This is a genomic window from Halopseudomonas pelagia, from assembly GCF_009497895.1.
GTDB classification, from domain to species: domain Bacteria; phylum Pseudomonadota; class Gammaproteobacteria; order Pseudomonadales; family Pseudomonadaceae; genus Halopseudomonas; species Halopseudomonas pelagia_A.
This window is the reverse complement of the sequence record NZ_CP033116.1, coordinates 3272840-4195585: the sequence shown is the minus strand read 5'-3', so window position 1 is coordinate 4195585 and position 922746 is coordinate 3272840. Positions and strand designations below refer to the sequence as shown.

806 protein-coding genes, 6 tRNA genes, 2 other RNA genes, 3 pseudogenes and 3 riboswitches (2 of these 820 only partly in view) are annotated in these 922746 nt (G+C 57.5%); of the genes and pseudogenes, 478 read left to right on the top strand and 339 right to left on the bottom strand.

What is annotated here, in order from left to right:
- On the top strand, window positions 1–183 hold the final stretch of the coding sequence (locus tag EAO82_RS19280; RefSeq protein WP_096347047.1) for an alkane 1-monooxygenase. Its footprint begins 1026 nt before the window's first position; only the last 183 of its 1209 coding nucleotides appear in the window; its start codon lies off the left edge, out of view; it ends in the stop codon at window positions 181–183.
- Entirely contained in the window at window positions 180–356 is a 177-nt protein-coding gene (locus EAO82_RS19275) for a rubredoxin (RefSeq protein ID WP_096347048.1), read from the top strand. The genes EAO82_RS19280 and EAO82_RS19275 overlap by 4 nt, the downstream gene beginning before the upstream one ends.
- Here EAO82_RS19275 and EAO82_RS19270 read toward each other — a convergent pair.
- The 4 genes from EAO82_RS19270 to EAO82_RS19255 form a co-directional block, all read right to left on the bottom strand.
- Entirely contained in the window at window positions 353–2314 is a 1962-nt protein-coding gene (locus tag EAO82_RS19270; RefSeq protein ID WP_096347049.1) for an SLC13 family permease, read from the bottom strand. The two genes, EAO82_RS19275 and EAO82_RS19270, sit on opposite strands and share 4 nt — an antisense overlap.
- Window positions 2315–2356: 42 nt before the next feature.
- Window positions 2357–3736 (bottom strand): ATP-dependent RNA helicase DbpA, encoded by a 1380-nt coding sequence (gene dbpA / locus EAO82_RS19265; RefSeq protein WP_096347050.1) that lies wholly within the window; start codon window positions 3734–3736, stop codon window positions 2357–2359.
- A 94-nt stretch (window positions 3737–3830) separates the two neighbouring features.
- The gene (locus EAO82_RS19260) at window positions 3831–4790 is read right to left on the bottom strand and encodes a GGDEF domain-containing protein (RefSeq protein WP_096347051.1); all 960 of its coding nucleotides are present in this window, start codon (window positions 4788–4790) and stop codon (window positions 3831–3833) included.
- Between the two features lie 35 nt (window positions 4791–4825).
- Complete coding sequence (locus EAO82_RS19255) at window positions 4826–5830, bottom strand: response regulator (RefSeq protein ID WP_096347052.1); 1005 nt, start codon at window positions 5828–5830, stop codon at window positions 4826–4828.
- 267 nt (window positions 5831–6097) lie between these two features.
- Here EAO82_RS19255 and EAO82_RS19250 point away from each other — a divergent pair, with 267 nt between their 5' ends.
- Both EAO82_RS19250 and ald read left to right on the top strand, forming a co-directional pair.
- Window positions 6098–7153, top strand: a complete 1056-nt coding sequence (locus EAO82_RS19250; RefSeq protein ID WP_096347053.1) for a GGDEF domain-containing protein — start codon at window positions 6098–6100, stop codon at window positions 7151–7153.
- A gap of 123 nt (window positions 7154–7276) precedes the next feature.
- Entirely contained in the window at window positions 7277–8398 is a 1122-nt protein-coding gene (ald, locus tag EAO82_RS19245; RefSeq protein ID WP_096347143.1) for an alanine dehydrogenase, read from the top strand.
- On the opposite strand, the gene EAO82_RS19240 is transcribed toward ald, so the two are convergent.
- Complete coding sequence (locus EAO82_RS19240; protein ID WP_096347054.1) at window positions 8362–9288, bottom strand: acyltransferase; 927 nt, start codon at window positions 9286–9288, stop codon at window positions 8362–8364. The genes ald and EAO82_RS19240 overlap by 37 nt on opposite strands.
- A 193-nt stretch (window positions 9289–9481) precedes the next feature.
- On the opposite strand from EAO82_RS19240, the gene lnt (EAO82_RS19235) reads away from it, so the two are divergent.
- Window positions 9482–11086, top strand: a complete 1605-nt coding sequence (gene lnt / locus EAO82_RS19235; RefSeq protein WP_096347055.1) for an apolipoprotein N-acyltransferase — start codon at window positions 9482–9484, stop codon at window positions 11084–11086.
- 9 nt (window positions 11087–11095) lie between these two features.
- Here the strand turns inward: lnt (EAO82_RS19235) and EAO82_RS19230 are convergent, their stop codons facing one another.
- The 4 genes from EAO82_RS19230 to EAO82_RS19215 form a co-directional block, all read right to left on the bottom strand.
- Window positions 11096–12052 carry a cation diffusion facilitator family transporter gene (locus tag EAO82_RS19230; RefSeq protein WP_174959046.1) on the bottom strand — a complete coding sequence of 319 codons (957 nt, stop codon included), beginning with the start codon at window positions 12050–12052 and terminating at the stop codon, window positions 11096–11098.
- Window positions 12049–12663 (bottom strand): transporter substrate-binding domain-containing protein, encoded by a 615-nt coding sequence (locus EAO82_RS19225; RefSeq protein WP_174959044.1) that lies wholly within the window; start codon window positions 12661–12663, stop codon window positions 12049–12051. Before EAO82_RS19225 ends, EAO82_RS19230 begins: the two co-directional genes overlap by 4 nt.
- A gap of 213 nt (window positions 12664–12876) precedes the next feature.
- Window positions 12877–14097, bottom strand: coding sequence for an NAD(P)/FAD-dependent oxidoreductase (locus EAO82_RS19220; RefSeq protein ID WP_096347058.1), 1221 nt, complete (start codon window positions 14095–14097; stop codon window positions 12877–12879).
- Between the two features lie 30 nt (window positions 14098–14127).
- Complete coding sequence (locus EAO82_RS19215) at window positions 14128–14649, bottom strand: RNA methyltransferase (protein ID WP_096347059.1); 522 nt, start codon at window positions 14647–14649, stop codon at window positions 14128–14130.
- Window positions 14650–14766: 117 nt separating this feature from the next.
- Here EAO82_RS19215 and EAO82_RS19210 point away from each other — a divergent pair, with 117 nt between their 5' ends.
- The gene (locus EAO82_RS19210; RefSeq protein WP_096347060.1) at window positions 14767–15036 is read left to right on the top strand and encodes an RNA recognition motif domain-containing protein; all 270 of its coding nucleotides are present in this window, start codon (window positions 14767–14769) and stop codon (window positions 15034–15036) included.
- Window positions 15029–15250 (top strand): VF530 family protein, encoded by a 222-nt coding sequence (locus EAO82_RS19205; RefSeq protein WP_231703246.1) that lies wholly within the window; start codon window positions 15029–15031, stop codon window positions 15248–15250. The genes EAO82_RS19210 and EAO82_RS19205 overlap by 8 nt, the downstream gene beginning before the upstream one ends.
- A 40-nt stretch (window positions 15251–15290) precedes the next feature.
- Here the strand turns inward: EAO82_RS19205 and EAO82_RS19200 are convergent, their stop codons facing one another.
- The 5 genes from EAO82_RS19200 to EAO82_RS19180 all read right to left on the bottom strand — a co-directional run bounded on the left by EAO82_RS19200 (window position 15291) and on the right by EAO82_RS19180 (window position 19243).
- On the bottom strand, window positions 15291–16700 hold the full coding sequence (locus EAO82_RS19200) for a diguanylate cyclase domain-containing protein (protein ID WP_410402938.1): 1410 nt from the start codon (window positions 16698–16700) through the stop codon (window positions 15291–15293).
- A gap of 122 nt (window positions 16701–16822) precedes the next feature.
- Entirely contained in the window at window positions 16823–17062 is a 240-nt protein-coding gene (locus tag EAO82_RS19195; protein WP_218838630.1) for a DUF1289 domain-containing protein, read from the bottom strand.
- A 34-nt stretch (window positions 17063–17096) separates the two neighbouring features.
- Window positions 17097–17912: a metallophosphoesterase family protein gene (locus tag EAO82_RS19190; RefSeq protein WP_096347063.1), complete on the bottom strand. Its 816-nt coding sequence runs from the start codon at window positions 17910–17912 to the stop codon at window positions 17097–17099.
- Complete coding sequence (locus EAO82_RS19185) at window positions 17909–18928, bottom strand: diacylglycerol/lipid kinase family protein (RefSeq protein WP_174959041.1); 1020 nt, start codon at window positions 18926–18928, stop codon at window positions 17909–17911. Before EAO82_RS19185 ends, EAO82_RS19190 begins: the two co-directional genes overlap by 4 nt.
- 48 nt (window positions 18929–18976) lie before the next feature.
- Window positions 18977–19243: a DksA/TraR family C4-type zinc finger protein gene (locus tag EAO82_RS19180; RefSeq protein WP_096347064.1), complete on the bottom strand. Its 267-nt coding sequence runs from the start codon at window positions 19241–19243 to the stop codon at window positions 18977–18979.
- Window positions 19244–19364: 121 nt separating this feature from the next.
- Here EAO82_RS19180 and EAO82_RS19175 point away from each other — a divergent pair, with 121 nt between their 5' ends.
- The 3 genes from EAO82_RS19175 to EAO82_RS19165 all read left to right on the top strand — a co-directional run bounded on the left by EAO82_RS19175 (window position 19365) and on the right by EAO82_RS19165 (window position 20911).
- Complete coding sequence (locus EAO82_RS19175) at window positions 19365–19514, top strand: DUF3096 domain-containing protein (protein ID WP_022961673.1); 150 nt, start codon at window positions 19365–19367, stop codon at window positions 19512–19514.
- A gap of 114 nt (window positions 19515–19628) precedes the next feature.
- Window positions 19629–20486, top strand: coding sequence for a DMT family transporter (locus EAO82_RS19170; protein WP_096347065.1), 858 nt, complete (start codon window positions 19629–19631; stop codon window positions 20484–20486).
- A gap of 251 nt (window positions 20487–20737) precedes the next feature.
- A complete protein-coding gene (locus EAO82_RS19165; protein WP_096347066.1) occupies window positions 20738–20911 on the top strand; it encodes a YqaE/Pmp3 family membrane protein in 174 nt (57 codons plus the stop codon).
- A gap of 59 nt (window positions 20912–20970) precedes the next feature.
- On the opposite strand, the gene EAO82_RS19160 is transcribed toward EAO82_RS19165, so the two are convergent.
- The gene (locus EAO82_RS19160; protein WP_096347067.1) at window positions 20971–21378 is read right to left on the bottom strand and encodes a hypothetical protein; all 408 of its coding nucleotides are present in this window, start codon (window positions 21376–21378) and stop codon (window positions 20971–20973) included.
- Between the two features lie 165 nt (window positions 21379–21543).
- Window positions 21544–23721, bottom strand: coding sequence for a malate synthase G (locus EAO82_RS19155; protein ID WP_096347068.1), 2178 nt, complete (start codon window positions 23719–23721; stop codon window positions 21544–21546).
- Between the two features lie 175 nt (window positions 23722–23896).
- Here EAO82_RS19155 and EAO82_RS19150 point away from each other — a divergent pair, with 175 nt between their 5' ends.
- Window positions 23897–24838: an alpha/beta hydrolase gene (locus EAO82_RS19150; protein ID WP_096347069.1), complete on the top strand. Its 942-nt coding sequence runs from the start codon at window positions 23897–23899 to the stop codon at window positions 24836–24838.
- 20 nt (window positions 24839–24858) lie between these two features.
- Here EAO82_RS19150 and EAO82_RS19145 read toward each other — a convergent pair whose 3' ends face one another.
- On the bottom strand, window positions 24859–25605 hold the full coding sequence (locus tag EAO82_RS19145) for a DUF2059 domain-containing protein (protein ID WP_174959038.1): 747 nt from the start codon (window positions 25603–25605) through the stop codon (window positions 24859–24861).
- Between the two features lie 140 nt (window positions 25606–25745).
- Between EAO82_RS19145 and EAO82_RS19140 the strand changes: the two genes are divergently transcribed.
- Complete coding sequence (locus EAO82_RS19140) at window positions 25746–26381, top strand: 2OG-Fe(II) oxygenase (RefSeq protein ID WP_096347071.1); 636 nt, start codon at window positions 25746–25748, stop codon at window positions 26379–26381.
- 28 nt (window positions 26382–26409) lie between these two features.
- On the opposite strand, the gene serA is transcribed toward EAO82_RS19140, so the two are convergent.
- Window positions 26410–27639 (bottom strand): phosphoglycerate dehydrogenase, encoded by a 1230-nt coding sequence (serA, locus tag EAO82_RS19135; protein ID WP_096347072.1) that lies wholly within the window; start codon window positions 27637–27639, stop codon window positions 26410–26412.
- A gap of 177 nt (window positions 27640–27816) precedes the next feature.
- Here serA and EAO82_RS19130 point away from each other — a divergent pair, with 177 nt between their 5' ends.
- The 3 genes from EAO82_RS19130 to EAO82_RS19120 are packed head-to-tail and all read left to right on the top strand — an operon-like array spanning window position 27817 to window position 30858.
- Complete coding sequence (locus EAO82_RS19130; RefSeq protein WP_096347073.1) at window positions 27817–29223, top strand: FAD-binding oxidoreductase; 1407 nt, start codon at window positions 27817–27819, stop codon at window positions 29221–29223.
- An 11-nt stretch (window positions 29224–29234) separates the two neighbouring features.
- On the top strand, window positions 29235–29903 hold the full coding sequence (locus tag EAO82_RS19125; protein WP_096347146.1) for a fumarylacetoacetate hydrolase family protein: 669 nt from the start codon (window positions 29235–29237) through the stop codon (window positions 29901–29903).
- A 58-nt stretch (window positions 29904–29961) separates the two neighbouring features.
- Window positions 29962–30858, top strand: a complete 897-nt coding sequence (locus tag EAO82_RS19120) for an SdiA-regulated domain-containing protein (RefSeq protein ID WP_096347074.1) — start codon at window positions 29962–29964, stop codon at window positions 30856–30858.
- Between the two features lie 27 nt (window positions 30859–30885).
- Here the strand turns inward: EAO82_RS19120 and rpiA are convergent, their stop codons facing one another.
- A complete protein-coding gene (rpiA, locus tag EAO82_RS19115) occupies window positions 30886–31563 on the bottom strand; it encodes a ribose-5-phosphate isomerase RpiA (RefSeq protein ID WP_096347075.1) in 678 nt (225 codons plus the stop codon).
- Window positions 31564–31701: 138 nt separating this feature from the next.
- Between rpiA and ilvA the strand changes: the two genes are divergently transcribed.
- Window positions 31702–33216: a threonine ammonia-lyase, biosynthetic gene (ilvA, locus tag EAO82_RS19110; RefSeq protein ID WP_096347076.1), complete on the top strand. Its 1515-nt coding sequence runs from the start codon at window positions 31702–31704 to the stop codon at window positions 33214–33216.
- Here the strand turns inward: ilvA and EAO82_RS19105 are convergent, their stop codons facing one another.
- The 5 genes from EAO82_RS19105 to EAO82_RS19085 all read right to left on the bottom strand — a co-directional run bounded on the left by EAO82_RS19105 (window position 33217) and on the right by EAO82_RS19085 (window position 36833).
- Entirely contained in the window at window positions 33217–35070 is a 1854-nt protein-coding gene (locus EAO82_RS19105) for a diguanylate cyclase (protein ID WP_096347077.1), read from the bottom strand.
- A 420-nt stretch (window positions 35071–35490) separates the two neighbouring features.
- Window positions 35491–36087, bottom strand: coding sequence for a 5-formyltetrahydrofolate cyclo-ligase (locus tag EAO82_RS19100; RefSeq protein WP_096347147.1), 597 nt, complete (start codon window positions 36085–36087; stop codon window positions 35491–35493).
- Between the two features lie 3 nt (window positions 36088–36090).
- A non-coding RNA gene (gene ssrS, locus EAO82_RS19095) (6S RNA) lies at window positions 36091–36270 on the bottom strand.
- A gap of 54 nt (window positions 36271–36324) precedes the next feature.
- Window positions 36325–36627 (bottom strand): cell division protein ZapA, encoded by a 303-nt coding sequence (locus EAO82_RS19090; RefSeq protein WP_096347078.1) that lies wholly within the window; start codon window positions 36625–36627, stop codon window positions 36325–36327.
- Complete coding sequence (locus EAO82_RS19085; protein ID WP_096347148.1) at window positions 36624–36833, bottom strand: TIGR02449 family protein; 210 nt, start codon at window positions 36831–36833, stop codon at window positions 36624–36626. The genes EAO82_RS19090 and EAO82_RS19085 overlap by 4 nt, the downstream gene beginning before the upstream one ends.
- 212 nt (window positions 36834–37045) lie before the next feature.
- Here EAO82_RS19085 and EAO82_RS19080 point away from each other — a divergent pair, with 212 nt between their 5' ends.
- The 14 genes from EAO82_RS19080 to arsJ all read left to right on the top strand — a co-directional run bounded on the left by EAO82_RS19080 (window position 37046) and on the right by arsJ (window position 54628).
- Window positions 37046–37618, top strand: coding sequence for a UPF0149 family protein (locus EAO82_RS19080; protein ID WP_231703245.1), 573 nt, complete (start codon window positions 37046–37048; stop codon window positions 37616–37618).
- A 61-nt stretch (window positions 37619–37679) separates the two neighbouring features.
- A complete protein-coding gene (pepP, locus tag EAO82_RS19075) occupies window positions 37680–39020 on the top strand; it encodes a Xaa-Pro aminopeptidase (RefSeq protein WP_096347079.1) in 1341 nt (446 codons plus the stop codon).
- Window positions 39017–40207, top strand: coding sequence for a 2-octaprenyl-6-methoxyphenyl hydroxylase (ubiH, locus tag EAO82_RS19070; protein WP_321540956.1), 1191 nt, complete (start codon window positions 39017–39019; stop codon window positions 40205–40207). The genes pepP and ubiH overlap by 4 nt, the downstream gene beginning before the upstream one ends.
- A gap of 23 nt (window positions 40208–40230) precedes the next feature.
- Window positions 40231–41484, top strand: coding sequence for an FAD-dependent monooxygenase (locus EAO82_RS19065; protein WP_096347080.1), 1254 nt, complete (start codon window positions 40231–40233; stop codon window positions 41482–41484).
- A gap of 65 nt (window positions 41485–41549) precedes the next feature.
- Window positions 41550–42551 (top strand): extracellular solute-binding protein, encoded by a 1002-nt coding sequence (locus EAO82_RS19060; RefSeq protein WP_096347081.1) that lies wholly within the window; start codon window positions 41550–41552, stop codon window positions 42549–42551.
- A 156-nt stretch (window positions 42552–42707) separates the two neighbouring features.
- Window positions 42708–44309, top strand: coding sequence for an ABC transporter permease (locus EAO82_RS19055; RefSeq protein ID WP_096347082.1), 1602 nt, complete (start codon window positions 42708–42710; stop codon window positions 44307–44309).
- An 85-nt stretch (window positions 44310–44394) separates the two neighbouring features.
- Window positions 44395–45480 carry a glycine cleavage system aminomethyltransferase GcvT gene (gene gcvT / locus EAO82_RS19050; protein WP_096347083.1) on the top strand — a complete coding sequence of 362 codons (1086 nt, stop codon included), beginning with the start codon at window positions 44395–44397 and terminating at the stop codon, window positions 45478–45480.
- 29 nt (window positions 45481–45509) lie between these two features.
- Window positions 45510–45890 carry a glycine cleavage system protein GcvH gene (gcvH, locus tag EAO82_RS19045; RefSeq protein WP_022961701.1) on the top strand — a complete coding sequence of 127 codons (381 nt, stop codon included), beginning with the start codon at window positions 45510–45512 and terminating at the stop codon, window positions 45888–45890.
- Window positions 45891–46266: 376 nt separating this feature from the next.
- Window positions 46267–49152, top strand: coding sequence for an aminomethyl-transferring glycine dehydrogenase (gene gcvP / locus EAO82_RS19040; RefSeq protein ID WP_096347084.1), 2886 nt, complete (start codon window positions 46267–46269; stop codon window positions 49150–49152).
- 212 nt (window positions 49153–49364) lie between these two features.
- Window positions 49365–51005: a magnesium transporter gene (mgtE, locus tag EAO82_RS19035; protein WP_218838631.1), complete on the top strand. Its 1641-nt coding sequence runs from the start codon at window positions 49365–49367 to the stop codon at window positions 51003–51005.
- 255 nt (window positions 51006–51260) lie between these two features.
- Window positions 51261–51611: a metalloregulator ArsR/SmtB family transcription factor gene (locus EAO82_RS19030; RefSeq protein WP_096347085.1), complete on the top strand. Its 351-nt coding sequence runs from the start codon at window positions 51261–51263 to the stop codon at window positions 51609–51611.
- A 16-nt stretch (window positions 51612–51627) separates the two neighbouring features.
- Window positions 51628–52338 carry an arsenical resistance protein ArsH gene (arsH, locus tag EAO82_RS19025; RefSeq protein WP_096347086.1) on the top strand — a complete coding sequence of 237 codons (711 nt, stop codon included), beginning with the start codon at window positions 51628–51630 and terminating at the stop codon, window positions 52336–52338.
- Window positions 52339–52406: 68 nt separating this feature from the next.
- The gene (locus EAO82_RS19020; RefSeq protein WP_096347087.1) at window positions 52407–53411 is read left to right on the top strand and encodes an ArsJ-associated glyceraldehyde-3-phosphate dehydrogenase; all 1005 of its coding nucleotides are present in this window, start codon (window positions 52407–52409) and stop codon (window positions 53409–53411) included.
- A 2-nt stretch (window positions 53412–53413) separates the two neighbouring features.
- The gene (gene arsJ, locus EAO82_RS19015) at window positions 53414–54628 is read left to right on the top strand and encodes an organoarsenical effux MFS transporter ArsJ (RefSeq protein ID WP_096347152.1); all 1215 of its coding nucleotides are present in this window, start codon (window positions 53414–53416) and stop codon (window positions 54626–54628) included.
- A 6-nt stretch (window positions 54629–54634) separates the two neighbouring features.
- Here arsJ and EAO82_RS19010 read toward each other — a convergent pair whose 3' ends face one another.
- From EAO82_RS19010 to EAO82_RS19000, 3 genes are all read right to left on the bottom strand, one after another.
- Window positions 54635–55816, bottom strand: a complete 1182-nt coding sequence (locus EAO82_RS19010) for an MFS transporter (RefSeq protein WP_096347088.1) — start codon at window positions 55814–55816, stop codon at window positions 54635–54637.
- Window positions 55813–56775: an alpha/beta fold hydrolase gene (locus EAO82_RS19005; RefSeq protein WP_096347089.1), complete on the bottom strand. Its 963-nt coding sequence runs from the start codon at window positions 56773–56775 to the stop codon at window positions 55813–55815. Before EAO82_RS19005 ends, EAO82_RS19010 begins: the two co-directional genes overlap by 4 nt.
- A gap of 87 nt (window positions 56776–56862) precedes the next feature.
- The gene (locus tag EAO82_RS19000; protein WP_096347090.1) at window positions 56863–57426 is read right to left on the bottom strand and encodes a TetR/AcrR family transcriptional regulator; all 564 of its coding nucleotides are present in this window, start codon (window positions 57424–57426) and stop codon (window positions 56863–56865) included.
- Between the two features lie 254 nt (window positions 57427–57680).
- Here EAO82_RS19000 and parM point away from each other — a divergent pair, with 254 nt between their 5' ends.
- Together parM and EAO82_RS18990 are read left to right on the top strand one after the other, a co-directional pair.
- The gene (parM, locus tag EAO82_RS18995) at window positions 57681–58769 is read left to right on the top strand and encodes a ParM/StbA family protein (protein WP_096347091.1); all 1089 of its coding nucleotides are present in this window, start codon (window positions 57681–57683) and stop codon (window positions 58767–58769) included.
- 83 nt (window positions 58770–58852) lie between these two features.
- Window positions 58853–59689 (top strand): SDR family NAD(P)-dependent oxidoreductase, encoded by an 837-nt coding sequence (locus tag EAO82_RS18990; protein ID WP_218838632.1) that lies wholly within the window; start codon window positions 58853–58855, stop codon window positions 59687–59689.
- A gap of 62 nt (window positions 59690–59751) precedes the next feature.
- Here the strand turns inward: EAO82_RS18990 and EAO82_RS18985 are convergent, their stop codons facing one another.
- The 3 genes from EAO82_RS18985 to EAO82_RS18975 are packed head-to-tail and all read right to left on the bottom strand — an operon-like array spanning window position 59752 to window position 62017.
- Window positions 59752–60147: a CBS domain-containing protein gene (locus EAO82_RS18985; RefSeq protein ID WP_096347092.1), complete on the bottom strand. Its 396-nt coding sequence runs from the start codon at window positions 60145–60147 to the stop codon at window positions 59752–59754.
- A 20-nt stretch (window positions 60148–60167) separates the two neighbouring features.
- On the bottom strand, window positions 60168–60515 hold the full coding sequence (locus tag EAO82_RS18980; protein WP_096347093.1) for a P-II family nitrogen regulator: 348 nt from the start codon (window positions 60513–60515) through the stop codon (window positions 60168–60170).
- Window positions 60512–62017, bottom strand: a complete 1506-nt coding sequence (locus tag EAO82_RS18975) for a DUF1538 domain-containing protein (protein WP_218838633.1) — start codon at window positions 62015–62017, stop codon at window positions 60512–60514. Before EAO82_RS18975 ends, EAO82_RS18980 begins: the two co-directional genes overlap by 4 nt.
- Window positions 62018–62119: 102 nt before the next feature.
- On the opposite strand from EAO82_RS18975, the gene EAO82_RS18970 reads away from it, so the two are divergent.
- Window positions 62120–65059: an ATP-binding protein gene (locus EAO82_RS18970; protein WP_096347094.1), complete on the top strand. Its 2940-nt coding sequence runs from the start codon at window positions 62120–62122 to the stop codon at window positions 65057–65059.
- An 18-nt stretch (window positions 65060–65077) separates the two neighbouring features.
- Here EAO82_RS18970 and EAO82_RS18965 read toward each other — a convergent pair whose 3' ends face one another.
- Together EAO82_RS18965 and EAO82_RS18960 are read right to left on the bottom strand one after the other, a co-directional pair.
- A complete protein-coding gene (locus tag EAO82_RS18965) occupies window positions 65078–65590 on the bottom strand; it encodes a glycine cleavage system protein R (protein WP_096347095.1) in 513 nt (170 codons plus the stop codon).
- Between the two features lie 22 nt (window positions 65591–65612).
- Window positions 65613–66497 carry an HDOD domain-containing protein gene (locus tag EAO82_RS18960; protein ID WP_096347096.1) on the bottom strand — a complete coding sequence of 295 codons (885 nt, stop codon included), beginning with the start codon at window positions 66495–66497 and terminating at the stop codon, window positions 65613–65615.
- A gap of 118 nt (window positions 66498–66615) precedes the next feature.
- On the opposite strand from EAO82_RS18960, the gene EAO82_RS18955 reads away from it, so the two are divergent.
- Window positions 66616–67809, top strand: coding sequence for a class I SAM-dependent rRNA methyltransferase (locus EAO82_RS18955; protein WP_096347097.1), 1194 nt, complete (start codon window positions 66616–66618; stop codon window positions 67807–67809).
- Between the two features lie 401 nt (window positions 67810–68210).
- On the opposite strand, the gene EAO82_RS18950 is transcribed toward EAO82_RS18955, so the two are convergent.
- Window positions 68211–68867: an HAD family hydrolase gene (locus tag EAO82_RS18950; protein ID WP_096347098.1), complete on the bottom strand. Its 657-nt coding sequence runs from the start codon at window positions 68865–68867 to the stop codon at window positions 68211–68213.
- A 210-nt stretch (window positions 68868–69077) separates the two neighbouring features.
- Here EAO82_RS18950 and EAO82_RS18945 point away from each other — a divergent pair, with 210 nt between their 5' ends.
- Window positions 69078–69599, top strand: coding sequence for an RNA pyrophosphohydrolase (locus tag EAO82_RS18945; RefSeq protein ID WP_096347099.1), 522 nt, complete (start codon window positions 69078–69080; stop codon window positions 69597–69599).
- 12 nt (window positions 69600–69611) lie between these two features.
- Window positions 69612–71879 (top strand): phosphoenolpyruvate--protein phosphotransferase, encoded by a 2268-nt coding sequence (gene ptsP / locus EAO82_RS18940; protein WP_096347100.1) that lies wholly within the window; start codon window positions 69612–69614, stop codon window positions 71877–71879.
- Between the two features lies 1 nt (window position 71880).
- Here the strand turns inward: ptsP and EAO82_RS18935 are convergent, their stop codons facing one another.
- Window positions 71881–72636: an NRDE family protein gene (locus EAO82_RS18935; RefSeq protein WP_096347101.1), complete on the bottom strand. Its 756-nt coding sequence runs from the start codon at window positions 72634–72636 to the stop codon at window positions 71881–71883.
- A 225-nt stretch (window positions 72637–72861) separates the two neighbouring features.
- Here EAO82_RS18935 and EAO82_RS18930 point away from each other — a divergent pair, with 225 nt between their 5' ends.
- Genes EAO82_RS18930 through EAO82_RS18915 form a run of 4 tightly spaced genes read left to right on the top strand, consistent with a single transcriptional unit; the run spans window position 72862 to window position 75759 of the window.
- On the top strand, window positions 72862–73644 hold the full coding sequence (locus tag EAO82_RS18930; protein ID WP_096347102.1) for a sulfite exporter TauE/SafE family protein: 783 nt from the start codon (window positions 72862–72864) through the stop codon (window positions 73642–73644).
- Between the two features lie 9 nt (window positions 73645–73653).
- On the top strand, window positions 73654–74460 hold the full coding sequence (lgt, locus tag EAO82_RS18925) for a prolipoprotein diacylglyceryl transferase (protein WP_096347103.1): 807 nt from the start codon (window positions 73654–73656) through the stop codon (window positions 74458–74460).
- Window positions 74444–75238: a thymidylate synthase gene (locus EAO82_RS18920; protein WP_096347104.1), complete on the top strand. Its 795-nt coding sequence runs from the start codon at window positions 74444–74446 to the stop codon at window positions 75236–75238. The genes lgt and EAO82_RS18920 overlap by 17 nt, the downstream gene beginning before the upstream one ends.
- Entirely contained in the window at window positions 75235–75759 is a 525-nt protein-coding gene (locus tag EAO82_RS18915; RefSeq protein WP_096347105.1) for a dihydrofolate reductase, read from the top strand. Before EAO82_RS18920 ends, EAO82_RS18915 begins: the two co-directional genes overlap by 4 nt.
- Here EAO82_RS18915 and EAO82_RS18910 read toward each other — a convergent pair.
- The 3 genes from EAO82_RS18910 to argA form a co-directional block, all read right to left on the bottom strand.
- Window positions 75732–77402: an EAL domain-containing protein gene (locus tag EAO82_RS18910; RefSeq protein ID WP_174959035.1), complete on the bottom strand. Its 1671-nt coding sequence runs from the start codon at window positions 77400–77402 to the stop codon at window positions 75732–75734. The genes EAO82_RS18915 and EAO82_RS18910 overlap by 28 nt on opposite strands.
- A gap of 393 nt (window positions 77403–77795) precedes the next feature.
- Complete coding sequence (gene ilvD, locus EAO82_RS18905; protein ID WP_096347107.1) at window positions 77796–79634, bottom strand: dihydroxy-acid dehydratase; 1839 nt, start codon at window positions 79632–79634, stop codon at window positions 77796–77798.
- A 106-nt stretch (window positions 79635–79740) separates the two neighbouring features.
- A complete protein-coding gene (gene argA, locus EAO82_RS18900) occupies window positions 79741–81036 on the bottom strand; it encodes an amino-acid N-acetyltransferase (protein WP_096347108.1) in 1296 nt (431 codons plus the stop codon).
- An 84-nt stretch (window positions 81037–81120) separates the two neighbouring features.
- Between argA and amn the strand changes: the two genes are divergently transcribed.
- Complete coding sequence (amn, locus tag EAO82_RS18895; RefSeq protein WP_096347155.1) at window positions 81121–82665, top strand: AMP nucleosidase; 1545 nt, start codon at window positions 81121–81123, stop codon at window positions 82663–82665.
- A 12-nt stretch (window positions 82666–82677) separates the two neighbouring features.
- Here the strand turns inward: amn and argE are convergent, their stop codons facing one another.
- The 3 genes from argE to EAO82_RS18880 all read right to left on the bottom strand — a co-directional run bounded on the left by argE (window position 82678) and on the right by EAO82_RS18880 (window position 85874).
- Window positions 82678–83823, bottom strand: coding sequence for an acetylornithine deacetylase (gene argE / locus EAO82_RS18890; protein ID WP_096347109.1), 1146 nt, complete (start codon window positions 83821–83823; stop codon window positions 82678–82680).
- A gap of 67 nt (window positions 83824–83890) precedes the next feature.
- Window positions 83891–85147, bottom strand: a complete 1257-nt coding sequence (locus EAO82_RS18885; RefSeq protein WP_096347110.1) for an inorganic phosphate transporter — start codon at window positions 85145–85147, stop codon at window positions 83891–83893.
- Window positions 85148–85196: 49 nt separating this feature from the next.
- The gene (locus EAO82_RS18880) at window positions 85197–85874 is read right to left on the bottom strand and encodes a TIGR00153 family protein (protein WP_096347111.1); all 678 of its coding nucleotides are present in this window, start codon (window positions 85872–85874) and stop codon (window positions 85197–85199) included.
- A gap of 142 nt (window positions 85875–86016) precedes the next feature.
- Here EAO82_RS18880 and EAO82_RS18875 point away from each other — a divergent pair, with 142 nt between their 5' ends.
- The 3 genes from EAO82_RS18875 to EAO82_RS18865 are packed head-to-tail and all read left to right on the top strand — an operon-like array spanning window position 86017 to window position 90158.
- Window positions 86017–87420 (top strand): inorganic triphosphatase, encoded by a 1404-nt coding sequence (locus EAO82_RS18875; protein WP_096347112.1) that lies wholly within the window; start codon window positions 86017–86019, stop codon window positions 87418–87420.
- 43 nt (window positions 87421–87463) lie between these two features.
- Entirely contained in the window at window positions 87464–89263 is a 1800-nt protein-coding gene (locus EAO82_RS18870; RefSeq protein ID WP_096347113.1) for a GspE/PulE family protein, read from the top strand.
- 52 nt (window positions 89264–89315) lie between these two features.
- Window positions 89316–90158, top strand: coding sequence for a 23S rRNA (adenine(2030)-N(6))-methyltransferase RlmJ (locus EAO82_RS18865; protein WP_096347114.1), 843 nt, complete (start codon window positions 89316–89318; stop codon window positions 90156–90158).
- Window positions 90159–90261: 103 nt separating this feature from the next.
- On the opposite strand, the gene EAO82_RS18860 is transcribed toward EAO82_RS18865, so the two are convergent.
- Window positions 90262–91440 carry a saccharopine dehydrogenase family protein gene (locus tag EAO82_RS18860; RefSeq protein ID WP_096347115.1) on the bottom strand — a complete coding sequence of 393 codons (1179 nt, stop codon included), beginning with the start codon at window positions 91438–91440 and terminating at the stop codon, window positions 90262–90264.
- Between the two features lie 297 nt (window positions 91441–91737).
- On the opposite strand from EAO82_RS18860, the gene EAO82_RS18855 reads away from it, so the two are divergent.
- The 4 genes from EAO82_RS18855 to EAO82_RS18840 are packed head-to-tail and all read left to right on the top strand — an operon-like array spanning window position 91738 to window position 93995.
- Window positions 91738–92031 carry a DUF883 C-terminal domain-containing protein gene (locus EAO82_RS18855; protein ID WP_096347116.1) on the top strand — a complete coding sequence of 98 codons (294 nt, stop codon included), beginning with the start codon at window positions 91738–91740 and terminating at the stop codon, window positions 92029–92031.
- Between the two features lie 5 nt (window positions 92032–92036).
- Window positions 92037–92522, top strand: coding sequence for a hypothetical protein (locus EAO82_RS18850; protein WP_096347117.1), 486 nt, complete (start codon window positions 92037–92039; stop codon window positions 92520–92522).
- The gene (locus tag EAO82_RS18845; RefSeq protein WP_096347118.1) at window positions 92497–92787 is read left to right on the top strand and encodes a hypothetical protein; all 291 of its coding nucleotides are present in this window, start codon (window positions 92497–92499) and stop codon (window positions 92785–92787) included. The genes EAO82_RS18850 and EAO82_RS18845 overlap by 26 nt, the downstream gene beginning before the upstream one ends.
- An 11-nt stretch (window positions 92788–92798) precedes the next feature.
- Window positions 92799–93995, top strand: a complete 1197-nt coding sequence (locus EAO82_RS18840) for an AI-2E family transporter (RefSeq protein WP_218838634.1) — start codon at window positions 92799–92801, stop codon at window positions 93993–93995.
- 36 nt (window positions 93996–94031) lie between these two features.
- On the opposite strand, the gene EAO82_RS18835 is transcribed toward EAO82_RS18840, so the two are convergent.
- Window positions 94032–94889, bottom strand: a complete 858-nt coding sequence (locus EAO82_RS18835; RefSeq protein WP_096347157.1) for a DMT family transporter — start codon at window positions 94887–94889, stop codon at window positions 94032–94034.
- A 178-nt stretch (window positions 94890–95067) separates the two neighbouring features.
- Here EAO82_RS18835 and EAO82_RS18830 point away from each other — a divergent pair, with 178 nt between their 5' ends.
- Window positions 95068–96546 carry an HDOD domain-containing protein gene (locus tag EAO82_RS18830; RefSeq protein ID WP_096347119.1) on the top strand — a complete coding sequence of 493 codons (1479 nt, stop codon included), beginning with the start codon at window positions 95068–95070 and terminating at the stop codon, window positions 96544–96546.
- 21 nt (window positions 96547–96567) lie between these two features.
- Here the strand turns inward: EAO82_RS18830 and msrA are convergent, their stop codons facing one another.
- The 3 genes from msrA to nudE form a co-directional block, all read right to left on the bottom strand.
- A complete protein-coding gene (gene msrA / locus EAO82_RS18825; RefSeq protein WP_096347120.1) occupies window positions 96568–97215 on the bottom strand; it encodes a peptide-methionine (S)-S-oxide reductase MsrA in 648 nt (215 codons plus the stop codon).
- Between the two features lie 110 nt (window positions 97216–97325).
- Window positions 97326–98138, bottom strand: a complete 813-nt coding sequence (gene cysQ, locus EAO82_RS18820; RefSeq protein WP_096347121.1) for a 3'(2'),5'-bisphosphate nucleotidase CysQ — start codon at window positions 98136–98138, stop codon at window positions 97326–97328.
- Window positions 98135–98701 carry an ADP compounds hydrolase NudE gene (nudE, locus tag EAO82_RS18815; protein ID WP_096347122.1) on the bottom strand — a complete coding sequence of 189 codons (567 nt, stop codon included), beginning with the start codon at window positions 98699–98701 and terminating at the stop codon, window positions 98135–98137. The genes cysQ and nudE overlap by 4 nt, the downstream gene beginning before the upstream one ends.
- A 110-nt stretch (window positions 98702–98811) precedes the next feature.
- Here nudE and yrfG point away from each other — a divergent pair, with 110 nt between their 5' ends.
- Entirely contained in the window at window positions 98812–99492 is a 681-nt protein-coding gene (yrfG, locus tag EAO82_RS18810; protein WP_096347123.1) for a GMP/IMP nucleotidase, read from the top strand.
- 65 nt (window positions 99493–99557) lie between these two features.
- Here yrfG and rimK read toward each other — a convergent pair whose 3' ends face one another.
- Window positions 99558–100463 carry a 30S ribosomal protein S6--L-glutamate ligase gene (gene rimK / locus EAO82_RS18805; RefSeq protein ID WP_022961754.1) on the bottom strand — a complete coding sequence of 302 codons (906 nt, stop codon included), beginning with the start codon at window positions 100461–100463 and terminating at the stop codon, window positions 99558–99560.
- Window positions 100460–100945 (bottom strand): ATP-dependent zinc protease, encoded by a 486-nt coding sequence (locus EAO82_RS18800; protein ID WP_096347124.1) that lies wholly within the window; start codon window positions 100943–100945, stop codon window positions 100460–100462. The genes rimK and EAO82_RS18800 overlap by 4 nt, the downstream gene beginning before the upstream one ends.
- A gap of 101 nt (window positions 100946–101046) precedes the next feature.
- On the opposite strand from EAO82_RS18800, the gene EAO82_RS18795 reads away from it, so the two are divergent.
- From EAO82_RS18795 to EAO82_RS18765, 7 genes are all read left to right on the top strand, one after another.
- On the top strand, window positions 101047–101463 hold the full coding sequence (locus tag EAO82_RS18795; protein WP_096347125.1) for an RNA-binding S4 domain-containing protein: 417 nt from the start codon (window positions 101047–101049) through the stop codon (window positions 101461–101463).
- 24 nt (window positions 101464–101487) lie between these two features.
- Complete coding sequence (gene hslO, locus EAO82_RS18790; RefSeq protein ID WP_096347126.1) at window positions 101488–102369, top strand: Hsp33 family molecular chaperone HslO; 882 nt, start codon at window positions 101488–101490, stop codon at window positions 102367–102369.
- A 222-nt stretch (window positions 102370–102591) separates the two neighbouring features.
- Entirely contained in the window at window positions 102592–104136 is a 1545-nt protein-coding gene (locus EAO82_RS18785) for a phosphoenolpyruvate carboxykinase (protein WP_096347127.1), read from the top strand.
- 255 nt (window positions 104137–104391) lie between these two features.
- Window positions 104392–104467 (top strand) — tRNA-Asn (locus EAO82_RS18780).
- Between the two features lie 13 nt (window positions 104468–104480).
- Window positions 104481–104557 (top strand) — tRNA-Pro (locus EAO82_RS18775).
- Window positions 104558–104582: 25 nt separating this feature from the next.
- A tRNA-Lys gene (locus tag EAO82_RS18770) sits at window positions 104583–104658 on the top strand.
- Between the two features lie 171 nt (window positions 104659–104829).
- Complete coding sequence (locus tag EAO82_RS18765) at window positions 104830–105837, top strand: DUF2891 domain-containing protein (RefSeq protein WP_096347158.1); 1008 nt, start codon at window positions 104830–104832, stop codon at window positions 105835–105837.
- A gap of 15 nt (window positions 105838–105852) precedes the next feature.
- On the opposite strand, the gene EAO82_RS18760 is transcribed toward EAO82_RS18765, so the two are convergent.
- Window positions 105853–107235: an NAD(P)/FAD-dependent oxidoreductase gene (locus EAO82_RS18760; RefSeq protein ID WP_096347128.1), complete on the bottom strand. Its 1383-nt coding sequence runs from the start codon at window positions 107233–107235 to the stop codon at window positions 105853–105855.
- A gap of 72 nt (window positions 107236–107307) precedes the next feature.
- Window positions 107308–107484, bottom strand: a complete 177-nt coding sequence (locus EAO82_RS18755; protein WP_096347129.1) for a DUF3094 family protein — start codon at window positions 107482–107484, stop codon at window positions 107308–107310.
- Window positions 107485–107712: 228 nt separating this feature from the next.
- On the opposite strand from EAO82_RS18755, the gene EAO82_RS18750 reads away from it, so the two are divergent.
- Both EAO82_RS18750 and EAO82_RS18745 read left to right on the top strand, forming a co-directional pair.
- Window positions 107713–108399, top strand: coding sequence for an energy-coupling factor ABC transporter permease (locus EAO82_RS18750; RefSeq protein WP_096347130.1), 687 nt, complete (start codon window positions 107713–107715; stop codon window positions 108397–108399).
- 64 nt (window positions 108400–108463) lie between these two features.
- Window positions 108464–108679, top strand: coding sequence for a hypothetical protein (locus EAO82_RS18745; RefSeq protein WP_096347131.1), 216 nt, complete (start codon window positions 108464–108466; stop codon window positions 108677–108679).
- A 15-nt stretch (window positions 108680–108694) separates the two neighbouring features.
- On the opposite strand, the gene EAO82_RS18740 is transcribed toward EAO82_RS18745, so the two are convergent.
- Window positions 108695–109399: an SIMPL domain-containing protein gene (locus EAO82_RS18740; RefSeq protein WP_096347132.1), complete on the bottom strand. Its 705-nt coding sequence runs from the start codon at window positions 109397–109399 to the stop codon at window positions 108695–108697.
- Between the two features lie 219 nt (window positions 109400–109618).
- Between EAO82_RS18740 and EAO82_RS18735 the strand changes: the two genes are divergently transcribed.
- The 3 genes from EAO82_RS18735 to EAO82_RS18725 all read left to right on the top strand — a co-directional run bounded on the left by EAO82_RS18735 (window position 109619) and on the right by EAO82_RS18725 (window position 112553).
- A complete protein-coding gene (locus EAO82_RS18735; protein WP_231703378.1) occupies window positions 109619–110893 on the top strand; it encodes an ATP-binding protein in 1275 nt (424 codons plus the stop codon).
- On the top strand, window positions 110886–111440 hold the full coding sequence (locus EAO82_RS18730) for a response regulator transcription factor (protein ID WP_096347134.1): 555 nt from the start codon (window positions 110886–110888) through the stop codon (window positions 111438–111440). Before EAO82_RS18735 ends, EAO82_RS18730 begins: the two co-directional genes overlap by 8 nt.
- A 90-nt stretch (window positions 111441–111530) precedes the next feature.
- Window positions 111531–112553 carry a Leu/Phe/Val dehydrogenase gene (locus EAO82_RS18725; protein WP_096347159.1) on the top strand — a complete coding sequence of 341 codons (1023 nt, stop codon included), beginning with the start codon at window positions 111531–111533 and terminating at the stop codon, window positions 112551–112553.
- Between the two features lie 32 nt (window positions 112554–112585).
- Here the strand turns inward: EAO82_RS18725 and EAO82_RS18720 are convergent, their stop codons facing one another.
- From EAO82_RS18720 to atzF, 19 genes are all read right to left on the bottom strand, one after another.
- Window positions 112586–113410, bottom strand: a complete 825-nt coding sequence (locus tag EAO82_RS18720) for an SDR family oxidoreductase (protein WP_096347135.1) — start codon at window positions 113408–113410, stop codon at window positions 112586–112588.
- A gap of 49 nt (window positions 113411–113459) precedes the next feature.
- Entirely contained in the window at window positions 113460–113924 is a 465-nt protein-coding gene (locus tag EAO82_RS18715; RefSeq protein WP_096347136.1) for a hypothetical protein, read from the bottom strand.
- A 61-nt stretch (window positions 113925–113985) separates the two neighbouring features.
- Window positions 113986–114780: a TatD family hydrolase gene (locus EAO82_RS18710; RefSeq protein ID WP_096347137.1), complete on the bottom strand. Its 795-nt coding sequence runs from the start codon at window positions 114778–114780 to the stop codon at window positions 113986–113988.
- 3 nt (window positions 114781–114783) lie between these two features.
- Entirely contained in the window at window positions 114784–118677 is a 3894-nt protein-coding gene (locus EAO82_RS18705) for a DUF1631 family protein (RefSeq protein ID WP_096347138.1), read from the bottom strand.
- 128 nt (window positions 118678–118805) lie between these two features.
- A complete protein-coding gene (locus tag EAO82_RS18700; protein ID WP_096347139.1) occupies window positions 118806–120389 on the bottom strand; it encodes a peptide chain release factor 3 in 1584 nt (527 codons plus the stop codon).
- Between the two features lie 82 nt (window positions 120390–120471).
- Window positions 120472–122019 (bottom strand): glycerol-3-phosphate dehydrogenase, encoded by a 1548-nt coding sequence (glpD, locus tag EAO82_RS18695; RefSeq protein WP_096347140.1) that lies wholly within the window; start codon window positions 122017–122019, stop codon window positions 120472–120474.
- A gap of 122 nt (window positions 122020–122141) precedes the next feature.
- A complete protein-coding gene (locus EAO82_RS21145; RefSeq protein WP_153274302.1) occupies window positions 122142–124919 on the bottom strand; it encodes a DUF1631 family protein in 2778 nt (925 codons plus the stop codon).
- 5 nt (window positions 124920–124924) lie between these two features.
- The gene (locus tag EAO82_RS21140; protein WP_153274301.1) at window positions 124925–126010 is read right to left on the bottom strand and encodes a DUF1631 family protein; all 1086 of its coding nucleotides are present in this window, start codon (window positions 126008–126010) and stop codon (window positions 124925–124927) included.
- A 188-nt stretch (window positions 126011–126198) separates the two neighbouring features.
- Window positions 126199–127551 carry a sigma-54-dependent transcriptional regulator gene (locus EAO82_RS18680; RefSeq protein ID WP_096346004.1) on the bottom strand — a complete coding sequence of 451 codons (1353 nt, stop codon included), beginning with the start codon at window positions 127549–127551 and terminating at the stop codon, window positions 126199–126201.
- A 3-nt stretch (window positions 127552–127554) separates the two neighbouring features.
- A complete protein-coding gene (locus EAO82_RS18675; RefSeq protein WP_096346003.1) occupies window positions 127555–129378 on the bottom strand; it encodes an ATP-binding protein in 1824 nt (607 codons plus the stop codon).
- A gap of 89 nt (window positions 129379–129467) precedes the next feature.
- Window positions 129468–131669, bottom strand: coding sequence for a TRAP transporter permease (locus EAO82_RS18670; RefSeq protein ID WP_096346002.1), 2202 nt, complete (start codon window positions 131667–131669; stop codon window positions 129468–129470).
- 68 nt (window positions 131670–131737) lie between these two features.
- Complete coding sequence (locus tag EAO82_RS18665; protein ID WP_096346001.1) at window positions 131738–132724, bottom strand: TAXI family TRAP transporter solute-binding subunit; 987 nt, start codon at window positions 132722–132724, stop codon at window positions 131738–131740.
- A gap of 201 nt (window positions 132725–132925) precedes the next feature.
- On the bottom strand, window positions 132926–133621 hold the full coding sequence (gene urtE / locus EAO82_RS18660; RefSeq protein ID WP_096346007.1) for an urea ABC transporter ATP-binding subunit UrtE: 696 nt from the start codon (window positions 133619–133621) through the stop codon (window positions 132926–132928).
- A 2-nt stretch (window positions 133622–133623) separates the two neighbouring features.
- A complete protein-coding gene (gene urtD, locus EAO82_RS18655; RefSeq protein WP_096346000.1) occupies window positions 133624–134460 on the bottom strand; it encodes an urea ABC transporter ATP-binding protein UrtD in 837 nt (278 codons plus the stop codon).
- Window positions 134457–135515, bottom strand: coding sequence for an urea ABC transporter permease subunit UrtC (gene urtC / locus EAO82_RS18650; RefSeq protein ID WP_231703376.1), 1059 nt, complete (start codon window positions 135513–135515; stop codon window positions 134457–134459). The genes urtD and urtC overlap by 4 nt, the downstream gene beginning before the upstream one ends.
- A gap of 90 nt (window positions 135516–135605) precedes the next feature.
- Window positions 135606–137192: an urea ABC transporter permease subunit UrtB gene (gene urtB, locus EAO82_RS18645; protein WP_231703244.1), complete on the bottom strand. Its 1587-nt coding sequence runs from the start codon at window positions 137190–137192 to the stop codon at window positions 135606–135608.
- Window positions 137193–137385: 193 nt separating this feature from the next.
- Window positions 137386–138684: an urea ABC transporter substrate-binding protein gene (urtA, locus tag EAO82_RS18640; protein ID WP_096345998.1), complete on the bottom strand. Its 1299-nt coding sequence runs from the start codon at window positions 138682–138684 to the stop codon at window positions 137386–137388.
- Between the two features lie 112 nt (window positions 138685–138796).
- Complete coding sequence (locus tag EAO82_RS18635) at window positions 138797–139531, bottom strand: GntR family transcriptional regulator (RefSeq protein WP_096346005.1); 735 nt, start codon at window positions 139529–139531, stop codon at window positions 138797–138799.
- Window positions 139532–139542: 11 nt separating this feature from the next.
- Entirely contained in the window at window positions 139543–141321 is a 1779-nt protein-coding gene (gene atzF, locus EAO82_RS18630; RefSeq protein WP_096345997.1) for an allophanate hydrolase, read from the bottom strand.
- Between the two features lie 668 nt (window positions 141322–141989).
- Here atzF and EAO82_RS18625 point away from each other — a divergent pair.
- The gene (locus tag EAO82_RS18625; RefSeq protein WP_096345996.1) at window positions 141990–143153 is read left to right on the top strand and encodes a type III PLP-dependent enzyme; all 1164 of its coding nucleotides are present in this window, start codon (window positions 141990–141992) and stop codon (window positions 143151–143153) included.
- Between the two features lie 141 nt (window positions 143154–143294).
- Here the strand turns inward: EAO82_RS18625 and EAO82_RS18620 are convergent, their stop codons facing one another.
- Window positions 143295–144200: an SDR family oxidoreductase gene (locus tag EAO82_RS18620; RefSeq protein ID WP_096345995.1), complete on the bottom strand. Its 906-nt coding sequence runs from the start codon at window positions 144198–144200 to the stop codon at window positions 143295–143297.
- 663 nt (window positions 144201–144863) lie between these two features.
- On the opposite strand from EAO82_RS18620, the gene EAO82_RS18615 reads away from it, so the two are divergent.
- On the top strand, window positions 144864–145286 hold the full coding sequence (locus EAO82_RS18615) for a hypothetical protein (RefSeq protein WP_096345994.1): 423 nt from the start codon (window positions 144864–144866) through the stop codon (window positions 145284–145286).
- Here the strand turns inward: EAO82_RS18615 and EAO82_RS18610 are convergent.
- Window positions 145279–146295 carry an IS30 family transposase gene (locus EAO82_RS18610; RefSeq protein ID WP_096345993.1) on the bottom strand — a complete coding sequence of 339 codons (1017 nt, stop codon included), beginning with the start codon at window positions 146293–146295 and terminating at the stop codon, window positions 145279–145281. The genes EAO82_RS18615 and EAO82_RS18610 overlap by 8 nt on opposite strands.
- Before the next feature lie 283 nt (window positions 146296–146578).
- Between EAO82_RS18610 and EAO82_RS18605 the strand changes: the two genes are divergently transcribed.
- Window positions 146579–147001 carry a hypothetical protein gene (locus tag EAO82_RS18605; RefSeq protein WP_143520288.1) on the top strand — a complete coding sequence of 141 codons (423 nt, stop codon included), beginning with the start codon at window positions 146579–146581 and terminating at the stop codon, window positions 146999–147001.
- A 142-nt stretch (window positions 147002–147143) separates the two neighbouring features.
- Window positions 147144–147809, top strand: coding sequence for a LysE family translocator (locus EAO82_RS18600; RefSeq protein WP_096345992.1), 666 nt, complete (start codon window positions 147144–147146; stop codon window positions 147807–147809).
- On the opposite strand, the gene EAO82_RS18595 is transcribed toward EAO82_RS18600, so the two are convergent.
- Window positions 147779–148911 (bottom strand): IS3 family transposase gene (locus tag EAO82_RS18595; protein WP_153274270.1). Its coding sequence is split into 2 segments (ribosomal slippage): window positions 147779–148671 and window positions 148671–148911, totalling 1134 coding nucleotides; the frame shifts between segments, so codons are not numbered across the junction. The genes EAO82_RS18600 and EAO82_RS18595 overlap by 31 nt on opposite strands.
- Before the next feature lie 552 nt (window positions 148912–149463).
- Between EAO82_RS18595 and EAO82_RS20895 the strand changes: the two genes are divergently transcribed.
- The 5 genes from EAO82_RS20895 to EAO82_RS18570 all read left to right on the top strand — a co-directional run bounded on the left by EAO82_RS20895 (window position 149464) and on the right by EAO82_RS18570 (window position 152955).
- Window positions 149464–149916, top strand: coding sequence for a type I restriction enzyme HsdR N-terminal domain-containing protein (locus EAO82_RS20895; protein WP_321540974.1), 453 nt, complete (start codon window positions 149464–149466; stop codon window positions 149914–149916).
- A gap of 181 nt (window positions 149917–150097) precedes the next feature.
- Entirely contained in the window at window positions 150098–150355 is a 258-nt protein-coding gene (locus EAO82_RS18585) for a type II toxin-antitoxin system Phd/YefM family antitoxin (protein WP_096345270.1), read from the top strand.
- Window positions 150343–150645 carry a type II toxin-antitoxin system RelE/ParE family toxin gene (locus tag EAO82_RS18580; RefSeq protein ID WP_096345269.1) on the top strand — a complete coding sequence of 101 codons (303 nt, stop codon included), beginning with the start codon at window positions 150343–150345 and terminating at the stop codon, window positions 150643–150645. The genes EAO82_RS18585 and EAO82_RS18580 overlap by 13 nt, the downstream gene beginning before the upstream one ends.
- 105 nt (window positions 150646–150750) lie before the next feature.
- Complete coding sequence (locus EAO82_RS18575; RefSeq protein ID WP_096345268.1) at window positions 150751–151380, top strand: LysE family translocator; 630 nt, start codon at window positions 150751–150753, stop codon at window positions 151378–151380.
- A gap of 192 nt (window positions 151381–151572) precedes the next feature.
- Complete coding sequence (locus EAO82_RS18570) at window positions 151573–152955, top strand: C13 family peptidase (RefSeq protein ID WP_096345267.1); 1383 nt, start codon at window positions 151573–151575, stop codon at window positions 152953–152955.
- Between the two features lie 5 nt (window positions 152956–152960).
- Here EAO82_RS18570 and EAO82_RS18565 read toward each other — a convergent pair whose 3' ends face one another.
- Window positions 152961–154139, bottom strand: coding sequence for a magnesium transporter (locus EAO82_RS18565; protein WP_218838558.1), 1179 nt, complete (start codon window positions 154137–154139; stop codon window positions 152961–152963).
- 194 nt (window positions 154140–154333) lie between these two features.
- On the opposite strand from EAO82_RS18565, the gene EAO82_RS18560 reads away from it, so the two are divergent.
- Both EAO82_RS18560 and EAO82_RS18555 read left to right on the top strand, forming a co-directional pair.
- Complete coding sequence (locus EAO82_RS18560; RefSeq protein ID WP_096345265.1) at window positions 154334–155299, top strand: putative zinc-binding metallopeptidase; 966 nt, start codon at window positions 154334–154336, stop codon at window positions 155297–155299.
- A 168-nt stretch (window positions 155300–155467) separates the two neighbouring features.
- A complete protein-coding gene (locus EAO82_RS18555; RefSeq protein ID WP_096345264.1) occupies window positions 155468–156127 on the top strand; it encodes a 7-cyano-7-deazaguanine/7-aminomethyl-7-deazaguanine transporter in 660 nt (219 codons plus the stop codon).
- A gap of 16 nt (window positions 156128–156143) precedes the next feature.
- Here EAO82_RS18555 and EAO82_RS18550 read toward each other — a convergent pair whose 3' ends face one another.
- Both EAO82_RS18550 and EAO82_RS18545 read right to left on the bottom strand, forming a co-directional pair.
- Window positions 156144–156356, bottom strand: a complete 213-nt coding sequence (locus EAO82_RS18550; protein WP_096345263.1) for a DUF2892 domain-containing protein — start codon at window positions 156354–156356, stop codon at window positions 156144–156146.
- A gap of 171 nt (window positions 156357–156527) precedes the next feature.
- Window positions 156528–157709 carry an acetyl-CoA C-acyltransferase gene (locus tag EAO82_RS18545; RefSeq protein WP_096345262.1) on the bottom strand — a complete coding sequence of 394 codons (1182 nt, stop codon included), beginning with the start codon at window positions 157707–157709 and terminating at the stop codon, window positions 156528–156530.
- A 213-nt stretch (window positions 157710–157922) separates the two neighbouring features.
- On the opposite strand from EAO82_RS18545, the gene EAO82_RS18540 reads away from it, so the two are divergent.
- The 7 genes from EAO82_RS18540 to EAO82_RS18510 all read left to right on the top strand — a co-directional run bounded on the left by EAO82_RS18540 (window position 157923) and on the right by EAO82_RS18510 (window position 168496).
- Entirely contained in the window at window positions 157923–159605 is a 1683-nt protein-coding gene (locus tag EAO82_RS18540; protein ID WP_096345261.1) for a fatty acid--CoA ligase, read from the top strand.
- A 339-nt stretch (window positions 159606–159944) separates the two neighbouring features.
- Window positions 159945–161264 carry a DUF1329 domain-containing protein gene (locus tag EAO82_RS18535; protein WP_410402919.1) on the top strand — a complete coding sequence of 440 codons (1320 nt, stop codon included), beginning with the start codon at window positions 159945–159947 and terminating at the stop codon, window positions 161262–161264.
- Between the two features lie 107 nt (window positions 161265–161371).
- A complete protein-coding gene (locus EAO82_RS18530) occupies window positions 161372–164107 on the top strand; it encodes a LuxR C-terminal-related transcriptional regulator (protein ID WP_174959031.1) in 2736 nt (911 codons plus the stop codon).
- A gap of 80 nt (window positions 164108–164187) precedes the next feature.
- The gene (locus EAO82_RS18525) at window positions 164188–165738 is read left to right on the top strand and encodes an MFS transporter (protein WP_096345258.1); all 1551 of its coding nucleotides are present in this window, start codon (window positions 164188–164190) and stop codon (window positions 165736–165738) included.
- Window positions 165739–165814: 76 nt separating this feature from the next.
- The gene (locus EAO82_RS18520) at window positions 165815–167053 is read left to right on the top strand and encodes a dicarboxylate/amino acid:cation symporter (protein WP_096345257.1); all 1239 of its coding nucleotides are present in this window, start codon (window positions 165815–165817) and stop codon (window positions 167051–167053) included.
- A 29-nt stretch (window positions 167054–167082) separates the two neighbouring features.
- The gene (locus EAO82_RS18515) at window positions 167083–167724 is read left to right on the top strand and encodes an MBL fold metallo-hydrolase (protein WP_096345290.1); all 642 of its coding nucleotides are present in this window, start codon (window positions 167083–167085) and stop codon (window positions 167722–167724) included.
- Window positions 167725–167827: 103 nt separating this feature from the next.
- A complete protein-coding gene (locus EAO82_RS18510) occupies window positions 167828–168496 on the top strand; it encodes an OmpA family protein (RefSeq protein ID WP_096345256.1) in 669 nt (222 codons plus the stop codon).
- A 69-nt stretch (window positions 168497–168565) separates the two neighbouring features.
- Here EAO82_RS18510 and EAO82_RS18505 read toward each other — a convergent pair whose 3' ends face one another.
- The 3 genes from EAO82_RS18505 to EAO82_RS18495 are packed head-to-tail and all read right to left on the bottom strand — an operon-like array spanning window position 168566 to window position 172862.
- Entirely contained in the window at window positions 168566–169471 is a 906-nt protein-coding gene (locus tag EAO82_RS18505; RefSeq protein ID WP_096345255.1) for an acyltransferase, read from the bottom strand.
- Between the two features lie 45 nt (window positions 169472–169516).
- Window positions 169517–171649, bottom strand: a complete 2133-nt coding sequence (gene pta, locus EAO82_RS18500; RefSeq protein WP_096345254.1) for a phosphate acetyltransferase — start codon at window positions 171647–171649, stop codon at window positions 169517–169519.
- Between the two features lie 25 nt (window positions 171650–171674).
- Entirely contained in the window at window positions 171675–172862 is a 1188-nt protein-coding gene (locus EAO82_RS18495; RefSeq protein WP_096345253.1) for an acetate/propionate family kinase, read from the bottom strand.
- 151 nt (window positions 172863–173013) lie between these two features.
- Between EAO82_RS18495 and EAO82_RS18490 the strand changes: the two genes are divergently transcribed.
- The 3 genes from EAO82_RS18490 (at window position 173014) to EAO82_RS18480 (ending at window position 175447) form a co-directional block, all read left to right on the top strand.
- Window positions 173014–173499, top strand: coding sequence for a peptidylprolyl isomerase (locus EAO82_RS18490; protein WP_096345252.1), 486 nt, complete (start codon window positions 173014–173016; stop codon window positions 173497–173499).
- A gap of 175 nt (window positions 173500–173674) precedes the next feature.
- Window positions 173675–174262 (top strand): TetR/AcrR family transcriptional regulator, encoded by a 588-nt coding sequence (locus tag EAO82_RS18485; protein ID WP_096345289.1) that lies wholly within the window; start codon window positions 173675–173677, stop codon window positions 174260–174262.
- Window positions 174263–174337: 75 nt separating this feature from the next.
- Entirely contained in the window at window positions 174338–175447 is a 1110-nt protein-coding gene (locus tag EAO82_RS18480; protein WP_096345251.1) for an NADH:flavin oxidoreductase, read from the top strand.
- Between the two features lie 37 nt (window positions 175448–175484).
- Here the strand turns inward: EAO82_RS18480 and EAO82_RS18475 are convergent, their stop codons facing one another.
- Window positions 175485–176687 (bottom strand): glycosyltransferase family 4 protein, encoded by a 1203-nt coding sequence (locus EAO82_RS18475; protein ID WP_096345250.1) that lies wholly within the window; start codon window positions 176685–176687, stop codon window positions 175485–175487.
- Window positions 176688–176740: 53 nt separating this feature from the next.
- Window positions 176741–177484, bottom strand: a complete 744-nt coding sequence (cysZ, locus tag EAO82_RS18470) for a sulfate transporter CysZ (protein ID WP_096345249.1) — start codon at window positions 177482–177484, stop codon at window positions 176741–176743.
- Window positions 177485–177751: 267 nt separating this feature from the next.
- Here cysZ and trxB point away from each other — a divergent pair, with 267 nt between their 5' ends.
- Complete coding sequence (trxB, locus tag EAO82_RS18465) at window positions 177752–178699, top strand: thioredoxin-disulfide reductase (protein WP_096345248.1); 948 nt, start codon at window positions 177752–177754, stop codon at window positions 178697–178699.
- A gap of 60 nt (window positions 178700–178759) precedes the next feature.
- Here trxB and EAO82_RS18460 read toward each other — a convergent pair whose 3' ends face one another.
- From EAO82_RS18460 to EAO82_RS18365, 20 genes are read right to left on the bottom strand one after another with little or no spacing between them, the layout of a single operon-like run.
- Window positions 178760–179410 carry a 4-phosphopantetheinyl transferase gene (locus EAO82_RS18460; RefSeq protein WP_096345247.1) on the bottom strand — a complete coding sequence of 217 codons (651 nt, stop codon included), beginning with the start codon at window positions 179408–179410 and terminating at the stop codon, window positions 178760–178762.
- Complete coding sequence (locus EAO82_RS18455) at window positions 179391–179846, bottom strand: excinuclease ATPase subunit (protein ID WP_231703243.1); 456 nt, start codon at window positions 179844–179846, stop codon at window positions 179391–179393. The genes EAO82_RS18460 and EAO82_RS18455 overlap by 20 nt, the downstream gene beginning before the upstream one ends.
- A gap of 40 nt (window positions 179847–179886) precedes the next feature.
- Window positions 179887–181143: a beta-ketoacyl-ACP synthase gene (locus EAO82_RS18450; RefSeq protein WP_096345245.1), complete on the bottom strand. Its 1257-nt coding sequence runs from the start codon at window positions 181141–181143 to the stop codon at window positions 179887–179889.
- The gene (fabG, locus tag EAO82_RS18445) at window positions 181143–181868 is read right to left on the bottom strand and encodes a 3-oxoacyl-ACP reductase FabG (RefSeq protein WP_096345244.1); all 726 of its coding nucleotides are present in this window, start codon (window positions 181866–181868) and stop codon (window positions 181143–181145) included. The genes EAO82_RS18450 and fabG overlap by 1 nt, the downstream gene beginning before the upstream one ends.
- Complete coding sequence (locus EAO82_RS18440) at window positions 181865–182356, bottom strand: hypothetical protein (RefSeq protein ID WP_096345243.1); 492 nt, start codon at window positions 182354–182356, stop codon at window positions 181865–181867. Before EAO82_RS18440 ends, fabG begins: the two co-directional genes overlap by 4 nt.
- Entirely contained in the window at window positions 182353–183543 is a 1191-nt protein-coding gene (locus EAO82_RS18435) for a beta-ketoacyl-[acyl-carrier-protein] synthase family protein (RefSeq protein WP_096345242.1), read from the bottom strand. The genes EAO82_RS18440 and EAO82_RS18435 overlap by 4 nt, the downstream gene beginning before the upstream one ends.
- Entirely contained in the window at window positions 183528–184109 is a 582-nt protein-coding gene (locus tag EAO82_RS18430; RefSeq protein WP_174959029.1) for a DUF3261 domain-containing protein, read from the bottom strand. Before EAO82_RS18430 ends, EAO82_RS18435 begins: the two co-directional genes overlap by 16 nt.
- A 2-nt stretch (window positions 184110–184111) precedes the next feature.
- Entirely contained in the window at window positions 184112–185389 is a 1278-nt protein-coding gene (locus tag EAO82_RS18425) for an NAD(P)/FAD-dependent oxidoreductase (protein ID WP_096345240.1), read from the bottom strand.
- A 16-nt stretch (window positions 185390–185405) separates the two neighbouring features.
- The gene (locus EAO82_RS18420; protein WP_096345239.1) at window positions 185406–187721 is read right to left on the bottom strand and encodes an MMPL family transporter; all 2316 of its coding nucleotides are present in this window, start codon (window positions 187719–187721) and stop codon (window positions 185406–185408) included.
- Complete coding sequence (locus tag EAO82_RS18415; RefSeq protein ID WP_096345238.1) at window positions 187718–188287, bottom strand: LolA-related protein; 570 nt, start codon at window positions 188285–188287, stop codon at window positions 187718–187720. The genes EAO82_RS18420 and EAO82_RS18415 overlap by 4 nt, the downstream gene beginning before the upstream one ends.
- Entirely contained in the window at window positions 188284–188724 is a 441-nt protein-coding gene (locus EAO82_RS18410) for an acyl-CoA thioesterase (protein ID WP_096345237.1), read from the bottom strand. The genes EAO82_RS18415 and EAO82_RS18410 overlap by 4 nt, the downstream gene beginning before the upstream one ends.
- A complete protein-coding gene (gene hutH, locus EAO82_RS18405; protein WP_096345236.1) occupies window positions 188714–190276 on the bottom strand; it encodes a histidine ammonia-lyase in 1563 nt (520 codons plus the stop codon). The genes EAO82_RS18410 and hutH overlap by 11 nt, the downstream gene beginning before the upstream one ends.
- Window positions 190260–191201, bottom strand: a complete 942-nt coding sequence (locus EAO82_RS18400) for a glycosyl transferase (protein WP_096345235.1) — start codon at window positions 191199–191201, stop codon at window positions 190260–190262. The genes hutH and EAO82_RS18400 overlap by 17 nt, the downstream gene beginning before the upstream one ends.
- Window positions 191198–191944: a glycosyltransferase family 2 protein gene (locus EAO82_RS18395; RefSeq protein WP_096345234.1), complete on the bottom strand. Its 747-nt coding sequence runs from the start codon at window positions 191942–191944 to the stop codon at window positions 191198–191200. Before EAO82_RS18395 ends, EAO82_RS18400 begins: the two co-directional genes overlap by 4 nt.
- Complete coding sequence (locus EAO82_RS18390) at window positions 191941–193623, bottom strand: AMP-binding protein (RefSeq protein WP_096345233.1); 1683 nt, start codon at window positions 193621–193623, stop codon at window positions 191941–191943. The genes EAO82_RS18395 and EAO82_RS18390 overlap by 4 nt, the downstream gene beginning before the upstream one ends.
- On the bottom strand, window positions 193620–194156 hold the full coding sequence (locus EAO82_RS18385) for a hypothetical protein (RefSeq protein WP_096345232.1): 537 nt from the start codon (window positions 194154–194156) through the stop codon (window positions 193620–193622). The genes EAO82_RS18390 and EAO82_RS18385 overlap by 4 nt, the downstream gene beginning before the upstream one ends.
- Window positions 194157–194158: 2 nt before the next feature.
- Entirely contained in the window at window positions 194159–194422 is a 264-nt protein-coding gene (locus EAO82_RS18380; protein WP_231703242.1) for an acyl carrier protein, read from the bottom strand.
- Window positions 194412–194642: a phosphopantetheine-binding protein gene (locus EAO82_RS18375; protein WP_321540955.1), complete on the bottom strand. Its 231-nt coding sequence runs from the start codon at window positions 194640–194642 to the stop codon at window positions 194412–194414. Before EAO82_RS18375 ends, EAO82_RS18380 begins: the two co-directional genes overlap by 11 nt.
- Window positions 194617–195441, bottom strand: a complete 825-nt coding sequence (locus EAO82_RS18370) for a lysophospholipid acyltransferase family protein (protein ID WP_096345229.1) — start codon at window positions 195439–195441, stop codon at window positions 194617–194619. Before EAO82_RS18370 ends, EAO82_RS18375 begins: the two co-directional genes overlap by 26 nt.
- Window positions 195438–196106: a beta-ketoacyl synthase chain length factor gene (locus tag EAO82_RS18365; protein WP_096345228.1), complete on the bottom strand. Its 669-nt coding sequence runs from the start codon at window positions 196104–196106 to the stop codon at window positions 195438–195440. Before EAO82_RS18365 ends, EAO82_RS18370 begins: the two co-directional genes overlap by 4 nt.
- 362 nt (window positions 196107–196468) lie before the next feature.
- Between EAO82_RS18365 and EAO82_RS18360 the strand changes: the two genes are divergently transcribed.
- Both EAO82_RS18360 and EAO82_RS18355 read left to right on the top strand, forming a co-directional pair.
- Window positions 196469–196789 (top strand): DUF2388 domain-containing protein, encoded by a 321-nt coding sequence (locus EAO82_RS18360; protein WP_096345227.1) that lies wholly within the window; start codon window positions 196469–196471, stop codon window positions 196787–196789.
- Between the two features lie 111 nt (window positions 196790–196900).
- Entirely contained in the window at window positions 196901–198823 is a 1923-nt protein-coding gene (locus EAO82_RS18355; protein WP_096345226.1) for a DUF4105 domain-containing protein, read from the top strand.
- A 100-nt stretch (window positions 198824–198923) separates the two neighbouring features.
- Here EAO82_RS18355 and EAO82_RS18350 read toward each other — a convergent pair.
- Window positions 198924–199010 (bottom strand) — tRNA-Leu (locus tag EAO82_RS18350).
- A 149-nt stretch (window positions 199011–199159) separates the two neighbouring features.
- Between EAO82_RS18350 and queA the strand changes: the two genes are divergently transcribed.
- The 5 genes from queA to secF are packed head-to-tail and all read left to right on the top strand — an operon-like array spanning window position 199160 to window position 204580.
- Entirely contained in the window at window positions 199160–200209 is a 1050-nt protein-coding gene (gene queA / locus EAO82_RS18345) for a tRNA preQ1(34) S-adenosylmethionine ribosyltransferase-isomerase QueA (RefSeq protein ID WP_096345225.1), read from the top strand.
- Window positions 200210–200214: 5 nt separating this feature from the next.
- Window positions 200215–201333: a tRNA guanosine(34) transglycosylase Tgt gene (tgt, locus tag EAO82_RS18340; RefSeq protein ID WP_096345288.1), complete on the top strand. Its 1119-nt coding sequence runs from the start codon at window positions 200215–200217 to the stop codon at window positions 201331–201333.
- A 60-nt stretch (window positions 201334–201393) separates the two neighbouring features.
- Entirely contained in the window at window positions 201394–201726 is a 333-nt protein-coding gene (gene yajC / locus EAO82_RS18335; protein ID WP_096345224.1) for a preprotein translocase subunit YajC, read from the top strand.
- Between the two features lie 60 nt (window positions 201727–201786).
- Window positions 201787–203655 carry a protein translocase subunit SecD gene (gene secD, locus EAO82_RS18330; protein ID WP_096345287.1) on the top strand — a complete coding sequence of 623 codons (1869 nt, stop codon included), beginning with the start codon at window positions 201787–201789 and terminating at the stop codon, window positions 203653–203655.
- A 10-nt stretch (window positions 203656–203665) separates the two neighbouring features.
- Window positions 203666–204580 (top strand): protein translocase subunit SecF, encoded by a 915-nt coding sequence (gene secF, locus EAO82_RS18325; protein WP_096345223.1) that lies wholly within the window; start codon window positions 203666–203668, stop codon window positions 204578–204580.
- Between the two features lie 173 nt (window positions 204581–204753).
- Here secF and EAO82_RS18320 read toward each other — a convergent pair whose 3' ends face one another.
- On the bottom strand, window positions 204754–205569 hold the full coding sequence (locus EAO82_RS18320; RefSeq protein ID WP_096345222.1) for an inositol monophosphatase family protein: 816 nt from the start codon (window positions 205567–205569) through the stop codon (window positions 204754–204756).
- 147 nt (window positions 205570–205716) lie between these two features.
- Between EAO82_RS18320 and EAO82_RS18315 the strand changes: the two genes are divergently transcribed.
- From EAO82_RS18315 to der, 12 genes are all read left to right on the top strand, one after another.
- Window positions 205717–206496 carry an RNA methyltransferase gene (locus tag EAO82_RS18315; protein ID WP_096345221.1) on the top strand — a complete coding sequence of 260 codons (780 nt, stop codon included), beginning with the start codon at window positions 205717–205719 and terminating at the stop codon, window positions 206494–206496.
- Window positions 206497–206498: 2 nt separating this feature from the next.
- Window positions 206499–207323 (top strand): serine O-acetyltransferase, encoded by an 825-nt coding sequence (gene cysE, locus EAO82_RS18310; RefSeq protein WP_096345220.1) that lies wholly within the window; start codon window positions 206499–206501, stop codon window positions 207321–207323.
- Between the two features lie 10 nt (window positions 207324–207333).
- Entirely contained in the window at window positions 207334–208488 is a 1155-nt protein-coding gene (locus tag EAO82_RS18305; RefSeq protein WP_096345219.1) for an IscS subfamily cysteine desulfurase, read from the top strand.
- A 136-nt stretch (window positions 208489–208624) separates the two neighbouring features.
- A complete protein-coding gene (gene ndk, locus EAO82_RS18300) occupies window positions 208625–209053 on the top strand; it encodes a nucleoside-diphosphate kinase (protein ID WP_096345218.1) in 429 nt (142 codons plus the stop codon).
- 36 nt (window positions 209054–209089) lie between these two features.
- Window positions 209090–210241: a 23S rRNA (adenine(2503)-C(2))-methyltransferase RlmN gene (gene rlmN / locus EAO82_RS18295; RefSeq protein ID WP_096345217.1), complete on the top strand. Its 1152-nt coding sequence runs from the start codon at window positions 209090–209092 to the stop codon at window positions 210239–210241.
- Between the two features lie 24 nt (window positions 210242–210265).
- Window positions 210266–211021 (top strand): type IV pilus biogenesis/stability protein PilW, encoded by a 756-nt coding sequence (gene pilW / locus EAO82_RS18290; protein ID WP_096345216.1) that lies wholly within the window; start codon window positions 210266–210268, stop codon window positions 211019–211021.
- A gap of 2 nt (window positions 211022–211023) precedes the next feature.
- On the top strand, window positions 211024–211995 hold the full coding sequence (locus EAO82_RS18285; protein ID WP_096345215.1) for a RodZ domain-containing protein: 972 nt from the start codon (window positions 211024–211026) through the stop codon (window positions 211993–211995).
- 7 nt (window positions 211996–212002) lie between these two features.
- Window positions 212003–213121 (top strand): flavodoxin-dependent (E)-4-hydroxy-3-methylbut-2-enyl-diphosphate synthase, encoded by a 1119-nt coding sequence (gene ispG / locus EAO82_RS18280; RefSeq protein ID WP_174959177.1) that lies wholly within the window; start codon window positions 212003–212005, stop codon window positions 213119–213121.
- Between the two features lie 15 nt (window positions 213122–213136).
- Complete coding sequence (hisS, locus tag EAO82_RS18275; RefSeq protein ID WP_321540954.1) at window positions 213137–214414, top strand: histidine--tRNA ligase; 1278 nt, start codon at window positions 213137–213139, stop codon at window positions 214412–214414.
- Between the two features lie 39 nt (window positions 214415–214453).
- Window positions 214454–215095 (top strand): YfgM family protein, encoded by a 642-nt coding sequence (locus tag EAO82_RS18270; RefSeq protein ID WP_096345213.1) that lies wholly within the window; start codon window positions 214454–214456, stop codon window positions 215093–215095.
- 5 nt (window positions 215096–215100) lie between these two features.
- Entirely contained in the window at window positions 215101–216240 is a 1140-nt protein-coding gene (gene bamB / locus EAO82_RS18265) for an outer membrane protein assembly factor BamB (protein ID WP_096345285.1), read from the top strand.
- Window positions 216241–216333: 93 nt separating this feature from the next.
- The gene (der, locus tag EAO82_RS18260; RefSeq protein ID WP_096345212.1) at window positions 216334–217785 is read left to right on the top strand and encodes a ribosome biogenesis GTPase Der; all 1452 of its coding nucleotides are present in this window, start codon (window positions 216334–216336) and stop codon (window positions 217783–217785) included.
- 67 nt (window positions 217786–217852) lie between these two features.
- Here der and EAO82_RS18255 read toward each other — a convergent pair whose 3' ends face one another.
- The 4 genes from EAO82_RS18255 to xseA all read right to left on the bottom strand — a co-directional run bounded on the left by EAO82_RS18255 (window position 217853) and on the right by xseA (window position 223414).
- Window positions 217853–218959 carry an alkene reductase gene (locus tag EAO82_RS18255; RefSeq protein ID WP_096345211.1) on the bottom strand — a complete coding sequence of 369 codons (1107 nt, stop codon included), beginning with the start codon at window positions 218957–218959 and terminating at the stop codon, window positions 217853–217855.
- A gap of 175 nt (window positions 218960–219134) precedes the next feature.
- Complete coding sequence (gene leuA / locus EAO82_RS18250; RefSeq protein ID WP_096345210.1) at window positions 219135–220805, bottom strand: 2-isopropylmalate synthase; 1671 nt, start codon at window positions 220803–220805, stop codon at window positions 219135–219137.
- 391 nt (window positions 220806–221196) lie between these two features.
- The gene (locus EAO82_RS18245; protein ID WP_096345209.1) at window positions 221197–222024 is read right to left on the bottom strand and encodes a peptidoglycan DD-metalloendopeptidase family protein; all 828 of its coding nucleotides are present in this window, start codon (window positions 222022–222024) and stop codon (window positions 221197–221199) included.
- A 7-nt stretch (window positions 222025–222031) separates the two neighbouring features.
- Window positions 222032–223414: an exodeoxyribonuclease VII large subunit gene (gene xseA, locus EAO82_RS18240; RefSeq protein ID WP_096345208.1), complete on the bottom strand. Its 1383-nt coding sequence runs from the start codon at window positions 223412–223414 to the stop codon at window positions 222032–222034.
- A gap of 125 nt (window positions 223415–223539) precedes the next feature.
- On the opposite strand from xseA, the gene guaB reads away from it, so the two are divergent.
- Complete coding sequence (gene guaB, locus EAO82_RS18235) at window positions 223540–225009, top strand: IMP dehydrogenase (RefSeq protein ID WP_096345207.1); 1470 nt, start codon at window positions 223540–223542, stop codon at window positions 225007–225009.
- Window positions 225010–225123: 114 nt separating this feature from the next.
- Entirely contained in the window at window positions 225124–226704 is a 1581-nt protein-coding gene (gene guaA, locus EAO82_RS18230; RefSeq protein WP_096345206.1) for a glutamine-hydrolyzing GMP synthase, read from the top strand.
- A 57-nt stretch (window positions 226705–226761) separates the two neighbouring features.
- Here the strand turns inward: guaA and EAO82_RS18225 are convergent, their stop codons facing one another.
- The 5 genes from EAO82_RS18225 to EAO82_RS18205 are packed head-to-tail and all read right to left on the bottom strand — an operon-like array spanning window position 226762 to window position 230861.
- On the bottom strand, window positions 226762–227370 hold the full coding sequence (locus tag EAO82_RS18225; protein WP_153274300.1) for an ABC-type transport auxiliary lipoprotein family protein: 609 nt from the start codon (window positions 227368–227370) through the stop codon (window positions 226762–226764).
- A 14-nt stretch (window positions 227371–227384) separates the two neighbouring features.
- A complete protein-coding gene (locus tag EAO82_RS18220; protein WP_096345204.1) occupies window positions 227385–228323 on the bottom strand; it encodes an MlaD family protein in 939 nt (312 codons plus the stop codon).
- Window positions 228323–229105, bottom strand: a complete 783-nt coding sequence (locus EAO82_RS18215; RefSeq protein WP_096345284.1) for an ABC transporter ATP-binding protein — start codon at window positions 229103–229105, stop codon at window positions 228323–228325. Before EAO82_RS18215 ends, EAO82_RS18220 begins: the two co-directional genes overlap by 1 nt.
- 26 nt (window positions 229106–229131) lie before the next feature.
- Window positions 229132–230271, bottom strand: a complete 1140-nt coding sequence (locus EAO82_RS18210) for an MlaE family ABC transporter permease (protein ID WP_096345203.1) — start codon at window positions 230269–230271, stop codon at window positions 229132–229134.
- 53 nt (window positions 230272–230324) lie between these two features.
- Entirely contained in the window at window positions 230325–230861 is a 537-nt protein-coding gene (locus EAO82_RS18205; RefSeq protein WP_096345202.1) for a YhcB family protein, read from the bottom strand.
- Window positions 230862–230990: 129 nt separating this feature from the next.
- On the opposite strand from EAO82_RS18205, the gene EAO82_RS18200 reads away from it, so the two are divergent.
- Together EAO82_RS18200 and zapE are read left to right on the top strand one after the other, a co-directional pair.
- Window positions 230991–231617, top strand: a complete 627-nt coding sequence (locus tag EAO82_RS18200) for an alpha/beta hydrolase (RefSeq protein ID WP_096345201.1) — start codon at window positions 230991–230993, stop codon at window positions 231615–231617.
- A gap of 66 nt (window positions 231618–231683) precedes the next feature.
- Entirely contained in the window at window positions 231684–232775 is a 1092-nt protein-coding gene (gene zapE / locus EAO82_RS18195; RefSeq protein WP_096345283.1) for a cell division protein ZapE, read from the top strand.
- 38 nt (window positions 232776–232813) lie between these two features.
- Here zapE and EAO82_RS18190 read toward each other — a convergent pair whose 3' ends face one another.
- Window positions 232814–233824: a GlxA family transcriptional regulator gene (locus EAO82_RS18190; protein WP_096345200.1), complete on the bottom strand. Its 1011-nt coding sequence runs from the start codon at window positions 233822–233824 to the stop codon at window positions 232814–232816.
- Between the two features lie 158 nt (window positions 233825–233982).
- Entirely contained in the window at window positions 233983–235023 is a 1041-nt protein-coding gene (locus EAO82_RS18185; RefSeq protein WP_096345199.1) for an NADP(H)-dependent aldo-keto reductase, read from the bottom strand.
- 285 nt (window positions 235024–235308) lie between these two features.
- Between EAO82_RS18185 and rplM the strand changes: the two genes are divergently transcribed.
- From rplM to EAO82_RS18150, 7 genes are all read left to right on the top strand, one after another.
- A complete protein-coding gene (rplM, locus tag EAO82_RS18180; RefSeq protein WP_096345198.1) occupies window positions 235309–235737 on the top strand; it encodes a 50S ribosomal protein L13 in 429 nt (142 codons plus the stop codon).
- A 12-nt stretch (window positions 235738–235749) separates the two neighbouring features.
- Entirely contained in the window at window positions 235750–236142 is a 393-nt protein-coding gene (gene rpsI / locus EAO82_RS18175) for a 30S ribosomal protein S9 (RefSeq protein ID WP_096345197.1), read from the top strand.
- Window positions 236143–236407: 265 nt separating this feature from the next.
- Window positions 236408–237001: a ubiquinol-cytochrome c reductase iron-sulfur subunit gene (petA, locus tag EAO82_RS18170; protein ID WP_096345196.1), complete on the top strand. Its 594-nt coding sequence runs from the start codon at window positions 236408–236410 to the stop codon at window positions 236999–237001.
- A complete protein-coding gene (locus tag EAO82_RS18165) occupies window positions 237001–238224 on the top strand; it encodes a cytochrome b (protein ID WP_096345195.1) in 1224 nt (407 codons plus the stop codon). The genes petA and EAO82_RS18165 overlap by 1 nt, the downstream gene beginning before the upstream one ends.
- Window positions 238224–239009 carry a cytochrome c1 gene (locus tag EAO82_RS18160; protein WP_096345194.1) on the top strand — a complete coding sequence of 262 codons (786 nt, stop codon included), beginning with the start codon at window positions 238224–238226 and terminating at the stop codon, window positions 239007–239009. The genes EAO82_RS18165 and EAO82_RS18160 overlap by 1 nt, the downstream gene beginning before the upstream one ends.
- Window positions 239010–239171: 162 nt before the next feature.
- A complete protein-coding gene (locus EAO82_RS18155) occupies window positions 239172–239801 on the top strand; it encodes a glutathione S-transferase N-terminal domain-containing protein (protein WP_096345193.1) in 630 nt (209 codons plus the stop codon).
- Window positions 239802–239836: 35 nt separating this feature from the next.
- A complete protein-coding gene (locus tag EAO82_RS18150) occupies window positions 239837–240247 on the top strand; it encodes a ClpXP protease specificity-enhancing factor (protein WP_096345282.1) in 411 nt (136 codons plus the stop codon).
- A 103-nt stretch (window positions 240248–240350) separates the two neighbouring features.
- Here EAO82_RS18150 and EAO82_RS18145 read toward each other — a convergent pair whose 3' ends face one another.
- From EAO82_RS18145 to EAO82_RS18130, 4 genes are read right to left on the bottom strand one after another with little or no spacing between them, the layout of a single operon-like run.
- On the bottom strand, window positions 240351–240920 hold the full coding sequence (locus tag EAO82_RS18145) for a BON domain-containing protein (RefSeq protein WP_096345192.1): 570 nt from the start codon (window positions 240918–240920) through the stop codon (window positions 240351–240353).
- Entirely contained in the window at window positions 240917–241510 is a 594-nt protein-coding gene (locus tag EAO82_RS18140) for a phosphoheptose isomerase (protein ID WP_096345191.1), read from the bottom strand. The genes EAO82_RS18145 and EAO82_RS18140 overlap by 4 nt, the downstream gene beginning before the upstream one ends.
- A 15-nt stretch (window positions 241511–241525) precedes the next feature.
- Window positions 241526–241900 carry a YraN family protein gene (locus EAO82_RS18135; RefSeq protein ID WP_096345190.1) on the bottom strand — a complete coding sequence of 125 codons (375 nt, stop codon included), beginning with the start codon at window positions 241898–241900 and terminating at the stop codon, window positions 241526–241528.
- On the bottom strand, window positions 241897–243717 hold the full coding sequence (locus tag EAO82_RS18130; RefSeq protein ID WP_096345189.1) for a penicillin-binding protein activator: 1821 nt from the start codon (window positions 243715–243717) through the stop codon (window positions 241897–241899). The genes EAO82_RS18135 and EAO82_RS18130 overlap by 4 nt, the downstream gene beginning before the upstream one ends.
- An 87-nt stretch (window positions 243718–243804) precedes the next feature.
- Between EAO82_RS18130 and rsmI the strand changes: the two genes are divergently transcribed.
- Complete coding sequence (gene rsmI, locus EAO82_RS18125) at window positions 243805–244695, top strand: 16S rRNA (cytidine(1402)-2'-O)-methyltransferase (protein WP_410402918.1); 891 nt, start codon at window positions 243805–243807, stop codon at window positions 244693–244695.
- A 55-nt stretch (window positions 244696–244750) separates the two neighbouring features.
- On the opposite strand, the gene uca is transcribed toward rsmI, so the two are convergent.
- The 5 genes from uca to EAO82_RS18100 form a co-directional block, all read right to left on the bottom strand.
- Window positions 244751–248353 (bottom strand): urea carboxylase, encoded by a 3603-nt coding sequence (gene uca, locus EAO82_RS18120; protein ID WP_096345187.1) that lies wholly within the window; start codon window positions 248351–248353, stop codon window positions 244751–244753.
- Between the two features lie 91 nt (window positions 248354–248444).
- On the bottom strand, window positions 248445–249083 hold the full coding sequence (locus EAO82_RS18115) for an urea amidolyase associated protein UAAP2 (RefSeq protein WP_096345186.1): 639 nt from the start codon (window positions 249081–249083) through the stop codon (window positions 248445–248447).
- Window positions 249084–249093: 10 nt separating this feature from the next.
- Window positions 249094–249822, bottom strand: coding sequence for an urea amidolyase associated protein UAAP1 (locus tag EAO82_RS18110; protein ID WP_096345185.1), 729 nt, complete (start codon window positions 249820–249822; stop codon window positions 249094–249096).
- Window positions 249819–250628: an ABC transporter ATP-binding protein gene (locus EAO82_RS18105; protein WP_096345184.1), complete on the bottom strand. Its 810-nt coding sequence runs from the start codon at window positions 250626–250628 to the stop codon at window positions 249819–249821. Before EAO82_RS18105 ends, EAO82_RS18110 begins: the two co-directional genes overlap by 4 nt.
- 1 nt (window position 250629) lies before the next feature.
- Window positions 250630–251448 carry an ABC transporter permease gene (locus EAO82_RS18100; RefSeq protein WP_096345183.1) on the bottom strand — a complete coding sequence of 273 codons (819 nt, stop codon included), beginning with the start codon at window positions 251446–251448 and terminating at the stop codon, window positions 250630–250632.
- 114 nt (window positions 251449–251562) lie between these two features.
- Window positions 251563–251663: riboswitch (guanidine-I (ykkC/yxkD leader) on the bottom strand.
- Window positions 251664–251939: 276 nt separating this feature from the next.
- Between EAO82_RS18100 and rnpB the strand changes: the two genes are divergently transcribed.
- The 17 genes from rnpB (at window position 251940) to lpxC (ending at window position 270332) form a co-directional block, all read left to right on the top strand.
- Window positions 251940–252294: RNase P RNA component class A (gene rnpB, locus EAO82_RS18095), an RNA gene on the top strand.
- A gap of 312 nt (window positions 252295–252606) precedes the next feature.
- On the top strand, window positions 252607–253062 hold the full coding sequence (gene mraZ, locus EAO82_RS18090) for a division/cell wall cluster transcriptional repressor MraZ (protein WP_096345182.1): 456 nt from the start codon (window positions 252607–252609) through the stop codon (window positions 253060–253062).
- 2 nt (window positions 253063–253064) lie between these two features.
- Window positions 253065–253997, top strand: coding sequence for a 16S rRNA (cytosine(1402)-N(4))-methyltransferase RsmH (gene rsmH / locus EAO82_RS18085; protein WP_410402917.1), 933 nt, complete (start codon window positions 253065–253067; stop codon window positions 253995–253997).
- Complete coding sequence (ftsL, locus tag EAO82_RS18080; RefSeq protein ID WP_096345180.1) at window positions 253997–254305, top strand: cell division protein FtsL; 309 nt, start codon at window positions 253997–253999, stop codon at window positions 254303–254305. Before rsmH ends, ftsL begins: the two co-directional genes overlap by 1 nt.
- Complete coding sequence (locus EAO82_RS18075) at window positions 254302–256035, top strand: peptidoglycan D,D-transpeptidase FtsI family protein (protein WP_096345179.1); 1734 nt, start codon at window positions 254302–254304, stop codon at window positions 256033–256035. The genes ftsL and EAO82_RS18075 overlap by 4 nt, the downstream gene beginning before the upstream one ends.
- Window positions 256035–257486 carry a UDP-N-acetylmuramoyl-L-alanyl-D-glutamate--2,6-diaminopimelate ligase gene (locus tag EAO82_RS18070; RefSeq protein WP_096345281.1) on the top strand — a complete coding sequence of 484 codons (1452 nt, stop codon included), beginning with the start codon at window positions 256035–256037 and terminating at the stop codon, window positions 257484–257486. The genes EAO82_RS18075 and EAO82_RS18070 overlap by 1 nt, the downstream gene beginning before the upstream one ends.
- Entirely contained in the window at window positions 257479–258864 is a 1386-nt protein-coding gene (murF, locus tag EAO82_RS18065) for a UDP-N-acetylmuramoyl-tripeptide--D-alanyl-D-alanine ligase (protein ID WP_096345178.1), read from the top strand. The genes EAO82_RS18070 and murF overlap by 8 nt, the downstream gene beginning before the upstream one ends.
- Window position 258865: 1 nt before the next feature.
- On the top strand, window positions 258866–259948 hold the full coding sequence (mraY, locus tag EAO82_RS18060; RefSeq protein WP_096345177.1) for a phospho-N-acetylmuramoyl-pentapeptide-transferase: 1083 nt from the start codon (window positions 258866–258868) through the stop codon (window positions 259946–259948).
- Between the two features lie 10 nt (window positions 259949–259958).
- Window positions 259959–261308 (top strand): UDP-N-acetylmuramoyl-L-alanine--D-glutamate ligase, encoded by a 1350-nt coding sequence (gene murD / locus EAO82_RS18055; protein WP_096345176.1) that lies wholly within the window; start codon window positions 259959–259961, stop codon window positions 261306–261308.
- The gene (gene ftsW, locus EAO82_RS18050; protein ID WP_096345175.1) at window positions 261305–262480 is read left to right on the top strand and encodes a putative lipid II flippase FtsW; all 1176 of its coding nucleotides are present in this window, start codon (window positions 261305–261307) and stop codon (window positions 262478–262480) included. Before murD ends, ftsW begins: the two co-directional genes overlap by 4 nt.
- Window positions 262473–263546, top strand: a complete 1074-nt coding sequence (gene murG, locus EAO82_RS18045) for an undecaprenyldiphospho-muramoylpentapeptide beta-N-acetylglucosaminyltransferase (protein ID WP_096345174.1) — start codon at window positions 262473–262475, stop codon at window positions 263544–263546. Before ftsW ends, murG begins: the two co-directional genes overlap by 8 nt.
- Before the next feature lie 34 nt (window positions 263547–263580).
- Entirely contained in the window at window positions 263581–264990 is a 1410-nt protein-coding gene (gene murC / locus EAO82_RS18040; RefSeq protein ID WP_096345280.1) for a UDP-N-acetylmuramate--L-alanine ligase, read from the top strand.
- Entirely contained in the window at window positions 264987–265907 is a 921-nt protein-coding gene (locus EAO82_RS18035; RefSeq protein WP_096345173.1) for a D-alanine--D-alanine ligase, read from the top strand. The genes murC and EAO82_RS18035 overlap by 4 nt, the downstream gene beginning before the upstream one ends.
- 21 nt (window positions 265908–265928) lie before the next feature.
- On the top strand, window positions 265929–266783 hold the full coding sequence (locus tag EAO82_RS18030; protein ID WP_231703241.1) for a cell division protein FtsQ/DivIB: 855 nt from the start codon (window positions 265929–265931) through the stop codon (window positions 266781–266783).
- A gap of 9 nt (window positions 266784–266792) precedes the next feature.
- The gene (ftsA, locus tag EAO82_RS18025) at window positions 266793–268022 is read left to right on the top strand and encodes a cell division protein FtsA (RefSeq protein ID WP_096345171.1); all 1230 of its coding nucleotides are present in this window, start codon (window positions 266793–266795) and stop codon (window positions 268020–268022) included.
- A gap of 93 nt (window positions 268023–268115) precedes the next feature.
- Window positions 268116–269297, top strand: coding sequence for a cell division protein FtsZ (gene ftsZ, locus EAO82_RS18020; RefSeq protein ID WP_096345170.1), 1182 nt, complete (start codon window positions 268116–268118; stop codon window positions 269295–269297).
- Window positions 269298–269420: 123 nt separating this feature from the next.
- Entirely contained in the window at window positions 269421–270332 is a 912-nt protein-coding gene (gene lpxC, locus EAO82_RS18015; RefSeq protein WP_096345279.1) for a UDP-3-O-acyl-N-acetylglucosamine deacetylase, read from the top strand.
- A 79-nt stretch (window positions 270333–270411) separates the two neighbouring features.
- Here lpxC and EAO82_RS18010 read toward each other — a convergent pair whose 3' ends face one another.
- Window positions 270412–270864, bottom strand: a complete 453-nt coding sequence (locus EAO82_RS18010; RefSeq protein ID WP_096345169.1) for a DUF721 domain-containing protein — start codon at window positions 270862–270864, stop codon at window positions 270412–270414.
- Between the two features lie 91 nt (window positions 270865–270955).
- Here EAO82_RS18010 and EAO82_RS18005 point away from each other — a divergent pair, with 91 nt between their 5' ends.
- The 4 genes from EAO82_RS18005 (at window position 270956) to EAO82_RS17990 (ending at window position 277795) form a co-directional block, all read left to right on the top strand.
- The gene (locus tag EAO82_RS18005; protein WP_096345168.1) at window positions 270956–271876 is read left to right on the top strand and encodes a M23 family metallopeptidase; all 921 of its coding nucleotides are present in this window, start codon (window positions 270956–270958) and stop codon (window positions 271874–271876) included.
- A 269-nt stretch (window positions 271877–272145) separates the two neighbouring features.
- Window positions 272146–274887, top strand: coding sequence for a preprotein translocase subunit SecA (gene secA / locus EAO82_RS18000; RefSeq protein ID WP_096345167.1), 2742 nt, complete (start codon window positions 272146–272148; stop codon window positions 274885–274887).
- Window positions 274888–275050: 163 nt separating this feature from the next.
- On the top strand, window positions 275051–276268 hold the full coding sequence (gene argJ, locus EAO82_RS17995; RefSeq protein ID WP_096345166.1) for a bifunctional glutamate N-acetyltransferase/amino-acid acetyltransferase ArgJ: 1218 nt from the start codon (window positions 275051–275053) through the stop codon (window positions 276266–276268).
- A gap of 291 nt (window positions 276269–276559) precedes the next feature.
- Window positions 276560–277795: an HD-GYP domain-containing protein gene (locus tag EAO82_RS17990; RefSeq protein ID WP_096345165.1), complete on the top strand. Its 1236-nt coding sequence runs from the start codon at window positions 276560–276562 to the stop codon at window positions 277793–277795.
- Window positions 277796–277815: 20 nt separating this feature from the next.
- On the opposite strand, the gene EAO82_RS17985 is transcribed toward EAO82_RS17990, so the two are convergent.
- A complete protein-coding gene (locus EAO82_RS17985; protein ID WP_096345278.1) occupies window positions 277816–278334 on the bottom strand; it encodes a GspH/FimT family pseudopilin in 519 nt (172 codons plus the stop codon).
- 157 nt (window positions 278335–278491) lie between these two features.
- Here EAO82_RS17985 and EAO82_RS17980 point away from each other — a divergent pair, with 157 nt between their 5' ends.
- The 8 genes from EAO82_RS17980 (at window position 278492) to EAO82_RS17945 (ending at window position 289279) form a co-directional block, all read left to right on the top strand.
- Window positions 278492–279013, top strand: coding sequence for a GspH/FimT family pseudopilin (locus EAO82_RS17980; protein WP_174959175.1), 522 nt, complete (start codon window positions 278492–278494; stop codon window positions 279011–279013).
- Complete coding sequence (gene pilV / locus EAO82_RS17975) at window positions 279010–279456, top strand: type IV pilus modification protein PilV (RefSeq protein WP_218838557.1); 447 nt, start codon at window positions 279010–279012, stop codon at window positions 279454–279456. Before EAO82_RS17980 ends, pilV begins: the two co-directional genes overlap by 4 nt.
- Window positions 279453–280562, top strand: coding sequence for a hypothetical protein (locus EAO82_RS17970; RefSeq protein WP_096345163.1), 1110 nt, complete (start codon window positions 279453–279455; stop codon window positions 280560–280562). Before pilV ends, EAO82_RS17970 begins: the two co-directional genes overlap by 4 nt.
- Window positions 280559–281125 carry a PilX N-terminal domain-containing pilus assembly protein gene (locus tag EAO82_RS17965; protein ID WP_096345162.1) on the top strand — a complete coding sequence of 189 codons (567 nt, stop codon included), beginning with the start codon at window positions 280559–280561 and terminating at the stop codon, window positions 281123–281125. Before EAO82_RS17970 ends, EAO82_RS17965 begins: the two co-directional genes overlap by 4 nt.
- A 23-nt stretch (window positions 281126–281148) precedes the next feature.
- Entirely contained in the window at window positions 281149–284871 is a 3723-nt protein-coding gene (locus EAO82_RS17960; RefSeq protein ID WP_096345161.1) for a pilus assembly protein, read from the top strand.
- Between the two features lies 1 nt (window position 284872).
- Complete coding sequence (locus EAO82_RS17955; RefSeq protein ID WP_321540953.1) at window positions 284873–285298, top strand: type IV pilin protein; 426 nt, start codon at window positions 284873–284875, stop codon at window positions 285296–285298.
- A 198-nt stretch (window positions 285299–285496) separates the two neighbouring features.
- Window positions 285497–288187, top strand: a complete 2691-nt coding sequence (locus EAO82_RS17950) for an EAL domain-containing protein (protein ID WP_096345160.1) — start codon at window positions 285497–285499, stop codon at window positions 288185–288187.
- Window positions 288188–288235: 48 nt separating this feature from the next.
- Complete coding sequence (locus EAO82_RS17945) at window positions 288236–289279, top strand: sensor domain-containing diguanylate cyclase (RefSeq protein WP_096345275.1); 1044 nt, start codon at window positions 288236–288238, stop codon at window positions 289277–289279.
- 45 nt (window positions 289280–289324) lie between these two features.
- Here the strand turns inward: EAO82_RS17945 and trmA are convergent, their stop codons facing one another.
- Together trmA and EAO82_RS17935 are read right to left on the bottom strand one after the other, a co-directional pair.
- A complete protein-coding gene (gene trmA, locus EAO82_RS17940; RefSeq protein ID WP_096345159.1) occupies window positions 289325–290413 on the bottom strand; it encodes a tRNA (uridine(54)-C5)-methyltransferase TrmA in 1089 nt (362 codons plus the stop codon).
- A complete protein-coding gene (locus EAO82_RS17935) occupies window positions 290413–291705 on the bottom strand; it encodes an NCS2 family permease (protein WP_096345158.1) in 1293 nt (430 codons plus the stop codon). The genes trmA and EAO82_RS17935 overlap by 1 nt, the downstream gene beginning before the upstream one ends.
- Window positions 291706–291827: 122 nt before the next feature.
- Between EAO82_RS17935 and EAO82_RS17930 the strand changes: the two genes are divergently transcribed.
- Window positions 291828–292442 (top strand): FKBP-type peptidyl-prolyl cis-trans isomerase, encoded by a 615-nt coding sequence (locus tag EAO82_RS17930; RefSeq protein ID WP_096345157.1) that lies wholly within the window; start codon window positions 291828–291830, stop codon window positions 292440–292442.
- A 103-nt stretch (window positions 292443–292545) separates the two neighbouring features.
- Here EAO82_RS17930 and EAO82_RS17925 read toward each other — a convergent pair whose 3' ends face one another.
- Window positions 292546–293514, bottom strand: coding sequence for a polyprenyl synthetase family protein (locus EAO82_RS17925; protein WP_096345156.1), 969 nt, complete (start codon window positions 293512–293514; stop codon window positions 292546–292548).
- 341 nt (window positions 293515–293855) lie between these two features.
- Between EAO82_RS17925 and rplU the strand changes: the two genes are divergently transcribed.
- The 5 genes from rplU (at window position 293856) to EAO82_RS17900 (ending at window position 298440) form a co-directional block, all read left to right on the top strand.
- Window positions 293856–294167, top strand: coding sequence for a 50S ribosomal protein L21 (rplU, locus tag EAO82_RS17920; RefSeq protein WP_096345155.1), 312 nt, complete (start codon window positions 293856–293858; stop codon window positions 294165–294167).
- Window positions 294168–294190: 23 nt separating this feature from the next.
- Entirely contained in the window at window positions 294191–294448 is a 258-nt protein-coding gene (gene rpmA / locus EAO82_RS17915) for a 50S ribosomal protein L27 (RefSeq protein ID WP_096345154.1), read from the top strand.
- Between the two features lie 98 nt (window positions 294449–294546).
- Complete coding sequence (cgtA, locus tag EAO82_RS17910) at window positions 294547–295752, top strand: Obg family GTPase CgtA (protein WP_096345153.1); 1206 nt, start codon at window positions 294547–294549, stop codon at window positions 295750–295752.
- Between the two features lie 131 nt (window positions 295753–295883).
- Window positions 295884–297002: a glutamate 5-kinase gene (gene proB / locus EAO82_RS17905; protein WP_096345152.1), complete on the top strand. Its 1119-nt coding sequence runs from the start codon at window positions 295884–295886 to the stop codon at window positions 297000–297002.
- A gap of 178 nt (window positions 297003–297180) precedes the next feature.
- Window positions 297181–298440 (top strand): IS256 family transposase, encoded by a 1260-nt coding sequence (locus EAO82_RS17900; RefSeq protein WP_096345151.1) that lies wholly within the window; start codon window positions 297181–297183, stop codon window positions 298438–298440.
- A 619-nt stretch (window positions 298441–299059) separates the two neighbouring features.
- On the opposite strand, the gene rpsT is transcribed toward EAO82_RS17900, so the two are convergent.
- Window positions 299060–299332 carry a 30S ribosomal protein S20 gene (gene rpsT / locus EAO82_RS17895; RefSeq protein ID WP_022964853.1) on the bottom strand — a complete coding sequence of 91 codons (273 nt, stop codon included), beginning with the start codon at window positions 299330–299332 and terminating at the stop codon, window positions 299060–299062.
- A gap of 240 nt (window positions 299333–299572) precedes the next feature.
- On the opposite strand from rpsT, the gene murJ reads away from it, so the two are divergent.
- The 6 genes from murJ to ispH all read left to right on the top strand — a co-directional run bounded on the left by murJ (window position 299573) and on the right by ispH (window position 307592).
- Window positions 299573–301144 (top strand): murein biosynthesis integral membrane protein MurJ, encoded by a 1572-nt coding sequence (murJ, locus tag EAO82_RS17890; RefSeq protein WP_096345149.1) that lies wholly within the window; start codon window positions 299573–299575, stop codon window positions 301142–301144.
- A 106-nt stretch (window positions 301145–301250) separates the two neighbouring features.
- Window positions 301251–302177 carry a bifunctional riboflavin kinase/FAD synthetase gene (ribF, locus tag EAO82_RS17885; RefSeq protein WP_096345148.1) on the top strand — a complete coding sequence of 309 codons (927 nt, stop codon included), beginning with the start codon at window positions 301251–301253 and terminating at the stop codon, window positions 302175–302177.
- 27 nt (window positions 302178–302204) lie between these two features.
- Window positions 302205–305036, top strand: coding sequence for an isoleucine--tRNA ligase (gene ileS / locus EAO82_RS17880; protein ID WP_096345147.1), 2832 nt, complete (start codon window positions 302205–302207; stop codon window positions 305034–305036).
- Window positions 305029–305544, top strand: coding sequence for a signal peptidase II (lspA, locus tag EAO82_RS17875; RefSeq protein ID WP_096345146.1), 516 nt, complete (start codon window positions 305029–305031; stop codon window positions 305542–305544). The genes ileS and lspA (EAO82_RS17875) overlap by 8 nt, the downstream gene beginning before the upstream one ends.
- Before the next feature lie 134 nt (window positions 305545–305678).
- Window positions 305679–306116, top strand: a complete 438-nt coding sequence (gene fkpB / locus EAO82_RS17870; protein WP_096345145.1) for an FKBP-type peptidyl-prolyl cis-trans isomerase — start codon at window positions 305679–305681, stop codon at window positions 306114–306116.
- Between the two features lie 528 nt (window positions 306117–306644).
- Window positions 306645–307592 carry a 4-hydroxy-3-methylbut-2-enyl diphosphate reductase gene (gene ispH / locus EAO82_RS17865; RefSeq protein ID WP_096345144.1) on the top strand — a complete coding sequence of 316 codons (948 nt, stop codon included), beginning with the start codon at window positions 306645–306647 and terminating at the stop codon, window positions 307590–307592.
- A 17-nt stretch (window positions 307593–307609) separates the two neighbouring features.
- Here ispH and EAO82_RS17860 read toward each other — a convergent pair whose 3' ends face one another.
- The 8 genes from EAO82_RS17860 to pilB are packed head-to-tail and all read right to left on the bottom strand — an operon-like array spanning window position 307610 to window position 313978.
- Window positions 307610–308629, bottom strand: a complete 1020-nt coding sequence (locus EAO82_RS17860; protein WP_096345143.1) for a Nudix family hydrolase — start codon at window positions 308627–308629, stop codon at window positions 307610–307612.
- 12 nt (window positions 308630–308641) lie between these two features.
- Window positions 308642–308830 (bottom strand): DNA gyrase inhibitor YacG, encoded by a 189-nt coding sequence (gene yacG / locus EAO82_RS17855; protein ID WP_096345142.1) that lies wholly within the window; start codon window positions 308828–308830, stop codon window positions 308642–308644.
- Entirely contained in the window at window positions 308827–309453 is a 627-nt protein-coding gene (coaE, locus tag EAO82_RS17850; RefSeq protein ID WP_096345141.1) for a dephospho-CoA kinase, read from the bottom strand. Before coaE ends, yacG begins: the two co-directional genes overlap by 4 nt.
- Window positions 309454–309486: 33 nt before the next feature.
- The gene (locus EAO82_RS17845) at window positions 309487–309765 is read right to left on the bottom strand and encodes a helix-turn-helix domain-containing protein (protein WP_096345140.1); all 279 of its coding nucleotides are present in this window, start codon (window positions 309763–309765) and stop codon (window positions 309487–309489) included.
- Window positions 309758–310072 (bottom strand): transcriptional regulator, encoded by a 315-nt coding sequence (locus tag EAO82_RS17840; protein ID WP_096345139.1) that lies wholly within the window; start codon window positions 310070–310072, stop codon window positions 309758–309760. Before EAO82_RS17840 ends, EAO82_RS17845 begins: the two co-directional genes overlap by 8 nt.
- Before the next feature lie 60 nt (window positions 310073–310132).
- Window positions 310133–311005 (bottom strand): prepilin peptidase, encoded by an 873-nt coding sequence (locus EAO82_RS17835; protein ID WP_096345138.1) that lies wholly within the window; start codon window positions 311003–311005, stop codon window positions 310133–310135.
- A gap of 3 nt (window positions 311006–311008) precedes the next feature.
- Window positions 311009–312271 carry a type II secretion system F family protein gene (locus tag EAO82_RS17830; protein ID WP_096345137.1) on the bottom strand — a complete coding sequence of 421 codons (1263 nt, stop codon included), beginning with the start codon at window positions 312269–312271 and terminating at the stop codon, window positions 311009–311011.
- Window positions 312272–312274: 3 nt separating this feature from the next.
- A complete protein-coding gene (gene pilB / locus EAO82_RS17825) occupies window positions 312275–313978 on the bottom strand; it encodes a type IV-A pilus assembly ATPase PilB (RefSeq protein ID WP_096345136.1) in 1704 nt (567 codons plus the stop codon).
- A gap of 279 nt (window positions 313979–314257) precedes the next feature.
- Here pilB and EAO82_RS17820 point away from each other — a divergent pair, with 279 nt between their 5' ends.
- From EAO82_RS17820 to EAO82_RS17790, 7 genes are all read left to right on the top strand, one after another.
- On the top strand, window positions 314258–314713 hold the full coding sequence (locus tag EAO82_RS17820) for a pilin (protein WP_096345135.1): 456 nt from the start codon (window positions 314258–314260) through the stop codon (window positions 314711–314713).
- A 215-nt stretch (window positions 314714–314928) separates the two neighbouring features.
- Entirely contained in the window at window positions 314929–315399 is a 471-nt protein-coding gene (locus EAO82_RS17815; RefSeq protein ID WP_185153062.1) for a pilin, read from the top strand.
- A gap of 139 nt (window positions 315400–315538) precedes the next feature.
- A complete protein-coding gene (locus tag EAO82_RS17810) occupies window positions 315539–318514 on the top strand; it encodes a transglycosylase domain-containing protein (RefSeq protein ID WP_096345134.1) in 2976 nt (991 codons plus the stop codon).
- Between the two features lie 176 nt (window positions 318515–318690).
- Window positions 318691–319853, top strand: a protein-coding gene (locus EAO82_RS17805; protein WP_096345133.1) for an IS3 family transposase whose coding sequence is annotated in 2 segments (ribosomal slippage) — window positions 318691–318946 and window positions 318946–319853 — 1164 coding nt in all. Because the reading frame shifts where the segments join, the coding sequence is not laid out codon by codon here.
- Window positions 319854–320444: 591 nt separating this feature from the next.
- On the top strand, window positions 320445–322568 hold the full coding sequence (locus EAO82_RS17800; protein WP_096345131.1) for a type VI secretion system tip protein VgrG: 2124 nt from the start codon (window positions 320445–320447) through the stop codon (window positions 322566–322568).
- Window positions 322553–323401: a DUF4123 domain-containing protein gene (locus tag EAO82_RS17795; protein ID WP_096345130.1), complete on the top strand. Its 849-nt coding sequence runs from the start codon at window positions 322553–322555 to the stop codon at window positions 323399–323401. The genes EAO82_RS17800 and EAO82_RS17795 overlap by 16 nt, the downstream gene beginning before the upstream one ends.
- Window positions 323398–324645, top strand: coding sequence for a LysM peptidoglycan-binding domain-containing protein (locus tag EAO82_RS17790; RefSeq protein ID WP_096345129.1), 1248 nt, complete (start codon window positions 323398–323400; stop codon window positions 324643–324645). The genes EAO82_RS17795 and EAO82_RS17790 overlap by 4 nt, the downstream gene beginning before the upstream one ends.
- A 397-nt stretch (window positions 324646–325042) precedes the next feature.
- Here EAO82_RS17790 and EAO82_RS17785 read toward each other — a convergent pair whose 3' ends face one another.
- Window positions 325043–326146: a DUF2855 family protein gene (locus EAO82_RS17785; protein ID WP_096345128.1), complete on the bottom strand. Its 1104-nt coding sequence runs from the start codon at window positions 326144–326146 to the stop codon at window positions 325043–325045.
- Between the two features lie 233 nt (window positions 326147–326379).
- Here EAO82_RS17785 and EAO82_RS17780 point away from each other — a divergent pair, with 233 nt between their 5' ends.
- From EAO82_RS17780 to EAO82_RS17765, 4 genes are all read left to right on the top strand, one after another.
- A complete protein-coding gene (locus EAO82_RS17780; protein ID WP_096345127.1) occupies window positions 326380–327450 on the top strand; it encodes a calcium/sodium antiporter in 1071 nt (356 codons plus the stop codon).
- Window positions 327451–327870: 420 nt separating this feature from the next.
- Window positions 327871–329541, top strand: a complete 1671-nt coding sequence (locus EAO82_RS17775; protein ID WP_096345126.1) for a wax ester/triacylglycerol synthase family O-acyltransferase — start codon at window positions 327871–327873, stop codon at window positions 329539–329541.
- A gap of 31 nt (window positions 329542–329572) precedes the next feature.
- Window positions 329573–331027, top strand: coding sequence for a DUF3336 domain-containing protein (locus EAO82_RS17770; RefSeq protein ID WP_096345125.1), 1455 nt, complete (start codon window positions 329573–329575; stop codon window positions 331025–331027).
- A 100-nt stretch (window positions 331028–331127) separates the two neighbouring features.
- Window positions 331128–331985 carry a uroporphyrinogen-III synthase gene (locus tag EAO82_RS17765; RefSeq protein ID WP_096345273.1) on the top strand — a complete coding sequence of 286 codons (858 nt, stop codon included), beginning with the start codon at window positions 331128–331130 and terminating at the stop codon, window positions 331983–331985.
- A 71-nt stretch (window positions 331986–332056) separates the two neighbouring features.
- Here the strand turns inward: EAO82_RS17765 and EAO82_RS17760 are convergent, their stop codons facing one another.
- Window positions 332057–333547 (bottom strand): amidase, encoded by a 1491-nt coding sequence (locus EAO82_RS17760; RefSeq protein ID WP_096345124.1) that lies wholly within the window; start codon window positions 333545–333547, stop codon window positions 332057–332059.
- Window positions 333548–333711: 164 nt separating this feature from the next.
- Between EAO82_RS17760 and EAO82_RS17755 the strand changes: the two genes are divergently transcribed.
- From EAO82_RS17755 to EAO82_RS17740, 4 genes are all read left to right on the top strand, one after another.
- Complete coding sequence (locus EAO82_RS17755; protein WP_096345123.1) at window positions 333712–336150, top strand: Lon protease family protein; 2439 nt, start codon at window positions 333712–333714, stop codon at window positions 336148–336150.
- Window positions 336151–336550: 400 nt separating this feature from the next.
- A complete protein-coding gene (locus EAO82_RS17750; protein ID WP_096345122.1) occupies window positions 336551–337066 on the top strand; it encodes a TIGR00645 family protein in 516 nt (171 codons plus the stop codon).
- A gap of 150 nt (window positions 337067–337216) precedes the next feature.
- Entirely contained in the window at window positions 337217–338761 is a 1545-nt protein-coding gene (locus EAO82_RS17745; protein ID WP_096345121.1) for a cryptochrome/photolyase family protein, read from the top strand.
- A 13-nt stretch (window positions 338762–338774) separates the two neighbouring features.
- A complete protein-coding gene (locus EAO82_RS17740; protein ID WP_096345120.1) occupies window positions 338775–338903 on the top strand; it encodes a DUF2256 domain-containing protein in 129 nt (42 codons plus the stop codon).
- Window positions 338904–338958: 55 nt separating this feature from the next.
- Here the strand turns inward: EAO82_RS17740 and EAO82_RS17735 are convergent, their stop codons facing one another.
- The 4 genes from EAO82_RS17735 to EAO82_RS17720 all read right to left on the bottom strand — a co-directional run bounded on the left by EAO82_RS17735 (window position 338959) and on the right by EAO82_RS17720 (window position 342939).
- Window positions 338959–340092 (bottom strand): methyltransferase, encoded by a 1134-nt coding sequence (locus tag EAO82_RS17735; RefSeq protein WP_096345119.1) that lies wholly within the window; start codon window positions 340090–340092, stop codon window positions 338959–338961.
- A 124-nt stretch (window positions 340093–340216) separates the two neighbouring features.
- Window positions 340217–340633 carry a large-conductance mechanosensitive channel protein MscL gene (gene mscL / locus EAO82_RS17730; RefSeq protein ID WP_096345118.1) on the bottom strand — a complete coding sequence of 139 codons (417 nt, stop codon included), beginning with the start codon at window positions 340631–340633 and terminating at the stop codon, window positions 340217–340219.
- Between the two features lie 94 nt (window positions 340634–340727).
- A complete protein-coding gene (gene pap / locus EAO82_RS17725; protein ID WP_096345117.1) occupies window positions 340728–342185 on the bottom strand; it encodes a polyphosphate:AMP phosphotransferase in 1458 nt (485 codons plus the stop codon).
- Window positions 342178–342939, bottom strand: coding sequence for an EAL domain-containing protein (locus EAO82_RS17720; RefSeq protein ID WP_096345116.1), 762 nt, complete (start codon window positions 342937–342939; stop codon window positions 342178–342180). The genes pap and EAO82_RS17720 overlap by 8 nt, the downstream gene beginning before the upstream one ends.
- 110 nt (window positions 342940–343049) lie before the next feature.
- Between EAO82_RS17720 and radA the strand changes: the two genes are divergently transcribed.
- Window positions 343050–344429, top strand: a complete 1380-nt coding sequence (gene radA / locus EAO82_RS17715) for a DNA repair protein RadA (RefSeq protein ID WP_096345115.1) — start codon at window positions 343050–343052, stop codon at window positions 344427–344429.
- A gap of 38 nt (window positions 344430–344467) precedes the next feature.
- Here radA and EAO82_RS17710 read toward each other — a convergent pair whose 3' ends face one another.
- From EAO82_RS17710 to ettA, 3 genes are all read right to left on the bottom strand, one after another.
- Window positions 344468–344824, bottom strand: a complete 357-nt coding sequence (locus EAO82_RS17710) for a PilZ domain-containing protein (RefSeq protein WP_096345114.1) — start codon at window positions 344822–344824, stop codon at window positions 344468–344470.
- Between the two features lie 55 nt (window positions 344825–344879).
- The gene (gene gdhA, locus EAO82_RS17705; protein WP_096345113.1) at window positions 344880–346220 is read right to left on the bottom strand and encodes an NADP-specific glutamate dehydrogenase; all 1341 of its coding nucleotides are present in this window, start codon (window positions 346218–346220) and stop codon (window positions 344880–344882) included.
- A 166-nt stretch (window positions 346221–346386) separates the two neighbouring features.
- Complete coding sequence (gene ettA, locus EAO82_RS17700) at window positions 346387–348051, bottom strand: energy-dependent translational throttle protein EttA (protein WP_096345112.1); 1665 nt, start codon at window positions 348049–348051, stop codon at window positions 346387–346389.
- A gap of 181 nt (window positions 348052–348232) precedes the next feature.
- Between ettA and EAO82_RS21135 the strand changes: the two genes are divergently transcribed.
- The 3 genes from EAO82_RS21135 to EAO82_RS17685 all read left to right on the top strand — a co-directional run bounded on the left by EAO82_RS21135 (window position 348233) and on the right by EAO82_RS17685 (window position 354527).
- Complete coding sequence (locus EAO82_RS21135) at window positions 348233–352126, top strand: EAL domain-containing protein (protein ID WP_174959020.1); 3894 nt, start codon at window positions 348233–348235, stop codon at window positions 352124–352126.
- 121 nt (window positions 352127–352247) lie between these two features.
- Window positions 352248–353504: a serine hydroxymethyltransferase gene (gene glyA / locus EAO82_RS17690; protein ID WP_096345110.1), complete on the top strand. Its 1257-nt coding sequence runs from the start codon at window positions 352248–352250 to the stop codon at window positions 353502–353504.
- A gap of 225 nt (window positions 353505–353729) precedes the next feature.
- Window positions 353730–354527, top strand: coding sequence for a substrate-binding periplasmic protein (locus EAO82_RS17685; RefSeq protein ID WP_096345109.1), 798 nt, complete (start codon window positions 353730–353732; stop codon window positions 354525–354527).
- A 34-nt stretch (window positions 354528–354561) separates the two neighbouring features.
- Here the strand turns inward: EAO82_RS17685 and mqo are convergent, their stop codons facing one another.
- Window positions 354562–356046, bottom strand: a complete 1485-nt coding sequence (mqo, locus tag EAO82_RS17680; protein ID WP_096345272.1) for a malate dehydrogenase (quinone) — start codon at window positions 356044–356046, stop codon at window positions 354562–354564.
- A 205-nt stretch (window positions 356047–356251) separates the two neighbouring features.
- Between mqo and thiO the strand changes: the two genes are divergently transcribed.
- On the top strand, window positions 356252–357361 hold the full coding sequence (gene thiO, locus EAO82_RS17675) for a glycine oxidase ThiO (RefSeq protein WP_231703371.1): 1110 nt from the start codon (window positions 356252–356254) through the stop codon (window positions 357359–357361).
- Here the strand turns inward: thiO and EAO82_RS17670 are convergent.
- The 4 genes from EAO82_RS17670 to EAO82_RS17655 all read right to left on the bottom strand — a co-directional run bounded on the left by EAO82_RS17670 (window position 357358) and on the right by EAO82_RS17655 (window position 361835).
- Window positions 357358–358707: a sigma-54-dependent transcriptional regulator gene (locus EAO82_RS17670; RefSeq protein WP_096345108.1), complete on the bottom strand. Its 1350-nt coding sequence runs from the start codon at window positions 358705–358707 to the stop codon at window positions 357358–357360. The genes thiO and EAO82_RS17670 overlap by 4 nt on opposite strands.
- A gap of 71 nt (window positions 358708–358778) precedes the next feature.
- A complete protein-coding gene (locus tag EAO82_RS17665) occupies window positions 358779–360368 on the bottom strand; it encodes a two-component system sensor histidine kinase NtrB (protein WP_096345107.1) in 1590 nt (529 codons plus the stop codon).
- Window positions 360349–360585 carry a PP0621 family protein gene (locus EAO82_RS17660; protein WP_096345106.1) on the bottom strand — a complete coding sequence of 79 codons (237 nt, stop codon included), beginning with the start codon at window positions 360583–360585 and terminating at the stop codon, window positions 360349–360351. The genes EAO82_RS17665 and EAO82_RS17660 overlap by 20 nt, the downstream gene beginning before the upstream one ends.
- A gap of 257 nt (window positions 360586–360842) precedes the next feature.
- Window positions 360843–361835 (bottom strand): outer membrane protein assembly factor BamD, encoded by a 993-nt coding sequence (locus EAO82_RS17655; protein WP_096345105.1) that lies wholly within the window; start codon window positions 361833–361835, stop codon window positions 360843–360845.
- 191 nt (window positions 361836–362026) lie between these two features.
- On the opposite strand from EAO82_RS17655, the gene rluD reads away from it, so the two are divergent.
- From rluD to clpB, 3 genes are all read left to right on the top strand, one after another.
- Entirely contained in the window at window positions 362027–362986 is a 960-nt protein-coding gene (gene rluD / locus EAO82_RS17650) for a 23S rRNA pseudouridine(1911/1915/1917) synthase RluD (protein WP_096345104.1), read from the top strand.
- Window positions 362983–363717: a peptidoglycan editing factor PgeF gene (gene pgeF / locus EAO82_RS17645; protein WP_096345103.1), complete on the top strand. Its 735-nt coding sequence runs from the start codon at window positions 362983–362985 to the stop codon at window positions 363715–363717. The genes rluD and pgeF overlap by 4 nt, the downstream gene beginning before the upstream one ends.
- 170 nt (window positions 363718–363887) lie before the next feature.
- Window positions 363888–366455 carry an ATP-dependent chaperone ClpB gene (gene clpB / locus EAO82_RS17640; protein ID WP_096345102.1) on the top strand — a complete coding sequence of 856 codons (2568 nt, stop codon included), beginning with the start codon at window positions 363888–363890 and terminating at the stop codon, window positions 366453–366455.
- A 178-nt stretch (window positions 366456–366633) separates the two neighbouring features.
- Here the strand turns inward: clpB and aceF are convergent, their stop codons facing one another.
- A complete protein-coding gene (gene aceF, locus EAO82_RS17635) occupies window positions 366634–368325 on the bottom strand; it encodes a dihydrolipoyllysine-residue acetyltransferase (protein ID WP_096345101.1) in 1692 nt (563 codons plus the stop codon).
- Window positions 368326–368335: 10 nt separating this feature from the next.
- Window positions 368336–370993, bottom strand: a complete 2658-nt coding sequence (gene aceE / locus EAO82_RS17630; protein WP_096345100.1) for a pyruvate dehydrogenase (acetyl-transferring), homodimeric type — start codon at window positions 370991–370993, stop codon at window positions 368336–368338.
- Between the two features lie 241 nt (window positions 370994–371234).
- Between aceE and glnE the strand changes: the two genes are divergently transcribed.
- The 10 genes from glnE to EAO82_RS17580 all read left to right on the top strand — a co-directional run bounded on the left by glnE (window position 371235) and on the right by EAO82_RS17580 (window position 383408).
- Complete coding sequence (glnE, locus tag EAO82_RS17625) at window positions 371235–374165, top strand: bifunctional [glutamate--ammonia ligase]-adenylyl-L-tyrosine phosphorylase/[glutamate--ammonia-ligase] adenylyltransferase (RefSeq protein WP_096345099.1); 2931 nt, start codon at window positions 371235–371237, stop codon at window positions 374163–374165.
- A gap of 97 nt (window positions 374166–374262) precedes the next feature.
- Complete coding sequence (locus tag EAO82_RS17620; protein WP_096345098.1) at window positions 374263–375186, top strand: branched-chain amino acid transaminase; 924 nt, start codon at window positions 374263–374265, stop codon at window positions 375184–375186.
- Between the two features lie 100 nt (window positions 375187–375286).
- Window positions 375287–376333 (top strand): lipopolysaccharide heptosyltransferase II, encoded by a 1047-nt coding sequence (gene waaF, locus EAO82_RS17615; RefSeq protein ID WP_096345097.1) that lies wholly within the window; start codon window positions 375287–375289, stop codon window positions 376331–376333.
- Between the two features lie 2 nt (window positions 376334–376335).
- On the top strand, window positions 376336–377397 hold the full coding sequence (gene waaC / locus EAO82_RS17610) for a lipopolysaccharide heptosyltransferase I (protein WP_096345096.1): 1062 nt from the start codon (window positions 376336–376338) through the stop codon (window positions 377395–377397).
- The gene (locus EAO82_RS17605) at window positions 377397–378518 is read left to right on the top strand and encodes a glycosyltransferase family 4 protein (protein WP_096345095.1); all 1122 of its coding nucleotides are present in this window, start codon (window positions 377397–377399) and stop codon (window positions 378516–378518) included. The genes waaC and EAO82_RS17605 overlap by 1 nt, the downstream gene beginning before the upstream one ends.
- Complete coding sequence (gene rfaP, locus EAO82_RS17600) at window positions 378515–379330, top strand: lipopolysaccharide core heptose(I) kinase RfaP (RefSeq protein WP_096345094.1); 816 nt, start codon at window positions 378515–378517, stop codon at window positions 379328–379330. Before EAO82_RS17605 ends, rfaP begins: the two co-directional genes overlap by 4 nt.
- Window positions 379327–380073 (top strand): lipopolysaccharide kinase InaA family protein, encoded by a 747-nt coding sequence (locus EAO82_RS17595; protein WP_096345093.1) that lies wholly within the window; start codon window positions 379327–379329, stop codon window positions 380071–380073. Before rfaP ends, EAO82_RS17595 begins: the two co-directional genes overlap by 4 nt.
- A complete protein-coding gene (locus EAO82_RS17590; RefSeq protein WP_096345092.1) occupies window positions 380070–380849 on the top strand; it encodes a lipopolysaccharide kinase InaA family protein in 780 nt (259 codons plus the stop codon). The genes EAO82_RS17595 and EAO82_RS17590 overlap by 4 nt, the downstream gene beginning before the upstream one ends.
- Window positions 380843–382261 (top strand): lipopolysaccharide kinase InaA family protein, encoded by a 1419-nt coding sequence (locus tag EAO82_RS17585; RefSeq protein WP_096345091.1) that lies wholly within the window; start codon window positions 380843–380845, stop codon window positions 382259–382261. Before EAO82_RS17590 ends, EAO82_RS17585 begins: the two co-directional genes overlap by 7 nt.
- Window positions 382262–382349: 88 nt before the next feature.
- Window positions 382350–383408: a polysaccharide pyruvyl transferase family protein gene (locus tag EAO82_RS17580; protein ID WP_096345090.1), complete on the top strand. Its 1059-nt coding sequence runs from the start codon at window positions 382350–382352 to the stop codon at window positions 383406–383408.
- Window positions 383409–383415: 7 nt separating this feature from the next.
- Here the strand turns inward: EAO82_RS17580 and EAO82_RS17575 are convergent, their stop codons facing one another.
- The 3 genes and pseudogenes from EAO82_RS17575 to EAO82_RS17565 all read right to left on the bottom strand — a co-directional run bounded on the left by EAO82_RS17575 (window position 383416) and on the right by EAO82_RS17565 (window position 387269).
- Window positions 383416–384567 (bottom strand): hypothetical protein, encoded by a 1152-nt coding sequence (locus tag EAO82_RS17575; RefSeq protein WP_096345089.1) that lies wholly within the window; start codon window positions 384565–384567, stop codon window positions 383416–383418.
- A gap of 141 nt (window positions 384568–384708) precedes the next feature.
- Window positions 384709–385425 (bottom strand): hypothetical protein, encoded by a 717-nt coding sequence (locus EAO82_RS17570; RefSeq protein WP_143520270.1) that lies wholly within the window; start codon window positions 385423–385425, stop codon window positions 384709–384711.
- 285 nt (window positions 385426–385710) lie between these two features.
- Window positions 385711–387269, bottom strand: a pseudogene (locus EAO82_RS17565) (IS3 family transposase).
- A 303-nt stretch (window positions 387270–387572) separates the two neighbouring features.
- On the opposite strand from EAO82_RS17565, the gene EAO82_RS17560 reads away from it, so the two are divergent.
- The 6 genes from EAO82_RS17560 (at window position 387573) to EAO82_RS17535 (ending at window position 394482) form a co-directional block, all read left to right on the top strand.
- Window positions 387573–388376: a lipopolysaccharide core biosynthesis protein gene (locus EAO82_RS17560; RefSeq protein ID WP_096348458.1), complete on the top strand. Its 804-nt coding sequence runs from the start codon at window positions 387573–387575 to the stop codon at window positions 388374–388376.
- Between the two features lie 185 nt (window positions 388377–388561).
- Complete coding sequence (locus EAO82_RS17555; RefSeq protein ID WP_096348457.1) at window positions 388562–390292, top strand: carbamoyltransferase; 1731 nt, start codon at window positions 388562–388564, stop codon at window positions 390290–390292.
- Window positions 390293–390300: 8 nt separating this feature from the next.
- Window positions 390301–391422, top strand: coding sequence for a glycosyltransferase (locus EAO82_RS17550; RefSeq protein WP_096348488.1), 1122 nt, complete (start codon window positions 390301–390303; stop codon window positions 391420–391422).
- Window positions 391423–391432: 10 nt separating this feature from the next.
- Entirely contained in the window at window positions 391433–392317 is an 885-nt protein-coding gene (locus tag EAO82_RS17545; protein WP_096348456.1) for a DUF6625 family protein, read from the top strand.
- On the top strand, window positions 392314–393222 hold the full coding sequence (locus EAO82_RS17540; RefSeq protein ID WP_096348455.1) for a glycosyltransferase family 2 protein: 909 nt from the start codon (window positions 392314–392316) through the stop codon (window positions 393220–393222). The genes EAO82_RS17545 and EAO82_RS17540 overlap by 4 nt, the downstream gene beginning before the upstream one ends.
- A 72-nt stretch (window positions 393223–393294) precedes the next feature.
- Window positions 393295–394482, top strand: a complete 1188-nt coding sequence (locus EAO82_RS17535) for an O-antigen ligase family protein (protein ID WP_096348454.1) — start codon at window positions 393295–393297, stop codon at window positions 394480–394482.
- Here the strand turns inward: EAO82_RS17535 and EAO82_RS17530 are convergent.
- The gene (locus EAO82_RS17530; RefSeq protein ID WP_096348453.1) at window positions 394460–395047 is read right to left on the bottom strand and encodes a toluene tolerance protein; all 588 of its coding nucleotides are present in this window, start codon (window positions 395045–395047) and stop codon (window positions 394460–394462) included. The genes EAO82_RS17535 and EAO82_RS17530 overlap by 23 nt on opposite strands.
- Window positions 395048–395155: 108 nt before the next feature.
- Here EAO82_RS17530 and msbA point away from each other — a divergent pair, with 108 nt between their 5' ends.
- Together msbA and hldE are read left to right on the top strand one after the other, a co-directional pair.
- Window positions 395156–396943, top strand: a complete 1788-nt coding sequence (msbA, locus tag EAO82_RS17525; protein ID WP_096348452.1) for a lipid A export permease/ATP-binding protein MsbA — start codon at window positions 395156–395158, stop codon at window positions 396941–396943.
- A 46-nt stretch (window positions 396944–396989) separates the two neighbouring features.
- A complete protein-coding gene (gene hldE / locus EAO82_RS17520; protein WP_096348451.1) occupies window positions 396990–398411 on the top strand; it encodes a bifunctional D-glycero-beta-D-manno-heptose-7-phosphate kinase/D-glycero-beta-D-manno-heptose 1-phosphate adenylyltransferase HldE in 1422 nt (473 codons plus the stop codon).
- 37 nt (window positions 398412–398448) lie between these two features.
- Here the strand turns inward: hldE and EAO82_RS17515 are convergent, their stop codons facing one another.
- Genes EAO82_RS17515 through EAO82_RS17505 form a run of 3 tightly spaced genes read right to left on the bottom strand, consistent with a single transcriptional unit; the run spans window position 398449 to window position 401313 of the window.
- Window positions 398449–399324: a metal ABC transporter ATPase gene (locus tag EAO82_RS17515; RefSeq protein WP_096348450.1), complete on the bottom strand. Its 876-nt coding sequence runs from the start codon at window positions 399322–399324 to the stop codon at window positions 398449–398451.
- A 16-nt stretch (window positions 399325–399340) separates the two neighbouring features.
- Entirely contained in the window at window positions 399341–400141 is an 801-nt protein-coding gene (locus tag EAO82_RS17510) for an aldo/keto reductase (RefSeq protein WP_096348449.1), read from the bottom strand.
- Window positions 400138–401313: an FAD-dependent oxidoreductase gene (locus EAO82_RS17505; RefSeq protein ID WP_096348448.1), complete on the bottom strand. Its 1176-nt coding sequence runs from the start codon at window positions 401311–401313 to the stop codon at window positions 400138–400140. Before EAO82_RS17505 ends, EAO82_RS17510 begins: the two co-directional genes overlap by 4 nt.
- 125 nt (window positions 401314–401438) lie before the next feature.
- On the opposite strand from EAO82_RS17505, the gene waaA reads away from it, so the two are divergent.
- The gene (gene waaA / locus EAO82_RS17500) at window positions 401439–402698 is read left to right on the top strand and encodes a lipid IV(A) 3-deoxy-D-manno-octulosonic acid transferase (protein WP_096348447.1); all 1260 of its coding nucleotides are present in this window, start codon (window positions 401439–401441) and stop codon (window positions 402696–402698) included.
- Between the two features lie 121 nt (window positions 402699–402819).
- On the opposite strand, the gene EAO82_RS17495 is transcribed toward waaA, so the two are convergent.
- Entirely contained in the window at window positions 402820–404274 is a 1455-nt protein-coding gene (locus EAO82_RS17495) for a TolC family outer membrane protein (protein WP_096348446.1), read from the bottom strand.
- A gap of 206 nt (window positions 404275–404480) precedes the next feature.
- A riboswitch (TPP riboswitch) is annotated at window positions 404481–404584 on the top strand.
- 74 nt (window positions 404585–404658) lie between these two features.
- Between EAO82_RS17495 and thiC the strand changes: the two genes are divergently transcribed.
- The 7 genes from thiC to parC all read left to right on the top strand — a co-directional run bounded on the left by thiC (window position 404659) and on the right by parC (window position 413587).
- Complete coding sequence (thiC, locus tag EAO82_RS17490; RefSeq protein WP_096348445.1) at window positions 404659–406542, top strand: phosphomethylpyrimidine synthase ThiC; 1884 nt, start codon at window positions 404659–404661, stop codon at window positions 406540–406542.
- A 90-nt stretch (window positions 406543–406632) separates the two neighbouring features.
- Window positions 406633–407250, top strand: a complete 618-nt coding sequence (locus tag EAO82_RS17485; protein ID WP_096348444.1) for an NUDIX domain-containing protein — start codon at window positions 406633–406635, stop codon at window positions 407248–407250.
- Window positions 407247–407702, top strand: coding sequence for a DUF1249 domain-containing protein (locus tag EAO82_RS17480; RefSeq protein ID WP_410402960.1), 456 nt, complete (start codon window positions 407247–407249; stop codon window positions 407700–407702). The genes EAO82_RS17485 and EAO82_RS17480 overlap by 4 nt, the downstream gene beginning before the upstream one ends.
- Window positions 407703–407830: 128 nt before the next feature.
- The gene (gene cpdA, locus EAO82_RS17475) at window positions 407831–408625 is read left to right on the top strand and encodes a 3',5'-cyclic-AMP phosphodiesterase (protein ID WP_231703240.1); all 795 of its coding nucleotides are present in this window, start codon (window positions 407831–407833) and stop codon (window positions 408623–408625) included.
- A 177-nt stretch (window positions 408626–408802) separates the two neighbouring features.
- Entirely contained in the window at window positions 408803–410698 is a 1896-nt protein-coding gene (gene parE, locus EAO82_RS17470; RefSeq protein ID WP_096348442.1) for a DNA topoisomerase IV subunit B, read from the top strand.
- A 34-nt stretch (window positions 410699–410732) separates the two neighbouring features.
- Window positions 410733–411251 carry a TIGR02281 family clan AA aspartic protease gene (locus EAO82_RS17465; RefSeq protein WP_096348441.1) on the top strand — a complete coding sequence of 173 codons (519 nt, stop codon included), beginning with the start codon at window positions 410733–410735 and terminating at the stop codon, window positions 411249–411251.
- Window positions 411252–411289: 38 nt separating this feature from the next.
- Window positions 411290–413587 (top strand): DNA topoisomerase IV subunit A, encoded by a 2298-nt coding sequence (gene parC, locus EAO82_RS17460; RefSeq protein WP_096348440.1) that lies wholly within the window; start codon window positions 411290–411292, stop codon window positions 413585–413587.
- Here the strand turns inward: parC and EAO82_RS17455 are convergent.
- Complete coding sequence (locus EAO82_RS17455) at window positions 413556–415214, bottom strand: hypothetical protein (RefSeq protein WP_096348439.1); 1659 nt, start codon at window positions 415212–415214, stop codon at window positions 413556–413558. The two genes, parC and EAO82_RS17455, sit on opposite strands and share 32 nt — an antisense overlap.
- Window positions 415215–415382: 168 nt before the next feature.
- Between EAO82_RS17455 and serB the strand changes: the two genes are divergently transcribed.
- Entirely contained in the window at window positions 415383–416594 is a 1212-nt protein-coding gene (gene serB, locus EAO82_RS17450) for a phosphoserine phosphatase SerB (protein WP_096348438.1), read from the top strand.
- Window positions 416595–416641: 47 nt separating this feature from the next.
- Here serB and EAO82_RS17445 read toward each other — a convergent pair whose 3' ends face one another.
- The 3 genes from EAO82_RS17445 to epmB form a co-directional block, all read right to left on the bottom strand.
- Window positions 416642–418711, bottom strand: a complete 2070-nt coding sequence (locus tag EAO82_RS17445) for a GGDEF domain-containing protein (RefSeq protein ID WP_096348437.1) — start codon at window positions 418709–418711, stop codon at window positions 416642–416644.
- Between the two features lie 138 nt (window positions 418712–418849).
- Window positions 418850–420646, bottom strand: a complete 1797-nt coding sequence (locus tag EAO82_RS17440) for a molecular chaperone (protein WP_096348436.1) — start codon at window positions 420644–420646, stop codon at window positions 418850–418852.
- Between the two features lie 174 nt (window positions 420647–420820).
- Complete coding sequence (gene epmB / locus EAO82_RS17435; protein ID WP_096348435.1) at window positions 420821–421843, bottom strand: EF-P beta-lysylation protein EpmB; 1023 nt, start codon at window positions 421841–421843, stop codon at window positions 420821–420823.
- 141 nt (window positions 421844–421984) lie between these two features.
- On the opposite strand from epmB, the gene efp reads away from it, so the two are divergent.
- A complete protein-coding gene (efp, locus tag EAO82_RS17430) occupies window positions 421985–422551 on the top strand; it encodes an elongation factor P (RefSeq protein WP_096348434.1) in 567 nt (188 codons plus the stop codon).
- A gap of 79 nt (window positions 422552–422630) precedes the next feature.
- On the top strand, window positions 422631–423590 hold the full coding sequence (epmA, locus tag EAO82_RS17425) for an EF-P lysine aminoacylase EpmA (RefSeq protein WP_174959017.1): 960 nt from the start codon (window positions 422631–422633) through the stop codon (window positions 423588–423590).
- Window positions 423591–423610: 20 nt separating this feature from the next.
- On the opposite strand, the gene asd is transcribed toward epmA, so the two are convergent.
- Genes asd through EAO82_RS17410 form a run of 3 tightly spaced genes read right to left on the bottom strand, consistent with a single transcriptional unit; the run spans window position 423611 to window position 426924 of the window.
- A complete protein-coding gene (asd, locus tag EAO82_RS17420) occupies window positions 423611–424462 on the bottom strand; it encodes an archaetidylserine decarboxylase (RefSeq protein ID WP_096348432.1) in 852 nt (283 codons plus the stop codon).
- Window positions 424463–424471: 9 nt separating this feature from the next.
- Entirely contained in the window at window positions 424472–425293 is an 822-nt protein-coding gene (locus EAO82_RS17415) for a rhodanese-like domain-containing protein (RefSeq protein WP_096348431.1), read from the bottom strand.
- Window positions 425294–425325: 32 nt separating this feature from the next.
- Window positions 425326–426924, bottom strand: coding sequence for a hypothetical protein (locus tag EAO82_RS17410; protein ID WP_096348430.1), 1599 nt, complete (start codon window positions 426922–426924; stop codon window positions 425326–425328).
- Window positions 426925–427057: 133 nt separating this feature from the next.
- Here EAO82_RS17410 and motA point away from each other — a divergent pair, with 133 nt between their 5' ends.
- Both motA and motB read left to right on the top strand, forming a co-directional pair.
- Window positions 427058–427912, top strand: coding sequence for a flagellar motor stator protein MotA (motA, locus tag EAO82_RS17405; RefSeq protein ID WP_096348429.1), 855 nt, complete (start codon window positions 427058–427060; stop codon window positions 427910–427912).
- Window positions 427913–427915: 3 nt separating this feature from the next.
- Complete coding sequence (gene motB, locus EAO82_RS17400) at window positions 427916–429004, top strand: flagellar motor protein MotB (protein ID WP_096348428.1); 1089 nt, start codon at window positions 427916–427918, stop codon at window positions 429002–429004.
- A 6-nt stretch (window positions 429005–429010) separates the two neighbouring features.
- Here the strand turns inward: motB and rsgA are convergent, their stop codons facing one another.
- A complete protein-coding gene (gene rsgA / locus EAO82_RS17395) occupies window positions 429011–430042 on the bottom strand; it encodes a small ribosomal subunit biogenesis GTPase RsgA (protein WP_096348427.1) in 1032 nt (343 codons plus the stop codon).
- 88 nt (window positions 430043–430130) lie between these two features.
- On the opposite strand from rsgA, the gene orn reads away from it, so the two are divergent.
- On the top strand, window positions 430131–430673 hold the full coding sequence (gene orn / locus EAO82_RS17390) for an oligoribonuclease (RefSeq protein WP_096348426.1): 543 nt from the start codon (window positions 430131–430133) through the stop codon (window positions 430671–430673).
- On the opposite strand, the gene queG is transcribed toward orn, so the two are convergent.
- Window positions 430670–431749, bottom strand: a complete 1080-nt coding sequence (gene queG / locus EAO82_RS17385; RefSeq protein WP_096348425.1) for a tRNA epoxyqueuosine(34) reductase QueG — start codon at window positions 431747–431749, stop codon at window positions 430670–430672. The two genes, orn and queG, sit on opposite strands and share 4 nt — an antisense overlap.
- Before the next feature lie 91 nt (window positions 431750–431840).
- Between queG and EAO82_RS17380 the strand changes: the two genes are divergently transcribed.
- From EAO82_RS17380 to EAO82_RS17325, 12 genes are all read left to right on the top strand, one after another.
- The gene (locus tag EAO82_RS17380; RefSeq protein ID WP_231703239.1) at window positions 431841–433340 is read left to right on the top strand and encodes an NAD(P)H-hydrate dehydratase; all 1500 of its coding nucleotides are present in this window, start codon (window positions 431841–431843) and stop codon (window positions 433338–433340) included.
- Complete coding sequence (gene tsaE / locus EAO82_RS17375) at window positions 433337–433816, top strand: tRNA (adenosine(37)-N6)-threonylcarbamoyltransferase complex ATPase subunit type 1 TsaE (protein WP_096348423.1); 480 nt, start codon at window positions 433337–433339, stop codon at window positions 433814–433816. The genes EAO82_RS17380 and tsaE overlap by 4 nt, the downstream gene beginning before the upstream one ends.
- Before the next feature lie 23 nt (window positions 433817–433839).
- Window positions 433840–435234 carry an N-acetylmuramoyl-L-alanine amidase gene (locus EAO82_RS17370; protein ID WP_096348422.1) on the top strand — a complete coding sequence of 465 codons (1395 nt, stop codon included), beginning with the start codon at window positions 433840–433842 and terminating at the stop codon, window positions 435232–435234.
- Entirely contained in the window at window positions 435224–437089 is a 1866-nt protein-coding gene (mutL, locus tag EAO82_RS17365) for a DNA mismatch repair endonuclease MutL (RefSeq protein WP_410402959.1), read from the top strand. The genes EAO82_RS17370 and mutL overlap by 11 nt, the downstream gene beginning before the upstream one ends.
- Window positions 437090–437152: 63 nt before the next feature.
- Window positions 437153–438121 (top strand): tRNA (adenosine(37)-N6)-dimethylallyltransferase MiaA, encoded by a 969-nt coding sequence (miaA, locus tag EAO82_RS17360; RefSeq protein ID WP_096348420.1) that lies wholly within the window; start codon window positions 437153–437155, stop codon window positions 438119–438121.
- Between the two features lie 137 nt (window positions 438122–438258).
- Window positions 438259–438513, top strand: a complete 255-nt coding sequence (gene hfq / locus EAO82_RS17355) for an RNA chaperone Hfq (RefSeq protein WP_096348419.1) — start codon at window positions 438259–438261, stop codon at window positions 438511–438513.
- A gap of 17 nt (window positions 438514–438530) precedes the next feature.
- Window positions 438531–439832, top strand: coding sequence for a ribosome rescue GTPase HflX (gene hflX / locus EAO82_RS17350; RefSeq protein WP_096348418.1), 1302 nt, complete (start codon window positions 438531–438533; stop codon window positions 439830–439832).
- 114 nt (window positions 439833–439946) lie between these two features.
- Window positions 439947–441161 carry an FtsH protease activity modulator HflK gene (hflK, locus tag EAO82_RS17345; protein WP_096348417.1) on the top strand — a complete coding sequence of 405 codons (1215 nt, stop codon included), beginning with the start codon at window positions 439947–439949 and terminating at the stop codon, window positions 441159–441161.
- Window positions 441161–442033 (top strand): protease modulator HflC, encoded by an 873-nt coding sequence (gene hflC / locus EAO82_RS17340; RefSeq protein WP_096348416.1) that lies wholly within the window; start codon window positions 441161–441163, stop codon window positions 442031–442033. The genes hflK and hflC overlap by 1 nt, the downstream gene beginning before the upstream one ends.
- 146 nt (window positions 442034–442179) lie before the next feature.
- Window positions 442180–442365: a DUF2065 domain-containing protein gene (locus EAO82_RS17335; protein ID WP_096348415.1), complete on the top strand. Its 186-nt coding sequence runs from the start codon at window positions 442180–442182 to the stop codon at window positions 442363–442365.
- Between the two features lie 48 nt (window positions 442366–442413).
- Window positions 442414–443604 (top strand): ATP phosphoribosyltransferase regulatory subunit, encoded by a 1191-nt coding sequence (locus tag EAO82_RS17330; RefSeq protein ID WP_096348414.1) that lies wholly within the window; start codon window positions 442414–442416, stop codon window positions 443602–443604.
- Between the two features lie 48 nt (window positions 443605–443652).
- The gene (locus tag EAO82_RS17325) at window positions 443653–444942 is read left to right on the top strand and encodes an adenylosuccinate synthase (RefSeq protein ID WP_096348413.1); all 1290 of its coding nucleotides are present in this window, start codon (window positions 443653–443655) and stop codon (window positions 444940–444942) included.
- Between the two features lie 205 nt (window positions 444943–445147).
- On the opposite strand, the gene EAO82_RS17320 is transcribed toward EAO82_RS17325, so the two are convergent.
- A tRNA-Leu gene (locus tag EAO82_RS17320) sits at window positions 445148–445234 on the bottom strand.
- Window positions 445235–445412: 178 nt separating this feature from the next.
- Here EAO82_RS17320 and rnr point away from each other — a divergent pair.
- The 9 genes from rnr to EAO82_RS17275 all read left to right on the top strand — a co-directional run bounded on the left by rnr (window position 445413) and on the right by EAO82_RS17275 (window position 455330).
- Entirely contained in the window at window positions 445413–447980 is a 2568-nt protein-coding gene (gene rnr, locus EAO82_RS17315) for a ribonuclease R (protein ID WP_096348412.1), read from the top strand.
- A 9-nt stretch (window positions 447981–447989) separates the two neighbouring features.
- The gene (gene rlmB / locus EAO82_RS17310) at window positions 447990–448736 is read left to right on the top strand and encodes a 23S rRNA (guanosine(2251)-2'-O)-methyltransferase RlmB (protein ID WP_096348411.1); all 747 of its coding nucleotides are present in this window, start codon (window positions 447990–447992) and stop codon (window positions 448734–448736) included.
- A gap of 348 nt (window positions 448737–449084) precedes the next feature.
- Window positions 449085–449522, top strand: a complete 438-nt coding sequence (gene rpsF, locus EAO82_RS17305; RefSeq protein WP_096348410.1) for a 30S ribosomal protein S6 — start codon at window positions 449085–449087, stop codon at window positions 449520–449522.
- 42 nt (window positions 449523–449564) lie between these two features.
- Complete coding sequence (gene rpsR / locus EAO82_RS17300) at window positions 449565–449795, top strand: 30S ribosomal protein S18 (protein WP_096348409.1); 231 nt, start codon at window positions 449565–449567, stop codon at window positions 449793–449795.
- A gap of 62 nt (window positions 449796–449857) precedes the next feature.
- Complete coding sequence (locus EAO82_RS17295; RefSeq protein ID WP_231703238.1) at window positions 449858–450733, top strand: hypothetical protein; 876 nt, start codon at window positions 449858–449860, stop codon at window positions 450731–450733.
- An 18-nt stretch (window positions 450734–450751) separates the two neighbouring features.
- On the top strand, window positions 450752–451198 hold the full coding sequence (gene rplI / locus EAO82_RS17290) for a 50S ribosomal protein L9 (RefSeq protein WP_096348407.1): 447 nt from the start codon (window positions 450752–450754) through the stop codon (window positions 451196–451198).
- Between the two features lie 161 nt (window positions 451199–451359).
- Window positions 451360–452763 (top strand): replicative DNA helicase, encoded by a 1404-nt coding sequence (gene dnaB / locus EAO82_RS17285; protein ID WP_096348406.1) that lies wholly within the window; start codon window positions 451360–451362, stop codon window positions 452761–452763.
- 14 nt (window positions 452764–452777) lie between these two features.
- The gene (locus tag EAO82_RS17280) at window positions 452778–455117 is read left to right on the top strand and encodes a YgiQ family radical SAM protein (protein ID WP_096348486.1); all 2340 of its coding nucleotides are present in this window, start codon (window positions 452778–452780) and stop codon (window positions 455115–455117) included.
- Between the two features lie 69 nt (window positions 455118–455186).
- The gene (locus EAO82_RS17275; protein ID WP_153274299.1) at window positions 455187–455330 is read left to right on the top strand and encodes a hypothetical protein; all 144 of its coding nucleotides are present in this window, start codon (window positions 455187–455189) and stop codon (window positions 455328–455330) included.
- On the opposite strand, the gene EAO82_RS17270 is transcribed toward EAO82_RS17275, so the two are convergent.
- From EAO82_RS17270 to dsbD, 11 genes are all read right to left on the bottom strand, one after another.
- Window positions 455318–458086: a response regulator gene (locus tag EAO82_RS17270; protein ID WP_174959014.1), complete on the bottom strand. Its 2769-nt coding sequence runs from the start codon at window positions 458084–458086 to the stop codon at window positions 455318–455320. The genes EAO82_RS17275 and EAO82_RS17270 overlap by 13 nt on opposite strands.
- A 133-nt stretch (window positions 458087–458219) precedes the next feature.
- The gene (purD, locus tag EAO82_RS17265) at window positions 458220–459521 is read right to left on the bottom strand and encodes a phosphoribosylamine--glycine ligase (RefSeq protein WP_096348404.1); all 1302 of its coding nucleotides are present in this window, start codon (window positions 459519–459521) and stop codon (window positions 458220–458222) included.
- Between the two features lie 97 nt (window positions 459522–459618).
- Window positions 459619–461226 (bottom strand): bifunctional phosphoribosylaminoimidazolecarboxamide formyltransferase/IMP cyclohydrolase, encoded by a 1608-nt coding sequence (purH, locus tag EAO82_RS17260; protein WP_096348403.1) that lies wholly within the window; start codon window positions 461224–461226, stop codon window positions 459619–459621.
- 81 nt (window positions 461227–461307) lie between these two features.
- A complete protein-coding gene (gene fis, locus EAO82_RS17255) occupies window positions 461308–461634 on the bottom strand; it encodes a DNA-binding transcriptional regulator Fis (protein WP_231703237.1) in 327 nt (108 codons plus the stop codon).
- Entirely contained in the window at window positions 461631–462629 is a 999-nt protein-coding gene (dusB, locus tag EAO82_RS17250; RefSeq protein ID WP_096348402.1) for a tRNA dihydrouridine synthase DusB, read from the bottom strand. The genes fis and dusB overlap by 4 nt, the downstream gene beginning before the upstream one ends.
- A 160-nt stretch (window positions 462630–462789) precedes the next feature.
- Window positions 462790–464412: a DUF3426 domain-containing protein gene (locus tag EAO82_RS17245; protein WP_096348401.1), complete on the bottom strand. Its 1623-nt coding sequence runs from the start codon at window positions 464410–464412 to the stop codon at window positions 462790–462792.
- Window positions 464413–464480: 68 nt separating this feature from the next.
- Window positions 464481–465368 (bottom strand): 50S ribosomal protein L11 methyltransferase, encoded by an 888-nt coding sequence (gene prmA / locus EAO82_RS17240; protein WP_096348400.1) that lies wholly within the window; start codon window positions 465366–465368, stop codon window positions 464481–464483.
- A gap of 156 nt (window positions 465369–465524) precedes the next feature.
- The gene (accC, locus tag EAO82_RS17235; RefSeq protein WP_096348399.1) at window positions 465525–466865 is read right to left on the bottom strand and encodes an acetyl-CoA carboxylase biotin carboxylase subunit; all 1341 of its coding nucleotides are present in this window, start codon (window positions 466863–466865) and stop codon (window positions 465525–465527) included.
- 19 nt (window positions 466866–466884) lie between these two features.
- Window positions 466885–467340: an acetyl-CoA carboxylase biotin carboxyl carrier protein gene (gene accB / locus EAO82_RS17230; RefSeq protein ID WP_096348398.1), complete on the bottom strand. Its 456-nt coding sequence runs from the start codon at window positions 467338–467340 to the stop codon at window positions 466885–466887.
- Window positions 467341–467363: 23 nt separating this feature from the next.
- Window positions 467364–467816 (bottom strand): type II 3-dehydroquinate dehydratase, encoded by a 453-nt coding sequence (gene aroQ / locus EAO82_RS17225; protein WP_096348397.1) that lies wholly within the window; start codon window positions 467814–467816, stop codon window positions 467364–467366.
- Between the two features lie 134 nt (window positions 467817–467950).
- Window positions 467951–469741 carry a protein-disulfide reductase DsbD gene (gene dsbD / locus EAO82_RS17220; RefSeq protein ID WP_321540952.1) on the bottom strand — a complete coding sequence of 597 codons (1791 nt, stop codon included), beginning with the start codon at window positions 469739–469741 and terminating at the stop codon, window positions 467951–467953.
- A 288-nt stretch (window positions 469742–470029) separates the two neighbouring features.
- On the opposite strand from dsbD, the gene EAO82_RS17215 reads away from it, so the two are divergent.
- From EAO82_RS17215 to EAO82_RS17200, 4 genes are all read left to right on the top strand, one after another.
- Window positions 470030–471031, top strand: coding sequence for a DUF2333 family protein (locus EAO82_RS17215; RefSeq protein ID WP_096348396.1), 1002 nt, complete (start codon window positions 470030–470032; stop codon window positions 471029–471031).
- A gap of 6 nt (window positions 471032–471037) precedes the next feature.
- On the top strand, window positions 471038–471559 hold the full coding sequence (gene yfcD / locus EAO82_RS17210) for an NUDIX hydrolase YfcD (RefSeq protein WP_096348395.1): 522 nt from the start codon (window positions 471038–471040) through the stop codon (window positions 471557–471559).
- Between the two features lie 15 nt (window positions 471560–471574).
- On the top strand, window positions 471575–471946 hold the full coding sequence (locus EAO82_RS17205; protein WP_096348394.1) for a translation initiation factor Sui1: 372 nt from the start codon (window positions 471575–471577) through the stop codon (window positions 471944–471946).
- 82 nt (window positions 471947–472028) lie between these two features.
- The gene (locus EAO82_RS17200) at window positions 472029–473072 is read left to right on the top strand and encodes a sensor domain-containing diguanylate cyclase (RefSeq protein WP_096348393.1); all 1044 of its coding nucleotides are present in this window, start codon (window positions 472029–472031) and stop codon (window positions 473070–473072) included.
- Here EAO82_RS17200 and EAO82_RS17195 read toward each other — a convergent pair.
- Window positions 473069–473845: a methyltransferase domain-containing protein gene (locus EAO82_RS17195; protein WP_096348392.1), complete on the bottom strand. Its 777-nt coding sequence runs from the start codon at window positions 473843–473845 to the stop codon at window positions 473069–473071. The two genes, EAO82_RS17200 and EAO82_RS17195, sit on opposite strands and share 4 nt — an antisense overlap.
- A 184-nt stretch (window positions 473846–474029) precedes the next feature.
- Here EAO82_RS17195 and EAO82_RS17190 point away from each other — a divergent pair, with 184 nt between their 5' ends.
- Window positions 474030–474797: an outer membrane beta-barrel protein gene (locus EAO82_RS17190; protein WP_096348391.1), complete on the top strand. Its 768-nt coding sequence runs from the start codon at window positions 474030–474032 to the stop codon at window positions 474795–474797.
- Between the two features lie 132 nt (window positions 474798–474929).
- Here EAO82_RS17190 and ppa read toward each other — a convergent pair whose 3' ends face one another.
- From ppa to EAO82_RS17175, 3 genes are all read right to left on the bottom strand, one after another.
- The gene (gene ppa, locus EAO82_RS17185) at window positions 474930–475457 is read right to left on the bottom strand and encodes an inorganic diphosphatase (RefSeq protein WP_096348390.1); all 528 of its coding nucleotides are present in this window, start codon (window positions 475455–475457) and stop codon (window positions 474930–474932) included.
- Between the two features lie 180 nt (window positions 475458–475637).
- On the bottom strand, window positions 475638–476084 hold the full coding sequence (locus EAO82_RS17180) for a GNAT family N-acetyltransferase (protein WP_096348389.1): 447 nt from the start codon (window positions 476082–476084) through the stop codon (window positions 475638–475640).
- Between the two features lie 143 nt (window positions 476085–476227).
- Entirely contained in the window at window positions 476228–477487 is a 1260-nt protein-coding gene (locus EAO82_RS17175) for a 6-phosphofructokinase (RefSeq protein WP_096348388.1), read from the bottom strand.
- A 172-nt stretch (window positions 477488–477659) separates the two neighbouring features.
- Between EAO82_RS17175 and mpl the strand changes: the two genes are divergently transcribed.
- The gene (mpl, locus tag EAO82_RS17170) at window positions 477660–479024 is read left to right on the top strand and encodes a UDP-N-acetylmuramate:L-alanyl-gamma-D-glutamyl-meso-diaminopimelate ligase (protein WP_096348387.1); all 1365 of its coding nucleotides are present in this window, start codon (window positions 477660–477662) and stop codon (window positions 479022–479024) included.
- Window positions 479014–479622 carry a flavin prenyltransferase UbiX gene (locus EAO82_RS17165; RefSeq protein ID WP_321540951.1) on the top strand — a complete coding sequence of 203 codons (609 nt, stop codon included), beginning with the start codon at window positions 479014–479016 and terminating at the stop codon, window positions 479620–479622. The genes mpl and EAO82_RS17165 overlap by 11 nt, the downstream gene beginning before the upstream one ends.
- A 49-nt stretch (window positions 479623–479671) precedes the next feature.
- On the opposite strand, the gene EAO82_RS17160 is transcribed toward EAO82_RS17165, so the two are convergent.
- The gene (locus EAO82_RS17160; protein WP_096348386.1) at window positions 479672–480130 is read right to left on the bottom strand and encodes a MaoC family dehydratase; all 459 of its coding nucleotides are present in this window, start codon (window positions 480128–480130) and stop codon (window positions 479672–479674) included.
- Between the two features lie 244 nt (window positions 480131–480374).
- Here EAO82_RS17160 and EAO82_RS17155 point away from each other — a divergent pair, with 244 nt between their 5' ends.
- Window positions 480375–480959 carry an LON peptidase substrate-binding domain-containing protein gene (locus EAO82_RS17155; protein WP_096348385.1) on the top strand — a complete coding sequence of 195 codons (585 nt, stop codon included), beginning with the start codon at window positions 480375–480377 and terminating at the stop codon, window positions 480957–480959.
- Here the strand turns inward: EAO82_RS17155 and EAO82_RS17150 are convergent.
- A complete protein-coding gene (locus EAO82_RS17150) occupies window positions 480918–482183 on the bottom strand; it encodes a DedA family protein (protein ID WP_096348384.1) in 1266 nt (421 codons plus the stop codon). The two genes, EAO82_RS17155 and EAO82_RS17150, sit on opposite strands and share 42 nt — an antisense overlap.
- 221 nt (window positions 482184–482404) lie before the next feature.
- Between EAO82_RS17150 and EAO82_RS17145 the strand changes: the two genes are divergently transcribed.
- The 11 genes and pseudogenes from EAO82_RS17145 to lipB all read left to right on the top strand — a co-directional run bounded on the left by EAO82_RS17145 (window position 482405) and on the right by lipB (window position 492378).
- Entirely contained in the window at window positions 482405–483670 is a 1266-nt protein-coding gene (locus EAO82_RS17145) for a glutamate-5-semialdehyde dehydrogenase (RefSeq protein ID WP_231703236.1), read from the top strand.
- Window positions 483636–484362: pseudogene (nadD, locus tag EAO82_RS17140) on the top strand (nicotinate-nucleotide adenylyltransferase). Before EAO82_RS17145 ends, nadD begins: the two are co-directional and overlap by 35 nt.
- Entirely contained in the window at window positions 484352–484711 is a 360-nt protein-coding gene (gene rsfS, locus EAO82_RS17135; RefSeq protein WP_096348383.1) for a ribosome silencing factor, read from the top strand. Before nadD ends, rsfS begins: the two are co-directional and overlap by 11 nt.
- Window positions 484712–484716: 5 nt before the next feature.
- Window positions 484717–485184, top strand: a complete 468-nt coding sequence (gene rlmH, locus EAO82_RS17130) for a 23S rRNA (pseudouridine(1915)-N(3))-methyltransferase RlmH (protein WP_096348382.1) — start codon at window positions 484717–484719, stop codon at window positions 485182–485184.
- Between the two features lie 3 nt (window positions 485185–485187).
- Window positions 485188–487056: a penicillin-binding protein 2 gene (mrdA, locus tag EAO82_RS17125; RefSeq protein ID WP_096348381.1), complete on the top strand. Its 1869-nt coding sequence runs from the start codon at window positions 485188–485190 to the stop codon at window positions 487054–487056.
- Window positions 487053–488210, top strand: a complete 1158-nt coding sequence (rodA, locus tag EAO82_RS17120; protein ID WP_096348380.1) for a rod shape-determining protein RodA — start codon at window positions 487053–487055, stop codon at window positions 488208–488210. The genes mrdA and rodA overlap by 4 nt, the downstream gene beginning before the upstream one ends.
- A gap of 52 nt (window positions 488211–488262) precedes the next feature.
- Complete coding sequence (gene mltB / locus EAO82_RS17115; RefSeq protein ID WP_096348379.1) at window positions 488263–489303, top strand: lytic murein transglycosylase B; 1041 nt, start codon at window positions 488263–488265, stop codon at window positions 489301–489303.
- Window positions 489293–490207, top strand: a complete 915-nt coding sequence (locus EAO82_RS17110; protein WP_231703235.1) for a septal ring lytic transglycosylase RlpA family protein — start codon at window positions 489293–489295, stop codon at window positions 490205–490207. The genes mltB and EAO82_RS17110 overlap by 11 nt, the downstream gene beginning before the upstream one ends.
- 86 nt (window positions 490208–490293) lie before the next feature.
- Window positions 490294–491448, top strand: coding sequence for a D-alanyl-D-alanine carboxypeptidase family protein (locus tag EAO82_RS17105; protein ID WP_096348377.1), 1155 nt, complete (start codon window positions 490294–490296; stop codon window positions 491446–491448).
- 16 nt (window positions 491449–491464) lie between these two features.
- Window positions 491465–491752, top strand: a complete 288-nt coding sequence (locus tag EAO82_RS17100) for a DUF493 family protein (protein ID WP_096348376.1) — start codon at window positions 491465–491467, stop codon at window positions 491750–491752.
- Window positions 491752–492378: a lipoyl(octanoyl) transferase LipB gene (gene lipB / locus EAO82_RS17095; RefSeq protein WP_096348375.1), complete on the top strand. Its 627-nt coding sequence runs from the start codon at window positions 491752–491754 to the stop codon at window positions 492376–492378. Before EAO82_RS17100 ends, lipB begins: the two co-directional genes overlap by 1 nt.
- Window positions 492379–492393: 15 nt before the next feature.
- Here lipB and lipA read toward each other — a convergent pair whose 3' ends face one another.
- Both lipA and EAO82_RS17085 read right to left on the bottom strand, forming a co-directional pair.
- A complete protein-coding gene (lipA, locus tag EAO82_RS17090) occupies window positions 492394–493443 on the bottom strand; it encodes a lipoyl synthase (RefSeq protein ID WP_096348374.1) in 1050 nt (349 codons plus the stop codon).
- A gap of 194 nt (window positions 493444–493637) precedes the next feature.
- Window positions 493638–494924 (bottom strand): lytic murein transglycosylase, encoded by a 1287-nt coding sequence (locus tag EAO82_RS17085; protein WP_096348373.1) that lies wholly within the window; start codon window positions 494922–494924, stop codon window positions 493638–493640.
- A 363-nt stretch (window positions 494925–495287) separates the two neighbouring features.
- Between EAO82_RS17085 and EAO82_RS17080 the strand changes: the two genes are divergently transcribed.
- From EAO82_RS17080 to EAO82_RS17060, 5 genes are all read left to right on the top strand, one after another.
- The gene (locus EAO82_RS17080) at window positions 495288–496586 is read left to right on the top strand and encodes a sialidase family protein (RefSeq protein WP_096348372.1); all 1299 of its coding nucleotides are present in this window, start codon (window positions 495288–495290) and stop codon (window positions 496584–496586) included.
- A complete protein-coding gene (locus EAO82_RS17075; protein ID WP_096348371.1) occupies window positions 496583–497182 on the top strand; it encodes a hypothetical protein in 600 nt (199 codons plus the stop codon). The genes EAO82_RS17080 and EAO82_RS17075 overlap by 4 nt, the downstream gene beginning before the upstream one ends.
- A 388-nt stretch (window positions 497183–497570) precedes the next feature.
- The gene (locus EAO82_RS17070) at window positions 497571–499064 is read left to right on the top strand and encodes a SulP family inorganic anion transporter (protein ID WP_410402958.1); all 1494 of its coding nucleotides are present in this window, start codon (window positions 497571–497573) and stop codon (window positions 499062–499064) included.
- 2 nt (window positions 499065–499066) lie between these two features.
- A complete protein-coding gene (locus tag EAO82_RS17065; RefSeq protein WP_096348370.1) occupies window positions 499067–499942 on the top strand; it encodes a universal stress protein in 876 nt (291 codons plus the stop codon).
- 269 nt (window positions 499943–500211) lie between these two features.
- Entirely contained in the window at window positions 500212–500754 is a 543-nt protein-coding gene (locus EAO82_RS17060) for a histidine phosphatase family protein (RefSeq protein WP_143520391.1), read from the top strand.
- Between the two features lie 45 nt (window positions 500755–500799).
- On the opposite strand, the gene holA is transcribed toward EAO82_RS17060, so the two are convergent.
- The 3 genes from holA to leuS are packed head-to-tail and all read right to left on the bottom strand — an operon-like array spanning window position 500800 to window position 505002.
- On the bottom strand, window positions 500800–501822 hold the full coding sequence (gene holA, locus EAO82_RS17055) for a DNA polymerase III subunit delta (protein ID WP_096348368.1): 1023 nt from the start codon (window positions 501820–501822) through the stop codon (window positions 500800–500802).
- Window positions 501819–502376: an LPS assembly lipoprotein LptE gene (gene lptE / locus EAO82_RS17050; RefSeq protein WP_174959008.1), complete on the bottom strand. Its 558-nt coding sequence runs from the start codon at window positions 502374–502376 to the stop codon at window positions 501819–501821. Before lptE ends, holA begins: the two co-directional genes overlap by 4 nt.
- 19 nt (window positions 502377–502395) lie before the next feature.
- On the bottom strand, window positions 502396–505002 hold the full coding sequence (gene leuS / locus EAO82_RS17045; RefSeq protein WP_096348366.1) for a leucine--tRNA ligase: 2607 nt from the start codon (window positions 505000–505002) through the stop codon (window positions 502396–502398).
- 310 nt (window positions 505003–505312) lie between these two features.
- Here leuS and EAO82_RS17040 point away from each other — a divergent pair, with 310 nt between their 5' ends.
- Entirely contained in the window at window positions 505313–505579 is a 267-nt protein-coding gene (locus tag EAO82_RS17040) for a hypothetical protein (RefSeq protein ID WP_143520389.1), read from the top strand.
- On the opposite strand, the gene lnt (EAO82_RS17035) is transcribed toward EAO82_RS17040, so the two are convergent.
- The 5 genes from lnt (EAO82_RS17035) to miaB all read right to left on the bottom strand — a co-directional run bounded on the left by lnt (EAO82_RS17035) (window position 505532) and on the right by miaB (window position 510905).
- Entirely contained in the window at window positions 505532–507058 is a 1527-nt protein-coding gene (lnt, locus tag EAO82_RS17035) for an apolipoprotein N-acyltransferase (protein WP_096348480.1), read from the bottom strand. The genes EAO82_RS17040 and lnt (EAO82_RS17035) overlap by 48 nt on opposite strands.
- A 19-nt stretch (window positions 507059–507077) precedes the next feature.
- The gene (locus EAO82_RS17030; RefSeq protein WP_096348365.1) at window positions 507078–507917 is read right to left on the bottom strand and encodes an HlyC/CorC family transporter; all 840 of its coding nucleotides are present in this window, start codon (window positions 507915–507917) and stop codon (window positions 507078–507080) included.
- Window positions 507914–508411 (bottom strand): rRNA maturation RNase YbeY, encoded by a 498-nt coding sequence (gene ybeY, locus EAO82_RS17025; protein ID WP_096348364.1) that lies wholly within the window; start codon window positions 508409–508411, stop codon window positions 507914–507916. Before ybeY ends, EAO82_RS17030 begins: the two co-directional genes overlap by 4 nt.
- Window positions 508401–509435 carry a PhoH family protein gene (locus EAO82_RS17020; RefSeq protein ID WP_096348363.1) on the bottom strand — a complete coding sequence of 345 codons (1035 nt, stop codon included), beginning with the start codon at window positions 509433–509435 and terminating at the stop codon, window positions 508401–508403. Before EAO82_RS17020 ends, ybeY begins: the two co-directional genes overlap by 11 nt.
- A gap of 129 nt (window positions 509436–509564) precedes the next feature.
- Window positions 509565–510905, bottom strand: coding sequence for a tRNA (N6-isopentenyl adenosine(37)-C2)-methylthiotransferase MiaB (gene miaB / locus EAO82_RS17015; protein ID WP_096348362.1), 1341 nt, complete (start codon window positions 510903–510905; stop codon window positions 509565–509567).
- 138 nt (window positions 510906–511043) lie between these two features.
- On the opposite strand from miaB, the gene EAO82_RS17010 reads away from it, so the two are divergent.
- Window positions 511044–511370 (top strand): DUF1820 family protein, encoded by a 327-nt coding sequence (locus EAO82_RS17010; RefSeq protein WP_022961295.1) that lies wholly within the window; start codon window positions 511044–511046, stop codon window positions 511368–511370.
- A gap of 57 nt (window positions 511371–511427) precedes the next feature.
- Here EAO82_RS17010 and EAO82_RS17005 read toward each other — a convergent pair whose 3' ends face one another.
- The 5 genes from EAO82_RS17005 to EAO82_RS16985 are packed head-to-tail and all read right to left on the bottom strand — an operon-like array spanning window position 511428 to window position 515455.
- Window positions 511428–512069 (bottom strand): tetratricopeptide repeat protein, encoded by a 642-nt coding sequence (locus EAO82_RS17005; protein WP_096348361.1) that lies wholly within the window; start codon window positions 512067–512069, stop codon window positions 511428–511430.
- Entirely contained in the window at window positions 512066–512734 is a 669-nt protein-coding gene (locus tag EAO82_RS17000; RefSeq protein WP_096348360.1) for a hypothetical protein, read from the bottom strand. The genes EAO82_RS17005 and EAO82_RS17000 overlap by 4 nt, the downstream gene beginning before the upstream one ends.
- Window positions 512731–514011 (bottom strand): glutamate-1-semialdehyde 2,1-aminomutase, encoded by a 1281-nt coding sequence (gene hemL / locus EAO82_RS16995; RefSeq protein WP_096348359.1) that lies wholly within the window; start codon window positions 514009–514011, stop codon window positions 512731–512733. Before hemL ends, EAO82_RS17000 begins: the two co-directional genes overlap by 4 nt.
- An 11-nt stretch (window positions 514012–514022) precedes the next feature.
- Window positions 514023–514655: a thiamine phosphate synthase gene (gene thiE, locus EAO82_RS16990; protein WP_096348479.1), complete on the bottom strand. Its 633-nt coding sequence runs from the start codon at window positions 514653–514655 to the stop codon at window positions 514023–514025.
- Window positions 514655–515455, bottom strand: coding sequence for a hydroxymethylpyrimidine/phosphomethylpyrimidine kinase (locus tag EAO82_RS16985; protein ID WP_096348358.1), 801 nt, complete (start codon window positions 515453–515455; stop codon window positions 514655–514657). Before EAO82_RS16985 ends, thiE begins: the two co-directional genes overlap by 1 nt.
- 155 nt (window positions 515456–515610) lie before the next feature.
- On the opposite strand from EAO82_RS16985, the gene EAO82_RS16980 reads away from it, so the two are divergent.
- Window positions 515611–516033 (top strand): DUF962 domain-containing protein, encoded by a 423-nt coding sequence (locus EAO82_RS16980; RefSeq protein ID WP_096348357.1) that lies wholly within the window; start codon window positions 515611–515613, stop codon window positions 516031–516033.
- Window positions 516034–516036: 3 nt separating this feature from the next.
- On the opposite strand, the gene EAO82_RS16975 is transcribed toward EAO82_RS16980, so the two are convergent.
- From EAO82_RS16975 to EAO82_RS16945, 7 genes are all read right to left on the bottom strand, one after another.
- Window positions 516037–516666, bottom strand: coding sequence for a pseudouridine synthase (locus EAO82_RS16975; protein WP_096348356.1), 630 nt, complete (start codon window positions 516664–516666; stop codon window positions 516037–516039).
- A 134-nt stretch (window positions 516667–516800) separates the two neighbouring features.
- On the bottom strand, window positions 516801–518447 hold the full coding sequence (locus EAO82_RS16970; protein WP_096348355.1) for an acyl-CoA dehydrogenase family protein: 1647 nt from the start codon (window positions 518445–518447) through the stop codon (window positions 516801–516803).
- A complete protein-coding gene (locus EAO82_RS16965; RefSeq protein WP_096348354.1) occupies window positions 518444–519085 on the bottom strand; it encodes a TetR/AcrR family transcriptional regulator in 642 nt (213 codons plus the stop codon). The genes EAO82_RS16970 and EAO82_RS16965 overlap by 4 nt, the downstream gene beginning before the upstream one ends.
- 88 nt (window positions 519086–519173) lie before the next feature.
- Complete coding sequence (locus EAO82_RS16960; protein WP_394241652.1) at window positions 519174–519374, bottom strand: DUF2788 domain-containing protein; 201 nt, start codon at window positions 519372–519374, stop codon at window positions 519174–519176.
- 94 nt (window positions 519375–519468) lie between these two features.
- Complete coding sequence (locus EAO82_RS16955; protein WP_096348353.1) at window positions 519469–519957, bottom strand: Lrp/AsnC family transcriptional regulator; 489 nt, start codon at window positions 519955–519957, stop codon at window positions 519469–519471.
- A gap of 373 nt (window positions 519958–520330) precedes the next feature.
- Window positions 520331–521215, bottom strand: a complete 885-nt coding sequence (locus EAO82_RS16950; RefSeq protein ID WP_321540950.1) for a cation diffusion facilitator family transporter — start codon at window positions 521213–521215, stop codon at window positions 520331–520333.
- Complete coding sequence (locus EAO82_RS16945; RefSeq protein WP_096348352.1) at window positions 521215–521625, bottom strand: polyribonucleotide nucleotidyltransferase; 411 nt, start codon at window positions 521623–521625, stop codon at window positions 521215–521217. The genes EAO82_RS16950 and EAO82_RS16945 overlap by 1 nt, the downstream gene beginning before the upstream one ends.
- A gap of 121 nt (window positions 521626–521746) precedes the next feature.
- Here EAO82_RS16945 and hrpB point away from each other — a divergent pair, with 121 nt between their 5' ends.
- The 7 genes from hrpB to chrA all read left to right on the top strand — a co-directional run bounded on the left by hrpB (window position 521747) and on the right by chrA (window position 530342).
- The gene (gene hrpB / locus EAO82_RS16940; RefSeq protein WP_096348351.1) at window positions 521747–524281 is read left to right on the top strand and encodes an ATP-dependent helicase HrpB; all 2535 of its coding nucleotides are present in this window, start codon (window positions 521747–521749) and stop codon (window positions 524279–524281) included.
- A 67-nt stretch (window positions 524282–524348) separates the two neighbouring features.
- Window positions 524349–525368, top strand: coding sequence for a methyltransferase (locus EAO82_RS16935; RefSeq protein ID WP_096348350.1), 1020 nt, complete (start codon window positions 524349–524351; stop codon window positions 525366–525368).
- Window positions 525369–525408: 40 nt separating this feature from the next.
- A riboswitch (yybP-ykoY riboswitch) is annotated at window positions 525409–525531 on the top strand.
- 89 nt (window positions 525532–525620) lie between these two features.
- Window positions 525621–526199 (top strand): TMEM165/GDT1 family protein, encoded by a 579-nt coding sequence (locus EAO82_RS16930; RefSeq protein ID WP_096348349.1) that lies wholly within the window; start codon window positions 525621–525623, stop codon window positions 526197–526199.
- Between the two features lie 108 nt (window positions 526200–526307).
- Complete coding sequence (locus tag EAO82_RS16925; RefSeq protein WP_096348348.1) at window positions 526308–527105, top strand: DODA-type extradiol aromatic ring-opening family dioxygenase; 798 nt, start codon at window positions 526308–526310, stop codon at window positions 527103–527105.
- Window positions 527106–527229: 124 nt separating this feature from the next.
- Window positions 527230–528081, top strand: coding sequence for a glutathione-dependent disulfide-bond oxidoreductase (gene yghU / locus EAO82_RS16920; RefSeq protein ID WP_096348347.1), 852 nt, complete (start codon window positions 527230–527232; stop codon window positions 528079–528081).
- A gap of 6 nt (window positions 528082–528087) precedes the next feature.
- Window positions 528088–528909, top strand: a complete 822-nt coding sequence (locus EAO82_RS16915; RefSeq protein WP_096348346.1) for a class II glutamine amidotransferase — start codon at window positions 528088–528090, stop codon at window positions 528907–528909.
- A 71-nt stretch (window positions 528910–528980) separates the two neighbouring features.
- On the top strand, window positions 528981–530342 hold the full coding sequence (gene chrA, locus EAO82_RS16910) for a chromate efflux transporter (RefSeq protein WP_096348345.1): 1362 nt from the start codon (window positions 528981–528983) through the stop codon (window positions 530340–530342).
- 49 nt (window positions 530343–530391) lie between these two features.
- Here the strand turns inward: chrA and EAO82_RS16905 are convergent, their stop codons facing one another.
- Window positions 530392–531417: a hemolysin family protein gene (locus tag EAO82_RS16905; RefSeq protein ID WP_096348344.1), complete on the bottom strand. Its 1026-nt coding sequence runs from the start codon at window positions 531415–531417 to the stop codon at window positions 530392–530394.
- Window positions 531418–531600: 183 nt separating this feature from the next.
- Here EAO82_RS16905 and EAO82_RS16900 point away from each other — a divergent pair, with 183 nt between their 5' ends.
- Window positions 531601–533361: a S8/S53 family peptidase gene (locus EAO82_RS16900; RefSeq protein ID WP_096348343.1), complete on the top strand. Its 1761-nt coding sequence runs from the start codon at window positions 531601–531603 to the stop codon at window positions 533359–533361.
- Between the two features lie 59 nt (window positions 533362–533420).
- Here the strand turns inward: EAO82_RS16900 and EAO82_RS16895 are convergent, their stop codons facing one another.
- On the bottom strand, window positions 533421–534227 hold the full coding sequence (locus EAO82_RS16895) for a M48 family metallopeptidase (RefSeq protein WP_096348342.1): 807 nt from the start codon (window positions 534225–534227) through the stop codon (window positions 533421–533423).
- Window positions 534228–534394: 167 nt separating this feature from the next.
- Here EAO82_RS16895 and EAO82_RS16890 point away from each other — a divergent pair, with 167 nt between their 5' ends.
- Window positions 534395–536530, top strand: coding sequence for a methyl-accepting chemotaxis protein (locus EAO82_RS16890; RefSeq protein WP_096348341.1), 2136 nt, complete (start codon window positions 534395–534397; stop codon window positions 536528–536530).
- Here EAO82_RS16890 and EAO82_RS16885 read toward each other — a convergent pair whose 3' ends face one another.
- From EAO82_RS16885 to EAO82_RS16875, 3 genes are read right to left on the bottom strand one after another with little or no spacing between them, the layout of a single operon-like run.
- On the bottom strand, window positions 536531–537181 hold the full coding sequence (locus EAO82_RS16885) for an SOS response-associated peptidase (RefSeq protein WP_096348340.1): 651 nt from the start codon (window positions 537179–537181) through the stop codon (window positions 536531–536533). It abuts the gene before it with no gap.
- The gene (locus tag EAO82_RS16880; RefSeq protein ID WP_096348339.1) at window positions 537182–537424 is read right to left on the bottom strand and encodes a DUF2007 domain-containing protein; all 243 of its coding nucleotides are present in this window, start codon (window positions 537422–537424) and stop codon (window positions 537182–537184) included.
- The gene (locus EAO82_RS16875; protein ID WP_096348338.1) at window positions 537425–537619 is read right to left on the bottom strand and encodes a CPXCG motif-containing cysteine-rich protein; all 195 of its coding nucleotides are present in this window, start codon (window positions 537617–537619) and stop codon (window positions 537425–537427) included.
- A 114-nt stretch (window positions 537620–537733) separates the two neighbouring features.
- Between EAO82_RS16875 and EAO82_RS16870 the strand changes: the two genes are divergently transcribed.
- A complete protein-coding gene (locus EAO82_RS16870; protein ID WP_096348337.1) occupies window positions 537734–538906 on the top strand; it encodes a 1-acyl-sn-glycerol-3-phosphate acyltransferase in 1173 nt (390 codons plus the stop codon).
- On the opposite strand, the gene EAO82_RS16865 is transcribed toward EAO82_RS16870, so the two are convergent.
- Window positions 538874–539149: a hypothetical protein gene (locus EAO82_RS16865; protein WP_096348336.1), complete on the bottom strand. Its 276-nt coding sequence runs from the start codon at window positions 539147–539149 to the stop codon at window positions 538874–538876. The genes EAO82_RS16870 and EAO82_RS16865 overlap by 33 nt on opposite strands.
- A 280-nt stretch (window positions 539150–539429) precedes the next feature.
- Between EAO82_RS16865 and EAO82_RS16860 the strand changes: the two genes are divergently transcribed.
- The 13 genes from EAO82_RS16860 (at window position 539430) to EAO82_RS16800 (ending at window position 551933) form a co-directional block, all read left to right on the top strand.
- Entirely contained in the window at window positions 539430–539891 is a 462-nt protein-coding gene (locus tag EAO82_RS16860; protein ID WP_096348335.1) for a glycine zipper 2TM domain-containing protein, read from the top strand.
- A gap of 296 nt (window positions 539892–540187) precedes the next feature.
- On the top strand, window positions 540188–542911 hold the full coding sequence (mbhE, locus tag EAO82_RS16855) for a hydrogen gas-evolving membrane-bound hydrogenase subunit E (protein ID WP_096348334.1): 2724 nt from the start codon (window positions 540188–540190) through the stop codon (window positions 542909–542911).
- Window positions 542911–543312 carry a sodium:proton antiporter gene (locus tag EAO82_RS16850; protein ID WP_096348333.1) on the top strand — a complete coding sequence of 134 codons (402 nt, stop codon included), beginning with the start codon at window positions 542911–542913 and terminating at the stop codon, window positions 543310–543312. The genes mbhE and EAO82_RS16850 overlap by 1 nt, the downstream gene beginning before the upstream one ends.
- Entirely contained in the window at window positions 543309–544814 is a 1506-nt protein-coding gene (locus EAO82_RS16845) for a proton-conducting transporter membrane subunit (RefSeq protein WP_096348332.1), read from the top strand. Before EAO82_RS16850 ends, EAO82_RS16845 begins: the two co-directional genes overlap by 4 nt.
- Window positions 544814–545299: a Na+/H+ antiporter subunit E gene (locus EAO82_RS16840; RefSeq protein ID WP_096348331.1), complete on the top strand. Its 486-nt coding sequence runs from the start codon at window positions 544814–544816 to the stop codon at window positions 545297–545299. The genes EAO82_RS16845 and EAO82_RS16840 overlap by 1 nt, the downstream gene beginning before the upstream one ends.
- Window positions 545296–545643 carry a monovalent cation/H+ antiporter complex subunit F gene (locus tag EAO82_RS16835; RefSeq protein ID WP_096348330.1) on the top strand — a complete coding sequence of 116 codons (348 nt, stop codon included), beginning with the start codon at window positions 545296–545298 and terminating at the stop codon, window positions 545641–545643. The genes EAO82_RS16840 and EAO82_RS16835 overlap by 4 nt, the downstream gene beginning before the upstream one ends.
- Window positions 545640–545990 (top strand): monovalent cation/H(+) antiporter subunit G, encoded by a 351-nt coding sequence (gene mnhG / locus EAO82_RS16830; protein WP_096348329.1) that lies wholly within the window; start codon window positions 545640–545642, stop codon window positions 545988–545990. The genes EAO82_RS16835 and mnhG overlap by 4 nt, the downstream gene beginning before the upstream one ends.
- A gap of 151 nt (window positions 545991–546141) precedes the next feature.
- Window positions 546142–548934 carry a monovalent cation/H+ antiporter subunit A gene (locus EAO82_RS16825; protein ID WP_096348328.1) on the top strand — a complete coding sequence of 931 codons (2793 nt, stop codon included), beginning with the start codon at window positions 546142–546144 and terminating at the stop codon, window positions 548932–548934.
- Complete coding sequence (locus tag EAO82_RS16820; protein ID WP_096348327.1) at window positions 548934–549263, top strand: Na+/H+ antiporter subunit C; 330 nt, start codon at window positions 548934–548936, stop codon at window positions 549261–549263. Before EAO82_RS16825 ends, EAO82_RS16820 begins: the two co-directional genes overlap by 1 nt.
- On the top strand, window positions 549260–550783 hold the full coding sequence (locus tag EAO82_RS16815; RefSeq protein WP_096348326.1) for a monovalent cation/H+ antiporter subunit D: 1524 nt from the start codon (window positions 549260–549262) through the stop codon (window positions 550781–550783). Before EAO82_RS16820 ends, EAO82_RS16815 begins: the two co-directional genes overlap by 4 nt.
- Window positions 550780–551286: a Na+/H+ antiporter subunit E gene (locus EAO82_RS16810; protein WP_096348325.1), complete on the top strand. Its 507-nt coding sequence runs from the start codon at window positions 550780–550782 to the stop codon at window positions 551284–551286. The genes EAO82_RS16815 and EAO82_RS16810 overlap by 4 nt, the downstream gene beginning before the upstream one ends.
- Window positions 551271–551540 (top strand): K+/H+ antiporter subunit F, encoded by a 270-nt coding sequence (locus EAO82_RS16805; RefSeq protein WP_096348324.1) that lies wholly within the window; start codon window positions 551271–551273, stop codon window positions 551538–551540. The genes EAO82_RS16810 and EAO82_RS16805 overlap by 16 nt, the downstream gene beginning before the upstream one ends.
- A gap of 45 nt (window positions 551541–551585) precedes the next feature.
- Window positions 551586–551933, top strand: a complete 348-nt coding sequence (locus EAO82_RS16800) for a Na+/H+ antiporter subunit G (protein ID WP_096348323.1) — start codon at window positions 551586–551588, stop codon at window positions 551931–551933.
- 25 nt (window positions 551934–551958) lie between these two features.
- Here EAO82_RS16800 and EAO82_RS16795 read toward each other — a convergent pair whose 3' ends face one another.
- Window positions 551959–553092 carry a glutathione S-transferase family protein gene (locus tag EAO82_RS16795; RefSeq protein ID WP_231703234.1) on the bottom strand — a complete coding sequence of 378 codons (1134 nt, stop codon included), beginning with the start codon at window positions 553090–553092 and terminating at the stop codon, window positions 551959–551961.
- A gap of 196 nt (window positions 553093–553288) precedes the next feature.
- On the opposite strand from EAO82_RS16795, the gene EAO82_RS16790 reads away from it, so the two are divergent.
- Window positions 553289–553828, top strand: a complete 540-nt coding sequence (locus EAO82_RS16790) for a DUF3087 domain-containing protein (protein WP_096348321.1) — start codon at window positions 553289–553291, stop codon at window positions 553826–553828.
- 25 nt (window positions 553829–553853) lie between these two features.
- On the opposite strand, the gene EAO82_RS16785 is transcribed toward EAO82_RS16790, so the two are convergent.
- Window positions 553854–555347, bottom strand: coding sequence for a protein adenylyltransferase SelO (locus EAO82_RS16785; protein ID WP_096348320.1), 1494 nt, complete (start codon window positions 555345–555347; stop codon window positions 553854–553856).
- 223 nt (window positions 555348–555570) lie between these two features.
- On the opposite strand from EAO82_RS16785, the gene EAO82_RS16780 reads away from it, so the two are divergent.
- Window positions 555571–556878 carry a short-chain fatty acid transporter gene (locus tag EAO82_RS16780; protein ID WP_096348318.1) on the top strand — a complete coding sequence of 436 codons (1308 nt, stop codon included), beginning with the start codon at window positions 555571–555573 and terminating at the stop codon, window positions 556876–556878.
- A 197-nt stretch (window positions 556879–557075) separates the two neighbouring features.
- Window positions 557076–558866 carry an EAL domain-containing protein gene (locus EAO82_RS16775; protein ID WP_096348317.1) on the top strand — a complete coding sequence of 597 codons (1791 nt, stop codon included), beginning with the start codon at window positions 557076–557078 and terminating at the stop codon, window positions 558864–558866.
- 99 nt (window positions 558867–558965) lie between these two features.
- On the opposite strand, the gene EAO82_RS16770 is transcribed toward EAO82_RS16775, so the two are convergent.
- The gene (locus EAO82_RS16770) at window positions 558966–559517 is read right to left on the bottom strand and encodes an OmpA family protein (RefSeq protein ID WP_174959002.1); all 552 of its coding nucleotides are present in this window, start codon (window positions 559515–559517) and stop codon (window positions 558966–558968) included.
- A 132-nt stretch (window positions 559518–559649) separates the two neighbouring features.
- Between EAO82_RS16770 and EAO82_RS16765 the strand changes: the two genes are divergently transcribed.
- A complete protein-coding gene (locus tag EAO82_RS16765; protein ID WP_096348315.1) occupies window positions 559650–560300 on the top strand; it encodes a hypothetical protein in 651 nt (216 codons plus the stop codon).
- A 3-nt stretch (window positions 560301–560303) separates the two neighbouring features.
- Here EAO82_RS16765 and EAO82_RS16760 read toward each other — a convergent pair whose 3' ends face one another.
- From EAO82_RS16760 to EAO82_RS16740, 5 genes are all read right to left on the bottom strand, one after another.
- Complete coding sequence (locus EAO82_RS16760; RefSeq protein ID WP_096348314.1) at window positions 560304–561005, bottom strand: ABC transporter ATP-binding protein; 702 nt, start codon at window positions 561003–561005, stop codon at window positions 560304–560306.
- Window positions 561006–561017: 12 nt separating this feature from the next.
- Window positions 561018–561782: a high-affinity branched-chain amino acid ABC transporter ATP-binding protein LivG gene (gene livG / locus EAO82_RS16755; RefSeq protein WP_096348476.1), complete on the bottom strand. Its 765-nt coding sequence runs from the start codon at window positions 561780–561782 to the stop codon at window positions 561018–561020.
- A gap of 5 nt (window positions 561783–561787) precedes the next feature.
- On the bottom strand, window positions 561788–563044 hold the full coding sequence (locus tag EAO82_RS16750; RefSeq protein ID WP_096348475.1) for a high-affinity branched-chain amino acid ABC transporter permease LivM: 1257 nt from the start codon (window positions 563042–563044) through the stop codon (window positions 561788–561790).
- Entirely contained in the window at window positions 563044–563970 is a 927-nt protein-coding gene (livH, locus tag EAO82_RS16745; protein ID WP_096348313.1) for a high-affinity branched-chain amino acid ABC transporter permease LivH, read from the bottom strand. Before livH ends, EAO82_RS16750 begins: the two co-directional genes overlap by 1 nt.
- A gap of 104 nt (window positions 563971–564074) precedes the next feature.
- The gene (locus EAO82_RS16740; protein ID WP_321540973.1) at window positions 564075–565196 is read right to left on the bottom strand and encodes a branched-chain amino acid ABC transporter substrate-binding protein; all 1122 of its coding nucleotides are present in this window, start codon (window positions 565194–565196) and stop codon (window positions 564075–564077) included.
- A gap of 309 nt (window positions 565197–565505) precedes the next feature.
- On the opposite strand from EAO82_RS16740, the gene EAO82_RS16735 reads away from it, so the two are divergent.
- Window positions 565506–565814 carry a DUF2288 domain-containing protein gene (locus EAO82_RS16735; protein WP_096348311.1) on the top strand — a complete coding sequence of 103 codons (309 nt, stop codon included), beginning with the start codon at window positions 565506–565508 and terminating at the stop codon, window positions 565812–565814.
- Window positions 565815–566144: 330 nt separating this feature from the next.
- On the opposite strand, the gene phnE is transcribed toward EAO82_RS16735, so the two are convergent.
- From phnE to EAO82_RS16705, 6 genes are all read right to left on the bottom strand, one after another.
- Window positions 566145–566909: a phosphonate ABC transporter, permease protein PhnE gene (gene phnE / locus EAO82_RS16730; protein ID WP_096348310.1), complete on the bottom strand. Its 765-nt coding sequence runs from the start codon at window positions 566907–566909 to the stop codon at window positions 566145–566147.
- Window positions 566906–567745: a PhnE/PtxC family ABC transporter permease gene (locus EAO82_RS16725; protein ID WP_096348309.1), complete on the bottom strand. Its 840-nt coding sequence runs from the start codon at window positions 567743–567745 to the stop codon at window positions 566906–566908. Before EAO82_RS16725 ends, phnE begins: the two co-directional genes overlap by 4 nt.
- Entirely contained in the window at window positions 567736–568557 is an 822-nt protein-coding gene (locus tag EAO82_RS16720) for a phosphonate ABC transporter ATP-binding protein (RefSeq protein WP_096348308.1), read from the bottom strand. Before EAO82_RS16720 ends, EAO82_RS16725 begins: the two co-directional genes overlap by 10 nt.
- 6 nt (window positions 568558–568563) lie before the next feature.
- Window positions 568564–569427 carry a putative selenate ABC transporter substrate-binding protein gene (locus tag EAO82_RS16715; RefSeq protein WP_096348474.1) on the bottom strand — a complete coding sequence of 288 codons (864 nt, stop codon included), beginning with the start codon at window positions 569425–569427 and terminating at the stop codon, window positions 568564–568566.
- Between the two features lie 116 nt (window positions 569428–569543).
- Window positions 569544–569975 carry a hypothetical protein gene (locus EAO82_RS16710; protein ID WP_096348307.1) on the bottom strand — a complete coding sequence of 144 codons (432 nt, stop codon included), beginning with the start codon at window positions 569973–569975 and terminating at the stop codon, window positions 569544–569546.
- A complete protein-coding gene (locus EAO82_RS16705) occupies window positions 569975–571225 on the bottom strand; it encodes a substrate-binding periplasmic protein (RefSeq protein WP_174958996.1) in 1251 nt (416 codons plus the stop codon). The genes EAO82_RS16710 and EAO82_RS16705 overlap by 1 nt, the downstream gene beginning before the upstream one ends.
- Before the next feature lie 220 nt (window positions 571226–571445).
- Between EAO82_RS16705 and EAO82_RS16700 the strand changes: the two genes are divergently transcribed.
- Entirely contained in the window at window positions 571446–572294 is an 849-nt protein-coding gene (locus EAO82_RS16700) for an SDR family NAD(P)-dependent oxidoreductase (protein ID WP_174958994.1), read from the top strand.
- Between the two features lie 59 nt (window positions 572295–572353).
- On the opposite strand, the gene EAO82_RS16695 is transcribed toward EAO82_RS16700, so the two are convergent.
- On the bottom strand, window positions 572354–573220 hold the full coding sequence (locus tag EAO82_RS16695) for an alpha/beta fold hydrolase (protein ID WP_096348304.1): 867 nt from the start codon (window positions 573218–573220) through the stop codon (window positions 572354–572356).
- A gap of 441 nt (window positions 573221–573661) precedes the next feature.
- On the opposite strand from EAO82_RS16695, the gene EAO82_RS16690 reads away from it, so the two are divergent.
- The 28 genes from EAO82_RS16690 to EAO82_RS16555 all read left to right on the top strand — a co-directional run bounded on the left by EAO82_RS16690 (window position 573662) and on the right by EAO82_RS16555 (window position 599414).
- Entirely contained in the window at window positions 573662–575155 is a 1494-nt protein-coding gene (locus tag EAO82_RS16690; RefSeq protein WP_096348303.1) for a flagellin, read from the top strand.
- A 73-nt stretch (window positions 575156–575228) separates the two neighbouring features.
- A complete protein-coding gene (locus EAO82_RS16685) occupies window positions 575229–575630 on the top strand; it encodes a flagellar protein FlaG (RefSeq protein WP_231703233.1) in 402 nt (133 codons plus the stop codon).
- Window positions 575631–575730: 100 nt separating this feature from the next.
- Window positions 575731–577206 carry a flagellar filament capping protein FliD gene (gene fliD, locus EAO82_RS16680; protein ID WP_321540949.1) on the top strand — a complete coding sequence of 492 codons (1476 nt, stop codon included), beginning with the start codon at window positions 575731–575733 and terminating at the stop codon, window positions 577204–577206.
- The gene (fliS, locus tag EAO82_RS16675; RefSeq protein WP_096348302.1) at window positions 577206–577574 is read left to right on the top strand and encodes a flagellar export chaperone FliS; all 369 of its coding nucleotides are present in this window, start codon (window positions 577206–577208) and stop codon (window positions 577572–577574) included. The genes fliD and fliS (EAO82_RS16675) overlap by 1 nt, the downstream gene beginning before the upstream one ends.
- Before the next feature lie 154 nt (window positions 577575–577728).
- On the top strand, window positions 577729–578112 hold the full coding sequence (gene fliS / locus EAO82_RS16670; protein WP_096348301.1) for a flagellar export chaperone FliS: 384 nt from the start codon (window positions 577729–577731) through the stop codon (window positions 578110–578112).
- A gap of 10 nt (window positions 578113–578122) precedes the next feature.
- Window positions 578123–578419, top strand: a complete 297-nt coding sequence (gene fliT / locus EAO82_RS16665) for a flagellar protein FliT (RefSeq protein WP_174958991.1) — start codon at window positions 578123–578125, stop codon at window positions 578417–578419.
- Window positions 578420–578630: 211 nt separating this feature from the next.
- Complete coding sequence (locus EAO82_RS16660; protein WP_096348299.1) at window positions 578631–580097, top strand: sigma-54 dependent transcriptional regulator; 1467 nt, start codon at window positions 578631–578633, stop codon at window positions 580095–580097.
- Between the two features lie 113 nt (window positions 580098–580210).
- Entirely contained in the window at window positions 580211–581458 is a 1248-nt protein-coding gene (locus EAO82_RS16655) for a sensor histidine kinase (RefSeq protein WP_096348298.1), read from the top strand.
- Window positions 581455–582891 (top strand): sigma-54-dependent transcriptional regulator, encoded by a 1437-nt coding sequence (locus EAO82_RS16650; protein WP_096348297.1) that lies wholly within the window; start codon window positions 581455–581457, stop codon window positions 582889–582891. Before EAO82_RS16655 ends, EAO82_RS16650 begins: the two co-directional genes overlap by 4 nt.
- A 284-nt stretch (window positions 582892–583175) precedes the next feature.
- On the top strand, window positions 583176–583508 hold the full coding sequence (gene fliE / locus EAO82_RS16645) for a flagellar hook-basal body complex protein FliE (protein WP_096348296.1): 333 nt from the start codon (window positions 583176–583178) through the stop codon (window positions 583506–583508).
- Between the two features lie 41 nt (window positions 583509–583549).
- Window positions 583550–585277, top strand: a complete 1728-nt coding sequence (gene fliF / locus EAO82_RS16640) for a flagellar basal-body MS-ring/collar protein FliF (protein WP_096348295.1) — start codon at window positions 583550–583552, stop codon at window positions 585275–585277.
- Window positions 585270–586289 carry a flagellar motor switch protein FliG gene (gene fliG, locus EAO82_RS16635; protein ID WP_096348294.1) on the top strand — a complete coding sequence of 340 codons (1020 nt, stop codon included), beginning with the start codon at window positions 585270–585272 and terminating at the stop codon, window positions 586287–586289. The genes fliF and fliG overlap by 8 nt, the downstream gene beginning before the upstream one ends.
- Window positions 586289–587140 carry a flagellar assembly protein FliH gene (gene fliH, locus EAO82_RS16630; protein WP_096348293.1) on the top strand — a complete coding sequence of 284 codons (852 nt, stop codon included), beginning with the start codon at window positions 586289–586291 and terminating at the stop codon, window positions 587138–587140. Before fliG ends, fliH begins: the two co-directional genes overlap by 1 nt.
- Window positions 587127–588482: a flagellar protein export ATPase FliI gene (gene fliI, locus EAO82_RS16625; RefSeq protein ID WP_096348292.1), complete on the top strand. Its 1356-nt coding sequence runs from the start codon at window positions 587127–587129 to the stop codon at window positions 588480–588482. Before fliH ends, fliI begins: the two co-directional genes overlap by 14 nt.
- Complete coding sequence (gene fliJ, locus EAO82_RS16620; RefSeq protein WP_096348291.1) at window positions 588475–588930, top strand: flagellar export protein FliJ; 456 nt, start codon at window positions 588475–588477, stop codon at window positions 588928–588930. Before fliI ends, fliJ begins: the two co-directional genes overlap by 8 nt.
- Window positions 588931–589007: 77 nt before the next feature.
- On the top strand, window positions 589008–589313 hold the full coding sequence (locus tag EAO82_RS16615; protein ID WP_096348290.1) for an STAS domain-containing protein: 306 nt from the start codon (window positions 589008–589010) through the stop codon (window positions 589311–589313).
- Between the two features lie 3 nt (window positions 589314–589316).
- A complete protein-coding gene (locus tag EAO82_RS16610) occupies window positions 589317–591110 on the top strand; it encodes a fused response regulator/phosphatase (protein ID WP_096348289.1) in 1794 nt (597 codons plus the stop codon).
- Between the two features lie 39 nt (window positions 591111–591149).
- The gene (locus EAO82_RS16605; RefSeq protein ID WP_174958988.1) at window positions 591150–591488 is read left to right on the top strand and encodes an Hpt domain-containing protein; all 339 of its coding nucleotides are present in this window, start codon (window positions 591150–591152) and stop codon (window positions 591486–591488) included.
- A gap of 131 nt (window positions 591489–591619) precedes the next feature.
- Complete coding sequence (locus tag EAO82_RS16600) at window positions 591620–592948, top strand: flagellar hook-length control protein FliK (protein WP_174958985.1); 1329 nt, start codon at window positions 591620–591622, stop codon at window positions 592946–592948.
- Between the two features lie 288 nt (window positions 592949–593236).
- The gene (locus tag EAO82_RS16595) at window positions 593237–593749 is read left to right on the top strand and encodes a flagellar basal body-associated FliL family protein (protein ID WP_096348286.1); all 513 of its coding nucleotides are present in this window, start codon (window positions 593237–593239) and stop codon (window positions 593747–593749) included.
- 9 nt (window positions 593750–593758) lie between these two features.
- Window positions 593759–594730 (top strand): flagellar motor switch protein FliM, encoded by a 972-nt coding sequence (gene fliM / locus EAO82_RS16590; RefSeq protein ID WP_096348285.1) that lies wholly within the window; start codon window positions 593759–593761, stop codon window positions 594728–594730.
- A gap of 41 nt (window positions 594731–594771) precedes the next feature.
- Window positions 594772–595242, top strand: coding sequence for a flagellar motor switch protein FliN (fliN, locus tag EAO82_RS16585; protein WP_096348284.1), 471 nt, complete (start codon window positions 594772–594774; stop codon window positions 595240–595242).
- Window positions 595242–595673: a flagellar biosynthetic protein FliO gene (fliO, locus tag EAO82_RS16580; RefSeq protein ID WP_096348283.1), complete on the top strand. Its 432-nt coding sequence runs from the start codon at window positions 595242–595244 to the stop codon at window positions 595671–595673. Before fliN ends, fliO begins: the two co-directional genes overlap by 1 nt.
- Window positions 595670–596422, top strand: a complete 753-nt coding sequence (gene fliP / locus EAO82_RS16575) for a flagellar type III secretion system pore protein FliP (RefSeq protein WP_096348282.1) — start codon at window positions 595670–595672, stop codon at window positions 596420–596422. Before fliO ends, fliP begins: the two co-directional genes overlap by 4 nt.
- Window positions 596423–596432: 10 nt before the next feature.
- Window positions 596433–596702: a flagellar biosynthesis protein FliQ gene (gene fliQ, locus EAO82_RS16570; protein WP_096348281.1), complete on the top strand. Its 270-nt coding sequence runs from the start codon at window positions 596433–596435 to the stop codon at window positions 596700–596702.
- Window positions 596702–597478, top strand: coding sequence for a flagellar biosynthetic protein FliR (gene fliR, locus EAO82_RS16565; RefSeq protein WP_096348280.1), 777 nt, complete (start codon window positions 596702–596704; stop codon window positions 597476–597478). The genes fliQ and fliR overlap by 1 nt, the downstream gene beginning before the upstream one ends.
- A complete protein-coding gene (gene flhB, locus EAO82_RS16560) occupies window positions 597478–598617 on the top strand; it encodes a flagellar biosynthesis protein FlhB (protein ID WP_096348279.1) in 1140 nt (379 codons plus the stop codon). The genes fliR and flhB overlap by 1 nt, the downstream gene beginning before the upstream one ends.
- An 83-nt stretch (window positions 598618–598700) precedes the next feature.
- Complete coding sequence (locus EAO82_RS16555; protein WP_096348278.1) at window positions 598701–599414, top strand: SIMPL domain-containing protein; 714 nt, start codon at window positions 598701–598703, stop codon at window positions 599412–599414.
- Here the strand turns inward: EAO82_RS16555 and EAO82_RS16550 are convergent.
- Window positions 599411–599791 carry a hypothetical protein gene (locus tag EAO82_RS16550; protein WP_096348277.1) on the bottom strand — a complete coding sequence of 127 codons (381 nt, stop codon included), beginning with the start codon at window positions 599789–599791 and terminating at the stop codon, window positions 599411–599413. The genes EAO82_RS16555 and EAO82_RS16550 overlap by 4 nt on opposite strands.
- A gap of 142 nt (window positions 599792–599933) precedes the next feature.
- On the opposite strand from EAO82_RS16550, the gene zigA reads away from it, so the two are divergent.
- The 3 genes from zigA (at window position 599934) to EAO82_RS16535 (ending at window position 602764) form a co-directional block, all read left to right on the top strand.
- The gene (gene zigA, locus EAO82_RS16545) at window positions 599934–601148 is read left to right on the top strand and encodes a zinc metallochaperone GTPase ZigA (protein WP_410402957.1); all 1215 of its coding nucleotides are present in this window, start codon (window positions 599934–599936) and stop codon (window positions 601146–601148) included.
- Window positions 601148–601801, top strand: coding sequence for a DUF1826 domain-containing protein (locus EAO82_RS16540; RefSeq protein ID WP_096348275.1), 654 nt, complete (start codon window positions 601148–601150; stop codon window positions 601799–601801). Before zigA ends, EAO82_RS16540 begins: the two co-directional genes overlap by 1 nt.
- 87 nt (window positions 601802–601888) lie before the next feature.
- Complete coding sequence (locus EAO82_RS16535; protein ID WP_096348274.1) at window positions 601889–602764, top strand: alpha/beta fold hydrolase; 876 nt, start codon at window positions 601889–601891, stop codon at window positions 602762–602764.
- A gap of 82 nt (window positions 602765–602846) precedes the next feature.
- Here the strand turns inward: EAO82_RS16535 and EAO82_RS16530 are convergent, their stop codons facing one another.
- From EAO82_RS16530 to ectA, 4 genes are all read right to left on the bottom strand, one after another.
- Entirely contained in the window at window positions 602847–604277 is a 1431-nt protein-coding gene (locus tag EAO82_RS16530) for an aspartate kinase (protein WP_096348471.1), read from the bottom strand.
- A gap of 129 nt (window positions 604278–604406) precedes the next feature.
- On the bottom strand, window positions 604407–604796 hold the full coding sequence (locus tag EAO82_RS16525; protein ID WP_096348273.1) for an ectoine synthase: 390 nt from the start codon (window positions 604794–604796) through the stop codon (window positions 604407–604409).
- 12 nt (window positions 604797–604808) lie between these two features.
- Window positions 604809–606095: a diaminobutyrate--2-oxoglutarate transaminase gene (gene ectB, locus EAO82_RS16520; protein WP_096348272.1), complete on the bottom strand. Its 1287-nt coding sequence runs from the start codon at window positions 606093–606095 to the stop codon at window positions 604809–604811.
- A gap of 20 nt (window positions 606096–606115) precedes the next feature.
- Window positions 606116–606670: a diaminobutyrate acetyltransferase gene (gene ectA / locus EAO82_RS16515; protein ID WP_410402956.1), complete on the bottom strand. Its 555-nt coding sequence runs from the start codon at window positions 606668–606670 to the stop codon at window positions 606116–606118.
- 277 nt (window positions 606671–606947) lie between these two features.
- On the opposite strand from ectA, the gene EAO82_RS16510 reads away from it, so the two are divergent.
- On the top strand, window positions 606948–608570 hold the full coding sequence (locus EAO82_RS16510) for a GGDEF domain-containing protein (RefSeq protein WP_096348270.1): 1623 nt from the start codon (window positions 606948–606950) through the stop codon (window positions 608568–608570).
- 31 nt (window positions 608571–608601) lie between these two features.
- On the opposite strand, the gene EAO82_RS16505 is transcribed toward EAO82_RS16510, so the two are convergent.
- On the bottom strand, window positions 608602–609372 hold the full coding sequence (locus EAO82_RS16505; RefSeq protein ID WP_096348269.1) for a RhlG family 3-oxoacyl-ACP reductase: 771 nt from the start codon (window positions 609370–609372) through the stop codon (window positions 608602–608604).
- 182 nt (window positions 609373–609554) lie between these two features.
- Between EAO82_RS16505 and speA the strand changes: the two genes are divergently transcribed.
- The gene (gene speA, locus EAO82_RS16500) at window positions 609555–611474 is read left to right on the top strand and encodes an arginine decarboxylase (protein WP_096348268.1); all 1920 of its coding nucleotides are present in this window, start codon (window positions 609555–609557) and stop codon (window positions 611472–611474) included.
- A gap of 23 nt (window positions 611475–611497) precedes the next feature.
- Here speA and EAO82_RS16495 read toward each other — a convergent pair whose 3' ends face one another.
- The 12 genes from EAO82_RS16495 to EAO82_RS16440 all read right to left on the bottom strand — a co-directional run bounded on the left by EAO82_RS16495 (window position 611498) and on the right by EAO82_RS16440 (window position 624694).
- The gene (locus EAO82_RS16495; protein WP_096348267.1) at window positions 611498–612205 is read right to left on the bottom strand and encodes a hotdog fold domain-containing protein; all 708 of its coding nucleotides are present in this window, start codon (window positions 612203–612205) and stop codon (window positions 611498–611500) included.
- Window positions 612206–612329: 124 nt separating this feature from the next.
- The gene (locus EAO82_RS16490) at window positions 612330–613010 is read right to left on the bottom strand and encodes an SDR family NAD(P)-dependent oxidoreductase (protein ID WP_096348266.1); all 681 of its coding nucleotides are present in this window, start codon (window positions 613008–613010) and stop codon (window positions 612330–612332) included.
- A complete protein-coding gene (locus tag EAO82_RS16485) occupies window positions 613007–613987 on the bottom strand; it encodes an alpha/beta fold hydrolase (protein ID WP_096348265.1) in 981 nt (326 codons plus the stop codon). The genes EAO82_RS16490 and EAO82_RS16485 overlap by 4 nt, the downstream gene beginning before the upstream one ends.
- Before the next feature lie 134 nt (window positions 613988–614121).
- A complete protein-coding gene (locus EAO82_RS16480; RefSeq protein ID WP_096348264.1) occupies window positions 614122–614736 on the bottom strand; it encodes a BLUF domain-containing protein in 615 nt (204 codons plus the stop codon).
- Window positions 614737–614937: 201 nt separating this feature from the next.
- The gene (locus EAO82_RS16475) at window positions 614938–615375 is read right to left on the bottom strand and encodes a hypothetical protein (protein WP_096348263.1); all 438 of its coding nucleotides are present in this window, start codon (window positions 615373–615375) and stop codon (window positions 614938–614940) included.
- A 37-nt stretch (window positions 615376–615412) separates the two neighbouring features.
- The gene (locus tag EAO82_RS16470; RefSeq protein WP_174958982.1) at window positions 615413–616825 is read right to left on the bottom strand and encodes an efflux transporter outer membrane subunit; all 1413 of its coding nucleotides are present in this window, start codon (window positions 616823–616825) and stop codon (window positions 615413–615415) included.
- Window positions 616815–618770, bottom strand: a complete 1956-nt coding sequence (locus EAO82_RS16465) for a MacB family efflux pump subunit (protein ID WP_096348261.1) — start codon at window positions 618768–618770, stop codon at window positions 616815–616817. The genes EAO82_RS16470 and EAO82_RS16465 overlap by 11 nt, the downstream gene beginning before the upstream one ends.
- A 3-nt stretch (window positions 618771–618773) precedes the next feature.
- Window positions 618774–619961 carry an efflux RND transporter periplasmic adaptor subunit gene (locus EAO82_RS16460; RefSeq protein ID WP_096348260.1) on the bottom strand — a complete coding sequence of 396 codons (1188 nt, stop codon included), beginning with the start codon at window positions 619959–619961 and terminating at the stop codon, window positions 618774–618776.
- A gap of 106 nt (window positions 619962–620067) precedes the next feature.
- Window positions 620068–620895, bottom strand: coding sequence for a substrate-binding periplasmic protein (locus tag EAO82_RS16455; RefSeq protein WP_096348259.1), 828 nt, complete (start codon window positions 620893–620895; stop codon window positions 620068–620070).
- A gap of 93 nt (window positions 620896–620988) precedes the next feature.
- Window positions 620989–621666: a VOC family protein gene (locus EAO82_RS16450; protein ID WP_096348258.1), complete on the bottom strand. Its 678-nt coding sequence runs from the start codon at window positions 621664–621666 to the stop codon at window positions 620989–620991.
- Window positions 621667–621774: 108 nt separating this feature from the next.
- Window positions 621775–623154 (bottom strand): sigma-54-dependent transcriptional regulator, encoded by a 1380-nt coding sequence (locus EAO82_RS16445; protein WP_096348257.1) that lies wholly within the window; start codon window positions 623152–623154, stop codon window positions 621775–621777.
- Entirely contained in the window at window positions 623141–624694 is a 1554-nt protein-coding gene (locus tag EAO82_RS16440; protein ID WP_096348256.1) for a sensor histidine kinase, read from the bottom strand. Before EAO82_RS16440 ends, EAO82_RS16445 begins: the two co-directional genes overlap by 14 nt.
- Before the next feature lie 165 nt (window positions 624695–624859).
- On the opposite strand from EAO82_RS16440, the gene EAO82_RS16435 reads away from it, so the two are divergent.
- Entirely contained in the window at window positions 624860–625234 is a 375-nt protein-coding gene (locus EAO82_RS16435) for a DUF4168 domain-containing protein (protein ID WP_096348255.1), read from the top strand.
- Between the two features lie 116 nt (window positions 625235–625350).
- Here EAO82_RS16435 and EAO82_RS16430 read toward each other — a convergent pair whose 3' ends face one another.
- Entirely contained in the window at window positions 625351–626265 is a 915-nt protein-coding gene (locus EAO82_RS16430) for a LysR substrate-binding domain-containing protein (RefSeq protein WP_096348254.1), read from the bottom strand.
- A gap of 143 nt (window positions 626266–626408) precedes the next feature.
- Here EAO82_RS16430 and EAO82_RS16425 point away from each other — a divergent pair, with 143 nt between their 5' ends.
- From EAO82_RS16425 to EAO82_RS16375, 11 genes are all read left to right on the top strand, one after another.
- Window positions 626409–627521, top strand: coding sequence for an S-(hydroxymethyl)glutathione dehydrogenase/class III alcohol dehydrogenase (locus EAO82_RS16425; protein WP_096348470.1), 1113 nt, complete (start codon window positions 626409–626411; stop codon window positions 627519–627521).
- 45 nt (window positions 627522–627566) lie between these two features.
- Window positions 627567–628415 (top strand): S-formylglutathione hydrolase, encoded by an 849-nt coding sequence (gene fghA, locus EAO82_RS16420; protein WP_096348253.1) that lies wholly within the window; start codon window positions 627567–627569, stop codon window positions 628413–628415.
- A gap of 79 nt (window positions 628416–628494) precedes the next feature.
- A complete protein-coding gene (gene ispF / locus EAO82_RS16415; RefSeq protein ID WP_096348252.1) occupies window positions 628495–628968 on the top strand; it encodes a 2-C-methyl-D-erythritol 2,4-cyclodiphosphate synthase in 474 nt (157 codons plus the stop codon).
- Window positions 628965–630029, top strand: coding sequence for a tRNA pseudouridine(13) synthase TruD (truD, locus tag EAO82_RS16410; RefSeq protein ID WP_096348251.1), 1065 nt, complete (start codon window positions 628965–628967; stop codon window positions 630027–630029). The genes ispF and truD overlap by 4 nt, the downstream gene beginning before the upstream one ends.
- Window positions 630029–630778 carry a 5'/3'-nucleotidase SurE gene (gene surE / locus EAO82_RS16405; RefSeq protein WP_096348250.1) on the top strand — a complete coding sequence of 250 codons (750 nt, stop codon included), beginning with the start codon at window positions 630029–630031 and terminating at the stop codon, window positions 630776–630778. The genes truD and surE (EAO82_RS16405) overlap by 1 nt, the downstream gene beginning before the upstream one ends.
- A complete protein-coding gene (locus tag EAO82_RS16400; RefSeq protein WP_096348249.1) occupies window positions 630779–631453 on the top strand; it encodes a protein-L-isoaspartate(D-aspartate) O-methyltransferase in 675 nt (224 codons plus the stop codon).
- Window positions 631454–631499: 46 nt separating this feature from the next.
- The gene (locus EAO82_RS16395) at window positions 631500–632408 is read left to right on the top strand and encodes a DUF368 domain-containing protein (RefSeq protein ID WP_096348469.1); all 909 of its coding nucleotides are present in this window, start codon (window positions 631500–631502) and stop codon (window positions 632406–632408) included.
- A gap of 76 nt (window positions 632409–632484) precedes the next feature.
- On the top strand, window positions 632485–633315 hold the full coding sequence (locus EAO82_RS16390) for a peptidoglycan DD-metalloendopeptidase family protein (protein WP_096348248.1): 831 nt from the start codon (window positions 632485–632487) through the stop codon (window positions 633313–633315).
- 146 nt (window positions 633316–633461) lie between these two features.
- Window positions 633462–634469, top strand: coding sequence for an RNA polymerase sigma factor RpoS (gene rpoS, locus EAO82_RS16385; protein ID WP_096348247.1), 1008 nt, complete (start codon window positions 633462–633464; stop codon window positions 634467–634469).
- A 201-nt stretch (window positions 634470–634670) separates the two neighbouring features.
- The gene (locus EAO82_RS16380) at window positions 634671–635252 is read left to right on the top strand and encodes a LemA family protein (protein WP_096348246.1); all 582 of its coding nucleotides are present in this window, start codon (window positions 634671–634673) and stop codon (window positions 635250–635252) included.
- On the top strand, window positions 635249–636181 hold the full coding sequence (locus EAO82_RS16375) for a GIDE domain-containing protein (RefSeq protein WP_096348245.1): 933 nt from the start codon (window positions 635249–635251) through the stop codon (window positions 636179–636181). The genes EAO82_RS16380 and EAO82_RS16375 overlap by 4 nt, the downstream gene beginning before the upstream one ends.
- 3 nt (window positions 636182–636184) lie before the next feature.
- Here the strand turns inward: EAO82_RS16375 and EAO82_RS16370 are convergent, their stop codons facing one another.
- From EAO82_RS16370 to EAO82_RS16360, 3 genes are all read right to left on the bottom strand, one after another.
- Complete coding sequence (locus EAO82_RS16370; protein WP_096348244.1) at window positions 636185–638254, bottom strand: putative bifunctional diguanylate cyclase/phosphodiesterase; 2070 nt, start codon at window positions 638252–638254, stop codon at window positions 636185–636187.
- 204 nt (window positions 638255–638458) lie between these two features.
- The gene (gene sodB, locus EAO82_RS16365; RefSeq protein WP_096348243.1) at window positions 638459–639040 is read right to left on the bottom strand and encodes a superoxide dismutase [Fe]; all 582 of its coding nucleotides are present in this window, start codon (window positions 639038–639040) and stop codon (window positions 638459–638461) included.
- A 225-nt stretch (window positions 639041–639265) separates the two neighbouring features.
- Window positions 639266–639862, bottom strand: a complete 597-nt coding sequence (locus tag EAO82_RS16360; RefSeq protein ID WP_096348242.1) for a LysE/ArgO family amino acid transporter — start codon at window positions 639860–639862, stop codon at window positions 639266–639268.
- A gap of 98 nt (window positions 639863–639960) precedes the next feature.
- On the opposite strand from EAO82_RS16360, the gene EAO82_RS16355 reads away from it, so the two are divergent.
- Window positions 639961–640869: a LysR family transcriptional regulator ArgP gene (locus EAO82_RS16355; RefSeq protein ID WP_096348241.1), complete on the top strand. Its 909-nt coding sequence runs from the start codon at window positions 639961–639963 to the stop codon at window positions 640867–640869.
- Here the strand turns inward: EAO82_RS16355 and EAO82_RS16350 are convergent.
- Window positions 640862–641914 carry a saccharopine dehydrogenase family protein gene (locus tag EAO82_RS16350; RefSeq protein ID WP_231703231.1) on the bottom strand — a complete coding sequence of 351 codons (1053 nt, stop codon included), beginning with the start codon at window positions 641912–641914 and terminating at the stop codon, window positions 640862–640864. The two genes, EAO82_RS16355 and EAO82_RS16350, sit on opposite strands and share 8 nt — an antisense overlap.
- A 138-nt stretch (window positions 641915–642052) precedes the next feature.
- On the opposite strand from EAO82_RS16350, the gene EAO82_RS16345 reads away from it, so the two are divergent.
- Window positions 642053–643084 carry an NAD-dependent epimerase/dehydratase family protein gene (locus EAO82_RS16345; protein WP_096348240.1) on the top strand — a complete coding sequence of 344 codons (1032 nt, stop codon included), beginning with the start codon at window positions 642053–642055 and terminating at the stop codon, window positions 643082–643084.
- On the opposite strand, the gene EAO82_RS16340 is transcribed toward EAO82_RS16345, so the two are convergent.
- Entirely contained in the window at window positions 643043–643402 is a 360-nt protein-coding gene (locus EAO82_RS16340; protein WP_096348239.1) for a hypothetical protein, read from the bottom strand. The two genes, EAO82_RS16345 and EAO82_RS16340, sit on opposite strands and share 42 nt — an antisense overlap.
- A gap of 229 nt (window positions 643403–643631) precedes the next feature.
- On the opposite strand from EAO82_RS16340, the gene EAO82_RS16335 reads away from it, so the two are divergent.
- Together EAO82_RS16335 and EAO82_RS16330 are read left to right on the top strand one after the other, a co-directional pair.
- Complete coding sequence (locus EAO82_RS16335; protein WP_143520388.1) at window positions 643632–644558, top strand: hypothetical protein; 927 nt, start codon at window positions 643632–643634, stop codon at window positions 644556–644558.
- Window positions 644555–645217 (top strand): ACP phosphodiesterase, encoded by a 663-nt coding sequence (locus EAO82_RS16330; protein WP_096348237.1) that lies wholly within the window; start codon window positions 644555–644557, stop codon window positions 645215–645217. The genes EAO82_RS16335 and EAO82_RS16330 overlap by 4 nt, the downstream gene beginning before the upstream one ends.
- Here EAO82_RS16330 and EAO82_RS16325 read toward each other — a convergent pair.
- Both EAO82_RS16325 and EAO82_RS16320 read right to left on the bottom strand, forming a co-directional pair.
- A complete protein-coding gene (locus EAO82_RS16325; RefSeq protein WP_096348236.1) occupies window positions 645124–645963 on the bottom strand; it encodes a lysophospholipid acyltransferase family protein in 840 nt (279 codons plus the stop codon). The two genes, EAO82_RS16330 and EAO82_RS16325, sit on opposite strands and share 94 nt — an antisense overlap.
- Before the next feature lie 2 nt (window positions 645964–645965).
- Window positions 645966–646718 carry a GNAT family N-acetyltransferase gene (locus tag EAO82_RS16320; protein ID WP_096348235.1) on the bottom strand — a complete coding sequence of 251 codons (753 nt, stop codon included), beginning with the start codon at window positions 646716–646718 and terminating at the stop codon, window positions 645966–645968.
- A gap of 311 nt (window positions 646719–647029) precedes the next feature.
- On the opposite strand from EAO82_RS16320, the gene EAO82_RS16315 reads away from it, so the two are divergent.
- Window positions 647030–648190, top strand: coding sequence for a phospholipase D-like domain-containing protein (locus tag EAO82_RS16315; RefSeq protein ID WP_096348467.1), 1161 nt, complete (start codon window positions 647030–647032; stop codon window positions 648188–648190).
- Between the two features lie 186 nt (window positions 648191–648376).
- Here EAO82_RS16315 and EAO82_RS16310 read toward each other — a convergent pair whose 3' ends face one another.
- From EAO82_RS16310 to EAO82_RS16300, 3 genes are read right to left on the bottom strand one after another with little or no spacing between them, the layout of a single operon-like run.
- Entirely contained in the window at window positions 648377–649141 is a 765-nt protein-coding gene (locus EAO82_RS16310; protein ID WP_096348234.1) for an enoyl-CoA hydratase, read from the bottom strand.
- Between the two features lie 39 nt (window positions 649142–649180).
- The gene (locus tag EAO82_RS16305; protein ID WP_096348233.1) at window positions 649181–650143 is read right to left on the bottom strand and encodes a 2Fe-2S iron-sulfur cluster-binding protein; all 963 of its coding nucleotides are present in this window, start codon (window positions 650141–650143) and stop codon (window positions 649181–649183) included.
- Entirely contained in the window at window positions 650136–651260 is a 1125-nt protein-coding gene (locus EAO82_RS16300) for a sensor domain-containing diguanylate cyclase (protein ID WP_096348232.1), read from the bottom strand. Before EAO82_RS16300 ends, EAO82_RS16305 begins: the two co-directional genes overlap by 8 nt.
- A gap of 289 nt (window positions 651261–651549) precedes the next feature.
- On the opposite strand from EAO82_RS16300, the gene EAO82_RS16295 reads away from it, so the two are divergent.
- A complete protein-coding gene (locus EAO82_RS16295; RefSeq protein ID WP_096348231.1) occupies window positions 651550–653073 on the top strand; it encodes a fumarate hydratase in 1524 nt (507 codons plus the stop codon).
- Between the two features lie 82 nt (window positions 653074–653155).
- Here the strand turns inward: EAO82_RS16295 and EAO82_RS16290 are convergent, their stop codons facing one another.
- Genes EAO82_RS16290 through glcD form a run of 5 tightly spaced genes read right to left on the bottom strand, consistent with a single transcriptional unit; the run spans window position 653156 to window position 659619 of the window.
- The gene (locus EAO82_RS16290) at window positions 653156–655330 is read right to left on the bottom strand and encodes a malate synthase G (RefSeq protein ID WP_096348230.1); all 2175 of its coding nucleotides are present in this window, start codon (window positions 655328–655330) and stop codon (window positions 653156–653158) included.
- 25 nt (window positions 655331–655355) lie between these two features.
- A complete protein-coding gene (locus EAO82_RS16285; RefSeq protein WP_096348229.1) occupies window positions 655356–655757 on the bottom strand; it encodes a GlcG/HbpS family heme-binding protein in 402 nt (133 codons plus the stop codon).
- A 17-nt stretch (window positions 655758–655774) separates the two neighbouring features.
- Entirely contained in the window at window positions 655775–656992 is a 1218-nt protein-coding gene (gene glcF / locus EAO82_RS16280; protein ID WP_096348228.1) for a glycolate oxidase subunit GlcF, read from the bottom strand.
- Between the two features lie 33 nt (window positions 656993–657025).
- Window positions 657026–658120 (bottom strand): glycolate oxidase subunit GlcE, encoded by a 1095-nt coding sequence (glcE, locus tag EAO82_RS16275; protein ID WP_096348227.1) that lies wholly within the window; start codon window positions 658118–658120, stop codon window positions 657026–657028.
- A complete protein-coding gene (gene glcD / locus EAO82_RS16270) occupies window positions 658120–659619 on the bottom strand; it encodes a glycolate oxidase subunit GlcD (RefSeq protein ID WP_096348226.1) in 1500 nt (499 codons plus the stop codon). Before glcD ends, glcE begins: the two co-directional genes overlap by 1 nt.
- A 235-nt stretch (window positions 659620–659854) precedes the next feature.
- Here glcD and glcC point away from each other — a divergent pair, with 235 nt between their 5' ends.
- Window positions 659855–660625, top strand: a complete 771-nt coding sequence (glcC, locus tag EAO82_RS16265; protein WP_096348225.1) for a transcriptional regulator GlcC — start codon at window positions 659855–659857, stop codon at window positions 660623–660625.
- 56 nt (window positions 660626–660681) lie between these two features.
- On the opposite strand, the gene EAO82_RS16260 is transcribed toward glcC, so the two are convergent.
- A complete protein-coding gene (locus EAO82_RS16260) occupies window positions 660682–662400 on the bottom strand; it encodes an L-lactate permease (RefSeq protein WP_096348224.1) in 1719 nt (572 codons plus the stop codon).
- A 376-nt stretch (window positions 662401–662776) separates the two neighbouring features.
- Window positions 662777–664228: a pyruvate kinase gene (pyk, locus tag EAO82_RS16255; protein ID WP_096348223.1), complete on the bottom strand. Its 1452-nt coding sequence runs from the start codon at window positions 664226–664228 to the stop codon at window positions 662777–662779.
- Window positions 664229–664415: 187 nt separating this feature from the next.
- Here pyk and edd point away from each other — a divergent pair, with 187 nt between their 5' ends.
- Genes edd through EAO82_RS16240 form a run of 3 tightly spaced genes read left to right on the top strand, consistent with a single transcriptional unit; the run spans window position 664416 to window position 667628 of the window.
- Complete coding sequence (gene edd / locus EAO82_RS16250) at window positions 664416–666251, top strand: phosphogluconate dehydratase (RefSeq protein WP_096348222.1); 1836 nt, start codon at window positions 664416–664418, stop codon at window positions 666249–666251.
- Complete coding sequence (pgl, locus tag EAO82_RS16245; protein ID WP_096348221.1) at window positions 666248–666967, top strand: 6-phosphogluconolactonase; 720 nt, start codon at window positions 666248–666250, stop codon at window positions 666965–666967. The genes edd and pgl overlap by 4 nt, the downstream gene beginning before the upstream one ends.
- Before the next feature lie 10 nt (window positions 666968–666977).
- Window positions 666978–667628 (top strand): bifunctional 4-hydroxy-2-oxoglutarate aldolase/2-dehydro-3-deoxy-phosphogluconate aldolase, encoded by a 651-nt coding sequence (locus EAO82_RS16240; protein WP_096348220.1) that lies wholly within the window; start codon window positions 666978–666980, stop codon window positions 667626–667628.
- Between the two features lie 14 nt (window positions 667629–667642).
- Here EAO82_RS16240 and EAO82_RS16235 read toward each other — a convergent pair whose 3' ends face one another.
- Window positions 667643–668575 (bottom strand): universal stress protein, encoded by a 933-nt coding sequence (locus EAO82_RS16235; RefSeq protein ID WP_096348219.1) that lies wholly within the window; start codon window positions 668573–668575, stop codon window positions 667643–667645.
- A 232-nt stretch (window positions 668576–668807) separates the two neighbouring features.
- Here EAO82_RS16235 and EAO82_RS16230 point away from each other — a divergent pair, with 232 nt between their 5' ends.
- From EAO82_RS16230 to sbcB, 4 genes are all read left to right on the top strand, one after another.
- Window positions 668808–669146 (top strand): tetratricopeptide repeat protein, encoded by a 339-nt coding sequence (locus tag EAO82_RS16230; RefSeq protein ID WP_410402961.1) that lies wholly within the window; start codon window positions 668808–668810, stop codon window positions 669144–669146.
- A gap of 104 nt (window positions 669147–669250) precedes the next feature.
- Window positions 669251–669676 (top strand): DUF4124 domain-containing protein, encoded by a 426-nt coding sequence (locus EAO82_RS16225; RefSeq protein ID WP_096348218.1) that lies wholly within the window; start codon window positions 669251–669253, stop codon window positions 669674–669676.
- A 1-nt stretch (window position 669677) separates the two neighbouring features.
- A complete protein-coding gene (locus tag EAO82_RS16220) occupies window positions 669678–670067 on the top strand; it encodes a pilus assembly protein PilZ (protein ID WP_096348217.1) in 390 nt (129 codons plus the stop codon).
- Window positions 670068–670125: 58 nt separating this feature from the next.
- On the top strand, window positions 670126–671592 hold the full coding sequence (gene sbcB / locus EAO82_RS16215; protein WP_096348216.1) for an exodeoxyribonuclease I: 1467 nt from the start codon (window positions 670126–670128) through the stop codon (window positions 671590–671592).
- 70 nt (window positions 671593–671662) lie between these two features.
- Here the strand turns inward: sbcB and mvaT are convergent, their stop codons facing one another.
- Window positions 671663–672040: a histone-like nucleoid-structuring protein MvaT gene (gene mvaT, locus EAO82_RS16210; RefSeq protein ID WP_096348215.1), complete on the bottom strand. Its 378-nt coding sequence runs from the start codon at window positions 672038–672040 to the stop codon at window positions 671663–671665.
- A 260-nt stretch (window positions 672041–672300) separates the two neighbouring features.
- Between mvaT and purU the strand changes: the two genes are divergently transcribed.
- The 3 genes from purU to EAO82_RS16195 are packed head-to-tail and all read left to right on the top strand — an operon-like array spanning window position 672301 to window position 673791.
- Complete coding sequence (purU, locus tag EAO82_RS16205; RefSeq protein WP_096348214.1) at window positions 672301–673152, top strand: formyltetrahydrofolate deformylase; 852 nt, start codon at window positions 672301–672303, stop codon at window positions 673150–673152.
- A gap of 43 nt (window positions 673153–673195) precedes the next feature.
- A complete protein-coding gene (locus EAO82_RS16200; protein ID WP_096348213.1) occupies window positions 673196–673609 on the top strand; it encodes a CBS domain-containing protein in 414 nt (137 codons plus the stop codon).
- The gene (locus EAO82_RS16195) at window positions 673606–673791 is read left to right on the top strand and encodes a hypothetical protein (protein WP_096348212.1); all 186 of its coding nucleotides are present in this window, start codon (window positions 673606–673608) and stop codon (window positions 673789–673791) included. The genes EAO82_RS16200 and EAO82_RS16195 overlap by 4 nt, the downstream gene beginning before the upstream one ends.
- Here EAO82_RS16195 and EAO82_RS16190 read toward each other — a convergent pair whose 3' ends face one another.
- On the bottom strand, window positions 673792–675663 hold the full coding sequence (locus EAO82_RS16190; protein ID WP_096348211.1) for a methyl-accepting chemotaxis protein: 1872 nt from the start codon (window positions 675661–675663) through the stop codon (window positions 673792–673794).
- 229 nt (window positions 675664–675892) lie between these two features.
- Here EAO82_RS16190 and EAO82_RS16185 point away from each other — a divergent pair, with 229 nt between their 5' ends.
- Window positions 675893–677515 carry a methyl-accepting chemotaxis protein gene (locus tag EAO82_RS16185; protein ID WP_096348210.1) on the top strand — a complete coding sequence of 541 codons (1623 nt, stop codon included), beginning with the start codon at window positions 675893–675895 and terminating at the stop codon, window positions 677513–677515.
- A 72-nt stretch (window positions 677516–677587) separates the two neighbouring features.
- On the opposite strand, the gene ahpF is transcribed toward EAO82_RS16185, so the two are convergent.
- Complete coding sequence (gene ahpF, locus EAO82_RS16180) at window positions 677588–679201, bottom strand: alkyl hydroperoxide reductase subunit F (protein ID WP_096348209.1); 1614 nt, start codon at window positions 679199–679201, stop codon at window positions 677588–677590.
- Between the two features lie 102 nt (window positions 679202–679303).
- Window positions 679304–679867, bottom strand: coding sequence for an alkyl hydroperoxide reductase subunit C (gene ahpC / locus EAO82_RS16175; protein WP_096348208.1), 564 nt, complete (start codon window positions 679865–679867; stop codon window positions 679304–679306).
- Between the two features lie 389 nt (window positions 679868–680256).
- Here ahpC and moaC point away from each other — a divergent pair, with 389 nt between their 5' ends.
- The 5 genes from moaC to hemN all read left to right on the top strand — a co-directional run bounded on the left by moaC (window position 680257) and on the right by hemN (window position 684033).
- Entirely contained in the window at window positions 680257–680733 is a 477-nt protein-coding gene (moaC, locus tag EAO82_RS16170; protein WP_096348207.1) for a cyclic pyranopterin monophosphate synthase MoaC, read from the top strand.
- Window positions 680730–680978, top strand: coding sequence for a MoaD/ThiS family protein (locus EAO82_RS16165; RefSeq protein WP_096348206.1), 249 nt, complete (start codon window positions 680730–680732; stop codon window positions 680976–680978). The genes moaC and EAO82_RS16165 overlap by 4 nt, the downstream gene beginning before the upstream one ends.
- Window position 680979: 1 nt before the next feature.
- Window positions 680980–681429: a molybdopterin synthase catalytic subunit MoaE gene (gene moaE / locus EAO82_RS16160; protein WP_096348205.1), complete on the top strand. Its 450-nt coding sequence runs from the start codon at window positions 680980–680982 to the stop codon at window positions 681427–681429.
- Between the two features lie 79 nt (window positions 681430–681508).
- Complete coding sequence (gene moaA, locus EAO82_RS16155) at window positions 681509–682522, top strand: GTP 3',8-cyclase MoaA (protein ID WP_096348204.1); 1014 nt, start codon at window positions 681509–681511, stop codon at window positions 682520–682522.
- A 128-nt stretch (window positions 682523–682650) separates the two neighbouring features.
- Window positions 682651–684033: an oxygen-independent coproporphyrinogen III oxidase gene (gene hemN / locus EAO82_RS16150; protein ID WP_096348203.1), complete on the top strand. Its 1383-nt coding sequence runs from the start codon at window positions 682651–682653 to the stop codon at window positions 684031–684033.
- 14 nt (window positions 684034–684047) lie between these two features.
- Here the strand turns inward: hemN and EAO82_RS16145 are convergent, their stop codons facing one another.
- The 6 genes from EAO82_RS16145 to EAO82_RS16120 form a co-directional block, all read right to left on the bottom strand.
- Entirely contained in the window at window positions 684048–684722 is a 675-nt protein-coding gene (locus EAO82_RS16145) for an MnmC family methyltransferase (RefSeq protein WP_096348202.1), read from the bottom strand.
- Window positions 684723–684807: 85 nt separating this feature from the next.
- Window positions 684808–686985 (bottom strand): GAF domain-containing protein, encoded by a 2178-nt coding sequence (locus EAO82_RS16140; RefSeq protein ID WP_174958978.1) that lies wholly within the window; start codon window positions 686983–686985, stop codon window positions 684808–684810.
- A 12-nt stretch (window positions 686986–686997) separates the two neighbouring features.
- Window positions 686998–687606: a biliverdin-producing heme oxygenase gene (locus EAO82_RS16135; protein ID WP_231703230.1), complete on the bottom strand. Its 609-nt coding sequence runs from the start codon at window positions 687604–687606 to the stop codon at window positions 686998–687000.
- Between the two features lie 314 nt (window positions 687607–687920).
- Window positions 687921–688541, bottom strand: coding sequence for a glutathione S-transferase family protein (locus EAO82_RS16130; RefSeq protein WP_096348200.1), 621 nt, complete (start codon window positions 688539–688541; stop codon window positions 687921–687923).
- 253 nt (window positions 688542–688794) lie between these two features.
- Window positions 688795–688868, bottom strand: a tRNA-Gly gene (locus tag EAO82_RS16125).
- 59 nt (window positions 688869–688927) lie between these two features.
- Complete coding sequence (locus EAO82_RS16120) at window positions 688928–689938, bottom strand: LLM class flavin-dependent oxidoreductase (RefSeq protein WP_096348199.1); 1011 nt, start codon at window positions 689936–689938, stop codon at window positions 688928–688930.
- Between the two features lie 131 nt (window positions 689939–690069).
- Here EAO82_RS16120 and EAO82_RS16115 point away from each other — a divergent pair, with 131 nt between their 5' ends.
- The 4 genes from EAO82_RS16115 to EAO82_RS16100 are packed head-to-tail and all read left to right on the top strand — an operon-like array spanning window position 690070 to window position 694339.
- On the top strand, window positions 690070–690732 hold the full coding sequence (locus tag EAO82_RS16115) for a methylamine utilization protein (protein ID WP_231703229.1): 663 nt from the start codon (window positions 690070–690072) through the stop codon (window positions 690730–690732).
- Window positions 690722–693031 (top strand): putative bifunctional diguanylate cyclase/phosphodiesterase, encoded by a 2310-nt coding sequence (locus EAO82_RS16110; protein WP_096348198.1) that lies wholly within the window; start codon window positions 690722–690724, stop codon window positions 693029–693031. The genes EAO82_RS16115 and EAO82_RS16110 overlap by 11 nt, the downstream gene beginning before the upstream one ends.
- Window positions 693031–693894 carry a DUF3034 family protein gene (locus tag EAO82_RS16105; protein WP_096348197.1) on the top strand — a complete coding sequence of 288 codons (864 nt, stop codon included), beginning with the start codon at window positions 693031–693033 and terminating at the stop codon, window positions 693892–693894. Before EAO82_RS16110 ends, EAO82_RS16105 begins: the two co-directional genes overlap by 1 nt.
- A gap of 7 nt (window positions 693895–693901) precedes the next feature.
- Window positions 693902–694339 carry a group I truncated hemoglobin gene (locus EAO82_RS16100; protein WP_096348196.1) on the top strand — a complete coding sequence of 146 codons (438 nt, stop codon included), beginning with the start codon at window positions 693902–693904 and terminating at the stop codon, window positions 694337–694339.
- A gap of 49 nt (window positions 694340–694388) precedes the next feature.
- On the opposite strand, the gene EAO82_RS16095 is transcribed toward EAO82_RS16100, so the two are convergent.
- The 3 genes from EAO82_RS16095 to EAO82_RS16085 form a co-directional block, all read right to left on the bottom strand.
- A complete protein-coding gene (locus tag EAO82_RS16095) occupies window positions 694389–696743 on the bottom strand; it encodes an EAL domain-containing protein (RefSeq protein WP_174958964.1) in 2355 nt (784 codons plus the stop codon).
- Window positions 696744–696778: 35 nt separating this feature from the next.
- Entirely contained in the window at window positions 696779–698044 is a 1266-nt protein-coding gene (locus EAO82_RS16090) for a tetratricopeptide repeat protein (RefSeq protein WP_096348194.1), read from the bottom strand.
- A 220-nt stretch (window positions 698045–698264) separates the two neighbouring features.
- A complete protein-coding gene (locus EAO82_RS16085) occupies window positions 698265–700586 on the bottom strand; it encodes an EAL domain-containing protein (RefSeq protein WP_096348193.1) in 2322 nt (773 codons plus the stop codon).
- Window positions 700587–700827: 241 nt separating this feature from the next.
- Here EAO82_RS16085 and flhA point away from each other — a divergent pair, with 241 nt between their 5' ends.
- The 14 genes from flhA (at window position 700828) to EAO82_RS16015 (ending at window position 715226) form a co-directional block, all read left to right on the top strand.
- Window positions 700828–702954 (top strand): flagellar biosynthesis protein FlhA, encoded by a 2127-nt coding sequence (flhA, locus tag EAO82_RS16080; RefSeq protein WP_096348192.1) that lies wholly within the window; start codon window positions 700828–700830, stop codon window positions 702952–702954.
- Between the two features lie 101 nt (window positions 702955–703055).
- Complete coding sequence (gene flhF, locus EAO82_RS16075) at window positions 703056–704417, top strand: flagellar biosynthesis protein FlhF (protein WP_096348191.1); 1362 nt, start codon at window positions 703056–703058, stop codon at window positions 704415–704417.
- Between the two features lie 43 nt (window positions 704418–704460).
- On the top strand, window positions 704461–705288 hold the full coding sequence (gene fleN, locus EAO82_RS16070) for a flagellar synthesis regulator FleN (protein ID WP_096348190.1): 828 nt from the start codon (window positions 704461–704463) through the stop codon (window positions 705286–705288).
- Complete coding sequence (locus EAO82_RS16065; RefSeq protein WP_174958961.1) at window positions 705285–706022, top strand: RNA polymerase sigma factor FliA; 738 nt, start codon at window positions 705285–705287, stop codon at window positions 706020–706022. The genes fleN and EAO82_RS16065 overlap by 4 nt, the downstream gene beginning before the upstream one ends.
- A 195-nt stretch (window positions 706023–706217) precedes the next feature.
- Window positions 706218–706595 (top strand): chemotaxis response regulator CheY, encoded by a 378-nt coding sequence (locus EAO82_RS16060; protein WP_174958958.1) that lies wholly within the window; start codon window positions 706218–706220, stop codon window positions 706593–706595.
- 21 nt (window positions 706596–706616) lie between these two features.
- Window positions 706617–707411: a protein phosphatase CheZ gene (locus tag EAO82_RS16055; RefSeq protein WP_096348187.1), complete on the top strand. Its 795-nt coding sequence runs from the start codon at window positions 706617–706619 to the stop codon at window positions 707409–707411.
- A 26-nt stretch (window positions 707412–707437) separates the two neighbouring features.
- Window positions 707438–709711 (top strand): chemotaxis protein CheA, encoded by a 2274-nt coding sequence (locus tag EAO82_RS16050; RefSeq protein ID WP_096348186.1) that lies wholly within the window; start codon window positions 707438–707440, stop codon window positions 709709–709711.
- 98 nt (window positions 709712–709809) lie between these two features.
- Window positions 709810–710916, top strand: a complete 1107-nt coding sequence (locus EAO82_RS16045; protein ID WP_096348185.1) for a chemotaxis response regulator protein-glutamate methylesterase — start codon at window positions 709810–709812, stop codon at window positions 710914–710916.
- A complete protein-coding gene (locus EAO82_RS16040) occupies window positions 710916–711656 on the top strand; it encodes a flagellar motor protein (protein WP_096348184.1) in 741 nt (246 codons plus the stop codon). Before EAO82_RS16045 ends, EAO82_RS16040 begins: the two co-directional genes overlap by 1 nt.
- A 14-nt stretch (window positions 711657–711670) precedes the next feature.
- Entirely contained in the window at window positions 711671–712537 is an 867-nt protein-coding gene (motD, locus tag EAO82_RS16035; protein ID WP_096348183.1) for a flagellar motor protein MotD, read from the top strand.
- A 92-nt stretch (window positions 712538–712629) separates the two neighbouring features.
- A complete protein-coding gene (locus EAO82_RS16030) occupies window positions 712630–713424 on the top strand; it encodes a ParA family protein (RefSeq protein ID WP_096348182.1) in 795 nt (264 codons plus the stop codon).
- Between the two features lie 83 nt (window positions 713425–713507).
- Window positions 713508–714251 (top strand): CheW domain-containing protein, encoded by a 744-nt coding sequence (locus EAO82_RS16025; protein WP_096348181.1) that lies wholly within the window; start codon window positions 713508–713510, stop codon window positions 714249–714251.
- Between the two features lie 82 nt (window positions 714252–714333).
- Window positions 714334–714813 carry a chemotaxis protein CheW gene (locus tag EAO82_RS16020; RefSeq protein WP_096348180.1) on the top strand — a complete coding sequence of 160 codons (480 nt, stop codon included), beginning with the start codon at window positions 714334–714336 and terminating at the stop codon, window positions 714811–714813.
- A 29-nt stretch (window positions 714814–714842) separates the two neighbouring features.
- The gene (locus tag EAO82_RS16015) at window positions 714843–715226 is read left to right on the top strand and encodes a DUF2802 domain-containing protein (protein ID WP_231703228.1); all 384 of its coding nucleotides are present in this window, start codon (window positions 714843–714845) and stop codon (window positions 715224–715226) included.
- 14 nt (window positions 715227–715240) lie between these two features.
- On the opposite strand, the gene EAO82_RS16010 is transcribed toward EAO82_RS16015, so the two are convergent.
- Complete coding sequence (locus EAO82_RS16010; protein ID WP_394241935.1) at window positions 715241–715531, bottom strand: EscU/YscU/HrcU family type III secretion system export apparatus switch protein; 291 nt, start codon at window positions 715529–715531, stop codon at window positions 715241–715243.
- Window positions 715528–717123 (bottom strand): flagellar hook-length control protein FliK, encoded by a 1596-nt coding sequence (locus EAO82_RS16005; protein WP_174958955.1) that lies wholly within the window; start codon window positions 717121–717123, stop codon window positions 715528–715530. The genes EAO82_RS16010 and EAO82_RS16005 overlap by 4 nt, the downstream gene beginning before the upstream one ends.
- Before the next feature lie 279 nt (window positions 717124–717402).
- Here EAO82_RS16005 and ccmA point away from each other — a divergent pair, with 279 nt between their 5' ends.
- The 9 genes from ccmA to ccmI (EAO82_RS15960) are packed head-to-tail and all read left to right on the top strand — an operon-like array spanning window position 717403 to window position 724302.
- Window positions 717403–718038 carry a cytochrome c biogenesis heme-transporting ATPase CcmA gene (ccmA, locus tag EAO82_RS16000; protein WP_096348177.1) on the top strand — a complete coding sequence of 212 codons (636 nt, stop codon included), beginning with the start codon at window positions 717403–717405 and terminating at the stop codon, window positions 718036–718038.
- A complete protein-coding gene (gene ccmB, locus EAO82_RS15995; RefSeq protein WP_096348176.1) occupies window positions 718038–718709 on the top strand; it encodes a heme exporter protein CcmB in 672 nt (223 codons plus the stop codon). Before ccmA ends, ccmB begins: the two co-directional genes overlap by 1 nt.
- A 16-nt stretch (window positions 718710–718725) precedes the next feature.
- The gene (locus EAO82_RS15990; protein ID WP_096348175.1) at window positions 718726–719469 is read left to right on the top strand and encodes a heme ABC transporter permease; all 744 of its coding nucleotides are present in this window, start codon (window positions 718726–718728) and stop codon (window positions 719467–719469) included.
- Window positions 719466–719633 (top strand): heme exporter protein CcmD, encoded by a 168-nt coding sequence (gene ccmD / locus EAO82_RS15985; RefSeq protein ID WP_410402955.1) that lies wholly within the window; start codon window positions 719466–719468, stop codon window positions 719631–719633. The genes EAO82_RS15990 and ccmD overlap by 4 nt, the downstream gene beginning before the upstream one ends.
- Complete coding sequence (gene ccmE, locus EAO82_RS15980) at window positions 719633–720094, top strand: cytochrome c maturation protein CcmE (RefSeq protein ID WP_096348173.1); 462 nt, start codon at window positions 719633–719635, stop codon at window positions 720092–720094. Before ccmD ends, ccmE begins: the two co-directional genes overlap by 1 nt.
- 12 nt (window positions 720095–720106) lie before the next feature.
- A complete protein-coding gene (locus tag EAO82_RS15975) occupies window positions 720107–722077 on the top strand; it encodes a heme lyase CcmF/NrfE family subunit (RefSeq protein ID WP_096348172.1) in 1971 nt (656 codons plus the stop codon).
- Window positions 722074–722613, top strand: coding sequence for a DsbE family thiol:disulfide interchange protein (locus EAO82_RS15970; RefSeq protein WP_096348171.1), 540 nt, complete (start codon window positions 722074–722076; stop codon window positions 722611–722613). The genes EAO82_RS15975 and EAO82_RS15970 overlap by 4 nt, the downstream gene beginning before the upstream one ends.
- Window positions 722610–723089, top strand: coding sequence for a cytochrome c-type biogenesis protein CcmH (locus EAO82_RS15965; RefSeq protein WP_174958952.1), 480 nt, complete (start codon window positions 722610–722612; stop codon window positions 723087–723089). Before EAO82_RS15970 ends, EAO82_RS15965 begins: the two co-directional genes overlap by 4 nt.
- Window positions 723082–724302, top strand: coding sequence for a c-type cytochrome biogenesis protein CcmI (gene ccmI / locus EAO82_RS15960; protein WP_096348170.1), 1221 nt, complete (start codon window positions 723082–723084; stop codon window positions 724300–724302). The genes EAO82_RS15965 and ccmI (EAO82_RS15960) overlap by 8 nt, the downstream gene beginning before the upstream one ends.
- A gap of 69 nt (window positions 724303–724371) precedes the next feature.
- On the opposite strand, the gene EAO82_RS15955 is transcribed toward ccmI (EAO82_RS15960), so the two are convergent.
- Window positions 724372–725835, bottom strand: coding sequence for an SLC13 family permease (locus EAO82_RS15955; protein WP_096348169.1), 1464 nt, complete (start codon window positions 725833–725835; stop codon window positions 724372–724374).
- 31 nt (window positions 725836–725866) lie between these two features.
- Window positions 725867–727180: an MFS transporter gene (locus tag EAO82_RS15950; RefSeq protein ID WP_096348168.1), complete on the bottom strand. Its 1314-nt coding sequence runs from the start codon at window positions 727178–727180 to the stop codon at window positions 725867–725869.
- 189 nt (window positions 727181–727369) lie between these two features.
- On the opposite strand from EAO82_RS15950, the gene smc reads away from it, so the two are divergent.
- Window positions 727370–730876, top strand: a complete 3507-nt coding sequence (smc, locus tag EAO82_RS15945) for a chromosome segregation protein SMC (protein WP_096348167.1) — start codon at window positions 727370–727372, stop codon at window positions 730874–730876.
- A 103-nt stretch (window positions 730877–730979) separates the two neighbouring features.
- Window positions 730980–731861 (top strand): cell division protein ZipA, encoded by an 882-nt coding sequence (gene zipA, locus EAO82_RS15940; protein ID WP_096348166.1) that lies wholly within the window; start codon window positions 730980–730982, stop codon window positions 731859–731861.
- A gap of 134 nt (window positions 731862–731995) precedes the next feature.
- Here zipA and EAO82_RS15935 read toward each other — a convergent pair whose 3' ends face one another.
- Window positions 731996–732442 (bottom strand): REP-associated tyrosine transposase, encoded by a 447-nt coding sequence (locus EAO82_RS15935; protein ID WP_096348165.1) that lies wholly within the window; start codon window positions 732440–732442, stop codon window positions 731996–731998.
- A 240-nt stretch (window positions 732443–732682) separates the two neighbouring features.
- Here EAO82_RS15935 and ligA point away from each other — a divergent pair, with 240 nt between their 5' ends.
- Both ligA and EAO82_RS15925 read left to right on the top strand, forming a co-directional pair.
- Entirely contained in the window at window positions 732683–735058 is a 2376-nt protein-coding gene (gene ligA, locus EAO82_RS15930) for an NAD-dependent DNA ligase LigA (RefSeq protein ID WP_096348164.1), read from the top strand.
- A 50-nt stretch (window positions 735059–735108) separates the two neighbouring features.
- Entirely contained in the window at window positions 735109–736050 is a 942-nt protein-coding gene (locus EAO82_RS15925; protein ID WP_096348461.1) for a tRNA dihydrouridine synthase, read from the top strand.
- A 476-nt stretch (window positions 736051–736526) separates the two neighbouring features.
- Here EAO82_RS15925 and EAO82_RS15920 read toward each other — a convergent pair whose 3' ends face one another.
- A complete protein-coding gene (locus EAO82_RS15920) occupies window positions 736527–738074 on the bottom strand; it encodes a methyl-accepting chemotaxis protein (RefSeq protein ID WP_218838680.1) in 1548 nt (515 codons plus the stop codon).
- A gap of 158 nt (window positions 738075–738232) precedes the next feature.
- Window positions 738233–739324 (bottom strand): FAD-dependent oxidoreductase, encoded by a 1092-nt coding sequence (locus EAO82_RS15915; RefSeq protein WP_096348162.1) that lies wholly within the window; start codon window positions 739322–739324, stop codon window positions 738233–738235.
- A 232-nt stretch (window positions 739325–739556) separates the two neighbouring features.
- Here EAO82_RS15915 and EAO82_RS15910 point away from each other — a divergent pair, with 232 nt between their 5' ends.
- The 3 genes from EAO82_RS15910 (at window position 739557) to EAO82_RS15900 (ending at window position 744089) form a co-directional block, all read left to right on the top strand.
- Window positions 739557–740894, top strand: coding sequence for a spinster family MFS transporter (locus tag EAO82_RS15910; RefSeq protein ID WP_096348161.1), 1338 nt, complete (start codon window positions 739557–739559; stop codon window positions 740892–740894).
- Between the two features lie 90 nt (window positions 740895–740984).
- The gene (locus tag EAO82_RS15905) at window positions 740985–742169 is read left to right on the top strand and encodes an acetyl-CoA C-acyltransferase (protein ID WP_096348160.1); all 1185 of its coding nucleotides are present in this window, start codon (window positions 740985–740987) and stop codon (window positions 742167–742169) included.
- Window positions 742170–742289: 120 nt separating this feature from the next.
- On the top strand, window positions 742290–744089 hold the full coding sequence (locus tag EAO82_RS15900; protein WP_096348159.1) for an acyl-CoA dehydrogenase: 1800 nt from the start codon (window positions 742290–742292) through the stop codon (window positions 744087–744089).
- 160 nt (window positions 744090–744249) lie between these two features.
- Here the strand turns inward: EAO82_RS15900 and alkB are convergent, their stop codons facing one another.
- The 9 genes from alkB to EAO82_RS15850 form a co-directional block, all read right to left on the bottom strand.
- Complete coding sequence (alkB, locus tag EAO82_RS15895) at window positions 744250–744906, bottom strand: DNA oxidative demethylase AlkB (protein WP_096348158.1); 657 nt, start codon at window positions 744904–744906, stop codon at window positions 744250–744252.
- Between the two features lie 663 nt (window positions 744907–745569).
- On the bottom strand, window positions 745570–746358 hold the full coding sequence (locus EAO82_RS15890) for an SDR family NAD(P)-dependent oxidoreductase (RefSeq protein WP_096348157.1): 789 nt from the start codon (window positions 746356–746358) through the stop codon (window positions 745570–745572).
- A gap of 131 nt (window positions 746359–746489) precedes the next feature.
- Window positions 746490–747329, bottom strand: a complete 840-nt coding sequence (gene surE, locus EAO82_RS15885) for a 5'/3'-nucleotidase SurE (RefSeq protein WP_096348156.1) — start codon at window positions 747327–747329, stop codon at window positions 746490–746492.
- Window positions 747330–747444: 115 nt separating this feature from the next.
- Window positions 747445–748494: a phosphotransferase gene (locus tag EAO82_RS15880; protein WP_096348155.1), complete on the bottom strand. Its 1050-nt coding sequence runs from the start codon at window positions 748492–748494 to the stop codon at window positions 747445–747447.
- Between the two features lie 127 nt (window positions 748495–748621).
- Window positions 748622–749386, bottom strand: a complete 765-nt coding sequence (locus EAO82_RS15875) for an SDR family NAD(P)-dependent oxidoreductase (protein ID WP_096348154.1) — start codon at window positions 749384–749386, stop codon at window positions 748622–748624.
- Window positions 749387–749885: 499 nt separating this feature from the next.
- Entirely contained in the window at window positions 749886–751082 is a 1197-nt protein-coding gene (locus tag EAO82_RS15870) for an acyl-CoA dehydrogenase family protein (RefSeq protein WP_096348153.1), read from the bottom strand.
- A 209-nt stretch (window positions 751083–751291) separates the two neighbouring features.
- Window positions 751292–752857: a TIGR04282 family arsenosugar biosynthesis glycosyltransferase gene (locus tag EAO82_RS20890; RefSeq protein ID WP_218838679.1), complete on the bottom strand. Its 1566-nt coding sequence runs from the start codon at window positions 752855–752857 to the stop codon at window positions 751292–751294.
- Complete coding sequence (locus EAO82_RS15855) at window positions 752858–755005, bottom strand: FAD-dependent oxidoreductase (protein WP_096348152.1); 2148 nt, start codon at window positions 755003–755005, stop codon at window positions 752858–752860.
- A gap of 26 nt (window positions 755006–755031) precedes the next feature.
- Complete coding sequence (locus EAO82_RS15850) at window positions 755032–755478, bottom strand: DUF1499 domain-containing protein (RefSeq protein WP_096348151.1); 447 nt, start codon at window positions 755476–755478, stop codon at window positions 755032–755034.
- A gap of 124 nt (window positions 755479–755602) precedes the next feature.
- On the opposite strand from EAO82_RS15850, the gene EAO82_RS21130 reads away from it, so the two are divergent.
- Window positions 755603–756100 carry a MarR family winged helix-turn-helix transcriptional regulator gene (locus tag EAO82_RS21130; protein ID WP_096348150.1) on the top strand — a complete coding sequence of 166 codons (498 nt, stop codon included), beginning with the start codon at window positions 755603–755605 and terminating at the stop codon, window positions 756098–756100.
- Here the strand turns inward: EAO82_RS21130 and EAO82_RS15840 are convergent.
- The 3 genes from EAO82_RS15840 to arsS form a co-directional block, all read right to left on the bottom strand.
- On the bottom strand, window positions 756090–757052 hold the full coding sequence (locus EAO82_RS15840; RefSeq protein ID WP_096348149.1) for a hypothetical protein: 963 nt from the start codon (window positions 757050–757052) through the stop codon (window positions 756090–756092). The genes EAO82_RS21130 and EAO82_RS15840 overlap by 11 nt on opposite strands.
- On the bottom strand, window positions 757036–758433 hold the full coding sequence (locus EAO82_RS15835; protein ID WP_096348148.1) for a sodium:solute symporter: 1398 nt from the start codon (window positions 758431–758433) through the stop codon (window positions 757036–757038). The genes EAO82_RS15840 and EAO82_RS15835 overlap by 17 nt, the downstream gene beginning before the upstream one ends.
- Window positions 758434–758613: 180 nt before the next feature.
- Window positions 758614–759576: an arsenosugar biosynthesis radical SAM (seleno)protein ArsS gene (gene arsS, locus EAO82_RS15830; protein WP_096348147.1), complete on the bottom strand. Its 963-nt coding sequence runs from the start codon at window positions 759574–759576 to the stop codon at window positions 758614–758616.
- A gap of 148 nt (window positions 759577–759724) precedes the next feature.
- Between arsS and EAO82_RS15825 the strand changes: the two genes are divergently transcribed.
- Complete coding sequence (locus tag EAO82_RS15825) at window positions 759725–760579, top strand: class I SAM-dependent methyltransferase (protein WP_218838678.1); 855 nt, start codon at window positions 759725–759727, stop codon at window positions 760577–760579.
- A 344-nt stretch (window positions 760580–760923) separates the two neighbouring features.
- Here the strand turns inward: EAO82_RS15825 and EAO82_RS15820 are convergent, their stop codons facing one another.
- Entirely contained in the window at window positions 760924–761952 is a 1029-nt protein-coding gene (locus EAO82_RS15820; protein ID WP_096347370.1) for an AraC family transcriptional regulator, read from the bottom strand.
- Between the two features lie 32 nt (window positions 761953–761984).
- A complete protein-coding gene (locus EAO82_RS15815; protein ID WP_096347371.1) occupies window positions 761985–762227 on the bottom strand; it encodes a hypothetical protein in 243 nt (80 codons plus the stop codon).
- Window positions 762228–762446: 219 nt separating this feature from the next.
- Between EAO82_RS15815 and EAO82_RS15810 the strand changes: the two genes are divergently transcribed.
- Window positions 762447–764261: a DUF1302 domain-containing protein gene (locus tag EAO82_RS15810; RefSeq protein ID WP_096347372.1), complete on the top strand. Its 1815-nt coding sequence runs from the start codon at window positions 762447–762449 to the stop codon at window positions 764259–764261.
- Between the two features lie 32 nt (window positions 764262–764293).
- The gene (locus tag EAO82_RS15805) at window positions 764294–765658 is read left to right on the top strand and encodes a DUF1329 domain-containing protein (protein WP_096347375.1); all 1365 of its coding nucleotides are present in this window, start codon (window positions 764294–764296) and stop codon (window positions 765656–765658) included.
- Between the two features lie 402 nt (window positions 765659–766060).
- Here the strand turns inward: EAO82_RS15805 and EAO82_RS15800 are convergent, their stop codons facing one another.
- Entirely contained in the window at window positions 766061–767107 is a 1047-nt protein-coding gene (locus EAO82_RS15800; protein WP_096347373.1) for a helix-turn-helix domain-containing protein, read from the bottom strand.
- A 275-nt stretch (window positions 767108–767382) separates the two neighbouring features.
- Between EAO82_RS15800 and EAO82_RS15795 the strand changes: the two genes are divergently transcribed.
- From EAO82_RS15795 to EAO82_RS15780, 4 genes are all read left to right on the top strand, one after another.
- Window positions 767383–769200 carry a DUF1302 domain-containing protein gene (locus EAO82_RS15795; RefSeq protein ID WP_096347374.1) on the top strand — a complete coding sequence of 606 codons (1818 nt, stop codon included), beginning with the start codon at window positions 767383–767385 and terminating at the stop codon, window positions 769198–769200.
- Between the two features lie 33 nt (window positions 769201–769233).
- Complete coding sequence (locus EAO82_RS15790; RefSeq protein ID WP_096347376.1) at window positions 769234–770598, top strand: DUF1329 domain-containing protein; 1365 nt, start codon at window positions 769234–769236, stop codon at window positions 770596–770598.
- 364 nt (window positions 770599–770962) lie between these two features.
- The gene (locus tag EAO82_RS15785; RefSeq protein ID WP_096347735.1) at window positions 770963–772120 is read left to right on the top strand and encodes an integrase core domain-containing protein; all 1158 of its coding nucleotides are present in this window, start codon (window positions 770963–770965) and stop codon (window positions 772118–772120) included.
- Window positions 772121–772421: 301 nt separating this feature from the next.
- Window positions 772422–773738, top strand: a complete 1317-nt coding sequence (locus EAO82_RS15780) for a DEAD/DEAH box helicase (RefSeq protein WP_096347524.1) — start codon at window positions 772422–772424, stop codon at window positions 773736–773738.
- A 156-nt stretch (window positions 773739–773894) separates the two neighbouring features.
- Here EAO82_RS15780 and EAO82_RS15775 read toward each other — a convergent pair whose 3' ends face one another.
- Entirely contained in the window at window positions 773895–774269 is a 375-nt protein-coding gene (locus tag EAO82_RS15775) for a VanZ family protein (protein WP_174958949.1), read from the bottom strand.
- 680 nt (window positions 774270–774949) lie between these two features.
- Here EAO82_RS15775 and EAO82_RS15770 point away from each other — a divergent pair.
- From EAO82_RS15770 to EAO82_RS15695, 16 genes are all read left to right on the top strand, one after another.
- Complete coding sequence (locus tag EAO82_RS15770) at window positions 774950–776035, top strand: LPS O-antigen chain length determinant protein WzzB (RefSeq protein WP_174958946.1); 1086 nt, start codon at window positions 774950–774952, stop codon at window positions 776033–776035.
- A 108-nt stretch (window positions 776036–776143) separates the two neighbouring features.
- On the top strand, window positions 776144–777604 hold the full coding sequence (locus EAO82_RS15765) for a flippase (RefSeq protein WP_096347521.1): 1461 nt from the start codon (window positions 776144–776146) through the stop codon (window positions 777602–777604).
- On the top strand, window positions 777592–778674 hold the full coding sequence (locus EAO82_RS15760) for an EpsG family protein (RefSeq protein ID WP_096347520.1): 1083 nt from the start codon (window positions 777592–777594) through the stop codon (window positions 778672–778674). The genes EAO82_RS15765 and EAO82_RS15760 overlap by 13 nt, the downstream gene beginning before the upstream one ends.
- A gap of 3 nt (window positions 778675–778677) precedes the next feature.
- A complete protein-coding gene (locus EAO82_RS15755) occupies window positions 778678–779568 on the top strand; it encodes a glycosyltransferase (RefSeq protein WP_096347519.1) in 891 nt (296 codons plus the stop codon).
- A gap of 38 nt (window positions 779569–779606) precedes the next feature.
- Window positions 779607–780671, top strand: a complete 1065-nt coding sequence (locus tag EAO82_RS15750) for a glycosyltransferase family 4 protein (protein ID WP_096347518.1) — start codon at window positions 779607–779609, stop codon at window positions 780669–780671.
- An 89-nt stretch (window positions 780672–780760) separates the two neighbouring features.
- Window positions 780761–781990, top strand: a complete 1230-nt coding sequence (locus EAO82_RS15745) for a glycosyltransferase family 4 protein (RefSeq protein WP_096347517.1) — start codon at window positions 780761–780763, stop codon at window positions 781988–781990.
- Window positions 781991–781992: 2 nt separating this feature from the next.
- On the top strand, window positions 781993–782850 hold the full coding sequence (locus tag EAO82_RS15740) for a dTDP-4-dehydrorhamnose reductase family protein (protein WP_096347516.1): 858 nt from the start codon (window positions 781993–781995) through the stop codon (window positions 782848–782850).
- A 30-nt stretch (window positions 782851–782880) separates the two neighbouring features.
- On the top strand, window positions 782881–783891 hold the full coding sequence (locus EAO82_RS15735) for a polysaccharide biosynthesis protein (protein ID WP_096347515.1): 1011 nt from the start codon (window positions 782881–782883) through the stop codon (window positions 783889–783891).
- Window positions 783884–785011 (top strand): non-hydrolyzing UDP-N-acetylglucosamine 2-epimerase, encoded by a 1128-nt coding sequence (wecB, locus tag EAO82_RS15730; RefSeq protein WP_096347514.1) that lies wholly within the window; start codon window positions 783884–783886, stop codon window positions 785009–785011. The genes EAO82_RS15735 and wecB overlap by 8 nt, the downstream gene beginning before the upstream one ends.
- Window positions 785008–785970 carry a UDP-glucose 4-epimerase family protein gene (locus tag EAO82_RS15725; protein ID WP_096347513.1) on the top strand — a complete coding sequence of 321 codons (963 nt, stop codon included), beginning with the start codon at window positions 785008–785010 and terminating at the stop codon, window positions 785968–785970. The genes wecB and EAO82_RS15725 overlap by 4 nt, the downstream gene beginning before the upstream one ends.
- A gap of 38 nt (window positions 785971–786008) precedes the next feature.
- Complete coding sequence (locus EAO82_RS15720; protein ID WP_096347529.1) at window positions 786009–787028, top strand: MraY family glycosyltransferase; 1020 nt, start codon at window positions 786009–786011, stop codon at window positions 787026–787028.
- Window positions 787025–787621, top strand: coding sequence for an acetyltransferase (locus tag EAO82_RS15715; RefSeq protein ID WP_096347512.1), 597 nt, complete (start codon window positions 787025–787027; stop codon window positions 787619–787621). The genes EAO82_RS15720 and EAO82_RS15715 overlap by 4 nt, the downstream gene beginning before the upstream one ends.
- Before the next feature lie 184 nt (window positions 787622–787805).
- Window positions 787806–788687, top strand: a complete 882-nt coding sequence (galU, locus tag EAO82_RS15710; RefSeq protein ID WP_096347511.1) for a UTP--glucose-1-phosphate uridylyltransferase GalU — start codon at window positions 787806–787808, stop codon at window positions 788685–788687.
- A gap of 11 nt (window positions 788688–788698) precedes the next feature.
- A complete protein-coding gene (locus EAO82_RS15705; protein ID WP_096347510.1) occupies window positions 788699–789994 on the top strand; it encodes a UDP-glucose dehydrogenase family protein in 1296 nt (431 codons plus the stop codon).
- Between the two features lie 2 nt (window positions 789995–789996).
- Complete coding sequence (gene pgi, locus EAO82_RS15700; RefSeq protein ID WP_096347509.1) at window positions 789997–791643, top strand: glucose-6-phosphate isomerase; 1647 nt, start codon at window positions 789997–789999, stop codon at window positions 791641–791643.
- Window positions 791644–792598: 955 nt separating this feature from the next.
- A complete protein-coding gene (locus EAO82_RS15695; RefSeq protein WP_096347507.1) occupies window positions 792599–793993 on the top strand; it encodes a phosphomannomutase CpsG in 1395 nt (464 codons plus the stop codon).
- 51 nt (window positions 793994–794044) lie between these two features.
- Here EAO82_RS15695 and EAO82_RS15690 read toward each other — a convergent pair whose 3' ends face one another.
- From EAO82_RS15690 to EAO82_RS15660, 7 genes are all read right to left on the bottom strand, one after another.
- A complete protein-coding gene (locus EAO82_RS15690) occupies window positions 794045–796096 on the bottom strand; it encodes a YjbH domain-containing protein (protein ID WP_096347528.1) in 2052 nt (683 codons plus the stop codon).
- Between the two features lie 74 nt (window positions 796097–796170).
- Window positions 796171–796989, bottom strand: coding sequence for a capsule biosynthesis GfcC family protein (locus EAO82_RS15685; protein WP_096347506.1), 819 nt, complete (start codon window positions 796987–796989; stop codon window positions 796171–796173).
- Window positions 796986–797651 carry a YjbF family lipoprotein gene (locus EAO82_RS15680; protein WP_096347505.1) on the bottom strand — a complete coding sequence of 222 codons (666 nt, stop codon included), beginning with the start codon at window positions 797649–797651 and terminating at the stop codon, window positions 796986–796988. The genes EAO82_RS15685 and EAO82_RS15680 overlap by 4 nt, the downstream gene beginning before the upstream one ends.
- Before the next feature lie 11 nt (window positions 797652–797662).
- A complete protein-coding gene (locus tag EAO82_RS15675; protein WP_096347504.1) occupies window positions 797663–798772 on the bottom strand; it encodes a polysaccharide biosynthesis/export family protein in 1110 nt (369 codons plus the stop codon).
- Between the two features lie 87 nt (window positions 798773–798859).
- Window positions 798860–799120 (bottom strand): hypothetical protein, encoded by a 261-nt coding sequence (locus tag EAO82_RS15670; RefSeq protein ID WP_096347503.1) that lies wholly within the window; start codon window positions 799118–799120, stop codon window positions 798860–798862.
- Window positions 799121–799211: 91 nt separating this feature from the next.
- Window positions 799212–801437, bottom strand: a complete 2226-nt coding sequence (locus tag EAO82_RS15665) for a polysaccharide biosynthesis tyrosine autokinase (protein WP_096347502.1) — start codon at window positions 801435–801437, stop codon at window positions 799212–799214.
- Window positions 801438–801467: 30 nt separating this feature from the next.
- Entirely contained in the window at window positions 801468–801908 is a 441-nt protein-coding gene (locus EAO82_RS15660) for a low molecular weight protein-tyrosine-phosphatase (RefSeq protein ID WP_096347501.1), read from the bottom strand.
- Between the two features lie 278 nt (window positions 801909–802186).
- Here EAO82_RS15660 and EAO82_RS15655 point away from each other — a divergent pair, with 278 nt between their 5' ends.
- The 16 genes from EAO82_RS15655 (at window position 802187) to EAO82_RS15580 (ending at window position 823175) form a co-directional block, all read left to right on the top strand.
- Window positions 802187–803650 carry an MBL fold metallo-hydrolase RNA specificity domain-containing protein gene (locus EAO82_RS15655; RefSeq protein ID WP_096347500.1) on the top strand — a complete coding sequence of 488 codons (1464 nt, stop codon included), beginning with the start codon at window positions 802187–802189 and terminating at the stop codon, window positions 803648–803650.
- A 560-nt stretch (window positions 803651–804210) separates the two neighbouring features.
- On the top strand, window positions 804211–806040 hold the full coding sequence (gene glmS / locus EAO82_RS15650) for a glutamine--fructose-6-phosphate transaminase (isomerizing) (protein WP_096347499.1): 1830 nt from the start codon (window positions 804211–804213) through the stop codon (window positions 806038–806040).
- A gap of 157 nt (window positions 806041–806197) precedes the next feature.
- Window positions 806198–807388, top strand: a complete 1191-nt coding sequence (locus EAO82_RS15645; protein WP_096347498.1) for a glycosyltransferase — start codon at window positions 806198–806200, stop codon at window positions 807386–807388.
- Window positions 807385–808890: a lipopolysaccharide biosynthesis protein gene (locus EAO82_RS15640; RefSeq protein WP_096347497.1), complete on the top strand. Its 1506-nt coding sequence runs from the start codon at window positions 807385–807387 to the stop codon at window positions 808888–808890. Before EAO82_RS15645 ends, EAO82_RS15640 begins: the two co-directional genes overlap by 4 nt.
- Window positions 808891–809294: 404 nt before the next feature.
- Complete coding sequence (locus tag EAO82_RS15635) at window positions 809295–810311, top strand: EpsG family protein (protein WP_174958940.1); 1017 nt, start codon at window positions 809295–809297, stop codon at window positions 810309–810311.
- Between the two features lie 96 nt (window positions 810312–810407).
- A complete protein-coding gene (locus tag EAO82_RS15630) occupies window positions 810408–811286 on the top strand; it encodes a glycosyltransferase family 2 protein (RefSeq protein WP_174958937.1) in 879 nt (292 codons plus the stop codon).
- Window positions 811287–811449: 163 nt separating this feature from the next.
- Complete coding sequence (locus EAO82_RS15625) at window positions 811450–812256, top strand: ATP-grasp fold amidoligase family protein (RefSeq protein WP_174958934.1); 807 nt, start codon at window positions 811450–811452, stop codon at window positions 812254–812256.
- Between the two features lie 1049 nt (window positions 812257–813305).
- On the top strand, window positions 813306–814271 hold the full coding sequence (locus tag EAO82_RS15620; protein WP_096347527.1) for an NAD-dependent epimerase: 966 nt from the start codon (window positions 813306–813308) through the stop codon (window positions 814269–814271).
- Window positions 814268–815440, top strand: a complete 1173-nt coding sequence (locus tag EAO82_RS15615) for a nucleotide sugar dehydrogenase (RefSeq protein WP_174958931.1) — start codon at window positions 814268–814270, stop codon at window positions 815438–815440. The genes EAO82_RS15620 and EAO82_RS15615 overlap by 4 nt, the downstream gene beginning before the upstream one ends.
- Before the next feature lie 63 nt (window positions 815441–815503).
- Window positions 815504–816631: a glycosyltransferase family 4 protein gene (locus EAO82_RS15610; RefSeq protein WP_096347492.1), complete on the top strand. Its 1128-nt coding sequence runs from the start codon at window positions 815504–815506 to the stop codon at window positions 816629–816631.
- Window positions 816628–817224, top strand: coding sequence for a sugar transferase (locus tag EAO82_RS15605; RefSeq protein ID WP_096347491.1), 597 nt, complete (start codon window positions 816628–816630; stop codon window positions 817222–817224). The genes EAO82_RS15610 and EAO82_RS15605 overlap by 4 nt, the downstream gene beginning before the upstream one ends.
- The gene (locus EAO82_RS15600; protein ID WP_096347490.1) at window positions 817221–817844 is read left to right on the top strand and encodes an acetyltransferase; all 624 of its coding nucleotides are present in this window, start codon (window positions 817221–817223) and stop codon (window positions 817842–817844) included. Before EAO82_RS15605 ends, EAO82_RS15600 begins: the two co-directional genes overlap by 4 nt.
- Window positions 817845–817931: 87 nt before the next feature.
- Window positions 817932–819170, top strand: a complete 1239-nt coding sequence (locus tag EAO82_RS15595; protein WP_096347489.1) for a DegT/DnrJ/EryC1/StrS family aminotransferase — start codon at window positions 817932–817934, stop codon at window positions 819168–819170.
- 96 nt (window positions 819171–819266) lie between these two features.
- Window positions 819267–819944 carry a NeuD/PglB/VioB family sugar acetyltransferase gene (locus EAO82_RS15590; RefSeq protein ID WP_096347488.1) on the top strand — a complete coding sequence of 226 codons (678 nt, stop codon included), beginning with the start codon at window positions 819267–819269 and terminating at the stop codon, window positions 819942–819944.
- A 148-nt stretch (window positions 819945–820092) separates the two neighbouring features.
- The gene (gene galE / locus EAO82_RS15585; RefSeq protein WP_096347487.1) at window positions 820093–821106 is read left to right on the top strand and encodes a UDP-glucose 4-epimerase GalE; all 1014 of its coding nucleotides are present in this window, start codon (window positions 820093–820095) and stop codon (window positions 821104–821106) included.
- A 71-nt stretch (window positions 821107–821177) separates the two neighbouring features.
- Window positions 821178–823175, top strand: coding sequence for a polysaccharide biosynthesis protein (locus EAO82_RS15580; protein WP_153274298.1), 1998 nt, complete (start codon window positions 821178–821180; stop codon window positions 823173–823175).
- Window positions 823176–823240: 65 nt separating this feature from the next.
- Here EAO82_RS15580 and EAO82_RS15575 read toward each other — a convergent pair whose 3' ends face one another.
- Entirely contained in the window at window positions 823241–823609 is a 369-nt protein-coding gene (locus tag EAO82_RS15575) for a hypothetical protein (protein ID WP_218838646.1), read from the bottom strand.
- Between the two features lie 572 nt (window positions 823610–824181).
- Here EAO82_RS15575 and EAO82_RS15570 point away from each other — a divergent pair.
- From EAO82_RS15570 to EAO82_RS15540, 7 genes are all read left to right on the top strand, one after another.
- Window positions 824182–825339: an integrase core domain-containing protein gene (locus EAO82_RS15570; protein WP_096347735.1), complete on the top strand. Its 1158-nt coding sequence runs from the start codon at window positions 824182–824184 to the stop codon at window positions 825337–825339.
- 243 nt (window positions 825340–825582) lie between these two features.
- Window positions 825583–826446, top strand: a complete 864-nt coding sequence (locus EAO82_RS15565) for a sugar phosphate isomerase/epimerase family protein (RefSeq protein WP_096346749.1) — start codon at window positions 825583–825585, stop codon at window positions 826444–826446.
- Between the two features lie 265 nt (window positions 826447–826711).
- Window positions 826712–827725 (top strand): fatty acid desaturase family protein, encoded by a 1014-nt coding sequence (locus EAO82_RS15560; protein WP_096346748.1) that lies wholly within the window; start codon window positions 826712–826714, stop codon window positions 827723–827725.
- Window positions 827726–827780: 55 nt separating this feature from the next.
- Window positions 827781–828596, top strand: a complete 816-nt coding sequence (locus EAO82_RS15555) for an ABC transporter permease (protein WP_218838608.1) — start codon at window positions 827781–827783, stop codon at window positions 828594–828596.
- 26 nt (window positions 828597–828622) lie between these two features.
- Complete coding sequence (locus EAO82_RS15550; protein WP_218838607.1) at window positions 828623–829672, top strand: ABC transporter substrate-binding protein; 1050 nt, start codon at window positions 828623–828625, stop codon at window positions 829670–829672.
- The gene (locus tag EAO82_RS15545) at window positions 829669–830478 is read left to right on the top strand and encodes an ABC transporter ATP-binding protein (protein ID WP_096346747.1); all 810 of its coding nucleotides are present in this window, start codon (window positions 829669–829671) and stop codon (window positions 830476–830478) included. Before EAO82_RS15550 ends, EAO82_RS15545 begins: the two co-directional genes overlap by 4 nt.
- 696 nt (window positions 830479–831174) lie before the next feature.
- Window positions 831175–833292, top strand: coding sequence for a TonB-dependent receptor (locus EAO82_RS15540; RefSeq protein WP_096346746.1), 2118 nt, complete (start codon window positions 831175–831177; stop codon window positions 833290–833292).
- Between the two features lie 512 nt (window positions 833293–833804).
- Here EAO82_RS15540 and EAO82_RS15535 read toward each other — a convergent pair.
- The 7 genes from EAO82_RS15535 to EAO82_RS15505 form a co-directional block, all read right to left on the bottom strand.
- Window positions 833805–834869: a proline racemase family protein gene (locus EAO82_RS15535; protein ID WP_096346744.1), complete on the bottom strand. Its 1065-nt coding sequence runs from the start codon at window positions 834867–834869 to the stop codon at window positions 833805–833807.
- Complete coding sequence (locus EAO82_RS15530; RefSeq protein WP_096346743.1) at window positions 834866–836050, bottom strand: zinc-binding dehydrogenase; 1185 nt, start codon at window positions 836048–836050, stop codon at window positions 834866–834868. Before EAO82_RS15530 ends, EAO82_RS15535 begins: the two co-directional genes overlap by 4 nt.
- Window positions 836051–836277: 227 nt before the next feature.
- Entirely contained in the window at window positions 836278–836955 is a 678-nt protein-coding gene (locus EAO82_RS15525) for an exonuclease domain-containing protein (protein ID WP_174958915.1), read from the bottom strand.
- Window positions 836956–837353: 398 nt separating this feature from the next.
- Window positions 837354–838121: a hypothetical protein gene (locus EAO82_RS15520; protein WP_096346741.1), complete on the bottom strand. Its 768-nt coding sequence runs from the start codon at window positions 838119–838121 to the stop codon at window positions 837354–837356.
- Window positions 838121–841549, bottom strand: coding sequence for a T6SS effector BTH_I2691 family protein (locus EAO82_RS15515; protein WP_143520316.1), 3429 nt, complete (start codon window positions 841547–841549; stop codon window positions 838121–838123). Before EAO82_RS15515 ends, EAO82_RS15520 begins: the two co-directional genes overlap by 1 nt.
- Before the next feature lie 43 nt (window positions 841550–841592).
- Window positions 841593–842429, bottom strand: coding sequence for a DUF4123 domain-containing protein (locus tag EAO82_RS15510; RefSeq protein ID WP_096346739.1), 837 nt, complete (start codon window positions 842427–842429; stop codon window positions 841593–841595).
- Entirely contained in the window at window positions 842426–844507 is a 2082-nt protein-coding gene (locus tag EAO82_RS15505) for a type VI secretion system tip protein VgrG (protein ID WP_096346738.1), read from the bottom strand. The genes EAO82_RS15510 and EAO82_RS15505 overlap by 4 nt, the downstream gene beginning before the upstream one ends.
- Before the next feature lie 3 nt (window positions 844508–844510).
- On the opposite strand from EAO82_RS15505, the gene EAO82_RS15500 reads away from it, so the two are divergent.
- Window positions 844511–844708, top strand: coding sequence for a hypothetical protein (locus EAO82_RS15500; RefSeq protein ID WP_096346737.1), 198 nt, complete (start codon window positions 844511–844513; stop codon window positions 844706–844708).
- A gap of 363 nt (window positions 844709–845071) precedes the next feature.
- Here EAO82_RS15500 and glmS (EAO82_RS15495) read toward each other — a convergent pair whose 3' ends face one another.
- Window positions 845072–846901 carry a glutamine--fructose-6-phosphate transaminase (isomerizing) gene (glmS, locus tag EAO82_RS15495; protein WP_096346736.1) on the bottom strand — a complete coding sequence of 610 codons (1830 nt, stop codon included), beginning with the start codon at window positions 846899–846901 and terminating at the stop codon, window positions 845072–845074.
- 522 nt (window positions 846902–847423) lie between these two features.
- Window positions 847424–848983, bottom strand: a complete 1560-nt coding sequence (locus EAO82_RS15490) for a PAS domain-containing methyl-accepting chemotaxis protein (RefSeq protein WP_096346735.1) — start codon at window positions 848981–848983, stop codon at window positions 847424–847426.
- Between the two features lie 154 nt (window positions 848984–849137).
- On the opposite strand from EAO82_RS15490, the gene acnA reads away from it, so the two are divergent.
- Entirely contained in the window at window positions 849138–851873 is a 2736-nt protein-coding gene (gene acnA / locus EAO82_RS15485; RefSeq protein WP_096346734.1) for an aconitate hydratase AcnA, read from the top strand.
- Between the two features lie 413 nt (window positions 851874–852286).
- On the opposite strand, the gene EAO82_RS15480 is transcribed toward acnA, so the two are convergent.
- Both EAO82_RS15480 and EAO82_RS15475 read right to left on the bottom strand, forming a co-directional pair.
- Complete coding sequence (locus EAO82_RS15480) at window positions 852287–853909, bottom strand: PQQ-binding-like beta-propeller repeat protein (protein WP_096346733.1); 1623 nt, start codon at window positions 853907–853909, stop codon at window positions 852287–852289.
- Window positions 853910–854238: 329 nt separating this feature from the next.
- Window positions 854239–856071 (bottom strand): ABC transporter ATP-binding protein, encoded by a 1833-nt coding sequence (locus EAO82_RS15475; protein ID WP_096346930.1) that lies wholly within the window; start codon window positions 856069–856071, stop codon window positions 854239–854241.
- 186 nt (window positions 856072–856257) lie between these two features.
- On the opposite strand from EAO82_RS15475, the gene EAO82_RS15470 reads away from it, so the two are divergent.
- Window positions 856258–856548, top strand: coding sequence for a GIY-YIG nuclease family protein (locus EAO82_RS15470; protein WP_096346929.1), 291 nt, complete (start codon window positions 856258–856260; stop codon window positions 856546–856548).
- Between the two features lie 328 nt (window positions 856549–856876).
- On the opposite strand, the gene EAO82_RS15465 is transcribed toward EAO82_RS15470, so the two are convergent.
- On the bottom strand, window positions 856877–858229 hold the full coding sequence (locus EAO82_RS15465; protein ID WP_096346928.1) for a class II 3-deoxy-7-phosphoheptulonate synthase: 1353 nt from the start codon (window positions 858227–858229) through the stop codon (window positions 856877–856879).
- Window positions 858230–858340: 111 nt separating this feature from the next.
- On the opposite strand from EAO82_RS15465, the gene EAO82_RS15460 reads away from it, so the two are divergent.
- The gene (locus EAO82_RS15460) at window positions 858341–859114 is read left to right on the top strand and encodes a methyltransferase domain-containing protein (protein ID WP_174958912.1); all 774 of its coding nucleotides are present in this window, start codon (window positions 858341–858343) and stop codon (window positions 859112–859114) included.
- A 5-nt stretch (window positions 859115–859119) separates the two neighbouring features.
- Here the strand turns inward: EAO82_RS15460 and EAO82_RS15455 are convergent, their stop codons facing one another.
- The gene (locus EAO82_RS15455; RefSeq protein WP_096346926.1) at window positions 859120–859959 is read right to left on the bottom strand and encodes a sulfurtransferase; all 840 of its coding nucleotides are present in this window, start codon (window positions 859957–859959) and stop codon (window positions 859120–859122) included.
- Window positions 859960–860150: 191 nt separating this feature from the next.
- On the opposite strand from EAO82_RS15455, the gene EAO82_RS15450 reads away from it, so the two are divergent.
- A complete protein-coding gene (locus tag EAO82_RS15450; protein WP_096346925.1) occupies window positions 860151–861329 on the top strand; it encodes a CaiB/BaiF CoA transferase family protein in 1179 nt (392 codons plus the stop codon).
- Between the two features lie 144 nt (window positions 861330–861473).
- On the top strand, window positions 861474–862583 hold the full coding sequence (locus EAO82_RS15445; RefSeq protein WP_174958909.1) for a DUF5610 domain-containing protein: 1110 nt from the start codon (window positions 861474–861476) through the stop codon (window positions 862581–862583).
- Between the two features lie 170 nt (window positions 862584–862753).
- Here the strand turns inward: EAO82_RS15445 and EAO82_RS15440 are convergent, their stop codons facing one another.
- The 3 genes from EAO82_RS15440 to EAO82_RS15430 form a co-directional block, all read right to left on the bottom strand.
- The gene (locus EAO82_RS15440; protein ID WP_231703226.1) at window positions 862754–863230 is read right to left on the bottom strand and encodes a SprT family zinc-dependent metalloprotease; all 477 of its coding nucleotides are present in this window, start codon (window positions 863228–863230) and stop codon (window positions 862754–862756) included.
- A gap of 57 nt (window positions 863231–863287) precedes the next feature.
- Window positions 863288–863755, bottom strand: coding sequence for a flavodoxin family protein (locus tag EAO82_RS15435; RefSeq protein ID WP_096346923.1), 468 nt, complete (start codon window positions 863753–863755; stop codon window positions 863288–863290).
- A gap of 65 nt (window positions 863756–863820) precedes the next feature.
- Complete coding sequence (locus EAO82_RS15430; RefSeq protein WP_143520327.1) at window positions 863821–864111, bottom strand: hypothetical protein; 291 nt, start codon at window positions 864109–864111, stop codon at window positions 863821–863823.
- A gap of 231 nt (window positions 864112–864342) precedes the next feature.
- Between EAO82_RS15430 and EAO82_RS15425 the strand changes: the two genes are divergently transcribed.
- Both EAO82_RS15425 and ggpS read left to right on the top strand, forming a co-directional pair.
- Window positions 864343–865650, top strand: coding sequence for an MFS transporter (locus EAO82_RS15425; protein WP_096346921.1), 1308 nt, complete (start codon window positions 864343–864345; stop codon window positions 865648–865650).
- On the top strand, window positions 865634–867895 hold the full coding sequence (gene ggpS, locus EAO82_RS15420; RefSeq protein ID WP_096346920.1) for a glucosylglycerol-phosphate synthase: 2262 nt from the start codon (window positions 865634–865636) through the stop codon (window positions 867893–867895). The genes EAO82_RS15425 and ggpS overlap by 17 nt, the downstream gene beginning before the upstream one ends.
- Before the next feature lie 90 nt (window positions 867896–867985).
- Here the strand turns inward: ggpS and EAO82_RS15415 are convergent, their stop codons facing one another.
- Entirely contained in the window at window positions 867986–869857 is a 1872-nt protein-coding gene (locus tag EAO82_RS15415) for a choice-of-anchor I family protein (protein WP_096346919.1), read from the bottom strand.
- 141 nt (window positions 869858–869998) lie between these two features.
- Here EAO82_RS15415 and EAO82_RS15410 point away from each other — a divergent pair, with 141 nt between their 5' ends.
- The 7 genes and pseudogenes from EAO82_RS15410 to EAO82_RS15385 all read left to right on the top strand — a co-directional run bounded on the left by EAO82_RS15410 (window position 869999) and on the right by EAO82_RS15385 (window position 877427).
- A complete protein-coding gene (locus EAO82_RS15410; protein ID WP_096346918.1) occupies window positions 869999–870610 on the top strand; it encodes a DNA-J related domain-containing protein in 612 nt (203 codons plus the stop codon).
- Between the two features lie 180 nt (window positions 870611–870790).
- The gene (locus EAO82_RS15405) at window positions 870791–871390 is read left to right on the top strand and encodes a Yip1 family protein (RefSeq protein ID WP_096346932.1); all 600 of its coding nucleotides are present in this window, start codon (window positions 870791–870793) and stop codon (window positions 871388–871390) included.
- Window positions 871391–871519: 129 nt separating this feature from the next.
- Window positions 871520–871648: pseudogene (locus EAO82_RS20825) on the top strand (tRNA 2-thiocytidine(32) synthetase TtcA); the annotation flags it as partial.
- 481 nt (window positions 871649–872129) lie between these two features.
- A complete protein-coding gene (locus EAO82_RS15400; protein ID WP_231703225.1) occupies window positions 872130–873053 on the top strand; it encodes a site-specific integrase in 924 nt (307 codons plus the stop codon).
- Window positions 873046–874692, top strand: a complete 1647-nt coding sequence (locus tag EAO82_RS15395) for a hypothetical protein (protein ID WP_231703224.1) — start codon at window positions 873046–873048, stop codon at window positions 874690–874692. The genes EAO82_RS15400 and EAO82_RS15395 overlap by 8 nt, the downstream gene beginning before the upstream one ends.
- Window positions 874682–876997, top strand: coding sequence for a hypothetical protein (locus EAO82_RS15390; protein ID WP_096346916.1), 2316 nt, complete (start codon window positions 874682–874684; stop codon window positions 876995–876997). The genes EAO82_RS15395 and EAO82_RS15390 overlap by 11 nt, the downstream gene beginning before the upstream one ends.
- A 1-nt stretch (window position 876998) precedes the next feature.
- Window positions 876999–877427 (top strand): hypothetical protein, encoded by a 429-nt coding sequence (locus tag EAO82_RS15385; protein WP_096346915.1) that lies wholly within the window; start codon window positions 876999–877001, stop codon window positions 877425–877427.
- Between the two features lie 136 nt (window positions 877428–877563).
- Here EAO82_RS15385 and EAO82_RS15380 read toward each other — a convergent pair whose 3' ends face one another.
- Window positions 877564–878100 carry an exonuclease domain-containing protein gene (locus EAO82_RS15380; RefSeq protein ID WP_218838620.1) on the bottom strand — a complete coding sequence of 179 codons (537 nt, stop codon included), beginning with the start codon at window positions 878098–878100 and terminating at the stop codon, window positions 877564–877566.
- A 294-nt stretch (window positions 878101–878394) separates the two neighbouring features.
- Between EAO82_RS15380 and istA the strand changes: the two genes are divergently transcribed.
- Both istA and istB read left to right on the top strand, forming a co-directional pair.
- Window positions 878395–879939, top strand: a complete 1545-nt coding sequence (gene istA / locus EAO82_RS15375) for an IS21 family transposase (protein WP_174958648.1) — start codon at window positions 878395–878397, stop codon at window positions 879937–879939.
- Between the two features lie 14 nt (window positions 879940–879953).
- Window positions 879954–880709 carry an IS21-like element helper ATPase IstB gene (gene istB, locus EAO82_RS15370; protein WP_153274255.1) on the top strand — a complete coding sequence of 252 codons (756 nt, stop codon included), beginning with the start codon at window positions 879954–879956 and terminating at the stop codon, window positions 880707–880709.
- Window positions 880710–881102: 393 nt separating this feature from the next.
- On the opposite strand, the gene EAO82_RS15365 is transcribed toward istB, so the two are convergent.
- The 5 genes from EAO82_RS15365 to EAO82_RS15345 all read right to left on the bottom strand — a co-directional run bounded on the left by EAO82_RS15365 (window position 881103) and on the right by EAO82_RS15345 (window position 885900).
- A complete protein-coding gene (locus tag EAO82_RS15365; RefSeq protein ID WP_096346030.1) occupies window positions 881103–881564 on the bottom strand; it encodes an antitoxin Xre/MbcA/ParS toxin-binding domain-containing protein in 462 nt (153 codons plus the stop codon).
- 689 nt (window positions 881565–882253) lie between these two features.
- Window positions 882254–882952 carry a hypothetical protein gene (locus tag EAO82_RS15360; protein ID WP_096346033.1) on the bottom strand — a complete coding sequence of 233 codons (699 nt, stop codon included), beginning with the start codon at window positions 882950–882952 and terminating at the stop codon, window positions 882254–882256.
- A 314-nt stretch (window positions 882953–883266) separates the two neighbouring features.
- Window positions 883267–884417 (bottom strand): IS3 family transposase gene (locus tag EAO82_RS15355; protein WP_096346784.1). Its coding sequence is split into 2 segments (ribosomal slippage): window positions 883267–884174 and window positions 884174–884417, totalling 1152 coding nucleotides; the frame shifts between segments, so codons are not numbered across the junction.
- Between the two features lie 249 nt (window positions 884418–884666).
- The gene (locus EAO82_RS15350) at window positions 884667–885062 is read right to left on the bottom strand and encodes an antitoxin Xre-like helix-turn-helix domain-containing protein (RefSeq protein ID WP_410402934.1); all 396 of its coding nucleotides are present in this window, start codon (window positions 885060–885062) and stop codon (window positions 884667–884669) included.
- A 133-nt stretch (window positions 885063–885195) separates the two neighbouring features.
- Entirely contained in the window at window positions 885196–885900 is a 705-nt protein-coding gene (locus EAO82_RS15345) for an SOS response-associated peptidase (RefSeq protein WP_096346803.1), read from the bottom strand.
- A 689-nt stretch (window positions 885901–886589) separates the two neighbouring features.
- Here EAO82_RS15345 and EAO82_RS20885 point away from each other — a divergent pair.
- Window positions 886590–886898, top strand: coding sequence for a TlpA family protein disulfide reductase (locus EAO82_RS20885; RefSeq protein ID WP_231703223.1), 309 nt, complete (start codon window positions 886590–886592; stop codon window positions 886896–886898).
- A gap of 46 nt (window positions 886899–886944) precedes the next feature.
- Here the strand turns inward: EAO82_RS20885 and cadR (EAO82_RS15335) are convergent, their stop codons facing one another.
- Window positions 886945–887346: a Cd(II)/Pb(II)-responsive transcriptional regulator gene (gene cadR, locus EAO82_RS15335; protein ID WP_022964291.1), complete on the bottom strand. Its 402-nt coding sequence runs from the start codon at window positions 887344–887346 to the stop codon at window positions 886945–886947.
- A 269-nt stretch (window positions 887347–887615) separates the two neighbouring features.
- Here cadR (EAO82_RS15335) and lnt (EAO82_RS15330) point away from each other — a divergent pair, with 269 nt between their 5' ends.
- From lnt (EAO82_RS15330) to EAO82_RS15300, 7 genes are all read left to right on the top strand, one after another.
- On the top strand, window positions 887616–889079 hold the full coding sequence (gene lnt, locus EAO82_RS15330) for an apolipoprotein N-acyltransferase (RefSeq protein WP_090276640.1): 1464 nt from the start codon (window positions 887616–887618) through the stop codon (window positions 889077–889079).
- Between the two features lie 257 nt (window positions 889080–889336).
- Window positions 889337–890527, top strand: a complete 1191-nt coding sequence (locus EAO82_RS15325) for a protein-disulfide reductase DsbD family protein (RefSeq protein ID WP_096346804.1) — start codon at window positions 889337–889339, stop codon at window positions 890525–890527.
- A gap of 16 nt (window positions 890528–890543) precedes the next feature.
- Window positions 890544–891134 (top strand): protein-disulfide reductase DsbD domain-containing protein, encoded by a 591-nt coding sequence (locus tag EAO82_RS15320; RefSeq protein WP_096346787.1) that lies wholly within the window; start codon window positions 890544–890546, stop codon window positions 891132–891134.
- Window positions 891135–891195: 61 nt separating this feature from the next.
- Window positions 891196–891879 carry an SCO family protein gene (locus tag EAO82_RS15315; RefSeq protein WP_218838613.1) on the top strand — a complete coding sequence of 228 codons (684 nt, stop codon included), beginning with the start codon at window positions 891196–891198 and terminating at the stop codon, window positions 891877–891879.
- A gap of 56 nt (window positions 891880–891935) precedes the next feature.
- Window positions 891936–892511, top strand: a complete 576-nt coding sequence (locus EAO82_RS15310; protein ID WP_096346788.1) for a TlpA family protein disulfide reductase — start codon at window positions 891936–891938, stop codon at window positions 892509–892511.
- Between the two features lie 46 nt (window positions 892512–892557).
- Entirely contained in the window at window positions 892558–893313 is a 756-nt protein-coding gene (locus tag EAO82_RS15305) for an AraC family transcriptional regulator (protein ID WP_096346789.1), read from the top strand.
- 73 nt (window positions 893314–893386) lie between these two features.
- Window positions 893387–894247, top strand: a complete 861-nt coding sequence (locus EAO82_RS15300) for a sterol desaturase family protein (protein WP_096346790.1) — start codon at window positions 893387–893389, stop codon at window positions 894245–894247.
- Between the two features lie 140 nt (window positions 894248–894387).
- On the opposite strand, the gene cadR (EAO82_RS15295) is transcribed toward EAO82_RS15300, so the two are convergent.
- Window positions 894388–894792 (bottom strand): Cd(II)/Pb(II)-responsive transcriptional regulator, encoded by a 405-nt coding sequence (cadR, locus tag EAO82_RS15295; RefSeq protein ID WP_096346791.1) that lies wholly within the window; start codon window positions 894790–894792, stop codon window positions 894388–894390.
- 97 nt (window positions 894793–894889) lie between these two features.
- On the opposite strand from cadR (EAO82_RS15295), the gene EAO82_RS15290 reads away from it, so the two are divergent.
- The 12 genes from EAO82_RS15290 to EAO82_RS15235 all read left to right on the top strand — a co-directional run bounded on the left by EAO82_RS15290 (window position 894890) and on the right by EAO82_RS15235 (window position 908856).
- Window positions 894890–895786: a cation transporter gene (locus EAO82_RS15290; RefSeq protein ID WP_096346792.1), complete on the top strand. Its 897-nt coding sequence runs from the start codon at window positions 894890–894892 to the stop codon at window positions 895784–895786.
- Between the two features lie 3 nt (window positions 895787–895789).
- Window positions 895790–896302 carry a signal peptidase II gene (gene lspA, locus EAO82_RS15285; protein ID WP_096346793.1) on the top strand — a complete coding sequence of 171 codons (513 nt, stop codon included), beginning with the start codon at window positions 895790–895792 and terminating at the stop codon, window positions 896300–896302.
- A 99-nt stretch (window positions 896303–896401) separates the two neighbouring features.
- Window positions 896402–897040: a peroxiredoxin gene (locus tag EAO82_RS15280; RefSeq protein ID WP_096346794.1), complete on the top strand. Its 639-nt coding sequence runs from the start codon at window positions 896402–896404 to the stop codon at window positions 897038–897040.
- Window positions 897041–897148: 108 nt separating this feature from the next.
- Window positions 897149–899146, top strand: coding sequence for a heme lyase CcmF/NrfE family subunit (locus EAO82_RS15275; protein WP_096346805.1), 1998 nt, complete (start codon window positions 897149–897151; stop codon window positions 899144–899146).
- On the top strand, window positions 899143–899667 hold the full coding sequence (locus EAO82_RS15270) for a DsbE family thiol:disulfide interchange protein (RefSeq protein WP_011784902.1): 525 nt from the start codon (window positions 899143–899145) through the stop codon (window positions 899665–899667). Before EAO82_RS15275 ends, EAO82_RS15270 begins: the two co-directional genes overlap by 4 nt.
- Window positions 899658–900146: a cytochrome c-type biogenesis protein gene (locus tag EAO82_RS15265; RefSeq protein ID WP_011784903.1), complete on the top strand. Its 489-nt coding sequence runs from the start codon at window positions 899658–899660 to the stop codon at window positions 900144–900146. The genes EAO82_RS15270 and EAO82_RS15265 overlap by 10 nt, the downstream gene beginning before the upstream one ends.
- Before the next feature lie 2 nt (window positions 900147–900148).
- Window positions 900149–901033 carry a c-type cytochrome biogenesis protein CcmI gene (ccmI, locus tag EAO82_RS15260; RefSeq protein WP_221412486.1) on the top strand — a complete coding sequence of 295 codons (885 nt, stop codon included), beginning with the start codon at window positions 900149–900151 and terminating at the stop codon, window positions 901031–901033.
- Between the two features lie 39 nt (window positions 901034–901072).
- Window positions 901073–901972, top strand: a complete 900-nt coding sequence (locus tag EAO82_RS15255; protein ID WP_096346796.1) for a site-specific integrase — start codon at window positions 901073–901075, stop codon at window positions 901970–901972.
- 15 nt (window positions 901973–901987) lie between these two features.
- Window positions 901988–902353, top strand: coding sequence for a LexA family protein (locus EAO82_RS15250; RefSeq protein WP_231703221.1), 366 nt, complete (start codon window positions 901988–901990; stop codon window positions 902351–902353).
- Complete coding sequence (gene umuC, locus EAO82_RS15245; protein WP_096346798.1) at window positions 902346–903617, top strand: translesion error-prone DNA polymerase V subunit UmuC; 1272 nt, start codon at window positions 902346–902348, stop codon at window positions 903615–903617. Before EAO82_RS15250 ends, umuC begins: the two co-directional genes overlap by 8 nt.
- Before the next feature lie 266 nt (window positions 903618–903883).
- Complete coding sequence (locus EAO82_RS15240) at window positions 903884–907636, top strand: hypothetical protein (protein ID WP_096346799.1); 3753 nt, start codon at window positions 903884–903886, stop codon at window positions 907634–907636.
- A gap of 431 nt (window positions 907637–908067) precedes the next feature.
- Window positions 908068–908856, top strand: coding sequence for a hypothetical protein (locus EAO82_RS15235; protein WP_096346800.1), 789 nt, complete (start codon window positions 908068–908070; stop codon window positions 908854–908856).
- A gap of 66 nt (window positions 908857–908922) precedes the next feature.
- Here the strand turns inward: EAO82_RS15235 and EAO82_RS15230 are convergent, their stop codons facing one another.
- Together EAO82_RS15230 and EAO82_RS15225 are read right to left on the bottom strand one after the other, a co-directional pair.
- Window positions 908923–911547 (bottom strand): AAA family ATPase, encoded by a 2625-nt coding sequence (locus EAO82_RS15230; protein ID WP_096346801.1) that lies wholly within the window; start codon window positions 911545–911547, stop codon window positions 908923–908925.
- Window positions 911548–911647: 100 nt separating this feature from the next.
- Window positions 911648–912700: a DUF3800 domain-containing protein gene (locus EAO82_RS15225; protein WP_096346802.1), complete on the bottom strand. Its 1053-nt coding sequence runs from the start codon at window positions 912698–912700 to the stop codon at window positions 911648–911650.
- 320 nt (window positions 912701–913020) lie between these two features.
- Between EAO82_RS15225 and EAO82_RS20820 the strand changes: the two genes are divergently transcribed.
- From EAO82_RS20820 to EAO82_RS15210, 4 genes are all read left to right on the top strand, one after another.
- Window positions 913021–914127 carry a hypothetical protein gene (locus EAO82_RS20820; RefSeq protein WP_174958906.1) on the top strand — a complete coding sequence of 369 codons (1107 nt, stop codon included), beginning with the start codon at window positions 913021–913023 and terminating at the stop codon, window positions 914125–914127.
- Window positions 914034–915166 (top strand): IS3 family transposase gene (locus tag EAO82_RS15220; RefSeq protein WP_153274270.1). Its coding sequence is split into 2 segments (ribosomal slippage): window positions 914034–914274 and window positions 914274–915166, totalling 1134 coding nucleotides; the frame shifts between segments, so codons are not numbered across the junction. Before EAO82_RS20820 ends, EAO82_RS15220 begins: the two co-directional genes overlap by 94 nt.
- A 236-nt stretch (window positions 915167–915402) precedes the next feature.
- The gene (locus tag EAO82_RS15215) at window positions 915403–918966 is read left to right on the top strand and encodes a hypothetical protein (protein ID WP_143520269.1); all 3564 of its coding nucleotides are present in this window, start codon (window positions 915403–915405) and stop codon (window positions 918964–918966) included.
- A 356-nt stretch (window positions 918967–919322) separates the two neighbouring features.
- Window positions 919323–922367, top strand: a complete 3045-nt coding sequence (locus tag EAO82_RS15210) for an NERD domain-containing protein (RefSeq protein ID WP_096345086.1) — start codon at window positions 919323–919325, stop codon at window positions 922365–922367.
- A gap of 33 nt (window positions 922368–922400) precedes the next feature.
- On the opposite strand, the gene EAO82_RS15205 is transcribed toward EAO82_RS15210, so the two are convergent.
- The gene (locus tag EAO82_RS15205) for an IS3 family transposase (RefSeq protein ID WP_096348146.1) occupies window positions 922401–922746 on the bottom strand; it runs 742 nt beyond the window's last position. Within the gene, window positions 922401–922746 belong to an annotated coding region that runs on past the window's edge; the region does not span the whole gene.

Genomic DNA, 922746 nt, shown 5'->3' with positions numbered 1-922746 from the left:
ATGTACCTGGTCGCCTATTTCCCACCGCTCTGGTTCAAGCTCATGGACAAGCGCCTGTTGGCCGCCGTGGGGTGGGACCCGGCCAGAATCAATTTCGAGCCAGCCAAACGTGACAGGCTCATGCGTCAATACGCGCTGGGAAATGGCGGGCATGCTCAGCCGGATACGGAGGTAGTGGCATGAAGGTGTATCTGTGCCCTGAGTGCGGCTACGAGTACAGCGAGGCAGCTGGCGATGCGCACATGGGCTTTGCCCCAGGCACGCGCTGGGAGCAGGTGCCTGAGGGGTTTGTCTGTCCGGATTGTGCGATCAGTTACAAAGAGGACTTTAGCTGCCGAGATGATGCGGCCGCTTAAAGCGGCCACACCACCAGCAGGATGGGAATGCTCACAGCGATTACCAGCAGCTCCAGTGGCAACCCCAACCGCCAGTAGTCACCAAAGCGAAATCCGCCGGGACCGAGGATCAGTGTATTGTTCTGATGGCCGATCGGCGTGAGGAATGCGCAGGACGCGCCAATGGCTACGGCCATCAGGAAGCTGTCAGGGTTCACTTGCAGTTGGCTGGAAATACTCAGCGCGATCGGACACATGACGGCGGCGGTGGCAGCGTTGTTCATGAAATCGGATAGCGTCATGGTGATGACCAGCACCAGCGCCAGGCCAATGATCGCGTTGCTCTGCGCGACATTTTCCAGCAGCGTCCTGGCCAGCAGGTCGGCCGCTCCGGTGTCGGCCATCGCTGCCGCCAGCGGCATCAGCGCTCCAAGCAGCACGATGATCGGCCAGTCGACCGCTTCATAGATACGCCGCAGCGGTATCACCTTGGTCAGCATGTAACCAATGACCCCGAGCGTAAACGCCAGGGCGGCGGGCAATAACCCGGTAGCCGCGAGCAAGATGGAGCCGAACATGATGGCAACGGCGGTAATTGCCTTGCGCTTGTCTGGAATCAGGATAGATCTCTGGGCCAGCGGCACGCAGCGGTACTCGGAAGCAAAGCTATTGATTGCCTCTGGTGAGCCCTGCATCAGCAGCACATCACCGGCATCGAGGTTGGTCCAGCGTAAGCGTTTTATCGAGCGGTGACCCTGACGGGAAATCGCCAGCAGATTAATACCGAAGCGCGTACGAATCTGAATGTCGGTAGCGCTGCGGCCGATTAATAATGAGCTGGGCTGAACGGCGAGTTCCTGTATGACGATTTCCTCGTCGGCGCTGCTGCTGGTGTCCGCTTCTTTGGGCTTGTCCTGCTGCTCCTGTGCCTCGCTGTCGGCGGCCGCGACCTCGGACTCCTGCGCTTTGCGATCGCTTGGAGACTCTGCTCTGGCGTTCTCTGCATGCGTGTCCTCGGCCGACCGAATCTCACTTTCAGTCGAGGGTTCGGTTTCGCTCTGCGCTTCTTCTTCCTTGGCAGGCGACATCGGGACCGCTTCTTCCAGCTTGAGACCCAGTCGCGTCAGCGTACCGCCCAGGGCTTCAGGATCGGCCTCGATGACCAGGATGTCGCCGGCCTTCAATACTCTGCCGGGGAAGGGCGCAGTCACCCGGAAGTCGTTGCGCACCATGCCGACGATTTGCGCATCACTGTCATCCAGCAGTTTCTCGATCTCACGCAAAGTCTTGCCAGCAACCTTGGCATTCTCTTCAATCCGCACTTCGGTCAGATAGGTCCCGGTATCGAAACTGTCTGCGTCCTGTTTATTACGGTTTGGCACCAGCCAGCGACCGGTGAGCACGCAGAAAATAATGCCGATAGCCGCCACCGCCAAACCGACGGGAGTGAAATCGAACATGCTGAATCCGGTGCCGGTTTCGGTGGCTCGGAAGCCAGCGACAATCAGGTTGGGAGGCGTACCGATCAGTGTCGTCATCCCGCCCAGAATGGTGCCGAAAGCCAACGGCATCAGCGCCTTTCCGGGGGCAATGCCCTGGCGTATCGCAACCTGCATGGCAATCGGCATTAGCAGCGCCATCGCGCCGACGTTGTTCATGAAGGCAGAGAGGAAGGCGCCCAGCAGGGTCAGTACGCCAATACTCAGTAACGGTCCGCCGCGCTTGGGTAGGACCTTCTGTGCCATGGATTCCACCGCGCCCGTGGTCTGCAAGCCGTAGCTCAAAATCAACACCGCCGCCACGGTAATCACCGCCGGCTGTGCGAATCCACTGAACGCTTGATCGCTACCGACCAGCCCAGCGAGCACGCAGGCCATCAGTGCGATCAGTGCGACCACGTCATGCCGTAGTCGGCCCCACAAGAATAGGCCAACGGTGGCCCCCAAAATACTGAAGATCAGTGCCTGATCCGTGGTCATGTTGCAGTTCCAGAGCAAGGGGCTAGAAAGGGAAAGCTGGTGTCAGAGCAGGCGGATTTTGAAGCGCCGGCCTTTGATCTTGCCCTGCTCCAGCTTCTGCTGAGCGACAGGCGCAAGGTCGCGGCGGATGGCAACCAGTGCTTGATAATCCGTGATACTGATTTTACCGATAGCGTCGGCCGGCAAGCCGGCTTCGCCGGTCAGAGCGCCAAGCAGGTCGCCAGGACGCACCTTGTCCTTGCGACCGCCTGCGATGGCCAGGGTGCGCATGGGCGCCACCAGTGGTTGTTCCAGTGCCGCCGGCAAGCCACTCAGATCATGCCAGGCCAGCGGAGTTCCCTGGGCTGCTTCAATACTGCTGGCGCGGCCGCCCTCGGCAGGTGCAACCAGACTCAAGGCCAAGCCCGGCTCACCCGCGCGGCCACTGCGGCCAATGCGGTGCGTATGCAAGGCGGGATCTGGGGACAATTCAACATTGATCACTGCCGCTACGCCGGCCACGTCAATACCTCGGGCGGCTACGTCGGTAGCCACCAGCACGCTGCAGCTCTGATTGGCAAACAAGGCCAGCACTTCGTCGCGTTCGCGCTGCTCCATGTCGCCGTGCAGGGTCAGGGCGCTGATCTTGTTGGCCTGCAGGTGTTGAAGCAGATCCTGGCACTGCTGACGGGTATGACAGAAAGCAATGCAGGGTTGCGGCCGTTCGGAAGCGAGCAGGCGTACCACTGCCTGCAAGCGCTCGGCTGGTTTGATTTCATAAAAGCGTTGTTCGATCGGGTTGAGCGGCTCAGCCTCGACAATACTGACGCGCTCGGGCGACTGCAGGAAGCGTCCCGCCAGGCTGTCTATCGAAGGCGGATAAGTCGCGGAGAACAGCAGCGTTTGCCGGCGCTTGGGCGCCAGGCTGATAATCTCGGCGATCGCGTCGTAAAAACCCATATCGAGCATACGGTCGGCTTCATCCAATACCAGGCAATTAAGCCCGCTTAGTTCAAGAGTGCCGCGGTCCAGGTGATCCTTGATCCGCCCCGGTGTGCCGACAATCACGTGCGCGCCCTGTTCCAAGGAAGCCGCCTGGGGCCCAAAGGGCGTGCCACCGCACAGGGTGATGATTTTGATGTTGGGCAGGCCCCGAGCCAATGTGCGCAAAGTCGTGGCGGATTGCGCAGCAAGCTCACGAGTCGGGCTTAGCACCAGTGCCTGACAACCAAAAAAGGCCGGGTTCAGCGGGGTCAGCAAGCCAATGCCGAAGGCCGCAGTTTTACCGCTGCCGGTTCGTGACTGGGCGATCAGATCCTTGCCCGCGAGGATCACCGGCAATGCCTGCGCCTGGATCGGCGTCATTTCGGTGAAGCCCAGATGGTCAAGGGTGTCTAGAATTGGCTGGGGCAACGCGAGGCTGGAAAAGGAAGTCGGATTCACGCAAACAATACCTTGGAAAACGGTTGCTCAGTGTAACAGAGCGGCCCCCATCAGGCTGTGTCGATATCATTTCAGATCGGGAGTGTCTGCCCCGTTAGGGCGCTTCCGCCTGAGTGGTGCAATTGCGACCCTTTTCCTTGGACTGGTAAAGCGCCTTGTCAGCTACTTCAATCAGTTCCTGATGGGTGGTCATCCCTTCATGCAGCTCGGTGACGCCGAGGCTGATGGTGACCTTAAGGACCTCGTCCATATGTTCGATCTTCAGCCGCTCTACTGCGTGACGCAGGCGCTCGGCAAATTGCATTGCGCCCTCGATTGCGGTATCCGGAAGCATCACAACAAACTCCTCGCCACCATACCGTCCGGCGAAATCGGTTTCGCGGGCAAGCTGCTTGGTAATCCGCGCTACTTCACGGATCACTTCGTCGCCCAATTGGTGGCCATAGGTATCGTTGAAGCGTTTGAAGTGGTCGATATCGAACATCACCAGGCTGCCTGGGCTTTGATAGCGCATATGCCGGGCGAACTCGCGTTCCAGGCATTCTTCCCAGTAGCGGCGATTGAGCAGCCCGGTCAGGCCGTCGCGCAGCGCCAGTTCTCGTAGTTGGGTATTGGCCGATTCCAGCTGCCGCTTGTTGATCGCCACGCCGGTGACGTCATAAATGATCAGGCACACATGATCGGTAATGCTGCTGGTACTGCGCAGCGGCAATATGGTGACGTTCTGGTACATTTCGTCAGCCAGCCCGGTGATCGGCTGGTAGCTCTTGAAATGCACCAGGTTCGGCCGCTGCTCCCAGATGGTGAACGCGCGTGTGCCGAGCATGACGGCAGTTTCAACCTTCTTCTTGAACCAGTTTGGTTCAATCTCCGGGAACAGCTCGAACAGCGACTTGCGCGCCGCTTCGTCCGAGCCAATGCCGGAATGGTTCTCCATGAAGCTGTTCCATACTTCGATCCGGTAGTCTCGATCCATGACCACGACTCCAACATCAATGCTCTGGACGATATCCAGTAACCAGTGGAGTTCATTGATGTCAAATTGAGCAGGCATGGCAGGAGTCCTATGGGCAATCAATCGAAAGGGCGTCAATCGATCATGAAGTCGAGTTTTTCACGCAGCCGAGGGAGGGAGTCTTCGGTAAACAGCAGCAACAGGTCGAAATGGATGTCCATACCCTCCAGGCTGTAGCTGATTTCCACTGCCAGGGTACGTTTCCAGCGGCGCTGGTTGATGCGGATCAGATCTTCTATCGGGCAATGTTGGCCGAGGACCAATGGGTGGCCCTGGGATAGATTGATATTGAGCTGTTCAGACAATCCGTTCAGGCATGCGCCGATGATGATGCTGGCCAGATCCAGCAGCATTTCCAGTTTTGCTGACTCGTCTTCCTGAGTGTTCAGCAGCTTGGCGACATCGTTGATTTCGGCATCATGGAAGACCAGCAATGCTTCACCGGCAATACCACCGCCGATGTAGCCCTGGCAGATTGCCGACAGGCGTTCGCCACGCTGGGCGTCGGCGAGGGTCATGTGCAACTCGCCGACTTCCAGAATATTGACATTGGGAATAGGCAGTTGGATAAACACGCCGAGCACGCGCCCGAGCAATTCGGCTGCCCGGCCCATGGCGATGTTGGTGACCTCGCGGAAAGCATCGCGGAAGGACACGTTGGGCAAATCGGAAAATGCCTCCACAGGAGCGGATGGTGCTCTGGTCAGCGGAATATCAACACCCAGCGCGTTCAAGGCTTCGGCCAGCTGCAGCGGGTCTGCCGGCTTTTTGATAAATGCCTTGGCACCCAGGGCTTTGGCCCGGCGTACCGCTTCCTCCTGAACATCGCCGGAGACCACGATGACATCGACCTGCAGGCCTTCTTCGCGCAGTTTGGCCAGCACGCCGAAGCCGTCCATTTCGGGCATGGTCAGGTCCAGCAGCACAACCTGTCCCAAGCCTTCCCTGATCGCCTCCAGACCTTCCCGGCCATTGGTAGCCTGGGAAATGCGAAATGGCCAATTGGAAGGTAATGCACGGATAAGCTGCTTGCGGGCCATATTGGAATCGTCGCACACCAGCAGGGGTATGGTGCTCACATCCGCTATCCTTGTTACGTAAAAAGTTACGTGAAAAGTTACACGAAGACTAAGTGTCTTGTTTCGAGTCGGTTAAAGAGATAATTGAAAAAGAAGGCATTTGGCCATATTTTGCACAAGCATGCCAATATATTGGCCTATTGAGAAGTCATTATGTGCAGATGTCGAGTTTTTTTACTGTGACGCAGGACAAAGGCCGAATATCATTCGAGCCACGATTGCCGGGACACTCTGTTGCATAATAGATAATAAGGCGAGGGGGTTAGGATGCCTGAAGCGCTGGAAACCAGTCAGCAGCACCGCAGGCTGGTGCTCAAGGCTTTGCTGTGGCTCACCGTCGGCGGAGGATTGGTCTTCGGTGCGGTGAATGTCGGCAGGGAGATGTGGCTGCTTGCCGGCCTGGAAATCATTTACGCCTTATTCGCCCTGAGTCTGCTGCGTATCGTCGATACCACGCCGCATTTGCGGATGTGGACGCTTATATATCTTTTCCCTTTTTTCGCTTTGATGACCTTTGCGCTGGTACTGCCCCGCACCTCCTTTACCGTTTTTGCCTGGATCCAGACGGTACCGATCATCTGTTATCTGCTACTCGGGCTGCGCGGTGGCTTGTGGATGTCACTGGGGTTTCTCAGCCTCGGGGTGGTGGCTTTTAACTACCGCTATATGACCGATGACTCCTGGCTGAATATTATGGTGGCAGCTAACGTCGGTTTGAGCAGCGCCGCCATCCTGCTGTTCTCGCACATTTACGAACGCAGCCGGGTGGCTAATGAGGCGCGCCTGCTGGAGCTGGCCAGTACCGATACGCTGACCGGACTGGCCAACCGTATGAAGCTTGCCGAGGTTTTTCAGCGAGAGCGCAGCCATGCGCTGCGTGACAACAATCCGTTGTCACTGATTATTCTGGACCTGGATCATTTCAAGCATGTGAATGATCAGTTCGGCCATGAGGGCGGTGACCGCGCCCTGCGTCATATCGCGCAGCTGTTGCCCCAACGCCTGCGCGATACTGATCTGTTTTGCCGGCTGGGAGGTGAAGAATTTGCCGTTTTGTTGCCCGGCGCCGATCTTGCGCAGGCGGCGGAACGGGCCAATAAGCTGCGCGAGTTGTTGGCCGAGCATCCGCCGCAGATTGCCGAGGCTAGTCAGGTGATGACCTTCAGTGCCGGGGTGGCGACATTGGGGGAGGATGGACAGAGCCTGGATAGCCTGATGGTCATCGCCGACCGACGCATGTATGAGGCCAAAGGCGGCGGGCGCAACCAGGTGGTCGCCGCCGGCCAACAGTACCATCTGGCACCGATGTCCTCGGGCCGTTGAGGCGCGCTTATGGGTAGCGCCTTCTGTTGATAATAATTTACGACGTGTAAATTTAATTGAATATCTGGTTAAGCCTTCTAGACTGATACTGAGCTAGTTGGCTTAACTCAGGAGGTGATGTTCATGCACGTCGGTGTCCCCAAGGAAATCAAGAATCATGAATATCGGGTCGGCCTGACACCCGCGGCGGTGGCTGAGCTGGTGATGCACGGTCATCAAGTGTCCATTGAGCATAATGCTGGCGCTGCCATCGGCTTTAGCGATGCGGACTACCAGCAGGCCGGCGCCCAGTTGGCCGACGTGGACACGCTGTTTGCCGAGGCCCAGTTGATCGTCAAGGTCAAGGAACCGCAGGCCGCCGAGCGCGCACGGTTGCGCGAAGGCCAGATCCTGTTTACCTATCTGCATCTGGCACCTGATCCGGAACAAACCAATGACCTGCTTGCCAGCGGCGCGACCGGTATCGCCTACGAGACGGTGACCGATGCGCGCGGACATCTGCCGCTGCTGGCGCCAATGTCCGAGGTCGCAGGGCGCATGGCAATTCAAGCAGGTGCAGGCTGCCTGGAAAAGGCCCGGGGCGGGCGTGGGGTATTGCTCGGCGGCGTACCGGGCGTGCCGCGTGGCAAGGTGGTGATCCTCGGCGGTGGGGTCGTGGGCAGCAACGCGCTGGCCATGGCGGTAGGCGTAGGTGCGGAAGTGACGGTGCTGGACAAGAGTCCGGATGTACTGCGCCGGCTGGATGCCGAATACGGCAACCGGATTCAGACACTGTATTCCACCGCCACCACGCTTGAGCAGGAAGTCATTGCCGCTGACCTGGTGGTAGGCGCGGTGCTGATTCCAGGTGCAGCTGCGCCGAAGTTGATCAGTGCCGAGCTGATCGCACGGATGCAGCCCGGCGCGGTACTGGTCGATGTTGCCATTGATCAGGGCGGCTGTGCGGAAACCTCGCGGGCGACCACTCATGCCGAGCCGACCTATGTAGTCGATCAGGTGGTGCATTACTGCGTTGCCAATATGCCCGGCGCCGTGGCCCGTACCGCCACCCAGGCATTAAACAATGCGACCTTGCCATTCGTACTGGCGTTAGCGAACAAAGGTGTCAGGCAGGCGCTGGAAGACGATCCTCATTTGCTTAGCGGGTTGAATATTGCCCAGGGCAAACTGACCAATGCGGGTGTCGGCGACGCCTTGAATATTGCGGTTCAACCTCTGGCAGACGCATTGGCGGCGTTGTCTTGAAGGTGAATTTCGGCACGTAACGCGGTGAGCCGCCGGTCCTTGTCGAGCCATAACTGGTTAACCCAGTCCTGGACATGCGCGCGAAAGTGCGGGTCATTGCTGTAGTCGCCTTCGAATATGTTAGATGACAGTTCCATGCCGCGGATATCGACGATGACCCGCTCTACTCGGCCGCACAGTAAAGCCCAGAAGCCGGGTGGTTTGCCTTCGGGGTAGAGAATGCTGACATCCAGCAGGGATTTCATCTGTTCGCCCAGCGCGGCCATAACGAACGCGATACCGCCGGACTTGGGTTTGAGCAAGTTGGCAAAGGGCGAGCGTTGCTGGCGGTGTTTCGTATCTGTGTAACGCGTCCCTTCGATAAAATTGACTACCGTGACAGGCAAGTCCTGAAATTTCTCGCAGGCCTGGCGGGTGATCTCCAGATCCTTGCCCTGGTCCTCGGGAAAGCGCGCCAGATGCGCTTTGCTGTACCGTTTCATGAAGGGGTAGTCCAGAGCCCAGAATGCCAGGCCGAGAAACGGGATCCAGATCAGTTCCTTCTTCAGGAAGAACTTGAAATAAGGTGTCTTGCGATTGAATGCCTGCAGCAGGGCCGGAATATCCACCCAGGACTGGTGGTTACTGACCACCAGGTAAGAATGCTGTGGATTAAGCGGTACGTCGCAGCGAATATCCCAGATGGTCGGGGTCATCCTGTTGAACGCCCATTTGACACTTTCGGCCCAGCTTTCGGCAACCCACATCACCGCTTTGGAGGAGGCACGACGCCAAACGGGAAGGGGGATGAGGACTTTGATCAGCGCGAATATCAGCATCGGGCCAATGCCTATCAGGGTGAACAGCAGAATCATCAGGCACGTCAGAGTGCCGGTTAACCATGGCGGCATAGGTTCTCTTCCCATTGATACTATTCAAGAATACCGATTTTTCGCTGGCTTGACAGGCTGACGCTAAAAACGCGGCCGTTCTTTTCACCCGAACAGGCTATTGCTCCCAGCCGCCCCGCTGACTAAGGTTTTGACGTTCTGGCTATCGGCGCTTCCCTTCGTTAGCAGACACTGGCCTGTTTGGAGACAAGAGATGCCCCGGCTTGATCCCGCTTCTTCAGCTATGGATATTCCGCTGAGCCGATCTGAGCCGGCCACTCTGGGGTGGTTGCCGCGCGTATTGCTGGCGCTGGCCGGTGGATTATTGATGGGCCTTCCCTGGTTGGATCAGGCCATGTACTGGACCGCTTGGTTCGGCAGCGTTCCTCTGCTATTTGCCTTGCAGGGTGTGCGCTGGTCTTCCGCGCTGCTGCTGGGATCGCTGGCGGGTGTGGCTTATTTCTCCATTGCCAGTTATTGGATTATCCAGTTTCTGATCAACCTGCGAGATTTCAGTTGGCCGATCGCCGCGCTTCTCAGCTCGGTTTTCTGGTGTTTTGCCGGCTTCTCCATAGGCCTTTCCTGTGCGCTTCTCCGCTGGCTTTCGACACGCTTGCCGACCTGGGACTTGTTGAGCTTTCCCCTGTGCATGGTATTGATAATGAGTGTCTACCCGCTGCTTTTTGGCGCCTACTACGCCGAGCCGCAGGCGCAGTTCCTAATGGCATTGCAGGGCGTTTCGCTGTTCGGTGTGCAGGCGCTGGATATGTTGATATTGATGACTGGTGTGCTGGTCTTTCAATTCATCACTGGCCAGGGGCGCGGCCAGCGCTTGGGGCAGTTGCTGGCTTTGGCCTTGTTGGCAGCATGGTTCACCTATGGATTGATCAGCTTGCATCACTGGGATGATCTTATGGGCGGCTGGGACGTTCGCCGTGTCGGCCTGGTGCAACCTGATGACGCAGTAACCCTGGCGGTACCTGAACCGCCAACGGGCTTTAGCCGCGAGTACCCGCCGGAAATGGCTGCCGTTGAGCGGCTGGCGCAGGCGGGCGCCGAGTTGGTGGTCTGGCCTGAGGCCCGGTACAAGGGCTATTTTGATCACTATAGCGTGCGACTGAGCTATGCCGAAAAACTGCGGGCGAGCGGCGTTTCACTGATTTTGCATGACGCCGAACGAGCATGGGAGGGCAGCCAGAAACTGCATTTCAATGCATTGGCCTACCTGGACGGGGAGGGCAGACAGCGTGGGGTTTACCGAAAAATGCGGCTGATGCCCTTCGGCGAATACCTGCCGACCTTTTTCCATCTGCCGGGCATCGGCTGGTTGACCAGGACGTTCTTCGGTGAGTTTTTAACCCCGCTGGAACCTGGGCAGCGTCACGAGATTTTCAATGTCAACGGCATGCGCATCGTACCGAAAATCTGTTACGAGACGGCGTTCCCAGCATTTATCGCCAACTCGATTGGGCAAGACGCTGCGGGTAAGGTGCTGCTGTTCGTCTCCCAGGATAACTGGTTCGGCGAGACCACTCAGCCGTTTCAGCACAGCGCCATGTCTGTCGTGCGAGGGGTGGAAAATCGCGTTCCAATGATTCACTTGATCAACAATGGGCCATCGGTGGTGGCCGCGCCGAACGGCCGCATCATTGCTGAGACAGATGCATTTGCGCCCGCTGAATTGCTTGCTGCAATGCCCCATTCTGTTTCTGCCGGCGGAAGTTTTTACAGCCGCTATCCGCAATTGCTGCCAATCGTGCTGTACACAAGCTTGGCAATGTTGATATTTCTGGCACTCTGGCGCCGACCAAGCCTCTAGCGCGAGCGGTCAGTCCAGTTCGATGCTTTCGACCGGCATCAGCACCAGGCTCTTCAGGCGCCAGTCGAGTTTGGCGCTTTGTTGAACCAATTGTTCTGCACGGCCGGCAGTGATGGTGTGGTCGTGGAACACCACAAGGATTTCGCCGGAAATAATGTGACCTTCTTCCCTGAGTCTGGCTCTCGCATCAATCACATCAGTGTGCTGGACTAGCGTTTCTCGAATCGCCTCCTCAATACGCAGCGGTTTGCCGCTGGATACCTCGGTAGGGCGGCGGTCCATCAGGTTGCCCATGGCATGTCGGACGTTGCCGACACCATCCTTGAGGACATCCAGAGCGATAATGCCCGCAGCGACCGCATCGGCCCACCAGAACCCCATGCCTAGCCCCAATACTCCGCCGATACCGGCAGCCGCAGTCAGCCAGTCAGCCTTGTTCATGGTGGCATCGGCATACAGGGTGCTCTCGTGCAGATCCCGAGCCAAGCGCAATTTCATGCGCCCAAGGATCATGGGCGGAATCATGCTGTAGATGAGCGCGGCGATCATTATCCAGCCTGACCAGATACCCCAGCTATTACCGGCGAAATGAAAGTGCCCGAGCGTTGGATGATGTTGTTGTATCAGCGTTGTGGCCGAGTCGTAGAGCATGAACAGACCGAAAAGCAGGATAGCCACGGCCGCGGCAAGAAACGCCAGAAGTGATGCCCTGCTGTATCCATAAGGATGGCTGGCATTGGGCCTTTTCCTGCGCAGTTGCATGGCCAGCAGAAAGGTGATGGGTGGCGTCAGGCTGAGAACGTCTTCTATTAACGCCATTTTCATCGCCTGGGATGAGCCCATGGCCAGCGCCATGACGGCAACGATGCTGAGCATGAAGCCGATGGACCACCACTCCAGACGTATGGCTTTGGCCAGGCCAGCTTCCTTGTCCGCCGGCAACTGGTAATCGGTGTACAGCTTCATGGCCTGCTCCGGTGCTGCCATAACTCCGCTTCCAACTGCCCGACATCTACGTTAGCTAGCACGAAGCGCTCCAGGCGCATCAATAACGCATTCTCCCCGGACGGAACTGCCAATACCTGTTGGAGCTCGCGCAAAACCACGTCGCTGGCGTGCCAACCCATCCCCCGTACCTCCCACATTTGCGCGGCGATAGCGTCGTCACTGCCAGACAGATTGTCGTTTTCGTTCACCCGGGCATCGCGGTTCTGAAGCAAGCGTTTAAGTCCGCTGGTTGGCCGTATGGTCACTTCACGCCCATCCAGCGGATCCAACTGGTCCGCTTCTTCCCGCGTCCCGACCACGGCCGTGTTCTTATAATAGGGTAGAGTGAGGCCGATCTCTTTCTGCCAGGGAGTGCTACTAGTCAGGCCGCCAGCTACTACATCAAGTGAATATTGTTTAAGAGCCTCAAACAATTCCTCTTCGCTGCCCCAATGCCACTCTATGTCCACGCCTAACTGTTCGGCAAAATCCGTGAGCAACTCGGCTTCAGGCCCGACTGGTAGCGATTCCACCTCGGCTATCCAGGGTGGATTGGCAACCACACCGACGCGCATGGTGCCACGTTCCAAAATCCGTTCCAGGCTGTGGTGGGGGTCGCGAGGGAAGTCGCCAGCGAGGGGTTCGCAGCCAGCAACGAGAAAGAGGCACAGTAGCAGGCCGCTCCACGTGCATAGAGGGTCACGGGATAGACAAACAAGGTGCATGGCAATTCTCCGTTGCAATAGCTGTTGCATTCGACCGGAGCGTCTTGGCGAGGGTTCCGTTGTTATGTCAGCGTGCGCTCAAACCACCTGCCCTGCGCTGTAGCCGGATGACCAGGCCCATTGGAAGTTGAAGCCGCCCAAGTGCCCGGTGACATCCAGCACTTCGCCAATAAAATACAGACCTGGCTGTTGCTTGGCTTCCATGGTCTTGGAGCTGATGCCAGCGGTGTCGACACCGCCGAGGGTGACTTCGGCGGTGCGATAGCCTTCGGTGGCCGAAGGCTTGAGCTGCCAGGCATTGAGCAACTGGCCGACGCGCTGCAGGTCTCGGTCGCTGAATTCGGCTAAAGGGGATTCTTCTTTGCCGGGCCACCATAGTGTCTGTAACTCGCTTACCAGGGCTTTGGGCAGCAGCTGCGACAGGAGCGTTTTCAGTCTTCCGCGGCCCTGCTCCTGCTTGTGTTGCAATAGCCACTGCGTGGCATCCTGCTCGGGCAACAGGTCAATGCTGATGGCGTCGCCCGGGTACCAGTAGTTGGATATCTGCAGCATCGCCGGACCGCTGAGACCGCGATGGGTGAAAAGCATGGCTTCGGCGAAGGTGGTGCCATTGCAACTGACACTGACCTCCAGCGCGGTGCCGCTCAGGCGTTCACACAGGCTCTTGATGTTGTCACTGAACATGAAGGGTACCAGCCCGGCACGCCTTTCAGTCACTGACAATCCGAACTGGCGAGCAATCTCGTAGCCTACACCGCTGCCGCCCAGGGTCGGCACCGACAACGCGCCAGTGGCGACCACCAATGACTGGCATTGCAGCGTCTGTGGACGGCCGTCGTGGTGCAGCTCAAGTTGATAGCGGCGATTGTCGCCGTCCAGCGCACTGATGCTGTCCAGTTCGCAATGGCTGCGAACCTGAGCGCCAGCCTCGGCGCATTCATCCAGCAGCATGGCGACGATATCCTTGGCTGATTCCTTGCAGAACAACTGGCTGTGCTTGCGCTCTTCGTAGGCGATACCGTGCTTTTCCACCAGCGCGATAAAGTCCCACTGGGTGTAGCCCTTGAGTGCGGATTTGCAAAAATGCGGGTTGGCGGAGAGAAAATTGTCCGCTTCGACAAAGTGGTTGGTGAAGTTGCAGCGCCCGCCGCCGGACATGAGGATCTTCTTTCCGACCTTGTTGGCCCGCTCGAGGATCAGTACGCTGCGCCCGCGCTGGGCTGCGGTAAAGCCGCACAACAGACCGGAGGCACCGGCGCCGAGAATGATGACGTCATGGTATTCGCAAGCGGGTGGCACGGTGGTTTATTCCTGAATGCAGAGAGAGGTTTACTGAGGGGCGGGTTGTTTGACTCGCACACTGTTATTGGTATCGCGGCTGCTGCGAATCAACGCATCACTGCCCTGCGCCCGCACCGATTTTGCCAGCCGATCGTAGAGCACTACATTGACGCTCGCCGCGAGATTCATGCAGCCCACAGTTGGCACGTAAACCACCGCATCGGCACGATCGACCAGCGCTTGATCCAGGCTGCCGTCTTCGGGGCCGAATACATAGAGCGCGTTGTCGGGATGCACGAAAAGCGGGAGGGCGGTAGCGCCTTCGACCAGCTCTACACAAACCACGCTGGTGCCATCCGGCAGATCGCCGAGCAGTTCAGTCACGCCTGTGAGCGGAATGCTCAGGCTGACGTTCTTGGTGTCGGTATGAAAGCGTGCGGCGCGGTCATAGCGCCCGCCGGTATAGCGCACCTCATTCACCTGATAACAGCCGGCGGCGCGCATAACCGCGCCGACATTGCTCGGGCTCTTGGGATCGATCAGGCCGATAATGACAAAAGATGCTGGCATGCAGGGCTCGTGTGTTGGGTGCTGGCCGCTGAGTTGATGGGGTCAGCAGCGCTTGCCCGTGAAGCCCGGGCCGGATAGGCGTATAGTGTGCGGATCGCATTCTACCACGGACCGCCCATGAAACTGCTGATTCGCAATCTTGCCCGTACCACCACTGAAACCGAGCTGCGCAACCTGTTTGAAGGGCATGGCCTGGTGACCGAATGCACGCTGGTGCTGGACAAGGTCACCGGCGGTTCCAAGGGCTTCGGTTTTGTCGAAATGCCCAAGCATGATGACGCCAAGGCTGCGATCAAGGCATTGAATAATCTGGAAGTGGGCGGCAGTCGCATTCGGGTGAAAAAGGATGAATCCGCCGAGGCAGCGCAGGGCGCCCCGCGTGGCTGAGCAGCAACATGCTGACCCGCTGCACGGCGTTACCTTGAAGGTGATCGTCAGCACCTTGGTCGAACGCTATGGCTGGGAAGAGCTTGGGCAGCGGATTAATATCAAGTGCTTCACCACCGACCCAAGCATTAATTCCAGCCTGAAATTCTTGCGCAAGACGCCTTGGGCGCGGGAAAAAGTCGAAGCGCTGTACCTGTACACGCTGCGTTGCTAAGCCTGAGCCTCAGCCTGGCCTGTGCGACAATTCTAATTGCTCAGTGACCCATGTTATCCGACCGATCTTTCTTCAGCGCGATTTCAAAGCGGTTGCCGCCACTTTGCTTGGCGTAGTACATCGCGCGGTCTGCGAGATTCAGCAATTCGTTTTGCTCGTCCGCGTGTTCAGGGTAGAGCGCAATACCGATACTCGGAATAATCGTCAGGCTGTGCTCGGCAAGATGAAAGGGCATGTTCAACTGTTCGCGAATTTTTTCTGCCACCAGCAGCGCATGTTCGGGCTGGCTGATGTTCTCGAGCAGAATAACGAATTCATCCCCGCCTACCCGTGAGACTGTGTCGACTTCACGGACACACTGGCGCAGGCGATCCGCCACGGCTCGCAGCAATTGGTCGCCGATGCCATGGCCGTAGGTGTCGTTGACCTGTTTGAATTTGTCCAAATCCAGATATAACAGTGACACCTTACCGTTGTCACGTCGCGCTCTGGCCAGCGCCTGCTCCATGCGATCGAAGAGCAGGGTCCGGTTGGGCAGTTCGGTCAGATGATCGTAATGCGAGAGGAATTGCAGTCGCGACTGCATCTGCATGCGCTGTACCGCAGAGGCGATCTGTGTAGAGACATAATGCAACAGCTCCAGATCCCTGCTGGTGTAGCGCTGGGTAGTGGAGCTGCTGTGCAGGAGCAGGGCGCCGAAGGTGCCGCGGGTAGTGATCAGGGGTACCCCGAGCCAGTTCAGCGAGCTGGTGTCGCTCAGCGCATGCAGGGCTATGTCATCTGCTGGGGTGTCGGCGGTGAGTAGCAAAGGGGCACTTGAGGCAATGATTTCTGCACCAAGTGTTCTGGCGTCGACCGATTCTCGGGCGTCCGGTGAGTTATGCTGATCGGCGTAATAAGGGAAGTTCAGCGAGCCAGTGTCTTCCTCGCGCAGGGCGACACAGAACAGATTCAACGGTAGTAGTCGGGCGACGATCTGGTGAATCAGCAGGAACAGAGCGGCCAGATCCTCAGCGCTATTGGCCGCCTCGGAAATCGCGTAAACCGCAGCCTGCAGCGCTTCGGTTTTTTTCTGCTCAGTCACATCATGAGCGACGGCGACGCGCAACTGCTCCTCTTCAGACCAACTGGCTGACCACATGATGTGCACAATCTGCCCATCCTTGCGGACATAGCGATTCTCGAAATGATTTTTCTGCTGGCCGAGCATGACTTCCCTGGCGGTGGCCAAGGTCTTTTCACGATCATCTGGATACACCAGATCCATCATTGATGTGCCGACCAACTCTTCGCACGTATAGCCGAAAATGCGCTCGCAGGCACCACTGATGTAAACGAAGTGTCCCTGGGGATCTACCACGCAGATGGCGTCGAGTAACAGGTCCATCACTTTGGGAGAGGGGGAATACAAGTCAGGACCCTTTGCAGCAACTGAATCACGTATTGGCATCGCGTGTGCCCTGTTGACGGTAAGGCAACTCGCCATGATCCAAGGATAGTCGATGTGCGCTGGTGTGGCTATCCGCCTTTGGGCGTTGCCAGCCAGCTGGGGTAGGAAAGTTGAGTGCCCGCTCAGCGTCGCCCGGCTCGCTCCTGAGCTTTGCGGTAGAGCGCCCGCAAGGCCTTCGCCGGCTTGGTGGGGCCGCTACCGTGAGAGGCGAGCACGCGGGTCCAGATCGCGTGCTTGTCTTTGTCCGAGAGTCGTTTCCAGGCCTTCTTTTCCTCATGGGTGCGCCCGCATGCTTTGCAAATATCATGCTTGTTGAATTCGCAAATATCGATGCAGGGCTTTTTGGTGATGAACTCGGACATGGGTGCTCTGGCTAATGCCTCTCTGGCTATGTTTTCAGGCTGGGTTACGGCTGATGGCTACGGCGGTACTGCGTGCCGATTCAAAGCGTTGTGAGGTCTGTGAGTAATCCCAGCGTTCAACTACGCACTGGGGTTTACCCTGAACGTGCTGGTAACTGATCAGATTCACCGAGTTGGAAATATTGCCGCGTACCCGCTCGGACACGGCAGTGCCGGCCTGAACCGTCCAGGCTTGCCGTCCTTCTTTGCCCTCTTTGCCGTATAAGGGCAGTACATAAGGCAAGTGAATGTGCCCGCCGAGAACCAGGTCCATGCCAGCGTCGACCCAGGCCGGTACAGCTTTTTCACGGTTTATCATCAGGTTGGCGGTATCGGTGGCTTCCACCGCGCGTACTGGGTGATGCTGGACCACCACCCGCAGCTGGTCTGGATCCGCCTGGCGCAACCGCCCGGCGACCCGCTCGATCTGCTCGTCAGTCAGTTCGCCATTCTTGTGTCGGCCAGGACGAGTGCTGTTTACTCCGATCACCAGCATGCGATCGGTCTCGAATTCAGGTTCAAGTTCATCACCAAAGTACCGGCGATAGTTGCGGTAAGGGCTGAACAGGCGCGCCAGTAGATTGAATAGCGGTAAATCGTGGTTGCCTGGCACGCTGAGCAGCGGCGCATTTAGCTGATCAGTGAAATCTTTGGCCGCCGCGAACTGTACGCGCCGAGCACGCTGGGTGATATCGCCGCTGAGGATCACCAGCTCGGGCGTGTGCTCTCGGCACAGTTGCCTGATTGCTGCCATAACCTCTGGTCGTTCGGTGCCAAAATGCGTATCGGATATTTGCAGCAGCCGGATCATGCAATCTCCCGCAGTTCAGGATCGCGGGCGACCAGTAAAGGCAGTTGATGTTCTGCCACCTTGAATATCAGAGGGGAGCGCATATAGGAAATTTCGCCATCCATGGCCACTTTGGTGCGTTTGCGTCCCGCACCCAGGCGCACGGTCATGGTATTGAAGCCGAAGCTGATCACGTGTTCATCCTCTCCCAGGCGACTCAGCAGACCGCGTAACAGGATGCCATACAGGTTGAGGGTACTGAGTGGTTTGGAAGTGATTGCGACCAAATGACTGTTGCTATGTTGCACCTCGGGTTTCCGGTCCAGCCCCATGTGCTTGAGCTGCAGCGCGTTATTGTCGACGACGATGGTTGGCGTGCGTAAGACCTCGCGCTTGCCTTCATGATCTATCTGTACCTTGAGCTGGCGGTGCGCCCTGAAGAGGGTCGCCAGGGCCGACCAGAGTGCAACCAGCCTGCTGCGACCAAAGCGCTGCTTGTAAGCCTCGCGGTCCTCAAGCAGCTGCGGGTACAGTCCCAGGCTAGCGTTGACCAGAAATACCTTATCGTTCAACAGCCCGACATTGACCGGCTGGATTCGGGCATCGACTAGACAGCGAGCGGCGATCTCGGTTTCCTGGGAAATGCCGTAGGCCCGGCCAAAATAATTAAATGTGCCCTGCGGCAGAATGCCGAAGGGCACACCTGAGCCCAGTACCACCTGGCTGACGGCGTTGAGGGTGCCGTCGCCGCCTACCGCGACCACAATCCCACCCTGCTCCCTGGCTAATGCCACTGCTTTTTTAGCGGTGGGTATGAGCTCTGCTCCATCATCAACTGCCATCAGCTCATATCGACGGTTGGATTCCTGCATGACGCGGGCAATGGTGTCCTGGATATCCTGCGCCTTCTGGCTGCCGGATCCAGTATTCATGACCATGAAAAAAGGCTCGTTACCGGTCAATTCCGGCATGGGTTCACGCGCTTGTTCTTCTTCAATTTCAATGTTGTCTTCGCTGACATTGCTAGGTTGTGTCATGCAGTTCTGATATCCCTTGAAAAGTGAATTGCATATCGCTGAACTGAATCAGCGCAGCTGGCTATCCTTGCTGCCGCGACGGTTATAGCCGCCGTGCTGGGCCTGGGCATGATCCTCTGCGGCCTGGCAATTGACGCACAATCGCACCCCTGGCAGGGCCTTGCGCCTTGCCTCCGGTATGGCTGCGTCGCATTCTTCGCAGTGGTGCAAGCTTTCGCCTTTGGGCAACTGGCTGCGCGCGCGCTGTACCGCCTCATCGACGGTATCATCAATCTGATCCTGTACGGCGCCATCTTGCGCCCAGCCTGTAGCCATGAAATCCTCCGATTGACCGTTATGAACTTGCTGCCGTGGCGGCCGGTCCAAGATGAATCCTCACAGAGGATAGACAGCAAAACGCCACAACAATTCGCAATCACTTCGCAAGGAATATGCAATGAACATCGCTTTGACGCCCCTGATATCTCTGATTGCCGGTATCCTGATCTTGATCATGCCGCGGTTGCTGAATTACATCGTCGCTATTTATCTGATCATTATTGGTTTGGTTGGCCTGTTTGGCGGAGGCCTGAACTTCCGTCTGTGAGCTGGGGGCTACCAGCCATTGCGGTGGCTGGTAGCCTGGATGCGTCTAAAGACTAATTGAAAGCCTGTTGTCCAGAGTCTAGGGTTGTCGATTGTTGACGACCGGACCGTCGCCATGACTCACGCCGTACCTCTACGCTTCGTTTTGCTCACCTGCCTGGCTATGCTGGCTTTCGCCGGCAATTCGCTTTTATGCCGACTGGCCCTGCGCGATACGGACATAGACCCTGCCAGTTTTACTGCCATTCGCATCGTCTCCGGAGCACTCACGCTGCTGGTGCTGCTGTATGTCCGAACCAGAAGCGAGGCCATGGCGGGGAATTGGCGTTCCGCGCTCGCGCTATTTGTTTACGCGGCGGCATTTTCATTGGCCTATGTTCATCTTCAGGCAGGGGCCGGTGCACTCCTGCTGTTTGGCGCCGTGCAGCTGACGATGACCGGATGGGGTCTGGTACGTGGTGAGCGGCTTAGAACCGTGCAAACGCTCGGATTGATACTGGCAGTGGCCGGCCTGCTTATCTTGTTGCTGCCCGGCGCCGATGCGCCACCTCTGCTAGGTGGCAGTCTGATGCTGGTATCTGGCCTGGCCTGGGGAATTTATTCATTGATCGGGCGCGGCGCAGGCGACCCGTTAGCGGCCACCGCGGGAAATTTTCTACGCGCGACGCCCTTTGCGTTGCTGTTATTGGTGCCCTTTTTCGGCAGCCTCAGCGTGGATGCGCCTGGTCTGATTTACGCGCTGCTTTCGGGCGCGCTGACCTCTGGTGTCGGATACGCCCTCTGGTATAGCGCACTGAAGGGATTAACCGCAATTCAGGGTGCCAGTGTGCAGCTGAGTGTGCCGATCATCGCGGCGCTGGCAGGAGCCTTGCTGCTGAATGAGAGCATTACGGTCCGCCTGGTACTGGTCGCTGTTATGACTCTAGGCGGCATCGCGTTGGTGGTCTGGGGTCGACAGCGCGTGCCGAGCTAAGGTCCCATGCCCGCCGAGCAGTTGGGCCACATCCTTCGATAGCCGTGCCGGGATCAGCCGGCTGATCTGAAATGCCCTTTCAAGAATATCGCCCGCGTGCGACACGTTGTTTCCGGGTTTACGGTGGAGTTCGATTCGCAAACGCATGATTCGGCCTGTAGAACCATTGGCTTAATAACAGACGCTCAGAACTTCTGGGGCAATGCGGGTGTCTGAGCTAGTGTTCGTCCTACATATTATAAGGAGCCATCATGGCTGTTACAGCGACTGATCCAATCAAGATTATCTTCGCGATCCTGTTACCCCCGCTCGGCGTATTTATGGAGGTGGGCTTCAAGGGTCACTTCTGGCTGAATATTCTGTTGACGTTGTTCGGCTTTATTCCGGGCATCATTCACGCGTTGTATGTGATCCTGAAGCACTAAAAAAGGCCAAGCCGGACAGGTATCGAGCGCAGCGGGACCGATCCGTTCCTGCTTCTCCATCAGATATCTATGGCCAGATGCCAGCGGACTTGATGCTGATTTAGCGTTTCAAGTATCTGCTGGTATTCGCTCAGGTCCTCCATGATGTCCTGCTGCTTTTCCAGCACATCTGGATGTGAGCCAAGATAATCAGCCAGCGCGCGCACGGTTATCAGGCCATCGGCCGCTGCAAACCATTCTTCTTCCGGTGTGCTGAGCGGTTCTTCGTCACCGTCCAGATAAGCTTCCAGAAGCGCTTCTGTCTCCTGTGCATCGACACTGAAAAAATCCATTAATGGACTGACGCCCAGCTTTAGACAAAGCTGTTCGAGGCGTTCCTCATCGGTGTGCGCAATGGATTTGCCGTTAACGAATATTTCCAGACCGGCTATTTCCTGTTCCGCGGCGATATACCAAGCCAGACCCATAGGTGCTTCCTCAAAACTATATGATTGCCCGAATGATGCGCTTTTGTCGTTAGCCTGTTCAAGCGCGGGAAGTGTGCGCCAAGTCGTGGTTTTTGATTAATATCGCGCAAATAAAAACCCCCGGACCAGCCGGGGGTTTTATCGAGGGTCTCAGCCGCTCAGATCTTAGAGACCGAAGCGCGCCTTGAACTCGCGACGGCGGCGGTGCAGAACCGGTTCGGTGTAGCCGTTCGGCTGCACGGTGCCTTCAACGCACAGCTCAACCGCGGCCTGGAAGGCGATGCTGTCGTCGAAGTTCGGCGCCATCGGCTTGTAGGCCGGATCATTGGCGTTCTGACGGTCCACCACGGCAGCCATGCGCTGCAGGGTTTCCATCACCTGCTCCTTGCTGCACACCCCATGACGCAACCAGTTGGCGATATGCTGGCTGGAAATACGCAGGGTGGCGCGGTCTTCCATCAGGCCGACATCATTGATATCCGGCACTTTCGAGCAACCCACACCCTGGTCGATCCAGCGTACGACGTAACCGAGGATGCCCTGGGCATTGTTGTCCAGCTCCTGCTGAATCTCGGCGGCAGACCAGTTGGTATCGGGTGCCAGCGGGATGGTCAGGATGTCATCGACTGATGCCGGGGTGCGCTTGGCCAGTTCGGCCTGGCGCTCGGCAACATTGACCTTGTGGTAGTGCAGTGCATGCAAGGTCGCGGCAGTGGGCGAGGGCACCCAGGCAGTATTGGCTCCGGCCATCGGGTGGCCGATTTTCTGCTCGAGCATCGCCGCCATCAGATCGGGCATGGCCCACATGCCTTTACCGATCTGCGCGCGGCCCTTGAGGCCGGTTGCCAGGCCGATATCGACGTTGTTGTTCTCGTAAGCACTTATCCACACGGCGCCCTTGATATCACCCTTGCGGATGAAGGGGCCGGCTTCCATGGAGGTATGAATCTCGTCACCAGTGCGGTCGAGGAAGCCGGTGTTGATGAAGGCCACGCGCTCGCTGGCTGCTTTGATGCAGGCCTTGAGGTTGATGGTGGTGCGACGCTCTTCATCCATGATGCCGACTTTCAGCGTGTTGCGCTGCATGCCGAGGATGTCTTCGATACGGCCGAACAGCTCGGTGGTAAAAGCCACTTCTTCCGGGCCGTGCATCTTCGGCTTGACGATATAGACCGAGCCGGTGCGGGTGTTCTTGCGGCTGGTGTTGCCATTCAGGTTGTGCAGCGCGATCAGGCTGGTGAACGCACCGTCCATGATGCCTTCCGGCACTTCGTTGCCATCCTTGTCGAGGATCGCGTTGTTGGTCATCAGGTGGCCAACGTTACGGATGAACAGCAGCGAGCGGCCATGCAGTGTCAGCGTGGAGCCGTCTGCCTGGGTGTACTCGCGATCCGGGTTCATGGTCCGGGTGAAACTGCTGCCACCTTTGGCGACGCTTTCCGCCAGGTCGCCCTTCATCAGGCCCAGCCAGTTGCTGTAAACCACGGTCTTGTCGTCGGCATCGACTGCAGCGATGGAGTCTTCGCAATCCATGATGGTGGTCAGGGCGGACTCCATGAGCACGTCCTTGACGCCGGCTGCATCGGTCTGGCCGACATTGCTGGTGGGGTCGATCTGGATTTCGAAATGCAGGCCATTGTGCTTGAGCAATACGCCCTGCGGCTGATCAGCCTGGCCGACAAAGCCGATAAACTGCGCGCTGTCCTTCAGGCCGGTTTCGCTGCCGTCCTGCAGGGTCACGGCCAGTTGGCCGTTCTTGATCACATAGACGCTGGAGTCGACGTGGGAACCTTTGGCCAGCGGTGCTGCCTCATCGAGGAAGGCACGGGCGAAGGCGATCACCTTGTTGCCGCGGATTTCATTGTAGCCCGGACCTTTGCTGGCGCCATCGGCTTCGGAAATCGCGTCGGTGCCATACAGAGCGTCATACAGCGAACCCCAGCGAGCGTTGGCAGCATTCAGCGCAAAGCGTGCATTCATGACCGGTACCACCAACTGCGGGCCGGCCATGCGTGCGATCTCTTCGTCGACGTTGGCGGTAGTCGCTTGGAAGTCATCGGGTTCGGGCAGCAGGTAACCGATTTCAAGCAGGAAGGCCTTGTACTCAGCGGCATTGTGCGGCTGACCGTTGCGGCCCTGATGCCAGGCATCGATTTTTGCTTGCAACGCGTCGCGCTTGGCGAGAAGGGCCTTGTTTTTAGGTGCCAGGTCATTAATCAGCGTTTCAAAGCCGGCCCAGAAGGCGGCGGCATCGACGCCAGAGCCGGGGATGGCTTGTTGGTTGATAAAGTCGTGGAGAACCTTGGCAACTTGCAGGCTGCCGACTTGGACGCGTTCAGTCATGGAATACCCTCACTCTGCAGACAACCTGCGCGATCGCGCAGGACGTGGAATTTGGAGAGGCAGCATGTTACACGATGATGGGTTGCAAATCATGTTCGAGGCGTGGAATTCTGTCGCGCTGCGTAGTCGGCTCGGCAAATCCGGGTCACCGCTCTTTCGCCCAATGGGTATGTGAATGGATCAGGCTTTTTTGGATTTGCTCGTCGAGCGGCTGCCGTTACTGGAGCCGGGCCGTCCGCTGGATGATCCGGCGCGGCGCTACGCCGGGTACTACGGCATCGACTTCAGCGACCACTCACCTCAGCACCTGGGGCGTATTCAGGTGGATGAATTTGCCGTGGCCGTGCAGGTATGGCGTCCGGCCCAAGCCCATGGCACGTTGATCATCCTGCATGGTTATTACGACCATATGGGCCTGTACAAACACTTGATCAGCTGGGCGCTGCAGCGGGGGCTTGCGGTGCTCGCCTTCGATCTGCCCGGTCACGGGTTGTCCAGTGGTGAGCGTGCCAGCATTGATTGCTTTCTGCGTTATCAGAAGGTGCTGGATGCGGTGCTGGATCATGCCGCGCAGTGGGAGCTGCCTGCGCCCTGGCACCTGCTCGGGCAAAGTACCGGCGGCGCCATTCTGATTGACAAGCTATTGCATGGCCCGCTGCCTAGCGAGCTGGGCCGTACCGTGCTGATGGCTCCCCTGGTGCGTCCGCGGCAATGGGGCATGTCGCAGATGAGCCTGCGTCTGCTCGGTGGCTTCGTGCAGCAGCTGGGGCGCAAGTTTACCGACAACTCCAACGATCAGGCCTTTCTGGATTTTATTCGCGAGCGTGATCCCTTGCAGCCACAGGTGCTGCCCGTGGCCTGGGTTCAAGCCTTGGAAAAGTGGATCCCGCGGATCGAGTCGGCGCAGAGCAGTACGCACTCGCCGCTGATCATTCAGGGGAGAATGGACAAGACGGTGGACTGGCAACACAACCTGCGGGTGTTGGAAGACAAGTTCAGCAGCCCGGAAGTCTTCTTTCTGCCCAAAGCCCGGCATCACCTGGCCAACGAGGGCGAATCCATTCGCCGTGAATATCTTGCCTGGCTGGGCGAACAACTGGATGAAGTGGAGGCCTGAGCCTCCGAACCACCCAACCCTCAGGGATTCAACGCGTCCTTCGCTGCCAGTTCCATCGCCCGGCTGGTATTTTTCCCGGCGTCGGACTGAACCCACTCCAGGTATTGTTGCAGCTGCGCATCCGTCAGGTCGCGATACACGTAAGCCAGGGTGTTGGGCAGATCAGGCTGCATCTGTCCGCGCAAGGTGTCGCGACGATTGTCGACCATGTTGCCGGGGACCTCAAACAGCCCGCCAAGCAAATCATTGGCGCTCTGGGTAGCGAGGTTGGCCAATGACATCGATACCTCTACCCCGAGCTCCAGGGCCGGTAGGCTGACACTGAGTTGACGCAGGGTGGTCAGGCGTTCGGTGCTGACGTCCATTTGCGGTATGCCGCGTTGCATGGTTGCTACCGAGGCGGCAGACGTCGCCTGGGTTTCAATATCGACGATCCGCCGACCCAGTTCGCTTTGGTAGAAATTCACTGCCTGGCGGTGACTGGCTTCATCCAGTGACAACGCCAGACGCGCCTGTGCGCGGTCGGTCATTGCCTGGGGGGCGAAGCGCTGATTGCTCTGACGTACCAGGCTTTCATAAACATTGCGTGGCAATTGCTGGGCATAACGCTGCTGGGCTGCGGTCAACGCATGCTGAAAGTGGGTCTGATGGGTGGCCATACCAGACAGCTGGTACAGCTGGTCGGTATTGGCGCGTACGCTCATGGTTGTCAGCGCCAGCGCGGCGAGTAATGCCATGATTAACAGGTGCAGGGGTTTCAGGCGCATAGAGTCTCGCATTAAGAGCTAAAAGGGGGCTTGCCGGGTTGCGTGCAGTGGATACAATGCGCGCAGGTTCGTGACTGTTTCAACGGGCTGTGTCAGTGGTGTCCGGGTTGATCTCCAGCCCTCCTTTTGAGTCATTTGCCATGTCCGAGTTCCCTGAGCCGCAAAACGCCTGCTTTGTGCGCGTGTCTGATGATCTGGCGGCGCAAGGCTGGTCGGTGCAGGAACAGGCTTTGCCGGTTGAGCTGGTCAGTGATCTCGCTGCCCAATGCCGCATGCTCTGGCACAACGATGTGCTGAGGCCCGCAGCGGTAGGACCCCTGGGCGAGGAGCTGTTGCTGCCCTCGGTGCGCGGTGATTATACCCGTTGGCTCGATCAGTGCCCGTCCAGCGCAGCAAATAGTCTGTTTCTGGAAACTATGGAAGTCCTGCGCGTGTGGTTGAACCGCAGTCTGTTTCTCGGGCTGGACAGCTTTGAAACCCATTACGCGCTGTATCCGCCGGGCGCGGGTTATCGCAAGCATCTGGATCGCTTCAAAGGCAATCCATTGCGCACAGTGTCAGTGGTGGCTTATCTGAATCAGCAATGGCAGCCGGGAGATGGTGGGGAGTTGCGCTTGCATCTGCCGGAAGGACCGAATGACGTGGCGCCATTGGGTGGCAGCCTGGCGGTATTCATGAGCGACCGTATCCTGCATGAGGTGCTGGCCGCAAACAAGGAGCGCGCCAGCCTGGTCGGCTGGTTTCGCCGTCGGCCGGACAACCCGCTACTGCGCTAGGTTGGCCGGCGTCTGGCTGGCGTGCGGTTTAGAACAGTACGCGGCAACGAATAGTGCCCTTCACGTGCTGCAGCTTCTCCAGCGCCATGTCGGAATCCTCGGCATCCACATCCATGACCACATAACCGACCTTGTCATTGGTCTGCAGGAACTGACTGCAGATATTCATCTCGTTCTCGGCGAACAGATGGTTGATCTCGCTGAGCACGCCCGGAATGTTCTGGTGGATGTGCAGCAGGCGGTGCTTGCCGGGATGCGAGGGCAGCGCCACTTCCGGGAAGTTGACCGAGGTGATCGAGGTGCCGTTATCGCTGTAGCGCACCAGCTTCTCTGCCACTTCCAGACCGATGTTGGCTTGCGCTTCCAGGGTCGAGCCACCTACGTGCGGAGTCAGGATGCAGTTGTCGAACTCGCGCAGCGGGCTGACGAACTCTTCCTTGTTGGAGCGCGGCTCGACCGGGAATACGTCAATCGCCGCCCCATTCAGGTGCTTGTCACGCAGCGCGCCAGCCAGCGCGTCGATATCTACCACGGTGCCGCGGGCGGCGTTGATCAGGATGCCGCCGGGCTTCATCGCGCGGATCTCCTTCTCGCCCATCATCCATTTGGTCGCGGCGGTCTCGGGTACGTGCAGGGTGACAATGTCGGCCATGCCGAGCAATTCAGTCAGCGAGCCGACCTGTACCGCGTTACCCAGCGGCAACTTGGTAACTACGTCATAAAACAGTACCTGCATGCCCAGCCCTTCGGCCAACACGGACAGCTGGGTACCAATAGAGCCATAACCGACGATGCCGAGCTTCTTGCCGCGGATTTCGTAGGAGTTGTCTGCGCTCTTGATCCAGCCGCCACGGTGGCAGGAGGCGTTTTTCTCGGGGATGCCGCGCAACAGCAGAATCGATTCTGCCAGTACCAGCTCCGCTACCGAGCGAGTATTGGAATAGGGTGCGTTGAATACCGCGATACCCATCTGCATGGCAGCGTCCAGATCGACCTGGTTGGTACCGATGCAGAAGCAACCTACTGCGACCAGCTTCTGCGCGTGGCTGAAAACCTCGGCAGTCAGCTGGGTGCGCGAGCGAATGCCGATGAAGTGCGCGTCGGCAATGGCTTCTTTCAGCTGTTCTTCCGGCAGCGAGCCAGTGTGATACTCGATATTGGTGTAACCGGCTGCCTTCAGGGTATCGACGGCGGTCTGGTGTACGCCCTCGAGGAGCAGAAACTTGATCTTGCTTTTGTCCAGCGAGGTTTTAATCATGGTGTCTGGTATCCGCAATGCTGATTAGGATGAGCCGGCAGGAATCTGTGACTTTATTTGTCGCAGCAAGAGTCCTGTTTCGGAAGCCGCGTATGCTAGCATAATCTCCCTTTTTTGATGCCTGTCCCTGCATGAAAAGTCTTCAGGTACAGCATGAATCCTGTTTGAGAGCCGCCCATGACCCCAGAAGCCGTGATTGAAACCCTCAAGACCCTGGTCGAGCCGGACAAGGTGCGTACCGACCCTGAGTCGCTGAATACCTGGGGCAAGGACTGGACCAAACACTTCGAGCCGGCGCCGCTGGCTATCGTGTTTCCGAAAGACATCGAGCAGGTGCAGGCGATAGTCCGCTTTGCCAACGAGCAGAAGCTAGCGCTGGTGCCGTCCGGTGGTCGCACTGGGCTGTCTGCCGCCGCGGTGGCAGCCAATGGCGAGATCGTGGTGTCCTTCGACTATATGAACAAGATTGTCGAGTTCAACGAATTCGATCGTACCGTGGTATGCCAGCCGGGTGTCATCACCGCGCAGCTGCAGCAGTTTGCTGAAGAGCAGGGGCTGTATTACCCAGTGGATTTTGCCTCGGCAGGCTCAAGCAATATCGGCGGCAATATCGGCACCAACGCAGGCGGCATCAAGGTCATCCGCTATGGCATGACGCGCAACTGGGTCGCCGGCATGAAGGTGGTCACCGGCACTGGCGAGCTGCTTGAGCTGAACAAGGATCTGATCAAGAACGCCACAGGTTATGACTTGCGGCAGTTGTTTATCGGTGCCGAGGGCACGCTGGGCTTTGTTGTCGAAGCGACCATGCGCCTGGAGCGGGCACCGAAGAATCTGACGGCCATGGTGTTGGGTACCCCGGATTTTGATTCGATCATGCCGGTGTTGCATGCCTTTCAGGGCAAGCTGGATCTGACTGCCTTCGAGTTCTTCTCGGACAAGGCGATGGCCAAGATCATGGAGCGCGGCGACGTGCCGGCGCCGTTCGAGACCGACTGCCCGTTCTATGCGCTGCTGGAGTTTGAGGCGCTGAACGAGGATATCGCCAACGAAGCGCTGGCGACTTTCGAACACTGCGTCGAGCAGGGCTGGGTAGTCGACGGCGTCATGAGTCAGAGCGACCAGCAGTTGCAGAACCTGTGGAAACTGCGCGAGTTCATCTCCGAGACGATCTCGCACTGGACGCCGTACAAGAACGATATCTCGGTCACCGTCGGCAAGGTCCCGGCCTTCCTGCACGATATTGATGCGATTGTCGGCGAGCATTACCCGGACTTTGAGATCGTCTGGTTCGGGCATATCGGCGACGGCAACCTGCACCTGAATATCCTCAAGCCCGAAACCATGGCCAAGGACGAGTTCTTTGCCAAATGCGCCACGGTGAACAAGTGGGTGTTTGAAATCGTACAGAAATACAACGGCTCGATTTCCGCCGAACACGGTGTAGGCATGACCAAGCGCGATTACCTGACCTACAGCCGCAGTGCGGCGGAGATTGCCGTGATGAAATCGATCAAGGCGGTTTTCGACCCCAACGGCGTGATGAACCCCGGCAAGATTTTCGCGTTGGAGAGTACTCACTAATGGAGCAGAGCATGCCTTATCAGCACCAGTTCTCAGACGGTTCGCTTGCGGATTTGCCAATGGGTAAGGTCGTTTGCGTGGGCCGCAATTACGCGGAACACGCCCGTGAACTGAATAACCCGGTGCCTGCTGAGCCGCTGCTGTTCCTCAAACCCTCCACTTCAGTGGTGCCCTTGAGTGAGCCACTGGTGCTGTCGGCCACGCGCGGGCCGGTGCATTACGAAACGGAAATCGCGCTGCTGATCGGCCAGCCGTTAACTGGCGAGGTGGGTGCCGAGCAGGCGCAGGCCGCCATAGCCGGCATCGGACTGGCGCTGGACCTGACACTGCGCGAGTTACAGGATCAGCTCAAAGCCAAGGCGCATCCATGGGAGCGCGCCAAGGCCTTCGACGGCGCTTGCCCGCTGTCGGCATTTGTCACGCCTGACAAGACCCCCGCACTGGATGCCTTGACGCTGGAATTGAAGATCAATGGTGAAATACGCCAGCAGGGCTCCAGCGCCGACATGATTACGCCGATCATTTCCTTGCTGCAGCAGATTGCAGCGGTATTTACCTTGCTGCCCGGAGATGTGGTGATCACCGGTACACCTGCTGGTGTGGGCGTACTTAACGCAGGTGATCGGTTGGAGCTGGATCTCGCTGGACAGTTACAGGTTGCGACCAGCGTAACGCATTAAACCCTTCCAGGTTTGGCATTACCCCGCTGTTTAATTGGCCTGTTCTGGAGTCTGCGCCATGAAAACCAAGCTTCTGTTCGTTTGCCTCGCTGCGCTGTTGGCCGGGTTGATGACGCTGCATGCGCTACACCTGGATGTGTTGTTCTGGCAGAACTGGAAGCTCAACCGTCAGGTCATGCCTGAGCAGGCGTTCAATCTTGGTCGCTACCGCGCGGATATTGAAGGGCTGGCGGTCGACGGCATCGATGATGATCTCTCTGCGCTGACCTATAACCCGGAAAGCAATACGCTGTTCGCTGTGCTCAATGGCCGCCCGCTGCTGATAGAACTGTCGCTGGAGGGTGAGCTGATTCGGCAGATCCTGGTCGAAGGGGTCAGCGACATGGAGGGTTTTACCCATGTCGCCGGGGATCTGTATGTGGTCGCTGAAGAGCGCACTCAGCGCCTCATCCTGACGCGGCTTGCGGACGATCAGCAGACACTCGACTTGAGCGAGGCTCCGAGCTTGACCATTGGCCTGGACTCGGGCGGCAACAAGGGTTTTGAGGGCTTGTCATGGGATGACGAAGGGCGGCGCCTGCTGGTGGTCAAGGAGCGCGATCCGCTGCGCTTGTTGACAGTGGAAGGTTTTGTCGACGCCCTGGCGGGGCAGCGGATGAATATTGCCATTCGTGAAACCGGCATGGCCGACTCACCCGCGCTATTTATGAATGATCTGTCGTCACTGACGATGCACAGCCCGACCGGACATATGTTGTTGCTCAGTGACGAGTCGCACATGGTGGTTGAATACGATGCCAGTGGCGAGCCTCTGAGTCTGCTCGGGCTCTGGCGCGGCATGAGCGGCCTGAAACAAACCGTGCCACAAGCTGAAGGCCTGGCGGTGGATGATGCCGGGCGGGTGTATGTGGTGAGTGAACCTAATCTGTTCTATCGCTTTGTGCCTGCCAAGTGATGCCTGACCCGGCAGGTTGGCGCTAGCTTAGCGCTCGCGTTTCAACGTCTGCACGCCATTGGCGGTCCCCAATAGCAGTATGTCCGCAGGCCGGGTGGCGAACAGGCCGTTGCAGACCACACCGACGATGGCGTTGAGCTGCTCTTCGAGTTTGCGCGGATCGTGAATCTGCATATTGTGTACATCGAGGATGACGTTGCCGTTATCCGTCACACAGCCGTCGCGGTAAACCGGGTCTCCACCTAACTTGACGATCTCGCGCGCGACGTGGCTGCGGGCCATGGGGATCACCTCGACTGGCAGCGGAAACGCTCCGAGAGTGCTCACCAGCTTGCTTTCATCGGCGATGCAGATAAAAGTATTGGCCACCGCGGCGACGATTTTTTCCCGCGTTAACGCTGCACCACCGCCCTTGATCAACTCCAGATGTTTGTTCGCCTCATCGGCGCCATCCACGTAGTAGTCAAGTTGGTGCACGCTGTTCAGATCATAGACCGGAATGCCGTGACCCTTGAGTCGATCGGCGGTGGCCTGGGAGCTGGCCACGGCACCATCGAAAAAACCCTTGTGCTTTGCCAATGCGTCGATAAAACAGTTGGCGGTCGAGCCAGTGCCGACACCGATGATGCTCTTGTCTTCCAGAGTGGGCAGCAAAATGTCCACCGCTGCCTGGCCAACGGCCTGTTTGAGTTCATCTTGAGTCATGGACCGGTACCTTTAGTGCCATTGAGTTATTGCCAATATGAAGTCGCAGATTATACGCACTGCGGCTGCCGCGCGTGTAGTCGGCGGACAGTTGATTCGCTAGACTGGCGGTTTTAGCCCATACAAATAGAAGCCCCCATGCTGGAAACCTACGTCAAGAAGATCCTCAGTTCCCGCGTCTATGACGTCGCCGTGGAAACGCCCATTCATGCAGCGCCCTTTTTGTCTGAACGTCTGGACAATACCGTGTTGCTCAAACGTGAAGATCTGCAGCCGGTTTTTTCCTTCAAGATTCGCGGGGCCTATAACAAGTTGGCGCTGCTCAGTGATGAGCAGCGGGCCTGTGGTGTGGTCACCGCCTCAGCCGGCAATCATGCCCAGGGCTTGGCTTACGCCGCGCGGCATATGGGCGTGAAGGCGACCATCGTGATGCCGCGCACCACGCCGGAAATCAAGGTGCGCGCGGTGCGCGCGCGGGGCGCCAAGGTGGTCTTGCATGGGGATGCTTTTGACGAGGCGCTGGCTTACTCGCAGAAGCTGATCAAGGAAAAGGGGCTGGTATATATCCATCCCTATGATGACCCGGACACCATTGCTGGCCAGGGCACCATTGCTATGGAAATCCTGCGTCAGCACCAGGGCCGGCTTGATGCGATCTTCGTTCCGGTCGGTGGCGGCGGCTTGATTGCGGGGATCGCAGCCTACGTCAAATATCTGCGCCCAGACATCAAAGTGATTGGGGTCGAGCCGACCGAATCGGCCTGCCTGAAGGCAGCCATGGATGCCGGTAGCCGGGTGGTGCTTAGCCAGGTCGGGCTGTTTGCCGATGGCGTGGCTGTGGCGCAGATTGGTGAGCATACCTTCGAGGTATGCCGGCATTACGTGGATGAGGTCATCACCGTCTCGACTGATGAAATGTGCGCGGCGATCAAGGACATCTACGACGATACGCGCTCGATCTGCGAACCAGCAGGTTGCCTGGGCGTGGCGGGCATCAAGAAGTATGTGGAGCGTGAAGGCTGCAGCGGCAAGGTGTTTATCGCAATCGACTCCGGCGCCAATGTGAACTTTGATCGCCTGCGTCACGTGGCCGAGCGCGCGGAAATCGGCGAACAGCGAGAAGCCCTGCTGGCGGTGACTATTCCGGAGCGCCCCGGCAGTTTCAAAGCCTTCTGCCAGGCGATTGGCAAGCGGGCGATTACCGAATTCAACTACCGATATCATGACGCCAGTGAGGCGCACATTTTTGTCGGTGTGCAAACCCATCCCGAGCAGGATCCGCGTAGCGAGTTGGTGGCAATGTTGGGTGAGCAGGGCTTCCCGGTGATGGATCTGACCGATAACGAGCTGGCCAAGCTGCACATTCGGCATATGGTTGGCGGGCATTGCGATCAGATCAGCGACGAGATGGTTTATCGCTTCGAGTTTCCGGAGCGGCCTGGCGCCTTGTTCAACTTCCTTAACAAACTGGGTGGGCGCTGGAATATTTCCATGTTCCATTACCGCAACCACGGCGCGGCCTATGGCCGGGTAGTAGTGGGTCTGCAGGTGCCTCTGGCTGAGCGCGACAAGGTGCCGCTGGCGCTGGATGAAATAGGCTATCAATATTGGGACGAGACCCATAATCCGGCTTATCAGCTGTATCTTGGCTGATCAGCCCGGATCGTCCGCCCCGTAGAGGAAGGTCTGATTACGGCCGGCCGCCTTGGCTTGATACAGCGCCTTGTCAGCCAGACTGATCAGGCTTTCCGGGTGTTCCCCTTCAACGGCTGGCAGGCTGGCGGCGCCGATGCTCACGGTCAGCCAGCTCTGTCGGCTGGAAGGATGGGCGATCTGCAGTTCCTTGACCGCTGCATGCAGGTGGCGTGCGACCTCGGCGCATTGGCTGATATCGGCGCCAGGCAGAATCACGGCGAATTCTTCCCCACCGTAGCGGCATACCGCTTCGCCTTCGCGTAGCAGGTTTTCGCTCATGGCCTTCGCCAGTTGCTTGAGTGCATCATCGCCCGCTTGATGACCCAGGCTGTCGTTGAACGCCTTGAAGTGGTCAACATCCAGCATCAGTAGCCCTAGGGGGCCGGATTGCCTGCGGGCTCTGCGCCACTCTCTATCGAGTGCTTCGTCAAAGTAGCGGCGGTTATACAGCCCGGTCAGCCCATCCTGTTGCGACAGCTGCTGCAGGCGCGCGGCGACCTCCAACTGCTCACTATTATTGCGGCCCACACAGATCAGATAGGCGCGCCCATAGCGATTCAGGTGCTGAACACTGATTTCCAAGGGGATGTTCTTGCCTTGCCGGGTGGTCACGTGTTGCTGATAAATCGAGTTTCCGCCGCGCTCTGCCAGCTCGCGCAGTTCCAGAGACCAGCGTAGGGCGTCCGGCATGATATCCGCGGGGGCAATGGCGATGATCTGACGCAATTCTTCCTCGGTGTAACCCAGACTTATCCAGCAGGTACGGTTGAGATAGACCAGTTCCTGCGGATTCATGCCAATGATGAACAGCGCATCATGGCTGTAGTTGGTCATGTCCAGCAGCAGCTTATACTGGGCCTGGTTCTGATGCAGACTCTGCTCGACACTTTGCCTGCGCACGATTTCCTGTTGCAGTTGGTGATTGCTGGCACTCAGGGCTTGCAGTCGCTGCGCGCTCAGTAGCGCCAGCCATAGTGCGTAGCACAGCGAGACGCAAGCCAGCAGCCCACTGATCAGAATCAGCAGCGGCAAGTGGGTGGTGCTACTGGCCATCAGGCTGGCAGTGGGCATCGCGGTGATGTGAAAGCCGGAGTTGCGACCCAGTAATACCGGGCTACTGACACTCCAGCTTTTTTGCAGAGTATCTTCTGTTCGGTGACTGAACAGCAGCTGTTCCTCGTCGCGAAAATCTATACTCAACTGGTAATTGCGCTCTTCGCGCAGCAGATCGCCAAGCAGGACTTCGACACGGAAAACGCCGATCAGAAAGCCATCGAAGCTGGTTGGCTCATTGGTTGTGCGGTATAGCGGTACGAAATAGGCCAGCCCGTGGCCACCCTGAAGCAACGTGAAGCTATTGCTCAGCAGCGGAGTTTGGGTGTTTTGTGCCTGCTTGAGTACCGAGTAGTTTGAATGGGCGGGGGTATAGACGAAGTCCACCGCTTCTTCATTGCCGGCCAGCGGTTCAATCCACTGTAGCCGATATTGGCTGTCCAGCCATTCGATTGCCTGGAAGTTATTGAATCCTGTCAGCAGGGCACGGACATCCTGCTCCCAGAAATGCCGGTTTTCGTGATGCAGTGGCCAGCGGTCGCCAAGCCTTTGCAGTGCCTGCGCCTGCATTTCGAAGCGAATCTGCAGCTGTTCGGCTATCGCGTCAGTTTCAAGCTGCAGACGGGCCTTGGATTGCTCCTGCTCCGCATTCAGCATGGCCTGCCATCCGCTCAGAATCCCGGCGATCAAGGTTACGAACAGCAGCGAGATGATCGCATGTGTAACTTGGGGATGGCGGGAGGCGCGCTGGGCCAGCATGGTTTAATCCTGAAAAACTAGCATTACTGATAGCATATTGCCTGCTCTTAAGCCAGTAGATAGGGCGTTTCAGAGGATATAGGTCAGTTTGCAAGGTTATGGCTCGATTTGACAGGCGCTTACCGCTGGTCTAGAAAACATGTCCATGCAGTGACGTGCATTGCTGAGTCAAAATCGCTGGTTGATAGATGCCGGTGCATAGAATCTGGCAGACATCAGGGGCAAAGGTTCAACAACCAGACCAATTAATTAGTTCGCAGTATGCCTGCCAAGGAGGCTGAGGTGCGTCGCAAACCTGATCTGTTGTGGGTGTTGATAATGGTTTTTTGTGTCGGTGTGGTCGCTACCGGGTACACCCATGGTTATCTTGAGCAATCAGAGCCGACGCAGCTGCACTTACCTTGAACCGAGAGGCCTGACTCAGCGCAGCGAGATGAACTCCTGGTCGGTCATAATGGCGTCCAGTGGGATGTCCCAGGAGGCCACCGGCAGAACAGCAACTTTCTGGCAATCGTGGGCCAGGCCCAGCAGGTGTGGGGCGGCCCAGGTGCGGCGGCGCTGGCGGTAGGCTAGCGCGCGGTCATAGAATCCACCGCCCATTCCCAGGCGGTTACCCTGAGGATCGAACCCTACCAACGGCATCATCACCAAATCCAGCCGCCAGGCGGGGGTTTGCAATCGCGCATTGGCCACCGGCTCGCTGATACCAAAACGATTCTTATGCCAGCGTTGGTCAGGGGTAAGGCGTTGAAAGGCCATTTTCGTTGACGGCCAGCGTCGCAGCACCGGCACATAGCAAATCTTGCCCAACTGGCGGGCGTGCTTGAACAGTGGTGCGGGATCGATTTCGCCGTCATTTGCCAGATAGAAAGCAATATGTTGGCTACGTCGGAACAGCGGATGCTGGGCCAGGCGACGAAACAGCTGGCGGCTGGCGTGACGTTGTTGACTAGGGGGGAGCGCCCGACGGGCTGCGCGCAACTGACTGCGTAGCGCGCTTCTTGATGCTGTATTCAAGGTAGAGTCCCCGGAAATGCCGCTGTCGGGTTAGCCCTTGAACCCGAAAGTTCAAGGTGGGGGACACGGCACTTCCTCAGGCTTTCCGTCATGCGGACATGCACACTGGCAGCAACGCGTGGCCTCCTTCTACAGGAGTATCGGCTCAGGGACATCACCGACTGGCAAACACCCCAGGGACAGAAGCCACTATACAGGTTTCTCCCCGCACTTTCATGACCGATTGGGTCTGACTGCTCAGGGCTGATGGCGGGCCAGGGCCTGATCAAGGCGGCTAACCAGGTCATTGATGTGCTTTTGCTGGCTGTCCAGCGTGCTGTCCTGCTGGCGCGTACCGGTAAGCATGTCGTGGCTAATATTCAACGCGGCCATGACTGCGATGCGCTCGATGCCAATCACTTTCCCGCTGTTGCGGATGTCGCGCATGGTGGTATCCAGATGGCGCGCAGCCTGTTCCAGATTGCTGCGCTCTTCCGGCGGGCAGCTGACGCGATATTCCTTGTCAAGGATGTGCAAAGTGACAGTCAGGGCGGTGCTCATGAATCATGCTCCAGGGATTTGAGACGCGATATCATGGCTTCGACCTTCTGACGGGCCAAATCGTTCTTTTCAATTAACTGCAATCGTTCTTCACGCCAAGCTTTTTCCTGGACATGCAGATGCTGGTTCTGTGCCTGGAGCCTATCGCACAGCTCGATCAACTGGCCCACTTTGAGGGTCAGCGTGTTGATATCGGGTTCTTCCATTTGCGCCATTCTGTCATCCCGGTTTTGGCCAACTATAGTGGGGCTGTTCAAGGCGGTCAAACAACGGTTCCTGCTTGGCGTGTGTGCCGGCCTGGTGCTGGCTGGTAGACTGGACCCTGATGCTGTTGCGCAGTAGATTACACAACAATGGAAACATTTCCTGCAAAGTTATCTGCTTACCCTGCTTATGCCCCCCGAGAGGCCCCGATATTATGGCTTTGATGCCTTCCGTTTTTGACTTCGACCGCTACACGCAATTGTTCAACGATCTGGGTGCGGCGGGTTTCCCTGCCGAGATGCACGGGCACCTGGTTGGGCGGTTGTCCGCTGGTGCACGTTACGACCATGGTACCTGGTTGAATGTCGCCAGTGAGTTGCTGGACGCCCGCGGCACTGTGCCCGAAGCTGGCAAGGTGCAACTGATTCAGCTATATGACGCCAGCCTGGCAGAGCTGTCCGGCGGCGGCTTCGATGTAACCTTGCTATTGCCGGACGACAGCGCCACGGTAGATCACCGCACTCAAGCGTTGGGCCAGTGGTGTGAAGGCTTTCTAGGTGGTTTCGGGCTGGTCGAGCGTGAGGGCGAGCTGAGCGAGGAGGCCGATAGCGCGCTGCATGATTTTGCCGCGATTGCTCAGGTGCAAACGGATCTGGAAGAGTCCGAGGCCAATGAGGTCGATTTCATGGAAGTCATGGAGTACGTGCGCATGGCAGTGCTGATGATCTTCAGTGAATGCCAGCCCGAGGCGGACAAGCAGGCCAAGCCGCCAGCGGCGCTGCATTGATTTATCGCTGAACGTTGAGTACCGAACACTCCGGCTAATAAAAGCCCGTCACGAGGTAAGCATGCATATATCCAGGCAAGAGTACGCGCGCCGACGCAAGGCGCTGATGGCGCAAATGGAGCCCAACAGCATTGCCGTGCTGCCGGCTGCGCAAGTCTATGTGCGCAATCGTGATGTGGAGCACCAGTATCGCCAGGATAGCGATTTTCAGTACCTGACCGGCTTTCCCGAACCCGAAGCGGTGGCGGTGTTGATTCCCGGACGTGAACATGGCGAATATGTACTGTTCTGTCGCGAGAAAGACAAGGAGCGCGAGCTCTGGGATGGCTACCGGGCGGGGCAGGAGGGCGCTGTCAGTGAGTACGGCGCAGATGATGCGTTCCCGATCAGCGATGTCGACGATATTCTGCCGGGCCTTATCGAAGGCCGCGAGCGCGTCTACTACGCGATGGGCGCCAACCAGGATTTTGATCGGCGGCTGACCAACTGGATCAATGTGATCCGCAGCAAGGCGCGCCTCGGCGCGTCGCCGCCCAACGAATTCGTCGCACTGGATCACCTGCTGCATGACATGCGGCTGTACAAGAGTGCGGCGGAAATCAAGGTAATGCAGGCTGCCGCAGAAATCTCGGCGCAGGCGCATGTCCGCGCGATGCAAGTGTGCCGGCCCGGCGCCTACGAGTATCAGCTGGAAGCCGAATTGCAGCACACCTTTATGCGCCATGGCAGCCGCTCGCCGGCCTACTCCTCGATTGTCGCTGCCGGGCGTAATGGCTGCATCCTGCATTACACCGAGAATACCAGCCAGATCCGCGACGGTGACCTGATCCTGATCGACGCCGGCTGTGAACTGGATTGCTACGCCAGCGACATTACCCGTACCTTTCCCGCCAACGGTCGATTCAGCACTGAGCAGCGGGCGATCTACGACATAGTACTGGCTGCCCAGCACGCGGCATTCGAAGTGATCGCCCCCGGTCGCCACTGGAATGAGTCGCATGAAGCTACTGTGCGGGTCATTACTGCAGGCTTGCTGGAATTGGGCCTGCTCAAGGGCGATCTGGAAGAGCTGATTGCCAACGAAACCTACAAGCGTTTCTACATGCACCGCGCTGGCCACTGGTTGGGCATGGATGTACATGATGTCGGTGACTACCGGGTCGGCGGCGAATGGCGCGAGCTGGAAGCGGGTATGGTCATGACCGTGGAGCCGGGTATCTATATTGCCCCGAACGACGACAGCGTGCCGCGTAAATGGCGCGGCATTGGTGTGCGTATCGAAGATGATGTGGTCGTGACCAAGTCCGGCTGCGAGATTCTCAGCGGCAGCGTCCCCAAGGATCCGGATGAAATTGAAGCGCTGATGGCTGAAGCCCGTCAGGGTGCCGGAGTGCCTGCGTGAGCAGCCAGCTGAGCATTGTCGGCGGCGGCATGGTCGGCGCTTGCCTGGCGCTCGCCTTGCAAGCTTTCGCCAAGCAAGCTGGCTGGCGGATCAGATTGGTTGAAGCGCATCCGCCTGGCGAAGGCCATCAGACCAGCTACGACGCGCGCGCCACGGCACTATCCCATGGTAGCCGCCTGCTGCTGGAGCGCCTCGGTGTATGGGCCGAACTGTCCAAGGGTGCCGAGCCGATTCGGCGAATCCACGTGTCCGATCGTGGTCATCCTGGCGTCACCCGGCTGGAGGCACAACAGGAAGGCGTGCCCGCGCTGGGTTATGTGGTAGAAAACGCGTTGCTGGGCAAGGTGTTGCTCGGCGCGCTGGATCATGACGTAGTGGAGTGGCTGGCGCCGGCTCGGGTCTCCCGGGTGCAGCCGCAGGTGGGTGGTTACACGTTGGATGTCGAGCAGAACGGCGTAACGCAGCAGCTGCGAACCGACTTGCTGGTCCTGGCTGATGGGGGGCGTTCAGGCTTGCTCGAACAACTTGGCGTGCATCGCGACGTTAAACCCTACGGTCAGATGGCCATTATCGCGAATGTCAGTTCGTCCGAAGGGCATGATTCGGTCGCGTACGAACGCTTCACCCAGTCGGGCCCGCTAGCCCTGCTGCCGCTGTCGGGCAAGCGCTGTGCATTGGTTTGGACTTTGCCGGAAGAAGAGGCTGCCGGCGTCGCGTCTCTTCCTGATCAAGCCTTTTTGGCGCGCTTGCAGGACGCATTTGGCTACCGTATGGGGGCGCTGACCCAGGTCGGTAGTCGCGCATGCTACCCACTTAAACTGATAGAAGCGCAGGAGCAGGTGCGTCCGCATCTGGTGGTGCTGGGTAACGCGGCGCACAGCCTGCATCCGATTGCCGGGCAGGGTTTTAACCTGTCGTTGCGCGATACCCTGGCACTGGCTGATACCTTGATTGCCGCAGGCCGCCAGCAGCGTTTGCCTGGTGAGTTGGCGACGTTGCAGCAGTACCTGCAGCGCCAGCAGCAAGACCAGCGGCAGACGGTCGCTTTCAGTGATTATCTGACCCGGCTGTTCAGCAATTCGCAGCCATTACTGACCATGGGGCGCAATCTCGGCTTGTTGGGTCTGGACATGCTCCCACCGGCGCGGCGCCTTTTTGCCCGGCGGGCTATGGGCTTGAAAGCCTGACTAGGCATCTTGAGGAGAAGGTCTTGGCCCAGCAATATGATCTGATAATCGTCGGGGCGGGTATGGTCGGCGCGACATTGGCCGCAGCGCTCGCCGAGACGCCTTTGCGTATCGCGGTGCTGGACGCGGTGGCGCTCGACCAGCCATTGAGCGGCCAGCCAACGGCCTCTGGCTACGATCCGCGAGTCAGCGCGCTCAGCGCCGCCTCCGAGCGTATTTTTACTCAGTTGGGCGTGTGGCCCCTCATCCCTGCCGAGGCGCGTTGCGCATATCGCCATATGCACGTGTGGGATGCGGAGGGCACTGGGGAAATTCACTTTGACGCCCACAGTCTGGACGAGCCACGCCTGGGGCATATCGTCGAGAATCATCGCATTCAACAGGCCTTGCTGGATACATTGCGCGCTTCCCGGGTCACCCTGTTGGGCGGCCGGCAAGTCGAGGCTCTGGTCCGCGAAGAAGATGGCTGGCGCCTGGGCCTGGTGGGCGGCGAACGTTTGTATGCGCCGCTGATCGTTGCCGCGGATGGGGGCAACTCGAAGCTGCGTGAGCTGGCGGGTTTCGCCATGCGGGAGTGGGATTATCTGCATAGCGCGGTTGTGACCACAGTGCAGGTTAGTCAGTCGCATCAGGACACTGCCTGGCAGCGGTTTCTGCCCAGTGGGCCGCTGGCTTATCTGCCACTGCCGGATGTGGACGGGCGGCATTACTGTTCGATTGTCTGGTCGCTGGTGCCGGATCAGGCTCAGCGGGTGATGGCGCTGTCTGATGACCTCTTTGCCGCTGACATTGCCGAAGCCATTGAGCAGCGGATGGGCCAGGTGTTTGCGGTAGATGCTCGGCACTGCATTGCGCTGCGCCAGCGCCACGCAAAAGACTACGTGATGGACGGGCTGGTGTTGGTCGGCGATGCGGCCCACAGCATCCACCCGCTGGCAGGGCAGGGCGTCAATCTGGGGTTGCTCGATGCGGCTGAATTGACCGATGTATTGAAGGCAGCGTTGGGGCGCGGCGAAAGGCTCTCCGATCTGGCGGTATTGCAGCGTTACGAGCGCCGGCGTATGGGCGCCAACCTGGGCGTGATGGCAGCAATGGAAGGCTTTGAGCGGCTGTTTGATGCCGATGCGCTGTCTTTGCGCTGGCTTCGCAACGCGGGTATGCAATGGCTGGATCAGCAGGGCACGCTGAAATCCATCATTATTCGGCGCGCGATGGGATTGACCGGCCGCTTGCCCCCGTTGGCTCGGCATGCGGAGGAACATGCCCACACAGAGTAACAGTTGATAAACTAAATATGAATCATTACCATCTTGTTTCGATTTTCATAATCTGAGGCGTGCCCATGTCCTTTATCCGTTCTGTTGCTGCCGTAAGTCTGGCGCTGACTGCTTTCACTGGCGTCGCCCAGGCCAAGGAACTGGTGGTGTACTCATCCCGCCAGGAACATCTGATCAAGCCGGTATTCGAGCTTTACACCGAGCAGACTGGCGTCAAGATCAACTACATAACTGACAGCGAAGCGCCTTTGATGGCCCGTCTGCGCGCTGAGGGTGCCAACACTCCCGCTGATATGTTCATCACCGTGGATGCGGGTAACCTGTGGCAAGCCGAGCAAATGGGGCTGTTCCGCGCGGTCAAGTCGGATGTCATTGAGGGCAATATCCCCAGTCAGTACCGGGCAGAAAGTGGTCAGTGGACGGGTCTGTCGTTGCGCGCCCGCACCATCGTCTACTCTACCGAGCGGGTTGATCCTGCAGACCTGAGCACCTATGAAGCCTTGGCAGATGACGAGTGGAAAGGCCGGCTGTGCCTGCGTACCTCGAAGAAGGTCTATAACCAGTCGCTGGTCGCCACCATGATCGAAACCCTGGGTGAAGAGCGCACGACAGAGGTGGTGAAGGGTTGGGTAAGCAACCTCGAGACCCCGGTATTCTCCAACGATACGTCATTGATGGAAGCGATCGATGCCGGTCAGTGTGATGTGGGTATCGTTAATACTTACTATTTCGGCCGTCTGCACAAGGACAATCCGGACGTGAAAGTGGCGTTATTCTGGCCGAACCAGGATGACCGCGGCGTGCACGTGAATATTTCGGGTGCCGGTGTTACCAAGCACACCAAGCAGCCGGAAGAGGCGATCAAGTTCCTGGAGTGGATGACCACGCCGGAAGCCCAGCGAATCTTTGCTGATGTGAATCAGGAGTTCCCTGCCAATGAGTCGGTCAAGCCGTCTGATGAAGTGGCGGCCTGGGGTGATTTCAAAAAAGACACCATCAATGTGGAAGTGGCCGGCCGTCGCCAGCCTGAAGCCGTCATGTTGATGGATCGCGAGCGCTGGGACTGATTCGCTCGGAACTCATGGCCGACTTTCGCCGGCCATGAGTCACAACTGGTTTTTCTCGATATACTGCGCGCCCGGTCCTGAACCGGGCGTGTCCGTTTCCGATTATCGACTTTCAAACCAACAGGAGCGGTTGTGCCCAGACGCCTGATATCCACTATGCCCCGCTGGCGCTGGGTTGCTTATCTTTCTGCTGCGTTGGTCATCATGCCTTTGCTGGTGCTGCTGTTCAGTTGGCAGGCAGTGGATGGTGAAATATGGTCTCACCTGCTGCAAACCCAGTTATTTCGTCTGATCGGTAATACGCTGACCCTGGTCGTCGGGGTGATCATCGGCGTGTTGATCCTGGGTGTCAGCCTGGCCTGGCTAATCAGCCTGTGCGAATTCCCCGGGCGGCGCTGGCTGGATTGGGCACTGATGCTGCCCTTTGCCATACCTGCCTACGTGCTGGCCTTTGTGATGATCGGTGTGCTGGACTTTGCTGGCCCGGTGCAGACCTTTCTGCGGGGATGGTTAGGCAGCGATTTTCGCATGTTTTCAATACGCTCCACCGGTGGCGTGATTACCGTTCTGGTGCTGGTGTTTTATCCCTACGTCTATCTGCTGGCGCGCAGCGCCTTCATGGCGCAGGGCAAGGGTTTGATGGAAGCCTCGCGCATCCTCGGGCAGACACCCTGGCAGGGCTTCTGGCGAGTTGCGCTGCCTATGGCTCGACCGGCGATTGGCGCTGGTACCGCTCTTGCGGTGATGGAAACGCTGGCGGACTTCGGCGCGGTATCAGCCTTTAACTACGACACCTTCACCACGGCTATCTACAAGACCTGGTACGGATTCTTCAGCCTGCAAACAGCTACTCAACTGGCCAGCGTCCTGCTGCTGTTCGTGTTCATGGCGTTGTTCGCTGAACGCCGCGCGCAGGGCAGCAAGCGCTTTCCCGGCATTGATCGGCCGCGCCAGGGTGCCATCTACCGTCTGCGCGGCGTCAAGGCGGCGCTAGCAACAGGCTTTTGTCTGCTGGTACTGTCGGTCGCTTTTATCATCCCGGTTATTCAGCTCGCCTATTGGCTGCTGCGCAGTGGCTTGAACGATTTGGATGAGCGCTACTGGTCCTTGATCCAGAACACCCTGCTGTTAGGCGCCATGGCCGCGTTGATGACGGTGACGCTGGGCATCCTGCTGGTCCTGGCTCGACGCTTTCAACCCGTACGCAGGGTGCGCAGCGCCGTGGCCGTTGCCAATCTGGGTTATGCGTTGCCGGGTTCGGTGTTGGCGGTGGCAATCATGTTTGCTTTCAGCATCGCCGACAATCACTTGCTGATCCCCCTTCGCGGCTGGTTGGGTGAAGAGCAACCGGCGCCGCTGTTGCTGGGCAGCCTGTTTGCGCTGCTCTTGGCCTACCTTATCCGTTTTATGGCGGTGGCCTTTGGTCCGTTGGACACCTCACTGGCGCGCATCCGACCGTCGCTGCCGGAAGCGGCGCAAAGCCTAGGGCAGTCGGGCTGGCGGGTGTTCATCCGGATTTATCTGCCGTTGCTGCTGCCAGGTATTCTTAGTGCATCGCTGCTGGTGTTCGTCGATGTGCTCAAGGAAATGCCGGCTACACTGCTGATGCGCCCCTTTGGTTGGGATACCCTGGCAGTTCGTATCCATGGTCTGACTGCTGAAGGCGACTGGGCCAGAGCCTCTTTGCCGGCGCTGACATTGGTGCTGGTAGGCTTGATTCCGGTGATTGTGCTGATCCGTCGATCAGCGCGGCGTTGAATCTGGGTCAAAAGCTGCAAAAGCGCTGCGTTTATGGCTACAATTCACATCCTAATACACTCCCTCAGCATTGAAGGACGGCCGCATGGGTTCGCGCACTCCCCTATATGATCAGCATCTGGCATCCGGCGCCAAAATGGTCGATTTTGGTGGCTGGGATATGCCCCTGCACTACGGCTCGCAAATGGAAGAACATCATCAGGTACGCCGTGATGTTGGTATGTTCGACGTCTCGCACATGACCGTAGTAGATGTGACCGGCAGCGAAGCCAAGGATTTTCTACAGTACCTGCTGGCTAATGACGTGGCCCGGTTGACCACGGCTGGCAAGGCGCTATACAGCGGCATGCTCAATGAGCAGGGCGGCGTTATTGACGATCTGATTGTGTACCTGGCCGACAATGGCTACCGCGTGGTGGTCAACGCGGCCACTCGCGAGAAAGACCTGGCCTGGATGAACAGTCAGGCTGATGGCTTTGCTGTCAAACTCACCGAGCGCTCCGACCTGGCCATGCTGGCCATTCAGGGGCCGCGGGCGCGTGCAGTCACCGCCAGCGTGGTCAGTGATCGCCGCGCCTCGCTGATCAATGATCTGAAGCCCTTCCAGGGCCTGATCGAAGATGAGTGGTTTATCGGCCGTACCGGTTATACCGGTGAGGACGGTCTGGAAATCATCCTCCCCGCCGATCAGGCCCCCGAATTCTGGAACGCATTACTCGCTGCTGGCTGCAAGCCTTGCGGCCTAGGCGCGCGTGACACCTTGCGCCTGGAAGCCGGCATGAACCTCTACGGCTCCGATATGGATGAGACCATTTCGCCGTTGGCAGCCAATATGGCCTGGACCATTGCCTGGGAGCCTGCCGAGCGTGACTTTATCGGCCGCAAGGCGCTGGAGGCCCAGCGTGAAGCGGGTGATCAGCCCAAGCTGGTAGGTCTGGTGATGCGTGAGCGCGCGGTGCTGCGCGGCCATCAGAAGGTCATCGTCGAGGGTGTTGGCGAGGGCGAAATTACCAGTGGCAGTTTTTCTCCTACACTGGGCTGCTCCATCGCTCTGGCCAGAGTGCCGCGCGCCACTGGTGACAAGGCGCAAGTCGAGATTCGCGGCAAGCTGATGGACGTTCGGGTGATCAAGCCCGGTTTTGTGCGTCACGGTCAGGCCGTATTCGAATAAGTTTTCCCATTTCTGTTGAGGATCATCCCATGAGCAATATCCCTGCTGATCTGCGTTACGCTGCCAGCCACGAATGGACCCGTCAGGAAGCTGATGGCACCGTTACTATCGGTATTACCGACCACGCTCAGGACTTGCTGGGTGATGTGGTCTTCGTTGAGCTGCCCGATGTCGGCCGTACCGTCAGCGCCGGTGAAGAGTGCGCTGTGGTCGAGTCGGTGAAAGCTGCTTCAGACATCTATGCCCCAGTCAGCGGTGAAGTGGTTGCGGTCAACGAAGCCCTGGCCGACGGCCCGGAGCTGGTTAACAGCGAGCCCTATGAGGGCGCCTGGTTCTTCAAGATCAAGCCGTCTGACACCAGTGAGCTGGACAAGCTGATGGATGCTGATGCCTATGGTGCGTCCATCTGATTTCGCGTTAGGCAACATTGATCAGGACAGGTTTGAGTGGTTTGCGCTGTTGGCTTTCACCTGTTCCAGACACGCTACAAGCACATCCATGTGGGCTCGGCGACGCCCGTCCAGGGCGTCGACGGTCTGAAACAGGTGAAAGCCAACAGCGCTGATCTGGCTCCGTGCTACGGATCAATGTTTCCTGCGGACCCGCGTGCTCTGCGGCGATGGCGAGCTTGCCAGGTGCGGCGGTCTCAGACCGTCGATGGCATGGATGCCATCGATGAGCCTACACGGATGTATTCACGGCGAGTCTGAGACCGCTGTACCTGGCAGGCACGGACTACCCGAACCACTACGATACAGCCCTACATATTTTTAACAGGTGCCCCCCATGAGCCGTACCCCAAGCCTTACCGATCTGGAACAGACCGATGCCTTCCTGCGCCGCCACATCGGCCCGGATGCCGCTGAGCAGCAGGCCATGCTCGATACCCTCGGTGTCGAATCGCTGGATGCGTTGATCAACCAGACCGTGCCGCAAAGTATCCTGCGCAAGGATCTGCTGAACATGCAGGCACCACGCAGCGAAGCGGAAGTGCTGGGGTATCTCAAGGGCGTGGCCAGCAAGAACGAAATTTATACCTCCTGCATCGGCATGGGTTACCACGGCACTCTGACGCCGACGGTCATCCTGCGTAACGTACTGGAAAACCCCGGTTGGTATACCGCCTATACGCCATATCAGCCGGAGATTGCCCAGGGCCGTCTGGAGTCGCTGCTGAATTTCCAGCAGGTGACTATTGATTTGACGGGCATGGAGCTGGCCAGCGCCTCACTGCTGGACGAAGCCACCGCTGCCGCCGAAGCAATGGCCCTGGCCAAGCGTGTAGCCAAGAGCAAGAGCAACCTGTTCTTTATCGATCAGGATTGCCATCCGCAGACCATTTCTGTGGTCAAGACCCGGGCCGAAGCCTTTGGCTTTGACGTCGTTGTCGATGATGTCGCCGACCTGGGTCAGCACGAAGTATTCGGCGCGTTGTTCCAATATCCGAATACCTGGGGCGAGATTCGTGACCTTAAACCGCTGATTGATACTGTACATGCGCAGAACGGCCTGGCTTGTGTCGCGGCTGACCTGCTTAGCCTGGTGCTGCTGACGCCGCCCGGTGAGCTGGGCGCGGATGTGGTCTTTGGGTCGGCGCAGCGCTTTGGTGTACCCATGGGCTACGGCGGGCCGCATGCGGCTTTCTTTGCCACTCGTGATGCCTACAAACGCGCAATGCCGGGTCGCATCATCGGTGTGTCGATCGATACCCGCGGTAATCGCGCGTTGCGCATGGCGTTGCAGACGCGCGAGCAGCATATTCGCCGCGAGAAGGCTAACTCCAACATCTGTACCGCACAGGTGCTGCTGGCGAATATCGCCAGTTTCTATGCGGTGTACCACGGGCCGGAAGGCTTGAAGACCATCGCCCAGCGTGTTCAGCGTCTGACCGGAATACTGGCTACCGCACTCGAAAATCGCGGTATCACCCGGCAGAATCAGTATTTCTTCGACACTCTGACCTTCAAGGTACCGGGCAATGCATCAGAGATCGTCGAACGCGCTCGCGATGCGCGGATCAATCTGCGCCTGATCGACGCCGATCACCTGGGCGTCAGCCTGGATGAAACCAGCACCCGTAGCACCGTAGAAGCGCTGTTGGCATGTTTTACCGGTGATCAGCAAAGCCAGGATCTGGCCGCGCTGGATGATCAGGTCGCCGCTTCTGGCCTGGGCATTCCCGACGCGCTGCGTCGTCAGTCGGCATTTATGACGCACCCGGTGTTCAACAGCTATCACTCCGAAACCGAGATGCTGCGTTATATCAAGTCCCTGGAAAACAAGGATCTGGCGCTTAACCACGCGATGATTCCGCTGGGTTCCTGCACCATGAAACTCAACGCCACCACCGAGATGATTCCGATCACCTGGCCCGAATTCGGCCAGTTGCATCCCTTTGCGCCGCTGGCGCAGGCCCAGGGTTACAAGATCATGATCGACGAGCTGGAAACCATGCTGCGCGAGATCACTGGCTTTGATGCCATCTGTATGCAGCCCAACTCTGGCGCGCAGGGCGAGTACGCCGGCCTGTTGGCGATCCGCAAGTTCCACGAAGCCAATGGCGACGATCACCGCAATGTGTGTCTGATCCCGACCTCGGCTCACGGCACCAACCCGGCGTCGGCGATGATGGCGAGCATGCGCGTGGTACTGGTCAGCTGCGATGATCAGGGTAACGTGGATATCGCCGATCTGCGTCAGAAAGCGGAAGACAACGCTGGCAACCTGTCCTGCCTGATGATTACCTACCCGTCCACTCACGGCGTGTATGAAGAAGGCATTCGCGAGATCTGCGACATCATTCACCAGCACGGCGGCCAGGTGTACATGGACGGCGCCAACCTGAATGCCCAGGTAGCGTTGACCCGCCCGGCGGACATCGGTGCCGACGTGTCGCACATGAACCTGCACAAGACCTTCTGTATTCCCCACGGCGGTGGTGGCCCGGGCATGGGCCCGATTGGCGTCAAGGCGCACCTGGCACCTTTCGTTGCCAATCACCCGGTCGTGCCGCTGGATGGCCCGAATGAAGAGAACGGCGCGGTCAGTGCAGCGCCCTGGGGCAGCGCGAGCATTTTGCCGATCAGTTGGACCTATATTGCGCTGATGGGCGCTCAGGGTCTGCGCCAGGCCACCGAGGTTGCGATCCTGAATGCCAACTATCTGGCCAAGCGCCTGGGCGAGGCCTATCCGGTGCTGTACAGCGGCCGTAATGGCCGCGTCGCGCATGAGTGCATCATCGATATCCGCCCGCTCAAGGCCGCGTCCGGCATCAGCGAGGAAGACGTCGCCAAGCGCCTGATGGACTTCGGTTTCCATGCGCCGACCATGTCCTTCCCGGTATCCGGAACGCTCATGATCGAGCCGACCGAGAGCGAATCCAAAGCCGAGCTGGATCGCTTTGTCGATGCCATGTTGACCATCCGCAGCGAAATCAGCCGGGTGGAGAAGGGCGAGTGGAGTGCCGAGGATAATCCGCTGCACAACGCCCCGCATACCTTGGCTGATATTACTGGGGAATGGGAGCGCAGCTACTCCCGGCAGGAGGCGGTGTTCCCTCAGGCCTGGGTCGCGGCCAACAAGTTCTGGCCGAGTGTGAACCGCATCGACAACGTCTACGGCGACCGCAATCTGTTTTGCGCCTGTCCGCCGATCGAAGCCTACGAAGAGTGACGCTCCCCGTCAGGCCGCCATTCGGCGGCCTGACTCGTTTCAAACCCTTCTATTGCGCGGCCGGTGATCTTGGCACTGGCATAGCGCTGCGGTTACATTAAAACCACCTGCACAATGTGTACCCGCTTGTAACATAGGGTGATCTATTACTCTTCTTCGGCGTCTGAACACTGTCCCGCCAGTTTGCCTTCAGCATCACAGGAGTATCGTTTTTGAGCAGTGAAGACCGGGTCGGCGGCTCTCATACCGCCATTCATACCGCACAGGATGCGGTAATTGATGCGCTCAGCAAAGGCAAGCACAAGCGCTTGCGCAAACTGCTGCGCGCGATGCACCCGGGAAAACTTGCCAGCCTGCTCGAAGCGCTGGACAGCGAGCAGCGTCAGGCGGTCTGGCAGCAGGTCGGCGACGATCAGGAAGCGGCTGTGCTGCGCCATCTCACTCCCCAACTGGCCGCCACGCTGCACCGCGACCACGACGAACCCGGCCTGGAAGAAGCGCTGGATGCCGGTGAAGAGCACCTGTACACACAGATCAGTAGCGTGCGTGAGGCGCTGGAAGCGGGCAAGTTCAAGCGTATTGGCAAGGTCTTCCGGCATATGCATCCGGCCAAGGCCGCGGGCTTGCTTGAGGCCCTGCCGCCGGATGAGCGCAGCGCGGTATGGGAAACGCTGGATAACGAACGCGCCGGCAAGGTGCTGGTGCACCTGCACGACGAGGTGCGGGCCAATCTTGCACTGGAGATGGATGAAGAAGAGCTGGTCGCTGCTGCGCGCAAGCTCGATCTGGATGACCTGGTTGACCTGATTCAGGCGCTGCCCAAGGGCTCGGGCCGGCAGCTGTTGCTGTCGATGGACGAGATCAAGCGCCAGCAACTGGTGGCGATGCTTTCCTATCCGGAGGACAGTGCCGGCGGCCTGATGAACACCGACCATATATCGGTGCGGGCAGAGGTCAAGGTGGGTTCGATTCTGCGTTATTTGCGTCTGCTGGAGGATTTGCCGGACCACACCGACAAGGTCATGGTGGTGGATCGCAAGAATCGCTACCAGGGTGTGTTGCGTTTGAGCCGGTTGGTGACCAGCTCGCCGGATGCCAAGGTCAGCGAGGTCATGGACGCGGACTTCAAACCGCTGGGCGTAGAACTCAGCAGCCAGGAAGTGGCTCGGCGATTCGAGGATCTGGACATGTTGTCCGCGGCGGTGACCAACGAGCAGGGCGAGTTGCTCGGGCGTATTACCGTGGATGACGTGATGGACATTATCCGTGAGGATTCCGACCGGGCGATCATGAATATGGCCGGTCTGGATGACGAGGCCGACATGTTTGCGCCGATTCTCACCAGTACCCGGCGCCGCTCGGTGTGGCTGGGCATCAACCTGATCACTGCCTTTCTCGCCGCCTGGGTTATCGGCCAGTTTCAGGGCACCCTGGAGCAGATTGTGGCACTGGCGGTACTGATGCCCATCGTGGCCAGTATGGGCGGCATCGCAGGGAGCCAGACCCTGACGCTAGTGATTCGTGGTCTGGCGCTGGGCCAGGTCGAAGGCGGCAATGCCAAGGCGCTGCTGGTCAAGGAAATGGGTATCGGCCTGCTCAACGGTCTGCTCTGGTCCGTGGTGGTCGCAGCGCTGGCGGTGTTCTGGTTCGGCAGTTGGAAAATTGGCGGCATCATTGCTGCGGCGATCCTGCTTAATCTCGTGTGCGCCGCGTTGGCTGGCTTGACCATCCCACTGATTCTGCGCCGGTTTGGCATTGACCCGGCGCTGGCGGGCGGGGTGATACTGACGACCGTGACCGACGTTGTTGGCTTCTTTGCCTTCCTTGGCCTGGCGACGCTGCTGTTGATCTAACGCCATAGCCCTGCGCCCGCCGCGTTTTCCCCGCGCGGCGCTGCTTTCTCCCTCGGTCTTCGTCTGCCTCCCGACCGGAATCAGACCCCCCTTGCTCGTCATTCCCGCGCCCACTCGTCATTCCCGCGCAGGCGGGAATCCAAGCGGACTCAAACTAACCCGCGCATCGATTAAGCCGCGCACTATATATTCACTATTTCATATATACGAAATTTCATATATGGTGATTTCAAATGGAATCCGGAGTACCGGTGGATGCAGTTGTTACCCCTCAAAGTCTTCAAGTGCCTGGCTGATGAAACGCGCCTGCGCTCGATGCTGCTGATCGCCCGAGAAGGCGAGCTGTGTGTGTGCGAGCTCACCTGTGCCCTGGACGTCAGCCAACCGAAAATCTCCCGCCATCTGGCCGAGCTACGCCAATGCGGTCTGTTGCAGGATCGTCGGCAGGGTCAGTGGGTGTATTACAGCCTGGCGGCGGATCTGCCCGAGTGGGTTACGCAGGTGCTGCAAAGCACCTTGCAGGCCAACGCCGATTGGTTAGACGCGAACCTGAATCAACTCGGGGCCATGGGCGATCGCCCGCTACGTCAGTCAGCCTGTTGCTGATCACCAGGAGCCAAACATGAAAGATGACCTTCCTGCCCTGGATGCTGATCAGTTGCCAGCCCCTGATACTGATCAGCTCGGGCGAACGCCTGAACTGCAACATCCGACGCGTATTCTGCTGTTGTACGGTTCCAATCGACCTACTTCCTTCAGCCGTTTGCTGACGGAGGAGGCCGCGCGGCTGCTGCAACACCTGGGCGCGGAAACGCGCATATTCGATCCCTCTGGCTTGCCGATGCCCGATGACGCGCCGGACACTCATCCCAAGGTGCAGCAACTGCGCGAGTGGATGCAATGGTCCGAGGGCCAGGTCTGGTGCTCGCCAGAGCGACACGGTGCGATGACCGGCGTATTCAAGTCGCAGATCGACTGGGTGCCGTTGGCGCTGGGCGCCGTGCGCCCTACCCAGGGCAAGACGTTGGCGGTAATGCAGGTATGCGGTGGCTCGCAATCGTTCAATGTGGTCAATCAGCTGCGCGTACTGGGACGCTGGATGCGCATGGTCTGCATCCCCAATCAGTCTTCAGTTCCCAAGGCCTTTCTGGAGTTTGAGTGTGGCCGCATGAAGCCTTCGGCTTATTACGACCGGGTGGTGGATGTGATGGAAGAGCTGATGAAGTTCACCCTGTTATTGCGTGAGCAGTCCGATTACCTAGTGGACCGCTACTCGGAGCGCCGCGAGACGGCCGAAGCGTTATCTGCGCGGGTTAGCCAGCGCAGTATCTGAGCGCGGCCCTACGCATTTCAACGAACCCGTATTGCGGGTCAGCTATTCACTTGTTCGGGAGATCAGACATGACTATCAAGGTAGGTATCAACGGTTTTGGCCGCATCGGCAAGTTGTTGGTGCGCGCCGCCTGGGACTGGCCGGAGCTGGAGTTCGTGCAGATCAATGATCCGGCGGGGGATGCCGCCACCCATGCGCATCTGTTGAATTTCGACTCGGTACATGGGCGTTGGCAGCAGGAAGCCGCGCATGAAGCCGATGCACTGGTTATTGCCGGCAAGCGCATCCAGCTGACGCAGAACAAGGCTATTGCCGATACCGACTGGTCGGGCTGCGATTTGGTGATTGAGGCCAGCGGCGTGAACAAGACCGTCAAGGCGTTGCAGGCTTATCTGGATCAAGGGGTGAAGCGTGTGGTCGTCAGTGCGCCGGTCAAGGAGCCGGAAGCCCTGAATGTGGTGATGGGCGTCAACCAACATTTGTTCGATCCGGCGCGGCACAAGATTGTTACAGCCGCGTCCTGTACCACCAACTGCCTGGCCCCGGTGGTCAAGATCGTGCACGAGAAGCTCGGCATCAAGCACGGCTCCATCACCACCATTCACGACCTGACCAATACCCAGAGTATTCTTGACCAGCCGCACAAGGACCTGCGCCGCGCGCGCGCCTGTGGCATGAGTCTGATCCCAACCACCACCGGCTCGGCTACTGCTATTGCGGAGATATTCCCCGAACTGCGTGGCAAGCTGAACGGGCATGCGGTGCGTGTGCCGCTGGCCAATGCGTCGCTGACCGATTGCGTGTTCGAGGTGGAAAAAGCCACCAGTGTTGAAGAGCTAAATGCCTGGTTCAAGGAGGCTGCCGAGGGTGAGCTCAAGGACATACTGGGCTATGAGGAGCGCCCACTGGTATCGATCGATTATCGTACCGATCCGCGCTCTTCGATCATTGATGCCCCGTCGACCATGGTGGTCAACGGGACTCAGGTGAAGATCTATGCCTGGTATGACAATGAGTGGGGTTACGCCAACCGCACCGTCGAGCTGGCTCGGCTGGTCGGTCAGGCGAACTGATGATGGGCATGCTCGCGCGTTTGTCGCCGGATGTCCGTCAGTACCTGGTGGTTACCGGCAATTACTGGGCTTTCACCCTGACCGACGGCGCGCTGCGCATGCTGGTAGTGCTGCATTTCTACAGTCTGGGTTATACCCCGCTGCAGATTGCCGCGCTGTTTCTGTTCTACGAAATATTTGGTGTGATCACCAATCTGGTCGGCGGTTATCTGGGCGCGCGCATCGGCCTGAACCGGACCATGAATATAGGTTTGGCCTTGCAGGTGATGGCGCTGTTGATGCTCACAGTGCCCGCCGAATGGCTGACGGTAGTGTGGGTGATGGCAGCGCAGGCGATGTCCGGGGTGGCCAAGGACCTGAACAAGATGAGCGCCAAGAGCTCGATTAAGCTGTTGGTGCCGGACAGCCAGCAGGGCGCTTTGTATCGCTGGGTGGCGCTGCTAACCGGGTCGAAAAACGCGCTCAAGGGCGTAGGCTTCTTTCTTGGCGGAGGTCTGCTGGCGCTGCTTGGATTTGCTGGCGCGGTGCTGGTGATGGCGCTGGTCCTGGCTGGCGTATGGTTAACAAGCCTGTTTCTGCTGAAAAAGGATCTGGGCAAGGCGACCGCCAAGCCCAAGTTTCGCGAGTTGCTGTCGAAAAGCCGGCGGATCAATATCCTGTCTGGGGCGCGCATGTTCCTTTTCGGCGCTCGAGACGTCTGGTTCGTTATCGCGCTACCGGTCTACCTGAGCAGTGTATTCGGCTGGGACTTCTGGATGGTTGGCGGCTTTATGGCTTGCTGGATCATCGGTTACGGCATCGTACAATCGGTGGCGCCATCGATTACCGGAAAAGGGGCAGGAAGAGTGCCGGGGGGGAGGGCTGCCTTTGGCTGGGCTGCCGCCTTGTCACTACTACCTGCTGCAATTGCGCTGGGCCTGTACTCTGAGCTGAATGCGCAATGGGTGCTGCTGGGCGGCTTGATGCTGTTTGGCTTGCTGTTCGCGGTGAACTCCTCGCTGCACAGCTATCTGATCGTCTCCTACGCCCAGGCCGATGGCGTATCCCTGGATGTGGGCTTTTACTACATGTCCAATGCACTGGGCCGCTTGATCGGCACCCTGCTGTCGGGTTGGGTGTATCAGGCCTACGGGCTGGAGGCCTGCCTCTGGGTGTCCAGTGCCTTTGTTGCGCTAGCTGCGCTGATCTCGCTCGGGCTGCCGAAAGCAGCCCGGTAACAGGATTCAGGCGGCGCTCTGGCTGGCCATGGCGACCGGACTGGCCTGCAGCATGCGCGCACAGTACCAGCCGATCATCGCCACGCTGGCCCCCGCCAGGCCAATCATCGGCATGGAAAAGGCCTGGGTTACCTGGGCGCCGATGGCTGCACCTGCACCCTGACCGAGAAACATCATCGAGCCATTCAGCGCCAATGTGACCTGCCTGGCATGGGGCGCTGCTTCAAGCAGTTGCGCCTGCATCAGCGGGCTCATGAAGAACAGCGCCGAGGCACCGAAGACCACGGCAAAACTCAATCCCAGCCAACTGATCACGCCCAGCCCGGGTAGCCAGATCATCGAGGATGAATACAGTATTTGCGTAGCTGCCACGACGACGAAAGCCCGCTTGAGTACCCGGCCAGGATTGCTCGGTGTGCCAAGCCGCCCCGCAATCACCACACCACAGAGTGCGCCAACACCGACCAGCATCTGCGAGAAGGCCACCCATTCAGTGCTGCCGATGATGATCTTCATTACCGGTGCGATAAAGGGCACTACGCAGAAGGTCGCGCAGAACGTGGTCAAGGTCATGATCAACAGGCGGCGCACTGGCGGATGCCAGCCCAGTTTCAGCAAACGCCAGCCGCTCTGGTCCTGGCTAGTCACCTGCGGTAATACCAGTCGAATCGCCAGCGCCGCGCCAACACACAGCACCGCAGCAAGAACAAAGGTGGAGCGCCAGCCGAACTGCGCGCCGATCAGACTGCCCAACGGCATGCCGAACATAAAGGCCAGTACCATACCGCCCATGACCATGGCTAACGCCGGCCCACGGCGCTCCGGTGGCAGCAGGCTGGCGACCACGGCTGGCACCACGGGTGTAACCAGGGTGGCTCCCAGCCCGGCGAGGATGCGCAAGCTGATCAGTTCGGTAAAGGTGCTGGCCATTGCGGCGCAGAGGTTGATCAAACCCAGCACCAGCAATGAAACCCACAACAGCCGTCGGCGTTCCAATTGCCCGGTGCGCAGCGCGATAAAGGGCGCGGTAAAGGCGTAGGTCAACGCGTAAGCAGCAGCGAGATAACCTGCGACCGCGACCGTGATGCCCATATCCGCAGCCAGCTCGATCAGCAGGCCGGCGAAAACGAAGGTTTGTGTGCCCACTGCGCAGGTGGCCGCGGTAAGTACCACTACATTTCTGTTCATGACGGTTCTGCCTGGCTTTGGCCCGCATAACTCTGCTCAGCGTTATGCGGGACGCTGTTCTGAACAACTGACTGTGCGAATCGAGGATGATAGCGCAGTCCGGATGGGTGACGGTTCTTGCGTCTGGATATTTTCAGGAAATCGATGACAGAGCCGATGACGAGCGGATCGCCGAGCGGCCGGTTATGGCCGCCCTGGTCCAGCCAGAGTGTTTGCGATGCCCTGGCGGCGGCGTTCTTTTGCGCAGCCCGTATCGGCACCACCCGGTCGTCGTGCGCATGCACCAACAATACTTGGCAATCAATGCGCCCCAGCCCACGGTCGACCTGAAAGTGCTCCAGGGGCGCCGCCAGGCGATGTTGCAACTGACGCTCCATGCGCTTTATCGCCCTGCTGGACAGCCCGGTAGCGAGCGCCTGACCTATCGCCTGCTTGCTGGCCGCCTGGGGTGCACCAATCAGCACCAACCTGCTGGCATTCAGAGCATACTCTTCCATGGCCAGAACGCTGGTGGCGCCCCCCACTGAATGGGCGATTACCGCGTGCAGGGCTGGTAAGGCCTGCCCGACTGCAGCAATGGCCTGTGCCATAAGTGGCAGCGGCGCGGCTTTGCCATCGGCCTCGCCATGCGCCGGCAGGTCCAGTGCGGCTACCGAGTAGCCCTGGTCCAGCAGCGGCTGAACAAAACCGCCCAATGCAAAGTGGTCATTTTCCCAGCCATGTACCAGCAGTATCTGCGGGCCGCTGCCCTTGTGCCAGAAGGGGATGCGTAGCCCCTGAACCTCAATCACGGACTTATCAAAGTCTGCAAAAGCATTCTGCCAGCGGGTGACGGGTGCGGCACGTTGGGGCTGAAGAAACAGCCGGGTTCCAATAGCCCCGAAGTACTCCGGAAATACCCATGAGAGCCCTTGAATCAGCTTGAAGCGCATTACCTGAGTGACCGAGTGGCTATTCATCAATCTTCTCCTAATCTACCTACCAGTAGGTAGTCTGTCGACGGGTAAAAAAAGCCCTTGATGGGCTATGGTGACTATAAATGGATATCAGCTAGCGCTAGTGGTTCGTGCCCACTCAGTGCGCATTAGCGCGATGGTGCGTTCTAATGGCAGGGGACTGCTCTGCACCCTGGAAAGCAGCATGGCGCCCTGAATTCTAACCATGATCTGTTCTGCCCAGGCCTCCGCTTCGGCTGGGCTATGGGCAAAGCCGGCCAATTCGGCAATTCTCTTCAGCCAGGCAGTTTGTTCGTAGAGCAGCTCCAGCGCCCAGTACCGAGGCTCTTCTCCCAAGTGGTCCCAATCCCCGGTCACCCCGCTGACGGAGCACAGGCGGCTGCCGGCACCAATACGGCGTTGGTAAATATCCAGGAAAGCATCCAACTGGCGCTGGGCGGGCTGGTTGTGCATGCTTTCCACACGCGTGCGAAAGCCATTCAGGCTATTCTCCAGCACATCGGCGACCAACGCCTCCTTGTTCCGATAATGGTGGAACAAGCTGGCCTTGCGAATGCCCACCCGATCAGCCACATCCTGCAGGCTGAAACCGTTTACGGTTTGTCGCTGGAGTAGATCGGAAGCGATGCTGAGTATCTGCGTTTTAGTGTCCATGATCCTACCATATGGTAGGCAATGTCGCGTCGTCAACTATTTTTTCCAGCGCCATCTGCATGTCCGCCGGGCGGCTAAGCCGGTTAAATATTTCACCTTTAACACGAGGCTGGCATACTGCCGGGGATTTCGTCGGAACATGACGGCTTTGCTAGTGCTGTACCCTGATAGCCTCAGGCGAGTCTGCGGGGGAGGGTGGCGGCAACCGGGAGTGATGTAACGACCACCTTATATTGCATGGACAGGAGAGCGAGATGGCAGAAGTAACACTGGTTGTCGACGACAATGGTTATGCGGACCACAAGCTGGCCTGGCTGGATGCCGAAGGCAAGATTCAGACGCTGAAGATCCCGACCATTATTGGTACCGACAGGTTGAGTTCCAACAGCGGCGAAACTGTAGACCGTTACCGTGCAGATGGCGTTGATTACACTTGCAAGCCGTCTGTGCGTTCACCGATTAACCTGCGCAATGCCAACTACCCTGCCTCCGTCGAGAATCGCGTGCTGGTAACCCATGCGCTGCGCAAGGCAAAGTTGCTGAACAAACCCCTGCACCTGGGCGTTACCCTGTCGTTTCGTGACTATTTCTCCGAGCAAGGCTCGCAGATTACCGAAAACAAGCAGGCGACCATCGCCAACTTCAATGGCAGCAAGGGTACTGTTGAGGTGATCGGTAGCGAAGACAAGCTGAACATCACTCAGGTCGATTGTTATTCCGAGGCACTCTCGGCGTTTTTTGACTTTGTTCTGGATGATCAGGGCGAATTCACCGACGCGGCCAAGTACACCAAGGGTGATGTGGCGATTATCGATATCGGCGGCTCGACCACCGATGTGGTTAACCTGATCGTGGATGACAGCATTACCATCAACAACAGCTACTCGGGTACCGACAAGGTCGGCGTACTGGACCTGAAATTTGCGCTGGAAAAGGCTATCAAACAGGAACTGATCGATCTGGGCCTGATCGAAAATTCGCATGATGCCGAGATTCCGCCGAACCTGGTCAGCGAAGTACTGGAAACCGGTTCGACCTTTTTTGCCGGTGAGATGCGTAACTTCGAAGTACTGCGAGATGATGTAGCCTCTTCCGTGGCGACCAAGATCATCAACAACGTCAAATCCCGACTCGGCTCGATCGGCATCTATCGCGCGATCATTATCACCGGCGGCGGATCTGTGGTGTTCCACCACTGGCTGACCAAGGCTTTCCCCAACCCGGTGATGCTGGATGAATTTTCCAACGCCCGTGGTGCGCTGAAATTCATGCGCAATGTCGCCGCTGGCCGGGTCAAATCCAAGGGTGGCAAGGCCGTGCCGAAACAGCTGGAAGATGTCTGACGCTCTGGGGTTGGTTTCCTGGTAATACCAACCTTGTGCAGGCACCCTGTTAGCTCAAGCCCACTGTTGTTCCAGGAGATTTCATGACTGCTGTCAGTTCACCTTCCCTTGCTGTTCGTCCGCGGATTCAGTCCGCCTGGCTGGCCGCCATTCTGCTCTTCTGTACTGTGATGGCGCTGCCTGCGCAAGCACAGGACTCCCCGTTCGACGATAAAGTCGCGGTTATCACCGGCAGCAGCTACGGCCTGGGCCGCGAGCTGGCCTTGCTCGGCGCTTCCGAGGGCATGAAACTGGTGTTGGTTGATCGGCGTCCTGCGCCTTCCCAGGAGTTGGCCGAGCAGATTCGCAGCCAGGGTGGCGAGGCTATTGTTGTCGAGGTTGATCTGGCTGACGCCGACCAGCGGCCCAGAGTAATCGACCAGGCCATGGAAGCCTTTGGCCGCATTGATTACTTGTTCAACAATGCGGGTTACTCCTACCTGGCAACGCTTGAGCAGATGGATATCGAACAGGCCAAGGACATGTTCGAGGTCAATTACTGGGCCTACGCCGATCTGGCGCAACGGGTCATACCGATCATGCGCAAGCAGGGCGGCGGCACCATTCTTAACGTCTCATCGATTCTTGGTATGAGCGCTGCGCCTCCCGGGTTGGGGCACTACGCAGGTAACAAGCATGCTCTGCACGGGTTGTTTCAGAGCGCCGCGCAAGAGCTGAAAGCAGACAACATCAAAGTCTTCATCGCCGCACCGGCCGGTATGCGTACCATGATCAGCCAGCATTCAGTCGGCCCGCTGGCCAATCCGGAAAGCGATCGTGCTGCTGATTGGGAAGATCCGGCCATTGCCGCTCGGGATATTTTTGACAATATTCAGCGCGACAAGGTCATCTTCAATCCAGGCTATATTGGCCGCCAGTAGGTTCTGACGCGCTGAAGACCTGGCCTGGCTGCCGGGCTTCAGCTGCCCATTCGCCACTCCCCTCAATCCATGCCGTCGGCCATTTCCAGAATCGCGCCGACGATGTCGTTCATGGTGATGATGCCCACCAGTTCGTTGGCGTTGGTTACCAGAATGCGCTGGATGTTCATGTTGACCATCAGCCGCGCGACGTATTTTACGTCCAGCTCGCGTGAGACGATCAGCGCCGGCTTGGTGCAGATGTCATAAACGTTGATCAGGTCAATATCGCCTTCTTCGGCGACGATGGTCTTGAGAATATCGTTATAGGTAACCAAGCCATAGGCGTCGTGTTCGTTACCCTTGTCGACCACCAATGATTTGATGCCGTGCAAGCGCATGATGTGCATGCCCTCGCGTACGGTGGCGAAGGCCGACACCGTGACGACGTTGGATTTCATGATGTCTTTGACCAGCATGGCAGTTGCTCCTGGTGAGATCAGATTTCGTTCTTGATCAATTGTTCGAACTGGGCAATCTGGCGGTGATCGATCCCGGCGATATGTTCCAGCGGCAAGGTAAACACCACCCCGCGGCTGTGATTATTCAGATCCAGATCCTTGACCAGTGATTTCATTACGCGTAGAGACAGCTTCTTTTCCAGCACCAGAATCAGCACTGACTGGCTGCCCTCGTAGGTCAGGCCAAAGAAGGTTTTCTTTGGTTCGGCGCCCAGCCCGCGACCATTGAGGATGGTCATGCCACCAGCGCCTGCCGCTTTGGCTGATTCGATTGCCTGCTCTTCGAGGTCTTCAGCCAGCATCGCGACCAATACCGAGAATTTCATGTTGTTTCTCCTGTGTCTGGCCTGATCCACTCCATGACGATAGCGTAGAGCATGACCGTAATAATGGGGAAGATCGAGGCGAAGGCTATCAGGCCGAACCCGTCGATCAGGATGCTACGGCCTTCTATGTGGGTGGCCAGCCCGATACCCAGCGCGGTAACTAACGGCACGGTCACCTCGGAGGTAGTGACGCCGCCCAGATCGTAAGCCAGTGGCACGATGAAGCGTGGGGCGATAAACGTCAGGGCAATCACCAGCGCATAGCCACCCATGATGTAAAAATGGATAGAGTCGCCGACGATGATGCGGTGCACGCCAATGCTGATGCCGATCGCCACTCCGAGTGCTACCAGCAGGCGAATGTGCCTCGCGTCGAGTTTTCCGTGCGCTGCTTCTTCCGCCTGGGCGCCAATGGCGATCAAGGCCGGTTCGGCCATGGTGGTGGCAAAGCCTATAGCGAACGCGAACAGATAGACCCACAGCAGCGTATCCAGGCCAATCAGCTGTTCGGCCATGCTGCGGCCTACCGGGAACAGCCCCAGCTTGAGGCCGATAACAAAGGCATACAGACCCAGTATCACCATGGCGAAGCCGAGCACCACCCGGCGCACGTAGGGTATGGGTTTGCGGATCACGGCATATTGAAAAAATACAATGACCAGAATGATCGGCAGTACATCGCGCAGCATGCTCAGCAGGTCCACAAGCATGATCAAAGCTTGGCGTCCGGCTGTTCTGCTGGATGGGTCCTGGGCCAGGTTGCGGGCGACTTCAGCGGTCTCCAGCGGCGCTGGAAGCAGCGTATAGACGACGATGCCATACAGTTGTACGGCAATCATCGGCACCATGACCGCCAGCGCAACCAGCCCAAAGCCGTGGGCCAGCGGGTTGCGGCCCTTGATCGACGCGGCCAGGCCCACACCCAGAGCGGCAATCAGAGGCACGGTGACAATGTTGGTGGTCACGCCGCCGGAGTCGTAAGCCAGGCCGACAATTTCTTCCGGGGCAAAAAAGGTCACGCTGACGACCAGCAGGTAGCCACTGATCATGTACCAATGCAGAGGGTGGCCGAGCAGGGTGCGTAACACGCCCAGGGCCACCACGGCTCCAACCGAAAAGGCCACCAGCAAGCGCAGGGTCAGGGCGTCGATGCGTCCGGCGCTGATCAGCTGTGCCTGTTCCGCCACTGCTATGAGCGCGGGTTCGGCCACCACCGCGGCAAATCCCAGACTGAAACCGAAGGCCATCAGCAGGGGTAGGGAGCCGCGTCGGGCAAAGGCATTGGACAGGCCCTTGCCGACCGGAAATATCCCCAGATCCAGACCCTGAAGAAAAATCGCCACACCGAAGACCACGATCCCCAGACCCACCAGCATGGTGCCCAGGTTGTCTGGCACCTCACGGATGATCAGCAACTGAAAAATGCCGACCACCAGCACAATCGGCAGCAAGTTGCCAAAAGAATGCTTGAGAGTGTGCCAGAAGGTCAGAAGATGATTCACAATAGTGGCGGATCCTTTCGCTGGCTTGCTTGGTATATCAGTTCTGATAGTAGCAGGGGCCTGGTGTGGAGAAGCTGACCTCTATCAATGGACAGGTGTAACATGGCCAGAACTGATTCAACCAACCTGCGCAGCTGGATGTGGCGGGCTTTTGTCCAGAGTGCCCTGATTCCGCTGCTGCTGGTGGAAACGGTTCTGGTGGCGGCGTACCTGTTGTCCAACACGGCTATCCGTGATGCTCAGGTTGAGCACCTGCGCAGCACCGCGCAGAGTGATATGCAGACGGCCGCAACGCAGGAAGCGCATGTGGTTAATCAGCGCCTGAAGAGCGTGGGGGAACTGGCCAGCCTGTTTGCCGGGCAGGTTGGCGCTGCCTTGAGGCGAACGGATGTACCGCAAGATGCGCAGGAAGCTGATTTGCTCGTGCGGTCGGCGTCCGGCGTACTGCATAGCCAGCGCGACGAAGGCCGTGCGGCTTCTTTCTACTCGAACGTCACTCCGCCCAGCCAGCAGGACCAGAGCAAGGTCATGCGCCTGGCGCAGCTTGACGAGCTGATGAAAGGCATCGAGCAGAACAGCACATTGGTCAGCGCGGTGTATTTCAACACGCATGACAGCTACAACCGCATCTGGCCCTGGTTTTTCACCCCCGAGCAGTATCCGCATGACATGGATATCCCCAGCTACAATTTCTACTACCTGGCCGATGCGGTTAACAATCCATCGCGCGGCGTGACCTGGACCGACGTCTATGTGGACCCAGCGGGGCAAGGTTGGATGATGTCGGCATTAGCGCCGGTTTATACCGACAATTTTCTCGAAGGCGTGGCAGGTCTGGATATCACCATTGGCAGTATTCTGGAGGAAATATCATCGCTGGCGGTGCCCTGGGGCGGTTACGCCGTACTGGTGAGCGAGGACCTGAATATCATGGCGCTGCCGGAAGCGGGCGAGCGTGATCTGGGGCTGAACGAGCTAACGCATTACAGCTATGCCGAAGCCGTGCGTAAAGAGATATTCAAGCCCGGCGATTTCAACCTGGCCAACCGCAATGACACCCGTGAGCTGGCCGCGCTGGTAGGCAGCGAAAGCCAAGGCGTCATGCCGCTCGAACTGGGCGGACGTTCGCAATTGGCGGCCTGGGCGAGCATACCTGAAACTGGCTGGAAGCTGATTACGCTGGTAGACGAAGCCAGTTTGTTCAGTCGTACCAATGCACTGGCCACGCAGTTTCGGCAGATTGGCTATCTACTGATTGCCGGTCTGGTGCTGTTCTATCTATTGTTCTTCGCTGTTATGTCGCTGCGTGCGCGGCGGTTAAGCCAGGCACTGGAGGCACCGATCAGCGGCATTAGCAGGATGATGGAAGAAATTGGTGAAGGTAACTGGCATCCTCAGCCCCACCGCTCGCCCATCACAGAGCTCGACTTCATGGCCAGTAATACTTCGGCGATGGGTGACAAACTGGCGGACAGCGAGCATTCCAGACAGGAAGCCATGCAGCACCTGGAAAGGGTGTTGGACTCGACCACCGAAAGTATCTGGGAGGTCGAGGTGGCGCAGAAGCAGATTCGCTTCCAGGGTCGGCTCAATCAGCGTTTTGGCTTGCCTGCCGGTGTTATCAGCCTCGACACCTTCTTGCAGCGCGTGCATCCCGATGACCTAGCTGCAGCGCGTAACAGCCTGTTGCCGCGCAGCGCGCAGCAGAAGCTCGAGGCTGAATACCGCCTACGCGATGCCGCTGGTGACTATCACTGGCTACTTGGCCGTGGACGGATCGTGGAGATGGACGGACGTTTCCAGCGACCGCAGCGCGTCGCCGGCACCCATGTGGATATCGATGCAATCAAGGCGACTCAGGAAGCTCTGCGTGCCGCCAGCCTGCAGGCCCAGTCAGCCAACCTGGCCAAGAGCCGCTTCCTGTCGAGCATGAGCCACGAGTTGCGCACGCCATTGAATGCGATCCAGGGCTTTGCGCAACTGTTGTCACTGGATCTGGAAAAAGACGCTAGCAACACCACGTCTCAAGCAGACTCGCATCAGGCAGGCGTTCAGCAACAAACCATGCAGCAGCAAGTCTACGAGATATTGCAGGCCAGTCAGCACCTGTGTTTGCTGGTTGATGATGTGCTTGATCTGGCGCGGATTGAAGCCGAGCGCCCGGTTGTGCAACTGGCGCCTGTGGATGCCTGGCAGACACTGTTGGCCTGCGCGGAGCAGGTCCGGCCGGAGCGCGAAATGGCCGGGCTCGCTCTGCGTCTGCACAGGCCAGAGCAGCAGGCCATGGTGCTTGCTGAGCCACGGCGTCTGCGGCAGATATTGCTCAACCTGCTGAGCAATGCGGTTAAATATAACCGGCCGGGCGGCAGTATCACGCTGGACTGCGTTTCCGTCGGCGCAGGCTGGCAATTGCGCGTGGCCGACACTGGCCGTGGTATCAATCAGCAGGACCAGACCAAACTGTTCAAGCCATTCCAGCGGCTGGGACATGAGAACAGCGCGATCAAGGGCACCGGCATTGGTCTGGCGTTGAGCCGGGAACTGGCAAGCCTGATGAATGGTGAGCTGGGTTTCAGCAGTGAGCCAGGGGTAGGCAGCTGTTTCTGGCTGCAACTGCCGGGTGCAAACGCTGCGGGCGCTGCGGAATCCGGTAGCCAGGCGCGGAACGACAGCGATCTGCTGGATGTGATCTACGTGGAAGATGATCGCGCCAGTCAGATACTGGTGCAGCACGCATTGTCTGCGGTGGCCCAGGTAACGCTCATCGATAATGGGCTGGAAGCCTTGCACCGCATCACCGAGCGGCCACCGCAGGTACTGCTGCTGGATATTGATCTACCCGATATGCAGGGCGACCGTTTGCTGCGCTCGTTACGCGGTAGCGTGCGCACCCGGGATCTGCCGGTAATTGTGATCAGCGCCGGTGCTCTGCCGGCTGACCGGCAACGCGTCAGCGATCTCGACGTCGCCTATTACCTGACCAAGCCCCTGCAGATACAGGATCTGCTGGATGCGATAAGTCGAATTATGCGTGCGCCCTGATCCGCCGCAACGGGTGATTCAGCGTTCGCTGAGCTCGACCATCAAGTCATCGGCCAGGTTTTCCAGATCGCTGCGCAGAGCGTCGAGATCCGTTTGCGGGTAGATGCCCAAATCCGCCTGTGCCTTGAACAGCAGGTCTGAGCTCATCGGCGCCGCGGTACATTCGGTATCCAGTTTTTCCACGTTGACACCGTGCCGGGCAAGGATCTGTGACACCTCATGCACAATCCCCGGGCGGTCGTTGCCCAACAGGCTCAGATGCAGGTGCGTCAGCTGCGGATCGTCAGCCTGGCCGCTCACCGCTACCTGTACATTGATGCCCAGGTGCGTCAGCCCGTCCAGATCAACGCGCAGCGCCTCGACATTATCCGGGTGGATGTCCACGCGCAGAATGCCGGCAAACTGCCCGGCCATTCTGGCCATGCGACTTTCCAGCCAGTTGCCGCCGTGGCGATTAATGACCTGGGCAATACTTTCGACCAGGCCGGGTTTGTCGGCGGACATTACGGTCAGTACAAGCGGGGTAGACATGCTCACTCCTCAATCTGCTGCCTCAGTCCTGATAATAGCGGCCTTCGCCACTGGTCATCATTTCCCGGCAATTGAATTCAATGTTTTCGAAATCGTACTCGGTAAGGCCGACATATTCGAGTATACGGGCGCCGACCGCGTTCCATTCGTGGTCTACCGGCTGATTGGCCAGCACTTTGTGTGCCCGGCAGATATGCTCGGCCATCTTCAAAATGGCCAGCAGGTTCTTCAGCCCGGCATCATGGTGATCTTCTTCGCCAAAGATCTGCTCGGCGTTGTGATGACTGGCGATGGCGTCGCACAGATGGCGTGGCAATAACCAGGATTTGGCGGTGAAATAGCCGATGACGGCATGGTTGGTGTTCAACCGCAGGTTTTCTACATCAACGATGCGCTGGCCCGGCTGCGCGTAGGATTCTTCCAGTACTTCAATATAGTACGGAAAACGTTTGAGCATCAGCGGAATGCCGCAGTTGTGAAACAGCCCCAGCGCATAGGCTTCATCCGGTTCAACACAGCCGATTTTCTTCGCCAGTGTCATGCAGGTCATGGCGATATCCTGGGCGCTGTCCCAGAAGCGGTTGAGGTTGACGATGTTCTCGTCGGTCATTTCGCCACGGATCGACTGCGCATTGACGATATTGATCACCCGGCGCACGCCGAGCAGATTCACCGCCTGCTGAATGGATGAAATGCGATTGGCCAGACCGAAAAACGGTGAATTGACTATTTTCAGCAAACTACCAGCCAAACCGGGGTCCTGGCTGATAAGCCGGGCGATCACCTTCAGATCCGGGTCCGGCATCACCTGTTCCATCTGCAGATCCACCATGATCTGGGGTTGCGGCGGCACACTGATGCCTTGCAAGGCGTGCTTGATCTGCTCTTCCGTAAGATCCTGAGTCATGCGCTGTGGGTCCACTCTCGTGCGGGATATTGGAGTTTAGCCGCAGACTGGCGGGCTGGACACCCTGTATAATGCTCGCCCGGCGGAATCACCTGCCGCCCGAGAGTAAGGAGCTCCCATGACGCTGCCAAGTCTGCGCCTCAAATCCAACAGTGACAGGCGCATCAAAGCCGGCCATCTCTGGGTATTCAGCAACGAAGTGGATACCGCCCAGACCCCGCTGACCGCCTTCGAACCCGGCCAGGAAGCACAGCTTGAGAGCGCCTCAGGCAAACCTCTGGGCCTGGTCTGCATGAGTCCGACCAACCTGATCTGCGCACGCATGCACAGCCGCGATGTGGGCCATGGCCTGGACAAGTCCTTGCTGGTTCACCGCATTCAGGTCGCGTTGAGTCTGCGCGAGAAACTTTTTGACAAACCTTTTTACCGCCTGGTTTACGGCGACGCGGATTTATTGCCCGGTCTGGTCGTAGATCGCTTTGGCGATTACCTGGTGGTGCAGATTGCCACGCCGGGCATGGAGCGGGTGCGCGAGGCGATTGTCGAGGCACTGGTTCAGGTGCTCAAGCCTGCAGGCGTGCTGTTCAAGAATGACAGTGGCGCGCGCAAGGCCGAGGATCTGCCGTCCTACGTCGAGGCTGCCTTTGGCGAAGTGCCGGAGCATGTTGCGCTGGAAGAAAATGGTGTGCGCTTTGAAGCGCCAGTCTGGACTGGACAGAAGACCGGCTGGTTCTACGACCACCGCATGAACCGCGCGCGTCTGGCGCCCTATGTAAATGGCAAGCGCGTATTGGATCTGTATTCCTATATCGGCGGTTGGGGTGTGCAGGCGGCGGTGATGGGCGCGACTGAGGTCATGTGTGTCGACAGCTCGGCGCCGGCTTTGGATATGGTCGAGCACAATGCCGGCCTTAACGGCGTAGCCGAAAAGATGGCGGTGGTTGAAGGTGATGTGATGGATGCCTTGCGCGAGCTGAAGTCGGCTGGCGAGAAATTCGATGTAGTGATTGCTGATCCACCGGCGTTTATCAAGAAGCGCAAGGATGTACGCAATGGGGAAGCCGCTTACCGCCGTTTGAATGAGCAGGCGATGCGGCTGCTGAACAAGGATGGCATTTTGGTTTCGGCTTCCTGCTCCATGCATCTGGCGGAAGAAAATCTGCGCGAGATTTTGCTGGCCTCCAGCCGGCATCTGGATCGCCATCTGGTGATCACCGAGCGCGGCTTCCAGGGCCCGGATCATCCGCTGCATCCAGCGATACCGGAAACCGGTTATATCAAATCGCTGTTTTGCCGAGTATTGCCGGTCTGATGAGACTGGCAAGATCGCAATAGAATGATGGCAAAGGGTTTGACTTGGTTTTTGGACAGCAAACCCAGCCTCACTCCGCAGTTGATATAGCGCTCGGGCTGGCAGGGCGGAGAAAGTGTCGATAACAGGGATGTTATCGTCAAGCCTCCAGGGATGGATTTACGGCGTCTTTCGGAGCTTTGCCAGATCGAGCGCGGGGTGCTCGCAGATCCTGAGAACACGGTGTAAAGCCGCCCCAACCCGACAGAGCACGCCGACACGCAGCGAGTACGTCCATGTAGCTCATCGATGGCATCCCTGCCATCGACGGTCGGCTTAGCTCTATCGGGTTGCGACGGCTACGTACTCCGCAGGATTCTGATACAAAGCGCGTTGGGCCCTGTTTTCAGCACAGTTGCCAGCTAGTCCCGCAAGGTAAGAATCGGCCAGCCATGCTCCTGCGCATGCGCACGCAATACCTCATCGGGATCAACCGCCACCGGGTTGTCCACTAGATTCAACAGTGGCAGATCATTCTGCGAATCGCTGTAAAAGTAACTTCCATCGAGTTTCTTACCGTTCTCCATCAGCCAGCGCTCAAGGCGCGTCACCTTGCCCTCGCGGAAGCACGGAATATCGGTAGTGCGGCCGGTGTAACGGCCATTGGCGCGCTCGCACTCGGTCGCCAGCAGAATGTCGATCCCCAGGCGCTCGGCAATCGGTGCCGTGATAAAGCGGTTGGTGGCCGTGATGATCATCAGCGTATCGCCGGCCTTACGGTGCTTGTCTATTAACGCCAGTGCCTGCGGCAGCACGATGGGATCGATGCGTTCGGCCATGAATTGCTTGTGCCAGGCGGTCAGTTGCTCGGGTTCGTGTTCGGCCAGCAGCTGCAGGCAGAAATTCAGGTAGACCTGAATATCCAGGCGCCCGGCCAGGTAGTCATTGAAAAACTCATCGTTGCGCGCCTTGTAGGATGCGCCGTCGACGATGGCGTGATCGACAATGAACTCGCCCCAGGCATGGTCGCTGTCGCCGCCAAGCAGCGTGTTATCAAGATCAAAGATGGCCAGAGGCAAGGGGTATCTCCTGTGTTTAGGTGCCGGAGGCGCAAGGATAATCCAGCCTGCGGGCAAATGCTTGTGCTGTGTGGGCGGGGCAGCAAGGCACCGAATGTACGAATGCTGAAGGTGTGCTTATAAGGCACTGAAATGCCTGTTACTCTGCAATTGCTGCTTCGCGCGTCTTTGTGGAACAATGCAAAGGACAATTAATCAAGGATACCGGCTGTGATCGACCCTGATGGCTTCCGTCCCAATGTAGGCATCATCCTGACCAATGGGTCCGGGCAGGTGCTGTGGGCGCGGCGTATCGGCCAGGATGCATGGCAGTTTCCGCAGGGCGGTATTCAACGCAATGAAACGCCTGAACAGGCGTTGTACCGCGAATTGCATGAAGAAGTCGGCTTGATGCCCGACGATGTTGAAATTCTTGCCTGCACCCGTGGCTGGCTGCGCTACCGTTTACCCCAGCGCTTGATTCGTAGCCACTCTCAACCTGTATGTGTGGGTCAGAAGCAGAAATGGTTTTTGCTGCGGCTGACCGCCGATGAGCAACAAGTCTGTATGACCAAGACCCCTAAGCCCGAATTTGACGGTTGGCGTTGGGTCAGTTACTGGTATCCGCTGGGCCAGGTGGTGGCTTTCAAACGCGACGTTTATCGTCGTGCAATGAAGGAATTGGCGCCGAGACTGCCGCTGGGTTTGGACGCGAGCGATTGGATGGAAACGACTGGATGGAAACGTGAGTAAACAGACGTGAGCATGCTCAATACCCTGCGGCGCATTGTTCAGGAAGTGAACTCCGCCAAGGACCTGATCACCGCACTGGACATCATTGTCCAGCGCGTGCGTGAGGCCATGGGTACAGAAGTGTGTTCCGTTTATCTGCTCGATCCAGGCAGTAGCCGCTATGTGCTGATGGCCACCCAGGGTCTGAATAAAGATGCGGTAGGCGTCGTCAGCATGGCCAACAACGAAGGCCTGATCGGTTACGTGGGCGCCCGCGAAGAGCCGGTAAACCTCGAAGATGCCGCCGCTCACCCAAAATTCCGCTACTTCGCCGAGACCGGCGAGGAGCGCTTTGCCTCGTTTCTAGGTGTGCCGATCATCCACCATCGCCGGGTCATGGGCGTGTTGGTGGTCCAGCAGAAAGAGCGCAGGCAGTTTGACGAATCTGAAGAATCCTTCCTGGTCACCATGAGCGCTCAGTTGGCCGGGGTTATTGCACACGCTGAGGCCACTGGCTCGATTCATGGTCTGGGTTGGGCTGGCGAGGCGATTCAGGACACCCGGTTTGATGCGGTACCTGGAGCCCCCGGCGTAGCGATCGGCCAGGCGGTGGTGATTCTGCCGCCGGCCGATCTCAAGGCCGTGCCGGATAAGCATGTCAAAGATATTGAGGCGGAAGTGTTGCGCTTTCGTAGCGCGATCGAAGCTGTTCGCCAGGACATGCATGACATGTCCGCCAAGCTATCTACCCAGCTGCGGCCCGAAGAGCTGGCGCTGTTTGATGTGTACCTGATGATGCTGGATGACGCCGCCCTGGGTAACGAGGTACTGGCGGTCATTCGCGGCGGGCAATGGGCGCAGGGCGCTTTGCGTGAAGTGGTCAATGCCCATATCAACCGTTTCGAGATGATGGACGATCCGTATCTGCGTGAGCGCGCCTCGGACGTCAAGGATCTGGGCCGACGCATCCTCGCGTATCTGCAGGAGGCCAACAAGGAAGAGCGGGTCTTCCCTGATCAAACCATTCTGGTCAGTGAAGAGCTGTCGCCAGTCATGCTGGGTGAGGTGCCAAAGGAAAAGCTCGTGGGTCTGGTCTCGGTGCTTGGCTCGGGTAGCTCGCATGTGGCCATTCTGGCGCGCGCCATGGGCATTCCGACGGTCATGGGTGCAGTGGACCTGCCGTACACGCGCATGGACGGTCTGGAACTGATCGTTGATGGCAACCATGGCGAGGTTTATTCCAACCCGTCACCGGAGTTACGCCGGCATTATCTGGAAATAGTCCGCGAAGAGCTGGAGCTGGTGCAGGGGCTGGAGAAGCTGCGTGATGTGCGCTGCGTGACCACCGACGGCCACCGCATGCCGCTGTTTGTGAACACCGGCTTGCTGGCCGATGTTGCCCGCTCGCTTGATCGTGGTGCCGAGGGCGTCGGGCTATACCGTACTGAAGTGCCGTTCATGATCCAGGATCGCTTCCCCAGCGAAAAGGAGCAGCAGGCGACCTATCGTGAGCAGCTGGAAGCCTTCCACCCACTGCCGGTGACCATGCGCAGCCTGGATATTGGTGGCGACAAGGCCCTGACCTATTTCCCCATCCGCGAAGACAACCCCTTCCTCGGTTGGCGCGGTATTCGTGTAACGCTGGATCACCCGGAAATCTTTCTGGTGCAGACTCGCGCCATGCTCAAGGCGAGCAAGGGACTGAATAATCTGCGCATCATGTTGCCGATGATCAGTAGTGTTTATGAAGTGGAGGAGGCGCTGCATCTGATTCACCGCGCCCACAGTGAAGTCTGTGATGAGGGCATGGAAGTGCCAATGCCGCCGGTGGGGGTGATGATCGAAGTGCCGGCGGCTGTCTACCAGGCGCGTGAGTTGGTGCAGATGGTCGATTTCCTCTCCGTGGGTACCAATGATCTGACGCAGTACCTGCTGGCCGTCGATCGCAACAATCCTCGCGTGGCGGATCTATATCATTCGCTGCATCCGGCGGTGCTGCAGGCGTTGATCAAGATCGCCACCGCCTGCCGCGAAGCCGGCAAGCCAATGAGTGTGTGTGGCGAAATGGCCGGTGATCCGGCCTCTGCAGTGTTGCTGATGGCGATGGGTTGCGACGTCCTGTCTATGAATGCGACCAACCTGCCTAAGGTGAAGTGGCTATTGCGGCAGATATCTCTGAGCGATGCCAAAGCGCTGCTGGATGAAGTGATCGGCCTGGATAATCCGCACCTGGTGCAAAGCACGCTGCATTTGGCGCTGCGCAACATGGGTCTGGAAAAGGTCCTGCGCCAAGGCCGCTGAGCTAGTCCCCGGCCAGGTGCCAGCAAGACTCACCCAGTGCTTCGCCCATCGGCGCGAACCGCCGCTCCACGAAAATGATACCGCCCTGTTTATCCATCTTGAGCAGGCTGCTGGCGCGAGTCCCGTAGTCTCCGCCCAGAATAAACGTAGCCGAGAGTAGTCGCTCCCATTCCAGGCTGACGCCGGTATCGGGCAGTTGTTGATCCGGGTAAATATGCTTGTCGCTGAGCAAGCCGAGCAATACATCGGCACCGGCGTTCAGGTTGTCAGCCAGGTTGGTCCGCAATTGCTTTAGCTTGGGCCAGTCGCTGTCCAGCGAAGCATTGGATAATCCATAAACACCCGGCGGCAATTGTTGCATCTGGTTGGTCTGGCTATTGAGGTGCCATAACTGCTGAAGGTTACCCACCAGCAGGTTGAACCCGGCATAATCGCCGCCCCTGGATTGCAGGTGTTTCAGGTAGTCCTCCGGAGTTTGTTCGCCAGCCAGATAATCGAGCGCCAGAGCGCCGCGTGATTGCGCGCCCTTCCTGGCGCCAGGCGCACGGATATTGGTCAGTGCGGCGAATCGACCGCGCCGTGTAATCCCTAGCCAGGTTCCCCCTGCTTCCAGATCCTTGCCAGCGAGCAGATCAGGCAAGCCTTCCTCGGTCCAGAAGCCCGCTGCGCGAGTCGGTCTGGCGTGGAACTCGTCTCGATTTCCCAGCAGAATGAACGGGTAGCCGCCCGTCTGCCAGGCAAAAGCCATCAGACACATAGATGTTCCCCTCCCCCGGTAATCCTCCTAGTGTACGGGTTTTTGCCCTTCGAGTAGTGGCCTGAGTGGCCCATTGACGGCTGCGTGCGGCACGTTTAAACAACCGCCAATGTGATCTGCAACTGACTTTCCAGGCACGCATCGGCGTTCGTTTCGGCTACACTAGCGGCCTGCCTGGCGGCGCTGACGAAATTCGCCTGGTAGCCTTTGAAGCTGGGGGTAAGTGTGGAGTTTCTGGTCTATCTGGTATTAGGTGGATTTGCCGGCACGCTGGCGGGATTATTTGGCGTCGGCGGTGGCATGATCATTGTGCCGGTGCTGGTTTACAGCTTTACCCTGCAAGGATTTGCGCCCGAGGTGCTTACGCATATGGCCGTGGGGACGTCGTTGGCGACCATCGCTTTTACTTCTGTTAATGCCATTCGCGCCCACCACCTCAAAGGCGCGGTTCGCTGGTCTCTGTTTCTCTGGATGGCGTTGGGTATTGTGTTTGGTACCGTGCTGGGAGCAATGACTGCGGCTGTGATTCAGGGCGCGATTTTGCAGAAGATTATCGGCGTTTTCGCCATTGCGGTGGCAATCCAGATGGCTTTTGATTTGCGCCCCAAGGCTTCATCGGATGTGCCGGGCAAGCCAGCTTTGACAGTAGCTGGCGGAGTGATAGGTTGGGCGTCGGCGATATTTGGTATTGGTGGCGGATCCCTTACTGTACCTTTTCTGGTTTGGCGTAGCGTGCCGATGCAGCAGGCCGTGGCAACCTCTTCAGCTTGTGGCCTACCGATCGCTCTGGCTGGCGCTGCGAGTTTTGTCTGGACTGGCTGGGCGGTCACGCCGCTACCGGATTGGAGCCTCGGCTACGTTTATCTGCCGGCGATGATCGGCATTGCAGCCACCAGTATGCTGTTTGCCGGTTTTGGCGCACGGTTGGCACATAGGCTGTCACAACAATTGCTCAAACGGCTGTTCGCCTTGTTATTGGTGGGCGTGGGCATCAATTTTTTAATGTAGGGAGCATGAATGCTGGCTTATCCGCAAATTGATCCGGTGGCGTTGTCGCTCGGGCCTATTCAGATTCACTGGTATGGCTTGATGTACCTGATTGGCATTGGCGGCGCCTGGTGGCTGGCCAGCCGCAGGGTGAATGCCTTCGATCCAAGCTGGAACAGTGAAAAGCTCTCGGATCTGGTGTTCTGGGTCGCGCTGGGTGTGATCGCCGGCGGCCGAGTTGGCTACATCCTGTTTTACGATCTGGCATCTTATGTCAACGATCCAACACTGATCTTCCAGGTCTGGAAGGGCGGCATGTCGTTTCATGGCGGCTTGCTTGGCGTGCTGCTGGCGGTATGGTGGTTCGCCCGGCGTAACGGCAAACGCTTCTTCGAAGTGATGGATTTTGCCGCACCCATGGTGCCCATTGGGTTGGGCGCGGGCCGCATTGGCAACTTCATCAATGCGGAGCTGTGGGGCAAGGCAACCGATCTGCCCTGGGCGATGGTCTTCCCCACCGATCCTCTGCAATTGGCGCGACACCCGTCGCAGCTATATCAGTTTGCGATGGAAGGCGTGGCCTTGTTTATCATCCTCTGGCTGTACTCAGCCAAGCCGCGCCCGACCATGGCGGTCAGCGGGCTCTTTGGTGTCTGTTACGGGATTTTCCGTTTCCTCGCCGAATTCGTCCGCGAGCCGGATGCGCATCTGGGTTATCTGGCATTCGGTTGGGTCACCATGGGGCAGGTACTTTCCCTGCCGATGATTCTGATAGGCGCCGCGATGATGGCGTGGGCTTACCGTAACGGAGGCGTAAAGCGTGAAACAGTATCTTGATTTGATGCGCCATGTGCGCGACCACGGCACCTTCAAGAGCGATCGGACCGGCACGGGCACCTACAGCGTGTTTGCCCATCAGATGCGCTTTGACCTGGCCGACGGCTTTCCGTTGGTGACGACCAAGAAATGCCATCTCAAATCCATTATCCATGAGCTGCTGTGGTTTCTTCAGGGCGACACCAACATCGCTTATCTGAAAGACAATGGTGTCTCTATCTGGGATGACTGGGCGGATGAGGAGGGTAATCTGGGGCCGGTCTACGGCTACCAGTGGCGTTCCTGGCCAGCGCCGGATGGCGAGTCTATTGACCAGATCGGCAAGGTGCTGGAGATGATCCGCAGCAACCCCGATTCACGACGGCTGATCGTGTCGGCGTGGAACCCGGCGCTGGTCGATGAGATGGCCTTGCCGCCGTGTCACGCGTTGTTCCAGTTCTATGTTGCCGATGGCAAGTTGAGCTGCCAGTTATACCAGCGCTCGGCGGATATTTTCCTGGGTGTGCCCTTTAATATTGCCAGTTATGCGTTGCTGACACTGATGGTGGCGCAGGTCTGTGGACTCCAGCCGGGCGAGTTTATCTGGACTGGCGGTGACTGCCACCTGTATGCCAATCATATGGAACAGGCTGAGCTGCAGCTATCTCGCGAACCCTTCCCGATGCCGCGTATGCGCTTGAATCCTGAGGTCACGGATCTGTTTGCGTTTACCTTTGACGACTTTACCCTGGAAGGCTACCAGGCTCATCCGCATATCAAGGCACCGGTGGCGGTATGACGCAGACGAACACGCCGCGTATCGCGTTAATCGCCGCCATGGGTCGCAATCATGTGATTGGTCGCAATAACCAGTTGCCCTGGCATTTGCCGGAAGATCTCAAGTATTTTCGCAGCATGACCTGGGGCAAGCCGATCGTCATGGGTCGCAAGACCTTTGATTCATTGGGCAGACCATTGCCGGGCAGAACCAACATCGTCATAACCCGCCAGAGTGGCTTGCAGTTGCCCGGGGCCTGGGTCCAGGGTTCGGTGGACGCCGCCTTGGAGCAGGCTGGTCGGCAGGCGGTGCTGGATGGCGTGGATGAGATCATGGTGATTGGCGGCGAGAACCTGTATCGGCAGATGCTTGATCGAGCGGATCGACTTTATCTGACGCTGGTTGAAGCTGAACCGGAAGGCGATGCCTGGTTTCCGGCAGTCGATGGCGCGCAGTGGACCTTGGTGGAAGAGCGCGCAGTTGCAGGCGGCGCAGACTATCCTGCGCATCGCTATCAGGTGCTGGACAGGGTCAGAGGCTGACCCATCACATCTTCCAAAGGCCGAGGCTTGCCGATCCAGTAACCCTGGAGGAAGTCTCCGCCCCAGCTGGACAATTGCTCTGCGCAATGGGCATCTTCTACGTAATTGGCCGTGACCTGCTTATCCATATCGCGCGACAGGCCGATCAGGTTGCGCAGGTAGCTGGCGTAATCACCATCATCGGCCATTTTACGCGCGTCCAACTTGATGCCCTTGATCGGTAGCCGGGCCAGGTAGCTCATGGCCCCGTACTCTTCGCCGAAGTGATCAAGCCAGATATCCACCCCGAGCGCCGCGAGCGATTTACACAGCTTCTCTGCCTGGCTGGCGTGTTTCAGCAGCGCGTCTTCACGCAGCTCCAGTTGAATGACATTCGCTGGCACGCCGCTCTTGATCAACAGTTGGCGGAGCTGGTCGGCGAAGCGCGGTTGTTTCAGTTCGCGATCACTCAGGTTGATCGAAAGCCGGCAGTCCACCCCAGCGCTGCGCCATTTCTTGATGCCTTCCAGCGCTTTGCCAATGACCCAGTGCCCCATGGGCAATATCAGGCCGCTGTGTTCAGCCAGTTTCAAAAAGGCGTCTGGCGTCAGCAATCCCAATGTCGGATGTTGCCAGCGTAACAAGGCTTCCCATGCATGGGTGTGGCCATTGCGGGTGTCTACGATGGGCTGGAAATGCAGGCGAAACTGGCCCTCGAGCAAGCCGTGGCGTAGGCCCTGTTCGATATCCAGGTTGTGCTGGGTCTGCGCATCCTCTTCCGGGCTGTAGAAGCTGTAGCCGTTACGGCCGCCGGCTTTAGCCCGATACAGTGCCTGGTCGGCGTTGTTCAACAGCTCGGAGGCGCTGCTGCCATGCTGCGGATGCGTAGCAATGCCGACGCTGGCGGAAATCAGCAAGTGATGCCCGTTCAGTGTGATGGGTTCGCTGAGGGTGTGGATGATCTTGCTGGCAATCAGCGCGGCGTCATTCGCATCATGCAGGTCGGTCAGCAGGGCGACGAATTCATCACCGCCAATGCGGGTGATCATATCCAGATCGCGCATGCTGCGACGCAGCCGGTTGGCGATAACCGCGAGCAGCAAATCACCCAGGCCGTGGCCAAAGCTGTCATTGATCTGTTTGAAGTAATCCAGGTCGATATACAGCAGCGCGAAGGCTGTCTGGCTGCGCTTGCTGCGCAGCAGCAGCCGATCAAGCTCCTCTTCGAGCATCGCGCGGTTGCCCAGCCCGGTGAGCGGATCCTGCTTGGCCTGCTGGGCCAGTTTGCCGCCACTTTGGCGGCGGAAACCGGCGTGTTCCAGGGCACGGCGCAGACCATCTGCGGTCAGCTCGGAGCGCAGCAGAATGTCGTCGGCACCATCATGAATCGCCGTGCTGTCGTGTTCGGGCTCGCTGGCGTCGCTGATCAACAGGCACAAGGTATCGTTGGCAACGCGGCGCACGTCACGCAACAGGCTCAGATCATTGGGGAGAAGGCAGGCGCTGAATCCACCACCGGCAAGCCGGTTGACCGCTTCCTTGGGTCGCGTGCAGACCTCGACGTCCAGCGGGGCATCGTCTTTGGACCGGCAAAATGCGAGCAGTTGTTCGCGTTTGACCGGATCCATCTCAACCAGCAGCAGTTTGCGTGCAGTTGTGTCCATCGGAATCCATGCCCGGCAGAGAGGAACGCCGTGTAATACGCTCCATGTTGCGATTATGTTAACGCCATCACAGTTTATGCACAGCATTATGGAGTGGCGAACGGCCAGTTTGTCCGACCAATGGTATGACTGTTTTACCAATCAGACGTTCCATTGACTCTTTTTTTGCTGTCCGGATAACGTGCCATTATTACGGCGCGATATTTGATCGCGAACCGGCATTAAGCGCAGGCAAATAGCCGCCTTGGGCCCTACGTGCTGGGTCAATTAGGGTTATGGGAAGGCGACTGGAAAGGTGCGTATGAGCCACTGTGCGAGTGGCTCATACGCTGGGTGCAGATAAGGCTGTAGTTGTCACTTTTTCTGGCGAAGTTCAGTTAGGCCAATAGCGGCTCAGCCGTCGAGCATGGCCTTGTCGCGCACCGCGCCTTTGTCCGCGCTGGTCGCCAGTAGTGCATAGGCCTTCAGTGCGGTGGTTACTTTGCGTGGACGATGCTCGACCGGCTTCCAACCCTTCTTGTCCTGGTCGGCGCGACGGTGTGACAGCTCTTCATCGCTGACCAGCAGGTTGATGCTGCGGTTGGGGATATCGATCAGGACCTTGTCGCCATCGCGTACCAGGCCAATGGCACCGCCCGCAGCGGCTTCTGGTGAAGCGTGGCCGATGGACAGCCCTGAGGTGCCACCGGAGAAGCGACCGTCGGTCAGCAGCGCGCAGTCCTTACCCAGCCCCTTGGATTTCAGGTAGCTGGTGGGGTAGAGCATTTCCTGCATGCCGGGGCCGCCCTTGGGCCCTTCGTAGCGAATGATGACGATATCGCCAGCCTTCACTTCGTCGGCAAGAATGCCTTTCACTGCGGTGTCCTGACTTTCGTAAATCTTGGCATTGCCTTCGAATACATGGATCGACTCATCCACACCGGCGGTTTTCACCACGCAGCCGTCCTGGGCGATGTTGCCATACAGCACGGCCAGACCGCCCTCGGCGGAATAAGCGTGCTCAACGCTGCGGATGCAGCCCTGCTCACGGTCCAGGTCCAGCGTATCCCAGCGCGTCGATTGGCTGAAGGCAGTCTGGGTCGGGATGCCTGCAGGGCCGGCCTTGAAATAGGTATGCACGGCTTCATCGTCAGTCTGGGTGATGTCCCATTCGGCGATCGCCTCCTCCATGCTTGCGCTATGGACGGTCGGCAGGTCGGTGTGCAGCAGACCGCCGCGGGCCAGCGAGCCGAGGATGCTGAAAATGCCGCCGGCACGGTGTACGTCTTCCATATGGTACTTCTGGATATTCGGCGCCACTTTGCACAGCTGCGGCACCTTGCGTGACAGCCGGTCGATATCGCGCAGGTCGAATTCGATTTCGCCTTCCTGAGCGGCAGCCAGCAGGTGCAGGATGGTATTGGTCGAACCGCCCATGGCGATGTCCAGAGTCATGGCATTCTCGAACGCCTTGAAGTTGGCGATGCTGCGCGGCAGCACGCTTTCGTCGCCGTCGGTGTAATAGCTTTTGCACAACTCGACAATGGTGCGTCCGGCGCGCAGGAACAACTGCTCACGGTCGCTGTGGGTGGCCAGCAACGAGCCGTTGCCAGGCAGCGCCAGGCCCAGGGCTTCAGTCAGGCAGTTCATCGAGTTGGCGGTGAACATGCCCGAGCAGGAGCCACAGGTCGGACAGGCGGAACGCTCGTATTCGGCGACTTTTTCATCGGAGTTGCTTTCATCGGCGGCAACCACCATGGCATCGACCAGATCCAGACCGTGGCTGGCGAGCTTGGTCTTGCCGGCTTCCATCGGCCCGCCGGAAACAAACACCACCGGTACGTTCAGGCGCAGAGCAGCCATGAGCATGCCGGGGGTGATCTTGTCGCAGTTGGAGATGCAGACGATCGCATCGGCGCAGTGGGCATTGACCATGTATTCCACCGAGTCGGCGATGATCTCGCGCGAGGGCAGGGAATAGAGCATGCCGTCGTGGCCCATGGCGATGCCATCGTCCACGGCAATGGTGTTGAATTCCTTGGCCACGCCACCGGCGCGCTCAATTTCACGCGCGACCAGTTGGCCCATGTCTTTCAGATGCACATGGCCAGGGACGAATTGCGTGAAGGAGTTGGCCACCGCAATGATGGGCTTCTTGAAATCCTCGTCCTTCATGCCGGTGGCGCGCCACAGGGCGCGGGCGCCAGCCATGTTGCGGCCAAAGGTGGATGTTTTTGAGCGATAATCGGGCATGGGGATGATCTCGTTGTGCGTTGCAATCGAGCAAGCATATCAAGTTGGCGACAGGCATGCAGCCCGCGCTACCGGATGGTTGGCTGGCGCGGACGGAATAGAGGGCTTACAAGGTCTTTTCGAAGACCTTGGAGTTACGCTGATAATTGTATAGCGAGGCGCGTTTCGCGGGTAGACGCTCCACCGAACTGGGTACGAAGCCGCGTTCGCGAAACCAGTGCGCGGTGCGCGTGGTCAGCACGAACAGGGTATCGAGTTTCATCACCCGGGCCTGGGATTCGATATGCGCAAGCAATTGGTCACCGCGGCCGCCGTGCCGATAGTTCGGGTCGATCGCGACGCAGGCCAGCTCCGCCGCGCTGGAGTCGTCCAACGGGTAAAGGGCCGCGCAGCCGATGATCATATTGTCGCGCTCGATCAGCGTGAACTGGCCGATTTCGGTTTCCAGCACTTCGCGTGAGCGGCGCACCAATATGCCCGCTTCTTCCAGCGGGCGTAGCAGTTCGATCAGGCCACCGACATCCTCAATGGTGGCGGTACGGATCTGCTCGAAGGCTTCCTGAGTGACCAGCGTGCCGCCGCCGTCGCGAGTAAAGAGCTCGGTCAGCAGCGCGCCATCGTCGCAGAAACTGACGATATGACTGCGTCTCACGCCCTTGTCACAGGCCTTGCAGGCAGCGCTGAGCAGCGAGCCGGGCAAACTGTTGCCCAGGGCGTTGAGCAGCGGCTGCGCGCGGGTCGGCTTGAGTTCGCGCAGCAACTGGCCTTCGGCATTGAAAATACCGGCATCGGGCCCGAACAGGATGAGCTTATCGGCTTCCAGTGCGGCGGCGGTGCTGGTGGCAACGTCTTCACAGGCCAGATTGAATACTTCCCCGGTCGGCGAGTAGCCCATAGACGAGAGCAATACGATGGACTGCTCATCCAGATGCCGGCTGATCGCCTTGCGATCGATCCGCCGCACTTCGCCGGTGTGGTGAAAGTCGACGCCATCGACTACGCCAATGGGTTTGGCCGTGACAAAATTGCCACTGACCACGCGCAGCCGCGAGCCCTGACCGGACGCGGTGGGTGCCGTACACAACTGCGCTTCGATGGCGATACGCAAGCTGCCCACCGCATCCATCACACAGGCCAGGGTGTCGCTGTCGGTGATGCGCAGGTCGTTATGATAGTGCGAGCTGAGCCCGCGAGCGGTCTGACGCTCCTCGATCTGCGGACGCGAGCCATGCACCAGCACCAGCCGCACACCCAGGCTGTTGAGCAGCATGATGTCGTGGACGATATTGCTGAAATTCGGGTGCGCCAATGCCTCGCCGGGCAGCAGCACAACAAAGGTGCAGTCTCGGTGGGTATTGATGTACGGCGTCGAGTGGCGGAACCAGTTGACGTAGTCGGTCATGGGTGGCAGTCCGGGCAAAACAGCAGTTTAGGGACTTTGTTCGACTCGCTTCAAGCGCTGATTGCAATCCTTGCGCGCAGGGCTATGCCCACGGATGCGATTGCAGGCAAGATAAGTCATGTTTCACCGTTGAGAGAGTATCCCGTGAGCCCCGATTCAATTGAGCGTCCCATTCCATTCGTGACCGTCAGCAGTCCGGAAGAAGCTGTAGAGCGCCTGGCTGCCCTGTATCGTCAGGCTACCGAGGCGCTGGGATCGGCCTTGCAGGCCTACCTGAAGGATCGCACCCGCCCGGATGCAGACCAGTTGGCCATGTTCCGTTACCCGGAGCTGCGCCTAACCTACCGCTGCAAGGAGGATGTGCCGCGCACCGTGCGCGCCTATGCCAAGGTGCAGGTGCCGGGCACTTATAGCGTGACCGTGACCCATCCGGATGCATTTCGCCCTTATCTGCTTGAGCAACTGCGTCCGTTGATGAACGATTTCACTCTGCATATCGAAGTGGGCATCAGCCAGCAGGCGATTCCTTACCCGTATGTTGTGGAGCAGGGTGATGAGCTGGCGGGGTCGGGTGTAACTGCTGGTGAGCTGGCCCGGGTATTCCCCAGTACCGATCTGTCAGCGGTCACCGATGGCACCGTCGACGGTTTGCTCGATTGGGAGCAGCTGGATCCCATGCCGCTGGCCCTGTTTGATGCGGCGCGCACGGACTTCTCGTTGCGCCGCCTGGTGCATTACACCGGCAGCGATTGGCGGCATGTGCAGCCGTGGATTCTGTTGACCAACTACCATCGCTACGTGGATCAGTTTGTCCGCCACGGTCTGGATATGCTGCAGGGTGAATCGCGTTTCCAGCGCATGATCATGCCCGGCAATATCGTGATTGAACGCGGTATGAGTGCCGAACAGATGCAGGCGCTGGTCGATACGGTGATCTGGCATCGCTACCAGATGCCGGCCTACCACCTGCAAGCCAATGACCGCGACGGCGTAACTCTGGTCAATATCGGCGTCGGCCCGTCCAATGCCAAAAACATTACCGATCACCTGGCGGTGCTGCGTCCGCATTGCTGGCTAATGATCGGTCACTGTGGCGGGCTGCGGCAGTCGCAGAGCATTGGCGACTATGTGCTGGCCCACGCCTATATGCGCCGCGACGGGATTCTCGATCGGGTGCTGCCACCGAATATTCCGCTTCCGGCTTTGGCTGAAGTGCAGATGGCCTTGCAGGAGGCCGCCGCGACGGTCACCGGCGAGCGCGGCGACGATCTGAAGCGGCGTCTGCGCACCGGCACTGTGCTGACCTACGATGATCGCAACTGGGAATTGCGCTGGGCCCAGGAGCGGCCGCTGATCAACCTGGCCAGAGCCATTGCCGTGGATATGGAGAGTGGTACTGTCGCCGCCCAGGGTTACCGTCTGCGCGTGCCCTATGGCACCTTGTTATGCGTGTCGGACAAGCCTCTGCATAGCGAGATCAAATTGCCGGGTGCGGCGGGCGCCTTCTATGAACGCGCCGTGACTCAGCACCTGCATATCGGCATCGCCGCGTTGGATCTGTTGCGCAGCCAGCTAAATTCGCTGCATTCGCGCAAGCTGCGTAGTTTTGACGAGCCGCCGTTCCGCTGAACAAGCGTTAGCTTATAGGCAGAACTTTTCGATCAGCCCGCGGAGTATCTTCACCGTCGGGTCGATACGGTCCATCGCCAGAAATTCATCGGGTTGATGGGCCTGATCGATATCGCCGGGGCCGAGAATCAATGTCTGCATGCCGATCTGGTTCAGGTACGGGCCTTCGGTGGCAAAGGCCACGCTGCCAGCGTTGTAGCCGGTCAGTTGCTCACAGGCGGCGACGATCGCGGCATCGGCCGGTGTATCCAGCGGCGGCACGCCTGGGAACAAGGGGTTGAAGCTGATATCGACCTGACGCTCGGCGGCGATAAGCTGCAGGCGCTCATTGATTTCGGCGCGCAGCGCATCCGGGTCCATGCCGGGTAATGGGCGAATGTCGAACTCCAATGCGCATTTGGCGCAGATGCGATTCGGATTGTCACCGCCGTGGATGCAGCCCAGGTTCAGCGTGGGGGTCGGTACGCCAAACAGCGGATTGTTCCAGCGCTTCTGCCAGCCAGCACGCAGGTCCAGCAGGTCACTGATGACCAGATGCATGGCTTCCATGGCGTTGCGACCCAGCGACGGATCTGAAGAATGCCCGGCCTGGCCGGTGATATCGACCCGTTCCATCATGATGCCTTTGTGCACGCGGATCGGCTTTAGGCCGGTCGGCTCGCCGATGACGGCGTGCCGAGCGTGGAACAGGTCGCTGGCCACCAATGCCTGGGCACCGCTCATCGAGCTTTCCTCGTCGGCGGTGGCGAGGATGATCAGCGGTTGTTTGAACGGTTTGTCTGCGTAGTCCTTCAGCGCTTCGATAATCAGCGGAAAGAAGCCTTTCATGTCGCAACTACCCAGCCCGTACCAGCGGCCGTCGGCTTCGGTCAGTTTGAACGGGTCGTGCTGCCAGCGTTCCGGATTGCATGGCACGGTATCGGTGTGCCCCGCCAGTACCAGACCGCCAGGGCCAGAGCCGAGAATCGCGATCAGATTGGCCTTGCCCGGCTCATTGGGAATGTCCTGGATGGTGCAACTGAAACCGAGCGCGTTCAGCCATTCGGCCAATAGATTGACCACGCCCAGATTGGACTGATCCATATCGGCCTGAGTACAGCTGATGGAGGGGACGTTGAGCAGGGCGTCGAACTGGGCCCTGAGGGAGGGGATGGCCATTGAAAACTCCTGGCGGCGTAAGCGGTCGATCAGTGTCGAACCAGCTTACGCTGCCAGGTAGTGAGCGTCAGCCGAAAATCCCGCTGAGGATAAAGAAAAATACAATTGAAAGAGCGGCGCCGGCCGGCAGGGTAATCAGCCAGGAACTGAAGATGGTGCCAATCACCCGCAGGTTCAGGGCGCCAATGCCGCGGGCGATGCCCACCCCAAGTACCGCCCCCACCAGGGTGTGGGTGGTTGATACCGGCAGGCCCGCGCCAGAAGCGCCAACCACGGTGATAGCGGTCGCCAGCTCAGCGGCAAAGCCGCGGCTGGGTGTCAGCTCGGTAATATGCTTGCCTATGGTCGCAATCACCCGGTAACCGTAAGTCGCCAGACCAATCACGATGCCAATACCACCCAGCAACAGCACCCAGCCAGGCACCAGGGACTGGTCGGAAATTGTCCCGGTCTGCAATACGCCGACAATCGCTGCAAGCGGGCCGACGGCGTTGGCCACGTCGTTGGAGCCGTGGGCAAAGGCCATGGCGCAGGCGGTAAAGATCATCAATATCGCAAAGACCTTCTCCACGCTGGCGAAATGGAAGTCTTTGTCGGCCTCGGGATCGGCTTTGACCCGGGTCAGCAGTACCACGCCCAGCGCGGTCACCGCCAAGCCCGAACCGACCGCCAGGCCAAAGCTCTGCAACGGGCTCAGGTCCAGGCCTACGTGCTTGAGGCCCTTGGTCACGGTCATCAGGGTGACGAAAAAGCCCACGGCAAACATATAGAAAGGAACGTATTTTTTCGCGTTTTCGAAAGGCTTTTCGGTGTCCAGAATCAGCTTATGCACGCTCATGAACACCAGAAAGGCAACGAAGCCCGACAGCGTCGGTGATATCACCCAACTGGCAACAATGGGTGCAACCCCGCCCCAGTTCACTGCGTCCATCGACACGCCAACCGCACCAAAGCCGATCACCGCACCGATGATGGAATGGGTAGTAGAAACCGGCCAGCCCTTCATGGAAGCAATAAACAGCCAGGTGCCGGCGGCAAGAAGGGAGGCGAGCATGCCGAAGATCATTTGCTCGGGACTGATCATCTCCGATTCAAGGATGCCACTGCGAATGGTCTGGGTGACCGAACCGCCAGCCAGGTAAGCACCGAGAAACTCGAAAACCATGGCGATCAGGATCGCCTGTTTGATCGTCAGTGCTTTGGAGCCGACCGACGTGCCCATCGCGTTGGCGACGTCGTTGGCACCGACGCCCCAGGCCATGAAGAAACCGAAGGCGCAGGCCAGTACCAGCAGGATCGTGCCATATTCTGCAATCAGGGTCATGGTGACAATACTCTGTTTGGGTGCATGTTAAAGCGGTTAGAGCTGACCACTAGCGGGCCATAAGTTGTTCCAGGCGATTGCCTACACGTTGGGCACGGTCCGCGACATCGCCGATCCATTCGATGATCTGATAGAGGAACATGACGTTGACCGGGGGTAGATCTTTTTCCAGTTTGAACAGGTCCGCGCGCAGTTTGATCTGCAGGGTATCGGTGTCATGCTCGATCCGGTCCAGCTCCTCGATCAGCGTTTCCACCAGGGTGACTTCGCGGCCGGAAAAGCCGGTTTCCAGCAGTTCATCCAGCTCGTTCATGGCCTTCAGGGCCTGGGCTGCAGCATCCACAGAGCGCTGTACGAAGAACTTGAAAGAGTCCTGAATCGGCTCGGGAATGGCCATCTGACGGCCAAGCATCAGCCCGGCTATATCCTTGGCGCGGTTGGCTACTTTGTCCTGTACACTCAGCAGCTCCAGCAGGTCCGAGCGGGGAACCGGCAGAAACAGGCTCTTGGGCAAGTGAATGCGCACATCCTTTTTCAGTTTGTCGGCATCACGTTCCAGCTGCGATATATGCAACTGCAGGCGTTCCGCCTCAACCCAGTCGTTGGCGATCACGGCGTCAATAAAGGGCACCAGTTGCGCCGCACATTCGTGGGCCTTGCCAATATGCTGCTGCATGGGCCCTATGGGCGAGCGACCAAACAGATTGAGAAACGGATTACTGGGCATGGGGCCTCCGATGCGGGTTCGAGCCGCGAATTATAGGTGCTGAAGTCCCGGTCGTCATTAAAACGACATAAGACGGTCACAAATTAGTCATTTTCCCTCAGGGGCGGCCAGCGAGCCGACCTGTTTATTGCGAGAGTCAGTCATGGTCAAAGAAACCGAAATCAAGTTGCGCGCCACACCCGAGACATTGGCGGCCGTGCAGCAGCACCCCTTGATCAAGGCACGCCAGCAGGGCGAGTGGACCCAGGGCACTCTGTACAACCAATATTACGATACGCCCGCCCGCGATCTCGCTGCGGCCAAGGTGGCATTGCGCTTGCGGCGCGACGGCGAGCAATTTATCCAGACGTTGAAAAGCCGTGGCCAAAGTGTAGCTGGGCTTTCCGAGCGTAACGAATGGGACTGGCACCTGCAGCAGGATGAGCTGGACATGGCGCTGCTGGACGATACCTGCTGGCCAGAGGCCCTGGCCAGCCTGGACAAGAGCCAGCTACAACCGGTGTTCACTACCGACTTCCAACGCACCAAGGTGCTGCTGCAGTGGGAGCGAGACGGCGAAGCGGTAGAAGTGGAAGCGGCGCTGGACCAAGGGCGAGTCATTGCTGGCGAGAACGAAGAAGACATTTGTGAACTAGAACTGGAAATTCGCCAAGGTCCTGCGGCGGCGCTGCTGGAATTGGCGCTGGAATTGAGCGCCGAACTGCCGTTGATGCCCTGCGACATCAGCAAGGCCGAGCGCGGTTACCGGCTGTTCGATGCACGCAGTTACGACCTGCGGCCCAGCGCTGTGGAGTGGCACGCGGAAACGAAAGTCGATGAAGTGATAGTCGGTGCCGGTACCCAACTGCTGGGGCATAGTCAGCGGCTGGCGGAACAGTATCGGCATGCCGGGCAATGGCGGCTGTTTCGCGAGATGACGCTAACCCTGACCGCGCTTCGCGCTTCTTTCGGGGTGTTCGACCTGGCATTGCCGCGCTCCTCTGTTCAGGATTTTGTCCAGCCATTGGACCAGTTGCTGGCTCAGTTCAAACCGCTGGTACTGGCTGGTTGGGCAGATGATGAGACGGGTCACAAGGCGAGAGCGGATGCATGCGAGGTCTTTGCCGACGCCGTCAACGATCCTGCATGGGGCAAACTGTTTGTTGGTTTGGCCCTATGGCTCCAGCGTCGGGGCTGGACACTGAATCGTCCCCCCAAGGGCCAGCGCATCGGCGACCTGACTCTGTCGCGCTGGTTGCTGGCTGCAGTGGCGAAGGAAATCCAGGAGCTCAAGGTACCGCACACCAATGACCCGGATTCGGCGGTCAGTATCTGGATGGATCAGCAGCCGCGGCTGGCGCGTTTGTACTATTTGCTCTCCGGCTTTCGCGGTTTTCTGCAGGTGCCGGAGCCAGACCGTCTGTTTGGCGAGTTGAACAAGCTGCAGGCACTGCTCGAACAATACCCAATGGTGGAAGAGGAACAACGCCCCTTGCTGATGGATGCCCTGCGCAAGCAGGGGCAGCGGCTGCGTAAACTCAATGCCTGGCGTGAATTGAACGGCTGATCAGGCTAATCTGAGCGCAGTCATGGATTGAACGGGGGATGGGATGAGAAAGCTGGCTGACCTGGCGATACCGGGGAGTGACCGACTACTGGATTTGGCCGACCTGCTGAATGTGCTGGTAGAGCAGGGCCGGTTGACTCAGGAGACAGCCGAGCAGTTGAGCATGTTACGCGGGTCTGCGACCGGCGAGACGGCCAAATTGCATCCGCTGGAATTTATCGCTGGGCAGGCGCCCGATGATCTCAGCCGTCCAGGCAAAAAGCTCGATCTGGATATTCTCAGCCGCTGGTTGGCAGTTGAAGCCGATCAGCCGTTTTATCGTATTGATCCGTTGAAGATCAATGTCGCCGCAGTGACGCCGCTGATGTCCTTTGCCTTCGCCCAGCGCCATCGGATTCTGGCCGTCGAACTGAGCGAGCGTGAGGTCATCATCGCCAGCGCCCAGCCGTTTGTCAGCAGTTGGGAAGCCAACCTGGTGCACGTGCTCAAGCGCGAGATCAAACGTGTAGTTGCCAACCCGGCCGACATCCAACGCTATTCGGTGGAATTTTATCGTCTGGCCCGGTCAGTCACCGGCGCCAATTCCAGTGACCAGAAAAACAGCGCGATTGGCAACTTCGAGCAATTACTCAACCTGGGCAGCATGGGCCAGGAGCCGGATGCCAACGACGCGCACGTGGTCAACATCGTTGACTGGCTATTTCAGTACGCCTTCGAGCAGCGCGCCAGTGATATTCATATCGAGCCGCGCCGCGAGTCCGGCAGCGTGCGCTTTCGTATCGATGGCGTGCTGCATACGGTGTATCAATTTCCGCTGCAGGTGGCCATTGCCGTGGTCAGCCGGCTGAAGACCCTCGGCCGCATGAACGTGGCGGAAAAACGCAAGCCGCAGGACGGGCGGATCAAGACCAAGTCACCGCAGGGCAACGAGATCGAGCTGCGGCTGTCGACCTTGCCGACGGCCTTTGGCGAAAAGATGGTCATGCGGATTTTCGATCCGGATGTGCTGCTGCGCACTTTTGATCAGCTGGGTTTTTCCGCTGAAGATCAGCGCCGCTGGCAGTCCATGGTTCACCAACCCAACGGCATTGTGCTGGTGACCGGGCCGACCGGCTCGGGCAAAACGACCACGCTGTACACCACGCTCAAGCAACTGGCGACGCCCGAGGTCAACGTCTGCACCATTGAAGACCCGATCGAGATGGTCGAGGACAGCTTCAACCAGATGCAGGTGCAGCACAATATTGACCTGGATTTTGCCGGTGGTGTGCGCGCCCTGATGCGTCAGGACCCGGACATCATCATGGTCGGTGAGATCCGCGATCTGGAAACCGCCGAGATGGCGATTCAGGCTGCGCTCACCGGCCACCTGGTGCTCTCCACGCTGCACACCAACGATGCACCCAGTTCGGTCAGCCGCCTGATTGAGCTGGGTGTGCCAGCTTATCTGATCAAGGCCACCGTGCTCGGGGTAATGGCGCAGCGACTAGTGCGCACGCTTTGCTCGCATTGCAAGGAGCCGGCGGCTGTGGATGAAGACGCCTGGCGTGAGCTGACCAAGCCCTGGAATGCGCCGTTGCCGACCCAGGCACACCGCCCGGTTGGTTGCCCGGAATGCCGGGACACGGGTTATCGCGGCCGCGCCGGGGTGTATGAATTGATGTTGCTCAGCGACACGGTCAAGCCGCTGGTACAGGCCGATATCGACCTGAATGCGCTGCGCCGTCAGGCTTACAAGGAAGGCATGCACAGTCTGCGCTTGTCCGGCGCACAGAAGGTCGCCGCCGGGCTGACCACCATTGAAGAAGTGCTGCGGGTCACGCCCACCAGTCAGCAAGCTTGAGCTGGTGCTGGCCCGCCCATAGAATGCCGCCGACTTTTTAACGGAATCTGACATGAATTATCGCCACAGCTATCACGCTGGCAATCACGCTGATGTGTTCAAGCATGCCATCCTGCTGCGCATGGCCCATCTGCTGCAACGCAAGGAGGCGCCTTTCTGCTATCTGGACAGCCACGCCGGCACCGCCATGTATGACCTGCAAGGCGAGGCGGCGGGCAAGACGGGTGAATATCTCGACGGTATTGCCAGGTTGTGGGAGCGCGAAGACCTGCCCGAGATGCTGCGGGATTATTGCCAGGTCGTGGCTAGGCACAATCCGGATGGCGACTTGCGTCATTACCCGGGCTCGCCGCAGTTGATCGCCGACGCGCTGCGTCTGCAAGACCGAATGATTTTGAGCGAGCTGCATCCCGAGGATGCCGCTACCTTGAGCGCGCACTTTGCTGGCGCGCCGGAAGTGGCGGTGCACATGCGCGATGGCTATGAGCTGGCCAAAGCCTTTTTGCCGGTTGCAGAAAAACGGGCGCTGTGGCTGCTGGATCCGCCGTTCGAAAAAACCGATGACCTGGCACGCTGCCTGAAGGCCATGCAAATCGGCATTCAGCGAATGCGCCAGACGATTATTGCACTCTGGTATCCGATCAAGGATGAGCGATTGCTGCGCGACTTCTACCGGCAAGTTGCTGGTGCGGACTTGCCCAAGGTGCTGCGCATCGAGCTGAACGTGCGCCCGGCAGATAACACTATGGGTTTGAATGGCTCAGGCTTGCTGCTGGTCAATCCGCCCTGGCCCTTATGGGAGGAGCTGGAAGTGGTATTGCCCTGGTTGGCGGACGTGCTGGCGCAATCCGGGCCGGGCGGGTTTCGGATGGATTGGTTGGTAGGGGAGCCCTGACCCGCTCCTGACTCAACCCGCTTTCGCGGCCAGGCGGCCGCTCCTACCTTTGCACATTTCAAGGTGGGAGCGGCCGCCTGGCCGCGAAAGGCTTACTGCAATATCAACTCTCCAGCTTGAACGTCAGCCCGGCATGCTCAATCAGGCGCTTGATCAACTTGTCGCCCATGGCTGGCGCTGTGGTCCAGATGCCGCCAGCGGTATCGGTGGCATCGCGCACCAGGCAGATTGCGCTTTCGGCAATCATCCGCGAGGTGGATCCATAGCCTGGATCCTTCTTGCCGGACACGCTGGCCATCAGCGTCTTGCCGTCTTTTTCGCCGATAAAGAGCACATCGTAAAAGCCGTTTTCGCGCTCTTCCTTGCTTGGACCTTCGCCCGGCTTGGGCGCACTGTCGCTGGACAGTGAGCGGTCGGCGGCTACGCCTTCGGCGATGGCTTTGCCCTTGTCGCCAGGACCGGTCAGCAGCATTTCGTCATAGACGAAGTCTTCGCCGTAAGCGTGGCCCAGCAGTGCATTGGAGCGATGCACATTGCGGGTGTTGATCGCCGCCATGATAAAGGGCGCCGCCCAGGTACCCAGCGCTTCGTCGTATTCTGGTTTGCTCGCCGGCGGCTGGGGCGCGCCAGTGAAGCCGGGCGTCAGGGCGAAATGGTTGTTGAGCAACTGCAGAATTTCCGGATTCTTTTTGGCGGCAACCATGGTCGCCTTGAGGCTGGCAGCGGTGCCGCCAGAGAAAGTGCCCTTCATCTTGCGTACGCGGGCCTTGATTCGCGGCAACGGGCCGCCCAACTGCTCTTGTGCTTCCTGCTGCAGAAAATACACACCAAGGTCAAAGGGAATCGAGTCAAAGCCGCAGGAAAAGACAATGCGCGCGCCGCTCTTTTCCGCGGTGGCAGCGTGCGCGTCGATCATCTGCCGCATCCAGGCCGGCTCGCCGCACAGGTCAACGTAGTCGGTACCATTGGCCGCACAGGCGGCAACCAGTTCTGCGCCATACAGTTGGTACGGTCCCACGGTGGTCAGCACCACTCGGGTGCGTTTGACCATGGCGGCAATGCTCGCCGGGTCCTGCGTATCGGCGACTACCAGCGGAATGTCTGCAGGGGCGCCAATTTCGTCGCGCACTGCGGCGAGCTTTTCGGCGCTACGCCCGGCCATGGCCCAGCGCAGGTTTTTATCTCCAGCATATTCCTGGCTCAGGTACTCGGCGACTAGTCGGCCGGTAAAGCCGGAGGCGCCGTAAACGATGATGTCGAACTCGGTGTGTTGCGTAGCCATTGGCTCTGTCTCCCAGGTGTATTTGGTTGGATTCGGTCAGAAGTCGAACTTATGTCGCTTCGCCGCTGTCTGCTAACTATGTACCGCCTTGATATCAGGATGAGTTGTTTAACCTCAGGGTGCAAAGTGTCGGGGGACGTTTCGGGTATGCGAATACTCGGTCATATCCCTCCATGGGGTCGTAAAATCGACTTTGAGTTCAGTGTAGTCGGCTTTTATCTGGACCTTTGGGCACGAACCACTCACTCTGGTTAGTCAGGGATAACGGACATTTACAATCACAGGAAGGAGAAACACATGACCACAGCTAACGATAATCAGGTACAGCAGCAGGAAATTGATACTGGTAAAGAAGCCGTACTGTCTGCGTACAGCAAGTTGATCGAAGCCAAGAATCACTTCAAGCATGCCGCTGAAACGGCCGGTGTTGATCTGAAAAATGACGCCGTGGAACAGCTGCTCAAAGGTAAAGGCAAAGCTGAAGAATTGGGTAATGACGCTTCGCGCTTCATGCATGAGAAGCCGCTTGCTACCATCGGTATCGCGTTCGCTGCAGGCTTTCTGTTCTCCCAGTTGATGTCTCGGAAGTAATCGGCATGGTTGAACAAACCGACTCCGGCCGGCCTCAGGGCCAGCCGGAGCAGGCTACCGGCGCTGCTGGCCAAGACGCTTTGCACGAGTGGATGGAATTGGGTAAACAGGCGGGTTCAACTGCCGGTACCTTTGGTAAATTGCTCAGTGCGGAGTTGAAGCTGGCAAGCGGCGACCTGGGTCGTCTGATTGCCGTGGGCTTGGCGTTGCTGTCGCTCGGATCCATCGCTTGGCTGGGTTTGTCTGTCTTGTTGTCTTGGTTGGCATTCCAACAACTGGAATCGGTGACATTGGCTTTGCTGGTGTTTCTTGGCATTCAGGTGTTGGTGATTTTGCTATTGGTAAAAGCAGCTAAAACGTTCAAGCGCAGCTTGAGTCTGCCTGCTACCAAGCGAAATTTCCGGGCGTTAGTGAACAGTGCAAGCTCAAGCAAAACGGAAGCTGGTCAGTTAAAGGAGAGGACAGATGGCACGCAAACTACAAGTGCTTGAAATCCAGAAGCTTGATGCCGAACTTGGCATTCATCGGCTAGCCATGGAAAGCGTTGGGCATCGCCGAATGGAGCAGTTGCGTGGAGTCCCATCCTATTGGCTGATTGCTGGCGGCGCTTTTGCGGGCGCGCTGGTGCAAAGAGCTGGCTCCATGGATAATGTGGTTTCAAAGCTGGGTTCGATGGCTCTGGCCGGTTTACGGCTCTGGCCGTTGATTTCTGGCGGTACAGGCGCGGGGAGCGCGGTGGGCGACTCAGTTGAGTGACAGATAAAAAAATGACAACGGATATTACTGCGCCCGAGAATACTGAACTGCCGGGCGTAGCATCCCCGGTGCATAAGACGCCGAGATTTCTGCGGGTTATGCAGTGGCTGCTGGCATTAGCCTTGCTGTATACACTTTACTTTGCCAAATCCCTTCTTATGCCCATCGTGGTCGGGCTCCTTTTTGCCTTGCTGCTCAGTCCCCTGGTCAGCGTTCTAAAGCGGCTCTACATACCGCGAAGCATGTCTGCGATATTGATCCTTTGCCTGATAGGCGGCCCTTTCGGAGTCGTGGTCTCGCAGTTGGCTGAGCCTGCCCAGCGCTGGGCGAAAGCGATTCCCGAGTTGTCGGAGAAGCTCACTCAGCAGGTCAGCAGCCTGACGGATGAACTGGACTCCGAGCGAATCACTGTGCCTCAACCACAGCCTAAAGCAGAGCCCCGGAAGTTTAGATTCTTCGGCTGGTTCAGGGATGACGAAGAGGAAGATCAGGAGGCCCCTAGTCGCCCCGTGCAGAGCGCCAAGGACGACGATAATGCGGTCAGCGACAGAATCAAACAGGGTAGTCTCGAGGCGATGGTTTCCGCTTTAAGTGCGGCGCCGGTGATGATCGCACAACTGATGACCTCGATTATTCTAATTCTTTTTCTGCTGGTGTTCGGCCCGCGTCTGTTTGCCGCTTTCGTGAATATCTTCCCGCAGGTGCATGACAAAAGACGCAGTATCCTGCTGGTCAGGACCATTCAGGTCGAGCTGTCGCGCTATATCCTGACCGTCAGTATCATCAATACTTGTCTGGGCCTAACCACGGCCGCGGCGTTGTGGTTGCTGGGGGTGGAGGATGCCTTGCTCTGGGGCGTGCTGGTCGGCATGCTCAATTTTGCGCCTTACATAGGGCCTTTGATTGGCACTGTGATCCTGTGTCTGGCCGGCGTGGTGCAATACGGTACCGTCGCCTTTGCGATGGTGCCTGCCCTGGTCTATTTCGGCATCAATATGCTGGAGGCGCAGTTTGTGACACCGCTGGTGTTGGGCCGCAATATGCGGCTTAACCCGCTGGTGATCATGGTGTGGCTGATCATCTGGGGCTGGATGTGGGGCGTCGTAGGCGTACTGCTCGCTGTACCCCTGTTGGTATGCTTGAAGTTGGCAGCCGCGCAACTGGGGGTCATGACCAACTGGGTACGCTTGATCGAAACCCGCGCCTGATCAGACCGGTACAGTAGCCGGGGTCTGGCGGCCAGCTTATGCAGGTTTGGGGCTGCGCTGGACCAACGCCAGCGCCGAGACGATCAGCGCTCCACCGAGCAGCATGCGCAAGGTAGGCTGCTCGGCAAACAGATACCAGGCAAACAGAATTCCGTAGACCGGCTCCAATGCAAAAAACAGGGACGCGACACGGGCTTTCAATACGCTCAGGCTAGCGACAAACAGGCCGTGGGCGAGACCGGTACAGAACAACCCGAGCAGCGCGATCCACACCCAGTCCAGTGGTGCCATGTCGGCCACGGCTCCGACGCTGAAAGGCAACAGACACACCAGAATCACAATATTCTGCCAGCAAGCGATTTGTACCGCGTGCAAATCGCCGCTGGTGTAGCGGTTGCCCACCGATACGGCTGCGAAGCAGAAGCCGGACAATACGGCCCATAACAAACCAGTAGTGGCGCTGTTATTCAGGTCGAAAGTTGGTGCAACGAGTACCAGGCCAGCGCACACCAGGCTCATCTTGAGCATATCCATGCGACTGGGCCGTTCTTTCCATAGCAGCATTTCCAAAAGGACTACGAATGCCGGAAAGCTGGCGAATCCCAGGGTGGCGATCCCTACGCCGGCGATTTTCACCGCATGGAAAAACGTCAGCCAGTGGATGCCGAGCAGCAAGCCGCAGCCGGCCAGTTGCAACAAGCGAACCCGAGTCACGCCCAATAATATGGGGCGTGAAAATACCCGCGCAAACACCAGCAGAGCCAGTACCGCAAAAAACGCTCGACCCAGCACGATGGCTAGTGGCCCCGCTTGCGCCAGTTTGCCGAAAATACCCGTCAACCCGAACATGAGTGCCGCGACATGCATGCTGGCGAGGGCGCGGGAATGAGTCATAGTCAGCATATAAGCAAGCGGTCCGTCAGCGACATGGCGTATTAAATGGAAGACGCAGTCTACCCGTTGCGCGCACTGGGGTAACGGTACAGTTGCTTATCGACCTTGGCCCATCGCAGCGGGTTGGGGTAGATGTTATATTGATATCATTTGTTACATTTAGCTTACGGATGCCGGCATGAAAGAACAGACGCATGGGTTGCGGCAATGGGTTGCTCAACTGAATAAAGCTGAGCTGCCGGCGATGGCCGTGGTTGTACATGACCTGCTACGCCTGTCGCAATCGCAAACCGCCTCGGTCAGACAGCTGGCAGAGGTGCTGCTGCGCGACGCGGCCTTGACCTCCAAGGTGCTGCGTGTCAGCAATAGTGTCTACTGTAATCCCGGCCGCGAAGTGATCAAGACCATTTCCCGCGCGGTGGTGGTCATCGGCTTTGATCAGGTACGGATGATCGGCCTGTCGGTCAGCCTGCTGGATGGTCTGCTCAAGGATTCTCCCCGCCATCAGCTGCAGTCATTGTTGGCGCGGTCCTTTCACGCAGCTATGCAGGCGCGCAATCTGGCGGACTACAACGCCTTGCCGGAAAAGGAAGAGGTTTTTATTGCGGCGTTACTGCGCGATCTGGGCGAAATGGCATTCTGGAGCCAGGGTGGCGAACAGGCAGATGAGTTGGCTGACGCGCTGGCAGTTCCCGGTGTGGATCAGGACAAGGCGGCGCGGCGTATTCTGGGGACCGGCTTCGATCAGTTGACCCTGGGTCTGTTGAAAACCTGGAATCTGGGAGAAATAGGCCAGTTGGTGCAGGCCAGTCATGGCTCATCCGGCCCGGCTGCGCGGGCGGTCAGCCTGGGCGCAGCGATTGCCGATGCAGCTCAACATGGTTGGGCAGGACACGAAATGCAGGCGTTGATCGCGCCCGTCGCAGAGCTCACCGGCATGACGCCGGAAGAATCCATGCAGCAAATTCTCGCCAGTGCGGACGAGGCGGTTCGGGTAGCGGGTACGTGCTCGAACGCCGATCTGCAGGCCTGGATCCCGAGTACCGATGATTTGCCTCTGGATTTGTCTGAGCTCTTGCTGATGGATGCCGTTCCAGCGCAGGCTGCTCGATCAATGGTTCAGGAGCCGCTGCTGCAACCGAATCTGGAGATGCTCAAGCTGTCCTTGCAGAATATGAAGCTGATGGTCAGCAGCCCGATCAATATCGACAATACGCTGACCGCGGTGATCAACGGGTTGCATCTAGGGGCCGGGTTGGAGCGCGTGATGCTCTGCGTGCTGGCGGATAATCAGGCGCGCTTTCGCGCGCGCAAAGTGGCCGGCAAAGGGACCCAGAGCTGGTTACAGGATTTCAGCCTGGCCTGCGGCGAGCAGCAGCATATTTTCAGCTACGCATTACATCAGCAGCAACCGCTCTGGATGGGCACGCCTGCGGCGGCCAATCTCCAGGATATGGTGACGCCAGACATGACCAGTTGGCTAGGCGCTGGGCCGTTCTTTATTGCTCCGGTAGTGGCCGGGCAGCGGCAAATAGGGGTGCTTTATGCGGATATGCGTCTGTCCGGCCGAGCTCTGTCGGACAGTCAGTTCACCGCGTTCAAGCGTCTCGCGGATATGACCGGCCAATGCCTGCAAGCGCTCAGTCGGCGCCGCTAGCTGTGGTTGATTGTTGCCACCTTAGCTCGGCGGCAGGCAGATACCGGTGCCGGCCAGATTGCAGTATCCACCGGGATTCTTGTGCAGGTACTGCTGGTGGTATTCCTCAGCGTAGTAAAAGGTCGGCGCCTGTCTGATTTCAGTTGTCACTGGCTCCTTCCCGGCCTGTAACAGCAGATCGGCGAAGCGTGCCTTGCTGACTTCGGCCGCCATCTGCTGGGCGGGATCGGATACATAAATGCCGGAGCGATATTGCGTACCCAAGTCGTTGCCCTGACGCATGCCTTGAGTCGGATCATGGGACTCCCAGAAGGCTTTCAACAAGGTATCCAGGCTAACCTGTTCAGGATCGAATACCACCAGAACCACTTCGTTGTGTCCGGTCATGCCCGAGCAGACTTCTTCATAGGTCGGGTTAGGTGTCAGCCCGCCGGTGTAGCCTACCGCCGTGGTATACACGCCAGGAATTTTCCAGAACAGCCGCTCGACACCCCAGAAACAGCCCATGCCGAGTACGATCTGCTGCATACCTGCAGGGTAGGGTGGTTGAAGCGGCGTACCCAGCACGCAATGAGTGTGGCTGGTGGAGATCGCGCTGCTGCGCCCAGGCAAGGCTTCGTCGGCGTTGGGCAGGCGCAGTTTGTGTTCGGGGATGCGGCGTTGAAACATCGCGTGCTCCTGGTGGGAATAGTGAAGTCCATGATGCGCTGCTCGATAGAGCGCTGTCCAGCCAGTGAATGGCCGCACTATTGCCGCGTGTGTCTCGCGCCGTTGGCTTTTCAGGCGCCCAATTGCAGGCTTGCGAGCAGCCTGGAGTCTATCTGGCCAAGGGCAATAAAGTGCGGGTTCAACCAGGTGCTGCGCTGCGGGTAGTCAAACCGCCGGCCATCCAGGCCCAGCACTTGTCCACCGGCTCCTTCGAGCACTGCCTGCGCTGCGCCGGTATCCCACTGGCTGGTCGGTGCGTAGCGCGGATACAGATCCGCATTACCTTCGGCAATCAGGCAGAACTTCAGCGAGCTGCCGATATTGACCCTCTGAATATCGCCGTGGCTAGCCAGGCGGGCAAGTAGCGCCTCTTGCTCAGGGCTGGTATGCCTGCGGCTGGCGACAACGACCATTGGGCTACCCTGACGGCGACACTGGATTGGCTGGGCTGCTTGTTGGCCCAGGCGGCGCCAGGCACCCATTCCCTTGCCGCCCCAGTAAAGGCTGTCGCGGGCGGGCACGCCGACCACACCAAAACGCACCTGGCCCTGCTCGATCAGAGCAATGTTGACGGTAAATTCATCGGTGCCGGCGATAAACTCCTTGGTGCCGTCGAGTGGATCTACCAGCCAGAACCGCTGCCAATGCTGGCGGATGGTAAAAGGCGTTTCGGCATCCTCTTCCGATAGCACGGGAATATCCGGCGTCAGCTGCTGTAGCCCGCGGGCGATCAACTGGTGGGCGGCAATATCCGCTGCGGTGACGGGCGAGGCGTCAGCCTTGTCGGTCACCTCCAGATCGCTGCGCCACCATTTGAGCGTCTCCGCTCCGGCGCGGCTGGTCAGCTCAAGCAGGCTATCAAGATCGAACGGCAGCTCGCTCATCGGTGCAGCTCGCCTCGCTGTTCGAGCAGATCGCGCACCAGATACAGCGCGGCCAGGGCCCGGCCCTCGGTAAAGTTGTCGCGGGCAATCAGATCGCTGAGCGCGTACAGATCGACGCTGTCGACGCGGATCGGCTCGGGCTCATCGCCGGGCAAACGTTTCTCGTACAGATCGCGTGCCAGCACCACGGCGATGGATTGGCTCATATAGCCGGGGGACAGTGACAGATGAGTGATGAACTCCAGGCGTTCGGCGCCGAAGCCGGCTTCTTCCATCAGTTCGCGGTTGGCGGCATCCAGCACGTCTTCGCCCGGCTCGACCAGGCCCTTGGGAATCGATAGCTGATAGTTGTCCATGCCGCCACAGTATTCTTCGATCAAGAGTACCGTGCGCTCGTCTTTCATCGCGACAATCATCACTGCCCCGTAGCCCTGGCCCTTGTTGACCAGGCGTTCATAGGTGCGCTCGACACCATTGCTGAAGCGCAACTGCACTTGCTCTACCGTAAATAATCGGCTTTTCGCAACGATGCGTGCTTCCAGGGTTTCGGGCTTCTGTGGCATGGGGGCTCCGTGGTTAACAGCAAATAGCTTGGGTATCATAGCGGCACACGCGAGCAAAGCCCACACGGCGCACTTTGCTCACCCTGATTTACCACAAGGCTTCTTTTCGCATGCTGAACTGGAACACCATCGATACCGTGCTGCTGGATATGGACGGGACTCTACTTGATCTGCACTTCGACAATCATTTCTGGGTGCACTATCTGCCGCAGCGCTACGCGGACCATCATGGCCAGTCCCTGGAATGGGCCAAGGCAGAGATCTATCCGTTGATGCAGGCCAAACAGGGACAGCTGGATTGGTACTGCCTGGATTTCTGGACTCGCGAGCTGGGCCTGCCCATCGTCGAGCTCAAGCGCGAGATCGCGCATTTGATCAGTCTGCGTCCGGATGCGGAAGGCTTTCTCCAAGCTCTGCAGAACAGCGGTCGGCAGGTGATTCTGATTACCAATGCGCACCGTGGTTCGCTGTCGTTGAAAATGGAGCGCATCGAACTGAAAACCTATTTTCAGCGATTGATCAGCTCCCATGATTTTGGCTTTCCCAAGGAGGCGCAGGCGTTCTGGCAGGCGCTGCAGGCAGAAGTGCCGTTTGATCCAGCACGCACGCTGTTTATTGATGACAGTCTGAATATTTTGCGTGCGGCGCGGGATTACGGGGTGGCCCAGTTGCTGGCCGTGAGGCAACCTGACAGCAGAGGGGAGCTGCGCGATACCGAGGAATTTGACGCGGTAGAGGATTACCGCGTGCTAAGCACGCAGCTGCAAGCCTCAAGCAAAAAATCGAATTGACCTTGCGCCGGCCTGGATGACCGGCATCGTCGATTGCTTGCAGCTTGCAGCTTGCAGCTTGGCTACTAGCCCTTGCCCTTGGTCCGCGTCTGATTGGGCCTGACGTTCTTTTCCATATGCTCGATGATCAGTCCGGCAATATTGCGCCCAGTGGTGGACTCAATGCCTTCCAGCCCAGGGGAGGAGTTAACCTCCATGACCACCGGGCCGTGGTTGGAGCGCAGAAGATCTACACCGGCGAGATTCAGGCCCATGACCTTGGCCGCACGCACGGCGGTCATGCGTTCTTCCGGGGTGATCTTGATCAGGCTGGCGCTGCCGCCACGGTGCAGATTGGAGCGAAACTCACCGGGCTTGGCCTGACGTTTCATCGCGGCGATGACCTTGTCACCGACGACCAGACAGCGGATGTCGGCGCCGCCGGCTTCCTTGATGTATTCCTGCACCATGATGTTGGCCTTCAGCCCCATAAAGGCTTCCAGCACCGACTCAGCCGCCTGTTCGGTTTCACACATGACCACGCCGATGCCCTGAGTGCCTTCCAGCAGCTTGATCACCAGCGGCGCGCCGTTGACCATGTTGATCAGGTCGGGGATGTCATCCGGAGAGTGGGCAAAGCCGGTCACCGGCAGGCCTACGCCTTTGCGCGACAGCAGTTGCAGCGAGCGCAGCTTGTCGCGCGAGCGGGTGATGGCCACCGACTCGTTGAGCGGATAGACACCCATCATTTCAAACTGGCGCAATACTGCTGCACCATAGAAAGTCACCGAGGCGCCAATCCGTGGAATGATGGCGTCAAAGCCTTCCAGCACTTCGCCCTTGTAGTGGATCGAAGGCTTGTGACTGGCGATGTTCATATAGGCGCGCAGGGTGTCGATTACCCGCACCTCGTGGCCGCGTTCACGTCCCGCTTCCACCAGGCGGCGGGTGGAGTACAGGTTGGGATTGCGCGACAGTATCGCGATCTTCATGGGGTTGATCCTTCAGGCTTTGGCGTAAATAAATTGGTTTGCGGCTTGTCCTGCACAAAGCGCGTCCCCGGATCGATTACCAGCTGACCTTCCAGCATGGCAGTGCAACCCATCAGTACTCGATAACGCATGGACTTGCGACAGGTTAATGTGAAATCCACCCACCAGCAGCGGTCGCCGAGGACCAGTGGCGTGCGGATGACGTGTCGCTCCTGTATATGACCGTTGGAACTTTTAATCGTTTTATATTCAATCAAAGGCGCTTCACATAATTGCTTGCGCTGCTTCTTCAAGCTGCCAACATGGGCGTTGAAGCGCACCCAGGTCTGATCATCACGCTCAAAGGTTTCGATATCGCTGGCGTGCAGCGCCGACGTCTTGGCGCCGCTGTCGATCTTGGCCATGATCTGACTGATGCCCAGACCGGGCAGGCCAATCCATTCACGCAGGCCGATCACATTGAGATGGTCAAATGTCTTCATGCTAAAAACTCCTGATGCGGCACGAATGGCGCGCATCATGGGGCAAGTCATGCGCTTCGACAAGCCTGATACACTCGGTCCAGCACAGGAGTACAGACCCTATGACAGAAGAGTGCAAGGTTAGACTGGATAAATGGCTTTGGGCGGCGCGCTTTTATAAAACGCGGGCACAGGCCAAGGCCGCAATAGAAGGGGGCAAGGTGCAGCATCGGGGTGAGCGCTGCAAGCCCGGCAAGGAGCCCAGGGTAGGGGATGCTTTTCAGGTTCGTCAGGGTTTTGATCTGCGTACCGTGGTGGTCAAGGTATTGTCCGGCCAGCGCCGCAGCGCGACCGAAGCGCAACTGTTATATGAAGAAACAGAGGAAAGTCTGCGCCTGCGTGAAGATGCCGCACTCAAGCGCAAGGCCATGGGGCCAGGTATGTTGATCAGTGAGCAGCGGCCGACGAAAAAGCAGCGCCGGCAGATTCACCGCTTCCGTAACCTGCACGATACCCCGAGCGGCGGCTCAGAGGTATAATCGACTTTTTGCCGGGGCCTACTCATGTCGTTTCAGGATACTACCCAACGTTTCATGTTCGAACACGCCGATGTGCGCGGCGAACTGGTTTCACTGGATCAGAGCTACCGGGAAGTGTTGGCCAAACATGACTATCCGGAATCGGTAAAGGCGTTGCTCGGCGAGATGCTGGCCGCAACTGTGCTGTTGTCGACCACGATCAAGTTCGACGGGCTGTTGATACTTCAGGCGCGCTCCTCCGGCCCGCTGTCGACCTTGATGGTGGAATGCTCCAGCGATCAGGCCCTGCGTGGTATTGCGCGCTATAGTGAAGATATTCAGGGCGACTCGCTGCCCGAGTTGATGCCCGACGGCATACTGACCATCACCATTGATCCACAGGAAGGTCAGCGCTATCAGGGTATCGTTCCGCTGGAAGGACATTCGCTGGCGGATGCGCTGAGCGCTTATTTTGATAACTCCGAACAGTTGCCGACGCGCTTCAGATTGCAGGCCGACGGTCGCACTGCTCGTGGTTTCCTGCTGCAGGCATTGCCGGCTGACCGCCAGATCGACCCTGAAGACCGCGATGCGACCTGGGAACACCTGAGCATTCTGGCCAATACCCTGACTGCGGAAGAGTTGCTTTCACTGGACAACCAGACCCTGCTGCACCGGTTGTTCCATCAGGAGGACCTGCGCCTGTTCGACCCGGCTACAGTGCGCTTCGAATGTAGCTGTTCGGCTGAACGATCGGGCAATGCGCTGGTCAGTCTGGGGCGCGAGGATGCGTTGGCGCTGCTGGCGGAACAGGGCGGCGAAATAGAAGTCGACTGTCAGTTCTGCAATGCCCGTTATCGCTTCGCCGAGGCGGAACTGATTGATCTGTTCAGTGCCGCTCAAAAGCATGCCCGCAGCCTGCATTGAACGCGACGGAGCACCTGCGATACGGGTGCTCCATCCAGATAGCCGATAACTATCAGTTTCATGCAGACCGTTGGCGCAACAGACTTAGCACGCTAAAGCTTTTTTTGGCATAATGGCGCGCCTGAGCGCTGAGCCAGCGTACTTTCAAGCGTAATTACAGAGCTGAGACCGAATGACCGGTCTTATGAAGATTTCGGTCACAGCCGAAGAGGATGAGTTTCGATGACGCAAAGTATCCACACTGTTCACACCGATCTGAGCATCGCTCATCTCATCGAGTTGGCGATTCAAGGGAATGAAGGCCAGTTGGCTGATAACGGCGCTCTGGTAGTCAAAACTGGTGAGCGTACCGGTCGCTCGCCAATGGACCGCTTCATTGTGGAAGAGCCTTCCACGCAGGCTTCCATCGCCTGGGGGCCGATCAACCGACCCTTCCCGGCGGACAAGTTCGATGCCCTGTGGAAGCGCGTCGCTACCTACCTGGCCGAGCGCACCAGCTTCGTCTCCCATGTGCACGTAGGTGCTGACCCCGAGCATTATTTGCCCGTGGTCATGGCGACGGAAACCGCCTGGCACAACCTGTTCGGGCGTACCCTGTTCATCAATCCCGAGCAGTTCAATCCGGCTGCCAAGGATCGTTGGCACATCATCAATGCGCCGCACTTCGTTTGTGAGCCAGAGCGTGATGGCACCAACAGCGATGGCTGTGTGATCATCAATTTCGCCGAGCGCAAAGTGCTGCTCGCCGGTATGCAGTACGCCGGCGAGATGAAGAAAGCCATGTTCTCGGTACAGAACTTCCTGCTGCCTGCCAAAGATGTGCTGCCGATGCATTGCGCCGCCAACGTTGGCGACGAAGGCGACACCACCCTGTTTTTTGGCCTTTCCGGCACCGGCAAGACCACACTGTCCGCCGATCCGGCGCGTAACCTGATCGGTGATGACGAGCACGGTTGGGCCACCGGTTCAGTGTTCAATATTGAAGGCGGCTGTTACGCCAAGTGTATTGATCTGTCGCAGAAGAACGAGCCGGTAATCTGGAATGCCATCAAGTTCGGTTCGATCATAGAGAACGTGGTTATCGATCAGCAGAGCCGTGTAGCCGATTACGCCGACGTCAGCCTGACGCAGAACACCCGCGTTGCCTACCCGTTGGAGCACGTCGAGAAGCGTGTTGAAGCCAACCGTGCCGGCGAGCCGAATGCGATCATCTTCCTGACCTGTGACCTGACTGGCGTGTTGCCGCCCGTGTCGATTCTGAACAACGAACAGGCCGCCTATCACTTTCTGTCTGGTTATACCGCGCTGGTGGGCTCCACCGAGATGGGCTCGGGTGGTGGCATCAAGTCGACTTTCTCCACCTGTTTCGGTGCGCCGTTCTTCCCGCGTCCGGCAGGCGAGTATGCCGAGCTGCTGATCAAGCGTATCAACGCGTTCGGGAGCAAGGTCTACCTGGTCAATACCGGTTGGACTGGCGGCCCGTACGGCAAGGGTAATCGGTTCAGCATACCGACCACGCGTGGCATTATTGCAGCCATTCAGTCCGGCGCTCTGATTGGCACCGAAACCGAGCATTTGCCAGTGATCAATCTGGATGTGCCAAAATCAGTGCCAGGTGTTGACACCGCGCTGCTGAACCCACGCAACACCTGGGCAGACGGTGCAGAATACGACGCAGCAGCTACTGCCTTGGCAACCTTGTTTGTTGAGAACTTCAAGAAGTTTGAAGTTGCAGACGACATAGTCGCAGCGGGTCCGAAGCTCTAAGTGGTTTCAGCCGTATGAAATAGCCCGCTTAACCAGCGGGCTTTTTCGTTATGGGGCACTGGGTTGTAACAGTTCGGCTTTGCTGCGCTTACCTTTGGCATGGCTCAAGCGCGCATTTTTCGGCCTGTATTCGTATGTTGTTGGTTAATGCATCATTTTGGGGTTGACAGTCTGACGCTGGCCGGTAAAATGGCGCGCCTTGACAGGGGATATGTAACGCAACTTACCTACTGCTGTCAGGGTGTTAGAAGTAATTCCGCGATAGCTCAGTTGGTAGAGCAAATGACTGTTAATCATTGGGTCCCAGGTTCGAGTCCTGGTCGCGGAGCCACTTGGAACATGATCGGGGTATAGCGCAGCCTGGTAGCGCGCCTGCTTTGGGAGCAGGATGTCGAGAGTTCGAATCCCTCTACCCCGACCACTTTTTTTACCGGTTTTTTGAGCATGGGTCGTTAGCTCAGTTGGTAGAGCAGTTGGCTTTTAACCAATTGGTCGTAGGTTCGAATCCTACACGACCCACCACTCAAAACCGTTCTCTGCTTCTCGCGTCATCCCCCCTCTGTTTTTACTACCCTGGCTATCCGCAATTGCGCGTGTCTGGCTTGTGCCCTTGATGCTCAGCCTCTATGGTATCCCCACTGATTTGTGGAGAGTGCCGGCCTTGTATTCAGCCCTGTATTTCGAATTGCCCTCATGTTTATTCTGACCGCCGACAGCGCCAGCCACTTTGCACAGATCGCTCTGGGCCATGTGCGCCGCGAGTATCCCCATTCGGGAAACCTGCGGTTGAATTCGCCCGGCGACCTCGCCTTGCCGCATCAGCAGCATCCGATTTTCTATGGCAGCTATGACTGGCACTCCTGCGTACACAGCTATTGGCTGCTGACGCATCTGCTGCGTATTCATCCTGAGCTGCCTGAGGCGGCGGCGATTACCGAACTGTTTAACGAGCAATTGACCGCCGGTAAGGTGGCTGGCGAGCTGGACTACTTTATGCTGCCGGGCCGCCAGGGCTTTGAACGGCCTTATGGCTGGGCCTGGTTACTGAAGCTGGCCCAAGAGCTGGCTTTGTTGCCGACGGGCGCTGGTGAGCGCTGGAGGCGCAATTTACAGCCGTTGGCAGAGGAGCTAGCCGTGCGCTTTACCCGCTACCTGCCGAAGCTGGCTTTTCCGATACGCAGCGGCAGCCATTCCAACACCGCCTTTGCCCTGACGCTGGCGCTGGACTACGCGCACCAGGCAGGCGATCAGGCCCTACAGCAGATCATTTACGCCAGAGCCCGGTACTACTTTCTCGACGATCAGGACAGTCGACCCTGGGAGCCCGGCGGTGAGGATTTTCTGTCGCCCAGTTGGCAGCAGGCATTATTGATGCAGCGCGTCCTGCCGGGGGCGGATTTCGGGGTCTGGTTCTCGCGGTTTTTACCCGATCTGGCGGCGGGACAGCCGAGCTGCTTGTTGAGCCCGGTGGGCGTTACCGATCGCAGTGATGGCCGGCTGGCGCATCTGGACGGATTGAATTTGAGCCGGGCCTGGTGCATGCGCCGGTTGGCGGCCGATTTGCCGGCAGCCGACGCTCGTAAAGCGCTGCTTGAAAGTGTTGCCAGCACCCACTTGCAGGCGGGGCTGGCGCATCTTCAGGATGACTATATGGGCGAGCATTGGCTAACCACTTTCGCGCTGCTGGCACTGGCGGACTAAGTCCGCCAGTGGTGCTCAGTGCAGCTTCAATCGCGGTTCGGTACTGCGGCCTATGCGATCGCTGAGCATCAGCAGCAGAGTGCGTGGCACGCCGTACAGCGCCATCTGATGCATGCGGTACAGGGAGATATAGAACAGCCGCGCCAGTTTACCCTCGAGCATGACGCTGCCGGTCAGGTTGCCCATCAAGTTGCCGACCGCGCTGAAGCTGGCCAGCGAAATCAGCGAGCCATAATCGCGATACTTGTAGGTCAGCAGTTCCTTGCCTTCGATCAGCCGGGTCAGGTTCTTGCCCAGCAGGGTAGCCTGCTGGTGGGCAGCCTGGGCTCGCGGCGGTACGAACTTCCCTTCCTCGCCGGAAGGGCAGGCAGCGCAGTCACCGAAGGCAAAGATGCGATCATCCAGGGTGGTTTGCAACGTGTTGTAAACCGCCAGTTGATTGATCCGGTTGGTTTCCAGCCCCAGTTCGGTGAGAAAGCGCGGGGCGCGGATGCCGGCGGCCCAGACCTTGAGCGAAGCCGGGATGCGCTCGCCATTATCCAGCAGCAGGCTGTCGGCGGTGACTTCTTTAACCGGCGAACCGGTATGCAGCTTCACCCCGAGCCTTTCCAGTGTGGCGGTGACTGGATCGCTGATGCGTTCGGGCAGGGCGGGCAAGACCCGACCGCTGGCTTCGATCAGGTTGATGTTCAAATCTTCCGGGCTGATGCGGTCCAATCCGTAAGCCTGCAGCAGACGGGCAGCGTGATGCAACTCAGCCGCCAGTTCTACCCCGGTGGCGCCGGCGCCGATGATGGCAACGTTGATCTTCTCGCCATTGCGCATCATCGGGTTTGCTGGTCGGCTGCCGGGCAATGGAATGCTGTCCTCGTCACCGCTGGCCTGGGCCTTCATGTATTGATTCAGCAGTAAGCGGTGGAAGCGTTCGGCCTGGGCCCGGGTATCCAGAAACAGGCAATGCTCGGCCGCGCCCGGTGTATTGAAATCGTTGGTGGTGCTGCCCACCGCGAGTACCAGGTAGTCATAGCCGATTTCCCGCTCGGGAATCAGCTCCAGGCCTTGTTCGTCGGCTATTGACTGCAGACGTATGATGCGTCGCTCGCGATCAAGGTGGGTCATGGCGCCGAGTTGGAAGTGGAAGTGATTCCATTTGGCCTGGGCGACATAGTTGAGCTCGTCGTCCGTGGAGTTCAGCGAGCCGGCGGCCACCTCATGCAACAGTGGCTTCCAGATATGCGTCATGTTGGCATCGACCAAGGTGATGCGGGCGCGTTTCTTTTTGCCTAAACGGCGACCCAGGCGGGTTGCCAGCTCCAGACCTCCGGCGCCACCACCTACAATCAGTATGCGGGGTAATGCAACCTGCGATTCAGCGTACGACGATTCAGCGTGCGACATGGACTTGACTCAGTAAGAAATAAACCGGGCGTCAGTGCAAGCGCGGGGAACACAGGTGCTCGGGGTGCGAGCTTAGCCCAGAACCAGGTTGCCGAGCAGGCGCGAGAGCAGGCCCATACCGATAACCGTGCCAAGAATCACCAGCAGCAGCAGCCAGACCTTGAAGGGTTTGCGCTCAACTTTCTGGGTTGGCAGATTGAGATATTCATCTACCTTTTTCTGGTCTTCGGGATACAGGCGGCTGGGCATGTTGGGACCTTTTTTATCAGGGTGCAGTACGTTGCTGCGTTCAGGCTTGACTGACTATGGGCTCATTCTAGTCCCTGCCCGCGTGGAATGCATCCGTTGCTTTGCTGGCCGTCGCAGCAGGGAGCGGGTGGCGCGCAAATTCAGGGGCTGCCCCTGCGACAACCTGTCAGTGAGATGCGCTGGCGGTGCTGCTATCATCCTTGGATTAGTCAGCGCAGAGAGCAAAGTATGTTGGCAGCCAGTTTGTTGACCACCACCCAGTGCGTTTTGGCCATGCTGCTGTATGGCGGCGCGGTGCTCTGGGCGTTGTTCAGGGTGTCGTGGATAGAGCTGCTGGCGGATAATCGCCGTCAGCATTTGCTGTTCGGCAGCATGTTTCTACTGGCGGTGTTGTGGCTGGTCCGGCGCGACTTCGACAATGGCCTGACTTTTCATTTTATCGGCTTGACTGCGGTCACGTTGCTGCTGAACTGGCAGCTTGCGATCATTGCCGGAACGCTGGCGCAGCTTGGGATGGTAGTGATTGGTTGGGACGACCCTGCGGCCCTGGGCGCCAACGGCATTCTGCGTGTGTTGCTGCCGGTAACGGTTACCCTGCTGATCAGTCAGGGGCTGGAACGCTTCAAGCCAAGCAATCTGTTCATGTACATTTTTATCAGTGGCTTTTTTGCCGCCGGTGTCAGCGCCGTGGTCACTGTCCTCGCGGGTATGGGAATGCTGACCTGGTCCGGCGAGTTGGTCATGCCGGCGCCATTGCTGGAGGTGTTTGGTTATCTGCTGCTGGTCGCGTTCCCCGAAGCCTTTATCAACGGCACCGTAGTGGCGGGTCTGGTGGTCTTCTACCCGGACTGGGTCGACACCTTCGATAGCGACCGCTACCTGCAGGAACCCTTCGATCCGAATGATAAAAGCTGAGCCAGATCAACATTCTCCGGCTCAATAGTGTGCTGAAATAGGCTTTTCAACAGGAGGGCTGATCATGTCGGTATATAAGTTGGCGGCGCAGTTGATGCAGGACAATCTGCTAACGGCGCAGGCGCAGGGCTTCAACGAGCAGGAACTGGCCAAGGCGTTGATGAATGAGGTGATCGCGGTATATCGCCGTAAGCGGAGCATCAGCGATATTGCGCATGAGCTGCACTTCCTCGCCGAGAACCTCGACGAGGATGCGGATTACGCCTTTATGCGGCCGTAAGACAGGGCGAAAGGTTCAGGGCAGATCGACTTCGATGATGCCGTCGGCACTGACGGTGACATCGGCCTGCCCACCTTCAACCGAAGGGCTGGCTGACTCGGCGTCGGCCATCATGGCCACTTTCGCGCCGCGATACATCGGCGGCTGCATGAACTGACTGTTCAGGTTCAGATTGACGATCTTGTAGTCGGTCCCGCCCAGGCTGCGCGTGGCTATATCGGCACGGGCCTTGAAGGCTTCTATGGCTTCGCGAATCAACTCGTCTTCGGTGCTGCGACGGCTCTCGGGGGACAGGCTGAATTGCATGTCGTCCAGGTTGAGCTCATCCATCAGTTTGCCGGTGAGCGTAGACAGACTGGCGAAATCGGTGCTTTCGAGCAGAATGTCGCCACGCTCACGCCAGGCAATGATCTTCTCCCCTTTTTCGTCATAAACCGGTTGGCTACTGCGATTGCCGCTGGAGACGCTAACGCCCTCGGTCTGGCGGGCAATATCCAGCGCTTTGTTCAGGCGTTCGGTGATGCTGGTAGCGAGTTTGCCAGCGTCCTTGGCTTGTTCTTCGGCGTACAGGCGGACCTGGAGGGTGTCGTGGCTGACCGCCTGCTGCACTTCGGCACGCAGGGATACCTGGTTGTAACGAACTTCTTCTGCCAGCAGACCCTGGGCGTTGAGTGCCAGCCCCAGGCCAAGACAAATCGGTGCAATTGTTGCTAAGCGCATAGCGTAAGTTCCTTCTGAGGTGAAATCGGGCTTTTGATGTGGCGTAGTGGCCCGTGATGCAGTCGAATGTAAGACCGGTACCAGACCTGATAATTCCGCGCATCTGGTAATAGCTCAAGCGTACCCCGCCAAGGTTTTTTGTGCGACGCTGTTAACCTCATGCTCTGGTATCGTACGCCATTCATTTCAGGAGTTTGCTACGTGCCCCAACGGATGTTCATGAGCCCCAACACGCTGGCGCTGTCACCCACCCGCCAGAACCTGTGGCGGTTGATATTGATTCGCTTGCTGGTGCTGTTGGTGCAAAGTCTGTCGGTGATGGGAGCCTACGTCAGCGGTTGGTTCGAGCTGCCGTGGACGCCGTTGCTATTGATCCTTGGGATCTCGGCGATGGTCAGCATACTCACGTTGTTGAGACTGTCGCGGCGTTGGCCGGTGACGGATTTCGAATACGGGGTGCAACTATCCTTCGATATGCTGGTGCACAGTGTCCTGCTGTACTATTCGGGCGGGCCGACCAATCCCTTTGTTTCCTATTATCTGGTGCCTCTGACCATTGCTGCGGCGACCTTGCCCTGGTTCTACACTGCGGTATTGGCGGGGTTGGCAGTATCAGCCTACAGCGTGCTGCTGATCTGGTACGAGCCGCTGGCGGCTTTCGAGTTCAAGCTGTCTACCGGCTTGATCAATCTGTACATGATCGGCATGTGGCTGAACCTGGCGATGAGTGCCGGCTTGATCAGCTTGTTTGTCGTGCGCATGGCCGCAGCACTGCGGCGGCATGCGGAGCATCTGGCCGAGCGGCGCGAGCAGAGTATTCGCGATAATCAGTTGTTGGGCATCGCCAGCGTTGCCGCCGGCGCGGCGCATGAGCTGTCCACGCCGCTATCGACCATGAGCGTGTTGCTCAAGGATCTGCGCACCGACTATCCCGATCCCCAGTTGCAGGAAGACCTGGCCCTGCTGCAGGAGCAGGTGAAGATGTGCAAGGACAGCCTGCAGCATATGGTCCGCCGCGCCGAGCACAGCCGTCAGCAACCGCATCATGATGAGCCGGTCGATCTGTGGCTGAAAAGCCTGTTGGCGCGCTGGCAACTGATGCGGCCTGAGGTGTCCTGGCAACTGCTGCCGCTACCGGAGAAGGCTGCACCGCTGATCAAGGCCAGCCCGGAGCTGGGCCAGGCGGTGCTCAATTTGCTGAACAATGCCGCTGACGCCTGTCCTGAAGGCATTCAGATAGCGCTGGAGTGGGATCAGCGCCGCCTGCGTCTGTCGGTGCGGGATTTCGGCCCCGGCGTGCCATTGCATATCGCCGAGCATATCGGCACTGCCTTTGTGACTACCAAAGGCAAGAAGGGCTTCGGTCTAGGCCTGTTCCTCAGCCATGCTGCGGTTCAACGTCTGGGCGGCAGCGTAAAACTTTTCAACCAGGATGGCGGCGGCACGCTGGCCGAAGTGATCTTGCCGATCGCATGGGAGACAGAGAATGAGTGAAATAGCAGAGCAGGAAGAGCAGCCGTTACTGTTGCTCGTTGACGATGACCCCACCTTTACCCGCGTAATGGCCCGGGCCCTGTCGCGGCGGGGGCTGCGGGTGAATACGGCCGGCGGTGCCGAGGAAGCCATGCAGCTGGCGCGCGCGGAGCAGCCGGATTACGCCGTGCTGGATCTGAAGATGGAAGGGGATTCAGGGCTGGTGCTGTTGCCGCAGCTGTTGGAGCTGTATCCGGAGTTGCGAGTAGTGATTCTGACCGGCTATTCCAGCATCACCACGGCGGTCGAGGCGATCAAGCGCGGCGCCTGCAACTACCTGTGCAAACCTGCCGATGCGGATGATGTGCTCACCGCCCTGCTGTCCGAGCAGGCCGACCCGGACACCCTGGTGCCGGAACATCCGATGTCGGTCGACCGGTTGCAGTGGGAACATATTCAGCGCGTATTGGCCGAGCATGAGGGCAATATCTCAGCAACAGCGCGGGCGCTGGGTATGCACCGGCGCACGCTGCAGCGCAAATTACAGAAGCGCCCGGTAAGACGCTGACGGGACTCGGCGAATACTGACTATAGCTTGGGGTTTGGCGTTAAAGCAGCTAGGGTGATACACAGGTTCTTTGAGCAGGGCGGTGTCATCATGTTTGCAGCGATGCGTTCCGACAGGATGCAGGCGGTACATTTGTTTGCCGATGAGCAGACAGGTCTTGAAGCGATTATTGCCATTCACAATACGCGTCTGGGACCTGCCTTGGGTGGCTGTCGCTATATGCCTTACGCCACTACCGATCAAGCTGTCGCTGATGCGATTCGGCTGGCCCGGGGCATGAGTTACAAGGCTGCGCTCGCCGGGCTGGAACAAGGTGGCGGTAAAGCAGTGATCCTCCGCCCAGCGCATGTGCCCAACCGCGCCGCGTTGTTCGAGGCGTTCGGGCGCTGCATCGAGTCGCTGCGCGGCGGCTACATCACTGCCGTGGACAGCGGCACCAGCCCCGAAGACATGGATTGCATTGCCCAGCAGACCGGGCATGTGACCAGCACCACCCAGGCCGGTGATCCGTCCCCGCATACCGCGCTGGGGGTACTGATGGGCATTCGCAGTGTCGCTCGGGCCAAGCTGGGCCGGGATGATCTCAGCGGAGTGCGGATCATGTTGCAGGGGTTGGGTAACGTCGGTTATGCATTGGCCGAGCTGCTGGTGGCCGAGGGTGCGGACCTGCTGGTGTCTGATCTGGATGCTGGCAAGGTACGGCTGGCGGTGGATGAACTGGGCGTCAAACCGGTCGCGGCCGACGCGGTCTACGAATCGCCCTGTGACATCTTCGTGCCCTGCGGCCTGGGCGGCGTGCTGGATTCGCATACCATCAACCGGCTACGTTGCGCTGCCGTCGCCGGTGCGGCCAACAACCAACTGGTGGATCGGGACGCGGCGGATCTGCTGGATGCGCGAGGCATCCTTTATGCGCCGGATTATGTGATCAACGCGGGCGGGCTCCTCTACGTGGCGTTGACCCACCGGGGCGTCGTAGCTGGCGACATTGCCCAGCGGGTCAAGCTGATCGGCGCGCGCCTGGACAGCATCTTTGCCCAGAGCATAGCCGAGGGACGCTCGCCCGCGGAGATCGCCGACCATCAGGCCGAAGCGATCCTTTACGGCGATTGAGCGGCCGTTGATCCGCCCTCAGGTACAGGTCTTCAGGGCTTGCTCAGGCCAAAGCGCTTGAGCAGCCGGGCGTCGAGTATCGAGGTCGGCAACCAGCGCTTTAGTCGCACCATGTTTCTGCTGTTGGCGCCGATCAGCACGATTTCGGGACGCAGCGGGCTGTTGACGTAGCCCATTAACTCCTTGGCAAAGTCCGTCGCGCTGGTCGAGCTGGCTTTCTGCGAAGCCTGAGCGCGCGCCTGCACCGCTTTTTCCCAAGGCTTGTACCAGGAGTCAGCGGCCATGGTGATAGCCGCGCTGGCATTGTTGCCGAAATCCGAAGCGATAGCGCCCGGCATGACCGTCAACACGCCAATGGAGAAGGGCGTCAGCTCCAGCCGCAGTGCATCCGAAATGGCATGCAGGGCGGCCTTGGACGCACAATACACACCTGAAAATGGCGTGGTGGTGACGCCCGATACACTGCCGATATTGACGATCAGACCTTTGCTGTCGCGCAACAGATCCACCGTGGCGCGCACCATCTGCACCGGTGCAAATACGTTGGTATCGAACTGCTTGAGCAGGGTGGCGTGATCGGCATCCAGCATCGGGCCCATGGCGCCGTACCCAGCATTGTTGACCAGCAGATCCAGACGCCCCGCTTCCTGACGCAAGCGCTCAGCACAGGCGGCAATCTGCTGTGCATTGTTGACGTCCAGCGTAACGGCTATCGCGCCCTTGGCAAGCAGCGGTGCGAGGCTCTCGGGGTTCCGGGCGGTAGCCCAGACCTGATAGCCCTGTTCAAGGCAGGCAAAGGCCAGCGCCTGGCCGATGCCGCTCGAGCAGCCGGTAATCAATGCAACAGGTTGAGTCATGTTGTTCTACCTTATTTTATGACAGGGTTTGTGGCGTGCCGCCGTAGCATTAATCCTGAAAATCCGCATCCAGCCGGTCCAGCCGGTAGTCCAGGTCGGCCGCGTGAGCGCCGCTACGCAGAGGCGGTACTCTATAGCAGCCGTGCCATTGCTGGCCGGGAGGCAACGCCTGCTCGGTCTGGTAGGTGGCGTCGGTGATGCCGATATCCACCAGGTTGGTATTGTAGTCTGGCTGGGTCGCGGTCAACTGCCAGCGAATTTGAGTGGCAGTACGATCACTGCGATTTTCTATCGACACGCGCAGCGGTTTGCCGAACGCACAGTCATCGGGTTGGAAGGCGACGCTGGTATGCAGGTGATCAACCAGATTGCCGGTGTACCAGTGACGCAATCCCAACGCTGCTGCTGCCAGCAACGCTAATACCGCGACTGCGCCGCTGATCGGCAGCATGACCCTGGGAAAACGCAGCAGTAGAACTACCCAGATCAGAAACAGTGCAATGCCTAAGGCCACGCGAATCTCCTGTTTGCAACTCAATGCAGGCATAAGCACTGACTCTACCAGACCCGTGGGCTCAGATCACCGCAGCGGTGGGCCAGCTGAATAATTCACAACTGTTATGCAGGCAAGCCTGAGCAAAGATCTCGACCGGCTCGCCCCGCAGAGCCGCGAGTTCGCGGCAGATTTGCGGCAGATATTCCGGGCTGTTTCGCTGGTGGGCCTGGAAGTGTGGCGCCATATCCGGCGCATCGGTTTCCAGCACCAGGCTGTCGATCGGTAGCGCGGCCAGGGTACGTCGCAGCTTGGTCGCCTGCGGCCAGGTAGCCGCGCCGCCCAGTCCGAGCTTGAAGCCCAGGCGGATATATTCCTTTGCCTCTTCCTGGCTGCCAGCAAAGGCATGCACGATGCCGGCGCGCGGCAGGCGGTGACGTTTCAACATGGCGATGGTGTCGGCGTGCGCGCGGCGCACATGGAGCAGCACCGGTAGATTGGCGCTGGCGGCCAGGCTTAGCTGGGCGTCGAGGAGCGTCTGTTGGCGCTGGCGATCCGGCTCGGGCAGAAAGTAATCCAGGCCGATTTCACCCACGGCGCAGCATTGCGGATGCGCTGCCAGGCGCTCAAGGCGCTGGGCGAGATCGTCCAGATGGCTCGGCTGGTGTTGCTCCAGGTACACCGGGTGCAGGCCAAAGGCGCCGAACAGGCGACTATCGGCTTCAACCAACTGCCAGAGCCTGTCCCAGTTCTTCTGGTAGACGCCGAGTATGATCAGCCGCTCGACGCCTGCGTGCTCGCTGCGTTGCAATACCTGCTGGCGGTCGGCATCGAAATCGGGAAAATCCAGGTGCGTATGGGTATCGATATAACGCATAAATCAGGCGGGATTGCGGCTGGCCGGGGGTATCTCGGTGGTCGCCAGCAGTTGTTCGAGCAGAATGGGTTTGCCAAGGTGAAAGCCCTGGGCGTAATCCACCCCAATCTCGGTGACCAGATCGAGGATGGCTTCACTGGATACATATTCGGCGACGATGGACTTGTCGAGAAAGTGGCCCATCTCGGTGATGGAGCGCACCAGGGCGTAGTCGAAGTCATCCTCGGTAATCTGTCGAATAAAGGCGCCATCAATCTTGATAAAGTCTACCGGCAGCTGCTTGAGGTAAGCATAGGATGACTGGCCGGCACCAAAGTCATCCAGCGAGAAACGACACCCGATTTCCTTCATTTCGTTAATGAAATCGGCAGCGTCGGCCAGGTTGTCAATCGCCGCTGTTTCGGTAATTTCGAAAATCAGCTTTTCTCTCGGCACGTCGTAGCGCACCAGCATCTCGAACACATAGTCGAGGAAGGATTCGTCATTCAGCGAGCAGCCAGACAGGTTGATTGAGAAGCCGCCGAAACGGGCCAGTTTCTGCGGGTTGGCCACCATCCATTGCAGCACAGTGCCAATAACCCAGCGATCCACCGCACCCATGCGGTTGTATTCTTCTGCCGCCTTGATGAAGTCAGAAGGCGCCAGGTGTTCGCCGTTATCATCAACTACGGTGAGCAGAATTTCATAATGCGTATGTACCGGATCAGTATCGCCGATCGGCTGGATTTTCTGGCAGCGCAATTTCAGGCGATTTTCATCCAGCGCGCGGTTGATGCGCGTGACCCAGGAAATCATGTCATCGCGTTCGCGAAAGCGTGTATCGCCGGGTTTGATCACCTGAATATCTTTATGCCCGGATTTTTTACACATGTCGGCGGCGGACTCGACCATGCGCAACAGCTCCATCGGTTCGGGGCTCTTGTCGTCAACATTGATCAAGGCTACTGCCGAGGAGATGATAAAGCTGTGCTGGCCACTCTCGAAGCGCTGTTCTTCCAGCGCCGCCTTGAGCTGCATTGCCAGCATAAAACCGTCGTTGTAGGTGAGTGATGGCAGCAGTACGGCGAACTGGTCGACACCAACGCGTCCGGCAATGGCGTTCTTGTCGAGCCGGCTGAGAATCTGTTCGGCAATATTACGCAGAAAGGTATCGCCGACCTCATAACCGCAGGTGTTGTTGATCAATTTGAATTGCAGAATGTCGATAAAGATCAGGCTAAAGCGATCACTGCTGTCCCGCGCGCGGGTCACACTCTGTGTCAGCCAGCGGAGAAATTCACGCCGTGCCTTGAGACCAGTCAGTTGATCCTGCGCGGCGTCCAGCGCCAGCTTGTCATAGACTTTCTGCACCAGGGCATCCAGGCCCTGCTCCAGAGCGGGCGCACCGGCGTCATTGAGGACTGTCAGGTTGCCGTCACGCAGTAAATGCGCGACCTGATCCAGAGACATCTCCTCGGCCTTCATCCCGCGGTGATTGCTGAACACGTAGCGGCTGAATTCATCGGCCACCCAGGTCAGATAGTACAGTTGGGACTCACTACCGAGAACGTGACGCTGCAACCATTGGCCGACCTGGAGCGCCTTGGCGCGCTTGATCCAGCGTTGCAAGGTCTTATCCGGTGGGAGCTCAGCTGATTGCCCGGCGATCGAGTTGTTGCTATGCAGCGGACTGACATACTGAACCGTGGCAAAATCCGTGCTGTGCGGGTAGTCCAGCAACTTCTCCAGATTTTGCACCACGGTTTTATGGCTGGCATTGGAGTCGGGGATTTTCGACAGGCCCTTGCGAATCAGCGTCAGCAACTTGTGACTGCTGAAGCGCAAACGCGACTCGTCCCAGGCGCCGGGTACGGTGCGCACGATCAGTTGATCAAGCACCACCAGGGTCATCTCCCAGGCCAGGCTGGAGGTGCCCTCGCGGAAGTAGCTCAGACGCATCAGTTCCTTCCAGCCCTGGTTGACCAGATCCAGTATCGGTTTACCTACCGGTTGCGGTGCCAGTAGCCGTTCCAGCTCCCATTCGATCAACAGATTGGCCTGGGTAATGCGTTGCTGGCCTTCGCAAGCCTCGGTTACCCGGGTAAGGTTGCGTTCGAAGTAATGTTTTTCCCGGCCTACCAGTTCGTCCAGATCCCCGAGAACTTGTTTGAAGCCTTCATCTTCTTCACCCTCGTTTTTCAGGATGGTGCTGATGGCGTCAATAATGACCGGGCGGTTGTCGACAATATTGATGCTGCGCCGATCGGACAACAGCGCCAGGTAATTCACGGCCTGGCGGGCCGGATGGTATTCGGCGGAAAACAGCTCCGGGTCGCGCAGCATGACCTTGAGTATCGGTACCTCGAGCTTACGCAGCTCGGCGCGCAGATCGTCCAGCACCCGCTCGTTGTGCACGATGTTGTCAAACAGGCTCTCGACCATATCGGCTGAGTCCTGTTCGTACTCGCTGATGCCGCCGACAGCATGGCCGGCCTGCATCAAATACTGCTTGAGTGCGCCCGGGCTGCCCAACTGGGCGTTGCCGTCGAGCAGCTGCTTTTGCAGCTGTCGCAGCGCATCTTGCGTGTCGCGGGCGGTAATCTGCGGTGGCAGGACCTGAGCTGACTGACGCAGTTCTTCCGGATGCTCGCTATGCAACTGGCGCTGCATGCTCCACAAGCGTGAGACGGTATTAAACGCCGCCTTGATCCCCTTGCCGACGCGATTGCCTGAGGTTTCGCTGCCATTCGCATCGTCGCGGCTCGTCTGGCTGGTATCGGCTGCCGCCGAGTGTGACTCGGGGCTGCTCTCCTTGACTTCGAAGTGCTGCTGACGAGTTTCAGTGGCGGCGTTGTCGCGCTTGAGTTTTTGCTGAGCCAGGTAGCGGGTGACATCAATGTCAGGAAGAATGCCGGTCTCGATAAACAGCTTGTTCAGTGACACATAAGCACTGTCCAGTTGCGCCAGCACGTTATCGTAAAACAGGCCAAATACGACCCGTAGCAGGTCGTTGCTCAACTGCAGTGGACGCAGCGCTGCCGCCCAACCCATCGCCAAAGCAGCGGGGGAATAGGGGTTATACACCGCCGCGGCACCAGAGGTGAGCAGGGCGGCGTCGAGTCGCAACTGTAATTCCAGCAGCAGTTCGCGCAGTTGGACTTCTGCCTTCGAGATCGCCACACGCACTACGAGCCAGTCCTCGAACTCGTCTTTCGCCACCAGGGAAAGGGCACTGGCGGACGCGGTGTCGGCTAGATCGCCCTGGGCGTCCATGTGCGGCTCGGGACCCAGGCCCTTGGCTACGGCGTCGGCATTGGCGGTAATGCCGGCAATGCAGTGCCGACTCAGTTTGGCCTTTTGCGCCCGAATCAGCGTCATTGCATCAAGAAAGGCTTGCTGCCCAGCGTGGGTTTTCTTGTAATCCGCTTCCTGTAACAAAGTGAGTTCAAGTTGGCTGAAAAAGCCTTCGAACTGATTGTCGAGAAAGCGGCTGATAATACTGTTGGCCGAATTGATCAGCGTGATTTTTTGTGCGGGTTCAAGCAGCGTTTGGCCTGCCGCAGGGTGCCAGGAAAGCTTCGACTGATGCTCGCTGGCTTGCTGAGCGGCCTGCTGCAACATCGCCAGATCGGCGGGGCGATGTTCACGCATGCGCAGGCCGATGCCGTGCTCGGACACATGAGCGACCAGAACATTGATGCTGACGCGGCGATTGTGCAGGCGAAAGCTGACAATTGCAGGGGCGCCCTTGCGCCGGGGCAAAGACAGCAGGGGATCGGCCTGAGGGGGCAGGTCGAGGGTAATAAGCATGCCGCCCTGGCTGAAATCGCGTATACGACAGCTGCGGTCATTTCCTGAGCCGAAATGACACTCCGCATCAATAGAGACGCTCTGACGGGCGAATTGTCGCTTATCCACAGCTCAGCACCTCGGCAAACTGCCGTGAAAACTTCATCTCAGGAGTTTAGACGCATTGGTTGGAAAAAACAGTCAATTCGCGTCCAAACCTGACAAAACTATGGGAGTACAGCGCGATCCTCGGAGACTTAGTGGTGCTCCCTGGTAGCCAGGAATCGGATATCCGGCCAGCGCTCTTCGGTCAGGCTCAGATTGACTCGGGTCGGGGCCAGATAGGTTAGATGTCCGCCGCCGTCTATCGCGAGGTTCTCCATCGCCTTGTGGGTAAATTCCTCGAGCTTTTTCTTGTTGCTGGAATCGACCCAGCGCGCCGACCAGACATTGACCGGCTCGTATAGACATTCGACTTTGTATTCTTCCTTCAAACGGCTGGCGACCACATCGAACTGCAGCACACCCACCGCGCCGAGAATGATTTCATTGCTGCGCTCAGGGAAGAACACCTGCGTGGCACCTTCTTCCGCCAGCTCTTGCAGACCCTGGCGAAGTTGTTTGGACTTCAGCGGATCTTTCAGCCGCACGCGGCGAAACAGCTCGGGCGCAAAGTGCGGAATGCCGGTGAACCCGATGCTCTCGCCCTGGGTGAAGGTGTCGCCAATCTGAATCGTGCCGTGATTGTGCAGGCCGATGATGTCGCCGGCCCAGGCCTCTTCCAGGTGTTCGCGTTCGGCGGCGAAGAAGGTCAGGGCTTCAGGAATGCGCAGCTCCTTGCCGGTGCGCACGTGGTGCAGCTTCATGCCCCGCTCGTACTGGCCGGAGCAGATACGCATGAAGGCGATGCGGTCGCGGTGTTTGGGATCCATGTTTGCCTGGATCTTGAACACGAAACCGGTAAAGGGCTCTTCGGTGGGTTCCACCGTGCGTTCATTGGCCGGACGCGGCAGGGGTGCGGGTGCCCAGTCGACTATGGCGTCCAATACCTGATCGACGCCGAAGTTGCCCAGTGCGGTACCGAAGAACACCGGGGTCATCTCGCCGCGCAGGAAAGCCTCGCGGTCAAATTCGTGACAGGCGCCCTGTACCAGTTCCAGCTGTTCGACGAAATCATCATAGAGGTCGTCCAGGTGTGCCCGCGCCTCATCCGAATCCAGGTGGCGGATGATTCTGCTTTCAGTGCGTTCATGGCCATGACCGGTGGCATAGACGATGATCAGGTCCTGTTCCAGGTGATATACGCCTTTGAAATCGCGATAGCAGCCGATGGGCCAGGTGATCGGTGCGGCCTTGATATTCAGTACGGCTTCGATCTCATCCAGCAGTTCGATCGGGTCGCGGATGTCGCGGTCGAGCTTGTTCACGAAGCTGACAATCGGTGTGTCGCGCAGACGGCACACGTCCATCAGCGCGATGGTGCGCGGTTCCACGCCCTTGCCGCCGTCCAGTACCATCAGCGCCGAATCCACCGCGGTCAGTGTGCGGTAAGTATCTTCCGAGAAGTCTTCGTGACCGGGGGTGTCGAGCAGGTTGATCATGCAATCCCGGTAGGGAAACTGCATGACCGAGGTGCTGACTGAAATCCCACGCTGCTTTTCCATGGCCATGAAGTCGGAAGTCGCATGCCGGTCGGACTTGCGCGCCTTCACCGTACCCGCCACGTTGATCGCCTGACCCATCAACAGCAGGCGTTCGGTGATGGTGGTCTTGCCTGCATCCGGGTGAGAGATGATGGCGAAGGTACGACGTTTGGCGACTTCAGCAGCGTTGTTGCTCATTGAAAACCTTGCGGATGGAATAACGGGTGGGTTTCGACCGGCGATTATAACCCATTGAGCCAGATCATTCGTCGGCAAAGCGCTATGGACTTTCTGTCTCTGCCGGGGCGGTGGCGCGGCTGCCAAGCAGTTGCGCAATCTTGTGCTCCAAAGCCGGATGGGCCGAGTGTTGCAGATGCAATCCCAGCTTGGTGCGCCGCCACAAAATGTCGTTGACAGTGCAAGCCCATTCTTCGCGCACCAGATAGCTGACTTCCTGCTCATACAGCCCCGCGCCGTAGTGCTCGCCAAGGCTTTCCAGGCTATCGCAATCTGCGAGGATATGCCGGCACAAGGTGCCATAGGTGCGCACCCAACGTTTGAGTACTTTGGCCGGGAGCCACGGATATTGCTCGGCGAGCTCGCGTTGCAGGCTGGGTTGATCGAGAAAGTCGCCGCCGGGCAGCGTCGCCTTGCTGGTCCAGGCCGGGCCGGCGTCGGCAAAGAACTGGCACAGACTGTCCGTCGCGGCTTCTGCCAGTTTGCGATAAGTGGTGATTTTGCCGCCAAAGATCGACAGCAGTGGCGCCGCTCCTGCTGGTGCGTCCAGCTCGAAGCTGTAGTCGCGCGAGGCTTTCTGTGCGGTGGCCGACTCGTCGTCCATCAGCGGTCTGACGCCGGAAAAACTCCAGACGATGTCACTGGCGCTGATGGTGTCACGGAAATGGCTGTTGACCACCGCCAGCAAATAATCGATTTCCTCGGTGGAAATGCTCACCTGGGAGGGATCACCCTGGTAATCGACATCGGTGGTGCCGATCAATGAAAAATCATCCTCATAGGGAATCACAAACACGATACGGCCATCACTGTTCTGCAGAATATAAGCGTGCTCGCCGATGTTCATCCGCGGCACGACAATATGGCTGCCCTTGACCATGCGTATCTGTTTGGCCGCAGTCTGACCCACGGCTTGAGTAAGTACCTTACTGACCCAGGGCCCCGCGGCGTTGACCAGGGCGCGGCACCGGTATTCGGATTGCTCACCACTATGCAGGTCTTCCATCAGCACCCGCCACAGCGTGCCTTCGCGCACCGCACTGACACAGCGCGAGCGGGTGCGGATGAGTGCACCCCTGGCGGCTGCAGCCTTGGCGCAAAGCACCACCAGCCTCGCGTCATCTACCCAGCCATCGGAATACAGGAATCCACGGGTAATGCTCTTGACCAGCGGGCTGTCGGTGTTGAAACGGATGCCTTTCGACGCCGGCAGCAGTTCACGGCGGGCCAGATGGTCATACAGGAACAGACCGATACGGATCATCCAGGCCGGGCGCAGGTGGGGCTGATGGGGCAGGCAGAAACGCATCGGCCACATAATGTGCGGTGCATTGCGCAGCAGCGATTCGCGTTCGGCCAATGCCTCCCGGACCAGACGAAATTCATAGAACTCCAGATAACGCAGCCCGCCATGAATCAGCTTGCTGCTGCTGGAAGACGTGGCCGAGGCCAGGTCGTTCATCTCGCAGAGCATTACCTTGAGACCGCGGCCGGCTGCATCCAGCGCGATGCCGGTGCCGTTGACGCCACCGCCAATAACCACTACGTCTAGGGGGGCTGGATTCAAGGAGTCTTGCTCTGAAGAGGTCATGGGTCAGCTCTGAAACAGGGTAGGCACTGCCCCAATAGTACACAGCAAGTGATGGGTGGTCATGCTGCTACACGTCTGGTAACGGTTGTATGCCTGGTGGCGCGCCAGGCATGTGCTCAGGCTCAGGCCGGTTGCTGCGCTAGCGGGCTTTTCAGGTCCAGATTGTCAAGCAAGCCTGGCAGCCCATGCACATGGCCTTGAGCGTAGTCCACGCCAATGCTCCTGACGGTTTCCAGAATATCTTCGGCGGCAACGTATTCAGCAATGACTTTCTTGTTCAGGTAGTGACCCATCTCGGTGATCGAGCGCACCAGCGCGAAGTCCACATCGCTGCGGGTGATGTCGCGTACAAAGGCGCCGTCGATCTTGATGAAATCCACCGGCAACCGTTTGAGGTAAGAGTATGAAGACTGACCCACGCCAAAATCGTCCAGGGAAAAACGGCAGCCGATACTGCGCATCTCGTTGATAAAGTCGGCGGCGTCTTCCAGATTGGCCACGGCGGTGGTTTCGGTGATCTCGAAAATCAACTTGTCCCGCGGTACCTGGTAGCGCACCAGCGCGTCAAACAGGTAGTCGAGGAAGGAATCATCGTTCATCGAATGACCCGACAGGTTGATCGAGAAGCCGCCGAACAGGTGCATCTGATCCTGATGCTCCATCATCCAGCGCAACACGGTTTCGATTACCCAGCGGTCGACCGAGCCCATGCGATTGTAATCTTCTGCCACCTTGATGAAGTCCGCCGGCGGCATGTGCTCGCCCTGGTCATCAATCACCGTGAGCAGCACTTCGTAGTGGGGCAGAGCGGCGTCCTGCTGATGCAGCGGGGCGATTTTCTGGCAGCGCAGTTTCAGGTTGTTTTCATCCAGTGCACGGTTGATGCGGGTGACCCAGGTCATCACCTCATCCAGCTCTTCGAGGCGTTCATCGCCAGGCAGTACCAGTTGAATGTCCTTATAGCCGGAACGTTTGGATATTTCAGCGGCAGCTTCAACCGAGCGCAATAGGTCCATGACCCGCTGATTTTCATGATCGAAGCCCAGCATTGCCACGACAGTATTGATGACGAAACTATGATGCTCATGTACGAAACGTGTGGTTTCGATCGCGGTTTTCAGCTCCGTGGCCAGCCGGTAGCCGGCTTTCTCCGCTTCCATGGGGGCGAGAATCGCGAACTGATCGGGGCCGACCCGACCAACCAGCGCCTCGGTGTCGACAAAGCTGCTGATGCGCCGCGCCAGTTCGTTGAGGAAGCGGTCGCCGGTTTCATAGCCACAGGTATTGTTGATCACCTTGAACTGCTGAATATCGAGGAAGATCAGCGTGTAGGTGGTCTGCTCCTGCTGCGCCTGGGCTACACACTGAGCCAGGCAGCGGGAAAACTCCTTGCGCGTCAGCAGGCCAGTCAGTTGATCGTGAGAAGAATCGAAGGCCAGTTTGTCATAGATTTTCTGCACCAGCGCATCCAGCCCCTGTTCAACTGCGGGCATGGCGGTGTCGTGAATCAGCTCCAGGTGACCGTCGCGCAGCAACTGGGCAACCTGCTCAAGTGACAGGCCTACGGTTTTGGTGCCATGGTGATTGGCGAACATGAACTGGCTGGCGTCATCGGCCATCCATACCAATTGATACAGCTGAGTGGGTTGCTGATCCCGAGTCAGCTCGAACCATTGCGAGACTTTCAGGTTACGGGCGCGTTTGAGCCAGCGTACCAGCCCTATATCGGTATCGATCTGGGCAGCCAGGCGCGCATCGAGCACATCGCTGTTCAGCTCCGCCGAGCTGTAGAGCGCCATTGGTGTGGTGTCTTGTATGCCGCTGCTCAGCAACTGGGCAATCTGCTCGATCATGTCGGCGTGCGCGTAACCGTCTTCGGGCACTTTGGAGAGCCCCTTGCCCAGCAGTTTGAGCAACTGGTCCGGGGTTTGCAGCGGTTGCCGTGCCTTGTTGCTCTGCGGTAGCAGATGCCAGAGCAATTGGGTTAACACTGTCAGGCTCATCGTCCAGGAGGCACTGCTGATCCCTTCGCGCAGGTAGCTCAGGCGCATCAGATCCTTCCAGCCGTGATTAACCAGATCGATCAGTACGGTCGGCACCGGACGATCAAACAGCTCGCTCAATTGGCGCTCGATCTGCCGGTTGGCCTGGATCAGGCGTTGCTGACCTGCGCAGGTTTCACGAATACGGCTGAGGTTGCGTTCTATAAAACGTTTTTCCCGGGAGACCAGCTCATCCAGATTTTCCAGACTCTGGCTGAACGCCTGAGTGTCGTCCTCGCTCTCCAGAATATGTCGGATGCTTTCAAGTATCGGGCCTTTGTTGGCCTCCAGGTTGATACTGCCCTGATCCGATAGCAGCGCGAGATAATTCACCGCCTGGCGCGCTGGATGAAAATCGCCACTGAACAGCTCCGGATCCTTGAGCATGATCTTCAACAGCGGTACCTGCAGTTTGCGCAGTTCCTCCTTGAGGTCACTTGCTACCCGCTCGTTCTGCACAATGCTATCAAACAGCGTTTCGATCATTTCGACCGAGTCATGTTCGAACTCGCTCAGCTCCATCCGCGCGCCGCCGCTGGCCTGCATCAGTTGCTGCTTGAGCGCGCCAGGGCCAGTAAAGCTGACCTGACCTTGCAGCATCCGCGCCTTGATATCATTCAGCGCGGTTAGCGCGGTGGAGGATGGCTGCATGCCCGTGCTCGAGCTGTTCTCAACCAGTTGCTGACGTGGGTGAGTCAACTGCCGCTGGATATTCATCAATTGGCTGGCTGCACCGAACGCCTGGCCAGTGCCCGATGCAGGGTAAGCCTCTGAGGCGGACTCCGGTGGCGGCTGGTGGTCAGCCTCAGCGGCCGTTGGCTGTGGCGCCGACGCAGGGGCGGCAGGCGCTTCGGCCATGTTCTCTACTGCCGCCACCGCGGGGGCGGGCGGGCCGAACGAGGCTGCTGAGCTTGCGAAGCCAAATAGTGATTCACGTCCAGACCGGGAAGAATATCGGCGTCGACCAGGAGTTTGTTGAGTTCCTGATAGGCGATTTCCAACTGCGCAAGGATGCGCTCCTGCAGCACCTTGAAAACCACCTCGATAACCTTGTTGTTAAGCCCGAGATGACGAATCACTTCGAAAAAGGTGTTGCACAGCGCCGAAGGTGAGTAAGGGTTGAAAGTTCGGCTGGCGCCGCGATTGCCGAAAGCGGCATCAATGCGCAGTTGCAGTTCTATCAAGCTGTCGCGCAGCTGCAGCTCAGTTCGCGATATGGCGACGCGCACGACCAGCCAATCCTCGAAATCATGCTTGTCGACCAGCGCCAGCGTGTGCACCTTGCCCTCGTTCTGCTCGGCGACCTGCTCCGGAACCTGCCGGCCCAGCGCAATATCCAGTGCTGTTTCGCCTATGCGGTTGACCGTCGCGCCAAGCACCCGCTGGCGTTGCTTTCGAAACAGCGCGATGGCATCAAAGAAGGGTTGTTGCAGGGCCTGGGTCTTTTGCCGGTCGGCTTCAATCAGCAGGGCGGTTTCCAGTTCGCCGAAATAGCCGGTGAAGTGATCTTCCAAAAACAGCTTGAACGCCAGATTGGTGCTCTTTGCCAGGTTCTCCCTGCGTTCCGGGCTGAGTTGCTGCTGCCCGGCCAGCAGTTTGCGCGGTAGCGCTGCCGAGCTGGCGCGGTTGCCTTGGGTCGCTTGCTGTAGCGCCGTGTAGTTTTCCTGGCTTGGCACCACCAGCCGCAGACCTGCGCCCTGATCGGTGAAGCGTACCACCTCCACATCCATGGCAATGCTGCGGTCGGGCAGTTCCAGGCAGATACTCGCGGGCCTTGCCTGGCTTGACCCTGTGCTGCGTTTTAGCCGAGCCAGCACCAGATCGTCCAGGCTGACGAGCATGCCAGCCTGACTGAAATCACGAATGATGCAACGGAAGTTGTCATTCAGACTCAGGCTGAGTACGGCATTAAACTCGGCGGCCTTTCGTGGCCATCTTCTCTTTTCCATGACTACACCATTGGCAGGACTGCAAGTCGTTCGCCCAGTTTAGATGTGAACCGGGCAAATGTCCCTTGCTGCGACGCAAGCAATCGGGCTGCTGTTCTTTAGGTAGTCACTTTGGCGCGGTCGGTCAGGCTAGGTGACAGCTTCATAGTCATTAACGTTGCGTATGGCGTCGGTCATCTGGTTGTATTTCAGTCCTTGAAGTCGGCCTTGTCCAGGCCATGCCTCTTCATCTTGTCGTACAGGGTTTTGCGTGCCAGCCCGAGTTGCATCATCACTTCCTTGATGCTGCCCTGGCAAGCTTGCAAGGCGCTGGAAATCAGACTCTGTTCGTAGGCATCAAGCATCTCTGCCAGGGTTTGCTGGTTGGAGCCGCTGGCCGGGCGATCAGACTGCGGCGCCGTCAGCGCCGAGGCACCCATCAGGACATAGCGTTCAGCCAGATTGCGCAACTCACGGACATTGCCCGGCCAATCATGCTGCATCAATGCCGCGGCCTGGCCGGCGTCCAGCGGAATGCTTTCGCGGTCGTAGCGAGAGGCGGCAATCAGGGCAAAGTGGTGGAACAGCAAGGGCACATCCTGCTTGCGCTCGCGCAGCGGCGGAATATCGATCTGCACCACGTTGAGCCGGTAGAACAGATCCGCGCGGAATTCACCGGCATCGCTTTGCGCCTTTAAATCCGACTTGGTGGCGGCGATGATGCGCACGTCCACCGCTATCTGCTGATTGCTCCCGAGTCTTTCCACCTTGCGTTCTTCCAGAACGCGCAGCAGTTTTACCTGCAGGGCCAGCGGCATGCTTTCCAGCTCGTCGAGAAACAAGGTGCCTTTGTGCGCGTATTCAAACTTGCCGATCCGGCGCTTCTCGGCACCGGTAAAGGCGCCGGCCTCATGACCGAACAGCTCGCTCTCGATCAGGCTTTCCGGTACCGCGCCACAATTGATGGCAACAAAATTGTGCTCGCTGCGATTGCTGTTCTCATGGATGTAACGGGCAATGGCATCCTTGCCGGAGCCGGTTTCGCCGCGCAGCAGGATATCGGCATTGGTGTCGAGTAACGGATCCAGCATGGAGATCACCCGCTGCATGCTCGGCGAGGAGCCCAGCAGCCGGGGCCCAGGTCGTGTCAGTGTGCGTAGTTGTGCCTTGAGCTGGCGGTTTTCCAGGGCCAACTGGCGCTTTTCCAGCGCACGTTTGAGTATTTCGATCAAACCGTCATGGTGAAAGGGCTTCTCGATAAAGTCATAAGCGCCCTGGCGCATGGCGCTGACGGCAGTGCTGATATCGCCCTGGCCGGTCAGAATAATCACTGGGATGCTCGCGTCCAGCGCCTGGACCGCCTGCAGTACGGCCAATCCGTCCAGGCCGGGCATGTGGTAGTCGCACAGCACAATACCGGCAAATTCCCGGTCGATATACGCCAGCGCGCTGGCGCCGTCGCTAAAACAGCGAACGCTGAGATCCTCAAGCGACAAGGTTTGCGCCACGACCTGGCGAATGTCCGCATCGTCGTCGATAAACAGGATGTCTGGTGCTGGCATGGGTTAATCCGTTTTTGAGCGCGTTTGAAAGGTCAGTATAAACTCGGCGCCCTGGGTATCTGGCCGATTCTGCCCAACCAGTCTGCCTCCCAGTGCATCCATGATCTGACGCGATATCGACAGCCCCAGACCCAGGCCCTGTTTCATCGACTTGGTAGTGAAGAACGGCTCGAAGATCTGTTCGGTATTGGCCGGCAGGCCGGAGCCGTTATCACGCACCAGACACTCGATCTGCTGCCCCTGGACCTTGAGCTGTATATGAATCTCGGGTGCGGTGCTGCGCTCGACGGCCTGAACCGCGTTGGCAATCAGGTTGACCATTACCTGCTCTATGCGGATCAGGTCGCCGTGCACCATCACCGCTGTAGCGGGGCGCTGCCACTCGATCAGTATGCCATTGCTGCTGTCCTGGGCGCGGATGATCTTAAGTGCGGCATCAATCGGCAAACGCAGATCCACCTGGGATGGCAAGCCTTCGGATTTGCGCGCGAACACCTTGAACTGCCGGGTGAGCTCGGCCATCTTGTCGCACAGGCTGACGATCTCGCCTAGATTCGCATCCACCACATCCTGTTCGCCACGCTGCAGAAAACGCTGGCTGTTGCGCGCATAGGCCTGAATGGCGGTCAACGGCTGATTCATCTCGTGATTCAAGCCTGCGGACATCTGCCCCAGCACCGCCAGTTTGGCGGCCTGAATCAGTTCGCGCTGGGTTTCCTTCAACTCCTTCTCGGCGCGCTCGCGTTCGCGTATTTCGTCCAGCAATTGCTGGTTGGATGCCTTGAGATCCGCGGTCCGTTCCTTGACGCTGCGCTCGAGCTGTTCGCTGCGTTGCGCCAGTTCAGCCTCGCGACGCTGTCGTTCGCGCAGGTACAGCCAGGCCAGCATCAGCCCGGACAGCAGAATCAGACCGGTGATCAGAAAGCGCACCTGCGTCCAGAATACCGAGCGGGTGCCGATCAAGACTCTCAGCGTCCAGTCGCCATTGGGCAGCGGGGTTTGCAGACTGAGGTAATCCTGATGCTCGCCTTGCTCTTCGATGACCACCCGCTCGACGTTAGGTGATGCCCCCGGCGGCGTGCCAAGGTGAGTGATGTTCATTGGTCTGAGTTGCTGTGAGGCGTAGCGTTGTTCGCTTTGCAGTACCGCCTGACCTTCATCGGTCAGGGGTTCGAAGGCGCGGTACAGCCAGTTCGGCCGGCTGGCGAGGAAGCTGATGCCCTGGGCATCGGTGATCAGCATTTCTGCCTGGTTGAACGAGGTCGGCCGGCGCCACTGAGCCTCCAGCTCGGCCACCTGGATCTTCATCGCGATCACACCGATAGGCCTGGTGCTGTCATCGGGTGCCATTACCGCATGGGCAAAGTACAGACCGCGCATATCCGAAGTGGTACCCAGAGCGAAATAGAATGCCGGGGTGTTGGATTTGAATGCATTTTGAAAATACGGGCGGAAGCTGAAATTCCGGCCAATGAAATTGGCGCTTTGCTGGTAATTGCTCGCAGCTATGGTCAGGCCCTGATGATCCATCAGGTATATATCGGAACTGGCGACGATATTCGCCATCAATTGCATGATCTGGTTGGCTGTGTCGATCAGTGCCGGGTTTCCTGGGGAGGTCAGCGCCTGGCGCAGCTGTGGATGTTGTGCGGCCAGGGTGACGATCGGCTCATAGCGTTTGATTTCGTTACTGATCAGTTGGCTGTAGCGAAACGACTCGTCCTGACTTTCGCGCTCAACCTGCCGATAGCCGAACAAGGTGCCGGTCTGCCAGGCGGCAAGGCCGGCCAGACTGAAGCACAGGGCAATCCAGAACGGATGTTTCATTTTTGTTGGCCCAGAGAGAACAGGGCTGAGATTAGCTGGCCCTGAGGGTATGAACAACCCGCCAGCCAAGCTGACGGGTTGTTATCTGGCTAGAGCGTATGAGGTGCGACAGTGCGGCCGCGCTTCTTCTGTAGCGCAAAAGCGATCAACGCTGCGGCAACACCCAGCACGTCGGTCAACAAGCCGCCTTCGATCATCAGCAGTGCGGCGGCTACCAGCGTTATTCGCACCAGCCAGGAAGCGGCGTGATTGGCAAACCAGCCCTGCACCGCTGCGGAGAGCAGATACACCCCCACGGTCGCGGTGATCAGCGCCTGGGCAATGGCCAGCCAGGTATCGTTCATCAACAGCGCGCCGTTGTAGAAGAACATGAACGGTACGATAAACGCGGCTAGGCCGATCTTGAACGACTCCATTGAGGTTTCCATCGGGTTCGCCCCGGAGATCCCGGCTGCGGCGAAAGACGCCAGCGCTACTGGCGGCGTAATGGCCGACACCACCGCGAAGTAGAACACAAAGAAATGCGCTGTCAGCGGGTCGATGCCCAGCTGAATCAGACCGGGGGCGACCACCGAAGCCGCCACCGCATAGGCTGCCGTGGTGGGCATGCCCATACCCAGCATGATCGAAATCAGCATGGCGAACACCAACGCCAGGAACTGGCTGGCGTCGGCGACGCCGAGCAGCAGGGAGGAGAAACGTGAGCCGACACCAGTTAGCGAGATGACCCCGACAATCACGCCGGCACAGGCGCAGACCACGATGATCTGAATCGCCATGATGCCGGCCAGCTCCAGAGCCTTGAGAATGCCAGCCAGCCCCATCTTGTTCGGCGACAGCCAACTGACCACGGCAGCAGAAATGGTCGCCAGGGTACCCGCACGGATCACCGAGTAGCCCATGAACAGCGCGACGATCAATATCACGATGGGGATGAACAGATACACCTGGCGGATCAGCTTGCCGAGTTGCGGCAGCTCATCCTTGCGCATGCCGCGCATGCCGGTTTTCGCGGCTTCGAAGTCGACCATGAAGTACACGGAGACGAAATACAGGATGGCCGGAATAACCGCCGCCATGGCGATCTCGGTGTAAGGGATGCCGGTGATTTCGGCCATGATGAAAGCGCCAGCACCCATGATTGGCGGCATGATCTGCCCACCGGTGGAGGCGGCGGCCTCAACCGCACCGGCAGTCTTCTTGCTGTAACCGACCTTCTTCATCAGGGGTATGGTCAGCGAGCCGGTGGCGACCACGTTACCCGCGCTGGTGCCGTTGATCATGCCCATCAGACCGGAGGCGAAAATCGACACCTTGGCTGGGCCACCACGCGAACGACCGGCACAGGCAAAGGCGAAATTGACGAAGTATTCGCCGACTTTTGATGCCTGCAAAAACGCGGCAAAAATGATGAACAGGATGATGTAGGTGGAGGATACCGCCGTGGTCGGTCCGAGCACGCCAATATCGGTGTAGACCTGGCTGAAGAAGCGCTTCACGCCCAGCCCGGGGTAACCTAGAAAGCCGGGCATGTAGGGCCCGCTGAACACATAAGCGAGAAAGCATAGCGCGATGATAACCAATGCCATGCCGGCCACCCGGCGGGTCATTTCCATGATCAGCGCGGTTCCGGCCACGGCGGCGAAGGAAATGCCCACCGGCGAGAAGGAGGTGCCGGTGCTCATACGCAATGGCGAGTTATAGATGATCAGCAGATAGCTTGCGGCGGCGATCGAGCAGATGATCAGCTGTAGATCGGGCAAGCTGAAGCTGGCGCGCTCGCGGCGGTGAAACCAGCTCAAGATGATTCCCAGCCCGGTAGCAGCCAACAACGGCCAGCCATAATGCCAGGATTCCAGTTCAGGGGTCATGCGCATGGTGCCGCTTTGCATCAGGCGATACATCACCCCCGTTTGCACCAGAGCGTAGGTCGCGGGAACCATCAGCGCCAGGGCGGCAAAATTGGTCCAGCGCTGCGCGGGTCGGCCGTCCTCCGCGGTAGCAAAGCGTGAGCCGGAGAAAAACAGGTAGCCCAGAATCAGCGCGCCGGTGACGTGGACAATGCGAAAGCTCCACGACTCCATTGGCGAGATATTCAATACATACAAATGGAAAGCCGAGTAGAGAATCGCCAGCGCCGTGACGGCGCGTAACATCCAGCCGCCAAACAGGCGACGGTTGGATTCCACCGGCTCATCATCCACGCCTTCAATCACGATGGGCGTCAGCGGCTCGCCATGGGACGGAATCAGCGGCTCATGCTCGCTGACAGCTTTGTGTGTTTTTGTCATGGTGCACCTGTAGACCGGAGAGGTGAACGGGCTGCCAGAGCAGCCCGCTGATCACGTTAGCTGACGAATCAGTCCTTGATCGGAGCCGAGTCGAGGTTATGGCCTTGCTCGGTGAAATAGCGCGCTGCACCGGGGTGCCAGGGCAACACGGTATTCTTGTCCAGGTGCTCGGGCGTGCTGGTTACAGCCGCCTGGTGAATGGACTGCATGCGCTCGTTGTTTTCCATGGTCAGCTTGGTCACTTCATACACAAAGCTTTCCGGCAGGTCGCAATTGGCCACGGTGAAGTTCCACATCGATACGGCGTGGGAGTCTTCGCTCAGGGAGCTGTAGGTATCGGCAGGGATGATGAATTCGGACACCGGGTAGGCGGCGAGAATGGTCGCCATTTCCTCTTCGTTGAAGCCGATGATATTGACCTTGGTCTGCACTTCAAGCTGGCTGACCGTCGGGATCGGCACGCCAGCGGCAAAGCCTACCGCATCCAGCAGGCCATCCTGCAACTGGCTGCCCAGATCGTCCCAGCTGCCGTTACGGCGAACGAATTTCACGCCCAATGTTTCCAGCATTTTCGGAAAATATTCATCCGAACTGGAGCCGGCGGGGCCGAAGCCGATACGCGCATCGGGCTTGATATCGGAGATGCTGCTGATGCCTGAGCTGGACAGCGCGGCCAAGGAGAAGGGTGTTTCGTACAGAGGGAACATGGCGCAGACATTGTCCATTGCCATGCCCGGTGCCAGCGGGCTTTTGCCCTCTACGGCATCTTGCGCCGGCCCCATGGTTACCATGCCGAAGGCCAGATCGCCGGTATGCACCAGAGCCATGTTCTGCACTGGCCCGCCGGTCACCTCGGCACCACCGGAAACCCCGGTCTGCTCGGCGATAAAATTGGACCAGCCAGAGCCGTAGGCGAAATAAGTGCCGCCCTGGCTGGCGGTGCCGATGGTGAAATTGGACGGCCAGCCAGCACGATCTTGCGCGACGGTTAGGCTGCTGGACAGAAGGACGGTGGCTGAAACGGTGGCCAAGGCCAGGGTGCGAAGCTTGTGCATGTTATGACTCCAGAGTTTTTGTCTTTATTGGTCTGTTGGCGTGGTACTCAGGTCCAACGCGTTCTGGAGTTGTTGCAATCGACGGGCCAAGGCGCTTAGCGCCCTGTTCTAGAGGGGTTATATAGATTTATGAGATACAAAACGGGTGGTTTGCCACCCGTGATTGCAAAGGTGATGGGTGGATAGCCACCCATCGAATGGTTACACCGTCAGGTACTGCTGGACCAGGTCGTCGCTCAACTCGCCAATCGGCCCGTCCGCCACCACGCGGCCGCGCTCCATGATGAAGAAATCATCGGCAACGCGGCGGGCGAACGGCAGTTTCTGCTCGACCAGCAACACAGTAAGGCCCATGTCATTGTTCAGCTTGCGGATCACGTCGCCGATATCGCGGACGATGTTTGGCTGAATGCCCTCGGTGGGTTCGTCCAGAATCAGCAGTTTGGGGTCCAGCACCAGTGCTCGGCCGATGGCCAGCTGTTGCTGCTGGCCGCCGGAGAGGTCGCCACCGCGGCGGTGCTTCATTTCCTTGAGTACCGGAAACAGCTGGTAGATCTGCTCGGGAATCTGCCGCGCTCGATCCGCCCGTGCGCCGAGGGAAATCTTCAGATTTTCCTCCACGGTCAAAAGCGGAAAGATCTCTCGACCCTGGGGCACGTAACCGACGCCATTGCGGGCACGGTTCTCGGTGGACATCCGGGTGATGTCCGTGCCATTGAGCAGTATCTGCCCATCGCGGATCGGCAGCAGCCCGGTAATGCACTTGAGCAAGGTGGTCTTGCCCACACCATTGCGGCCCAGCAGGCAGCCGCAAGTGCCTTCCTTGAGATGCAGATCCAGGTCCCAGAGGATGTGGCTCTGATTGTAAAACTGATTTACCGATTGGATACGCAGCACCGTCATTCTCCCAGATAGACTTCGATCACCCGCGGGTCGTTCTGCACCTGGTCCATGCTGCCTTCGGCGAGCACAGATCCCTGATGCAGCACCGTCACCTTGCGGGCAATGGAACGGACGAAGGCCATATCGTGTTCGACCACGATCACTGAATGCCGGCCGGCCAGCGAGGTCAGCAGTTGCGCAGTGTGTTCGACCTCTTCGCCAGTCATCCCGGCGACCGGCTCATCCACCAGCAGGACACGCGGGTTCTGTACCAGCAACATGCCGATCTCCAGCCATTGCTTCTGCCCATGGGACAGCGCACCGGCTTCCTGCTGGTAGTGCTCGGTCAGACCGATCTGCTGCAGTACTTCGTCGATGCGGTCGCGCTGCTCGCCGCTCAAGTCGTGGTTCAGGGTGTACCAGACCTTCTTGTTCGAGGCGGTAGCCAGCTCCAGATTCTCGAACACGCTCAGGGCTTCGAAAATGGTCGGCTTCTGGAATTTGCGGCCGATGCCGCCGCGGGCGATTTCATGCTCGGCGCGCTTGAGCAGATCGATGCGTTGGCCGAACCAGATGCTGCCGGTGTCGGGTTTGGTCTTGCCGGTAATCACATCCATCATGGTGGTCTTGCCGGCGCCATTGGGGCCGATGATGCAGCGCAGTTCGCCATCGTCGATGTACAGGTTGAGATTGTTCAGCGCCTTGAAGCCGTCAAAGCTGACGCTGACATCTTCAACATAGAGAATCGGGCCATGACTGGTATCGATGGCCTTGTCGAAGGCCGGGGTTGGCTGCACGAAATCGAAGACCTGATCGCGGCGCCAGGTTTCCCGCAGTTGCTCTATGCTTTTCATGATTTGTCTCCCTTGCGGCGTACGCGGTCGAGTAGGCCGACCAGGCCCTTGGGCAGCAGCAACGTAACCAGCACAAACAGGCTGCCGAGGATGAACAGCCAGGTTTCCGGGGAAAAGGTGGTGAAGAAGGTCTTGGCGTAGTTGACCGCGAAAGCGCCGATAATCGCGCCAAACAGCGTGCCGCGCCCGCCGGTGGCGACCCAGACAACCATCTCGATGGAGTTCAATGGCGAGAACTCGCCCGGGTTGATGATGCCCACCTGGGGTACGTAAAGCGCGCCCGCGACACCGGCGAGCATCGCCGAAAACACGAACAGCCAGAGCTTGTAGGACTCGACCTTGTAACCAGAGAAACGCGTGCGGCTTTCAGCATCGCGTATCGCGATGATCACCCGGCCCATGCGCGAGGTGACGATGTAGCGGCAGGCCAGGTAGCCCAGCACCAGCGCAATCGCCGAGGCGATAAACAGGCCGACGCGGGTGGTCTTCGCCGCCAGATCGAAGCCGAGAATGTCCTTGAAGTCATTCAGGCCATTGTTGCCGCCAAAGCCCATCTCGTTACGGAAGAACGCCAGCATCAGCGCGTAGGTCAGTGCCTGGGTAATGATCGCGAAATACACCCCGGTGACCCGCGAGCGGAATGCCAGCCAGCCAAACACCAGGGCCAGCAGGCCCGGCACCAGCAGGATCATCAGCGCCGCGAACCAGAACATGTCGAAGCCCTGCCAGTACCAGGGCAAGGACTCCCAGTTGAGCACGACCATGAAGTCCATCAGCTCCGGGTGGCCATACACGCCGCGGTCACCGATCTGGCGCATCAGGTACATGCCCATGCCGTAGCCGCCAAGGCTGAAGAAAGCGCCGTGGCCCAGCGAGAGAATCCCGCAGTAGCCCCAGATCAGATCGACGGACAGCGCCAGCAGGGCAAAGCACAGAAACTTGCCGAGCAGGCCCACGGTAAAGTTGGATACGTAAAACGGTGAATCGGTTGGCAGCGCCAGGTTGCAGAACGGCACGATGATCGCGGTCAACACGACCAGGCCGAGCACCACCATACCGCCGCGGTCGCTGAGTAATAAACGTTGGGTCAGCATACTTCCCTCTCGATAGTCATTGGCTTGATTGGCAGGCGGATGAGTCAGTACTCAGTCCGCCGCCGCCCGTCCTTTTTGTGGGAAGAGACCCTTGGGCTTCTTCTGAATGAACAGGATCAGCATGATCAGCACCATTACCTTGGCCAGCATCGCGCCGGCGTAGGGCTCGAGGAAGTTGTTGATCAGCCCCAGACTCATCGCGCTGACCAGTGTGCCCCAGAGATTACCCACGCCGCCAAACACCACGACCATGAAGGAATCGATGATGTAGGCCTGGCCCAGGTTCGGGCCGACATTGGTGATCTGCGAAAGCGCCACGCCCGCGATCCCGGCAATGCCGGAACCCAAACCGAAGGTCAGGGCATCTACCCAGCTTGAGCGCACACCCACGGCGCGGGCCATGGCGCGGTTCTGCGACACGGCGCGGACCTTGAGGCCCAGCGAGGTGCGTTTGATCACCAGCAGCAGGGCAAAGAACACCATCAGGCCAAAGAGCAGGATGTACAGCCGGTTGTAGGTCAGCGACAGCACCGGGTTGATCACCAGCGTACCGCTGATCCAGTCCGGTGAACTGACCGAGCGGTTCAACGGGCCGAACAGGCTGCGTACGGCTTGCTGCAGTACCAGACTCAAGCCGAAGGTCGCCAGCAGGGTTTCCAGGGGACGGCCGTAAAGAAAGCGGATCACCCCGCGTTCGATCAGAATGCCAATCAGCCCGGTAACCAAAAAGGCCGCGGGGATGGCGATCAGCAGGCTCCATTCAATCAGGCCTGGGAACAGCGCTTGCACGCCCCAGGTGGTGTAGGCACCGAGCATGATCAGTTCGCCGTGGGCCATGTTGATCACGCCCATTACACCAAAGGTGATGGCCAGACCGATGGCTGCCAGCAGCAGCACAGAGCCGAGGCTCAGACCGAAGAACAGGTTTTCGGTGAAACGGTAGAATTTGATCCGACCTTGAATCGAGGCAATGGCCTCTTGAGCGGCGACGCGCAACTGCGGATCGGCGTCGTTATCTGCCACGTCGTTCAGCGCAATGCGCGCCTCCTGCTCCAGCGATCCGCTCAGTGAGTTGATCGCTTGCAGGCGCATGTCGCGGTCAACGCCCTGAATCTGGAACAACGCCAGCGCGGTATCAATGGCGTCCAGCACACGCCCAGACTCTTCTTCTGCCTGGCGATCGATCAGCATAGCCATGCCTTCGGCATCAATGCCGTCGCGGATAAACCGGCGTACGGCGTCATAGCGCACGTCGGCGCTTTCGTGGGTCAGATTCAGTTCGGCCAACTGGCCACGCAGTTGGGTGCGCAGGCTGTTGTTGACTGGCACGCGGCGCAGGCCTTCGTCGCTTTCCAATGTCGCGCCGGTCAGCGCGTTGGTAATGCTTTTGCCCTGGCGGACGGCCACGGTCGGTGGATCGTTCCGGTCGGCGAGCAGATCGCCTTCAACCAGAGCGTTGAGAATATCGATGAGTCGCTCGTCATCTTGCTGAAACAGTTGGCTGACGGTTTCGGCACGCTGGCGCAGGTTGCCCTGGACCAATTGCTGTACCTGTTGCTCGAAGCTGGCAACCTCGGGTGGCTCGCTATCTGCGGTTGCCTGGGCGCTGGCGTGCAGCGGCAATAGTGCTCCGATCATCAACATGAGCCAAAGGCCGACGGAGGTGAGCGCAGGCCTGAATGGTGCTCGGCAGTAAGTGGTCATAACACTTGTCCTGTTAACTTGGGCATGCCCGTATTCGGCGGGTGGGGCCGGGGGCTAACGCCGTCATTCCCTTGGTACGCAATGCATGGGAATGACGGGCTTTCAGCGTGGGTGCTAGCCAAATGGTTTATTCGGCGGTAACGCCCTGACAGGTTTTGGTTTTGGTGTTGTAGTTGCCGCAATTGATGGGTGCGGTCCAGTCGGATTCCAGGTCCTTGCTGCCTTCCAGGAAATCGGACCAGGCGTCACCTGGTACCAGATCATCGGTGCTGGATACGGTCAGGAACTGGCCATCGTCCTGGATCTCGCCAATCAGTACCGGTTTGGTGATGTGATGGTTCGGCAGCATGGTGCTCATGCCACCGGTCAGGTTAGGCACTTCAACCCCGACCATGGCATCGATCACCTTGTCTACGTCGGTAGTGCCGGCTTTCTCGACTGCTTTTACCCACATGTTGAAGCCAATGTAATGCGCTTCCATCGGGTCGTTGGTGACGCGGTCGCTATCCTTGGTGAACTCGTGCCAGGTCTTGATAAAGGCTTCGTTCTCTGGAGTTTCTTCACTCATGAAGTAGTTCCAGGCGGCCATGTGGCCGACCAGCGGAGCGGTGTCGATACCGGACAGCTCTTCTTCACCTACAGAGAAGGCGATGACCGGGATGTCTTCAGCGGATACGTCCTGGTTGCCCAGTTCGCGATAGAAGGGCACGTTGGCGTCACCATTAATGGTGGATACCACTGCGGTCTTTTTGCCGGTGCTGCCGAAGCGCTTGATCTCGGAGACGATGTTCTGCCAATCGGAGTGGCCGAACGGTGTGTAGTTGATCAGGATGTCTTCTTCGGCCACGCCGTTTGCCTTCAGATAGGATTCCAGAATGCGGTTGGTGGTGCGCGGGTAAACATAGTCGGTACCAGCCAGTACCCAGCGCTCGATGCCCAGTTCATCCTTCAGGTAATCCACTGCCGGAATGGCCTGCTGGTTCGGTGCGGCGCCGGTGTAGAACACGTTCCGCGAAGACTCTTCACCTTCGTACTGCACCGGGTAGAACAGAATGCCGTTCAGCTCTTCGATGACCGGCAATACGGATTTGCGCGATACCGAGGTCCAACAGCCGAAGATGGCGTCGACTTCATGCTGCTCCAGCAATTCGCGAGTGCGTTCAGCAAATAATGGCCAGTCAGAGGCGGGGTCCACGTCCACGGCTTCCAGTTGCTTGCCGAGCAGGCCGCCCTTCTTGTTCTGCTCTTCGATCAGCATCAGCATGGTGTCTCTCAGAGTGGTTTCCGAAATGGCCATGGTCCCGGTCAGTGAATGCAATACGCCTACCTTGATGGTTTCCTCGGCCTGCACTGCCAGGGCGCTGAGCGCCAAGCTGCAGGCTACGCCCAGGGCGCCAGCGCGTTTTACCAGTTTCTTCAGTTTCATCGGTCGATCTCCGTTTTTATGTTCATGTCCACTGTGTGATCAAGCTCTACAACTGCGGGTGCATCCTCGTTATGTCGGGGTGATCGGCATGCCGTCAGCCCTTCTTTTTCGGCTACCCACTGCTCAGGGGCTGGCCGGTGTTCAGGTGTTCCCGGGCCTGAAAGATCATGTGCAGCGTGATCTTGCGGACCTCGGCCTTGCTTTCCTCTATATGCGCTTTCATCAGCTGCTGGGCTCGGTCGGCCTGCCGCTCGATGATGCTGCGCAGAATCTCGCCGTGTTGCTCATAGGTGGCGGTGATACGCGCGCGTTGCGTGAAATCGATGCGCCGTACCAGGCGCAATCGCTCGGTAATGTCGTGATGAATGCGCGCCAGTTCCTGGTTGCCGGTGGCCTCGACCAGTTGCTCGTGAAAGCGTTCGTCCAGGGCGCAGACGCTGGCGCCGTGACTCAGGCGCGCTTGCGGGGTGATCAGCCAGATGCGCTTGAGGGGTTCCAGATCAGCGGCCGGATGCATGGCGCACAAGCATTTGATCGCTTCGAGCTCGAGTGCGATGCGTACATCGTAGAGCTGCTCGTATTGTTGAAAGTCGAAGGGTTTGACCTGCCAGCCGCTGCGGAACGACACCTCGACAAAGCCCTCGCGCTGTAAACGGTTCAACGCTTCGCGCACGGGTGTGCGGCTGGCATTGACCAGCTCGGCCACTTCGCTTTCGGTAAAGCGATCACCCGGGAGCAGCTCGAAATCGAACAGGCGCTGCTTGAGCTGGCGATAGATCCGCTCGGGCAGGTTCTGCCGGCGCTCGCCGGTCTGCTTCGACTTGAATAGGGGGTGGGTACCGTCCATGGCCGCGTTCATCAGTTCCGTGAGGCGATATAGGCGCGCCAGCCGCCCAGGTGAGTGATATCGGTAGCGCCTTCCACTGCAGCGCCTTCACAAATAAAGCCCTTGACCTCGCGGCCGTCCTGCAAAGTCAGCGTGCCGATGCCCAGCGGAGCGGGCACCAGTGCGACGAAACTGCCAAACAGTTCAACCGGTACATCCCAGAGTTCCACTGCGATCGCCGCGCCCTCGGCCGAACGGATCAGCCCAGGTTTGGGTGGTGTGGTGTTGGGCAGGGCATAAAGGCGGTAGTTGTCGGCGCTTAAAGTGCTTTCAACGAAGCGCGCATGGCGTTCGGTGAGTTGCGTGTTCAGTGGCATGCCGCTAAGGTGCGCGCCGACCACGGCCAGACGCACATGACCTGCTGGCGCGTTCACAACGCTCGGTGCAGGCAGATTTCGATCTGTCGCCCCGGCTTTCCACGGCGCAAAAGCCTGCCAGCGGCGACCGAAGTCGGCCAGGGCGCGATCCTGCCAGGCGCTGCCAATCAGGGTAATGCCAAAGGGCAGGCCGTCCTGGCGAAAGCCGGCGGGCAGCGCCAGCGCCGAGCAGTCCGCGAGGTTGACGAAATTGGTCCAGGTGCCCAGTTGGCTGTTTACCGTAACCGGGTCCTGTTCGACCTGGGCAGTGGTAGGCATGCGCGGCGCCGTAGGCACCAGCAGCGCATCCACCGATTGCACCAGCGTCTGTATCTCGCGGGCCAGATCGGCGCGGCGGTATTCCGCACGGTAAGTGTCAGTGGCGCTGAATTTCTCCGCGTTGGCGAGAATGCCGCGTACCACCGGATTCATCTGGTCGCCATTGGCGTCCATGAATTCGGCAATCGCGGCGTAGCGTTCAGCTACCCAGGGGCCGCCATACAGCAGTTCAGCCAGTTGCTGCATGGGGGTGAAGTCCAGCTCGATCAATTGCGCACCCATTTCGCGCATCTGCGTCAGGCTGGCCTGCCAGGCTGCTTCAGCCTGGCTATCGCCAAACCAGGGCAGGCTGGCGGGAATGCCCAGGCGCGGTTGGGTGCCAATCAGCCTGGCGGATGGCGGCGCTACCCGCGAGTAGCCGTCGGCGGCATCAAAGCTTTCCATCACATTGGCCACGGTTTCGGCGTCGTCGATGTTCAGCGCGAAAATGGATACGCAGTCCAGGCTGCGGCAGGCCGGCACCACACCGCGGGTGCTGAAACGTCCACGCGTGGGTTTGAGGCCGACCAGGTTATTGAAGCCCGCAGGCACGCGGCCGGAGCCGGCGGTATCGGTACCCAGGCTGAAAGGCACCAGCCCGCGCGCGACACTGACGGACGAGCCGGAGCTGGACCCCCCTGAAATGTACTCGGGGTCAAAGCTGTTGGGCACCGCGCCGTAGGGCGAGCGCGTGCCCACCAGGCCGGTAGCGAATTGGTCCAGATTGGCCTTGGCCAGCACAATGGCGCCTGCTGCCCGCAGCAAGGCGACGCAATGGGCGTCCTGGTCGGCAATATAACCGTAGGCAGGGCAGGCGGCGGTAGTAGGCAGGCCGGCCACGTCAATGTTGTCCTTTACTACACAAGGTATGCCGTAAAGCGGCAGTTGCTGTGCATCAGGCAGTGTAGCCAGGTGGGCCAGCTGGGTACTCAGTTCGGCGGCAGCAACAATATGTATAAAGGCTGGATCGTCAGCGCTAAATTCGGCAAGCAACTGGGTTAACGCTGCCTGCGGCTCCAGACCGTTCTGATAGGCCTGCTGCCATTCGCTGATTGTCCATCCACATTGCTCTGCCATCGGGCCTCCCATAAGTGATCGAATATCGCCTTGTATACAAGAACGTATTCAGCAGGGACCGTGCCAATATGTGACATTGTCAAATATGGATATAACAAAGCCATTTAAAACAGTGAGTTGGATAATAGTAAGACGTCGTTTGAGCTCCGCAGAGGGGCATCATCACAGACTGTTTATAGGTCGCATGTGCAGAAACGGTGCTGCCCGCCTTCTTTTGGTGCGCGCTCGGGAAGCGGGGCTGCCAATAGAACCCGGGTGTCGATCCGGGGTCTAGTCTGTAAGGGTAGCGTCACAGACAAGTGAAACAATGCAGGAATTGATCCGTCCCTATTGACCCCGGAGTCGCTTGGTTTTAAGGTTCGCGTCGAACGTTGAGGCTGGCACGATCCATACGGCTCAAGTACTGACGACGAGACAGCAAGACCGGCATATTCCGGGCTTATTGCTTTCGGCGCACGCCTTGGGAAGTAGGCGAACCAAAGTGGGGATACTGATCAGACGTTCGCACCCCCGGGTTGTGTGTTGGCCATGACATTCAGTGCCTTTCCGTCGGAAAGTGCTGCGCCGTTCCTGCATTGCAGGTGATGGACTGCACTTGTCTGCCCTGCATCTGATCAGTCTCGTCCCCACGCGCCCCGAACCCAGAAATGTTGCTTTGGAGCCGAACCATGTCCATCAAGTTAGACGAATACTTCGACCGCGAAACCTTCAGCCGTATCAAGGCTTGCGCCGATCAGCACGATACCCCCTTTCTGGTCGTTGACCTGAAGACCATCGACCGCGCCTATGACGAGCTGGTCGAAGGCTTTCCCTTCGGCAAGATCTACTATGCGGTCAAGGCCAACCCGTCCAATGAAGTGCTGGGGTTGTTGAAGGACAAGGGCGCCAATTTCGATATCGCCTCGATCTACGAGCTGGAAAAGGTCATGGCACTGGGCGTCAAGCCCGAGCAGATCAGCTTCGGCAACACCATCAAGAAGTCCAAGCATATTCGCGCCTTCTACGAGAAGGGCGTGCGTCTGTATGCCACCGACTCCGAAGCCGACCTGCGCAATATCGCCAAGGCCGCACCGGGCTCGAAAATCTATGTACGCATTCTGACCGAAGGCTCTACCACCGCTGATTGGCCGCTGTCGCGCAAGTTCGGCTGCCAGACCGACATGGCCATGGATCTGCTGGTTCTGGCGCGCGAGCTGGGCCTGGAGCCCTACGGCATCTCTTTCCATGTCGGCTCGCAGCAGCGCGATATCGGCGCCTGGGATGCGGCCATCGCCAAGGTCAAGGTGATCTTCGAGCGCTTGAAGGAAGAAGACGGCATCACCCTGAAGATGATCAACATGGGTGGCGGCTTCCCGGCCAACTACATCACCAAGACCAACACCCTGACTACCTATGCCGAGGAGATCACCCGCTTCCTGCAGGAAGATTTCGGCGATGACCTACCCGAAATCATCCTCGAGCCTGGCCGCTCGCTGATCGGTAATGCAGGCGTGCTGGTCAGTGAAGTGGTGCTCATATCGCGCAAGTCGCACACCGCGCTGGAGCGTTGGGTGTACACCGATGTGGGCAAGTTCTCCGGCCTGATCGAAACCATGGACGAATCGATCAAGTTCCCGATCTGGACCGAAAAGCAGGGCGAACTGGAAGACGTCGTCATCGCCGGCCCGACCTGCGACAGCGCCGACATTATGTACGAAAGTTACAAATACGGCCTGCCGCTGAATCTGGCTATCGGTGACCGCATGTACTGGCTCTCCACCGGTGCCTACACCACCAGCTACAGCGCCATCGAGTTCAACGGCTTCCCGCCGCTGGAAGCGTTCTACATCTAGGCCTGCTTCGCAGCAGCGGCAAGCTTCAAGCCGTAAGCTGCAAGTAGAAAAGCAAAAAGCCCGCCTCTGTCACCAGGGCGGGCTTTTTTACGATCAGCTTGTGGCTTACAGCTTGAAGTTTGCCGCTCCAAAAACGAGCCGTTAGGCGAATTTTTGGATATTAGCCATCAGCTCACGCAGTGCTTCGATGTTGTCCTTCGGATGCACAGCGCCTTCGAAGTCGCACAGCTTGTCGAAGTTGGCCGCCACGTCTTCCGGGGTGAAGCCTTCATCGGGGTTGAAGCCAATGCCCAGTGAACGCTCCCAACGTACTTTGCCCATCCAGCCGCCGCCGACTTCAAACAGGCTGCCGGTTTCCTTGCACTCATCCGAGCACAGGAAAGCGACAAGCGGGCTGACCAGCTCGGGCTTGAGCTTGTCGAACGCGCCTTCCGGGAACAGGCCTTCGGTCATACGCGTGCCGCCGGTGGGGGCGATGGCATTAACGAGAATGTTGTTCTTGCGGCCTTCGATCGCCAGGGTGCGAGTCAAGCCATACAGGCCCAGCTTGGCCATGCCGTAGTTGGCCTGGCCGAAGTTGCCATAGATGCCGGAGGTAGAAGCAGTGAAGATCACGCGACCGAAGTTGCTGTCCTTCATGTAGGGCCAAGCAGCGTGGGTGACCTTGTAGGCACCTTCCACGTGAACGCGATAAACCAGATCCCAATCGGCATCAGTCATCTTGGCGAAGCTCTTGTCGCGCAGGATGCCGGCGTTGTTCACGACTACGTCAACACGGCCGAAGTTGTCCATCGCGCACTGCACGATTTTCTCACCATCGATCACGTTGTCCGGGTTGGCTACCGCAGTACCGCCAGCGGCTTTGATTTCTTCAACCACTTTCAGCGCGGCATCGCTGTTGGAGCCTTCACCCTGAGTGCTGCCACCCAGATCGTTCACAATCACTTTGGCGCCATGCTTGGCGAACAGCAAAGCATGGGCACGGCCGATGCCGCCGCCGGCACCAGTAACGATAACGACCTTGTCGTCAAAACGAATATCGCTCATGAAAAGCTCCTGTCTATATGGGCGGTGAAAAAAGGACTGCCAGTGTTAAACACTTGTTTCAATTCGGCAAGGGGCAGGGTGAAGGTGAATGGCCGAGTATAAGCCGGCGCAAACCACGGGCGAGCCGCTGTGCAGCCTAGCTTGCGCGCCGCAGCGGGATAATTGCAGTAAATGATCTTGGACAATCCCTGACGTCCTGGACTACTCTCGAGCCAAGCAACGGAATGCACATCTTATCCCGCCTCTCAGGCACGGACAGCCTGCATTCCTTTCCCAATACAGCTAAGCAATCCCCCGACTTGTCCGCAAAGAGGATAGGGCGGTAGCGTGCCTGAAAAACCTTTGGCGGTTGAATGGGCCGTAGAACTGCCCGGTTTACGTTAAAAATCATCGCAGTGACCGATATATGGGCGCTAGCCAGAGATCATGGATTTTTAGATTGAAAAACAGTTGGTTAGCAGAAAGATGGAAAATGGTGATATGAGGCTTGATGATCGTTTTGTCGGCGATGTAAAAGTTGGGCGATAGGCGGAGAGGGCCGGTTTGCGGGTGTTGTAGAAGATGTTGGGGCTGGGTTGGGAAAGACAAAACGATCACCGACATATTGGTTGGTGTGACTCATATATAAATGTTATGCCTAAAATTGGGAATTGAGAGTAATTTATGGAAGGTGCGCTAATCGGTCTTGCGGGTCTGTTAATAGGTGTTCTCTTGAATGAATACTACAGACGCAATTCTAGGATCGAAAAGTATTCTGCTCAGGTCTTTGAAAAAAGATTAAATATCTACGAAGGCTTGATGTCCGAGATACAGCTCGCTTCAAGCATAATAAGCGAGCTTATTGAAAACAAAGATTTATCTATCGACGAAAAGAAAGCAGTGGCATTTCACGCAGGGTTAAAAGTTGCAGAATATACGGATAATCATCAATTTTATCTCGACGAAGAAGTCACTGTTCATTGCTGCTTGGCCTTTGTCGGAACAAGCGATATCTTTGAAGAGTCAACCAATCAAGAGATGCTAAAAGACTTTCGGCAAGCTGTAAAAGAAGGGCGGTCTCAGGATCGAAGTGCAACACTTAGTTAATGGTCTCAAGGTTGTTGCTCACCGAGAGCTGAAGATGTTCAATAAGCACTTCTACCGGGAATCTCCAGCCTAACGTCTGACGTGGACGAGTATTCAGCAGCTCGGCAATCTCATCAAGGCGCTCTTGGCTGACCACCGATAGATCAGTACCCTTTGGCAAGTATTGGCGCAGCAAACCATTGGTATTTTCGTTGCTGCCGCGCTGCCAAGGGCTATGAGGGTCGGCGAAGTAGATCTTCAGCCCAGTGCTCGCCGTTATATCTTGGTGACGGGCCATTTCACTGCCTTGATCGTGCGTCATGGTTTTTAGCAGAGAGGGCGCCATACGCGACATCTCTCGGGTTATCGCCTGAGCGGCGCACTCAGCTGTCGGCTCATCCAGCTTGGCTAGAACGACAAAGCGGCTGGTGCGCTCGACCATGGTAGCCACTGCTGACCTATTGCTGGCACCCATGATCAGATCGCTCTCCCAGTGGCCAGGAATAAGGCGGTCCTCTACCTCTGGCGGCCGCAAATGAATGCTCAGGTCTGCCGGATAGCGCTCACGCCGTCCAGGGCTTACCGTGCGGCGGCGACGCTTACCGTGACCTTGGCGCAGATAGCTGATCAGTTGCCGCTTCAACTCGCCGCGTGGGTAGGCATAGATCGCCAGATAAATACTCTCGTGACTCACATGAAACTCGGGTCTGTCAGGCCATTGAAGCTTCAGTCTGGACGCGATTTGTTGAGGAGACCAGCCCCGTTTTAGCATTTCGCATACGACTTGGAAAAGCTCGCTACTCGGCAGCAGACGCGGAGGCCTTCTTTGCTTCGTGCGCCTATCACGCGCCAAAGCGCAAGCCTGGATGACATCGTAGTGGCGGGTAGGACTGTTGCGTCTCAGCTCTCGGCTAAGCGTGCTTGCGTGTCGGCCCAGGTGGCGACTGATTGAGCGCAGGCTCAATCCCTGGTCTCGCATAAGCATCAGAACGACGCGTTCATCAGTGGTTAAATGCGTGTAGGTTTTCATCGCAACACTCTATCTCATGTGTTGCACTTGGTCCCTGAGACCGCCAAGCGTATGAAATGATCCGCGTAGAATCTGGTGTAGCCGAGCTTGACGGTCTATTTCGCTCTATTACTAAATCCTCGCCGGGTGGCCGATTAATTGATGGTTACAGAGCTATAAAAGCAGTGCATGAGAAAAAGGCATAACAAACCGCTCAAATACGTTCCGGCTGCGAAAAGCGCAGCCTCCACCGGACTCGCTAACGCTCGCCGTTTAGCGGGGCGTTATGTTTTAGGAATCGCATATGAGTGTAACTAATTTTCCAGAACAAAAGTCGGCTGATTCGTTTAATACGAATTATTGGTTTTTTTCAAATCCAAATGAATCGCCTATTGAACCCATTCGTATCGTACATTCAGAAATGGCAATAGATAAGCTGCTCTCTATTAATTTAGAGGACATGACAATGGGTTGGTTTATTACAAAAGAAGTAGCAACGTATCTACAGCTTTCTTCTATTGGCACGGTTTCAATATTGTGTTCTGATGGTAAGTCCAGAGAACTTTTAGAGGTTGGCCCAATTCTCATGAAGTGGGGTGGTAGTTTCGAAGAACAAAAAGTACGTTCGCAGTACGGCGAGCCAACAACTCATGAATATGAAAATATAAATGCATTTGTCTGGTCGGAATCTTGTGCAATTCTTCCCTACAGGCGAAAACACACATAACAAAGTGTTCCAACATCGCGCACTTCGTGCGCTGGACAGTTTGTAAGTCGCAGCCTTGTGGTTTTGCTGCGCAAAAGTAATCCACAAAGCCACAACTTACAAACTGCCGTTGAACACGGCGTTATATTTTTAGGAGACAAAAATGAGTCTCGATAAATATCTTTTATTTATGGCAATCACGAGTGTATTTCTGTTATCTCCTGGCCCCTCTGTGATGTTATCTATCAATAATGGAGTCCAGCATGGAATTAAACGCTCCTCTATAGCTGTGTGTGGAAATGTCACTGCTTTCCAATTATTAAGTATACTAAGCTCACTTGGTTTAGGGGCTGCACTCACAGCATCAAGTGAGTTATTCAGCACTCTAAAAATATTAGGCGCCTTATATTTGATCTATTTAGGTGTGAAGATATGGAGGTCTCCTATTACCTTAAAGCAGAAGGAGGTTTCGCCAAAAGACCACAGCTCAAATAATTTAACTTTATTTAGACAGGCTTTTCTTGTAACTTCGTCGAACCCCAAAGCTCTAGTTTATGTTAGTGCCCTGATCCCTCAGTTCATTGATACTCAGCAGGCACTTACTCCGCAGGTTATTACACTCGGCTTAACTTCGGCAGCGGTGCAGTTTGTGATATTTATGTCCTATGCAATCATTGGCAGTAAATCTAGACATTGGTTTGAAAGTCCAATAAAATTCAAATTATTCAATAAGTTTAGCGGCGTAACTTTTATAGGGTTTGGAATTGGGCTGGGGTTCTACCCCGTTTCCACGGACGGTTATAAAACGGCTGTGAGCTTCCGATCCTGAACAGCAACTCTACGTCGCATCCTGGGGTTATGGAACCGCTCGATGTATTCAAACAGATCAGCTCTTGCCTCGTCCTGCGTACGGTAACGCCGATGGTGTACTCGCTCTCGTTTTAGCATGCCGAAGAACCCCTCACAGGCTGCGTTGTCTCCGCAATGGCCAACCGCGCTCATGCTGCTGACCAAATCGTTACTGCCTAGATATCGCTGGTAATCACCGCTGGTAAACTGACTGCCTCGGTCTGAATGCAGTATTACTGGGGTTTCGCCCTGACGTTGCCAGACAGCCATTTGAACAGCTCTGATTACCATCTGCCGATCCTGCCGGTGGTGCATAGACCAGCCAACGATCAGCTTGCTGAATAAATCCAGAACCACGCAGAGAAATAGTTTTCCTTCCTGGGTGGAGATCTCCGTAATGTCAGTGACCCATTTGGTATCAGGTTCCAGTGCGGAGAAATCCCGTTCAAGGTGATTTTGAATACCTTGTGGCCGATTTGATGCGCGTCCGAGGCGTCCTCGCTTCCTACGGGGCCACCCCTGAATGCCGTGCTTGGCCATTAGCCTTGCAACACGATTCAGGCTGGCTGCAACGCCTTCGGCAGCCAAGTCTTCGTGCATTCGGGGCGACCCAAGCATTCCGCCACTGTCATCGTGAATCTCTCTGATACGCGACAGCAGACGGTCGTTCGCTCTTGCCCTGCTGGACTGCGGACGAGATGCCCAAGCGTAATAGCCGCTGGCCGATACCTTCAGGCAACGACACATAAGACGTATCGGGAAAAGACTGCGACAGTGTTGAATCGTCTGATACCTCAGGACGACTCCTTTGCAAAGAACACTGCCGCTTCGCGCAAAAAATCACGTTCCTTTTTTACCCGTGCCAGTTCCCGCTTCAAGTGGGCAAGCTCTTCGTCACGCGGCGTTCCCGAGCCCTTGAAGGCCTTGCTTGGCAATTCTTCGGCTTCACGCGCCCACCGGGACAACAGGTTGGGATTAATTCCAATCTCTAAGGCCACCTGGCGGCAATTGGCACCTGGCTGGCGAGATAGCGCGATGGCTTCGCGCTTGAATTCGGGGCTGTATCTTCTGCGTTTGGACATGAACACTCCTTTGGCACATTGTGCCTTTTTTCAAAAGTGTCCGCAGTAACGGGGTAGAACCCCTGGGATTATCTGAAAACAAGATGTAACAAATGGTTCAAATCGCTCGCTCCGCTCACTGGGACGGGCTAAAGCCCGCCTCTTAACCAAATGTTAAATGTCACCTCTAATTGAGACTGCGTATGTCTTTAACACAATCAGATGAAAATATTGCCAGATCGATTAGATGCGATGTAGGGAAGTCATCTACAGGATCAAAACGTCTAAAATTGCGCACCTTGCTGACTAAGTTTAGCATTGAAAAAAGATCAGACACTAACACTGCAAAAATTACAGAATTGCTAACTTGTCAAGGACTATCAATCAATCCTCCAATTGTTAGGTTCGGAGAGCGCTGGGAAATATCTCACCAGGACTGGATATATTTGTCCTGTAATACACTTCCAGAGCAACCAACGCCATCTGCGTTATCAACATGGAATGCTGATGGCTGGTTTGATAGGGTTTCAGAACTAAAGCTCCGAACAGAAAAAAGAAGTTGAAACAAAGTTCATCATCCCATTGCTAACGCGCCTTGGTTATGCGGAGGACGATAGGTACGATGGCATGCCCGTTCCTGCAGCTCATGGCTCACGAAATACAACTCTTGTCATAGACTTCGCTTTGTTCAACAACAGTGACGACTCATTAAAAAATCAACCATTATTAACAGTTGAGGCAAAAAAAGAAGGGCGTCTACTTAAGCAACAAGAACTTCTAAATGCACACAACCAAGCGAAAAGCTATTGCCTTTGGACTCAGTGCGATTTTTTCTTGATAACCGATAGTAAAACAGTTCAACTGTTTCACATTTCACGAGGAAGAATTGATCAGCTCTCACCGATATTTTCATGCGAAAGAGAGTTGCTTTCTTCATGTTTTGGCGAGCTTTATGCGCGAGCGTCCAAAGAGGCGCTGACAAACTACTACCTAGCAAAATTCTCTACTACTGAAGAAACTAGCTAATGCACTCTTCATAAAGCTGCCGATCAATATGTCCAGTTCGCCACCTAACAAATGGCTCAAGCCGTTCGCTTCGCTCACTCGCACGGGCTAAAGCCCGCCCCTTAACCAAATGTTAGCTGAGATTGCTACTCTCGCGGAGTGCTACTATAGTGGCACTAATAGTTTGATTCCGGGTGAACCCATGAAAGTTGAGCTTGTTACGAACCTCAAGCGCCAGGCCACAAAGATTCTGGCAGACCTGCACTTGTCCAAGGAGCCGGTACTGATTACGGAACATGGTCAGCCATCCGCATACCTTGTTGATGTGCAGGATTACGAGTTCATGCAGCGTCGACTTGAGCTGCTTGAGGGGCTCTCACGGGGAGAGCGTGCTGTACTTGAGGGAAGAACGTACAGCCGGAGTGAGGCCAGGGAGAAAATGAGTAAATGGCTGAAGTAATCTGGACGGAGCCCGCACTTCAAGAGCTGGATGCCATCGCCGAGTACATTGCTCTGGATAATCCTGCCGCCGCAAGTCATCTGGTTCAGGACGTTTTCGAAAAGATCGAGCGCTTGGAAGATTTTCCCCAGTCCGGACGGATTCCTCCAGAACTCCCTAATTCCGTATACAGAGAGATAGTGGTTCCACCTTGCCGCATTTTTTATCGTGAGGATGAAAAGCGGGTTTTTGTCCTCTACGTCATGCGAGAGGAGCGGCAGCTTCGTGCGTTCATGCTGGGAGGCAGCTAACCAAGCGCGTCACACCGATGCCCTTGTCTCCGTTTCGCTACGCCAAAGGCATCGGTGCGCTTTACGTGAAGGCGCAATTCAACTGCCACCAAGGAAATATCTTCTATGACCTTCTCCACTTGGCTGCTCTATGTCGCGGCGGTCCTGGTTCTCACGGTCACTCCCGGGCCGAGCGTGCTGATGTGCGTTTCCACTTCAGTCAATCTCGGCGCGCGCAAAGCGCTAATTGCTTCGCTTGGCAGTACAACCGCCATCGTTTGCATCATGGCGCTCTCGGCACTTGGTTTGGGCGCAGCCCTTGCGGCGTCGGACATTCTGTTCACTGCACTCAAGTGGTTGGGCGCGGCCTATCTCGCATACCTCGGTATTTCTTCCATCATTTCTTCTACCAGTGAAATTGCAGTCTCTGGCGCCGTTGAGTCATCAACAGGAAGACGCCTCTTCACTCAAGGTTTCCTAGTTGGAGCGAGCAATCCAAAGGCACTGCTCTTTTTTGGCGCGCTCTTTCCGCAATTCATCATCCCGAGTGAACCTCACCTCCCGCAGTTTCTATTGCTCGGCGTCACATTCATATTTTTCGAGTTGTTGTGGCTCACCATCTACGCGCTTTCGGCATCCAAAGCCAAAATCTGGCTCCAACAACCACGTCGCGCCAAGCTCTTCAATCGAATCACCGGCGGCGTGTTTCTTGTTGCTGCTGGTCTGCTCGCAAGCAGCAAACGTGCTAGTGCCTAACCAAGGGCGGGATTGGCGTATGACGTTCGAATTTCAGGACGCCAACGCCTACATTCTTGATTATGAGGATTATCGCTAATGACTATGCATAATCCGTCGCATCCTGGTGAATTCATTCGGGAGGTGTACCCACTGGTCCCAGAACGCCATACCCGCTAACCTCCCTGCACCAACCCCGATCAAGATCAAGATATGACGCTTACTCTTCTGCGGCCCCTGCGATTCACCCTGTCATTGACTGCCGTTCTGCTGCTTGCTGCCTGCAACCCCGCAGAGATGTTGGCGCCGGATGCGCGGCTGCCGGATGGCAGTACCTATTCCGGGGAGATTCGCGACGGCCTTTTTCAGGGTGACGGCGTTCAGCAATTTGCCAGCGGCATGATTTATCGCGGCCAATTCCATGAGGGTTACTGGCACGGTCAGGGTGTGCTGGAGTCGGCGATGGGTTGGCGTTACGAGGGCGAGTTCCAGAAGGGCCTGATGTCGGGGCAGGGCGTGCTGGACAATGACGGCACCCGCTATGAAGGTGCCTTTGTGAAGGGCAAGTTCCATGGTCCTGGCCGCTATGAAGTGGGTGATAGCGTCTATGTGGCCGAATTTGCCGAGGACTTGCCGGTACGGGGTGAGCACATAACCGAATACGGCACCTATAAGGGGGAGTTTCTCGACTGGCAATACCACGGTGAGGGTACCTACACCCCGACCAACGCCCCAGCGGGTATGGAAAGCCTGAGCGGAACCTGGGAAGAAGGCATGCTTGTCGAGGGTAATGATTCTGCGCAGCAGGAGCCCTCAGCCCGGCCTGCGCCCCTCACCGAGCAAATTCTGGTTGAGGATCGTGAGCGCCTGAGCAGGCAGATCGAGAGCCTGGAGGCGGAGCGCCCTGGTGTGACGGACGTATATTTTCTCGCGGTAGGCGGGGACGGTACGGAATCGGTTTTCATGCGAGACATCGAGGTAGCCAGAGCGGGCCTGCAGTCGCAGTTTGATCTGGAGCGTCGCGCGATCATGCTGCTCAACCACCGGGATTACGAGACCTTGCCGCTGGCTACTCGCCCTTCCATCGCCACAGCGCTCAAGGCACTGGACGAGCAAATGAATCCGGAGGAAGACCTGCTGGTGGTGCACCTGGTCAGCCATGGCGGTGAAGACGGCGATCTGTTGCTGAGCCAGCCAGGGGTAGAACTGCCCAACCTGTCACCCCAGGTCTTTGCGAAAATGCTCGAACCGCTGAGCGCGCGTCGAAAAGTGCTGGTGGTTTCTGCGTGTTATTCCGGTCAGTGGCTTGACGAATTGGCGGACAGTGACACCCTGATCCTGACCTCCGCCCGTGCGGATCGCACGTCCTTTGGCTGTGGTGATGACTCGGAAATGACCTGGTTCAGCAAGGCGCTGTATCAGAGCGTGGGCCTGTCACTGACAGAACCCGATGCTATGTTCGAGCAGATCACCGAGCAGATACGCACCTGGGAGGAAGAGATCGGGATGGACGAAGAAAGCTGGTCCTACCCCCAATTCCATCTCGGGGACAACCTGCGGCAGTGGTTGGAGCAGGACGCGTTCAGCAAGCAGTAAGGCGTTTACAGCACCAACGAGGTAGCCAGAAACAGCATCAGGCCCATGCCAATAATGTCGGTAAAGGTGGTCAGGAATATGCTGCTGGCGGTGGCGGGGTCGGCGCCGAAGCGTTTGAGTAGCAATGGTATTGCGACACCGAAGATACCGCTGGTCATGCAGGCGCCGATCATCGCGACAAAAATAACGAAACCGAGCATGGCCGGGTTGGCGGAGTCTGTAAATAAGGCATAAGCGAACATTGCCGCTCCGGCAATAACGCCCACCGCGGCGCCATTGAGCGCACCCAGCAGGATCTCCTTGCGTAGCAGTTGGCTGATCGGGTAGTCCTGAATTTTGCCCAGAGTTATACCGCGAAGGGTAATCGCCATTGCCTGGCAGCCAGTGTTGCCGCTCTGGCCGGCGAGTACCGGCAGAAAGGCGGCGAGGGCGACGATTTGCGCGATGGTGCCCTCGAACATGCCGACAACGAAGGCGGCAGCAAAGGCGGTGATCAGGTTTACCTGCAGCCACGGATGGCGCATGCGGAAGGCTGTCAGTACCGGAGTATTGATCTGCTCTTCCTTGTCCACACCATATTGTGAGCCGGCCTGGGCGCTAAGCTCCGAGACGATGCGCTCATACAGCTTCCAGCCACGCACCTCGCCCACTATCCGGTGTTGATCATCCACTACCGGGTATATGCGGTAATGCCGGTACAGCACTTCACTGACTGCGCTCTTGATCGAGGTGTCCTGGTGAAAAGCGAAGGGGTCCAGCACCATGATGCTGGCCAGAACCTCGGACGGTTTGGCGAGAATCAGGTCGCGCATGCCCACCAGCCCGACCAGGCGATCTGCCTCGGTGATAAAAATGTAGCTGATCTCGGAGACGTCAGCGCTCTTGACCATGAACGTAAGGGCCTCGGCGACGGTATAGCTGGACGGCAGGGTGGCTGTTGCGGGCGTCATCAATTCGCCGATGGTCTCCTCCATTCCGGAAAGCACCACTCGAGTGGCAGCTTCCCCCGGTGCTGCTGCTTCGCCAAGGTGGGAGGCGACCAGCAGAGCCTGGTCGGCAGGCAAACGCGAAAGAATAAACTGGATGTCATCCGCAGGCAGGTGGACCAGTTCCTCGGCAGCGTCCAGGGCGGACAGTTTGCGGATATGCTCAATGCGCTCGGTCAATCCCATGCTTTGTGACATTTCTCGGCCTGCCATAGGGGTCTGTGTCCAGACTATAACAGGCGTTCCGAGGTGCGGCGACCTGCCTACTCCCAGGCTGGCGATGCGGTAGTTGCAGCGATCCGTCGGACAGTGGCGATTGATTGTGGCCATAAGCTTGTAGCTGCCGGAGTGGGGGTCCATGCTGGTCCCTCATGTTTTCTGGATATTGCTTAATGCGTGTATTTTCCAATCCGGTGGGTGCCGGCTCCCTCTGGTTCGACAATCTTGCAACAGCGCAGGGAATACCTGTTGCCTACGATCCCCAGGCGCGGGCCTTCATACCTACGCCACCCTTCTGTGCAAACCGGGATGTTATCGGCTGTAACTGGATAGCGCCGGCTGAAGGTGAGTTTTGCCGGTCGTGCAGCATGACCGGTCTGGCGCCGGATACCTCCATTCCCAACGCCATACCCAACTGGGCGAAAACCGAGGCAGCCAAACGCTGGGCGCTGGATAATCTCGGGCGCTGGCACTGGTTTCGGCCAGAGGATCCGGGCGCGCGGCCGGTATTTCATTTGCTCGCCGAGGGCGCAACGCCGGTGCCTATGGGGCACGCCGGCGGTGTAGTGACCATCAGTGTGGCGGAAGTCGACCCCGTGTTGGTGACATCCCGCCGTGAAGCGTTGGACGAGCCTTATCGCACCATGATTGGCCATATGCGCCATGAGGTCGCCCATATGCTCTGGTGGCGGTTAAGTTTGCGCGAGGACTTTCTTGAAGCCTTTGCAGGCATGTTTGGTGATGTGATGATTGATTACCCCGGGGCGCTGCAGCATCACTATGCAAACGGTCCGCCGGAGAACTGGAAAGAGCATTACCTGACCAGTTACGCCTCCTCACACCCACATGAGGACTGGGCAGAGACGGCCGCTCATCTGCTGCATCTGACTGACATCGCGGACAGCTTTGTGGCCACAGGCCTCTCATCACCGCAGATACCTGACGCTGGCTGGGATCCCTACTCGGAGCCTGACGCCGAGCGGCTGATTCATATTGCCGCGACGCTCACCGTGGGTGTGAATCACGTCAACCGCGCTATGGGCCTGTCCGATATCTACCCCTTCGTGCTATCCGATCACGCGCGGCAAAAACTCGCGTTTGTGCATGGCTGGCTGCGCCGGGGTGCTTTAGGGCTTTGAGCTGTCGCCCTTCCCGAGTCCAGGCGGTTATCCATGCTCTTGCCGATATCCGCCGGTCTGCTCAGGTACCTTTCTTCGCTACAAACCGCTAGAATGCCGGCCGCGCGTAGCCATACCGGTTACGCCAATGGGTTCCCTAACCCCATTTCACCTTAAAAAGGACATCACATGCCGTTGATATCTTCTTCGGTCAGCCGCTCTGTAGTAGCCGGCCTGATCGCGTTTCACATTCTTATCATTATCGTCAGCAACTACCTGGTGCAGTTGCCGATCACTTTGTTTGGCTGGCACACGACCTGGGGTGCGTTCAGTTTCCCGTTCATTTTTCTGGCCACCGATCTTACCGTGCGGCTGATGGGCAAGGGCGCGGCACGGCGGGTGATTGCGCGGGTCATGTTCCCGGCTTTGGTGGCGTCCTACGTGGTGTCGGTACTCTTCCACGAGGCGCGCTTCGGTGGTCTGGCGGCCCTGGGTGAATTCAACCTGTTCGTGTTTCGCATCGCGGTGGCGAGCTTTCTTGCCTATGCGCTCGGGCAGTTGCTGGATGTGCAGGTGTTTGATCGCTTGCGGCAAATGCGTCAGTGGTGGATAGCCCCTGCGGCCTCGACAGTGCTGGGGAATCTGCTGGATACCTACCTGTTTTTCTCGGTGGCATTCTGGCGCAGTGATGATCCTTTCATGGCGGCCAACTGGGTGGAAATCGCAACGGTGGATTATCTGATCAAACTGGTGATCAGTCTGGTGCTGTTCGTGCCGCTGTACGGCATGTTGCTCAGTTGGTTGGCGAAGTTCTTTCAACCGCGCCCACTGAGCAGCGGGCCGGTTTAGAAAGAGGTCGCCACTTTTACTGTTTTATACCGTGCGAGCTCTGGCCGGTTCTACAGGTCTTTATACCCAGCAAAGAGTAGGCGGGGCAAATACCGACCAGTGCGGTTATGAGTGGTACGACGCCGATCCAACCCCAGACAATCTGTGGGCCTACAAAGACCATGGCGATCAATGCCAGACCTACGGCGGCGCGAATGATTCTGTCCGTAGTGCCTATGTTGGTTTTCATTTTGTATCTCCTGACGCGCGTGAGTGGTATTGCCACTTTAGGCGCGCGTCAGGGGGCACTTAGTGACTTAAGTCACTAAGAAGATGAATTCTGGATGGCGCCAGACCGTTTCGCTCCTCGGGGTTCGGCGTGAGACCAGGCAGGCCTCGTGCAGCCTGCCTTTTTAACAACTCAGATTAGCTCGATGGCTACCGCCGTTGCTTCGCCGCCACCAATACACAATGACGCCACACCGCGCTTGCCGCCGGTCTTCTGCAGGGCGTTGATCAGAGTCACGATAATCCGCGAGCCAGTAGAGCCTACAGGGTGGCCCTGGGCGCAGGCGCCGCCGTAGATATTGACCTTGGCGTGGTCCAGACCATGCTCGCGCATCGCCAGCATGGTGACCATGGCAAAGGCTTCGTTGATTTCAAACAGGTCAACGTCGTCCTTGTTCCAGCCGGTCTTGTTGAACAGGTTGGTCATGGCGCCGATGGGCGCGATGGTGAACTCGCTCGGGTCCTGGCTCTGGGTTGCGTGGCCAACGATGCGGGCCAGCGGCTTGAGGCCACGCTTTTCGGCTTCAGCGGCGGTCATCAGGACCAGTGCGCTGGCGCCGTCGGAGATCGAACTGGCGTTGGCGGCGGTGATGCTGCCGTCTTTTCTGAACGCCGGTTTCAGGCCCGGGATCTTCTCCAGGTTCGCGTTGTGCGGCTGCTCGTCGTCCTTGACCAGGGTTTCACCCTTGCGCGTGGTCACGGTAACCGGAACGATTTCGCTGTCCAGCGCGCCGCTTTCAATGGCTTTCTTTGCCCGGGTCAGCGACTCGATGGCGTAGGCGTCCATATCCTCGCGGTTGATGCCGTACTTGTCTGCGGTTTCCTGGGCGAAGGAGCCCATCAGCCGACCGGTGCGGGCGTCTTCCAGGCCATCAAGAAACATGTGGTCCTTGATCTCGCCGTGGCCCATGCGCAGGCCGCTGCGGGCTTTTTCCATCAGGTAAGGCGCGTTGGACATGCTCTCCATGCCGCCAGCGACCATCACCTGGTTGGTGCCGGCCTTGAGCAGGTCATGGGCGAGCATCACGGCTTTCATGCCGGAACCACAGAGCTTGTTGATCGTGGTGCAACCGGTTGCGGCGGGCAGGCCGGCATTCAGGCTGGCCTGGCGGGCTGGGCCCTGCTTCAGGCCGGCGGGCAATACGCAGCCCATGATCACTTCCTGCACATCTTCGGCGGCGATGCCGGCACGCTTGACCGCTTCGGCAATCGCCAGCGCGCCCAGATCCACAGCGGGTACGCTGGACAGGCTGCCTTGAAATCCGCCCATGGGCGTGCGCGCTCCGCTAACGATGACAATGCTGTTGTCGGACATGTTTGCTCCTGAAAATGACTGATGTTGGTTTGATGGTCATATAGCGACATTTTGCGCCATTATACGCTTAAAAAAGCGCTGCATCCCGAGTGTGATCCGGTTCATACTTTGGAGTGATAGGTCGCCCGCCTCTGCTTGGCTATAGTGCAGCGCAGCGATAGGCCTTGATGCCTGCGACCAGACCATACAAGCCCAACAAACAGGTCATACATTATGCTCAATACCCGCGTGATCAAACCGACGCCCGGTGCTCATTCGACACCGCTGCTGATCAAGAACATTCTGCTCTCCGGCCAGCGCTACGAGCGCAGCCAGGAAATCGTCTACCGCGACATCAGCCGCTACGACTACGCTACCTTCAATCAGCGCATCTGCCGCCTGGCCAATGCCCTGAGCGCCGCCGGCGTGAAAGCTGGTGACACCGTGGCGGTGATGGATTGGGACAGCCACCGCTATCTGGAATGCATGTTCGCCATCCCGATGCTCGGCGCGGTACTGCACACCATCAACATTCGCCTGTCGCCCGATCAGATCCTCTACACCATGAACCACGCCGAAGATATTTTCGTGCTGGTCAATGCCGAGTTTCTGCCGATCTACAAGGCCATCGAGAACGATCTCACCACGGTTACCAATACCATTTTGCTGACCGATGGCGACGAGAAGACCGCCGATCTGCCGGGTCTGGTAGGTGAATACGAAGAGCTGCTGGCCGCCGCAGAGCCGACCTATGAGTTCGCCGATTTTGACGAGAATTCGGTGGCCACTACCTTCTACACCACCGGTACTACCGGCAACCCCAAGGGCGTGTATTTCACCCATCGCCAGTTGGTGCTGCACACCATGACTCAGGCCGCGCTGATGGGTGGGCTGGACAGCATGCGCCTGTTCGGCAACCGCGATGTGTATATGCCGATCACGCCGATGTTCCACGTGCATGCCTGGGGCATCCCCTACACCGCGACACTGCTGGGCACCAAGCAGGTCTACCCGGGCCGTTATGAGCCGGAAATGCTGTGCAAACTGATCAAGCAGGAGAAGGTCACCTTCTCCCACTGCGTGCCAACCATTCTGCAAATGGTGCTCAATGCCGAAGGCGCACAGGATTACGACTTCGGCGGCATGAAGATCATCATCGGCGGTAGCGCGTTGAACCGCAGCCTCTACGATGCAGCCAAGGCCAAGGGCATGAAACTGTCTGCTGCTTATGGCATGTCTGAAACCTGTCCGTTGATCTCCAGTGGTTACATCAACCTGGAAGTGGAGCAGGGCAGTGAAGACGAACAGGCCGCTTACAGCATCAAGGCCGGTGTGCCGGTACCCCTGGCCGAAGCGCGCTTGATGGATCCCGAGGGTAACTTCCTTGAGCATGACGGCAAGACTCAGGGTGAGCTGGTGCTGCGCTCGCCCTGGTTGACCCAGGGTTACTACAAGGAGCCCGAGAAGAGCGACGAGCTGTGGGCTCATGGCTGGATGCACACCGGTGATGTAGCTTCCATCGACGAGATGGGTTTTATCGATATCCGCGACCGGATCAAGGATGTGATCAAGACCGGCGGTGAGTGGATTTCCTCGCTGGAGCTGGAGGATCTGATCAGCAAATGCGCCGCCGTGAAGGAAGTCGCCGTGGTCGGTGTACCTGACCCGCAGTGGGGCGAGCGTCCCTTTGCGCTGATCGTGCCGCATGCTGGCAAGGAGATGGATGCGCGTATTCTGCGTGATCATCTCAAGCAATATGCCGACGAAGGGCGCATCAACAAATGGGCCATCCCTACGCAGATCGCCTGTGTTACCGAAATACCCAAAACCAGCGTTGGTAAGCTGAACAAGAAGGTCATCCGTGGCGACATCGCCCAATGGCAAGAAGCAGAAGCACCTTTCCTTTCAACGCTTTAATGCGCACCAGCGGTAATATGGCGCGGTAACACTTAACGTCAAGCCGCTGGCGGGCCCAGTCGAGGGATGGCAATTGATGCCATCCCTCTGACTTTTCGGGCCTCCTTTCTGGTGTTTTTCTTCTTTTCTGCGTGAGACAAAATCATACTTTGGACGGATCACCCCCGCGTGGCGCTTGGCTATAGTGCGCGGCTGTTCGTGGGCTTAACTGTATTGTCATATTGCAGGTAATCTCGGCCCGAACGACCGATCATTGTGTCGGCATTGATTGCCGGCCTCAGCTAGTAGAGAAAGATTATGAAACTGAATTTGGTCTATAGCGCCCTGGTAGCTTCTGCCATGGCCTTCAGCGCCTCCAGCGTGGCTGCCACTGCAGAGCAGGCCGCCGAGTTGGGCAATAGCCTCACGCCCATTGGTGCCGAGAAAGCCGGTAATGCGTCCGGCACCATTCCCGAGTGGACCGGCGGTTTGGCCACTGACGCCGCGGCCATTGATGCCAAGGGCTTCAGCGCGAATCCTTACGCTGACGACAAGCCGTTGTTCGAGATCACCGCGGCCAATTACGAAGAATATCAGGACAATCTGGCTCCCGGTCAGATCGCCATGTTCAAGCGCTATCCTGAAACCTTCAAGATGCCGGTCTACGAAAGCCGCCGCAGTGTCGCACTGCCGGACGCCATCTACGAAGCTGCCAAGCGCAACGCCACCAACTCCAAGCTGGTTCAGGGTGGTAACGGTGTGACCGGTTACGATATGGCCATCGCCTTTCCGATCCCATCCAACGGGCTGGAAGTGATCTGGAACCACATCACTCGCTACCGTGGTGACTCTTTGCAGCGCATCGTCACTCAGGCGACGCCGCAGACCAATGGCAACTACACCATCGTTCGTTTCGTTGAAGAATACGTGCTGCCCCAGGGGCTGACCGATTACAACGCCGACACCATGGGTAATATCCTTTACTACTTCAAGCAGCAGGTAACTGATCCAGGCCGTCTGGCCGGGAACGTATTGCTGGTGCACGAAACAGTTGACCAGGTTGCCACCCCGCGTATGGCGTGGATTTACAACGCCGGCCAACGCCGCGTACGTCGCGCTCCGCAAGTGTCCTATGACGGCCCGGGCACCGCAGCCGACGGCATGCGTACTTCCGATAACCTGGACATGTACAACGGCGCACCTGATCGTTACGACTGGGAACTGGTTGGCAAGAAAGAGCAGTACATCGCCTACAACAGCTATCGCATGGGTTCGCCCGATGTGAAGTACGATGACCTGATTCAGCCCGGCCACCTCAACCCCGAGCTGGCGCGCTATGAACTGCATCGCACCTGGGAAGTGGTTGCCACCGTCAAGGAAGGCGAGCGTCACATTTACGCCAAGCGTCATTTCTTCATTGACGAGGATTCCTGGCAGGCTGGCCACATCGATCATTACGATGGCCGTGGCGAGCTCTGGCGTGTAGCTGAGGCTCATGCTCTGCACCGCTACAAGGCGCAGGTTCCTGGCTTCGCCGCCGAGACGCTGTATGACCTGGTTGCCGGCCGTTACCTGGCCATGGGTATGAACAACGAGGAGTCTGGCGATTACAACTACGAGCACAAAGCCAGCTCCACCGACTTCACCCCCGCAGCTCTGCGTCAAGCTGGCGTTCGCTAAGACTGCATTACGGCTAATGTCGATTCACCTCAGCCAGCTTGATGCTGGTTGGGGTCTGTTACAAATCGACAAGACAGCCTGAGGACCATGCCGATACACTTGGCGGCATGGCTACCTCGATCGCACCCATCCCCGGCAAGATATTTCGTCCGCCGCTTCCGCCGGACCATTTGCCACGTCCTGCACTGGTAGCCCTTCTGCAGCAAGCCGCCCAACGTCGGCTGATTCTGGTCTGCGCCCCCGCCGGTTTTGGCAAAACGACGTTAGCCATTGAGTATTCCGAACAGCTCTCTGCGCCCTGGCGCTCTATCTGGCTGTCTCTGGATCCCCAGGATGGCGAGCAGGGGCAGCTACTGCGTAGCTTGATTCAAGGGTTGCGCACGCTCTACCCCTCATTGGGCGACAAGGAACTTGAGCTTCTCGGCCAGCAGCAGAGCCATCAGCCGCTGGGTAGCGAACAACTGGTCACCTCGCTTCTGCAGGATCTGCGCCGTGTGCATAACGCCGATACGCCAGTGCTACTGGTGCTGGATGATTACCACCTGATCTGCGGGCCACAGACCGATCGGCTGTGTGCGTTGCTGCTTGAGCAACTGCCGCAGGGCTTTCAGTTGTTGATCACTGGCCGACGGCGGCCCGATTGGCATCTGGCCCGTTTGCGGCTGGGCAACCAACTGCTGGAAGTCGGCGAAAAGCACTTGCGTCTGAGTCGAGAGGCGGCCGCTGCCTTTCTCGACAGTGCTGGCCTGGCTGGCGCGGAACCACAATGGTTGCGGCATATTCTGCAACGCAACGAAGGCTGGATTGCCGGGCTGCGGTTATTGGCGATGACCGCGCAGCAGGCCGACCACGCGCGCGGCGGTCGACTCCATCTGCGTGATGCGACGGATACTCAGCCCGAACAGTTGATCGGCGAATACCTGCTGGAAGAGGTCATTCTGCACCAGCCGCCGGCAGTGCAGCAGTTCCTGCAGCAAATAGCCTGGTTTGATCGTTTCACCATCGAGCTGTGCGACCACGTGCGCCAGGCGCAGGACAGCCAGCAGATCATTCACTATCTGACCCAGCATCAGGTGTTTCTGGTGCCCCTGGATCGCGAGGGCAAATGGTATCGCTTCCATCATCTGTTCTCCGATGTGCTGCGCGAGCGCGGCGCGAGTGAACATCCGCGCGAGCGATTGCAGATGCATCTGCGCGCCTGCGACTGGTTCCGCCAACAGGGTCGGATTGCCGATGCCGTGGAGCAGGCGCTTGCCGCTGAGCGTCCGGATGAAGCGGCCAGCCTGGTACAACACTTATCGCTGGATAGGTTATTGGCCGAGCAACATGTCGGCACGCTGCTGCGCTGGAAGGCGGAGTTACCCGGGGTCTTGCAGGGCAGCTCCGCGCGGTTGGTGATGGTGCATGCCTGGACCCTGGCGCTGGCCTGCCAGTTGGAGGAAGCGCACGCGATGCTGCAACGGTTGCAGCATTTTTTGCCGCAGCCGGATGCGTACCAGCAGCGCTGCCTGCTGGGCCAGGCATTGGCCCTCAAGGCGTTTCTGGCACGCTCGGCCGGGCATCTGGAAGAGGCCATGCTCTGTGCTCATCAGGCCCTGGCGTGTCTGGATGATCGCGAAGCGGGCAGCCGGGTGATGGCGATGCTTACCTTGGCCGATAGCGAGCTGTGCGCGCAGCACATAGATGCCGCGCGGCAATGGGCACGCTCGGCGCTTGAGTTGGCGCAACGGGTGGCTGATCCGTTGCTCGAAGCACAGGCGGTGCTGATGCGCGCACGCCTGATGCAGGCGCGCGGCCAGGTCGCCAGGGCGTTGCAAGCGGTTGCCGGTCAACGCCGGTTGCTGGCCGGTATGGTCCATCCGCAGGGTTTGCCGGTACGCGCGCGGTTAACCGTGTATCACGGTTATCTGCTTGGCCTCTTGGGTGATAACGACGAGGCCATGGAACTGCTGCGCCAGGGCATTGAGGAAGCACGGGATTGCCGTGATGTGCACGTGCTGCCGGGTTACTGTCTTCTGGCCGGCATGCAAGCTCAGATGCGCGGTGGAGATGGACTCGCGTTCGAAACCTTGACCGAGGCCGAGCGACTGATGCACCAGTGGGATATTCCGCCGGTGTATTACCTGGGTTGGGGGACCGCGCTGAAAAGCGATCTGTGGATTACCTCCGGCCGTCACGATCTGGCTGAACATTGGCTGCCGCGTCTGCGTCAGACTTATTGCCTGGACAATCCCGCCGCGCCGCCGATGTTTTTTCATGCCCTGCCGGTATTGATTGAACGTGTGTATGCGCGGCTGCTCTGGTCACGCGGCGAGCAGGTGGCGGCCGAAAGCGTATTGCGCGCACTGTTAAGCCAGCTGCAGCACGGCGGGCAGCATCTGCAGGCGCTGGCGGTGATGGCGCTGCTGGTGCGCATGCTGTATCGCCTGCAGCGGCCGATGGAAGCGGAAAAGATTCTGTTAGCCGCACTGGCGCTGGCGGTCGAAGACAATATCAGCGGACCCTTTTTGCCCCTGCTGCATCAGGCGCCACCTGGTCTGGTGGATTCGTTAGCGCGCGCACCAGCATCGCGTCTGCGTGACCGGTTGCTGGGTACTCTGCCGACCATCGACCGGCCTGACGGGCAGACTATTGCCGCCACGCTGCAGGACTCACTCAGCACCCGCGAGCTGGATGTGCTGCGCTGCATCGCTCAGGGCTATTCCAATCAGCAGATCAGCGAGGCGCTGTTCATTTCGCTGCACACCGTGAAAAGCCATGCGCGGCGTATCAATAACAAGTTGGGCGTGGCGCGGCGCACTCAGGCCGTGGCACAAGCCAAGGTGCTGGGTCTGCTCGAGTAGCGCCGCGCCATGATTGCGCAACCTGGCTGCAAGCGTTATAAAGCAGCGCCTGATTCTGATTGAAGGCGTCTAGACAAGTCATGTTGGCCACCCATCCCACCTCCGAAGTCGTTGCTCCCCGTTACGCCGGTCGCCGCGAGTGGTGGGGCTTGGCCGTGCTGGTTCTACCGACACTGTTACTGGCGCTGGACATGACCGTGCTGCATCTGGCGGCGCCGCATCTGAGCGCCGATTTGCAGCCAACCAGCTCACAACTGCTGTGGATTCTGGATATCTACGGCTTCATGATTGCCGGTTTCCTGATCACCATGGGCACATTGGGCGACCGCATCGGCCGGCGTAAACTGCTGCTGATGGGCGCCGCGGCGTTTGGTGTGGCTTCCGTACTGGCGGCCTTTTCCACCTCGGCCAATATGCTGATTCTGACCCGCGCTTTGCTGGGTATCTCCGGCGCCACGCTCATGCCCTCGACGCTGTCGCTGATTCGCGAACTGTTCGAGGTGCCGTCGGAACGTACCTTCGCGATCACCGTGTGGATGACCGGCTTTCTGGTCGGCAGCGCGCTGGGGCCATTGGTGGGCGGCGCCTTGCTGGAATTCTTCTGGTGGGGGTCGGTATTTCTCCTGGGCGTACCGGTCATGTTGCTGTTGCTGGTCGCCGGGCCATTGCTGTTGCCTGAATGCAAAGATAGAAAAGCCGGGCGGCTGGATATCACCAGTGCGCTGCTGTGTATCTCGACCTTCCTGTCGCTTGTGTATGGCATCAAGGAGCTGGCACGCGATGGCATCAGCCTGGTGGTATGCGTCGCGGTGCTCGCCGGGGTGTTGATCGGCTGGGTGTTTATCCGTCGTCAGCGGGCGCTGACTCAGCCAATGTTCGATCTGCGGCTGTTTGCCAATCGTGCTTTCAGTACCTCGGTGGTCGCCATGATGCTGACCATCCTGGCGTTGTCAGGGACCTGGCTGATGGTCTTTCAATACCTGCAGGGTGTGCTCAGGTTGTCGCCGTTGTGGGCCGGCGTGCTGATGGTGCCCTCGGCAGTTATCCAGGTGCTGTTGTCGCTACTGGTGCCGCGCATGGCGAGGCGGATCAAGCCGTCGCATCTGGTCAGCGGCGGTTTGCTGCTCGCGGTGTTCGGGTTCGTGTGCATGATGCTGGTCAATGACATGGCCACCGTCTGGTGGTTGGTCGCCGGCACCATCATCATGGGCGTGGGCATCATGCCGATGATGATCCTGGGTACTGATCTGGTGATAGGTTCGGCGCCAGCCGAGAAAGCCGGCGCGGCTTCGGCAACCTCGGAAACCGCCACGGAGCTGGGTATGGCCATGGGCATTGCGGTGATCGGCAGCATCGGCGCTGCGGTATACCGTCGGCAGATGACCGACAGCATTCCTGCCAGCGTACCGGTGGAGCAGGCTGAAATCGCCATTGATACCATCGGTGGTGCGTTGGGCGTGATTGCCCGATTGCCTGCCGAGCCGGCGGCGGATTTGCTGCTGGCTGTGCAACAGGCCTTTAGCGCCGCCCTGCACACCAATGCCATCATTGGCGCATTGATCATGTTCTTGACCGCTGTGTTAACAGCGCGCTTTCTTCGTCACTTGCCGGTGTTGAGCGCAACGCATTAAGTCATGCAGGCCAATTGATGTATTCTTGAAATTCCTTTGAAATGAACAATTCGCCAGACCCGCGGAGAGCGAGCCCATGCCCAGCTTGAATCGTCAGATACTGATTGCCGCCTGTTTGGGTGTTCTGATTGGCTGGGGGCTGGGCTTTTTGCCTGCCGAGCAGGGTGTGCGTTCGGGTGTGCTCTATGCCAGCACGCTGATTGGTAGCATTTTCATTGGCATGTTGAAGATGATTCTGGTGCCGCTGATATTTACCTCCATCGTCGTGGGTGTGGCCAATCTGCAGGCACACCATCAGGTCAATCGGGTGTGGATAACCACGCTGGTGTATTTTGTCATAACCGCTTCTCTGGCCATGCTCGTGGCGTTGATCGCAGCGAATATCTTCAAGCCCGGTGCGGACCTGCCAATCACCCTGTTCGCCGATGCCATGGACGCGTTCGAGGCCCGGCAATTGACCATGCCGGAGTTCTTCCTGCACTTTTTCGCCAACCTGTTCCAGAACCCCTTCGCTGCCTTTGCCAACGGCAGCATCCTGGCCATTGTCGTATTTGCACTGTTTATCGGCATTGCGCTGGTGGCCGGTGGCGAGCGTTATAGCGGCATACTGACTCTGATGCAGGAGTTTCTTGAGCTGCTGATGCAGGTGATCAACTGGATCATGCGTCTGGCGCCGCTGGGGATTCTGGCACTGCTGATCCGGCTGGTGGCCGAGCAGGATGTGTCATTGCTGGTGACCATGCTCGGCTTTATCGTGCTGGTGTTTGCCACCACGCTATTGCACGGCGTGGTCATCTTGCCGGGTATATTATTTGCGGTTACCGGCAAGTCACCGTTGTGGTTCTGGCGCGGCTCACGGGAAGCGCTGATTACTGCGTTTGCCACCAGCTCCAGCGCCGCTACGCTGCCAATTTCCCTGCGCTGCGCCGAGCACAACCTCGGGGTGCGACGCAGCATCGCCGGCTTTGTTTTGCCTCTGGGCGCCACCATGAACATGGACGGCACCGCGCTTTACGAAGCGGCAGCGGCGCTGTTCGTCGCCAACCTGGTGGGCATTGAGTTGAGCTTCGCGCAACAGATGGTGGTGTTCTTTACTGCGATGATCGCTTCCACCGGTGCGCCAGGCATCCCCAGTGCCGGCATGGTGACCATGGTCATGGTGCTGCAAGCGGTTGGTCTGCCAGCGGAAGCCATTGCCATACTGCTGCCCATCGACCGCCTGCTGGACACCGTGCGCACCGCCGTCAATGTGGAAGGGGATATTGTCGGGAGTCTGGTGGTAGACAAATTGGTGCATCGGGGCGAGGAGAGTTGATGAAAGCTGAAAACAGAAGCGGAACCGGCATGACCAATGCTACCGCGCTGATCCGCGAAACCTTCCCCGTCGGTCCGTTGCAGTGCAACTGCACCATCATCGGCGACCCCGTGAGCAAGAAAGCCTTGGTGATTGATCCGGGCGGCGATCACCAGTTGATCCTTGATCGGCTGGACGCGCTGGGCTTGAAGGTGGTGAGCATCATTCATACGCATGCGCACCTGGATCACTTCCTGGCCTCCGGCGAGATGAAAAAGGCCACCGGCGCCACACTGCATTTGCACAAGGAAGACCAGTTCCTCTGGGATAACCTGGAAATGCAGTGCAAATTGTTTGGCGTGCCCTATGTGCCGGTACCGGCGCCGGATCAGTGGTTGAGCGATGATGAGGAGCTAGCCTGCGGGTGTGGCGTGGCCTTGCATACGCCAGGCCATACGCCGGGCTCGATGAGCTTCTGGTTCCCGCAGGACAAGCTGCTGATTGCCGGTGACACGCTGTTTCGCGGCGGTATCGGCCGCACTGATTTGTGGGGTGGGGATTATCGGCAGATCGAGAAGTCTATCCGCGAGAGGCTTTATCGTCTGGACGAGGAGGCGGTGGTGGTGACCGGGCACGGCGCCGATACCCTGTTAGGCGATGAAATGCGCAGCAACCCGTTCATCCGCGCCTGAGTTCAGGAAATAAATGCCGGCTTTGTGGTCTGTATATCAGCGGGCCACCTGATTGGCATGCTAACCTCTGGACACGAGTAATTAAAAAACAAAGGATTCATTCATGATATTCAACGCCACAAAAACCCATGGTTTGATCGTTGCCGGCTTCTGCTCTGTTTTGCTGGTCGGGTGTACTACCAACCCCTATACCGGTGAGCGCGAAACAGGCAAGTCAGCCATCTATGGTCTGGGCGGTGCTGCAGCTGGCGCCGTGGTGGGCGCCGCGACTTCGAGCAAAAGTGACCGTGCCAAAGGCGCACTGATTGGCGCGACCGTCGGCGGCGCTGCCGGAGCGGGTTATGGTTATTACGTTGATCAGCAGGAAGCGCGCTTGCGTCAGGAGCTGTCAGGCACTGGCGTTCAGGTAATCCGTAACGGCGATAATCTGCAACTGGTCATGCCAGGCAATATTACATTCGCCAGCAACTCTTCGGATGTGTCCAGCAGCTTCTACCCGACGTTGAATTCACTGGTCAAGGTGTTCAAGGAGTTTGACAAGAACGGTATCGATATCATCGGTCATACCGACAGCACCGGTGGCATGGACCTGAACATGCGTCTGTCACAGGAGCGGGCTGGAAGCGTCGCAGCTTACCTGACCGGCCAGGGTGTACCAGGGTCGCGTATCAGCAGCAGTGGCGCTGGTCCGAATCAGCCGATTGCCAGCAATAATACTGAAGCCGGCCGGGCCCAGAACCGCCGCGTGGAAATCAACCTGCGTCCGCTGTAACCAGGTTGTAAGTGATAGGCTCTACCGCGGGGTTTCCTCGGTAGAGCCAGTACTGATTCAGTGATTGCTTTAGCGTCCCGGCGGATAGTCGTGGTGCAATTTGTCCAGCAACAGATCCTTCTCTTCCCAAAGACTGTTCACCCAACGCTGAAATTCGGCGCGGAAGACTTCGTCGTGGTGATAGTCGCCACCCAGCATCTCAGTTGGGATCGGCTTGATCTGACAGCGCACCACTACCTTCCTAATACGTCCGCTGAGCAGGTCCCAGAAAGTCGGGCTACCGTCGGGGTAATGGATGGTGATATCCACCAGTGAACGTAGCTGCTCCCCCATCGCATCGAGTACAAAGGCGATGCCGCCGGATTTGGGCTTGAGCAGATGCCGGTAGGGCGACTGTTGCTCGGCGTGCTTGGCTGGCGTCAGTCGGGTGCCTTCGAGAAAATTGAATACCGCTACCGGGGTAGTCTTGAATTTTTCACAGGCCTTGCGCGTAGTTTCCACATCCTGCCCGGCCTTTTCCGGATGCCGTGCCAGGTAGGCCTTGGTGTAGCGTTTCATGAACGGGAAATCCAGCGCCCACCAGCAGATGCCAATGATCGGCACCCAGATCAGTTCCTGCTTGAGAAAGAACTTGAGCATCGGCATGCGCCGATTGAAGTTGTGCTGCAATACCAGAATATCGACCCAGGTCTGATGGTTGCTGGTGACCAGATACCAGCCGTCGTAATCCAGCCGCTCGCGGCCCTGAATATCCCATTCGATGTTACCGGTCAAAGCCATCCAGCCGCTGTTGCAGGCGATCCAGAATTCGGCGATGCGGATGATCTGCCGGGTGCAGAATACCTGCAGGCTTTTGATCGGTAGCAGTTTGATCAGCGATAGTGGAAACAACACACTGAAACACAGGAGTGTATTGAGGATCAGCAGCAGCGCCGCGAGGGCGCCGCGTAGGCCATGAGGCAGAAAACTCAGCATTCTAAGGGCTCACTCAAAAGGCCAGTCTGTAATGCTGGCTCGAATCTATTCATTCATCTCGGCCTGAATGGCGGTCAGAGCGATGGTGTAGACAATGTCATCCACCAGCGCGCCGCGAGACAGGTCGTTTACCGGCTTGCGCAGGCCCTGCAGCATGGGGCCGACACTGACTACGTTGGCGCTACGCTGCACGGCCTTGTAGGTGGTGTTGCCAGTATTCAGGTCGGGGAACACGAACACAGTGGCCTTGCCGGCCACAGGGCTGTCCGGCGCTTTTTGTGCGCCGACGCTGGCAATGGCGGCAGCATCATACTGAAGCGGCCCATCAATCAACAATGCCGGCTCGCGTTTTTTGGCTATCTGCGTGGCCTCTCTCACCTTTTCCACATCCAGACCGGTCCCGGATTCGCCGGTCGAATAACTGATCATGGCCACTCGCGCAGGAATGCCGAAGGCTTCTGCCGAGCGAGCACTTTGAATGGCGATCTCGGCCAGCTCCTCGGCATTCGGGTCAGGATTGACCGCGCAGTCGCCATAGACCAGCACCTGTTCGGGGAGCAGCATGAAAAAGATCGAGGACACCAGGTTGTAGCCTGGTGCTGTCTTGATCAGCTGAAAGGCCGGGCGAATGGTATTGGCGGTGGTGTGGATGGCACCGGACACCAGGCCATCGACCTCGTCCAGAGCGAGCATCATGGTTCCCAGCACCACGTTGTCTTCCAGCTGCTGCAAGGCCATGGGCTCGTTCAGACCCTTGCCTTTGCGTTTCTCGACCATCGGCTGCACATAACGCTCGCGCACGCTATCCGGATCGATGATCTGCAGACCCTCGGGCAAAGTGATGTGCTGGGCGCGCGCTACTGCTTCTACTGACTCGCGTTTGGCCAGCAGGATGCACTGGGCAATGCCGCGGCGTTGGCAGATGGCAGCGGCCTGTACGGTGCGTGGTTCGTCGCCTTCCGGCAGCACGATGCGTTTTGCCGCCTGCTGGGCGCGGCGCATCAGTTGGTAGCGAAAGGCCGGGGGTGACATGCGCAGCTCGCGCGGGGTGTCACAGCGTTTGGCCAGCCAGGCATGGTCTATGTGTGATGCGGCGTACTCGGTCACCAACTCGGCGCGCTCCTGATCATCCACCGGAATTTCGCGGTTCATGCGATCCAAACGGGTGGCGGAGTTGAAGGTGTTGGTGGCCACGGCGAGCAACGGCAGGCCGCCATCCAAAGCCGGCTGGCACAGCTGCATCACCCGCGTGTCGGGTGTGAAATCGCTGGTCAGTAGCAGCCCGGCCAGTGGCGTGCCGGCCAGTGCAGCGAGGCTGGCGGCGATGATCACGTCATCGCGATCGCCCGGCGTGACGATCAACGTGCCGGGCTTGAGGCGTTCGACAATATTCGGCACGGTACGCGCACAGAGAGCTATGTCCATCACGCGGCGGTGTTGCATATCGCCGGGATGCAGGATCTTCGCGTCGAGTAAGGCGGCAACGTCGGAGGTGCGGGGTGCGTTCAATTCGTCCTGCCAGGGCACGCAGCCGATCAGACGAAACTCTTCGGTGTTGAGGACGGTTGATTCCTGCTTCAGTGCCAGCGCGTATTCTTTCAGGGTGCGCTTGAGCGCATCGCGGTCCGCCGGCGGATCTTCGCGCATTTCCAGGTTGCGCACCTTGTTGACGATCACGCCCAGCACCTTAGGGTGGCGTGGCCCGCCAAAGCCCTGGGCGTGGATCTCGATACGATCGGCCAGGCTGGCCATGTCCTGGTCATCCGGCGCAGTGACCAGGATCACATCGGCGTCCAGGCTGCGCGCCAGGTGCTGATTGATGCGGGCGGCGTAGCTGGCCTGCCGGGTCGGTACCATGCCTTCGACAATCACCACATCGGCGTCTGCTGCAGTTTGCTGGAACAGGCTGATGATATCTTCCAGCACTTCGTCGAGCTGACCATTGGCCAGGCGGTGTTCGACTTCAGGCAAGGTCAGCGGTGTCGGCGGAGCCAGGCCGAGCGTGCGGCTGATCAGCTCGCTGGACCGTTCCGGGCCGGTGTCACCCGGGTGGGGCTGGGCGATGGGTTTGAGAAAATGCACGCGCAGGCCGGTGCGCTGCAGCGCGCGAATCAGACCGAGGCTGATTGAGGTCAGGCCGACGCCGAAGCCGGTAGGAGCAATAAAGAAGGTATGCATGTAACGTCCTGTCTGGTGGGGCGGATCAGTGTGGGATCAAAGCCACGCTCTCGTCCGCGATCTGGCGCTCTTCGTCGGTGGGTATCACCATGATAGCCGGTGAGCCGACCTGATTGATCATGCATGCCTGACCCCGCGGCGCCGATGTATTGCGCTCTGTGTCGAGTTTGAGCCCGAGCACGGTCATATGTTCCAGCGTTTTGTCGCGCACCAGGGCCGAGTTCTCGCCAATGCCGCCGGTAAAGATCAACCCGTCAAGCCGCGGCAGCGCGGCGGCCAACCCCATCAATGAGCGGGCCAGACGATAGCAGAATACGTCGATCGCCAGCGCCGCGCCTGTATGGCCCTCGCTGCGTGCCTGCTCCAGTTGGCGCATGTCATTGGTCAAACCGGAGAGGCCCAAAAGGCCGCTTTCGCGGTTAAGCATGGTTTCAATACGCGGCAGATCCCAGTTCAGGGTTCTGGCCAGATGGGCATGCAGGTTGGGATCGACATCGCCGCTGCGCGTGCCCATGACCAAGCCCTCCAGCGGTGTGAGCCCCATGCTGGTGTCCTGGCTGCGCCCGTCGAGCACGGCGCAGCTGGAGCAGCCGTTGCCCAGGTGGGCGCTAAGCCAGGCGCCCCTGTTCGGCTGCAGGCCGGCAAGTTTGCTGGCCTGCGCAGTGACATACTGATGGCTGGTGCCATGAAAGCCGTAACGGCGAATGCCATGCTCGGTATACAGCGCCTCGGGCAGAGCGTAACGGTAGGCGTGCGCAGGCATGCTCTGATGAAAGGCGGTGTCGAAGATCGCCATATGCGGGATCTGTCGGAACACGCGCATGGCGGCTTCGATACCGGCCAGATTGGCCGGGTTATGCAGCGGCGCTAACGGGGCGTTGGCGCGGATGGCGTCGAGTACCTGCTGGTCGATGATCTGCGCGCCGGTAAAGTGCTCACCGCCATGCACCACCCGATGGCCAACGGCACTGAGCGGCTGGCTGGCGTGTCGCTCGATCAGCGGCAGCAGTGCGGCCAGCGCGGTCGCGTGCTCGCCGTCCGCCAGCGCCAAGGTTTCCCTGTTATCTGCATTCTGCCAGGTCAGCGTTGCCTTGTTACTGCCCAGACGATCGGCCAGACCACTCAACAGCGCTGAGGAGTGAAGCTCGCTGCGCAAGGCGAATTTGATCGACGAACTGCCGCAATTGATCACCAGGACCAGTTGGTCTGACATTGATTGATAACTCCCTTCCAGCCAGCTTGAGTACGCATTGTGGCACCGTTTGAGCCATCTTCACGGGTGGCCGTGCATCGGTCAACCCGTGCGTTATGGGGTCAATTGGCGTAAACTGACGCGCTTCACGCAAAAAGACAGGTATCAGATTATGCAGATTGCTGCCAACAAAGCCGTATCGATTGAATACACCTTGACCAATGATGCAGGCGAAGTACTGGATTCTTCCGCTGGTGGTGGCCCGCTGGTTTACCTGCATGGCGCGGGCAATATTATCCCCGGTCTGGAGCAGGCGCTTGATGGCAAGCAGGTCGGCGACGAATTGAAAGTCTCCGTTGAGCCAGAAAACGCCTACGGCGAATTCAGTGCTGAACTGGTCGCTGTACTGGGTCGCAACATGTTCGAAGGCGTCGACGAGCTGGAAGTCGGCATGCAGTTTCACGCTTCCGGTCCTGACGGCGGCATGCAGATCGTCACTATTACTGCCGTAGAAGGTGATGAAGTGACTGTCGACGGTAACCACCCGCTGGCGGGTCAGCGCCTGACATTTGAAGTCAAGGTCGCCGACGTACGCGAAGCCACTGAAGATGAGCTTGCCCATGGTCATATCCATGGTGAAGGCGGCGTCGAGCACTAAGTTGCCACGCTAGCTTCAAGCTCCAAAAAAACCGGGATATTCCCGGTTTTTTTATAACTGAATTTCATCCCCTGCACGGCTCGTGGCTTAGCGCACATTATTTTCCGCCATCAATCAAATCAATAAAGCCATATAGCGCTATAAATAAAACATGACCGGTCGTATAGTGATTGGCATGAACGCTATCCAGGATAAACGTGCACGCATTCTTGCGGCCGGCACTGAAGTCATGTTGCTCAAGGGTTATAACGGTACTGGGGTACAGGAAATTACCCAGAGCGCCGGTGTGCCCAAGGGGTCTTTCTATCATTACTTCGAAAGCAAGGAAGATTTTGCCATCCAGGCGCTGCATTACTATTACACCCCGCGCCTGGAACGCTTTGCTGCTGCCTTGCAGGCCGAGGATGCTTCGCCGCGCGAGCGGGTGTTGCGCTTCTATCGCGACCTGGTCGGATATTTTGCCAACCAGATCGAGCCCAGCCATCAGTGCTTCATCGGTAGCCTCTGCCATGAGAAAGCCGGCGACAGCCAGCCGATAGGTTATGCCGCCAGCGCGATTCTCAATCGCTCCAGCCAGGTATTGGCTGATTGTCTGGCGCAGGCCCGCGACGCCGGTGAACTGCCTGCCGACCAGGACCCGCAGGCCCTGGGCACTTTTATTGGTGCAGCGTGGGAGGGTGCTTTGCTGCGCATGAAAGTGGACCGGCAGATTGCCCCTTTACGGGTATTTATCGATCAACTGGAAAGATTATTACGTCCCTGAACTGCCCAAACCCTGACAAGACGACCGGTCAACCATCTGTCGTATTAGACGATTAACTATATACGGAGTATTTGTATGTCCGCTGATACCAGCCCACTTTTCGCCTCCTTTGAGCTCGGCCCTTTGAGCCTGAGCAATCGCATCGTCATGGCGCCGATGACGCGCAACTTTTCGCCCAATGGCGTCCCTGGCGAACAGGTAGTGGATTACTACCGTCGCCGCGCTGAATCAGGCGTTGGCCTGATCATCACCGAAGGCACCACGGTAGGTCACAAGGCCGCCAATGGCTACCCGGATGTACCGGCGTTTCATGGCGAAGAAGCCCTGGCGGGCTGGAAGAAAGTGGTCGATGCCGTACACGCGGTGGGTGGCAAGATCGCTCCACAATTGTGGCACGTAGGCAATGTGCGCCGCTTGGGCACGCCGCCGGACGGTGATGTACCGGGTTACGGCCCGATGGAGAAGATCAAGGACGGTAAAGAGCTGGTCCATGGCATGACCCACGACGATATTCAGGACGTGGTCAAGGCCTTTGCCCAGGCAGCCAAGGATGCCAAGGAAATCGGTTTTGATGCTATCGAGCTGCACGGCGCGCACGGCTACCTGATCGACCAGTTTTTCTGGGACGGCACCAACCAGCGTACCGACGAGTACGGCGGCAGCATGGAAAACCGCGCGCGCTTTGCGGTTGAAATCATCAGCGCCGTACGTGATGCGGTCGGCCCGGATTATCCGGTTATCTTCCGCTTTTCCCAGTGGAAGCAGCAGGATTACAGTGCGCGTCTGGCACCCACGCCCGATCTGCTCGAAGCCTTTCTCAAGCCATTGGCTGATGCCGGCGTGGATATTTTCCATTGCTCACAGCGGCGTTTCTGGGAGCCCGAATTTGACGGTTCACCGCTTAACCTGGCGGGCTGGACTCGCAACATCACCGGCAAGCCCTGCATTACTGTCGGTAGTGTGGGTCTGGATGGCGAGTTCCTGGAGTTCATGGTCAAGACCGACAAGGTTGCCGAAACTGCCAATATCGACGGTTTGCTTGAACGCCTGGGTCAGGGTGAATTCGATCTGGTTGCCGTGGGTCGCGCTTTGATCGTTGATCCGCAGTGGGCCGATAAAGTGCGCGAAGGCCGCTTTGCCGACATTCTGCCGTTCAGCCGCGAAGCCTTGAAAACTCTTGCTTGAGCTGAAGGCTCTGGCTCAAGCTGAACTACTGCCAGCGCTACTTCCCCAGTAGTGCTGGCAAACCTGCGGGCTGCCTGGTGGCAGCCTTCAGCAAATACCCCTCGAAACGTTGTACCACATCGCCCCAACCCAACTGGCTGGCGCGATGCCTGGCGTGCATACGTATGCTGCGCCGCCCCTCTGCATCCTTGATCAACCATTCCAGGTTTTCCAGAAACAGACTTTCATGGCCCTCTGCCGCCAGGCAGCCACTGAACCTGTCTCTTATATGCTGGTGCGCGGCTGCCAGATCGAAAGCGCATACCGCCAGGCCTGAGGCCATGGCCTCGGTGACGACATTGCCGAAGGTTTCGGTCACGCTGGGGAACACAAACAGATCGGCACTGGCATAGGCCTGAGTGAGTGGCTCGCCGACCAATGCGCCGGTGAAAACGGCTTCAGGCAACTGCCGCTGCAGGTCCGCTCGCGAAGGCCCGTCACCGACGATGACCAGGCGCAAGCGGGGTGAGCCGGGCACCTGGTTTTGCTGCAGCCGTTGCCAGGCCTGAACCAGTAAGCCCAGATTCTTTTCTGCCGCGAGGCGCCCCACGTGCAACAACACCAGATCAGTGTCAGCGACCTGCCAGCTGGCTCGCAATGCGCTGTTGCGGTGGCCGGGATGGAATCGCTCGCAGTCCACACCGCGTCCTAGCAGCGCCAGATTCTGCATGCCGGCACGCATAAGCTCGCGTTGTTGGGCAGGGCTGGCGGTCAGCGTGAGCTGCGTCCGGCCGTGGAACCAGCGCAAATAGCTCATCATCGGTTTGTGAAACAGGCTCAAGCCGTAATGATCACTGTATTGCTGAAAGTTGGTATGAAAACCGCTGATCACGGGGATACCCATGCGCCGTGCCACCCGCAGAGCTGACCAGCCCAGCGGCCCCTCGGTGGCCAGGTAGATCGCGTCAGGTCTTTCGCGCCGCCATAAGCGCTGCAATCTGACGCCGGCAGGTAAACCCCATTGCAGCTCGGGATAGCCGGGGATCGGTAGCCCGCGCACGCGGAGTTCGCTGAAGGCCCCGCGTAAATCGCGGCCGATGGTTTCGCCGGTCTGGGCCGGGCGCACAAGCTGCACTGCGTGATGGCGCAGCAACAGGCCGTCGACAAGCCGGCCAAGAGTGTTGGCCACGCCATTGATTTGTGGTGAGTAGGTTTCAGTCACCAGCGCAAAGCGCTGGTTTGCCGCAATATTATCGATCATGCCGACATTGTCATGTGAGCCAATGATGCCGGTGTGACAATAGCGTGACAGATTTAAGGCAGCGGCTGGGGCCGCTCGCGAATCCACAGCAAGGTGGAGCCGGCCACGGCTGCAGGCATGACCAGCAGATTTACCAGCGGTATCAGCATGCCGAAGTACACCGGCAGGCCGAAGCTCAACGCCAGGGTGCGCCTGCCGCGCATCCAGCGCAGCATATCGATAAAGCTGACCTGATCGTTATCCGCCTGGTAGTCGACGTACTGCACTGCCATCATCCATACGCCAAACAGCAGCAATAGGGGTGAGGAAACAAGATTGACCACTGGAATCAGCGTCAGCAACAGCAAGCCGATCAACCGCGGCAGGTAGTAGCTGATCTTGCGCAGTTCGCGGCCCAGGCTACGCGGCACTACCAGCAGAATCTCCTTGTACCCCGTGGGCGGACTGACCAGCCCACGTTCCTGCTCGGCAACCTTTTCCGCGAGAAATCCGTAAAAGGGTGAGGCGATCAGGTTGGCTACCACGCTGAAGCCGAAAAACAGCACAACCAGCACGACCAAGGCAAACAGTGGCCAGAGCAACCACTCGATAAAGGCCATCCACTCCGGCAGGCTGCCCATCAGCCGAGCCATCAGCAGATTGAACTGGGTCACGCCCCAACTGATCAAGGCGATGAATACGCCCAGGTTGAGGATGAGCGGTATCACCAGAAAACGCTTGAGCCCTGGCTGGCGTATTCTGTTCCAGCCCTCGCGCAGGTAATCAGGGCCGCGCATGGGGATGATGAGTTCTGGCATTGCTACTGTCCTTGAGTAAATGGGTCGCCACTAAGACGGGTTTGCTTAGCATCGCCTGTGCATTATCACTATACCTGCCCTATAGGGGTAAACTATCCGGCTGATACAAGCTTTGGCATTTCCAAAGGCCCGTCGCTGCCCTAACATGCACGCAATCAAAAACCACGGTCCTGACTTGTTGTTTGGTCGTCAGGTTACCAGCCGCACCTGGCTGGCGGGTCGTCAGTTTAATTATTTGCACCGCCAGCGCGGTGTTCTGGAGGCAGTATGTCTGAAGTACGTCACACCCGGCTGATCATCCTGGGTTCCGGCCCGGCTGGCTACAGCGCCGCTGTTTACGCGGCACGTGCCAACCTGAAACCGGTGTTGATCACGGGTATGCAGATGGGCGGTCAACTGACCACCACCACTGAAGTGGATAACTGGCCTGGCGACGTTGAAGGTCTGCAGGGTCCGGCGCTGATGGAGCGCATGCGTCAGCATGCCGAGCGTTTCGAGACTGAAATCATTTTCGACCATATCAACAAGGTCGACCTGAACAAGCGTCCGTTCAGCCTCTGGGGTGATCAGGGTGAATATCAGTGCGACGCGCTGATCATCGCCACTGGCGCCTCTGCGCGCTACATCGGTCTGCCGTCCGAAGAAGCCTTCATGGGCAAGGGCGTCTCCGCCTGCGCTACCTGTGACGGGTTTTTCTATCGCAACCAGGATGTCGCAGTCGTCGGTGGTGGTAACACCGCTGTTGAGGAGGCGTTGTACCTGGCCAATATCGCCAAGAAGGTCACGCTGGTGCACCGCCGCGAGACCTTCCGCGCAGAAAAGATTCTGATCGACAAGCTGATGGCGCGGGTTGCCGAAGGCAAGATCGAGCTCAAACTGAATGCGACGCTGGATGAAGTGCTCGGCGACGCCAGCGGTGTTACCGGCATGCGCCTGGCGCTGAATGCTGGCGGCAGCGAAGAGGTGAAACTGGCCGGGGTATTTATCGCTATCGGTCATACGCCGAATACCAGCCTGTTCGAAGGTCAGCTGAACATGAAAGATGGCTACCTGAAGATCCACAGCGGTACTGAAGGCAATGCCACTGCGACCAACGTACCGGGCGTATTTGCCGCGGGCGATGTGGCTGACCATATTTATCGCCAGGCAATTACCTCAGCCGGTGCCGGCTGTATGGCCGCATTGGATGCCGAGCGGTATCTCGACGAGCAGTAAGCGGCGGTCTGGTTAGCTGTGACAAAAGCCTCCTGCTACGGAGGCTTTTTTATTGGTTGCTCAGTCCAGAATAAAAACGCTGGTCGGCTGCATGCCGGGGAACAGCTTTGCAGGGTCGGGGTGGGGGCTCAATCGCCCCTCGCTGACTATGGCCAGTGTCCATTGATCGCCCTGCCAGACTGCGCAATCCAACCTGTGCTCGGCGAGGGTGTGCAAGCGCATGGCAAACAGGTTCTCTGCAGGATCCGGGGTGTGGCTGGCGTGTTTGAACAGCGATTCGTACAGCGTCCAGCTCTGATAGAAAGCAGATACTCTCGAGTCGGCTTCACGTATGCGTTGCCTGACCCAGGGCTCCGGCAGTTGCTCGATCAGCACGTCAAGCCGGGCAGTTCGGCGCGCCGCCGCGTATTCCAGATCAATCCCGAAAAAGCGATTGGCCAAGCCGACTACTACCCGACCCTTTTTGTGGGTGATATTGGCGTACCATCCCGAATGCAGGCCAGGATGGGTGGGCTTGCCCTGGCCGCGAGCGCTCCAGAGTGCGGGGGGGCAATGCATGCCCAGTTGCGCGGCGAGCTCACTGAGAAGCTCGCGGGCGTAGCTGGAGTAGGCTGGTCCTGATTGGCTGGCGGCATGCTCGTTGTCCAGATCGCCGCCAGCCAGTAACAGCCGTGGAGAGCTTTCCTGGAGTTTATTCAGCGAGGGTGACAACGTCGCCCCGTAGTGCGACTCCTGCCATGATCGCTCCGGCGTGACACTCGAATTCGCTGCGCGACACGTTCGGCTGCTGTTTGTAATAGCTTTCGATGTTGATGACCGCATTGCCGCCTTCCGTTCTGACGCGGTCCTGCAAAGACAGCAGCGCAGATAGCATCACCCAGTTGCAGGCGGCCTGATCGCTTTTGCCAAAGGCATTGGTTTTCTTGTTGGTAATAAAACTGCCGTGCTCCTCAAGCACCTTGCCGTGCGGCGCGTCGGCGAAGATGAACTTGATTGACGGGTCAAGCTTCTGTTTTGCATCAGGCGTATTCATGGCGGTTTCCACCGACAGCATATGCACCGTGTCCCGCGCCTGTGCCGATGGCGCCAGCAACGCGATCAACAGACCGCCGACAGCCAATGACAGCGTATTCATTCCTTTATGCATGATTATTCCCTTTTATTGGTTTTCGGTTGGCGGGCGGAATTCAATCCCAGCGACCAATAATGATTGAAGTGTTGATGCCGCCGAAAGCAAAATTATTGCTCATCACGTACGGGCAGTCGAGCTGCCGCGGTTCACCGATAATATAGTCCAGTGGCGCGCAGGCGGGGTCTGGGGATTCCAGATTGGCGCAGACATGAAAACGCCCGCTGCGCTGCATCTCGATCGCGGCCCAGGCTTCCAGCGCACCGCAGGCACCCAGGGTATGCCCGGTAAAACTCTTGAGTGCACTGATGGCTGCGCGTTGGCCAAACACAGCGTGGGTGGCCTGGCTCTCGGCAACGTCGCCCAGACTGGTGGCAGTGCCATGTGCGCTGATATAACCGATCTGCTCCGCACCCAGGTTGGCATCTGCCAGGGCAAGGCGAATAGCCTGTTCCATCATCGCCGCATCGGGTTGCGTCACATGCCGGCCGTCGCTGTTGGTACCAAACCCCAGAATTTCCGCGTGAATGGTCGCGCCGCGCGCCAGGGCATGCTCCAGCTCTTCAAGAATCAGCGTGCCTGCACCTTCACCCACCACCAGACCATCTCGATCCTTGTCGAATGGCCGAGGCGAGGTGTGGGGTGCGTCATTGCGCGTGCTGGTAGCAAACAAGGTGTCAAATACCGCGGCTTCAGCGGCAGAAAGCTCCTCGCAGCCGCCGGCCACCATCGCTGTTTGTCGACCAAAACGAATCGCCTCGTAGGCATAGCCTATGCCCTGACTGCCCGAGGTGCAGGCGCTTGACGTGGTATGGATGCGGCCGCGCATGCCGAAAAACACTCCGATGTTCACCGCGGCGGTATGCGCCATCATGCGTATATAGGAATTGGCATTAAGACCGTCGGTGGATTTGTTCAGCAGCATATTGCCGAAGTCCGCGACTGCATCGGGTTCGCCGGCTGAGGCACCGTAGGCGATGCCCATATCGCCGCTGGTGAGCAATGGGCTGTCGAGCAATCCGGCGTCGATCAGCGCCAGCTCCGTAGCGCGGGTGGCCATCTGGGCGCCGCGGCCCATGCTGCGCAACACCCGCCGGTTGTACTGCGCGGGCAAACTGAAATCACTGACCGGTGCGCCGAGCCGCGTGTGCAGGCCGTCGTATTCCGACCAGTCGGGCATGTAGCGTATACCCGTTTCGGCGCGATCCAGTCGGCCCTGAATCGTCGCCCAGTCATTGCCTATCGGGGAAAAGCCTGCCATGCCGGTGACCACTACGCGGCGTCCAAGCCCGTCCTGGCGTCGAGTATCGGTCATCAGCACATGCCTCCGTTAACCGAAAAGACCTGCCGAGTAATGTAACCGGCATCCGCCGAACATAAAAAAGCGACGGTGGCGGCGACCTCGTCAGCGGAACCCAGACGCTGCATGGGAATGGCCTTGAGCGCTTCGTCGATCACATGCTGCTCGACCATCTCGGTATCGATCAGCCCCGGGGCGACACAATTAACAGTGATTTTGCGTTTCGCCAGCTCCACCGCCAGGGCTTTCATCGCGCCAATCAGGCCGGCTTTCGAGGCACTGTAATTGACTTGCCCACGATTGCCCATGATGCCGGACACCGAAGACATGACAACGATACGCCCAGGCTTGCGCCGCCGGATCATCGGCATGCACAGCGGCTTCAATACGTTGTAGAAACCATCCAGATTGGTGTGAATGACGCTGTCCCAATCGCTGTCGCTCAGGGCGGGAAAGGCGCCGTCGGCGGTGATGCCGGCATTGCATACCACACCATAATAGGCGCCGTGTGTTTCCACGTCGGCTTCCAGGGCTGCGCAGGCGGCCTGGCGATCAGCGACGTCAAAGCAGAGTATGCGCGCCTGTCGGCCGAGAGCTTCTATCTCTGCTGCCACTGCTGCTGCAGCGTCCTTCTGCTGCCGGCAATGCAGGACGATATCAAACCCGTCACGTGCCAGGCGTAACGCTACGGCTCTACCGATGCCGCGGCTGGATCCCGTTACCAGTATGGTATTGCTCATGGTTGTTCTCCTTTTTGCATCGCTGCCAGCGCCTCTTCCGAATCAGGCTGGAACACACTGAGTACGGCGCTGGCCAACGGGTTTTCATGTTCATCCAGAAGCTGGCAATGAAAGGCCGCCAGGCCGTTGGCGGCTCTGAAGTCCTGCTTGATATCGACCAATACCGGGCTGCCAAACGGGAAATATTCGCGGCTGCAGTCATAGCGTCTGCTGCCGAGCAGGAAACCGACCAAGGGGAGGCGGTCTTCTGCCCGTTCCTGCACGCCGGCCCAGGCGGCGACGGCCTGCGCCATCCACTCCAGGCCGACCCATCCGGGGATGCCCAAGGCTGTGGCAAATACGTCTGCTTCGGTAGGCACTACCTGGGCGCGCAGACATTCCGCATCAACGCGCAAGATACTATCCAGCAGGCACATGCCACGTTGGTGCGGCACATAGGGCGCAATAGGGCAGGGCAGCGTCAGATTGGCATGGCAGATGGTGGTCATTCGCAGCGCTCCAGAAGCAGGGCGATGTTATTGCCGCCGAAGGCAAAGGAGTTGCTCATTGCCCGATGATAAGGGCGGGCAGGTTCAGCACCGGCGGCGCCTACATAGGTAAGCAGGGGTATTTCTGCATCGATGGGGCCGTCATGCACCTGCGGCGGCAGCTTGCCCGCGTGCAGTGACAGCCAGCAAAATCCTGCTTCCAGCGCGCCGCAGGCGCCCAGGGTGTGGCCGGTCAGTGCCTTGGTGGAACTGCAAGGCAAGGCTCCGCCAAACACCTGATCTACCGCCAGAGCTTCCATGGCGTCGTTCTGGCGCGTCGCGGTGCCGTGCAGGTTCAGGTAATCGATCTCGGCGGCCGGTACCTGCGCCATGTGCAAAGCTGCCTGCATGGCGCCGATGGCGCCTTCCCCGCCGGGATGCGGTGCCGAGATATGGTAGGCATCACTGGTTTCACCATAGCCGGCCAGTTGTATGCCACCGGGCTCTTTGGTGACCAGAAAAAGCGCGGCGGCTTCACCGAGGTTGATCCCGTCGCGGTCACGGGTGAAGGGTTGGCAGGGCTCGTCACTCAGGGCCTGCAATGAAGCAAAACCGTTGACCGTCAGACCGCACAGGCTGTCCGCCCCGCCGGCAATCACCGCATCGCAGAGACCGGCGGCGAGCATTCGATAGGCGCTGGCCAAGGCGCGAGCGCTGGAGGTACAAGCGGTTGAAAGGGTGTAGGCAGGTGCATCTGGCAGCTGCAGCCACTCAGCGACGAAACGGGCGGGCGAACCGATCTCATGGCGTTGATAGCGGAAATCAGTCGGCCAGCTCTGGTCTTCCAGGCGTTGGCGCAGGGCTATCTCGGTTTCGCCGATCCCCGACGTACTGGTGCCGAGAATTACGCCGATACGCGCCTGTGGCTGGCGCAGGCGGAAAGCCTCGAGCTCGGGCTGCAGTTGTTCAAGGGCGGCAGCGAGCAGCTGGTTGTTGCGCGAGCGGTGCTCTGCCGGCCAACTGGCCGTATCCGGTAGATCTGTCAGCACCCGCCCCAGGGGCAGCGGGCGGCCAGGGGTAAAGCCATCATCGTGGGTAAAGCCGCGGGTGCCGCTGAATAGCGCGCTGCTGATGCTGGCGAGATCGCTTCCCAGCGAACAGATCAGCGCTGGGGTGGATAGGCGGCATGGCGTCAAACGGCTGGACATAAAAGCTCTTTATTTTGACCGGCTAATTCAATCGGGATGATGTACAGGCGATGACCTGTCTGAATGTCGTCGATAAGTTTGCATTGATCAGACAGCTTGATACTGGCCACCCTTTGACCCCGATGATAAACGCTGTGTCCCGAATCGTCTCGCCGCACGGACCAGGCGCTGTGTTGGAACTGGTTTTCCAGTTCCGCCACGGGCCAGAGGGTCCAGGCCAGCCTGCTGGCAAGCCAGTGTGCGGAAAACGGCGGCTCGAAAAGCGCATCGGACAAAAACCGCGCGCCGTCGCTATCCATTACCAGCGTCAGTAGCCGCTGGCCTTGCGGGCTCAGCAGGGCCATGCGCAGCGATTCATGGTCGTGCTGAATGACGCCGAGCAATTCCTGATTGTGCTTGGCTGATTCAATGATCAGCCGTTCCATGCGTTTTGGCTCCGGGGCGAGCCTCGTCAGGTCGGGCAACGCGGCCTGATCGGCTCTGCCGGCGCAACCGGTCAGCAGTATCAGCGCCAGGACGCCAAGGGCGCAGGCTCCGCGGGCAAACCTTGGAAGAACTGCGGCCATGTTCATGTGTCCGGTTGCTGTGCAGCGGGCACGGACGACTCGGTCACTGAGGCAGCCAGTGCGTCAAGCCGACGTTTGCTGGCGGCAACCAGGGGGTTGGCCAGATCCCAGGCGTAGCCGGCCAATACCGAACTGATCAGCTGGCGAATGCGCGGAGGCTGGTTCGCGCTGAATATGATGCGTGGCAACCGCCCGTCGTACCAGGCTTCGACAAACTCGCGGAAGGTGGCGACACCCCGGCGTAGCGGTTGCTCGAATTCGGCTTGCCAATCCACGCTGTCGCCATGCAGCTGGCGCTCCACCAGTGGGGCTGCGCGCAGAGCGGAATCAAGCGCAATGGTTACCCCGGAAGAGAAAACCGGGTCGAGAAACTCGCCGGCATTGCCGAGCAACGCGAATCCGGGACCATGCAGGCTTACGACGTCGGCGGAATAGCCCTCAAGCCTGCCGGTATCCCGTACCGGGGTCGCGCGGGCTAGCAGTGAGGCAAGGCGCGGCTCCTGGCCGATAAAATGCCACAGCCGGCTTTCGTCATCCGCTCCTGCGGCCTGTAATGCGTCCTGGCTGGCGACGACGCCTACCGAGGCACGGCCGTTGCTGAAGGGGATCAGCCAGTACCACACGCCTGCGTGCTGCGGATGCAGCCCGATAAGGATTTTCTCCCGGTCATAGTCGGGGCAGTCAATCCGATCCTCAATGTGCGTGAACAGAGCGCACCTGGACTCCAGCGTCGATGCTTTGCTCAGCCCGGCCAGGCGCGACAGCACCCGGCCATAACCACTGGCGTCGAGAACAAAGCGTGCCTGTAACTGGCGGCTTTGGCCCTGGGCATCGATCAGGGTAAGTCGGGGTGCCACCGGGTCGGCATGAAAGCCATCGACCCGCGTATCGAACTCGACACTGGCGCCAGCGGCAACGGCTCCGTCAATCAGACGCTGGTCGAAGTCGGCTCGTTCCACCTGCCAGGTAGTGCCGGGTCCGGGGCTGAACTTGTCACGGAAATCGATAGCAGTGTCAGAGCCCCGCCAGGTAAAGGCGGCGCCATTTTTGACCTGAAAGCCGCCCGCGGTTGCGGCTTCAAGCAGGCCGCAATTTTCCAGGTGCACCATGCATTGCGGCAGCAGGCTTTCGCCGATGGAGAAGCGAGGAAACTGCGTGCGTTCGATCACATGCACCCGCAGGCCTTTGCGTGCCAACCATGCCGCGGCAGCGGCACCGGCGGGGCCGGCGCCGATGATAGCGACATCCGTGTTCTCAATCTGCGCTGCGGGCTTGTCCATACTGGTGGCTTTCCTGTCAAAGGGTGGATGAATGTGCTGATGAGCGATCGGGTAAATGCGCCAGCGTTCCGCCGGCCCTGGCGAAAGGGACCAAGAGCCAGGTGCAGGTCAGGCCAATCAGGCAGGTAGTGCCCATCTGCGCCAAGGCTGGGGTACTGCTGAGTGCCAGTAATCCGAACGCCAGCAGGCTGGAGCTACAGGACAAGGTTACCGCCAGCCAGGCTGCGCGGCTGTCTGCGTGCTCGACGCTGAAGATGCCAGCGTCCAGGCCAATGCCCAGTACCAGGAGTAAACCCAGCAGGTGGAATAGCGTGAGCCCGGTAGACCCGGCAGCAAAAATGCCCAGGGTCAGAAGCACGGCGCCGACCGGCGGCAAGAGGACGCGCCAGGCTGCCGTGCGATAACGCCAGGCAAACACCAGGGTCAGGCCGAGGACCGCAGCGGCCAGCCAGAGCGCGATAGTGTTGCGCAGATGGCTGAACTGCTGGCTGAGCCGCTCCAGGGTATCCTGAAACACGACGCCATCCTGTTGCGCCAACTGCTGAATCTGGCCCAGCGCCGCCGCATCCATGTCGCCCAGCGCGATGATCGCCGCTGGTGTGGACTCCGCCGTGGACGCAATCCACAAGGCCTGATCACGTTGGCCCAGCGGCGACGCCAACCACTGTTCAATACTCAGGGGCTGAGCTTGCTCGGTGGCCTGCATCATCTGTTCGGCCATGGCAGGCGCAAGCCCGGCCTTGCTGAAAAACAGTGGCAATGCACTCGCGTAGCGTTGTTTGATCAGCTGAAGATTGTTCTGCTGGGTGGTGGCGGACGGGACCGCCTGGGCGATATGCCGGTAGTAGTCGAGTGTGCCGTTGGCGGCCAGATCGGCGAGCACATTGTCCAGCTGTTCGAGTTTTTCCAGCACAGCGGTTTGATCGGGCGCACTGACCAGCAGGTAGCGCCGGCCACTGGGTCCGCCGACCATCGCCTGAACCTGTTGCTGTTCGTTGATCAACTCAACGGGAGAGGTATTGAGCTGCCGCAGGTCATTGCTGCCCTTCAACCCGGTAAGTATCAGCGCTGCCGAGAGCAAAGCCAGCGCGGCCAGTATCACCCAGGGGTAGCGCGCGCCGGCGGGCAACTGCAGCAAAGCCAGTTTGTTGGCCAGGCGCAGGGTCGCGGGATGATGCTGCACTGAGAGCCTGGGTAGCCAGAGCCGCACGGTGATCCAGGAGCCAAGCAATCCCAGGAGCGCAAAAGTCGCCATCTGCCGCAGACCCGGCAGTGGGGTCGCTAGCTGCACCAGGTAGGCCGCCAAGCTTGATAGCAGCCCCAGGGCAAGGGCCGGCCAGAGCCGCGATAAGGGTCGCTCGGGATTCAGGCTGCGCGCGCATTGCAGGTGCAATGCGTAGTCGATGGCGACGCCAATCAGGCTGGCGCCGAAAGCCAGCGTCAGCAGATTCAGCGTGCCAAAAATCAGCCAGGTTAAAGGCAGCGCAAACAACAGCCCGCATGCCAGGGGCACCAGCAGGCTGAGTAATGTACGAACATGGCGGAACACCAGCCACAGTAGGGCGAGGATGCCCAACAATGAGCCTAGCCCGATGCTGGATATTTCCTGGCGAGCCTGCGAGGCGCCGGCAGCGGCGTGAAAAACCAGCCCGGCACGTAGCAGCGGTGTGTCGGGATAGCTGGTCTGAAAGGCGTCCAGGCTAGCGCCGAGCCGTTGCTGCAACTGCAGATCATAAGGGCTGCCGGTCAGCAGGCCGGAGACCATCAACCAGGACTCGCCGTCCTGGCGGAATGCAGGGAATTCACCGGTCAGTTGCAAAGGCCCCAATTGCTGATTGATCCAGGCGTCGAGCAAGCCGAATGGATCTTTTCGCAGCTCGCTCTCAAGCCCCGGGGTATACAGGCGGCTGACGGCCCGATCAGCCCAGGTTTGCGCATCAGCATCGGCCAGGGATTTGGCCAGCAGATGGTAGCGTTGCGCTGATAGCCCGGCATTGGGCGGCGCTAGTTGTTCCGCCGGGGCAGGCTGCAAAACTCGGTTGGCGCGCAGCTGTTGCAGCAACTGGCTGGCCTGGTCTGCGGAGGCTTCGCCACCCACCAGGATGATCAAACGGTTTTCGAACGCGCTGGTCAATTGGCCCTCGGCCTGCTCGACCAATACCGCCTGGGGGCTATCCGGTAACAGGCTGGTGATGCGCGTGTCCCAGGCTGAACCGGTAGTGATCTGAATGCAGAGCAAGAGAGCACAGGCCAGCAGAATAATGGCCCACACCCAGGCACCTGCGCGTTCCGCCGGGCTGGCCTGCAAGTCGCTCTGGGTGCTTTCGCTCATGGTGCCTGCGGCGCTGGGTCCGGCTCACAGCTGGCCGGGGTCAGGTCGATATTCAGGCGATCGCCGTCAGCGAAGGCCATGGCGATGTGTTCGAGTTGCTGCCCACCTTTTACCTGAATTGACAGCAGGGTCGCCGCCACGCGGCTATCCAAAGGTGTGAGCCTGGCAGCCCAGCTTGAAAGTTCACCATCGGTGACGATCTGGAAGTGGTCCTGCAAACGCTGCCAGTCGCCTTCAAGCAATGCGGTCATTACCGGTAGCAGCATCCGATAGCCAGGAGGGAGTTCGGTATTGTCCTGGCTTAGACGGATCTCGGTGCGGACTGGTGTTTCCGTGCGCCAGATGAGCGCCTGGTCCAGACGCTGAAAGCTTCCGCTGCTGGGCAAATCCAGCTCGAAGTCGGCAAGCCAGCGGTTCTGCTGAAAAGTGCCGCATTCAGGGCTGTGTTGCGCCAGCTGCTGACTCAAAGCCGCGGCATCCGGTGCGGCCTGGGCCATCGTGGCGGCCAGGATGCTGCAGGCGAACACAATCGCGGGGTGCGCACAGCGATGGGTGAAAGGCGTCATGCGGCTGTGTCCTGCCAGGCCAGCAACCGGTCGATCAGAATCTGCGGCGAAGCCAGGCGCATTTCCATATCCTCGATGCCGACGGCGACCTGCACGCTCCAGGCACGGGTCAGGCGTTTGCGCGTGGCCGCGTCGCGAATGGTGTAATCGATCTTGAGGCGATGCTCCCACTCGACCAGTCTGGCTTCGATGATGATTTTCTGAGTAAACACCAGCGGTGCGGCGTAACGCAGGCGCAAGTCGATTACCGGCCAGGCAAAGCCGGATGCGCGCATTTCCATATAATTGTAATTGATCCGATCCAGCAGCGCGCAGCGGGCGATCTCGAGGTAGCGCACATAATGTCCGTGCCAAACGATCTGCATCATATCCACATCGTGGAAAGGGATGGTCATGTCGATTTCGCAAACGGGTAAGGGTCTTTGGTCAGGCGTCATAGAGGTTCCAGCAACGTTGGCGAATAAGATCACAGAGCAGACGCAACTCGCGCTCCAGGGCGCGGTCCTCGGCTAACGGAGGAAAATGCGCGCGGCACTGGTGCACAAAGGATTGTAAATCGGCAGGCGGTGGTGCGGTGTCCTGCAATTGACTGCGCAGCTCCATGCCCTGACAGGCTGCGTGCAACGAGGCCGCGGCGACCTGCTCTACCAAAGTGAGCACGCGAAGCGCATCGCGGGCGGCGATGGTGCCCATGCTCACCTTGTCTTGATTGTGGCATTCGGTGGAGCGCGAAAAAACGCTGGCCGGCATGGTCAGTTTGAGCGCTTCTGCGGTCCAGGCCGAGGCGCCGATCTGCACGGCCTTGTAACCATGGTTGAGCGCTGCTCGCTCGGGGCTTGCACCGCTGAGATTGCTTGGCAGGCCGTGGTTGAAGCGCACGTCGACCAGTTGCGCCAGTTGGCGATCGAGCAGGTCGGCGATATTGGCACAGGCCTGCTTCATGCTATCCATCGCGAAGGCGATATGACCCCCATAAAAATGCCCGCCGTGCATGACTTTTTCTTGCTCGGCATCAATCAGCGGATTGTCGTTCGCGCTATTCAGTTCGGTTTCCAGAAACTGGCGCCACCAGGGCATCGCGTCTTCCACTACGCCGATCACGTGGGGTGCGCAGCGGGTGGAATAGCGGTCCTGCAGCCGAGCGGAATTGCGCGGCGTGCTGGCTGCGTGCAGATCAGCGCTTATGCGCGCAGCCACCCGGTTTTGCCCCGGGTGTGGTTTGGCAGCAAACAGATCCGCGTCGAAATGGTAGGGGTTGCCGTCCAGTGCATACACGGCCATGGCGGTAATCCGCGAGGCCAGTTGCGTCAGGTAGCTGCAGCGGGTGAATGCTAGAACGCTCAGCGCCGTCATCACCGCGGTGCCGTTCATCAGCGCCAGGCCTTCCTTGGGCTTGAGGCGGTAAGGCGTTTGCCCTAGCTCGGCGAACACCTCGGCAGTGGGCCGCCGCTCGCCGCCGACCAGCACTTCACGTTCGCCACAGAGTACTGCGGCCAGATACGAAAGAGGCGTCAGGTCGCCGCTGGCGCCAACCGAGCCTTCCTCCGGAATCACTGGCATGACGTCGTGCTGCAACAACCACACCAGGCGCTCGAGCAGTTCCACGCACACGCCGGAGTAGCCGCGGCACAGTGATACCAGGCGCACCATCACCACGGCGCGTGCTGCCTCGTGCGAGAGTATTTCACCGAGCCCGCAGCCGTGAAAGGTATACAGCTGGCGCGGCAGGTCTTCCATGTCGGCGCTGGGTACAAGCCGGGTGCAGGAATCGCCATAGCCGGTAGTCACGCCATAGATAACGCCATCTTCGGCCAGCAGTTTTTCCAGGAAGGCGCTGCCGCGCGTGATGCGTTCCCGGAAGGCTGGCGCGGATGACAGCACTACCTGGCAGCGGCCTTCGGCAACCGCTTGCACTTGCTCCAGGCTGACCTCTGAACCGTCGAGGGTCAGCACGGCGCTTGCGGTCAGGGGGTCAGGCAATATCGTCATTGGGGTGTCCACTATCGTTCAGCCAGAAGGGGTAGAAGTTAAACCATTGCAGCGGATGGCGGCGGACGGTGACCGCCAGCGTGTCGGCGTAGCGCTGCATCGCATCGGCAATCCAGGCGTCGCGCTCTTTGCGCGGCAAGGCGCAGGTGTCGTCGAAAGGTGTGAAGTCGATCTGGAAGTGATGGCCGTCGCGCACACAGCTGAGCAGGTATACCGGGCACTTGAGCAGTGCCGCGAGCAGAAAGGGGCCTTCGGGGAAGAGCGCCTGATCGCCGAGAAAAGATAGCGCGCGCATCCGCTCGCCTGACACCGGGATACGATCGGCGGCAATCACGATGAAACCACCGCGGCTGATGCGTTCGGCCATCTCCTGCGCGGTAGCGGGGGTGATTTCCGTCACCTCAAGTATGTCGGGCCGCGCCTGGCCGGTGACCTTTTCCAGCATCAGGTTGAATTTGCCGGCATTGCGCGTGTGCATCAGCACCGTCATATCCAGAGCGGGATGGTAGCGGGCCAGCGAGTTGGCGATATCCAGGTTGCCGTGATGGGCTACCAGAACGATCCCGCCACGGCCCTGGGCAATGCTGGAGCTAAAGCGGTCAAAGCCGTCTCCCCGCAAACGCTGCTTGGCAATTGCACCGCTCCAGGCCTCGACCTTGTCCATCAGCGCACTACCAAAGCTGAGAAAATGCCGGTAGCTGCGCCACCAGCGTGCCGCGGGTCGGTGGGTCAGTTCCGGATCAAGCCGCACCAGGTAGCGTTGCGAAGCCTGTCGAGCGGTACTCTGTGTGAGGAAATACCACAGAATGACCGGCCAGAGCACGATCTGGAAGGGCCAGCGACCTAGCCGCCGCTGCACAAAGACCATGATCTGCATGCCAACAATGGTGCCGCTCTCGCCGATCTTCGCCCAGTGTGTGCTCATGCTGCGCTGCGCTTGAAACGCTGGTGCAGTAACCACGGCAAGCGCACCAGCATGCCGAAAAACAAACGCGCATGCATGGCGCTGATCAGCGCGTTATCGCGCCAGAGCTGAAAGTGGCTGACCCCGTCCAGCGGGTAATGTACGCGCACGGGAAGGTTGGCAACCGCACCGCCTGCCCAGTGCCAGCGCACCAGTATTTCGGTGTCAAAGGCCATGCGGTTGCCGCAGGGGGTTTTGGCCAGCAACTGATTGATGGCAGCCACGGGATAGAGTCGCGCGCCACACATGGAGTCGCGGATATCCAGCGAGAGCGTGTTGATCCAGACCCAGATGTGAGTGGCGTAGCGACCATAGAAGCGGATCGGCGACACGCTCTGGTCATAACGCGGGTAGCCGATCACCAGCGCCTGGGGCGTGCTGGCGAGCTGCTGAATGAACGCTGGTAGATCATCCCGGGCGTGCTGCCCATCAGCATCGATCTGCAACGCATGAGTAAACCCCAGTCGGCCAGCTTCGGCCAACCCGGCGCGCACTGCTGCGCCCTTGCCCTGGTTGCAGGGCAGACGCAGCAGATGGCAATGCTGGCTGGCCAACTGGTCGAGCACGGCGGCACAACGACTGTCGCTGCCATCGTCGATCAGCAGGATGGGTAGCTGCAGAGAGCGCATCTGCTCGACGACAGCCGTGATGCTGTCCGGGTGGTTATAGACCGGGATAAGAACGCATATCTTCAATGCGTTCATGGCTGCACATCCAGCGCGGCGAGTCGGATACGACCGCCGGCATGCTGCCCTTCAGCGGACTTGTACACAAAGCCAATGCCGTTTTCACGCCTGGTGAGCTCCAGCGTGAAGCGCATACCGGAGCGCAGCGGCCGCTGAAATTTCAACTGGTCAATGCCGTGAAAGCCACCTCGCGCGCCAAATGCTTGCTGCGCCAGCTGCATTGCCCATTGAACCAGGACCACGCCGGGCACCAGGGGGAATCGATCAAAATGCCCGTCGAGGTAGATCAGCTTCTCGGGTACCTCAAGCGTGAGCATCCGCACATCCTGGCTGATCACGGTTTCCGCCAGCCAGCGCGGGCTCTTGTGATCCTCTATGTCGTTGAACAATCGCTGGATCAGTCCGCGGTCCAGTTTACCCTGTGCATTACTGGGTAGCTCTTCCACAAACCGCCAGTAGCGGGGTAGGGTCACGGTTTCGAAGTGCGCCGCCAGAGCTGTGCGCACCTGTTGAATCAGCTGGCGTCGGGTTTCATGGTCCTGCGGCGCCTTTGCCGAGACCTGGATAATCGCGCCAAGTCGACCGTCAGGGCGGCCGAGCTCGACGCAGCGTGCCGCTTGAATGCCGTCTAGGGATTGCAGTGCCCTTTCCATTTGGTCCAGGGACAGGCGTTTGCCGGCCACTTTCACCAGCCGATCCTCCCGGCCCATCAGCATAAAGCCCTTGTCAGTCAGCGAGACCCTGTCTGGGTGTCGCCACCAGGTGTGCGGTGAATCAAGAAAGGGTGAGGTGAGTGCCAGGCAGCCGTCATCGACGCGGACGTTAACGCCGGGCAGAGGCGTCCACGGCAGCTCGGACTGTTGACGCCGCCAGGCAATGCCGCCGGTTTCGGTGCTGCCATAAATTTCGATCACCGGCGCTTTCAACAACTGTTCGGCATGCGCGGCGTGCTCCTGCGCCAGCGGTGCGCCGGATGACAGTATGCGCGACAGCCTGCCTGGCTCTGGCCACTGGGTGTGAGCGGGCAGGCGCGATAGCTGGGGTGGCGAGCTGACTAGGGTCACCTGCAATTGCGCTGCGCCCGCTTCGGCCAGGCGTTGGGCCAATACCTCGGGGAAATGGCAGTCCTTGCTGCAAAATGACCGACCGCTGCACAGTGGATGCAACACCCCGGTGAGCAGCCCATAAATATGCTGGTGACTGACCTGGGAAATCACCCCGGCTGATTCGTCCAGCGGCCACAGCTGGGCGTGCACGCGGAGCTCTTCATCCAGTTGCTGGAATGTTTTTGCCAGCGCCAGCGGCTCACCGCTGCTACCTGAAGTAAACAGCACTAATGCCCTGCGCTGATTGTCCAGGTGACTGGGCACTTGCGGCAGATGTTGCGCGATGGCCAGGCCGGGTGAATGCGGAATACGTCCATCTATGCTGCTTTGTATTCGCGCCAGTGTTTCCGGCCGATCATCGGCAGATAACACCGCTACTCGATCCGTCTCCCAGAGCGCGAGCAAAGCACTGCAAAAGGTCAGCGGGTCACGCTCGCATAAAAGCCATGCGCCCGCTGGCTGGTCTGCCAGCCAGTTCCGCCAGCGATCTGTTGCTGCCGCCAGAGCACCACTGTGCACCCAGTGATCCGGCAGGGTCGTTGCGGTTTGCGATCGGCGCCAGGGCAATGCGCTGAGTGGCAGGAAGCTCATACTGCTACCCTGCGTACGCGCCGCCGAATCAGCCACTCTCCGGCAAACATCAGGCCCATCAGCACATAGCTGATCAGGCCGTTATACAGCGCCCAGGTGGCCAGGTCCGCATACAGGACCGTCCAACCGGCAATAGCGCCATTGATGACGAAGAAGCCGCACCAGGCCCAGGTCACCTTCCTGGTGTAGCGCACGCCCTCGGCAGACAGATCCGGCTCCCGCAATCGAGCCAGTTGCTCGATCATGGGTTGCCCCTTCAGCAAGCTGGCGAAGAACAGGCAAAACATCAGGGTACTGACCGCGACCGGATAAGCGCGCATGCCAAACTCGGCGCGGCTGAACAGGCCCAGGACTATCAGCGCCGCTGCCGCGACCAGGGCAAGGTAACGCGCCTGGGGTACCCGCCAAACCAGCAGCAGGGCGCCGACGATCAGCAGCGGCCAGCTGCCGACTGAGTCGTGCAGCAGGTAGATCGCCAGCGGCCACGCCAGAATGGCCAGCGCGCCGAGCGCTTTTTTCAGACCTGCGTGCATGACTACTGCTGCATCAGTCGGGCGACGGCATTGACCACGTCATCTACCGTGCGCACGGCTTTGAAATCGTCCGGATTGATGCGCCGACCGGTAAACCGCTTGAGCTCGACGACCATATCCACCGCGTCGATGCTGTCGATATCCAGGTCTTCGTACAGGCGTGCGTCGGGCCGGATGGCGCTGGGGTCGATCTCAAACAGCTCCACCAGGGTGCCGCGCAGGAAGTCGAATATGGACTGGTTGGAATAGCTTGCTTCAGTTGACACGGCGGGCCTCCACGAGTGCAGTGAGTGCATTCAGGCTAGCAAAGTGGCTGCGGGTATCTTCGGCTTCCGCATCCAGTTTGATGCCATAGCGCTTTTGCAGCGCCAGGCCTAACTCCAGTGCATCTATCGAATCAAGGCCAAGCCCCTCCCCGAACAGCGGGGCTTGCGGATCAATGTCGTCCGGGGTGACGTCCTCAAGCTCCAGAGTGTCGATAATCATGTGCTTTATTTCCAGCGACAGGTTTTGTGTCTCGCTCATGGCGGAACTGCTCCAGTTCTTTGTTGAAATAATCGTTAAGCCAGCGGGTCAGTTCTACGGCCTGCTGTCTGGGCGGCTTTTGTTTATCCTGCTCAACGCGAAGATCTTCCATCACCTTCAGCTTTATATGGATCTGTTTTTCCGGGATGTGATACCAGGGTTCGCCCTTGGTCAGGGTAACCGGCTCACAGAGAATCAACACCGGCGTAATTGACGTGCCTGTGCGCAGAGCGATATTGGCGCCGCCGCGGCGGCAGTGCACCAGGCCCCCGGGCGCGGTACGGGTGCCTTCGGGAAACAGGATCAGCGAGTTGCCGCGGGTCATGCTCTGTTTAGCCGCAGCCAGAACGGTTTCCGGATTCGTATTGGTAATGTAACCGGCGGCCTTGATGGGGCCGCGGGTAAAGGGATTGTGCGCCAGAGCACCGTTGACTATGCAGTCTGCATGCCGGGTATAGGCAACAAGAAATATTACATCTATCAGTGACGGATGGTTCGCGATGATCAATAGTCCTGGCCGCTGCAGGAGCTCAATATTGCGCATCTCGTAGCGCAATACACCGAGCACACGCATGAGACCGATAAATGCGCGAAAGGCGAGCTGGATCAAACGTCGCATCCAGCGCTGTCGCGTTTCCGGCGCGCGCACCAGAATCAGCAGCGCTGGCGCAATGACAACGCCAATGATGACCCCGCCCAAGCCGAAAGTGGTAAAGGACAGGGCGGTACCCGCTCCGCGTCGCCACTGATCAAATGTCACGAATTCTCCAGGCGCCAGGATTGTCGGGCAGCTAACCAGGTATCAGGTGCCTCAAGCCAGGCCATGATGTCGAGCGGCGTGGGGTGCCCTGGCCGCGCGCATGGTGCGGAAACCAGTTTCCTGCCCAGGTGGGAGGTCAGTCTCATGGCCACAACACTCGGTTGTTCGCAATGCTCTGCATAGTCAGCATACTCAGCGGGCATCTCGCCTTCGGAAAGCACGACGATTACGGCTTTATGGCCGGTGGCAAGATAGCCTAGTGCCTCGCACATCAGCGCTTCGAACTCATCCCCCGCAGCACCCAAGGCCTGAATCGGGCTGTGATGTTTGCGCGCTATGGAATAAACGCCCATCACAGCGTTGTGTACAGACATGGAAAAACGCGCAGGGGAGAGCTCATCCCCGCGAGCGAGCGAGGTCAGCATGTCTAGCGAGCTCGTCACATCACCATGGCGCGAAGCGTAAATGATCGGGTAATCGCCCGTGTGATCGAGCAGCGCCAGTATCTCGCATACAGCACGGCCTGCATTGTCCAGGCGACGTCTCAGCATGGCAGGCAATAGGGGAGTTCCGATCCGCGCGTCCAGATTATGGGCCGAGTCCGCGGGCAGAATCTGGTTGGCGCTCCAGCCTGCCCAGTCCTCAATGTAAAGGGATTGGCTCATCCGTGATCGCTGCTTTTTGGTGGCGTCAAAAGGTCGCCAAGTCTAACTGGTTCAGGTTAATGATGACCAGCCGAGCGTTATTACATTTTGTCATAATCTTCCTGGCCGATTGATTAGTTCAATTACCTGCCATGCATCGGCCTTGTAGCTCAGAACTTTAAGGTGCGAACAAAGTCAGATTCAACGACCGGGGGCAGGTTGTGAGCTGTTATCCAAGCCTGCTTGCCGGACCAGATATTTTGGCGACAGCAAATTGGTCGCCGGTAGCATGGTATGCAGGCTAAACTGATACCGAGTAAACCGATAAATCATCGGTGAGTTGGTCCGCAATAAGCGGGCTTGATCTTTATTAAGGAGTTTTCATGAAAATTCGTTCTGTAATTCTTGCAGCTGGTTTGATCGGTTTTTCTGCAGTGGCCTCCGCCTCCAGCTTTGTGGGCACGACCAACGCGATAGGTTCCATCCTGGCCAATACGGCTAACGCCTTGGGCGATAGCACTGCTGCCACCTTCGGTTCAGACAAGGTCGTATTGCAGGCACGTGAAGATGCCGCCAGCTTCGTTGGTAGCAACGGTGATCTGCGTGGCGTCAATCTGGAAGCAGCTCTGGGTCATATTCGCCACCAGATGCCAGAGCTGCAAGCCAGCGACATGCAGCTGGCCGAGGCTATTCTTGCATTGTGATTACAGTCCTAGACGCTCGGTCTGATCAGGGCGCCAGCTCCATTGTTCTGTGACACGCGCCCCGCCCTCTGGCGGGGCGTTGCCTTGTGGGTCATTGCGACGAGCCTGGCGATGTTGCTATGGACCCCTGTCGCCCATTCGGCGTTGACTGTGCAGTTGGACAAGGCTGAATTGAGCGCTGAGCAGCTCCAGGCGACCCGGCAGCTGCTTGACGCCGCGCTCAAGGCATTACCATCACAGTTGGTGGTACAGCTGGAACGCAAGATTAATGTGCGTTGGTCGTCTGGTCTGCCAGAGAGCGTCATGGGCCGAGCGGGTTTTGACGGTCAAATACTGCTCAATCGGCGTTGGCTCGATGCACTCGTGCAGGCGGACGATAAGGCGCTGCCAGCAGGCCGTCAACACGATACGCTGCAGCGAGAACTGCAGGCGACACTCATACACGAGCTCGCGCACTTTTATGATCGCGGGCAATTCTGGGACGAAGAAGAGCGTAGGCAAGCGCGCTTTTGCGGCCAGCAGCACAGCAGTCTTGGCCCGGTTGGGTTACCCGTAGCCTGTCAGGGCAACTCTCAGCGGCAATTTACCCTCAGTGACGACCCCAGGCTCCTTGAGCTTGCCGGCTGGCCTGCGCGTATCGGTGGCCGAGGAGAAGTGGAGCGGCAGAACGATCAGTACCTGCGCACCCCGGATGCTTATGAGTTGAGCAATCCGCGCGAGTTTGTCGCGGTCAATCTTGAATATTTTCTGCTTGATCCCGAATATCGCTGCCGGCGGCCGGCGTTGCATGATTTTTTCACCGAACACTTTGGCTGGGCGCCCAGCGAGTCAGCTGACTGTGCTCCAGGCTTGTCTTTTGTCAATGGCGGCCTGGATCTTGATCGGCCGGCTTTGGGACAGCTCGATCCGGAGCGTATCTACCAGGTGCATTACCTGCTGGCCGAACCGGATGGCGCATTGGTCAGCCGCTGGGGGCACAGCATGCTGCGGGTGGTCATGTGCGCGCCCGGGCGAGAGCTGGGGCCTGAATGCCTGATGGATCTGGAGTACCATCTGGTGTTGTCTTTCCGCGCATTCGTTGATGACGTTCAATTATCCAGTTGGGATGGTCTGACTGGAGCTTATCCGTCGCGCTTGTTCATGCTGCCGTTGAGCCAGGTCGTCGATGAATACACCAAGGTTGAGTTACGCTCGTTGCAATCGCTGCCGCTGCGCTTGACCCGTGAGCAGCAAATCAGCCTGGTTCAGCGTGCCGCCGAGATGCACTGGGGCTACGACGGCACCTATTACTTCGTCAGCAACAACTGCGCCGTTGAGACGCTGAAACTGTTACGCAGCGGTACCGATCGTCTCGATATTCGCCGCATGGAAACAGTTACCCCTACCGGGCTGCGGGCGCTGCTCCAACACGCAGGTCTGGTGGACGAGTCAGTTGTGCAGGATCAGGCAGAAGCCCTGCGTCAGGGCTATTACTTTGATTCCTACCGTGAACGTTATCAGTTGATGTTCAGCTTGGCGCGCGAACGCCTGAATCTTCCGCAGCAACAGGTAGAGGATTGGCTTGGGGCAGCGCCGCAGGAACGGCGATCCTGGTTCAGTCGCGCGGACTATCGCACTGCTGCGGCCCTGTTGCTGCTGGAACAGGCAGCATTACGGCGCCAGATAATGTTGATCAAGCACGATTTGAAAGACCGTTATGTGTCTGGCCGGCGCATGGACGATGCGGCTTTGAACGAGACCGGAGAGCTTATGAGCGAGTTGCTGCGAGAAAGTGGCTTTCTCAGTCGCCCCGCAGAATTGCTTGAGACTGGCTATGGTTTGCCGCAGCGCCAGGAAAGGCAGGAGTTGAAGCAGGTCACTGACGAACGTCAGCAGGGGTTGCACGGGCTGGCAGTTCTGCTGGATGAGCGTGCGCTTGAGATGATCAGTGCTGAGCACCGCAGCGCGGTAGAAGCCAACCAGCAGAATATCACTCAGCTGGGCGCGCGGTTGCGCCAGTTGCATCATGAGTCTGGCGGGCTGGTGTTGCCTTAGCGCGAGTGCCCCGGTTTTAGCGCGGGCAATAAAAAAACCCGCTCAAGGCGGGCTTTTCGGGGTGTTTTGGGTCTTGCTGATACCACCTGAGAAGTTCAGATGGTGCCTCGAGGGAGAATCGAACTCCCACTCTGTCACCAGAAACGGATTTTGAATCCGCCGCGTCTACCAATTCCGCCATCGAGGCCTGTGCTTTCCAACAGACGGCGCGGAGTATACGAATCCCCAGGCTGTTCGGTCAATGCTGCTGAGCGAATAAGACGCGCTTTCTTTGGCCCGACCCGCGCATTTCCGCTACCATATGCCACCTTTTTACCTTCCGGAACCGCCGCCTGCATGCGTGTCAGTGATTTCCAGTTTGATTTACCCGACCGGCTGATTGCCCGTCATCCCCTGGCCGAGCGCCGGGCGAGCCGGCTGTTGTGCCTGGATGGCCCCAGCGGCGCGCTCGAGCATCGGCACTTTGCCGATCTGCTGGACTATCTGCGTCCGGGCGATCTGATGGTGTTCAACAACACTCGGGTCATCCCCGCGCGGTTGTTCGGGCGCAAGGAAAGCGGCGGGCAGTTGGAGGTTCTGGTCGAGCGCGTACTGGATGGCCGCCGTGTACTGGCGCATGTGCGTAGCAGCAAATCGCCCAAACCCGGTAGCCGAATTGTCCTGGACGACGGCACGCTGGCGACCATGCTGGCGCGTCACGACGCGCTGTTTGAGCTGGAGTTTGCCGAGGACGTGCTGCCGTTATTGGAGCGCATCGGCCATATGCCGCTGCCGCCGTATATCGATCGCGCCGACGAAGCGGCTGACCGTGAGCGTTATCAGACTGTCTATGCCGCCCGCGCCGGTGCGGTAGCCGCGCCCACAGCAGGGTTGCATTTTGATCAGGCGTTGTTGCAGGCGATTGCCGACCAGGGCGTGGAGACCGTGCAGGTCACCTTGCATGTTGGCGCTGGCACTTTTCAGCCGGTGCGGGTCGAGCGTATTGAAGATCATCACATGCACAGCGAGTGGCTGGAGGTCAGTCAAAACGTGGTCGACGCGGTGCGCGCCTGCAAGGCACGTGGCGGCAGGGTCATCGCGGTGGGTACTACCAGCGTACGCTCGCTGGAGACAGCCGCACGTTCGGGTGAAATCGAGCCTTTTGCCGGCGATACCAATATCTTCATCTATCCTGGCCGTCCCTTTCATGTGGTCGATGCACTGGTAACCAATTTTCACCTACCGGAGTCCACGTTATTGATGCTGGTCTCTGCCTTTGCCGGTTATGCCGAAACCATGGCTGCCTACCGCGCCGCGGTCGACAATGAATACCGCTTTTTCAGTTACGGTGATGCCATGTTCATCACCCGCAATCCGGCTGCGGCCGGCCCCGAGGATGCAGCATGAGTCACATGAGTTTCGAACTGCTGGCCACTGACGGCAAGGCTCGTCGCGGTCGGCTGACCTTTCCGCGCGGCGTGGTGGAAACCCCGGCCTTTATGCCAGTGGGCACCTACGGCACGGTGAAGGGCATGTTGCCGCGGGATGTGGAAGCCATCGGCGCGCAGATCGTGCTGGGCAACACCTTTCACCTGTGGCTGCGGCCCGGCACGGAAGTGATCAAGGCCCACGGCGACCTGCATGACTTCATGCAATGGCAGGGGCCGATACTCACGGACTCCGGCGGTTTCCAGGTGTTCAGCCTGGGCGCGATGCGCAAGATCAAGGAGGAGGGCGTGTATTTCTCCTCGCCGGTGGATGGCGCCAAGGTATTCATGGGCCCGGAAGAGTCGATGCAGGTGCAGCGGGATCTGGGCTCGGACATCGTGATGATCTTCGATGAATGTACGCCTTACCCGGCCGACGAAGATACCGCGCGCAAGTCTATGGAGCTGTCCCTGCGGTGGGCCAAGCGTTCCAAGGACGCGCACGGCGATAATCCTTCAGCTCTGTTTGGTATCGTGCAGGGCGGCATGCATGAAAACCTGCGGCTGCGCTCGCTAGAAGGCCTGAATGAAATCGGCTTCGACGGGTTGGCGATTGGCGGGCTGTCGGTGGGCGAACCGAAGGAGGAAATGATCAAGGTGCTGGATTATTTGCCAGGGCACATGCCTGCGGATAAGCCTCGCTACCTGATGGGCGTTGGCAAGCCGCAGGATCTGGTGGAAGGGGTCCGCCGCGGCGTCGATATGTTCGATTGCGTAATGCCCACGCGCAATGCCCGCAACGGTTACCTGTTCGTCGATAGTGGTGTGATCAAGATCCGTAACGCCGTGCACCGGCATGACACCAGCACCCTGGATCCGACCTGTGATTGTTACACCTGTCTGAATTTTTCCCGGGCTTACCTGCATCATCTGGATAAATGCGACGAGATGCTCGGCAGCATGCTCAATACCATCCATAACCTTCGCTACTATCAGCGGGTTATGGCTGGTTTGCGCGGTGCCATTCAAACAGGTACATTGAGCGCCTTTGTGGATGACTTCTATGCCCGCATCGGCCTCCCCGTACCTGAATTGGAGGTTTGACGTGCGCTTGGAAAGCCCCATTTACCCGTCTTCGCCGTTTCTCATCATTAGGAGTATTACATGAGCTTTTTCATCCCTGCTGCCATGGCCCAGACTGCCGAAGGTGCTGCACCCATGGGTGGTGGTTTTGAGTGGATTTTCCTGGTCGGTTTCCTGGTTATCTTCTATCTGATGATCTGGCGTCCCCAGGCCAAGCGCGCCAAAGAGCACAAAAACCTGCTCGGCGGCCTGACAGTTGGTGATGAAGTCGTGACCGGTGGCGGGATTCTCGGCAAGGTCAAGAAAGTCACTGACGAGTTCATCGTGCTGGAAGTGGGCGACGGTCAGGAACTGAAGTTCCAGAAAGGTTCCGTTGTGGCAGCATTGCCCAAGGGTACCTTGAAAGCCATTTGATCCTTACTTCTCACTTTATCCGGGCGCCTTCAGGCGCCCGGGTTGTTATCGGTCTTTGATATGCTCAACCGCTATCCCCTCTGGAAATACCTGCTGATTGTGGCCGTGCTGGTGCTGGGCCTGATCTATGCGATGCCTAATCTGTATCCGGATGATCCGGCCATCCAGATCTCGGGCGCCAGTTCTACTCAAACCATCGGTCAGCAGGATCTGGACCGTATTGAAGCGGCGCTAGCTGAGGCAGACATTGCCACCAAGGGCACGGATCTTGGCGACCAGGGTCGCTCCGGTCTGGTGCGGCTGGTTAATCGTTCGGATCAGCTTGGCGCTCAGGACGTGGTTCGGGACGCACTGGGTCAGGAGTTTGTCGTCGCGCAGAATCTGGCGCCGACCACTCCTGAGTGGTTGATGAATATCGGTGCCGGTCCCATGAAGCTGGGCTTGGATCTTTCCGGTGGTGTGCACTTCCTGCTGGAAGTGGACATGGACAAGGCCATCGAGGCGCGGGTCAATGTATATGAAAGCGAACTGCGCAACTTGCTGCGTGGCGAGCGGGTGCGCTATCGCAGCATGCCTAATCAGCGCAATGTACTGCAGTTCGGTTTTACCGATGCGGAGCAGCTGGATGACGCTCAACGCTTGATTTCCGCTGAATACAATCAGTTCCAGATGAGCACCACCACGCGCGATGAGCTGGAAGTGTTGCGTCTGACCCTGACCGATGCCGAGCTCGCAGAGATCCGCGAATACGCCATCAGCCAGAACCTGACGACAGTGCGTAACCGGGTAAACGAGTTGGGTGTGGCCGAGCCGCTGGTACAGCGTCAAGGCGCCAATCGGATTGTAGTTGAGCTGCCGGGCGTGCAAGACACCGCCGAGGCCAAGCGGATTCTGGGCAAGACGGCAAACCTTGAGTTCCGTCTGGCGGCCGAGCCGAATGCGCCCCGCGCGACAGTGGAATCATTCGAGTTCCGTGGCGGTGCGCGCCCACCTGCGGATGTCGAGCGTAGCATTATCCTCACTGGCGATCAGGTGACTGACGCCCAGTCCAATTTCGATGAAAATGGTCGCCCTCAGGTCAATATCGGTCTGGATGGGCACGGTGGTGACCTCATGACTCGGGCCACCCGCGATAACATCGGGCGTGGCATGGCGGTGATCTTCATCGAGCAGCGTCAGATTGCTCGCGAGGTTATGCAGGAAGTTGATGGCGAAATGCAAAGGGTAGAAGTTCCGGCCTTTGTCGAAGAGAAAGCCATCATCAGCCTGGCGACCATTCAAAGCACGCTGGGTAACCAGTTCCGGATTACCGGCCTGGATTCGCCGGGTGAAGCTTCAGAGTTGGCCTTGCTGCTGCGCGCCGGTGGTCTGGCCGCGCCAATGTATTTCGTTGAAGAGAGGACCATTGGGCCGAGCCTGGGTGCAGAGAACATCGCCAAGGGTATCACCGCTACACAGGTAGGTTTCCTCCTGGTACTGGTGTTCATGGTCGTGCTGTACAAGGGTTTCGGCGTCTATGCCGGCATCGCCCTGAGTTTCAACCTGGTTTTGCTGCTGGCGCTGATGTCTCTGCTCGGCGCAACCCTGACCCTGCCCGGTATTGCCGGTATCGTCCTGACCCTGGGTATGGCGGTGGATGCCAACGTGCTGATTTTCTCGCGGATCAAGGAGGAGATGGCCGCGGGTGTTTCCGCACAGCGGGCAATCCACGAAGGCTATGACAAGGCGTTCTCGGCGATTGTTGACGGTAACCTGACCACGTTGCTGGTGGGTGTGATCCTGTTTGCCATGGGCACCGGCCCGATCAAAGGTTTTGCGGTGACGCTCTCGTTGGGCATCATCACATCCATGTTCAGCGCGATCATGGTCACTCGTGCAATGGTCAATCTGACCACCGGCGGACGTGACATCAAGAAGTTGTGGCTGTGAGGAGCGCATCATGATTACCGATAAAACTATTAACTTCATGGCGCTGCGCAAGTTCTTCTTTGCCGTCGCCGTGGTGCTGATGATTGGCTCAATCGCCAGCCTGGCGATCAAGCAGCTGAATCTGGGTCTGGATTTCACTGGCGGTGCGCTGGTCGAATTGAACTACACCAGCCCGGCCGATCTGGAAGCTATTCGCGCCACCCTGCGTGAAGAGGGCTGGGATGACGCCATCGTGCAGAACTTTGGTGCATCGACTGATGTGCTGATTCGTCTGGCCAGTGATGATCCGGATTTGGGTAGCCAGATTGCACGGCTAATCCAGAACGAAGACGGTAGCGACGTCAGCATCAAAAGGGTCGAGTTTATCGGCCCTCAGGTAGGCGAGGAGCTGCGCGACAAGGGTGGGCTGGGCATGTTGCTGGCCATGGCCGGTATTCTGCTCTACGTTTCGCTGCGCTTTCAGATGAAGTTTGCGGTCGCGGCGATTGTTGCGCTGGTGCATGACGTGATCTTCACACTGGGCTTTTTCTCTATCCTTGGGCTGTCCTTCGATCTCACGGTGCTGGCCGCATTGTTGGCGGTGATCGGTTATTCGTTGAACGACACTATCGTCGTATTCGACCGGGTGCGAGAGAATCTGCGGATCATGCGCAAGGCTGATCTTGAAGAGATCATCAACGTATCTACCACGCAGACACTGGCACGGACTTTGGCCACCTCCGCCTCTACACTGCTGGTATTGTTGGCGCTGTATTTCTTTGGCGGCGAGAATATCCAGGGCTTCGCGCTGGCGCTGATCGTTGGTGTCGGGGTGGGTACTTATTCCTCGATCTATGTCTCCAACGGTCTGTTGATGACCATGAATCTGACCCGCGAGGATCTGATTCCGCCGCAGATCGAAGAGGCGGTGGACGATCGGCCCTAGGGGTTAGCTGCAGCTTCAAGCTTCAAGCCTCAAGCGGCAAGAGTGTTCAAAACCAATAGCCCGTACTGACACCAGTGCGGGCTTTTTTGTGAGCAATAAAAAGGCCCGCATTGGCAAGTATGCGGGCCTGATCATAACTGCTTGTAGCTTGTAGCTTGTAGCTCTGAAGCGCGTTAGCGCTTCATGACCGGTGTCAGGTGCGGCTGGATCGCGGTCAGTACGGCTTTGAAGCACTTGGGGTTGCCAGCGACTAGATGGCCCTTGTCGAGGAAGTGGTGGCCGCCGGTGAAGTCGCTGACCAGCCCGCCTGCTTCCTGAATCAACAGGCTACCTGCGGCCATATCCCACTCGGCCAGGCCGAATTCCCAGAACGCGTCGTAACGGCCGGCGGCCACGTAGGCCAGGTCCAGGCTGGCTGCGCCGCAGCGGCGGATGCCAGCGGTCTGGCCGACCAGGCTCTTGAACATGCCCATGTAGTTGTCCAGCGATTCGACTTGGTCAGCCCGGAACGGAAAGCCAGTACCCAGCAGCGCGCCATCCAGCGTCTTGCGCGAGCTGACGCGCAGGCGCTTGCCGTTCAGTGCTGCACCGCGACCACGGCTGGCGGTAAATTCTTCCTGCCGGACCGGATCGAGTACCACGGCGTGCTCGATTTTGCCTTTAATGCGGCAGGCAATGCTGACGGCGTAGTGCGGCACGCCGCGCAGAAAGTTGGTGGTGCCATCCAGCGGATCGATAATCCAGACAATGTCTGCACCTTCACCCTGGCCCGGTTGAAAGCCTGATTCCTCGGCGTGAATGCCGTGGTCAGGGAAGGCCTTGCGCAGCTGCGCAATGATGGCTTGTTCCGCAGCACGATCCACTTCGCTGACGTAATCGTTGGCTTCCTTTTCGTTGACGGTCAGAACGTCAAGCCGCTCCACGGAGCGATAGATCAGTTCTCCAGCGGCGCGGGCGGCGCGCAGGGCGATGTTCAACATGGGCTGCATACGGGTGTCTCTGCTTGGGGGATTGTGAAAAGCCGGAAATTGTAGCAGATAAGCCGGCGAACATGAATGCATCATGGTCTTTGCTTCCTGGCTTTTGTAAGATGTTGGGTTCCTCGCCTCAGGGCAGCGCTGTTTTGGGAGTCTTCTGTGCTCGACAATGTACGTGTGGTTCTGGTCAATACCAGTCATCCCGGTAATATCGGTGGCGCAGCGCGGGCCATGAAAAATATGGGTGTCAGCCAGTTGGTACTGGTTGATCCGCGGCGCTTTCCTGATCAGCAGGCGAGCGCGCGTGCGGCCGGCGCTGATGATATTTTGCAGAACGCCCGGGTGGTCGCTACGTTGGAAGAAGCTCTTGCCGACTGCGTGCTGGTGTTGGGCACCAGCGCCCGGGACCGGCGCATACCCTGGCCGGTGGTTGATCCGCGTGAGGCCGCCGACAAGGTGCTCGATCAGCTCGCTGAGCTGCCTGATTGCCAGGTGGCTCTGGTATTTGGCCGTGAAGATGCCGGCCTGACCAGCGAGGAGTTGCAGCGCTGCCAGTTCCACGTGCATATCCCGTCCAATCCGGATTTCAGTTCATTGAATCTGGGAGCGGCGGTGCAGGTGCTCAGCTATGAGTTGCGGATGCAGAGTTTGCAGCGCCAGGGCCAGCCGACCAGCAAGCAAAAGGTCGAAACGGCGAATAGCCAGAACGAAATGCCTGTTACCGGCGATGAGATGGAGCAGTATTTTGTACATTTGCAGCAGGTGCTGGTTGAAATTGACTTCCTTGACCCTCAACAACCAAGACACCTGATGCCGCGGTTGCGTCGCCTTTACGGGCGCATGGGCATCAACCGTATGGAAATGAACATCCTGCGCGGTATTCTGACCCAAACCCAGAAAGCCATCGGTATGAAATCAGCCGGTGAGCGGAGACGTTAAGCATGATCAAGCGCATGAAGGAAGATATCGCCAGCGTATTTCACCGGGACCCGGCTGCGCGCTCGACGCTGGAGGTGCTGTTCTGCTATCCGGGGCTGCACGCGATCTGGCTGCATCGTCTTGCACACTGGCTGTGGCAGCGCAACGCGCGACTGGTCGCGCGCATGGTGTCGAATTTCGCGCGCTGGGCCACCGGTATCGAAATTCACCCGGGCGCGCGTCTGGGGCGGCGATTCTTTATTGATCACGGCATGGGCGTGGTCATTGGCGAAACAGCCGAGATAGGCGATGACGTGACGCTGTACCAGGGTGTCACCCTGGGTGGCACCAGTTGGGACAAGGGCAAACGCCATCCGACCTTGGAGGATGGCGTTGTGGTGGGCGCTGGGGCCAAGGTGCTCGGGCCTTTTATCGTGGGCGCCGGGGCCAAGATCGGCTCCAACGCGGTGGTCACCAAAGCGGTGCCGCCCGGTGCCACTGCAGTAGGTATTCCGGGACGCATCATTCTCAAGGAGACCGACCGCTCTGCAGATGATCAGTGTGCCAAGCGTCAGGCGATGGCTGAAAAGCTGGGCTTTGATGCTTACGGCGTGACCCGGGATATGCCCGACCCGGTCGCCCGCGCGATTGGCCAGATGCTCGATCACCTGCATGCGGTGGATGGGCGGCTGGAAGGCATGTGCAGCGCGTTGAAGGAGCTGGGCAGCGATTATTGCGCCAAGGATCTGCCGACGCTGGATGCGGACGATTTCGAATTGCTCAAGACCGATGCGGCCACTAAAGCCCCGGCCGAATCCACGGACGCCGATCAGGGCGCCGGACGCTGAGGTACTCGCCATGATGCAGCCGATCTATCTGGATTACGCGGCCACTACACCGGTCGACCCCAAGGTTGCGGAGAAGATGCTCGCCTGTCTGACGCTAGACGGAAATTTTGCCAACCCGGCGTCACGTTCCCATGTATACGGTTGGCGGGCAGAGGAAGCGGTGGAGAATGCCCGCCGCCAGGTAGCTGATCTGGTTGGCGCCGATCCGCGCGAGATTATCTGGACCTCCGGCGCGACCGAGTCGGACAACCTGGCGATCAAGGGTGTTGCCCATGCGCGGGCTGCCCGTGGCCGGCACATCATTACCTCGCAAATTGAACACAAAGCGGTACTCGATAGCTGCCACCAGCTGGAGCGCGAAGGCTTCGAGGTGACCTATCTGAAACCCGGTGCTGATGGTGTGATCACGCCTGAGCAGCTTCGGGCTGCGCTGCGCGAAGACACCGTGCTGGTGTCGCTGATGCACGTCAATAATGAAGTTGGCACTATCAACGATATTGCTGTGCTGGGCGCGGTGGCGCATGCCGGCGGCGCTCTGATGCATGTAGATGCAGCGCAATCCACCGGCAAGTTACCGATCGACCTGCGCAACCTGCCGGTGGATCTGATGTCGTTCTGCGCGCACAAGACCTACGGCCCCAAGGGTATAGGAGCACTATTCGTGCGGCGCGACCCGCAGCTCAAGCTAGAGGCGCTGATTCACGGCGGCGGGCATGAGCGCGGCATGCGCTCGGGGACGCTGGCGACGCACCAGATTGTCGGTATGGGTGAATCCTTTGCGCTGGCCGCCCAGTTGATGGAGGCGGACAATCAACGCATTGCACAACTGCGTGATCGGTTGCTGGCGGGGCTGGCCGAGCTGCCGGATGTCAGTCTCAACGGTAGCGCTGAGCAACGTGTCCCGCACAATCTGAATCTGGCGTTCGCCGGGGTGGATGGCGAGCTGCTACTGTTGGCACTCAAAGATCTGGCGTTGTCTTCCGGTTCCGCCTGCAATTCTGCTTCGGTAGAGCCTTCCTTCGTATTGCGCGCGATGGGCGTCCCGGATCCGTTGGCGCACAGTTCGCTGAGGCTGTCGTTGGGTCGCTTCACCACGCAGGACGACATTGATCAGGCCGCGACCATGCTGTGCCAGGTGGTTACCCGTCTGCGTCAGGCGGCCTGAACCCGGGCGCGGATGCGCTCGATCAGGCTTTTGCGTAGCCTGTTATGTATTTGCAACTAACCTGCGTATAATCCGCAGGTTAACAATTCCTTTTTAAACCCTGAATCCACCCCCTGATTTTTCTGGAGAGTTTTTTATGGCTGTAGAACGTACTCTGTCCATCATCAAGCCTGACGCCGTCGCCAAGAACGTTGTCGGCCAAATTATCGGCCGTTTCGAGAAAGCTGGCCTGAGCGTCATCGCTGCGAAGATGGTTCAGCTGTCCCAGTCAGACGCTGAAGGCTTCTACGCCGAGCACAGCGCACGTCCTTTCTTCAAGGATCTGGTCAGCTTCATGACTTCCGGTCCGGTTGTTGTGCAGGTGCTGGAAGGCGAAGGCGCTGTATTGAAAAACCGCGAGCTGATGGGCGCTACCAACCCCAAGGAAGCTGAAGCCGGTACTATCCGCGCCGATTTCGCTGAATCCATCGACGCCAACGCAGTACACGGTTCGGACTCCACCACTTCCGCTGCACGCGAAGTGGCCTACTTCTTTGCTGAAACCGAGCTGTGCCCCCGCGCCTGATCTGTTTCTCGCCACCAACCAAGTGATGTGACCGCTATGACCAATGCAACCGGCAAGATCAATCTGCTGGGACTGACACAGCCGAAAATGGAAGCCTTCTTCGACAGCCTTGGAGAAAAGCGCTTCCGTGCCGGACAGGTCATGAAATGGATCCATCACTTTGGTGTCGACCGCTTTGAAGATATGACCAATGTCGGCAAGGTGTTGCGCGAAAAGCTCGACGCCTGTGCCGAGATTCGGCCGCCGGAAGTGGTCAGTGAAGATATTTCCAAGGATGGCACCCGCAAGTGGGTGATACGTGTTGCCTCCGGCAGTTGCGTAGAAACGGTTTATATTCCGCAGAATGGCCGCGGTACGCTGTGCGTATCCTCTCAGGCTGGCTGCGCGCTGGATTGCAGTTTCTGCTCTACCGGCAAACAAGGTTTCAATAGCGATCTGACCGTAGCCGAAATCATTGGCCAGGTCTGGGTCGCCAACAAGTCTTTTGGCACTATCCCAGCTAAATCCGACCGTGCCATTACCAACGTGGTAATGATGGGGATGGGTGAGCCGCTGTTGAATTTCGATAACGTCGTGGATTCCATGCTGTTGATGATGGACGACCTGGGCTATGGGATCTCCAAGCGCAAGGTCACGCTGTCCACCTCTGGTGTGGTGCCGATGATCGAAAAGCTCGGCGAAATCACCGACGTGGCTTTGGCCCTGTCGCTGCATGCACCGAATAACGAGCTGCGCAATCAGTTGGTGCCGATCAACAAGAAGTACCCGTTGGAAGTCTTGCTGCCTGCCTGCAATCGCTATATCGCGCGTTTGGGTGACAAACGGGTGTTGACGATCGAGTACACCATGCTCAAGGACATCAATGATCAGCCTGAACAGGCCAATGAGATGATCGAGCTGCTGCGCAATACGCCGTGCAAGATCAACCTGATTCCGTTTAACCCCTTTCCGCATTCGGGCTACGAGCGGCCCAGTAACAACAGTATCCGCCGCTTCCAGGACATGCTGCACAAGGCTGGCTATCAGGTGACCGTACGCACCACGCGCGGTGAGGATATCGATGCCGCTTGCGGCCAGTTGGTCGGTCAGGTCATGGACCGCACTCGCCGCAGCGAGCGTTATATCGCCCTACGAGAGCTGAGTGCTGACGAACCTGTGACAGTGCAGCCATTTGTTTCAGAACGATAAGTATCCAAACGGGGATCGATTGTGATGAGAAGAACCAATCTGGCAGTGACGCTTTTGCTCGGCCTGGTGCTGAGTGGCTGTGTTACTACATCGGACCAGCCGCAGCGCGCTAATGATCCGGACGCCGCCAGAGACGCTTATATCCAGTTGGGTTTGGGTTATCTGCAGCAAGGTGAAACCGAGAGCGCCAAGGCGCCGTTAAGCGAAGCATTAAAGATTGATCCGGGTTCTGCGTCGGCCAACATTGCTCTGGCAATGGTATTTCAGCGCGAAGGCGAATATGAATCGGCCGACAAGCATTTTCGAGCTGCGCAAGCCAGTGATCCGAACAACCCGCGGATCCTGAACAACTATGGCGTGTTTTTGCTCAATCAGGAGCGCTACCCGGAAGCACTGGAGGCGTTCCAGAAAGCGTCGCAGGATAACTTTTACGGCGAGCGCTCGCGGGTATTTGAAAACCTGGGTCTTACCTATGCTCGTATGGGCCAGGTAGAGGAAGCCAAGGCCAGCTTTGAGCGCGCGCTCCGGCTGAACAGCCGTCAGCCGCTGGCCTTGCTGGAAATGGCCAAGATCGAATTTACCGCGCAGAACTATGTGCCGGCCTGGGAGTATTATCGGAACTTTACCGAATATTCCGGGCAGGATGCCGAAAGCCTGTGGCTGGGCGTGCGCTTGGCTCGGCGCTTTGAAGATCACAATCGTGCAGCCAGTTATGCCCTGCAATTACGTCGACTTTATCCGGCCAGTGCGCAAGCGCAGGCTCTCGAGGCTTCAGAATAGTTATGACTATAGAAGAGCGTGACACCTTGGTGGAACTGCTCCCCGAGCAGAGCAAACAGAATCCCGGCGCTACGCTGCGTGACCAGCGTGAGAAACAGGGTCTGACCACTGCGGCGGCGGCGGCCACTCTGCGTTTGCCGGAAAAGATCCTGCTGCATCTGGAGGCAGGCCGGTTTGATCAGTTGCCCGGTGATACGTTTGCCCGCGGCTACGTGCGCAGCTATGCGAGCATGCTGGGTCTGGATCCCAATCGTCTGGTGCTTGAGTACGACAGCTATGTGGGTGTGGTGGTGCGCGAGCGTAGCGTCAGTGGTATCGACAAGCTGACCCCGCCGGGCAAAACCGGGCACATGCTGGTTACCTGGTCATCGGTGATTATTGCGCTGATCATTCTCGCATCGGTGCTGGTGTGGTGGTACGACAGCCGGCCGGTGCAGACTCCCGCAGAAGAAGTGGGCGGCTCCGAGCCGTTGATTGACGAAGTAGAGGTTGATGCGCTGGCTCTGCCGGTCAGCATGGAAGAAGACATGCAATTGCAGGCCGAAGCGGCTGCGAATAATGAAGCAACACTAGACGCGCCGTTGGAAGGTGAGCTGAGTGGCGCTGAAGTGTCTGCCGAGCAGGTGCCTCAGAGCACCGAGGGCGAACAGCCCGCGGCGTCGGCTTCCGAACCGGCTGTTACGGAAGCCAGCGAGCCAGTCGCCGCGTCCGCTGCTGATACTGAATCAGCCACAGGCGCTTTGCAGATGCGCTTCACCGGTAACTGCTGGTTGCAAGTAACGGCGGTGGGTGGTCAGGTGTTGCACAGCAGTCTGATGCAGGCGGGGCAGGCGTTGAATATCGATCATGATGGTCCGGTAGATGTGGTCATCGGCGCCGTTGAAACGGTCGAGCAAATTGTTTTCCGGGGTGAGCCGGTGAATATGCAGTCCTACAGCCAGTCGGGCGTGGTCCGGCTGCGTCTGGGCCAGTAAGGGGTAAATCAGCATGCATCAGGAATCTCCCATCAAGCGTCGTATTTCCCGGCAGATTCGCGTCGGCTCGGTGCTGGTAGGCGGCGATGCGCCGATCTCCGTGCAGAGCATGACCAATACTGAAACCTGCGATGTGGCTGCCACTGTCGGGCAGATCAACCAGCTGCAGGCGGTAGGCGCGGACATCGTGCGGGTGTCAGTACCCAGCATGGAGGCTGCCGAGGCTTTCGGCGAGATCCGCAAGCGCGTGACGCTGCCGCTGGTGGCGGACATTCATTTTGACTACAAGATTGCCCTGCGGGTGGCTGATCTGGGGGTTGATTGCCTGCGCATCAATCCCGGCAATATTGGCCGTGAAGACCGCGTGCGAGCGGTAGTGGATGCTGCGCGGCATAACGGCATTCCAATACGTATTGGTGTGAACGCCGGCTCGCTGGAAAAAGATCTGCAGAAAAAATACGGCGAGCCCACCCCCCAGGCGCTGGTGGATTCAGCGCTACGGCATGTGGATTATCTGGACAAGCTGGACTTTCAGGACTTCAAGGTCAGCGTCAAAGCCTCCGACGTGTTCATGGCCGTAGGGGCTTACCGGCTGCTGGCGGCGCAGATCGAGCAGCCGCTGCATCTGGGTATTACCGAAGCCGGTGCGCTGCGTTCGGGTACGGTCAAGTCCGCAGTTGGTCTGGGCATGTTGCTGGCTGAAGGCATTGGCGACACCATTCGCATTTCACTGGCGGCTGACCCGGTGGAAGAGATCAAGGTCGGTTTCGATCTGCTCAAGTCGCTGCATTTGCGTTCGCGCGGCATCAATTTCATTGCTTGCCCCAGTTGCTCACGGCAGAACTTCGACGTGATCAAAACCATGAACGAACTTGAGGCGCGCCTGGAAGATGTGGTCGTGCCCCTGGATGTAGCGGTCATCGGCTGTGTGGTCAATGGCCCCGGCGAAGCCAAAGAGGCCGATATCGGCCTGACTGGCGGTTCGCCAAATAATTTGCTCTATGTCGGTGGCGTCCCGGACCAGAAAGTGGACAATGCCCGCCTGGTGGATACGCTGGAAAAAATGATTCGTGACAAGATTGCTGCCAAGCAGGCGCTGGAAGCCAATACCATCGCCCGTGGCTGATAAAGGAAAGACGCTTTGAAGAACTTGCAAGCCGTGCGCGGCATGAATGACATTCTGCCCGCCGACACCGCCCTTTGGCAGTATTTCGAGCGCAGGGTAGCGCAATTACTGGGCAGCTACGGTTATCAGCAGATCCGCTTGCCGATTGTCGAGTCGACTGAGCTGTTCAAGCGCACCATCGGTGAAGTGACGGATATCGTCGAAAAAGAGATGTACACCTTTGACGACCGCAACGGCGATTCCCTGACACTGCGGCCTGAAGGTACCGCTGGCTGTGTGCGAGCCATGCTCGAGCACGGTCTGCTGGGTGGCGGTGTCAGCCACAAGGTCTGGTACAACGGCCCGATGTTCCGTCACGAGCGGCCGCAGAAAGGGCGCTATCGCCAGTTCAACCAGATTGGTGTGGAAACCTTCAATCTGAGCGGGCCGGATATAGACGCTGAATTGATTTTACTCAGTTGGCGGCTGTGGAAACTGCTGGGCTTGGAGGATGTTGTCAGTCTTCAGCTCAATAGCCTGGGTAGCAGTGCCGATCGTGCTCGCTATCGGGAGGCGCTGGTCAGTTATCTGCGCGAGCGCTATGACCAGTTGGACGAGGATAGCCAGCGCCGGTTGGAAAGCAACCCGCTGCGCGTGCTCGACAGCAAGAATCAGACTACCCAGGCGCTGTTGAGCGACGCGCCAAAGCTGGCCGACTACCTGAATGATGAGGCCCGCGAGCATTTTGCCGGTTTGTGCGCGTTGCTGGATGCGGCCGGCTTACCCTATGAGATCAATCCGCGGCTGGTGCGCGGGCTGGACTACTACGGCCTGACAGTGTTCGAATGGGTGACTGATCAGTTGGGCTCACAAGGCACGGTATGTGCTGGCGGGCGTTATGACGGTCTGGTTGAACAATTGGGCGGCAAGCCGGCCCCGGCAGTGGGGTTCGCGATGGGCATCGAGCGCTTGCTGCTTTTGATCCAGACGCTGGATAAAGTGCCCGCTGAACTGGCCAGACAGGTTGATGTCTATCTCGTGACACTGGGCGCCGGGGCTGACAAGGCTGGCTTCCGCTTGGCGGAACAATTGCGTGATGCGTTGCCGGACATGCGGCTGGTGGTGCACTGCGGTGGTGGTAGCTTCAAGAGCCAGTTCAAGAAAGCCGATAAGTCAGGCGCGTTGTTTGCGTTGATCCTCGGCGAAGATGAAATTGCCGCTCAGCGGGTGGGTATAAAGCCGCTGCGCGTGGAAGGTGAGCAGGAAAATATAGCCTGGCAGGATGTGCCGGCACGTCTAAAACAATTGTTGTAAGCGGTCCAGTACCGTTTTTGCGCAGGCAAGGAGACAAGGGTGAGTTACCAGACAGAAGAAGAACAGGTAGAGAAGATCAAGGAGCTCTGGAACCGCCACGGTATCCCGTTGCTTACCGGTGTGGTTATCGCTCTGGCCGGGGTATTCGGCTGGCAGGGTTGGACCAATTATCAAGATACCAAGGCTGCCAACGCCTCGGCCTTGTATCAGAACATGCTGGAAACGGTTATGGCGGGTGAAGGCGAGGAGGCGCGAGCCCGCAGTGCCGAGCTGGCCGAGCAGATTCGCAGCGAGTATGCCGGTACCCGTTACGCCCAGTTTGCCGGGCTGATGCAGGCCAAGATGGCAGTGGAGGCTGGCGACATGAGCGGTGCCGAGGAGGTTCTGCGCGAGGTCGCCGATGAAGCTGGCGACGAGACGCTGCAGGAAGTGGCTCGTCAGCGCCTGGCCCGTGTGTTGGCCGACCAGGAGCGAGCTGAAGAAGGTTTGGAGCTTTTCTCCGGTGAAGTGAACGGTGCCTTGCTGGCTGGGCGTGAAGAAGTTCGCGGTGATCTGTTGTTGGGCCTGGGACGTGTTGATGAAGCACGTGCGGCTTATACGGCAGCCATGGAGGCGATCGAAGATCCACGTGATCGTCCGCAATTACAGTTGAAGCTCGATGATCTGGCGGAGGAAGCCTAGTGAACCTGAAGTTCCGATATCTTGCCATAGGCCTTGCCGCAGCACTGGCAGTTGGCTGCAGTAGCTCCGGCAAGAAAGAGTTGCCCCCCGCCGAGTTGGAAGACTTTACCGCCGAGCAGGAGCTGGAGCGCAGTTGGGAGCGTAATATTGGCGTGGGTCAGGGCAAGCTCTTTACCCATCTCAGTCCGGTCATTGACGGGTTGACGCTGTATGCCGCGGACGCCAAAGGCCGCGTGGTCTCGATGGACCGCGATACCGGTGAAGTGAACTGGCAGGTCAAGCTGGACGAGCGGCTCTCGGGCGCAGTCGGCGCGGGTGGTGGCCGGGTCATGCTCGGGACTCTGGATGGCGAAGTGATCGTGCTCGCCGAAGCCGATGGCGAAGAACTCTGGCGCGCCCAGGTGTCTAGTGAAGTATTGGCTCCGCCGCAAACCAATGGTGACGTGGTGGTAGTACAAACCCAGGACGACAAGCTGACTGCGCTTGACATCAGTTCCGGAGAGCAGCGCTGGATCTACGAATCCAGCTTGCCCGTACTGACTGTGCGCGGGCATAGCACCCCTGTTGTCAATTTGCGCCGGGTGTATGCCGGCTTGGCCAGTGGCCGTGTGGTCGCTCTGGCTGCCGATACCGGCTTGCCCCTCTGGGAAGAGCGTGTTGCTCAGCCTCAGGGCCGCTCCGAACTTGAGCGCATGGTGGATATCGATGGCGACTTGTTGCTCCAGAACGATGTGTTGTACGTCGTGAGCTTCCAGGGCGTCATGGCTGCGCTGAATGCAGAAACCGGCAGTCAGTTATGGCAGTACCCGGCATCCAGTCATACCGGCATCGCCGAAGGTTTTGGCAGCCTGTATGTGACCCATGCCGATGGCAAGATTGAAGCCGTCGACCGCAACCGCGCTGAGCCCTTGTGGACCAACGAAGACTTGCTGCGGCGCAACCTGACTGCTCCGGTTGCTTTCAGCAGCTTCGTCGCCGTGGCTGACTTTGAAGGCTATGTGCACCTGCTGGCACAAACCGATGGCAGGTTGGTCGCACGCAAACGAGTGGACAGCAAGGGTGTTCGGGCGGCGCCGATTGTTATTGGCGATACGCTCTATGTATACGGCAACAGCGGCGATCTGGTAGCCCTGAAGCTGGAATAAAGTAAAAACGCTATACTGTTTCGGCCGCTGCCCGACTTATCTGGCGCAGCGGCCTTTTTGTTTATTGCGCGGTGATCCGTGCGCGGAGTGATCATGGTTCCTGTTATTGCCCTGGTGGGTCGGCCGAACGTCGGCAAATCCACTCTTTTCAATCGTCTGACCAAAAGTCGTGACGCGATTGTGGCCGACGTGGCCGGCCTGACCCGCGACCGGCAATACGGTGAGGCGAGATGGCAGGGCAAGCCCTATATTCTGGTCGACACCGGCGGTATCACCGGTGAAGAAAGCGGCATCGACATGGAAATGGCCGGACAGTCATTACAGGCGATCGAAGAAGCCGACGCGGTGCTGTTTCTGGTCGATTCGCAAGCGGGCAGAACCGGCGGCGATGAACTGATTGCCGAGCATCTGCGCAAACGCAACAAGCATACTTATCTGATCGCCAACAAGATTGACGGCTCGGATCCGGATTCGATACTTGGTGAGTTCTCCGCGCTGGGCCTCGGAGCGCCTATTGGTATCGCTGCTTCCCACGGCCGCAACATCAATCCGATGCTTGAGCAGGTCATGGGTGAGCACGGTATCGCCGCGCTGATGGCCGAGCGGGCAGTTGAAGGCGAAGATGCCCAGGGTCGTCGCATCGTTGAAGCCATCGGCACCAAGATTGCGGTCATCGGTCGCCCCAACGTAGGCAAGTCGACGCTGGTCAATCGCATGCTGGGTGAAGACCGCGTCATCGTCTTCGATCAGGCCGGCACCACGCGTGACAGTATCTATATTCCCTACGAGCGTCATGAGAAGCCTTATACCCTGATCGATACCGCCGGTGTTCGGCGTCGCGGCAAGGTGTTCGAGGCGGTTGAAAAATTCTCGGTGGTCAAGACCCTGCAGGCGATCCAGGATGCCAACGTGGTGATCTTCGTGGTCGATGCCCGCGACGGGATTGTCGATCAGGATCTGCACCTGCTGGGCTTTGCGCTGGAAGCTGGACGCGCGCTGGTGATCGCGGTGAACAAGTGGGACGGGATGGACGAGCGCGAGAAGGACTACGTCAAGATCGAGCTCAAGCGCCGCCTGTTCTTCGCTGATTTCGCCGATCTGCATTTTATTTCCGCATTGCATGGCAGCGGTGTTGGCCTGCTTTACAAGTCGGTCGACAAGGCGTTCGCCAGCGCCATGACCAAGGTGCCGACCAACCGCATGACGCAGATTCTCGAAGATGCCGTCAGCGAGCACCAGCCACCGATGGTCAACGGCCGTCGGATCAAGATGCGCTATGCGCACCTGGGTGGTTCGAACCCGCCGATCATCATCGTGCACGGCAATCAGTTGGAAAAGGTTCCTGGCTCCTATACGCGCTACCTGGAAAACACCTTCCGCAAGGTGCTGAAGTTGTCAGGTACGCCGATTCGGGTCGAGTACAAGTCAGGTGAGAATCCCTATGAGGATCGCAAGAACACGCTGACCGATCGACAGGTGAACAAGAAGCGCCGGTTGATGAGCCACCACAAGACCGCCGAGAAAAAGCGCCGCGACAAGCGCTGAACCTGGAGTGTAACGCCGCAAGAAAAGGCTGTCGTGTCATTCACGACAGCCTTTTTCTTTAGCGGTATCAGCCGTTCAAGGTCGGATAGTCGGTATAGCCGATTTCAGCTCCGCCGTAGAGGGTGGCTGGGTTGATATTGTTCCACTCGGCTCCGGCTTGGATACGTGCCACCAGATCCGGGTTGGCGATGTAGGGCCGGCCAAAGGCGACCACATCAGCCAGGCCGGAATCAATCGCTTCGGCGCCGCTGCTGGCATCCATGCCGCCGCAAAGAATCAATTGTCCGGTGTATTGCTCACGCAGGGCCTGAAGTAACTCATCGAATCCCTCATAAGTGCCGCCGACCCAGTCAGGCTTGTTGATGTGCAGGTATGCCAATTGGCGGCTGTTCAGCTCCTTGATCAGGTGGCTGAAGGTCTCTAGCGGGTTGGCGTCGTCCACGCCGTTGAATGTACCCATCGGCGAGATGCGGATGCCCACCCGGCCGCTATCGCCTACCGTGCTTACAGCAGCGTCGACTACTTCCAGCACCAGTCGCACGCGATTCTCGACGCTGCCGCCATAGTTATCTGTGCGCTGATTACTGTCTGAGCAGAGAAACTGGTCCAGTAGGTAGCCGTTGGCAGCATGCACTTCGACGCCGTCAAATCCCGCTTCCATGGCGTTACGAGTGCCTTGGGCATAAGCCTCGACGATGCCCGGCAGCTCTTCTGTTGGCAGTGCGCGGGGCATTGACGTGGGTGCTTTATGGTGGCTGCCATCGGCTTCTTGCACATAGCACTCGGCTTTGGCCTGGATCGCCGAGGGCGCTACGGGCGCCGCGCCGTTTGGCTGCAGCAAGGTATGGGAGATACGTCCCACGTGCCATAGCTGCATGAAAATGCGCCCACCCGCTTTGTGTACGGCATCGGTGGTCAGCTTCCAGCCGGCGATCTGCTCGGCACTGTGTACGCCCGGTGTCCAGGCATAGCCCTGACCTTCGGCGCAGATCTGCGTGGCCTCGCTGATAATCAAGCCGGCGTTGGCGCGTTGGGCGTAGTAGATGGCGTTCAGTTGGTGTGGAATGTTACCTGGCTGCTGCGCGCGCTGGCGGGTGAGCGGGGCCATGATGACGCGGTTGGGAAGATCCAGACTGCCCAGGCGTATGGGCTTCAACAATGTGTTGTCAGACATCGACAAATTCCTTTAATGGGCGGGCCAGTGTAAAAACTCCTGGATTCTGCGCCATTATGGGTACGACGTGCTATTTCGCAACTCGGTTATGTATCGGATTGTCGCGGAGTAGGGGCATGGCAGTAGGGATTAGCGCAGGGAAGACGGAGTGTCTTTCCTGCGCTTATACGGCGGATCAAGCGGCCTGTTGGTCGGCCTGTCGCAGGGCTCGGTTCAAGGCGCTGAACAGCGCGCGGAAGCTGGCGGTGGTCAGGTTCTCGTCAATACCGATGCCGTGTAAGGGGCGGCCATTGTCCAGGCGGATCTCGATATAAGCCGCAGCCTTGGCATTGCTACCTGAGCCGATGGCGTGCTCATGGTAATCCATGATCTCCACCTTGACCGGCAAACCGGCGACCAAGGCCTCCAGCGGACCTTTGCCGAGACCGCGCCAATGCTGGGTTTCGCCCTCATTCAGCACCTCAACATCCACCGCGCTGGTGCCATTCTCTTCCTGCAGCCGATGACGAATCAGCGTGTAGGGATCGCTGGCTTGCAGATATTCACGCTCAAGCAGATCGTGAATCTGCTTTGCGCTCATCTCCAGACCCAGCCGGTCGGTTTCGCCCTGAACCACCTGGCTGAATTCTATCTGCATGCGCCGCGGCAGGCTGATGCCGTACTCCTGCTCCAGCAGGTAGGCGATGCCGCCCTTGCCAGACTGGCTATTGACCCGAATGACCGCCTCGTAGCTGCGGCCGATATCCGCAGGGTCGATCGGCAGGTAAGGCACTTCCCACAGGGTGTCGCTTTTCTGCTGGGTGAAGCCCTTGCGAATCGCGTCCTGGTGCGAGCCAGAGAAGGCGGTGTGGACCAGATCCCCGACATAAGGGTGACGGGGGTGAACCGGCAGTTGGTTACACTCCTCGACCACCTTACGCACGGCATCGATATCGGAAAAGTCCAGTTGCGGGTTGATGCCCTGGGTGTACAGATTCAGGGCCAGAGTCACCAGATCCACGTTGCCGGTGCGCTCTCCGTTTCCGAACAGGCAACCTTCGACCCGATCCGCTCCGGCGAGCAGTCCCAGTTCGGTAGCTGCCACCCCGGTACCGCGATCGTTATGCGTGTGCAAACTGATCAATACGCTGTCGCGACGGCTGATGTGGCGGCCGAACCATTCGATCTGATCAGCGTAATGATTAGGGGTAGCTACTTCCACCGTGGCTGGCAGGTTGAGAATAACCTTGTTGTCTGGCGTTGGTTGCCACACATCCAGTACCGCGTCGCAGACTTCGACGGCGAAATCCAGTTCGGTAGAGGTGAAGATCTCTGGTGAGTACTGGAAGGTCCACTGCGTGTCGGGTTGCTGGGCGGCATGTTCCTTGATCAGCTTGGCGGCATTCACGGCAATATCCACCACGCCTTTCTTGTCCTGGTTGAAGACGATGCGCCGGAAGCTCGGGGCGGTAGCGTTATAGACGTGGACGATGGCTTTCTTGGCACCGCGTACCGATTCAAAAGTACGCGCGATCAGGTCGGTGCGGGCCTGGGTCAGCACCTGAATAGTGACATCGTCAGGAATATGGCCTTTTTCGATCAGCGTGCGAACAAAGTCGAAGTCGGTTTGCGATGCCGACGGAAAGGCAACTTCGATCTGTTTGACGCCGATTTTGACCAGAGTCTGGAAAAAGCGCAGTTTGCGTCCGGGATCCATAGGCTCGATCAGCGACTGGTTACCATCGCGCAGGTCAGAGCTGCACCACACCGGAACCTCGGTAAGGGTCTTTGATGGCCAGGTGCGGTCGGGGATGTCGACCGGCTGAAACGCTCTGTATTTGCTGGATGGGTCTTTGAGCATGCTCATGCTGAATATCCTGTACTGATGGCGCCTCGTGAGCGCGTAGGTGCTATAAATAGGGTGTTGTTGCAGTAAAGTTAGTAGTTTGAGTTTTTTATTGCAACACTGATTATTAATTCGCCATTAACTCGCGTAATTTGGATTTATTGCACATATAAATCTATTGTATGCGGCCGAATTGGTGGTTTTTTGCGTGAAGGGCTGTGACCGAATTGTGCGAGGAGTTGCCGCACTCAGCCTGGCAGGGTTGCGAAAGACGCCGTAAATCCGTCCCTGGAGGCTTGGAGATAACGTCCCTGTTATCTACACTTTCTCCACCCTGACAGGCTGAGTGCTATTTCGGGCTTTGGGGTGAGGCTGGGTTGGCTGTCCCAAACCCAACCCGACTTAGATAGCCTTAGTGCATGTATGCGCCAATAAAGATGGCCGGGTCGACCCTGGCGTTGTTCAGGCTGACGTTCCAGTGCAGGTGGGGGCCGGTGGCGCGACCGGTGGCGCCGACCTTGCCCAACACTTCGCCCCGGTCCAGTTCATCACCCACCTCCACGCCGATTGATGACAGATGGCAGAACATACTGACCAGCCCCTGGCCGTGATCGACGAACACGGTTTTGCCGTTGAAGAAGTAGTCCCCGGTCAGAATCACTTTGCCTTCCGCGGGCGACTTGATCGGGGTCCCGCTGGGTGCGGCGAAATCCAGACCCGAGTGCGGGTTGCGCTCCTCGCCGTTAAAAATTCGCCGCAGGCCAAAGGCGCTGGACAGACGACCTTCGACCGGGCGGTCGAGCATCAGGTTGCTCGGCTGTCTGGGGCTGAAAGTTTTATAGGCTGCGATTTGCTGGTCCAGTTCGCGCTGAATTCGCTTGAGGTGTGCCGGGTCAGGTGTAACGTGCTGCTGGTTCTTCAGGGTGATGCGCTGGGCCGGGTACTCGCGGCTGCCGACCTGGAAGTCGAGCTTCTGGCCAGTGTCCAGTTCCAGCTGTTCGGTCCCCGGCTTTACCGTCAGCGGGATGCCGGCGATCGCGATCCAGCGCTGGCCGTCCTCGCGAATGACCAGTACGGATTGGTCCTGGTAGCGCACGCGGGGTGCGCTGTCCTGTTCTGGTAGCGTGACCACAGCTACGCCGCCGGGCACCGGTTTGTTCAACAAGCGGGTAATAAAGCCTTCGGCATGCGCGGGCAGGCTCAGACAGGCCATTATCAGCAAAGCAATAAGGGGTTTCATCTAAAGGTCAATCCAGCAGCGGAAGGGTGTGGGGTTGGTCGAGGTCATCCTCGACCCTGAGTGCAAGGCGGCCGTCGGCCAGGCGTGCTTCGACGCGTTGCCCGGGTTTGGCATCGGCGTGGCTGCGCAGCGCGCGACCCTGCTGGTCGAGCAATATGCTGTAGCCGCGACCGAGCGTGGCCAGCGGACTCACTAGGTGCAGTGTCTGGGCCAGATTGTCCAAACGTTGCCGCCGTTGCTGCATACCCAGGGTCATGGCCCGCGGCAGGCGCTGGTCGAACTGGTCCAGCCGTTGGCGCAACAGCGCGAGGTGCTTGCCCGGGTGCTGCGCTTGGAGGCGAGCCAGCAGGCGCTCATGGCGTTGGCCCAGCAGCGTCAGTTGTTGGCGCAGCGCGCGCTTGAGGCGTAGTTCGAAATCGTCCAGCCGCTGGGCTTGTTGCGCCAGGCGCTCGCCAGGGTGGCGCAGGCGTCGGCGCAGGCTATCCAGGCGCAATTGTTCGCGAGCCAGACGTTCGCGCATGCGCTGATGCAGATGACGGTGCGCGCGCTCCACCTGCTGCAGCATCGCCTGCTGGTCAGGGCTGAGTAACTCAGCCGCTGCGGAAGGTGTGGGTGCGCGCACGTCGGCAACGAAATCGCTGATCGAGACGTCGGTCTCGTGCCCGACCGCGCTGATGGTGGGGGTCTGGCACGCAGCCAACGCCCGGGCGACCATCTCTTCGTTGAACGGCCACAGATCTTCCAGGGAGCCGCCGCCGCGCGCCACTATTAGTGCGTCAAAGCCGGCCCGGTCAGCCTGTTGCAGCGCTTTGACGATCAGCGGCGCCGCCTCACGGCCTTGCACGGGCGTGGGTACGATGACCAGTTCGATAAAGGGCGCGCGGCGACCAAACACGCTGATAATGTCGCGCACCGCCGCGCCGCTGGCTGAGGTAATCACGCCAATGCGTTTGGGATGGGCCGGTAGCGGGCGCTTGCGTTCGGCGGCGAACAGACCTTCATCGGCCAGCTTGGCTTTCAGCGCGTCGAAGGCCTGACGCAGCGCGCCATCGCCGGCGCTTTCCATGCTGTCGACGATCAGTTGGTAGTCGCCACGCCCTTCATACAGGCTCACGCGCCCGCGTACCCGAACTTGCAAGCCGTCACGCATGTCCATGCGCACGCGGCTGGCGTGCTGGCGGAAAAAGGCGCAGCGGATCTGCGCTTTACTGTCCTTCAAGCTGAAATACAGGTGCCCGGAGGAGGGCTTGGCCAGATTGGAGAGTTCGCCCTCAACCCAGATTTGCGGAAAGACATCTTCCAGCAGGCTGCGGGCGCGGGCGTTGAGCTGGCTGACGCTGAGCACGTCGCGCTCGGCTGTCAGGCGTTTAAATAGGGTGTCATCGGTCATGCGCCCATCTTAGCCTGCCTGGCGCTCTCAGAGAATAATTCCGTTGCAGGGTTGATAGCGATTGAGGCTGATGCCGGTGATAGGTATAATGCCCTGCTTCCATTTTCCCGCTCGGGAGCCCTGCTATGCTACGTGTAAGCCAAGAAGCCCTTACCTTTGATGATGTTCTGCTCGTGCCCGGATATTCCGAGGTCATGCCCAAGGACGTCAGCCTCAAGTCCCGGCTCACCCGGCGCATCGAACTTAATATCCCCCTGTTGTCCGCCGCCATGGACACCGTTACCGAAGCCCGCCTGGCCATCGCCATGGCGCAGGAAGGTGGCATGGGGATCATTCACAAGAATATGACCGTCGAGCAGCAGGCTGCCGAAGTTCGCAAGGTGAAGAAGTTTGAATCCGGTGTGGTCAAGGATCCGATCACTATCGATGCCGATGCGACTGTCGGCGAGTTGGTCGAGCTGACCCGCGTTAACAATATTTCCGGCGTGCCGGTTCTTTCCGGTGGCGAACTGGTCGGTATCGTGACCGCGCGGGATGTGCGTTTTGAAATCCGCATGAATGCCAAGGTGCGTGAAGTCATGACCAGCAAAGAGAAGCTGGTTACCGTCAAGGAAGGCGTGAGTGCAGGTGCGGTGCGCGAGCTGCTGCATCGCCACCGGATCGAGAAAGTGCTGATCGTTGATGACAACTTCGGCCTCAAGGGCATGATGACCGTCAAGGATATCGAAAAAGCCCGTGCATACCCGAACGCGACCAAGGATGACCAGGGTCGCCTGTTGGTCGGTGCTGCGGTAGGTACCGGTGTCGATACACCCGAGCGGATTGCTGCGTTGGCCGCTGCCGGTGTCGATGTGGTGGTAGTCGATACCGCGCATGGTCATTCGCGCGGCGTGATCGAGCGGGTGCGCTGGGTCAAGGAAAACTATCCGGGTATTCAGGTGGTCGGCGGCAATATTGCGACGGCGGAAGCGGCATTGGCACTGGCTGAAGCTGGCGCTGACGCGGTCAAGGTCGGTATTGGTCCCGGCTCCATCTGTACTACCCGTATTGTGGCGGGTGTGGGCGTGCCGCAGATATCGGCGATTGCCGATGTGGCAACGGCGCTCAAGGGTATGGACATACCCGTGATCGCCGACGGTGGTATCCGCTTCTCCGGTGATCTGGCCAAGGCGATCGCTGCTGGCGCATCGGTAGTGATGATGGGTTCCATGTTCGCTGGTACCGAAGAGGCGCCGGGTGAAGTTGAGCTGTTCCAGGGCCGTTCCTACAAAGCCTACCGCGGTATGGGCTCGATGGGAGCCATGGCGCAAACCCAGGGTTCATCTGATCGCTACTTCCAGGATTCCAGTGCCGGTGCCGAGAAGCTGGTACCTGAAGGTATCGAAGGGCGCGTGCCTTACAAGGGTTCACTGGCTGCGATTATCCACCAGTTGATGGGTGGCCTGCGGGCGTCCATGGGCTATACCGGCAGCAGCGATATTCTGGAAATGCGTACCAAGCCGCAGTTCGTACGTATCACCAGCGCTGGCATGAGCGAGTCCCATGTGCACGATGTGCAGATCACCAAGGAATCGCCGAACTACCGCGTCGGTTGATACCAGAATGTCTCAGGCGCTGGAGGCCTGACGCTGAAGCCGGACGCCATTGCGCCGGCTTCAGATTTTCTGCTTCCAGCTTTCAGCTTCAAGCTCTTTCCGAAGGAAAGCCCCATGCTCCATCAAGACATCCATGCTCACCGCATCCTGATTCTGGATTTCGGTTCCCAGTACACCCAGCTGATTGCCCGCCGAGTGCGCGAAATCGGCGTTTACTGTGAGATTCGTGCCTGGGATATGGACGAGGCGGAGATCAGCGCCTTTGCCCCCAAGGGCATCATTCTGGCGGGTGGCCCTGAGTCGGTACCGCAGGCAGGCTCGCCCCGAGCGCCAGGGATCGTTTATGAGCTGGGCGTGCCGGTACTGGGTATTTGCTACGGCATGCAGACCATGGCCGAGCAGTTGGGCGGTCAGGTGCAGGGTTCGGAAAAGCACGAGTTTGGTTATGCGCGGGTAGATATCGTCGGCAAGAGCAGCTTTCTCTCCGGGATCGAAGATCATATCGACGACGACGGTCTGCTCAGCCTGGATGTCTGGATGAGCCATGGCGACAAGGTCATCGAGCTGCCAGAGGGCTTTCATATTCTGGCCAGCACACCCAGCTGCGCGATCGCCGCAATGGGCGATGAAAGCCGCCATTTCTATGGCGTGCAGTTCCACCCGGAAGTCACGCACACCCGCCAGGGCCAACGCATTCTTTCACGTTTTATCCTGGAACTGTGCGGTTGTGATGCGCTGTGGACGGCCTCCAACATTGTGGAAGATGCGGTGGCCAATGTGCGTGCTCAGGTCGGTGAGGCCAACGTTCTGCTCGGCCTGTCTGGCGGCGTGGATTCTTCCGTGGTGGCGGCGCTGTTGCACGAGGCAATTGGCGAGCAACTGACCTGTGTGTTTGTCGATAACGGTCTGCTGCGCTTGCACGAGGGCGAGCAGGTAATGGCCATGTTCGCCGAGAACATGGGCGTCAAGGTGATCCGCGTCAACGCCGAAGACAAGTTCCTGTCGCGCCTGCTCGGCGTGACTGACCCGGAAGAGAAGCGCAAGATTATCGGCCGCACCTTTATCGAAGTGTTCGATGAAGAAGCGACCAAGCTCAAGGGCGTGAAGTACCTGGCTCAGGGCACTATCTACCCGGATGTGATCGAGTCGGCCGGTTCCAAGAATGGCAAGGCGCACGTGATCAAGTCGCACCACAATGTCGGTGGCTTGCCAGACGATATGGCCTTCGAGCTGGTTGAGCCGTTGCGTGAACTGTTCAAGGATGAAGTGCGCAAGATTGGTCTGGAGCTGGGCCTGCCCTATGACATGGTCTACCGCCATCCCTTCCCCGGCCCGGGTCTGGGCGTGCGCATTCTGGCGGAAGTTCGCAAGGAATATGCCGATATTCTGCGCCGCGCGGATTACATTTTTATCGAAGAGCTGCGCAAGGCCGACCTTTACCAGAAGGTTAGCCAGGCCTTTGCCGTGTTCCTGCCGGTCAAATCGGTGGGTGTGGTCGGCGACGGCCGCCGCTACGAGTGGGTCATTGCCCTGCGTGCAGTGGAAACCATCGATTTCATGACCGCGCGCTGGGCGCATTTGCCCTACGAGTTTCTTGAGACGGTGTCCAACCGCATCATCAACGAGATTACCGGTGTATCGCGGGTCACGTACGATATTTCCAGCAAGCCGCCTGCGACCATTGAGTGGGAATGAGGCTATAAACGCGTAATAAAAAACCGCCAGTACGGCGGTTTTTTATTGCGCGGAATATTACTTCGCTTCGTAGCCCTTCAGGCTATCGGCGGTCCATTGGATCAGCTGCTCGGCCAGATCATCGGCCGCCAATTTAAGCGCCACTACGACGCCGGGTGCCTGCGGGTTGTCCAGCGGCTGCTCGACCAGAAAGCGCCTGGCAGCGAGGACTTCGCGCGAGTTGGGGTTGACCAGCCTGGCATCCAGCTCAATGACCGCCACAGGCTGCAAGCCTTCATAGCGTACCTGGAACTGCTGCAGGTCGCCGCCCAGGTGCACGTCGGCGTGTAGCGCATGTTCGTCAGTGCTGACGCGTGCAGGTGAGCCTTGCTGGGTAAAAGCTTTGGCCAGGTGTTCGCGCAGTACGACCGGCACCGGGTCAGTCCAGCGCGCGCCCTTGTAGCTGCTCACCCGATTGCCGTCGGGCTTGACCAGCATCCGCGGGGTGCTCAGGGCGAAGCCGGTGCGCGGGGTGTTGATGCGCAATGTGGGTAAACTCTGGCCAGCGGCTGAAGGCTGCATCTGCGGCGCGGGCAGTTGGTAGACCGACAGCGGCTCCGACTCAGGCAAGATGGTGCAGGCGGATAGCCAGAGCGCAGCAAGGGCTAACATCGTAGTACGGGTCATGGTGTGTCGCTTGATCACGGCTCAAATTCCTCGATGCTGTCGCGGCCCAGTAGAAAGCGGGCCGGATTGTCTTCCAGACGACGGGTGAGACTGCGCAACGCACCTAGGCTGCCGCGTAGCTCGTTGATAGCCGGTTCCAATTGGCCGAGCCCCTGCATGCCGCTGGCAAAGGCCTCGCTATTTTCAGTGAGCATTTCTTCGAGCACTGCGCTGGTCCGAGCGATAGAGGCCAGTGCCTGTTCGGCGCCATCCAGGGTGCGGGTGCCCTGATCATTGAGCAGGCTGTCGGCGCTGGCCATCAATTGGTTGGTCTGCTCCAATGTTTCGCCAGCCTGGCGGCTGACAATCGTCAGTTCGTCGATCAGCAAGGCCAGATCATCGCCCTGATTGGCCATGGTCGTGGTCGCTCTCTCGATGGACTCCATGGTGCGCGTAAAGCTTTTAACGTTGTCTTTGGAGAGAATGCTCCGCGCGCTGGACATGAGCTGGTTGATATTGGTCATCAGATCCTCGCCGTCCGCGAGGAGCGCCGAGATGGGCGAGGGTGAGGCAACGATGATTGGATCCAGACCGTTCTTGCCCTCCAGCAACGGGCTGGATGGTTGGCCGTGGCTCAGTTCAATTACCGAGTTGCCGGTGATTCCGGTGAAGGACAGTTTGGCGCGGGTGTCTTCCTTGATCGGAATGTCCGCTTCCACGCGAATGCGCGCCAGGACCCGTCGGGGGTCTTCCGGATCCAGGCTCAAGGAGTTGATGTCACCAATCTTGATCCCGCTATATTGAACGGCACTGCCGCGGGACAGGCCAGTCACGGCCTGATTGAAGACCACGGTATAGTTCTTGAATTCCCTGCTGGTGCTGGTATTGCTTAGCCATATGGCAAAGAACATCGCAGCGGCTGCGGCGATCAGGGTGAACAGGCCGATCAAAACGTGATGGGCTCGGGTTTCCATTAGCGGCTGGACTCCAACTGGTGTTGACGATTGACGGCTTCAGCCGCAGCGCGGCCGCGGGGGCCATGAAAGTACTCCTGGATCCACTGGTTCTCGGTAGCAGCGACATTCTCCAGCGTGTCAGCTACCAGCACCCGGCGATCTGACAATACGGCTATGCGGTCGCAGATAGCATACAAGGTATCCAGATCATGGGTGACCAGGAACACCGTCAGGCCCATGGCGTCGCGCAAGGTCTTGATCAGATCGTCAAAGGCCGCCGCGCCGATCGGGTCCAGGCCAGCAGTGGGTTCATCCAGAAACAGGATATCCGGATCCAGCGCCAGGGCGCGGGCAAGCGCGGCGCGCTTGACCATACCGCCTGACAGCTCGGATGGGTATTTATCGCCGGCCAGGGCCGGGAGACCGGCCAATGCCAGTTTCATTTTAGCCAGGTGCTCGGCGTCTTCTCGGCTGAGGCCGGTGTGTTCGATCAATGGCAGGGCGATGTTCTCCGCCACCGTCAATGACGAGAACAAAGCGCCGCGTTGAAAAAGTACCCCGAAGCGTCGCTCGTACTTTGTGCGTTCTTCCTCGCTGAGTGCCTGCAGGTCTTCACCAAACAGCCGGACGCTGCCTGCGTCCGGACGGTGAAGGCCGACTATGGAGCGCAGCAGTACCGACTTGCCGGTGCCTGAGCCGCCTACCACGCCGAGTATCTCGCCTTTATAGATATCCAGATCGAGGTTTTCATGAACCGTTTGTGTGCCGAAACGATTCAGTAAACCGCTGACCTGAACCAGCGGTGCGGTGGCTTGGTTCCTGGTACTCACCAGCCCATCTCCATATAGAACATCGCTGCCATCGCATCGACCAGAATGACCACGAATATCGACTGCACCACACTGGACGTGGTGTGCTCACCTACCGATTCGGCGCTGCCGCTGACCTTGAGGCCTTCCAGGCAACCAATGATGGCAATCAACAGGGCAAACACCGGCGCCTTGGCTATGCCAAGGATAAAGTGCCGAGCGTCGACATTCTGTTGCAACATGCTGAGAAACATTGTGGGTGATATATCCAGCGCCAGGGCGCAAACCAGTGCGCCGCCGAACAGGCCGGACAGCATCGCCACCAATGTCAGAATCGGCAAGGCAATCAGCATCGCCAGGACTCTGGGTAACACCAGAATCTCCATCGGGTTCAGGCCCAACGCGCGTATCGCATCGATTTCTTCATTGGCCTTCATCGAGCCAATTTGCGCGGTAAAGGCGCTGGCAGTTCTACCGGCCATCAGAATCGCGGTGAGCAGCACGGCGAATTCACGCAGAAAGGAAAAAGCGACCAGGTCGACTGTATAGATACTGGCACCGAAACTGCTTAGTACTGTGGCCCCGAGGAAGGCGATCACCGCTCCGACCATAAAGGTTAGCAGGGCAACAATGGGCACGGCGTTCAGCGCGGTTTGTTCTATCTGGGCGACCACCGCCGTCATGCGCCAGCTACGCGGGCGCAAAACATTGGCTGCGAGGCTGGCCAGTGTCAGACCGGTAAAGCCGAGCAACTCTACCAAATGCCCCCAGAAAACAGCGGTAGCCTTGCCGGTGCGTTCCAGCAGCTCGATCAGCAGCGAGCTGCCGCGCGGGCTTTGCGGCTCTTCACTATCCAGGCTCTGCGCCACACGTCGCAGCAATACACGACGTTCTTCGGGCAGTTGACCAGGTTGTTCGGTCAACTTTTCCAGTTGCGCCGGCCCCAGCAACTCCGCGAGCAATTGAGCTCCGGCGGTATCCAGCTTGTTCAACTGATCCATTTGCACATCGGTGACCGCGCAGGCGTGCTCTTGAGCTGCCGCGGTCAAGCGCCGCAAATGGCTGTAATGCGCAAGTAACCAGTCGCCCGAAATGACCAGCAAACCGGGTTTGTCGTTGGAGAAGGAAAAAAATGGGTTTTGGTCAGTGACCGGCATGCTGGATGTTATCCGGACGAGGTACCCGCGACGAGGTCGCGGGCAGGGTTGAATCAAGGCTTGCGCTTGATGCCATAATTTTCCGACAGTGTACCCGGCATATCCTGCATTTTGGGCGCGTAGTCACGCGGCGGCTCCAGGCTGTCAAATACCGGCTCGGAACTGGTGCGCGTGCTCATGGAAGGGCCACTTTGCTCCTCCAGCGCGGCCAGCAGACGTTGACGGGTCATGTCGTCAGGCGACAGATCCATTGCGCCCTGCGTCAAGTGCTCCTGAATATCCTGGTAGCTGCGGTTCAGTCGCGATACCAGATTGGCCGTGGTCTTGAAGTGGCTGGATACATCCTGCTGATATTCTTCAAAGCGCAGTTGCAGGCTCTCAAGCTGGGCCTGAGTGCCGGTCGTGCTGCCGCCGCTGACCCGACGGGCCAGTTGGGTCAGAATGATGCCAATGACGATGCCCAGTGCCAGGGCAATCGCTACTGCAATCCAGAGATTTTCGCTTGCTTGCACCTTGGGTCCCTCAATGATGTCTGCGTGATCGGATACTTTGATATAGACGATATGCTTTAGTTCTAACGGTAACGGCATTTCATTGCCAAGGCTAGTGCTGCGCGTGTTGCTTTGGTCAAATTGACTAGCTGGCTGCCTGTCTTGACGTTGTATCTGCTACCCTTTTGCGACGACAGTTGTCGCTTGGCAGTCACGGGAGAAGCAGTAATGAGCAGCAATAGCGAAGAGCGTTTGACCATCGAGGGTCCTGCAGGCTCCTTGGAGATGTTGGTAACGCGGGTCGAGAATCCGATTGCGGTGACTGTGATTTGCCATCCCAACCCGGTGCAGGGTGGGACCATGACTAACAAGGTCGTGCATACATTGATGCGCGCGGCCCGGGATCAGCACTTCTGCGTCGTGCGCTTCAACTTCCGGGGAGTGGGTAAAAGTGCCGGCGAGCATGCGAACGGTGAGGGCGAAGTGGATGATTGCCTGGCGGTAATCGACTGGGCATTGAAAGAATTCGAGCTACCGCTTTGGGTTATGGGCTTTTCTTTCGGTGGGTATGTCGCTGCCGCAGCGGCAGCGCGCATGGATCCGGCTCCAACACGCCTGTTGCTGGTCGCGCCTTCTGTTGAACGTCTGCCCTTTGCCGACCTGATCCCTTTGGCCTGTCCTGCGGTGGTCATGATGGGCGAAGACGACGATGTAGTAGCGCCTTCGGCGGTATTTGAGCTGCTTGACGGGCAGCCGGGAGTGGAGGTCAGACGCTTCCCCGAGACCGGCCATTTCTTCCACGGCAGACTCGTGGAATTGAAAGAGTCTGTAGAAAGCGTCCTTACCTTAGGTTAATTGCCAAGCATCATGCTGGGCGGTAGAGTACCGCCCCCAATCGACCTGGCCCAGGGTTACCCGCCTATGACACCCCTTGAACGCTATAAGGCTGATCTTCAGCGTCCGGATTTTGTCCGCGATCCCGCTCAGGAACAGGCTGTACGCCATTTACAGCGCTTGTTCGACGATCTGGTGGCAGCAGAGTCGAGCAAGTCCGGGCTGCTGGGAAAGCTGTTTGGAAGAAAGCCCGAGCCGGTGAAAGGCTTGTACTTCTGGGGCGGAGTAGGGCGCGGCAAGACCTATCTGGTGGACACTTTTTTCGACGCGCTGCCGTTCAAGCGCAAGATGCGCACCCATTTCCACCGCTTCATGCAGCGCGTTCATCATGAATTGAAGGGGCTCAAAGGCGAGAAGAATCCTTTGACCCTGATAGCCACTCAGTTCGCCGAGGAAGCACGGGTTATCTGCTTTGACGAATTCTTTGTCTCGGATATCACCGACGCGATGATTTTGGGCACTCTTATGGAAGAGTTGTTCAAGAATGGCGTCACGCTGGTAGCGACGTCCAACATCGTGCCGGATGGCCTTTATAAGGACGGCCTGCAGCGGGCGCGCTTCCTGCCGGCCATCGCCCTGCTGAATAGCCATACCGATGTGGTCAATGTCGACAACGGTGTGGATTATCGTCTGCGTGCGCTGGAGCAGGCCGAGCTGTACCACTGGCCGTTGGATGACGATGCGGATGCCAGTTTACAGCGCAGTTTCGCCAGTCTGGTGCCCGATATGAACGAGACCGTGGAAGGTGAATTGCTGACGGTCGAGAATCGGCCGGTGCAATCGCTGCGTGTATGCGAGGACGTTGGCTGGTTCGAATTTCGCGAACTCTGTGACGGCCCGCGCAGCCAGAATGATTACATTGAATTGGCCAAGGTATTCCACGCGGTACTGATCGCGAATGTGGAGCAGATGGATGCCAGCAAGGACGATATGGCCCGGCGTTTTATCAATCTGGTCGACGAGTTCTATGATCGTAACGTCAAGCTGATTCTGTCTGCCGAGGTTGAACTGAAAGACCTCTACACCGGCGGCAGGTTGAGCTTTGAATTCCAGCGTACCCTCAGCCGGTTGCTGGAAATGCAGTCCCACGAGTTTCTCTGCCGGGCGCACAAACCCTGAGACGGTGTTGCCCGCAGGCATTGGTGTACGGCTGGCAGTTACTGGCTGGAGTGCTGAAACTGTCGGCGGTATTGATTGGGTGACAAGTCCGTATGCTGGCGGAACAGCCGCGCAAAGAAGCTGGCATCGTCATAACCCACATCGTAGCTGATGGTCTTGATGCTCCGCCTTGTGGTGCTCAGCAGATTTTTCGCCGTTTCGATGCGCAGCCGCTGCAGGTAGTGCAAGGGCTTGTCGCCGGTGGCCGCTTGAAAACGGCGCATGAAGTTACGAATGCTCATGCCGTGCTGACTGGCGACGTCCTCAAAGCGGAATTTGTCGGCAAAGTGCTCCTCCAGCCACTGCTGGATCTGCAGTATCGCCACGTCCTGATGCAGTTTCTGCCCGCCAAAACCGATGATGCCAGGGGTATAGTTGCGCTGCACCTCGTATAGCGTGTCGCGCGCGACCGCTTGCGCCACTTCACTGCCACAGAGCCGTTCGATCAGATGGATAGCAAGATCGCAACCGGAGGTGATCCCGGCGGCACAAAAGATGTTGTCCGCATCGGTGATGTGTTTGTCCCTGCATAGAATCACATCGGGAAAGCGCTCGCTGAACTCTTCGAAGAAACGCCAATAGGTGGTGGCTTCCCGACCATTGAGCAGCCCGGCTGCGGCGATCCAGAATACCCCAGTGGCTTCAGCGCTGATCAGTGTGCCTCTGGCATGCTCTGCTTGCAGCCATGGGATCACATCCGGATAGCGTTCAAGCATCTGATCAAAGTCACCCCAGAATGCCGGCAGCATGATCAATTGTGGCCTTAGCGCGCTCAAGGTGGCATCGGTGGCGATGCGGTCCTGGCTGAAGCTGGTCACCGGTAGCGTGTCAGGCGCAACTATAGAAGTGCGAAAGCCTGGCGTTAGACCCTGGCCGCGGCGTCTACCATCGCGCAGGCTGGCCATATGGAAAAAATCCTTGGCCTGCATCAGTGTAGAGGCGATCACTCCGTCAGTGGCCAGTATGGCGACTTGGCGAAGGGGGATTAGTGATGGATGGATCGGTGACATCATCTAGCTCTTATTATAGGTTGTATCGGCCAGTATATGACTAAAGCATCTTAAGGAGTGGCGCAAGTGTCCTGTTGCGCGGTATAAATAGCAGGAATGGTGCTGGCAAAACTGCGCCGCTGGGCCTGAGTTGGCGCAGCGGCGACTCTGCACCGGAATCAGGGGGCCGGGTTGGGCTGGCTCTGATGGATGTCGGCAATGGCTTCAAGTATCGCGTCGGTGAGTCCCATGTTCACGCTGCTCAGGTTGCGATTGAGCTGGTCCATGTTGGTCGCGCCAATAATATTGCTGGTCACGAAGGGCTGCCGAGTGACGAAAGCCAGCGCCATTTGTGCTGGATCCATCCCATGCTCGCGGGCCAGTTGAACATACCGGGCGCAGGCCTTCTGAGCCTGGGGGTTGGTATAGCGGCTGAACCGGCTGAAAAGGGTTAAGCGGCCTTTCTCCGGCTGCAGACCATTCAGGTATTTGCCGGTCAGGGTGCCGAAAGCCAGTGGCGAATACGCCAGCAGCCCGGTCTGCTCGCGCAGGGACATTTCCGCCAGACCAATCTCATAACTGCGATTTAGCAGGTTGTAGGGGTTCTGGATGGAGGCGATGCGCGGCCATCCGCGACTTTCTGCCAGATGCAGGAAGCGACTGACGCCCCAGGGCGTTTCGTTGGACAGGCCAATGTGTCTGATCTTGCCGGCCTTGACCATGTCGTCCAGGACTTCCAGGGTATCTTCGACCGGCGTGATCAGCTCGTCCGGATCGTGCCGATAGCCGAGTTTGCCAAAGAAGTTGGTGCTGCGATCTGGCCAGTGCAGTTGATATAAGTCGATATAGTCGGTTTGCAGGCGCTTCAGGCTGGCGTCGAGCGCGGCGGTCAGATGCTCGCGGGTGAAGCGGGTCTTTCCATCGCGGATATGCGGCAGCCAGTCACCGGGGCCGGCGACCTTGCTGGCCAGGATCCAGTCCTCACGGGTGCCACGCTCAGCGAAGAAATTACCGATGATGCGTTCGGTTTCGCCATAGGTGGCAGCTACCGGCGGTACCGGGTACATCTCGGCAGCGTCAATAAAGTTGACCCCTGCATCCTTGGCCCGGTCAATCTGGGCGAAGGCTTCCTTCTGGGTATTCTGTTCACCCCAGGTCATGCTGCCGAGGCAGAGGGCGCTGACCTTGAGTTTGCTGCGGCCGAGTGGGCGGTATTGCATGGGCGTGCTCCAGTGGAACGTTGGTGGTCTCATTATTGACCATAGGCTGGGCTAAAGTTGAGGTAAATGTAAATAAGGGTTGTAATTTTTAGCTCCCTTGGCATAATGCCCGCCACTTTCGACAGGATGCCTAGCCTGTCGTTGTTGTTTACAGCGCAGATGCCACCCAGACCCACGCAGCCCCCACTGAGTGTCTGTTCTAGGCTTTGTTGTCTTGTAAAAACACATTTCATTCTGTAAGATTCGCCCTCTTCTAAACAAGAGTGGCCTCTGAGGCTAGGATTAATGAAAACCTTCAGCGCCAAACCTGAAACCGTAAAACGCGATTGGTACATTGTAGATGCTACCGGTCTGACCCTGGGTCGCCTTGCTACCGAAGTGGCTTCACGCCTTCGCGGTAAGCACAAGCCCGAATACACGCCTCACGTGGATACTGGCGATTATATCGTCATCGTCAACGCGGAAAAGATCCATGTGACTGGCAACAAGGCTCAGGACAAGATCTACTACAGCCACTCCGGGTTTCCGGGCGGTATCAAGTCGATCAACTTCGAAAAGCTTGTTGTACGTGCTCCTGAGCGCATCATCGAGTCTGCCGTCAAAGGCATGTTGCCGAAAAACCCCTTGGGTCGTGCAATGTACCGCAAGATGAAAGTGTACAAAGGTGCAGTTCATCCTCATGCGGCTCAGCAACCCCAAGAACTCAAGGTCTAATAGGAGCATACTATGTCGGCGACACAAAACTACGGTACTGGCCGTCGTAAAACTGCCACCGCTCGGGTGTTCCTACGTCCGGGTAATGGCAACATCCAGATCAACAACCGCACTATCGAGAACTTCTTCGGTCGCGAAACAGCTCGCATGGTTGTTCGCCAGCCGCTGGAACTGACCGAAAGCGTCTCCAAGTTCGACGTCTTTGTCACCGTCAAGGGCGGTGGTACCACCGGCCAGGCCGGCGCCATCCGTCACGGCATCACTCGTGCTCTGATGGAATATGACGAGACTCTGCGCAGCGTACTGCGCAAAGCGGGCTTTGTTACCCGTGACGCTCGTGAAGTTGAACGTAAGAAAGTGGGTCTGCGTAAAGCGCGTAAGCGTCCTCAGTACTCCAAGCGTTAAGTCGCAAGACTTTTCCGCAAAACGCCCGGCATCCTATTGGACTCCGGGCGTTTTTGTATCTGCGGCAAAATGCCGCTCGCGCTCTAGCGCGCCGGAAAGCCCCGTATTTCAATATGTTCCGCAGCGTCTCTATGGTGAGTGATGAATACTTCACCTTGTCAAAAAAGGGGTTTTTCATTACCATCGGATTCATTTTGTGCATGCGGATTAAAACTCTTAAAAAGCCTTATAAAAGGGCTGAAATTAGCAGATGGGAGACGACTGGATGAGTAATGACGGCGTAAACAATGGCCGGCGTCGCTTCCTGGTAGCAGCCACAGGTGTTGTGGGTGCGGCCGGAGCCGTAGGGGTAGCTGTTCCCTTCGTGGGATCTTGGTTCCCGAGCGCCAAAGCCAAGGCGGCAGGTGCGCCGGTCCGGGTGAACGTGAGCAAGCTTGAGCCGGGTCAGCAGATCGTAGCTGAATGGCGCGGCCAGCCCGTGTTCATTTCCCGCCGGACTTCCGAAGCGTTGGCGATTCTCGAAGAGAATGTCGACATTCTTGCCGACCCGGAATCAGAATCGTCAAGCCAGCCCGATTATGTGGACCTTCACACGCGAGCCATCAAGCCTGATGTGCTGGTAGTAATGGGAATCTGCACACACCTGGGTTGCTCGCCGTTGTTCCGCCCTGAGGTGGCTTCTGCCGAGATGGGGAATGAGTGGAAGGGTGGCTATTTCTGCCCGTGCCATAGCTCCCGATATGACATGGCCGGGCGTGTGCACCGCGGGCAGCCTGCCCCGTTGAACCTGCCGGTCCCCCCCCATTCCTATGAGTCCGATGACATTATCATTGTCGGCCTGGATCAGGAGTCTGCCTGATGAGCAAGCTGAATAACTGGATCAACGAGCGGATGTCGGTCAACCGGGTGGTCGAAGACCACCTGACCAAATACTACGCTCCCAAGAACTTCAACTTTTTCTACTTCTTTGGCTCATTGGCCATGTTGGTGCTGGTCAACCAGATCGTCACCGGCATCTGGCTGACCATGAGCTACGAGCCTTCGGGTGAGGGCGCCTTCGCTTCCATCGAATACATCATGCGTGATGTGGAATATGGCTGGCTGTTGCGCTACCTGCACTCCACCGGCGCCTCTGCTTTCTTTGTCGTGGTCTACATGCACATGCTTCGCGGCATCATGTACGGCTCCTACCAGAAGCCCAGAGAACTGATCTGGTTGTTTGGTATGACCATTTACCTGGCGCTGATGGCTGAAGCCTTCATGGGCTACTTGCTGCCCTGGGGGCAGATGTCCTACTGGGGTGCTCAAGTGATCATCTCGCTGTTCGGGGCCATACCCTTTATCGGGCCTGACTTGCAGCAGTGGGTGCGCGGTGACTACCTGATCTCCGGGATTACCCTGAACCGTTTCTTCGCGCTGCACGTAGTTGCGCTGCCGATCGTTATTCTCGGGCTGGTAGTGCTGCACATCATTGCGCTGCATGAAGTGGGTTCGAACAACCCTGACGGCGTAGACATCAAGAAGCACAAGGACGAGAACGGCAAGCCGCTGGATGGTATTGCCTTCCACCCCTATTACACGGTCAAGGATATTGTCGGTGTTGTGGTCTTCCTGTTCGTGTTCTGCATCGTGGTGTTCTTCTTCCCGGAGATGGGTGGTTATTTCCTTGAGAAGCCCAACTTCGAAATTGCGAACCAGTTGAAAACGCCTGACCATATTGCGCCGGTTTGGTACTTCACACCCTTCTACGCCATTTTGCGCGCCATTCCGGCTATCGGCGGGTCTGCTTTCCCCGGTGTGTTGGCGATGGGTGCTGCGATTGCGGTGCTCTTTGTGTTGCCCTGGCTGGATCGGAGCCCGGTTCGTTCGATTCGCTACAAGGGCTGGATGAGTAAAGTGTGGCTGGTGATCTTCTGCGTATCATTCGTGATACTCGGCATCCTGGGGGCAATTCCAGGTAACGACACCCGCACCTTGATCTCACAGATCTGCACCTTTTTGTATTTCGCCTTCTTCATACTCATGCCGTTCTATACCCGCATGGAGAAGACTAAACCCGTTCCGGAGAGGGTTACTGGCTAATGAAAAAGCAATTGATTGCTCTGATGTTTGCACTTGTGCCTGGTGTCGCGTTCTCTGCGGCAACTGGCGTGCACCTGGAATCTGCCAATATCGACCTGACCGACAAAGCGTCGCTGCAGGACGGCGCCAGGACCTTTGCCAACTACTGCATGGGCTGCCATTCCGCTCAGTACCAGCGCTATGAGCGCGTGGCCACCGATCTGGATATCCCGCCGGAACTGATGCTGGAAAATCTGGTGTTCCCCGAGGGTGTATTGATTGGTGAGCATATGGAAATCGGCATGCGTCAGGCTGATTCCAAAGTATGGTTCGGTGCTGCGCCGCCGGATCTTACCAACGTTGCCCGCGTGCGTGGCGAAGACTGGTTGTACACCTATCTAAAGACCTTCTATGAAGATCCTTCGCGTCCTTACGGCGTCAACAACGAGGTGTTCCCGAACGTCGGCATGCCCAATGTGTTGGCTGAGCTGCAGGGGCGTCAGGTCATCGGCTGTAAAGGTATGCCGGTAACTGACGAGGATGGCAACGTCCAGCGTGACACGCTGACTGGTGAGACCGTCAAGGATGAGAAGTGCGATGTGCTGACCATTGTTGAAGGTACTGGAAGTCAGTCTGAGGAAGAGTTTGATACCACCGTGCGTAACCTGGTCAACTTCCTTGCTTACTCGGCAGATCCAATCAAGCTGGAGCGCCACCGCATCGGTACTTATGTGCTGCTGTATCTGGCCTTCTTCTTCGTGTTTGCCTACCTCCTGAAGCGTGAGTATTGGAAAGACGTTCACTAACGAACGCTTTTTCAGGATCAATTGCGCGCCCTTTGGGGCGCGCTCTTGTTTCTAGGGTATAATCTCGAATTACCAGACAAGACCAGTCCGCTGGTCTTCCGTACGCGCGCAATTGCGCGATCAGTTGTTTACCGCAATCCGTTAATGGATGAGGGTTGATTTATGGGCGTTACCGCCAACAAGCGTTCTTCGATGGCTTTTTTCTCTGATCCACGTGACCACTATTGTCATCGTGTCCGTATTGTTCTGGCGGAGAAAGGCGTTACCGTTGACGTCATCAACGTTGAGCCCGATAACCATCCTGAAGAGCTGGCCGAGAACAACCCCTACAATAGCGTCCCGACGTTGCTGGATCGTGATCTGGTGCTTTATGAGCCCAACATCATGATGGAGTACCTGGACGAGCGTTTTCCGCATCCGCCCCTGCTGCCCGTTTACCCGGTGGCCAGAGCCAATACCCGTTTGCTGATGTTTCGTGTGCAGCGTGACTGGTGTGGGCTGGTCGATGCGATCACCAACCCCAAGACGCCTGCTGCAGCAGTGACCAAGGCGCGCAAGGAGCTACGTGAGAGCTTGATTGGTGTAGCGCCGGTATTTGTGGAGATGCCCTTCTTCATGAGCGAGGAGTTCAGCCTGGTTGATTGCTGTATTGCTCCGATCCTATGGCGCTTGCCGATGCTTGGTGTTGAACTGCCGAAACAGGCCAAGCCGCTACAAGATTATATGGACCGGATTTTTCAGCGTGAGGGCTTTCTTGGCAGCTTGTCTGCCGCTGAAAAGGAAATGCAGTAAGAATTCACCACAACATAGGAGGCCGCATGGCTCAAATGAGCTCAAGCCGACCCTACCTGATACGTTCGCTCTACGAATGGATACTCGATAACCAGTGTACGCCCTATGTACTGGTTAATGCCCATTATCCAGATACAGTGGTTCCAGAGTCCTTTGTAGAAGCAGGTCAGATCGTTCTCAATCTGTCGCCGAACGCGATACGCCACCTTGAAATGGATAATGACAAAATCTGCTTCGATGGCCGCTTTGGCGGTGTCGCTCAGCAGGTTTGGTTGCCCGCCCAGGCAGTGATGGCGATCTATGCTCGTGAAAACGGTCAGGGCATGGTGTTTGAGGTTGATCCGGCGCCTGTCCCACCTTCCTCTGAAGAGGGCGTGGCGAGCAGCAAGAGCCCCGCTGGCGGTAAGCCAAAGCCAGCCAGGCCGGCGCTGAAAGTCGTCAAGTAAAGTTAACTATTCACGATCGGTTAGCACAAAAAAAACCCGGCCCCGGAGTAATCCGGGGCCGGGCTTTTTTTGCTGCCGCTTTAGGCTGCGTGAGAAAGTCGCTTCAGTCGATATACTCGAACAGTTTCACGATGCGTTGCACGCCGCCTACCTGCTGCACTGCGTTCACCGCCAGATCAGCTTCGCTGCGGGTTACCAGGCCCTGCAGATACACGATCCCGGCCTCCGTAGTCACTTTGATGCGGCGACCCGGAATGGCGCTGTCACTGAGCATACGCGCCTTGACGCTCGTGGTGATCAAGGCGTCATTGTTGCGTGCCAGTAGTGCCAGGTTTTCACCTACGGTCAGCTCGTTGTGGACGACCTTGACGCGCTGCACCTGTTTGGCGACATTCCCGGCCAGGTCCTTGAGTTCCTGTCGCGGTACCTGTCCGGCAAGCAATACCACACCGTTATAACTGGTCACTGAAACGCGAGACGACCGTTCGAGGTCCAGATGGGCTTTGGCGATATTGACGCTGGCACGGGTTTCAATCAATTGGTCGTCAATCGTGCTGCCAATGGTTCTGGTACCCTGATTGCCTTCCAAGGGCGTATCGCGTGCAGCGGTCAGTACCGAACTGCAACCAGCGAGCATCATGGTAGTGACTATGAGAATTCCCAGGCGCTTCATTCTTCGCTCCCGAACAGTTGGCGGTCAATAAGATCACACAGGCAATGGATAGCCAGCAGGTGCACTTCTTGAATACGTGCTGTAGAGCGCGCTGGTACGCGGATCTCGGCGTCTTCTGGCAGCAGCAGTGAGGTCATGGCACCGCCGTCTCGGCCGTTCAAGGCAACGACCAGCATATCCCGGTCATGTGCCGCCTGAATCGCCTGCAGCACATTGCCAGAGTTGCCGCTGGTGGAGATCGCCAGCAACACGTCGCCGGGTTGACCCAGCGCGCGAATCTGCTTGGAGAAAATCTCGTCGTAACTGTAATCGTTGGCGATCGAAGTGATGGTCGAGCTGTCAGTGGTCAACGCCAGCGCCGGCAGGCTGGGGCGCTCGCGTTCGAATCTATTGAGCAGCTCGGAAGAAAAGTGCTGGGCATCGCCGGCTGAGCCGCCATTGCCGCAGGTCAGGATTTTGCCTTCATTTAGCAGGCAGTTGACCATTAGCTGGCTGGCTTGCTCGATGCTTGGCCCTAACACTTCCATGGCGCGGGTCTTGGTTTCGATGCTGTCGGTAAACAGCTGCCTGATTCGGTGTTGCATATCCATAGGGATCATGACTCGCTAGCAGGTGAATGCTTCTCGGATCCATTGATAAGAGGCGGGATCCGCTGGGTTGCCTTGCGCGGCGATAACATCGAATCGGCAAGGCTGATTGGCCAGATGGGGGTGGGTAAGCAGGTAATGCTGGGCTGCGGCGATAACGCGTTTCTGCTTGCGCCAGTCAATCGTTTCCGCAGCATTGCCCCATCGGGTACTTCGTCGGTAACGTACTTCAACAAATACTACTGTATCAGCATCGCGCATGACCAGATCAAGCTCGCCTTGCTTGCAACGATAGTTTCGCGCCAGCAGGCGCATGCCAGAGCGCAGTAGCAGTTGCTCGGATTGGCGCTCGGCCTGGTTGCCGAGCACCTGCTTGTCGGTCAGCGATGTCACGGAGCGGGGAGTAGGGCCGGTGCCTGAGTCAACCGACCATCCTCAATCACACCCCAACTGAGCTCACGACTGACACGTCCGTCTGGGGATAGAGACAGGATGCCGGTGGCGCCGTTCACTGTGGTTTCCGGATACTGTTGCATCTGCGGTAGCCGGGTAAATATGCGTTGGGCGTCTATGCCCATGGCGTACAGCCGGCCCAAAGGGCCGCCGGCTTGCGGCCAGTTCTGGGTGACCGACTCATAGAGACTATCCGAGCGACTCACCAACCAAGGGGTTTCCGCGACGAGAATGCCATCCAGATCGTTGTTCTGATCACCGCCCACCTGATAGACGTGTGAGGTGGCATAAACAGGCAAGTCGCCCGCATATTGAAACGCCAGCGTCGGCATGATCTGTCGGGCCTGCAACGGGCCAGCGGTGATGAAGAGGGCGTCCAGATCCTGACGCGGGGTAGGTTGTACCACTACGCTATTGCCCAGCACCCGCTGGATCTGCTGGCCCCGCTGTTCGCTCTGACGAATGCGCAGCAGCTCACCGATCTGGCCCGACATAGCCGCGGGCTCATCGACCACTTCGCGGCCAATCAGCACGCCACCCATTTCCTGCCAGGATTGCTGGAAAGCCTGGTAGGCACGTTCGCCCCAACCGGTGCTGGCAGTCAGTGCTGCCATCCGGCGATGGCCCTGGGCCCACGCCTGCGCGGCCGCGGAGCGCGCTTCATCTTCGGGAGCCAGGCCAAACTGGAACAGCGCTTTGCCCTCTGGTACGGGGCTGTCGGTGTAGTTCAATGCCAGTGTGGGCAGCGGTAATTCAGGCATGGCGGCGATGCGGCTGACCTGCTCGCGCTCCAATGGGCCGATGACCCATTCCACGCCGTCCGCCATCGCCTGGCGATAGAACGCGTCAAGATCGGTGTAGGCAGTGGAGTCGTAAAGGCTGACCTCGGGTTGATCCAGCCCTTCACTGAAAGCCTGATATTGAGCAGCAAGAAAGCCGTCACGCAATGCCTGGGCAGCGGCGGCCAGTTCACCCTGGAAAGGCAGCAACAAGGCGATATGCTGTGGCCGGCTGCTGTGTAGTTCGATCAGTTGCGACAAGGATGCCGGTAGCTGTTGCGCCGCTGGGTGATCAGGGTTTTCTTGCTGCCATTGCTTCAGCGCACGGACCTGCAAATCCAGATTGTTCAGCGTCTGATCAATCAGAGCCAGTTCCACCCAGGCCGCCAGCTCGCCAGTACTGGTGGCTGCGGCTGCCTGCAGCTCCTCGGGCGACATCTGGCTGATGCCTTCCCAGATCGCCTGCAGGTTAGCGGGCTGTGCGCTAGCCGGCAGCAGGCCGTGCATGAAAATGCGCTGCTCGGCTGCTTTCAGGTGATCTCCAACCTGATCATTGGCTTCGGCCTGTAGCCGCTGGATGTGCAATTGTTCGTCCAGTGGCAGGGTGTCGATCCGGCTGATCGAAGGATGCTGCAATGCGCGCAGGGCAATTTTCGGCTCATTCAGTGCCATGGCGCTGATGGCCTGCAATTGGCTGAAACGTATCTGCTGGTCGAGCGGCAGGTCGCTCTGCGGAACACGTTGAAGAATAATCATGGTTTTTTCGTGGGCGCCAGCGTCACTGGCAGCCTGGGCCGCATACAAGCGCAGCAGATTCGCTTCTGCGCCGGAATACCGGTCCGCATCTTCGAGGATCTTGTCCGCAGAGGCCTGCGGTGTACGTGGTAAATCGCCCAGCTCTTGCGGGGCGGAGGCACAGCCGGCAATCAGCACAGCCAGGGTCAGAGGTAAAAACGGCAGGCGATGGCTGCGTAGCATGCGGCGGTATCCTTGCGCTGGGGACGCAGACGTGCGTGGCCCGTGGGATTTAAGCCGCCATTGTAACCAAGGGGGGCGGCAATCGCCATGCGCTGCATCACGTCCTGTACAATGGTCGTAACGTCCAGCCCAGGAAAAGTCATGTCCGGTACTCTTTATGTCGTCGCCACGCCAATTGGCAATCTGCAGGATATGTCGCCCAGGGCACTTGATGTATTGCGTACGGTGGCGCTGATCGCAGCCGAAGACACGCGTCACAGTGCGCGCCTGCTGCAGCACTTTGGTGTTTCGACCCCCACCACCGCCTGCCATGACCACAACGAGCGCGACAAAAGCGTGCGCCTGGTCGAACGCATGCTCGCGGGCGAAGACATGGCGCTGATTTCCGATGCGGGCACGCCGTTGATTTCCGACCCTGGCTATCACCTGGTGCGCCAGGCCCGTGAGGCGGGCGTGCGGGTATGCCCGATCCCTGGTGCCTGCGCGCTGATCGCTGCGCTGAGTGCGGCGGGGTTGCCGTCGGACCGCTTTGCCTTTGAAGGTTTTCTGCCGGCCAAGGCGCATGGGCGACGTCAACGGTTGCAGGGCCTGGCCACTGAGCCGCGGACCTGGATGCTCTATGAAGCGCCGCATCGGTTGCTGGAATGCCTGGAAGATATGCTGGATATCTTTGGCCCTGAACGGCAGGTGGTATTGGCGCGCGAGTTGACCAAGACCTTTGAAACCATCAAGGGTGCGCCGATCGCCGAGCTGGTTGAATGGGTGCGCGCGGACTCTGATCAGCAGCGCGGCGAGTGTGTGTTGATTGTCGAGGCGATGCCCGCCCCTGAGGAGAGCGAAGGCTTGAATCCAGAAGCGCAGCGGGTACTGGATATTCTGCTCAGCGAGCTGCCGGTCAAGCAGGCCGCTGCGCTGGCAGCGCAGATCACCGGCGAAAAGAAGAATCGGCTTTACCAGGTAGCCTTGGGCAAGGGTTGAGGTAAAACGACAGAACGGTGCAGCACTCCCTTGCTACGCCGCCCGCGTCCGATGCTCAAGCCTGTTGCAGTACCAGCACCCGCTGGCCGGCACGCACCGCGGAGCCGGGCTGCACGTGGATTGAACTGACTACCCCGTCGCAGGGCGCGACCACGGGTATTTCCATCTTCATCGACTCCAGAATTACCAGCACATCCCCGGCCTTGACCTGAGCGCCTTGCTCGACCTGAACCTGCCACAGGTTGCCGGCGATGTGGCTCTCGACCCCCTGCTGATCAGCCAGCAGCGGGGCTTCTTCAGTGTCTTCGGGGGTGGCTTCTTCACTTTCGTAATTGGCCTGCCCGCTGGCAATCCAGCGCTCCCGCTCGGCCCTGAACGCGGCCTGCTGTTGCTGGCGAAATGCCTGAATACCGTCTGCCTCCTGATCGAGAAAAGCCTGGTAATCATTCAGGCGCAGTTCGGTTTCTTCAATGCGTAGCGGGTAGCGTCCCAGCGGGAATTCGCGGCGAATCACCTGCAATTCATCGGCGCTGACGGGGTAAAAACGGATCTGGTCGAAAAACCGTAGCAGCCAGGGCATGCCACCAAAGGCCTCGACTTCACGGTAGCGATTCCACATCTGCAGCGTGCGGCCGACGAACTGGTAGCCGCCAGGCCCTTCCATGCCGTACACACACATATAAGCGCCACCGATGCCCACCGAGTTCTCCGCAGTCCAGGTGCGGGCCGGGTTGTATTTGGTGGTGACCAGGCGGTGGCGCGGGTCCAACGGTGTGGCGACCGGTGCGCCCAGGTACACGTCGCCCAGGCCCATGACCAGATAGCTGGCCTCGAACACGGTCCGGTAGACCTCATCCAGATTCGGCAGATCATTGATGCGGCGAATGAATTCCAGGTTGCTCGGGCACCAGGGGGCGTCCTTGCGCACGGTGGTCATGTACTTGTCGATGGCCAGTTGGCACGCCGGATCGTCCCAGGACAGCGGCAGGTGCACGATGCGCGAGGGCACCTTGAGATCCCGTGCGCTACAGACCGCTTCCCAGGCATCCTCGACGATGCGCAGCAACCGATCTATCGGGAGCGTCTCCGGCTGATAGTGCACCTGCAGCGAGCGTATGCCCGGCGTCAGATCGTTCACGCCCGGCAACTGCATCGCCTCCAGCGATTGCATCAGCGCGTGCCCGCGAAAGCGCAGCACCAGGTCGAGCTCTGGCTGGCCAATTTCCAACAATAGATGAGTATCGCCGGACAGCCGCGCGACCAGGCGCGTATCGTCTTCGCCGATATCCAGCACGATCGGTGATTCCGGCACGACCGCAGTGCTGCTGGCGGGGCAAAGCGGCTGCAACTGCTGGATGGCCTGGTTACGCAGCACAGCCAGTTCGCGTGCGGTTTCCAGCGCTACCGGGATAAAGCGTACCCGGTCGCCAGCCTTGAGCTGGCCCATCTGCCACAGATCGGCCTCAATGATGCTCACCGGGCAAACGAAGCCGCCCAGGCTCGGCCCATCAGGACCGAGGATCACCGGCATGTCGCCGGTAAAGTCCACGGCGCCGATGGCGTAGGGGTTGTCATGAATATTCGAGGGGTGCAGTCCGGCCTCGCCGCCGTCTTCGCGCACCCACTCGGGTTTGGGTCCGATCAGTCGTACGCCGGTGCGGCTGGAGTTGAAATGCACTTCCCAGTCGGTATCCAGAAACCGCTGCATATACGCCTGGGTAAAATATTCTGGCGCCGCGTGCGGGCCGTAGATTACGCGCAGTTCTCTGACGGCCGGCAAGCTGGTGCGCATGTCCTCGGCCAGACTCTCGCCTGCGTGGGCATCAGTTAGTGCCGGTAGATGCAGCACGTCACCCGTGCGCAGCGCGCGACCGGCATGCCCACCAAACTGGCCCAGGGTGAAGGTGCTTTTGCTGCCCAGATAATTCGGCACCTGCACGCCGCCACGCAGTGAAAGATAGCTGCGCGCCCCCGTGCCAAGAATGGTGCCCAGGGCCATTTGGCTGCCAGCCTTGATCAGCAGACTGGTATGCATCGGCTGCGGCTCGCCATCAACGTGCAGCGGGATCTCGGCACCGGTCACCGCGACCACCGCATCGGTGTTGAACTTCAGCGTTGGGCCGGTCATGGTGATTTCCAGGCCGGCGGCGTCGCTCGGATTGTTCAGCAGACGGTTGCCCAATCTTAACGCGAGATTATCCATCGGCCCGGAAGGCGGTACGCCAACAGCCCAGTAGCCGAGACGACCGGGTACGTCCTGCACGGTGGTTTGCGTACCACCACTGACCACTTCGAAGGTATTGGCCTGATAACTAAGCTGCTCCAGACAGCGGGTCCAGGGTTCCCCGCTGGCAAAGGGCGTATCCAGCAGAATCTGGCGAATATATTCGATATTGGTTTCTACGCCATACAGCTGCGTGGCGCCAAGGGTGCTGTGCAGGGCGGCGCGGGCTGCTTCTCGGGTAGGTTCCCAGCAGATGATCTTGGCGATCATCGGATCAAAGTAGGGCGGGATCTCGCAACCGGCTTCCACCCAGGTATCGATGCGCAAGGCTTGCCCGTTGGCGTCCGGAAAGTTCACCGCGGTCAGCAAACCGGGGCAGGGCTGGAAATCGCGGCCAGGATCCTCGGCATACACCCGCGCCTGGATGGCATGGCCCTGGGCTTTCAGGTCCTTGCCCAGTTCGGCCAGCGGCGGCAGATCGCCGGCCGCCAGCTCGATCATCCAGCGCACCAGGTCCACACCCCAGACCTGCTCGGTAACGCCGTGCTCCACCTGCAGACGGGTGTTGACCTCGAGGAAATAGAATTGTGCGGCTTCGCTGTCGTAGACAAACTCCACAGTACCGGCGCTGCGGTATTGCACGGCGCTGGCCAGCTGGATCGCGGCCTCGCACAGCGCATCCGCCATACCCTCCGGCAGATTGGGTGCGGGGGTTTCCTCAACCACTTTCTGATTGCGCCGCTGCACCGAGCAGTCGCGCACGCCCAGAGCCAGCACGCCGCCCTGACCATCGCCGAATACCTGTACCTCCAGATGCCGGGCACGCTGGATGTATTTTTCGATAAATACACCGGCATCGCTGAAGTTGTTCTGACCCAGACGTTTGACCGTTTCAAAGGCATCACTCAACTCGGTGGCGTTCCAGCACACACGCATGCCGATGCCGCCGCCACCTGCGGTACTTTTCAGCATGATTGGGTAGCCGACCTGCTCGGCAGCGGTGAGCGCTGCAGCCACGCTGTCCAGTAGCTCAGTACCTTCGAGCATGGGAACACCATGCTGTTTGGCCAGCGCGCGGGCGGTGTGCTTGAGGCCGAACACTCGCAGCTGTTCCGGGGTCGGGCCAACAAAGGCGATGCCCGCCGCCTCACAGGCCTCGGCGAAAGCGGCGTTTTCCGAGAGGAAGCCGTAGCCTGGGTGAATTGCCTGGGCGCCGCTTTGCCGGGCGGCATTGAGGATTTTTTGAACATCCAAATAAGTCCCGGTTGCGGCGCCTTCGCCGAGGGAGATTGCCTCTTCGGCCTGCTGAAGGTGCAGGCTCGCTGCATCGGCTTCGGAATACACGGCCACGCCGCGAACGTCGAGGCTTTTCAAGGTGCGCAGGATGCGGCAGGCAATGGCGCCGCGGTTGGCAATCAACAAGGTATCGAACATGGTTGTTCCTCGGCCAGGTCGTCCTGGTTCACTACTTAATGCTCCCTGGGTCGTCCCGGAGCTATACCGTTGTTAGCTGGAGGCGCGCGACTTACTGGTCCCAGACCAGTATTTCCGCCGGCGTCGGGTTATAGCCGTTGCACGGATTATTCAGCTGCGGGCAGTTGGAAATCAGGATAATGATGTCCATGTGTGCGACCAGCTCGACGTATTTGCCCGCGCCGGAAATGCCGTCTTCAAAGGTCAAGCCGCCTTCGGGCGTGACCGGCACGTTCATGAAGAAGTTGATATTGGCGCTGATGTCGGCCTTGGTCAGGCGCCCGTCATGCAGGCTGGCGCGCAGAAAGTTGTCGCGGCAGCTGTGCATATAGCGGGTGTTCAGCGCATAGCGCACGGTATTGCTTTCCTGAGCGCAGGCGCCACCGAGGGTGTCGTGGCGGCCACAGGTGTCGGCGCTGATGGTCAGCATCGGGTTGCCCATGTTGCTGTAGAGCACGCTTCCCGCGGTCAGGTAGACGCTGTTCTGACGGCGCAGGGTGCGTTGCACGTCATAGCGTTCACGCGGGTTGCTGGCGCTGTAGAACAGTGTATCTACAGCCTGATTGCCCTCCAGATCCAGCAAGCGCACGGTCTGGCCGGCCTTGATGTCGAGCATGAAGGGTTCGCCAGCGGCAATGTGGCTGCGCAAGCTGGCGTTGTCTGGCTGTTTGTCGCTGTGGGTCAGTGTCATGGTGTGGCCCTCAGAGGTGAATGCGATCGGTGTTGTACAGGCCGCGCACATTTTCTGCGCGGGTGTTGCGGCAGAGCACGGTGATGCCGTCATCGGCGACCTGATGCCAGCTGAGCTGGACCGGTTTGGGTGCGTACTGCGGATTCGGATCCATGGGGTGTTGGAGTGCGGTCAGTACCACGAGGGTATCCATCGGTGCGTAGAGCTCTATCAGATCGCCGGCAGCGGAATTATTCGCGTGGAATTGAAAGCGACCTTCCGCATCGATGGTGACCTTGCTGAACAGGTTCAGCGTCATCAGAAGATCCGCGAGGTTCATGTTCCACTTACCCATCTCCACCAGCAGATTATCTACACCGTTGCGGAAGAAACCGTTGCGCAGTTCCTGATAGCGGCCTTCGCCATAGTGGGCTTTGACCTCTTCGGCATTCAGTACACCGCCGAAACTGTCACTCCACCCACAGGTATCGGTGACGATGGCGGCCAGCACCCGGCCCATGTCGGAATACAGGCAGTGGCCGGCGGTGAGTTTGGCGGTGTGTTGGCACTTGAGGCTGTCTGGCAGGTTCAGGCGCTCACTTTTTTCATGGGCGTTGAACAGCATCATGCTGACATTGGCGCTGCCTTCTATATCGGTCAGGCGTAGCAGTTGGCCGCGCTTTAGCACGAACGAGGTGTGGCCACCACCGGGCAGTGTTTCTTCAAATAGTGTGGTGCGCAGAGGCGCTGGGATAGTCATGCAGAAGCTCCTTGCAGATCAGGTGTCGCCGCTTTGCCAGTAATGCGCTCCGGCAGCGCATCCAGTGCGGCGCGGGCTGCCAGTCGATCACTGTTCAGGGGAATGTCGTAGGTGATGCGCGCGCCATAGGCGCCGGGGGCCTGCGGGTCGATACGGGTCTTGTCGAATACCATCAGGCGGGTACCCAAGGTGAAGCCTTCGCTCAGGTCATGGGTGACCATGAATACCGTGAGGCCGGATTTCTTCCACAGGGACAGCAAGAGCTCATGCATGTCCTTGCGGATGCCGGGATCGAGTGCGCCGAAGGGTTCATCCAGCAACAATATGCGCGGCGTTTTGACCAGCGCCTGGGCAATCGCCAGACGCTGTTGCATACCGCCGGACAGGGCATGCGGATACTGATTCAACGCATGACCAAGGCCGACCGACTCGAGTATGGCCACGCTGCGATCACGGGCCTCCTTGCGCTGGCTGCCGAACAGGCGTCCGAGCAAGGGCGAGCTCTGCAGTTCGAGCCCGAGCATCACGTTGCCCAGTACCGTCAGGTGCGGGAAGACCGAGTAGCGCTGAAATACCACGCCACGCTCCGGGCCGGGTTCGGCAGCCAGCGGCTCGCCGTCCAGCAGGATTTGACCCTTGCTGGGTTTTTCCTGACCTAACAGCAAACGCAGGAAGGTTGATTTGCCGCAGCCGGAGGCGCCAACCATGGTGATGAACTCGCCACTGGCGACGTCCAGGTTAAGGTTTTCCAGCACGACGTTATCATCGTACTGCTGCCAGACGTTCTGAATGGAGATGGCGCTCATATCAATGCGCTCCCTTGGGTTCGAACCAGGGAAAGAGCGCCCGGCAAATGCCTTTCAGCGCGCGATCCATGATGAAGGCCAGCAGTGTGATCCAGGCGACATAGGGCAGAATCACGTCCATGGCCAGGTAACGGCGGACCAGAAAGATGCGGTAGCCCAGGCCGTCGGTGGAGGCAATGGCTTCCGCGGCGATCAGAAACAGCCAGGCCGGCCCCAGTGCTAGGCACAAGCCCTGCAGAAGCCGGGGCAGCAGTTGCGGCAGCACGACGCGGATCAGTACCTGCCAGGTATTGGCGCCCAGGGTCTGCGCCTTGACCAGCAGCTCGGTGGGTATCTCGCTGACCCGTTGTTGCATATCGCGGATCAGCACCGGTGTTATACCGATGACGATCAGCATGACCTTGGACAGCTCGCCCAAGCCCAGCACGATAAACAGAATGGGTAGAATCGACAGCGGCGGAATCATCGAGATTACCGTTACCAGCGGCGACAGCGGATTGCGCAGCAGTGGAATCAACATGGCCATGCCGAGCACCAGGCTGGTTACTGCAGCGATGCCCAGACCGGTACCCAGACGTTTCAGACTGGCGCTGGTGTCGTCCCACCAGAGATAGGCGCCAGTGCGTTTGTCCGGGGTAAAGGCCATGCGATCGACCGCGTCGGCCATCTGGGTAAAGCTCGGTAACAGCTTATCGTTGGGATTGTCTGCCAGGCGTGCCTGCGAGCTTGCGAGGTATAGCAATAGCAGCAGGGCGAAGGGCAACAGCACCAGACCCAGATGCAGTACGCGGCCGGGTTTGCGGTTCATCAGACGCGACATAGACGGCTCCCTGCCAGAGGGAAAGTGCGCAGCGGCGAGACAATCTGGAATAAAGGTACGACAGGCATGGCAGTCTCCACGGGTTACAGGTAACGAGATCTCAGCTGTCTGAGGCTCTCCCGGGCTTTTATCCCGCCGTGTAACCCCCTCGCGGAGGTCGACAACTCTCGGACCAGTCATCTGCCAGGCAGATCGGAACCCTAGTTGTCCATTGGTGCCAATTTGTATTTAACCCGGGGGCGAGGCCCGGCCAGGCTAGGCTACGTTGTTGGGGTCAGACAGACCCGGATCTCGTATGCGAGGTTAAACAATGCAGGGGTTGTGCCAACGCTGACAATTACAGCTATCCGGGGGCTGCACTGCAATGGAGCACAAAGCGCCGGGGCGAACCGGGAATTTTCTGCCTCGAGGTGGTGCGCGGCAAGCACTGTTATGGTGCGCCGCTATACTCCACTTGCCGCTGACGCCGAACCCGGCTAACCTTGCTCCTAAGAGTTGGCTGGACAGTCGCCGTATCGCTTTGCGGTAGGGAGGAAAGTCCGGGCTCCATAGGGCAGAGTGCCAGGTAATCCCTGGGGGGCGTGAGCCTACGGAAAGTGCAGCAGAGAGTAGACCGCCGATGGCCTCGTAAGAGGATCAGGTAAGGGTGAAAGGGTGCGGTAAGAGCGCACCGCGCGACTGGCAACAGTTCGTGGCATGGTAAACCCCACTCGGAGCAAGACCAAATAGGAACCCTTGGGTGTGGCCCGCACTGGGTTCGGGTAGGTTGCTAGAGGCAGTCAGTGATGGCTGTCGTAGAGGAATGACTGTTCACGACAGAACCCGGCTTACAGGCCAACTCTTATTTTTATCTCTCGTCGTCAAAACCCCTCCTGTTAGATCAAAAAAATCTTAATCGTGATAATTCACTTTAACTATGGATGGCATCCATCTGTAGGTTATGAAGTTGATCCCGGATAGTTAAGGTCATATCTCTTCAATACCCCTGTTTTTGCTACTAAACCCCTGCCACATAACACTTTTTTCGTGAACTCCTTACTTGACGGTGCCTGCGTCGGGTTCCTATAGTGTGCCGAAGTGGTATGAAGTGGGTAAAAGTGGGTTGTTTTGGTAAAAGACGCCCGATAAGCAGCATTTTCATCAGGGGAAGCGATCAACGTGTTCCGAGGAGCCAACGCCATCAATCTGGACGCCAAAGGGCGACTGGCGATGCCTGCGCGTTATCGCGACCGGCTCCTGGGCGCTTGCGGTGGTCAATTGGTTGCGACCATTGCTCTGGAAGATCGTTGCCTGTGGATCTATCCCCAGGCTGAGTGGGATGAGATTGAAGAAACCCTCGGCAACCTGCCTAACATCAATCCTCAGGTGAAGCGCATGCAGCGCCTGTTGATCGGTAATGCCAATGATATCGAGCTGGACAGCAACGGCCGCTTCGTTGTGCCGCCGCTGTTGCGCGAATACGCCGGGTTGGACAAAAAGGTCATGCTGGTTGGCCAAGTGAACAAGTTCGAGCTCTGGAGTGAAGATGCCTGGGAGGCTACCACCAGTGCCTACCTCAACGAAGTGCAGGACGTTGGCGCGATGCCGACCGAGCTGCATACATTGAGGCTCTGATTATGGAAACGCTTTACGGACACGTCAGTGTACTGCTCGATGAGGCCCTTGATGGTCTTGCAGTGCGCCCCGGCGGCCTTTATGTAGACGGCACCTTCGGGCGCGGCGGACATAGCCGCGCGGTGCTGGCAAGGCTCTCCGAGGAGGGCCGGCTGATCGGCTTCGACAAGGATCCGGAGGCTATCCGGGTCGGTGAACAGCTGGCGGCCGAAGACGGCCGCTTTGTCGTTATACAACGCTCTTTTGCCGACATGGCCGAAGAGTTGCGCCAGCGCGGCTTGCATGGCCAGGTCGATGGCGTGCTGCTGGATCTGGGTGTGTCCTCGCCGCAGCTGGATGATGCCGAACGCGGCTTCAGCTTTATGCAGGACGGACCGCTGGACATGCGCATGGATCCGACCAGCGGCCAGAGTGCGGCTGAGTGGATCAACAGTGCAGCGGAAGAAGACATCGCCACCGTGCTCAAGGAGTACGGCGAAGAGCGCTTCTCCAAACGCATGGCGCGGGCTGTAGTGACGCGCCGCGCGCAACAGCCGTTTTCCCGCACAGGCGATCTGGCTGAAGTTCTCAAAGAGGCCAACCCGGCCTGGGAAAAGCACAAGCATCCGGCTACCCGCGCGTTCCAGGGCATCCGCATCTTTATCAATCGCGAGCTGGATGATCTGGCGGACGGCCTTAAAGCCGCGCTGGACGTGCTGGCGCCGGGCGGCCGTCTGGCTGTCATCAGTTTCCATTCCCTTGAAGATCGCATGGTCAAGCTGTTCATGCGGCGTGAAGCCAAAGGCGCGCCATTGCCGCGCGATCTGCCGATCCGCGACGCCGATATTCAGGTCAGCATCAATTTGGTGGGTAAGGCGATCAAGCCCTCTGCCGCCGAGGTCGCAGGAAATCCCCGAGCCCGAAGCGCGGTGCTACGCATTGCGGAGAAACGCTGATGAGCAGCCAACTGCCTCTACTGGTCGAGCGTCACCGCCTGCCGCGTAGCAGCGGTTGGCTGGCGATCGTCTGGGTATTGGTCGTGGTCAGCGCGCTCGCCGTGGCCTATAGCGCCCACTGGAGTCGGGTCATGCTCAATGATCTGGCGGCGGAAATGTCCCAGCGTGAGAAGGCTCAGGCAGAGTGGGGGCGCTTGATTCTCGAACAAAGTACCTGGACTGCGCACAATCGCGTCGAATCATTGGCCGCCAGCCAGCTGAATATGCGAGTGCCCGAGGCCGTTGAAGTGATTCTGGTGAAGCCATGATGAAGTTCAAGCCGAGCTTCACCCTGCCGCCGTGGCGCTTTCTGGTGGTCATCGGCGTATTGGCGATATGTTGCTTGGCGATATCCTGGCGTATTGTCGAGTTGCATGTGCTTGATGATGGTTTCCTCAAGGGCGAAGGGGACAAGCGCAGTGTCCGCCATACCGTTATTCCTGCGCATCGTGGCCTGATTACCGACCGGCATGGCGAACCCATGGCCGTTAGTACGCCAGTGCTGACGCTCTGGGCCAATCCGACCCAGTTGATCGGCCATGAGGCGCGCTGGCCCGAGCTGGCGCGCGCACTGGGCACCGACCCTGCGACCTTCGCCGAACGCTTGAAAGCCAATGCCTCACGCGAATTCATCTATCTGCGCCGACACATGACGCCACAGGATGGCGAGAAGGTCGTGGCGCTCAAGATACCCGGCGTTTACAGCATCGAAGAATATCGGCGCTTCTATCCTACCGGCGAAGTGGCAGCGCATCTGGTGGGTTTTACCAACGTCGATGAAGCAGGTCAGGAAGGTCTAGAGCTGACCTACAACGATTGGTTGCAAGGCGTACCCGGCAAGCGCCAAGTGCTTCAGGATCGTCGTGGCCGTCTGATCAAGGATGTGCAGGTCGTCAGCAATGCGCGGCCAGGCAATGATCTGGCGCTGTCCCTGGACTTGCGTCTGCAATATATCGCTCATCGCGAGCTGCGTGAGGCGCTCAAGCAGTTTGGCGCCAAAGCAGGGTCTGCCGTGCTGGTGGACATTCGCACGGGCGAAATTCTGGCTATGGCCAATCACCCCAGCTACAACCCGAACAATCGCTCCAATCTCAAGCCCGATATGATGCGTAACCGGGCTTTGACCGATGTATTCGAGCCCGGCTCGCCGATCAAGTCCTTTACCGTTGCCGCCGGCTTGATGACCGGCCGCTATGAGCCCACCACCGTGATGGATACGCGGCCTGGCACCATGCGCGTGGCGACCATGACAGTTCGGGATTTTCGCAACTACGGCATGCTGGATTTGTCCGGTGTGATCCTGAAGTCGAGTAACGTCGGCGTGGTCAAGATCGCGCTGGATATTGGCGCGGAAAGTATCTATGACTTGTTAAGCAAGCTGGGATTTGGCGAGTACACCGGGATTGGATTTCCCGGTGAAAGCACCGGCAGCTTGCCCGCTCGTCGACGCTGGCCCCCGGTCGAAACCGCGACTCTGTCTTATGGTTACGGCCTGTCGGTCACGGCAACGCAGTTGGCTCAGGCCTATGCCACTTTGGCGAATAACGGCCGCCGCCTGCCCTTGTCGCTGTTAAAGGTAAACGAACCCCAAACCGGGGAGCAGATCATCCCTGAAGAAGTCAGCAAGCAATTGCTGACCATGCTTCGCGGCGTTGTCGACGGTGAAGGTGGGACTGGCTCGCGGGCAAGAGTGCCCGGTTATCAAATAGGCGGAAAGACCGGCACTGTGCACAAGACCGAAGCGGGCGGCTATGCCAAGCACCGTTATCGCTCGGTATTTGCCGGCATCGCGCCCATCAGCAACCCGCGCTTCGCCGCGGTGGTAGTGATCGACGAGCCCAGCAAGGGCGACTACTACGGCGGCCTGGTCGCGGCACCGGTATTTGGCGAAATCATGTCTGGTGCATTGCGACTGATGAACGTGACGCCGGATGATTTGCCGGCGTTGCAGCAGGTCGAGTTGCCACCAGCCAAACCAGAGGAGGGGTCACGCGGATGATGCCTCTCAAGCAGCTGTTTCCAGATTGGCACGGCGAGTCGGTGATGATCGACGGTCTGGCCCTGGACAGTCGTCAGGTCAAGCCAGGTGTGTTGTTTCTGGCGGTGCCCGGGTTGAAGCAAGACGGTCGCAAACATATTCCTCAGGCGCTGGCCTGTGGCGCGGCGGCGGTAGCCTACGAAGCCGGCGGCGCCAATGTACCTGCCGCGTCCGTACCGATGCTGCCGATCAGCGGCCTGGCAGCGCAATTGTCGGATATCGCCAGCCGTTTCCATCAGCAGCCCAGCAAACACCTGCGGGTGATCGGCGTGACCGGTACCAACGGCAAAACCAGCGTCAGTCAGATGTTGGCGCAGGCTTTGGGCTCGCTGGGCAAACGTTGTGGCGTTATCGGCACTTTGGGCAGTGGCATGCCGGGAGACCTGTCTGATCACGGCATGACCACGCCTGACGCGCTTCGCGTGCAAGAACAACTCGCCACCCTGCAACAGCAGGGTGCAGGTTGGGTTGCCATGGAAGTGTCTTCCCATGCACTGCAGCAGGACCGGGTTGCTGCAGTTGAATTTGATCTCGGCATATTTACCAATCTGAGTCGCGATCACCTGGACTACCACGGCGATATGGCCAGCTATGCTGCGGCCAAGGCGCGTTTGTTCGAGCGCCCCCTGCGCGCGGCTGTCATCAATCTGGATGATGCCTTTGGCGCCGACCTTATCGCTCGCTGCACCGGCAAGGTCACTACCTACAGCCTGGAAAATACCCGTGCCGATATCCACTGCTCCGCTATTCAATATGGTCAGCAGGGCATACAAGCGCTGGTGCATGTAGCAGGCCTGTCTGCGCCGCTGCACAGCCCGCTGCTCGGCGCGTTCAACCTGGCCAATTTGTTGGCCGTGCTGGGCGGTCTATTGGCAATGGACATCCCGTTGCCTTCTGCTGTAGCCGAGCTGGCCAAGCTGCAGGCGCCGGCTGGGCGTATGCAACGCCTTGGCGGTGATGGCAAGCCGTTGGTAGTCATTGATTACGCGCATACCCCGGATGCACTGGAGAAGGCTCTGGGTGCTTTGCGAGCGCATGCAGACGGCAAGCTGACCTGCGTGTTTGGCTGTGGCGGCGACCGGGATACTGGCAAGCGGGCTTTGATGGGCCAAGTGGCTGAGCAGTTGGCCGATCAGTTGGTGGTTACCGATGACAACCCGCGTAGCGAAGCGTCTGCCACCATTATTGCCCAGGTGCTGCAAGGTGTTGAACGGGCTGAGGCTGTGCGAGTCATAGCCAACCGTGCGCAAGCCATCGGTGACAGCATCGCCCAGGCGCAGGCCGGTGATCTGATCCTGGTGGCCGGCAAAGGTCACGAAACTTATCAGGAGATTAACGGGGTGCGTCATCCTTTCAGTGATATCGAACAGGCCGAACGTGCCTTGCAGCAGTGGGAGCTAGCACATGCTTGAAGCCATGCAGCTATCACAACTGATCAAACCGCTGGGCGGCAGCCTGGTGAGCATTGATGCGCGCTTTGACAGTGTCAGCATCGATGCCCGCCGCATGCAACCTGGCGGGCTGTTTGTTGCACTCTCAGGCGAGCGTGTAGACGGTCACGATTACGTGGTCCAGGCGCGTGCTGCGGGGGCTTCAGCTGCTCTGGTATCGCACAGCGTGAATGATCCGCTGCCGCAATTGCTGGTGCATGACTGCCGCTACGCCTTGGGTCAACTCAGTGCCCTGGCGCGTAAGGCATTTCAAGGGCCGGTAGTCGCCATCACCGGTTCCAGCGGCAAGACCACGGTTAAGGAAATGCTTGCGGCTATCTTGCGTGAACGCGGCCAGGTGTTGGCGACCCGCGGCAATCTGAATAACGAGCTGGGCGTGCCGCTTACTTTGCTCGAGCTTGGTGCTGAGCATCAGTTTGCAGTGATTGAAATGGGCGCCGCTGCTTTAGGCGATATCAACTACAGCATGGGGTTGGCCAAACCTACGCTGAGCGTGTTGACCAACGCCGGTATGGCGCACGTTGGCCGTTTCGGTAGCCCGGAAGCCATAGCCCGAGCCAAGGGTGAAATCATTACCGCGCTGGGCCAGGAAGGGCAGGTGGTGATCAACCTGGATAGCCCCTGGTTTGAAGAGTGGTACCAGCAGCTTGGCAAACGTAAATCTCTAGCATTCAGCCTGGATAACCCGACAGCCGAGCTGCGGGCCGAATCCGTTGAGCTGGACGAGCGCGGCTGCCCGGGCTTTTTGCTCGTCACCCCGCAGGGCTCGATCACCGTACAGATGAATCTGCTCGGCCGGCACAATATTGCCAATGCACTGGCGGCGGCTGGTGCAGCGCAGTTGCTGGGCACTGACCTTGAGCTGATCCGCCGGGGGCTAGCACGCGTCAAGCCGGTGGCTGGCCGGGTAACACCGCTTGAAGGTAAGCAGGGTTCCTTGATCATAGATGACAGCTACAACGCAAACCCGGCATCGGTGAAGGCCGCTATCGACATTCTCGCCGATCTGCAAGGCACACGCATCCTGGTCCTTGGCGACATGGGCGAGCTGGGTGAGTGGGAAGAGGAAAGCCATCGCGAAATCGGCACTTATGCTCGCGAACAAGGCCTGGATGGTCTGTATGCCGTTGGCCGTCTGTGCGCGCTCGCCGTGGACAGTTTTGGCGCTGATGCGCGGTTGTTCGGCAGCCGTGCAGAACTGATCGAAGCGCTCGTACCTCAGCTTGATGCCAACACGCGAGTGTTGGTCAAAGGTTCGCGAAGTGCCGGCATGGAAGAGGTCGTCGCCGGTTTGCAGGCGATGCATCAATCCGATAATAACAACGACAAGGCCCGCTGACATGTTGCTGCTGCTGACCCAATACCTGCAACAGTTCTACACCGGATTCTCAGTATTCCAGTACCTGACGCTGCGCGGGATTCTCGGCGTATTGACCGCATTGGGTTTAGCTCTGTTTCTTGGCCCCTGGATGATTCGCACGCTGAGTTTCCGCCAGATCGGCCAGTCCGTGCGTAATGATGGCCCGCAGTCGCATCTGTCCAAGGCCGGCACCCCGACCATGGGCGGCGCGCTGATCCTGATGGCCATTGGTGTCAGTACCCTGCTGTGGGCCGATCTGAGCAACCTTTATGTATGGGTTGTGCTTGGCGTGACCTTTGCCTTTGGTGCGATAGGTTGGGTGGATGATTACCGCAAGGTGGTAGAGAAAAACTCCCGTGGCCTGCCCTCGCGCTGGAAGTATTTCTGGCAATCGGTGTTTGGTCTGACTGCCGCGGTTATCCTGTATATGGCCGCCGACTCGCCAGTTGAAACCACCTTGATCGTGCCCTTTTTCAAGCAGATCGAGTTCCAGCTGGGCGCACTGTTCATTCTGCTCACCTATTTCGTCATCGTCGGCTCCAGCAACGCGGTCAACCTGACTGACGGCCTGGATGGGCTGGCGATCATGCCCACGGTGATGGTTGGCGGCGCGCTGGGGATTTTTGCCTACCTATCTGGTAACGCGCGCTTTGCCGAGTACCTGCTGATTCCTTATGTCCCCGGCGCTGGGGAGCTGATTATCTTCTGTGGCGCGCTGGTTGGTGCCGGCCTTGGCTTTCTCTGGTTCAACACCTATCCCGCTCAGGTATTTATGGGCGACGTCGGTGCGCTGGCGCTCGGCGCGGCACTCGGCGTAATTGCCGTGATCGTTCGGCAGGAAATCGTGCTGTTCATCATGGGTGGCATCTTTGTAGTGGAGACCTTGTCGGTGATCGTTCAGGTCGCCTCGTTCAAGTTGACCGGGCGCCGGGTCTTTCGCATGGCGCCGATTCATCACCATTTCGAACTGAAGGGCTGGCCGGAGCCGCGCGTCATCGTGCGTTTCTGGATCATTACCGTAATCCTGGTGTTGGTCGGTTTGGCCACACTGAAACTGCGTTGAGGAAATACCGGTGTCATTGATAACCACGGACAAGCAACGGATCATCGTCGGCCTGGGTAAGACCGGGCTGTCGGTCGCCCGTTATTTGGCGGGCCGTGGTTTGCCCTTTGCCGTAGCCGACACCCGCGACAATCCTCCAGGCCTTGATCAGCTCAAGCGCTTTGCCCCTATGGCTGATCTGCATCTGGGTGAGCTGGATGCGGAAATCCTGTCCAGGGCATCCGAACTGGTGGTCAGCCCCGGTATTGCGTTGTCCACGCCTGCGCTGGTCAAGGCAAAAGCGGCGGGTGTGAGCCTGGTCGGCGATGTCGAGCTGTTTGCCCGTGAGGCCAAAGCACCGATTGTTGCGATCACCGGATCCAACGCGAAAAGTACCGTGACCACGCTGGTCGGCGATATGGCCACAGCAGCCGGTAAACGTGTTGCCGTGGGCGGCAATCTGGGCACACCGGCATTGGACCTGCTGGATGAGAATGCCGATCTGTACGTTCTGGAGTTATCCAGTTTCCAGCTGGAAACCACCGACAAGCTGAATGCCGAAGTGGCCACTGTTTTGAACGTCAGTGAAGACCACATGGATCGTTATCCGAGTCTGCTGGCCTACCACCAGGCCAAACATCGCATATTCCGCGGCGCCCGCCAGGTTGTGGTGAACCGCGATGACGATCTTTCACGCGCCCTGGTCGCTGACCAGTTGCCATGCTGGACCTTCGGCCTCTCGCGTCCGGATTTCAAGGGTTTCGGTCTGATGGAAAGTGACGGGCAAACCTGTCTGGCGTTTCAGTTCGATGCGTTGATGCCCGTGACTGAATTGAAAATCAAGGGCGCGCACAACCAGGCCAACGCATTGGCCGCTCTGGCGTTGGGGCATGCGGTCGGATTGCCGATGCCGGCGATGCTGAACGCATTGCGTGAGTTTGCCGGGTTGCCACATCGTTGCCAGTGGGTGGGTCAAGCCGCTGGCGTGGATTACTACAACGATTCCAAAGCGACCAATGTCGGTGCCGCCTTGGCCGCGATTAACGGCTTTGCCGCGGAAATGACCGGCAAGCAGATACTGATTGCCGGTGGCGATGGCAAAGGCGCTGATTTTGCGCCGCTTAACAGCGCGGTGCAGCAACACTGCCGAGCGGTGGTGTTACTGGGCCGCGACGCGCCGCTGATGGAACAAGCCCTGGCGGGCGAGGTTCCACTTATCCGCGTGACCAATCTGGAGGAGGCGGTCACCGCCGCTGCCCAGATCGCCCAGCCTGGCGATATGGTGCTGCTGTCTCCGGCCTGCGCCAGTCTGGATATGTTCCGCAACTTCGAAGAGCGCGGCGACGTGTTCGCCAAAGCCGTAGCGAGGTTGCTGGCATGATCGGGCTACCCACTCTCCTGCAATCCGCCGCGCCGTTGGTAGGCCAGCGTCGGTTCGATATGGACATGCCACTGCTGGTCGCCGCCATCTGTTTGCTCGGGCTGGGCCTGGTGATGGTGTCGTCTGCGTCAATGGAGGTTGCTGCCGGCCAGTTGGGTAACCCGCTGTTCTATATGATCCGCCAGGTGGTTTATCTGGTGATCGGGCTTGGCGCGCTGGTCGTAGTGCTCTCGACGCCTATTCGTTTGTGGGAGCAGTTCCGCTTTCCCTTGCTGTTTCTTGGCTTTGCCTTGTTGATCGCGGTGCTGATTCCTGGCATTGGCCGGGAAGTAAACGGCAGCTGGCGCTGGATCGCCGTAGGGCCGATCAATATCCAGCCCTCGGAATTGGCCAAGCTGTTCGCCGTGGTCTTCCTGGCGGGCTATCTGGTGCATCGTCAGGAAGAGGTCAAGGAAAGCCTTTGGGGCTTCGTCAAACCCTTCATGGTGTTGTTCCCCATGGCCGGCCTGCTGATCGTCGAACCGGACTTTGGTGCCACCGTGGTGCTCATGGGTGCCGCCATTGGCATGCTGTTCCTCGGCGGTGTTGGCCTGTTCCGCTTTATTACACTCTTTGGTTCACTGGCTGCCGCCGGTGGGCTGTTGATCCTCAGCGCGCCTTATCGTCTGCAGCGCCTGACCGGCTTCCTGAATCCCTGGGAAGACCCCTTCGGTACCGGTTATCAGCTGACTCAAGCCCTGATTGCCTTTGGCCGAGGCCATTGGCTCGGTGTGGGCTTGGGCAACAGTATTCAGAAGCAGTTCTACCTGCCGGAAGCACACACCGATTTCGTGTTTGCCGTGCTGGCCGAGGAACTTGGCTTGATTGGCGCTTTAGGGGCTTTTGCACTGCTGGTCTTTGTTGCCGTACGCGCGTTGTATATCGGCTTGTGGGCAGAGCGCGCCGGTCGGTTGTTCTCGGCCTATCTGGCTTACGGCCTGGCGATCATGTGGATTGGTCAGATACTGATCAATGTCGGCGTGAATGTCGGCCTGCTCCCCACCAAGGGTCTGACACTGCCGTTTCTCAGTTACGGCGGCAGTTCGTTGGTGGTCTGCTGCATCAGTCTGGGTATCTTGCTGCGCATCGACTGGGAGCGCCGTCAGGCGCTGCGGGAGGCGGGCGATGAGTAAGAATATTCTGATCATGGCTGGCGGTACCGGTGGGCACGTGTTTCCAGCGCTGGCTTGCGCTCGGATGTTCGCTGACCAGGGTTATCAAGTCCACTGGCTGGGCACCCGCCGAGGCATAGAAGCGGAGCTGATTCCCGCCGCTGGCATCGCTATCCACTACATAGATGTGCAGGGTCTGCGCGGCAAGGGCAAACTCGGTCTGCTCAAAGCGCCGTTGCAGTTACTGCGTGCGCTGGGTCAGTGCCTGCGTCTGCTGGGCGAGCTCAAGCCGGTATGTGTACTGGGTGCCGGTGGTTATGTAACCGGGCCGGGCGGTCTGGCCGCGTGGATCAAGCGTATTCCGCTGGTGATCCACGAACAGAACGCAGTGGTCGGTACGGCCAATCGTCTGCTCGCGCACCTGGCTGTACGCCGCTGTGAAGGTTTCCCTGGCAGCTTTGCGGATGACGACAAACGTCGCAGTACCGGCAACCCGGTGCGTGAAGAGATCGCCCGGGTAGCGCCAATGAATTGGACTGGCGAACGGCGGCCGCGTTTGCTGGTGCTGGGTGGCAGCCTGGGCGCGCTTCCGCTGAACACGTTGCTGCCGGAAGCGGTCGCCATGTTGAGTGGAGAGCAGCGTCCGGAAGTCTGGCATCAGTGCGGCAAGCAGCATCTGGACATCAGCCGCGATGCCTACCAATCCGCGGGCGTGCATGCCCAGGTCGACGCCTTTATCGCCGATATGGCGGCGGCTTACACCTGGGCTGACCTAGTGGTTTGCCGCGCTGGCGCTTTGACCGTTTGCGAGCTGGCGGCTGCCGGCCGGCCCTCACTGCTGATTCCTTTGCCCCATGCGATTGATGATCACCAGACCGCCAATGCTCGGTACCTTGCGGACCGCGAGGCTGCGGTATTGCTAGCCCAGGCCAGCCTGTCGGGCACGCTGCTGGCTGAGCAAATGAAAACTCTTTTTTCCCAACCGGAGACGCTGCAAGCGATGGCTCAGAACGCACGCCGCCAGGCCACACCCAACGCTACCGCCGACGTCGTTCGCGCTTGCATGGAGGTCGCCCGTGACCACTAAGACTCGCCAGAAAGCGACTTTCAGCCTGCCGGAAATGCGCCGTATTCGCCGCATCCACTTCGTTGGTATCGGTGGCGCCGGCATGTGCGGTATCGCCGAGGTGCTGTTGAATCTGGGTTATGAAGTCTCCGGGTCCGACCTTAAACGTTCGGCGGTGACTGATCGCCTGGAAAGCTTTGGCGCCCGGATTGATATCGGACATCGTCCGGAGAACCTGCAGAGCGCCGATGTCCTGGTGGTCTCCAGCGCCATCAATACCAGTAACCCGGAAGTCGCTGCGGCCATGGAAAAGCGGGTGCCGGTAGTGCCGCGTGCGGAGATGCTGGCCGAGTTGATGCGCTATCGCCACGGCATTGCCGTCGCCGGCACGCATGGCAAGACTACGACCACCAGCCTGATCGCCTCGGTCCTGGCGGCAGAAGGCATGAGCCCAACGTTCGTGATCGGTGGCCGGCTGACCAGCGCCGGTACCAACGCGCAGTTGGGTGAGAGCCGCTATCTGGTCGCCGAGGCGGACGAGAGCGACGCATCCTTCCTGCATCTGCAGCCGATGGTCGCCATCGTGACCAATATCGATGCCGATCACATGGCTACCTACGAGGGTGATTTCAACCGCCTCAAGCGTACCTTCGTCGAGTTCCTGCACAACCTGCCTTTCTACGGCCTGGCTGTGCTGTGTATCGACGACCCGGTGGTGCGTGAGATTCTGCCGCAGATCAATCGTCAGGTGATTACCTACGGCCAGTCAGAAGATGCCGATGTGCGTGCGATCAATATCCACCAGCAGGGCATGCAGACGCATTTCACTGCGGTGCGCCACGGGCATGATGACCTGACGGTGTCAGTCAACATGCCGGGTGTGCATAACGTGCTGAATGCGCTGGCGACCATCGCCGTGGCCACCGATGAACTGGTCAGCGACGCCGCCATCATCAAAGGCTTGACCGGTTTTGAAGGCGTAGGCCGGCGCTTCCAGGTTTACGGCGATTATCCGCTGGGTGACGGCGAGGTCATGCTGGTCGACGACTACGGCCATCATCCGCGCGAAGTGGCGGCGGTGATCAAGGCCGTACGTGCCGGGTGGCCTGAAAGGCGTCTGGTCATGATCTATCAGCCGCACCGGTTCAGCCGCACTCATGACCTGTACGAAGATTTTGTGCAGGTGTTGGCCGAGACCAACGCACTGCTGCTGATGGAAGTCTATCCCGCTGGCGAAGAACCGATTCCTGGCGCTGACAGCAAGCACCTGTGCCGCAGCATTCGCCAACGCGGCCATCTGGATCCTATTTACGTCGAGCGTGATGCGGACGTTATGCCGCTGCTCGAAGCGGTATTGCAGCCAGGCGACATTCTGCTGACCCAGGGCGCCGGCGATATAGGCGGCTTGGCTGTGCAGTTGGCCGAGGCGCTTCACCAGCTCAATGGCCGGGAGAACAAAGTATGACCATCGATGTGAAGGCCTTTGGCAAGGTGGCGGTGCTTTACGGTGGTCGGTCTGCCGAACGCGCGGTGTCGCTCAAGTCCGGCAATGCGGTGCTGGAAGCTCTGGTAGGCGCTGGTGTGGATGCGTACGGCATTGATGCTGGCGTAGATCTGGCCGAACAGCTGATCAAGCAGCGGCCCGACCGCGTATTTATCGCCCTCCACGGCCGCGGCGGCGAAGACGGCAGCCTGCAAGGTCTGCTGGAAAGCCTGCAGCTTCCTTATACCGGTAGCGGCGTAATGGCTTCGGCACTGGGCATGGACAAGCTGCGCACCAAGCTGGTTTGGCAAAGCCTTGGCCTACCGACACCGGCCTATGGTGTGCTGCGCGACAAAAGCGACTGCCAGGCCATCGTTGACAATCTCGGCACGCCGCTGATCGTCAAACCGATCCACGAAGGGTCGAGCATTGGCATGGCCAAGGTCGAGAGCTTGACGCAGCTCGAAAACGCCTGGGCAGACGCGCAGCAGTACGACGACGTGGCGCTGGTAGAAAAGTGGATCACCGGTGCCGAGTTCACTGTCGGGATTCTGGATGGCAAGGCGCTGCCGGCCATTCGCCTGCGCACGCCGCACACCTTTTATGACTACGAAGCCAAGTACTTGACCAATGACACCCAGTACATCTGCCCGTGCGGATTGACTGAGGAGCGCGAAAATGAGCTTGGCGAGCTGTGTTTGCAGGCCTTCAATGCGGTTGCCTGCCGTGGCTGGGGTCGGGTCGATGTCATGCAGAATGAAGCGGGCCAGTTCTATCTGCTGGAGGTCAACACCGTGCCCGGTATGACCGATCACAGCCTGGTGCCGATGGCCGCTGCGGCTGCGGGCATGACATTCACTGATCTGGTACTGGCGATTCTTGCCAGTGCCCGTTACTGAGGGCAGACCATGCTAGGGGCCATGATCAGAGATCCACGTGCCGGCAAGGCCACGACTCGACGCTCTGCGTCCAGTCGTGGTGCCGTGCGTGTCTCTCAACCAGCCCCACGCACCTGGCCGAGCCTGTCCCTGCGCTGGCTGTCGCTGCAAGGCACCTTTGGCCGTGCACAACAGATCCTCTGGCCGGTGTTGTTGCTGGCCTTGGGCGTTGGTCTGTATGAGCTGGGTAGCCGCCTCTGGCCGCTGGCGGATCGGCCGATTGATCTGGTTAGCGTGCAGGGCGAGTTGCAATACATCGATCCCACTGCGGTGCAGACGGTGATCCAGCCCTACCTGAGTGAAAGTTTTCTGGGTATTGATCTCAGCGCTATGCGCGGTGATCTGGCAGCGATGCCCTGGGTGGCTGGTGTATCGGTCACGCGCGTTTGGCCGGATCAGTTGATCGTGCACCTGGACGAGCAGATGCCCGTCGCACGTTGGGGCAGTGACGCGCTGCTGAACAATGAGGGCAAGGCGTTTAGCCCTGAAGATATCAGCCGCTTTGCCGATCTGCCGCAGTTGTCCGGGCCGCAGCGCGCCCAGCAGCGGGTTATGCAGTATTACCAGCAGTTCAATCGCTTGCTGCGGCCCTATGGTCTGGGGGTGGCCGAGCTTGAATTGCGTGATCGCGGCAGTTGGTTTCTGACCACCCAGGACGGCATGCAGGTGCTGCTCGGGCGGGACAAGTTGGTAGACAAGATGCAACGGTTTCTGACGATCGATCAGCACATGCTGTCCGAATATCGGGAACAAATAGCGCGGGTTGACCTGCGCTACAGCAATGCAATGGCAGTGGCTTGGCGCGAGCCGGTCGCACAAGCATCAACGGGGGAGTAACGGGAACTTATGGCGAGCAAGCAGGGTAGCAGAATGATTGTCGGACTCGACATCGGCACATCCAAGGTCGTAGCGCTGGTCGGTGAGATTGGTGCAGACGGCGAGCTTGAGATTGTCGGTATCGGTTCGCACCCTTCGCGCGGGCTGAAGAAGGGTGTGGTGGTGAACATCGAATCCACCGTGCAATCCATCCAGCGCGCCATCGAAGAGGCTGAGTTGATGGCCGGCTGCCAGATTCACTCAGTGTTCGCCGGTATCGCTGGCAATCATATCCGCAGCCTGAACTCCCACGGCATCGTCGCCATTCGCGACCGCGAAGTGGCACAGGCAGATATCGAGCGGGTGCTGGATGCCGGTCAGGCGGTGGCGATTCCCGCTGACCAGAAAGTGCTGCACATCCTGCCGCAGGAATACGTGATCGATAACCAGGAAGGCGTGCGCGAGCCGCTGGGCATGTCCGGCGTGCGTCTGGAAGCCAAAGTGCACCTAGTGACCTGTGCGCTGAATGCGGTGCAGAACATCGAGAAATGCATCCGCCGCTGTGGCCTGGAAGTCGAGGATGTGATTCTCGAACAACTGGCCTCCAGTTATGCGGTATTGACCGAAGACGAGAAGGAGCTGGGCGTTTGCATGGTGGATATCGGTGGCGGCACTACCGACATCGCGATCTTCACCGAGGGCGCGATTCGCCACACGGCGGTGATCCCGATTGCCGGTGATCAGGTGACCAATGACATCGCCATGGCCCTGCGCACGCCGACGCAATACGCCGAAGAAATCAAGATTCGATACGCCTGTGCCCTGGCCAAACTGGCCGGCCCGGAAGAAACCATCAAAGTCCCGAGCGTTGGCGAGCGGCCACCGCGTGACCTTTCCCGGCAGGCGCTGGCTGAAGTAGTCGAGCCGCGCTACGACGAGCTGTTCACGCTGATTCAGGCTGAACTACGGCGTTCCGGGTTCGAAGACATGATTCCTGCAGGCATCGTGTTGACTGGTGGCACCTCGAAGATGGAAGGCGCGGTCGAACTGGCCGAGGAGATTTTTCACATGCCAGTACGCCTGGGCATGCCTCAGGAGTTCAAGGGTTTGACCGACGTGGTGCGCAACCCGATCTACGCCACCAGCGTAGGTTTGCTGCATTACGGCAACCGCCATCACGCACTGGCGGCGAGCAGTTCGGAACAGAGCAAAGAGTCAGCGCTGATACGGGTTAAGCGCTGGTTCAAAGGTAATTTTTAATAGACCCGCTTTAAAGCGGGCAGGCCTCGCGCAAGCGAGCAAACAGCTGTAAACGAAACGAACGAAACGAGACAGTTCTCAAGGAGATGGGCCATGTTTGAATTAATTGATAACGTTCCGCAAAACGCGGTAATCAAAGTCGTCGGTGTCGGCGGTGGCGGTGGTAATGCCCTGCAGCACATGGTGGTCAATAACGTTGAAGGCGTTGAGTTCATCTGCGCCAATACCGATGCCCAGGCACTGAAAAACATCAGCGCCCGCACCGTACTGCAACTGGGTCCGAATGTGACCAAAGGTCTGGGCGCCGGCGCCAACCCGCTGATCGGCCGTGAAGCGGCGATGGAAGATCGTGAGCGTATCGCCGAAGTGCTGCGCGGCGCTGACATGGTGTTCATCACCGCCGGTATGGGTGGTGGTACTGGTACTGGTGCTGCTCCGATCGTCGCTGAAGTTGCGCGCGAAATGGGCATCCTTACCGTCGCAGTTGTAACCAAGCCATTCCCCTTCGAAGGCCGCAAGCGCATGCAGATCGCCGAGGAAGGTATTCGCGAGCTGAGCCAGCATGTCGATTCGCTGATCACCATCCCGAACGAAAAGCTGCTTACCGTTCTGGGCAAAGACGCCAGCCTGCTGGCCGCCTTCAGCAAGGCCAACGACGTGCTGCTTGGCGCCGTGCAGGGCATTGCTGACCTGATCATGCGTCCGGGTATGATCAACGTCGACTTCGCCGACGTGAAAACCGTCATGAGCGAAATGGGTATGGCGATGATGGGTACTGGTCACGCCAGTGGTCCGAACCGTGCACGTGAAGCGGCTGAAGCGGCTATCCGCAGCCCGCTACTGGAAGACGTGAATCTGATGGGCGCGCGCGGTATTCTGGTCAACATTACTGCTGGCCCGGATCTGTCACTGGGTGAGTTCTCTGAAGTGGGTAACACGGTTGAAGAGTTCGCCTCCGACACCGCCACCGTGGTGGTGGGTACCGTGATCGATCCAGAACTGCGTGATGAGCTGCGCGTGACCGTTGTTGCGACCGGCCTGGGTGCCAAGACTGACAAGCCAGTCAAGGTGATTGATAACACCACTGCGACTGCCGCGCCAAGCCGTCAGCAGCCTGCGGAAAGCACTGCGCCGAACTATCGCGATCTGGACCGCCCAACGGTTATGCGTAATACCGGGCAGGGCAACAGTGCAGCGGCAGCACGGCTGAATCAGCCCGCGGAAGACCTGGATTATCTTGATATTCCAGCCTTCCTGCGCCGTCAAGCTGACTGATCCTGATAGGGTCAGTCAATTGACTGGATAGGGCTGATTGGTATTCAACAGAGGCGTACTTTGCTATTATGCACGCCAATTTGTTGAAAATAATTCGCAACTAGAGCGGAAGCCATGTCAAGCATGATCAGACAACGCACACTGAAGAATATCATCCGGGCCACCGGTGTTGGCCTGCATTCGGGTGAGAAGGTCTACCTCACGCTGAAGCCGGCGCCGGTAGGTACGGGCATTGTGTTTGTGCGGGTGGACCTCGACCCTGTGGTCGAGATTCCTGCACGAGCCGAGTTCGTAGGTGAGACCACCATGTCGACGACCCTGGTTAACCAGGGCGCCAAGGTGGATACCGTCGAGCACCTGTTGTCCGCCATGGCGGGCTTGGGTATCGATAACGCCTATGTAGAACTCAGTGCGCCAGAAGTGCCGATCATGGATGGCAGCGCCGGTCCGTTTGTGTTCCTGATCCAGTCTGCTGGGATTCAGGAGCAGGATGCAGCCAAACAGTTCATTCGCATCAAACGTGAAGTCACCGTGGAAGAAGACGGCAAGACGGCCAGCTTTTTACCCTTTGAAGGGTTCAAGGTGTCCTTTGCCATCGATTTCGATCACCCGGTATTTCGCGGTCGTAGTCAGTTTGCCAGCGTGGATTTTTCCAGTACTTCCTTCGTCAAGGAAGTCAGTCGCGCACGGACCTTCGGGTTTATGCGTGATATTGAGCATCTGCGCTCACAGAATCTGGCGTTAGGCGGTAGCGTGGATAACGCGATCGTGGTGGACGAGTACCGTGTATTGAATGAAGACGGCCTGCGTTATGAGGACGAATTCGTCAAACACAAGATTCTCGATGCCATCGGCGATCTGTATCTGCTGGGCAAGAGCCTGGTGGGTGAGTTCCGCGGCAACAAATCTGGCCACGGCTTGAACAACAAGCTGTTGCGTGCCCTGCTTGCCAATAAGGAAGCCTGGGAAGTTGTGACCTTTGACGACGCTGGCACTGCGCCCATCTCCTTTATGCGCCCGGCAGCCGCCGTCTGATATAGGGTTTTGTGCTAAATAGTTTCGTTTCGATTTGAATGGTCACCTCGGTGGCCATTTTTTTTAACCAAAATATCCTTCACTGGCCTTGATGATGCTTGGCCAGTCGCTCTAGCGCGGCCTTGAGTGCCGGATCGTTGATCTGTTCCGCAGTGGCGGTAAGGCTCTGCGCAGCCACTGTCGATTTCTTCATTTTGTGAACCGGTGGTGCTTTTTTGACCAACGGCGGTTGTACCTTGCAGTGTATTTTAGTTAAGGTTGCGAACTCGTTAAATGCCTGCAGCTGACGAATAAGGCGTTTTTGCTGGTAACGCATCCGCGTAGCCCAGTGACTGTCGGTGACAATTAGCTTGAGTACGCCTTCGCGTAGCGTAGCGATTCGGCAGTGTTCACGGGCAGCCGGCTCCAGTAGCGTATCCAGCAGAATCTGCAGGCGCTCCACAGCATTGGCTTTGGCATACAACCCTTTGAGGGTTGCATGGGTGCGTATCAGGTCGCCGGGGCGACGTGCATCCAGGGGATGAAAAGACATGGCGTATGCCGATTGACGTAATTAGATAGCGGTCATCCTATCAGAACCGCTTGTCTGGTTGCTTGGGGAATCGCAGTTTGGGGGCTTTCGTTTGAATATCATTATCTTAACCGACCGGCACGGTGCGGCTCGAGCGTTGACGCTGAGTTTGCCAGTGCTGCTCGCCGCAGGTGCAGCATTGATAGCCGTGCCGGTCATGGTGGTTGTGCTGACTTGGTCCGTGCTCACTGACGCACCACAACCGATCCTTAATACTGACGCAGACCTGGCCTGGCAGGAAACCTTGACTGATGTTGAAGTCGAAGACGCTACCAGCAACGAGTCACAGGCCCAGTTGGAGCACATGACTCAGCAGCTAGCCCGCCTGCAGACGCGCCTGATGCGCCTCGACGCTTTGGGTGAGCGATTAACCGAGCTGGCCGATATGTCTGACGGCGAGTTCGATTTCAGCAATGACCCTGGTATGGGTGGTCCTGAGCTGTTGAATAACAGTCTTGAGCATGAAAGCCCCGATGTGCAATTGGTGCTCGATAAGTTGGCTGACCGTATAGATAGTCGTACCCAGCAGCTCAAACTACTTGAGGAGCTGATGGTTAACCGCAGCGTTGACAGCAACGCGCTGCTCGACTTCAAGCCGGTACATCAGGGCCATATCTCGTCGGGCTTCGGCCGCCGTAGTGATCCTATGACCGGGCGCATTGCGATGCATACGGGGCTGGATTTTGCCGCCCCACGGGGCACGCCGATATTTGCCGTGGGGGCAGGGGTAGTCACCTTCGCTGGACGCAACGGCGCCTATGGCAATATGCTTGAAATTTCCCATGGTGATGGTTACAAAACCCGCTACGCCCACGCGCAGACTTTGGATATAAAGAAAGGTGATCTGGTCAGCAAAGGGCAGCAAGTCGCTACAGTGGGTTCCACTGGCCGCTCTACTGGTCCGCACCTGCATCTTGAAGTGTTTCGTAATGGTATGGCAGTCAATCCTGCCCGCTATATTGCTCTCAAATAATATCCCCAGAGCGCAGGTTGCAGCCTGCGCTCGCTGAACGATGTCTGGCTGCAGGCCTGACTCCCTTCTTTTCACTGCCGCATTGCTGCACTACCTGACGCCAAGCCGCACTGTTTCCAACCCTTTGTTCAATAAGGTGCCTACGCGCGCTATAAAAGTCCGCACGGTTTATTGTCTCGGCTGATTCAGAGTAGAATGCTTGTTTTGCGGTAATGGCCCGTTGACCACGGCCAGACCTGTCAACCCTCAAACGGATATCAAAGTCGACTATGTTTGCGCCTTTATTGAAGAAACTGTTTGGTAGCAAGAACGAGCGTGAGTTGAAGCGCATGGGCCGGATCGTTGGAACGATCAACTCCCACGAAGAGAAACTGAACGCGCTCAGCGACGAGCAGCTCAAGGCCAAAACAGCCGAATTCAAAGACCGGGTTGCCGAAGGCGAAAGCCTCGATGCAATTCTTCCCGAAGCCTTTGCGCTAGTGCGTGAAGCCAGTAAGCGGGTGATGGGCATGCGCCACTTTGACTCGCAGATGATTGGCGGCATGACCCTGCACGAAGGCCATATCGCTGAAATGAAAACCGGTGAAGGCAAGACGTTGGTAGCGACCTTGTCTGCATACCTGAATGCGCTGTCTGGCAAAGGCGTGCACGTGATCACGGTCAACGATTATCTTGCCCGTCGTGATGCTGGCTGGATGCGTCCGCTGTATGAGTTCCTCGGCATGACTGTTGGTGTAGTAGTGCCATTTCAGGATTCACAGGCCAAACGTGACGCTTACCGGTGCGATATCACCTACGGTACCAATAACGAGTTTGGCTTTGACTATCTACGCGACAACATGGCCTTCAGTATCGAAGACAAGTTTCAGCGTGAACTGAACTTCGCCATTATTGACGAGGTCGATTCTATTCTGATCGACGAAGCCCGTACGCCACTGATCATCTCTGGACCATCCAACGACAGCTCGCAGCTCTATGAGGCGATCAACAAGTTGATTCCGCAGCTCAAGCGTGGCTACTTGCCTGAAGAGGGGCAGGAAGAGGTGGAAGGGCATTACTACATTGACGAGAAGACCCGTCAGGTTGAACTGAACGAGTCCGGTCACCAGTTCGTCGAAGGCTTGCTCAGCAAGGAAGGCCTGTTGCCGGAGGGCGACAGCCTATACGCGGCACAGAACCTGAACCTGCTGCATCATGTGCATTCAGGTCTGCGTGCACACGTCCTTTTCCATCGCAACGTCGAATATATCGTGCAGAACAACCAGGTGATTCTGGTTGATGAGCACACCGGCCGTACCATGCCGGGTCGTCGTCTTTCCGAGGGCCTGCACCAGGCCATTGAGGCGAAAGAGGGTCTGAAGATCCAGGCCGAGAGCCAGACGCTGGCTTCCACTACGTTCCAAAATTACTTCCGTCTGTATAACAAGTTGTCCGGCATGACCGGTACGGCCGATACCGAGGCGTTCGAGTTCCGCCAGATTTATGGCCTGGATGTGGTGGTTATTCCCACTAACAAGCCGATGGCACGTAAGGACTATAACGACCTGGTCTATCTGACCATTGAAGAAAAGTTTGCCGCTATTACCGCTGACATCAAGCACAGCATGGGCGAAGGCCGGCCTATCCTGGTGGGTACTGCTTCTATTGAATCCTCCGAGGCGGTCTCGCGGCTGCTGGATGCCGAGAAGATTCCGCACAAGGTTCTGAACGCCAAGCACCACGAAAAAGAAGCCGAGATCATAGCCCAGGCTGGTCGACCGGGAGCAGTGACCATCGCCACCAACATGGCAGGTCGTGGTACCGACATCATCCTCGGCGGTAGCTGGGAGGCAGAGGTTGCCAGCCTCGAGAACCCCACTGAGGATCAGGTTGCGCTGGTTAAAGCCGAATGGCAGCAGCGTCACCAGCAGGTTCTGGAAGCCGGCGGTTTGCATATTATTGCCTGCGAGCGCCATGAATCACGCCGTATCGACAACCAGCTGCGCGGTCGTGCAGGACGTCAGGGCGACCCGGGCTCCAGCCGCTTCTACCTGTCGCTGGAAGATAACCTCATGCGGATCTTTGCCTCTGATCGGGTGAAGAACTTTATGAAGGCGCTGGGAATGGAGAAGGGCGAAGCCATCGAGCACCGCATGGTTACTAACGCTATTGAAAAAGCCCAGCGCAAGGTTGAAGGCCGCAACTTCGACATTCGTAAGCAGTTGCTGGAATACGATGACGTTGCCAACGAGCAACGTAAGGTGATTTACGGCCAGCGCAATTCGGTACTGGCTGCAGAGAATGTGGCCGAGACGATCCAGGCGATCCGTGAAGACGTAGTAGCTGACGCTATCAGCCAGTACATTCCGCCGCAGAGCCTCCCTGAACAGTGGGACATCCCCGGTCTGGAGCAGCACCTGAATGCTGAGTTGGGGCTCAGGGCGCCGGTGCAGGAGTGGCTGGATGCTGACGACACCCTGCATGAAGAAGGTTTGCGTGCGCGTATTCTCGAGGAGTTGCTCAAGGCCTACGCCGAGAAGGAAGAGTTGACCGGTTCCGATGCTCTGCGCACATTCGAAAAGCAAATGTTGTTGCGGGTGCTCGACGATCTATGGAAAGAGCATTTGGCGACCATGGACCACCTGCGCCAGGGCATCCATCTGCGTGGTTACGCACAGAAGAATCCAAAGCAGGAATACAAGCGTGAAGCCTTCAACCTGTTCGAGGAAATGCTCGAATCGGTCAAGCGTGACACCATCCGTATTCTCAGCCACGTGCAGGTGCGTCGCGAAGACCCAGCGGAAGAAGAAGCGCGCATGCGGCGCCAGGCACAGGAAATGGCTCAGCGTATGCAGTTCAAGCATGATGAAGTAGCGGCGGTCGGCGCTGACGAGTCGGAAGAACCGGAAGAGCAGTCCGCCACCGCGCCCGCTGCACCGGTCACTCGCGAAGGTCCCAAGGTCGGTCGTAATGACCCTTGTCCTTGCGGGTCCGGCAAGAAATACAAGCAATGCCACGGTAAGCTCGACTGAGCTGCCGGGAAGGCCGAGGGTTCGCCTCGGCCTTCTCAACCAGTCAACTCCTACGCTTAATCGAACCGGGTCACGCTACCGATACAATGACCTGCTTGACTCTGCGCGCGCTATAAACTGCTGCTACAATCGCCTGACTTTTTCCTTCTAGCGGAGATTCCCCATGCCCGTCGGTCTTGGCCCCTTGCCTGTATTGCACCCCGTTCCCGGCTTTCGTCTGGGCATTGCTTCTGCTGGTATAAAGCGAGCTGGCCGCAAGGACATTGTGGTGATGGAAGTGGCTGAAGGCGCGAGCATCGCCGGAGTATTTACGCTAAACGCTTTCTGCGCCGCACCCGTTACCCTGTGCCGTGAACATATTCAGCACGCGCCACGTTACTTGCTGGTCAATACCGGCAATGCCAACGCCGGTACTGGCAAACCCGGTATGCAGGCCGCGCTGCAAACCTGCGAAGCGCTGGCCCAACTGACGCAAGTGCAGGCTCAACAGGTGCTGCCGTTCAGTACCGGTGTGATCGGTGAGTTACTGCCTGCGACCAAGGTGATAGCTGCGCTGCCCGCCGCCTTGGACAATCTGGATGCCAACCACTGGGCACAGGCTGCGGAAGGCATCATGACCACCGACACCCTACCCAAAGGTGCCAGCAGACAGATCAATCTGGACGGCCAGACGGTCACCATTACCGGCATATCCAAAGGCGCCGGCATGATCAAACCCAATATGGCGACCATGCTCGGCTATATAGCCACTGACGCCAAGGTGGCGCAGCCGGTATTGCAGGCACTGTTGCGGGAAGCCGCAGATTTGTCTTTCAATCGGATCACCATCGACGGCGACACCTCTACCAACGACTGCTGCATGCTGGTCGCGACTGGTCAGGCTGCGATGACTGAAATCAGCACTACAGTTAGCCCGGACTACCAGCAGCTCGCCACCGCAATCAAATCCATCATGCTCGAACTGGCTCAAGCCATCGTGCGCGATGGCGAAGGCGCAACCAAGTTTGTCACCATCCAGGTCAATGGCGGAGGCAATCGTGATGAGTGCCTGGACGTGGGTTATGCCGTAGCACACTCCCCGTTGATCAAGACCGCGCTCTTTGCCTCAGATCCCAACTGGGGTCGGATACTCGCCGCCGTAGGGCGCGCCGGCGTGCCGGATCTGGATGTGGAGCGCATAGACGTCTATCTGGATGACGTCTGTATTACTCGTAACGGCGGCCGTGCCGAAGAATACGTCGAAGAGCAGGGCGCGCGTATCATGGCGCAGGAAGAAATCACCATTCGTATTGACCTTGCGCGCGGGGATTTTCAGGAAACCCTGTGGACCACAGATCTGTCCCATGAGTATGTAAGGATCAATGCGGAATACAGGACTTGAGCAACTAGGCCTGTTGAGTTGAAGTGAATGACTTGACCTGCCTGCGCAATTGATCTCCCTCCTCACTCCTGCGAAAGCGGGAGTCCAATCGGTTCTGGCCATTCATCGCTAAGGCACATTTAGCCTACCTTTCGTCAATAGTGGCTATGTGCTTTTATTGTTACATTGTTAGACTATACTGCATGCCGAAACTTTGACGCCTCTATATTGTCCATAGCGATACCATATTGAGACCTCAGAGATGATAGGTCTGAGTGCCCAGTGGGTTTGTATAGGATCTAGTGTTCAAGAATGAAGCGACGTATAGGTACTACCAAAACCCTGCACCAGATTCAGGTCCCTGTTTCCCAGTTGAGACTGGGCATGTATGTCTGCTTGTTGGACCGTCCATGGCTGGAAACGCCTTTTCTTTTCCAGGGCTTCCTCATTAATGAGGAGAAAGAGCTTCTGACCCTGCGCAGTCTTTGCAATTATGTTTTTATCGATGTGCTGAAAACGCACGTCGATGTGAGCGACCTGTCGAATGCGCCGTTACAGCCTGGAAAGGCCCAATTCACCTATCCCGTAGCGAATGATGTGCAGCTTGAGCTTGGCGCTGCCGCAGGGCATTACGGGAAGGCTTTTTACGAGATAAAAAACATTCTCGACGCGGTATCGCGTGGCGACAGTTTCTCCACTGCAGAGATGGTCGAGGCGGTGCGTGACTGTCTTGACTCGGTGATACGTAACCCTTCTGCGCTGATGTGGCTAACGCGTATCAAGCACGCGGATCAGTACACCGCAGAGCATTGTGTCAATGTGGGTATCCAGGCGATGACATTGGGCCGGCATCTGGGTCTTGGGCTCAAGCATCTGGAGTTGCTGGGGCTCTCCGGGATGCTGCACGACGTTGGCAAGATGGATATTGATCCCGATATCTTGAATAAACCTGACAGGCTCACCGCAGAAGAATTCGAGATTGTAAAAGAGCATGCGCTGTTTGGTTATCAAGAGTTGAGCAAAGACAAGGACTTGCCCGAAGAAGTCAAGAACGTTGCCTATAGCCATCATGAGCGGCTGGATGGAAAAGGCTATCCACGCGGCTTGCCCGGGCATGCCTTGGATTTTTACACGCGAGTTATCACCATCGTCGATGCGTATGATGCCATCACCAGCAAGCGATGCTATAGCCCGAGCAATCCGTCGGCGAAAGCTTTGAAGATTCTCTATGATAGCCGTGGCGTGCAGTTTGATGAGGCGTTAGTGGTCAAATTCATCGAATGCATGGGAATCTATCCGCCAGGCACGCTGGTGCAAATGAACACAGGCGAAGTAGGGGTGATTCTATCGGCAGAGCCAGATCATCGTCTCGCTCCTAAAGTTGCCCTTGTGCGCGACCGTCACAAGCAACCGATGGAGCAACTGATTGTAGATCTACGCCACGAGCCAGCGGGGCCGCAGGCATTGCGAGTAAGCAAAGTGTTGGTGGACGGATCCTACGGGGTTGATCTGGAAAACTTTACCTTGGAAAATATCAATCTCGGCTGAGACGTGAGTTGATTCTCTCCCTAAAAACCGCAGTAGCCTGACTTGATGGGTCCACTTTCCACCCGCCAACGCCCTACCTGATTGATCGTGACCCTTCGGCCATGTTCGCCAGCAACCTTGGGGCAAAAGCGGAAAGTCCCGGCCTGGAAGCCACCATTGAGCAGTTGGCTTTCACCGCGCCCGTTAAAGCGTACATAACGCGATACCGGCGTGTTGGCGTCAATACGTAACACCGCATCTGCAGCAATCTCACGCAGCAGCTTTTCATTCTCATCCAACTGCCCATTACTGTTGTTATCCAGAAACATCCTCCAGCCATTGTTCCAATCTCCTTCAATGGCGGTCAGCGTCACGGGACGATTACGTCGTACCGCCTCCTGCTTGGCCATGTTCAAGCTGCCGGTAAGCGCGCTCAAGCCCGAGTCCATACGCTGTTGATCAATCATCTTGCCGAAGGCTGGCATGCCGATGCTGATCAATATGCCAAGCACCACAAGGGCAACCAAAAGCTCTATCAAGGTAAAACCGCGCGCTACCATATCTCATCCTCCCTGATGTAATAAAAGCTGGGCTACTCCTTGTATGCCCGGACAGCGAAGCACCTGTCGTCCTAAAGATAGTACCGGTTATCGCGCGCAGGAAGACGTGGACGGAGTCGCTTTTTATAGTGCAGGCACTGATAGGAGGGTGGTTTTGATGAAAAGTGTGAAGGGTTTCACTCTGATTGAGTTGATGGTGACCATTGCGGTGGCGGCCATTCTTGTAAGTATAGCTGTACCGTCGTTCCGAAACCTGATCATAAGTAATCGCCTTAACAGCCAGGCCACTGAACTCGTAGATGCCATCAGTTTCGCTCGGTCGGAGTCGATCAAGCGTAATCGCACGGTAGTACTCTGCCGAGTGGCCGATGCCGGCGATGATGAATGTGCATCGGGCAGCCCGTGGGTCAACTGGGTCATCATGGATACCGTAGATGATCAAATTCTGCGTGAAGGTGAAATAAACACCTACGGCAACAGCGTGCGAGTCACCTCAAGCCTGACCAATGATCTAGTGCGTTTTGGCGCCGATGGGCTGGCGCGTAACGGCACAACTATTATCGCCGGGGAAGAAGAAATTGAAGTGTGTGCCACATCAGGCCAAGACCCTATTCGCAACATTACTTTCGGTGCTGCCAGCCGTATATCCGTCACCAGAGATTCAGGTAACTGCTCATGATGCGCATTCAACGTCCGGTGAGTTGCAATCAGCAACGTGGCATCACTTTGATAGAGGTACTAATCACGGTATTGGTTCTATCGGTAGGTTTGCTCGGTTTGGCTGGCCTGCAATTGACGTCTTTGCGAAATAACCAGAGCGCGATGGAGCGGTCAGTAGGCATTGTTCAATCTTATTCCATTATCGAAGCCATTCGGGCTGACCCAGATTCGGCCAAAGCGAATGGTTTCAATATTGCTTTGGACGCAGATCCTAGCGGAAATACCTTTCCGGCTAACGCTTTGACCAGTTGGAGACAGCAACTCAGGGCCAATTTGGGCTCCGATGCGGTAGGTGCTGTCAGCTGCAACACCACCCGTTGCACGGTCACCGTGCAATGGGACGACAGCCGCGGGATCGATGGTAATGCCGCTCAGCAAATCGTGACCGAGGTGCATCTATGAACCGTAAAGCAGCCCGCCGTTTAACTAAAATGGTGATTTACAGTCGAGGTATAGCCTTGATCGAACTGATGATCGCCATGGTGTTGGGTCTGGTCATTATTGGCGCCGTCACCGGTATTATGCTGTCGAATATTCAGGGGTTTCGTACTACTCGCGGACTTTCCCAGTTACAGGACAGCGCACGGGTGGGTTATGAGTTGCTCGCTCGGGACATCCGCCAAGCAGGTAACGTGCCCTGTGGTAATCAATTTGGTCCTACTGTAGCTGGCATCCAGCCCTTCCGGATAGTCAACATTCTTAATGGCTCGCAAGCTGGTCCTAATGCTGATGTGCCATGGCAGTACGATTTTGACAACGCTTTTATTGGCTTTGAAGCGGATGAAGAGCTTGAGGGCTTGAATAATCAGATTCCTGGTACTGAATCTCTGGTGATTCTATCTGGTGATGCTAACGGTACTTATATGGAAACATATGACACAGATAATAATAGCGCTAACTTCACTGTTGCTACTGCAGATGGCAGTCCCCCCAGCTTTAATGATGGAGAAATTTTGCTCGCTTGTAATCAGAAGCAGGGAACTATTTTTCAGGCGAGCAATGGTTCCGGTAATAACGCAAATAGGCTCGTAGTTAACACTGGTAATAATCAGCAACCTGGCAACTGTACCAAAGGACTTGGGTACCCAGGTGAGGGTCAGACCCTATGCACTACTAACGGTACTCGTGCAGATTACGGCCCCAATACAGTAATTGCTAAACTCAACAGCACCGCATGGTATATCGGCGACAACAATCGTCCGGATGAAGGGGGGCGCTCATTGTATATGGCCAAGCTTGGGGTCAATGCTAGCGGTAACGCGGAACTTATCCCAATCGAAATAGCTGCGGGCGTTACGGATATGCGGTTACGTTATAGGCTGCGCGGGGGTGCAGAGTTTGTCGACGCCGATGCAGTTGGCAGTCAATGGGCGGAAGTCAATGCTGTTGAGATAACGCTCGATCTACTCAGCCAAGACCAGAATATATCCACCTCTACCGGCGTAGAGCAGGGAAGGATAGGTCGAGGTTTTACCAGCATTGTCGCAATCAGGAATCGGTCGCTATGAATAAATCAAATGGTTGTGATAGACATCAAAAAGGTGCTGCTTTGTTAGTGGCATTGATCATGCTACTTATATCCACGTTGATCGGATTAGCTTCGATTCGTGGTACCACATTAAATGAGAAAATGAGTTCGAACATGTTTGACCGTTCGATTGCATATCAGGCTGCAGAGTCGGCTTTGAGGATGGCAGAAGCTGAGTTGGAAGCAAATCAGACGCTGGGTGTTGATTGCACTTTTATCCCCCCGGCCAACAGGTTCTGTCCCTCTATGCCAGCTAATACATTTAGCTTCTCCGACTCCAGTGGTTGGTTCGACGTAGATAGCTCTTATTTGGTCAACGACACGCTACTGGACTCCACCCCCCAGTACTATATCGAAAAAATGGGGAGTATAGATGCATTTGACTTCGTCGGTAGCGATAGTGCCAATGATTCTATGTATGGAGCACCAGGCGGTGGTGGTAGCCAGATGACGCAGTTTAGAATCACGGCTCGCAGCGGCGTGCCGTCTGAGAATGGGCGTTCGGTCGTAGCGCTGCAGATTACCGTGAACCAAACCCTGTGACGGTTCTAAAAGGAGTAGTTGACATGACCCTCTTAATGCCCAAGCGCTTGCTTTCAAGCAGTGGCTCCTTTTTGGCATCGTTCCTATTGGCAAGCAGTTCGGCCTACGCCAGCGTAGATATAGAGCAGCAACCGCTGTTAGTGGCGCAGCCCGTTGCAGCCAATATGTCGATTATTGGGTCATTCGAGTTTCCTACTATGGTAACTCGGGCGTATAAAGGTGCCTATGCTAGTGCTGGTGAGTACGTAGGCTATTTCGATAGCGGCAAATGCTACAAATACAGATATAGTGATACGGAGGCTAATAGACATTTTTACCCCTCGCGCGTCGCCTCAAACTGTAGTCAAACAGATGAATGGAGTGGTAAATATCTAAATTGGGCTACCATGCAATCAATTGATATTTTTCGCCATATTTTGACGGGGGGGTACAGGCGCTTAGATACGACGACCGAAACGTGGCTTGAAAAGGGAGTCCAGACTGGTCAAGGTAATAGTAGTAGTAATTATCCAGACGCGAACATTAACTCTGGTCTTGTGGCCTCGACCCCAATTCCGGGGTCAGCGTGGTCTGCAGTTAATACTCGCATTGGCGTTGCCAATACCCGCATGGGTAACGTCATGCGTTTTACTGGTAGCGCTGATCTTAATAGCGCTAATCGTGTAGCTTACAATCCTGCGATACATCATAACGGAACGAACTTTTTGCCGAACGTGGTTTATGAGGTGTCCGTTAGAGTTAAGGTTTGTGTTGCAGGTATGTTAGAGGCTAACTGTAAAAAGTACGGGAATAATTATAAACCTGAAGGATTAATACAAGATAATGCGGATAACGTACGATATAGTGCATTTGGATATTTAAACGATAATTCGTCGCCTAATCCTAATCGTGACGGTGGGATCATGCACGCCCGTATGAAGTACGTGGGACCTGAAAAGATTAGCGATCAAAATCTTGCTGTTAATAATTCTAATGCAGAGTGGAGCGCAGATACCGGTGTTTTTGTACAGAATCCAGACCCGCTAGATGCAAGCGCTACTACTTCAAGGTATCCGGGGCTAACACCAATCAACCATAGTGGCGTGATTAGCTATATCAATAACAGCGGCCTGATCGTGCCTGGTACATTATTCAAGCGATATGATAACGTAAGTGAGCTTTTTTACACTGCTTATCGTTACATGCGTGGTCTGCCCAATCGATCTGAATATATAAATATCTCGCAAAGCGGTACTGCTTTGAATCAGCTGGTCGGTGGTTTGCCAATTATAAACTGGTCCTCAAGTGAAGCAGATGATCCTATTCAGTTCGCATGCCAGAAGAACTTTTTCTTGGGTATTGGTGATACTAACACTCATCCTGATACTCGCGTTCCAAAGGCAGATGATACGGTTGATGTCGCAACACGGGTTTCAAGAATTAGCAGTCTGGAAGGTGGGCTGAATATTACTGGCGGCCGCTCAGCATTGATCGCCGGCTTGGCATTTGATGCAAATACAAAAGATATGCGGCCTGATATGGAAGGTAAACAAACGGCTGCCACCTATTGGATCGATATTCTTGAGGGAGGAGATCTAAAAGCAAGAACATCGAATCAATACTGGCTTGCTGCCAAATACGGTGGACTGAAGGTTCCTGAAGAGTTCAACCCCGATAGCGATCCTATTGAGGAAAACATGTGGTACACCAACGGGGAAACACTTAATTCTTCAGGATATAAGCGGCCTGATAATTTTTACGTCGTTGCAAATGCTCAGGATATGGTTGATGGGCTTACCCAAGCTTTTACCGATATTCGGTCACAACAAGCAGGCAGTAGCTCATCAGTAGCGCTCAACTCCAGAAAGCTTGAAGCAGGATCTGCTGCTTACCAGACGGTGTTCAATAGTGCCGCATGGTCGGGGGAGTTGAACGCATTTACGCTAGACCCAGATACCGGTGAGGTGAGTGCGAGCCCCGTCTGGTCTGCATCTTCCAGACTCCCAACTCCTGCCAATCGTAATATCAAAACATGGGATGGGAGCTCTTACGTCAATTTTAGTACCGATACTGGCGGCATCAACAACACAACGTTGACCAACGCTTTGAAGGTCGATAGCGGTACCAGTGCCAGCGTCAGCGTTGCACAGATTGTTAACTACCTGCGGGGTGACCGAGCGGCAGAAAACAATGCTACTGGCTTGAGAGTGCGTCAAAGTGCTTTGGGAGATATGGTCAATTCTCAACCAATATTCGTGGGTAATCCTGTCCCTGGGCGTTTTGGCACCCGATCATTTAATGGCTCCGACAGTTATGCTAGTTGGGCTAGTAGTTTGAACAGAGCTCCCACCGTCTACGTAGGAAGCAATGACGGAATGCTGCATGGATTTAATGCCACTATTGGACAAGATGCGAGTGGGGTCGAGACTTTTGCTTATGTTCCTCGTACGGTCATTGAAAATGGCATGGGTGAGTTAGCGAGTCCTGCATATGACCACCGTTATTTTGTCGATGGTGAAATTGCTGTGACCGATGCATATGATGGTGAAAGTCAGAGTTGGCGCACTGTTCTCGTGGGTACCCTCGGAGCTGGGGGCGTTAACAAAGCTAGGACGGGCACCCGTAACGCTATTTTTGCACTGGATGTGACTAATCCGTCCGAGGTCACTTTTCTATGGGAGAAGAACTCTGTAGATATTCCACAGTTAGGGAATAATCTCGGTAGGCCTGTGATCGCTCAGACAGGCAATGGTGACTGGTCATTATTGTTGGGTAATGGGCCCAACAGCGACTCAGGAAGGGCATCGTTGATTAGTCTCAATCTGTTCAGTGGTGATGTTAAGACCACTAATATGTCTACTGAGGTTAATAATGGGCTATCTGCAGTCAGGGCTTGGGACAGTAGTGGCGACGGTATTACGGACACCATTTATGCGGGCGACCTTCAAGGCAATCTCTGGAAGGTTACTCGGCTGGATAGGAGTAACCCAACCGTAGTAAAGCTTTTCCGCGCGCTTGATCCTAATAATGACCCTCAGCCGATAACCTCTGCACCGTTGGCCGGTCGGTCTCCCTTTAGCAATGAAGTCTGGCTATTTTTTGGTACGGGGCAGTATCTCAATAATGCCGATCTTGCAGATCGTCAGGTGCAAACCTGGTATGGCATTAACGACAATGGTCTTACTACCACAGCGACGGTCAGAAGGGGCGATGATGCCAGCGATCTGCTCGAGCGTCGGATATTATTGGAGGTCCCGTTTTCCACCGATGAAACAGCACGGGTCATCGAAGAAGGAACTCGTGAGGAACTCAGTGGAAAGCGTGGGTGGTTTATTGACTTGTATCAGGTTGCGCAGAACGGTTCCAGGACGGCGATCGGTGAGAGGATGGTAACTCCTAACGAGTTCCGAGGCGGTGCCTTGCTTGGCAACTCCCGTATTCCCGACGCTAGCGATCCTTGCGCGCCCACTGGCCGTGGTGTGCTCATGGCTATTGAGCCTTTCACTGGTGCTAGATTATCCGACACTTTTTTTGACTTGAATCGGGATCGTGCCTTCAGTGTCTTAGATATGATCGATATCGACGGCGTGATGACGGTCGTATCAGGTAGAGTCTTTGATGGAGGTATTAGCAATCCTTCGTCAATGGGTGGTTTAGATATCATTAGTCCTTATGGCGGGGAGCCGCCCATATCTGAGCCCAATCCGGGAGGCGATCAGGGTTCCACCAGGACGTCTTGGCGCGAGCTGATCAATATTGGAAACTGACATGAAGCTTATGATGAAGTTAAGCAGCACCCGCCGCAATGCCCAATCAGGCTTTACCTTGATTGAGGTGATGATTGTGGTGGTAGTGATAGGCATACTTGCGTCCATCGCCTTTCCTGCTTACCAGCAGTACGTGATGCGGACATATCGTGACAGTGCCAAAGCCTGTCTGGCGGAACATGCGCAGTTTATGGAGCGTTATTACAGCACCAACCTTACGTATGTAGATGCTGATCCAACCTTGGACTGCACCACTGAATCCAATATGGAAAGCCGTTACACCTTTGCCCTAGGTGATTTGGCCCAAAATACCTACTCGCTAACGGCAGAGGTGGTTGCCGGTTCCGCGCAAGCCGGCGATGAGTGTGGTGATTTGGGGTTAACGCACACCGGAGCAAAGAGCGCTTCTGCGGAATCCTGTTGGTAACTCACTTGGCTGGAGGAGATGTGAGATCGCAGCCTGTTTACTACAAACAGATAAAGCGGCATGTGCTAATTGCTTTTGCGTAACGTCACTCCCTGAAACAACAGGGAGTGACGTTACGCTGCTCATGCTACCAAAACAGATGGACGACTCCAGGTTAGGGCTGCATATTGATATAAGAAAACAGCCGGGAGTGAGGATATGCCCAGCGACAACAAAGCTGAATCCGCTTTTCATCAGCTAGCCGAAAGCCTCGCGCACAGTGGGGGAGTTGATTTTTATGGCCGGTTTGTTCAGCGTCTGGCGGCTATTCTAGAGGTTGACCACGTTGTGCTGGCGCGTATTGTTTCGTCAGATGAGGTGCAGACCCTGGCTGTGTGGTCCGCCGGCGCCCTCGCTGACAATATAAGTTACCCGTTGGCAGGCACACCTTGCGAAACGGTTATTGGGCAACAGACGTGTATATACCCCTCTGATTTACAAACTCTGTTCCCGCAGGATGCACTGCTGAATGAATTGGGCGCGCAGAGCTACTTGGGGTTGCCGCTCCAAGATGCTACTGGCGCGTCGCAAGGCCTTTTGGCGGTAATGAAAAACACCCCGATGCAGTTTGCGCGTTTTGAAGAGGAGGTTCTTCGTATTGCCGCACTCCAGGTGGGTGCTGAAATTGGACGGCTTCAGGCGGAGCTAGCGGCAAAGGAGAGCGAGCGCCGGCTTCAAACATTGCTCAATCATCTGCCCGGCATGGCTTACCGCTGCCTTAACGATGCTGCTTGGACCATGCTGATCGTAAGTGACGGCGTCACCGCTCTTACTGGTTACCGAGCAGATCAGCTGCGTAATAACTCCTCGCAGACGTTTATTGACCTTATTCACTCTGATGATCGCCAGCGTGTGTTCGATGGGATTCAGGCGGCTGTTGAAAGCAAGGCATCCTTTTCACTGATATACCGCCTTTTACCGCTTGGTGGCGGAATGCGGTGGGTTCAGGAGAATGGTCAGGTTGTATTCGATGATAAGGATGAGGTCCTTTACCTTGAGGGCTTTATTACCGATATCACCGAGCAGTATGAGGCTCAGCGTGTTCAGGATGCGGTGATTCAGATTGCCTCTACCGTTACCAGCCGTCTTGGCGATGATTATTTTAATCAGCTATTGAGTAGTCTCACAAAGATTCTGGGAGCGGACGCGGGCTTTATTGCGCAGCTGGATACGCTATCGACAGAACATGACCTGTTGCAGGAACCAACAGTCCAAATGATCCGCACGGTGAGCCTGATTTCCCAGGGACAGCCCCTTGTTGACGTCAGTTTCGATCCGGCCGGTACTTTCTGCGAGATTATTATTGATGAGCAGGAGTGCACCGTGAATCAGGATGCGTCGGTGATGATACCGGGTCTTACCCAGGAAGCGGGTTCGTGGATTGGGCGCCGGCTTGACAATGCGCTTGGCGAGCCCATTGGCGTGATCATGGTCATGTATTATGGCGGGTTGCCCGCGAGCACCTTTGGAACCTCTGTACTGCGCATTCTCTCGACAGGGGCCGCCGCCGAGCTGGAGCGGCGTCGCGACCACCAACGCATGCATCAACTAGCCTATATCGACAGCACCACAGGTTTGCCCAATCGCGCTAACTTCATGGAGAACCTGACTCGGCTGCGCCGCGATGCGGAACGAGATCAGCACACACTTGTATTGCTGTTGTTGGATATAAGGCGCTTCAAGGAGATTAATGATACTCATGGCCACTCGATCGGCGACCAGTTGCTCAGCGCGGTTGCGGGGCGTTTGCGGCGAGCTGCGAACCCACAGGAAGTAATGGCGCGGCTATCCGGTGATGAGTTCGCGGTGCTCATTCCCGGCATGCAAACGAGCGAGCTGGGCACGCTGATCCAAAAGCTGCGCGAGCTTATCAATAAGCCTGTAAAAGTTGATCATCGTTCATTTTCACTAGAGGTAAGCGTTGGATCAGCTATCTATCCCCAAGATGCGGTAACGCCTGGTGAGCTGTTTCAGGCTGCCAGTATCGCGCTTTACCATGCAAAGCAGAAAGAGGAAGCCATCTCCCTTTACGACCCGGCAATGACGCAAGCTTTGATGCGTGATCAGCAGATGGCCGAGCGCCTTACCAAGGCTTTGGACCGAGGCGAGCTCCTGTTGTATTACCAGCCCCAAGTTGACCTGCCTAGCGGTCGTCTGATTGGCGCCGAAGCGCTGTGCCGCTGGCATGATGATGAGTGGGGCTGGGTGAGCCCGGCGGAATTCATTCCTCTGGCCGAGAGACGTGGTTTGATTCGCCGTTTGGGTACATGGGTGTTGAGCGAGGTTGCCAGACAGTTGCTGGCCTGGCGGCAAATTGGATTCACTCTGCCGGGGCGTCTTTCCATTAATATTTCAGCGCAGCAGTTTGCTGATCCTGATTTGGCGAGTCATATCACCAGCCTTTTAGCTACGGTTCCGCCTTCGGCAATTGGCCTGGAACTGACTGAAAGCGACTTCATGCGTGATCCGGAGCAGGCTATAGGCATAACCCAAACATTGCACAACAGCGGTTTCTCCCTTTCGATTGATGATTTTGGAACAGGCTATTCGTCTCTTTCATACTTGCGGCGCTTTTCAGCAGATACGTTGAAAATCGATATCTCTTTCGTGAGAGACATTTTAACCAGTCATCATGATCAGGTGATTGTTCAGACTATTATCGCGATGGCGGTTGCCCTCGGCATGGGTACTATTGCAGAAGGTGTTGAAACACAGGGCCAGGCAGAGCTATTAGCCAGCATGGGCTGCCACCAGGCTCAAGGTTATCTGCATGGGCGGCCTTTACCGGCTAGTGCTTTTACTGAGGCTTGGGGAGAGCATATGCGTAAGTCACCGGGGATTGGTCATTAACCGAAAATGGAACCACTTGAGAACAACCACCTGGCCGAGAAAGTCAGAATGAAAACAACACAAAAAATTCCAGCCTCGATTCTTCTCCGTCTTGCCGAAAGTACGGCCTTCCCAAGCCGTTTGGCAGAGGTGGTTCGCCCATTGCTGGATCTGCTTGAGGAGATGACCGGGCTGGAATCTACTTACTTCACGGTGATTGATGAGGTAAAAGGCATCCAGACAGTGGTATACGCCAAAAACACCCGCCGACTCAACATCCCCGAAGGGCTAACGGTGCCGTGGGGCGATACTCTCTGTCGGCGCGCCATTATCGAGGAGCGACATTACACCAGCGATGTGCCTGGAGTATGGGGCGACTCTAATGCGGCGAGAGAGCTTGGTATTTGCACATATCTGAGCGAGCCGATCAGGCTTATCAACAACACCTTGTATGGAACGCTGTGTGCAGCCAGCGAGCAGCCACTAAGCGTATCTGAAAAGTCTCTACACTACCTGAGCCTCTTTTCCTCTCTTATTGCCCGTTATATCGAGAGCGAGAAGTTGCTCGATATTTTGATCAATGAAAACCAGATTCTGACTCGGCACGCCCTCACGGATCCTCTCACGGGTATTCCCAATCGTCGTGCCTTGATGAGATCGCTGAGTGAGCAACTGCAACACGCTCACAATGCCGGAAAAAGGTTGCATGTTGCTTTTATCGATCTGGATGGTTTCAAGGAGATAAATGACCGGTACGGACATGATGCCGGTGACCGCTTCCTGATCCACATTGCCCGTGTGCTGGTTGAGCAACGCCCCGAAGCCGACACTGTCGCACGCTATGGTGGCGATGAATTCGTTCTGTTTCGCCTGTCCTCAGGTGACGACCACCAGCAAGCCTGTATCGCATTGAGAGACGAATTGGAATCAGTAACCCGAGGCAGCTACGAGGTCTGTGGCGAAACAATTGAATATGCCGGTGCAAGTGTAGGCGTGATTACCACAGAACCGGGTCAGTTTGACCCCGAAGAGGTGCTACAACTCTCCGATACTGCCATGTACCAGCAGAAGCGTGAACGCAAAAGCAAACCGAGTGCAGAGGGTCACAGTTAAGGTGAAAGAGCGGATGCGCTGTAGCATCGGGAGTGGCCTTATCTGCTAGCCGCGCCGCTCCAGCAAAACCCCTGACTCCATATGATGTGTGTAGGGAAACTGATCAAACAACGCGCACCGCGTCACCCGGTGCGTACTGTTCAGGACTGCAAGGTTGTTGGCCAAGGTTTCCGGGTTGCAGGAAATATAGAGAATACGCCGGTAGCCCCTGACCAGCTCCAGCGTAGCCGGATCCAGCCCTGCACGTGGTGGGTCGACAAACACGGTGCCGAAGTCGTAGCTGCTCAGGTCAATGCCCTGCAGGCGCCTGAACTCGCGTACGCCTTTCAGGGCTTGGGTGACTTCCTCACTGGCCAGCCTGATCAGCGTCACGTTCTCCACCTGATTCATTTCCAGGTTAGCGACAGCCGATCTGACTGAGCTCTTGGACAGCTCGGTCGCCATCACCTTGCGAAAGCGGGTGGACAGCGGCAGGGTGAAATTGCCATTGCCGCAATAGAGTTCCAACAGATCATCGCTGTTCTCGCCAGCGGCGTCCAGCGCCCAGCCAAGCATATGCTGATTGACGTGACCATTGGGCTGGGTAAAGCCACCCTCCACTTGCTGATAGCGCCAGGTGCGGTCCGCGACCTGCAGCTCTTCAACCACATGATCGCGCTGAAGTACCCGCTTACGCCCGCGGCTGCGACCGATCAGCATGATGCCCAACTGCTCGGCGAGCGCCTGCGCAGCGGCGTCCCATTGCTCGTCTATCGGGCGGTGGTAACATAGGGTTACCAGCGCTTCGCCGGATAAGGTGGTCAGAAATTCAATCTGAAACAGCTTGCGGCCTAGCAGCGGCTCCGCTTTGCAGGCTTCCAGCAGCGGTCCCATTAACTCATTGATGCGGCGGCTGGCGATCGGCAGTTGTTCGATCAATACCGCTTTGTATTTCTCGCCGGGCTCGAACATCGCATAGTGTGCCTGGCCATCCTGATACCACAGGCGGAACTCGGCGCGTAAGCGAAAATGCTCTTTGGGCGAGGAGAACACTTGCGGCTCAGGCGCGTGGAAAGGCGCAAGCAGGTCAATTAGGCGCTGGCGTTTGGCGGCGAGCTCCTGATCGTAATCGGCGGGGTTGAATGACAGGCCCATTAGTTGAACAACGCAAGTTTGATGACGAACAGGCCCGCCAGTATATACAGGCTAGGATTCAGATCCTGCCAACGCCCGGCGAACACCTTGATCACCGTCCAGGCGATAAAACCCAGGGCGATACCGTTGGCGATAGAGAAGGTCAGCGGCATCATGATCGCGGTGATAACTACTGGCGCGGCTTCGGTCAGATCATCCCAATTTACTTGAATGAGGCCACCCGTCATCAGCACGGCGACGAATAGCAGAGCTGGCGCGGTGGCGAAAGCGGGTACTGCTCCCGCCAGTGGTGAGAAAAACAACGCCAGCAGAAACAGCAGCGCTACTACGCAGGCCGTCAGGCCAGTGCGGCCACCTGCTGCTGTACCTGCAGCCGATTCGATATAACTGGTGGTGGTTGAGGTGCCTAGCGCGGCGCCAGCCATGGTAGCGGTACTGTCAGCCATCAACGCACGACCCAGGCGCGGCATTTTACCGTCCTCGTCTACCAGATTGGCCCGTTGGGCTACGCCGATCAAGGTACCGGAGGTATCGAACAGGTCGACAAACAGGAAAGCAAAAATCACGCTGAGCATGCCGATCTCAAGCGCACCGCGAATGTCCAGCTGCATGTAGGTAGGGGCCAGGCTGGGTGGCGCGGACATGATGCCGCTGGCCTGGCTCAATCCGGTAATCAAGCTGATGCCGGTAATGACCAGAATGCCGATCATGACCGCGCCGGTCACCTGCCGGTAGGCGAGGGCGACGATGATGGCAAAACCAAGCGCGGCGAGCAGGGGGGCGGGCTGGGTAAGGTCGCCCAGCGCCACCAGGGTCGCGGGGTGGTCAACCACCAGGCCGGCGTTCTTCAGCGCAATCAGTGCTAGAAACAGGCCGATACCGGCGGCAATCGCTGAACGCAGCGCCATGGGGATGCTGTTAATGATCCATTCGCGGATCTTGAAAATGCTCAGCAGAAAGAACATGAAACCGGAAATAAATACCGCGCCCAGCGCCACTTCCCAGCTATAGCCCATTGAGCCGACAACGGTATAGCTGAAAAACGCATTCAGCCCCATGCCTGGCGCCAGAGCGATCGGGTAGTTGGCCCACAAGCCCATGATCAACGAACCGATGGCAGCAGCAAGACAGGTGGCTACAAACGCCGCGCCTGGATCAATACCCGCGTCAGCCATCATCATCGGATTGACGAAAATGATGTAGGCCATGGTCAGGAAGGTGGTCAGGCCAGCGATGATTTCGGTGCGCACGTTGGTGCCGTGGGCTGATAGTTGGAAAAGCTTTTCCAGCATGAGGGGGGTCTCTGATTGGTAGGCCTGAAAAGCCGGGCATTGTAACGGAGTCGCTGGCGTTGGTGAATTCTTCCTGACTTTATGTCAGGCTTGACGGCCATTTTTTCTAGCGGAGCACCGCCATGAGCAACACCTTCGATACTGACGAACAGCGTGTGAGTTACGGCATAGGCCGGCAGATGGGCGACCAGCTCGGCAGCAGCAATATACCGGATCTGAGTATTGATCTGGTGGTCGCTGGCCTGCGTGATGCCTTTACCCAGCAGCCCAGCCAGGTGGATGAAGCCGCGCTGCAGCAGGCCTTTGCCGGCTTGCAGGCGAAGATGCAGGCGGCGGCTGAAGCTACGGCCCGTGAAGCGGGCCAGGCCGGTGTTGAGTTTTTGATCAAGAACGCCGAGCGTGAAGGCGTGATCACTCTGGACTCGGGTCTGCAGTATGAAGTGGTCAATGAAGGCACTGGTGCTACGCCGCAGGCCAGTTCTACCGTGCAGACTCACTACGAAGGTACGCTGATCACCGGTGAAGTGTTCGATAGCTCCTACAAGCGTGGTCAGCCAGCCGAATTCCCCGTCGGTGGCGTGATTGCCGGCTGGACCGAAGCGCTGCAGCTCATGCAGGAAGGCGCGAAATGGCGTTTGTATATTCCGTCCGACCTGGCGTATGGCGCTCGCGCTGCGGGCAGCATTCCGCCGCACAGCACCTTGGTGTTTGATATCGAGTTGTTGAAGGTGCTTTAACCCTGGTTCGCGGCGGGGCCGCCGCTCCCACCTGTAGTGTGTGGTATTTGAGAGGGTGGGAACGGCCGCCGGGCCGCGAAAGGTTGCGGTGAAAAGCAGGAACTCAGTAGGCCCGTTCTACCGCAAAACGCGCGAGCTGTTCCAGCGAGTCCCGGTAAACCGACGGCGGCAGGCTTTGCAATAGCCGTATTGCTTCTTCCGACTGCTCCCGCGCTAGCCGAGACGTATATTCCAGGCCACCGCAATCACGCACAGCCAGTTGAATGGCCTCTATATTGTCAATCCCACCCTTTTGAATAGCCTTGCGCACCAGGGCTGCCTGTTCGGCCGTACCTTCGCGCATGGTGTAGATCAGCGGTAGGGTGGGTTTGCCTTCGGCCAGATCGTCACCCACATTCTTGCCCATCGCCTGCGCATCGCCGTTGTAATCCAATACGTCATCGACCAGTTGAAAGGCGATGCCCAGCGCGTTGCCGTAACCACGCAGGGCTTCTGTTTGCGCAGCTTCGGCGCCAGCCAGCAGTCCGGCACTGTGGGTCGAGGCTTCAAACAGCATCGCCGTTTTGCTGCGGATCACTTCCATATAAGTAGCTTCATCCGTGCTGGCGTCGCGCACCTTGGATAGCTGCAGTACTTCGCCTTCGGCGATGACGTTGGTGGCATTGGCGAGCACGCGCATGATCTGCATGTCGCCGAGCTCAACCATCATTTCGAAAGCGCGGGAATAAAGGAAGTCGCCAACCAGTACGCTGGGCGCATTACCCCAAAGTGAGTTGGCAGTACTGCGGCCACGGCGCTGGTCGGAAATGTCCACCACGTCATCGTGCAGTAGGGTGGCGGTATGCAGGAATTCGATAATCGCTGCCAGGCTGTGCTGACTTGCGTCTTCCAGGCCGCAGGCGCGGGCGCTGAGCAACACCACAAGCGGGCGCAGGCGTTTGCCGCCGGCGCTTATAATGTAGTGGCCGATCTTTTCGACCAGGGGTACCCGGGAATGAAGCTGGCGCATGATGAGCGCATTCACGTCATCGAAGTCCTGGGTGACCGCGTCATAAAAGGGCAGGCTGGACATTAACTGCAAATTCCTCAAAGGTTGCGCGGCATGCTATGTGGCAGGCCCTTGGCTGTCAAGAAAACGGGCTGTTTTCACCGGCTTGGAGCGCGCTGCAGCACGCCTTTCGTGCTGTGTTGGTTGGCAACGGTTAAAGCTTGCGCAGCGCCGCTTCTTTGCGTAGAATTTCCGCCCCTGAAAACCGTATTTACGTGTCTACGTATTTACGTATAAGCAGATTTACAGCATCCCTGTTTTGACAATGGCAAGGTAGGGCCCGATAGGCGGGTCCACTTGCAGCCATGCCGGCCACTAATCATTATACCTAAGCGCCGGGTGAGCAGGATTACGGAGAAAGCATCATGTACGCAGTGATTGTTACCGGTGGTAAGCAGTACAAGGTCACCGAAGGTGAATACCTGAGAGTAGAGAAGCTGGACGTGGAAACCGGTGCCAGCATCGATTTCGACCGCGTGCTGCTGATCGGCAATGGCGACGACATCAGCATCGGTGCGCCGATTGTTGAAGGTGCCAAGGTGACTGCTGAAGTCAGCGCTCATGGCCGTGGCGATAAGATCCGGATCATCAAGTTCCGTCGTCGTAAGCACCACATGAAGCGTCAGGGCCACCGTCAGTGGTACACCGAAATCAAGATTACCGGCATCTCTGCCTAAGCCCATTGAGGAGATAAACACCCATGGCACACAAAAAAGCAGGCGGTTCCACGCGCAACGGTCGCGATTCAGAATCCAAACGCCTTGGCGTTAAAATGTACGGCGGTCAGTCCATCATTCCTGGCAACATCATTGTTCGTCAGCGTGGCACTGAATTCCATCCCGGCAAGAACGTCGGCATGGGCAAGGATCACACCCTGTTTGCTAAAGCGGCTGGCGTGATCAAGTTCGAAGTGAAGGGCAAGTTCGGTCGTCGCTACGTGAATGTCGTAGAAGCCTGATACTACCCTGGTTCGAAAAAGCCCTGTCTGACGACGGGGCTTTTTTGTTTGTCCTTTTTGTAGCAACCTCAATCCATCCCGTAGCGGGAGGGAGCTAGATGAAATTCGTTGATGAAGTATCCATTACGGTCAAGGCCGGCGATGGTGGCAATGGCTGCATGAGCTTTCGCCGGGAGAAGTTCATTCCCAAGGGCGGGCCTGATGGTGGTGATGGTGGTGATGGAGGCTCGATCTATCTCGAAGTAGCCGACAACTACAACACCCTGGTGGACTACCGCTATACCCGTCGCTTCAATGCCAAGCGCGGCGAGAACGGCAGCGGTAAGGATTGCACCGGCAGCAAGGGCGAAGACATGATCCTCCCTGTGCCAATCGGTACCACGGTGATCGACGCCGGTACCCAGGAGATCATTGGTGACCTGACCGAGCCCGGCCAGCGTTTGCTGGTGGCTCAGGGCGGTTTCCATGGCCTGGGTAATACCCGTTACAAGTCCAGCGTCAACCGTGCGCCGCGCCAGACCTCCAATGGCAGTCTGGGTGAGCAGCGCGACCTGAAGCTGGAGCTGAAAGTGCTGGCCGATGTCGGTTTGCTCGGCTTGCCGAACGCGGGCAAGAGTACTTTTATTCGCGCCGTCTCTGCGGCCAAGCCGAAAGTGGCTGATTACCCGTTTACCACCATGGTGCCGAACCTGGGTGTGGTGGATGTGGGTCAGTTGCGCAGCTTTGTGATTGCTGATATTCCCGGTGTGATTGCTGGTGCTGCTGAAGGCGCTGGTTTGGGTACGCGTTTTCTCAAGCACTTGTCGCGCACGCGGTTGCTGCTGCATCTGGTTGATATGGTGCCGCCGGATGGCAGCGATCCGGTGGAGGCGATCGAAACCATTATCCACGAGCTGGGTAAATTCAGCCCGGCCCTGACCCTGCGTGAGCGTTGGTTGGTGCTGAACAAGTGCGATCAACTGCTGGAAGATGAGCAGCAGGCGATGCTGGATGACGTGGTTGAGCGGCTTGAATGGGAGGGTCCGGTATTCGTGATCTCCGCTTCAGAGCACCAGGGCACTGAAGAGCTAGCCAAGGCCGTGATGAACTGGCTCGACGAGCGCAAGCTGCGCATGCTTGACGATGAGGAGTATGCCGCTGAAGTGACTGAACTGGATCAGCGTATCGAGGAAGAGGCTCGCGCGCATATTCAGGAGCTTGACGACCGCAAGGCGCTGCGCAAGCAGGGTCTGTTGAATGATGACGAAGATGAAGATGACGACGAAGATGAGGAAGATGGTCCGGAGATCATCTACGTGCATTGATGTGGTTGTTTGATTCCGTAGTGCGCCGAAGCCGGCGCTCTTGCATGGCATTGCCATTGTGGGAGCGCCGGCTTCGTTGCGAATGGGTTAGAATGCAGTGATTCAACTGACACTTTGCTTCTGGATCGAATATGCGTGACAAGGTAACCAATGCCCGCCGTTGGGTAGTCAAGATTGGTAGTGCGCTGCTCACTGGTGACGGCCGCGGCCTGGATAAGGACGCCATGGCGGTCTGGGTCGAGCAACTGGTCGCTCTGCGCAAGAATGGTGCTGAGCTGGTGCTGGTGTCCTCCGGAGCAGTCGCCGCCGGCATGAGTCGCCTGGGCTGGACCGAGCGGCCGAAGACGATTCACCAGATGCAAGCCGCTGCCGCGATCGGCCAGATGGGGCTGGTGCAGGCCTGGGAATCCAGTTTCCAGGCGCATGGACTGTCCACGGCCCAGGTGCTGCTCACCCACGACGATCTTTCCGACCGCAAGCGCTACCTGAACGCGCGCAGCACTCTGCGTGCATTGTTGGATCTGGGTGTTATCCCGGTGATCAACGAGAATGACACCGTGGTGACCGACGAGATCCGCTTTGGCGACAACGATACGCTTGGCGCGTTGGTGACCAATCTGGTTGAAGCAGATCTGCTGGTGATTCTCACGGATCGTGATGGCTTGTATACCGCCGACCCACGAAATAATCCGCAGGCCGAACTGGTCAAGCAGGCCATGGCGGATGATGCATCACTGGACGCCATGGCCGGTGGCAGTGCTGGCGCGCTAGGTCGCGGCGGCATGCTGACCAAACTGCGTGCAGCGCGCCTGGCGGCACGTTCGGGTGCGGGTACCGTGATTGTAGGTGGGCGTATTGAGCGCGTCATAGAGCGGCTGCAGGCAGGCGAGGAGCTGGGTACCTTGTTGTTGCCCGAGAAGGGCATGCTGGCCGCGCGCAAGCAGTGGCTGGCCGGGCATCTGCAAACCCGCGGGCGCCTGCTGATTGACGAGGGTGCGGTAAAGGCGCTGGCATCTGGGCGTCGGAGCTTGCTGCCGGTGGGTATCAAGGCCGTTGAAGGCAGCTTCCGTCGTGGGGAGATGGTTATTTGTGTCGGCCCGGATGGTCGCGAAGTGGCGCGGGGTCTGGTGAATTACAGTGCGCAGGATGCTGCGCGGATTCTCGGCCAGCCTACGGATGCGGTGGCGAAGATTCTGGGTTATCTGGATGAGCCGGAGATGGTGCATCGGGATAATCTGGTGCTGGTTTAAGTCTGATCGGTGTCTGCGGTGGGTCCTTTCAATGGATCCCCGCGTTCGCGAGGATGACGGGGTGGGGCGAGGATTTGATGCTCGGGGCAGGACTGGGCTGGCGAGGTAGGGGTTAGATGGTTGGAAGGGACTGTCATAAATTTTGTGTTTGGGCATAACATGCATTTAGAGGTGCATTATGCCGAGCCAAAAGAAACCGGCCAGTAAGGCCAAGCAAGACCTGCCAACCATCCCGAATGAACTGATCGACCAGTTCGTTAAAGGTCCGATGACCGCTGAGGCCATTCAGGACGCCTCCATGGCATTCAAAAAAGCCTTGGTTGAGCGTGCGCTGGGAGCCGAACTGGGCCACCACCTTGGTTACCCTCTGGGAGCTGAGCGTCCTGAGGGCTCTAGCAATCAGCGCAACGGCACAAGCAGTAAGACGGTACTAACCGATGACGGCCCACTCGGTCTCGACATCCCGAGGGACCGTGACGGCAGCTTTGCGCCGATTTTGATTCCCAAGCACGAACGGCGTTTCACGGGTTTTGACGATAAGATTATCGCCATGTACGCCCGGGGCATGACGGTGCGTGACATCCGTGCGTTCCTGCTCGAGCAGTACGGCACCGAGGTATCTCACGACTTCATCAGTTCGGTCACCGATGCCGTCATGGAAGAAGTCGGCGCGTGGCAACAGCGGCCTCTGGAGCCAATGTATCCGGTGATCTTCTTTGATGCTCTGCGGGTAAAAATCCGTGACGAAGGCATGGTGCGCAACAAGGCGATCTATCTGGCCTTGGGCGTGCTGCCTGATGGCACTCGCGACATTCTGGGGATCTGGATCGAGAATACTGAAGGCGCAAAATTCTGGCTAAAGGTGTTCAACGACCTACGCAACAGAGGCGTTGAGGATGTTCTGATTGCGGTCACGGACGGCTTAAAGGGTATGCCCGAGGCGCTGAGCGCGGTCTATCCTGAAACGACGTTGCAGACCTGCATCGTTCACCTGATCCGCAACAGTCTCAACTATGCGTCTTGGGACAAGCGGAAAGCGCTGGCCAAGGCGCTGAAACCGATTTATCAGGCACTGAGCGCTGAAGCCGCCGAGCAGGCGTTGAACGAGTTCGAGGCCGGGCCTTGGGGCAAGCAGTACCCAACGGTAGTAGCTGCCTGGCGCAGGGCATGGGACCGGGTAATACCGTTCTTCGTGTTCCCGCAGGCGATACGCAAGGTGATCTACACAACCAATGCCATTGAAAGTATCAACGCCCAGCTGCGCAAGGTGATCAAAACACGCGGGCACTTCCCTAACGATGAAGCCGCAACCAAACTGATCTGGCTGGGCTTACGTAATATCACGGCCAACTGGGGTAAGGCAGCACATGACTGGAAAAGCGCAATGAATCAATTTGCTATCTTGTACGGTGACCGCTTCATCAGGCCAACCTGGTGATGTCCCGGCCTGTCAGGTGACAGGCCTTAACGGCCTGAACACAAAAAAACTGACACCCCCGGTTGGAACGGAGCTTAGACCGCTTGGATTCCCGTCTGCGCGGGAATGACGGCTCTTTCTAAGTCATTCGTGTCCGCATCTCTATCCAGCCAGACCGTGATCCGCGCCCAGCCAGACCGTGATCCGCGCCCAGCACAGTCATTCCGGCCCGCACAGCTATTCCGGTACAGTACGGCCATCCCGGCCCACACCAACATCCTCCTCACGTCATTTCCGCCTGCCTCGTCAGTCTCGCCCCACCTCGTCATTCCCGCCCCTGCACCGTCATTCCCGCGCAGGCGGGAATCCATTCTGAGTCACAGGTGGCCCCGTAGTAGTGCCAGGCCTATAAAGACAATCCAACCCTCAACGCCGGATCCGCCTCGGCCTCAGCTCCCAGCCCGTCTGCCTCTCCCCACCTCGTCATCCTCGCGAAAGCGGGGATCCATTCTTGCTCGCGTACGCCTGCGTGGCATCGCCCAGCCGCATCAGCGCCAGTCCCGTCCAACCCCAAACCCTAAATCTCAGCCACAAAAAAACCGGCTCGTAAGCCGGTTTTTTCTACCACAAGAGAATGCGATCAGGCGGCGGTAGCCATTGCCTTGATGTGCGCATTCAGACGGCTCTTATGACGAGCAGCCTTGTTCTTGGGGATGATGCCCTTGTCAGCCATGCGGTCGATGACCGGCACTGCTGCAGTGTAGGCGGACTGTGCTTTCTCGAGGTCTTTGGCTTCGATAGCCTTGACTACGTTCTTGATATAAGTACGAACCATGGAGCGCAGGCTTGCATTGTGATTGCGGCGCTTCTCGGCCTGCTTGGCGCGTTTCTTGGCTTGAGGTGAGTTGGCCACCGTCGTGCTCCTCAGAAAAAATCGTAATGAATAAGGTACAAATAAGGCCGCGTACTATGCCGCCGAGATACCCTAATGTCAAGGGTTGATAACAGTAGCGGGCAGGTTATGAAAAGCCGCAGGCTGAAGGCCGGAAGCTTGAGGCTTTTAGCGCCTTACTACAAGCCTTTGCTGCGCCAGACCCTCGCCACACGATGGTCGCGGAGGCTATCATCGCGGTTTTATCCGGCGGCCTGATGCATGACTGACTCCACCCCTCCTGCAGCACCTGATCCCAAAGCCCCGACGCTGCTGCGCTCGGGCATGGTTGTGAGCATGATGACTATGCTCTCGCGGGTGCTTGGCATGGTGCGCGATGTGGTGGTGGCAGCCTATTTTGGTTCGCAGTCCGAGGCGGATGCGTTCTTTATCGCGTTCAAGATCCCCAATTTTTTGCGTCGCCTGTTTGCCGAAGGTGCTTTTGCCCAGGCGTTTGTGCCGGTGCTGTCGGAATACCGGACCAAGCGCAGCCTGTCAGACGTAAAACAGTTGGTGGATCGGGTGACCGGTACGCTGGGTTTGACCCTGGTGGCTATTACTGCCGTGGGCGTCGCGGGTGCGCCGGTATTGATCACACTGTTTGCACCGGGCTTTTATGGTGAAACGGAAAAGCTCGCCCTTGCCACCGACATGCTGCGGATTACCTTTCCCTATTTGTTGTTGATATCGCTTACGGCCCTGTGCGGGTCGATCCTTAACAGTTATGGGCGTTTTGCCGTGCCGGCATTCACTCCGGTGCTGCTGAATCTGAGCATGATTGCTGCGACGGTACTGATGACGCCCTATTTCGATCAGCCGATCATGGCGTTGGCCTGGGGCGTATTTATCGCCGGCGTGCTGCAGTTGCTGTTTCAGCTGCCCTTTTTGGCGCAGATCAAGTTGCTGCCGGTGCCGCGGCCGGATCGCAAGCACGAGGGCGTCAAGCGCATCATGACCTTGATGCTGCCGGCATTGTTCGGTGTATCAGTCAGCCAGATCAACTTGCTGTTGGACACGGTGCTGGCTTCGTTCCTGGAAACCGGCAGTATTTCCTGGCTTTATTACGCCGACCGGCTGTCTGAGTTACCGCTGGGCGCCTTTGGTATCGCCATTGGTACCGTGATTCTGCCGGCATTGTCCCGCCAGCACGCCGGGGAAGACCCCAAGGCCTTTGCCGCAACGCTGGACTGGGCAGTGCGCATGGTCATGCTGGTCGGCGTGCCAGCGGCGTTGGCCTTGCTGCTGTTAGCGGAACCGTTGATAGCCACCCTGTTCCATTATGGCGCGATGACCGAGCGTGACGTGGTGCAGGCGGCCGCCGCGTTGCAGGCCTATTCGGTAGGGGTGATGATCTTTATGCTGATCAAGGTGCTGGCGCCCGGTTATTTTGCCCGCCAGGACATCAAGACCCCAGTCAAGATTGCGATCATCTGTATGGTCGTGAATATGGTGCTGAATCTGATCTTTATCTGGCCGCTGGCGCATGTCGGGCTGGCCTTGGCCACTTCCATGGCAGCCATGTTGAATGCCGGGCTGCTGTGGTGGGGCTTGAAGAAAATGGGTGTTTATCAGGCGCAACCTGGCTGGCCGCTATTTGCGCTCAGATTGGTAACCGCCTGTGCCGCCATGTCCGCAGTGGTCATCTGGATGGTCCCTGAGACCGAGCAGTGGTTTGCCTGGGGCTGGCAGAACAAGGTCTGGGAGATGACCTTGCTGGTGGTGGCGGGCATCGGCGTGTTTGTCGCTACTTTGCTGGGAACTGGCATGCGCATGCGGCATTTGCGCCACGGCTAAACTGGCGTGATGCAGGCTGGATTAACTCGGCGTCCGCGCATGACGCGCGAGCCGCTAACCCTGTATACTTGCGCGTTTCGACCCTTTAAGCCAAGCATCGAGCATTATGGAACTGGTCCGCGGCATACAGAATCTGCGGCCCCGGCATCGGGGCTGCGTGGCGACAATTGGCAACTTCGATGGCGTGCATGCCGGGCATCAGGCGATTCTCAAGCGTCTGCGTGCTGACTCTGCACGCATGAATCTGCCCGGCTGTGTCGTCATATTCGAACCCCAGCCACGCGAATACTTTTCGCCGGGTGATGCACCGCCGCGCCTGACGCGCCTGCGGGACAAACTCGCGCTGCTTGAGGCGCAAGGTGTCGACCGGGTGTTGTGCTTATCATTCAACCGGCGGTTGCGCGAAATGAGCGCCGAGCAGTTCGTGCAACAGATACTGATCGATGGCCTTGGCGTAAAGCATCTTGAGGTGGGTGACGACTTCCGTTTCGGTTGTGATCGCTCTGGCGATTTTGCCTTTCTGCAGGGTAGCGGTGAGCGCCATGGTTTTACGGTGGAGGCTGCCAACACTGTCGCTGAAAGTGGCGAACGGATCAGCAGCACCCGCGTGCGTCAGGTACTGGCTGAGGGCGATTTTTCCCTGGCTGAACGTCTGTTAGGCCGGCCTTTCAGTATCAGCGGTCGGGTGCTGCATGGCCAGAAGCTGGGCCGCCAGTTGGGAGCACCCACTGCCAATGTCCAGCTCAAACGTCTGAGAGCGCCGCTGCAGGGCGTGTATCGCGTCAGTGTCGAGCTGGATGGCGTAATGCAGAAGGGCGTGGCCAATATTGGCTCTCGGCCAACGGTCGATGGCGACGGTCAGGCCCATCTGGAAGTGCATTTACTGGATTTTGACGGCGACCTTTATGGTCGGCGAATTACCGTGGTGTTCCACGAAAAATTGCGCGATGAACAGCGATTCGATTCGCTGGACGCGCTGAAGGCGGCGATCAAGGCAGATTTTGCTGCCGCCCGAGCCCAATGGGGCCTGTGACTCCAATCAAGTGAGCCTGGAAAGAAGATGACTGATTACAAAGCGACGCTGAACCTGCCGGAAACCGCCTTCCCGATGAAGGCCGGTCTACCCACCCGTGAACCGGAAACCCTCAAGCGCCTGGACAGCATCAACCTCTACCAGAAGATTCGCGAGATCAGCCGCGGCCGGCCGAGCTTCGTCCTGCACGACGGCCCGCCCTATGCCAACGGTGATATTCACATTGGCCACGCGGTGAACAAGATCCTCAAGGACATGATCACCCGTTCCAAGACCCTCTCTGGTTTTGACGCCCCATACGTGCCGGGTTGGGACTGCCATGGCCTGCCTATCGAGCACAAGATCGAGGTCACCCACGGCAAGAACCTGGAGCCGGGCAAAACCCGTGAGCTGAGCCGTGCCTACGCCGCCAAGCAGATTGAAGGTCAGAAGGCCGACTTTATTCGCCTGGGCGTGCTTGGCGAATGGGACAACCCGTACAAGAGCATGGACTTTGCCAACGAGGCGGGAGAAATCCGCGTACTCGGCAAGCTGGTCGAGAAGGGCTTTGTGTTCAAGGGCCTGAAGCCGGTCAACTGGTGTTTTGATTGCGGCTCAGCCCTGGCTGAAGCCGAGGTGGAATACGCCGACAAGCAGTCGCCCACTATCGATGTCGGCTTTCCCTGTGCAGAGCCGGAGAAGCTGGCCTCCGCCTTTGATCTGAATGAGTTGCCCAAGCAGGCGCAAATGGTCATCTGGACCACCACGCCCTGGACTATCCCCGCCAACCAGGCGCTGAACGTTCATCCGGAATTCAACTACGCGCTGGTTGATGTCGGCGATCGCCTGCTGGTGCTGGCCGAAGAGCTGGTCGAAAGCTGCCTGGCGCGCTATGGCCGCACCGGCGAAATCATTGCGCGCACCACCGGCGATCGCCTGGAGCTGATCAATTTCCGTCATCCTTTCTATGATCGCTTATCGCCGGTTTATCTGGCTGATTACGTCGAGCTGGGCGCGGGCACGGGTATCGTGCATTCGGCGCCGGCCTATGGCGTCGACGACTTTCATACCTGCAAGCGTTACGGCATGGTGAATGATGACATCCTCAGCCCAGTGCAAGGCAATGGCGTCTACGCCGACACTCTGGAGTTTTTTGGCGGTCAGTTTATCTGGAAGGCCAACCCCAATGTGGTGGCCAAGCTGGAGGAGGTCGGTTGCCTGCTGGCGCACGAACAGGTCAGCCACAGTTACATGCATTGCTGGCGCCACAAGACGCCGGTGATCTACCGTGCCACCGCTCAGTGGTTTATCGGCATGGACACCCAGCCGCACGAAGGCTTGCCGCTGCGTCAGCGTGCGCTGGCAGCGATTGAAGAAACCGAATTCGTCCCGGCCTGGGGCAAACAGCGCCTGCATAACATGATTGCCGGTCGGCCGGACTGGTGTATCTCCCGTCAGCGCACCTGGGGCGTACCAATTCCGCTGTTTCTGCACAAGCAGACCGGCGAACTGCATCCGCGCACGGCCGAACTGGTCGAGCAGGTAGCGCTGCGTGTGGAGCAGGGCGGTATTGAGGCCTGGTCCGCGATGGACGCCAGCGAGCTGCTGGGCGCGGAAGCAGATCAGTACGACAAGATCAGCGACACCCTGGACGTGTGGTTCGATTCCGGCACCACGCACCTGCACGTCATGCGCGGCTCGCACCCTATGGGCCATGAGCAAGGTCCGCGGGCGGATCTGTATCTGGAAGGCTCTGATCAGCATCGTGGCTGGTTCCATTCTTCGCTGCTGACGGGTGCCGCTACCGATGGCCACGCACCTTACAAGGGTCTGCTGACCCACGGATTTGTGGTCGACGAGAACGGCCGCAAGATGTCCAAGTCGCTGGGTAACGTGGTCGCGCCGCAGGAAATCAATAACAGCCTGGGGGCTGACATCCTGCGTTTGTGGGTGTCCTCGACCGACTACTCCGGCGAGATGGCGGTATCCAAAGTCATTCTGCAGCGCAGTGCCGACGCCTACCGGCGTATCCGCAACACCGCGCGCTTCCTGCTCTCGAACCTGAATGGTTTCGATCCCAAGGAACATCTGCTGGCGCCTGAGCAAATGCTGGATCTGGACCGCTGGGCTGTCGACCGTGCTTTGTTGCTGCAACAGGAAATCATTGAAGCCTACGACACCTACAAGTTCTGGAACGTGTACCAGAAGGTGCATAACTTCTGCGTGCAGGAGCTGGGCGGTTTCTATCTGGATATCATCAAGGATCGTCAATACACCACCGGCGCAGACAGCACCGCGCGGCGTTCCTGCCAGACTGCGATGTATCACATCGCCGAAGCACTGACGCGCTGGATCGCGCCGATTCTGTCGTTCACCGCAGAGGAATTCTGGCAGTACCTGCCGGGTGAGCGCGGTGATTCGGTCATGCTGACCACTTGGTACGACGGGCTTACTGCGCTGCCGGAAGGCATCGAGCTGGATCGTGCCTATTGGGATGAGGTCATGGCGGTCAAGGTTGCGGTCAACCGTGAGCTGGAAAATCAGCGTAATGCCAAGGTGATTGGTGGCAACCTGCAGGCCGAAGTGACCTTGCATGCGGATGAATCCCTGACTCAAACGCTGGCCAAGCTCGGCGACGAGCTGCGTTTTGTATTGATTACTTCCCAGGCCGGTCTTGCGCCACTGACGCAGGCCGGATCAGACTGTGTTGATACCGAACTGCCTGGCCTGAAGCTTAAAATCGTCAAGTCGACCCACGCCAAGTGCGCGCGCTGCTGGCACTTCCGTGCGGACGTCGGCTCGCACCCCGAGCATCCGGAGATCTGCGGTCGCTGTGTAGACAACATCCAGGGGCCGGGCGAGGTGCGCAAGCATGCCTGATCTGCGTAACGGTAGTCTCCGCTGGCTGCTCTTGTCGGCACTGATCATCGGCCTGGATCTGTTGAGTAAATGGTTTGCCGAGGCCAACCTGCAGATGTACCAGCAGGTGCCGGTGATTGATGGTCTGTTCAGCTTTACTTTGGCTTACAACCCCGGTGCCGCTTTCAGCTTTCTGGCCAATGCTGGCGGCTGGCAGCGCTGGTTCTTTGTTGCCATCGCCGTAGGCGTAAGCGGCATGCTGATCGTCTGGCTCGCGCGGCTGCCACGGCAGAAGATCATGGAGCCGTTGGCGCTGGCGCTGATTCTGGGCGGTGCCTTGGGCAATCTGTACGACCGAATTGTGCATGGTCATGTGGTGGATTTTATTCTGGTGCATTGGCAGCAAAGCTGGTTTTTCCCAGCCTTCAATATCGCCGACAGCGCCATCACCGTCGGTGCCGCGCTGTTGATTCTGGACATGTTTTTTGGTGGCAAGAACAAGGCTGAGGCCGACGCCAAAGTTGGCTGAGAATGCCGCGGCCAGGCGGCCGCTCCCGCGGGGCTGCTTCGATCTAATTTAATAGCACGGCCTTTTATAGGAGCGGCGTTCCCGCCGCGAATGGATTGGCCCGCCATTAAACGACTAAACAAGAGACACACATCATGACCGACATTCGCGTTAACCACGACACTGAAGTGACTCTGCATTTCACCTTGAAGCTGCCCAACGGTGATGTGATAGATACTACCACCGACAAAACACCAGCCACCTTCAAGGTCGGCGATGGCAGCCTGTTGCCTGGCTTTGAGCAGAGCCTGTTTGGTCTCAAGGCCGGCGATCAGCGCAGTTTCGCTATCGAGCCCGAACGCGGCTTCGGCCCCGGCAATCCTCAGAACATGCAGACCGTCGCCCGTGATCAATTCAACGAAATGGAGTTGGAGCCCGGCCTGCTGGTGATCTTCCGCGACGCCGCCGGCGGCGAGCTACCCGGTGTGGTCAAAACCATCCACGACACCACTGTAGACGTGGACTTTAACCACCCGCTGGCAGGCAAAGTGATTACCTTCGACGTTGAAATCATCAAGGTGACTGCACTCTAATAGGTGCTACATCGCACGTCGTTTCTCGATTCCGTCATCCTCGCGAACGCAAGGATCGATTGCCTGGCTTACGACGGTGGTGCCTAAATCGCTTGTCTCGCTAGGCTACCGCCAACAAGGTCAAAATGGATTCCCGCCTTCGCGGGAATGACGAGGTGGGTGGGAGCCAAGCCTTATTTTCCATAGCGAACCTGGTTATTGCAGCCCCAGCTTCGTCATTTCAGTGCCAAACACATTATTCCAGCCCCACCTCCGTCATTCCCGCGAAGGCGGGAATCCAAGCGGTATATCAGCAAAACCGCACTAGTGAAGACTCCAACTTCAATACCATCATGGCCGGCTCATCCCCCCAAACCCCCCAGCCAGCTTCGTTTGCCCAATATCGTCATTCCCGCGCACGCGGGAATCCATCTTGACCTTCAGAGTACCCGCCACCACTCAAACTACCCCAGCCGTCGATTTACCCGCCCACATCATGGATAATGGCGACCAATACTCATCCGTAAGCCACCCATAACCGAGGCTCCCATGCAGATCAAACTGGCCAACCCCCGCGGCTTCTGTGCCGGCGTTGACCGTGCCATCGAGATCGTCAATCGCGCACTCGAGGTCTTCGGCCCGCCGATCTACGTGCGGCATGAGGTGGTGCACAACAAATTCGTCGTCGAAGACCTGCGCAACCGTGGCGCCATCTTCGTTGAAGAAATCGAGCAAGTTCCTGACGACGTCATCGTCATCTTCAGCGCTCACGGCGTTTCCCAGGCAGTTCGCAAGGAAGCCAGCGATCGCGGTCTGAAGATCTTCGATGCAACCTGCCCGCTGGTTACCAAAGTCCATATGGAAGTCGCGCGCTACAGCCGTGATGGTCGTGAGTGTGTATTGATCGGTCACGCCGGCCATCCCGAAGTTGAGGGCACCATGGGTCAGTACGATGACCGCAATGGCGGTGCTATCTATCTGGTAGAAGACGAAAACGACGTAGCCAAGCTCAACGTCCGCCATCCGGAAAGTTTGGCGTTCGTTACCCAGACCACCCTCTCGATGGATGATACGGCGCGCGTCATAGACGCGCTGAGAGCACGCTTTCCGGCGATTGACGGGCCGCGCAAGGACGACATCTGCTACGCGACACAAAACCGCCAGGATGCCGTCAAGCAGCTCGCCAGCGCCTGTGACCTGGTGCTGGTGGTCGGTAGCCCAAACAGCTCCAACTCCAACCGGCTGCGTGAACTATCCGAGCGCATGGGTACCCCCGCCTATTTGATTGACGGCGCGGATGAGATTCGTACGGAATGGCTGGATGGCGTCAAGCATATCGGCATCACCGCTGGCGCCTCTGCGCCGGATATCCTGGTAAGACAGGTAATCAGGCACCTGCATGGCCTGGGCGCCCAAGGCGAGGAAGAACTGGCCGGGCAGGAAGAAAATATCGTCTTTAGTATGCCCAAAGAGCTGCGCGTGGTATCGCTGGACTGAAGTGGGTGCTGCCTGGTCTAGCGGGGTTTAACCGCCGGCCATAATCCGGAAATCCCAGCTATACCTTGCGCGCCTATCTCCTGAGCGCACTCAAGATCGTCCGAGCTTAGGCCGCCCAAAAGATACACCGGCATATTTACCATCGCTACAAGCTCTGCGGCCCCCTCCCAGCCAAGATGCGCAGCCCCGGGATGGCTTTGTGTAGGGAGTACGGGCGAGAGGGTGACAAAGTCAGCGCCGATATCGTTCGCCATCTGCAGTTCTTCCGCGTTGTGGCAGGACGCGGCCAATAACCCATCCCAAGTCTCCTCGCACTCAGACCGTCGCTCCATCTCGTCAGTACTCTGTAGGAGCGGGGGCCTCGTCGCGAAAGGCTTCCCCTTGCACCACCCACTCGCACGAAATCTCCGCAGCTGCGCCGACGTCACATGCCAACCAGCCCCGCTCGACGGTGGATGCTCGCCTTTCAATATCCACATAAACGCTTCGCCGGTCTTGGCCATCAGGGTCGTAGCCAAGGTTGCATAATCAGCCTGACTTAGACCAGTCTGCCGCAACTGAACCATCCGCACGCCCCGTTCGCTGGCCACGTCCAGTCCGGCGATCAATTGGTCTGCATCGCAGTTATCAGGGGTAATCAGATAACGTTGGGGCAGGGTAGCAGCAAGAACAATAGGTTTATTCGCAGCTGGAAACGCATATTGCCCAAGGTCTTGAGGCGCCACCCACCTTACCTGCTGCCCCTCGGCACCATGTGCCTCTCCGCTAAACGAAGAAACGCTCCACACATCCAGGCGTATGGATTTGTCAGGGTAGTCATGGCGGATATCAATCAGCGGACGAGCGTTGGTAATTTGAATCCCAAGCTCCTCCTGCAGTTCGCGCGCAAGGCCATCCAGGCGAGGCTCACCTTCTTCCAGCTTGCCCCCAGGGAATTCCCACAGCCCGCCCTGATGTGCGGCATCAGGGCGCTTGGCAATCAGAATGCTGCCATCCGCTCGGCGAATCACCGCAGCCATTACATGAATTGGGCGCACGAAATCAGTGGCTCATTGCTGGGGCAGATCCCCTGAATACAGGTCCTGTTCCAGCTCTTCGCCCGGGACTACGTGCTCTTCAGAAGCCCAGGCGCCGAGATCGATTAAACGACACCGGTGTGAACAGAAAGGGCGGTCGGGAAAACTGTCATCCCAGGTCACCGGGGCTTTGCAGGTAGGGCATTCGACGCTCAGGGTCATGGCGTGGCTCCTGTAGTCATGGCCAGGTAGCGTTCATGCAGCGCGTCAACTTGCGCATGCAGCGTCGCCAGGTCCTGGTCATTGAGAATGATATCGTGGGCGTGCCGCAGGCGGTCTTCACGCTTCGCCTGGGCCTGCATGATAGCCTTGATCTGTGCTTCAGGCACACCGTCGCGTTGGCTGGTGCGCAATATCTGCGTCGCCTCGGGCACATCCACGACGATGATGCGCTCAGTCATGGCATGTTGACCGGATTCAACCAGTAGCGGCGAAACCAGCAGCGCGTAAGGCGACGTCGCAGAGGCCAGGTCGCTTATAATTTCTTCGCGGATCAGCGGATGCAGAAGTGCTTCCAACCACAGACGCTGATCAACATCCTGGAACACGCGCTCACGCAGTGCTGCGCGGTTAAGGCTGCCGTTCTCAAGCAGTATGTCAGAACCAAATCGATCCACAATATGCTGCAGTGCGGGCCTACCTGGTTCAACTACGACGCGAGACTTGAGGTCGGCATCCACTACATGAATGCCGTGCGCGTTGGCAAAGCGGTCAGCCGCAGCGCTCTTGCCGCTGCCGATACCGCCGGTCAAACCTATGATCAATGAGTTTGAGACTGGGTTCAACGCGTACTCCAGACGGCCCAAAAGCCTGTTTGATCAGTGCAGATCCAATAGCGCTTCCGGATGTTGTGTAGCCACTAACAGCAGAGTCTGGGCGGCACCTGTAGGCTGCCTGCGACCCTGCTCCCAATCCTGCAGTGTGCGCAAACTGACCCCCAGCATCTCGGCAAATGCATTCTGTGTTAACCCCACTTTGGCGCGAGCGGCCGCAGCTGGAGTCAGTTCAACCTTGGTTGCCCGAGCAATTTTGTTTGATTTCATTTGTTGGATGGATTGCAAGAGATCTTCTTGAAATGATTGCAGTTCTTTATCCATTGCCGGTTGCCTCTTTCAACTGCTTGAGAAAGCTTGCGGGCAAATTATCGAATTTTGCCTTGCTGTACACGATCAGCAGCCAGATACTGCCTACCGCAAGCTCGTTGTAGTAAATGACCCTCACGCCACCTCGCTTGCCTCCGCTGCTCCCGCGCCACCTGAGTTTCCTAAGGCCGCCACTGCCAGGAATAACGTCGCCTGACAGAGGGTTCGCAGCGATCCAGGTAATAAACGCGTGGCGCTCATCCTCATCCCAGACAGCTTCGGCGTACCGTTTAAAGACTTCCGTTTCAATAATGGTATACATGCGAGGACTATACGGCAAAGCCGTATAGTCCTGCAATCAGGATAAGAGTGCGATAGCCGATCAGAATCCGGCGAAGTGAAGGTATGTGCCGGTAATTGTGTCACCCCAGATCAATGCAATCCACCCGGCGATTGCCAGATAGGGTCCGAAGGGCAGGGGAGTGGCGTTGGACTGGCCACGGGTTTTCAGGATGATGACGCCCAGAATCGCGCCCACCAGAGAAGAGAGCAAAATGGTCAACGGCAGAATCTGCCAGCCGCCCCAGGCGCCAAGCATAGCTAGCAATTTGAAATCGCCGTAGCCCATGCCTTCCTTGCCCGTAATCAGCTTGAATGCCCAGAAAATGAGCCAGAGGGTCAGATAGCCCACCACCGCGCCCCAGAGCGCCGAGTTCAGGTCAGTCATAAGCGCAAAGCTGTTGATGATCAGGCCAAGCCAGAGCAGCGGCAGCACTATCGAATCGGGCAGCAACTGGGTATCGGCATCAATCAGACTTAAACTGATTAGCCCCCAGGTCAACACCAACATGGCTCCAGCCGCCCAACCAAAACCGAATTGCCAAGCCACTGTCATCGACAGCACGGCCGTCAGCAATTCAACTAGTGGGTAGCGCGGGCTGATGCGTGCCCTGCACTGGCCACAGCGCCCGCGCAGCAATAGATAGCTCAAGACCGGAAGGTTCTGCCACGCTTTGATTTCTGTGTTGCAGTGTGGGCAGTGGGAGTGAGGTAGGATCAGGTTGTAGGTCGGTTCTTTCGGTTGTTCAGCATCAGGCTCCAGCATTTCCCGCGCCTGCCTAAGCCAGTCGCGTTCCATCATTCTTGGGACGCGATGGATGACAACGTTGAGGAAGCTACCAACAACGAGGCCTAATAGGCCGGCGATCAAAATAAAGGCCAGCTCATCGCTGGCCAAATAGGAGGGTAAACTCATGAATTAGACAACATTACCAAGCTGGAAGATTGGCAAGTACATGGCAATGATAAGGCCGCCAACCAGCACGCCAAGTACTACCATGATAATTGGCTCGAGAAGCGTGGTGAGGTTGTCCACGGCATTATCGACTTCGCTTTCGTAGTAGTCGGCTACCTTTTCCAGCATGCCATCCAAGTTGCCGGACTCTTCCCCAATGCCCGCCATTTGCACGGCCATTGATGGAAAGACATTTGTGGTACGCATCGAGAAATTCAGCTGAGAGCCAGCAGAAACGTCTTCTTTGATTTGCATAATGGCGTTGTAGAAAACGACATTGCCTGCTGCGCCTGCGACGGAATCCAGTGCTTCAACCAATGGTACGCCTGCGGCGAAGGTCGTCGACAGGGTACGGGCATATCGGGCCACAGCCGCTTTATACACAATATCGCCAACAACCGGGGCCTTCAGCAAAGCGCGGTCTTCCGCATCACGAAATTTCTTGGACCGCACATGGGCTTGAGTGTAGGCATAACCGATGACGATGATAACGACCAGCGCTATAAACCACCAAGCCTGAAGCCATTCAGATATTCCCATTACCCAAAGAGTAAAGGCGGGAAGATTTGCTCCAAAGCTGGAAAAAACCATCTGGAACTGAGGTACTACCTTGAGTAGCAGAATGGCGGTAACGATGATGGCGACCACGACTACCGCGATCGGATAGGTCATGGCCTTCTTGATCTTCGCTTTCAGGGCTTCGGTTTTTTCTTTGTACGTGGCGATGCGTGAAAGCAATGATTCCAGCTTGCCTGACTGCTCGCCTGACTCGACGAGGTTACAAAACAAATCGTCAAAATATTTAGGGTGAGCTCTAAGCGAATCCGCCAAGGTGTTACCTGCCGCCACATCTGCTTTAATCTCGTTGATCAATTTCTGCAAATTGGGGTTTTCAGTTCCCTCAGCAATAATGTCGAACGACTGAATGATTGGGACGCCCGCCGCCATCATAGTAGAGAGCTGACGTGTAAAAAATGCGATATCAAGTGGCTTGATCTTTTTCGCTCGGGTGCCAAACAACGTCGACTTTTTTGTGACCTTGGTCGCCAGAATGCCTTGTTTGCGCAATTGAGCTTTTACCAGAGCAACATTAAGCCCCTGCAATTCGCCAGCTACTTTTGTGCCTTTGCGATCCTTGCCTTCCCACTTAAAAGGTACAGTTTTATCAACTTTTGCCTTTGTTTTGGGCGACGCCAATTTTCTTTTTACTGCGGCTTGTTGCGCCATGACTTAATCCTTGGTCACTCGGTTGACTTCCGCCAGGCTGGTAACACCCTGTTCCGCTTTCATCAGGGCGGATTGGCGCAAGTTTCTGAATCCTTCTTTCTGTGCTACTTCAGTAATCTCAATGGAGTTGCCGTCCTCCATAATGATTCGCTGCATCGCCTGGGTGATTTTGACTACCTCATAGATGCCAACACGTCCTTTATAACCGTCTTTGCAATTTTCGCAACCTACAGGACTATAAATTGTGATCCCAGCGTCTATTTTTTCCTGCGTGAATCCTTCCTCAAGCAGTACTTCATTAGGTATCTCCATTGGCTTTTTGCAGGACTTGCATAGCCGCCGTGCCAGCCGCTGGGCAATAATCAGGTTTACCGATGTGGCGATATTGAAGGAAGGAACGCCCATATTCCTCAAGCGCGTAAGCGTCTCGGCAGCACTATTGGTGTGAAGGGTCGACATCACCATGTGGCCTGTTTGTGCAGCCTTAATGGCGATTTCGGCCGTTTCCAAGTCGCGAATTTCGCCCACCATGATGATATCCGGATCCTGACGCAAAAACGCCCTAAGAGCCTTGGCAAAATCCAGCCCCTGTTTTGGGTTAACGTTGACCTGGTTTACACCTTCAAGGTTGATCTCGACTGGGTCTTCTGCAGTAGAGATATTGCGCTCAACAGTGTTGAGAATATTCAAGCCGGTGTAAAGAGAAACGGTTTTCCCTGAGCCAGTTGGCCCAGTCACCAAGATCATGCCTTGCGGGCGAGCAAGAGCAGACATATACATCTCTTTTTGATCATCTTCATAGCCAAGCGCGTCGATGCCCATCTTGGCGCTTTCTGCGTCGAGAATACGCAGCACTACTTTCTCGCCCCATAGCGTAGGCAGCGTATTGACGCGAAAATCGATCGCTTTGTTCTTGGATATTTTCATTTTGATACGGCCATCCTGCGGTTTACGCCGCTCAGCCATATCCATGGATGACATCACCTTGAGGCGAGCCGCAATACGAACGCCTAATTGGATCGGTGGCTTGGCCATTTCGTGCAATATGCCGTCGGTACGAAAGCGTACCCGATAGACCTTTTCATACGGCTCAAAATGAAGGTCAGATGAGCCCATACGAACTGCGTCCAACAGCATTTTATTCACGAAGCGAACGATGGGCGCATCATCGGCATCACTCGTGCCGCCGTCCTTTTTTTCATCGTCTTTGACGTTCTGGATATCCAGGTCGTCGAGCTCGCCGTCGCTCATATCCCCAAGCCCACCTGTGGGGCTTTCGAGGAACTTCTCGATCAGCGTATGCAGCTTATCGTCTTCTACGATAACGGCGTCCGTCATCAATCCCGTACTGAACTGAACGTCGCTCAGGGCTTGCTGATTAGTAGGGTCTGATATGCCGAGAAACAAGCGTGAACCGCGCTTGAACAGCGGCAACACAGAATGTTGGCGAATCAGCTTTTCGCTGACTAAGTCCTGTGGTTGAGATTCCTTGTCAATCGCCGCAAGGTCGCAATAGGGATAGCCAAACTCTTCCGCACAGAGCATTGCCAGATCGCGAGCGCTGGCCAGCTTGTTCTGGACGAGGTAGGTGATAAAGGGAATCTTGTCCTGACTAGCTTGCTTGCTGGCCTTAGCGGCAACCTGAGCGTCGAGCAACTGGTCCTGAACAATACGCCGGGCCAGACCGGAGAGCGCGGGGGTATCCATAGGCGAAGGGCGGCCTCAATACTGGAGTTATTAGGGTTTTACGAGCCGACTATATTACACACACAGCGCCATGCCCACAGCTAGTCTTTAAAAGTAATACGTGGCACTACGAACATGACAAAAAATGTCACTCCTTGACGAGTTTCATCAGTGCATTGGCTGAGTCTCTGAGATGCATTCCACTTTAAGCCCTATATTGCGGGGAATTTGATTGTTGGCACGGTCAATGCAGTATCGATTTCAGCCTGCCGGCTAATTCATTACTAAACGGAGTTGAACATGAAATCTCAAAAGGGTTTTACATTGATAGAACTGATGATCGTTGTTGCGATCATCGGTATTCTGGCTGCAATCGCTATTCCTCAGTACCAGACTTACGTTGCTAAGTCTCAGGTAAGCCGTGTTATGTCTGAAACAGGCCAACTGCGTACTGCGGTTGAAACTTGTATTCTGGACGGGCGCTTGGATCTGGGTACTGCTGCTGGGGAATGTGATGTAGGTGCTACAAACTCTAACCTATTGGATGGTAATCTTCCTGATATCGACGATCCGTTAACTGAAACTGCCACTATAGAAGCCACTTTCGGCGGGAATGCCGCAGCAGCGATTGATGGGGAAACTCTTGTTTGGACTCGTGACGCGGAAGGTACTTGGGTTTGTACCTCTACTGTAGAGGCTAACTTTGCACCTACCGGTTGTGGTGCAGCAGCAGCTGCAGTGCCACCGCCTCCCTAATGCAGTTGCATAGCACTTTGGCTGTCCGGCAAGTGTTAGCTTAGTATTAGATAAAAGACCTCGCCTCAGCGGGGTCTTTTTTTGCGCGGCTTTGTGAGAATTTTGTTCGCTTTAGCATTTGGTTTTACATTATTAAAGTTCTTGCTTTCTTGCTTTCTTGCTTGCAGGCATGCTTTGCGCTGTGTTTAAGTTTAATCTTCATGTGGGGTTGGATAATGTGTCTTGCCAAAGGCTTCACGCTTATCGAATTGATGATTGTTGTTGCGATTGTCAGCTTTTTAGCTGCTGTTAGTATTCCGCTTTACCAAGGTTTTGTTATCAACACCCAGGTTAATCGAGTTATATCCGAAGCTGCGCGTCTTAGGACGAGTGTCGAAAATTGTCTGCTTGAGTCACGTTTTGTTATAGGTCTTGCTGCTGGTCAATGTGATCCCGCTGCTTCTGGTTCTAACCTCTTGTTCGGCGATTCGCAGGTCGGCGCTATTTTAGCTCCAGGCACTGGCGTGCCCCAGCTTGCCTCTCCTCTTACTCAAACCGCAACAATCACTGCTTCTTTCGGAAATAACGCTACCCCAACTTTAATCAATAGTAACGCACAGGTGGTTTGGTCTCGGAGCGAGGAGGGTTATTGGATCTGCGCGACTACCGGGGTGCCCGCCAATTTCGTGTCTAGAGCCTGCCCTTGAGTGGTAAGTTGTCTTCCACGGGCTGATCGGCGGCAGATCATCCCTGAAATCTTGGCAATTTTCGTCTTAGGCTTTATTCCTGCTATTCCATCCCCACACCTCTCCAGTAGACTTACCCCAAACAATCCGGGGAGAAAATATGCGGCACCGTCCATGGCTCCTTCTGGGTATTGCGCTGGTGGCGCTGGCTTGGTTGGTCAGCGAGGAGATTCAGCACTCCTACTATCAATCCCGGTTCGTTAGTGAGTACGCGTCGCAACTGACCTATGAGTTGATGGAGGGCCCGAGCGAGCGGGTCATCTACCCTGAGTACGGCCCTTTTGATCATCGCTACGGATATACGGTGCTGCCTGCCTTGTTACCGCGTTTGCAGTCGTTAGGCTATTCGGTGGTTGCCCAGGCGCAATTTTCAGATCCTTTGCTGCGCTATGTTGAGCAGGGCTTCTTCCCGCCCTTTGATGAAAAAACTCAGTCCGGTCTGACTATTCAGGATTGCCGGGGCGAACCCGTGTTTTCCTTTCATTACCCAGAGCGTTATTACGAGCATTATGAGCAAGTGCCGCCTTTGCTGGCCGAAGCGCTTCTGTTCATTGAAGATCGTGAGCTGTTAAGTCTTGAACATCCCAATGCCAATCCGGCGGTGAACTGGTTACGCTTGGCTGACGCGTCTGTGTCTTTGGCCGGCAGTCGGTTCAACGCGGACCGCTCAACACCTGGTGCGAGCACGATTGCCACGCAGATTGAAAAGTTTCGCCATTCCCGTGAAGGTCGGACCCAGGGACTGGAGGACAAGTTGATGCAGATGGGCTCGGCCAGTGTGCGAGCTTATAAGAAAGGTCCCAATACCCTGGAAGCACGTCGTCAGTTGGTGCTGGACTATATCAACACTGTTCCTCTGGCAGCGGCGCCAGGACATGGCGAGGTAAACGGTGTCGGGGATGGGTTGTGGGTTTGGTTCTCTGAAGATATTGAGCGATTCAGTCGGCGCTTGGCTGGGGATGAAGATCTCACTGGGCAGGCGGTTGCGCTACGCCAAGCCTTGGCGCTGATGATTGCCCAGCGTCGGCCCTCCTACTATCTGCTGAAAGGCCGTGACGACTTGAACGGCCTGATCGACAGCCATCTACGTTTATTTGCGCGCGAGGGGCTGATTGAGGCGCCATTGCGTGACGAAGCTTTGCTCCAGCCACTGGTGTTTCGCAACTGGTCTGAAAATCCTTTAAGGCAGCGCTTTGCAGTAGACAAAGCCATCACCGTAGCGCGAGCAAGGCTGTCTGGTTTGCTCGGTCAGTCCCAGTATGCGGTTGACCGCTACGATTTGCAGGCCGACACCAGCCTGCACGGTGATTTACAGCAGCAGATCAGTGCTTATCTGGAGAGCTTGTCGACGCCGGAGATGGCGGCGCAGATTGGCTTGCTGGGGGAGCGACTGCTATCGCCTGAGAAGGTTGGGGATGTGCGTTACAGCTTCACGCTGATGCAGCACGGGGTCGACGGCAACCAGGTGCGAGTACAGACAGATAACACCGGGCTGCCATTTGACCTGAATGAAGGCAGCAAGCTGGAATTGGGCTCTACGGCCAAGTTGCGGGTGCTGGCGACTTATCTGGAGATTATTGCGGAGTTGCATGAGCAGTTAAGCGGAGCAGACCCGCAAACACTGGCCAAGCTGCGCGCGGATAACGAGAACGTGCTGGCGGTGTGGGCTGCGGGTTATTTGAGCGCAAATCCCCAGGCGCCTTTGGCCCAGATGCTGGAGGCGGCGCTGGAGCGACGCTATTCGGCGAATCCGAACGAGCGGTTCTTTACTGGGGGAGGTGTGCAGCATTTTGGCAACTTCCTCCGCTCGGACAACGACCGTAACCCGACCCTGCGTGAATCCTTGCGCGAGTCGATCAACCTGCCTTTTGTGCGCTTGATGCGCGACATTCTTCGTTATGCCATTTACCAGTCGCCTGAAAGCAGCATGAACGTGATGCGTGACGATAAGGATCCGTCACGCAAGGTTTACCTGGAGCGTTTTGCAGATAGGGAAGGGCAGACATTTTTGCTGAGGTTTTGGCGCAAGTATGCGGGGTTAACTGAGCAGGAGCGGCTTGACGTATTCCTTGATGGCCTGCGGCCCACGGCCACTCGTCTCGCCGCGGTGCATCGCTATCTCTACCCCGATGCCGACGAGACTGCGTTCCAGGCCTTTATGCAGACCCAACCCGGAATGAGCGAATTGGGTAGCGTTCGGTTAGGTAGTTTGTATCGCGATTACGGGCCTGGCCGTTACGATTTGCCGGATCAGGGCTATATCGCTCGCGTACACCCGCTGGAGTTGTGGTTGGTAGGTTATTTGAGTCGTCAGCCGGACAGCAAATTCAGCGATGCCGTGGAGGCCAGCAAGGCCGAGCGGCAAGAGGTGTATGGCTGGCTGTTTCGCACTCGCCATCGCAGTGCACGGGATTCGCGCATCCGTACCATGTTGGAAGTCGAAGCCTTTCTAGAGGTGCATCGGCGCTGGAGGCAACTGGGCTATCCGTTCGAGCATCTGGTTCCCTCGTTGGGTACGGCATTGGGTAGCTCCGGCGATCGCCCGGCGGCGCTGGCCGAGTTGATGGGCATCATTCAAAACCAAGGCATGCGTTTCCCCAGCCGGCGAATCAATGACCTGCATTTTGCTGCGGGCACGCCTTATGAGGTTCGTCTGCAGCGACCCCAGGAAGTAGGTGTGCAGGTAATGCACGCTGATGTCGCCGCGGCGTTGAAGGGTGTGTTATCCGAGGTTGTTGATGGCGGTACTGCGCGGCGTTTGCAGGGGACTTTTGTAGATGCGGATGGAATGCCTTTAGCGTTGGGGGGCAAGACCGGCACCGGGGACAACCGCATTCACAGCATGACCGCCAGCGGCCGCTCGACCAGCAGCCAGGTGATGAACCGGACCGCGACTTTTGTGTTTTTCCTCGGGGATGATCACTTCGGTACGCTGACGGCGTTTGTGCCAGGCAAAGCAGCGGATGGCTTCCGGTTTACTTCTGCATTGCCGGTGCAAGTGCTTAAAGGCATGGCGCCGATACTGCAGTCCTATTTGCAGCAGGGTGGGGCGCTGTGTGAAGTGGCGCGGGACTGACCTTCGGTCTTGACACAGTCAACCCGGTCGCGCCTCGCAAGCCCGCTCCGCGTCGTCATTCCCGGTCTGCTTCTTGTCATTCCCACCATACTCCGTCATTCCCTCCCGCTACTGTAGTGGTCTAATGAAACCGGACACCCACTTAGGCGACAATGCTCGCCATTGAGAGGTGTTCGATGACTAGAAAGCGACGTACGTTTACCCCTGAATTCAAACAGGAAACAGCCAGCCTGGTGCTCGACCAAGGCTACAGCATTGCCCAGGCCAGCTCATCCATGGGCGTTGGTGAATCAGCATTGCGCCGCTGGGTTCAGCAGCTCAGCGATGAACGGCAAGGTGTCACACCCAAAGGCAAAGCGATAACGCCCGAGCACCAGCGAATTCAGGAACTGGAAGAGCGGTGCCGGCGGTTGGAAATGGAGAAATCCATACTAAAAAAGGCTACCGCTCTCTTGATGTCGGACGACTGGAAACGTACACGCTGATTGACCAGTTGAGAGAGCAGGCCCCTGTCGAGATGGTGTGCGCAGCCTTTGATATCAACCGTTCGTGCTACTACGAACACTGCCATAGGATACAGCGCGTGGATGTTGAGCGTGTGGCCCTGAGAGCCCAGGTTAACGAGATGTTCAACAAAAGCCGCAGCTCCGCAGGTAGCCGCACCATACAGGGCTTGCTGAACGACCAGGGCGTTGAGATCGGTCGCTTCAAGGTGCGCCGGCTGATGGGCGAGTTAGGTCTGGTCTGCAAGCAGCCAGGGCCGCATGCCTATAAACGCGCCACAGTGGAGCGGCTGGACATTCCCAACCGGCTGGATCGCGAGTTTGATGTGTCACAGCCGGACCAGGTCTGGTGTGGTGATATTACCTATATCTGGACTGGCCAGCGCTGGAGCTATCTGGCGGTGGTGCTGGACCTGTGTGCCCGTCGCGTGGTTGGTTGGGCGATGTCTGACACGGCGGATGCGGAATTGGTTGTTCAAGCCTTGGATCATGCCTGGGAGCAGCGAGGACGTCCGGAGAAAGTTATGTTCCATTCCGACCAGGGCTCGCAGTATGCAAGCCGCCGGTTCCGGCAAAGGCTCTGGCGTTACCGCATGGTGCAGAGCATGAGCCGCCGAGGTAACTGCTGGGACAACGCGCCGATGGAGCGCCTGTTCCGAAGCCTGAAAACCGAGTGGATACCTGCGATGGGCTATCACAGTCTGACGGCAGCTCGGAAGGATATCAGCAGCTATCTGATGGGGTACTACAACACTGTGCGGCCGCATGCCTTCAATGGCGGAATCGCTCCGGCGCTGGCGGAAGAAAAACTTAAAACAGTGTCCGGAATCAGTTGACCACTACATACCCCGTCACTCCCTCCCGTCCCCGTCATTCCCGCCCCACCTCGTCATTCCCGCGAAGGCGGGAATCCAAGCGGTCTCGCAGTACACTCCCGCCCCCTACCCAGCCGAAAAGCCAAATGGATCCCCGCCTTCGCGAGGATGACTGTGTTGTGGCGATGAGAAGATACGGTTTATCGGCCAACCCATAGCCGTCACTTGAAACCCCCTAGTTCCGACCTTCACTACTAAATTCCCGCTCCGCCCCGTCATTCCCGCCCCACCCGTCATTCCCGCGCAGGCGGGAATCCAAGCGGATTCATGCGAGTACCATCATCATTCCTACCGGCCTCGTCATTCCCGCGAAAGCGGGAATCCATTTTGACCTTGGTTCTATTGTCTTTCAGCCCACGGATCACCACCTGCGCAACTTCTTGCGCACATATCCCCTTGATCTGATTGACCTTTCTATGCGGACGGCCAACCCATTTTGCCGACTGGCTCACACAACTCACTACCCCGATCTGCGATAATCTGCCCGCGCCCAGCACGGCCGCTTTCGCTTTCAGCCAAATAAGCACTCTATTTGCACACAAGGAACATCGGATGTTCGCCGCCGCCAACCAGGCCCACTTCACCCTCGATATTCCCGGCCTCAGCCACGACTTCAAGGTACTGTCCTTCGAAGGCGTCGAGCACATCAGCCAGCCCTACCATTTCCAACTGGAACTGGTCAGCGAACGCCCGGACCTGGATATCGACCGCCTGCTGCAACAACCGGCCTTCTTCAGCTTTACAGGCCAAGGCAAGGGCATTCACGGCCTGATCCACCGCGTCGCCCAGGGCGATGCCGGCAAGCGCCTGACGCGCTACCATATCGATCTGGTGCCGCATCTGTTCTATCTCGGCCATCGCACCAACCAGCGCATCTTCCAGCATCTGACCGTCCCGCAGATCATCGCCCGAGTATTGAGCGACCACGGCATCCAATCTGATGCCTACCGCTTTCAACTCAATACGGATTACCCGCAACGCGACTACTGCACCCAGTACGACGAAACCGACCTGCAGTTCATCCAGCGCCTCTGTGAAGAAGAAGGCATTCACTACCACTTCGAACACAGCGCCGATAATCACCTGTTGGTCTTCGGTGACGACCAAACCGGCTTTCCCAAACTCGACAGATCCACCGCCTATACCCAAGACAGCGGCCTGGTCGCCGACGAACCGGTGATCAAACGCTTAGCCATGCGCGTCGAAACCCGCCCCAGCCGCGTCACCCGCCGGGATTACGACTTCGAAAAACCCCATCTTTTGATGGAAGCGGCGCACAAGGCCGAACAGCCGGTAGAAGGCGACCAGCCTCCACCACTGCCCGATCTGGAAGACTACGACTACCCCGGCCTCTTTACCGAGCGCGCCCGCGGCAAGCACCTGGCCAAGCGCAGCCTGGAACGTCACCGCAGCGATTACCGCCTGGCTGAAGGCAAGAGTGACGTACCCACGCTCGTCAGTGGCCACTTCCTCACCCTCTCCGATCACCCCAGAGCCGACTGGAACGACCTCTGGCTGATCACCGGGATTCAACACGAAGGCAAACAACCCCAGGTGCTGGAAGAGTCGGTCACCAGCGACACAAAGGATTCCGACGGATTTACCCAAGGCTACCGCAATCAATTCACTGCCACCCCGTGGGACGTCCCTTTCCGCCCGCAATTGAACCACCCAAAGCCGAAAGTGCTGGGTAGCCAGACCGCCGTCGTCACCGGCCCTGAAGGCGAAGAAATCCACTGCGACCAATACGGCCGCATCAAGGTGCAGTTCCACTGGGACCGCGAAGGCCAGGGCAACGACCAAACCAGTTGCTGGCTCAGGGTCTCCTCCAGCTGGGCCGGAAATCAATACGGCGGCATCGCCATCCCGCGAATCGGTATGGAAGTCCTTATCACCTTCCTAGAAGGCGACCCGGACCAACCCCTGGTCACCGGATGCCTGTACCACAAAACCCACCCGGTTCCGTACGAGCTACCCGCGCACAAAACCCGCAGCGTATTCAAAACTCTGAGCACAGCACCGGGTGGTGGTGGCGGTGGCTATAACGAATTGCGCATCGAAGATAAAAAGGGCGAAGAACAGATCTACCTGCACGCCCAGCGCGACTGGGACGAGAACATTGAGCACGACCAGAAGATCCGCGTAGGCCACGAACGCCATGACCGCGTAGAGGCCAACAGCTACACCGAATTCATGACCGAAGAGCACCACACTACTCACGGTGAGCGCAGAACCGAGATCAAAGCCGACGACCACCTGACTGGCGGCAACAACCAGCACATCAAGGTGGGTACCGGCCAGTTCATCGAAGCGGGTAACGAGATCCACTACTACGCCGGTAACAAGGTGGTTATCGACGCAGGCATGGAACTCACTGCCAAGGGTGGCGGCTCTTTCCTCAAGCTTGATCCCAGTGGGGTGACGCTGAGTGGGCCTGGGATCAAGATCAACTCGGGAGGCAGCGCCGGCAAAGGGGCAGGCTTAGGTATCATGCTACCGACGACTCCCGGTGCCGTCGCCCAGGCTGCTGCAGGTGCGCTGGCCGTCGCGGTTCAACCGAATGACTTGTCACGCTTGACGTCCGCAGCCAAACAGAAACTGCTGCTTGCCAGTCAGTGCCATAGGCTCCCTGACGGAAGCTGCCCGCTGGAGGCTTGCCCATGTCTGGACCGCTGATTTTGGATCGAACTGCTGCGCCTGCTTGGTCGAAGGATTGCTATCTGCTGTTGGACGGGCTGGGCATGGACGTTCCGGTGACGGCGTACACCTACGACGATCACCCGCTAATCGAGCCTCTCTTTCGTGATACTCGACATGCCCCACTGATCGAGGCAAGCCCCTGGCTGGTGAAACCAGAAGCAGATAGCCAGCTATTGGCGCAGCCCGAAGTGTGGGCAAGAACAGGCGTCGTGCTGCATTGTGAATCGGGTATGAAAACTCTCGCGAACCACTTACGCAGCCTTATTAGCGTGACAACGCCCCTCGGCCAGTTAGCCTATTGCAGATTCTATAGCCCTGATTGGACCGTCCGACTGCTTGAAACCATGAGCCAGAAGGAGTTTGAGGAATGGTCCGGTCCCATATCGCGTTGGCTGGTGCAACTTCCGGCGGGTTGGATCGAATATGCAAGCGCCAAGGCAGGGAGGGCCCGCTCCGCAGCCGACGAAGGTTGGTACCGATTACGCGAAGAACAGATCGAAAAATGGCAACTCGAGGAGTACGAAAGTTTGGTTGACCGAGTAGCCCTTCAGCTGGGTTCAACTCCGGAGCAACCAGGCCATGCCGAGCAACGCAAACGAATCGAGGTTTTGCTGAAACAAGCGAAGAAACTGGGCTTTGAATCAGAACAAACAGTCCTGCATTATCTTGAGCTTGCCTGGCGCTTTGCGCAGGAGTCGAACGCACCCGACTGGGCGAGTCGATTCGCTGACCGAAACATCAGCCCGGAGCAACGGCTCTATGAAGTCGAACAACAGCTCTTCAAACTAGACGAGGGAGCGTCAGCATGATGCATGTTGTTAGATCTGGCGAGACGTTGAGCGCCATCGCCAACCAGCATGGAACCTCCGTGACAACTCTCGTCCGTCTGAATCCTGCGATCTCGGACCCGAATCGAATTAAAGTCGGTCAATCCATCAATCTGCCTGCCGCAAACCCGCGCCAGCATTGCACTGTTGGCCAGATTCAATCCCAAAGCGACTGCGCCCCGGAGCCCTTCGAGTTGGCTTTTTACTGGAATGATCAAGTTCAGGAACGCAACGCCATTTATACCGAAATCTTTGGAAGCGGCATGAACTTCCGGCTGCGTTCGATTTTCGATCGCAATAATGAGCATCTAGGGACCACAGTTCTACCGGGAGAAATCGTTATAGTCTCCAATATGCCAGTTACTGCCCAGGATAGAGAACGACTGGAGAGACTGAAAAACGAGGCGCGGCTTGCCAGTAGCGGTATTCAGCAGCTGGCTCCCGAAGAAGCTACTACGGTCAAGCGGCACATCGAAATATTCGATCATGCTGCCGCAGGAGACAACGCCTCGCTGCCAAGCGCAGCCCTGGGTGTGTTGAGCGCAACAGCTGCACATCGTCTGAAAGACGTCAGCACAGTCCTGGAGAGCCTGAATGCTGCATATGTTGAAGAGCTCACCCGAAATCCTGCCGCTCGGCGGCTAAGCCCAGAATTTTTGGCCACCCGAGGCCAGCTTTTTAGCGAACTTGACCATGCACTCAACCGCGTCACGATGTCGACTATGAATATTCGCCAGTACGACAAGGTGAAGCACACGCTAGGGTTGTCAACAAAATCAATTTTGTATAACGCCTCAGAGATTTTGGATCGAGGGCAAGTGCCGCAGCTAGGACGTAGAATACAGACAATTTCGGCATGGTCCAAAGGCGCGAAGTTGTTCGGATGGTTCGGGATTGCCATAGATGGTGGCGTAAGACTGAACACAACAGTGGAAGCCTGTAGTGCAGGTCGCGAGGAGCAATGCTCTATGGTCAAGTATCAGCAGGTCAGTGGCTTCGTCGGAGGGGCAGGTGGCGGTGCAGTTGGCGGCGCGGCTTTAGGGAAGATGGCGGCCGCCGGATCGACTGTTGTCGCATTAGCTTTTGGGGTCACATTGGGTGCTCCTGTGATTGCGGTGATCGCGGTTACGGGAGTCGCGGTAGGAGTATACGCTGGAGGGTCAATGGGCGGTTCTATCGGAGAGTCCGCCGGCCAAATGGTGTACGAGTGGCGATCAGCAGAATGAATGTACCGAATCTTGAAACAGTAATAGTTTTCAGCGTCCTTACTATCGCTGGTACGGGTTTTCTAAATGGGCTCTTTATCTGTTTCTATGGCATCAAACTCATGGACAAATATTTGTCAGACTACCCAGATTATCGAAGAGAATCTGAAAGTCCGTTTGATGGGTTTGAAAGAATGCATAGATATAGTCTGTATCACACGTTCGCAAGAAAAAAAACTGCCCCGGTATTTATAAGCGCCTGGTTATACTTTACTTGCTTTACTTTGATTGCGTACTGGTTTGTTTTCCTCGCTAGTACGCTTGCTTATTACTTTGAAGTGGATTTAATTAAAATTATTTCTTTCGGCCTTTCGGACCGTGGATAAATTTCGGAAATCTACCCTCCAGAGTGAAATCTCTACATCTTCAAAATCAACCCCTGATCCGGATTTACCTTGCCCTGCAGCGTCTGCTTATACGCCTGCTCCACGGCATCGCCGCCTTCCACTTCAGTAACCTTCATCCATTTCTGCACTGAAGTCACGAGCGGCGCCCACAGCTTAGCGAAGTTTTGCATCAGCTGCGCATTGCCGAGTTCCTTGCCACGGGTTTCCCAATAACCGGGGGCGAAGAAGACTTCCGGTTTGGCGCCAGGCAGGTTTTTATCGCCACCGCGAGCATCCCAGTGAGCGGCACCGACCAGGGAACTGAACAGCATGTTGTCGGCGAAGTGTTTGTGCAGGCTTGCCAGGATTTCACCGTTGCCGGCGAAGTCTACCGATACGGTGCTTTGGCTTGCGTCAAGCTTGTCGATATCGTCATAGCTGACCACCTTGTCGTAGTAACCCAGACCCTCGACAAAGCCGGTGTTGCCGGGGGAAGTCAGGGCAGTGATGGTCAGTGGTTTACCGCGCTGGCTACGTTGGTGCTGGAGCATAAAGGCCAGACCCAGCGCGGTTTTACTTGAGGCGCTGGTGAGGATGATCTGCTCGGCCTCGAAGAAGTTTTTCACAGCAAGAAAATCATCCAGCAAGAAAGAGGTGATCAACAGCGGCCGCAGCAGCATCTGCAGAGCTTCATGCTCGGGTTGATAGGCTGGGTCGGTGTCGGTGAATTGGTATTGGTTGTAGGCCAGCGCCAGGTGCTGACGATGTTCTGCGGTATCGATAAAACTGCTTTTGCTGACCTTGCCAGGCTTAACCCTGAGCTGACGGGCCATCGGCAGGTAGCCGTACAGGCGTTTGCCTACGGGCACTTCGGGATGCCGTGACGCGGCTACATCGGCAAAGCCCCATACTGGAATCTGGCCCCAGGGCGCTTCGGCGGGGAAAAAGTCCCAGTACTTGAAGCGTTTGCCTAGCGCTGCGTAGGTAATGTTGTTGGCGGTGAAGGCAAAGTGATCGACCGCCAGGAGGACCTCGCCTTCTTGCAAATTCTCGGCGCTAGTAGCGGGCAGGGGTAGCGCTGCGCAATGGTCCAGGTTGCCTTGGTCGACCACAAAGGTGGGGTTGGTGGTGTTCATGTTTACCGGCTCCGGCAAGGGGGGATTTCAGTCTAGCTTGCCTGAGCGGGAACGGGCGGTCTGCATCAAACCATCTGCCAAATACCGCCTGATAATGCCAAGCGAGATAGGCACTAAACTCGAATATTGGCCTGCGTAATATTTTGTATCCGCACGCAGCCCAGCTACGCCTTATGCTAGATTGGGCTGCCCGCATCTGCTGGCGCCGCTGCCCCGTAAGGAGGGGTTTCATTATGAGTTTGACGGTCATTGTCCTGTTTATTGTGGGGCTGGCTTTATTGGTCGCAGGTGCCGAGGTGCTGGTCAAGGGTGCTTCGCGGTTGGCAGCGGGTTTTCGTATTTCACCGTTAGTAATCGGTCTTACCGTAGTCGCCTTTGGTACCAGTGCGCCCGAGTTGGCGGTCAGTACCGGTGCGGCCTTGGGCGGACAGGGCGACATCGCTCTGGGTAACGTGTTGGGCAGCAATATATTCAACGTGCTGTTTATCCTTGGCCTGTCTGCTTTGATCGCGCCACTGGTGGTGTCGCGTCAGTTGATCCGTCTAGATGTGCCTTTGATGATCGGCGCCAGCATGCTGGTCATCTTGTTATCGCTGGACGGCAGCCTCGGTCGCTTCGACGGCATCCTGCTGTTTGTACTGATCGTTGCCTACACACTGTTTTTGATTATCAGCAGCCGGCGTGCCAATACGCCGACCGATGCCGCTGATCTGGGCGTGCCGGATGCCGAGCACGCCGGTTCGACGTTGATAAATGTGCTGTTTGTAGCTGGCGGCCTGGTGATGCTGGTACTGGGTGCCCGCTGGTTGGTCAACGGTGCGGTAGTGATGGCAACCAGTATGGGTGTATCCGAGCGAGTAGTGGCATTAACTATCGTCGCGGCGGGTACCTCCCTGCCTGAGGTGGCGACCTCTGTGATCGCGAGTATTCGCGGGCAACGCGATATCGCTGTGGGCAACGTCGTGGGCAGCAATATATTTAACCTGTTGGCGGTGCTGGGTGTCGCGTCCTTCCTGGCTCCAGCCGGTATCGCAGTGTCGGAAGCGGTGCTGCGCTTTGACATGCTGGTGATGTTTGCTGTGGCCCTGGCGTGTTTGCCGATCTTCATCAGCGGCATGCGCATAAACCGCTGGGAAGGGTTGCTGTTTATGGCCTACTTCGTCGTCTACAACGTTCATGTGGTGACCACAGATGGCGGCGCCAGCGGAATTCCGGGACTACCTAGCGCGATGCTGTTCTATGTAATGCCACTCACCGCGGTTACCTTGCTGGTTATTCTTTGGAAGGGCGCGCCGCGTCACTAAGGTAGTTGTAAGTCAAAAAAGAGCAGCGGCTTGACCGGCTGCTCTTTTTTTTGCCCTAAATGGGTGCGCCCGCTTAATGTCCTGAGCGCTTGCGCTGTGCGGCATATCTTGTTGGCAATTAATTTTCCCCCTTTCTGATCCTCATTCCAGAGCTTTCCCATCAATCCTCGATGACGGTTGAGCTAACAGTGCAGGGTTCTTTTTTCCTTCTCGTGACTGTATGGTCATATAATTGCATTATTAATTAATGTCTCATGATCGGGTTGTCGTTATGGCTGATAAAATCTGGAAATGACCGAAAATATTGATCTCTGTGCTTGATGGAGATCAATGCGTCATTCCGCAGAAGAGTCAATTATCCGAAGTGTTCATGATTTCAATACACCCACCTGAATTGCTCTGGCACCGAGGAAGACTGTAATGAAGCAACTGACACCCATGGATTCGCACTTCTTCTATTTTGAGGGTCCCAATCAGCCGATGATGATCGGTAGCCTGTGGTTATGTGATCAGACAACCGCGCCAGACGGCATTGTGCGGCACAAGGATATTCTGCAGTACGTATCGGACCGGTTGAATACGACCTCGTATTTCCGGAGGCGGTTGGAGCAGGCACCTTTTCAGTTGGACGATCCCTACTGGCTGGAAGACGAGAATTTTGATCTGGAATATCACGTTCGGCATGTCGGCTTGCCCCAGCCTGGGGATTGGCGTCAGTTGTGCATTTTTACCGCGCGGACGATGTCGCGCAGCGTCGATATGGAACGGGCGCCCTGGGAGATCTACATCATCGAGGGCGTCAACAATGTGGAAGGCGTGCCGCCCAACAGTTTTGCTGTGCTGATTCGGTTTCATCACGCCTATGTGGATGGCAAGTCCAGCCTCGAACTCAGCACGGCGATGATGGAAGAAACCGCGGAACACGAATACGGTCGGCGTGACAGAGTCGAGGTCGCCGAACGTGCGCCCACGCGTCTGGAAATGTGGGCTCGCACGGCGCCGCGAATGTTGGGGCAGTCTGTGCGCAGTATGCGAGCTGGCCTGCTGTTCGGTCGCAAGAGCCTGGAGTTGGCGCGTCGTTTGCGGCAAGACGGTTTGCCGGAGCAGCGACGGGTACCGCGGACGATCTTCAACGTCACGGTTACACCGCACCGTTCCTATGGCGGGCACTCGTGGCAAATCCCTGACCTCAAGCGGATGCGTCAACTGCACCCCGGTGCCAGTCTTAATGATGTGATTCTGGCGGTCATCGCCGGTGGTATGCGACGGTATCTGGCCGGACATAAACAACTGCCGGTTGATCAGTCCCTGATCTCCATGTGCCCGGTTTCCATACGTCCAGAGGACGCCCGCTCTGAAACCGGTAACCTGATATCGGCGATGTATATTGCCATCGGTACCAATATCGAGGATCCGACCAAACGTCTGGCCGCGATCCAAGGACGCACCCATCGAGGCATCCCTTTGGCCCGCGAAGTGCTCTGTGACCTGACCAACGCGGTGGGCGACATGGTGCCACCCGCCATCCGCGCTCTGGGTGCCTGGTTCCAGAACCGCACGCATATGGCCGGCACCTTGCCGCTGATCAATACGGTGATTACCAACGTGCCCGGTATCCCCGGCATGCATACCCGCTATTTTGCCGGAGCGGCCATCCGCGAAGTTTTCCCCCTGGTTCCGGTATGCGATGGCATGGCCATCAGTCACGGGATCACCGGCATATATGATCGCCTGAACCTGGGTGTGGTGGCTGACCGCAAGGTGGTACCGGATATGGATTTCTACATCGCCTGCATGGAGGCGTCGACGAAGGAGTATTTAGCCTGCGTAGCAGCGCTGGAGTCTGCCCAAACCAGTACTGCGCAGGAGCGCACGATCGACTCTGACAAGCCCAACGCCAGGCAGCCAAGCAAAGCCGCCGCAAAGACTCAGAGCAACGCGACTGTCGCCAAAACCACCAGTAAGCCCAAGAAGCGGGTCAAAACCAGACCGGCCGCGAGCAAATCGGCGGGGGTAAAGCTTGCCGCCGCCAATAGCTCGCCCAACACATCTGTTGCAGGACCGCTACCGGCTGAAAGTAAGCAAAACTGATTCACGATCATACTCATTTGAGGGGTAGCCAATGAAGCTCTTTGAACGCCCGCGCACCAAGCAATTGTTAAAGGACATGGAGCAGGCCGAGCATTACCAGGATTGGGCCGAGATGGCGGCTGCCTGGGATGAAGAGCATGGGCTGGACGAGTGGAAGCAGAACGATGCCTGCGAGAGTTATGACTACCGCTCCATTCGCCAGCGCCTGGACAAGGTGCGGGACCTGCGCTTTCGCCGCGAGTATCACGACCTGCTGTTTGTCCTGAACGAAGGCCTGCACGGGAATCTGGGCGGCATGGGCAAACCGGCGTTGTATAACAAGGCAAAGCTCGGCACCAAGAACCTGATCACCCGGTATGTAGAAGAGATATGCGGTGCGCTGGATGATCTGAATGAAGTAGATGACAGCATCATTGCGCTGGAAGAAAAGCAGGATTTCTTTTTACGTGCCAGCCATTGTTACGGGCGTTCGGCGTTGATGCTCAGCGGCGGGGCAGTGCTGGGCTTTTTTCATGCGGGGGTGGTCAAGGCGCTGTTTGATCACGGTTTGTTGCCCGAGATCATTTCCGGCTCCAGCGCTGGGTCGATCATCGCTGCAACTGCTTGCACGCATGTGGATGATGAGCTCCAGCACCGGCTGAGCCTGGACAACCTGCACCACGAGGTGGATGAGACCACCGCGATACGCCCGGCGCTGTCCTTGTTTGGCAATCCCAGACCGAGAATGGATGCGGATAATCTCAAGGATTATCTGGCGAAGATTATTCCTGATCTGACCTTTCAGGAGGCGTTCGAGCTGACCGGGCGCAAACTGAATATCACCGTGACTGGGTTGTCTCCACGTCAGGCGCCGCGCTTGTTGAACGCCATCACCTCGCCCAATGTGCTGATTCGTTCTGCGGTCACCGCTTCCTGCGCGATCTACGGCATTTACCCGCCGGTCACGCTGATGTGCCGCAATGCCGCTAACGAGACGGTGCCTTACCTACCTGACTTGAAATGGATTGATGGCTCCTTTGCCGACGACCTGCCGGCCAAGCGCCTGGCGCGGTTGTTCGGCGTTAACCATTTTATTTCCAGCATGACCAACCCTGCGGTGCTGGCGATGACCCCGGATCCGGATGCACCCAGTAATCCGTTCCGCACTCTGCTGACCTATCAGGCGCGTTTTCTGAAAATCACCACCGCCGAAGCAATGCGCTTCAGTCGCGACAACATCCGCATAAAATCCCCGGTGATCAGCTTGATGCAGCATCTGACTTACGGTGTGCTGCGCCAGGAATACACCGCGGACATCAACATCTTCCTGCGCAATCGCTGGGACCATCCGCTGCGCCTGCTCGCTGCGCCCTCGCGGGAGGCTATGCATCGGCTGCTGCACGAGGGGGAACGTTCCACCTGGGAGAAGGTGGAAATGGTCCGTAACTGCACGGCTATCAGCCGCAAGCTGGATACCATCGTGCACGGCCGGGGCTGGGAAAAATAGCCAGTGCAAAAATGCCGTAGGGAAAAGTAGCGCGCAGCAGCGCTTTTCAATGCGCCTGCTGCGCAGCACAATGGGCTTTCATTTGCCTGTGAGCCATCCCATGACCGACGCGACCTTGCCCCTGACGGGCCGTTATATTGCCTTGCCCGAGAGCCGTGAGCTGGATCTGTTTGCGGCCATGCTGGTCAAGCGCGGTGCCGAAGTACTGCGCTGCCCGCTGGTGTCCATTCACGATGCTCCGGATCAAGAGCCCGTGCTAGCCTGGATCGCCGACTTTATTGCGCAGCCCTATGATGACTTGATCCTGCTGACTGGCGAAGGCTTGCGCCGGTTGCTGGCTGCAGCCGAGCGTGCTGGCGGCAGCCTGCGCGATGATTTCATTGCCCAATTGGGCAATGTGCGCAAACTCACGCGCGGCCCCAAGCCGGGCACTGCACTGCGACAGATTGGCCTCAAGGCGGATCTGGTCGCAGTAGAGCCGACTACCGAAGGGGTGATCAAGACGCTGGAAGCTGGCGATCTGTCCGACAGGCGCATTGCGGTGCAATTGTATGGCACCGAGCCTAATCGCCTGCTGGTGGATTTTCTCGCCAACGCCGGGGCTCACGTCAGTACCGTTGCGCCATACGTGTATGCCGATGATGTCGAAGATGCGCGGGTCGAGGAACTGGTGACGGTGGTTCTGGCCGGGCAACTGGATGCGATTGCTTTTACCAGCGCCACGCAGGTACGCCGCCTGTTTCAGATTGGCCGTCGGCAATGCGGTGAGCCTGCGTTAATTGCGGCATTGGCCAAGCTTAAGGTGGCGGCTGTGGGGCCTATCGTGGCTGATGAATTGCGTGAACGCGGCGTTCAGGTTGATCTGATGCCGGAGAGCAGTTTCTTTATGAAGCCGCTGGTGCGTGAGCTGGTCAAATCGCTGGGTGTGCCCGGGGTGGAGGACAACGATTCAGATTGAGGCAAGCCTGGTGCTTCCACGGGGGCGAATTGCCCCCGATGCTGCGGCAGCTTGTCAGCCGGGCATATCACTTATAGCCGGCCATTTATGGGTCCAGGTTGGGCCGCTTCCAGTTGGCTGGCCAGTTGCAACAGCAGCGCCTCGCTGGCGGATGGGCCGCAGAATTGCACGCCTAGCGGCAGGCCATCGGCGGTCCAGTGCAGCGGCACGCTCATTGCTGGCGTGCCGGTCAGGTTGGCCAATTGGGTAAAGGGCACGTAGGTCAGATTCTTCCGCGCCATGTCACTGACCATATTGTCCAGCGCCCCCCAACGCGCCAGTAACGGTAGCAGGCCGGTGTTCAGCAGCAGCTCGATCACTCGCGTCTGTTTGCGCGGCAAGTTGGCTTTCTCGTGGCGGATAGGTGGATGTGCCAGAGCTGGAGTCATAAACAGATCGTGTTGCTGATAGAAGCTGCCCAGCGCCTGGCCAAACTGATTCCACTGCCGGTGACTGTTGATATAGGTTGCGCTGGACATACTGCGCCCGAACGCAGCCAGCGTGCGCGTGAGTAACTCGAACTCTTCATCCCGTGCACCCATTTCCCGCGCCTGGTCCAGCGTTGCTGCCACCTGCCCGAAATACATGTTCAGATAACAGCGCGCCAATGCCATGCCGTCGTAAACAGGCTCGGCTTCTACCACTTCATGACCCAGCGAGCGCAGTAGTTCGGCGGCATTCTTTACCGCACGTATGGCCTCGGGGTGTACTGGCGTATCAACCGGTGAGCGGGTGCTATAGCCGATGCGCAGCACGCCAGGCTCGCGCTTGGCCAGATCACGAAATGCCAGGGCTGCGGGCGCCAGTACAAAGGGATCGCCGCGATTGGGACCGGCCAGTACGTCCATGGCCAAAGCCGCGTCGCGTACGCTGCGGCACAGCACCAGGTCACTGGAAGCGCCCTCCCATATCTCGCCATGTGTCGGCCCAACCGATACCCGCCCCCGCGATGGACGCAATCCGAACAAGCCGCAACAGGCCGCGGGGATACGAATGGAGCCACCACCGTCGTTGGCCCCGGCCATCGGTACCATGCCAGAGGCTACAGCAGCAGCCGAGCCGCCGCTGGATCCGCCGGTGGTATGTGCCATGTTCCAGGGGTTGCGGCTAGGGCCGAAAGCTTCGGGATCGGTGACGCCCTTGAGCGCCAACTCGGGCGTGTTGCTTTTGCCCATAATGACCGCGCCAGCGTTCAACAGGCGTTGGACGATATGTGAATGCTGGCGTGCAGGAATACGGCTGAACACCTTGCTGCCATTGCCGGTAGGCAAGCCTGCGTAATCCTGGATGGCATCCTTGATCAATATCGGCACGCCTGCCAGCGGGCCTGCGAGCGGTTGTTTGACACGCTGACGGGCGATCTCGAACATCGGCTGGCAAACGGCGTTCAATTGCGGGTTGAGGCGGTGATATTGCGCAATGGCAACGTCCAATAATTCCGCTGGCGTGGTGTGGCCTTCAGTTATTTGACGGGCCAGCTCCGTGGCGTCGCTACCCATATACTCTTGTGGGCTTAAAGACATGACATAACCTTTATGGGTCTTGTTGGTGGTTGAGCAAATACTCTAAACCATTAGCAAAGTCTGCACCATCGCTGTTCACGCAGGATGGGGCTTGTCACTCGCAGCGGCGGGGGCAACAATGGGCGTCACCTTTAAGAAGCCTCCCCCGTTTGCAAGGATGTTTGATGAGCAATAAAGCCGCTGCCATGCGCCTGACCCCTGAACAACTCACAGTGCCTATTGATCTGGATAGCCTCGGGTTTGTCACCACCGATGAGCTTGAGCCGTTTCGCGGCATTCTTGGGCAGGACCGAGCGGTGGAGGCGATGCAGTTTGGGGTGGCCATGCATCGGCCTGGGTATAACGTGTTTGTCATGGGCGAGCCGGGCACCGGGCGTTTCTCCTACGTGATGCGTTACCTGAAAGCCGAGGCCAAGCGCCAGATCACGCCGCAGGATTGCGTCTATGTGAACAACTTTGACGAGCCGCGTGAACCTCGTGTGCTGAGCCTGTCACCGGGTACCGCAGGGGCGCTGCTGGCGGATATCGACAAGTTGATCGACAACCTGTTGGCAACTTTTCCCGCCGTATTCGAGCACCCGGCTTTTCAGCAGAAAAAAAGCGCCATCGACCGCGGTTTCAACCAGCGATATGACCGGGCCATCGATTCGGTGGAGCGCAAGGCGCTGGAAAAGAACATTGCGGTTTACCGAGATGCGCAGAACATTGCCTTTACCCCAATGAAAGAGGGCAAAGCGCTGGACGAAGCCGAGTTTGCCCAGTTGCCGGAGGAGGAGCGCGAGCGCTTTCATGTGGATATTTCGGCGCTGGAGGAAGTCCTCAATGAGGCCTTGTCCAGCCTGCCGCAATGGAAACGGGAAACCAGCAACCAGCTTCGTGAACTGAACGAGCTGACGATTACCGAGGCGATTCAACCGCTGCTTGATCCGCTGATCGAACAGTACGCCGGTAACGAAGGCATCTGCGATTACCTGCACGCGATGCGGCAGAATCTACTGAAGACGGTGATTGATCAGCTGGTCGAGGAACGCGCGCCCGAGGCCCGTCCGGAAGCGTACAAAAAGCAGATATTGACTGAGCAGTATTGCCCGAGCCTGGTCGTCGGCCACCCGGACAGCGGCGGCGCGCCGGTGGTGCATGAGCCGCACCCATCCTATGACAATCTGTTTGGCCGTATTGAATACAGCTCTGACCAGGGGGCGCTGATCACCAATTACCGGCATATTCGACCCGGCGCATTGCACCGCGCCAACGGCGGTTACCTGGTATTGGAAGCGGAAAAATTGCTGGGGGAACCCTTTGTCTGGGACGCCCTGAAGCGCGCGCTGCATTCCCGCCAGCTGAAAATGGAGTCGCCCTGGGCCGATATGGGCCGGCTGACCACTGTAACCTTGACGCCGGAAGTGATTCCGCTGGCAGTCAAGATCGTCATTATCGGCTCACGCCATCTGTATTACACGTTGCAGGACGTGGATCCCGACTTTCAGGAAATGTTTCGCGTGCTGGTGGACTTCGACGAAGACCTGCCGCGTACGCTGGACAGCATCGAAAGCATGGCGCAGTTGCTCAAAACGCGTACCTTCGAGGAAGGACTGGCGCCGCTCACCGCAGCGGCGGTCGCCCGGGTGCTGACTCACAGCGCGCGTCTGGCAGAACATCAACAGCGTTTGTCGGCGCGCATCAGCGATATTTTCCAGTTGGTCGCCGAAGCCGACTTTACCCGGCAACTGGCGAATGACCCGCTGATTGATACCGCTCACATCGACCGCGCGCTACAGGCCAAGGAAATGCGCACCGGCCGCGTTAGTGCCCGCATCCGCGAGGACATGCTGTCTGGGGTCATCCTGATTGATACCCAGGGTGCGGAAGTCGGTAAATGCAACGGCCTCACGGTGCTGGAGGTCGGCGACTCGGTATTCGGCGTGCCGGCGCGCATCAGCGCCACGGTTTACCCCGGTGGTAGTGGGATTGTGGACATCGAGCGGGAAGTTAATCTGGGCCAGCCGATTCACTCCAAGGGGGTGATGATTCTGACCGGTTATATGGGAAGCCGTTACGCTCAGCATTTCCCTCTGGAGATCTCCGCCAGCATTGCACTGGAGCAGTCCTACGGTTATGTGGATGGCGACAGCGCCTCGCTGGGTGAGGTTTGCGCGCTGATCTCGGCGTTGTCGCGGATCCCTTTGAAGCAGGGCTTCGCCATTACTGGCTCAATTAACCAGTTTGGTGAAGTGCAGGCGGTCGGTGGTGTGAACGAGAAGATCGAGGGGTTTTTCCGGCTATGCCAGGCGCGTGGCCTGACTGGCGAACAGGGTGCAATTATTCCGCGCTCCAACGTACCCAATCTGATGCTCGACGACACCGTGCTGGAGGCCGTACGCGCGGGCCAGTTCAATATCTATGCGGTGAGTCACGTCGATCAGGCCCTGGGTCTGCTGGCGGGGGACGAGCCGGGCACAGCGGATGATCAGGGCCATTTCCCCGAGGGCACTATCAATGCCCGAGTTGTTGATCGGCTTCGCGAGATTGCTGAGCGTGATGACGAGGAAGAGGAGAGCGAGGAAAGCGCCAAGTCCGAGGCGAAACCGGACAGTCTACTTTGATCAACGCGTAACCAATTGGCGCTGAGCCCGGAGCTATAGGCCCTGGGCGTGGCTCTCCCGAATCTATCTACAGAGTTATCCACAGATTTTGTGGGTAGTTCACGCCGCTGGTGGATTTTGTGACATTGTCAATAACCGATTCAGGGAAAAAAATACCAGCGGCTGGGTTGCCCTTTTTTTGTTATAAGGTGGCGCTACAGGCGCCATGTGCCGTCGCCTTGTACAGGTTCTGTGCAATATAGTCGGGTGCGCTGGTTGTTTTTTGCACGTTGCCTGCCAAGCCTTGTTCTTTATGGGCTGGGGTGGCTTGCCAAGCTACTGCCCACAGAGTTATCCACAGATACTGTGAACAACTGTAGCGGCGGTTTCTGAATGTCCAATTTGAGAGGGTGAGGATGGTATGGAAAGGTTACTGGAAAATTTGTTGTACTCGGCGCGTTGGATTCTGGCGCCTATCTATCTGGGCCTATCCCTCGCGCTCTTTGCGCTGGCGGTGAAATTTTTCCAGGAAGTGATCCACCTTGTCCCCAATCTGTTTGCGATTGCCGAGGCCGATCTGATTCTGGTCGTATTGTCGCTGGTAGATATGGCGCTGGTGGGAGGGTTGCTGGTGATGGTGATGATCTCCGGCTATGAGAATTTCGTGTCTCAGCTGAACATCGATGAAGGCAAGGAAAAGCTCAGTTGGCTGGGCAAGATGGACTCCGGCTCTTTGAAGATGAAAGTGGCTGCGTCGATCGTCGCGATTTCGTCAATTCACCTGCTGAAAGTCTTTATGAACGCGCAGAATATCCCTAATGACAAGATGATGTGGTACGTGATCATCCATATGACCTTCGTGGTCTCAGCCTTCGGTATGGGGATTCTGGATAAGCTGGCCAAGGTCAATGGCGACCCTAAACTCGACAAGCTCTAAATGGCTGTCTAATCGACAACCAATGCCTCTGAAAGGTCTGGTTACAGAGCGCGGGCTGGCTGCAGCATGAGCTGAGTTAGAGTAATCGCTTCAGTTTGCCACGCAAGGCTTGACCATGAGGTGGGATGTTCGGCAATTAGGGGCGCGACGATGAGCGTGCGCCACCTCATTCTGATTCTCGGGGATCAGCTCGACGACGCTATCAGTTCGCTGCGTGATGCCGATCCGCAACGGGACCGGATACTGATGGCCGAGGTGATGGAAGAGGGTCGTTACGTCCCTCATCACCCGCAGAAAATCCTCTTCGTTCTTTCCGCCATGCGCCATTTCGCCGAGCAGTTGCGCGCAGAGGGTTTCACGGTTGATTACGTAAGGCTTGATGACGCAGGCAATAGCGGAACCTTGCTTGGCGAGCTGGAGCGTGCCCGCACGCGACTCGCACCCGAGCGGATCCTGCTGTGCAAGCCCAGCGAGTGGCGTCTACTGGATATTTTCCAGCAAGCGCAGCAGCGATGGCCTGAGCTGCAGCTGCGTGATGACGAGCGCTTTTTCTGTACCCAGTCACGCTTTGAAGCTTGGGCAAAAGGCCGCAAACAGCTGCGTATGGAGCTGTTCTACCGGGAGATGCGCAAACATACCCACCTGTTGATGGACCCTGATGGCGGGCCTGCCGGCGGTGCCTGGAACTACGACGCGGACAACCGCAAGGCGCTGCCGGCTTCGGTGGAGATTCCACCTCAGCCGCATTTCCCATCTGACGCCATTACTCAGGAGGTGCAGGCGCTGGTTGCCGAGCGTTTCGCCGATCACTATGGCGTACTGGAGGGTTTTGATTACCCGGTCACCCGGGACGCCGCAGAGATGCTGTGGGCGCATTTTCTGGAGTTGGGCATGCCGTCTTTTGGCGACTATCAGGATGCCATGGCAGACAACCAACCCTACCTGTTTCATGCGCGTATCGCCGCGGCGATGAATGTCGGTCTGCTTGATCCGCGGCGCGTGTGTCTGGACGTGCAGGTCGCCTGGCAGGCCGGTGATATTCCGCTGAATGCGGCGGAGGGCTTTATCCGCCAGATACTCGGTTGGCGCGAATATGTGCGCGGTATCTACTGGCTGATGATGCCGGATTATGCCGAGCGCAACGCTCTGGGTAACCAGCGTGATTTGCCGGAGTTCTACTGGACCGGCGAAACCCGGATGAACTGCATGAGCCAGGCTATCGGCCAGACGCTGGAACACGCCTACGCGCACCATATTCAACGGCTGATGGTGACCGGAAACTTTGCACTGCTCACCGGCGTTCAGCCCAAGCAGATATGTGACTGGTATCTGGCGGTCTATATGGATGCCTTTGATTGGGTCGAGCTGCCCAATACGCTAGGCATGGTCATGCATGCCGATGGCGGTTACCTAGGCTCGAAACCCTATTGTGCCAGTGGCCAGTACATCAAGCGCATGTCCAATCACTGCAAGGGTTGCGCCTACAAGGTGACCGAACAGACTGGTGAAAAGGCCTGCCCGTTCAACTCGCTGTATTGGCATTTTCTCATGCGTCACCGGGACAAGCTCGGCGCCAATCATCGCCTGGCCATGGTCTATCGCAACCTGGACCGCATGCCGGATGCCAAGCAGCAGGCGCTGTGGGCCTGGGGCGAAAAGCTGTTGGCGCGGCTCGACGCTGGTCAGCCGCTGTGACCTGCCAAACTCGATGAAGAGCAAATATGATGTGCCGGTAAAGACCTGTGCCACATGCGGATTGCCGTTTCGCTGGCGCAAGAAATGGGCGCGCTGCTGGGCAGAGGTGAAATACTGCTCGGAGCGCTGCCGGCGACAGTAAGTTAGCAGAGAGCGCTTAACTGTCGCGGCAGATCGCTAAAGCAGATAAGCCGCCTTCAATTGCTGGCTTTAAGTACCACGAATTTGGGATTGCCGGACAACTGCTCAACCTTCTCGAACCAGGCGCGTAATTTGACGTGGTAGCCCAGGTGCCGGTTACCTACGACCATCAGGCTGCCTGTTGTGCTCAAAGCGCTATAGCTTTGCTCGAACAGCCGCTTGGCCATTTCATCGCCGACTGCTTGCTGCTGATGAAAGGGCGGGTTGCACAGAATCAGGTCAGCGCTGCCGTCCTCGAACTCGGTCAAGCCGTCGCTGACGTTAAACTCGGCAGCGCGCTCGGGAAAGGCTTGGCTGAAATTGTGCCGGGCCGAGGCGACAGCAGCGTAGGACTCATCGATAAATACTAACTGCGCGTCAGGATTGAGCTGCGCTGCCATGATGCCCAATGCGCCATTGCCGCAACCCAGATCAACAATGCAGCCACCTTCCTGCCCGGTGGGCAGGCTTGAAAGTAGCGCGCGGGTACCGTTATCCAGCTTCTCTCGGGAGAACACGCCCGGCTTGTTCAGCAGTTGAAATGTGGAAGCGGGCAACTCATAACGCGTTTCCAGCTCTGGTTTGTCAGGGCTCAGTGCGGAATCCAGTGTGCTGGTCAGCAATCGGGATTTTTTCCAGGCCAGTGACGCCTGGTACGGGCCGATATATTGCGCCAACAGATCGCCTGCAGCGTGCGGTAGATGCTTGACCATGGCGCCGGCAATGACCTGCGCCTGCTCCGCCAGGGCTGGGCGCAGGCGGAACAGCTGGTCCTGCATCAGCGTCAGGCTTTTGGGTACGCGCATCAGCACGCACTGGTACGGGCCGCTCGGCGTTTGCTGGCTGTCGATAAACTGCACCGCCTCAAAGGGCAGGTCATTGGCCGCCAGGTTGCTCTGCAACCCCAGCTGCGCCAGTTTTGAATCGCTCCAGCTGTGCACCTTGCGGGCCGGCTCTGCCTTGGCCAGCGCGCAGGCCAAAGTGCCAAAATTATCATTGATGACCAGAATCGGCAGGTCTGAAACGGGCAACTCAGCGGCACTTTGCAGCAGATACAGATCGGCCGTATCAAAGGCTTGCAGCGTGGGGTTCTGAGTGGGCGGGTAGCGCTCGAGATTCAGAGTGCCGAACGGGGTGTCACATGATTGCATGATGGCTGCCGGTTAGAAGTGCGGGGCGGCAGTATAGCGCAGTTGGGCGCAAGGGCTTGGCGCAATGCTGCCGGAACACCGCTTACGCGATGGCCGGCAGATACGCCGCCTGGCAACGGTGCGTTCAGGGGTTGGGCTTTTGCTGCAGCAGGTCGCGAATTTCGGTGAGCAGGATTTCCTGCTTGCTCATGGTTTCCGGCGGGGGAGGCGTAGGCGCGGCTTCTTCCTCACGCTTGAGGCTGTTCATCACTTTGATCGCGACGAAAATCGCTGTGGCAATAATCAGGAAGTCGACAATGCTCTGGATAAACAGGCCGTAGCCCAGGGTCACCGCAGGAATTTCACCCTGTGCTTCCTTCAGCACAATGGCCAGATCGGCAAAATCTACACCGCCAATCAGCAGTCCCAGCGGCGGCATTACCACGTTGGCCACGAAGGAGGACACCACCTTGCCAAAGGCCGCGCCAATAATGATACCTACGGCCATATCGATCACATTGCCGCGCATGGCAAACGCTTTGAATTCCTGAACAATACTCATCGTCATCTCCTGTCGGGCGCCAGCATGGCGCTGCCGTAATATCACTAATCAAAATAATATCCGGAAATCGAGATTTGTCAGGTTTTATTCAGGCTTATTTCAACGCCTTGCGCAAAGTGTCGCAAACAATTTTCAAGGTCTGCACTCGGGCATGGCGTTTATCTTCCGCGGCGATGACGTGCCAGGGTGCTTGTTTGGTGTCGGTGAATTCCAGCATGTCGTTGATGGCTTTCTGGTAGGTGGACCATTGTTGGCGGTTACGCCAGTCCTCTTCAGTCAGCTTGTGCCGTTTCAGCGGCGATGCTTCACGCGCCTGGAAACGCGCGAGCTGTTCCTCTTCGGTGATCGCCAGCCAGAACTTGATCACCAGCGTATTGGCCTGCTGCAGTTGCTGCTCGAAATCATTGATCTCGCCATACGCGCGCTGCCAGTCTGCAGCCCCACAAAAACCTTCAACCCGTTCGACCAACACACGGCCATAGTAACTGCGATCAAACACCACCACTGTGCCGGGGGCTGGAATGCGCTTCCAGAATCGTGTCAGGTAGGGTTGGGTGCGTTCCTCTTCGGTTGGAGCGCGGGTGCCGTGCACTCGCAGGTAGCGAGGATCTAGGCATTGGGTAATGCGGCGAATGGCGCCGCCTTTGCCCGCTGCGTCAGTGCCTTCGAAAACCAGCAGCAGGCTGCGCCGCGCGAAGCGCGGATGGCTCACCAGTTCCCGTAGTTGGTTCTGGTAGTCCTCCAGCTGCGCCTTGTAATCGTCCTTTTCCAGTTGTGCGCTGTAATCGACACTATTCAGACGATCCACGCTACCCGGTAGAAAACTCTTGTGATGGCCAGCGGCAGACTCAGTGGAAGACTCGAGATGCTGACGCATTGCTTTGAGCAGCAGCTTGGCGATCTCGATATCGCGGTAACGCGGGTCGTGACTGGGAATCCTGATCCAGGGCGCTTGCTCGGTAGACGTCAGTTCGATCATCTTCTGTGCCCCGGCGCGGACTTTTTCGTAATCAGCCCGGCTGAAGTCGCCCCATTCACGCATGGCCACGGTATCCTGATAGCGCTGCTGGCCCGCAGATGTTTCAACGGCTTCGCCATTCGGGCTGAGATGCAGCCAGACCTTGAGCACCACAACGCCTTCGTCACTGAGTAATTGTTCGAAGCGCAGGATATCTTCCATCTGCTGTTTGAAAGCATTGGCCGAAAGGTTGCCCCGACTGAAGCCCATCAGCGGCTGGTGGTACCAGGAGCCCAGGTAGAAACCCAGTTCGCCAGCCGGCGGCAGGGAGCGCCAATAGCGCCACATGCGCGGCATGCGTTTCTCAATTCCCTGGGGCAAAACAAAGGCGCGGGTATTGAGAAAGCGGCTATCCAGCCAGGCGTAGAAGGTATGAATAACCTCCGCTTTTCCGGCCAGGTCATTGCCGCTAATCAACAACAGAACCGGGCCTTTGCCGGCTTTGCGCAGTTCAAACTGCGCTTCCAGCAGGGCTTCATTCAACTCGGCGCTCTGCTGTTTGTAGGCTTTCTTGCTGAGGCTGTAATCAGGCATCGGGCCAACTGACTTCGGGCAGCTGTTCAAATGCCGGCTTGGCAAACAGGTAACCCTGAAACAGATGCACGCCAAGTTTCTGAAGCAGGCGCAACTCGGCGAGGCTTTCAATACCTTCGGCGATGACTTCGATATTCAGTGCCTTGCACACGCCCATTATTCCCTGGACGATCGCCTGACGGACTGGATTGGTATCAATGTCGCGAACCAGGGCCATGTCGAGTTTGATGATGTCCGGCTGAAATTCGGCGAGCAGGTTAAGACCGGAATAACCGGCACCAAAATCATCGATGGCCGTTTTGAAGCCCTGGCGCTTGTACTCTGTAATAATGCTCTTCAAGTGAGCCTTGTCGACCAGTTGCTCATTTTCGGTAATCTCGAAAATCAGTCGCGAGGTCGGGAAGTTGTAGCGCCGGGCTGCTTCCAGCGTCGCGCGTATGCAGGTGGCGGCCTGATAAACCGCGTTGGGCAGGAAGTTGATGCTGACGAAACAGGGGATTTGCAGCCGTGATGCCAGCTCCACCGCTTTGACCCGGCATGACTGATCGAAGATATAACGGTTATCCTCGTTCACCTTGGACAGCATCTGCATAGCGCCCTCGCCGGCCAGGCCGCGAATCAGGGCTTCATAGGCAAAAATGCTGTTATCGCGGGTATCCACGATCGGCTGGAAAGCCATGCTGAAATCGAAACACAGTGGTGTATTGTCCTGGCACGATTTGCAGGGTTTGGGGATGTCTACGCTAATGCTCATACAGGTATCCGTTCACCAGAGTCGTGAAGTAGTGTGCATGTTATCAAGCTGACCTGTGGCCAGTGGCTATAAAGCAAAATAGCACCTAACTATTCCTCTGGGGGGAATTAATGGCAAAAAACAAGCGAATTTATGGCTGCACCGAATGCGGTGCGACTTTCTCCAAATGGGCCGGCCAGTGCGCTGAATGCCAGGCCTGGAACACGCTTGTGGAAACGGTAGTCGATACCACCCCTACTGGTGGCAGTGGCGTTTCGGCCAGCCGCACCGGACACTGGGCAGGGCAGGCCGCTCAGGTAAGAACGCTGGCAGAAGTCTCTACCGAGGAGGTGCCGCGCCAATCCAGCGGCTCTTCGGAGCTGGATCGCGTGTTGGGTGGCGGCCTGGTCGCGGGCTCGGTGGTGTTGATGGGCGGGGATCCAGGTATAGGCAAATCGACCATTTTGCTGCAGACCTTGTGTCAGTTGGCGCAAAGCATGCCGGCGTTGTATGTCACCGGGGAAGAATCCCAGCAACAGGTGGCGATGCGCGCGCGGCGATTGGGGCTGCCGGAAGACAAGCTCAAGGTCATGACCGAGACCTGCATTGAAAGCATCATTGCCACCGCCCGGCATGAGCAGCCGAAAGTCATGGTGGTGGATTCGATTCAGACGATCTTCACCGAACAGTTGCAATCGGCTCCCGGTGGCGTAGCGCAGGTTCGCGAGAGCGCGGCGCTGCTGGTGCGTTATGCCAAACAGAGTGGCACGGCGATCTTTCTGGTCGGGCACGTGACCAAGGAGGGTTCGTTGGCCGGGCCGCGCGTGCTCGAGCATATGGTCGATACCGTGCTGTATTTCGAAGGCGAGTCTGATGGTCGGCTGCGCATGCTGCGCGCGGTAAAGAATCGCTTCGGTGCGGTGAACGAACTTGGCGTGTTTTCAATGACGGACAAGGGGCTCAAGGAGGTCTCCAACCCGTCGGCCATTTTCCTTTCACGTTACGATACGCCGATTCCCGGAAGCGTAGTGATGTCGACCTGGGAGGGCTCCAGGCCGATGCTGGTGGAGGTGCAGGCACTGGTGGACACCAGTCATCTGGGTAATCCGCGGCGGGTCACGCTGGGCCTGGATCAGAACCGGTTGGCCATGTTGCTGGCAGTGTTGCACCGCCATGGCGGGGTGCCGACCTACGATCAGGATGTGTTCGTTAACGTGGTGGGCGGGGTCAAGGTATTGGAAACCGCGGTAGATCTGGCGCTGCTCGCAGCGGTCATGTCCAGCCTACGCAATCGGCCGTTGCCGATGGATCTGATGGTGTTCGGTGAGTTGGGCTTGTCCGGCGAGATACGGCCGGTACCCAGCGGTCAGGAACGTTTGAAGGAAGCGGCCAAGCACGGCTTTACCCGCGCTATTGTGCCCAAGGCCAATGCTCCCAAAGAGTCGCCCAAGGGCATGCAGGTGATTGCTGTGACCCGTCTGGATCAAGCATTGGCGGCGATATTCGACTAATCTCTGGATCGGCCGGGCACCCTCCCGGCCGTCAGCGGTTAGAGCAGACTGCCCAGTTCGCGCTCAATCAGCGCTTCATCACCCATATTCAGCGCCACCAGGCGTTTCAGGTGGCTGATGGAGTCCAAGTCGATATGATCGCACTCGAACCCCAGCAAGCCTTCCTCGGCATGGGCCAGGCGCACATCCATGCAAATCTGGCTGCCTTCGGCCAGCTGAATGACTGCATTGAAAGGTGCCTGCACATTGGCATTGACCCAATCGGCCGGCTGCAATACCAGCAGCCCACGTAGCGATACATCAACCAATTGCACGCTGATACTCCACTCGTCCTGATGCAAACTGGTCTGCGCATCAAAGGGAATGCGGGTAAAGCGGCGTCTATCATCATTCATCGATCAGCCCCCCGGCATTGTGCCAACGCTTTTACTATAGCTGGTTTTGAGTTGGTCAAATGACCCCCTGGGCGAGCATAGCATCGGCTACCCGAACGAAGCCGGCTATGTTTGCACCTTTGACGTAGTCAATATAACCATCGGCTTCCCGGCCATGCTCCTCACACGCTTGGTGAATACTGTGCATGATCTCGCGGAGGCGCAGGTCGACCTTTTCCGCGCTCCAGTTAAGCCGCATGGCGTTCTGTGACATCTCCAGACCGCTGACAGCAACGCCGCCAGCGTTAGCCGCCTTGCCTGGTGCAAAAAGAATACGGGCCGCGTGGAAGCAGTCTATGGCTTCCAATGTGCAGGGCATGTTGGCGCCTTCGGTCACACAGATACAGCCCCGCGCCAGTAGCTGCGCGGCATCGTCACCGTTGAGTTCGTTTTGTGTGGCGCAGGGCATGGCCACGTCGCACTCAAGGTGCCAGGGCGTGCTGTTGGGCAGGTAGGTCATGCCCGGCGCATTGGCCAATTCAGCCAATCTGCCGCGGCGGACATTTTTCAGCTCGGCGATGCTGGTCCATTGCTCCAGGCTGAACCCGTCAGCGCAATGCAGTGTACCGCCGGAGTCGGACAGGGAGATCACCCGGGCCTGCAGCTCGATCAGCTTGCGTGCGGCAAACTGCGCCACGTTTCCTGAGCCGGAAACGCAAACGCGTTTGCCGTTCAAGTCGAGGTTGCGCTGCTTGAGCATTTGTTCGGCGAAGTACACACAGCCGTAGCCGGTCGCTTCAGGCCGAACCAGGCTACCTCCGTAAGACAGGCCTTTGCCGGTTAGTACAGAGGTGAACTCGTTGCGCATGCGCCGGTACTGACCGTACAGATAACCGATCTCGCGCGCGCCAACGCCGATATCGCCGGCCGGGATGTCCACACTGTCGCCAATGTGGCGTGCCAGCTCGGTCATGAATGACTGACAAAAGCGCATGACCTCGGCGTCACTCTTGCCTTTGGGGTCGAAGTCGGCGCCACCCTTACCGCCGCCCATGGGCAGCGTGGTCAGCGCATTCTTGAACACTTGCTCGAAAGCCAGGAACTTGAGTACGCCCAGGTTGACGGTAGGGTGAAAGCGCAGACCGCCTTTATAAGGGCCGATGGCGCTGTTCATCTGAACTCGGTAGCCGCGGTTGACCCGCACCTGGCCACGGTCATCGACCCAGGGCACGCGGAACATGATCACCCGCTCTGGCTCCATCAGCCGCTCGATGATGCCGTTGTTCAAATAGGTCGGGTGCTCTTGCAGGAAAGGCCACAGGCTGCTGAGTACTTCTTCGGCGGCCTGGTGAAACTCCGGCTGATCGGGGTCGCGTAAACGCAAATGGGCCAGGCAGGCCTGCAAGGTGTCGGTCATGGATGAACTCGTACTTTAAAGGAGCGCAGACCCTATCAGAGTTGGCCGTGCGCGGCATAGCCCGCTCGTTGTCAGCGGTGGTAACAAAGTGATACCCAGGTACTGGAATGCGCAAAAAAACGGCGGGCTGGTTATCCAGTCCGCCGTTTGATCAGTCACGCCAAGCTCAGGCGAGTTTCTTGTAACGCACCCGGTGTGGTTGGGCGGCAGATTCGCCAAGGCGTTTCTTGCGATCTGCCTCAAACTCGGTGTAGTTGCCTTCAAAGAAGTTGACCTTGCCGTCATCCTCATAGGACAGGATGTGCGTGGCGATGCGGTCAAGGAACCAGCGATCGTGCGAGATCACGATAGCGGAGCCGGGAAAGTCCAGCAGTGCTTCTTCCAGAGCCCGCAGGGTTTCCACGTCCAGATCGTTGGAGGGTTCGTCGAGCAGCAGTACGTTGGCACCCTGTTTCAGCGTCAGGGCCATGTGCAAGCGTCCGCGTTCACCGCCGGACAGATCCTTGACGAATTTTTGCTGATCCGCGCCCTTGAAGTTGAAGCGGCCCACGTAGCCACGTGAGGGCACCTCATAGTTACCGACCTTGATCATGTCGAAGCCGTCAGATACCTGTTCCCACACGGTCTTGTTCCCGTCCAGCTCGTCACGGCTCTGGTCGACACTGGCGATCTTGACCGTGTCACCGATCACGATGCTGCCGCTATCGGGCTTCTCCTTGCCGGTAATCATGCGGAACAGCGTGGATTTACCCGCGCCGTTACCCCCGATCACGCCGATAATCGCGCCCTTGGGCACGGCAAAGCTCAGATCGTCAATCAATACGCGGTCGCCATAGCCCTTGCCAACGTTATTGAACTCGATGACCTTGTCGCCCAGACGCGGGCCTGCAGGGATGTAGATCTCGTTGGTCTCGCTGCGCTTCTGAAATTCCTGCGATTGCAGTTCCTCAAAGCGTTGCAGTCGGGCTTTGGACTTGGACTGACGACCCTTGGCGCCCTGGCGTACCCATTCCAGTTCGGCTTTCATCGCCTTGGAGTGCGAAGACTCCTGCTTGGCTTCCTGGGCCAGACGATTGGCCTTGGATTCCAGCCACTGTGAGTAGTTGCCCTCGAAGGGGATGCCGTGGCCACGGTCGAGCTCAAGAATCCAGCCGGCGACATTGTCGAGGAAGTAGCGATCGTGGGTAATGGCCACCACGGTGCCGGGGAAGTCATGCAGGAAATGCTCAAGCCAGGCGACAGAATCGGCGTCCAGGTGGTTGGTCGGCTCGTCGAGCAGCAGCATGTCCGGGGCTGACAGTAGCAGACGGCAGAGAGCTACCCGGCGCTTTTCACCGCCGGAGAGATGCTCGATGGTGGCGTCCCACGGCGGAATACGCAGCGCGTCGGCGGCGACTTCCAGTTGACGCTCGAGATTGTGACCATCACCGGCCTGGAGAATAGCCTCAAGCTTGGCCTGTTCGGCGGCCAGCGCATCGAAGTCGGCATCGGGCTCGGCGTAGGCGGCGTAGACTTCGTCGAGTCGCGACTGCGCTTGCTTGATCTCGCCAACCGCTTCTTCAACGATGTCGCGAACGGTCTTGCTCGGGTCAAGTTCTGGCTCTTGCGGCAGATAACCTATCTTGATGCCGGGCATTGGCCGCGCTTCACCTTCTATTTCGGTATCGACGCCGGCCATGATGCGCAGCAGCGTGGATTTGCCCGAGCCGTTCAAGCCCAATACGCCGATCTTGGCGCCTGGGAAAAAGGACAGGGAGATATCCTTGAGGATCTTGTTTTTCGGCGGTACAACCTTGCCGACGCGGTGCATACTGTAAACAAATTGAGCCATGTGCTGAAAACCTGACATAAGGAAGTGGAGCGCGCCCTGACCGTGGAGGTTCACGCGGGGTCTGGATTGCCCGCAAGGCTAGCCCAACTGGGCGTGCAGGGCAAATCCGCCGTAGCAATTGTTCGGACGGGCGGGTAGTGGCATGCTTGGCAATCAAATCGCATTTTTGCAAGTGAGCAGCTTGAATAACAATAAGAATTCAGACATCCAACCGCCGCTTGATCCCCCTATTGCCTCTCAGGTGACTCGCGCCCCCGGGTCCGGCTGGCAGTCGACCGGGGCCGGATTTCTGCTGATAGCGGTTGCCGGGCTGTTGTTGACCGGCTTGATGGTCTGGCAGGCGGCTCAGGATTACCGTCTGCTGCGCCTGCAGCATCAGATTCAGGTCGAGGAGTCAGTTTGGCTGACCGCAAGCCAGATTGCGCTCAATCTTGAAGTGAAATCCGCCGCGCTTTCCCAACTGCTTGACCAGATGTACGAGAAATCACCCGAGGCTGCGTTGCAGGCGGTCGAAGCGCTGCTTCCGGGGCTGCGTAATCTGACGCAGGTAAGCCCCCAGATACCTTATTTACAGGATACTGCGCCCACCTGGATGCCCTCGGTACGGGGTCTTAGTGTCAGCGGTCAGGCTTTTGCGCTCGACTCCGATCCGCTTAGCGGGTCCCTTCTATGGGTAGTTGACAGCCGCCGCCCCGGCTACGCCTGGGTGCTCGAAGTAGATGACCGGGACATTTCCGGGCTGGTATCTGCTCAACCTGCCCAGGGCTACGTATGGCTGCTGGAGGATGCCGGGCATGCCCGCGTCCTGGCCCGTCAACAGGAAGGCAGCCTGGTGTATCTGGATAACAAGGCGATGACCGCTCAGGAGCGCAGCCAGGTGGTGGTCAGCGCGCCTGTCGCCGGCAGCCTTTGGCAGGTGCGCGGCCTGGTTGAGCCCGACTACTATGTGCAGCAGTTGGGTCAGGTTATTCGTTTCAAGGTGATCGTGGTGGTCGGCTTTGTCGCCGTGCTGCTGCTGGTCGCGTGGATCCTGGCGCGTATGCGTCGGGCCAATCGTCGCCTGCTGGCCAGCAACTATGCTTCTTCCCGCGCGGTGGAAGACACCGAGCGCCGCTATCAGGACGTGTTTCAGGGGGTGGGTATTGCCCTGTGTCAGTTGAATCTGGCCGGGCTGCGCGACCGTCTGATACGTGAGGGCATCACCAGCCGGGAGACATTAGACGCCTGGCTGGACAAGCACCCCGCCGAACATAGTGAGCTACTCGAATGCGTGACCGTGGTCGATGCCAATCAGGTAACGCTCGATCTGTTGGCGCTGGATTCGATGAGGGGATTGGAGCGCATGCTGCATCGGCCTGATCGTATCCGCCGGGATACCGCCCGCTACCGGCTGATTCAAGCAGTGCTGGAGCGACAGCCGCGGCTGGAGATGGAGACGCCCCTGCGCTCGTCCACCGGCGCCGCCCGCTATGTCTGGGTCATTATGCGGTTGCCCGAGCGGGTCGAGGACTACCATGCGGTCACCATGAGCATTTCCGACATCACCAGCCGCCGCCGGGTGGAGTTGTCGATGGTCGAACGTGAACGCTTCTGGGCCGGGGTAGTGAAAGCGGTCCCGGATATCGTGTTTATCAAGGACATGCCGCGGCAGAAGTTTGTGTACAGCAACCGCTCATTGGCGCAAATGCTCGGCTACGCTGATGACGATCCGGAAGTGCAGGCAGAGGACTATCGTGACCGCCTGCTGCACCCGGATGATCTTGAGTCGATGCTGATCAATCGTAATCTGCAGCAGGTCTTGCCTGATGAAAAGGTTCAGGAGGCGCGACTACGCTGGCGTCATCGTGATGGTAGCTGGCACTGGTTCAGCTTGCGGGTCAAGGTGTTGTCGCGCTTGCCGGATGGCCGGGTCAAGCAGCTGATTGGCGTTATTCGCGACGTAACCGTGCAAAGCGAGTCCACCGAAAAATTGAAGACCAGCGAGCAGCGTTATCGACTGCTGGCGGAAAATATCAGCGACGTGATCTGGTCGACGGATGCTTCCTTCCGTCTGAATTACATCAGTCCGTCGGTAAAGCCCTTGCTGGGTTACGAGCCTGACGACCTGATTCGGCGAGGCTTTACCGATATAGTTGCCGGTGATGAGTATTCGCGATTCATGGGCCAGGTGCTCAAGTATCTGGCGCCGCTGGTGGGCGAGCCGGAAGAGGCGGCACGCCTGCAAAAAGAAGGCTTCTATCGCGAAACCACTTTTGACTGTATTACCGCAGAGGGTCGCAAGTGCCCTACGGAGTTACGGCTGTCTTTGATGTGGGGCGCGCAGGGTGAATTCCTCGGGCTGCTCGGCATCGCCCGTGACATCACCGAACAGCGCCGCACCGAGAACCGTCTGCGCATGGCGGCGACCGTATTCGAGAACACCACCGGGGCGATCCTGGTTACCGATCCGGCGGGCTATGTGGTTCAGGTGAACGAAAATTTCTCACAGATCACCTGTTTCAGTGCGGAAGAGATATTGGACCATACCCCGCGGCTGCTCGAATCCACCGTGCATGATGAGCGCTTTTATCCTGGCATCCTGCGCACGCTGCGCGAGCAAGGCCGCTGGGAAGGCGAGATATGGTTAAGACGCAAGAGTGGCGAGCAATTTCCGGCTTGGACTGGCATTACCGCAGTACAGGACAATGAAGGCGACCTGGTCAGTTATGTCTGCTTCTTTGTCGACATCAGCGAACGCAAGGCCAGCGAAGCGCGGATTGAAAGCCTGGCTTATTACGACGCCCTGACCGGGCTGGCCAACCGTACCCTGTTTCAGGACCGCCTGCGCACAGCGCTGCAGTTGGCAGAACGGCGCGATGAATGGGTCGCAGTATTGTTTCTCGATCTGGATCGTTTCAAACCGATCAACGACACTCTGGGCCACGCGGCGGGTGACGCCATGCTCAAGGAAGTCGCACGGCGTTTGCGCGAATGCGTGCGCGACAGCGATACCGTAGCGCGCATGGGTGGTGACGAGTTCACCATGCTGCTCGGCGGCCTCACCGATCGCGAGGCGGCGATGGGCGCGGGCATTCACGTCGCGGAAAAGATTCTCACTGCGCTGGCGCCGGCCTTCTGCCTGCAGGAACGTGAGTTTTTCATCAGCGCCAGTATCGGTCTGGCGCTGTATCCGCAGGATGGTCTGGAGGTCAGCTCGCTGCTGAAGAACGCCGATACGGCGATGTATCACGCCAAAGGCGCGGGTAAGGACACCTTCCAGTTCTACCAGGCCGACATGAATGCGCGGGCGCTGGAGCGATTGAGTCTTGAGGGGGATTTAAGGCGCGCACTGCAGGACGACGTGCTGACGTTGCATTATCAGCCGCAGTTCGACTGCGCCAGCCGCCGTTTGACCGGCGCCGAGGCGCTGCTGCGCTGGCAACATCCGGTGCACGGTGCCATCTCGCCAGCGGTGTTCATTCCCATGGCCGAGGAAATCGGCCTGGTCGGCGTGCTCGGCGAGTGGGTGATTGACCGCGCCTGCCGGCAGATGGCCGAGTGGCGCGATGCCGGTCACCATCTGCCACGCCTGGCCATCAACCTGTCCGCTCGGCAGTTTACCGAAGGCCGGTTGGCGGAGCAGGTGGGCAAGGTGCTAAAGCGTTACGCCATTGATCCTGCCACCATCGAGCTGGAACTGACCGAGAGCGTGCTGCTGCACGACGTCGAGGAGACCATGCAGACGCTCGCAGCGCTCAAGCAGCTTGGTGTGGAGATTGCGGTGGATGACTTTGGCACCGGATATTCCTCGCTGAACTACCTGAAGGATTTTCCGATCGATACGCTGAAGATCGATCGCAGCTTTATTCAGGCCATGCACGCTGGCAACCGTGATACGCGTCTGGCCAAGGCCATCGTCGCACTGGGCCGCAGTTTGCAGCTGCGGGTGATCGCCGAGGGGGTGGAGACGCTGGAGCAGTTGGGTCTGCTGGTCGGTTTTGGCTGCGATGAGGTGCAGGGCTACCTGTTAGGCCACCCGGTCCCTGCCGATAGCTTGCTCGCCGATCACCTGCTTCCGCGCATGAGTGCGGATTAGAGGCCGTATAGCCGGCTTGAAACGATTTTGTGTAATGCGTGAGCGCTTTTCATGTGCCACTCGCGGTCGCTTGCGTTAAAATACACGGCTTAATTTGAACGTCCTTGCAGGGGGCCGCGACATGTTTAGCCGTTCCAACGATATTGCTACCTTTGATGCCGAACTCTGGGCTGCCATGCAGCAGGAGGCCGTGCGTCAGGAAGATCACATCGAACTCATCGCTTCGGAGAACTACACCAGTCCGGCGGTGATGCAGGCCCAGGGTTCGGTATTGACCAACAAATATGCCGAAGGCTACCCAGGCAAACGCTATTACGGTGGTTGCGAGTTCGTCGATATCGCCGAGCAACTGGCGATTGACCGGGCCAAGGAACTGTTCGGCGCCGACTACGCCAACGTTCAGCCACATGCGGGTTCACAGGCCAATAGTGCGGTTTTCCAGGCGCTGTTGACGCCCGGTGACACTGTGCTGGGCATGAGCCTGGCACACGGCGGGCACTTGACTCATGGTGCTTCAGTCAACTTTTCCGGTAAGCATTACAATGCTGTGCAGTACGGCATCAACACCGATACCGGGTTGATTGATTATGATGAAGTCGAAGCGCTGGCTGTAGAGCACAAGCCGAAGATGATCATCGCCGGCTTTTCTGCCTATTCCCAGATTCTCGACTTTCCACGCTTCCGTGAAATCGCCGACAAGGTCGGTGCCTATCTGTTCGTCGATATGGCTCACGTTGCTGGTCTGGTTGCTGCTGGCGTGTATCCGAACCCGGTGCCTTTTGCCGATGTGGTCACTACCACTACGCACAAAACCCTGCGCGGTCCGCGCGGTGGTTTGATTCTGGCGCGTGCCAACGAGGCGCTGGAAAAGAAACTTAATTCTGCGGTATTTCCTGGCGGCCAGGGTGGCCCGTTGATGCATGTCATCGCGGCCAAGGCGATTTGCTTCAAGGAAGCGATGAGCCCGGAGTTCAAGACTTATCAGCAGCAAGTCGTCAAGAATGCCCAAGCCATGGCTGAAGTCTTTATCGGACGCGGCTTTGATGTGGTCTCAGGGGGCACGCAAAACCACCTGTTCCTGCTGTCGCTGATCAAGCAGGACATCACCGGCAAGGATGCGGATGCCGCTCTGGGTCGCGCGCACATCACCGTGAACAAGAACGCAGTGCCAAATGATCCGCGCTCACCCTTTGTTACTTCTGGCTTGCGAATCGGTACACCTGCCGTCACCACGCGTGGTTTTAACGAAGCAGACTGCGGCGAGCTGGCAGGCTGGATCTGTGACGTGTTGGAGAACATGGGTGACGAAGCGGTTATTGAGCGCGTTCGTACTCAGGTGCAGAACATCTGTGCACGGCTGCCGGTTTACACTGACTGACGCTTCCGTTCATTCCGAGACCCCCTTCAGCGAATCGCTGGCGGGGGTTTTTTTATGAGCTAGGATTAAGTTCATGGCGCTATTTTTATGGCGTGGAATTATTGACTTATTTTGTTACCATTACGCACCGTTTTTGTGCGGTCGGCCCGCGGGCGACTGGCAACAGTGAGGCAAGTTTTGCGACTACTAAAACAACAAAAAGGTACTGCCTGGTTTCGTCGATGCATGCGTGTGTGTCTGGCTGTCACCCTGTGGATGTTTCCCTGGCCGTTGATGGCTGGCCCAGAGCTGAACCCGCAGGCCGCTCGGCCAGTGGTTCAAGTTGGAATAATGCGTTTTCCCGAGTATTCCTATCAAAATGAGCAGGGCAAGGCGGTGGGCGTGATGGTGGATTTAACCCGGCTGTTGCTTGACCGTGCGGGTTATCGTTCGGACATCCGCATTCTGCCCAGTGCACGCATATGGCGCGGGTTGGAGGATGGCGAAGTGCATCTTTGGCCGGGTATCGTTAACAAGCCCGGTCTGGATGACCTGACTCTGTTGACCGAGCGAGATCTGACCCGGGTTGCCATCAATCTCTATTATTTGCCGGGGCAGCCCAAACCGGCTCTGCCCGAGGCTCTGGTCGGCAAACGGCTGATCCTTATTACCAATTACACCTACGTCAAATCCCTACTTGAACGTCTGCAGGACCCGGCTTTGGCAATGAGCTTCGATTCCAGCATGTCGCATGTGGGCGCGCTGGAAATGCTGCTGCGGGGGCGGGGTGATTTTCTGCTGAACTATCGCGCGCAGGTGGATCCACTGGTGGCCGGCATGGGGCTTGAGCCGTTGCCTCATATCGAACTGGCCGAGCACCCGATGCGCTACGTATTGTCGCGCCAGTCTGGGTTTGCCGAACAGCTTAAAGCGGATCTTGACCGGGCTTATGACGAGCTTGCAGCCGAAGGGGTAGAGCTGGACGTGGTAAAGCGTCTGCAACTGTTGCATGAGGGCGCAGCGCTGGAAAAGGGGCCGGAATGACCGGCCCCTCACCCTGTATGCTATTGCATAACGACTAGCGACGTAATTGCAATGTGCCGAGTGTCCGGCTGCGAACCTGTTTCAATAGTTCCGCATCCTTGATCAGCGACTGGCCATAGGACGGCACCAGCTCTTTCATCCGTGCTTGCCATTCTGGGCTACTGATACGGTCCTTGAAGCAGCGCTCAAGGACGTCAATCATCGCCTGTACCGCAGTAGACGCGCCAGGTGATGCGCCTAGCAATGCCGCCAGGGTGCCATCTTTGGCCGCCACGATCTCGGTACCAAATTCCAGCTTACCGTGACCTTGGGCATCCTTCTTGATGATTTGCACGCGCATGCCTGCATCCTGCAGCTTCCAGTTCTTCTCTTCCGCCTGGGGGAAGAAGTTGCGCAATGACGCGACTCGATCCTTGTGCGACTGGAAAGACTCGGCGATCAGATAGCGGGTCAGATCCATATTGTCTCTGCCCACGGCCATCATCGGCGCCACATTGTAGGGTTTGACCGAGGAAAACAGATCGAACACTGAGCCCTTTTTCAGGAACTTGGTAGTGAAGCCGGCAAAGGGCCCAAACAGCAGTGCGGGCTCGCCATTGATAATGCGTGTGTCCAGATGCGGCACTGACATCGGCGGTGCGCCGGTCGGTGCCTTGCCGTAGACCTTGGAATGATGCTGGCTGACGACATCCGGGTTTTTGCACACCAACCACTGGCCGCTGACCGGAAAGCCACCGTAACCTTCGCTTTCGTCGATGTGCGATTTCTGCAGCAAGGGTAGTGAGCCACCGCCCGCGCCGAGAAACACGAATTTGGCGTTAAGCATTTTCTCTTCGCCGGTTTTCTCGTCCTCAACAGCTACGCGCCAATGCCCGCGTTTGCTCTTCTTCAACGAGTTAACCGAATGGCTGAGCCACAGATCAAAATTATCTGTTTTTTCCAGATGCTTGACCATGCTCCGGGTCAGCGAGCCAAAGTCCACGTCCGAGCCAAAGTCCACCCGGGTCGCTGCCACGGCCTCTTTCGGATCGCGTTGGTTCATCACCAACGGCATCCATTCGCTGATTTGTGCAGCCGAATCACTGAACTGCATATCGGCAAACAGGTGATGAGCGCTGAGCAACTGATGCCGACGGCGCAGGAACTCGGTGTCCTTTTCGCCCCAGACAAAGCTTTGATGCGGAGTGGGGTTGATAAAGGCCGGTGGTTCCGGGAGAATTTTTTGCTCCACTAGGTAGGACCAGAACTGCAGGGTCACCTCGAAGGACGCATTGATTGCCAGCGCTCTGTCGATGGTGATGTTGCCTTCGGTGTCTTCAGGAGTGTAGTTCAGCTCACAGTAGCCAGCATGGCCAGTCCCCGCGTTGTTCCAGCCATCCGTGCTTTCGTGGGCAACGTGGTCCAGGCGTTCAACCAGGGTAATGGTCATCGCTGGATCCAACTGTTTGAGCAACATTCCCAGGGTGGCGCTCATGACGCCCCCACCGACAAGCAATACGTCTATGTTCTTTGCTGTCATTAACATGTCGCCTCTTGCATGAAAATCGGTATCGATAATACCGGTTTATCCACATGAGTGACATACACCGGCACTAGGCATAAGGTCTAACTTTTGGGTTTCACCGTTGCGTTGGACTCACTTTTGGCTATTTCCCCCGCATGGTTGGTATTCTCTATCTGGTTTGAGCTGTAGCAGATACTCAAGTGAGCAGAGCGTGGGGGTAATTTCATTGCAGCAGGTGATCGTGGTGGGTGGTGGCGTAATCGGCTGCCTGAGTGCTTTGTGCTTGTTGGAAAAGGGCTTTGCCGTGCGCCTGATCGAACGGCGACGCACCGGCCAGGAAGCGTCCTGGGCAGGCGGCGGTATCGTTTCGCCGCTATACCCCTGGCGCTACAGTCAGCCGGTGAGTGCATTGGCCGACTGGTCACAAGGCTTTTATCCGCAACTGGGTGAGGCGTTGGCGCAGGCAACCGGCATAGATCCAGAAGTCAGCCCCTGCGGTTTACTCTGGCTGGATCACGCTGAGCAAGAAGACGCTTTGCTCTGGGCTGCGGAGCATAAGAAGCCGCTTGGTCCGGTTGATAATGCTTTTATCTATCAGCAAGTCCCGCACCTGGCGCAAGGGTTTCAGCAGGCGCTATGGCAGCCCCAGGTTGCCAATGTACGCAATCCGAGGTTAATGACAGCATTGCGTACGCGTCTGCTGCAACATTCGAACTTCAGTTTGCTGGAGGATACCCCGGTAACCGGATTGTTGCTGAGCAGCGGCAAGGTGCAGGGCGTGCGCGCCGGTAGCCAGACATATCAGGCCGATTCGGTGGTGCTGGCCGCAGGCGCCTGGAGCGGTGACTGGCTAGCCGAGCTGGGTCTCGGGCTGCCTGTGAAGCCGGTCAAAGGCCAGATGATTCTGTACAAGACAGCTCCGGGCTGGTTACCAAGTATGGTGTTGTTTGATGGACGTTATGCCATTCCCCGGCGTGACGGCCACGTGCTGTTTGGCAGCACGCTGGAGCATGCCGGGTTCGACAAGCACACCACGCTCGAAGCGTTGGAGTCGCTCAAGGCATCAGCCATAGCTCTGTTACCAGCTTTGGCCGATCAGCAGCCCGTTGCTCAATGGGCAGGGCTGCGACCCGGATCGCCGGAGGGTGTACCCTTTATAGGTCCGGTACCCGGCTATGATGGTCTCTGGTTGAACACCGGGCATTATCGTAATGGCCTGGTATTGGCGCCGGCGTCCTGCCGGTTGCTGGCGGACCTGATGAGTGGCGCGCCAGCGATAATCGATCCGCGCCCCTACGCTCCTGCAGGCCGCGTGGAGCTGGCCGTTTAGTCTTCCATGCCGAGCTTTTTCAGCCGATAGCGTAACGAGCGAAAGGTCAGCCCCAGGCGTTTGGCCGCCGCAGTCTTGTTCCAGCGGGTTTCTTCCAGTGCCTGGGTAATGGCGGTGCGCTCGATGTTATCCAGGTAATCCTCAAGTGAATCAATCTGGGTCAGCGAGGGCTGCTGATTCTGGCTGCTGGCGCAGGACGCAATGTGGATATCATGAGTCTTGATCAGCTGGCCTTCACTCAAGGTAAAGGCGCGCTCAAGGATGTTCTCCAGTTCCCGCACATTGCCGGGAAAGCGGTAATTGCTCAGCCGCTCCAATGTTTCCGGGCTGACCGTGGACCCCGGCATTTCGTTGCGTACCGCCAGTCGGGCGAGTATATGCCGGGTAAGCAGCGGAATATCTTCGCGGCGTTCGCGCAATGGTGGCACGCGTAGTTCGATCACGTTGATGCGATAAAACAGATCCTGGCGGAAACGCCCGGCGGCCACCTCGGCAGCCAGGTCTTTATGTGTGGCACAGAGCAGCCGGATATCCACGGCTTCTTCCTGCTGGGTGCCTAGTGGGCGCACAGCCTTTTCCTGAATCGCGCGTAACAGTTTCACCTGCATGGCCATGGGCAGGTCAGCGACCTCGTCGAGAAACAGAGTGCCGCCTGAGGCCGCTTGAAACAGCCCGGGCTTGTCTGCGATGGCGCCAGTAAAGCTGCCGCGTTTGTGACCAAAGAATTCGCTCTCCATCAACTCGGAGGGAATTGCCCCGCAGTTGACTGGCACAAAGGGCTGTTCGGCCCGGGCACCCAGCGCATGAATGCGTCTGGCCACCAGCTCCTTGCCGCTACCGGACTCACCACTGATATACAGCGGTGCCTGGCTGCGGGCCAGCTTGGCAATTTGCGAGCGTAGCTGAATGATTGGCGGTGAAATGCCGAGGATCGGGTCAGCTTCATCCTCGGTGACGTTGTTTTGCTCGGGGTTGCTCAGGCTCAGGCGCAGGGCATTGCTGACCAGCTCGCGCAGGCGTTGCAGGTTCACCGGTTTGGTCAGGAAGTCAAAGGCGCCGGCTTTCAGGGCGCTGATGGCGGTGTCCAGGCTGCCGTAGGCGGTGATCATTGCGACCGGGGTCTGCGGATAATGCTGCTGGATATGCCGAACAATCGTCAGGCCGTCGCCGTCGGGCAAACGCATGTCGGTCAGGCACAGGTCGAACCGCTGCTTGCCGAGCTTATCCAGCGCCTGGCTCATGGTAGCGGCGCTGCAGGTGCGTACTTGCATGCGCTGCAACGTCATTTCCAGCAGTTCAACGATATCCGGTTCGTCGTCAATGATCAGTACCGTAAGGCTATTCATCGGTCGCGATCGGGCTCCTTTCCATGCGCTGGCCAGGGTGTGGCCAGGGGCTGACTAATTGTTTGGCGTCATTATACAAGGCGTCGCGGATGAGCAAAGGTGATGCGCATGCAGCTACCGCGGGGTACCAAGGGTTCATACTCCAACCGGGCCTGGTTACTCTCACAGAGTTCGCGTGAAATATACAGCCCCAGGCCAGTGCCTGAAGTCTCAGTGGTGTAAAACGGCTCGAAAATATGCGCGAGATGCTCTTCCGGAATGCCTGGTCCATGGTCGATCACTTCCAGAATTGGCAAATTGGATTCAGGGTGGATATAGAGTTTCAGCCAGATGCTGCGATGCTCGCCCTCGGCACCACTGTAGCGCAGCGCATTGCTGCACAGGTTGTCGAGCACCTGGTTAAGCTGGTTGGGGTCCATGCGGGTCATGACGTTGTGACCTGCTTCCAGCTCAAGCCTGTCGGTAGCGGGGTGGCTCAGCGCAAAGGTCTCGGCAAAATGCTCCAGCCATAGTGACAGATCGATCAGTTGTGGCTCGCTCGGGCGTCTTCTCGACAACTCCAGTACCGTTTCAATGACCTTGTTCATGCGCTTGGAATGCTGCTGAATAATTTCGCTCAGGCGTTTGTCCTGTACAGGAATCTGCTCGGATTCGCTGAGCAACTGGGCGGCATGGCTGATCGCCCCCAGCGGATTACGAATCTCATGCGCGATGCTCGCCGTGAGCCGGCCAAGAGAGGCGAGTTTGAGCTGCTGCGCCTGCTGCGCCACCTGAGTATTGTCGTCGAGGAACACCAATACCGTCTCGCCTTCATCACTGGGCAAGGGTTTGAAGTTTGCAGTAATTTCGGCCCCGCCACTGTGATTGTGGAAGGGCAGGGTGCGAATGGCCGGGTTGTTCTGCCACTGGCGCAAGCGCTGGGCCAAACCAATGGCCAGGTCATCTACATCCATGCCGCGAATGATCGGTTTACCCAGCATTTGCGCAGCGGCTTCATTGGCGAGCAGGACTCTCTGCTTGCCGCCGACGACCATGATGCCCGTGCGCATGCGCTGAATAATCAGTTGATTGAGCTTCTCCAGGCTGGCAAGGCTGGTGGCCTGCTGTTGCGCCAGGCTTTCGGACTGACGCAGGCGTTTGCTCAACCGCTGTACAAAAAGCGCGACAGCGAAGTAGATACCGCCCAACACCCCAACCTGCAAATAACTCTGTACCGCCCCGGGAGTGGACAGGCTCAGGTAGAAAGTCAGGTAGATGGTTACCAGGCTGGCCAGTGCGGCCAGCAACAGGCCCACGCGCCCGTGAATCAGGATGTTGCCCGCTGCTACCGGAATCAGCAGCAGATTGCCGAAGCCACTACCGGCGCCGCCCGCCGCATAGAAAATACTGCCGAGCAGAAAGATATCCAGTACCGAGAGCACGAACAGGTATACATCGCGCTTGCCCTGATGCAGCAGCAGCGCGATAAGCACGTTGATAAACAGGTAAAACCAACTGGCTGTTTCATACAGCTGGGGGTTGTTCAGTTCCAGCAGGCCTTCACGTAACGCGCCGCTGGTCAGCACTGTCAGAAAAAAACCGAGAATGACTCGATAGATGTTATAGATCCGCAGAATGCGCGGGCGTTGGTAATCGATGACCTCAGTCATGGCGCCCGGCATCACGGTGCGCGTCGCAGCAGTACCATTGATCATTGACCCGCAGCGCCTGATCGCGGGGCAGGTGCAGTTGGCACTGCGCGCAGCGCACCATCAGCGGCGGGTTGGTTGGCGTGGGTTGTTGGCGCTGGCTGGAGATTTGCCAGGCCTTGAAACGCCGCCACAGAATGACCAAGCCTATCACCACCGCTATCAGTACCATCAGTTTGATAAGACCCATCTGCCCGTCCTGTAAAGTAATCCGTTGATCCAGCCCGCTCTGCATTGTATCTGAGGCGGTGGCCTCCGCCGTATTATTGCGGCGGTATGTTATGCAGCATGCCTGAGAATGAGCGCATTATGAATCACAGAGGCAAGGGCTGCCTTTGCCGTGTTGAGTTGACCTGCGCCAACTCCAGCCGCAGAAAATGCGGCCAATAAAAAAGCTGGCTCGGTGCGTGTGCCCGGCCAGCTTTTTCAGTATTGCAGCTCAGCTACTCAGTCGAATAGACCGAAAGTGATTCGACTCCAGATCGAGCGGGTCTGTTTTTCCTGCTCGGGCGTACGAATCTCCCGGGGGATCGCAGCGACCGCTTCCTGATACTGCTGCTGCATTTCACGCTCCATCTGCGTGCCTGTCTGGCGCGAAGGTGGGGTCAGAACCTTATCGGCAAAACCAGCCATCATGCTGCGCAGGCGGCCTGCCTCTTGCTCTGCCGGCTCCACGTGATGGCGGAATTCGCCGTCATCCAGGCTTGGATGTTCAGGGTAGTTCTCCTGCAAAGTGGCCAGGGCGGTATTGGCCAGATCGTCCATCGCCAGCCGCTGGTACGCCTCGACCATCAGTGCCAGACCATCACCCACTGAAGGGGTCTGCTGGAAGTTCTCGACCACGTAGCGGCCACGATTGGCCGCCGCCAGGTGCGCTTCACGCTTGAGATAGTAATGACCAACATGGATATCGTAAGCCGCCAGCAGGTTGCGCAGGTAAACCATGCGCAGGCGTGCATCAGGGGCGTAACGGCTTTCCGGATAACGGCTGACCAACTGGGCGAATTCGTTGAACGAATCACGGGCCGCGCCCGGATCACGGCGGGTCATGTCCAGCGGCAGGAAGCGCTCGAAAATGCCGGCATCGCGGGTAAAGGACGTCATGCCGCGCATGTAGTAAGCGTAGTCAACGTTGGGGTGCTGCGGGTGCAGGCGAATAAAACGGTCAGCCGAGGACGTGGCAGCTTCAGGCTCATTATTCTGATAATAAGCGTAAATCAATTCCAATTGCGCCTGCTGGGCGAAACGACCGAACGGATAGCGAGATTCCAACGCGCGCAGGCTTTCAATTGCCGGGCCATAATTGTTGGCATCCAGATCTTCCTGGGCCATCAGGTACAGCTCCGACTCGCTGAGCGACTCGTCAATTACCTTCGGATTCGAGGAGCAGGCGGCGGTCAGGGCGAGCACAGCAACCAGCAGCAGGTGTTTCATCGACATAGTTGATATCCGGATGGACGACCACACGCTGTTGCCGGAACAGCCGTCCTGTTATAGTTGGGTCCTGTTTACAGGCAACCGTTCTAGCGTTGATTGCCTTTAAAGAAGCCGTATTTAACCACAGCGCAGAGCCGATTCCAAAAAGGATTGCGCTTTGCCATTGCGCCTCGGCGCCTGCCAGTGAGTCCTGAATGTCTGATCGTATCCGCTTGTCTGCACTGGTCACCCCTGAGAGTGGCGGTCAACGCCTAGACCAGGTGGCGGCCCAATTGTTCCCCGAGCACTCACGCTCCCGCCTGCAGGGCTGGATCAAGGATGGCAGCCTGACGCTCGACGGCCGCAGTGTTCGCCCGCGTGACACTGTATATGGCGGCGAGAAGCTCGAGCTGGATGCCGAGCGTGAAGTGCAGGGTGACTGGCAGCCCGAGGCGATTGCTTTGGATGTGATCTATGAGGATGAGGCCTTGCTGGTGATCAACAAGCCGGCCGGGTTGGTGGTGCACCCGGCGGCCGGACATGCTGACGGCACTCTGCTCAATGCGCTGCTGCACCATGCGCCGGAGTTGGCCAAGGTGCCGCGTGCCGGCATCGTGCACCGATTGGACAAGGACACTACCGGGCTGATGGTGGTGGCCAAGACCCTGGAAGCTCAGACCGACCTGGTTGGTCAGTTGCAGGAGCGGACGGTGACTCGTGAATACGAGTGTGTGGTCGTGGGGGTGATGACCGCCGGCGGCAAGGTCGACCAGCCGATCGCCCGGCACGGAACCAACAGGCAGAAGATGGCGGTGATGGTCGGCGGCAAGCAGGCGGTCAGTCACTACCGGGTAATCAGCCGCTTTCGTGCGCACACCCATGTGAAGGTGAAGCTGGAAACCGGGCGTACCCATCAGATTCGCGTGCACATGAGCTACATTAATTTTCCCCTGATAGGCGACCAGACCTACGGTGGTCGCATGCGCATACCGGCTGGCGCAACCAAGGAGCTGATTGCCCTGCTGCGCGAATTTCCGCGGCAGGCGTTGCATGCACGGCGGCTGGAGCTGGAGCATCCGGTCGACGGCCGGCATATGTCCTGGGAAGTGCAGCTACCTGAAGATATGCAGCACCTGCTGGCGATGCTGCGTGAAGACGGTGAACTGGCGGAATGAAGCCGCAGTGGCTGAGCGCTGACTGGCCTGCGCCAGAGTGGGTGCGAACCTGTGTGACTACCCGGCAGCTGGGCAGCAGCCAGGGACCCTGGAAGGGCTTCAATCTTGGTGATCATGTCGGGGACGATCCCGTGCACGTGGCTGCCAACCGCGCCGAGCTGGAGCGTGAACTGGCTTGTCGCCCTGCCTGGCTGGTACAGACTCACAGTACCGATGTGGTGCGCGCCAATCCTGCGCTAACCGCTGAGGCTGACGCCGCCTGGACTGATGAACCTGGCATCGCTTGTACCATCATGACGGCTGATTGTTTGCCGGTGTTGTTCTCTGATCGTGCGGGGACCAAAGTGGCTGCGGCCCATGCCGGCTGGCGCGGATTACTCGACGGGGTGTTGGAGAGCACGCTGAAGGCGCTGGCCACTGAGCCATCCGAGGTGTTGGTCTGGTTCGGTCCGGCGATTGGCCCGCAGGCGTTCGAAGTAGGCTCTGAAGTGCGGGAGGCCTTTATCCAGGTCGATCCGCAGGCCGCGTCGGCTTTTGTGCCGTCTGACCGGGCTGGGCATTTCCTTGCCGATATCTATCAGTTGGCCCGGCAACGGCTGAATGCTGCCGGTGTGCAGTCGATCAGTGGTGGTGATCAATGCACGGTCAGTGACCCGCTGCGCTTTTACTCCTATCGCCGTGATGGCCAGACCGGGCGCATGGCGTCGTTGATCTGGCTCAGTTCGAAGTAACTTCCGTCTACGAAATACCGTATGGGCGATCGCTCATCCGACAATATTTTGACTCTGGTCAATGTTTCCTGCCTTGAAAGACCAATAATAAACCCTATCTATAGTCCATACTCAATGAACGTCATCGCCTGCGAATCAGCGGGCGATCATCTAGATAGGATGCAAACACCATGCGTATTGATCGCTTTACCAGCAAACTCCAGATGGCGCTGTCCGATGCGCAGTCATTGGCGGTGGGCCGTGATCACAATCAGATAGACCCCTTGCACCTGATGCTGGCGTTGCTCGATCAGCAGCAGGGTTCGGTCAAGCCGTTGCTGCGCCAGGTCGGCTTCGACACCAATGCGCTGCGTGCGGCTCTGGTCGATGCGTTGGACAAGCTGCCCACCATCAGCAGCCCGACCGGGGACATCAACCTGTCCCAGGATCTGGCGCGGCTGTTCAATCAGGCGGACCGGCTGGCGCAACAGCATAACGATCAGTTCATCTCCAGCGAGTTGGTATTGCTGGCGGCGATGGAGGGTAACTCGGCGCTGAGCAAGATATTGCTCGGCCAGGGCGTGTCAAAGAAGGCTCTGGAGAACGCCATCAGCAATCTGCGCGGCGGCGAGTCGGTGAACGACCAGAATGCCGAAGAGTCGCGCCAGGCCCTGGACAAGTACACAGTCGATCTGACCACCAAGGCCGAAGAAGGCAAGCTGGATCCGGTGATTGGCCGTGATGACGAAATTCGCCGGACCATTCAGGTGCTGCAGCGCCGGACCAAGAACAACCCGGTGCTGATCGGCGAGCCCGGCGTGGGCAAGACCGCCATCGTCGAGGGCCTGGCGCAACGCATTATCAATGGTGAAGTGCCGGACGGGCTGAAGGACAAGCGCTTGCTGTCGCTGGACATGGGCTCGCTGATTGCCGGCGCCAAGTTCCGCGGTGAATTCGAGGAGCGCTTGAAGGCGGTGCTGAACGAGCTGGGCAAGCAGGAAGGCCGGGTGATTCTGTTTATCGACGAGTTGCATACCATGGTCGGCGCCGGCAAGGCCGAAGGCTCGATGGACGCCGGCAATATGCTCAAGCCGGCGCTGGCGCGCGGTGAGCTGCACTGCGTGGGCGCGACCACGTTGGATGAGTACCGCAAGTACATCGAAAAGGACGCGGCGCTGGAGCGACGTTTCCAGAAGGTGCTGGTCGATGAGCCCTCCGAGGAGGACACCATCGCCATTTTGCGTGGCCTGAAAGAACGCTACGAGGTGCACCACAAGGTCGCGATCACCGATAGCGCAATCATTGCCGCGGCCAAGTTGAGTCATCGCTACATTACCGACCGGCAGTTGCCGGACAAGGCCATCGATCTGATTGACGAGGCCGCCAGCCGCATCCGTATGGAGATCGACTCCAAGCCCGAGGTACTGGATCGTCTTGAACGGCGCTTGATTCAGCTCAAGGTGGAGCGCGAGGCGTTGAAGAAGGAAGAGGACGACGCTGCGCTCAAGCGTCTGGAAAAGCTCAAGGAAGAGATTGCTCGGCTGGAGCGTGAATACGCCGACCTGGAAGAGATCTGGAAATCCGAGAAAGCGGAAGTTCAGGGTTCGGCGCAGATCCAGGAAAAAATCGAACAGGCTCGCCAGGAGCTGGAAGCGGCGCGTCGCAAGGGCGACCTGAACCGCATGGCCGAACTGCAGTACGGGGTGATTCCTGACCTGGAGCGCAGTCAGCAGATGGCTGATCAGCACAGTCCGACCGAAAATCAGCTACTGCGCAGCAAGGTCACCGAAGAAGAAATCGCTGAAGTGGTCTCCAAGTGGACCGGTATTCCGGTGTCCAAGATGCTTGAAGGCGAGCGCGACAAGCTGCTGCGTATGGAAGAAGGCCTGCACAAGCGGGTTATTGGTCAGCATGAGGCCGTGGTGGCCGTGTCCAATGCGGTACGGCGTTCGCGCGCGGGTCTGAGTGATCCCAACCGGCCCAGCGGCTCGTTCATGTTTCTGGGGCCAACCGGGGTGGGCAAGACCGAGCTGTGCAAGGCGCTGGCCGAGTTTCTGTTCGACACTGACGAAGCCATGGTGCGGATCGACATGTCCGAGTTCATGGAAAAGCATTCGGTCGCGCGCTTGATCGGGGCGCCTCCGGGGTATGTCGGCTACGAAGAGGGCGGCTATCTGACCGAGGCGGTGCGCCGCAAGCCGTATTCGGTGATCCTGCTGGATGAGGTGGAAAAAGCCCATCCGGATGTATTCAACGTGCTGCTTCAGGTGCTTGAAGACGGTCGGCTGACTGACAGCCAGGGCCGCACGGTGGACTTCCGTAATACCGTCATCGTCATGACCTCCAACCTGGGCTCAGCGCAGATTCAGGAGCTGGTCGGTGATCCGGAAGCTCAGCACGCGGCGGTGATGGATGCTGTTGGTCAGCATTTCCGCCCGGAGTTTATCAACCGGATTGATGAGGTTGTGGTGTTTGAGCCGTTGGGCAAGGAACAGATTGCCGGCATCGCAGGCATTCAGATGCAGCGCCTGGGCGTGCGGTTGGCCGAGCGTGAATTGAAGCTGGAGCTGACTGATGAGGCGTTGGAGAAACTGATCGCGGTAGGCTATGACCCGGTATACGGCGCTCGTCCGCTCAAGCGTGCGATTCAGCGGTGGATCGAGAACCCGTTGGCGCAGCGTATCCTGGCCGGTGATTTTGCGCCGGGGGTAACGATCAAAGCCAAGGTTGTGGATGACGGGTTTGTGTTTGAGGGTTGAGGCTACCGAGGAGCGCTGCCAAATCCTTTCGCGGCGAGGCCGCCGCTCCCACAGGCTGTTCCCTTGCGGTTAAGCCAGAACAGGTAGGAGCGGCGGCCCCGCCGCGAAGGCGCAGCAGGATAGAACAGAGGTCGCGCTGAAAGTGCGGTGCCGGACCGAAGCCCGACACCGCCCAGCTTTACAGCAGCATCGACCTGATATCGCCCAGCAGTTCACCAAGCCGCTTGGTGAACTGTGCTGCGGCCGCACCGTTGATGGCGCGGTGGTCGTAGGACAGTGACAGCGGCAGCATCAGCTTCGGCTGGAACGCGCTACCGTCCCATACTGGCTGCATGGTTGCCTTGGATACGCCAAGGATAGCCACTTCCGGTGCATTCACGATTGGCGTGAAGTAAGTGCCGCCAATATGGCCCAGGCTGGAGATGGTAAAGCAGGCGCCCTGCATACCATCGGCACCCAGCTTCTTGTTACGCGCCTTCTCCGCCAGCTCTGCGGCTTCACCAGCCAATTGCAGCAGGCTTTTCTTGTCGACGTCGCGAATGACCGGGACCATCAGGCCGTCCGGCGTATCTACAGCAAAACCGATATGCACATAGTTCTTGTGAATCAGTTGCTTGCCATTGGGTGCCAGCGCGACATTGAAGTTGGCCTGTTCACGCAGCAGGTGAGCACAGGCCTTGAGCAGAAAGGGCAGGATGGTCAGCTTGACGCCGGCCTTTTCCGCCACGGCCTTCTGGTCCTTGCGGAAAGTTTCCAGTTCGCTGATATCGGCCAGGTCAAACTGCGTCACGTGCGGCACATTCAGCCAACTGCGGTGAATATTGGCGGCGCCGATCTGCTGCAATCGGGTCATATCCTTGACTTCGATTTCGCCAAAGCGGCTGAAATCGATTTCCGGTACCGCAGGGATGCCTGAACCACCGGCCGTGGCAGGCGCGCTCTTGCCCTGCTTCATTACCGATTTGACGTGATTCTGTACATCTTCCTTGAGAATTCGGTCGCGCGGTCCGGTGGATTTCACTTCGGCCAGATCCACACCCATCTCGCGGGCGAGCAACCGTACCGCCGGGCCTGCGTGTACCTTGGTACCTTCGCGGCTTGGTCCACCAACGGGAGCGGGCGCTTCGTCCTGTTGGGCAGGCTTGCTGTCGGCACTCTTGTCCTGCGTGGCTTCAGGCTGCTTGTCGGCCTTGGCCTCGGATGCAGGCTTGTCGTCCTGCGCTGGCTCGGCAGCAGCTTGCTGCTCCTCGCCTTCAACCTTCATATGCAGAATCAGATCGCCAGTGCCGGCGTCCTGCTCCAGCTTGATCTCGACCGACTCGACAGTGCCCGCGACAGGGGAGGGGATCTCCATGCTGGCTTTGTCGGACTCCAGCACGATCAGCGACTGGTCGACTTCGACGGTATCGCCTTTCTTGACCAGTATCTCGATGACCTTGGCCTTGCTGTCCGAGCCCAGGTCCGGGATCTTGACCGGTTGAACGGAACTGCCAGAGGCCTTCTTGTCGCTGGCGGCTTGCTTGTCATCGCTGGCTTTTTCAGCAGGCTTCTCGTCCTTGTCGTCGTCTGACGCCTTGGGCTTCTCGGCGGCTTCTGGCTTTTCTTCTTTCGCTTCCTTCTCTTCGCTGGCGTCGGCGCCCTCGGACTCCAACTCGATCAGGTCATCGCCTTCCTTCAGGGTATCGCCCATCTTGACCTTTATCGATTTGATGGTGCCGGCCTTGGGGCAGGGGATTTCCATGCTGGCCTTGTCGGACTCCAGGGTCACCAGGCTCTGCTCGGCCTCGACCTTGTCGCCGACCTTGACCAGTATCTCGATAACTTCGCCCTCACCGTCGCCGATGCCGGGTACTTTGATCAGTTCACTCATACCGTTTTCCTCAGCAATCCAGCGGGTTGGTTTTTTCGGGATCAATGCCGAAGGTCTTGAGCGCGTCGGTCAATACCTTGGGTTTCAGATCACCGGATTCCACCAGCGCGGACAGCGCGGAGTAGGCTACCCAGTAACGGTCCACTTCAAAGAAGTGACGCAGTTTGCGGCGGCTGTCGCTGCGGCCGAAACCGTCGGTACCCAACACCTTGAAGGTGCCCGGCACCCACTGACGGATCTGCTCGGCGAACAGCTTCATGTAATCGGTCGAGGCGATCACCGGACCCGTGTGCTTGGCCAGGCTCTGTTCAACAAAGCTCTGACGTGGCTTCTTGGTCGGATGCAGGCGGTTCCAACGTTCCACATCCAGACCATCGCGACGCAGCTCGTTGAAACTGGTGACGCTCCAGATATCAGAGGTCACGCCGAAGTCATCCTTGAGAATCTTCGCCGCTTCACGCACTTCGCGCAAAATAGTCCCGCTGCCCATCAGTTGCACATGCAGGTTCGCCGGCTTGCTAGCGCCTTCGAGCAAGTACATGCCGCGCATGATGCCTTCTTCCACGTCCTTGCCCTTGGGCATGGGTGGCTGCACATAGGCTTCGTTCATTACGGTCAGGTAGTAGTAAACGTTTTCCTGCTCTTCCATCATCCGCCGTGCACCTTCGCGGATGATCACCGCCAGCTCGTAACCGTAGGTCGGGTCGTAGCTGCGGCAATTGGGGATGGTCGAGGCGAGGATATGGCTGTGGCCGTCTTCGTGCTGCAGACCTTCGCCGTTCAACGTGGTACGCCCTGCGGTGCCGCCGATCAGGAAGCCCTTGGCGCGGCTATCGCCAGCGGCCCAGGCCAGATCGCCGATGCGCTGGAAACCGAACATCGAATAGAAGATGTAGAACGGCAGCATGGGCTGGTTGTAGGTACTGTAGGCAGTCGCAGCAGCGATCCAGCTGGACATTGCGCCGGCTTCGTTGATCCCTTCCTCGAGAATCTGACCCTTCTTGTCCTCGCGGTAGAACATCACCTGATCTTTATCCACGGGCTCGTATAGCTGGCCGACTGAAGAGTAGATGCCGAGCTGGCGGAACATGCCTTCCATGCCGAAGGTACGTGCCTCGTCGGGCACGATGGGCACGATGCGTGAACCCAGTTCCTTGTCCTTGACCAGCTGCGAAATAATCCGCACAAAGGCCATGGTGGTGGAAATTTCGCGGTCGCCGCTGCCGTCCAGGATCGCCTTGAGCGTATCCAGGGGTGGTACCGGCACCTTGAAGCTTTCGGTGCGGCGCTGGGGCATATAGCCGCCGAGCTTTTCGCGGCGTGAGTGCAAGTACTTGTATTCGGCACTGCCTTCTTCGGGCTTGAAGAAGGGTAGCTTCTCCAGATCCTTGTCATTGACCGGAATGTCGAAGCGATCGCGGAATTTCTTCAGGCTCTCGACATCGACTTTCTTGGTGTTGTGTGCGGTGTTCTGGCCCTGGCCGGTACCGGTGCCGTAACCCTTGATGGTCTTGGCCAGGATGACCGTGGGCTGGTCTTTGTGGTTGACCGCCTCGTGATAGGCCGCATACACCTTGTAGGGGTCGTGACCGCCACGGTTGAGCTTCCAGATTTCCTCGTCTGAGAGGTCCTTGACCATCTCCTTGAGTTCCGGCCGAGTGCCAAAGAAGTGCTCGCGCACATAGGCGCCGTCGTTGGCCTTGTAATTCTGGTAGTCGCCGTCGATGGCTTCTTCCATGCGCTGCTGCAGCAGACCGTCGTGGTCCTGGGCGAACAGTGGATCCCACATGCGACCCCAGATGACCTTGATCACATTCCAGTCGGCGCCGCGGAAGCTGCCTTCCAGCTCCTGAATGATCTTGCCGTTGCCGCGTACCGGGCCGTCCAGGCGCTGCAGGTTGCAGTTGATGACGAAGATCAGGTTGTCGAGCTTCTCACGTCCAGCCAGAGAAATGGCGCCCAGGGACTCGGGTTCATCGGTCTCGCCGTCACCGACGAAGCACCAGACCTTCTGCTTTCCTGGTTCGATAAAGCCGCGGTGCTCCAGGTACTTCATGAAGCGCGCCTGGTAGATCGCCTGAATCGGGCCCAGACCCATGGATACAGTCGGGAACTGCCAGAAATCGGGCATCAGCCAGGGGTGCGGATAGGAAGACAGACCTTCGCCACCGGTTTCCTGTCGGAAGTTGTCGAGCTGGTCTTCACTGATGCGGCCTTCGAGGAAGGCGCGGGCATAAATGCCGGGAGAAGCGTGGCCCTGGAAAAACACCAGATCGCCGCCGTGCTCTTCTGTAGGGGCCTTGAAGAAGTAGTTGAAACCGATATCGTACAGGGTCGCGCTGGAGGCAAAAGTGGAAATGTGGCCGCCCAGATCGGGATCCTGCTGGTTGGTGCGCATCACCATGGCCAGCGCGTTCCAGCGCACCATGGAGCGAATACGCCGCTCCATGAACAGGTCGCCGGGCATGCGTGATTCGTGGGTAACCGGGATGGTGTTGCGGTAGGGCGTGGTGATCGCGTAGGGCAGTGGCGTACCGCTGCGGCTGGCCAGTTCACCCAGGCGTGTCATTAGGTAATGGGCGCGATCTTCACCTTCGTTGTCCAGTACGGACTCCAGTGAGTCCAGCCATTCCTGAGTTTCCAGTGGATCGATATCGTTTTGCTTCATGCGTCAGTTCTCCAGACCTTGTGGGCCTAATTCGCTGTGCGGGACTTGATAGCCTGTGACAACGAATGGGGTGTGAAATGCGGTTCTTGTAGTTTAGCTACAAAAAATAGGTTTAATCCATCCCTTTGTAAAGATTTATGTAGTTATGCTACATATTCGCCAGCATGTTCTTGCCTTGCAGACTTTTACGCAGGTCCCAGGCATGGCAAGCTGCGACATTGCAATCCCTACAGGATAGACCATGCCTTTTTCTCCGCCTCTGCCGTTGCCCGAGTCCCTGCAATCCATGGTGCAACACCATCGAGACCAGTGGCAGGCTGCCGTCGCCCATGCCGATCTGGCTAGCCGGGTGTCTGAGTTAGGCGAGCAGTTTCTCACCAGTCTCGACCCGGTTCTGGCCGGCAGCGATTTTGTTGCCGAGCAGCTTCGCCGGGATCCGCACATGGCCTGGCGCCTGGTGGAAGATGATCTGCTATGGCGGACCCTGGAGAAAGGCGACATGAGTCGTATGCTGAGTCTAGCCCTGACTGCAGTAGAGGATGAAGAACAGCTTGCGCAAGCATTACGTCGGTTTCGTCAGCAGCAACAGGTGCGGATTATCTGGCGGGATGTAACGCGCATGGCGGCCACCGCCGAGACTACCCGCGATCTGTCGGACATGGCTGACAGCTGTATCGAACTGGCTTATCAATGGTTGTATACCCAGGCATGTGCGACGCTGGGTACGCCGTCGGGGGCGGACGGTGAACCACAGCATATGGTGGTGCTGGGCATGGGTAAGCTGGGTGCTCAGGAATTGAATCTGTCTTCTGATATAGACCTGATCTTTGCATACCCCGAGGCAGGCGAAACCCAGGGCGGTCGGCGCAGCTTATCGAACCAGGAGTTTTTTATCCGCCTCGGCCAACGCCTGATCAAGGCGCTGGATGCGATTACCGTCGATGGCTTTGTCTTTCGTGTCGACATGCGCTTGCGTCCCTATGGTGACAGCGGCGCGCTGGTGTTCAGCTTTGATGCGCTGGAGCAGTACTACCAGAGCCAGGGGCGCGATTGGGAGCGCTATGCCATGATCAAGGCCCGCGTGGTCGCTGGCGATCAGGCCGCGGGCGCCGAGTTGCTGGCGATGCTCAAGCCGTTCGTTTATCGCCGTTATCTGGATTTCGCCGCGATTGAGGCGCTGCGCAGTCTCAAACTGATGATCCAGCGAGAAGTACAGCGCAAGGGCCTGCAAGACAACGTCAAGCTGGGGTCGGGCGGTATTCGTGAGGTCGAGTTTATTGGCCAGGCATTTCAACTGATCCATGGCGGGCGAGACCGCAGCTTGCAGCAGCGGCCAATCCTGTCAGTACTGGATATGCTGGCCACTAATAGCTATCTGCCGGATGAGGCCGTGGATGAGCTCAAAGGCGCGTACCTGTTCCTGCGCGACACCGAACATGCGCTGCAGGCACTGGATGATCGGCAGACCCAGATGTTACCCACCGACTCACAGAGCCAGCAGCGTATTGCCTACGTCATGGGCTTTGATAACTGGGATGCCTTCCGGCAAGCGCTGCATAGCCAGCGTGCGCGGATCGCGCGGCATTTTGCCGACGTGATAGCCGATCCAGATGATGAGCATGATGAAGAGCTGCCCCTGCATTCGGAATGGATGCCGGTCTGGGAAGGATCGCTGGATGCGCAGCAGCGTATCGAACAGCTCAGTGAGGGTGGGTTCAAAAAGCCTGAGGAAGCGTTACGGTTGCTGCAAGGCTTGCAGGAATCCGGTCGGGTTCGCTCCATGCAGCGTCTGGGGCGAGAGCGGCTGGATGTGTTCATGCCGCGCCTGCTGGGCATGGCTACAGAACAGGACGATGCAGACCTGGCGCTGGAACGGGTCATGCCGATGGTAGAGGCGGTGGCGCGACGCTCAGCCTACCTGCTATTGCTGACAGAAAATCCTAGTGCGTTGCGTGAATTATTGGTGCTGTGTTCCGCCAGCCCATGGATCGCCGAGCAGATCACCCGCTATCCGGTGGTGCTCGATGAGTTGCTGAACGCCGGGCGGCTTTACCGTCCGCCGGAGACGGACGAGCTGGTTGACGAATTGCGTCAGCAACTGATGCGTATCGCCGAAGATGACCTGGAGCAGCAGATGGAAGTGCTGCGCTATTTTCGCCGTGCCCATGTGCTGCGCGTCGCCGCCTCCGAGATCGCCGGCACGTTGCCGTTGATGAAGGTCAGCGATTATCTGACCTGGATTGCCGAAGCTATTCTTCAACAGGTCTTGCAACTGGCCTGGCGAGAATTGACCCAGCGCCATGGCTTCCCCAAGCGTGCTGATGGCAGTTTGTGTGAAATGGACTTTGTCATTCTCGGCTATGGCAAGGTCGGGGGGATAGAGCTTGGTCACGGCTCCGACCTGGACCTGGTGTTTATTCACGATGGTGATGCGGATGCGGAAACCGACGGTGCCAAGCCAATAGAAGGTAGCCGGTTTTTCACTCGCCTGGGGCAACGCATTATTCATATGCTCAACACCCAGACCACGTCCGGAGCGCTGTATGACGTGGATATGCGCCTGCGCCCGTCGGGTGAATCCGGGTTGCTGGTCAGCTCGCTGCAGTCCTTCGCCCGCTATCAGCGTGAAGAGGCCTGGACCTGGGAGCATCAGGCGCTGGTACGCGCGCGTGTACTGGCCGGCTGCAAGCGCTTGAGTCATCGTTTCCAGGACTTGCGGATGGAGGTGTTGAGCCGCCATCGGGATGAAGCCAAGTTGCGCGAGGACGTGGGCGGCATGCGTCAGAAGATGCGCGACAACCTGGGTACCAAGGCCACGCGGGCTGGTTCTGATCCGTCTGCGTACACGGCAGAGGCGTTGTTTGATCTGAAGCAGGACGCCGGAGGTATCGTTGATATCGAATTTATGGTGCAATATGCCGTTCTGGCCTGGTCGTGCCGGTACCCCGAGTTACTGCGTTATACCGATAACATCAGAATTCTAGACGGGCTGCGTGATGCCGGATTGATCTCCGGCGAAGACGTGCAGCGTTTGCAGGAGGCTTACAAAGCCTACCGCGCCGCAGCCCATCGCCTGGCACTGCAGAAGCAGCCGGGCAAAGTGAGTGGCGACCAGTTTCAAGATTTCCGTCGTGGCGTCATCAGTCTGTGGCAGCAGTGGCTGCCGGAATGACACGCCATGCCCGGGCGTTTCCCGGGCGCGGCGACAGGGCAGGTCCGGGCCGGACATAATCGAGTTAAGAATAACCAATTAGATGGAGCGGGCTGCAATGTCGATGGCCGATCGTGATGGTGTTATCTGGTTTGATGGTGAAATGAAGCCGTGGCGCGATGCCAATGTGCATGTACTGACTCATTCGCTGCACTACGGAATGGCCGTATTTGAAGGCGTGCGGGCCTACAATACTCCCGACGGCACGGCGATCTTCCGTTTGCATGCGCATACCGACCGTCTGTTTGACTCGGCGCATATCATGGGCATGAAGATTCCCTTTACCAAGGAGCAGCTCAACGAAGCGCAGCGCGCCGTCGTAGCCCAGAACAATCTTGAAACGGCTTATATACGCCCGCTGGTGTTCTACGGCTCCGAAGGCATGGGTATTCGTGCCGACAACCTCAAAGTACATGTGGCCATTGCCGCCTGGCACTGGGGTGCCTATATGGGCGAAGAGGCACTGGAGCGTGGCATCAAGATCCGCACCAGCTCCTTTACCCGTCACCACGTCAACATCACCATGACCCGCGCCAAGGCCAGCGGCGCTTACATGAACTCCATGCTGGCATTGCAGGAAGCGGTGTCCGCTGGCGCTGACGAAGCCTTGCTGCTGGATCCCGAGGGTTATGTGGCCGAGGGTTCGGGCGAGAACGTGTTTATCGTCAAAAATGGCGTGATCTATACCCCGGAAGTGACCGCCTGCCTGAACGGCATAACCCGCGGTACGGTGTTGGCATTGGCGGCGGAATTCAATATTCCGATCGTCGAGAAGCGTCTGACGCGTGATGAGGTCTATATCGCCGATGAAGCCTTCTTTACCGGTACCGCCGCTGAAGTGACGCCGATCCGCGAGCTGGACAATCGCCAGATTGGCGAAGGGCGCCGTGGTCCCGTTACCGAAAAGCTGCAGAAAGCCTATTTTGACCTGGTCACCGGTCAGAGCGGCGCACATGCCGAATGGCGTACGCTGGTTCGCTAAGAGCCGCAAGCTGCAAGCCACAAGCGGCAAGCTGTCGGATATTCGACGTTTGCCGCCTTGCTTGGCTTTCTTGCCGCTTGCCGCTTGAGGCTTGTCGCTCATGAGAATTCTTATCGTAGGTCCCAGTTGGGTTGGCGACATGGTGATGGCGCAGACGCTGTTCGCCTGCCTGAAGCAGCGTCATGGCGCGGAATGCCAGATCGATGTGCTGGCCCCGGACTGGAGCCGGCCGATTCTTGAGCGCATGCCCGAGGTGCGCCAGGCGCTAAGCTTTCCTTTGGGGCACGGCGTTCTGGATATTGCCGTGCGTCGGCGGATCGGCAAGAGTCTGACCGGTCGCTATGATCAGGCTATTTTGCTGCCCAACTCCTTGAAGTCCGCTCTGGTTCCCTACTTTGCCGATATCCCTTTGCGCACTGGCTGGCGCGGAGAGATGCGTTATGGGCTGCTCAACGACCTGCGCGTATTGGATAAAGAGCGCCTGCCGCTGATGATCGAGCGCTTTATGGCGCTGGCCTATGAGCCCGACCATCAGTTGAAACAGCCTTATCCACGCCCTGGTTTGCGAATTGACCCAACCACTCGGGACGCTGCATTGACGCGCTTTGGCCTGGAGCTGGATCGTCCGGTGTTGGCGCTTTGCCCAGGCGCCGAATTCGGCGAATCAAAGCGCTGGCCTGCCGAGCACTACGCCAAGGTTGCCGACCAGAAAATTCGCCAGGGTTGGCAAGTGTGGTTGTTTGGTTCCAAGAAAGATCATCCAGGTGGTGAAGATATACGTCAGCAACTGATTCCTGGATTGCGCGAGGAATCAGTGAATCTGTCCGGTGAAACCAGCCTGGCCGAAGCGATTGACCTGCTCTCCTGCGCGGGCGCGGTGGTCAGTAATGACTCAGGCTTGATGCACGTGGCTGCAGCGTTGGACCGGCCACTGGTAGCGGTCTATGGGTCGACCTCCCCGGCGTTCACGCCACCCTTGTCAAGCCAGGTGGAAATCGTGCGCTTGGGTCTGGAATGCAGCCCCTGTTTTGACCGTACCTGCCGTTTCGGCCACTACAACTGCTTGCGTGACCTGCGACCGCAGATGGTCATTGACGCACTGGATCGTCTGGTAGGCGAACCGCTTGCCGATCCGCAGGTACTCTGAGCATGCGCGTACTGCTGATCAAGACATCGTCCATGGGCGATGTCATTCATACCCTGCCAGCCCTGACCGATGCGCGCCGGGCGATTCCGGATATTCAGTTCGACTGGGTGGTGGAGGAGGGTTTTGCCGAGATTCCGGCCTGGCACCCCGCTGTAGCCGAAGTCATACCCGTGTCGATCCGTCGCTGGCGCAAGCACCCGCTCCAGACCTGGCGCAATGGCGAGTGGGCGCGGTTTAAAAAGCGCTTGAGTAGCACCCGCTACGACCTGATCATTGACGCCCAAGGTCTACTGAAAAGCGCCTGGTTAACGCGTTACGCCAGGGGCCCGGTAGTGGGGCTGGACAAAACCTCGGCGCGCGAGCCGATGGCCAGTCGCTTTTATGATCAAAGCTGCGATGTACCCTGGGGTCAGCACGCAGTGGAACGGGTGCGGCAATTGTTTGCCCAGGCGTTAGGCTATCGATTGGCTGAGGGCGTTGGCGATTATGGGCTTAATCGCGCGTATCTGGCTGGCGAGATCACCGATCAGCCTTATCTGCTGTTTTTTCATGGTACGACCTGGAAGAGCAAGCACTGGCCGGAAATCTACTGGCGAGAATTGGCCGAATTGGCCGTCGCGGATGGACTCTATGTACGCTTGCCCTGGGGTAACCCTGTTGAGAAAGCCCGGGCCGAGCGTATTGCCGATGGGCTGGAGAGGGTGCAGGTGTTGCCGAAACTGTCTCTGGCGGGCATGGCCCGAATGGTCGCCGGGGCGTCAGCGTGTGTGGCGGTGGATACTGGCCTCGGACACCTTGCTGCGGCTCTGGATTTGCCGACATTATCGCTTTTCGGTCCGACCAATCCGGTTCTGACCGGGGCCTATGGCGCCTCGCAGATACACTTGTCCAGCGACTTCCCCTGCGCCCCCTGTATGCAGAAAACCTGTCACTATCAGCCGACACCGGAGGACGCCCGTCAGTTTGATCTACGTCGCGAGCAACCGCTGTGTTTTACCCGGCTGAATCCCCAGCGCGTCCATGTGCAATTGCAGTCCTTGCTGCTTGACGAGAGGGTTGTCTGATGCAACTGGCGTTTGTCTTGTACAAATACTTTCCTTACGGCGGTTTGCAGCGTGATTTCCTGCGCATCGCGCGAATCTGCCAGGAGCATGGGCATAAGATTCGGGTTTATACACTGGCCTGGGACGGTGATCTTCCTCAGGGTTTTGAAGTGGTGCTTGTGCCGGTAAAGGCCTTGACCAATCACAAACGCAACGAGAAGTTTACCGCCTGGGTCAAGAACGACCTGGCACGTCGCCCGGTGGATCGTCTGGTTGGATTCAACAAGATGCCTGGCTTGGATGTGTACTACGCCGCCGACCCTTGTTTTGAAGACAAGGCCCAGACCCTGCGCAGTCCGTTGTATCGCCTAGGGGGACGCTACAAGCATTTTGCCGAATACGAGAGGGCGGTGTTTTCGCCAGCGGTCGGTACCGAGATTCTGATGATTTCTGAGGTGCAAAAGCCGCTGTTCATGAAACATTACCGGACACCCGAGGAACGCTTTCATTTATTGCCTCCCGGTATCGCTGCCGACCGCCGCGCGCCCGCTGATGCGGCGGAGCAGCGAGCTGCTTTTCGCGCCGAATTCGGTCTGGCAGATAGCGATTTGTTGTTGCTACAGGTGGGTTCGGGGTTCAAGACCAAGGGTCTGGACCGCTCGATTGCTGCGCTGGCGGCGCTACCTCCCGAGTTGCGCGAGCGCACCCGGTTGATGGTAATTGGCCAGGACAACGCCAAGAGCTTTCAGGCCCAGGCACGCGCGGCTGGAATCAGTGATCGGGTCGAGTTTCTTCAGGGCCGTGACGACGTACCGCGCTTTCTGCTCGGGGCGGACCTGCTGATTCATCCGGCTTACAATGAAAATACCGGCACCGTGTTGCTGGAAGCACTGGTCGCCGGCTTGCCGGTGCTGGTCACCGAGGTATGCGGCTACGCTCATTACATTGAAGAAGCCGACTGTGGCCGGGTGGTGCCCAGCCCTTTCCAGCAGGATCAATTAAACCAAATGCTCAGGCAGATTTTGCAGGACGAGCAGGTCCGGCGTCGCTGGCATGAGAATGCCCTGGCGTTTGCCGATACGGCCGACTTGTATAGCCTGCCGGAGAAGGCCGCCGCCGTCATAATGGGAGAGTCGGTTTGACCCTGACGTTATCAGAGCCCTTCGCCAGCCTGTGGGCTGGGCGTGATGCTTTTCAAGCGGTAGAGCAGTTGCAGGGCGAGGTATTCCGCGAACTGGAAGCCCGGCGCACGCTGCGTACCGAGGTAGCGGGTAAAGGCTATTTCGTCAAGATTCACCGCGGGGTGGGTTGGGCCGAGATCATGAAGAACTGGCTCACCCTCAAGCGCCCGGTGCTGGGCGCCGATCAGGAATGGGAAGCGATTGCCGCTTTGACGCAAGCGGGAGTGCCAACCATGACGGCGGTGGCTTTTGGCGAGCGTGGCGTTAATCCAGCTGATCGACACTCGTTCATTATTACCGAGGAGCTGGCGCCGACCATTAGTCTAGAGGATTACACTCGCGACTGGCTGGAGTCCCCGCCAGTGCCGGCGCTGAAAAGAGCCTTGATCAGGGAAGTCGCCAGTATGACCCGGCGCATGCATCTAGCCGGAGTGAATCACCGCGACTGCTACATCTGTCACTTTCTGCTGCATACCGATCAACCGCCAGCACCTGACGATTTCCGTTTGTCGCTGATCGATTTGCATCGTGCCCAGATCAGACCTGCCGTGCCGCGCCGCTGGCGCGACAAGGACCTGGCCGGACTGTACTTTTCGGCACTGGGAATCGGTTTGACCCGCCGCGATAAATTGCTGTTTCTGCGAACCTACTTCGATCGTCCCTTGCGCGACATTTTGGCCAGCGAAGCAGCTTTGCTGCGAATGCTGGAGCAGAAAGCGGCGCGGCTGCAAGAGCGCTTTAAGCGTAAGTACGCGAGGGACGAGCCTGCATGAGTGGTTGGACGCTGAATCCCGAATATGCGACTGGCGTCAGCGGGCAGCTGTTTGCGGATCTGGACCGGGTATTCGCTCTGGAGGGCGAGCAGATTACCCAGGACGATATCAGCAGTGTGCACAAGGTATGGGTGGGTGGGCGTTTCTATTACGTCAAACGTTATACCGGTGCCGGTAAAAATCTGCGCCGCTACATAGGCCGTCCGCGCATACAGGCAGAGTGGGAAAATCTGCTCAATTTTCATGCCTGGGGTATCCCGTCCGTCACGGTGGTCGGCTTTGGTATGGAGCGCCGACATGGCGCCTTCCATCGGGGCGCGTTGGTTACGCAGGATCTGGCGAATACCTCGGATCTGGCGCACATCGCGAAGAGTGCAGATTCGCGTTTTCGGGATCGGGTGTGGGTCAATCATGTGTCGCGGCAGGTGGCCCACGCCACGCGCATGATGCACGATCAGAATTTCGCTCACAACGACCTCAAATGGCGCAACATTCTGGTTGATCAGAAACCCTATCCAGACGTGTTCATGATCGATTGCCCTAGTGGCAGTTTCTGGTGGGGTCCGGTGCTCGAGTACCGTGTCATCAAGGATCTGGCTTGTCTGGATAAATTGGGCCGTAGAGTATTAACCCGCTCCCAGCGTCTACGCTTTTATCATGACTACAGCGAAAGAAAGCATTTGAATGCCAGTGATAAAAAGCGTATCCGCGCTGTGCTGGCCTTTTTTCGGGGTAGAGAATGAGCCGTTCCGATTTCATTGCGGTCAATGCCCGGGACGTGCTGGCCAGGCATGGTCTCGACAGCTTTGATGACCTATGGCGTTACCGCGAAGAAGAGCAGGCGGTAGTCTCGCGTGATCAAAAGCGCTGGAAAAGCGTCATCCGGCTGGTACTGGAAGATGTCAATGGGTTGCCGCAAAGCTTCTATCTCAAGCGTCAGGATCAGCAACTGACGCGCGGTCTGATGCACCCCCTTGGTGAGCCGACCTTTGCGCGGGAGTTCAGAGCTATTCAGCATTTTGCGCACCTGGGCATCCCAGCGCCGGAAGCGGCGTTTTTTGCTCAGCGCCGCATCAATGGCCACAAGCAGGCAATATTGCTGACCCGCGCGCTGGATGTGTACAAGCCGCTTACCTATTGGTACGAACAGTGGCGAGATCTCGATTGGCGTGACCGACAGGACCTGATCCTGGCCGCTGCTGCCTTGATCAGGGCGTTGCACAATGCCGGCAGAATGCATAACAACCTCTACCCCAAGCATATCTTTCTCAAGCTTGATGGAGATGGCGCTGGCGCCCGGTTGATCGACCTGGTCGAAACCAGGCCTGCGTGGCTGGGGCAGCAGGACAGAATCCGCGACTTGAAAAGCCTGCTCAGGGAAAGTCATGTCGCCACGCCCGGGCAGAAGCTGAGGTTCTTTCTGGCCTACATGGGCAAGTCACGGGTGGACACCGAGGCGCGCCGGTCGCTTGAGCTGATCGGAACGCGAGTCAGGCGCAAGGCGCAGAGCCCATGCTGATCAATATTGAAAGTTTGAAAACAAGCGGGCGTGAGCCACCGGTGCCGGTTGAAATTGCCAGTTCTGCCGGTCAGCTTTATGTTGAGCGCTGGTTACGCATAGTGCCGGGCCGGCGGCTGGTTGGTTCAGGCATGCTGGACGGCCAAAAAGTGCTGGTCAAAGTGTTTGTCTCCAGCCGCGCGAGAAAGCATTGGCAGCGCGAGCTGGACGGTTTGATATCCCTTCAACAGGTGCAAATCGCCTCTCCAGACATTATTGCCTCCGGCGCCTTGGACCATGGCGGGTATTTCATTTGCACGGCATTTCTGGATGATGCCGCCACCTTGCAGCAACGGTGGGACAGCCTGGCAGAGGTAGACCCGGGGGAGCCGACAGCCATAGCTTTGCTAGGTCAGGCACTGGAGAGTATTGGCCAGTTGCATGCCCAGGGCTTGGCGCAAACGGACCTGCATATGGGCAACTTCCTGCTGCAGGGTGAACGGTTGTATGTCATCGACGGTGACGCTATTGACACTGTAAGCCCTGGCCAGCCGCTGACGTCAGAGCAGGCAGAAGATAATCTGGCGATTTTCTTTGCGCAGCTTGATGCCCAATGGGATGAACTGGTTGAGTTGCTGCTGATTAACTACCTCAAGGTCAACCCGTTGGCCATCAATCCGGATCGGCTCGCTAGTCAGGTTCGCAAGGTCAGGACCGAGCGACTGTCAGATTGGCTTAGCAAGGCTTTACGTGACTGTACGCACTTCATGGTCAGGCGTAATTGGTGGCGTTTTTCTGTAGTGGTGAGGCAGCAAGCGGATGATTTGCACGACTTGATCGAGCAGCCGGACGCCGCTTTCAAGGCTATACCTACGCTCAAGAACGGGGGCAGCAGCAGCGTCACTCGGGTCAGTACGAAGCAGCATGAACTGGTGATCAAGCGGTACAACATCAAAGGCATGGGTCACTGGCTAACCCGCTTTTGGCGCCCCAGCCGCGCCTGGCATTCCTGGCTTGCTGCCCAGCGTCTGCGGTTTTTGAACATTGCCACGCCCGCGCCGCTGGCCATGATTGAAAGCCGCTTCGGGCCTCTGCGCCGGCGGGCGTGGTTTATCTGTGAATACTGTCCAGGCCAGAATTTGCTCGAGCTGTTTGGCAATGATGGTCACGCTGAACCTTCCGCGGCACAGGGCGAGGCACTGCTGGCGCTACTCCGGCAACTGGCTGGTGCGCGCATCAGCCATGGGGACTTCAAAGCGACCAATCTGCTTTGGCACGCCGGACAGGTATGGCTGATCGACCTCGATGGCATGCAGGCCCACGGTAGCCACGCCGCATGGCAAAAGGCATGGTGTGTAGACCGTGCACGTTTACTGCGTAATTGGCCAGCCAGCAGTCCCTTGGCGCGGTGGTTGGACGTAAACTTGCCCTGAATCCGACCCATGTCGGCCGGCATCAACTTTTGCCAGTTGAGCTATGATGTCGGACATTCTCGTCAGCCATCTCTCAAGGAGCTGATTCTTGCTGCAGGCAATATTGTTCAACGACACCTCCTATGATGACCATCACGGCTGCCAACTGGTTGTGAGGCAGATTCGGGCCTTGGCGGCAGAGGCGGGCATTCATATCGCTGCTGCTTCACCCGTGCGCCATGATTGGTCTCAAGACCGGTCTTTACTGGAACGTATAGCCGAGGCTGACGTGTGTATCGTCAATGGCGAAGGCACGATGCATGACGATGCGCCGGCAGCCTTGATGCTCGGACGCTTGGCGCGGCATTGCCGCAAGCTTGGAATACCCTGCGTGTTGATCAACTCGGTGTGGCAAAACAATCAGCAGTTGACCGAGTTCGCCGGTGACTTTTCCCAGATTTACGTTCGGGATCACCTGAGCAGAGCGGAGCTGGACCAGTCGGGGGTTGCGGCTGAAGTGGTACCAGACTTGACGCTGACATTTCGTCCTGAAATAGCTGGCATTCCCCGTCATGGGCTGATCATCAACGGCAGCGTGCTGAAGCCGGTTCAGCAACAGTTGTGGCAGGCGTTAAATCAGCTACCAGACGACAAGGATATTCGTTACCTGAGTATTCGTACTGTCCCACCTTTGCGGCTGGGAAATGAACGCCGGTTCTTTCTCAAGAGTTTGAAGGCCAATAGCAAGATGTGGCGCCACAAGTTGAGCAGCCGGCTGGGCCGCCTTGATGCTTCAACGTCCAAGGGGCTGGGTCGGCTGCGTTGGCGGTACTCCGTTCAATCCACAGCGGAGTTCCTCAATACCATCAGCGCTGCTGAGGGCGTAGTAACCGGGCGTTTCCATATGGTGACGCTGTGCATGATAACCGGCACTCCATTTATGGCTCTCGGCTCCAATACCCACAAGATCGAAGGTTTGCTAACACAGGCAGGGCTATCTGGACGCCTTTGCGACAGCTATGCGGAGGGTATTTCCAGATTACCCTCGCTGCCCTACAGCGAGGCGGAAAGGGCAAATCTGGAGGCGTTTCTAGCGGGCTCGCTCGCGGCCGCCCGGCGGATGTTTGCTGCTATCGCGGGATTAGCCGGAGAGGTACAGAAGCAGTGATGCGAACTCAGCCTTTATTGAGCTTTTTGAGCCGCTTTGCCCACCGAGCTTTTTGACGCGCTAACCAGGATTTACGCGTGGGTTTGGCGCAGAGCCGGGCAGTGAGCTTGGGAAAGAGCGATAACCGGCCATTGCGCGCGGCTGAGCTAAGCAGGTCCATGGCTGACCCCCTTTCTCCCCTATTGCTCAAATCAATATCCAGAAGCATATCTTCACTGAAACTGTTATCGAGAAACATATCGGGTATCTTGCCCGTTTCTGCGAGAAACATCGCTTTGCTGCGGCTGCATTTGGAGCAGACACCGCAATTCTCTGGGCGGATCTCGCGATTTTTACAGAAGCTCACACAGCGCAACGCCATTTCGTTGCCGCTCAACGCGGCCAGTTTTTCCGGGCGCCCCAAGTCAAGATCGAGGGTGTTGATATGAAACTGGCTGCTGGCAAACAGCGGGTTGGTTAGCGAGCTCGTACCCCAAGGGGAGATCAGCATCTCGATCTGCCTCGTGCAGTCGGCTGCAATACTGCCACTGCGATACCTGTCTTCAAAAAGAAACAGCGAGCTGAACAATTGAAATCCGTGGCCGCAGTCGCCGTGTATACCGTGGCGAGCCATGACCTCTGCAGCATTGGACGTAATGGTGTAATGCTCGTTGATCGCCAGGTCACGAAGCGGCCGTGTCTTGGCCAACAGGGCGTTGAAGCGAACTGCATCCTCTGCATCGTAGTCCATGCCCTGAATGGTCAGGGCGGCCACCTTGATGCCTCGCTGTACATAGTGGGCAAGCAGCGCATAAGTGGAGTCCGCACCCCCGGAATAAAGCATCAGCTCACCTTCCTGCCGAGTGTAGGTGGACTCCAGAACTTGTTCGGCAGTTACATTGATGAAGTGAAATAAACCTGGCCGCCAGGAAAACCAGATTTCGATGAGCTTTTTCGCGTTCGCCAAGGCGGTAGGGCTTACCTGGCCGAGAATATGTAGGTCACGATTCATGCTCATGGCGATCGGTAAGCATATCCACAGAGCAAATGTATTGCTGATACCGGTGAAGTCCTCACGCCCCTGCACCTTGAAGTCAATCTCAAAGCAGTCGGCCTGCAGCTTGATATGGCCCTGATTAAACACCGTACTAATGGTAAGAGCGGTTGGATTGCTGTCCATGTGGTAATTCCGCGAAGAGTGAGAATAGTCTATGACATTCACCCTCGGGAGTAATTCCAGAGGAACCAGCGGTTTGGAAAAAACTCTTGTAAGCCGGGGAGGGAGATCAGGCGCCAGGAAATGGTTCCAATAAATTAATGGCTAGGCTTGAAGATCGGGGTGCTCTACAAGCGAGGGATATTTCTGTTGGAAAGCTGACCGGCCTAACGTTTGGTATTCATCACGAATTCGTTGCCACTCAGCATGCCGCCCACGGACAAGTACGGGAACACTTTTCAGGCCCAGCACCTTGGCCATATTGAGTCTATGATTGCCGCCCGATGTGTAAACAAAGCGTCCATCCCCATGTATGTAAATATATATTGGCTCTATATCGACGTTATGGCGCGCCGACTTGACCCCCTCTAATGCCAACTGGTGATATAAAGCATCATACTTTTCTTCGTACAACTTAATAAGCTCATGCATGTCTCGGCAGCCCTGAACATTGGGTTTTTCCAGTAGCTCCTGCTCATACTGCTTGAAAAGAGTGGTTTCTTTCCACTCAACTCCCAGAACAAAGTGTTCGCGGAAGCCAATAAGCTTCACGTTCTTGCCGTTGACAGGTTTGACATGTTTCCAGAACGCACCCTCTATTACCGTATTAACTGTCTTGTAGATTTTTCTATACGATGGATGTTGTTTTGCAAGCGATCTATCGTCAATGACCATGTTGATATCGGCAATATCGATCAAAAGCTCCTTGGTAGGACGGGCTGGATTTTTGTAAATGGTTTTGTAATAAAAATACCTCATTTCGCCTTGTAGACGAATTTTAAAACGTGTTTTGTACTTCCGAAACTGTGTTCCCAGGCTCAAGAGTAAAATCCCATTTCCATATCGATATCTTAAAAAACGAGTATATCCTGCTTGGTCAAAGCAGAGGAACCATCATCCGTCGGAGCAAAAAAAACCTCTACTTCGAGATCGACATGGGGGATGTCACCCCTTGGATATCCTTTACCGGCGGCAACAGGATTGGCTCGCCAATGCGACCGATCTGGTGCGCAATGCTCAGCTCAATACGCCGATTCAGGTTGCTCCGTCATGTGAATGCTTCTAGATGGCGGTAACTGTCAAGGTATCTGTCGCCCTGTTTGATTTTTATGCAGCTATTTTCTCTACCTCCCTAACTACTCGGCGCTCTGGGTTTAGCGATACTAATGTCACAGGATGCCAGTTGCGGGTGTCACCACTCCAGCGCTCAGGATGCGCAGCTCTGGCTGCAAGGTTGAGCGCATGTCTCTTGGCTAATATGGCTTTGTCTTCTCCTGTGTGGCGCTGCATCGGCGTCACGAAGCGGATAGCACTGTGGCGGTGCTCATAGTTGTACCACTGGACGAAGCCGTGCACCCAACGCTGGGCAGCTGATAGGTCAGCGAAGCCACTGACGGGGTAGTTCGGCACATACTTGCAGGTGCGGAACAGAGCCTCGGAGAAGGCGTTATCGTTGCTCACACGCGGTCGACTGAACGAAGGCTGGATCTGCAGATCTCTCAGCTTCTCAAGCAAGGTGACGCCTTTGAAGGGGCTGCCGTTATCAGCGTGCAGCACCAGAGGCTGGCCTACCATGTTTTCGGCCAGCACGGCTCGTTCAATGACACGGCGTGAGTTAGCTGCAGACTCCCCCAGAAAGGCTTCCCAGCCCACGACTTTACGGCTGAAGATGTCGAGGATCATCACCAGATAGTAGTAGGTACCCTTGGCTGGCCCAGGAAGCCAGGTGCAGTCCCAGGACCATACCTGGTTGGGGGCGATTGCTGTATGTGTAGTCGGCGCTGGCTGTGATTTGCGGGCTTTGGCGCGTCCCCGGTGTGCCAGCTGGCCATGTTTACGCAGTACTCGATAAAAGCTCGATACGGAGGCAATGTAACGCTGCTCTTCATCCATCAGCCGAATAACAATCTGATCCGGCGGTAAAGCAGCAAACTCGTCACGGTGGCATTGCCTCAAGATCTCAGCCTCTTCTTCTGGGGTCAGCGCATTAGCAGGGGCTGGGCGTTCGGCTACAGGGCGTTTATCGCCTGTTAGCTTTCCCGCCTGCATCCAGCGTTGGTGAGTCCGGATAGAAATCCCGACGACTTCACAGGCAGCCGTCAAGGTGGCGCCCTCGTTGCAGGCGACAGCAATCAGCTCTACGGCACGTTGGCGATCCTCGATGCTGATCATGACTCCTCGTCCCCCCAGATCGCCCGTGCTTTTTTTGACAGCGTCAGCAGTGCTGCTGTCTCCGCGAGTGCTGTGTTCTTGCGATGTAGCTCTCGTTCCAGCTCTTTGATCCGCTTGCGCTGCTGCTTGGCTTCATCCGCTTCTCGACGGCGGTCCTCATAGGACAGGCTGGCGGCTTGTTCGCAGTCATGACGCCAGCGTTGCAGCTGCTCGGGATACAGTCCCCGTTGACGACAATAGGCAGCAACGTCTTCGGTGTTCATCGCTGCGGTCTCAACCACCGCTGCAAACTTGTCTCGGGACGACCAGCCGGACGTACCCTGGTCACTTGCATCGGGCAAGCAGCGTCCCTCAGCACGAGCTTCTTTGCGCCACTTGTAAACAGTGGCTGGCGAGATACCCTCCTGCCGGGCGACCTCTTCTACGCTTTGGTTATAAGGCGGTAACAGCTTGGCCACAGCGGCCTGACGTCGCTCATCGGAATAGCGAGGCATACAGATCTCCAAACGCCCCTGAATGTTTAAGAGAGTGTAACAAGGGACGCGACATCAATCCTGACAGAGGGGGATGGAAGCGAGTACGCGTTCAAGCATTGGCCCGCAATTGGACAATGCTCGGGTAGGACACCTGTGGGCGCGACTGTGTCTCAGCACATGCAATGTCCAGAGTAAGGATTGCCCACGCAATGCAACCATCGTGAGTTTGCCTAGTCGAATCAATAGCTAGCCTATGAAAGTGACGCTTCCAGTCAGTCCTCTAGGCCGGCAATTTTCGGGTAAAGCAGAGAGGCGATTGGTTTGGTATTTGACTCGTTTAAACACAACTTTCAAAGTGAGAGCGGTCCGGTGTTTATTCTCGCTTCGGGCCCTTCGGCAGCGGAGTTTCCGTTAAAAGAGTTTCCGAACATTCCGGTTATCGCGATGAATGGTTCGATTCTTAAATGCGAGACTGATGGGATAACACCTTATTTTTACCTTTGTGATGATCCCGGTTTCGTCGAAGGGAGGCCTGAACTCGCTGCCAAAGGCGTCAGTCAGGCCCAGCGCACAGCGATGACGGCTGATTGCTATGAGCAGCTAAGCCTAGTGGCCCCACATTCCCTGGAGGCAAAACAGCTGTATCTCATGTCACGCTTGAATCGGCGTAATCGCCGAGCAATTATCCCCGATAAACGCTTTGCCTGGTCGATACGGAATGACCCGGATTTGCACAGCTATTTTTCTCTGTTGCACGCGAAACCTAACCGAGTGGGATTTAGTACCAACATGAGTAAAGGGTATTTTGGCTCTCGTACTATCCCCCTGGCGGGCTTGCAGTTGGCTTGCCACCTCGGGTTTAGTGAAGTTTTTTTGCTCGGTGTCGATCTTAACCCGTCATTCGGCCGCTTCTATGAACAGGGTGACAGCGCCTTGCCCAGTACGCTGGACAAGGACTATGACGATTATATTCTCCCTAGCTTTCGTCTGATGGCGGAAAGGATTGTCATGCCCGGTCGTTTCGAGGTGTTTAATCTTTCCGAGAATAGTCGCTTGCCCCCGTCAATTGTGCCCCGTCTGCCGCTCACAGAGGTGCATACCCGGCTGCACGAGTCGATTTCCTGATACCGCCGTTCGAACGGTATTCCTGGCATGTTATTGCAGCCGCCGCTGTTCGGACATCTGCATTGGAAAGGTTATACTAGCCACCGCGCGTTAATGTGGAATGCTGGCCAGATCGAACTGGTCCTGGTTTCGAACCTCCCACCCGGGGCTATGCGGCTCGGTATCATCAATCAAGAGGCAGACCATTGGCGCTGACTATTCTTGGCCTGTCTGGCGCGCTCGGCCACGATCCTGCTGCCGCCCTGTATGTCGGCGGAAAGTTGATTGCGGCAGCCGAGGAAGAACGTTTTGTGCGCTCCAAACATGCCAGGAATCGCATGCCTTACGAGTCTGCCAAGTTCTGTCTTGAACAGGCAGGAATTACTCCTGCTGACGTCGATATTGTCACCATTGCATACGCGCCCATCAGCATATTCGGCAAGGCCCGCTGGCATTACGCCAGGCATCATTGGTATGCGCCTGATCATTCGCTAGATGCGATTTTGCTGGGTAACCGCCGCTTCAAGCGTTTTCGCAGGAAGATCCTCTGGTGTCTCGAGCAGTTAGGGTTTGACCTTGGAACGGTGCGTCTTGAGCCGTTAGCGCACCAACTGGCGAATGCCTCGAGCGCCTATTACTGCTCGGGTTTCAAGGAAAAGACAGCAATCCTGTACATCGGCGACAATGGTGAATATGCCACGACCTTTTTCGGCTATGGCGAGCGCGGCAAAATTCACATCATCAAGGAATTCTATGCGCCTGAATCCCTCGGTGCTCTTCACGCTGCACTGAGCGAGTATTTGGGTTTTGATGAACTTGATGGTCAATTACCAGCCATGAGCTTGGCCGCCTATGGGGACGCGACCAGGTATGATTTCTCCAAGTTGGCTCGGTTCGAGAACGGCGAGCTGATCATCAATACGGATTATGTCAATGTTGTTGGCTCGCGTCGTCATAAGGAGGAGGGCAAGTATTACTCCTTCTCGTCGAAGTTGGTCGAGTGGCTGGGGCCCAGACCAGAAGAGACTACCGCTGAAGAGCCCTATGTTCATTATGCCGCCAGCATGCAGGCTTTAGTTGAGAAGTTGGCGCTGGAGATGATGGATTACTACCTCGGCGACATTCTGCGCGAGACCGGAAAAATTGCTTTCGCTGGTAGCTGTTCATTGAACCTCAAACTCAACCAGCACATCATCGCGCGCCCCGACGTCAAGGAGTTATTCGTGCAGCCTGCCTTTGGCGAGGCGGGAGTTTCAGTGGGGGCTGCTGCGTATATCTCCGAACAGCAAGGAGTGCCGGTTGAAAAGATGGAAAATGTCTACTTGGGCCCTGACTACTCTAACGAGGATGTCATCGCGGCCTGCGTCAGCCATCTGGATAGGCCGCAATGGCAGTTGATTGAAGATGCTCCCGAATATATCGCCGATATTCTGACTGACGGCCATCCGGTCGCGTGGTTTCAGGGTCGCATGGAGTTCGGACCGCGCGCGATGGGTCATCGCTCGATACTTGGCTGCCCCAGCGTCGTGGGTGTTGTTGAGCGAATCAAGTCGCAGCTCAAGGTTTGCGTGCCCTGGCGTCCATTCTATTCGTCGATGCTGGATACTGCTGCTACGCAGATGTTGGAGATAGATCATCCATCGACCTTTATGAATGTTGCCTTTGATGTGAAAGATAAATATAAGCGCCGTGTAGCTGAAATTCTCCATGAAGACACCGCTGCGCGGACCCAGGTGCTTAAGCGGGAACATAACCCGCGCTACTATGATCTGATGATCCATATGGAGCGCCTTACGGGTAATGGCGTGCTGCTCAGTACCTCGCTGAATCCTGATGGAGAACCGATGGCCTGCTCACCGAAAGAGGCGTTAGATATGTTTTTTAGCTCGGATTTGCAGTATCTGGTCATGGAGGATGTGTTGGTGGTGAAGGCATGACTGATGTGATGAAAAGCGCCGCTGCAGGTCGCGTTCTGCAGTTTTGCCATGGCTATGATGGCCCTTTCCTGGACTGCGCGCGGCAATATGCTGCGCTGTTTGACGGAACAGGCTACCAGGTGACTACGGTGTTCCTGACCGGTAAAAAGGATCCGCAGGTAGCGGAAAAATGCCAGTCTGCGGAAGTCATTTTCATGGAGTACAGTTCTTCCGCTATCCGCGGTTTGAAGATCAAGGCGATTCGCGAGTTTCGTCAGATAGCTCGGGCGCGAGACTTCAGCTTCTGTATTGCGCACCGCTCCAAGCCGACCTATATCGCTTGCTTGGCTACGGATTTACCGGTACTCGGCGTTCATCATGCCTTCGGCGATTTTGATCGATTAGGTCGCAGACTGTTCGCTCGGGCCTATCGTAACCGCCTGCATCTACTTGGGGTTTCGGACGCGGTGAGGGATGACATCCGTAACGCTCTTCCAGACTGGCCGCATGAGCGTATCCAGACCTTATACAACCGGATTGATGTTGAGGCTGTGCGCAATGCGCAAGTGGACCGTGCCGAGGCCCGGCGTACACTCGGCCTGGCTGAAGATGCCTGGGTTGTAGGCAATGTCGGAAGGCTGCATCCGGACAAGGACCAGACGACTCTGCTAAAGGGGTTTGCCCTGGCATTGCCTGACTTGCCGGAAAACAGTTTACTGGTGCTGATTGGGAAAGGGCGTCTTGAGGCGTCCCTCAAGAGGCTTGCTGGCACCCTGCAGATAGCAGATAAGGTTCTTTTCTTGGGGCAGGTTCCGGATGCGCGGAATACTTTCAAGGCTTTCGATGTGTTCGCTTTAACCTCTGATCATGAGCCCTTCGGTATGGTGTTGCTTGAGGCCATGGCCGCAGACGTACCGATAATCTGTAGCGACTGTGGGGGCGGTCCGGAGGTGGTGTCGGAGCATGGCCAATTGTTCTCCCTAGGTGATGCACAGGGGTTGGCCCGCTGTCTTGTCACTGCCGCAGGCACTGAGCCTTCCTCCCTCAATAAGCAACGGCAACTCGCAGCTGATATACTGATTCAGCGTTTCTCCGACGCAGCAGCCAGGAAGCGCTTCTGGTCTCTACACGCTTTACTCAATCTCAAATAGACCCTGGCTTATGAACACAGCAATAGCAATCCAGCCGAGCATTCGTTTTGTTATACCCTATTTTGGAAGTTGGCCTTTCTGGATGGCTTTTTATCTTGAAAGCTGCCGGCGGAACCCAACTATTGAGTGGCTGTTTTTCACTGATTGCGGGATACCTGACAATCCTCCTGACAATGTTCGCTTCATTGAAATGAGCTACCGGGCTTATTGCGAATTGGTTTCTTCGCGTCTGGGAATTGATTTTTATCCGGAGCAGCCATACAAGCTCTGTGATATCAAACCTGCACTTGGCTACATTCACGCTGACCAGCTGGATGAAGTGGATTTCTGGGCCTTCGGTGACATAGATGTCATATATGGTGACCTTCGCGGGTATTTTACCGCTGAGCGCCTGGCCACCAAAGATCTTTTCGCCACCCATCACCGGCGCATTTCCGGGCACCTCTGCCTCGTTCGCAATACCGTCATGATGCGCGAAGCTTTTATGCGGATACCCCAATGGCGAGAACGTTATGCCGATCCGGCGCATCAAGCGTTAGATGAAGGTGCTTTCAGTCGTCTGTTTATTCGTCACAAGAATTGGCCTGAAAGCCTCAGACTTTTTGCCGCCAGATTTAATGCCTGGAGTCGCCGTAGTGAGTTTATCGAATCACACAGCACTTTTACGATTCTTGCTAATGGTCGAAGAGTCTTGCCGCAGAAATGGTTTCTCCGGGATGGTCGCTTGACGAACAGTGAATTGAGCGGCGTTGAGCTTCCTTACCTGCATTTTCTCGTCTGGAAAAACCAGTCATGGAAGGAACTGACGGCTGATAGCTTGAAGGGGCCAGACGGGCTGGCCTTCTGCGCTAATTGGGATGTCAGTCAGATAGGCTGGCGGGATGCGGAGCTGTGAGTTCGGCGGATGCCCTGTATGCCCCGTTAATCTCGGTAATAGTCCCGTGCTACAACTATGCGGCTTACGTAGGCGAGGCAATACGCAGTGTGCTGGCTCAAGACCATGACAATTTTGAGCTGATCGTGGTTGATGATGGTTCCTCCGATAATAGTGTTCAAATTATTAATGAAGCTATTGCGGTAAGCCGAGCTACCAGTTCAGTGAAACACGTAGAGTTGGTCTGCCAGCAAAATGCGGGTGTCAGTGCTGCCCTTAACACGGGGCTTTCAAAGGCGCGTGGCCAGTTCATTGCCACATTCGATGCCGACGACGTAATGCCTCCAGGCAGGCTCAGAGTGCAATCCGACTATCTCCTTGAGCATCCTGAAGTAGGTTGTCTGGGCGGCGGGGCGGTTCGCATTGATGAAGCCGGGCAGGTATTACCGAAAAAAGACAAGAAGCGGTCTGTTCGTCGCTATGATTTTGATCAGGCGCTTGGCGATGCTCTGGTTGTGGGGGGCAATATTGCGGTTTTCCGGCGAGAGGCGATTGATCGTGTCGGTGGTTATGATCCAGCGATCAAAATCCAGGACTTTCAGATGACGCTCAAGGTGGCTCACGCTGGTTATGCTATCGATATTTTGCCTCAGGTAGTGACTCTCTATCGCAAACATCCGGCCAGTCTCTCCAGCAATTATCGCCTGGAGTACGAAAGCGGCCTGAGCGTTATCCAGGCTTTTGCATCTCATCCGGCTTATGCAGCGGGTCGGGCCAAGTTGGTAACCAAAGCGCTGCGCAGCGCGGTCACTGATGACAAGCCATTCGCCTGGTCGCTGATCAGGCAGGTACCGTTGAAGTATTGGGACACCCATTTACTCAGGCGTTTGCGACATTTGCTCTTTAAAAAGACCTCGGTTCGGTAGCGCCAAGTGCGGTGAGCCGAGGCGCCTGCAACTGGCTGACGGTTAGCGATTACTAAGCAATATGGAGTGGATATGCATTTTCAGCACCGGCTGGCTCAATGGTTAGGGCTAGGCATTTTGTGGTTTTTAGTCGGCATAGTGCTGTTCACCAGCTACAAGCCTTACCGTCAGGGGCTTATTGTTTTTTATTGGCTACCAGTGGTCATCCTGCTCGCTACCCGATGGTCGTTAGTCGATGAGGTCTGGCAACGCTCGCGCCCTCTCATAACGGCTCTAGGGGCACTGATTATGTGGGCCGCACTGAGCTTGTTCTGGAGTCCAGATGAGGACGCAATGCGGCTGCTCAGGCGCTTATTGTTCGTGCTGCTTTTTCTTGTCGGTTTTGCCTTTTTCGGCCGGCTGCGTCCAGAGAGTATCCACAGCATGTTGCGCCTGGCTTGTCACTTGCTTGCGTTAAGCTGTCTGGTAGCGTTGCTTGCTCAGTATATGGGGCCGGCGGATTTATCCGCCCGAGCAGGGGGGCTTGGTCAACTTGAGCATCCGATTCTGGGTGGATATGCGATAGCGGTTGCTGCACTGCTCCTGGCCTTTTTGCCTCATCCGGCGTATCGCTGGCTCTGGCTCGCCAGTTTATTGGTCATGTTGACCTTGATAATCATGACTCAAAGCCGCGGTCTGTGGGTGGCATTTCTGTCTACCCTGATGGCCATGGCGATGTTGCGAGGGGGGCGGACGATCTGGGTGGTAACCGGGCTGCTTTTAGCAGTAGCGGCTGTTGGCTTTGTTCAATTCCATGCGATGATTCTGGAGCGAGGAATGTCTTATCGCCCCGAGATCCTGCGTGCCAGTTTCGATATGATTCAGCAGCGGCCATGGCTGGGTCTTGGATTGGGAGGCGACTATGTCATTAAGATCCCTAGCAGCGCAGAGATTATGCCGCATAGCCACAACTTGCTTGCCCACGTGACTATAGAGCTTGGACTGATTGGTCTTGCGCTGTGGCTGGCCGTCTGGGGTTGCCTTCTGCGGGCTGCCTGGGTATTGCGGCACCTTGCTCTGGGGCGCGCGCTGTTGGCGGTGATCCTGTTCTGTACAATCGCTCAGCTGTTCGACGGTGGGCAACTCTGGGAGTCTCCCCGTGCTGACTGGTTCTTTACCTGGCTACCGGTTGGTCTAGGTTTATTTCTTCTTGCAAGCTGGGGCGCCCCTGTCCCTAGGGCTCGTCCGATAACGTTGGTCAGGAATGAAAATGATCCCTGATCTGTGGATGAACCAGTGCCCAGTCATCTTCATAGCGCAATAGATGCTGATAGTTTCTTCTGCGCATCCATTTGGAAAGCGGCTTGCCCAGGCAGCGCATATCCGAGATATCGATTAATCCAAGGGCGCCGTCAGGCGTCTTGACGATATTGCCCAGATGCAGTGACCGAAAGTACACGCCCAGATCGTGCAGCGTGGTTATGAAGCTGGCGAGGTCTGCAAACAGCTCTATCTGTTCAAGAGTGGGTTGTTCGTTCAGCAACTGGCGCAAGGTTATGCCTTCCAGCGGCTGATAATGAACAATCGATCGATAGGGATCGGTCATTTGATACAGACCCAGCACAACAGGGCAGCGGATGCCTAGCCGCTGGAGCTCGGCCGCATTGGCCGCAAAACGTTTTGCAGGGGGAAAGAGGGTGGTTTTCGAAAACCAGCTTTTGCGCCGGAACAGTTTGAGAAATGTCCCATCCACCAGATGCAATACCTTTACGCCATACCGATCTTCTTCCAGAACCTTCGCAGCTTCTGACCAGGCTGCAAACTCATCGTGGCTTAGTTTTTTCACGTCACTTTCCTGAAACAAAACCGTAGTTTACCGCACTTGCAACAGCGGGGCTTTGATCCCGGTAGCCTGTGGTAAACTCAGGGCCCGGTTCCTTATCGTGAAGGGCATATGGCAGACGCACAGCAAGAAACCTTTTTCCAATCCAGCTTGCGAATCTATTTACGGTTGTTGGGTTACGTCAAACCCTACTGGATACCCTTTGCCATCAGTATCGTCGGATTCGTCATATTTGCCTCCAGCCAACCTGCGATGGCGTGGATGCTGAAGTATTTTGTCGACGGCCTCACCGATGGCAATAGTGGTCAGTTTCTGGGTGTGCCGCTGTTATGGGGGTTCCCTTTATTCATTGTTCTGGTCGCCGTCTATCAAGGGATTGGTTCCTTTTTAGGTAATTACTTTCTGGCCAAAGTGTCGCTGGGTATAGTCCACGATCTTCGTACGGCACTGTTCAATAATTTCCTTACCTTGCCCAATCAGTATTTCGATAACCACAATTCCGGCCATCTGGTCTCGCGGGTTACGTTCAATACTACGATGGTTACCGGCGCTGCAACGGATGCCATCAAAGTGGTTTTCCGCGAAGGAATGACGGTGATCTTCCTCTTCGCTTATCTGCTTTGGATGAACTGGAAGTTGACACTGGTGCTGATGGCTATCCTCCCGGTTATTGGCCTGATGGTTAATAGCACCAGCAAAAAGTTTCGCAAGCAAAGTAAGAAAATCCAGGCAGCGATGGGGGATGTGACGCATGTAACTTCTGAAACCATCACCGGCTACCGCGTGGTGCGCAGTTTCGGCGGCGAGAGCTATGAGACGGAGCGTTTTGACAAGGCCAGTGAAGCCAACCGAGAGCGCGGGTTGAAGATGACCCGCACAGGTGCGGTGTTTACCCCTACGCTGCAACTGGTGACATATGGTGCGATGGCTTTCGTCATGTTTCTGGTGCTGTATTTGCGCGGCGATGCTACAGCGGGTGATCTGGTGTCCTATATCACTGCAGCGGGTCTGTTGCCGAAACCGGTACGTCAGTTATCTGAAGTCAGCGCCAACATACAGAAAGGTATTGCTGCGGCGGAAAGCATCTTCGAGCAGCTGGACGAGGAGCCGGAAACCGATACAGGCACGGTTGAGTTGGAGCGAGTGAGCGGCCGCATTGAGGTTAGAAACCTCAAGTTCAGTTACCCCAATACCGACAAGTTGGTGCTTGACGATATCAGCTTCACTATCGAGCCTGGCCAGATGGTCGCGCTGGTGGGGCGATCAGGAAGTGGCAAGTCCACGCTTGCCAGCCTGATTCCGCGGTTCTATCAGCACACCGAGGGCGAAATTCTGATCGACGGTGTGGAAGTGGCGGACTATAAGTTGCGCAACCTGCGTCGGCATATCGCCCTGGTGACTCAGCATGTGACGCTTTTCAATGACACCGTCGCCAATAACATCGCTTACGGTGATCTGGCTGATGCGCCCAGGGACGCTATCATCGAGGCAATCGAGAAAGCCTATGCCAAGGAGTTCATCGACAAGCTGCCTGAAGGGTTGGAGACTCTGGTCGGTGAGAACGGTGTGCTGCTCTCCGGTGGCCAGCGCCAGCGTCTGGCGATCGCCCGGGCGCTGTTGAAGAATGCGCCGCTGCTGATTCTGGACGAGGCCACTTCGGCGCTGGATACTGAGTCCGAGCGGCATATCCAGGCAGCTCTGGACAAGGTGATGGAGGGACGCACGACACTAGTCATTGCCCACCGACTTTCGACCATCGAGAAAGCCGACATTATCATGGTTATGGATCAGGGCAAGATAGTCGAGCGTGGCAACCATGCCGAGTTGATCGCACAGAACGGTTATTACGCCCGCTTGCACAGTATGCAGTTTCAGGACGAAGCCACAGCCGAATCATGAGACTGCTGCCTCTGAATAGCCGAACGAATATAGGTATACAAGACATATGAAATTGACCATGCCCCGTTTTGATTCCGCCCCGGTTCTAGTGGTCGGCGATGTCATGCTTGACCGTTACTGGCATGGGCCAACTCACCGCATATCCCCGGAAGCGCCAGTGCCGGTGGTCAAGGTGGAACAGATTGAGGACCGGCCCGGTGGGGCGGGTAACGTCGCGTTAAATATCGCGGCCCTCGGCGCACCGGCTTGGCTGGTGGGCGTCACCGGGGACGACGAAGCTGGGTTAAGCCTTAAACAACGCCTTAACGCTGCCGGCGTTTATTGCGCTTTTCAGGCGCATCCGGGCAAGACCACGATTACCAAATTGCGGGTTATGAGTCGTCACCAGCAGTTGATTCGCCTGGATTTTGAAGAACCGTTCAAGACTGACGGCGACGCGCTATTGGAGTCTGTTCGCGGGTTGCTGGGTGGGGTCAAGGTGATGATTTTGTCGGACTACGGCAAAGGTGCTCTGGTGAACCATCAGGCGCTGATCGCGTTGGGGCGTGAACACGGCATCCCGGTTCTGGCCGACCCCAAGGGCAAGGATTTCAGTATTTATCGCGGTGCGACGCTGATTACGCCCAACCTGTCGGAATTCGAAGCGGTAGTCGGGCATTGTTCCAGCGAACAGATGTTGGTTGACAAGGGCATGGCGCTGATTGAGGAGCTGGACCTTGAGGCGATGCTGGTTACGCGCAGCGAACAGGGCATGACGTTGCTGCGGCGGGGTGAAGCGGCAATGCATCTGCCTGCGCGCGCGCGCGAGGTGTTTGATGTTACCGGCGCGGGCGACACGGTGATTTCCACGCTGGCTACTGCGCTGGCCGCGGGCGAGAGCCTGCCTCATGCTGTCGGCTTGTCTACGCTGGCGGCGGGCATCGTGATCGGCAAGTTGGGGACCGCTGCGGTCAGTGCGCCGGAGCTGCGCCGGGCAGTTCAGCGCGAGCAGGGCAGCGAGCGAGGTGTGTTGGGGATGGAGCAGTTATTGCAGGCGGTCGAGGATGCGCGTGCGCACGGTGAGCGCATTGTGTTCACTAACGGTTGTTTCGATATCATCCACGCCGGGCATGTAGGTTATCTGGAAGAAGCGCGCAGTCTGGGTGATAGGCTGATTGTGGCGATCAACGATGATGCCTCGGTAAGTCGCTTGAAAGGCCCTGGGCGTCCGATCAACAGCGTGGAGCGGCGCATGGCGGTGCTCGCCGGACTTGGCGCGGTGGACTGGGTCATCAGTTTTGCTGAAGATACGCCGGAGAAGCTCTTGGCTGAAGTCAAGCCGGATGTATTGGTCAAGGGCGGTGATTACAGCGTGGACCAGGTCGTAGGCGCGCCCATTGTGCAGGCCTACGGTGGCGAAGTGAAAGTGCTGAACTTCGTGGAAAGCTGTTCTACCACAGCCATCGTCGAGAAAATTCGCCAGCGTTGAGGCTGCCTTGCTCAATCAGTTGGGGGTTACCGCCTCTCTAGAGGCGGGTAAGCCCTTCGGGCCATTTGCTGCGTGGCTCTTCAATTACCCAACCCGTTTGCGGTGCCAGCGCTTCGCTCAGCCAGATGTTCTTTGGCCTGCGTGGCACCAGCTCACCCTGTTCCAGGCTGAACAGTTTGCCGGTCGCCGCACCATCGCGCATCTCTGCCAGGAAGATTTCCGGGCGCTGATAGTTCATCTCAACCAGCAACTGATTTTTCTCGGTATCCATATGCTCGTCGGCATGCAGCATGGTCAATCCCGGGCAGTTGTCCGGCAGCTGCAGCTGCATGGAATACACCAGTTGCAGAGAGTTGGTGGGCAGGTGCACATAGGCGCGAGGGCGCTCGATCAAATGCAGCTCCCGGCACAGGACTGGATGCGCTGCAGCATGATGCGAGGTCAATTGGTAGGAGTGTCGTTTGCTCAATGGCAGGCTGGCAGAGTAGGGCGTGGGCAGCCAGGTTTCCATATAGCGGCCCTGAAGCCATCCTCGATTGCTCTCCAGTAATAACTCCTCGGCAATTTCAGTCATGACCGTCAACAGCGGCACACGCAGCTCGTGCGCTGGTACGTAACCGGAAATCAACTTGAGTACGTTGTCTTCCTGCTCAGTGCGGTCCTGGCGGATCAGCACGCGAAAATCGCGCTCTTGCCAGGTCAGGCTCAAGTCTACCGACACACCCATATTGGCGACAGTCAGCTCGAAGGACTCGGGGTCGTCGACTGAAACGGGCTGGCGCAGGTCCTGCATCTCTGCGAATCCCAAGGGGTTGCCCACCGGTGTGTAGCACAGGACCTCAGGGCTGGCCTTTACGTGAATGGCCTGGGTTTTGAAAATGACCGGATTGACTCGGGCAATGATGCGCGACATGCACTTCCCTCTTGTTTTATAAGCTATCCAGCACCTTGAGGGCGCTGATGACATTCTGTTGGAGATGCCGGGGGTTGATAGTGCCGATAATGGCGGAGGCCACCGCAGGATGGGCGAAGACCAGCTCCAGGCTCTTTTTCGCCGGGTCCTCACCCTGAAGGCAAAGGTGCCCGCTGGCAAGGGCTTTTTTAATCAGAATGCCCTTGTTGTGTGACAGGGCGAAGTCCAGCACCGAACGCTCGCCCTGTTCCGCCAGGTTGTACGTCACCATTGCACAATCGCCTGCTTCCAACGCGGCAATACCGCCCTCTACCGTCTTGCCGGAGAAGCCGAAGGCGCGAATCAGGCCTTCACGTTTGAGCTGCTCCAGCGCAGGGTAGGCTTCGCCATTGAGTACTTGCAGGTCGTTACCATCCGAATGCACCAGCACCAGATCAAGATAATCCGTATTGAGTCTGCGCAGTGAGCGCTCTACCGAGAGACGGGTATGTGCGGCGCTGAAATTGAAATGCGACTGGCCCTGCTCGAATTCCTCGCCCACCTTGCTGCAGATGACCCAGTTTTGCCGCTGACCGGCCAGTAGCGTGCCGAGCCGCTCCTCACTGGTGCCGTAGGCGGGTGCGGTGTCGATCAGGTTGATGCCCAGGTCATGCGCCAGTGCGAGCAGCTCGAGCGCTTGCCGATCGTCCGGCAACTCGAACTGCTGTGGATATTTCACCCCGGTATTGCGCCCGAATTTGACCGTGCCCAGGCCCAGCGGTGACACCGTGAGACCGCTGCTGCCGAGCGGCCGGTGATGGGCGTGAAGGCTATTCATGGGAAGCAGATATCCCATACCGGCAGTGCGATTGAGGGTCTGGGTAGCGCACTGTAGTCATCATCAAAGGTGGGTTGGATGCCTTGCTGCTGAAGCACAGCGATGGCCTGGTCACTCAGGTCTGGAGCCAAAGCCAGTTTTGTCGGCCAGGTGACCAGCACGTTCTGCACCGCCTGCAGATACGCGGTATCCGGCCGGGCTGCGCCGCTTTGCGCCGGCTCTGCGCGATTTACGGGCAGCGTTGTCCACTGACAGTGCTGCAGGTCGACCCAGGGCAGCAACTCGCTCAGCTCCCGGCGCGCGCGCGCCACGAGAGCGTCCGGGGTAAGGTTGACGCCCTGTTCGGCCAATTCGCCGCCCAGGTACCAGCACCACTGGCCGTCGGCGCAGGGGTGAGTAGTGATGGTCATGCGCGGTTTTGGGCTGCTACCCAGGCAGTGCGCATACAAGGGAGGCAGGTTGGCGCCCTTGACCAGCACCATCTGCAACGGGCGGCGCTGCATGGCCGGTTGGCTAACGCCCCAATCCTGTAACAACCCTTCGTTTCCTTCGCCCGCAGTGAGTATGTAACGCTGCGCTTTGATTCTCCTGCCATTGAGGCGAATGCATTCGATACTGCCGTCTTCGCGGCGCTCGACATGCGGAGCGCTGTCCGCTATCAGACTGTCGCCCGCCAGCTCGCTGAGACGTCTGACGACATCTGGCACATCCATAACCAGTTCGGCCAGGCGGTAGACCTTGCCCTTGAAAGCCGGGTTGGCGAAGACTTCAGGCAAGTCCTTGCCCTTAACCGCGTCCACCCGACCACGCAGCGCCTTGCTGGCGAAAAAGCCGGCGAGATTGCTGATCAGGCTGCCCGGCGACCAGAGATAATGATGCTCGGATAACAGGCGGGCGCCGCGCAGGTCCAACTCGCCTTCGCCTTGCAGACAAGCACGCCAGCGGCCGGGCATAGCGGAAATCGCTTCCGCTGCCTGAGTCAGTTTGCCGTGCAGCGCATACTTGGTGCCGCCGTGAATGATGCCCTGCGACTTGCCACTTTGGCCGCCACCCAACGCGCCGCGCTCGACCAACAGGGTACTGTAGCCCATGCCGCGCAGGCGGGCATTGAGCCACAGGCCGGCGATACCGCCGCCGAGGATACAGATATCGGTTTCCAGAGTTGTGCTCATAAGCTCCGATGCTTTTGCAGAAAGAGCCCTAGTATAGACACTGCCGGTGCTCGCGGTCACATCTGCTACTATGAGTCGCACCCAAAGGGGGTGTCCTGTTGTTGATCGTTTCCCGAGGAACTCTCATGTCACGTACGCTCTACAGCCTCATCTTTATCCTGTGCATGCCGCTGGTGTTGTTGCGTCTGTTGTATCGTGCCCGCAAGGCGCCAGCCTATGCACGGCGTTGGCATGAACGATTTGCTTTCGGCGGTGACCTGCGCCCAGGTGGCATCTGGATTCACGCCGTATCGGTGGGCGAGGCGATCGCTTCGGCACCGCTGGTGCGGCAGTTGATGCAGCGCTACCCGGAGTTGCCGATCACCATCAGCTGCATGACACCCACAGGTTCGGAGCAAATCCGCAAACTGTTTGATGACAAGGTCGGGCACGCCTATCTGCCTTATGACCTGCCTGGCTTGCAGCGGCGCTTTGTCAGCCGCTTGCAGCCGCGTATCGGTATTATCATGGAAACCGAACTCTGGCCAAACCTGGTGCATGAAGCCAAAGCGGCAGGTGTGCCCATGGTGCTGGCCAATGCTCGGCTCTCGGAGCGCTCGGCGAGGGGCTACCGGCGCATCAGTTGGCTGGTCGAGCCGATGTTTGCAGCACTCGACTGGGTGGCAGTACAGACGCAGGCCGAGGCGCTGCGTTTCAAGCGCCTGGGGGTCAAAGAAGATTCGATGCTCATCACCGGCAGCATCAAGTTTGATCTGCAGCCTGACCCCCTTGCTCGCGAGCAGGCAGTGCAGTTACGCAGCAGCTGGGGCGAACGACCGGTCTGGATCGCAGCCAGCACCCATGCCGGCGAAGATGAACAGGTGCTGGCGGCACATAAACAGGTGCTGGTCTCTGTGCCAGAGGCCTTGTTGATCTTGGTGCCGCGGCATCCAGAGCGTTTCAACAGCGCGGCTGAATTGGTCGAAGCGGCGGGCATGCCTGTGGTGCGCCGTAGCTCAGGAGCGATTGCTGCGCACACCGATCAGGTATTTCTAGGCGACAGCATGGGCGAGTTGATGATGCTCTACAGCTGTGCCGATGTCGCTTTTGTTGGCGGCTCTCTGGTAGCCAATGGAGGGCATAATTATCTTGAACCGGCTGCGCTGGGATTGCCGATCATCTCGGGCCCGCACCGCTATAATTTCGCCGAGATCAGTGAGCTGCTTGAGGGTGCCGGCGCGCTGCGTCAGGTGCGCGACGCCAAAACCCTGGCTGCTGCGGTAGTCAAATGGTTGGAGCAACCAGTCGAAGCGCGTCGCGCTGGTACTGCCGGGCAAACGGTGGTGCAGAACAATCAGGGTGCGCTTGAACGTCTGCTGCACGGCATTGCGCAGCAGCTCAAATGAACGCTGACCATGCTGGAGCCTTTCATGCCGGAACCCTTCATGCCAGAAACATCAAACTGCAGATAAAAAAACACCGGGCATGCCCGGTGTTTTGGGTGGCGCAATCGTTAAACTAAATTGCTTAGAATGAGCTGCGCATGCGTGTTTCTTCCTGCCCCGGGGCTGATTGGCGACCCAGGGACATGCGTTGCGCTTCCTCTTCAGTAAAGGGCGGTATGAAGTCGCGGTCCGGGTCGTAATCCGGGTTCAGCCAGCGTGACAAGTCAACCAGATCTTCCGGGCTCAGCGTGCCGGCCGCCTGCTTGAGGCTTAGGTTGTCGATGATGTAGTTATAGCGCACGGTATTGTAATCACGTACCGCGCGGAACAAGTTGCGCTGCGCTTCCAGCACATCGACGACATTCCGGGTGCCTACTTCGTAGCCGGTCTGGGTGGCGTCCAAGGCGGCCTTGCTGGAGATGATCGCTTGGCGGCGGGCTTCAACTTCTTCCACGCTCGATGTGACGGTGCGGTACAGGTTGCGAGTGCTTTCGACCACCCGCCGCAGCTGCGCTTCACTATTTCGCTCGGCCTGAGTTAGCCGATAACCTGATTCGCGAACACCTGAACTGGTGGCACCACCAGTGTAGAGCGGCATGGTCAGCTCGACGCCAAAGCTGGTGAGTTCGGTGTCGCCATTGCCCTGTTGTCCAACGCCAACCCCGGCTCCCTGGTTGCCAAATTCGGCGCCACCACCACTGTTGTTGTAGCGCACAAAGGCATCAACAGAAGGGGCGTAGGCTGAACGGCTGCTGCGCAGCGTATCCGACGCACTGGTGATAGCGTAACGCGTAGCTTGCAGGTTCAGGTTCTGGGCTGCAGCAGTATCCACCCATTGCTGCAGATTGCTCGGCATCGGCGGCAGAATCGGCAAATCATGACTCATGCCCATCAGCTCTTGATAGTCGCTATCGGTCAGGCGGGTCAGCGCCTGGTAACTGACGTCCAGATTGGTTTTTGCCGTCAGCCGGGCCGCACGCGCGCTGTCATAACCGGCCAACGCTTCCAGAACATCGGTGCGTGCTGAAAGACCTACGTCAAAGCGCTCACGCGCCTGATCCAGTTGGCGTTCGAAGGCATCTTCTTCGGCCCGGGCAGTTGCCAGATTGTCAGACGCTCGCAGTACGTTGAAATAGGCTTCGGCCACTTCCAGGATCAGCGCTTGCTGGGTCGCGGAAAACTCCAGTTGCGCCTGCTTGCTCAGCGATTTGGCTGCCTGATAATTGAACCAGCGGTCGGCGCGAAAGAGTGGCTGGGTCAGGCTGGCCTGGTAGTAGTCAGTGGTGTAGGTGTCGTTTCCGGCGCCATCCACGTCGATCTCTTCACGTGCCACGCCAGCACCCAGACCGATATTGGGCAGCAGCAGTGCGCGAGTCTGGGGCAGTACTTCCTGACGGGCGAGCGCATCGGCTTCGGCGGCGGCCAGGTCAGCGCTGTTGGCCAGTGCTTCCTGGTAGACGGTGAGAAGATCGGTCTTGGCCATGGCGTGGCTGGACAAGCCGGCCAGTAAAACGGCGACAAACAGGGGGCGCAGCATGCAGTAATCCTTCGCATGAATGGAATAATCAGCCAAGGCTAAGGACAAGCAAGCTGGCGGTCAAGCAATGCTTGGGGTCAGCAGGGGAACAAAGTGTTTCATCTGGCTGTCGCCGCGTTGCCAGAACCTTGGGGCCCGGTTGCAGAGGCGTCGCGAGATGTCTGGAACATACTTGCGACGCGGCTTGTGGAGCATTAAGCTGACTGCTCATCTTGACGGGGTGCCCGCGGCGTTGTTGCCAGAGGCTGAGATAATACCCGTTGAACCTGAACCGGTTAGTACCGGCGTAGGAATCGAGATAAGCACTCGCTGAAGTCCAGCTCGTGGTCAGTGTGGTATGCCGTTTCGGTTCCCTGCGAACTTACCCGCAGTGGAGCAACATTCATGAACAGCCGTTTACCCGATAGAGCAATTGCTTCCTCCGGCGCTGACAGCGCCGCCACCCAGCCTTTTCCCGGCTCACGCAAAATCTATGTGACAGGTTCCCGGCCTGACATTCGTGTACCCATGCGTGAGATAAGTCTGGCGGATACGCCGACCGATATGGGCGGCGAACAGAACGCCCCGGTGCTGGTTTACGATACCTCCGGCGCCTATTCCGACCCCCAGGCCCGGATTGATCTGCGAGCGGGTTTGCCGGACGTACGCGGTGCCTGGACCGATGAGCGTGGCGATACGGAAAAGCTCCCGGGCCTGACCTCTGAATTCGGCAGCGCGCGTCTGGCAGATCCGGCGCTTGATCATATGCGCTTCGCGCACGTGCGCAATCCGCGCCGTGCGCTGGCCGGGCGCAATGTCAGCCAGATGCATTACGCTCGCCAGGGCATTATTACGCCTGAGATGGAGTTCATCGCGATTCGCGAGAATATGCAGCTGCAGGCAGCACGCGATGCCGGACTGACCAAAATGCAGCATGCCGGTCATAGCTTCGGTGCCAGTATTCCCAAGCAGATTACCGCTGAGTTCGTGCGCGATGAAGTCGCCCGGGGTCGGGCGATCATTCCGGCCAATATCAACCACCCGGAGCTGGAGCCGATGATCATCGGTCGCAATTTCCTGGTGAAGATCAACGGCAATATCGGGAACTCCGCACTGGGTTCTTCCATTGAGGAAGAGGTGGAGAAGATGACCTGGGGTATTCGCTGGGGCTCGGACACGGTGATGGACCTGTCCACCGGCAAGAATATTCATGAAACACGGGAATGGATCATTCGCAACTCGCCGGTGCCAATCGGCACGGTGCCGATCTATCAGGCGCTGGAAAAGGTCGATGGCGTGGCCGAGAACCTGAGCTGGGAAATCTTCCGCGACACCTTGATTGAGCAGGCCGAGCAGGGCGTGGACTACTTCACCATTCACGCGGGGGTGTTGCTGCGCTATGTGCCGATGACCGCCAAGCGGGTGACCGGCATTGTTTCGCGGGGCGGCTCGATCATGGCGAAATGGTGCCTGGCGCATCATCAGGAAAACTTTCTTTACACGCATTTTGAAGATATCTGCGAAATCATGAAGGCTTACGACGTGTCCTTCTCGCTAGGCGACGGTCTGCGTCCAGGTTCTATTGCTGATGCCAACGACGAAGCGCAGTTTGGCGAACTCGAAACCTTAGGCGAGTTGACCAAGTTGGCCTGGAAGCACGATGTGCAATGCATGATCGAGGGACCTGGGCATGTGCCCATGCAACTGATCAAGGAGAACATGGACAAGCAGCTGGAGTGCTGCGATGAAGCGCCGTTCTATACGCTAGGGCCGCTGACTACGGATATTGCGCCGGGCTATGATCACATCACCTCGGGTATCGGTGCGGCAATGATCGGCTGGTTCGGCTGCGCGATGCTTTGTTACGTCACGCCCAAGGAGCATCTGGGGCTGCCCAATCGGGATGACGTCAAGACCGGCATCATTACCTACAAGATTGCTGCCCATGCCGCCGATCTGGCAAAGGGGCATCCTGGCGCGCAGATCCGTGATAATGCGCTGAGCAAGGCGCGCTTCGAGTTTCGCTGGGAGGACCAATTCAATCTCGGGCTGGACCCGGACACCGCGCGCTCCTTTCATGATGAGACCCTGCCGAAGGATTCGGCCAAGGTCGCGCACTTCTGTTCCATGTGCGGGCCCAAGTTCTGCTCGATGAAGATTACCCAGGAAGTCCGTGATTACGCGGCGGCACAACGTATTGACGCAGTGGACGTTGCGGTCGAGGAGGGTATGCAGGCCAAGTCCAGGGAATTCCGCTCATCCGGCTCGCAGTTGTATCAAAAGGTCTGAAGTCTTGCCGTGGCCCTGGCAGGTGTGCGAGTTTAATAGCTGTATTCAATTCCAGTAAGCAAACTCGGCCATCTGTGAGGGCAGCACGATTTGAGCATTTTTTCCCGTAACGACGTTGAAATCATCCGCCGGGAGCCTGGATTCAAGGGCTTTTACCGGCTTGATGTGCTGACGTTGCGTCATCGGTTGTTCAACGGCGGTTGGGGGCCAGAGCTGCGGCGCGAGTTATTTGTCCGCCCGGATGCGGTCTGCGTTCTGCCTTATGATCCTTGGGAAGATCAGGTCGTGTTGATTGAACAGATACGCATTGGCGCGCTGGAGAAAAGTGACCGGCCCTGGTTGCTGGAATTGGTAGCCGGGCTGATTGACAAGGATGAGTCGCCTGAGGAGGTGGCTCATCGAGAAGCGCAGGAAGAGGCGGGTTTGACGCTGCGGGAGCTGTTACCCATTACACGCTACTTCCCTTCCCCTGGCGGCAGTGACGAACAAGTGCATCTGTATTGTGCGCTGGTTGATAGCCGAGGGGCCGGAGGAATACATGGGCTGTTGGAAGAAGGCGAGGATATTCGCGTCAGCTGCTGGTCGCGGCTTGATGCGATCGACGCCATGCAGCAGGGTTTGATCGATAATGCGGCCAGCATTATTGCGCTGCAGTGGCTGACGATGAATGCCGAGCGCTTGCAGGCTCAAGCCGGGGCGCAGTCATGATCGCCCAACGCAAGCCGCGCTATCGAGTTGATCTGATCGGTCTGCAAACCGTCTGTGAAACCAATTATTGGCGATTGTTGAAGTTGATGCCGGGTATGCACGATCACAGTGAGCATCGTTTGCATGTCGAGGCCCAGGATGGCCAGCAGCAGGTCTTGCAAATGAGGGTGTTGGAGCGTTGTCGCTACACCTCAACCCTGCAGCTGATTCATCAGCGTGAACATGAGTGGATGTCCCCACCGAGCATGGAAGTACGCCTGTACCATGACGCCGGCATGGCAGAAGTGGTCGCCGCGTATAATCGCCGGCGTTTTCGCGGCGTGTACCCCTACCCCAATGAGCAGATGCTCCAGCCGGACGAAAAGTTTCAGCTCAATCAGTTTCTTGGCGAGTGGCTGGGCTATTGCCAGCGGTATGGTCAGAGTGCTCATCCTGTTATTATCCAGCGCTGAAATAGCCGAGCACGATATTGGCGTGCGTCAGCTGTGATGCAGTCGCTGGATTCTCTGCAATCCAGTTGCGATTATAGATCTTGAACAAAGTGGCCAGGAGCAGGCGATCGATGGCGTCACCGCTAACAATGCAAGCAGATCACGTCTGCGTCGTGCAACTGACAGACAGCCATCTTTATGCCGATCCCGATGCCGACTTGCTGGGGCTGGATACACACGCCAGCTTGCAGGCAGTGATTGACCTGGTGCTGGACGAGGTGCCGAGCATGGATCTGGTACTGGCCACGGGTGATATCGCTCAGGATGGCAGCGCGGCAGCCTATCAGCGATTTTCGCATGCCATGCAGCGCTTGCCGGCTCCATGCCATTGGATCGCCGGCAATCACGACAACGCCGAGCTGATGCAGCAGCTGGGCGAGGCATCGGGTTTCAGTTGCGAGTGGGTTGACCTGGGGAATTGGCGCATCGTGTTGTTGAATTCCAACATCCCCGGCGCGGTGGCGGGCCATCTGGCCGCGGCGGAACTGGCTGTCCTTGATCGGGCTTTGGCAGGGGCGGGTGAGCGGTTTGTCATGGTGTGTCTGCATCATCATCCAGTGCCCATTGGCTGCGGCTGGATGGATCCGCTGGGCTTGCTGAATGCACCTGAGCTACTTAACAGGCTGGAGGTTGATGCAAGGATCAGGCTGGTGCTCTGGGGGCATATTCATCAGCACTTCGACCAACAACTTGGCCATGTGCGAATGCTGGCTTCGCCCTCAACCTGCGTCCAGTTCGCCGCGCACAGTGAAAATTTTGCTACCGATGAACGGGCGCCGGGCTACCGCTGGTTGCGTTTGTTCGATGATGGGCAGGTTGAAACCGCTGTATCTCGGCTTGCCGAGGGCCGTTTCCTGCCTGACCCCGGTGCGACCGGGTACTGATCTGCTGCGCATGGGCATTGGCACGGCCGGGGCAAGGCAGATACTATTCAGCGCAGTCGGTCAGCACAGTCGGTCGGTGCCGCCAGCCAACATTCAAGCGCCTCCACGCTGACCGCTGCTGTAAGCTAGGACCGACATACCCCTGCACCCCCGGAATCAAGGAAAACCAGACAGCTTATGTCCCAATCGACTTATAACGCCGATGCACTGGAAGTCCTCAGTGGTCTGGATCCGGTGCGCCGCCGCCCGGGCATGTACACCGACACTACGCGCCCCAATCACCTGGCGCAGGAAGTTATCGACAACAGCGTCGATGAGGCGCTGGCCGGGCATGCACGCTGCATTTCGGTCATTTTGCATCAGGACAATGCGTTGGAGGTCTCCGACGACGGCCGGGGTATGCCGGTCGACATGCATGCCGAAGAGGGCGTATCCGGGGTTGAACTGATCTTCACCCGGCTGCACGCCGGCGGCAAATTTTCCAGCAAGAACTATATGTTTTCCGGCGGGCTGCACGGCGTGGGTATTTCGGTGGTCAATGCGCTGTCTTTGCGGGTCAATGTGCGCGTGCGCCGCGACGGCCAGGAATATGCGATGGCCTTCGAGCACGGGGAAAAAGTCAGCGAGCTGGAAGTGGTTGGCACGGTGGGTAAGCGTAATACCGGTACTACCGTGACCTTTTGGCCAGACTCCAGCTATTTCGACTCGCCCAAATTCAGCATCAGCCGTCTGAAACACCTGCTCAAGGCCAAGGCGGTTTTGTGTCCGGGCCTGAAGGTGGAATTTGATGACCGCCAGTCCGGAGAACAGCACACCTGGCTCTATGAAGACGGCCTGCGCGACTACCTGATGGACGCCTGCGCCGAATGGCCCAAGCTGCCGGAAGAGCCCTTTACTGGCGCACTCAAGGCGCGCCAGGAAACTGTGGACTGGGCCGTCCTCTGGTTACCCGAAGGCGGCGATCTGATTCAGGAGAGCTATGTCAACCTGATCCCCACTGCCCAGGGCGGTACCCACGTCAACGGTCTGCGCGCCGGGTTGCTTGAGGCGATCCGGGAGTTCTGCGAGTTTCGCAATCTGTTACCGCGCGGCGTCAAGCTGGCGCCGGAGGACGTCTGGGAGCGCGTCAGTTACGTGCTCTCGCTGAAAATGGCCGAAGCGCAGTTCTCCGGGCAGACCAAGGAGCGGCTTTCTTCCCGTGAATCCGCTGCGTTTGTTTCCGGTGTGGTCAAGGATGCTTTCAGTCTGTGGCTGAATCAGCATGCCGAAATCGGCCTGCAGATTGCCGAGTTGGCGATCAATCATGCCGGTCGGCGTCTCAAGGCCGGCAAGAAAATCGAGCGCAAGCGCATCACTCAAGGCCCGGCGCTGCCGGGCAAATTGGCCGATTGCGCTGGGCAGGACAGCCGCCGCTCCGAGCTGTTTCTGGTCGAGGGTGATTCGGCTGGCGGCAGCGCCAAGCAGGCGCGCGACAAGGAATTTCAGGCGGTCATGCCGCTGCGCGGCAAGATCCTGAATACCTGGGAGGTCGACTCCGGCGAAGTGCTGGGCTCGCAGGAAGTACACGACATCGCCGTAGCCATTGGCGTCGATCCAGGCTCGCCGGATCTGCTGCAACTGCGTTATGGCAAGATCTGCATTCTGGCAGACGCCGACTCTGACGGCCTGCACATTGCCACCTTGCTTTGCGCGTTGTTTGTGAAGCACTTTCAACCACTGGTAGCCGCAGGGCATGTGTTTGTAGCAATGCCGCCGCTCTACCGGATCGATGTGGGCAAGGAGTTGTTTTACGCGCTGGATGATGCCGAGAAGCAGGGCATCCTCGATCGCATCGAAGCCGAAGGCAAGCGCGGCAAGATCCAGGTGACCCGCTTTAAAGGGCTGGGTGAGATGAACCCGCTGCAGCTGCGTGAAACCACCATGGCGCCGGATACCCGCCGGCTGGTGCAACTGACCATCGACGATATGCCAGGTACCGAAGCTCTGATGGACATGTTGCTGGCGAAGAAGCGCGCACCTGACCGCAAAGCCTGGTTGGAAAGCAAGGGCGACCTGGCCGAGGTACTGCTCTGATTACAGATCTGCTGCGCCATTCCAAGGAAACCGCATGAGCGAGTCGCCATCCACCCAGCGCATGGGTAAAGTGATGATGATCCTGGCCTGGGTGATCGGGTTGCTGCTCGCTGTGCAGTGGTTTTCCGGCTTAGAGGAACGCAAACGCAATCCCAATCAGGCCCCGGAATCAATGATGTCCGGCGATGCAATTGAGGTACGGCTGCTGGCTAACCGGCAGGGGCATTATTTGCTTAACGGCCAGATCAATGGCCAGGAAGTAACCTTTCTGCTGGATACGGGCGCCAGCTTCGTCGCTATTCCGGCAGCAGTGGCGCAACGGCTGCAGTTGCCGCAGGGTAGGCGCTTTCAGGTCAGCACCGCCAATGGCACAGCGGACAGTTATGCCACCACGATAGATCAGCTGGATCTGGGCGATATTCACCTGCGGGATATAGACGCAGGCATTGTGCCAGGCATGGGTGGCGACGATATTTTGCTGGGCATGAGTGCCCTGCAGCAACTGGAATTCAGTCAGCAGGGCGGTGAGCTGATCTTGCGGCAGTATCCCTGAACAAATCACCCTGACAGACCATGAAATAGAGGATGAGTATGAGTGACAGTCTGGATCTGAGTATGGATGGGGTGGAGCGCCGCGCGCTGTCGTCCTTCACCGAGGAGGCCTATCTCAACTATTCCATGTACGTGATCATGGACCGGGCTCTGCCGCATATCGGCGATGGTCTCAAGCCGGTACAGCGGCGAATCATTTACGCCATGAGCGAATTGGGTCTGTCAGCTACTTCCAAGCACAAGAAGTCGGCCAGAACCATTGGTGACGTGCTGGGCAAATACCACCCCCATGGTGACTCGGCCTGTTACGAAGCCATGGTGCTGATGGCTCAGCCGTTTTCCTACCGCTACCCCCTGGTAGACGGCCAGGGCAACTGGGGTGCGCCGGATGATCCCAAGTCTTTTGCGGCCATGCGTTATACCGAGGCGCGCCTGGCCCGTTACAGCGAAGTGCTGCTGGCCGAGGTAGGTCAGGGTACGGTCGACTGGCAGCCAAACTTTGATGGCACCATGGATGAACCCATGGTGCTGCCGGCGCGCCTGCCCAATCTTCTGCTGAACGGCACTACGGGTATAGCCGTGGGCATGGCCACCGATATTCCCCCGCACAACCTGCGTGAAGTGGCTGCGGCCTGTGTGCGCTTGCTGGATGATCCAGGCGCTGGACTGGATGAGCTGATGGAGCATATCCAGGGGCCGGACTACCCCACCGAGGCGGAAATCATTACTCCGCGCAGTGAACTGTTGAAGCTGTACGCCACCGGTAAAGGCTCGGTGCGCAGCCGCGCTGTATGGGTGCGCGAGGAGGGCGACATCGTCGTTACCGCGCTGCCACATCAGGTCTCCGGCTCAAAGGTGCTGGAGCAGATTGCCGCGCAGATGCAGGCCAAGAAACTGCCAATGGTGGCGGACCTGCGAGATGAGTCGGATCATGAAAACCCGACCCGCATCGTTATAGTGCCGCGTTCCAACCGGGTTGATCCCGAAGAGCTGATGCAACATCTGTTCGCCACTACCGAGTTGGAGCACAGTTACCGGGTCAACATGAACGTGATCGGTACCGATGGCCGTCCGTCCGTCAAGGATCTGCGCGGGTTGATCAGCGAATGGCTGGGCTTTCGGATCTCGACTGTCCGGCGGCGCCTGCAGTATCGGCTGGATAAGGTGTTGGCCCGCCTGCACCTGTTGGAAGGTTTGCAGATTGCCTGGCTGAACCTGGATGAAGTGATTCATATCATCCGTACCGAGGAGCATCCGCGGGCCGAGTTGATGTCGCGTTTTGGCCTTAGCGAGCTGCAGGCAGACTATATTCTCGACACGCGCCTGCGCCAGTTGGCACGCATCGAAGAGATGAAGATTCGCGCCGAACAGGACTTGCTGGAAGAGGAGCGCGACAAGCTGCAAGCGGTGCTGGGTAGCGAAAAACTGCTGCGCAATCTGGTGCGCGATGAGCTGATCGCCGATGCAGAAACCTACGGTGATGATCGCCGATCGCCCTTGGTCGAGCGTAGCGAAGCACGTGCGCTGTCCGAAACCGAACTACTGCCCTCCGAGCCGGTCACCGTCGTGCTCTCGGAGAAAGGTTGGATACGTTGCGCCAAGGGTCATGATGTAGATGGTCGTGCGTTGGCATACAAAGCGGGTGATGCTTTTCAAGGACAGGCAAGTGGCCGCTCCAATCAGCAGGTAGTGGTGATCGATTCGACAGGTCGCAGCTATTCGCTGCTGGCGCATACCTTGCCTTCGGCGCGTGGTCAGGGCGAGCCCTTGACCGGTCGCCTCAGTCCCCCGCCGGGTGCTGGCTTCGAAAGTATCCTGATGCCCGACGAGCAGGCCATGTATTTGCTGGCTTCCGACGCAGGCTACGGGTTCGTCGTCCAGGGCAGCGATTTGCTTGCCAAGAACAAGAACGGTAAAGCGCTGATAAGTCTGCCTGAGGGCGGCAAAGTCATTTCGCCATTGGTGGTCAGCGATCAGAAAACGGATTTGGTAGTGGCGATCTCGAACGAAGGGCGGCTGTTGGTGTTTCCGCTAGCTGATCTGCCCCAGTTGGCCAAAGGCAAAGGCAATAAAATACTCTCTTTACCCTCGGCTCGAGTCAAAACCCGTGAGGAGTTTTTGCTGGGTCTGGCGTTGCTGACCGCTGATGCCAACTTGGTACTGACCGCTGGTAAGCGCACTCTAACGCTCAAACCGGCTGATCTGGAGCACTACCGGGGTGAGCGTGGCCGACGTGGCAACAAGTTGCCACGCGGCTTTCAGAAGGTAGATCTGATCAGTGTTGAAGCCGGGCGTAGTGTTGCACTCAGCTCTGACGCTGCTGGTAAAAGTGATTGAGCTGCTGCTCAAGCATCGCTTGGTAGGGGTCCTGTAGGCGTTCGATACAGTAGATCCCTGGTTGGCTGGCCAGGCGCCTGACTACTGCGCGCTGACGTAACATATCGCTAGTGGCTAGGCCCGAGTCCAGCAGCAGCAGGTTACGGCTGTATTGCACCTGCTCTATCAGGGTCTGGCAGGCTGGCTGCTGAGCCAGGTCTTCAGCAGGAACATCCTGCAGACTGGGCGCGTGACAGAGTGCCAGGTGCAAGTGCAGGGTGATGCCGGTATCAGCGATTTCTACCTGAAGATCATGGCCCAGTACGCGCAACAACTCCCCACAACACAGAGCATGGGTCAGCTCATCCTGGCGGCACTCCCCCGCATGGAACACCACTAGGCTGGTGCCATCGTGCAGGGTCTGAAGGTGCCCGTTATATAGCTCGCAAGCACGACCCAGCTGCTCGCGGTAACGGCCCAGCAGTGCCATCAGGCGTGGCCGGGGCAACCGTCGCAGAGCTTCCTGATTACCCAGGCGAATGGCCAGAACCGTGGTCTCCAGCGGGGCTGGAGGTGTTATTGCTGTCTCTTCTTTGAGAGCTGCGTCCGCGTGCGCGGCATCGACGGCTTTTTGCGTTGCCGTGGTCGGCGTGGGAGCAAGCTCGTCCCGGGCTTGCTCGTCTTTGCTGTCAGTATCTGACTGACCCTCTTCCTCCGCGACTGCAGGGCTAGACTGGTCCGTGGGGTCTGGTGTCAGCAGGTGCGCGCCGAGTTCTTCAGGCAGGCGCACTTCTGCAGGATTGATCGATTCGGACGTCTCCAAATTCAGATCAGGCTCGCTCGCAGTTGTTTGCGCAACGGACGTTGGGTTCTCCAGCTGCGGCTCCGGCACGCTCAATGCGTCAGCATCGCGGCTACCGGCCTCAATACCGTCCGACTCCGCTGCGGTTACGTCCTGCAGCGCGGGGTCTTCGTAGCGTCTTCCCAATTGTCGCGCCAGGTCACCCAGTTCGTCGCGTCTGTGCTGGCCTGGGGCTGGTGAATCAGCTTGCCATTCACCCAGCTGTTGCAGCACCCGGCGCATATTTCCCGCCATGCGCCAGGCGACAAAGCCCACGCAGAGTGCCAGCAGCAAGGCGGCCCAGGCCAGTTGCCGCAACATGCCGTTGACCGGTGCCATAAAAGGTTCGGACGCCAGGCTAAGCTGCACTTGACCGGCCAATGTATCCTGAATACGCACCGCAGCGTTGAACTGACCTTGCCCAGGCGCCATACGCGTGGCGCTGACGCGATCGCCGGCTTCTGCAATCATGCGGTTTTCAGCGGTGAACACCCGGGTATGCGCCACCAGCGGGTTCTGCTGCCACTGTGCCAGCATGATATTCAGGCTCAATTGGTCATCCGCGGCCAGCGGTTCAGCTACCGCAGCGGCGATTTGACTCGCCAGAGCTTCACCGATCGCGTCCGCCTGGCGGGCGGTGGTTTGTTTCAATTCGCCAAAAGCGAGTATCCCCATCCATAACACCAATAGCGCCAACGGTAGTATGGAGAGCATCAGCAGTTTGCCCGTGAGCTTGACGCTGTGCTGGCGCCAGGCGCCATAACTGCGCAGGAACAGATTTTCGGAGGGGGGAGGGGTCGGGTTCAAAGTGGGACTCGGTCAGTGGAATGGAGCAGAATCGGGCTATGAATAGATTCTCTTCGCAGTATAGCCATTCCGACCTGAGGGCAAAAGGCTGCATCTGTGAGCGACCGGGCAATAACAGGTAGAATAGTCGACCACAAACGCACACATCTCTAGATTGGAGTGGCCCCTTTGAAGGAAATTGTTCTGATCAACATCACCGGCCCGGATCGGCCCGGTTTGACAGCGGCCATTACAGGCATTCTGGCCAGAGCAGAAGTGAATATTCTGGATATCGGTCAGGCGGTTATTCACGATACCTTATCCTTCGGCATTCTGGTCGAGATGGCCGGCGAGGCGGGGATGGCTGATGTGCTCAAGGATGTCCTGTTCCGCGGGTATGAGCTTGATCAACAAGTACGCTTTACGCCAGTCAGCGCGGATGAATACAGTCGCTGGGTAACCGGGCAGGGCAAGCCACGGCATATCGTCACCTTGTTGGCCCGCCGGGTAACCGCGGAGCATATCGCCCAAGTCAGCGAAATTACAGCCCGCTACGGTTTGAACATTGATCATATTGACCGCCTGTCCGGGCGTATTCCTGAGGGCCTGCCGGCTGATCAAGGCAAGGGTTGTATCGAATTTTCGGTGCGTGGGGAGCCCTCTGATCCGGGCACGCTACGCGCTGAATTTCTGACCATCGCTCAGCAGCTGAATGTGGATATTGCCTTCCAGCAAGACAGTATTTTTCGCCGCAACCGCCGTTTGGTCGTGTTTGACATGGACTCGACCTTGATTGATGCAGAGGTCATTGACGAGCTGGCCAAGGCGGCAGGCGTGGGTGAGCAAGTCTCAGAGATCACCGAGCGCGCTATGCGCGGTGAGTTGGACTTCAAAGCCAGTTTTCGCGAGCGCATGGCGCTGCTGAAGGGGCTACCGGTATCGGTGCTGGAAGAGATTGGGGCGTCCCTGAGGTTAACCGAAGGGGCGGAAACGCTGATCAGCCAGCTGAGACGCCTGGGTTACAAAACCGCTATTCTGTCTGGTGGTTTCAGTTATTTTGCCGAGCAATTGCAGGCACGGCTGGGTATCGACTATGTGTATGCCAATGCGTTGCCGGTCAAGGATGGGCTGGTCACCGGTGAAGTGCTGGAACCGATTGTTGATGGGCAGCGCAAGGCAGATTTGCTGCGTGAGCTGGCCGAGCGCGAGGGAATCAGTCTGGAGCAGACAATTGCCGTTGGTGACGGTGCCAATGATCTACCGATGTTGTCAATCGCCGGGCTGGGCGTGGCGTTCAGAGCCAAGCCATTGGTGAAGCAGTCGGCGAAACAGGCCATCTCAACTCTGGGCCTGGATGGCATTCTCTATCTGCTGGGGTTTCGGGATCGCGAAGGTTTCTGAACGTGCTCGGCAGAATGGCCGCCACCCATTCTGCCGAGCCAGCAGGGTTATTCCGCGGAAAAGTCGTAGTTCATGCTGTCGCTGGGCGACTGCAAATAATGCCCCTGGATGTAGTTGACCCCGGCTTGCCATAAGGTCGGCATCATGGTCGCGCTGTCGACATAGGGCACGATGGTCAGTTTGCCCTGAGCATGTAAGGTGGTGACCATGCCCTTGAGCGTGCTGACCGCTTCCGCGTCGGAAAGATCACGGCTGAATGAGCCATCAATCTTGATAAAGTCCACATGCAGATGCTTGAGCGCGGCATAGGGATTCAAAGCGCAACCGAAGTGGCTGAGCGACACCTTGCAGTGCAGTTTGTGCAGCGATTCGGTCAATGTCTTGGCCTGCTTCATATAAGCGTTGGCATCGGCATCGTTGAACTGAAAAATCAGGCTGTCAGGTGGCAAGCGACTTTCTTTCAACTGGCCAGCGACCCATTGCACCAGTTCTGCATCCTGCAAGCTGGCACCGCTCAGATTAAGCAGCAGGCGCGTATCGGTGCCCTTGACGCGGTGGTTGGCCAGAATCTTGATTGCCTGAGTAATCACCCAGCGATCAATCTCTACAGCCAGCCCGGCTTCCTGTGCAGCGGGTAAAAAATCGGCAGCAGGCACTTCTTCCCCCTGACTGTTGATCAGCCGCAAATAGGTTTCATAGTGCTCTGAATTGTCGCCCCTGAGGCTGATTACTGGCTGGAACAGCAGTTTAAAACCGTTGGTTTCCAGCGTGTGCTTGACCAGTGCGATAAGGTTGCCGCGATTGGCCTGATGCGCCAGTTCTTCAAGCGGATTGAATATGCGAATGGCGTTACCGCCCGCCTGGGTGATTTGATCAGCAAGGCGGTGGGCGCGGTCGATGGCCTCTTCCGGCTTGGGGCTGGTCTCGCTGATCGCAGATATGCCCATGCTGACGGTAATCTGGACGGTCCGGCCGTTAGCTTCAAAGAGCGTGGCTTCGATTTTCTTGCGCAAATCGTCCAACATCGGATTAGCCGCTTCCGGCTCCTGGCCTGCCAGCAGAATGCTGCAGGCGTCGTCGCTGAAGCGGGCGAGCAGGGTGTTCTCCGGGAACGCTTGACGCAGCATCTGGGCAAGGTCGCTGAGAATAAGATCAGAGCCGCCAATCCCCACGTCACTCTGTACACCGTTGAAGTTGTCGATGCTCAGGTAAACCAGGCTGCTGGCTTGGCCCAGATGCACTGCCTGTTCGCTGACTTTGCCCAACTGCTCCTGAAAATAGGAGCGGTTGTACAAGCCTGTGACCAGGTCCTGACTGGCCATGACCTTGAGCTTCTCTTCAAACTCGGCACTGGCCGTTTCAACGCGGATGACGACCTGGGTGCATGGCTCTCCGTCATAGCTGGCCGGGGTGAAGGTCAGCATGACGGGGAATTCTTTGCCATCAATGTCAATACCGCTGCAGCGCATTTCGTTCTTGTCGCCCTGATCGCTGTAGCTGCGCAGGAAGTTCTTGAAAGCGGCTTGGTCTTTGCTGGCGATCAAGCCCACCATGGGTTCGGCGGCGAGATCGTCCGGATCCTCATAGCCAAACAGTCTGATATAGGATCGGTTGGCGTAAATATGCATGCCATCGTGGACATAGGCGATCGCATCAACTGAGCTGTCGAGCAAGAGTTGGCAGCGCTTTTCAGCCTCACGCAGGCTTTGTTCTGCAATGCGCAGTTGCCGACGCGCCTCCAGGCTGGCCAGTTCGCGTTTGACCACGATGGTCAATAGCGCTTCTGCGGAGTCGGGAATGACATCACGCATGCCAGAGCGCATGCCCAGGGTACGCTCCTGATCACCCGCTTCCGGGCTTAGCAATATGAAGGGAATATCCCTGGACTGCCGCGCTATCAGCTCACAGGCTTCGGTGGCGCTCATAAAGCTGGTTTCTGGCACAGCCAGGCACAAATCCCAGGTTTGCTGCAGGCATTCCTGAAGGTCTTCCACTGAGGTAATTCGGTGCGCACGGGTAGCATGTCCGGCATTGCGCAGTAGGCTGACGAGGTACTCAGCGTCGTTCTGCGAATCTTCGAGGATCAGTAGTCGGATTGCGCTTGAGTCTGTGCCCATGGTCTTCCAGATTTAAACGGCCAGTTTTACCGGCTCACATTGGATAAGAAAATCCGGATAAGAGCCCCGAGCGACCATCAGCCGCAGGGGTATGGCGCCTTCTGCATCAGGTCCGGATCAATCCGTAAAAACCTGAATTTACAGAGACTTCCATAGTGAGTCAAAGTCATCCTCGGCACCGGTATTCAAAGATGTGCTGCCGGTCTCGGATTTCGTCTGTTGCTCATTCAGTGGCTCCAGCAGCTTGTATTCAAACTGACTGAAGCTGCCCGTCGCGGCCACGCGGTCGGTGAGATGGGCACGCAGCTCACGGTTGCCCTGCATGATCATGACCTTGCTGTTGACCTGAAAAGGCATACGCGGCGTAATTAGCGTCGACGGCCGGTCTATCGCAGCGACCTCGGGTAGTATCAGTCCGCGCAGATAAGTGCTGGGCTGTTCGGTCTTGCGCATCAGCTTGACCGCGCAAGGGGTGCAATGCGGCGCCACCAGCTCAATGCCCATCTGAGTGCCGCCGCCCCGCACCTGGCGTATCCAGCGTACTACGGCCAGGCTCCAGTCCTGTTCGTTCTCTTCCTGAATGCCCAGCAGCTCGCCCGCCTGCAGTTGCTTGGGCACATCCTTTGGCCAGGTCAGGCAGAAACCACCGGGGCTGTGATTAATGATCGGCAGCGTGTGAATCGGAAAATTGTCGTCGTTCTCTTCCAGGTTGGTATCGCCGGGCAAGCTGTTGTAATTGATCTGTTCGACAGCGCCAGGGCTCCAATCCAGGGACTTCGGTTCACCATCGAACGCGCCGTTCCATCCGCCTTTGTGACGTTCACGCTGCGCGGCGTCGGAGAACGGGTTGGTATCCTTCTCGTCGGCATCGATAAAACTGGAAAAGGGCACGCGGGCGATACGGAAGTGCGTGGCACTCATGCCTATACTGAGTTTGAGAATACCTCTGCCTGGTACTCGGTTGAAAGTGCGCTCTGCGAGGTCGCCCCAGGACTGGCTGACATGCTGCAGCAACTCGACCCCGAAACCCTCAGGGATCTTCAGGTTGCCGCGACTTTCGCCGCCGTTGAGCATGTATTCCTTGATGCCGTCGACCAGGTCCTGGGTGCTGAGGCCCAGGCTGTTGGTCAAATCTTCCTCGCGGATCAGAGAGCGATAACGGGGCGGGCAGTCCATCGCCGGGTTGATGATGAACAGGGCACGAGCGTCGGTTGGCTCAACCAGCACGGCCATACGCGACCAGTCCTCAAGGGTGACGAACAACCGACCCATTGCGCTCTGGCGCATTTGATTCGGTCTTGCCGAGCCCATCAGCAATGCGATCAAGTAGCATTGTTCGATGCTCAGGGGTTTCCCCCCTTGGCTTTCATTGTCATTGATCGGTTGTTGATGCAGGCCTCGTTTGCGCGCCAATTGATATAACTGGTGCAACTCCAACCACACGCCGTCAGCCACCGGGCAGTAAAGCTGAAAGGCGCGCAGCAGTGGCCCGCACAGGCCTCGCATGGCGCGCTGTATTGCCAGGCCGACCAGCGCCGAGTGATCGCGGGATTTGATCGTACGTTCCTGGGCAACAACGATCTTGTAGCCGTTGGCCAGGTGATTCTGTAACGACTGTGAGAGGTTGGCGACTTTGCGCGGTTTGTCCTCAAGAACGATCGACTGTCCAAGATAATATTTGGCCAGTGCACTGCACACGTAATGAACTTCCGGACGGATGCGTTCGAGAATCGCCAGACGCTTGTCCGCAGCGATATCCAGCTGATTGATTTCGATAAGGCCCTGATATAACTGACGCGCAGTCTCACCGATGTTGGCCTTGGGTAAATTGGCCAGCCATTGAACGATGCCTTTTTCACTGCCCTCTGCAAAGCTCAGCGATTTGAGCGTCTGCTGAGGTATCCGCAAATTCAATTTTTGCGTTGTGCTATCCATAACAGTCTTATCCAATACAAGCGGTTCAGGCCAAGTCCCGATGCGTTGAGAACGGGTTCTCCAGGACGCCAGTGCGTCACCAACACTCTAGCAGCAAAGTCGGCCAGGCGCTAAAGAGGCTCAGCGCGGTCGATATAGGCCACTATCTAGCAGATTACGCTATTTCAATTGACGCTATTCAATCAGTTCTACTGGTAAAGGTGATTTTCCAGCGCACCCGGCTGTTTCGCGCACCAGGCGGGGAACCAGGAATCCTGGAAGCTTACTCAGCATCTGGCCAACCAGCCGCTTAGCAAGCTGGTCGTCTACATGGAAATGCTGGGCGCCTTTTACGTGGTCCAGTACGTGCAGATAATAGGGCAAAACGCCATGGTCGCCTAGCTTTTCGCTGAGCTCCAGTTGTTGTTGGAGTTGATCATTCACGCCCTTGAGCAGCACCGACTGATTCAGCAATGTCATCCCTGCGGCACGCAGCCGCTGTATGGCTGCGCCAAGATGCTGATCAATTTCATTGGCATGATTGCAGTGCAGAACCATGGTGACCGGTAATCGGGTAGCGCAAAGGGCATCTATCAATCCGCCCGTGACGCGCTGGGGAATGACCACAGGTAAGCGTGTATGAATACGCAACCGGCGGATATGGTTTATCTCGGCAATTTCCCGAGTCAGCCAGGCCAGCCGCTTATCATTGGCTGCCAGCGGGTCGCCGCCGCTGTAAATCACTTCACTCAGGCTGGTATCCGAGCGGATGTAGTCCAGCGCCTGCTGCCACTCGGCGGTGCTCAGGTTGTTGTCTTCGTAGGGGAAGTGGCGGCGAAAACAGTAACGGCAATTAATCGCGCAGCCACCGCTGACTATTAATAGCAGGCGCCCATGGTACTTGTGAATAATGCCTGGCCGGGCGTTGGTCTGCTGCTCGCCGAGGGGGTCGAGTTGATAACCAGGCTGAGCCAGCAGCTCCTCACCAACGGGCAGCACCTGGCGTAATAGGGGGTCATGCACGTCACCAGGCTGCATGCGCGCAAGGTAGGGTTCGGGCACGCGCAGGGCAAAATCAGCGCTGGCCAACATTGCCGGCCCCAGCAGGGCAGGGTCGAGGTTGAGCCGCTCCAGCAAGGTGCGAGGGTCAGTAATGCTGGAGGCCAGCAGACTTTGCCAGCTGTCGGACTCAACAGAGGCTAAAGATCCATGTATCATTGGCGTTTTCCGCGCTTGGGTGGCAAGGCATCCGTCGGACGTTATTGCTGACGTCTGGCTGTCACCGGGATTTATCCCGGTCTGACGCTTCTGTTCAGCGCGTTATCGGATGTTTCCGTTCAAACTGTCAGTGGGAAGTGTATGGCCAATTATTCTACCAACGAATTCAAGCCCGGTCTCAAGGTGATGCTCGATGGCGATCCTTGCTCCATTCTGGAAAACGAGTATGTCAAGCCGGGTAAGGGCCAGGCATTCAACCGAGTCAAGGTCCGCAACCTGAAGACCGGCCGGGTCAACGAGCGTACCTTCAAGTCGGGCGATAGCCTGGAAGGCGCCGATGTCATGGATCGCGAGATGGAATATCTCTATGCCGACGGTGAATTTTGGCATTTCATGGCCACCGACGGTTCGTTCGAGCAGGTAGCGGCGGACGAGAAAGCGGTCAGCGATGCGAAGAACTGGTTGAAGGAACAAGTGATCTATCAGGTTACTTTGTTTAACGGCGCGCCGATTGCAGTTGGTGCACCCAATTTTGTTGAGCTGGAAGTGGTTGAAACTGATCCGGGTGTGCGCGGTGACACGTCCGGTGGTGGTACCAAGCCAGCCAAGCTGATGACTGGTGCAGTGGTCAAGGTGCCGCTGTTCATCAACGTCGGCGATGTACTGAAAGTAGATACTCGCAGCGCCGAGTATGTGGGCCGCGCTTGAGTGCCTGAGGCACCGGCAAGCACGTACCGATCAACCGGGGCCTAGCCCCGGTTTTTCTTTTCTGGTTGGAGAGTAAGTGATGCAGGATTGGCAGCCTTCCGCGTCGATTAACGCATTGCGCGCGCGCGCCGGGATAATAGGGCAGGTTCGTCAGTTCTTTGCCGAGCGCAACGTGCTGGAAGTGGAGACGCCCTGTCTGTCCGCCGCTGCGGTCAGTGATCCTCAGCTGCACCCCTTTGCCACCGATTATATTGCCGACGGCGATCAGGCTGCGCAGCGGCTGTATTTGCATACATCACCGGAGTACCCGATGAAGCGGCTACTCGCCGCTGGCAGTGGCTGTATCTGGCAGCTGTGCAAGGTGTTTCGTAATGGCGAGACTGGCGGCCGCCATAATCCCGAGTTCAGCATGCTCGAATGGTACCGCGTGGGCTTTGATCACCATCAGTTGATGGATGAGGTGGAAGCCCTGGTGGTCGGTATTCTCGGCTGCGTTGCAGCGCGTCGTGTTACCTATGCGAGCTTGTTTGCCGAACATCTGGCATTGGATATTCATCAATGCAGCGATGCCGATCTTGCCCAGCAGGGGCGCAATCGATGTGGCTTTAGCGGCGAAATGCCGCGCGATGGCTGGCTCAACCTGTTGTTCTCGCATTGCATCGAGCCCGCGTTACAGGCGCCGACCATGGTCTACGCCTTTCCAGCGTCACAGGCAGCCTTGGCGCAGGTTGTGGACGGCGATGATGCAGTGCCAAGCGCTGCGCGCTTCGAGTTATTTGTGCAGGGGATGGAACTGGCCAACGGCTATTTTGAATTGACTGACGCAGAAGAGCAGGGCCGGCGATTTGCTGCCGACCAGCGCGAGCGCGAGGCAATGGGCAAGGCCGCACTGCCAGTGGATACGCGTCTGGTTGATGCATTGAACGCCGGCCTGCCGCCTTGCGCGGGCGTTGCTCTAGGCTTGGACCGACTGGTTATGCTGGCGCTGGGAGCGCCGCGCATTGAGCAGGTAATCGCTTTCAATTTTGCACGAGCTTGAGCGCCAGCCCAGATCGCCGTTCACTCCAGGAGTTTGCCCAGAGCCTGCCCCATGCTGACCGCGGAACCCGCGCACATCGCCGGGTCCCAGGCGGCATGGCCTGGGCCGAAGAGAACAATCGCGGTTGAGCCGAGTTTAAAGCGGCCCATCTCCGCACCGCGCTCCAAGGCAGGTGCTGCTTGCCCATAGCGTTCGGATCTCAGTTGCCGGGTTGGCGGGGCGACCAGTCCGGCCCACACCGTTTCCACCGAAGCAACGATCATCGCCCCCACCAGCACCACCGCCATAGGGCCGTGGCTGGTGTCGAACAGGCAAACAACCCGTTCGTTACGAGCGAATAGCTCGGGCACATTCTCAGCTGTCGCCTGGTTTACTGAAAACAACTTCCCCGGAACGTAGACCATATCGGTCAGGGTGCCGCCAGTTGGCATATGGACGCGGTGATAGTCTTTGGGTGACAGATACACAGTGGCAAACTCGCCACCCTGGAACAGTGCAGCATGCTCCGCGTGTCCACCCAGCAGTTCAAGCACACTGAAACTCTGACCTTTGGCCTGGAATATCCGGCCGTGTTCAATTTTGCCAAGCTGGCTAATGGTGCCGTCCGCAGGGCAAAGAATGCTGTCTGCCTGTGGGTCCAGCGGTCTTGCGCCCGGCTTGAGAGCACGGGTAAAAAAGTCGTTGAAGCAGGCAAAGGCGGTAGGGTCGGTTTGTTCTGCTTCACGCATGTCCACGTCGTAACGTTTAACGAACCAGGTGATAAAGGGGTTTTTCACCCAAGCCCAGGTGCAATTAGCCAGACACCCCGCGAGACGGGAAATCAGATGCTGCGGTAATAGATACTGAGTAATGATAAACAGGCGCTCGCGCATGCAGGGTCCTTAAAGTTCAACAGGTGTGTCAGAGCGGTTGCCCCATTCGGACCAGGAGCCGGCATAGGCTCTGACCCGAGGGTAACCGAGTATTTTTGCCGCCAGATAAGTGAAGCCTGAGCGGTGGTGCGTTTGGCAATGGGTGATGATGTCCTTGTCCGGAGTGATGCCCAGACGCTGAAGTTCTTCCTGCAGATCGACGCGTAACCGCAGACCGCGCTCGGTATCCATGCCGGCAGTCCACTCGAAGTTGATCGCGCCGGGCACGTGCCCGCCGCGGGCAGCAAATACTTTCTCGCCGCGGTACTCGGCGGGGGAGCGGGCATCCCAAACTATCAGATCCGGTTGCTCGAGGCTGCTCATTAGTTCAGCAGCGCTGATACTTACATCAGGCTGGAGCGTTAACTGAGGTTGGGTCGGTGGCGCAAAATGGGGCTGTGATTCTGTTTGCAGACCGTCCTGTTGCCACGCTTTCAGCCCGCCATTCAAGTAGCTGTAGCGGGTGTGACCAATGCTGTCGAGCATCCAGATGAAACGTCCCGCCCAGCCGCCGCCTTCGTCATCATAAACAACGTAATGCAGGTCGGGATGGTGACCCAGCTCGCCGAACAATTGAACCAAGTGAGACATTTCGGGCAGCAGGCCTGGGCGCGGAGCCGGGGAACTGGTGCGCGCGGGGGGCAGATGAACGGCGCCCGGTAGATGGGCTTTGAGATATTGCTCTGGGCTGGACAGGTCTACCAGCCGCAGATTGTTGCTCAGTTGACGGGTTTCAAGCGCGGTGGCCAAAGCCTGCGGTTCAATCAGCAAGGGTAATACGGGTAATTGCATTGAGGGTCTCCGTTGATCCCGGCTATTGGGTGTCAGGCTTTGGATTGGAAGTTCATCAATGCCCGGTAAATGCACTCGGCAGTTTTCAGCAGTGCTTTGTGCTGTTTCTCATTCGATAGATCCTTCTGCTGCAGCCCTTGGACGCCCAGCAGGGCAATAACCTGCCCACGGTGCTGCAACGGCAGAAGCTGTGCGCATTGGTCGCCCAGCAGTGATTTCACGGTCGCCGGAATCAGGGTGCTGTCACGCTTCAGGCTTTGGGCGTTTACATTATGCAGGGTATGAGCCTTAAGCCACTGGCCCCACTGGGTAGCGCGGCAGTTGCCCAGCGCAAGCCCCTGAATGGCTGAAGGGGAATTAAACCCGGCGCTGGCGCCGACAATCAGCTGTTTCTGTTTGCCATTATACAGGGCTATCCAGCAGTGATTCAGGCCCAATCCCTGATTAAGCGCCCTTATGGCGCTGTGCAGCAGTTCGCTCAGACTGGCGAATGAACCACTTTGCCCCAGCAACTTCAGGCATTGCTCTCGCCATATCGCCGGATCGGACGGGTGGGTCTGCCCCTGCACATCGCCCGCGCTGTTGATCGGGCCGGCGGAGTGAGTTGGCGTCGGCAAGCTCACGCGCCTGCGGCTGCGGATTTCCCAGATCAAGGCCTGGGCAGGAAGCCATACGTCTAGATCAGCATGCCGTCCCTGACTGCGCGCACTCTCTACGGCATTCATATGGCTGGCGCTCTGGGCCTCGGCCAGTGTACAGCCAAGGTAAAGCGCAGTCAGTTGCTGCCAGCGTCCGGTATGCCTGGCGTCCCAGTCATGATGCGCACCCAGCGCAATACCGTTGGCCATCAGCAAGCTGTTAGCTGGCATGGTCAGCCAGCGTGACAAGCCGCGGTCAGCATCCAGCAGCGCCTGTTGTTGTTGTGGGTGAGTTGAGTCGCGCGCGATATGCAGAGCCTTGACCATTACCCGTCGGCTGCTGCCCAGTGACCGGTAGCCTTGCAAGATCCATGGTGGCAACCACCAGTCTTCTGCCAGATGCTGAATCAGGCCCATGATATGACTGCTGTCGAGCAACCAGGGTTTGATCTGGGTATCAGCCGGTTCACGTTCCAGGTGCCGAGCATCCCATACCTGAAACAGCTCTGGGCGATGGTAAATGAGCACCCAACATGGGGCGAGGAACAACAGACTGGCCAGCGAGACTTCGTGCCATAGGCGGGCCATTCTATTGGCGAATAACCCCTGGGCCTGGATCAGGGCATGTTCACTGATGCTTAGCATTTGCCGGTAAGCCAGCGGCATCTGATCTCTTTCGACGATGGGTAAGCTGCGCAGCAAGTTGCCCAAACGCAGAGTGCCAAGCATGTTGCAGGCCTGTTCAAGCGTAAGAATGTCGATATCCTTGGTCCGCGCCATATCACCCGCTACTCTGCATATCTGCAACGCCGCAGCCGGCACGCGGAGCAATTCACGGGTCAGATCAGTAATGCCCATGAGTTCATTGTCGAGTAGGCTGGTCAGGCGCAGGCACTGATTTTTTTCAATTGGCAGCACAAAGCTGTTCAGGCTTTGCCGGAGGCTGCCGATATCAGCTTGTACGATCAGTTTACGTTCTTGTTCTGTGCTCATGAGGTATGCGGCTTATAATGAGTCAATCGACGGCCCAAGGCTGATATGACTATAACGTGATAACGATTATTTTGCTGCCCGATGGCTGATTTGCTTGGCGGCGACTTTTACTCTCAGGGGACTAGACCGGTTTATGCTGAAAATTGCTGGCTTTTTGGTAGTTATCTGCTGCGTTCTGGGCGGCTTCATGCTCTCCGGCGGGCAGTTGGCGGCGCTTTGGCATCCGTTCGAAATCCTGATTATCGGTGGCGCTGCCTTGGGCGCTTTCCTGGTTGCCAACCCCATGGCCACGGTAAAAAAGGCGGCTGGAAGCGCGCCGAAGATCATATTCGGCCATCGGTTTGGCAAGCCGTTCTACCTGGATGTGCTGGGCGTGCTCTATGAGGTGCTCAATAAGAGCCGCCGCGAGGGCATGATGTCGATTGAGGCGGATATTGAAGAGCCAGCGGAGAGTCCGATTTTCAGCAAATATCCAGCGATTCTCAAAGATAAGCATATGACCGAGTTCATTTGCGATTATTTGCGGATCATGTCGACCGGCAATATGGCCCCGCACGAGCTCGAGGCGTTATTTGATGTAGAGATATCCAGTCTCACGGAAGAATTGCACGAGCCATCCCACGCGGTCACCCGGGTGGCCGATGGCTTGCCTGCTTTCGGTATTGTCGCGGCAGTATTGGGCATCGTGATTACCATGGGCGTTCTCGGCGAAGCAGAAAATGCTGAAATTGGCGAGAAGGTAGCAACAGCGCTGGTCGGTACGTTGCTGGGTATTCTCGCCGCCTATGGTTTTGTCGGACCTTTCGCCGCGGCAATGGGCCATGAGGCGCATGAGGAAGCCAATACCTACGAGGCGATCAAGATGTGCCTGGTGGCCAGCGCCCAGGGGCTGCCCCCGGCATTGGCTGTAGAATTCGGGCGCAAGGCCCTGTTGCCGGAGCATCGACCCAGCTTTCTGGAGCTGGAAGAGTCGGTCAAGGGACGCTGACCGGTGGATAATAATCAACCGATTATCGTTAAACGCATCAGCCGCAAGGGCGATGGGCATCATGGTGGTGCCTGGAAGATTGCATTCGCCGATTTTGCCGTGGCAATGATGGCCTTCTTCCTGGTCATGTGGCTGATGTCCACGGCTACGCCTGAGCAGTTGAAGATGATTTCGGGTTACTTCAATGACCCGGTTGGCTTTTCCGAGGGCGGCAGCCCCTTTGCGATTGATCTAGGCGGCACGCCTACGGTTGCGCCCGACCGCACATTGAACGACAGCGAAGAAATTGAAAGCGACGTCGATGAAAGCCAGCCCCTGCCCACTGACGCTGAGAGCATAAAAACCTTGGCCGAGCAGGTTGAAAAGCTGGAGCTCGACATGCTGCTGCAGGAATTGCAGAACAAGATTGACGTCGAGCCAGTGCTGCAGCGCTTCAAGGACCAGATACTGCTGGAGATTACCCAGGATGGTTTACGGATCCAGATTGTGGATGCAGAAAATCGCCCGATGTTTGCCAGCGGCAGCGCCCAGTTGCAGCCTTATTTTGAAGAAATTTTGCTGGCGTTGAGCGATACCATTGCCGTGGTGCCGAAGAAGATCAGCGTGGGCGGCCACACTGATGCGCAGCCGTTCGTGGGCCGGCGAGGGTACGGTAATTGGGAGCTTTCCACGGAGCGCGCCAATGCGGCCCGGCGCACCCTGCTAACCGCGGGGTATCCCGAGAGTCAGTTGGCGCGGGTAGTCGGTTACGCCGACTCGGCGCTGTTTGATCGGAATCAGCCTTTGAACCCGATCAATCGACGCATTGATATTGTCGTGCTGAACAAGCAGGCTGAGGAAAAAATTCTTAATGCCAATGGGAACAATGACGAGCAGGCAGAGGTGGATTCGTCTGAGGTCCCGCTGGATTCGAATGTGCCCCAGGATGCTCCAGGTTCACAAGCACAGGAAACGACTCCAGTCGAATCGGCCCAGCCGACAGAATCGGAGGCTGAGCCAGCCTTCGATTCTGCTCCGTCAGATAGCGCCCCGCAGCGCCCGGCCAATCTGTTTGACGACATCAATGCGCTCGAGCCGCTGCGCAACCCGTAAACCGGATTAGTAGCTGGCGGGGCCAATGCTGGAGAGAATATGCCGATAACTGCTGATGCGGCTGGCTGAAATGTCGCCGCTCTCCACTGCGCCCAACAACGCGCAGCCCGGTTCGTGCAGATGTTGGCAATCACGAAAACGGCAATGTCCAAGATACGGTCGAAACTCGACAAAACCCTCAAGCAGGTCGTCATGACTGATATGCGTAAGCCCGAATTCGCGGATGCCGGGCGAGTCTATCAGGTCGCCGCCGTCGGGGAAGTGAAAGAGTTTGGCCGTGGTGGTGGTATGCGTGCCCTGGCCGCTGGACTCCGACAGGGCGCCAACGCGCAGATCAATTCCTGGCAACAAGGCGTTGATCAGAGACGATTTACCGACCCCGGACTGGCCAACGAATACGCTGATGTGATCACGCAGTGCCGCGCGCAACTGGTCTAGTCCGCTGCCTGAACTGGCCGAGAGCTCCAGTACCTGATAGCCCAGGCGCGCATAGACATCGAGCCAGGTGCGGATCTGCGCGTATTCGCCCTGAGCCAGCAAATCAGCCTTGTTGAGAATCAGCAGGGGCTCAAGTCCGGATTGCTCGGCGGCCACCAGGTAGCGATCAATCAGCGTGGTGTAGGGCGTCGGCAGTGGGGCGAATACAATCACCAGGCGTTCGACATTCGCCGCCACCGGCTTGAGCTGGCCGCGGTGGTCGGGGCGGCTGAGTTCGGATTGGCGCGGCAGTTGCGCGACAATCACGCCGCCGTTCTGATTGTCCGCTCGCCAGATAACCCGGTCACCCGTGACCATGGCTGGTAGGTTGGCGCGCAAATGGCAGCGCCTGATCAGGCCGGCTTCGCTCCCTTCAGTGGTTTCAACGTCTACCTGCACGCCGAAGTGAGCGATTACCAGGCCTTGCTGCTCCGGGCCCAGATCGCCGCCGATCAGACTTTCCTCGGCCATGTCGGCGCGCCTGCTGGCGCGCACGGCGCGCTCGTCTTGGATTTTCTGGATACGCCAGTTCTGACGTCGGGTGAGGTGTCGCTTTGCCATGGGATGCTGTTCCTGGAAGTTGCGCGAGTGTATCACGCGCCGCGTATACTGATCGCCACACCATTAACCGAACAAGCACGGAGCTCGCATGCCCAATCCCGAGAATTTGATCTGGATCGACCTGGAAATGACCGGTCTGGACCCGGATAACGACGTGATCATCGAAATTGCCACAGTGGTCACGGATTCCCAGCTCAATGTGCTGGCTGAAGGCCCGGTGATGGCAGTGAAACAGGCCGACGCGCTGCTGCAGGGTATGGACGAGTGGAACACCCGACAGCATGGTCAGTCGGGTCTGACTCAGCGGGTGCGTGACAGTCAGACTAATGCTGATGAGGCGCAGCGGCAGACCCTAGAGTTCCTTGAGCAATGGGTCCCTGCCGGCAAGTCTCCGATGTGCGGCAACAGCATCTGCCAGGATCGGCGCTTTCTCTATCGCGGTATGCCCGAGCTGGAGGTGTATTTCCACTACCGTAATCTGGATGTCTCGACCCTGAAAGAGCTGGTGGCGCGCTGGGCGCCAGCGCTCAAGAGCGGTTTCAAAAAACGTGGCAGCCACCTGGCGCTGGATGATATCTACGACTCGATTGCGGAACTGAAATATTACCGCGAGCATTTCATTAAATATTAAGTTTCAGCGGTAATCCCGTGGCGCTCAAGTGCCCAGATCACGTGTTCGCGGACCAGCTCCGACGGGTGTGAAAGGCGATCTTTGAGCGCTTCGATCACCGGTATGCTGCTGCTGGCGTTGCCCAGCCCAACGGCCAGATTGCGCAACCAGCGCTCGTGGCCGATGCGGCGGATGGGCGAGCCTTCGGTATTCTGTAAAAAGGTCTGCTCGTCCCAGCGAAACAAGCTAACCAGTGAGGCCTGGTCCAGATCATGGCGCGGGCTGAAATCAGCTTCCCTGGTCGGTTTGGCGAAGCGATTCCACGGGCATACCATCTGGCAATCGTCACAGCCGAATACCCGATTGCCCATCATCGGCCGCAGGTCTTCAGGTATTGCGCCTTTCAGCTCGATGGTCAGGTAGGAAATGCAGCGCCGAGCATCAAGCACCTGTGGGCCAACAAAGGCATTGGTGGGGCATTTATCCAGACAGGCAGTGCAGCGGCCGCAATGTTCGTCCTCATAGGCGTCATCCAGCGGCAGCGGCAAATCGGTGAAGAGCTCGCCGAGAAAGAAGTAACTACCCGCCTGCCGGTTGAGCAGCATGGTGTTCTTGCCAATCCACCCAAGCCCTGCCTGGGTGGCCAGGCCTCGCTCCATGACCGGAGCGCTATCAACAAAGGCGCGGTAGCCGAACGGTCCGATCAACGCTTGAATCTGTTCCGCCAACTGCTGCAGGCGGCGGCGCATCAGCTTATGATAGTCACGGCCCAGAGCGTAACGCGAAATGTAGGCGGTATCCGGCTGACCCAGCCGCTTGGCCATCGCGCTATCGGCCGGTAAATAGTCCATGCGCACGGAAATCACCCGCTGCGTACCCGGAACCAGTTCAACCGGGCGCGTCCGCTTGGTGCCGTGGCTGGCCATCCACTGCATTTCCCCCTGATAGCCGGCATCCAGCCAGCGCTTCAGGTGAGCTTCGTGCGGGCCGGTGGCGGCATCGCTGATCCCCAGCTGCTGAAAGCCCAGCGCCAACCCCAGCTGGCGAATCTGCTCGGCCAGTTGTGTCAGGTCGGATGTGCTGTGGGGAACGGGCATGGTTTATTAATTCACTGTTGGTTGAAGTCATTAGGGTAAAAGGCGGCAGGTCTCTATAATTGTGCCAGACAACGCGACAGGTAGCATGCTGATGACCACAGGTTGGCCCAAGTCGGTTTACAGTGCAGCGCAAACACGTGCGATTGATGCATCGATCATCGCCGCCGGGTTATCCGGGCTGGAGTTGATGCAGCGCGCGGCAGAGGCGTTGTGGCTGGAACTGCTGCAGCAATGGCCGCATGCCAATCAACTAACGGTGCTCTGTGGCAAGGGCAATAACGGCGGCGATGGCTATCTGGTTGCCCTGCTTGCCGCGCGGGCTGGATGGCAGGTCAACGTGTTCACACTTTGTGAGCCGGCCGAGCTGAGCGGCGATGCCAGACGGGCCTGGCAGGCGGCGCTATCCGCAGGAGTCAGCATTGCTCCGTGGCAGCCAGATACGCTGCTGGTCGGCATAGTGCTGGACGCGATGCTCGGTACCGGGCTCAAGGGCGAGGTGCGCGAGCCTTTCCTCTGCGCGATTAATGCGGTTAACGCGAGCGGCCTGCCGGTGGTGGCGGTGGATATTCCCAGTGGGCTGGATGCAGATCGAGGAATAATATTGGGCGCAGCAGTGCAGGCGGATCTAACGGTCACCTTCATCAGCCTAAAACCCGGACTTCTGACCGGCCAGGGCCCAGACCTGACAGGGCTGCTTCGATACGCTGGTTTAGCGCCCTTGCCAGAGGATATCCCAGCCCCTACGTTGATGCGGCTGGTGTTGGAAGAATGGGTTAGCGTAATGCCGGCCAGGCCTCGTTCGGCGCACAAGGGGTTGTTCGGTCACGTATTGGTGATAGGTGGCGACCATGGTATGGGTGGAGCCGTTATCCTGGCCGCAGAAGCAGCTTTGCGCAGCGGTGCAGGCAGGGTCACCGTGGCTACGCGCGGCGAGCATGTCGGGCCGCTGCTGAGTCGTTGTCCCGAAGTGATGGCGATTGCTGTCAGTGGTCCGGAAGACGTCGAGGTCTTATCGGCGCGTGCGGATGTGGTGGTGATAGGGCCGGGATTGGGGCAGTCGGCATGGTCGCAAAGCCTGTTTCAACTGGCCTTCGCTACCCAGGTGCCGCGTGTCCTGGATGCAGATGCATTGAACCTGCTGGCGCAGCGCTCGGCCGAGAATCATCTGAGCCGGCATGATCTGATTACGCCACACCCGGCGGAAGCAGCTCGATTGCTTGGGTGGACTACGACCCAAGTGCAGGCCGACAGGTTGCGCGCATTGGCCTGCCTGGTGGAACGCTTCGGCTGCGCCGTGGTCCTCAAGGGTGTGGGTAGTCTGGTCGCCTCCGCTGACGATCAAGGTGCATCGCCGAGTATCTGCACTTTTGGCAACCCGGGAATGGCCACCGCTGGCATGGGTGATGTGCTCTCCGGGCTTGCAGGCGCGTTATTGGCGCAAGGCTTGAAGGCGGGGGACGCTGCGCGTTATGCGGTGCTGGTGCATGCGCTGGCGGGTGACATGGCGGCTGCCGGTGATGACCGGGGAGTGCTCGCCGGGGACCTGATGAAGCCAATCAGACACTGGCTTAATGTACGGGAAACAACATGATCGAAGTGTTTTACGCAGAGGGTGACCAAGCCATGGAGGCTCTGGGCGCGGCCGTCGGTCACGCGATGGAAGGGCGCGGAGTGATCTATTTGCAGGGCGACCTGGGGGCCGGAAAAACGACTTTGAGCCGTGGTTTGATTCGGGGGCGTGGTCACCAGGGTGCAGTCAAGAGCCCGACGTTCACGTTGGTCGAACCCTACGAACTGAACAGCGGCGCCATTTACCACTTTGACCTGTATCGCTTGCTGGATCCGGAGGAGCTGGAGTTTCTGGGTGTACGTGATTACTTTAGCCCCGAGAGCCTGTGTCTTGTAGAGTGGCCGGATAAAGGCAAGGGAGTTTTGCCAACGGCTGATCTGACCATTACCATAAGCCCCAAAGGACCTGGTCGGCAGCTAAACATAGCGGGGCAGAGTGCCCATGGTCTGGCGGCATGCCAGCGCCTACACAATAATCGGGAAGATGTGCACACGTGATCAGAAATGCCGGGAGTCGAGCAATGCTCAAATGGATGATCATCAGTCTGTGCCTGTTGATGTCTGGCCTGCTGCAGGCCGCTGACATTCAGAACGTACGCCTCTGGCGCGCGCCAGACAATACTCGACTGGTTTTCGACCTGACGGGGCCCGCAGACCACACGCTGTTTACCCTTTCCAGTCCCGAGCGGATCGTCATTGACATCACCGGGGCCAGTTTCTCTGCCAACACCAACTCGCTGCCGCTGGAAGGTACGCCGCTGACCGGCTTGCGTTCGGCGCCGCGAGATGCGTCGAGCCTGCGCGTGGTGCTTGATCTGTCTCAGGGCGTGACGGCCAAGAGCTTTGCGTTGCCGCCCAACCAGCAATATGGTCACCGTCTGGTCATCGATCTGTTCGACAACGATCAGCCGCGCGAGAGCATTTCCCTGCCGACACCTGATGTGGCCACTCCGCTGCCCCCGAGCACCGCGCCCAAAGCGAACACGGCGGGCGGCGATCGGTTAATCATCATCGCCCTCGATGCCGGCCACGGCGGGGAGGATCCGGGCGCGCTAGGGCCTGGGGGGGTGCGTGAGAAGAATGTGGTGCTGGCTATCTCCCGAGAGCTCCAGCGTCTGATTGATGCTGAGCCCGGGTTCAAGGCTGTGCTGGTGCGCACGGGCGACTACTTTATTCCGCTGCGCAAACGCACCGAAATTGCCCGCAAACACAGCGCCGATTTGTTCGTGTCCGTACATGCAGATGCATTTACCCGTGCCAGTGCCTTCGGCGCGTCGGTGTTCGCTTTGTCTGATCGTGGTGCTACCTCGGAAACTGCGCGATTACTGGCGGACCGCGAGAACCGTTCTGACCTGATAGGCGGCGTGGGTGGGGTGAGCCTGGATAACAAGGATCAGGTATTGGCCAGCGTGCTGCTTGACCTGTCGATGACGGCGACCTTGTCTGCCAGCCTGGATGTCGGTCAGCAGGTGCTGGCTGCTGTCGGCAAGATTACGCCGCTGCACAAGCGGCGTGTCGAGCAGGCGGGTTTCATGGTGCTCAAGTCGCCGGATATACCCTCCATTCTGGTAGAAACCGGATTTATCTCGAATCCTGGAGAGGCGAAAAAACTGGTGACCAAGAGCCATCAGCAAGCCTTGGCCAGAGCCATGCATACGGGCATTCGCGACTATTTCCACCGTTACCCGCCACCCGGTACCCGTTTGGCCGCGCTGAAGGCCGGCGGCAAGCTGCAGGCTCACAGGCCTGCAGAGCATACGGTCTCGCGCGGTGACACCTTGTCTATTATTGCCAACCGTTACGGGATCAGTGTTTCCAGTCTGAGAGACGCGAATAATCTGCGCAGTGACAAGATCCAGCCCGGTCAGACACTGAAAGTGCCGGCCGGCAGCATGCTGGTGCAGAATGAGCCCTGAAATGACACGAATTCAGCTGCTCAGCCCGCGTCTGGCAAACCAGATTGCCGCCGGTGAGGTGGTTGAAAGACCTGCTTCGGTGATCAAGGAGTTGCTGGAGAACAGCCTGGATGCCGGCGCGATGCGTATTGATATCGAAGTCGAGCAGGGCGGGGTTAAATTGCTGCGCGTGCGCGACGATGGTAGCGGCATCGTCCAAGACGACCTGCCGCTGGCGCTGTCGCGCCATGCGACCAGTAAGATCCGTGATCTGGACGATTTGGAGCGTGTTGCGACCCTGGGGTTTCGCGGCGAAGCGCTGGCTTCTGTCAGCTCCGTGTCCAGGCTGACGATGACATCTTGCACCGCTGGAGCCGACCAGGCCTGGCAGGTCGAGACCGAAGGCCGTGACATGCAGCCGCGGCTGCAACCCGCAGCGCATCCGCGTGGCACTACGGTGGAAGTGCGAGATCTGTTTTTCAATACGCCAGCCCGGCGCAAATTTTTGCGCACCGAAAAAACCGAATTCAGCCATCTTGAAGAGGTGGTCAAACGCCTGGCGTTATCGCGCTTCGATGTCGCGTTCAGCCTCCGGCATAACGGCCGCACCGTATTCAGCCTGCGCCCTGCGCACGGCGAGCAGGAAGCACGCCGGCGTGTGGCCAGCGTTTGCGGGCCAGCCTTTGTTGAGCAGTCGCTGTCTATCGACAGTGAACGCAGCGGTCTGCGGCTATGGGGTTGGGTAGGCTTGCCAACATTCTCGCGCAGCCAGGCGGATCTGCAATATTTCTTCGTCAACGGTCGCATGATCAAAGACAAATTGGTCGTGCATGCCGTGCGCCAGGCGTACCGGGATGTGCTGTTTAACGGCCGGCACCCGACCTTCGTGCTGTTTCTGGAAGTGGATCCTGCGGTGGTTGACGTCAACGTGCACCCGACCAAGCATGAAGTCCGTTTTCGTGATGGCCGCATGGTCCATGATTTTCTCTTCAGCACCCTGCATCGAGCGCTGGCCGCTCAGCGGCCGGGTGATCAGCCCGGCGCTGAAGGCGGGACCGAAGCGCCAGCGCAATTGGCTCCCCAGATGACCGGAGCTTCTGCAGGCGTTTTCTCCGGCCAAGAGCGCATGTCGCTGAATGAGCCGGCTGCATCCTGGTCAGCGCAGCCTGCATTTCAGCCGCAACGGCCCTCGGCAGGCGAAGTGACTGGGGCTTTGCAAGGCTTCTCCACCTTGTACGGCAATTCGCCTATGGGGGCTGGCGAATTGACGGAAAGTACACAACAGCAAGATGTGCCACCGCTGGGGTACGCTGTAGCGCAGTTGCACGGGGTGTATATTCTGGCTGAGAACGCCCAAGGGCTGGTGGTGGTAGATATGCATGCGGCACACGAGCGCATTACCTATGAGCGGCTCAAATTGGCGATGGATCAGGAAGGGTTGCGTGGCCAGCCTTTGCTGGTCCCGGAATCGCTGGCGGTGAGTCAGCGCGAAGCTGATTGCGCTGAAGAGCATGCGGACTGGTTTTCTCGCCTGGGTTTCGAGTTGCAGCGCATGGGGCCGGAAACTTTGGGTATCCGTGAAATCCCCGCGTTGCTACGCCAGGCCGATGCAGTGCAGCTGGTACGTGATGTGCTCAGTGATCTGCTGGAATACGGTACCAGTGATCGTATTGAAGCGCATCGCAATGAGCTACTGTCAACCATGGCATGCCACGGCTCGGTAAGAGCCAATCGAAGGCTGACGCTGACAGAAATGAATGCGTTGTTGAGAGATATGGAACAGACCGAGCGTAGCGGGCAATGCAATCACGGCCGGCCTACCTGGACACAGATGGGCATGGTCGAGCTGGATAAACTATTTCTGCGCGGGCGCTAAGCCTTTGCGGTCTATTTGCTGCTATGTAATGGGCAATAAAATGTATCGGAGTGTTGCGTGAGTATGGTGGTTAAACCTCCGGTGATCTGCCTGATGGGTCCTACCGCGGCAGGCAAGACTGACCTTGCATTGCATCTGGCCGAGCATTTGCCCTGCGAGCTGGTGAGCGTCGATTCGGCGCTGGTTTATCGCGGTATGGATATCGGTACCGCCAAACCCGACGCCGGAACACTAGCCCGGTACCCCCATCATCTGGTCGATATTCTCGACCCCGCTGAAGCCTATTCGGCTGCGCGCTTTTGCACGGACGCACAGGCGCTGATCAGTGATATTCATGCCCGCGGGCGCATTCCTCTGCTGGTTGGCGGCACCATGCTGTATTTCAAGGCGCTGGCCGATGGTATTGCCAGTATGCCAGTAGCTGACCCGCTGATCCGCGCGCAGATTGAGAGCCTGGCGGCGGCGGAAGGATGGCAGTCAGTGCATGCCAGGCTCGCCGAAGTGGATCCGCAAGCAGCCCTGCGTATTCACCCAAACGACCCCCAGCGGATCCAGCGAGCCTACGAAGTTTACCTGATCTCGGGTGTCACGCTGAGTGACTGGCACGGGCGGCAGGCGTCAGAAAAAGCCACGGGCCAGACGCCCGGATCCTCTTTTTTGCCTTATACTATGCGCTATCTGTCGATCGCGCCGGTGGAGCGCCAGGTGCTGCATCAACGCATCGCTGAACGCTTTTCCTTGATGATGCAACAGGGTCTGGTAGACGAAGTCAGAGCCTTGTACGCAAGGCCGGATTTGCACGTGGGATTGCCGTCAATCCGGGCGGTAGGCTATCGACAAGTCTGGGATTACCTGGAAGGGAAACTCTCCAGGGATGAGGCGGTCGAACGAGGGACTATCGCTACCCGCCAGTTGGCTAAGCGACAGCTTACCTGGCTACGTGGTTGGAAGGCTGAAATTCAATGGTTTGATAGCCTCGACCCAAAAAGATTTGATCAGGCCTTGAAAGCGCTGGATTCAAGCACAATATAAGTTTCCAGTGTTCTGCTAATCTTGATTTCAGATGGTTGTTTGAGAATTGGTACCGACTTTCCCTATGGATAATGGACAGTTCGGTGAAAACGCATTATTTAATGCTTACAAATAAGCTTTCCATAAGGAGTGAGGTAATGTCAAAAGGGCATTCACTACAAGACCCTTACCTGAACGTTCTGCGCAAGGAACGGGTTCCGGTATCCATTTATCTGGTCAACGGCATCAAGCTGCAAGGCCAGATTGAGTCATTCGACCAGTTTGTCATCCTGCTGAAGAACACGGTCAGCCAGATGGTATACAAGCATGCTATCTCTACCGTTGTACCTGGGCGTCCAGTGCGCTTGCCGGTTCAGGGCAGTGGTGACGAGCTAGAGACAGAAGCACCTTGATTTTTCGGGAGGTCTGATTGTTTTTCGAGCGCCATGAAGGGGGTGAGCGCGCCATTCTGGTTCACCTCGAAGGTCAGGACGAGCGCACCCGGGAAGACCCTCAGGAGTTTGTCGAGCTGGCCAATTCGGCCGGCGCTGATATTGCTGCCTTTCTCACCGTCAACCGCCATCGACCCAGTCCGCGCTTTCTAATCGGCGCTGGCAAGGTTGAAGAGCTGCAAGCCAGCGTAGCCGAGCATGAAGCGGATCTGGTTATCTTCAATTACGTCTTGACACCCAGTCAGGAGCGTAACCTTGAGCGTGAGCTCAAGTGCCGTGTAATTGATCGTACCGGTTTGATCCTCGATATTTTCGCCCAGCGCGCCCGTACCCACGAGGGCAAGCTGCAGGTCGAACTCGCCCAGCTTGATCATCTAAGCACCCGGCTAGTACGCGGTTGGACTCACCTTGAGCGACAGAAGGGCGGTATAGGCCTGCGCGGACCGGGTGAAACTCAGCTGGAAACGGATCGACGTCTTCTGCGCGAGCGAATCAAACAGATCACCCGGCGCCTGGAAAAAGTCCGCAGCCAACGCGAGCAGGCTCGTCGTTCGCGGCGGCGTGCCGAGGTGCCGGTGGTGTCGCTGGTGGGTTATACCAACGCTGGTAAATCGACGCTATTCAATATACTGACCAGTTCGACCGTATACGCGGCCGATCAGCTGTTTGCGACGCTGGATCCGACGCTTAGGCGCATCGAGTTGGAGGATGTTGGTCCGGCAATCCTTGCCGACACGGTGGGTTTTATCCGCCATTTGCCGCACAAACTGGTAGAAGCTTTTCGCGCTACGCTGGAGGAGTCCAGCCAGGCGGATTTCCTGCTGCATGTAATTGATGCAGCCGACGCGGATCGCACCTCGCACATCGAGCAGGTGGTCAAAGTGTTGACGGAGATCGGCGCGATTGAACTGCCGATTCTCGAGGTATACAACAAGATTGATCTGCTGGACGGTCTGGAGCCGCATATTCAGCGTGATGAATCAGGCGTGCCGGTACGCGTCTGGGTTTCTGCTCAGCAAGGCCTTGGCCTGGAGCTGGTGGAGCAGGCCATGGCCGAGCGGCTGGGGCAGGACGTTATGCAGGAATCGGTATTGCTGGAGCATGCGGAAGCGCGATTGCGCGCGCAGTTTTATGAGGTCGGTGCGGTGGTGGGTGAGCGCATCGCCGATGACGGCCGACAACAGCTTGATCTTCGCCTGCAGCGCAGTGATTTCAATCGCTTGCTCAAGCGTGAAGGATGGCAGCCGGATGCCTTTCTGCGGCAACATACTTTGCAATAATGGGCTGTCCTTTGGTTCGCTTAGGCTAGGCCAATTGCTGTAGGATTGAACAAATATCTGGGGTGGCTCACGAGGCGTCTCAGTCTGGCAGGATTACGAATAACGGAGAGCGCTATGGCCTGGAATGAGCCTGGTGGTGGTAAAAACAACAACCAAGACCCTTGGGGTAGTGGTGGTGGTAATAATGACAAGAATAACGGCAACCGTGGCGGCAAGCAGGGCCCTCCAGATCTGGATGAAGCGCTGAAAAAGCTTCAGGACAGCCTGAATGGGCTGTTTGGCGGCAAGAAAGGCAGTAGCAATAACGGTGGTGGCAACAATCGCAGCGGCGGTGGTGCAGGTATTCCGAAAGCCGTCTGGATGATTGGCGGCCTGGTTATTATCGCCTTCTGGTTGTTCAGTGCGGTGTATACAGTGGATGAGCAGGAGCAGGCTATCGTTCTACGTTTCGGTGAATACCATCGTACGGTAGAGCCCGGTTTGCATCTTTACTTCCCGCCGATCGAGAAGAAGTTTCAGCGTAACGTGACCCAGGTGCGTTCCTACCGCCAGCAAGGTCAGATGCTAACTGAGGACGAGAATATTGTTGAGGTGCCGGTTGCGATTCAGTACCGCATTTCCAATCTCGAAAACTTCGTGCTGAAAGTCGAAGATCCTGAAACCAGTCTGCGGCATGCCACCGAGAGCGCCTTGCGCCACGTGGTAGGTTCGACTTCCATGCACCAGGTGCTGACCGAAGGTCGTGAGCAAATGGGTGTAGAGACTACGGAGCGGCTACAGCGCTATCTGGATACTTATAACACCGGCATTACGGTGGTTCAGGTGAACATTGAAAGTGCTCAGGCTCCGGCTGAAGTTCAGGATGCTTTCGATGACGTTATTCGCGCACGGGAAGATGAGGTGCGTGAGCGTAATCAAGCTGAATCCTACGCCAATGGCGTGATTCCGGAGGCTCGTGGTCAGGCCCAGCGTTTGCTGGAAGAAGCCAACGGTTATCGCGATGAAGTTATCGCCCGGGCTGACGGTGAAGCGCAGCGCTTCAACCAGCTCTATGTTCAGTATGAGATGTCTCCAGAGGTACTGCGCGAGCGTATGTACATCGAGACCTTGCAGGATGTGATGTCCAGCACCAGCAAGATTCTGGTGTCGGGGGGCGATGGCAATAACAACTTGCTCTATCTGCCTCTGGACAAGCTGATGCAGCAGGGAGGCGGCGGAAGCTCTTCATCGTCATCCTCAGCCAGAACAGATTCCACCACCAGCGATGCTCAGTCGCGCATGCCGGTTCAGATACAGCAGCGTGATCTGCGTTCAAGGGAGTCCCGCTGATGAGCAATAAAACAATTTTCGGTTTGATTATCGCGTTGATACTAGTGGTAGTGGGCTGGAACAGCTTCTTTGTAGTCAGTCAGATCGAGCGCGGTATTGTGCTGCAGTTCGGTAAAGTGGTTAAGGATGATGTGCAGCCAGGTCTGCATTTCAAGTTGCCCTTCATTCAGGAGCATCGTCTGTTTGACGGGCGTCTGCTGACTCTGGACTCGGCTACCCAGCGTTATCTGACGCTGGAGAAGAAGGCGCTGATGGTTGACTCCTATGCCAAGTGGCGGATTGCAAACGTCGAGCGCTTCTATACTGCTACCTCCGGTATGCGTTCCATTGCGGAAGAGCGTTTGTCGCGTCAGCTGGAGTCCGGGCTGCGCAACGAAGTAGCGCGCCGTACTTTGAACGAAGTAGTGTCCGGTGAGCGCGATCAGTTAATGGCTGATATCACCAGTACGCTGGATACCAGTGCGCGTCGTGAGTTGGGTATCGAGGTGCTGGATGTGCGGGTCAAGGCGATCGATCTGCCGAGTGAAGTCAATCGCAGTGTGTTCGAGCGAATGAGTTCCGAGCGTGAGCGCGAAGCGCGCGAGCATCGTGCCAAGGGTCGCGAGCTTGCTGAAGGTATCCGCGCTGATGCGGATCGTCAGCAGCGGGTTATTCTGGCCGAAGCATTCCGTGAAGCAGAACAGATTCGCGGTGATGGTGATGCCCAGTCAGCAGCGATCTATTCAGAAGCCTATAACAAGGATCCGGAGTTCTACTCGTTTTATCGTAGTCTCCAGGCCTATCGTGAGAGCTTCTCGAGCAAGTCGGATATCCTCGTCCTGGATCCTGAAAGCGAGTTTTTCCGCTATCTACAGGGTAACGGCGTAAGGTAACGCATCGACTGGCCATAGCTGCAGCCTTTGCAGGTGTGGCCAGACAAAAACGTGATACAATCGCGCAGCCGGGATATCCCGGCTTTTTTGTGACCGGTGCTTGCTTATCCAGGTCTAGCCCCGGTCTGATCAAGGGGAAGCAACCCATGTGGCAGAGTCTGGCTGCAGCGCTGTGTTTGCTGTTGGTGTTGGAAGGCCTGATGCCTTTTCTTGCGCCTGCACGCTGGAAGCGCATGTTAGCCGGAGTAGCTCAGATCGCCGACGCACATCTGCGGTTGATCGGTCTGGCATGCATGCTCACGGGCACTTTGTTTCTCTATCTGATTCGCTAGCAGGATGCCGGACACGCCAGCATCCGTTGCGTAGGAAAGGTTGTGATAATGCCGACTGTTGATAGCTGGCTGTTGCCTGATGGCATCGAAGAGGTGCTGCCTGAAGAGGCTGCTCGTATCGAAGCCGCCCGTAGGCAACTGCTGGATCTTTTTGCCTCCTGGGGTTATGACCTGGTCATTACTCCGCATATCGAATACGTTGAATCCTTGTTAACGGGAGCCGGTCACGACCTTGAACTTCAGACGTTCAAGATGATTGATCAGTTGTCCGGGCGCATGCTCGGCTTGCGTGCCGACATCACGCCCCAGGTGGCGCGTATCGACGCGCACACCTTAGGCGCTGAAGGTCCTAGCCGGCTTTGCTATTGCGGCAGCGTGATGCATACGCGGCCTCGGGCACTTTCTACCGCGCGCAGCCTCATTCAGCTGGGCGCCGAGTTGTATGGTGACGCGTCCAGCGCCAGTGATATCGAGATCATCACGCTGATGCTGGAAAGCCTGGATAGTTGCCAGGTCAAAGGCGTGCATCTGGATATCGGCCATGTGGGTATCTTCCGCGGCCTGACTCAATCTGCCGGCCTTGAAGAGAGTACCGAGCAGGCACTGTTTGACGCGCTGCAGCGCAAGGCGGTTGACGAGGTGCGGCAGCTGACCGAGTCCTTGAGTCAGTCGTCGCTGGCGGCGATGTTGTGCAGCCTGGCTGACCTTTCAGGTGGCGTGGAGGTGTTGGAGCGCGCGCATATCCTGTTGGACGGGGCGCCCGAGTCGGTCATGGCTGCGCTGGATGATCTGGTGGAAATAGCCCAGACCCTGTCTCGTCAGTACCCGGATATTCCGCTGTACTTTGACCTGGGCGAGCTGCGTGGCTATCACTACCATACAGGTGTGGTTTTCTCCGCCTACATCGCCGGCGTCGGGCAAAGTATCGCCCAGGGTGGGCGTTACGATGACATAGGTGAGGACTTTGGTCGTGCGCGACCTGCTACCGGGTTTTCTACCGACCTGCGCTTGCTGGTAGAGCGCGGTACGATTGCTGGCGGTGAGCGCGCTCCGGGTATCTGGGCGACCTACGCCAACGAGCCAGGTCTGCAGGCTGAGGTAATGGCCCTGCGCCGGCGAGGCGAAAGAGTAATAGTGGCGCTGCCAGGCCAAATGGATTCGGAAGCGCCCGAGCATGGATGTGACCGCATTTTGCAGTGGCGCAACAACGCCTGGCAGGTTACTGAACTGAATAACTGATTTGATGGCTGTGCAGGCCGTTCCAATTTGAATGAGGCGAGAGCTGAAATGGGTAAGAATGTAGTCATCCTGGGCACCCAATGGGGCGATGAAGGCAAGGGCAAGATCGTCGACCTGCTCACCGACCAGGTATCCGCAGTAGTGCGTTACCAGGGCGGGCACAATGCCGGGCATACGCTGGTCATCGATGGCGAGAAGACCGTACTGCATTTGATCCCTTCGGGAATTCTGCGGGAAAACGTACGGTGCTTTATTGGTAACGGCGTGGTGTTGTCTCCTGAGGCCCTGATGAAGGAACTCAAGGAGCTGGAAGCCAAAGGCGTGCCAGTGCGCGAGCGCCTGCGCATCAGCCCTGCCTGCCCGTTGATTCTGCCTTACCACGTAGCGCTGGATCAGGCGCGTGAAAAGGCGCGTGGCGAAGCCAAGATCGGTACTACTGGCCGCGGTATCGGCCCTGCTTATGAAGACAAGGTCTCGCGCCGCGGTTTGCGTGTGGCGGATCTGTTTCATCGCGAACGCTTTGCCGCCAAGCTGGGTGAAGTGTTGGATTACCATAACTTCGCTCTGCAGCATTACTACAAGGTTGATCCGGTCGATTTCCAGAAAACCCTGGATGAGGCCATGGGCTACGCTGAGTGGCTGCGCCCGTTGATGACCGACGTAACCGCGCGTTTGCACGAGCTGCGCCGCGAAAGCGCCAACATCATGTTCGAGGGTGCTCAGGGTTCGCTGCTGGATATCGACCACGGCACTTACCCCTTTGTTACCAGCTCCAACACCACAGCCGGTGGCACCGCCACGGGCTCGGGTTTCGGCCCTTTGTACCTGGATTACGTGCTGGGCATCACCAAGGCCTACACCACGCGCGTGGGCTCCGGTCCGTTTCCTACCGAGTTGTTCGATGATGTCGGTGCGCGCCTGGCCGAACGTGGTCACGAGTTTGGTTCAACTACCGGTCGTGCGCGTCGCTGTGGGTGGTTTGATGCGGTTATCCTGCGTCGGGCCATGGAGATCAACAGCATCAGCGGTCTATGTCTGACCAAGCTGGATGTGCTGGATGGTCTGGATGTTATCCGCATCTGTATCGGCTATCGCAATGAGGATGGCGCGGTGATCGAAGCGCCTACCGATGCTGACAGCTACCTGGGGTTGGAGCCGGTCTATGAGGATGTTCCAGGCTGGAGCGAGTCCACTCTGGGGGCGCAGACGCTGGAGCAGTTGCCAGCCAATGCGCGCGCTTACATCAAGCGTATAGAAGAGTTGGTGGGTGCGCCGGTGGATATCATTTCCACGGGGCCGGACCGAAACGAGACGATTATCTTGAGAAAGATATTCTGATGATTAAAAAGGCGCCGCGAGGCGCCTTTTTAATGCCTGTGCGCTAGCCTGCAAGGGCATGAGACAAGTTTTGTTCAATTGTTTTGTTTGTGCCGGCGCAGGATGAGGTGCGCAGATCAGCAGCGCAAGTCTGATGATGAAGGCTGGCGTTACAAAGGTAGTAGGGGTTTTATGCGCATCTGACGCGATCGCGTCAGAGAAGAAATGGTGCCCAGGAGAAGACTCGAACTTCCACGGCCTTGCGGCCACCAGCACCTGAAGCTGGCGTGTCTACCAATTTCACCACCTGGGCGTCTTTTCTCAACGTGGGTGCTAAGCTGACCGTAGAGGTTTCGCGTTGCAACCGTTGTTGTGTTGACGGCGCGAATAATACGTAGCGCCCCAGAGCTTGTAAACCCCCTTGTGAAAAAAAGTACACAAACGCTAGAAACAGGTGCAACTGGACGCGATTCGCGGTTCAATAGAGAGCTATGACGAAAAAACCAATATCCCAAGACTCGGCGCCTGCGTCGAGCAACTCCAAACGTACTTCCGCATCACCGACCAACTGGGCAGCAATTGACCCAGAGGCTCATCGCGAAGCTCAGAATTACGACAACCCCATTCCCAGTCGCGAGTTGATCCTCAAGCTGCTTGAAGAGCGCGGCGCACCTGCCACTCGTTCGCAGTTGCAGGACGAGTTCGCGATCAGCGACGAAGACGGCATCGAAGCCCTTCGCCGACGCCTGCGTGCGATGGAGCGTGACGGTCAGTTGATCTATACCCGCCGTGGTGCGTATGCACCGGTCGATAAGCTCGACCTGATCAAAGGCCGCGTTCAGGGTCACCGTGATGGTTTCGGTTTTCTGGTTCCCGATGGTGGTGGTGATGACCTGTTCCTCAGCCCGGCGCAGATGCGTCTGGTATTCGATGGTGACCGTGTATTGGGCCGTATTACCGGCGTTGACCGCCGCGGCCGTAGTGAGGGCACCATTGTCGAGATTCTCGAGCGTGCGCATGAAGTGCTGGTCGGTCGGTTCTACACTGAAAACGGCATTGCCTTCGTGGTCGCTGACAACGCCAAGATCAACCATGAGGTATTGATTCAGCCGGGCGCCGAAGGTGGCGCGCAGAACGGTCAGTACGTGGAAGTGAAGATTACTCAGTGGCCGAGCATACACCGCCAGTCACAGGGCGAAGTCGTCGAGGTGGTAGGTGATTATATGGCCGCCGGCGTCGAAATCGAAGTTGCGTTGCGCAGCTACGATATCCCCAGCGTCTGGCCCCAGGAGGTGCTGGATGAAGCCGCACGCCTGAAGGACCACGTGGAAGACAAGGACAAGCTCAAGCGCGTCGATCTGCGCCACCTGCCACTGGTGACTATTGATGGCGAAGATGCCCGCGATTTTGATGATGCGTTGTATTGTGAACCGCATAAAGCCAGTGGCTGGCGCTTGTTTGCCGGCGGTTGGAAGCTCTACGTGGCGATTGCCGACGTATCGCATTATGTCCCGGTAGGCTCCGCGCTGGATCGTGAGGCTGAGCTGCGTGGCACCTCGGTGTATTTCCCCAGCGAAGTCGTACCGATGCTACCCGAGGCGATTTCCAACGGCCTGTGCTCCTTGATGCCGAAAGTCGACCGTCTTGCTCTGGTCTGCGAAATGACCGTGTCCAAAAGCGGCGAGCTGACCGATTATGAGTTTTACGAGGGTGTCATCCACTCCCACGCGCGGCTAACCTATAACAAGGTTTCAAGCATGCTTGAGCATCCGCGTAGCCGTGAAGGCCAAGCGCTGATTGAAGAGCACGCCGATCTGCAGCCTGCGCTGAAGAACCTCTACGAGCTTTATAAAGCATTGGCCAAAGCCCGCCAGGGCCGCGGTGCTATTGATTTCGAGACCACGGAAACGCGCATCATTTTTGGCGAGAACCGCAAGATTGCGGAAATTCGCCCCACCACCCGTAACGATGCGCACAAGATTGTCGAAGAGTGCATGCTCTGCGCCAACGTGGCGACTGCACGCTTCCTGCAGGATCTAGAATTGCCAGGCCTGTATCGTGTTCACGATGCGCCGAAGGACGAAAAGGTCGAGCGTCTTCGCCAGTTCCTGGGTGCCATGGGCATGACCCTGACGCGCAAGAAAGGCACGCCGACCCCGGAAGATTACAGCGCCGTGCTGCAGAAAGTGCAGGGCCGTCCCGATGCTCAGCTGATCCAGACGGTGATGCTGCGCTCGCTGAGTCAGGCGGTTTACAGTCCGCACAATGCAGGGCACTTCGGTTTGAACTACGAGGCGTATACGCACTACACCTCGCCCATCCGCCGTTACCCGGATTTGTTGACTCATCGGGCGATTCGTAGCGTCATCCGCTCGCGCAAGAAGACCGATCGGGTGCAGCGTGCCGGCGCCGGTGTGCTGCCCAAGGCATCGATCTACCCGTATGATCTGGCCGCGCTTGAGCATCTGGGGCAGCAGTGCTCGCAGAACGAGCGGCGAGCCGATGAAGCCACGCGTGATGTGGTGAGCTGGCTCAAATGCGAGTTCATGAAAGATCGCGTGGGTGAGAGCTTTGATGGTCTGGTCACTGCAGTTACCGGTTTTGGTCTGTTCGTCGAGCTGACTGATATTTATGTTGAAGGTCTGGTGCATATCACTGCGCTGCCGGCCGACTACTATCACTTTGATGCGGTGCACCACCGCCTCACCGGTGAGAAGGCGGGCAAGAGCTTCCGCCTGGGCGATACTGTCAGAGTCATGGTAGCTCGGGTAGATCTGGACGAGCGCAAGATCGACTTCGAGATGGACAAGACGCAGCCACAAGCGGCGAATGCCAATGTTGATGCCAGCCGTGCAGTACGCCAGAAATTGATGGACGACGCGAAGAAAGTCGGCGGTGCGGCTAACAAGGGGCGCGCACCTCGCTCAAAGACGTCATCGGGCAAGCCCAGGTCGGCTGCAGGCAAGAAGCCTGCAGACAAGGCCGCGGGTTCCTCCGGGCCGGCACGAGCGCCGCGCGCGCCTCGGGCTCCCCGCGCCCCGCGCAAACCGAGATCGTGAGCTTGATATATGAGCGATAACGAATATGTTTACGGTGTGCACGCGGTGCAGGCGATGCTGCAGCGTTCACCCAAGCGGGTCAAGCAACTGATCCTGGTGCGCGGCCGGTTGGATAGTCGCGTGCAAGCGCTGCTGGAGCTGGCTGAAAGCGCTGGTGTTGGCGTGCAGCGGGTGACGCCGGATGAGCTCGACAAGATTGCCGAAGGGGTGCATCAAGGTGTCGTTGCTTCGGTGACGCCGAGCCAGATGTGGTCCGAGGAAATGCTCGACAACCTGCTCGACAAGCTCGAAGGGCCGGCCTTGCTGCTGGTGCTCGACGGTGTGACCGATCCGCATAATTTGGGTGCCTGCCTGCGCAGCGCGGATGCCGCGGGAGCGCACGCGGTGGTCATCCCCCGTGACCGTTCTGCGAGCCTGTCGCCAACTGTGCGTAAGGTAGCCTGTGGTGCTGCTGAGACTGTCCCATTGGTCGCCGTCACCAACCTGGCGCGCACGTTGAAGCAGTTGCAGCAGCGCGGGCTGTGGATCGTCGGTACCGCGGGAGAGGCGGAGCAACTGATCTACCAGGTCGATTTCAAGGTGCCCAGCGTGATTGTGATGGGCGCCGAGGGCAGCGGCATGCGCCGCCTTACCCGCGAGCATTGTGACTATCTGGCCAAGCTGCCGATGGCAGGGAGCGTCAGCAGTCTCAATGTGTCGGTGGCCAGTGGCATCTGTCTGTTTGAAGCCGTCCGCCAGCGCACCCAGCAGGGCTGAGCGACAGCGAGCGGCTAGCTGCAAGCCACAAGCTACAAGCTACAAGCTTCAAGTCGCGAGCTAAGACCCGCCAATTCAGGCTTGTGTTTGTATTCACTATCCAGCGCCACCCTCCCGTCATTCCCGCGCAGGCGGGAATCCAAGCGAAGGTGGGGTTGCAGTGCAGGTACGGGCCCGCACACTTTGCTTGCAGCTTGCAGCTTGCAGCTTGCAGCTTGCAGCTTGCAGCTTGCACAGCTTAAAGCTTGCGACTTGCCCACCACTCCCCTAGAATGTGCGCCCCAAACTAGAGTTCTACTCCTTGCCAGACCATGTTGGGTGGCTGGCTACAACCCGTAAGGAGCACTTATGCGTCATTACGAAATCGTATTTTTGGTTCACCCGGATCAGAGTGAGCAGGTCGGCGGCATGATTGAGCGCTACACCAAGCTTATTGAAGAAGATGGCGGTAAGATCCACCGCCTGGAAGATTGGGGCCGTCGTCAACTGGCTTACCCGATCGACAAGATCCACAAAGCCCACTACATCATGATCAACGTCGAGTGCAGCGCCAAGGCACTGGAAGAGCTGACTGAGAACTTCCGTTACAACGATGCCGTTATTCGTAACATGGTCATCCGTCGTGACGAAGCCATCACCGAACAGTCCGACATGCTCAAGCCGGAAGACACCGGTCGTGGCGAGCGTCGTGAGCGTCGTGAGCGCACCGAAGGCGACGACAACGATTCGGACAACGACAGCGATAGCGACAACGCTGACGACAACGACGACGGCGACGACGAGTAAGTCATCCCGCTCCCACATTCCAGTATCTAAGGAGACGCTGCCATGGCACGTTTTTTCCGCCGCAGAAAGTTCTGCCGTTTCACCGCTGAAGGCGTTAAAGAGATCGATTACAAAGATCTGAACACCCTGAAGGCTTACATCACCGAAACCGGCAAGATCGTTCCTAGCCGTATTACCGGTACCAAAGCCAGATACCAGCGCCAGCTGGGTGTCGCTATCAAGCGCGCCCGTTATCTGGCACTGCTGCCCTTCACCGACAGTCACGGTCGCTGATAAGCAGGTAATGACGTAATCAGGGAAACCGAACCAGCATGCGTGGGTTAGCGGAATACATCATGCGCGGTCGCAAGCAGGCCACTCTAGTAGTGGCTATTGCAGCGGCCATACCCCTGTTGTTCTGGGTCAGTGCTGCGGCACTGGCGTTGGTCATCCTGCGGCGCGGCTTGAATGAGGCGCTGCCGGTTCTGATCTGGGGTGTTTTACCTGCCCTGGCCTGGGCCGTGATGGGTGATCTGACGCCTTTGCTGGTTATTCTGGGTGCTGCTGGTATGGCAGTGCTGCTACGCGAAAAGCAAGCGTGGCCCACTGTTTTGCTGGTTTTGGTGCCGCTGGGCCTGGCCTATGCGTTGCTGCTCATGAGCGTGCTGGGAGAGCCGTTACAGGCTTTGGCAGTGCAGATTCAGGAGCGCTTGCCGGAATTGATGGCTGACATGGGCGGCTCGGTCGACGAAGCCGGCATGGTTCGTCTCGAGGCTTTGTTGGTGCCGATTCTGGCTGGTTTGATGGGCGCAGTGCATGCGTTGATGGCGCTGGTCAGTTTGATGATTGGCCGCTCCTGGCAAGCGGGGTTGTATAACCCGGGTGGTTTTCGCGCCGAGTTTCATCGGCTGCGCTTGTCGCCTCTGGTAGCTGGTGGGTTGCTGGTGTTGACGTTGTTTAGCCCGCAGTTCGGGCAAATGGCGATGTTGGCACCGATAGCCAGTTTGCCGCTGCTGATTGCCGGATTGGCGCTGTTGCACGGCTTGGCCGGGATCAAGAAGCTAGGCTCGGTATGGTTGGTGATACTCTATGTGGTGTTTGTTTTTGCCGCCCAGATTGTGTATCCCCTGATTATGTTTTTGGCATTTATAGATAGTCTGTTCGATTTTCGTGCTCGTATTGCACCGGCTCAAGGGCCGCGCGACGATGACGACTCGAATGGCCAAGTTTGAATTTTAGAGGTCATCGCAATGGAAGTTATCCTGCTCGAAAAGATCGCGAATCTGGGTAACCTTGGCGACAAGGTTGCTGTCAGCGCCGGTTACGCACGTAATTTTCTCCTGCCTTTTGGCAAAGCCACTCCGGCTACTGCTTCCAACCTGGAAGCCTTCGAAGCTCGCCGCGCTGATTTAGAGCGTATCGCTGACGAGAAGAAAGCCGAAGCTGAAACCCGTGCGGCCAAGCTGGAAGGTCTGACCGTGACCGTCTCCGCCAATGCTGGCGAAGAAGGCAAGTTGTTCGGTTCCATCGGTACTCGCGACATCGCTGATGCCGTTACTGCTGCTGGCGTCGACATCGAGAAAAGCGAAGTACGTCTGCCTGAAGGTCCGCTACGCAACGTCGGTGAATTCGAAGTTGCTCTGCACCTGCACACAGATGTAGAAGCTACCGTCAAGCTGGTCGTTGTAGCCGGTTAATTCCGCTGCACAGCCTGGACGGACTGGTTGCCGATTGCCCAAGGTTGTCGGTGGATGAGTTCGCCGGGCTTTCCAGTTAGACTAGTCAACACGGTGCCTGTCTCGGACAGGCGCCGTGTTGTTATTTTTGTCTCCCCGGTTTTTGTCTTGAGCCTGTACCGATGAACGAGTCGAACTACACCGATACCGCGGAACTTGACCTGCAGACCTCTGCTCTCAAGATCCCGCCACACTCGATCGAAGCCGAGCAGGCTGTGCTCGGCGGTGTCATGCTGGAAAACACAACCTGGGAGCGTGTGGTTGAACTGCTCAGCGAGGCGGACTTCTACCGCCATGACCACAGGCTGATTTTCCGCGCCCTGGCCAGCCTGGCTTCGCGCAATCAGCCCTTTGACGTGGTTACCCTGGCAGAAGAGCTGGACCGTGATGGGCTGATTGATCAGGTCGGCGGGCTTGCCTATTTGGGGCAGTTGGCCAAGAACACCCCGTCTGTCGCCAATATCAGCGCCTATACGCACATCATTCGTGAGCGCTCGACGCTGCGTAAATTGATCAGCACCAGTTCGGATATCGCCGACAGTGCCTTCAATACCAAGGGCAAGCAGGCTAACCAGATTCTTGACGATGCCGAGCGGCAGATCTTCGCGATCGCCGAAAGCCGTCCGAAGACCGGTGGGCCTGAGTCGGTCAATACCCTGTTGACCAAGGCAATTGATCGTATCGATACGCTGTTCAACAGTGATGGCGCGATTACCGGGCTGTCGACTGGCTTTGCCGACCTGGATGACATGACCTCGGGTCTGCAACCTTCGGATCTGGTGATTATTGCGGGTCGCCCTTCGATGGGTAAGACGACCTTTGCGATGAACCTGGTCGAGAACGTGGTGATGCGCTACGACAAGGCGGTGCTGGTATTTTCGTTGGAGATGCCAGGTGATTCGTTGGTCATGCGTATGCTTTCTTCACTTGGTCGCATTGACCAGAGCAAGGTCAGGGCAGGGCGGCTAGAGGATGACGACTGGCCGCGACTGACGTCGGCGGTCAATCTGCTCAACGACCGCAAGCTGTTCATTGATGACACAGCCGGCCTGTCGCCCATGGAAATGCGTGCCCGGGCGCGCCGCGTGGTACGCGAGCATGGCGAGATCGGCATGATCATGATCGATTACCTGCAGTTGATGCAGATTGGCGGCGCGTCGGAAAACCGGACCAACGAGATTTCCGAGATTTCGCGCTCGCTCAAGGCACTGGCAAAAGAATTCAATGCTCCAGTCGTGGCGCTGTCGCAGTTGAACCGCTCGCTGGAGCAACGGCCCAACAAGCGCCCGATCAACTCGGACTTGCGTGAGTCGGGGGCCATCGAGCAGGACGCGGACGTAATCATGTTCGTTTATCGGGATGAGGTTTATCATCCGGATACCCAGGATCAGGGTATCGCCGAGATTATTATCGGCAAACAGCGGAACGGGCCTATCGGCAGCATTCGATTGGCCTTTCTCGGCAAATTCACCCGTTTTGAAAATCTCGCACCCGGCTCCTATTCCGGGTACGGCGATATGGAGTAAGCATGTCCATCAGCATGCCGGCCGCGAAGCCGCTGTTTGATTATCCCAAGTACTGGGCCGAATGTTTTGGCCCGGCGCCTTTTCTGCCCATGAGCCGGGACGAGATGGATCTGCTCGGCTGGGACAGCTGCGACATCATCATCGTCACCGGCGATGCCTACGTGGATCACCCGTCCTTCGGCATGGCGATCATTGGCCGTTTGTTGGAAGCCCAAGGCTTCCGCGTCGGGATCATCAGTCAGCCGGACTGGCAGAGCAAAGACGCGTTCATGCAGCTGGGCAAGCCGAACCTGTTCTTCGGGGTGGCGGCGGGCAATATGGATTCGATGATCAATCGATATACGGCGGATCGCAAGATCCGTTCGGATGATGCTTATACGCCGGGCGGCAAGGCAGGGAGCCGGCCAGATCGCGCTAGCCTCGTCTATAGCCAGCGCTGCCGCGAGGCCTTCAATGACGTGCCGGTAGTATTGGGCGGTATTGAAGCCTCGCTGCGGCGAATCGCGCATTACGATTACTGGCAGGACAAGGTCCGCCACTCGCTGCTGCTCGATGCCAAAGCCGATATTCTGCTCTATGGCAACGCCGAGCGCGCGGTGGTCGAGATCGCCCAGCGCCTTAGCCGTGGTGAGGATATTCAGTCGATTACCGATATCCGCGGTACTGCCTTTATGCGCCGCGATACGCCACAGGGCTGGTTCGAACTGGATTCAACGCGAATTGACCGGCCGGGCAAGGTCGACAAGATCATCAACCCCTATGTGAATACTCAGGATACCAGCGCCTGCGCCGTCGAGCAGGCCAGAGGGCCGGCTGAAGAGGGCATCAATGAAGGTCTGGGTGAGGGCGTGCAGGTGGTTCAACTGTTGCCGCACCCGCGCCTGGAGCGGGACAAGACAGTCATCCGGCTGCCATCCTACGAGAAAGTCAAAAGTGATCCTGTCCTGTATGCGCACGCCAACCGCGTGTTGCATCTGGAAACCAATCCCGGTAACGCGCGGGCACTGGTTCAGCGTCACGCCGAGAAGGACGTGTGGTTCAACCCGCCACCGATCCCGTTGACCACCGAGGAGATGGACTACGTATTCGGTTTGCCCTATGCCCGGGTGCCGCACCCCGCCTACGGGGATGCGAAAATTCCGGCCTACGAGATGATTCGTTTCTCGGTGAACATCATGCGCGGCTGTTTTGGCGGCTGTACCTTCTGTTCCATTACCGAGCATGAAGGCCGCATCATCCAGAACCGTTCGCACGAATCGATCATTCGCGAGATTGAAGAGATTCGCGACAAGGTGCCTGGCTTTACCGGGGTGATTTCCGACCTGGGTGGGCCGACAGCGAATATGTATCGCATCGCCTGCAAGAGTCCCGAAATCGAGGCTGCTTGCCGTAAGCCGTCGTGCGTTTACCCCGGCATATGCGAGAACCTCAATACCGATCATTCCTCGCTGATTGGCCTCTACCGCAAGGCTCGTGAACTGCCTGGTGTGAAGAAAATCCTGATCGCCTCAGGTCTGCGCTATGACCTGGCGGTGGAGTCTCCCGAGTACGTCAAGGAGCTGGTCACCCACCATGTTGGCGGCTATCTGAAGATCGCTCCAGAGCATACCGAACAGGGACCGCTGACCAGGATGATGAAGCCCGGTATCGGCAGTTACGATGCCTTCAAGCGCATGTTCGAAAAGTACACCAAGGAAGCGGGCAAGAAACAGTACCTGATTCCCTACTTCATCGCTGCGCACCCGGGCACCTCGGACGAGGACATGATGAACCTGGCGTTGTGGCTAAAGACCAACGACTTCCGCGCTGATCAGGTGCAGGCTTTCTATCCTTCGCCCATGGCGACGGCCACCGCCATGTATCACTCGGGCAAGAACCCGCTGCGCCGGGTGACCTACAAGAGTGATTCGGTCAATACGGTCAAGGGCGAGCGGCAACGGCGCCTGCACAAGGCGTTTCTGCGTTATCACGATGCCAAGAACTGGCCGCTGTTGCGCGAGGCCTTGCAGGAGATGGGCCGCGGCGACCTGATCGGTAACAGCAAGCAGCATCTGATTCCGACCTACCAGCCTGCGGTAGAAGGCTATACCAGTGCCCGGAAGAAGCAGTCGACACCGGCGAAAGGCCCGCGTCAGGGCGCGCTGCTGACCCAGCATACGGGCCTGCCGCCGCGTGACACCGGCTCTTCGAGTCAGGGTGGAGCGCGTCGGCTTGGGGCAGGCAAATCTGCGGCCGCTGGTGCTGATATTAATCATCCGTCTATCGGCAAGCCAAGCGCTGGCAAACCGGTCGCCGGAAAGAAAAATACCCGCAAGAAGGCTAGCCGCCCGAGTACCAGGCTATCGTCCCGATAACATCTGCCTAATGGCCGTCGAGAGCATCAGCGGCTAACATCTCCGGTATCTACTTACGGGAGATGTCTGATGCTGGCATTGCAAGGTGTGCGTATTGCAGGGATGGTGGGCCGCAGGTTGCTGCTGGGCTATGTCGTCAACTACGCGGCCGCTTCTGCAGGTGTGGATGTGTTTCCGACTTCTGCTAACGCCGGTACGGATCAGGCTGTCTGATCGCGCGCCTGATCCAGTTGTTTCTGATCGATCCAGAAGTTGAGCTGGTCGCGTAACTGCGCCAACTCGACTGGCTTGGCTATGTGTCCGTTCATACCGGCTAGTCTTGAGCGCTCGCGGTGCTCCGGCAGAATGTGAGCAGTCAGGGCAATGATCGGGATGGGTTGGCGGCCGCTGGCCCGTTCCCATTGGCGAATAAGTTCCGCCGCGGTAAAGCCATCCATTTCCGGCATTTCGCAGTCCATCAAGACCAAGTCATAGTCACCGGTTTGAGCTTGCAGTACTGCCTGCTGGCCGTTCTGAACCGAGTGCACCTGCATGTTGAGCTTGCCTAACATGCCGCGGATAACCTTGGTGGAGATCGAGTTGTCCTCTGCGACCAGGATTTTGAACCCGCCGGAGTGCGTTTGCTGAAGAGGTTCTGAGTTGTCTTCGCTATGCTCACTATGCTGCTGCTGACTATGTTGTAGCCACTCGTCGATCAGCGTAGTGCGCAGAGTATAGCCCGCCACGGGTTTGCTGAGGATGCGGCGGATTCCGGCATTACGAGCGATGACGCGGCTGGGCGCGTGGCTGACGCCGGTTAGCATGATGATCAGCAATTGATTCCTGATTGCCGCATCATCCTTGATGCGCGTGGCGAGTTCCAATCCGCTCATGCCCGGCATGGAGTGGTCCACCAGCACTATGTCGAAGGGGCTACCCAGGTGTGCCTGGGTGCGCAACAGTGCCAACGCTTCTTTACCGCCGGACACACACTGAGCCTGCATGCCCCAGGCATTACATTGTTGTTGCAGGACCTTGCGGCAGGTCGCATTGTCATCGACGATCAATACCCGCCGTTCAAGCAGGCAGCGGCCTTCGGTATCGGGTTCGACAAAGGCATGGGTTCTATCCAGCGGTAGGGTAAACCAGATCGAATTGCCTTGCTCGGATGCATGTTTGATACCGACCTGGCCTTCCATCATATGAATCAACTGGCTGGCGATCAACAAGCCCAGATGGCCATTGCCATCAGCTTGATCCAGCAGCCTTGACGAGTTGGGCAGCACCTTGAGCAGGCAGTCTCTAGCCTGGTCGGACATTGCATGGCCCGAATCCTGTACCGCAAAGCGCAATTGTTGGCCGGTACCCTGAGGTTCTACGCCAACCACCAGGAGAATTTCCCCCTGATCGGTAAAACGCAGTGCGTTACCCAACAAGTTCATCAATACCTGACGTAGCCGGGTAGGGTCTCCATTAATGGTCCGGGGCACATCGGGATGCACGAAACTGATCAATTCTATGGTCTGACTGTCGGCACGATTGCGGAAAATATCCAGGCAATCGTTGACCAGCGCATGCAGATCGAACTGCACGGATTCCAGCGTCATCTGCCCGGATTCGAGCCGCGACATGTCGAGAATTTCGTTGATCAGGTTCAGCAGATCATTTCCCGAGCCGTGAATCGTTTGCACATAGTCGCGCTGTTTGGCGGACAGCGCGGTATCCAACAGTAGCTCGGACATACCCAGTACGCCATTCATCGGTGTGCGAATTTCATGACTGATCCGGCCTAGAAACTCAGCCTTGGCGCGCCTCTCTGCATGACGAGTCGCTTGGGTCTGGCGCTGACTGACGCGCTGGGCCAGCAGCCGTTGAGCGCGGTTGTGCAGGCTCCAGGCAAAGCACACCATGGCCAGCCAAACCAGCGTGTCGACAATATGAGCACCGAGTATGTGTTGATAACCCAGCAGATTGACAACGGCCGCACCCAACAACAATAAGGCGCCCGTCAGGAAGGGCCTGTTAGTTGGTTGCCGGCGTAACCAGAGAAAAAGTTGCAGGGTGAGAATCATCAGCGGCAAACCCAGTTGGATCAGTACCGCCATGCGGGCGAACAACGAAGAATGCCAGGCGGCAACTAGTACCAGTACCCCCAGGGTTGCGGCGCCAACACCGACCAACAATGCCAGGCGTCGGTGCGTTCGCAAATCGGGACCGGGTAACAGGCAGAGGAGCAATACGGCCATGAGCGGATAAGCGGCGAGCTGCAACAGTTCAGCGCTATGGCCCAGCAGCAGTGGCGCCTGTTTCACCACCCAACTGATGGCGCTCAGGTTGGCTAGGCAGAGAATCAGTGCGGCTGTGGCCAGCAATAGGTGGAAAGGGTCGCGGCTAACGCTACCGTGCAACAAACCGTGTAATACGAGCGCGAGCAAGAGTCCGACCAGTACGCCCTGTAATGCCTGGTGAGCGCCATGCAGGGTGGCCGCTTGCTGGGCATCCATGACACTCAGATGCGTGCTGATGGGGTAGTCATTCTGCAAACGCAGGTACAGGCTGTACTCAGCTTCGGAGTTGATCTCGATCGGGAAGGCAAAGCCCGGTTGCCGGAGCAGTCGCGGATCAGTCGGCTGGTTGGCTCCGCTCCGGTAGGTTTCGAGTACCTCGGTGCCCCGGAGCAGGTATAAGCTGATGTGCTCCAGGGCAGGGTTATCCAGGCGTACCTGCTGCGCGCCGGTGCGGGTTATGGGTATTTTTACCCACAGTGCTGCATCGGCACCGGTCAACTTCAGCGGCCCGGGAGGGCTTGGAATAAAACGGTTGGCATAGCGATTGGAAGTAATATCGGCCAGGGTCAGCTCGCCACCGGTGTCGACCAGGCTGTAATGCGCTGGAGCGGGCGCAGCCAGTTCGGTCGCTGTTACGCCGTTGGCCGTAAGCATAATGAATCCTGCCAGCAGGGCGAGGATCAACCAGCGTGCTTGCTTCACTATGAGTTGCGTCCTGTCCATGGGCAATTGACGTGCGGCGTCAGCTAGCAGAAATCAGTATAGCTCACTGCAAGCTGATGCCAAGATGCTTGGCCAGGCTGACCGGTGTCAGCGCTGGCGACACTTACTCCTGCTATTCTTGCTCTCTGGCGATGGCCCGATAACCGATGTCCGAGCGGAAGAAACTGCCCTTCCATCTCACCTTGCTGGCTAAGGCATAAGCGTTCTGTTGCGCTTGCAGAATGCTGTCGCCTAAAGCCGTAGCACATAGTACCCGGCCGCCACTGGTGACGACGGTAGCCTCGCCCGGAGTGGCGCCAGCTTTCAGTGTAGTACCGGCATGGAAAATTTTGCCCAACGCGCTGTTAGCTTGTTCCAGACCTTCGATGGCATCGCCCTTGGCATAGTCGGCCGGGTAACCGCCAGCGGCTATTACCACGCCGAGGCTGGGGCGGGGGTCCCAAACGGCTTCGGCTCTGTCCAATTGGCCAGCCAGCGCAGCCTCGGCCAGATCCACCAGGCTGGATTGCAGCCGCAGCATGATGGGCTGGGTTTCCGGGTCACCAAAGCGGCAATTGAATTCAATGACCTTGGGGTTGCCCTGGCTATCAATCATCAGACCGGCGTAAAGAAAGCCGGTGTATACATTGCCCTCGGCTGCCATCCCGCGCACCGTAGGCCAGATGACCTCATCCATCACGCGCTGGTGGACCGCAGCAGTGACCACCGGAGCAGGGGAGTAAGCACCCATCCCGCCCGTGTTCGGGCCGCTGTCACCGTCGCCGACGCGTTTGTGATCTTGGCTGGTGGCCATCGGCAGGACGTTCTCACCGTCGACCATGACGATAAAGCTGGCTTCTTCGCCGTCGAGGAACTCCTCAATCACGACTCGGGAGCCTGCCTCACCAAAGGCATTACCCGCGAGCATATCGCGCACGGCGTTTTCCGCTTCCTGTAGCGTCATGGCGACAATCACGCCCTTGCCGGCGGCCAGGCCGTCAGCCTTGATGACGATAGGTGCACCTTTTTCTACCAGGTAAGCCAGGGCCGGCTCGACCTCGGTAAAGTTCTGGTAGTCGGCAGTGGGAATCTGATGGCGGGCAAGAAAATCCTTGGTAAAGGCCTTGGAGCCTTCCAACTGCGCCGCGCCTGCGGTCGGGCCGAAGCAGGGCAAGTTGAGGCTGCGAAACAGATCAACTACACCAGCAACCAGCGGCGCTTCAGGGCCAACTATAGTCAGTTGTACATTCGCCGCAGCGAAATCGGCGAGCTTTTGCAGCTCCAGCACATCGATGGCGACGTTCTCACACTTGGGCTCAGTAGCGGTGCCAGCATTGCCCGGAGCGACGAAGACTTTCTCGACTCGCGCATCCTGAGCCACTTTCCAGGCCAGTGCGTGCTCACGCCCGCCACTACCGATAATTAAAACATTCATGCAATCTCTCCGGTGCAGAGAGCTACAAGCGTCCAGCGGCAGGCTCCAGGTCGTTTGCGCGCCACCTGATGCCTGCCGCTTGTTGCTTGTGGCTCTATCAGTGTCTGAAATGCCGCATGCCAGTGAATACCATAGCCATGCCCGCTTCATCGGCGGCGGCGATCACCTCGGCGTCCCGCATGGAACCGCCGGGCTGGATCACAGCGCTGATGCCATTCGCGGCGGCGTTGTCTATGCCGTCGCGAAACGGAAAGAACGCATCGGACGCCATGACTGCACCCTTGACCTGCAGCCCAGCATGCTCCGCCTTGATCGCGGCGATGCGCGCGGAGTTGACGCGGCTCATTTGCCCGGCACCAATGCCCACGGTCTGGCGCTGGCTGGCATACACGATGGCGTTGGACTTGACGTATTTGGCGACTTTCCAGGCAAACACCAGGTCGTGAATTTCCTGCTCGGTGGGCGCGCGCTGGGTGACGACCTTAAGGTCGGCCTCGGTAATCATGCCGACGTCTCTGCTCTGCACCAGCAAGCCGCCGTTGACGCGCTTGAAGTCCCAGTCGGCCAGACGCTCGGTCGACCACTCGCCGCACTCCAGCAGGCGGACATTGGCTTTCGCACTGACCACTTCGCGGGCAGCGGCGCTGATGCGCGGCGCAATGATCACTTCGACAAACTGACGGTCGACGATCGCCTGGGCGGTCGCCGCATCCAGTTCGCGGTTGAATGCGATGATGCCGCCAAATGCCGATTCCGAGTCGGTTGCGTAGGCCAGCTCATAGGCCTGTCGAATGCCGCCTTCATCTTCAGGAACCACGGCCACACCACAAGGGTTGGCATGTTTGACGATAACGCAGGCCGGCTTGGTAAAGCTCTTCACGCACTCAAGCGCAGCGTCGGTATCGGCCACGTTGTTGTAGGACAACTCCTTGCCCTGCAACTGGATGGCGGTGGCAATGCAGGCTTCGGTCGGATTGGCTTCGCGGTAAAAGGCGGCGGACTGGTGCGGGTTTTCGCCGTAACGCATATCCTGCGCCTTGATGAACTGGGTGTTGAAGGTGCGCGGGAAGCTAGCACGGTCAGCGGTGCTGAGCGTGTCGCGCTGCTGATCAATGCTGCCCAGATAGTTGGCGATCATGCCGTCATAGGCGGCGGTGTGTTCAAAGGCTTTGAGCGCCAGGTCGAAGCGTTGCGCATAGGTGAGCCCGCCTTGCTTGAGCGCATCCTGGATGCTGGCGTAATCGCTGGCGTTGACGACAATGGCTACGTCCTTGTGATTCTTCGCCGCCGAGCGGACCATGGTCGGGCCGCCGATATCGATATTCTCGATCGCATCAGGCAGGCTACAGTCAGGCTTGGCTACGGTAGCCGCAAAGGGGTAAAGATTAACCACCACCATGTCGATTGGCTGGATGCCGTGCTCCTTCATGACCTGACCATCGATATCCCGACGCCCGAGGATGCCACCATGAATCTTCGGATGCAGGGTCTTTACCCGGCCGTCCATCATTTCCGGGAAACCGGTGTAGTCGGCCACTTCCACAGCATTGATGCCTTGCTCGCGTAGCAGCTTGAAGGTGCCGCCGGTGGAAAGAATCTCGACGCCCTGGGCGCTGAGTTCGCGGGCGAAATCGACAATGCCGGTCTTGTCGGACACGCTGATCAGCGCGCGACGTATGGGCAGGCGGGTGGTTTGGTCGGTCATCTTCATTCCAGATCAGATAAAGGATAGTTGCAGCTTCGGATATGGAGCCGGAAGCCAGGAGCGGGATAGTAGCAGATTGACTTAGAGCAATCCGTATTGCTTGAGCTTTTTGCGCAAGGTGCCGCGATTGAGCCCAAGGATTTCGGAGGCCCGCGTCTGATTGCCTTTGACGTGCTCCATCACGCTTTCCAGCAGCGGTGCTTCGACTTCGCAGAGCACCATGTCGTATACATCGGTAACGTCCTGTCCATCCAGATGATCGAAGTAGTTCTTCAATGCTTGTTCGACACTGTTGCGCAGGGTGCGGCTACTCTGGCTGAGCTTGTCGGGGGCAACATACAGATTTTTTTCAGCGAGTTCGCTCACGGGTTCTGTTCCAATAGTGTCTGAGGCGTTCATAAGGCTCATGCCGCAAGGTCTCCTTCCAGCAAGCGGGTAAAGAAAGTCTGAATGTTCCGGCGCTGCTGCTCGGGGCATTCCAGTTGATTGAATCGGCGGCGGAAATCCTCCGCGCCAGGCAGGGTTTGCAGATACCAACCAACATGTTTGCGTGCAATACGCACGCCCTGATGTTCACCATAAAAAGTGTGCAGCGCCTGCAGGTGTTCCTGCAGAATCGATTGCTGCCAGTCCAGTGTTGGTGCCGGCAAGAGTTCGCCGGTTTTCAGGAAGTGACTGATTTCGTTGAATATCCAGGGGCGACCCTGGGCTGCGCGGCCAATCATAACCGCATCGGCTCCGGTATGCTGGAGTACGGCAAGGGCTTTTTGCGGGGAGTCAATATCGCCGTTGGCAAACACCGGTATGCCAATTGCCTGTTTGATCGCAGCGATGCTGTCGTATTCGGCTGCACCGGTATACAGCTGGGTTCGGGTGCGCCCGTGCACGGCCAAGGCCTGAATACCAGATGCTTCGGCTATCCGGGCGATTTGCAGGCCGTTGCGCTGTTCGGCACACCAGCCGGTGCGGATTTTCAGGGTGACTGGCAGATTGACCGCATTCACCACCGCTTCGAGTATCTCACCGACCAGCTTTTCATCGCGCATCAGCGCTGAGCCGGCCGCCTTGTTGCAGACTTTTTTCGCCGGGCAACCCATATTGATGTCGATTATCTGCGCGCCGAGTTGCTCATTCATGCGCGCTGCCTCGGCCATCATCTCGGCGTCGCCGCCGGCAATCTGCACTGAGCGGGGTTCGCTTTCACCGGTGTGATCAAGGCGCTGACGGGATTTGCGGCTGTTCCAGAGGCGTACATCGCTGGTGACCATCTCTGACACCACCAACCCGGCGCCCAGCCGACGGCACAGTTGCCGGAAGGGCAGGTCGGTAACGCCTGCCATGGGTGCAAGGATAACCGGGCTGGCGAGTTGATAGGTTCCGATACGAGTCACTGCCTGGTCCATCCCTGTACTCTCTGTAATCACTGCTGCTCGCCGGCACGCCCAAGGCAATGACACAAGGGAGTCAGGGTCAAGTAATGTGAAAAGGGCGATAATGATACCTGCTCTGGATGACCATATAAAGACTGAGCTGGACGATTTTTGAGCAGATCCGCCAGGCGGTTCAGGGGCTGAGGAAATCCAGATTATAACTGGCCACGTTTGAGCCCGGGTCAAGCATGCTGAGCCCAACGTGCACTGGCGTCTGCGGAGGCATCAGCGTTGTACCGGCGAGTTCGCCGCCGAGGTACTCGACAGGTTGAAACAACTTGCTGCTGATTTCGCGCCCGGCCAGATCACTGAAAGTCATGCGCAACACTGGAAAGGGCTGAGCAAAATCAGCGCGGTTGTAAAGGATTACATCGATGGCCAGTGCATTCGGGAAGTCGGAGTGCGGCCGTACCACCAGGTTGCTGCTGCGGATCAGGTCTATATCGACCCGGGCAGGCAATTGGCAACCAGCCAGAAAGCACGCTTGTTCCATGATGGGCCGGGTACGCTCGTTATGCGCCAAGGCTGCGTAGTTATAGGTCGCTACCTGACCGAGTAACGCCAGTACGGCGATTATGCTAAGCAACGTCCATAGCCACTGCCGCCGCGGGCGGCGAGCCCGCGGGCGATCATCCAGATACAGGGGTTCGTCTATCAGCTCGGGGAGCTGTAGATCATCGCCAAAGCCTGTGCTATCCAGGCTGGGCTCCCGGCGCTCCTGAGGCGCTCGCTTAGCCGTCGGCGCTGGCGCCTCCTCGGATGGCTGCGCACGCTTTGCTCGCGGCTCGGGATTTGGCAGTAAAAAAGGCTGGTCCCGCAGAAAAATACCCTGCTCTGGAGGGGCTGCACTCAGTGGCCCGATGGACGGCGGACTGTCCATGTCAAACGGATTTGGCTTGCGGTCATCCGTTGGCAGTGGCTCAGGTGGCAGAGGACGTGGCGCAAAATCACGCGAGCTGGCTGCGTTGCGAAACGCCTCGTGCAGCTCAATATCATCCAGTGGGTCCGCGCTATTGGTCGTATATGGCGGTTTGTCTGCGAGATCGTTATCCAGGTTGAAATCCAGATCCCAGGCGTCAGGTTTGTCCCGGGCTGAATCGAACTCGAACGCCCGGTCGATATCGGCGTCGGTGGGCGTCCAGCTGTTCTGCGGATCGGCGCGCGGCGGCTCATCAGCGGCGGCTTGAGCGTCAGTTGCCGGAGCATCATCCCACAGAGGTTCGCTGAACGGTTCGGGTTCAGCTAGCAGTTGGTTTTCCTCGTCACTATGCTCGTCGACAAATACGTCCGGAGAGTCGCTATCGGTCGAGTCCGCAGGTTCTGGGGTGTTAACTTCCGGATCTATTGATACCGGTGATAGCGCCGCTGCCGGGGTGTTATCGGCAGCAGGCTCGGTGGCTGGGTGCTCAGGCTCGGAGTGTGTCGTTCTGGCATCGGGGTTGATTTCCTCGAGAATGGATTCGTCCAACCCCAGCGCTTCCAGGTCGAGATCGTCCAACTCCAGATCGTCGTGAATCAGCAAGGTCCCCTGACGGCCAATATCCGCCTCGCCAGTCGCGGGTGGCGGGGCTGGGGTTTTCGCAGCGTCCGGCGCTGCTGAGGGCTCGGGCTCAGCACTATTGATCTGGGCGCTGGCGTCGAAGACTTTCAGGCAAGCGCCACAACGCACATTGCCCGCGGCAGCCTGCAGGTGATCCTGAGAAAGGCGGAAACGCGTCTGACAGTGGGGGCATTGCGCTACCAGCATCTCATTCATGGCCAACCGCTATTCCTTCGTTGCTGTGACGTTCGGTGTGTTCGACCGGCTATTGTGCGTGAACCCGGTCAGGCCGCCAAGTGCCGACGGCCACTGACGCGAATCCAGCCGTCGCGTTCGGCGACAGGGTCAAGCGCGAAGTTATCCTTATAGGCAGCAAGGATATCCTCTGTCTGCTCGGCGAGAATGCCGGACAAGGCGATCAGGCCGCCGGGCTTGACCAGGCTGGTTAGCTGGCCGGCGAGACTGACCAGCGGACCGGCAAGGATATTGGCAACAAGAATGTCAGCAGGTTCCTGCGGCATTTGTTCGGGTAGATACAAGCTGAAGCGCTGATCGAGTATCTGGTTGCGCTGGGCGTTGTCGCGTGAGGCTTCCAGCGCCTGAATATCGATGTCGGTGCCGCAAACCTGTCTGGCGCCGAGTAGCAGCGCGGCGATGGCGAGAATGCCTGAACCACAACCAAAATCGATTACATCCAGATCCTGCAATTGCTGAGCGTCAAGCCATTCCAGGCATAGCGCGGTAGTCGGGTGAGTACCCGTACCGAAAGCCAGGCCCGGATCCAACAGCAGATTCACTGCATCCGGTTCCGGGGCTGCGTGCCAACTGGGCACTATCCATAGCCGTCGGCCAAATTGCATGGGTTGAAAATGCTCCATCCAGCTGCGTTCCCAGTCCTGATCGGCGATCTGTTCCAGCTGATACTCCGGCAGCGCGCCCGCTGACAGCCGAGCGAGGCTGCTCAGCAGCTCGGCCGAATCGGTATCGGCTTCAAACAGTGCGAGCAGATGAGTATGTGACCACAGCGGAGTCGTTCCCAGGTCCGGTTCAAAAATAGGCTGGTCTTCACCGTCCATGAAAGTGACGGACACCGCCCCCAGTGCCAGCAGCGACTCTTCCAGAGGTTCGGCCTGTTCAGGGGTGATCGCTAGACGCAGTTGCAGCCAGGGCATGGGGATTCCTTCGGAGCTAAGTTCTGAATGACGGGTTATAAATAACGGGTGCTAAACAACCGATTTTGAAACGGGCTTCCAGCAACAGAAAAACTTCGGGAGCGGACTGGCCGCTCCCGAAGGTTGGATCATACACGTGCAGGTTGCAGGCAGGGCTTACTTGATACCCAGCTTGTGCTCGAGGTAGTGGATATTGACACCCCCCTTGCAGAAACCCGGATCACGTACCAACTCGCGATGCAGAGGCGTATTGGTCTTGATCCCGTCGACTACCAACTCATCCAGCGCGTTGCGCATGCGTGCTAGCGCTTCGTCACGGGTGGCGCCGTAGGTAATCAACTTGCCGACCAGTGAATCGTAGTTCGGCGGAACCTTGTAGCCGCTGTACAGGTGCGAGTCCACCCGCACACCGTTGCCGCCTGGCGCGTGGAAAAAGCTCACGGTACCGGGGCTGGGCATGAAGGTTTTCGGATCTTCCGCGTTGATTCGGCATTCAATCGAATGGCCGCGAATCACCACGTCTTCCTGGGTGAAGCTCAGGGGCTTACCCGAGGCAACCAGAATTTGCTCCTTGACGATATCAATGCCGGTGACCATCTCGGATACGGGATGCTCAACCTGAACGCGCGTATTCATCTCGATAAAGAAGAAGTCGCCATTCTCATAGAGAAACTCGAAGGTACCGGCGCCGCGGTAGCCCAGATCGATACAGGCCTTGACGCAGCGCGCCTGGACCATGGCCCGGGCTTCTTCGTCGATGCCCGGCGCTGGAGCTTCTTCAATGATCTTCTGGTGACGGCGCTGCAGCGAGCAATCACGATCGCCGAGGTGCACCGCATGGCCCTGACCGTCGGACAGCACCTGCACTTCGACGTGACGCGGATTGGTCAGGAATTTTTCCAGGTAAACCACCGGGTTGCCGAAGGCTGCACCAGCTTCGGTGCGGGTCAGGTGGATCGATTTGATCAGCTCGGCTTCTTCATGCACTACGCGCATGCCGCGTCCACCGCCACCGCCCGAAGCCTTGATGATCACCGGGTAGCCAACGCGCCGGCCGATGGTCAGGCATTCGGCTTCATCATCAGGCAGCGGGCCATCGGACCCCGGCACGGTAGGTACACCGGCCTTGATCATCGCGGCAATCGCCGACACCTTGTCACCCATCAGGCGGATGACCTCGGCGCTGGGGCCAATAAAGGTAAAGCCCGAACGTTCGATCTGCTCGGCAAAGTCAGCATTTTCCGCGAGGAAGCCGTAACCGGGGTGAATACCGTCGGCGCCAGTCACCTCGGCAGCGCTGATAATCGCCGGAATGTTCAAGTAGGAATCAGTGGCATTGGCAGGACCGATACACACGGTCTCGTCAGCTAGCGCCAGGTGCATGAGTTCACGGTCGGCCGTGGAGTGCACAGCTACAGTCTTCAACCCGAGTTCCTTGCAGGCGCGAATGACGCGCAGAGCAATTTCACCGCGGTTGGCAATTAGGACTTTTTGCATCGAAGCCTCCGGGTCGGGCTCAGGCGATGCTGAACAGGGGTTGATCGAATTCCACCGGCTGGCCGTTATCCGCCAGGATGGCCTGAATCACGCCGCTTTTATCGGCTTCAATGTGGTTCATCATCTTCATGGCTTCAACAATACAGAGTACATCGCCTGCCTTGACGCTCTGGCCGACTTCTACGAAGGAACCGGCCGCTGGAGAAGGTGAGCGGTAGAAGGTACCAACCATGGGCGAGCGGACCAGGTGGCCACTTGGCTCGGCTGGAGCGGGCTCGATCATCGGAGCCGCCGCTACAGGAGCAGCCGCTGGCGCTGGAGCAGAGGGAGGTGGAGCGTAATAGTGTTGTGGCGCAGCAGCTTGCTTGCTGTGCCGGCTGATGCGAACAGATTCTTCGCCTTCGTGAATTTCCAGTTCGTCTATCCCGGATTCTTCCAGAAGCTCGATCAGTTTTTTAACTTTACGGATATCCATTGGTGCTTGCACTCCAGAGCAGTTTAGTCTTGTTCGGTTTGGTCAATATGGTCTAACGCCGCGTCCAGTGCCAACTGGTAACCTTTGGCCCCCAATCCGCAGATAACGCCCACGGCGACATCCGAGAAATATGAGTGGCGCCGAAAGGGCTCGCGTTTGTATACGTTGGATAAATGCACTTCGATAAATGGGATGCTCACTGCCAGCAATGCGTCACGTATTGCCACGCTGGTGTGAGTAAAAGCGGCGGGATTGATGATGATGAAATCAATCGCCTCGTCCCGGGCGGCATGAATGCGTTCGATCAATTCATGCTCGGCATTGCTTTGCAGGCTCAGCAGATGATGGCCTTGGCTGGTGGCCTGATCTCGCAGCTGCTGTACAATCTGGTCCAGCGTTGCGGTGCCGTAGACGCCGGGCTCTCGTGTTCCGAGTAAATTCAAATTGGGTCCGTTAAGGACCAGAATGCTGGCCATGATTGTCATTCCACTGGCATTTTAAAGTTTGACTCATCAGTCATGGGTGCCAGTCTGCCGGAATCCGAAGGGGCTGTCCAGAATTCGATCAATCCCTTCAGATGCCTGCATGATTGCCGCATTAACGCCGAAAGTTACCTGGCGGTGACCTTGCGCAGGTGAGTCAGGAAAGTTTCTCTGTCGGTTTCGCCCATCAATCGCAAGTGCTCTATTTCGTTGCCTTGTGCATCAATGTATAAAAATGCCGGCGGACCAAACAGCTTTTGCGCGGACAGCCAGCTGCGCTGATCGGCGGTGTTGTCCGTGAGATCAAACTTGATCCGCGCGAAGGGCTCGAGTTGTTCACGCACTTCAGGCGCAGACAGAATGGTTCTTTCCATGATCTTGCAACTGATGCACCAATCAGCATAAAGCTCAACCAGCGCCGGGCGTTGGTTTGTACGGGCCAGCTCCAGCTCGCGCTGCAGGTCGGCCTGGTTGCTGACACGCGTAAAAAAGCCGCTTTCTGCCTCTGAGCTGCGCTGGCTACCGGCGGTGAGTGGCATCAATGGGCGTAACGGATCGCTTGCCCCGGCTAACGCACCCGTCAGAGCAACCGCCGCATAGATAGCCGATAGCAGCGCAAGCACATGGCCAATGTGACCCCATGCTCCGCGCGGGCTGCGATCGAAAAGTCCGAGCTGCACAGCCAGTCCGGCAGCCAATGTGGCCCAGAGGGCCAGGCTCAGCGGGCCAGGGATGACGCGCTCCAGCAGCCATATTGCGACGCCCAGCAAGCCAAAGCCGAACAGGTTCTTTACCGAGTTCAGCCAGGGACCGGAGCGGGGTAGAAACGCATTACCGAACACGGCTACCAGCAGCAGCGGTAAGCCCATGCCCAGCGCAAGGGAAAAGAGCCGCAACGCGCCGCCCACGGCGTCGCCAGTACTGCTGATATACACCAGAGCACCTGCCAGCGGGGCCGAAATACAGGGTGATACCACCAGCGTCGAAAGTGCGCCCATCAGCGCTGCGCCTGGGATTGAGCCGCCTCGGGTGCGGCTGCCAGCGCGCTCCAGTGGCTCACGCAGAAAAGCGGGCAGACGCAGATCAAACACGCCGAACATCGCCAGCGCAAACAGGCCAAAAAATACCGCGAAGGTAATCAGGACCGCTGGTGATTGAAGACGTGCCTGAATATTCAGCGCCGCACCGAAGAGTCCGATCAGTGCGCCGACCAGCGCGAAGGTCAGCGCCATTGCCAGCACGTAGCTGCCCGCCAGCGCCAGCGCCCGGGGGCGGTCGATGTCTTTGCGGCCGACAACCATGCTCGACAGAATGGGCAGCATGGGTAGCACGCAGGGGGTAAATGTCAGCCCGATACCGGCGAGAAAAAACAGCGCCAGCGCCAGGATCGACAGGCGTTCACCTTCAGTCTCGGCGGCGTCTGTTTGCGCCGTTGAAATGGCCGAGCTGGGCTCGCCGGGCAGTTGCAATTGCACGGTTTCCGGCGGGTAGCAAAGGCCCGCATCGGCACAGCCTTGGAAGTCGACAGATAACTGCTGCCCGGAAGCTGCGCCTTCCAGTTCCAGGATGATCTCAACGCGATCGTAGTAGACCTCCACATCGCCAAAGAACTCGTCGCGCTTGGCTTCCCCGTCGGGAAGCACAATATTCCGGATCAGGCCGTCGTCCGTCAGGCGAAAATCCAAGCGATGACGGTATAAATAGTAGCCTGGGGCAATATCAAACTGAATGCGGATCTGCTGATCAGTAGCGGCCACGACGCCCGGCTTGAAAGCTTGCGCCACGGGCAGAAAGTCGGCTTGGCCCCCGGTGCCGTCAACCAGGCCGGAAAAAGCCGGCGCTGGTGAGCGGTCAAGCAGACTGGCTTGGGACACGCCAGGCGAGAGCAGGCACAACAGCAATACAAGGCGTAGCAGCAAATCGACCATCCGCAAAATTGGGCAAGTTCTGGACTCTCACTATAAACGCTGTAACCGCCTTTGCCGAGCGACAAAATGTCATCACTTGCGACTGGCAGAAGTGGCTACGACGTTGCCAACACCGCTACGCTCCGCTGCTTGGCGATAGTAATGAACTGCGGAGCATCTTGCAGGTCTTTACACCGATGGCCTGAAGCTCGGGCGGGTGTCTGGCGAGGTGTTTGCTGCCCGTGTGATCGTGTCGCCAGAATGATATGCTGCGAAGACGCAAAACCACAGGAGTAGGTAATGAGAATAGGAAAATGGTCGACGGGTGGCGGTTCGACTCGTTCCGCAGATCGGTCGGAGACATCGAGCTCGGGCACGACACGCTCTCTTGTGGCGCCTGTATTGATCGGGCTTTTGCTGATCTATCTGCTGGTTTGTGTGGTCGTTGGCTGGTACTGGAGTCGAGAACCGGATCTGCAGCCAATCAGCAGCGCCCGCGATAGCCAGACAGTGCCAGTCAGTGGCGAACTGACCGCGGTTACCGTGGCACATTTGATGTCTACCCTGTTGAACAAGCCGGGTGGGTTTATTACCAATGATGTTGCCCCTCCAGGGTTGTGGCTGGATAACATGCCACATTGGGAGTTTGGCGTGCTGGTGCAGGTTCGCGACATGACGCGGGCGATGCGCCGTGACATGGCGCGTTCACAATCACAATCGGCCGAGGATCTGGATCTGGCCAAGGCAGAACCCCTGTTTCACTTTGATAACGACAGTTGGGCTTTTCCGGCGACTGAAAGCGAGTACCAGAGCGGTTTGAATGCGATGGAAAAATACACTCGGCGGTTGCAGGCCGGGGATGCCGATTTCTATGCCCGGGCCGATAATCTGGCCAGTTGGGTAGGTGATGTGAATACCCGTTTGGGCTCGCTGTCTCAGCGTCTGTCTGCCAGTGTCGATCAGGGTGCGATCACTGACGGCAGTCGCCCACGTGAGAAGACGCCATGGACCGAGATTGATGACACCTTTTTCGAGGCTCGTGGTTCAGCCTGGGCGCTGATACACCTGTTGCGTGCAATCGAGGTGGACTTTGCCGAGGTGATTGGTCGCAAAAACGCCCAAGCCAGTCTGCATCAGATCATTCGCGAGCTGGAAGCGACCCAGGAGCCTCTCTGGAGTCCGATCATCCTGAATGGTGGCGGTTACGGGATGTTGGCCAACCACTCATTGGTCATGGCCAATTATCTGTCCCGCGCCAACGCTGCTCTGATCGATCTGCGACAGTTGCTCGAGCAAGGCTGATCGCGAATGAATACCTCTTCTGTGGCAGCCTACCTGGCTGCATCAGCGCGGGAGCAAGTGTGGCATGTGGACGAGCATGATCAGGTACTGGGTATCGTGCCTCGTTCACAGATTCAGGAGCAGCGACTGATCACACGGTGCACCTATATATTCGTCTATAACAGTGCAGGTCTGTTGTGCATGCACCAGCGTACTGCTCACAAGCGTCTTTATCCGGGTTTTTGGGATTTGGCCGCGGGAGGTGTGGTGGCCGCCAGTGAGACCTACCTTGAGGGTGCCGAACGTGAGCTCGAAGAAGAGCTGGGCATCGCTGGGGTACCCTTGACGCCGCATGGCCGGTTCTTCTTTCAGTCATCTGAAAGCAAGCTATGGGGCGGCGTATACAGCTGCTGCTGGGATGGGCCGATCCGGATGCAGCCAGAAGAAGTGATGGATTTGCGCTGGATTGATACGGCGTCGTCCTGGCGCCGTGAACATGAGCGCTATACCCCGGATTCCCTGCAGGCCCTGCTGCTGGTGACAGTTTAGCGTTGGAGTGAATCGATGATGAAATCCACAAAAGGCCTGGCTGGATTAGGCGGTCTGGTTTATTCAACTGAAACTGGTCGGACCTGCCCCCAATGCCGGGCGGCTGTCTCTGCGTGCGTTTGCGCCGAACCCGGTATTCCCGAGGGCGACGGCATCGCTCGCGTTCGGCGCGAAACCAAAGGGCGCGGCGGTAAAACCGTTACCACGGTCAGCGGTCTCACTTTGACACCGGATCAGCTCAAGGTCTTGGCTAAAGAGCTAAAGGCCCGCTGCGGATGTGGCGGAGGGGTGAAGGAAGGCGTGATCGAGATTCAAGGCGACAAGGCAGATTTCATCTGTAACTGGCTGGCGGGTCAAGGCTACCAGGCCAAGCGCGCCGGCGGCTGATATCCGCCTTTTACATTTGGCTGCCTCGCCGAGGCTAAACTATTATAGGCTGCTAATAAGATTATCCGCATAAGGATCAGCCATGCTTGAGCCAATGCCGCCTGACAACGAGGTGGAGCGCCAACGGGATCTCGACCAGTTGCATATTCTCGATACTCCCGCGGACCCTCAGATAGACGCGCTGCTGCGTATTGCTCAACGGCTCTTCGGTACCCGAACCGTGTTGGTCACACTGATCGACGGGGAACGGCAATGGTTCAAAGGGCGGCGCGGCTTGTCCCTGTCAGAAACTCCGCGCAGATTATCCTTTTGCGGTCATGCAATTCACCACGAGGCGATTATGGAGGTGCAGGATGCGCTCCAGGATCCGCGCTTTTGTGATAATCCGCTGGTGCAAGGCGAACCTCATATTCGGTTTTATGCAGGCATTCCGCTTCACGGTCCTGCGGGCCATCGAATCGGGACCTTTTGCCTGATCGACGGCAGCCCCAGACAGCTGAGTCAAGATGAGCGTCAGAGCATGCGCGACTTTGCCCGGTTGGTCGACGGTGTATTCAACGCATTGCTGCTGTACAGAAATCTGCAGAGGAATCTGCAGGGTTTGCAGCGAGAATTGAGTGATGCGCGCCGCCGTGCATTGCTGGATCCTTTAACACAGCTGTGGAACCGCGAAGGTTTGCAGCAGATGCTGGCTTCCTATGTTCGCCGCGCGCAGCGCGAGCAACTCCTGGTCGGCTTTATTTACGCAGATATGGACCATTTCAAGCGGATCAATGACGAGCTGGGTCATGGGGTGGGTGATCAGGTGTTGGTTGAAGCTGGTCAACGGCTGATTGCTGCTGTCCGGCCTCAGGATCTGGCCATCAGGCTTGGTGGCGAGGAATTGGGCGTGCTGGCCTTGGTCAGCAATCACGATCAGCTTGCCGTGATTGCCGAGCGCATTCGCAACGCTATTCGCGCTGACAAGGTTGTGGTTGATGGGCATCGGCTGGACGTGACTATTAGTCTTGGCACAGCAGTGATGCGGCCTGATGAAGTGGGCCAGGGCGTAGAGCTGATTGATGTTGCCGACCAGGCGCTGTACGCCGCCAAGCAAGCCGGGCGTGACCGGGTCGTGCGCGGTTAGCGCGGCGCGTGTCGCAACCAGTAGTGCAGGTAGCGACCCAAGTTGCGGTAGGCCGGGTGGCGGCTGTAAAGCAGTTCATTCTCGATAATCTGTGCTTGAGTGGACTGCAGCTGAAACTCGGCGGGCATGTAGTCATAAAATACCCGGATGCCGCTTTGCTGGAGAGTTGTCAGTCCTGATTGGGCTATCCATTGGCTTACTTCGCGCGGATCCAGGGGTTGCTGGGGCGTCAGGCTACGCTTACTGCCTGCAAGCTGGTTCTTCTCCAATTTGCGAAACTGCCCTTTGATGAGATTTTTATATACCAGCGCGTCCCGATTATAAAACGCCAGAGACACTGCACCGCCGGGCTGGCAAAGCTGCTGCAGCACTTTTATTGCCGCAGCAGGATCCACTAGCCATTCCAGTACCGCGTGACAAATCACCAGATCATATCGCTCGCCCCTTGCAGGCAGATCCTGCAAGGGCAGGTGCAGGTATTCGACCGGGTAGGCTGAGGGCAGCGCGTCCAGATGTTCACGAGCGGCGTCGAGCATCTCTATCGACGGCTCGCAGAGGGTAAGCCGATGCCCCTGCGCCAGCAACCATTCACTGATATGCCCCAGCCCGGCTCCCACATCCAGGACGCGCAAGGACTGCTCGGGCTCCTGTATGTCCGTTAGCCATTCCTGCAAATCATGGGTCAATACCGCCAGGCGTATCGCGCCCTTCGGGCTGGCGTATATCTTGCGCGCGAAGTGCGCACCCATCTGGTCGAAGTAGCGATCAGCCATGGGGAGGTCTCTGATGGGTTGCAAGGGAAGAGGGGATTGATCGTGAGCCGCGAAATTATAGCAAACCGCTCTAAGTCGCACATCAAGCCGGAAAAACTTAGAACTTACCCGAGGCACCCCGGTCGGAGGGAGGGAGTAATTCTATTCATGAGAATAGTTATTGTCATAAAGTAAGGAGTATTTCATGCGGTCACGCAATTCTTTGATCAAGGCATCGACCTTCGGTGTTCTGCTGGTTCCAGCGTTCGCTTTTGCTCAAGGCACCTCTTCCCAGGGCCCGATGTCCCATCTGGGCATTAAAGGTAGCTATAACGAATACAGCTCCGATTCCGACATCAGCCAGATTGATGATTCCGAAGAAAGAATGCCCACGGTTGGTGCTTTCTACAACTTCGGTAACAAGCTGACCAGCCAGAGTGGTTTTATCTACCAGGCTGGTATTGAAGCCAACTATGGTGAAAAGGATGACAACGAAGTGCGCGAGGCTCGGGGCGAAATCGACCTGGGTTTGCGTGCACCGCTGGATAACAATTTCTCCGCCGATTTCATCGTCGGTGCTGGCTACGACTGGAGCCGCTTCGAGCCAGATGCAGGCGGTGGCCTGGAAACTCGCGTTACCAACGAGAGCCCCTTTGCCAAACTGGGTCTGGGGTTGAACCATCACGGCCAGACCGTGACTACGCGTTTTGAAGCCGGAACCCGTTACAGCATGGGCGGTGAAACCAAGTTCCGTGTTGAAGACGTTGGCAGCGAGACGCTGGACATGCAGGACAAGGCCAACCCCTATGCCGAGCTGACCTTGCTGTGGAACAATCGCGAGAATGCTATGCCGATCTCGGCTTCGCTTTACTATGAGCGGACCAACTACGAGCTGGAAGATGCCGAACAGTTGACCGCGAATACCAAGCTTGAAAGCGATGAAGTCGGCCTCAAGCTGGGTATGATGTTCTAATACCGTTTGATGCCGTATGAGCGGATATGAGCCTTGGCCCATATCCGCTTTTTTCTGCGCGCTATATATACCGAACAATTTCCGGACATAAAAAAAGCCAGCTTGTGGCCGGCTTCTACTGGGGCAAAACGCTTATTTTTGGTAAGCGTCTACTGCCTTTAAAATTTCCGCACGGGCTTCGTCAGCGCTACCCCAACGGTCAATCTTGACCCACTTGCCGGCTTCCAGATCCTTGTAGTTTTCAAAGAAATGCTGGATCTGCTGCATCAGCAGCTCAGGCAGGTCGGTGTATTCCTTGATGTCGCGGTAAAGCACGCTCAGCTTGTCGTGTGGTACAGCAATCAGCTTGGCATCCCCGCCACCGTCATCGGTCATGTGCAGCACGCCCACGGGGCGGCAGCGAATTACTGCGCCTGGGGCAACCGGATGCGGGGTGACCACCAGCACATCAAGCGGGTCGCCATCATCAGCCAGGGTATTGGGGATAAAGCCATAGTTGGCCGGGTAGAACATGGGTGTGGCCATAAAACGGTCGACGAACAGTGTATTGCTGTCCTTGTCGATCTCGTACTTGATCGGCGCATGATTGGCCGGGATTTCGATGGCGACATAAATGTCGTTGGGAATATCTTTGCCTGCGGGGATCTGGTCGTAGCTCATGGGTTACCTGGGTCGGCCATGGGTGGAAAATTCTGGGCCGGATTATAGAGCTTAAGGGTTGGGATACCAAGCAATAAGCAAGGTAATCAGATAAAACCTTGGTCGTAGAGCGCCAGACATGGTTTTTCTGACCGGCGGTGCCGGTTGCATGGCACCGCCGTTGCTAAAAGTAGTGAACAGTCAGAGTTTGAGCGAGAAATAGTGAAATTCGGCGTCATCAACGAAGCCCAGTGAACGGTACAGGCTGTGCGCGGTGGTGTTGGTCTCACCGGTCATTACCGTCATCCGTTGTATGCCTTCTGCGCGTGCCATGACTTTTGCCTGGTTGAGCATATTGTCGGCGACCAGCTGCCGGCGTGCCTCTTCGATCACGTAAATGCCTTTCAGCACCCAACTGGCTGACAGGGTCAGGGCGGAGAAGCTGGGAATAAACTGGCAGAATCCCAGAACCTTGCCGCTATCTTCATCCTCGGCTACCAGAATCACGGCCTGTTCTTTCTTCAACCGGTCCTCCAGAAAGCGACGAGAGGCTTCTGGCTTGGGCAGGTGGCCATAAAATTCACGATATTTGATAAATAATGGCGTCACTTCGTCCAGACGGCTGGTATCGGCCTGCACTATACGCATACGTATTCCCCGTGAATGGTCAGATTATGGCCCACTGTTGGTGGTGGGTCAGTTGTAGGTATCCTGCCCCAGTGACTGGCAATCTTCAATCTGTAGTATAAAAAAACCCGCCGGGCGGCGGGTTGATTTGCAACCAGAGTGGATCAGATTTTGAAAGTGGCAAGTTTGCGCTCGACCGTCACGTTATTCAGCCGGACATAGTCGGGCAGGCCGTTGCGGAAGGGCGGGTAATCTTCACCCTGAATCAGCGGTGATAGATAGCGCCGGCATGCGTCGGTGATATGAAAACCATCTTCGGTAATGAATTCCGGCGGCATGAACTTCTCGACGTTGGCGACATCTTTCAATGGCGCTTCGATGATGTCCCACTGGTAGGGGCTGTCTTGCAGGCGACGGATCGCCGGCATCACCGCGTTCTTGCCGTCCAGCGCCATACGAACAGCGGCCTGGCCCAGGGCGTAGGCCTGTTCCACGTCTACCTTGGAGGCAATGTGACGAGCGGCACGCTGCAGGTAGTCGGCGACGGCCCAGTGGTATTTGTAGCCGAGTTTGTCCTTGACCAGGTTGGCGATAGTGGGGGCCACGCCGCCCAGTTGAGCGTGACCGAAGGCGTCGGTCAGGCCGGTTTCCGAAAGAAACTTGCCTTCAGTGTTCTTGATGCCTTCGGACACGCCGATGACGCAGTAGCCGTAGGTCTCGACGCATTGCTGAACGCGTGCCAGAAAAGCCTGTTGGTCAAACTTCACCTCAGGAAACAGCAGGATGTGCGGCGGTTGATCTTCCGCTTCACTGGCCAGGCCGCAAGCGGCGGTAATCCAGCCGGCGTGCCGGCCCATGACTTCGAGAATGAATACCTTGGTAGAGGTAGCGGCCATGGAGGCGACGTCAAAACCCGCTTCGCGAATGGAGGTGGCTACATACTTGGCCACGGAACCAAAGCCCGGGCAGCAATCGGTGATCGGCAGGTCGTTATCCACGGTCTTGGGTACATGGATGGCCTGAATCGGGTAGCCCATGGTCTCGGCCAGTTGGGAAATCTTCAGGCAGGTGTCGGCGGAATCACCACCGCCGTTGTAGAAGAAGTAACCGATGTTGTGCGCGCGGAAGACTTCAATCAGGCGCTCGTATTCGGCGCGATTGGCTTCCAGGCTCTTGAGCTTGTAACGGCAGGAGCCGAAAGCGCCGGACGGTGTGTGACGTAGTGCAGCGATATTCTCGTCAGGTTCCTGGCTGGTGTCGATCAGGTCTTCGGTCAAGGCGCCGATAATACCGTTGTGACCCGCATAAACGGTGCCGATTTGCTCGGGATGCAACCGGGCGGTTTCAATCACGCCAGCGGCCGAGGCGTTGATAACGGCGGTCACGCCGCCGGATTGAGCATAAAAGGCATTTTTAACGGACATGCGAACTCCCTGTGTGGAATTGGATACCTGGCGGCAAAAACTGAAAGACTGATGGCGCGGATAATAGCCGAATCTGCAGTCTATTGCATGGCCGTCTGGCGGGTTGTCCTGCTGCCGGGTTGCCCGTGGTAACATTCCCGCAACCATTTCCGGACGCACCTAAGGCGAAAGCATGCACCTGCATATTCTGGGTATCTGCGGCACTTTCATGGGCTCTCTGGCGCTGCTGGCGCGTGAGCTGGGGCACCAGGTCAGCGGATCGGACGCCAACGTCTACCCGCCCATGAGCACACAACTGGAAGCGCAGGGCATTGCCTTGATGGAAGGTTACAGTCCGGAGCACCTACAACCTGCTCCGGATCTGGTGGTGATTGGCAATGCCTTGTCGCGCGGTAACCCGGCGGTGGAGTACGTGCTGGATAAAGGATTGCCCTACGTGTCCGGCCCGGAATGGTTGGCACGTCATGTATTACAGGATCGCTGGGTGCTGGCGGTAGCGGGCACGCATGGTAAGACCACGACCTCCAGTCTGTTGGCCTGGATACTCGAGCATGCCGGTATGGCGCCCGGTTACCTGATCGGCGGAGTGCCGCAGAATTTTGGCGTGTCGGCGCGGTTGGGCGATACCCCGTTCTTCGTGGTGGAGGCCGATGAGTATGACAGCGCGTTTTTCGACAAACGTTCCAAGTTCGTCCATTACCGGCCGCGCACCGCCATTCTGAATAATCTTGAATATGACCACGCGGACATATTTCCTGATCTCGCTGCTATCGAGCGGCAGTTTCACCACCTGGTGCGTACGGTCCCTTCCAGTGGGCTGATCATCTATCCGCAGGCCGATGCTGCGCTTGAGCGGGTGATCGAGATGGGTTGTTGGACGCCGTGCCAAACCACTGGCAGGGGAGGGCAATGGCAGGCTCGACTGCTGGTTGCCGACGGCTCGCGCTTTGAGGTCTGGCTGGATGGCGAATGTCAGGGCGAGGCGGAGTGGACTCAGACAGGCGAGCATAGCGTTGCCAATGCGCTCACGGCGCTCGCCGCCGCTCGCCACGTGGGTGTTACCCCGGCTCAAGGCATCGCCGCACTGGCGCAATTCAAGAGTGCCAAGCGGCGCATGGAACTGCTGGCGCTGATCAATGGCGTGAGTGTCTATGACGATTTCGCTCATCATCCGACCGCCATCGAGACCACCCTGGCGGGTTTGCGCGCCAGTATTGGGGATGCGCCCTTGATTGCGGTGATCGAACCGCGCTCCAATACGATGCGCCTGGGCGGCCATTCCCAGGCGCTGGCCGAGAGTGTGCGCAGCGCCACTCAGGTGATCTGGTTCCAGCCGCCGGGGCTGGACTGGTCAATGGAGGCAGTGGTGGAGCAGAGTCCGGTGCCGGCCAGTATTGATACCGACATAGACGGCATCATCAGTAGCCTGGTGGCCGAGGCCAAACCCGGCACCCGGATTGTCATCATGAGCAACGGCGGTTTCGGCGGCATTCATCAGCGGCTGATTCAGGCTCTGGAGGTGCAGTGTGGGCACTAAGCGCGTCACGCTGGCGATGACCGGCGCTTCAGGTGCCCAGTACGCCTTGCGGTTGCTTGAGTGTCTGGTCAAGGCGGAAGTCGAGGTGTTTTTTATGATCTCGCAAGCGGCTCAGCTGGTAGTGGCCACGGAAACCAAGCTGACGCTGCCCCCCAAACCCCAGGCACTGGAGATCTTCCTGACGGAACGTTATGGCGCGCGCCCGGGACAGATTCGCGTATTTGGCAAGCAGGACTGGATGGCCCCGGTCGCTTCTGGCTCCGGTGCGCCAAGTGCGATGGTGGTGTGCCCGTGTTCGACCGGCAGTCTCTCGGCGATCGCCACTGGTGCGAGTAACAATCTGATCGAGCGTGCTGCAGATGTTGCGCTAAAAGAACGGCGCAAATTGATTCTGGTGCCGCGCGAGGCGCCTTACTCGACTGTTCATCTGGAAAATATGCTGAAACTGAGTCAGATGGGCGCTGTCATTTTGCCGGCCAGTCCGGGATTTTATCACCAGCCAGCCTCAGTAGAAGATCTGATAGATTTTGTTGTCGCGCGGATTTTGAATCAGTTGGATATACCCCAGGAGCTGCTGGCGCGCTGGGGCGAAGAGTGAGAAAAACGGGCGGATTAGGCTCCGCCCGGTTTGTGCTCAAGCTTCATCTTCAAACAAAGTACAGAGTCAGCCCTTCAGCGATAAAAGCGGGCTTTTCCGTGCCTTCAATTTCCAGCGTGGATTTGGCTTTGACCAGCCATTGCCCAGGATTTTTCTCCGTCACGTCCACCACGCTCACGTGCAGGCGCACGCGCGAGCCAACGCGCACGGGTTGGATAAAACGCAGGCTATCCATGCCGTAGTTGACGGCCATCTTCAGGCCCTCTGGGCGGATCAGCAAGCCAGCCGACAGAACCGGCAGCAAGGACAGCGACAGAAAACCATGGGCGATGGTGCCGCCGAACGGGGTCTGCTTGGCCTTTTCTTCATCAAGATGGATGAACTGGTGGTCGCCAGTACATTCTGCAAACTGGTTGACGCGCTCCTGATCGATGGTCATCCACTCGGAATGGCCCATGTCTTTGCCTATAAAGGATTTAAGTTCGGATGCGGGTACTGCTGCTGTCATGGCGTTCTCCATGGCTCTGTTATTGTTGTGGCCCTAGGCCAATGAAACGATCACTCACAATGAATGATCATAGAAATATAGACATAAGTCCTGTTCTTTTGCCATGTTTGCAAGGGCGTGAGGCAGGGTCAATCGTCTGGCCCTTAAATAGGTATGCTGAATGCTGCGTCCGCAGCGCCGGCGGCGCTAGTTGGCCGATACCTTGATTAGCCAATACTTTGATCAATAGTCCACTGAGGTAAGCATGACCGACAGACGTGCCCTTTTTCCGTTGAAAAGCATATTGCTGCCGGGCTGCATAATGGATTTGCAGATATTCGAGGCCCGTTATCTGGATATGGTCAGCCGCTGCTTCAAGCAGGGCGAAGCGTTTTTGATCATGCCGCTGGAGTCCGGGCCGGAGTCAGGCCAGGGCGACCTGCGTTTTGCCGCGATCGGCTGCGAGGCGGCCATAGTGGATTGGCAGCAGCGTGATAACGGCCTGCTCGGCATTCGCGTTGAGGGGCGGCGACGAGGGCGGGTCAGCGATGTTGAAGTGGCGCCAGATGGTCTGGTAAACGCCAACGTGGCTTGGCTTGAGGAACAACCTGATCAGGTCCTCAATGCCGAGCATGAGGATCTGCAAGCCTTGCACGCCGCGCTGCTGGATCATCCCATAGCCGAAGGCCTGGGCCTGCCGCCACTGGCGGATAGTCAGCAACAGCTCAGTTATGAGCTGGCGTTTCTGTTGCCATTTTCGCTGGACCAGAAATCAGTGCTGTTGGCGATTGAATCGCCCAGCGCACGGCTACATCAGATCAGTGAGTGGCTGGAACTGATGCAGGCCTGACAAACTCAGCAGTGCGGCCAGCAGCGGCAACAGTATCAGAATGCCAATCATTCTGGGCGGGATCGAACGCAACGGCCCGGCGCGCTCCATTAGCCACAGGCTGAACAGGCAGGCCATGGCAATGGTTAATCCGCTGGCGAGCAGGTGGAACAGCGCGGCGGTCTGATTACCCAGCAAGCCGGCAGTGATGGCAAGAATCGCCGGCAGCGCCGCCGCAATCCAGAGCATTCGCACCCATAAGCTGAACGCGCGGCTGCAGGATATCAGCAGGCAGATCAGCATCGTCAGGCTGGTAGACATGCTCAGGTATTCGCCCGGCAATTGCAGCGCAATGTCAGCGGCCAGATTGAACAGAGCGGCCAGGCCAAGCAATAGGCAGTGTCTTTTGCCGCCACACAAAGCCAGTCCTGGCAGAAGCAGCAGCCCGAGCAGCCAGGTGAAGCCGCTATTCGCCAGTGGGCCAAGCAGTCTCAGGATCGGGTACGGCTGGTGGGTCAGGTGCTCTGTCCAGGTCGCGAGAGTGCTGTCCAATACGCCGAGCCAAGGGCTGGCGAAAGACAACGCGATCAAGCCCACCACGCAGGCGCCTGTGGCTGCCAGGCTGCTCCAGCGCTCCTGCTTCCAGATGCAAAAGAATACCAGTGCAGCAATACCGGCTACGGCCGCCAGCAGGCCGAACGCCTGGTGCCAGAAATACGCGGGTACCTGCCAGCGCGTGGCATGCCCAGCCAGGTAGCCTGGAATGACATAAATCGGCGCCCAGGCCAAGGCAGAGGCGAGATTGACCAGTACAAAGCGGCCAATGGGCATGTCCAGCATGCCGGCGATCATTGGAATGATCGGCCGTATGGGACCGACAAAACGGCCCAGTATGATGCTCAGTACCCCATAACGCCGGAAGAATGCTTCGCCACGGGCTATCCATTGCGGGTGCCGTTGAAACAGGCTCAGCCGGCGTATGTCCTGATGAAATAGCCGGCCCAGGGTGAAGCTCAACAGGTCGCCAACCACGGCGCCGGCAAAGGCCCAACCCATGGCGCTGAGCAGTGGCATACCCCAGGCGCCTGCCATCGCCGTGACGGCCACCAGCAGCACCACGCCTGGCACCAGCAGGCCGGCAATGGCCAACGACTCAAGCATGGCAATCAAGAACAGACACCAGCCCAGCCATTGGCGGTGGTCGCCTAACCAATTCAGCAGGTCGGTGGTGAAAAGATCGCCCATCGTCAGTGTCGGTTCCTGTGCCGGCTGGCTTCGACCAAGCGGGCTGCTATTGCTGATTTGAGAGTGATAAACCCTTGGTAATGGGGTTTTCGGGTGGTGCACCGGAGATCTGATTGATAATTCAGCGGTATATTCTCGATCATAGCAGGTCCGCCCTGTCCACTACCGAGAGGGACAGTTATAATCGCCTTTTGATTTCGTGACTGGCAATAGGTGAAGGCATGCGTGCGGACCAGGTTACAGACTATATGCACCAGCTCGGGCGCGAAGCGCGCCAGGCCTCGCGAGTCATTGCGCGCGCCACTACAGCGGTCAAGAACCAGGCATTACTAGCCATGGCTTCCGCTATTGACGCAGCTCATGGCGAGCTGATCGAAGCCAATCAAGCCGATTTGCATGCTGGCCGCGAGAACGGCCTCGACGCGGCGATGCTTGACCGGCTGGCACTCACCCCCGCGCGGCTCGAAGCGATGGTTGAAGGCCTGCGTCAGGTGGCGGGGCTGGACGATCCGGTCGGTGTGATCCGCGACATGAAGTTTCTGCCATCGGGTATCCAGGTCGGCAAAATGCGCGTGCCGCTGGGCGTGATCGGCATCATTTACGAGTCTCGGCCCAACGTGACCGTCGAGGCTGCCAGCCTGTGCCTGAAGTCGGGTAACGCCTGCATCTTGCGCGGCGGCTCGGAATCGATTCATTCCAATCGTGCGATTGCCTTGTGTATTGCCCAGGGCTTGGCTCAAGCCGGCTTGCCCGCCAACGTGGTGCAGGTGGTGGAAACCACAGACCGCCAGGCGGTGGGTGAACTCATCACCATGCCCGAGTTTGTCGACGTGATTGTGCCGCGGGGCGGCAAGGGCTTGATCGAGCGTATTAGCCGCGATGCGAAAGTCCCGGTAATCAAGCACCTGGATGGCATCTGCCACGTGTATGTCGATGATCGTGCCGATCTCGACAAGGCCGAGGCGATTGCATTGAACGCCAAGACCCATCGCTACGGGGTGTGCAATGCCATGGAAACCTTGCTGGTGCATCAGGCAGTTGCCGAGCAGTTCCTGCCGCGCATGGCTGATTTGTATGCAAGCAAGGACGTAGAGTTGCGCGGCTGCCCGGCGACCCGTGCCATTGTGCCCCAGGCTATCCCTGCGACCGAAGAAGACTGGAGCACAGAATACCTGGCGCCGATTCTGTCCATTCGGGTGGTCAGTGATATGGACGCTGCTATTGCGCACATCAATACCTACAGCTCGCAGCACACCGATGCCATGGTGTCCGAGGATTTCAGTCGTGCCAGGCGTTTTTTGGCTGAGGTGGACTCCAGTTCGGTGATGATCAATGCCTCCACGCGCTTCGCTGACGGTTTTGAATATGGGCTAGGGGCGGAGATCGGCATTTCCACTGACAAGATTCACGCGCGTGGTCCGGTTGGGTTGGAAGGTTTGACCAGCGAGAAATATGTTGTCTTTGGCGACGGGCATATCCGCCAGTGATGCTGCGATGACTCGTCGTATCGGTTTACTGGGCGGCACTTTTGACCCGGTACATTACGGGCATCTTCGCGGTGCGCTGGAAGTGCGCGACTGTCTGGATCTGGATGAAGTGCGGCTGATCCCCAGCGCGCGCCCACCGCATCGAGATCAGCCCGGCGCTACCGCACAGCAACGTCTGGCCATGGTGCGCCTGGCCGTGGGCGAGCATAGCGACCCGCATGGTGGGCTGGTAGTGGATGATCGTGAGTTGCAGCGCAACAAACCTTCCTACACGGTGGAAACCCTTGAATCATTGCGCGGTGAGCTGGGCAATACTGTTACCCTGTTCATGATTCTCGGCTGGGATGCCTTTTGCGGCTTGCCGGCATGGCATCGCTGGGAAGAGCTGTTGCAGTTGGCCAGCCTGGTCGTGTTGCAACGGCCGGAGCAGGACCAGGATTTACCCGAGGTGCTCAAGGATTTGCTTGCTGCACGCAGTATCAATGATCCGCGCCAGGCAAATGCCCAGCACGGACAGATCCTGTGTTTGTCGCAGACGCCCTTGGCCATCTCCGCGACGCATATCAGGGCGTTACTCGCCGGTGGGCAGTCACCGCGCTTTCTGTTGCCTGATGCCGTACTTGACTATATTGAAACCAATGGGCTGTACCGGCCCTGATACCGAAGGATCTGAATCCGATTATGCAGATTGATGAATTGATCAAACTGGTGGAAGGCGCACTGGAAGAATTGAAAGCCAAAGACGTCTTGTGTATCGACGTGCATGAGCTGACGAGCGTCACCGATTACATGGTGATAGCCAGTGGCACTTCCTCACGGCATGTCAGCTCGCTGAGCGACAACGTGGTCGAGAAGGCGAAGGCGGCAGGCTGTCAGCCTCTGGGTGTGGAAGGCAAGGATTCCGGTGAGTGGGTGCTGGTCGACCTGGGCGATATTGTCGTGCATGTCATGCAGCCGGCCACCCGACAGTTCTATGACCTCGAGCGCTTATGGCAGAGCGCCGAGTCGCGGCGCGCCCAGCAGCAAATCCCCAACGAGTAATTGCTGTGCGGATACGCTTGATCAGCGTGGCGTCACGTATGCCCGGCTGGGTAGAGCAGGGCTACCAGGAGTATGCCAAGCGCATGCCGTCTGACCTGCCAGTCGACCTTGTGGATATTCCGTTGACCACACGCGGCAAAAATGCCGACGTGGCCAGGTTGATGCGCAAGGAAGGCGAACTGATGCTGGCGGCCACTCAGCCCGGTGAACGAATCGTTACGCTGGAGGTCAATGGGCGTAACTGGTCGACCGAAGAGCTTGCCGGGCAGTTAGAGACCTGGCGGCTTGAAGCGCGCAACGTCAATCTGATGGTAGGTGGGCCGGAGGGGCTGGCTGCTGAAGTCAGTGCCCGCAGTGATCAACGCTGGTCACTTTCTGCGCTTACGCTACCTCATCCGTTGGTAAGGATACTGCTGGCTGAACAGCTGTATAGAGCCTGGACCATCCTCAACCGTCATCCTTACCACAAGTGATCCATGGCCAGACCGATCCATCTTAAAGATCATTCCTCCGATGCTCGGATAGTGCAGAGCCGCGTAGTGCTTGCGGCGGTGGTGGTACTAGGTCTGGCGGCGATTCTGGTGGCACGCCTGTATTACCTGCAGGTGACTCAATACGAGCACCATACAACGCTGTCCGAAAATAACCGGGTGCATGTGCAACCGGTGCCGCCTGGCCGCGGACGCATTTATGATCGCAATGGCGTGGTGCTGGCGGAGAATCGACCTAGCTTCAGCCTGAGCATTACCCGCGAGCGAGTACCGGACGTAGAACAGCATTTCAAGCTGTTGCGCTCGGTGCTGGGCCTTTCTGTTGAAGACGTCGAGCTCGCACAGCGCCGGTTGGCGCAGGCGCGACGGCCCTTCGAAGCAGTGCCGGTGATGTTCAATCTTACCGAAGAGCAGATAGCTCAAGTGGCGATCAACCAGTTCCGGCTGCCGGGTGTGGAAGTACAGGCGAGTTTCGTCAGGCATTATCCGCTGGGCGAACATTTTGCTCACGCAGTCGGCTATGTTGGCCGGATCAACGAACAGGAGATGGACCGCATCGATCAGGTGTCCTATGCGGGCACGCACTATATTGGCAAGACCGGTATCGAGCGCTACTACGAAGACCTATTGCACGGCACTGTCGGCTACGAAGAAGTTGAAACAAATGCCCGTGGCCGGGTATTGCGCGTGCTCAAGCGGGTTGATCCATTGTCAGGCAAGGACCTGACGCTGCATCTGGACAGCCGTCTGCAGGCGGTGGCCGAGGAAGCATTGGGTAATCGCCGCGGCGCCATCATTGCCATCGAGCCCGAAACCGGTGGCGTTCTGGCCTTTGTCAGCCAACCGGGGTTCGACCCCAACCTGTTCGTTACCGGTATCAGCCATACCGACTACGGCGCCCTGCGTGACTCTCTCGACCAACCGCTGTTCAATCGCGTACTGCGTGGCTTGTACCCGCCAGGGTCGACCATCAAGCCAATGGTTGCACTGGCAGGCCTGGACAGCGATGTCACTACCCGGGCCAGCAGAGTCTACGATCCGGGTTTCTACCAATTACCCAATAACAGCCATCGCTATCGTAACTGGAACCGGCAGGGCGATGGTTGGGTGGATATGCGCCTGGCGATTGCGCGTTCCAACGATACCTATTTTTACGATCTGGCCCACAAGCTGGGCATTGATCGCATGCACGATTTCATGAGCCAGTTCGGCTTGGGTACGCGCGTGTCACTGGATATGTTCGAGGAATCAGCCGGCCTGATGCCATCGCGCGAATGGAAACGCAAGGCCCGGCGCCAGCCGTGGTACCCCGGTGAAACGCTGATTACCGGGATCGGCCAGGGTTATATGCTGACCACGCCGCTACAACTGGCGCAGTCGATCGCTCTGGTAGCCAACCGCGGAGTCTGGGAGCGTCCGCGGTTGCTGATGCACGCCGAAGGCACGCCGCCGGAAGAGGTGGATACCCCTGCGGACATCGAGCTGAAAAATGATGAGGACTGGGATTTCATCAAGGCCGCGCTGGAAGACGTGATGCATGGCGCGCGCGGCACCTCACGCGCGGCGGCACTTAACGCGCCCTATCGCATGGCCGGTAAAACCGGTACCGCTCAAGTGGTAGCGATTGCCCAGGGGGAAAAATATGATTCAGCGGCGTTGCGTGAGCGGCATCGAGACCATGCGTTGTTTGTCGGATTTGCCCCTGTCGAGTCACCGCGTATCGCGGTGGCGGTGATGGTCGAGAATGGCGAGTCCGGTGGCCGCGTCGCTGCGCCCGTGGCTAGAGCTCTGTTCGATGCCTGGCTGCTGCCTGACCCGGAACCCGAAGTATTCACCGTCGAGGCGCCACCATGAAAAGTTTGATTGCGGCGGTCACCGGAGCTCGGCTGGGAAGCCGTCCGGCACTGGGTCGCCGCGAGCCGATCTGGCAACGCATTCATGTTGACCCCTGGCTGTTGTTGTTGATTCTGGTGCTGGCGACGGTGGCGGGCTTTGTATTGTATTCCGCCAGCGGCATGAATGCAGCGCTGCTCTACCGGCAAGCCGCAGCCTATTGTGTGGGGCTTGCGGTGATGTTGGTCATAGCCCAGTTCCAACCGCGGTTTATGGAGCGCTGGGTGCCGGCGGCTTACATCCTCTGCGTGTTGTTACTGGTCGCGGTGGAGCTCGTCGGGGTGCAAGCGAAGGGCGCCCAACGTTGGTTGAGCATTCCCGGTGTCATGCGCTTTCAGCCGTCCGAGCTGGTCAAACTGGTTATGCCGATGGTGGTGGCCTGGTATCTTGCGCGCCATGCTCTGCCGCCGACGCTGAAATCGATCTGCATTACGCTGACGATCATTCTGGTGCCCGTTGTGCTGATTCTGAAGCAGCCCGACCTGGGCACTTCGCTGCTGGTGGCGATCGCCGGGCTCTTCGCACTGCTGATGGCCGGTCTGCGCTGGCGCTACATCATCGGTGCGCTTTTGCTGCTAGCACCACTGGCCACGGCCATGTGGTTTTTCGTCATGCATGAGTATCAGAAGCGTCGGGTGCTGACCTTCCTCAACCCTGAAAGTGACCCGTTGGGAGCCGGCTGGAACATAATTCAGTCCAAAGCGGCGATCGGCTCTGGAGGCGTGTTTGGCAAGGGTTGGTTACAGGGCACGCAGTCCCATCTGGATTTCCTCCCGGAAGGGCATACCGACTTCATTATTGCGGTGCTGGCCGAGGAGTTTGGCCTGGTGGGCGTTTGTCTGCTGTTGATGGTGTATCTGTTGATAATCGCGCGCGGCTTTTATATTACCCTGCAGGCTCAGGACACCTTCAGCAAATTGTTGGCAGGTAGCATAACGCTCACCTTCTTTATCTACGTGATGGTGAATATCGGCATGGTCAGCGGGATACTGCCGGTTGTGGGAGTGCCATTGCCGCTGATCAGTTACGGTGGAACCTCATTGGTAACGCTGCTTGCCGGTTTCGGCATCCTCATGTCGATTCATACCCATCGCAAGTGGATGGTTCAGCGCTAATGGGTCAGAATCGCCACAGCCATTACTCAATCGATAAAAAACAGGATACATAATGCTGTCTGATTTTTTCTGCCGCGTTACCCCGGTCATTTCGCTGGCCGCTTTCATTGGTTTCGCGCCGGTTGTCTCTGCGGCAGATTACACATTGGAACATCCTGCGGTGCGTCCGTTTATCGAGGAAATGCAGGCCGAATATGGCTTTTCTCCCGATTACGTAGAAACGCTGCTCGCCGATGCCGAGCGCAAAGAAGCCATCCTCAAGGCGATTTCAACGCCCGCGGAGCGCGTCAGACCCTGGCACGAATACCGCGCGATATTCATTACCGATCAGCGCATTGAGCGAGGTGTGACTTTCGCCAACACTTATGCCGACGCATTGCAGCGAGCGGAAGAAGAATATGGCGTCGAAGCTGAAGTGATAGTCGCGATTATCGGCGTGGAAACTTTCTACGGCGGCAACAAGGGCAGTCACCGGGTCATAGATGCGTTAACTACCTTGGGTTTCGATTATCCACCCAGAGCCGATTTCTTCCGTCGCCAGCTCAAGTCGTTTCTGGTACTGACCCGGGAGCAGCAGATGAACCCGCTTGAGCTGACCGGGTCCTACGCTGGCGCCATGGGCTTTCCACAGTTTATTCCGAGCAGCTATCAAGCTTTTGCGGTGGATTTTGATGATGATGGCAAGGTCGATATCTGGAATAATCCGGTGGACGCGATTGGCAGCGTAGCGAACTATTTTCGTGAGCATGGCTGGCAGCATGGGGCCGGCGTGGCGGTGCCCGCCAAGGTTCACGGCGAGAAAGTTGGCGAAGGCCTGACTCTGCAAATGGAACAGGGTCTTAATGCCCGGCTCAAGGTCGGGGAGTTGAAAAAACTCGGCTGGTCTCCACAGAAGGCATTGAGCGACGCCGAAGATGTTATGGCATTCGAATTCGATGCTGGCGGCAGCATGCAATACTGGCTGGGACTGAATAATCTGTACGCCATTACCCGCTACAATCACAGCGTAATGTACGCCATGGTTGTTCATCAGTTGGCTGACCTGATTCGTGAGGCTCGGCAAAATGAGAGTAATGAGATTAATGAAAGTTAGGCTGGTCAATGTTGCTCCGCTGCTGTTAGTCCCGGTCCTGGCGCTGTTGGGCGCATGTTCCTCCACTTCGAGCAGTCCTTCCGGTGGCGGATCGGCAAGGCCCTCGGTAGATGGTGCACCTAATTATCAAATGGATGTTTCCACCATCCCGGACGCAGTGCCCACACCGCATACGGGCCCTTACAAGGCCTCGCCCTACCGGGTGCTGGGTAAAAGCTATAGCCCGATGCAGGATGGTCGAAACTACCGGGAGCAGGGCGAAGCATCCTGGTACGGAACCAAGTTCCACGGGCAGGCGACGGCCAATGGCGAAGAATACGATCTCTATGGTATGACCGCTGCGCACAAGACCTTGCCCTTGCCTACTTATGTGCAGGTGACCAATCTGGACAACCAGCGCAAGGTGATAGTACGAGTCAATGACCGAGGGCCGTTCTACTCCACACGCATTATCGATTTGTCCTACGCGGCGGCGAAAAAACTAGGCTATGCCGAACGCGGGGTGGCCCGGGTGCTGGTAGAGGGTATCGATCCGGTGGCCTGGCAGCAGCAGAATGATCCCAGTTACCTGGTCAGCGCACGGTCTCGCTCGGAGGCGCCGAGTGTCGTAGTCTCGACGCCGCCCGCTGAGGTGGCTCCAGCTTTGACCACGGGGGCGACTGACAGGGGCGAGTATTATCTGCAGGTCGGCGCATTCGCGAGTGATCTGGCCGCGCAACAACTGCGTCAGAGGCTGCTGTCGACGCTTGATGCGGGGGTAACCGTTACTCCCGTCCAGCACAGTAGCGGCACCCTGCATCGGGTCCGGGTTGGGCCGGTGGTCAGTGAAAATGAAGCAAGACGCCTTATTGAACAATTACGACTGGCCAATGTGGCAGATGCCACCTTGGTTCGCAGCAACTGAATACTCAACCAACCTTCATATTGTCTACAGTGAGTCACATGTTTAAAAAATTAATGCTCAATCTGCTGGTGTCTGGATCAGTCGTCATGGCTGCGGTAGCACACGCACAGACCCCAACGCCCACGCCAACACCGACGCCTACTGTTCCGGCTTCAGCACCTATTGTGCCGAGCGCACCGCAATTGGCTGCGTCCAGTTACATTCTGCTGGACGCCAACAGCGGTGAAGTGCTGATGGAGCACAATGCCGATGAGGCACTGCCACCAGCCAGCTTGACCAAAATGATGACCAGCTACATTGCCAGTCTGGAAATCCTCCGTGGTCAGATCAAGGAAGAGGATCTGGTGCTGGTCAGCGAAAAAGCCTGGCGCAAAGGCGGCTCGAAAATGTTTATCGAGGTCGGCAATCAGGTGAAGGTGATAGACCTGTTGCGCGGCATCATCATTCAGTCGGGTAACGACGCCAGTATTGCCATGGCCGAGCACATTGCCGGTAGCGAAGAGGCCTTTGCCGATTTGATGAATAGCCACGCGCAGCGACTGGGCATGACTACAACTCATTTCGAAAACTCTACTGGCTGGCCCGCCGAAGGCCACCTGTCCAGCGCACGGGATATGGCCACCATGGCCAAAGCGATCATTCGTGACGATCCGGTGCACTACAGTATCTACAAGGAAAAAGAGTTTTTCTGGAACGGCATTCGTCAGCCCAACCGCAATCTGATGCTCTGGCGTGACAGCACCGTGGACGGTCTCAAGACCGGTCACACCGAAGAAGCCGGCTATTGCCTGGTGTCCTCCGCGGAGCGTGACGGCATGCGCTTGATTGCAGTGGTCATGGGTACTGACAGCGAGCAGGCGCGCGCTGCGGAAACACAGAAAATGTTGACCTGGGGTTTCCGTTTCTTTGAAACCAAATCCTTCTACGAGCCGGGTCAGGTACTGTCCACCGAGAAAGTCTGGGCAGGTGTCGACGATCAGGTGCAACTGGGTCTGGCAGACGGTTTGACCTTAACCCTACCCAAAGGGCAGGTAGAAAAGCTGGTCGCCGGTATTACCGTCAACTCCCCGATCAAAGCACCTATTGTCGCTGGCGATGTGTTGGGTGAGGTGGAGGTCAAACTGGGTGATGAGGTCATGCACACTGCGCCTCTGGTGGCATTGGCCGGGGTTGAAGAAGCGGGTATCTTCGGACGCCTGTGGGACAGCATCCGCCTGTTTTTTTACGGTCTTTTCAACTGATAACCGAGGCAGCCGTATGAGTGACTTGCCAATCAATGGGCCTGCCGATGCGCCGCGTATCGAGTTTCCCTGTCTGTATCCGATCAAGGTGATCGGCGAGGCGGGGGAGGGCTTTGCAGACATGGTGGTGCGTATCGCCGAACGCCATTCGCCGGGTTCCGACACCCGGGTGGTTGAAGTGCTCGACAGCAAAAACGGGCGTTTCCTCTCGGTCCGCTTGCAGATCACCGCCACCGGACCGGATCAGCTTCAGGCTCTGCATGCGGACCTTAAGGCTACCGGCAAGGTACACATGGTCCTGTGATGCTGCCGCCACTGGTAGTGCGCAAGTTGGGACAGGTAGATTACCTGCCCACGCTGGAGGCCATGCGTAGGCTGACCGCGGAGCGGGATGCCAGCAGTGCAGACGAGATATGGCTACTGCAGCATCCTCCAGTGTTTACCCAGGGGCAGGCGGGTAAAGCTGAGCATGTGCTGGCCGCGGGCGATATTCCAATTGTTCAGGCCGAGCGCGGTGGGCAGGTGACCTATCATGGTCCTGGACAGCTTGTAGCCTATTTGATGCTGGATATACGCCGGCTGAATATCGGCGTACGGGATCTGGTCAGTGCCATGGAGCGCGCTTTGGTGAGCGTGCTGGCTGAGTATGAAGTTGCCGCCGCGCCGCGCCCTGATGCCCCCGGCGTTTACGTCGGCGCGGCCAAGATTGCCTCTCTAGGTCTGCGGATTCGTCGGGGCTGTTCCTTTCACGGCTTGGCGTTGAATGTTGACATGGACATGCAACCGTTCCAGCGTATCAACCCCTGTGGGTACGCCGGGCTGCAAATGACCCAGCTGCGCGAGCATGTTATGGCTGATGTGCCTATAACAGAGGTAGAGGCGCGGCTGGAAATCGCCTTGCGTCAGGCGCTGGGTTATCCCAGCGCTTGATAGCAATCAGAGGTTTCAACTGACCGAGCGGGTAGGGATCAGGTTCTCATTCGGCACATGGCCTGGCACAGCCGCTGGCGCGGCTAACCCGAGGTTGTTCTTCTCGAAAACCCGATCGGCCCGGTAGCTGGAACGCACCAGCGGCCCGGAAGGAACCTCCATGAAGCCTTTGGCCAGGCCAATGTCGCGGTAACGATTGAATTCCTCAGGCGTCACCCAGCGCTTCACGGTCAGGTGGTTTTTGGTTGGCTGCAGGTATTGTCCCAAGGTCACAATGTCGACGCCAATGGCTCGCAAGTCATCAAAAGTTTGAAGAATCTCTTCATCGGTTTCACCCAGACCCAGCATCAAACTGGTTTTGGTGAGGACGTCCGGGCGGTGTTGCTTGGCATGTGCCAGCACTTTGAGGGTTTTTTCGTAACCCGCGCGTGGATCGCGCACTTCATGCGTAAGGCGCCGCACCGTTTCGACATTCTGCGCAAACACTTCAAGACCGGAGTCCACCACCTGCTCGATGGCTGACTGCACACCGTCGAAATCCGGGGTCAAGGCTTCGACCACGACGGCGGGCGTACGAGTTTTGATCGCGCGAACCGAGGCGGCATAGTGTGCAGCACCACCATCGGGCAGGTCATCGCGGTCAACCGAGGTGAGAACGATATAGCGCAAGCCCATCAACTCGACCGATTTGGCAGTGTTTTCCGGCTCGTCCTTGTCCAGCCAGCCATTCGGATTGCCAGTGTCCACCGCGCAGAAGCGACAGGCGCGGGTGCAGACCGAACCCATCAGCATGATCGTAGCGGTGCCATTAGCCCAGCATTCGCCCATATTCGGGCAGTGGGATTCCTGGCAGACGGTGCTCAGGTTATGTGAGGCAACGTTCTTTTTGACCGCCTCGAAGCGTTCGCCGCTGGGGACGCGCGCGCGCAACCATTTCGGTTTGGGTTCGAAGGTAACGGGTTCTACGTTGGCGCGTCTTTTCTGACCATCCTTGATCGCAGCAATGCCTTGCGCATTGCGAAATTTTTCCCCGCTGGCAACCGGTTTCAAGGGCTGGTCACTCATCTAAGTCTGTGCTCCTGTTAACGTCCGAGCTGGATGCCTGGCAAGCAGGGCGGCTCGAGTGCTCAACAGTTTACCATAGACGACTGAAAAGGAACCCGCGTCGGTCCAGCCTTGGTTGTAGCTAGAGTTTACCCGGCAAGCTATCGGCAGATAGGCTTGCGGGTCTCACCTATCACGGGTACTGATCTGGTCAATCACTCAGACCATTGGCGCAGGGCGTTGAGTAATTCATGGTCCGGGTAGCCATCCGCTGGAGTTCCCAGGCTTAGCTGTAGCCGGCGAATGGCTTTGCGCGTGTTCGCGCCGATAATGCCATCGATCCCGCCAGGCTCGAACCCGCCGGCCTCCAGGCGTTCCTGCAGCTCCAGACGTTCGCTGCGGGACAGAGGCTTGTCGCCCGTAGGCCAACCGGCACTGATTTGACCGCCGCCGTGCAGGCGCTGCGACATCAAGCCAATCGCCAGCGCGTAACTGGTGGAGTTGTTGTAGCGCAAGATGCTGCGGAAATTATCCATGACAATAAAGGCCGGACCACGGTGGCCGGCGGGTAACAGCAATGAGCCGGTCTGTTCTGGATGCTCGAGGTTCAATGCGGTGCCGCGGGCTGTAGTGATGCCCAGATTGTTCCACTCGCTAATGGGTTTGCGGATAGACATATCAGCCAAGGCATAATCGAAGCCGTCCGGCAGCTTGACTTCCATCCCCCACAGCTGGCCTGTCTGCCAGTTGGATGCCTGAAGATAATTCGCCGCTGATGCCAGGGCATCAGCTGAAGAGTGCCAGATGTCGCGCTTGCCGTTGCCGTCAAAATCCACTGCATGGACATTGTAGGTGGTGGGGATGAACTGCGTTTGCCCCATCGCCCCGGCCCAGGATCCAAGCATATCGTCGGGAGTGATGTCGCCACGTTGCAAAATTTCCAGCGCGGCCAGCAGCTGTTCATGGGCGAAATCCGGTCGACGCCCCTCATGGGCCAGCGTCGCCAGCGCCCGGATGACCAGATTATTGCCCATATTGGCGCCGAAATTACTTTCCAGTCCCCAGATGGACACAAGAATATTGCGGTCGACGCCATAACGCTGCTCGATGGCGGCCAGCATTTGCGCATGTTCTTCAAGTAATCGACGGCCGCTGGACAGCCGGGTGGAAGACATCGCGCCTTCAAGGTATTCCCATACCGGCCGAGTAAACTCTGGCTGGCTGCGATCGGCACGTAATATAGCCGGGTCCGGCGTTATGCCGGAGAAGGCTTGATCGAATAGCTGTGGCTCAATGCCGGCAGCCAATGCCTCTTCCCGGAACTGATCGCGCCATTGCTGGAAGGTCATGTCCTCGTGCTGTTCGTTCAAAGGCGCGGCAATAGCCGTGTCGGCGTGGGCCCTGATCGGCGTATCGGCACAGGCGGCCAGCAGTAACATGGCCACGCCTGCGGTAGTCAGGTAACGGTGGGGTGAACCCTGGCGCAACAGCTTGATTAACATTGATCGCTTCCAACTGGTAAAAGTCGCCCCAACTCTAGCATGCCAACTCTGTTGCGGGTGACTGAGCGGTGACATTCAGCGCATGGATGTAATAGAGGCTGGGTGGTATTATCCCAGCGCGCGGGGCGCCGGACTGTCAATTTGAGTGCCGGCGCGAAGCATAGTTCACGCTCTGCCAGTACCCATGCCGAGTTTTACCAAGCGCGTGGTCGTTGGCTGATCGACCATCAGGCGAGAGCCATTTACTGGATGAAGTTGACGGCGGCTTAGCTGTTGGGTGAATTGCGCCCAGGCTATGAGGCCAGGCAGGCAGCCGTTGCTGATAGATCGACTAATAATTTCAAGCTAGATACGAGGATTCAGATGTTTTCGCGGTCATGGTTGTTGCGTGTCAGGTGGTGGGCTGCAGCGTTGGTTATCGGCGTTCACGGCTTGGCATGGTGGATGTATCCGGCCTATGAGATGTCTGGGTTCGCGACTGAAACAGCCTGGGATGACAGTGCCGAGATCAGCGCCGAGCCGGAAATGTCGCGGCGCTTTGTGTCCAGCGACCTGGATGAGTTCGTACATTCTTCTTCGATCACGGCTTTACCCGGCGGCAACCTGATGAGTGTCTGGTTTGCTGGCTCGAGAGAGGGCGCAGCTGACGTGGAAATACGTGGAGCACGCTTTGATTCATCTACCGGTGAATGGGGAGATGAAGAAGTGCTGGCCACACGTGACATGACCCGGCAGGCGGTTGGCAAGCCAATCCGCAAACTGGGTAATCCTGTTATCGCGCTGGCCCCTGATGACCGGCTTTGGTTGTTCTATGTTTCAGTATCACTGGGCGGTTGGGCTGGCAGCGCGATTAATGTGATGGTCTCTGACGACTTGGGCACTACCTGGTCCAAACCGCGCCAGTTGATAACCTCGCCATTCATCAATATCAGTACCCTGGTGCGCAGTGCTCCGGTATTTCATCAAGACGGTTCCATAGGATTGCCGGTTTATCACGAGTTCCTCGGCAAGTTTCCCGAATATCTGTACATGGACGCTGATGGTCGCGTGGTCGACAAGTTCCGCATGGCGGACGGTACAAACTCCCTGCAGCCGACGGTAGTCACGCTGGACAAGCGCCGGGCGATAGCGCTGCTGCGCTATGCCGGTGTCGAGGAAGGGCATGTGCTGGCGACGATGACTGCTGATGCAGGGCAGACCTGGAGCGAAGAGTTGCCGGTGGACCCCTGGAACCCGAACTCCTCTCTGTCGGCTGTGCGCTCGCACCGCAATACTCTGCTTGTCGCCCAGAACAATCTGGCCGACGGGCGCTTTCGTCTGACTCTGGATGAATCCACCTTCAGTCTGAGTACCTGGTCGCTGATAGGTACTGTGGATGAATCCACCGATGCGGAAGGCGATCCAATCCCGTTCAAGGAGTACGCCCCGCTGATGCGCCAGCAGTTCCTGAACGCCAGTGGGCCAAAGCGTCAGCTGCTGCTCGACGAGTACCTGCAAGTGATGGAAGAACGTGTCTGTCGTCGTGGACTCTGCAACTTTGATTACGAGTACCCTTACATGATCCGTTCGGATGATGGCCGCTATCACCTGGTGTATTCTTGGAATAACAGTTTTATCAAGCACGTTTCGTTCAACCGGGCTTGGGTGGAGGCACAGAAATGATTATTGCGAGCTGGCAGGCTGTGCTCACCTTTGCGCTGGTTATTTTTCTCCTCCTTCCCCTTGGCAGGCTGTCGGTCGGGTACCGACTGGCTACTCTGCTGGCGTTGACCCTGATCGCCCTTATTCCCCTTTCCACCGGGCTGACCCTGGCTGGGATGCTGCGTGGTTTGACCGATGATCTGGCGTTTACCTCGTTGGTATGGATGGCAGCTGCCGCAGCGATCAAGCTCGGCTATATGCCGCCCATGAGCGTCGCGCAAAAATGGCCTCTGTGGCTCTGTTTCGGCGTGCTGGGGCTGGTGTTGTACCCTGCTGCGTTGGGCATAGGCATGATTGACACCTATCGCTGGGGTTACAACGCGCGGTATCTGATCATCTTTGTCGGGCTGCTGACGCTGATGCTGGTCTGGTTACGTAGCAGCCTTGGCCTGGCGATGTTTTTGCTCGCGACAATCGGTTTTCTGCTGGGCTTGAAGGTCTCCGACAATTACTGGGATTATCTGCTGGATCCGTTCATTGTGTTGTATTCGCTGGGAGCGATCATCATGGCAATGGCGTTCGCAGCAAGCCGTAAGCTCAGGAGCTCCAAAGCCTGATGGAACAGTCAGGGCCCATATTCAAGGCTCAAATAGAACCTATCAAAAACGTTTTTGCCAAAGCTAACGATGCTAATAGTTCAGCACTTTGACCAGCATTTTGAATAGTCCAGCCCTAACGGGCTGTGCTAGAGTACTGCTCCCTGAACTTTCTCTCGGACTACCGATGACCTGCTTTCCCGGCGCTACGCCACCATAGGTTGCACTGACCCTCTCTGCTAAAGCAGCCAGTCTGCTGTGCGCGCTTGTTAATGGTGCACGCCCGCTTTATCACTAGCCTGCAAGCGAACAACGACACCCCGAATCTGCATCTCGGGCGGGTAGCGCCTTGTTTATGCGTATGGACTCTGCCCTTGCTTGCACTTCACTCGAACTGGATGGACTTCGCATGACCCTGACGCAATCAATACACCAGCAATGGTTTTCCAATATCCGCGGCGACATACTCGCAGGGCTCGTGGTAGCACTGGCATTGGTGCCAGAAGCTATCGCATTTTCAATTATTGCTGGAGTCGATCCCAAAGTCGGCCTGTATGCTTCTTTCTGCATAGCGGTGGTGATCGCGTTCACCGGGGGGCGCCCCGGCATGATCTCTGCGGCTACCGGTGCCATGGCCCTGCTGATGGTGACCCTGGTGCGTGAGCATGGTCTGGAGTATCTGCTGGCAGCTACTGTTCTCTGCGGCTTTCTGCAGATAGGTGCCGGTTATTTGAAGCTGGGCTTGCTGATGCGCTTCGTGTCTCGCTCGGTGGTGACCGGTTTCGTCAATGCGCTGGCCATTCTGATTTTCATGGCGCAGTTGCCAGAGCTGACCAATGTCACCTGGCACGTCTATGCGATGACCGCAGGGGGGCTTGGGATTATCTACCTGTTCCCTTATCTACCCAGGATTGGCAAGCTGATTCCCTCACCGCTGGTGTGTATCGTGGTCCTGACTTTGATTGCGGTCTATATGGGGCTGGATATTCGCAACGTCGGTGACATGGGCGAATTGCCGGATACCCTGCCTATCTTTCTCTGGCCACAGGTGCCCTTGAATCTGGATACCCTGCTGATCATCCTGCCTTACTCCGCAGCTCTGGCCATTGTCGGCCTGCTGGAATCCATGATGACAGCCACGATTGTCGACGACCTCACCGATACGCCCAGCGACAAAAACCGGGAGTGCAAGGGCCAGGGTATCGCTAACATCGGTTCTGGTCTGATCGGTGGTATGGCTGGGTGCGCCATGATTGGCCAGTCGATTATCAACGTCAAATCCGGGGGCCGTACCCGGCTCTCATGTTTCTGTGCGGGCGTTTTTTTGTTGATCATGGTGGTCTTTCTGGGCGATTACCTGTCATTGATACCCATGGCAGCACTGGTCGCGGTCATGATCATGGTATCCATAGGCACCTTCAGCTGGGACTCGCTGCGTAATCTCAAGCAGCACCCCCTGTCGACCAACATTGTCATGGTCGCTACGGTGGCTGTCGTCGTGGCCACACATAATCTGGCTTACGGCGTATTTGTCGGTGTGTTGCTTGCTGCGATGTTCTTTGCCAACAAGATGGGTCACTACATGCACGTCGGCAGTGATCTGGATGGCTCCGGGAATCAGCGTACTTATCAGGTTGTCGGGCAGGTGTTCTTCAGTTCCTCGGACAAGTTTGTCAGCGCCTTTGACTTCAAAGAGGCGCTGGATAAGGTAGTGATCGATCTTTACCGTGCGTATTTCTGGGATATTACCGCGGTAGCAGCGCTGGACAAGGTCGTGATCAAGTTCCGCCGCGAAGGGACCGAAGTCGAGATCATTGGCATGAACGAGGCTAGCGCGACCATTGTTGATCGGTTTGGCGTGCACGATAAGCCCGATGCCGTCGACAAACTGATGGGCCACTGACAATGAACAAGGAGAAGAATGTGACCACCAATACAGTAATGGCGTGTGTCGATGGCTCCCAGTCATCCCCCGCGGTTTGTGACTATGCAGCCTGGGCCAGTCTGCGTCTGAATGCGCCTTTGACTTTTCTGCATGTGCTGGACCATTCCCGCTATCCGGTCGAAAGCAATTTGTCAGGCAATATCGGCCTGGGAAGTCGCGAACATTTACTCGCCGAATTGGCAGAGCTGGACGAAAAGCGCGGCAAGCTGATGCGCGAGCAAGGACGGCATATGCTCGAAGCAGCGGTAGAGCACGCCAGGACGGCAGGCGTCGCCGCTGCCACGGGCCGGCAGCGTCACGGCGACCTGGTGGAAACGCTGGCAGAGCTGGAGGGCGAGATTCGCCTTTTGGTCATCGGCAGAGAGGGTGAGGAGGGTGATTCAGTCGGTGGCCATGTAGGCAGCCATCTGGAGAGCGTTGTCCGCACCCTGCATAAACCGACGCTGGTAACGGCGGGGGGATTTCGCCAGCCAAACAGCGTCATGTTGGCGTTCGATAATGGTCCGAGCACTCGCAAGGGGATCGATATGATTGCGGCGAGCCCTCTGTTCAGCGGGCTGCCGATTCATTTGCTCATGGTCGGCGCAGATAATCGTGACGCATGGGAATCGGTCAATGCGGCCAAGCAGATCCTGGAAAACTCCGGTCACCAGGTGCAGGCATGTATTCGGGCGGGGAACGTCGAAGAAGTGCTGCTGGGTTACCAGGAAGAACATGACATCGACATGATTGTGATGGGCGCTTACGGCCACTCGCGTGTCCGGCAGTTCTTCGTGGGCAGCACCACCACCAAGATCCTCACCCAGACCAGGCGCCCGTTACTGTTGTTACGCTGATTGGATCTGTTTGGCTGGATTGAAATGCCGCTGTCATAACGACCTGTTAGACTCGGCACACTTTCCAGCTGCACCAGCTTGCTAGCGTGAAGCGCAATCATCCGCCGCAGACAGCTAATAATGAGGCCGTATAGATGAAGCCTGATCAACCTGCAGGTCCGAAACGACCAAACGCAGCACCTTGGAAGAAATACCGAAGAGCTGCGGCGTTGCTGCTGGCTATTGCTGCTCCGGCAGCATTTGCAGCATTCATGTGGATGCCGCCCTCAATGCCCGACCTGTCTGAAAGCGACATCAGTGAGCGGCAATACCTCTATGACAGCTGGTCCAACGGTGATTCGATTGTAGTCGTCCGACATCTGGAGCGTTGTGATCGTGCGGATGTGCCCTGCTTGGTCGAGAAAGACGGTCTGACCGCGCGTTCCGTTCTGGTAGCTGCAGACCTGTCGGATGATTTTTTCCGCCTGGGGCTGGAGCAGACCGATATTTACAACAGCCCGCTGGCGCGCACGGATCAGACCGCTGACCTGCTATTCAGCAGTCGCAGCACTGACCAGGGCTGGCTATACAATTGCCGTAAGGAAGATACATTTTTGCGCGATGCGTTGAGCAACAAGAAACCGGGTAGAAATCTGGTTCTAGTTACCCACAGCAGCTGCATCGCACGTTTTGAAGATGATTTAGGCTTTTCCAGCGATACCCCTGAATATGGTACTGCCATCTTTCTCTCAGCAGACTCGCGGGCAAACGATATACGCTTGCTAGGCTTTGTCGAAATAGATGATTGGGATGAAGTTATTCATGCCAGGTGAAGCACTGAAAGGCAGTATCGCGCCTGACGAAAAAAGCTGCCTGAATTAGAATTGCAGACCTGCGACACGGGCGACCATCGCCCTTAGCCCATCCCAGGCTGAGCCAGGGTGCTGGCCTTTGATCTGCTCATCAACGATCTGCGCCTCGCGCAACCACTGCTCCCAGGCGGCGACTGGATTGCGCTGCAAGGCCTGGGTCAGGACCGGTTTGCGCTTGTCCCATACCGGCGGGCGCTGGCTGGCAAATACCCGGTCCAAGGGTATGTTGCGGCGGATATCCTGAGCCATATTGGCCAGCGCGCGGATCTCCCGGGCCAGAGCCCAGAGCACGACAGGCGCTTCCACGCCTTCGCCTTTGAGCCCGTCGAGCATGCGCAGCGCCTGTTCCGGCTGGCCCTTGAGCATCGCGTCGACCAGGTTGAAAACATCAAAGCGGGCGCTGTCAGCGACCACCTGCTGGACTGTCTGCAGATCCAGCTGGCCGTTACGGCAGTAGAGCTTGAGCTTTTCGATTTCCTGCGCCGCGGCCAGCAGGTTGCCTTCTACCCGAGTGCTCAGCAGTTCCAGCGCATCCGGGCTGGCATGCAGGCCAGCACTGGCCAGACGATCACGCATCCAGCCAGGCAATTGCTGAGCATCGATTGGCCAGATCTGAATGAAGCGACTTTGCGAATGATCGGTCAGCGCTTTTGCCCATTTGCTGCGTTGCGCGCTGGCGTCCAGCTTGGGCAGGCTGATCAGTAGCGTTGTGTCTTCCGGCGGTGCGTCCAGCCAGCCCATCAAGGCCTTGCCACCCTCGTCTCCGGGTTTGCCTCCGGGAATGCGCAATTCAATCAAGCGCTTCTGAGAGAATAAAGACAGGCTGTGACTGGCCTCGTATACCAGGCTCCAGTCAAAGCTGCGCTCGACGTGATACACCTCACGTTCCTCGCTGCCGGCCTGGCGGCAGGCAGCGCGTATCTGATCAGCCACTTCGCCGGTGAGCAGAGGGTCATCCCCGCTCACCACATATACCGGCGCCAGGCCGTCCTGCAGTTGGCGCGACAGCTGGGCGGTATTCAGCTTCATGGTGTGGCTGGGGAGGCCTGCTGCTCGAGCGCCTGCGCACGGGCAGACAATTCCGATTCACTCAGGCTCGACAAGCGGAACAACATCTGCCTGATCAGGTCCTGACGGAGCTCCTGTCGTAGCAGCTCTTCCTCCTGGTTGCTGCCGGTAATGTTATCCCTGTCGGTAACAAAAACCCGTCGCGCGGTGAGCGTTTCAGGGCCGACCAGGGCGCGGCCTTGGCTGTCACTGACCTGGAACAACAAACGATTGGTCAGCTCGTATTCGGCTGGTGCCGAACGGCTGGTATAGCTGACGGCGACGCGGTCTCTTTCTTCCGCCAACAGTTGCAGCCGGAAGGGTGCGCCAGCTGTGATGCTAACGCCATTGTCTTCCAGCGCCTGTTTGACGCCCTGGTGCAACTCACTGTACTGATCGCGAGACTCGACTCGCAGCTCCTGCAGGTTGACCATATCGGTACCCAGGCCGCGCAGTTGGAAGCCGCAGCCGCTCAGTAACAGGCTTAGCCCGAGTACAGCGCAGCCCAGTAGCTGATGAGGACGAATTAGATGCATCTTGGCTCTCCATTGCATATCAGTTGGCAACAATATTGACCAGCTTGCCGGGGACCACGATCACCTTGCGGATGCTCAGGCCTTCGGTAAAGCGTATTACGTTTTCGTTGTCGCGTGCGGCAGCTTCAACATCTGCACGGCTGGCGTCGGCGGCGACCTCGATCTGCCCGCGCAGTTTGCCATTGACCTGAATCACCAGCTGCAGGGTGTCTTGCACCAGCGCCGAATCATCCAGCACCGGCCAGGGCGCATCAATCGCCAGTGTGCTGTGACCGAGTGCCTGCCACAGTGCGTGACTGATGTGCGGGGTAATCGGTGCTAGAAGCAGGCAGACGGTTTCCAGTCCTTCCTGCAGCAGGGCGCGATCCTGATGGTTCGCTTGCGGCGCTTTCTCCAGTACGTTCATCAAGGTCATCACCGCTGCGATGGCGGTGTTGAATTTGTGATGCTGGCCAATATCCTGGCTGGCTTGGCGGATCGCCAGATGGATCGAACGGCGCACGGCTTTTTGTTCATCGCTGAGCGCACTGATGTCCAGTGCCGCGGCAGCACCGCCGATGCTGTGCTGATGTGCCAGGCGCCATACCCGGCGCAGGAAGCGGTGTGCGCCTTCCACGCCGGTGTCGGACCATTCCAGGCTCATATCCGGTGGTGAAGCAAACATCATGAACAGGCGACAGGTGTCGGCGCCGTATTGGTCGATCATCGACTGCGGATCAACCCCGTTGTTCTTCGACTTGGACATCTTCTCGATGCCGCCGATTTCTACCGGCTGGCCATCACTGGCCAGGTGGGCGGCGATGATCTTGCCCTTGCCGTCGCGCTTGACCTCGACATCGGCTGGGTTGAACCAGGTTTTGCTGCCATTTGCTTCCAGCCGGAAATAGGTCTCGGCGATGACCATGCCCTGGGTCAGCAGGTTCTTGAACGGCTCGTTCGAATCGACCAGACCCTGATCACGCATCAGCTTGTGGAAGAAGCGCGCGTAGAGCAGGTGCAAAATCGCGTGCTCGATACCGCCGATATATTGATCCACCGGCAGCCAATGATTGGCCGCTTTCGGGTCAACCATCCCCTGCTCGTAGTGCGGTGAGGCGTAGCGGGCGAAATACCAGGAGCTTTCAACGAAAGTATCCATGGTATCGGTTTCACGCTTGGCCTGGCCGCCACAGGTGGGGCAAGTGCACTGGTAAAACTCCGGCATTCTCGCCAGTGGGCTGCCGGCACCATCGGGTACCACGTCTTCGGGTAGCACCACCGGCAACTGATCTTCCGGCACGGGCACATCGCCGCAGGTGTCGCAGTGAATGATCGGAATCGGGCAACCCCAGTAGCGCTGACGGCTGATGCCCCAATCGCGCAGGCGAAATTGAGTGCGCGCAGCGCCGAGATCTTTTTGCTGCAATATCTCGGCAATGGTTTTTAGCGCACTGGTGTAATCCAGACCGTTCAGCTCCTGCGAGTTGATCAGTGTGCCCTTTTCACCGTAGGCATCCTGCCAGGGGGCTGGGGTTTCATCGCCCGCTGAGGTGCGCACTACCGGCTTGATCGGCAGGTCATACTGAGTGGCGAAATGAAAGTCACGCTCGTCATGGGCAGGAACGGCCATGACTGCACCCTCGCCATAGGTCATCAATACGTAGTTGGCGACCCACACCGGGAGCTTTTCACCGGTCAGCGGATGAGTCACGAACAAACGCGTAGGGCGGCCTTTCTTTTCCTGGGTGGCAATATCGGCTTCGGCGACCCCGCCGCGTTTGCACTCGTCAATAAATGCCTGCAGCTGCGGATCACCCTGCGCGGCGATGGTGGCCAGCGGGTGTTCGGCGGCCACGGCCATATAGGTGACGCCCATCAGGGTATCGGGCCGGGTGGTGAACACCTTCAGTTTGCCGTCTTCGCCGATGCTTGCCTGGTCGTAGGGGAAGTGCACTTCCATGCCAACCGATTTACCGATCCAGTTGCGCTGCATGGTCTTGACCTGTTCCGGCCAGCCGGTCAGCTCGTCCAGCGAGCTCAGCAGCTCTTCTGCGTAATCGGTAATGCGGAAATAGTACATGGGGATTTCGCGCTTCTCGATCAGCGCGCCAGAGCGCCAGCCCTTGCCGTCGATAACCTGTTCGTTGGCCAGCACCGTCTGATCGACCGGGTCCCAATTGACCGTACCGTTCTTGCGGTAGATCACGCCCTGTTCAAACAGCTTGGTAAACAGCCACTGTTCCCAGCGGTAATACTCGGGCGTACAGGTAGCGAACTCACGCGACCAATCCATCGCCAGCCCCAGGCTTTTCAGCTGGGTGCGCATGTAATCGATATTGTCGTAGGTCCACTTGGCTGGCGCGACCTTGTTCTGCATCGCGGCATTTTCTGCCGGCATGCCAAAGGCATCCCAACCCATAGGCTGCAGCACGTTCTTGCCCTGCATGCGCTGATAGCGGGAAATCACATCGCCGATCGTGTAGTTACGCACGTGACCCATATGCAGCTTGCCACTGGGGTAGGGGAACATGGACAGACAGTAGAACGTCTCGCGATCAGGGGTTTCGCTCACCTTGAAGGCGTCGCTGTTATCCCATTCGGTCTGGGCGCTGCTTTCGATATCGCGGGGGGAATACTGTTCTTGCATAGTCGGGACTGTCTGAGCTCGTTTGGCTGGGGGTAATTGCGCCAACATCGGATCTCGGAGCACGTGCGGTTGGGCTGTCAGCATGCTCATTGCTGCCGCAGGTGACGGCAGGATGTCTTTGCAAATCAATGCAGCAGGATACACCACCGGGCAGATTGCAGGTAGCCCAAGCACAAGGCAGTTGCCGCTATCACCATTCGTCGCCGGGTCTCTGCGCTATTAGCGTGGGCAGCTATGCTCTGGATAACGGCAACGGGGTGTTCGACCGCAGCCGGAGGCTCAAAATGACATGTTAAAGGAGGTTGGCTAGATGAAAGGCAGCGCGCCCGCACTACTCAGCGACTTGCCTCGTGACTCTTCGTATGGGCGACTTCTGCGTCGGCTCGATCAGGCCATGGACATGGCCCGCACTCGCGAATGGATGGCCGGGCGGACGCCCACGGTTACTGAGTTGGAGCTCAGCGGGCTAAGCGTAGAGGATCAGCAACTGCTGTGGCGCATTATCGAGGAGTTACAGGTATCTGCAAACTCAGTACTCATCCCGGCGCCGCCAGCGCCCCAGCGCACACGTCAGTAGTATCACCAGCACCCCAATCTTCAGTGGCCAGCTACGCCAGCGCAAATAGGGGCTGAGCCCTTCGCGTGGTTGCACCCAACCACTTAGCGCCACCTGCTGAAACTGGGGAATTCGGGCAGTGATGTCGCCGCGATGATCGATCAACGCAGTAACGCCATTGTTGGTACCGCGAATCATCCAGCGGCCGCTTTCTATTGCACGCATACGGGCCATCTGCAGATGCTGTAGCGGGCCAATCGATTCGCCAAACCAGCTGTCATTGCTGATGGTAATCAACAGCTCGCTCTGAGCTGCGAGCTTGGCTGCAAAGTCGGGGTAAACCGCTTCATAGCAGATAAACGGCGCCAGCCGGTAGCCTGCGGCTTCCAATGGTGCTTGCACCGCCGGGCCACGCGAGAAGCTCGACATGGGTAGGTCGAAAAACGCGATCAGACCGCGCAGGACTTGTTCCATGGGCACATATTCGCCGAAGGGTACGAGCTTGTTCTTGAGGTACTGATTTTCCTCGGCGCCCGCCACCATGATGCCGTTGAAGATGCGCAGCTCACCGGTGTCGTAATTATCCACGGGTATGCCGGTAATCAGTGTGGTGCCTTGCTCGGCCAGATTGGCGGCCATGGCGTCGGCAAAACCTTGTGCCTGGGTCTTGAGCACCGGTATCGCGGTTTCCGGCCAGAGGATCAGATCGACCGGTCCCTGGCCGTAGCTCAAGTCGCGGTACAGGCTAAGCGTCTGCTGAATATGGTCAGGATCCCACTTGCGCGACTGGGGGATGTCAGCCTGTATCAAGGCGACGGACAGCGGCTCGCCGGTGGGCTTTGTCCATTCAATAACGCCCAGTCCCTTGCCGCCCAGCCAGATGGTTAATAGCAGCGCCACAGCTGCAGCGGCATGGGGTAGACGTTTCCACAGGCGTAATTCTGAAAGCAGGCAGGCGCTGAGGACGGTCAGGAACGTCAGCAGCCAGACGCCGCCGATCGGAGCGAAGCCGGACAGCCAGGTATCGGTATGAATATAGCCTTGGTACAGCCAGGGAAAGCCGGTGAGGAACCAGCCGCGGAAAATCTCCTGCGCCACCCAGAGCGCGGCAAAGCCGAAGCAGGCCAGCCAGCCTGGCTGCGCAGGGCGTAACCAGCGCGCCCATAGCCAGGCGGCAAGGGCGATCACCAGTGCCAGGCCGCCAACAAACAGCCCGGTGAGCAGGCCCGCCAACGCCGGCGAGGCGTAGCCGTGCACATGGATACTGATATACACCCAGGATACGCCGCTGGCGAACAAGCCCAAGCCCCAGCACCAGCCGCGCAGGGCCGCCTGCCCCGGGGACAGTTGCTGCAGGCCTTGGTAGAGCAGGGCGATGGACAGCAGACCCAATGGCCACCAGTCGAAAGGTGCAAAGGCCAAGGTCGTCAGCGCCCCGGCGATAATGGCCAGGAGGTTACCCAGCCAGCCCGGACCGCGTAGTCGGTCAATCCATTGCATCAGCACGTGTCGCCATTCCTCAGGATTTTTCCAGGGTAACCCTGAGCAAGTGCACACGGCGGCTGTCAGCATTCAGAACACGAACGCGAAAACCTTCCAGTTCGGCCACTTCATTGCGCTTGGGCAGATGGCCAAAGGCATTCATTACCAGGCCGCCAACGGTGTCAAACTCTTCGTCGGAGAACTCGGTGTCGAAATGCTCGTTGAAATCTTCGATGGGTGTCAGTCCCTTGACCAGGAAATCACCGCTGGGCAGCGGTTTGATATGACTGTCTTCGTCAACATCATGCTCATCCTCGATGTCGCCGACGATCTGCTCGAGCACGTCCTCGATAGTCACCAGGCCGGAGACGCCGCCGTACTCGTCAATCACAATGGCCATGTGATTGCGTGTGGCGCGAAATTCCTTGAGCAGCACGTTGAGGCGCTTGGACTCGGGCACGCAGGTGGCTGGGCGGAGGATTTCCTTGATGTTGAAGCGTTCGGTATCGTCCTGCAACAGCAGGGGCAGAAGATCCTTGGCCAGCAGGATGCCCAGCACATCGTCAACACCATCGCCGATGACCGGAAAGCGCGAATGCGCTGCTTCGATCACGTCCGGCAGAAATTCCCGGGGCGTCTGGCTGGACTTGATGGTAATCATTTGCGAGCGCGGGATCATGATATCCCGGACCTGCATGTCGGAGACCTGCAAGGCGCCTTCAATAATCGACAAGGCTTCGATATCCAGGACTTCGTTGGCATGCGCTTCGCGCAGCAGCTCCAACAATTCCTGGCGGTTCTTGGGTTCGTGGACAAAAGCCTGGGTCAGTTTGTCCAGCCAGGTCTTGTGTCCGCTGGTCGATCGATCTTCGCTCATGATTCCTTTTTCTCGTCGCTGGTTGAAATGAAGTCGGCAGCATATGGGTCGGCAATGCCCAGTTGCGCCAGTAGCTGGCGCTCCAGAGATTCCATCTGCTCGGCTTCGGTATCTTCGATATGGTCGTAGCCTATGAGGTGCAGACAGCCATGCATGACCATATGCGCCCAATGGGCCTGAAGGGGTTTTTGCTGTTCCTGGGCTTCACGCGCGACCACCTGGGCACAAATCACCAGATCGCCGAGCAGTGGAATGTTCAGCTCGGGCGGTAAGTCGGCGGGGAAGGACAACACGTTGGTCGGGTAGTCATTGCCGCGATATTGCAGGTTAAGGCTCTGACTTTCGGTCTCGTCCACCAGGCGGATGGTCAGTTCATGGCCGGGTTTGCTCTGTAGAGCCAACCCGGCCCAGCGCCTGAAGCTGTCTTCGTCAGGCACATCCGGGGCGCTGGTGGCGTTCTGCAGATCCAGCTCGATAGAGGCTTCAAGACTCATTGCTGCGTTCCCGGCGCTGGGCTTCTTTTTCCTGACGCTCGCCTTCCTGGCGCAACTCGAACATATCGTACGCCTCGACAATGCGTTGCACTAACGGGTGACGTACTACGTCCTTGGATTTGAAATGGGTAAAGCCGATACCCTTCACGTCTTTCAGCACCTCGACCACATGAGCGAGGCCGGACTTGGTTCCGCGCGGCAGATCCACCTGGGTGACGTCACCGGTAATCACCGCTGTAGAGCCAAAGCCGATACGGGTGAGGAACATCTTCATCTGTTCCAGCGTGGTGTTCTGGCTTTCATCAAGAATGATAAAGCTGTTGTTCAAGGTGCGACCGCGCATATAGGCCAGCGGCGCGACTTCGATAACCTGACGTTCTATCAGCTTGGCAACGTTTTCGAAGCCGAGCATTTCATAGAGTGCGTCGTACAGCGGGCGCAGATAGGGATCGATCTTCTGCGACAGATCGCCAGGCAGAAAGCCGAGTTTCTCGCCTGCTTCAACCGCCGGGCGTACCAGCAGGATGCGGCGAATCTGTTCGCGTTCCAGCGCATCTACCGCGCAGGCGACGGCCAGGTAGGTCTTGCCGGTACCGGCAGGCCCAATTCCGAAATTGATGTCATGTTCCTGAATGGAGCGCACATAACTCTGTTGGTTCGGCCCACGCGGTTGAATGGTCATGCGCCGGGTGCGCAGTATCACTGGCTTGCCGCCGTCGCTCTGCTGCAGTGCTTCGCTGAGGTTTTCCAGTCCGGATTCTTGCAGAAACAGATGAACGGTATCGGGGGTCAACTCGCCATTGTCGCGGGTTTCGCGGTACAGCTGGCGAAGCACTGCTTCAGCAGAGCGGGTCAGTTCAGCCTCGCCAATCAGTTCGAATTGATTACCCCGGTTGCGCACTTCAATGCCCAGCCGCTGTTCGATCAGTAGCAAGTGTTCGTCAAATTGGCCGCACAGGCTGGCAAAGCGGCGGGAATCAACGGGTTCGATAGTAAAACGATGTATGTGCAGGGGAGCGTTCAAAGTGATCTGTCAGTCGCCTCGTGGCATTCAGGAAATAACAGCATAGCGCGCAAAGCGCGCGATGCAAAGAAGGGCAGATGAGTGGGAATGCGCGGCCGAACGGCCGCGCGAAAGTCCGGGTGGCATAGCTTAGTGAACAGTCTCCGCCAGCAGGCTGCCACGCAGGGAGTGTGGCAAAGCTTCATCGACCAGAACGTCAACGAACTGTCCGATCAACCGCGGATTGTCGCAGCGGAAATTGACGATGCGATTATGCTCGGTACGACCCTGGAGCATGCCCGGGTCTTTCTTTGAATAATCGGTCACCAGTATTCGCTGGGTAGTGCCAACCATGCGCCGGCTATTATCAAAGCCCTGCTGATTGAGGCGCGCCTGCAGAATCTGCAAACGCTGCTTCTTGACCTCGGTTGGCGTGTTGTCCGCCAGATCTGATGCCGGGGTGCCAGGCCGTGCGCTGTAGATAAAGGAATAGGAGAAATCAAAGCCGACATCTTCCACCAGCTTCATGGTCTGCTCGAAATCCTTGTCGGTTTCGCCGGGGAAGCCGATGATGAAATCCGAGCTGAGGATCATATCTGGCACGGCAGCGCGCAGCTTGCGCACGCGCGACTTGTACTCAAGCGCTGTGTGGTTGCGTTTCATACCGGCCAGTACCCGGTCGGAGCCCGACTGCACCGGAAGGTGCAGATATTTGACCAGCTCGGGGACTTCGGCATGCGCCAGAATCAGGCTGTCGGAGAATTCCAGCGGGTGCGATGTGGTATAGCGGATGCGGTCAATGCCGTCGATCTCGGCAATTACCCGAATCAGGTCAGCCAGATCGGCGACCTTGGCGTCGTGGGTCTGGCCGCGATAGCCGTTGACGTTCTGGCCCAGCAGGGTGACTTCACGCACGCCGTTCTCGGCCAGGTGAATGCATTCAGCCAGCACATCGTCGAATGGACGGCTGACTTCCTCACCACGGGTGTAGGGCACTACGCAGAAGCTGCAGTACTTGCTGCAACCTTCCATGATCGAGACAAAGGCCGTTGGGCCATCAACGCGTGGCTCTGGCAAACGGTCGAATTTCTCGATTTCCGGAAATGACACATCTACCTGCGGTTTATGCGTGGTGCGCGCGGCGTTGATCATCTCAGGCAGGCGGTGCAGGGTCTGCGGGCCGAAAACCACATCCACATAAGGGGCGCGGTCGCGGATTGCGCTGCCTTCCTGGCTGGCCACGCAGCCGCCGACACCGATAATCAGGTCGGGGTTCTTGTCTTTCAGCGGTCGCCAGCGACCCAGTTCGGAGAAGACCTTTTCCTGAGCCTTTTCACGAATCGAACAGGTATTGAGCAGAATGACGTCTGCCTCATCGGGGCGGTCGGTCAGCTCCATTGCCTGATTTTCGCCGAGCAGGTCAGCCATACGCGAGCTGTCATACTCGTTCATTTGGCAACCGTGGGTCTGAATAAAGAGTTTCTTGGCCATGGGATGTGCTAAGCGTAACCTTGTAAAAAGCGGAATTATACACGGATGAGGCGGTGCATGTCCCGTGCTGTGCTATCATCCGCGACCGCCGAACCTGCCTGTTCGGCTTGGCCAAGATACAGGTTTGATGGTTCCACGATGAGCAAAGACAAGCAGCCGATTTTCCGCGTTATTTTCCTCAACCAGGGTCAGGTGTACGAGCTCTATGCTCGACATATCTTCCAGAGCGATCTGTGGGGCTTTCTGGAAATTGAGGAATTACTGTTTGGTGAGCGCTCGCAGGTGCTGGTCGATCCCGCTGAAGAAAAGCTTAAGACCCAGTTCGAGGGGGTTGAGCGCAGCTTTATTCCGTTGCAGTCGATTGTGCGTATCGATGAAGTCGAGCGTATCGGTCAGGCGAAAATCAGCGAGGCCAAAGGTGGCGGAAACGTGATGAATTTCCCCATGCCGCCGCAGCCGAGCTGATCTAGCCGAGCTGATTCGGCCGCACCTGTCTCATCAGGTCAAAGGGGCAGGCGCGCCTCATTCAAGGGTCTGCACAGGCCCGAAGGTAGAATCCATCTGCGGGTCACGCGAATCGCCGCTTTCCGGCTGGGCAGGTTTGCCCTGCAGCTGTTCTTCACGGATTTGCGCTAAATAGTTGCGAAATAGCGTGCCCAGTACCTGAGTGGCGACATCTAGCTCCTCTGCATTCATTTGCAGCGCGATCTGATCGCTGGCATCCATGGCTTCATCTTTGCCATTGACTGCCGCCATCTTGAGGATGATGTATGCCTGGGGCAGATTACGCGTCACACCTTCGCCCTGATAGTGCATCAGACCCAACTGGTACTGGGCGCTGGGATGGCCTTGAATCGAGGCTTTTTCGAACCAGCCAAGTGCCTGTTCGATATCCTTTTCAACCCGCTCACCACGCTGGAACAGCTCGCCCATCTCGAATTGCGCCTGCAGGTCGCCAGCGTTAGCGGCTGTTTCGCACGCCTGGATCGCCAGCGCGAGACTTTCATCGTCAACCCGGTTAATCGCACAGCGTTCTTCAGTGCTGATCAACAGGGAGTTATTGCCATTCTGTGCCAGCACCAGCGCAGGGCTGATCAGCAAACTCAGCAGGCAATACCGCGCTAGGCGGGTTGAGAGTAATTGGATAGGCAATCGAGTATTCATGAGTCAGAGGCGGCCTTGGGTCCGCTGTAAGGACTATTGTGGCCTTTATTGTGCGCCTGTTCTGCCAGCAGGCCAACCGCCAGTGCGCAGCCGACAAAGCCCGGCAGCAACCAGCTGGCCTGCGGGCTTGAGTTGAGCAAGCTGGCGAGTGGCAAGCTGTGGTACAGCAATGCCGGTGTCAGCAGGCCGACCAGCCCGGCTATGCATAGCACACTGATGCGCCAGTCCTGGCGCCGGTAAAGGCAGGCGATAAGTACCAGGCAGGCAGCTCCCAGCAGATTGACCAGCCACTGGTAACCCGCCTGCCACTCGAGATAACGTGAGAGTTCGTAGAACCCCAAGAGGCCGAGAATGATCTGACTCCAGACTACTGGTTTCCAGCGCATCCCTCTGCCCAGCACCAAACACACCAGCCCGAGCAGCGGCAGGCTCATATGCTGAGCGGCCAGGCCCATGATGCGCTGGGCATGTTCAATGCCGGCATTGCTTGCGCCCCAGCTTGCCAGGCCAAGTAGCAAAGCGCTGCTGGCGGTCAGCAGCAGCGCCACCATGCTGGCTTTAAGCGCGCCCTGGGCTTCTGCATGCAGGGCATGCTGGCGCTGCCACAGCCAGAAACATAAGGCCAAAGCTGCAGCGCTCAGCAGCAGATAGCTCAAGGCGATCATAGGGCGGCGAATGCCTTTTCAGCTGCGTCCAATGTCAGTTTCAGTTCAGTCTCGCCATGGGCGATAGAGGTAAATCCGGCTTCGAAGGCGCTCGGAGCCAGATAGACACCGTTATTCAACATACCGTGAAAGAACCCTTTGAAGCGCTCGGCATCGCTGGCCATGACGTCATCAAAGGTGACGATGTCATCGGCTCCGGAGAAATACAGACCGAACATCCCGCCTGCCTGGGTGGTTACGAAGGGTATGCTGGCAGCATCCGCGCGCTCCTGAATACCGGTCAGTAGGCGGCTGGTGTAATCGGTTAGTTCAGCATGAAAGCCCGGGCGGCTGATCAGTTTTAGTGTGGTCAAGCCTGCTGCCATCGCCAGCGGATTGCCCGACAGTGTGCCGGCTTGATAAACCGGCCCCAGCGGGGCGATGACTTCCATGATCTCGCGCTTACCGCCAAAGCAACCGACCGGCATACCGCCACCGATAATCTTGCCGAAGGTGGTCAGATCGGGGGTGACTTTGTAATAAGCCTGGGCGCCGCCCAGCGCGACGCGGAAGCCGGTCATCACCTCATCAAAAATGAGCACTACGCCATGCTCATCGCACAGCTCACGCAGCCCCTGCAAGAATCCTGGCGCGGGCGGTACACAGTTCATATTGCCGGCAACGGGCTCAACGATGATGCAGGCCACATCCTTGCCAGCCTGGGCCAGCAGTTCTTTGACAGCATCAATATCGTTAAACGGCAGGGTCAGCGTGTGCTTGGCGAAATCGGCGGGTACGCCGGCCGAGCTGGGTACGCCTTGGGTCAGCGCGCCAGAACCGGCCTTGACCAGCAGGCTGTCGGAATGGCCGTGGTAACAGCCTTCAAATTTGATGATGTTGTCACGCCCGGTATAGCCACGGGCCAGGCGGATAGCGCTCATGGTCGCTTCGGTGCCGGAGCTGGTCATGCGGACCATTTGCATCGACGGCACCAGCTCACAGACCAGATCGGCCATCTCGGTTTCCATCGCCGTCGGCGCACCGTAGGACAAGCCGTGCTGCAGCTGGTTACGCACAGCATCCAATACCGCAGGATGGCTGTGGCCGAGAATCATCGGGCCCCAGGAGCCGACGTAATCCACGTAGCGGTTGTCGTCCTCATCGGTCACATAGGCGCCTTCGGCGTGCTTGAAGAACAGCGGAGTGCCACCGACGCTACGGAACGCGCGAACCGGCGAGTTGACTCCGCCTGGGATATGTTTTTGAGCATTGGCGAAGAGGGTTTCTGAGCGTGACATTAGGCATTCTCTCAAAGGGTTTGAAACAGTTCGCTGAAGCCGCGTGCGCGCCGTTCGACTTCGGCAGGCGAGGGCGCGCCGAACAGGCCGTTGACTACGGCCAGCAGGCTGGCGCCGGAGCTGATCAGCTGCGGGGCATTGTGCAAAGTGACGCCGCCGATGGCGACGATCGGCAAATGAAATTGCTTTCTGGCTTGCTCGAGCAAACAGGGAGTCGCAGCTGGGGCGCCGGGTTTGGTCACCGACTGGAAAAAGCGCCCAAAGGCAATATAGCTGGCGCCTGCTTCCTGGGCTTCGCTGGCGAACTCCAGACTGGCATGACAAGTGGCGCCAATGATTGCCTGATCACCCAGCTGCTGGCGTGCTTCACCCAGACAGCCGTCTTCGCGACCAAGATGCAGGCCGACCTGCAGTTCGCTGGCCAATAGCAGATCATCATTGATGATGAGCTGCGCGCCGTAGTATTCGCACAAAGACTTGAGCTGGGTGGCTTCATCCCGACGACGGGCCGGATCCGCGGATTTGTCACGGTACTGCAGCAACCGCGCGCCTCCGGCTAACGCCGCATCCACCCAGGGCATAAACCGCTCGCCAGCCAGCAGGTGGCTGTCGGTGATGGCATACAGGCCGCGCAGTGAGTGGATCACGAGCAGTAATCCAGGGGTAGGCGCCGGGGTACATACTGGCCGTGGCCGGGTTGCTCGGCATCGCGCAAGGTGCGCCAGGTGTAATCCAGTGCGGACTTGACCGCGCTGACCAGTTCTTCACCCAGGGCCAAGCGGCCAGCCAGCGCGCTGGCCAGCGTGCAGCCTGAGCCGTGGTAATTGCCCGGGAGGCGCTGACAGATAAAGGTGTGTTCGCCACCGTCGCGACAATACAGCCGGTTATGAATCTCGCGCTCTTCGCCGTGCCCGCCGGTAATTAGCAGGTTGCGGCAATAGGGCAGTAGCTTGGCAGCACATTCATCGGCAGTGCCTTCGGGCAGTTCGGCAAGAATGCGCGCCTCCGGCAGATTAGGCGTGGCGATCAAAGCCAAGGGCAGCAGCTTCTCCCGCAAGGCGAAACCCACCTCATCCTTGCCCAGCGAGCCGCCACCGCCAGCTCGCAGGACCGGATCGCAGACCAACGGCAGCGCCGGGTGCTGCTGCATCAACTCGACCACGGTATCGACCATGGCCAGATTGCCCAGCATGCCGAGTTTGACCGCCGAAACCGGCATGTCGTTGAGCACCGCGTTAGCCTGAGCCATGACCCATTCACGGTCCAACACCCGGAAGTCGCTGACATCTACGGTGTTTTGAACGGTCAAGGCAGTGATGGTAGGCGCCGCGTGACAACCCTGGGCAATCAGGGCTTCTATATCAGCTTGCATGCCAGCGCCACCGCTAGGGTCGTGCCCCGACAGGCAGAGTACAACGGGACGGAAAGGTAGAAGTGTTTTCATGCGCTAAGCTTAACATCAAGCGCTCTTAACCGGCAGGGGACTCGGCTGGCTTTCAAGGCCATGGCAGACCTGTGTGTGCCGGCGGATACTGTGTTCGGGGAACTGAATTTTTTGTAAACAACGATGTGGGTAAAACAATAACAGAGGTGCCGGGTATGAAAGCGATTGACCAATGGTTCGATGAGTACGGCGAGAGCCATCACAATCCGACCAACAAGTTGCTGCACTGGATTTGCGTGCCGCTGATCACGTTCAGTGTGCTGGGCATCCTCTGGGCGATTCATCCATGGGTGTCGGTCTTGGCGGTCGCACTGGCGCTGGCTTTCTATGCGACTTTGTCCTGGCGCATCACCGCCGCGATGCTGGTATTGAGTCTGATCATGCTGCTGATTCTGAGCATGATGACCTATGTATTTATCCCCTGCGTGGCGATTTTTATTCTGGCCTGGATCGGGCAGTTTATCGGTCACCATCTGGAAGGAAAAAAGCCGTCGTTCTTCAAGGATCTGCAGTTTCTGCTGATCGGGCCCATCTGGCTGCTCGGCTTTATCTTCCGCCTGCTAGGTATCCGCTACTAGGACCTAGATTTCCACCTCTCGCCATTCGCCCGGCTGCAGTTCGGCCAGTGTCCAGTCACCAATGCTCACGCGCACCAGGCGCAGCGTGGGCAACCCTACAGCAGCGGTCATGCGCCTGACCTGGCGGTTTCTTCCCTCGCGAATGGTGATGCTCAGCCAATGGGTAGGAATGCTGGCGCGAAAGCGTACCGGGGGATGGCGTGGCCAGAGGGTCGGCTCCTGCATCTGCTCTACTTCGGCGGGTCGGCAAGGACCATCGTTAAGCATCGGCCCGGCGCGCAGTTGCGCCAACTGCTCTTCCGTCGGCGTACCCTCCACCTGAACCCAGTAGGTTTTTGCCAGTTTGTGTTTGGGATCAGTAATGCGCGCTTGCAGCCGGCCATCGTTGGTCAGCAATAGAAGCCCTTCACTGTCGCGGTCCAACCGGCCAGCAGGATAGATGCCGGGCAGATCAATAAAGTCCTTGAGGGTGGCGCGGCCCTGGTCGTCAGTGAACTGCGTAAGCACATCGAAGGGCTTGTTCAGCGCAATCAACCTGGGGTTGGCCGGTGGCGCCGCAGGTTGACGTCGCGGCTTGGCGCTCTGCGGGCGCAGCGGCTTGCCGGTCGGGGCGCGTGGTCTGGTCGGTTTCATGCTGGGGCCTGGCTTGGATACTGGCGGTTGATGCTAGTGGTGTTGCCGCCAGAGGTCCAGTTTGAGGAGATGCTGAGGGAGCTGGCTGGTGAAACAGCGAGCCAGCTCCATTTTGCTACTGCAATAGCCGGTGGTCAGCTATTGGGTGTTGAGCGGTCGACCAGCGCTGCCACGTCGATGCCGCGTGGCAAGGTGCCATAGGCGCGGCCGCGTCCGGCAATACGGCTGACGATAAAGGCGTCGGACACCACTTCATTGCCGGCTTCCAGCAACAGCCTTGCCTGCAGCGCCACCGCGACATCTTCGGTCAGTTGCCGGGCGCGGTATTGAATCTCGTCGGTATCGCGGAAATCGGCTTTGATGCGCTCGATATGATGTTTCAGCTGGGCGTCACCGTGGCCATCGCCCAGTTCGCTGAACAACACCTCTAACACCCCTGGCTCCTTGGACAGCGCGCGCAGTACATCCAGGCATTGCACATTGCCCGAGCCTTCCCAGATCGAATTGACCGGAGCCTCGCGGTACAGACGCGGCAGGATGCTTTCTTCCACATAGCCCGCGCCGCCCAGGCACTCTTGCGCCTCGTTGATCATTGCTGGCGCGCGTTTGCAGATCCAGTATTTGCCGATCGCGGTAACCAGTCGGGCGAATTTTTCTTCATGCTCATCATGGGCATTGTCGATCGCCTTGCCCATGCGCATGGTCAGCGCCAGTGCAGCTTCGCTTTCCAGCGCCAGATCAGCCAACACGTTTTGCATCAGCGGCTGTTCGGCCAACACACGGCCGCCGACCGTACGATAGGCGCAATGGTGACTGGCTTGGGTCAGCGCCTGGCGCATCAGCGAGCTGGAGCCGATCATGCAGTCGAAGCGGGTCATGGAGACCATTTCGATGATCGTGGGCACGCCGCGGCCTTCATCACCGACCATCCACGCCAGCGCGCCGCGGAACTCGACCTCGCTGGAGGCATTGGCCTGATTGCCGAGTTTGTTTTTCAGCCGTTGAATATAGAACTGATTGCGCGCGCCATCGGGCCGATGCCGCGGCAGCAGGAAACAGGTCAGACCTTTGTCGGTCTGGGCCAGGGTCAGAAATGCATCACACATCGGTGCTGAACAGAACCATTTGTGCCCGACCAGTTCATACGCCTGGCCGGGCCCGCCAAGGCCCACCGCGTAGGCGCGGGTGGTGTTGGCGCGCACATCAGTGCCGCCTTGTTTTTCGGTCATGGCCATGCCGATGGTAGCGCCGGTTTTCTGTTCGATGGGCAGATTGCGCTGATCATATTGCCGCGAGAGGATCTTGGGCAGCCATTTTTCTGCCAGGTCCGGTTGCAACTTGAGCGCCGGCACGCAGGCGTAGGTCATGGTCATGGGGCAGCAACTTCCGGCTTCGATCTGGTTGTGCAGGTACATGGTCGCAGCCCGCGCAACGTGAGCGCCTGGCCCGGGTCTGGTCCAGGGTGCGGAGGTAATGCCATGGGCAATGCCTGCGCTCATCAGCTCATGATAGGCCGGGTGAAATTCCACCAGATCAATGCGATTGCCGGCCCGGTCGTGACTTTTGAACACCGGCTTGTTTTCGTTGGCCAGGAAACCCGCAGCCATCAGTGGCCCGCCCGCGAGCTGCCCGTAAGCGGCCAGTTCGTTATCTGCCCAATCGCCATTGAAGCGATGCACCCATTGCCTCAGCGGCAAATCTGTGTGGTACAGGTTGATGCCTTCCAGAGGGGGGACCTGATTGGTCACTTCGTGGGTCTCGGCATATTGGTGCAGGTTCATGGTGAAGGCTCCTTCGCGCCGAGGGCGCGCAGACAGAATCTGGTGAGGGCGCGGGTGTAACTTTCCAGGCTTTCACTGGGCAACCCGCTGGCGCGCAGAGCGCGGGCCTGTGGCGATAGGGGGCCGATCAAGGATTCGGCTATGGCGCCTACCAGGCAGGCTGCGGTGATGGAGATATTGTCGACCTGAAAGCTGCCATCGTCATTTCCCTGCTTGATCAGCTTGTGGAAAAGCTCCGCATAGGCCGCGCGGTAACGCAGGCGTTCAGTGTCCACATCGGGCTCAAGCGGCTCGGCAATGAGTGCATGGGCAAGCTGCCGGCTATGCCAGGCGCGCGCAGCGAAGTGCGCAATCCCTGCGCGCAGGCGCTCGGCGGCCGTACCCTGGCCAAAAAACTGCTCTTTCAGTGCATTGACTTCGATGCGGGTAGCCCGGGTAAAGACTTCCGCCGCCAGCGCGCCTTTACCCGGAAAGTAGCGATACAGGCTGCCCGTGGCGATGCCGGCAGTGTGCGCCAGACGGCTCATGCTAAGTGCGGAAAAACCGCCTTCAGCGACCATTTCCAGCGCACAGCCAAGAATATGTTCGCGTAGAGCCTGATCGCGTTCCAGGCGTGCGTGAGTCGTGCGGTAGGCCATAATCTGCATCCTGATTCATCAATGATGAACAGTGAATCAGGATTCAGATCTTGAAGCAGGAGGTGAAACGGTCACAGATACGGCTTTTTCAGCCCTCGACCTGGCCAATGATAATGACTTTGATCACAAAGCCGATCACGCCCAGACCCAGTGCGAGAAACAGCACCATGGTGCCATAGCGTCCGGCCTTCGACTTTTTCGCCAGGTCCCAGACGATATAGCCCATAAACCCGACCAGGACGAAAATCATCAGGGGCATCGCGATAGCTTCAAACTGCTGGTAATCCACGGCCTTTCTCCGATTGTATCTGGACGGCCATTATAGCGACTTCGTGGCCGCGGCACTGTGACAGGTCGTCGCAGCGCTGCACGCCAGAGTGCTCTCAGCTGGTGCGCAGATGGTCCAGCGGCAGTTCGGTGCTGGTTTTTATCTGGTTGAGGACAAAGCTTGAGCGCACGCTGGACACGCCTTCAATCCGGGTCAGATGGCCGAGCAGCAGTTGTTGGTAATGTTCCATATCCGGGACCACCACGCGCAGCTGGTAGTCGGCGTCCATGCCGGTGACCAGGCAGCAGTCCAGCACTTCAGGCCGCTCGCGGATAGCGCTCTCGAAGCCAGCGAACCGCTCGGGGGTATGCCGGTCCATGCCGATCATGACGAACGCCGTCAACGACAGGCCCAGCTTGCGCGAGTCGAGCAAGGCCACCTGGCGTTGAATATAGCCGCTGTCTTCCAGCTGCTTGACTCTCCTGGAGCAAGGGGAAGGCGAGAGCCCGATATGCTCGGCCAGCTCTTGATTGCTGATCCGCGCATCGTGCTGCAGGGCAGCGAGAATTTTCAGGTCGTAACGGTCCAAATTGTGCTCAATCATGCCGTACTCCGTTTTTATTGCTTAGAATAAGCAATAAATGAATATATGTTGCCGAAGTATGGGCTATATATGCAATTTTAGGCAAGAAATGGCGCGGCTGGCGGGCTATTATGGTTCCACGTTCAAAGCCAAGGCCGGCTCGTCCAGTCTGCTCCTCCACGAAGGGATCAGACGGCTAACGATTCTACCGAATCCTTTGCCAACCGGTCACCCAGCTCACAAGGCTCAGGGAATCAGGCAGGCATCTACCCGACGCGATGTGGACATACAAAAGCGGCTGAGCCTGAAAAGGTTCGGCCGTTTTTGTGTGCGGCCGGCCAGGTGCCGCCGGCTAGGTGCGGCCGGCTAGGCTTGGCCGACCAGGTGCGGCTCGTCAAACCGGATCGGTATGAATCAGAACATCGGTCTGAGGAAAGCGCTCTACGATCCTCGCCCTGACCCGTTCACCCAGATCATGGGCCAGTACCAGAGGCGTCTGCGCCGGAACTTCCACATGCATCTGCATAAACCAGTCGTGGCCGGATTGGCGGCTGCGAAAATCATGCACATTGACCACACCTTCGACTGAACGCGCGAGCTGAAGCGCTTCAGCGCGCACTTCATCGGAGAGCTCACGATCCATCAAAATCTGCACCGCATCGCGGCCAATCTGAACGGCGCTGTAGCCAATAAACAGCGCAATCGCCAGGCCAAAAAACGCATCGGCGCGCTGTATGCCGTAAGCGGCCAACAGCAGCGCCACGATAATGCTGGCATTGAGCAGCAGGTCCGAGCGGTAGTGCAGTGAGTCGGCACGAATCGCGGTGGAGCCAGTGCGCTTGATCACATGGCGTTGAATCAACAGCAGGCCGATGGTCGCCGCGATGGAGAACAGCATAACCGCAATACCCAGCCAGGCGCTGTCCAACGGCCTGGGATTGAGCAGCCGATCGATCCCCTGCAGCAATACCAGTACGGCAGAGCCGGTGATGAACGCGGACTGCGCCAGCCCGGCCAGGGCTTCAGCCTTGCCGTGACCGAAGCGGTGCTCGTGGTCGGCGGGCTTCAAGGCATAGCGTACTGCGAACAGATTGATCACTGATGCTGCCGCGTCCATCAATGAATCAATCAGAGACGCCAGCAAGCTGACTGATCCTGACATCAGATAGACACTGCTCTTCAGAGCAATCAACAGTACCGCCACTGCTACAGAGGCGTAGGTTGCCAGCTTCAGCAGTCGGTCACGTTCGGCAGGTATCAGCGGCGCCATGTTGATCATCAAGCCCTCGGCGGCAACCCTAGCGAAGCCAATTGCTGGCTGTTCGGATGGCTGATCTGCCGTGCGTGCTCCAGGGGCAAATCCAGATCCAGATCCTGCTTGATAATTGCCTTGAGTTTCAACGGGTCGACCTGGCCCTCTTGGTCGAGTGCATCGTTCAAACGTTCCGGCTTGAGCGAGTATTCACCATCAGGCAAGTAGATAGCCCCGGTAGCGAAATCTACCGCAAAGGCAATCACCCCGGGAACGATATACAGCAGAAATCCGAGTGAGTTGAGCACGACGAGGCCGGAGTCCAGCTCACCACTAATCTGGCCGCGGCGTTCCGGATAGAAAATGGTGCCGCAGGCAGCCAGCTGGGTGGTCATGACGGTGGTGAGCAGAATGGCGGCGAGGGGTTTCAGGCGCATGTTTTAGGTCTCAGTCCGGTTGAAAGAGTGCGTCAAGCATGGGCTTGCCGACCAGCTTGGTTAGGTAGTGAGCATAGCAGAGCGGCTATAATAGCGCCTTTGCTTCGAGTGCTTGAAGACCATGACCGATTTACCTGTAGCCAGCGTACTGGACGAGCTTGATCAGGCGCTGGCCAGCCACCCTTGCGCCGTGCTGCAGGCACCGCCCGGCGCCGGCAAAACCACGCTGGTGCCGTTGGCGCTGTTGAACAGTGCCTGGCTGGCAGGGCAGAAGATCATCCTGCTTGAACCGCGCCGGTTGGCTGCGCGGGCGGCGGCCGAGCGTCTGGCCCAACTGCTGGGTGAGCCGGTCGGGCAACGGGTTGGTTATCGCATTCGGCTGGAAAGCCGGGTCAGTTCTGCCACGCGTATCGAAGTAGTCACGGAGGGGATCCTGCAGCGCTTGTTGCAGGACGACCCCGAGTTGCCAGGCATCGGCCTGGTGATCTTCGATGAATTTCATGAGCGCAGTCTGGACGCCGATCTGGGGTTGGCGCTGTGTCGGCAGACGCAACAATACCTGCGTGATGATCCGCCGCTGCGGTTGCTGGTGATGTCTGCCACGCTGGACGCACAGGCGGTCAGCCAGCTACTGGATAACGCGCCCATGATCAGCAGCCAGGGTCGGCAGTATCCGGTGGATGTGCGTTATATGGGTACGGCTGAGCCGCGGCAACCAATAGAGCCGAGAGTGGTACAAACCGCACTGCAGGCGCTGGCCGATGAAGGTGGTAGTCAGCTTGTCTTCCTGCCGGGGATGGCGGAAATCCGCCGGGTCCAGACTCAGCTTGAGGCGCAGCTCACGCACCACAAGGATGTGCTGGTCACGCCGCTTTATGGTGAACTGGACCTTGCTGCTCAGCGCCTGGCCATCAGCCCGGCGCCGCCTGGGCAACGCAAGATTGTGCTGGCCACTTCCATAGCGCAAACCTCGCTGACTATCGAGGGCATACGAGTGGTCATCGATGCGGGCTTGATACGCCAGCCATCTTTCGATCCGGTGTCCGGCCTGACGCGCCTGCAGACCCGCCGAGTTTCCCAGGCTGCTGCCGAGCAACGCGCGGGCCGCGCCGGGCGCCTGGAACCCGGTATATGTTATCGGCTCTGGTCAGCCAGCCAGCAGGAACAGATGGCGGCGCAGGATCAGCCGGAAATGCTCCAGGCCGATCTTGCGCCCCTGGCGTTGCAATTGGCGCAGTGGGGGATCCAGGAGGCGAGTGAACTCAGCTGGCTTGACCAGCCGCCGACGGCAGCCTTGGCTCAGGGTCGCGAACTGCTGGAGATGCTGGGCGCATTGCGGCGCGACGATGCTGGGTGGCGACTGACCGAGCATGGCACGGCCATGGCGGCCTTACCCATGCACCCCCGTCTGGCGCATATGCTGTTGCGCGGTCAGGCGATGGGGCTGGGGCTGCTGGCTTGCCGCCTGGCCGCCATCGCCGGCGAACGAGATCTGTTGCGTGGGGTGCAGGATGCCGACCTGGCCAGGCGCATGGCACTGTTCGATCAACCCAGGGCTGACGGTTCGCTAGACCGCGGAGCGATGCAGCGCGCACGTCAGTTGGCCGGGCAATGGCAGCGTCTGTTGGAGAGAACGCCAGTGAACCCGGTGGATAACCCCGAGCATGAGCACTGGCAGGGGCTGTTGCTGGCCATGGCCTATCCGGATCGTATTGCCCAGCGGCGGGCCGAGGGCGGGGAGTACCGGCTGGCCAATGGGCGCTCGGCGGCCTTTGCCGAGGCCGATGCGTTGCAAAAGCATGAGTGGCTGGTGATCTCGGCTTTGGGCGGCCATGCGGCGCAACGCAATGTCAGAATCTTTATGGCTGCCGCTCTGGATGCGTCTTTAGTGACAAGGCATGTGCCTGAACTGCTGACCCAGAAGGATACGTTGGAGTGGGATGCGCGCAGCGAAAGTTTGATCGCCGAGCGTCAGCAGCGCCTGGGGGCGTTGATTTTTAGCCGCAAGGCCCTGCCGGAGATGGATCCCGATGCACGCAACCGCGCGCTCTGCGAGGTGGTGCGCAGGCAGGGTTTGAATCTGCTGCCCTGGTCGTCAGCATTACGCCAGTGGCAGGCACGGGTACTTCTGCTGCGTCAGCTGGATTTGAACCAGGGCGGCAGCAGTGACTGGCCGGATATTAGCGACGCGGCTTTGCTCGATACGCTGGAAGTCTGGCTGGCGCCCTATCTGGGCAAGGTCAGGCGCCTGGCGCACTTTGCCAATCTGGATTTGCCATCAATCCTGGCTGGGCTTTTGCGCTGGCCGCTGCCGCGTCAGCTTGACGAGCAGGCCCCCAGCCACTGGACTGTACCCACCGGATCGCAAATCCGTATCGATTACAGCGAAACGCCGCCGGTTCTGGCGGTGCGGTTGCAGGAGATGTTCGGCAGTACCGACACGCCGCGGATCGCGCAGAATCGCCAGTCGCTGCAACTGCATCTGTTGTCACCTGCTCAGCGTCCGGTGCAAATCACCCAGGATTTGGCCGGCTTCTGGCAGGGCAGTTATGCCGAGGTTAAAAAGGACATGAAGGGCCGTTACCCGAAACACTACTGGCCCGATGATCCGCTGCAGGCGGAGCCTACGCGTCGGGCGAAGCCGCGCAAGAGCTGAGTGCTCGCTTTGCAGTGGGGAAACGAGAACGTACAATCCCCAACCCGCCCACCACCCGGAGCCGCCGATGGACAATACCAGCCAGATTCTTGAACGTAGCGCCGAGCTGTTTGCCGGCAAGCGTGTGCTGCTGGTCAATCCGACCGCAGATAGCCTCACTGTGCAGTTGCCCGCGCAATGGCATGTCTGGACCTGGGATTACGCAGTGTGGCTAGGCTTGAACGCGCAACTGGATGCCGAGCATCTGAGTTTTTCGCACGAGTGCCCGGCGGTCGGCGAGCTGGATGCGGCGGTGCTGGTCATGCCCAAGGCGCTGGAGCGCGCCGAGTATGCGCTGGCGCAGATTGCGCCTTTGCTACAGGCCGGCTGCCCGCTGTATCTGGTCGGGGAAAAGAAGGGCGGCATCACCCGTGCTGAAAAGCTGATGCAGCCCTATGCGAAGTATGCGGAAAAGCTCGATTCCGCCAGACATTGTCAGCTATGGCGGTCCGCGGTCGATGGGCAGGCGGCCCCGTTCGTGCTGGCCGAATGGCAAAAGCAGTTCACCCTGGAGTTCAGCGACCAGTCGGTCGAACTGGTCAGTCTGCCCGGCGTTTTCAGTCACGGTCGGCTGGATGAAGGTAGCCAGTTGCTGCTGGAAGAATCCAAACCCTTGCCTAAGGGCAAGGTGCTGGATTTCGGTTGCGGGGCAGGGGTGCTGGCCACGGTGCTCTCGCGACGCAATCCGGGCAGTCAATTCGAGTTGGTAGACGTGGATGCGCTGGCATTGTACTGCGCGACACAAACCTTGCAGCGCAATGGCGTCGAGGCTGAGGTGTACCCCTCCGACGGTTTGAGCGACGTGCATGGACGGTTGGCCGCAGTGGTCAGCAATCCACCGTTCCATACCGGGATCAAGCACGACACCAGTATCGCCGAACGCTTCTTCGAGCAGGTCACGCGCAATCTGTTGCCGCGCGGAGAATTGCGTATTGTCGCCAATGGCTTTCTCAAGTACCCGGCTCTGATTGAAACGCACATCGGCCCCTGCCAGGTGCTGCGCGAAAATAATCGCTTCAAGGTCTATTCGGCCGTCGCGCCGGGTTGACCAGATCGGGTTGACCACGCCCGACCTGCGGGGTATATTCCCGCCCGTCTTAGGGGAGTAGTCTCTCTATGCAGGCCATCGCGGCCTGCACTGGCAAACGTCAACATACTTGGTCCACAGACCATGGCGTTTGCGACCTGCGGCCGCGTCAGCGGCTCCGGTTTGACGAGACCTATGACATACGCACACCAGCCGAGGGCGGAGGTGGACGTATGTCATTGGTTTGTTGATCCGCCCTCTTATGGAACCTCCGTGGAAGCCTTCTTCGTTTCAACCGGTATTGTTGCGCTGGCAGAGATCGGCGACAAAACCCAACTGCTTGCCTTACTGCTCGTTCTGCGTTTCCGTCGCCCCTGGCCCATTGTGCTGGGTATTTTCGTGGCGACCGTGGCCAACCACGCGCTGGCTGGCGCTGTGGGCCAGTTGGTCAGCGATTTCCTCAGCGATACCTGGCTGTACACGCTGCTGGCTATTTCCTTTATCGCTGTCGCTGGCTGGACCTTGATTCCTGACAAGCTCGACGAGGATGAAACCCCCGCCATCAGCCGTTACGGTGCCTTCGCCGCCACGCTGGTAGCCTTTTTTATTGCTGAAATGGGTGACAAGACCCAGATAGCCACCGTGGTGCTGGCTGCGCAGTTCGATGCCTATCTGTGGGTGGTGCTGGGCACCACGCTGGGCATGATGCTGGCCAATGTTCCTGTGGTGTTCATGGGTAACGCGGCTGCAACCAGACTGCCGCTGGATCTTATTCGGCGGATTGCTTCCGGTGCGTTCCTGTTGATGGGGCTCTATGCTGCATGGCTGGCATTCAGGGCTTTTCAGGGCTAGGCCTTGATGGCAGTGCTGCGATTTACTTGGAAGTTCAGCCTTGTCACCGGCTGAATGCTGCCGAGTAGGTTATGCTTAATAAAGGTTGGCATTTGATTGGAGGTGTTCATGCAACCGGTGCTTTTTCTTTCCCATGGCGGGGGGCCCTTACCTCTGCTTGATGATCCCGAGCATGCCGAACTTCTGCTGACCTATGCGCTGATCCGCCATAAGCTCGATGGCTTGCACCCGCTGCCTTCGGCATTGCTGTTTATCAGCGCCCACTGGGAGACCAGGGAGCCAACAATAACCGCAGCGGCCCAGCCGTCGTTGCTGTTTGATTATTACGGTTTCCCGCCGCAAAGCTATCAGTTGCGTTATCCGGCACCCGGAGCGCCTGGATTGGCGGCGTCCTTGGCCGACCAGCTCGCGGCGTGGGGCTGGACAACGCATCTCGATGCGGAGCGTGGTCTGGACCACGGCGTGTTCGTGCCCGGGATGCTGCTGTTTCCGCGCGCCGATATCCCCTGCCTGCAATTGTCGTTATTGGATTCGCTGGATGCGACCGCGCATCTGGAGTTGGGGCATGCGTTGCGTGCGCTGCGCGACGAGAACGTGCTGATCATCGGCTCCGGTTTTTCCTTTCACAATATGCGCGCTTTCTTTGATCCGGTTACCAATCAGGAAGCGTCACTGAATCTTGCCTTTGAAAACTGGTTGGAAAGCAGTTTGCGAATCGACGACGAGCAATTGCGCGAAAGCTCTCTGGCCAATTGGAAGCAGGCGCCCGGTGCAGCTTTTTGCCATCCCCGGGAAGAACACCTGCTGCCCATTCACGTCTGCGCCGCTGCCGCCGGTAAACCGGTCGCGCAGGAATGGCGTTTCACTGCGCTGAATCGGCATGGCAGCTGTTACTGGTGGAATTGAGCGCATTGCTGGCAAAAGCCGTGGCAACACCTTTGCTTGCAACGGCGGGTAAACATTTGTCGGCAAATAGTCCACTATTAACCGATTACCACCTCTATGAAATCAGCCAGACAAGGGGAATACGATGACCGAGAATACTTATACGCCGCCGGCAGTCTGGACCTGGGATCAGGCGAGCGGTGGCAAGTTCGCCAATATCAATCGCCCGATTGCCGGCCCAACCCATGACCAGCCACTGCCGGTAGGCAAGCATCCGCTGCAGCTCTATTCGCTAGCTACCCCCAATGGCGTCAAGGTCACTATTTTGCTCGAAGAGCTGCTGGCGCTCGGCATCGAGGAAGCAGAGTACGACGCCTATCTGATCAATATCGGCGAAGGTGATCAGTTTGGCAGTGGTTTTGTCGACATCAACCCGAATTCGAAGATCCCTGCGCTGCTGGATCAGACCATGGACCCGCCGTTGCGGCTGTTCGAGTCAGGGTCGATCATGCTCTACCTGGCCGACAAGTTTGGCGCCTTTATTCCCAAGGACGCCGCTGGACGCGCCGAATGCTTGAACTGGTTGTTCTGGCAGATGGGCAGTGCGCCGTTCCTGGGTGGCGGTTTTGGCCATTTTTACGCCTACGCTCCAGAAAAATTCGAGTATCCGATCAACCGTTACACCATGGAGGTGAAGCGGCAGCTGGATGTACTCAATCGGCAATTGGCGGACCATCCTTATATCGCTGGCGAGGAATACAGTATCGCTGACATGGCGATCTGGCCCTGGTATGGCGGGGTGGTGACCAATCAGGTATACGGCGCCGCAGAATTTCTCGAAGCGCATACCTACACCCACCTGCTGCGCTGGGTGGAGGAGGTGGGCCAGCGTCCGGCGGTCAAACGCGGGCGCATGGTGAACCGCACCTGGGGCGATGCTTCTGAGCAACTGCCGGAACGCCACGACGCCAGTGACTTCGACAAGGTAGCTAAGTGACTGGCGATGTGTGAGCTGATGGGCATGAGCGCCAACGTGCCGACCGATATCTGCTTCAGCTTTTCCGGGCTGATGCAGCGCGGCGGTCGCACCGGGCCGCATTGTGATGGCTGGGGCGTGGCGTTCTACGAAGGTGGGGGGCTGCGTTGTTTTCACGATCCACAACCGTGCCACAGCTCAGCTATCGCTCAGTTGATTGAAAGCTATCCGATCAAGTCTGAAAACGTGATTTGTCACATCCGTCAGGCCAATGTCGGCCGGGTAAGTCTGGCCAATACCCACCCCTTCAGCCGGGAGTTATGGGGCCAATACTGGAGCTTTGCGCATAACGGTCAGATACAGGCTTTCAGCCCCCAGGCCGGCCCTTTTCAACCGGTCGGCAGTACCGATAGCGAAGCCATTTTCTGCGATCTATTGAATCGGCTGCGTGCCAGGTTCGAACAACGTCCCGCGCTCGCTGAACTAATGGATTGCATCACCGCTGCCTGCACGGAGTACGCCCAGCAAGGGGTATGTAATCTGTTGATCAGCAACGGTGAGTGGTTGTTTACCCTGTGCACCAGCAAGTTGGCCTGGATTACCCGCCGGGCACCCTTTGGCCCTGCGCAGTTGAGTGATGTGGAGCTGGCAGTGGATTTCAAGGAGCACACCACACCGAATGATGTGGTGACGGTGATTGCCACTGCGCCGCTGACCAGTAACGAACAGTGGCAAACATGCCTTCCGGGCGAGTGGCGGCTCTGGCAGGGAGGCGAGACGCTATTGCAGGGCCGTGTGCCGGTAGTCGAGTTGCTGCCAACTGAGCCCGCCGGAGCTGAATCGCTGTAACAATCTGCACTCACACTGGTGCTTCGAGACCGGCTTGTAATTGACTTTGCCAGGGGCTTTGCGATTGGACAATGGATAAACAACCGCCAGCAGGTTCGCCTGATAATACGCCTGCGATAGCAGATGCCAGTTTCTTCCAAGCTCTACTATTCTGGCTAAAGCTCGGGTTCATAAGCTTTGGCGGGCCGGCTGGGCAGATCGCAATCATGCATCAAGAACTGGTTGAAAAACGCCGCTGGATATCCGAACGGCGTTTTCTGCATGCATTGAATTACTGCATGTTGTTGCCTGGGCCAGAGGCCCAGCAGTTGGCGATCTATATCGGCTGGTTGTTGCACCGTACCTGGGGTGGTGTGGTGGCAGGAGTGCTGTTCGTGTTGCCGTCGCTTTTGATCCTGATCGCTCTGGCCTGGGTGTATATCGCTTATGGCGAGGTGCCGCTGATTGCCGGGATTTTTTACGGTATCAAGCCGGCGGTTACCGCCATTGTATTTCAGGCTGCTTGGCGCATTGGCGGCAAGGTATTGAAAAACAAATGGCTGTGGGCAATAGCGCTGTCGGCCTTTGTTGGCATTTTCTTCTTCAATGTGCCTTTCCCATTCATTGTGCTCGGCGCGGGGTTGGCGGGCTATCTGGGTGGGCGGTTTGTGCCGCGATACTTTCAACCAGGCGGCGGGCATGGCTCTGAACAGAAGTCCTACGGCCCTGCGTTAATCGATGACGATACGCCTACACCGGAGCACGCCCGATTTGCCTGGCCGCGCCTGGGGCGGTTGCTTATGGTAGGCGCCGCTCTCTGGCTGGTGCCCATGCTGGCGCTGTATTGGCTGTTTGGTTGGGACGGTACTTTGACGCAGATGGGCTGGTTTTTTACCAAGGCCGCGTTGTTGACTTTCGGAGGCGCTTACGCGGTGCTGCCCTACGTGTACCAGGGAGCCGTCAGCGACTTCGGCTGGGTAACCCCTGGGCATATGATCGATGGCCTGGCGCTGGGTGAAACCACGCCGGGTCCGTTGATCATGGTCGTAGCCTTTGTGGCCTTCATCGGCGCCTATGTGTTGCAGGTGTTTGGGCCTGATCAGGCATTTCTCGCCGGGGCTGTGGCGGCGATGCTGGTTACCTGGTTTACCTTTTTGCCGTCTTTTCTGTTCATTCTCGGTGGTGGCCCGTTGGTCGAGTCTACCCATGGGCAGTTGGGCTTTACTGCCCCGCTGACCGGTGTCACCGCTGCGGTCGTTGGCGTGATCGTTAATCTCGCGTTGTTTTTCGGTTACCACGTGCTCTGGCCAGAGGGTTTTGACGGTGCGCTGGACTGGCCTTCGGCGCTGATCGCCCTGGGCGCTGCGCTGGCGCTGTTCGGCTTGAAGCTCTCGGTGATGAAGACGCTGGGATTATGTGCGCTGGCAGGGTTGCTGGTGCAGTGGCTGATCTAGTTAAAGCCAGCGATCAAGAAAGCCAGGCACGGGCCTGGCTTGGTATTGATCAGCTTGTCCTGGCATCCTTCAGACGATGCTCCCAGCGGCGCCGGGCGAATCGGCGCATGTTGGGGATATCGTCGGTCTCGTCCATGATCGGCTTGCCGATGATCGCCTCAACGATGTCCTCCAGCGTGACCAGGCCCTGCCAGCCGCCGAATTCATCGTAGATCAGGCTCATATGCTGACGTTCCTGCATCAGTTGGGTCATCAGGTTCTCTGCGTTGGTGGTTTCCAGCGTGACCTTGATCGGCTTCATGATGCTGGATACCGGCTGGCTGTCATCTTCGGCCATCAGCGCATCGTAACGAAACACCACGCCCAGTGGCGCTTCGTCTTCAGCGACTACCGGGTAGCGCGAGAACTGGCTTTCGCGAATGCGCAGCTTCAGATCGGCGATACTTTCATCCGGTAGCGCGGAGGCGCAGACAATGCGTGGGGTCATGATGTCTCTGACCTTGACATCATGCAGGTCGAGAATATTGCTAATGACTCGCTGCTCATCATCGTCCAGCTTGTCTAATTCACGTCCAAGCATGGCCAGGGCTTTGATCTCCTCGCGAATGTCATGCTCGGGCGGCTTCCCGCCAAACATTCTCATCACCACGTCAGACAGCATGATAAACGGCTTGAGTAGCAGAATCATGATGCGAAGCAAGGGTGGCAGGAACGGCGCAATCGGGCGCCAATATCGCGCACCAATGGTTTTCGGCAGAATTTCCGACAATACCAGAATCAGCAGCGTCATCACCGCCGAGGCGATACCCAGGTATCCGTCGCCAAAGACGATGGCCACCTGTGCACCGACGCCGGTAGCACCCACGGTGTGGGCAACGGTATTGAGCGTGAGAATGGCAGCAAGTGGTTGATCTACGTTGTCTTTCAAATGCTTGAGACGTTCGTAGAGCTTGGGTTTTTCCAGCTTTTGATGGGCGATGTAACTAGGCGTCAGCGAGAGCAGGGCAGCTTCAAGGATGGAACAGATAAATGAAACCAGAATGGAGAGGACAGCAAAAGCTATCAGGAGAGTCATGGGGTCCTGTTGAGGGTGGCTTATGAGTGTCGAAATTTACCTGAAAATAGTGCGCTCGTCACTGGCGTAATTGCAACCGGAGCAACGCTGAAATGATTTGCGCTATCTGGCGAAATTCATGTTGGCTTCAGGTAAGGCGTATATGCTGCTGATCGTTTAATGGCGGTACGTATGGAGCGCAATATGAAGCAGAAATATCTGAGTGGGTTGGTTGTTGCGTTGGCTGCGGCCGTGCCCTTTAGTGCACTATCAGCGCAACCATTGCGCGTAGAGCAATTACAGCGCTGTGGCGATCGGCTGCAGGCCGAGGTTCAGGAATTCTGTTTGCGCGTTACCGGCCTTGGCGGTTCAGGCTGGCAGGCGCGCCTCAACGGTACGCCACTCAAGCAGCAGGCTATGAAGCACAATGATGGTCAAGTGCGTATCCAGGTCGATGCTACTGAGGCTGAGAGTGGACCACTCTGGTTTGAACAGGATGGCCAGGCCAGCAACCCCATCTGGTTGAGCCTGAACAGCAGTCACGTGGTGGCGGCAACCGACCAGGAAGTGGTCAAGAACATGGATGGCCTGACCACCTATGTCGATTTGATCAGCGTCATTATCGAGGAAAGTCATAACGGCGCCAAAGAGTCGCGGCGCCTTGCCGAAAAATACGGTGCCCAGGTCGTAGGCGCGATTCCGCCGCTCAACACCTACCAGTTGCGTCTGCCCGCCACCAATCTGGACGAACGTGATGCACTGGTGTTGCGCCTGGGTAGTGAGGTCAGTGTGGATGCCGTAGTGATCGAGGAGTCGGGAGCGGAGGAAAGCGTTGAAAGTGAAGCAGCCAGAGAGCCCGCGGCCGACGATGAAGAGTGGGCGTCCAACCGCTTCTTGGATGCAGTGAATTTTTACCAGCGGCGGCTGCCGCGCGAAGGGGGTGACATTCAAACCCATCCCATCCGTATCGGCGTGATCGAGCGCGATGTGGACTTTGATTCTCCCGATTTTGCCGATTATCTGGGTGACTGCCGCAGCGACGGGCCGCGCACCTGCGTCTATGCGCGCGATGCCGACAAGCCAGACGGGCATGGCACCACCGTGGCTGGTGTCTTCGCGGCAGCCTGGAACGGCGGTGGCAACAGTGGCTTTCTGCGCGGGCTGGACAAGGTCGGCCCTGGCTTTGAGGTGATCGTCGAACGTAATTCGGATGCGGGAATCACGGCCAATATCGCTGCTTCGGTGAATCTGGTCGAAGACGGTGTGCGGGTACTCAACTGGAGTTGGGGTATCCACCGCGTCGGCGCGATCGATATTAACGGCAAGGAAATCGACTCGCTGGTGCGCTCCGGCATCGCCATGAGTGGCTACGAAGAACTCCTGGAGGAGTTCTTTCTCTGGCTGCGCCGTGAGCATCCGGATGTGGTGGTAGTCAATTCGGCGGGCAATGCTTCCTCGTATTCCGGCCGCGACGAGTATCGACTGCCATCATCATTCGTAACCGATCAATTGTTTGTGGTCGGCGGTCATGAACGCAGTGACAAGGATGTGGCGGTGGATGATCCTGAGTACGCCATCAAGCGCAGCGCGTCGAATATCGACATGCGCGTGGACGTGACAGCGGCTGCCTGCGTGCTCGGCTCGACCATGGAGAAAGGTCAGCGCGGCGATGTACATTGCGGCACTTCCTACGCTACCCCTTTGGTCGCGGGCCTGCTGGCGGCGATGATGTCAATCGACCCGGAGCTGGAGCCGGAGCAGTTACGCATGCTGCTGCGTCGCAGCGCGATGACCATTGGTGAGGAGTATGATTTCGAGCCAGTGGAAGCGGATGACCTGACCGCGCCGATACTGCCGTCGGAACGGGCCAATGATCTGAATCATCCGGATGTCGGCCGTTCAGCGCGTCTGGATATGTACAAGGCATTGGATCTGGCGGTGCAGAGTCTGGAGCGGGTGCGCTAGGGCCTTGTTGGCCACGGCAGCGCAAATCAAAACAGAGACTTGCGCTAGCCTATGCGCTGTTACTTGGCCGCGTTGTACAAAGGTTGCACCCGCGGAATTGCCGCTTGCAGGGCTTGAATGCGCCCGCCTGAGTTCGGGTGAGTGCTGAGGAACTCCGGAGGCTGGCCTTGTGATGCGCTGGCCATTTTTTGCCATAGGCTGACGGCGGCTTCCGGCTTGTAACCGGCTCTAGCGGCCAGTTCCAGCCCGATCAGGTCGGCCTCAGACTCGTTTGAACGACTGTTGGGCAACATCAGCCCCACCTGCACTGCCTGGTCTGCAGCCTGCTGGCCAGCCTGTCCCAGGCCGAGCAGAGCGCCAGCAAGCTGAGTTCCGGTTTGCGTGACATAGGCTCTGGAGATGGCTTCGCGGCCGTGCTCACGCAGGGCATGGGCAATCTCGTGGCCCATGATCTGGGCGATTTCATCGTCGGTCAGTTTCAACTGGGTGATGATGCCGCTGTAGAAAATGATCTTGCCGCCGGGCGCACAGCTGGCGTTGATCTGGTCGCTCTTGATCAGGTTGACTTCCCAATTCCAGGAGCGGGCGTCCTGACGAAAATGCGTGACTTCAGGGATCAGATCGTTGGAGATCCGGCGCAGCCGCTGAAGCATTGCCGCATCCGTGTTCAAGACCTTCTTGCTGCGCGCTTCTGCGAGCATCTTGTTGTAGGACTCTGCCGCCATTTTATCGACTTCAGCGCTGGACAAGGCACTGAACATGCGTTGCTCCCGGTCGACGCCTACAGCGCCTCCCTGAGTGGTCTGGACGGTTTCACAGCCTACTAGCGCAAGTAGCGGCAGGCACAACAGAAAGCGGGTACGCATGATCTAATAATCCTTGAGTCAGAATGTCGAGTGGTTCGGCATGCAGCGTATGTATCACGCTTCGACCATAGATTCAGCAAAAGTATTCAGATTTGCCAATTCGTTCTGAAGATTTGGCCACCCCTGCCGATACCGAGATATTGCGACACACTTAGCCGAGGTTATGCATGAAATTCAAGTCTATCCAGTTCGCCATTGCAACGTTAGCAGGCGCCAGTCTGTTTGTCGCAGTTGGCATTATGACGCTGTATAGCCTTTACGCGGCCGAGCGTAGCCAGGATTTCATTCAGGGCAGCAGCCAGCAATTGCTTGAGGATCAGGTCGAGCGCCGACTGACGCAATTGGCGGAAGGCGAAAGCCAGCGTATTCGCCGCCGGCTGGAATATCCCTTCGTGGTTGCCCAGCAGCTCGCGCAGCTGAACCAATTGCTTGACGAGCTACAGGACGATGGGCTGCCGAGCTTGATGATGAGCCGCGAGGAAATGAATCGCGTCGTTCGCAAGACGTTGAGCGAAAACCCTGAACTGCTTGGCGTGTATGTCGGTTGGGAACCCGAAGCCTTTGATGATCTTGACCAGTATTTTGAAGGCGTAGAGACGGATGGCTATGACGGCACGGGCCGGTTCATGCCCTGGTGGTTCCGCAATGCCGATGGTGCCCTGGAACTGGATTCGCTGAGCGATCTGGAAGACGAAACCCTTAGCGATACCGGCGTGCGAGTCGGTGAATATTACCTTTGCCCCAAAGAAACCCTGGCCGCCTGTGTCAGTGATCCCGCGCCCTATGATGTCGGCGGCGACGAAGTGATGCTGGCTTCCTTTACCGTGCCGATCATCTCTGACGGCGTGTTCAAGGGGGTCGTCGGTGCCGACCTGTCACTGGAATTCATCCAGGACATGCTGATCCAGAGCAATGCCAACCTGTTTGACGGCAAGGGTGAGCAGGCCTTGATCAGCGGCAATAACCGCATCGTCGCCTACACCGGCGAGGGCGGCGTTGCCGGCGACCCGGCTGAACAGATTCTGGATGCCAACGAAATTGCCAATATTGCCAGCCTGGGTGACACGCTGCTGTATGACCTGGATGAAGAGGGCGGGCATATCGAATTGATGATGCCGATTCCGATCGGCGATACCGGTAGCCGCTGGATACTGATGATTTCCCTGCCTACTGACGTCGTCATGCAGGAGCTGAACAGTCTCAGTGCCGCACTGGATCAGCGTCAGACCGACGATGCACTGATGATGATTATCATCGGTCTGGTGGTGGCGCTACTCGGGCTGGCGGTCATGGTGCTGGTCGGTTTGGGCCTTTCCAAGCCAGCGCGCCGGCTGGTAGCCATGCTTGACGATATTGCCCGCGGCGACGGTGATCTGACCAAACGCCTGGCGGTGGATCGCAAGGACGAGCTGGGGGATATCGCCCGAGGCTTCAACGCCTTCCTCGACAAACTGCAGGCGATGATTCGCGAAGTGGTCAGCTCGGTACAGCAGGTCACGGACGCATCGGAGAATACAGCGGATATCGCCATGCGCACCAATGACGGGATTCAGCGCCAATTGAGCGAGATCGATCTGGTGGCGACTGCGGTCACCGAGATGACCGCGACAGCGCAGGACGTGGCGCGTAACGCAGCGCAGGCGGCGGAAGCGGCGAACAATGCGGACGGCTCGGCGAGTCATGGCCGTGATGTGGTCAAGTCCACTGCCAACGCCATTCAGGACCTGTCCGAGGATATTCAGAAGGCGGTTGCCAGTGTGCAGTCTCTGGCGCGCGACAGCGACAACATCACCGGTATTCTGGCGACCATCCGCGGGATTGCCGAGCAGACCAACCTGCTGGCGCTGAATGCGGCTATTGAAGCCGCCCGGGCTGGAGAACAAGGTCGGGGCTTCGCTGTGGTCGCGGATGAAGTGCGCAACCTTGCGCAGAAGACGCAAAGCTCTACCGAAGAAATTCAAACCATGATCGAGCAACTGCAAAAGGGCACGCGCGATACAGTCAAGGTCATGGAGCAGAGCCGCGTACGGACCGAGCAGAGTGTATTGCAAGCGGAAGAAGCGGATGCTGCGCTGACCTCGATTACCCAGGCGGTATCGATCATCACCGAAATGAACACCCAGATTGCCAGCGCGGCAGAGCAGCAAAGTGCGGTAGCGGAAGACGTCAACCGCAACGTCTCGACCATCGATCAGGTCGCCAAGTCAGTGGCAGAGGGTGCGCAAGAGGCCTCCGAAGCCAGCGCGGACCTGACCAAGCTGGCCGAGCATCAACGCCGCCTGATCAACCAGTTCAAGGTCTGATCAGACTTCAGTTATGACCCTTCCGCTTGGCGTGCAGCATTGCGCGCCTTGCGTACCAGGGCTGCTCATTGCCGGATTCACTGGGTGCATCATGCCCACCAGTGAGCTGGCGTTGAGCAGCAACGGCTGCAGATGGCTGGTGGCCGTCGCATTGGCCAGCCAGATCGCCTGCTCACCACTGTTCAGAGTCACGGGCATGCGTTCGCCCAGGCGCGCCGGCAAACCTTTGGCCGGCACGGTAATGAGTGCGCAGCTGTCCCAATAGCTGCCGTCGTCCAGACTGTACCTTTCCCAAAGTCCCGCCAGAGCTAGCCCGCCTTTTTGACTGCGCAGATACCAGGGCTGCTTGCGCTTGCCCTGCACCTGCCAGACAAAAAAGCCATCTACCGGAATCAGGCAGCGCCGCTGCGCCAGCGCCTGGCCGAACATGGGTTTTTCATGCAGGAATTCGGCTTTGGCACTGAAGGCGGCGCGATCCAGCTGTTTGAGCCAGGTGGGGGTGAGGTTCCAGAGCACACTGGCACATTCCAGGCTGCCCGCGGTCTTGCGCAGAATCAGCAACGGCTTGCCGGGCGCGATGTTCCAGGCCGGGCGCCAGCCTTCCGGCATGGCCGCAACAGGCGGGGTAAATTGGGCTAGGCGACCGCTCATTCAGTCTTCTACGTCCATGTCAGGCATGATCGGGGTCGCGGTCTGCCAATCACTGATCAGCTCGCGGGCAAGCCCGAGATCTTCCGCCGCAACCCAGATGCCGAGCAGGTCGAGGGCCGGAAGCTCGCCCATGGCGCCTTGCAGATATTGGCCGCTGAGATGGCAGCCGATGTGATGATCTTGCAACAAGTGCTCAAGCAGCTGGGCTTCGGCCATATCCGAGGGATGATAGGCACAGAGCATTCAGTCTTGCTCCCGGCGCAGATCCACGTGGTAGTCGTCCTCATTAGGATCTATCCACAGATGCACCTGAATCGGTTGGCAGCAGACCTGGCAATCCTCCACGTAGGTCTGTGTGCCGCCGGTCAGATCCAGCAGCAAACTGATGGTCTCACCACAGTGGGGACATTGTAAAAGTGCTTCATCGATCGCCTGCATGGGTGTGCCTTTGAGCTGCCTGATATATACCCTTCAGTGTAGCCCCATCGCCTTTCTGGCGAAACCAGCCGCTGGGCCGCATAATGCGCGGCTGAATCTGCTGCAAACGAGGATATTATGGGTGAGTTCGACGCGATAAGACCGTACTCCGACGAGGAGGTACCCGCGGTGCTTGATCGCTTGCTGCAAGATCGCGATCTGCTGGGTATGTTGGCGCGCTACCGTTTCCCCACGCTGACGCGCTGGATGCCGGGCGTCATGATGCGCTTGGTAGAAGCCGGCCTGCGCCGTGAGAGCAAGGGTATCAGCAGCGTCGAAGCGCTGCAGCACAAGCTCGAACCGTACATGACCCGGTTGATCGAACGCAGTGCGATTCAGGTGACCTATAGTGGCCTGGAGCACTTGCGCAAGGATCGTGCGCATCTGTTTTTAGCCAATCACCGCGATATCGTCATGGACCCGGCTTTCGTCAATTATGCGCTCTACCATGCCGGGCACCCGACGCCGCGCATCGCCATCGGCGATAACCTGCTGCAACGGCCCTTCGTCAGCGATCTGATGCGCCTGAACAAAAGTTTTATCGTGCACCGGTCTGTCAGCGGACGCCGCGAGAAGCTGGCGGTGTATCAATCGCTGTCGGCGTATATCAACCATTCGATCACCACCGGCCACTCGATCTGGATCGCTCAGGCGGAAGGCCGGGCCAAGGATGGGCAGGATGAAACGGATACCGCGATCATCAAGATGCTGTGCATGAGTCGCAAGTCAGAACCCTTTACTGAAGTGCTGGCCTCGCTGAACCTGGTGCCGGTGTCCATCGCCTATGAATGGGACCCCTGTGACCAGATGAAGGCGCGCGAACTGGAACAGCGTGAGCGTACCGGCAGCTATACAAAGGAACCCGGTGAGGACGATCGCTCAATTGCCATGGGCCTGACCGGCTATAAGGGCCGGGTGCATGTGGCATTTGGCACGCCGCTGGATCAACCCCTGGCAGACGCCAAAGCCGTAGCGAAAGAGGTCGATCGGCAGATTCTGTCCAATTACCGACTGTATCCGAGCAATTATCTGGCCTTCGAGCAATTGCCGGATGCACCGCCGATCGACATCGGTCAGTGGCGCGAAGAGTTCGATTCCGCGACCCTGGCGATGGAACAGCACCGATTCGAGCAACGTCTGGCCGCATGCACGGAGGCGCAACGGCCATGGTGGTTATTGCAGTATGCGAACCCGGTCATCAGCCGGGCGCGCTCGTTACAATTGGGTGCTGATCAGGCTGAGCAGTAGGCCGGCGCCCAGGCATAAGCCGCCGACGCGGTTGAACATGCGATTGATGCGCAAGGTTGCCGGGCTCGGTTCTTGGCTAATGCCCGCCGGGCTGGTGGCCAGTTGGCTCAGACTGCGGGTACTTCTGATCTGGGTGGCGAGCAATAGCCAACTGCCGCTCAGGGCATAGAACAGCCCCAGCGCGTTGATCACCAGGGCGGAATGTTGCGAATAAAACATCCAGGCTGCGTGCAGCAAGGGCATGCGAATACCTCCGGACTATCTGTTCGGACAACCGGCACGGTTTTATTTGTTTTTCTGGCTGGGTGAATCGAAGCGTAAAATGGAAAGACAGGGTATCGATCTATACCGATCCCGACTGAAAACGGGCGCGATTATAGCGCGGCGCTCTTGGATTTTCGAGCGTAGCCGATACATTCTGTCTGAAAATTCCTGTGGCGGATGGAGCTGATATAGCGATCCAACGCAACGTTTGTGCTGATAAAGCGTCCAATATTCTGAGTTTAATTAAACGGGGTTCATTATGAGAAAGCACATTGTCCTAACCTGCCTGCTCGGATCACTGCTCGTTCTGGGTGGCTGTGCCTCCAAGCTGACCGGTGACACCTATAGCCGCGAGGATGCTCGAGCGCCACAGACTGTGCGCATGGGTACAGTTGAATCGGTGCGGCCAGTTCAGATCGAAGGTACCAAAACCATTATCGGGCCAGCGGCAGGCGCTGCGGTGGGTGGTATCGCCGGCAGCTCGGTGGGCGGCGGCCGTGGCAGCATGATTGCTGGCGTAATAGGTGCTGTGGTCGGTGGCATGGCTGGTGCGGCCACTGAAGAGGGCGTAACCCGCAGCCAAGGCGTTGAGATTACCGTCACCGAAGACGATGGCCAGACTCGCGCCTTTGTTCAGGAAGCGGTTGATAATGTGACTTTCGCACCAGGCGATCGCGTTCGCGTCCTCACCGTGAACGGCGAGTCGCGCGTCAGCAAATAAGCCTATCTGCCAATCGATGATAACCCGCTGCCGGCTCGGATAATCGCTCTTGCTTGTCTGAGCCGGCAGAAATAAGCCCCGAAATTCCTCTTTTTCGGGCAATTTGATTCAAATTGCTACGAGCCCTCTGCATTTTTCTTCTTATTTATCTGTCCCTTTCTATAGGTCGCAGCTCTTGAGTTGAGCGCGTCTGTCAATATGTTCCTAGCCGTTCCAAGTGTGTAGATTAAAAGGTGTCGACGATTGCCGGAGCGCATTGTTCATGCCCCTTTTACACCTGACAGGAGTCTGTTGATATGTTGGCCTGCCTGCTGGCCACACTGATCAACGGTTTGTGCGCACCCTTTGTATGGCGTCTTTCAAGAGGTCATGCGGGTCTGCTGTTGGCGATAGTGCCTGCTGCCTGTTTCACCTGGTTTGCACTGCAGATCCCCGAGGTTGCGGGCGGCAGCTCGATCTTCGAGAGCTGGGCCTGGGTGCCGGTTCTGGATGTGGCGCTGGGATTACGCTTGGATGGGCTGGCGCTGCTGTTCGCTCTGCTGATCACCGGTATCGGCAGCCTGATAGTGATGTACTCCGGCGCCTACTTGCACGATCATCCGCAGCTCGGCCGCTTCTACGCCTACCTGTTGGTGTTCATGATGGCCATGCTTGGGCTGGTGCTGGCCGATGACCTGATCGCGATGTTCGTGTTCTGGGAACTGACCAGTATTGCCAGTTACCTGCTGATCAGTTTCAACCATGAAAAGCCGGCCTCCCGGCGTGCAGCCCTGCAGGCATTGCTGATCACCGGCGGTGGCGGCTTGGCGCTGCTGGCCGGGTTGGTTCTGCTGGGTATTGCCGCTGATACGTGGCAGTTCTCTCAGTTGCAGGCCGAGCTGGTACAGGCCCACGCTTTGTTTCCTGCGATCATGGTGCTGGTGCTGATTGGCTGTTTTACCAAGTCCGCGCAGTTCCCGTTCCACCTCTGGCTCCCCAACGCGATGAATGCACCTACGCCGGTGTCTGCGTATCTGCATTCGGCAACCATGGTCAAGGCCGGCATCTACCTGCTGGCCCGGCTTAATCCGACGCTGGGTGGGGGGTTGGGCTGGAGTACGGTGCTGATCACGCTGGGTGCATTGACCGCATTACTCGGCGCGGTTCTGGCGATCCGTCAGTACGATCTCAAGCGCATGCTTGCCTACACCACGGTCACCGTGCTGGGTCAGTTGACCATGCTGATCGGTACCAACACCAGTTACGGTCTGCAGGCATTCGTGCTGTATCTGGTTGCGCATTCGTTCTACAAGGGCGCGCTGTTTATGGCCGTCGGTGCGATAGATCACTCTACCGGCACACGGGATATCCGCCGGCTTGGCGGGCTCTTTGCGCTCATGCCGCTGACGGGCATTGCCGTGGGCCTTGCCGCCTTTTCCAATGCAGGGTTGCCCCCTTTTTTCGGGTTTATCGCCAAGGAATTCAAATACGCCGGTCTGATCGAAATGGGCGCGATTGGCTGGACGGTAACGCTGGTAATGGTCGTGACCAATGCTCTGTTGGTCGCCGCCGCAGGTTTGATTTTCTTCAAAACCTTTTTTGGCGCGCGGGGTAGCTGGGATAGTCAGCCCCACGAAGTTGGCCCCTTTATGCTGGCGGGACCATTGCTGTTGGCGGTCGGCGGATTTGGCCTGGGCGCCTGGAATCAATGGCCGGAAACCTGGCTGGTGAATACTGCAGTGCAGGCAGCGGCCAGCGGTGAAGTAGATGTGAAACTGTATCTGTGGGGCGGCATTACGCCTGCGCTCATCGCCAGCGCGTTGACCTTGGGGCTGGGGACGGTGTTCTATTTCCGCGCCGACAAGGTTCGCACTTTGGCCGGCCAGCTGGGTAGCGTCTGGCGGTTTAGTGGTGACCTGCTCTGGGACAAGTCGCTCAAGCGCGTGTTTCAGTTCGCCAGTTCGGTCGCCGGACTGTTTCAGCATGGCTCCCTGCGGTTGCATATGGCTTTAATGACGCTGGTGGTCAGCATCAGTGTGCTTGGCGGGCTGCTAATGATGAACGCGCAACCGTTCGATGGCCATGCGGTATCCGCGGTTTCGCTGCCAGGAGTGATCGGCTGCATGTTGGCATTAGGCGGGGCAGCAGGCGCGGCCTTTATGGCCGGCCGTCTGGCCCTGGTGGCCTCGCTGGGTGCCAGCGGTCTCGGTCTGGCACTGTTTTTTGTTTCGATCAATGCGCCGGATGTGGCGTTGACGCAGCTGATGGTGGAAACCCTCACCGTGGTATTCCTGGCCATGGTGCTAAGGCGCATGCCGATGGTCCCGGCCAGCGGCGACAACGGGCTGGGTACCAACATCTGGCATGCCGGGGTGGCGGTACTGTTTGGCTTGGCTGTCAGCCTGTTGATCATGACAGCAGTCAGTCAGCCGCTGCCGGGTGATCTGGCTGACTGGTTCCTGGCCAACAGCTTGCCCGCTGGCTATGGCAGCAATGTGGTTAACGTGATTCTGGTGGATTTTCGTGCGGTAGATACCCTGGGCGAGATTCTGGTGGTGGCGATTGCCGCCCTTGCGGCGTCGACGCTTCTGGGTGCTGGTCAGATGCAAGAGCAGAAGCCGCAGGGGCTGCCGGAGTTTGGTTCAATTTTGCTGCGCCAGGGCATGCGCCCGCTGGCGACCATTTTGTTAGTGGTCTCGCTGGCCATCCTCTGGCGCGGGCACAATTTGCCCGGTGGCGGCTTTATTGGCGGCCTGGTCGCGGCCACAGGCTTTACCCTGATGGTGGTGACCTTCGGTCGTGGCATCCAGCGTGGGCTGTCGCGCATCGCGCCAACCACGATTATCGGCTTGGGCCTGGCCTGTGCGGTGGGTGCTGGGATATTTGGTCTGGTCTCGGCGTCAGCCTTTATGACCGGGTTCTGGATTGAACCCTTCGGGCTGAAGTTGGGCACGCCCCTGTTGTTTGATGTCGGTGTATTTCTGACGGTTTTCGGCTCGGTCATGCATATGGTGCGCAATTTGATCGGGAGGGCTGCCTGATGGAATGGGTCGGCGCCATTACCGCGGGCATCATGGCCGCGCTGGGGGTATGGATGATGCTGGATCGGCACCTGATGCGGGTGGTGCTGGGTATCGCCGTACTGGGTAACGCGATCAATCTTGGCGTGCTTAGCGCGGGCCGTTTTTCCGGCAGCGAAGCGGCTTTCACCTTCGCTGGTCAAGGCATACCTGATGCGGCCAACCCCTTGCCGCAGGCCTTGGTGCTCACGGCTATCGTTATCGGTTTCGCCCTGTTTGTGTTTGCTCTCGCGGTGCTCAAGCGGACCCACGAGTTACACGGTGACAAAGACACCGATCGGGTCAGTCAGGTAACCGAGGAGCCGGCACCTGATGAAGATGAAGAGCAGAGCCCGCCGCAGGACGAGGAGGGCAAGGCATGAACACGCTTATCGTGCTGCCGATCCTTATTCCGCTAACCACGTTACTCCTGGCCTTGTTGGGTAAACGCTATCACGCCTGGGTGACGGCCGTTAGCTTGACTGGCGCGCTGTTGCTGGTGCTGACCGGTCTTTATCTGGTGGCGCTCGCGGCCGAGGGCACGGTATTGAGCGCGCAGATGGGTGGTTGGGTCGCGCCATACGGTATCAGTCTGGTGATCGACCGGCTGTCTGCAGTGATGGTCGCGATTACTGGGGTAATTGGCCTGGCCACCCTGATTTATTGCTTCCGGCAGCCAATGCCGGCGAATTTCCTGCGAGATACGCATTTGTTCGTGCAGGGCTTGCTCGCCGGCATCTGTGGTGCCTTCATTACTGCTGATGTGTTCAACCTGTATGTCTGGTTTGAAGTCCTGCTGATTGGCTCGTTTGCGCTGATCGCGCTGGGCGGTGGCGAGCGGCGTTTGTCCGGCGCCATGACCTATCTGGTCTTGAATATGCTGGCGACCCTGCTGTTTCTGCTCGCTGCCGGGTTGGTCTACGGCGCCACCGGCACCTTGAACATGGGTGAACTGGCGCTGCTGTTCCGCGCCGGGGAGGCCAGTGATGGCGCCTGGTTGGGCGTGATTCTGATGTTGGTGTCATTCTCGATCAAGGCCGCATTGTTCCCGTTGTTCGGCTGGTTGCCGGCCAGTTACCACGTGGCCTGGACGCCTGTCTCGGCACTCTTTGCCGGGCTGCTGACCAAGGTCGGGGTGTACGCCTTGATTCGTCTGGTCACGCTGCTCTGGCCGGAACCGGGTGTGGTGCATTCCGTGCTGTTGTGGGTGGCCTGCGCAACCATGATTATCGGCGTGCTGGGGGCTGCGGCGCAGACCGAAGTGCGGCGCATACTGTCCTTCCACATTGTCAGCCAGGTCGGCTACATGATCCTCGGCCTGGCCTTGGCGACGCCGTTGGCGTTGGCGGGGGCAGTGTTTTATTTGATCCACCACATTGTAGTCAAAGCCAACCTGTTCTTTGTTGGTGGTATTGCTGCGCGTATTACCGGCTCCGAGCGCTTGGCAGCCATGGGTGGACTGTATGGGCGTGCGCCGATGCTGGCGATTATGTTCGCCATTCCGGCATTGTCGCTGGCTGGTATACCGCCGTTGTCCGGCTTTTGGGCGAAGTTCGTGCTGGTCAAGGCGAGCCTGGAAGCCGGCGTCTGGGTCGCCGCGTTCTTCGCGCTGTTCACTGGCATATTCACTTTATTGTCGATGAGCAAGATCTGGAACGAAAGCTTCCTCAAGGCGCACCCGCAACCGGAGTTGCTGGGCGCGGCGGGGAATGGACCCCGCGGCGCCTGGATCACGGTGGGCGCTTTGGCGCTGATAACTGTAGCCATCGGCCTGGGAGCTGGGCCTGTGATGGATTACGCCATGGCGGCTTCTGATCAGCTCATCGAAGCGCCGGCCTACTTGCAGCTGCTTGACGGGCAGCCGTTGAAAGGGAGGGGCGACTAATGGTGTATGTGCATTTGCTATTGGCCAGCGTCCTTGCAGCCTTTTTCGCGGCGCTGAGCCCACTTTACTGGTTGTTCGCCTTCGCCGCGTTGTATCCATTGTTCAGGCTCTGCGGATTGTTTCATCATGCCAGCGGCGTTTATGCGCTGCGTATAGAGGCGGGCCTGGTGTTTGTACCCTGGTTTACCTGGCAGGTGTTCAGCGCCTCGCTGGATGTGGCCAAGATTGTGCTGAACCCGCGTTACCAGATCGAACCTGCGGTCGTGCGCGTTCCGGTGCATAGCCGTGACAAACGATTAATCACGCTGCTGGGCTGCTTGCTGACGCTGACGCCGGGTACCCTGGCCCTCGACTACCGCGCAACTACCGGGGATATGTTCGTGCATGTACTGGATACCCGCTCGGCCGATGCCGTTATCGCTGCCATCGGCGAGATCGAACGACGCTTATTGCGCTGGGTGCAGCCGTTGGGAGCAGAAAAATGATTGTGACATTGGCGGGAGCTGGCTGGGTCTTGCCGCTGGCCGGTGGCATGCTGGTCGTCAGTACGCTGCTGATCATGTGGCGTTTGCTGATAGGTCCGAGCAGGCCGGATCGCGCAGTCGCGGTCGATGCCTTGACCATGATCGGTGTGGCGGGGGTGGCTGTGCTGGCGATGATGAGTGAACAGGCTGTGTTGCTGGACGTAGCCATTGTTCTGGCGACCGTCAGCTTTCTCGGTAGTGTTGCCTTTGCGCTATTGTTCACCGGGACTCACAGCAGCGATAACCCACATGGCCAGCCGGGAGGCCGGCCCCTGGAGCGTAAGAACCACGAGGGGGAACCATGAACGCGTTTCTCGCAATAGCCGGATCAGCGTTCATATTGCTCGGCGCACTGTTCAGTCTGCTCGGTGCGCTCGGTGTTTGGCGTCTACCGGATGCCTATACCCGCATGCATTCGGCAAGTAAGGCCGGCGCGCTGGGCGCGATACTGATATTGCTTGGCGTATTGTTTGCCACCGCTGGTATGGCCTGGGTGGAGACGCTGCTGGCGATAGCGGTATTGCTGGTTACAGCGCCCATGGCTGCACACGCGATCTCCCGAGCCGGGCATATGGCCGGCGTCAGGCCCAAGGTTGGCCCTCTGGGTGATGCGTTGGAGCGTGCCAAGGATCGCGTCAACGACCCGCAGTAACAGCAAGAATAGGAATCTCTTGCTCAATCGATTGGCTGAATTCATGACAGTGCAAGTCTGTGTGTGGATAATGGAGCGCTTGTCCTGGGCCATGTGTCCCGACCAACAGCATGTAAGAAGCCTGAAAGGCCATTGATGGAGTAAGTCCTGCATGACCCTGGCGCTGATTGTGTTGCTTCCCTTGTTGGGGAGTTTGTTACCTTTGTTGACCGTCCGCTATGGCCGCTCGCTGTGTGCGTTGGCCACTATGCTGGCCCCGGTGATTGGGCTGTTCCTGCTATGGGAGCTGGCCCCCGTTGTGTTTGACGGCGGCGTAGTGGTGCAGAGTTGGCCCTGGCTGAGCCAGATTGGGCTGAATCTGAGTTTTCGCTTGGACGGCCTGGGATTCCTGTTTGCACTGCTGATCCAGGGTATCGGCATTCTGGTTATTCTTTACGCGCGCTATTACCTGTCAAAACGCGACCCGATGGGGCGCTTCTTCGCCTTCCTGCTGTTATTCATGGCGGCCATGCTCGGCGTGGTGCTGTCGGAAAACATGCTGTTGATGATGTTCTTCTGGGAGCTCACCAGCCTGTCATCGTTCCTGCTGATCGGCTATTGGTCACACTCCACGGATGCGCGCAAAGGCGCACGCATGGCGTTGGCGGTTACTGGCGGTGGTGGCTTGGCGCTGCTGGCTGGCGTGCTGTTGTTGGGCCAGATGGTTGGCAGCTATGAGCTGACCGATGTGCTGGCCGCGGGTGATCTGATCCGCAGCCATGCTTTGTATCCGGTGGTGCTGGTGCTGATTCTGCTCGGCGCCTTTACCAAATCCGCACAGTTTCCCTTCCATTTCTGGCTACCCCACGCCATGGCGGCGCCAACCCCGGTATCGGCCTATCTACACTCGGCGACCATGGTCAAGGCCGGGGTGTTTCTGCTGGCACGGTTCTATCCGGCACTTTCCGATACCGATCTATGGTTCTTCCTGGTCAGCGTCACCGGCATGATCACGCTATTGATCGGTGCCTGCACGGCGCTGTTCAAGCATGACCTCAAAGGCCTGCTGGCCTATTCAACCATCAGTCACCTCGGCCTGATTACGCTGCTGTTTGGCCTGGACACGCAATTGGCCGCGGTCGCTGCGGTATTCCATATCATCAACCACGCGACCTTCAAGGCCTCGCTGTTTATGGCCGCCGGGATCATTGATCATGAGACCGGCACGCGGGATATGCGCCGTATCAATGGTCTGTGGCGTTTCATGCCACACACCGCGACACTGGCAATGGTCGCCGCCTCGGCGATGGCGGGCGTGCCGCTGCTTAACGGTTTCCTGAGCAAGGAAATGTTCTTCACCGAGACCCTGGAGCAGAATCAGTTCGGTGATTTCAGCTGGGTGATTCCGCTGGTCGCGACTCTGGCCGGGATCTTCTCGGTGGCCTATTCGCTGCGCTTTATTCACGATGTGTTCTTCAACGGCAAACCGTTCAACTTGCCCAAGTATCCGCCCCACGAGCCGCCGCGCTACATGAAGGTGCCGGTCGAGATCCTGGTGGCCCTGTGTCTGCTGGTGGGGCTGTTACCAGCCTTTACCGTCGGCAGCCTGCTGGCAGTGGCGGCGAGCGCTACCATTGGCGGTGAGTTGCCCTATTACAGTCTGGCCATGTGGCATGGTTTCAACCTGCCGTTGATCATGAGCATTGTGGCGCTGGGGCTGGGCATCTTGCTGTATGCCAAACGCGCCCGCGTTTTCGAACTCTATGAGCGACTGCCCGAGCGGGACGGCAAACTGGTGTTCGAGGAGGTGGTGCAACGGCTGGTACGCAAGGCTGGGCAGTTCACCCTGCTGCTGGAAAACGCCTCCTTGCAACGTTATCTGGCCTGGATGCTGTCTGCGGCGCTGGTCGTCAGCGGTTATTGGTTGCTGCAGTTGCCATCCTTACGCGGCGACGTGGCGCTGAGCCCGGTGGACGGGGTCACCGCCGTCGGTGCCTTGATGCTGATGATTGCCGCGGTGGCCACAGTGATCTGGCACAAGCAGCGTTTGGTCGCCTTGGTCATGCTCAGTGTGGTCGGGTTGTTTGTGGCGCTGGCCTTCGCCCGCTTCTCTGCCCCGGATCTGGCCCTGACGCAGCTGTCGGTGGAGGTGGTGACCATCATTCTGCTGATGCTGGCGTTGTTCTTCCTGCCGCGGTTGACCCCGGCAGAGTCCTCCGGCCTGCGTCGCACTCGCGATCTGGGGCTGGCGGGTATGGCCGGTTTGCTGGTGTCGGCTCTGTCCTTTGCGGTTATGACCCGGCCATATGAAACCATCGCTGGCTATTTCCTGGAAAACAGCGTGTCCGGCGGCGGCGGCACCAACGTGGTCAACGTGATTCTGGTTGATTTCCGCGGCTTCGATACTCTGGGCGAAGTCACAGTGCTGGCCATTGCGGGCGTCGCTATCTATGCGCTGATTGACGGCCTGCGCCTGCGCATACCGGACACCGATGCGCTGGGCCGGCCCTGGAGCAAGGACGCCCATCCGTTCATGCTGGTTAACCTGTCCCAGGTGATACTGCCGCTGGCGCTGATGGTCTCGGCCTATATCTTCCTGCGCGGCCATAACCTGCCCGGTGGCGGCTTTATTGCCGGGCTGATCACCGCCGTGGCGCTGATCCTGCAATACGTGGCCAGTGGCGAGAAATGGACCACCGAACGTTGGGGTGTGAACTATCACCACCTTGCCGGTTGGGGTGTGATTATTGCTGGCTTGACTGGTTTGGGTAGCCTGTTCTGGGGTTATCCGTTCCTGACCAGCTCATTCGGTTATTTCAATATTCCCTTGATCGGCAAGACCGAGCTGGCAACCGCCATGCTCTTCGATCTGGGCGTGTATCTAACAGTGGTAGGAGCGACATTGTTGATTCTGGCCAATCTGGGCAAACTCTCGACCGGCCGCGCAACCCAGGAGGCCGACTGATGGAACTGCTATATGCCCTGACGCTGGGCTTGCTGACTACCTGTGGTGTGTACCTTTTGCTGCGTGCCCGAACCTTTCCGGTGGTGGTTGGGCTGACCCTGATCAGCTATGCGGTCAATCTGTTCCTGTTCGCCATGGGTCGCCTGAATACCGGCATGCCCGCAGTCATCGGCCGCGCCGCTGAACATGCCGACCCGCTCCCGCAGGCACTGGTATTGACGGCTATCGTGATCGGTTTCGCGATGACTGCGTTTGCGCTGGTGCTGGCGCTACGGGGGCAGGGCGAGCTCGACAGTGACCATGTTGACGGCAAGGGAGACCGCGGATGAATCACCTCCCGGTGTTGCCCATATTGGTGCCGATGTTCATGGGCGCTGTGCTGCTGCTGATTGCGCGCAGCCAGATGTCGGTCAAGCGCAGCCTGTCTATGGGCGCGACCATTTTGCAGATCCCCCTGGCGTTGATCCTGATGAGTCAGGCGGGTGAAGGTATTGGCGTGTATGCCGCCGGCAACTGGATGCCACCATTTGGCATCGTGCTGGTGGTAGATCGCTTGGCCGCGCTGATGCTGTTGATCACCGCAGTACTGGCGGTCGGCGCGATTCTGTACGCGTTGCGCGGCGATGATGGGCTGGGGCGTAATTTTCACGCGCTGTTCCAGTTCCAGCTGATGGGCATTAACGGCGCCTTTCTGACCGGCGACCTGTTTAACCTGTTCGTCTTCTTCGAGATTCTGCTGATTGCCTCCTATGCGTTGTTATTGCATGGCGCTGGGTCTTCGCGTGTCAGGGCCGGGCTGCATTACGTTCTGCTCAATCTGTTTGGCTCGGCGCTGTTCCTGATTGCGGTGGGTACCTTGTATGGCGTGACCGGCACGCTGAACATGGCTGACCTGGCGGTCAAGATCGCCGAAGTACCGGTTGTCGATGCCCCCTTGGTGGGTGCTGCGGGCATGCTGTTGCTGGTGGTGTTCGGGCTCAAGGCGGCGATCTTTCCGCTGTATTTCTGGCTGCCAAAAGCCTATTCCGCAGCCAGCGCCCCGGTGGCAGCCCTGTTTGCGGTAATGACCAAAGTCGGCCTGTATTCCATTTTGCGCGTTTACACACTGATGTTCAGCGACGATGCCGGCATGCTGGCTTTCATGGCTCAAGACTGGCTCTGGCCAGTCGCGTTGATCACCATTGCAATGGGCGCAATTGGCGCATTGGCCGCCAGCAGTCTTAACGGGCTGGTGGCCTATCTGGTGGTCGTTTCAGTCGGCACGCTGCTGGCGGGCATTTCGATCGGCACTCAGGAAGCGTTGGCGGCCAGCCTGTATTATCTGATGCACACCACCTGGATCAGCGGTGGGTTGTTCCTGTTTGCTGGCATTATCAGCCGCCTGCGCGGCCCGCGCTTCGCGTCTCGCCTGGTGCCCGGCCCGGAAATGCCCGGCTCTCTGATGCTCAGTGGCGTGTTCTTTATTGCTGCTGTATCCGTTGCAGGGATGCCGCCGCTGTCAGGGTTTATCGGTAAACTGCTGTTACTCAGCGCCGCAGGCAGCGGCATGCTGGCCGGCTGGCTCTACGCCGTAGTATTAGGCAGCAGCCTGGTTACCCTGGTCGCGCTCAGCCGCGCCGGCAGCACCTTGTTCTGGCGCCGCGATGCGGCGCCCGATGCCGGGGAGCCGCTGGATCCGCTGCGCATGACAGCGATGTTGGCATTGTTGCTATCGAGCCCGCTGCTGGTGGTCTTTGCCGCGCCCGTGCTGGAGTATCTGAATGCCACGGCGGCGCAGTTGCTTAACCCGGATGAGTACATTCAGCAGGTGCTGACGCTGCAGCCATTCGCGCCAGGAGGTCAGCCATGACAACGCGCAGAACCCTTTTGCCGCATCCCTGGCTGAGTCTGTTTCTGGTCGTGGTCTGGCAACTGATCATGAACGATCTTTCTGCTGGCACGCTGATCATGGGTTTCTTTCTGGCCTGGGGTATTCCGCTGATCACCCATGTGTTCTGGCCAGACCCGCCAACGCTGCACAAGCCACTGGTATTGCTGCGTTTTACCCTGCGGGTGCTGGGCGATATTCTCATGGCCAATCTGGATGTGGCCAAACTGATCCTTGGACCCAGCAGCAAGCTGCGGCCTGCCTTTGTGGAGTACCCGGTTGAACTGACGCACGACTTCGCCATTCACCTGCTCGCCAGCACCATCTCGCTAACACCTGGCACTGTGTCTTCGGACATCAGCGATGACCGCAAAACACTGCTGATTCACGGCCTGGATGTGGCCGATGAGCAGGAACTGATTGAAACCATCAAGCAGCGCTACGAGCGGCCGCTCATGGAGGTCTTCCAGTGCTCCACACCGTAATTCTACTTTGCCTGTGCATCATGGCCGTGGCAGTGGTGCTGAACATGCTGCGTCTGCTCAAGGGCCCGGACCTGCCGGACCGTATCCTGGCCCTGGATACCCTGTATATCAACGCCATCGCACTGATCATCCTGTTGGGTCTGTATCTGGACTCCGATCTGTTTTTTGAAGCAGCGCTGTTGATTGCAGTGATGGGCTTTGTCGGCACAGTGGCGATCGCCAAGCACCTGCTGCGGGGTGACATAATTGAATAGAAAGCTGAATAATAAGCTGAATAACCAGCCGAGCGGGGAGCTGACATGCTAGACGCCATTCATAGCGCCACCGCGGTGGAATGGATTGTTGCTTCGCTGATTCTGCTGGGTAGTCTCTTCGCGCTGATCGGCTCGATTGGCTTGTGGAAACTACCTGACTTCTTCATGCGTCTGCATGGCCCAACCAAAGCCACGACGCTAGGAGTTGGTGCTCTGGTAATCGGCTCGCTGATCTATTTCAGTTCGCGGGGGGAAGGACTCAGCATGCACGAACTGCTGATCACTATTTTCCTGTTCCTGACCGCTCCTGTCAGCGCCAATATGCTGGCGAAAGCGGCAATGCATCAGCGCGCGAAGCGCGTGGAACGGACCAAAGGGCAGCCCTGGGATTAGGACTGCCTGACGCGGTTTTGTTGCGCTATTGGTGTTCCCAGACCTCAATATGGTTGCGCCGGCCTACGGAGTAGCTGCTGGGCTGCGGTACGGCATCGAGCAGGCCGACCTTGCTCAGCGCCGTTGATACGCGCTGACGATCGGTTTCGTTCAAGTCGGCCAGTACCGCTGTCGCCCGGCGCAGAATATAGAGCAAATAAGGTTCCACTCCCGCTGTAACCGGCACGCCACGAAAATGCGTATGGACCTGGCCGATCATGCGTTGATGTGGTTTAGCCGATACCGCTTCGCCGTCCTTAGGTTGATGCTCGTTGACCCAGGCGTCGAGATAAGCCAATTTGTCGGTCAGCTCTGGCAGCATGTCCCGGGCCATCAGGTGCAGTAGCGCCTCGAGGGTTTCTGGAACGGCATCCTCGGCTATCCACGCGGTGCCGTAGTCAGGAAATTCCACCGTATCCAGCCCAGGGGCGAGCATGCGCTCCACCCAGCGATAGACCCGCGGCGCCTCGCGCTTCATCACGCCGGCGGGCGCCGGGTCACGACCAAGATGCGCGAACAGAGGGCCGATCAGACCATAGTCCGCAACACTCGGGCGACCGCCAAACAGAAACGGGTGCTCGCTGAAATGCCGATTGAGAACGGCCAATAGCTCATGATAAGAGGCTTCTATCTGAGGAATGCTGTCTGCGGTCACGCCAAGGCCGGGCAGATAGGATTGCATACGCTGCATCAGCGTCTCGGCGACTCCGGGTGGGGCGCCGTTGGAAAAGGCGTCGTAGAGAAAATCCCGTTGTTGCTCCAGGTAAGACCAGCGGTAATGCATGGCATGCCGCAGCAGGCTCTGGCTACCATAGTACTGAATCAAGATGGCCAGAATGCGCTGCAGCGGGGTGTCAGGGTAAGCCGGATAAAGCGGTTGCTTTCGCTCGAAGTGATCGATGATGTCGAGGCTGTCCTGGATGATCTCGCCGGCCGGGGTAACCAGGACCGGCACTATGCTGCGCTGGATAATCGGTTTGATATGCCGGGCAAAATCAGGATGGTGGCTGGACACTTCGCGAAAGGGGATGCCCTGGGTGCGCAGGTAGCTGCGGGCGATACCGGTATAAAGGGAATGGGGTAAGCCATACAGAATCTGTTCCTTGATCTCTTCAGCCACCCGCACTCTCCTCGTCATTTGCCTGGCGCCGGAATGGGCACCTTTTGAACGCCCAGAATAACCATTCAGACGGGGTGTCTCAAGGCGGTTACTATAGGCCAGGTTGGATCCGTCGCAGAAAAACGCCTGGAGGTAGCTGGCATGACAGCGTTGCAAGTAGACATCGTTCGGAGTCGGATAGCTGAGGGTTTCTCAGGTGTTTGAAATTCGCCATCTTGATCCGCAGCAGTATCGCCAGCAAACGCGCAAGAGCACGCTCATTGTGGCATTGGTGTTTGCGCTATTGGCAATGTCCCTGTCAGCTATTGCGGTGGCGCTGTTCGGCAGTGCGCAAGGCAGTAATTTTCGCTGGAACCTCGGCGGCGTGCTGCTGGGGCTGGTGATCTCTATCGCACTGGTCCGCAATGTGTTCTGGACCCAGCCATGGATGGCGTCGGCGGCGTATGGCTGGCAACTCAAACGTAGTCTGATGAAAATAACCAACGCCATGCATCAGGTGGAGGCGGGGGTCAGAACCGGTTCGCCAGCGGCCATGAAGCTGCTGCGCTTCTATCATCTGGGGCTGGGCGAAATGCACAGACTGGATGGCAACCCGCAGGCATTGAATGATCTAGGCGGGCAGGTTGACCAGCATCGTCAGGCGATGCTGGAAATGGGACTGTCGATTGACCAGTATCAATTCGACCCTGCCTGGCTGGACAGCCTGCAGCAGGGTACGCGTGGGCCGTCAGCCTGATTTCAGGGCCATGGCCGGCACACTATCATGTGCCGCAAAAGGTGCGAGCTACTACCTGCTCTGGCGTGGGTGGAGTGGCGTAGCGAGCATCTGCTGCATCAAACCGGAAGGGCTCCGCCAGGCGCTCCACCAGGCGATGGAATGGCTGCAGATCATGGTCATCCACGGCCGCCCTGATTACTTCTTCGACAAGATGGTTGCGGGGGATATACGCAGGATTCAAGCGCAGCATGCGCTGCTGGCGCTTACGCGCATCGGCCGGGTCACTGGCTAATCGCGCTTCCCACTGCGTGATCCAGTGGGAGAGGCTCGCCGGCAACTCGGCAAGCTCGGCTACGCTGTCGCCTTCGTATTCACCTGGTGCAGCAAGCTCGGCCAAACGGCGGAAGGTCAGGGTGTAGTCGGCATTCGTCGTAGCCATGAGTTGCAGTAGCTCTTCTACCAAGGCTTTGCTCTCGGTATCCGCCTGGCTTAGTCCGATCTTGCCGGCCATGATCTGGTCATAGGCGCGCTGGTATTGCGGCACGTAATCATCAATCGCCTGTTGGGCTTCCTGCAACGCAAGGTCTTCATCCGCGTCGATCAAGGGCAGCAGCGCGCGTGCCAGCCAGGCCAGATTCCACTGGCCAATACCCGGCTGGTTGCCGTAAGCGTAGCGTCCACCTGAGTCGATCGAGCTATAGACGGTGTTGGGGTGATAGTTGTCCATAAAGGCGCAGGGGCCGTAGTCGATGGTCTCGCCGGAGACCAGCATATTGTCGGTGTTCATCACCCCATGGATAAAGCCCAGCTGTTGCCACTGCGCTATCAGCTCCGCCTGCCGGGCAATTACCGCGCGCAAGAGTGCGGCGTAGGGCCGTTCGGCTTCCGCTGCTTGCGGATAATGACGAGCGATAACGTGGTCAGCCAGGGTCTTTACGGCTGCATGGTCGTTCTGTCCAGCAAAGAACTGAAAGGTCCCGATGCGAATGTGGCTACTGCAGACGCGAGTCAGAATGCCGCCTGGCAGCATTCCCTCGCGCATGACGTACTCGCCCGTCGTCACCGCGGCCAGGCTGCGAGAGGTAGGTACGCCTAGCGTGGCCATGGCCTCGCTGATCACGTACTCGCGCAGCACCGGCCCCAGCGGTGAACGGCCATCGCCGCCACGGGCGTAAGCAGTGCGTCCGGCGCCCTTGAGCTGAATATCATAACGCTTGCCGTCCTTGCCTATCACCTCGCCCAGCAGTGTCGCACGGCCGTCCCCAAGACGCGGATTCCAGCCACCGAACTGGTGGCCAGCGTAGGCCGTGGCGATGGGCAACGATCCGGGTGCTACTTCATTGCCCGCCAGCACCTGCAATCCAGACGGTGACTCCAACCAGTCGGCGGAGATGCCAAGCTGGTCGGCGAGCGCCTGGTTGATGCGAATCAGGGCGGGTGCCTTTACCGGCGCGAGCGTTTGCTTGCTGTAGAAATGCGCCGGCAACAACACGTAGCTGTTATCGAATTGGGGGCTATTGGTACTGGATGCAGTCATGAGTCTCCACAGGATGGTTGGTGCCGCTAAGGCATTACGACGGGCTAAGTATAGCCCGAGAAATAACGCGATAGCGGAGACGGGATTCCTGAGACAAACGATCCAGCAGCAGCTATGTTCTATCAAGGGCTTGATCCGCTGCTTGGATCGGCTTTACCTGGTTACTGTGGCGCAAAATGTCGAGGCAGGGCCAGCATAATCATATAAAAACGGGGACACCCACATGCTTGATCGCGCAGCCAGACCCTTGGTTAAACTGGTGGATCGCTACCTGCCAGACCCTTTTATCTTTGTGCTGATATTGACCCTGGTGGCGTTTGCCGCAGCCATGATCTTTGAAGGGCATGGACCCATGGCGGTTATTCAGATGTGGGGGCAGGGCTTCTGGGATCTGTTGAGCTTCTCCATGCAGATGCTGCTGGTGCTGGTGACCGGCTTTATGCTGGCCAGCACGCCGCTGGTGCGCAGTATTCTCGACCGCCTGGCCTCTCTGGCGAAGACGCCGGGGCAGGCGATTGTGCTGGTGACCTTTGTCGCGTTGATCGCCAGCTGGATCAACTGGGGTTTTGGCCTGGTGGTGGGTGCGCTGTTTGCCAAAGCGCTGGCGCGCCAGATCCGCGTGCATTATCCGCTGCTGATAGCCAGCGCATACTCGGGCTTTATTGTCTGGCATGGTGGGCTGGCAGGCTCCATTCCGCTGGTTATCGCCACCGATGGGCACTTTGGTGAAAGCACCATCGGCATTATTGGTACCGGCGAGACCATATTTGCCTTCTTCAACCTGGCCATCGTAGTAGCGCTGTTTATCGTCGTGCCAACGGTGAATCGTCTGATGCTGCCCGAGGAAAAGGACAGTGTTTATGTGGATCCCAAGATTCTTGAGGATAACCCTGATGACCAGATCGTCATCAGTCGTCCGGCCGAGCACCTGGAGAACAGCCGAGTTCTGGCCTGGTTGGTCGGCTTTGCCGGTCTGGCCTACATCGTTCATTATTTTATCAATGAAGGCGGGTTGAATCTGAATATTGTCAATTTCATGTTCCTGTTTCTGGCGATCATCCTGCACCAGACTCCACGCCGCTTGTTGAACAGCTTGAATGAGGCGGTCAAAGGCGGTGCGGGCATCGTCATCCAGTTTCCGTTCTACGCCGGCATCATGGGCGTGATGACCGCTTCGGGGCTGGCGGCAAGTATTTCCGCTGCGTTTGTCTCGCTGGCCAGCGCCGAAAGTTTGCCGTTCTGGAGCTTTATCAGCGCGGGGCTGGTGAACATATTTGTGCCCTCCGGTGGCGGGCAATGGGCTGTGCAAGCCCCGGTGATGTTGCCTGCAGCGCAGGAGCTGGGTGCCAGCATTCCGCGCGTGGCAATGGCCGTGGCCTGGGGTGATGCCTGGACCAATCTGCTGCAACCCTTCTGGGCTTTGCCGGTACTGGCGATAGCCGGCCTCAAGGCGAAGGACATCATGGGCTATTGCCTGATGCTGCTGGTGATCACCGGGATCATTATCAGTATTGGGCTGACCTGGCTCTAAGCTAGAGGGGAGCTGTTGACGGCAGACAGCTTACCGCTGTCTGCCGGGCAAACGGCAAAACCGACTGCGTCCCCCGCGGCTTTTGTCATCTGGTTGTCATATTCGCCGTTCAGCATGGCATGGCTGTTTGTGGCCTTTCGCTAGCTCGGTACCCGTAGTGATGCAGAGCGGGCCGTTTTCATTCTGCCGGTACTCCAATGACTCTCAATGAACAACATCAGGCTCTGCTGTCTATCCTGCGGGAGGAGGCAGTGTCGGTTCTTTTCCAGCCTATCGTATCCATGGTTCAGCAACGCATCGTCGGTTATGAAGCGTTAAGCCGTGGCCCGTCCAATAGTTCTCTGCATTCGCCGCTCACCCTGTTTGCTACGGCGCGGCAGTGTGGCTTGTTGACCGAGTTGGAAATGCTTTGCCGACGTAAAGCGGTGATCGCCTTCAGCCGCATGCAGTTGCCGGGTAGCCTGTTCCTCAATGTGTCGCCGGAAAGCCTGCTGGAGAAGCAGCACTATCCGGGTCGCACGCTGGCGATGCTGAAATCCTGTGGCATGACGCCCGACCAGGTGGTTATCGAACTCACGGAACAGGCACCCATTGATGACTTCGCGCTGTTGCAGGGCGCTCTGGTGCATTACCGTGAGATGGGCTTCCGTATTGCCCTGGATGATCTGGGTGCGGGCTATTCCAGCCTGCGCTTGTGGTCGGAGTTACGCCCGGATTTCGTCAAGATCGACCGACACTTTATCGACGGCATACACCTCGATCCGCTCAAGCGGGAGTTTGTCGGCTCGATTCTTAATTTGGCCAAGGCGTCGCAAGCGCACATCATTGCCGAAGGTATTGAGCAGACAGAGGAGCTGCAGGTACTTGAGGAAATGGGCGTTGACTGGGTGCAGGGCTACTGGCTGGGCCGTCCGGAAACCCAACCTGTCGCCTGCCAGAAGGCGATGCAGGCGCATCTGGCCAGCCGCGATGCCGAGCAGATTCCGGAGCCGCAGCAGGCACTTGATTCCCTGTTGATAGTCGTGCCCGGCGTGCATCAGAGTGAAACCGTCAGCCAGGTGCTGGCGCGCTTTCATCAGCAGGCCAGCCTCAACAGCCTGGCCATCCTCAACGATGCCCACGAGCCGGTAGGTACTGTGCATTGCCACAGTCTGAGCCAGACAATGCTCAAGCCCTTTGCCACCGAGTTGCACGGGCGCAAGCCGATATCACATTTGATGGACAGAGACTACCTGGCAGTGGACGTGCAGCAAAGCCTGGAACGCGTCAGCCGACTGCTGACCAGCCGTGCCCGGCAAAGGATGGAAGAGGATTTCATTATCCTGCGTGATGGGAAATACGCGGGCCTGGGGCGGGTGATCGACGTCCTGCGGCATATCACTGAGCTGAAACTGCGCCAGGCTCGGCATGCCAATCCGCTGACCTTGCTGCCCGGCAATATTCCGATTCAGGAGTGTCTGGCGCGTTTGCTGGCCCATGGTCAAGCCGCCCGGTTGTGCTATATCGATCTGGACGCGTTCAAACCGTTCAATGACATTTATGGCTACGGCAAGGGCGATGAAGTACTGCTCGGCCTGGCGCAGATACTGAAAAGCCTGTGTGACCCGCGTTGCGATTTCGTCGGCCACATCGGTGGCGACGACTTCATGCTGGTGTTACGCAGTGCTGACTGGCGTGAGCGCTTGCAACTGTTGGATCAACGCTTCCAGCAGCTATGTGGCGTGTTCTATCGCCCGGAACATCTCGCCGCGGACGGGTTTTCCGCGCCGGATCGGCATGGCCAATGGCGTCATCATGGGTTGCTGCAGTTATCGGTGGGGGTCGTGTTCCTGCCGGCGAGCGGGCATGGCATAACCGACCCGGGGCAATTGGCGGAGATGGCCTCGCACGCGAAGCATGAAGCCAAGAAAATCACCGGGTTCAGTGTAGTGTGCGAGAACCTGGTGACCATCAAGCCAGGTCTGGAGAGCAATCAGGCTTCGGGCTGATTGCGTGCATCAGGCCTTTGCGCCGCTAGGTCATTCGGATGTCTGGATACTGGCGATAAAGCAGACGCCCCGTCGCAGAGCTGCGACGGGGCTGGTGGATCAGTTGGCCATGGCCACGCGAGTGGGGTATGGGGTGAGCAGTATTTCCACGCGGCGATTGAGCATCCTGCCGGTGTGGGTGCTGTTGTCAGCACGTGGCTGGTCTTCACCCATGCTGGTCAGGCTCATACGCTTGCTGCTGACACCGCCCAGCATCAGGATGCTGGCGACTGCCTGCGCACGTTCCAGGCTCAACTTCTGGTTCAGGTCCTGCTCGCCAGTGCTGTCGCTGTGGCCGATGACCGCATACTGACTGTTCGGATCTTCTTTCAGCGCTTTGGCAACTTTGCTGATGGGTACCAGCCCAGAGGGCAGCAGCAGGGTACGCTTGGGGTGGAAGTTACCTTCCACCGGGATAATCAGGCGGATCTGTTCGCCTTCACGCACCACTTCAAAACCCTCTTTTTCCGCAAGGACTGTCAACGGCTCAACGCGTGACTCGGCCCAGGATGGCGGCGGAGGTGGTGGCGGTGTTGGTTCAGGCGCTTTGGAAGCACAGGCAGCAAGTGCCAGAGACAAGCAAACGGCAGAGAGAGTTTTTAATGTTTTCATGATGCCCAAGTACGAATGTTCAGAAGTTGGTGTAAGAGTAGCCCCTTTAACATCGCAGAGGGTACCATCAGTTGTTGATTTTGTGATCAAGCACATGGCCCTTTTTTAGGGTTTTCCGCTCAAAGGTGCCTTATGTCTTCCAAGTATGTGAATTTTTCCCGATTTGGCCTACTTCTCGTGGTTGTCGCCATGGCCGGTTGTGCCATCTTGCCGGGAGCGCGGCAGGAGCCCGGTGAACGATTGACCGGAACCTTGACTGCAGAGTCAGGCGGGCTCCGATTGCTGCCCTGCGACGGCAGCAACGCCATGGCCGTAGCTGATTCGGCGAATATCCAACAGTTGTTCGAGCAGGTGGTACATCCAGGCCGACAGTCGGTATTTGTAGACATGGCCGTGCGCACATTGACTGATGGTGCCGTTGAGCCGGTGGAAGTGATTCGCCTGCAGCAGGAGCTGAGTGGCTGTGCCGATCAGTCCCATGCGCGTACGCAGTGGTCGGTTGTGGGCAATGGGCTTGAATGGCGGATGCAGATTGGGCCTGCAGGTATGCAATGGCTGGATCAGGGCACGGACAGTATAGCGCTGCCCGTACCGGTGATTACCGAAGAGATACCGGGTAGTGCCATTGGCTTTCAGACCTTACGGGGAGACTCGCAGGAACTCTGGTTATATCCGGATGGCTGTTTCGAGCAGAGCAGCGGCGACTATTTTCATCGTACTGCCCGCTTGGTTCGTGACGGCCAAACCCTGACAGGCTGTGCCTATCAGGGTCTGTTGCCCTGAGCATCAACCGCCCAGGTAAGCGCTTCGTACCTGCGGATCGGATAATAGTGCTTCACCGCTGTCCTGCATGACGATGTGCCCGTGCTCCATTACATAGCCGCGATCTGCCAGCTTGAGCGCCTGGTTGGCATTCTGCTCGACCAGAAAGATGGTCACACCCTGGCTGCGCAGTTGCTCGATAATCTCGAATATCTGCTGGATGATGATGGGCGCCAGCCCCAGAGACGGCTCGTCGAGCAGTAGCAGGCGCGGCTTGCTCATCAGTGCACGACCAATGGCGAGCATTTGCTGCTCGCCGCCGGACATGGTGCCGGCGCGCTGCTGGTAGCGTTCTTTCAAGCGCGGGAACAGGCTCAGGGTGGTATCCAGCTGCTGCTGAAAATCATCCTTATGGGTAAAAAAGCCACCCATGCTCAGGTTTTCTTCCACGGTCAGGCGTGAGAACACGCGGCGGCCTTCCGGCACAATGGCGATGTCCTTGCGCATGATCTCGGCGGTGGTCAAGCCGGTCAGCTCTTCCCCTTCATAACGGATGCTGCCGGTAGTCGCGCGCGGATCACCGCACAGCGTCATCAACAGGGTGGTCTTGCCGGCGCCATTGGCACCAATCAGGGTAACAATTTCGCCGCGCTCCACTTCCAGGCTGACGTCGTGCAGGGCCTGGATCTTGCCGTAGTGGGTAGAGACGTTTTTCATATACAGCATGGAATCTATGCCTCAGGTTTCGCCCAGGTAGGCCTTGATCACGGCGGGGTTGTTGCGCACCTGCTCCGGTGTGCCCTCGGCCAGGGGCGTGCCCTGGTTGATCACGACGATATGATCGGAAATATCCATCACCAGCTTCATATCGTGCTCGATCAGCAGTACGGTCAGGTCGTGGTTGTCTCGCAGCTCGGAGATCAATTCCTTGAGGTCGTGAGTTTCACGCGGGTTGAGGCCGGCAGCCGGCTCATCCAGCATCAGCAGGCTTGGCTGCGTGACCATGCAACGAGCGATCTCCAGGCGGCGTTGCTGCCCGTAGGCCAGGGTGCTGGCGGTGCGGTTGGCGAATTCGTGCAGGTTGACTCGCTCAAGCCAATAGGCTGCTCGCTCCATCGCCTCCTTTTCGCTGCGCCGATAGCTGGGCGTCTTGAACAGGCCGGCAAGCATGCTGGTATTCATGCTCTGGTGCTGCGCCACCAGCAGATTTTCGACGACCGTCATTTCCTTGAACAGGCGCACATGCTGAAAGGTACGGATCATGCCCTTGCGGGCAACCTTGAAGCCGGGTAGCCCTTGAATCTCTTCGCCACGGAAGACGATCTTGCCATCGCTGGGCTTGTAGAAGCCGGTCAGGCAGTTGAATACAGTAGTCTTGCCGGCACCGTTCGGGCCGATCATGGAGACGATCTGCTTCTCGTGCACTTGCAAGGCCACGCCGTCGACCGCCAGCAGGCCGCCAAAGCGCATGGTCAGCCCGGTTACATCGAGCAAAGGTGTCATGGCGGTCATGTCCGGAGCTCCATGTGCGGACGTTTCATCGGTAGCAGACCCTGTGGCCGCCAGATCATCATCAGTACCATCATCAAGCCGAACAGCAGCATGCGGTACTCGTTAAACTCGCGAGCCAGCTCTGGCAGGATGGTCATGATGATCGCTGCCAGTATCACGCCCAGCTGCGAGCCCATGCCGCCAAGTACGACGATGGCGAGGATGATCGCCGATTCGATAAAGGTAAAGGATTCGGGGCTGATAAAGCCCTGACGTGCGGCGAAGAAACAGCCGGCAAAGCCCGCGAAGCTGGCGCCAATGGTGAAGGCGTTGAGCTTGATGGCGGTCGGGTTGATGCCCAGCGAACGGCAGGCGATCTCATCCTCACGCAGGGCCTCCCAGGCGCGACCTATGGGCATGCGCAGCAGCCGGTTGATCACGAACAGGGTAAACAGCACCAGCAAGAGGGCGAGCAGATAGAGAAAGATAATTCGGTGGGTGGAGTCGTAGTCGAAACCGAAAAAATCATGGAAGGTCTGCATGCCCTCGCTGGCCCGGCGGCTGAATTCCAGGCCAAAAAAGGTTGGCTTGGGAATGCCGCCGATGCCATTCGGGCCATTGGTAAGCCAGGTCATGTTATTCAGCAGAATGCGGATGATCTCGCCGAAGCCCAGGGTCACAATCGCCAGGTAATCGCCGCGCAGCCGCAGCACGGGGAAGCCGAGCAGAAAGCCGAACAAGGCCGCCATGCCACCTGCCACGAACAACCCAGTCCAGAAACCCAGGCCGAAGTACATCGCCAGCAGGGCATAGGTGTAGGCACCTACTGCGTAAAAGCCGACATAGCCCAGGTCCAGCAGGCCGGCCAGACCCACCACGATGTTCAGGCCGAGGCCGAGCATGATGTAGATCAGCACCAGTGTCGCCAGGTCAATGCCACCCCGGTTGGCAAAGAACGGCCAAACCAGCGCCGCGGCGATCAGGAAACACCAGAATAGCCTTTTCACCGCAGGCTTATCGCGGATGTCGGATAACTTGGGCGGTGTTTTTGGCAAGCCAGGCAGAGCTTTCCAGGCGCGGGTCAGTTGGTCGCGGAACAGGTTGAAGAAGAAGATGAAGGCGGCAGCGGCGGCAATTTTCCACCACACATCGGCGCCAGCGCCGGTAACAGTCAGACCGGTACCGGACTGGCCCAGGCGCACGCCCATCAACAGGCCGGTGAGTACCACAACCACGACGGCGGAAATCACCGCCGGTTTCAGATTGGCTCGCATCATACCTTTTCCACCTCCGGGCGGCCGAGAATGCCGCTGGGGCGGAATAGCAGAATCAGAATCAGCAAGCTGAAGGCAACTACGTCTTTGTATTCACTGCTGAAATAGCCGGAGGTAATAGCCTCGGTCACGCCCAGCAACAAGCCGCCAAGCACAGCGCCGGGGATGCTGCCAATGCCGCCCAGAACGGCTGCGGTAAAGGCTTTAAGCCCCGCCATGAAGCCGATATAGGGGTTGATGACACCGTAATACATACCCAACAGCACACCGGCCACGGCCGCCAGCGCGGCGCCAATGACAAAGGTCAGCGCGATGATGCCGTTGGTGTTGATGCCCAGCAGATTGGTCATCTTCAGATCTTCTGCGCAAGCACGGCAGGCGCGTCCCATGCGTGAGCGGGTGATAAACAGCGTGAGCAGGGTCATGGTCGCCAGCGTCACAGCGAAGATAATCATCTGCATGTAGGACAGCGACGCTTGGAAGCCGGCATCAGGCCCAATGCTGATGCCACCGGTGACCAGGCTGGGCATGGCGATATCCCGCGAGCCCTGCGCCAGGCGCACCAGGTTCTGCAGAAAGATCGACATGCCGATCGCGGAAATCAACGGAATCAGACGGTTGCCGCCACGCAGAGGGCGGTAGGCAACTCGCTCGATGCTGTAGCCGTAAGCGCTGGTGACAATCATGCTGATGACAAACGCACCGGCAATCATCAGCGGGAGATATTCGAGCCCGAACAGGGCGAGTGCAGCAATGGCCATAAAGGCGATATAGCTGCCGATCATGTACACCTCGCCGTGGGCGAAGTTGATCATGCCAATGATGCCGTACACCATGGTGTAGCCAATCGCGATCAAAGCATAAGTGCTGCCTACGGTAAGACCGTTAAGCAACTGCTGAATAAAGTAATAGAGTGACTCTGGCATGGTCACGGCACCTGGGATGACAGGATGAGCAATGCTGGTCAGAACAGACGGGCATCAAAAAATCAGGCCCGCCGGATTGCTCCGGTGGGCCTGAACGTTGGGTCTTACTCGGTCAGTGCGGTTTTGGTAGCGTCAGCGTGCCATTCGTAGACAACAAAGTTGAAGTCTTGCAGGTCGCCTTTCTCATCAAAGCTCAGCACGCCGGTAGGGGTGTCGAACTCGTTGCCGCGCAGTGCTTCGGCTACCTTGTCAGTATCAGTGTCGCCGGCCAGCTTGATGCCGTCAGCAATGATCTGTACCGCAGCATAAGCCGGGAATACGAATGGGCCTGAAGGATCTTCGTTCTTGGCTTTGAAGGCAGCAACCAGGTCAGCGTTGCGTGGGTCTTCATCGAACGCCTTGGGCAGAGTGACCAGCAGGCCTTCAGAGGCTTCGCCAGCGATAGCAGAGATGTCGCTGTTGCCCACGCCTTCAGGACCCATGAACTTGACGTCCAGACCCTGCTCAGCGGATTGACGCAGAATCAGGCCCAGCTCGGGGTGGTAGCCGCCGTAGTAGACAAAGTCCACACCTTCCTGACGCAGCTTGGCGATCAGGGCGGAGAAGTCCTTGTCACCAGCGGTCACGCCTTCAAATACGGGAACGTCGATGCCGGCTTCAGTCAGCACGTCACGCACTGCGGTGGCAATGCCTTCGCCGTACTGCTGCTTGTCATGGATAACCGCGACCTTGCTTGGCTTGACCTGCTCTGCGATGTATTTGCCAGCAGTCGGGCCTTGCAGGCTGTCCAGGCCGATGGTGCGGAACACCAACTCATAGCCACGGGTGGTGATTTCCGGGCTGGTGGACGCCGCGGTGACCATCAGGATGCCTTCGTCCTCATAGATGTCGGAGGCGGGCTGGGTCGAGCTGGAGCACAGGTGACCAACAACGAACTGGATTTCCTGGTTAACGATACGGTTGGCAACGGCCACCGCCTGCTTGGGATCACAAGCATCATCAAAAACCACGCCTTCAAGCTGGCTGCCATTCACGCCGCCGGCTTTGTTGATTTGCTCGATCGCCATCTTGGCGCCGATAAACTGCATGTCGCCATACTGGGCAACGGGACCGGTTACCGGACCTGCCAGGGCGATCTTGATCGTGTCTGCTGCCATGGCGAAACTACTCGCACCAGCCAGCGCGGCTACGGCGATCAACTGGGACAGGGCTTTTTTATGGACCATTTTCATATCGTATGCTCGCTTGTTGTTGTCCGAAATCACGAAGGTTCAGGTAGTGTTGGCGTTAACCATACCCATTCCCGGTAACTGTACCGCAGCAGTTTACCAACGGCGATGAGCGCAGGGAATCGAGTCTTGGCAAATTGTCATTCAATGTCCTCAAACTGCAACATTTTGTCTGAAAGACGACATACACCTCGACAGAATAGGCGTATTTGTCCGGCAATGCCGCCTCTTTACCCTCATCCGTCTTGCACTTGGCGGTGTGCTGGTTAACATGCGCAGCAATAAAGCCTGATCTGGAGCGTAAGAATGTCTGACCAAACCGAAACCTACGCCGCGATTCTGGGCGCGACTGCGCCTATCGAATGGAAAACGTTGGAGTCGCATTTTGCTGCGGGCCAGGTGTTGTCAGTTGACCCTGCACTGGACCTGGTCATCGTAGCTGAAGCCTTTACTCGGGATGATGGCGCTGCGGTTAAGCAGTGGATGGATGCCGGGCAGGTGCAATTGACTCCGGACGCACAGGCGGCTGACTGGCATGAGCGTGACCCGGATAACCTCTGGGCTGTGGTTATTCGTCCCTGGGTGCTGGTGCAGGAGCGGGTGGTGCGGCATTGAGGTTGGGGTTGAGTTTGTTCCCGGCCAGCTGATTTACTCTGCAAGTCAGAATGGATTCCCGCCTTCGCGGGAATGACGAGTGGGGCGGGAGTGCCGGAGGTGGTGACGCTCAGCCGCCCACGCGCAACTATGGTTTCTGCTTTTGGCCGTCATCCCCGCGAAGGCGGGGATCCAAGCGGTACTCTGAATAAGCTTAAAATTATCAGTGGCATCGGGCGGTGGTGAGCCAAAGGCCCAATGGATTCCCGCGTTTGCGGGAATCACGGTGTAGATTGAGGCGTCATCCTCGCGAACTCGGGGATCCATTCTCGGGTTTGAATAACCCTCATATCACCCCAGCCGCGCCCGCCACCAGCCACTCAGCCCGTCGACCACCAGCACCATCACGATCATCGCCAGTATCACGCTTAGAGCCTTGGGCTGCTGGAACAGGCTCAGCGTCACATAGAGCATCTGCCCCAGGCCGCCAGCGCCAACAAAGCCGAGTACCGCGGCCATCCGAATATTGTTCTCCCAGCGGTACAGGCTGTACGCGAGCCACTGCGGGAAGATCTGGGGCAATGTGCCGTAAAAGAATGCCGCAGTCGGCCCAGCGCCTTGATCGCGCAGTGCTTTTGCCGGTTCAGGCGGAGCGTTCTCCAGGGCTTCAGCGAACAATCGCCCGAGCACACCGGTAGTGTGTAGCGCAATGGCCAGTGTCCCGGCAAAGGGACCTAGCCCCGCGGCCAACACCATCAGCGCCGCCCAGACCAGTTCCGGCACGGATCTGAGCGCGTTTAGTAGCAATCGCGCCAGGCTTTTTGCGGTAATGCCCATGCGCCCGGCGGCCAGCAAACTCAGCGCAGCGCCCGCCAATACCGCTAATATTGTGCCTATGGCCGAGATCGCCAGCGTTTCCACAGCTCCCCAGCTGATTTGCGTCAGCCAGTCAGGAGACATCTCAGGCGGAAAAAATGAGGTCGCGTAGTCAGCCATCTGGCTGGGGCTGTCGCCGCGCAGCAAGCCGCCGAGATCCAGGCCCAAATACAGGAAGGAACTCACCAGCGCTGTGCCAATCAGGCAGATCCATAGCAACGGCTCGTAACGCCGATTCATGCCAGCCTCCGGCGCAGCAGACTGCTCAACTGGTCGGCGGCCAATACTAGAATAAGGAAGGTCAGCAGAATGCTGACAACCTCACCACCGGCAAACATACGTATTGACAGGTCGATCATCTGACCCAGTCCGCCTGCGCCGACAAAGCCCATGATGACCGAGGCGCGAACGGCGCATTCCCAGCGGTACAGCGTATAGGAGGTCAGTTCTTGCGCCGCTGCCGGCAGAATGCCGTAGAGGAACGCGCCCAGGCGCGAGCTGCCGGCCTGCATCAATGCCCGTGCCGGGCGCTGGTCGACTGACTCGTAGATTTCCGCATAGACCTTGCCGAGCATGCCGCTGTAGGTAATGGCGATGGCCAGTACGCCGGCGGTGGGACCAAGGCCAACGGCTCGGACGAACAGCAGAGCCCAGACGATCTCGGGAATACTGCGCAGCAGAACCAACAACAACCTGACCGGATAACGCGCAATGCTGGCAAATCGGCCGGGGCGGCCGCTGAGCAAAGCGGAGACTGACAGTGCGCGGCTGGACAGCAGGCTAAGGGGTATCGCCAGCAGTAGTGCCAGCGCGAGCCCAGCGGTGGCCATCGCCAGCGTTTCCAGGGTGGCCTTGCCCAGCAGCGCAAGAAATTCGGCTGACACCTCCGGCGGCCAGAAACCGGCGAGAAAGCGCCCGAAGGTATCCAGATTACGCGGTTCTACCAGCGTCGCCGGACGGAACTCGGTAAGTACCAGCCCGGGCCACAGCAACACCAGTGCCAGCAGCGTGAAGAGTACGCGGGGCAGGACGGCAGGGTCGCGTGCGTCGGTACGCTGCAATGGGTTCAAAGGCATCGGGGCGCGGACTGGCCGCTTGGCCTGGGCGTAACGAGTGTGGACACCGGATCAGGAAGAGTTTCAGCAAGCCCTTCATTGCTATAGAGCTCACGCAGATCTTCCGGCGTTACCTGGCCGGCCTCACGGTCGAACAGAATCTCGCCGTTGCGCAGCCCGATGATCCGCGGGAAATGCCGCAGGGCCAGGTCCACCGCATGCAGGCTGGCTACCAGGGTTTTGCCGTGCTCCTGCGCCAGGCGATTGAGCAATGCCAGCGTGTGATCGGCCAATAGCGGATCCATCGCAGATACTGGCTCATCGGCCAGCAACAGATCAGCGCCCTGATACAGCACCCGGGCAATACCCACGCGTTGCAATTGCCCGCCAGATAACTGATCGCAGCGGGCGAAGAGCTTTTCGCTCAGATCCAGTGGCTCCAGCGCTGTGCGCGCGCCGGAAATATCCAACGGATAACATAAGGATAAAAGCGAGCGTGCTAGCGACCATTGGCCGAGCCGGCCGGCCAGAACGGCGGTAATCACCCGTTGGCGCGGTGGCAACGGCGGGCTCTGATGGATCAGACCAATACGCGTACGCAGGCGCCGCAGTGCGCCGCCTGACAGTTGTGCGGGATCAGCATCAAGCAACTGCACGCTGCCGCTGCTAGCCAGCAGGCCAGTCGAAAGCAGGCGCAGTAGTGTGGTTTTGCCCGCACCGGAGGAGCCGATAATCGCCACCCGCTCACCTGGCTGGATCGCCAGGTTGAGCGGGTGCAGGGCGGTAAAGCCACCGGGGTGAGTCAGGCTCGTCCCGTCAAGTCGAATGCCCATGGTGCGTTACAGCAGGCCAGCGGCGCGCGCAGCTTCTTCGATGCCCTGGTAGTTTTCCGGCTTGGTCTCGACAAAGCGGCTGGCGCGTTGCAGATCCAGAATCGCCTTGTGCTCGGGGTTTTCCGGATCCAGCTTGAGGAATGCCTGCTTGATGCGCTCGACCAGCTCGGGATCCATATCGCCACGCACGGTCCAGTTGTAGTCGAAGTAGGTCGGGGTGGTGGTGTAGACGCGCACCTTGTCGGTATCGACCTTGCCGTCTTCTACCAGCTTTTCCCAGACTGACGCATTCAGCACGCCCGCATCGACCCGGCCGGATTCAACCCAGGCAACGGTGGCGTCGTGTGCGCCGGAGTAGCCCACGCGGCCTAGGTAGTTATCCACGTCCAGACCGTCCTGCTGCATGAAATAGCGCGGCATCAAATGCCCGGAGGTGGAGGATACCGAGCCGAAAGCGAAGCTCTTGCCTTTCAGGTCCTTGTGTTCCTTGATCTTGGGGTCAGCAGTAATAAAGGTGCTGGTAAAGACCGCATCCTGTTCACGCTGTACCAGAGGAATCGCATCGCCTGTGCGAATACGTGCCTGGACGAAAGTAAAGCCGCCCAGCCAGGCCAGATCCAGACGCTTGGAACCCAGTGCTTCAACCACGCCTGCGTAATCTGAAACCGGCTGAAAGCTGACCTTCATATCCAGCTCTTTTTCCAGATAAGCGCCCAAAGGCTCGAACTTGCGCAGCAATTCGGTGGGGGCTTCATCGGGAATGGCAGAGACGCGCAGTACATCCTGTTCAGCCAAAGCAGGCGTGGATGCAAAAACAGTAGCAACAGACAGGCACAAGCCAGCCATGACGGCCAGCGGACGTTTGATCATCGACATGTATTTCTCCGGTTCAATAGCGGAAGACTCCTGATCGGGTGTCGAGTCCAGTCAGGGCAGGCGCGGATTGTAGCATGCGGAGAAAAAAGTGCGGCGCAGGATCAGAAAAGTCAGACGCCGGGGCCGCAACGAATAATGCTGGCGCGGGCCAGGCGCTGACTATCTGCCGATTCCAGCCAGCCGGCCGGGCGAATGCCGCGCCGGTCGGCAATGAACTGGTAAGTATTGCCGGCGCTGAAGTCGGCGTAATCAATACCAAGGATGCAGGTTCTGAATTGCGGCTCGCCCAGCATGCCTCCAGCGCTGGCCGACCCCGGCACTTCATAGCGGAAGCGCACCTGAACATTGTGTTTGCCGGGACTCAGGTCTGAGAAGCGCAGGCCGGATACCAGTTCGCCGTCCAGTCGGTATGCGCTGATGCGGTCAGCCGGGCGCTGCGTGCTTAGCTCCAGGCGCGCCTGACCTTCAGCCAAGGGAGGCGGCGTCGGAGCAGCGCAGCCGATGGTGATCAGGGAGACAATAAACAGGGCAATCCAGCGCATCAGTTAACTCCGGTAAGGCCGTTGGCTCGCAGTACGCGCTGTATATCCAGACCAATAATCAGCACGCCGATGATCTCATTGCTGGCAGGGTCGCGGATCTGACTGCTGATATGCACCTGATAACCCTGCGCTGACTGATCATACTCAAGCCGGCCCTGATACGCCTCATCGGTTCTGTTAAAAAAGGCTTCGGAAAATTTCGCTTCATCGCCTTGCCAGTAATCAGTGGTGATCTCGCTCAGGCCCACGTTCAAGCCCAATTGGTCGGTGACGATGATCTCGGTAATCAGATTATTGTTTTTCTGTTGCTGGTCACTGAGCCACTCGGACAGGGGATTGCCGGCCACACTGTTGATTAGTGGTGCGTCCGGCTTTTTCAGTTCGTCCCGCCACTGCCGATCGAGCTGCATGATGTCCGGAATATTCAGATTCTGGTGCAAGGCGTTCTGGGCCTGCACGGCAGACACTAGTTCGTCTCGCTCGGGCCAGCTGTTGAACAGCTGCTCATGTACCGCGGCCAGGTGTTTGTGCTCATCATCGCTGAGCATATGAATTTCCGGCAGGCAGAAATAGATTTGCTGGTTGAACCGTTCTAGAAAATCACTTTGGCTATCCAGAAACGCCTTGGAAAAATACACCCCGAGTGTCGAGTACTGCTGGAATCTTTCGTACTCTGGCCGCAGCGCCGGGGGTAGTTTGGTCAGCTCGGTGCGCAAGGTGCGCTGGTCGGCAAGGAAGGTATCGATGCGGCCCAGGTCCAGCAGTTTGAATAATTGCTCAGTGCTGCTGACCTGCTGCTCCACGGCATACCCGTTCTCCAGCAGCCAGGCCAACTGGTTGCTGCCGCGTACAGCACCAATACGCAGCTCGCTGTCTGCGCCCTCTGCTGTGGTCGGTCGATTGCTGTACCAGTACCATTTCTCCAGCGCCAGCGGCGCAGAGAGTGCGGCGAAGCGATTGGCACGCTGCATATTGGTCGCCGAGAAGAAGCCGTCGGCCCTGCCTTGACCGACCTCGTGGATCGCCCGCTGCCAAGGCATGACGCGGACGCTATAAGGTTGGCGTAATGTCTTGAAAATGCATTCCAGGGCAACGACCGAGGTGCCGCTCAACGTTTCCCCTTCGCGAACCTGATACGGCGGGAAGATGTCCGTATTGAGGTGCAGTGTGTTCGCCGCCAGCGGCGCAACAGCGCCAGCCCAGCAAGCCAGTAACAGGCCAAATAATGCGCAATACCTTTTGCGAGTCATGCGATTCCTTATCCACGTCTTGGAGTGCCTTTTCAGGTATAGCTTATTCATCGCAAACCGCCGGATAAAAGCTGATAAAGCCTGATCACTGCAAATGATAGATCTGGTTTGGTGATGCTGTAAAAGGCATTCTATTTGCCACATTTATAAGATGCCTTTCAATTCGGCCCGCGTGCTTTCGTCACGGCAGATTGTCAGGCCCCTTTCAGGAGAGCACAGCATGCAGAATCTTCAAGGCAAGGTAGCGGTTATTACTGGCGGTGGCAGCGGCTTGGGGCGTGAGCTGGCGCTACGTTGCGCGGCCCGTGGCATGAAGCTGGTGCTCGGCGACGTTGACGAAGCTGGCATGCAGGAAACGCTGAACCAGATCAAAGCGCTGGATGCCAGCATCGAGTCTGCGACCATGCGCTTGGACGTCTCGAAACTGGAACAGGTGCAAGCCTTTGCCGATCTGGCAAAGAGTCGCTTTGGTGGCGCGCATCTGCTGTTCAATAACGCTGGCGTCAGCGTTGGCGGTCCGGTGTGGATGAATACCCAGGCAGATTGGGAATGGGTGGTAGGCGTCAATATGTACGGCGTCGCCTGGGGCCTGAAAGCCTTTACCCCGATGATGATCGAGCAGGGCGAAGGCCATATCGTCAATGTCGCCTCTGCAGCTGGTTGGGTCAACGGCCCGAGCATGGCCGTGTATAACGCCACCAAGCATTCAGTGGTCGCGATTTCCGAGACGTTGGCTCTGGATTTGCGTGATGCGGGCGCCAAAGTGGGCGTCACCGTGCTCTGCCCGGCGTTCTTCCCTACGGGTATCCATGAATCCGCGCGCAATCGTCCAGCAGACATGGGCGATACGCTGGCCCCCAGCGCGCTGGACAAAGAGCGCTCTGCCGCCTTGAAAGCCGCCGTGGAAAAGGGTCGCATCAAGGCAGCTGACGTAGCCGAAATGACGCTAAAGGCGGTTGAGGATGATCAGTTCTATGTGTTCCCGCATCGCAAGATCAAACAGTTGATCGCCATGCGCGCTGCGGCAGCTGATGCGGAAAAGACTGTATTTGATTCGATGAACCCCTAAGCCAGGTCTCCCGAGGTGTCGAGGGTCCACTCGACACCTTTGGTGTTCTCGTCGGCGCTCTAACCCACCATTGCCATCCTCTGCTCGCAATCCACCACCCCTTCTTCCAGCACAAATCGTTCTACAGCCTGCTTCACATCCTGCCAAGCCGTCTTGTGTTCCAACTCGAGGAAGTGACCGGTATGCCGAATAGTCGTGAACTGCGAGTGTGGGGCCATATGCGAGAACAGGCGCGCATCCGCCGGTGAGGTATAACGGTCCAGCTCACCATTGATAAACAGTAGTTGTGCGTCGACATTCTCCACGCAGCTCATAAACCGATCACAGTCCAATCCGGCTACCTGGCGGATGTGATAGAGCATCTGCGCATACTCGAACTCCTCCAGCGCACTGACATGGCGAAAGTTGCAACGTTTGAACAGCGGCGGCAGATGCTCGCCGATGGTGTCATTCAGCAGGTTGCCGATGGCCTGGCGGTCGCACGCCCCCAGCGCCGCCCGGGCGCGACTCAGGTAATCCAGCATGAAGGGGTTCAGTACCGGCGAGAACGAGCTGATAATCGCTTTGTTGATCCGCGCCGGCCGCTGGGCCAACGCCAGCAGCGCTGCAACACTACCCCAGGAAAACGCCAGCAAGTGATCAGCACTAAAATGCTCGATCAGCTCCAGCAGGATCAGGGCCTCATCCTCTTTGCCAATCAGCGGAAGCTCAAGATTGTGCCCGCGTGACTGGCCCTGATAGGGCAGATCGTAAACCACTACATTAAATAGCGGCCTCAGGTATTTAAGGCTGGCGTTGAACGACACGCTGGTGGCCAATGAGCCGTTGACCAGAATGATAGTCGCGGCAGTGGTCGGGTTGGGGTAAAAGCAGGTGTGCACCTTCAGATCACGGTGCACGCGTATTAGCGCTTTCTCTGCGTACATGGGACACCTCTTGCGGAGTGTTCAGGCGTAGCTCAAGCTCGCCTCTGAATTCTCCACCAGCTAACGCCCCGCAGATGACAAGGGCGTTGCACCCCGCTACCGCCGGTCAGTCTTCATGCAGATGTCATAGAACGGAGGGCGTGGCAGTTGCTTGCAATGGAGCGATCTTCAACCCCCTCAAGTTATTGCCAGGCCTGTCGATACACATTCATCGGCAAGGCATCTGGTTGGCGTCAAAACTGTGTCAGGTGCTTGGAAGGGCTTTTTTGTTTACCTAAGTGATTGTCAAGTAAACAAAAAACTTTTTTGAAAATAACCCTAAAGCTCTTGGCCAGTACGCCGATACAGTAACTGAACGCGAACTCACTGGGTGCCTGGGCAATGCCGGCCCGCGAGTCGCAAGCTCAGGCAAACATAATCAGGTCTACGAGGTAATACATCATGGCTCTTACAGTAAACACGAACGTAGCTTCTCTGAACGCCCAGCGTAACCTGGGTGGTTCTTCCAGCGCTCTGCAAACTTCCCTTGAGCGCCTGTCTTCGGGTTCGCGTATCAACAGCGCCAAAGATGACGCAGCAGGTTTGCAGATCTCCAACCGTTTGGCCAGTCAGGTCAGCGGCTTGGGCGTAGCAGTCAAGAACGCCAACGACGGCGTCTCCATCGCTCAGACAGCTGAAGGGGCGATGCAGGAGTCTACCAATATTCTGCAGCGTATGCGGGACTTGGCTTTGCAGTCTGCCAACGGGTCTAATAGCGATGCTGACCGCGGAGCGCTGCAGAAAGAAGTTAGTGCTTTACAGTCTGAATTGAATCGTATTTCTGAAACCACCACTTTTGGTGGGCGCAAACTGCTTGACGGGTCTTTCGGCTCATCTCAGTTCCAAGTTGGGTCGAACGCAAACGAAACAATTGGCGTTACCCTGGGCAACACTTCTGCTCGTTCATTGGGAGCTTTCCAGTCAGACTCGAAAGCGAATGTCGGCGTGTTGACCGCGACTGCAGGTGCTGCTGGCGGCAATGGTGTAATTGCAGCCAACGACCTTACGATTAACGGTCCCACAGGTAGCGCTGCAATCGATGTGAGTGCTAATCAACAAGCAGCATCGATTGCAAGTGCCATTAACAATAAATCCGGTGATACCGGCGTTACGGCAAATGCCAGCACAGAAACGACACTGACAACCGCTGCAGCGGGTACTGTTTCGTTTACATTGAAAAGTGGTGACAGCAATTCCACCGCTGCCACTATAACTGCTGGCGTGACGGCTACTGATCTGAGCAACCTCGCGGAAGCGGTCAATGGTCGTTCGTCAGAAACCGGTATTACTGCCGAGTTGAGCGAAGATAAGGCAACCCTTACCTTTAAGAACTCTGAAGGTTTTGATATTCAGATTTCCGACGTGGACAATACGGGAGTGGCAGCTGCAGCTACGGCGGTTACTGTTGGTGGTACTGCTCTTACTAAGACAGACGGAGGGGGTACTGTAACTGATAGCCTGGTAGTTGGCGGCAAGCTGGAATTTGAGTCTGAAAAAAGCTTTACAGTTGCTCAGGCGGGTTCTACTGGTGCTCCTGCTGATAGTACTGTCTTAGCAGCAGCCACCAGCGCAGCTACGTTGTCTTCCGTAGCAAAGATTGACATTTCAACTGTCAAGGGATCGAACGACGCGATCTCAATTATTGACAAAGCTATTGGCAATATTGATGGTCAACGTGCGGGCCTTGGTGCTGTTCAAAATCGTTTTGAATCTACGATTAGCAACCTCCAGAGCATTTCCGAGAACGTTTCTGCGGCAAACAGCCGAATCAAGGACACCGACTTCGCCGCTGAAACTGCCAATCTGACCAAAAACCAGATTCTGCAGCAGGCTGGTACGTCGATCCTGGCCCAGGCCAACCAGTTGCCCCAGGCGGTCCTCAGCCTCCTGGGCTAAGGATTAAGTAAGGGTTACACTGCGGGGGACTGGGAGACTGGTCCTCCGCTTTATCCTTTGTGAGGTAAGCACCATGGATATGGGCATTCTCAAGCCGTTTGATGTAAGCCGTACTGCGCGTTCAAGTGTAGCGGTTGAGGCCTCGGCCGAGCGTTCGGCATTAGGGCAAACGGATCTTGCAGCAACAACATCGGCTGCCAAGCCGGTGGCAACACAAACTCGGGACGCGCTGGCGCAGCCCTCTAAGATCGCCGAAGATGAGTTGAAGTTGGCGGTGTCGGATATTCAGGATTTTGTCCAGTCGGTACGTCGGGATATCAATTTTCAACTTGATGATTCCAGTGGCCGGGTGGTAGTGAACGTAACTGAAGCGAGCAGTGGCGAGGTTATCCGCCAGATTCCTTCAGAAGAAGCGTTGCGACTCTCAGAGAATTTGTCTGAAATTCGCAGCCTGTTGTTTGAAGCAGAGGCCTGAGCCTCTGCCAGCCGGTTTGACTGGCACATAACTTGCCTGCCTTGCCGGGACATTTCATTCGGTACGCAGACCGTCAATTTTCGGTCGTAGGGGCACAGCTATGGCTATTCAAGGTTTAGGTAACGGCATTGGGTCGGGGCTAGATATCAACGGCATCGTCAAGGCGCTGGTTGATGCTGAAGCGGCGCCCAAGAGCGCACAGCTCAACCGTCTTGAGAAAGCGACCACCGCCAAGTTTTCTGGCCTCGGCCAATTCCGCAGTGCCCTCTCCGAATTTCAGACCGCGCTGAAGGATCTCAACGATCCGGCGCTGTTCCAAAAGCGCAGTGCCACCTCAGGTAAGCCTGATATTTTCAGCGTGACCGCCGATGCTAAGGCAACCGCCGGCAACTTCAATGTTCAGGTATTCAAGCTGGCGCAAACTAGTAAGGTTGCGCTAGCTGGCGTCGCGGATCCTGCTGCAGAATTGGGCACCGGTAAGCTAACCATTAACGTGGGAGATACCCAGCTCAATATCGATGTAACCGAAGGCAATGACAGTCTGACTGCCATCCGTGATGCAGTCAACGCAGCGGGCAAGGAATCAGGGCTGTCTGCTAGCATTGTGACTGACCCTAACGGTGCGGGGGGCTCGCGTTTAATCCTCAGTTCTACCCAGTCGGGCACGGGTAATGATATCAGTGTCAGCGTTGTCAGTGACGACGATCCAAGTGCTTTGTCTGGTCTCGCCTATACACCTCCCGCGCCTGACGCAGATTTTACCCCGACCCCTGTTGATCCCACAGATCCTATGGCAGCGCGGACAATTAGCTACGGCCAGGACGCCCAACTGGCTATTGATGGCATTAAAATCAGTAGTGCTACCAACACTATTAGTGACGCTATCGAAGGTGTAAGCATCACCCTCAAGTCCAAGCAGTCTAAGGAGGATATTGACAGTCAGACTAGCGTCAGCCTGGCGGTGGCTGAAGACCGAGCTGGCGTTAAATCGCAGCTGAAAAAATTCGTCGATGCCTACAACAAAATGATGGGCACTGTGACTTCGCTGACTAAGGTAACCAAGGTAGGTGGTGAGGACGGCGAACCTTTGGCGGCCGCGCTAGTAGGGGACGCCTCCGTGCGCTCTTTTATGTCGGCTATTCGTAATGAGTTGGGTAACGCTCAGGGTACGGATGGTATGCGGATCCTCGCTGATCTAGGTATTTCTACTCAGCGAGATGGGACTCTGGCGATTGACGATGAGCGCCTCGATACAGTTCTGAAAGATAATTTCGAGCAGTTGAATGGTTTTCTGACCGGCGATAACGGTTTGATGGCACGTCTGAATGGCAAGGTAGATCCCTATACACAAACCGGGGGTATTCTTGAAAGTCGCACCACTGCATTACAAAACACCTTGTCGAGCGTCGATGACCAGCGCGAGCAGCTGACGCTGCGCATCGACAAGCTCGAAGCGCGGCTTTTTTCGCAGTTCAATGCAATGGATGCACTGGTAGGCCAGCTGTCTGGCACCAGTGATTACCTGTCCGGCGCATTGAGCAACCTTCCCGGCGTAGTACGGCAGGATCGCAATTAATGAAAAACCCGATTGATACCTACAAGCAGGTCAATATTTCCCAGGAAGTGTCCCAATACCGGGCCGTACAGTTGCTGCTTGATGGCGCTATCGAAAGGCTCAAATTGGCGCGGCATGCTCAGGCTACCGGAAACCCTGAGCGTCGTGGAGTGGCGGTTAGCAGCACCATTAGCATTATCGGTGCGTTGCAGGCTGCATTGGACAAGGATCTGGGTGGCGAAATTGCCGAGAATCTGGATGCGCTGTACGACTATATGACCCGCAAGCTCGCCGGAGTGGCGCTGGATGATACTCCCCGCTCTCTGGATGAAGTGTTGACGCTACTGCAAGAAATCAAGCAGGGCTGGGACGGCATAGAACCGGTCTGAGCTCCAACGGACCAGGCGAATAATGTGTGAAGCAAGGCCCGCTCGGTTTTTAACAGCGGGCCTTGCTGCATCTGGGGTGCAGACAAATAAAGATTAAAGTTTTCCGCGTGAGGCCGATACATTGAACATGTATCATCACTCTCAGGATGCGCCCATGAATGCCTACGCCGCGATGAAGCAGTACCAGACCGTGAACGTCAATGCTCAGGTCAGTGAAGCAGATCCGCATCGCTTGATTCAGATGCTGATGGAAGGCGGCTTGCAGCGCATTGCGCAGGCCAAGGGTGCAATGCAGTTCAATAATGTGCAGCTCAAGGGCGAGCTGATCGGCAAAACCATTGGTATTGTCGGCGGCCTTCGCGAAGCGCTGGATTTTGACAAGGGTGGCGAGGTCGCTGTTAACCTGGATCGTCTTTATGCGTTCATGATCCAGCGTCTGAGCATTGCCAACCTGAAAAACGATTCGGCTATTCTGGATGAGGTTGCGGCGCTGCTGCGTGACGTCAAGGAAGGCTGGGACGGCATTCGCCAATACTGAGGACAGACCAATGACCGTTGCAGTCAAGCAGTTGGAAGATACTCACCAGGCGTTGGTGGAAGCAGTACATGCTGGCGACTGGCAGCAGGTCAGCCAGCTTGACCACGTTTGCCGTGAGCTGGTCGCACAGGCGATGGCCGAAGACGGCCGTGAAGACCAGGCGTTGGCCGACGCACTCGACAATCTGCTTACCACGTACCGTGAAGTGGTCGCGCTCTGCCAGGCCGTTCAAGGCAAGCTGGCCGAAGAGCTGCAGGAGCTGCAACGCAGCAAACAGAGCGCCAAGGTCTACCAGATGTTCAGCTAAGCCTTGAGCTAAACGCCTTGCCGCCTGAGGGTTACTTGGCGTTTTACCCCGAAGCGAATTCCGTCCAAATAAAAAATGTCGTTTAACTGCGCCAACTATTTGACTGTGACAGCGAATCTGACTAACGTTGGCAGCACTAATTATTCGAGTGGCAAAGCGCTATCAGCGTCAATTGCCCGGATTGCGTGTTTACAGGACGCCTTTCACACTTATGCTGCCTAACAGCCATATCTTACTCATTGATGATGAACCGTCCAGCCGCCATGACTTGAGCGTGATTCTGTCCTTTTTGGGCGAAGATGCGGTCATTACCACCTCTGCTGTCTGGCAGAAGGATGTGGAGACGCAGTCGGCCTCTTCTGGCAGTTTCAAATGTGTGATTCTCGGGCACTGCGACTGCGCGCATGGTATGCAAGGCTTGCTTGCGCAGCTGGACAAGTGGGACGAGAATCTGCCGGCTATCCTGCTCGACGCAGAGCAGGCGACAAACTGGCCGGAACATCTGAAGCAGCGCCTGTTGGCGGTATTGCCGCCGCCGCTCAGCTATAACCAACTGCTTGATTGCCTGCACCGTGCTCAGGTCTACCGTGAGGTTTATGATGACCGTGACCGTCAGCGCCAGCGCGAGCCAAACCTGTTCCGCAGCCTGGTAGGCACCAGTCGTAGTATTTACTCCGTGCGGCAAATGATGCAGCAGGTAGCTGATACAGAAGCCACGGTTTTGATTCTGGGTGAATCAGGGACGGGCAAGGAAGTGGTTGCGCGTAATCTGCACTACCATTCCAAGCGCAAGGACCAGCCCTTTGTGCCGGTGAATTGCGGTGCCATCCCCGCAGAGCTGCTGGAAAGTGAACTTTTTGGTCACGAGAAAGGTGCTTTTACCGGCGCTATCACCAGCCGGGCAGGGCGTTTCGAACTGGCCCAGGGCGGCACATTGTTCCTGGACGAAATCGGCGATATGCCGTTGCCTATGCAGGTCAAGCTGTTGCGGGTGTTGCAGGAACGGACCTTTGAGCGGGTGGGTAGCAACAAGGTACAGACCGCCGACGTGCGCGTGATCGCGGCTACGCACAAGAACCTGGAACAGATGATCGAGCAGGGTGGCTTCCGCGAAGATCTGTATTACCGTTTGCACGTGTTCCCGATCGAGATGCCGGCCATGCGCGACCGGATCGAGGATCTGCCGCTGCTGCTGAACGAGCTGATTACCCGTCTGGAAATGGAAAAGCGTGGCTCGATCCGTTTCAGCACCTCGGCGATCATGTCGCTGTGCCAACACGATTGGCCGGGTAACGTACGCGAACTGGCCAACCTGGTTGAGCGCATGGCAATCATGCATCCGCATGGAGTGATCGGGGTTGGCGAGTTGCCGCGCAAGTTCCGCTACCTGGAAGACGATCAGGAAGAGCTGCGCAATGCTCGTGCCGGTGAGGATGAGCGTGACGAAGCCTTTAATGGTCTGGTGGGTTTGAACAGTCCGGCGTTCTTGCCGCCCGATGGTCTGGACCTGAAGGAATACCTCGGGGGTTTGGAACAGACGCTGATTCAGCAAGCTCTGGACGAGTGCAACAGTGTGGTGGCCCGCGCCGCCGAGCGGTTGCGTATCCGTCGTACCACGCTGGTGGAAAAGATGCGCAAGTACGGCATCAATCGTGGCGTCGACCTGTCAGAAGAATGACGCGTTTTTAGCAATTCTTTTCTAAGTCTTTGAATTTGTTTGGTTGTTGTGTGATGGCACGGGCTTTGCTTTGACCTCCCTGAAGCTTTCTTTTGTATTCAGGGGATCACCCGATGGTACTCACCGCTAAGCACCTTTCGACCGTCAATGCAGCTCCATCCGAGCTGCACACCGCCGACGCCAAACCCCGTGACGAGGCGCAGCTAACCGCTGCCTACGAGCTGTTCCGGCAAATGTCGGGTCAGCTGTCGGGGTCTTACGCCTTGCTTCAGGAGCAGGTCAGTACCCTTCAAGCGCAACTGGATCAGGTGCATGCCCAGCGTCATCGCGAGCTGGCCGAGAAGGCCTGCCTGGCTTCACGCTTGCAGAATCTGCTCGATTTGCTCCCCGGTGGCGTGGTGGTGCTGGATGGTAACGGCGTAGTGCGTGAGGCTAATCCCGCTGCCCGTGAACTGCTCGGTGAGCCTTTGGAAGGCCAGCTGTGGCGGGATCTGATCCGTGACCGTTTCGCTCCCCGTGATGATGACTACCATGAGGTGTCCCTGCGTAGCGGCCGCCGCGTATCGCTGGCAACCCGTTCGCTGCTCGGCGAGCCAGGCCAGATCATCCTGATCAACGATCAAACCGAAACCCGTCAGCTGCAAAGCCAATTGGCGCGCCATGAGCGTTTGTCTGCCCTGGGGCGCATGGTTGCCTCTCTGGCACATCAAATTCGCACGCCGCTTTCTACCGCCATGCTGTATGCCAGCCATTTGCACGACCAGGATTTACCAGCCGCGCAGCGCCAGCGTTTTGGCGAGCGCCTGAGTGGTCGCCTTAAAGCCATGGAACATCAGGTGCGCGACATGCTGCTGTTTGCCAAGGGCGATCTGCCGCTGGAAGACCGCGTAAGCGTTGAGCAGCTTTTTGACGCCCTGCAGGTGGACGCTGGTCCGCTGGTCGAGGCCAATGCTGCCGCTTGCCGTTGGGATAATCGCTGCCCGCAAGGTTTGGCGCTCAAGTGCAACCGCGACACCCTGGTGGGTGCGATCACCAATCTGATCGATAACGCCATCCAGGCCGGCGGCGACGCTGCCCGGCTTAAGGTTTGTGCCCGCCTGATCGAGGGTCAACTCAGCCTGAGTGTGGTCGATACCGGGTGTGGTATGGATGCTGAGCAGCGTGCGCAAATCGGCGAACCCTTTTACACCACCCGCGCGCAAGGCACAGGGCTGGGTGTGTCTGTGGTCAAATCCGTGGCGCGGGCCCATGGCGGCGCCTTCTATCTGCGTAGCAAGGCGGGCTGGGGAACCAGCGCCGAGCTTCTGCTCCCAGTGCAGCAGGGCATCCAGAGCAGGGCATTACTGGAGAGCAGCATATGAGTCAGTCACGCCTGCGAATTCTGTTGGTAGAAGATGACCGCGCCCTGCGTGAAGCTTTGAGCGACACTCTGACCCTGGGCGGCTACGAGGCCCTGGAGGCCGGTGACGGTGATGCTGCGCTGGCCATATTGCAACGTGAGTCGGTATGTATGGTGGTCAGCGATGTGAACATGCCCGGCATGGATGGTCATCGGCTGCTCCGTCATTTGCGTCAGTACCACCCGCAACTGCCGGTGCTGCTGATGACCGCTTACGGTACCGTGCAGCAGGCAGTCGAAGCCATGCGTGATGGCGCAGTGGATTATCTGGTCAAACCCTTTGAGCCGCGTGCGTTACTGGAGCTTGTTGCTCAGCACGCGCAGGGGCGACTGCGTGCCGGCAAGCTCGAGGGGCCGGTGGCAGTAGAGCCGTCCAGTCAGCAATTGCTGCATCTGGCCTCGCGAGTGGCGGCCAGTGATTCCACCGTATTGATTTCCGGCGAGTCCGGTACCGGTAAAGAAGTGCTGGCGCGCTTTATCCATCAGCAATCGCCGCGCGCCGAGCAACCCTTTATCGCGATCAACTGCGCGGCGATTCCGGAAAACATGCTGGAAGCCACGCTGTTCGGTCACGAAAAAGGCTCCTTTACTGGTGCGGTCGCTTCGCAGTCAGGCAAGTTCGAGCAGGCCAATGGTGGCACGCTGCTGCTGGATGAAATCTCAGAGATGCCGCTGAGCTTGCAGGCCAAATTGCTCAGGGTGTTGCAGGAACGCGAGGTTGAACGTGTGGGGGGGCGCAAGCTGATTCAGCTGGATATAAGAGTTATTGCCACCACTAACCGCGATCTGCCAACCGAAGTGGCGGCCGGCCGTTTCCGCGAGGATCTGTATTACCGCCTGGGGGTTTTTCCGCTGCAGTGGCAACCACTGCGCACGCGGCCCGGCGATATCTTGCCGATCGCCCAGCGTTTGCTGGACAAGCACACAAGGAAAATGAATCAGGCGCCGGTACGCTTTGCCGCAGACGCCTGCCACGCGCTGCAGCAGCATGGCTGGCCAGGCAACGTCAGGGAGTTGGATAATGCCGTGCAACGGGCCTTGATTCTGCAATCGGGTGGCGTAATTCACGCGCAGGATCTGTGTCTGGCGGTGCTGCCGGGTAGTCCGATGACGGTACCTGCGGATCTGCCAAATTGGGATGCCAGTCCGACGCTGCCAGCCGTCGAGAATCTGACGGATGCAGATACTGCACAGACGGCTCAAGCGGGTACTGACCTGGGTGCGGGGGTCAGGCAGCGCGAGTATCAGTTGATCATTGACGTATTGAGGGCCGAACGCGGCAAGCGCAAGGAAGCCGCAGACAAGCTGGGCATCAGCCCGCGGACGCTGCGCTACAAGCTGGCGCAGATGCGTGATGCGGGTTTGGATGTTGAGGCCAGTCTCTACGCCAGTTGAGCAATAAACCCATTCGCGGTCGTGCTGCTGCTCTGACCGAGCGGGAAGTGGCACTTCTGCTGTGGTAGGAGCCCCGGCCTCGGGGCGAAGGGTTAGGCCGGGCGACCATCTGCCGAAAATGTTCGCGACCAGGCGGCCGCTCCCACGGGGATCCACCACCTCGGCTACTCCCTCCTGTCATCCCCGTCCGCATTATTGCCAACTCCCGCATGTTGGCATCATTCCTGCTTAACTAACTCCAACGCAATCCACGCCGTCAAAAAAATCGCGGCCCGGAGATAGTCATGACTCAAGGTGTTGAATTCAATCGTTTGATGTTGCAGATGCGCTCGATGCAGATGGAGGCCATGAGCCGCCCTCAGCCGCCGGTGCAGCTGGAGCAGAACGTCAATGGACCGGCCTTTGAAAATGTACTCAAGCAGGCCGTCGACAAGGTCAGCGAAATGCAGAGCACCACCAGTGACCTGCAAAGCGCCTACGAACGCGGCGTGCCGGGTGTCGATCTGACCGAGGTGATGATCGCCGCGCAAAAATCCAGTGTGGCCTTCCAGGCTGTGACCCAGGTGCGTAACAAGATGGTCACTGCCTATGAATCCATCATGAACATGCCCATCTAAGCATATACACTTGCCTTGCTGTGATTGACCGAGGGTAGAACATGGAAACCGCCAACACTCCCAACACTCCTGCTACCCGGCCTGGGCCGGCGCTAGGCAGTGAGCGCAAGCCGTTCATGGGGCTGAATGTGCTCGACAATCTGTCGCAGTTGCCCATGCTGCGGCAGTTTGCGCTGTTGATCGGTCTGGCGGCGAGTGTCGCCATTGGTTTCGCCGTGGTGCTCTGGTCACAGGAGCCGGATTACCAGACGCTGTACAACAATATGGAGAACTACGATTCTGCGCAGGTGGTGGATATTCTCACCCAGGCGCGCATCCAGTACCGCGTTGAGCCTAACAGCGGTGCGCTGCTGGTGGCGACCGAGGATCTGGCCGACGCCCGTATGCGTCTGGCCGCCGCCGGCGTCAGTGCCCGTGACAATAATCTGGGTTATGAAATTCTCGACCGTGAGCAGGGTCTGGGCACCAGCCAGTTCATGGAAACCACGCGCTACCGCCGGGGTCTGGAAGGGGAGATGGCGCGTACCATTTCCAGCCTGTACAACATCAAATCCGCGCGGGTGCACATTGCCATTCCACGCTCCACTGTATTCGTGCGTGACGATCGCAAACCTACCGCCTCGGTGTTGCTGGAGATGTTTGCTGGCCGCAGCCTGGAGCCGGCGCAAGTGATGGCGATCGTCAATCTGGTGGCGACCAGCGTCCCGGAGCTGAACAAGGATCAGGTCACCGTAGTCGATCAAAACGGCAATCTACTTTCTGATCAGGACGAGTTGAGCGAGTTGACTATTGCTGGGCGCCAGTTTGATTACACCCGGCGAATGGAAGATAGCCTTACCCGTAGCGTGCACAACATACTGGAACCCATAGTCGGCGCTGGTCGCTACAAGGCTGAAGTCTCCGCAGACGTGGACTTCAGCGCAGTGGAATCGACTGCCGAGATGTACAGCCCCGAATCTGCGCTGCGTAGCGAGCAGGTAATGACCGAGGAGCGTGCTGCGGGCCAAGGCCCCCAGGGTATTCCTGGCGCTCTGACCAATCAGCCTCCCGGTGCCGTGACCGTGCCGGAAGTTGTTGTTGATCCAGACACCGGCGAGCCGATCGTGCCTGTGGTGCCACGCGATACCCGCGAACAGGCCACCCGTAATTACGAACTGGACCGGCAGATCAGTTACACCCGCCAGCAACAAGGCCGTTTGCGTCGCCTGTCGGTCGCGGTAGTGGTCGACGATCCGGTCACCGTCAATCCCGAAACCGGTGAAAACGTCAGCGAGCCATTGTCCGAGGCCGATATTGCCCAACTGACGCGCCTGGTACAGGACGCGGTGGGCTTTGATGCCAGCCGCGGTGATAGCGTCAGCGTGATCAACAGCCCCTTTGTCGCTGTTGCCGAGATGGAGCCGTTGCCGGAAATACCTTTCTGGTCTGAGGCCTGGTTCTGGGATCTTGCCAAGCAGGTACTGGGAATACTCTTTATACTGATTCTGGTGTTCGGTGTGCTGCGCCCGGTATTGAAGAACTTGACAGCGCAGCCGCAGAATCGAGGCCTTGCCGGTTACCCGGCGGAGCTGGGCGGCATGGATGATATGGACGAGGATCTGCGCGATGATCGCGTCAGTCTCACTGGTCCAGCCGGCAGCGCTGCGGTGCTGCTACCGCCGCCGGGTGCCGGTTACGAACAGCAGTTGAATGCTATCAAGGGCTTGCTGGCCGAGGATACTGGCCGGGTAGCTCAGGTTGTCAAAGAGTGGATTAACGCCGATGAGTGAAGAAGTCGCCAAACGCCCGAAACTGTCCAAGCTGGACAAGGCCGCGATCTTTTTGTTGAGCCTGGGCGAATCTGACGCCGCCGCCATTCTCAAGCATATGGGCCCCAAGGAAGTACAGCGGGTCGGCAGCGCCATGGCGGGTCTGCGTACTGTGCACCGCGAGCAGGTGCAGCAGGTCATGGGCGATTTCATCGATACCGTGGGTGATCAGACCGGGCTGGGTGTCGGTGCAGACGGCTATATTCGCACGATGCTGACCCAGGCCCTGGGTGAAGATAAAGCCAACAGCCTGGTGGATCGCATTCTGCTCGGCGGCAGCACCTCGGGGCTGGATAGTCTGAAGTGGATGGAGCCGCGTGCCGTTGCCGACGTTATTCGCTTTGAACACCCGCAGATTCAGGCTATCGTCGTCGCTTACCTGGACCCCGACATGGCCGCCGAGGTGATTACTTATTTTGATCACAAGGTACGCCTCGACGTGCTCTTGCGAGTAGCCGCGCTGAATACCGTGCAACCCTCGGCGTTGAAAGAATTGAACGAGATTCTCGAGAAGCAGTTTGCTGGCAACTCAAATACCACCCGCGCGAATATGGGCGGCATCAAGCGCACGGCCGATATCATGAACTATCTGGAATCCAGCACCGAATCGCAGCTGATAGAAGCCATTCGGGATATGGATGAAGACCTGTCCAGCAAGATCGAAGATTTGATGTTTGTCTTCGACAATCTGGCGGAAGTCGACGATCGGGGCATTCAGGCGCTGTTACGCGAAATCTCGTCCGACGTGCTGATCATTGCATTGAAGGGGGCGGACGAAGCGATCAAGGACAAGATCTTCAAGAACATGTCCAAGCGCGCATCTGAACTGCTGCAGGACGACCTGGAAGCCAAGGGGCCGGTGCGCATCAGTGAAGTGGAAGCGGCGCAGAAGGAAATTCTGACCATCGCCCGACGCATGGCCGACGCAGGTGAAATCGTCCTGGGCGGCAAGGGTGGCGAGGAAATGATCTAGTGCCGGAGTCAGGAAAGCGTCCCGCAGCCACCGCAGAGCGGACCAAGGACAGCGAGCTGCTGCGCGGCGGTGAACTCGCCGGTTTCGCCCGTTGGGACATGCCCAGCTTCGACGCGGCGCCCCACCATGTGCCGATTGAACGTGAAGAACAGCCTGAAGAATCGGCTGAGGATGCTGCGCTTGCGGCGGAGGCCGAACTCCAGGAGCAGGGCCCTAAACCCTATACGGTAGAAGAGCTCGAACAGATCCGCGAGGAAGCCTACAACGAAGGTTTCGCCACCGGCGAGAAGGATGGCTTCCACTCCGGCCAGCTCAAGGGCCAGCAGGAGGCAAAGGTTAAGCTGGACGCGCGCATGGACGAGCTGGAAAAGGTCATGGTGCAGTTGCTCGAGCCGATGCGCGAGCAGGATGACCAGATTGAGGACATGCTGCTCAAACTGGTTGAAACCATGGTCCGGGAAGTTATCCAGCGCGAGCTGAAGATTGATTCCAGCCAGATCACCGCGGTGTTGCGTGGTGCTCTCAAGGCGCTGCCGATGGGCGCCGAGAATATTCGTATTTATCTCAACCCCGCCGATTTCGATGCTGCCAAGGCATTGCGCGAGCGCCATGAAGAAAAATGGCGGTTGCTGGAAGATGAGCAACTGATGCCCGGCGGCTGCCGGATTGAAACCGAGCACAGCCAACTGGACGCAACGCTGGAAACCCGCCTGCAACAGATCACGATGCAGCTTTTTGAGCAACAGCGCGAACAGCGTGTGCGCCCGCCGGAGCCAGATATCACCCTGACGGAGACCGGCCAGGAGTCTGCATCTGCAGCAGATCCGGAGAGCAACGATGAGCCGGCTTGAACGCATCAGTTTCGCCAAGCGCCTGGCCACTTACCCTAACGCCTTAACCTTGCCCCACGAGCCTGTAGTAGAGGGTCGGCTGATCCGTATGGTCGGCCTGACCCTGGAAGCTGAAGGCTGCAAGGCGCCGGTGGGCAGCCGCTGCGTGGTGATCAGTGATACCCCGCAGGGCGGGCGTACGCAGATCGAAGCGGAAGTGATGGGCTTTTCCGGCAGCAAGATTTATCTGATGCCGGTCGACAGCTTGCAAGGTGTGCAGCCCGGCGCCCGCGTCGTGCCGTCCAAGGGCGGTGGCAAGTTACCCATGGGCAACGCGATGCTTGGCCGGGTAGTTGACGGCATTGGCCGGCCGCTGGACGGCAAGGGCGATTTCAAGGCTGATGACTGGGTGGACCTGAATGGGCCGGTGATCAATCCGCTCAAGCGCCACCCGATTGACGAGACACTGGATGTAGGCATTCGCACCATCAACAGTCTCTTGACGGTCGGGCGCGGCCAGCGGCTGGGTCTGTTTGCCGGTAGCGGCGTCGGCAAGAGCGTGTTGCTGGGGATGATGACGCGTTTTACTGAAGCGGATATCACCATTGTCGGCCTGGTCGGTGAGCGCGGCCGTGAGGTCAAGGAGTTCATTGAGCAGATTCTCGGAGAGAAGGGTATGGCCCGCTCAGTGGTCGTCGCCTCGCCGGCGGATGACGCACCCCTGATGCGCCTGCGCGCCGCCATGTACTGCACGCGCATCGCCGAATATTTTCGCGACCAGGGCAAGAACGTATTGTTGCTGATGGATTCGCTGACGCGTTTCGCCCAGGCCCAGCGGGAGATCGCCCTGGCCATCGGCGAGCCGCCAGCGACCAAGGGCTATCCGCCGTCGGTATTTGCCAAGCTGCCGCAACTGGTAGAGCGGGCGGGTAATGCCGAGCAGGGCGGTGGCTCGATAACCGCTTTCTATACCGTATTGTCCGAGGGCGACGATCAGCAGGATCCGATTGCTGACGCTTCGCGCGCCATCCTCGACGGCCACGTGGTGTTATCACGTCGATTGGCCGAGGAGGGGCATTATCCAGCGATTGATATCGAAGCCTCAATCAGCCGGGCCATGCCGCAGATCGTCAGCGACGAGTACCTGCAAAAGGCCCAGCAATTCAAGCAGCTTTACGCCCGCTACCAGCAAAGCCGCGATCTGATCAGCGTGGGTGCCTATTCTGCCGGGTCCGATCCGCTGACCGACAAGGCCATGGAGAAAATGCCGGAAATGCAGGCCTTTCTGCGCCAGGGGCTGCAGGTCAAGGTCAACCTGCCAGACAGTCAGAAATCATTGGAGCAGTTGATCAGCCATGAGTGAAAGCCGCATTCGGCGTCTGACGCCCGTGCTGGATATCGCCCTGGATGAAGAACGCAAAGCGGCAGGCATGCTGGGTGATTGTCAGCGGCAGCTGGATGATGCCCAGGCGCGGCTGCGCGACCTGGAATTTTATTGCAAGGAGTATCAGAACGGCTGGACTCAACGCGGCCAGCAAGGCGTCGGCCGCGACTGGTTGCTCAACTACCAGCGCTTCCTGGCGCAGATGCAGACTGCCATCGATCAGCAACACCAGACGGTTGTCTGGCATCAGCAAAGCCTGGGTAAAGCCCGTGAGGTCTGGCGTCAGCGCTATCAACGGTTGGAAGCCATGCGCAAACTCATCGAGCGCTATCAGCAGGAAGCGCGGGTGCGCGCGGACAAGCAAGAGCAGAAACTGCTTGATGAGCTTTCCCAGCGTGCATTTGATCGCAATCGAAATAATCCCTGACAGTCTGCATACCCTGTGCTAAAGGTTAAAGGGAGGCTTTTGCAGCACACGCACAACCCGCCAATAAGGAATCCACTATGCCGATCAAGGCAACTTTATCTGCAGACGGTCAGGAACTGACAATAAGGGTGGTAGGGCGTTTCGACTTCGGTGCACATCAGGACTTCCGCGAAGCCTATGAACGCGGAGGTTTGACCCCCGAACGCTACATCGTGGATCTGCACGACGCCGATTATATTGATAGCTCCGCGCTGGGCATGTTGCTGCTGCTGCGTGATCACGCAGGAGGTGACGCTGCCGATATTCGCATCGTGCGGTGTAATGCGGACGTACGCAAAGTGCTGAGTATTTCCAATTTCGAGCAGTTGTTCAGTATCGAGTAAATCATGCCCAATCCCGTGCCTGGCCAGTTGCCCTCTGCAGACCCGGTCAGCCGATTGCGCGTGCTGATAGCGGACGACAACCCGACTGACCGGATGATTCTCGGCCGCCTGGTCATGCAGCTGGGTCATGAGGTGATCAGTGCCGAGAATGGCCTGGAGGCCGTCGACCGTTTTATCGACCAGCGTCCGGATCTGGTACTGCTGGATGCGCTGATGCCGGTGATGGATGGCTTCGAGGCCGCGCGGCAAATCAAGCAGGCGTCGGGCGAAGATCTGGTGCCTATTATCTTTCTCACCAGCCTGACTGAAACCGGCGCGCTGGTGCAATGCCTGGAAGCGGGCGGCGATGACTTTCTGACCAAACCCTACAACCCGGTCATCCTGCAAGCCAAGATTCTGGCGTTCAACCGCATGCAGGACATGCACCAGACCCTGCAGCAACAACGTGATCTGATTTCCCAGCAGCATCAACGGCTGCTGCAGGAGCAGCAACTGGCGAAGATTATCTTCGATCGCGTCGCCCATGCGGGCAGTCTTGGGGCGGAAAATCTGCGCTATCTGCAATCCGCCTATGCGATGTTCAATGGCGATATTCTGCTTGCGGCGTACAAGCCTTCGGGCGGCATGCATATTCTGCTCGGCGACTTCACCGGCCATGGTCTGTCGGCAGCCATTGGTGCCATGCCGCTGGCCGAGGTGTTCTACTCAATGACTGCGCGCGGCTTCAATCTGCGCGACATACTGGTCGAGCTCAACAGCAAGCTCAGCCGCATCCTGCCGGTGGGCATTTTTTGCTGCGCGGTACTGATCGAAGTGAATCCCGACAAGGGCCTGGTCGAGATCTGGAACGGCGGCCTGCCAGAGGTGCTGGTGTTGGGCAGTGCTGGCGAAACCCTGCACCGCATCAGCTCAACTCACCTGCCGCTGGCGGTGGCGGGCAGGGAGCGCTTCGATCCGACGCCAGTGGTGTTGCCGCTCGCAGCGGGTGAGCGATTGCTGTGTTGGACCGACGGTGTCATCGAGAGTCGCAATCAGCAAGGCGAGCAATTCGGCGAGCAGCGCGTATGGCAGGTGGTGGAAAGCTACCTCGGCCAGCCTGGAGCGGTATTCGATGGTTTGTTGCAGGCACTGGAAGCCTTCCATGGCAGCCCTGAAGACGATATCAGCCTGCTTGAGGTGGTCATGCAGCCACTCAGCGTACCGCCGGCGATGTTGCTGCAACCGGATGCCCGGCAACTGGACGCGCAGGACTGGCATCTGGCCTACACCTTCCGCGCAGCGTCGATCCGTGAACATAATCCTTTGCCGTTTCTGCTCGAGGTGCTGATGGAGGTGCCGGGTCTGCGCGAACACGGGGGCAGCCTTTTTACCATTCTCAGCGAGCTATACAGCAATGCGCTGGAGCATGGTCTGTTGCAGCTGGATTCTTCGCTCAAGGCTGATTATCTCGGGTTTACGCGGTATTACCAGCAGCGTAATGAGCGTCTGAATGCGCTGCGCGACGGCTGGATCAGCGTTTCGCTGGATCACCAGCCGGGCAATGCCGGTGGTTTGCTGAGTATCGAGGTGGAGGATAGCGGCAGTGGATTTGCCCGCATGCCGGACGCATCGGGATTCACCGGCGCCCACTGGCAGGCGGACGAGCGGGGCGCCAGTGGCAGCGGCGATGGCTACTTTGGCCGGGGGCTTGCACTGGTCAGAGCCCTGGCTGACGAGCTTGAGTTCAACGCCGCGGGCAACCGCGTGCGAGTGGTTTTTGCCTGGCAGCTTGGCCATAATGCAAACAAAAAGGCATAGCCTTTTTAGGCTATGGCGACCAGGAGGAGAGCCTACCCTATGCCTGATGTAGCCATGGATCTTGACCCCGTAGTGCAATCCGCGCTGCGCGAGCTGATGCAGGACGATTACCCGCTTTTGCTGGATACCTTTGTGCAGGATGGAGAGAAACGCCTGGCAACGCTGGCCAGCAGCCTGCAACAGCAGCAATGGGATGCCTTCAGACAAGCGGCGCACAGCTTCAAGGGCAGTTGCGGCAACATGGGCGCGGAGGCGCTTCAGCACGCCTGTGAACGCGCCGAGCAAGCGGGGTTGCAGCATGATGCCGAACTGGCCAGCCAGTGCTATGAGGAAATCTGCCAGCTGTTTCAGCGCGTGCAATTACACCTGGCCCGGTAGGCTTGACCTGCTAGCCAGGCCACTTTCTACATGGAATTCCCCGCTTCCCCTATAAGTGGCCCGCACTTTGCAGAGCCATGCTTAAGAAGTCGCAATTGCACTCCCACTCCGAAGCCATGGAGACATCCACGATGTCCGTCAGTCAGAATATGCTGGCAATATTGTCCAGTCCGGTACGGCCGAGCGTTACCTCTGCTGGCCCTGCATCCTCCGCGCAATCGAGCGAGGGAGAAGGCGCGCAGAGTTTTTCCGCGGTACTCTCCGGGCAGCAATCAGAGCAACTCGATGCGCTGCTGGCGTTTCTGGAAGGGCCAGACGGCGACGCTGGATTGGCTGCGCTGGAGGAGTTGGAGATTGCCGTTGACGGCAAGGATTTGCCGGCCGACATGCAAGGTTGGCTGGAACAGCTCGCTGAGCTGAATCTGAACGCGGAATCGATAGCCACGGATGCGGAAACGGATCCGGCGTTGCTCAAGTCGATGGCTGATGATTGGGCGCAATGGCTGACGCAGGCTCGCCAGGCTCTGAACGATGCCGCCGAGCTTGAGGGCGAAAGTGATCTTGAAGGAGAGCTGGATAGCGAGTTGTTGGCGTTGAATGCGTTATCGGGCCGGCAGGCCGGTGTTGGTGATGCGCGAGCAGCTGTCGCAGTGACCGGTATTCAGGGCAACACTGCTAGCGGCGCCCAAGGCACGCTCACAGCCGATCAGCTTCAACAGGCTCAACTGGAGCGGGAGTTGCGCCAGGAAAATGGCACGGGATCGTCCAAGGCGGACCGCGCGAGCTTGCTGGAAACCCAGATTCAACAACGCGCCCAGGATCCGTCCCTGGCTGGTCAGGACAGCCGTGCTGCGTTCACTGCCAAGCTGAGCGACGCACTGGAAGCCCTGACAGGTAAGCGGGGCTCAGCCGAAACGGACGCCACCGAAGCGCTGCAACGACCTGGTACCCAGGGCCAGGCAACAGCGCAGGGCACTCTGGCAGCGCGCCCGGTATTGGCGGCAACGCAATCGTTGGGTGTCCCCCTCGGCCAGGCTGGCTGGGGCGACGCGATGGTGGAAAAAATACAATGGATGTCCAGCCAGAACCTGCGCAGCGTGGAGATTCGCCTGGATCCGGCTGAGCTGGGGCCGATGGAAATTCATATTCAAACGCGCGGCCAGGAGCACCAGGTGCAGTTTGTCAGCCAGAACCCGTCAGTCCGAGAGGCATTGGAAGCACAGATGTTCCGCCTGCGGGAGTCCTTCTCGCAACAGGGTATGGATCTGGTCAACGTTTCGGTAGGTGACTCTTCCGTCGGGCAACAGGCAGGCCAGGACAGCCAGGGCCGCTCAGCTGGCGGGAGCGCGGTGGCGGGTGCGCCATCGGCAGCGTCCATGGCAGATGACGCCGGCATGCTGATGGCGGCCGATGCGATCAGCCAGACGATGACCAACAGGCTGGTTGATTATTACGCGTAAAGCTTGCGCCGCCTCAGCCCACCGGCCGGTGGGCTGAATTCCAGTCTGACCATCCCCAGTCCGAACCCGCGGCCAGGGGCGCTTTCCTCCCAGCGCCAAGGCTCGATTTTCACCACAGCCAACCTCTCTCCGGACTTTTTCTCACCGTACAAAGACATTTGCCACGCTTGGCTTTATCCTTGGCGCACTAGGCTTAGCGCGCACCGACAAGTTGGCATGGTCGATGCAATACTTTCTCCTCAAGACACAAAAAGCAGGTTTTCCCTGTTTAAGTGACGGAATTTTGTCATGGCAAAACAATCGCGAGATGAAGAGCCCGCAGCAGAAGCTGCAGCGGTACCGGGCAAAAGCAAAAAGAAATTGCTGATCCTTGTCGGGGTTGGCCTGCTGGCGGTATTGCTTTCGGCAGGTGGGGTGACCTACATGCTGATGAGTGGGGACGAGGAGGTGGCCGAGGCCGAGCCTTCTGAGCCCGCCCGCGCTGGTGCGCTGTATCAGCCGCTGGATCCGGCTTTTGTGGTCAACTACACCCATGAGGGCCGCAAGCGTTATCTGCAAGTCAATGTGGTCTTGATGGGTCGAGATATCGACGGGATGGCCAGTGTCGCTGCGCACATGCCGCTGCTGCGCAACGAGCTGGTGCTGCTGTTCAGCAGTGAAGAATTCCAGACATTGTTCTCTCCTGAAGGTAAGGAAGCCCTGCGCGAACGAGCGACACTCGCGGTCAAGGCCTTGCTGGAAAAGGAAGTCGGTGACCCGGTGATCGAATCGGTGTTGTTTACCAATATAGTCTTGCAATAGGAAGCCTCCATGGCCGTTCAGGATCTGCTCTCACAGGATGAAATCGATGCGCTGTTGCATGGTGTCGACGATGGGGCAGTTGACACCGAGATCGATACCACGCCGGGGTCAGTCAAGAATTATGATCTGACCAGTCAGGATCGTATCGTCCGCGGGCGCATGCCGACCCTGGAAATGATCAACGAGCGTTTTGCCCGCTATACCCGTATCAGTATTTTCAATCTGCTGCGTCGTTCAGCGGATGTGGCGGTGGGTGGCGTGCAGGTGATGAAGTTCGGCGAGTACGTGCATTCACTCTATGTACCCACCAGCCTTAATCTGGTGAAGATGAAACCGCTGCGCGGCACGGCGCTGTTTATTCTCGATGCGCGCCTGGTATTCAAGCTGGTCGACAATTTCTTTGGTGGAGATGGACGGCATGCCAAGATCGAGGGGCGTGAATTCACGCCGACCGAGCTGCGTGTGGTACGCATGGTGCTGGATCAGACCTTTCTCGACCTGAAGGAAGCCTGGCAGGCTGTGCAGGAAGTTAACTTCGAGTATGTGAACTCCGAGGTGAATCCGGCGTTGGCGAATATCGTCAGCCCCAGTGAGGTAGTGGTGGTGTCGACTTTCCACATCGAACTGGATGGGGGCGGTGGTGATATGCATATCACTTTCCCCTATTCGATGATCGAGCCCCTGCGTGAAGTGCTGGATTCCGGTGTGCAGTCGGATGTGGACGAACATGACGAGCGCTGGGTCAAGGCCCTGCGTGAGGAAATTACCGCTGCCAAGGTGCCGCTCAGCGCCACCGTGGTGCGCCGCCAGCTCAAGCTCAAGGACCTTCTGAGCATGCAGCCGGGCGACGTTATACCCGTCGAACTGCCGGAACACATGGTGCTCTGCGCTAACGGTGTACCGACGTTCAAGGCCAAGCTGGGCTCGGTCAAGGGTAATCTGGCATTGCAAATTCTGGGGCCGATCTCACGCCCGCGTTAGGGGCCTGGCGGACCGCTTTATTCGTGTAGAGGAAGAACAAGATGGCTGATGACAAGAATTCCGACGAGGTCACTCCCGAGGAGCAGGCGCTCGCAGACGAGTGGGCTGCTGCGCTGGATGAAGCGGGTGATACCGATCAGGATGATATAGACGCGATGTTGGCGACGGCCAACAGTTCGCCGCGCATGCCGATGGAAGAATTCAGCGCGCCAGCGGCGGCCGTTGGCGGCGATCAGTTTGAAGGCACTGACAGCCCTAACCTGGATGTGATTCTGGATATTCCAGTGACCATTTCCATGGAAGTGGGTAATACCGATATCACTATCCGCAACCTGCTGCAGCTGAATCAGGGTTCAGTCGTCGAACTGGATCGGCTGGCGGGTGAGCCGCTGGATGTGAAGGTTAACGGTACCTTGATTGCGCATGGCGAGGTGGTGGTGGTGAACGAGAAGTTTGGTATACGCCTGACCGATGTGATCAGCCCTTCCGAACGAATCAAGAAACTGCGCTGATGAAGTCAGCTGCGATCATACTGCCGGCCTGCCTTTCTTGTGGTTCCGCCTGGGCGCAGGCCGACTCTGCTTCTACACCCGTGTCCAGCCAGGGATCGCTAATTGCTCAGCTTGCGCAGTTGGGCGGGGGCCTGTTGCTGGTAATCGGGCTGATTTTCCTGATCGGTTATCTGATGCGCCGTGTTGGCCCTCTGGCGCCTCAGGGTGGTCAACATATTCGATTGCTCAGCAGCCTGCCTCTGGGGCCGCGAGACCGGATATTACTGGTCGATGTTGGTGGCAAGCAGCTGTTGCTGGGTGCCTCTCCTGGGCGCATCAATACGCTGCATGTATTTGATGAACCTATCGCAGAGGTTAGCGCTGCCGGCACGATGAACTCTGATTTTGCCAAGACATTGCGAGGCCTGTTGAAGCGGGAGCCCAAGCCATGATGCGCTGGCTAGTCCTGCTGCTGATGTTGCTGGCGCCCTCGGTGCTGGCGCAGACCGCCGCCGATCCGCTGAGCATGCCGGCGATCACTTTGAGTACTGACCAGGAGGGCGAACAGACCTACTCTGTCAGCTTGCAGATTCTGCTGCTGATGTCGGCGCTGACCTTTATTCCCGCGTTCGTGATGATGATGACCAGTTTTACCCGGATCATTATCGTCTTTGCGATTCTTCGCCAAGCGCTGGGTTTGCAACAAACACCATCGAGTCAGATTCTGGTCGGCCTGGCGCTGTTTCTCACCCTGTTCGTCATGGCGCCGGTGTTTGAGCGCATCAATGAAACCGCGCTGCAGCCCTACCTGGCCGAGGAAATGACTCCGCAGCAGGCGGTGGACGCCGCGAGCATTCCGCTCAGAGGTTTCATGTTGGCGCAGACGCGTGAAACTGATCTTGAACTCTTTGTACGTCTGGCGCGGCGTACCGATATTGCAAGCCCGGATGATGTGCCTTTCCATATCCTGGTGCCGGCATTTGTCACCTCCGAGCTGAAGACGGCGTTCCAGATCGGTTTCATGATCTTTATTCCGTTTCTGGTCATCGATCTGGTGGTGGCCAGCGTGCTGATGGCGATGGGTATGATGATGCTGTCGCCGCTGATTATCTCGCTGCCATTCAAGATCATGCTGTTCGTCCTGGTAGACGGCTGGGCGTTGATCATAGGCACCCTGGCAGCCAGCTTTGCGGTGACATAGGAGCCCTTCGATGACACCTGAAGTAGCGGTAGATCTGTTTCGCCAGGCGCTGTGGCTGACCACCGTGATGGTCGCCGTGATCGTACTGCCGAGCCTGGTAGTGGGCTTGATCGTGGCAATGTTTCAGGCTGCTACGCAGATTAACGAACAGACCTTGAGCTTCCTGCCGCGCCTGCTGTTCACCTTTCTGACGCTGATCTGGCTGGGTCCCTGGCTGGTGACTCAGCTGATCGAGTTCACCGACCGGCTTTACCGGAATATCCCCGGACTGATCGGCTGATGATCGAGCTGTCCAGCGAGGTCATCACCCAGTGGGTCATGAGCTACCTCTGGGTATTGTTTCGCACGGGCAGCGTATTCATGACCATGCCGGTGATCGGTACGCAACTGGTGCCGATGCGCATCCGCTTGTTTCTGGCATTGGCTGTGACCGCTATCATCGCCCCGCATATTCCCGCCGCGCCGATGATCGATCCGCTGTCGCTGGGCACCTGGGTCATGATTGCCGAGCAGATCCTGATCGGCGTGGCGATGGGTTTTGCATTGCAGTTGCTGTTTCAGATCCACGTTCTGGCCGGCCAGATTATCGCGATGCAGATGGGTCTAGGCTTTGCCTCGATGAACGACCCGAGCATGGGTATTTCGGTCGCGGTGATCGCTCAGGTATTTACCATGTTGGTCACCTTGCTGTTTCTGGCCATGAACGGCCATCTGGTGGTGATTGAGGTCATGGTCGAAAGCTTTACCACCTTGCCGATAGGCGAAACCTTACTGGCTACCGACTTTTATGCTCTGGTGCTGCGCTTTTCCTGGGTGCTGTCCGCTGCCCTGCTGGTCGGTCTGCCGGCTATCACCGCGTTGCTGATCGTCAACCTGGCTTTCGGCGTGATGATGCGCGCTGCCCCGCAGCTGAATATCTTTTCCATTGGTTTCCCGCTGACGCTGATCTTCGGACTGTTCATCATGTGGGTGTTGCTCGGTAGCGTTGCCGAACAGTACCAGGTGGTGACTACCGAAACGCTGATCTGGCTTCGCGCCTTTGTGAGGGCTGACTGATGGCAGAACAGTCGGACAGTGGCCAGGATAAAAGCGAAGACCCCACGGAGAAACGCCTCAAGGAATCGCGTGACAAGGGCCAGGTAGCACGCTCAAAAGAGCTGAATACCCTGGCAGTGGTCATGGTGGCGTCGTTGGGTCTGATCATGCTCGGGCCGGAGATGGGCCGACGCTTGCTGGATCTGATGATCTTCAACTTCAGCATTGATCGCGCTGCTTTATACTCCACCGATACCATGGGTTTGCAGTTGCTCGCGTCAGTGGGGATTGGGCTGGACGTGATCGGGCCGCTATTTTTCATGCTGCTGATCGCCGCTCTGGTCGGGCCGGTTTTGCTGGGGGGCTGGCTCCTCAGCGCCAAGTCGATGGCGCCCAAGTTCGAACGGATGAACCCGCTCGCGGGCTTGAAAAGGATGTTTTCGCTCAAGGCGTTGGTGGAGCTGCTCAAGGCGCTGGCCAAATTTCTCGTGGTGCTGGTCACGGCGCTGTTTGTGCTGAACCTGTTCCAGGATCAGATGCTTACCCTGGATCGGCAACCCCTGCCAGATGCGATTGAGCACAGCGGGTATATTCTTGGCATGGCCTTGGTGTTTCTTGCCTGCTCACTGATTTTGATTGCCGCCGTGGATATCCCCTTTCAGCTCTGGGATAACAAGCAGAAGCTGAAGATGACCAAGCAGGAGGTCAAGGACGAGTACAAGGATTCCGAGGGCAAACCCGAGGTCAAATCCCGTATCCGCCAGTTGCAGCGTGAAATGGCCGAGCGGCGCATGATGGGTGAAGTACCCAAGGCCGACGTCGTCATCACCAACCCGACCCATTACGCGGTGGCGTTGAAGTACGACCCGATCAAGTCGGGTGCGCCCATTGTGATTGCCAAGGGCGCCGATTTCACCGCGCTGCGCATCCGTGAGGTAGCGGCTGAACATGAAATCATCGTGCTGGAATCACCCCCGCTGGCGCGGGCGGTGTTCTACAGTACCGAGCTGGACCAGCAGATCCCCTCCGGCCTGTACCTGGCGGTGGCGCAGGTGTTGGCCTATGTATTCCAGTTGCGGCAATACCGGGCAGGGCAGGGCAAGCGTCCCGGCCCGATGCCCAAACCGGATATTCCGGAAGATTTGCGCAAGGACGAATAAACGCTTGCTGGTCTCTCTATTGCCCTGGCAGGCGTGATTTTGAGCTACATTGATGTTCTTTCTTGTGCTTTCAGGAGCAGCTTATGAGCAGTTCACGGTTTTCCGGATTTTCCATCATTGCCGCAGCACTGATCGCACTGTCACTGGCGTTTATGGCCATCAGCATCAAGGCCGGACTATTGCAGTTTCGGGATGCGGATCGCGTGGTCAGTGTAAAGGGCCTGGCCGAACGTACCGTAGAGGCAGATCTGGCGCTGTGGCCAATCAATTTCTCGGTCGCAGGTAACTCGCTCGATCAATTGCAAACCGACATAGAGGCACAGCAGAGCCTGATTCGCTCCTTCCTGCTGCTCAAGGGATTTGTCGAAAAGGATATCCAGCTGTCGATGCCGAAGATCACCGACCAGCACGCCAACGTCTATAACAATGCGCTGCCGGCCGAAAGATACCGCGCTGAAGTCACGGTGCTGGTGCGTACTGAAGATGTAGAGCGAGTCAAAACCGGCATGCAGACCGTGGGTGAGCTGGTCAAGTCGGGCGTCGCCTTGACCCAGAGCTATGAGTTCCAGCCGCGCTTCGTATTTACCCAACTGGAGTCGATCAAACCCGAAATGATTGCGCACGCTACCCGCGATGCCCGCGCGGCGGCCGACCAGTTTGCCCGGGACGCCGAAGCCGAGGTTGGCAGCATTCGCCGCGCTTCGCAGGGTTATTTTTCGATTGAAGACGTTGACGCCTTTACGCCAGAGATCAAACGCGTGCGGGTGGTTACCAGCGTGGATTACATTCTGCGTTAATCAATCGCCTGGATAACGAAGGGGGTAAAGACTTCCCCTTCAACTTCCTGCTCTTCCCCGAGTACACAGGTCACGCGGTCCACCAGCACGGCTTCAGGCAGGCTGACATGGAAGGGCGGTTGCTGGCCATTCACCTGCGCAACAAATTGCTGCTGCGCCTTTGGTTCGAGGCGCGCAAGAATCTGCAAGAGCATATCCTGATCAAAATCCAGGGACAGGGCATGCAACTCCTGATCTTCACCCCATGGCACTTCAAACAAGGTGGTACATAGCTCGTTGCTGACAAAATCGATATCGCTGAAACGGATCTGGAGAAATTCCACCTCGTTCTCGGCGGCGGCTGACTGCTGGTAAACGGTGCCTAGATCTGGATTCATGGTCGACCATGGTGGTGGAATGATGAGCTCATCTTAGCAGTTGGCGCCGGACTGTATGAGACTGTTGAAGTGAATATTTATTGTTATGTTATAACAATAAATATAGGATGGCAGCTTCTTGAATATGCCTCTGGGAGCCTTTATGTCTTCGTCGCTTATGCCGTTGCCGGTCACGGTCCTTTCAGGTTTTCTCGGTTCGGGGAAAACCACCTTGCGCAATCAGATTCTGCGTAACAGGGAAAACCTGCGCGTGGCGGTGATCGTCAATGACATGAGCGAGATCAATATCGATGCCAGCGAAGTGCAGCGCGATGTAACCCTGAACCGCGCGGAAGAGCGGCTGGTGGAAATGAGCAATGGCTGCATCTGCTGCACCTTGCGTGAAGACCTGCTCGAGGAGGTAGCACGCCTGACGGAGGAGGGGCGCTTCGATTATCTGCTTATCGAGTCCACTGGAATTTCCGAACCCATGCCGGTGGCAGAAACCTTTACCTTCCGTGATGAGCAGGGGCGCAGTCTGTCCGACCTGGCACGCCTGGACACCATGGTTACCGTGGTCGATGGCATGAACTTCCTGATCGATTTCCAGGCTGCCGAAAGCCTGGCCAGCCGCGGGGAGACACTAGGTGAGGAAGACCAGCGCTCGATTACCGATCTGTTGATTGAGCAGGTCGAGTTTGCCGATGTACTGCTGGTGAGCAAGATGGATCTGATCTCGGCTGATCAGCGTGAGGAACTGGTGGCGATATTGCGTGGATTGAATGCCGAAGCAGAGGTGATACCCATGGTTATGGGCCAGGTGCCACTGGACAAGGTGCTTGATACCGGGCGGTTCAACTTCGACAAGGCCTCTCTGGCGCCGGGATGGCTGAAGGAAATGCGCGGTGAGCATGTGCCTGAAACAGAAGAGTACGGGATCGCCGCTGATACCTATCAAGCGCGCAAGCCCTTCCACCCGCAACGCTTTTTCAACTTCCTTAATCGCACCTGGGAAAATGGCCGGCTGCTGCGTTCCAAAGGCTTTTTCTGGCTCGCCAGCCGACCGCAGGAAGCCGGCAGCTGGTCACAGGCCGGTGGTCTTATGCGTTACAGCTACGCCGGGCGCTGGTGGCGCTCAGTGCCCAAGGCGCAATGGCCGGTGGAGGGCGAGGGCCTGGAATCCATCATGGCTAACTGGGATGCGCAAACCGGCGATTGCCGTCAGGAACTGGTTTTTATCGGTCAGCATATCGATTTTGCCCGGCTCACCCGGGAACTGGATGCATGCCTGCTGACCGACGCTGAGATGGCTGGCGGCGTCGAAGCCTGGCAATCACTGCCTGACCCCTTTGGCCCCTGGACCGAGGAAGCGGCCTGATGTTGGCCCACGCCATGCCAGTCATGCCTCGTCAGGTGGAAGGCAAGACCGTTGAAAGCTTACTCGAGATTCTGCGTGACGATGTGAATCTGGCGGTCTGGCAACGCCAGGTAGACCCTGTGGTGTCGCAATTCGGCCAGACTCTGCTGGTATCCGGCAGGGTACTGGCCGAGACTTGTACATGGACGGCCAAGGACGCAGAACACAGTGATATTGCGAAGCTGCCGAGATTTGCGCAGGGAGTTGCCGATATTCCCGGATATGCAGAGTTTGTTGCCGACGTCGGCTACCTGGTCAGCCTGTTCGCTTGTTTGCTTGACGCCCGCGCGGTGGGAGTGCGACTGCGCACCCTGGACAAGGCCATGTGCCCGCGCTGGCATGTTGACAAGGTGGCAGTCAGATTGATCACCAGCTATGTCGGGCCGGGCTCGGAGTGGTTAACAGAGCAGGACTCGCCGCGTCAGCAATTGGGCGGTCCTGCGGCCGATTCCTGTAATGATGATGTTGCGGCGCGCGCCTTTGCTTGCGGCGAGGTTGCGCTGCTCAAGGGCGAGCGTTGGCACGGCAATGAAGGACGCGGTCTGGTTCACCGTTCGCCGCGTCTGCCGCTGGGGCAGCGGCGATTACTGCTGACCCTGGACTGGCTTGATTGATACCGAGGTGGCAGAGGCGCAGTTTACCGCTGACATTGAAGCTACCGCGCTCTAGAATGTCGCTTCCATTTGATCGAGTAGCCTTTTATGCAGTTGCTACCCTGGCAGCACACGACGAGCGCAGGCTTTGATCTGCGCGGTTGGCATACCCCCGTATCGGGCAAGCCGCTTTTGCATTTCCTTCACGGTAACGGGTTCTGCACACGGACCTATGAGCCGCTGCTGGCCCTCTTGGCGAAAGATTTCGATCTGTGGCTTTGCGATCTGCAAGGCCATGGCGAAAGCGATCATGGCGGTCATTTTCTGGGTTGGAATCGTAATGCCGAATTGGCGCTGGAAGCCTTTCAGGCCGGACGCGAGCGCTTCGGTGACGTACCCCGATTTGCCTGCGGTCACAGCTTCGGTGGTGTGCTGACCAGTTTGGTGCTGTCGGCTCATCCGGATCTGTTCGAGCGCGCGGTACTGCTGGATCCTGTGCTGTTTCCCATGCGTCTGATTCAGTTGCGTACCAGCTTGAGCCTGCTCGGTGTACGGCGCAATCCGATGGCCGATAGCGCCAAGGCGCGTCGGCATCACTGGCCGGACCGCGATACCGCCTATGGCGCGCTGCACAATCGCGGCATATTCCGTGGTTGGGAGGAGGCGGGGTTCCAGGCGCATATTGATCATGCGCTGAGGGATCATCAGGAAAACGGTGTAGAGCTGAAATGCCGACCCAGCCGCGAGGCGGAGGTCTTTGAAACCATGCCCAAGCGCCTGTGGCCAGCGCTCAAGCGGATCAGAACGCCCACCCTGGTAATTCACGGCGACAAGACCTATCCCTTTGTGCAGCAGTCGGCCAAGCGTCTGGCGACCATCAATCCGCAGGTCAGTGTATTGTCGGCAGAAGGGGGGCACTGCTTCATGCAGGAAAACTCGGCGCAGAGTGCCGATCTGATTAGTCGCTTTCTGTTAAAAACTTGAAACCTGAAAACTAAAAAGCAGGCAGTCCTTAAAGGCCTGCCTGCTTTTTAGTGCTGAGCTGACACCCTGAGGGCTAACCCTCTCAGGCGGCAGCGATCACGTCGCCATGATTTTCCGGCTCAATCAATGCCTGGTGCAGGGCAGCCACCGCAGCATCGTAATCTTCTTCCTTGATGATGCACTGCATCTCCACCTGGCGTATCGACTGGTGAATCGCCTGGATGCTGATGTCGGCACTAGCCAGAGCGGCAACCGTTTTGGCCAGAATACCCTTGACCTTGAGGTCTGAGCCGATCGCCGACACGATGGCGATATTGTGCACGTGCACTTCGGACATAGGGTACTTTTCCTCAATCAACCGCGCCGCGCGATTGATCATCTTGCGTGAACCCGATGCATAGTAGGTGATGCTGTTGGCATCGGAATCCTTGTTGACCACGTACAGCTTGAGCTGCTTGAGCAGCTTGGTGATCTCGATGTCGTAACCCACGTCACCCAGCATTTCCTGGTCGAATACTTCCAGACCGAAGACGTCCTTGCGGCCGGCGATAATTTCCACGCAGGGCTTCTCGCTGCAGTAGTCCTGACTGATCAGGGTACCAGCATGGTGCGGTTCAAAAGCATTCTTGATCCGCAGCTGAATGCCGGCGCGGCGCAATGTGCGCGCAGCCTTGGGATGGATTGCCTCCATGCCCAGATTCGACAGCTGATCGGCCACGTCATAATTGGTCCGGCCGATGGTCACCACATTGTCCAGGCCGACCAAGTTCGGATCAGCGCTGGAGAGGTGGTATTCCTTGTGGATAATCGCTTCACGGGCACTGGTGGTCGCGGCGATCTGGGCGAAGGTGATTTCGCTGTAGCCACGATCGAAAGTATTCATCAGGCCTTCACTGCAATGCGTGTAGCCGGTAGCGACAACCAGTTCCTTGCTCAGGTCGATGCCATCGAAGCTGTCCTTGATCATGTCCTGGAAAGCTTTGGGCTCCGGCTGGTTCCAGCCAGTCAGATCTACCAGGCGCGCATTGGCTCCGTGCTTCTTCAACGCCAGTACGGTATTGAAAGCGCTATGTGCTTCACCCAGAGAAGCGAGCATTTCGCGCACCTTCATCAGGTGCTCGGTGAGCTGGAAGTGACCATAGGTGCAGAGCTGCTGCAGGCTGAGCATGCAGTCGCGCACATCACCGAAGCGACCTTCGATAAAGCGGTCTGCGGCCTGGCGCTCGTACTCACCGCTGAACAGTTCGGCATTCTTCGCGCGCATCGCATCCAGTACGGCATCCAGTGCGTCCAGCCAGGCGTCTTCGTTCTGCGCATCGGCAAAACGCTCATAAACGCCGGGGTCACCGGATTTCTTGTGTTCCAGCAGCATATTGGTCATGCCGCCGTAGGCGGAAACCACAAACACGCGATTGTAAAGCTCGTGTTGTTTGCGCTGGCCAATAAAGAGGGTGTCGAGTACTTCGTCGAAGCGGCTCATTGAGGTGCCGCCAATCTTTTCTACGGTATGCATAATATAAGGTGTCTGTCGTTGGTGAATGTTGCCAACCATCCTGATCCTGGGGCGGCATGACTTCTGTCCAACGGCTCTAGCCGCTGATGCTGGTCGGGTGGAGTGCGAACCCGACCAGCATGCTGGTGCTCAGGTAGCGTCTGCGGGGTATACGCCGTCTTCGTCGTGAACTTCCTTGCCGCTCAATGGCGGGTTGAAGACGCAAGCCATTTTCATGTCTTCGGTGCCGCCGCGCAGCATGTGATCGTCGTGCTGATCAAGGATATACAGCGTTCCCGGCTCAATCTTGTAGACCTTGCCATCCGACAGGGTTTCGATCTCGCCGTTACCACTCATGCAATACACCGACTCGAGGTGGTTCTTGTACCAAATGTGCGTCTCGGTATTGGCGTAGATGGTCGTGATGTGAAAGGAAAAACCCATCTTGTCTTCTTTCAACAACATGCGGGTACTTTCCCAGTTCTGCGAGACAACGCGTCGTTCAGAGGCTTCGCAATCCTTCAGTGTACGTACGATCATGGTTCGTTCTCCTCAGGAAGCCTGTTCGGCGGAATCTTCTTTCATGACCTTGGCAAATGCAGCATCCAGAATGGTCATGGCTTGGTCAATCTGTTCTTCAGTGATAATCAGCGGGGCCAGACACTTGACCACCTGACTGTGGTTGCCGCTGGTTTCGATAACCAGACCATGCTGGAAAGACTCCTGGCAAATGGCCGAGGCAATCTCACCATTGGGGCAACTGATGCCAACCATCATGCCGCGACCCTTAACAAACAGAGAGTCAGGGCCGTGCTTGCGAACGATCTTCTGCATACGCTCTTTGACCATCTTGCCCTTGGCCTGAACGCTCTTGGCAAATTCGTCAGTCGTCCAGAAGTGCTCCATGGCGGCGGCAGCGGTGACGAAGGCAAGGTTGTTGCCTCGGAACGTACCGTTATGCTCGCCCGGCTCCCACTGGTCCAGCTCGCGGCGCATGACAACGACTGCAAATGGCAGACCGTAGCCGCTCAGCGACTTGGACAGGGTAATAATGTCAGGCTGGATGCCCATGCCTTCAAAGCTGAAGAATGAACCAGTACGGCCACAGCCAGCCTGGATATCATCGGCGATCATCAGCATGCCGTGCTTGCGGCACAGTTTCTGCAGTTTGCGCATCCACTCGGCTGAAGCGGTGTTAAGACCACCTTCACCCTGAACCACTTCGACAATTACCGCGGCGGGCTTATCAATACCGCTGCTTGGATCGCTGAGCATCTTGTCCATCATCGCGATGGTATTGGCACTCTCGCCAAAGTAGTTGGCGTAAGGCATGCGGCTGACATCGGTCAACGCTACGCCTGCGGCGCCACGGTGATGCTGGTTGCCGGTCACAGCCAGTGCGCCGATGCTGCAGCCATGGAAGCCGTTGGTGAAGCTGATCACGTTGTTGCGGCCGGTGACCTTACGCGCCAGTTTCAACGCGGCTTCTACCGAGTTGGTGCCAGTAGGGCCACTGAACTGGGTAACGTAGTCGCCAAAGCCACGGGGCTCAAGAATCACACGGTGAAAGACTTCCAGGAAGTTTTCCTTGGCGCCGGAATACATATCCAGGCCGTGGGTGATGCCGTCGTCGGAGATGTAATCGATCAGTGCCTGCTTCAGAACCGGATGGTTATGACCGTAGTTCAGTGTGCCTGCACCGGCGAGGAAGTCGATGTAATGCTTGCCTTCGCTGGTGATCAGTTCCGCGCCGCGAGCTTGCTTGAAGATCACGGGGAACGAGCGGCAATAGCTACGGATACCGGATTCATGTTTTTCGAACTGTTCGAAGTTGTTCATGGTGTCTCCTGATTTCTTAATTAGGCAGTTTGTGCAGCCGCAGAGGCGGCTATAAAAGTTGCTGCAAATGGACCAGCGCTGTAGAGCACTTCATCGTCATGCTGGCCATTGAAATGTTGCTCCCGGGAAAAGATCGTCCGGGTGCTGTATTCGGAGCCGAGCTGGCGGAAGGCCTTTTTGAACAGCGCTTCCGAGGCTTCGTTGCCGGGGGAAATCGTCGTTTCCAGATGCGTTACACCTTTACCTGCAACACGTTCGACCAGACCCATCAGCATTTTCAGTGCAAGGCCCTGGCCGCGCATGCGGCTGTCTACGGCCACCTGCCAGACGAACAATGTGTTCGGCTTGTTCGGCGGGCGATAACCGGAAATGAAGCCAACCATGTCGCCGTCCTCGGTGAGGGCGGTGATCGCGGTATCCGCGAAATCGCCACACTGCAACAGATTGCAGTACACCGAATTGGTGTCCAGCGGGGCGCAGCGAGCAACGAGCTCATTGAGCGCGAAACCGTCTGTGGCCTCTGGTTTACGTAGTGTTACGGGTATATTTGTCATCGTGTCCTGATCTTTACTCATAAATACTATTTACATGATAAACATATCCAGGAAATTATCTCAACCCGCTGTTCCGCACGTTTACAGGCCTACTTGGTTGCTCATCAAATATTTACAGCTGTTAAATAGATTTGTCATATTGGTCTGCTCTGACCCTGAATGACGGCAGTAAATTCCCTGTCAGTGCGCATTTATAAAGGCTGCCAGAGAAGGGGGTAGAAAAGCCTTTTGTCTTCACCTTGCTGGTATCCCGCCTGTACGATGAACAAAAAACGATACTGGACAGGATTCCTACCGAATGCGCTCTTCTACCAGTCTGCGCACCCGCCTGGCGCTGTTGATTGCTTTGCTTATCGTAATGATGAGCTGGATTTTTGGTGCTTTTATCAGCAAGGATTTTGCCGCTCGCCTACGTGGCAGTGCGGGCTTCGAGCTCGCGGAGTTGGCGCATCAGATGGGCGACCGGCTTGACCGCGATATGTCCGCGCGCGCCTCTGTATTGAAGGTAATGGCCGAGTTGGATGTGTTGAGCCAGCCGGATGCCCGTGAGCAGCAGCAGCGGATTATCGATCAGTTGCAGAACGGTATGGGCGAGGTTGCATGGCTCGGGCTGTTGAGCCCGGACGGCACCGTGCGGGTGGCGAGCCAGAGGATTCTCGAAGGGGTCAATATCGCTCAGCGTCCGGTGTATATCCAGGGTAAGGAAGGGATGTTTATTGGCGACGTTCATGAAGCTGTCCTGTTGGCCAGCCTGCTGCCCAATCCCTCAGGCGAGCCAATGAAGTTTGTCGATATCAGCTTGCCGATTGAAGGCGCCGATGGACAACTGCTGGGTGTATTAGCGGCGCACTTGTCCTGGGGTTGGGCCGCGGAGGTCAGCCGCTCGCTGCTCAATCCCGCTCAGCAACGTCGCAGTGTCGAGTTTTTTGTATTGAGTGCCGAGGGTACGGTGCTGCTTGGCCCTGAGGAATGGGTCGGTGAATCGCTGGCACCCTTGTTGGAGGCCAAGGACGAAGCTAGCGGAATCAATCGCCGTGTAGTGGAGTGGGGTGGGCCGCAGGCGGGCTCCTACCTGACCGGTATTGCCCGTGCCGACGGGCATGCCGACTATCCGGGCTTGAACTGGACTGTGATAGCTCGTCAGCCACTGGCATTGGCTGACGAGCCGGCGAAAGAGCTGCAGCGGGATATTGTCATCGTCGGCTCGGCCTTGGCAGTGGTATTCGCTTTTGTCGGCTGGCTGGCGAGCAGACGCCTCACGCGTTCACTCAATCAGATAGCACGGGCGGCTGACAAGCTGGCAGATGGCAAGCCTGCGGAGATTCCGGTCATCAAGGGTATCAGGGAGCTGGAAATTCTCAGTAGCTCCATCCGCCATCTGGTAGCCGCGCTTGGTCAGCAGGAAAACAAGCTGGGCGAAATGTCGGAGATGGCGCTGACCGACCGCCTGACGGGTCTTGCCAATCGCGCCGGGTTCGAAAGCTACCTGCGCATGCATGACCGAAATAGCCCCATGGCATTACTGTTTCTAGATTTGGACGGCTTCAAGCAGGTCAATGACCAGTTAGGCCACGCCGCAGGGGATGAGCTGCTGAAGCTGGTAGCCGAGCGCCTGCGGTCCAAGGTGCGCGAGGGCGACCTGCTGGTGCGCCTGGGGGGAGATGAATTCGTTATGGTCTTGAATATCAGGCCTGAGGAGCTGGAGATCATCGCGCGTCAGATCGCCGCTCGTACGCTCAGCGCCCTGGGTACGCCGATGTTGATCGCCGGGGAGGAGACCAAGGTCGGCTGCAGTATAGGTGGCGCGTTCTGGCCCGCGGACGGGCAAACCACCGAAGAGGTGTTGGCCAAAGCTGATCGGGCCTTGTATAAGGCCAAGGGATCGGGCAAACACCAGGCAGTGTTCACCACGGATGTTTAATAGGGGCCGGCATCAGCCAGCCCGGTAAGGCCTAGAGAGTAAAGCCGCCATCGATCGGGATGATATTGCCGGTCATATAGGCACCCGCGGTGCTGGCCAGCATGATTGCCAGTGCTGACATTTCTTCTTCACGACCCCAGCGCTTCATCGGGATGTGCCGGCAATCTTCCGCCAGCGCCTCAGGGTCAGTGTGAATGTGGCTGGTCATCTTGCTCGGGAAGCGGCCCGGAGCGATCACGTTGACATTGATATGCTCACCGACCAGTTCCTTGGCGAGCATGCGTGACAGCTGATGCACCGCCGCTTTGCTTGGCCCGTAGGAATAAGCCTCTTCGCCGAACGCGCTGATGCCCGCAACCGAGCCGATATTGATCACCCGCGCCGGGCTCTCGGCATTGCCGGCTTTGCGCAGCATTGGCAGCAATTGTTGAATACAGCTGAATACCGAGGTCACGTTTAGTTGCATGACCTTCTCCCAGCCTTTGACCGGAAAGTCTTCCAGCTTGGCGCCCCAACTGGTACCGGCGTTATTGACCAGAATGTCCAGGTGCTGGGTATGCGCTTGCAGGTCAGCAAACAGGGCCTTGGCGCCGTCCTCGCTGGATAGGTCGGCGCTGACCGCGATGCATTCACCGTACTGGCCGAGCTCGGCGGCGGTAGCCTCGCATTCGTCTTTCTTGCGGCTGCATATGATTACCCGTGCACCCGCTTCGAGAAAACCCTGAGCGATCATCTTGCCGATACCGCGGCTGCCGCCGGTTACCAGGGCGGTGCGTCCCTTGAGGCTGAAATACTGTTGCATCTGTTCACTCCACGAATAGGTTTGTCATCCAGTTGCACTACAGTAGTGGGCAGGTCCCGGCAGGCCAAGTGTTTGCATTGGTTATACAGCAGACAAATGCCCGATCATCGAAGCGGCAGGTGTGGCGCTTTTGCTTTATCCTGTAGCCAGTTTTTTCCAGCTTATGACAAGAGGTGTATTTGATGGCGTTACAGCGACGTTCACGTAAGGAAGATGCTTCAGCCTGGACGGTTGCCGACAGCCGCAGCGTTTTTGGCATTCGTCATTGGGGCGCTGGCTACTTCAACGTCAACGAGCAGGGTCATGTGGATGTCAAACCGCGCGGGCCTGACGGCAAGGCTATCGATCTGCACGAGCTGGTCGCACAGTTGCGCGAGAGCGGATTGGATCTGCCCTTGCTGGTGCGTTTCCCGGATATTCTGCAGGACCGTGTGCGCCAGTTGACCGGCGCTTTCGACAGCAATATCGCCGAGCTGGAATACACCAACGGCTATACCGCGCTGTATCCGATCAAGGTCAACCAGCAGGAAGCGGTGGTTGAGAACATCATCGCCACTGAGGATGTGTCCATTGGCCTTGAAGCCGGCTCCAAGCCCGAGCTGATGGCGGTGCTGGCGCTGGCGCCCAAGGGCGGCACTATCGTCTGCAATGGCTACAAGGACCGCGAGTTCATCAATCTGGCATTGATTGGCCAGAAGCTTGGACATAACGTGTTCATCGTTATCGAGAAAGAATCGGAAGTACGCCTGGTGATCGAAGAGGCGGCGAAAATGGGCCTGACGCCGCAGGTGGGTTTGCGCGTGCGGCTGTCGTCCCTGGCCTCAAGCAAGTGGGCCGACACCGGTGGCGAGAAATCCAAGTTCGGCCTGTCTGCCGCCCAACTGCTGCGCGTGGTCGAGCAGTTCCGCAATGCCGGGTTGCAAGATGGTGTGCGGCTGCTGCATTTTCATATGGGCTCGCAGATTGCCAACCTGGCCGACTACCAGCATGGCTTCCGTGAGGCCATTCGTTATTTCGGTGAACTACGCGCGCTGGGGCTGCCGGTCGATCATATCGACGTCGGCGGCGGCCTGGGCGTGGATTACGACGGCACTCACTCGCGCAATGCCAGCTCGATCAACTATGACGTCAACGAGTACGCGCACACGGTAGTCGCCATGTTGCGCGACTTCTGTAATGACCAGGGTTTGCCGCATCCGCACATCTTTTCCGAAAGCGGCCGGGCGATGACTGCTCATCACGCAGTGCTGGTGGTGCAGGTCACCGATGTGGAGCGTCATAACGACACGCTGCCACCGATTGATGATCTGGACAGCTTGCCGCAGGTGGTGCGCAACCTGGTGGGGCTGCTCGACCATAACGACATCGAAATGGTCACCGAAACCTACTGGCGCGCGACGCATTACATGGCTGATGTGGCGGCGCAGTATGCTGAAGGCAAGCTGAGCCTGTCGGAAAAGGCGCTAGCGGAGCAATGTTACTTTGCCCTGTGTTCGCGACTGCATGATCTGCTCAAAGCCCGTCAGCGGTCTCACAGGCAGGTGCTGGACGAGCTGAATGACAAGATGGCTGACAAGTACATCTGCAACTTCTCGGTCTTCCAAAGCTTGCCGGACACCTGGGCGATTGATCAGGTGCTGCCGATCATGCCGATCAATCGTCTGGATGAAGAGCCGCTGCGCCGCGCGGTGCTGCAGGATCTGACCTGTGACTCCGATGGCAAGATCCGCCATTACGTGGACGAGCAGAGCATCGAAAACAGCCTGCCGGTACACGAGTTGCGTGAGGGCGAGGATTACCTGCTGGGCATCTTCCTGGTCGGTGCTTACCAGGAGATCCTCGGTGACATGCACAACCTGTTCGGCGACACCGACTCGGTCAACGTCTACTTGCGCAGCGACGGCCGGGTAGTGCATGGCGGCATCGAAACCCACGACACCATCGAAGACATGTTGCGCTACGTACACTTCGAGCCGGATGAGCTGGTCACCCGCTACCGTGACAAGGTCGCCGGAGCACGACTCAGCTCTGCGGAGCGGGCGCGCTTTGTTGATGCGTTGCGCCTGGGATTGACTCGCTCGTCTTACCTGAGCGCTGAATAAGCGCTAAGAGCGAGCGGCACAGCTCACGCCTTATTCAGGCTGATCCAGGTCGCTTCGGCCAGGGCGACAGGCGTGCCGTCCTGGCGATGCAGGGCGGTGCCGGCCCGGTGCTTGCGCCCGTCGTGACCCAGCGCCCAACCGCTGACGATCAAACGCTCACCTATCGCCACCGGTTCTAACAAACGTGCAGCAAACCGCCCGAGCAGGGCGGTTCCTGACGCATGCTTGACGGCGAAGAAGCCGGGGCAATCCAGAGCAGCCCATACAAACTCGCTGGCGACCATCCCTGTTCCATCATCCAGCGTCGCATCGGGTTGCCACACAGCGGCCACCTGATCCGCCCCTGCGTCCAGCGGACCGGCAAAAATCCGCAGCCCATCGTTGGCCTTGCGCAGCGGACCGCAGACAAAGCAATTAGGCAGACCGTGATCCTGAAACCCTTCATAACGGCTTTCGGCGCTCAGTGCGCTAGTCAGCTCCGGCGGCTGGGGCGCGGCCATCTGCAATTGGTAGTCCTTGCCGGTCGCCAGCAGCAAGTCCCCATCCAGCAGTTGCAGGCCTTCTGCTACAGATAGCAGCCGTAGCGGGGTATCAAGCGGCGGCGGCGCGTGCAGCGTCACCTGGCATGGCCGGCCCATGGCTTTGGCCAGCAAGCCGGCTACGTAGCCGCCGTTGCCGCTCTGGGGTGGACCGCAGAAACGCTTGGCGATAATAATCTGGTGCTCTTGCATGGTCGGCTCCGCTCTGGCTGGAGCTCCATGATACGCTTTGCACGGAGGCTTTTTTCAGCCTGATGTACTGCTATCAGGCGGGTTAATAGAGCATTAGCCGACGGCCGGCGAGTCTCGCGGCGACTCAGTCCGCCCATCCGCCGCATACGGGAAATATCTGTCCGACAAAACAATTGGCTGCGTCGCTGCATAAATAGGCGGCGAACTGTGCGTCCTCTTCGGCGGAGACCAGGCGACCCAGGGGTACCTCACGTTGCAATCGCTCCTGGAACGCCGGCTTGGCCTGTATCTCGGCAGGAAAATAGGTGGGGTTATCGACGAAGTTCTGCGCTATCGCATTGATCTGAATATTATGTCTGGCCATTTCCACGCCCACCGCGCGGACATACGCCAGTTGCGCGCCGCGCGCGGCGCTGTAGCTGGATGCGCGCTTCATGCCGCGCAGTGCTGAAGCGCTGCCCATCAACAGTATCTTGCCGCGTTGACGTTCAATCATCGCTGGCAGGATAGCGCGGGTGAGCTGCTGTAGCGGGTCGACCATATGGGCAAACATGCTGCGCCACTCGTCATCGCTGACCTCTACCGCCGCGGTAGAGGGTGCGGGTACGCCAAGATTGGCCACCAGCACATCAATCTGCCCAGACCGGTTAACCAGTTGGTTTACGGCTTCCGGGGTGTCCAGGCTGCCCGTGTCCGCCATTACCTGCGCACCGCAACGGCTGAGTACCGCATGCAATGCCGGCCCCATAAAGGCGTCTGCCTGAGTTAATAGAATGCGTTTGCCAGTCAAGTCGGCGGGGGTCATGGGGTCACCTTCGGGGTAAATTCACGCTTGAGGAACTCCAGCAGCAGCTGGTTGATGGCTTCCGGCTTTTCGCACTGGATCCAGTGGCCGCAGTTGGCGATGACGTGCTGTTCCACGCGTGGCACGACGTTAGGCATTTTCTTGATGGTGTAGCTTTCCAGCTCCCCTACCGGATCAGCGTCGCCAATAATAAACAGGGCTGGCTGTTCAATCTGTTTGCCGGCTAACGGTTCGGTGCGTTCCCAGTTGCGCTCGAAATTGCGGTACCAATTCACCGGACCGTGAAAGCCGCTACGCTCGAAAGTCTCCACGTAGACCTGAAACGCTTCCGGTGAACACCATTGCGGTGGCACGCCGGGGTCGATACGGTCATCCAGCCAGCGCGCATCGGCGGGTTTGTCCTGTACCAAGGTGCTGCCGCCGGCAGTGCCGGACATGCCATGCATCATCACGCGCATGGTACGGGGGATATCCTCAGCCATCTCGGCCTCGGCCAGCCCGGGCTTTTGAAAGTACAGCATGTAATGAAAGCGATCCTGGTACAGCTCGCGAATCATGCCAATGGCCGGCTTTTTCGGGCGGCCGCCGAAAGGCACTGACAGTGCACCGACGACGTTCACGCGCTCTGGCTCCAGCAGCGCCAGATGCCAGGCGATCGGTGCGCCCCAGTCGTGGCCGATCATGGCCACTTGCGTATGGCCGAGTAGATCCATCGCCGCCTGAATGTCGCCGCACAGGGTGATCAGATCATATTGCGCTGGATCCCGTGGCGCACTGCTGGCGCCATAGCCGCGCATTTCAGGGGCAAAGACGCGGTAGCCAGCATCGCTCAGCGCGCTGATCTGATGCCGCCAGGAGTACCAGCATTCGGGGAATCCGTGCAGCAGCCACACTACCGGCCCCTGCGTGGGTCCGGCACTGTACAGGCTGAGCTGGATACCATTGAGATCAAGGATCTGATGTTCTGTCTGGGGCATGCAAATCTCCCGGGCTAAGCAATCTGCCTGAATACTATGTCAAATAGTGGCTGAATTGCCCGTGCCAGGATTGTTATTCATTGCCCGAACGCCGGGTTATGCATTACAACAATGCATACCAGAACGGCGTGGGTTTAAAGGCGACTCAGCACCAGCAGCAGGGCGATAACACTGATGACCAGTGCAGCGATGCTGATCGCCAGGCTGAGTTTGGCCGAGCCGTTGGCTGAAGGCGGCGCGTCCGGTTGCGCTGCAAAACAGGGGGCCAACAGGGTGCGTGCGGGAGGCGAGGCGCGACCTTCGACCGGCGGAATGGTCGGGTCCGGTACGCCCTGAAGCAATTGCATGACCCGTTCAACCAGATGGTGATCGAAGCGATAGGGGTCAAACTGTTCGAAGCCATGCTCTTCAAGCAGCTTGCGCATGTGCTGATCCACGGGCACGTATTTCATTGACCAGTCAGGGAAAGACAGCCGCTTGATCGGTTCGCTGGCGAGAATTTTAAGATCCTTGTGCCGCGAGTCCTTCAGCAGCGTCTTGTACAGGGTCTGCACCTTGGACGTTTCGCCTTCCAGACACTGGAAGAAGCAACCATCACCGTAATAGAGCATGCCAACCAGACCATGCTTGCGATTGTTGGTCCGCGAAGTGGACAGAATACGCGATACAGTGGGCTCGACCCCATCAGCAGGATTGGAAGTGGCAAAGGTTGCGCGGCTGATATACACGATGCGAATGAGATCAGTCATGGGTGTTCAGGTAATCCTTGATTCGATGCGTCCAGCATAGGCCGTTATGACAGTATGTTGGCGGCCTTTATATTTCAAGAGACGTCGGCCCATAGCGCGAGGGCGCCGTCACCCCAACATAGAGTGGCATGGGCGACGCATGGTTCAAGGGCAGGGGGCAAGGAAGGTAATCTGGCCGGCGGCTATGAGCGCTGAAGCGTTTCACGCTGCGGCAAAATGAAACTGCCCGCCATCGGCTTCCAGCGGCGCCAGATGTTCCAGGCAGTCAGCCAGTTCGTTAAGCAGGGGGGTTACGTCTTCAACCTGAAAGCGCAGGTTCTCGCCGCGTTGCAGGTGCTGGCTGACGGCTTCCAGGCTGGCCATTCCCAGCGCGGCCGGATGCCAGCTAAAGTCCTCAATGGTCAGGGGCGTACCGGTCTCGGGGTCTGCTTCGACGCTATTCGCATCCTGCCCGGTCAGTTGCGCAGCTTCCTGCCATTCGATCGCGCTGATATCGATAAAACTGCTAAAGATGCTGACGCCCAATGTTCGGCACAGCTCATCAATCAACGGCAGTTGCTGTTTGAGCTGCTGCAGAGGGCGTGCGTGCTGGCGATAATCACGCTCCAGCAAAGTGGTGAGCCGCAAGGTGTGGGGCACATCATGCTCCGTGGTCAGCCTGTCTGGGGTGCACAGCTTACCCTAGCTCATCGGCAGTATACACCTGCTCTTGCGCCTGCCAGCCGCCGCCGAGTGCGCGGTACAGGTCAATGCTGGCAAGCAGCCAGGTGGCGCGCTGCTGGGTCAGGCTGTCGAGGCTGCTGTACCAGGTGCGCTGAGTATCCAGCAGCGTTTGCAGGGTGATGGAGCCTTCGCGATAACGCGCCTCGGCCAGGCGGAAGGCCTGTTCAGCCAACTCGCTGGCGGTGAGCAGAAAGCCGTAGCGTTGCTCTGCTTGTTGTACTGCGCCCAGCGCGGTGTCTACCTCACCCAGTGCAGTAAGCAGAGTACGGCGATAATCCACCAGGAGTTCTTCCTGGCGCGCGACTGAACCATCCACCTGAGCGCGCAGTTGCCCGCCCTGAAAGATCGGTTGGACCAGCCCTGCAGCCAGGCCCCAACTGGTTGCCGGATTGCTCACCAGGGTGCCCAGTGCCAGGCTCTGCGCGCCCCATTGAGCCGTGAGTTGAATGCTCGGAAATAGCGCGGCTCTGGCGGCGCTCAGGTCAGCATTGGCGGCTTGCAGCCGTGCTTCGCTGGCGCGGATATCAGGACGGCGCTCAAGCAACTCGGATGGCAGGCCGGCAGCGACGAGAGGAATTGCCACATCAGTCAGCGGGCTGCTCGCCGGCAACACAGTGTCAGGCGTTTCTCCAAGCAACAGTGCCAGACTGTTGCGTAGCTGCAACTGCCGCTGTTGTAGCGTGGGCAGGCCGGCGCGCAACTGGGCGACCAGAGTTTGCTGCTGGCTGAGTTCCAGCCGGTCAGCCGCACCGTAACGGTAGCGCGCCTCGACCAGTTCCAGCACCTGCACGGCGCTGGCCAGGCTGTCTTCAGCCAGTAGCAAGCGTTGATCGTTCTCCAGAATCTGCAGCCAGGTGGTCACCACCGCCGCCTCGATACTGATAGCCAGCGTTTCCTGATCGAAGCGGGTCGCTTGCAGGCTGGCCAGCGACGAGGCGCGCAATGATTGGTTGCGACCCCAGAAATCCACCTCGTAGCGCGTGGTCAGGCCTGCGCCATAGCTGCTGCTGGAGGCGCTGCTGTCGTCGCCATTGCGATTGGCCGAGATGCTGCCGTCCACTTGCGGCAAGAGTGCCGCGCCGGCCTGGCGCAACTGGGCATCCGCTTGCAGCAAACGGCTGGCCGCTGTCGCCAGATCCAGATTGCCGCTGCGCGCGCGCAAAATCAGAGCCTCCAGCGGCTCATTCGCGTAGTTCCGCCACCAGTCCGCACTGGGCCATTCCAGTTGCTCGGCCGGCTGGGTCCAGTTGGCTGGTGCGGTGACCTGCGCTTGTGGCAGCGGGCTGTTGAGACTGCATGCACTCAGCAGCAGGCTGGCAGCAAGCAGGCTGAGATGGGTTTTACACGAGCGTTGTTTAATCAGCACTGAGAGCCACCACCGGATCAAGATGCGCGGCCTTGTGGGCAGGCATGTAACCAAAAATCAGCCCGGTGGCGAAGGCGCAACCAAAGGCCAACATGACCGGGCCGGGGGTAAATTGAATCGGTGTGCCCAATGCCTGCAGTCCGGCAGCAAATCCCAGCCCGCCAACCACGCCAATAGCGCCACCGATGGCCGAGACCACCATGGCCTCGACGATAAACTGCTGCAGAATATGCTGAGTACGCGCGCCGGTGGCCACCCGTATGCCTATTTCCCGGGTCCGTTCGGTGACGTTCACCAGCATGATATTCATAACCCCGATCCCGCCTACCAACAGCGAAATGGCGGCGATGGAGCCGAGCAGCACGGTAAAGGTATTCTGGGTTTCGGCGACATCCTCGAGCAGCGAGGCCATGTTGCGGATCTGGAAATCTTCGACCCCGCCGTGGGCCTGGACGATGGTCTGTCTGACCGCTTCCTGGGTCAGCTCCGAGAGGTTCAGGTCCTCGATCATGATGGTAATCGAATTCAGGTTGCGTTGGCCGATCAAGCGCAGGCTACCGGTATTCAAGGGGACGAAGACCACGTCATCCTGATCAGAGCCCCAGGGCGTGGCACCCTTTGCCTCCATGACGCCAATCACCTGAAAAGGCACATTGTTGATCAATACATACTCGCCCAGTGGATTTGCATCCGGGCCATATAGGTTATTGGCTACTGTGATCCCAAGCACCGCAACGGCGGCATAGCGCAGGTTATCTTCATCGTTGATAAAGACTCCCTTAGCCACCTCCCAGTCACGCGCCATCGGCAGATCCTTGCTGGTAGCGGTGACCTCGGTCTGATAATCGGTGTTGCCACTGCGCAGGGTGACGCGGCCGCTCATTTCTGGCAGCGCGGCGATGACGTTATCAAGCTCTCCGACCAGCTGTGCATCCAGCGGCATCAGGGTATTGGTGCTGCCATCGACGGAGCGCCGGGTATTTGGTGCCCCCGGACGCACCAGCAACAGGTTGGTGCCCAGCGAACTGATACGGTCGATCACTTCCTGGCGGGCGCCGTTACCCACGGCTAGCATCACCACCACCGACGCCACACCGATAACGATACCCAGCAGGGTTAGCACGGTGCGAAACAGATTGGCGCGCAAGGCGCGCAGCGCCATGCGCACGGCCTCGGCGCTGTCGGCCAGCAGAATGGAGGTCTGCCGCGGCGCGGGCGGTGGGCTCGAGGGATGCGCCTGTTGCGTGAGGCTCGAGGGCTGTTCGCCGCTATCGCTGATAATTCGACCATCACGCATTTCGATCAGGCGTTCGGCGTGGCTGGCGACCTCGGCATCGTGGGTAATGATGATGACCGTCTTGCCACGCTGGTGCAGTTGCTTGAGCAGCGCCAGCACGTCCTTGCCGCTCTGGCTGTCCAAGGCGCCGGTGGGTTCGTCGGCGAGAATCACCTGAGCATCGTTCATCAGCGCGCGGGCAATGGACACCCGTTGCTGCTGGCCGCCGGACAGTTGACTCGGCTTGTTGCGCAAGCGCTCGCCCAGGCCCAGGCCGGTGAGCAATTCCTCAGCGCGCTGGTGCCGCTCCGCACGCGGTAAACCGGCGTAGATGGCCGGTACCTCCACGTTCTCTGTGGCACTGGCAGATGAGATCAGGTGATAGCTCTGGAAAATGAAGCCGAAGGTTTCACGCCGCAGGCTGGCCCGTTCATCATTGCTCAGGTGGGCGATGTTCCTGCCGCGGAACAGGTATTCGCCCTGGGTGGGTCGGTCCAGGCAGCCGAGCAGATGCATCAGCGTGGATTTACCGGAGCCTGAGGCGCCCATGATGGCGACGAATTCACCCTGGCGAATATCCAGCGAGACGTCGTGCAGCACGGTCGTCGCCAGTTCACCATTGCGGTACGTCTTGGTTATGTTATCCAGGCGTATCAGCGAGTCATTCATGGCTTACATGAACCGCCGTGGCGAGCGACCGTTTTCGGCCGAGGCGGCGGGCAGGCCGCTAGTCACGACCTTCTCGCCTTCCTCCAGCCCGTCGATCACTTCAGCCAGAACGCGATTGCGGGTGCCAATAGTCACGGTACGGGCTTGCAGTGCGCCTTGCTCATCGAGAACCTGGACTTCGAAGCGGTTGCCCTGGTCGGCTGCTTGCTGGCCGCTGTCGCGCATCGGCTTACCCAAGGCCACCACCGGAATGGTCAGCACGTCTTCTGCGGATTCATTGACGAAGAATACCTGAGCGCTCATTTGCGGCAACAGCTGGCCATCGGGGTTGGGCACGTCAAACAGGGCGTTGAACAGCACCACGTTGTTAATCACTTCGGGGGTGGGCAGGATTTGCCGCAAGGTGCCTTCCCAGCGACGATTAGGCTGACCCAGAGTCGAAAAATACGCCGCCATACCGGGCTTGAGTCGGCTTATATCCGCTTCCGACACCTGGGTGCGCACCGTCATGGTCGACAGATCGGCGATCTGGACCACAATCGGCGCAGTCTGATTGGCGTTCAGGGTCTGGCCCTGATTCGCCAGTTGTTGAACCACGGTGCCGGACATCGGCGCATAAATGCGTGTGTAATCCAGGTCCGCCTGATCGCCCTTGAGAGAGGATTCGGTCTGGCGAATCTGCGCCTTGACGGCGTCAATCTGTGCACTGGCTGAGCGCAATGTGGCATTGGCACTTTCCAGCGCTTCCTGGCTGGTGGCATCCAGTTTGCGCAGGTTGCGCTGGCGTTCAGCCTGAAGCCTCGCCAATGTTTCCTGGGCCTGGCGATCAGCCAGTTGCGCCTGCAGGTTGGCCAACTGAGCTGTGCTGGCTTCCACCTGCGCGAGGTACAGGGTGGGGTCGATTTCGGCCAACAGTTGATCTTTTTCGACGCTGTCGCCCAGTTCCACATGCAAGGTCAGCAACTGCCCGGATACCTGGGTGCCGACGTCGACGTAGTCAAGCGGGCCGAGCGTACCAAGGGCGGTAATATTGTCTTCAATAGTGGCGCGCTGAACTTCCACGCTGGTGTATTCCGGGGCGCCATTTCGAGGGCTTAGCCACAGCCACCAGATGAGCGCGGCGATGCCCAGCACGGTGACGGTGAGCCAGCAAAGCAGGCGAAATGAAAAGCGCGAAGGTCCAGCCGGCATGGGTCAGTATCCAGATCGAGTAATTGCCTGCAAGTTTACAGGCGAGGACGTCAGGGCGCGGCTGTTTTGGGTAAAGAGACTGTAAAGACCCGTGTCCAGGTGGCTATCAGTGCTCGGTGCTGGAGCGTACCACCTGATAGTCAGGATGGGCGGTGAAGAGACGGTCGAAGTCACCGCTGCTACGCAGCTGCCGCAAGCCGTCATTGAACTGATCGAGCAGGCGAGTGGCCTGGGGGTGATGTGCAGGGATCATCAGATGCAGTGTGACGTCGGCTAGCGGAGCAGGTAGCTCGCGCAGCGTGACATGCCGGGATTTACTGCGGGCCAGGGTAGCCAGGTAAGCGACGTTGGATGGATTGCTGATCAGTACATCCACACGGTCACGCAGCATCATTTCATGACACTGCTCAATGGTGCGGGGTCTGACAAAAGTCAGTTCCTCACGCTGCTCGGATACCCAGCCGGCAAACTCGTAGCCGACGGGAAGGCAGAATACTGCGCCGCCCAGTTCAGCAGGCGAGCCTTCACGCCAGCGGCTATCGGGCTCGACGTACAGACGCATTTTCAGCATGTACAAAGGGTCGGAGAATAGGAAGTTGGCTTCGCGTTCGGCGGTGGAGATATAGGGGAAGGTCGCGTCATACTGGAGTTTCAGGCTGTCTTCATAGCCCCTTACCCAGGGTTTGAAGTCAACTTGCGTGGCGATACTGTTGCGGGCATAGGCATGACTGACCAGTGCGGTGATTACGCCGCCTTCTTGCAGGTCGCTGCCGGTGAAGGGCGGATACTTTTCTCCGGTAACCAGTCTGAGCGGTTCTTCGCCCAGCACAGGGTAGCAGGTGACGCTCAGTGCGATCAGCAGCGTCCAACGCATTGCTGTGCTGATGCGCTCGCCAGGTAACCTCACAACAGCCTTGTCGAGAGAAGAGTCCATTCAATATCCTGTCATTTCGGCAGGGTTCTCTGAGAACCCCACGCTTTCCATCGCTTTGGAGTATACAAAATTATGGAAATTAGTGTAGCTGCTCTAAAGGCTTTTGCCCGCTACCGAAGCGCGTTGCGACAGCTCTATCCAGACTCCGTCCGGATCCTGGATAAAGGCGATTCTGGCCGTGCTGCCCATATTCACCGGCTCCCTGACCCCTGTCGCGCCATGACCAATGGCATGGGCGTAGGTTTTATCGCAATCAAATATTTGCAAGGTCAGGTATCTCAAGCCGCGCGCTGCCAGCGGTGAGGCGGCACAGGGCGGCTGCCCGGAGGCTTGCAGCAGCAATAGGCCTTTGCCGCAACTGAGCACGCCAGCACGCAATTCATGTAATCCTAATACCTCGGTGTAAAAGCGCGTACTGGTGGCGACATCGCTTACCGACATGCGCAAGGCCAAGCCCTGAATGTCATCCTTTCCGGGTGGAACCAGCCTGATGCAGTTGCCGTCTGGATCCTGCTTCTTCACCGCCTCAGAGCACCCTGGTAACGCAATCAACAGTTCCGTCAAGGCGCTGGCCGACGCTTCGGCGAGCGGGTCGCGCGCATCGTTGATCTTCAGTATCGCGTCGTCAGCCTGGTAGCGGTGCTGCAATACGCCACCACCCAGCTTGAGGCTATGGTCGAAGCTCAGGCCGAGCTGCTGATAATAGTCGCGCATGGCGCTGGCCTGGTTGGTAAACAGGCCTACATCGAAAAACGCTTTGGCAAAAGACATGATCCACTCTCAGGCTAAAAGAACACAGATTAGCCGCGCGCCCGTATGGCTGTGAGAGCTAATCACCAGTGGAATCAAACTGCATTCCAGCAATTGATCATGGCCGCGTCAGGTTAGCCAGCGATACAGCGTGCGCCGGGTGATGCCAAGTATGTCGGCGGCCTTGCGTTTGTTGCCCTGGGTCGCCTTGAGTACCTGATGAATATAGCGCCGTTGCACACTTTCCAGGCTCGGCATGCCAGCAGGATCCGCGCCGGCCACGAGCGGGGCGGGCATGGACTCAGCACTCTCGGTGTGCGGCAGTTCGTCGGGTTGCTCGAGAATACGCTGGGGCAGATGCCGCGCCTCAATCAAGGCGCTATCGCAAAAGGTGGCCGACCGCTCCACCGCATTCTGCAGTTCGCGCACGTTGCCGGGAAAGCTGTAGCTGAGCAGTGCCTTGAGTGCATCGTCGCTGAATCCCTTGATCACACGATGTTGCCGGGCGTTGAAACGGGTAAGGAAAAATTCGGCGAGCAGTTGCACATCCTCCCCCCGCGCGCGCAAAGGCGGCACTTGGAGGGCAAAGGTTTCCAGGCGGTAAAACAGGTCTTCGCGGAAGCTGCCGTCGGATACCGCCTGGGTCAGATTGCGGTTGGTCGCCGCCAGAACCCGTACATCAACCTGAATTTCGTGGTCGCTGCCGACCGGACGGATGCGCCCGTCCTGTAGAGCGCGCAGTAGTTTGGCCTGCAACGCCAGCGGCATTTCGCCGAGCTCATCGAGCAGCAGGGTGCCGCCGTCAGCCTGCTGGAACAAGCCTGCGCGCTGGGTTCGGGCGCCAGTAAAAGCGCCGGCTGCATGGCCGAAGAATTCGCTTTCCATCAGTTCGCTGGGAATGCCGCCGCAGTTGACCATCATGTAGGGCTTGTCCTTGCGCGAGCTCTGCTCGTGCAACGCGCGAGCCACCAATTCCTTGCCCGTGCCACTTTCACCCTGCACCAGCACCGGCCCGTCGGCCTGGGCTATTTGTCTGATCTGGTCGAACAGCTGCAGCATCGCTGGGCTTTGCCCGAGGATGCCGTTGAATTGGCGCACGGCAAGTAGTGACCGGTAATGTTTGACCTCGTTGCGCAGGCGCCGATTTTCCAGCAAGCGGGTTACGGTAAGCAGAAAGTGATCCATCTCCAGCGGCTTGGTGAGAAAATCATCCGCTCCGGCCTTGAGCGATTCGACTGCCTGCTGCACCGAGCCAAAGGCGGTGATGATCAGTACCGCTGGCGGCGCGTCGGCCTTCTGAGTCGCGGGCAGCAGACTCAGCCCGTTGGCACCGGGTAGGCGCAGGTCGCTGACCAGCAGGTCGACTGGCTCCTGGCCAAGGATCGCAAGACCCTTTTCCGCATCGCCGCAGGCGGTGACACGATAACCCTCGCTTTCCAGTTCTTCCTGCAATAACTCTCTGAGTCCGCTGTCGTCTTCGACCAGCAGTACATGTTCAGTCTGCGACATGGGTCAGGTTCTCCGGTGGCTGGGGTGTGTCCTGCGTGTGCTCGGCGGATGGTATGGGTAACCTCAGGCATGCCCGGCAACCGCCTAAAGAGCTCTTGCCCAGGACCAACTCGCCCTGATGTTCTTCGGCAATGGCCTGGACGATGGCCAGGCCCAGCCCGGTGCCCTCACCGGGAGACTTGGTGGTATAGAAAGGCTCGAGTAATTGCTCGACCGGGCCCTCGGGCAGACCGTCACCGTCATCATCAATACAGATGACCAGCATCTCGGGTTCTTCAGTAAGGTTGATACTGATCTGGCTGCGGGCGGCCTGCAGGGCGTTACGGGCCAGGTTGAGCAGCGCCAGCTCCAGACGTCCGGCGTCGGCATAGAGGCTGGGTATATGCTGTGGCAGCTCAATGCGCATCTGTTTGTCTGCCGCCTCTACCTCGGGACGGATGGACTCGGCAACGCCTTCCAGCAGCAATGTCGGTGCTATGTTGCGATGCTGCGTAGCCGCTGGCCGGCAATAATCCAGTAGTTGTTTCACCGTGCGCGTCAGGCGCCACACCTGAGAACGTATGCCCTCCAGCTGCCGTTGCTGACGCGCGTCCAGCCCCTCGGTTTTCTGCAGGCGACGGGCGCGTCCGTCGATAACGCTCAAGGGTGCGCCCAATTCATGGGCGATGCCTCTGGCCATGCCACCGATGGCAACCATCTTTTCGTTGTCTTTGAGTCGAGCTAACAAGGCGGTTTCTGCCTGACGATGGGCTTCCAGCTCACGCTGCGCCTGCTCGATGCTATCGAGCATGCTGTTCAGGCCATTGGCCAGGCTGGCGACCTCGCTTGGTCCATCCGGTGCGGCACGGTGCGAATGATCGCCTGCGGCGACGCGCTGCATATGCGCCAGCAGCTTGTCGACGTGACGCCCTACGCCACCATAGTGGCCGAGCATGACGGCGCTGATAATGGTCAGGCCGAGGAGTGACCAGACCAGCCAGGCAATAATAGTCAGTTGGTCAAGCGCGCGACCGAAGTCGCTGGCTCGCCGCGTGATCTGGATCAGGCCTTTTATTTGTCCGGTATGATCGAACAGGGGCAGGAAGTGCGAGAACAGGTCGCGGCCGGCCACCCGGCTGTAGGCTTCCTGGCCTTCGCCCGTGGTGACAATGCGTTCCGGGATACTGGTACGGCTGAGATCACTTTCGGTAATACCGGCAGCGGCGATGCGCGTTCCGTCCACGTCGAATACCGACGCGCCGTACACCTCACCAAGAACAAACACCGAGCCCAGTGCAAGCTCTATGGCCTCTTGGTCATTCTCTCCCAGCGCGGCGCCGACCGGGATACTGATAGCTCGGCCAATGAGCTCCAGGTCGTTCTTCAGCCGCTGCTCCTGAAACTGGCTGGCCTGGCCCAGGCCAAAACGAATACCCAGTGCGGTCAACAGCAGCAACGGCAATACCACAAACAGCAGCAGAGTGCGTTGCAATCCACTGACGCTGGTCCAGGGCCGCTTCCACCATTGTGTGTCAGATTTGTACGGGTAATTTTTGCTCATGTTTAAAAAAGATACAGATATAGCGGTTAATTGGCTAGTGGCTGAGTAAAGCTAACACCATCGTTCTTAATAAAGGTCTATTAAAACAGTTACTTAAATGTTTTTTGTCGATATTGGCATGGTAAATGGATAGTTATCAGGGACTCTAACCAACGGAGAAACAATATGACTAATCTTAAGACACTTACCGCTGCTATCTGTTTCGCCACCTTTGGCTTCGCTACTACTGCTGCAGTTGCCCAGGAAGGTGCCCCTGCGCAACCACCCGCCGCTCAGCAAGCAGCCGCGCCGATCTCTGATGCTGATCTGGAAAAATTTGTTGAAGCTGAAGAGAAAGTTGCCGAGATCCGCGAAGAGTTCACCCAGAAGCTGAATGATGCGGAAGATCAAGAGCAAGCCCAGTCTCTGCAATTGGAAGCGCAAGAAAAGATGATGGAAGCAGTGGGAGAAGTCGGTATCGAAGTACCGGTCTATAACCAGATTGCTACTCGCATCCAGTCTGATCCCGAGCTGCAGCAGCGCGCTCAAGAGTTCAACTAAGCGCACTGAACGCTTTGATAAAGCTCTGACCGGCACCCAGGGTGTCAATCAGAGCAGCAGAGCAAGCCGGAAGCGGTTCCCAGTGAACCCTTCCGGCTTTTTTATGCGCGGGTTCTTCAGCAGGAAACACCGCTTTGTTCTGCCGATTGATATTCGCTTCTGCGGGCCAGCCCCTCTTTCAGCAACGTCACCACCTGACGGACCTTGGGCGATAGATGCCGTTGCTGGGGGTAGAGCGCCCAGACGCCGGTATGCGGCGGCTCATGTTGGCTTAACAGCGCGCGCAAGGTACCGCGGTGCAGATGTTCACGCACGTAATAGTCCGGCAACTGACACAGGCCGAAGCCGCGTAATGCGGCCTCCAGGACCGCCTTGCCACTATTGCATTGCCAATTACCCTGAACTCTCATCGGTGTCTCTTTGCCGCGCTGTTGGAAATGCCAGGTGTCGCTGCTGCCGAGCAGGCAATTATGTCTGGGCAGTTCGGACAGGCTGTGTGGGGCGCCATGCCTTTGCAGGTAGCTGGGCGCGGCGCACAGATACATACGCCGGGGCGCGAGTCGAGTGGCGATCATGCTGGAATCCTGCAGCCGTCCTAGTCGAATCGCCAGGTCATAGCTGCCATGCAACAGATCGAGCATTTGATTGGTCAGGGTCATTTCAATTTTCAGCTGTGGGTGTTGCTGCATGAAGTCGTTGAGCAGCGGCATGATGAAATCCTCACCATAGGCCACCGCGCAGGTGACGCGCAGCAGACCCTTGGGCGAACCACCCAGATCGGTGACCGCCTGCATGGCTTCATCCCGGGCGTCGATCAGTCGCTGACAATGCGCCAGAAAGGTCACGCCGGCTTCGGTCAGGCTGACTTTACGCGTACTGCGGTAAAGCAAGCGGGTCTGCAAGCGATCTTCCAGACGGGCGACCTGGCGGCTCACATGCGATGATGAAATCCCCAACCGCTGGGCAGCGGCGCTGAACTGCCCCAGTTCCGCGACACTGACGAACTCGTCTATTCCTTCCCACGTCGTCATGATTATCCCTGTATGGCAATAATGTTTTGTTTGCTGGCTCATTATCCACCAAGAGAAGCTCAACTACACTGGGTGCAACGCGATTTATGCCGTTTTCAATTTTGGAGAACACTATTTTGAAGAACGCTATTTTGGAGAAAACCATGATCAAGTCCCGAGCCGCCGTTGCGTTTGAAGCTGGTCAACCGTTGCAGATTGTTGAAGTCGATGTGGCGCCGCCGCAGAAAGGCGAAGTGCTGGTGCGTATCGTCGCCAGTGGTGTATGCCACACTGACGCCTACACGCTGTCCGGGGATGATCCGGAAGGTATTTTCCCGGCGATTCTGGGTCATGAGGGGGGAGGCATCGTCGAGGCGCTGGGCGAGGGTGTCACTTCACTGGAAGTGGGTGATCACGTCATTCCGCTGTACACCGCCGAATGCCGTGAGTGCAAGTTCTGCAAATCAGGTAAGACCAACCTGTGCCAATCTGTGCGCAGTACGCAGGGCAAGGGCGTGATGCCTGATGGCACCTCGCGCTTTTCCTACCAGGGCAAGCCGATTTATCACTATATGGGCTGCTCGACCTTTTCCGAGTACACCGTATTGCCGGAAGTCTCGCTGGCCAAGATTCCCAAGGATGCGCCGCTGGAGAAAGTCTGTCTGTTGGGCTGCGGCGTAACTACCGGCATTGGCGCGGTGCTGAATACCGCGAAAGTGGAAGAGGGTGCCACGGTGGCCATTTTCGGTCTGGGCGGTATCGGTCTAGCGGCCATCATCGGTGCGACCATGGCCAAGGCCAGCCGAATTATTGCGGTTGACATCAACCCTTCCAAATTCGATATCGCCAAAGAGCTCGGCGCCACCGACTTTGTTAATCCCAAAGATCACGACAAGCCGATTCAGGAAGTTATCGTCGACATGACTGACGGTGGGGTGGATTACTCCTTCGAGTGCGTGGGCAATGTGCAGCTGATGCGCGCCGCGCTGGAATGCTGCCACAAGGGCTGGGGTGAATCGACCATCATCGGAGTGGCTGGCGCCGGGCAGGAAATCAGCACTCGCCCGTTCCAATTGGTGACCGGCCGAGTCTGGCGCGGCAGTGCCTTTGGTGGCGTAAAGGGTCGTACCGAGCTGCCCGGCTATGTGGCCAAGGCGCAGAGCGGCGAGATTCCGCTGGATACCTTTATCACCCATACCATGGGTCTGGAGGATATCAACAAAGCCTTTGACCTGATGCATGAAGGCAAGAGCATTCGCACCGTTATTCATTTTTAAGCTGACCTGGCGATCACGCGCCACAGCTTGCCGGAAGGAGATTTTATGCAGGATTCACTGGAACTGGTCGCGGCCAACAAGAGTTTTGATGGGTGGCACAAACGCTATCGGCATCGCTCGAGCACGCTCAACTGCGACATGACTTTTGCCGTCTATCTGCCGCCGCAGGCGGATCAGGGCAATGCCTTGCCCGTGGTGTACTGGCTGTCGGGCCTGACCTGCACCGACGAGAACTTCATGCAAAAAGCCGGGGCTCAGCGCATTGCCGCCGAACTCGGTCTGGTGATTGTTGCGCCGGATACCAGCCCGCGTGGCGAAGACGTGCCGGATGACCCGGATGGCGCCTATGATTTTGGCTCCGGGGCCGGGTTTTATCTGAATGCGACGCAGCAACCCTGGGCGCGCAATTACCAGATGTACGATTACGTCGTCAGCGAGTTGCCGCAGTTGATCGAGGCCAGCTTTCCGGTTTCCAAGCTGCGCAGCATCTGCGGCCACTCGATGGGCGGGCATGGTGCGCTGGTCTGCGCATTGAAAAATCCGGGACGCTACAAGTCGGTGTCGGCGCTGGCGCCGATGACCAACCCCAGCCAGGTACCCTGGGGGCAGAAAGCCCTGGGCCGCTATCTGGGCGATAATCCTGCCGACTGGAAGGCCTGGGATACCTGCGAGCTGATTGCCGGTGCCAGCGAGCGCTTGCCGTTGCTGGTTGATCAAGGCGAGGGCGATGAATTTATCGCGCAATTGTGCCCCGAAGCACTGGAGGCGGCAGCGCAAGCGGCAGGCCATCCTTTGACTCTGCGGCGGCAGCCAGGCTACGACCACAGCTATTATTTCATTGCCAGTTTTATCGAGGATCACCTGCGGCATCACGCCAAGGCGCTGATCAACTGAGCTACTAGCGAACTGCCGGACCCTGTAAGATCTACCCAGCTGTCGGTATGACCGACGATCGAGATCAGCAGGAGCATGTATGCGTATTGGGCACGGTTATGACGTCCACCGGTTCGGCGAGGGCGACTTTATTACTCTGGGCGGTCTGCAGATCCCCCACAAGCACGGGTTGGTCGCCCACTCTGATGGTGATGTATTACTGCATGCCTTGACCGATGCGCTGCTCGGCGCCGCTGCTCTGGGTGACATCGGTCAGCATTTCCCCGATACCGACCCGCAGTTCAAGGGCGCTGACAGCCGGGTGTTGCTGCGCCATGCGCTGGATCTGGTGCTGGCGAAAGGGTGGAAGGTCGCCAATGTGGATGCCACCATCGTCGCCCAGGCGCCAAAGATGGCGGCGCATATTCCGGCCATGCGTGAAGCCATCGCGGCAGATCTGCAAGTAGATACGGAGCAGGTCAACGTCAAGGCGACGACGACGGAAAAACTCGGCTTTGTCGGGCGTGAAGAGGGCATAGCGGTTCACGCCGTGGCCCTGTTGCTGCCGGTATGACCGCCGCTCAGCTTGACTGTCTCGGCCCGACTGCCTGGGGTTCACCCTGCGGCAGTGCGGTACTGAAAGCGCTTCCCGAGCATTTTTGCGTAACCGAAGTATTGGACATCGCATTCAGCGGGCAGGGTGAACACCTCTGGCTGTTGATCGAAAAGCGCAATCTGAATACCGAAGAGGTGGCCAAGCGTTTGGCCAGGGTGGCTGGGCTCAAGATACGAGATGTCAGCTATGCCGGTCTCAAGGACCGCAAGGCCGTCACTCGTCAGTGGTTCAGTCTGCAGTTGCCGGGCCGAGCCGACCCTGACTTCAGCGCCCTGTGGAGCGATGATCTGCAATGTATCGACAGCCGTCGCCATAGTCGCAAGTTGCAGCGTGGCGCGCACAGCGCCAATCATTTTGTTATTCACCTGACCCAGCTGCTCGCGGATGTCGGGCTGCTAAACGCGCGTTTGCAACAGATTGCTACTCGCGGCGTGCCGAATTACTTTGGCCCGCAGCGGTTTGGTCATGCTGCGGGGAATGTGCTGGATGCCCGTGGTTGGGCGGAGCGCGGTGCATTGCCGCCGGCCCGGGGTACTCGCTCGCGTCTGCTGTCCACGGCGCGCAGCCTGATATTCAACCGGCTGCTTGCCCAACGGGTGGCATCCGGCAGCTGGGACCAGGTGCTCGCCGGCGATTGTCTGGCCTTCACCAACAGCCGCAGCCAGTTCTCTGCCGAGCGCCTGGCCAGGGATGACCCGCGTCTGGCGGCGCTGGACGTGCATCCCACTGGCCCCCTGTGGGGGGCAGGGGAGCCACCCGTTGCAGCTGATGTAGCGGCGCTCGAGCGCCAGGCCGCTGATACTGAACCAGCGCTGGTCGCCTGGCTTCTGGCCGCCGAAGTAGAGCAGGCACGGCGCATTTTGCGCCTCCCCATTGCTGCGCTGACGTGGCATTATCCCTCACCGGATAGTCTTGTACTTGAATTCACCCTGCCGACCGGCTGTTTTGCCACAGCAGTGCTACGTGAGCTTGTTACGCTCACGGACGAGCCGGGCGGTGGACTGGAAAGTGAAAGCTGATGCGTATTTTAATTGCGAATGATGACGGGGTGCTGGCGCCTGGCCTTGCGGCCCTGTATGCGTCCCTGAGCAGTTATGCCGAGTGCATGGTGGTAGCCCCCCATGAGGATCGCAGCGGAGCCAGTAGCTCGTTGAGCCTGGATAAACCCCTGCGCCCGTTTGAACTGGAGAACGGTTTTATCGGTCTCAACGGCACGCCAACCGATTGCGTGCATCTGGGTTTGAACGCGCTGTACGAAGATCGTGTCGATATGGTGGTAGCCGGCATCAACCACGGCGCTAACCTGGGCGATGACGTGCTCTACTCGGGTACGGTGGCTGCGGCACTGGAAGGGCGTTTTCTAAAGCGTCCGGCGATGGCGTTCTCGCTGGTTGGCCGGCAGACGGATAATCTGCAGAGCGCCGCGATTATTGCGCAGCGGATGGTCACGGCGCATGAACAGCTGGATCTACCGCCGCGCACCATCCTGAATGTAAATATTCCCAATTTGCCACTGGACCACATCAAGGGCATTCGCCTGACGCGTCTGGGGCATCGCTCGCGCGCGGCTAAACCGGTCAAGTGGGTGGATCCGCGGGGCAAGGAAGGATACTGGATTTCCGTCGCCGGGGACGCCGAAGACGGTGGTGAAGGAACTGATTTTCACGCGGTGATGCAGGGTTATGTCTCTGTGACGCCGCTGCGAGTGGACAAGACCCACTACGAGGTGTTCGATCACCTCGGCCAGTGGCTTGAGGGGCTGGGCTGAATGGTAGTAAGAGAAGGTATGGATCGGCAAGGCATAGGCATGACGTCTCAGCGTACGCGCGAGAGGCTGCTTGAGCGTTTGTTCGAGGAAGGGGTGCGCAACTTGCGGGTGCTGGAGGCAATGCGTCGCACACCGCGGCACCTGTTCGTGGATGAAGCGCTGGCCCATCGCGCCTATGAAGATACCGCGTTACCAATCGGGCATAACCAGACTATCTCGCAACCCTATATTGTCGCGCGGATGACCGAGCTGCTGCTTGGTGGTGGGCCTTTGGATAAAGTGATGGAAGTGGGAACTGGCTCCGGGTACCAGACCGCCATCCTCGCCCAGGTGGTAGAGCGAGTGTTCAGCGTCGAACGTATTCATCCGTTGCAGGAGCGCGCCAAGGCGGTGCTCAAGGATATCAATATTCGCAACGTGGTTTTTCGCCATGCCGACGGTAACTGGGGCTGGCCGCAATATGGGCCGTACGATGCAATTCTGGTCGCAGCCGCGCCAGCGGAAGTGCCCAAGGAGCTGCTCAACCAGCTCGCTGATGGCGGCCGGCTGGTGATTCCGGTTGGCGACAAAGAACAGTTTTTGACGCTGGTGATACGCGAGGGTGATAACTTTATTCATCAGCAGGTCGAGCCAGTGCGATTTGTACCTTTACTGGCAGGAGCCATTCGATCTTGAGCAACCGATCTTGAACAATAAAGACAACCAACCTTTGGCCTTTCTGATGATTTTTCTGAAAGGCATGGCCATGGGTGCTGCAGACGTCGTACCCGGCGTCTCCGGCGGCACTATTGCTTTCATCAGTGGCATTTATGATCGTCTGCTTGCGGCGATTTCAGCCTGCACGCCAGCCAAATTGATCTGGTTGATCAAGGGGCGCTTTCGCGAAACCTGGCAAGCGATTGACGGCGCTTTTCTATTTACTCTGCTGGCTGGCATTCTCACCAGCATCGCCAGTCTGGCGCGGTTGATCAGCTACCTGCTGGACAACCACCCGGAGCTGATCTGGTCGTTTTTCTTCGGCCTTATTCTGGTCTCGGTGGTGCTGATCGGCAAGCAGATAAAGCGCTGGAATATCTGGACAGTAGGGGCCCTTGTGATAGGGGCGTTGTTTGCCTATCTGATTACTGTCGCGGTGCCTTTGCAATGGCCGGCGACGCCGTTGATGATCTTTATCGCTGGTGCGATCGCCATCTGCGCGATGATCCTGCCGGGTATCTCCGGCAGCTTTATCCTGTTGCTGCTGGGGCTGTATGCGGTGGTGCTGGGCGCGGTAAAGGACTTCAATCTGAGCTTGATCAGTGTATTCGCTTTGGGCTGCATAGCCGGTCTGCTGAGCTTTTCGCGCCTGCTGTCCTGGTTGCTGGAGCATGCTCGCAACGTTACCCTGGCCTTTCTAACCGGCCTGTTGGTAGGTTCGTTGAACAAGGTCTGGCCCTGGAAAGAAGTCATCAGCTGGCGGGTTGATAGCCAGGGTGAACGCGTGCCGCTGCTCGAAAGCAATCTCTGGCCGCAGCATTATCAGGCCGTCACCGGCGAGCCGGCTTATTGGCAATGGGGGTTGGTGCTGATGCTTGCGGCCGTGGTATTAGTGTTGCTGCTGGAATGGCTGGGCAAGCGTGTGTCCAATTGACCCATTCCACTAACTATAGTGAAATCAATCATTCATTCTTGCCTTGGGGCTGTGTGTGCCTGACGTGCCAACTGCCATGTTTGGATTAAAGCAACTGGGCCTCGTGGGCCTGGTCACTCTGTTGACTGCCTGTGCGGGTCCCAGCGGGATGGCACCTATTGATGACCGGGCGCGGGGCGGACAGCGTGCCGCGCCGACCACCACCTCAGGCCAGCACGTTGTTCAGCGAGGTGAAACGCTGTATCAGATCGCCTTCCGCTATGGCTGGGACTGGAAGGAGCTCGCCGCCGCCAATCGATTGCGCGAGCCCTTTACCATTTATCCCGGCCAACAGATCAGTCTGCAATCGGGTAGAACGCCAGCGGCACGGCCAGCAACAGCGTCTCGGCCGGGGTTTTCACGCACAACCAGTCCGCGCCCCAGCAGCAAGCCTACACCTTCACGAACGACAGAACCTGCCCGCACCAATACCCAGGTAGCGGCGCCAGCTGCTCGGTCTGCACCGCCAGCAAAAACCGTCAGTCTGCCGGCCAATGTGGCTGGCTGGGCCTGGCCGGTTCAGGGTCCATTGCTTTCCCGATTTCAGTCAAACGGAAGTTTGAATAAAGGCATTGATATTGCCGGTCAATTGGGACAGCCTGTGAAAGCAGCCGCAAGCGGTGCCGTGGTGTATGCCGGGCGGGGATTGCTGGGCTACGGCGAGATGATTATTGTCAAGCATGATGAAACCTATCTCAGTGCGTACGCTCATAATAGTAAGCTGCTGGTAGTTGAAGGCGACCAGGTCAAAGTCGGCCAGGTGATCGCTGAAATGGGTAGCAGCGGAACAGACAGGGTCAAGTTGCATTTCGAGATACGGCGTAAGGGCCAGCCGGTTGACCCTTTGCGTTACTTGCCCAAGTCTTGATTCCTGGTATGTTTTGATCGACAGTGAGACAGTTACCGACATACAGCTGTCACACTGCTAAGGCAGCCTGATAGCTGAGCGTATTGAGTAGTGCCATTGTTGGGGCGTTTGCCAGATCCTGATCGAATTGGAATGGGGCATGCATCATGGGATTGAATAATAATAAAGAGCCCGACCAGTACAACGAAGACATTATCGTTGTAAATGGACGTGAAGACAGGGATGAGGAAATCGAAATGGATGCACCTCGCGACGATAAGCCCCGGAGCAAGGTAGCCACCCCGCGCAACCACAAGCGCGAGAATGCCTTCGAGTTTACCAAGCAGCTGGATGCGACTCAGCTGTACCTGAATGAAATCGGTTTTTCCCCCCTGCTCACGCCCGAAGAAGAAGTGCATTTCGCGCGCCTGGCGCAAAAGGGTGATCCCGCCGGGCGCAAACGCATGATTGAAAGCAACCTGCGCCTGGTAGTGAAAATAGCGCGGCGTTACGTTAATCGTGGTCTGACACTGCTCGATCTGATCGAGGAAGGTAATCTCGGCCTGATTCGCGCGGTAGAGAAGTTCGACCCCGAGCGGGGATTCAGATTCTCCACTTACGCCACCTGGTGGATTCGGCAGACCATCGAACGCGCGATCATGAATCAGACCCGCACCATTCGCCTACCGATTCATGTGGTCAAAGAGCTGAACATTTATCTGCGCGCCGCGCGTGAATTGACACAAAAGCTTGACCACGAACCCTCCCCGGAAGAAATCTCGCAACTCCTCGATCGTCCGGTCGAGGACGTCAAGCGCATGCTCGGGCTCAACGAGCGGGTCGCCTCTGTAGACATGGCCTTCGGTCCTGACTCGGACAAGACGCTCCTCGATACCTTGACGGACGACCATGTCACCGACCCGTGTGAGCTGTTACAGGACGATGACCTGAATGCGAGCATCGATAACTGGTTGTCCGAGTTGACCGAAAAGCAGCGCGAAGTCGTTACCCGCCGCTTTGGCTTGCGCGGGCATGAAAGCAGTACGCTGGAAGAAGTTGGGCGGGAAATCGGTCTCACCCGCGAACGGGTAAGGCAGATCCAGGTCGAGGCGTTGAAGCGGCTCAGGGAGATTCTCGAGCAGCATGGCCTGTCAGGTGAATCGATCTTTCAATAGAGCCACTGCAGGATCAGGCCCGACCACCAGAACCCAAGTCAGTCGACTTGGGTTTTTACTTTACTGATCCAGATATACACCTCTGGCATATGCTCAGCTTCAGCCGTGGGTAGTTCCCGCGATGGCCCGGTTGCGCTATAACAGCAACTGGTTGTGCCATCGTCGGCAGAGCCTGTTTTCTGCTCATGGAGATAACTACTGATGGATCTGACAAACCCCTTTGTTTTGGCATCGCTGGCGATACTGGTGGTGGTGCTGTTGTATGCGGTGATGCTTTACAACCAACTGGTCAGCATCAAGCATGCGGTCAGCCAGGCCTGGGCGAATATCGATGTACTTTTGCGCCAACGCCATGACGAGTTGCCCAAGCTGGTGGAGGCCTGCCGCCGCTATATGCAACATGAACAAGGCACTCTGGAAAAGGTCATCCAGGCGCGCACTGCGGTGGCTCAGGCGCGCGAGCGCTCTGACGTGAAAGGGGTGGGGCAGGCCGAGTCGGCGCTGCGGCTTGGGCTGGGGCAGCTGTTCGCGCTGGCTGAGAGCTACCCGGAGCTCAAGGCCAATGAATCCTTTCAGCATCTACAGGAGCGCATTACCGGGCTCGAGAGCGGGATTGCCGACCGTCGCGAGCTGTATAACGCGGCGGTGAACATCAACAATGTGCGGATCGAGCAATTTCCTGATGTGATCGTAGCTCGTACCTTTGATTTCAAGTCTGCCGAGCTGCTGCAGTTTTCCGAAGCGGATACCGCCGATGTGGATATGCGAGCCTTGTTTTCATGATCAATGTGCACGGCATCATGGTGTTACCGCAGGGCTATTTTTTCCTGCTGCTCGCGCTTAGCAGCCTGGCGACCCTGTACACGTTGTACCGAATGCTGACGCGTTTGCGACGGGCGCGCTGGGTGGAAGATACGCCTACCTCACGTATCCGCTCTGCTGCCCAGGGGTTGGTAGAGCTGAATGGAGAGCTGGACGCTGGCGGTCACGCCCCGCTGGTTTCGCCGCTGGCTGAAATTGACTGCCTCTGGTATCGGTTTCGGGTTGAGGAGTACCGCCGCAGCGGCAAAACCAGCCAATGGCGCACGGTTGAACAAGGTGTGTCGGAACGCCCGTTTCTGTTGCGCGATACCACCGGCAGTTGCTGGATCGATCCGCAGGGTGCTGAAGTGCATCCACACAAGCGCAGGCGATGGGAGGGGCACAAACGCTGGCCGGCGGGTCATGGCCTGCGTACCGGGCTGCTCGGAAGCTTGATCGGCAGCCGCTATCGCTACACCGAGGAATGGTTTTCCGAGGGCGAGTCCTTGTATGCGCTGGGCTGGTTTCAGAGCCGTGGCGGTGGGCGGGAGGCGCAGGATCAGAACTCGGTGGCGCGGCAGGTCATCAGCCGATGGAAAGCCGATTATCTGGATCTCGTCGCGCGCTTTGACCAGAACAAGGACGGCCAGTTGGATGTGCAGGAATGGGACCGGGTCCGCGCTGCAGCAGAGCAGCAGGCCGAGCGCCAGACTCGGGTCGCCGGTCGCGAAGCGGTAGTGCACATGCTGGGTAAACCGTCAGTCAGCGGCTTGCCATTTTTGTTATCTGACCACCATGAGGAGCATCTCAGCGAGCATTTGCGGCGGCAATCGCGGTGGAGTCTTGCGGGGCTGTTCGCTGCGAGCGTGGTCAGCGGAGCCCTCTGGTTGGCGCTGCTGTCGGGCAGTTGAGAGTTAGATGTGCTGGTTGACGTTCTGGCGAGCGACCTTGCGGGCGCTGTAATTGCGTAACCAGTCAGCCAGCGCGGTGGCTGACAGCGGCCGACTGTAGTAATAGCCCTGACCTTCACTGCAACCCTGATCGATAATGTAGGCTTCCTGCGCGGCGGATTCGACGCCCTCGGCAATCACCTGCATATTCAGGCTGCGGCCCAGTTGAATGATTGCGCGGACGATGGTGGCGTCGTCTTCGTCGACCAGCACATCCAGTACAAAACTCTTGTCGATCTTGATCTTGTCCAGCGGCAGGCCGCGCAGATAACTCAGCGAAGAATAACCGGTACCGAAGTCGTCGATCGCAATCAGTACGCCGGCCTTTTTCAGGTTGTTCAGGTGGCCCGCAGCAGCGGAAATATCCTCCATCAAACCGGTTTCGGTCACCTCCAGCTCAAGGCTGTGGGGCGGCAACTTGTACCGCTGCATAAGGTTGGTAACCAGTTTGGACAGTTCGCTATGGTGCAGCTGCACGGTGGACAGGTTGACGGCCATGCGTAGATCGGTGAAGCCGTCTTTACGCCACAGGCTGAGTTGATGGCAGGCCTGTTCCAGTACCCACTCGCCAATCCCGATGATACTGCCGTTCTGTTCGGCCAGCGGAATGAACAGATCCGGAGGGACCAGGCCGCGTTCAGGATGCTGCCAGCGGATCAAGGCTTCCACACCCACTACCTTGTGACTGCTGTAGCTGACCTGGGGTTGGTAGACCAGATGGAACTCGTTGCGGGCCAATGCGCCGCGCAGGTCTTTTTCAAGTTCACGGCGAACGCGCATCTCGCTATCCAGGCTGGCAATGTAAAACTGGTAGCGATTGCGTGAGCGTGCCTTGGCCAGCATCATCGTCTGCTCTGCTTTCTGCAGCAGTTTTTCTGCGTCGTCGCCGTCATCGGGGAACAGGGTGATACCAATGGTCGCCCGCAGGCTGATGCTGTGGTCGCCCAGTTCGAACGGGCGGTTCAGGTCGTCAAGAATGGTTTGCGCGAGCTCGGCAGCTTCATAGGGCTCATTGATCCCGGTCTGAATCAGCGCGAACTGATCACCGCCCAAGCGCGCCAGGCTTCCCAGGCGCCCGCTGTTGGCGCGCAAACGGTCTGCAACGGCGACCAGCAAGCTGTCGCCCGATTGGTAGCTGAACTGCTCGTTGACCTCCTTGAAATCGTCCAGCCCGCAGCACAGCACAGCCACGCCGCGCTGACGCCGGCCCGCATCGGTCAGGATGCGGCCGAGCTGTTCCTGCAGCATGCTGCGATTGGGCAGGCTGGTCAGGGTGTCGTGGTGGGCCATGTGCAGCAAGTTGGCCTCAGCCTCACGGCGGCGATGGCTGTTGCGTTCGATGGAATCCAGCAGCTCGTTGGCTTTGTTGATCCAGACGCCCAGCTCGTTCTTTTCCTGGCCGGGCAACATAGGGATGTGCATTTTGCCCGGTTGGTCGGGATTGATGTCGGCGATATGGCCGATAATTCGTGCCAGGGGTTTGGTCAGCAGTACGTGATAGATCAGAAACAGCACGAAGGCCATCGCCATCGCCCGCAGAATGCCGGAGAGCATGATGATCAGCGAGCTTTGCAGAAAGTCGTTGCCGTAGGGATGAGTATCCAGCGTCAGACGCAGATCACCGTAATACTCGTTATACGGTGCGCGGCCATGCAGCTCGATGCTGTAACTTTGTTCCGCGCCGAACAACCAGTCGGTCAGCGTGCGGTATCCGGAGCTGGGAGTAGTCTCTTCACGGTATGCCAGGGGGGCTTCATCAGGATGGCCGATGGAGGCAAAGCGCACCGCTTCATGTTCGAAGAGGCCTTCCACTACCTGCATGGCCATTTCCCTGTCCAGGCTGTACACCGCCTGGGTCGCGGGATCGCGGGACATGGCCAGAATCTGGGCAGCGGTACTGTCTATCAGTGACCGCTCCTTCTTCAAATCATAGAGTATCTGTGCGCAGCTGAGCACGATGCCAACAAGCAATGCCCAGAGCAGAACAAGGCGCAGAAGCTTGATCGATAGACTGTGTCGGCGCTCCGGTTTCAATGTCTTGTTATTCCAGCATCAGTTGATAGGTATCTGTACATCATCGACGGCCCATCGCAATCATGCAATGGGGCTTCGCGCGCAGCACATAATACCCAGTATCGGTGAGGAAACGAATGACGTCAAAGTGCCAGCGTCATTTAATAGACATAAACGACACACCCCGCCGAAGCGGGGTGTGTTGGAACGACAACTACTTAGGTATTAAGCAGCGAAGTTTTTCGCAACGAAGTCCCAGTTGACCAGATTCCAGAACGCCTCGACGTATTTCGGACGGGCGTTGCGGTAGTCGATGTAGTAGGCATGTTCCCATACATCGCAGGTCAGCAGCGGCGTGTCGCCGGAGGTGATGGGGTTGCCAGCACCCACAGTGCTGACCAGCGCCAGGGAACCATCGCTGCGCTTGACCAACCAGCCCCAGCCAGAACCGAAGGTGCCAATCGAAGTCTTGCTGAACTCTTCCTTGAACTTGTCAAAGGAGCCAAAGGACTTGGTGATGGCATCGGCCAGCTCGCCAGTGGGCTCGCCACCGCCGTTCGGGCTCAGGCAGTTCCAGTAGAACGTGTGGTTCCAGACCTGGGCTGCATTGTTGAATACGCCACCCTTGGAAGTCTTGATGATCTCTTCCAGGCTTTTGCCTTCGAACTCGGTACCGGGGACCAGGTTGTTCAGGTTGTCGACATAGGTCTTGTGGTGCTTGTCGTGGTGGTATTCCAGCGTCTCAGCCGAAATGTGTGGCTGCAGTGCAGTTTTTTCGTAGGGCAATGCTGGTAATTCAAAAGCCATGTTGTATCTCCATCTTCAGGTATCAGGATCCGGAAACGGTATGAAAACGACACGAATCCGTGGTGTGACTGGCAGGCTGGCAGCTCTTGGTCCAACAGCCTGATGACGCCTCTTGTGAATTGGGCGTTGCCCGTCCAACCGACCGGGAAGCAATTAGCATAGCATCACCGTGGCACTCTATCCACGCACCAAGCATGTGGTTATACGCCGGCTAGAGCCTCAGGCTCAGGAGTTGGCGAGACCCCAGGCAACGCTCAGCATCATGCAGGCCACGCCTACATCGATCAGTTTCCAGGTGTAGGGACGGCTTAGCCAAGGCGCCAGCCAGGCGCCGCCAAGCGCCAGGACAGTAAACCAGAGAATCGAGCCGCTGACCGCGCCCAGGGCAAAGATGCCAGGCAGTTGCTGTTGCGCGCCGATGGACCCGATCAACACCACGGTATCCAGGTAGACATGCGGGTTCAGCAGGGTGACCGCCAGCGTCGCAAGGATCACGGCACGCCGCGTTCGCGGTGGCTGCAAGTCGACGTTCAAGGCAGTCGGCTTGCTGGCGCGGCGTAGCGCCAGCGCAGCATAGCTGAGCAGGAAGAGCACACCGCCCCAGCGCGTGATCTCCAGCAGCAGCGCATGTTCCTGCAGCAGACCGCCAAGCCCGAAAGTGCCGGCGACAATGAGCACGGCGTCGCAGCTCATGCACAAGATCGCGGCGCTCAGGTGATGCTCGCGTTTGAGACTCTGCCCGAGGACGAAAGCGTTCTGCGCGCCGATCGCGATGATCAGCCCGGTGGCGACAAATAATCCGGTGAAGTAAGTGCTCAGCATTAGGCTTGGTTCCTGGTTCAACGAGCTGGCAGTTTCGGTTACTCTGCTAAATAAGAAAAACAAATAATCGTTATGTAGTATTAAGAGAATTAATAACCATGGATTATAAATTGCTGCAGGCGTTAGCGGCTGTGGTAGAGCAAGGCGGCTTTGAGCGCGCGGCGCTGACACTGGGGTTATCGCAGTCCGCGGTGTCGCAGCGGATCAAATTGCTGGAGTCTCGCGTGGGGGCCCCGGTGTTGCTGCGCAAGGCGCCACCCGTGCCCACACCGGCTGGGCAGAGGCTGCTCAATCATATGCAACAGGTGCGTTTGCTGGAGCGTGATCTGCTCCAGGATGTGCCAATGGGCGAGCAGGGCGGTTGGCAAACGCGACTGCGTATTGCCTTGAATGCCGATAGCCTGGCCACATGGTGGGCGGCGGCCGTGGCACCGCTGTGCGAACAGCAGGGACTGCTATTGGATCTGCTGACCGACGACCAGGAGGTAGGTCTGCGGCGCATGCGCTCCGGCGAGGTGGCCGGATGTGTTTGCGCTACACCCACGCCGGTAGCCGGGGCTCGCGCGCTTAAATTGGGCGACATGCGATACCTGGCGGTCGCGCGCTCCGACCTGCTGGCGACTTATTTCCCGCCGGGGTGGGAGGCGCCTGCATGGGGACAGGCGCCGGCTATTGTGTTCGGCCCAGACGATCAGTTGCAGCATCGGTTCCTTGCCAACTGCGGCTACCAAGGCGAGTTCCCCTACCACCTGTGCCCTTCCTCTGAGGGGTTTGTGCGCATGCTTTGCGCGGGCATCGGCTGGGGCATGGTGCCAGGGCTACAGATTATCCAGGAGCTTGAACAGGGTCTGCTGCGGGAAATTCTGCCAGGGCAGGGCGTAGAGGTGCCGCTGTACTGGCATTACTGGCGCAATGGCGGGCGCCTGTTGGAGCAACTGACCCAGCAGCTGGCAAGCAGCGCGCCTGGCTTGCTGGGCAAAGGTCAGGTGTCGTCGTTGCCTAGCTGATCTGAATTTTTCCAGAGCCGGGCAACTCTTCAATGCAATGATCGCCCATCAGCCGTGAAGGGGTGAAGTAACCCGGCGCCCGCACGCCTTCCAGCACGTGTTTGACTGCCATCAATACGCCGTGCACCGTCACGTCATAACCGTTGGCAACTTCGATACGCGCGGTGACCTTCTTGCCCGCCCGGTTCTGCGCTTCGCCCCAGACATAGGTCCGGGCGCTGAGCCGTTGCTGACTGTCCGGCCCGGTGATCTTGCGGCCCACCAGATGCTTCAGCAGGGCCTGAACAGGCGCCAGGCCGAGCACCGGTCTGAGCCAATCCAACCGCCGCAGACGGGTGGCGGCACTCGGTGCCATGGGGATAAAGACTTCAATATTATCGATGCCGGTAGAAAACCAGGCGGTGGCGATATCGCCCCAGGGAATGGTGACGGCGTATTTGGTGCCGTTGCCAAAGTCAATCTCGCGGCTCTGCCAGGCCAGCGGAACAGTGCGGATCTTGTCTTTTTCCCGCACTTTCCCGCCATACTTGAGGCCTTCTACCGAGGTCTTGGCAGTGCCCGGTGAAAAACCACTGCGTGAGTCAAAGCCCAGGGCCAGGCGGTCGGCGTCTGGTAGTTCGGCTTTCAAGGCGGCGGCGATGCAATCGGTAGGAATGACGTCAAAGCCAACCCCCGAACAGATCACGATGTTGGCTGCCTCCGCTTCCGCATGACGCTCCTGCGCTGCAACAAAAACATCTATCTCTCCGGTGATATCCAGATAATGGCAATGGTTGGCGAGACAGGCGTCGATCATCGGCTGACTGGTGGCCGAAAAGGGGCCGGCGCAATGGGCGACGGCTTGCATGCCTTTCACCCCCTCAATGGCGGCTGCAGCATCGCGCAAGTCGAAGATCCGGCAAGGCAGGTCCAGTTCGCTGGCCAAAGCCTCCACCGCGCTGCGATTGCGCCCGGCGAGCACCGGTTTCAGACCCTGCTCGCAGGCCTCCCTGGCCAACAGGGTGCCGGTATAGCCATTGGCGCCGTATATCATCCATTCCTGCATGGTTCTTCCTCTTCTGCCGTGCGGCGCTGCCGCATCCAAGGCTTGAGGTTAACGGCTGCAACTCCACAGCGCCAGTGCCTGTGCCGGTGTATGCTTTAGCCTTGCAGAGGCTAACAACAAAAAAGGGGTAGGATGAGTATGCGGATTCTGGTCACGGGTGCCAGCGGCTTTATCGGCGGGCGCTTTGCGGCCCATGCGTTGGCGCAGGGGTTGCAGGTCGTCTGTTCAGGGCGACAGATGGCGGCGATGGGCTGGCTGGCCGAACGCGGCGCCGAGTGTATCGCCGGGGATCTGCTCGATGCGACATTCGCCCTGAAGGCCAGTGCCGGCTGCGACGCCGTTGTTCACTGTGCAGGCGCGGTAGGGACGTGGGGCAGCTACCAGCATTTCTACGACGCCAATGTTCGTGTGACCGAGCACATCATCGCAGCGATGCAGCAACAGCAGATTCCGCGTCTGGTGCATCTGTCTTCTCCGTCGATCTACTTTGACGGCCAGCACCACCGGGATATCAGTGAAGATTTCAAGCCGCCACGCTTTTTTGATCATTACGGCGCCACCAAATATCTGGCCGACCAGAAGGTTCTTGCTGCAGGTAGCCAGGGGCTGGAGGTGATTGCACTGCGGCCGCGTTTGGTTATCGGCGCGGGTGACACCTCGGTATTTCCTCGTTTGCTGCGGGCTCATCAGAGTGGCCGGTTGCGCATTATCGGTCGTGGCGACAATCGTGTGGATCTGACGCCGGTGGAGAACGTCAGTCAGGCATTGCTGTTGGCGTTACAGGCGCCCTCCAGTGCGCTGGGGCGCGCCTACAACATCAGTAATGGAGATCCGGTGGCGTTCTGGCCGACCTTCAATCGACTGCTTGGCACGCTGGGCCTGCCGCCGTTGACCCAGCATATGCCCTATGCCTTGGCTTACGGACTGGCCAGTATCGCCGAGCTGAAAGCCCGATTAACCCCCGGTCAGCCTGAGCCAGCCATATTTCGCCTGGGTATGGCCGTTATGGCACGCGATTTCAATCTGGACATCGGCGCCGCGCGCGAACATCTGGGCTATGTGCCTGCCGTGAGCACCGAGGAGGGCATTGCCCGGTTTGCCAACTGGTGGCAAGCGGGCATGCCGGCGCTAGCGGACTACCTGCCCGCGGTAGATGCGCACCGGCGCTGATTCATTATGCCGTACCGGCGGCGGTGCCTCGAAGGCAGGGGTGGGCGTCTGTTGCAACAGACGCTGGCGCGAAGCGATCGCACCCTGGCCCAGTTGCATCTCCGGCTCGGGCTCTGCTTCGGGTGTGGTCATATCGGCCAGGCGCAAGCCCAGTTCGCGGATGTCACCCAGACGACTGTCCCGACTGAGGCGGATCATGTGCTCTACCGCGTCGACGTCGCTAAGCCTGACAGTCACTCCCAGCTCCTGTTTGAGCCGGCGGCGCAGTGCGGTCATGCATTCGAGTGTAGTGCGATTGAATTGCGCTTCAGTAAACATCATGCCCCCTGGTGGCTTGGTTAACAGTCGAGGGTTCTGGCCAAGCGTTCCTGTAACAAGCAGAATATGTACCAATTGTCCGATTTGACGGATTTATGCGCGCTGTAGCGGGTCCAACGGCGCAAAGTGGCCCCCTACAGGGCTAGGGTTGCGATCTGCTGGTGCATTGCTGCACCGCTCTGGCGCGGCCTTTTTCAAGGTTTTTTGTCAAAAGAAAAGAGGTTAGTACATGAAAGGACGTGATCGGGATGACGACTTGCCAAGCTTCCGGGCAACGGATGACCATGATCCTTTGTCGGACCGCGATCACCCCTCTCCAGCGGTGAATCCCCGGGCGGAAACCATTCACACACCAATACGACCCGAGCCTTCCCCCCAAGGTACCGGCGCATTGTGGGCGCTGTGTGCGGCACTGACACTGGCGCTGATTGGTTTTGGTTACTGGAGCCACCAACAACAAACTCAGTTGCGCCAGCAACTGGTGGCCACGCAAAACAGCTTTGCACGCATCAGCGAGGATGCTGTGGGCCGTATTCAGGATATTACCGGTAAGGTCAGTGCGACTGAGTCCTCCCGTAGCGAAGCCGAGCAGGCGCGCGCGGCGCAGCTCGAGCAGTTGGAAAAGCAGGTAGCCGAGTTGACTGATCAAGTGCAGTCGCAAACGAGCCGTTTGGAAACTGCCGCTACCAGCGAGCGCGATTTGCTGGCCCGGTTGGCGGCCCAGGAAGAATTGGCGCAAGCCGGCGCTGAGCAACTGACTGAGCAACAGGAACAACTGGTTGAACAGGAAGAGCTGTTGGAGGCTATCGAGCAGCGCTCAAGCGACAATCTCGCCGCAGTGGAGGAGCTTGAACAGATGCTCGTTGCACTTAACGGCGAAGCCGGCCAATTGACTCAGCTGGAACAACAGCTGGAGCGTCAGGCGGCCCGTACCTCCAGCCTGGAGTCCAAACTGGAGATTCTTGCGCGTGAGCGGCAGTCGGTAAACCTCGACCAGGAACTGCTGGTGCTGCGCTCGGAAATTGATCAGCGCTTGAGCAGTACTCAGGATGCGCTGGAGTCTATCGACAGCTTCCGCGTGCAGGTCAATCGCAACATCAATACTCTGCGTACGCAGATGTCCAACCTGCAACAGCAGGTCTCTGCGCCCCGATGAATTTTCTCGCGCATCTGTTTCTTGGCCCCAAAGAGCCGGAGCAGGCCTTGGGTAGTCTGCTTGGAGACTTCGTGCGCGGGCCCGTGGAATGCCTGGATCTGCCCCAGGGGGTGCGCGACGGAATATGGCTGCATCGGCGTATAGACGTCTTCACCGACGCTCACCCTTTGGTGCGCCGCAGCCGCGAGCGAGTCAGCCCGGAGCGTCGCCGCTATGCTGGCATCATGATCGACATGTTCTACGATCATCTGCTGGCCCGGCATTGGCAGGCATTTTCGGACCAGCCGCTGGAGCAATTCACCCAGGACATTTACGCGGTATTGCTGGACCAGCAATCCATCATCCCCGAACAGGCGTGGCCGACGATCAGTCGCATGGCGAAAAACGATTGGTTGTCCAGCTACGCCCGGTTGCACCACCTGCACCGGGCGCTGGATAACATTTCGCTGCGGCTCAAGCGGGCCAACCCGTTGCCGGGCTCAGCGCAAGAGCTGGAGCAGGATTATCTTGGCTTCGAGGCGGATTTTATGGCTTATATGCCGCAGGTGATCGCGTACGCCACCGATCAGGCCGCCGATTTCAATCGCTCGACCGCGGTACCTGTGGCTAGCTCAGAGCTCAGCTCAGCCCCGGAGTCTGGAGTTAATCCCAAGGCCTGACTGACGGCCGCCTGACTCTTTCTTGCCAACTGGTTGCGGTTGCCGGCGCTGGGTTGCAGGTCTTCAAGAAAATGCAATTCCACGTCTATGCGTGGGCTACCCAGCAGCTTCAGCAGATGCGCAGAGAATTCGTCGTCGTTGATAAAAGGTGCGATGGTATCTGGCTGGCCCTGTTGCCTGTAGGCGATCGCCACTGGTTGTATCGGTGTCGCGGAGTCGATTGCGCAGCTCAGCAGGCGGCCGTGAAAGGTTCGCAGCTGATCGCCTGCCGTGGTCGTGCCTTCAGCAAAAATTACCAGGCTGTGACCTTGCTGCAGGGCGTTGGTCAACTGCGTCTGCAGGCTGGTGCCGCCAGTCTGCCCGCGCTGGATAAACAGCGTACCGGCGGCGGCCGCCAGCCAGCCGATCACGGGCCAGTCGCGAACCTCCGCCTTGGACAGAAAATGCACTGGGGTATGCGCGCCGATAAGAATGATATCCAGCCAGGACACATGATTGCTGATCAGCAGCCGCGTTCCGGTGGCCGGCAGGCCGTGGCACTTTACCCGTAGAGGCAAGACCCGGAGTAAGCCGCACATCCACCATCGGGCCCAGCGCTGGCGCTCGGCGCCCATTGGCCTGGCGGTGAGCTTTTGCAGTAGCGCCATCACCAGGCTTAGCAGCAGCCCGCAACCAATCCATACCACTACCGCAGGTATGCGCCAGAGGCGCCTGAGAGCCGCGCGTGTAGAGCTTTCCGTGGTCATCGTCAGGCGGTCTTGAAGTGGCGGGCGTAGCGTGAGCATAGCTGCTCGCGGCGTAACAGAATGAATACGTCAGCCACGTTGAACTCGGGGTCCCAGCAGGGCTCGCCGCAGATTTTGGCGCCCAGGCGCATGTACGCTTTGAGCAAGGGTGGTAACTGCGCGGTGACGTTGTCCGGCAGATCCATTTCCGGAATAGGCAGGCGCGGAATCGCGTTAAGCCATTCGCGGCACAGGTAACGCTCACGCAGGCGCTGCATGACCGCATGCGCCTGCACGCCGCCGTCGCCCATACCGACACTGGCGCAGCCCATTAGGAAGCTGTAATGCCTCTCGTTCATCAATTGCGCGATGCCGGACCAGAGCACGGAGATGGTCGCGCCGTTGCGGTAGTCGGCATGCACGCAAGTGCGGCCAATTTCCAATACGTCGCCGCGCAGTTGCCTAAGCCCCACCAGCTGAAACTCGCTCTCGCTGTAGAAGCCGCCGGCCTGGCGGGCGCGCGAGCTGTCCAACAGGCGGGTAGTGGCGACGACGGCGCCGGTGCGCTGGTCGCGCACTACCAGATGTTCACAATGCAGGTCGAATACGTCCTGGTCCAGGCCACTCTCGGGATTGGCCAACTGCGCGCCGCACTCCTCGCTGAATACTTGAAATCGCAGTGCCTGGGCCGCTCTCAGGCTCGTTTGGTCGTGGGCCATTTCCACGATCAGTGGACGTTCTTGGGTTACTTCCAGGGCAAGCGCAGCTTGTGACATCGGGCACCTCCGTCGGGACAGCCTCGGGTTGTTTCCAGACCGAGGCTATGGCACCGGGGTGTCAGCGCCGTGAAACTTTGGTGGCGGTTGTGTGACAGCGCTGTAGGTTTATTAAGTCAGCTCCGGCTGTGCAGGCGCATTCAGGCCTACCGGGATCGTCAATAAAGCGCTGGGAAAGAGTGCCCTGGCGTGAGCGGCCCTTTGTCTGGCCTGATATGATCGGTTTTTTCCTGGACGCAGTCGGGCCGCTCATCTACGGGTGGAAGCGCGGGCTCCAGATCGACTATCGCATCCCTGATGTAAGGCATGGCATGACAGGCATCACCTATCCCTGGCGGGAGGGCAATACTTACCGGTTGACGGTCAACGGCGAGCATTTTTTCCCGGAACTGCTTGAGCAGTTACAGCAAGCGCGGGAAACGATTGATATCGAGATGTATCTGGTTACCTCCGGTCAGGTCACTGCCCGCTTGGTTAAAGTGCTGATTGCCGCGGTGGAGCGGGGCGTGCAGGTGCGCTGCCTGTTTGATGCGGTGGGCAGCCGCGAGTTTGCCGAACCAGAGCGCGAGCAACTGCGGCATGCTGGCGTGGATCTGCGCTTTTATAATCCGTTGAACTGGCGTTTTGGCTCGCGCAACTTTCACCGGGACCACCGCAAAATTGTTTTGGTGGATCAGGTGCGCGCAATGGTCGGTGGCATGGGCTTGACCGATCCTTTCTGCCAGGCTGATGCATCCGGGCAAACCGAGTGGCACGAGCAGATGTTGCTGATAGAAGGCCCGGTGGTGGCGGACTGGCAGGACCTTTTCGAACAAGAGTGGAACAAGGCGGGCCTGCCGCCAGATGCACTGCTAGCGCCGTTGCGGCGCAAGGTCAGCGTACCACCGCACCCGCAGGGCGATGCCGGTCATGGCCGGGTAGCCTATATCGATTCGCGGCATGGCAAGGAAGTGCTCAATTGTCTGTTGGCGGCGGTGCGCCGTGCGGACACCCGGGTCTGGCTTGCTACGCCGTATTTTCTCCCGGCCTGGCGTATCCGCCGCGCGTTGCAGCGCGCGGCGCGGCGCGGGGTAGATGTGCGTTTGCTGCTCTGTGGTCAGCGTATTGACCACCCGCAAGTGCGCTATGCGGGTCAGCGCTTTTACAGCCGATTATTGAAATCTGGCGTGCGCATTTATGAATACCAACCCCGCTTTCTGCATCTTAAAACCGCACTGGTAGATGACTGGGTGTCGCTGGGCTCGTGTAATTTCGATCACTGGACGCTGCACTGGAATCTTGAGGCTAATCACCAGGCGGTGGATGCGGGGCTGATTGCCGATGTGGCGAGCAGTTTTGAAACTGACTTCACTGATAGCAAGGAATGGACGCTGACCCAATGGCGCGAGCTACCCTGGCAGCATCGGTTGAAGATTCGCGTCTGGGGTCAGATCAATCGGTGGGTGATGTTTTGGTTTGATATCAAGCGCTAAACACTTAAATCCCGCCTGCGAAGCCGGTGCCACGTGCAGCCGCGCAAGCCCCTTGCTGGACACGCCGTGAACCCATCCCTGGGGGCTCATCCGCGCCCGTCCAGGGCGCGGACGGTCCAGCAAGGGGCTTGCCCGGCTTCCCGGTAGAGTGCCGTAGCAAACACCTAGACCTTAAAGGCTTAAACCTCAGCTAAATACCGGCTTACGCTTCTCCATAAATGCCGTCAGCGCTTCCCGCGCTTCAGGGCCCTTGAGCAAGCTGGCGAAATATTCGCCCTCGCGCTCCATCACCTCATCGGCAACGCTAGTGACACCCTGCTTGATCAACTGCTTGCTCAAACGAATCGAGCTGGGCGGCAGTTCAGCAATACGCAGCGCGGCCTTACGTGCAGCCTCCAGCACGGGCTGGCCGGCAGGCAACGCGTGGTTGGCCAGCCCGATTTCGGCGGCCCGCTGGCCGCTGATCATTTCGCCCAACAGCAATAGCTCTGCGGCGCGCAAATGCCCGAGCAGGCGCGGCAGCAGGAAGCTGGAGCCCGCCTCCGGGCACAGGCCCAGATTCACAAAGGGCATTTTCAGCTTGGCATCTTCGGCCACATAGACCAGGTCGCAATGCAGCAGCATGGTCGTGCCGACGCCCACAGCAGGACCATTGACCGCGGCAATCAGCGGCTTGGTTGCGTGGCAGATGGCCTTAAGGAAGTCGTACACCGGGCTGTTCGGTCCGGACGGCGGCACATTGATAAAGTCGCTGACGTCATTGCCACTGGTGAAACAGCTTTCGCTGCCCTGAATGATTACCGCACGCAGGCTGTCATCATTCTGGGCGCTGGCGATAGCTTCAGCCATGGCGCTATACATATCGCGGGTCAGGGCATTCTTTTTGTCCGCGCGGTTCATGGTCAGGGTCAGAACAGCGTCGCTGCGGTCGATCAGCAGGTGTTGGCTCACGGGTGGCTCCTGGAAACAGTCAAAGGTGCCGCCAGGTTATTACGGGCGGCTGATAAAGGCTTCGTCGAGGATCTGACGGCCGGGCAGGCCAGCCATGAAAAGTGGCTTGCGCAGTTGCTCGACAAAAGCAGGCTGCCCGCAGAGTAATGCCAGGGTCTTGCGCGAGGCAAGACGCAGTTGCGTCAAATCCGACGCCAGTTCGGCGTGGGTACGCAAGTGCAGGCTGAGTTGTGGATGCTGCGCGGCCAGTTCAGACAGGGCATCGGCCAGGTAGCATTGGGCCTGCGACCTCGACCAGTGCCAGAGCGCTATGGGCGCTTCATGGCCGGCCTGCAGCGCATCCCGGGCAATGGCCTGCAGCGGGGCCAGCCCTGTGCCACTGCCGAGCAGCAGCAGCGGTGTTTCCTGCCAGCCTGGGTCGTAATGAAAGTGACCTGCGGCTGCGCCCATGTAGAGCGTGTCTCCGGTTTTGCGTTCACGGATGGCATTGGAGAAAGCCCCGTGGGGATGTAATCGCAGGTGGAACTCCAGATCCCCCTCACCGGGCAAACTGGCGATGGAGTAAGGCCGGGCGAGGGTGGCGTCCAGCCACAACACCATGTGCTGCCCGGCGCGGAAGCGCAGTGGCCGTTCGGGGGTCACACGCAACAGCAGTATGTCATCAGCCAGATAGCGCATGTCACTAATGCGCGCGGGCAGGTCATCCGTCGCCGGATTGTGCAGGCTGATATGCATGTCCTGCTGCAGCTGACACTGACACGCCAATAACCAACCCTTAGACTGCTGCTCCGCATTCAGCTGAGCCTGTGCCGCACTGGGTACTTCATCCGGTCTGGCCTGCACCAGGCAGCTCTGGCACTGCCCGGAGCGGCAGGACCAGGGCACTTTGTGTCCGTGCTCCAGCAGCACATCAAGCAGGTTGCTGCCGGGTTGGGCGGCAATCGTCTGCACCTCCACCCGGGTGCCGGCCACCGGTGTGCCGGCCAAATAAATCTCAGGCATACGCCGCCTCGTGAGTCTCCGAACGGTTGCGTCCGGCTTCCTTGGCACGATACAGCGCTTCGTCGGCTTGGTGAATACGTGCTTCCAGATCCTGCTCGGCGGCGATCAGGCAGAGCCCGGCGGAAAAGGTGCAGTGTTCTCCCTCAGGCAAGCCTTCAAACTGGGTGCTGGCGAAGGCGTTGCGCAGGCGATCCACGCACTGGTGCAGGGTTGCCAGGTCGGCGTTATTCAGCAGCAGAATAAACTCCTCGCCGCCAAAACGGGCGATCATGTCCTGATCCCGCAGGCTCTTGCTCGCCAGTCTGGCGAAGCCCTGCAGAACTTCGTCGCCGGTAGCATGCCCGTGGCAGTCATTGATCCGCTTGAAGTTGTCCAGGTCAATCAGAGCGATGCCCAGCTTGTTCAGCGGTCCAAGCAGGTTGATGCGCCGCTGCGCTTCCTTGAGGAAAAAGCGCCGATTGGTCAAGCCGGTGAGGCTGTCGGTATCGGCCAGGTTCTGCAACTGACCCATCATGCCCTTGAGTGTTTCCTGATGCAGCTGCAAGGTGTTGTGGCGCCGTTGCAGACGTTCGCGCAGCTCGCGGATATAGGTACAGAAAAAACTCAGCCAGGCCAGAAAGCATGCCAGTACAAACCATTCAAGCATATGCACGCTCAATGGCTGAGTGTTGCGATCAGTCAGGGTGTTGTAAACGATCAAGCCGCTGTACAGCAGCAGCGCCAGCGCCGCGTGGTAAAAGAAGGCAGAGCGTGAGAGCTGGAACACACCAAACAGCAGGATGATCGGGTAGACCATGATCAGGCTGCCACGGAATTCGCCTGAGAACGCCAACAGGTAGGTCAATAGCAGCATGGCGACGATGATCTGCGGGCTAGTCAGGCTGGGATCCTTGAAGCGCAGATTCAGGCCACTTTTCAGCATTGCGAAAATACTTAGCTGCAGTACCACGCCAAGAATCACATGACTGGCGGCCTGGGGCGCGCTGGCATTGTATTGCCCGGCCATCCAGGCCGCGCCGATCACCACGTAAGTGATCAGGTAATTCAACTGCGCCAGATAAAAGCGCTGCAGGCGGATAGCCTGAAACTTGGCTGTGTTGTCATCCTTGTCGGTCACGCTATGCCCTTCCTAATCAATGATGGCACTTTGGCGTCAATTTATCCCCGCGGCCGCTATTTGCATAGCCCTTATTCGCACAGTCCTTTATATGGCTCTTTTGTCATTGATTAAACAAAGCTATGGGCGGAGGACTGCCGTCAGTCCGAAGCTAAGGTATACTCCAGCACCCTGATCGTCATGGCGCGTTGTGCATTCTGCGCCGCCGATATCCGTGAAGCTGGCAGCGCTGCATTGAGCACTCTTCAGCGTCTAGCCAAACCGCACCCGAAGAGGAGCCTGGCCGAGCATGACCGCAATCAAGCAAGACGACCTTATCCAGAGCGTGGCTGACGCGCTGCAATATATTTCCTACTACCATCCCGTGGATTTTATCCAGGCTGTGCATGAAGCCTACCTGCGTGAAGAGTCGCCCGCGGCCCGGGATGCGATGGCGCAGATTCTGATCAACTCGCGTATGTGCGCGACCGGCCATCGGCCAATCTGCCAGGACACCGGCATTGTCACCATCTTCGTCAAGATCGGCATGAACGTGCGTTGGGATGACGCCACCATGGGCCTGGACGACATGATCAACCAGGGCGTGCGTCAGGCCTACAACTTACCGGAGAACGTACTGCGAGCTTCGATCCTGGCCGATCCGGCAGGCAAGCGCACCAACACCAAGGACAACACCCCGGCGGTGATTCACTACCAGATGGTCCCCGGCGATACCGTCGAGTTCCATGTCGCTGCCAAAGGCGGCGGCTCCGAGAACAAATCGAAGATGGTCATGCTCAATCCGTCCGATTCGATCGTCGATTGGGTCGTCAAGACCGTGCCGACCATGGGCGCTGGCTGGTGTCCGCCGGGCATGCTGGGTATCGGTATTGGCGGTACTGCGGAGAAAGCTGCGGTGCTGGCCAAGGAGTCGCTGATGGACTCCATCGATATCCACGAGCTGCGCAAGCGCGGCCCGCAGAATCGCGTCGAAGAGCTGCGCCTGGAAATCATGGACAAGGTCAACGCGCTGGGCATCGGCGCCCAGGGCCTGGGTGGCCTGACCACAGTGCTGGATATCAAGATCAAGGATTATCCGACCCACGCAGCCAGCCTGCCGGTGTGCATGATCCCCAACTGCGCCGCGACTCGGCATGCGCACTTCACCTTGAACGGCAGTGGCCCGGCGATCCTCACGCCACCGCCGATGGACGCTTACCCGGACATCACCTGGGAAGTCGGCACCGGTGTGCGCCGGGTCAATCTGGATACTCTTACCCCGGCCGACGTGCTGGAGTGGAAGACCGGTGAAACCGTGCTGCTGTCGGGCAAGATGCTCACCGGCCGCGATGCTGCGCACAAGCGCATGGTCGAGATGCTGAACAACGGCGAACAGCTGCCGGTGGATCTGAAAGGCCGCTTTATCTATTACGTTGGCCCGGTTGATCCAGTACGCGACGAAGTGGTCGGGCCAGCCGGTCCGACCACGGCAACGCGGATGGACAAGTTCACCCGGCAGATTCTTGATCAGACCGGCCTGCTGGGCATGATCGGCAAGTCCGAGCGCGGCCCGATTGCGATCGAGGCGATCAAGGATTACAAGGCGGTCTATCTGATGGCCGTCGGCGGTGCCGCATACCTGGTGGCCCAGGCGATCAAGAAAGCCGAAGTGCTGGCGTTCCCGGAAATGGGTATGGAAGCGATCTACGAGTTTGAGGTGAAGGACATGCCTGTGACCGTGGCCGTGGATACCAAGGGCGAGTCCGTGCATATCACCGGGCCGGCGATCTGGCAGAAGAAGATTGCCGACAGCTTGGCGGTAGAAGTGGATTAACCGATCGCTTCTGCATTGAGCGATGCGCAATAAAAAATCCCGGCCAGTGCCGGGATTTTTTATTGCGGGTTCAAGGCTGGTGTTACTGAGCCTTGGCCACTTGCCGCCAATGGTGCAACAACGGTTCGGTATAACCGCTGGGCTGCGTTAGCCCCTTGAACACCAGATCCAGCGCCGCCTGATAGGCTACCGAAGCTTTGTAGTCAGTCGCCATGGCGCTGTATTCCGGATCGCCGGCATTCTGCTGATCGACCACCTTGGCCATGCGCTGGAAGGTTTCGGTTACCTGGGCTTCGCTGACCACACCGTGGTGCAACCAGTTGGCCATGTGCTGGCTGGAAATCCGCAGGGTGGCGCGGTCTTCCATCAGGCCGACATTGTTGATGTCCGGCACCTTGGAGCAACCAATGCCCTGGTTAACCCAGCGCACGACATAGCCAAGAATGCCTTGGGCATTGTTATCCAGTTCCTGCTGCTTGTCGCTCTCGCTCCAGTTGGTCTCGGCGGCCAGGGGTGCGGTCAGCAGGCCGTTCAGCAGCGTCTCCTGCTCATCCTTCAGCGAGATGCTTTCCATGCCTTGCTGCACTTCCTGCACGCTGACCTGATGGTAATGCAGCGCGTGCAGAACCGCGGCAGTCGGGGAGGGGACCCAGGCGGTGTTGGCACCGGCCTTGGGATGACCGATCTTCTGTTCGAGCATCGCCGCCATCAGATCCGGCATGGCCCACATGCCCTTGCCGATCTGCGCCTTGCCGCGCAGTCCGCAGGTCAGGCCGACCAATACGTTATTGCGCTCGTAGGCCTGAATCCATTCGGTGGCTTTCATATCGCCCTTGCGCAGTACCGGGCCGCCCTGCATCACGCTGTGCATCTCGTCACCGGTACGGTCGAGGAAACCAGTGTTGATAAAGGCCACCCGTGAGCTGGCTGCGGCGATACAGGCTTTGAGGTTGACAGAGGTGCGACGCTCCTCGTCCATAATGCCCATCTTCAGGGTGTTCTGCGGCAGACCAAGCAGTTGCTCAACACGGCCAAACAGCTCGCTGGCGAAGGCGACTTCATCCGGGCCATGCATCTTCGGTTTGACGATATACATGCTGCCGGTGCGCGAGTTGCCCTTGCGCTGCAGATCGTGAATCGCGATCAGGCTGGTGCACACGGCGTCCAGAATACCCTCAGGAATCTCGCTGCCGTCCTTCAACAGAATCGCCGGATTGGTCATCAGGTGGCCGACGTTACGGATAAACAGCAGCGAGCGGCCGTGCAGAGTCAGGCCCTTGCCATCAGCGGTGCTGTATTCGCGGTCCGGGTTGAGCTTGCGGACGATGGTCTTGCCGCCCTTGTCCATCTGCTCTTCCAGGTCACCCTTCATCAGGCCGAGCCAGTTGCTGTAGACGACGATCTTGTCTTCGGCGTCGACCGCGGCAATCGAGTCTTCACAGTCCATGATGGTGGAGACCGCCGCCTCCATCAGCAGATCCTTGACGCCTGCGGCATCGGTCTGACCGATAGGGTGGCTGGGGTCGATCTGAATTTCAAAGTGCAGGCCGTTATGTAGGAACAGCAGCGCATCCGGGCTGGTAGGATTGCCTTGGTAGCCAACGAATAATTCAGGTGATTGCAGCCCGGTCTGCTCGCCCGATTGCAGGGTGACATGCAACTGACCATTTTCCACACGGTAGGCCTGAGCCTGGGTGTGGTCGCCCTGCTGCAACGGAATGGTGTCGTTCAGGAACTTGCGGGCAAAGGCAATCACCTTGTCGCCACGTACCGGGTTGTAGCCGTGGCCGCGCTCGGCGCCATTCTCGTCGGAGATTGCATCGGTGCCGTAAAGCGCATCGTACAGGCTGCCCCAGCGGGCATTGGCAGCGTTCAGTGCGTAGCGGCCGTTCATCACCGGGACTACCAGTTGCGGGCCGGCCTGCTGGGTCAGCTCACTATCAGTATTGGCGGTGCTGATGCGGAAGTCGTCCGGCACGGCTTTCAGGTAGCCAATCGAGGTCAAAAACGCGCGGTAAGCGGGCATGTCCTTGATCGGGCCAGGGTTGGCGGCGTGCCACTGGTCGAGCTCGGTCTGCAGGCGGTCACGCTCGGCCAGCAGCGCGCGATTCTTCGGCGCCAGGTCGTGCACCAGTTGGCTAAAGCCGGACCAGAAGGCACCCGCATCCAGGCCAGTGCCCGGCAGTGCGTTCTGTTCGATAAAACGGTGCAGGGCACTATCAATCTGCAGGCCCTGGATTTCAATGCGTTGTGTCATACGGCAATCCTCCTAAGAGCGTGGTTTAGAGCGCGGCGATGCCGGCTTTGGCAACCTGCGCGTCCTGGTCTGGCTTGACGCCGGAAACTCCAATCGCAGCAACAACCTGGCCTTCCACTTTCAGCGGCACGCCGCCTTCCAGCAGGCCGGTAATTTCCGGAGCGGACAGGAACGCGGTACGGCCGCCATTGATCATGGCCTCGAACTCGCTGGTCTCGCGGCGACCCAGTGCGGCACTGCGGGCTTTTTGCGGAGCGATATAGGCAGCCACTGGCGCGCAGCCGTCCATGCGACGCATCGCCAGCAGGTGACCGCCGTCATCGACCACGGCCACGGTGACTTTCCAACCATTGTTGTCGGCTTCAGCGAAGGCGGCATCGATCATGCTATTGGCTTCGTCGAGGGTCAGTACGGATTTGCTCAGCATTGTTATTTCTCCAGTATTCAGGTGAGTGCGTCTTCAACCACTTCGATCCAATGGCGCACGGGGGTTCTGTCTGCCGAGCCCAGATGGGTTTGACAGCCGATGTTGGCAGTGACGATGGTGTCTGGCTTGCCGGCTTCCAGCGCGTTCATGCGGTTATCCCGCAGCTGCTTGGCGAGCACCGGCTGGGTGATCGAGTAGCTGCCGGCCGAGCCGCAGCACAGATGGCCATCGGCAACGAAAGTCAGGCTGAAACCGAGTTTTTTCAGGATCGGCTCCACGCGGCCACCGAGCTTCTGCGCATGTTGCAATGTGCAGGGGCAGTGGAAAGCCAGGCGCTGGCTAGTCTTGACCTGCAAGGGCTGCAGATCTTCCTTTTCCAGTACCTGCACCAGATCCAGCGCGAGGGCGCTGACTTTCGCGGCCTTCTCGGCGTAGGCGGGGTCGTTCTTCAGCAGGTGCGCGTATTCCTTGATAAAGGCACCGCAACCGCTGGCGGTTTGCACTATGGCTTCGGCGCCGTTTTCAATCGCCGGCCACCAGGCGTCGATATTGTTGCGGGCACGGTCCAGGCCGGCCTGTTGCGCGTCCAGGTGGTAGTCCAGAGCGCCGCAGCAGCCAGCCTCGTTGATCGACTTCAGTGAAATACCCAGGCGATCCAGTACTCGTGCGGCGGCGGCGTTGGTATTTGGTGATAACCCAGCCTGGGCGCAGCCTTCCAGAACCAGTACCTGGCGGGCATGTCTTGCCGTCGGGCGCGGTTTGGCCGGCGTGATCTGGCCGGGAATCTTGTCCTTCAGTGCTGCCGGCATAAACGGCCGAACCATCTGCCCGGCTTTGAGCAGGGTTTTGAAGGTGCCTGCATTGGGCACCACAGTACGCAATGCCGAACGCAATACACGCTCCTGCAGTGGCCGTTCGATCTCGCCGGCCATGGCTTCACGGCCGATATCCAGCAGCGTGTGATATTCCACGCCAGACGGGCAGGTGGTCTCGCAGTTGCGGCAGCTCAGACACTGGTCCAGATGAATCTGGGTTTCGCGGGTGGTTTCTTCGCCTTCAAGGAAGGCCTTGATCAGGTAGATACGTCCCCTTGGGCCATCGCGCTCGTCACCCAGCAGCTGATAGGTAGGGCAGGTGGCATTACAGAAGCCGCAATGCACGCAGGAACGCAGGATGCTTTCCGCCTCTGCGGCGCGGGGCAGCTTGCGCGCCTTTTCGGTAAGATTCGTCTGCATGGTTAAATCTCCAGTCTCAAAGCATGGCCTGAGTTAAATGGCTGCATAGCTGCGCCCCGGGTTGAATATGCCCTGTGGGTCCAGCTGCGCTTTAAGCCGGCGATGATAGTGCTCAAGCAGCGGCGCCAGTGGCTGAAAAGGCGTGTCGGTAATGCCTGCGGTGTAGCAGGTGGCGTGGCCGCCGTGCTGGGCGGCCAGCGCCTGGATATCCATGCCTGAGGCGTCGCTTTTCAGCCAGCGCTGGCTACCGCCCCAGTCCAGCAAGGCATCGCCGGATAGATCGATCTCCGGAGTAACTGCCGGTAGCGACAGCCGCCACAGCGGGCGTGGGTCCTGGAAGAACGGCAGTTGCTGTTCGTTCAGCTGAGTCCAGAACGCGGGATCCAATTCTTCTCCGCCAATCCTGTCAGCAGCTGAACGGACCGAGCCGATACCGCCTTCCAAGCGCAGACGCAGTTGCCCGTCGATATGGCATGCGCCAGTGATGGGAATCGGTTGCTGACCCCATTCGGCCAGCTTCAACAGCGCTTTTTCTACGGGCAGGTCAAGGCTCAGATGGTGGGTACATACCGGCTTGGGCAGCACTTTCATAGATACTTCGGTGAGCACGCCGAGCAGGCCATGGCTGCCGGCCATCAAGCGAGACAGATCGTAACCGGCGACGTTCTTCATCACCTCGCCACCAAAGCGCATCAGCTTGCCGTGCCCGGTGATCACCTTGGTGCCCAGCACGAAATCACGTACCGAGCCGGACCAGGGTCGACGCGGACCGGAGAGCCCGGCGGCGACCATGCCGCCAACGGTGGCTGCACCACCGAAAACAGGGGGTTCGCAGGGCAGCATCTGGCCCTGCTGATCCAGCGCATCCAGCAGTTCTGCCAGCGGCGTACCGCTGCGCACGGTGACCACCAGTTCAGTCGGGTCGTAATTGACGATGCCGCTGTGCTGGCGGGTGTCGAGCACCTGCCCGGTCACAGGCCGGCCAAGAAAGGCCTTGCTGTTGGCGCCCTGAATGGCCAGCGGGGTTTTGCTCAGCAGGGCATCAAGCACCTGCTGCTGCAATTGTTGTTCAGCCGTGGAGGCAGGGCGTTCGCCTGGGCGGGCCGAATGGGTATGGGTCGCTGTCATCAGAAACGCTCCAGCTCGGGGAAAGGCAGCTTTCCGTTATGAATATGCATGGCTCCAAATTCGGCGCAGCGGTTCAGGGTCGGGATGTTCTTGCCCGGATTGAGCAGACCGTCGGGATCGAAGGCGGCCTTGACCGCATGGAAGGTCAACAGCTCGTCGTCGTTGAACTGCGAACACATCTGGTTGATCTTCTCGCGGCCCACTCCGTGTTCGCCGGTGATAGAACCACCGACGGCGACGCACAACTCAAGAATCTTGCCGCCGATGGCTTCGGCGCGCTCCAGCTCGCCTTCCTTGTTGGCATCGAACAGGATCAGCGGGTGCATATTGCCGTCGCCAGCGTGAAAGACATTGGCCACGCGCAGATCGTATTCCACCGACAGATCGGCAATGCCCTGCAGCACTCGGGGCAGTTCACGGCGGGGGATGGTGCCGTCCATGCAGTAATAGTCCGGGGAAATACGCCCCACCGCCGGGAAGGCGTTTTTGCGACCGGCCCAGAACAGCGCGCGTTCGGCATCGTCCTTTGCCAGGCTGATGGCAGTGGCGCCACTGTTTTCCAGCACTGCGCGTACGCGCTCGCATTCATCGTTCACGTCGGCTTCGACGCCATCGAGTTCGCAGAGCAGAATCGCCTTGGCATCCACTGGGTAGCCGGCATGAATAAAGTCTTCTGCGGCTTGAATGGCCAGGCTGTCCATCATTTCCAGACCGCCAGGAATGATGCCGGCGGAGATGATGTCCCCCACGGCTTTGCCGGCTTTGCCAACGTCATCAAAGCTGGCCATCAATACCTTGGCCACCTGCGGACGCGGCAGCAGCTTGACCGTGACTTCGACCACGATGCCGAGCATGCCTTCGGAGCCGGTAAACAGCGCCATCAGATCAAAGCCGGCACTGTCCAGTGCGTCGGAGCCGAGTGTCATGCGCTCGCCTTCGACGGTAATGATTTCCAGTTTCAGCAGGTTGTGCACGGTCAGGCCATATTTCAAGCAGTGCACGCCGCCTGCGTTCTCCGCGACGTTGCCGCCGATCGAGCAGGCGATCTGCGAGGACGGATCCGGCGCGTAATACAGCTGGTAGGGCGCCGCCGCTTCCGAGATCGCCAGGTTGCGCACGCCGGGTTGTACCCGGGCAAAGCGACCTTCAGGATTAATCTCGAGGATGGTCTTCAGTCTCGCCAGTACCAGCAGCACGCCGCCTTCCAGCGGCAAAGCGCCGCCGGACAGGCCGGTGCCGGCCCCGCGTGCAACCACAGGGACCTTGCGCTGGTGGCAGATCTTCATGAATGCCTGGACCTGGTCGACGGTATCGGGAATCACCACCAGCATCGGCAGAATGCGGTAAGCCGCCAGCCCGTCGCATTCGAAGGGCTGCAGATCTTCGCGCTCGTGCAGCAGCGTCATATCCGGCAGCGTTTGCTGTAGCTCTTCGATCAGCGCCGTTCTGTCCACGGGGGGCAGGGGGCCGTCGAGCTTTTCGTCATAGAGAAGATTCATCGGGTGTCACCTGTTGTATAGATGCTGGCCAGGGATCAGAAAATGGCCTGAATAGTGCGGTCATGTTGGCTGGTCGTCCAGCATAAAGCCTGCTGGTAGGACCAGTTTTTTCGGCGCCCGATAGCCGTTTTGTGGCTGCGAGTGAGCAATATGGGCTAAATAAATTTTGTAGTGGCTTTGTTTTCAGCCTAGCTCTAATCTGGTAGGACCAGTAACTAAAACAAGGTTTTGCTTTATGGTTGAAACTGTTCCCGAGCGGCGGCAAGTGGGTGATGTGGTGGCTGATCGCATTGAAAAGCTGATTGCAGACGGCGTGTTGAAGATGGGCCAGGTGTTGCCCTCGGAACGCCTGCAATGCGAAAAGCTGGGTATTTCCCGTAGTGCACTGCGTGAAGGGCTGAAGGTATTGCGCGGCAGGGGTCTGATCAGGACGGATCAAGGGCGTGGGTCCTACGTGGCCAACTTGATGGGCAATCGTGACGAGACGCCGATGATGCATCTGTTCAATAACCATCCGAGAACGCTGTTTGATCTGCTGGAAGTGCGGGCGTTGCTGGAGGGTGAATCGGCCAGGTTGGCCGCTTTGCGCGGTACTGACGCGGACTTTGTGCTGATCCAGCGGCGTTATGATGAAATGGTCGCCGCCCACGAGAGCGGATCGATAAAGGATCCGGAAGCCTTGGCGCGCCTGGACCATGCCTTTCATCTGGCTATCTGTGATGCGTCGCATAACCCGGTGCTGGTGCATACGTTGCAGTCCTTAACCAGTTTGCTGCTAAGTTCCGTGTTTGCCTCGGTCAAGAATCTGTATCACCGGCCGGTGCACAAACGTCAACTCGATCGTCAGCATGCCCGTCTGTATCACGCGGTGATGGAGCGTTTGCCGATCCAGGCCAAGCGTGCGGCCATTGATCACATCCAGAGCATTCGCGACAACCTGCACGATATTGAAAGCGAAGAGCAGCGACTGGAACGGGCTACCATGCGGCTTGAGGGTTGGCACTGACCGGATGGCGGAAGTGCTGCCAATCCGGTCAGTATTTTCACCCAGCAATGCTTGGCTTAGTTCCCGGTGGTGGTCAGGCCCGCAGCAGAGAGCGGGTCGCCGACACCGAAGACGTGAATTGCCAGCATGGTCAGAATGCCTGCCGCCGTCACATAGTAGATGGTGGGCAGAATCGTCTTGCGCAAGGTGATACCTTCGCGTCCGAGCAAGCCGACTGTCGCCGAAGCAGCTACCACGTTATGAATGGCGATCATGTTGCCTGCTGCCGCACCGACTGACTGCGCCGCTACAATCAAAGCACCCGAAACACCCAGTAGCTCAGCTGTATTGAACTGGAACTGCGAGAGCATCAGGTTGGAGGCGGTGTTGGAGCCAGCGATAAAGGCGCCTAACGCACCGACCATTGGCGCGAACAGCGGGTAGACATTGCCTACCGATGACGCAACCGCTTCGGCCATCGCCACTGGCATGGACGGCAGATCGGACATGTTCACGCCGGAGTTGATCAGAATACGCACCATCGGAATGGTGAAGATCAGCACAAAGCCAGCACCAATGATGGTGTTGGTGGACTCGCCGAAGGCGCGCTTCATCTCGCTGAAAGACATGCGATGCATGAAGTAGGTCAGAATCACCACCATCACCAGAATGCCGCCTGGCAGGTAGAGCGGTTCCAGGCTGGCGGACAGGCCGGCTTCACCCATGATGTCGGTAAAGCGCAGGCTGATCGAGTTCAACGCAGCCTTGGCGGTGGCGTTGGTGCGTGAGAACACCAGCAGCGCCGCGAGCAGCACATAGGGCAACCAGGCCATCCAGATAGCGATGGGGCGTTTGCCGGCAACGTCATCCAGTTTCATCTGGATGCTACCCATCCACTCGGCTGGCCAATCTTTCGGATCGGCGAAGTCCCAGCTTTCCTTGGGAATCAGGAAGCCGGCCTTGGCCGCCGGTACCACGATCGCCAAGCCCACCAGACCACCGATCATGGATGGGAATTCCGGACCGAGGAAAACGCCCGCCATGACATAGGGAATAACGAAGGCGAGTGCGGCAAAGATCGCAAATGGTGCTATTTGCAGGCCTTCCGACCAGGATTTGTTCTTGCCGAAAAAGCGCACCATGACCATCACCATGAACAACGGCATGAGAATGCCGATGATGCCGTGCATGATGGCTACTTCAGATACGATCAACTGGAAGAAGCTGTCCCAGTTGGCGCCCGTAGTGGCTAGCTGTGAGCCAATAGCAACCTGATCCAGGCCGCCACCCACACCCACTACCATGGGTGTGCCAACAGCGCCGAATGACACCGGAGTGGACTGCACCATCATGCCGACCACCACAGCAGCCACGGCAGGGAAGCCGAGTGCGACCATCAGCGGCGCAGCGACTGCGGCAGGCGTACCAAAACCTGAGGCGCCTTCGATAAAGCAACCAAATAGCCAGGTAACGATGATCGCCTGTACCCGGCGGTCAGGGCTGATGCCGGAGAAGCCTTTACGAATGGCCAGGATGCCGCCGGAATGTTTGAGTGTGTTCAGCAGCAGAATCGCGCCAAAAATGATCCACAGAATGGATGCAGTAAGCACCAATCCCTGAAGGCTGGAAGCGATGACGCGGACCACGGTCATATCCCAGGCAAGCAGGGCAATGATGACGGTGACAACAAAGACGACTGGCATCGCATGTTTCGCCGGCCAACGGAACCCGATCAACAGGATACCCGCCAGAACCAGAGGAAAAAATGCGAGCAGAGACAAGAGCGTTTGACTCATCTGGATTTCCCTTATTTTTGTTATGAGAAGCGCGCATTCAGGTGCAGCGCCGAACTGTGACCGCTAGATACTGCTACCGCCAATCAGGCAGGTCTAGCCGTTATCAAAGTGGTAGGACCAGTTATTTTTACGCGGCCAAGGGTGGATTGGGTTAAATCGCTTCTAGTTCAGCGGCTTATAAATACATGGCAGGGTTCTGGAGGAGTCGTTCTGACTGGTCATACCAGTTAATGTGCAGCGCTTTCGGCCGAAAGAAAAGCTGGGAGGAACGAGAGCGGTGGAGAATGGCTTGCGTCCTGACGGAAGCGCAAGCCATGGGGTTCGAAGCCGGAACTCCGAGATAGAGACTCAGAGGGCAAAAAGCGGTGTTACAAGCTTAGACAAGGCGCTCGCCAACATGCAGCAGCTTCATCGAGTTGGTGCCGCCCCGTGAGTTGTAGACATCCCCTTTGGTCAGAATGACCCAGTCACCTGCCTGCACATGCCCGCGGTCCAGCAGAGTGTTGACCGCTGCCTGGTTGACGTCGCTGGAGGTAATTTCCACCGGATTGAACTGGATGCCTTGCACGCCGCGGAACATGGCGACCCGGCCCAGCGTCTCGGCATTGGGAGACAATGCAAAGATCGGCAGATGGGAGCGAATGCGCGACATGATCAGTGGCGTGTAGCCGCTCTCGGTGAGGCTGATGATCGCCGTCACGCCGGGAAAGTGATTGCCGGTATACATCGCCGCCAGCGCGATGCTCTCGTCGCAGCGTTCGAATTCCTGGCCCATACGGTGTCCGGAGTTCTGGCTGGTTGGGTGCTTTTCCGCTCCGCGACATACACGGTCCATGGCCTGCACCGCTTCCACCGGAAACGAACCGGCGGCGGTTTCCGCCGAAAGCATGACGGCATCGGTATAATCCAGCGCGGCGTTGGCCACGTCCGAGACTTCGGCGCGGGTCGGCAATGGGCTGCTGATCATCGACTCCATCATCTGCGTCGCGGTGATCACCACCTTGTTCTGCTTGCGCGCACGGCTGATGATCAGCTTCTGGATCCCGACCAGTTCCGCATCGCCGATTTCTACACCCAGATCACCGCGGGCGACCATGACCGCATCGCTGGCGAGAATCAGGCCGTCTAGCGTCGCCTGGTCGGCCACCGCTTCGGCGCGCTCGATCTTGGCCACCAGCCAGGCGTTGGATTCCGAGTCCTTCAGCAGCTTGCGCGCCAGATGCATGTCCGCGGCGTCGCGCGGGAAAGACACCGCTACGTATTCCATCTGCAGCTCGGCAGCCACCGTGATGTCGAACCGGTCCTTGTCAGTCAGCGCCGCAGCGGAGAGTCCGCCACCGCGGCGGTTGATGCCCTTGTGGTTGGACAGCGGTCCGCCTGCGGTCACAGTACAACGCACCTCATCCTTGCCGACGCTATCCACTCGCAGGACCACGCGGCCGTCATCAAGCAGCAGCTCGTCGCCGGCGCGGCAGTCATTGACCAGCTCCGGATAGTCGATACCGACGATGTCGGCATTGCCATCGTCCAGCGGATGGCTGGTAGAAAGCCGGAAGTGATCACCAACCTCCAGCTGGATCTTGCCTTCGGTAAAGCGCGCGATGCGAATTTTTGGACCCTGCAGGTCGCCGAGCAGGGCAACATGAGTGCCTTTGTCGCGGGCGATCTCGCGCACCAGACGTGCACGTTCGCGGTGCTCATCGGCGGTACCATGGGAAAAATTCAAGCGAGCGACGTTCATCCCGGCATCGATCAGCGCGGCAATGCGCTCAGGGCTGGAGGTGGCGGGTCCGAGGGTGGCAACAATCTTGGTGCGACGTAGAGTCATGGCAGATCCATAGGTCATTGATACGTTGATATAGGTCGTTTGCGCTGATGTGGGCATAACAATAGATCATAAACGAGTACCATGACAGGCTGTAGTCAGCTGCTCGATTAGCGCATTGAGCATGTCATCAGGCACTTTAGGGTCATACTTTAAGGCCGTCGTTTAACCTTTAGTCGAGGTAAAGATCATGCATCCGGGGCTGATCGAAGTTACCGAGCGGCTGCGTATACGCAGCCAGACAAGTCGCGCCGCCTACCTGCAACAGATGGCAGATGCGGGCGATTTACCGCGGGGTCGACGCATGCTCTCCTGCGGCAATCTGGCCCATGGTATGGCGGCCTGCCAACCTACCGACAAAGACCGGCTGCGTATGATGGACGAGGTCAATGTCGGTATGGTCACGGCCTACAACGACATGCTCTCGGCACATCAACCCTATGAGCGCTTTCCCGAGCAAATTCGTCAGGCCTTGCGTGCCTTCGGTGCCACCGGTCAGGTGGCTGGAGGAGTGCCGGCCATGTGTGACGGGGTGACCCAGGGCGAGCCCGGTATGGAGCTGTCGCTGGTCAGCCGCGACGTGATCGCAATGGGCACCGCGGTGGCGTTGTCGCACAATATGTTCGATGCGGCCTTGTGCCTCGGCGTATGCGACAAGATCGTACCTGGCCTGTTGATGGGCGCGCTGCGCTTTGGTCATTTGCCGGTGGTGTTTGTGCCCGCCGGACCCATGCCCTCGGGCCTGCCGAATGCCGAGAAGGCCGCGGTGCGCGAACGCTTTGCCGAAGGCAAGGCGACACGGGAAGAGCTGCTTCAGGCCGAAAGCGAGTCTTACCATAGCGCTGGCACCTGCACCTTTTATGGCACGGCGAATACCAATCAAATTCTGCTTGAGGCGATGGGTTTGCAATTGCCTGGCGCCTCTTTCGTACAGCCCAATACACCGTTACGCGATGCGTTGACGGTTTACGCGGCCGAACAGGCAGCTCGCCTGGCCAGGGCCGGGCAGGGCAGTATGGCGTCGATCCTCAACGAAAAAGCCTTGATCAACGCGCTGGTGTTACTGTTGGCGACCGGCGGATCAACCAATCTTACCTTGCATCTGGTAGCTATCGGCCAATGTGCCGGGCTGCAGCTACGTTGGGAAGATATGGCTGACCTCTCCAATATCGTTCCGAGCATCGCGCGGATGTATCCCAACGGAAAGGCCGATATAAACCAGTTTCACGCCGCAGGTGGCACTGCGTGGCTGTTTTCCCAGTTGCTGGAGGCCGGCTTGCTGCACGAGGACGTAGACACCATCGCCGGCCGCGGCTTACGCCGCTACACCGCCGAGCCGGTATTGGAGCAGGGCAAGTTGGTCTGGCGTGACGGTCCGCAGCAAAGCCTGGATGAGAGCATTCTGCGCACGTGGCGACAGCCGTTTTCTCCCGAGGGTGGCCTGCGGATTGTCGAAGGCAATCTGGGCCGCGGGGTGATCAAGGTCTCGGCGGTTGCGCCCGCGCACCGCAAGGTGCGGGCGGCCTGCCGTCTGTTTGAGAGCCAGGAGGCTTTTGTGCAGGCTTTTCAGGCCGGCGAGCTGGAGCGGGATCTGGTGGCGGTGGTCCGTTTTCAGGGACCGGCGGCCAACGGTATGCCCGAGCTGCACAAACTTACGCCGTACCTTGGCCTGCTGCAGGACCGCGGTTTTCAAGTGGCACTGGTCACCGACGGCCGCATGTCTGGCGCCTCCGGCAAGGTGCCGGCGGTGATACACCTGTGCCCTGAAGCAGCTGCGGGTGGCCCGTTGGCCCGCTTGCGCGACGGCGACTGGGTCAGCGTGGACGCGGAGGCTGGCACCTTGCATGTGGATATGGACGCTGCAGCCCTCGAGGCTCGACCGCCAGTCAGTCCCAGTGAGCCGGTGCGTCGGGGTTGGGGGCGCGAGATGTTTGGATTCATGCGCGCCGCCGCCAGCCCCGCGGAGCAGGGTGGTAGCTGCTTTACCGAGTCTTTGGCGATTGCCGATCAGGTCGATCAATCATGAGCCTATCCAGTCTTGCCGCCGCCCGGGGCCTGCCGCTGCATCAAGCGAGCAGCGCTGCCGAACAGGCGCAACAACTGGCTGAACGGGTGGCGGAGGCTTTGAACCGCGCCCTGAGCACATCTGCGACGGCGAGCCTTGCCCTGTCCGGGGGCCGCAGCCCCGAAGCCTTTTTGCGCCAGTTGGATCGCCAGCCGGTGAACTGGAGCCGAATACGCCTCACTCTGGTGGATGAGCGCTGGGTGCCGGACACCCACGCCGACAGCAATGCCGGGCTGGTCAGACGCTGTATGCCCACGGCATTGCGCAGTGCGACCTGGTATGGGCTTTATCAGGGTGGAGCGCCGCAGCGGCAGCCTGAAAGTGATGCCCAGGCTGCCAGCGCCTTTCTTCAGGCCTGGCTGCCTCTGGATGTAGTGGTATTGGGCATGGGCACGGATGGGCATTGTGCGTCACTCTTCCCGGAACAGCCTGGGCTGGAAGCACGGCTGGCACGGAACGCGCCGGCCCTGTGCGAGGCGGTACCCGGACCGCAGCAGGCCCCACGACTGACGCTGACCGGAGCAGCCTTGCGCACAGCACGCTTGCAACTCCTGGCCATCTCCGGCGAGGATAAATACCAGCGCCTCTGTGACGCTTTTGTCGGGCCGGCAACCCAATGGCCGGTGGCTGCCTTTCTGGCGCCGCCCCTGGAGATTTTTTACAGCCCCGAAGGCTGAAAGGACGTACATGAGTCTGTTAGAAAACACCCAACGCCTGGACGCTATTTTTGCCAAGGCGCCGCTGCTACCGGTCATCAGCATCCAGCGTGAAGCAGATATCCTGCCGCTGGCGGATGCGCTCGCCGCGGGGGGGATCACCACGCTGGAGATCACCTTGCGCACGGCGCTGGGCATGTCAGCGATTGCGCTGTTGCGCCGCGAACGGCCAACGTTGTGTGTGGGTGCGGGCACGGTACTGGATGGCCGTCAGTTTCAGTCGGTGCTGGACGCCGGGGCGCAGTTTATTGTCACTCCCGGGTGTACCGATGAGTTGCTGACGCTGGGCCTGGAAAGCCCGGTGCCGTTACTTCCCGGTATCGCCACGGCTTCGGAAATTCTCATGGGTTATCGGCTAGGGTATCGCCGCTTCAAACTGTTTCCTGCCGAGGTGTGCGGGGGCATCCAGGCGCTTCGATCGTTTTCAGGCCCTTTTGCCGGTGTACGCTTCTGCCCCACCGGCGGTATTCGTCAGGAAAGCCTCGTTGATTACCTGGCACTGGATAATGTCATGGGCGTGGGCGGCACATGGATGGCGCCGCGCGCGGCCGTCGAGGCGGCTGATTGGCAAACCATCAGCCGCCTCAGCGCCGCGTCCGTCGCGCTACTGCAGAAGCGCTAGTACGAGCAGGCCGATCAAGGCTGGCTGGGATCGACGAAGCCGTCTGGTTTGATCACCAGGATATCGCAAGCACACTCATCGAGTAATCGCTCGGCGGTGTGCCCGAGCAGGGCACTGTCCAGTCTTGAGCGCGAGATGGCACCCATGATCAGCAGGTTGATGCCGTGCTGCTCGACAAACACCGGAATCGCTTCCTCGGGGTAGCCCTGCAACAAATGCCGAGCGCTGTCGGCTATGTCGTTGCTGCCGGCCAGACTATTGAAGGCGCTGGCGTGACGCTCGCGAACATCATGGGCATACGAGTCGTAATCGTGGATCAGGCTGGCGTCGAACACCATGGTGCGTGGCAGCGGGTTATAGCAATGCAGCAGATGCAGTTCGGCTCCAATCTGCTCTGCCATCGAGCGTCCGCCAGCAATCAGTTTCAGATCCAGAGCCGCTGGTTTATCGGCCTCGTGTAGCGGGTCGACACTCACCGCCAGTTTCGTCAGACGGTCCCCGGCGGTTTTCACCAGCCATACCGGTATCTCGCAGTGGCGAATCAGGTCCCAGTCGCTATTGCTCAACAACAGGCGCTTGATCAGGTTGTGGTGATGGGTGGTCTTCAGCACCAGATCCGGTTTGTGTTTGGCCACGGCAGCGAGGATGTGCCGCGACAGCCGCTTGCCCCATACCACCTCGGTGGTCACTTCGAGGCCCTTGTCACGCAGGGGTTGCGCCAGATGTTCCAGGCTTGAGCGTCGGTGCATCAGGAGCGAGGTCCGGGCCTTTTCCAGGCCGGCAGAGTCAAAGAAAACCCCGCCTTCCAGCGCCGAATTGAATTCGCACATGAATAGCGTCAAACGCGGCCGCGAATGCTCGGCTGCCAATTGCATTGCGCGCTCCAGGCACGGCTGTCGATCTTCGCTTGTCGGATCTATCACTACCAGCATATGTTCAAAGTTCATACTTGCCTCCAGGCCGTGACGGCGTCGAGCGCGCCCGGCTGATTCGGTTACAGCACCCTGTCATCTACAAGATAGGACATGGGGGCTGTTCGGAACCTGACCTGGGTCAAATTACCCGCTCCTATTGATAATGTGCGGTAAAGCTCAGTGGGGGGCTCCACTTCAGAAACTCATGCTGCTGCCGATATTGATGGGCATAACCACTCAGGTAACCGATATGAAAGCTATAGGTATGCTGGCGTTGCTGGCGGGTTTGGCCGGCTGCGCTGCTCAGAATCATGACGCCGACATCAACAATGCCTACCAGGCTTATGCGAGCGATAACTGCCAACAGGTGTACTTGCATCTGTCTAGCGCCGAACGGCGGACGCGCTACCGTGCGCCGCAACGCCAGCCGGAGGTATCATTGCTGCGTGGTTTGTGTCTGGAGCGCCAGGCGCTGTATCTGGATGCGGCTAACACCTACCTGTTTTTGCAGGCGCATTACCCACATAGCGAATATAGCTACCGGGCAGCCGCGCGTCTGGAAACCCTGCGTCAGCTCGGGTATTACCAGCCAAGCCAAGACTGAGATTACTCGGACCGGACCCCGTGATGCTCGGCAGTGGCCTATGGCCGCCTGGCTGGGCTATTCTAGTTATAGCAGACCACGCCCCATATTAAGGACGATAGCCCATGCGTTGGTTCCCGGTAATCTTGTTGTTGGCGTCGTTGACGGGGCATGTCCATGCCGAGATTTATCGCTGGGTAGACGAGCAGGGGAGAGTGCATTTCTCGCAGCGGCCGCAGCCTGGCTCTGAAGTGGTAGTGGTCAAACCGCAGGTCATCGAGCGTGATGCGCAGACGCGCCAGAGCGAAGACAATCTGCGCCGGATAATGGAAGTCAGGCAGACCGAGCGCGATGAAGAAAAGGCCCTGCGCCTGGAACAGCGCCAGCGCCAGCAGCTCGAATGCGACCGCATGGGCAAGCAATTGGCACAGTTTGACAGGCGAATGTACTGGTATGAAGAGGACGCCAGCGGTAAAAAGGTAGAAGTTGACACGCGGCGCGTCCAAGAGCGCCGAGCCGAGATTCAGGCAATGATAAGGGAGCGATGCTGACATGCTACCCAACACTCCGAGTGGCGCAGCTCTCAAAGATCAGCGCTGCATCGCCCGACACCAGCTGGGCGGCTTCCTGCAGGTCTACAACCGGCACACCGGGAAGCCGATTGGCTATTTGGGCAATATCTCCAAGCAAGGCATCATGCTGATCAGCAGCCTGCCGATCATGCTCGGCGCCTCCTACGAACTCCAGCTCAAGTTACCCTCATCCACTGATGCCGAAGCCGAACTGGTGGATTTTAGCGCGCGCAGCCACTGGTGCCGAGCAGATGCCTCCCCAGGTAATTACGACAGCGGCTTCAGTATTACCAGCAATCAGCAGGCGTTCGCCGGTCTCGCACGTGCATTGGAGCGCTACTTCAGTTTTCACCACTCGGTAGATGTCTGACGCCGGCCATTGGGTTACCCTGCGCCCTTGACCAAAGCTATGGACAGGGGCGGCAACCATGAGCAACACCTTCTTCTGGTATGACTTCGAGGCCACCGGGATCGACCCGCGACGGGATCGCCCGTTGCAGGTGGCTGGCGTGCGCACCGACGAAGATCTGAACGAGATCGGCGAGCCGCTATGTATCGATTGCCGCCTGCCCGAAGATGTTCTACCCCATCCCATGGCCTGCCTAATCACCGGTATCGGCCCTGAGCGAGCCAGCCAGGGTTTGCCCGAAGCGGCATTTATCTCACAATTGCATGCGCAGATGGCCGAGCCGGGTACTTGCAGTGTCGGCTATAACAGCTTGCGATATGACGATGAAATGACCCGCTTTACCCTGTATCGCAATTACCATGATCCCTACGCACGTGAATGGCAGGGCGGCAACAGCCGTTGGGACCTGCTCGACGCCCTGCGCGCAGCACATGCGCTGCGACCAGATGGCATTGAGTGGCCGCAACAGGAGGGCTTCACCAGCCTGCGCCTGGAGCTGCTGACGCAGGCTAACGGTATAGATCATGGGCAAGCGCACGATGCCCTGGCGGATGTGCGTGCGACCATTGCCATGGCTCGGTGTTTGAAGCTTGCACAGCCGAGATTGTTCGATTACCTGCTCGATCTGCGCAGCAAACAGCGGGTCACCGCCCTGGTTGATTTGCAACAGGTAAGGCCACTGGTACATGTCTCCGGCCGCTTCGGCCGCGAGCGTCAGGGCCTGGCGCTGGTGTTGCCGCTGGGCTGGCATCCGCAAAACAAGAACGCGTTGATCGTCTGGGATCTGGCCGCGGATCCTGCGATGCTGATGGATATGACTGCGGAGCAAGTGCGAGAGCGGCTGTATACCCGCAGGGAAGATCTGCCCGAGGGCGAGCAGCGTCCCGGCCTGAAACTGGTACATATCAATAAATGTCCGGTCCTGGCGGATACCAAAGTGCTGCGCGCCGAAGATATTCAACGTCTGCAATTGGATATGCCGACGCTGCTGGCGAATGCCGAGAAACTGGGCGTTTGGCGCACGACAGGGCAGTCCAAGCTGCAGGCCATCTATACCGCACAAGCGGTCGCCGAACCGACCCAGGCGGATCCCGAGTTGCAGTTATATGAGGGATTTATCGGCGACGCGGACCGGCGGATACTGCCGCTGATTCGGGAGGCGGACGGCCCCATGCTGGCCAAAACCCAATGGCCGCTGCGCGATCAGCGGCTGGTGGATATGCTGCTGCGCTACCGTGCGCGCAACTTCCCTGCGAGTTTGAATGAAGCCGAGCAGGCGCAATGGCAAACGTACTGCAGGGGTCGTATGAGCGGCGAACTGGCGGGTGCGCCGGTCACGCTGCAAGCTTTTCTGCAAGCCGCAGAAGAGGCGCTCACGCACTGCACTGACTCCGGGCAGCAGGCCCTGCTGGGCAGTTGGAAGCAGTTCGCCCTGACGCGCTGCAATGCCTTGGGTGTGACTGCGCCGAGTGGTGTGGAAGGTTAGTCCAGATAGCAAAAGCCCCCGGCCATTGCTGGTCGGGGGCTTTAGGTGCCAAAAAAATCAGCGGGGAAGATCAGCCAAGAATAGTGACCCAGGACTCGACCGTGTCAGCACCGTATTTTTCTTTCCAGGCTTTCAGCTCTTTGTGATTGCCACCTTTGGTTTCAATCACTTCACCGGTCTTCGGGTTCTTGTACTGCTTGACCTTGCGAGCACGTTTTACGCCACCTGAAGTTTTGCTGCTCTTGCCGCCCTGGCTCAGTTTATTGTCCGGGTCGAGAATGGCAACAACGTCTTTCAGCGATTTGTTGTACTGCGCCATAAGCGCGCGTACCTTTTCTTCAAACTCAATTTCCTGCTTGAGCTTCGTGTCGTTGGACAGGGAGTTCATGCGGTCGGTAAGTTCACGAATGGTGTGTTGGAGGTTGCGATATTCTTGTAAAGAGGACATGTAAAGTTACCTTCTTGAGCGCGGTTGAGCGTTTAAAATTGACTCACTAATAATAGGTCAACCACCAACTTAATACAATATGTAAGTTATTGGTGTGTGTGCAAAACCATAATAAAAGCCGGCCCAGTGTTTAACTTGTTCTTAATAACTAACATTAATTAGCCGGCACAGTGACTTGAGATCTGCTGGTATTGTCAGCGGGAACAGATAGAATGTGCGTCTTTGCCACGGGCCTGGCCCGCACGTCCGGAGTGTCTGTTATGCGTACCTTTCGTTTGGTCATCGCTTGCCCTGACCGGGTAGGGATCGTTGCCAAGGTCAGTAATGTACTGGCAACTTATAATGGCTGGATCACCGAGGCCAACCACCATTCAGATAATCTGTCCGGATGGTTCTTTATGCGCCATGAAATAAAAGCCAACTCCCTGCCTTTTGATCTCGAGGGTTTGCGCACCGCCTTCACGCCGATTGCCAACGAGTTTGAAATGGACTGGCATGTCAGTGACTCCGGAATACGCAAGAAAGTGGTACTTATGGCAAGCCGGGAGTCACACTGCCTTGCTGATTTACTGCACCGTTGGCACAGCGGGGAACTGGATTGCGATATAACCAGTGTCATTTCCAATCATGACGATTTGCGCAGTATGGTCGAGTGGCACGGCATCCCTTTTTATCACGTGCCGGTAGACCCACAGAATAAAGTTCCGGCGTTTAACGAGGTCGCCAGACTGATTGATGCACAACATGCGGACTGTGTGGTGCTGGCCCGTTACATGCAAATATTGCCGCCTGAACTGTGCAAGCGTTTCGCCAATCGCGTGATTAATATTCATCATAGTTTCCTGCCGTCCTTTGTCGGCGCAAGGCCTTACCATCAGGCGGCCCAACGTGGCGTAAAGTTGATTGGTGCTACCTGTCACTACGTTACCGATGAGTTGGACGCCGGCCCGATTATTGAGCAGGACGTGGTGCGCATTAGTCACCGGCACAATGCGGACGATATGGTCCGGCTCGGGAAAGACGTGGAAAAAATGGTACTTTCCCGCGGTTTGCGCTATCACTTGGAAGACAGGGTGCTGGTTCACGACAACAAGACGGTGGTTTTCGGCTGACCGGTGCCATACGGACGAACATCCCTCAGCGGAAGGAGGCAGCATGCTCAAGTCAGTGAAAGTGCGGGACTACATGACCCGCGATCTGGTGACCTTCAACGAGCATATGGATCTGTTCAAAGCGATTGATGTGCTTCTGATTAATCGCATCTCGGGAGCCCCGGTGATTGACCGTGCAGGTCATCTGGTTGGTCTGCTATCGGAGAGTGACTGTCTGCGCAGCATCTTGTCAGGCAGCTACCATGAAGAAGTGGGTGGAACAGTCAGTTCGGTCATGACGGTCGTCGTAGAGACGATTGATGCTGACGCCGATATCGTCAAGGCGGCTGAGCATTTCATCCACAAGGGCCGTCGACGCTTGCCAGTGGTGGATGAAGGCCGCCTGGTAGGGCAGATCAGCCGACGGGATATCCTCCGTGCGGTCAAAGCTTACAACGAGCATGGAGCGCCCAAGTGAGCTTTTACTCTGAGGATGATGAGCACAGCCCCGACCCCCTCGATGGCGGTGCCGCAGCGTTGCCCACCATCATCGGCGGCGGGTGCCTGGCGCGCTTTGATCCCGAAGACCTCAACGCTGAATCAGGCGCCGACTTCAGCGCACTCTGGCCAGCCGACTCTGCCAGCCCTGAAAAGGACTGATCAGATTCGGAAGCTGCCGACCAGTTGCTGCAGGTGCTCTACTTGCTGTTCCAGCGAGCGGCAGGCTCTGAGTGTGGATTGCAGGTTCTCCACCCCTTCCTGGTTCAGCGTATTGATGTCGGTAATATCTACATTCAGGCTCTCAATGACCGAGGTCTGTTCTTCGGTAGCTGCCGCGACCGATTGATTCATGTTGTCGATTTCACCGATGCCGCCGGTAATCTCGGCCAAGCGCTCCCCGGCCTGGCTTGCCACCGTGACGCCATGCTCACTGAAGCGCTTGCTTTCATCCATCGCCTGCACGGCCGTTGCAGCGTCTCCACGCAGATCGCCGATCATTTCGTGAACCTCCCGCGCTGAGCTTTGCGTGCGGTGCGCCAGGTTGCGGACCTCGTCAGCCACTACGGCAAAGCCGCGCCCGGCTTCACCGGCACGGGCGGCTTCAATCGCAGCATTGAGCGCCAACAGGTTGGTTTGTTCTGAGATGCTCTGGATAACGTCGAGAATCTTGCCGATGTCGGCGGTCCTGGCGTTCAGCGCCTTGATACTGACACCAGCGTTATCGATTTTAGCGGAAAGGTCATGCATCGCCTGCACTGTCTCGGCAACGACAGAGCTGCCCTGTTCAGCGCCCAGGCGCGCTTTGCTGGCCTGATTGGACGCGTCGGCGGCGTTGCGGGCAATCTCCTGCGCCGCGGCGCCCAACTGATTGATAGCCGCCGCAACGCTGTTGGTGCGGCTGGCCTGCTCATCAGAACTCGCCAGGTTGGCGTTTGAGGCATCCAGCACCCGCAGTGCGACGTTATTCAGTTCGCCGCTGGTAGAGGCTACCTGACGGATGGAGACGTGAATCCGTTCGATAAACTGGTTGAAAGCGCCGGCAAGCCGGCCGAATTCGTCACTGCTGGTCACCGGTAGGCGCTGGGTCAGGTCGCCTTCGCCCTGGGCGATGTTAGCCAGAGCTGCGCTGAGTGAGTTCAATGGGCGCAACAGGTAGTTGATCAGCAGGCCGAGCAACAACACGATGCTGACCAGTGCCACCAGGGTAGCGATGAGCGCCGAGACGCGGAAGCTGGTCAGGCTGGCAAAGGCTTTATCCTTGTCGATTGACAGGCCCACATGCCAGTTGACACCGGGCAGACCTGTTACCGGCAGGAAGGTGACAATACGTGGTTGGCCATCCAGCTCGACCTCGGTCAGGCGATTCTCGATTGCCGGGCTGGCGCCGGCAAAAACGGCACCCAGGCTTTTCATTTGCAGCGCCGCGTCGGGATGAACCAGTACGGTGCCGTCGCTGCTGACCAGAAAAGCGTGGCCCATCCCATTGAAATCCAGCGCATTGATAATGCTGGAGACTTTCTGCAAATTGAGATCACCGCCAACAACGTTATTGGCAGAGGGCGTGGCTACGGTGATGATCAGGTCGCCGGTAGCTGCGTCCAGATAGGGTTCGGTCAGAATGGTTGAGCGCTGAGCTTTTACTGCGCTGTACCACGGCCGGGTTCGGGGGTCGTAGTCAGCGGGCATGTCGGACTCGGGGCGCATGGTGAAGCCGCCGTTGGTCTCGCCCAGGTAACTGAAGTCGAAAGTCTCTTCCAGCGTACGCTGTTCCAGCAGGTCTATTCGGCGGCTGCCGTCATCGGCTGCCAGGTTCGCTGCCAGGCTCTGCATCAACAGTATACGGCCAGACAACCAGTTGCTGATGTTCTCGGCAGTCAGGCTGCCGGCGTCGGTCAGATAGGTGCGCAGGTTATCTTGCAGCGCCTTGCGTTGGATGTAGTCGTTGTAGACCGCGAAAGCCAGAAACACCGACATCACCACCACACAGGCGGCCATTAGTATCTTGTGACTGAAACGTAAATGAGTGGGCATGAAAGCAGCGCTCTGAAGGGTATTAAACAGCGTAACGTGCGCTGGCGAGAGAACTTTAAGATTAATACTGCTATTGGTCGGAAAGAATGCTCGGGGCGGACGATCAGCATGACGAAAAACCATTCAGTCAATTTCTCAAAATAGCTATCAAGATAGTGCATGCCCAGCCGACAACCACCCTACGCATCCTCACTGGCCGCGACACCCACTCCTCTAATAGAGACTCGATATGAATCTAAGAAATCTGTCTATTGCTGGTCGTCTGGCGGGCGGCTTCATCATTATTGCCGCTGTCGTGGTCTTGCTGGGTACCCTGGCGATGCGCGAAATGGGCGGCATGCGCGATCAGGCCCGCGAAGTTGAACAGGTGTGGATGCCGAGCATTCAACTGGTCGGTGGCTTTGGTCAGGATATTCTGCGCATTCGGGTGCTGACGCTGCGCATGTTGTTGGTGGAACAGGGTGACAGACAGGCGGTGGAAAACACCATTGTCAAACTGATTGGCGATCTTAACTCGGCTGAATCAGCTTACGAAAAAATGATCGTTCACGAGCAAGAGCGGCAGGCGTTTGCTAGCTTTACCCGCCAGCGCGGCGAGTACATGCAGGTGCAGTCGCGCGTTGCGCGCTTTGCGCTGGGTGGTCAGGACGATCAGGCATTGGAACTGATCAGTGAGCAATTGAACCCGCTGGCCGACGCCATGGTGCAAAGTCTTCAGGCTCTGGAGCGCATCAACCTGGAAGGCGCTGCTCAGGCCGGGGAGGCATCTCGGGCCAGTTACGCCAGTGCGCAGCAAATGGTCATCATCTTTATCATTCTGGCGGCGCTGCTGACGGTGTTTCTCGCCTGGATACTGACCAACAGTATCGTCCGGCCGATCCGCCAGGCGGTTGAAGTGACCGAGAGAGTGGCTACCGGTGATCTGACCCAGCAGATAACCGCCACCGGCAAGGACGAACCTGCTCGCCTGCTGCGTGCGCTGGCCAAGATGCAGGAGCAATTACGTAGCACCCTGCAGGGGATTGCCAGTTCCTCCACGCAATTGGCCTCGGCGGCGGAAGAGTTGAACGCAGTGACAGAAGACGCCACCCGTGGTTTGCAGCGTCAGGACGATGAAATTCAACAAGCGGCCACTGCCGTAAACGAAATGAGCGCTGCAGTTGACGAGGTCGCCAGTAACGCGGTCTCCACCTCCGAGCAGTCCCGGGCCACCAGCGACACCGCTATTGAGGGTCAGCAGCAGGTTGTGCGTACGGTGGCGAGCATCGACAAGCTGTCGGGAACCATTCAGGCCACTGCCACTGAGGTCCAGGAGCTAGCAGAGAAAGCACAGAACATCAGTCGTGTATTGGATGTGATTCGCGCCATTGCCGAGCAAACCAACCTGCTGGCGCTGAACGCGGCGATCGAAGCGGCCCGCGCTGGTGAGCAAGGCCGTGGCTTTGCGGTCGTGGCTGACGAAGTACGGGCATTGGCGCACCGTACGCAACAATCTACCAGCGAAATTGAGGAGATGATCGGTACCATTCAGCAGGGCACCGAACGCTCGGTAGAAGCGATGAACATGAGCAAGACCATGGCCGGCAGCACGCTGGAACAGGCTGACGCGGCGGGTAAAGCGCTGGAGGTCATCACCGCAGCGATCCTGCAGATCAACGAGCGCAACCTGGTTATCGCCAGTGCCGCGGAAGAGCAGGCGCAGGTAGCGCGGGAAGTGGATCGTAACCTGGTCAACATCCGTGATCTCTCCACCCAATCAGCGGCAGGGGCAGAGCAGACCAGCAGTTCCAGTCGCGAGTTGTCGCGTCTGGCCGTGGATCTGAACGATCTGGTCAATCGCTTCAAGCTGTAGGCCTCAAGCGAAAAGCAGGCAATAAAAAACCGCACCCAATTGGGTGCGGTTTTTTTCTGCCTGCGGGTTATATCAAGCAGGTTCAGTGCTTTGTTGTACTGCTTTGGTTTCAGTATCGGCGCTCTGTGGAGCCGGGGTGCGGATCAGGTAGTCAAAAGCACCCAGAGCGGCAGTGGAGCCTGCGCCCATGGCGATAATGATCTGCTTGAACGGCACGGTGGTCACGTCGCCTGCGGCGAATACGCCCGGCAGGGAAGTGGCACCACGACTGTCGATCTCGATCTCGCCGTGCTTGCTCAGAGTCACCGGTCCGCCTTTGAGCCAGTCGGTATTGGGTATCAGACCAATCTGCACAAAGATACCCGCCACATCCACCTGCTTGCTTTCCTGAGTTTCGCGATCGGTGTAGGTCAGCCCGACCACCTTCTTGCCATCGCCACGTACTTCTGTGGTCTGAGCACTCTTGATGATCTTGATGTTCGGCATGGAGCGCGCCTTGCGCTGCAACACTTCATCTGCGCGCAGCGTGTCAGCAAACTCCAGCACGGTGACGTGCTCGACGATGCCGGCCAGATCAATCGCGGCTTCGATACCTGAGTTGCCGCCGCCGATCACCGCAACGCGTTTGCCTTTGAACAGCGGGCCGTCACAGTGCGGGCAATAGGCAACGCCCTTGCTGCGATATTCCTGCTCGCCGGGCACGTTCATTTCTCTCCAGCGCGCGCCGGTGGCCAGAATGACCGAGCGACCGGACAGCGTGGCGCCGCTTTCCAGCTCTACCTGGGTGTAACCGCCTTCGGCAGTAGCTGCGCTCAGGCCGCTCGCGGTCTGCTCGGTGAACACTTCAACGTCGTATTCCTTGACGTGCTCTTCGAGGCTGGCAACCAGCTTGGGGCCTTCGGTGTAGTTGACCGAAATAAAGTTCTCGATACCCATGGTATCCATCACCTGGCCACCAAAGCGCTCTGCTACCAGCGCGGTACGAATACCCTTGCGCGCAGCATAGATGGCAGCTGCGGCACCAGCTGGACCGCCGCCAACAATCAGTACTTCATAAGGCTCTTTTTCGCTCAGCTCGGCTGCCTTGCGCTTACCGGCGCCGGCGTCCAGCTTGTTGACGATCTCCGGCAGGGTCATGCGGCCTTGGCCGAACGGCTGGCCGTTGAGATAAACCGATGGCACGGCCATGATCTGACGCTGCTCCACTTCGTCCTGGAACAACGCACCATCAACCATGACGTGGGTAATGTTCGGATTCAATGTCGCCATCAGATTCAGCGCCTGGACTACGTCCGGGCAGTTCTGGCATGACAGGGAGATATAGGTTTCAAAATGGTATTCGCCGGTCAGATGACGGATCTGGTCCAGCAGTGCTGGATCGGCCTTCGACGGGTGGCCACCAGATTGCAGCAACGCCAGTACCAGCGAGGTAAATTCGTGACCCATGGGCAAACCGGCAAAGCTGATACGCGGCGGCACACCGCTCTGGGCGATGCTCATGCTCGGTGTACGTTCAGCTTCGATCCAGTTGAGGGCGATCTTGGGCGACATTTCAGCAATCTCGCTCGCCAGTTCGCTCAACTCTTTGCTCTTGGGGCTGTCATCAACAGACACGCTGAGTTCTATCGGGGTAACGATATTCTGCAGGTACGTGTCCAGTTGCTTCTTCAGATTCGCGTCCAACATAAGCGTGTCCGTCCTTAAATTTGGTTAAATGCAGGCGATAAAAAACCCGGCCCGCCTACCGGGAGCGTGAGCTCCCCGGCGGGACGGGTTCAGGGGCAATGCTTAGATCTTGCCTACCAGGTCAAGCGAGGGAGCCAGCGTAGCTTCGCCTTCTTTCCACTTGGCCGGGCACACTTCGCCTGGGTGAGCAGCAATGTACTGAGCTGCCTTGACCTTGCGCATCAGATCTTCAGCGTTACGGCCGATACCTTCAGAAGTCACTTCCACTGCCTGGATGATGCCTTCTGGATCGATGATGAAGGTACCGCGGTCAGCCAGGCCCATGTCTTCGCGCATGTTGTCGAAGTTGCGGGTGATAGCGCCAGTCGGGTCACCGATCATGGTGTACTGGATCTTGCCGATGGTCTCGGAGCTGTCGTGCCACGCTTTGTGGGTGAAGTGGGTGTCAGTAGAAACAGAGTAGATCTCTACGCCCATCTTCTGGAACTCGTCGTAGTAGTCAGCAACGTCGCCCAGTTCAGTCGGGCAAACGAAGGTGAAGTCAGCGGGGTAGAAGAAGAATACTGACCACTTGCCCTGGATGTCGGCTTCGGTCACTTCAATGAACTCGCCGTGCTTGTACGCTTGGGCTTTGAAAGGTTTGACTTTAGTGTTGATTACGGACATCAGTAACTCCTTAATGAGTTGGTTAAATTAATTGAGTGGGTTGAAAGAAGTCACCATCTTAGTGACTGACTCGCGATTTGATAAATAAATTCCGACTAACCCGTACATAGACTCTAACTATCTATGGGCAGTAACCAATAATTCAAGGGGTGTGCAGCCGGTCAGAGCCTGCGGGTACAGGCCAAAAGCATCGATGGCTGTCTAGGGTGGGGCTTGTGCCCTCTATGATAGCCTCTACCGGGCTTTTCATTTAATCTTTGGTGAACGGATTATCGCAGATAACGGCGGTCGATTGGGTCGTCTGGCCATAGTATTAATCTATCCCATACATAGTGTTCCAACGTCAGCAATCTCGCTGCTGACGACAGCGCTTGATACAGGAATTCATAATGTTGACACACCTCGATGCCCAAGGGCAGGCCAGCATGGTGGACGTGACATCGAAGGCGGCCACCTCGCGCGAAGCGGTCGCGGAGTCGATCGTGCGCATGTTGCCAGCCACGCTGGAGTTGATCCAGCAGGGCGGGCATGCCAAGGGCGATGTGTTTGCGGTTGCGCGCATCGCCGGCATCATGGCCGCCAAGCGCACGCATGAACTGATACCGCTGTGCCATCCGCTGATGCTTACCAGTATCAAGGTTGAGTTGGCTGCCCAGGCGCCTGATGCAGTGCGGATCACTGCGCGTTGTAAATTGGCCGGCCAGACCGGTGTTGAAATGGAAGCACTTACGGCGGCGAGCATTGCCGCTCTGACGCTCTATGATATGTGCAAGGCCGTGGACAAGGGGATGGTGATAGAGGCGACGCGCCTGCTGACCAAGACTGGTGGCAAGAGTGGCGATTTCCAGGCGGAGCAACGGCCATGATCCACCTACAATTATTCGCCCGTTACCGTGAGACGCTCGGCGTTGAGCATGAGCAGATTCCCTGGCGTGATGATTTCAGGGACCTGCGCTCGTTACGAGACGCCCTGGTGCAACGCGGGGCCGCCTGGCAGGTACTGGACGAGACGCAGCTTATGTGCGCTCGTAATCAGACCATGTGTAGCCTTGATGAAACACTTGAAGACGGCGATGAAATAGCCTTTTTTCCGCCGGTTACCGGAGGCTGAAATGGGTATTGTTGTGCAGAACGCTAGTTTCGACCCTGGCCAGATGCTCAATCAGTTGCATGCCAGTCAGTTAGGTATTGGCGCGGTAGTGAGCTTCGTCGGCTACGTGCGGGATTTCAATGAGGGCAGGGAAGTGGCCGGCATGCTTCTCGAACACTACCCCGGCATGACCGAAAAAGCGTTGCAGGCGATCACCGAGGAGGCTGCTGAACGTTGGCCGCTTTTGGGGATAGAGGTACTGCATCGGGTGGGTCATTTGGCCCCTGGCGAGCCCATTGTGTTTGTCGGAGTCAGTTCCGCACACCGTCAGGCCGCCTTTGATGCCTGCCATTTTGTTATCGACTATTTGAAGACCCGGGCTCCGTTTTGGAAAAAGGAAAATACGCCAGAGGGGTCGGCCTGGGTCGAAGCGCGCGAGACAGATGAATCCGCACTGGCGCGCTGGCAGTAACCCGGCTGAAACACGGCTAGGTGGTCGTGGTAAGGTATGCGAATGAGATGTAACCGAACGCAGCAAAGAGAGGCCCAACATGGCAGCGCATGATGCCAGTGGTAACCAACGCTTGATCGACGGCCAAGGCCGGCGGATCGAGTATGTGCGCATGTCCGTAACGGACCGCTGCGACCTGCGTTGCGTTTACTGTATGGCTGAAGACATGACCTTCCTGCCCCGCGCCCAAGTGCTCAGCCTGGAAGAAATCGAGCGCCTGGCACGCCTGTTTGTGCAGCAGGGCGTCAGCAAGATCCGTTTGACTGGCGGTGAGCCGCTGGTTCGCCGCGGCATAGTCGATTTGTGCGGCCGCATCAGTGGACTGCCTGGATTGCGCGAACTAGTCATGACCACTAATGGCTCGCAGCTAACCAAGTTGGCCAAGCCGCTTGCCGACGCAGGTGTCAGCCGGCTGAACATCAGCCTGGATAGCCTCGACTCGGAGAAGTTCAAGGCAATTACACGCACCGGCGATTTGTCGCAGATTCTGGAAGGTATCGAGGCGGCGCGCAGTGCAGGCTTCAAGCGTATCAAACTGAACACAGTGGTGATGAAGGGCCGCAATGCCGACGAAGTGCCGGCGCTGGTCGACTTCGCCCTGGCGCGTGATCTGGATATCACCTTTATCGAAGAAATGCCGCTGGGCGATGTAGGTCGCTCCCGCGGCGAAGCTTTCTGTTCGAGTGACGAGGTGCGCGAACTGATCAGCCAGCAGTATCACCTGGTCGATAGCACCGAGAGCAGTGGCGGCCCGGCACGTTATGTGCGGGTTGAAGGTTATCCGTCAGCGCGTATCGGTTTTATATCCCCGCATTCCCACAATTTCTGCTCCACCTGCAATCGTGTGCGCATGACCGCTGAAGGGCGTTTATTGCTCTGCCTGGGGCAGGAGAACTCGATCGATATGCGCGCGTTGCTGCGGCGCCACCCGACCACTGATGCTCCGCTGCTCGAGGCGCTGGGCAAGGCGTTGCAGCAGAAGCCTGCACACCATGATTTCAATGTTAATGGCGACGTGCAGATCGTGCGCTTTATGAATGCCAGTGGCGGATAAACGACTTGTTGGTGCTCCAAGGGGTTAATAAAACCGAAGTGATAACGCTGTTGATGTGGATCAAAGACCTGGCAGCGAGCAAGGTCTAACCTTCGAACCTCTTAGTCCAGAGTTCGGAGCGCTTCGTCATGATTGATTCAATTCGCTGGGATGCGGGCCTTATCCGGCGGTACGACAAAGCCGGCCCGCGTTATACCTCTTACCCCACGGCGCTGCAGTTCCATGAAGGTATTCAGCCCAGCGACCTGCTGCAGGCATTGAGCGAGTCCTGCAGCGCGACTCGTAACCTATCGTTGTATGTGCATGTGCCGTTCTGCGCCAACATTTGCTATTACTGCGCCTGCAACAAGGTGATTACCAAGGATCGCAGCCGTGCGGTGCCTTATCTGCAAGCGCTTTATCGCGAAATCGAGCTGGTCAGTGAGCATGTCGGGGCTGGACAGAGCGTCGAGCAACTGCATCTGGGTGGCGGTACCCCGACCTTTCTCAGTCATGGGCAGATGCGCGGGCTGATCAGCAAGATCCGCCAGCATTTCACCTTGCATAACGATGATGACGGCGATTACAGCATCGAGATCGACCCGCGCGAAGCTGATTGGTCGACCATGGGCATGCTCCGTGAGCTGGGTTTCAATCGGGTCAGTTTCGGCGTGCAGGATATTGATCCTGTAGTGCAGCGAGCGGTGAACCGCCTGCAGAGTCTGGAACAGACCCAGGCGATTATGGATGCTGCGCGGACGCTGGAGTATCGCTCGATCAATATCGATCTGATCTACGGGTTGCCAAAACAAAGCCCGGCAAGCTTTGCCCGTACGGTTGAAGCCATTATCGATCTGCGCCCGGACCGGCTGTCCATTTTCAACTATGCACATATGCCCGAGCGATTTTTGCCGCAACGCCGGATCATGTCCGCTGATCTGCCGATCGCGGCCGCCAAACTGGCCATGCTGGAAAATAGCGTGCGCCAACTGACTGATGCGGGTTATCGCTATATTGGCATGGACCATTTTGCCCTGCCGGATGACAGCCTAAGCCTGGCGCAGGAGGGCGGCGAGCTACAACGTAATTTCCAGGGCTATACCACCCATGGTCATTGCGACCTGATAGGTTTGGGTGTGTCTTCGATTAGTCAGGTAGGCGATCTTTTTTGCCAGAACACCAGCGACATCAAGGTCTACCAACACCTGCTCGGTGAAGGCCGGCTGGCAACAATGCGCGGATTGATCAGTGGGGCTGAGGATCGCTTGCGCCGGGCAGTCATTGCCCAGCTGATTTGCCATTTCAATCTGCGGTTTGCTGATATTGAAAGCCGTTTCGGCATCGTCTTCCGCAATGTCTTTGCCGATGTCTGGCCGGCGCTGCAGCAGATGCATACCGATGGGCTAGTTTGTCTAAGTGAGCAGTCGATCGAGGTGCTGCCTGCGGGAAGACTGCTGATACGCTCGATCTGCATGCTTTTCGATGCCTACCAGCAGCCGGTCGATAGCGGTCGCTTTTCACGCATCATCTGAGCGAGAGGCGAGGGCTAGCGTGCGAACCAGATCGTGTGCTTGGGGCCCCGATTGCCGTGGGCGAAAACCTGTACTTCATTGACCTTGAACCCTGCCGAGCGCAGCCTCGCGCTGAAGCGCTGATCGATACTGGCGGACCATACCGCCAGTATGCCGCCCGGCCGCAACGCGCGCTTGCAGCCCTGCAACCCATCGGTACTGTACAGCCAGCTGTTCACTGACTGGGTCAGGCCTTCAGGTCCGTTATCTACATCGAGCAGGATGGCGTCGAACTTCTGGGTATCGGTTTTCAGGATACGTGCCACATCCTCGTGCAGGACCTGAGCGCGCGGGTCTCTGGTCGGGTAACCGGCTTTGGCGCCCAGTGGGCCCTGATTCCAGCGGATAACGCCTTCGAGCAGTTCCGCGACCAATACCTGTGCCTGCGCGTCTAGCTCCGCAAGCGCTGCGGCCAGAGTAAAGCCCATGCCCAGGCCGCCGATCAACACCCGCGCATCGGTTCTGCCGGCAATCTCGGCGCAAGGCAGCCGGCCCAGGGCATCCTCTGAACCGTGCATGCGGGTGTTCATCAACTGCCCACCCTTGCCATCTTCACGCTTGATGATGAAATCATCGCCGTATTCAAACAGGCACAGGTCAATCCCTTCATCGGGGATGGGCGTGGAGTCGAGCAACACGAATTTTTTCAAGTCGGGCCTTCATTCAGAATTGGCAGCGGGAAATGGCGAGCTATGGTCATACACCCGATCTGCGCAGGGCAGATCGGGTGGTCATTCAGGAACGTACCGGTATGCCGACACTGAAGGAAATAACCCCTTCGGCTTGCTGCACGTCAATGCGGCTGCCATGTGCACGGGCGATTGCCGAACAGATATACAGACCAATTCCCAGGCCTCCCTTGTTGCGCTCAGGTGAGTTGGTTTGCTGTTTGAAGGGGATGAAAAGAGTCGCCAGTTGCGTCTCGCTCAATGGCGTCGCGGCGTTGCGAATAGTTAGGCGCACCTCACCCTGTTGTTCTGTGAGCACAATGTTGACCGGAGACGCCGGGGTCTTGTGATGCCGGGCGTTGCTCAACAAATTGACCGCTACTTGCGCATAGCGATCCGGATCTACATTGGCCTGCAGCCCAGGCTGAATATCAATATCCAGCAGCAGGTCGGGATAGGCCAGCAAGGTTTCATCGACAATAGCTTGGACTAACTGGGATATATCGGTCGGTACGCAATTGATGACAATGTCTGATCCTGCCTGCAGGCGGCTCATCTCCAGAATCTGGCTGATAAGGCGCTCCATGCGGCTGCTGGAGTAGGTGATGTGTTCGCGCAGTTCGACGCTGCGCACATCTGATGACTTCAGCAGCGCGGCAGCCATGGAAATGGATTGCAGCGGGTTACGCAGATCATGCCCCAGGGTGGCAATCAACCGTTGGCGCATGCGATCAATTTCTGCCGCGCGGTTCAAGCACAGCTCGAGCAATTCCAGACGCAGTTTTTCCGCAACGCTGAAATCCTGTTCGGTCCAGGGCGCTGATCGCCCGCGTACCACTTCCTCCCAAGCCTCAAAAGAGCCTCTGGGAGTCAAGCGTGCTCCCGACGGGCCTTGAGCGACAATTTTCTCCGGCTTGCCGGCCCACTGCACCTTGTGTACTTCTTCCATCCTGAACCACAGCATCCAGCCACCTTCGTCCCGGTGAAAGCGCACCGCCAGCACGCCACAATAACGCTGGCTTGCGGCATCACTGGCGTTGTGCTCCCATTTTTCGCTGTAGTACATGTCCTGGTTTTCGTTTTTCTGCAGCTCGGCTATCAGTTCCAGGGCAATCTCGCCGAAGTCGCCGTGCATGCTCAGAATTCTGCCGCCAAGTACCGCCGCGGCGCCGTCGCAGGGCATCAGCTCCGCTATATTCAGCTCCGGCTTGGCCAGTGCTGCGAGCATGTCGTCTGCTTCGCGCACCTGGCGTACCAGTTCAGCCAGACGTCTCTCGGCCTTATGCTGAATATCATTCATGCGGTTCGCTTCCAGACGCTCGACCATCGCGCTACATACATGGGAACAGACCTGAAAAGACATGCGTACCGGGTGTGGCAGCGTCTTGGGCGCCATATGGTGGCAGGCAAACAAGCCCCACAGCTTACCCTTGACCACCAGTGAAACACTCATGGAGGCTTGCACGCCCATGTTGGACAAGTACTCGCAGTGAATCGGCGACACGCTGCGCAGGGTACTGAAGCTCAAATCGAATGGTGAACCGTTGGCCGGGTTGCGCGCTGGGAAAATCGCAGCGCTGGTGTAGGCCACATCGGCGATCAAGCGGATGGGATTCTGGATGTACAGGCGTCTGGCTTGTGCAGGTATATCTGAGGCGGGGTAACGCTGGCCAAGATAACTGACCAAATCCTCGCGCCGCGCTTCGGCGACTACTTCACCCGACTGGTCCGGGCGGAAACGGTAAGCCATGACCCGATCGTAGCCGGTCATTCGGCGGATTTCCTCGGTCACACTGGCCAGCAGCGTGTCGACATCATTGCACATCTGCACCTGGGTGATGATCCGCTGGGCGTATTGCGCAAAGGTTGAAAAGGAAGCAGATACCGGCGGGCGTGGTTCAAACTCAAGATATACCACGTTGTCATGGATGTGACCGACAACGTCGAAGGTCTGACCATTCAAATGGGTCTCGGCACTGTTGGCCCAGACGCCGTTGGCCGCCAGCCCTTCGCTCAACAAATCCATGACCGTGCTGCCGGCTTCGACGGCGCGCAGCTTGACGTTCTCGACGACCTCAAAGCCCAGCAGCTGGCTGAAGTTCTCGCTATAGGCGACTACCGTGCCGTCCTGATTGAAGGCAAGCATGGCGCCGTGTGGCTGAATGGCACCGGGCAGATGAATGGGCTCATCTTCACAGTTGGCGAGGGTTACTGCTTCGGAAATGGCACGGTCGGTTGCAGTCAAATCCAGGCTCTCTCAGTAGTCAGGTGTTTCGTCGATCACCCAACAACGAAATGAATGGAATGCCTGTCGAGCGGACTCTTGAGCTTCCAGAATACTTTCCTGGCTGACGACATGCTGGGCGAGCTGTCGTTGGAACGATGTCCAAAGTGGGCCGGTTTCAACGCCGTAGCCCTTTAGCCAGTTAAGGGGCAAACCGGGGAGAAACGATGCCAGCCGGTTGAACAGAAATGCACCGCCCAATGTGGCCCCTTCGGACACGTAGGCGACGCCAAAAGACTGCGCCAGCGTTCTGGGTACAGGGACGTAGGGGCAGTGTTCGAGCTCGGCCAGTTTAGCGGCGTTATAACCGGCGTTCAACAGGTCCTGTTCGATCCATTGGACTTTGCCACTGCGTTTGGCAACCTGAATTTCGTTGGGCCAGAGTGACGCAGCGGGCCCCTCCCACAGGGCCTGTTCAAGCGGCGCCATCCATCCGAGCACACGCGCTGCGTGGTCGTTGTAGACGCTTTCCGGCAGAGGGCTACGGAGCAAAGGCGACAGGGTATCAAGTTCTGAATGAAGGTCGCGGGTGGCCTCACGTAACGCGGTAAGGGCAGGAGAAACTTTCACTTGATCAGTCAAATTGACGGTCCTCAGGTGTGTAACGTTTAACATACCCAAGCCTGGTTCATTTGTTTGCATCAAGTCCTTCTGATCGATTCTCGGCCTCTCTCATACTTGCTGTTTTCACACAGCCAACTCGGCGTTACCAGGGTTGGATTTTTACTTTCCTATAACTATTAAGAATGTCCGGCGGGGCAAAAGTTCATCTTCGTTATGAAGGAAGGGCAGCCAGGACTGCCCCTGTTAATAGGTGCTAAGGCACGCTGGGCTGGCGCTTGGCAAGCTGCCAGCGCGGGATGCACGTGGTTACATATCAGCGCTATTACCCAGATTTATGCCTTTCTGGACATGGCTTTTTCAGCCAGTTCTTCGCTGCGCCGATTGGCCGGGCGGCCCTGTAACCCGCTCCAGTACTCGACAAATTCCGGGCGCTTTTCCAGCGTGCCAAACAGCATGCCCCAGCCGATATGCGCGCCAACATAAACATCCGCTGCTGAGAAACGCTCCCCGGCAATGTACTGGCGGCCACGCACCGCATCGGCTAGCACGTCCGTGACCCTTTCCAGGCGTCCGCAGCCGAGCTGCATTTCCTGCTCGGCATTGAGGTTCACATTACAGGCCCGCAGCCCGACGGCGGCCTCGAAGGGCCCGGCAACAAAAAACAGCCAGCGGTAGTAGGGCCCGAGTGCGTCACCCTCAGGTTTCAGACCTGCCTCGGGAAAAACGTCGGCCAGATAGGCACAAATGGCAGCAGTTTCAGTAACAATTACGTCGCCATGACGGATAGCGGGCACCTTACCCATAGGGTTAACTGCCAGATATTCAGGCGACTTCATCGAAGTGCCATATTCCAGATACTCGACCTTATAGGGCACGCCAAGTTCTTCGAGCATCCAATGCACGATACCGCCACGCGATTGGGGGTTGGTGTAGAACACAAGATCCTTACTCATGCTGACCTCCGGGGACGATGGGCTGGGTTAGTGACCGGGATATCGGCTTCCATCCCGGTGCGGCGTGCGCAAGGACGCCCCCAACTCGTGCGCCAACGCACGATCACTCACCGGCCTGCGGTGCCGGCGGAGCAACTGCATGAGATCAAACCGGCGTGAAGTGCGCGACACTATAGAAAGATAGCACGCGTAACTCTGATTCAAGGTGGAGCAGGAGTTACAGGGAAGCTACAAGAGCGCAGCGGGTAAGAAGTGGAGCGGGTGAAGGGAATCGAACCCTCGTCGTAAGCTTGGGAAGCTTCTGCTCTACCATTGAGCTACACCCGCGTGCTGCGCATTCTAAGCAGTTGCTCAGGGTTCGGCAAACACCTTCAGAAGTTATTTTTCTAAACGTCGCTGCCAACGCTCCTGGCGGCTTGAATCAGGCGGCTGTAGCTGTCTTTGCGCAAGCTCTGGTCAAAGATTGAGCTGCTGACAATAAGCTCATTTGCGCCGGTACGTTCCAGCAGATCGGCTAACTGCTCGGCCACTGCTTGCTCGTCGCCGATCAGTGTGCCGGCCAGCGTAGACATTACCTGATGTTTTTCATGCGGCAGCCAGAGCTCGCTCATGTCTTCCACCGGTGGCGGCATAGGCCCTGGCGTACCACGAATCAGGTTGAGAAACGCCTGTTGGTGGGAGCTGGCAAGAAAGTGCGCCTGCTCACGGCTCTCAGCCACATAGGCATTGATGCCGAGCATTGCATGCGGTTTCTCCAGCTCGGCGCTGGGCTGGAAACTGTCACGATAGGCGCTCAACGCGGCATGCAGGTAATCGGGAGAAAATTGTCCAGCAAACGCGAAGGGCAGCCCTAGCTGGCCAGCCAACTGCGCGCTGAAGGTACTCGAGCCAAGCAGCCAGATCGGCACGGCCAAACCGGCACCGGGTACAGCACGCAAACGCTGACCGGGCTTCGGTTCGGCAAACAGCCGGCGCAGCTCGTCGAGCATTTGTGGAAAGTCCGAACCGTCGCCGCGGCCGTGGCGCAGGGCCTGAGCGGTGGCCTGATCTGTGCCGGGCGCACGACCCAGGCCGAGATCTATCCGCCCGGGATAAAGGGACTCCAAAGTACCGAACTGCTCGGCAATCTGCAGCGGAGCGTGATTGGGCAACATGATGCCGCCTGAGCCGATGCGCAGGGTCTGAGTGCCGCCCGCGAGGTAGCCCATCACCACGGAAGTCGCCGCGCTGGCGATTCCGGTCATATTATGGTGTTCGGCGACCCAGTAGCGCTTGTAGCCGATGGCTTCCACGTGCCTGGCCAGGGAAAGCGCATTGTGCAGCGCCTGAGCAGGTGTGGAACCTTGCGGCACCGGGCATAGATCCAGCACGGAAAGGGGAATGGCACGGCTCGACATAAGTACTCCTGCACAGAATTAAGTAATGGCGTTATGCTAACGACTAAACATCCGGTCGCCTACCCGAACGGGCTGGCCTACATGGCGCGACCGAATGCATCCGATGTACCTGTCTGCTTATCGGAGTAGTTATGCAGAGATCAAGGTATCAGGCTTTGAATGCAGTGGTGATGGCTGTTTGTCTGATAGGTCTTCCGAGTTCGGCCAGTGCGCTGAAATTGCTCGACGAACAAGGCAACGTACTGAGTGACGTAGTCATTCTAGTGGATGGGGTCGCTCCCAAGCCAGCCGCTCCCGCGGTCATGGACCAGATAGATATGCAGTTTCAGCCGCGCGTGCTGGCTGTAGGTACCGGCAGCCGGGTGGATTTTCCCAATAGTGACGATGTGCGCCACCACGTTTATTCTTTCTCTGCCGCCAAGCGCTTCGAGTTACGCCTGTTCAAAGGTACCGACGCCCCTCCGGTGGCCTTCGAGCAGCCCGGCCTGGTGGTGCTGGGGTGCAATATCCATGACTCCATGGTCGGCTATATTCTGATCACCGACAGCCCTTGGTATGACGTCAGTGATGCCCAGGGCCAGCTCGATGCCAGCCAATTGCCCGGCGGCAACTGGCCCGTCTCCTGGTGGCATCCCAGCCTGGGTGAAGCGGCTCCTGTGAGCGTGGGCGAACTTGACCTGCAATTGACCGCGCAACTGACGTTGCCGGTGGCCTCGACGCCGGTAGCTGTGGAAAAACCCCTTTCACCGCTGCAACAGCGCTTCCGCAAGGCTGCAGAGCAACATGCGTATTAAGCAGCTACGTAGCCGGCTGATTCTGCTCTTGATGGGATTGTTGGTTGTCGTGCTGGGTGCCGTGTTTGTCGCGGTGTACAGCGCCACGGATATTTTTGCCGGGCGTCAGGCGCACAAGCAGCTGGAGTTGGGTGCAAACGTCTTCAGTCGGATTTTGGAGATGCAGGCGGAGGAGTTGTCCAGTGCTACCGCAGTGTTAGTCGCCGACTATGGTTTCAAACAGGCTGTGGCCTCTGGGGATCTGCCAACCATTCGCTCTGCGCTGCTTAATCAGGCTAGCCGAATAGGCGCTGACGAGGCGTTGTTTCTCGACGCCGAAGGCGTTATCAAGGTTTCAAGTCGAACGCCAACGGTGGGTGAGCCGGTGCGATTGAGCGCCGCGCAGCAACTTAACAACAACGCCTTGATCGCGATTATCGATGAACACGCCTATTTGTTGGTGGAAGCCTTGGTGATGGCGCCAGTGCTGATCGGTCAAGTAGCCATGGCTTTTCGTCTGGATGCTGAGTTGGCTGAAGAAATGAAGCACCTGAGCGGCTTGGAGGTCAGCTTTGTCGCCATGCGCGATGGTCAGCCCCTGGACCGCGTCAGCACGCTGGCTAGCTACGACTCCTCAATGGATAACGGCGGCGCTGGGCTATCCGTACAGCAGGTAGCGAAAGACGCTTTTTTATCCACTCGCATCGTCCTGCTGGAGCAGGACGGTTATCGCGTCAAAGCTGAACTACTGAGCTCGCTGAGCGAAGCGCTGGCGGTGTTTGACGAGCTGAAACGGCAACTGATCATCGTTACCCTGGTGGCACTAGGGCTCTCATCCTTGGCGGCCTACGCCATGGCGGGCAGTCTTTCGCGGCCGGTCCGGGTGCTGGCCGATGCGGCAAGACGCATTGGCCAGGGTGACTATGCCAGTACAGTGCATCTGCCCCGCGCAGATGAACTGGGACGCCTGGCCAGCAGTATCGACACCATGCGCCAGGAGATTGCCGAGCGCGAACGGCAGTTGACGCACAATGCCTACCACGACCCGCTGACCGGGCTGGGAAATCTGGCCAAGACCCGCGAGCGCCTGGCTGATGCATTAGCAAGCCAGCAGTCAGGCGTATTGGTGATGCTATTTATTGCCGGCGAAGAAGATGTGCTCAAAGCGCGCGGGCAACACGTTCATGACCAGGTTATTGGTTTCTCAGCAGAGCGATTGCATGACTGCGTACCAGCCAATAGCCTGCTGTCTTATTGCCCGGGGCAGGGCTTTTACATGGTGCTCAACGGCCAGGAGCTGGATCAGGCTGTCGTCACCACCGACGCTCTAATAACCCAGCTAAGCGCGCCGCTGCGTGTGGATGGCGTGAAGATGACCTTGACCTGGCTCGCGGGTGTGGTCGAGTGGCCACGTCATAGCGCGAACGCCGATGAATTACTTCGCCAGGTAGGCATCGCGGCGGCCGATGCACAGCCTGGGCCGGAACGCATTGCGGTGTACCAGGCGCAGCGTGATGAAGACTATATGCGCCGCATGCGGTTGATCCGCGATATCCATTTTGCCCCTCAGATGAGGGAGCTGGCTGTCGTCTACCAGCCCAAGCTGGACTTGCGCAGCGGGCAGGTGACGCAGGTAGAAGCATTGATGCGTTGGCAGCACTCCGAGCTGGGATCCATAGCGCCGGACGAGTTCATCCTGCTCGCCGAGCAGACCGGCAGTATTCACAAGCTCACGCAGTGGATGCTGGCAGCGATAGTCTCACAGCTGCGCGACTGGATAGACCGGGACATCCACTTGCAGGTGGCAATGAATATTTCGGCACTGGATCTGGATGACGAGAGCTTCCCCGAGTGCATCGCCATGATCCTTCAAGCCCAGGACATCCCTCCGGGCTACCTGTCCTTTGAAATCACCGAGAGCGCGTTGATGCGCGATCCGGTGCAAAGCATGCGCAGCCTGGTGCGCTTGCGCGAGCTGGGGTTCAGCCTGGCAGTGGACGACTACGGTACCGGTTACTCGTCGCTTGCAACCTTGAAGAGCTTGCCGGTGCAGGATCTGAAAATCGACAAATCCTTCGTGCTCGACCTCGCCGAGGGCAGCGGTGACGCGGTAATCGTTAAATCAACCATAGAGCTGGCCCACAACATGGGCCTGCGCGTGGTTGCCGAAGGGGTGGAAAATGCAGTGAGCCTGGAGTGGCTGCGCACCTTGGGTTGTGACACCGTGCAGGGCTACTTTATCAGCCGCCCGGTGACGGCCGCAGCGCTGGAAGGCTGGCTGGTCAGCCAACAAACAACGGATGTAGAGGGCAGCAGTTGATGAAAGGCTCCTGGTTATTGCTGGCGCTCGGCCTGAGTTCTATTGCGGCGCAGGCTGAGAACAGCCCGGGCGGGCGATTGCTGGCTACTGGTGGCGCCACCATGATCGAAGGCGCTGCTGGCGGCGGCCTGGTGCCCTGGGCGGTGTTGGCTGGCTACGGAACCCGCGATGAGTGGGGCGGGAATGTTTTCGCCACGCGAGTACAGACCGCCGATTATCGGCTGGATACCGCTGGCCTGAACTTCAGCTATGCCAATCGGATTGAGCTGTCTCTGGCTCGCCAGCGGTTGGATATAAGCACTTTGAGCAAGGTCGCCGGGCTACCTGAGAGCAGTTTGAATCAGGACGTCGTGGGCGCCAAGGTGCGCCTGTTCGGCGATCTGGTCTACGACCAGTTGCCGCAGGTGGCGCTGGGCATGCAATACAAGCGGCAAACCAATTTTGCCATTCCCGAAGCAGTAGGCGCGCGGCGTGACAGTGATACCGAGGCGTATCTGGCGGCCAGCAGGCTGGTGCTGGGAGGGGCCTTTGGCTACAACCTGCTGGTCAACGGCACCTTACGCTATAGCCGGGCCAACGAGACCGGCTTGCTGGGCTTTGGCGGTGACCGGCGCGATGCACGCAGTTTGCTCAAGGAGGGCGGAGTGGCTGTCCTGCTGAGCCCGCAGTGGGTGCTGGGGGTGGAGTACCGCGAAAAGCCCGATAACCTCTCATTTGCCGGAGAAAGTGACTGGCAGGATGTATTCGTCGGCTATTTCCCCAGCAAGCGTCTCGCCCTGGTCGCCGCCTGGGCTGACCTGGGCGAGATCGCCACGCTGGATAACCAGACTGGCGTGTATCTGTCCATGCAGTTGAGCTACTGAGGTGCTTATGCATTCTTTGCCGCGTCGTTTGGCCATACTGACTTTGTCCTTGGGACTCTCGGGCTGTGCCTCAACGGCACCGGTCGCCGATGACAGTTTGTATCAGGCGCTGGGTGGCGAGTCCGGGATAGAGCGGATTGTCGAAGGTCTGCTGATCAATATTGCTGACAACCCGCAGATCGTCGGCCATTTTGCAGAAACCGACATCGACCGGCTTAATCAGAAGCTGATCGAACAGTTCTGTGTGGAAAGCGGTGGCCCCTGCGAGTACACCGGCGACAGTATGCGTGACAGCCACACGGGCCTGAATCTGACCGAGGCCGATTTCAATGCCCTGGTGGAGGATCTGATCGACGCGATGCAGGATCTGGATCTGCCGGTCACCGCACAAAATCGGCTTCTGGCACGCCTGGCGCCTATGCGCAGCGATATCATCTACCGCTGAAGCTGCTCTACTGGTTCAAGTCGTGAGCCTGGTGGAGGTCGGTCAGCTCCTAGAGGCTGCTGGCGCGATTGTTGAAGCGCAGCACCTGAGCGCTGACCAGGCTATTGTCATTATCCGTTACCAGCGTTGCCAGTGGCTTGCCCACATGATAACCCTGGGCGAAATCGATATTCAGTAATTGCACCTTGTCCAGAATGGCCGAACTATGTACGTACTCAGCGACTGTCTGCATGCCCAGTCCGGCAGCGAATTGCTGAATACCGCGGGCTACGCTGTAGGCAACAGGGTCGGTATCCAGATGTTTGACCAAGGTGCCGTCGATCTTGATGATGTCCACGTTCAAGCGCAGCAAATGCTCGAAGTTGGAATAGCCGGTACCGAAATCATCAATCGCGATGCGGCAGCCGAGCTCTTTCACGCGGTCAATGAACTGGCGGACGGCTGAATAGTTTTCGATACCTTCGGACTCGAGAATTTCGAAAATGACCCGCGGTGCGATATTGCTTTGTTCCAAGCTGTTGACGATAAAGGTCATCAGCTCGGGGTCGAGCAGATCTTCGCAGGACAGGTTCAAGGAAAACTCGTAGTCGTTGTCAGCGAAGCGGCTGAAGCACTGCTGAACCATGGTGCGGGTGATATAGCGGTAGAGGCGTATTTTCTTCGCCACGGCGAGAAATTCAATCGGGCTGACTGGTTGGCCGTCTTCATCAATCATCCTGGCCAGGCACTCGAATTTGTCGATACGGCCGGTTTTCAAATCCAGAATTGGCTGGAAAAACGGCACGATGCGGCCTTCATCCAGGGCCTTCTTCAGGCGGTTGGCCCAGAGCAGATTGTGTTCATAGCTTTCACGGGTTTTCTGGTCGGGATCGTAAATCTGGCAACTGACCTTGTTCTGCCGAGCAGACTTCAAGGCGATATTGGCCGAAGTCAGCAGTCGCCCGTCAGCTTGCTCCGTGCCGTCAGGCTGCAGGCTGGTTGAAACGCCGAGGGTCACGTTCATCGGAATGCGATGGTCGAGCCAGGTGAATGACAGGCCGCCGACAAACTCCTGCAACTCAGTGGTCAATTGATTCAGCGTGGCAGTGTCGCGGCTTTCCGGTACCCAGATCGCCAGCTCGTCGGCAGGCATGCGATACAGCCGACTGGCGGACCAGGACGGGTGGTCGCTGAGGAAGCTCTGCAGCGCGCTTGCCAGTTCGCTGATGACGTGGTCGCCGCACTGATGGCCGTAGAAGTCGTTGATCTCCTTGAACGAATCAATGTTAACCAACAACAGCGTGCCGGAATTGGCCTTGCCCAGATCCAGCAGCAATTTCTCACGGTTGGGTAATTGCGTCAGGGTATCGGTGTGCAGTACGTGCACTCGGTTGAGCAAGTTGGCAACGAACAGCAAGATGATGCCGGATAGTCCCAGCGTGAGTGCACTGACCAGTCCGACAATTTTCAGGTTGCTCTCGCGCATCGGCAGAAGGACGGCGTCGATCTCCGCCTGGGGTACGCCAACACCGAAAATCATCCCGGCTTGTGTGCGGCTGAAAAACAGTGCATGTGCTTCGTCGTTGATGCCCAGTTCCATGGTCTGCATCGGTGCGACCAGCAAGCGCCCGGAAATGATCGCTGATTGCGGCAAGGGGCCGGTGAGTTTGCTGTGCAGGTCGCTGTTGATCACCGCGTCGATCTTTTGCTGAGCGTCCGGTGTGTCGCTGGAGGCGGCCAGGCTGGACAGGTTGCGGTTTTCGCTGTCGAGCAAAAAGGCAAAGGCGCCAGGGGTGACCTCGACGCGGCTGACCAGGCCGATGATCTCGTCGGCACGCCAATCGGTGGAGGCCATGCCAATGACGTTGCCGTCTGGATCACGCATGGCAGTGGTGAGGCTGATCACCACGTTATCAATCAGTTCCTTGTAGTAGGCGGGGGTCCAATAGAACTCCGGCATGCCTGCACTTCTGTCACCGGACATGGCTTCGGGCAGAATTCGCCGGTACCAATCCTGAATGTGATACAGATTTTCCACCGGCTGAATATGCACCCCACCGTTGTGGCGGTAGCCATAAGCGGAGAGTTGCTGTTGTACGTTGTCAATGCTGCCATACCAGATCTCTGCGCCGTAGGCCTCGCGCATATTGGTCAGAGCCGATTGCAAGCCGTACTCCAGCTGCTGCTTTCGATCGCTTTGCTGCCTGCCGCGATAGAGCATCTCACCCGCATGCGCCAGGTTGGCGGTGTTCTGCTCCATCAACTGGTGGTGTGCGTTGATGCGGTTGAGGTTGGCGTAAAAGGTATCGGAAATCTGTTGTTGGCGCAGGTCGGCCATCGCGTTCTGGGCGAAGGTCAGATTAAGTGACGACATCAGCAAAATGCCCAGGAAAAACACACCGACGAGCACGCTGAGTACCAGCATGATCGCCAACTTCGTCCAGAAGTTTGTCGGTGTTTTTAGTCCCATTTGCCGTTGATTCCATCCTGGATGCGAGATCTTGCCGCTGCCAACTGTTCCTCGTTCAGCAGCTTTTCCTGACGTTCTATTCCAGCCTTGGCCTGTTGGTTGCCGTTGAGTAGCGCCAGGCTGTACCAGATGTAGGCTTGTTCCTGGTCGGCGGATTTGCCGGCGCCGGCTGCATAACTATCGGCCAGTTTCAGTTGGGCTTCCGCTGAGCCTTTGCGGGCGGCTTGATCCAGCCAGTGCCGGGCGGTTTTGGGCTGTTGCTTTTCATACAATTCAGCCAGGGCCAGGTGCGAAGGCATATGCCCCTGGCTGGCGGCCTGCTGCAGGTATTTGTCGGCCTGGGTCACGCTGGCGCCAACGCCTGTCCCATCCTTGTAGGCCAGGCCGGTGTGGTAACTGGCTTCGGTCAGGCCCTGGTCAGCAGCCTGGCGCATCAACTGTAGTGCCTTGGTCTTGTTTTCGGCGGTGCCTTGGCCGGCTTGATATAGCTGACCCAGGATCAACTGTCCCGGCGCGTGTTGCTGACCGGCTGAGCGCCCGGCCCAGGCAAAGGCCGCCGGGAAATCACCGCGGGCTCGCTCCAGGCTGGCCATGTGTTGTTGTGCTTTGGCGTCACCGCTTTCCGCGATCGGCCGGCAGGCGCTTAGCGCCTGGGTGTAGTTCTTGATCGTGAAGAGCAGGTAGCAGTTGCTGTTCTGCCGACGACTGACAGCTTCTTCTACCGCGGCACTGATTTCGATCTCAGGCGTGGGTGCTTCAGGAGCGCTGGCAGTGCTCGGCGTAGGGCGCTCGGTGGGCTTGGTTTGTTTGACGCGAGCGGCGAAGTCCTGCACATCTTCGGGGCAGGACATCAGGTAACCGCGTTGCATACGCTGCAGGTTGTCCCGGGTAGCATCTCGGCCAGCGTAGGTCTGCGCTATCGCGGCGCAACGGTTGTCGCGCTCTTGGGCGACCAGAGCCAACTGTTTGGCCCGACGGTCGTCTGCCGAGTGTTCTTCTATATAGAGCGTCAGCGGGTCAATATAGGGCTGGGCGAACAGCGCGTCGATTTCCTGCTGCAGCAAGGCTTGGTCCTTGCTGCCGACCAGGCTGCCGGCAAAATCAGCAAGGCGCCGGCTCTGCGCGGCGATCATCTCGCTCGACTGGGTAAAGAAAGCCGTTGATCTGGACCAGATCTGGCCTTTTTCGGGCATCCCGGAGCATCCGCTCAAGGTAATTGCAGTGACAGTCAGCAAGGTGGCGGATAAACGGCGCATCAACTACTCCATGTACACCAATTGAGGTTACTGCCAATAAGGCGTGAACTGACGTCAGGTCGCACTGCGGTATGCCTGTATTTATTCTTACTACAGAAGCTAGCAAACCTTATCGACGGTTGAAAGAAACAAATTCCAATTGGCCATCATTCGGCCGTTTTGACGTCAAAATAATTACGTTTTGATATCGTATCTTAAAGGGTATCGGCAGATTTGAGAATTACCGCAGGTTTATTTCTGTAACCAGCGCGGCGGCCGGCATACCGATGCAGGCACCTTGAGCGTAATCAATGCCCAGGGTTCTTACCTGGTCATAGATGGCCGGGCTGTGTACAAATTCGGCGACGGTCTGTATGCCAAGCTCGCTCGCGAAGCGGACGATACCGCGGGTCAGAGTGACGGCATTGGAGTCGGTATCGAGCTGACGTATCAAGCTGCCATCGATTTTGATCAGGTCGACGTTCAAGCGCAGCAAATGCTCGAAGTTCGAGTAGCCGGTGCCAAAATCGTCAATCGCAATACGGCAGCCCAGAGCTTTTACCTTGTCGATAAACAATCGTACCGATTCGTAATTTTCGATGCCTTCGGATTCGAGGATTTCGAAAATCACCCGGTCGCCCATGCCACTGTTTTGCAGGCGGCTGATGATCTCCGCGCAAAGTTGCGGGTCGAGCAGGTCTTCGCAAGACAGGTTCAGGGAGAATTCATAGTGGTTGTCAGCAAAGCGGGCAAAACATTGCTCCACCATGCAACGGGTAATGTAGCGATACAGACGAATTTTTTTTGCCACCGGCAGGAACTGCGCGGGGCTGATCGGCTGGCCTGCTTCATCGATCAGGCGTGCCAGGCACTCGAATTTGAGTATGCGGCCGGTGTTTACATCGATGATGGGTTGAAAGAACGGCACGATGCGCTTCTCATCCAGCGCCGTGCGCAGCTTGTTGGCCCAGATCAGGTTGTACTCGTAGTTTTCCCTCGCGCGGTGTACGGGGTCATAAATCAGGTAGCTGTTCTGCGTCAGCCGAGCCTGTTTCAAGGCAATGTTGGCACTGGGCAGCAACAGCTCTGCAGGAAGTTGGCTGCCATCGGGTAAACGAGTGCTAGCCAGACCCATGCTGACGTGCAGCGATATATTCTGGCCTTCCCAGTCAATTCGCAGCTCACCGACAAAGGCCATGATCTTGTCCAGTTTGGCCTGCAGATGGGCGTCGCTATGCTCGCCCGGAATCCAGATCGCCAATTCGTCGGCAGGCATTCGATACAACCGCCGACTGGCGCCATTGGGTTGCAACTTTAGATAACGTTGCAAGGCCTGAGCGAGCAACTTGATCACGTGATCGCCGCATTGGTGGCCGTAAAAGTCGTTTAGCTCCTTGAAGTCATCAATATTCAGCAGAACCAGGCTGGCGGCCCGGGTAGCGCTCAGGTCGACCAGCAGGCGTTCGCGATTAGGCAAGCCCGTCAACGGGTCGGTATACAAGGTGCGCAACTGCCGCAGAGTACTGCCCACCATGTACAGAATCAGCGCCGAGAGGAGTAACAACACGCTGCCGATCAGCGCGACGATGCGCAGGTTGCTGTCGCGCATGGGGGTCAGCACCGCATCGATTTCTTTTTGCGGCACGCCGATGCCGAACACCATGCCAGCCTGGGTGTAGGCGAAGAACAGGGCGTAGTCCTCTTCATCGACTGTCAACTTCATCTGCTGCATCGCGCTGGCGGATTGTTGCCTGCTTGAGTCCGGGCCTTGTTCTGGCAGCAGCGTTTGCAACTTGCCGCTGGTAATCGATTCAATCAAGCGCTGGGCCAATTGCACGTTCTCTGCCAGTGCCAGGCTCGACAAGTTGCGGTTTTCTTTATCAAGGAGAAAAGAGAAGGTGCCGGGGGTGACATTGACGCGGCTGACCAAGCCAACGACTTCGTCAGTACCCCAGTCAGTCACGGCGATTCCCAATGGTTGACCATCGTCGGCATGCATCAGCGTGCTCAGACTGATGACGGCGTTGTCGGTGTCGTTCTTGTAATAGGCCGAAGTCCAGTGGTAACTGCGAACCAGCGAGCCGTCCTCAGACAGGTCTCTGACAATGGTTTTATACCAGTCGCGGGTATGAAAATCCGTGCCGGCCGACTCTGTGCGTATTTCGCTGGCATCCCGGTAGGCGCGCATGCCAAAGGCAGTCTGACCGATAGCTCCTGGCGCATAAAGAATGGCACTGCCGTAAGCGTCTGGGAAATCAGCGAGTGTCTGTTTCAGGCTTAACCGCAGCTGAACTGCGGAAAATCTGCCGGGGCTGGGATACAGGCGATGATACAGCTCGCCGAGGCGGGCAAGGTCCTCGGTGTTCTGTTCCATCTGATGATGGTGGGCGTTGATGCGGCCGAGGTTGGCGTAAAAGGTGTCGGTGATCTGGCGCTGGCGCAACTCCGACATGGCGCCTTGCGCAAAACCCAGATTGAGGCTGGACATCAGCCACATGCCGAGAATGAACAGGGCCACGAGAAGGCTCAGGGTCAACATGATTGAGCGTTGAATGCTCAGCATGCCTGACGCTTTGACCCTGAAAAGATACGTCCATGGCATGTGCAGCTTCCCGGTTCTGTCAAAGTGTCCGCAATACATTCAGGCTGGTTCCGCGCAAGCGCGACGGACCGCTCTGGAGCATAGCACCGAGAGTTCGCGGGAGCGTGATCTGATAAATAAATTGTTAGCTGGAACGGAATTTGCGTAGGAGGTAGGCAATCGCGATGTAGCGTCAAAAAATTGATCTGGGAAGCCTCACCGCATGGCAGTCGACCGCGCAGAAATGATGAGTAACGTTCGCAGCAATCTGTCTGGATTGCGGCATGGCGCCCTGGGTGTGCCCATTCTGCTGTTGGTGATGCTCGGCATGATGATGCTGCCGGTCCCGCCTTTTCTGCTGGATGTACTCTTTACCTTCAACATCGCGTTGTCGCTGGTGGTGCTGCTGGTCTGCGCCTACGCCCTGCGGCCGCTGGATTTTGCCGTCTTTCCAACCATTCTGCTGATCGCGACCTTGCTGCGTCTGGCGCTGAACGTGGCGTCCACCCGGGTCGTGCTTCTGTACGGCCATGAGGGTGGCGACGCGGCAGGCAAGGTGATTCAGGCCTTCGGTGAAGTGGTGATTGGCGGCAACTATGTCGTCGGTCTGGTGGTGTTTGCCATTCTGATGATCATCAACTTCGTCGTGGTAACCAAGGGTGCCGGGCGTATTTCCGAGGTCAGCGCACGATTCACCCTGGACGCGATGCCCGGCAAGCAGATGGCCATCGATGCAGACTTGAACGCCGGTCTGATCGATCAGGAACAGGCCAAGTTGCGCCGTACGGAAGTTGCCCAGGAAGCCGACTTCTATGGCTCCATGGACGGCGCGAGCAAATTTGTACGCGGCGACGCCGTCGCCGGCTTGCTGATTCTGTTTATCAACATCATTGGCGGCCTTGCTATCGGTATGGCCCAGCACGGCCTCAGCTTTGGCGATGCCGGCCGCATCTATGTGCTGCTGACCATCGGTGACGGCCTAGTCGCCCAGATCCCTTCGCTGCTGCTGTCTACCGCCGCGGCGATCATGGTGACCCGGGTATCCACCTCGGAAGACATGGGCTCGCAGGTCAACCGGCAGATGTTTGCCTCGCCCAAGGCGCTGGCCATTGCGGCAGCGATCATGATCGTTATGGGTCTGATTCCCGGCATGCCGCATTTCTCTTTCCTGAGTCTCGGCGCGTTGGCCGCGGGCGCAGCCTACTTTATTGCCAATCGCCAGCGGCTCAAGCAGAACGCCGAGCAGGAAGTACAGCGCCGGGCAACGGATGTCCCGGCCGCGCCGCGTCCTGAAACCCGCGAGCTGGGCTGGGACGACGTTACCCCGGTAGATATGGTCGGCCTGGAAGTCGGTTACCGGCTGATTCCGTTGGTGGATCGCAATCAGGGCGGGCAGTTGCTGGCAAGAATCAAGGGCGTGCGCAAGAAGCTCTCGCAGGACATGGGGTTTCTGATGCCCTCGGTACATATCCGCGACAACCTCGACCTGGCGCCGAACGCCTACCGTGTGACCTTGATGGGTGTCGGCGTCGCCGAAGCAGAGGTGTACCCCGATCGTGAGCTGGCGATCAATCCAGGTCAGGTTTTTGGCGAGATCAAGGGCCTCGCCGGCAAGGATCCGGCGTTTGGTCTGGACGCCATATGGATTGAGCCGATGCAGAAAGACCAGGCGCAGTCGCTCGGCTACACCGTGGTTGACGCCAGTACGGTGGTGGCCACGCACCTGAATCAGATTCTGAACAAGCATGCGCATGAGCTGATCGGCCATGAAGAGGTTCAGCAGCTGTTGCAGGTGCTGGCTAAAGCCTCGCCGAAGCTGGCAGAAGAGCTGGTGCCCGGTACCATTTCGCTGTCCGGGCTGCTCAAGGTATTGCAGGGTCTGCTGCAGGAGCAGGTGCCGGTACGGGATATCCGGACCATTGCCGAGGCCATCGCCAACCAGCCAGGCAAGAGTCAAGATCCTGGCGCGTTGATCTCCGCCGTGCGCGTCTCGCTGTCGCGCTCCATCGTGCAAAGCATTGTAGGGCTTGACTCCGAGCTACCTGTGATCACATTGGAGCCAAGGTTGGAACAGATGTTGCTACAGAGTCTACAGAAGGCCGGGCAGGGTGGTGATGACGGCATCATGCTCGAGCCGGGCATGGCGGAAAAGCTTCAGCGCTCACTGGCCGATGCGGTGCAACGTCAGGAAGTGCAGGGCAAGCCAGCGATACTGCTGGTCGCGGGTCCGGTTCGCGGGATGATGGCCAAGTTTGTCCGCTATGCGGCGCCAGGTGCCCACGTGTTGTCCTACCAGGAAATACCGGACAGCAAGCAGGTCACCATTGTCGCGACAGTTGGCCAAAGCTGAAAGGCTCAGAGTGAAAGGGCCCAAAGCTGAAAGCCTCAGAATTGGACACGCAGCGCTAAAGCCGCCGAGTCAGTTAAACGAATGTAGAGGGTGAGTCAGCCATGAAAGTAAAACGTTTCTTTGCCGCAGACATGCGCCAGGCGATGAAGCTGGTACGCGACGAGCTCGGTGCCGATGCCTCCATCATCGCCAATCGCCGCGTCGTTGGTGGTGTGGAACTGACTGCCGCAGTGGATTACGAAGCGCCACGGCTGACTCCCCCCACGCCCGGCTTGAGCCAGGAATTGAAAAAAACCCAAGAGCGTATCGTCACCGCTCGGGCTCAGCTTGAAGCGGGGGAGCGCGCCAGCTCAGGCCCCAGCGTCAACCGCCAGTTGTTTGGCGAAACCTTGCGTCAGGCGGCGCAGGGCGGATCGCCGGAAGCGCAGGATTTTCTTGATCGCCTCAATAACGAGATGGCGCAACCGGCCGCGGCCAGGATCAAACCGGAACCAGCGCCGCGGGTTGCTGAACCGGAAGCTGAGTCCGGTTCGGGCTTGAGCGCGATGCGCGCGGAAATCGCCGGGCTGCGCGAGATGCTCGAAGCGCAGCTGGGCAATATGGCCTGGGGTCAGATCAATCAACAGCAGCCGCGTCAAGCCAGCCTATGGCGCCGCCTGACCCAACTGGGTCTGCCCGCCGAGCTGAGCCAGAAGCTGTTGCGTCTGGTCGCCGATGAGCCCAACACCCGCCAGGCCTGGCGTATGTTGCTGGCTCACCTGTCGCACAGCATTCCGGTTATCCGTGATGAATTGATTGAAGAGGGCGGTGTGATTGCGCTGGTCGGTCCGACCGGCTCTGGCAAAACCACCACGCTGGGCAAACTGGCTGCGCGGTATGTGCTCAAGCACGGCAGCCAGCACGTGGCCCTGGTGACCATGGATACCTACCGCATCGGCGCCCATGAGCAGTTGCGCACCCTGGGCCGTATTCTGAACGTGCCAGTGCGGGTAGTAGACGAGCAGAATGGTTTGGCCGACGTGCTCAAGGAATTTTCCGGCAAACGCCTGGTGTTGCTGGATACCGCAGGCCTGCAAGCGCAGGATCCGCATCTTCAGGGTCAACTGAGCCAATTGGCCGCCTTGGGTACCAATGTCAGCAAGTTGCTGGTGTTGGCTGCCACCAGTCAATATCAGGTGCTCAAGGCCGCGTATCACACCTATAAGGTGTGTGGCCTGGATGGTTGTGTGATCACCAAGGTGGACGAGTCGGCTACTCTTGGTGAAGTATTGGGTCTGGCTATGCAGCAGGGTTTACCGGTAGCCTATCTGGCAGATGGCCAGCGCATTCCGGATGATATAAGCCGTGCAGTTGGCCACCAACTGGTTAGCCGGGCGGTAAGCCTGGCCGGCAACGAAAGCCCGCCCGATCAGGCGATGGCTGATGTGTTTGCCGGTATACTGCACAATCAGCGTGCTGGTTAACAGACGTTCAACAGTTTTATTGATAACAAGGTAAGCCACGCAGATGGGCAGCAAACATCCGGTTCAGGTTATCGCGGTCACCGGCGGCAAAGGTGGTATCGGCAAAACCAACGTGTCGGTCAACCTGGGCATCGCCCTGGCCGACATGGGGCGCCGTGTGGTGCTGCTTGATGCCGACCTTGGCTTGGCCAACGTCGATGTATTGCTGGGTCTCAAGCCTAAAGCCACCTTGGCTGACGTGCTGGAGGGCACCTGCGAATTGCGTGATGTGCTTCTGAATGGCCCGGGCGGCATGCGCATAGTGCCAGCGGCATCCGGCGCCGCGACCATGGTCAACCTCAACCCCCAGCAGCACGCCGGGCTGATTCAGGCCTTCAGCGATATTGGCGACAACATCGACGTGCTGATCGTTGATACCGCCGCCGGCATTGGCGACTCGGTCGTCAGCTTCGTGCGCGCCGCCCAGGAAGTGCTGGTGGTAGTGTGCGATGAACCCACTTCGATTACTGACGCCTACGCGCTGATCAAGCTACTCAACCGCGATCACGGCATGACCCGCTTCCGCGTATTGGCCAATATGGTACATACGCCACAGGAAGGCCGGGCCGTTTTTGCTAAGCTGACCAAAGTGACGGACCGCTTTCTTGATGTTGCTCTGCAGTATGTGGGAGCAGTGCCCTATGATGAGAACGTGCGCAAAGCCGTGCAGAAGCAGCGTGCAATCTATGAAGTATTTCCGCGCAGCAAAGCCTCCATCGCCATTCGAGGCATCGCGCAAAAAGTAGATGCTTGGCCCCTGCCGGCCAACCCACGTGGGCATCTTGAATTTTTCGTCGAGCGCCTGGTGCAGCAGACGGGCTCAGGCCTATGACACAAACGGCTGGTGGATTGAGCATGTATACACGCGCACAGTGTTCCGCTAACAATCAGGATCAGTTGGTTTCCCAATATGCCCCCTTGGTGAAACGCATCGCTTATCACATGCTCGCCCGTCTGCCTTCCAGCGTTCAGGTCGATGATCTTATACAGGCGGGCATGATTGGCTTGCTCGAGGCCTCGCGCAAATTTGAGAGCGGCAAGGGCGCCAGTTTTGAAACCTACGCGGGTATCCGTATTCGTGGCGCCATGCTGGATGAGGTGCGCAAGGGTGACTGGGCGCCACGTTCTGTGCATCGTAATACCCGTATGGTCAGCGATGCGGTGCGTGCAGTAGAGTCGCGCCTGGGTCGTGATGCCAAGGATCATGAGATCGCCGCAGAGCTGGAGATGAGCCTGGAAGAGTATTACGCCATTCTCAATGATACCTCCGGTAGCAAACTGTTCAGTTTCGATGAGCTGCTCGAAAGCGGTACGCGGGCCGATGCGCACAGCGATGAAGAGCCTTTGGGCGGTTTGCAGGATCAACGCTTTCGCGCTGCGCTGGTTGAAGCGATCGAAGGCTTGCCGGAGCGCGAACGGCTGTTATTGTCGCTGTATTACGATGAAGAGCTGAACCTGAAAGAGATCGGTGCGGTGCTCGGCGTCAGCGAGTCGCGCGTCAGCCAACTGCATAGTCAGTGTGCCGCGCGACTGCGCGCCAGGCTCAGTGGATGGCGAAACGATTGATTTTGTTCCCGGTATCCGGACAATGCCCGGCTGGACTGGAAGAATAAGTATTGAATGTCAGTGTAAGCAACACCGGATGGCCACTCCGGTTACACTGGCAGCTATTGAGTTTACAAGGCTTGTTTGGCCAGTAGCTTAACGGAGTGTGACAGTGCACTCTTCCTGGTTTGTACGGAGGTCGACTTGGACAAGAATATGAAAATTCTCATCGTTGATGATTTTTCAACGATGAGGCGCATTATCAAGAATCTGTTGCGCGACCTGGGTTTCACCAATACGGCAGAAGCCGACGATGGAACCTCGGCCTTGCCGATGTTGCAGAGCGGCAGCTTTGACTTCCTGGTGACCGACTGGAACATGCCGGGCATGAGTGGCATTGATCTGCTGCGCGCGGTGCGTGCCGATGACCGGCTGAAAAATCTGCCGGTGCTGATGGTGACGGCTGAAGCCAAGCGCGACCAGATCATTGAAGCGGCGCAGGCCGGCGTCAATGGTTATGTGGTCAAGCCTTTCACTGCTCAAGCGTTGAAAGAAAAGATCGAGAAGATCTTCGAGCGGGTTCAGGCAAAATAATAATTATCCGGGGTACAGGTTATGGCGTTAAGTAAGGATCCCGGCCAGGCAACCGCTCAGGAATTCGAACATTCCCTCAAAGATAATGCGCGGCAGCTGGTCGATTACCTGGAAAAGGGCCAGTACGGCGAAGCCATACTGGTCATACATGCAATCAATCAGGCTCGCGATCGCGGTCTGTATTACGAAGTGGGTCAACTGACCCGGGCGTTGCACAGTTCAATCGTCAACTTCCAGATCGATACCTCCCACGCATTGGCTGACGGTGTTGAAGTCTCCAAGATTTCGGATGCCTCGGACCGCCTTGATTATGTGGTCAAACTGACCGATAAAGCCGCCAATCGCACCATGGATCTGGTCGAAACCAGCGCGCCTATCGTTTCCAGCCTAGGCGCAGAAGCCAGTGCCCTGCGCGCCGACTGGCAGCGTCTGCAACGGCGTGAGATGGAAGCCGGCGAGTTTCGCGAACTGTATAGGCGTATGGGCGAGTTCCTCGCCAAGACCGAAGAATCCAGTGCCCAGGTCAGCGCTAATCTCAACGATATTCTTATTGCCCAGGACTATCAGGATCTCACCGGTCAGGTGATCAAGCGTGTGACCACGCTGGTCCATGACGTGGAAGAAAGCCTGGTCAATCTGGTGCGTATGGCCGGTCAGGTAGATCGGATTGCCGGCATCAACCATGGCCAATCCGAGCAAGAAGCAAAAAAAGTCTCCACCAGGGGTGAAGGTCCGCAGATTCATGCCGATAAAAGAGAAGACGTTGTATCCGGACAGGATGAAGTCGATGATCTTCTCTCCAGTCTGGGCTTCTAACTACAAGCACGCCCGGGAGTGGATGCATGAGTTTTGACGCGGATGAGGAAATTCTTCAGGATTTTCTGGTGGAAGCCGGAGAAATCCTCGAGCTGTTATCTGAACAGCTGGTCGATCTGGAGAACCGTCCTGATGACACCAATCTGCTCAATGCGATTTTCCGCGGCTTTCACACCGTCAAGGGCGGCGCTGGATTTCTGCAGCTTGATGCGCTGGTAGGCTGCTGCCATATCGCCGAGAACGTCTTCGACATTCTGCGCAAGGGTGAGCGCCAGGTTGATTCGGAGCTGATGGATGTGGTGCTCCAGGCGCTCGACAGCGTCAATGAGATGTTCACGCAGGTTCGCGAAGGTGAACAACCGCAACCGGCCGATCCGGCGCTGCTCGAGGCCCTTGCTGCGCTCGCGGTGCCCGCCAGCGCAGATGTGATCTCGGCAACCGCTGACGCTAACAGCGCAGCCGCTCCCGAAGCTCAGGGTGATGTCACCGATGACGAGTTCGAGCAGTTGCTCGATGCCTTGAAAGGCCCCGCCGCCACTGCCGTCGAAGAAGTTGTGCCGGTTATGGCGGCAGCGCCTAGCCATGGCAGCGGTGATGAAATAACCGACGATGAATTTGAAGCCTTGCTGGACCAGTTGCACGGCACCGGCCAGCAGGCGGCAGTGACTCCTGCACCCAAGGCTGAGGCCCCGGCTGCCATCTCTGCCGGCCATGGTGATGAAATCGATGACGACGAGTTCGAGAGGTTGCTCGACGAGTTGCATGGCAAGGGCGCCGCGCCGGGCAAAGTGAGCGAAGCCGTCTCTTCATCCACTTCTTCACCTCCTTCTTCAGCCGATGCTCCAGCGGCGGCTAGTCCGCCCGCACCGCCTCAGGCAGATGCGCCAGAGCATATCACCGACGATGAGTTCGAAGCTTTGCTTGACCAGTTGCATGGTAACGGTCAGGCGCCGGGCAAGTTGGACGACGCGGTAGCAGCGCCGGCGGCCAAAACATCCGCGGCGGTACCGGCTGCGGCAGTCGCCAAGCCGGCAGCCAAGGCGCCCGCATCTTCGCCCCAGCCGGCGAAAGCGCCTGCGCCGGCTGCGGACTTAGCCAAAGACAAACAGGCCGGAGGCGAGAATCCCGCCGTCGAAACGACCGTGCGGGTAGATACCGCGCGCCTCGACGACATCATGAATATGGTCGGCGAGCTGGTGCTGGTGCGCAACCGGCTGGTGCGGTTGGGCCTGAGCAGCGGTGATGAAGAGCTGAACAAGGCCGTGGGCAATCTGGATGTGGTCACCGCCGACCTGCAGTCTTCAGTGATGAAGACGCGCATGCAGCCAATCAAGAAAGTCTTCGGCCGCTTTCCCCGGGTTGTACGCGATCTGGCGCGCAGCCTGAAAAAGGAGATCAATCTTGAACTGGTCGGTGAAGAAACCGATCTGGACAAGAACCTGGTCGAGGCGTTGGCCGATCCGCTGGTGCACTTGGTGCGTAACTCGGTTGACCACGGGATTGAACTGCCCCACGAGCGTGAAGCCGCCGGCAAGCCGCGCACCGGCAAGGTGATCCTTGCTGCGGAGCAGGAGGGCGATCATATTCTGCTGACCATCACCGATGACGGTCGCGGTATGGATGCCGACGTGCTGCGCGCTAAAGCCGTTGAAAAGGGCATGATGGAAAAGGAGGCGGCCGACAGACTTTCAGAGAGCGAATGCTTCGACCTGATTCTGGAGCCGGGCTTCTCCACCAAAACCGAAATTTCCGATGTATCTGGCCGCGGCGTTGGGATGGACGTGGTCAAGACCAAGATTTCCCAGCTCAACGGCACGATCAATATTCAGTCGACCAAGGGCCAGGGCAGTCGTATTGTCATCAAGGTGCCGCTGACCTTGGCGATCATGCCGACGCTGATGGTCATGCTCGCCAATCAGGCCTTTGCCTTGCCGCTGGTCAGCGTCAACGAAATCTACAGCCTCGATCTCTCGCGCACTAACGTGGTGGACGGTCAGGAAGTAATCATCGTGCGCGAAAAAGCCTTGCCGCTGTTTTTCCTCAAGCGCTGGTTGATGCCCGGCGTTGCCGACACCAGTGATCATTCTGCAGCCAGTGTGGTGATCGTCTCGGTTGGCACCCAGCGTGTAGGCTTTGTGGTCGATCAACTGGTGGGTCAAGAGGAGGTGGTGATCAAGCCACTGGGCCGGATGTTGCAGGGCACAGCGGGCATGTCCGGCGCTACCATTACCGGCGACGGTCGCATTGCACTGATCCTCGATATACCCAGCCTGCTCAAGCGCTACGCCCGCAGGGGGTAATAGCGCTCACCGAGCGCTGGGCAAAGAACGGCAGGCATGGATGGATATCAGGATGGGCCGCCACAGGGCGGGTGATCCGGCAGGTTTCAGGAGAGTGTATGGCGGTCAAGGTGCTGGTGGTCGATGATTCGGGTTTCTTTCGCCGCCGGGTAACGGAAATTCTTGCGGGCGATCCGCAGATCCAGGTAGTCGGAGTGGCCTCCAATGGTCGCGAAGCCGTGGACCAGACCTTGGCCCTGCGCCCGGACGTGGTCACCATGGACTACGAAATGCCGGTCATGGACGGCATCACGGCGGTGCGTGAGATCATGCAGCGCTGCCCGACGGCGGTACTGATGTTCTCCTCGCTCACCTATGAGGGCGCGCGGGTCAGCTTGGATGCGCTGGATGCCGGCGCAGCAGATTATCTGCCGAAGAACTTCGAAGATATTTCACGTAACCCGGATAAAGTGCGGCAACTGCTTTGCGAGCGAGTGCACGCCCTGGCGCGCACTAACCGACGCTCGCTGGGACTGGCCAGTGCGCCGCCTGCGCCGAGTGCTGCGCCCGCAAGTTCGGCCGCTACCCGGCCGGCGTTGCGGCCCAGCGAGCCTGCTGCTCCCAAGCCGGCCGCCTCACGTGGCAACAGCCCGGCGCCGCGTAAAAAACATTATCAACTGGTCGCCATCGGTACATCCACGGGCGGGCCGGTCGCGTTGCAGCGCGTGCTGACGCAACTCCCGGCGAATTTTCCTGCGCCGCTGTTGCTGGTTCAGCATATGCCGGCAGCCTTCACCAAAGCCTTTGCTGAGCGCCTGGACAAACTGTGCAAGATTCGCGTCAAGGAAGCTGAGGACGGCGATACGTTGAAGCCTGGCACTGCGCTGCTGGCCCCTGGTGGCAAGCAGATGATGCTCGACGGCCGTGGCATCGTACGTATCCTGCCCGGTGACGAGCGATTGAATTTCAAACCCTGCGTGGACGTAACCTTCGGTTCCGCGGCCAAAGCTTTTCGGGACAAGGTGCTGGGCGTGATCCTCACCGGTATGGGGGCAGATGGCCGTGAAGGCGCGCGCATGTTGAAGACCGCCGGCAGCGACATCTGGGCGCAGGACGAAGCCAGCTGTGTGATCTACGGCATGCCCATGGCGATTGCCAAGGCCAATCTGGCAGACGGTATTTACAGCCTGGATGATATTGGCCGTTATCTGGCAGAGCTGAGCTGATGGATATCCTCAGCATCATCGGCATCATTCTAGCCTTTGTCGCTATCCTCGGTGGCAATTACCTTGAAGGCGGGCACGCTGCTGCGCTGATCAACGGGCCGGCGGCGCTGATTGTGTTTGGCGGTACGCTGGGTGCAGCATTTATTCAAACACCGCTGAAAGTCTTCAAACGTGCATTGGTGATCGCCCGCTGGATCATCTTTCCGCCGGCCAATCGTTTGCAGGAAGGTATCAACCAGGTGATCGGCTGGAGCACCATCGCGCGCAAGGAAGGCCTGTTGGGGCTGGAACAGATTGCCGAGATGGAAGCTGATTTTTTTGCCCGCAAGGGCTTGCAGTTGCTGGTCGACGGCAGTGAGCCGGAAGCCCTGCGCAGTATTCTGGAAGTCGACCTGCTGACGCGCGAAAACCACGACCTGATGGCCGCCAAGGTGTATGAGAGCATGGGCGGCTATTCACCGACCATCGGTATTATCGGCGCGGTCATGGGCCTGATTCATGTGATGGGCAACCTGGCTGACCCTTCGATGCTGGGTACCGGTATCGCCGTCGCCTTTGTCGCCACCATCTATGGTGTGGCGCTGGCCAACCTGTTTCTATTGCCGGTAGCGAACAAACTGAAGGCCGTCGTGTTGCAGCAGTCGCGCTATCGGGAAATGCTGCTTGAGGGGCTGTTGTCCATTGCCGAAGGGGAAAACCCGCGGTCCATCGAAATGAAGCTCGAGGGCTTCCTGGACTAACAGGGGGGCAGAGCATGCGTCGTCGTCGACACGAAGAACACGAGAATCACGAACGCTGGCTGGTTTCCTATGCGGACTTCATCACCCTGCTGTTTGCGTTCTTCGTGGTCATGTATTCGATCTCGTCGGTCAATGAAGGCAAGTACAAAGTGCTTTCCGACACCATGGAAGGTGCATTCAATCAGCCGCAGCGCTCGATGGAACCCATCCAGATTGGTGAGGAAATACCCCGTGGACTGAGCCGCAGCGACGCGCCGGGCACAGCTGGTACCGATGCCGCGGCGGCTGAAACGGCTGCTGCTGATCCGTTGCAGGAGATCACCGCGGCGATGGAGGCGGCTTTTGGTGAGCTGATCGCAGCCGGTGATCTGGAGCTGCGGGGTAACGAGTTATGGATCGAGATTGAGCTTAATTCCAGCCTGCTGTTTCCCAGCGGCGACGCCTTGCCACTGGATGCCGGCTTTAATCTGATCGAAAAAATCGCCGGCATTTTGGCGCCTTATCAGAACCCGATTCACGTCGAAGGTTTTACCGATAATGTGCCCATAGGTTCGCGGCTTTATCCTACCAACTGGGAGCTTTCGGCCGCTCGGGCGGCGAGTGTGGTGCGCATGCTGGGCATTGGCGGGGTCAATCCGGAGCAAATGGCGGCGGTGGGCTACGGCGAGTTCCGCCCGGTAGCGGACAACACCACAGAGGCAGGGCGCCGCGCCAATCGTCGGGTGGTATTGTTGATTTCCCGTCACCTGGATACACGGCACGAGGCGTTCCGTGGTGGCGAAGATGCAAGCATGGATGGAAGCGTGGATGGAAGCGTGGATGGAAGCGTGGATGGCATGCGCGCCGCGCGCAGTGAGTCTGGCACGGCTCCTGCACAGTAAAGGATTCAATTGGCACCCGTGGGTGCAGCGTCATTTTGTTGTCGTAGGTGGGGTGCGCCGACATGTCGGCAGCATACCCCCGGAGGAAGGTTATGAAAGTCTGGGCAGTGGCCAATCAAAAAGGCGGCGTGGGTAAAACCACGACGGCAGTGGCTTTGGCTGGCCTGCTGGCAGATCAGGGGCAAAAGGTGCTGGTGGTCGACCTGGACCCGCACGGCTCGATGACCAGTTACTTCGGGCATGATCCAGACAGCCTGACCAGTAGTGTATTCAATTTGTTTCAGCACAAGGGCCAGGTTCCGGAAGGGCTGGCACAGGCGCTGTTGTTAAACACCAGCCACGAGAATATTCGCCTGCTACCCTCCAGCACCTCACTTGCCACGCTCGAGCGGCAGTCTGCCGCGCAGGGTGGCTTTGGTCTGGTGCTGTCACGTGCGCTGGCACAGCTCTGGGACGACTACCAGTTTGTGCTGATCGACAGCCCGCCGCTGTTAGGGGTGTCAATGATCAATGCGCTGGCAGCGTGCGAGCAACTGGTCATTCCGGTACAGACCGAATTCCTGGCGATGAAAGGCCTGGAACGCATGGTGCATACGCTGGACATGGTCAACCGCTCACGCAAGCAGGCGTTGCCTTACACCATAGTGCCCACCTTGTTTGATCGGCGTACCCAGGCGTCGCTAAGTACCTTGCGGATGTTGCGGCGTGATTATCCAGATCACCTGTGGCAGGCTTATGTGCCCATCGACACCAAGCTGCGCGATGCCAGCTTGGCCGGCCTGGTGCCATCCAGAGTGGATGCTGGAGCGCGCGGCGTACTCGCTTATCGTGCACTGTTGCGTTATCTGCTGGCGCAGGCTGTACCGCGCCGCGAGCAGGTGGCCTGATGCAATTGCCGTTAATGCTCGGCGGCTTTCAGCCGATACTGTTTGATAGTCCGATACACAATACTTTCCTGTAAAAGCGAGTTATGACCAAGCCCTTGCCCGTACAGCAGTTTATTCCGCAACAGACGATCCAGAGTTATCTGGATGCGTTGCTGCAGGATGCTATCGAGGATTTGAGCCTCGCTGAAGAGCTGGAGGCGCAGCCTGTCGCTGAGGCAGTGCCCTATGCTGAGCCGCCCGCGGTCGACATCAGCCGCGCGGTTATCGAGACCACCGCGGTGGCGGTGAAAGAGGTCGAGGCTGAAGTTGAGGTTGAGGCAGAGAACGTATTGCCGTTGGTAGAGCAACCGCAATGGCGTGAGCAACCTTTCGAGGCGCTGCTTTTCGATGTTGGCGGCTTGACCCTGGCGGTGCCGCTGATTTTGCTTGGGACAATTCATCCGCTGGACAGCGAAATTACCCCGCTGTTTGGCCAGCCTGACTGGTTTCTCGGCATCATGCCGACGTCTGCGGGTAATTTGAAAGTGCTGGACACCGCGCGTTGGGTCATGCCGGAACGCTATACACCGGCGCTGCGCGATGATTTGCGCTTCGTTATCTCTGTGCAAGGGCATGAGTGGGGGCTTGCGGTGCATGATGTGAGCAAGTCGGTGAAGTTGACGCCCGAGCAGATTAAATGGCGCTCGCAGGAAGGCAAGCGGCCTTGGTTGGCGGGTACGGTGATTGAACATATGTGTGCGCTTGTGGACGTCTCGGCCTTGGCAGGTTTGATTGCCGCCGGTGCAAAGACTCAGCAGGGCGCAAAAGTAGAGCGGGCACTGGCGTGAGCGTCAGGGCCTGATGATAATGAGTGACTGGGTACCGGCCTCTGAGCCGGATCGGCATCAATGAAGATCGGGAAGCTAGAGAATGAAAAACAATACCGCACAGGGCGCTGAAGATCCGATCCTGCAATGGGTGACCTTCCGCCTCGACAACGAGACCTATGGCATCAATGTCATGCAGGTGCAGGAAGTATTGCGCCACACCGAGATTGCGCCGGTCCCAGGTGCGCCCTCTTATGTGTTGGGCATCATCAACCTGCGTGGCAATGTGGTGACGGTGATCGACACACGTCAGCGTTTTGGCTTGACCCCCGCACCGATCACCGACAATACCCGCATCGTGATCATCGAGGCGGACAAACAGGTGGTCGGCATTCTGGTCGACAGCGTTGCCGAAGTCGTTTACCTGCGTCAGTCGGAGATCGAAACTGCGCCTAACGTTGGTACTGACGAGTCGGCCAAATTTATCCAGGGCGTGTGCAACAAGAACAACGAGCTGCTGATCCTGGTTGATCTGGAAAAGATGATGACCGAGGATGAGTGGGCCGAGTTGCAGGGCTTCTGATCACTATGCTCGGGTCTGGCGCATGGCTTATGTTGTTACTGGGTTTGGGCCTCGGGGTATTGCTCGCGGCCTTTGTCGCTGTGTATCTGCAGCTCAAGCGCCTGGGCGGCAGGGTCACACAGCAGGATAGCCAGCAGCTCGAACGCATTCAGCAGCTTAAAACCGAAGTGCTGACGTATCAGCAAGGCAGTATTCGCATGGGTGAGGAGCTGGTGGCGCTGCGCGACCAGCTCAAGCGCATCGAAGACAAACAGATGCGCATCGAACAAACTGACCCCCAGTCCCTGCCTTACAATCAGGCTGCCCGCCTCGTCGGTCTGGGCGCCAGTGTGGAAGACCTCACGCAATCTTGCGGGCTGTCCAAGGCTGAAGCCGAGCTGGTTGCCAAGTTACACGCCGCGCGTAAGCCCTGAGCGGTTCACAACCTCTATATTTCCTCTTCTGGCTCTACAAAGCCGTCTGGCCTCTTGCCCTTGAGATACCAGGCAAAAGCAATGATCTCGGCAATAGTCCGGTATAACGCTTCAGGAATCTGATCGCCGAGCTCCAGCCGCGCCAGGACGCTGGCCAGTTCTGCGTTCTCGTAGATGGGCACCTCGTAGGCCATGGCCAGCTCAATAATCTGCTCGGCCAGGTCTCCCTCGCCCTTGGCGGTCAGGGTCGGAGCCTGATCGCCGTCGTACACCAGCGCAATGGCTTCACGGGGCTTGTGCATCATGTCACCTCATCAATCCAGCGTTGTTGCAGAGCCTGCTTGGGCTGTGGCGGCATGCCCTGGTGGCAACTCAGCTCACCAACATCCAGCCCTTTCGCCAGTAGGCGGTCACGCAACAGGCGCAGTTCGCCGTCTAGCAGGGACAGCGTCTGTGGCTGTTCGGCCCAGAATTCACTGCTGACCCGCCCCTTGTAGAGCTTGGCGATCGCCTGCAGGCTGCCCAACTGGTCCAGGTTGAAGGCCAGGCGGACCTCCCAATGCGGAGTTTTTTCTACCTGCCGCGCCTCGGGTGCACTGTCATCACGCTGAATACGTACCTGTACATGACTGAACTGTTGGCCATCACGTACAGGAATTTCCAGCTGCCAGACGGTCTGGCTGCTGCCATCGGAAAAGCTTTGCGACTGACCGAGACTTTGCAGTTGATGGTGCTGGATCCGCGACAGTAACGCCGCGGTCAGGCGCAGCAGGGCGCCGAGATCCGGCGCGTCGGTCATGCCTTGAACCACCCGGCTGGCTACTGGAAAGCTTTGTTCAGTGGCCCCGCCGGCGCCTTGTTTCCAAGGGCTGAAGGGTAGGGCCAGTTCCTTGATCGCGCCGGGGGATAACTGCTGCTGCAAGCTGATGGCCAGGTGTATCAACGACGCCTTCAGATCGGCACCCGGCAGCGGCGGAGTAGCGGGGCTGACCGGCAAAGTGGAGAGCGCGGCCAGCAACTTGCTCAGCGCCGGGCTGGGATTGGTGCCGGCGGGCGCCGCAGCCGTTTCGGCGGCAGCACCCTTCAGCAGTCCAGCCAGCTGCGCGAGGTTGGGCTCAAGAAAAGCGCCACTGCGCTGCACGGCCTGTTCCACGCCAGCGGGGGTCATCAGTTGTTGCAATGAAGCGACCTGCTGAAGCACCTGCTGCATGGCACTTTGCACGCTAGCCGGCATGGCTGGCGCCGCTACGGCAGGCGCAGCGCTCTGGCCCGAGGTTTGGCCGAGATTCTGACTAAGCTTCTGCAAACTGCTGAATAACGGCTCGGACGAACCCTGACGTTGCAGGCTATCTTTCAACCCTTGCAGCAATGCCAGAGTCAATTGCTGGCGTGCGGGGTCGGGAATGCGCAGCTCGCCCTGGCTACCCACCAGCGCGGTAATCAGCGTGCCCGGATCCAGTGGCTTGCTGCTGGTCAGGCTCAGGTTGCTGCCGCTGGCCGCGCCTTCCAGCAGCCGGGCGATGATCGCAAAACGTTGCTGCTCACCCTGCGCCAGCACCTGCTGACTGACAACTTGAGCCTGGACGCTGGAGCCCGGTGGAAACATGGCGGGATCAAGGCGCGTCAGCATGTCTGCAGCTGGTGCTTTACCGGTGGGCTGCAGCACGGCCATCAGCTGGGTTTGGCTGATCGCCTGCAGCACCAGCGCTGCGCCGCTGGGCACTGCTCTGGGGCTGGTGGCCACTACCTGTTGTGCCGGCGCCGTCGTGTTTTGCGCTAAGCGCAACAAGAGTTCAAACTCACCTCCCTTTGGCGTACTGGTGAGCACTTCAGCGCGGGTGGTTTGCCCGGGTGGGAACAGCAGTGCGTCAATCGGACGCAGCAGTTGCAGAGCCACAGCGGCGGGGTCTGCCGGCCTGGCTACAGGCCCCGTTACTGAGGGGCTGGGGCTGCTGGGTGGAAGTCTGATATCGGTGTTCATGTAGTCACATGTTGACGTAAATCACGGTCCTTGTCAGGGGGGCTGTATGTATAATGGCACAGCCTGCCGCCAGTGCCCGCCGCTGCGCATCAGTGCCTGGCCAAATGGCCCTGTCATAGTTAGCGGCCGCTGGCAGGTAAACATGAATACACCAGGCCCAGAGCCTGGCAATGTGCGAAAACAGTTGGAGAACAGGTGAAGACACTGCCCATCACTTTGCATCAGCTCGCCTGCGAACGCGATCAGCGTGAGTTGTTTGATGGGGTGTCTCTCCAGTTGCAATCCGGAGAGGTGCTGCAGGTGGCCGGCCCCAACGGCTCAGGCAAAACCAGCCTGTTACGCATACTGGCCGGACTGCTGCCTCCGGTCGCGGGCGATATTCGTTACGGTGATGATTCGATTTTTCAGGCCGCTGGACGCGACCGCTGGCGACAGGATCGTCTGTTTATTGGTCATGCGCCGGCAGTAAAAGGTGCGTTGAGCGCCGAAGAAAATCTGGCCTGGCTGTGCGCCCTTAGTCAGCCGGTCAGCACCGCCGCTATCTGGCAGGCGCTGGAGCAGGTAGGGCTGCGTGGCTTCGAGGACGTGCCCTGCCATCATTTATCCGCTGGGCAGCAGCGGCGTGTAGCCCTGGCGAGACTGTATTTGCAGGCGCATCCGGTGTGGATTCTGGACGAACCCTTCACCGCGATCGATCGGGCTGGCGTGGCTGCTCTGGAGCAACATTTGCTGGCGCATGCGGCGCGCGGCGGCACGGTGGTTCTGACCACGCATCACAGTCTCGATCATCTGCCGGGGTTGCGCACTCTGGATCTGGGGCAGGTGGCCTGATGCGGCAGATTGTCTGGCTATTGTTTTGCCGTGAATGGCGTCTGGCCTGGCGCAGGCCGGGTGACTTGCTCAATCCACTGGTGTTTTTTGCCATTGTCATCAGCCTGTTTCCGCTGGCCGTTGGCCCGGAGCCAGGCATGTTGCGCAGCATGGCGCCGGGGGTGATCTGGGTTGCCGCCTTGCTGGCCACCTTGCTGTCGCTGGACGGCATGTTCCGTAGTGATTACGAGGATGGCTCGTTGGAGCAATGGGTGTTGTCCGCGCACCCGCTGGCCTTGATGGTATTGGTCAAGGTGCTGCATCACTGGCTGATCAGCGGCTTGGCTCTGGTATTGCTGGCCCCGCTGTTCGGGCTGATGCTTTCGCTGCCACCCTCGGTGCTGCCGGTGTTGTGCCTGAGCCTGTTTCTCGGCACCCCGGTACTGAGCTTGCTAGGGGCGGTCGGTGCGGCGTTGACGGTGGGATTGAAAACCGGCGGGGTATTACTGGCCCTATTGATCCTGCCCCTGTACATTCCGGTGCTGATTCTGGGCACCGGGGCCGTTGAAGCGGCGATGCAAGGCCTGCCGGTTGCAGGCTATGCGCTATGGCTGGGCTGCCTGGCGGTACTCAGCCTGAGCCTGGCACCGCTGGCGATTGCCGCGGGTTTGCGCATCGGGGTGAGTGAATGAGCGGAGAAACAGAGCAATGAGTTGGCGTTTTTTCCACAAACTGGGTTCGCCCAAATGGTTTTACGATATCAGCGGCCGCTGGCTACCCTGGTTTGCCGTGGCGGCCGCGCTGCTGCTGGGCGTCGGGGTCATCTGGGGGCTGGTTTTTGCCCCTGAGGACTATCAGCAGGGCAACAGTTTCAGAATTATCTACATTCACGTGCCGGCGGCTTTCGTTGCCCAGTCCTGCTACGTGATGCTTGCCGTCGCCGGTGTGGTCGGCCTGGTCTGGCGTATGAAGTTAGCCGATGTAGCGCTGCAATGCGCGGCGCCCATTGGGGCCTGGATGACCGTGATAGCCCTGGTGACCGGCGCTATCTGGGGCAAACCGACCTGGGGAACCTATTGGGTCTGGGATGCGCGGCTGACCTCGATGCTGATTCTGCTGTTCCTGTACTTCGGCATCATCGCCCTGGGCCAGGCGATCAGCAACCGCGAAACCGCGGCTAAAGCCACCGCAGTGCTGGCGATTGTCGGTGTGGTCAATATTCCGATCATCAAGTATTCGGTGGACTGGTGGAACACCCTGCACCAGCCCGCCACCTTCAAGATCACTGAAAAGCCGGCGATGCCGGTGGAAATGTGGCTGCCACTGCTGCTGAGCGTTCTAGGTTTCTATGCGCTGTTCAGTGTCAGCCTGCTGCTGCGCATGCGCCTGGAAGTTCTGCGTCGCGAGAACAAGACTCGCTGGGTGCGTGACATGCTGGAGAAATCGCCATGACTGCATTGTCCGAGTGGTTGGCCATGGGTGGTCACGGGCCCTATGTCTGGTCCGCGTATCTGATAACCCTGGTCGTTCTGGTACTGAATGTCGTCCTGCCGCTGCGCGCTCATCGCCGGCTACTGCAGGTCGAAGCGCGCCGCCGGCGCCGGGAGGAGGTGTAATGCACCCGCAACGTAAAAAGAAACTGCTGCTGATATTGCTCGTGGTGTTCGGCGTGGGTATTGCCGTCGGTCTGGCGCTGACTGCGCTGCAGCAGAATATCAATCTGTTCTATACCCCCAGCCAGATCTCCGCCGGTGAAGCGCCGGAGGGCACGCGTATACGCGCTGGGGGTATGGTGGTGGATGGCAGCCTGACGCGCGCCACGGACAGTCTTGAAGTGCAGTTTGCTGTGACTGACGGCGACAAGCAGGTGCTGGTAGCGTATTCCGGCATACTCCCGGACCTGTTCCGCGAAGGTCAGGGCATCGTTGCACTGGGGCGATTGAACGAGGATGGCATGCTGATGGCTGACGAGGTTCTGGCTAAGCATGACGAGGAATACATGCCGCCGGAAGTGGCGCAGGCGATGGAAAAAGTTAATCAGATGAAGCGGGATGCCGACGCGGCATCCGGCTACTAAGTTGGAGGCAGGATGATTCCCGAGCTTGGCCAGATTGCGCTAATCATTGCCCTGGTACTGGCGGTGCTGCAGGCGACCGTACCCTTGTATGGCGCATGGCGCGGCGACTCCCTGGCCATGGGCTTTGCCCAGCCGGCGGCGATCGCCCAGTGCCTTTTTGTGCTGTTCGCTTTTCTCTGCCTGGTACACGCCTTCGTCACCAATGATTTCAGCGTGACCTATGTCGCACTCAACTCGAATTCGGCGTTGCCCTGGTATTACCGGGTCAGCGCGGTATGGGGCGGGCACGAAGGATCCCTGTTGCTCTGGGCGCTGATACTCGCAACCTGGACCCTGGCCGTCGCGATCTTCTCCCGCGACCTGCCGGATGAAATGCTCAGCCGAGTGCTGGCCGTGATGGGCATGATCAGCGTCGGCTTTCTGCTGTTTATGCTGATGACCTCCAACCCCTTCGACCGGCAACTGCCGTTCTACCCGGCTGATGGCAACGACCTGAATCCGCTGCTGCAGGATTTCGGCCTTATCGTGCACCCGCCGATGCTCTACATGGGTTATGTCGGCTTCTCTGTGGCTTTTGCCTTTGCCATCGCCGCGCTACTCGGCGGTCGGCTGGACGCGGCATGGGCGCGCTGGTCGCGGCCCTGGACCATTATCGCCTGGGCCTTTTTAACCCTAGGCATCGCGCTGGGCTCCTGGTGGGCCTATTACGAACTTGGCTGGGGCGGCTGGTGGTTCTGGGATCCGGTCGAGAATGCCTCCTTTATGCCCTGGCTGGTGGGTACGGCGCTGATCCATTCGCTGGCAGTGACGGAAAAACGCGGTGTGTTCAAGAGCTGGACGGTGCTGCTGGCGATTGCCACCTTCTCGCTTAGCCTGTTGGGTACTTTTCTGGTGCGCTCCGGGGTACTGACCTCAGTGCACGCCTTTGCTACCGATCCCGAGCGCGGCGTATTCATTCTCGGCTTTCTGCTGGTCGTCGTCGGGGGCTCGCTGTTGCTGTATGCGCTGCGCGCACCGGTGGTCAAGAGTCAGATCGGCTTTGCACTCTGGTCGCGGGAAACCTTTCTGCTGATCAATAACGTGATTCTGGTGGTGGCCGCGCTGATGATTCTGCTCGGTACCCTGTATCCGCTGGTGCTGGATGCCGTCAGCGGTACGCTGGTATCGGTCGGCCCGCCGTATTTCAATGCGCTGTTCCTGCCATTGATGGCGTTGCTGATGGCGGCTATGGGGGTGGGCATGCTCAGCCGCTGGAAGGACACGCCGGTGAAGTGGCTGTTCAGCCAGCTCAAGTGGGTGCTGATCGGTGCGGCCATCGCCGCTGTCGCTCTGGCGGTATGGATCGGCGATCACCAACTGGCCGTGGGCAGCATGCTCCTGCTGGTGTTCTGGGTGGTTGGCATGAGCATCAAGGATATCCGCAACAAGATTCGCCACAAGGGCACCGTCAAGGGCCTCCGGGGTCTTACCCGTAGTTACTGGGGCATGACCTTCGCGCACATCGGTATTGCCGTATGCGCGGTGGGCGTTGTGGGCGCAAGTCTATTCGACAGCCAGCGCGACCTGCGCATGGTGCCGGGTGATCAGTTGGAACTGGGTGGCTACAGCTTTCAGTTTGAAGGCGTGCGCCACCTGGAAGGCTCCAACTGGGAGTCGGATAAAGCGGTGGTCAACGTCTTCAGGGATGGTCGGCAGATAACCACCCTGCGTCCGGAGAAACGCCTGTACACCGTACAGAATCAGCTGATGACCGAGGCTGCGATTCACGCAGGTCTGACTCGCGACCTGTTCGTCGCCATGGGCGAACCGCTCGGCGGTGACGCCTGGGCCATGCGTGTGCACATCAAACCTTTTGTGCGCTGGATCTGGCTGGGTGCGCTGTTCATGACCTTTGGCGGCCTGCTGGCCGCCAGCGACAAGCGCTATCGGTTGCGCGGTCGTCAGCGCAAGGCTGCAGCAGTGGCTGTGGAGGGTAACGCATGAAGCGCTCATTGATGCTGTTACCGCTGGCCGTATTCTTACTGCTGCTGGTCTTCCTGTTCAAGGGACTCTACCTGGATAACGAAGACCTGCCATCAGTGCTGATTGGCAAACCTTTCCCTGCCTTTCAGCTGAGTTCGGTGCAGGAAGGTGAGCCGGACATCAGCATGGAAGATCTCAAGGGTCAGCCTTCACTGGTCAATGTCTGGGCGACCTGGTGTGTGGCCTGCCGGGTTGAGCATCCGGTGCTGAACAAGCTGGCTGAACAGGGTGTGGTGATTCACGGCGTCAACTACAAGGATGACACCGAGTCGGCGCGCAAGTGGTTGCAGGATCTGCACAATCCCTACCAGTTGAATATCAGCGATCCCGAAGGGCGTCTGGGGCTGGATCTGGGTGTGTATGGCGCGCCTGAAACTTTCCTGGTGGATGCCGAGGGCGTGATTCGCTATAAATTTATCGGCGTGATTGATGAGCGCGTCTGGCAATCCGAGCTAGCGCCGCGTTATCAGGCTTTGGTCGATGAGGCTCAACCATGATCCGTCGCCTGTTTCTGTTAATGGCCATGCTCGCGTTTGTACCTGCCGGCCTGGCTGCCATTGATACCTATGAGTTCGATACCGAAGAGCAGCGCGCGCGCTTTTATCAATTGAGTGGGGAGCTGCGTTGCCCCAAGTGCCAGAACCAGAATATCGCCGATTCCAATTCGCCTATTGCCAATGACTTGCGTCGCGAGATCTTTCGCATGCTCGATGAAGGCCAGAGCAATGACCAGATCGTCGAATTCATGGTCATGCGTTATGGCGATTTCGTCCGTTACAAGCCGGCGCTGACCGCGCAGACCGCGGTGCTCTGGTTTGCCCCGGCGGTCTTTCTGCTTGCTGGTTTTATCGGCCTGGTGGTCATGTTGCGGCGCCGCCAGCGCGCCCTGCGTAGCACCGGCGATCAGCATCTGAATGCCGATGAGCAGCAACGGTTGAAATCCCTGTTGGAGAAGAAGTCGCCCCATGACTGATTTTTGGCTATTGAGTGTGGTGTTGCTGGTAGTGGCTGTACTGGCGGTCATCTGGCCGCTGTGGAAACATCGTCAATACAAGCGGGTCGACCGTACTGCGCTGAACGTCGCGCTCTATCAGGAGCGCATGTCTGAACTCGACGCACAGGTGGCCGCCGGTGATCTCACGGTGGCGGAACGCGATTCGGCCCTGGAAGAAGCCAGTCGCCTGCTGCTTGAGGACACGGCGCGGGATGAGAGCGCCGAGCGCCCCAGGCGTCGTGGCGGCCCTTGGCTGCTGATCGTCTCCGCTGGTCTGCTACCGGTTATCGTGGTCGGTTTGTACTTCGCCTGGGGTAACCCTGCAGGCCTGAGCCTCTATCGGGAAATGCAAACCAGCCCGCAGCCGGAGAGTCTGGAAGCGATGATTGATCGCATGCAACGTATTACCGAGGTGCAGCCGGAAAATGGCGAGGCCTGGTATATGCTCGGTAGGGCGTATCTCTCTGCGCAGCAACCGGATCTGGCAGTGGACGCCTTCGGCCAAAGCCTGGAACGTCTTGGCGAGCGCCCGGAGGTACTGGCACAGCTAGCCCAGGCACGCTATTTCGCCGCCGGTAACGAGCTGGACAGCGCTGCGGTAGCGGCTCTGGACAAGGCGTTGGAACTGGAGCCCAACGAGCCCACGGCATTGGGTTTGCTCGGCATAGCTGCTTTTGAAAGTGCCGACTACCCAGGCGCCATCGAATACTGGCAGCGGCTGTTGACCGGCATGCGTCCGGGTAGCGACGGAGCGCTGGCCATCCAGGGCGGTATTGACCGGGCGCGTCAGCGAATCACTGCCGCAGGCGGTGAACTACCGGCACAGGCGGAGCAAAAAGCCGGTGAAGTGATCACGCTGCGCCTTGAGTTGAGCGCAGAGGTAGCTGCGCAGGCCGACCCTGATGCGGTCGTGTTCGTGTTCGCCCGTGACCCTGCCGGCCCACCGATGCCGCTGGTAGCGCGGCGTTTTAGCGTGGCGGATCTGCCGGTGGATGTGGTGCTCAGCAGTGCTGATGCAATGCTGCCTGACGTTGAACTCAGCCAGGGGCAGATATTGCAATTGACTGCGCGCCTGTCGCCGACCGGCGACGCGCTGCAGGGTACGCATCAGGGGCAGGTAGATGAGGTTACCGTAGGTAACCAGCAGGCAGTGCTGCTGACGATTGATCAAGCCCTGAAGCCGGCTCCCTGAAATCCCCGATTGCGCCCTGTCTTACACGGCGCAATCGGCCTCTTAATCTACCCTCTCAATCGACCCTCTCTAGACCCCGAATACCCAGCCCACCAGCGCGTAGCCGGCAAAAGTCACCAGCACTATGCCGATCAGGTTTAACGCAAACCCTGCCTTGATCATGTCACTGATATGCATATGCCCGCTGCCAAACACAATCGCGTTCGGCGGCGTGGCAACCGGCATCATGAAGGCGCAACTGGCGGCTATTGCGGCGGGCACGGTGAAGAAGATCGGCGACACGTCCTGGGACATGGCCAGGGCGCCAAGCAGCGGCAGGAAAGCGGCAGCCGTCGCGGTGTTACTGGTAACCTCGGTGAGGAAGATAATCACCGTAACCACCAGCCCGATCATCAACAGTGCCGAGAGCATATCCAGCACACCCAGACTTTCGGCAATCCAGGTTGCCAGGCCGGAGCTGCTGATCGCACCCGCCAGCGCCAGGCCACCACCGAACAACAGCAGTACGCCCCAGGGCATTTCCTTGGCCGTCTCCCAGTCCATTAGAAACACCCGGTCTCGTGCCCGTACGGGTATCAGAAACATGATGATAGCGGCGGCAATCGCAATCACCGTATCGTTCAGCCAGGGAATCAGGTTGGCCGACAGCAGGGGTTGGAATATCCAGGCCATGGCCGTGGCAACGAATACTATGCCCACCAGCTTCTCGCCCAGGCTCATGGGGCCCAGCGCATGCAACTGCTCACGCAGGCCTTGCGCGCTATGCTCGGACTGCTCGCCAAGCCCGAAGTCCTTGCGCGCCAGCCAGAACCAGATAGCTACCAGCATGGAAGCGGATACCGGCACGCCGATCAGCATCCACTGGGCAAAACCGATCTCAATGCCCTGATTTTCCGCCAGATAGGCGGCCAGCAGCGCATTCGGCGGGGTACCAATCAAGGTGGCAATGCCGCCCACGCTCGCGGCATAGGCAATCGCCAGTAGCAGTGCGGTGGCAAAACGCCGCACGGCTTCCGGGTTGGCGGTGCCCATCATGCTGATCACCGACAGACCAATCGGCAGCATCATGATGGTCGTCGCGGTATTGCTCACCCACATGCTCAAAAACGCGGTGGCAATCATGAATCCGGCAATCTGCCGACGGGGCTGGCTGCCCACCGCGAGCAAGGTCATCAGCGCAATGCGCTTATGCAGGTTCCAGCGCTGCATGGCCAGGCCGAGTACAAAACCGCCCATAAACAGAAAAATGATCGGGTTGGCATAGGGCGTGGTCGCGCTGGCGACCGAGCCCAGGCCGAGCGCTGGAATCAGCACGATGGGCAGCAACGCGGTAGCGGGAATGGCGATGGCCTCGGTGGACCACCAGGTTGCCATCAACAGCATCATGCCCAGGGCCAGCCAGGCTTCGTTGGACATACCACCCGGAGCGGGAAATACCAGGGTGGCCAGAAGGAACAGGGTGCCGAGGATCAGGCCGATGATACGGCTGGCTGGTAGACCCTGAGGGGCATCGGAGGATGCATCGATAGACATGGAAGGCTTCCGCTAACAGAGGTGATGGCGCTCAGGATTGAACGTCGTTAAGGGTAAAGGATAGCAAGGCACCGGCCAGACCGATGGCGGATAACAACACCAGCATCCCGGCCGCGCCAATCAGCGAGCTAAGCAGGCCAAACAGACCGGTAAAGAGTAACAGCAAGCCGATGATGCTGTTGCCGACGGCGACATAGTCGGTGCGTTTATTGCCACCGGCCATGTCCAGAACGTAGGTCTTGCGGCCGACGCGCACGCCGGCATGGGCAATTCCCAGAACGAAGAAAGCGACCGGGAATAGCCAGGCGTGAATCATCTGCGGCAGCTCGACCCACAGGTGCACCGCGACCACTGCCGGACCAAGCAGGCTGGCAAGGAAGGCCGCGCGGATCAGCACTTGCTTGCTCGATTTGTCAGCCATGCGTCCCCAGAACATGGCGCTCAGGCTACTGGCCAGGCCATTGGCGACCAGAAAGGCGCCGAGCATGCTCAGACTGCTGTTCAGTTCCTGCCCGAGCAGCACGTAATAGGGCGCGGACAGCGCAGAACAGAGCAACAGCGCACGGGTAATCACAAAACGCCGGAACGGCGCGTCATCGCGCAGCAGGCTGATCTTGCTCAAGGCCTGGCGCACGGCGTTGTCACCGCCCTCTGTGGCACCTGGCGCTTCGTCTATCACTGTATAGATCAGGCTGGCCGCAACCCAGAGCAACGCCGAAATGACCAGCAAGGCAGCGTAGAATAGCGTGTTGTCGTCGGCTGGCGGCCAGATCATGCAATAGATGCCGAACGCCAGGGCCAGCCAACCCGACAGGCTGCTGGCCAGGCCATTCAAGCGACCGCGGCGGGTCTTGGGCACGGTTTTGCCAATCACATCCTTGCTCGCCACCGAACACAAGCCACGCGCCAGGCTGAACACCACCAGACAGCCGAGGATCAGCAACCCGGCCAGCAAGCCGGTGCTGAGCCATGCGGCAGCGCCCATCGCCAGCAGGGCGGCGGCCTGTATCAGGCTGCCGACGATCCATACCCTCTTGCGCTTTTGCATCTGCCTGACATAAGCAGCTATGAATAACTGTGGCAGCATGGAGCCCGATTCGCGGATCGGTACCAGCCAGGCCACCAGCGCCACGGGTGCGCCGACAATGCCCATCAACCAGGCCAAGGTAGTCTTCGGATTGGTAAGAGTATCGCCCAGGCTGGTCAGGGTAGTGGCCGCGACCTGACGGAAAAAGTTCTGTGGGACGTTGCTGCAGGCACTCTCGGGGATATCCTTGCAAACGCGGGTATCCTCTTCTTCCATCAGGCTGCTGTAGAGCTGATCCATATCCGCGGGCAAGGGCATGCAGGTGTTCGCTTAAACGAGGTAGTCAATGGGATGCTTCGGGGTGTCCGCAATTTTGCCGCACCCGGTACTGCTTGACCACCCTTGGCATGCCTGCGCGCAGGGTATTTCGGCACTGGGGCTTCTCATTGCCTGGCTTGTGGGTAAAAATGCGGGTTTAAGCGACAATCCTCAAGGACAGATGATTCAATGCGATTGAAATGCATCAAATTGGCGGGGTTCAAGTCCTTTGTGGACCCCACTACGGTGTTCTTTCCGACCAACATGGGCGCAGTAGTCGGCCCGAATGGTTGTGGGAAGTCGAACATCATTGATGCAGTGCGTTGGGTCATGGGTGAGAGTTCGGCGAAGAATCTGCGTGGTGAGTCGATGACCGATGTCATCTTCAATGGCTCAAACTCGCGTAAGCCGGTGAGTCAGGCATCCATCGAGCTGATCTTCGACAATAGCGACGGTACCCTCAAGGGCGAGTATGCCGGCTATAACGAAATCTCCATCCGCCGCAAGGTCACCCGCGAAGCGCAGAATCAGTACTACCTGAACGGCACCAAGTGCCGGCGCCGGGATATTACCGATATTTTCCTGGGTACCGGTCTGGGCCCGCGCAGCTACTCGATTATCGAACAGGGCATGATCTCCAAACTGATCGAGGCCAAGCCCGATGAGTTGCGGCTGTTTATCGAGGAAGCCGCCGGCATCTCCAAATACAAGGAGCGCCGTCGCGAAACCGAAAATCGTATTCGCCGTACCCACGAGAACCTGGCGCGCCTGACCGATTTGCGTGAAGAGCTGGAGCGCCAATTGGCGCACCTGCAGCGCCAGGCCCAGTCCGCGGAGAAGTACAAGGAATTCAAAGCCGAAGAGCGTCAGCTCAAGGCCCAGCTGCAGGCGCTGCGCTGGCGCGCGATGGACGCCCAGACGGTGGAGCGTGAGCATCGCGTGCGCGAGCTGGAGATCGGCATGGAAGCACTGATCGCCGAGCAGCGCAATGCCGACAGCGAAGTGGAAAAGCAGCGCGACCAGCATGCCGATCTGACCGAATCCTTCAACCAGGCGCAGGCGCGCTATTACAGTGTTGGCGCGGATATCAGCCGTATCGAGCAGGTGCTGCAATTCAACCGTGATCGCCAGCGTCAGCTGTATGACGACATGGAGCAGACCGAGCAGGCCTGGCAGGAAGCGCAAAGCCATCTGAGTCAGGATCAGGCCCTGCTCGCTGACCTGCAGAGCGAACTGGCCGAAATCGAACCTGAGCTGGAAATGGCCAGCGCCGCGGACGAAGACACCAGCGGTGCATTGCAGACCGCCGAAGAGGCCATGCAAAGTTGGCAGTCGGCCTGGGATCAGTTCAATCAGCAGGCTGCAGCTCCACGGCAACAGGCGGAAGTTGAACAGTCGCGTATTCGCCACCTTGAACAGGCCATCGAGCGTCTCAGCGAGCGCATTCAGCGGCTTGAGGATGAGCGCAGCGGCCTGACTTCCGGGCCGCTGGACGACGAACTGGCCGAGCTCGGCGAGCAACTGGCCGAACTTGAACTGCGTAGCGAGAGCGAGCAACAACAACTGGAGGAGTTATCCGAGGGGCTTCAGCAAGAGCGCGAAACCCTTAACGCGCTGCACCAGGAACGGGATATCCGCCGTGGCGAAATCCAGCGCAGCAGCGGTCGGCTGGCATCCCTGGAGGCGCTGCAGCAGGCGGCACTTGATCACGGCCAGGGTGTGCAGCAATGGCTGCAGGAACAGGGCTTGCAGGGCCTGCCACACCTGGCGGAGCAGTTGCAGGTCGAGGCTGGTTGGGAGCGCGCGGTGGAGACGGTGCTCGGTGATGATCTACAAGCAGTGAGTCTGGACAATCTCGACAGTCTTGCCGAAACCCTGGGTGCTTTTGATCAAGGCAGTTTGCGCTTGCTGGATACTCGCCCGAGCACCAACACTGCTATGGAGAATGCGCCGGCCAGCCTGTTTGACAAGGTGCGCTGCCCGGTCGACCTGCGCGCCTGGCTGGGCGCAGTACGCACCGCCGATAGCCTCGAGCAGGCGCTGGGCATGCGTGGTGAGCTGGCCGCGCATGAATCGGTGATTACCCTTGAGGGCTACTGGCTGGGGCCGAACTGGTTGCGTTACCAGCGTGGTGAAGCCAACGAAGCGGGTGTGCTCGCGCGTCAGCAGGAAATCGACACTCTGGAAGCGCGTACTGCCGAGCAGGAAGCTGCGCTGGAAGAGGACAACAAACGCGTTGACGCCTTGCGCGAACGTATTCGTCAGCTTGAACAACAACGCGACGGCCTGCAGCAGGGGCTCGCCAGTCAGAGCCGCGAGCAGGGCGATCTCAAAGCCCAGTGGTCGGCCCGCCAGGTACGCCTGGAGCAGGTCAACGCGCGGCGCCAGCGGATTACCGACGACCTTGAAGACATCAAGGCGCAGCGCAGTGACGAGCAGGAGCAGATCGGCGAAGCACGGATGACCTTGCAGGCGGCGCTGGATCATATGGCCGCCGATGCCGGTCAGCGTGAAGAGCTGCTGCGCCAACGTGATCAGGTTCGCGAGGGATTGGACCATGCGCGCCAGCACGCCCGGCAACACAAGGACAAGGCGCATCAACTGGCATTGCGCGTGCAATCCCTGCGCGCTCAGCAAGATTCGACCAGTCAGGGCCTTGAGCGTCTGACTGCGCAAGCCGAACGCCTGGGCGAGCGCCGTGAACAGCTGAAGATGACCATTGAGGAAAGCCAGGCTCCTGAAGAGGACCAGCGCATGGAGCTGGAGGGGTTGCTCGAGCAGCGCATCCAGGCGGAAAAGGATCTGAGTCAGGCGCGGCAAGCGCTGGAAGCAGTCGATCAGCAGATGCGCGAACAGGATCGGCGCCGCGCACAGGCCGAACAACAGGCTCAACTGTTGCGTGGGCAACTGGACGAGCAGCGGCTGCTTGCCCGTGATCTGCAGACCCGGCGCCAGGGGCTGCAGGAACAGTTGCTTGAATCAGGCTACGATCTTAAAGCGGTACTTGAATTGCTACCTGAGAATGCGACGGAAGCCGACTGGGAGCAGCAGCTAGGCCAATTGGATGCGCGCATCCAGCGCCTGGGTGCAATCAACCTGGCGGCAATCGACGAATATCAGCAGCAGTCCGAGCGTAAACGCTACCTGGATGCGCAGAATGCCGATCTGGAAGAGGCGCTCAGCACGCTGGAGCAGGTGATCCGCAAGATCGACAAGGAGACCCGCAGCCGCTTCAAGGAAACTTTCGACAAGATCAATCATGGATTGCAGGCGCTGTTTCCCAAGGTGTTCGGCGGCGGGCATGCCTATCTGGAACTGACCGGCGACGATCTGCTGGACACCGGCGTGACTATCATGGCCCGGCCACCGGGCAAAAAGAACAGCACCATCCATTTGCTGTCGGGTGGGGAAAAGGCCCTGACGGCCATTGCTCTGGTGTTTTCCATCTTCCAGCTCAACCCGTCGCCGTTCTGCATGCTTGATGAGGTAGACGCGCCGCTGGACGACGCCAACGTGGGGCGTTATGCACGGATTGTTAAAGAGATGTCGAAGCGAGTGCAATTCATTTACATTACGCATAACAAGATCGCGATGGAAATGGCCGACCAATTGCTCGGCGTGACTATGCATGAACCTGGTTGCTCCAGGCTGGTCACAGTAGACGTGGAAGAGGCTGCAGCGCTGGCAGCAGTGTAAAGCTGCGCGCGGGCATGTTAATGTCAGCGCATCAACTTACTTTAAGGTTCGCGCCCAAGGGCTTGAGCCAGAACAGAATCTGAAGAACAGGGTCAGAATATTCATGGATTTCGGTTTGCGTGAGTGGCTCATCATTATCGGCCTACTGGTAATCGCCGGCATTCTATTCGACGGCTGGCGGCGTATGGGCGGTCGGTCGAAAATCCGCTTCAAGCTGGATCGCAGCGTCAAAGACCTGCCCGATCCCGAAGAAGGCAATGACCTGCTGGGGCCGCCCCGCATAGTGGGGCGGCACGAACGCCAGGAGCGTTTCGAACGTGAGGAGCCGTCTTTTGATGAAGATGATTTCGATCCGGATCCGGCGTTGCAGATGCCTGCGGAAAAACGCCAGCCAGAACAGGTAGGCCTGGATCTGGAAGAGCCTGTGCCGGTGCTGCTTGATCCTCTGGCCGCCAGCGGCGTTACCGGCAAACCGTCCAAGCCGGTGAAGTCACGCGAACCCAAAGCGCCGATTCAGCCGAAAGAGCCAGAACCCGCCAAGGAAGCAGCGCCGGTTGAAGAAGTGCTGGTGATCAATGTCATCGCCCGAGACGAAGACGGCTTTGCCGGCTCGGCGCTACTGCAAAGCATCCTTGAAAGCGGCTTGCGTCACGGTGAAATGAATATCTTCCATCGCCATGAAAGCATGAGCGGCAATGGCGATGTGCTGTTCTCCATGGCCAACGCGCTGAAGCCGGGTGTGTTTGATCTGGACGAGATGGATCACACCCGCGTGCGCGCCGTCAGCTTCTTCATGGGCTTGCCCGGTCCGCGGCATCCCAAGCAGGCGCTGGATCTGATGATTGCCGCGGCGCGTAAGCTGGCTCACGAGCTGGGCGGCGATCTGAAGGACGATCAACGCAGCGTTCTCACCGCCCAGACCATTGAGCACTACCGCCTGCGTATTGCCGAATTCGAGCGCAAGCACTACGGCATGCGCCGCTGAGCCAGGCTCTAACCCTTCGCGGCGAGGCCGCCGCTCCCACCGTCATCAGCTCAGGTAGGAGCGGCGGCCCCGCCGCGAAGGGAGGATTGCACGGAGCTGGCCTGGTGGGAGCGGCGGCCTCGCCGCGAATCGCTCTACAACCAGATCGCATCCCAATGCGGATAATCGCCCACACTATCAACCAGACCCGCTCTCAATGGGTTGGCAATGATGTAGCGAGCGATCTTCTTGATATCTTCCTCGCGCCTCAACGCATGATCATGAAAACCCGCTTGCCACCTGAGCGCGCCGATCTGGCGCGCCGATATAGATTTCACCCTACCCATTAGCAGGTTAAGTTGATCGTTCTGCAATTGCACCAACCAGTGCAAATGATCTGGCATGACCACAAAGGCGTGGCTGACGACTTTGCCCATTTCTTGTTGACGGGAAAGTATGTGGATCAAGGTTCGAGCTGCACGGGTGTCGGCGAAGATTGGCTCGCGCTTTTGCGTGACTGTCGTCAGCAAGTAAAACCTGTCTGACTCCGAGCTTCGGCCGAGCCGAAGTCGGTGGCTCCTAGCTTTTTCTTGTGTATCCATAGCTGTCCTCTTTGATGCTGCCAGTAAGCCTAGAGCGTTTATGGGTGGCGTTGAGGGTCGCATGATGGATTTGTGAGTCATTGCACATCTTTCGCGGCGAGGCCGCCGCTCCCACCGGTTATCCGCTCTGGTAGGAGCGGCGGCCTCGCCGCGAAAGCGGGCTGGCGTTAACGCGCAAAGCCTGACGATCTGCCCGGCATTGGTTACAATTGGTTCCTCGTTCTCCGGCCGACACCCATCATGACTCAAACTCAGGACCTGGCTGCCCGCGCGATTGAATTGCGTGAGCAGATTGACCTCCACAACCATCGCTATTACGTGCTCGATGAACCTTCGATTCCCGATGCGGAATACGATCGCCTGTTCAATGAGCTCAAGGCAATCGAAGAAGCCCAGCCTGACCTGATCACGCCGGATTCGCCGACCCAACGCGTGGGTGGCGCTGCGCTGTCTGCGTTCGGCACGGTAGCGCATGAAGTGCCCATGCTCAGCCTGGGCAATGCCTTCGATGAGCAAAGCATGCGCGACTTTGATCGGCGAGTTCGTGAAGGTCTGGATCTGCCGGCGGGTGATCTGTTTGGCGCTGGTGAAGCGGTGGAATATTGTTGTGAGCCCAAGCTCGATGGTCTGGCGGTGAGTCTGCTTTACGAGCATGGGCAACTGGTGCGGGGCGCTACTCGAGGCGATGGCAGCACGGGCGAGGATATCTCCAGCAACGTGCGCACTATCCGCAATGTGCCGCTGAAACTGCGCGGGCAGGGTTGGCCGGCCGTACTCGAGGTGCGCGGTGAAGTCTTTATCAATAAGGCCGGTTTTGAAGCGCTGAACGAGCGTGCCCGCGAAGCCGGCAGCAAAACCTTTGCCAATCCGCGCAATGCCGCGGCGGGTTCGCTGCGCCAACTGGATCCCAATATTACTCGCGCACGGCCGTTGGAATTCTGCTGTTACGGCATAGGCCGTGTCGACGGCGAACTGCCGGATTCTCAAGTAGGCATTCTGCATCAGCTTCGCGAGTGGGGGCTGAGCATCAGCAAGGAGCTCAAGCTCGCCGCAGGGGTGGATGAGTGCCTGGAGTATTACCGGGATATCGGTGAGCGCCGCGCTGTGCTGGGCTACGAGATTGACGGCGTCGTGTTCAAGGTCAACAAACTGGCTTATCAGCGCGAACTGGGTTTCCGTGCCCGTGAGCCGCGCTGGGCTATCGCGCATAAATTCCCGGCGATGGAAGAGATCACCGAGCTGCTCGACGTCGAGTTTCAGGTCGGGCGCACCGGTGCGGTCACGCCTGTAGCACGTCTGCGCCCCGTGCTGGTCGCCGGTGTCACTGTATCCAACGCCACTTTGCACAATATGGACGAAGTTGCACGGCTGGGGTTGATGATTGGCGACAGCGTCATCATCCGCCGCGCTGGCGACGTGATTCCGCAGGTCATGCAGGTGGTGGCTGATAGGCGGCCGGCGGACGCGCGACCGGTGGAAATTCCCGAGCAATGCCCAGTGTGCGGCTCGGATGTTGAACGTACGCAACTGATCAAACGTGGCCGGGGCCGGGAGACTATCAGTGAAGGCGCGGTGTATCGCTGCGTAGGGCGGTTGACCTGTCAGGCGCAGCTCAAGCAGGCGATCATTCACTTTGTCTCGCGGCGCGCGCTGGATATCGATGGACTGGGTGAGAAGATTGTCGAGCAATTGGTCGATACCGGGCTGGTCAGCTCGCCTGCCGATTTGTATCTGCTGACCTACGAACAGGTGCTGGCGCTGGAAGGCTTTGCCGAAATCTCCACCAAGAACCTGCTTGGCTCAATTCAGGACAGCAAACAACCTACGTTGGCGCGGTTTATCTATGCGCTGGGTATTCCTGATGTCGGTGAGGAAACCGCCAAGCTCCTGGCGCGCTCGCTGGGTTCGCTGCAGCGCATCAGTCAAGCCTTGCCTGAGGTACTGGTGTATCTGCCGGATGTGGGGATGGAAGTCGCCCACGAGATCCATGCGTTCTTTGACGACGAGCATAATCAGACGGTGATACGCCAGTTGCTGGAGCGTGGCCTGGTGCTGCAGGAGGAGGGCGAGCTCAATCCGGAACTGGCCGCCAGCGTCAGCCTCGCCGAATTTATCACCCGACTGGAAATTCCTGGGGTAGCGAAGACCGGGGCCGAGCGGTTGGCCGCCAGTTTTACCAGCCTGGAAGCGATCATGCAGGCTGACTGGCTTGAGCTGAAGCGAGTGGAGCGTTTTACCGAGAAGGCCCAGACCGGCCTGCGCGACTACTTCGCCGATGCCCAGCGCCGCGAGCGGGTACTGCAGATTGAGCAGCAACTGAAGGCCTTCGGTATGCACTGGGATAGCCCTCGTGCCGCGCAGAGCGAAGGTATGCCATTGAGCGGCCAGACCTGGGTGCTGACTGGCAGCCTGGAAGCCTTCTCACGTGATGTGGCCAAGGATTATCTGGAAAGCCTGGGGGCCAAGGTGGCGGGCAGTGTATCCGCCAAGACCCATTGTGTGGTGGCTGGACCGGGGGCGGGCAGCAAGCTGGCCAAGGCTGAGCAGCTCAACGTCCCGGTGCTGGATGAGCAGGGCCTGCTGGCTCTGCTCAACGACCATGGTATCGAGCCTTGAGCGATAACACTGCCGCTGCGCCGAGCCTGCCACGTATTGTCCTGGCGCCTATGGAAGGTCTGGTTGATCCCCCCATGCGCGATATTCTGACGCGCATCGGCGGCATTGATCGCTGTGTCAGCGAATTTATGCGCGTGACGGATACCGCATTGAATCTCGGCACGGTAGAGCGCTTTATTCCGGAAATGCACCATGGCTGGAAGACCTGCGCCGGCGTACCCGTGCACCCTCAGTTGCTTGGATCGGATGCCCATTGGTTGGGCGTGAACGCTGCACAGCTGGCGCAATGGGGCGCGCCTGCAATCGATCTGAATTTTGGTTGCCCGGCCAAGACGGTCAACCGTCACGGCGGTGGCGCCACTTTACTGCGCGAGCCGGAGCAGCTGGCGCGTATCGTCACCGCTGTACGCGCTGCCACCCCCGCGGAGATTCCGGTGACGGCCAAGATGCGCCTGGGTTACAGCGATACCAGCCTGACCCTGGACTGTGCTCAGGCACTGGCCGAGTCCGGCGCCGCAGAGATCGCCGTGCATGCCCGGACCAAGATGGACGGCTACAAGCCTCCGGCGCATTGGGAGTGGATCGCGCGTATTCGTGAAGCGGTAAAAGTGCCCGTGATTGCCAATGGCGAGGTCTGGGACCAGGCCGATCATCAGCGCATAGAGGCTATCAGCGGCTGTGACTCGGTGATGATCGGCCGTGGCTTGGTCGTGCAGCCGGATCTGGCGCTGCGCATCAGCCTTGCCCGCGCCGGGTCACCAGTCGAGCCCATGGACTGGCAGGCGCTACTGCCCTGGATCGCCGAGTTCTTCACCCAGACCCGCGAGCGCATGATCGACCGGCACTCACCGGGCAGAATCAAGCAGTGGCTGAGTCTGATGACACGGCAGTATCCGGAGGCTGTCGAGTTGTTCGCGCAGCTGCGTCGGGAAGTGCAGGCGGATGTGATTGAACAGCGGTTATTGGCACTGGCTCCACGTCAGGCTGCTTAGACTCGCGGGTCGCTCTGCACAACGGCATGCCGTTATTCTCCTCCCGAACATCAACACCAAGGTCAAAATGGATTCCCGCCTGCGCGGGAATGACGGTGTGTGTGGGGGAGTGCCGCGGTGTTCTGGTCCCATTCTCGCGAACACGGGAATGACGGGTGGAGATAGGAGTGCGCTGGCTTTCTCGCAGTCATCCTGGCGAAGGCGGGGATCCATTGTTAGGGTTGATTTTGGCATTGGCACTTGTGCTGGACGGCCCGATGCTGGATGTCAGGGTCCGCATGGATTCCCGCCTGCGCGGGAATGACGGGGTAGGGGGACGGAGTGCGGTGGTGTTTTTGTCGTCATCCTCGCGAACGCGGGGATCCATTTTCGGCTGTGGCAACGCCGGGGAAGAGGCGAACACAGTGTTTTCCTCTTACGTCATTCCCGCGCAGGCGGGAATCCAAGCGGTGTTGCCTACTACACCTAAGCCCGGCTCACACCACCTCCGGCCGATACCCCAACCTGATCCCACCCCAATGCCGCCCGCGCACGCGAATCGGCACTGACAGGTCATGCATGATCTCGCCGGTATCGCGCTTATAGGTCTGCAGTAGCAGGTTTTTTTCATGGCTACCGCAGCGCGAGCCGGTGCGGTCATTGAATAGGCGTTTGGTTCGGCAGTGTTGGGTATCGTGCTGCAGGTTGCCATTCGGGCGGGCGCAGAAGGCGCTGTTGTGGGTCGGTACGTAGCCGGCGATGGTGGTGGCTATGGCGTAGACCAGCGCAGGGTTGTCGCGCAGCAGCGGCTCCTGGATCGCGGGCAGTACCTGATCGGTGTAAGCATCGAACTGGCTGGTGTATTGCTGCGGCTGGGTGCCCTGGATGGGTTTGAGCGTTGTATTGAACAACTGCTCCAGGCTCAAATCGCCACTTTGAATATCCGCCTCGAAACGTTCCTCTATCGCCTTGGCCGCCGCCTGCGCGGCTTCGAAACAGCGCTGGTGGTAAGGATCCAGCGCCACCTCGGCCAGCACCTCACTGACCTGTTCGGCAATTTCCACCAGATGGTTGGCTTCATTGCCGAGCAGGCGTGTTTGCTCATCACTGCCGGCCAGATCGGACCTGACCTGCTCGACCGCTGCGGACAGGCTGTCCAGTTGATCGCGATTGGCTGCACTGCTGTGGGCAATCAGCGTGGTGGCCTGTTTGACTGCAGCACCCTGTTGATTGATGCCGGCCAATTGTCCGTCAGCCTGCTGAATCAGCTGCACGCCAGCCTGGATCTGCCCGGTCAGGTCATTGATGCTGGCGGTGACGCGTCCGGCTTGCTGGTGCATCTCGTCGATAATGATCGAAACCTCGGAGGTCGACTGGCTGGTGCGGCTGGCCAGGGCGCGAACCTCGTCCGCCACCACCGCAAAGCCCCGACCCATGTCGCCGGCCCTCGCCGCTTCGATGGCGGCGTTGAGGGCCAATAGGTTGGTCTGGCTGGCGATGCCTTCGATGACCTGGGTCACCTGCACTATCTTGGCTGCGCGCTCGTTCAGCTGCGCAAGCATGGTCAGGCTGTCATCGGCCTTGCTCGCCAGCTGCTGCATCAGGGCGGTAGTGGCGTCCAGGGCCTGTTTGCCCGAAGCACTGCTGGCTAGCGCCGCTTCTGCGGCATGATCGGCATTATCGGCGTAGCTCGCGGTTTGTTCTACCTGTTGCGCGATCGCGCCGGCGTTGCTGGCGGCCTGTGTGGTCGCGGCGAGCTGCGAAGATATACGGCCTGCCAATTGCTCGACCGAGAAGGACACCTCGGCTGCTGCAATGGCGTTACGGCAGGTGGACTGGGATAACTTTCTGGCCAGCTCTTCCAGGCTGTTAGCGTTGCTCGTGGCTGCGTTGGCGTCCGAGCGGCGCAGCTGGGTTAACCAGGGCAGCACAGACAAGGGCACGGCAAACCAGAGGATCTGCGGGCCCAGGTAGACAGCGCCAGCGACGAGGATCAGCAACTGGGCGATGAGGCAAAATATCTTATTATTCGAACCTTTCAGCATGGCGCTCTTCCTTGGCCAGTACATCATGGTGGAGCAGGTGACTCGGCGATGCTGTCGCAACGCAACCAATCACGACTCAAAGGCTGATTATGCGCGGCACCCAGCCGGATTGACCATCCGCCTTTGGTCTACCGCAGACCGTCCCGCGCAGATGACGTTTATCCCAAACGATGACGCTTCATAAAGCCGATATCCAAACGGTCTTTCCACCAGCCCAGCACACGCCCTGATGCAGTCCAGCGGCCGTAACTCATCAGTGCGCCGCCGTCGGCACTGGCCAGCAGGGCCAAAGCCTGTGGCTGAGGCTGATAGTCCCGCATCGGCTGGCGTTGGAGTAGGTTGATGATATTGTCGGCGAGAAACGAGCCCTGGCGCACCGCATACACGCCCGAGCGCAGCGCGCCTGGCAGGCTAGCGCAGTCGCCCGAGGCGAAAATCCCGGAGTGGCTGGTGCTCAGCAAGCTCGGATTGATACGGGCAAAGCCGCCACCGTCTACCTCAAGTCCGCTGTCGCGCAGCCATTCGGGTGCACTGGCTCCGGTGGCGGCTATAACCGCCTCGCATCGCAGCAACGGCTGATCTCTATTGAACAATTGCCCGTCCGCGATGCGGCTGACGCTCTGCTGTTCAATCAGCGGGATACCACGTTGCTCTAACAGCCGGCAGGCGCGATCGCGCAACGCCGGCGGATGCGTTGCAAGCAAGCTGGACGCGCAGACCAACGTCACCTCGGTAGGCGGCAGGCTGGCGCGCACGGCGAGGGCCAATTCGAACGCCGCCGGTCCGCCGCCCAATACGGCAATGGATGTTGGTGCTGTTTCCGCATGCTGGTGCCAGGTTCTCCAGGCCTCATGCAGGGCGGGGAAGGGTTTGGCTGGCAGTACCCTGACACTGTCATCGACTGAATCGGGTAGCGGCGGGATCGACCCGGTATTCAACGACAGCAGGGCAAAACTCATCTGGCTGCCGCCGGTGAGCTGCAAGATGCGTTGATCCGCATCCAGCATGCTTATCTGACCCAGCTGCAATTCAATGCCGCAGGCATGGCAGAGCGGGGCAAGTTCAATAGCACAATCAGCCGCGTCAAACCGCCCGGCCAACAGCCCGGGCATCATTCCCGAATACCAGGCTGCCGGCGTAGGATTGAGCAGCAGAGTGCCTGGCGGCGGGCGAAATCCGATATCTATCCAGCGCCGCAGTGTCACTAGATGCGCGTGACCCGCTCCGGCCAAAACAAGCGGTCGATTCATTGTCTGTCCTGTGTGCAGTGGCGTCAGCTTAGCCTGTTTTCCAGACCCTCTACAGCCTCTATTAGCTGACGGTCGCGGCTACTGGGCGGGCGATACCGCAACAGGGTTATAGCTGGCGCTAATGGACCCGCATGTAACTGGTCAATCGATCGTTTTCGGAATCGACTTTCGCACTGCGAACCTGATAACCTTTTTTGGATACTAAATATTCCTCGCCCGAACGGAGTTGATCGTGCCCCACAATAATAGTTTGTACCCAACAACCGCCCGAGCCTGGGGCACTGTCTCCATTCTGTTGTTGTGCTACGTGTTGTCTTTTATTGATCGGCAAATTCTCAACCTGCTGGTAGCTCCGATTCGTCGCGATCTTGATATCAACGATACCCAGATGAGCCTGCTGATGGGCCTGTCGTTTGCCATTTTCTACGTTATTTGCGGTATCCCCATGGGCCGCATCGCTGACAGTAAAAGCCGCAAGGGCTTGATCGGCTTCGGCGTGTTTATCTGGAGTCTGATGACTGCAGCCTGTGGTTTGGCGCAAACATATTGGCACTTCGTGCTGTTCCGTATCGGTGTCGGCGCCGGTGAAGCGGCTCTTTCTCCGGCCGCTTATTCGTTGATGGCCGACAGCTTTCCGCCGGAAAAGCGCGCTACAGCGATCAGCGTTTATTCCATGGGTATTTACCTGGGCGCTGGTATGGCCTTTCTGCTCGGCGGCATGGTCGTGACTTTCGCTTCGGCCAAGGGTGACGTGTTGTTGCCGATTGTGGGTATGGTACGTCCCTGGCAGCTCATTTTCCTGATTCTCGGCGCTGCGGGCATAGCCTTCTGTTTTGTGCTTATGGCGCTCAAGGAGCCCGTGCGTAAAGGCGTCGGTGCGGGTGTCGCGGTACCGCTGAAAGACGTGGGCGCCTATCTGATGAGCATCCGTAAAACCGTGCTCTGCCACAACTTCGGGTTTGCCTGTCTGTCGTTCGCGTCCTATGGCGCCTCGGCCTGGATCCCGACCTTCTTTATCCGTAACCACGGCTTGACCCCTGGCGAAGTGGGTATGTACTACGGCAGCATTGTGATGGTCGCCGGCTCGCTGGGTATCGTATTTGGCGGCCGGTTGGCAGATTATCTGGCCAAGCGCGGCTACACTGACTCGAACATGCGAGTGGGCGTGTTGGCTGCGGTACTGACGCTGGGTTGCAACGTGGTTTTCCTGATCGATAATCTGACCATCGTCTGGTTCGTGATGTTCTTTAACGTCTTTACCGTAGCCATGCCTTTTGGTGTAGCACCAGCGGCGATTCAGGAAGTCATGCCCAATTCCATGCGCGGACAGGCGTCAGCCATCTATCTGTTTACTGTCACTCTGATCGGTCTGGGTATTGGGCCGACCGCGGTAGCGCTGGTGACTGACTACGTATTTATGGACGATATGGCCGTGCGCTACTCGATATTCTGGGTAGCCAGTATCATCACCATGGCCTCGGTCGTGCTGCTATGGATGGGCTTGAAACCCTATCGTGAAGCCCGCGAAACATTGGTTCGCTGGGGTGACAAGCAGGCTCAGCCGGTCTGATAACCTGATCTGAATCCGCGCCAGGTTTCGCCTGGCGCACTTATTGTCATTTGAACAATGGTCATCTGAATACTTGAGAGGAGCGACATCATGTCTGACGCAGTTATTGTATCCACGGCCCGTACCGCACTGGGCAAATCCTATCGTGGCGCCCTGAACAACACGCACAGTGTCGACATGGCCGGCTATGTGATTGAACACGCGGTCAAGCGCGCGGGTATCGATCCATCACTGGTTGAAGACGTGATCCTCGGTGCGACCTTCCACGAAGGTGCCCAGGGCAAGAACATGGCCCGTCTGGCCGCGATCCGTGGCGGTCTGCCGGTGACTACCGCCGGTATGTCGATCAACCGTTTCTGCAGCTCCGGTCTGCAGTCCATCGCGATTGCCGCCCAGCGCGTTGTCAGTGAAAAGATTCCGGCCATCGTTGCTGGCGGCGTCGAGTCCATCAGCCTGTGCCAGAACGACAAGCTGAACAATTTCCACGGTGTTAACCAGTGGATCAAGGAAAACAAGCCCGATCTGTACATGTCCATGATCGAGACTGCGGACATCGTTGCAGCCCGCTACAACATCAGCCGCGAGTCCCAGGACGAGTACGCGCTGATCAGTCAGCAGCGCACTGCGGCCGGTCAGGAAAGCGGCAAGTTCGATGATGAGATCGTGCCTTACCTGGTCAAGATGATGGTTCAGGACAAGGAGACCGGCAACATCAGCGAGAAGGAAGTCAACCTGGTCAAGGACGAGTGCAACCGTCCAAGCACCACGCTGGAAGCGCTGCAAGGTCTGCAACCGGTACGTGGACCTGAGCACTTCATCACTGCCGGTAACGCCAGCCAGTTGTCTGACGGCGCCTCTGTTTGCGTGGTAATGAACAGCACCGTTGCCGAGCAGCAGAACATTGAGCCCATGGGCATCTTCCGCGGTTTCAGCGTTGCCGGTTGCGAGCCTGATGAAATGGGTATCGGCCCGGTATTTGCCATTCCGCAACTGCTCAAGCGCAACGGCCTGACCATGGACGATATCGGCCTGTGGGAACTGAACGAAGCCTTCGCCTCCCAGGTAGTTTACTGCCGTGACAAGCTGGGCATCCCGATGGAAAACCTCAACGTCAACGGCGGCTCCATCGCCATTGGCCACCCCTACGGTGTGACCGGCTCGCGTTTGACCGGCCATGCGCTGATCGAAGGCAAGCGTCGCGGCGCCAAGTTCGTTGTCGTCACCATGTGTATCGGTGGTGGCCAGGGCGCAGCCGGCCTGTTCGAAGTACTGTAAAGCTCAGCGGCAAGCTACAAGCTGCAAGCCACAAGCAAGCCCGAGCCCCTGCTCGGGTTTTGCTTTTCTACTTGCCGCTTGAGGCTTACAGCTTGCCGCTGAAATTCCCGAGGAATTTCCATGTCTCAGAAAATCATCAATACCGACGATCTGGCCTTTCTGCTCTATGAACTGCTGGATATCGAACGCTTTACCCAGTTTCCCCGTTACGCCGACCACAGCCGCGACACTTTTGACGCCGCGATTGAACTGGCACTCAAGGTCGGTGCCGAAACCTTCGCACCGCATAACGCACTCTGTGACGCCAACGAGCCGCGCTTCGAAGATGGCAAAGTCATCATCCGCCCTGAAGTGGCCGCCGCTCTGGCTGTGCTGCGTGACACTGGCCTTATGGCCGCGTCGCAGGATTACGAGCGCGGCGGCATGCAGTTGCCCTCGGTGGTCGCGCAGACCTGTATCGGCATCATCAAGGGTGCCAACGTCAGCACCCAGGCCTATGCCGGGCTGACCATCGCCGCATGCAACCTGATCATGGCCCACGGTAGCGAAGAGTATAAGCAGCGCTTTGCCGAACCGATGATGGCCGGGCGTTTCTTCGGCACCATGTGCCTGACTGAGCCGCACGCGGGTTCCTCATTGGCCGATATCAAGAGCCGCGCGATTCCGGCGGAGGACGGCAGCTACCGAATTACCGGCAACAAGATCTTCATCTCCGCCGGCGATCACGAGTTGAGCGAGAACATCGTGCACCTGATGTTGGCCAAGCTGCCGGATGCGCCACCCGGTGTTAAAGGTATCTCGCTATTTATCGTGCCGAAATTTCTGGTCAATGAAGACGGCAGCCTGGGCGAGCGCAACGACGTGCAATTGGCCGGCCTGATTCACAAGATGGGCTATCGCGGCACTACCTCGACCATGCTCAATTTTGGCGAGAAGGGCGGGGCGGTAGGTTATCTGGTCGGCGAGCCACACCAGGGTCTGGCACAGATGTTCCATATGATGAATGAGGCGCGTATTGGCGTGGGTCTGGGGTCAGTGATGCTCGGCTACACCGGTTACCTGCATGCCCTGGAATACGCCCGTGACCGTCGTCAGGGTCGGTCGCTCAAGGAGCGCGATCCCGCCTCGCCGATGATTCCGCTGATCGAACATGCCGATGTGCGGCGCATGCTGCTGGCGCAGAAGGCCTTTGTGGAAGGCGGGCTGGCGCTATGCCTGTTCACCTCCACGTTGATCGATGAGAAGAAGCACGCGGATGATCCGCTGGTGCGCGAGGAAGCCGCAGGGCTGAACGACCTGCTCACCCCCATCGTCAAATCCTGGCCCTCGCAGTTCTGCCTGGAAGCCAACAGCCTGGCGATTCAGGTGCACGGCGGCTACGGCTATACCCGCGAATACCCGGTCGAACAGTTCTACCGGGACAACCGCCTGAATCCGATCCACGAAGGCACGCATGGCATTCAGGGTCAGGACCTGCTCGGCCGCAAGGTTGCCATGCAGGACGGGCGCTTCTACCAAGCGCTGCTGGGCCGGATTCGCGCCACACTGGACAGCTGCGGCTCGGCGACTGAACTGGCTGCCCAGGCCAAACTGCTGAGCGATGCACTGGCGACCCTGGAAGAGGTCACCGACGCGTTGCAGGCACTGCGCAAGAGCGATCCGGAGCGGGCGCTGGCCAATGCCTATCTGTATATGGAGTGCTTCGGCCATGTGGTGGTGGGTTGGCTCTGGCTGCGTCAGGCGGAAACGGCGCTCAAGGGATTGCAGCAGGGTGGAGAGCGGCCGAAGGCGTTCTATCAGGGCAAGCTGGCGGCCTGTGAGTACTTCCTGCGCTACGAGCTTCCCAAGCCATTGGCGTTGGCAGCGGTATTGCGGGATGCCGACCGAACCACGCTGGATATGCCGGCGGAGTGTTTCTAAGCGCATGCCGGCCATCAAAGGCTGATCCAGGATGATCGAGTTTCACCTCAACAGTGGAGTCTTTGCCGACTCCGTTGGACAGGTGGGGCTCGTTTGCATCCTTGTGGGAGCGCCCGCCTGGGCGCGAAGGTTCTTCAGTCAGGCTCAACCTGACAGATAATCAGGTAACCTTTCTAAACGTCAGGTTATAGCGCATTGGTCCCGTCTGAGGATGTTCGGAGCGTTTACCCAGCGGCGCAACGCCATGGAAAAACAACCGGCTTTTTCCGCCCCATACCACCACATCCCCGTGTTCCAGCTTCCAGCGCGATGTTTTGTCGGTGCGCGCCAAGCCTCCAAACATGAAGGTGATAGGGGCGCCCAGTGATATGGACACGATAGGTGCGCTGAAGTCCGCTTCGTCCTTGTCCTGATGCAAGCCCATCTTGGCGCCGGTTTCATAGCGGTTGATCAGGCAGGCGTCCGGATTGAAACCCTCGTATCCGCTCGCGGCTGCCGCATCGATCGCTACTTGTCGCAGCAGGTCCGGCATGGCGGGCCAGGGTTGGTCCGTCAGCGGATCCTTGGTGCTATAACGGTAGCCCTGGCGATCAGTCACCCAACCCCATTCACCGCAGCTGCTCATCGCGGCGGACATGCTGTAGCCCCCGGGCGTGATCTGGTGGCGGAAGGGCGCCTGGCTGGCGACTTGGCTAATGGCGTCCAGTAACCGGTCCGCGTCACTCAATACGAAGCCACGGAGTAACCAGGCGCCCTCAGCTATCTGCTCGGGCGCGGCAGGGGTCGAGTCGGCGAACAGGTCGTCGGTGGTAGGCATTCATGGGCTCCGCTTGGCTTGCTGGAAGGGATTTTACCTCGGATGCTGATTGGGCTCACGGAGGGAAGATTGGTTTCATAAACGGAAATGGTGGATTTGGTCGGTGCAGCGCTTGGCGAACCACCGCTTGGATTCCCGCCTGCGCGGGAATGACGAGGAGTAATACCGCCCGCATAAGTGTTACCCATGTGCCCGGTTAGTACCCCAAGTCCCGTCATTCCCGCGCAAGCGGGAATCCATTTTGACGTTGGTGCTGAAGGTGCGCTTTCAGGCAGCGCGAGGAGTCAACGCCTGAAATTCAACATGGATCCCCGCGTTCGCGAGGATGACGCCACCGCGCGGTCCCTCGTCATTCCCGCGCAGGCGGGAATCCAGGCGGACTTTTGTAGCTGCCAGTCCCACCACAACCCCCAGCCTCGTCATTCCCGCGAAAGCGGGAATCCATTTTGACTTTGGCGAAGAGTCGGTAAGGTTTCAGGCTCTCCCTCAAACCGACTAACCCAACACACCCTGGATCCCACCTTCGCGAGGGTGACGTGTAGCCCACTTCGTCATTCCCGCGCAGGCGGGAATCCAAGCGGACTCGTGCTCATCACGCACTGCTCAGCCAGTGCCCTCAATCCCATCATCCTCGTAAACGCGGGATGCATCTAGCAATGAAACTTAAACCTTCATCCCCGGCAAATTCAGCGACGCAGTATTACCACCGTCCACCGCCAACGCCTGACCCGTCACATAGCTCGCATCATCACTAGCTAGAAACGCAATCGCCCCAGCAATTTCATCCGGCCGGCCATAGCGGCGCAGTTCGCAGCGAGCGCCAAGCTTCTGCTCCTTGTTGTTGGAGCGAGCATAATCAAACACCGGCTTGGTCATGCCGGTCTCAATCAGGCCCGGGCACACAGCATTGACACGGATATTGAACTGGCCCAGATCACAGGCCGAGGTCATGGTGAAGTTGATCACCCCGGCCTTCGACGCGCTGTAGGCGTTGCCACCCGCGCCAGAGCGGATGCCGGCCACGGAGGCGGTGTTGACGATGGCGCCCTGGCCCTGCGTCTGCATCTGCCGCGCGGCGTACTTGGTGAACAGCATCACGCCATAAAGATTCACGCCAATGATCTTCTGCCAGGTTTCCAGGCTCTGCTCGGTGGCGATATTGTAATCCCCGCCGGCGATCCCGGCGTTGTTGCACAGCACATCCAGTTGGCCATAGTGCGCAATGGTCTCGTTAACGCACTCCTCGACCGCCGCCTCATCAGCCACATCCACCGTACGGGTCTGAATCTCGGCACCTGCGGGCAGCTCATCAAGGGTGCCCTTGAGGCCGTCTTCATTGCGATCGACCAACATCAAACGCGCGCCCTCAGCGGCCATGCGTTTGGCCGTAGCGCGCCCGATACCACTACCGGCGCCGGTGATCAGTACAACCTTGTCGAGAAATCGTTGCATGGTGTTCTCCTTGTTTTTGAGCTTCAAGCGGCAAGCTTCAAGCTGCAAGATTAAGATCAACTCAGTTCGTCAGGCAGCTACGCCGGACTATGATTTTGTTTGAAGCTTGAAGCTTGAAGCTTGAAGCTGGGTCAATGATCGATACTGGGATCCTGACCGGCGCCGGCCAGTTCGTCATCAGTCTGGTAGACGATGCCCAGCTTTTCCGACATGGCCTGGTTGTCGACTTGCCAACTGGCGATGTCGCGCTCGAAGCGCAGTGGCGAGATGCTGATGCGTCCGGCGCGCAGCGCGCCTACATCGGTATCCAGGCCGATGATGCGTTCGGTCTGACGTTGAAAGCCCAGCCAGTAGTAGGGCACGTCGCGGGTATCGCGGCGGCTTTCGATATTGATGCCGCCAATGCTGCCTGCCCGTGCCCTGCAGGTGGCTACGCCCGTCACTTCGCCTGGCGGGGTGGCAGGGAAGTTGACGTTCATCGCGCAGTCGGTCGGCCAGCCTTTCTCCAGCAGTTGCCGAACAATGCCCGCACCAAATTGGCTGGCGGTTTCCCAGTGAATGTCGTTGCCCTTGTGGTAGGCCTGGGACAGCGCAATCGACGGTATGCCCATCAGCGTAGCGGTCAACGCACCGCCAATGGTGCCTGAGTAGGCGACCGAGTCACTTATATTGGCCCCGGCGTTGACGCCGGACAACACCAGATCCGGCGGCACCGGCATCAGTTCGCCAACGGCCAGCAACACGCAGTCGCTCGGTGTGCCGCTGATGCTGAAGCGACGCTCCTCGAACTGGTGTACGCGCAGCGGGGAGTGCAGGGTGATGGACATGGATACGCCGCTCTGGTCCAGATCCGGCGATATGATCCACACTTCCTCGGCGATCTGTTCGGCAATGTCTTCCAGGATTTTCAAACCTGGGCCGCGCCAGCCGTCATCGTTGGTGAGCAGCACGCGCTTGATTGGTTTGGACATGGAGTCTCCATCTGTTATTGAATCGAATGGCGTAACCCTTCGCCGCGAGGCCGCGGCTCCCACCACCGAGGGTGAGCCTTGCCTCCGGTGGGAGCGACGGCCTCGTCGCGAAGGGCTACTTGCTCTGTGCTATCTCCCAACCCCGCTCGGCCAATAGCCCCGCGCGCTTGCCCACTTCCAATGCATCGGCATTACTCGCATTACCCTGCACGGCGCGGTGATACACGCCCTGCAGAATCGCCGCCAGTCGGAACAGCGAGAAAGCCAGGAAGAAATTCCAGTCCGGCACTTCGCTGCGGCCGCTGTACTGGCAGTACCAGTCCAACACTTGCTGTTCCTCAGGCAAGCCCATGCCCTTGAGGTCGGCTCCGAGCATGCCCTTCACCCCATTCACCCCGGAAGGCAGATGGTAGGGCAGGCAGCAGTAGGCGAGATCCGATAGCGGGTGGCCCAAAGTCGCCAGCTCCCAGTCCAGAATCGACACGACCTTGGGTTCGGTCGGATGCAGAATCAGATTGCCGATGCGGAAGTCGCCATGGGCGATGGTAGTGTGATCGTCCGTGGGCATATTGTCTGGCAGCCAGGCCATCAGCGCATCCATGGCTGGCATGTCGCCGGTGCGGCTGGCTTCGAACTGGCCGCTCCAGCGCTTGATCTGGCGCGGAATGTAGCCTTCGGCCTTGCCATAACTTTCCAACCCCACGGCTTTCCAGTCGACATTGTGCAACTGCGCCATGGTTTCGATCATCGAGCGGTAGATAGGCAGACGCTGGCTTTGCTCCACGTCGCTCAGCAAAGGCTGGGTGTGCACCCTGCCTTCAACGTAATCCATGATGTAGAACGCAGTACCGATTATCTCCGGGTCTTCGCACAGCAGGCGCGCGGTGGGCACGGGTACATCAGTGCTGCCCAAGGCGTTGATCACCTGGTACTCACGCTCAACCATGTGCGCAGACGGCAGCAGTTTGCCCGGTGGCTTCTTGCGCAGCACATAGCGGTGTTCGCCCACGGTCAACAGATAGGTCGGGTTGGACTGGCCACCCTGGAACTGCTTCACCTGCATACCCTGTTCGGCGCCGGCCAGGCGGCCATTGAGGTAGGAAAGCAGGCGGGCTTCATCAAAACGGTGGGCAGGTAGTACGTCGATCAGGGTTGCTTCACTCATCTAGAAGGTCCTGTGCTATTGGAATTGTCAGGTTGATAACCTATCACGCCAGACCGAAGTCTGGCGTGATAGCAAGCCGGTGAATCAACCGCCATCACGCTCAGCCGGCCGGTGCTCGGTAAAACATTCAGGCAATAGTATCGCCGCCGTCGGCAACGATGGTCTGGCCGGTTACGTAAGCACCCGCAGAGGAGGCCAGGAAAAGCGCTACACCAGCGATATCCACCGGCTCACCAACACGACGCAGGGGCAGTTTTTCTTCTATTTTTTGCAGGCGATCCGGATCTTCCAGCAACGCTTGGGCGAAGTCGGTACGAATCAGACCGGGCGCGATGCTGTTGACGCGGATGTTATTCGGTCCCCACTCCAGCGACAGATTGCGTGCCAGGCCTGCTTCGGCCGCCTTGGACATGCCATAGACGCCGATATTGGCACTGGCGCGCAGGCCGGCGATGCTCGATAGCAGCACGATGGCACCGCCGCCTTGCCTGACCATCTCCGGGATAACCATATTGCATAGCCAGAAAGTGCCCTTGACGTTGGTGCCCATGATCTTGTCGAAGGCTTCGTCACTGACATTGTGGGTGGGGCCATAAACCGGGTTGGTGGCTGCGTTGCAGACCAGAATGTCGATCTTGCCGTAGGCTTCCAGGGTCTTGTCGACCAGGTTTTGCAGCTGCGCCTTGTCACCGACGTGGCAGGCCACGGGGATGGCATCGAAACCCTGGGCTTTCAGGTCATTGGCGACCTGCTCGCAAACGTCAGCCTTACGGCTGGAGATAACCACCTTGGCACCCGCCTTGGCGTATTCCTCGGCGATAGCCTTACCGATGCCCTTGGTGGAACCGGTGATGATGGCGACCTTGCCGGTCAGATCAAAGAGTGTGCTCATGGTGTCTGTGGTCCTTGGTTTTGTCTGACTGTTCGTAATAATGATAGACCGCTTGGATCCCCGCCTGCGCGGGGATGACGGGGGGAGGAGGTACTGTGCTCATAGCCAAAATGGATCCCCGCGTTCGCGAGGATGACGGCGAGGGGCGCAGCGGCCACTGTCGCAGCGCCGAGCTCTCCACCAACCCAACCCAACCCTGCCACTGGGGTGAACCTCGTCATTCTCCCCAACCCCGTCATTCCCGCGCACGCGGGAATCCATTTTGGCCTTAGCGGATTCCCTGCCAGCGTGGAGCCCAAACCCAACAATGGATCCCCGCGTTCGCGAGGATGACGGTGAAGGGGGGATAGCCGGTTTTGTCACATCTCCTGGCTACCCACTAAACCGTCATTCCTGCTCAGCCCCGCCATTGCGGGTTAACCTTGGCATTCCGTCCTAGCTCCGTCATTCCCGCGCAGGCGGGAATCCAAGCGGACTTGCCGATTACCAAAAACCAGCCTTACAAATACCGGCTCATTTCCAGCTTGGCAATCGTGCCCAAGTGCACTTCATCCGGGCCGTCGGCCAGGCGCAGGGTGCGGGCTTTGGCGTAGGCGGAGGCGAGGAAGGTGTCCTGGCACACGCCGGCAGCGCCGTGAACCTGAATCGCCCGGTCCAGTACGTTGCAGAGCATGGTCGGAGCGACCGCCTTGATCATCGCGATCTGCTGACGCGCCACCTTGTTACCGAACTGATCCATGCTGCGGGCAGCCATGATGGTCAGCAGGCGTGCCTGGTCAATCTCGCAACGGGACTTGGCGATGTTTTCCGAGGTGCTGCCGTGCTTGTACAGCGGCTTGCCAAAGGCAACGCGGCTGGCGGCGCGGCGGCACATGGCTTCCAGTGCGCGCTCGGCAACACCGATGGAGCGCATGCAGTGGTGAATCCGGCCTGGCCCAAGGCGACCCTGGGCGATCTCGAAACCGCGGCCTTCACCCAACAGAATATTGGATACCGGAACCCGGACGTTTTCGTATTTAATTTCAGCGTGGCCATGCGGTGCATGGTCGTAACCGAACACATGCAGATCACGCACGATGGTCACGCCGGGGGTGTTCAGCGGCACCAGGATCATGCTCTGCTGCAAATGCTTGGGCGCGTTGGCGTCAGTCTTGCCCATGACAATAGCGATTTTGCAGCTGTCGGCCATGGCTCCGGAGGACCACCACTTGGTGCCGTTGATCACATACTCGTCACCGTCACGGCGGATTTCGCACTCGATATTGGTCGCGTCGGAAGAAGCAACATCAGGCTCGGTCATGGAGAAGCACGAGCGAATCTCGCCGGCCAGCAGCGGCTTGAGCCAGGTTTCCTTGTGCTCTTCGCTGCCGTAACGCTCGATGGTTTCCATATTGCCAGTGTCCGGCGCGCTGCAGTTGAACACTTCCGGCGCGATGGAAGAGCGGCCCATGATTTCACACAGGTGCCCGTATTCTTCATTATTCAGCCCGGCGCCGCGTTCACTGTGTGGCAAGAACAGGTTCCACAGACCCATGCTCTTGGCCTTGGCTTTCAGCTCTTCCTGAATCGGCGGCGCGCCCCACTTGTTCTCTTTTACCTGTTGGTAGAACAGCGCTTCGTTCGGATAGATATGCTCATCCATAAAGGCTTCGATTTGCTGTTTCAGGTCTTGCACGCGCGGGCTGAGTTCAAACATGGGACATTCCTTGCTGATTCTGGTGATAGGTCAGGCAGCTGTTGCTGCATGGATGTGACCATATAGTCAGCTGAACGCAGGCGAAACTATGTCGCCAGGATGGAATGGATCTGCATAAACAACTGTGATGTTACCCGCATGGAACTATAAGTGGGGAGTGACCGGGTTCGCATTTTTCGCCCGTGTAACGGACTGTGAAAAGCCCTGTGCTAGAGCGGAGGCAGCGATATTGCAGCAAGGCGGGGTAGGTCTTCCGGCTCATCCAGGTCCCACAGGGTAGCGCCTTCCCACAGGCTTTTGCCGGCAGCCTCCAGCCGCCCCCGGGTGTCGGCCATAACCTGGGAATGGCTCCAGCTCATACCGACGAACGTGGCCGGATCAGGCCGGCGTTGGCCAATCATGACGTAGCCGCCGTCTTCGCTGGGGATGATGGCGGTGTCATGCGTTTGCAGCGCCTGATCCGCTTCTTGTAATACTGCCGTGCTGATCAGCGGGCAATCGGTGCCGATCAGCAGCGCACCATCAGCGTGTTCGGCCAACGCCTGTGCCATGCGCGAACCCAGGTCATCGCCGTGCTGTTGGCGCAGTTGCAGATGGTGCTCCGAGGCGAGGCGCGCGAAAAGCGGATGGCTGGTATCCGGAGCGCAGTACAGGTAGCGCGACCCCGGCCAGTCTTGCGTCTGATGCAAGGTGTGCAGCAGCAATTGCCGGTACAGGCTGCAGGCCCCGTCAGCCCCAAGCGCGGGTATCAGGCGGGTTTTGACAGTGCCGGGGATCGGTGCTTTGGCGAAGATTAGCAGCGGGCGTGTTGTCTGCGGCAGGGAAGCGGCCTCAGATTTATCGCCATAGTACTGACGCACCAGTCGGTCTGGCGAGACCCCAGCCCAGTATTGCAAGCGGATCCACCACATCAGGCCGATGGTTCGCCAGACGCCGTGTTTTTGCCATTTGCGGCTTGAGGTGGTCAGTGCCGGGCGCAGGCAGGCGGGGCGGGCGATTCTCCGCAGGCGACGGCTGAGTTCGATATCTTCCATCAGTGTAATATCCGCATAGCCGCCCAGTCGGTCGAACAGGTTGCGGCGCACAAAGATGGCCTGGTCACCGGTGCAGATGCCGGTGAGACGTGAGCGTTGGTTCATCATCCAGGCGACCAGATTCAGGATTGGAGAGGAGGGCGAGAACCGCACGTCGAAACGTCCCCATTGCGAGCGGCAGGCAAGGTCAAAATGGTTTCCCGCGTTCGCGGGAATGACTAGGGTTGCGGGAGGCGCAGTGTTGATCCTCTTGCCCCGGCGCTCCCCCCCACCGTCATCCTCGCGCAGGCGGGGATCCATTGTTGGGTCGGGAAGCACCGATTGCTCTTGGTCGGGGCTGGGTGCTGCCGGCAAGTCAGAATGGATTCCCGCGGGAATGACGGGAGGGAGTATGGGCCTGACAGAGGCGATTACGGGTATGGTGGGGGAGGGTGCGCCAATCTGCAGCGCCTCCCTGAGCAAGCTCTCGAACCCTGTCGGCAATCGCGTATCCGCATGCAGAAACAGTAGAACCTCACCCTTGGCCTGCGCTGCGCCGGCATTCATCTGGCGGGCGCGCCCTGGCCGGGAGGCGATGAGCTGATCGGCCAGCGGCATGGCCTGGTCTGCAGTGTCGTCGGTGCTCCCCCCATCGACCACAATCACTTCTAGCTCGCCGCGCAGCGCCTGTAACGGCGCCAGCGCTTGTGCAATGCCGCTGCTTTCATTGCGGACCGGAACGACCACCGACAGCCATACCATTCAGCGGCCCAGCCGCCAACGGTGCAGGCGTTCAACCCAACGCAATACGCCAGCCGGAGCATGCGCACGCTTCCATTCGCCGGCTGCATATTTGTTGGCTTCGGCCATGGTCGGGTAACTATGGATGGTGCCCAGAATCTTGTTCAACCCCAGGTTGTGCTTCATCGCCAGCACGTACTCGGCCAACAGCTCGCCGGCATGCTGGCCAACAATGGTCACGCCGATAATGCGGTCCTTGCCAGGTACGGTCAGCACTTTGACGAAGCCCACCGCCGCCTGGTCGGCAATAGCCCGATCCAGATCGTCGATGCCATAGCGGGTCACTTCAAAATCGATTTCCTCCGCGCGCGCCTCTGCTTCGGTGAGTCCGACGCTGGCGACTTCAGGATCGGTAAAGGTCACGCGCGGAATCACCCGGTAATCAACCTTGAAGCGTTTGAAGGTACCGAACAGGGCGTTGACCGCCGCATACCAGGCTTGGTGAGCGGACACATGGGTGAACTGGTAAGGGCCGGTAACATCGCCGACGGCGTAAATATTCGGGAAGCGCGTCGCCAGATATTCATTGGTCTGCAGCGTACCGTTGTCACGCAGCGTCAGTTCAAGCTCTTCGGCGCCGTAGCCGGTGGTGTTGGGTTTACGCCCCACCGCTACCAGCACGGCGTCGAACGGGATAACCGTGTATTCGTCATCGTCCAGCTGCTTGGCAATCAACTGCTGCTGGCCGTCTTCGAGTATCTCGAAACGTTCGGCCTGATGCCGCAGGCGCAGATCCACCCCTTCGCTGCGCAGATGCTGCATGACGATATCGCTGGCATCGCTATCTTCCCGGGCCAGCAGTCGAGAGCTCATCTCCACCTGAGTAACCTGGCTGCCCAGTCTCTGGAAAGCTTGAGCCAGCTCACAACCGATAGGCCCGCCGCCCAGTACCAGCAAACGCTTGGGTTGCTCACGCAGGCTCCATAAAGTGTCGGAATTGTAAGCGGTGACCTGATCCAGCCCGGGGATGTTCGGCATCAGCGGCTTGGCGCCAGCAGCAATAATGATATTGCGCGTGGTCAGCGCCCGGCCATTGACCTCGATTTGCCATGGGCTGGTAATGCGCGCTTCGCCCTGGATCACTTCCACACCCAGCTCGGTGTAGCGCTCGACCGAATCATGCGGCTCAATATCACTAATCACCCGCTGGATACGATCCATCACCCGCGCAAAGTTGACCTCGGCGCTGGCGGTATTGAACCCCAGCTCATGCGCCTTATTGACCTCTGCCGCCAGTTTGGCCGAGCGAATCAGTGCCTTTGAGGGCACGCAGCCGGTGTTCAGGCAGTCGCCGCCCATCGCGTGCTTCTCGATCAGCGTGACATTGGCTTTTACCGCGGCGGCGATATAAGCGCTGACCAGTCCGCCGCTGCCGGCGCCGATCACCACCAGATTGCGATCAAAGCTCTCCGGTTTGTTCCAGCCTTTGTAAACCCGCCGAGCCTTGACCACATCGAGGATCTTGCGCGCGATCAACGGGAATACACCAAGCAACACGAAAGCGCCAATCAGGCCTGGAGAGAGAATGCCGCCTAACGAATCAAGTTGGCCCAGTTCCCGCCCCGCATTCACATATACCAGAGTACCCGGCAGCATACCGATCTGGCTGACCCACCAGAAAGTGGTGACCTTCAACCGCGTCAGACCCATCGCCAGGTTAATCAGGAAAAACGGGAATACCGGCACCAGGCGCAGAGCGAACAGGTAGAACGCGCCTTCGCTGTCCACGCCCTGGTTGATCGCCTTCAGGCGTTTGCCGAATCGTTTCTGCACCCAGCTTTGCAACAGAAAGCGGCTGATGATCATCGCCACCGTGGCGCCCGTGACCGAAGCGAAGGACACCAGCAGCAAGCCCCAACCCAGGCCGAACAGCGCACCACCTACCAGCGTCATCAGTGCTGCACCGGGTAACGACAGAGCCGTTACCACCACATAAACGCCGAAGAAAATCGCCGCCGCCAGATAAGGGTTAGCCGCTACCTGGACATTGAGGTTTTCCTGCTGGCTCTTCAACCATTCCAGACTGAAGTACTGGTTAAGGTCGAACACAAAGAAGCTCGCTACCAGCGCAGCGATCAGCAGAACAACGATGATTTTTCCGGCTTTCATGGTGCCAGGTACTCCAGTGTCGGGTCTCAGCGGTTATACAGCTCGGTCAGGCGCTCGTAACGCTTGCGATTCAGACCCAGGTCCGATTTGCCGGCGCGGCTGGCCGAACGGAAATGCACCTCTTTTGTCTGTGCATCCAGATAGAACTCGGCATCGTCGCGAAAGCGCATTTTCTCGGTAACGAATACATAGCGCAGGTAGTCCGCGTCTTCGCTTACCAGCTCGGCGCCGCCATAGGCTGCTACCGCATCCTTGATCGCACTCAGGGTCGTGGCCTGGTCCGCTTTGAACTGCCAGGGCATCACCAGCTTTGCCGGATCGGCCGTTTGGGTTGAAACCCCATTGGGCTTGTCGCTCAACGGCGTAAGTTGGCCAGCCTGATGACCCAGCTCGGGAATTTGGCTGTTCTGCCAATAAATAAAGGCAAAACCGGCGATCACCAGCGCAACAATGACGATAAATATGGTTTTCATGGTGCGACTTCCTTGATGCAGTAGTAATGGGGAATATCTTGTGCGCAAGATAGTAGGTGTGACCGCTTGACGGGTCAATACCTTGTGCGCAAAATAAACCTCCACTGATTTGCCGAGTACGGTTATGTCCCAGCCCCCTTTGTCGCTTTCAACCGCTACTGATCCCAGCATGCAGCTGTTGCTGCGTAACCAGCTCTGCCACTCGTTATACAGTGCCAGCAACGCGATGGTGCGTGCTTATCGGCCGTTACTTGAGCCGCTGGGTCTGACCTATCCGCAATACCTGGTGATGCTGGCGCTCTGGGAGCATGACGGTGTGCCCATCAAGCAACTAGTCGAGGACACCCGCCTGGACTCAGGCACCCTTACACCCATACTCAAGCGCCTTGAGCAAAAGGAGCTGGTCCTCCGCCGCAAGGGCGTCGAGGATGAACGCCAGTGGCTGATCGATCTGTCCGTCGCCGGCCATTCGCTGCGTGAAAAAGCCAGCGATATTCCGCTGAAGCTGTTCTGCATGACCAGCCTTACACTCGAACAAGCCCAGGCTTTAAAAGTCGCGGCTGAGCAGATCTATCAGGATGTTCTGCGTCAGGCGCCCAGCTCTGACAGCATCAATCAATAGCGCCCATCGCGCACAAGGTTTGCGCCAAAGCAAAGCCGCCCAGCAGCGCTGCCTGAGGCGCGTCTTCACCACCGCGCATTACTCGCTCTCGGTAAGAAAGGGCGGCCGGGCTATCGGCAGGCCATTGGCGGTCGAATTCGCCAATAAACTGCGCGTGGTTATAGTTCAGCGGCACCGCTTCGATTACCAATCCGTCCAGCTCCGCACGATATAACGCCGAGGGGTGAGCCTGCGTGGCGATGCGCGTTACCAGCCCATAGCGGCCGTTATTGAAGTTCGGCATGCCGGCGGCGCCATTGTTGATCACTGCAAAGCCTGGTTTGCACAAAGCCGCAGCCGCGCAGGTGTGGCTGGTAGCCAATACGCTCAGGCGGTTGGCCGCCATCCACGCTTGCAACGCCTGTTGCCGCGCAGCAGTGGCCAGTGCAGTCCGCGCACATTGCCAGCCTGCCAGCGACTCCTCATCGCCGTGGGTAATAGCTATGCGGCGCCCGGCAACGCTGACCAGCGCAGTTGCAGGTCGGTCAGCCAACTGTGCAGCCATTCCAGGTAATTGCGCTGCGGTACCGGTTAGCCGGGCATGGATCTGATTGGAGCGCGCCACCGTTTGATCGTCAACGCTGTCCGGGTAGGCGCAGCCGCAACCGGCATCGTCATTGCCTGGGCGACCGAGTTCAGTCTCAACATTGCCGCGCAACAAGGTATGCGCTGCCAAGCGCGCTTCGATATCGGCAAATACGTCTGGGTCCAGGTCGAACCAGTGCGCATCGCCATTGAATACGGCTCTGGCACCAGGCTCGGCGGCCAAGCGCTTTTCCAGCGCGTGCAGCGCCTGGCAATTGCCGTAAAGGCCGCCCACCACATAGAGCGTCTGGCAGTCGAACAACGGCTCGCCGGCAAAGCTGTCAGCGGGCAGCCGATAATCCAGTGGGCAATTACGTCCTGCTTGCATGGGGCACGCTCCGATTCAGCCGTCCGGCGCCAACGTAACCTGCGGTGCAAAGCATCAGGCCATACAGATTGGTACCCAATAGCAGGGCGTACTTGCCATCACCGATAGCCCAGCTTGCCGGTATCCAGCCCAGCGTTAGCGCTATGCCTAGCGCCAGGCCGGTCCAGAAGCTCAGATGAAACCCCAGGCGGGTAGGGGTGACCAGGCCGTGCAGCAGGAACACAGGCGCTATACCAATCACCATGGTGCCGCTGATGGTCGTCGCCTTGAGAATATCGGTGCCCGCCAGCATGGGCAGATTGCCGAACAGGGCGAAGATCACCATGGTCGCCATGCCGATACCAATGGCCTTTTTGCCCAGATCCTTTCCCGCCATGGCCGGCAGTTCGCGGCCGACCAGCTTGGCCAGGCTGGAAAAGGTCGAATCCAGCGTCGAGCCCGCGGCGGAGATCATCACAATGGTCATCACCAGCAACGCGCCGATGCCCAGGGTTTTTGCCAGTGCGGCAGGGACGTTGCCCGATACGCCGACGCCCACCAGATCGGCATGCACACCAATCAGGCTGAACGCGAGTATCGCCACAAAGCCCAATAAGCCAGCCAAGGTGAATGCCTTGACCATGCTGCGTTCCTCGGTAATAAAGCCACGATCGGTCAGTACCGGATCGTGAAACGGGTAGCTGACCATCTGCAGTGCGGCGACCAGCAATAGGTCCACGCCGGCATCCATTGCCCAGTGGCTGGTGCTCATCAGCTCCGCCGGCGAATGCTGGGGTAAGACCAGGCCCAGCACCCAGACCAGCGCAATAACAAAGATCGCCGCTTGCGCCGCATCGGTCAGAATCGAGCTACGCAGCCCGCCGCGCAGGCTATACGCGAGGGTGACGGCGGTGAACAGCAGCGCAGAACCAATAAAGGCCGGGGTGCCGGTATCGCCATAATAGCCACCGACCACGGCGGTATTGCTCCACACCTCGTTGAACAGACGAATCAGAATAGCGGCAGAAAAGGCCAGCGCCGCGGCGCGGCCATAGTGCGAGGTGAGAAAACTCACCAGTCCGGTCGCGCCGAAGCGCCGCCGCAGGCGGTAGATAACCAGGCCGCAGAGCGGAATAGACAGCCAGTAAGTGGCATAGGCCAGGCCGCCGACCAGGCCATATTCCGCCCCCAGGTTGGCCGCATTGGTGACCGACTTGGCAAAGATCCAACTGATGAAAATACTCGTGGTCAGTAGAAACGGAGAAGCCTTGCGGCCTCGGCTGTCTTCACCCTGGAAGAAGCTGCCGAGCGTGACGGTGCGCGGTGAAAGGCAATACATCATCAGGCCGTAGAGCACCAGGAAACCCCAGAAAAACGCGCCCATCCAACTGGTTACTTGCATGTCCATCTCTTCTGAATGAGTTGTTGAAACCGACTTCTTTTGGCCGTTTTTTGCGTTATTGGCAATCGAGTGGGCTCGATCGTTCAGTGATAAACCCTTTCGCGACGGGGCCGTCGCTCCTACCAGTGGTCAAGCTCAACTCATGCTCGGTGGGAGCGGCCGCCTGGCCGCGAACGGGGTTCAGCCCAAAGCCCCACCGCAACTCGATCCCTGGCCCGCAGTACAGGCAAAACAATGATCCCGGGTCACAATCGGGTTGTTTTCCAGGTCCGCGCCGAGCAAATCCCGCAGATGGCTGCGATCCTTGGCCAGCACGCTCATCGGCAGGTCCAGCATCTGGTTGAAGTCGCAGTCATACAGATAGCCCTGCCAATCGACGCTGACCATGCTGCGACACATCAAGCCCGCCATGTTGGCTTCGCTGAAACTGTCCCTCAGCAGCGCCATATAATCGTTGAACTGACCCTTGCTCACCAAAGTGCTGCCGAAGCGCGCAATCGGTTGGTTGGTAATGGTGTGCAATTGATTGAAGACGATGCCGAAGTCTTCCGCCAGGTGGCTCTTGTAATCTGCCTGCAAAGCGGCCTGGGGTGGAGGCAGGTTGGGGCCCTGGGGGTTGTAGACCAGATTCAGCTCAAGCTCTGAGTCAGGTTGGCCATAGCCCAATTCGTTGAGCATCTGCAGGCCTTGAATGCTGCGCACAAACACGCCATCGCCGCGTTGTTTGTCGACATTGTCGCGTGAGTAACAGGGCAGGGACGCCGACACATGCACCCGCTGCTCTGCCAAAAACTCGGCTAGACCTTCATAACCCGGTTCGCTGAGAATGGTCAGATTGCAGCGGTCGATCACCTCCAATCCCTGCTCTCTGGCGTGCATGACGATCTCGCGAAAGCGCGGATGCATTTCCGGTGCACCACCGGTCAGGTCCAGTATTTGAACCGAATGAGCATCAATAACGTCATACAGAGTGGCCAATACTGCATCGCTCATTGCTTCGGTGCGCGTAGGCCCGGCATTCACATGGCAATGCAGGCAGCGTTGATTGCAGGTATAGGTAAGGTTGACCTGCAGGGTTTGCAGCCCGCTGCGTGCAATGGCAGGGAACGACAGATTGTCCAGCAGGGGTAGGGTATCGCGCACAGTAGGCGTCCTCTCTGGCTATTTGCTGATTTGAGTCAGGCAAAGGTTGATTGTTACAGTTCGCCGAGAAAAAACCCATCAAGAACATGACCCTTATGTATCCAACTGTTAGGGTAATGTCAGATTTCTACCAACATGAGGAGAGGCCATGCGCCCTTTGTTGATTGGAGTTGCCTGCCTGGCTGCGGCCTGTGCAGCCCATGCGCAGGTTGCGCCCGACTCGGAGACCGCACCGCCGGTACTTGAGTATGAAGAGCAGGACGTCATCCGCCAGGCAGTCGCCAGTTCGTCGCGGACCATCTCCAGTATCATGCGCGACGCCCATCGTAACCCGGCGCAAACGCTCAGTTTCTTTGCATTGGCACCGGACCAGACGGTCGTTGAGATCTGGCCTGGCGCGGGTTGGTACACCGAAATTCTCGCCCCGTTGCTGCGCGAGGACGGCAAGCTGATCGCCGCCCATTTCGATCCGGAAGGCGGTCCCGATTACTTCGCCAAATCCCGCAGCGACTATGAGCGCAAGCTGCAAAGCCGCGCCAACGTCTATGACCGCGTCGAGATGGCCACCCTCAACTACGACCCGGAACAACCTATCACTGCAGCCAACTCGGCCGACCGAGTGGTGACCTTCCGCAATGTGCACAATTGGCTGGCGGATGGAATGGATGAAACCAAGGTAGTGTTTGCCAAGATGTACGCAGTACTCAAACCCGGCGGCATGCTCGGCCTGGTAGAGCATCGCGCGCGGCCTGGGACGTCGCTGGAGGAGATGGTCAAAACCGGCTATGTCGATGAACAACTGATTGTTGATCTGGCGCTGGAAGCTGGCTTCGAACTGGTCTCCCGCAGCCCGGTTAACCAGAACCCCCAGGACCTGGCCGACCACCCGCACGGCGTCTGGAGCCTGCCGCCGACCTTGCGCGGTGGCACTGAAGACCGCGCCCGGTATATGGGTATCGGTGAAAGTGACCGGATGACGTTGTTGTTTGTGAAGCCGGAGTAGTGCGGGGCGAGCGGTTTGGGCAGGCTTAGTGTCAGTTCTGAGCGCTGAGTTTGCTGGAGCCTAGAATGGATTCCCGCCTTCGCGGGAATGACGGACGGGGCGGGAATGACGGAGTGGGTCGGGAATGACGGGGGACGGGAATGACGGCGGTGGGGCAGGGGTGACGATTGGAGCCTCTGGGGAGCTCTCTCACCCCTCAATCCCTACCCCGGTCAGCCTTCCCAGGCTCGGCCCGGCTTCCCGACTTAATCCCGCGACTCCCACCGCCACCCCGTCATTCCCGCCCCCGTCATTCCCGCGCAGGCGGGAATCCATGCTGACTTTCAGAACTCACTCGCATCTACCTAAGGCTTCCCCAACTGCCTTTTAAACGCAGTCGGGCTCATATCCGTCCAGCGCCGAAAAGCCCGAGTAAAACTACTGGGATCCAGAAACCCCAACTCATAAGCGATACTGGTCAACGACAGCTGGCCCTCACCAATCATGCGAATGGCTGATTCACGCCGCACTTCGTCAACCAACTGCTCGTACGAAGTGCCTTCCTGGCTCAATTTACGGCGCAAATGGCGCGGGCTGATGTTCATCGGCCCGGCCACCCGGTCCTCGGACATGTCGCCAGAGCCGAGCAAAATATGAATGCGGCGCTTTACCTGTTCAACCAGATCCTGGCTGGGCATAGTGGCCAGCAGGTCCTGCATGGCTTCGGTGAAACGCGGCAGCAGAAAGTTGTCGGCAGTCGCCAGTGGCTTGTCCATCAGGCGGCGTTCCAGCTGCAAGCTGTAGTGCTCGCCCACACTGACGGACGGCACATCCAGGACCCGAGCGTAAAACTCTGGGTCCAGATCCGGCCGGCACAGCGTCACGCTCTTTAACAGTCCCTCATCGTCCAGATCCAACTGGTTGAGCAGCTTGCTCATATAGCCGGTCAGAGCCTCGAAATGTTGTATATGAGGCGAGCCTTGAGGCTTGAGAACGATCTCGACCAGGTCATCCAGCGCTCGCACTTCAAGCTTCACCTGCGTGCTGACGATGGAAAAGAAGCGCGTCATATTATTCACCGCGGCCCCCAGATTTGGGCAGGCCTGGGCAGTGAGTGCAATAGCATTCAACGGTGTTGGGCAGAACAGGCGATGTAACCGCAGCCCAAAAAACGGGTCGTCGGATAGTCGGGCAGCTTCATCCCAGAGCAAAGAGCAGGAAGCCTGATCTATAAAGCCACTGCCCGGTTGACTGCTACCGAGCAGGTTTTGTATCAGGTTCGAGTGTTCCAGGCTGCGCTCGTACTGCTTTAACGCCTGATTGATCACGGGGACCCAGAAAATCCGTTCGCCAAGCCGCGAGCCGGTTGCCGCTTTGAAACCTTCAGTCTTCATTGACTACCTGGCACATGTCAGGATCCGACCTTTTATAGGACGTTGTATTGTTGCGAGCCGCCAAAAACCCTTTCGACGGAAAGCTCTGATAATTCATGAAACGGGATTTCGCAGTGCGATACATAATACAGCAGGCGATTGTGTGAAGGTTGTTTATCACCCATTTGGGTGAGAGCGCTGACGCAACATTCGGTATCTACCTGCGCACCACCCACATTGCGCAAGATAATATTGAAAGCCAGGGGGATAATGCCGGAATAGACGCTCTGATGCATTGTGTGCAGGCAACCTCATGTAACAGAGTTTGTCCGCGGCTCTCCGTATCTCCAACTGGCAGCATAACCATAATGCGAATTCATGTCCTGAATGGCCGGAAAAGTTAATTAAATTGGCCTTCTGGGACAAGTCTTGACTGTGGAGTGCGTGCCAGACTGCCGCTGTCCTGAACGTGTCTTCAGATACACAGGTTCACGTCACCCAAACGGAGCAGCACAATGACAAAAAAAATGCATGCTTGGTCGCTCGCGGCCTTGCCACTGGCTATCGGCCTGGCCAGTTTCACAGGTTCTGCAAACGCAGCTAACTTTAATATCGGCGAAATACAGGGTCAGTTTGATTCGCAGATGTCGATTGGCGCCAGCATGTCGACCACTGATGCGGACAAGCGATTCATCCATTACGGCACTTCTATCGATGGTGTGAACCAAGGTGGGCAGGCCGTAGCTCGTACTTCAGATGACGGCCGTCTGAACTATGAAAGCGGCGATATCTTCTCCAAGATTTTCAAAGGTTCGCATGATCTTGAGCTGCGTTACGGCGACTCCGGTGCGTTCTTCCGTGGCAACTACTGGTACGACTTTGAAACCAAAGACGGCAGCCAGCGTTTCTATGATATCGACGATTCCGGTCGTAACCCGTTGCAAAAAGGTTCCGGCGTAGAACTGCTGGACGCGTTCGTTTATCACAACTACTCCATCGGCAATAACCCAGGCAACGTGCGTTTGGGTCGTCAGGTTGTGAGCTGGGGTGAAAGTACCTTTATTCAGAACTCAATCAACTCCATCAACCCGGTAGACGTCTCAGCATTCCGCCGCCCTGGCGCGGAAATCAAGGAAGGTCTGATCCCGGTAGAGATGTTGTATTTCTCTCAGGGTTTGACCGAAAACCTGACCATGGAAGCCTTCTATCAGCTGAAATGGGCACCTACCGTTGTTGATAACTGTGGCACCTTCTTTGGTAGCGATACTGTTGCGAAGGGCTGTACTGACCGTCTGGTCGTGAATCAAAGCGATTTTCCACAGGGTGACGCACTTACTGGTGGGTTCGGCGTACCCGGCATCGCCAACTATATTGTGCGTTCAGAGAAAGATAAGGACGCCCGTGACGATGGTCAGTTCGGTGTAGCGATGCGTTATTACGCAGCGGCGCTGAACGATACAGAGTTCGGCTTCTACGCTATGAACTACCATAGCCGCTCGCCAAACTACTCCAACCGTTTTGCCGGTCTTTTGACGGGTCAGGGCGGTCCGGTCCAGGGTATTGATGGCGCCCAGGGTGCCGCCGGTTATTTCTTTGAATACCCGGAAGATATCCGTCTTTATGGCATGAGCTTCCAGACCATGGTTGGCCCGGCAACTCTGGCCGGCGAAATCAGCTACCGTCCCAATATGCCGATGCAGATCAACACCGGCGACATGAGCCGTAACGCACTGTTGAACTCCAACAACATCCATCGTGATGTGGTGTACAGCGCCGGCGATTACATCCAGGGCTATGACCGCAAGGAATATGTCCAGGCTCAAATGACTGCTGTTCACTTCATTGATCGCGTTCTGGGTGCTAGCCGTCTGTCACTCGTAGGTGAGATTGGTGCAGCGCATATTGGTGGCATCAGCAGTGCTCCGGGCGAGACCAAGTACGGTCGTGATTCACTGTTCGGTCAAAGCCCATTTGCCGATGGCAGCTGCTCTTCCCAAGCGGATGCAGCCAACAGCTCAAAAGCAAATAGCTGGTGTGAGACCGACGGCTTTTACACTGACTTCTCCTGGGGCTATCGCGCACGCGCCGCTCTGGAATACAGCAACGTCTTTGCCGGTGTCAACTTGAGCCCAAGCGTCGCCTGGTCACATGACGTTGAAGGTTATGGCCCAAGCTTCCAAGAAGATGCCAAGTCTGTCAGCCTCGGCCTCGCAGCCGATTACGCCAACAAGTACAACGCCAGCCTGAGCTACACCAACTTCTTTGATGGCAAGTACAACACCCTGGTTGATCGCGACTTTGCCGCCGTCAGCGTTGGTATGAACTTCTAAACAGGCAACAGGAGATAAAAATAATGATCCGTATGCAAAAAACTCTATTGGGTGCTGGTGGTCTGGCGTTAAGCCTGCTGGCGTCCAGCGTTATGGCCCAGAGCCTGACGCAAGAAGAAATCAACAGCCTGGGTAACACCCTGACTCCAATCGGCGCCGAGAAAGCCGGCAACGCTGCAGGCACTATTCCCGAGTGGACTGGTGGCCTGGGAACTGACGCAGGTCAGTCCCTGGCAGACGGTTTTCAGGAAGACCCCTTTGCTGATGAGCAGCCTGAGTTTGTTATCACCGCTCAGAACTACCAGGAGCACAACGAGAACCTGACCCCAGGCCAGATCGCCTTGTTTGAACGCTATCCGGAAACGTTCCAGATGCCGATCTACAAGAGCCATCGTACTGTGGGTTACCCGCAGGAAGTCTATGACCAGGTCAAGGAAACCGCTGGCCAGGCCAAGCTGGTCAATGGCGGCGACGGTATCGAGAACTTCTCTCACGGTACATTCGCCTTCCCGATTCCCAAGTCTGGCGCTGAAGTGGTCTGGAACCACAACACCCGTCACCGTCTGAACGTCAAGCGTTTGTACATGCAGGCCATGCCGCAGGCCAATGGCTCCTACACGCTGATCAAGATGGAAGAGGAAGTAGGCTACCCTGCGCAGATGGACGATGTGGACGCCTCCACCGTGCCTAACACCCTGTTGTACTTCAAGCAGCGTGTAAACGCACCGTCGCGTCTGGCGGGTAACGTGCTGCTGGTACACGACTCCCTGGATCAGCTGAAAGAGCCACGTATGGCGTGGGTTTACAACGCTGGCCAGCGTCGCGTACGTCGCGCACCGCAGGTAGCCTATGACGGTCCAGGTACCGCCTCTGACGGCATGCGTACTTCCGATAACTTCTCCATGTATAACGGTGCACCTGACCGTTACAACTGGGAGTTGGTAGGCAAGAAGGAAGTCTACATTCCTTACAACAGCGGCAAGATGGCCAGCCGTGATGTGAAGTATGAGGATGTACTGAAAGCGGGTCACATCAATCCTGAGCACACCCGTTTCGAGCTTCACCGCGTATGGGAAGTGCAGGGTAAGGTCAAGGATGGTCAGCGCCATATTTACGCTCAGCGTAACTTCTTTATGGACGAAGACACCTGGATGATCACTCTGGCTGATCACTATGACGGCCGCGGCACATTGTGGCGCGTAGGTGAAGGTCACCTGGCCTACAACTACAAAGAGAAGATTCCGGGTTACACCATTGAAACCCTGTATGACCTGCTGGCTGGTCGGTACATCGCCCTGGGCATGTACACTGAAGAGGCTTCCGCCCCTGATTTCGACTACAACCCCAGCTACAACCAATTCACTCCGGCAGCCCTGCGGGCCTCTGGCGTGCGTTGATCTGATCACCTTCGGGTAATCACAAAAAAAGGAGCCCTAGGGCTCCTTTTTTTATTCCCACTCCACCGTTATTCCCACTCCTCCAGCGTCATTTTCGCGCCGCGCCGCACCGTCATTCCCGCCTCCCCACAATCATTCCCGCCTCCCCAAAACCATTCCCGCTTCCCACCGTCTTTCCCGCCTCCTCACCGTCATTCCCGCGCAGGCGGGAATCCAAGCGGAGTCGCCTACACCACCAGACTACCCCTAAACGATAGATCTATACCTTCCCCGGTCTTATCACCACGCCCAACCCAGTCATACCCATACCCATCCCGTCATTCCCACACCCACCTCGTCATTCCCGCGAACGCGGGAATCCATTTTGACCTTGACGGTTTTCGGGGTACTCCACCTACGTAGTTAAAGCGCCGTGCTCTCACTCTGCCGAAACTGATCACGGAACGCGGTCGGGCTCATATTGGTCCAGCGACGAAATGCCCGTGTGAAGCTGCTCGGATCCAGGAAGCCCAGTTCGAAGGCAATACGCCCCAGATTCAACTTGCCATCCTGAATCAGCCGAATCGCCAGCTCCATACGCACTTCATCCAACAGCTTTTCATAGGTAGTTTTGGTTTCGCTGAGCTTACGGCGCAGGTGCCGCGGGCTCATATTGAAAGGTGTCGCTACCAGCTCTTCAGAGACCTCACGTTCAGCCACCAGAACCCGAATACGCTGCTTCACCTGTTCGGCGAAATCAACGTTGGGCATTTCGTTAAGCATATCTTCCAGCGAAGCATCCAGGCGTTTGCGCAGAAACGCATCCGCACTCGGCAGGGGAGTGGCCATCGCTTGCCGATTCAGGCGCACTGCAATGCGCTTGGCGCCCAGGCGCACACGCTTGCCGAAAAGTTGCTCGCAATGCGATCGGGTTTTTTCATGGTCCGCAATCAGACGCGTTTCCAGCACCAGAGGTATGGTCCCGGTTTCCAGCGCCTGCCAGATGTTGCGGCAGTGGGCGACCAGTGCTTCCATATGCAGGGGGTGGGGCGAGCCCTTGGGTTGGAAATAAACCGTGATGTGCTGGTCGTCTTCAACCGAATAGATTTGCACCTGGGTGCTGAAAACCGGGAAGTAACGAATGATGCGTTGCACTGCCTGGCCAATCGTCTCGCTGGAAATGGCCGCTAGGGCCAATACCTTGAGCGTATTGGAGCAGTACACCTCACCCATTCTCAGGCCAAAGCAATCATCCTGGGAAAGCTGAGCTGCAGCATGCCAAAGCCGGTTCATATCGGTCTGGCTGATTTTTGACATGCTAAGGTCGGCGGGTGAGCAAAAAGCCTGAAGTTCAGCGGGTAGATCGCCGACTGACTTACCGTATTCTTTCAGCGTCTGGCCGATTCCCTGGGCCCAAAAAGCTCTTTCTTGCAACCGCGCACAGGGCAGCGGATAGAGTATCTGGTTCATGTGGCAGAACTCTCTCTGTATTTATTCTTTTTATTGAGTGCGGAAATCTGTCTCGCTTGAAGACAACATAATTCAAATCAGCCTATTATGCAAAACCGCGCAACAGATAATTGCGGCTACTAGATAGTGGCCATTCAGCTTATGAATGTCCTACACGGTCAAAGCATTCGTCCTTTTCGGACAAATCAAAATCATTCTCCGTGACAGACTTATCCCCGATGCCAGACGCCTCCCGGCCTGCTGGTGTCCATGATTCAATCTAACGGAGCAGCACAATGACAAAAAAAATGCATGCTTGGTCCCTCGCGGCATTGCCGCTGGCCATCGGACTAGCCAGCTTCGCTGGTTCAGCTAACGCAGTAAGTTTCAATATCGGTGATGTTCAAGCCCAATTTGACTCCCAGCTTTCGGTAGGCGCCAGCATGTCGACCCAGAGTGCTGACAAGCGCTTCATTGGTGTTGCCAATGGCGGCGAGGCTGCAGCCAGGACGTCAGATGACGGCCGTCAGAACTACGAAGCCGGTGACGTTTTCTCCAAAATTTTCCGTGGTGTTCATGACCTTGAACTGAGCTACGGCGACTCGGGCGCGTTCTTCCGTGGCAAGTACTGGTACGACTTTGAAACCAAAGACGGCAGCCAGCGTTTCTATGATATCGACGATTCCGGCCGCCCACCGTTGGTAAAAGGCGCGGGCACTGCTTTGCTCGATGCTTTCGTTTATCACAACTACACCATCGGTACTAACCCAGGTAACGTCCGTTTGGGTCGTCAGGTGGTGAGCTGGGGTGAAAGTACTTTCATCCAGAACTCCATCAACTCGATCAACCCTGTTGACGTAGCCGCTTTCCGTCGCCCAGGCGCGGAAATCAAGGAAGGTCTGCTGCCTGTCGAGATGTTGTACATCTCCCAGGGCCTGACAGACAACCTGTCCATGGAAGCTTTCTACCAGTTGAAATGGGCTCCATTCGCGATCGACAACTGCGGTACTTTCTACGGTTCAGACACCCTGGCGACAGGTTGTAACGATCGTCTGGTAGTGGCCGGCGTGGATAATCCTCAAGGTGAGCAGCCATCGGCTCTAACCATTGTTCGTGCCAAGAAAGATGAAGATGCGAGTGACAGCGGTCAATTTGGTGTGGCATTCCGTTATTACGCGGCGGCTCTGAATGATACCGAGTTCGGCTTCTATGCCATGAACTACCATAGCCGCGCTCCGTTCTACTCCAGCGTTGTTGGTCTTCCACCGGGTGCGGGTACCCCGATTGCCGGTTACGATGGTCAAGGCTCTGGTCCAGCAGGTTATTTCTTCGAATATCCTGAAGACATTCGCCTGTACGGCGTGAGCTTTGCTACCAACGTTGGTGGTACTGCGCTGAGCGGTGAGGTCAGCTACCGTCCAAACATGCCAATGCAGATCAGCACCGGTGACCAAAGCCGTATGGCACTGGTCAACCCGGCCACTGGTCAGGACAACACGCACCGTGGATTGGCTTTGGGCCTGGGCAGTATTGGCGACGAAGTTCCCGGTTACGTACGTAAGGAGTTCTACCAGGCGCAGGTTACCGCCATTCACTTTATCGAACGCGTACTTGGCGCAAGCCGTTTGTCGTTGGTGGGTGAAGCTGGTGTGAACTACATCGGTGGTCTGGGCGACACTACCAAGTTTGGTCGTGACTCACTGTTTGGCCAAAGCCCCTACGTTGAAGGTGACGAAGGTCCTCCGGGTGTAGTAGCTGGCCAGTGTTCGTCCTTCCAGGGCACCCCGGTCGGTGGTTCACCCAACGCAGAAAGCTGGTGTGAAAACGATGGCTTCTACACCGAATGGTCCTCTGGCTACCGCCTGCGCGCTGCTCTGGATTACAGCAACGTGTTCGCTGGTATCAACCTGAGCCCAAGCGTGACCTGGTCACACGACGTTGATGGTTATGGCCCGAACTTTACTGAAAATGCCAAAGCCGTAAGCCTCGGTTTGAACGCCGATTTCGCTAACAAATACAGCGCCAGCCTGAGCTATACCGATTTCTTCGATGGTAAGTACAACACCAACGTAGATCGCGACTTCCTGTCGGCAAGCGTCAGCGTCAACTTCTAAGACTGGCAACTGGAGAATAAAAATATGATGCGTATGCAAAAAACCCTATTGGGTGCTGGTGGTCTGGCTCTAAGCCTGTTGGCATCCGGTGTTATGGCGCAAACCCTGACACAAGCCGAAATCGATAGCCTGGGCGACACTTTGACCCCGATTGGTGCCGAGAAGTCCGGCAACGCTGCTGGTACTATTCCTGAGTGGACCGGTGGTATCGGCCCGGATGCAGGCAGCAAATTGGGCGATAACTTCTCTAGCAACCCGTTTCCGGACGAGCAGCCCGAGTTTGTCATCACTGCACAAAACTATCAGGAGCACAGTGAAAACCTGACCCCTGGCCAAATCGCCTTGTTTGAACGTTATCCGGAAACTTTCCAGATGCCGGTCTACAAGTCGCACCGTACTGTGGGCTATCCGCAGTCCGTGTATGACCAGGTCAAGGCCACTGCAGGCGAGGCCAAGCTGGTTAACGGCGGCGACGGTATCGACAACTTCTCCCACGGCACCTTTGCTTTCCCGATTCCAAAATCGGGTGCGGAAGTAGTCTGGAACCACAACACTCGGTATCGCATCAACACCAAGCGTTGGTACATGCAAGCAATGCCGCAAACCAATGGCTCCTACACCCTCATCAAGCTGGAAGAGGAAGTAGGCTACCCACAGCAAATGGATGACGTCGACGAGTCGACCATTCCTAACACCCTGTTGTTCTTCAAGCAGCGTGTAAATGCGCCTTCACGTCTGGCGGGTAACGTACTGCTGGTACACGACACACTGGATCAGTTGAAAGAGCCGCGCATGGCGTGGGTTTACAACGCCGGTCAGCGTCGCGTACGTCGCGCACCTCAGGTAGCGTATGACGGCCCAGGTACTGCTTCGGACGGTATGCGTACTTCTGACAACTTCGCCATGTACAACGGTGCACCTGACCGTTATGACTGGAAACTGGTTGGCAAGAAGGAAATCTACGTACCGTACAACAGCTACAAGATGACCCAGCGCGAAGTGAAGTATGACGACGTGCTGAAAGCTGGCCACATCAACCCCGAGCACACCCGCTTCGAGCTTCACCGTGTGTGGGAAGTTCAGGGCAACGTGAAAGCCGGTCAGCGTCACATTTACGCTCAGCGTAACTTCTTCATGGACGAAGATTCGTGGATGATCAACCTGGCTGATCACTACGACGGTCGTGGCACCCTGTGGCGCGTTGGTGAAGGTCACATCGCCTTCAACTACAACGTCAAACTGCCAGGCTACGCTATTGAAACGCTGTATGACTTGCTGGCTGGTCGCTACATTGCCCTGGGCATGTACACCGAAGAAGTCTCTGCTCCGCAGTTTGACTTCACACCGACCTACAACCAGTTCACTCCTGCCGCGCTGCGCGCATCGGGTGTTCGTTAAGTCATAGTGCTGCTCAAGTAATTGTTTGGGTTTTAAGGGGCATCCTCGGATGCCCCTTTTTTTTTATGCCTGACACCTACCCCTACATACCACCACCCCATCCCCACCGTTGTTATCGCCTCACACCGTCATACCCAGCCCACGCCGCCATTCCCACCGCCTCACACCGTCGTCCCCATCCCACACCGTCATCCCCAGCCCAAGCCGCCATTCCCGCCCCCTCCGTCATTCCCGCCCCCCCTCCGTCATTCCCGCGCAGGCGGGAATCCAAGCTGACCGGTACTGACCGGGCACATGGGTTACAGATCAAACCGGGCACATAGGTAACAGGTGATAGCGTATTGGCCTCGATAAGGAGGGGCCAATGAACTGGAAAGCGACCTGTACCATGAGCGAGAGAACTGCTTTTATCGAGGCTTGGCTCAGCCGCCGATTTACCACTACAGAGCTGTGTTTACGCTTCGGTGTGTCACGCAAAACCGGGCATAAGTGGATTAACCGCTTCAAAGCCTTGGGGATGACCGGACTTGAAGACGACAGCCGTGCCCGGCATAGCCAGAGCCATCAAACAGCTGCTGCAGTAGTTGCTCGGATACTGGAACTGAAGAATCAATATCCGGACTGGGGACCCGTCACTATCCGATCAGCACTCTATCGTGAGGATCCATCCGCTCACTGGCCCGCAGCAAGCACAGTGGGTGAAATACTCAAGGCCCATGGGCTGGTCAAGCAGCGTCGACCGCGTCGTAAGACGCCGCCTCAAACGCACCCGTTAAGCCATGCGTCAGGTCCAAATGAAGTGTGGAGTGCCGATTTCAAAGGCCAGTTTCGCCTGGGCAACGGCCAGCTCTGCTATCCGCTGACCATTTCAGATAATTACAGTCGTTTGCTAATCACCTGCCAAGGCCTTACAAGCCCTAAGCTTGAGCCTTCTATCGCGTTGTATCAACAAGCTTTCCGCGACTATGGACTGCCGCGTGCGATACGCACAGATAACGGCTGGCCGTTCGCTATGAGCAGCTTGGGCGGGCTTACCCCGTTATCGATCTGGCTGATCAAACTCGGTATTTACCCTGAACGGATCGCTTCAGGAAAACCGCAGCAAAATGGTCGTCATGAGCGCATGCATCGCACGCTGAAAGCAGCTACTGCCAAGCCACCGAGGCAAGATATGCAGGCTCAGCAAAGGGCGTTTGATCAGTTCGTGCGGGAACATAACTACGAGAGACCACACCAGAGCCTTGGTCTAGGAGTCTGTCCGGTAGATGTTCATAGCTATTCACCACGGGCGTTCCCTGAGGTCATACCTGAGATCGAATATCCATCTGGATACGCAGTGAGAAAGGTAAAACACGGCGGCTATATCAAGTTGCACGGCGAACCGATTTACACAACCCGCCAGTTGGTTGGGGAATATATTGGGCTGGAGCCGCTGGAGTTTGATCGTTGGCAATTGTATTTTGGCGGAGTCTGTCTGGGCGTTGTTGATGAGCGCCGCGGGCGGGTGATACGGCCAGCATAGGTGTTACCTATGTGGCCGGTTTGCGGTGTTACCTATGTGACCGGCTCAACAACCAACGCACAAACCACACATCGCAGCCCAAACGGAAAATCATAACGGCTTCCCGTCCTCCACCTGGGCCGTTACTGCGCCACACCGTCATTCCCGTCCCACACCGTCATTCCCGTCCACACCGTCATTCCCGCCCCCACACCGTCATTCCCGCGAACGCGGGAACCCATTTTGACCTTCCCCCCGGCATCAGGGTGTTACACTACCCACCATTCAGCCCAATCACCGCCGTCCCCCGAGGTAAGCATCCTTGTTTAGCGAATTTGCCCTGCACGAACGTCTGCTCAAAGGTCTTGAAGAACTCAAGTTCGACACCCCGACCCAGGTCCAGGAAGCCGCCATCCCCCTGGCCATCGAAGGCAACGATCTGCACGTCATCGCCCAGACCGGCAGCGGCAAAACCGGCGCTTTCGTGCTGCCTTTGCTGCAACGGTTAATGACTGAAGAAAGCCAGGCCCTCGAGCCACGTGCATTGATCCTGCTGCCCACCCGCGAACTGGCCAGGCAGATCCTCAGCGAAGTACAACGCTTCGCCAAGTTCACCTTTATCAAAGCCGAGCTGATCACCGGCGGCGAAGACTTCAAAGTCCAGTCAGCGAAAATGCGCAAAAACCCGGACATCATCATCGCCACCCCCGGGCGCGCACTGGAGCATCTGGCCGCCAACAGCCTGATCCTGTCCTCTATCCAGGTGCTGGTACTGGACGAAGCCGACCGCATGCTGGATATGGGCTTCACCGAAGATGTCATGAAGCTGGCTAATGCCTGCCCGCCTGAACGGCAGACCATGCTGTTCTCCGCGACCAAAGGCAGTGCCGCGCTCAAGCGCGTCGTAGAAGAGGTGCAGCGCACGCCACGCCTGCTGCAACTCAGCACCGTCCGAGACGACACCCCAGCGATCACTCAGCAAGTCATCGCCGCCGACGACCAGACGCATAAGGAGGCGCTGCTCAAGTGGCTGCTAATCAACGAGAGCCCCGGTAAGGCCATTGTGTTCACTAATACCCGAGTCATGGCCGACCGCCTCAACGGCGTATTGCGAGCCATGGATCTGCGGGTTTATGTGCTGCACGGCGAAAAAGATCAGAAAGACCGAAAACTGGCCATCGAACGCTTGAAGCAGGGCCATGTCGGCGTGTTGGTCGCTACCGACGTCGCCGCACGCGGTCTGGATATCGATGAACTGGACCTGGTGATCAACTTCGACATGCCACGCAGTGGCGATGACTACTTACACCGTGTTGGCCGTACCGGTAGGGCAGGGGCGGAGGGCGTCGCTATTTCGCTTGTAGCGCCACACGAGTGGAATTTGATGTCGAGCATTGAGCGCTACTTGCGCCGGCAGTTTGAGCGCCGAGCTATCAAGGAGCTACCCGGTAGTTACAAGGGACCAAAAAAGACCAAGTCATCCGGCAAGCCGGTGGGCAGCAAGAAAAAGAAAGACGACAAGAAAGACGGCAAGAAGCGGCCCAAATCCAAACCGGCTGCAAAGCGTAAACCCGCGGCGCCAGCAGGGCAGGTCGTGACCAGCTCAGACGGATTCGGCCCGCCGAAAAAACGCAGCTGATTACTGCCTCATTGATGCCCTGCGAAAGCGGGGTGTCATGTACTCCACCCACCCCGCACTGTGCCCAGTATTCCCGCACCATTCCCGACATCCGCGCACCTTTCCTGTCATCCTCGCGAACGCGGGGATCCATCTAAGGTCCGCATACCGCTTAGATCAATCGTCCGTCCCTTTACTACCCTGACGAAACAGAAAAATCACGACCCACCCGCTCAATACGCCCGCCCCATTTGCCCCAAGGTCAGACCAGTCAGCTACGCGCAGCGGATGAAAGGACTGAACATATTCGATGCCTACACCGAGCGCGAAGATCATTAGTCCGCGCGCCCACCAACGCCAGCGTGGGAAGCTCAGATAGCTCAGTAACATCAAAACAAACAGCCCACCCGCATGATACAGATCGCTCACCCAGCTATAGGCGGCTGGGGTAGGGGACGGGCGAAGCCCCAGGTACAGCGCCAGGAGCAACACGGCAAAAAAGATAATCTTTAATACAGGGCGCCACTGCGCCCATCTGCGTGCAAAGCTCACTCGCATACGCCCCCAATCCGTTGGAGCATGGAAGCGATGATTATGCGGGGCTTGGAGGGGAGTCTTAGCTGTCTGGAGCGATTGAGAGTTTTCATAGGGGCGAATCATAACCCGAAGTTTTCGCGAATCCGAGAGTTGGAAGGGGAAATGATTTTGGTCATTGACGAAGGGGAAGGAGGGGCACGTTTCATGGACGGATAATCAGAGCGTCAATAATCGATCAATTTCCGTCCTATTAAGCCATAGTGCCATTAAATCTCCTGCACAATGCAACGTCACGAAGTTGTCATTCTTTAGTCGTAAAAACGCCACGTCTGTCCTTGTGTCGCTGGTACACGGTCGTTAGAATCGCCCCCTGATGCACTTCACCACGCATGCCTACTTTCATGCTGCATGCCTTAACACAAGATCTAACGGAAAAGGACATTCCATACGGCGCTCGCCTATCGATCTGCACCCGATTCATCCATACAAAGTCAGTCGGCCATTGACCGCCAGAATTTTGGGTTAAGCCAAGGTGATCCGCTATAGTGAAATAAGCTGAAGTGGATCGCACCTTGGTCGCCACGTGCGGGTGGATGACCGCACAGTTATGTCCGTTTTCAAGAATCAGACAATTAATCTTGGGGCGGTAGCGTACTTGTGAACGAATAATTTATTGCAACCATATCGGAGCCAATGTGACGACCATCAAGAAAACGCCGCCACACAGTAGTAATGATGAACTCGATTTATTAGACGTGGCTCAGGATTTATGGCAACAAAAGTACCTGATCGCAGTCATTACAGTCGCAGTTATGCTGATCGCGGTTGGTTATGCGTTTCTTGCAACGCCGGTTTATCAGTCAACTGTTAGCGTTATACCGCCCCGTGCAGCTGATATCGCTCCGGTCAATTTGGGCAGGGAAAGAGCTGAAATCGACGAATTAGATATCAAAGAAGCCTATTCGATCTTTACCCGCAATCTAAATTCACAGACCAGCCGGCGGTGGTTTTTTGAAGAGCGCTACAGACCGTATCTCGAACAGTTGGGCATCACCGGGACACGCGATAACCTCATGGAACGTATGGGTGGAGTGTTAAGGGTTAACCTGCCTGATGCGCGCAATAATCCAGATAATTACGTGGTCCGAGTCCATTTGAGCGATCCTGAGTTAGCGGCAAAGTTTGCCAATGATTTCGTAGCCGAGGTTTCAAAACGCTCTATCCGTGACTTGGAGCTGGACACGCGTGCGCAGGTAGCGAACAAGCTCCGGGCGTTTGAAGAGCACATTCACGCTCTCCGCATGACGGCGAAAGCTGAACGGCTTGATAGAGTCGCGCGGTTGGAAGAAGCATTGAAGGTCGCAGAAGCAATAGGGCTGCAAAGCCCCGAGGTGACGGGTGGACGCACCCAGATATCAGTCGGCTCTTCCGGCTCGGCTCAGGTCTCCGATGGAAGTATGCTTTTCCTTAACGGAATAAAGGCAATTGGGGCCGAACTTGCGTTGCTTAAGGCTCGCGAAAATGATGATCCTTTTATAAGCGAACTTCGTGACATTCAACAGAAGATAGCCATGCTGAATCTGGTCGATCCGATCCCGGAGTTCGTGCAGTTATTCACGCTGGATAGCGCTGCTGAGGTATCTGAAAACCCCGTCAAACCACAAAAAGCAAATATCGTGATGATCGGAATCACAGTGGGTGGAGGGCTAGCTGGTCTGGTTGCATTATTTCGAGCCGCGATTCGGCGGCGCAAACATGAAGTACAAACTGGTGAGCGTTAATTTCAGTCTTTTCTGTGCACAAGCCAGACGTTTAGGTTTTCAAATTAATAGTTGATTTAAATTATTGTGCGGCGGTTTAGGTAACGTGACTAAAACAACGGGTTTGATATGAAATTTGCAAGGCACACCATATATAACCTGTTAGGTCTCGGTCTGCCTCTGATTGTAGCCGTGTTTTGTATACCTATTCTTATAAGCGAGTTAGGTGCCGCCCGATTTGGCCTGTTGACTTTGATATGGGCCGTGGTTAGTTATTTTGGGTTATTTGACCTAGGATTGGGGCGTGCGCTGACACAGTTACTGGCCGTCGCTCTTACTGAAGGCGACAGTAAGAAAGTGGGGGCGTTAGTAGCAACTGCTACGGTTTTAATGGCGGCGCTGGGCGTGGTCGCTGGTGGTGTAATGTTTTTATTAGCGCCTTGGGGCGTCGGGCTAATACAGTCGGTACCTGACCGGCAGGAGGCTATTAACGCAGTTCTGATTATGGCGTTTGCCATGCCGGCCATAGTCTTAACCTCTGGCTTTCGAGGAATTCTAGAGGCGAAAAATGCGTTTGGTATTATAAATTTGATTCGATTGCCAATGGGGCTATTCACCTTTTTAGGTCCTGTTTGCGTATTACTTTATGGCTCGACCCGACTGGATATGATTACCGGCGTTTTAGCGTTCGGCCGTATCGCAGCATGTCTAGTACATGCCTGGTTTGCGTGGCGTGTTCTTCCTGACTCCCATGGCAAACTCAAAATTAGTAAAGATTACTTGAGGCCTCTTTGTATATCGGGAGGGTGGATGACACTGAGTAACGTGATCAGTCCTTTTATGGGGTATGTGGACCGTTTCATTATAGGTGGCGTCGTTTCAGCGGCCGCCGTTGCTTATTACACTACTCCGCAGGAAATTATCTTAAGATTATGGATTGTGCCTGGAGCTCTAACGGCTGTTCTCTTCCCGGCCTTTGCTGCACAAATTGCAGTAGATGGCAGTCAGGTAAGGGATATGTTCTCTAGGGCGATATATTATTTATTTTTGGTTATGTTGCCCATAACGGCATTTATTTTTAATTTTACACCTGAGATTCTAAACTTATGGGTTGGAGAACGCTTCGCTGTTGAAAGCTCCATTATCATGCAAATCTTCACGTTTGGCATACTTATAAATTGCCTGGCGCATATTCCATACACATTGATACAAAGCGCAGGCTCTCCGCGGGTAACAGCGCTGATACATTGTCTTCAATTTCCCTTTTTTATCATAATGGTTTGGTTTATGACATCAGAGTTCGGCTTGTTGGGGGCGGCTATTGCTTGGTTGATTAGAATGATAGTTGATACGGCGCTAATGTTTGGCGCCTGTATATATTTGCAGAAATGGTCTTTAAAGTCGTTCACTGGCGCTCGCATTTATATTTGCGTGTTAGTAACTGCAATTGCTTTTGGCTCTGGCATTATTGAAAGCATAAGTACACGAATAATTGTAGTGGCAATGGTGGGTTTGTGTGTTGCTCTTGTTGCTTTTCGTGAATATAAAGAATTTGTTAGAAAGACAGAGAGTTCTAAGTGCAGTATATAGTATTTATTTTGATTGCATCGCTGCTTTCATTTGTTCGACGATCAAAGCTCGATATCGTTTTTGTAGTGGCGATAGCCTTCATATTGTTTTCTTTTTTTACAAAAGAAGGTTCTTGGGATTACTACGGGTATCAAAAATATTTTTTGTGTGCGATAGAGTCAAATTGTGCAGAGGGTAGTTTCGAAAAAAGTTTTTCGCTTGTTTCTCTCGCGGCAGGCAAGTTGTTAGGAGATTACGCATTTGAGGCGGTTATCCTGCTTTATGTAACTTTAAGTATTATTATTAAGTTCAAATTATTTTATAAGCATTCCGCATGGGTTGGCGTCTCCATATTTAGCTATGCCTGTTACGGGTTTTTTTTAGGAGAGATGACGCAGCTAAGAGCATCCATGGCAATCGCAATATGCTGGTGGTCGCTTTCCGAGTACTCATCCGGGAAAAGGGTTCATGCAGCTCTATTGCTGGCATTGGCCACGTTTTTTCATGTCTCCTCCGTTCTGGCGTTAGTTATACCGCTTCTGAAGCTCATTAAAATAAAAACCCTGGTGGTAGTGGTGTGCTTTTCAGCGGTGCTTGGTTATCTTGTTGCTGCAAGTACTTCAATTCCACTCATGCGGTTTGGTTTTGAAAGGATTGATGTCTATTTAGCGGCAATGGGGTCTGAATCGTTGACCGCTAAGCAACTAAATCTATATGCAATCGTCATGCTGTTAACAGCGTTGTTCGCCATGAGACAGAAGGATAGCGAAATTGTTGGATTTGATCGTTTATGTATTAAAGCTGTTCTTTTCGGTGTGAGTTTTTACTTGTTATTCTTCTTCGTACCTATTATTCCTTTGAGGGTGCTCGAGTTTTATACCAGTGTGTATCCATTTATAGTAGCGGCGATATTCAAGTCTAATAGAAGCTTGGTCGTGCGCTGTGGTTTTGTTTTTATATACATTTTGCTTTTTGCTAACTTGGCGATTAAAAATAATACGCGTATGGACTTGGTTTATGATTGGCAGTCAATTCCTTATGATAATATGAGTCAAGACCAACTTGAGCAGTTTAATCGATATAGTGATTAGAATATGATTTCACCTGTCGTTGTGACCATAGTCGTGCCTGTATATAACGGAGAGCAATATATCCGTGATACTTTAGTGTCCATACTTGATCAAAGTTACGAGCATGTTGAGTGCATCGTCGTTGATGATGGCTCAATAGATCGTACCGTCGAAGTCTGTAATGAGTTCTCAAACAGGATTACTGTTTTCAGTAAGGCCAACGGCGGACAGTCCGATGCACTAAATTTCGGCTGGAGTAAAGCTACTGGAAAGTACTTGTCTTACTTAAGTGCTGACGATCTTTTGGATAGAAACGCTATTAGAATTCTGCTGGATGAGGCGGAGAGATTTAACGGGGACTTGGTCATATATCCGAAGTACAAGTTGATTGATTTTAAAGGTGCGCCAATAAAGAATGTAAGCCCACTTTTTACTGACAAGCACAGTATTGTTGAGCGGTTTTATTGTCCTGTGGGTCCAGGTGCAATTTTTTCAAGAGGTCTATTTGATCGCTCGGGTGGTTGGCGCACTGACATCAGGCAAATACCGGATTTTGAATTTTGGCTTCGGCTGATTAACAAGGCAAATTTTGTGTTTCATGATGAAGTTCTTGCTTCATTTAGAGTTCACGCCAATTCAACAACTCATGCTGTCTCAGATTCTGTCAAAGCTGACGAGTCGATTAATGTGGCAGTATCGCTTAAAAAGTCTGGGGCTGTAGAAGGCTTTCGATATAATCGCTTTCTAGCGTCAGCATATATATTTTCGGGCTGCCTGCATCTTAGGTCGGGCCGTGTTTCGGTAGGGACGAGACGCTTACTCAAGGCATTCGCATTGTCTTTCGTGACTGTTATAAGTGGCTATTCAATAAAGCGCATACTGTCGTCATGTACTTCGTTAATGCGGTACAAATGAATATTGTTTTTAATTTTGCTATTGACTAGGGTGGGCTTGTGAAAATCGCTGTTTTGTTACCTTCGCTTAGTCGTTCAGCCACGATAACAGTTGCATTTAATATCGCTGATGGTTTGGTATCTGCAGGGCACGAAGTCGATATTCTTTATTTTGACGATCTGGTGGAGCGCCCGGCGCCTATTGGGTGCGCTGTATTTAAAGTTAACTTTTTTGATAAGATAGATTTTTCCAAGTACGACGTGTTGCACTCCCATAATTTGCGCCCGGACCTATATGTTGCTGTTAATCGTAAGCGAATAAAGTGTGTGTGTGTTTCTACAGTGCATAATTATGTTAAAGAGGAGCTTGAAAACTATCACGGCAAACTAGCTTCATTTTTTGTTACTCGGCTTTGGTTGTGGGCGTGGCGAAAACAGGACAGAGTTGTTTGTTTAACACGTGATGCAGCTAATTATTATAAGAAGCTGTTGCCCGGCTCTACTGTCGAGTTTGTATATAATGGTGTGGCTTTAGCCGATGTATCCCTCATGCAGTTGGATGCGAAAGTTGTCAATGCTGCAGCATTGCTTAAACAAAATAATCTTTTTGTGTTGGGCACCTATTGTAATCAGACTAAGGGTAAAGGGCTGGATCAAATTGTTCGGCTTGTACACCGAAGCAAAGAGCTAGGTGCGGTTATTATAGGCTCTGGGCCAGAGACCGAGTCGTTAATGTCGCTTGCTAAGGAACTAGACGTTGAATTGCGTTGCATTTTTATACCATTCACAGTTTATGCGTACGCGTATAATCAATATTTTGATGCGTATATTATCCCTTCCCGACGTGAAGGGTTTGGTATTTCGCTAGTTGAAGCGGCTTTATCAGATGCAGTACTTATTTGTTCAGATATTCCTGTTTTCCGCGAGATGTTTGATGGATCTGAGGTTGCCTTCTTTAAGTTGGATGATATCGAAGGCCTGCTTACAATAATAGATGAGATTAGGGCGGGTACCAATCAGCAAGGGTTAGCAAAGAAAAAAGCCAAAGAAATTTTTTCGATCAATGCAATGGTTGGCAAATATTTGGAAATCTACACGCAAGCGCTGAAGCGCTTGGATAATTGAGCTATAAGTATTATGTCCCGAGCAATTCTTCTGTTTGGTCGGAAAACAATAAATAAACGTATTTTATTAAAATACCTGGTCGGTGCTCTGTGAGGATACTGCTTGTTACCCAATACTTTTGGCCTGAGAGTTTCATTATTAGTGACGTCGTGCGAGAGCTGGTCAAGCAGGGCCATGAGGTCCTGGTTGTAACAGGAAAGCCAAATTATCCTGACGGACAGATTTTTTCGGGGTATCAGGCCGGTGGAGTTCAGCACGACTTGTTCGAGGGGGGCGTGGAGCTTTTGCGGGTCCCGCTTTGGCCGCGAGGTAAAGGCGGCGCGAAAAACCTGATTTTCAATTACCTTTCGTTTGTTATCTCGGGGCTCGTCTTTTGCCCATGGTTGCTCAGGAACCGGGAGTTCGACGCCATATTGGTTTTCGCTCCCTCTCCCATTACCCAAGTGATTCCGGCCATCCCACTCAAATGGCTCAAGAAAGCTCATCTTGCTGTCTGGGTTCAAGATCTGTGGCCAGAAAGCCTGTCAGCCACTGGTTTTGTTAAACAACCTTATCTCCTCAAAGGAATTGGCCAGTTGGTGAAAGCCATATACGCTAACTGCGACACGCTGCTGGTTCAATCCAAAGCGTTCGTCGAGCCGATTGCGCGGTATACGCGGCGGGAGAAGATTGTTTATTACCCCAATTCAATAGACGTAGAGGCGCTATCTTCGGCAGTGGCACAGCTCCCCGCAGATTTATTAGTAGAGCTGGAGCAGAATTTCTGTGTTGTGTTCGCTGGTAACCTAGGTACAGCCCAGTCACTCGAGACGTTGGTTGAAACAGCCAAAAAACTTGAACAATACGAAGGTATCCGTTTAGTTCTGGTTGGCAGCGGTAGCCGCCTGGCCTGGTTGCAAGAGCAAAAGACATTGCATCGACTAGACAATTTACTCCTGCCCGGACGCTTCCCCATAGAGGCGATGCCCCTCATATTTGCACGTGCGGGTGCGCTACTGGTGTCGCTGAAAGATGAGGCTATTTTCGCTCAGACAATACCCAGCAAGATCCAGGCTTATCTTGCCGCGGGCCGGCCGATTATCGCATCGCTGCGGGGAGAGGGCGCGCACGTGGTGATTGAGGCGGGGGCGGGCAGAGCCTGCGAGCCTGAGGATCCGTCCGCACTTGCAGCGCTTATCTACACTATGAAGAATTTACCAGCCGCAGAATTGCAAGCCATGGGCGAGGCGGGTAAAGCCTATTTTTATGAAAACTTCGAGATGAGCAGTCAGGTAACACGCCTGGTTGAAATTCTTGATACGCAACGTAAGGAGCGCTAGTTGTGCGTGTATTGATATTAGGCGTTACGGGAATGCTCGGCAGTGCAGTATTCAGGACCTTTAGCCAGGATCCTGAGTTCGAAGTATGGGGCACGCTGCGCAGTGCCAGTGGGCTTGGACATTTTGCCGAGCCGCACCGGCAGCGTCTGCTTCAGGGGGTGGATGTTCTGGACCAGGATGCGCTGGTGCATGTGCTTACGCGTGTCCGGCCAGAGGTCGTCATTAACTGTGTAGGCCTGATCAAGCAGCTGTCTGATGCTAAAGATCCGCTTTCGGCTTTGCCGATTAATGCCATGCTGCCACATCGTTTAGCCAAACTCTGCGGATTGGCAGGCGCTCGGCTGATTCATGTGAGCACAGATTGTGTGTTTTCCGGCAAAGAGGGTGGGTACGTTGAATCTGATGTCTCGGACGCAGAGGATCTTTATGGCAAATCCAAATTTATTGGTGAACTCCATGAGATACCCCATGCAGTCACTTTGCGCACATCAATTATTGGCCATGAGCAGGGCACCCATTTCTCTTTGATTGACTGGTTTCTCGCCCAGGCGGGGCCAGTCAAAGGATATGCGAAAGCGATTTTTTCTGGGTTGCCAACAGTCGAAATGGCGCGAGTAATGAAGGACTATGTGATTCCTCACCCTGAGTTACAGGGGCTTTACCATGTGTCGGTAGAGCCCATCGACAAACTGTCGTTGCTCAGGCTGGTTGCTGAGGTTTATGAGCATGATATTCAGATTTCGGCAGATGATAAGGTCCGGATTGATCGCTCACTGGACTCATCACGATTTCGTCAAGCTACCGGTTATGTACCTCCGACCTGGCCTGAGTTGGTCAGATTAATGCGCGAGCAACGTTGATTTTCTATTTTTCTAGTGGGTGGGCTATTTATGTTCGATAACAAAGTATTAATGATTACCGGTGGCACCGGCTCCTTTGGTAATACCGTGTTAAAGCGCTTTCTCGATACCGATGTGAAGGAAATTCGGGTATTCAGCCGGGACGAGAAGAAGCAGGAAGACATGCGCATCGCTCTGGCCAACGACAAGGTCAAGTTCTACATAGGCGATGTGCGTGATTACACCAGTGTGTCCCAGGCTATGGTCGGTGTTGATTATATATTTCATGCCGCAGCACTGAAGCAGGTGCCTTCCTGCGAGTTTTATCCGATGGAAGCGGTCAAAACCAATATTCTAGGGACTGAGAATGTGCTGAACGCGGCGATTGCCACCGGTGTCAAGCGAGTAGTGGTACTCAGTACCGATAAGGCCGTATATCCGATCAATGCCATGGGCATCTCCAAAGCGATGTCTGAGAAGCTCGTAGTTGCTAAATCGCGCATGATCCCAGAGTCAGGCCCCGTTATTTGTGCGACTCGCTACGGGAACGTGATGGCTTCGCGCGGCTCGGTAATTCCACTGTTCGTCAGCCAGCTCCAGAGCGGCGAGCCGCTCACGGTCACCGACCCGAACATGACCCGCTTTCTAATGTCGCTGGAAGATTCAGTCGATCTGGTATTGCATGCGTTTGAGCACGCAGAGCAAGGCGATATCTTTGTGCAAAAGGCGCCCGCCTCCACGGTGGCTGATCTGGCTCAGGCGCTCAAAGAGCTGTTCTCCTTTGATAACCCGATCAATATTATCGGCACCCGGCATGGCGAGAAATTGTATGAGTCGCTGATTTCTCGCGAGGAGATGGCCAAGGCCGAAGATATGGATCGTTATTACCGCATTCCGGCAGACAACCGCGACTTGAACTACAAGAAATTTTTTGTGGAAGGTGAGTTGGATATATCTGCGCAGGATGACTATACCTCGCACAACACCGAGCGCTTGAGCGTTCAGGGCATCAAAGATGTGCTGCTAAAACTGGATTACATTCAGGAGCAGCTCAGTGCTTAAAGTTATGACATTGGTCGGCACCCGCCCTGAGCTGATCAAGATGAGCCGTGTGATCGCCGAGCTGGATAAGCAGGTTAACCACGTCCTCGTACATTCAGGGCAAAACTACGACTTCGAACTCAATCAGGTGTTCTTCGACGATCTGGAAATTCGAAAGCCAGATCACTTTCTCGGTGCTGCCGGAGATACCGCAGCGAAGACCATCGCAGAAGTGATCGCCAAGGCGGATGAGGTGTTTGAGCTCGAGCAACCTGATGCTCTTCTGTTATACGGCGATACCAACACCTGTTTGGCGGTTATTTCTGCCAAGCGTCGCAAGATCCCGGTTTTCCATATGGAAGCAGGCAATCGCTGCTTTGATCAGCGGGTACCGGAAGAGCTCAATAGGAAGGTGCTGGACCATCTCTCTGACATCAACATGGTGCTTACCGAGCATGCCCGTCGCTATCTCATCGCCGAAGGCATACGGCCTGAGACCATCATCAAGACCGGCTCGCATATGCAGGAAGTGCTTGAGTACTACATGCCAAAGATTGAGCGTTCCGATGTACTGGCCCGAGAAGGTCTGAGTGAGGGCAAATACTTCGTTATCAGCACTCACCGCGAAGAAAACGTGGATACGCCCAGTAACCTGCGTGACCTCCTCGCAACGCTGAATGGGTTGGCAGACGAATACGGCTATCCGGTAATCGTTTCCACCCATCCGCGCACCCGCAAACGGTTGGAAGCACTGGGGGAGTCGTTGGATCACCCCCTTATCCGCTTCGTCAAACCCTATGGCCTGCTGGATTACATCAAGTTGCAGATGTCCGCATTTTGCGTCCTCTCCGATAGCGGCACTATCACCGAGGAAGCCTCGCTGCTCAACCTGCCTGCAGTAACGCTGCGCAACGCCCATGAGCGGCCAGAGGGTATGGACCAGGGCACGCTGATCATGAGCGGTCTGAAGAAGGAATCGGTGCTGGCGGCGGTCAAAGTCATTACCAGCCAGCACGTGGCAGGGAAGCGAACCACGCCTTTGGTGCCGGACTATGAAGGCGGCCCGGTCTCCTTGCAGGTAGTGCGCGTAGTGCTCAGCTACACCGACTACGTGAACCGTACTGTGTGGCGTAAGGATTGACGATGAAGGTTTTTCTGACGGGCGCAAACGGTTTTGTTGGTAGGGCGATTGTAGAGCGCTTGTCCATCAGCTCTGAACACCAACTGGTGGCAGGTTACAGAAGTGAGGTCCAAAACCAGCAGGCAGGAGTCAGTAGCTGCCAAGTCCCTGACCTGGACGCCGCAGCTGATTGGAGTGGTGTGCTCACGAATATCGACACGGTAATTCACAGCGCCGCACGTGTTCACGTTATGAATGACCAGTCAGCAGACCCGTTGACCGAGTTTCGCAAGGTCAATGTCGATGGCACCTTGTGCTTGTCCCGTCAGGCTGCCGCCGCGGGAGTGCGTCGATTTGTCTTCATCAGCTCGATCAAGGTCAATGGTGAAGGTACGGATAATGGCCGGCCGTACACCGCAGCAGACACTCCCACTCCGCAGGACCCCTACGGCATCTCCAAGATGGAGGCTGAGCAGGGGCTGAGGCTGATTGCTCAAGAGACCGGTATGGAAGTGGTCATCATTCGCCCAGTATTGGTATACGGACCAGGTGTAAAAGCCAACTTCCGCAGCATGATGAACTGGCTGAATAAAGGCATCCCTCTACCGCTGGGCCGCATACACAACAAGCGCAGCCTTGTTGCACTCGATAATCTGGTTGATCTGATTGTGACGTGCACTCAGCATCCCGCCGCAGCGAACCAGACGTTTCTGGTCAGCGACGGTGAGGATCTTTCTACGACAGAGTTGTTGACGCGAATGAGCAAGGCGCTTGATCGCCCAGCGCGACTTCTTCCCGTGCCCGCAGGCCTGCTTGAACTGGGTGGCAAGCTGCTGGGCAAGGATGCTGTGATGCAACGGTTGTGCGGCTCGCTACAGGTCGATATCAGCCACACACGGCAGACCTTGGGTTGGGTGCCACCTGTTTCGGTAGACAGTGCTCTGCGCAAGACCGCAGACCACTTTCTCGCCACCGTTTGACATTCGAATTAGAAAAATAAATCGAGCGAGTCGTGATGATGACCTGGTTACTCCTGATCGTGGCGATAGCCGTGATTACGTTTTTACTGACCTTTGTATTACGTCGATATGCGCTGGCTACCAGCATGATCGACGTACCGAACGCTCGGAGCTCGCACTCGATTCCGACTCCGCGCGGCGGGGGTGTGGCTATAGTGATCGTGTTCCTGTTGGTCCTGGTGTACCTGTTTTTCCAGGATGGCCCTGAGCAACGCATTGTGATTGCGCTGGGCGGTGGCGGTCTGGTGATTGCATTAGTTGGCTTTCTGGATGACCACGGCCATATTGCTGCGCGCTGGCGGCTGCTGGCACATTTTGCCGGTGCTGGATGGGCGCTTTTCTGGCTTCCTGGAGCGCCCCCGCTGCATCTGCTGGGGATGACGTTAACCTCGCCCTGGATTGTGTACCCGCTGGTAGGGTTGTTTCTGGTCTGGCTCCTCAATTTGTACAACTTCATGGATGGTATTGATGGTCTTGCCAGTGTTGAGGCAATCACGGTGTGTGTGGGTGGGGCGCTGATTTATTGGTTTATGGGTTATCCAGAGAGAATGATATTGCCGTTGGCCCTGGCCGCTTCTGTGGCGGGCTTCCTGGTTTGGAATTTTCCGCCTGCACGTATATTTATGGGTGACGCTGGCAGTGGATTTTTGGGCATAGCGCTTGGCGTGCTCACCCTCGCGGCGGCGTTGGTAGAGCCGCAGCTATTGTCCAGCTGGCTGATCCTGCTTGGCGTGTTTATTGCTGATGCCACCTTCACCCTGATGAGAAGACTTATCCGGGGCGACAAGGTTTACGAAGCCCACCGCAGCCACGCCTATCAATACGCTTCCCGCAAGTACGGGTCGCACCTTCCGGTCACCTTGGCTGTGCTGGCTGTAAACCTGTTATGGCTACTGCCCTGGGCCTGTTTCGTAGCCTTGGGGCATGTTGATGCCTTGCTTGGCCTGATGATTGCTTATGCTCCTTTAGCAATCTTGGCAGTTGTGTTCAAGGCGGGTGAACTGGAGGTGCCGGAGTGAGTCGCACATTGCTGGTGTTAGGTGCTGGAGGCCACGGTAAATCGATAGCCGAATCGGCTCTATCAGGGGGTGAATGGTCGTCAGTCCTGTTTCTGGACGATGCCTGGCCGCAAGTCACTGAGGCGTTGGGCTGTGAGGTGGTCGGCAAGGTCGCGGATCTCGCTCTGGTGGCAGATCGTGGCCAGGGCGCCATCGCCGCCGTGGGTAACAATTCAGTGCGCGAACAGTGGATTGGCGTGATTGAGGGAGCAGGTATCGAGCTGGTTTCAATAGTGCATCCCAGTGCATGGGTAAGTTCGAGCGCGACGCTTGGCGCCGGTACTGCGGTTATGGCTGGTGCTGTGGTCGGAACTGGGTCTGCAGTAGGCCGCGGGGTGATTATTAATGCGAATGCGACTGTGGACCATGATGTGGTGATGGAAGAGCTATCGCATATCAGCGTGGGCGTGCAATTGGCAGGCGGTGTGAGGATAGGTGCGCGCGCCTGGTTGCAAGCAGGAAGCTGTTGTGGGTATCACGTCGATGTTGAAGCGGGCGCACGTTTAGGGCCAGGCACTGTGCTGTGTGGATCTGCCAAGTCAGTTGTAACCTGAAATCAGTCATCCCTTGTTTAAACTCTAGCACTGGAGGATTGATATCTGATCCAGGCACGACTCCTGCATGTTTCAAAGTCTGCAGTGTGATGAGTGGTAGCACTATCAGGCCTGGTAGCTTTGAACTCTTTGGAGCGCCGAGCCTCTTAACGACAGGACGTTTGACGAAAATTTAGGAGTTGCTGTGAAGGTTACCAAAGCCGTACTACCCGTTGCCGGTCTAGGCACGCGTTTCTTGCCAGCCAGCAAGGCCATTCCCAAGGAAATGGTGACTGTGGTTGATAAGCCGGTCATCCAATATGTGGTGGAAGAGGCTCTGGCCGCCGGCATCAATGAGATCGTGCTGGTAACCCATTCCAGCAAGAAAGCCATAGAAGATCACTTTGATGTGAACTACGAGTTGGAAGCCGAGCTTGAGCGCCGGGGCAAGCATGAGCTGCTGGAGATTCTGCGGGATACCGCACCCTCAGGATTGAAGGTCACGGCTGTACGCCAAGGCAAAGCACTGGGGCTGGGGCATGCGGTAGCTTGTGCCCGCCAGGTAGTGGGCGATGCTCCCTTTGCAGTGATGCTCCCTGATGTTCTGGTGGAGCAGGCTGGCAGTATTGGCGACCTGAATCTGATGAATGAGCGTTTTGCTGAAACCGGGCACGCGCAGATCATGGTCGAACCCGTACCCTATGCCAGCGTGCATCAATACGGGGTTGTAGATCTGAATGGGGTTGAGCTGAAGCCCGGCAAGCACGCTGCGATGATGAGCGTGGTAGAAAAACCAGCGCGCGAGGATGCACCCTCGAACCTGTCAATCGTGGGCCGTTATATACTGCCCGCCGGTATTTTCGACTTACTGGCCAAGACGCGCCCCGGCGCTGGCGGCGAGATTCAGCTGACCGACGCCATTGCCGCACTTATGCAGCAGTCTGGCGTCGAGGCATATCACGTTCGTGGGCGCTCCTACGATTGCGGTAATAAGCTAGGCTATTTAGAAGCAACTATCGCTTACGGGCTGCAGCACCCGCAGCTGGGTGCTGACTTTCAGGCTATGCTGGCGCGATACCAGCGCTAAAGGACGCAATTATGTACTTGGACGTTTATGGCGATACCTTGTGCGCGCTGGTCAGCGCCACTGCGCTTGCCTCCGCGGGCAATCAGGTCTTTCTGCATGTGCCGGAAGGCACCATCGGCAAGCAGTTGGCGCGGGGCGAGTGTCCTTATCGCGAGCCTGGCCTGGCCGACATGATGGCCGAGCAGAGCCAGGAAGGGCGCCTGGTACTGTCCGCGATGGACGTACCGCCGGCGCAGCAGAGCAAGGTGATCTGGTTAGCGTTAAGCCCCGACGCAATCTACCTTGCAAAGAGTATTGTCTCCTCGCTTCCGGGTAATAAAGCCCACCAATGGCTGGTAGTCAACCAGTCGACTTTCCCCGTAGGCAGCAGTGAAGAACTGCAGCAGGCGCTTGCCGCCCACGAAGCTGAAGGTTCGACCGGCAGCGCCGTGGTAAGCCTGCCGGACCTGCTGACTGAAGGCGATGCGTTGCAGGGCTTTATGCGCGCGGGTAGCTGGCTGTTGGGCGCGGATGTGGAATGGGCTCGGCTGCTCGTTGCTGAGCTGCTGCGGCCTTTCAATCGCCGCAAGGAAGGCATCCAGTATATGCGCCCGCGCGAAGCAGAATTCACCAAGCTGGCCATCACTGGCATGCTCGCCACCCGGCTCAGCTACATGAATGACATGGCCAACCTGGCCGATAGCCTGGATGTGGATATTGAACGTGTGCGCCTGGGGATGGGCGCAGATAAACGTATTGGCGAATCCTATCTGTATCCGGGCTGCGGTTTTGGCGGCCTGAGTTTCTCCCGCGATGTGATGAGCCTGGCATCCACGCTGCAGGTCAGCGGCATGCAGGCGCAGTTGCTGGATGAAGTGCTGCACATCAACGAGCGGCAGAAAGAAGCATTGTTTCGAAAGCTTTGGCGGCACTACGGTACCAGCCTGCGCGGTCGCAAGGTGGCGATCTGGGGTGCGGCGTTCAAGCCTGAATCCTCCCGTATTGATAATTCCCCGGTATTGAAACTGCTTGAAGCCCTCTGGGCGCAAGGCGTTGAGGTACATGTGCACGATCCACGCGCTCTGCGCGCGCTGGCAGACTGGGCCGGCGAGCGTGAAGACCTGGTGCTGCACACCGATCCTTATGAAGCAGTGGTTGGCGCAGATGCTTTGATGTTGGTGACCGAGTGGAAAACCTACTGGAGCCCAGACCTGCTGCGTTTGAAGATGAACATGAGCAGCCCCTTATTGTTGGACGGAAGGAACGTCTGGGACCCTGCTTTTATCAAGCAAAGCGGATTTGAATACTACGGCATAGGGCGACGCTAGTCATGCAGACCATTAAACCTCAAGGTGCCAGCTGGCAGGCGTTGATCCGCCATGGCGAGGCGATGCAGGGCAAGCATCTGGCCGACATGTTTGCACAGGACAGCCAGCGTTTTGAAACACTGCATCGGCAGTGGGGCCCGATTCTGTTTGATTTTTCCAAGCAGCGTGTTGAGCAGCAAACGCTGACCCACCTGATGGAGCTCGCCGAAGCGCAGGGGTTGCAGGGCTGGATTGACGCGCTGTTTGCCGGTGAGCGCATCAATAACAGCGAAGACCGCGCGGCTATGCACTGGGCGTTACGTTTGCCCGCCACTGCGATCTGCGAGATCGATGGCGAAGACATCACCGGAAAGGTGCATGCGCAGATAGAACACATGGAGCAGATAGTCCGGCAGATTCGCGCCGGGCAGTGGCGCGGCGCTACCGGTGAGGCTATTACTGATGTGGTGAACATCGGCGTTGGCGGCTCTGACCTGGGGCCATTGATGGTCCATGGCGCGTTAACCGATTCGCGCCTGCCATCGCCATCCCCGCTGAGTATTCACTTCGCTTCCACCATGGATGGCAGCCAGCTGTCTCAGTTGCTGGGCAATCTCAGCCCGCATTCGACGTTGTTCATTATCTCGTCAAAATCCTTTTCTACTATCGATACGCTGACCAACGCAGCCACCGCCCGACATTGGTTGCAGCGCGGCTTGGGCGAGGCGCGCACCGGTTTGCTCGATTGCCATTTTCTCGGGGTGTCTTCAGCGCTAGGCAAGATGACCGAGTGGGGGATCCCATCGCAGAACCAGATGCACCTGTGGGACTGGGTAGGTGGACGCTACTCGCTGTGGTCGGCGATCGGCTTGCCGGTTGCGCTGAACATCGGCATGCAGGGCTTCCGTGAGTTGCTCGCCGGCGCCTATGACATGGACGAGCATTTCCGCACCACGCCCTGGATGGACAACTTGCCGGTACTGCTGGGCATGATCGGCGTGTGGAATACCAATATTCTGGACATCAACGCCCACGCCATTCTGCCCTATGACGGCCGCCTGAAAGAGCTGCCGAACTATTTTGAGCAGTTGGAGATGGAGTCAAACGGCAAGAGCGTCAACCGCGCCGGTGAACCCGTTGAGTACGCTACCTGCCCGATTATCTGGGGCAACGTAGGGCCAAACGCGCAGCACGCGTTTTATCAGTTGCTGCATCAGGGGACTGAGGCCGTGACCTGCGACTTTATCGTGCCGGCACGGCGTTACCTGGAAGCCCAGCACGATGAGGCCGCACCTGAGTTGCTGGCGCAGCATGAATTGGCGTTGGCCAACTGTCTGGCCCAGTCCCGGTTGTTGGCCTTGGGCGACGCTGCGGTAAAAGGCGCGGAGGATATGCCACGCAGCAAACGCTATCGCGGTAACCAGCCGAGCTCTACCTTGCTGCTCGATGAGCTGACGCCCTATAGCCTGGGCGCGCTGATTGCGCTCTATGAGCATAAGGTGTTTGTGCAGTCGGTAATGTGGGACATCAACCCCTTTGATCAGTGGGGGGTTGAGATGGGCAAGAAGATTGCTGTGGATACGCTGGATCAGATACGCGGTGAAGGCGCGGCGTTGTCGAGTACGGATGGGTCAACGGCGGGGTTGTTGGAGAAGATTCTGCGGGGGTAACACACACTCCCGTCATTCCCGCGGAGGCGGAATCCATTTTGACTTTCGGGCTTGGAGGTGTGGAGAGGTGTTGCACACGGGCATCGCAAAAATGGATCCCCGCGTTCGCGGGGATGACACCCACTCCCGTCATTCCCGCGCAGGCGGGAATCCATTTTGATTTTCGGGTTTGGGGGTTGGGTGAGCTGTCGCATACGGGTATCGCAAAGATGGATCCCCGCGTTCGCGAGGATGACGGAGGAGTAAGATGCGCGGTGTATTTCCTGCCGGTTTCAGTGCTGGTCATATAGAACTGCCAGTCTCGCCCACATTCTCTCATTCCGGCCCCTACACGGTGATGTACGCGCACTTGCTCATTCCCGTATCCCGTCACTCCCGCCCCACCACGCCGTCATTCCCGCGAAGGCGGGAATCCAATCGGACTTGCGGGGTACTCCGGCCTTGGTGCCAAACGAGCCACCGCTTGGATCCCCGCCTTCGCGGGGATGACACCCACTCCCGTCATTCCCGCGCAGGCGGGAATCCAATCGGACTTGCGGGGTGCTCCGGCTTTGGTGCCAACCAAACCACCGCTTGGATCCCCGCCTTCGCGGGGATGACGGAAAGGAGCGGGGATGACGGAAAGGTTAGGATGCCGGAGTAGGGCGGGATGACACCCACTCCCGTCATTCCCGCGAAGGCGGGAATCCAATCGGACTTGCGGGGTTCTTCGGCTTTGGTGCCAAACGAGCCACCGCTTGGATCCCCGCCTTCGCGGGGATGACGGAAAGGAGCGGGGATGACGGAAAAGGTTAGGATGCCGGAGTAGGGCGGGAATGACACCCACACCGTCATTCCCGCCCCCACCACCGTCATTCCCGCGAAAGCGGGAATCCATTTTGACCTTCGCGGTCTGTATCAATTAGCGCCATGAACTGCATTCAAGCGCCACGCATTCTTTTAACTGGGGAAGACCATGTCTGAGATCACCTGTTTCAAAGCCTACGACATCCGTGGCCAGCTCGGTACGCAGCTTAACGAAGATATCGCCTACCGCATCGCCCGGGCCTTCGCCCAGTGGCTCAAGCCCGACCGCATCGTGCTCGGCGGCGACGTACGTGACACCTCCGAAGCACTGAAAATGGCCCTCGCCAATGGCCTGCGTGACGAAGGCGTGAACGTCCTGGACCTCGGCCTGGCTGGTACCGAAGAAGTGTACTTCGCTACCTTCCATCTGGGTGTAGAGGGCGGCATCGAGGTCACAGCCTCGCACAACCCGATCGATTACAACGGCCTCAAATTGGTGCGCGAAGGCTCGCGACCCATCTCGGCGGACACCGGTTTGGTGCAAATTCGTGAGCTGGCTGAAGCCAATGTCTATGACCTGGTAGACGGCCGTGACCCAACGGTGCCTGACGCAGAACGCGGTAACTATGAACGGGTAGATACCCGCGAAGCCTACATTCAGCACTTACTCACTTATATCGAACCAGCCAACTTCACCCCGCTGAAACTGCTCGTGAACGCGGGCAACGGCGCTGCCGGCCCGGCAATCGATGCGCTGGAAGCGGCGTTCAAGCGGCTTGAGATACCGGTCGAACTGATCAACATCTGTCACGAACCTGACGGCAGCTTCCCCAATGGCATTCCCAACCCGATCCTCACCGAAAACCGCGGCATGACGCGCGATGCGGTGCTGGAACACAAGGCGGACATGGGCATTGCCTGGGATGGCGATTTTGACCGTTGCTTCCTGTTTGATGAGCAAGGCCGGTTTATTGAGGGGTATTACATCGTCGGCCTGCTGGCAGAGGCTTTCTTGCAGAAAGAACCCGGTGCCAAGATCATCCACGACCCGCGCCTGGTCTGGAACACGGTAGAGCAGGTACAAGAGGGCGGCGGTGAAGCAATCCAGACCAAGGCCGGGCATGCCTTTATCAAGGAACGCATGCGCGCCGAAGACGCGGTATATGGTGGCGAGATGAGCGCTCACCACTACTTTCGCGACTTCGCCTACTGCGACAGTGGCATGATCCCCTGGTTACTGGTGGCCGAGCTGCTGTGCGTGAAGGGCAAGCCGATGTCGGAACTGGTCGACGAGCGCATTGCGGCGTATCCGTCTTCGGGCGAGATCAATTTAACCGTCTCCGACGCGCCCAAGGTGCTTGAGGCGATTGAAGCCAAATACGCTCCGGATGCACTGGATGTAGATCATACCGATGGTGTGAGCATTTGCTTTGCTGACTGGCGCTTTAACCTGCGGGCTTCCAACACCGAACCGGTGATTCGCTTGAACGTCGAGAGCCGGGGTGATCAGGCGTTGATGGAACAGGAAACGCAGAAGCTGCTGGATGCAATCAAAGCGATATAAGAATACGCGCCAGGCTGAGATGCCTGGCGCCCATCCTTTATCAGTGCCTGCTTAATCTCGCAGGCTATTGAACCCGTCATTGAACCGATCAGTATCGGAATCCCGAGTCAGGTCATACAGCGAATAGAATCGGCTCAGCTTGGCGCCACCATCCCGCGTCAGCGGGTTCCAGCCCAAAGTGCCTTGAGACTGGCTGGAGCGGGCGAAGAAGGCATCGAAGGGGAAGGTGAAGTAAATGCCCTTGTCGAAGCTACCCTCACCAAACTCTTCCGAAGACACATTCGTTCGTGTGGCGTAGCCACCCACAGTAATGCCATTGTTGAAGCGCCGTGACAGATCCAGCGTACCGCCGATATCACCAGCCAGGTAACGTCCGGCACTGGCCTTGACCAGCACATTGTAGAAATTGGTCTGCAGGTAAGTAGTGAAATGGCCGGTCAGGGTCGAATAGTCACGGAAACTGAAGTCCTGGCGGAAACCACGCTGGCGCACCCAGTTAGCGTCCACACCCACTGCCCAATTGCCGCCGGCAGGCCGGTATAGTACTTCACCACCCACACCACCAAACATGCTTTCCAGCATGCCGCCGTAACCCATCGCATACAGGTCACGATCCAGACGTTTGGTATGCGTGTACTGGAAGTTTTCCAGGATAACGTCTGAGCTGGTCAGGTACTCGCGAATGTCGGTGCGTACCTGCGGCAGCTCACTCTCGCCCTCAACTCGGAATTTGTCGAAGTTGTTGATCAGGTTGGCCGCAACGCTGGCGTGCAGCCACTGGTTACGCTTGAAGCGGTACTCGCCTTTAACTCGAGCCAGGAATTGGTAAAGAATAAACCCGTCCGGGCCGCCGACGTTCTGGTTGTAACCCAGTGAGAGGCCGTAGGTGAACTTCTCCAGCGGCTCGGTATGCAGCAGCTCGGTATCCAGCACGCTAGGCGTGGCCAGCACGGTAGAGCGGCGCATGGCCATTTCATCTATGCGGTTCTGTTCCAGATCGCGTAGACGGCTGGCATCAATGCTCGCTTCGGAAACGGCAATACCGCGTGGCTTGTTGACCAACGTGTACCAGTCATAAGTACCTTCGCCGGTGCTGTTATCCAGAATGCGGCTGGCACGACCCAGGCCCTGGGCCTGATTTCGAAAGGTTTTCTGCTCGCCGGTCACGATCAGCTCGCGATCCTTGACCTCAATAGTTTCCACGACAAAGCCGGCATTTTCACGCAGGCGGTCGCTGACGTTTGCCCAGTCTACCGATTGCGCACTTACACCCGCAGGCAACGGCTCACGCCGCTCCGGCGGTGGGTCCAGCAGTTTGGATGGAAAAGGGTCGTCTTTCAGGTTGGCATGCATGGTAATACCGAACATCGCAGTATTACCGCGCTCCCAGCCCAGGCTCAGGTCGATACCATTGGTCAGGCGGTAAACCACCCCCAGGTTGATTGGCGAATCTTGATCCTGGTTGTTCTGCTGCGGCTCGCTCTGGTAGTCATTGCCATCCAGCTCGATCTTGAAGCGTAACGGATCCCAGGGCGTCTGGTATTCCACGCCACCAAAAATACCCGGCCGGCCGCGGAAATAGTTGTCGATACTGAAGTCACCACCGGTGCCCACAGTAGTGGCTTCTCGGGAGTCGTAATCGTCACCGAGAAAGCCCAGTGGGTTGCGGAAATCCCCGCGGTTACCTATGTAACCCCAGGCCACACCCAGGCTGAAGTCCAGATCATAAAAGCGTTTGTTCGCCACCACAAATTCACTGGAGAACAAGCCAGTACCTGCCAGATCTCGGAAGCCGACCGAGAGGTCAGGCAGCCAGTAACTTTCCTGCAGCAGGCGGAATTTGAAGTCAAAAGCCTTATCTTTCAGGCTCTGATCACCACTGAATTCATCTTCCTGGCTATAACGCCGGTTGCTGATCGCAATATACCGGAGCGTGCCTTCCATCCACGGCAGCGGCTGCATGGAGATGCTGTAGCGGCTGTACGGTGACGTGCGGTTGGCGTTAAAGCTGAAGGTGCCCTCGGGCGCCATACGAGCGGTGGGGGTTTGCAACAGGCCCACGCCACCAAAGTCATGTTGGGTAGTGCGGTAGCGGTCAGCCATGACACTGGTGGGTAACGCCAAGCCGGCAATCAACACAGGCACAAGATAAACAGAACGCAAAATCACTTTACTCACTAAAACGACCCCCCCAGTTGGTACTGGGTAGCCAACATGGCCGCCATATCGCTGTTCAGGTCACGGGTAGCGGGTGACAGCTTGTTGTGCTGAGTGGGGAGGTAAATAACCGCACCTGTAGCCACAACCGTGGGCTGCAGGTTCCAGTAGGCGATACCGTACTCCTGCCAGGTACCATTGGGTTGTATCAGGTAGGCGCTATTGCGATCAGCAAGTGGATGCCTTTGGCAGGCCTTCAGGTAATCGTGCATTTGCCAGCTGGGATCATGCGGCAATACACAATCCGCCTTGACCGCCCCGGTCACCCGCACTTGTTCTGCTTTTCGCGGATACAGCAGGCGGTCGCCACTTTCCAACAAGGCGTTGTTGTCCAGTATCAGTTGTTGCAGAGGATCAAGCTGCGCCACAGTACGCCCGGTGACGGGCATAGCTGCCACCGCCCGGTACAAGCGGGTAACCAGTTCATGCAGCTCAGCATTCTCCAGCGCCAGTGCATGTATGCGATTGGCATTGAGCTCAAACAGCAGCCCGACTTTAAGCCGTTGTTGCTCTTCAAGGGCGCTTTCACGCAGTAAAGCAGCGCCCAGGAACCAGGCTCGTGAATTGATCTGGCCGGTAACGGATGCATCATGCAGCCGCGCGCCTGGCGGAAAGTCATAGATACCAGGTTTGATGACTTCGCCGCCAATCTGTACACCGGTGATATTGGCTGCTGGGTCTGCGCCAACAACTTGCGCCTGTGCCACGCCGGGCAAGCACGCAAGGCAAGCGACCAGTGCATAGGGTTTAAAACCCAGCTTTTTCAGCCAGAGCCTCATGGTTGTTGCTCCGTATCAAGCGGAGTCACTTCGGTGAGGTAAAGCACCGGCAAATCAGGCGCGAGATGCTGAGCGCTGGCTAGCACCGCGCCACTGGCCGGGTCTATCCAGTAATAATTGGTGGTCTTGAAATCAATGCTGGGCATACTGATGGCTTCATCCACCCGCTGCAGCTCACGCTCAACGCCCATGATGTCGATGGTTTCGACCGGGCCGCTGCGGTAGCGAGCGTGCTGGGGAATATTGGTCAGAAAGCGAGCGGGCATATCTATAATGCGGGTAACTTCATAGCCCTCAGCCAAGGCGCGCAGGTCACCAAGAAAGGGGTCATCACGCAGCAGCGGGGCAATGATGTCGCCCTGTTCAGGTATGCCAGCGGATTGCACCAGTCGGCCATTATGGGTCACCAGCATTTGCGCGGGTCCGTGCCATTCGGCGAAAGAACCGGAACGCCCAGCTTGCACCAGCAACGTTTCAGACAAGCCGAACGTCGCCAGCAACCCTGGCCGCCCCAGGCGATTTACCTGTGCGGCGGTGATACTGGATTCAGGCCCGCTGATAGCCAGATTGATAGTGCGGTAGGCAGTGCTGGTGGTTGAATTACAGCCAGCCAGCACCAGCGCTGCAAGGCAAAGCGCGCCCGCGTGTGCAAGGTTGATCACCGCAGGCCCCTTTAGTCGTTGTTGCTGACATCTTCGTTAATCAGCACACCAGTACGCAGGATGTTCGCAGAGGGGAAGATCTGGCTGATAAAGCGATTCCAGCGGGTAACCTCGGCAGCGCCAACAAACACTACATCCTGTGGCTCCATCTCAAACTGATCTGCCAGAATAAACGCGGAAGGGGAGGCGGCGTTAAGCTGGAAAATGGTAGCGCGCTCGTTTTCCAGGTTCTCGACACCGCGAATCACATATATCTCTTTACCGCTGGAGGTCTCAGGAGATGGCCCGCCAACCGTAGCCAATACTTCGCTCAGGGTCATACGGCTGGTGCTGTAGGGGAGTGCACGTGGAGTGCCAACTTCACCCATTACAAAAACCTTGCGGGAATCGTTCAAACCCAGGTGCAGCTTGTCGCCCCGGCGCAAATAGACTTCGCCGATATTGCTGGTGTTGCTGGTAAGCCGGTCATAATCCAGGTTGTAAGTAGTGCCATCGCGGGTCAGGGTCAAGTTCGAAAGATCTGCCCGCTCCGGATCAATGCCCGCCAAGCCAACTGCCTGCAACAAGGTAAGGCGCTGGGCATCAACCGGAATGAAACCGGGATTCATAAATGCACCGCTGACAATGATCTTCTGGCTGTTGTACTCAATAACATTGACGTCAACCTGGGGCTGCTCGATAAAGCGGGCCAGGCGATCTGCAATAATTTCCCGTAGTTCTTCCAGCGTCAGCCCCTCTACCTGAACGTTACCGATAAAGGGGTAGAACAGCGTGCCATCGTCACGCACTACACGGGCGTTAGCGCCGGAAGGTTGCTGCTGGCCGCCAGGAATGGTCAGTTCGGGATGGTCCCACACGGTAATAAACAATGCGTCGTTGGCGCCAATCCGGTAGTTCTCCGGCTGGTAGTCCAGCAGCGCCTGCGGGATAGTCATTTTACCGTTGACGGATTGGTCCTGGGCGATCAGCTTCGGCGTAATCTCGACCACCTCAACCAGGCTGTTTTCTGCGGAATCATCACTGATCAGTCGGTCCGTATCCATATGCATGCCGGGGGAGAACATGCAGGCCTGAAGAAAGAGCGCAGAAGCACCTAGCGCAAGGAGAGGGTATCGATTCATGGTCGGATTACTTGCCTTATTATTCGAATTTACACAATAAAAAAGCCACCTAAACGAATCTAGGTGGCCTTGATTACTGCTACCGGCTTACGGGGTGGTAGTAGTAGCGGTAGTAGTGCCAGAGCCGGAGCCGCCGCTATCAGAAGCAGCTGCAACTGCGCCGCCAACGATGGCTACGCCCAGTGCGATCTTGCCAGCAGTCATGCCGCCAGTGCCAGCTGCACCAGCATTGGAGCTGGTGGTGCCAGCAGCAGGAGTAGCGGAAGTGGTGTCAGCATCTTGAGCAAAGCTCATACCGGAGGCGAGCAGCAAACCGCTAGTCACCAATGCAAAAACTTGTTTTTTCATAACTCGTCTCCTTGTTTACGACTAAAATTTAAATTCCAATATTGCAATCGATTATACGCATTAGTTAGCTTGTGTGAACCCCTAATGCCATTTACTTCGCATCTGACTTGTACTCGTACTGGTAGTAACCGTAATTGCCATAGCCATAGGCTGAGGCTTTCTTCTCCACCGCGTTGAAGATCGCACCCTTGATTTCAATGCCGTTATTTCTAAAGCGCAACAGCGTTTGTTCAATTTCACGTGCCGGGTTCATGCCGAAGCGCGTAACAATCAAGCTGGTACCGGCCAGACGGCCGACCAGGGCGGCATCGGTCACCGCCAGAATAGGTGGTGTATCGATAATCACCAGGTCGTACATTTTGCTCAGCTGTTGCAGCAAGGTTTCAAAATTGGCGTGCATCAGCAGCTCAGAGGGGTTCGGTGGTATTTGCCCCCGGCTGATAAAGTGCAGGTTTTCTACTTCAGTTTTATGAATCACGTCAGCCAGGGTATGCGTGCTGACCAGCAAGCCGGACAGGCCGGGCTCGGGCTCTTTGTTCAGCAGCTCGTGCACATAGCCCTTGCGCATATCGCCATCAATCAGCACTACCTTCTTGCCGGTCTGCGCGACGATCGCCGCCAGGTTGGCGGAAACGAAAGACTTGCCCACGCTGGGGCTGGGGCCAGAAATCATCAGTACGTTGTTCTTGGCTTCCAGCATCGCGAAATGCAGGCTAGTGCGCAGGCTGCGCAGCGATTCAATTGCCAGATCCGCTGGGTTGGTCGCGGCCAGCAGGTGCGACCCCTGGGTAGTGAACTTACCCTTGAAGCTTTTTTCCAGTACCTGCTGATCCTTACTAAAGGGCACAGACGCGTATACCGGCAAACCAAGCTGTTCGATCAGCTCCGGGTTCTCAATGCCACGGTTAAGGGCGTGACGCAGCAAGGCGATAGCCACGCCGAGCATTGCACCCAGCAGTGTTGCCAGCACTACAATCAGCGCTTTCTTGGGCTTGACGGGCGCACGGGTGTCTACCACTGCTTCGTCAATAATGCGCACATTACCCACGGTACCCGCTCTGGTTATATCCAGTTCTTGTGAAGTGTTGAGCATGGCGGTGTAAATTTCGGTGCTGACCTTTACATCCCTGGCCAAGCGCAATAATTCCTGCTGTGTTTCCGGGAGGTTGCCTACACGCTCAACCAGGCGATCGCGGCGTGCTTCAAGCTGGCCCAACTGCTCCACCAATGCCTGATAGCTGGGATGCTGTCGGGTAAAACGGCGTTCCAGTTCGGAGCGCTTGAGCAGCAATTCAGAGATAGAGGTTTCCAGCTCTACCACTTGATCAAGCACGCCTTGGGTTTCAATTGTGATGTCAACCGAGCCGGCACTGGACTGGTAGGCGTTTAATGCATTCTCAGCCGCTTCCAGGTCTTGTCGTACTTTAGGTAATTGATCTTGCAAGAAGTCCAGGCTTTGCTGTGCTTCAGCAGATTTACGCTCGACGTTCTGCCGAACGTAGAGCCGGCTCACCTCATCAAGCGTCCTTACGGCGTGCTCTGGTATTGGGCTCTGCAAGCTGAGGGATAAGATTCCGGAATCCCGACCCTTTTCGTTGGCGGCGATCTCGTTCTGATAATTTAAGGTGGTCCTTAAGGGGTCGCTTTTAATGACTGTAAATTCAGTACCAGGCCGGGCGACGAGCTCGGCGACTTGCAGTTTAAAGCCAGATTCATTGATGCTCTCGCCAACCTCGCCCTCAACCAGCATTTCATCCTCTGGCCCATAGAGCACAAAGTTGCCGTTATCACCTGCACGCAGTGTCAGCTCTTCATTCTGGTAAGCCGGTGGCACTTCAATCTGGAAGATATCGATTACTTCTCCGCCCCAGGCGTAGCTATCCATTGACAGGAACGGCTCAGCTACGGGTTGCTCTGGTAAACTCTGAAAGCGGCGGTTAAAGAACGCCCCTATTACCGGAAATAAATTGGGCTCAGCGACCACATTCAGCTTCAGGTTGGTCACGGCCTGCCCAATCACGCTGCGAGACTTCAGCAGTTCAATTTCGGTCACCGCCGCGGAAGGGGTCGAGAACATATCGCCAGCGCCACCTTCGCCCAACAAATTGCCGATACCCGGTGATTTTTCTTCAATCTGAATCACTGCATTGGCGACGTACACTGGCGTTGTCAGCATGGCGTAAGCGACCCCCACCAAGGCAAAAACCAGCGTGCAGATAATGATGGTGAATTTGTGATCGATCAGCGCGCCAAGCAGCGCTAACAAATCGATTTCGTCACTGGTGGCATTGGCAGGGGAGGTGGGCGTGTTCTGCATTAAAGGATCATTTCCATTGAAAAAGAGACATCATTTTTTGAGATAGGGCAGCCAGGCGCTGGTTGCCTCGTCAAGAATTCGGTAAACATGCTCGAAGGCGGGTAACTGCTGGCGGTAAGGGTCTGGCACTTCACAGTTGTTCAGCCACTTGCCCAGCAACAGGGTCTTGCCTCGCGCTTCAGGCGCCATAGCGTGAATAGACTGGATGTGCCGCTGCTCCATGGCCAGAATCAGGCCCGCCTGACGAAGCATGCTGGAGGTAATCTGGCGCGCTTTGTGCTCTGGCAAACTATAGCCGGCGGCTTCGAGTACCTGGGTAGCCGTCGCATCCAGCGGCTTATCCACCAAGGCACCCAAACCGGCTGAGCTGACGGTGATGCCACTGCCTTCCAGCTTGGCTTTCAGCAGCGCCTCAGCTGTAGGGCTGCGGCAGATATTGCCAACGCAAACAACCAGTATTGAATCGATCATGGATTTGTAAACATGCTTGCTTGATTGTCCGGTGCTTGGTCAGCGACTTCTTAAAAGCCGCAACTTTAGATTCTAGGGCTCACAGGGTCAAGCAACGTTGGTCGTTGATGTTAAAAAGATGGCGCTTTCCAGTGGCAGATTTCCGTCAGTGGCTTGACGCGCCATGCATTTATCATTGCAAACCAACGCATTACGCAAAAATGTGCTGCAGGTCTCAGCAATTCACAGCTCGACTCGTTATTTTGGGCGTCACATTTTCATCGGCAAAGGAGTTGCCCATGCCCGCTGACACTTCGGCTTCACAATCTTCCGAAAAATCTTTTCCATTTATTCAGCATCATGGCGCCGTCAAAGGCGTTACTGGCTCATGTCATCAGCTATGGCTCACCCCTGAAGACAGCCTGCTGATCGACTGCGGCTTGTTCCAGGGTGCGGAAACCTCAGGCGGTGGCGATGCAGGAGCTGATGCCCTGGCTGTGCAGTTCAGCATAGACAGCGTGCGGGCCTTGATTGCCACCCATGTGCATATAGACCATATAGGGCGGCTGCCCTGGTTAGTGGCGGCGGGCTTCAAACAACCTATCCACTGCACAGAACCTTCCGCTTTATTAATGCCTACCGTATTAGAGGATGCCTTTCTGGTCGGCATCAAACGTGATAAAGCTTTGGCTGATCGTTTTGTGCAGCAAGTAGGTAAGCATCTGGTAGGGCATCGCTATAAACAATGGGTCACTCTGGTGGAGCGTGCTGACTTAATCTGCCGCATTCGCTTTCAGCGCGCCGGCCACATTCTTGGCTCCGCCTATATAGAGTGCGATATAAATTACCCAAAAGAGAAACGCAGCCGCCGCATCGTATTCTCAGGCGACCTAGGCGCACCCCACGCGCCAATGCTGCCAGCACCCAAGCCGCCGTGGGGGGCAGACATAGTGGTGCTGGAAAGTACCTACGGCAACCGCCTGCACGAAAACCGTCACACCCGCCGTGCCCGTTTTCAGAAAGTATTGGAAAGTGCACTTGCAGATGGCGGAACGGTCATCATTCCCGCCTTCAGCATCGGCCGCACCCAGGAGCTGCTATACGAACTGGAAGACATCATTACCACCCAAGCAAAAAAGAATGCTCAAAAGTCACCCTGGCACGACCTCCCTATTATTCTCGACGCTCCTCTAGCCACCCGCTTCACCAAGCTCTACCGCCAACTAAAACCCTGGTGGGCCCAAGAAGCCCTCAAGCGGGTAACCCAGGGCCGTAAACCTCTAGGCTTCGAGCAACTGCTTACAGTTGAAACCCACGCCCAGCACCAGGCAATGGTCAACCGTCTAGCTCATACCCGCCAACCCGCCATCGTCATTACCGGCAGCGGCATGTGCAATGCCGGCCGCGTAGTCAATTACCTAAAGGCCATGCTCGGCGACTCACGGCACAACGTGGTCTTCGTCGGTTACCAAGCCCAAGGCACTCCCGGCAGAGCCATTCAACAATATGGACCACAAGGCGGCTATGTTGAGCTGGACGGAGAGCGCTATCCGATCAAAGCCAGCGTATATACCTTGGGCGGCTACTCGGCCCATGCCGATCAAAAGGGTCTGGTGGGTTTTATAACGGGAATGCGTCATGGGCCGCAGGAAGTCAGATTGGTCCATGGCGATCAGGCAGCCAAGGCAGAGCTTGCGACAGTGTTGCAGGCCCAATCCGCTAAAAAGGGCCGGGAAGTATCAATCATTATTCCTACTGAATAAGAGCTTTATGCCTTTCTGCCATTATGGCAACTGAGGCCACCCGACTGTCCCAATTAGCCATTATAACGCTGTCAAGACTTGTAAATTGCCTATTCCCACAGTTAACATCGCCGACCTTTAAAGCCTCTATGGCGGCTGGATCGAGGCGGCGTGAGCGCTCGTTGCGCATGCATTTAACGGGAAGAAGGGGACAGGATGTCATTTTCACATCAGAACAGGCCTTTGCCTGGCAATCGGCTAGTGAATTACCACGTGCTGAGTTCATCCAGTATAGCTATCCAAAAATATGATCGGCGGCTAACAGCCATTCGGCGAATACAGGCGGATTCCGTGACCGCCTGAATATCCAGCCCTTACCAAACTATATGAAATAAGAGCGGTCACAGAGCCGCTGACACTGCCGGACCAACCGGCGGTGTGATGTGGATTTACTGATTTTTATACCGCTGCTGGCCATGGTCCTCAAGAAATCGACACTAAATCTTGGGGCGGTAGCGTGCTTGAGAGCGCTCTTGGCCGCAGCAGCTGAATGCCAATACAACCAAGGAAGAACCACGGAAATGTGCGGAATAGTTGGCGCAGTCGCACTGCGCAATATCACACCCATATTGATTGAAGGCCTGCGTCGCCTGGAGTACCGCGGTTACGATTCCGCTGGCGTTGCTGTTCTGGATGATGGCAACGGTATAAAACGCACCCGCGCCATGGGCAAAGTGGCTGAGCTGGAGCAGGCGCTGGAATCCAATACTGCCAACGGTCACCTCGGCATTGCTCATACCCGCTGGGCTACCCATGGCAAGCCCTCTGAGCGCAATGCGCACCCGCATTTGTCAGAGCGCTTGGCAGTAGTGCACAACGGCATCATCGAAAATCATCATTCCCTCCGCACCCGGCTGCAATCCCAGGGCTACGAGTTCACCTCCGATACCGATACGGAAGTGGTAGCCCATCTGCTGGCACACCATTATTCCCACAAGCCGGATATGCTCAGCGCGTTACGTAGCACGCTGGAAGAGCTGCGTGGCGCCTATGCATTGGGAGTTATCCATCAGGATGAACCCAGCACGCTGTATTGCGCGCGTATGGGCAGTCCGCTGGTAATAGGCGAGGGGAGTGAAGAACATTTTATCGCGTCCGACCCTCTGGCCTTGCTGCAGGTCACGGATCAGTTTATTTATCTGGAGGAAGGCGATCACGCGCGGCTTACGTTGAATAGCTGCGAGATCTGGAACAGCCAGAACCGCAGCATGACTTATCCGGTGCAACGCTATGCACATGCAGCTCATAGTCTGGATAAAGGCGAGTACCGCCACTTTATGCTCAAAGAGATTTACGAGCAGCCCCGTGCGGTCACCGACACACTCGCCGGTTTGCTGGGTGAAGATCGCGTACTGACCGCCGTGCTCGGCCCCGATGCGGAAAGCCGCCTGAAGGACGTGCGGAATATCCATATCGTTGCTTGCGGCACAAGCTACCATGCTGGCCTGGTTGCGCGTTATTGGCTTGAAGAACAGACCGGGCTGCCCTGCCAGGTAGAAGTCGCCAGTGAATACCGCTACCGCAGTGTCTCCGTGCCTGAGGGCACTTTGCTGATTACACTCTCCCAGTCGGGTGAAACAGCCGACACTTTGGCTGCTCTGCGCTACGCCAAAAAACAAGGTTACCTGGGCACGCTGGCAATCTGTAATGTGGCTGGCAGCTCTCTGGTACGCGAGGCAGATTGGCGCTTACTAACTCACGCTGGCCCCGAGATCGGTGTTGCCTCCACCAAAGCATTTACTACTCAATTGGTAGCACTTCTCTGGCTAACCACAGCACTCGCTCAAGAGCGGGATCGTGCTCCGGATATGATCGCCGCCAATATCCGTGCTCTGCGCGGCTTACCCAAACTGATTGAGCAAGTGCTTGAACTGGACGGAGTTATCGAGAATTTGGCTTACAGTTTTGCGAATAAACACCACGCGCTTTTCCTTGGCCGCGGTACGCATTACCCCATTGCGATGGAAGGAGCGCTCAAGTTGAAAGAGATCTCTTACATTCATGCTGAAGCTTACGCCGCAGGCGAGCTGAAACATGGCCCTCTGGCCTTGGTAGATGAAGATATGCCTGTGGTCAGCGTCGCACCGAGCGACAGCCTGTTGGAAAAGCTCAAATCCAACCTCCAGGAAGTCCGCGCCCGTGGCGGACAGTTAATCAATTTTGCCTGTGAACGGGCAGACCTGGATAACGGCGACGGTATTACCCACATAAAACTGCCATGGGTATATGAGAGCATTTCTCCCATTGTTTATACCATCCCATTGCAACTACTCAGCTACCATGTTGCGCTGGTAAAAGGAACAGACGTAGACAAACCCAGAAACTTGGCTAAGTCGGTAACAGTAGAATAGGCGTATGTGACATTTTCCTGATAAGCTTTAAGCTTATTAAAAGAGATAGTCACAAGTCGTTAAGTTTAAAGCGGGCTTAGTGTCGAAAGTTAACCTATCGTTTACGGTTTACACGGATCGTAGATATAATTCAAATTTAAAAAAGATTCTTCAGATAATGAACTCAAGATACTTAGTTTCGATAGTTGTTCCAACGCATAACCGTTCGAGTTACGCTGTGCCATGCATCAAAAGTATGCTCAGTATGATTTCCGAAGAAATCCAGATTGTAGTGCATGATACAAGTAATGATAGTTGTGATTTAAAAAAGTGGGCTGCAAAGCAAGAAGATCATCGACTAAAATACGTGCATTGGTCTGGAACTTTGTCTATGACTGAGAACTACGAAAGAGCTCTTGCTTTAGCTGAAGGTGAATATATATCAGTGATTGGAGATGACGATACTGTCTCGGAGAAAGTGCTGGAGGTCGCTAAGTATGCTAAAGTGAACTACATTAATCTGATAACCCCCAAAGCAAACGCCTCTTACTATTGGCCGGATTTCAGATCGCGCTTCTATGGAAATGTTCATGCTGGACGTATCTATATTAAAGATTTCGATGGGCACATAGAGCAGCGTGATTGCCATGAGGGTCTCAGGAAGACTTTAAAAATGGCCTGCCAAGGTACAGAACACTTACCTAAGCTCTATCATGGATTAGTCAGTAAAAAGATACTAGATGATTTGCGTTTGAAAAACGGAAAGATTTTTTTTGGTGTTAGTCCTGACATTTCGTCATCTATAGCCTTGTCTCTAGAGGGAGGGCATTATCATATTGTCGATTATCCCTTTACTTTGCCTGGATCTGCAGGAGGAAGTAATAGTGGGAGAAGTGCCCAGGGTAAGCATAAAGGGGACCTTTCGAGCGATCCGCATATCACACCATTTAAGAGTCTCGTTTGGCCATCTGAAATCCCAAAATTCTTTAGCGTTGAAACTGTTTGGAGTCAAGCTGCTTGGGAGACACTCGTAGGAACTGGAAATAATAGTTGGCTAGATAAAACTAACTTGGCAAGGCTTTATGCTTTATGTTTTATAAGACACACTTCTTATTATCCGTATATTATTGAATCTTGGAAAATGGTAAGAAAAAATGGTGGTGTTGAATTGACAGCGATACTAAAGGAGTTGATGGTACTAATATTTGAAATTAGCCGGGCAAGACTAAAGCGGTTAATGCGCCCTAGCGCAAGTAACGGTCAAAATATTGTAGCGATTGTCGACGACGTGGCGTTAGCACGAAATGAATTCGATGCTTATATAGCATCGAATTACCCTAATATTAATTTCACTGCGACTGCTAAATGAAAGCAAAGAGCTTAAAAAAGCTTTTTTTTGCAAGTTTTACAGGACGTCTGATTTTTGCAGTTACTAGCTTAATAGCACTACCCTTTTTAGCTAAAATATTTGGAGCTGAGGGTATAGGATTAATTGGCTTTTTTAATACAGTCGTAATGGTGGTGATGATTCTTGAAGGTGGCCTGACCAGTAATTTGATAAATAAGCTGGCAAAGCTTGAAAAGCGATACAGTTATGCTCCCAAAAGATATTTCTCTCATTCGTATGGCATGATAAATTCTTATATTATTTGCTTTGCATTAATAGGGGGGGTAGTTGCTGTTTCCGTGAATGCGCTTGCCGATTTAGTCGCGAACAATTGGCTGGTGGCTGAAGATTTGTCTGTTGCTGTTGTTGCGAACTCAATAAGGTGGATTGGGGCTTTTGTAGGAATTAACTTCATAGTTGTTGTGGCTCAAGGAGCGCTTGTAGGACGAGAGCAGCAAGTGGAAATGAGCATGCTCTATTCGCTCTACTCTATAGCACGAACAGTTGGTGTGGTTGCATTTATTTATCTGTTTGCCAAGGAAATAAATGTAGCAGGGTATTTTGCGGCCCAGGTTTTGTGCCAATGTTTATATCTAGGAGCTTTGATTTATTTTGTATATAGAAAAGAGTGGTCGGTTGTAATCGAGTCTCGATTTGGGTTTAGATACATCGTCAGCGGAGGCGCATATAGCGTAAATATATTTGTTTTATCAATAACCTCTGTTTTAGTTGTTCAATCAGATAAGTTATATTTATCAGGTGCTGTTGCTCTGGGTGACTATGCTGCATATTCTTTGGCTGCCACTGTAGCAGCGCTACCTTATATTTGCTCATCAGCATTGTATTCTGTAATTTTCCCTAGGTTTTCAATAGATGTGGCAAAAAATAATGTTTTGAAACTCGAGCAGGTCTTTACTTCAGCGATCTGCGGAGTTGTTATACTGATGATTATATTATGCTCTGTAGTTTGGATGTTTAGCGAAATCACAATGAGAGTTTTGTTTGACCAGGACTTGGCTTCTGGGGCCGCAAAAATACTACCTATATTAATGTTAGGAACTGCTATCCAGTCGGTGTTGATAATACCATTTGCGTTGCAGCTTGCAAATCGTTGGACGTCGTTAGTACTAAGGCTGAATTTGTATTTGGCACCAGTTTACTTGGTTTGTTTATGGGGTCTTGTAAGTTACTTAGGCGTGGTGGGTGCTGCTTATGCATGGTTAACATACAACGTGCTCTCACTGGTAGGTACAGTTTATTTCATGGTCAAAAGATATAGGTATCTATCTAAATCTTTCAAAGTAGGACTTAAAGTAGTTTCTTTTATGTCGATTATTAGTATTTTGCCAATTTATTTTACCAGTCATTATGCAAAAGGCGGCGGCGGAGATTATCAGGCGTTGGGCCTGATGGTTCTTGTTTCTATAATCTTGTTGTTACTGGGTGTACTCCGCTTTAAAAGAGAACTTTCAGGATTTTTTTAATATAGTGTCGAATAGATAATTGATATGGATACCAGGAAATGCCGATTTTTGAGTTTTATCAGCATGCAAGAAGCATAATTGTTTTGGGGGCTAATAGAAGCTAAGTCGGGTAGAGATTTTCGTCCAGAAGTAATGATGCGACTTTAAATGAGTTGCAACTGGTAAAGCCTGATGTTCATGACCTGACGTCGCGTGAGTATTGGGAGGGGGATGCATCTTGGATGAATTTACCAAGTCTGTTTAATCGACGAGTGACCGAAAGGGCTAACTTGACGGGTAGGAGGATCATTGATAATGAGTAAGCATGCATGCTGTCCCTAAATAACCAAATTATCAACAGCGGCTGATTTAATGAATTGAATCAAAAGCTGGTGGCCGTTTATTAAAATAATATCGAGGTTGTTGTGACAAAAAACAAACTAGATACTGCTTTTTTGTTTTTGTTAATAGTGCTTTCATCGTATCTTGTAGGTGACAGGGATGTTTCTGTCGGAACCGATACAATAAACTATACTAATACATTTATTTCAGGTGCCGCCTGTAAGTGCATAGGTGACAGCGAGCTTGGGTTTGAGTTATTTCTTTATCCCATGTATGTGTTGGGTATGGGGCCTACTTTAATATTTTTTATCATATCGCTAACGTTGTATTCACTTATGTACTTGTCAGCTCTTAAAGTGGCGGGTGTGGCTGTAAGCAATTTCAATAATGAAAGAGCTCAGCTGAAGAGCGCATTTCTGATATTCGGGTTAATGGTAATGGTACCCTTTGTCATTCAGTTGCATGTTAATGCAATAAGGCAAGGATTGTCGTTGCTCTGTCTTCTTTTGTCTTTTCTATATTTATTAGAAGATAGAAAGCGCTTGTCGGTAAGTTTGTTAATTTTAGCTATTGGTTTTCATTACAGTACCATCTTAATTCTTCCATTTTATGTTGTTTTTTTTTATACGCGAATATTTTTTGGGAAGAGCTTTTATTTGGCAGTATTTATATTTGTAATATTAAGTATTCTTTATTTGCTGGGCTTTTCCGAGCTAGTTGTAAAACGCCTATCTGAGTTTTTTTATATTCCTGTTTGGGAGGTGGTTAGTAGTTATGCTAGTCATGCAGAATATAAGAGAGGGGTTCGCTACGACTTTTACGCTTTTAGTTTTGTGCTTGTGGTTCCTATATTTCTATATGCACTGAAAAACGTTAAAGCTAGAGTGTATCTGGTCTTTGTTTTGATCTCTATGATTCCTTTCCTACTTCTTGGGTGGGGGGCATATTCTAATAGATATGTGTTGAATTCTTGGATATACGCTTTCTTTGGTTTGTTTTTATACGTTGTCATTGCTTTTCCAGTTGTTAAAAAATTCTATTGGGTTGCTGTGTTAATTGGCCTATTTGTTAATGTCTATCGCGGAACTGTAAGTGTCTGATTTTTGGCTGTCTGTTGGTCTTAAATCCTGGGAGTGTGACAGTTATGGTTTGCATGTATTTAAGTTGTTTGGATGGCAGTCTTTTTTGAGGTGCGTATGATTACTGTTTTAACGCCCACGTTTAATAGAAAGAATGAGCTGATCAAGCTTTACCAGTCTTTGGTTAATCAGACATCAAAAGATTTTGAGTGGCTAATTGTTGATGATGGTAGCACTGACCAGACGCCAGAATTAATAGAAAGATTTATTAATCAAGGATTGCTTAGTGTTCGTTATTTTAGGCAGGATAATGCAGGAAAGCACAGTGCATTGAATGCGGGGTTTTCTAATGAAGAAAACAATGAATGGATATTTATTGTTGATAGTGACGATATGTTGGTTAGTGACTGTATCGAAGTTATTCTTAATGAGGTTCGCAACCTCTCTTCAGAATATGTTTCAATTAGAATGTTGCAAATTAATAATGAAGGCAGGCTTTTAGGAGAGTGCTTTCCAAATAGCTTTGACAGTTATTTCGATCTGATTAACTCTAAGCTTGCTAATGATAATGCTGATATTTTTCGAAAAAACGCAATATTTAATTACCGTTTTCCTGTTTTCGACGGCGAGAAATTTATGGCTGAGTCGCCCTTGTTTTTAGCAATTGGTCACTTGGGTAAGACAAAGTTTTTAAATTATAAAGGTTATATTGCTGAGTATTTACCAGGCGGTCTTACTGATAGTAGTGTTGTAAGCAGGCATCGGTATTTTAATTCTACTCTATATGTTTATGAAAATAAATATATAGAAAACAATCTTAGCTATTTTGAGAGGTTTAAGTCGGGAGTTAACTGGTGGCGCTTCAGGTTGTTTAAAGGAAGATTGATGCGCTCGTTTTCTGTACCTTATTTTTTCATGCCTTTTGGTTTTGTTCTCTATTTAAAAGATGTTTTTCATGGAAGCGTTGATTTAAGCGCCTGCTTGCGAGGTGATTAGCGCTAGAGTCGATAGTCTGTATATATTTCTTTAAAAATCTGCCGTTGAGTGCTAAAAAATGGTGCCAGAAAAAATTTACGTTCCAATTTATAAAAAAATACTTAGATCGAAGTCTCTAAGACTTAAGGTTTTATCTATTCTTGATTTTTTTCCTGATAAGATCATGATTAAAATCCAATATTTTATGTATTTTGGCCGGGTGGCTGATATAAAACAGCCGAAAAGGTTTAGTGAAAAGCTGCAATGGTATAAGCTAAATTATAGAGACCCGCTTATGACAAAGTGTGTGGATAAAGTTTGTGTTCGAGATTTTGTTAGGGAGCGGGGCTTGTCGGATATTCTTACTACTGAGTATGCAGTGTACCATAGTGCTGAAGATATAGAATTTGAGGCGTTGCCAGAAAAATTCGTAGCGAAATACAATAATGGGGCGCAGCGTAATTTGATAGTTAGAAGCAAGAAAGATATACATAAGGCAGATTTAGTAAATAAGTTGACATCTTGGATGAGTGCTCCTCTGTCTAAGCTGGGGCGGGAGTGGAGTTATTATGATGTTGTTGGTAAAATTTTAGTAGAAGAGTATCTTGAGCCGGAAGAAGATGGCGACCTTACAGATTACAAATTTTTTTGTTTCAATGGGGAGCCGATGTTTCTATATGTCCTAAAGGATCGCTTTTTGAATGACGGTCTTAAGTTAGGGGTCTACGATACACAATTCAACAAGCTTGATGTGTATAGGGCAGGAATAAAAAAGCTGCACCAGGGTTTGGCCAAGCCGAAGGACTTTGAGCGAATGCTGGATGTAGTTAGAAAATTGGCTGTGGGTTTTCCTCACGTTAGAGTTGACCTGTATAATATTGACGGCCGTATAGTATTTGGTGAGCTGACATTTTATGATGGAAGCGGTTACATTAGCTATGAACCAGATGAGTTTGATTTTAAAGTTGGTTCAATGTTTAAGCTGCCATAAGCTGCGATTTCAATAGTTTGTTGCAGTATGAGCTTTTTTGATTAGCAGGGTGGTCTTTATGAGATGCAAGGTACCATTTTGTTAATGTTTATAAGTGTTTCATGTACAGACAGATCTGGATAGTCCTGCGTTTCATGGCAAAAGGCGCAATGGTAGTCCGCTTTCGCATTAGCAGTTTGGCTGCGAATTATAAGCCACCTTTTTTATTGTCAAGAGATCGCTATGTTACAGAAGGAAAGAAATTAATATGGTGAGCTGGGTACAATGCTTTCTCTACATTAAGTATTTGAAAAGCTACAACTGATATTTTCCACTTACCAATCATCACTCGTTACCCGTACGTGGTGGTAGCTCCAAGTTTAGCAAGTGTGTATGTTTTGGAGTCCGCTGTTTCTCGGGCTGGGTATCCTGTTTAGTCAAAACCTTTTTAAATTCGTTTCTTGGGAAGGTTGCTGCGAACTTTGTATCAGCTTGCTTTCGGCTATCACAATCAAAAGCCATTTCCGGGCACATTGTTGATTGCCTATTCTACGGATTTTCGCCGGCCTATATAACCAGAAATCGTTTTGAACCGTGGTGCTAGAGTGGAGCCCTTTCAATTTACCTACAAGCCTGTTTCTGGCGCTCCCCGTGATTAGCTTAGCTGTCATTTATTGGAAGGCAGCGGTGCATTCACATTTGTTAGTACGTTATAGATTCTTCAGGAACGCTCAGGAAAGTTCGATTTGTCGCTTATTATTACTTTTGAACGGTAATTCAGATGCAGCAACTCAATCGCAATTGAGTGCGGGGGCAGGTTTGGCGAAGGTGTGAGCTGGCGTGCTTATATTTTTAAGGGCCGCATGGCCTCAGCCGACTCGGCCGAGCAGTTGAACATAAGTTCCGAGAAAGATCAGAAGTTGGGTCTAACCGGCATAGAATTTTTTTAAATGGAGAATGTTATCGATGAGCACGTCCGAAATTATAAGTAGTTATTGAAACTTAGCGGAAAAATTTTGTGATCTAGGTTATGCCTTGCTGGTAGGCGTCACACTTTTATGGGATTTTATATGAAATACCTCGTTACCGGCGCTGCCGGTTTTATTGGAATGCACGTTGCCGAACGCTTACTTAAGCAGGGGCATGAAGTGATTGGCCTCGATAATATGAATAGCTACTATGAGCTACTTCTCAAAGAATACCGTTTGGCTCAGCTTGTAAGTCATTCCAACTTCCGTTTTATCAAAATGGATTTGTCTAACCGAGAAGGTATTGCTGAGCTTTTTGCTATCGAGAAATTTCAGAGGGTTATTCATCTAGGGGCCCAAGCTGGAGTGCGTTATTCTTTGCAGGCACCTTTTGAGTATGTAGACAGTAACCTTGTGGGGATGATGACAATTCTTGAAGGTTGCCGTCATCATGGTATTGAGCACTTGGTGTACGCATCATCCAGTTCGGTGTACGGCATGAACGTTAAAATTCCGTTTAGCGAGGCTGATCAGGTTGATAATCCTGTTTCTCTTTATGCTGCCACCAAGAAGGCCAATGAGCTTATGGCTCACTCCTATGCGCATCTGTACGGTATCCCTGTGACGGGCTTGCGTTTCTTTACCGTTTACGGCCCTGCTGGCCGACCTGATATGGCCCCATGGCTTTTTACTGACGCCATTCTCAAAGGTGAACCGATCAAAGTGTTCAATCACGGTAAAATGCAGCGCGATTTCACTTATATTGAAGACATTGTTGAGGGTGTACTGCGCATTCAGGATGCTATTCCCGCGTGCAAACTACCCTATGCGCTGTTTAATATCGGTAATAACCAGCCTATTCAGTTGGGTCGCTTCATCGAGGCTATCGAAAGTGCGATTGGTATCCCAGCTAAAAAAATCATGCTTGACATGCAGCCCGGCGATGTGGAACGCACCTACGCTGACACCCATCGGTTGGAAACCATTGTGGGCTACAAACCACAGATGGAGATTGAAGAGGGTATGGATAGATTTGTTCGCTGGTTCAAGGAGTACAAAGGTTTATGAGGAAGATTGCAGTTGTCGGCACGGGATATGTAGGCCTTTCCAATGCTGTTTTGTTGGCACAGCACAACCAAGTTATAGCGTTGGATATTATCAGGGAAAAGGTTGAGCTTCTAAATGATAGAGTGTCACCTATCGAAGACGCCGATATTTCAGAATACCTGAATAACAGGAAGTTAAATCTTACTGCTACGTTGGATAAGAGAGAGGCATTATGCGGAGCAGAATATGTAATTATCGCTACGCCAACCGATTATGACCCGCAGAATAATTACTTCAATACTAGCACTGTAGAGACAGTTATCGCTGATGTTTTGGCAATCAACCCTGGCGCGGTGATGATCATCAAATCCACCGTGCCGGTTGGCTATACGCAGGCCCTTAAGAAAATAACCTCTTCTGAGAATATTATTTTTTCGCCGGAGTTTCTGCGTGAAGGTAAAGCGCTGCATGACAATCTGTATCCATCACGAATTATTGTAGGCGAGCAAAGTGAGCGAGCTAAAGTGTTCGCTGGGCTTTTGCAGCAAGGTGCTATTAAGAAGGATGTGAGGGTGTTGCTCACCGACTCGACTGAGGCGGAGGCAATCAAGCTGTTTTCTAATACGTTTCTTGCGATGCGTGTAGCGTATTTCAATGAGTTAGACAGTTACGCTCAAGTACACGGTCTCGATACAAAACACATTATAGAAGGCGTTGGACTGGACCCGCGTATTGGTAGCCATTACAACAATCCTTCGTTTGGCTACGGCGGCTATTGTTTGCCCAAGGACACTAAGCAGCTGCTAGCTAACTATGACCAAGTGCCGAACAGCCTGATCAAGGCAATTGTAGAAGCTAACCGCACTCGCAAGGACTTCATTGCTGATTCGATTATTGCAAAAAATCCTAAAGTTGTAGGGATTTACCGGTTAGTAATGAAATCCGGGTCAGATAACTTCCGAGCTTCTGCTATTCAGGGAGTGATGAAGCGCATTAAGGCGAAGGGTATTGAGGTCGTGGTATACGAGCCTGTCCTTGAGGAAGCAGCTTTTTTCGGCTCTCGGGTTGTCAATGACTTGGACGAGTTCATGAAGGTGTCAGATGTAATAGTGGCCAATCGTCCAGAAGAGGCTCTAGCAGGCGTAATGGACAAGGTCTACACCAGAGATATCTTCGGTGTCGATTCTTGAGCAAAATATATAGCATCTGTAAACCCTCAGTGAGTTTTTTACACCTATGAATATTGGTTTTCTATGCGCATAGTTATCCATGCAGGTTTCGCTCGTTCGTTAATCAATTTTCGCGGGCCGCTAGTCAAGGCGCTGTGCGAGGCTGGTATCGAAGTTCACGCCGTTGCTCCGGGACTAAGAGAGGATGAGGCCACCCGCCGCGAACTAGAAGCTTGGGGCGTAACGCCTCACAATGTTGCCATGCAGCGCACGGGCATAAACCCGCTTAATGATTTGAATACGTTGCTTTCGTTCTATCGTATCTTCCGTCAGATCAAGCCCGACGCGGTACTAGGTTATACCATCAAGCCGGTGATTTACGGCACTCTCGCGGCTAGGTTGGCTAGAGTACCCAAACGTTACGCGCTTATTACGGGTCTGGGCTATGCCTTTACCGGTGAGGCCCGGGGTAAGCGTGGTCTTGTTCTGCGGCTGGTGCGTGGCTTGTATCGGTTAGCGTTGAAGGGCACCGAATTGGTTTTCTTTCAAAATCCCGACGATGAAGCACTCTTTCGTGAGAGTGAGCTGATTGATCCAGGCGTGCATTCGAAAGTCGTTAATGGATCAGGGATTGATACGTCTCACTTTTCTGTCGCGCCGCTGGATCGGTGCGTGCCAAGTTTCCTACTGATTGCTCGGCTAATCGGGGATAAAGGCATCCGAGAGTATGTGGAGGCTGCAACAAGGATCCGCAGGCGTTACCCCCAAGCGATGTTCCGGCTGGTGGGTGACATTGATGGTAACCCTGATTCAATTACGCGCTCAGAGTTGGATATGTGGGTTGAGGCTGGGCATATTGATTATTTAGGAGCATTGACGGATGTTCGCCCTGCGATTGCCGATACCAGTGTCTACGTACTGCCTAGCTATTACCGCGAAGGCACGCCACGCACCATACTTGAGGCCATGGCCATGGGCCGACCTATCGTCACAACCGATTCCCCTGGCTGTAGGGAGACAGTGGTCGATGGGGAAAATGGCTATTTGGTGCCCGTGAGATCTGTTGATGCACTTGTTGCGGTTATGGAGCGATTCATCCTAGAACCGGCATTGGTTTCTCAGATGGGGAGGCGTTCCCGCGAGATAGCGGTAGAGAAATATGATGTGCACAAGGTAAACGCAGTTATGCTAAAAGAAATGGGCATTGTATGACGAAGAGGTTGTTAGACATCATCTTGGCTTTGGTAGGCTTGGTCATGGTTTCTCCCGTCATCGCCATCGTCGCCTTGCAAGTCGGCCGCAACATGGGCTCTCCTGTTCTCTTCCGCCAGATACGGCCGGGCCTGAATGGAAGGCCCTTTGAAATGGTGAAGTTTCGTACGATGAAAGATGCGACTGATGCTTGGGGGAATCCATTGCTCGATTCCGAAAGGCTTACTTCGTTTGGCCAGTTTCTACGCTCATCAAGCTTGGATGAATTGCCTGAACTATGGAACGTGATTAAGGGTGATATGAGCCTGGTTGGCCCGCGCCCACTGTTGATGGAGTATTTACCGCTGTATTCGCCTGAGCAGTATCGCCGCCATGACGTCCGGCCCGGTGTGACTGGCTGGGCCCAGATCAATGGCCGGAACACTCTCAGTTGGGAAGACAAGTTCGCGCTGGACGTATGGTATGTAGAAAACCGCACGCTCTGGCTCGATATCAAGATCCTATTTCTTACCGTAAAAAAAGTGGTTGTGCGCGACGGCATTAGTGCCGACGGAGAAGCGACCATGAGCAAGTTCACCGGGAACGACCAGTGAAACGCCTCGCTATTGTGGGAGCCAGTGGTCACGGCAAGGTCGTCGCTGATTGCGCTGAAATGTGTGGTTGGGATGATGTGGTTTTTTTTGATGATGCATGGCCGGCACGGTCTGAACTTGGGCATTGGACTGTGGTGGGGAATACCGACGCGCTACTGAATCGGTTAGACGAGTTTCAGGGTGTAGTGGTCGCCATTGGTAACAACACCGTAAGGCGGGACAAATGCCTGCTGCTTCTGCATGCCGGCGCCTCCTTGGTCACCCTTGTACACCCGTCTGCAATGATTAGCCGTTATGCTCACCTGGGTGATGGCACCGTGGTATTATCTGGTGCGATAGTGAATACGGATGCGCGATTGGGCAGCGGCTGCATTGTTAACACCGGTGCCTGCGTTGAGCACGATTGCCTGCTAGGGGATTTTGTTCACGTTAGCCCGAATGCGGCCCTTGCCGGGGGAGTGACAGTGGGTGATTTAAGCTGGATAGGCATTGGTGCTGTTGCCAGGCCCTTGATTCAAATAGGGCGTGAAGTACTGATTGGCGCTGGTGCGGCCGTAGTGAGTGATGTACCGGATAACGCCACATTCGTTGGCGTACCCGCAAAACCTATTAAAAACTAAAATCCGTGACTGCCTGTTTTATTACGATGGATTAATGTCTGGTGAGTGCTGCTGTTGCGCTGCTACCGCCAGTTGACAAGGATTCTTATGCTAAACACCCCCTTCGCTCCTTGGCCCTCTTTTACCCAGGAAGAGGCGTCTGCTGTAAGCGATGTTTTACTTTCTAACGCGGTTAATTACTGGACCGGGCAGCATGGGCGCGCGTTTGAGGAGGAGTTCGCTCGCTGGTCCGATTCGAAGTACGCGATTGCGTTGACCAACGGCACTGTGGCCTTGGACCTGGCGTTAAAGGCCTTGGACGTTGGCCCTGGGGATGAGGTTATTGTTACCTCTAGAACTTTTCTAGCCTCCGCCTCAAGCATTGTAACGGCCGGGGCAATCCCGATTTTTGCCGATGTGGATGCTGACTCGCAGAATATTACTGCTGAGACAGTACGCAAGGTGCTGAGCACTCGTACCAAGGCGGTAATCTGCGTGCACCTGGCTGGTTGGCCCTGTGACATGGACCCCATCATGGCATTGGCCGATGAGCACAATCTCTATGTGATTGAAGATTGCGCCCAGGCGCATGGTGCGCGTTACAAGGGGCGCTCGGTTGGTTCCATAGGGCACATCAGTGCCTGGTCTTTCTGCCAGGACAAGATCATGACCACGGGCGGTGAGGGCGGGATGGTCACCACCAATGATCCGGAGCTGTGGTCGCGCATGTGGTCTTACAAGGATCACGGTAAGAGTTGGGAGGCCATCTATGAGCGTGAGCACCCGCCGGGCTTCCGCTGGTTGCATGATAGCTTTGGTACCAACTGGCGGATGACGGAGCTGCAAGCGGTGATCGGCCGTATCCAGCTCAAGCGTATGGCTGCCTGGACGGCGGCGCGTACGACAAACGCTGAGCGCATCTGGCAGACTTGTCAGGACTTCTCAGTGTTGCGTGTGCCGCAGTTTGGCTGTGCAGCTACCTGTAATCTTGACTGTGCCAACCGCAATCAATGCACGCATGCGCATTATAAATGTTATGTGCAAGTACGCCCTGAACGCTTGGCGGCCGGCTGGAGCCGGGATCGGATTGTTGAAGAGATCATCGAGCGAGGCGTGCCTTGCTTTCAAGGGTCTTGTTCTGAGGTCTATCTGGAAAAAGCGTTCGACGATACCGGGTGGCGGCCTGAGCAACGCTTGCCGATGGCGCAGGAATTGGGGGATACGAGCTTGATGTTTCTGGTGCACCCCACGCTAACGGAAGCGCAGATGGATAAAACCAGTGCAGTGATTGCGGAGGTAATGCGGCAAGCGGGGCGCGCTGAGCGCGCACGTTTATCTGGCAGCTAATATCTGTTAGCTAATCCGAGACAAGTGTCAGGTTTGGTCTGACGTCGGACCAGCTAACGCAATTTTCCTTTTCAGTTTTCACATCAGGAACTCCTCGTGACCGATTCCAGAACTCCGCTGGTGCTTGTGGGTGCGGGCGGGCACGCAAAGTCCGTGATTAGCACCATTGTTGATTCCCCTGAATACCGCATAGTTGGTTTGATCGACGACGGTTTCGCCTCAATGCCAGACCAGGTGCTGGGATTTTCGGTGCTGGGAGGTCGCGAGTTGCTGCCCAAGCTTAAAGAGCAAGGTATACACAACGTTCACGTTTGCATCGGTGATAATTTGGTAAGGGGCCAAATGAGCCGGTGGCTGCGTACGCAGGGCTTTGATGTGGTGTCTTTGCGCCACAGTTCCAATTTTTCGGGGATAGGCAGCGAATATGGAGCGGGTAGTTTTTTCCATGTGTACAGCTTATTGGGCGCGGAGTGTATAGCGGGTGAGGGTTGTATCCTGCAACCGTATTCAGACATCGGCCATGAGACGCGTATAGGTGACTATGTGCAGTTCTGCCCCGGCATACATACAGGGGGCGCCTGTGATATTGGCGATTATGCTTTTATCGGATTGGGAGCTGTAATCTTGCCGGGGATCCGTATCGGGCGCCATGCGATCGTTGGGGCAAATGCTGTGGTCCGCGAAGATATACCCGATGGCGGTGTTGTTGTCGGTAATCCTGGGCGGCTGTTGAAAGTTCGGGAGATACCGGAGGTTACTTCTCTGGCGGGTTAGTGGCGGGAATGACTGGTGGTGCCGGGCATGACCCGCACTCTTGTCATCCTCGTGAACGCGGCGATCCATTTTTGTATGACGGTAATGAGTCAATCGACGCCTGGAAGGTGATAAAATCACACCAGACTTCAGCGGAGATCGGCATTATATGAGTCAAACCATTCTGGTCACCGGCGGTGCGGGCTTTATTGGCACGCATACTTGCATCAAACTGGTTGAGTCCGGTTTTGCTGTGCTGGTATTGGACAACTTCAGTAATAGCTCCCCTGAATCGCTCAAGCGCGCCGAATACATCACCGGTAAATCGATTCCCTTCATTGAAGGTGATATCAACGATGCGCGTCTGCTTGACGAGATTTTTGCCCAACACTCGATTGATGTTGTGATTCACTTTGCCGGCCTGAAAGCGGTGGGTGAATCGGTGCAGCAGCCGCTTCGCTATTACCAGAATAACGTCAGCGGTACGCTGGTGTTATGTGACGCGATGCAGCGTGTAGGCGTCAAGAATCTGGTGTTCAGCTCTTCTGCGACGGTTTATGGTGACCCCGCCAGCCTGCCTGTGCGCGAGAGTTCCCCGACCAGTGCAACCAATCCCTATGGCCGCTCGAAGTTGATGATCGAGGAGCTGCTTGCGGACCTGCACCGTGCAGACCCTGAGTGGAATATTGCTCTGCTGCGCTACTTTAACCCGGTGGGTGCGCACCCTAGCGGCCGGATTGGCGAAGACCCTGGAGGTATACCGAATAACCTTATGCCCTTTATTGCTCAGGTAGCCGTCGGGCGGCGTGAGCATTTGACGGTGTTTGGCGGGGACTACCCTACGCCGGATGGGACGGGTGTGCGGGATTATATCCATGTGATGGATCTGGCGGCGGGGCACGTGCAGGCGCTGCGCTGGCTGGAGCACCGGCGCGGGATCAAGGCGTTCAATTTGGGCACGGGCCGCGGCTATTCGGTGTTGGACATGCTCAAGGCCTTCGAGCGGGCCTGTGGCAAATCCTTGCCCTATCAATTGGCCGAGCGGCGCCCAGGCGATGTGGCCAGTTGCTACGCTGACCCGCAATTAGCTGCGGATGAATTGAACTGGAAGGCTGAGTTGGGTATCCAAGCAATGTGCGAGGACGCCTGGCGTTGGCAGTCAGAGAACCCCAACGGTTATTGATCTGCTGATGCTCAACCTGGGCAATGGATCATAGATGTAGTGTCATTTTGACATAACGATAGGAGTATGAAGTGGTCAAGGACCGATTAATCAGTTTGAGCTACCGCCGGAAGCGGGTCATTCAGATAGCCGCCGATTTCGTGCTGCTGTCTATCGCCATGTGGGCGGCGTTGTTTATGCGTCTGAGTCAGACAGGCTGGATTCTGCCCGAAGGCAAACAGATTTGGCTGTTTTTAATCGCTCCCGCGGTAGCAATACCGATTTACATCAGGCTGGGCATGTACCGCGCGGTTATGCGGCACTTCGGCAACGATGCGCTGATGGTGATCTTCAAGGCTGTGACCTTGGGTTTTCTGGCTTATACGCTGGTACTGATGGTGCTTCGCGATTCCGGCTTTGAGGTGCTGTTCCCGCGGTCAGTGTTTTTCTCCTACTGGAGTCTGAGTTTGATGCTGGTGGGCGGACTGCGCCTGCTGGCACGGCAATACTTTATGGGTGATTGGTTTGGGTATGGTGCTTCCAAACAGGAGAAGGACGAGAACCCAGGTGGCAAGCCGGTAGCGATTTATGGCGCGGGCGCTGCTGGTAACCAGTTGCTGGCTTCATTACGTGTTGGTCAGTTGTACCGTCCAGTGGCGTTTGTGGATGATAACGAGAGTGTTATCGGCCGCATGATCGCCGGTTTACCCGTGTATTCGCCCGATCAGGTTGGGGTGATGATCAACGACAAAGGGGTGAAGGAGCTGTTTATGGCGATCCCCTCCGCCACGCGGGCGCGCCGCCAGGAAGTGCTGAGTACTTTGCAAAGCTATTCGTTGCATGTGCGTACCATCCCCGGGTTGATGGACCTTGCAAGTGGCAAGGTCAAGGTAGATGACCTGCAGGAAGTGGATGTTGCAGATTTGCTGGGTCGTGATTCGGTGCCACCGGACCAGTCGCTGTTTGAGCGTTGCATTAAAGACAAAGCGGTGATGGTGACGGGCGCGGGCGGGTCGATCGGTAGCGAGCTTTGTCGGCAAATTGTGCTTTCCAATCCAAGAACGCTGGTGTTGTTTGAGCACAGCGAGTTCGCGCTGTATGAAATTCACTCAGAGCTGACGGGTTATCTACGCGCTCAGAACCTCAAGACAGTGCTGATCCCGATTCTTGGGTCCATCCGCAACTATCGGCGCCTTCAGGATGTGATCAACGCTTGGGACATCCATACGATCTATCACGCTGCTGCTTACAAGCATGTGCCTATGGTTGAGCACAATGTGGCTGAAGGCATCATGAATAACGTGTTTGGCACACTGAACACCGCCCAGGCTGCCATCAAGTGCCGCGTCGAGAACTTCGTGCTGATTTCGACTGACAAGGCCGTGCGCCCGACTAACGTCATGGGCTCTACCAAACGCATGGCCGAGCTGGTATTGCAGGCGCTGAGCTCCGAAGAGGCGCCGCAATTGTGGGGCGAGAAGGCAGAGATTAATCAGATTAACCGCACGCGCTTTACCATGGTGCGATTCGGTAACGTGCTTGGGTCGTCGGGCTCGGTTATCCCATTGTTCCGCGAGCAGATTCGCAATGGCGGCCCGATTACCGTGACCCATCCGGATATCACCCGCTACTTTATGACCATCCCCGAAGCAGCTCAGCTGGTTATTCAAGCGGGCTCGATGGGCACAGGCGGCGACGTGTTCGTGCTGGATATGGGCGAGCCGGTGACGATTGTTAACCTGGCGCGCAAGATGATTCAGCTGTCAGGCCTGACCGTGCGCGACGAGATGAATATCAACGGTGATATCGGCATTACCTTCAGCGGCCTGCGCCCGGGTGAGAAGCTGTATGAGGAACTGTTGATCGGCGATAATCCGGAAACGACCGCACATGAGAAAATCCACCGTGCCAACGAGGTGTTTATTCCCTGGGCGGAACTGTCGCCTATTCTCGACAAGCTTCGTCAGGCGGTACGTGAAGATGACTATGAGCAGGTACGCCTGACCCTGTTGCACGCGGTGCAGGGTTACCAGCCGAGTAACGGGATTGTGGATCTGATTTACGAGCAGAAGACGCTACGAGCGGAGTAAGTTGGTAGAGCGATTGAAAACCCGGACATGTTCAGGGTTTTTTTATGCCTGCAATCTGGTGGCTCCTACCGGCCCACTTCACCGAAGCTGGCGCAGGCATGGTCGAGAAATCGCTCGACCTTGGCCAGCGCTGGGGCGGTGAGGGTGACCAGGCGGATGCGTTTGTCCGTCTCGCATTCATGCTCGGCGAGCATGCCCTGGTCTATGGCGTTCTGTACGTATTTCACAGCCGTGCGGCGGCTGATATTGGGCATCAGGTCGTAGAGGTCGGTTTTTGCCTTGGCCTGCTCGTTGCGCGTAAGCCACATCTGGGTGAACAGGTCGCAGTAGTTCAGATCGCTGAGGCTGGTATCAGCAAAGGTTTCGGCCCAGAAACTGTCAATCGCAAAAATCGCCTGGGCTGCCTGGATGCGGTGGGTGTTGAGTTTGCTCATGGGTATGTCCGTATTCCTTAAGCTGTGTATTAGGCGTTATTGGGGCGTTTGGTGCAATCGGTGATGAGGTTCGCGGCGCACCTATCGTCATCCTCGCGAACGCGGGGATCCATTTTTGGGTTTGATCTGATGGCTTGTTGGTGCGCGCCGAAAGTCAGAATGGATTCCCGCGTTCGCGGGAATGACGGGGTGGGGCGGGGAATACCCACTCAGTTCGTCATCCTCGCGCAGGCGGGGATCCATTTTGGGTTTGATCTGTTGGCTTGTTGGTGCGCGCCGAAAGTCAGAATGGATTCCCGCCTTCGCGGGAATGACGGGGTAGGGCGGGAATGACGGGTTGGGGCGGGAATGATGGGGTGGGCGGGAGCTACGGTGGGGGCGCGGGAATGGCGATGCCGGGAAGCACCCTCTGTTCGTCATCCCTGGAACACCGGTCGTCATGCCACTGACCGTCATCCCCGCGCAGGCGGGGATCAATCGGAGGTGGGTACTGACCGGGCACATGGGTTACAGATCAAACCGGGCACATAGGTAACAGGTGATAGCGTATTGGCCTCGATAAGGAGGGGCCAATGAACTGGAAAGCGACCTGTACCATGAGCGAGAGAACTGCTTTTATCGAGGCTTGGCTCAGCCGCCGATTTACCACTACAGAGCTGTGTTTACGCTTCGGTGTGTCACGCAAAACCGGGCATAAGTGGATTAACCGCTTCAAAGCCTTGGGGATGACCGGACTTGAAGACGACAGCCGTGCCCGGCATAGCCAGAGCCATCAAACAGCTGCTGCAGTAGTTGCTCGGATACTGGAACTGAAGAATCAATATCCGGACTGGGGACCCGTCACTATCCGATCAGCACTCTATCGTGAGGATCCATCCGCTCACTGGCCCGCAGCAAGCACAGTGGGTGAAATACTCAAGGCCCATGGGCTGGTCAAGCAGCGTCGACCGCGTCGTAAGACGCCGCCTCAAACGCACCCGTTAAGCCATGCGTCAGGTCCAAATGAAGTGTGGAGTGCCGATTTCAAAGGCCAGTTTCGCCTGGGCAACGGCCAGCTCTGCTATCCGCTGACCATTTCAGATAATTACAGTCGTTTGCTAATCACCTGCCAAGGCCTTACAAGCCCTAAGCTTGAGCCTTCTATCGCGTTGTATCAACAAGCTTTCCGCGACTATGGACTGCCGCGTGCGATACGCACAGATAACGGCTGGCCGTTCGCTATGAGCAGCTTGGGCGGGCTTACCCCGTTATCGATCTGGCTGATCAAACTCGGTATTTACCCTGAACGGATCGCTTCAGGAAAACCGCAGCAAAATGGTCGTCATGAGCGCATGCATCGCACGCTGAAAGCAGCTACTGCCAAGCCACCGAGGCAAGATATGCAGGCTCAGCAAAGGGCGTTTGATCAGTTCGTGCGGGAACATAACTACGAGAGACCACACCAGAGCCTTGGTCTAGGAGTCTGTCCGGTAGATGTTCATAGCTATTCACCACGGGCGTTCCCTGAGGTCATACCTGAGATCGAATATCCATCTGGATACGCAGTGAGAAAGGTAAAACACGGCGGCTATATCAAGTTGCACGGCGAACCGATTTACACAACCCGCCAGTTGGTTGGGGAATATATTGGGCTGGAGCCGCTGGAGTTTGATCGTTGGCAATTGTATTTTGGCGGAGTCTGTCTGGGCGTTGTTGATGAGCGCCGCGGGCGGGTGATACGGCCAGCATAGGTGTTACCTATGTGGCCGGTTTGCGGTGTTACCTATGTGACCGGCTCAACAGGTGGTCACTTACGCAGTATTCCGGTGCAGCTCAAAGCAGCCTGCTCCGATGTTGTGCAGTTATCTAAGAAGGCCTCTACGCCTATACATGCCGATTAGCATGTAAAACAGAGACCTATGCAAAGTTGCACCTATATGGCATGCGGATTGCTTTAGTACTGGTTAGTGATTAACCGGTTTGGAGTAAGTGGCATGCGATTGGATCTGTTTAAAACGGTGTGGGGCCATGAAGGCACGTTTGAGGAGGCCGCGACCTTGGCGGTGGATGCCGGCTTTGCGGGCATAGAGGCGCCTGCGCCCGCGGACGCCGAAGAGTTCCAGCAACTGGCCACAGTCCTGGCCACTCACGGCCTGGATTTCATCGCGGAGATCTGCACTGCGGGCAGCTACGTGCCAGACCGCCACGCCACACCGGACGAACATTTGGCGTCCCTCGAAACCAAGATCAAACGCAGCCTGCCGCTGGACCCGCGCTTCTGCAATGTGATGGGCGGCTGTGATGCCTGGCCTTTGGACGTGCAAATCGACTTCTTTCGCCGGGCGCAGGATCTGGCTGACCGCTTTGGCGTGATGTGCAGTTTTGAGACGCACCGCGGTCGTTCGTTCTTCAACCCTTGGGTCACCCGCGATGTACTGCGTGCAGTACCCGATTTACGCATTACCTGCGACTTCAGCCACTGGGTGGTGGTGTGTGAGCGGCTGATGGATTCGGAGTGGGAAACCATTCTGGAAGTCGCCGAAAAGGCGCACCACGTGCACAGCCGCGTTGGCTACGACCAAGGCCCCCAAGTCCCGCACCCGGCCGCCCCGGAGTACGCCGAGGCGCTGGCTTCGCATGAGCGGTGCTGGCAGGCGATCTGGGAAAGCCAGGCGCGGCGAGGGTATGCGGTGAGCACCATGACTCCGGAGTTTGGGCCAGACGGTTACCTGCATACGCAGCCCTTTACCGGGATGCCGGTGGCGGACCTGTGGCAGGTGAACAAGTGGGTGGGGTTGCGTGAGCGAGATCGGTTTGCGGAGTGGGTGGGTTTGAAGCAGACGCGGGCGGTGGGCTAGGCCGAGCCTGGTTTGAGACACCGCTTGGATTCCCGCCTTCGCGGGAATGACGGGGTAGGGCGGGAATGACGGGGTAGGCGGGAATGACTCCTCTCTCCCGTCATCCTCGCGAACGCGGGGATCCATTTCGGGTTGGTTGTATGAAGTTTGGCCGGGCTGAAGGTCAAGGTGGGTTCCCGCTTTCGCGGGAATGACGGAGTGGGGCGTCGTCCCCGCGCAGGCGGGGATCCAAGCGGTTTACGTGTATTAACAGGAGATATCAGACATGCAGTTTTACAAGAACATCTGGCGCGACGAGGGCATGGTGCCTAACACGTTGGCCATCGGCTACGTATTGCTGACCTACTTCGGTGGCTGGGCGTTGCTGTTTGTCAGTACCTGGTGGAGTCTGCCGCTTGGCGTGCTGGCCGTCGCACATGGCATGACCATCGCCGCCTACTTGCTGCACGATTGCGGCCACAATGCGCTGTGCAAGAAGGTCGAGCACAACACTGTGATCGGTCGTTGGATGAACGTGATTACCGGCTCGCATTACGGCACCTATGAGGACATGCGCTACAAGCACATGCGCCACCACGTGGACAATTGCGAGCCGGTGGCCTTTGACTACCGCTCCTTTATCACCAAGCGCCCGTTACTACACAAGATCATCCGCGGCCTTGAGTGGTGTTATATCCCCGCGGTTGAGCTGCTGATGCATACCATGCTGATCGCCGCGCCCTTTATGTATGAAAGTAAAAAGGCTCAACGCGGACGGGTTCTGCGAATCACTTTGCTGCGTTTCAGTCTGTTTGCTTTGGTTGTCTGGTTCGCGCCTTGGGCGGCTTTGGGGTATGCGGTGGCCTACTGCCTGTTCCTGACCTTTTTGCGCTTTATGGACAGCTTTCAGCATAACTACGAAATCTTCTACACGCTGGACACGCCCGACGCCAAGCCTCCGTACAAAGGCGTGCGTGAGTACGAGGAGGCCAACACCTACAGCAATCTGATCTCCTCGCGCTGGCCCTGGCTGAATCTGCTGGCCTTGAATTTCTCCTATCACAACGCCCATCACACCAAGCCGAACATGGCCTGGTTCCGGCTACCGGCCTTTCATCAGCAGATTTACTCCGGGCAATGCCCACAGCAACTGAGTGTGTGGGGGCAGGTGAAGAGCTTTCACCGGCATCGTGTGGCGCGGGTGCTGGCTGAGGAATACGGCACGGCGGATGTGCGCGATACGGTGCGTGATGGCAAGGCGGTTGGGGTCAATGCGTTGTCTTTCCTGACGGCATTCTGAGCGCAATGCTAGCTGGCTTTTGCCCTGGATTGGGGCGTTTACGGGGAGTGTAGTGATGCCGGGATTAATGGCAGCAGTCTGGGAGCAGTTGGATTTCAAGCAGCCAGTGGCACCGGGTATCAAGTTGGTTTTGGGCGTGGTGGCGTGGGTCGCCTTTGTGTTGGCCTGGCATTTTGCAGCCACGGCTGACGGCACACCCAGCCCGCTGTTTCCCGGGCCGCTGCAGGTGCTGGAGGCCCTGCGCGAACTGTTTATTGAGCGTGGCTTCAGCTCGGACGTGCTCGGCAGTTTGCGGCGTATCGGTATCAGTTTTGGGCTGGCGGTGGCTATCGCAGTGCCGCTGGGTGTGCTGATGGGGGCTTTTCCGCTGCTGGCGGCGTTCTTCAACCCATTGGTCTCGGCTTTCCGCTATCTGCCCGCACCGGCATTCATTCCGCTGCTGCTGATGTGGTTGGGCACTGGCGATGAACAGAAGATCGCGCTGCTGGTGCTGGGGGTGGTGTGGTTTCTGATCACCCTGGTCAGTGACGTGGTGCGCCAGGTGCCGACCGATTTTATCGAGACATCCAAGACTTTAGGCGCGTCGCGCAAGGTGATTCTCTGGACGGTGGTGGTGCCAGCGGCTTTGCCGGGCATCGTCGACACCTGCCGACAGATGCTCGCGGTGAGCTGGACCTACCTGGTGATCGCCGAGATTGTCGCGGCCACTGACGGCATCGGCGCGATGATGATGCGCGCCCGGCGCTTTGTGCATGTGGACGACATCATGGCTGGGATCGTGGTGATTGGGGTGTTGGGCTTGTTGTGTGATTTGGCGTTCCGTGGGGTGCATTGGCTGGCGTTTCCTTATTTGCGTCAGCGGGGAAGGTAAAGATTTACTCATCTAGGAGAATCACTATGCGATTGAGCAACTGGAGCAAGGCAGCCAAGGGCTGTGTACTGGGCGCGGCGCTGATGTGCGCTGCCGGGGTCGCTCAGGCGGCGGAGAAGGTCAATGTGTCGCTGTTCTCGTGGCCGGGTTATGGCTTCTGGTTTATCGCCAAGGAGAAGAATCTGGTACCGGAGCTGGACTTGAATATCAGCATTATTGAGGATCCCTACGAGAGCTTTGGTCTGATGACCGCAGGGCAGTTGGATATCACTTCCAGCACCGTTGAATACGGTCCGATCGCGGTAGATAAAGACGTGCCGATCAAGCTGGTGACCTATACCAACCCGTCCTACGGCACTGACAAGATCATTCTCGCGCCGGGTATTGAGTCTGCGAAGGATCTGATCGGCAAGAAGATCGCAGTGATGGAAGGCGGGCTGACGCAGATATTCATGGGCATCTGGCTGGAAGAGAATGGCGTGGCGATTGATCAGGTCGAGTTCGTCAATGTGATCATGGATGAAGCGGTGGGTGCCATGCTCGGCGGCAGCGTCAGCGCGGTCGAACTCTGGGAACCCTTTGGTAGCCAGCTGCTGAAAAACATGCCCGGCGCACGCGTGGTCGCGGACTCCAGCCAGGGCGACTGGATCAGCACCGCGCTGCTGGGCGACGGTATGTATATGAGCGAAGCCTTTCTGAATGAGCGCCCGGAAGCGGCTGCACTGGCGATGGAGGCTTATTTCAAGGCGGTCGATTTCTGGAAGGCCAATCCGGAGGAAGGCAACCGCATTATCGCCGAAGCCATTCAGTTTGACGTCAGCGATGTGGAGATGGTCATCGGCGCGGACGGCGAAGTGTACAAGGGCGGCATCATGGTCTTCGACCTGGAAGAAGCCTCGCGCTTTATGGGCATTGCCGAAGGCGAACTACCGCTGGGCATGACCAATGGCCAGATTGTCGAGCATTGGAATACCACCAATACCTGGTGGCAGAAATTCGGTATGGCCGACGCCATGCACGACTGGACCACTGGCGTGGAGCTGAGCCCGCTCAAGGCGGCGCTGGAGGCTGAATGAGTGCCGCTGCGGTAAAGCTGGATGCCGATTTGCAGGGACTGCAGGTGCGGCAGGTGGGCAAGGTGTTCTCGGATAACGGCCGCGAGGTAGTGGCCGTTGAAGGGGTCAGCTTTGACGTGGAGCCGCGCCAGGTCTGTGTGCTACTCGGGCCTTCCGGCTGCGGCAAGTCGACCGTACTGCGCATGATGGCCGGGCTTGAACGCCCGTCCAGCGGCAGTGTGAGTTTGAACGGCGAAGTGGTGCGTGGGCCGCATCGGGATAGGGGCATGGTGTTTCAGGGCTATACCTCTTTCCCCTGGCTCAAGGTACGGCAGAACGTCGCTTATGGTTTGCGCGTTAATGGCGATATGTTGGCGATGCAGGAAGGCACGGTGGATTACTTTCTCGACCGTGTTGGCCTGAGCGCTTTCGCTGACGCCTACCCGCATCAGCTTTCCGGCGGCATGCGCCAACGTGTTGCCCTGGCACGTGCCCTGGCCAATACGCCCAAGGTGTTGCTGATGGATGAACCCTTCGGCGCGCTGGATGCGGAGACTCGCTGGCAGATGCAGGAGCTGCTGCTGGACGTGATCCGCAAGGAGCGCATGACAGTGGTGATGGTCACCCATGATGTGGAGGAGGCGCTGTTGTTGGGGGATCAGATTGTGTTCCTGTCCCGACACCCGGGGCGGGTAAAGACCATTTTGCATCCGCCGTTTAAAGCCGATAGCGAGATTAATACCCGCGAGGATATGCGTGCGCATCCTGAATATGCGGGCATGGAAAAGCAGATTCTGGGGATGATGCGGGAGGAGTGCGGGCATTGATTGGGTGGGCGAATCCGCTTGGATCCCCGCCTTCGCGGGGATGACGGGGTGGGGGGGGCAGCGCGTTGGTTTCTTACAGGACGTCGCTAAACCCGGTCGTCCCCAGCCACCCCAACATTCCCGCCCCCACCGTCATTCCCGCTCCTCCTCGTCATTCCCGCGCAGGCGGGAATCCATTCTGACTTTCGGTTTACACCGCACCATCTGCGCAGGCTAATCAAAATGGATCCCCGCGTTCGCGAGGATGACGAGGGAGGGTACTTCCGATCTCAGCAGGGGGTCCTGTCCGCCAGCTCCCATACTCCACCTAGTCATCCCCGATTCACGCGATCATCGTACCCATTCACTCTCGCCGTTCCCGCCCCCATCCGTCATTCCCGCGCAGGCGGGAATCCATTCTGACTTTCGGCTTACACCGCACGATCGGCGCGAACCGATCAAAATGGATCCCCGCGTTCGCGAGGATGACGGGGCAAGGCGTTTCCTATCTCAACAGAGAATCTTCAGACCCTTCCATAATTCCCACCCCCATCCGTCATTCCCGCGCAGGCGGGAATCCATTCTGACCTTCGGCGGACACCACCCAATCGGCTTCCAGGCAGGAACACTACTCTTTTAACGCGAATGATAATGCATGCTATTTGCAATTGTTGTATGGTGCGCGGCCAATGTGTTGTTCACCCTAGGAGAGTGCCTGTGTTCCGTCGTTCCCGTCTTTGCCTGAGTATTTCCCTGACCTGCCTGACTTTGCCCGGGCTACCCGCCTTTGCCCAGCAGGCTGTTGCGCTGGATGCCGTTACCATCAGCGCCACCCGCGCCAGGAGTGAGGCCGGCAAGACGCCACAGAAAATCACGGTCATCAGCCGCGAGCAGATTGAGCAGCAACTGGCGATCACCTCCGACCACGGCCAGGTATTGAGCAATCTCATTCCATCCTACTCACCAAGCCGACAGAAGATGACCAGCTCCGGCGAGACCTTCCGTGGGCGTTCGGCGTTGGTGTTGATCGATGGCGTACCGCAGTCCACTCCGCTGCGCGACAGCTCTCGTGATGGCTACACCATCGATCTGTCGATGGTTGAACGCATCGAAGTAATCCACGGCGCCAGTGCCGAGCACGGCCTCGGCGCTACCGGTGGGATTATCAACTACGTCACCCGGCGGCCCGCAGGCGGGACGTTCAAGCAGCATGCCGGGATCAGCCTTAATGGGCCGACCGACTATGAATCCGAAGGTTTGGGCTACAAGCTGGATTATCGCTTCGAAGGTAATCAGGGCAACTGGGATTACCTGGCTGCCCTTGCTTGGCAGACCCGCGGCATGTTCTACGACGCCGATGGCGAACTGATCGGTGTTGACGATACCCAGGGCGACATCATGGATTCCACCAGCACCGACATGCTGCTCAAGCTGGGTTACTGGTTCAACGACGATCAAAATCTGGAGTTGATGATCAACCGCTTCGAGATCGAAGGCGAGCATGAGTACGTCAATGTGCCAGGCGACCGCGCCAATGGCACACCGGCCACTTCGCGCAAGGGTGAGCCGCTAGGGGAGGCGCCGCAGAACGAGGTGCTGGCGACCAGCCTGAGCTACAAACACCATGATTTTTCGGGCAATCGCCTGACCGCGCAGCTGTATAGCCAGCGCTTTCGTGGGCGCTTCGGCGGCGGCAGCCACGCCTCCTTCCAGGATACGTCCATTGCGCCGGCGGGCACCCTGTTCGACCAGTCGCAGAATGAGTCGGACAAATACGGCGGCAAGTTCAGCATCAGTCGAGAGGATATGTTCGACGGCTTGCTGGGGCTCACCGGTGGTTTCGACCTGCTGCAGGACACCACCAGCCAGATGTTGATCGAGACCGGTCGCGAATGGGTGCCGGAAACCCGTTTCCGCAACTTTGCGCCTTTTCTCCAAGCCGACATCCAGGCCACCGAGCGCCTTAGCCTGCACACTGGCGTGCGTCATGAATTCGCCAGGCTCGATGTCGACGGTTTCCGTACTATCGCTTCCACGACGACACCACCGGGTGGTGTGAGTGTCGAGGGCGGGAGCCCGACGTTTGAAGAAACCCTGTTCAATGCTGGCCTGGTATTCCAGGCCACGGACTGGGCGCAGGTGTTTGCCAATTATTCCGAAGGCTTCGGTATGCCGGATGTGGGCCGTGTGCTCCGCGGCATTAGCCAGCCTGACCAGAGCGTCGACAGCTTCCTCGATCTGCAACCCATCGTCACCGATAACCGCGAGATCGGCCTGCGCTTCAACCACGGTCCCTTCGATGCGGAAATCAGCTATTTCGAGTCCGATGCCGAGCTGGGTTCGCGCTTGCAGAATGTGGGCGGGATTTTCCAGGTTCGCCGCGAGCGCACCGAAATCAAAGGCATTGAAGCCACAACCGGCTGGCAGATCAACCCGGTTCATCGCCTGCAGGCCACCTATGCCCAGATGGATGGTCAATCCGATACCGATGACGATGGCAAGGTCGACACCGACCTGGACGGCGCCAACATCTCCCCGGACCGCTACGGCCTCAGCTGGCAGGCCAACTGGAGCGACAAGCTGAACACTCGCGTACAGGCCAATCACTACGCCAGCCGTAGCTTTGACAATCCGGATCTCGAGTTCGACGGCTACAGCCTTTTTGACGCGTCACTCGGCTATAGCCTGCCGGTGGGCGAGGCCAGCGTGGGTATAGAGAATTTGCTGAACAAGGATTATCTAAGCTACTACGCCCAAGCGGCCAGCGTTCGAGATGACCAGATGTTCAAGGGCCGTGGACGCACTCTTACCCTGGGTTATCGGGTTAGTTTTTAAGCGCGGCGATGGGCGCGCACAGATCAAAATGGATCCCCGCCTTCGCGAGGATGACGGAGTGGGGCGGCGGGCGTAGTGCGAGTCCGCCCCCCCTGCCCGCCGCAGTCCTTGGCATTCCAGCGCCCACACCCGCTGTCACTTCCGTGTTCAAACCCCTCCATTCCCACCTCCATCCCTCGATTCCCGCCTCCGTCCCGTCATTCCCGCGAAGGCGGGAATCCATTCTGCCGTTCGGGTTACACCAGGCCATCTGCGCACACAAATCAAAATGGATCCCCGCGTTCGCGAGGATGACGGAGTAGTGGGGAGTAGTGTCAGCCCGCCGCATCTTCATTCCCGCGTCCATCCCGTCATTCCGGCCTCCCTCCCGTCATTCCGGCCCCTCTCCCGTCATTCCCGCGAAGGCGGGAATCCATTTTGACTTTCGGGTTACACCAGGCCATCTGCGCACACAAATCAAAATGGATCCCCGCATGCGCGGATGACGGAGTAGTTGGGTGGAAGGGGCGGGGTTACCCTGAGGTCAGAATATGTCTCAACCCGCTGCACTCGACCATCGGGTCATCGGAGTTGATGACAATCTCCGAGCGGGCAAGTACGTAGGCTCTCCCGGTAATGGTGTTCTCAACCATCTGATGCGTGCCGGGCTCATGCGTCCCGGACGAATGCGTCCCGGACGAATGTGTCCCAGTCATCTCACCTATAAAGCCGGTATCCCTTAGCGATACCGTTTCCAGCTTATCGCCCGCTCGGATACGCCCCTCATAGTGCATCAGCGCTAAACGTGCAGACGTGCCGGTGCCGGTGGGGCTGCGGCAGATGACGCCGGGATGCACGTAGGTGGTCGAGCGGGAACGGTAAAAGTTCTCGGCGATCTGGTCCACCGGGCCCATGAAATGCAGAAAGGGCAACGGTCCCACATCCCCCAAGGTGTGATGGGAAAATCCCCGCTCGGCCTGCAGCGCCTCGACAATCGCAAAAGCGCAGTCATTCAGCGCGCGCTCTTCTTCGCGGGTCAGGGAGAATCCAAGCTCTGCTGCATCCACCAGGGCGTAGAATCCGCCGCTGTAAGCGACGCTGTAATTGACAGGGCCGATGCCTGGCACGTTGATGCTGGCGTTGTGCGTGTGGATATAGCTGGGCAAGCCTTCGCAAGTGATGGATTCAACCACGCCGTCACGTACATGTGCCTCTATATGCACCAGCCCAGCCGGTGACTCCAGGGCAAAGCGTTGTGTGCCTTCCTGTTTGGCCACCAGGCCAGATTCCAGCACCGCGGTGGCGGTGCAAATGGTGTTGGAGCCGGAATAGATCGGGTAACCCATGACCTCCATGATGATATAGCCCGCTTGCGCCTCTGGAAGCGTAGCGGGCACGAGCAAGTCCACCGACATTTCTGGTATGCCATAGGGCTCATTGAGCAACAACTTGCGCAGTCCATCAGCGTCATCGCGCAGGTAGTGCATCTGTTCGCGCACGGTATCTCCGGGCAGGGGGTTAATGCCGCCAATCACGATACGGCTAACGTCGCCGCCGGCATGGGTGTCGATCAATTGCAGGGTCAGTTCGGTGCTCATGGGCTCTCCGGTAGCGCATAGGGGGCGCCGTGCTGCTGCCATTGTGCGTCGGGCACAATGACGATCTTGCCCAGGTAATGGCTGCCACGATTAACGAAATATTCTTCGGCGCGGTGCAGGTCCGATAGCTTGAACGCGGCATGCAATACCGGTTTGAGCTCGCCGCTGCGGATCCAGGCGATCAGTTGCTCGGCTTCTTCACGGGTACCGTGCGATACGCCGAAGATCTGCACCTGGTACAGATAGATCCGCGTCCACATGATTTCGCTGACATTGCCACCGCTGGCGCCGGCAATACTGAGACGCGGGTAGCTGGTGCGACTGTTCATGTCGAAGATCATGCTGTCGATAAACAGGTCGGTCATCTCGCCGCCGATCAGGTCCATCACGGCGTCGATGGGTTTGTCTTGGGTAAGGGCGCGGATCTGACCGGTGAAATCCTGCATGTTAGTGCGATCCAGCACCGCCTCAGCGCCTAGCTTGATCAATGCGTCTGCCTTGTCTTGCTGACTCAGCGCATAGGGGATGGCGCCGATAATGCGGCATAGCTGGATAAGCGCGGTACCCACGCCGCCGCTGGCGCCGGTAACCAATACGCGTTCACCCGCCTGAATGCCGGCGGAGGTAAGCATATGCAGCGCGGTCTGATAGGAGCACATACCCATCGAGGCCAACTCGGCATCGCTCAGCTCCGGATTAGCGATGGTGTGGAACTGATCGGCAGGCACGGCGATATATTCGGCGTAGCCGCCATCCGCACCATGGCCGTAGTAATCGGGGGTGAGGTTAATATCCCGCCGGTCATCGGCGTACAGATTGAAGTCAAGCAGACCACGGTCGCCGGTACGTGATGCGTCTACACCAGAGCCAACCGCTACAACTCGCCCAGCCACGTCCGCGCCCTGGATGCGGGGGAAGGTCAGGGTAGGGGTGCCACCCATTTGGAACGAGGTGGTGTCGGTCTTGTCTTTGGTCGGGTAGAGGCCTTCGCGGGCCTTGCGGTCGGTATTGTTCTTGGCGGTCGCGGTGACGCGGACCAAGACCTGGCCGTTTTCTGGCTGGGGCGTGGGGACATCCTGCTGGTAAACCAGCTTGTCGAGGCCGCCGTGGCCGGTAAGCAGCATCGCTGCCATGGTATCGGGGATGTTGTCGCTGCTGGGCTCTGACTGATCGTGCGCCATCGTCTGCCTCCTGGTGGGGGTATCTACCCCGACCTTAACAAACTTCTGGCGCCGTGCGGGAATCCTGCGAGGACCGATGCCCCAGACATTGTCACTCTGGCGACCGCGGGATCGTACCTTCTCGTCATTCCCGCGAGAGCGGGGATTCACACACCCTCGTCAACCGAGCTGCCACTCTCGTCATCCTCGCGAAGGCGGGGATCCATTTTGCTTTTAGGCAACAACCGTTAAAAGCTATTAGCCCGCGTAGCCGGTTCCCCAGCCATGGCATTGACCAGAGCCTGAGTCATCAAACAGTCTTCCAGCGCGCGATGGGCACGGCCAACCGGAATGCCCTGTGCTCGGCACGCCTCGGTAAGGGCTTTCCAGCGCCACCCATCCGCACTCTTGGCGCTGGCAGTAGGTTCTTGCCAGAGCTGCGCATAGGCCTGCATCACGCACTCCCATGTCGTGCCGTCTGACAACTCAATCCGGCCCGCAGTGCGCGAAATGACCGCCGGGCAATCCAAACCATATAAACGCGCCATGACGTCGAGCCGTCCGAAGTCAAAAGCCGCGCTGTATGCCAACACTCGTCGGCCCCTGATCAGCTCCCATACCTTGTCATGCACCTCCGGCCAAGCGGGTGCGTTGGCGACCATGTCATCCGTGATGCCATGTACGGCTGTAGCTTCTTCCGGAATGGGATGGGACGGCTTGATCAGCGAGTTGAACAGCAATACGCCGCCCATGGTCATGATCGAGATTTCGATAATCTCTGCTGCCTCGCCCAGACCGCATGTCTCACAATCCAGCACCAGACTGTCACCCAGAATCCAGCTCCGCGCCTGATCAATCACTGACTGCTGCAGCGCGTTATAGGCCGGTAATACGGGCAATGGGGCGTAGTTGAGTAGCGCGTTCATCTGACGGGTCCTGATAGCTAAAACGTGACGCTGCAACATGCAGCGCTCGGCCTTGAGAGACGGATGATGCGCTTCAAACAAGGCGGATTGATTAAGGTCTCGTGACGTTGGTGTCACATTGGTCAAGGTACGAGCCTGGGTTGGGGAATTGGTTCCGTGTTTGGGTGTTCGATCTGGTTGCTATCGCCAGCCGACCCCAACCCGCATTTCCCGCCCCCCCCTCCGTCATTCCCGCGAAGGCGGGAATCCAAGCGGTCTAGCGACGATAGAAAGCGTCTAACCTGATCACACCGTCAGTGTCTGACTGAGAGGCCGCTTGGATCCCCGCTTTCGCGAGGATGACGTGGATGGTTTAACGAAATCGACCAGTCTGACCCTATTGAATCTTGTCTTAAATATCAGCTTGAAAAATCGTATTCGTACCTGCCGTTTTCCAGACTTACACTCATTGGCAATTTGCTAGAGACCAACTCAATAACTCGACTTTCCTGGTCTTTCCGGAAATAGAGGGGCGAACCTTGGCGATTGTACTGTTCGGGATTGTCTACTTGGGCTGCGACATCGGGAGGCAACTCATAAGGCCAGCGCAAATGGATCAAGCCATGATGGGTATCTAAGAGCGCATCAGCAACTTCGTCCCATCGGTAGGCATTGTGTTCCAGATCTTTGTAGATCTTTTTGTAGTTTGAGTCGGCTCCCATCGAGGCAATCAATATACCGACTAAGGCAGGACCGACCAGGGCTGCAATGGAAAGACCTGGATTACTGATGACAGACATCAGAATGATTCCCACGATGATGAAAGGAAACACTCGCAGGAACGTGAATACCAAGTCTGGAATATCCTGCCATTGGCATACTTCTAGGTGCTCGTTGGTTGCGCGGTAGACGAAAACCGTTCTCTCCAGTCCGATTTTTACGTAAAGAAAAATCCCAACTGCCATCCAAAAAAGTGCAAGCCAAGTAAAGAGGTTGACCCCATAAAAAAAAGTACCGATGAAAATCATCAACGGAATTATTACAAATGGTGAGAAATGCGCTGTCCAATATGCAACGCTTCTATCGATGGCCTTTACTGTCCAAGTCATTGCCAAGGGGTCATTAGCATATTGCCACTCCATTCGCCCTGACAGATCCGGAGTCTTTCGCCAACCTGTACGCCGCATTAAATTACTCCTAAAGTAAAACTGCTTCGTGAGCCGCTGGGAATGCTGTCTAGCACCAATTTCTCAATGCTATCAGTTGGCTCGGTTACCTGGCCCTTTACGTAAGGGTTCTCATAGAGTGTTCCTGCTTTCACTCCATTGAGGTCAACACTGAAGCGATACCCCTTATTGTCGGGACGTTGCAACAGTGCAGGTGGGTAATGGATTTCTACTTCCATACGATCCATGCCTTTGCTGTGCGGGAGATGAACGAGCCAAACTCGCCAGTCATTTAGCCCATACTGGGCGGCAGTTTGATGCCTATATCTGCGCGCTTCCAGTGAATCCCATTCAGCTAGGTCATCCAGTCTCACCCAGTTTCCTTGCGAAAAGTAACCGGCATACATGCCCGAACGGTGGGATGTTTGACGGTCGGCACTTAACCAACCGCCCTCGGTGACCATAGCGGGGTGGATATTAATATCGTGCCCCGCGACGTCTGGGGGCAATACTAGCTTTATCCAGATTCCACCGCGGTTGGGGTTATAACGGTCGCTCAATGTGCTATCGAGAGTTTGCGCGAGAATTGTTGGGCGCATTAGTACTTCATGGAGAGCGCGCATTTCATCCTTGTGGCCTTCGTCAGTATCGGACCAGTAGTCTGCGTCGGAACTGCTCCACCGACTCCGATGTAGCCAAAGCTTAAAGCCTTCGCGCTTGATACTCTCGAGAATCGCAGAAGAAATCAAAATAATCGAACCGAATATAGCTACTGCTATGAGCGTCCAAGGCGCAAAAACAGCGCCCGCTGCACCCCCACCAAGCCAGGCAGAAGAGGCTGCATATAGTTGATAAGCGCCAATAAGACCAAGACCAGAAACTCCAAATAGCTTTGCGCCATTTACGATCTTCTCATCGGTGGCTCGGGACCGCTCAATATCACCCCAAATTTGTACACCTTCCATTACTGAAGCTATTACTGCCAGCCCGGACATCGTGATGGCTCTCGCTGCAAAGGTCTTAAACATGAGTTTAAACTCATGGCCAACGAGCCACTTATTGGATGCGGCTTTTGTCAGCAACATTGTTTTAGATTTGCCATTGGACATCGCGATGTTACCGGTCAACTGCGCCATTCTTGACCACATAGGCATTAACGACAATGCGGTTAGCCCGCTCAACATCGTTGCCGTAGCTGTTCCCACCGACAATGAGTCGCCCTGGCTCCATTCCCCGTCCGCTCTGGCGACGATCATCGCTGCGTGCACGTTCCAGATGTTGAGGACGGTAATAAGTCCGGCGAAACCTCGATTGAAGTTGTTGATTACCCAGTCGTTGACCCGCCTCATATAGGCGCCGTAGTCGCGGGCCTTGAGTTCCATCTGTACAGCCAGCTCAGAACGGCCGAGAGTTTGAAGGGCAACCAGGCGCTGCTGGATTTCGTTCGATTGGACTTGAGCTCGGATCGTACCGCGCGCAACAATCTGCTGAGGCATTTCCGCTGTCAGCTTTTCAAGGTCGCTGGACAGCCTACGGACATGAATATCCGCGGCTCTTTGATCATGAGTATTCCCGGTACGAACGATACGTTGTTGGGCTGATATCTGACGTTTGAGCAAGATCTCTTCGCGTGTCCAGCGTGCCAGTTGTTGCCGGTACTCAGGGTTTTTGACGACCGTCGGGATAATCACGTCAAGCTGTGTTTGGATCGAGATCGTGATGGATACGTAGCCGATGGTTCGCCATTTTGGGGCCAATCGCGAGCTGATTGCCGGCAGCAACTTGTACTCAAACCCTTCCCAGAGTTTCTCGAAGTTACTACTGGCCACTTTTATCAGGGTGTCAAAGCTCTGCTGAGCTGGTTGGCTCAGGCTTTGGAATATCTTGCTGTTGCGGATGGTCTCATTGCTCAGAACGTCAGACACTTCCTGAGTGCGTTTGGCGACAGAACTGGCTGTAGCCAGGCTAATGCTTTCCTCATCAATGAACTCGTTCGCCAGTTGCTCTATACCAGAGGCGAGCTCAGCGTCGAAGTTGTACAGGGCCAATCCCAACAGGGTCTGAGGCGAGGCGTAGTCTTTAGCAAACCAGCTCTGGCCGACCTGATCTTGGGTTAAGAAGCCAAGCCAGGCATCAGCATTGCTGATCAGTTCCAGGCATTGTTCTTCGTCAGTCTGGTCGTGAAATATACTGAGCGGGTCGCTCCCCAGGTGCTCCAACCAGGCGATCAAGTCCTCCAGGCTTGGCGTCAGAGCGGCTTGAATCTGCGCTAATTCCTGGCGTTTTTCGAAGGAGAACTGCTGCGATTCCTCAAAGCGTACCTGGCCTCTCAAGTCGTCACGGGCGGCCCATTGATCTATCAGGCTGTTCAACTGGTCGACGATAGTATCGCCGTACTCGGTATTGAGTTCGATTTCTAGGCGGGTCGAGTCTATGGATGACGAAATTCCGCTAAACTCGCTTGGGCTCTGCATCTCCTCTCGATGGGTAGCTTTGGCGGTCAGATAACGCTGAGCTTTCTGTTTGAACTGGTAGAACTCATCGGGCGTCAGCCCCATCTGCGACTCAAGCTCGGAAAAGTTTGTGCCTGCGAGCATTTCTACGTGTTCTGCGATGGTGAGGCGGTGCATGTGCTCGGATTCGAATGTTGCCAGCTCAATGGCTGGGCCCGCCGCCTGCATGCTGAGGTCGTCCAGTATGCCCAAGGTGTCTTCCAGGGCAATAAACAGAGCTGAATCCTGGTCGGGAACACTACCGAGCACCGTATCGCTGCCTAAAGCGGATTTGTAATAGGCATCAGTATCTATTGGTTCGCTGGGGGTTGTGGTGCTGTCAAAACGTTGTCCAGCTAAGGCTTGGCCTGCATCGATATCAGCTACCGTATCCGCTAGCTGCTTGAGCGGGGCGCAATGCGGGGCATCCAGGGTGCGCACATAACTGTTTAAATCAAGTTCGCGCATCCAGCGCGACTGTAGCTCAGGATCCGCCATCCGTTCCCGGGTGTATGAGGTCCACTCGACACTGGAATAGGCGAGCAAAAGTTCATGGTCGCGAGGGTAGAGCAGGTGTCTGGTGGCATTCGCGCAGCTGGACGGGTCGCCTGACTCGGCGCTGCCCTGAGACACCTTGCTGAAGCTGGAACCTTGTACCTGGTATTCGTCAAGCGTGTTGGTGGTGCGATCTACTACATACAGCCAGCCGTCGCGAAGTTGGCGAAGGGTGTAGGTGCGTTTGTGTAGTCGCGGTAAGGACTGGTGGCCCTGCCAGTCGGCCGGAATAGGATTGGGCGCTGGGTCGTCTGGATCTTGCGGTGCTTCATCGACAGCATAACGTACCGGGAAGATTGCCACTTCCTGTTGCTGAAGCGGGCACTGTCCGGTAAAGCCTGCGGGCTTGTCTTCGAAATTGGCCTTAAGGCTGTCTTTGGTCGCGTTATCCTGCTGCTGCATCGTCATGTTCCTGGTCATGGCCTTGGTAATCCTTTATCAAGTCTCATACTGATTCCTGGTAATACTGCTGCAGTCGCTGATCGGCGGTGTGCAAGGGCTTGCCCTTCTGGCGCACACTCCATTGCTGATAAACACCTTCGTCCGCTGCAGCGAAGTCGTCTCCTTGGCTCAGGCTGAGCGCGCACCAGATGGCAATGCTTCGCTCACTGGTCACACCAAATGAATCCGCGCTGGTCAGGCGTTCGGAAAGCCAGGTATCAATTTGTTCAGCGGGAAGCCGCGCCAGGTCAGTTGGCTGGTTTTCCTTCAACCAGACATAAAGCCGTTCTTTCAGTTGCCAGTGATAAGCTTTTTCCAGCCCGGTCATTTGTGCTTGGCCGAGCTTTTGTAATGGCTCGCCGTCAGTGGCTTCAATACTGCTGAAGACATGCCTGCAGATATCAGACTGCGGAGCCCATGTGCATTGCGGTTGCACAATCTGCCATTCAATTATTGGCCCTAGAATCCGCCTGAGACTGGCCGGGCCGCAGCTATTCAGCCAGAACCAGGCTACTAGCGGATCGGCGTAACGCAGTAGGCGCTCATTGCCAAGGGTATCGGTGAGTTTGTTGAACTGACGCAGATGGCGAGCAACATCAACCATCGGGTCCGAGCTTGAAAGTTTAGCTGCGCAGGTACGCCATTCAGGTTCGTTCTCTACCTCTTCCAAAAGGGTGGAGCGTGGCCCAGGTCTTACCAGAATTGGCCCCAGGTCAGCGACTTCCTGCCAGGGCGTGCCTGAGTAAAGTGGCTCGATTTCCAGATCGTCGTCGCGACCGTACAGACGGGGGAGTGCCTGGTCATACACAACGCCGTCCAGCAGCAAGTACTCTGTAGTCATGGCGTGGCCTTGGATGCTTTCGGATCATTACAGATTGCGCACAAGGGCGTGGCTTTCTGCAGAGCCTGACGTTGGGCTCGAGCCAAAACGCCACCCGCCACATCACTATCCGCCGCCTGTACCTCACCCGGTAACAAGGGCGCTGCTCCGCTGCCGGCACCAGGACTGCCACCGGAGTTCATTTTGACGCTCGGGCCTACCAGCGTTACACCGCTGGGATCGAGTTTGACGAAGCTGCTGCCGACCTTGAAGGTGATTTCGCTGCCGGCTTCGAGGACGACTTTCATGCCGCTGGAGAGATGTATCTCCTGACCGGCTTCGACGAACTGGCCGGTGCCGAGCTTGACGTGTTGGTTGTTGCCGACGGTCAGATGCTCATCGGCTTTGATCTCGGTCTTTCTGTCTGCGTGAGTAGTGTGATGTTCTTCGGCCATGAATTCCGAGTAGCTGTTGGCTTCGACGCGGTCATGGCGTTCGTGGCCAACACGGATCTTCTGGTCGTTCTCGATGTTTTCGTCCCAATCACGCTGGGCGTGCAGGTAGATCTGTTCTTCGCCTTTCTTGTCTTCGATGCGCAGTTCGTTGTAGCCATCCCCGCCGCCGCCTGGCGCCGTGCTCAAGGTTTTGAATACGCTGCGGGTTTTGTGTGCGGGTAGCTCGTACGGAACCGGGTGGGTCTTGTGGTACAGGCAGCCGGTAACCAGGGGTTGGTCGGGGTCGCCCTCGAGGAAGGTGATGAGGACTTCCATACCGATGCGCGGAATGGCGATGCCGCCGTACTGGTTGCCGGCCCAGCTGGAGGAGACTCTGAGCCAGCAGCTGGTCTGGTCGTTGCCCTGGCCTTCACGATCCCAATGAAACTGGACCTTGATGCGGCCGTATTGGTCGCAGTGGATTTCTTCGCCTTCAGGGCCGGTGACCACGGCGGTCTGGCTGCCGAGCACTTTCGGTTTTGGGTGGGCGAGTTGTGGACGGAAGGGCACATCCCAGGGAGTGGCGGTGAATTGATTGCGGTAGCCCTGGGTGAATCCATCTGATGCTTTGGTGTCGCTGGTGACCGACTCTTCCAATACCTGGGGCTGCTTGCCTTCGTGCTGAATACCAGTGATCAGCCACAGGTCATTCCAGTCGGTTCTGGGGTGCTCGGACAGCGTGAGGAAGTGGCCGCTGATCAGTGTAAATACATCACTCTTGCCTTCAGCCAGGCGGTAGTCGCTGCGGTGGCGTTCCAGGCTACGTTTGGCCAGGTGTTTGCCGCGGGCGCGTTCGCTGAACAGGCCGGGGTAGTCGTAGTCTTCCAGGTCGGGTAGCGGGACTGGCGGTTGATCGCCTTCGACCGGCTGCTCGGTCTTGTGTGCCGCTTCCATCAGTAGATGGGGTTTTTCGAAGTCGTAATCCCGGCGGGTGACGCGGCTAGGGCGGGTTTCGACGCGCATGGCGAAGCGCTTGATCACTGGCTCGTCTGCGACCAGGCCGCTGTCCTGAATGTAAGCGGTGGGGCGATCCAGTTTCGGGAAGCCGGTCTGGTCGTCGCCGAACACCAAAAGATGATTATCGGTGCTGTGTTCGAAGTGGTAGTGAATGCCCTCTTCTTCGCACAGGCGCTGAATGAAATGCAGGTCGGTTTCGTCGTACTGGGTGCAGTAGATTCGTTGTGGGTATTCGCTGTTGAGCTGGAAGCGGTAGGTGTCGGCCTGGATGCCGTGGTCGCTTAATACCCGGGCGATGATCTGCGGTACGGTCAGGTGCTGGAAGATGCGCTGATTGGTGCGGTGGCCCAGGTAAAACAGATGAGGGACCAAGTCGATATGGTAGCGCGTCAGTCGCTTGCCGGCATCGCCCTGGGCGACGCGGTGGATCAGGCCGTGGATGCCCTTACCATTCCCTGCAAAGCTGAAGAAGGCCGGTTGCTGCAGCAGGCGGTCGATATCCAGGTCCGGGCGTTCGCTGACCAGTTCCAGTTGGAAATGGTAGGGCTGGCTGATGTGCTCGACGCCCTCGAAGGACAGGACTTTGAAGTCGTGGCTGAGGCCGCGAATATCGAGGGTGAAGTGGGCCTGGTTGGCGGCGGAGAACATCCAATGTTCCTTGTGCTGGTAGGGCTGAAAGCGAAAGCGGCCGTGCTGGGCGCGCGCAGATTATCGCAGATCGAGGTGGGGAGTTATGTGAGCCAGTCGGCAAAATGGGTGAGCTGTACGGGGAGAAAGGTCAATCAGATCAATGGGATATGTGTGCAAGAAGTTGCGCAGATGGTGATCCGTGGGGCGGAAAGACAATAAAAACCAAGGTCAAAATGGATTCCCGCTTTTGCGGGAATGACGAGATGACGGGGAAGGTGTGTTACTGGTCCAGACCGCTTGGATTCCCGCCTGCGCGGGAATGACGGGGTCTTAGGGTGTGCTTTTGCGGCTTCGCGACAAACCGTACCCTCTCATCGCCACTGAACCGTCATCCTCGCGAAGGCGGGGATCCATTTGGCGTTTCGGCTGGATAAACGGGCGGGAGTGAACTGCGAGACCGCTTGGATTCCCGCCTGCGCGGGAATGACGAGGATTTAGGCGGATTCCATAGGTTGGACTATTAGCCGTATCCTCGCCTCGCCACAGAATCGTCATCCCCGCGAAGGCGGGGACCCATTGGGGTTATTCGACTGTGACGGACTTCGCCAGGTTGCGAGGCTTGTCTACGTCGGTGCCTTTGACCAAGGCTACGTGATAACTGAGCAGCTGCAGCGGAATGGTGTACAAGATCGGTGAGATACAGTCCTCGACGAAGGGCAGGCATATGATTTCGTGATTGCTGTCGTCGCTTTGATCGATGGTCTCGCAGGCGAAAGTGATCAACTGACCACCGCGGGCGCGGACTTCTTCCAGGTTGGACTTGAGCTTTTCCAGCAGGGCATCGCTGGGGGCGACGCTGACGACGGGCATATCTTCGTCTACCAGGGCCAGGGGACCATGCTTGAGTTCGCCTGCGGCATAAGCTTCCGCATGTATATAGCTGATTTCTTTGAGCTTTAGTGCGCCTTCCATTGCGATGGGGTAGTGCGTGCCGCGGCCCAGGAACAGCGCATGATGCTTGTTGGCAAAGCGCTCTGCCAGGGTGGTAATGCGGGGTTCAAGGGTCAGCGCCTGGTCAATGATGGCAGGCAGATCCTTGAGCGCTTTTACGTTGGCGGCGATCTGGTCGGCTGGTTTGCCCTTCACTTGGGCCAGTGCGGTGGTCAGCCATAACAGGGCTACCAGTTGGGTGGTGAAAGCTTTGGTCGAGGCGACACCAATTTCCGGGCCGGCGTGGGTCAGCAGGCGCCAGTCGGCTTCGCGGACCAGCGAACTGCCGGCAACGTTGCAGATCGCAAGAGTGGCAAGGTAACCCTGGTCCTTGGCGAAGCGCAGCGCAGCCAGAGTGTCGGCGGTTTCGCCGGACTGGGATATGGTGATCAGCAGGGTGTTGTCCGGCACTACGACAGTGCGATAGCGGTATTCGCTGGCAACTTCGACAGTGCAGGGGATATCTGCCTGGGCTTCGATCCAGTAGCGCGCGACCAGACCGGCGTGATAACTGGTGCCGCAGGCGACGATATGAATATTGGCGATATCGACCAGACGGGTTTCTGCGTCGGGGCCGAGGATTGCAGTAAGCACATGATCGTCACCGACAATGCCGGCCAAGGTGTCGCGGATGGCTTGGGGCTGCTCGAAGATTTCCTTGAGCATGTAGTGACGGTATTCACCTTTTTCCAGACTGTGCGCGGCGTGTTCATAGCGGATCAATGGACGATCGACGCTCTGGTTTTGGCGGTCCCAGATTTCGCAGGTGTTGATGGTCAGGCGCGCGTGGTCGCCTTCTTCCAGGTAGCGGAAGCGGTCGGTTACCTGCAACAGGGCCAGCGGATCGGAGCCGATATAGTGCTCGTCACTGCCTTCGCCGATCACCAGCGGGCTGCCCATGCGGGCGCAGTAGAGCGTTTCTGGTTGGTCTTCGTGCATCAGAGCTAGTGCGTAAGCGCCGTGCAGTTCGCCTAACGCAGTGCGGAAGGCGCCGAGCAGGTCGTGGCTTTCGCTGTAGTGATGGGCAATCAAGTGCGCGACGACTTCGGTGTCGGTCTCCGAGGTGAACTGGTAACCGAGCTCAATCAGCTTTTTACGCAGCGGACTGTGATTCTCGATGATGCCGTTATGCACGATCGCCAGCTTGCCGGACATATGTGGGTGGGCGTTGTGCTCAGCCGGCTTGCCGTGGGTGGCCCAGCGAGTGTGGGCGATGCCCAAGTGGCCGACCGCTGGAGTGGCTTGCAAGGCGTTTTGCAGCTCGACGACCTTGCCGACTGCGCGTACCCGGTGAATTCCATTGCCTTCGGCAAGAACGGCGACGCCGGCGGAGTCGTAACCCCGATACTCAAGACGCAGCAGGCCTTCAATCAGAATTGGGGTGATATTGCGCTGGGCGACGGCGCCGACGATTCCGCACATGGTGATGTCCTTGGGGCTGAAAGCAAAGAGGCGCAGTTTAGCACTATCAGGCGAGTTTGGAGTGGGGTGGGTGTGTGAGATGGCCAGTTGAAGGTCAAGATGGATTCCCGCCTGCGCGGGAATGACGGGAGGGAGCGGGAATTGGCGCGGTGAGTGGGCCGGAAACGTGGGGACGAGTGGGCCGGGAATGTTGGGGTGTGGCGAGGGTGACGGAGTGTGGCGGGAAGACGTGTTGGGATGGGGGAGATGCGGTCTTTTGTCGTCATCCTCGCGAAGGCGGGGATCCATTGGGCTTTTCGTTTGGCGAGTGAGTCGAAGTATGCCGCGAGGCCGTATGGATTCCCGCCTTCGCGAGAATGACGGGAGTGAAGGCGGGAATGATGAGAAGGGGCGAGAATGACCGGAGCGGGGTAACAACGAAGGCCTTGAGGTGGGCACGGTGCAGCTGAAATGACTAAACGGCGGGACGATGAGGGTAGGCGGCTTTGGGATCCATGCCCCTTGGCCGCTCCCCGATTTGTCTCAGCGCTTGTTAAACCGCTCCACCAACGCCGCCTGCTGCGCAGCAGTACTTGCCAACTCATTGCTCAGCACCGCACTGCGCTGGGCTTGAGTCGCTGTGGTGTCGGCCAGGCCGGAGATGTTGTTGACGTTGCGGTTGATTTCCTCGGCGACAGCGCTTTGCTCTTCTGCTGCGCTGGCGATCTGGCCGGTCATGTCGTTGATGCGTTCGATTGCAGCGCGAATGCCGTCCAGCGCCTCGTCAGCTTCTATCACCTGGGCAACGCCGCGGTCGGCCTGTTCGTGGCCGGCGCGCATGGTGTCGACCGCGCGTTTCGCCGCCGTCTGCAGATTGCCAATCAGGCCATGAATCTGTTCTGTGGAGTCAGCGGTACGGCTGGCCAGAGCGCGCACTTCGTCGGCTACCACGGCAAATCCGCGACCCTGTTCGCCGGCGCGCGCGGCTTCGATGGCGGCGTTCAGCGCGAGCAGGTTGGTCTGGTCGGCGATGCTCTTGATTACATCGACGACCTTGCCGATCTCCTGGGCATCGGTGGCCAATTGTGAGGACACGGTGGCGGCGGAGCTGACGGAAGCAGAAAGAACCTCGATAGCTTCGCGGGTTTTACTGGCAACTGCCTTGCCATGGGCGGAGAGCTGATTGGCTTCGCGCGTGGCCTCGGCAGTGCGCTGCACGTTACCGGACACTTCCTGGGTGGCGGCGGCCATTTCGTTGATCGCGGTGGCGACCATGTCGGTTTCGATGCGCTGCTGGTTGAGGCCGTCGTGGCTTCGGGTGGCCAGTTCGCTGGCTTCGTTGGCTTGGGCCTTGAGCTGTTCGGCGCTGTCGAGTACGCGGGTCAGGCAGGTTTGCAGGCGCGCTTGCTGACTTAGCAAGGCCATTTCCAGTTGACCCATAACGCCACGCTGCGAGGTGTACATAGTGGCGAGCAGGGGGTCGTTGATACTGTTGTCGGCGACCTTGAGCACGCCCTGCAATCCCTGATCATAAAAGGCTTTCAATGCAAAGCCGGCGGGCAGGGCGATGGCGGCAGCCAGGGCTATGCCCCAGCCATCAAGAAATAGCCCGGCCAAGGCGCCGCCGGCGGCGATGGCGACGACGGGCAGGACATCTGTCGCGATATTGGACCAATCCAGCCCTACGGGCTTTTTACCTTTGTTCAGGCGAGCGTAGAGCGCTTCTGCGCGCGCGACCTGCGCCGGGGTTGTCTTGACTCGTACGGATTCATAGCCAACGGTCTTGCCGTTCTCCCAAATGGGAGTGACAAACGCATTTACCCAATAATGGTCACCGTTTTTGCAACGATTCTTGACTATGCCCATCCAACTCTTACCACTCTGCAAGTAGCCCCACATGTGGGCAAATACTGCGGCGGGGGTATCTGGATGGCGGACCATATTATGCGGACTGTTAATCAGTTCATTGCGGTCGTACCCGCTGACGGCGACGAAAGCATCATTGCAGTAGATGATTTTGCCTTTAAGGTCAGTAGTGGAGATCAGGCGTTGCTCCGCACTGAACGTTTGTTCCCGCTGTGTGACTGGCTGATTGTTGCGCATTAGGGTTCCGTATCTGGTTGTTCGGCTATGCTTTATATCGGCCTGTGCTCGTGCATCTTGAGCGAAGGTTGCGGTATCTAGCATGGCCATTTAGGGTGAAGCATAGCCAATATGATAAGCGGCACTCAGTCGCCGGCCGATTAAGGAGATAACTATGTCTGATGTAAATAGCCTGGGTACGCTCAGCACATTGAAAGTAGGCGAGCAGGAGTATGCCTACCATTCGCTTCCCAAGGCAGCAGAACAGTTAGGTGACCTGAGCCGACTGCCGACCTCATTGAAGGTATTGCTTGAGAATCTGTTGCGTCACGAGGACGGTAAAACGGTCACGCGCGACGATATTCAAGCGATGGCCGACTGGCTGAAGAACAAGAAGTCAGACCGTGAGATCCAGTATCGTCCGGCACGGGTGTTGATGCAGGACTTCACTGGCGTTCCCGCGGTAGTCGATCTGGCCGCCATGCGCGATGCGGTGGCGCGAGCCGGTGGCGATCCGCAGCAGATCAACCCCCTGTCGCCAGTAGATCTGGTGATTGACCACTCGGTGATGGTGGATCACTTTGCTGATGCCAGCGCCTTCAACGACAACGTCGAGATGGAAATGCAGCGCAACGGCGAGCGCTATGAGTTCCTGCGCTGGGGTCAGAAGGCTTTCAATAATTTTCGCGTCGTGCCGCCGGGTACGGGTATTTGCCACCAGGTAAACCTGGAATATCTGTCCCAGAGCGTCTGGGCTGAAGAAAAAAACGGTAAGCACTGGGCCTATCCGGACACGCTGGTGGGGACTGACTCGCATACCACCATGGTCAACGGCCTGGGCGTATTGGGCTGGGGTGTCGGTGGTATCGAAGCCGAGGCAGCCATGCTCGGCCAACCTGTATCCATGCTGATTCCCGAGGTGGTTGGCTTCAAGCTGACCGGTAAGTTGCGCGAAGGCATGACCGCTACCGACCTGGTACTGACCGTGACGCAGATGCTGCGCGGCAAGGGCGTAGTAGGTAAATTTGTCGAATTTTATGGCGATGGACTGGCGGAACTGCCATTGGCAGACCGTGCGACCATTGCCAATATGGCGCCGGAATACGGCGCTACCTGTGGCTTCTTCCCGGTGGATGATGAAACCATGCGCTACCTGCGCCTGACCGGCCGCCCGGATGACGTGGTCGCGCGGGTGGAGGCTTACAGCAAGGCTCAAGGGATGTGGCGCGAAGCCGGGCATGAGCCCGAGTTTACCGACAGCATGCACCTGGATATGAACGACGTGGAAGCCAGCCTTGCCGGCCCGCGTCGCCCACAGGACCGCGTGGCCCTGGGCGATGTGCACAAGGCTTTTGATGAACTGCTGGGCCTGCAGATTCGGCCAGTGGATAACGAACAGTCGCGGCTCGAAGGCGAGGGCGGTGGTGGGACCGCAGTAGGTTCTACCAGCGAGGATGCCCTGGTGCAGATCGACGGCGAAGAGCATGTGCTCAGCCATGGGGCTGTGGTCATTGCGGCGATTACCTCTTGCACCAATACATCCAACCCGACGGTCATGATGGCGGCGGGTCTGGTTGCCAAGAAGGCGGTGGAGCGTGGTTTGCAGCGCAAGCCCTGGGTCAAGTCTTCGCTGGCGCCGGGTTCCAAGGTGGTAACGGATTACCTGCTCAAGGCAGGGCTTACCCAATACCTGGATGACCTGGGCTTCAACCTGGTCGGCTACGGCTGCACCACCTGTATCGGTAACTCCGGCCCGTTGCCAGAAAGCATTGCCAATGCGATTAGCGAACATGATCTGGTGGTGTCTTCGGTGTTGTCGGGCAACCGCAACTTTGAAGGCCGCGTGCATCAGCATGTGAAAGCCAACTGGCTGGCATCGCCGCCATTGGTGGTGGCTTATGCGCTGGCGGGTAATACGCGGATGAACCTGACCGAAGAGCCATTGGGCTTGGATAAGGACAACAAGCCAGTATTCCTGCGAGATCTGTGGCCCACCAACGCAGAGATTGCCGAGGCCGTCGCGATGGTAGAAGACAGCATGTTCCGTGAGCGCTACGCCGATGTGTTCAGCGGCGACGAGCATTGGCAGTCGATTCCGGTGGCGGAGGGCAAGACCTATGCCTGGAAAGAAGACTCTACCTATGTGAAGAATCCGCCGTACTTCGAGCAGATCGACCAGCCTATCCAGGCGCTCAAGCCGGTAAATCAGGCGCGCGTACTGGCGGTATTTGGTGACTCGATCACCACTGACCATATCTCGCCTGCGGGCAATATCAAGGCCAGCTCACCTGCTGGTGAATATCTGCAGAGCCTGGGTGTGAATCCGGAGGACTTCAATTCCTATGGCTCACGCCGGGGCAACCATGAAGTGATGATGCGCGGTACCTTCGCCAACATCCGCATTCGCAACCGTATGCTGGGTGGAGAAGAGGGTGGCGAGACCATTCATGCGCCAAGTGGTGAGCGGATGTCCATCTATCATGCCGCGATGCGCTACCAGCAGGATGCGACGCCATTGGTGGTGTTCGCGGGCAAGGAATACGGTACCGGTTCCAGCCGGGACTGGGCAGCCAAGGGGACCAATCTGCTGGGCATCAAGGCCGTGATTGCCGAAAGCTTCGAGCGTATTCACCGCTCCAACCTGGTAGGCATGGGCGTGCTGCCACTGCAGTTCGTGGACGGGCAGAACGTTGGCGAGCTAATGCTTGATGGGCATGAAATGGTTGATATCGAGGGTATTGATGACAACCTGCGGCCTGGGCAGACGCTGAATGTGACGGCCACGCGGCCTGACGGCGAGAAGGTCAGCTTCAAGGTGCTGTGCCGGATTGATACCGGTAATGAGATCGACTACTTCAAGGCCGGTGGCATTCTGCACTTTGTATTGCGCGAGTTGATTGCCGAGGGGTAAGACGGTCATTCAGTTGGCCCGGCGGTTGGGTTCAGCCGCCGGGCCAAACAAAAAAGCCGAATGGATCCCCGCTTTCGCGAGGATGACGGGGCTTGTTGTGCGTGTCTCGTTGTTCCCATCCCCCGCTGGCATCCTCAGCCCCCACACATTCCTGCATTCACCTCGTCATTCCCGCGCAGGCGGGAATCCATACGGCCTCGAGTATTACTTCAGTGGTTGTGCCAGAAGGAAGTCCGCTTGGATCCCCGCCTGCGCGGGGATGACGGGGAGTTGGCGCGCCCACCTCGTCGTTCCTGAATGCTCAACTCGTCGTTCCCCGCATCTCAGCTCGTCATTCCCCGCATCTCAAATCGTCATTCCCGCGAAGGCGGGAATCCATTTTGACCTTGGCATGGTTCGTCAGAAAGCCAGCCTCAATTCCCGGCCGGCTCCAGCTCAATCTTGTACAGCCCATTATCCACATCAGAGGTGAAATACACTGTGCCGTCAGCAGCCACCGCGACCCCAGTCGGAATCCCGCTGGGCGGCATGCCGGGGCCGGCGGGGAAGCCTATGGGCAGATTCTCTGCCAGGGTGATACGTTCACCGGTTTCAACATTCAAGCGTATAAGTCGCTGAGCGGCGGATTCCGCGATAACGAAATCTCCATCGGCGGTCTGCGCCAAACCCTCGGGCATCAGCAGGCCTTCGGCAACACGCTTTACTTCACCGCTGGCGGGATCCACTCGGGTCAGAAAGCCCGCGGCTTCAGTCAGATAAATCTTTCCGTCCTGGCCCAGAATCATCTGCACAGGGCCCTGAAGCCCGTCTGCCAATGTGCGTTTGTTATCCAGCTCGGCACCACTCAGCTGCGCCAGTGATCCGCTAGCCAGCTCGCTAACCACGATGCTGCCATCGGGCAGTTCGATGGCATCGGAAGGGGCGTTCAAGCCGTGGATGATCCGGATGGTGCTGTGACCATCGCGGTCGATAACGTGAAGGGTGCCGGTGGAGAAACTGGTCAGCAGTAGCCGCGTTTTACCCAGACCAACTGCGATGGGGTACTCGACGTCTGAACCATGTGCGCGGCGAATATCATGCACCTCACCGGTGGCTGTATCTACCGAGCGAAAGGCGAACACATCGCTGACGTAAAGGGTTTTGCCATCTTCCGCCAGCGCAATACCCCCAGGTACCGCCAACTCGCCCTGAGTGATAACGCGGACGTCGCCGGTGCTCGGGTTGACCTGGGAAATGCCATTGTCGGCCATGTTGGAAACGTATATGCGGTCCTGTGCATCGATCGCCAGGTTGTCCAGCGCTGTGTCGAGCTCAGCCACCAGCTCGGTGTCGCCGGTGGCGATATCTACACGCATCAACTGACCGCTTAACGTGTCGACCACATAGAGGTTGCCTTTGGAATCGAAGTTCACCGCAGCCGGGGTGCCAAAGCCGTCAGCCACCGTTTCCATCTCACCATCTACCGGGTTGATCTTGACGACTTCCCCTTTGAACCATAACGGGCCATACACCCAACCATCCTTGCCCACTTCAAATCCATTGAAGCCGCCCATGTCTTTCTTGATCAAACGCGGTTCGGACTCACCCTTGACGTCAATCTCCCAAAGCGCGTCGCCGAGGAACACCTGGCTGGCGAACAGTTTGCCGGTTTGCTGGTTGAAGGCGATGGAGTTGATGCCGGGTTTGCCTTCAGCGAGGACGCGGATGGGCGCATCATCATTCTCCCGATAGAGCACCTGGCCTGAGTAGAAACCGGTCCAGGCCATCTCGCCATTTGGGCCGATAGCGATGTCATCCGCCTGGCCATGGTCGGGGCCAATAACGGTGCTGACTTCGCCACTCTCCGGGCTGACCTGATAGATGCTGTTACCCACGACGCTACCAGCCAGCAGACGATCCTGATGGTCCACCGCCAGGCCGTGCACGCCTTTGAATTCGGACGGGGCAACGAGGGGCTGAGGTGCGGAGTAGGAGGCGGCAAAGGTGCTGGCGGAGATCAGGCTGGCCAGAAGCGTAATGGGGAAAATGGCTTTCATGGGGCATCCTTGTTTTTAGTGTAATTGCTCTATCTTAGCTGGGAATTTTGCTGCGGGTGGGTTTTATGGGCGGGATTGATGATGGGCGATAGGGCGGGGTTAGGGTGGGGTGGATATGGAGGAGTGGGGCTGCGGTTGCATTCGGGGGGTGTTGGAAGCGCGGTAGCTACGGGTCGATACCACGAGCTCACAGCACCGTCATCCCCGCGAAGGCGGGGATCCATTTGGCTTTTCGGCTGGCTGGCATGGTGATGCGAGCTGCGAGGCCGTTTGGATTCCCGCCTGCGCGGGAATGACGGGGCGGGGGCGCTGTAGTTGGGGTGGAAGTATTAAACGTCCTCTCCGAGAAAACCGCCTGATTGCCGCGCCCACAGCTGAGCATAGAGCCCGCCCTGCGCGAGCAACTCCGCGTGGGTACCGTCTTCGATAATCCGCCCCTGGTCCATCACAATCAGCCGATCCATGGCTGCGATGGTAGACAGACGGTGAGCGATGGCGATGACGGTTTTGCCCTGCATCAGGGTATTGAGGCTTTCCTGAATCGCGGCTTCGACTTCTGAATCCAGTGCCGAGGTCGCCTCGTCCAGAATCAGAATCGGCGCATCCTTGAGCATCACCCGAGCAATGGCGATGCGCTGGCGCTGACCGCCGGAGAGTTTCACGCCGCGCTCACCCACGTGCGCATCAAAGCCGGTGCGGCCTTTGGCATCTTCCAGCTCGGCGATAAAGTGATCTGAACGTGCCTGCCTGGCAGCCTTGATCAGCATGGTTTCGTCGGCATCGGGGCGGCCGTAGAGAATGTTGTCGCGTACCGAGCGGTGCAGCAGCGAGGTGTCCTGGGTGACCATGCCGATATGCTGGCGCAAGGACTCCTGATTGACCTCGGCAATGTTCTGGCCGTCGATCAGAATGCGCCCGCCTTCCACATCATGAAAACGCAGCAGCAGATTGACCAGGGTCGATTTGCCGGCGCCGGAGCGGCCGACCAGGCCGATTTTCTCGCCGGGCTGGATGGTCAGGTGCAGGTCGTCGAATACGCCCTGGTCCTTGCCGTAATGAAACAGCACGTGGTCAAAGCGAATCTCGCCGCGCTCTACCTGGAGGGCAGGGGCGTCTTCCACGTCCTGAACGATCTGCGGCTGGGAGATGGAGTTGATGCCGTCCTGCACGGTGCCGATATTTTCAAACAGCGCCGACAGCTCCCACATGATCCACTGCGACATGCCCCACAGACGCAGCACCAGCCCGGTCGACACGGCGACGGCACCGATAGTGGCGGCTTCATTCAGCCACAGCCAGATCGCCAGCGAGGTCACGCTGACCAGCAACAGGCCGTTGAGCATATACAGCAGGAAGTTGACCTGGGTTACCAGGCGCATCTGCTTGTAAACCGTCAGCATAAAGCCGTCCATACCCTCGCGGGCATAGGTCGATTCGCGCCGTGAGTGGGAGAACAGTTTTACCGTCTGGATATTGGTATAGCTGTCGACAATCCGCCCGGTCATCACCGAACGCGCATCGGCCTGACGCTCTGCGACCTTGCCCATCTTCGGGATATACACGCGCATCAGCAGCACATAACCGAGCATCCAGGCGATCATCGGCAGGGTCAGGCGCCAATCGGCGATGCCCACGACCAACAGCGTGCCGAGGAAGTAGACCACCACGTAGTTCAGCACGTCGATCAGCTTGATCACGCATTCACGCACCGCCAGTGCGGTCTGCATCAGCTTGGTCGCAATGCGCCCGGCGAACTCGTCCTGGTAGAAGGCCATGGACTGCTTGAGCAGGTAACGGTGCACCAGCCAGCGGATGCGCATGGGGTAGTTGCCCATCAGCGTCTGGTGGCTGACCAGCGAGTTGCTGAGGATCATCAGCGGTAGCAGCAACAGCACGATCAACCCCATGCCGACCAACTTCCAGCCTTCGTTCTGAATAAAGGTCTCGCGGTTCTGTACCGAGAGCCAGTCGACGATGTTGCCAAGGAAACTGAATAGCCAGACTTCGGTAATCGCGATACCGGCCATCAGCACCGCGGCGATGCTCAGATACAACCAACTGCCACGGGTGAAGTACATGCAGAACGCCAGCAGCGTGCGCGGCGGCTCCAGGGGTTCGTCCGAGGGGAAGGGGTTCAGTCGTTGTTCAAACCAGCGGAACATGTAATGGCCTGTGCGGGTGCGGCGAGGGGGCCGGTATTATGCGCGGTCGTGTTGGGCTGGCTCAAGAGTACAGATGGGTTCGGCCGTGCAGGACTGTACTGGTTCACCTTCATTTTGTGAGGTGATTCCGGTCTTTGGCTGGGTGTGGGGGGTAGGATTGGGTTTTGCTGACAGCGAGGTCGGGGTATGAGGTTGCCTGCGGTTTATATGATGGCTTCGGGGGTGCGAGGTACCTTATATGTGGGCGTGACATCGGATTTGGTGCAGCGGGTGTGGCAGCATCGCGCGGGTACGTTCGGTGGGTTCACTGGGCGGCATCAGGTCAAGGAGTTGGTGTGGTATGAGCGGCATGGGTCTATGGAGGCTGCGATCTGCCGAGAGAAGGTACTAAAGAAGTGGCGTCGCCTCTGGAAGTTGGAGTTGGTTGAAGAGCTCAATCCGGAGTGGCGGGACCTGTGGGCCGAGATTGCTGAGTGACTCTGACTCAGTTGGGTGAGTACTCAACCACGACAATGGATCCCCGCGTTCGCGAGGATGACGGTATCTGAATGTGCGAGGTAGCAGGTCGTGCAGAAGTGCGTGCCAAAACCCCGTCATTCCCGCGCACGCGGGAATCCATTTTGACCTTGGTTTGGTAATCAAGATGCATATGCGCGCCTCGTTTACACCCGACAATGGATCCCCGCGTTCGCGAGGATGACGGTGTGGGAGGGTGGTGTGTTAGTGGTCGAGCATTTTGCGTCCAATACCTCGTCATTCCCGCGCAGGCGGGAATCCATTTTGACTTAAATGTCTCGGCAGCCCCTTACCGCCGCGCCTTCTTCAACGTCTCCGCAATCATAAACGCCAACTCCAGCGACTGGTCCGCATTCAGCCGCGGATCGCAGTGTGTGTGGTAGCGGTCAGATAGTCCGGCTTCGGTGACCGGGGTGGCGCCGCCTATGCATTCGGTGACGTTCTGGCCGGTCATTTCGATATGGATGCCACCGGCCCAGGTGCCTTCGGCCTGGTGCACGGCGAAGAACTGTTCCACTTCCTTGAGAATACTGGCGAAGTCCCGTGTTTTGTAGCCGCTGGAGGCTTTGATGGTGTTGCCGTGCATCGGGTCGGAACTCCAAAGCACCTGCTTGCCTTCGCGCTCGATGGCGCGCACCAGCTGCGGCATATGCGCTTCGACCTTGTCTGCGCCCATGCGCACAATCAGGTTCAGCCGGCCGGGATCGTTCTCAGGGTTGAGCACGTCGATCAGCCGCAGCAGCTCGTCCGGGTCGGTGCTGGGGCCGGTTTTGACGCCGATCGGGTTGTTGATGCCGCGCATGAATTCCACGTGGGCGCCGCCGGGCTGGCGGGTGCGGTCACCGATCCAGAGCATGTGCGCGGAGCAGTCGTACCAGTCGCCGGTGAGGCTGTCCTGGCGGGTGAAGGCTTGTTCGTAATTCAGCAGGAGTGCTTCATGGGCGGTGAAAAAGGAGGTCTCACGCAGTTGCGCGCTATGTTCCAGATCCACGCCGCAGGCGCGCATAAAGGCCAGGCTTTCATCGATGCGGCTGGCGAGGTTTTCGAAGCGGTGGCTGGTCGCGGAGTTGGCGATAAAATCCAGGTTCCACTGGTGCACCTTGTCCAGGCTGGCAAAGCCGCCGGAAGCGAAGGCGCGCAACAGATTGAGGGTGGCGGTGGCCTGGTGGTAGGCCATCAGCAGGCGCTGCGGATCAGGAGCGCGGCCGCCGGCTTCGAAGGCTATATTGTTGATGATGTCGCCACGGTAGGCGGGCAGGGTCAGATCGCCCTGGGATTCATCATCGGCGGAACGCGGTTTGGCAAACTGGCCGGCCATGCGCCCAACTTTAACTACCGGGCAACTGGCGGCAAAGGTCATGACCACAGCCATCTGCAGCAACACCTTGAAGGTATCGCGAATCTTTGGAGCAGAGAACTCGGCAAAGCTTTCAGCGCAATCGCCGCCCTGCAACAGGAATGCGCGGCCCTGGGTGACTTCGGCAAATTGGCGGCGCAATTCACGCGCTTCCCCGGCAAATACCAGCGGTGGATAACTCGCCAGCGTGTTTTCTACCTGCGCCAGTGCATTGGCATCGGCATACGTGGGTTGCTGAATGATCGGTTTGCTGCGCCAGCTGTCGGGGGTCCAGGGTGCGGTCATGAGGTCTCTTGAATTGGGTATTGAAGTGCTGCAATGGTACTCTGAGTCATGACATTCAGACAGCCCATCCCTTTTTTCAAGCGTGTTTTCAGCGCTTTGAGGCCTTTTTCGATGAGTAATGAAGAGAGCCTGCTCGAAGCCATTCGTGACGACTACGGCGTGCTGCGTGTGACCGAGGCAGAGGGTTACCGTTTTTTGTATTTTGGCGAGCAAACCGAACAAAGCTGCTGCTTTGAGGCGGATCCCGCCTGGTTGGAATATGACTACACGCGGGCCATGTTGCTCGCACTCTATTGGCAGAACAAGCCGCAACAGGTCACATTATTGGGCCTGGGTGGGGGGAGTCTGGCGAACTGTCTGCTCAAGCATTTTCAGCCGCAAAAGGTGACCGCTGTGGAATTGCGCCCGGCGGTGGTGGATGCGGGTCGTAAATGGCTGGGGTTGAGTGAAGACCCGCGGCTGGAGATCAAGATAGGCTGCGCGGAGCAGTACATCAACGAATCACCGGCCAGTTGCGATCTGCTGTTTGTGGATCTGTATATGGAGGGCGGTATCTCGCGTCTGCAGCTGCAGGCCGAATTCTTCCAGCGCTGTCACCGGGCGCTGCGGCCCGGCGGGCTGCTGGTCATCAATCAATGGCAGTTGGGCAACACCGGTAACCCCTATGCCGGGCGTATGCTGGAACAGCTGTTTGGCGACAAGTATCTGCAAGTGCCGGTCGAGGAGGGCAACATCCTGCTGTTCATACCCGCCAGTGGGCAGTTGTTTCTGGAAAAGCTGGCTTTACGCAGCTGGGCGGATGATTTGGAGGCGCAGCTGGGTTATTCGCTGCGCCCGTATGTCGAGGCGCTGCGCCGCGCAAGCGAGGCGCCGGTTATCGACTAAGCCGGCTAGTCCCGAGCGACAGGGCGCTGTGGGTCGGTAATCCATTCACTCCAGGAGCCCGCGTATAATTTGGGTTCTGGCAGCCCGGCCTCGACGGCGGCGAGAATGTTGTGGCAGGCGGTTACGCCGGAACCACAGTAACTCACCAGTTCTTTGCCGCTGTCGTGCCAGGGCGCAAAACGGCTTTTGAGTTGTTCCGGCGTTAACCAACGCCCATCGGCGAGCGTGTTCTCGGCGCACGGCAGATTGGCCGCGCCAGGAATATGCCCGGCGACCGGGTCCAGCGGTTCCACCTCGCCGCGATAACGTGCTGGACCGCGGGCGTCGAGCAACTGCAGCGATGAGTCATTCAGGCGCTGGGTAATTTCCGCTGCATCAATCAGCTTGCTGTTGTCCGCTTGGCCTTGAAAATTGCCTTCTGCCGCCGGGCGCGGCGTTTCCTGGCTTACCGGCAGACCGGCGTTGGTCCAGGCTTGAAACCCGCCGTCCAATACCTTGACGCTTGTATGGCCAAGCCAGCGCAACGACCACCACAGCCGGGCAGCAAACATACCGGCGCCGTCGTCATAGATTACTACCTGGTCAGCATTATTCAGCCCGATGCGTTGCAGCCGGGTTTGCAGCAGGCCAGGGTCGGGGAGCGGGTGACGCCCGGTGGTGCCGGGAACGACCTTGGCAGACAAGTCCTTATCCAGATGCATATAGCGCGCGCCGGGAATGTGGCCAGCGGCATAATCGAAACGACCCTGATCCGGTTGGTCCAGAGAAAAGCGACAGTCGATAAGGCATAGCTTTGGGTCATCAAGCAGTGTTGCCAGGGAGTGGATATCGATAAGCTGGGACATGTGCCGGTCTCCTGAAGAAGCTGATTGGCCAGTGTAGCTGCATATGCGTGGCGACAGCGGACTATTGGTGAGAACGTCAATTCTGCTAGTTCGTCCTGATTCTGGCTTACCTGCCATATGGGTCGCGAGCATGCATCGCTATGCTGGAGAACCTGTTCATTCAACGGCAGTTAACGACGAAAGGAGGCGACATGCCCGGCCCGCTGGAATCACTGAAGATCCTCGACTTCTCCACGTTGTTACCCGGCCCTTTTGCTTCGCTGATGCTCGCCGACATGGGCGCCGAGGTGTTGCGCGTGGAGTCACCCGAGCGCATGGACCTGGTGCGCATGTTGCCGCCCCATGTCAATGGGGTATCCACCAGCCATGCCTACCTCAACCGCAACAAGGGCTCCATCGGGCTTAACCTCAAGGCTCGCGAGGCGCAGGCGATTGTGCGGGGCTTGATTGCCGACTACGACGTCGTTATCGATCAATTCCGTCCGGGTGTGATGGATAAGCTGGGCGTGGGCTATGAGGCGCTCAAGGCCATCAATCCGCGGCTGATCTATGTGTCCATTACCGGCTATGGCCAGACCGGGCCCTATCGAGATCGCGCGGGGCACGACATCAATTACCTGGCGTTGTCCGGGTTGGCCAGTTATACCGGCAGGCGGGAAGAGGGGCCGGTGCCGCTGGGCATGCAGGTGGCGGATGTGGCTGGTGGGTCGCTGCATGCAGTGGCGGGCCTGCTGGCAGCCGTGGTGCATCGTGAGCGCACGGGTGAAGGTCAGCATGTGGACATCAGCATGACCGATTGTGTATTCAGCCTGAATGCCATGGCGGGTGCGGCGTGCCTGGCGGCCGATGTGGAACCCGAGCTGGAAGGCACCATGCTCAATGGGGGCAGCTTCTATGATTACTATCGCACCCGAGACGGTCGCTGGATGGCCGTCGGCAGCCTTGAACCGCAATTTCTAAAAGCGTTGTGCGAAACCCTGGGACGGCCGGAATTGGCGGCTACCGGTTTGTCCGCCAGCAAGCGTGATCAGCAAAAGCTCAAGGCCGAGCTCACCGCCGCTTTCCTGCAGCATGACTTCAGCCACTGGTGCGAGCAGTTTGCCGCAGTGGATGCCTGTGTTGAACCAGTGCTGTCATTGAAGGAAGCCGCACGGCATCCGCAGCTGGTGGCTCGTGGAGTGGTGCAGCAAGTGCCGGTTGGTGACGTCATGCAGCCGCAGATGGCCTGCCCGATCGTATTCGGTAGTGGTCTGAATGTCCCCAGGCATGGCGGCAAGGCCCTTGGCGAGGATTCGGAACGGATACTACTGGGTATGGGTCTAACGCCAGAGGAGATTGCTGCCTTGCGGGCAGCCAGGGCGGTCGGCTAAGGCTGGCGATACCCAAGATGCGCTATTGAGAAGCATCCGACCAATGGTCCTGAGTTTTTCCTGATGCTGGCCGATAACCACTCATTAGCCGGACATCCAACGCGGGTGTTCATTCGCTGGATATGCATCCGGGAGAAGGTATCGATGACTCAATTCAACTCCATTCAGCCAGGTATGGTGCGCCAGAACGCATCTACGTCCAGCGGCATGCCGCGCCTTGATCCGCAGCAGACCCTGGCTAACCGGTTGGCCGAACGGCTGGGCCTGGAAAAGGCCAGCCTGAACGGCAAGGCCGACGACTTTGCGCCAGCCAAGGTCGCTGAACGTATTCTGGGCTTCATCGGTGGCCGGCTGGAGTCGCAGAAGGCCGCGGGCGCGGACACTACCGAGCTGCAGAAAATGTACGACCAGGCCGCGAAAGGCGTGGAGCAGGGCTTCAAAGAGGCACGCAAGATTCTCGATGGCATGGGGGTGCTGGCCGGCAACATTGCCGCTGATATCGACAAGACCTACGAGCTGATTCAGACCGGCATGAAGGATATGGCCGAGCGTCTGCTACCGCAAGCGAGCGAGGCAAACCAGTCTTCGTTGTCGGCCAATGCCAGCCGTTTCGAGGCGCAGTCCCAGACTTTTGATCTGTCAGTCACCACCCGCGAGGGTGACCGTTTGCGTATCAGTGTGGCTCAGGCGTCGGCCAGTGCGTCCAGCAGCCAGGTAGAGGCGGGTGGCACCCAGGCGCAGGGTCAAAGTATCCAGGTTGGCGGCTGGCAGGTGGAGGTCGAAGGCGATCTGAATGATCAGGAACGCAAGGCGCTGGAGCAGTTGCTCGGTGAAGTGCAGGGCCTGTCGGACCAGTTCTATTCAGGGGATTACGCGGGTGCCTTTGACCGTGCGTTGGAATTGAACCTGGACGGCCGGCAGCTGGCATCCATGTCACTGAATCTGACGCAGACCAGTGTGCGCCAGGTGAATGAAACCTATGGCCGGGTAGCTGGCCAGGAAGCGCCCTCCAGTGCGGTGAACAGCGATCTGCGTGAATATGCCGATGGCTTGCTTGAGGCCCTGCGCACGGCCAACGAATTGACCTCATCACCCAGCGATTTGCTGCGTGATCTGCTCAAGGGCGGTATGGCGATGGACGACCGCTTTGATCAAGGCCGACTGGACAAAGCCATGAGCCTCAACGATCTGTTGCTCGAAGGCCTCAAAGGGCAAGTCGAGAAGTCTGCCGAGCAGACAGTCGCCAGCGAGTAAGCTCGCGGGCGTATCTGCGCCAAGTCGAGGCGATCAGGGGCATGCACTGGGTGATCTTCGGAAGGTCAGGATGGATTCCCGCCTTCGCGGGAATGACGGAAATAGCGGGATGAAGGAAATAGCGGGAACGGCGGCCGTTAAGGGAATGACGGAAATGCCGGGAAAAGAGATTAGCTGTGAAACGCCTGCTGGCCGGTGAAATGCAGCAGGTTTCCGCAACGCCGGCATTGGTATTGCCGGCCACGTTGCACCCAGGCATGGCGCTGTGGGGTGAAGTGCACTTCTGCCGGGCAACCACAGCGGTAGTAATAACGGGTGCCGCGGCGTTTGACCGGATAATCATGGCAGCGTTGCGCGGGTAGCTGGAACAGCCCGGTCATGATGCTCTGCCATTCCGGCCCGTGCGGACGGATGCGCGCCCCGAACAGCTGATCGGCGAGCAGGTGCGCTACCTCGTGTGGCACCGTTTGCTGGAGAAAGTCTTCACTGTGATCGCGATACATCTGCCCATTGAAGCGCAGCAGATTGCGGCCCAGATAAGCGACACCGGCGCGCTGCCCGCGCAGATCGATATCCACCCGCGGACGTGGAAAGCGGCGATTGAACCGGGTTTCCGCGAGCTGGTAGCAATGTTCGAGACGCGCCATGAGTTTATCCATGGGGCGCATTATAAGATGAGGGCGCGGCCTGGCAACGCCACAGGGTCAAAAAATACCGGCTTCAAGACCGGCGGCCACGGTCAGCCCCAGTTCTTGCGCTTGCGCAACAAAATCTTCCTGCCAATCGCCTTTGAACACTACAGGTTCCTGTACCCATTCCCAGCGTAAGCCAGTGACGATGCTTTGCACCGCGCGGCGGGTGCCGGTCCCGTCCAGGCCTGCACGAATGTACAGAGCGCAGGGCAAGCCCTGCTTTTGCTCCAGGACCGGGTAGTAGCACCGGTCAAAAAAGTCCTTCAGGGCGCCGCTCATATAGCCCAGATTCTCGGTCGTACCCAGGATGATCGCATCGGCCTGCAACACGTCGTCCGGCTGCGCCTCCAGCGGTGGCTTCCAACTCACGTTTACGCCGCTGACCTCAGGATGACGCGCACCCTCAAGCACCGCCTCGACCAGGCGCCGGGTGTTGTCCGACGGGGCATGGGCGACGATCAGCAAATGCTTCTGAGTCATGCGGCTCTCCCATAGTCGATGGCATGTACGCGCTCAGGCTAGTCCTGGCACGCGGTGAGGGACGCCTAGCGCCGATTTCCCCATACCTTGGCCACTGCGCGTTCGGTACCCAGCCAGGCGACCACGATGGCGAAAAGTCCGACCAGACAGAACACGCCAATCGGTACATATACCGCCACATCAATACCGCGCGGGATAAACACCGCGAGGGCGGTACCCAGCCCAAGAAATAGCAGACCAACTACCCATAAAATCAGCCGGGCTCGGGGGGTGTAGGTATACGCCTGATCACCACCTTCTAGGGGCGTGAGCAGGGGGCTGAACAGTCGGCGGGCAAAATTATTCACGCTGTGCATGATGGGTCCGTGATGCAGATAGGGCGGTTGATGGTGACGCCAGTGTAACGCCATGCAGCGGCCGAATTGAAATCTTCTTGTGCGGATTAGCGGTGGCGGGCGCCTGCTCGATGGGGTATGGTTTTTTCATAAGAGCCAGAAATACTTACTATTTTCGATCAGTTTAGAGCTGACAGCATTTTTGCACCCCCTCTGTCTGGAACCGATAGCAACCCATAAGGACTCGGCTCCATGATGATCATATTGCTGCCTATCGCAGCATTGTTGTGTGGTATCGCCCTGCTGTTGCTGGGCACCGGTTTACTCAATACCTTGCTGGCCCTGCGCGGCAGTGGCGAAGGTTTTGCCGACCAGACGCTGGGCCTGTTGGGCTCGGCTTATTTTGTTGGTTTTATTGTTGGTACCTGGCTATGCCCGAAGCTTATTCGGCGCATGGGACATGTGCGTGCGTTCGGCTTTTTTGCCGCCGCCGCTGCCGCCTCAGTGCTGATCCATGTGCTGTTTATCGATGTTGGCGTGTGGCTGTTCTTGCGCGTGCTGACCGGTACCGCGCTGGTGGGGATTTATACCGTTATTGAGAGTTGGTTGAATACCCAGGCGCCGCCGGAGCGACGCGGTCAGGTGTTCGCAATCTATATGGCGGTGAACCTTGGGGCGCTGGCACTGGCCCAGCAGCTGTTGCGGCTGGACAGCCCAATGGGCTTCAGCCTGTTTGCCGTCGCCGCCATTCTGATCATCGTCGCGCTGATGCCGGTTGCCGCCACCAAACTGGATCAGCCGGTAATAACCAACACCCCCGGGTTGTCTCTCAAGCGTCTCTGGCACGCCGCTCCCGTGGCTTGTGCGGCGGCAACCCTGTCTGGCCTGGCGATGGGCGGCTTCTGGGGTCTGGGGGCGGTGTATGCCGGTCGTATGGGCATGGACGCCACCCAGGTCGCCGGCTTCGTTTCAGTGGTGATTGTCGCTGGCGCTTTATTTCAATGGCCGATGGGCATGCTTTCCGATCGCGTGGATCGCCGGCTGGCGTTGGCCGTGATTGCCGGGGTCGCCGCTGTCGGCGGTGTGCTGATGGCGCTTTTTGGACCTTTAGGGCAGTGGCTGCTGGTCGCCGCTGCGCTGTTTGGCGGCGGTGCATTTGCGGTTTATCCGGCTGCGGTCGCGCACCTGATCGACCACCTGCATCACGAAGATATTCTCTCCGGCAATGCCTCGCTATTGATGCTGCACGGTGTAGGCGCCGCAGTCGGCCCGGCACTGGCGGGGTGGTTGATGGGCATGACCTCGCCCATGGCCTTGCCGCTGTTCTTTACCCTGATGTTCGGGCTCTGCGGCCTGTATGCGCTGCAGCAGTCGCGGCTCGGTAAGGATCGGATCGTCGACGGCGCAGCGCACTATGTGCCTATGGTCCGCACTTCGCCAGCGGTGCTGGAAATGATGCTGGAAGACGCGGAGACCGACATACCGCCGCCGTCCGCTGACAGCGAGTCTACAATTAAACCGGCAGCAGACAGGAGTAAAGCCGATGATTCTGGCAACTGATCTAGATGGAACCTTTCTTGGCGGAGACCCTGATAACCGCCAACGCCTGTATCAACTGATTGATGCCCACCCGGATATCCAGCTGATATTCGTCACCGGCCGCGGCCTCGAGGTCGTGGTGCCGCTGTTATCCGATCCGGCCATACCGCGTCCGGATTACATCATCTGTGATGTGGGTGCGACGCTGGTCGACGGCCACACATTGCAGGCGGTGTATCCGCTGCAAAGCGAAATTGAAGCCACCTGGCCGGGTGAGCAGGTGGTGGCGGCGCGCATGGCCGAGTTTCCTGGAATTGACCGGCAGACGGTGCCACAGCAGCGGCGCTGTTCTTACTTCTGTGATGAGGGCGCGGTCACGGAGGAAGTGCGCGAGGCTGTCAAAGCGCTGGGTTGCGATCTGCTGTATTCCGCCGATATGTACCTGGACTGTCTACCCGCAGGGGTTAACAAGGGCAGCACCCTGCGGCGTCTGATCGAGCATCTTGCGGTGTCCGAAGACGAGGTGTTGGTCGCGGGAGATACCTTGAATGACCTGTCGATGTACGAGCAGGGCTTCAAAGGCGTGTGCGTCGGTGAGTCCGAGACCGCGCTGCTGGATGCCACGGCAGACCGTGCCAAGGTGCTGCATGCGCGCCTGAGCGGCTGCGGCGGGATTCTAGAGGCCTTCGGGCATTTCGGTTTTCTTGGGCCTCGCGGTGTGTCTTCCGAATTGCCGGAGTTGAGCATCAAGGGCAAAGCTGACCTGGTCATGGTCTATCACCGGCTGCCCTATGAAGAAGCGGTGGAGGATGGGCAGTTGGTGCGCCGGCCGCATACCTCGCCAAACGGCATTCTGCCGACACTGATGAGCTTCTTTGGCGGTGAGCAGCGCGGCTCCTGGGTTGCCTGGTCGATTCACGATCCACGCCAGGGCCGGGTGTTCGAAGTGCATACCAAGGTCGACGACGAACGCTATCCGAATCTGGTTGCCGCACGAGTGGCGTTGACCAAGGAGCAGGTCGATGTGTTTTACAAGCGCTTTTCCAAGGAAGCTTTCTGGCCGACTTTGCATACCTTCTGGGAAAGAGCGATTTTCCGCGAAGACGACTGGACGGTTTTCCTCAAGGTCAACCGTCTGTTCGCCGAGCGTACCGCGTCTGAGGCGGCTGAGGGCGCGGTGGTCTGGCTGCACGATTACAACCTGTGGATGGTGCCGGCGTTTCTGCGGCCCTTGCGCCCGGATCTGACCATCGCGTTCTTTCACCATACCTACTTTCCTTCGGCTGACGTGTTCAACGTGCTGCCCTGGCGCCGGCAGATTATCGGCAGCCTGCTGCAGTGCGACTACATTGGTTTTCACATTCCTCGGCAGTCGGAGAATTTTGTCGATGTGGTGCGCGGCGTAGCGCCGGTAGAAGTGCTGGAAACCCAGGGTTGCGCGCCGCGCTTTCTCACCTATGGTTGCGCGGTCGGACTGGACAACATGACCCGGACCATGGCCGTGCATGGCCGGCACATCGGCCTGGGGGCGCATCCGGTGGGGCTGGATGTGGGCCGAGTTGCGAGCGTGATCGACGAGCCCGAGTGCCAGGCGCAGATGCAGGAATTGCGCGAGCAGCTTAAAGGCCTGCGCGTGGTGCTCTCGGTTGAGCGGCTGGATTACACCAAGGGCATTCTGGCCAAGCTGCTGGCTTTCGAAGCGCTGTTGGACGCGCATCCCGAGCTGATCGGCAAGGTCTCGCTGTTAACCATCTGCGTCCCGGCAGCCCGCGAGATGACCATCTACGAAACGCTGCTGGCGCAGATCGAACAGGCGGTGGGTCGTATCAATGGGCGCTTCTCACGGGTTGGCTGGTCACCGGTGCAGTTCTTCTACCGGGCGTTTCCGTTCCGCGACCTGATTGCCTATTACCTGATGGCTGACGTGATGTGGATTACCCCGTTGCGTGATGGTCTCAATCTGGTCGCCAAGGAGTATGTCGCTACCCAGGGCTTATGCGAGGGTCGCGGTGTGCTGGTGTTGTCCGAGTTTGCTGGCGCGGCGGCCGAGCTGCATGGCGCCTTGCTGACCAATCCGCACGATCCGCATGATATGCGCGATACGCTCTATCTGGGGCTGACGCTGGGCCGGGCTGAGCGCGAAGCGCGCGTACGCGAGATGTTTGGCGTAGTGCAGCACAACGATATCAAGCGCTGGGGGGATGAGTTCCTACAGGCCGTCAAGGATAGCCGCCGCGAAGGCGAGGCGTTTCTGAACAAGGGTTAGGGCAAAACAGGGTAGGGATTGAGGGAAGGGGTTGAAGAACGGGACTGGAAGACCTGTTCGCGCACTGCGGCGCGAACAGGTTATTCGGTATTACAGCTGATCTATCTGATAGATCACCGTGGTGCCGCTAACTTCGTTGCCTACCACCAGCAGAGCTTCACCACTTGGGGAGTCTGCAGCGGGTACGAAATACAAACCTTCCGGGCCCAGGTCGCCCACTGCTGCCAGGTTGGTCTCCGGGTCAAGAAGGAAGTCTTCACGGGTGCTGAAGTAGTCTTCGAAGGCCGGCGCCTGCGGGTCGGTTATATCGTAAACCATGATGCCGCCCATGCGCTCCAGACCAATAAAGGCGAAGGTCTTGTCTCCCAGTTGACCCAGTGCAATACCTTCAGGCTCGGGGCCTTTTGCGTCGCTGCGACTGTCGAAGGCATCGCCTTCATCGTGACCGGTATTGAAGTAGTCCACGCAGGGAATATCCCGGTTGCTGCCGGCAAAGCAGTCGGCGCTGGCCAGATATTGCTCGAATTGATCGCCGGAGTCCCATACCAGAGCACCGTCTTCATCCCAGATCGCGAATGAACGAGCGCCGTAGGAGTACAGCTTGTCGTACATCAGACGATCACCAGCGGGATTCTCGGTACCGGTGGTGTCGAACATGACCGGGCTGCCATCGCTGTTCTTGCGGTAGCCATCCACCCAGGTGATGTTCAAACGGCCGAGGACGTCATCCTCACGGCAATCGCCAGGCTCACCAGCAGAAGCGCCGCAGTAGCCGAAGACGTCCGGATTCAGCAGGGCACCAGCGCCCAGCTCACGCAACTGCGGAGGCAGGTCATCACCGGCGCGACGGTCAAAGCCGTTGGCATGCACCAGATGCTTGACGCGGAACTCTTCAACAAAGCCCTGGCTGGCATCACCGGCCCAGTACAGGTCATTGTCTTCGCCCCAGGCTCTGGCATCGCCTTCGTTGGCGGTGACAATGTAGGTGCTGCCTTCCAGGTTATAGCTGGCGATGGCATCCGGATGATAGATACCCACCACGCCCGGCCAGGTGCTGATGTTCAGCACGCTGTCCTCGTCGCTGGCATCGATGCCATTACCGGCAACACCGTAATCCTTGAAGCCTAGCGGCAGAATATCGGTCACCTGGGCGTCGGCAATATTGATCTTGGCCAGGGCGTTGTTTTCCTGCAGCGCTACCCAGGCGGTGCTGCTGTCGGTGGCGATGGTGATGTACTCAGGTTCCATGTCCTGGGCAACGCTGGCACCGGGGCCGTAAATGCGCACGCCAGCATCTCGCAGCGCGTCGGCTTGCGTGTTGTAAGCGCTGAAGCCGGCAGTGCGCACGTCACCCATGGTGCCGCCGTCCAGTGCAATGATGCTCACTGAGCCTTCGGGATCAACACTGTAGTCATCACTGGGTTCGCCTTCGTTGGCGACCAGCAGATACTCTCCGTTGGGTGTGAAGGTGAGCATGTCGGGCAGCGCGCCTACCTGGGTCGAGTCGATCAGTTGCAGCGTCGTCGCATCGTATATGGCGGCAAAGCCAGGGTCGGTCTTGTTGGCCGCCTCAATAGCGATGGCCAGAAAGCCATTGTGGTAGGCAATGCTGTTGACCACAGCGCCGGCGGCGATGTCTTCGACTGTCAGGCTGCCAGTCCGCGCCGGGTTGGCCAGGTCACGTGCGTCGAGCACATCAACGCTGCCATTCAGCGCGTTGACGACGAAAATTTGCTGGTTCTCAGGATCATACACCGGAATTTCAGCGGCGCTGACACCAAACTCGTTGGAGCTGTAGCGGCCCTGGAAACTCAGTGCAATGCTCTCAGGCGTAATGACGGGTTCGGTAACAGGGGGTGGAACGGCAGCGCCATCATCATCGTCATCATTGCTGCCAGAATTGCAGCCGGCGAGCGCGGCAATCAGCGCCACGGTGCTGGTGGCCATCATCCACTTTTTCATGTCTTTATCCTTGGATTGTGAAAGACGTTATTGATACGGCATAGTGATGACAAACTGATGGCGACTTCTTTTCAGTATGATGACCGTCTTGCTTGGCCGCCATTGGTTGGGGCGGCCGAGGCTTTGGTCTAGACTGGCGGCATGGCTGATATCACTCCCGACGCATTACTCCCTGCCGGTTTCGAGGCTGAGCTGCTGACCCTGCTGGCAGCGCGACCGAACGGCATCGACGAATTTGCCCTGATTCGCGAATTGGCGACGATGTTCCCCGACTCCCTGTTCGCCGCTCCAGATGTGCTGCGCGAGCCACTGAGCTTATTTCAGGCGCATTTTCTCCTGTTTCATGTGCTGCATCGGTTATCTGATCGGCTGGCAAATGAGCGTCTGGAAATTGAGGTGCATGCGTTGCGGATCCGTTTGCTGCCGCGGCGGGGTGGGGTCGATGGCATCGTCACGCCAGACCCGTTGCGCGCCTACTATCTGGACTGGAATCAATGGCTGACCACCCAGGGCGACGATGTAGAGCAATTGCTTCAGGGCTTTCGTCAGGGACCCTTCTCGGTCCCGGAGGATGAGCTTGCGCAGGCGCATGGGGTATTCGAGTTGCCAGTGCCGTCCAGCGCCCAGCAGGTCAAGCGGCGCTATCGATCGCTGGTGCAACAGCATCACCCGGACAAGGGCGGCGAGACGGCGAACATTCAGGCGGTGAATCAGGCTTTCTTAATACTCCAACGCTATTACGGGAAAGCTTGAAGTTGCGAATCACTCTAAGCAAAGCAGCACATTGGCAACAAATTTGTCTATAGTCGATGGCAAGGGAATGCGGCAAACGGTCGCACCTGGACACCCGCTGCCGGCGCTACATCACCACTGCAATCAGAGGTGAAAAAGGTCAGGACCGCGGGAATGAATAATAATTTCGGAGAACTGACCATGATCCACCACGTAGTGGGGTTATTCACCCATCCTGACCAGGAATGGAAGGAAATCAAGGGTGAAGAAGAAACCATAGGCCACATGTACCTGACTCATGTGCTACTGCTCGCTGCCATTCCGGCGGTATCGGCTTATATCGGTACTACCCAGGTGGGCTGGGCGATCGGCACCACTGAAGCGGTCAAACTGACCACTGCCAGCGCACTGTCCATGACGGTTCTTTCCTATCTGGCGATGCTGGTTGGTGTCGCGGTAATGGGCGCCTTCATTCACTGGATGGCGCGCACTTATGATTCCAGCCCTTCTATCAGTGATTGCATCGTGTTTGCTGCTTACACCGCCACGCCACTGTTTATTGCCGGCGTCGCGGCTCTGTATCCGAGCCTTTGGTTGGCCATGTTGGTAGGCACTGCCGCCATCAGCTATACCGTTTACCTGCTGTACCAGGGCATTCCGATTTTCATGGATATTCCACCGGAGGAGGGCTTCATGTTCTCCAGCTCGATTCTCGCCGTCGGTCTTGTTGTACTGGTGGCGATGATCGCTACATCGGTCATTTTCTGGGGTATGGGCGTAGGGCCGATCTACCTTCGCTAGCCAGCGACACCTGTCAAAACTGCTGTAAAACTCAAGCAAAGCCCTCGGACGATGGAAAGTCGCCGGGGGTTTTGTTTTTTAGCGCGGCTATTTCCGGCTAAAATAGGCGTTTTTCTCGCCGGAGTTGCCATGGCCAGCCTGAGTGTCAACCAGAACAAGTTGCAGAAACGCCTGCGCCGCCAGACCGCGGAAGCGGTGACCGATTACAATATGATCGAAGACGGCGACAAGGTGATGGTATGCCTGTCCGGTGGCAAATTATGGGCAATATAGTTTTTGCAAGGAGAGCGTAGCCGGGGTTAGGCCCGCCTGGTCGATAGCTGTAGGCAGAAAGCCCCAGTTTTTGTTTGACAAATTCCGTTATCTGGATAGGCTGAATAGGAATGGAAGCCAGGCCATACTTTTAATAAAACTCATGAGAGTCAAACGATACCAGTTCAACAGTATCCCTTTCGTATCAATTACGGATGAAAACGATTGTCCCGCGAGCGTTTATGCTACTGCTTATCTCTCTACGCAATTTGGCGGGGCTTTCAATACGCAACTGAGGAAGGCCCAAGAACTTTTGTTCGTATTGCATTACTTTGCTCAACGAAAGATCGATCTTGCAGATAGGGTTCTCTCAGGGACATTTATAAGCCAAAGAGAGTACCTCCAGTTTCACACTGCTTCGGCTAGCAAAAAGAACAACGAACCAAGCACACCCACATCCACAGTGCCATATGTTTCCAGCAAGACTATGCGCAATGCACTTTCTGCGAATGCTCGCCAGCTTGTTCGAGTGTCGAACGAAACTCAACAAGGAAGACTTAGGAGACTGCGCAATTATCTCGAATTTCTTTTCCAGGAATTTCACGATTCTTTTAGCGTCAGCTTAATAGTCTCTGAACGGTACGAGAAGCTCTATTCTCAGATCAGACTTGATGAGGAGAGCTTAAGTAGTAATGTTCCGCAACGAGTAGCAAATATCACAGACTCTGTTATATCGGACCAAGATTTCGTGCGATTGTTAGAAATGATTCTCCCGTCATCTGAGAATAATCCGTTCAAAGGTTCTAAGATTAGAAACTACTTGATAGTGTCCGTGTTAGCCCAAAGCGGTATCCGGCGGGGTGCGCTCGCCAAACTGAAGATTTCAGACCTCCAGTTTTATGGAAGCTTTGACCAGATAAAAGTTTACCGCTCAGATATAGATTATGATGATCACCGTTTAGAAAAGCCGAAACAAAAAACTAAGTCTCATATAGCAATTATCTCTCCATATCTAATGGGGCAGATCAAGTATTATATCAATCATGTTAGAAGTGAAATTCCCGGTACCGAGCAGCATGACTTTATTTTTGTGAGCGAGAAGGGATCCCGAGGTACATTGGGGATGCCGCTATCATTGAAATCAATAAATATGATCTTTAAGCGCCTGTCTGAGAGCTTGAAATTGCATGTTCATCCTCATCTTCTTAGGCACAAATGGAACGAAACATTTGATAAAAAGGGTGCTGAATTAAAAATAGATTACCGATTGCTTGAAGACGCTCGTAAATACGCTATGGGCTGGTCCGCAAATACCAGTATGAATCAGATCTATAATGAAAAACGAATAGCAGAGAGGGCCATAGCTATTTCCGCCGCACACCAAAAGCGAGTGGATCAAAAGAATGATTAATAGCATGGAGATTCGCCGCAAGGAAAACCTTTTATTAGACGGAATACCGTTGATGGTAATTTGTAAATCTGGTATGGAGGTTAACATCCTAGATAACGAATGGAGGATTCTGCCATCAACCAGTAAAGGTTATTTGATTTCTGTTGATTGGCTACACAGCTCTCCTATGCCTGATAAAGATTGGCGTCAGCTTTTGGAAGTATTTATCCATTATCTCCGAACGAAGGCAGCCAGCACCGTTTCGGGGGTCGTCTGTAATTCCAAGCCGCATCTGGTCAATGGTTTCCCAGATCTCGCTGCGCTCAAGTCTAAATGGAGTGGATTGCCAACTCATCAAAAAAAAACCATTAACCAGGTTTTTGGTACGCTTCGAAAACTAGGCCATAAAAATTTTGCTGGTCATCACGAATTTACTAAGAATCACCTGGATAGGGAATCCAGTAATTTCCTTAATCCAGCCAAAGGTGCCTTAACAGAGTTGGAGTTCGATCAGCTAGCAAAATTGATAAATAACACTCTAGCTACAATTGATTGGTCACAGCCAGCAAATCTCTCATTTTACCGGACGACTGTCTTCAGACGTATTTGTAATGCTGTTGCGAGCAAATTAATGATTGCGACTGTAAGGCGCCCCATTCAGTTGTCACTGCTTAAGTGGTGCGATTTGATTCCAGCGGGAGCAAATTTTAAGAACCATGATATTGAAGTGATGAATGAAGTAGGTACGCTGGGTGCATCGACATTACAGCTTAGGGTATATCATGCAAAAGAGGCAGGTAGCGGACCAAGGTCTCATCCAGAGCGCTATCCGCTTCATCTTTCTGAAGAGCTGTCTATGACATTACTTCAGTACAAAAAGCTTTATATGCGGGGGGTGAATCTGTTTCTGGAATCTTGCGGGTTTAGGGTTGAGCAAGAGAGCCTCTTACATATGGCAAGCAATATGCCGATCTTCCCAAGCTTAGAATTGTTTAGCTGGCAGGTGTCCTGCCTCAATACATTCATGAGTGCATTTACATCTAAGTCGACCTTATTTCATGCATCTGACGCACAACTTACCTTTAGATTAACTGTGCCGTCAGATAGGGCAACAACTTGCATTGTGACCAATAACAGAATTCGCCACACCGCGCTGACGCGAGGAGCTCAACAAGGACTTCCCGTTGCGCAGTTAGCGCGAATCACAGGTGTGACGATTCCGGCGGCCAGACATTATATCGATATGGACTATGAGTCGCGTCGGATGATCGATGAAAATTATTTGGGTAATGAGTTCCTCAAACAGGCCTTTTCTGCGTCGGTCACTCTCGCTCCGGAGGGGCAAGAGATAATTGTAAGCCATTCTTTCAATGAAGTTGGGGGCGTTAGAAACAAGCCGACTTGCAATACTTGTGTGGCTAAGCTAGGGAGGCCATTAGGTTGTTATGGGTGTCCGAACTTCCGACCCTTTCTCGAGGCTGACCATCGGGCTGAATTGGATTTTGCTCAAAGTAAACTGGACATTAACCGTAGATTTCTAATTAATCCTCTCGAAACTAAGAGTATTAGTAGATTAGAAACTCAGATCGAATGGATTAAAATTACGATCGCTCTCTGTGACGATATTCTGCTAAAGCAAAAGGCTTTCGATGTTAAATAAATATCTAGACCGCCTTGAGAAGCTGATCCATGAGTGTCAAAAACAAAAGCTAACTCAGTTTTGTGGTCCAGAAGAAAAGATGGCCCAATGGAGTGATCTCGTCTGGTATCACATTGACCCTAACACCGGTCGAAAGGTCCGTTTTCTCTGTGGAAGGCACGGATTAAAAGGGAAGGCGGGAGCTGGGAATAGATCTGAGTACGCACTGCGCCATCCATATGATCAGCTTATTAAAATTTGGATCATTGAAGTCAATAATATGGGGGTTTCGGCAGGCCATAGGCAGGCATTAGTCGTATATGCTAGACGTTTATTGTCGGAGATGCAGGGGGAGCTATACTCACAGAACACTAGTAGTTTGGTTGAGTTCATGAGCCTGTACCATCATCAGGATCGTATAGCAAACTTCATTGAATTCTGCATTGCAAAAGGTTTGATGCCTAAAATATCAATACCGCGGTCTGTGGACAAACGTGACCGTACAGGCCACGCGGTGTTCGATTCTAGAGTCGATAGCATGCCTAAGGTTGAAGTTATTCAGGCCCTAGGGACTATTCACCATCAAATATTTCAAACAGTCAGTCAAAACGGATCAGTGAGTACGGGCAGCGAAATTAATATGCTCGATGCCTTTGTTTCAACAGCGGCGTTGTTGGGTTTGGCCTCACCCAATCGCATTAGTGCCGAATTACCTCTTATTCCCAGCCAGCAACTTAACACCTTTTCAGAAAGTGAAAATTGTAAAGTTTACTACCTTGACTGGCCGGGGAGTAAAGGATTCAAGAACAACCGTAACCATATACTTGCGGCCTTAGCACCTGAGGTGGAACGAGCAGTTAATTTTTTCTTTCTCGCCTGTGAGCCGGCTCGGGTGCTGTGCCGTTTTTACGAGAATCCCAGACAAAGCCTTAGGACGCTGTTAGGGAGATTTAAAGTATCTAATGCTGCAAGTAGTAATCTCAATTTCGATACGGTACCAAACCTGTTCGTGTTAGGTTATGCGCTCGGTTTCTACGAAGTTGACGCTATTGTGCCAGTCATTTTGCCTCGCCACGGTGTTCCTCAAACGGCTCACAAAAGGGGCAAAGTCCCCTCATGCTTCACAGATAAACCTATTCATGCGCTTGAATCTAATGATCTATTGTCGACATCCATTTATTCTCGAGCCCAAAATCTGAGCATTCCCACGCTGATGGGTTATCAGACCTTGAGTGTTCAAGGACAGAGGATTTTGGGTTGTGCTGGTAAAACCTCGATCACCGTTGGCGAGTTACAGGACAACTGGATTCGATATTTCACGACGACGCTTTTACCTGAGTTTCCGGATTCTTTTGCTGCAAGTGAAGGAAAAATCAGGCTGAAGAACGCGTTGTTTTGTTTATTAGGATCACAGGTATATGGAAGGTCGGCCGTGAGGTCGGGCGGCCGGGTGTTGTCAAGATCTCACTATAACATCACCCCTATGCATTCACTTTCGAGTCAGATCACTGGGCGTCTGAGAGGTGGAAATTGGTGGGTAACTATTTTTGAAAGTTATGGATTTGAGGGTCTAAGTTTGAAGCCGCACAGTCTTCGTCACTTCGGCAACACGCTTGCAGAGCTCAGCGATATCCCTCGCGAAATAATCACGGCTTGGTCGGGTCGTAAAGACAAAGAACAAACGGAGGCCTATTTGCACCGTAGGCATGAGGAGCAACCAGCACGTGTGCGTACCGTGATGGACAAATCTGACCCCAAAAAAAGGGAGATTCGTGTTGTGGCACGAGAGTCGATCAAACAAATAGCAAATTTGCCCGCAACCGTGACATCTTCTGGAGTCTGTACACAAGAGCTTAATCTTAATCCTTGCGAGTATCTCAACGATTTCGTTACTCAGTGCTTTATGTGTTCCGCTGCGTGTCATATTGCTGGTGATGCCGCTGGGATAGAGCTCTTTCAAAAAGATTATCAAGTACAGGTAGCAAGGCTCGACAATTTAAAAGCTGACAGGCGCATGAGGTCTTCTATAGCCATGCAGAGATGGTTTGTTATTCATTCTAAAAATACTTATGTTTTGGCGAGCTTGCTTGATTTAATGAATACCCTTAGAAAAGGCACTATCATTCGCTATTCACCAGGCGCGAGTGAGTTTCACGTTACAGATGTGGATACAAAAAAGTGCACAAAGAGCCATTGTCATCTTCCTGACGTGGAGGAGGAATTGCGGATACTGCTTACCGATCAATCTGATGACAAAAGCTCTACGTCCAACCCCCAGCTAATTAGTTTGCTTTCGACGTTCGGATTATCAGGCGGGGAGGGGTGATATGGCGAGCCCAAAGATTTCTGCGCAACAGCAACGGAAGATCGAGGTCATGCTGACAAAATGGTCCGGAAAACTGACCTGGGAGGCTCTGGTCTCACAATTAGAATTAGCTATGGGGCTGAAGACGACCCGACAAACGCTATCAAGCTATGCAGGAATCGCGGCCTGCTATAAGAAAAGGAAGGCTCAACTTCGTGGGGCTACCCCGGCGGTCTACACTAAAATCTCTCTTTCAGATATCACCCTTATAGAGCGTATTGAAAGACTTGAAGCGGAGATTATCGTTCTAACCAGAAACAATGCTGAACAATTGCGGATGATTGAGAGGATGCTTGCGAATGCCCGTTCGATTCCTAACCTCGATTTGAAGGATTTGATTCAATCGAGGCCAGAAGAGAGTTTGAAGTCTATGCCTAGAAGGGCCAGATGAAGCGTTCTGACGAGCAAGCCTAGAGCTGAAAAACGGATATCGATACCTAGCTGGTATTTTATTACATAGCTGGAGATTCAGGGCAACCCCGCAATTCACACACGCCCTAGACAAGCATTATCAATGAGGCTGGCACTTAGGGTTGAGGAGATTGATACTCTTTCAAGGCCGGTTTCGGCAAAGTGAGTAATTCCTCCTCCAGTGACCAGTCCATAAAGGGCAAAAGCCTTGAGATATTTCGAGCATCATCTACCCCCCGATGATGATTGCCCTCAAATACCAAATCATGAAACGCCATCGCGTTGGTTAGCCCGGTTTTCTTTCTCTGTCCCGTTGTGCGTCGCCATAGACGTTTTAGATTCAGATGGGGATAGTTGAGAATGAAAGCCTCTGGCCCACTACGATCATTTTGAGCGGTCAAATGCTTCAGATCGTAATTGCCCCAACTGCACCAGATGAAATCTTTTGTAGGTTGCCCCAACCAAAAATTTAATTTTTGAATCGCCTCTGGAAAAGTTAATGCTGTATCTACCATTGACTGGGTTATGCCGGTCAATTCCGTGCAAAAACTACTTAAGGTTGAATATCTTTCAGGCTTGACCAAAAAGCTTCGAGTATCCAATATCCTGCCCGCGCGGGTTGTCAGCGCGCACCCCAGTTCGATAATTTCCATATTATCGATGCTTTGAGCTTCTTTGTCGGGCGTTGTCTGGTTCTCCCAACACGTTGCCTCGAGCTGCATATTCCGGCCCATCGTGACCGCCCATTCCGTTTGAACGTGACCGCCTGTTCCGGGCTAACGTGACCGCTCATTCCGTTTTATCGTGACCGATTTTGGGTGATATCCCGGAATCACCGGTCACGATGCCGGAATCGTCGGTCACGTTCCCCCGGAATCACTGCCAACACACTGGAATTCTTCAACTTAATCGCGCATACCGCTTCCTTTTTTCACGAGGAAGAGCGGATGCCGGCTGCGAGGATTTCCATGCGACAGATCATCGAGGTCTTGCGCCTCAAATACGAAGCCGGTCTCAGTCACGAGCGCATTGCTCGTGCCTGCGGACTCTCCAAGGGCGTGGTCGGCAAGTACGTCAGCCTGGCCCAGGTTCAGGGCGTTACCTGGCCACTGCCGAAGGACCTGGACAAGGTTCGGCTGTACGCGCTGCTGTTCCCGGCCAAGGCGCCACCGTCACGCTTTGCCGAGCCCGACTACTTCGAGGTTCATCAAGAGCTCAAGACCAAAGGCGTCACTCTGCAACTGCTCTGGGCCGAATACGTAGAACGCCACGGCGACAAGGCGTATCGCTACAGCCAGTACTGCCACCACTACCGGCTCTGGCGTGGCCGGCAGCGCCGCAGCATGCGACAGGTCCACCGGGCTGGCGAGAAGATCTTTATCGATTACTGCGGCCCTACTGTGCCGGTGGTGGACCGCTCTACCGGTGAGGTGCGCAAGGCCCAGGTCTTTGTGGCAGTGCTGGGCGCGTCCAGTTACACCTTCGCCGAGGCTACCTGGAGCCAGAGCCTTCCAGACTGGATCGCCTCCCACCAAAGGATGTTCAGGTTCTTTGGCGGGGTACCGGAACTGCTGGTTCCGGATAACCTCAAGGCGGCGGTGACCAAGGCGGACCGCTACAGTCCGACGATCAACGAGACCTATGCTGAGCTGGCCTGCCATTACCAGACGGCGGTATTGCCAGCACGGCCCTACAAGCCCAAGGATAAGGCGAAGGCCGAGACGTCGGTGCTGTTGGTCGAGCGCTGGATCCTGGCCCGTTTACGGCATCAGATGTTCTTCTCCCTGGCCGAACTCAATGCCGCCATTGCAGCGTTGCTACCAGCCCTGAACCAGCGCCTGTTCCAGGGTCGAACCGAGAGCCGTCAGAGCCTGTTCGACGCACTTGATCGACCGGCACTGCGGCCTCTGCCAGTAGCGCCCTATACCTACGCCGAATGGCGCAAGGCCAGGCCAGGCATCGACTACCACATCGAGGTCGACAAACGCCTGTACAGCGTACCTCACGCCTTGGTGGGGCTGGTTCTGGACGTACGGTTAACGGATACCGCCCTGGAGGTCATGCACAAGGGCCAGCGGGTGGCATTACATCCCCGCCACGGGAAGAGCCGCTTCGTAACCCTGACCGAACACATGCCCAAGGCGCATCAGGCCCACAAGGACTGGTCGCCGCAGCGCTTCCTCAACTGGGCCAAGGACATCGGCCCCGGCACGCTGGAGGTGGTGCAGAGCCAGCTCAAGGACCGCCCTCATCCAGAGCATGGCTACCGCGCTTGTTTGGGATTGCTGAGTCTCAGTCGGCGCTACAGCCGTGAACGCCTTGAACAAGCCTGTGCCCGGGCGCTGTCGATCAACTCGGCCAGCTACCAGAGCATCACCTCGATCCTGAAACAGGGGCTGGACCAGTTCCCGCTGCCTCTGGCCGACGATGAGCGTGACCTGACCGACCTGCCGGCGCACACCAACGTTCGCGGCCCGCATTACTACCACTGATCCCGGAGAGACCTATGCTGACTCACAACACACTCAACACCCTGCGCCACCTCAAGCTAACGGGCATGTGCGACGCCTTGGAACAGCAGCGGGCGCAGCCCGCAACCCATGACCTGGCGTTCGAGGAGCGCCTGGCCCTGCTGGTAGACCGGGAAGTGCTGCACCGGGAGAACCGTCGGCTGGACCGGCTACTGAAGGCTGCTCGCTTGCGCGTGCAGGCCTGCATCGAAGACATCGACTATCGCCACCCGCGAGGGCTGGAACGTTCCCGTATGGCAGGCCTGGCCAGCTGTGACTGGATCGGTCAATCGCTGAATCTGTGTATCACCGGTCCCACCGGCTGTGGCAAGACATGGCTGGCTTGCGCCCTGGGCAACCAGGCCTGCCGCCAAGGGCTATCCGTCCGCTACTTGCGGGTGCCACGGCTGTTCGAGCAAGTGCGGATCGCCCACGGCGATGGCAGCTACGCCCGCCTGATGACGCAGCTGTTGAAAACCGATCTGCTGATTCTAGATGACTGGGGCATGCAGAAGGTCAATGCCCAGCAACGACAGGATCTGATGGAGGTGATCGAGGACCGTCATGGACGTGGTTCAACGCTCATTGCCAGTCAGCTACCCACCGAACACTGGCACGAGTACATCGGCTCCGCCACGCTCGCCGACGCCATCCTGGACCGGCTCCTGCACGGCGCCCACCGGCTCAATCTGAAGGGGGAATCACTGAGAAAGGCTAACGCTCAAAACGCGGTATCGATTGACCCATCGTGACCGCTCAGAGTACAAAACCCGTTCCAGCGTGAAGGCCGTGTGCAAATCGGTCACGATCACCGGAATGACCGGTCACGTTCGCCGGAATACGCACGAGATCCACAACCAACAATAAAGCATCCTCCTTGGCTTTGTATCCATGTGTATTCAATGTCATTTGAAGCTCATAGTGAACTATCTGGAAAGCTTATAGGGCTTGGGAGCGAGCTTGTACATTGCTCGCTCAGGTGCGCCAATATCTTCGGTTTCAAGGATATCGAGGAGCCTACCTCCCTCTAACCATCCCCGTCATTCTCCATCTCCTCTCCATTGCATTCAGTGGATAGACCGCGAGGCTAATCGCACAGGTCAGATTGTCTATTAAGGGCGCTAGATTTGCCCATATACGATGCCTCACGCCGCGCTTCCTGACTCGATTGCGTGCAGGATGCGACGTACCTGCCTCCCCCCGAGCTCTGTATCACACAAGCTAACCGGAGGCTCGCCTCCCAGAGCATCGTTTGGAGTCGATAGCCATTGTGCCGCGTACTCGTCTCGCTCGAATAGAACACGCGCTAGTAGAGCAACCTGCATCAATCGCACAATGCGCTCAGAAGCCATAGAATCTAGCGGCTTCCCGTCCTTTAGCCTACGTTTCACTGTCGCAATAGCCAGATTTAACGCTCTACACAACATATTCTGATTTATGTTGAGAGCTACTAGGGTCATCTGGATTGTTTCTGGGGGCAGCCCTTTCCGGATCATGGCAATGCGTTCGATTTCTTTCAGTTCCGCCATGCTCTCCGCAGCCTGCCAGAAACTTACGTTCGTTGAGAGAACAGGAATGGCTTTGAAGTGCTCGGGTAGATCAATCATAGGCACCACCAACTGAATTTTTGGATAACACCAAGATAAGCCATTTTGTCGAATGCACAACGAGTGAATAACCGATGATTGATTTGCCGCAAAGGCGGATACCTGGAGCCAGCTTTTCAGCGCCCGGAAACACTCTGACCAGCGATGGACAGAGAAGAGAGAGGTCTCCGCAGCTTTCTGGGCATGACTGCTTTCCATCTGACCTAGCGCACTCTTACCGCAACCGTGTCCGCCAATGCTCTGCGTCGCTCGCGCCCTGATCTTCCGTGTCGCTGGGCTCAATCTGCTATACGAGCTTTTCAATGTTATGGTTTCTTTTTCCAGCGCTTTTTCGGTGGCACATGTCTGTGCGACTGGTTTTGGCTACCTGGGCGAGCAATTGCCGGACTGCGGTATTGGTGTATTGACCGGGAGCAGCAGCTGAACAATCGGGAGGAAAGTCCTAGCCAAGAAGCAATAGTGCGGGAGTAACCGCTACAACTCGCACTTGTAGCGGTGCAGAATCTCCATTCCGATGCGCTCGATTTCGGCTCGGGCGATTTCGCGCTCAGCTTCGGTCAGCTCTTCGCCTTCAAAAGCACCGGCATGCTCACTAGCGTCTAGGAGCAGACTTGCAATGTATGTTTGGGCCGCCTGTCGGGCTAGTGTTCCTCTAATGAGGTTATGAGGCGGTGACGCTGAGATGTACTTCATTCGCCAGCCCCGCTGCTCTCGGTAGCAGATTCGGATGAGCTAAAGTCAATCCGTCGAGCTACTTGGCCAGTTGTGTTGGAGATCTTGTAGATACTATTGTCAGACCGCAGGTAGATAAAACCTTTGTCCGCGATCACTAGTGTGCCAGTGATATTTCCATCCTCCGTGGCAACGGTGTGCTCCCTTAGCAGGTCGTCTGGTTGAGAAATTCCAAGGCTTACCAAAGTGTTTTTTTCTGCTTTTTCGCTTCCTGCGATGATGGTCCAGCTGGGACCCATGACAAGAAGCATGGTCAGCGGGAGTGCAACGCAGGTGGCTCCCCAAATACGTTCAGTTATTGACCAAGCAGGGTACATCGATTGGTATGGAGGGTAGAACAAAAATGCAACTACTAGCGAAACAATAGGAATGGCAATGTTAACCACCCATACGCTTCCTTTCATCATCGACTCTAATAGAAATACGTACCCGTGTAGCAACAGCGTAGGAAGGCTAATTTCCAGCTCGCCCATCTCTATCCCAAGTTTGCTAAGATACCCAGCAAGAAATAAATACCCAGCTCCGGTTAGCAATCCATTTATTAAAAGCAGAACTCTAGGGAGCCAGTTAACTAATGGTGCAATTGATGTCTCGACTTTTGTCCCTTTAGCTTGCTTTTTTGGCTGCTTAGGGATGCTCCACCTTTTTTTGACCATACATTGATCATCCTTGATAAAAACCAAAGTTTATCATGGCTGCCTATCACCAGCTCAGCTGTCGGCACGCTCGACGTCTGCTCCATGCCCGTATACACGGACTTTAATGTCTGGACCTAACAGCTCGCTAATTGGACTCGCGTCTCACAGCTTGCGCAAGGGCTTCGATGTTGGCGGCTGTTGTCGGCACCGCATGGCGTCAGTACCGTCAAAGTTGGCTTACATACAGCAGGTCAGGGCATACAAGGCAGAGCGCCGGCTGAGCCTGAACAGAGATATGAGTGCGGCCTGAGTACTGAATCGCCCCCAGTATTCTAGACACTCGCCAGACTCTGGTAATGACGCTTTTCGTACTCGACCGGTGACAGGTCACCACTCGTTCCGTGCCGGCGCTTTGGGTTATAAAACATCTCAATGTAATTGAACACGTCTTGTCTTGCAGCCTCGCGTGTTGGATAGATCTGCCGCTTGATTCGCTCCCGTTTGAGTAACTGAAAAAAGCTTTCAGCGACTGCGTTGTCATGGCAGTTCCCGCGGCGGCTCATGCTACCCACCAGGTGATTCGCTTTCAGGAAGCTTTGCCAGTCACCGCTACTAAATTGACTGCCCTGGTCCGAATGAACCATGACACAGCCTTGTGGTTTACGACGCCAGACTGCTGCTAACAGCGCGTCTAGCGCCAAGTCAGACGTCATGCGCGGCTTCATTGACCAACCGACGACCTGACGAGAGAACAGGTCGATCACAACGGACAAATACAACCAGCCTTCGTAGGTGCGGATGTAAGTTATGTCTGTCACCCATGCAACATTGGGCGCCGCTACATCGAATTGGCGATCCAAGTGATTGGGTGAAACCACCGCAGGCTTGCCACTGTAATGACCGGGGCGGCGGCGATAACCCGTCTGTGAGCGCAACCCCTCGCAGCGCATGAGACGGGCTACCCTGTGCTTACCGCAAGCCTCACCAGCTTCACGAAGATCCAGATGAATTTTGCGATAGCCATACACACCGCCGCTCTCAAGCCATGAATGTTTAATCTGGCCTAGCAGACGCTGGTCTTCACGAGCCCGATCAGACAGCTTGTTGCGACACCAGGCATAGTAACCACTGGGGTGCACGGTCATCATCTTGCACAGGCGGCGCACGGGATAGTTGTCCACTTGACTCTGAATAAACGCGTACCTCAGTCGGACTCTCTGGCGAAGTACGCGGTGGCCTTTTTTAATATATCTCGCTCTTCCGATACGCGTTTGAGCTCGGCCTTCAATCGCCGGTTTTCAGCCTGGAGATCATCATCCTGCTGTCGCTGGGCAGTGGGCTTATCATAGCGCTTGAGCCATTGATACAGGCTGTGTGCCGACACTCCTAATCGAGCGGCGACCTCCGCAACGGAATGGCCACGATCAGCCACCTGTTTGACGGCTTCAATTTTAAATTCTTCGGTATAAAGTGGGTTGCTCATTGGACCTCCTGGGTGCCTCGATTATAAGGCCTGGAGGTGTCTACGAAACTAGGGGCGATTCATACGGATGCTGGACGGGGAGAAGTAGGAGATGGACTTTCGCTGTGCATACCGATGAGGAAACACGAGGCAGTCCAAGTGTTGGAGCTCAACAGTGGTACACATCGGCCGCCTGTGTGTGAGTGCCTGATTATCCTCTTTAGCCGCTGCCACCACTTGCTAGATACACTGCGTCTGGCTACTCAAGCGTTACCAGAGACCATTGCGCAGGCTATCAACTCGGCGATACGTTTCAATAAGCGTCAGCATACTGCCCCGTGATATGAGGTCCAACGGTACCCGCCCATTAAAAAATTCATTGTCATTTGGGCGGCCCATAAATCCATAGACGTTTGCTGGATTTTCGAACACGGTGCGCATGGTTGCGTGCATGTTCAGCACTATGCTGATGCGTTCAAGCTGGTCACAGTCCAGCCGCGACGCGGTTGCTTCGCCCTTTGCTCGGAGCAGAGTAGCCCGGGAAATTCGTAACACCTGCTGGATCTGGTTACGGTTTGCTTTCCAGCGCTCAAGGACAGTAACGGCCGCGCGCAAACCAATCATGTGCTTCGTGTTCGCGCTAGACGGGCTATGTTCTTGAGCAATAACCATCGTGATGTTCTTCAGGTTGAGTTGACCCAATCCAGACCATAATGCTCGGGACCTGCGAGGTCAATCAACAATGGCGCTATCGAAAAGTGATGCAACAGTGTGCATACATTTGAAGTGCGCTTAGCCCCTAAGGCTGGCCCGGCCTGATCATATCCGAACCCTTATTCTTCACATTACCCACTTGCTTCCCCACCTCATACCATTCAAACGATTCGATTTGCTCAGCGTGATGCCGAGCAAGATCCTCTGCGCGCTCCGGTGCCAGCCCACTTTCCAGCCATTCCCTGGCAACATCCGGCGGTAGTACCACAGGTGCGCGGTCGTGAATGTCAACCATGCCTTTATCGCTCGCGGTGGTCACTATCGCAAAGCCATCTGAATCGCCTGGCTCGCTGTCTGTGTCGCGTGGGAATTGGCCTATGGCTGCGTAGAACATGGGCTCATTGGATATGAGCTTGATGTAGTAGGGTTGCTTGCGCTTTGAGTCGTCCGGATCCTTGACCCATTCATACCAGCCGTCTGCCGGTACCAGGCAACGGCCATTCTTCCACGCGGCTGACCAGTATTTGCTGGTGACGGCCGTTTCCAATCTCGCGTTGATTGCAGGCGGTCGCTTGCCTTTACCGCGGGCCCAGTGTGGCGCGTAGCCCCACGGCACTGCATTCATCCGCAGACCTTCTTCATCCAAATGCATTAGCTGCACATGGGTGGTGGGGGCGACGTTGTACCGGTCTATGGGTTCGTCGCTGGGCTCGAAAGCCAGTGGAGCTTGCCAGTTCAGCCGCTCAAGGTAGCGCACCTGGGTTTGGTATTGGGTGAAGCGTCCGCACATGATCATTCCCGCCTGTCTGCTGGTTACACTTTTCCTTTGACCCTGATTCGGTAATTTCGTTTACTGTATGCACATACAGTATTTATCAAGGTTATCTGATATGAGCGCGGTTACCATTCTAGGCCCTGTGGGCGGCTCGGGTATTGAGCTGCCCTTTTTTTCCTCTACGGTTTCTGCTGGTTTCCCTAGCCCAGCACTTTTCCCATGTCTTATGTCTTATCAATACGCAATGTTTAGTCAAAAATTTATTTTAGAACATGAGGTTACCCTTCTATATTTTGATGCCCTCTTTTGGAATGGCATTGACAACTGTCAATAGGCATTCAGCATCGGCGAGAATCAATCAGTTCGGCCAAGCTACTGACCATTTGAAGCAATGCAGTGCCATTACAAGTCCGCTTTCTAGCCAGGTTGCCAGCTGCATGGGATAAACGGGTACCCGGATTTTTTGGTTGATTGGTTCGTAACACAAGGCCGCAACCAACCCCTCACTACAGCGGATTATCTGGTTGATGTCAGGTCTATATGGAGGAGCAACCTCACTGGCCTAATGATTACTCCTTGGGTAGGGAAATAGCATAGAGCTAACTAACTAATAGGACGGCGAGCCCCTGACACTGGCTGATTTTCAGGGCAGGGCGATTTTGCTCAATATCTGAGCGACCTGGTGCCTGCCCTGGCGTGAGGAAATGCCGACGCTGGACTCACTTCAGGCTCAACTGGGCGGCGAGCAATTTGAAGTGGTCGCGCTGTCTGTTGACCACGCAGGCATCAGCGTTGTCGAAAAATTCTACCTGGAAACAGGCATCCAGCACCTTCGCAAGTATATTGATCCGTCCACACTGGCGACCTCAACACTGGGCATAGAAGGTGTTCCTACAACGCTGCTGATTTACCATGACGGTCGTGAAATTGGCCGCCTGGTTGGTACTGCGGAATGGGACAGTCCAGCCATGGTGGACTTGATGACCCGGGCCATTGCCGGGGTTCCGGACTGACTGGGTTCACGCAAGGGAAAAAGCGGGTGGTTAATGCTTCAGGCTACTACTGCACGCTCCCTTCGCTGAGTCCTTCGAGAACCCCACAGGCCTCAATTTCCCGATCATCGTTACAACTCGCTCGCAGCGACACGAGTTGTTTCTCCAATACCTGCAGATCGGTTATCTGAGACCGTACATGAGCGATGTGATCATCAAGTAAGGCGTTGATGGCCCTGCAAGGCTGATGGGGCGCGCCCTGATAGTGCTGTAATTCTTGAATTTCAGCCAGTGACAAGTTGAGGATCCTGCAGCGACGGATGAAAGCCAGTCGCTCACCATGCTTCTCGGTATAGACACGGTAACCGTTTTCCTGCCGATCTGGCGGTGGCAACAAGCCCTCCCGTTCGTAGAATCGGACAGTCTGAGTATCGACCCCTACTGACCGTGCCAACTGTCCAATGCGCATCATGCTTCTCCTCAACGTATTCTCTACCCTGTTGACCTTATAGCTACTATATGGTTTTGAATGGTAACACCATATTGTTCAAGTGGAGCCGTGTCATGAGTAAATCTTGTGATGGCCCATGTGGCTGCGGACTGAATTGAGCGGAGCAAAAAAAGGCATGAGCCACAGGGTTGATCTTGATTTCGGAGGCGAGAGCATTGGGTGATAAGTGCGCGCTACTCTTCGACCTATCCACGGGAATGCGCTACAAGACTCTTGTAACGAGGGTGATGGCTTTGCTTGCCGGAGGCGCCATGCCGCTTGCCTTTGCCCCTTTTGGTTGGGCATGGCTTGCGGTGGTCGCTCTGGCCGCATTGTTTGTCCTGACCGCGCAACCTTCAAAGCGTCAGGCGTTATGGTCGGCTTACTTCTTTGGCCTTGGTTACTTCGGTGTAGGTGTCTCCTGGGTCTTCGTCAGCATCAGCCAGTACGGCAATGGCCCCGTGGTGGGGATGTTAGCTACAGCGGCCTTTGTCTCGCTGCTTGCCCTCTTTCCATGGGGCGTCGCGTACCTCGTACGCCGCCTGCACCCTGAGATGGATGCGACGGCCCTCTGGCTAGGGCTACCAGCGACATGGGTGTTGAGTGAATGGATGCGCACCTGGTTCTTAACCGGCTTTCCCTGGCTCTTTGTCGGCTACAGCCAGACCGACACCACACTCGCCACTATCGCGCCTGTCTTTGGTGTGCTTGGCGTGAGTTTTCTGGTGGCCTTGCTCGCTGGCGGCCTGGCTTGGGTTGTTTTAAATCCAAGCCTGCGCCGTGCAGCGGTAGCCGGTGCCGTGTTAACCGCTACTCTTGCCAGCTTGCAGCTCCTGGATCATGAGTGGACGCAGCCAGCCGCTGATCCTATCAATATTGCCCTCTTGCAAGGAAACATCGCGCAAGACAGAAAATGGGACCCGGATTCACGGGGAATCACGCTGGACCGTTATCAGGCGCTTACGAAGCAGCATCTCGGGGCCGACATTGTGATTTGGCCAGAAACGGCAATCCCGATGTGGCATGACGAGGCTAGAGAATATCTTGCTGAGCTTAAGGCGTTAGCCGATCAGGCAGGCACCTCGTTGATGATTGGCGTCCCGATACGCGAGGAGGACGGTCGCACCTACAACGCGGTGACAAGCCTCTCCGATCCCTCAGGCTTCTACTACAAACGTCACCTGGTGCCCTTCGGTGAGTATGTTCCGTTTCGGGAGTTTTTGGGTTCGTCCCTCGACGTGCTCGGGGCGCCCATGTCCGATTTCACACCGGGACGGGAAGCGCACGTCCTGAAGGCAGCAGGGGTGCCTGTAGGGGCACTCATCTGCTACGAGGCGGTCTTTGGTGCTGAAGTCACGGAGTTTCTGCCCGAAGCGCAGTTGCTGGTGAATGTCAGTAACGATGCCTGGTTCGGCAGCTCGCTCGGCCCTTTCCAGCACTTTCAGATGGTCCGCATGCGTGCCATCGAAACCGGACGTGACCTACTGCGAGCCACGAACACGGGTATCACAGCAGCTGTCAGCTACGAGGGAAAGGTTCTTACACGCGCTCCTCAATTCCGCGTAGCCACCCTCAGTGCCGAAGTGACCCCCAGAACTGGCGCAACCCCTTATGTGCGCTGGCGGGATTGGCCTGTCCTTGGCGTGATCGCACTCGGACTCGGCTTGCTCCTGCTTCGTCGAATTCGGCAGTATCATCGCTTGGGTACATGACAGCGAGCAGATTTTAAATCGGATGAGGAGGAAGGGATTTGTCTACATGTGGCAATTGGCTATCAAGAAAAAAGCTCACAAGCCGGGAAAGCGATGCGTTGCTGTGGCTCTCGCTCCTGTTAATATTGGCGGCGTCTATATGGAGAAGAGATATGAGCACTCAAACAACCTTCTGTTTAAGGATGCAAGCGGCCAATGGCGGGGTCAGACCGGACGTTTCAGTCGGGAATCGTGGGAAGGGCTGGAATAGCTGAATGATCGATCACATTCCCTCTTTACTCATCGCCAGCCAGCTCTTAATGGCGACAGTGGCAGGTTTGCTGCTCAACCTGACGCCCTGCGTTTTGCCCGCGATTCCTATTAAGGTCCGGACTATCTTACGAGAGGCGGGCAGCCAACGATCGCACCGCGTGCTGGCCGCATTGGCGTTCACCGCAGGAACACTCGCGTTTTTCTTGACGCTGGGCGGATTGACCGCATTTCTTCAGTGGAGCTGGGGCACTTTGTTTCAGTCCGCGGTGTTCGTTGGTATCCTTGTTGCCTTGCTGGTCGGGTTTGCGGTGGTCACGTGGCTGGATTTGCCCATTCCGATCCCGTCGTTCGCCGCCTCGGCCCATGGCCGGCGTTACTCTGAAGCATTCTTATCGGGGTTATTGAGTGCGGTTTTGGCTGCACCTTGTGCTGGTCCTTTCCTGGGTGGAGTCCTAGCCTTTGCCGTTACCCAGCCGGCGCCGGTAACTATGGGGATATTCGGCAGTATCGGGCTGGGGTTGTCGCTGCCCTACGCGGCACTGATCCTCAAACCCAAGTGGCTGAGCCGGTTGCCCAAGGCGGGGCCCTGGACTCTGGCCATTCGAGAAGTGCTCGCGCTGATATTGCTGGCCGCCGCCGTCTTTTTCAGCGCGAGCCTGGTGCCCAAAGCGGTATACCCCTGGCTGTGGTGGGCCTGGCTGGCGCTGGTGCTGGTCTGGGGTCTCCGTCGTTTCGTTCAGGGGAGCGGTGCCGTTCGCGTGATCACTGCAACGGCGACAGGCCTTGCCCTTGCGGTGACAGTGGTATTCGCATCTCCGTTGGGCAGCGGCGAAGACGAACTTGTCTGGCAGCCCTACTCCGCAGAACTCCTGGCGGACACAAAAGCCCGGGACACACCGTATTTGCTGGAGTTCACTGCCGATTGGTGCATCAACTGCAAGGTCCTGGAGCGCACCGTGTATAAAGAGCCCGCTGTGGCTGAAGCCGTAGCGCGGGCCGGCATGGTGCCGATTCAGGTTGATGTGACAGCAAGCGATCCCGAAAAAGACGCATTGTTAACCGCAACGGGAGGGCAGGCTTTACCTTTTGCGGCGATTTTTGACGCTGACGGCACCGTTGTCGCCCGTTTCACTGGGCTATTTGATACCGACAGCCTGGTCGAGGCGATCAACCGCACCGAGAACTCACAACGCTAGCTACTGGAGATGAACCATGACAACCCGAACCAAAGTATTGCTGACCGGCGTAGCGGTTTTTCTGATCGCGATCGCGGCGTTCACGTTGATCGGTACCAATTCCGGAAACGCTCCTGGCTCGGCCCAGACCGAACGAGCCAATTCCGACCCCCAGGCGCCAGTTGCCCGCACGGGGTTGGCAGATTCTTCCGATAAGGTCCGCCTCAATCTTGCGGAAGGCGGCAAAGCCCTGATAGGGGAGACCGGTGAAATTATTCTGACACTGGACATTGAATCGGGCTGGCACGTGAACGCCAACCCGGCCTCCATGGAGTTACTGATTCCCACCGTCGCCAGTTCTTCGGTCAACGGTCAGTCGCTTGACATCCCGACCCAGTACCCCCGCGGCAGGGTCAGTGACATCACACTGGGTGACACCGCCCTGGAGGTGTACGACGACGGTGCGAGTATCCGGCTGCTGCCAGACGAAAAACAGACCGCCGCGCTGAAAGAGGCAGGCAAGCTAGACATGACGGTACGGGTACAGGCCTGCAGTGACGAGGGCGTTTGCCTGGCACCAGCTGACCTGCCCGTTGCGCTGAATCTGGACGATATCAAGCCACAATAAACCGGGACTCCCTTCGGAAAACAACTCAAATGGAGAATGACTGTGAACAGTGTATTCAGAATTGCTGATTGCCATGGTTGCCCAGGTCAGCACCAATGCCATGGCCCATTCCATGGAAGATGTGGAGGCCTCGTTGAACGAGAAAGAGCGGTATGCCCAGTTTGTGGATCAGCCGGCCCCTGAATTTGATCTTACAGGCGTTGATGGCAATACCCTTGCCCTTGCCGACTTAAACGGCAAAACCGTTGTGCTTAACTTTCTCTACACGCGCTGTACCGAGGCCTGCCCTTTGCATATGAACCTGATCCGGCAGTTGCAAACCGGGGTTGAAGAAGAAGGGCTGAGTGAAGAGGTGGTGTTCATCACCATTGCCACGGACCGGGAAGATGTTGCAGGCACCCGGAGAAACATGCGTGCCTACGGCGAGAATTTCGATCTGAATCCCCGCAACTGGCAATTCCTCTACCGAGCCAGGATGGAACCACCTGAACTGACACCAGAACTTGCTAAAGCCTACGGCGTTCAGTTCAGGGATACGGGTGAGGGTGTACAGGTCCATGGTGTGGTAACCCACGTGATTGACCCGGAAGGGCAGATGCGGGCCCGGTTCCATGGATTGAAATTCAAGCCTGAACACCTGGTGACCTACCTGACGGCCATTGCCAAAGGCCCCAACGCGGCAGCCGATGATGGGTTCTGGGGCCGACTGCACGGGCGAATTGAAGAGCTGTTACAGAGTGAGTAACGCGTGGGGCACCATGCCGGCAACAAACCGACCACTGTAATCAGGAGTAATGTCCAATGAGTCACCAGCGCATATCTGCCGCCCGGGGAATCGCCGTAGTCCTTTTTGCGCTTGCTATTTCCATAGCCGCTCAAGTTATGGCTGCAGGGAAGGTTCCGAAGTCCGTGGGGCCCCAGGGGTTCCTGATCTGGGAGTCCCCTCGCACTCTGCCCGAGCTGGCTTTTGAAGACGAAAACGGCAGGCCGCTGACACTGGCTGACTTTAAGGGTAAGGCGATTTTGCTCAATATCTGGGCGACCTGGTGCGCACCCTGCCGTGAGGAAATGCCGACGCTTGACTCACTCCAGGCTAAACTGGGCGGCGAGCAATTTGAAGTGGTCGCGCTGTCCGTTGACCACGTAGGCATCAGCGTTGTTGAAAAATTCTACCGGGAAACAAGCATTCAGCATCTTCGCCAGTATATTGATCCGTCCACACTGGCGACCTCAACGCTAGGCATAGAAGGTGTTCCTACAACGCTGCTGCTTGATCATGACGGTCGCGAAATTGGCCGCCTGGTCGGTGCCGCGGAATGGGACAGCCCGGCCATGGTGGATTTGATGATCCGTGCCATTGACGGGATTCGGAACTGACCGAGGGTCACTCCGACTGAAAGTCTGTCTTTGCAGAGATGAGGCGATGACCAAACCAAAGACTTTATTGAACCCATGGCTCGGCTCCGTAGCGATAAAGCCAGGCATGGGCGCCTTCCATGGAGAGTCGGGAGACAATAAGCCCCATAAACATTGGGCTCATCAAATCGTGATCGGTTTAGACGCAAGCGTTGAAGTCATGTCCGGTGAAACACGGTGCGAGAGAAGGGGGTTGTGGATACCAGCTGGAGTTACCCATCAATTAAAACTGTCCAGGGTACTGTGTATTTACATCGATCCAAACCTTGATGTCTGCAATGCTTTACTGCCTTATATCAAAAACCCGTCGAAGCGATCCATCCGGGCACTCGAAGAGGATTTCATTACGGAGTGTTTGTCTCGCTTTACTGGCACCGAAAACCTGTTAATTGCACTGAAAGCTTTCGAGCGACAATACCGGGGTAGTAAGCCATCTGGTCCAAAGAGCAGGTTGAGCGACGTTTTAGAAGCATTGAATGCCGAAGCATCGGGAGGACGATCAGTCTCACGAGCCGAGTTGGCGAAAATGGTTTGCCTTTCTCCAAGCCATTTTTCCCACTGGTTTACCGAATGTACCGGTTTACCTTTGCGCAGCTATAGAAAGTGGCTAAAGCTACTAACCGGGTTTGAGTTATCGCGCGAGATGTCACTTACTGATGCAGCAATTGCTTCGGGATTTTCTGATCAAGCCCATTTCTGCAGGTCTGTTACTGAGGCATTTGGCGTTTCCCCAACGGTTATTCAACGGCTTTTATCCAAATAATCAGCTCTTTCGTTCAATTTGGCTGCGTGCATCCGTGAGATGCTGAACGCTCTAGTTAGCGAGGACTGTTGGAATGATTCGTAACGTAATGTGGTTAGTTAGGCTTTTGTATTTGCCGTTGTTTTTGCTCGTGGGTAATGGTGTTGCTGTCTATCTCGTTGCCGAAGGTTTCAACGCCGGTTGGCTGGGGTTTTTGATCCTGGTGTTTATAGGGATTTCTTTCGCCACTGAAAGACTTATCCCCTATGATCGGGCGTTTAATGAGCCTCAACAGGATCAGCGGCGCGATATGCTCCATGCACTCATGAACGAGTCGCTTAATGTTATTGGCATAGCTGTACTCCCATTAATTGCAGGATTGCTCGTTTTGGCACCGATCTGGCCTTCCAGCTGGCCACTGGTTTTCCAATTGCTGTTGGCAATCCTCATTTCTGATATCGGTATCACCCTGGCGCATTTTGCGAGTCATCGCCTCCGGTTTCTGTGGCGCCTACATGCTGTTCATCACAGCGTAAAACGGTTGTACGGCTTTAATGGGCTTATGAAACATCCACTGCATCAATCTATAGAAACAGTTGCCGGAACGACACCATTGCTCATTATAGGAGTACCGCAGAATGTCCTGATGTTGTTGGTGGTTGCAGTTGTGCTCCAGTTGCTACTGCAACACTCGAATGTAGCGTATTTTACCGGACCGCTGAAAAAGGTTCTCGCAATCAACTCCGTACATCGTTTCCATCATTTGAATACGGCAAAAGAGGGTGATGTGAACTTCGGGCTTTTTACCACCTTGACTGATCGCTTTTTAGGCACGGCTTACTTCGATTCCGAGCGAACGATCGGCACTAAGGATCTCGGTATTGCTTCAGAGCCGAATTACCCAACGAACTACTGGCAGCAGTTGATGCAGCCTTTTCAACGAAACAGGAGATGATGAGGTGCTTGCTCCATCTGCCGGCTACTCAGGCTCCGTGTTGCCGAAAAACTCTGCCAGGGAGCGGATGTTCAGCACCTACGCAAGTATCTTGATCTTTCCGCGCTGGCTACCCTAATACTGAGCATAAGTGCTTCAGGCTACTGCTGCATGTTTCCTTCGCTGAGCCCTTCGAGAACCCCGCAGGCCTCAATTTCCCGATCATCGTTACAACTTGCTCGCAGCGACACAAGTTGTTTCTCCAGTACCTGCAGATCGGTTATCTGAGACCGTACCTGAGCGATGTGATCATCAAGCAAGGTGTTGATGGCCCTGCAAGGCTGATGGGGCGCGCCCTGATAACGCTGTAACTCGTGAATTTCAGCGAGTGACAGCTCAAGTATTCTGCAGCGCCGGATGAAGGCCAGTCGCTCAACATGCCGTTCAGTGTAAATACGGTAGCCGTTGTCCTGACGATCCGGCGGTGGTAACAAGCCCTCTCGCTCATAGAAACGGATGGTCTGGGTGTCAACCCCTACGGACCGCGCCAACTGACCAATGCGCATCGGGTGTCTCCTCAACAAATGGTATCTGCTCTATTGACCTTATAGTGGCTATATGGTTTTAAATCATAATCCGACAATACGCAAGTGGAGCCGTATCATGAGTAAATCCTGTGAAGACGCCTGTGGCTGCGACACAACACCCGCAGAGGGTAACACCGGGTCGAAGGCCTCTGAAGCGTCCGGCAACTGGATCAGTGTGTATACCGTACCGAAGATGGATTGTCCTTCGGAGGAACGGATGATTCGCCTGGCCCTGAACGGTTTTGAAGACATTCGCGGGCTGTCCTTTGAGCTGTCTGATCGGCAGTTGAAGGTTGTGCACGATGGCGAGGCTGAGCCTATCACCGCGAAGCTGGCGACCCTCGGGCTGGGAGCTTCGCTTCAGGAAACGGCCGCTGCCGACCCTGAGTCAATTAAGGCGGTCGGGGATACGGCTATCTCTGCCGAGCAGGAGTCCGGCACCCTGCGTTGGTTGCTCGGTATCAATGCCGTCCTGTTTGTGGTGGAAATGACGGCCGGCCTGATCGCGCACTCCACCGGCCTGATTGCAGAATCCCTGGACAATTTTGCCGACGCGGCCGTGTATGGGCTCGCGCTGTATGCGGTTGGGCATAGCGTGAAAATGCAGGTGCGTGCGGCGCATCTCGCGGGCGTACTCCAACTGATACTGGCTGTAGGCGTACTTGCAGAGGTGGTGAGGCGCTTTGTCTTCGGCAGTGAGCCGGAGTCGCTGGTAATGATGGGGATTGCGTTCATTGCATTGATCGCCAATACCACCTGTCTGCTGCTGATATCCAAACATCGGGAGGGTGGGGCGCACATGAAGGCGAGCTGGATATTCTCAGCCAACGATGTGGTGATCAATCTGGGGGTCATTACCGCTGGCGCCCTGGTCGCGTGGACTGGCTCCAATTACCCGGACCTGATCATCGGCAGCATTGCGGGGATTATCGTACTCAACGGTGCCAGGCGCATCCTGGCGCTTAAGGGTTAAACAATGTCCATCGTTACCAAAAAACTCTTGCCGTATAGCCTGCTGGCGATTTCGGGCCTGATTGCGGCATCTGATCAGGTTGTAAAATGGCTGGTCCAGCAGTCAATGGCGTATGGCGAATCGATTCCGGTGACCCCGTTCTTTAACTGGGTTCATGTCTGGAACACCGGCGCCGCATTCAGCCTGTTTGCCGATGGCGGAGGTTGGCAGCGATACTTTCTTATCACAATCGCGGTAGTTGTCTCGATTGTACTGATCGGGCTGATTCTTCAGTGCCGCCGCAGGGGAGAAGCCATCGCGTACAGTCTTATTCTTGGCGGTGCCATGGGCAACCTGATTGACCGGATATTCCGCGGCTATGTTGTGGATTCCTTTGATGTCTATTGGCAATCCTGGCACTGGCCAGCCTTTAACCTTGCCGATATCGCCATTGTGCTGGGCACCGTGCTTTTCCTCTATGTCAGTTTCATACCCGAAAAATCGGGCACGAACGTCGAGCTCGATGGATCAGGCTAAAAAACATCTGACAAACGCCTTGACCTTAAAGTTGACTTTAAAGATATCGTCTGTACTGACGAACCGAGAACGACAGCCAAAGCAAAGGAGAATGAAACGATGACATTGCAACTTGGAGAAACCGCTCCCGATTTCACCGTCGCATCCACCGAGGGAAACATTCAGTTTCATGAGTGGCTGGGAGACGACTGGGCCGTGCTGTTTTCACACCCCGCCGACTACACCCCTGTCTGTACCACAGAGCTCGGCGCCTTCGCCAAGCGTAAGGACGAGTTCGCCAGTCGCGGTGTGAAGCTGATCGGGGTCTCCGTCGACCCGCTCGACTCCCATAAAGACTGGGCGAAGGATATCGAGAAAACCCAGGGCAAGGGGCTCAATTTTCCCCTGTTGGCAGACAAGGATCAGGTGGTTGCCGACCAGTACGGAATGATCCATCCAAAAGCCGATCCCAAGGTGACTGTTCGAACGGTATTCATTATCGATTCCGCGAAAAAAATCCGTCTGATGCTGACGTATCCGCCCAGCACCGGGCGCAATCTGGACGAGATCCTGCGCGTCATTGATTCGCTCCAACTGACCGACAACCACAAAGTGGCCACGCCGGTGGACTGGAAGAATGGCGAGGATGTGATCATCGTTCCGTCGCTCTCCAACGAAGAGGCCAAAGAACGTTTCCCTAAGGGATGGGATGAGCAGACACCGTATCTGCGCGTTACCCGCCAACCTGGTCGGAAGTAATAGAGAATTCGTCAGCTGGCCTTGTGGCTGGCTGACGAAGCAATACCTGAGAAACCTTCACCGATAGGTTCGGTCATCGCCGAACCCGCAACCGAACACGGCCCCGAAATGCTTACCCTGACAATCCCTGAAGTTGGTCTCTTCGCGTTATTGATTGCACTTTGCCTGTCGCTGCTTCAGGCGACCGTGCCCTTGCTGGGAGCCGCCACCCGGCGCCCGTTGTGGATGGCATTTGCAGAGCCCATGGCATGGGGGCAATTTGTTTTTCTACTGGTTTCTTATGCCAGCCTGACCGCCAGTTTTCTTCTGGATGATTTCAGCGTGGATTATGTGGCCCGTAATTCCAACTCGATGCTGCCCTGGTACTACAAGTTCACCGCCGTCTGGGGCTCTCATGAAGGCTCGGTGCTGTTATGGAGTCTGATTCTCAGTGGCTGGGGCTTTGCCGTCAGTCTGTTTTCCCGCCAGTTGCCACGGGATATGCTGGCACGGGTTCTGGGAGTTCTGGGTGTCGTCAGCGCAGGGTTCCTGCTTTTCATCGTCGTTACGTCCAGTCCCTTTGATCGCCTGTTGCCGGGCATGCCAGCCGACGGTGCCGATCTGAATCCGTTGTTGCAGGATGTTGGCCTGATCATCCATCCGCCGATGCTTTACATGGGCTATGTGGGTTTTTCAGTGGTCTTTGCTTTTGCCATCGCTGCGCTGATCGAAGGGCGTCTCGATGCGGCCTGGACGCGCTGGGTTCGGCCGTGGACCAACATTGCCTGGGCCTTTCTGACCCTCGGCATCGCTCTGGGTAGCTGGTGGGCCTACTACGAGCTGGGCTGGGGCGGCTGGTGGTTTTGGGATCCGGTGGAGAATGCATCGCTTTTGCCCTGGCTGAGCGGGACAGCCCTTATTCATTCTCTTGCGGTCACGGAAAAGCGCGGCGCGTTCAAGAGCTGGACGGCGCTACTGGCCATTGTCACCTTCTCACTTTCGTTGCTGGGGACCTTCCTGGTGCGCTCAGGAGTACTGACCTCGGTTCATGCCTTTGCCAATGACCCGTCACGGGGGCTCTTTATTCTGGTGTTGCTGGGCATCACGGTCGGCGTCTCGCTGTTGATCTTTGCGCTGCGGGCGCCGCGAATGAGCGCCAATGCGGGCTTTAGCTGGCTTTCCCGGGATGCTCTGTTGCTGATCAACAATATTTTGCTGGTCATCATGACGATCACGGTCCTGATGGGCACCCTGTACCCCTTGATCCTGGATGCACTCGGGCTGGGCAAGGTCAGTATCGGCGCGCCTTACTTTAATAGCCTGTTCGTGCCACTGACCGTCATGCTGTGTGCCTTTATGGGGCTGGGGCCGGTCTCACGCTGGAAGCAGATGCCCGGTCGGGAGCTGTTCCGGCGACTACTGGGGGCGGGCTTGGCCGCACTGGCGATTGCGATATCGATACCGTTTCTTTACAACGGCCAGTGGAATGTCGCCGTGGCGCTGGGGATGGTGGCGGCCCTGTGGGTAGTACTGGCGTTGGTGCGCGACCTGTTTGATAAAGTCCGCAATGCGTCCTCTGCGCTGTCCGGATTGCGTAAGTTGACCCCTTCATACTGGGGCATGGTGGTCGGCCACGTGGGCCTGGCCGTCACCATCGTGGGCGTGGTGATGGTGTCGAACTACGCCATGGAGCGTAATGTGCGGCTTGATATCGGTGAGCAGGTGAATCTGGGCGGGTACGATTTTACGCTGACCGAACTGGGCGAGCGTCGGGGGCCCAACTTCCTCGCCGATACGGCGACCATCGAGGTTGCCCGTGAAGGCCGGATTGTCACCACCCTGTACCCGGAGAAGCGCCTGTACATTGCCCGAGGGCAGCCGATGACCGATGTCGCACTCGACCCCGGCCTGTTGCGGGACCTTTACGTGGCCATGGGGGAGGAACTGGACGACGGCAGCTGGGCAATGCGCCTACAGGTCAAGCCATTTGTACGCTGGCTTTGGCTGGGTGCGCTGCTGATGGCCTCCGGGGGCGTGCTGGCCGTGGCAGACCGTCGCTACCGTCGCCGCCGTGCAGCCGCAGCTGACCGCGAATCGATGAGGCCGGCACGCGAGGTTCGCGCATGATGCGTCGCCTGTTGCTGCTGCTTCCGTTTGTGGTGTTCCTTGGCCTGGCCTTCTTTTTGTACCGGGGGCTTTCGCTGGATCCCAGTGCTCGCGAGTCAGCCCTGATAGGCCAGGCGTTTCCCGCGTTCACGCTCCCGACGCTGGAGGACCCTGATACCGAGGTGGATGAATCCCTGCTTCGCGGGCAGATATCTCTGGTCAATGTCTGGGCATCCTGGTGCCCGACCTGCAAGGAGGAAATGCCCCAGCTACTGGCGCTCTCCGAGCGCGGCATTCAGATGGTGGGCATCAACTATAAAGACGCCCGTGACCTGGGGCGACAGTTTCTCGAAGAGTTCGGAAAACCTTTCGAGGTCAACATCTTCGATCCTGCCGGTGACCTGGGTTTTGAAATTGGCGTGTATGGCGTGCCCGAAACCTTCCTGGTCGACGCAGACGGTATCGTTCGATACAAGCACGTTGGGTACATAACGCCCGCCCAGGTGGATGAAGTCATGATGGAGGTAGAGAAATGGCGCTAACCCTGAAGATCCGTTGCTGTGTGGTCATCGTGCTTTTGATGGCCTCGTTCCAGTCGATGGCGGATACGGCAATTGATGCGCGTCATTTCGAGGATCCGGTGATGGCGGAGCGTTATCGCGACCTTACGGCGTCATTGCGGTGCCCTAAATGTGATGCTCAAGCCATCGACAGCTCCGATTCGCCGGTGGCGGCGGACATGCGGGAGCGGGTAGCGCTGATGCTTCATGAGGGGCGTGCGGATAAGGAAATTCTTGATTTCATGGCTAATCGTTTTGGCGAGTTCGTTCTTTACAATCCGCGCCTTGACGGGCGCACGTGGCTGCTTTGGGCATTGCCGGCAGCGCTGGTAGCAGGAGGCGCCCTGGTTGTGATTGCCTTTGTCCGGGCACGCAGGCACCGGCGAGTGCGGCCGCTCTCCGAGGAGGAGCGTACCCGCCTGTCCTCTTTGATTCATCGTCATCGTGAGAGGTCGGAATGACTATGCTCTGGTTAAGTATCGGCACACTGTTGCTTATAGCGCTGTGGTTCCTGAGTCTACCGTTGCGAAGAGCAAGGGCGATCCATGACTGGCAGCAGCGGTTTGAGGCCGATGATCACGCTGAGGCGCAAAACCTGGCCGTCTATGAACGCCGGCTTTCAGCCCTGAAAAGCGCCCGCGATCGCGGCGAGATTGACGTCGCCCGTTTTGAAGAAGGCCGCCACGAGCTGGACCGCAATCTGCTGGAGGACACCGAGGCCCATCGCCGAATGCCTCTCAGGCGCCCCCTGTCAGGACGTTTGATGATTCCACTGGTGATAACGGCAGTCATGGCTGCCAGCATGATCGGCTATCGATGGCTGGGTGCCGATGGCGATCTGGCGCTGCATGCCGCCCAGCAGGACGTGCTCAACACGCCCGGTGCCTCAATGAAAACCCTGGTTGGTCGGCTCGAAGAGGAAGCCGGGACTCAGCCGGATAATCCCAAGGTCTGGTCCTTGCTGTTTCCGCTTTACCAGAAGATCGGTCAACCGGGTCAGGCGATTGACGCCCTGGAACGACTGATCGAACTGGAAGGCCGCAGAGTAGATCTTCTGGCCCAACTGGCTCAGATAAAATTCTTTGTGGCCGGGCGCAGCCTGACCGATGAAGTGCATGCGCTGATCGACGAAATACTCGACAAGGATCCACGTGAGCCAACGGCGCTGGGCATACTGGGGGTCGAGGCCTTTGACGACGGCCGCTATGAACAGGCGATCAATTACTGGCGCCGGGCATTGGCTGGCTTCGAGGATTCCGCCTCCGCAGAGGCCATTCGTAAAGGTATCGCTGTTGCTGAGCAGCGGCTGGAACAGTCTGCCAATGAAGCTGGCCTTGTTGTTGATTAAAACCCGGACACACTTTCATAAACAGAGTCAGGACGGCCAATGTTTATGCCGACTTACTGGCACCACCATTCTTTTCCTAACCCTGAGCCTCAAACACGGCGTTTACCTATCAACTCGACAAATATCGCAAAACTGATCGAGGTCATTCCGGATGTGAGCAGGACGACCTATCAGAGGAGACGACGCTTCATTCTGGTCAAGCTTCTGGAGATTACGGGGGCAAGGCGAGTTGAGGTCGCGAACATCAGAGTCGAAGACATCTATAACGCGAGGGGGTTGAAGCAAGAGCCGGTTCTGAAGGTCTTCACCGCCAAGCGCTCAGGAGGAAGGGAAGAGTACAGGTACTTGCCCGTCTCCAAAACGGACCTCGAATTGATCGTGAACTTCATCGAAAAGTTCCGGCACCGGATCATTAAGAAGACGGTCGGTGCCGCTGGTGACTTGGGCTATCTGCTTCTTTCCGAGAGTAGTGGGCTAAGGCTCGCTACCGAGACTCTGACGAATGAGCTACTGCTGCTTGCCAAGGCTGCCAAGATCGAAGAGCAGGCCTGCGCACACATGTTCCGGCACAGATTCATTACCAAGCTTTTTGTGGCTTTGATTGAACAACATGAGTACGAGAATGGGGACGATTTCCGACACGCTCTCCTGGATGGTGAGACTCTCAAGAGGAAGGTTCAAGAGTACACGGGTCACACCTCGATCAGCAGTCTTGAGCCGTACATTCACTTGGCATTCGAGGAAGTGGCGAGGTTTGGAAGCACCTTGGACCTGATTAAAGCAAAGCTTGCCGTCGAATCCCTACAGTCCAATCTTAAGGATGTTGCTCTCGAACTCAGCCACGGCAGAAGTCCTACTGAACTGAGCGTCCTCCTCAGCGACTACATCAACTTGGCGCTGGAGGAACTCGGCAGCGCCTCTATTTCTATCGAGCGCTGACAAGATATGGGCGGAATGAGTTCATATGGGAATGCGGCGCAGGACCACATGGAGCAAACGCTCTCGCTGGATGAGTTGCTGGAGATCAATGCGCCGCACACCTACCTTGTGCGCATCAACGGCGAAAGCATGATTGAAGCGGGTATTAATGATGGTGACCTGGTGGTGGTTAACCGAGCGCTCAATGAACAGCACCGGGATATCGTCATCGCGGCGATCAACGGTGAGGCCGTGGTTAAGCGTTTGTTGAAGCAGGCAGGCCAGATCATTCTGCATGCGGAGAACCCCAAGTTTGCGCCGCGGTATGTGATGGAAGGCGATGAGCTGGTGATCTGGGGAGTGGTGACCTGGAACATCAAAAGGCAGCGGTGCCATGGCTGAGCCGGTGTTTGCGCTGATCGATTGCAATTCATTTTATGCGTCGTGCGAGCGAGTGTTCCGGCCGGACCTGCTGCGGGTGCCCATTGTGGTGCTGAGCAACAACGACGGCTGCGTGATTGCCAGAAGTGCGGATGCCAAACCCTTTGTGAAGATGGGCGAGCCTTATCACCAGATCCGCGGGAAGCTGGAACGCAATGGGGTGCTGGCGTTCAGCTCGAACTATGCGCTGTACGGCGACATCAGCGAGCGGGTGATGACGGTCATTGAAAGCCTGGTACCGGCGCTGGAGGTTTACTCGATTGACGAGGCCTTTGCCGATATGACCGGGATCGATAACCGCGACAAGCTGGGCCGAGAGATCCGCGCCAAGGTGCTGAAGCTGACGGGCATACCCACGTGTGTTGGGATCGCACAGACGAAGACGCTGGCTAAGCTGGCCAACCATGGTGCAAAGAAGTGGCAGAAGCACTATGGCGGCGTGATGGACATTTGCGACCCTGAGCGGCGCGATAAGTTATTAAAGGCGCTGCCGGTGGGTGAGGTGTGGGGCGTCGGCCGGCGGATGAATGAACACCTGACTGCTATGGGCATCAAGACTGCCTGGGACCTGGCACAGGCGGATGCCTGGACGCTGCGGAAGCAGTTCAGTGTGGTTATCGAGAAGACCGCGCGCGAGCTGCGGGGCGTTTCATGCCTAGCCCTGGAGGAAACCGCGCCGGCCAAGCAGGAAATTTGCAGCAGCAGAGCTTTTGGTCACCGGCTGCACGAGATGGAGCCAATCAAGGAAGCGGTGGCCACCTACGCCGCGCGCGCTTGTGAAAAGCTGAGGGCCCAGGGCTCGCTGTGCAAGCGGATCCGCGTGGCGATCCGCACCGGCATGTTCAATCCGGATGAAGCGAAGTTTGCCAAGGGCATTGTGTGCGAGTTGCCATATCCATCAGATGACACCAGGTTGATCGTCCGCGCAGCTTTGAAGGGTTTGGAAGCGATATTCAGACCTGGCCATGCCTACGCCAAGGCGGAAATCATGCTGCTGGATCTGCGACAGCAGGGTGAGTTCACGGATGATTTGTTTGCCGAAGTGCAGCCGGCTGCAGCTGAGAAGGTGATGAGCCTGCTGGATGAAATCAATGGGCGGTGGGGTAGAGGAACTCTTCGGCCGGCTCGGGTGCCGGGGACGCCAGGGTGGGGGATGAAGAGGGAGCTGAAAAGTCCGAGCTATAGTACGAAGTGGGATGAGCTGTGGAGGGTTGGGGGTAGGTGAGACAATTTAAAAGAGCTCCAAAGATATGTGTTGGGCTCAGATATGCGGGAGCTGTCGGCCATAGGCGTTCAACCAAGGCTAGTAGCCAAAAGCTTAGCTGTATGAGCCTCGTGGCTTCCCTCCATGAATTCCTTATAAATTTTGCTTAGTTTTGATTGAACCGATACCCTCTGACCAGCAGGTATATGGCTGTAGCAGAGTCTCTAGCCAGTTAAGATACTGCGCAGCAATCCTCACTATGCAGCTGCTTGGCTGGAGTCAAATTCATGTCGACCAAATCCGTTTCTATCTTTGGAGACCCCTCTCAGGTCTGGCGTGTTCCATCAGAAGATCTGATCCGGCAAGCAACTGCGTCGCTTCGTGGTTATGTCTACCAGCTCCACGCCTCGGCTGCCGCTTGGTTGGAGCTAGGTGAAAACGATGAACTCTACTTAGAGGTCGCCGAGGATTTTGCCGAGCTCCTTCGTGAGCCTGGTAGGTCGGATGATGTTCTGAGGGCCACGCAGGTTAAAGATACACGCGAGTCAGGCGCGGTAACGCTGAACTCGCCAGACGTGCTGGCCGCAATTGAGTCTTTGTACAGGCTGCGTGCCCGCAATCCTGGCCGCGAAGTAAGATTTGTATTTCTAACAACATCGAGTGTCGGACAGGAGCGAAAGGATACGTTGCCTTCCGGTGTGGCTGGTCTGACTGCTTGGAAAGCCGCAGCATCAGGAGGGGACGTCGAGGAGATTCGCGCGGCTCTTCTCCAGCGTAAGCTTTCTGAAGAACTTCGAAGCTTTGTCACAAGTAGCCTTCCCCAGCAGCTTAGAACTGAACTTCTCAGTCCGCTGGTCTTCGCGTGCGGAGCACCGGATTGGCGCTCTCTTGAGCAGAGCAATCGGCGGGCTATCGTGGATCGACGCAATGAGCTCCGGTCGACCACGGACATGGCAGATCGAGCATACGATGCTGTGTTTCGCGATGCCATCGAGTGTGCGCTCGGGCCGGGTCAACGTCGCTTAACCGGGACACAACTTCAAGCTTGCCTGGAGCGCGCGACCTCGATCTCAGTTCCGTCAAGTGTCGCCGTAAAATTATTGGGTGAGCGTGCTGAGCGGCCGAGCAATGACCTTTCTATTGCCGAGTTACGCGACCTGGCGGAGTCTTTAATTGAGACTGGTGCGCCACCATCAATCGAACTGCTGTTCCCTGAAGCCAAGGTTGCAGCTCGGGACGCCCTTGTGGCCGCATTTTCAGGGGAGCGACGTGTCATCGAGAGCACGTTAGATGGTGTTCCCACGAGCGCTTCGGTGTCGGACCTCATCGGGCTCCCGGAGAAAAAGCACCTCATCGTCGGCCAGCCTGGCTCAGGCAAGACGTATGCGCTTTGGCATGCAGCAAGCCAGTTACTTGCATCTGGAAAGGTTGTCCCACTGTTTCTCCCAGCAGGACAAGCGGCAAGCTGGAACGACCTGGAAAAAATGGTCATGGAGGCGGCTCCGGAAGTCAAATTATCTACTTTGTTCCAAGACCCAAGAATATGTGTTTTCGTAGACGGTTGGTCCGAACTTGCGAGTGCTGGGCAAATAGGCGAGAAGCGGCGCGCGCTGCGTGCTCTCAGAAGCACACGGCTTGTTGCGACGTCCAAATTCGCAGACGTCGACGACGGCACATTTAAGCAATGGGTCCTCGAACTGCTGCCGCCCGACCGAGTAGCGCTTGCAGTCGCAGCCGCAAATCCAGGTGAAGTGCTTCCACCTTATTCCGTTATTGACCTTCTGCGACTACCCCTCCTTCTCGCCATACACGTTCTTTCAGGCGCGTGCCCAGGTACGACGGGGGATCTTTTACGCCAATTCCATGAGCATCTTATGCGCGGATTACCCGAGCGCTTCACAGAAGTGCTCGCCGGTGCCGTGGCCGACTTATCCCTAGCGGGAACGCGATCCTCTGGTCGCCTAGCGAGTGAGCTCCAGACTCGATCAGCTATGGTGGGCATCGCCGACCCGGCCAGACTCCTAAAGAGCCTCGGCACAATTCTTGATCGCGGCAATCAGGCAGTTCCTTTTCACGATCTGTACTGGAGCTGGCTCACTGGGCGCGGATTGCTGAGCGATGCTGTCTCCCAGCGCGCTATAGGCCTTCTTAGGACGCGAGAGAGCTATACTTTGGCTATCCAGTCGGGTGCACGCGCAGCAGAAACCGACGTAAACGCCGCTGTTGGGGAAGATATTGTGCTGGCCGCTGCGCTCGACGTAAGCCGCGGCCGAGAAAACCCCACTCCTGCACTAGAAGAAGCTCTCTCCCGCGCTCTTTTAGATCCTCGCTTGGCTGTGCGCAACCGAGCCGCCATTGCTGCGCTGGAGGGGGAGCGTTCGGAGCTTCTCCGTCCGGTTTTGGACGTGCTCGCCGATCTAGATCGATCTGGCATCTACCTATCTGATTGGAAGCAGGCTCTTCGCCCCCAAGCCCTCTATGCGCAGCGGGCTACGCTTGCTGGATGGCTAGGGGCACCGAATAGCGGCTTCGTCCTGGATGTAATCGCGGAGAGTGGTGGGGAGGAATGGAGCCTTTGGTTAGAGCAAGTTGCGGCTGACGGCCGAATAAGCTGGGCAGAGGCGGCTGGCACCGCGATTGGTTGCTGTGGCGATTTACCTCAATGGGTTCGTCCGCATCTCGACACTGTCATTGCTTCGCACGCTTGGTTGCTTCGGCACGCCGCCTCAAGACGCAGAAATGTGGCCCTAGCCCGATTCATCGCTATCGAATACGAACGTTTAGTGGAATCCGTCGTAGCGCTAAATTCCAGCGGTTGGATCGAACTCAACCGAGCGCTAGTTGGTTGCGGTGATGACGATGTGTTCGGTCTACTACTCGCCCGCTTTCCTACCATGAGGCCGCGTGCGCAAGAGCTGCTCGGCTATGCCGTCGCACAACGTGGCTCACCATGGGTCGCTCGTTACCAGCGTGTGGCTTTAGCGACTGGTGCCGCCCATCATCACAAACTCAGCGAGGAGTTCTCGTGTGAGATCGATGACGAAACAGCGCGGTCTTGGATCACTGCGGGGCATGCCGAGGCTGGTTGGCGGGTACTAATTACGCGTCATGGTGAGAGCGTACTGCCTGAAATGATCGGGCAATTGCCTGCGTCCTTCGCGGGTATCCACGACGTCCCTGCGCTAGCTCACATGCGTTGGCTCCCAAATGCTCCAATATCGCTCATCGACGAGGTCTGGCGGCGGCTGGGTAACCCAATGCAGCCAAAGGCGATGCAAGATGTGTTCAACGCTATTGCGCGAGTGTATCCGGCCGGGATTCCCCACATTGTAAGATTCATAGCGGAACAACCCAGCGCACTTCCTAAATACCACCTTCGACAAGCCCTTTCGCTGTATCATGATTGGCAAGACAGATCTGGCTTAGTACTTAGCTTAAAGGCGACCGATGGTATCGAATATCCTTTTCCTCATTGGATCGCGCTGCAAAGCATGATGAGCCAATGGGAGGATCACTACACTCCAGAACTATTAGCTCATTCGCCCGAGTTAGCTATCGACTATGCCTTGAATCATCTAGATGACGACCGTGCTGCAGCGGTGTTAAAGGCGTTGAAAGGGGCTGCTGCCTACAACCCCAAGCTGCTGGATCGCATGCTTGCGGTACCTGCCCTAGCGGCGCTCATTCCGCAAGTATTCTCCGAGGGCTTCGATCTGTTTCCTGTCGATGCCCTGCGGCGGTGCATTAGATCGGGCGATATAGACCAAGAAATCTTGCTGTATCGACTAGCCGAGAAGGCAAATCCCCTGCACCGTGCCGTGCATGAGGAGCTCCTTGAGCGCGCCCTCTCTTGTTCCTATAAATGTCTGGAACTGCGTCATATCGCGGATATGCTTAGAGCATACTCGAGGGCCGAGGTGCTTCAAATTATTAATGCCGCACCTCATGGCCGAGAGGATTGTTGGTTCTGGTTTGTCCGCTGGGTAGAAGCAAGGAGGGGCGAACGCTTGATCGACGAGGAAGGTGCTGTCCGGCATTAACTACTATAATAGTTACCGTTATTGAATGCTGGGCAAGTCCAGGTTTTAGTCAATGGGCGCTTTTGGCCGGTTCCTACCTGTAGGCGCCGAAACGAACCGTTCAGAAACGGACGATCTGGTTTGCATCAACCTGTCCCCATTACGCTTGGGCTTACTACAGAGCAGGCTAGGCGGGAGCTGCTGGTATCTTGGAAGCGCTCTGCCTTTTGACGATCATCACGGGCGCGTCAGCATAGGACCGGACGTTGCTCCGATGGCGGGCTCTGCAGGCTTACCGGCCAATGTGCAAGCTGAGTATCGACCTCGATGCCTTCTAGAGCGACGAGCCGCCCCAACATGAGCTCACAATTGCCAAAAAACCAATTTCGCAGGACGATGCTTCGTGTATTGTAATCCTATCGCCTTAATTTTGCGTACATGGACGAAGCATCATGAAATTCAATGCAGGTACCCTGCAGGACTACCTAGTAGCAACTCTCGAGAACGCGCAGGATCACGCAGCTGAGCCTCCTCAGTTGATGTACTTGGTTGACCAGATGGATCGGATATTCCAAGAAGAGATCTTCGGCCGTGAGTTTAACGCGAGCCCAACAGCCGGCGTGCTGGTGATGAACTCTTACACCATGCTCCTGAGCGGTGTCCGCCAAGCGCTGTCTGGCCATGTAGTGTCAACGTTTCCGATTACTCGCACTGCGCTTGAATCGGCATGCTATGCATTCATCATTGCTCGTGACGAGAAGAAGGCCGACATCTGGTTTCAGCGGCATGCTTCCAAGACCGCTCATAAAGATTGCCGGGACGCGTTCACCGTGGCGAAGGCTGTGAAAGAGCTCAAGGCGATCAATTCAGGAATGGCCGAGTACGTACAGGCCTACTACGACGCTTCGATCGACTTTGGCGCTCACCCTAACCGAAAATCAGTGATTGATCACTTGAAGGACACCGGGTCGATTGGTGAGGACTTGCATGGTTTTGAGCTGACTGGCGTTTATGGTCGGAATAGCTGGTATGTAAATTTTGCATTGTTGGCTTGTGTCGAGGTGGGCCAGGCGATTGCGTTTCTGACAGCGGCATCAACCGATAATCACCCCCTAATCCACGAGCGTGTCGAAGTATTTCAGGCTTGGATGGACGCGAAAAATCGAATGGCCGAGGAAATAAACGGGGAACCGATCAACTACACAGGCCCGATGTATTCTTCAGTCCTTCCTCCTGCTTAAGATTCTGCACTGCCTAGCCTGGAGGTTGAGATAAATCGTTAAAGCAAAAAGAGCGGCGCAATCCAATTAGCGAGTAATAAGTGCCTCTAACGCCGCGTCCAATGCCGTGACAGATTCCACAATTGTTCGTACGGTGGCACGGTCGAATTCGTGGTCGCGCTGCGAGTCATGCACACCGCTGTTGAGATAACCCCACTCTATACTTCCCGGACCTATTCCTAGCAGGCGGTCTAGGGCAACAACGATTTCTGTGGAGCCAGCATACTGATGTGTGGTGCGGTTAACAGCTGACCGCAGCTTGGCGCATTTGTTATTTAGCTCCCAAGGCGAGCGTGGTCCCCCGAGCTTGAGTTCAATGCGCCCATCGGTGCGACGACCCAGCCAGATCCAGATGCGATCTGTCAGGCTCTCCAGAGCGGGTCGCGCTTGACGTAGCGCTTCGCGCTTCTCGTCATCCGCCAATGCCTGCTGGGCCAGCAGGACGTAATTTTTTGTTGGCGGGGCGGTGTCGACACGCAACTCATGTTCGCCATTATGCGGCAAGAACTTGTAGCGCTTTATGGCCGCGGAGCGCTGCGCGCCCAGCTCCTGCTGGATCCGATGCAGAAACTCTTCTGCATGCGAAGTCAGAATGACTTGCTTTCCGTCCAATAGACCGTCTTCGAAAAAAGTGCGCCAAATACCATCGCGATGGTCATCGTCGATCGCGTTAACCACGTCATCGAAGATGACCACGGGGCAGCCTTGTGCAATGTTCTTCGCCAGCAGAATCGCAAGGCCCAAGCACTTGATATGTCCTTCGCTGAAGACGATCAGCGCGTCATAGCGCACGCCCGGTTCTCCGGCAAACTCCACCTCGATCTTGCCGTTCTCTGCCACCGGAAGCCACAGCGCATGCAACAGGTCGCTGGGCGGATCACCACGATTGAATGCGTTGTACAGATTGCGGGCTTGTTCCCCCAAGCCTTGAAGTAGCGCACCCGGCAGTGCGGCCAAATAGGCCTGGATCTCTGGCAGAAAACTGTCGTAGGCGGCCTTGATCCGCTGATGGTGCGCCACCACCGGCACTTCTGCTGCGACGGCTTGGATCAGTTCGCGATTCACCTCGTCGAACAGGGCCACTGTCTGGCGGGCTGCGGCCAGTTCCTGATCCGCCGTCGTGCGCATCGTTCGCAGGCGTTCGATCTCCAACCGATACAGGTCCAACCTGTCCCGCTCCTGGGCCAATGTGCCGCGTTGGTCATGCACTTCGCGAGCTTGCGCGTCCATGCGTCCGATGATTTCGGCGATCTGCAGCAGAGCGTTCCAGGCGCACCGCTCAACATCAACCCAGGCGCCCAGCCAGTTGCCTGCCGCGGTGGCAGGCAGCACAGGCAGGCCCGCCGCCTGTAGTTCCGCAGGGCATATGTTCGCAGCAACCGCGAGCACGCGACGCATCTCGTCCCATAGTCCTCGCACTGCCTCACTCAACTGAGTCCGAAGGCTGGCTTCGTGCTGCTGAAGGTCGGCCAGTTGTGCAAGTTGCTCCAGGCCAGCGCGCGCTTTGGCGAAAGGGTCTTGAGCCACATTGGCCAGCCCTGTCCCGCAGGCAGGACAAGCCGTTGCCCCGTCGGCTAAGGCCAGCACCGCCTCGTAGAGCTTGGCATACGACACTTCGCCGGCGCGGCTCGCGAGCTGCCCGGAAGATTCCTGCCACAGGCCCTGGAGACGGTAGGACTCTGCCAGCAGTGCCTGCAGCTTGGCCTGGGTTACCTCGTGGATGGCAGGCGGAACCGCATCGAGCTGGGCTTGTACATACGGCAGTCGTCCCTGTTGTTGCGGGGTGCCAAGCAACCATTCGACACAGCCCAGGTACGTCGCACCAGGCGACATGCGCTGTGCTAGAGCGTGCTCTAGAGCCTCGATCCCTGCGATCTTTTGCGGATAGTCAGTGATCGTTTGTTCAGAGTTCGCCAGTTGCAGGCGACGCTGTGCCAGTTGAGAAGCCTGGGCCCCGATTAGCATGAGGTCCTGATCGAGCAAAGGATTGAAGCCGCGCACGAACTCGCTGAACTGATCTACGCCGAACAAGGTTGCGATGAGCTGTCGTTGATCGCCAGGGGTCCGTGCTGCGATGCGAGCAAAGTCGTCGAGGCGGTTCTTTTCGATGAAGCAGAAGCGGTACTCAGACTCTTTTGGCTGCACGACCTCGACTTCGTCTGCCCCCCTAACCGAGAGCACTGGGGCGACATGGCGGCGCAGGCGCGCGTTGTTGCAGTAGTTGCGCTGGTCCACCCTCTTAACCTGCGCCTCGCTGATAGTGCCGAGCATCGCCAGTTCCAGCGCCTCGCAGAAACTGCTCTTGCCGGTACCGTTGGCACCGTAGACCAGGGTGATGTCATGGCTGAGATCGAATGTTTCCTGCCGCATGAACCCGCGAAAGGGTCCCACTTCAAGCTGATGCAGGCGACCCAGAGCTGGACCGGCTTCAGGCCCGCCAGCATCCCCGCCGTACGCGACAGGTATCTGCGCCAGATGCGTCACCGCCAGCGGAGCGAGGCGCGTTGACCGTCCGCGGCGCGCGGAACCGACCTCCGAAAGTGGCTGCAAATGGTTGAGTATCAAGTGCGCGAGCCGGCGAACGTCGTCGTGCACCTCTCGTTGCATCAAGTGTGAAATGAAGCGGTGGTACTCCGAATGAATGCTTGCCATGCAACCCTCTAAATAGAAAGACGCTTTCGGCTGCGTCCGTGACGGTGTTAATCAGCCTCTCGCTATGTGGCGTGCGATCAGGTTTTACTTCTATCCGCTGTTATGGCTTATGGAAGTGCCGGGCGAAATAGTCGATTGTCTGCGCCGCCTGGGTCCCCTTGCGGAAGCGTTTCTGTTCCTCGAAGTCGATCGAAGGCAGCATGTGGATCAACTGATGATCTGCATAGAGGGCCAAGACTCGCTGAGCATCCAGCGTCCCGTGGCGTTTTTCTGTGAGCGTGTTCGCTGCTTCTATGGTCGCGCCGATCATTACGTCCGCCAGTTGCACCGCTGGACTTGTCTTGGAGTCAACTTGTGTCACCGACTGGAGCTTGAGTGGAAATGTGATGCTCGCGATCTCCGACTGGCGAAGCGTGATCGCCTCCTCGTGGTGGATAAAGCGCTGTAGTAAGTCGTGATAAGTGAGCAGGTTATTGGACTGATCGTGCTCGACCCGATAGGGGCCGTCGGCGATGACTTCCATTCGGCTGATCAGCGACTGCAGTACCACGAGGGCGGCGTCTGTAGTTACACCAGGGGTGGATATCGCTTGCAGGCATTCCGGTGCCGCAAACTGCGCCAAGGGGCCCAGTGCTTCTGGCAGTCCCTGCCAGCGCGAGGCACGAGCGGCGTTGACCAAATTGGCAAGTGTCCCTGGGCTTTTCTCCTTTACTGCGCGTTGGAAACAGGCCAGCAACTGGTCAAGAGCGCCTTCCCCGAGGAGCGTTGGCCCTGTGGCATACAGCAGCGATGCGAGCGAATAGTTCTGCCCATCTTTATAGAAGTCGATCCCGCGCTCGTAGTAGAACGGCTCGACCGCGTAGTCCAAGAACATTAGCAGCAGAAGGAAGCGCTTGTCGCAGACGTATGTCACGCATTTGTGCTGGGTTAGCATGTCGCGCAGTAGCGCCAACAGACGCGGGTGGTTGGCTGGGCGGCGTGCCAGAGCCCGATATTTGAGTTCGTCCGCCTTCAGCTTGGGAAAGTGCTCCCGGATCAAGCACCTGGCCTGGTCATCGTCGATGGCGATGGCCGCTGCCCCCTGGAACCGTTGCTCAGGGTTAAGCAGGTCGAAGCCGGTGTAACCGCTTTCATCGATTCGGAAGCATTCCATCGCAATTCCCAATATTCGGCAGGCAGATTTAATTCAGATGTTACAGCTTAGAGGCCTAGTTTCGTACGCACACGTTTAGTCCTTGTCCATTTTTGCCATTTGCACTGGCAAGTATGGGGCATTCAATGTCCTGGAGGTTATAGTCTAAGCATATCAGGGGCGCTTGCCGTAGATTTATGTGTTCTGCTAACCAAATTCCAAGGCGCGATGGCGAAGCAGCGTCATGCTGCCAAGCATCCACTCAAGACCGGACGCCCACAAATCTTGATCAACACGAAGCCGGCAGGTCGGCTGGCTTAGGCCTGAGGAGCGCAGTATCCGTGGCAAAAATAAAGAGAAAAGCAAAACCGAGCTCGAATTCGACACGCTCCTCCCTAAGGAAGCCTGCAATCAGCGAACTTGCTGAAGTGCTCCAGTCATTGCCAGCAAGCGGTCAATCAGGCTTTGAAGGACTTATTGCCAAACTTCTTACAAAGCTCACTAGCGTGCCTTTCCTCGTACGAAGGGCGGGTTCGCAACAAGGTCGCGATGCTGATTCGAGTGTCAGCGCAGCCGAGTGCATTTTTATAGAGTGCAAGCGATACGAAGAGTCAAGTTCTCTTGATGAACGAGCGTTGCGCACGCAAATCGAGATCTCGGCAAATGCAGCGCCAGGTCTTGATATGTGGGTGTTGGCTACTACGCGCTCTGTGGATGCCTCGGCGGTAGAGTGGCTAGCGGAGAAAACTCGGGAAATGGGCGCCGATTTTTTCGTTCTCTCTTGTGGCACTCTTTCTGAACCAGCGGATCTTGACTACCTCGCTGCCGCTTTCGGTGATGACGTTGTTTCCTTCTGTTCCGGCAGCGAAGCCATCGAGGCTACTACCCGAGAGTATCTAAGGAGAGTGCGGGAAAGAGAAGGATTCAACGACGCTCTAGCTCGAATCAGAAAAGCTTTCGATAGCGCGACTGTGGGGTTGCCGAGCTTTCGCTCAAGGTTGAATGCATCACTATGCAGCACGCTAGAAAATGAGGAAACCAGCCGATTGAAACTAAATGCTCACTTGACCTCAGGCGAGCAGACACCAGTAAACGTTCCTAGACCCGTCGTAAAACAGCAACTAGACGCCTTCGCATCGCCTTCACGGGACAGCGGAGCTCCGCGGATATGTGTCGTACAAGGTGATGAAGGTAATGGTAAGTCTTGGGCAGTCGCCACTTGGGTACGGGCGTTAATTTCCAAACCATCAGCTCCCCCGGTCTTCTGGTTTAAGTCTTCCGCGAGTAAAGAGGGGTTCTACCCCGTTACTGCGGACACTTTTGAAAAAAGGCACAATGTGCCAAAGGAGTGTTCATGTCCAAACGCAGAAGATACAGCCCCGAATTCAAGCGCGAAGCCATCGCGCTATCTCGCCAGCCAGGTGCCAATTGCCGCCAGGTGGCCTTAGAGATTGGAATTAATCCCAACCTGTTGTCCCGGTGGGCGCGTGAAGCCGAAGAATTGCCAAGCAAGGCCTTCAAGGGCTCGGGAACGCCGCGTGACGAAGAGCTTGCCCACTTGAAGCGGGAACTGGCACGGGTAAAAAAGGAACGTGATTTTTTGCGCGAAGCGGCAGTGTTCTTTGCAAAGGAGTCGTCCTGAGGTATCAGACGATTCAACACTGTCGCAGTCTTTTCCCGATACGTCTTATGTGTCGTTGCCTGAAGGTATCGGCCAGCGGCTATTACGCTTGGGCATCTCGTCCGCAGTCCAGCAGGGCAAGAGCGAACGACCGTCTGCTGTCGCGTATCAGAGAGATTCACGATGACAGTGGCGGAATGCTTGGGTCGCCCCGAATGCACGAAGACTTGGCTGCCGAAGGCGTTGCAGCCAGCCTGAATCGTGTTGCAAGGCTAATGGCCAAGCACGGCATTCAGGGGTGGCCCCGTAGGAAGCGAGGACGCCTCGGACGCGCATCAAATCGGCCACAAGGTATTCAAAATCACCTTGAACGGGATTTCTCCGCACTGGAACCTGATACCAAATGGGTCACTGACATTACGGAGATCTCCACCCAGGAAGGAAAACTATTTCTCTGCGTGGTTCTGGATTTATTCAGCAAGCTGATCGTTGGCTGGTCTATGCACCACCGGCAGGATCGGCAGATGGTAATCAGAGCTGTTCAAATGGCTGTCTGGCAACGTCAGGGCGAAACCCCAGTAATACTGCATTCAGACCGAGGCAGTCAGTTTACCAGCGGTGATTACCAGCGATATCTAGGCAGTAACGATTTGGTCAGCAGCATGAGCGCGGTTGGCCATTGCGGAGACAACGCAGCCTGTGAGGGGTTCTTCGGCATGCTAAAACGAGAGCGAGTACACCATCGGCGTTACCGTACGCAGGACGAGGCAAGAGCTGATCTGTTTGAATACATCGAGCGGTTCCATAACCCCAGGATGCGACGTAGAGTTGCTGTTCAGGATCGGAAGCTCACAGCCGTTTTATAACCGTCCGTGGAAACGGGGTAGAACCCGAGCGAGGCCTAAAAGACTTAGCACGACTTGCTGTTATCCAGTTGCAAACATCCGAAGAAGATATCTTCTTTCCTAAGATTCGAAGGTGGCTTGGTATTACGTCGGACGCATGCGGAATCATCGTCCTAGATGGTATCAATGAGAGGCATGACATCACTTTTTGGACAGATTATATAGCGAATATAGTAGCGGAAGCGGGGCCTCAGATATTGCTTGTCATCACGTGCAGGGCAGATACCTGGCGCAAGCAGCTTAAGCCTCGACTCAACCTTCAGGCTACGGAGGTTGATCTCTCTGGGTTTAACGAACAAGAGTTCGCTGTTGCAATGCAAAGTCAGCCACGGGAGATTGTTGAAAAGCTTTGGGCGCTCGGCCCTGTTGCTAGAAAACCCCGCTATCTGGCAGATGCGCTAGCGTACTTGCGACAAGGGGGTCATGCGAACGAGCTCACAGTTGAGATGCTTCAGTATCACGCTTGGAAAAATCTTTACCGCAGGCGTATGGACTATCCAGTAGCACCCGATGAATTTGAGAGTGTTCTGCGACACCTTGCCAAAGAGATGAGTCGGCGGGTCACTTCGGGTGAGTTGAAGGATTTACTTGCATTTAATCCACATGTGCTTGAAGCCTTGTCCGAGCTCGCATCTGGCGGAGTGCTACGCCAGGAAGGAACTGCGTTAGTTCTTGAGCGACCGTACCTTGTTGAAGGGCTGGGCCTTCTTTTAATTGATACTCTCGCGTTAGCTGCTGGAACGGTTACTGAATTGCGTCAGCAGATTGGTGTATTTCTGCATGACACGCAGAGAAATCCACTCACCGCAGAAATATGCGCATCGGCGTCTTACAAGGCGTTGGCTGATGATAAAATGCGAGAGGAGGTTGCTGTTGCGCTCACTCTGGAGTTTTTAGACTGCCAGAACGCTCAACAGACCTCGGTACAGGGCGTTATCGCGCTCGCATCGAAGCGGCCCCATGTCATTGCTCAAGTAGCCGAAGAGTTGTGGGCGGTGCCGGGCTCGGATTCCGCCATTGAGCACATGATTTTGGATGGGCTCATACAGATCGCAAAAAATGCAAGTTCTGGAAGTGCGATTGTGAACGTGCTTGCTCGCTGGTCGAGCTTTATACATGAGCACGGTGAATTCTATCGTCGTGATGCCGGAGAGTTAGCTGCCCGGTCTAGTGCAAGTGTTCACGCAACAGCTCCCACATTCGGCCGAGTTCAACTTACCGAAGACGGCTCCGTGATACTCACTCGAGTGGAAAACCAACGGCTCCTTCGGCTCGCGAGACTGGCCCTGGCCGTGATTTCACTAGCGGATCGTGAAACATTTTTCCAAATTGCGTTCAACAGCTTAATCGCCGATTCGGTCATGCTGACTTCAAGAAGCAACGTCAGCGGTTGGATTTTGGGTTCGAGTAGGTCTGTGCTTACCCAGCAAGTGGGGGCAGCCCTCCGGCGGGTGGATATGCTTACCTTGGTGTCAGCCGACGGCAAGCGTCGAATCAAAAGAGTCCTTTTAGAGTCTGCGGCTGCTGCTGAATATGCTGTGCAGTTAAGGTCAGCGCGGGAAGAAGCCGAAGAGACATTGCGGCGTGATGGCCTAGGTCTTAATTATATGAACCCAACCCGAGAAGAACTTCCTAGCTTTTTGATGGAAGCTGACGTCGGATTCTGGGCGAAGATGGAGGCTGCTAGCAAGTACGCGTCTGATCCAATGTTTGAATATCCGATTGATTTTGTGTCCGAGTTGCGGGCGCATGCGCAGAAGTTTTCGACAGTGGGTCTTCATATAACTCGCGGTCAAACTTCGGAAGATCACGAGTGGACGTTCTTAGAGCCGCTGCTTTGTAGACTCTGCAGAGATGTATACGCCTCCAAGGTTCGTGACTTTATCCGGACAATCGATCAGCGGCAAGACGAAGCTATTTATTCTTGGGTATTTGCTGCAAACAGCTACGTAAGTTTGCTCGGATCCACTGAGGTTGAATCGATCCGCCAGACGTGGGAGCGGATAATCACTACGGCGAGCAACGATACCGATGAGCTAAGGACAGTAGAGTTCTTCATGTTCGGCATGCTTTTGGCAACAATGGAGCCGCAAGACCAGGTAAAAGAGCTTCTGCGGCGAGGTGAATCCAGGGCTCATCTGGAGAGCTTTGCAAATGAGTTTCAGCAACTGAGATCGGCTGAGGCTCAGCAAAAGATAGCGTGTCTTGCGGAGGCAGACGATCAACTGCTACCAGTGCTTTGGTACGCAGTTGAACAGGAAGAACCTTCAAGTACCGTTTGGTTGCCACTAATTGACCGTTCCCTTGACAATGGGGAGAACGTCGCTCGTGGGTTCGCGTTGCGATTACTGTTCCAGATGCCCGAAAAAGAGGTGCTCTGTAGGTTGAGCAGCCTTCAGTTGCCGGAAAAGCCTACGCATGTTGAAAGTCATTGGTATACCAGGCTTCTGCTTCAGCATTCACCAGATACAGCTCGTTTAATCTTGGACCGGTGCGATCTAGCCACTTGTGCAGAGGTCCTCGGGACAGTCACGGGCGAACGCCTGGAGGGATTAGTTACAGCGTTCGCAGGCTATGTAATTGCTTGGCTAAGATTGCAGGTTGACCCACACGAGCCACCATCTCCAGAGTTGCGAGTGACAGTTCAGGCGCAAGCGCCAGGTCGGGGAGGCTTGGCCACCGTTTCAGTTGACTGGAGTCAAATTGACAGCACCGTATCCTTTCGCTCTGAGCTATCTACGTGGGGAGGGCTAGATCAAGGTGACGGACTTGGTACGTTAAAGGACAGCTTTTCTGATCGCCGGTTCACAGACCTCCAGAACGCCCTTAGGGAGGCCATGAAGTTGGCAGAAGAGCGCGGGAACTGGGCGTACACTGCTTATTGGTCGGACTCAACGCTCGTTGCGATGCTCGACAAAGTGCATGGTTTCCGGACTGAAGTTCAACTCCTCATTGAAGAGGCCAAGAACCGGAAGCGTCTAAGGTCTATCGGGAGCTTCGTTTCCGCACTTGCTAGAACGTTGTTGAGATCTGGTGACTCAATGGGGCTGGAACTCATGCGACTAATCCGAACTGAGGACATAGTTGTTCGCTCAATTGATAATCAGGCTGGGGGGGACGAACTAGACGCTGCGCTCTCATCTTATCCTCGCCCTGACGAAGCCTGCGATCTCTGGCTTGAACGCATCGATGCTTCTAAGAGCGACGCCTATGTTCTTGCAAATTGCGAACTACTCATCCAAGGGGGGAATGTAGAATGGCTCCTCGGACAGGCAGCGCGCGAAATAAATTCAGATGCTCCCTATTTCAGACGGAGGGGACTACTCCTTTTGGCTGGGGCTGGATGCAGTAGGGCAGAATTAGATACTGCAGTGTTGGAGCTAGGCGACGGTGGCACGGGTTTGGAAAACGTAGTGCAAACAGCCGAAAATTACATCTTGAGGCTATCGCAAATGCGGCATTGGATATCGGCAATGATGTTAACCAACGACTCATCTGAGGCAAAATGTGCGGCCATACTGCTTATGCATTGCGCAGACTCTCGGTTTTGGCCTCTGCTTGTAGAGGCTGTAAATCAACACGAGCGGCCCCGCTGCGGAGCGACGCTAACGCAGTTGCTTCCTCTCGACGACGTCAAGAAGGCGATTAAAGCTACCCTAAAACAGCGCGATAAAATTTTGCTCGGATATCGTAAAGCCGAAAACGATGCCGCGCCTTGGCTTAAGTCGCAGTCAATGGCGTCTGCTCGGCTCCCGATTTGATTCTATCATCGCTGTTGCAATAAGAATGCTAATGCTGCTGGTCTCACGATCAACCCTGGTTGATCGACTACATATTGCTTAAGTCCCGTCCGGCAGATTTAGCCGATACCGGCCAATCTGAAAATAGTTATACCTGCTTCAAGTGATCATTTTATTAGCTGCTGAGTCGGTAGGAGCCACGCCAAAAAGATTTGTCATGGAAATGAGTGCTAGAAAGCAGCTAGCTGCGGGAAGAGACGCTTCTCAAGCATTCTCGTTCGTGTGGTGTTTGACTATGGGCGTTTGTATACTGGCCAAATAGAATCTGCCTTGTGTGCCCAAATTTCAGCCGTTGAAAAAATGCGAAAAGGACTTCCATGAGAATTGTAAACCATGGCCGAGGGATCCACGCCCGTGAAGTGCCTGGAATCGACTACTTCAAAAGTAACCTTCCTGAAGATTGGGTTGCACACACGAATCTGGATTTGTCGCTCCCCCACGGCGGGCCGAGAGAAATCGATGTAATTCTTTTTGCCAACGATCGCATCTATCTCATAGATCTCAAAGATGGTCGGGGACATTACGAAAGTAGTGGAGGTGATTGGGTTCACAATGGTAAGCCCCCCGTACGATCTCCTGTCAAAAAGATTATCGAGAATGCGAGGCAGGTAAAAATCCTTCTTGGCGATTATCTTGCAGATCTCGCTAGGCGGACGAAGCATCCCAGACTACCGACTCCTCGCGTAGAAGGGGTTGTTGTTCTGACTGGTAGTTCAGACCTTAGCGGTATTGCACCTACTGAGATCGGTCAAGTTTTCACGATGAAGAAATTTGTTGCGACGATCACTGATACCCGAAAGAGGCTGTCTCACTTTCCGCCCGTAAATCCCGATTTTCTCTCCCGCCCGGTCAATTCTGCCGAATGGAAGCCACGACTGGAGAAGTTTTTCAATGTGAGGGATGGAGTCTTCCAAGAAGGAAAGCGTCGCTACGGAGGATACGTCGCGACAGGCATAGGCAGTCCAACTTATGAACATCCAGCAGGTATTTACGCAGAATTCAATGTTCAAGATGACTCTGCGGCCCAGGCCATTGGAATTCTTCGGCGGTGGGACTTCTCTAAAGCTGACACCCGATTTCAGACGGAGGAGGGTCGCGGGGAAATAGCAAGCCGAGAGCGTAACGTCATTGCATGGCTTAACGATAGAAGTCCCGACTGCCATGCAGCAATACTACAAGTGAAGGCCTTCGATCCTGAGGCCTCGGTTGATTCGTGGGAAGTTTACGACAGACGGCGTCAAATGAAGCGGCTTTCAGAGTTCCTGCCAAGCGAGTTGCCGGCGCTTCGTCCTAAAGAGCGCCTGGAGCTTGTCCGTCAAATGCTTTCGCATGCTCAGGCGTTTCATGCCTTCGATGCGGCTCACCTTGACCTAGGTACTCACAGTGTGTGGGTAGATCTACCCTCTGTTGTAAGGTTTTCACATCTAATGACGGCCCGATATCCTGAGGCCAGGTCGCTTGGTGAGTCGCGATATCAGTTTTTGTCCAGTTTAGTAACGCCAGAAGAAGTGCTTGACGGTAGTCTCTCGCCGAAGCAGAAAGATGTCTATCATCTCGGATGCCTGATGCATCTTTTTCTATTTGGAATAGGCCCTGAGCTGATCGACTCGGTTCCTCACTGGAATTCCGACGTCGACGTAGAAGGGACTTATCGTCAGGTTCACGAGGTGCTTGAAAAGGCTCTGTCATGGGATACCTCGGAGAGGTATTCAACTGCCGCAGAGATGCTTGACCGGTTTAACGCGCTTCTGAGCAGCCATGTGAATGGCGCTACCATATTAAAAAGGCTCGAAAAATTCAAAACGGTAGCTAATCAGATCCAGCTATCCAGGCTGTATCCTTTTGCTGGTGACCTACTGAAAGAAGACAACTACGTGATGTTGTGGCCCTCTGAGAAAGATGGAGAGCGCTTGATCGTAAAGCTCTGGAAGAGAACTGCTTGGAGTGACGGCGATGCAGACTATCCACGAATACTCGACTTTTTGGAAAAGGCTCAGGAACTATCTTGCTCGCCACCGCCATCATGCGTTCCGATCAAGGATGCTATCTGGCTTCAGGATGCTATTGTTATAACTCAAATACAGGTGGACGGGCCTACTCTTGCCGAGCACGTCCTGTATGGCGACCGAGCGACACTAGCCCCTGAATCTATTCTTGGATTTCTCCTTGAATTAGTTAGAAGCGTTATCGTGATGCATGACGCAGGTGCTGCTCACGGAGACCTAAAGCCCGGGAACATCCTGATTACCGGAGAGCCGTTCGCACCCAACTTCATTGACTACCATGATTTTTCATGCGGAGCTGATGGGGAAATTCAGTCATCTGCCTATACGCCCCAGAAAGGGGGGCGCTTCGAGCGCGATCGCTTCGCCGTAACTGTAATGATTACGGAGATGTTGGATGGTGTGCAGATTGCTGAGATAGACAGGAAGGGTATTAATAAGGCGATCGAAGTTTGCCGGGGAGAAGCACTTGAGAACGCTACGCTTCTGCCTCTGTTTGATGCTATTGAAAACATACTATCGCCTGAACCTCCGAAGCTCACTCGCCGACTGACTATCGGCCTGCCGGGCGCAACATCCGGTGAGATTCTCTCTGACGAAGGGGTCTTCGGTTACGGGTTTGATAGAGGATATTTTTACCTGAGGGGTGCGAGTGAGGCGCTATTCTTTACAATACAGAGTGGCCAGATTAAGTACGCAAGACGTTCACCAATTCCTTTTCTTAACAGCAAGATTCTTTCCCAGCGTCAGTTAGGGTCGATTTCTCTCGAAATTCAAGTTTTGGGTGGAGTTGCCTATTCCTTTGATGATTTTCAAAACCTGTTCAATGAGACACCTTTTTCAGCCTTGCTATTGGGGCCGAATTTTAAGGAAGCAGTTGGCGCTGAGGAACTGGAAGAATATCAAGAGCAGCCGGAAGAGGAGCCTACTGAAGCAGAGACCGATGAAGATGCGATAGCCGAAATAGTCGATAGTCAGTTAGAGAAAAAGCCTACCAGCGTCCCCCTCCTTTGGCGAAAGCTTGTTGATGTCGAAAAAGAGTTAACGATCGAGGCTGTGGCATCGGGCATCAGCAGTTTCAGGAAGGAAACCAGACTTCATATCGTTCCAATTGAGCTTGAGTGCGGGACGCTCGAGTTCAGTCGAAATGACCGGGTATACGTCGAGCGCTTGGGCAACAAAGGCTGGAGGAAGATCGGATTGCTCGATGTGAGCGGTTCGAGCGATAAGATTATTTCGGTAGATGCAGAGGGCTGGATGCCTGCCAGTGGTTATTTAGTAGAGATGGATGAGAGGCTGCGTTTCCAGAGCCATATGGAACAGGCAAACATTGATCGACGGGTTGCCGCGGTTAGGTAATCCCCCCATTATTAGCGGAGCTCAGAAGTAGAGTCAGGCCACCATGGCCAACTTCTGTCGGGGCGTGATACCACCCAAGGCCATGTTTGGCCGTTCATTATTGTAGGTCCATAGCCACCGAGTTGCATATTCCTGAACCTCCTCAATGGAGTCGAACAGGTATTGGGCCAGCCAGTCGTAGCGCACGGTGCGATTGTAGCGCTCGATGTACGCATTCTGCTGCGGGTTGCCGGGCTGGATAAAGGCCAGTGCAATGCCCTGCTTCTCAGCCCAGGCAGCCAGCGTAGCACTGATGTATTCCGGTCCATTGTCACAGCGGATCTGGACGGGCTTTCCTCGCCATTCAATGATCTGATCCAGAGCCCGTATGACGCGCTCA

Coding starts and splice junctions, on each gene's coding strand:
- EAO82_RS19275 (WP_096347048.1), top strand. CDS start 180: ATGAAGGTGTATCTGTGCCCTGAGTGCGGCTACGAGTACAGCGAGGCA.
- EAO82_RS19270 (WP_096347049.1), bottom strand. CDS start 2,314: ATGACCACGGATCAGGCACTGATCTTCAGTATTTTGGGGGCCACCGTT.
- EAO82_RS19260 (WP_096347051.1), bottom strand. CDS start 4,790: ATGCCTGCTCAATTTGACATCAATGAACTCCACTGGTTACTGGATATC.
- EAO82_RS19250 (WP_096347053.1), top strand. CDS start 6,098: ATGCCTGAAGCGCTGGAAACCAGTCAGCAGCACCGCAGGCTGGTGCTC.
- ald (WP_096347143.1), top strand. CDS start 7,277: ATGCACGTCGGTGTCCCCAAGGAAATCAAGAATCATGAATATCGGGTC.
- EAO82_RS19240 (WP_096347054.1), bottom strand. CDS start 9,288: ATGCCGCCATGGTTAACCGGCACTCTGACGTGCCTGATGATTCTGCTG.
- lnt (WP_096347055.1), top strand. CDS start 9,482: ATGCCCCGGCTTGATCCCGCTTCTTCAGCTATGGATATTCCGCTGAGC.
- EAO82_RS19230 (WP_174959046.1), bottom strand. CDS start 12,052: ATGAAGCTGTACACCGATTACCAGTTGCCGGCGGACAAGGAAGCTGGC.
- EAO82_RS19215 (WP_096347059.1), bottom strand. CDS start 14,649: ATGCCAGCATCTTTTGTCATTATCGGCCTGATCGATCCCAAGAGCCCG.
- EAO82_RS19210 (WP_096347060.1), top strand. CDS start 14,767: ATGAAACTGCTGATTCGCAATCTTGCCCGTACCACCACTGAAACCGAG.
- EAO82_RS19200 (WP_410402938.1), bottom strand. CDS start 16,700: ATGCCAATACGTGATTCAGTTGCTGCAAAGGGTCCTGACTTGTATTCC.
- EAO82_RS19195 (WP_218838630.1), bottom strand. CDS start 17,062: ATGTCCGAGTTCATCACCAAAAAGCCCTGCATCGATATTTGCGAATTC.
- EAO82_RS19190 (WP_096347063.1), bottom strand. CDS start 17,912: ATGATCCGGCTGCTGCAAATATCCGATACGCATTTTGGCACCGAACGA.
- EAO82_RS19185 (WP_174959041.1), bottom strand. CDS start 18,928: ATGACACAACCTAGCAATGTCAGCGAAGACAACATTGAAATTGAAGAA.
- EAO82_RS19180 (WP_096347064.1), bottom strand. CDS start 19,243: ATGGCTACAGGCTGGGCGCAAGATGGCGCCGTACAGGATCAGATTGAT.
- EAO82_RS19175 (WP_022961673.1), top strand. CDS start 19,365: ATGAACATCGCTTTGACGCCCCTGATATCTCTGATTGCCGGTATCCTG.
- EAO82_RS19170 (WP_096347065.1), top strand. CDS start 19,629: ATGACTCACGCCGTACCTCTACGCTTCGTTTTGCTCACCTGCCTGGCT.
- EAO82_RS19165 (WP_096347066.1), top strand. CDS start 20,738: ATGGCTGTTACAGCGACTGATCCAATCAAGATTATCTTCGCGATCCTG.
- EAO82_RS19160 (WP_096347067.1), bottom strand. CDS start 21,378: ATGGGTCTGGCTTGGTATATCGCCGCGGAACAGGAAATAGCCGGTCTG.
- EAO82_RS19155 (WP_096347068.1), bottom strand. CDS start 23,721: ATGACTGAACGCGTCCAAGTCGGCAGCCTGCAAGTTGCCAAGGTTCTC.
- EAO82_RS19150 (WP_096347069.1), top strand. CDS start 23,897: ATGGATCAGGCTTTTTTGGATTTGCTCGTCGAGCGGCTGCCGTTACTG.
- EAO82_RS19145 (WP_174959038.1), bottom strand. CDS start 25,605: ATGCGCCTGAAACCCCTGCACCTGTTAATCATGGCATTACTCGCCGCG.
- EAO82_RS19140 (WP_096347071.1), top strand. CDS start 25,746: ATGTCCGAGTTCCCTGAGCCGCAAAACGCCTGCTTTGTGCGCGTGTCT.
- serA (WP_096347072.1), bottom strand. CDS start 27,639: ATGATTAAAACCTCGCTGGACAAAAGCAAGATCAAGTTTCTGCTCCTC.
- EAO82_RS19130 (WP_096347073.1), top strand. CDS start 27,817: ATGACCCCAGAAGCCGTGATTGAAACCCTCAAGACCCTGGTCGAGCCG.
- EAO82_RS19125 (WP_096347146.1), top strand. CDS start 29,235: ATGCCTTATCAGCACCAGTTCTCAGACGGTTCGCTTGCGGATTTGCCA.
- EAO82_RS19120 (WP_096347074.1), top strand. CDS start 29,962: ATGAAAACCAAGCTTCTGTTCGTTTGCCTCGCTGCGCTGTTGGCCGGG.
- rpiA (WP_096347075.1), bottom strand. CDS start 31,563: ATGACTCAAGATGAACTCAAACAGGCCGTTGGCCAGGCAGCGGTGGAC.
- ilvA (WP_096347076.1), top strand. CDS start 31,702: ATGCTGGAAACCTACGTCAAGAAGATCCTCAGTTCCCGCGTCTATGAC.
- EAO82_RS19105 (WP_096347077.1), bottom strand. CDS start 35,070: ATGCTGGCCCAGCGCGCCTCCCGCCATCCCCAAGTTACACATGCGATC.
- EAO82_RS19090 (WP_096347078.1), bottom strand. CDS start 36,627: ATGAGCACCGCCCTGACTGTCACTTTGCACATCCTTGACAAGGAATAT.
- EAO82_RS19085 (WP_096347148.1), bottom strand. CDS start 36,833: ATGGAAGAACCCGATATCAACACGCTGACCCTCAAAGTGGGCCAGTTG.
- EAO82_RS19080 (WP_231703245.1), top strand. CDS start 37,046: ATGGCTTTGATGCCTTCCGTTTTTGACTTCGACCGCTACACGCAATTG.
- pepP (WP_096347079.1), top strand. CDS start 37,680: ATGCATATATCCAGGCAAGAGTACGCGCGCCGACGCAAGGCGCTGATG.
- EAO82_RS19060 (WP_096347081.1), top strand. CDS start 41,550: ATGTCCTTTATCCGTTCTGTTGCTGCCGTAAGTCTGGCGCTGACTGCT.
- EAO82_RS19055 (WP_096347082.1), top strand. CDS start 42,708: ATGCCCCGCTGGCGCTGGGTTGCTTATCTTTCTGCTGCGTTGGTCATC.
- gcvT (WP_096347083.1), top strand. CDS start 44,395: ATGGGTTCGCGCACTCCCCTATATGATCAGCATCTGGCATCCGGCGCC.
- gcvH (WP_022961701.1), top strand. CDS start 45,510: ATGAGCAATATCCCTGCTGATCTGCGTTACGCTGCCAGCCACGAATGG.
- gcvP (WP_096347084.1), top strand. CDS start 46,267: ATGAGCCGTACCCCAAGCCTTACCGATCTGGAACAGACCGATGCCTTC.
- EAO82_RS19030 (WP_096347085.1), top strand. CDS start 51,261: ATGCAGTTGTTACCCCTCAAAGTCTTCAAGTGCCTGGCTGATGAAACG.
- arsH (WP_096347086.1), top strand. CDS start 51,628: ATGAAAGATGACCTTCCTGCCCTGGATGCTGATCAGTTGCCAGCCCCT.
- EAO82_RS19020 (WP_096347087.1), top strand. CDS start 52,407: ATGACTATCAAGGTAGGTATCAACGGTTTTGGCCGCATCGGCAAGTTG.
- arsJ (WP_096347152.1), top strand. CDS start 53,414: ATGGGCATGCTCGCGCGTTTGTCGCCGGATGTCCGTCAGTACCTGGTG.
- EAO82_RS19010 (WP_096347088.1), bottom strand. CDS start 55,816: ATGAACAGAAATGTAGTGGTACTTACCGCGGCCACCTGCGCAGTGGGC.
- EAO82_RS19005 (WP_096347089.1), bottom strand. CDS start 56,775: ATGAATAGCCACTCGGTCACTCAGGTAATGCGCTTCAAGCTGATTCAA.
- EAO82_RS19000 (WP_096347090.1), bottom strand. CDS start 57,426: ATGGACACTAAAACGCAGATACTCAGCATCGCTTCCGATCTACTCCAG.
- parM (WP_096347091.1), top strand. CDS start 57,681: ATGGCAGAAGTAACACTGGTTGTCGACGACAATGGTTATGCGGACCAC.
- EAO82_RS18990 (WP_218838632.1), top strand. CDS start 58,853: ATGACTGCTGTCAGTTCACCTTCCCTTGCTGTTCGTCCGCGGATTCAG.
- EAO82_RS18985 (WP_096347092.1), bottom strand. CDS start 60,147: ATGCTGGTCAAAGACATCATGAAATCCAACGTCGTCACGGTGTCGGCC.
- EAO82_RS18980 (WP_096347093.1), bottom strand. CDS start 60,515: ATGAAATTCTCGGTATTGGTCGCGATGCTGGCTGAAGACCTCGAAGAG.
- EAO82_RS18970 (WP_096347094.1), top strand. CDS start 62,120: ATGGCCAGAACTGATTCAACCAACCTGCGCAGCTGGATGTGGCGGGCT.
- EAO82_RS18965 (WP_096347095.1), bottom strand. CDS start 65,590: ATGTCTACCCCGCTTGTACTGACCGTAATGTCCGCCGACAAACCCGGC.
- EAO82_RS18960 (WP_096347096.1), bottom strand. CDS start 66,497: ATGACTCAGGATCTTACGGAAGAGCAGATCAAGCACGCCTTGCAAGGC.
- EAO82_RS18955 (WP_096347097.1), top strand. CDS start 66,616: ATGACGCTGCCAAGTCTGCGCCTCAAATCCAACAGTGACAGGCGCATC.
- ptsP (WP_096347100.1), top strand. CDS start 69,612: ATGCTCAATACCCTGCGGCGCATTGTTCAGGAAGTGAACTCCGCCAAG.
- EAO82_RS18935 (WP_096347101.1), bottom strand. CDS start 72,636: ATGTGTCTGATGGCTTTTGCCTGGCAGACGGGCGGCTACCCGTTCATT.
- lgt (WP_096347103.1), top strand. CDS start 73,654: ATGCTGGCTTATCCGCAAATTGATCCGGTGGCGTTGTCGCTCGGGCCT.
- EAO82_RS18915 (WP_096347105.1), top strand. CDS start 75,235: ATGACGCAGACGAACACGCCGCGTATCGCGTTAATCGCCGCCATGGGT.
- EAO82_RS18910 (WP_174959035.1), bottom strand. CDS start 77,402: ATGGACACAACTGCACGCAAACTGCTGCTGGTTGAGATGGATCCGGTC.
- ilvD (WP_096347107.1), bottom strand. CDS start 79,634: ATGCCCGATTATCGCTCAAAAACATCCACCTTTGGCCGCAACATGGCT.
- argA (WP_096347108.1), bottom strand. CDS start 81,036: ATGACCGACTACGTCAACTGGTTCCGCCACTCGACGCCGTACATCAAT.
- amn (WP_096347155.1), top strand. CDS start 81,121: ATGCCCACGGATGCGATTGCAGGCAAGATAAGTCATGTTTCACCGTTG.
- argE (WP_096347109.1), bottom strand. CDS start 83,823: ATGGCCATCCCCTCCCTCAGGGCCCAGTTCGACGCCCTGCTCAACGTC.
- EAO82_RS18885 (WP_096347110.1), bottom strand. CDS start 85,147: ATGACCCTGATTGCAGAATATGGCACGATCCTGCTGGTACTGGCCTGC.
- EAO82_RS18880 (WP_096347111.1), bottom strand. CDS start 85,874: ATGCCCAGTAATCCGTTTCTCAATCTGTTTGGTCGCTCGCCCATAGGG.
- EAO82_RS18875 (WP_096347112.1), top strand. CDS start 86,017: ATGGTCAAAGAAACCGAAATCAAGTTGCGCGCCACACCCGAGACATTG.
- EAO82_RS18870 (WP_096347113.1), top strand. CDS start 87,464: ATGAGAAAGCTGGCTGACCTGGCGATACCGGGGAGTGACCGACTACTG.
- EAO82_RS18865 (WP_096347114.1), top strand. CDS start 89,316: ATGAATTATCGCCACAGCTATCACGCTGGCAATCACGCTGATGTGTTC.
- EAO82_RS18860 (WP_096347115.1), bottom strand. CDS start 91,440: ATGGCTACGCAACACACCGAGTTCGACATCATCGTTTACGGCGCCTCC.
- EAO82_RS18855 (WP_096347116.1), top strand. CDS start 91,738: ATGACCACAGCTAACGATAATCAGGTACAGCAGCAGGAAATTGATACT.
- EAO82_RS18850 (WP_096347117.1), top strand. CDS start 92,037: ATGGTTGAACAAACCGACTCCGGCCGGCCTCAGGGCCAGCCGGAGCAG.
- EAO82_RS18845 (WP_096347118.1), top strand. CDS start 92,497: ATGGCACGCAAACTACAAGTGCTTGAAATCCAGAAGCTTGATGCCGAA.
- EAO82_RS18840 (WP_218838634.1), top strand. CDS start 92,799: ATGACAACGGATATTACTGCGCCCGAGAATACTGAACTGCCGGGCGTA.
- EAO82_RS18835 (WP_096347157.1), bottom strand. CDS start 94,889: ATGACTCATTCCCGCGCCCTCGCCAGCATGCATGTCGCGGCACTCATG.
- EAO82_RS18830 (WP_096347119.1), top strand. CDS start 95,068: ATGAAAGAACAGACGCATGGGTTGCGGCAATGGGTTGCTCAACTGAAT.
- msrA (WP_096347120.1), bottom strand. CDS start 97,215: ATGTTTCAACGCCGCATCCCCGAACACAAACTGCGCCTGCCCAACGCC.
- cysQ (WP_096347121.1), bottom strand. CDS start 98,138: ATGAGCGAGCTGCCGTTCGATCTTGATAGCCTGCTTGAGCTGACCAGC.
- nudE (WP_096347122.1), bottom strand. CDS start 98,701: ATGCCACAGAAGCCCGAAACCCTGGAAGCACGCATCGTTGCGAAAAGC.
- yrfG (WP_096347123.1), top strand. CDS start 98,812: ATGCTGAACTGGAACACCATCGATACCGTGCTGCTGGATATGGACGGG.
- rimK (WP_022961754.1), bottom strand. CDS start 100,463: ATGAAGATCGCGATACTGTCGCGCAATCCCAACCTGTACTCCACCCGC.
- EAO82_RS18800 (WP_096347124.1), bottom strand. CDS start 100,945: ATGAAGACATTTGACCATCTCAATGTGATCGGCCTGCGTGAATGGATT.
- EAO82_RS18795 (WP_096347125.1), top strand. CDS start 101,047: ATGACAGAAGAGTGCAAGGTTAGACTGGATAAATGGCTTTGGGCGGCG.
- hslO (WP_096347126.1), top strand. CDS start 101,488: ATGTCGTTTCAGGATACTACCCAACGTTTCATGTTCGAACACGCCGAT.
- EAO82_RS18785 (WP_096347127.1), top strand. CDS start 102,592: ATGACGCAAAGTATCCACACTGTTCACACCGATCTGAGCATCGCTCAT.
- EAO82_RS18765 (WP_096347158.1), top strand. CDS start 104,830: ATGTTTATTCTGACCGCCGACAGCGCCAGCCACTTTGCACAGATCGCT.
- EAO82_RS18760 (WP_096347128.1), bottom strand. CDS start 107,235: ATGTCGCACGCTGAATCGTCGTACGCTGAATCGCAGGTTGCATTACCC.
- EAO82_RS18755 (WP_096347129.1), bottom strand. CDS start 107,484: ATGCCCAGCCGCCTGTATCCCGAAGACCAGAAAAAGGTAGATGAATAT.
- EAO82_RS18750 (WP_096347130.1), top strand. CDS start 107,713: ATGTTGGCAGCCAGTTTGTTGACCACCACCCAGTGCGTTTTGGCCATG.
- EAO82_RS18745 (WP_096347131.1), top strand. CDS start 108,464: ATGTCGGTATATAAGTTGGCGGCGCAGTTGATGCAGGACAATCTGCTA.
- EAO82_RS18740 (WP_096347132.1), bottom strand. CDS start 109,399: ATGCGCTTAGCAACAATTGCACCGATTTGTCTTGGCCTGGGGCTGGCA.
- EAO82_RS18735 (WP_231703378.1), top strand. CDS start 109,619: ATGAGCCCCAACACGCTGGCGCTGTCACCCACCCGCCAGAACCTGTGG.
- EAO82_RS18730 (WP_096347134.1), top strand. CDS start 110,886: ATGAGTGAAATAGCAGAGCAGGAAGAGCAGCCGTTACTGTTGCTCGTT.
- EAO82_RS18725 (WP_096347159.1), top strand. CDS start 111,531: ATGTTTGCAGCGATGCGTTCCGACAGGATGCAGGCGGTACATTTGTTT.
- EAO82_RS18720 (WP_096347135.1), bottom strand. CDS start 113,410: ATGACTCAACCTGTTGCATTGATTACCGGCTGCTCGAGCGGCATCGGC.
- EAO82_RS18710 (WP_096347137.1), bottom strand. CDS start 114,780: ATGCGTTATATCGATACCCATACGCACCTGGATTTTCCCGATTTCGAT.
- EAO82_RS18700 (WP_096347139.1), bottom strand. CDS start 120,389: ATGAGCAACAACGCTGCTGAAGTCGCCAAACGTCGTACCTTCGCCATC.
- glpD (WP_096347140.1), bottom strand. CDS start 122,019: ATGACCTCTTCAGAGCAAGACTCCTTGAATCCAGCCCCCCTAGACGTA.
- EAO82_RS21145 (WP_153274302.1), bottom strand. CDS start 124,919: ATGGCCGAAGCGCCTGCCGCCCCTGCGTCGGCGCCACAGCCAACGGCC.
- EAO82_RS21140 (WP_153274301.1), bottom strand. CDS start 126,010: ATGGAAAAGAGAAGATGGCCACGAAAGGCCGCCGAGTTTAATGCCGTA.
- EAO82_RS18680 (WP_096346004.1), bottom strand. CDS start 127,551: ATGCCAGCACCAGACATCCTGTTTATCGACGACGATGCGGACATTCGC.
- EAO82_RS18675 (WP_096346003.1), bottom strand. CDS start 129,378: ATGAAACATCCGTTCTGGATTGCCCTGTGCTTCAGTCTGGCCGGCCTT.
- EAO82_RS18670 (WP_096346002.1), bottom strand. CDS start 131,669: ATGACAAAAACACACAAAGCTGTCAGCGAGCATGAGCCGCTGATTCCG.
- EAO82_RS18665 (WP_096346001.1), bottom strand. CDS start 132,724: ATGCACAAGCTTCGCACCCTGGCCTTGGCCACCGTTTCAGCCACCGTC.
- urtD (WP_096346000.1), bottom strand. CDS start 134,460: ATGAAAAGCATAGAGCAACTGCGGGAAACCTGGCGCCGCGATCAGGTC.
- urtC (WP_231703376.1), bottom strand. CDS start 135,515: ATGGTGGTGCTCGGCCTGGTCGTGTTGACCGCGATCATCGTGCCGTTC.
- urtB (WP_231703244.1), bottom strand. CDS start 137,192: ATGATCGGAGCACTATTGCCGCTGCACGCCAGCGCCCAGGCAACCGCA.
- urtA (WP_096345998.1), bottom strand. CDS start 138,684: ATGAAACTGAAGAAACTGGTAAAACGCGCTGGCGCCCTGGGCGTAGCC.
- EAO82_RS18635 (WP_096346005.1), bottom strand. CDS start 139,531: ATGGACGGTACCCACCCCCTATTCAAGTCGAAGCAGACCGGCGAGCGC.
- atzF (WP_096345997.1), bottom strand. CDS start 141,321: ATGGCAGAGCAATGTGGATGGACAATCAGCGAATGGCAGCAGGCCTAT.
- EAO82_RS18625 (WP_096345996.1), top strand. CDS start 141,990: ATGTCCATCAAGTTAGACGAATACTTCGACCGCGAAACCTTCAGCCGT.
- EAO82_RS18620 (WP_096345995.1), bottom strand. CDS start 144,200: ATGAGCGATATTCGTTTTGACGACAAGGTCGTTATCGTTACTGGTGCC.
- EAO82_RS18615 (WP_096345994.1), top strand. CDS start 144,864: ATGGAAGGTGCGCTAATCGGTCTTGCGGGTCTGTTAATAGGTGTTCTC.
- EAO82_RS18610 (WP_096345993.1), bottom strand. CDS start 146,295: ATGAAAACCTACACGCATTTAACCACTGATGAACGCGTCGTTCTGATG.
- EAO82_RS18605 (WP_143520288.1), top strand. CDS start 146,579: ATGAGTGTAACTAATTTTCCAGAACAAAAGTCGGCTGATTCGTTTAAT.
- EAO82_RS18600 (WP_096345992.1), top strand. CDS start 147,144: ATGAGTCTCGATAAATATCTTTTATTTATGGCAATCACGAGTGTATTT.
- EAO82_RS18585 (WP_096345270.1), top strand. CDS start 150,098: ATGAAAGTTGAGCTTGTTACGAACCTCAAGCGCCAGGCCACAAAGATT.
- EAO82_RS18580 (WP_096345269.1), top strand. CDS start 150,343: ATGGCTGAAGTAATCTGGACGGAGCCCGCACTTCAAGAGCTGGATGCC.
- EAO82_RS18575 (WP_096345268.1), top strand. CDS start 150,751: ATGACCTTCTCCACTTGGCTGCTCTATGTCGCGGCGGTCCTGGTTCTC.
- EAO82_RS18570 (WP_096345267.1), top strand. CDS start 151,573: ATGACGCTTACTCTTCTGCGGCCCCTGCGATTCACCCTGTCATTGACT.
- EAO82_RS18565 (WP_218838558.1), bottom strand. CDS start 154,139: ATGTCACAAAGCATGGGATTGACCGAGCGCATTGAGCATATCCGCAAA.
- EAO82_RS18560 (WP_096345265.1), top strand. CDS start 154,334: ATGCGTGTATTTTCCAATCCGGTGGGTGCCGGCTCCCTCTGGTTCGAC.
- EAO82_RS18555 (WP_096345264.1), top strand. CDS start 155,468: ATGCCGTTGATATCTTCTTCGGTCAGCCGCTCTGTAGTAGCCGGCCTG.
- EAO82_RS18550 (WP_096345263.1), bottom strand. CDS start 156,356: ATGAAAACCAACATAGGCACTACGGACAGAATCATTCGCGCCGCCGTA.
- EAO82_RS18545 (WP_096345262.1), bottom strand. CDS start 157,709: ATGTCCGACAACAGCATTGTCATCGTTAGCGGAGCGCGCACGCCCATG.
- EAO82_RS18540 (WP_096345261.1), top strand. CDS start 157,923: ATGCTCAATACCCGCGTGATCAAACCGACGCCCGGTGCTCATTCGACA.
- EAO82_RS18535 (WP_410402919.1), top strand. CDS start 159,945: ATGGCCTTCAGCGCCTCCAGCGTGGCTGCCACTGCAGAGCAGGCCGCC.
- EAO82_RS18530 (WP_174959031.1), top strand. CDS start 161,372: ATGGCTACCTCGATCGCACCCATCCCCGGCAAGATATTTCGTCCGCCG.
- EAO82_RS18525 (WP_096345258.1), top strand. CDS start 164,188: ATGTTGGCCACCCATCCCACCTCCGAAGTCGTTGCTCCCCGTTACGCC.
- EAO82_RS18520 (WP_096345257.1), top strand. CDS start 165,815: ATGCCCAGCTTGAATCGTCAGATACTGATTGCCGCCTGTTTGGGTGTT.
- EAO82_RS18515 (WP_096345290.1), top strand. CDS start 167,083: ATGACCAATGCTACCGCGCTGATCCGCGAAACCTTCCCCGTCGGTCCG.
- EAO82_RS18510 (WP_096345256.1), top strand. CDS start 167,828: ATGATATTCAACGCCACAAAAACCCATGGTTTGATCGTTGCCGGCTTC.
- EAO82_RS18505 (WP_096345255.1), bottom strand. CDS start 169,471: ATGCTGAGTTTTCTGCCTCATGGCCTACGCGGCGCCCTCGCGGCGCTG.
- pta (WP_096345254.1), bottom strand. CDS start 171,649: ATGCATACCTTCTTTATTGCTCCTACCGGCTTCGGCGTCGGCCTGACC.
- EAO82_RS18495 (WP_096345253.1), bottom strand. CDS start 172,862: ATGTCAGACCAACTGGTCCTGGTGATCAATTGCGGCAGTTCGTCGATC.
- EAO82_RS18490 (WP_096345252.1), top strand. CDS start 173,014: ATGCAGATTGCTGCCAACAAAGCCGTATCGATTGAATACACCTTGACC.
- EAO82_RS18485 (WP_096345289.1), top strand. CDS start 173,675: ATGAACGCTATCCAGGATAAACGTGCACGCATTCTTGCGGCCGGCACT.
- EAO82_RS18480 (WP_096345251.1), top strand. CDS start 174,338: ATGTCCGCTGATACCAGCCCACTTTTCGCCTCCTTTGAGCTCGGCCCT.
- EAO82_RS18475 (WP_096345250.1), bottom strand. CDS start 176,687: ATGATCGATAATATTGCGGCAAACCAGCGCTTTGCGCTGGTGACTGAA.
- cysZ (WP_096345249.1), bottom strand. CDS start 177,484: ATGCCAGAACTCATCATCCCCATGCGCGGCCCTGATTACCTGCGCGAG.
- trxB (WP_096345248.1), top strand. CDS start 177,752: ATGTCTGAAGTACGTCACACCCGGCTGATCATCCTGGGTTCCGGCCCG.
- EAO82_RS18455 (WP_231703243.1), bottom strand. CDS start 179,846: ATGCATAAAGGAATGAATACGCTGTCATTGGCTGTCGGCGGTCTGTTG.
- EAO82_RS18450 (WP_096345245.1), bottom strand. CDS start 181,143: ATGACCGATACTCGACGCCAGGACGGGCTTGGACGCCGCGTAGTGGTC.
- fabG (WP_096345244.1), bottom strand. CDS start 181,868: ATGAGCAATACCATACTGGTAACGGGATCCAGCCGCGGCATCGGTAGA.
- EAO82_RS18440 (WP_096345243.1), bottom strand. CDS start 182,356: ATGACCACCATCTGCCATGCCAATCTGACGCTGCCCTGCCCTATTGCG.
- EAO82_RS18435 (WP_096345242.1), bottom strand. CDS start 183,543: ATGTCCAGCCGTTTGACGCCATGCCGCCTATCCACCCCAGCGCTGATC.
- EAO82_RS18430 (WP_174959029.1), bottom strand. CDS start 184,109: ATGGCCGCAGTTCTTCCAAGGTTTGCCCGCGGAGCCTGCGCCCTTGGC.
- EAO82_RS18425 (WP_096345240.1), bottom strand. CDS start 185,389: ATGGACAAGCCCGCAGCGCAGATTGAGAACACGGATGTCGCTATCATC.
- EAO82_RS18420 (WP_096345239.1), bottom strand. CDS start 187,721: ATGAGCGAAAGCACCCAGAGCGACTTGCAGGCCAGCCCGGCGGAACGC.
- EAO82_RS18415 (WP_096345238.1), bottom strand. CDS start 188,287: ATGACGCCTTTCACCCATCGCTGTGCGCACCCCGCGATTGTGTTCGCC.
- EAO82_RS18410 (WP_096345237.1), bottom strand. CDS start 188,724: ATGACGCCTGACCAAAGACCCTTACCCGTTTGCGAAATCGACATGACC.
- hutH (WP_096345236.1), bottom strand. CDS start 190,276: ATGACGATATTGCCTGACCCCCTGACCGCAAGCGCCGTGCTGACCCTC.
- EAO82_RS18400 (WP_096345235.1), bottom strand. CDS start 191,201: ATGAGCACACACTGGGCGAAGATCGGCGAGAGCGGCACCATTGTTGGC.
- EAO82_RS18395 (WP_096345234.1), bottom strand. CDS start 191,944: ATGAACGCATTGAAGATATGCGTTCTTATCCCGGTCTATAACCACCCG.
- EAO82_RS18390 (WP_096345233.1), bottom strand. CDS start 193,623: ATGAGCTTCCTGCCACTCAGCGCATTGCCCTGGCGCCGATCGCAAACC.
- EAO82_RS18385 (WP_096345232.1), bottom strand. CDS start 194,156: ATGCACGCAGGTCTGAAAAAAGCGCTCGGCGCGCTGGCCATTCTGGCG.
- EAO82_RS18375 (WP_321540955.1), bottom strand. CDS start 194,642: ATGATTATCGACACTCTGGAGCTTGAGGACGTCACCCCGGACGACATT.
- EAO82_RS18365 (WP_096345228.1), bottom strand. CDS start 196,106: ATGAGCCAATCCCTTTACATTGAGGACTGGGCAGGCTGGAGCGCCAAC.
- EAO82_RS18360 (WP_096345227.1), top strand. CDS start 196,469: ATGAAAATTCGTTCTGTAATTCTTGCAGCTGGTTTGATCGGTTTTTCT.
- EAO82_RS18355 (WP_096345226.1), top strand. CDS start 196,901: ATGTTGCTATGGACCCCTGTCGCCCATTCGGCGTTGACTGTGCAGTTG.
- queA (WP_096345225.1), top strand. CDS start 199,160: ATGCGTGTCAGTGATTTCCAGTTTGATTTACCCGACCGGCTGATTGCC.
- tgt (WP_096345288.1), top strand. CDS start 200,215: ATGAGTTTCGAACTGCTGGCCACTGACGGCAAGGCTCGTCGCGGTCGG.
- yajC (WP_096345224.1), top strand. CDS start 201,394: ATGAGCTTTTTCATCCCTGCTGCCATGGCCCAGACTGCCGAAGGTGCT.
- secD (WP_096345287.1), top strand. CDS start 201,787: ATGCTCAACCGCTATCCCCTCTGGAAATACCTGCTGATTGTGGCCGTG.
- secF (WP_096345223.1), top strand. CDS start 203,666: ATGATTACCGATAAAACTATTAACTTCATGGCGCTGCGCAAGTTCTTC.
- EAO82_RS18320 (WP_096345222.1), bottom strand. CDS start 205,569: ATGCAGCCCATGTTGAACATCGCCCTGCGCGCCGCCCGCGCCGCTGGA.
- cysE (WP_096345220.1), top strand. CDS start 206,499: ATGATCAAGCGCATGAAGGAAGATATCGCCAGCGTATTTCACCGGGAC.
- EAO82_RS18305 (WP_096345219.1), top strand. CDS start 207,334: ATGATGCAGCCGATCTATCTGGATTACGCGGCCACTACACCGGTCGAC.
- ndk (WP_096345218.1), top strand. CDS start 208,625: ATGGCTGTAGAACGTACTCTGTCCATCATCAAGCCTGACGCCGTCGCC.
- rlmN (WP_096345217.1), top strand. CDS start 209,090: ATGACCAATGCAACCGGCAAGATCAATCTGCTGGGACTGACACAGCCG.
- pilW (WP_096345216.1), top strand. CDS start 210,266: ATGAGAAGAACCAATCTGGCAGTGACGCTTTTGCTCGGCCTGGTGCTG.
- EAO82_RS18285 (WP_096345215.1), top strand. CDS start 211,024: ATGACTATAGAAGAGCGTGACACCTTGGTGGAACTGCTCCCCGAGCAG.
- der (WP_096345212.1), top strand. CDS start 216,334: ATGGTTCCTGTTATTGCCCTGGTGGGTCGGCCGAACGTCGGCAAATCC.
- EAO82_RS18255 (WP_096345211.1), bottom strand. CDS start 218,959: ATGTCTGACAACACATTGTTGAAGCCCATACGCCTGGGCAGTCTGGAT.
- leuA (WP_096345210.1), bottom strand. CDS start 220,805: ATGAGCATGCTCAAAGACCCATCCAGCAAATACAGAGCGTTTCAGCCG.
- EAO82_RS18245 (WP_096345209.1), bottom strand. CDS start 222,024: ATGAAACCCCTTATTGCTTTGCTGATAATGGCCTGTCTGAGCCTGCCC.
- xseA (WP_096345208.1), bottom strand. CDS start 223,414: ATGACCGATGACACCCTATTTAAACGCCTGACAGCCGAGCGCGACGTG.
- guaB (WP_096345207.1), top strand. CDS start 223,540: ATGCTACGTGTAAGCCAAGAAGCCCTTACCTTTGATGATGTTCTGCTC.
- guaA (WP_096345206.1), top strand. CDS start 225,124: ATGCTCCATCAAGACATCCATGCTCACCGCATCCTGATTCTGGATTTC.
- EAO82_RS18225 (WP_153274300.1), bottom strand. CDS start 227,370: ATGACCCGTACTACGATGTTAGCCCTTGCTGCGCTCTGGCTATCCGCC.
- EAO82_RS18220 (WP_096345204.1), bottom strand. CDS start 228,323: ATGGAAACCCGAGCCCATCACGTTTTGATCGGCCTGTTCACCCTGATC.
- EAO82_RS18210 (WP_096345203.1), bottom strand. CDS start 230,271: ATGCCGGTCACTGACCAAAACCCATTTTTTTCCTTCTCCAACGACAAA.
- EAO82_RS18205 (WP_096345202.1), bottom strand. CDS start 230,861: ATGCCGTTACCGTTAGAACTAAAGCATATCGTCTATATCAAAGTATCC.
- EAO82_RS18200 (WP_096345201.1), top strand. CDS start 230,991: ATGAGCAGCAATAGCGAAGAGCGTTTGACCATCGAGGGTCCTGCAGGC.
- zapE (WP_096345283.1), top strand. CDS start 231,684: ATGACACCCCTTGAACGCTATAAGGCTGATCTTCAGCGTCCGGATTTT.
- EAO82_RS18190 (WP_096345200.1), bottom strand. CDS start 233,824: ATGTCACCGATCCATCCATCACTAATCCCCCTTCGCCAAGTCGCCATA.
- EAO82_RS18185 (WP_096345199.1), bottom strand. CDS start 235,023: ATGCAATACCGCCCACTCGGCCGCAGCAAACTCAAGGTCAGCGCCCTC.
- rplM (WP_096345198.1), top strand. CDS start 235,309: ATGAAAACCTTCAGCGCCAAACCTGAAACCGTAAAACGCGATTGGTAC.
- rpsI (WP_096345197.1), top strand. CDS start 235,750: ATGTCGGCGACACAAAACTACGGTACTGGCCGTCGTAAAACTGCCACC.
- petA (WP_096345196.1), top strand. CDS start 236,408: ATGAGTAATGACGGCGTAAACAATGGCCGGCGTCGCTTCCTGGTAGCA.
- EAO82_RS18165 (WP_096345195.1), top strand. CDS start 237,001: ATGAGCAAGCTGAATAACTGGATCAACGAGCGGATGTCGGTCAACCGG.
- EAO82_RS18160 (WP_096345194.1), top strand. CDS start 238,224: ATGAAAAAGCAATTGATTGCTCTGATGTTTGCACTTGTGCCTGGTGTC.
- EAO82_RS18155 (WP_096345193.1), top strand. CDS start 239,172: ATGGGCGTTACCGCCAACAAGCGTTCTTCGATGGCTTTTTTCTCTGAT.
- EAO82_RS18150 (WP_096345282.1), top strand. CDS start 239,837: ATGAGCTCAAGCCGACCCTACCTGATACGTTCGCTCTACGAATGGATA.
- EAO82_RS18145 (WP_096345192.1), bottom strand. CDS start 240,920: ATGAAGCGCCTGGGAATTCTCATAGTCACTACCATGATGCTCGCTGGT.
- EAO82_RS18140 (WP_096345191.1), bottom strand. CDS start 241,510: ATGGATATGCAACACCGAATCAGGCAGCTGTTTACCGACAGCATCGAA.
- EAO82_RS18130 (WP_096345189.1), bottom strand. CDS start 243,717: ATGCTACGCAGCCATCGCCTGCCGTTTTTACCTCTGACCCTGGCTGTG.
- rsmI (WP_410402918.1), top strand. CDS start 243,805: ATGCGCTGCATCACGTCCTGTACAATGGTCGTAACGTCCAGCCCAGGA.
- uca (WP_096345187.1), bottom strand. CDS start 248,353: ATGTTCGATACCTTGTTGATTGCCAACCGCGGCGCCATTGCCTGCCGC.
- EAO82_RS18115 (WP_096345186.1), bottom strand. CDS start 249,083: ATGACACTGACCCACAGCGACAAACAGCCAGACAACGCCAGCTTGCGC.
- EAO82_RS18110 (WP_096345185.1), bottom strand. CDS start 249,822: ATGACTATCCCAGCGCCTCTGCGCACCACACTATTTGAAGAAACACTG.
- EAO82_RS18105 (WP_096345184.1), bottom strand. CDS start 250,628: ATGAGCGCCATCTCCATTCAGAACGTCTGGCAGCAGTACGATGATAAC.
- EAO82_RS18100 (WP_096345183.1), bottom strand. CDS start 251,448: ATGTCGCGTCTGATGAACCGCAAACCCGGCCGCGTACTGCATCTGGGT.
- rsmH (WP_410402917.1), top strand. CDS start 253,065: ATGGAAACGCTTTACGGACACGTCAGTGTACTGCTCGATGAGGCCCTT.
- ftsL (WP_096345180.1), top strand. CDS start 253,997: ATGAGCAGCCAACTGCCTCTACTGGTCGAGCGTCACCGCCTGCCGCGT.
- EAO82_RS18075 (WP_096345179.1), top strand. CDS start 254,302: ATGATGAAGTTCAAGCCGAGCTTCACCCTGCCGCCGTGGCGCTTTCTG.
- EAO82_RS18070 (WP_096345281.1), top strand. CDS start 256,035: ATGCCTCTCAAGCAGCTGTTTCCAGATTGGCACGGCGAGTCGGTGATG.
- murF (WP_096345178.1), top strand. CDS start 257,479: ATGCTTGAAGCCATGCAGCTATCACAACTGATCAAACCGCTGGGCGGC.
- mraY (WP_096345177.1), top strand. CDS start 258,866: ATGTTGCTGCTGCTGACCCAATACCTGCAACAGTTCTACACCGGATTC.
- ftsW (WP_096345175.1), top strand. CDS start 261,305: ATGATCGGGCTACCCACTCTCCTGCAATCCGCCGCGCCGTTGGTAGGC.
- murG (WP_096345174.1), top strand. CDS start 262,473: ATGAGTAAGAATATTCTGATCATGGCTGGCGGTACCGGTGGGCACGTG.
- murC (WP_096345280.1), top strand. CDS start 263,581: ATGCGCCGTATTCGCCGCATCCACTTCGTTGGTATCGGTGGCGCCGGC.
- EAO82_RS18035 (WP_096345173.1), top strand. CDS start 264,987: ATGACCATCGATGTGAAGGCCTTTGGCAAGGTGGCGGTGCTTTACGGT.
- EAO82_RS18030 (WP_231703241.1), top strand. CDS start 265,929: ATGATCAGAGATCCACGTGCCGGCAAGGCCACGACTCGACGCTCTGCG.
- ftsA (WP_096345171.1), top strand. CDS start 266,793: ATGGCGAGCAAGCAGGGTAGCAGAATGATTGTCGGACTCGACATCGGC.
- ftsZ (WP_096345170.1), top strand. CDS start 268,116: ATGTTTGAATTAATTGATAACGTTCCGCAAAACGCGGTAATCAAAGTC.
- lpxC (WP_096345279.1), top strand. CDS start 269,421: ATGATCAGACAACGCACACTGAAGAATATCATCCGGGCCACCGGTGTT.
- EAO82_RS18010 (WP_096345169.1), bottom strand. CDS start 270,864: ATGTCTTTTCATCCCCTGGATGCACGTCGCCCCGGCGACCTGATACGC.
- secA (WP_096345167.1), top strand. CDS start 272,146: ATGTTTGCGCCTTTATTGAAGAAACTGTTTGGTAGCAAGAACGAGCGT.
- argJ (WP_096345166.1), top strand. CDS start 275,051: ATGCCCGTCGGTCTTGGCCCCTTGCCTGTATTGCACCCCGTTCCCGGC.
- EAO82_RS17990 (WP_096345165.1), top strand. CDS start 276,560: ATGAAGCGACGTATAGGTACTACCAAAACCCTGCACCAGATTCAGGTC.
- EAO82_RS17985 (WP_096345278.1), bottom strand. CDS start 278,334: ATGGTAGCGCGCGGTTTTACCTTGATAGAGCTTTTGGTTGCCCTTGTG.
- EAO82_RS17980 (WP_174959175.1), top strand. CDS start 278,492: ATGAAAAGTGTGAAGGGTTTCACTCTGATTGAGTTGATGGTGACCATT.
- pilV (WP_218838557.1), top strand. CDS start 279,010: ATGATGCGCATTCAACGTCCGGTGAGTTGCAATCAGCAACGTGGCATC.
- EAO82_RS17970 (WP_096345163.1), top strand. CDS start 279,453: ATGAACCGTAAAGCAGCCCGCCGTTTAACTAAAATGGTGATTTACAGT.
- EAO82_RS17965 (WP_096345162.1), top strand. CDS start 280,559: ATGAATAAATCAAATGGTTGTGATAGACATCAAAAAGGTGCTGCTTTG.
- EAO82_RS17960 (WP_096345161.1), top strand. CDS start 281,149: ATGACCCTCTTAATGCCCAAGCGCTTGCTTTCAAGCAGTGGCTCCTTT.
- EAO82_RS17955 (WP_321540953.1), top strand. CDS start 284,873: ATGAAGCTTATGATGAAGTTAAGCAGCACCCGCCGCAATGCCCAATCA.
- EAO82_RS17950 (WP_096345160.1), top strand. CDS start 285,497: ATGCCCAGCGACAACAAAGCTGAATCCGCTTTTCATCAGCTAGCCGAA.
- EAO82_RS17945 (WP_096345275.1), top strand. CDS start 288,236: ATGAAAACAACACAAAAAATTCCAGCCTCGATTCTTCTCCGTCTTGCC.
- trmA (WP_096345159.1), bottom strand. CDS start 290,413: ATGGGCCTGTCATTCAACCCCGCCGATTACGATCAGGAGCTCGCCGCC.
- EAO82_RS17935 (WP_096345158.1), bottom strand. CDS start 291,705: ATGCTGGAAAAGCTTTTCCAACTATCAGCCCACGGCACCAACGTGCGC.
- EAO82_RS17930 (WP_096345157.1), top strand. CDS start 291,828: ATGAGCAACACCTTCGATACTGACGAACAGCGTGTGAGTTACGGCATA.
- EAO82_RS17925 (WP_096345156.1), bottom strand. CDS start 293,514: ATGTCCAGCCTGCCCTTTTATGACGCGGTCACCCAGGACTTCGATGAC.
- rplU (WP_096345155.1), top strand. CDS start 293,856: ATGTACGCAGTGATTGTTACCGGTGGTAAGCAGTACAAGGTCACCGAA.
- rpmA (WP_096345154.1), top strand. CDS start 294,191: ATGGCACACAAAAAAGCAGGCGGTTCCACGCGCAACGGTCGCGATTCA.
- cgtA (WP_096345153.1), top strand. CDS start 294,547: ATGAAATTCGTTGATGAAGTATCCATTACGGTCAAGGCCGGCGATGGT.
- proB (WP_096345152.1), top strand. CDS start 295,884: ATGCGTGACAAGGTAACCAATGCCCGCCGTTGGGTAGTCAAGATTGGT.
- EAO82_RS17900 (WP_096345151.1), top strand. CDS start 297,181: ATGCCGAGCCAAAAGAAACCGGCCAGTAAGGCCAAGCAAGACCTGCCA.
- murJ (WP_096345149.1), top strand. CDS start 299,573: ATGACTGACTCCACCCCTCCTGCAGCACCTGATCCCAAAGCCCCGACG.
- ribF (WP_096345148.1), top strand. CDS start 301,251: ATGGAACTGGTCCGCGGCATACAGAATCTGCGGCCCCGGCATCGGGGC.
- ileS (WP_096345147.1), top strand. CDS start 302,205: ATGACTGATTACAAAGCGACGCTGAACCTGCCGGAAACCGCCTTCCCG.
- lspA (WP_096345146.1), top strand. CDS start 305,029: ATGCCTGATCTGCGTAACGGTAGTCTCCGCTGGCTGCTCTTGTCGGCA.
- fkpB (WP_096345145.1), top strand. CDS start 305,679: ATGACCGACATTCGCGTTAACCACGACACTGAAGTGACTCTGCATTTC.
- ispH (WP_096345144.1), top strand. CDS start 306,645: ATGCAGATCAAACTGGCCAACCCCCGCGGCTTCTGTGCCGGCGTTGAC.
- yacG (WP_096345142.1), bottom strand. CDS start 308,830: ATGACCCTGAGCGTCGAATGCCCTACCTGCAAAGCCCCGGTGACCTGG.
- EAO82_RS17845 (WP_096345140.1), bottom strand. CDS start 309,765: ATGGATAAAGAACTGCAATCATTTCAAGAAGATCTCTTGCAATCCATC.
- EAO82_RS17840 (WP_096345139.1), bottom strand. CDS start 310,072: ATGTATACCATTATTGAAACGGAAGTCTTTAAACGGTACGCCGAAGCT.
- EAO82_RS17835 (WP_096345138.1), bottom strand. CDS start 311,005: ATGAGTTTACCCTCCTATTTGGCCAGCGATGAGCTGGCCTTTATTTTG.
- EAO82_RS17830 (WP_096345137.1), bottom strand. CDS start 312,271: ATGGCGCAACAAGCCGCAGTAAAAAGAAAATTGGCGTCGCCCAAAACA.
- pilB (WP_096345136.1), bottom strand. CDS start 313,978: ATGGATACCCCCGCGCTCTCCGGTCTGGCCCGGCGTATTGTTCAGGAC.
- EAO82_RS17820 (WP_096345135.1), top strand. CDS start 314,258: ATGAAATCTCAAAAGGGTTTTACATTGATAGAACTGATGATCGTTGTT.
- EAO82_RS17815 (WP_185153062.1), top strand. CDS start 314,929: ATGTGTCTTGCCAAAGGCTTCACGCTTATCGAATTGATGATTGTTGTT.
- EAO82_RS17810 (WP_096345134.1), top strand. CDS start 315,539: ATGCGGCACCGTCCATGGCTCCTTCTGGGTATTGCGCTGGTGGCGCTG.
- EAO82_RS17800 (WP_096345131.1), top strand. CDS start 320,445: ATGTTCGCCGCCGCCAACCAGGCCCACTTCACCCTCGATATTCCCGGC.
- EAO82_RS17795 (WP_096345130.1), top strand. CDS start 322,553: ATGTCTGGACCGCTGATTTTGGATCGAACTGCTGCGCCTGCTTGGTCG.
- EAO82_RS17790 (WP_096345129.1), top strand. CDS start 323,398: ATGATGCATGTTGTTAGATCTGGCGAGACGTTGAGCGCCATCGCCAAC.
- EAO82_RS17785 (WP_096345128.1), bottom strand. CDS start 326,146: ATGAACACCACCAACCCCACCTTTGTGGTCGACCAAGGCAACCTGGAC.
- EAO82_RS17780 (WP_096345127.1), top strand. CDS start 326,380: ATGAGTTTGACGGTCATTGTCCTGTTTATTGTGGGGCTGGCTTTATTG.
- EAO82_RS17775 (WP_096345126.1), top strand. CDS start 327,871: ATGAAGCAACTGACACCCATGGATTCGCACTTCTTCTATTTTGAGGGT.
- EAO82_RS17770 (WP_096345125.1), top strand. CDS start 329,573: ATGAAGCTCTTTGAACGCCCGCGCACCAAGCAATTGTTAAAGGACATG.
- EAO82_RS17765 (WP_096345273.1), top strand. CDS start 331,128: ATGACCGACGCGACCTTGCCCCTGACGGGCCGTTATATTGCCTTGCCC.
- EAO82_RS17760 (WP_096345124.1), bottom strand. CDS start 333,547: ATGTCTTTAAGCCCACAAGAGTATATGGGTAGCGACGCCACGGAGCTG.
- EAO82_RS17755 (WP_096345123.1), top strand. CDS start 333,712: ATGAGCAATAAAGCCGCTGCCATGCGCCTGACCCCTGAACAACTCACA.
- EAO82_RS17750 (WP_096345122.1), top strand. CDS start 336,551: ATGGAAAGGTTACTGGAAAATTTGTTGTACTCGGCGCGTTGGATTCTG.
- EAO82_RS17745 (WP_096345121.1), top strand. CDS start 337,217: ATGAGCGTGCGCCACCTCATTCTGATTCTCGGGGATCAGCTCGACGAC.
- EAO82_RS17740 (WP_096345120.1), top strand. CDS start 338,775: ATGAAGAGCAAATATGATGTGCCGGTAAAGACCTGTGCCACATGCGGA.
- EAO82_RS17735 (WP_096345119.1), bottom strand. CDS start 340,092: ATGCAATCATGTGACACCCCGTTCGGCACTCTGAATCTCGAGCGCTAC.
- mscL (WP_096345118.1), bottom strand. CDS start 340,633: ATGAGTATTGTTCAGGAATTCAAAGCGTTTGCCATGCGCGGCAATGTG.
- pap (WP_096345117.1), bottom strand. CDS start 342,185: ATGCCTGATTACAGCCTCAGCAAGAAAGCCTACAAACAGCAGAGCGCC.
- EAO82_RS17720 (WP_096345116.1), bottom strand. CDS start 342,939: ATGAGCATTAGCGTAGACATCCCCAAACCCTGCAAATCGTGCCAGGAC.
- radA (WP_096345115.1), top strand. CDS start 343,050: ATGGCAAAAAACAAGCGAATTTATGGCTGCACCGAATGCGGTGCGACT.
- EAO82_RS17710 (WP_096345114.1), bottom strand. CDS start 344,824: ATGAATGATGATAGACGCCGCTTTACCCGCATTCCCTTTGATGCGCAG.
- gdhA (WP_096345113.1), bottom strand. CDS start 346,220: ATGACCGACACCTTGCAGGCCTGCCTGGCCCATTTGCGTTTACGCGAC.
- ettA (WP_096345112.1), bottom strand. CDS start 348,051: ATGGCTCAATTTGTTTACAGTATGCACCGCGTCGGCAAGGTTGTACCG.
- glyA (WP_096345110.1), top strand. CDS start 352,248: ATGTTTAGCCGTTCCAACGATATTGCTACCTTTGATGCCGAACTCTGG.
- EAO82_RS17685 (WP_096345109.1), top strand. CDS start 353,730: ATGCGTGTGTGTCTGGCTGTCACCCTGTGGATGTTTCCCTGGCCGTTG.
- mqo (WP_096345272.1), bottom strand. CDS start 356,046: ATGACAGCAAAGAACATAGACGTATTGCTTGTCGGTGGGGGCGTCATG.
- EAO82_RS17670 (WP_096345108.1), bottom strand. CDS start 358,707: ATGAATAGCCTTACGGTACTGATCATTGACGACGAACCGGATATCGTT.
- EAO82_RS17665 (WP_096345107.1), bottom strand. CDS start 360,368: ATGCCGGGCGCCATGACTGAGGTCATCGATTACCAACGCCCGCGCATT.
- EAO82_RS17660 (WP_096345106.1), bottom strand. CDS start 360,585: ATGGGTCTTATCAAACTGATGGTACTGATAGCGGTGGTGATAGGCTTG.
- EAO82_RS17655 (WP_096345105.1), bottom strand. CDS start 361,835: ATGTCGATGAAACACCTGCTGCTGGTTGCTGTGCTCGCCCTGACCGCC.
- rluD (WP_096345104.1), top strand. CDS start 362,027: ATGTCTGATCGTATCCGCTTGTCTGCACTGGTCACCCCTGAGAGTGGC.
- pgeF (WP_096345103.1), top strand. CDS start 362,983: ATGAAGCCGCAGTGGCTGAGCGCTGACTGGCCTGCGCCAGAGTGGGTG.
- clpB (WP_096345102.1), top strand. CDS start 363,888: ATGCGTATTGATCGCTTTACCAGCAAACTCCAGATGGCGCTGTCCGAT.
- aceF (WP_096345101.1), bottom strand. CDS start 368,325: ATGAGTGAACTGATCAAAGTACCCGGCATCGGCGACGGTGAGGGCGAA.
- aceE (WP_096345100.1), bottom strand. CDS start 370,993: ATGAAGCAAAACGATATCGATCCACTGGAAACTCAGGAATGGCTGGAC.
- glnE (WP_096345099.1), top strand. CDS start 371,235: ATGCCTTTTTCTCCGCCTCTGCCGTTGCCCGAGTCCCTGCAATCCATG.
- EAO82_RS17620 (WP_096345098.1), top strand. CDS start 374,263: ATGTCGATGGCCGATCGTGATGGTGTTATCTGGTTTGATGGTGAAATG.
- waaF (WP_096345097.1), top strand. CDS start 375,287: ATGAGAATTCTTATCGTAGGTCCCAGTTGGGTTGGCGACATGGTGATG.
- waaC (WP_096345096.1), top strand. CDS start 376,336: ATGCGCGTACTGCTGATCAAGACATCGTCCATGGGCGATGTCATTCAT.
- EAO82_RS17605 (WP_096345095.1), top strand. CDS start 377,397: ATGCAACTGGCGTTTGTCTTGTACAAATACTTTCCTTACGGCGGTTTG.
- EAO82_RS17595 (WP_096345093.1), top strand. CDS start 379,327: ATGAGTGGTTGGACGCTGAATCCCGAATATGCGACTGGCGTCAGCGGG.
- EAO82_RS17590 (WP_096345092.1), top strand. CDS start 380,070: ATGAGCCGTTCCGATTTCATTGCGGTCAATGCCCGGGACGTGCTGGCC.
- EAO82_RS17585 (WP_096345091.1), top strand. CDS start 380,843: ATGCTGATCAATATTGAAAGTTTGAAAACAAGCGGGCGTGAGCCACCG.
- EAO82_RS17575 (WP_096345089.1), bottom strand. CDS start 384,567: ATGGACAGCAATCCAACCGCTCTTACCATTAGTACGGTGTTTAATCAG.
- EAO82_RS17550 (WP_096348488.1), top strand. CDS start 390,301: ATGAAAAGCGCCGCTGCAGGTCGCGTTCTGCAGTTTTGCCATGGCTAT.
- EAO82_RS17545 (WP_096348456.1), top strand. CDS start 391,433: ATGAACACAGCAATAGCAATCCAGCCGAGCATTCGTTTTGTTATACCC.
- EAO82_RS17535 (WP_096348454.1), top strand. CDS start 393,295: ATGCATTTTCAGCACCGGCTGGCTCAATGGTTAGGGCTAGGCATTTTG.
- msbA (WP_096348452.1), top strand. CDS start 395,156: ATGGCAGACGCACAGCAAGAAACCTTTTTCCAATCCAGCTTGCGAATC.
- hldE (WP_096348451.1), top strand. CDS start 396,990: ATGAAATTGACCATGCCCCGTTTTGATTCCGCCCCGGTTCTAGTGGTC.
- EAO82_RS17515 (WP_096348450.1), bottom strand. CDS start 399,324: ATGTCGCGCATCATTGCCCGAGTCAATCCGGTCATTTTCAAAACCCAG.
- EAO82_RS17510 (WP_096348449.1), bottom strand. CDS start 400,141: ATGAATAGCCTTCACGCCCATCACCGGCCGCTCGGCAGCAGCGGTCTC.
- EAO82_RS17505 (WP_096348448.1), bottom strand. CDS start 401,313: ATGAGCACAACTCTGGAAACCGATATCTGTATCCTCGGCGGCGGTATC.
- waaA (WP_096348447.1), top strand. CDS start 401,439: ATGTCACGTACGCTCTACAGCCTCATCTTTATCCTGTGCATGCCGCTG.
- EAO82_RS17495 (WP_096348446.1), bottom strand. CDS start 404,274: ATGCTGCGCCCCCTGTTTGTCGCCGTTTTACTGGCCGGCTTGTCCAGC.
- thiC (WP_096348445.1), top strand. CDS start 404,659: ATGAACAGCCGTTTACCCGATAGAGCAATTGCTTCCTCCGGCGCTGAC.
- EAO82_RS17480 (WP_410402960.1), top strand. CDS start 407,247: ATGATCGCCCAACGCAAGCCGCGCTATCGAGTTGATCTGATCGGTCTG.
- cpdA (WP_231703240.1), top strand. CDS start 407,831: ATGCAAGCAGATCACGTCTGCGTCGTGCAACTGACAGACAGCCATCTT.
- parE (WP_096348442.1), top strand. CDS start 408,803: ATGTCCCAATCGACTTATAACGCCGATGCACTGGAAGTCCTCAGTGGT.
- EAO82_RS17465 (WP_096348441.1), top strand. CDS start 410,733: ATGAGCGAGTCGCCATCCACCCAGCGCATGGGTAAAGTGATGATGATC.
- parC (WP_096348440.1), top strand. CDS start 411,290: ATGAGTGACAGTCTGGATCTGAGTATGGATGGGGTGGAGCGCCGCGCG.
- EAO82_RS17445 (WP_096348437.1), bottom strand. CDS start 418,711: ATGGGCACAGACTCAAGCGCAATCCGACTACTGATCCTCGAAGATTCG.
- EAO82_RS17440 (WP_096348436.1), bottom strand. CDS start 420,646: ATGGATAGCACAACGCAAAAATTGAATTTGCGGATACCTCAGCAGACG.
- epmB (WP_096348435.1), bottom strand. CDS start 421,843: ATGATACATGGATCTTTAGCCTCTGTTGAGTCCGACAGCTGGCAAAGT.
- efp (WP_096348434.1), top strand. CDS start 421,985: ATGGCCAATTATTCTACCAACGAATTCAAGCCCGGTCTCAAGGTGATG.
- epmA (WP_174959017.1), top strand. CDS start 422,631: ATGCAGGATTGGCAGCCTTCCGCGTCGATTAACGCATTGCGCGCGCGC.
- asd (WP_096348432.1), bottom strand. CDS start 424,462: ATGCGCGAGCGCCTGTTTATCATTACTCAGTATCTATTACCGCAGCAT.
- EAO82_RS17415 (WP_096348431.1), bottom strand. CDS start 425,293: ATGCAATTACCCGTATTACCCTTGCTGATTGAACCGCAGGCTTTGGCC.
- EAO82_RS17410 (WP_096348430.1), bottom strand. CDS start 426,924: ATGAGCACAGAACAAGAACGTAAACTGATCGTACAAGCTGATATCGGC.
- motA (WP_096348429.1), top strand. CDS start 427,058: ATGCTGAAAATTGCTGGCTTTTTGGTAGTTATCTGCTGCGTTCTGGGC.
- rsgA (WP_096348427.1), bottom strand. CDS start 430,042: ATGGCAAAGCGACACCTCACCCGACGTCAGAACTGGCGTATCCAGAAA.
- orn (WP_096348426.1), top strand. CDS start 430,131: ATGCCCAATCCCGAGAATTTGATCTGGATCGACCTGGAAATGACCGGT.
- queG (WP_096348425.1), bottom strand. CDS start 431,749: ATGCCCGTTCCCCACAGCACATCCGACCTGACACAACTGGCCGAGCAG.
- EAO82_RS17380 (WP_231703239.1), top strand. CDS start 431,841: ATGACCACAGGTTGGCCCAAGTCGGTTTACAGTGCAGCGCAAACACGT.
- tsaE (WP_096348423.1), top strand. CDS start 433,337: ATGATCGAAGTGTTTTACGCAGAGGGTGACCAAGCCATGGAGGCTCTG.
- EAO82_RS17370 (WP_096348422.1), top strand. CDS start 433,840: ATGCTCAAATGGATGATCATCAGTCTGTGCCTGTTGATGTCTGGCCTG.
- mutL (WP_410402959.1), top strand. CDS start 435,224: ATGAGCCCTGAAATGACACGAATTCAGCTGCTCAGCCCGCGTCTGGCA.
- miaA (WP_096348420.1), top strand. CDS start 437,153: ATGGTGGTTAAACCTCCGGTGATCTGCCTGATGGGTCCTACCGCGGCA.
- hfq (WP_096348419.1), top strand. CDS start 438,259: ATGTCAAAAGGGCATTCACTACAAGACCCTTACCTGAACGTTCTGCGC.
- hflK (WP_096348417.1), top strand. CDS start 439,947: ATGGCCTGGAATGAGCCTGGTGGTGGTAAAAACAACAACCAAGACCCT.
- hflC (WP_096348416.1), top strand. CDS start 441,161: ATGAGCAATAAAACAATTTTCGGTTTGATTATCGCGTTGATACTAGTG.
- EAO82_RS17335 (WP_096348415.1), top strand. CDS start 442,180: ATGTGGCAGAGTCTGGCTGCAGCGCTGTGTTTGCTGTTGGTGTTGGAA.
- EAO82_RS17330 (WP_096348414.1), top strand. CDS start 442,414: ATGCCGACTGTTGATAGCTGGCTGTTGCCTGATGGCATCGAAGAGGTG.
- EAO82_RS17325 (WP_096348413.1), top strand. CDS start 443,653: ATGGGTAAGAATGTAGTCATCCTGGGCACCCAATGGGGCGATGAAGGC.
- rnr (WP_096348412.1), top strand. CDS start 445,413: ATGACGAAAAAACCAATATCCCAAGACTCGGCGCCTGCGTCGAGCAAC.
- rlmB (WP_096348411.1), top strand. CDS start 447,990: ATGAGCGATAACGAATATGTTTACGGTGTGCACGCGGTGCAGGCGATG.
- rpsF (WP_096348410.1), top strand. CDS start 449,085: ATGCGTCATTACGAAATCGTATTTTTGGTTCACCCGGATCAGAGTGAG.
- rpsR (WP_096348409.1), top strand. CDS start 449,565: ATGGCACGTTTTTTCCGCCGCAGAAAGTTCTGCCGTTTCACCGCTGAA.
- EAO82_RS17295 (WP_231703238.1), top strand. CDS start 449,858: ATGCGCGGTCGCAAGCAGGCCACTCTAGTAGTGGCTATTGCAGCGGCC.
- rplI (WP_096348407.1), top strand. CDS start 450,752: ATGGAAGTTATCCTGCTCGAAAAGATCGCGAATCTGGGTAACCTTGGC.
- dnaB (WP_096348406.1), top strand. CDS start 451,360: ATGAACGAGTCGAACTACACCGATACCGCGGAACTTGACCTGCAGACC.
- EAO82_RS17280 (WP_096348486.1), top strand. CDS start 452,778: ATGCCGGCCGCGAAGCCGCTGTTTGATTATCCCAAGTACTGGGCCGAA.
- EAO82_RS17275 (WP_153274299.1), top strand. CDS start 455,187: ATGCTGGCATTGCAAGGTGTGCGTATTGCAGGGATGGTGGGCCGCAGG.
- purD (WP_096348404.1), bottom strand. CDS start 459,521: ATGAATGTTTTAATTATCGGTAGTGGCGGGCGTGAGCACGCACTGGCC.
- purH (WP_096348403.1), bottom strand. CDS start 461,226: ATGACCGACCAAACCACCCGCCTGCCCATACGTCGCGCGCTGATCAGC.
- fis (WP_231703237.1), bottom strand. CDS start 461,634: ATGAGCCTTATGAACGCCTCAGACACTATTGGAACAGAACCCGTGAGC.
- dusB (WP_096348402.1), bottom strand. CDS start 462,629: ATGGACCAGGCAGTGACTCGTATCGGAACCTATCAACTCGCCAGCCCG.
- EAO82_RS17245 (WP_096348401.1), bottom strand. CDS start 464,412: ATGAATGAGATGCTGGTAGCGCAATGCCCCCACTGTCAGACGCGTTTC.
- prmA (WP_096348400.1), bottom strand. CDS start 465,368: ATGCCCTGGCTGCAACTGCGTCTAGCGATCACCCCTGAACAGGCCGAA.
- accC (WP_096348399.1), bottom strand. CDS start 466,865: ATGCAAAAAGTCCTAATTGCCAACCGCGGTGAAATTGCTCTGCGCGTC.
- accB (WP_096348398.1), bottom strand. CDS start 467,340: ATGGATATCCGTAAAGTTAAAAAACTGATCGAGCTTCTGGAAGAATCC.
- aroQ (WP_096348397.1), bottom strand. CDS start 467,816: ATGGCCAGCATTCTGGTCCTTAACGGACCCAATTTGAATTTACTCGGA.
- EAO82_RS17215 (WP_096348396.1), top strand. CDS start 470,030: ATGAGAATAGGAAAATGGTCGACGGGTGGCGGTTCGACTCGTTCCGCA.
- yfcD (WP_096348395.1), top strand. CDS start 471,038: ATGAATACCTCTTCTGTGGCAGCCTACCTGGCTGCATCAGCGCGGGAG.
- EAO82_RS17205 (WP_096348394.1), top strand. CDS start 471,575: ATGATGAAATCCACAAAAGGCCTGGCTGGATTAGGCGGTCTGGTTTAT.
- EAO82_RS17200 (WP_096348393.1), top strand. CDS start 472,029: ATGCTTGAGCCAATGCCGCCTGACAACGAGGTGGAGCGCCAACGGGAT.
- EAO82_RS17195 (WP_096348392.1), bottom strand. CDS start 473,845: ATGGCTGATCGCTACTTCGACCAGATGGGTGCGCACTTCGCGCGCAAG.
- EAO82_RS17190 (WP_096348391.1), top strand. CDS start 474,030: ATGCGGTCACGCAATTCTTTGATCAAGGCATCGACCTTCGGTGTTCTG.
- ppa (WP_096348390.1), bottom strand. CDS start 475,457: ATGAGCTACGACCAGATCCCCGCAGGCAAAGATATTCCCAACGACATT.
- EAO82_RS17180 (WP_096348389.1), bottom strand. CDS start 476,084: ATGCGTATAGTGCAGGCCGATACCAGCCGTCTGGACGAAGTGACGCCA.
- EAO82_RS17175 (WP_096348388.1), bottom strand. CDS start 477,487: ATGTCCGTTAAAAATGCCTTTTATGCTCAATCCGGCGGCGTGACCGCC.
- mpl (WP_096348387.1), top strand. CDS start 477,660: ATGCACCTGCATATTCTGGGTATCTGCGGCACTTTCATGGGCTCTCTG.
- EAO82_RS17160 (WP_096348386.1), bottom strand. CDS start 480,130: ATGACAGCAGCAGTACCCGCATCCGAACTTAAATCCTTTATAGGCAAA.
- EAO82_RS17155 (WP_096348385.1), top strand. CDS start 480,375: ATGACCGACAGACGTGCCCTTTTTCCGTTGAAAAGCATATTGCTGCCG.
- EAO82_RS17150 (WP_096348384.1), bottom strand. CDS start 482,183: ATGGGCGATCTTTTCACCACCGACCTGCTGAATTGGTTAGGCGACCAC.
- EAO82_RS17145 (WP_231703236.1), top strand. CDS start 482,405: ATGCGTGCGGACCAGGTTACAGACTATATGCACCAGCTCGGGCGCGAA.
- rsfS (WP_096348383.1), top strand. CDS start 484,352: ATGCAGATTGATGAATTGATCAAACTGGTGGAAGGCGCACTGGAAGAA.
- mrdA (WP_096348381.1), top strand. CDS start 485,188: ATGGCCAGACCGATCCATCTTAAAGATCATTCCTCCGATGCTCGGATA.
- rodA (WP_096348380.1), top strand. CDS start 487,053: ATGAAAAGTTTGATTGCGGCGGTCACCGGAGCTCGGCTGGGAAGCCGT.
- mltB (WP_096348379.1), top strand. CDS start 488,263: ATGCTGTCTGATTTTTTCTGCCGCGTTACCCCGGTCATTTCGCTGGCC.
- EAO82_RS17110 (WP_231703235.1), top strand. CDS start 489,293: ATGAAAGTTAGGCTGGTCAATGTTGCTCCGCTGCTGTTAGTCCCGGTC.
- EAO82_RS17105 (WP_096348377.1), top strand. CDS start 490,294: ATGGCTGCGGTAGCACACGCACAGACCCCAACGCCCACGCCAACACCG.
- EAO82_RS17100 (WP_096348376.1), top strand. CDS start 491,465: ATGAGTGACTTGCCAATCAATGGGCCTGCCGATGCGCCGCGTATCGAG.
- lipB (WP_096348375.1), top strand. CDS start 491,752: ATGCTGCCGCCACTGGTAGTGCGCAAGTTGGGACAGGTAGATTACCTG.
- lipA (WP_096348374.1), bottom strand. CDS start 493,443: ATGAGTGACCAGCCCTTGAAACCGGTTGCCAGCGGGGAAAAATTTCGC.
- EAO82_RS17085 (WP_096348373.1), bottom strand. CDS start 494,924: ATGTTAATCAAGCTGTTGCGCCAGGGTTCACCCCACCGTTACCTGACT.
- EAO82_RS17080 (WP_096348372.1), top strand. CDS start 495,288: ATGTTTTCGCGGTCATGGTTGTTGCGTGTCAGGTGGTGGGCTGCAGCG.
- EAO82_RS17075 (WP_096348371.1), top strand. CDS start 496,583: ATGATTATTGCGAGCTGGCAGGCTGTGCTCACCTTTGCGCTGGTTATT.
- EAO82_RS17070 (WP_410402958.1), top strand. CDS start 497,571: ATGACCCTGACGCAATCAATACACCAGCAATGGTTTTCCAATATCCGC.
- EAO82_RS17065 (WP_096348370.1), top strand. CDS start 499,067: ATGAACAAGGAGAAGAATGTGACCACCAATACAGTAATGGCGTGTGTC.
- EAO82_RS17060 (WP_143520391.1), top strand. CDS start 500,212: ATGCCCGACCTGTCTGAAAGCGACATCAGTGAGCGGCAATACCTCTAT.
- holA (WP_096348368.1), bottom strand. CDS start 501,822: ATGAAGCTGAATACCGCCCAGCTGTCGCGCCAACTGCAGGACGGCCTG.
- lptE (WP_174959008.1), bottom strand. CDS start 502,376: ATGCATCTAATTCGTCCTCATCAGCTACTGGGCTGCGCTGTACTCGGG.
- leuS (WP_096348366.1), bottom strand. CDS start 505,002: ATGCAAGAACAGTATTCCCCCCGCGATATCGAAAGCAGCGCCCAGACC.
- EAO82_RS17040 (WP_143520389.1), top strand. CDS start 505,313: ATGAAAGGCAGCGCGCCCGCACTACTCAGCGACTTGCCTCGTGACTCT.
- lnt (WP_096348480.1), bottom strand. CDS start 507,058: ATGCAATGGATTGACCGACTACGCGGTCCGGGCTGGCTGGGTAACCTC.
- EAO82_RS17030 (WP_096348365.1), bottom strand. CDS start 507,917: ATGAGCGAAGATCGATCGACCAGCGGACACAAGACCTGGCTGGACAAA.
- ybeY (WP_096348364.1), bottom strand. CDS start 508,411: ATGAGTCTTGAAGCCTCTATCGAGCTGGATCTGCAGAACGCCACCAGC.
- miaB (WP_096348362.1), bottom strand. CDS start 510,905: ATGGCCAAGAAACTCTTTATTCAGACCCACGGTTGCCAAATGAACGAG.
- EAO82_RS17010 (WP_022961295.1), top strand. CDS start 511,044: ATGAGCAAAGACAAGCAGCCGATTTTCCGCGTTATTTTCCTCAACCAG.
- EAO82_RS17005 (WP_096348361.1), bottom strand. CDS start 512,069: ATGAATACTCGATTGCCTATCCAATTACTCTCAACCCGCCTAGCGCGG.
- EAO82_RS17000 (WP_096348360.1), bottom strand. CDS start 512,734: ATGATCGCCTTGAGCTATCTGCTGCTGAGCGCTGCAGCTTTGGCCTTA.
- hemL (WP_096348359.1), bottom strand. CDS start 514,011: ATGTCACGCTCAGAAACCCTCTTCGCCAATGCTCAAAAACATATCCCA.
- EAO82_RS16985 (WP_096348358.1), bottom strand. CDS start 515,455: ATGAAAACACTTCTACCTTTCCGTCCCGTTGTACTCTGCCTGTCGGGG.
- EAO82_RS16980 (WP_096348357.1), top strand. CDS start 515,611: ATGAAAGCGATTGACCAATGGTTCGATGAGTACGGCGAGAGCCATCAC.
- EAO82_RS16975 (WP_096348356.1), bottom strand. CDS start 516,666: ATGAAACCGACCAGACCACGCGCCCCGACCGGCAAGCCGCTGCGCCCG.
- EAO82_RS16970 (WP_096348355.1), bottom strand. CDS start 518,447: ATGAACCTGCACCAATATGCCGAGACCCACGAAGTGACCAATCAGGTC.
- EAO82_RS16965 (WP_096348354.1), bottom strand. CDS start 519,085: ATGGCCTACCGCACGACTCACGCACGCCTGGAACGCGATCAGGCTCTA.
- EAO82_RS16955 (WP_096348353.1), bottom strand. CDS start 519,957: ATGATTGAGCACAATTTGGACCGTTACGACCTGAAAATTCTCGCTGCC.
- EAO82_RS16950 (WP_321540950.1), bottom strand. CDS start 521,215: ATGATCAACATGGCGCCGCTGATACCTGCCGAACGTGACCGACTGCTG.
- EAO82_RS16945 (WP_096348352.1), bottom strand. CDS start 521,625: ATGCGCCTGAAACCCCTCGCCGCCATTCTGCTCACCACCGTCATGACC.
- hrpB (WP_096348351.1), top strand. CDS start 521,747: ATGACCGATTTACCTGTAGCCAGCGTACTGGACGAGCTTGATCAGGCG.
- EAO82_RS16935 (WP_096348350.1), top strand. CDS start 524,349: ATGGACAATACCAGCCAGATTCTTGAACGTAGCGCCGAGCTGTTTGCC.
- EAO82_RS16925 (WP_096348348.1), top strand. CDS start 526,308: ATGCAACCGGTGCTTTTTCTTTCCCATGGCGGGGGGCCCTTACCTCTG.
- yghU (WP_096348347.1), top strand. CDS start 527,230: ATGACCGAGAATACTTATACGCCGCCGGCAGTCTGGACCTGGGATCAG.
- EAO82_RS16915 (WP_096348346.1), top strand. CDS start 528,088: ATGTGTGAGCTGATGGGCATGAGCGCCAACGTGCCGACCGATATCTGC.
- chrA (WP_096348345.1), top strand. CDS start 528,981: ATGGATAAACAACCGCCAGCAGGTTCGCCTGATAATACGCCTGCGATA.
- EAO82_RS16905 (WP_096348344.1), bottom strand. CDS start 531,417: ATGACTCTCCTGATAGCTTTTGCTGTCCTCTCCATTCTGGTTTCATTT.
- EAO82_RS16900 (WP_096348343.1), top strand. CDS start 531,601: ATGAAGCAGAAATATCTGAGTGGGTTGGTTGTTGCGTTGGCTGCGGCC.
- EAO82_RS16895 (WP_096348342.1), bottom strand. CDS start 534,227: ATGCGTACCCGCTTTCTGTTGTGCCTGCCGCTACTTGCGCTAGTAGGC.
- EAO82_RS16890 (WP_096348341.1), top strand. CDS start 534,395: ATGAAATTCAAGTCTATCCAGTTCGCCATTGCAACGTTAGCAGGCGCC.
- EAO82_RS16885 (WP_096348340.1), bottom strand. CDS start 537,181: ATGAGCGGTCGCCTAGCCCAATTTACCCCGCCTGTTGCGGCCATGCCG.
- EAO82_RS16880 (WP_096348339.1), bottom strand. CDS start 537,424: ATGCTCTGTGCCTATCATCCCTCGGATATGGCCGAAGCCCAGCTGCTT.
- EAO82_RS16875 (WP_096348338.1), bottom strand. CDS start 537,619: ATGCAGGCGATCGATGAAGCACTTTTACAATGTCCCCACTGTGGTGAG.
- EAO82_RS16865 (WP_096348336.1), bottom strand. CDS start 539,149: ATGCCCTTGCTGCACGCAGCCTGGATGTTTTATTCGCAACATTCCGCC.
- EAO82_RS16860 (WP_096348335.1), top strand. CDS start 539,430: ATGAGAAAGCACATTGTCCTAACCTGCCTGCTCGGATCACTGCTCGTT.
- mbhE (WP_096348334.1), top strand. CDS start 540,188: ATGTTGGCCTGCCTGCTGGCCACACTGATCAACGGTTTGTGCGCACCC.
- EAO82_RS16850 (WP_096348333.1), top strand. CDS start 542,911: ATGGAATGGGTCGGCGCCATTACCGCGGGCATCATGGCCGCGCTGGGG.
- EAO82_RS16845 (WP_096348332.1), top strand. CDS start 543,309: ATGAACACGCTTATCGTGCTGCCGATCCTTATTCCGCTAACCACGTTA.
- EAO82_RS16840 (WP_096348331.1), top strand. CDS start 544,814: ATGGTGTATGTGCATTTGCTATTGGCCAGCGTCCTTGCAGCCTTTTTC.
- EAO82_RS16835 (WP_096348330.1), top strand. CDS start 545,296: ATGATTGTGACATTGGCGGGAGCTGGCTGGGTCTTGCCGCTGGCCGGT.
- mnhG (WP_096348329.1), top strand. CDS start 545,640: ATGAACGCGTTTCTCGCAATAGCCGGATCAGCGTTCATATTGCTCGGC.
- EAO82_RS16825 (WP_096348328.1), top strand. CDS start 546,142: ATGACCCTGGCGCTGATTGTGTTGCTTCCCTTGTTGGGGAGTTTGTTA.
- EAO82_RS16820 (WP_096348327.1), top strand. CDS start 548,934: ATGGAACTGCTATATGCCCTGACGCTGGGCTTGCTGACTACCTGTGGT.
- EAO82_RS16815 (WP_096348326.1), top strand. CDS start 549,260: ATGAATCACCTCCCGGTGTTGCCCATATTGGTGCCGATGTTCATGGGC.
- EAO82_RS16810 (WP_096348325.1), top strand. CDS start 550,780: ATGACAACGCGCAGAACCCTTTTGCCGCATCCCTGGCTGAGTCTGTTT.
- EAO82_RS16800 (WP_096348323.1), top strand. CDS start 551,586: ATGCTAGACGCCATTCATAGCGCCACCGCGGTGGAATGGATTGTTGCT.
- EAO82_RS16785 (WP_096348320.1), bottom strand. CDS start 555,347: ATGACTGCATCCAGTACCAATAGCCCCCAATTCGATAACAGCTACGTG.
- EAO82_RS16780 (WP_096348318.1), top strand. CDS start 555,571: ATGCTTGATCGCGCAGCCAGACCCTTGGTTAAACTGGTGGATCGCTAC.
- EAO82_RS16775 (WP_096348317.1), top strand. CDS start 557,076: ATGACTCTCAATGAACAACATCAGGCTCTGCTGTCTATCCTGCGGGAG.
- EAO82_RS16770 (WP_174959002.1), bottom strand. CDS start 559,517: ATGAAAACATTAAAAACTCTCTCTGCCGTTTGCTTGTCTCTGGCACTT.
- EAO82_RS16765 (WP_096348315.1), top strand. CDS start 559,650: ATGTCTTCCAAGTATGTGAATTTTTCCCGATTTGGCCTACTTCTCGTG.
- EAO82_RS16760 (WP_096348314.1), bottom strand. CDS start 561,005: ATGCTGTATATGAAAAACGTCTCTACCCACTACGGCAAGATCCAGGCC.
- livG (WP_096348476.1), bottom strand. CDS start 561,782: ATGACACCTTTGCTCGATGTAACCGGGCTGACCATGCGCTTTGGCGGC.
- EAO82_RS16750 (WP_096348475.1), bottom strand. CDS start 563,044: ATGCGAGCCAATCTGAAACCGGCGGTGATTTCCGCCGTCGTGGTTGTG.
- livH (WP_096348313.1), bottom strand. CDS start 563,970: ATGCCAGAGTCACTCTATTACTTTATTCAGCAGTTGCTTAACGGTCTT.
- EAO82_RS16740 (WP_321540973.1), bottom strand. CDS start 565,196: ATGGTCCATAAAAAAGCCCTGTCCCAGTTGATCGCCGTAGCCGCGCTG.
- EAO82_RS16735 (WP_096348311.1), top strand. CDS start 565,506: ATGTCTGACCAAACCGAAACCTACGCCGCGATTCTGGGCGCGACTGCG.
- phnE (WP_096348310.1), bottom strand. CDS start 566,909: ATGAATCGGCGTTACGAGCCGTTGCTATGGATCTGCCTGATTGGCACA.
- EAO82_RS16725 (WP_096348309.1), bottom strand. CDS start 567,745: ATGCCTTTGAACCCATTGCAGCGTACCGACGCACGCGACCCTGCCGTC.
- EAO82_RS16720 (WP_096348308.1), bottom strand. CDS start 568,557: ATGGGCATTCGACTTGACGGGACGAGCCTGACTCACCCCGGTGGCTTT.
- EAO82_RS16715 (WP_096348474.1), bottom strand. CDS start 569,427: ATGATCAAACGTCCGCTGGCCGTCATGGCTGGCTTGTGCCTGTCTGTT.
- EAO82_RS16710 (WP_096348307.1), bottom strand. CDS start 569,975: ATGCGCTGGATTGCCCTGTTTATTGTCTCCCTGATCACCATCGGCTGC.
- EAO82_RS16705 (WP_174958996.1), bottom strand. CDS start 571,225: ATGACTCGCAAAAGGTATTGCGCATTATTTGGCCTGTTACTGGCTTGC.
- EAO82_RS16700 (WP_174958994.1), top strand. CDS start 571,446: ATGCAGAATCTTCAAGGCAAGGTAGCGGTTATTACTGGCGGTGGCAGC.
- EAO82_RS16695 (WP_096348304.1), bottom strand. CDS start 573,220: ATGTACGCAGAGAAAGCGCTAATACGCGTGCACCGTGATCTGAAGGTG.
- EAO82_RS16690 (WP_096348303.1), top strand. CDS start 573,662: ATGGCTCTTACAGTAAACACGAACGTAGCTTCTCTGAACGCCCAGCGT.
- EAO82_RS16685 (WP_231703233.1), top strand. CDS start 575,229: ATGGATATGGGCATTCTCAAGCCGTTTGATGTAAGCCGTACTGCGCGT.
- fliD (WP_321540949.1), top strand. CDS start 575,731: ATGGCTATTCAAGGTTTAGGTAACGGCATTGGGTCGGGGCTAGATATC.
- fliS (WP_096348302.1), top strand. CDS start 577,206: ATGAAAAACCCGATTGATACCTACAAGCAGGTCAATATTTCCCAGGAA.
- fliS (WP_096348301.1), top strand. CDS start 577,729: ATGAATGCCTACGCCGCGATGAAGCAGTACCAGACCGTGAACGTCAAT.
- fliT (WP_174958991.1), top strand. CDS start 578,123: ATGACCGTTGCAGTCAAGCAGTTGGAAGATACTCACCAGGCGTTGGTG.
- EAO82_RS16660 (WP_096348299.1), top strand. CDS start 578,631: ATGCTGCCTAACAGCCATATCTTACTCATTGATGATGAACCGTCCAGC.
- EAO82_RS16655 (WP_096348298.1), top strand. CDS start 580,211: ATGGTACTCACCGCTAAGCACCTTTCGACCGTCAATGCAGCTCCATCC.
- EAO82_RS16650 (WP_096348297.1), top strand. CDS start 581,455: ATGAGTCAGTCACGCCTGCGAATTCTGTTGGTAGAAGATGACCGCGCC.
- fliE (WP_096348296.1), top strand. CDS start 583,176: ATGACTCAAGGTGTTGAATTCAATCGTTTGATGTTGCAGATGCGCTCG.
- fliF (WP_096348295.1), top strand. CDS start 583,550: ATGGAAACCGCCAACACTCCCAACACTCCTGCTACCCGGCCTGGGCCG.
- fliG (WP_096348294.1), top strand. CDS start 585,270: ATGAGTGAAGAAGTCGCCAAACGCCCGAAACTGTCCAAGCTGGACAAG.
- fliI (WP_096348292.1), top strand. CDS start 587,127: ATGAGCCGGCTTGAACGCATCAGTTTCGCCAAGCGCCTGGCCACTTAC.
- fliJ (WP_096348291.1), top strand. CDS start 588,475: ATGAGTGAAAGCCGCATTCGGCGTCTGACGCCCGTGCTGGATATCGCC.
- EAO82_RS16615 (WP_096348290.1), top strand. CDS start 589,008: ATGCCGATCAAGGCAACTTTATCTGCAGACGGTCAGGAACTGACAATA.
- EAO82_RS16610 (WP_096348289.1), top strand. CDS start 589,317: ATGCCCAATCCCGTGCCTGGCCAGTTGCCCTCTGCAGACCCGGTCAGC.
- EAO82_RS16605 (WP_174958988.1), top strand. CDS start 591,150: ATGCCTGATGTAGCCATGGATCTTGACCCCGTAGTGCAATCCGCGCTG.
- EAO82_RS16600 (WP_174958985.1), top strand. CDS start 591,620: ATGTCCGTCAGTCAGAATATGCTGGCAATATTGTCCAGTCCGGTACGG.
- EAO82_RS16595 (WP_096348286.1), top strand. CDS start 593,237: ATGGCAAAACAATCGCGAGATGAAGAGCCCGCAGCAGAAGCTGCAGCG.
- fliM (WP_096348285.1), top strand. CDS start 593,759: ATGGCCGTTCAGGATCTGCTCTCACAGGATGAAATCGATGCGCTGTTG.
- fliN (WP_096348284.1), top strand. CDS start 594,772: ATGGCTGATGACAAGAATTCCGACGAGGTCACTCCCGAGGAGCAGGCG.
- fliO (WP_096348283.1), top strand. CDS start 595,242: ATGAAGTCAGCTGCGATCATACTGCCGGCCTGCCTTTCTTGTGGTTCC.
- fliP (WP_096348282.1), top strand. CDS start 595,670: ATGATGCGCTGGCTAGTCCTGCTGCTGATGTTGCTGGCGCCCTCGGTG.
- fliQ (WP_096348281.1), top strand. CDS start 596,433: ATGACACCTGAAGTAGCGGTAGATCTGTTTCGCCAGGCGCTGTGGCTG.
- fliR (WP_096348280.1), top strand. CDS start 596,702: ATGATCGAGCTGTCCAGCGAGGTCATCACCCAGTGGGTCATGAGCTAC.
- flhB (WP_096348279.1), top strand. CDS start 597,478: ATGGCAGAACAGTCGGACAGTGGCCAGGATAAAAGCGAAGACCCCACG.
- EAO82_RS16555 (WP_096348278.1), top strand. CDS start 598,701: ATGAGCAGTTCACGGTTTTCCGGATTTTCCATCATTGCCGCAGCACTG.
- EAO82_RS16550 (WP_096348277.1), bottom strand. CDS start 599,791: ATGAATCCAGATCTAGGCACCGTTTACCAGCAGTCAGCCGCCGCCGAG.
- zigA (WP_410402957.1), top strand. CDS start 599,934: ATGTCTTCGTCGCTTATGCCGTTGCCGGTCACGGTCCTTTCAGGTTTT.
- EAO82_RS16540 (WP_096348275.1), top strand. CDS start 601,148: ATGTTGGCCCACGCCATGCCAGTCATGCCTCGTCAGGTGGAAGGCAAG.
- EAO82_RS16535 (WP_096348274.1), top strand. CDS start 601,889: ATGCAGTTGCTACCCTGGCAGCACACGACGAGCGCAGGCTTTGATCTG.
- EAO82_RS16530 (WP_096348471.1), bottom strand. CDS start 604,277: ATGCATACCGTAGAAAAGATTGGCGGCACCTCAATGAGCCGCTTCGAC.
- EAO82_RS16525 (WP_096348273.1), bottom strand. CDS start 604,796: ATGATCGTACGTACACTGAAGGATTGCGAAGCCTCTGAACGACGCGTT.
- ectB (WP_096348272.1), bottom strand. CDS start 606,095: ATGAACAACTTCGAACAGTTCGAAAAACATGAATCCGGTATCCGTAGC.
- ectA (WP_410402956.1), bottom strand. CDS start 606,670: ATGAGTAAAGATCAGGACACGATGACAAATATACCCGTAACACTACGT.
- EAO82_RS16510 (WP_096348270.1), top strand. CDS start 606,948: ATGCGCTCTTCTACCAGTCTGCGCACCCGCCTGGCGCTGTTGATTGCT.
- EAO82_RS16505 (WP_096348269.1), bottom strand. CDS start 609,372: ATGCAACAGTATTTCAGCCTCAAGGGACGCACCGCCCTGGTAACCGGC.
- speA (WP_096348268.1), top strand. CDS start 609,555: ATGGCGTTACAGCGACGTTCACGTAAGGAAGATGCTTCAGCCTGGACG.
- EAO82_RS16495 (WP_096348267.1), bottom strand. CDS start 612,205: ATGCAAGAGCACCAGATTATTATCGCCAAGCGTTTCTGCGGTCCACCC.
- EAO82_RS16490 (WP_096348266.1), bottom strand. CDS start 613,010: ATGACCCCCGCCGACTTGACTGGCAAACGCATTCTATTAACTCAGGCA.
- EAO82_RS16485 (WP_096348265.1), bottom strand. CDS start 613,987: ATGCCCCAGACAGAACATCAGATCCTTGATCTCAATGGTATCCAGCTC.
- EAO82_RS16480 (WP_096348264.1), bottom strand. CDS start 614,736: ATGACTGATCTCATTCGCATCGTGTATATCAGCCGCGCAACCTTTGCC.
- EAO82_RS16465 (WP_096348261.1), bottom strand. CDS start 618,770: ATGAATGACTCGCTGATACGCCTGGATAACATAACCAAGACGTACCGC.
- EAO82_RS16460 (WP_096348260.1), bottom strand. CDS start 619,961: ATGCCGGCTGGACCTTCGCGCTTTTCATTTCGCCTGCTTTGCTGGCTC.
- EAO82_RS16455 (WP_096348259.1), bottom strand. CDS start 620,895: ATGGACTCTTCTCTCGACAAGGCTGTTGTGAGGTTACCTGGCGAGCGC.
- EAO82_RS16450 (WP_096348258.1), bottom strand. CDS start 621,666: ATGTCTTTTGCCAAAGCGTTTTTCGATGTAGGCCTGTTTACCAACCAG.
- EAO82_RS16445 (WP_096348257.1), bottom strand. CDS start 623,154: ATGTCGCAGACTGAACATGTACTGCTGGTCGAAGACGACAGCGGACTC.
- EAO82_RS16440 (WP_096348256.1), bottom strand. CDS start 624,694: ATGAGCAAAAATTACCCGTACAAATCTGACACACAATGGTGGAAGCGG.
- EAO82_RS16435 (WP_096348255.1), top strand. CDS start 624,860: ATGACTAATCTTAAGACACTTACCGCTGCTATCTGTTTCGCCACCTTT.
- EAO82_RS16430 (WP_096348254.1), bottom strand. CDS start 626,265: ATGACGACGTGGGAAGGAATAGACGAGTTCGTCAGTGTCGCGGAACTG.
- EAO82_RS16425 (WP_096348470.1), top strand. CDS start 626,409: ATGATCAAGTCCCGAGCCGCCGTTGCGTTTGAAGCTGGTCAACCGTTG.
- fghA (WP_096348253.1), top strand. CDS start 627,567: ATGCAGGATTCACTGGAACTGGTCGCGGCCAACAAGAGTTTTGATGGG.
- ispF (WP_096348252.1), top strand. CDS start 628,495: ATGCGTATTGGGCACGGTTATGACGTCCACCGGTTCGGCGAGGGCGAC.
- truD (WP_096348251.1), top strand. CDS start 628,965: ATGACCGCCGCTCAGCTTGACTGTCTCGGCCCGACTGCCTGGGGTTCA.
- surE (WP_096348250.1), top strand. CDS start 630,029: ATGCGTATTTTAATTGCGAATGATGACGGGGTGCTGGCGCCTGGCCTT.
- EAO82_RS16400 (WP_096348249.1), top strand. CDS start 630,779: ATGGTAGTAAGAGAAGGTATGGATCGGCAAGGCATAGGCATGACGTCT.
- EAO82_RS16395 (WP_096348469.1), top strand. CDS start 631,500: ATGATTTTTCTGAAAGGCATGGCCATGGGTGCTGCAGACGTCGTACCC.
- EAO82_RS16390 (WP_096348248.1), top strand. CDS start 632,485: ATGTTTGGATTAAAGCAACTGGGCCTCGTGGGCCTGGTCACTCTGTTG.
- rpoS (WP_096348247.1), top strand. CDS start 633,462: ATGGGATTGAATAATAATAAAGAGCCCGACCAGTACAACGAAGACATT.
- EAO82_RS16380 (WP_096348246.1), top strand. CDS start 634,671: ATGGATCTGACAAACCCCTTTGTTTTGGCATCGCTGGCGATACTGGTG.
- EAO82_RS16375 (WP_096348245.1), top strand. CDS start 635,249: ATGATCAATGTGCACGGCATCATGGTGTTACCGCAGGGCTATTTTTTC.
- sodB (WP_096348243.1), bottom strand. CDS start 639,040: ATGGCTTTTGAATTACCAGCATTGCCCTACGAAAAAACTGCACTGCAG.
- EAO82_RS16360 (WP_096348242.1), bottom strand. CDS start 639,862: ATGCTGAGCACTTACTTCACCGGATTATTTGTCGCCACCGGGCTGATC.
- EAO82_RS16355 (WP_096348241.1), top strand. CDS start 639,961: ATGGATTATAAATTGCTGCAGGCGTTAGCGGCTGTGGTAGAGCAAGGC.
- EAO82_RS16350 (WP_231703231.1), bottom strand. CDS start 641,914: ATGCAGGAATGGATGATATACGGCGCCAATGGCTATACCGGCACCCTG.
- EAO82_RS16345 (WP_096348240.1), top strand. CDS start 642,053: ATGCGGATTCTGGTCACGGGTGCCAGCGGCTTTATCGGCGGGCGCTTT.
- EAO82_RS16340 (WP_096348239.1), bottom strand. CDS start 643,402: ATGTTTACTGAAGCGCAATTCAATCGCACTACACTCGAATGCATGACC.
- EAO82_RS16335 (WP_143520388.1), top strand. CDS start 643,632: ATGAAAGGACGTGATCGGGATGACGACTTGCCAAGCTTCCGGGCAACG.
- EAO82_RS16330 (WP_096348237.1), top strand. CDS start 644,555: ATGAATTTTCTCGCGCATCTGTTTCTTGGCCCCAAAGAGCCGGAGCAG.
- EAO82_RS16325 (WP_096348236.1), bottom strand. CDS start 645,963: ATGACCACGGAAAGCTCTACACGCGCGGCTCTCAGGCGCCTCTGGCGC.
- EAO82_RS16320 (WP_096348235.1), bottom strand. CDS start 646,718: ATGTCACAAGCTGCGCTTGCCCTGGAAGTAACCCAAGAACGTCCACTG.
- EAO82_RS16315 (WP_096348467.1), top strand. CDS start 647,030: ATGACAGGCATCACCTATCCCTGGCGGGAGGGCAATACTTACCGGTTG.
- EAO82_RS16305 (WP_096348233.1), bottom strand. CDS start 650,143: ATGCCTGAGATTTATTTGGCCGGCACACCGGTGGCCGGCACCCGGGTG.
- EAO82_RS16295 (WP_096348231.1), top strand. CDS start 651,550: ATGACCGCAATCAAGCAAGACGACCTTATCCAGAGCGTGGCTGACGCG.
- EAO82_RS16290 (WP_096348230.1), bottom strand. CDS start 655,330: ATGACACAACGCATTGAAATCCAGGGCCTGCAGATTGATAGTGCCCTG.
- EAO82_RS16285 (WP_096348229.1), bottom strand. CDS start 655,757: ATGCTGAGCAAATCCGTACTGACCCTCGACGAAGCCAATAGCATGATC.
- glcF (WP_096348228.1), bottom strand. CDS start 656,992: ATGCAGACGAATCTTACCGAAAAGGCGCGCAAGCTGCCCCGCGCCGCA.
- glcE (WP_096348227.1), bottom strand. CDS start 658,120: ATGACAGCGACCCATACCCATTCGGCCCGCCCAGGCGAACGCCCTGCC.
- glcD (WP_096348226.1), bottom strand. CDS start 659,619: ATGAATCTTCTCTATGACGAAAAGCTCGACGGCCCCCTGCCCCCCGTG.
- glcC (WP_096348225.1), top strand. CDS start 659,855: ATGGTTGAAACTGTTCCCGAGCGGCGGCAAGTGGGTGATGTGGTGGCT.
- EAO82_RS16260 (WP_096348224.1), bottom strand. CDS start 662,400: ATGAGTCAAACGCTCTTGTCTCTGCTCGCATTTTTTCCTCTGGTTCTG.
- pyk (WP_096348223.1), bottom strand. CDS start 664,228: ATGACTCTACGTCGCACCAAGATTGTTGCCACCCTCGGACCCGCCACC.
- edd (WP_096348222.1), top strand. CDS start 664,416: ATGCATCCGGGGCTGATCGAAGTTACCGAGCGGCTGCGTATACGCAGC.
- pgl (WP_096348221.1), top strand. CDS start 666,248: ATGAGCCTATCCAGTCTTGCCGCCGCCCGGGGCCTGCCGCTGCATCAA.
- EAO82_RS16240 (WP_096348220.1), top strand. CDS start 666,978: ATGAGTCTGTTAGAAAACACCCAACGCCTGGACGCTATTTTTGCCAAG.
- EAO82_RS16235 (WP_096348219.1), bottom strand. CDS start 668,575: ATGAACTTTGAACATATGCTGGTAGTGATAGATCCGACAAGCGAAGAT.
- EAO82_RS16230 (WP_410402961.1), top strand. CDS start 668,808: ATGCTGGCGTTGCTGGCGGGTTTGGCCGGCTGCGCTGCTCAGAATCAT.
- EAO82_RS16225 (WP_096348218.1), top strand. CDS start 669,251: ATGCGTTGGTTCCCGGTAATCTTGTTGTTGGCGTCGTTGACGGGGCAT.
- EAO82_RS16220 (WP_096348217.1), top strand. CDS start 669,678: ATGCTACCCAACACTCCGAGTGGCGCAGCTCTCAAAGATCAGCGCTGC.
- sbcB (WP_096348216.1), top strand. CDS start 670,126: ATGAGCAACACCTTCTTCTGGTATGACTTCGAGGCCACCGGGATCGAC.
- mvaT (WP_096348215.1), bottom strand. CDS start 672,040: ATGTCCTCTTTACAAGAATATCGCAACCTCCAACACACCATTCGTGAA.
- purU (WP_096348214.1), top strand. CDS start 672,301: ATGCGTACCTTTCGTTTGGTCATCGCTTGCCCTGACCGGGTAGGGATC.
- EAO82_RS16200 (WP_096348213.1), top strand. CDS start 673,196: ATGCTCAAGTCAGTGAAAGTGCGGGACTACATGACCCGCGATCTGGTG.
- EAO82_RS16190 (WP_096348211.1), bottom strand. CDS start 675,663: ATGCCCACTCATTTACGTTTCAGTCACAAGATACTAATGGCCGCCTGT.
- EAO82_RS16185 (WP_096348210.1), top strand. CDS start 675,893: ATGAATCTAAGAAATCTGTCTATTGCTGGTCGTCTGGCGGGCGGCTTC.
- ahpF (WP_096348209.1), bottom strand. CDS start 679,201: ATGTTGGACGCGAATCTGAAGAAGCAACTGGACACGTACCTGCAGAAT.
- ahpC (WP_096348208.1), bottom strand. CDS start 679,867: ATGTCCGTAATCAACACTAAAGTCAAACCTTTCAAAGCCCAAGCGTAC.
- moaC (WP_096348207.1), top strand. CDS start 680,257: ATGTTGACACACCTCGATGCCCAAGGGCAGGCCAGCATGGTGGACGTG.
- EAO82_RS16165 (WP_096348206.1), top strand. CDS start 680,730: ATGATCCACCTACAATTATTCGCCCGTTACCGTGAGACGCTCGGCGTT.
- moaE (WP_096348205.1), top strand. CDS start 680,980: ATGGGTATTGTTGTGCAGAACGCTAGTTTCGACCCTGGCCAGATGCTC.
- moaA (WP_096348204.1), top strand. CDS start 681,509: ATGGCAGCGCATGATGCCAGTGGTAACCAACGCTTGATCGACGGCCAA.
- hemN (WP_096348203.1), top strand. CDS start 682,651: ATGATTGATTCAATTCGCTGGGATGCGGGCCTTATCCGGCGGTACGAC.
- EAO82_RS16130 (WP_096348200.1), bottom strand. CDS start 688,541: ATGAGTAAGGATCTTGTGTTCTACACCAACCCCCAATCGCGTGGCGGT.
- EAO82_RS16120 (WP_096348199.1), bottom strand. CDS start 689,938: ATGTCGAGCCGTGCCATTCCCCTTTCCGTGCTGGATCTATGCCCGGTG.
- EAO82_RS16115 (WP_231703229.1), top strand. CDS start 690,070: ATGCAGAGATCAAGGTATCAGGCTTTGAATGCAGTGGTGATGGCTGTT.
- EAO82_RS16110 (WP_096348198.1), top strand. CDS start 690,722: ATGCGTATTAAGCAGCTACGTAGCCGGCTGATTCTGCTCTTGATGGGA.
- EAO82_RS16105 (WP_096348197.1), top strand. CDS start 693,031: ATGAAAGGCTCCTGGTTATTGCTGGCGCTCGGCCTGAGTTCTATTGCG.
- EAO82_RS16100 (WP_096348196.1), top strand. CDS start 693,902: ATGCATTCTTTGCCGCGTCGTTTGGCCATACTGACTTTGTCCTTGGGA.
- EAO82_RS16095 (WP_174958964.1), bottom strand. CDS start 696,743: ATGCTGGTACTCAGCGTGCTCGTCGGTGTGTTTTTCCTGGGCATTTTG.
- EAO82_RS16090 (WP_096348194.1), bottom strand. CDS start 698,044: ATGCGCCGTTTATCCGCCACCTTGCTGACTGTCACTGCAATTACCTTG.
- EAO82_RS16085 (WP_096348193.1), bottom strand. CDS start 700,586: ATGCTGAGCATTCAACGCTCAATCATGTTGACCCTGAGCCTTCTCGTG.
- flhA (WP_096348192.1), top strand. CDS start 700,828: ATGGCAGTCGACCGCGCAGAAATGATGAGTAACGTTCGCAGCAATCTG.
- flhF (WP_096348191.1), top strand. CDS start 703,056: ATGAAAGTAAAACGTTTCTTTGCCGCAGACATGCGCCAGGCGATGAAG.
- fleN (WP_096348190.1), top strand. CDS start 704,461: ATGGGCAGCAAACATCCGGTTCAGGTTATCGCGGTCACCGGCGGCAAA.
- EAO82_RS16065 (WP_174958961.1), top strand. CDS start 705,285: ATGACACAAACGGCTGGTGGATTGAGCATGTATACACGCGCACAGTGT.
- EAO82_RS16060 (WP_174958958.1), top strand. CDS start 706,218: ATGAAAATTCTCATCGTTGATGATTTTTCAACGATGAGGCGCATTATC.
- EAO82_RS16055 (WP_096348187.1), top strand. CDS start 706,617: ATGGCGTTAAGTAAGGATCCCGGCCAGGCAACCGCTCAGGAATTCGAA.
- EAO82_RS16050 (WP_096348186.1), top strand. CDS start 707,438: ATGAGTTTTGACGCGGATGAGGAAATTCTTCAGGATTTTCTGGTGGAA.
- EAO82_RS16045 (WP_096348185.1), top strand. CDS start 709,810: ATGGCGGTCAAGGTGCTGGTGGTCGATGATTCGGGTTTCTTTCGCCGC.
- EAO82_RS16040 (WP_096348184.1), top strand. CDS start 710,916: ATGGATATCCTCAGCATCATCGGCATCATTCTAGCCTTTGTCGCTATC.
- motD (WP_096348183.1), top strand. CDS start 711,671: ATGCGTCGTCGTCGACACGAAGAACACGAGAATCACGAACGCTGGCTG.
- EAO82_RS16030 (WP_096348182.1), top strand. CDS start 712,630: ATGAAAGTCTGGGCAGTGGCCAATCAAAAAGGCGGCGTGGGTAAAACC.
- EAO82_RS16025 (WP_096348181.1), top strand. CDS start 713,508: ATGACCAAGCCCTTGCCCGTACAGCAGTTTATTCCGCAACAGACGATC.
- EAO82_RS16020 (WP_096348180.1), top strand. CDS start 714,334: ATGAAAAACAATACCGCACAGGGCGCTGAAGATCCGATCCTGCAATGG.
- EAO82_RS16015 (WP_231703228.1), top strand. CDS start 714,843: ATGTTGTTACTGGGTTTGGGCCTCGGGGTATTGCTCGCGGCCTTTGTC.
- EAO82_RS16010 (WP_394241935.1), bottom strand. CDS start 715,531: ATGATGCACAAGCCCCGTGAAGCCATTGCGCTGGTGTACGACGGCGAT.
- ccmB (WP_096348176.1), top strand. CDS start 718,038: ATGCGGCAGATTGTCTGGCTATTGTTTTGCCGTGAATGGCGTCTGGCC.
- EAO82_RS15990 (WP_096348175.1), top strand. CDS start 718,726: ATGAGTTGGCGTTTTTTCCACAAACTGGGTTCGCCCAAATGGTTTTAC.
- ccmD (WP_410402955.1), top strand. CDS start 719,466: ATGACTGCATTGTCCGAGTGGTTGGCCATGGGTGGTCACGGGCCCTAT.
- ccmE (WP_096348173.1), top strand. CDS start 719,633: ATGCACCCGCAACGTAAAAAGAAACTGCTGCTGATATTGCTCGTGGTG.
- EAO82_RS15975 (WP_096348172.1), top strand. CDS start 720,107: ATGATTCCCGAGCTTGGCCAGATTGCGCTAATCATTGCCCTGGTACTG.
- EAO82_RS15970 (WP_096348171.1), top strand. CDS start 722,074: ATGAAGCGCTCATTGATGCTGTTACCGCTGGCCGTATTCTTACTGCTG.
- EAO82_RS15965 (WP_174958952.1), top strand. CDS start 722,610: ATGATCCGTCGCCTGTTTCTGTTAATGGCCATGCTCGCGTTTGTACCT.
- ccmI (WP_096348170.1), top strand. CDS start 723,082: ATGACTGATTTTTGGCTATTGAGTGTGGTGTTGCTGGTAGTGGCTGTA.
- EAO82_RS15955 (WP_096348169.1), bottom strand. CDS start 725,835: ATGTCTATCGATGCATCCTCCGATGCCCCTCAGGGTCTACCAGCCAGC.
- EAO82_RS15950 (WP_096348168.1), bottom strand. CDS start 727,180: ATGCCCTTGCCCGCGGATATGGATCAGCTCTACAGCAGCCTGATGGAA.
- smc (WP_096348167.1), top strand. CDS start 727,370: ATGCGATTGAAATGCATCAAATTGGCGGGGTTCAAGTCCTTTGTGGAC.
- zipA (WP_096348166.1), top strand. CDS start 730,980: ATGGATTTCGGTTTGCGTGAGTGGCTCATCATTATCGGCCTACTGGTA.
- EAO82_RS15935 (WP_096348165.1), bottom strand. CDS start 732,442: ATGGATACACAAGAAAAAGCTAGGAGCCACCGACTTCGGCTCGGCCGA.
- ligA (WP_096348164.1), top strand. CDS start 732,683: ATGACTCAAACTCAGGACCTGGCTGCCCGCGCGATTGAATTGCGTGAG.
- EAO82_RS15925 (WP_096348461.1), top strand. CDS start 735,109: ATGGAAGGTCTGGTTGATCCCCCCATGCGCGATATTCTGACGCGCATC.
- EAO82_RS15920 (WP_218838680.1), bottom strand. CDS start 738,074: ATGCTGAAAGGTTCGAATAATAAGATATTTTGCCTCATCGCCCAGTTG.
- EAO82_RS15915 (WP_096348162.1), bottom strand. CDS start 739,324: ATGAATCGACCGCTTGTTTTGGCCGGAGCGGGTCACGCGCATCTAGTG.
- EAO82_RS15905 (WP_096348160.1), top strand. CDS start 740,985: ATGTCTGACGCAGTTATTGTATCCACGGCCCGTACCGCACTGGGCAAA.
- EAO82_RS15900 (WP_096348159.1), top strand. CDS start 742,290: ATGTCTCAGAAAATCATCAATACCGACGATCTGGCCTTTCTGCTCTAT.
- alkB (WP_096348158.1), bottom strand. CDS start 744,906: ATGCCTACCACCGACGACCTGTTCGCCGACTCGACCCCTGCCGCGCCC.
- EAO82_RS15890 (WP_096348157.1), bottom strand. CDS start 746,358: ATGCAACGATTTCTCGACAAGGTTGTACTGATCACCGGCGCCGGTAGT.
- surE (WP_096348156.1), bottom strand. CDS start 747,329: ATGTCCAAACCAATCAAGCGCGTGCTGCTCACCAACGATGACGGCTGG.
- EAO82_RS15880 (WP_096348155.1), bottom strand. CDS start 748,494: ATGAGTGAAGCAACCCTGATCGACGTACTACCTGCCCACCGTTTTGAT.
- EAO82_RS15875 (WP_096348154.1), bottom strand. CDS start 749,386: ATGAGCACACTCTTTGATCTGACCGGCAAGGTCGCCATCATCACCGGT.
- EAO82_RS15870 (WP_096348153.1), bottom strand. CDS start 751,082: ATGTTTGAACTCAGCCCGCGCGTGCAAGACCTGAAACAGCAAATCGAA.
- EAO82_RS20890 (WP_218838679.1), bottom strand. CDS start 752,857: ATGGTATGGCTGTCGGTGGTCGTTCCGGTCCGCAATGAAAGCAGCGGC.
- EAO82_RS15855 (WP_096348152.1), bottom strand. CDS start 755,005: ATGAAAGCCGGAAAAATCATCGTTGTTCTGCTGATCGCTGCGCTGGTA.
- EAO82_RS15850 (WP_096348151.1), bottom strand. CDS start 755,478: ATGAAAACCATATTTATCGTCATTGTTGCGCTGGTGATCGCCGGTTTT.
- EAO82_RS21130 (WP_096348150.1), top strand. CDS start 755,603: ATGTCCCAGCCCCCTTTGTCGCTTTCAACCGCTACTGATCCCAGCATG.
- EAO82_RS15840 (WP_096348149.1), bottom strand. CDS start 757,052: ATGCAAGCAGGACGTAATTGCCCACTGGATTATCGGCTGCCCGCTGAC.
- EAO82_RS15835 (WP_096348148.1), bottom strand. CDS start 758,433: ATGCAAGTAACCAGTTGGATGGGCGCGTTTTTCTGGGGTTTCCTGGTG.
- EAO82_RS15825 (WP_218838678.1), top strand. CDS start 759,725: ATGCGCCCTTTGTTGATTGGAGTTGCCTGCCTGGCTGCGGCCTGTGCA.
- EAO82_RS15820 (WP_096347370.1), bottom strand. CDS start 761,952: ATGAAGACTGAAGGTTTCAAAGCGGCAACCGGCTCGCGGCTTGGCGAA.
- EAO82_RS15815 (WP_096347371.1), bottom strand. CDS start 762,227: ATGCATCAGAGCGTCTATTCCGGCATTATCCCCCTGGCTTTCAATATT.
- EAO82_RS15810 (WP_096347372.1), top strand. CDS start 762,447: ATGACAAAAAAAATGCATGCTTGGTCGCTCGCGGCCTTGCCACTGGCT.
- EAO82_RS15805 (WP_096347375.1), top strand. CDS start 764,294: ATGCAAAAAACTCTATTGGGTGCTGGTGGTCTGGCGTTAAGCCTGCTG.
- EAO82_RS15800 (WP_096347373.1), bottom strand. CDS start 767,107: ATGAACCAGATACTCTATCCGCTGCCCTGTGCGCGGTTGCAAGAAAGA.
- EAO82_RS15795 (WP_096347374.1), top strand. CDS start 767,383: ATGACAAAAAAAATGCATGCTTGGTCCCTCGCGGCATTGCCGCTGGCC.
- EAO82_RS15790 (WP_096347376.1), top strand. CDS start 769,234: ATGCAAAAAACCCTATTGGGTGCTGGTGGTCTGGCTCTAAGCCTGTTG.
- EAO82_RS15785 (WP_096347735.1), top strand. CDS start 770,963: ATGAACTGGAAAGCGACCTGTACCATGAGCGAGAGAACTGCTTTTATC.
- EAO82_RS15765 (WP_096347521.1), top strand. CDS start 776,144: ATGAAATTTGCAAGGCACACCATATATAACCTGTTAGGTCTCGGTCTG.
- EAO82_RS15755 (WP_096347519.1), top strand. CDS start 778,678: ATGATTTCACCTGTCGTTGTGACCATAGTCGTGCCTGTATATAACGGA.
- EAO82_RS15735 (WP_096347515.1), top strand. CDS start 782,881: ATGTTCGATAACAAAGTATTAATGATTACCGGTGGCACCGGCTCCTTT.
- EAO82_RS15720 (WP_096347529.1), top strand. CDS start 786,009: ATGACCTGGTTACTCCTGATCGTGGCGATAGCCGTGATTACGTTTTTA.
- EAO82_RS15705 (WP_096347510.1), top strand. CDS start 788,699: ATGTACTTGGACGTTTATGGCGATACCTTGTGCGCGCTGGTCAGCGCC.
- pgi (WP_096347509.1), top strand. CDS start 789,997: ATGCAGACCATTAAACCTCAAGGTGCCAGCTGGCAGGCGTTGATCCGC.
- EAO82_RS15695 (WP_096347507.1), top strand. CDS start 792,599: ATGTCTGAGATCACCTGTTTCAAAGCCTACGACATCCGTGGCCAGCTC.
- EAO82_RS15690 (WP_096347528.1), bottom strand. CDS start 796,096: ATGGCTGACCGCTACCGCACTACCCAACATGACTTTGGTGGCGTGGGC.
- EAO82_RS15685 (WP_096347506.1), bottom strand. CDS start 796,989: ATGAGGCTCTGGCTGAAAAAGCTGGGTTTTAAACCCTATGCACTGGTC.
- EAO82_RS15675 (WP_096347504.1), bottom strand. CDS start 798,772: ATGAATCGATACCCTCTCCTTGCGCTAGGTGCTTCTGCGCTCTTTCTT.
- EAO82_RS15670 (WP_096347503.1), bottom strand. CDS start 799,120: ATGAAAAAACAAGTTTTTGCATTGGTGACTAGCGGTTTGCTGCTCGCC.
- EAO82_RS15665 (WP_096347502.1), bottom strand. CDS start 801,437: ATGCAGAACACGCCCACCTCCCCTGCCAATGCCACCAGTGACGAAATC.
- EAO82_RS15660 (WP_096347501.1), bottom strand. CDS start 801,908: ATGATCGATTCAATACTGGTTGTTTGCGTTGGCAATATCTGCCGCAGC.
- EAO82_RS15655 (WP_096347500.1), top strand. CDS start 802,187: ATGCCCGCTGACACTTCGGCTTCACAATCTTCCGAAAAATCTTTTCCA.
- glmS (WP_096347499.1), top strand. CDS start 804,211: ATGTGCGGAATAGTTGGCGCAGTCGCACTGCGCAATATCACACCCATA.
- EAO82_RS15645 (WP_096347498.1), top strand. CDS start 806,198: ATGAACTCAAGATACTTAGTTTCGATAGTTGTTCCAACGCATAACCGT.
- EAO82_RS15640 (WP_096347497.1), top strand. CDS start 807,385: ATGAAAGCAAAGAGCTTAAAAAAGCTTTTTTTTGCAAGTTTTACAGGA.
- EAO82_RS15630 (WP_174958937.1), top strand. CDS start 810,408: ATGATTACTGTTTTAACGCCCACGTTTAATAGAAAGAATGAGCTGATC.
- EAO82_RS15625 (WP_174958934.1), top strand. CDS start 811,450: ATGATTAAAATCCAATATTTTATGTATTTTGGCCGGGTGGCTGATATA.
- EAO82_RS15620 (WP_096347527.1), top strand. CDS start 813,306: ATGAAATACCTCGTTACCGGCGCTGCCGGTTTTATTGGAATGCACGTT.
- EAO82_RS15615 (WP_174958931.1), top strand. CDS start 814,268: ATGAGGAAGATTGCAGTTGTCGGCACGGGATATGTAGGCCTTTCCAAT.
- EAO82_RS15610 (WP_096347492.1), top strand. CDS start 815,504: ATGCGCATAGTTATCCATGCAGGTTTCGCTCGTTCGTTAATCAATTTT.
- EAO82_RS15605 (WP_096347491.1), top strand. CDS start 816,628: ATGACGAAGAGGTTGTTAGACATCATCTTGGCTTTGGTAGGCTTGGTC.
- EAO82_RS15595 (WP_096347489.1), top strand. CDS start 817,932: ATGCTAAACACCCCCTTCGCTCCTTGGCCCTCTTTTACCCAGGAAGAG.
- galE (WP_096347487.1), top strand. CDS start 820,093: ATGAGTCAAACCATTCTGGTCACCGGCGGTGCGGGCTTTATTGGCACG.
- EAO82_RS15575 (WP_218838646.1), bottom strand. CDS start 823,609: ATGAGCAAACTCAACACCCACCGCATCCAGGCAGCCCAGGCGATTTTT.
- EAO82_RS15570 (WP_096347735.1), top strand. CDS start 824,182: ATGAACTGGAAAGCGACCTGTACCATGAGCGAGAGAACTGCTTTTATC.
- EAO82_RS15565 (WP_096346749.1), top strand. CDS start 825,583: ATGCGATTGGATCTGTTTAAAACGGTGTGGGGCCATGAAGGCACGTTT.
- EAO82_RS15560 (WP_096346748.1), top strand. CDS start 826,712: ATGCAGTTTTACAAGAACATCTGGCGCGACGAGGGCATGGTGCCTAAC.
- EAO82_RS15555 (WP_218838608.1), top strand. CDS start 827,781: ATGCCGGGATTAATGGCAGCAGTCTGGGAGCAGTTGGATTTCAAGCAG.
- EAO82_RS15550 (WP_218838607.1), top strand. CDS start 828,623: ATGCGATTGAGCAACTGGAGCAAGGCAGCCAAGGGCTGTGTACTGGGC.
- EAO82_RS15545 (WP_096346747.1), top strand. CDS start 829,669: ATGAGTGCCGCTGCGGTAAAGCTGGATGCCGATTTGCAGGGACTGCAG.
- EAO82_RS15535 (WP_096346744.1), bottom strand. CDS start 834,869: ATGAGCACCGAACTGACCCTGCAATTGATCGACACCCATGCCGGCGGC.
- EAO82_RS15530 (WP_096346743.1), bottom strand. CDS start 836,050: ATGGCGCACGATCAGTCAGAGCCCAGCAGCGACAACATCCCCGATACC.
- EAO82_RS15525 (WP_174958915.1), bottom strand. CDS start 836,955: ATGAACGCGCTACTCAACTACGCCCCATTGCCCGTATTACCGGCCTAT.
- EAO82_RS15520 (WP_096346741.1), bottom strand. CDS start 838,121: ATGCGGCGTACAGGTTGGCGAAAGACTCCGGATCTGTCAGGGCGAATG.
- EAO82_RS15515 (WP_143520316.1), bottom strand. CDS start 841,549: ATGCAGCAGCAGGATAACGCGACCAAAGACAGCCTTAAGGCCAATTTC.
- EAO82_RS15510 (WP_096346739.1), bottom strand. CDS start 842,429: ATGACTACAGAGTACTTGCTGCTGGACGGCGTTGTGTATGACCAGGCA.
- EAO82_RS15505 (WP_096346738.1), bottom strand. CDS start 844,507: ATGTTCTCCGCCGCCAACCAGGCCCACTTCACCCTCGATATTCGCGGC.
- EAO82_RS15500 (WP_096346737.1), top strand. CDS start 844,511: ATGTTCCTTGTGCTGGTAGGGCTGAAAGCGAAAGCGGCCGTGCTGGGC.
- glmS (WP_096346736.1), bottom strand. CDS start 846,901: ATGTGCGGAATCGTCGGCGCCGTCGCCCAGCGCAATATCACCCCAATT.
- EAO82_RS15490 (WP_096346735.1), bottom strand. CDS start 848,983: ATGCGCAACAATCAGCCAGTCACACAGCGGGAACAAACGTTCAGTGCG.
- acnA (WP_096346734.1), top strand. CDS start 849,138: ATGTCTGATGTAAATAGCCTGGGTACGCTCAGCACATTGAAAGTAGGC.
- EAO82_RS15480 (WP_096346733.1), bottom strand. CDS start 853,909: ATGAAAGCCATTTTCCCCATTACGCTTCTGGCCAGCCTGATCTCCGCC.
- EAO82_RS15475 (WP_096346930.1), bottom strand. CDS start 856,071: ATGTTCCGCTGGTTTGAACAACGACTGAACCCCTTCCCCTCGGACGAA.
- EAO82_RS15470 (WP_096346929.1), top strand. CDS start 856,258: ATGAGGTTGCCTGCGGTTTATATGATGGCTTCGGGGGTGCGAGGTACC.
- EAO82_RS15465 (WP_096346928.1), bottom strand. CDS start 858,229: ATGACCGCACCCTGGACCCCCGACAGCTGGCGCAGCAAACCGATCATT.
- EAO82_RS15460 (WP_174958912.1), top strand. CDS start 858,341: ATGAGTAATGAAGAGAGCCTGCTCGAAGCCATTCGTGACGACTACGGC.
- EAO82_RS15455 (WP_096346926.1), bottom strand. CDS start 859,959: ATGTCCCAGCTTATCGATATCCACTCCCTGGCAACACTGCTTGATGAC.
- EAO82_RS15450 (WP_096346925.1), top strand. CDS start 860,151: ATGCCCGGCCCGCTGGAATCACTGAAGATCCTCGACTTCTCCACGTTG.
- EAO82_RS15445 (WP_174958909.1), top strand. CDS start 861,474: ATGACTCAATTCAACTCCATTCAGCCAGGTATGGTGCGCCAGAACGCA.
- EAO82_RS15440 (WP_231703226.1), bottom strand. CDS start 863,230: ATGGCGCGTCTCGAACATTGCTACCAGCTCGCGGAAACCCGGTTCAAT.
- EAO82_RS15435 (WP_096346923.1), bottom strand. CDS start 863,755: ATGACTCAGAAGCATTTGCTGATCGTCGCCCATGCCCCGTCGGACAAC.
- EAO82_RS15430 (WP_143520327.1), bottom strand. CDS start 864,111: ATGCACAGCGTGAATAATTTTGCCCGCCGACTGTTCAGCCCCCTGCTC.
- EAO82_RS15425 (WP_096346921.1), top strand. CDS start 864,343: ATGATGATCATATTGCTGCCTATCGCAGCATTGTTGTGTGGTATCGCC.
- ggpS (WP_096346920.1), top strand. CDS start 865,634: ATGATTCTGGCAACTGATCTAGATGGAACCTTTCTTGGCGGAGACCCT.
- EAO82_RS15415 (WP_096346919.1), bottom strand. CDS start 869,857: ATGAAAAAGTGGATGATGGCCACCAGCACCGTGGCGCTGATTGCCGCG.
- EAO82_RS15410 (WP_096346918.1), top strand. CDS start 869,999: ATGGCTGATATCACTCCCGACGCATTACTCCCTGCCGGTTTCGAGGCT.
- EAO82_RS15405 (WP_096346932.1), top strand. CDS start 870,791: ATGATCCACCACGTAGTGGGGTTATTCACCCATCCTGACCAGGAATGG.
- EAO82_RS15400 (WP_231703225.1), top strand. CDS start 872,130: ATGCGCAATGCACTTTCTGCGAATGCTCGCCAGCTTGTTCGAGTGTCG.
- EAO82_RS15395 (WP_231703224.1), top strand. CDS start 873,046: ATGATTAATAGCATGGAGATTCGCCGCAAGGAAAACCTTTTATTAGAC.
- EAO82_RS15390 (WP_096346916.1), top strand. CDS start 874,682: ATGTTAAATAAATATCTAGACCGCCTTGAGAAGCTGATCCATGAGTGT.
- EAO82_RS15385 (WP_096346915.1), top strand. CDS start 876,999: ATGGCGAGCCCAAAGATTTCTGCGCAACAGCAACGGAAGATCGAGGTC.
- EAO82_RS15380 (WP_218838620.1), bottom strand. CDS start 878,100: ATGGAAATTATCGAACTGGGGTGCGCGCTGACAACCCGCGCGGGCAGG.
- istA (WP_174958648.1), top strand. CDS start 878,395: ATGCCGGCTGCGAGGATTTCCATGCGACAGATCATCGAGGTCTTGCGC.
- istB (WP_153274255.1), top strand. CDS start 879,954: ATGCTGACTCACAACACACTCAACACCCTGCGCCACCTCAAGCTAACG.
- EAO82_RS15365 (WP_096346030.1), bottom strand. CDS start 881,564: ATGATTGATCTACCCGAGCACTTCAAAGCCATTCCTGTTCTCTCAACG.
- EAO82_RS15360 (WP_096346033.1), bottom strand. CDS start 882,952: ATGGTCAAAAAAAGGTGGAGCATCCCTAAGCAGCCAAAAAAGCAAGCT.
- EAO82_RS15345 (WP_096346803.1), bottom strand. CDS start 885,900: ATGTGCGGACGCTTCACCCAATACCAAACCCAGGTGCGCTACCTTGAG.
- EAO82_RS20885 (WP_231703223.1), top strand. CDS start 886,590: ATGCCGACGCTGGACTCACTTCAGGCTCAACTGGGCGGCGAGCAATTT.
- cadR (WP_022964291.1), bottom strand. CDS start 887,346: ATGCGCATTGGACAGTTGGCACGGTCAGTAGGGGTCGATACTCAGACT.
- lnt (WP_090276640.1), top strand. CDS start 887,616: ATGGCTTTGCTTGCCGGAGGCGCCATGCCGCTTGCCTTTGCCCCTTTT.
- EAO82_RS15320 (WP_096346787.1), top strand. CDS start 890,544: ATGACAACCCGAACCAAAGTATTGCTGACCGGCGTAGCGGTTTTTCTG.
- EAO82_RS15310 (WP_096346788.1), top strand. CDS start 891,936: ATGAGTCACCAGCGCATATCTGCCGCCCGGGGAATCGCCGTAGTCCTT.
- EAO82_RS15305 (WP_096346789.1), top strand. CDS start 892,558: ATGACCAAACCAAAGACTTTATTGAACCCATGGCTCGGCTCCGTAGCG.
- EAO82_RS15300 (WP_096346790.1), top strand. CDS start 893,387: ATGATTCGTAACGTAATGTGGTTAGTTAGGCTTTTGTATTTGCCGTTG.
- cadR (WP_096346791.1), bottom strand. CDS start 894,792: ATGCGCATTGGTCAGTTGGCGCGGTCCGTAGGGGTTGACACCCAGACC.
- EAO82_RS15290 (WP_096346792.1), top strand. CDS start 894,890: ATGAGTAAATCCTGTGAAGACGCCTGTGGCTGCGACACAACACCCGCA.
- lspA (WP_096346793.1), top strand. CDS start 895,790: ATGTCCATCGTTACCAAAAAACTCTTGCCGTATAGCCTGCTGGCGATT.
- EAO82_RS15280 (WP_096346794.1), top strand. CDS start 896,402: ATGACATTGCAACTTGGAGAAACCGCTCCCGATTTCACCGTCGCATCC.
- EAO82_RS15275 (WP_096346805.1), top strand. CDS start 897,149: ATGCTTACCCTGACAATCCCTGAAGTTGGTCTCTTCGCGTTATTGATT.
- EAO82_RS15270 (WP_011784902.1), top strand. CDS start 899,143: ATGATGCGTCGCCTGTTGCTGCTGCTTCCGTTTGTGGTGTTCCTTGGC.
- EAO82_RS15265 (WP_011784903.1), top strand. CDS start 899,658: ATGGCGCTAACCCTGAAGATCCGTTGCTGTGTGGTCATCGTGCTTTTG.
- ccmI (WP_221412486.1), top strand. CDS start 900,149: ATGCTCTGGTTAAGTATCGGCACACTGTTGCTTATAGCGCTGTGGTTC.
- EAO82_RS15255 (WP_096346796.1), top strand. CDS start 901,073: ATGTTTATGCCGACTTACTGGCACCACCATTCTTTTCCTAACCCTGAG.
- EAO82_RS15250 (WP_231703221.1), top strand. CDS start 901,988: ATGAGTTCATATGGGAATGCGGCGCAGGACCACATGGAGCAAACGCTC.
- umuC (WP_096346798.1), top strand. CDS start 902,346: ATGGCTGAGCCGGTGTTTGCGCTGATCGATTGCAATTCATTTTATGCG.
- EAO82_RS15240 (WP_096346799.1), top strand. CDS start 903,884: ATGTCGACCAAATCCGTTTCTATCTTTGGAGACCCCTCTCAGGTCTGG.
- EAO82_RS15235 (WP_096346800.1), top strand. CDS start 908,068: ATGAAATTCAATGCAGGTACCCTGCAGGACTACCTAGTAGCAACTCTC.
- EAO82_RS15230 (WP_096346801.1), bottom strand. CDS start 911,547: ATGGCAAGCATTCATTCGGAGTACCACCGCTTCATTTCACACTTGATG.
- EAO82_RS15225 (WP_096346802.1), bottom strand. CDS start 912,700: ATGGAATGCTTCCGAATCGATGAAAGCGGTTACACCGGCTTCGACCTG.
- EAO82_RS15210 (WP_096345086.1), top strand. CDS start 919,323: ATGAGAATTGTAAACCATGGCCGAGGGATCCACGCCCGTGAAGTGCCT.